Origin of the sequence: Halomonas sp. 113 (assembly GCF_904067645.1) — a bacterium.
Classification (GTDB): Bacteria; Pseudomonadota; Gammaproteobacteria; order Pseudomonadales; family Halomonadaceae; genus Vreelandella; species Vreelandella titanicae.
Genome location: NZ_LR881453.1, coordinates 2,623,211 through 3,533,482, shown reverse-complemented (window position 1 = coordinate 3,533,482; position 910,272 = coordinate 2,623,211). Strand labels below are relative to the sequence as shown.

Sequence of the window (910,272 nt, the reverse complement as noted above, 5' to 3'; positions counted from 1 at the left end):
TCGTTTATGCCGCCGGTGTGGACGCAGTGGATGAGCGCCTCCTCGGCACGTACTATTCGTCGCAGCGCAACGTGGCTACCCACGTATTACGTGGTTATTCTGCCTATGGTTGTTGTAGGCTTCATCGGCATTTTTTCGCTGCCTGAGCTGGCTCGGGCCGATACCGTGGTACTTGAGTACGCCATGCAGCACTTGCCGGTGGTATTAGTAGGATTGCTTGGCGCAGGAACCCTGGCAGCCTCAATGTCTTCCAGCGAGCCGTTTATTCATTCGGTATCGCTGTCACTCAGCAAGGATGTACTACAGCCGGTGCTAAAACTCTCGGATGGCGTTACCGGAAAACTTGCACGGCTGCTGATCCTGCCCATTATGTTCTTGGTGGTCGCGCCGCTCGCAATTGCCGAGCCCGGCAGTTTGGTAATGATTCTGTTAGTGGGGCTCGGGTTTGCCTCCCAGGTGCTGCCTGCCTTTATCGGCATGTTCTTCTGGCCGCGGGCTTCTCGCTTGGGCGTAATGGCGGGGATCGTGGTGGGCTTTCTGATTACCGTGGCGTTTACTACCTTTTGGCCACACCCAATGGGTATTCACGCGGGCTTCTGGGGGCTGATGCTCAATCTGCCGGTATTTGTCGCCGTCTCTTTGATGACGCCTGCTACCCACGCTGAGGTGGTGGAGCGCTTCTTTCGTATTGCCGCTCCACGAGGTTTTACCCAACGGGGACGTCGGGCTGCGGTGTGAGTGCTGACTTAATCTATTCATGGTTATCGACTACCTTTGTACTAAAGTGTTTTTTGCATCAACAAAGGTAATTCGATGAGTCATGCATTGACTGGACATAACCGCCCTCAGCAGGTGATTGAGGCTACCCACCAGGCGAATAACGCCTTACCAACGGCCACCCGCCAAGCTAAGTACGCCAAAATGGCTGCGTCGCCCTACCGCTTTTATCGCGGCAGTAATCATTTGTACTGGAATGATGTATGGCACGAGTGGCGGTTCGCCCTGTTTGGCGGCTGGCCGGAGACCCAAACCTGGTTGCAGGGCGACGCCCACGTCTATAACTTTGGCGCTTATGGTCACCACGATGACCAAGTGCGCTACGGCATGGATGACTTCGATGATGCGCTGATTGGCGACTACCAATATGATCTGTGGCGGCTGGTTATCAGCGTCGTATTAGATGCTCGTGAAAATGCGGAGCTGGATCCAAAAACGATTGATAAAGCGCTTAAAAAGTTAATAGAGGGCTATTACCAAACGCTGGTCGATCACGTTGATAGTCAGCCCGTGCACGCCGTGACCCTTGATAGTGCAAAGGGCCTGCTTAAGCCCTTTATGAGTAAAGTCGCCGATAAGCAGAGCCGTGCGCGGATGCTCGAAAAGTGGACGACCCTAGATGGGCAGAAAGGCCGCCAGTTCGCCGAACGGCCTGGCAAGCTCGCTAACCTGCCTGCGGATGTGGCTAGCCAACTACGCCGTTTAATTGAGCAGGAGTATCAGCAAACGCTGCAACACGCTATTAAAGAGAGTGATCCCCACCATTTTCGCGTCAAAGATACGGCACGGCGTTTGGATGCAGGCACCGGTTCGTTGGGTGTCGAACGCTATTACGTCTTGATTGAAGGCGGTGTCGAGCACGAGCACGATGACATCATCCTGGATGTTAAAGAGCAGGTACCTCCAGAAGCATTTCGATTAATGGATAAAAAACAGCAGCAGGCGTGGCGTAAGCTGTTTCCTAACGAAGCCATCCGTCATGCAGCTGCCTTCCACGCCATTGCTGAGCACCCAGATGCCTATCTCGGCTGGCTAACCATGAACGGAAAGGTGTTTTCGGTGCGTGAGCGCTCGCCGTTCAAGAAAGACTTTCCGACCCATAAGCTTTCTGGCGGTAAGTCATATCGAAAACTGGCAAAGCAGTGGGGGGAAATTCTCGCCCGTGAACACCTGCGCGGTGCCCAGGCGCTTAACCAGGGTGACTCAACACGCTTTGCCAAGGCCGTTTGCCAACGATTAAAAGGGCGTGAAGACCTGTTTATTGAGGTGGTTACAACACTGGCGGTGGCTTACGCCGACTGCACAGAGCAGGATTACGCTGTGTTTATTGATCACTTCCTGGCGTCGGGGGCTGCTTAATTAACCAATACCATGAGTGGTTATTGCGGCTGTTGCCTACCGAGCATAAATCCCTGCTCTTCAAGTGTCTCTTCCCATACTACACAGCGGTTACGGCCGCTGTGCTTGGCTTGATAAAGCGCTTCATCGGCAAGGCGCAGCAATTTCTTAGGGTCTTGAGTGTGATCAGGATATGTTGCGACACCGCAGGAAAGCGTGATTTTCCGCAGAGAAGAGCCTTGATGAATAAATGCCTGATGAGCAATGGATGTTAACAGCGCCTTTGCGCGCGTCTCGGCAGCGATTCGGGAGGTAGCAGGTAGCAAGGCAACAAATTCTTCGCCCCCAAAGCGACAGATCACATCCAAATCTCTTAAGTGGTGCCGCAATAACAGGGCGATTTCGACCAGCACGGCATCTCCTGCGTCATGACCAAAATCATCGTTAATCTGTTTGAAGTGATCCACATCCAGCATTAGCACGGAGAGTTGACTGTCATGCTGCTTAGCTCGCTGGCAATGGTGCTCGAATGCCGTGTCGAAATGGCGACGGTTGTGCAAGCCTGTTAATGGGTCTTTGCGTGAGAGCCCTTCCAGTTCTTGAACTAACCGGTCGAGGTCGGCGGTTCGCGCCGCCACCTGCTGCTCTAGAGTCTCATTGGCCATGGCAAGTTGTTGCTGTGTATGCCGATAGTGCCACAGAAAAATAGCCGCGTTCGCTAAAGAAAAAGCCAGTGTGCCGTAGCTCAAGGGCACACTGCGCCAGCCCACAATACCGTGGGCGACCGCCATATCGGCGAGTAGCAGCGGGGCAAAAAAAGTAAAACTCACTACCAGGAGACGTTGTTCCAGGGTGAGTTTTTGAAAGCGCATGAGCGCAAGCGCCAGCATTACCGGGAGCGTTAAGGCCAGCATGACATCAAAAATGGGAAAGGTTAAGGAAAGGCTCATCATTCCCAATTGAACCAAACCAATTGCAAACACTAGGTATATTAAATGGATAACCCACAAGTGCGTTATCCAGCGCTTTGCAGTGCCTTCCAACCAGTAGCTGAGCAACAGCCCCAGTGCCACCGGCAAAGTGTAGTAGCTACCCGCTCGGAGTGTGTCCCAGGCTAATGGATTATCGGCAATGAATTGGCGTGCTGGAGTCTCCGCAAGGAGCATTAGCCCTGATGCGTAGGCAAACAACGCAATAGACCCGAAACCGCGACGTTCAGGGCCAATTAACGCGAAAATGGTGGCCAGGATAGCGAGCACCAATACCAAAGCACTCACACCGAGATCCTGAGCAGATTCATGGATAATTTGCTTTAAAACCTCAATGCGTTCCATTACCTGGACTTGGCCCCATAAGCCAATACTGGTGTAGTAAGAGTAAAAGCGAAAGGTAAGCGTCTGACCGGCGGCATTTTCTGGTAGGTCTATCATGTGCCAGGGCCAGCCCGCAAAATCGCCTTTTCCCTGTTCGTCAAATTCACCATATTGATAGATCAGTTCATCGTCTAGATAAACTTGCCCAATCAAATTGATACTGGTGATAAAAAGTACTGGATCGTTCCAATCACCGGTGGGCACTGTCGTACGTAACCAGAGGTGTTCGTGCCCGTTGCGGCCAGGTGGGTTCGAAGGGGAGTCAATCGACTGCCACTCTGTCGAGTCGCTTTGCAGCCATTGAGGATGGCTATCGGCATCGTAAGGAGAGTCGCCCCAGCGATACTCCCAATTATGGAGCGGTTTGGGAGAGGTATCAGCTAGTAGGTAGCCTGAATATGCCAACAGTAACGCAAGCGTTAAGAGCAGTAGAGTGCTTCGGCGAATGGCGAACCCACTAGGCGGCATGGTGAACGTCCTAATCTCTTGGTCGCGATCTTGCTATTAATAAGTGCTACATAGGGGCCATCATTAACGACGCTACGTGCACAATAAAAGTGAGGCTGAGCATTAAGCGTAGAGTTTAACGAATATGAACCTTACGTAGGTGATGTTTTCTTCAACGGTTGCTAGCGGTTAGCTTCCTGCACTTAACCCAAAAGCCTGGCTACTCGGGCCAGGCTTTGCAAAGCATATAAATACTCAAGTACGCTTTTAGTTACCGCTAGCGGCTCCGCCTACCAGCCCACTGCGAAAATCACTGTGATTACGGCTTTTAAGGTGGTTTGCGACTGTATCTTCTGGTGAGCCGGCCATTTCGCGGAACATGCCCATTGAGCCAAGCAGAGCAGAGGACTCGTAGGGTACGAATACTCGCTCACCATTCTTCGCCATATTGGGTAGTACCTTGATATAGCTCTGGCCCAGCAGGTAGCCCACTACGGTGCGCTTATTCTCTTCACTATCGCCAATGGCACTAAGCACCAGTTTAATAGACTCCTGCTCACCCTGGGCACGTAGAATGGCCGACTCTTTGTCACCTTGAGCGTTGAGGATCGAGGATTCACGTTGCCCCTGGGCCATTGCAATCGCCGCTGATTTCTCCCCCTCGGCCTCGGTGACGGTGGCACGGCGCTTACGTTCGGCGGCCATTTGCAGGCGCATTGCAGTTTCCACCTCTTCCGGCATAGCGATGTCCTGCACCTCGACGCGGGAGATTTTGACCCCCCATTTAGACGCAGGCTCTTCCATCGCGGCCTGAATCTCATTATTCACTTCCGCACGGGATTCAAACAGTTTATCCAGTTCCATTTTACCGACCACTGAACGTAGCGTGGTTTTGGCCAGTACTTCGACGGCCTGGCTCATATTCTCTACCTCATAGACGGCCCGCTTGGGGTCGATGATTTGGTAGTAGAGCGCGCCGTTGATACGCACGGTGACGTTATCGGTGGTGACGACCGGTTGACCGGGGAAATCCATCACCGTTTCGCGGCGGTCAATGCGGGTTTCGTCGGTGGTGATAGCGGTATAGTCCTCACCCATTTTGCGATAGCGCAGCATGGTGATCGCGCGGGGTTGTTCGATAAATGGAATGATAATGTTAATGCCGCTTTCTAAAACGCGGTGAAAAGAACCTAGGCGCTCAACCACCATTACTTCCGATTGGCGAATAATAATTAGGCCTTTAGAGATGATCAGTACTGCGATCACGACAATAATGAGGCTTATTAATAAGCCGGGGCTTATAGGTAGATCCATGGTTAAGGCTCCTTGCGTTGGGAATTGTCATCTTGAAAGGCTGTGTCTTCAGGCTGATGTAATGCGACTAGCGCAGTGGTGCCTTCAAATCGTTTAAATATGACCAGCGTACCGCTGGGTAGCTCGGTTTCACCGCTTTCAAGTACGCGCAGGCGGTAGAAATCGCCGTTGACTTTAATGCCCGTGGCATCATCAAAATCCCGGCGTAGAGTAGTGTAGCGATTACCTTTTTCCACACCTGTGCCTGTTGTGCCATAAGCAACGCCGCGGGGGGAGAAGCGCGGGCGAATGACCATAATGCATATTGGCAGCAGTACCCCGGTAAAAATAGCCATGCCAAGCAGTTGCCAAGGAAGCGCTAATCCTAGCGCTGTAACGGCCGCTGTTAGCGCAGCGGCAATACCCAGCGCTAGCAGCACCATCGCGCCAGAAGTCAGCTCTGCCAAACTTAATAGTAAGGCGAGTACCAACCAGCTATAAGCCGGGCTCCAGTCCATAGCAGTGTTACTCCGTCGTGAATGCAAGTGTTAATGACAATTCGGTCAGCGTAACCTAATTATGTGAACTTATCTTGCTTAGGTCGCAAGCGTGTTTTTGGGTGCGAGCATATCCTCTGAAGGGTGCTATCCTGCCTGCCTTTAAAGATAGCGAGCATAAAAAAGGAGAAGGGCGTGTTGTCGGGCGTGGTCTATTGGCTGGATATGGCGGGTGTCATCGTGTTCGCGCTTTCGGGCGTGATTTTGGCGTGCCGGTCGCGCATGGATCCTATAGGTATGCTGGTGCTGGCAGCGGTGACTGGCATTGGTGGAGGCACGCTGCGTGATTTAGTGCTCGGTGTAAGGCCGGTGTTCTGGGTGACGGATCCAACCTACCTGTGGGTGATTTTAGCCACCGTAGGTGTGTCGTTGATGGGCTTCCACTATATCCACCGCCTGTCGCGGGGCTTTTTACCGATCGCTGATGCGTTTGGCTTGGCACTGTTTACTGTGATTGGGACTCATAAAGCACTGTTGCTGGGCACGTCTGGAACGGTAGCTGTCTTGATGGGCATGATGACCGGCGTAGCAGGCGGCATGATACGTGATGTATTGGCCCAGCGAGTGCCCATGGTGCTTCGCGAAGAAATTTATGCGACGGCAGCGATGGCTGGGGGAATCGTTTACGTGGCGCTGCATGCCCTGGAGGCGCCGCTAACCATGGCGATTGGCGCCTCACTAAGCGTCACCCTCGGGCTGCGTTTGGCGGCGATCCATTGGCACTTGGCGCTGCCGGTGTTTGCCTGGGTCACGGTGCCACCGAAAACCCATGATGAGGCGGCAGCACCGCTCTCTACACCGCAAAAGGCTAAAGAGCGGGTGAGGATGATTCGCCGTGAGCGCAAAAAACGCTAAGGGCTAATCATTAGAGGCTAATTATTAGGGCTTAGGGAACGGTTCATCTCACGCCAGCGGTCAAACCAGCGGCGGGGTTGAATAACGTGCAAGGTTGGTTCGCTGTCCTCAAGTTCAACTCCTAATCCAATCACGCCAAGGTGGGCATAGAGCGCGCCGTTTGCGCTTCGGTCTGCCAGAGCGACATCGGAAAGCAGCAGCAGCGGGCCACCAGCGAGCGTCAAGTCGCTAAGGCTGATCTGCTTGCCGCTGATCTCTAGCTGCACCGTGCCCTCGATGTCGTGCACATTGAGCAGTCGCCCTAACCAGTCGCTATCCCTTGCGCGTGCGAGAAATAGCCGGGCGAGTAAACCGGTATCGCGCATCTCAAGGCGGAGCTGGCTGACGAGACGAATAGGATCTTCCCACGCCAATTGCGCATCCAACATGGAAAGCGTTACCCACCAACCGGCATCGGCAGAGCCATTTTCACTTTGTCGGCTAACGTTCTCCAAGCGTAAGAATGAGTCATCTGCGTTAAAACGATGCGTTTCCAGGTCGCCGTCGGTTAGGTGTAAGTCGAGATGAACGTCGCCGCGAAGCTGCTGATCCAACAGTGCTAACTCTGCGCCAAAGGCGCGCAGGGTTAGTTCGCCCTGTGCGTTTAATCCTTCCAACAGCCATTCGCTTTCCAGGCTGGCTTGCCCATCCAGCAACCTAACCCCCGCGCCTTCGGGCAGGTAGCGGTTGTAACGGGTGAAGTCGGGCACCTCGGTAATCGGCAGCGCGATGCGCGTGGTGAAGTGCTCGGGCTGGGGAGATTCAAGCACATCGCTAAAACGCTCGGTTTGCGTGGTGAGAGCAAAGTGGCGTCCTTCCAGGTGCGGGCTATCATCGCCTTGGCGACTCAAGGCAAAGCGGGGGATGCCAAGCGAGAGCTGGGCCCGCTCGGTGCTATCCAACTGGGCGGTGAGCTCGCCCCGTCCGGTGGCGAGATAATCTAAAAACGTGACTTCTAACTGGTCGGCGTTGGCCCGCAGCCGAGTGGGTGCCAGCAAGCGGTTATCGCGAAAGGCGCCCTGAGAAAAGAGTTGTCCTTCACCCGCGATGGCTAAACCGTGGGCGTCAGGCAAAAACGCATTTAAAAAGCCTAGCCGTTGCACGCTTCCCTCGAGTGAAAACTGCCCGCTTGGTACGTCACCTCTGCGTTGAAAGCGACCATCATTTAGCACCAATATGCTCTCTAAGCGTTCGCTCGGTTGGTCGATATCGGCCACTTGCCAGCTCAACCGGGTGCCGCTGATGTTCAGCGTTGAGCCATCCATTGCTGCCTGCTGAATAGGCAGGAAAAGCTGCATATCACTGGTTAACGTGCCGACTTGTTCGCCATGTTGCCAGCGTGTGGTAAGCCCGTTTCCGGCTAAATGTACCTCTCCGCTGAGCTGTTTTGACGCCATGGTGAGCTGGCCGTGGCTTGCGGCTTTCCCGCTAAGCAACTGCAGTGGCGCGGGGTCAGGTAAAATGGCGCCTAAGTAGGTTTGTAAAACGCTGATATTAGGCAGTTGCGCGGATTGCCAGCTCAATGTCGCGGATGCTTCTTCACGGGCCTTTTCTGGATCAGCTGGGCTCGATGCCGAGACGTTGATAGCGGCATCGTCAAGCAGCAGACGCTCCTGGTGGTGCAGCGTGGCGTCGGCAAAGTTAAGCGTTGCTTCGATAATTTCTTGTGGCGTTAGCTGGGCATCTAGTGAGCCGCCACCTCGGGCAATGAAGCCACGCGTATCTGCCATCAACTCAGTTGCTTGAATACTTAGTTGGGCATCAAAAAGGCGCGATTGGCGAATGCTGGCAGAGGCCTCAATTTGCCCATGGCCGGAAAGACTGATGCCTTCCAGTTCAGAGTTCTCACGTTCAGAATCCTGTCCTTCAGAACTCTCTCCTTCAGAACCCCGTTCTCCTATACCGGGCGAAAGATATCGATCCAGCATATCCAGGCGGGTGATATCGCCTTGCAAGGCGAGTGTCGCTGAGGTGGGAAGGTCGAGTTGATCCAGTCGCTGATTAGGAATTTGGGTCGCAAGGCGTAGCTCGGTATGCTCTGCGTAAGGGTGCGTGTCGGCTAGCTCAACATCGGCCAGCTGCGTTGAAAAATGCAGTTGATCGTTCTCAACCGACAAACGCACTTGGCCTTCACCCGTAGCCGTGTGGCGAGGCGGAGGGGTATCCGCCAGTATCCAGCGCGGCGAGTCAGTCGGCGCATGTAAACGTTGCTCATCAATCGCTAAGCGTAGCAGGGGCGCGTTCAGTATAAGCTTGCTGCTGGGCTGTAATTCTCCTGCGGTGAGCTCCAGTGCTCCAGTTAGCGCCCCGCGCCCTTCAATGGTTAGCCAGGGCAGGGTGCCTAGGTAGGGCATAAAGACATTCCAGGCATCCGCCTGGGCATCCAACTGAAGCTGCGCTGAGAGCGCTGCTAGTAGGTTGGGGTTCAGCTCGCCGCTGGTAGCGTCGACAGGAGTTATCGAATTGAGCGTTGCATCAGCGTTAAGGTTAATATCACGCACTAAGGTCTCTTGATCACTCAAGCGAACTAAACGACCATTGGTAATGGCGAGGGAAACGTTAGGAATCGCTAGGGTGTCGCGACTTAGCGTGGTCTCCGTTACCTGCAGCTGGCCGTCAGCTTCAAGCGCGATGTCACCAACGGTCAGGCGGCGAATACCCTCGGCATCGAGTGTGTCGATATGCAGTTCGCCGCGTAATAGAGCCATTAGCGAGAGCGAAAGGGTGGCGCGTTCGGCTTCAATTGAGATGGGCAGTGCTTCATCTTCACGAGCGAGATAGAGTCCCTCTACTTCCCAGCGGCCTGGGTGGCGGCTAACGCCTTGCTCCCAGCGGATGTCGATGCCCTCGAATTGTGAAATGCGCTCGGGCAGCCACTGGCTGTTAAGCAGCCAATAGCTGCCCGCCACCCAGGTAAAGAGGATAAACAGTAGGCCAACCAACGCCCTTCGCAGCAGGCGAGGTAGGCGATTTTTACGAGTGTTCGCGTCTGACATAGTGGCTTCCCTAGCAGATAACTCCTGTTGGGACGTGTTTTATGGCATTATGCGCGGCGTTGGGCAGTGACGGGTTTTCGATTTCAACGCTAGGCAGGCAACAAACGCCATGTTCAAGGATTTTTACGCGCAGCGCGGAGAGTATGTAGTGATCTCCGCAGAGCAGGCCAGTCGCTTCGCCAAAGGCGTGGCGGGTGACTACAACCCTATTCATAACCCGGATGCACGCCGTTTTTGTGTGCCCGGTGATCTACTGTTTGTACTGATACTCACAAAGTTTGGGTTGTCGCGGCAAATGGAATTTCGCTTCACCAACATGGTGGGCGCTGATACGCCGCTTAAGTTTAGCGAAGCAGACAACGGTGCACTTCACGTCTGTGATGAGAGCGGCAAATGTTACTTACAGGTGGTGCGTAGTGGTGACATTACCCACGATCCTGCGGTGGTGGAAGCCTTTGCGCGTTGCTATGTCGCGTTTTCAGGCAAAAACTTTCCGCACTATCTCAAACCGCTGATGGAAGAGCACGGGGTCATGTTTAACCCCAAACGTCCACTGGTGATCTACGATAGCATGGGGTTTTCACTCGAGCGTTTGGATGGTTTTGCACCGGGCTTGACGCTGAATCACTCTTCGCTGGAGGTTCACGGTAAACGCGCCGATGCACTGCTGGAGTTCTCTATTGAGTCCGCCGGGGAGGCCGTAGGGGTGGGTTCCAAAAAGCTCGTAGTGAGCGGCCTTTGTGACTATGACGCCGATGAAATGGCCGCTATTGTAGAAGAGTTCTATCGTCTCAAGGCCGCTTACGAGACGGCCTCGACTTGAACACTGGTACTTAGCCTCTTGCGAGGCTAAGTATGGATAAGACGCTTATTGGTCAGGCTTGTCCTGCACCGTCAAGCCAACCGTGGTAATACGGCCACCGAGTGTCGCCAGTACCGCCAGCATGATGCCATCGAGCTGAAGTGAGTCGCCTATCTCCGGTTGGCTGGAGAGTGTATTGCGCAGCAGTGCATCGAGAGTCGTCTGGCCATCCTCTCCTTCGATCAACACGCCATACGAGTGGCGTAAATCGTCTATCCTTGTACTGCCCTTGAGCTTTAGCTCCTGATCGGGCAGCTCGTCACTGACCACGCCCACCGCATCTGAAAAGACACAGTCGATAAACGGCCTCGTCTCGGGACGCAGCACCACGAACAGGTGATCGCCAGCCATTAGCTCTGTCGAGCCTCGCGGGGGAATTACGTCCTTACCCCGGGTAATCATCGCTACGACCGTCGTATCGGGTAGTGCCATTTGTGAAAGCCGCCGACCCGCTGCGCGTGGATGGTCGCTCAGGGTGTACTCCACAATATCGGCATCTACCTCTTCCAGCGCGGTAATCTCAAGGCTGGCCGCCGGTACCGCTGGCGGTTTTTCAGTCAATCCCAGCTTGCGGGCCACCACTGGCAGAGTGGTGCCCTGGATGGTTGCCGAGATCAGCACCACGAAAAACACCACATTGAAGATTAATTCTGCACCCTCCAGCCCAAACATCAGCGGAAAAATAGCCAGGATAATAGGGACGGAGCCACGTAGGCCTACCCAGGCCACTAAACTGGCTTCACGGGCATTGAAGCCGAACAGTTTCATGACCGGCAACATGGCGATTGGCCGGGCAACCAAAATCAGTACCGCAGCAATCACCAGCCCTTCCAGCCATACATCCAGCAGAGACACCGGGTTTATCAGCAGCCCCAATACCACGAACATCACGATCTGGCTTAGCCAGGCGAGCCCATCATGAAACAGGAATGTGCTGCGCTGAAAGGCGATACGGTGGTTGCCAATGAACACCCCGGTCAGGAAAATGGCCAGGAATCCGCTCCCCCCTGCGTTGGCTGAGATACCAAAGGAAAGGAAGCCACACGCGGCCACCATTACCGGGTAAAGGCCCGAGGCCACCAGATGGATGCGGTTAATGATCTTGACCGATGCCCATCCTACGCCAAGCCCTACCAGGCCCCCTACGCCCATCTGCATGACGAAAAGCTCAAGCAGCCCCGTGCCTGGTTTCATGCCATTGACCAGCACTTCCAGCAACCCGACGGTAAGGAAAATAGCCATCGGGTCGTTTGAGGCGCTTTCGATCTCTAGCGTGGATTTCAGTTTTTTATTGATATGTATGCCGGCGTTTCTTAACAGCGAAAATACCGCTGCGGCATCTGTGGAGCCCACGATAGCCCCTAGTAGCAGGCCTTCCAGCAGCGGTAAGTCGAGAATGTAGGCGGCTGCCACGCCGGTGATTAGAGCCGTGATCAACACCCCGAAAGTGGCGAGCAGGGAGGCGGGTTTCCAGACTTTTCGAATCGATGAGGTAGGCGTTTGAAGCCCGCCGTCAAAGAGGATCATTGCCAGCGCCAGCGTGCCTAGGGCATGTGCCCCCGCTGGGTTGTCGAAGGCGATCCCTCCAATACCACTCTCACCGGCCAGCATGCCAATGACCAAGAACAGAACCAGGACAGGTAAGCCAAGGCGGGCAGATAATTTGCTCGATACAATGCCCACCAATATCAAAATGGCAGCAAGTAAAATGAGCTTGTCAACGGGAAACATAAACGGAGAACCCTTCTAAAAAGGTACTGATAGTTTGAATGGCAGCGTGTCTCTAAAGCGGTGCCACTAATGAATAACTGAACAACTACGTAGTTAGCTCTTTGCGAGGATAGGCGGTGCCCGACCGGGGGGAAGAAGGAGGGCACAGCCGCTGGTGTCGTTTGAAACGACACGGCCAAGAATTGCCTGGTGGGAGATAGCTGAATGCAGCGAGGCGAAAAAGCTAACGGGAGGGGGATCGTCGGCTGACCATTCGATGGCCTTCAAAAGCTCTTTATCTACCTGCCGCTTGGTGGCAGCGTTTCTTATTCGTAGCTTGGTGGGGAGTGGCGCGAAAGCGTAGTGACTCGAAAGACTTTTCAGGCTTTCATCGGTCTGTTGCAGCTCGGTGAAATGTGGCTTGTAAAACTGTTCGACGGCACCCGATAGCAAGACCAGAAAACAGCCCAGAAGCAGGATCTGGGATGCCCAGAGAGGCGCATGCCCGACGTTTTTTCCATCCCCATCCCCTTGCTGCATCGAGTCTTCCTTGAACAAGCCAACTATGTAGCTGTTATACCTTAGGTGGAGTTGGTTTGCATCAGCCCACCAGTGGCATGACATCCACTTCGACTTCCAGGCGGTGTTCGCCGCCCCCGTTCATGACGCCTTTTAGCGGGGCTACGTCGGCGTAATCTCGCCCCCAGGCCAGTACAGGGTGCTGTTCACTGGCCACGGTGCCATTGGTGGGGTCTAGGGCCAGCCACCCCCATTCGGGAATCCAGGTCGCCAACCATGCATGGGAAGCATCTGCGCCGATCAGGCGTGGCTGCCCGGGCGGGGGCTGGGTTTCCAAATAGCCACTGACATAGCGCGCAGCAAGACCTACCGAACGCAATGCACCAATCGCGAGATGAGCAAAATCCTGGCAGACACCCCGCCGGTTGGCGAGTACTTCGCTTAGCGGCGTTGCAAGTGTGGTAAAGCTGGGGTCGTACTCGAAGGTTTGATGAATCAGTTCATTGAGCGCGAGAGTCGCCTCGACTATTGGCCTGCCTGGGGTAAAGCAGCTGTGGGCAAAGGTGGCCAGCTCATCATTACGGCGAATAAACGGTGAGTCGAGGCGGTAAAGTTGAATGTCAAAACTGTTGTTCTGGCTAAGCTGCTGAGCGACTTGTTCCCACGTCGTTGAGGTGGTGGGTAGCGCTGCTAAGGGGTGTGTACTCAACTGCGTTACCACCGTGACATCCAAGGTTTGATGAACTTCCTCCATGGCGAAATAGAGCACTCGATTGCCGAATACATCGCGGCGCTCCATCTGTACCTGTGGCGTGGGGCTGATCTGCAGTTCCGAGGCACCACAGTGCTGATGCGGCGTTTTACGTGGTAGCACCCGAGCTTCACTATGGCACAGCGTCACGGGGGCGCTGTAGTGGTAGCGGGTGGTATGGCGCAGCGTGTAGTTCATGCATCAGGCTCCATGCTGACTAACTGGCGTGGCCGCTCCACGTGGCTGAAATGACTCTGACTGATGGCTTCAGAAAGCGCGCTTAAGGGGTCAATTAAAGCATCCAGCAGTTGCTCTAAGGCATCCTGTGCCTCCGGTGTATCGGCTAGATGACTTAAGCGATCAATGTCGGCCAGGTGCAGTGCCGCATTGGCCTGAATTAATAGCCGCCGTTCGGCGTTACGGTAGGGCGATGAGCTGCCCGGCAGGCGATCCATCTGTCGTTCAATGCGCTTGAGCATATAGCCCACCGAGCGAGGATTGGTTTCATCGAACAGCAGTAGATCGAGAATCGCCGCAGGGTGAAGCTCACTGCGGTAGCGGCGGCGATAGGCGGTAAAGTTATCGGTGGTGGCGAGCACGACTTCCCACAACGCCAGCCCCGGCGAGTGCGGCGCATTGAGGGTGAGCTTGAGCAGCGAGAGCAGTCCCAGCACGCGATCCAGGAAGCGGCCGATATCCATAAACCGCCAGCCGTAGTGATGAGGCATGGTTTCGTTACACAGCCCGAAGAAGGCGGCTAGCTGAGCAGACAGCCCCTCGCAAGCGCGCCGTGCCGCGCTGGCCCCCAAGCTTGGGTTGAAGGTGGCCATGCGCTGACGCAGCTGGTGCACCACCCGCCAGGAGTCGTCGCCTAAATGGTCGCGCACGCTGCGTGCGTTGCGCATTAGTTGGGCAAACAGTGGCTGTAAGGCCTGGGGATCCACGTCATCAAACTGCGCCAGTAACGCGGCGCGCTTTAGATCAAAACCAATCAAAGGTGCCTGTAGTCGCTGTTGGTCCTCTTCGTTTAGCGTGGTGATATCCAGTGCCAGCAGAAGTTCATCGAGCAGCTGATCGGCGATCTCATCCTGGTCGTACTCCATTAGCCTCATTAGCGCTTCACGCAGAAGTCGCGCGCGGGTGTCTAAGCGCTCGCCGTAGCGGCCTAACCAAAACAGGCTTTCGGCTACTCGGCTGGGTAGGTCGGTGCCGTCACGGGTGGCCACCACCGGGCCGCGGGCCTGGCGGAGCTGGCTGACATGGGGCTGAGGAGAGGCTGCCGTAACCCAGACATCTTTAACGATGGTGCTGCTTAGTGATGGCAAGCCAGGTTCGCCAACCCAAGCTAAACCACCGGGCATTACTTGGTACTCGCCAGCCGCACTATTTTTAGCAGCAGTGCTGCTTTTGGCAGTGGCATTGGGGGTGCGTGTTACAAAGCAGCGTAGGTTGAGCGTGGTGGGTTCCAGACGCTGTAGGTGGCTATCGAAAACCGGTGCGGTGGCTGGCTGCGTAGTGGCATCGACGTTAGGCAATAGCAGGGGCTCACCGAGCAGGTGCTCACACAGCATCGGTAAGTAGTCTGCTAACACCGGGGCTTCCAAAATGCCCACCCCCAAGGCGTTAGATAGCGCCACGCCGCCTGAGCGCATGGCCTGGAGTAGCCCGGGTACGCCCAGCTGCGAATCGCCGCGCAGTTCCAGCGGGTCGCAGTAAGCGTCGTCGCAGTGGCGCAGTATCACATCGACTGGCTGTAGACCGCCCAGGGTGCGCAGCCATACTTGGGTATCGCGTACGACTAAATCCTGGCCTTCTACCAGTGCAATATTGAGGTAATTGGCTAAATAGGCGTGCTCAAAATAGCGTGGGCTCCCCGGCCCCGGCGTTAATAAGATAAGCGTGGGGTTATCGCGATGCTGATAGGCCATGGCGATCAGCGTGCGGTGGTGTAGGTCAAGAAACCCCGCTAGCCGCTTTAAGGGCGCATTGCGATACATATCCGGCAGGGCGCGGGCCATCAGTATACGGTTTTCGAGCGCAAGCCCAGTACCGGATGGCGCCTGTAGGCGGTCTGCCATCACCCGCCACTGGCCCTGAGTATCCTGAATCACATCCACACCGTGGAAAATAATCGGCGCGCGGTCATTGGGCAGCGACTGGTGGCAGGGCAGTAATAAATGCGCTGAGGCAAGCAGCTCTTGGGTGGGGAGTAGCCCCGCCTCAAAGAGCGTTTTGGGCCCATAGATATCGTCGTAGAGGGCGCTCAGCAGACGACTGCGCTGGATTAGCCCCGCTTCTAATGCTTGCCACTGTGGTTCATCAATCACCCAGGGTAGCGGGTCGAGCCGCCACGAACGCCCCTGGGTTTCATCATGCATATTGAAAATTACGCCGTTTTCAGCCAGTAGGCGCTGAATTTCGTCATGCTGCTGGTGACGACCCGTCGGGCCCAGGCCCTCCAATGAGCCGAGTAAGCTCTGCCAGCCAGGGCGTAACTGCCCCTGGCCATCGAGCATGGCGTCGAACGTGCCGGGCTGTCCCTTGCCTAGCTGGTGTAAGTAATCCTCAACGAGCCCGTTAGTCACGGGCGCGAGAAGTGAGGGAGAGACAGGGGCCGTCATTATCCTTGTAATCCTAAGCAGTAGGAGGCGGATTATCCTGCACTAGTCGCTACGAGAAAAGCATTAGCTAGGCGTCCAGCGCAGGTCGAGGGTCTGCGGCAGTTCCAGGCTGGGGGTTTCCAGCTTGGGAACCTGATGGCCATGACGATGGCCGCTGTCACTAAAACGCCCCAGTCTTCGCGCTTCGGCTTCAAACGCATTGACCGGGAAGGTATCGAAATTACGCCCTGTGGGGTGCACTACGTAGTAAGTACAGCCCGCGACTGAGCGCTGGTTCCAGGTGTCGATCACATCAAACACCAGCGGCGCGTGAATGGGAATTTGCGGATGCAGCGCTGAGGGCGGCTGCCAGGCGCGGTAACGCACCCCAGCCACGGCTTCACCGTTTCTGCCGGTAGCTGAAAGGGGTACCCGGCGGCCGTTGCAGGTCACCACATAGCGGTCACCACTCATGCCGCTGACTTTGACTTCCAAACGCTCCACCGAAGAATCCACATAGCGGGCAGTGCCGCCAGCTGAGGCCTCTTCGCCCAATACATGCCAGGGTTCGATGGCTTGGCGCAGCTCAATATCCAGCATGGAGGTGTGCAAGCATCCGTGCAGCGGGAAGCGAAACTCCAGGAAGGGGGCAAACCACTCCAGGTCAAAATCGAAGCCGTGGTGGCGCAAGTCACCCAGCACGTCGTCAAGGTCGCTCCAGAGGTAGTGGGGAAGCATCCAGCGATCCTGCAAGGCGCTGCCCCAGCGCACCGGTTTGGCTCGGTAGGGCGTTTTCCAGCAGCGGGCTACCAGTGCGCGGATCAGCAGCATCTGCATCAGCCCCATGCGGGCATGGGGTGGCATCTCAAAGCCGCGTAGTTCCAGTAAGCCAAGGCGACCGCTGTCGCTATCCGGCGAATAGAGCTTGTCGATACAGAACTCGGCGCGGTGAGTATTGCCGGTTAAGTCGGTGAGCAGGTGGCGCAATAAGCGATCGACCAGCCAGGGCTGTACCACTTCCCCTTCGGGCATTTGTTGAAGGGCGATTTCCAGCTCATAGAGGGCTTCATGGCGAGCTTCATCCACCCGCGGGGCTTGGCTGGTGGGGCCAATAAACAGACCCGAAAACAGGTAAGAGAGACTCGGGTGGTGCTGCCAGTAGGTGACTAAACTGGCCAGCAGATCCGGACGACGCAAAAACGGTGAGTCGTCAGGCGTCAACCCGCCCAGGGTGACATGGTTACCACCGCCGGTGCCGGTATGGCGCCCATCCAGCATAAATTTCTCGGTGCCCAGGCGGGTTTTTCGCGCTTCTTCATATAGCCGTTCGGTTTGTGCTACCAGGGTTTGCCAACTGGCCGCGGGCATAATATTGACTTCGATCACGCCGGGGTCAGGGGTGATCATAAAGTTTTCCAGGCGCGGGTCTCTCGGCGGTGAGTAACCCTCTACCATGACCGGGCAAGCGAGTTCCTTGGCGCACTCCTCAACGGTACTCAGTAGGTCAAGGTAGTGCTCTAAGCTGGTCAGCGGCGGCAGGAAAATATGCAGGCGGCCATCCCGCGGTTCCACACATAGACTGGTGTGAATGACGCTACTTTCCCGGTCGATGTTTGCCCGTGGCTGCTGTTGAACGGCTTCGCCTTCCGGATGCGATGGGCTAGGGTGGCTTGAGCGACCCAGGCGTTCGGCATCGCTGATATGCAGCTGTTCGGCGTTGCGGCGGGCGACTTCGCCGTGAATATCGCCCAGTTCAGGCCGGGGGGCGAACAGCGATTCAGGCTGTGGCTGCTCCTCTGGGTCGGCCCAGGGCAGCGCTGAAAGCGGTAAGCGTAGGCCCATGGGCGAGTCACCGGGCACCAGGAATAAGTGGTCGCGCTTGAGCGGCCAGCGGCCGCTCTCCCAGCGGTGAGCTTGGCTGATCGAGTGGCGCAGCGGCAGGGCGTAGCCCACCACTTCGTCCAAGCCTTGCTCTAACAAACGAGCTAAACGGTGGCGTTCGGCGTCATCTTTGAGATTGGCTTCCCGCGGATCCACATTGACGGGCAGCGACTGCTCTTTCCAGAGGTAGTAGTAGGCATCCTCAAACGCCGGAATCCAGTAGCGCTCAGCCACGCCCAGGCGTTCGCTAAGTGCTTTGGTAAAGCGTTGGGCAGTGGTGTCATCCACGGCTACCTTGGGGGCGCCTTCCATACAAGCTAGCCATTTTGGATCTCGCCATAGCGGCACGCCATCTTTCCGCCAATAGCAGGCCAGCGCCCAGCGCGGTAACGGTTCACCGGGGTACCATTTGCCCTGCTGTTGCTGAATAGCGCTGCCGGGCGCATAGGCGGCTTGCAGCCGGGTTAGCAGTGCCTCGGCGCGCTCGCGCTTGTGCTCACCTAACGCTTCGGTATTCCACTGAGGGCTCTCCATATCATCGACGGATACAAACGTGGGTTCGCCCCCCATAGTAAGGCGAACGTCCTGCTGTAAGAGTTCAGCGTCCACTTGGTCGCCCAGCGTGCAGATACGCTGCCACTGTTCATCGCTATAGGGCTTGGTGACCCGTGGGTCTTCATGGATGCGCTCGACCTCCATGGTCACATCAAAGGTGACTTCACACTTATCCGAAAATCCGGTGATGGCCGCGGCGCTACCCGTCGTCGGAGTGGCGGCGAGGGGAATGTGTCCTTCGCCAGCGAATAGACCTGAGGTGGGGTCAAGGCCTACCCAGCCGGCGCCGGGCAGGAAGACTTCGGTCCAGGCGTGCAGGTCGGTGAAGTCCACCTCGCTGCCGCTCGGACCGTCCAGCGCTTTAACATCTGACTTGAGCTGAATGAGATAGCCGGACACAAAACGAGCGGCGAGGCCCAGATGGCGGAAAATTTGCACCAGCAGCCAGGCACTGTCGCGGCAGGAGCCGCTGGCGAGTGTCAGCGTCTCTTCGCAGCTCTGAACACCGGGCTCCAGGCGTACTAGGTAGCCGATTTCATCCTGGAGTCGCTGATTAAGCGCAACCAGAAAATCGACGGTGGTAGTCGGTTCGCGGGGAACGGCTTTGAGCCACTCCATCAGCCGCGGCCCTGACTCGGTTATTTCAAGATAAGGGCTTAGTTCTTGGCGCAGCGCTTCTGGGTAAGCAAAGGGAATCGTTTGCGCAATATCGTCCAAAAAGAAATCGAACGGGTTGATCACCGTCATCGGAGCGATTAGCTCGACGGCAATGGTTAACTCTTTGCGCGGTTCAGGGAACACCACACGGGCATTGAAGTTGCCAAACGGATCCTGTTGCCAGTTTAAAAAGTGGTCATCGCCGGAGAGTTTGAGCGAGTACGACTCAATGTGAGTGCGGCAATGGGGCGCCGGGCGCAGCCGAATAACATGGGGCGAAAGACGCACCGGGCGGTCAAAGTGGTAAGCCGTACGATGATACAAGGCAACGCGAATGGTCATGAGCCACCCTCAAAAGAACCGTTATTAACCGGCTGGTCGGTTGGGTTAAGGAATAACCGAACGTTTCGCAAGTATCGTTCCACTTTTACTTTTTTGCAGCCGCTATCTTAACTAAGACGTTTAACTAAAGTGGAAATCGCGTTATGCACCAACTTGATGCCACTTGCGCGCACCAAGATAGGGCGTAAAGGCGTTTTAATTTCCTCGTGCTCTCTGTCAAGCGGCGTTTAAGTAAGTGAACGTTGAAATATCGCAAAAGATGGTACGCATTTTGCTCTCATTTGTTTGATTGTTTTGCACGCGGCAGGCCTACACTGAGCATTGAGGAAGTTGCCGCTTCCACCCCCGCGCCAGGAGAGCGCCCATGAGCCAAGTGAATTGGAATAACTATGCGTGTCGTGATTACTACGATGAGCTGATGGCCGCTCCCGGTCAGCCACGCGAGTCAGCGGGTGAATTGTGCAACATGTTGGCAAGGTTTAGTGCCGAGGAGTTAGCGGAGCGAAAAACTGCGGCGGAGATCGCTATTCGTACCATGGGGATTACCTTCACCGTCTACTCTGAAGGCGCGATGATTGACCGTGCCTGGCCCTTTGATATTGTGCCGCGAATCATTCCCGCCAGTGAGTGGCGTAAAACCGAGGCAGGCCTTAAGCAGCGCGTGCAGGCGCTGAATCTATTTATCGATGACCTTTACCATGATCAAAAAGTCATTAAGGACAAAGTACTGCCCGCCGAGGTGCTGGCACAATCGGTTAATTTCCGCCCCCAGTGTGTTGGCATTAACCCTCCTCACGGTGTATGGGCTCATGTATGTGGCTCTGACCTGGTGCGCGATGGCGACGGGACGCTCTACGTGCTGGAGGATAACTTACGCATTCCTTCCGGTGTCTCCTACATGCTGGAAAACCGCAATGTCACCAAGCGGGTACTGCCGGAGCTGTTCGCCTCAGGCAAGATTTTGCCCGTTGATGACTATGTGGCTCAGCTTTACGACATGCTGGCGGCGATGTCGCCAAGGCCAGGTGATGACCCCCAGGTAGTGGTACTGACCCCCGGGATCTACAACTCTGCCTATTTTGAGCACGCCTATCTTGCCCAGCAAATGGGCGTCGAGCTGGTGCAGGGAAGTGATCTACTCGTTGATGACGATGATGTGGTGTACATGCGCACCGTGGAAGGGCTACGCCGGGTCGATGTTATTTACCGCCGTGTAGACGATGAGTTTCTCGACCCGGAAGCATTTAACCCGGAATCCATGCTGGGGGTGGCGGGCCTAATGCGCGCCTGGCGGGCGGGGAAAGTAGCACTTGCCAATGCTCCGGGGGCCGGCGTGGCGGACGATAAGGTCGTTTACGCCTTTGTTCCCGCGTTGATTCGCTACTACCTCGATCAAGAGCCGCTGATCCCCAACGTGCCCAGCTACCTGTGTATGTTCGAGGACGATCGCCGCTATGTACTCGACCACCTGGATGAATTGGTAGTGAAACCGGCCAATGAGTCGGGGGGCTACGGCATGCTCATTGGCCCACGCTCAACCAAAGAGACCCGCGAAGAGTTTGCCCGCTTGATTAAGGCGAACCCGCGCAACTATATGGCTCAACCGACCCTGGCACTGTCGACCACGCCTACGCTGGCGAATGGATTACCGCAGCCGCGCCATGTGGATTTGCGCCCCTTCATTCTTTCGGGGCCAGAAATCCATGTCACCACCGGTGGACTAACCCGCGTGGCATTGATAGAGGGTTCGTTGGTGGTGAACTCTTCTCAAGGTGGCGGCAGTAAAGACACCTGGATTGTAGAAACCGACGATAAGGCGGCAGCGGCCGCGGTGAAAGGAGCCTAACGCCATGCTGTCACGCGTTGCAGAGAACCTCTACTGGATGGCGCGCTATATTGAACGTGCGGAAGACACTGCCCGTTTGCTGAGTGTCAATAGCCACCTTATGCTCGATTTGCCGGGTCGCTTACCGCTCGGTTGGGCACCCCTTATCGAAATGACCGGCAGTCTGGAAGCCTTTACCGCACGCCATAAAGACTTTGATGAACGCAATGTGGTGCACTTTTTATGCGCTGATACTGACAATGATATTTCGATTATCTCTGCGCTTGCCAGTGCCCGTGAGAACCTCAGAACCACTCGGGATGTGGTGCCCCGGGAGATTTGGGAAGAGGTTAACCAGCTCTATCTGAGCGTGGCTGATCATGCCGAAAACGGTGTTAGTCCACGCCGTCGCGATAGCTTTCTCAAAAGCGTCATCCGTAGCTGCCAGGCGTTGACGGGCCTGATTGAAGGCACGTTAAGCCATGGCCCTGCGCGTACCTTTATTGAGCTGGGGCGTCAGTTAGAGCGGGCCGATATGACTACTCGCATCGTGGATGTGCGCTCTGCCAGCCTGCTGCCGCAAAACCCTGAAGAGCTACTGCCGTTTGAAAACCTGCAGTGGATGAGCGTACTCAAATCGCTCACCGCCTACCAAATGTACCGTCAGCAGGTACGCTTACGCGTTCGGGGCCCGGATGTGCTGCGCTTTTTGCTGCAAGATCCTAATCTGCCACGCTCCATTGCCTGCAGCTTGGAGACGCTGGGCCATGAGCTGACGCTACTGCCAAGACAGGATCGACCGGCAGCGACCGTTTCACTGGTGCGCGCCGATGTGGTGGATGCCGATATTCAAGCGCTGGCCCACTCACCCAGCAAGCTGCACCTGTTTATCGACGAACTGCAGATCGGCTTTGCCGCTATCCACGATACTCTTAGCGCAACCTACTTTGTGAATGACGACAGCGTGCCCCGCGTCACCCAAAACCAGAGTCAGAGCCAGAGTCAAAGCCACGCAGGGGATAACGATAACGACTAACCAGTGGGGGAGTCGCGCTCTAGCGGGCTGGCGGCCTGCACGATTCGATGCAGGTACGCCAGCTTCTCGCGCACCGCTGGGGCAAGCACTCCTGGGGCCAAATCGAGCAGGCCCATATCCCGGTTGAGCTCATTCACTGCCATCCCTACCTGATGAAAGGCAATCAGCATGCTCTCCAGACTGCCGTCGTACTCAACGGGGGTAATGCCCATGTGCAGTGCGGTATCCAGCACGGCGACTATATCCAAGTAGTAGGCAAATGTTTCAGCAAAATCTTCCCAGGGGTGCATGGTGGCGTAAGCAGAGATGAAGCGATTAGGCCAGTCGCTGGGCGCCCCCTGCTGGTAGTAGCGCTCTAACGCTTCGGCATAGGTTGGCCGGTGGTGATTGCCAAATACCGCACGGCAATTTTCTTCATCGCGATCCTTAACCAATACATCCCAATAGTAGTGGCCGATTTCATGGCGGAAATGACCAATTAATGTGCGATGGGATTCGTTCATGTCGACCCGCAAACGCTCGCGTTCAACGTCGTCGGCTTCTTTGATGTTGATGGTGATATGCCCTGCTGCATGGCCGGTATACACCTTCTCTGGCTTGGCGGTGGAACGCCATAAGCCCTGGTCGGGGAGGGCATCAGCCATAAATGAGAAGCTTAACGGCACAGCAATGTCGTCGTCTTTGGTACCGTGGGGAAGTTTAAGTAGATCCAGAGTATGAAAAAGGCGCCGTTTAGCAGCCTCTAGTGCCGCCCAACGCTCACGGTGGCCTGCAATATTGAGGTCGGGTATTACTTCGTTGTAACGACAGCAGTCGCAGAGCGTGTCCGCTTGGCCGTGTTCCATCACCACCAGCCGATTACATACGTTTTCAACAGCGTAGTTGTGGCACTTCATTAGCGCTGTATCGCAACCCGGGTGGGTACAGCGATAGCCGCCGTTATCCAAGGGCTCAATGGCCACGATATTGCTACAAGCAGGGCACCAGCCTACTTCTGACTGACAGGCAAGGCAGTGGGTGTTTTCGTAGAACAGCGGATTGCCACAGCGGCAGTGAAAGGTCTGCATAGATAATTCCCTGTGTTTAAACACGCGCTTTCGCCGTGGGCGATCCGCAAGCCTGCGGCACACTGATTAGCCGAAGCATAGCCAGCGTGGTGCCACAATGGAAAGGCTAATTGACGTCCTGGCGTAGATTTTGTTTACTCATGAGATACTTGGTTGACGTTAACGTCAACTTGCTGCTATACCCTGTGTACTTGCCTTACCGCGATGCGTTTTAAAAACAGCTTTTTTAATACTCGCACCCATAACAACCACAACCATAAATAGGAGCAACGCTATGTCCGTTCGCGAAATTCCCATGTATATCGATGGCCAGCCCGTGCAGTCACAGAGCCAGGAGTGGCGCGACGTGGTCAACCCCGCGACGCAAGAAGTAGTGGCTCGAGTGCCGTTCTGTACCGCTGACGAAGTAGAACGCGCTATCAGTAGTGCCAAAGAGGCGTTCAAGGAGTGGCGTAAAGTGCCGCTGGGGAAACGCATGCGCATCATGCTCAAGCTGCAGGCGCTGATTCGCGACAATACCGCTGAACTGGCGGCACTTATCACCGAGGAGCATGGTAAAACCCTGCCCGATGCGGAAGGCGAAGTGGGTCGTGGTCTGGAAGTGGTAGAGCACGCTTGTTCGATTACTTCGTTGCAGTTGGGTGAATTAGCCGAAAACGCTGCCAACGAGGTAGACGTTTACACCATGCACCAGCCGCTGGGGGTGGGGGCTGGGATTACCGCCTTTAACTTCCCGATTATGTTGCCCTGCTTTATGTTCCCGCTGGCGATTGCCACCGGAAATACCTTTGTGCTTAAGCCCTCCGAACAGGATCCCAGCTCCACCATGCGCTTAGTGGAGCTAGCCCATGAAGCGGGTATCCCAGCGGGCGTGCTCAACGTAGTGCACGGTGGCCCGGACGTGGCCAATCAAATTGCCGATCATCAGGATATCAAAGCGCTCTCGTTCATCGGCTCTACCCATGTGGGGTCGCTGCTGTATAACCGTGCAGCAGCGGCGGGCAAGCGCATGCAGGCGATGATGGGCGCCAAGAATCACTGTGTGGTTATGCCTGATGCTAACCGTAGTCAAGCGATCAACAACCTGCTGGGCTCAGCTTTTGGCGCTGCGGGCCAACGCTGCATGGCGAACTCGGTAGTGGTGCTTGTCGGCGAGGCACGCGAGTGGCTAAGCGATATAGTAGATGCGGCGCGAGCAATGAAAGTAGGCCCAGGCACTCAGCTTGATGCGGACTTGGGCCCGCTGGTGTCACCTGCTGCCCGTGATCGTGTACTACGTTTAATCGATGCAGGGGAGAAAGAGGGCGCCAAACTGATGGTTGATGGTCGCAAGGTTCAGGTAGAGGGTTACCCCAACGGTAACTTCGTGGGGCCGACCCTGTTTGCCGATGTAACCGCCGATATGACCATTTATCGCGAAGAGATTTTTGGCCCCGTGCTGTGTGTGGTCAGTGTTGAAACCCTGGATGAGGCGATTGCCTTTATCAATGCCAATCCCAACGGCAACGGTACCTCCATCTTTACTAACTCAGGCTGGGTAGCGCGCCGGTTTGAAACCGATATCGATGTTGGACAAATTGGTATTAACGTGCCAATCCCCGTACCGGTCGCTTACTTTAGTTTCACCGGGTCAAGGGCTTCAAAGCTGGGCGATTTAGGGCCCAATGGTAAGCAGGCGATTGCATTCTGGACACAAACAAAAACCGTAACGGCACGTTGGTTTGAACCCGAGAATGTTTCCAGCGGTATTAATAGCACGATTTCGCTGGGTTAAAAAAGTGGCGCTAACTGGCTCCGCTTAAGCGGGGCCAGTTGCTAACGAGGTCGGTTAACCGCTTGGCAGATCAAGCCAGGTGGCTGGCTTAAAAGTTGTCAAACAGCGGAAGGCTCTCTTCAAGCAGCTGTTCAATGGGGCCGAGCTGGCTTTCATGCAATACTAACAGCGACTCCTTACCCATAAAGTGTTCAGCAGGGGGGACGAGCAGAGCAAACTCACCCTCTTCAAGGTGAAACTCATGTATTTCGCGCATTCCCAGCGGAGTTACACACTGCGTGCAGCGGTAGGTGTCATCTTCGCCATAAATCAGCCGATGGTACATTTTAAACAGCGTATATAGTGCCAAACCACCCTCAAAGGCTGGCCAGCGCGCAGGGGTCTCGCGAATATCGTTGGTAAGGTCTTGCCCTTCGGCTTCGGCGTCTGCAATTGCATTGGCAAGCGGGGCGGCAAGAATGGCGCTGTTGTCGGCAGGTAACGGTGTGTTGTGCTTAGAAGCGTGTTCAAAATCTTGTACAGCGCGCTTAAAGTCAGGAACGCCATCAAGAGTATAGTCGACATGCTGGAGGTCTTCGGGCTCACAGCCGCCATTTTCCCAGCCATGAATGACGCGAAGTGTCATTTGACCCCGTGTCATTGGGCGGGCAAGCAGCATATGTAGCATTATACGAATGTGCAGCTGACGCTCATCGGTATCATTTTCAAATGCTCGGTAAGGGTCAGTAAACAGCTCGTTTAGACGACCGGGGGTATGTTCCTTGGCTTCGTTATGGCTCATGACAGTGTCCCTTTGAACGAACTGTTTATTAAGAGTAGCGCATGTTTTTTTGTCACAGAACGAATCTTCAGTATGGCGAGTAGGGCGGCTGAATAAAAGCCTCTTAATTCAGCTTTTTGTTACACAACCGCTAAGCCGTTTTTATGAGATGGCTAAACTTAACAAGAAAGAGGTGAGCATGTCTTCATCATTAAGTCGTTTTAACGTGCCTGAAACATTGGATGACCTGCCTGACGATATTCGCAATACCATTTTGACCGTTCAGGGTAAAGCGGGTTTTGTGCCCAATGTCTTTCTGATGTTGGCCCATCGCCCTGCTGAATTTCGTGCTTTTTTTGCCTATCACGATGCGTTGATGGAGCGCGAATCAGATACCCTCACCAAAGCCGAAAAAGAGATGATTGTAGTGGCTACCAGCGCACGTAATCGCTGCCTATATTGTGTGGTTGCTCACGGGGCACTGGTGCGCATTTACAGTAAAGACCCGCTACTCGCTGACCAAGTGGCGATCAACCATCGGGTGGCGCCGATTAGCGAGCGCCACCGGGTGATGCTCGATTTCGCCATGCACTGTGCCATCGATGTGGGTGAAATGACTGATGAATGGCTTGCCCGCCTGCTGGAAGTAGGCTTTAGTCAAGAGGATTGCTGGGATATAGGCGCGATCGCGGCGTTTTTTGGCTTGTCGAATCGGTTGGTTACCCTGGCAGGTACGCCACCCAATGAGGAGTTCTACCTGATGGGGCGAGTGCCTCGCTAAGAGGCGACCAGCGCACCTTAACTTTACTAAGCTATGATTTTGATTGAGAATAGTTCTTGAGACAGCGCTTCGAACAGTACCCAAAAACGTACTTAGAAAAAGCGCTTAGCAAAACACCTACATTCACTGTCGCCAGGGGAGCCCTGCATAAAAGGGCTGAGATGCGGCTACGCAGACCCTGGAACCTGATCCGGTTCGTACCGGCGGAGGAAGTGCGACATGCTTTACCTAACGTTAGCCGTGCTTGGTGCGGCGCTGTGCTGCTTTGCTTACTTAGGCCTCCGGGCTCGCTGGGTGAATGGCCCACTTGATGACTATGTCACCGCCCGTAACTCGCAAACGGCATCTACCCTGGGGCTCTCCTTCCTTGCCTCCGGCATGGGCGCATGGATTCTCTTTGCTCCTCCTGAAATCGGCGCCTTTGTTGGCCCGCTGGCCCTGGCAGGCTATGCATTAGGCTCTGCGCTGCCGTTTATCGTCTTGGGGCTGTATGGGCCGAAGATTCGCCGGGCGCTGCCCGAGGGGCGCAGCATCGCCGAGTTTGCCGAAGCGTGCTATGGCCCTGGTGTAAGGCGCTGGGTAACGCTGGTATCAATCGCCTATATGGCGTGCTTTTTAGCTGCCGAGCTAACCGCTATTGGCGCCATTACCGCGCTGCTTTCCGATGTGCCCCCCGCACTGGTGATTATTGGCGTGGCGCTTACCACGCTCATCTATACTGCGGCAGGTGGTCTACGGGCCAGCCTTGCCACTGACCGTTGGCAGGCGTGGTTGTTACTGGTACTGCTGTGTGTGGTCGGTGGCATGGCCCTATGGCGGCTTCCCACTATTCCCAACGAGGCTGCGCTTCCTGCCATTCCCATCACCAGTGCGCTCAGCGTAGCGTTAACGCTAGTGATCGCGGTTACCGCGGCCAATCTCTTCCATCAAGGCTATTGGCAGCGCGTGTGGGCCGCTCAAGACGATCAAAGCCTGGGGCGCGGGGCATGGTTAGGTGGCGCAATGACGGTAGTCGTCGTCATGGTGATTGGTGGTCTGGGTGTATTGGCCGCGATAAGTGGTGTGCCATTAGGCGAGCCGCCGATGCCATTTTTTGCCCTGTTAAGTGATGCTCCTGTTTGGCTGACGCTACCCGCCTTGGTATTAGCGGTGACCTTGGTGGCCTCCAGTGTTGATACGCTGCAAAATGGTATTGCCTCGTTGGTGGTCGCGCGCAGCGAGCAGCAGGGCGTATCACTGGTGGCTGCCCGCTGGGTGACAGTGGTAGTAATGGTACCGGTGGTATTAATTGCCTTGCAGGGGTTGTCAGTACTGCGTCTGTTTTTGATTGCCGACCTGCTGTGTGCTGCCATTGTGGTACCTGTGCTGTTGGGCCTGTGGCAACGAATGACGCCACTGGCCGCCATTGTAGGTGGCATCGCGGGGCTGCTGGGTGCCATTCTCCCAGGGTGGTTAAGCCAAGGAAGCTTGGTCGCCGGGATGGTGGCCGCCAGTTTTCCGGGCAGTGTCCCTACCTTGGGGCCATTCGTCGGGGCGTTAATCGCCTCAACGCTGGTGAGTGTGCTGTTAGCCTACTTAACGCTAGCTATTCGCAAGGACATCCATGATTCGAACTCTTCTGACTACCCCTGAAGGTGAGACCCACGAGGGGGATGAAAGCCTGTTGGCTGTCTGGCAGGCGACGCCTGGCAGCCATATCTGGATCGATATGCAGGGCGAGTCCCAACAAAGCGAGCGGGCGATTTTAGAGGCGTTTGAGTTTCACCCCATGGCGATTCAAGATGCCCACAAAGAGCGCCATCCGCCAAAAATTGAAGAGTTTGATAATCACACCTTGATTATTTATCGTGGCATCTCCTCCTTTGATGCCGAACTAAACTATCTGCCTCAACAGGTCTGTTTCTTTGTGGGGGAGCGATTTCTGGTCACCCTCCATCCCGGCCAAGCGCTCTCCATAGAACGGCTATTCAACGAGCACGGTAAAGCCTTGCTGGCCCATTCGCCGGAACATGTCGCGCTGCGGGTGATGTATATTTCTGCGGGCTTTTATATCGATAGCCTGCTTGAGTTCGAAACGGCGTTAAGCGATCTGGAAGACGAACTGCTGGAAAATGGTAATGATGTGCTAATGCGCAAGATCATCACTTACCGTTCCCGGCTGGTTAAAATGCGCCGCATCTTTAGCTACCACCAGGGGATTACCCAAGAACTCACCGCTTATGACTATGAGCATTTACCGCGGGAAGAGAGCGAAACCCTGCACGCCATCAACGATGTAGCGGATCGCTTCGAACGCCTCTACACATTGACCCAAATGTACTACGACATTTGCGGTGACCTAATCGATGGCTATATCTCTATTTCCTCCCACCAGCTAAATATCACCATGCGGGTGCTCACGGTGATTACCGCGATTTTTGTGCCGCTCACGTTTATTGCCGGGATTTACGGTATGAACTTCGAAAATATGCCCGAGCTGCGTTATCAGTATGGCTACTTTTTTGTCTGGGGAGCCATGTTGGGTATTGCGGGTGTCATGATTTGGCTATTTAAGCGCAAGCATTGGTTTTAAGGACAGGTTTTAAGGACAGGTTTTAAGGACGGGGTTTAGTCTCCCCATAGAACGACTCCAGGAAACAAAAAGTTGACCCATGCATAGGTGGTCGGTGGCTGAGTGTGGCATCCTCTCCAGCGACCAAGACTATAAGGCATAAAGCCGTCGACTAGCGTTTTCACTGGGAGTTGTTCCATGACGATTATGATTATCGGGCTGCTGATTTTTTTAGGCAGCCACTCTGTACGTATCTTTGCTGAAAACTGGCGTCAGCAGCAGATTGCGAAACATGGCGAAACCACTTGGAAAGTCGCCTATTCGGCGGTATCCATCGTTGGCCTGGCCATTGCTATATACGGTTTTGGCCAGATGCGCCTTGATCCCATCTATATCTGGTACCCGCCAATGGGAATGCGCCATGCGGTGGCGCTGCTGATGGTGCCGGCCTTTATTATGCTGGTGGCGGCATACATTCCGCATAACGCGATTAAGGCCAAACTTGGCCATCCGATGATGCTGGCGGTGAAAGTCTGGGCTTTTGCTCACCTGCTGGCCAACGGTCGCTTGGGTGATATTATCTTTTTTGCTGCCTTTCTTATCTGGGCTATCCTGGCGTTCAAAGCCGCCAAAAAACGTGGCCGTCTTGCACCGCCCGCGCCCGTCAGCACCCATAAAATGGCCACCATTGTTACCGTACTCGTCGGCTTGGTAGCGTATGTGGTGTTTGCCTTTTACTTGCACACAGTACTGATTGGCGTCCCTGTTTTTAGCTAATCTATTTTTAGCAGTTTGACGTTAGCCCAACCTAGGAGTCACTCCATGGCCGAGACAACACACACGGTGCCCACCACAATGGCTGCTATGCTTTTGATCGGACATGGCGGTATCGAAAAGCTGGAATACCATCAGGATGTCGCCACGCCGCAGCCCAAGGCGGGCGAAGTGCTGGTGCAGGTGACCGCCACGGCGAAGAACAACACTGATCGCAAAGCGCGTGAAGGGCTGTACCCTACCAAGGACAAAGGCGATGTCACGTCCTTTGCCATGGGAGGTACGCCAACCTTAACTTTCCCGCGTATTCAAGGCGCCGACGTCGCTGGCCGCATAGTGGCGGTGGGAGAGGGCGTTGACGCTGAGCGCATTGGTCAGCGAGGTTTGCTGGATTTTAATATTTACGCCGATGAACGCCGTGATATTAATCTAACCCCGGATTACTATGGCCATGGAGCCGACGGCGGCTTTGCTGAGTATATCGCTGTGCCTGCTGATCAGTTTTATCACGTGCCCAACCCCGAGCTTCACGACGCTGAATTGGCCTCAATGGGCATGTGCTCTTATCAAACGGCTTACCACATGATGACTGCCGCCAAGGTGAGTGCTGGCGAGCGTGTGCTGGTCAGTGGTGCTAGTGGCGGTGTGGGCACCGCGCTCATTCAGCTCTGCCGTATTGTGGGAGCGGTTCCGTATGCCGTTAGCCAGTTAGATAAAGCCGAGGCGCTCAAAGCACTAGGCGCAGAAGCGGTCATTGATCGTGGCGACCTACCGACGTTTGTTGACCGGGTGCTGGAAACCACTGGCGGCAAACCAATCGATGCGGTGATGGACTTAGTCGGCGGTGAGATGACCAACCTGTTTATTGACACCATGATTGTCGATATGCAGGGGCGTAAGAGCTACCCCCGTCTCTCCATTGCTGGTGCCAGCGGTGGCAACCTTAGCGAAATGATGTGGACCCGCGTGTACCTTTACCAAGTACAGATATTTGGCGTTTCCCATGGCACCCGCGAAGAGGCCGAACAGCTGGTGGCGTGGATTCGCAGTGGGGAATTAAAGCCGGTACTTCACGCCGCTTTTAAGCTTTCTGACCTGCATGCCGCCGAGCGCTATTTTGTTAACCGGGGCAGCAATTATCTGGGCAAAATTGTGCTTGTTCCTGATGCTCAGTGGGCATCTCACGGTGCGCCGTTCGCCCTTGAAAATCCTTCTTCTGCCGTTTAGGAGCGCCGCTAGTGCATAACCTTCATACCATCCAGCTAATGGACACTCATGCCGGTGGTGACGTTAGCCGTATCGTCACAGGGGGGATTGATATTCTGCCTGGCGCCACCGTTCGCGAGCAGATGGAGTACCTGCGTGATGACGCCGACGGTTTGCGCCGCCTGCTGCTCGAAGAGCCCTACGGCATTCCGGAAATGTCGGTCGACTTGTTGGTGCCGGCCACTCACCCTGAGGCGGTGGCGGGTTACATCATTATGGAAGTGATGGGGTACCCTATTTACTCTGGCTCCAACACGCTGTGTACCGCCACGGCCGTGCTGGAGAGCGGCATTGTGCCCAAGCAGGAAGGCATACAGCGCTTTAAGCTTGAAGCGCCGGCGGGGCTAGTGCAAATCGAAGCGAAGGTACATAACGGTGTGGTGGAGTCGGTTACTTGTGGCGGCCTTCCCAGCTATATCGATACCTATCGCGATACGATTCAAGTGCCGGGGATTGGCGAAGTCACCTATTCGATCGCCTATAGCGGTGGCTTTTACGCCTTGGTCGATGCAACCGAGCTGGGCTTTAAGTTGGTGCGTGATGAGGAGCGCGCACTTTCAGAGTGTGCCTACAAAATTGTTGAGGCAATAAAAGCGCAGCGGGGCTTTTCTCACTACACTCTGGGCGATGTGGGGCCTCTGCCATTTTTGCACTTTATGGGGCCTGAAGAGGAGATAGGGGAGGGGTATACACGTTCACGGTCAACGACCTACGTTCATCCAGGCGTTATTTGCCGCAGCACAACGGGCACCGGCACCTCGGCACGTCTAGCGCTAATGAACTACGAAGGGCGTTTGAATGTAGGTGATAAGCTAGAGACGGTGTCACTGCGTGAGACGGGGTTTATCGGCACCTTCATTGGCACCCATCAGGAAGGGGCTTACCAGGTAGTGGAAAATACCATTACTGGCCGCAGCTATGTATTGGCCCACTCGGATATTGTGATTAACTGTGATGACCCGATGGTCGCGTGTGGCGAGCTACACCATATCTTGCGCGACCGTCACTCGCCGGAAGCCCTGCCTTTAGAAACATAGCCGTTAGAAACATAGCCTTCGGCTATTAAGCGTTCCCATACCGGGGTCTTTTCGGCCTCGGTCATGCTGCCCCAAACCGCAATTTCATCCAGCGTGCGACCACACCCTTCGCACACCGATGTTGTTGGTTCAATCTGACAGATTTGTATGCAGGGCGAAAGGGGGCGCTGAGCAGGAGGTGCGGCGTCTTTAGTCATTAAGATGCCGAGACCTTACCGCGCAGCGATTTAATTTTGCCCTTACGGGTTTTGTGATCGACGCGGCGTCGCTGTGAACCTTTGGTGGGCTTAGTGGCACGGCGTGCTTTTTGCTGCTTGGTGGCACTCTGTATCAGTTCTTTTAAGCGTGCCAACGCATCCTCTTTATTCAGCTCAAGCTTACGATGGCTCTGGGCTTTAATAATCACCACGCCCTCTTTACTGATGCGCTGATCGGACAGCGCCATTAAGCGCTCTTTGTACAGCGGTGGCAGTGTTGAGCTAAGAATATCGAAGCGCAGATGTACCGCTGAAGCGACTTTATTGACGTTCTGGCCGCCCGCGCCTTGGGCGCGAATCTGGCTAATATCAATCTCCCAATCAGCCAGGGTAACATTGCTAGAAATGGTGAGCATTAATGGCCCCTGTGTTACTCGTGAACCCATAAGGCTAGCACAATTGACACACCTGAGACGAAGGAGGGCTTTCAGCACTTGTGGGAGAGAGTTTCAGCTCGCGAATGTGTGGGCTACCAGCCTGATGAGACTATGGGGCGCTTGCAGCCCTGATGTTTAGCCCACGTTTTAGCGCGCCCGGTTAGCCAGCTAGATTGTTGACTGGCTGACCATTAATGTAGGCCAGCAGGTTACTAAACGCATCGCCAAAGTAGAGCTCGTAGCTATCCTTTTCCACATAGCCAAGGTGTGGTGTGGCGACCAGATTGGACAGTCCCAGCAGTGAGTTTTCGAATACAGGTTCTGCATCGAATACGTCTACCGCAGCTTGACCGGGTCGCCCGGCTTTTAGTGCTCTTTCCAGCGCCCCAGGTGCCACTAGCTGAGAACGGCTGGTATTCACCAACAGAGATGTGGGCTTCATCTGGTCGAGGGTTTCAGCGTTGACGATACCGCGAGTATCGTCGTTTAACCGAAGGTGTAGGCTGAGTACATCCGCACGCTGGAACAAATCGGCCTGATTTTTGGCTACCTCTAGTCCAGCATCTGAAGCGCGCTGGCGGGTACCTTCTCTTCCCCACACCAAAACGTTCATTTCAAATGCCTGGCCATAGCGCGCGACTAAGCTGCCGATTTTGCCATAGCCAAAAATGCCTAGGGTGCGGCCTTTAAGGCCCGTGCCTAAGGTACGCTGCCAACGGCCCGCTTTCAGGTTCTCGACCTCTGCGGGTATATGGCGCATCGCGGCAAGCACCAAGCCCCAGGTTAGTTCTGCCGCAGCATAGGGCGAGCCAGTTCCCGTCATGACAGTGATGCCATGACGGCGGCAAGCCTCCATATCCACGTGCGCTGCACCGCCACCCGTTTGGCTAATGACTTTCAGGTTGGGCAAGCGTTCAAGCAGGGCGGCCGTGATAGGCGTGCGTTCACGGATGAGTACCAACGCCTCGGCATCCTGAAAGCGCGCGCTCAATGCATCCAGGTCAGTAAGCGTATCGTGATAAACCGTTACCTCTTGGCCTTCTAGCTGCTTGAAAGCGTCTAAACTGCGCACACAGTCCTGATAATCATCAGCAATGACAATTTTCATTGAATCGGTTCCTTGTTGGGCAGCATATGTTTGTAAAACGCGTCTATGCTGGCAATGCTGTTGTAAAGTGATAGCTGTTATAGGTTGATAATACGCCTAAACCCATTACTCAGGAGTCAAAAATGAGCGACTACCTATTGGATGATTCCCCACTAAGCCCAGGGGTTATTTATCGGTTGCTGTCGGGCACTGTTTGCCCCCGGCCTATTGCCTGGGTGTCTACCCAGAATAAGCAAGGAAATACCAATTTGGCGCCATTTTCCTTTTTTAACGTGGTCAGCGTGAATCCACCGGTGCTGGCGTTTTCTCCACTGCTGAATGGTAGCGGCGAACTTAAAGATACCGTGCGCAATTTAAAAGAAGTACCTGAATGTGTCGTACATGTGGGTAGTGAAGGGTTGATAGAAGCGCTCAATACCACTAGCGCCAGCTTGCCGCCAGGAGAGGATGAGTTTGCGCTGGCCGACCTTGAAAAAGCTGAGATGCCTGGGGTCAGCGTGCCACGCATTGCCAACGCTCCCGTGGCGTTTGGTTGCAAACTATTCGATATGATTAGCTTTGGTGACCAGCCGCTAGCAGGTACTTTGGTGCTGGCTCAGGTTGTCTCCATCCATATTGACGATTCGCTGTGGGATGGTCGCCATGTCGATATGGATCGACTCAAACCTGTTGGTCGGCTTGCAGGCAGTGATTACATCCGTATCAGTGACCGTTTCGCCATCGAAAGACCTGCTTAAAAGCATAATTTTGCGCTAATGGCGGGTGTGATATCAACTGTTACAATCTAAGTAATATTTGTTACTTAGCAACCGACGATAATTAATCTTTAGTCGTATATCCTCCCGCCGATAGAGATAAGAACTGGTTGGTGATTTCGAACGCGTGCGGTGTTAACCATTGCACGTATTCGATATTGCCATTTATGTAGTGGGGAAGTGATCTAGCCAGCAAGGAGCAGATCAATGCAACGATTGGGAATCGGGTTGTTAATAAAAGCCTTGTCACAAAAGGTCTTATTAAGAAAATACTTATTGAATATAGCATTAGCAGTGGGAATGTTTGTTCCACTTCTTGCGCAGGCAGAACTGAGTTTCGGTATTGTTGCTCCTTCCAGCGGTGGGGCCGCACCGCTAGGATTGGGTATGCAAAAAGGTATCGAGACCTACTTTGCCGAAGTCAACGAGGCAGGCGGGGTTAATGGTGAAACCCTGGCGTTAATTGCCCGGGATGATCAGTACAAACCGCTGCAGGCCGCCAGTAATACCCGACAGTTGATTCAAGAGGATGAAGTGCTCGCGGCGATCGGAAATGTCGGCACTCCGACGGCCACCGTTACTATTCCCATCTTTAACGAATATGAAACGCTGCTGTATGGCGCTTTTACTGGCGCGGGTGTGCTGCGCAAGACGCCGCCTGACCGCTACGTGATTAACTACCGGGCAAGCTATGTACAAGAAACCGCCGCCATGGTGGACGGGCTGTTGGAGGCAGGTGTTTTGCCCGAGGAGATCGCCTTCTTTACGCAGAACGATAGCTTTGGCGATGCAGGATACAATGGCGCCACCCAGGCATTAACTGCCCATGGCGTCGACAATATCGCGGCACTGGCTCATGGCCGCTTTACTCGCGGTACACGTAATATTCACCAGGGCTTAGCGACCATTCTGGAAGCGCCGGTAACACCACGCGCCGTTATCATCGTCGGTACTTACGGCCCTGCAGCGGACTTCATTCGCGAAGCGAAAAATGACCTACCTGATACGCTATTTCTGAACGTTTCTTTTGTGGGCAGCCAAGCACTTATGGATGAACTTGGCGATCTGGCGGAAGGTGTCATTATTACCCAAGTCGTCCCCCCGCTAAATGCCGACCTGCCCGCCGTTGAGGCCTACCGCAAAGCGTTGGAAACCCATGCCCGTGGTAGTGAACCTGACTTTATTTCCCTGGAAGGTTATTTGGCGGCAAAACTCTTTGTTGAGGGCGTAAGAGCGGCCGGTGCTAACCCTGACCGTGAGGCGATTGTGGATGGTCTGCTTGGGTTGGGCTCGGTTGATATTGGTTTGGAAGAGCCGTTGAGCTTGGGGCCAAATGACCATCAAGCCAGTGATGCGGTATGGCCAACCATTATTAAAAACGGCCGTTTCGAGTCGGTGGAATGGGCAAGCCTGTTGCCCTAAAGCTTACGTTACCTGTCTGTCCCCTGACACAAGTGAAAACAGATAATGAAAAAAACCTTAAGTATTCGAGCGATGTTGATCAGCCTGTTCTTAGCCGCAGTGCTAGGCGCTGTGGTGCTGGCGGCAACCGGTTGGACGACCAACCAACGGCTAATCGACTCACAGCGTTATATTACCAATGAAGTATTGCCGCTTCAGGATGCCAGCATGGGCATGGTGCTTACCATGGGGGCATTTGGTCAACGCCATGCGGATTTGCTTGCCGCAGAAAGCGTGACTGATCTAGATGAGACCACCTCTCAAGCGGCACTGGATGAGCGTTTTAATGATGCACGGCAAGGCCTCCATGGGGTTGATCAAGCGCAAGGGTTGAGTGAGCTGGATAGCCACTATCAAGCATTGCTGGAAGGAGATACGGCGCTGGAAGCCGTACGCCGCGAAGAGCTGAGCCTACAAACCCAGATGGCTGAGCGCATCAGTGCAATGCAAGCGCTTATTTCTCAAGTAATACTAAGTGCCGAAGATATTGCCGGGCGGACGGCGCTAGCACAGGTTCGCAGTGACCGTGAACAGCGCGAGTTAGTGGAAGCCTGGCGCGAAGATGGCATGACCACGTTACCGACCCAATTGCTCGACAATATGTTTACCGCGCAAGCGGACATCGGACGCCTGAGCGGCAATGCGCGCATGGCATTAGCGCAGCTGTCAGATCTTGGCCGCCAGATGATGCAAACGACTAGCGTCGATGCGCTGGTCAATTTGCGTCACAATGAAATTGCCCAGCAGGTGGGTCTAGCTCGCCAATCACTGGCGGCGATCGCCGACGCGCCTAGCACCGAAGTAGACCAGCGCGCGCAAATCAGTGATCTAGACGATGTCATCGTAGAGCTGGATGGGTTGATGGTATCCGATGACAACGCTGTCTATGAGCTGCGTTTACAGCAGTTAGAGTTAAACGCCCAGGTGCAAGCGGCGCTCACTAATGTTGCCCAAGCCATGGCGCAGATGCGCACGGCGCTGAGCGACGTGGAGGCATTTACCGTGGCTCAGGCGGACAGCGCCGCGACCCAGGCCGAAGCATTAGCCAACGCCGGGCGTTCACTGCTGATTATGGTTACTCTGGCGGTCATCGCGCTGCTTGCCATCTTTGGCTGGCGTACCATGGTGCGTGTATTGGGCCCGCTAGTGGCGATGCGCCAGCAAATGGAAAACATCAGCGGAGCCGCAGGGGAAAACGCTGACCTTTCTAAGCGACTAGAGCTTAAGCGCAATGATGAAGTGGGCCAAACTGCCCAAGCGTTTAACAACATGATGAATACTTTTGAAGGCATGGTGGCACAAATTCGTGAAAGTGCCGAAGCCATCGCGGCCAGCAGCCGCCAAATTGCCGCCGGTAATGAAAACCTCTCCCAGCGTACTGACCAGCAGGCAGCATCGTTGGCGGAAACGGCTTCAAGCCTCGAACAGATCACGGCCACGGTGAAACAGACCGCTGATTACGCTGACCAAGCCAAAGACGCTAGCGGTAATGTTGATCAGCGCGCCCGTGCCGCTGGTGAGGTATCAACGCGCACCACGGCGGCAATGGGTGATATCCGCGAGGCGAGCGAAAAGATTACCTCGATCATCAAAGCCATTGACGATATCGCTTTTCAAACCAACTTGCTGGCGCTCAACGCTTCTGTTGAAGCGGCGCGAGCGGGTGAGCAGGGCCGTGGGTTTGCCGTAGTGGCCCAAGAAGTGCGCAAATTAGCGGGACGTAGCGCCGATGAAGCGGCCCAAATTCGTCATTTGGTAGACGACAGTGTCGCCAAGGTAAGCGAGGGTGAGCAACTGGTAAACGCCTCAAGCAAACACCTGCAGGAAATCATTGATAGCCTGGGAGAGGTGACGCGCTATGTTACCGAGATTGCTGGGGCGACCCATGAGCAATCTGCTGGTATTGATCAGATCAACCAGGCAATTTCGCAGCTGGATCAGGTGACACACCAGAACGCCCGCTTGGTGCAAGAAGCGACGACTGCCAGCCATACGCTGGATGATCGTGCCGGTGATATGCATTCACTGGTAGGGCGCTTTCGGGTCGGCGACGCGGCAGGGCAACGGCATCTAGCGCTTCCGCAGCAGGAGAAAGTGACTCAGTAGTAAGCAATTACTACCTATTGTCGGAAAGCGCTTGCTAGTCTCATCTAACACGCCCTGCGTGTGCTCAAACACTCGATCAATAACCATAAGATAACCAAGAGGAGCACTGAGATGAGCAGCAAGCGCATTTTAATGATCACCGGCGATTTCACTGAAGATTATGAAACCATGGTGCCATTTCAGGCACTTATGGCAGTCGGCCATCGTGTCGATGCAGTTTGCCCCGGGAAAGCCTCGGGCGATACTGTGGCGACGGCGATTCATGACTTCGAAGGCGATCAAACCTATTCCGAAAAGCCCGGCCACCGTTTTGCCCTGAATGCCGATTTTGCCAGCATTAATCCCGCCGATTACGATGCCTTGGTAGTGCCTGGTGGACGTGCACCTGAATATCTTCGTTTGAACAAAGAGGTGCTAACCATGGTTCAGCACTTTTTTGAGACCAATAAACCCGTGGCGGCGATTTGCCACGGCGCTCAGCTATTAGCCGCTGCAAAAGTACTGGAAGGGAAGCAGTGCTCCGCTTACCCGGCCTGCCAGCCGGAAGTAGAGCTTGCGGGTGGCCACTTTGCCAACCTGGAAGTGACCGATGCGGTAACCGATGGCAACCTGGTCACCGCCCCCGCATGGCCTGCCCACCCAGCCTGGCTGGCGCAGTTTATGGCGCTACTGAATAAGTGAGCTTGGCCCACTAACCTAACGAAATTTGCGCCCAGCACCCGCTGGGCGCTCTTGTTTGCTGTGCCAATAATTGCCGCTATGCTCTAATCAGAGGATTCCTGATAATGCGTGTGGTTACGAACACCCCGAGAGACAGCCTATGTGTAAACTGTTTATTCAAGCCGACCCAGAGCTGTGGCGCAGTGCGACACACTCGCTGCGTATCGATGGCATGGTTACCAGCGTGCGAATGGAAAATTACTTCTGGCACATTCTCGAAGAGATTGCCCAGCGTGATGGAATGAACACGGCCCAAATGATTACTCGGCTTTATCATGAATCTATCGATGCCGGGCACGATTTGGGTAACTTTACCTCGTTTTTACGCGTTTGCGCTCTGCGTTATCAGGCGCTTCAATTGACGGGTGATATTCCTACCCAGCATCAAGTGCCTATCGCCACCCTGGATGCTGAGCAAATTTTAGCTCGCGAGGGCGGCAATAGACGTGATCCATTGCATTGACGGGAGTGAGTAAGGCGTTATTGAAGCGGTCACTCAAGTCGCGCTTCCAGCGCCGTTAAAAATTTTTCAATACGCGCTGCGTTGGTGCCCACGTCGCTGGCACCCAGACGTGATGCCGAGCGCATATCCACCTGTACTCCGTTCTCAAGCTCGGTTAGGCGAATGACCACATCATCCTCAAAGCCAAACCAGCGCGTGGTCGCGGTGGCTTCTATGTGGTTGTCGGTAATTCGTGCGATCCGCCAGCCAGCCTCTTCGGCCTCAGCTTGTGCGGCAGCGAGTACCATTTGTGGGGCCTCGTCCAAGACCAGCGGCTTGATATAAGGGTAGGCTGCTTGCTGCTGCTGAGCGGTGGCATCGCCCGGGTAGTCAACCGCGTTAGGCGCCGCTTCTCGTGCGTCAGCTAACGCTTCAAAGACAGGAGGGTTCTGCGTATCGGTGGTGATGTCGTGAATCGCGGGCACTTGTTGAGCGCGTTGCCAATGCTGCCAGGGTACGTAAAGCAGTACAGCAGCGGCGACGATAACCAGCGTGGCTATTAAGGCGGGCCTAGAGCGACGAGCCAGCAGACTAAACAGTAGCGTGACAATACTGACCGCGACTGCTCCTCCAGCGGCATAAACGCCGTTACGGAGTAAGTTGAACGCCTCGCCTAGGCTGATAAATTCGCCCCGATAAGCAGGCCCGGAACCCGCCATCATTAGGGCCGCCACCGCTAGCAGCAAAATGGCTAAGCCAGCCAGCACGTTTGGCCAACGGCCTCCACGAGGGCGTACCGTTGTTAGTCGCGTTACCATGTTCTCTCCTTATCACAGCGTATTTCGCTATTCTTAGCATGGATGCTTCTTAACACAGAGACTTCTTAGCACAAACACTGGGTCAATGGGCAATGTGAACGTGTTAAACCCTGACGATAGGATATATATGACCGATAACGTAGCCGCTCTTCGCCAGCTATTGCTCAGCGCACCACGTGACGCCCTGCCAATGACATATCAGCAGGTGGCTAGCGCGCTAGCGCTCACACCGCCGCGGACTATCGCTCAAGTCACTCAGGCGTTAGAGCAGTTAATGCGCGAAGATGCCGCACAGCAGAAGCCTTTCATCGCAGCACTGGTGGTCAGCCGGCGAGGCGGTGGTTTACCTGCGGCTGGCTTTTTTGAACTAGCCGTCACCTTAGGCCGCTTTCCTGCGGATACCGCACAGCACGAGGCCGCTTATCGCGCTGAGTTTCAGGGTGCCCTTGACGAGCGTGAGAACGCAGATAAAAACGCTCAGCCTTAAGTTTCGCCACGCTGGCTAGGCGTTTTTCGCAGTGGGTCAAGCAACGGGCCAAGCCCATTATGATCAATTTCGTGCATCAGATGCAGCAGTTGGCCAATTTCCCCGGAGGGAAACCCCTCCCGAGCGAACCAGTTTAAATAAGGGCCGGGAAGGTCAGCGATAAGCCGACCCTCATACTTGCCAAAGGGCATGGTACGCGTCACTAGCTTTTCCAGATCCTCTGGTTTCATGCATTTACTCCTTTGATATGTAACGAAACGTTTTAGGCGCCATTATCAGGCCGCTGGGCGATTTCGCCAATCAGTTGGGCCAGCGCCCGGGCGGGTTCGCTCAAATGGCCGCTACTGGGGTGAATTAGCCCGACATCACGGTGAAAGGTGCGTTCACCTAAATCAATCGCACGCACTTCCGCTGGCCAGCGTTGCTGCGCAATCGCTTGGGGCACCAGAGCAACGCCTACCCCTTTGGCGACCAGTTTAACGATGGCCTCCAGTTCATCCACTTCGCATACTTCACGTACATTGCAGTGATTGTCGCGTAGAAAGCGTTCGACCTGCCGTCCCCCAAAGGAAGCACGGTCGTAGCGGACAAACGGCTGGCGGGCGATCAGCTCCTGCCAGTGATCGCCCTCAATATGGCGCGGCACGATTAAACGAAATGGCTCGTGGGCAAGGGGCGTCCAGCGTAAATCGCTGTGCAGTGAAAAGGGCGGGCGAATAATCACCGCCATATCCAGTTCCCCAGCGTCGACTTGATTCACCAGCTCCATGGAGAGCCCAGGCACCACGCGGGTGCGGCATTCGCTATAGGCGTGATGAAAGCGCGCCAGCGCATCGGGCAGTAGCGAGCGCTGTATGGACGCGATGGCCCCAATGTTGACCCGTTGAGTGGTGGCTTGGCCTGCAGTCGTCGCACCCAGCGTGCTGTAGAGGGTGAGCAGTGCATGAGCTTGCTTTAACGTTTCCTGCCCACGCTGCGTCAAGATGGCGGCACGCCCTTTACGCTCAAACAGTGGGATACCCAACTCTTCCTCGAGGCGTTTCATTTGTGCGCTTACCGCCGCTTGAGTCAGGCCAATTTTATTGCCCGCTGCGGCAAAGGTGCCTTCCTGTGCTACCGCAATCAGCGTTTTTAGCTCACGGATCATTGATCAATCCTTTTTGTGAATCAGCTAAATAGTTATTGATTTTATTTTCCCATGAGCGGCCCTAGGATTAATACAGCGGGGCTGCATAAAGTGCCCGCTAACCCTCATAAAACCCAATAATGTGGAGAATGACCATGAGCCTTTCACCCTTCCATCTGGCGATTCCCGTTTACGATGTGGCGCTGGCGCGAGCGTTTTATAATGATGTGTTTGGCCTGGAAGAGGGGCGTTCCAGCGAGCAGTGGGTCGACTTTAATTTCTTTGGCCACCAACTGGTCATTCATGAGCAGCCCAAAACGCCGGGGCAAGAGAGCGCCCACACTAATCCGGTAGATGGGCACAACGTCCCGGTGCCGCACTTTGGCGTAATATTAGCGTGGGACGAGTGGGAAGCCCTGGCCGAGCGCTTGAAATCGCGCGATACGCAGTTTGTGATCGAGCCGTATATTCGCTTTAAAGGCGAAGTAGGTGAGCAGGCCACCATGTTTCTGCTCGACCCCTGCGGAAATGCCCTGGAGTTCAAGGCGTTTAAAGATATGAGTCAGGTGTTTGCTAAATAAGCCCTGCATTAAATCTCGTTTTAAGCGCGTAACGCTTGCTCCTGGCGGCGATGCTGAAGCGGGGGCTCGCCAAAGTAGCGCTTATAGTCACGGCTAAACTGAGGCACGCTGCGGTAACCCACCGCCGCAGCGGCCTGATTAACGTTGTGATTATCCTGCAGCAGCAACTGCTGCGCTTTGATTAGGCGCAACCGCTTTAAGTACTGAGCCGGTGATGAGCGGGTAATTTGCTTAAAGTGCTGGTGAAAAGTCGAGGGGCTCATATGGGCCTGTGCTGCCAACTGCTCCACGCTAAAGTCGTCGGCAAAATGGGTGTGGAGCTTAGACAGCACCTGCACAATACGTGAGTAATTACCGTGCCCTAATACCAACGCCCGTAAAGCAGGCCCCTGTTCTCCCTTCAGCGCTTCAAACACCACGTCACGAATGCGGGCGTTGCCCATGGCGCTGCACTCTACCGCTACGTTTAGCGTGCGCGCCAAGCGCAATACGGCGTCCTGCATGCCCTCTGTCATGGCCACCGAGGCCATTGGCAGCGGTGCCTGGGCGTGATGACCGGTATCGCCCATAGCTGTCACCATCTCGCTTAATAGTGCCGGATCCAGGCGCACCGATATACCCAGCAAAGGGGCTTCCGGCGAGCCGTAGGTTTCGCACTCAAAGGGCAGTGGCAACGTTTGGACTAAGTAGTGGCCGGGGTCGTAATAGATTTCGCGATCACCCAGATAACCCATTTTACGCCCCTGGGCAATGATGGTCAGGCTTGGCTCATAGATCAGCGGTGTGCGAATCTGGTGGCGGCTTAAACAGAGTAACGACACGCCGGGCAGTGATGTGCTATTGATTCCGTCGCTTTTAACCAGTGGTGCGATAACGGCAGCCAGCGTATTGCCAGCCTGAGCGGTGGAGGTCATGAGGATTTCTCTTAGGTTTCTAGTGGAATTTGCATAATCATAATGATTTATGCCAATTTTTTGTTATTTTATTACGTGTTATCGGAGTATTTGGCAAAAATGACGTAGCTTCGTTCATCGCTATCATCACTGATTAGGCGAATACTATCGGCATACCTCGCATGCGGGGAAATGTCTGCTGATTTATATGGCAGTCTTTTGCTGATAAGGAGTTTCACCGATGAGCCAAGCATTATCCTACGCCGCATTCGCTGCCGATAAGCCCTTAGCACCGTTTACTTTTGATCGTCGCCAGCCGCGCCCCGATGACGTCGCCATCGAAATTCTCTACTGTGGTGTCTGCCACAGCGATCTGCATTTTGCTCGCAATGACTGGGGCATGAGCCAGTATCCCGTCGTACCTGGCCATGAGATTGTCGGACGCGTGACCTCTGTGGGCGATAAAGTATCGCGTTTTAAAGCCGGTGACCTGGTGGGTGTCGGTTGCATGGTCGATTCATGCCGTACCTGTGCTGCCTGTAAGGACGGCGTAGAGCAGTACTGCCTGGAAGGCTTCACCATGACCTACGGCAGCGAAGACCGCCAGGATGGCACCCTAACCCAGGGTGGCTACTCCGATTCCATCGTGGTGAGCGAGCACTTCGTGCTACAGATGCCTGATGGTATTGATCTGGCCTCAGCGGCGCCGATTCTATGCGCCGGTGTAACGACTTACTCACCGCTCAAGCATCACGGCGTGGGCAAAGGCCATAAAGTCGGTGTGATCGGTATGGGTGGCTTAGGCCACATGGGCGTTAAATTGGCCAAAGCGTTGGGCGCTGAAGTCACGGTGTTCACCCGTTCCGACGCCAAGGTTGAAGAAGCGAAGCGTAACGGTGCAGACCACGTGGTGGTTTCCAGCGACCAGGCACAAATGGATGCCGTGGCTGAAACCTTTGATTTCATGCTCGACACTGTACCTGTCCAACACGATCTAAACCCCTACCTAACGTCGTTGAAGTATGACGGTACCCATATCATTGTCGGCTTGTTAGAGCCTATTGAGCCTGCTATTGAAGCGTTCAATTTGGTCTTTAAGCGTCGTGTGGTTGCCGGTTCACTAATTGGTGGCATTGCGGAGACTGAAGAGCTGCTCAAGCTGTGCGCCGATCAGGGCATTACCTGTGATATCGAGATGCTCGATATCAATAACATTAACGAAGGTTTTGAGCGCATGGAAAAAGGCGATGTGCGCTATCGTTTCGTGATTGATATGGCCACGCTAAAAAACAGTGCAGCCTAAATAACGGATTGTCTAGCTGCCTATCTATCCACTCAGGTAGGTAGCTAGCTGGAGCAAAACAAAACGGCCCGAGTCCTGCAGAGGACTCGGGCCGTTTTTCTAGCTAGCCACTTTAGCGCCTGAGGCGTTTCAACTTCGTGGTTGGCGTGTGACTCTTGCTGCCACCACGCCGGGCAAGAGCATCAAGCCTGCTAACAGCCAAGCTGGCCAGCTACCCAAGCGGGTGAAAGGCGTTAGACCCTCCATGGCGTAAAACTCACCGGTGAGCGTGGTTGTCTCAAACTGCGGCGCGCGTTCAACAATGCGCCCACTGGAATCGATAATAGCGGTAATGCCATTGCTGGTGGCGCGGATCACATAGCGTCCATTCTCTAGCGCGCGTAGGCGTGCCATCTGCAGATGCTGGTGGGGGCCAATTGAGGCGCCAAACCAGGTGTCGTTAGACACCGTCATGATGACACCGCTGTCTTGGGCTCGGCGGGCGACTAGCTGTGGGTAGATGATCTCATAGCAAATAGCGTTACCAATATGAATCCCGGTGGCCTGCATCGGTGTTTGCTCATGCTCACCTTTGGTAAAGGTCGACATGGGCAGGTCAAAAAAATCAATCGCCCCGCGGAGTACACTCTCCAGCGGCAGGTACTCACCAAAAGGCACCAGGTGTTCTTTCTGGTAGCTGCCCTCTACGTCGCCGACGCCAATCACGCTATTGAAGTAACGCTCCTGCTCGTCGCGCTGAACGATGCCGGTGAGCAGAGCGACGTCGGGCGGTAGGTTCGCTTGCACCCGCTCCAGCACCGGGCGAGCCTGGGTCTCCATCATTGGCAGCGCGGTTTCTGGCCAGATGATCAGGTCAACCTCATCGGCGACTTCGCGGGTGAGGTTGCTATAGGTATTCGCCGCCGTGCGCTGCCCTTCGGGCGTCCACTTCAGCAACTGCGGCAGGTTGCCCTGTAGCAGTGCCACGCGCGTGGGCTCGTCCACAGGCGTGGTCCACTGATGGGGGAGTGCCAAGGGAATTAGCCAAATAGACGCCAGTGGCGCAAGTGTCCACCACTGACGGCGCAGCAGTAGTTCAGCGCCAAGCGCACCGCTAAGTGCGACCAGCAGCGAGAGCAGGTAGACGCCGCCAACGGGTGCCCAGGCAGCCAGCGGCGAGTCGACGTAGCCAGAGCCCAGCAACAGCCAGGGAAAGCCGGTAAACAAGTAGGTGCGTAGCACCTCGCCCAGTACCCAGGCGCCAGCAAAGCTGATAAACGCAAGCCGGGCGGAGGTGAAGCGCCGGTAGAGCCAGAAAGTGCCGGCAAAAAACAGCGCCAGAATCGTCACAAACAGCGCTGTTAGGAAAACAGCTAGCGGTACACCGGTGTAGCCATAGTCGTGGATAGAGACATACACCCAAGAGGTGCCGCTGGCGAACAGTGCCACACCGTATAACCAGCCCTTCAGGGCCGCCTGGGCGGGGGTTAAAGTGTGCAGGCCCACATAGAGTAAGCCAATGGCCACCGGGCCAAGCCACCAAAGCTCAAAAGGGGAAGCCGTTAGGGTGGTGAAACCGCCCGCCACCAGGGCGGCAAGCAGCTGTAACAAAAACGCGGGGGGTAAACCCATAGCGATAACCTATCTACGGTAAAGTGCGAGGGAGTGGAGAGAAAACAGCGCGACAACAAGCGCCTAGGCTGGCTTGTTCTCCTGGTCATCATCCTCTTCGTCATCGCGGCGGGTGTCGCGATAGGCTTCGAGTAGACGGATGCGTCGGGTGTCGGCATTGAGAATCACAAACCGCCAGCCGCCCAGAATGGTGTGTTCACCGCGCCGCGGTAGATGGCCAAACTGCTGCATCACCAGGCCGCCAACGGTATCGAACTCATCGTCAGAGAACTCGGTGTCAAAGCGTTCGTTGAAATCTTCGATGGGGGTCAGCGCGCGAATGGCGTAGCGGCTATTCTCTATTTCGCGGATATCGTCCTCTTCATCGGTATCGTGCTCATCTTCGATGTCGCCAACGATCTGCTCAAGAATATCTTCGATGGTGATAATGCCCGCGGTGCCGCCGTATTCATCCACCACCACTGCCATGTGATTGTGGGTATCCCGAAACTCTTTGAGTAGGCTGTTTAGCCGTTTTGATTCAGGGATAAACATCGCGGGGCGCAAAATGTCATCTAACTTGAACGCATCACGCTGGGCCTGTGTCTGGGAGAGCAGGGGGAGTAAATCTTTTACCAGCAGAATGCCTTTTACATCGTCCAGATTTTCGCCAATCACCGGGTAGCGGGAGTGGCCGGTTTCCTGAATCAGTGGTAGGTAGCCGTCGCTGGTTTGATCCAGAGCGATGGCTGAGACCTGGGAGCGAGGTATTAGCACTTCACGAACCTGCTGATCGCTGATATCAAGCGCCCCTTCGATGATCATAATGGCGTCTTGATCCAGCTTTAATTTCCCTGCGGTATGGCGTAAAAACGTCATCAGCTCATCGCGTGAGCTGGGTTCGTCATTGTCTCCGGAAAGGGCGCCAAAGAGTTTCTCGAGCCAGGATTTTTGATTGGGGTTGCTCGATCGGTCTTCGCTCATGCGTCAATTCTCTCGTTTGCGGGCAGACAGTTGCTATCTCGTTGACGACATCGTTATATAAACCATGTCGTCAGGTAGCTGTTTTATCACTGAAACGGGGGATAGTACCAGATTAGTTGTTACGTGATTTAACGCACTCACCGCTAAATAATAAAGAGGTAAGGGGCTAAGCGTGTTCCCTATTGAGCGGGGGGGCTGTCAGCATACGGATCAGGAATGCTTAGCTCGGCTAACATCTCGCGCTCAAACTGCTCCATTTCCTCGGCCTCGTGATCATCAATATGATCGTAGCCCATTAAATGCAAGATGCCATGCACGACCATATGGGCGTAGTGGTGCTCGATCGACTTGTTTTGCTCGTTGGCTTCTTTGGCCACCACGGCATGGCAAATCACCAGGTCGCCGAGTAACGGTAAATCCACACCTGGCGGGCTCTCAAAAGGGAATGACAGCACGTTGGTGGTTTTGTCTTTGCCGCGGTAATCACGGTTGAGCGTTTGGCTTTCAAGCTCATCCACAAAGCGAATAGTCACTTCAAGACGCTGATCGTCAGGGTGGTGGGCAAACACACAGCCCACCCATTGGGTGAGCTGTGGCAGGCTGGGTAGCAGTGGTTCGTCAATCGCCGCCTGACGATCAACGATGACTTCAATGGCCTCGCTCATCGCGAACTATCCCATGCGTCTTCGCGTGCCTGCATACGTGCGTCACGCTCTTGCTGGCGTGCCTCGCGGCGAGCACGCTCTTCCACTTCCTGCTGGGATTCGAACATATCGTAGGCTTCGATAATGCGCTGTACCAGCGGGTGGCGTACCACATCCTTGGCGGCAAAGTGGGTGACGCCGATGCCTTGAGTGTCTTTCAACACGTCGAGCACCTGAATCAGCCCTGAACGCTGGCCTTTGGGGAGATCGACCTGGGTCACGTCGCCGGTAATCACGGCGGTGGAGCCAAAGCCAATCCGGGTCAGGAACATTTTCATCTGCTCCGGGGTGGTGTTCTGGCTCTCATCCAGAATGATGTAGGAGTTATTGAGTGTGCGGCCACGCATATAGGCCAGCGGGGCAATCTCAATCACCTGACGCTCAATCAGTTTTGCCACCTGCTCGAAGCCAATCATTTCATACAGGGCATCGTAAAGGGGCCGCAGGTAGGGATCGATTTTCTGGGCCAGGTCGCCGGGCAAGAAGCCAAGTTTTTCACCCGCTTCCACCGCCGGGCGCACGAGCAGGATGCGGCGTACTTCCTGTTGGTTGAGTGCCTCAACCGCGGCGGCAACAGCGAGGTAGGTTTTACCGGTACCCGCAGGGCCAATGCCGAAATTGATGTCGTGTTCACGGATACTTGATACGTAGCGCTGCTGGTTGAGCCCGCGCGGTTTGATCATGGTGCGTGGGGTGCGCATGATCACTTCATCGCTGCTGCCGACGCCGTCAGCTTCCTCTTCCAGCGCTTCAAGCCCGGACTCTTGCAGGAACAGGTGCACAGTGTCGGCCTCAAGTTCGCTCGCCGCTGTTTCGCGATAGAGGTGTTCCAACACGTTCGCCGCTGCTTTGATGCGGTTGGCTGGGCCCGCCAGTTGGAACACATTGCCCCGGTTGCGCAGCGTCACATCTAGGCGGCTTTCAATCAGCTTCAAATGCTCGTCCTGCTGGCCGCAAAGGCTAGCAAGGCGCTGCGGATCATTGGGTTCAAGGCTTAAGGTGATGATGCGATTGGCCTGAGGTGTTGGCTGGCTCAAGAGTGGGGAACCCCTCGTTAGTGTGTGTATCGTTCAGCTTACTGCCCCACCAGAAGCGGGGCAATGATCTATGCTAACTGAAAGGTACTTTATACAGTACGGTGCCGAGAGCAGGTTTCCGCGAGGGCGCTGTGAACCCTTCCTTGGGCGCTACTTTTGCCATCTGACCGCCATGGATGGCGGAAATGCCGGAATTGTTGGGAACCCTTTCCGGCCCTGGCAAAAGACCCTCGCTACAACCTGTTCTCGCACTCGTTATCGGGCATTTATAAATGCGTTAAACAATCAATAGCGCTCAGGTGAGGCAAGCTCACCGCGTAGCGAATTGGGAAATGCCTCGGTGATCTCTACATCGACAAAGTAGCCGATTAGTTCGGTGGGGTTGGCAGCGCGGAAGTTAACCACTCGGTTATTCTCGGTACGCCCTGAGAGCTGGCCGGGGTCGCGGGGCGAAAAGCCGTTAACCAGTACACGCTGTGTGCTGCCGACCATGCGGCGGCTAATTTGCGCGGTTTGCTGAATGATCCGCTCCTGCAGAATCGCCAGACGCTGCTTTTTGACACTCTCCGGTGTTTCATCCGGCAGGCCAGAAGCAGGTGTGCCGGGGCGTGCGGAGTAAACGAAGCTGAACGAATGATCGAAGCCGATTTGATGAATTAAATTCATCGTCGCTTCAAAATCTTCTTCTGTTTCGCCGGGGAAGCCGATGATGAAGTCAGAAGAGAAGCTGATGTCCGGGCGGTTGGCGCGGATGCGCTCCATCTTTTCAATGTATTCGGCCGCCGTATGCCCGCGCTTCATGGCAGTAAGAATACGGTCTGAACCCGACTGTACCGGCAGGTGAAGGTGGCTCACCAGCTCAGGGATATCGGCAAAGGCGTCAACTAGGCTGTCGGTAAACTCCACCGGGTGTGAGGTGGTAAAGCGGATGCGGTCAATGCCCTCAACCGCCGCAACGCAGGCAATCAGTTCGGCCAGGTCGATTTCATCGCCAAGCTGGTTTTCACCGCGGTAGGCATTGACGTTCTGGCCCAACAGGTTGATCTCGCGCACGCCCTGGTCGGAAAGGTGAATGACTTCATCCATTACCGCCTCAAAGGGGCGCGAGACTTCTTCACCGCGGGTGTAGGGCACCACGCAGAAGGTGCAGTACTTTGAGCAACCTTCCATGATCGACACAAACGCCGTTGCGCCATCAGAAGAGGGCTTGGGCAGGTGGTCGAATTTTTCGATCTCTGGAAAGGTGACATCTACCGCCGCAATCTGATTATTGCCACGGGCATCCAGCATTGAGGGTACGCGGTGCAGGGTTTGCGGCCCGAACACCATGTCCACGTGAGGCGCGCGCTTGCGAATGGCTTCGCCTTCCTGGCTTGCCACGCAGCCGCCCACGCCAATCACCAGGTTGGGATTGGCGTCTTTAAGTTTTTTCCAGCGTCCCAGCTGATGAAAAACTTTTTCCTGCGCTTTTTCGCGAATCGAGCAGGTGTTTAACAGAATGACATCGGCTTCACGCTCATTATCAGTGAGTTCGAGCTGGTGAGATTCGCCGAGTAGATCCGCCATGCGGGAGGAGTCGTACTCGTTCATTTGGCAGCCGTGCGTTTTGATGAAGAGCTTCTTCGCCATCGGTACCTGTCATCTATGAGTCGTCGGGGGACGAGGATGAATGGAGTGTCGTCGTGCGGTCGGCAATGATGGTGCCCGAACCGCTATCGTTAGTTGGCGCATTATACGGATACAAGAAACCAGCGGCTAGCGTTCATCCATAATCGATACTTGACCCTCACGATTCTATGGGTATACTACGCACCGTGTTTGAGCAGTTCCTCGATAGCTCAGTTGGTAGAGCAAATGACTGTTAATCATTGGGTCGCAGGTTCGAGTCCTGCTCGAGGAGCCAATCAATTGCTGGAAGTTATTAGCAATTTTGGTTTCGCTTTAAACACGATAGCGTTTGAAAAGACAGCGCTTATGAAAAAATAGCTTAAGATGTTCCTCGATAGCTCAGTTGGTAGAGCAAATGACTGTTAATCATTGGGTCGCAGGTTCGAGTCCTGCTCGAGGAGCCAAGTTATCACATCAGTACTTCACAGGTACTGCGCATTAGATAGCTGTTTAAGATATGCCGATACGGGGATATCTTCATATAACAGGTAGTGCACTGTTCCTCGATAGCTCAGTTGGTAGAGCAAATGACTGTTAATCATTGGGTCGCAGGTTCGAGTCCTGCTCGAGGAGCCATTTAATCCCCCCTGTTAGTCTAAGTCTCACTGTTTCTTTAATACCCGCTGCTTAATGGCATCTGGGTGTTTTTCTGTGCCTGAATGCCGCGCATTCGCGTGGTGCTTACTGCTAACGGTTCTTGTGGCGTAAACTACACATAGTCAATCAGTCTGGGAAGTTTATGGTGGGCAAAGTGAATACACCGCAAGCCTTGCAGGTGTTTAAATGTTTAAGCGATGAGACGCGTTTGATGCTGGTGCTGCTGGTGGCTCAAGAGCAGGAGCTTTGCGTGTGCGAAATGACTTATGCGCTGCAGGAGTCCCAGCCTAAAGTATCGCGTCATTTGGCTCAGCTGCGTCAGTGTGGATTGCTGAGTGATCAGCGTGAGGGGCAGTGGGTCTATTACCGGCTTGCCCCCCAGTTGCCTGCCTGGGCTCATGAGGTGATTCGCGCGGGTGGCCAGGGCAGTGCCGCCCAGTTAGCTGCGCTGACTCGGCGCTTAACCAAAATGGGTGACCGGCCAGCCCGCCTGGCGGCGCTCTGTTGAAACCAGGGTTAAAGCCAAAACGTTAAAACCAAAACGCCGCCCCTTGCGAAGGGGCGGCGTTTTTTTAACTAGCTTATTTTAACTCGGCGTACTTAGCGCTTTGCGGCTAACCGCTGAGTGTCTTGCAGGCGGGCGTAGTCGAGCAGGATTTCAGCCGATTCGAGCACATAGGCGCGATCAACAGCCAGTGCGTCATCTTCGTCGCTTTCCCCTTCACTGTCTTGGGTTGCCTCTGCGTCCTCAATTCCTTCTGTGACGCTTTCGGTGGCATCCGTACGAGCATCCATCCACTCATCCAGTTCTTCAAGGCCCAGTGCTCGGCGGCGTTGGTTTTCCAGCGAAAGCTGCTCGGCTTCCTGGGCTTCCATTTCACGCTTACGCTGCTCGCGATTTAGGCTCACGCTGGTATGCTGCTCGCGTAACTGGCGGGCCAGCGTGGACTGACGCTCTAAATAGCGGAAGTTGGCATTGTCCTGGGCGCGTGCGTCGTGCTGGGCTATCAGTTTATCCAGCATGATTTCAGGTTCGCCATAGCGGCGATACTGGACGTTCTGAACGGTGTCCCAGGCCAGGGCATTATCCAGGCTGCTCTCACCAATCCGCTCGGGGTCAATCAGGCTGGGGAAGTCGATGTCCGGCTCAACGCCGCGGTTCTGGGTGCTGTCGCCAGAAATGCGGTAGAACTTGGCGCGAGTCAGTTTGATCTGACCATGGCTCAGCTCGTTGAGCGTCTGCACGGTGCCTTTGCCAAACGTCGGCGTGCCCAATACTAAACCGCGACCATAATCCTGAATCGCACCGGCAAAAATCTCAGAGGCAGAGGCGGAGAGGCGATTCACCAGCACCCCTAGCGGGCCGTCATAAAGTGTCCCTGCTTCGCTGTCGCCATACAGTTGAATGCGCCCCTGGGCATCGCGCACTTGTACGGTGGGGCCGCGGTCGATAAACAGGCCAATAAGCGAGTTGGCTTCCTGGAGCGCACCGCCGCCGTTGTTGCGTAGGTCAAGCACGATACCTTCCACGCCCTCTTCTTTAAGGCGTTCGACTTCTTTGGCAACATCGCGAGTAGTGCTGCGATACTCCTCTTCACCCGCTTGCCAGGCGTCAAAATCGACGTAGAACGTCGGGATGTTAATCACCCCTAAGCGGTGAGGTTCTCCATCACGCTCGACTTCAATCACTTCGCCATGGGCGGCTTGGTCTTCAAGGCTAACGGTGTCACGGGTAATCTCAACGGTTTGCGAGCGGGTCATATCCACCGCTTGGGCAGGTACCACGTCCAAGCGAACAACGGAGCCTTTGGGGCCACGAATCAGATCCACCACGTTGTCCAGGCGCATGCCGACCACATTGACCATCTCACCCTCTTCCTGGCCTACGGCGATGATACGATCCGCTGGCTCAAGTACGCCGGCGCGCTCCGCTGGGCCGCCGGGCACAAGGCTGGAAACTTTGACATATTCACCATCGGACTGAAGTAGGGCGCCAATGCCCTCAAGGGAGAGGCTCATCTGAATATCGAAGGATTCGCCCTGGCGAGGGGAGAGGTAGCCAGTATGTGGGTCGATACTGCTAGTAACGGCTGCCATCAGTACGCCAAATACATCTTCAGGCTCGGTTTGCTCCAGCCGCGTTAGTTGGCCTTCATAGCGCTGGCGCAGGTTGTCTTCAATCTGTTCGCTATCCTGATCGGTCAGGGCGAGCGTTAAGGCGTCGTTTTTAAGCCGCTTGCGCCATAGCTCGTCAAGCTCGCTTTGCCGGGATGCCCAGGGCGCCTCTTCACGATCAATTTCTAAACGCTCGTTGCTTTCAAAATCGAAATCAAGGCCTTCGTCCAGCTTTGCCAACAAAGACTCAAGGCGCGACCGTTGCCGATCACTAAAGGTGTTATAGAGATCAAACGCATCATCCAACTCACCATTGAAAAGAGCGTCTGCCATGCCCGTCTCTAAGTGACGATAGGGCTCGATATCACTGCGCAGCAGGTAGGCGCGCTGGCCGTCCAGAATATCCAAATAGCGTTGGAAAGCATCCTGCGACCACGCTTCATCAAATGTAATATCAGCATAATGGCCGTAGCGGAGCGAGTCCGCAATTTCCACTGCCGCCTGGCGTTGTTCGTCGGTCGGCTCAAGTTGCGCCAAGGCGGCTGGGCTGGTAACAACCAGCATGACAGCCAGGGCGACCGAACGCGAAAGCGTTGCAAACAAGCTCATCAGTCAAGCTCTCCCGGATTTGTGTACACTCATTCTTCCCTAGACTCGCATATGACCCATGAGTTGCGTAGGTCGAAGGGGTATTGTAGCAGGTCGCCTGCGCGATGAGACTCAATCATTACTGTTATGAGGATTTCCATGTCCGAGACTTTCAACGCTGATCGTTTAACGCGGTTATGCGATTTTCTGCGCCAATCACCGACCCCGTGGCACGCTGCAGGCAATATGGCTGAGCGATTGGAGCAAGCTGGTTTTCAGCGGCTGGAAGAGAAGGCCAATTGGCAGCTAACCCCGGGCAAGCGCTACTACGTCACCCGTAATGACTCGGCGATTATTGCTTTTCAGTTGCCTGAGTCTGAAGTGACGGCGCTGCGTATGATCGGTGCCCACACCGATAGCCCGGGGTTGCATCTAAAGCCTAACGCCACGCAGTGCTCTGCAGGCTGGCTACAGTTGGGAGTGCAGGTGTATGGCGGTGTTTTGTTAGCGCCGTGGTTTGACCGTGACCTGGGGCTGGCAGGGCGTGTGCATGTGCGCCATGCCGATGGTCGCTTGGAAAGCATATTGCTTAATGTCGATCGGGCTATTGCCATGGTGCCGAGTCTGGCGATTCACCTGGATCGTGATGTCAACGCAGGTCGGCCGATTAACCCGCAGACGCAAATGGCGCCAGTGTTGATGCAGAGCGATACGGCTACGCTAGGCGAGCTAGTGGCGCAATGGTTAGAAGAGCAGCACGGCCTGCGTGCAGTGGAAGTGGTGGACTTTGAATTAGGCTTTTACGATGTTCAGCCACCGTCCCTGGTTGGTGTTAAGCAAGAACTGGTGGCCAGCGCCCGGTTGGATAACCTGCTCTCCTGCTTCATCGGTTTAGAGGCGCTCTTGGCTTGCGATGGCAGCCAAGGCGCTTTGTTGGTGGCCAACGATCACGAGGAAGTCGGCAGTGCCAGTGCCTGTGGTGCTCAAGGTCCGTTCTTGGCGGATGTGCTAAAGCGTATTAATGGCCAAGTGGGCAAGGGAAGCGACGAGTCGCTGATTCAACTGATTCAGTCGTCGCTGATGATTTCTTGCGATAACGCCCACGCACTGCATCCTAACTTTCGCGACAAGCACGATGAGCGCCATGGCCCAGCGATTAACGGTGGCCCGGTCATCAAGGTGAACTCCAGCCAGCGTTATGCCACCAATAGTGTCACCGGCGCGCTGTTTCGCGATGTATGTCGTGAGGCTGACGTACCCGTGCAGTCGTTTGTTACCCGGGCGGATATGGGTTGCGGAAGCACGATTGGCCCGATTACCGCCACCGAGTTGGGTGTGCCCACTATTGATGTGGGGGTGCCTCAATGGGCGATGCATTCGATTCGGGAAACCGCGGGTACTAAAGATGTCGAGTATCTAATCCGCGCTCTAACGCTATTTCTAAACCGCCCTGCGTTAAGCTAGTCCAAGCAAATAGCTGAATTTTACTTAGTAATAACGGCTTGGCAACACAAATTGGCAACACAAAAAGGCCCGCTAATAAAATTAGCGGGCCTTTAATATGCTTGGTGGCTACGCCCTGATTTGAACAGGGGACCCCATCATTATGAGTGATGTGCTCTAACCAGCTGAGCTACGTAGCCTTTCAACGGGGGCGAATGATACTGATAACCCCGCCTTCAGTCAATGTTTTATTGCTGGTCGTATGGGTGTTGCCGCTTACACATTAAAGCGGAAGTGCACCACATCGCCATCTTTGACAATGTACTCTTTGCCTTCCAGACGCCATTTTCCGGCGTCTTTGGCTGCCTGCTCACCGCCTAGCGATACGAAGTCCTCATAGGCAACCACTTCAGCACGGATAAAGCCTTTCTGAAAGTCGGTGTGAATCACGCCAGCGGCTTCGGGGGCTGTTGCGCCTTCTTTCACGGTCCAGGCGCGCACTTCTTTAACGCCGGCAGTGAAGTAGGTTTGCAGACCCAGCAGTGAGTAGCCCGCGCGAATGACACGATCAAGGCCTGGTTCATCCATGCCCATCTCGCTTAAGAACATCGAGCGCTCTTCATCATCCAGCTCGGCAATTTCGGCTTCCAGCTGATTGCAAACAGGCACCACAAGCGCGCCTTCTTCAGCGGCGATTTCGTTAACAATATCCAGGTAAGGATTGTTCTCAAAACCATCTTCATTGACGTTGGCGATGTACATGGTCGGTTTCAGGGTCAAAAAACCGAAGCTCTTCACTTGGCGCTGCTCTTCCTCGCTTAAGCCAAAGCTGCGTAGCGGCAAGCCTTCCGCAACGTGGGGCTGAATACGATCAAGAATCGCCTTGGTCGCAATGGCCTCTTTATCACCGCCTTTCACCGAACGAACCAGACGCTGGCTGGCTTTTTCGACAGTATCCAGGTCGGCCAGCGCCAGCTCTAAATTGATCGTTTCGATATCGGCGCGCGGGTCGACCTGGTTGGCTACGTGGATAACGTTGTCGTTATCGAAGCAGCGCACCACATGGGCAATCGCCTGGGTTTCACGAATGTTAGCCAGAAACTTGTTGCCTAAGCCCTCACCTTTGGAGGCCCCGGCGACCAAGCCAGCAATGTCGACGAACTCCATGGTGGTCGGCAGTACTTTTTGCGGCTTGACGATCTCGGCGAGCTTATCAAGGCGCGGATCCGGCATCGGCACGATACCCACGTTCGGCTCAATGGTACAGAAGGGGAAGTTTTCTGCATCGATGCCTGACTTGGTCAGTGCATTGAATAGTGTGGACTTGCCGACGTTAGGCAGGCCGACGATGCCGCAATTGAAACCCATAAAATGTTCCTGAGAATAAGGTGGTAGGGCGTAAAAGTAATCGCCATTCTACGAGATGCGCTAGCCATCAGCTACCGGCGTAACTTAACAGCTTTTGGCGGCGTCTATGCTGGCTTGAGGCTGTGCAGCTGGTTCATGGCTTTGGCCCAGTCTCCCGCGAGTGCTAGCGGTAGGGTGGTGACACACTCGTCCATGGCGCGAACAATGGCCTCGTGTTCGGCCTTGCCGGGACGCCCCAGTACATAATTAGTGACTTGGCGCGCCTCGCCGGGGTGACCAATGCCAATTCGTACCCGGTGAAACTGCTTCTGGCCGCCTAGTGCGCTAATAATATCGCGCAGGCCATTGTGGCCTCCATGCCCGCCACCGGTTTTGTAGCGTGCTTGGCCGGGGGGGAGGTCGAGCTCGTCGTGGGCGACCAGTAGGTTTTCAGGGGCAAGTTTGAAAAACTGGCACAAGGCTGCCACCGCGGCGCCACTGCGATTCATAAAGGTGGCAGGGTTGAGCAGGTGCAGTTCATGGTCGCCTAGGCGTACCTTGGCGTAGTGGCCGAAAAATTTCTTTTCCGGTCGTAGCTCTGCATGGGCGCTCTGCGCAATAGCCTCTACCAGCCAGAAACCGGCGTTATGGCGCGTGGCTTCATATTCCGCTCCGGGGTTGCCTAATCCAATAATGGCTGTTACCTGGCTCATCTTCCCACCTCGCACAAAATATTCAGAAGACCAAAACTATCCAGAAGACTAAAACAATCCAGAAAACATGGTTGACGCCGCGCCAGCGACGGCCCTAAAAAAAATCAAGCGCCGAGGCGCTTGATTCTAACATCGTGTCAGCATCACAAGGGCCATGCAGGCATGGCCCCCATAAGATGCTTAACGGGATACTTACTCGGCGCTGCTGTCTTCTTCGCCTTCGCTTTCACCATCTTCATCTTCTGCATCAGCACGCACTTTTACTTTCGTGATGCTGAGTACTGCATTGTCGTGCTCTTCACCGTGGGACAGGTCAACTGAGGTGACGCCGGCCGGTAGGGTAAGGTCAGACAGGTGCAGTGTCGTGCCAAGCTCAACGGCAGCGATGTCGACTTCGATAAAGTCAGGCAGGTCTTTCGGCAAGCAGCTGATCGCCACTTCGTTGGCCAGTACGTGCAGTTCGCCGCCTTGGTCTTTGATACCGACACACTTCTCTTCGCCCGTCACGTGCAGTGGCACGTTGATGGTGATTTCGTGAGTCGCATCAACGCGCAGGAAGTCGGCGTGGGTCAGCAGCGGCTTGAAAGGGTGACGCTGCAGGTCACGAACAACGACTTGCTCTTCTTTACCTTCGATCATCAGTTTGATGACGGAAGAGAAGAAAGACTCATCTTCAATCGCTTTGTAGAAAGCGGTTTTTTCAACAGCGATGGACTGCGCACCTTTTTCGCCACCGTATACAACGGCCGGCACTTGCTGGTTCGCACGACGCAGGCGGCGGCTCGCACCTTTCCCCAGGTCGTTACGAACGCTGGCTTTCAGGATAAAATCAGACATGGAATTGCCTCTTAGTTTAAGTAAGGAAGACGCCGCCGACCGCGACCAGACGACGACGTTTCCGTGGCCCCAAAAGGGGGCTGTATCGTCAGTGGATTAGTGGAACATCGCGCTGACAGATTCTTCGTTGCTGACCCGGCGAATCGCTTCTGCGATCAGTCCAGCAACGCTCAACTGGCGAATTTTTCCGCTACGACGGGCAACGTCAGATAGCGGGATGGTGTCGGTCACCACCACTTCATCCAGTACGGAGTTGGTAATATTATCGACCGCAGGGCCGGACAGGATCGGGTGTGTCGCATAGGCCACCACGCGCTTGGCGCCGTGATCTTTTAACGCTTCACCGGCTTTACACAGCGTGCCTGCGGTGTCGATCATGTCGTCGACTACGACACAGGTGCGGCCCTCAATCTCGCCGATGATATGCATCACCTGGGCCTGGTTGGCCTGAGGGCGACGCTTATCGATAATGGCGAGATCGGCATTCAGCTGTTTGGCGATGGCACGGGCGCGAACAACGCCGCCCACGTCAGGGGAAACAACGACGAGGTCGCTGTAATTCTGACGTTCGATATCATCCAGCAGGATGGGCGAGCCGTAGACGTTGTCGACAGGAACATCAAAGAAGCCTTGGATCTGGTCAGCGTGTAGATCCATGGTCATCACACGGTCAACGCCCGCTTTAACCATCATATCCGCCACTACTTTAGCGGAAATCGGCACCCGTGCGGAGCGCACGCGGCGATCCTGGCGAGCATAGCCAAAGTAGGGAAGTACCGCCGTGATGCGAGTTGCCGAGGCGCGACGCAGTGCGTCGACCATCAGGATCAACTCCATTAGATTGTCGTTTGTCGGTGCACAGGTGGATTGTAGAATGAAGACATCCTTACCGCGCACGTTCTCATTGATCTCGACTGCGATTTCGCCGTCGCTGAATTGACCCACCGTAGCGTTACCCATACGGCTGTCTAAGCTCTCGGCAATTTTTTGAGCGAGTGCGGGATTGGCGTTCCCGGCGAAAACCATCAATTTTGACACGCGCAGCCACCTTTGCAGTGTTGGGAATCAGGGGTAAAAACGCAGGCCATTGTTGGGTTGGCTGGGGTACCAGGATTCGAACCTGGGAATGCCGCTACCAAAAAGCGGTGCCTTACCACTTGGCGATACCCCAGCAATAACCTAACGCGCTGACCGGGCGCTTTTAACTGCCCAGAGCGGGACTGTAAATAGCCCAGAGCGGGATTATAAACAGCCCAGAGCATCATGTAGGGGAGAGGTGTTGAGTCCGCGTGCTACCCATGCCGGCCAATGTTGTCCCGCTAATTGCGCGATTGCTTGTGCCGATTGCTGTGTATCGAAAGCAGCAAACAGACAAGCCCCCGTGCCGGTCAACCGACTAGGTGCGTGCTGTGCAAGCCAGTTCAGGGCTTCCGCAATTGGCGGATAGCGTTCCTTTACCACGGCTTCACAGTCATTGCGCCACTCCGGCGCTCCCCCCTGCAGTGCGCGCGCCATAGTAATGGGGCGGCTGTCACGTGTCAATTGCGGGTCTTGGAAGACACCTGACGTAGACACACTAATACCCGGGTGAATAATCACAAACCAAGGGGTATCAAGCGTCACCGGGGTAAGCCGTTCGCCAACGCCTTCGCCCCAGGCGCTATGGCCATGGACGAATACCGGCACATCGGCCCCCAGCTGAAGCCCTAGGCGAGCTAGTTCGACTAACGGTAGATTGAGCTGCCAGAGGTGGTTGAGCCCCACTAAGGCGGTGGCTGCGTTGGAACTGCCACCCCCTAAACCGCCTCCCATCGGCAACTGCTTATCGATCGTAAGCGTAGCGCCTAGTGCAGTGCCGCTATGCTGTTGCAATAACCGTGCGGCGCGTACGATCAAATTGTCATCGTGGCTAACGCCGCTAACCTCACTGGTTAACTGAATTTTCCCGTCATCGCGAGGGGCCAGCGTAAGGTGGTCGCACAGGTCGATAAACTGAAATAGCGTTTGCAGTGCGTGGTAGCCGTCTTCACGACGGCCCACTATATGCAGCATGCGGTTAAGCTTGGCCGGCGCGGGAAGCGTTAATGGCGCGTTCATTGAAACGGTTACCTTTACTCTTCGCTAGCTTGCCACTGGTTGACGACCAGCGTAATACGCACATCATCGTAATGCATGACCATGCGCCGTGGCAGCCATAAACCGTCGACTTTCTCCCAGTCGCGGTAGTCGATTTCCCAGCCGTCTTGGGTAAGATGGCTAGGAAAGCCCAGTTCGTCGGTTTCTAGCTGATAACTGCCGGTATTGTCATTATCAGGATCACCGGGCAGGCCGCGCACCCAGTTGGGCATAGCGGTGACGGGGAGTGACCAGCCCAACTGCTCTTCCATAAGCGCTTCTGGGGTTTCTGCCTCAAAGCGGCCGTCGCTATTGGAGAGGGAGAAACGTCCCTCGCGCCCCTCAAGCACGTTGCGTCCGCCGCCAAAGGGCCCGCTGATCAGCATACGGAAATAGTAGGGGGTTTGATTCCAGTCCAGGTTGGCGCTGACGTTCTCTTCTGGGGTGCGCAATCCTGCCTTGCCGACCAGCGTCCAGGTATCGAATGCTTCTACATCGGCCTGCTGGCGTTCCCACTGACCTGCCTGGCGGCCACTTTCATCCATGGGAGCCTGGGAGGCACAGCCGGCGAGCAAGAGAAGCGCGAAGCCGGCAAGCCAGAGGCGCGAAGTGTGACGTGTCAATGGCCAGCGGGGCGAGGGGGACGTCAGTGTCAACATAAACAGGCTCCATGTCAGGTGGTTATAGCGCAAGGGTAACATGATGGGGGCGCTTAAAATGGGGTTCGCAGGGTTAGGGTGCCTCTGGCGGCGTTAGTTCAGGACTTATTTAAGGACTGAGCTCAGGGCTTAGCTCAGGATAACGCTCGAGTAGCCCGTCGATCAGTGGGTGTTGGTTCGTCCGCTGCATGATTTGCTGGATCAACTGGCGCGCTTCTTCATCACGCCCCAGTGCATTTAGCACTTCGGCCAGGTGCGCAGCGACCTCCTGGTCAGGTAGCTGCATATAGGCGCTTTCAAGCCAGGGCAGCGCTTCTTCAGGTTCGCCAAGGCGGAAGTAGACCCAGCCCATGCTATCGAGCACGGCAGGGTTGTCCGGATCAGCCTCGTAGGCACGCTCAATCAGCTCAAACGCCTCTTGCAAGCGCCCTGGCAAGTTAAGGTCGGCCAGTGTGTAGCCCAGCGCATTGAGCGCTTCGGCATTGTCTGGGTCGGTGCGCAGTATCTGACGCAAATCCTGCTCCATGCCCGCGATGTCGCCTGCTTCCCAACGCCGCATGGCACGCATATAAAGCAGCGATGCGTCATCAGGTGTACGGCTAATTTCGCGGTCTAATAGCGCATCAGCGTCCGCAGGTTGATTTATTTCGTCCAGCAACTGGACTTCGAGCATCACCAATTCAGTAAAGTAATTATCAAAGCGCATCCGTTCAATGCGTAGGAAGGCGCGAGCATCCAGCAGACGATCTTCCTCAATCAGCATTTGCGCGGCCGCCGCGCGAGCGGGCAAAAATTCACTGCCCTCGCTGACTTGGCGATAATAGAGCAGCGCATTATCGATATCGCCTTGCTCTTGGGTGATGGCGCCAAGTAGGTAATAGGCTAAATCTGGCACGTTAGGTTGGCCAATCAGCGGCTGCAGCAAGCGTTGCGCGGGTTCGGGGTGCCCCTCTTCCAGATAAAGCTGGGCTAGCGATAAGCGCAGATCTTCATTGCCTGCATGGCTCTCTAGCAGAGCGTTGGTTTGCACTTCAGCCGCGCTAATATTGTTAAGGCGGATTTCTGCTTGAGCCAGTAGCAGGATAAACCGTACATCGTCAGGGGCGAGTTCAAGGCCCTGTTGGGCAGCGCGCTGAGCGGCCGGGTAATCCTCAACCTCCAGTGCCAAGCGAGCTTTCACCAACCATAACGCAGCAGATTCGGGGTCGAGCAACTCGACTTGATCAAGCCGCCGCTGGGCAAGCGTTGTATCACCCAGGGCAGCCTCAATCAGTGCCGTGCCCAACAGTACATCGCTGTGATGGGGCAGTTGGTCAGCGTTTGGGCGGGCTAAATGCTCACGCAGCTGCTGGGCGATCAACGTTAATGGTGCCTCTTCAGCCACCGCGATCTCTGCAAAGGCGGTGATATCGCCATGGCCGCCAGCTTCAGCAATCGCAATGCGCTGTTCAAGGCTGTCGAGCCAATCACCACGCTGCAGTGAAAAGGCCGCCAGCAGACGATTGGGTGCTTCTGCCTGGGGGGCAAGCTCTCGCCAGCGAAGTGCCGAGGCTTCGACTAATGAAGCTTCATCGCCAAAGCGGGCCGCGAAGGTGGCGCGTTCAGCAAGCGCTGGCTCGCGATAGCGCTTAGCCGCTTCCAGGTAGCCCTGGCTCGCGTAGCGATAGTCGCCACGCTGTCCAGCAAGCTCAGCGCCCAGCAGCGTACTGAGCCCCGCGGCATCCAGCCCGCGGGTTATTGGCGGCGCATTGCGCATTGGGTCATCGGCCCAGGTGCCGAGGTGGCTATCCTGAGGGCTGGGCGTAGATTGGCAGGCGCTCAGCAGCAGAGCAGCAGAAGCGGCCAAAGGTAATCGCATCGAATGCCGGAACATAGCGCTCACTAGTGAGAAGCCCGAACAGGTAGAGCCCTTTAAACCAGGGCCCAATAAAGAAAAGCGAGGTCGCATGCGTCTCTCGATTAAGTGGCCAGATGCCCAGCATAGCGGCTTGCCTGCCTGCGGCAAAGTGGTGTGGGCCAGATGATAGCCTGCTGTGATAGAATGTTCCTCCTTGAAAAAGTGGTCAGCAAACTTTATGCCTACTTATTAAAGACCATTGTAGGCAGCTTACAGATATTTGTAGGTAGCGCCGAACCACGCTAAAGACTTGTTTTAGCAAGCCCTAATTGACGGTGCAGCCGCTTATCATCACGACGGCTGCCAAAAAGTCCGACACACTAGCGAAGACGCATAACGCATGACGCTTCTTGCCCTGGGAATAAATCATCGTACCGCCAGCGTGGCCGTGCGTGAGCAGGTGGCTTTTACGCCAACGCAGCTTGAAACCGCATTGGCTGAATTGCGTAACCTGCCACAAATCAGTGAAGCGGCGGTGCTCTCTACCTGCAACCGCACGGAGCTTTACTGTGTCACGGATGCGGCTGGCGAGCAGGCAGTACTCAATTGGCTCGGACGCTTTCATAACTTACGCGTCGATGAGCTGATGCGCTGTGCCTACCACTATCTAGACAACGATGCAGCGCGCCATTTAATGCGCGTAGCGGTTGGCCTGGATTCCATGGTGCTGGGCGAACCGCAGATTCTGGGGCAGTTGAAGGATGCCTATCAGCAGGCGCGCCAATCCAAGGGTTTGGGTGGCGAGCTTGAACGCCTGTTCCAGCATACCTTTGCGGTGGCCAAACAGGTGCGCACCGAAACCGGCATCGGTAAAAACCCCGTTTCAGTGGCTTACGCTGCCGTCAGTATGGCCAGCCGCATTTTCGATGACTTTAGCCGTTCTCGGGCGTTGCTAATAGGCGCCGGTGAAACTATTGAATTAGTTGCGCGCCATCTAAATGAGGCGGGGGTCCGAGAGCTTACGGTTGCTAACCGCACCCGGGAACGCGCTGAGTTGGTCGCCGACCCTCTGGGAGGAACGGCGATCACCCTGCAAGAGATTCCTGACGCTCTCGAGAACGCCGATATTGTGATCTCTTCCACCGCGTCCCCGCTGCCTATACTTGGTAAAGGCATGGTTGAGCGCGCGCTCAAAAAACGTCGCCATCGGCCGGTATTTATGGTCGATATCGCGGTGCCTCGGGATATTGAGCCCGAAGTGGGCGAATTAGCGGATGTGTTTCTTTACACCGTGGATGACCTGGAAGAGGTTATCCAGGAAAATCGCCGTCATCGCCAGGTTGCCGCTGACCAAGCCGAGTCGCTGATCGAACACGGGGTGGGTAGTTGGAAGCATGAGCGGCGTATTCGTAATGGTGGTGAACTGATCCGCGACTACCGCCAGCATGGTGAAGCGCTGCGCGATCTTTCCCGCGACCAAGCGTTGGAGCGGCTGGCACGAGGTGAAGATCCAGCTAAAGTCATTGAGCGCTTGGCGCATCAATTGACTAACCGTTTGCTCCACCAGCCCACCCAGGCCATACGCGATGCAGCGTCTGAAGAGCACCACGATTTACTCAACGCCGCTCCGCGCCTGCTGTTGCCCACTAAGCCTGCCTTTGAGACTACACCAGCGCCCCCGGTTAACCGCCAGAAGGATGATACGCCCGCATGAAAGAGACTCTGCGTCAACGCTTAGACAGCTTTACCGAACGCTTTGAAGAGCTGGCGATGCTGCTGTCGGATCCCGACGTGATCAATAACCAGCAACGCTTTCGCGATTATTCGCGTGAGTATGCTGAGTTAGAGGAGCTGGTGGCGGCCTGGCAGCGCTATCGTGATATTGAAACCAATATGCACGAAGCCGAGCAGCTTAGCCGCGATAGCGACGCGGACATGCGCGAGTTGGCGGAGATGGAGCTAAGCGAAGGGCGGGAGCGGTTAGCCGAGCTGGATATCGAGCTGAAGCGCCTGCTGGTGCCTAAAGACCCTGATGATGGCCGTGGGGTGTTTCTGGAAGTGCGTGCTGGTACCGGCGGCGACGAAGCGGCAATTTTTGCCGGTGACCTGTTTCGCATGTACTCCCGCTACGCTGAAAAACGTGGTTGGCGGGTCGAGGTAGTGAGCGCCAGTCATGGTGAGCAGGGCGGCTACAAAGAGATCATTTCCCGCGTCAAAGGCGATGGTGTTTACGCCCAGCTGAAATTTGAATCCGGCGCTCACCGGGTACAGCGCGTCCCTGCGACCGAGTCCCAGGGCCGCATTCACACCTCTGCTTGCACCGTCGCAGTGATGCCTGAAGTCGATGACGTGGGCGATATCGATATCAATCCTTCGGATCTGCGCGTGGATACCTACCGCTCCAGCGGCGCCGGTGGTCAGCACGTTAACACCACGGACTCTGCGATCCGCATTACTCACCTGCCTACCGGCGTGGTGGTGGAGTGTCAGGAAGAGCGCAGTCAGCATAAAAACCGTGCCAAAGCGATGTCGCTGCTGGCCGCGAAGTTGAAGCGTAACGCCGTCGATAGCCAGCGTCAGACGCAAGCGGATGCACGCCGTTCGCTAGTGGGTTCGGGGGATCGCAGTGAGCGTATCCGCACCTATAATTTCCCCCAGGGGCGGATTACCGACCATCGCATTAATTTGACGCTTTATAAACTCAATGAAGTGGTCAGCGGCGAGCAGTTGGATGACGTGATTAGCCCGCTGATTCACGAGTATCAAGCGGAACAGCTCTCAGCCCTTCAGGATGTCTAATGACCCTTGATGCGCTGTTGAAACAGGCTGCCCAACGTTTGCAGGCGGCGGGTTCCAGCTCGCCGCGTATCGACGCTGAAGTGCTGTTATGCCACGTGCTCGGGCGTGATCGCACTTGGCTCTACACCTGGGGCGATAAAATATGCTCCTTATGGGAGCAGGCCCGTTTCGATGCGCTCATCGCTGCACGTTCCCAGGGCACTCCGGTTGCCTACCTTACCGGGGAACGCGAATTTTGGGGGCTGCGCTTAGCCACCTCACCTGATACGTTGATACCCAGGCCTGATACTGAAACCCTGGTTGAGCTTGCCCTAAAGCGGGCGACGCTCCCCTCAGGCCGGCTGCTCGATCTTGGCACGGGAACGGGTGCCATTGCCCTGGCATTTGCCAGCGAACAACCTCACTGGCAGGTAGTGGGGGTGGATCTGCGCTTTGAGGCGGTCGCGTTGGCAAACCGTAACGCGCGCTCGTTAGGCATATCCAATGCTAGGTTTTTACAGAGTGATTGGTTTGCTGCTTTGGAAACGTGTGCGGATGCAGATAAGCAGTTCAATATTATCGTCAGTAATCCCCCGTATATTGCCGCCGATGATCCTCATCTAGCCGAAGGCGATGTGCGTTTTGAGCCACGCTCAGCGCTGGTTGCTAACGCCTGCGGCATGGCGGATTTGCTGCATTTGGTAAACTCCGCGCAGCGCTATCTAGCGGCTTCTGGTTGGTTGCTGCTAGAGCACGGCTATAAACAGGCCGAAATGGTGCGCGAGGCGCTTGAGCGCGCTGGCTATAAAAACGTTGAAAGTGCTCGTGACCTGGGGGGGCATGAACGGGTTACCCTGGGGCACCTTTAATAACTGCCTGATTCATCAGTATTGGATCCTGCCATGAAACCAAAAAATAGAACGCTGGACCGTATCGACCTTAAAATCCTGCGCTGCTTGCAGGAAAATGCGCGTATTTCTTACGTCGATTTAGCTTCGGAAGTGGGTTTATCCACAACCCCTTGCCTTGAACGCGTTAAGCGTTTGGAGAAAGCGGGTATTATTCGTGGTTACCAAGCCATTCTTGACCCGCGGGCTTTGAAGGCCAATTTATTAGTTTTTGTCGAGATCAGCTTAGAAACGCAATCGCCAGCGGTCTTTGATGAGTTTCGCCGTGCCGTCGAGAAGCTACCGCAGATTCAGGAGTGCCACCTTGTCTCGGGTCAGTTCGACTACATCTTGAAGTGCCGCATTCCCGAAATGGCCGCTTACCGCCAGCTATTGGGCGATGTGGTGTTAACGCTACCGGGCGTGAAAGAGTCGAAAAGCTACGTGGTGATGGAAGAGGTCAAAGAGAGCTTCAATTTACACATTCCTGCCTTTGAGGAATTTGAGGATAAGTAAGCCGATGATGGATGACCAGGCGCTGCTGCGCTATAGCCGTCAGATCATGCTGCCCGAGGTGGATTTCGAGGGCCAAGAGCGCCTGCAATCTGCCCATGCAGTGATTATTGGGGCCGGCGGTTTGGGCTCTCCGGCAGCGCTCTATTTAGCTGCTGCTGGGGTCGGGCGCATCACCATTGCCGATGCCGATCATGTCGAGCTTTCCAATCTTCAACGGCAAATTGCCCATCAGCAGTCCAGTATTGGTTTAAATAAAGCGCACTCTGCCCAGGCCAGCATGTGCGCACTCAATCCCCACTGCCAAGTGGTTGCGTTAGACCAACATGTTGAAGGCGAATCGCTTGAGCGGTTAGTCGCTTCGGCGGATGTGGTGCTCGACTGTACCGACCGTTTCTCAAGCCGCTATGCGGTGAATGCGGCGTCCCAAAAAGCAGGTGTGCCGCTGGTATCGGGTGCGGCAATTCGCTTTTCAGGTCAGTTGGCAGTCTTTGACCCACGCAATGCCGAGTGTCCCTGCTACGCCTGCCTCTATCCGCCCGACGAAAGTGGCGATGAAGCGCTAAGCTGCTCAGAAAGTGGCGTCATGGCGCCACTGGTGGGCTTGATCGGCTGCTTTCAGGCGGTTGAAGCCTTTAAGCTGCTTAGTGGCGCAGGTTCTGCCCACCAAGGCCTCTCTACCTTTGATGGTTTAAGCGGCCAATGGCGGCACTTCCTAGTGCCTCGCGATCCCGCTTGCCCAGTGTGCGCTCAGCGCCTCTGATGTGCTGAAAGCGACTTAATCGTTAGCTTTTGCTTCTGTTGTGTCATGCTCTGCGGCGTTCGCACTCGTGGTTGAATGCTTTTCAACGGTTGCTTTTGGCGAGGTTTTAGTCATGCTGCCGATAGCGTCGCTAAAGGCACTTTTCAGCACATCGTTGTCGGGGTTCATATCGATACTGCCGTGGAAAACGCTGCCATCTTCAAGTACCAGGCAGGGGGCAACAATAGTGCCTGAAACCTGGGCTCCCTTATGAATGGTTGCGCGGTGGTGTGCCACCAGGTTTCCGGTTACCTCGCCTGATATATGCAGTGTGTGAGCAAATACATCGCCGTTGATATAGCCATTGGCACCTAGCGTCACGGTGTGTTGTTTACAGGTGATAATGCCGCTTACGCGTCCCTCTACCGTCAAATCCTCATCGCTATTAATGTCTCCCTCCACTTGCGTATGACCCCCAATAACGGAGAGGCTTGGTCGTGCACTGCTGGTTGGCGTGCCTAGTGTTGCTGATGAGCGTGTATCAGGTGGCGTTAGCGCCGCAGCCTTATTCTCAGGTGGGGCATTCTTGGCTTTGTTAAACATAGGGTGGCTCCTAGTGAATGACGCCAGAGCGCCTTTGGGGTGCGTGGTATTGAGCATTGAATACCTTAATCGGCTTGTTACTGTCTCAAAGCCTGGAGTTAAGCCAAGTGAGTGGGCTTATTCACGCCGCCGCAATATAAAAGAGCGAGTATAACGTTAGCTGGGGCAACCACATCTAAAGCGGCAGGAAGCGGTATGGGCATTCAAGTATGGTTTATTGTGCTGGGCGTTGGCGTAATGACGCTGATCGTATGGGATGGCAAGCGCCGTAAGCTAAAACAGCGCGCTTTAAGCGCCGCAGGGAGACCACACAAAGCGCCTGCAGTGGATTCCGCTTCCATCTCAGAACACCCCTTTGAAGCAATGTCGCCACCTGAAGAAGCCTCCGCTGTGACGTCTCCCGCCATCCAGTGCATGCCAGGTGGCAGCCGAATTGGGTCAGCCACTCATATTTTAGGCAAAGTGATCGCCGATGAGCCTGTGCTCATTAAGGGCCGTTTGGAGGGGACTCTTATTGCGCCTAATCATCCTGTCTCTGTGACTGCCTCTGGCCACGTCGCATCGTATCTTGAAGGCAACAGTGTCGATATTGACGGAAAAATGGTCGGTACGCTTAAAGCCAACACTAAAGCCACACTGCTGTCTCGGGCGCGTATTCAGGGGATAGTCGAGGCGCCTAGCCTAGAGTGCATGGCGGGAGCTTGGCTCCAGGTGGATGTGGCTAAGAAGGTCAACCTACACAAAATTGCCATGGTGTCTTAACCGCTAGCTGCTACATCTGTCACGCTATTTATTATACCAACGTCTAGATTCGCTCTGCAGTGCTTCAGTTGGTTTTAACCTGGCCGATACCTAATTAAATGACTTATAAACGAAAAAGGGATCAACGGGATGAAGCACCTCTCTATTAAATGGAGCCTGACTGCTGCGTTAGCCTTGCTGGTGCTTATGATTGGGTTGATCAGTGGTCTTGGTTTTTTTGCTAATCACAATAGCTCTCAGGCGCTTGAAGAACTGACGGCTACCAACGTGCGGCTGACGAATTTAGCCAACCGCACGCAAGTCAATGCACTCAGAGCACAAACGTTTTTAGACCGCTCGGCAAGTTTTAGCACTCAGGGTAATCCAGAAAAGGGGCAGGAGAGCCTTGCCATGGCTGCAGAGGCGGTAGCTGAGGCAGAGGCACGTTTTAATGAGTTTCGTGCTGTGCCAATCAATCCTGAAGGCACACTTGCACCCCACCGTGATGCGATTATCAGCGCTTACAATGCCTTTGTGACAGAGGGCATTTCGCCACTGCTCGAGGCCGCCCCTTTCCAAATCCAGCGCAGGCAAGAGGAACTGGGAGTATTAAGCGCCGAGCTGGATCTGGCCATGAGCGGTTTTATTGCTTATACCGAAGAGCGTGGCGCTAGCGTTCTTCAGCAGGTCAATCGCTTGGCGACGACTATTGGCGTCATTGCGATTACCCTTTTAGTGATTTCACTGGTGGCCGTGGTGGTCATTCGGTGGGCAATGATGCGTAGCGTTGTAAGGCCCCTTCGGCGTGCCAGTGAGCATTTTGCACGGATTGCTGATGGTGATCTGACAGGTCAAATTGAAGATCGGGGCCGTAATGAAATTGGTCAGTTGTTCGGTGGCCTGGCGGCCATGCAGGAGAAGTTAAAACAGCTGGTGATAGCATTGAGAGGCAGTAGCGAACAGGTCTTCAGCGGGGCGGGTGATATCTCTGCGGGAAGCCAGGATCTCTCTTCACGAACCGAGCAGCAGGCCTCCGCGCTTCAGCAAACCGCTTCCAGCATGGAGGAGATGTCGACGACGGTAAGTAAAAATGCTGAAACGGCCGAAGAAGCGGATCAGCTCTCGGTGGCGGCGTCACAGTCGGCGGAGACAGGTGGTGAAGAGGTGGAGCGCACGGTGCAACTCATGCGTGAGATTGCAGCCAGTGCGAGCCAGGTAAACGATATTATCGGTGTGATTGACTCTATTGCCTTCCAAACCAATATTTTAGCGCTCAATGCATCGGTTGAAGCCGCACGTGCAGGCGAACAAGGTCGTGGCTTTGCCGTGGTGGCCAGTGAAGTTCGCTCACTAGCGACGCGAAGTGCTGACTCGGCCAAAGAGATTCGTAGCCTGATCGAGCAGACCACCACGAAGATTAACGGCGGCGCTGAACAAGCGGAGCGCAGTGGACAGACGATTTATCAAACAGTGGATGCGATTCGTCAAGTCACCACTCTGATGGGCGAAATTTCGACCGCGACGCGGGAGCAGAATAGTGGCATTGAGCAGATTAACGCTGCTCTTACTGAAATGGATTCGGTCACTCAGCAAAACGCAGCGCTGGTGCAACAAACCAGCTCGGCGGCTAGCGCTCTAGAGGGGCAGGCCCGCGAGCTGGCCGACTTGATGGCTACCTTCCGCATTGATGAGAGTGCTACCAGCGCTGTTGCGCTGACGCATAAGGACACTACTCAGCAGCAACAAGTTGACGGTCGTATTGAGCCAGCGCCACGCCAGCAGGCGACGCAAAGTAAAAAAGAGGCCGTCGATGAATGGGATGAGTTCTAGGTCTGAATTAACTACAAGCTGCCGGTGACAAGCGCACTTATCATCGGCAGCTTTTTTACATCTCAGCACACCTCAGAGGCAGCTATCGCTTACGCGCGGGCGGAAACGCGCAGACGCACATAATCTGCCGTCCAGTTTCCTTGCTCATCGCGTAGGCTGTGGCCCAGCAGCGTCAAGGTATTCTCAAGCACGGCATCGCGCACATCCTCGTCGAGCCCATGTAAGAACGGGCTAGCAAACGTCTCAAGCCATCCAATCATGCCGGTGGGCAGCGGAGTCGGGCGTGGAATCAGCTCAATGCTTTCTACTTTGAAACCGACGGTTTCCAGCAGATGGCCATATTCATGGGTGGTCGGGAAATACCACGGATGACGGCCGCGGGCGCTAATGCCCCGAAACTGGAGAGCGGCAATCAGCGCGGTGCAAATAGCGGCGACATTGCCATGACCACCGAACTCAGCCACAAACCGGCCTCCCGGCTTCAAGGCACGCTTAACGCCTGCGAGTACCGACTGAGGGTCAAGCATCCAGTGCAGCGCCGCATTGCTAAATACCGCATCAAACTCATGGTCGAAGGGCAATTGGTGGCCATCAACAACGCGAGCGGTAATGCCCCGTTGGCGGGCGGCATTTACCATCTCTTCTGAAGCGTCAACACCGAGAACGTCAGCGCCCAGTTGTACAAGGCGCTCTGTCAAAGAGCCGTCGCCGCAGCCAAGATCCAAAATACGTTCGCCGGGTTGAGGCGCTAACAGCTTGACCACTTCGCTGCCTAGCTTAGGTACAAAATTAGCATTCTGGGCGTAGTCGCTGGCATTCCACTCTTGCCCGGGTGCATTTTGAGGGGTATGGGTCATATCGGCTTCCTGGCGTCGTTATTATTCCGTCAAAATTCAGTTATCAACGTATAGCCATATCAGTATAGCTTGCTGGTGCCTAACTTATTAGATAGCCAATGAAAATCATAATAAATGACTCGCCAGCACTATCTATTTGATAACTTAGATATCGGCCTTGATAAGCAACTTTTAATAGTGGTCTAGTAAAAAAAGCTAGAATGACACCATTTAGCCGCTGGAAGAGGTTGTTAATGAGCCCATCTATGCCTTGCTATAGGGTTAATTCTCCCGTTGGAGTGATTGCCGATACCCACGGTTTGCTGCGTGATGAGGCACTTTGTCTGCTGCAGGGGTGCGAGCTCATTCTTCACTTGGGGGATGTAGGTAGCAAAGAGGCAGATAAAACGATTTTGCAGCGTTTGGAGACACTGGCGCCGGTGCATTGCGTTAAGGGCAATATCGATACGGCGGCGTGGGCGACGAGTTTACCGATACATCAGGACATCATTGTGAACGAGAAGCACCTGCGCCTTGTGCACCGCTTAGAGGATTACGACCCGAGGTTGGCTTGCGATGCACTTCTGCATGGCCACTCCCATAAGCCCCGCAATGAATACCAGGAGGGAATGCTGCTTTTCAACCCAGGTGCGGCGGGAAAGCGGCGATTCAAACTGCCGATTACCCTAGGCAAATTATGGATAGATCAATATGGCGTACGGGGCGCGATCATGCATTTGCTATAGCCATGTTTAACGCCATCCGCAATCCTGTCATGTTGTACAAATCTGTTACCCTGTTAGTTAGCTGTTTTAAATAAGCGTTATCAAGATAAGCGAGGTTCCATGAACGACGTTATTAAGCTGCTGAAATCCCACCGTTCGATCCGTAAATTTAGCGACCGGCCGATCCCGAAAGAATTGCTGCTGGAGCTTATCCAAGCCGGGCAGGGGGCAGCGACCTCCAGCCACGTTCAGGCGTATACGGTTATCCATGTAAAAGACCAGGCGAACCGTGAGCAGATAGCAGAACTGGCCGGTGGGCAAGGTTATATTGCCACCTGTGCAGACTTTCTAGTTTTCTGTGCCGATATGAAGCGTCCCACGGAGGCTTCAGAGCGCACCGGTGCAAACGTTGTGCGGGGCATGACCGAGCAACTGTTGGTAGCAACAGTGGATACGGCGTTGATGGCGCAAAATGTGGCAGTGGCGGCTGAGTCCGAAGGGTTGGGGATCTGTTATATTGGTGGTATCCGCAATAATCCCCAGGAGGTTAGCGACCTGCTACGCCTCCCCAAGCACGTGTACCCAGTGTTTGGTATGTGCCTCGGCTATCCGGATCAAGAGCCTGAAGTGAAGCCGCGCTTACCCGTGGAGGCGGTTCTGAAAGAAGACTACTACACTGAAGACGGCGAACAGGTAGAGTCCTTCGATACGACCATGCAGGCTTACTACCGGGCTCGCAGTAGCAGTAATAAAGACACCGACTGGTCTCGCAATCTCAAGCCTTTGTTCGATAACAAGCTGCGCCCCCATATGCGCGATTTTTTAATCAAGCAGGGTTTTGAAATGAAATAGTTTTGAAATGAAATAAAGTGCGCTGCACACTATTTTTAATAGGATTTTTGGAAAAGAGAACGCTCAGTCAATCGGTTGAGGTTCTATTTTCCTCGCTTTCAGGAGCTTTACCGTATGCGCGTATTTTCAAATCCCGTCGGTTCCGGCTCTCTATGGTTCGATAATCTCGCAACCGCAGATGGTACCCCCGTTGCCTACGACCCTCAGGCCCGGGCCTTTGTGCCAATGCCTCCTTTCTGTATTAACCGCGACATTATCGGTTGCAACTGGATTGCACCTGAAGAGGGAGCTTTTTGTCGTGCTTGTGCCATGACAGCGCTGGCTCCAGATCCTAGCCTTCCTAATGCGATTCCTAATTGGGCCAAGACTGAAGCAGCCAAACGCTGGGTGCTTGATAACCTCGGGCGTTGGCACTGGTTCCGCCCGGAAGATCCAGGCGCGCCGCCGGTTTTCCATTTGCTCGCCGAAGGCCGTACGCCTGTGCCGATGGGGCACATTGAAGGGGTGGTGACCATTAGTGTAGCCGAAGTAGACCCCGTACTAGTCACGACCCGTCGTGAAGCGCTTGAAGAACCCTACCGAACGATGATTGGCCATATGCGCCACGAAATATCGCATATGCTGTGGTGGCGGTTAAGCCTGCGGGAAGACTTTCTTGATGCTTTTCGTGAGATGTTTGGAGACGAACGTCAGGATTACACCGCAGCACTTCAGCGCCACTATACCGATGGCCCGCCGCCCGATTGGAAAGAGCGCTATTTAACCACTTATGCCTCTGCGCACCCTCATGAAGATTGGGCCGAGACTGCTGCTCACCTGCTGCATTTAACCGATATTGCCGATAGCTTTGCGGCATCAGATCTCTCTTCACCAGAGCTGCCTAGCCATCAATGGGAGCCGTATGCAGAGCCTGATGCAGAGCGCTTGATCTACGTGGCAGCTTCACTCACCGTGGGCGTTAATCATGTTAATCGCTCAATGGGCTTGCCGGATCTTTATCCCTTTGTCCTCTCAGAGACTGCCCGACATAAGCTCGCTTTCGTGCATGATTGGCTACGCCGAGGGGCGCAGGGGTTATGACCTGTATTGGCTACGTCGGCAATAGTGAAGAATTTTCGTCATAACCTATACTGCAGTTTAAGGATTTTTCCGTATACCAATAACAATAAAACCGATGGCGATTAGGTTATCGGCTAACCCGCATGGAGACTGCATATGACTCTTGATCGTGCTTACTACCTGCTAGCTGCTTTCTACAGTTTAATAGTGATTATTGGGGTAATTGCTATATTGGCTGGAGGAGGAACGCTGCTTGCCCCCATTCATTTGTTGTTAGGGGCATTGTCGGTGATTGGGCTTTGGGGGTATATCCTCAAGCGCGGGTTTATGAACCCGCGTATGTGGAGGCCTCTGGCCGGTGTGCTGGCGGTGGGTATCGTGATTCAAATGTTCATCATGCTGACAACGGCGCTTTCGAGCGTTTTATTAACCTGGATGCTGACCAGCAGTATTTTTTCGGTCATGCTGGTGATTATGCTCTACCGTTATGGTGACCGAGATCAACCTCTCTGGGCATCTGATGAAGAGCGCACTGCCGCTCGACAGCTAGACGTTTTATTAAGCGATAGCTCTCCATTAACGGCCATTAAGCGTGATGGAAGCCGCGAAAATAGCGTAAAAGTGACTAAATCTAATGGCGGCTATAGAGCAAGCGTGACTCGGCGTTCGCAAGAGGGCCAAGAGCGCTTCGAGGAGCGTTTCCAATATCCTGAAACGCTCGTGTTTTTCTTAGAGAAATTCACCAGCGTAACGGTTGATGATTTTAGATGTTCTGCTTCGTTGGATGATCGAGAAAGCGCCGCGGCCACGGTATAGATAAAATATTCAAGTTATTAGTGAGGTACTAACATCTTGAGCTAGCATTTCTTCTAGCTGGAGGGCCAGCGTTTGCTGTATGTGCAAGTAGAGGGGGAGCAATGATTTCTTTAATCCACTCTCTGCTTGTTGCTTATTGATGTAGTAAGCACTTCTTCTTCCATGGAAGTTGATTGTTTCGCCGACTTTGGTGAAGTGAAAGCCTGTCAGAGCAAGAAGTCGGGGCAAGCTAGGTTCCATCATTGCAAAAACTTGAATTTTACCTAGCTGCCTCCCTAAAGCATAGCCGGTGACAAATAGGCCTGTGGCTAGTAGTGGGAAGAGCTGCCTCTCTTCAGTAGAAAAAAAAGTAGCATTGTGATTGGTAGTCGAGCTTTCTAAAGAAGTAGAGCTATCTTTAAGTTTTATTCTGAAAAGGCGATTCACAGCCAGTCGTGAAATTTCATAGTAACTGCCTTGGGCAAGTTTGTCGGGATGCAGCTCTGCGTGTGTAAGGCTTTGGCTGCCATAAGATTGTAATGGGAGCTGGTTAAGTGGATGAGGTCTGGAGGCCTGAGGCATAACCACCCGCACGCAGCCTGCCACTAGTCCTGTTCTGCGGTGTTCTATCAAACAATGAATAGAGTTTTGGTCATGGATATCAAATTCGAGTTTTTTTATGGGGTCGCTGGCTTCTTCGTACTCAAGTTCTTCGCAGTAAACATCATGTCTTAAACGATAAGCCAGTTGTTTCTCATGCTCAGTTATGCAGAGTTTGAATTTGAACTCTTGTATGAATCTTGTAATAAATACCGCTGACGCATCCTTGTTCTTCACTTGCAGTGGTAAAGCGCTCATGTACTATCCCTATTTAAATCCAGAGTTAAGGAAGGTCTGAATAACTGCCGATATTCATCAACGCTTACTTGAGCCGACAAAAAATCGAAAATTCAGACACTCTTCTCCCTTTCTTTGTGTATTTTTGCCCCTTTCCCGCTCATTGAGCGGGATTTCTCTTCTTGTTCTGGTACTCGGCTTCGGAGAAGGTGATTTGATCCATGGCAGCACTGAATCCTATGCAGTTGACGATAGCCGTATTATCACTGATGGCAGTGACTTTTTCAGAGCTTCCTTAAGTATAAACGGTATCCATTATTGAGCACTAATTCCACTAAATGCTTCGATGATTTTTATAGGCCTGCCTAAATGAAATCCCTGACCATAAGTTATCCCATAGGCCTTTAGTATTGGCAATAGTGCTTCTTGGTCAACGAATTCAGCAATGGTTTGCTTGCCAAAACCTTTAGCGATGTCGGCAATAGCGCGAACAATGACGCGGCTGTCAGGGCTAATCAGCAGGCTGCGAATAAAGGAGCCATCTATTTTAATATAGTCAACGGGTAACTGCCCAAGGTAGTGAAAACTACTGAAGCCTACTCCAAAGTCGTCCAGTGCGGTACGGCAACCCAGGTCTCGTACTGCTTGTAGTACGCCACGGGCGGTAGAAAAATCGGTTACCGCGGCAGTTTCCGTTACTTCCAATATAAGGTGGTGAGGATCAGCGCCGCTAGCCGTCAGCTCGTCTGCCAAGTATTGCTTCAACCCTCCGTCGTGAAGAGACTGACCCGAAAGGTTAACTGCCAGAGTGATACCTCGGTCCTGCAATTGGCTAAGTGCTTTTAAACTGTGTCGCAATACCCAACGGTCGATTAAAATAATCTGCCCGCTTTGTTCGGCAATAGGAATAAAGTGCGCGGGAGAAATTAGGCTCCCATCTGCGTCGCGCATTCTTATCAACACCTCGTGGTGTTTTACGTCTTGATCTTCCAAACGCATGATGGGCTGCACCATCAGCTCGAAGCTATCCTCCTCAAGCGCATTGTGTATGCGTTCAACCCAGTAGACTCGTGCTTGCAGTTCGTCTTTGGCATTCTCCGACTTGGAAAGTAAATGCCAGTGCTGAAGGCCACTCTCCTTCGCTTTATACATTGCCACATCAGCGCTAGCCATTAGGTCAGCAGGCGTATTGCCATGGGTTGGAAACAGGGCAATACCAATACTGGCGGTTACTCGGTGCCGCCGCTCACCCACAACGAAGCCGATACCGTCTAATAGTTGGACGATATATTGCGCGACACTGACGGCTTGATCGGCGTTGGTATCTTCTAATAGGAGGGAGAACTCGTCGCCACCTAGGCGTGCAATAACGCCGCGGGGGCCAAGGTTGCGGAAGAGGGTATCAGCCACTTCACGAAGCAATTTGTCGCCTACATGGTGACCACTCAGCTCGTTAACCTCCTTGAACTGATTCAAATCAAGTAGCAGTACTGCCCCTTTTGTCTTCGATGGGCGTTCAAGGGCGGTTTGCAGTGCATGTTGGAAGAAGCGCCGATTGTAAAGTTCCGTTAGCGGGTCACGTTCGGCCAGCCACGTTAGCCGAGCTTCGGCCGCCTTACGTTCGGTAATATCCAGACCAACCGATATACGTGACACCTTGCCGTCATTACCCGTTTGTAACGGTGCATGGTACCAAGCGATAGTATGAGTCCTGTGATCGGGCGTACGGAGTGTTTTCTCCTCTTGCTGGGGATGGGAAAACGTATTCACCTTGGTAGGGGCACCTGCCTCGAATACATCAACAAAATGACGCCCGAGTAGCGAAGCTTCATTAAGTCCTAGCATCAACTGGGTATACTCATTGACCAAGCTAATTCGTCCAGTGCCATCCTGGGCAATGATAAACACCTGGGCCGTATCCAGCAGGCCATTAACGAAATCTCGCTCTTTGGCTAGCTCTCCAATGCGCTCGGCTAGTTGGTCACCGCGCTCTTGTACTTCACTCTCTAACAATTCAAGTTGGCGTGAAAGCTCAAGGGTAGTGCTCTCAAGTACATCGATCTCGTCGGGAATGCGGCGGCGGTGGTTGGGAATGGCGGTGTGTATATCACTAAACTTTCCGTCAGCTAGGGCAGGAAGCAATCCAGCGACTCTACGCAGTCGAGCCATTGGGCCCAGCAGTATGACCAGTAGCAGTAGTTCAGCGGCAATCCAGCCGAGTACGCCTACGAACAAGAGTGTGCGAGTATCCTGGTTAATTGCCTTAATTTGCTCGGTAATGTCTGATATCAGCAGCAAGTATCCGATATTGCTACGTTCGTTATCCTCTTCCATGCGTACTGCGCTGAGTTCTAAATGTCTGCCATCATGTTCAAGATTTAATGGTGTTTCTATTAAACGGCGAACAGGAGTTGTATCTGACGCTCGCTGCAAAGGTGCTAGGGTTTGCTCTTCGCTTGTGAGGGCCAGCAGTTGACCATTCCATGATTTTAACTCTCGAGTTGCCGTCATCTCGCTATCATCAGTGGGCCCGGTGACAAGTAGTGCGACTTCACTGCCAGATACCTCCTTGGCCTGCCGTGTGACATCGGCTAGCGAGCGGGTCAGTACGACCATACCAACGCTGTCTCCCGCCACTAGCACCGGCACGGCAGCGAACTGTTGGCAGCTAGCTGAACAGCGCAACGTTGTGAGTGGCTGTTCGGTGTGTATCACCCGCCTGATCCAACTCAGGATGGGAAGCTGTGCTTGTGTATTGCCGGTTCCCCAATTACCTAAGACTTGCCCTTGGGTGTTGATAATTAAAATTTCATCGATACCCGCCTCAAGCTGTAGAGCGGGCCACTGGGAGTCTAGTGCTTGCTCAACTGCGGCGGTATTACCTGCTTGCAAGGGCGAGCCTAAGCTTGCCGAGGCCGCGGTTAACCCTGCCAACTGACGTAAATTTTCCGATGAGCGAACTAGCGCTAAACGAATTTCTCGCTGTTGGTGTTCATGGTGCTGGCTTCGGCTTTCTTGAAACTGTCGAGTAAGATTGTCGTGGCCTAACCAAGTAAAGAGCGTTACCAGCGCCAACAGCAGCAGGCTACTTAACGCGATGACCCGCCATGTCAGGCTAAGACGTTGGGGCGTTCGGAAAAGGGTAAATGGTTTCATCGCGGTAACGTCCTGGCCAGGATCGAGGTAAACGTCAGAAGCGCAGCGATAATTGGAACAACCACAGGCTCCATCTTCTGCTGGTCGCTGATGAATCTGGATTATCCTGAATAGGCAGCCAACCCGTGCCATCGACATGGTGGTATTCACCTGCCAGCATGACTTGAGGGTGCGGCGTCCACTGCAGGCCAACGGTTAGGTCATCTGCGAATTGGGTATGGGCTGGGACGCTTCCCCCTGTACTCGCCTCGAAAGATTTGCCGTTGCGGTCTGCGCGGTTGCTTGTAAGGCTGTCGTAACGTACTAGCCACTGCCAGTCATTTGCAAAACGCCGAGCGTATTGGATATACCAACTTTCCCCTGTCGTGTCGAAGTTTACAGAAGACTGGTTGAAGTTTTTTAACCCTGAACGGCGCAGTGCGTATTCAGTCGTTACACTCCAGAGTTCTTGATTGTATTGGAGTGAAAATACCCAGGGTGTAAAATAAAAGTCTCCGTCGCTGACACCTGGTTGATGTGACTCTATTTGGGATCTCACGTTGGCATTGCTAATCGCTGCAACGACACGACCTCCATCATGTTCATAACGAACTTGGGCAATCGTAGACTGCTGAGGATTGAAGGTGCCTGATATACGCTGAAGTTGAAGCGTATCGCTTAAATCGTCACCAGCCTGAGGCTTGCCTAAGCCAAGCTGTCCCCGTAGTACTCCGTTGCTTAATCTCTGTTCCAAATAGAACGTTAGGCCGTCACCTGTGAGAGCCATTGAGCGTGTTCGGTCAAAATAGATAGACTGAGGCAGTAAGATGCTGGGACGGGTAAATGCCACATCGCGGGTTTGATTATAAAAGCCAAAAGGGTTTTTAATCCGACCAAGCTGAACACCAAACGTACGCTCTTGGTCAGAAATCATTTGGTAATCAATGAGACCGTAATCCAGTTTAGGTTCTGCGTCGCTGCTATTGCCCCCAGCTCGGCGACTTAGCACCTGAGCAGCAACGAGTACATCCTGATGGGGGCGTAAGGAGACGTTGAGGCCGATTTCGGTAAATTCTAAGCTGCCTTCATCCTGGCTGCTTTGACCAAAAAAGTTGTTATCGTCAGTCACGACCAGCGCCTGACTAAGAAAGCCATGTACCTGTAAAGTATCCAGAGCGTGTTCGTCGCTTTGGGCGGGAGCAGATAAACCCATTACAACGGTGCCTAGCAAAGCGGCAAGGGCTCTGCATTCATTCCATCGAAATGACTTGAACTCTATCATCCAGATACTCCCTTTCAAGATACCCAATGGCTCCCGGCGTCGAGGCGACGCGCTCGCGCATCTCTTCCTGGTCATTTACTCGGTCGGGGGCTTGACCTGTACCTGAAAAAACCATGCGATCCCAGGCTAATTGAAGTTGGTGCGGGTAAACCGCCAACTGCTCTTTGGTAAAGCGAGCATGTACTGGGTTGTTGTTACTTAAAACGAAAACCCTAACCGCTTGACCATCCGGCCAGGTGCGTTGGCGCATGGCGAAAATCGCGCGGGTAGTATCACGGTTCAGCCAGTGGGTAGTGACGTCAGGGTGAGCCACTAAAAAAAGCGGCGCTTCTCGAGCGATGGCATTCGTTGTTGCGAAAGCGAGCCCCACCAACACAATAAAAGTAGTCGCTGCCAGTAAGGCCAATCGCATTAGAGAGCCGCTTATAATGGGTAATGGCATTGGTAGTGGCTTACTGGTTGATTGATGAACGCCAGGTTCACCCGCGGTGCCGTTCTGCTCTGCGCTGAAAATGTGTATGTATTGATGACGTGTTCTCCCTCGCAGCACTAACGAGACTGTTTTTATATTCAGTCATGATGGTATGACTGAAAGATACACATCTAAAGCAACTGTGCCGTATCGATACGGCGTATACGCAAACACTACATCAATTCAAGAAAAATAACAGAAAGTTATGTCAACGAATAACGAGGATAAGCTGTGGCTATTCCATTACCGTATGCTTGTACATAATAGCTAATCGTCTGTGCGACACTGCGAATGCCATCCATCTTAAAAGGATCATCCACCATGTTCACCGGCCTAAGTGCATTCCCGCTAACCCCCATGAACGAGCAGGGCATTAATGAGTATGAGTTTGTCCGTTTAGTTGCTTATTTAGCTGAGGCAGCGGTGGATTCCATTGGCGTATTGGGCTCGACCGGTAGCTACGCCTATTTAAACTGTGATGAGCGCGCCCGTGTTATTCAGCTTAGCGTTGAAAATGCAGTTGGCACGTCTGTCATTGCAGGCATTGGTGCGCTACGTACTCGTGATGTACTGGCTAACGCAGAACGCGCTCAGCAGGCAGGCGCCAGCGGGGTGCTGTTAGCGCCGGTCTCCTACCAAAAGCTCACCGATGACGAGGTCTTCGATCTATACGCCACGGTTTGCCAATCGCTGAGTGTGCCGCTCTGCGTGTACGATAACCCTGGCACTACCCATTTTGAATTTAGCGATGAGCTGCATGGGCGAATCGCCCAACTGCCCCAGGTTCGCTCTATCAAAATTCCGCCGGTGAACAATGATATTGACTCTGCAAAGGAGCGAGTGACTGGGTTGCGCAAGCTGATCCCCGCTGATGTCACTATCGGCATCAGCGGCGACGCGGCAGCAGCCACCGGTCTAAATGCAGGATGTGATGCCTGGTACTCCGTTATCGGCGGGTTATACCCTAGAGCAGCGCTGGCGATAACCCGAGCTGCTCAGGCGGGGGATGTTCAACAGGCCAAGGCGCTTTCAGACGGCCTTGAGCCGCTGTGGGCACTCTACCGTGAATACGGCGGTAGCCTGCGAGTGGCGGCTACCATTGCAGAAATCACCGGGAAGGTGAGTCAGCCCTGCTTGCCCCAGCCGCTTAAAACGCTGCAAGCGGGCGATCGTAAAAGAGTAGAGCAGGTACTGGGGCAGCTTGGGCTTGAGTAAAACCTTATTATAAAAACGCCCGGCCAAGGCCGGGCGTAATATGCCATTAAACGATGGTTACTCAACGAGCTTAAGCAAGCGATCTGGATAATTTGTGAACAGGCCGTTTGCGCCCATTTCCATCAAACGCTCCATCTCATCGGTTTCATTGACGGTGTAAACGTGCACCGGCAGGCCGTTTTCATTCGCTTGGCGGATGAAGTCGGCATCAATGACTTCTTGGCCTTCGTAGATATAGTTAGTTCCGATTCCTGACGCGTATTCCGCTACCGCCTGGAAGTCTTCATCATTAATCTCTGCTGGGCCCGGTGTCACACCAGTCCACTCCACTAAACGCGATTCGTCCTCTTCACTGGGGTAGTACCAAACGAGCTGGATTAGCGGAATGTCATCGTTTAGTTCCTGCACTTTTAACAGGCTCTCCTGCTCGAAAGACTGCACTAATACTCGGCCACTCTCGACCATGTCGTACTCTTCCAGCGTTTTTACCAGGGCTTCTTCCAAGCCTGGGTTTAGCTGCGGTGACTTGGTCTCAATGTAGTAGCGAGCATCGTGACCGAAACGCTCGAAAAGCTCATCCAGCGTGAGGATCTGTGCCCCTGCAAAGTCCGCGTCTGCTTTATCAGCATTGGCTTCATTGAACCAAGAGCCGGTATCCAGCGCTTTCAGCTCTTCCATGGTGTAGTCGTTAATCTTGCCTTCACCATCGCTGGTGCGGTCAATGGCGTCATCATGAAATACCACGACTTCACCATCGGCGGTGATTTGGGCGTCCAGCTCTAAGTAGTCGACATTCCACTCATGGGCCAATTCATAGGCCGCCATGGTGCTTTCCGGCGCGTGGCCGCTGGCCCCGCGGTGGGCGATCACTTGGAATGACTCAAGCTCTTTGAGCTGCTCCTCCAACGGTGTGGACTCCGCCAGCGCGGTGGTTGTGGCAGCACCAGCAAAAAGCCCCAGTGACATTGCGGCGAATAGCGAATGACGTTGCATTAAAGCACCTTAATTGAATGTTCGTTCAATAAGCGTACATGGCCTGGAGCGTTAAAGCCAAGTGACGAGAACTGTTCGGTGATTCATCGAGAGCCGAAGAGAGCAGCCATCAAGCGAATACGCAGTGGGGCTATATAGTCACCTAAGGGCTAGGTACCCACGTTGAGACTCTTCACCAACGCTTGCGCTTCTTTTATAGAGGTCAAACGTACAAATTGAATAGGCGCATAGCGTGGATTCACCATATCGGCAAAGTAGCGTTTACGGTTTTGCCGCCACGTTTTTAGTGACCATAGCAGAACCGAATCACGGCTTAGAAATGTTTTGCGGAAGCTTTCGTGATTACCTGTACCGGGCCAAAGCTCCTCTTGGCTGATGATGCGTTTAACAGCACGGGTGAGGGCTTGGCTAAATACTCGCCAAAAGGGGTAGTCGATCCACACCACCATATCCACTTCGCGCCACTTTATATGCCGAGTACGGTCAAAATTACCGTCCAGTATCCACTCTTGAGGTGAGGCTGCTAAAGCCTCTTCCAGCTCGGCGAAGAACTCATCGTCCGGTGCTCCTTGCCAGTTAGCGCGCCAGAATAATTGATCAAGCTGAACGCATGGGGCGTTCAAGGCGTCTGCGAGCTGCTTTGCAAGGGTACTTTTGCCACTGCCACTCGTACCGACCACATTAATTTTCATGGGAGTTCTCTTTAGGTGGCGCGACATTTTAATAAGTGCTCAAAGGGGCAGCAAGGGCACCATACGGCGTCAAAGAGTACCCTGGTACCGTGCCGCCACTTTTAGAATGGACGCCCTCTATTGCCCCCTCGGGGATAGCGCTTTACAGCGGCGAGCTGTTCCCTCAGTGGCAAGGCGATATACTGATAGGAGCGCTGGTAAATAACGAAGTGCGCCGGGTACGTTTATCTAACAATGGCCGCGAAACCAGCGATGTAGAAGGCCTGTTTGGTGAGCTAGACGAGCGTATAAGAGATGTGCGGGTAGGCCCAGAAGGTGAAGTGCACCTACTTACCGACAGCTCCGAGGGCAGGCTACTTTGAGTAGTGCCAGCAAAATAGTTCATGACCTTAGATGCTATTGTTGACTTGGATGCGCCTCACAGAAAGGAAAGCCCATGATCCATTCAGAGCACCATCGATCTCACCGTTCCGGCTGGCTGCGTGCCGCTGTGATGGGCGCCAACGATGGCATCGTTTCTACTAGCAGTTTAATACTGGGGGTAGCTGCAGCCAATACCACTCAAAGCGGTATTATGCTGGCGGGTGTTGCGGGTCTTGTGGCTGGCGCAATGTCGATGGCAGCGGGGGAGTATGTTTCGGTAAGCTCTCAATCGGACACTGAAAATGCTGATCTCGATATCGAACGCAAAGCATTGGCAGAGCACTATGAATTAGAGCAGGAAGAGCTTGCCGCTATCTATGAAACGCGCGGCTTGACGCCCGAGCTGGCGCGGCAAGTCGCCGAACAGCTGATGAGCAACGATGCCCTGGGTGCCCATGCACGGGATGAAATTGGCATCACTGATACTGGTCAAGCGCGCCCGCTTCAAGCAGCCCTCTCATCAGCAGCGACCTTTACCACGGGCGCGCTGTTGCCGCTGTTGGTCGCCTGGTGGGCACCATCATCATTATTGACTCCTCTGGTAGCGCTGTTTTCACTGCTCTTCCTGGCTTTGTTGGGTGCTCTTGCGGCTCGAGTGGGCGGTGCACCTATCTTGAAAGCTGCAGCAAGAGTGATGTTCTGGGGCGCGCTTGCAATGGCGTTAACTTCTGCCATAGGGCGTGTGTTTGGGGTTGTGGCTTGAGTGCGTGAGCGCTGAATGTAGTGTTCTTGTCGAAAAGCTGGATTTCAGCGAGAAGCTTTTAGATGCACCACCAACATCCAGCTCGCGTATCTCTGGCAATTATCGACGTTGAAGTTCTTAGGTCAGACTGCAGCATTGCTGCGGCCAGAAGCCTCAATAATCTCATGGTGTATGCGTTGCTGCTGCTCAACTGAGAGGTTTTCGTACGAACAACCAAATAGTTGCTGAGCGTATCGCTCGAAAAGAGCAGCAAGGCTAGGTGGTGTTTTTTTCATTTGCTCTGCTCTCGCCAGCCCCTGCACACTTGTCAGTTTCCTATACTCATCCATGACTTGGTTGCGCATCGCATGACAGTACTCTGCTGCCTCAAGATAACTGATTCTGCCTGCTGAGATGTCTGCTTTAGCCGTCAAAGAAATACGCTGAATTTGCGATATATAACTTGCTCGGGTATGAGCATCGTTATTCGCATCAACACCGACACTGCGTTCTGCCTCGGTCATAGAGCCCCTCCTGGTAACGACTAGGCGCAAAGCGCTCACTGATTCATTATAGCTTTACCATCTCAAGTTTTACGTTTAAGCCATTCTGCCAGCGGCTCGCTGCGGGGCCATCGGCTTGCTCCGCCGGTTCAATCACCGAGTCACATATTCGCGACAATCTAACCGACGGTGCGAAAGGACAGATCCATAATTCCCGCAAGCATGTCTAGCGCTTTAAAAAACCGCTAGATAGACCACTCATGCTTGATGGCACGCTGATGTTAATTCACCCCAGCGCGGCCGTGAGTGAAACGTCAACAGGCCCTAGTGCGGGTTGAATTCTGCCCATATGCCTGCACGTATAGACTGTGTTCATAAAGCCGTATTTATGATGAGCAAGCAATTCACAAGGAGACGTTATGACAACGTTAGTGATTGGCGCGAATGGACAGATTGGCAAGCAGTTTTGCGAACTGGCCCAAAAAGCGGGTACGCCTATCAAGGCGATGATCCGCAGTGAAGAGCAGGCAGCCTGGTTCAAAGAGCGCGGCATTGACAGCGTGCTAGCCGATCTAGAAGGCGAGTTTGAGCACACCTTTGACGGTTGTGACCAAGTGGTCTTCACTGCGGGGTCAGGGCCCCACACCGGGCCGGATAAAACCTTGATGATTGACCTTTTTGGTGCCATTCGTACCGCCGATATCGCCAAGCAAAAAGGTCTCTCCCGCTACATCATGATCAGCGCTATGCGGGCAGAAAACCCTATGGAAGCGCCCGAAAAGCTGCGCCCCTATATGGCTGCTAAATTTGCCGCCGATGCCCACCTTCGCAACAGCGGTATGCCCTACGTTATTCTCAAACCAGGGCGTTTGACCGACGAAACCGCCAGCCAGCAGTTTGCCAGTTCACTGGATGAAGCAGGCGACAACCAAATCTCACGAGCCAACGTGGCCCATGCGTTACTTCACGCTGTGCAAAAGCCCGATTTGGTCAATCAGGAGTATCTGCTGCTGGATGGCAAACGCTCGATTGGTGAGATTATTCAGTAGTAGCGTCTTGCACGGAAGTTATCTGGCGGCTTAATTCACCCACCCCAACAATCGCCACCAAAGGTAGTCTAATGGAATCAATAGAAAGATCGTTATCAGCGCTAACGGGATGATAATCTTCAATAATTGGCTAAGGGGCTCTTTAGATAGCTGCATTGCCATAATCAGCGGCGCCACCTGATAAGGAAAGATTACCGTAGAAAAGCCGACGACCTGAGTCATCAATACGGCGGGTAGAGAGAGCCCTGAGGCGCCAGCGAGTTCTGCTGCCATGGGGGAAAGTACGGTAGGAACACTGGGGGTGGTGGCCACTACTCCCGTCAGGGTGGCCATCAGTGACAGCGATATAAAGTCCCCAAAACTGCCGCCATTGTCGGTTTCCATCAGTTGGGTAAAGCCTTGGCCCACAGCACTGCCAATGCCTGAAACGTTGACGAGTGTACCCAATCCCAGTGCCGCGGCCACAAATATCACAGTGCCAAAATCTACCACTGTGTTGAATGACTTCGGGTCTACGGCACCAGCCTTTGGCATCATTAGCACTACCGCCGCTACGAGTCCCACCCACGCCGGGTTTGCGCCGTGTAGTGTATCTGTTACCCAGAGGAGCAGGGTAATGCCCATGACTACAGCTACCTTTTTTTGCTGTGTAGCAGCACTGGTTGTTTTGATCGTCTCGATGGGCAGTTGGCATTGTGGTGCGATGCGAGCGGGAAATACCACGAGTACCAGTACCACGATTAAGATCGATTTCAGCATTCCCAGAATGGGAAAATGCAGTAGTAGATACTCCGCATAGCCAATATGAATGCCATACAGACTTTCACTCGACCCTGCCAAAATCATATTAGGGAGGTTGGATGGAAGCACCGCAAAACTTGGCATGTTACAAGCGGCAGCAAGAGCGGTGGCTACGCCCAGGCGTCCAGCACTACCCGGCTCAAAGCCCACTCGTTCGGCTAGCGCTAAGCCGATAGGGATCAATACCACTGCTCGCCCCCCGGAAGAAGGCATCACAAACCCCAATGCCATAGCGGTAAACACTAACCCGCCAATCAACTTCGGGTAGCTTGCGGTGAGAAGCGGCGACAGCACTGCTGCTAGCCGATCGCCAAGCTTGCTAGATGTAATGGCTGAGCCAATGACAAATCCTGAGATAACCATCCACACGGCTGTCGAGCCAAACCCAGCGAATAGTTGCTCCGGCGGGAGCAAGCCGAATACGCTAACCAGCGCGAAAAATAGCAAACCGGTTAGGAAGGGAGGCAGCACGCCGGTACTCCATAGAACCAGCGTAATTACTACCACACTAGCGGCGTAAGAAAATGCTGTGGGATGGGGCGCTATGGGAAAAAGTGTCAGTAGCAAAGCGGCCAGCAAGGCCGTTGCCACCATGGCATGAGAGAAACTAAGCGAGCGAAGCATGGCGAGACCCTAGCTGTGGTGAGCCAATTGCGCGGTGCGCGCAGCTGGGCCTACAATAGTTTCTGTATGCTGACGTGTTAAGGGTAAGATGTGACAATAAATAGCGATAATGCGACAATGTCGCTGCCCAGTGATATAGCGTTCATCCTTGACCCTGCTCGTCCTGTATTGACCCATGCTCGCAGTATGCAGGCGGAAACCGGTGTCTTGCCTCACGCCCACCCACGCGGGCAATTGCTGTGGGCCAAGCAGGGTGTGCTGCGCGTTACTAGTGAACAGGCGGTGTGGGTTGTACCCTCTACCCACGGTGTATGGATACCCGGTAACTGCAACCACCAAGTGAGCTGCGAAACGCTGGTGGAAACCCGCAATCTCTACATTGACCCTACTTACCCGGTACGCGATCAGGACACCCAGGTGGTGATGGTGGCGATGACCGCGTTGATGCGCGAGATTGTGCTCAGGCTAAACGATTCTCCGAAGTGTAGCGGCGATGCCAGTACCGCTCGCCTAGGCTTAGTCGCTATTGATGAGCTCAATAGCCTATCCGCCGCGGACTTGTCGCTACCTGCTGGTACTGACCCGCGGTTGCGGCGCATTATTAGCCACATGGTTAGCCACCCAGACACCCGGCATATATTGGGCGAGCTGGCCAGCTTAGCTGGGGCTAGCGTGCGCACCTTGGAGCGGTTATTCAAGTCCGAAACCGGGTTGACCTTTCGTCAGTGGCGCACCCGTTTCAAGCTGATGAACGCGCTCGAAGCCTTGGATAGAGGCGAAAGTTCAACCGCTGTGGCCTATACGGTAGGTTATAAAAGCACCAGCAGTTTTGTGGCTGCCTTCAAAGCAGAGTTTGGCTATACACCCCAAGTCCACGCTCGCCGACTGTGACCTGACCCACGTCAAGACGTCAACAGACCCTAGCAACATATTGCTAGGGCATGGCGGACAACAGGCCCTTAACTCATGAATTCACCCCCTTCATGCCCTCCGGTGTATAGCGCTCGCCGATGACAGGAAGGTGAGCAGTGGCCGCCTCAAGCTGTTGCTGCTCATTAGCGGTCATGGTGATGGATGCCGCTGCCGCATTCTCTTCAAGGTAGCGCAGCCGCTTGGTGCCGGGAATCGGTACGATGTTGTCGCCTTTGGAGAGCAGCCAGGCTAGCGAGAGCTGTGCAGGGGTGCAGCCTTTGAGTGTTGCCATCTCACCAATCACCTCCGCGATTCGGCGGTTAGTATCCATGGCCTGTTCAGAGAAGCGCGGCAGGTTAGAACGAAAATCACCTTCGCCGAAGTCAGCGTTCTCTTGAAACCTGCCCGTTAAAAAACCTCGACCGAGAGGAGAGTAGGGCACAAAGCCGATGCCGAGTTCCTTGCAGGTGGGCAGTACCGCTTGCTCCACGTCCCGCGTCCATAGCGAGTATTCGGTTTGAACCGCCGTCACCGGGTGCACGGCGTGTGCGCGGCGCAGGGTCTCGTCGCTAACCTCGCAGAGGCCAATGTGGGCAATTTTTCCCTCTTTAACCAGTTGTGCCAAGCCCTCCATGGTTTCTTCGATAGGGGTTTCCGGGTTAACGCGGTGAACGTAGTAGAGATCGATTTGTTCGATGCCCAGCCGCTTCAACGATGCCTCGCAAGCTTGGCGGGCGTAATAGGCACTGCTATCCAGGCGACGCTGATACTCACCAGGGTTCCGAACAATGCCAAACTTGGAGGCGATACGAACGTTTGGCTGATGGCTTGCAAGAAAGCGGCCAATCAGCGCCTCGTTATGGTGTGGCCCGTACATATCCGCCGTGTCAAAAAAGTCGATTCCCAGCTCCACCGCCCGTGCCAACACCCGAAGCGACTCGCTATCGTCTCGGGGGCCGTAGAACTCGCTCATTCCCATGCAGCCTAAGCCAATCGCAGAGATGCTCAAGTCGGTGCCAAGTGTACGTTTTTGCATGCGGTATCTCCTGTAATAACTGACGAAACCATGGCTCATCAAGAGAGCGTGAGCCGTTATCGAGCGCTTGTTGAAACACTCAATAACAGCGTGGCACTATCCAATAATGAAAAATATGAACGAGTTCGGTAAGCCTATTTCCAGTTTTGAAAATCAGATGCCCCGCGGGTGGGTCTGGGATGACACGCGCACTTTTCTAGCGGTGGCCCGCCATGGCACTTTGAGTGGCGCGGCAGCGGAACTCCATCTGGGTATCGCGACGCTCTCCCGGCGTATCGAACGGCTAGAAAAAGCCTTAAAGCTACCGCTGTTTGTTCGTCAGCAGTCGGGCTATCAGCTTACCGAGGAAGGGGCAGGACTAATCGAAAAAGCCGAAGCGCTGGAAGCCGCCGCAGCGGCCTTCTCCAGCAGCGGCGCCCTCGCTACGCAGCTGAGCGGCAGGGTGCGTTTGGCCACCGCTGAAAACCTGGCCACGTCGTTGATTCTGCCTGCATTGCCCCAATTTTATGCTCAGTACCCCGGCATCACACTTGAGCTGGTGACCGATATCACCACCGTCAATCTGCATCGTCGCGACGCTGACTTGGCGCTTAGAATGGTCAAGCCCGAGCGAGGCAATGTCACCCTTCGGCGCCTTGGCTCGCTCGGGTTTGGGCTTTATGCGAGCTCCGATTATGAGGCCCAGCGTGAGGCTCATCCAGACGCGGGCGATTACGACAGCGACGCCTTTATTACTTGGGGAGAAATGCAGGCGCACCTGCCTGCCACCCAGTGGGTTGAGCGGATTCTGCAAGGGCGCGAGCCGGCGCTAACCACCACCTCGCTGGCGACCCAGCTAGCGGCGGCCAAAGCGGGGCTGGGGGTAGCGGTATTACCACACTTTCTGGCCAGGGAGGCTGGACTGGTGTGTGTCGCTGCGGATATTGGCGTGGATCAGCCTATCTACCTCGTTATCCAAACGGATCTCACCCAATCAGGCCGTACCCGGGCCGTGGCGGATTTTCTGGCTGAGCTGGTGGCCAATAACCGCGAGCGCTTGAGTGGGTGATATAGTCACTAAGACTTCACTTTTTATCCGACAGGCTATCCATGACGCCCACTGATATTGGCAGCGCCTACGATCAGATCACCCACCTCTGGCAAAGCGAGAAGTTCAATCTCGCTAATGGCATGGAGGCGCATAAAAAAGCGCTGTCGTTTGTTAAAAAACGAGGCAAGGCGCTGGATATCGGTTGTGGCTGTACAGGCCGCTTTATAGATATGCTGCAACAAGAAGGCTTTACGCCTGAAGGCGTGGATATATCCGGTGAAATGTTACGTTTGGCGAAGCAGAAGCACCCTGACGTGACCTTTCACCACCAGGATATTTGCCAGTGGCAGCCGCCGGAAAAATACGACTTCATCACCGCCTGGGACAGCATCTGGCATATTCCGCTAGCGCTGCAGGAAAGTGTGATGACCAAACTTATCGGAAGCCTGAATAAGAGTGGGGTACTGATCTTCTCTTTCGGCGGTACCGACGAGCCCGGTGAGCATACCGATAGCTTCATGGGGCCCGAGGTCTACTACTCTACGCTTGGCACAAACGGCTTCGTATCCTTATTGATGAAGTTAGGCGCGGTGTGCAGACATCTGGAGTACGATCAGCACCCGGAGTTGCATACTTATTTGATAGTGCAGAAAAGGTAGCGTCGCGCTTTTCATCAATTAACTATTATCAGGACTGATCGTAATGTCCGCCGATGGCAAAAATATAAATAGCTTTGTCATCGAACCGGTAGATCAGCCGATCTCTTTGTGAAATGCGCCTTGACCACAAGCCAGAAAGATTGTGTCTGAGTGGCTCGGGTTTTCCGATACCAGCCGTTGGATCGTCAGAGCGGAGCATTTCTTTTAAGAGTTTGCAGAGCGCTTTATGCAGCTTCTTATCTGTTTCACGCATTTTTTCATAGGCTTCCCACGTACGGCCCTCAAATACCAGTGATCTCATTCATCTGCTCATTATCAGGTTGGTATCCTTGACCACGGCTATGGGTATCTAGAGAAGCCGCAATTTGTTGCATGAGGTCTCTGTTCTGAAGCACATGCAGCGTTTCTTGCTCTCTTTCCCAGTCCTCAGCGCTAATCACCACAAACGCCTCTCCGGCACGACGGGTTACTTTTAAGGGTTCGTGCTGGCTAATCACTTGTTCTACTACGCTTTTCAGGTTGTCTCTGAATTTGTTAACACTAATAATATCCATAACGTCACCATAATGTACGGAAATTCCGTACAACTATATCTCACTAGCTCCGACAAGGCCAAGCGCAGCGATAGCTTTATCGCTGCGCTTGGCCAAGATTTCCTGAATTCATAGCTGCACGTGTTGGTAACATTGTGCAGCTATGAATGCTTTGGCTTTATGCTGTTGCTGTCTAAAAATTGGCTAATGGTCGATGTGTATGGTTAGTCCCTCTTTCCCCATAGCAATATGGTCAGCGAGTATATTTTGCTGATACTCCCCACCATTTTGCCGCCGGAATGGTATAGGGGGGTCATTAAAAAGATTCTCAAGGCATAGACGCCAAGCGGCTAACTCCTTCGCTACGCTGACTTTCGAAAGTTTGCCGGTGCCATACACGGCATGGGTTGGTAGTACATTCATACCTGGGAAAAACAGGGCGCCGTGGGTGATGGGGAATAGCAATTCCTCCAAGGGGCCATTAATACCTCGGGGTGAATAGTCCTCCGCTGGGCCACCCACCATTACCGACAGTAACGCCCGTTTGCCTTTGAGAATACCGTCTCCATAGCGATAACGATTGCCTTCACCTTTGTATCCGTAAGCAAATCCATAGGCGTACACCCGGTCTATCCAGCCTTTGAGAATGGCGGGCATACCAAACCACCACAAGGGAAAGTGGAATATGACGGCGTCGGCGGCAAGCAGCTTGTCTTGCTCTGCGGCGACATCCTGCGTCTGCTGGTGAGTGGCATAGGCGTGCTGCGACTCTTGAATAAAGCCTAGCCGGTCATTATTTATACGGTTGGGGAAATCGTGCTCATCAAACGTCGCTTTCCAACCCATGCCATATAGGTCTGACTGCAGCACGGTTTGGCCTTGTCGCTCCAGTATTTGCACCGTTTCAGTTACGAACCGGCGGGTCAATGATGTGGGTTCTGGGTGCGCATACACAATCAATATGGTCTTGGACACTCTAATGCTCCTACAGGCGAATTTACTTGGTGGATACGCTAGAGATTGTGGGCAAGAATAAGCTATCAATGAAATTAATAGTTTTATGATCTACTATATAAAATATGGATAATAAAAGGCTGGATCTTAATTTGTTGGTGACCTTAGAGGCTTTGCTTGAAGAGCAAAATGTCACGAGAGCCGCCGCACGGCTGCATCTTAGTCAGCCTGCCGTCAGCGCTCAGCTGAGCCGCCTTAGGGATATGTTCAACGACCCGCTGCTCATTCCGGCTCACCGCGGGATGATGCCTACCACCAAAGCGTTGGAGTTACTTACCCCACTACGTATTGCACTGGATCAGGTGCGAGAGACGCTGATAACGCACCAGCACTTTGAACCTGCCCAAGCGTCGCTGACCATTACGATTGCATGCACCGATTACCTTCAAGCGGTCATTGGATTGGCGGTCATGAACGAATTAAGGCGTCAAGCACCTGGCATTAGAATCGCCATACGTAGTCTGGAGCCACCCAGGCTGGAAGCTCAAATGGCACGGGGTGAAGTGGATCTTGCACTCATGACACCCGAAGAGGCGCCCAAGGTTTTACGAATCAGGCCGCTGTATGATGAGAACTATGTGCTGGTTGGGTGCTGGAATCACTCACAGCTAAGTGAAGAAATGACGATTGAAGAGTATGTCCAGCTCGAGCATGTAATCGTTTCGCTCAGCGGAGGCGATTTTTCCACTCAGGTGGATCAGGTCTTACAAACATTGGGTTATAGGCGCAATGTTGTTCTGTCGACATCTTCATTCCTGTTCGTCCTAGAGATCGTTGCGCACTCACGTTTTGTGGCACTGGTGCCACGGCGTTTAGTTGCCCAGCGTTCCGACCTTAAAGTTGTTGAATCCCCCATTAAATCACTGGGATTCAAAGTCGGTATGGTGTGGCATGAGCGCAATCATGGTCACAGCGCACATCGTTGGGTGCGTGAGCAAATAGCACGCACCCTTTGCGCGAAATAAACGTTGATCAAACAGTCATATTAGCAGCGGTCAGCCTCCAACTCCCGCTTGAGCCACTCTGCCAGTGGCTCGCTGCGGCGGCCATCGGCTTGGCTGGGCAACCACAGGCAGAGACGGGCGGGGGTTTCGATACTTCCCCAGGGCGCAATCAGCCGCCCGCTCTTAAGGTCGTCTTCCACCAATAACCGCGGCGCGATGGCGATACCCAGGCCCGCCACTGCCGCTTCCATCAAGTAATAAAGGTGATCGAACCTCTGGCCTCTGCTTAGCGCCGCCTCAAGCTGTTCCAGCGCCAGCCCTTTGGCAGTGACCCACTGCGGCCATGCCTGGGGGCGGGAAGATGTATATAAAAGCTTATTGGCAAGCAGCGATTCGGGCTTTGTTGCATCGCACTGGGCCGCCAGCTGCGGGCTTGCCACCGCACATATCTGCTCTTCCATCAGCTCGAATACCTCAACACCTGTGTGCCAGGGTGGCTCGGCAAATGCCAGGGTGGCGCTAGCATCCGTTTGCGTACCCGGCTGCTCGCTTTCACTCACCACCACCTGCACTTTCAGCTGTGGCAGCTCGCGGTGCAGGCGATCCAGGCGGGGAATTAGCCAGCGCGCCAGCAGGCTGCCAGGGCAGGCCAGGGTGAAGGGCGCCTCTTCGACATCACGCTTGAGCGATGCGCAACTATTCTTCAAGCGTGAGAACGCTTCACCCACACCACTCTGCAGCCGCTCGCCGTGTGGTGTCAGCACAATGCCACGGCCCGCTTTGGTAAAAAGCGCCACGCCAAAATGGTCATCCAAGCTCTTTAGCTGGCGGCTAACAGCGCCGTGGGTAACGCTTAGCTCCTCGGCAGCGGCAGTCACGCTACCCAGCCGGGCAGTGGCTTCAAAGGCGCGCAGGGCGCTAAGCGGTGGCATGCTGTTTTGCATTAATACGTGACTCCAGCTCACATGTTGATGACATCTTATCGATTTTTATCCCGGCCTGCTTGCGCTACTTTCATTGCATTGTTTGATAACGCATTCAGAGGTCGTGATGAATCAACCTGTAGACGTATCCCAGAGCCTGCCCGATGCCAACGGTTTGTTTGGCAACTTTGGCGGCCGCTTTGTCGCCGAAACCCTGATGCCGCTGATTCTTGAGCTGCAAGACGAATACACCACCGCCAAGAACGACCCGGAATTTCAGCGTCAGTTAGCCTACTTTCAGGGCGATTACGTGGGGCGGCCAAGCCCGCTCTACTTCGCTGAACGGCTGACCGAGCACTTTGGCGGGGCGAGCATTTATCTCAAACGCGAAGAGCTGAATCACACCGGCGCGCACAAGATCAACAACTGCATCGGTCAGGTGTTGTTGGCCAAGCAGATGGGCAAAAAGCGCATCATCGCGGAAACCGGTGCAGGCATGCACGGCGTTGCCACCGCTACCGTTGCGGCGCGCTTTGGCTTGCCTTGTGTCATTTACATGGGCGCAACCGATATCGAACGTCAGCAGCCCAACGTATTCCGCATGAAGCTGCTGGGCGCGGAAGTCATCCCCGTTACCTCGGGCACAGGCACGCTAAAAGATGCCATGAACGAAGCGTTGCGCGACTGGGTAACGAATGTCGACGACACCTTCTACATCATTGGCACCGTAGCGGGGCCACACCCATACCCGGCCATGGTACGTGATTTTCAGGCCGTGATCGGTCATGAAACCCGTGCGCAAATGCTGGAAAAGAAAGGGCGCCTGCCGGATTCGCTAGTGGCCTGCATTGGCGGCGGTTCAAACGCCATGGGGATGTTTCACCCGTTCCTCGATGACCTTGATGTGAAGATGATTGGCGTAGAAGCGGGTGGCAAGGGCGTTAAAAGCGGCCTGCATGCAGCCAGCCTGAACGGCGGCACCCCCGGCGTGCTGCACGGCAACCGCACTTACTTGCTGCAAAACGAAGATGGCCAGATTATCGACGCTCACTCGATTTCCGCCGGGCTGGATTACCCCGGTATCGGGCCGGAGCACGCATGGTTGCACGAGCAGGGGCGGGTCGAGTACGTCTCTGCCACGGACGACGAAGCGTTGGAAGCCTTCCAGGTCTGCTGCCGCCAGGAGGGCATTATTCCAGCCCTGGAGACCGCCCATGCCCTGGCCGAAGTGGCCAAGCGCGCCCCCGGCCTGCCCCGCGAGCACTTAATGGTGGTCAACCTCAGCGGCCGTGGTGACAAGGACATGATGAGCGTGGCCCATCACCTTGGTGAAAAATTCGGGGTTAAACAGCTATGAGCGCAACACAGGAGAACGTCATGACCCATACCTCTCGTCTTGAACACTGCTTTGCCGCTCTCAAGCAGCAAAACCGCCCGGCGCTGGTCAGCTATCTCACCGCTGGCGATCCGGATGCCGAGACCTCCCGCCGCCTGTTGCACGGGTTGCCAAAAGCGGGGGTGGATATCATCGAACTCGGCATGCCGTTCAGTGACCCGATGGCCGATGGCCCCGCCATCCAGAAAGCCGCGCTGCGCGCCTTGAATAACGGCCAGACACAAGCCAAAACGCTGGAAATGGTGCGCCGCTTCCGTGAAGAAGACAGCACCACGCCCATTGTGCTGATGGGCTACTACAACCCCATTTACTGTTACGGCGTCGAGCGTTTCTTGACTGATGCCGCCAAGGCCGGGGTCGATGGCCTGATCGTGGTAGATCTGCCGCCCGAGCACGATGAGGAACTTTGCCAGCCAGCGGCGCAACACAACATCGATTTTATTCGCCTGGCCACGCCGACCACCGATGCCAAACGCCTGCCCAAGGTGCTGGCGAATGCCTCCGGGTTTATCTACTACGTTTCCGTTGCCGGTGTCACTGGTGGAAGTGCACCCACGCCAGAACGGTTGGAAGGCGCAGTAGCCGGGCTTCGTGAACATACGGAGCTGCCCATCGCCGTTGGTTTTGGCATCCGTACCGCCGAACAAGCCGCCACCATTGGCCGCTTCAGCGATGCAGTCGTCGTCGGCTCAGCACTGGTTGACTGTATCGAAAATGCCAACACGCCTGATGAAGCCGTTGAGCGTGTGCATGGTCTGGTAAGTGAACTGGCGGAAAGCGTCAGGGCGTGCCGGGAGGTGATTGAGCCGCAAGTTTGCTGATATGGGCACATGGGCTTCGTCCCTCACCGATTAACGCTGTTGTTGGGAAATGTATCGCCTCTGTTTGGTATCAAAGATTGAGCCAAGCCTTCGTGAGCAGCTAATCTAAGCACTTGGGCATATAGTCTAATGCTAATGAAGTACTTTGCTGCGAGCCTAGAGAGGCGATTTTCATGAATCTAACCACGCTGCTGTTGTTTATTCCTGCCTGCTTCGCCCTCAATATGGCGCCAGGGCCTAACAATCTGCTGTCACTGGCAAATGCCAAGCGCTATGGCGTTAGGGCAGCTTGTCTTGCAGGTATTGGGCGGCTGGCAGCCTTTGTTGGCATGATTACGCTTGCTGCAACCGGCTTGGCTACGCTGCTTTACACCTCTGAAAAGATTTTCCTGGTCATCAAGGTAGTTGGTGGTCTCTATCTGTTATGGCTGGCGTATCAATTATGGGGTGCCGACAGCACTGAAAGTGTTGACGGAGACACCCAGCCCAATAGCCTATTTGAGCTGGCGCGACAAGAGTTCCTGCTTGCCGCCGGTAACCCAAAAGCCATCCTGATTTTTACCGCATTCCTACCGCAGTTTGTGGAGCCCAGCGGCCATGTAGGGCAGCAGTTTATAGTGCTAGGTGCGCTGTTTTTGCTGCTGGAATGGGTAGCGATTGCCGGTTACGCCTATGCAGGCAGCTTTTTAAGCCACTGGTTTTCACGCCCCGCCATGCGTCGTTTATTCAACCGCGGCTGCGCAGGCTTATTGGCCAGCGCAGGAGTAGGGCTGCTATTGGCTAAGAAAGAATGAGCAAGCTCTAACATGGGAGACACGCATTGAACCAAGCGCTAGTCGTTAACCATGGGCACTGGCTCAACGCAGATGATTATCTAATGCTAAGGGAAAGGAATGACTACAAGGTTGATAATAAAGACGATGACGGTGGTTTTTGCGCTGATCGGGTTCATAAGCGTACTGCTCCTATGTATTGGCTTCATCATGGATTTTCGATCCTTCGATCAGACCCAGGGCGGTTACGAACCCCCTTACACTGACTTCACCGGCCAGCCGATACGCTGGCAAGAGCTTGATACCACGACAGTGGGCATGGTTCATCGCGGTTATGTGGTAGACGTTCTGATCAATTGCCGCTCGGGTATGATGACGTTTGATGTGTTTGGCATGGAGATCCCGTGGCGTAGCTTTTCTGAACGCGCCTTAGTGGTGCATAAACCTTGGGATGCCTGCGAAGATCGGGGGTTCTCACCGAGGTTTTAAGAGAAAACTCTCAGCAGATGACGAAACTGATTAACTAGGCTTTGTACGAAAAGTCGGCGAGCGAAGGTCAGGCAAGGCAAAAAAACGGCGAAAAAGCGGAGTTTACGGGGTGTAAATGAGCATTTTGATCGGACTCGCGCACGAGCCTTTTTTTAACGCCGCATGGCCGAGCGCAGTCAGTTTTCGTACAAAGCCTAAGTAGTGAGGTAGAAACAAGTGGCCTTTTCGGATCCAGAAAGAGAAGCTTTGTTGAGCGTGAAGGGCATTGGCCCTATCGTCATTAAGCGTTTTGAAGAGATCGGTATTGATTCATTTAGCGAACTTGCCACCCGCCAGGTCGATGAAATAGCCGATATGGTTGCATCTATGCTGCAAACGACTTGCTGGAAAAATAGCCCGCGATCGAAGTCAGCGATTGCTGCCGCCATTGCGAGAGCCCAGCAAGGGCTATAAAAACAGCAACAGTGAGAGAGCGCTTTAACTCGCGACCTTCCCAGACTGTCTATAGACGTTGGGATAGCGAAAAGATAATAGGTGATATACCTTCAACTTGATGCATTAATAAAGTAACGCTATGAACATTCAAGAGCTTGTTAGTGAAGCAGAGTCATTACCCGTTGAAGAGCGCGCAAGAGTAGTCGATGCGCTGCTGCGTAGCCTCAACTCTCCAGAATCAAGTATCGACAAGCAGTGGGTCGATGCTGCCCAAAGTCGTTTAGACGACATTCTGGCGCGTAAAGTAGCTACTGTTTCAAGTGAGCAAGTGTTTGCTAATTTGTGCGCTAGAATGCATTTACATTGTGAGCCAAATTACGGGAAGTAATCAGCTATAAGTTAGGTTTCCACTTCCGCAATGACGGATTAATAAAAATAGCCTTTTTGCCGCTAACTGAATATTTTATGGCTGAAGTGAACAAAATATTTAAAGGCGAGGCGTGTTGAAATGAAATTCAGAAGCACAAGCGGTACCACTATCGCACTCGTTCAGTTGCCTGTTGTAAAAGGCGCAGTGGCCGAAAATCTTGAAACGCACCTTACCTATATTCAGCAAGCTGCCGTGCGAGGGGCCGATCTAGTAGTGTTCCCTGAGCTTTCGCTGACCGGCTATGAGCTTGAGCTATTAGAGCAGCTAGCGTTGCTGAAAGATTCAGAGGTGTTCGACACACTTTCCACAGCCGCTGTTGCCCATAATATCGTCGTGATAGCAGGCTGTCCGCTCATTAGTGAAGGCAGAAAGCCGAAGATAGGGGCAGTTATCTGCTTCCCGAGCGGCGAGCGAGCATTCTACGCAAAGCAGTACCTGCACGAAGGGGAAGCGGTTTACTGTTCGACTGGTAACGAAAGTTATCTATGTACGGTTAACGGTACTCGAATAGCCTTGGCCATTTGTGCAGACTTCGCCAATCCCTCCCATGCAGAAGCGGCATCCGCCCAGCAAGCGGAGGTATATATTGCCAGCGCGCTGATATCTGAAGCAGGGTATGAGGTCGATGCGTAGCTACTCGCTGCCATGGCGAAACGCCACCAGTTCCCGGTGCTACTTGCTAACCACATTTCCAACACAGGTGGCTGGCAAACCTGCGGTAAAAGCGGCGGCTGGAATGCGGATGGTGAACTCGCGATCACTGCTGACGGCACTGAAGCTTGCATTGTGATTTGCGCTATAAACGGAGGCGCACTCGACGCCTCGCTAGTGACCAATTTACCTATCGAGAACAGCTGCCCAGTGGGCTAGCCCGCCCGCTTTATGATGGGTGTGCGTCAAGCGAATCCTTCGGTGCCTCGCGGCGGTCATTCATTCCGTAGTCCCGGATGACGGAAGCGACGCGGAGCCGGTAGTCGGCAAAGATATCCTGCCGGCCCGCTTTCTGGACGGAACGGTGAGGTTCGAACGTGCGCCACTGCTTCACGGCTTCTTCGTCCCGCCAGAAGGAGAGCGACAGGATCTTTCCAGGATGTGTGAGGCTCTCGAAGCGCTCAATCGAGATAAAACCGTCGACGCCTTCCAGGTGTTGGCTCAGCCCGCTGGCAGCGTCCAGGTAGTCCTGTTTCCGCTCCGAATGCGGTAGAACTTCAAATATCACGGCGATCATAAAACACTCCACGGATAGACAGATTCAACGCCCAGTGTGCCGTCCACCACCTCAACGAAGCTGCGCTCCTCCTTGAGAATAAACTTCTTCTCTTGAGCCATGGTGAAGTTCGCGTGCCCGCCTTCGTCAGACTTCAGCCGGGCGCGGTAGGCCTCATAGGTAGCCAGGCTATCGAATGCGATTAGCCCCCAGGCAACATTGTTAGTGCCCTCGTAGGGAAGAAAATAACCGATAAGGTGGCCACCGCACCGGGGTATGATTTGCCCCCAGTTTTCGGCATACGCCTTGAAGGCGTCGCGTTGGAAAGGGTCGATCTCGTAGCGGATAAAGCAGGTAATGCTCATAGGGGTATCTCCTTTGAACGGTAGCTAGGACGATACCGCGTTGTCGGCCCCAGGTGGTTCGACTAGAATCGAACCATGAGTGAAGGCCCTAACATTGTGCGCGTTGCAGCGCTTATCGGCGATAATGCTCGGGCGGAGGTTCTCTCCGCCCTGATGTCTGGTCGTGCGCTGACGGCGACCGAACTGGCGGACACGGCCGGTGTTACCAAGCAGACCATTAGTTTTCACCTTGGCAAGCTGCTAGACGCAGGGCTGATCACGGTGGAGCAGCAAGGCCGTCACCGCTATTTCCGGCTGATGGGTCCGGAGGTGGCCAGTCTCCTGGAGTCGCTGATGGGCCTCGCTTGCCGCAGTGAGGGGAACCGCCTTGTTACAGGGCCACGCGATCCCGCCCTGCGCAAGGCCCGTATCTGTTACGACCACCTTGCCGGGGAGTTGGGTGTTTCAGTGTATGAACAGATGCTGCGAACGGATATCCTTCATCAGCACCCAGGAGGGCTACAGCTCACTGAGCAGGGAAGGGTGTGGTTTAATCAATTTGGCATCGATACAGATACGCTTGCTTCTTCAAAACGCTCATTTTGTAGGGAGTGTCTTGATTGGAGCGAGCGCAGGCATCATCTAGCGGGCGCGCTCGGCAGTGCACTGCTTACCCGAATTCAGGCGCTTGGCTGGGCGAGGCGAGAAAAAAACTCTCGCGTTATCGTCTTCAGCGCCCAAGGGGAGAAGTTGCTGTGGGCAATGCTTGAACCGCAGAGTGCGCCACCTGTTTCAGCCCGACAAGCCGCTGTAACCCTCTAAGATTCTATAAAACTGAGAGAAATAATGGGAAAGCTCTTTTCACTGGTTGTATTGTTAGCGCTTGGCTATGCCGGTATCTATTTCTATTACGGCGTTGTCGTTGAACGGGAAATTCAGCAGCAGTTGGATGAGCGCGGCCTCTCTGCCGTCAGCGTGGATAACATTGAGTATGGGGTGCTGGCGCCCATTAACACGACTGCGAACATTGAAGTGAGCGTCACTTATCGCGGCTCTCAGGCGACGCTGGATTTGATAGTGCAGGGCCATCCGTTATTCTCTGACGAAGTAAGTGTCGAATTCGACGGCTTACAAGCCCTGCGACTGGGGATCAATTTCGGGCAGTAAGTGGTACCCACACATGCTCAACACCAATCGAAAGCGCCACGGCCACCAGCAAAGCTGCCATCAGCCAATTAAAGCCCTTAACGATAGCAGGGCTTTTAATACGGCTGCCTACGGCGCTGCCAATCACGATATAGCTACCGGGTGCGCCCGCGGCTAACATCGCCAGCCCGAATGCCCAAAACACTAAGCTAAGCCCATGAATGTCAGCGGCAGGAAACTGCAGTGTGGCAATGGGCAGGGTGGCCAAAATGGCTTTGGGATTAAGCAACTGCATGACCAGCCCATCACGATAACTGACTAGCCGTGGGGCGTTGTCTGGCTCGCTTATATCAACACTTGAACGGGCAATCTTGCTCGCGAGATAAACAATATAGCCGCAGCCCAAGGCACTCACCACGATGAGTGCTTCATCATCGATCCATGCAGCACCCGCCCAACCCAATACTAATAAGTACGCCAGCATCGCAGTACCCACGCCAAGGCAAAACCCAACCGACTGCCTGGCTTGCCCATTGATGCCAATATTCAAGCCAAGCAGATTCACAGGCCCAGGCGAATACATAGCGCCTAGGGCATAGGCGACAATTCCTAACATGGTTAAACCTCTATGCTGGTATTTAGGTGTAAGAGCCTGTACGAAAAGTCGGCGAGCGCAGGCAGTTTTCGTGCAGAGCCTAGCGTGCGATATCACGCTGGTACTGATGGGGCGTCATGCCATAAATTCGCTTAAAGCGGCGATTGAAATGGCTGAGATCGGCAAACCCATAGCGCAAAGCGACCTCTGTTAGAGAAGCGCCTAGGTCTAGCGCCGAACGGGCCGCATTGATTCGGCAATTAATCACATACTGATGCGGCGTAATGCCGTAATGCTGACGAAACAGGCGTAAGAAGTGGTACTTGGAGATATGCGCCGCTTGGCTGATGTCATCCAGGGAGATATCCGTATCCAAGTGGGCGTGAATATAATCTTTCGCCAGGCCCAGCAGCGCATCGGGGCGGGTGAGCACCTGGTTGGGCTGAGAAATCCCGCCGAGTTGCACAGTACGCTCGATTACCTGATAAAGCGCATTCTCCTGATCGATACAGCTACCAGAGTGAGAAGTGACTAAGCGCGCCAGTTCCAAAATGGCATTGCGTAGCCGAATGTCCTGAACAAGAGTGTTATTTGAGCGAAAGTCCGCCGTGCGCTCGTGGCCTAGAGCATCAGCAAACAGGGCATTAACCTGCTCGGGATGCGCATATACCATCAGGTAATCCAGTGAGCGATCTCCGCCCGGTTGGCCGTCGTGAACTTCCTCAGGGTTGAACAAAATTACGTTGCCCGGTGGGCTACGATGAAACTGCCCGCCGCTGAAGAAATCCTGACGTCCCGCCAGCGTAACGCCGAATGCATACTCCTCGTGGGCATGGCGGTCGTAGCTGAAATCCTCAATAGCAGCGTGAAGTACCGTCAGCGTTGGCACGTGCTGGCTCTTGATGAATTGAAACCGGCTTGCGTTACTCATGCCGCCCCCTCCTGATTAGTCACACCACCTAGCTTATGCCAACCCCGCACCCGGATGCTTGTACATAATTGCTAATCGGCTGCGGGGGAAGGAGGCGAGATAACCGACAACGATGCATTGGCATCTATTGCGCTATCGAAAGGTAGCCATGCGAAGGGATTTAGCAGTTGAACCTTCAGCCATCGGTCGAGCGCGTGAGTGTCTCCCATTCACTGATTTCGTCGGCAAGCGCCGACAATTTGCCGCGCACCAGCGCTAGTGCATCGCTTCCCAGCAGCAGATGCTCCGGCGGCGTGTCGCTGGCTATTGCGTCCAGCATTGCGCGAGCTGCCTTTGCCGGATCGCCAAGTTGCTGACCGCTTTTCTCGACGCGGGCATTACGAATCGGATCAAATAGCGCGTCGTAGTCGGAGATCGAGCGCGGCGAGCGGGACATCGAGCGACCAGCCCAGTCGGTACGAAACGAGCCGGGTGCCACGGCAGTGACATGAACATTGAACGATTTCACTTCCTTGCCAAGCACCTCCGAAATACCTTCCAGTGCAAATTTACTACCACAGTAATAAGCGATGCCTGGCATCGTGATGAAACCACCCATAGATGTGATGTTGAGGATATGTCCGCGCCGACGTGAGCGCATGTATGGCAACACAGCCTTTGTGACGGCAACAGCTCCGAATACGTTCACGTCAAACTGCCGACGCATTTCGGCCAATGAGGACTCCTCCAGGATACCTTCATGGCCGTAACCGGCGTTGTTGACGAGAACATCGATCTCTCCGACGTTTGCCTCTATCTCGGCCACGACCCCGTCGATGGCATCGAAGTCGGTCACATCGAGCACACGGCCCACTGCTTTCTCCGGATTGAGTGCCTCAAATGCCTGCCTGGCCCGTTCGCTGCGTACCGTGCCGACCACCTGATGGCCGGTAGCAAGTGCTTCCTGAGCCAGCGCCCGGCCAAAGCCGCTACTGACGCCCGTGATGAGTATAAGTTTGCTGGTAGACATGCAAATAGCTCCTGTGTATCAGTGGAGGATGCACATTACCCCTTTGTATTGCCTGCTTTCAGGCATAAAATTCTTATATTATTGCCTATTCTGATAATTCCAGTCGGTACCGCGTGAAAAAGACATTTTCCACTCTGCAGACGGCTGAACAGCGGCACATGGTGACGCTGCTTCAGGCGCTGGCGCCGGAAGAAGGATACAACCTCACGGCTCTGCCCGACGTACGCATTCTGCGTTCGGATCGTCCCTTGTCTCGTACCCCCGTGCTGTACGACCCCGGTATCGTGATTGTTTGCCAGGGGCGAAAGCGGGGGTATTTCGGCCATCAGGTTTATCTTTACGACGAGCAGCACTATCTGGCGGTCGCGGTGCCGGTACCCTTCACGATGGAAACCGAGGCGACGCCAGAACACCCACTGCTAGCCATATATATGCATCTGGACTTTCAGCTCGCCGCGGAGCTGATGATCCAGATCGACCGCCATCAGTCTCCTACCCAGAAAAACGTGGCCCAAAGCCTAATGTCCAGTCCCATGGATGCTGCGTTGCGGGTGTCCGTGACACGTTTTCTCGAAACGATGAGTCAGCCGCTTGAAGCGGAGATTCTTGGCCCCGCGCTGGTGAGAGAACTGTATTTTCGCGTGCTCACCGGTGCACAGGGCAATGCCATGCGTGCGGCGCTGGCAATGCAGGGGCAGTTCGGGAAAATCAGCAAGGCGTTACGCCACATCCACGCGACCTACGCTCAGCCTCTTAACCTGTCGCAACTGGCTAGCGAGGCCGGTATGAGCGTTCCGACGTTTCTTAATCACTTCAAAGCCATTACGCACACTTCACCCATGCAGTACGTTAAATCCACGCGACTGCATCAAGCACGGCTGCTGATGGTTCGTCAGAGCATGACGGCAGAGGCCGCTTGCCACGCCGTCGGCTACCTGAGTGCTTCGCAATTCAATCGGGAGTTCAAACGGCTTTTCGGATTGACGCCAGCTGCCGAAACGAAGCGAATGCGGGAGAACTTCGCGCTACCGCCTGCTTTCACCAAGTCGGATTACGTCTCGTCGCATTGAGGCTGACCTGAGTTTAGTCACAACGCCGCCATGCGCAGGCTAATGAGTTGCGCTCCCAACGCAAATAGCACCGTTAGTGCGTAAGCGTTCATTCTAAGACGTCCTGCCGCCCGGCTGACATTCGCCCTACAGTAACCTCACATTTGCCCACACGAGGTTACCCCCATGAGAAAGCACCGCACCCCGGAACAGTGGCAGGCCCTGGTTNTGGATGAGGATGGCAGGAAGCAGTACAAGGTCTCGCCGGAGTTATTGAGACCTCTCCGGGACGTGAAGTAGGTCAACTACGTCTTGGAATGAACGCTTACGTTAGTGCTGGCTCTTGATGAATTGAAACCGGCTTGCGTTATTCATGCCGCTCCCTCCTGATTAGTCACGCCACCTAGCTTATGCCATCGCTACCTCTCAATGCTTGTACATAATTGCTAATCGGCTGTGAGAATAAGCGCTCAGTGTCAGGTTAGTGACCAGGTAGATTATGATGGGGGAAGCTAACCTCGCGAGCCTTTGCGGTTGTGCAAAACCGGCGTGATAACCTTGGTGCTATATGTAAAAAGAAGGAGAAGACGTGCACCAGTTAGCCGCCCAATGGGTAGTGGGATTACTGAGAGACAGAAATATCCCTTTTCAAATCTGCGGAGGGCTCGCAGCAAAGGGGTATGGATCTAAACGAGCGTTGAACGATATTGACCTGTTCGTACCCGGCGAGCATTTTGCAGCTGTGGTGCAGGCTGGCCAAGCGAACATATCCAAGCCCGCCACGCACTACTGCGAAGAGGGCTGGGATTTAACCTATGTCCAGTTCAAGTATGAAGGCATTAAGGTGGAAGTTGGCAACGCCGACGGCGCGCAAATTTTTGATGCAGCCAGCCAGGCCTGGGTGCCGCTCAATATTGATTTTGCCCGCTATGAAACAGTGAATTTACTAGGCCTGGAGCTTCCTTTGATGTTCAAGGATGACTTGATCCGCTATAAGTCGGTGCTCTCAAGACCGGTCGATATCGACGATATTCGCGCCATAAGATAGGCAATCTCCATTTCACCATCGCCCTCAAGCGACGGGCACAGTGCCGCCATCGATCACGTACTCCGTTCCCGTAATAGTGGCCGCCAGCGGTGATGCCAGAAACCCAATCAAGTTGGCCACTTCTGCAGGCTTCGAAGGGCGGCCAATCGGGATGCCACCCAGCGAATTCATGATGATCTGCTTGCCGCCTGCGTAATCGGTGCCTGCCTCTTGGGCAATCCGCTCGGCTAGCGCAACGGCGGCTTCCGTCTCGATCCAGCCCGGCGACACCCGTACCACGCGCACCCCTTTGGGTGACACCTCTTTTGACAAGCTCTTACTATAAGTGGATAGCGCCGCCTTGGCAGCCGCATAAGCCGTGGTTGATTCGGGCAGGGGGAGTTCACGCTGAATGGAGGTCACGTGGATAATCACCCCATCGCCTTGGGCCAGCATGCCGGGCAGCAGGGCGCGATCCAGCCGCACGGCGGGAAACAGGTTGATGTCGAGCTCTTGCTGCCACTCCTCCTCCCCAAGGGCAGCGAACCCGCCGCCGGGGGCGGATGAACCACCCAGTACGTGAACGATAATATCGACGCCACCCAAGCGTTCGTTGACCGCATCGGCTACCGTGGCACAGCCTTCGGCCGTCGTCAGGTCAGCGGTTACAAACAGCTCATCGGGCAGGTCGGCGGGGCGAGTACGGGCGGTTGTTAGCACTTGCGCGCCTTCCTCGCGAAAGAGTGCCACCGCGGCCGCGCCAACCCCTTGGCTGCCCCCGGTGATCAATACGCGTCGCCCGTTCAAGTTCAGGTTCATTAGTGGATCTCCAATGACTGGATTTGCGACTCGGCAAGCTGGAAAGCGTGGTCAAGTTGAACCGGGCTGCCGGGGAAGTTGCCGGTCACGGTGGCGGTAACCACCATCGTGTTGCCTTGTTGGGAAACACTGACCGGCTCGACGCGATACTCAATCTTGTCGCGGGTGGCGCGCATCCAGGCTTGAATAGCGGGTCGCCCGCGGTGCGTCTCGCCTTCGTCGAACACACAGGCATCTTGAGTGAAGCAATCCGCAATGTGGGTGGCATCCGCACCGTTGCTGATGCTGAAGTAAGTAGTGATCGCGTCTGGCAGTGACAAACTCATGATGGTCATCTCTCGCAGGGGGTAATATGCGAGAATCTTCTGCCTAGACTGACGCGTTATCAAGAACGCACAAAAAGGTAAGTGGCTCACCCATGAGAAAGCTTTATACGCCCGCTACCGCCGCAAGCGATGTGGAAAATGTATTAAAAATGCTGGAAGGGCGCTGGAAGCTCATTATTCTCTTTCATCTCTTCGATGGAAAAGTGCAGCGCTACTCCGATTTAGGAAAACTCATCCCCGATATCTCCCAGAAAATGCTCGCCCAACAGCTGCGCCAGCTGGAAGCGGATGGCATCGTGGCGCGCAAAGTCTATCCCCAGGTGCCGCCGAAAGTGGAGTACCGCCTGACCGAATGGGGGCAAACGCTCTGCCCGGCGCTGGATGCCTTATTGAAATGGGCAGAGCAGAGGGATCACTTCAACAACCCTGACGAGCAGAACGAACAAAACGATGCCGCCACCCAATGAGAACCGCCTGATGCACTACCGCATCATGACCATCAACGACGATGACGCCGCCATTGCTCTGTAGAGCGAAAGTGAAGGCGTGCGGCTGCACGATGCCGAGTAACGCTCCAGTGAAGCTTGCGGGGGCGGGTCTCAATAGCACCTATTCTTAGCTGCCCATACGCCTTCCCTGGCTCTAAAGATGTCACTCGTTTTTCACTGACATATATGGCTGACGAAAGTGGAAACTGGCGGTTGCCGTGCAAGCGTCTCCGGGCAGATGACGCTCAGGTTCTTGGCCAGCCCGGCATCACTGACCGGGATAGCACACAAAGTGCCCGCTCGGATCTCCGCTTCGACGCAAGCCGCCAGCACCAGTGATACGCCCAGGCCTGCTTTGACAGCCTGTTTAACCGCTTCGGTACTGCCCAGTTGCATTGAAACCTTCGGGAACGGCCCTCTTTCGCCGAAGAAACTCGCCAGCAACCGGCCCGTACCTGTTCCGGGTTCACCGCCCAGCAGGCTCATTCCTGCGAGGGTTTTCCGGTCTATTTCATGCCATTCCGCACAGGGGTGATCGGGTGAAGTAATTAACACCACGGGCTCCTGTCGCCAATCCATTGCCTGGAAGCCAGATTTCGGGTGCCACCACTCCATCACCGCTATATCCAGCTCGCCGCTAGTCAGTTGTCTAGCAATGTTAGGATTGTTATCAATCACAAGATCCAGCTCAGGTACCGCCGGAATGTTCTTGAACGTGCTCACGTAGGGCTGGAGCATGTAAATACCGATGTTGGAACTTGCCCCTACGCGTAAACGCGTACCGCTAACGACTTCTCGAGCACGCTCGTCCAGTTGCAACATACTAAGCGCAAGCGGCATAAGCGCCAGGGCTGCTTTGGTGGGCTCGCAACCCGTTTTACTGCGGCGTATCAACAGGGCACCTAGCTGTTCTTCGAGCTTTTGAATGTGCTGTGAAAGCGTGGGTTGTGCGATACCGAGAGCTTGGGCGGCGGCCTGAAAACGTCGGTGCTGAACCAGTGTGGTAAAACTTTTCAGCCAGACCAAGTTCAGCATGGAGTTGTCTCAGTGATAGTGGGCGAATTAGCCGCATCCTGAGGGCATTCTCCTTGTAACGCTTGAAGAATGTTGTCGGCAGCACGCTGTTCAATCATCAGCCGCACATCCTGGACGGCAGAGCCAATGTGTGCCGTAAATAGCGTGTTGGGATGTGCTCGCAAGGTGGGGCAAATCTCTTGCGGGCGATCCTCTCGAGCCCAATCTTCCATTTCAAAAACATCCGCTGCGTAGCCGCCTAACTGCCCTGACTCCAATGCTTCCAAAACGGCAGCTTCCTGCACTACAGAACCCCGGCATGGGTTGATCAAAAAAGCGCCTGGTTGCATCAGGGCCAAGCGCGCAGTGTTCATGGTATGCAGGGTTTGTTTATTGAGCGGCAGGGCCAAAATGACAATGTCGGCTTGCCCGAGCAGCTCTTCAAGCGACTTGCGCGCCACGCCTAGCGCGGCCTCCTCAGCAGCGGGCAAGGCGTCTGGCTGAGAATACAGCAAGCTCGCGCCCCACCCCTGGAGCCGTGTTGCCACTGCCTGGCCGATGGGACCCATGCCGACGATACCCACGGTCGCGCCGGCAACCCCCAGCCCATAAAACGTGGGCTGCCATCCCTTGAACTGGCCGGAACGAACGTACTCATCGGCCGCTCGGACATGGCGGATTAGGCTAATGGTTAGCCCGATGGTTAGCTCAGCCGTTGGCACCGTCAGCAGATCCGGCACGAAGGTCAGCCAAACGCCATGACGCGTACAGGCCTCCACATCAAAATTATCGTATCCCTTCAGGGCGGCACCAATAACTTTCAGCTTGGGACAGCCCGCTAGAAATTCCTCGCTGACCTGGTCCGGCATAAACACCATCATGGCGTCTGCGGTTGCCGCGCGGGCCTTTACCTCGGCGGCGGTCAAGGTAGTGGCTGACTGGTTGGTGATCACTTCACAGTGTTGTTCCAGCCTTTCCAACACACTGTTGTGTACCCGGTGGGTAATGAAAACCCTTGGTTTCATTTGATTTCCTTACTTGAATTTCTTACGAAGATGGCCGCTAAGGCTATCCACCATCGTCACCATAACGAGTATGACAATCAGGATGGCGCTGACTTCCTGGTACTGCATGACGCGTAAAGAGCCCATTAGCTCGAAGCCGATCCCGCCAGCCCCCACCATGCCCATCACCGTAGAGGCGCGGAAATTGTATTCCCAGCGGTAGATAGAGACATCAGCAAACTGCGGAAGCACCTGCGGGAGCACCGCGTGCCAATGAACCTGTAATCGCGTCGCGCCAGCGGCATTGGCGGCCTCTACCGGGGCTGGGTCGACATGCTCGATCGCTTCGGCAAAGAATTTACCCACCATGCCGATAGAATGAAGGCCGAGCGCGAGCACGCCCGGTAAGGCGCCAAACCCCACGGCAGCAACGAAAATAATGCCCATAATCAGCTCGGGCACCGAGCGAAGAGCGTTCAGCAGCGTGCGGGTTACGTGGAATACCACGGGGTGGGGCGAGGTATTGCGAGCGGCCAGGAACGCCAGGGGTACGGAAGCAGTGACCGCTATCGCCGTGCCGGCAATGCTCATGGCAAGGGTATCGACCAGCGGCGCTATCCAATCCATGGCGTTGGTAAAGTCGGGCGGTAGGGATTCTCCCATTAGGGTAGCGATGGCAGGCACCCCGTTGGCCAGGGTGCGAAAATCCAGCAGATCTACATACCAACTCGCCAGAAGAACCACTGCCAGCACCAAGCCCGCTTGGAAGAGCTTGCTCCGCCAGCCGCGGGCGTGTTCGTCCAACACGGCGTCAGGAGAAAGCGATGAAAGGGGTGGCGGCACTGTTTTGGACGGATTCATCATGCCCCCTTACATCTTGCCGAAGTCGAGGTTGAGCAGACTACCCATTTCCCGAATCACATCGTAATCGGCGTCCGTGATAACGGCGAAACCTTCGGCTTTTAGGTTGTCCAGAATCTCTTCATCATCGATGCTGATGAAGGCATCCTGGATCTGCTGCTTGAGTTCAGGGTCCAGGTTGGAACGCATCGCCCAAGGGTACTGAGGGTACTCCCCGCTGTGACCCAACACCCTAACCTGGTTGCGGTCTATCAGGCCGCGGTCCATTACGTGCTCAAAGATCACTTCCGATAGCCCGCCTGCATCCGCATTACCATTGGCCACGTTCACCGCCACGGCATCATGGGAGCCAACGAAATGGGCTTCATAGTCCTCGCCTGCTTCCAGCCCCGCCGATTCAAGCAGCACGGTTTTGGGAATCAGGTGGCTTGACGTAGAGGCACGGTCGCCATAGGCCATTTTCATGCCTTCGATATCCGCATAGGACTCAACGCCGGAATCGACATTGGCAATAATGATGGAGCGATAGGTGGGCTTGCCATCCACAATCATGGCGGCAAAGGGTTCGATCTCACTTTTGCTTCTTGCCATCACATAGGAGAGCGGGCCGAAGTAGGCGAGGTCGATGCGACCAAAGCGCATGGCTTCGATCATGGAGGAGTAATCCGTGGTGACGATTAACTCAATTTCTTTCCCAAGGGTACTTTCAAGATACTCTTTCAATGGCTGGTTGCGTTTGATCAGTTCAGAAGCGTTTTCATCGGGGAGTAGCGCGACTTTTAATAGATCCGGATTTGGATCAGGGTCCGCCGCCAAGGCCGGCATGGCGATTCCAAACATAAGACAGATGGCAAAGAAAAAGCTGAATAGCGGTTTCATTGGGCAATCTCCAGTTTTATCGGGGAGGGAGTGGTGGTTTGAGGGTTGGGTTCGGTGGTCTCAGCGGCGTCGGTCACAGCTCCGCGCGTGCCGTGGTAGATCTCGTTCAGGTGGCGTTGCTGTAACTGTGAGGGGGCCGCATCGAAAACGATTTGGGCATTCGCTAACCCGATAATGCGGTCAGCAAACCGCTGGGCATACTCCAGCTGGTGCAGTGAAATAATGGCGGTAATACCATCCTCACGGCATATATCTCGCAGTAGCGTTAGCACTCGCTCAGAGGTTGCCGGGTCAAGGCTGGCCACTGGCTCGTCCGCCAATATCATGGCGGGCTGCTGCGCCAAGGCACGCGCAATGCCCACCCGCTGTTGCTGCCCGCCGGAGAGTTGATCGACCCGGGTAAGCGCTTTCTCGGCCATGCCTACGCGGTCCAGGCAGTGCAGAGCAAGCGCCTGTTCCTGCCTGGGTAGCGGAAACAAACTGCGCCAGGTGCTGTGGTAAGCAAGCCGACCGGTCAGCACATTCTGGAGCGCCGTATGGCGTTCAATGAGCTGATGGTGCTGGAAAACCATGGCGGTTTTGCACCGATGGCGGCGTACCGTAGACCGGGTTTCGAGCGCACCTAGCTCGGCCGAGATCACTTTGCCAGTGCTGGGCCGCACCAAGTGGTTGAGAGAACGCAGTAACGTCGATTTACCCGCACCGGAAAGGCCGAGTAGTACCGTAAACTCCCCTTTGTGGAAATCGACGGTGGTGGGGCGGAGTGCGAGGACATTCCCAGGATATGTCACCCCCATTTTCTCGATGCGGAGCATTAAGTCAGAGGATTGAATAGGCTCCATTGGATCACCTTCTGCAATGTATAAGCTCACTTTATTGTGACTTACAATGCAACGGTAGCCCGCCTAAGTGACAAAGCTGTGTCGTTCAGGTGATAAGTTAATGACTATCCAAGGAGCGCAGGTAGCCAGTCAAACGGCTCAGATAACGCTTCTCTAGACCAATATCGTCACAAAACGAGGCCCACCAAGGCTGGGCGTACCGATCCGATATTCTGCTCTATTCGTTTGTTAATGGAGATAACCACAACGTTTAACCAAGCTGAGCCTCAATCGCGGCTTTATCAATGACCGACCAGACCTCCCTAATCTTGCCATCGCTAAACAGGTAGAACGCGTTTTCGCAAAACGTCACGTTTTTGCCATCCACCGCAAGGCCAAGGAAGCTACCTTTGGGTGTGACATCGAATCGCAACCTGCACGCGACATGGGGTGAATCAACGGCCAAAAGCTCAATGTTAAAGTGAAGATCCGGTATCTGCTCGTAATCGGCTTCCAGCATGGCGCGATAACCATCAAGCCCTAGGCGCCTGCTGTTATGGTGGACATCGTCATGCACGAACTGGTCAAGGTTCGTCCAATCCTGATTATTGAGGCAGGTGATGTAATCACGGTAGGTTGCTTCCAGGTCACGTTTGTTCATCCTGGTTCTCCTTTCATGGGCTGGCGTGAAGGCATTCGCCAAGGGTACACAGGCTCAGTATCATAAGCAGCCTAAACCAAGCCACAAAAGTCATCATTCATGTCGTGCCCACCTTGCCCCAATTGCCAATCCGAATTCGTCTATCAGGATCAAAGCCTGTTCATCTGCCCCGAGTGCGCCCACGAATGGAACCCTTCTGAGACTGAGGTGGAAGACAACGTGACGGTAAAAGATGCCCATGGCACGCTGTTAGCGGAAGGCGATAAGGTAACGATGATCAAAGACCTCAAGGTCAAAGGCAGCTCACTGGTACTCAAGGTGGGCACCAAAGCCGTTATCAAGCGGCTCTTGGATAGCAAGGATCACCAACTGGACTGCAAGGTCGACGGCGTCGGCGACATGATGGTGACCGCCCATTTTGTGAAAAAAGCTTGAATAAGACCCCGGAATTCTTCGATTCACCACACGACGCAGTAAGCTGAGGCTCACCCACCATCACCACTTCACTCAGCGTTTAAGCGAAGCGTGTTTTCGGGTATCTGGTTCTAGGGCAACAAAATCAGCTCTAAGGCCTTTGACAGCGGGTTGGAAAGTATTCAAAAGCGCTATTTCCTTTCGATTTATTTAGCTAAAGTAAGACTAAAGCTTATCTGCCGGAAGGCCTTCAATGACTGATTTGATAATCCTGAGAGATTTCCTGGCCCTTTGTGAAACCAAGAGTTTTAGCCGCACGGCTGAGCATCGGCATGTTTCGGTTTCAGGCTTGAGTCGTCGTATTCAAGGCCTTGAAGAGTGGGCAGGCACCACGCTGTTTGAGCGGCGTAAAGGGGAGCTAGTGCTGACGGAGGCAGGGCAAAGCCTGCAAATGGTAGCTTCACAAGCGCTTAGCGCTTTTGATCAATTTCGCCGCTCCGTTGCTGATGATATTAACGATCAGAAAAGGCGGATACGATTTTGCTCACCACACATTATGGCTGCGATATTTTTTCCTCACTGGATGCCGCGCTTACAAGAGCAGTTCACACAGGCAAAATTTAGCATTGATGCTAATACATTGCCGGAGTGCCTAGCCACTCTAGATCAGGGAGAGGCCGACTATGTAACGGCACTATTCGATGGTGAACACCTTATTGCAAGGCGTTTGGGAGTAGAGAGTGATAGTTACACTTCAATTGAGCTAGATACCGAGTCTCTCATCCCTGTTAGCGCACCAAATGCCGCAGGTCAGCCACTGTTTAATTTACATGCTGCAGATGGCTCCCCACTCTCATTTTTGAATTATTCCCAAGAGTGCCATTTGGGTTGGTCGCTGAGTGCCATGCTGGTGAATCAAGGTTTGAATTTACAGCAACACCATGATGCTGGTCTTGCTGATAGTTTGCGTCATATGACGTTATCAAGATTGGGTGTTGCGTGGCTTCCCTATTCGCTAGTGCGGGAAGACCTTGGGGCTAAGCGGCTTGTTCGAGCGGGAGGTGCCGCTTTCGATGTGCCATTAAAAATCACCTTGCTGAGACGCACAGCGCCCCTCGCAGCAGAAGCCCAGCGGTTATGGGATGGGCTGCTGGAAATGAAAAATGTAAGAACCTTCTCTGAGGTTGTTTGAACGGCATTCCACGCTTCATTGCAATGTTGGCAATTTTTTCGCCTCTTTTATTCGGTAACGCAACCTAGCCAGAAAAGTAGCGGTGCTTGCTGATGTGGCAACAGGCGTTGCGATATCGTCGCGGCTTAGCGCCCAAAAAGGGTTAATTCTTAGGAAAGGCTCAATGCGCTGAGAACCCCTATGACGACAATGCTGCCTATGGCTTCTGCTCACAACTACCGCTGGTTCATTCTACTGATAGCCACCCTGGCTCAAGCAGCGGCATGCTTTTTCGTTCAAGGCATCGGGGCCATCAGCGTTTATATACAGGCAGATATGGCGCTCTCTGCATTTCAGATTGGGGCGCTGGTCTCTGCTGCTCAACTGGTGCCTTTAGTCGGGCTGTTAGTTGCCGGCGAGTTGCTGGACAGGTTCAGTGAACGCTTAGTGGTAGGGGTGGGAACCCTCGTAGTGGGCATCGCGCTAAGCGCTGCCGTGCTGGCTGAGAGTTACTGGGCAATGCTGCTGTTTTTGGTCATCGTAGGGGCGGGCTACAGTACCGCCCAGCCTGGCGGTAGCAAATCGGTAGCTGCTTGGTTCGATAAATCCCAGCGCGGTTTTGCCATGGGGATTCGTCAGGCAGGTTTGCCGCTCGGTGGGGCGCTGGCGGCGATCGTACTGCCAACCGTCGCTATCACCTGGGGGTGGCGCGCCTCTTTTCTGGTGGGTGGGCTGATTGCAATCTTCGGGGCGTTGGTCTTTATACTTTTTTACCGTACCCCTGGTGGCGTGGTGCCGGTAGCAAGAGCCTCTGAAGGTAGCGTAAAACAAGTCGTCTTATCGCGATTGGCAATGATTCGTGAACCGGCCATGAAACAGATCATGGCGTCCGGTATTAGTTTGATCTCGGTTCAGTACGGCATTTTGATTTTTACCGTGCTCTATCTGCATAGCCGCTTGCAAATGGAGGTACTGCAGGCGGCGGCGCTGCTATTCGTAGCCCAAGGGGCCGGGGTTGCCGGACGTATTTTGCTGGCGGCCTGGAGCGACCGCTGTCGCTCACGCTATTTTCCGGTAATGGGGTGCATGGTGGCGGTGATAGTAGGGCTGCTGGTATTGGTTTGGCTACCGCTTCACTCAACGCTCATGCTGAGCGGTTTGATGGCCTGGCTAGGCTTTTTTGGTTTTGGTTGGTACGGCCCTTGGGTAGCTTATGTGGCTGAGTCTGCACCTGCTGATAAAACCGGCTTTGTGCTGGGATTGGCTATGGCGATTAACCAACTGGCGATTGTATCGATACCACCACTCCTTGGGTGGCTGTTAGATATAAGTGGCAGTTTTATGCTCGGCTGGAGTCTGCTGATCGCCATGACGTTATTGGGGCTATTAATGACCATCCAGCGGCAAGGAGAAATTAATGAAAGCGATCGTGTTTGACGTATTTGGCACTCTTGTTGATTGGCGCTCCAGTTTGATTCATCAGTTCAATGAGCTAGAGAAAGATCTGGGGATTGAGCTGCCTAGTGAAGTGCTGGCTGATCAATGGCGTCAGCTTTATGCGCCTTCCATGGACAGGGTACGCAGAGGGGAAATCCCCTGGACGGTATTAGATGATCTGCATCGAGAAAGCTTAGTCAAACTACTCAATCAACATGGGATTGCGCTAGACGAAGCGACCATTGATCGCGTCAATTACTTTTGGCACCAATTAGAGCCCTGGTCCGATGTCCCGCATGGCCTACAGCGCTTGAAAGAGCACACCATCATCGCAACGCTGACCAACGGTAATGTCTCATTAATGGTCGATGTTGCCCGTCACGCCAAGTTACCGTGGGATATGATTTTTTGCGCCGAGTTATTCGAGCACTACAAGCCTGACACTGAGGTCTACTTAGGAGCTTGCCGTCTGCTACGCCTACCGCCTGAAGAGGTAATGCTGTGTGCGGCACATAATGCTGACCTGCGTGCTGCCCGTGCACTGGGAATGAAAACGGCGTTTATACCCCGGCGCACAGAGTATGGCCCTCAACAGAGCAAAGATTTAGAAGCAGAAGAAGCATGGGATTTTGTGGCTGAAGACCTCGTCGCGTTGAGCGAGCGTCTAATAGAGTGAGCCAACAATGCATGCCGTTAGGGCTGGATAGCATTTGTTGAGATAGTGGCAGCTATAGGTATTGAGTGTTTGAGCAGTGAGCTTATCCCCAGGCTTTATTTAATGGTAGAACGAGCAGACGCGCGAACACTGCGCGTCTAGTAACATCTTTTTATCGTAAGGAATGCAAAATGCAGTTAGCTCGATTTTTTGTCGCCATCATGTTGTTTTTTTCATATCGGTTCAAGCGGTAGCAACTGATTGGACTCCACCTGATAATCCTGATTTGCTTCAGATCTTACATGAGGCGCGACTGGATATGCAGGCCAAGCGGTACGAGTCTGAGCTGGAAAAGCATTTTTGGTTTCACGAGAATGCAGAGCAAATAGATGAAAGTATCTCTGCAGTCAGAACATCATTTGCACTTTATGACTGGGTGAGGCTCGGACAAGAATATCCACCGGCCATGGATGAACTTCTTCAGGTGAGAGGAGGCCTGATCACTAAGTTGATCAATGAAGAGTATGATCGAAATGCATTTCGCGATCTTGTATCAATAAATGCAGTTCTCAATGAGGATTCAAAGACAACGGAAATCTTTAAACTCCTCGACTCGGAGCAACCAGAGGCTGCCAATAGAGCTTTCAATTTCGCGCAACCGGCGTTGATCAAGGATAAAGAATATGAACTGTATGTGAAATACGTCAATCCACAGCATGACTTTCTACGTATGAAGCATAGCTTTGAAAGCGGCATGCTAAGCGCTAACAACTCAGATTCTAATACTTCTAGATCCGATTTCTATATTAATTCATTTCGCAATAAAGCAGCGACATTAGTTGCAGTTCTTGTGGTTAATGACCGCGAATTAGAAGCAGCCGAAATTTCTACATTAGCGAAGGAAGTGCTTGATGACCCACAATTTCATGAGGAGTTGGAGGATACGTTAGCTGGGACTGTACCTGTTCCTTGGCCTTAAGTTAATAAATATGGCAGCAGGCCGCAAACAACCCCGGGAGGTCTTTGATCAACTTCACTGATCAGCCAGCTACCCCATGCACGACGCAGTGAGCTGTAGTTCATCCAACAGCCTTAGGCAACTCCAGGTGTTTGTATGATCGAATGAGCTATAGGAGTTAATCCTCTGCTGTCAGCATGAAGGCTTCTACAGCAATTATTAGACGTGCTACTTACCTGATTTTTTTACCAAAACGATGATAAGAGTATTTGAAGACCAGGATTTTGAAGCCATAGAGGAAATTTACACCCTCGCCAAGCTAGANCTGTTCATCTACCCGAAAGAGAGATGAATGTTGTTCCCAAAGGTGTGGAGCGTAGGGCCCTTCGCTGAAGGTGAATGCCATGTTCTCCTTATTGAGCTCCGTAAGCGCTCCAATAACCCCATCTAGGCAGTCATTGCCTAGACCGGTAAGGTCTCTTTCCACTGCCAGGGCAGTAGCGTGTTGAGGTCATCGTCGTTGAGAGAGGGTAGCGTCTCAAAGACGTGCTGTAAGTAGTCGTAGGGCGAGAGGCCATTGGCTTTGGCGGTTTCGATCAGGCTGTAGATCGCCGCACTGGCCTGAGCGCCGCTCGGTGTGTGACTGAACAGCCAGTTTTTACGCCCCACCACGAACGGACGGATGGCGTTCTCGGCCAGATTGTTATCCAACGGTATCACGCCATCGTCCAGGAACCGAGTCAGGCGTGGCCACTGGTTGTTCAGGTAGTGCAGGGCTTTCCCCAGAGCACTTTTGGGCAGTACCTGGGCCAGTGACTTATCGAGCCAGGTGCGCAGTTGATCGATTAATAGTCGGCTCTTCTGCTCACGCAGTGCATGACGCGCTTCGGGCTCAAGGCCCTTCGCCTGTTTTTCCACGCCGTACAGCTTACGGATCTGGTTCAGCGCCCAGTCTGCCTTGCCGGTTTTACCTTTAGGCTGCACTTTTTGCGCCTCGACGAACTTACGCCGTGCATGCGCCCAACAGCCCACATGGGTGATCCCATTGCGGCGCACCACCTCGGCGTAGCCTTCATAGCCATCGGTGACCAAACAACCCGCATAGTCGCCCAGCAAGCGCACGGGCACTCGTCCGGCGCGGCTGGCATCATAATCGAACAAGACCACCTGTTGGCCCGGCGGCCCGCCGCGTTGTACCCACATGTACGAGGGGGCGCTGGCTTTACGGTCGGCTTCTTGATTGACCTGGAGCGTTGTTTCATCCATGTGAACCAAGGGGGCGCTGAGCAGGTGTCTGCGTAATGTATCGATCAGCGGAGCGACACGCTCGCCTGCTTGCACCATCCAGCGGGCCAAGGTGTTGCGGGGAATCGCCGCGCCATGGCGGGCAAAATCTGGCTCTGCCGATACAGTGGCAAGGCATCTTGGTACTTGGCGGTGGCGACATAGGCCAGCAGCGTGGCGCTAACCAGGGCCTGCCACTGTTCCGGGGTGCGGTGCTTTCTCATGGGGGTAACCTCGTGTGGGCAAATGTGAGGTTACTGTAGGGCGAATGTCAGCCGGGCGGCAGGACGTCTTAGAATGAACGCTTACAAGCTAGATGAGTTCCGGTTTGAGCGAGGCCCGTTTGAGCTGATACCGCTTCGGCAAGACGAGGAGCGCCTACGAGGGCTGATGGAATCAGTGATATTTGTTTATGCTGATAAGGGCATTCGTGGGTACGGGGCAGTTTACGAAAATGAGATTCGCACGCTGCTTGTTCACCCGCTTTTTCGCCGCCAAGGCGTCGGTAATCAACTGTTTGGTCATATGATTGCCTGGATCGGAAGACCCGTTACGCTCTGCGTCGCAAGAAGCAACGTGGCGGCAAAAGCGCTCTATCAGCAATATGGTTTTAAAGTGACCGAGGAGTTTGAGGCCTGCTACAACGGTAAGCCGGTGTTAGCCAATAAGATGGAGCAGTCCAGCACTATTTTTGGAAAATCTAGTGCTGACACAGCGTTTTCTAGAAGCCGTACAAGGTAGATATCTGGAGCCGATCCAGTCTTGTTTTTTATACGGCAAAGCCGTATATTTAAGCAATGCTATTCATCGAAACGTCTACGTTCACCAAGCTATTACCGAGTTATCTTACGGATGAGGAGTACCGTGGGCTGCAAACGTATTTGTTGCAGAAACCAGATGCGGGCGACCTTATTAAAGGGTCGGGTGGTGTTCGTAAAGTTCGTTGGTCATCAACAGGTTCGGGAAAGAGTGGCGGTATCCGAGCTATCTATTATTGGAAGAAATCTGACCACGAGATATGGATGCTCACGCTGTATAGTAAAACGGAGCGCGCCAGTATCCCTGGGCACATGCTCAAGCAGATAGCGGAGGCAATCAAAAATGGTTAAAAGAAATCTCGGAGCAGAGATACTCGACGGCATTAATGAGATAAAACATTTCAAGAAAGGTAGGGGAGCGCTGCGCACTAACGAGTTAGCAGAGCCCTCGCCACCCAAAATGATTCGGTTGAAACTGAACCTATCTCAATCGGCCTTCGCAGGGCTTTTGGGAGTAAGCATACGTACCCTTCAGGACTGGGAACAAGGCCGTAGAGAGCCACAGGGCCCGGCCATTGCTCTTTTGCGTATTGCTGAACAACGCCCGGAAGTCTTTGATCAACTTCATTGATCAGGCAGCCACCCACCTCACGACGCTGTAAGCTGAGGCTCATCCACCACCACCGCGTCACGCAACGTTTCAGCGAAGCTTGCCAGGGCGGGTGTCCAGGACTCTGGTTCGGGGGCGACAAAATAGGTATCGACATTGGCGATGGACGTGGGCAGTTCCAGCGTATGAATCCCGAACCGGTGCTGGTGGGCTTCAACCGTCCCACGGGGTAGCACCGTGTAACCCATCCCGGCAGCAACGCAGCCAAGCATCGCGTCCAGGGAGCCGAACTCAAAAATCCGGCCTGCATTGACGCCGTAGGAAGCCAGCAACAGCTCAATACGCTGGCGGTAGCTGCACCCCTGGCGAAACGCCAAGAAAGCAGACGTCAGCAGTTCTTGTGAAGAGGGCATTCTCGTCATAGGTGTTGAGCCGACTAAGACAAGCTGCTCGCTAAATGCTTTGAGCAAGTGGTAGCGGCCATGCTCGAGTCGCCCGGCCACGAAGACACAGTCCACCTGCCCGTTAAGCAACAACTCGACCAGCTCAGCCGTGGGCCCGGTCTTTATCTGGATATCAACGTCAGGCTGCGCTGCGTGGTACGCCGCCAGTATCGGCGGAAGGCGCAACGCCGTCGTGGTCTCCATGGCGCCTATACGCAGCCGCCCACACGCCTTCTCTTGGCCTTTGAACAGCGATACCGCTTCGTCGTGGGCTGTCAGCATGCGCTCGGCGTACTCCACCAGCGCCGATCCGGCACTGGTAGGGCGAACGCGTCCTGCACGGTGAATCAGCTGTACGCCTAACTCTTCCTCAAGTTTCTTGATGTGGGCCGTCACATTGGATTGCACCGTGTGCAGCTGCTTAGCCGCCGTCACGAAGCTGCCGGTTTCGGCTACGGCCATGAATAGTCGAAGTGATTTCAATTGCACACGCCGTCTCCCTGTCAGGCTATCTTTAAACAAGATAATAGCGATCAAAACTAATCGTTTCTAGAAATAGCTCCTCACGCGTAGTCTGGTTGTGTACTAACGCGCTGCCCACCTTGCCCGAAAGGCGGCACGAAAAGGACACCACATGATGACTCGAACACTCACTAGCCACGACCTGCCTGCCCTGATGACAGGGATAATGGCGACCCTGGCGGGGATTGGCATTGCGCGCTTCGCCTATACGCCGCTATTGCCTGCGATTATTCAAGAGGGTTGGTTTACCGCGAGCCAAGGCGCCTACCTGGGGGCCGCCAACCTGCTGGGGTATTTTATCGGTGCACTCGTAGCTCACTCGCTGAGTGAGCGCTTTTCTCCTCGCTTGGTGATGGCCGCAAGCTTTGCGGGTATCGCGCTAAGCTTTGTGCTCTGCGCCGGGGCAGGTGGTTTCCTCTGGTTCTTCTTCTGGCGGTTGGTGTCGGGCATTGCCGGGGCCATCTTAATGGTCGTTGGTCCCTCGCTGGCGTTGGCGGCCACACCACCTGAAAGGCGAACGCGTGTTGGTGCCATGGTGTTTACCGGTATTGGCTTTGGGGCACTGCTTTCGGCCTTCATCGTACCGTTACTTCTTGGGTTAAGCCTGACAGTCACCTGGGGCACGCTGGGGCTGCTCTGTATTGCCGCTGGCCTTTTGTGCGACTGGGGAGTGGCGCACTTAACCTCACCCATAACGGCTAGCTCGGTGGGTAATAGCTCCACAGGGTATGCGGGTGTAAAGGTCGTTGTGCTGCTTGTCATTGGTGCTTATGCCCTGGATGCGATTGGCTTTGTGCCCCATACCGTGTTCTGGGTGGACTATCTCGCCAGGGAAAACGCCCTGGGCAATCAAGCGGCTTCCCTGCAGTGGGGAATCTTCGGGTTGGGCGCCTTGTGTGGGCCGTTCATGGTAGGCGCACTGGCGCATCGAGTGGGTTGGCAGGGTGGCTTGATGATCGCCTTTGCGGCGAAGGCTGCCGCTGTTTTGCTGCCGGTGTTCTCGCTCGCACTGCTCAGCCAGTCGGTTTCCTCCTTCATGGTAGGGGCAATGATCCCCGGTATTGTGGCACTCACTTCTGGCCGCCTTGCTGAGTTGGTAGGGCCAACCGCCCACAAGAAGCTCTGGGGGCAAGCCACCGCCGCCTTTGCAGCCGCCCAGGCGGTGGCGGGCTATGCCATGTCGGCGCTTTATGGCGCTTGGGGCAGCTACACGCCACTGTTTGCCATCAGCGGCCTCATCCTCGTCGCTGGCTTTTTGCTGGTGCTGCTTAGCCATGGCGTACAGCAGCGTCACTCGCATCTTTCTGCCCAGCAACCTACACAGCAATCTTCAAATCCAGGGAGGCAATAATGGAACTCTACCTAAACGCAACCTCGCCCTATGCGCGCCTAGTGCGCATCGTATTACTGGAAAAAGGCCTGATGGACGCCGTGACGCTAAAGTGGTGCGACCCCTGGGCAGATGATGTAGATCTGTTAAAAGCCAACCCCGCCGGGCGTATTCCCGTGCTGGTAACGGAGGAGGGCACCACGCTTAGCGAATCAATGCTGATTGCCGTTTACCTGGATAGCGTTAGCCCCAACAAGCCGATGATTCCCAAGGCTGGTTTAGGTGAGGTGCTGCACCTGGCGGGGTTGGGTCAAAACCTGATGGATGCCGCGTTCAATACCGTGATTGCCAGAAAGCATTACGGCAATGGGATTGATGATAGCGAGCTGGGGCAGAGGCGTTCGCGGGCCATTCAGCGGCTATTAAAGCAGCTGGACGGTGAGCTTGGCGAAATACAACAGACCTCAACTATCAATCTGGGTCACATCGCCACCGCAGTGGCGCTGGATTATCTCGCCTTTAGGCTGCCAGAGGTGAACTGGAAAAAAGACTACCCGCAGCTTCTGGCATGGCACGCTAGCGTTACTGCGCGAGAGAGCTTTCAACAGACGGCTTTCTGTTAGGACTTTCTATTAGGAGAAGTGGGGATAAAGCGAGCTCAGTGCTGGATCTCAGCCCGCAACTTTTCCACTTCTTCAACCGGCAGTTCTTCAATATCCGCGATCATCTGATCATCCATTTCGGTGCGAGCAATCAGCTTACGGGCTGCGTTGCGTTTGCCTTCCAAGGCACGTTGCTCGGCTTCTTGACGCCCTTCCAGACGACCTTCCTGACGCTCTTTTTGCACCAGATTTTCTAAGTTTTCTGCCAACATGTCTTTATCCTCCACCAAACTGTTGAGCCGCTCTAGATTAACTTCTGCACCAAGCCGCTGCAGATGACGCTTAATCCAGCGCGTGATGACCTTATCAATGCGTTCTTTGTTCGGATCCGCTTTGATAATGGCCACAATACGATCAACGGCTAGTTGCAGGGCTTCCCAACTCTCACCGGCGTTTTCGACGCTGAACACACCGCTTAACGGTGTCTGAACTAAGCCTAGCTGTTCATCAGTATAGCGCCCTTCATCGACTAGGTAATAGCGTAGGTGGGGCTGGTAAATCTGAAGAAAGTCGGGCGGTTCTGGGGTGATCATCTCGAAGATGTCTAGCGGTGCCGTCCATCGCTCTGAGCCGTTATACAACACGACAGGGAGCACGGGCGGCAACCCTTGGCTGGGCGTGATGATCTTCTGTTTGAATAGTTCGCTATAGAAACAGGCGACGTAGTGCAGTAGTCGAATGGGCATAGTGCGATCCACCGAGGACTGAAACTCCAGCAGAATATACAGAAATACTCGTTGGGTGAGGCCTTTCCATTTCACTTCAACCGACCACACCACATCTTCAATCTTCTCTTCAAAAAGCGGCGTAATGTAGTTGCCGCTGTGGCTCTTTAGGGTGGAGAAATCCATCAGCTTAGCAATCTCAGCAGGCGTAAAGCCTTCGATCAACTGTTGCACGAATTCGGGGTAGCTAAACAGCTCCTTGTAGCCGGTATCATGATGTTTGTGAATGGTGCCCACCATGAGTGCTCCTTATTCAATGTGCCTAAGCGAGTGCATCGCAAAAAACAATATACCTAAGAATAAATAGCGGGGGCTTGGCAAGCAACTGTTGTCGGGTTGGCGTTAGACACTGCCTGCATTTGATATATCCAGCCCTTATCACCCATGCCAGACTGCATATTCAAAATAAGAATATTAAATTATTCTTTTATTCTTTTTAGGAAATTAAGGATGCACTAAAATGGTGCCCTTTCTGAGCCAGGCCGCTGGGCGCTTGCCGCCGTGTTAGGCCAAAGATAGGGATGTCACCATGAGTGAGCCAGCAAGTGATCAAGAGGGGGCGCACTTTAAGCGCAGTATGCAGACGCGCCATTTGGTGATGCTCTCACTGGGAGGCGTGATTGGCACCGGCCTGTTTTTGAGTTCCGGTTATACCGTGCAGCAGGCTGGGCCTATTGGGGCAGTGTTGGCCTATCTGGTAGGTGGCATTGTTGCTTGGCTGGTGATGATGTGCCTGGGCGAGCTGGCGGTGCATATGCCCAATTCAGGCGCCTTCAGCGCGCATGCCACCCGCTATATTGGCCCCGGCACCGGCTATATGGTGGCCTGGATGTACTGGCTCACCTGGACGGTGGCGCTAGGTTCCGAATTTACCGCAGCGGCGGTCTTTATGGGGCGCTGGTTTCCCGATATCCCCGGCTGGTACTGGAGTGGCTTGTTTGCGGCGATTGTCTTTGGCGTGAATGCGTTTACCTCGCGCTTCTTTGCCGAGTCTGAATTCTGGCTCTCATTGATCAAAGTGATCGCGGTGGTGGTGTTTGTGCTGGTGGGGGCGGTGGCGATTATTGGCTGGGTACCGCTGCATGATGCCGCTGGCGCTGAGGTCGCCTCACCGGGGCTATCGGCACTATGGGGAGAGAGCGCCATGCCGCCCAACCTGATGGCCATTGGTACCGCCTTACTGGCAGTGATGTTTGCTTTTTCCGGCACCGAGCTGATTGGCATTGCCGCCGGAGAAACGGTAGACCCGGCCCGCAATGTGCCCAAGGCGATCCGCGCGACCCTGTGGCGATTGATCCTGTTTTTCGTCGGCACCATTGTCGTGATTGCGGCGCTGCTACCCCAGGATCAAGCCGGGCTCAGTCAAAGCCCCTTTGTGGCTGTGTTCCAGCGTCTTGGCGTGCCGGGTGCAGCCGATATCATGAATTTTGTCATCATCACCGCGCTGCTGTCGGCGGCCAATTCCGGGCTTTATGCCTCGTCGCGCATGCTATGGACGCTCGCCGACCAAGGCACCTTGCCCAAGTCGCTTGGCCGACTTAACAAGCGTGGCATTCCGATGAATGCCCTGCTACTCAGCATGGTCGGCGGCCTGGGCGCGCTGTTCTCCAGCGTGTATGCCCCTGAAACCGTCTATTTGGTGCTCGTCTCGATTTCCGGTTTGGCCGTGGTGGTGGTCTGGATGGCGATTGCGCTTAGCCAGTTTAACTTCCGGCGCCACTACCTCCGTGAAGGCGGGCAACTGAAGGATCTGGTTTATCGCACCCCGTTCTACCCCTGGGTGCCGATTATTGCTTTTGCAGCCTGTCTGGCCGCGTGCATTGGCATTGCCTTCGACCCGCATCAACGCGTTGCGCTCTATTTCGGTGTGCCTTTCATTGGCCTGTGCTACCTGATGCACTTTGTGCGCCACCGTTCGGCCTCCCAACGTTCTGAACATTCGCCCAACGCCGTTGAGGAAAACGCCGTATGAATGAGTTGAATCCCATTAAAGCCCTGTTGGCCGACGTGCCCTTTATGGTCATCGACGGTGCCTTGGCCACTGAGCTGGAAGCGCTAGGCTGCGACCTCAATGACGCCCTCTGGTCGGCGCGCCTGCTGGCACAGACCCCGGAAAAGATTCGTCAGGTTCATCAGGCTTACTTTGAAGCCGGTGCCGATTGTGCGATTACCGCCAGCTATCAGGCCACCGTGCCAGGTTTTATGCAGGCGGGGATGACGGCAGAAGAGGCGCGGGCGTTGATTCAGCTGTCGGTTACGCTGGCGCAGCAAGCGAGAGATGCGGTATGGCAGCCCGGCCAAACCGACCGTCCCAAACCACTGGTGGCCGCATCCGTAGGCCCTTATGGCGCGTATCTGGCGGACGGCAGTGAATACCGGGGCGGCTATGATCTGGATCGCGCTGGATTGGTTGAATTTCACCGTGAGCGTTTTGACCTCTTGCTGGCGGCGGGGGCTGATTTACTGGCCGCTGAAACTTTGCCCTCACTGGAGGAAGCGCTGGCGATCACCGATTTGCTGGCCGAGCATCCGGGCGCGCAGGCATGGATCACTTTCTCGGCGAAGGATGGCCAACACATCAGCGATGGCACGCCGATCGCAGAATGTGCGAGGGCCCTGGCCAAGTGCCCAGGCGTAGCGGCGATTGGTGTGAACTGCACGGCGTTGGCCCATATCGAATCGCTGATTGAGGAAATCCGCCTTGAGTGCGATCTGCCAGTGTTGGTGTATCCCAACTCGGGGGAAGTGTACGACGCGGTAACCAAAACCTGGCACCCGTCCCAATGCGATCATACCGGTGCCGATCTTTCCGGATTGGTACAAGGAGTTGAGCACTGGCTTGAAGCAGGCGCGTCAGGCATTGGCGGATGCTGCCGGACGACACCGGAGGATATTCAAGCGCTGGCCCAGTGGCGGAGGTCGCGCTAATTTAGTTAGGCCTTAATGCTGAGTCTCTGCCCGTAACCTTTCCACCTCTTCGACGGGCAGTTCTTCAATATCCGTGATCATCTGATCATCTGATCATCTGATCATCTGCTTCGGTGCGAACTTATAGTGTCGGCTGATAAAGTTGAGCCTCGCTTAGTGAGCCGCTTTCCAAAGCGCGCTGCTCAGCTTCTCGACGCTCTTCTTGACGTCCCTCCTGACGCTCTTTTTGCACCAGATTTTCCAGGTTTTCTGACAACATATCTTTATCCTCCGCCAAACTATTGATCTGCTCCAGATCCACCTCATGTGCATGGTGCGATCCACCAAGGATTGAAACTCCAGGAGAATGTATAGAAATACTCGCTGGGTGACGCCTACCTGGGCACACCGCTCATTCGAAGCCGCCTTTCGTTCCCAAGCATTAAAGAACAAGTCACATGGACAAATCATTCTTCGGTGCTAGGCTGAATACTAAAATATTAATAACACCATAATGACACGGCTCATGCGCAGAGTGCCCACACGGCACGCACTCTGCTGAATTCCACCTCACCATACTCCCGCATGATCGTCGAGAGTGAGTGAGGAGCCATCTCCCTAGAGTTGACCAGATTCGAATGAATAGCGTACGGCTACGTTTCTTACCTTAGGAAACAGCGACAAAAATAGCAGATCAAGAATAACAAGGGGGAGTTGAAATCATGCCTACCCAACAACCGAGATATACCCCTGCTGTACTCAAAGAGCCTGCAAATTACGGCGTTCTTGAACAGCTGGCGGGAACCTGGGTCAACTACAACCCAGACAACAAAACGACCGGGTGGGGATTACATACCACTTGCCTGCCTTCCCCAGGAACCAACTCCGAAACCATTCCCGGCAAGTTTCATTTTCTCTGCCAAGACTATAAGGAGGAGCTTACCTTTACGTTAGTCCCCGGCGGAGTACGCAACCGCGGTGGCGCCAACGAGCAGTTCAGCGGAGCGGTAAAGTACGAACAGAGTATTCATGATCTCGATGGCAACCTGCTTCATGACGAAAACGGTATGTACCTCTGGTTGAGTACTCTTTACAACCATCCCGCCGACGACGAATCCATCATGACCGATATCGGTTATCCCGAATTATCGGCGGGCGCCGGCTCCGACGGCCCGGTGTATGTGCCTCCTTATACGGTCTCCCGCAGCGGCACGATTCCCCATGGCAGCACTGTGTTGCTGTTGGGTACAGACTCCGAAAAGAAGGGGAAACCGGAATTTCCCCATGGCACAGCCGCCTGGGATCCCAATCACCTGGCCATCTCACCAAGTATGGGGCTGGCAGGCACCACCGCTGACACCCCCATCAATCTCGATGAACCGGCGCCGCCCTGGGTTCACGACCCCAGTCTTGCGGAGAGAGATCCAAGCGGCAACAGAACCTACACACAGCGCATTTTGGCCGACGATCACTACCCCTATTCGGTGCGTCCCGATCTTCGCTTGCGCGATGCCATTCAGGATCAGGAGATCAAAAGCTTCGTACTGATTGAGATGCGCACCCGGGAGGCTGGCGGATCCGAGGGTGGACTATTGAACACCCCATTCGTAGAGCGATTTGCTCGCGTAACCGAGATGAACTTGCGGATGTGGATTGAGACTGTCTTTGAAAACGGCCAGGAAGTTCTGCAGTTGCAGTACGAGCAGATTCAGTATTTTGAATTTCAATTCGGCACTGATGGCGGCACGACCCGCTGGCCACACATTCAGATCAACACTTTACGCAAAAAAGCGTAAGAGTACGCCTGGCCGCACGGGGCCTCGACGCCGTTAATGACGGCAGGCGTCGGATTCCCACCACCTGCCGCGGAAACAGGCTAATCGGGGTAACGAAACATAAGGAGATGAAAACCATGGCGCCATCAGAAACAGCGAGAGAGAACGTTTCTCCAGGCCTGTTCGACAGGCTTACAAGCACCAGTGTACCCGTATTGCAGGATCTCCAGGAGGCAGCGCAGCTCGCTTTACAGGTGGAATTTACCACTATACCTGTCTACCTCTCGGCACTCTATTCCATTTCAGACGCCGGGAGCCATGTCTACCAGACCCTGCGCAGCGTTGCGATGGAGGAGATGTTCCATGTCAACCAGGCGGCCAACATCATCGTTGCCTTGGGCGCGCTGCCCAAATTTACTGGCGATGCGGTTCCTACTTTCCCCGGCTATATGCCACAGGCCAACCCGAAGACGACCCCTATGGTCGGCCTGTTTCGTGCATCCCCCGATGTATTCGCTAATGTCTTTGCCGCCATCGAAAGCCCGTCGCAGTACGGCGCGCCTCCTCAGGGCGACAACTACGACAGCATCGCGCAGCTGTACGGCGCCTTGGTTGCGGCGGTGGATGCCTATCCCGGAAACCCCTTCAGTACAACCGGTGTTCCTGGTCGGCAAAGAACCAATATCTATCTCGGCAAATTTGGCGGTAATGTCAACGAAGTGATGGACAAGGAGAGCTTCCACGCGGCGGTTAACGAAATCGTCGAGCAAGGAGAGGGAACCGTTCCCCCTGAAAAGCCTCTGGTTCCGGTTGAGAGCTTCGGTACTTACAACCACTATGGCAAGCGTACCGATGGCACCTACGGGCCCATCCTCGGCACCCCGTACGAGCTGAGTCATTTCCTCAAGTTCCGCGAAGTTTCACTCGACAGCGCCAATTTCCCGGCGACGCTCCCCATCATCTCCAATCCCGATAGCAGCGACTACACCAACCCGCAGGCCAAGCGGCTGTCTGACAGCTTCGATGATCACTACAGCCTGATGCTGCACGCCTTCGAAGCCACATTCAAGGCTGGCGACTCCGACCCTTATTTCAGTGTCGTCCTTTCAATCATGCACCGGGTGCTGCCGCATCTTGCCCGAGCGTTGATGTCTACCCCGGCCTTTGCCGACGGCGACAGCTCCGTTGGCCCCAATGCCGCACCGGCATGGCGCTACAGAAGCGATACCAATCGCACCTTTGGGGAACTGACGCAGGAGCTTGAAGACGAGCTCGATCAGCTGTCGACATCACCCAGGGAAAACGCATTGCGCACGCACCTTAAGACAGCCTTGGCAGGCGACAAAGAGATAGTGACGTCAGCCAAAGCGCTGGGCTTGTAATGGGCTAACGTTGAAAGGAAATCATCATGACTGACTATAAAATTTACCCGCCTATTGGCATTGCCCGTGTGGGGAACGCGCCGGAAAAATGCTATATCGGCCCCGAGACATATCGCGGTCTGCCCATTAACCTCGACGGAAGAGACTTCACCCAGGATGACTTCCGGGATGAACAGGGACGCATGTGCCGCCAGGCTGCGCGCTTTCATATTTTTCACGGCGACGAAGAGATCACCCTGGATACGCCCGGAGTAAAGACGATCACCTGGACTGTGCACATGGCGAACAAGAAAGCCAGTTGGTATGAGTTCGCCACCAACGAGGGAGAGCAGGGCTACGCCAGCAATCATCCCTTGCGCAACGCCGATGTGGAGGACCGACACAGCTTGATTATCGACCCAGGGCCACGCCAGATAAGCGGCGCCGATGCCGGTCCCGTCCCCATGGACCGCAATACAATTCCCGAGGGTTATAAGGGCGCAAACTTCCCTAAGGGCATTCTGTATCCCAATCGGGAGTGTATCGACACCCTAGGAGAGCTGCGTACCGACGCAGCCGGCCGCCTGCTGGTGTTGGGCGGTTTGGGTGTTTCCGGAACCGAAGATGAAAGCGCCGTGATCAAACAGTACGCTAATAATGATGGCTGGTGGGACGACACCGGTGACGGCCCAGTCAGCGCGGTAATCGAATGGGACAATGGCAGCAGCAATCCGGCTGATCCGGCCTGGGTGTCTGTGGCGCCACCTTCCTATGCGCCAGAGATCGCCAACCTGGTAACGCTCTGGGACACCATCTTCGACAGCGCTGTGCGTGCTGGACACAACCCACAGATAAATAATCAGGGCATGTGGCAAAGCGGATCCGATGGCTACAAGCCCAACTTCCAGAGCGAGATAAAACCACTACTGGAACGGGCCACCACCTACGCCTGGGTTGCGGCAATCCCTCCCAAGCCCCACAGCTTCGACATGGAGATGCTGGGAGCGGTACCGGATCATGAGGATCACTACCGTGGCCTGCGCAATTGGATTCTGGATGTTCTACGACCACCGGCAGCTGAGAACTCCATTATCTCCGGGCGGGGAGCCACCATGATGCCCTACCTAGCGGGGGACAACTGTCTTATCGGTGGGACGTTTACATCCACTTATCTACGTTTGACAGATACCCAGTTCTTCTTTGTTCAACAGTGGGCGGCGGGGCACTTTGTCAACGAGCCTGTTGCCGATAATGGCCCTCAATCACTGACACGCAATGTTCTGGAAAACTGTGTAGGAGGTGCGTTTTCTCCCGGTATCGAGCTCACCTGGATCACCCGCAATCGAGCCATCTACAATCGTGACGACCCTTTCCGTATCAATACCGCACCGCCCACCGAAGGGCCACTCAACCTGGGCTTTACGCCTACTGCGATGGAGCCCGGGGATCTCACTCGCTACATGGCCATACCCTGGCAGGCAGACTTCAATGAGTGCTCCTCACAACCCATCGGTGAACGAGTCTTGTGGTGGTGGCCCGCACAGCGGCCTGAATTCGTCTACCTGGAGCCGAAACCCCAGGGAGTACGCCAGGCGACTATGCCGATACCGGATGAGCAGACGGGAGGGCAGGTTGCCTGGATCGGCACCGATTTCGATCAGATGCGGGGAGATTTCATCTCCTTTGCCGACGACGTACAGATGGTGCAGTACTGGTCGCGGCTGGGGTTCGTGATGGAAAAAGAGGTTCAAGGAGAGCGCCGCTTTGTAGAGGTTGCACGCACCTTACCCCGACCTTTCACACCGAATGGCAACTGACTTCGATCTCGTTATCCTCGGCGCTGGCCCTGCCGGTTGCGCCACGGCTCTCGCCGCGATAGCGGCGGGGGTCGAGCGGGTGGCGATACTAGACAAGCCCGCCCGGCAGGCCTTCAAAGTGGGGGAATCCGCAGCGCCTGACGTAGTCGCTAAATTGAGGCTGCTGGGTATATCGAATGACCTTGGGGCGAGAGGGCATCGACCCTACTACACCAATCTCTCCCTATGGGCAGGAGAGCGCAGGTTCGACGATTTTCTCCATCGCTCGACAGGGGATGGCTGGCATCTAGATCGGGAGCGCTTTGACGAGGATCTGCGTCAAGCCAGTGGTGAAAAAGGCGCGCAGCTACTAACGCCTGCGGTGTTGGAATCTCTACGCTGGGATAGTAGCGAGTGGCAACTGCAAATAACGTATCAAGACAAACAGCACCTACTGAGTTGTCGTTACCTCGTCGATGCTTCCGGGCGCGGAGCTACCCTCTGCAGGCGACTGGGGGTAGAGCGAAAGCGTCTCGACGATTTGGTGGCGGTGGCGTGTAAATGGCCCAATGCCAGCAGGCTGGAGGGCATAACCCTGGTGGAATCGGTTGCTGACGGCTGGTGGTACGCTACCGGTTTGCCAGATGGTTCAGCACTGTTGGCGTTGATGTCGGATGCATCCGTTGTGCGCCAGAAGGGGCTGCGAAATAGCGAAGCATTCTATGCGCTCTGGGGCCAGACAGAAGAGCTACAACAGTGGCTGCAACCTTCTCGCCAGCACGCACTCTCGCTTACCTGCTTTTCTGCATACAGCGGTTTTGTGACCCAAGCAGCTGGGCCGGGCTGGATCGCAGTGGGCGATGCCCTGGCTACCTTTGATCCTTTGACCTCTTCGGGAATTTCCAACGCACTGGGCGACGGTTTGGCAGCGGCACCGGTAATCACCGATTGGCTGAACAGGCATGACCTGCAAGCGGCAGAACAGTATGCGCTTCGCGCAAACAGGGGAATTAACCGCTTTATCAAGGAGTGGCAAGGCCAATATAGCTTGGAGCGGCGTTGGTCAGATCATCCATTTTGGGCTCATCGTCGTGAACTTGGTTAGAGAGGTCGATGCACTGGCCAATCAGGCGCAAATAAGTCGTGACATCGGCCAGTGATGCGTTTCAAGGTGGTTGATACTGGTGAGTTATCGTAGGTCGAAGCGCACTGATCCCAAGCCAGCATAAGACGATCAGCAGCGGCTGCGACGGGTAGAGAGGCACCTATCACAAAGCCGAAATAGCGTGGACTATTGGATGCTGTTGTCGCTGGTGACCCAGTATCGTCTAGGAGCGCTAGCGTGTTCTCAGTGGGAAATCCCTGCATCGGCAGCGGCTCATCAAATGCTTCCAGTGCCGAGATGGCTGCTTTCGAAGGGAAGACTCGTTGAGTAGCATTCTTTGAGAGATAGCGTCGCCCGCGTGTATCCGCGTCAGCTTGCAAGCCTAGTTCATTCATCTTGGCCTCCTGGTTATTATCTCTGTTTCATGAAGCCTCATGCGGCATATAACGCCGGGTCGTGGCCCAGAACGCTAGCGCCAATAGGCTTAGCGAAGCGCCTAAAATGCACACACCCTGCCAACCTGCATGAGCATAGGCGGTTGTCGTGCTGATGGCGCCCAGGCCACTGCCGATCGAATAGAACAGCATATACAAGCCTAATAAGCGGCTATGTGCCTCAGGACGTGTTTGAAAAATCATGCTCTGATTAGTGACGTGAAGAGCCTGCCCACCCATATCAAGCAGCACAATCCCGATGATCAGCGCCCATAGCGACCACTCCATCAATGATAGTGGCCCCCACGCTAGCAGCAGCAACACCAGCGCAGCTGCACTGGTGCGCTGGCCGAGTCCTCGATCTGCCCATTTTCCGGCGCGAGCGGCGGCAAGGGCTCCCACTACGCCAGCCAAGCCAAATGCGCCAATGGCCGTATGAGAAAACTCATAGGGTGGCGCGCTAAGTGGCAATACCAGGGCGCTCCAGAAAACGTTGAAGGCAGCAAACATTAGCATCGCCAGCACGCCGCGAATTTGTAGCACCCGTTCTTCCCGCAATAACACCAACATAGAGACAATCAGGTGTGGATAGCTCATGGAACCTGATGCAGCTTTTAGCGTCGGCAGCCGACGCCACAGCGGTAGTGCCACTACCAGCATTATGACCGCAGAACACAAGTAGACGCCTCGCCAGCCGGCCAGATCGCTTACACCACCAGCGAATACGCGGGCAAGCAACAAGCCAATAAAAACACCTCCTTGCGCTACCCCGACGACACGACCCCGTTCATGAGGGGCGGCAGCGCTAGCCGCATAGGCGATTAACCCTTGCGTCATCGCTGTGCCGAGCAAGCCAACACCGAGCATTCCTGCCAGCAGCATCGAGGTGGATTGCGATACTGCTACCACCACTAAAGAGGCCACCAACGCCAACAATTGCAACGCCATTAGGCGACGACGATTCACCCGATCCCCTAGTGGAACGAGCAGTAGCAAGGCCAAGGCGCAGCCGACCTGAGTGGCCGTGATCACACCGCCAACGGCTGCATGACTGATACCGAAATCCAGGGCCAGAGCATCTAACAGTGGCTGTGCGTAATAGACGTTGGCGACACTTAAGCCGCTGGCCGCGGCGAAAAGTAGCACTAAGCCACGCGGCATATCCGTTTTGACGACCGGTTTGCTGTCATCACGAAGCGATACAGGCAGTACCGAAGACGCCTTCATAGCCACCTCTCATCCAGCTGGTTTCAAATAAAAACTAGTTGGATTGTAGGTAACCTGGTTTTAAAATGCAACTATATAAATTGCCATAAATACATGGAAGGCAAATATCATGCCCCGCCGCAAATCCACACATACTGAAACCTGCCCGGTGGCACGCTCTGTCGACGTTATCGGGGATCGATGGTCGCTGCTTATTGTACGAGATGCTTTTGACGGCATGAGGCGATTCGGTGACTTTCAGCGCAGCCTGGGCATGGCTCGCAATATTCTGGCCGAACGCCTGCGTCGGTTAGTTGAAGCGGATATCCTGGAAACTCGGCCTGCATCTGATGGCACGGCCTATCAGGAATACGTGCTGACAGCCAAGGGCGAGAGTCTATTTCCTGTGGTGGTGGCTCTGCGACAGTGGGGAGAGCGCAACTTGTTTTCACACAGCGAGCAGCACTCCCTGCTTATCGACAAGTCAACAGGGCAGCCGGTGCCCTATATGGCCCCTCAGACCGGTGATGGCGATGTACTGGCCCCGGATGACGCGATAGTAAGAAAACTCTAGTAGCATCATTAGTTAAGCCTCACGGCCATTGCCCAAAACGGTGGAGGAAATACGCCAGGTGAGCTAAGCACTGGCTGGTTGGCATCAACTGATACCGGTACTAGGGCAGGGTGGCATCGGCTTGAGTGGCGCTAATATGTTGCGACTTCATTGCCGACGAAAGCGTAAGGAAGTCCGCCAGTTGCTTAGTGGCACGTTTTTGTGACGCCTGAGCCATCACGAGTTCTAACAACAGCCGCTTGCCGTGCCTTCTGCCGCAACGATAATGGCGATGACACATCTGGTACTTGTCGTCACCATCGGCGGAATGAGTCTCTGGCTTGTGCTGATCCGCATCAGCGGCGCCTCGACGGCATCGAGTTATCACCTTCTTAATCCGTTCTTCGGCGTACTACTCGCTTATCTAATACTTGGGGAGCCGTTGCGCATGGCGGATTTCATTGGGGCTGGGCTGATTGTAATCGGCCTGTTTCTGAGCACTCAGGCAAGGGCGAGAGCACCGCAGTGGTAGGACAGTTGTAGTGCATTAGAGAGCAGTGGCAAAAACCTGATCCAGGTCATGGCCGTAGCCTAAAGTGTGATGAGGAGAGCATGGGATTCAACGAACTTTGCTGCTAGGCTCATTTTACTAGAGCTAAAAAAGCCGCAGGGAACAACCGAATGCCACAGGCACCTCGCATCGAGCTTCACTCCGTTAGCCAACGTGTGCAGGTGCATGTTGATGGCAAGCTGCTTGCCGACTCCAGCCAAGCCCTCGAACTCCGCGAGCGAGGGTACCCGCCGCGCCATTATTTCCCGCGTGAAGATGTGCGGATGGATTTGCTTACCACCTCAGAAACGACGACCCACTGCCCGTTTAAAGGCAGCACGGTGTATTTCTCGCTAGGCGAAAATAAAGATATTGCCTGGAGCTACGAACAGCCGATTGAAGGGATGGAAATAATAGCGGGTAGGGTGGTGTTTTATGAGCAAATTAGCAAATGACGCCTTTCGACCCAAAGCGGTCATTCTTGGAAATACAGCAATGGAGCGAATTTTTGGATATGCAGCCTAACTAAAACTATTAATAAATGGATTTGTTTTTTAGACTGCATTTATCGGATAAACATGCAGGCGCGTTTACCAGTTATAAGGTGGGCAGTCTAATACTTGTTATGAATATTCAATACAGTGAAGAATATATGAATAATTATTTGTATTTAATAGTAGAAAGTGATTTTGATGGGAGACTAGCTTCTGCGTTCCTGTCAGCGGCAGGAATCCCTACTGACCAAATAGAATTTATTGCTGCAAAAGGTGCTATTAGTGCAAAACAAAAAGCAAAAAAAATCATTGAAAGAGAATCTAAATCTAAGGTGGCAGTGTTAGTCGACTTAGATTCAAATGATAACTTTGAATCTGAACGAAAAGCAGCAGCTAAATATAATATTGATGATTCAGATATCACTGTTTTCACAGCGGTTCCTGAAATTGAATCCTGGTTGTTTGCTGATCTAAACGCAGTAAAAATGAAAGCTAGGAACCAAGAGCGAGCAAGCGAGTTGTTATCAAGAGTATCTCTACCTGACGATATTCCGTATCCCAGGTACCTAGCTACAAGACTTTTCAAACTGGATGAGAAGTTTGAGCTAGTTAGTCAAGATATTAATATAAGATTAGCTGCTTCTAGATCGCCTTCTCTTAGGAAGTTTATTGCTGGGGTTGGAGAAATTTTAGGTGTTGAGGTGACACTGAACTGGGAGCGTGAATACGTAAGAACAGCCGGAAGAGATATTTTTTCTAAGCTAGTAGATGAAGTTACACCTGCTGAAGTTGTTATATATAAAACACTTAGTGGTCAGTCTGTCACTGCTGGAGAAATGGCTAGAGAAATCCATAATGGTACAGAAGTCGGAATTTCTTACTCAGTTGAAGTTTTGAGAGTAGCTAGAGACCTACTTAGTAGAGAGGCTAATAAGAAATAGTATGATTTCATTCGTTACTAGTTATGATGAAGCGACACTTTGTAATTATGAGGTGTATGTCAATTGTGGTATCAATCCGACTATTTCATTGTTATCTAATGATGCCACAGCTGCAAACCTAGTCTCTGAGCTAACCCAAACATCGAGAAATGTTTTTGCAATGTCTCATGGGGATAGTAATAAGTTTTGCGACCAACAAGGTAATGATACTTTTACTGTTGATAATTTGGTGACATTATCTAATGGAGGGCCATTCAATGTTTTCGCTTATGCTTGTAACACTTCAAGAGTGTTGGGGAAAGTAGCAGCTCATAATAATATTAGGTGGTTTGGATTCGTTGATCTTATCAACCCTCCGGATACAGATACGTCTCTACAAAATATATATGTTGACATTTTTAATTTTATATTTGTTAACTTCCCTAATGTGTCTTGTAATACTTCTGCAATGCAGTTTCTTGACCAATTAAAGTCGTTATGCGATAGAAAGCTCGCAGATATAGACGCAATAGCTTCATCAAATCATGAGTTACCTGTTGTATCTGCATACTCAAGTGTAAAACAGATATGGGAGAAGCAAAAAATATGGCTATCAGGAAATAACTCGGTTGTTCACCCTGAAGCACCTGACCACATTTATTGGTAGCATATTTATAACAAAGCATTTAAGAGTGATTCCCAACGATAATGCGGTGTTAAAGCGCTATATTAGTGACTGCTAAAATCCCGCTCCTGGCCGGGTGCAGAGCTTCAAGCTACTCTGATAGTGGAGCTGCAGTTGACGACCCAAAGCGGTCATGCCGGGAAATGCAGCAGGAGCGCGAGTTTGGATATATAGCCTAATGGGAATTAATATCTTAAAGAGTCATAGGCTTGAGAGAATCTGGCAGGCTGCATTTGCGGGAAAAAAGTGCCAGCAGGCTCATTCAATCATAGAGCGCGCCGTCTAATACGCTTTTAGGCTTCAGTTTAAATACGTTCACAGGGGGGTATAAATTGATAAAATATCAATATCCACCACTAAAATCTTGGGATGACTTTGAAGAGCTGTGCTCTGATCTTTTCAAGAGAGAATGGAATGATGATTTAGTCCAGAGGTATGGTCGGCAGGGATCGACTCAGCATGGGGTTGATATCTATGGAAAATCTGAAAGCTCAGGAAAATACACAGGAATTCAGTGTAAAGGTAAACAGATATATCCTGAAAAAAATATAGATATAGAAGAAATAAAAAAGGAGATAGAGAAGGCAAAACACTTTCCTTCAGAACTGGAAATTCTAATATTTGTCACAACTGCATCTAGAGCTACAAAAGTGCAAGATCACATTAGATCCACTAGCATCTCTAACCGGGAGAATGGACTGTTTGATATTGGTGTTTTGTTTTGGGATGATATTGAGTCATTAATCAATAAACATAAAATTGTGGCAGAAAGGTTTTATGGAAGCATCGCGTCTTCTTGTATGGAGGATAGTGATCGATATTCCATTGAGAAGGTTAAGGTGGGATTAAACTATGAATCTTTTATTGTTCCCCTCAAGGAGGAACTATTCTCTCCTAACTTTGATAGTCGACTTATTGATCCCTTATGTGATTTTATAGAGCTGGAGAGAAACCCTCATGTTTGCTTTTCAAATGAAGAAATAAGTTACTTGTTTAAAAGGCTAACAATAGTCGCAAAGCGTATTGTAGATTTAGTAGACAGGCATTCCTTTCCTTGTATTACCCCTAAAGGGTCTTATAATGAGATACCGTATAAATATCATGCTAATGGATCCAAACAGCAGAAATTATTGCTAGATACAATTGATGAGTTAATTTTTGATTCAAGAGAGTTCTTTGATACGTACATATTATTCATAGAGCGCACTCGAGCTTTAGCCTAACACCTATGAGCCTTCTGCCTGTCAATAAGCCGCAGTATTTTTTATTGGCCGCGTAAGCGGTCAATATCAAGTCCCTGAGCCAGTGATCCTACTTCATCTGTCATCGTTGGCGGTTGGTGGCTTACAGCAAACACCTATTGAGGCTCTCTAACGTGGTGGTTCACCACTGCCAAACCGGGTTGCTCCTTGCAGGTGGGTCTGGGGCACTAGACATTCATCGGTTAACCAGCATCTGTCCTATTCAAAAAGCGGGTTACTTTATAGTCCCAGTTAGTTTCAGGTTCAGCGCCGGTGTAAGCCCACTCGCTCAGGGTGTTGGTGCACGCCAGCAGGATGGATAATCAAAGCGACGGGCTTCTAGTTGGGTGTAGAAGTCGGGTTTTAGATATAAAAATCAGTCAGCAGACACCCGGTTTCAGCACACTCCGTGATGATCCAGTTAGACATTGATCATCATCCTGCTGCGTGACTAACTCGTTAAAAAGCGTTGTTCATCAAACACCTTTTCGTTCTTTAACATGAAATAGACCGCACGCCCCAGCTTGTGGGCCAGAGCCGATAAAGCTTTGGCTTTACTCATGCGTTTCTGGAAGCGTTGCAGCAGCTTTTGTGCACCTGGATTGCCGCGCAGATAAAGCACCGCAGCCTCAGAAAAAGCCCACTTCAGATGGGCATTACCAATCTTGTTGCCCTGGGTGCCATAGGTCTTACCAGCTGATTCGGCTTTGCACTTGATTAGTCGGGAGTAGGAGGCAAACTTCTGGACAGATTCAAAACGCCGAATATCACCGACTTCATACAGAATAGTGAGCGCTAAAATACGGCCAACGCCGGGAATGGTGGTTAATAAGTGGTAGTAGGTCGGCTGATGCTTTTTAGCCTGCTTTTCCAATAGCCATTCCACCTGGCTTAGTTCCCGGTGGTAGCACTCTAAAACGGCCATATCTAAATCGATATTGCGCTGAACGAGCGGGTCATCAAAGGTTCTGCCCAGTTGCTCTCTGGCACTGACATTTTTCAAATTGACCTTGTTGGGTGGCAGATTGTACTGACTCGTGGTGTTGACCACATGAGCTTTGAGATCCGCACCGTGTCGAACGAGCCCAGTGCGACGACGAAGTAAATCCCGTGTTGCTCGCATGCTACGAGGGTAGGCATACGCGAGGGGAAAGTTGCCACCGCGGATAAGCGCCGCAATCTTGTAAGAATCCACGCGGTCATTCTTTGTTTTACCGCCATGAATGGCCTTCATATAAAGGGCATGACCGAGAATGAAAGCAATGCCCTGGTCTTCACAGAAATCGGCGATCCAGTACCAGCAGTGCATGCATTCGACGCCGATGATCAGCTCGTCCAGGTAGGGTTCGATCAGATGAAGCAAAGGTTCTGGTTTGGCTGGAATCTCTTTATGCAGAAGGGTGTCGCCCTGCTGATCCAAGATACAGACATACAGGCTACGGGCATGCAGATCAATTCCACAGTAGTGACGGTGAGTGCTATTGTAAAAGTTCATTGAGTCTTCTCCTGTTAGGTTTGGTCGCCTTTTCAGCTTAGCCAAACAGGCTGAGCTGGGGGAGAAGGCTCAATGAGTATCAAACACATGTTGTCGGACTGGTTTTCCGCTGCTCTTCAAACCAGCCGTAAATGTGGGTATTAAAGCTCTATATCAGTGTCTCCTAAAGGATCGCTCCTGGCCGAAAACCGACACCACTAGCGGTAATGTCGGCTTTGATTACAACCTCCCCATACCACTAACCCTCATAACCTCCCTAGCCACCGCATCATTCAAAATCCCCCGTTTGGCCTCAATTAAAGTGAGTCATTCGCGGGCGTGTGTGATACCGGTGTAGACCCGCTCGCGGGTGAGGATAGGGTTGGGCGTTAGCAGCAGGCGGTATGCAGGAACTCCGAGCCCTGGGATTTGTGTATCGTCATCGCGAATACGGCTGCTACCGCGTGCAGGTGGGAGGGCAGTACTCAGTTGATGGGGTTTTCCGGGTCGCTGGCTGGGAATACGACGCTGAGTAATGATTTACCCGGCGTGCGCATGTCCGGCACCGCAAGGGTAATGCTAATGTCGCCGTTCATCAGTTTCAGGCCGCAGTCATTCTGCGTCACCAGTACCTGGCGGCCTTCGTACCAGCTTATTCAATGCGGCGTGATCATTGATTACCTTGGCGTTAGCTCTAATCAGCTAATGCTGCCAACGTCTTGTGAGGGAAGGTGCTGTCATTCAGTGGTACGAATGAAAGCCTCCGCTGAAGGAGATAAATTACGGTAACCCAACACAAGATCGAATTGAGCTTCAGAACCCGATAACGCACGATAGCCGATTCGGTCTCCCTGAAAGCCACTCATGCTTTCGGGAACAATAGATACGCCGCCTCCGACTGCTACCAACGACAGCACGGCATGCATCCCGTGTGCCTCTTGCGTCACCCTGGGTACAAAGCCTGCATTGGCGCAAAGGCGGATAACCTGCAGGTGAAAGCCACGCCCCTCCACCATTGGCCATAGAATGAAAGGTTCGTCAGAGAGGTCAGCAAGCGTTAATGCTGGCCGCCTACAGAGAGGATGATCTTTCGGGATGGCCATGCACAAGCGGTCACTATCGAAGTGTATTTGCTCGATATCTTCAGCATTCGTAAGCGGTGGGATCAAAACACCCACGTCCAGTGTTCCGTCGCGCAACGCGCCAATCTGTGCAGCAGTCGTTGCCTCACGTAGCTCAAGACGAACCTCAGGATGGCTTGTCCGAAATTCACGAATGACATCAGGTAGTCGCCCATAAAGCGAACTTCCCACATAACCTAGGCGCACTAAACCTGCTCTGCCTGCCGCGACATCTCGTGTTGCGGTAATGGCTTGTTCTGCTCGTCGAAGCGTTTCGTATGCTTCATCAAGGAATCTCTTTCCCGCAGGGGTTAAGCCAAGAACACGGTTGCCACGCTCAATCAGGGTGACATTGATATCGCCCTCCAGCTTGCGGATCGCGCTGGTAAGAGGGGGCTGCGACATATTCAATCGCGCTGCAGCACGGTGAAAGTGTAATTCTTCCGCCACAGCCACAAATTGCTCCATTGCACGCAAGGTGATATGAGCTTTGGTGTCTGTCGTCATGCTGTAACTCCGAATATGCCATTAGTAATTCAATGCTCTTATGATATTAAAAATATATCAAATCACCATATTATTAGTATTTTATGTATTGTATTGCCCGTTTCATACTTTCACTAGTGTTCTCAGAAAGAACGGAGTGTGAAATGGTGAATTTTAAAGGGCAGGTGGTACTTATCACTGGATCAGGTCGCGGGCTTGGTTTTTCGTATGCTCAATGCGTTGCACGACTTGGTGCAACAGTTCTGATCCAGGATAACGGTGCCGGTTCTGATGGTAATGGAGCGGATCCACAGGTTGCGGAGCTTGCAGCAGAGCAACTTCGGTTGGAAGGTCTGGATGCAAGAGCAGTATCAGCAGATATTGGAACGCGTGAAGGCTGCCATGCACTAGTACGCAGTGCTCTGACAATCAACGGACGGTTGGATGCTCTGATTCATAATGCAGGGTGGGTAGCCTATGAAAACATTGACGCTATAGAGGAACGCGCCTTTGACCAAATGATGGCCATCGCCGCGAAGGCACCTCTTTGGCTCGCACAGGCAGCTTGGCCTGCGATGAAAGCAGCGGGCTATGGCCGCATCGTCATGACCACTTCTTGTCGAGCGCTCTACCCACAGTATGTTCAGAACGGGCTCGCTTCCTACGCGGCTGCCAAGATGGCGGTGGTGGGAATCATGAATGTGCTTGCTGCTGAAGGCAAAAAGGATGGGATTATCGTCAATGCGGTTTCGCCCGTTGCCAAGACACGCATGTGGGGAATAGAGGGTGAACCAGATGAACTGCGTCCTACCGATGTCGCGCCAGGCGTGGCGTATCTTGCATCTTCGCAATGCGCCGAAAGTGGTTGGATACTGCGTGCCGCGAACGGGCAGTTTCATGCCACCAGGGCGATGGAAGCGGAGGGTGTGGATTATCCGCGTGATCTGCGTGCAGTACGTGTCTCAGTGGCGGATGAAATGGCGGCGAACTGGTCGCTGATCGCTATTCCTAGCGTGGAGCCTCGCTCATGAACGAGGTAACCGTGGCATTTGCAAGCCAAGCAGTGCTGGGGGAGTCGCCTGTTTGGAGCCCATCCATCGCTCGGCTTTTGTGGGTAGATACCCTGGGGGCCTCGCTCAATATATTCGACCCAATAACGGGCCAAAATGTCGCGCATGCTATGCCCAGCCCGCTGGGCTTTGTCGCTGAGACACCGGCTGGCCGGTGGATCATTGGCACCGGTTGTCATGTTGAGCTAGTCGGTAGGTCAGGTGAGAGGCAGCGAATAGCGACCGCGCCGCATGCCCAAGAAGGGTACCGGCTCAATGATGCTAGCCTCGACCCTTCAGGCCGCCTGTGGGTAGGCTTGATGAATGAAGAGCTAAAAGCAGGCTCGGGCTATCTTTACCGACTTGATCCTGATGGCGCGTGGCACACTGTCGATTCGGGATTCACGCTCATTAATGGAATTGACTGGAGTCGTGATAGGAGCACGCTCTATGTGACAGACTCCCGGAAAGGTGTCATCTACGCCTATGATCACGACCCCTTATCCGGTGAGGTTAAAAACCGACGATCCCTCATCCTTATCAGCCCCAATAAAGGCAAGTCTGATGGGCTGACTGTAGATAGGGAGGGGTTCCTGCTCAGTGTTCTGTTTGATGGCGCTGCTATCGCCCGGATATCTCCAGAAGGATATATCGCTAGTACGATTGCGCTCCCTGTTCCACGCCCTACGAGCTGTGCCTTTGATGCTACGGGCCAACACCTCTTCGTTACCTCGGCACGACTTGGTTTGTCCAGAAGCGAGATAGAAAGAGCGCCTGCATCGGGGGCGCTGCTTCGAATTGACTATAAACAGGTGACGGCATGAAGTTACGACTAACCTTCATTAAATAATGTTGAGGTCGCAGGTACGTATTGCCCAAGAGAGCATTGCGCATCGTCTGCCTCTCATATATAGCGGTCATGAGCACTGTTCAAAAGCGTGTATTATCGTGGGGGGCACCATGACGAAACAAAAATTGATTCTGCTATTCGATGGGACGTGGAACGACCCTGAAGACCAAACCAATGTTTATCGTATTACCCGGCTGATCCATGATGACGATGATGGTATCAGGCAGCGGTTCTATTACGACCCCGGCGTAGGGACATCCAAATTTCAGCGCTTTACCGGCGGAGCCTTCGGTTACGGGCTGAGCAAAAACCTTCGGGAAGGCTATGATTGGCTGGCAAGGCGTTACAGCGAAGGCGATGAGATATGGATATTCGGGTTCAGCCGCGGTGCCTACACCGCCAGAAGCCTGGTGGGGCTGATTCGTAAATGCGGGCTAGTGCATGTCGTCACGCCAGGGCTGCTCGATAAGGCCGAAAGTATTTATCGAAACCGCGATTTGCACCCCGATTCTGACGTGTGCAAAGGGTTCAAGGAGAGCTTCAGCCGCCAGCCCAGGATTCATTTCATTGGTGTGTGGGATACCGTTGGCGCGCTGGGCGTGCCCGGAACCAACCTGTTCAAAAGCAAATACGATTGGCACGATACCGAGCTTTCCAGCATTGTCGATCGTGCCTATCAAGCAGTCGCGCTGGACGAACACAGAGCGACCTACAACGTATCGCTCTGGACAAGCAAGGATGGCAAGCAGAAAACGGGCAATCGCGACGTAGAGCAGTGCTGGTTTATCGGCGCCCACGCCAATGTAGGCGGCGGGTATGGCGCTGACGACACACTGGCCGATTTATCGCTGAGCTGGATGTTAGCCAAGGCGCAAAAGGCAGGCTTAAAAGTGGCACCCTACGAAGTTGCTGAGGATGCCTGGAAGACAGCACCCAAAGATTCGTTTTCTGATTTCCTGAAGGGGTTCTACGCCAGATACAAACGCCTTGGAAAGACAACTGACGGCCGATTTTACCGACAATATTCGGAAGTGATGCCAGAGCAGTGTGCGGTGAATATTTCAGTCGATGAGAGTGTTTGGAAGCGCTGGGCCGATACAACGTGTGAGTACCGGCCACGTACCTTAACCGATGCCCGCCTTTCCCCACCGGAGGAGTAGATCGGGCGGGCACTTTTGATTGGCATAGGCGGCCTTCACGCCAGCACCCAACCAGCTAAGCGATAATTATGATCACCACTTTAGCCGACCCCATCACCATTGCCCTTGCTCAACTGCCCGTTAGCAAAGCAGCGGTAGATGAAAACCTGCAAATGCATGTGGCCTATATAGAACGCGCCGCCGCGTTAGGAGCGCATGTCGTTGCCTTTCCAGAGCTCTCGCATGAGATCGCTCGAAAATTCCTTGAGGAACTGCGGAAGAAAGCGGCAGCTAGTGATGATGGTTCCGTTTACGGTGAGCGAGACAGAGCGCTTCAGGATATAGAATTCTTGCTTAGCAATCCGTCAACGGATGGCGTAAGGCGCCTGTTGTCGCCAACAGCTAACCTTCAAGAATTATCGTTGCAGAATGGCTGGGGTGACGAGTTCAACGAGCTGGCATCTAAACTAGAGTCAGTGCTGGGGATTTGCTAAGGTGTTGGGCTTCGATCACCGTATAAAGCTCAACAAATCAATCAAGTACGTTCCGGGCCTGACGGCCCTGCACCGGACAGCCTTGTCGCTGCTTCGCTCTGCCAAGGCTGCCGCTTATTTTCAGCGTTAGGACGTATGAAACAAGTTCTAAAAGTCTTACTGGCAATCCTGCTGGCGCCGATAGTTCTCTACCTTTCAATAGCCGGGTGGTCATATCTCAAGGGGCAAAGTCTGCTGCCTGAAACTGAAAACCTTGAGACAGTTTATCTATTTCGGTTTCAAGACGATCGCGAGGTGGTGATTCGTGACCCGTTCGGTCAGATACGGAGATCGTGGGGCGCGAGCGCAGACTCGATCGTGGAAAACGGTGGCGTTCGCACTGTAGTTTTCACTGCGCCAGCCATACTAAAATCGTCGGTTGATTCAATTGAGCCCCAAGAGACAACCGTTCGAGTCAAAGGGTACATGGGCGTCTCCACTGACGATCTAACCTTTACTGTTGACGAAAATGGTGTCATCAGCAGTGACAACTGGCATGGGGGATAGAATGCCTAACCATTTAGTCAACGGGACGCCACCTGTACTTCGCTCCGTTGAAGCCTATTGCCAGTAATGTTATGAATTTAAAGGACTTTAAATGAAAGCTAAATTTCTAGCATTAGTGAGCGTAATTATATTTATCGCTAGCTATGCATTTTTTCTCAAGATTGCTTGGCCCGTATATACGCCAGACCAAGATGTTAATTATCTAATTGAGATAGCTTACTCTCTTATCACGGTAGGTTTACTCTCTGCTTTTATATCCGCACTAATTTGGATTTTTAAAAGATCAAATTATTTACTATGTTTACTTGTTTCTGTGTGTATTACATGTGGTCTTGGTATAGCCCTCTTACAGTTCATGACATTTCTAATTGTGAAAACGTCAGAGTACTATTCATAACAAGATAAGCGAGCAGGACTTATTTTGCTGTCGCTTCGCTCCAAAAAACGCAAAATAAGCCTCTGGAGGCTGTAGCAAAACCCCACTGATACTAAGTTTTGGTAGGTTGGAGAAAACAAATGAGGAGTGACCAGTATGTCCTGCTTCAAGGCTTATCACTACGATCAGAACGCCATGGTGGCGATCAACTCAACTACCAAGATCAGCTCCAGCCAGGCACCCTTGAACACGCTGTGCTGGTGTGCCACGAACAGGACTTGTCATTGATGGCTGCAAGATGTCCTCCGGTGCCTAAAGAGTGGTCGGACACATTCAAAAAATTGGGCGAGAAGAGGGGATTACCAGGATGGCTCAGCCAGATGACTGGCTGAGCCAAAAAAAGGACGACAGGCGATAGACGTGACTCGAAATCGGTTTTTTATGTAGCCTCGTTAGGTGTAGGAGATGCTGAGATGTTTGAGTTACTCATAGCGGGAATTTCCATATTTGGTGGGGGGAGTTGGAACTGCACCCATGAATATGAGTACCCTCAGCAAAGCGTAAGAGAAACATTTGTAAGCAATATTCAATACGCTGAAGATTTTTCATATGTTGCTTCAAACAAAATAATTTATAGCCATCTAGATGATGAAGAGGTGTTTGCTCAGTTCTCCTACGAAGAAGAGGGTGTGGCCAAAGTACAGGGTAACCAGTTTTACCTCGACGGGCGTGCGTTCAATGTAGTAAAGGATTTCGACAAAATCGGACATTTCAAAGATGGATATACTAACAAGGTTACGGAATTTCTTAATGCGCCGCTGAGCTCTGAAGAGAAGACCCTGACTGTAATCTCAAGAAGTAGCACCAACATGGTAGTTGAACATGAACAGTCCGGGACAATTACGCAGTGCTGGGCTCTAAAAAGTGAGTCGTGAAGCAACTAACCATTCGCGTCACGCGGACACTATCTTGGCTGGGACGGCTTAAGCTTAGCTTTGAGACTGCTCCTGGCCGAATGCCGCTGCTAGCGAGCCTGAGCGGTCTTTCACTATGGCCGGGAAACGGTTGATGGCAGCAATTAAGAGCCGACCTGAAAAGATCCTTTGACGATATTCAAAACTTACTAATTGAGGGGGTATACCTCACGGCGCCGTACCTACTCGCACTGATGGAGACATAATACATATCGAAACCAATATGCCGCGTGCATGGAAATAACGATACTAGGCCTTAGCATCCCTAATATGAATCAACAGGCTGCTTCGGATCAGGCCGAGTGATCCTCATCATCAAAAATTTTCTCGATGGGCAAACCGAATGCGCGAGAAATTTGAAAAGCAAGTGTCAAACTTGGGTCGTACCTGCCATTTTCAATCGAATTAATCGTCTGACGAGAGACGCCCAAGATAGTAGCCAAACCTTGCTGCGACCAATCGTGCTGAGCTCGCAGCTCTTTAAGCTTGTTTTTCATTGATATCGTTTCTTAGCGATCATTAATCCAACAATCCACATCATCGCCATTACGGGCCAAACCCATAACCATGGTAGATGAGGCGCGCCGATGTTTTCCATGAACCCATAGCTAAACGTGAACAGAGCGGAGGCTGCGAAGGCGAACCCCAGAGCTTCGAACTGAATGCGTAGTTGCATCTCATCTAGCCGTCGCAACTGCCGAACTACCGCCCAACACATAAAGGCCGCAGGGATAACTGGGGAAAGGGTGATGGCCGCACGAACTACAAAATCGGCATCCTGAAATTGTGTCAGAGCGATCAATGATGCCACCAGCACAACCATGTAACACGCTAACGCAGCGCCCAACTCGTAAAGGTATTTCATCTATGTAGCCTCAAGTGTAAAGCAAGCTTTACGTTAGCTAATTTCAGACTGATAGTAAAGCTCGCTTTACATAATTTGACCGTCGTACGATGCGTTTTTGGAAGCACATCCCTGAAAATGGCTACGGTGGCTTGAATTATATTTTTGGGGCCAACGAGAAATAGAAGAGGATTATCCATGGATAATTGATACCACTCAGCGCGAGCGACACATGCTGTCACTGAAGGCACTATAAAAGGGGCTCGAAAGATCTTTTCGCGATGTGTTTCCTTCATTCGCCCCTCGTCTCAACACACCAACGCTCCCGCCTCGCAAATAACAGTATACTTAAGAATAAATAGCGGGCCTTCAGCAAGCAAGTTTGTCGGGTTGGCGTCAACCGACACCCATATCAGGGCGATGTAGCAGCGGCTAGGGGAGGGCTGGCGCCTGTGACTTCATTGCCGACGAAAGCGTAAGGAAGTCCGCCAGTTGCTGGGTGGCACGCTTCTGTGACGCCTGAACCATCACGAGTTCAACCATCGGCAGCTCCGGAAATCCCTCCCGCTTGCCTAGAATAATGTGGTCTTCAGCAAGCGCACTGGCGGGCAGCACACCGATGCCGAGACCAGCCGACACAGCGGCACGAATATTGTCATAAGAGGCACTGACATAAGCGCTGTAGCCGTGCTTTCCGGGCTGATCCAATGCGGCGAGTGCTGCGCTTCGGTAGCAACAGCCATCAGGAAAGATAACAAGTGGTATATCAGACATACGGTCAAAATCATGCCGTTGCGTGGCCACCCAATGGAGAGGCTCTCGCCGCAGCAGATGACACTGCCAGCGCGGGTCGCTTGGCGTGAAGTCTCCCACACACTTGAATATGGCGAGATCAAGGCCGTTACTGTCGAGCTGGTGGAGCAGTTGCGAGGAGAGCGCAGAGACAACTTCCAGACGCAGATTGCGGTTTAGCTCGGCGCAGCGGGAAATGGCTCCATGTAGATCCACCACCTTGAAATCATCGGGAACACCAATCAGCAGACGTCCGGCGATTTCGGGTTGCTGCATGGCACTCACCGCCTCAGACGTACGGGCAAGTATCTCATTGACGGCGGGAAGAAACCGCTCGCCGTCTGCCGTCAAGCCAAGGATGTGACCTTGGCGACGCTCCAGTAACTTGCAGCCGAGTATTTCCTCTAGCCGTTTTAGGCTTTGTGTGACCGCTGATTGGCTGCGGTACAACTGAAGACCTGCCTGCTGAAAACCATTGCCTTCGGCCAACAGTACGAAAGCGCGCAGGTGTTCCAGCGTGACTCGCCTATCGCCCAAGGGGGAAGGTTGGCAATCAAACACACTGCATCTCCGCATTGAACATTAATTTATCTAATTATGAATGGTTAATAATTAATTTCCACTGCATGTAACTCCCATGCACCATCAGTTTTATGGCGATGAAGCAAAAGCAAGCTGGCGCTTTTAGGGGGCTGCATGAACAATTTCGTATTAACTGGTTTGGTGATCATTTTCAGTATTGTTTGGAGTTCGGCATTTATAGCTGGTGCCATTGCACTGACTGATTTCGACCCCTTTACGCTGCTCACCATCCGGTTCTTATTGAGTGCGTTACTGATGCTGCTCATTTGCCTTAGTTGTGGCGGATTCAACTGGTCAACCCATGGGGATCGCATCGCTATCCGGCGCGGATTGCTGCTCGGCGTTCTTAACAACGCTCTATACCTGGGGCTGAGTTTTGTCGCCTTGCAAACGGTTCGCCCCCAGGTCGTTATTGTGATTGTCAGCTGCACGCGCCACTAGCCACAAGTTTGCTATCAGCATGGTGGGGCGTAGAACCCCTTTCCCCAATTAAGTTACTCGGTGCGGCGCTGGGTTTAGTGGGAGTGGTGGTCATCTCTGGCGTTGCTAGCGGGGTGCAGGTCGATATTTGGGGAGTTCTTATGGCGACTGGGGGCATGCTCGCCTTTGCCAGTGGCACCGTGTTCTTCCGCGGCCAAGGCGCAGGCCTTCCCGTCTTGCAGGCTAATTTCTGGCAATCCATAGCGGGCGCTGTCGCTCTTCTTCCCATGGCAATGGTGTTCGGGCAGCCGCTTGCCGTGCCTTCTACCGCTACGATGATAGCGATTGCACATCTGGTACTTGTCGTCACTATCGGTGGGATGAGTCTCTGGCTAGTGCTGATTCGCATCAGCGGCGCTTCGACGGCATCGAGCTACCACCTTCTTAATCCGTTCTTCGGCGTACTACTCGCTTATCTAATACTAGGGGAGCCGTTGCGCGTGGCGGATTTTATTGGGGCTGGGCTGATTGTAACCGGCTTAATTCTTACTACTCAGGCAAGGGCGAGAGCACGGCAGCGTTAGGGCAGTCGTAGTGAATTAGAGAGCAGTGGCAAAAACATGATACAGGTCATGGCCGTAGCCTAAAGTGTGATGAGTAGAGCATGGGATTCAACGAACTTTGCTGCTAGGCTCATTTTACTAGAGCTAAAAAAGCCGCAGGGAACAACTTAATGCCACAGGCACCTCGCATCGAGCTTCATCCCGTTAGCCAACGCGTGCATGTGCATGTTGATGGCAAGCTGCTTGCCGACTCGACCAACGCTCTCGAACTCCGCGAGCGCGGCTACCCGCCATGCCACTACTTCCCACGCGAAGACGTGCGGATGGATTTGCTTAACACCTCAGAAACGACGACCCACTGCCCGTTTAAAGGCAGCACGGTGTATTTCTCGCTAGGCGAAAATAAAGATATTGCCTGGAGCTACGAACAGCCGATTGAAGGGATGGAAGCAACGGGTAAGGTGGCGCTTTATGAGCAAATTAGCAAATGACACCTTTAGATCCAAAGAGGACGTTCACTGAAACCATAATTTGCGGGAGCTTTTAGCCAACACTGCGCGTTTTTATGGTGACGTTTGCATTATGAGTGCGCATATTTCTGGAAAAGTATGCTTTAAATTTCGGTAAAAAAATGGTTTATAAGAAGGCGCTGTATGCTTATGCGCCTTCTTGAAAAAATGATCATTGAGTTAACACGCATGCGCATAAATAAAACTGTTAAATTTCCAAAGAGGGAGCACTCTAGATTTATGGATATACAAGACTACTTGTCAAAACTAAATAGTGACTCTCAGCAAGTGTTTAGTGAAACTATTCGAGAAAAAGAAAAGCTAGGTACTCTACATCACTTATCTTCATGTATTTACGAGTTTTCAGATTGTTTGCTTGACCCTCAAGAAAAGCAAATGCTAGTTACAGTTAGTACGCAGCTTGAATCGGCAACTCTAAATTTGGTTCTAGGATTATACCGGCAGGCTTTTGCCTCATTAAGATTAGCACTAGAGATGGGATTGGCCACAATGTATTTCTCAGTCAATAAAATGGAATTGCATGAATGGCTCGATGGCCGTACTGATATTAAATGGTCAAAACTAGTAGATGAAGAAAATGGAGTATTATCCAAAAGGTTTTCAAATGCGTTCTTTACTGAATGCTCCTCATATACGGATGGGTATAGAGATAAAGCTATATCTACCTATAGAAAACTCTCAGAATATGTACATGGTAATAATGAGACTTGGGAGAAAAGTGGTCTTAAATTAGGCTATAAACCGGACTTATTAGAATTCTATTTTGACAGCTTTAAGTCTGTTTCAGAAGTTATTTTATTTGTTGCTGTATGTCGGTACACGAGATTAATCGATGAAGCTACTCGAGAATCTTTACAATTTATCCCAGAGGAATTTAGTCATATTTCTGAGATAAGAAAACTATTTGGTAGTGCATAGGAAAAGAAATGAGTGAATTTCACCTTAGAACAGAAAGTATTAAACAGTCGGATATTTTGAATCTGTCCGTTGTAAATTCTGCAGATAGAAATATATTGGAAGCTCTGAAGTCAAATGAGCCGTGCTTGTTGGAGGGGTCTAGAGGTACTGGTAAGTCATTTTTAATGAGAGTGGCAGAGTTAGAGTTAGAGGAGGAAAGCAGTGCAAATGTAACGGTTTTTGTACCGTTTAATATGAGTTCGCTTATAACAACTGAAGATAATCTTCAGTTTTACCACTGGATGCTGGCTAAAACTCTAAAATATTTGCTAAATAAGCTGAGGAGAAAAGGGGTTGTGGTTTCTGGTTTAACTGCAAACCTTCTTAGTAATGATGAAAGCGATACTGATGACGGAGTGCAGGTAAGCTTAAAACAAATCGTCAAGATGTTTGAGGATTCTTATAAGGGGGATTCAAAGTTAGATATTTCGTCTCTTCCAGACATAGAGGATGTGAAGGAAGCGATACTGCTGATTTGCGAAGAAAATTCGATAGACAAAGTCGTGTTTTTTTTCGATGAAGCCGCCCATGTTTTTAGACCGGAACAGCAGAGACAATTTTTCAATCTATTTAAAGATCTTAGATCGCCATTTATAAGTTGTAATGCAGCTATATACCCAGGAGTGACTCATTTTGGGGATTCGTTTGAACTTATTCACGATTGTGTCTATAAAAAAATAGAACGAAATATATCTGATTCCGATTACCTACAGTATTTTAAAGATATAGTATTTAAACAATCTGATGATAAGCTGAAGTTAGATATTGATAGACAAAGGGATCTATTTAATACCTTGGCACTTTCGTCAGGCGGCAACCCTAGAATGTTGTTAAGAACTCTTCAGGAATTGTCAAAGATCAACACTTCAAATGTTAATTCAGTGATTAAGTCATTTTATAGAAATCAAATATGGTTAGAGCACACTGAACTAGGTGAGAAATATAAAGGACATCAAGGAGTAATTGATTGGGGGAGAGATTTTTTAGAGAATACAGTAGTGCCGCGGGTTGAAGCTTATAATAACTCAAGAAAAGAGAAAGGGTTAGACGAGTCAACGATTTACTTTTGGTTGCACAAAGATTCACCGGAGGCCGTTAAAGAGTCTTTAAGGTTGTTGACCTATACAGGGATTATTCGAATGGTTGACAGCGCAGTCAGGGCTACTAGAGCAGAACTAGGAACAAGGTATGAAATTAAATATGGTTGTATAATTTCACTTGAAAGTAGTCCGCATGGAGAGTCTGCTGAATTTTATAAAAATCTTTCAATTAAAAAATTCCCTGAATTTGGTAAAAACCACCCTTCATATTCGGGCAGTGATGTATTGCTAAAGGCCGATGATGAACTTCAGTACAAAGAGTCCTTGAAGTCATTGCTTGAGAAATCAATTGATGTTTTAGCTGTGCTTACATCATGGCAAAAAGAGAAACTTAAGTCTGCAGGCATTCAAACAATCGAAAATTTGCACGCTAATACTGAAGAAAGTTTAATTGAAAAAATTTATGGTGTCGGTCCGGCAAGAGCCCGCATTATGAAAAACGCAGCAAACGCTGAACTTCTGGAGTACATATCAGGATGAATGTAACAAGCGCATATTGTCGGACTGGTTTTTCGCTACGTTTCAAACCAGTCGAAAATGCAAACGTTATAAGGCACCACGAGAGTATTTGATTCTGATTGATGGTTGAAGATTATTCAGTTAATAATGAAGAGGAAATAATTTTGAATAAAAAATCAAGTCAAGAGAGTTTTAAGTTTCCTCGTCAAGGAATACTTGAATTTCAAAAGCCATTGTATTATAGATATGAGAGGTTTGATGTAGGAGTGCTTTCCCAGTTAGCCTTAGAAGCCGGGAGCTGGAGCTTCTCTATTATTCATGAAAGAGACAGTATTTATAAAGTTACTCATGAAACAGGCGTGTCTTTCTTTGCTGAACTACAAGAAGGGGCTGGTAAAAATAAAGGCACATATCAAATTAAAGGGTGTGTTAAGAATGTAAATGAACATGTTGATTCATATTTTTATGATGTAAAAATAAACGGGGTTGGTATGTCTGGATGGACTCTACGTCCAGCTCAAATTGGGGCTATTTACTCTCTTTTGTCTCATTGGTCCCTTACTAAAGATGTCGCTACCGTTGTTCTTCCAACGGGCTCAGGTAAAACCGAGACAATGCTAGTTGCAACTCTAGCAGATCAAGCAAAAAGGACTCTAGTAATCGTCCCAACAATTGATTTAAAAAATCAAATTGCTGAAAAGTTTTCGACGTGGGGAATTCTCCGAAAGTTGGGTGTAATCCCAAGTGACGCTACTAACCCATCCGTTCTTATTTTAAACAAAACAGTACTTAATATAGACAGTATATCTAAACTAGAAAGTGCTGATGTTGTTGTATCTACTCCAGGCCTCTTGGCGCGTTCAAAGTCAGGAGTTAAAAAGAAAATGGAAGGACTTTTTTCACATGTTTACTTTGATGAGGCCCATCACGTTAAGGCAGCAGAGTGGGATTCTATTAAAAATTTATTCAAAGATGCGAAAATTGTTCAATTTACAGCAACTCCATATAGGAATGATAGGAAGCCTATCGAAGGAAAGGTTGTATACAACTATCCCCTATCAAAGGCGTTAAAGGACAAGTGTTTTTCAAAAATTTCTTTAGTTGCTGTAGATGAACGTCATCCGAGAAAGAAAGATAAAGCAATAGCTGAAGCGGCTATTGGTAGATTAATGGAAGATAGGAATAAAGGGTTAAATAGACATCGGTTGATGGTTCGTGCCGTAGATAAGAATCATGCTGAAGAGCTGTATTCAAAGTATAGCGGGTGGTTTCCTGATGAAAGGATAGTGTTGGTTCATTCCTCTACAAAGGGTAGAAGAAAGATTGTTGAAGATATAAAAAATGGAAAATACGATATCGTCATTTGTGTAGATATGCTGAAAGAAGGGTTTGATTATCCTGATTTCAAAATTGCTGCCGTCCATGGAGTTCATAAATCTTTAGCAGTATTGCTTCAGTTCATTGGTCGATTCACAAGGACACAAGAAGGACTTGGTGACGCATCATTCGTTGTGAATTATGCCGAAGAAAAGATCTCTATTGAGCTAGAGAATTTATTCCAAGAAGGGTCTGGTTGGGAAGAAGTTATTAGTGAGATTGCGGACGCGAAAAAGGAGGAAGCAGAGACTTTACTCTCGTTTCTTCAAGGTTGTAAGCCTTACTCGGGGTTTGATTCCCCTGAAATAGAGTTAAATCCAAAATTGGTTTATCCCGCTTTAAGTTGTGTTTGCTTCCATAGTGATAAAGTTGATTGGAGTTTTTTCAAGAGTGCGTTCAATTTAAGAAAGTATGCACTTTCACAGCCCTTTCTTAATGCAGAGGAAAATGTTTTTTACTTCACTACACAAAAACGAGAAAAGGTGAAGTGGGCTCGAACTGATGCAATGCGTGACCAAACGTGGGATTTGATTGTTATGCATCATGATTCGTCGTCAAAAATACTTTATGTCGGGTATTCAGAAAAACGTTTAGACGTAGCTACCCTTGTTGAAAAAATCACGGGGGAAAAGGCATCACAAATTAATGGAGATTGTGTTTTTCGTTCTTTTGATTCAATTAAAAGACTAAGTATTATTCATGCTGGTATATTTAAGCCTGCTAATCACCTTCATCGATACTCACGCTTGAGTGGGGCGGATGTTACAACAGAGCTAACAAAGTGGAAAGAAGGTAAAAGATGTCAAAAGTCAGACTTTGTAGGAGTTGGTTTCCGAGATGGCTTTCCTGTTAGTGTTGGGGCCTCAGTAAAAGGAAAAGTATGGAGTCCTGCACGTGTTGGAGACCTAAAAGAATGGAAGTCATGGTGTCTCGATATAGGTCGTATGATAACGGATAATAGCATTGACGCTAACCAGATACTCGAAGATTCTGCGGAAAAAATACAAATAGAGAATTATCCAGATGATCTAATAGTACTAGCGACGGATTGGTCTGAAGAGCTTTACGAGCGCATACACAAACTCACTATCGAAAGGCCTAATTCTCAATCACTAATGCTCTCGGAATGTGCGTTGAGCCATAATTCATGTGTGGGCAATAGAGCTGAGTTCACCTTGCGTTTATTTGATGAGGTCGTTACTTTTTCTATTGTTTTGGGTGGAGAAAAAGGTCATAGTATTCATGGCTTAGATGATTGTAATATAATTATTGAAGGACTTAAAAGCTCCGCCATACCGTTAAGGCAGTTTTTCGAAGAAAATCCACCTACAATGTTTTTGCTAAACGGATGTACCATATCGGGATGTATTCACACGGACTATGGTGAAGCCTTTATTCAGCAGATACCTTCAGAAAGAATTGAAGCTCTTGGTTGGGAAAAAGTTAATTATAAAATTGAATCTCTATATAAAGGAAATAGTAAGCGAGATAATTCTATTCAAGAATATATGATGAAACGCCTTGCTGAACAGGGAGCTAAGGTAGTTTTTAATGATGATAATTCCGGTGAATCTGCTGACATCGTTGCAATTTTCGTAGATAATGAGCTAGTTCGTTTTGAAATGATCCATTGCAAGTATTCAAAAGAAAAATCAGGCTCTCGAATTTCTGATCTATATGAAGTCTGTGGTCAAGCCATCGTATCTCTACGATATAAATGGAAGCCGGAAGAGCTATTGAAGCATATGGAAAGGAGAAATGGGGCAGGCATATTAAAAGATAAGCGGTTCTATCATGGAGGTGTTGTAGATATTGAAGAAATTAGAAAAGCTTTAAGATATACCAATGTTAAATTTGAATTTGCTATAGCTCAGCCGGGAGTTGAAGCGTCGGGCATTTCTCTAGATATGAGAAATTTCTTGGGTTCTGTATATTCAACAATTGTTGAGATGACTGAAACTCAACTTAAATGCTACTTCAATAAATAGTTTGTTGTGATTGTGGAGGATATTTTGGCAGGTTCAAGTGCCGTATAATAATCGCATGTTGGCGGACTATTTTTCCACTGTGCTCCAAACCAACCGAAAATGCGGGCGTTAATTAGAGAGATTTAAAAGCACGCTTCGGCTGAAAACCGACACCACCAACGGTAAGGTCGGCTTTGATTACAATCTCTTCAACCCACTAACCCTCATAACCTCCCTAGTCACCGCATCATTCAATATCCCGCGTTTGGCTTCGATTAGCGTGAGCCAGTCGCGGGCGCGGGTGATACCGGTGTAGACTAGCTCGCGGGTGAGGATGGGGTTGGGCGTTTGCGGTAGCAGCAGGGCAGTGTGCTGAAACTCGGAGCCTTGGGATTTGTGTACCGTCATTGCGAACACGGTTTCTACCGCGTGCAGGCGGGAAGGCAACACCCAGTGAATCGGGTTGTCCGGGTCGCTGGTCGGAAAGGCGACTCTTAAGAGTGATCTTCCTGGCGCTCCTGATGAAGAGCGGGGGTCAGGCACCGACATTGTGATGCCAATATCGCCGTTCATCAGTTTCAGGCCGTAGTCGTTTTGGGTTACCAGCACTGGGCGGCCTTCGAACCAGCCTTTCTCTAACGTGTGGTCGTTGCCAAACAGCAGCTTTTCGCGGCGCAATGTTTTGGCGATGCGCAGGTTTAAACCTTCTACTCCCCAGGGGCCTTTGCGTAGCGCGCACAGTAGCTGAAAGCGGCTGTAGGCGCTCAGCACTTGTTTCGCCCAGGCATCGTAAGCTTTACCGTTCTCTTCAAACGCTAATGCCGTATCAGGCCGTTCACTTGCCAGAGTATTCAGGTAGTGCTGGTAGCCGGTGGGTGGTGCAATCTGCTCGCCTTTGAAATTGGTGCGGCCTTTGCCTGCGTTGGGAAAACGTTCCGGACTGCCGGTGATCACCAGGCGCTCCAGGGCGCTGTCTTCGTTTTGTGCGTCTGGCTTTAACACCAGGTGGTGCAGGTCGGCGTAGCCGTTATTCAGTAAGCCATGCACAGCTTGGTGTTTATCCCGTTCCCGCAATGCCTTATTTAGCGGCTGGTTAATCGCCTGGGCGAGCTGGCCGATGCCGCTTGTTTCAGTAAAGCGGTGGCTTACCCGCAGCATGGTAATGGCTTGGTCCAGCGGCTGGCCGTCCGGGTCGATTAATGCTTCTGGCAGCGGGTGGTCGGTGAGTTCGGCTAGCCATTGCGCCGTGGCGGGGGTGTAGTGGGCGGTGTCGGCGCGGCGGCATAGGTCGCCCAGCACGGCACCTGCTTCCACGGATGCCAACTGGTCTTTATCCCCCAGCAGCACCAGCTTGGCGCTGGTGGGCAGGGCGCTGAGAAGCGCCGTCATCATTTCGATATCCACCATCGAGGCTTCATCCACCACCAGCACATCCAGCGCCAGCGGGTTGGCTGCGTTATGGCGGAAGTGGCGGGTGTCAGCTCTTGCGCCTAATAAGCGGTGGAGTGTGGTGACCTCGGTTGGAATGGCGGCTTGTAGCTGCTCTGGGGCCTTATCTTCGTCGATGTGTCGAACCAAAGCTGAAGCTCCCTCCCACAAGTTGACTAAGCCACTGAAGGGGAGCTTTGCAACTTGTCCGGCGATGGATTCATTCAGCCGTGCGGCGGCTTTGCCGGTGGGGGCGGCTAGTCGAATGCGCAGCGGGTGGGCGTTGGCCTGGCTCAGTTGCAGGGTTTGCAGCAAGGCCAATAGGCGCACCACGGTGGTGGTTTTGCCGGTGCCGGGGCCGCCGGTGATGATCGCGAAAGGGCTGCGAGCAGCGAGGGCACAGGCGTTTTTTTGCCAATCCAGGGTGTCAGTTGCCGGGAATAGTGTATCCAGAGCGCTTTTGAGTATTTGGGGGTGACTATCGTCACCCTTCGCGAGCTGAAGCTCCCTCCCACAAGTTTTATCAAGTTCTGTGGTAGCTAATCGGGCGGCGATTTCCTGGTGTAGGGTTTGCTCGAACTGCCAGTAGCGGCGCAGGTAGAGACGTGTAGTGTTCTGGCCATCGCTGCGTACCAGGGGCGTATTGCCGGGGCCGTCGCTGATCAGCGTGGGGTGGTTGAGCGCGGCCTGCCATTCGGGCAGCGTTAGCGTGGTCAGCACATGGCTGGGCAGCGGCGGCGGGTCGTTCAGGTCGTCGCCTTCTGGGGGCAGCGAAAGCGCAAAATCCGGCGCTTCCAGCGTAGCGGCTATATCCAGGCACACATGGCCACGGCCAAGCTGATGGCTGGCCAGCGCCGCGCCTAGCAACAGCAGCGGCGGGGCGTTTTGGGTTTCGCGATCGAGAAAGCGCACCAGGGCCAGATCCAGATCCCGCAGCCAGCCACTGGAAACCCAGCGTTCACACAGCAGGAATAGCGCGGCGGTATCGCTTAGCGCGGGGTGCGGCTGGGTAGCACTGGCGGCTGATTCTGTCGGTGGTGTTACCGATGCGGTTGAATCAGGTGCAGCGGGCGGCGCGTCATCGGCGAACAGATCAAGGTTCATAGGCCCGTTCTTGGAGGCTAAGTCACGCTTACTCAAACTATCGACTCCTGATGGGGTGCTGCAGTTTCTGCCGCTGTGCCTGTGAAGAGCGTATCCAGCGCTTCGATCAGCGCAACCGGGGCGGGCACGGCGTGTACGCCACGGGCGGTGGTGCGGCTGCCGCGCAGAAATACCGTCATCGAGCCGCCCAGGTGTTGGTGCGGGTCGTAGTCGGGCAGGCGTGCTTTTAGCAGCCGATGCAGCGCGAGCAGGTAAAGCGCCGCTTGCAGGTCGTAGCGTTTTTCGAGCATGGCGTTGCGCAGGGCGTCAGCGGTGTAGGCGCTGTCGTCGCTGCCCAGGTAGTTGGATTTCCAGTCGAGCACGTAGAAGCGGCCTTCATGTTCAAAGGCGAGGTCGATAAAGCCCTTGAGCATGCCGTTGAGGGTGTCGGCATCCAATACGGGGCGTGATACTCCTGGCAGTAAGTGGTCACTGACCAGCTCATCCAGCTTGCGCGTTTGTACCTGATGCGCGGCAAACCAGAACTCCAGTTCCACCTGATAGCTTTCAAGTTCGCATAGCGCCGCCTGGCTGCCCTCGCTGGGCTGTGACGAGGCCTGTGACATTGGCAGGGGAAGCGGCGTGGCGAGCAGTTCTTCAAGCCAGCCCGCCAGGGTGTCGTGCCATGCCTGCCAGCCGCGCAGCTGCACGCGCCGCCGCAGCATGTCTTCCCGGGCGGCGGGGTCTTTCAGCGCATTGTTAAAGCCTAGCTGGCCCGCCCACTCCAGCAATCCATGCAGGAAGGTGCCGGGGCCAGGCCCTCGCGGAAACCGGTGCAGGTGAAACGCTTCGGTGTTGATGGCGTTGTCGTGGGGTTCATCCAGCACTTCCAGGGTGGTGGCTTCCTGGGGGGTGGTGGGTTCCGGCGCGGGCGTTGGCTGCGCCGCGCCTGGCATCGTTTCTGAGACGGCGCCTGAGGTATGCAGCGCTGAGTAACTGGCGATCCACCACTGTTCACGGGCGGGGCGCAGCGGGGTGCGAGCGTTGCCCAGTGCTTGCTGTTCCGGTGCCGGGGTGAAACGCAGCGCGGTGGGTTCCGGGGCGGTACTTAGCGCGATATCGCTGCCTTTCACTAACTCGTCTAGCGCGTGGGTAAACGCGCTGGGGGCGATGGCTTTGCCGCCGTTGATCAGGTGGCCGATGGCGCTATTCTCACTGCCTTTTAGCGGTGCCAGCCCCAGCCAAGTGGCGTGGCGGGCGCGGGTGAGTGCTACGTAGAGCTTGCGCAGGTCTTCGCCCAGGCGTTCGCGGTCGGCGGTGGCCAGCGTGGCTTCATCTGCGCTCAGGCTGAGTTGCAGCGTGCCGTCGCTATCGTGCCAGCGCAGCGGCAGGTCGGTGTCGCTGACCGGGCGATGGTTGGCGATAAACGGCAGGAACACCAGCGGGTACTCAAGCCCCTTGGATTTGTGAATGGTCACTACCTTGACCAAGTCGGCGTCGCTCTCCAGGCGCAGCTTGTGGCTGTCGCCGTGGCTATCCGGGTCGGCAATGGCTTCCGCGAGAAAGCGAATCAGCGCGTGTTCGCCATCCAGTTCCTGGCTGGCGTGCTGCAGCATTTCACCCAGGTGGAGCAGGTCGGTTAGCAAACGCTCACCCTCGGCGAACTCGCCCAGCAGCCGTGCGGCGATATCAAAATCGACCATCAAACGGCGCACCAGCGGCAGCACGCCCTGGCGCTGCCACAGGCGGTGGTAGTCGCTGAACTGCTCGACCCGCGCTTCCCAGGCCAGTTCGCTCTGGTTGAGGTGGTCGAGTTCTTCAAGGCTTAGCCCGATCACCGACGTTGCCAGGGCGGCGCGCAGCTTGGCTTCCGCTTGGCGTGAGTTGGCCTGGGGCTCGGCGCAGGCGCGCAGCCAAATGGCCAGCTGTGGGGCAATGGGGGAACTGAACACCTTGTCGTGATCGGAAAGGTAGACGCTCTTGATGCCTCGGCTGGCCAGCGCCAGTCGAATCGCCCGTGCTTCCTGCAGGCCGTTGACCAGCACCGCCATGTCCGAGGGGGCCAGCGGAGTGAGTGATTGCTCTCCGCTTCTCACACTGCTATCGCCCGTCGCACTGTTATCAGCAGCTTTCGCAAACCCCGCCTGCTGTTGGCGGCCTGCTTCCAAAAGCATGGCCATGTGCGATGCGCAGCGCTCGGCCATCTCGGTTTGGTAGGCGGTTTTGGAGAGCGGTTCGTCGCTTTCAAGCGGCCATAGGGTCATCGCGGGTAGCGGTTGGCCGTTGAGTACTAGCGTCTCCTTGGTGCCTTTGGCGTTGACGGGGTTAAACGGCAGCGGGTTGTCGCCTCCATCGGCGCGGAACAGGAAGGCGCCGGCATCGTGCTGGTCGGCGTAGCTGAAGCAGTGGTTGACCGCTGCCACCATGGCTTGGCTGGAACGGAAGTTGGTGCCCAGCGTGACGTGGCGGCCCTCAGTATGCTGGCGGGCCTGCAGGTAAGTGAAGATATCCGCGCCGCGGAAGGCGTAGATCGCCTGCTTGGGGTCGCCAATCAGCAGGATGGCGCTGTCGCGCTGGGGCGTTGCGACGTCATACACGGCGTTGAAGATGCGGTACTGGATCGGGTCGGTATCCTGGAACTCGTCGATCAGGGCCACGGGGAACTGGCGCTGGATCTGCGCGGCCAGGGCCTCTTTGTTGGGGCCTTTCAGAGCGCGATCCAGATGGGTGAGCAGGTCGTTGGGGCCCATCTCGGCGCGGCGCTCCTGTTCGCGCTCCAGCCGGGCGCGGCACCATTGTACGGCATGAATCAACAGGTCGTTGCGCGGCTCGGGCAGGGCATCTAGCGCTTTCGGTAGCCGAGCCAGCGCTTCCCATGCTTGCGGGCAGGGCGGTGCGCCTTCTTTCCAGATATCCGCCATGCCGTCGGGCGTCATGCGTTTCCAGGCGGCGTCGGTGAGCGCGGGGCGGTCGGCATCCGTTTCGCACCACTCGCGTAGTGCGCCTAGCCAGTTGGCGCGGCTTTTGGCGTTGAAGCTCTGGCCCTTGAAGGCTTTGCGTGTGGCGGCCTCTTCCAGGGCGGGCACCAGCTCGTCCAGCCAGGCGGCCCAGGGGGCTTTGAGCTTGCTGAGCTGGGCGGCGCGTTCGGCCTGGGTGGCGGCCAGGGTCTCGCTGGGCTCGGGCTTTGCGTCGCCCAGCGCTTCGCTTTCGGGCAGTAGCCGTTGCAGCGGGGTGTGCAGGTCGTCCGGTGATTTCCAGTAGCGGGTGACAATGCCGAGGGCATCGCTGTCCAGCGGGTAGTAGAAGCTGCGCCAGTAGTCGCGCACCACTTCCTGTTCCAGTTCGCGCTGATCGTTTTCCAGGTTGAGGGAGAACAGGCTGCCGCTGTCGAAAGCGTGTTCGCGCAGCATGCGGTAGCACCAGCTGTGAATCGTGGAAACCGCGGCTTCGTCCATCCATTCGGCGGCCAGCGCCAGGCGCCGCGAGCAGGCGGGCCAGGTGGCGGGGTCGTATTGGTCGCGGAGTTGGAGGAGCAGTGGGTCTGCTCCTCCTTCTACGTTCTCAGCTCGAAATACTTCTGCTGCTTCTACCAGTCGATTGCGGATGCGTTCGCGTAGCTCTTGGGTGGCAGCGTTGGTGAAGGTGACGACCAGGATTTCCGGTGGCGTGAGCGGGCGGATAAACGCGGTGTCGTCGTCAACGCTGTGACCGCCGAGTACTAGCCGCACGTAGAGCAGGGCGATGGTGAAGGTTTTACCGGTGCCAGCGCTTGCCTCTATCAGTCGGCTGCCGTGAAGCGGGAGGCTCAGGGGGTCAAGAGATGTGATAGAAGGCATGGCGGTATCCCGAGCAGTATTCACTGGTCAGCACGGCAGGGCGCTGTAGGACGAGGCTTGTCCAACGCTTATTTGAACACGAGAAGGTAGCTGGGTAGAAGTCGGGCTGTTCTGGAAGTCGTGACTATGGCTGTTTCAGGCTGCCTGTATTCAATCAATAAATACACATCATTGTTTACAGTACTTGAATAGGTTCTGGTTCTTAATTTAAAAAGTGCATTTTAACCAGTGTGCTTGAGTAGGGATATAAAGCTGGCGTGGCTTAGCTATTGAGACCGCCGTCTTTTATATATTTTATTTGTCGTTATAAAGGCAGCGTAATGGGGCGTTTCCGTAAGCTGTTGATGATCGCCTCGGCTGCTTTAGTCAATATACGTCCCCTGCGAACACAGAGGATCGTCGTCGCAGAGGGGAGCTCGTTTTCTGCGATATCGACAATGGCCATGGTTTGGTGCTTCTCTTCATGGCTCACCGCGTAGTCGGGTAATATGGTGAGGTTACCGGTCTGCATAACGTGCACCTTGATCAACTCGATGTGGTCGAGTTCGAAGCCAATCTTGGCGGTGAGGCCCAGCCTTAACAGGGAGGTATCAAGCGCTCGCCGAGTATGGAACGTTGGGTCGAGCATTGTCAGCCCGTAGGGGGTTAAGTCTTTCAGGTTCAACGTACTATGCTTGGCCAATGGGTGTTGGTGAGGCATGGCCGCCTTGAATTGGGTCGTGAATTTTTCAACGATACTGATACCAGGATAGAAGTCATCTTGCATGGTAATTCCGAAATCCACCTGATCATTTTCAAGGGCTTGGTAGACGGCCTCTGCCCCTGAAATACGTCCTTTGAATTCGACGAGTGGATGGGCTTTTTGAAACTCTGCAATGGCAGGGAACAGCCAGGCCCTGGCAACGCCTTCGATAGTGGCATACCTCACCGTGCCTGCCGTCAATCCGTGTATATCGGCTATCTTGGCTCTTGCCAGCTCCATTTCACGCATGGTGCGCTGCATGTGGAGCGCCAGAACCCTGCCTTCTTCCGTAAGCAGCATCCCATCCGCGCAGCGATCGAAAAGCGTTGTCTGGAAGCTGTGCTCAAGGTTCTGGATTTGGCGACTAATGGCCGAAGCGCTGACATGAAGGGAGAGCGACGCCTGGCGTATCGACCCCGTTTCCGCGACGGTCAAAAAGTACTTGAACATTGAAATTTGCATTCTGGTTCCCTATTTTTTTAATTAAAACAATAATATAGGTAGGTGTTCACTTTTCGGCAACGAGTCGTGCTAACAATAGCGTTTTTCTCATACCCTGACGCTCCCTATGCTCTACCTTACTGCAATGCAGTACTTGGGTATCTCTTGATAGCGACAATCGTGAGCTCAGTAAGCTATGTGAAGGCTTGTATAAATATGTGTCTGTAAACAGGTCTGTAAATATAGCTTAAGGAAATTCGAGACGCTTGCTCAACACGGTTTGTTATAAAACTAACAAGTAAAGCTAAAAAGAGATGTTGGCTTTGGCTCTACGCTTAAAGGTGACTTAAATGTTGACAGGAATGAATCGGAAGTTGTTCTGGTTAGTGCTTATATTGGCACTTATCGGAAGCTGGCTTCCCTACTTTAATATTCTCAATGAACTGGTGTGGGTAGGCCCACTATCTCTTCCTCTGGCCTGGGTATTGACCTGTAATATAGTGCTGACACTTTGTGCCATTGCACTTTATCCACTCTACTTCAAGCCACTCTCTGCACGTATTGATGCATTTGAGCATCAGGAGGGCGGGCATGAATAGCACCGCTGTCACTATCATCATACTGATCGCGTTCATCGCTATCTTTGTCGTGATATCGCTGCGTGCCCGGCAGCATAATGCGTCGACCATTGACGATTACGTCGTGGGTGGGCGCTCCATGAATACCGCGCTGCTGCTGATGTCCATGGGGGCGACTTACTTTTCTACCTGGACGCTGCTGGGTTCATTCGGTGTCTATTATCGGGAGGGGATCTGGTTCGCGGGCTTTACCACCTGGGCGATCATTCAGGGCAGTGTGTTTATTTGGCTGTTTGGCACGCGCATTTGGTATATCGGTAAACGCTTTAACTTCATCACTCCTGGGCAAATGGTAGAGCACTACTACTCGAGCCCCACGCTTCGTTTGCTGTTTTCCATCGTCGGTATCATCGCCTTGGTGCCGGTGATGCTGATTCAGGTAACGGGCAGTGCCCGTGCACTGGAAAGCCTGACCGGCGGTGCTATCCCCTATGCCGTTGGGGTTATCGTGACCTCGGTGGTGGTCGGCTTTATCGTGCTTTGGGCGGGCTTCAGGGGCACCGCATGGGCGGATGCCTTTATGGGGACATTCTTTGCCACGGTGCTGGTGTTCACGGCGGTCTTCATCATCGGTAAAGCGGGCGGCTGGTCGTTCCTGCAGAACGTGGCCGAAGTCGAGCCACAGCTATTGACGAATAAAGGCAATCCGGTGGCCATGCTGGAGTTATGGGTTGGGCTGAGCTTTGGAGCCTGGGCATTACCTCATATGTGGCAGAAGTTCTACTCGGCGCATTCAGCGAAAGTGCTGGGCAAGGTGGCCATGTTCACCCCTTTCTGGAACTCCTGGATGATGGCCTGCATTCCGCTGGTGATAGGCCTTTCAGCCAATATTCCTGGGCTGGTGCCAGGGGCGGCGGACAATAGCGATGCGATTCTGCCCCTGATCTTTGCTGAATATGCCCCCATTCTCGGCTCCTTTGTGGTCGCCGGTATCCTTGCTGCTGCCATTTCTACCATCAACAGCCAGTTGCTCTCTTCGGCAAGCCTGGTGGCTGAGGATGTATGGCGTCGGTTCTTTGATAAAGAGATGAGTGAAAAGCGCTTGCGTTTGGTCAATAAGGTAGTCATTGGGCTGATCACCAGCATTGTACTGGTGCTTGCCCTTAGCCCTTCCGGGGCTGGCTACTTGGTGCCCGTTGCCTCCCTGGGCTTCAGCCTTGGCTTGCAACTGGTACCCACCGCACTGGGGATGCTCTATTTCCGCTGGATTACTCCCGCTGGTGCGTTAACCGGGATGGTGGCGGGTGTCATCACACTGTTCGTAAGCGCTGCTACCGATTTCACGCTGTTCTTTGGCCCGGGTATCAGCGCGATCATCGTCAATGGCCTGTTGGTGGCCCTTGTTAGCCGTTTTACCCAGGCTGCGCCAGTGAACGGCGACAATGACTACCATGCGCTGTTCGCTCAGCTCTATGGCAAGCAACCTACGCAAAAGGTAACTGCTCATGCAATCAGCTAAAAAAGTCGCCGTTGTTCAGGCGGGATCCCACCCCTTTGACCCTATGTTGACCGCTGAAAAGGGGGCAAGGTTAATCAGTGAAGCTGCCTCCAAAAAGGCAACGGTGGTGGTTTTTCCAGAAGCTTTTTTGGGGGGCTACCCTAAGGGGGCAAGCTTCGGTAGTCCGGTAGGCAAACGGACTGAGGAGGGACGTGATGAGTTTCTTCGTTACTACCGAAGCGCCATTGACCTTGGTGGGCCGGAGCTGACCCTGATTACTGATGCAGCTCAGGCACATAACATCTTCGTGGTCATGGGGGTGATTGAGCGTACGGCCTATACCCTCTACTGCACGGTACTGTATATAGATCCTGAGCAGGGCTTGGTGGGCAAACATCGCAAACTGATGCCTACCGGCGGCGAGCGTGTTATTTGGGGGTTCGGCGATGGCTCGACGCTGCCGGTTTTCAAGACCGGTGTAGGTACGGTGGGCGCGGTGATTTGCTGGGAAAACTATATGCCCATGATGCGCTCGGCCATGTATGGCAAGGGGGTCGATGTTTACTGTGCGCCCACCGCTGATGACCGTGATACATGGCTGGCCAGCATGCAGCATATCGCTCTTGAAGGACGTTGCTACGTGTTAAGCGCCTGCCAGTATCTGACACGGGGCGATTTTCCCGATGATTATGACTGCCTGCTGGCACCGGCGAGCGAGCCGGAAACGATACTGATGCGAGGCGCGAGCATAATCGTAAGCCCCATGGGGGAAGTTCTCGCCGGCCCTCTGTTTAACGAGGAGGGCATTCTCTATGCCGAGGTCTCCCAGGACGTCATCGTACGCAGCAAGCTTGATTTCGACCCGGTTGGCCACTATGCCCGCCCGGATGTATTCAGCCTGCATGTGGATACAGAAGTGAAGTCGCCGGTAAGAAGTGACTGATCACGTTTAAGCTTGCTGTGAAATCAACTCATCAGATGGCTGTTTCATGCTCCACTGGATCAGCCATCGTTGAGATGGAGTATTGCCATGACTTTTCATATCGACTACCCCCGAGTGGTACCCGAGCGGCGGCCTCCCGGTCACGAACCGGCGGCCCCGCGCTATACATTGCGCTGGACACGACCGGTCAATCGACTCTGCTGTGTCTATTTTGGTATTCAGGGGCGCGAGCTTACCTGGGATGACCAAGCGGCGTTTTTCAGCCGTATCAGGGACTCTTTTGTTATCGACTCCGCGCCGGAAGCTCACGAAACGCTGCGCTTTACCGATGAAGCGGGCTACACCAACGCGGTGCTGGTCGCTTACTGGACCGATCCTTCGGTCTATATGGAGTGGTTGCAGGATGCTGCGTTTATCCAGTGGCTCGCACAGCCACAGCGCACTGACGATACGCTCGGCTATTGGCGGGAGACCATCCATGTCCATTATGACCGTCATGAAACGATCTACTCAGAAGGTAACTATCGAATAGGGTTGGGGCGTTGTCCTGACACCAAGGTGGTTCCCATGACTACCAACGGCTATTTTGGCGCTGCCCGTGACCGCTTTCCGGTCTCTGCGGTGGATCCACTGTCGAGCACCTTTAAAGTTAAGATGCCTGCACCGGGTAGCAAAACGACACTCGGGCGACGTTTGTTTGCTCAAGTGCCTCATAACCTGACCTCGATTCGATCCGGTCAGTATTGGGGGGAGGCGAAGCAGGAGCAGTTTGACGACTACGAGGAGTCATTACGCCCCAAATTGATGGAAGGTATGCAGTACTTGCTCGACAATAAGGAGGAAACGGGCACGCTCTGCTTGAGGGTCATGTCAAACCTTGATGATAACGGTGACGAGCGCTACGAAACCTCGGTACATGCTTACTTTGCTTCTTTGGAGGAGATGGAAAGCTGGGCCAGTTCACATCCTACTCATAAAACCATTTATGACCATGCCATTGCTAAAAACAGGCAATATGGGAAAAAACGCGAAGTGGTGACCTGGCATGAAGTCTTCCTGCTAACCGAAGGCGTGCCATTTGAGTACATCAACTGCCACCCTGAAACTGGCATATTGCCATTTTGCACGCTTTATGAGCGTTGTTAATATATTGTTAGTCGCTAAGAGTATCCTGACTCATGCCGCTTCCCCACTTTAACCAATCGGGCGCGCTTCGGCTAAGACTCTCGCTTGGGTGGGGTTTGGCTCATCAGTCGATACATAGGTGACAATTTCCACCGGCAGTTTGAGGTATTCTTCGAGTATTTGTTTGAGTTCAGCACAAGGCTGTGGCGGTATCGCTGTCTGGGAGATCAACAGTAGATCAACGCCGCCGCCTCGCTTTGAATCATCTAGCCTTGAACCAAACACATGAGTTTCCACCGAATCACCAATAAACTCGCTCACGCCAGAAAGAATGATTGCGCGATGTGTTTGGGTAATACGCATGAAGTCAGCTCCTTAACTGTATGACAGCCCCGCCACCTGATAATCTTATCGCCGAGCCACTTTAGGTGCATTTTAGTTTACGCTACCGGCGGCTTCGGTTCACTCTAACGATGGGATCTCATGCTGACATCGCTGCTGGATAATGACTTCTATAAGATCACGATGCAGAACGCCGTGATCAAACGCTTTCCTTATGCCCATGCGCGCTACGCCTTTATCAATCGTGGCGAGCATGCTTTTCCTGACGGCTTCGGCGCCGAACTTCGCCACGAAGTCGATAAGATGGCATCGCTACGGTTGAGCGATGAGGAGAAGCGCTATCTCGAAATAACGTGCCCTTATCTCGACCCTACGTATCTCGATTTCCTCGCCGGGTTTCATTACAACCCTAGCGAGGTGATTGTAGAGCAGCAGGGGAGCGACCTTTCGGTGATCATTGAAGGGCCCTGGTATCGCACCATTCTCTGGGAAGTGCCGCTGATGGCGTTAATCAGCGAGCTGTGGTATCGGTTGCGTGGCGTGACGATCACGCCTGACGCTGATGCGATGATTGAGCAGCACGCCCAGGAGAAAATCGAACTTTACCGCCGTTTAGGGCTGAAAATTGCTGAGTTCGGTACCCGTCGGCGCTTCTCTTCTGACGTTCACGACCGGGTGGTCGGTGCGCTTAGCCATCACGGTGGTGAGGCCTTCAGCGGCACCAGCAATGTGCTGATGGCCATGCGCCACGGCGTTAAGCCGATAGGCACCCACGCCCACGAGTGGTTTATGTTCCACGGTGCCCGCTTCGGTTTCAAAATGGCCAATAGCCTGGCGCTGGAGCATTGGGTAGATGTGTATCGCGGTGATCTGGGGATCGCCTTAACGGATACCTTTACCTCTAAGGCGTTTTACGACAGCTTCGATAAGAAGTTCGCCAAGCTGTTCGATGGCGTTCGCCACGACAGCGGCGACCCTATCGAGTTTGCCTCCCAGACCATCGACCACTACGAGCGCTTGGGCATCAACCCGCTAAGTAAGACGATTATCTTCTCCGACGCGCTAACACCGGAGAAGGTCGAGCGGATACATGCCTTCTGCAAAGGTCGCATCGGCATGGCGTTTGGTATCGGCACCAACTTCACTAACGATGTTGGTGTTGAGCCGATGAATATGGTGATCAAGATGGTTGAGGCGCGCCCGGAAGGGCAGGGCTGGCTGCCGGTGATCAAACTTTCCGACGTGGCGGAAAAGAACACCGGCGACCCGGAGATGATCTCGCTGGCGAAGCGGATTTTGTCGCTGAATGGGAATAGTATTTAGCCTGAGGCTCGTTGCTCTCGCTGATCGTTTAGGCCCCAGCCCGGCAACGTTTCGTCATCCCTTGACCGAGCGGTGCAGCGGCGCATAGAGCGCTTCGGCCAGCGTGGCGAAGTTGTGACCCAGAGCATCCTCGTTGAATAGCTTTTCAAAGCTCGGCCATTGGTGGGAGAGGTAGGCGCTTTGGGCAACTTCGCCGGCTTGAAAGCGGCCGCCTTCGTAGGCGGTTTCGGCGGCGGCGTAGGCGTCGCTCTCCTTTGCGCTATCGGCTTCCAATTCCGGCGTGCCTTGTTTGGCCAGCCAGGCGAAAGCGGCTTGCGGAGCCAGCGGTAGCGGGGCCTGCATGCCATCACACCAGGCGCTTAGCAGGTTTTGTAGCTGGTAGCGGGCATTCTCGGCTTCTAACGGTTCCAGGCGCACATGGCCTGCTTTTGAGAGTAGCTGGGTGGTCATCGGGCGCTCAATATTGCCCGCCAAGTGGGCGACCCAGGGGCGCAGCAGGTGTTGCCAGCGATACTGAGCTCGACCACGCCCCTGGCTGACCAGGCTGCTGCTGAGCAGTAATAGGCGGCAGCGGTTGCCCGCCTCATCCTGGCGCAGTTCTCCCAGCCAGTCCTCCAGCGCTACCTTTCCTTCAGTTCTTTTAACGACATGCACTGCCTGGGGCGCCGCCACTACTTGAGGCCATTCTTGCAATGCTTCTTCGTAGGCGCCAAACAGGGCGTCCATTGGTTCTGCCAGCGCTTCGCGCATCCTCTCGCCAAAGGCACCCACGGCTAGCACGCCCTGGCCTTTAAAGCGTTCCAGTGCTGCGTGCAGTACTTCCACTCGCGGCAGGCCGTTATCCACCGCGTGGCGCTGGGCGGCGATTAGCTGATCCTGCAACTGCCAGTTCTGTAGCCCGTCTAGGGTGAAGGGTTCAACGTCCAGCTGGGTAAGCTCCTCCTGCTCGAAGTAGACCCCCAGGCGAGTGTTGAAAAACGCCTTGGCGGGTTCGCGTAGAAAGCTGCCTAGCTGGTTCAGGGTTAACGTGCCTTGTTGTTCGCTGTCTGGTTTAAGCGTCGCTGGTCTCTCGCCTGATTGGCTTTCGCTTCGCGGTGCGTGCAGGGCGTGCCACTCGTGAGCGTATGTGAACAGCCGTGCTTGAGCGGGGGAGTCGCTGGCCTGGGCAGAGAAGTAGCGGCGGCTGAACGGTTGCAGCGGGTGCTCGGTGGTTAACGCTTCCAGCAGCGGCTCGCCGTTTTGCGTGTGCCAGCCCGCCTCCAGGTGGTCGCGCAACTGACCGACCAGCACCGAGGGCGGCATGGGGTTGTTGTCGATCTGGCTGCGCCCCACCCAGCTAATATAAAGCTGCTGGCGGGCAGAGAGCAGCGCTTCCAGAAACAGGTAGCGGTCGTCTTCCCGCCGCGAGCGGTCGCCGGGGCGGTAGTCGCTGCCCATCAAGTCAAAGTCCAGCGGCGGCTGGGAACGGGGGTACTCGCCGTCGTTCATGCCCAATAAACACACCCGCTTAAACGGAATGGCGCGCATCGGCATGAGGGTGGCGAAGTTGACCGCGCCCGCCAGGAAGCGCTGGGAAAGACTATGTTCGTCTATTTGCCCCAGCCAGTGTTCACGCACCATGGAGAGCGGCAGCGGGTCAAAAAGCTCGGCTTCTTCGGTGCTGTCCAACAACTGCTGTAGCGCGGTCTCAAGCTTGGTGAGCATGACGCTCTCTTGAGCGTCGTCGGTCAAGAAGTAGGTTTCCAGCAGTTCACGCAGCCGGGCCACCCAGCTGGCGGCGTCGGTGGGCTGGCAGAAGGTTTCCCAGGTGCTTTCCAGTTTTTCCAGCAGATTTGCCAGCGGGCCTGCCAAAGAGGCTTCCAGCCCGCCAATATCATCGAATGGTTCGATGCCTTGCCACGCCTCTGCACTTCCCACCGTATACCCCAGTAGCAACCGGCGCAGGCCAAAGGCCCAGGTGTTCTGAGTTAGCCCTTCGGGTAGATCCAGCCGGGTGCGCTGCTCGGCATTGAGCCCCCAGCGGATGCCTGCACCCTCGATCCAGCGGCTGAGGGTCGGCAGGTCGTGCTCGTCGATGCCAAAGCGTGTGCGCAGCGCGGGGACTTCCAGTAGATCCAGCAGGTCGCTCACTGAAAGGCGAAGTTCTGGCAGGCGCAGTAGTTTTTCCAGCGCAATCATCAGCGGCAAGCGGTGGCGGCTGGCCTGATCCGAAAGGGTGTAAGGGATGTAGCGCGGGTCGTCGGGTCTCGCGTTCGCATTATAGCCACCGAAGGTGGAGCGGTACTGGCCGAACACCGCTTCTATGTGCGGCGCGTAGCGGTCGATATCCGGCACCATGACGATGATATCCCGCGGTCGCAAATCCGGGTCGGCGCTGAAGGCCGCCAGCAGCTGGTCGTGAAGGATCTCCACTTCCCGCTGGGGGCCGTGGGCGATATGGAACACGATGGAGTCGTCGCTGGCGGGGGCGAGCGCGGGCCAGTGGGTTTGGGTTTCCGCCACTGGGCGCAGCTCACGGATATCGTCTTGTAGCTGGCTGAGCAGGCAGTTGCGCTCTTCGCCGCTGAACGGCTCGAACATGTCGATGCGCAGCGCCTGCTGCTCGAATAGCGTTTGGTAGTTGCCCGCGTCGTCGTGTTCGTCGAGTAGGCGCAGGTAGTCGCGCCCCTGTTTACCCCAGGCGGCCAGCAGCGGTTGGGCGTGCAGGTGCAGGGCGTCGTCGGCATCGCCGGTGCCCAGCACATCCAGGGCGTCGGGCATGCCTGCCTTGCGTCGCTGGCGGTAGCGGCTGGCGCGGAGCAGGTCTTTGTGCTCGATGATATCCGCCCAGTAGTACTGGCAGGGGTTGTGGACGCAGAGCACGATTTGGCAGCAGCGCGACAGCGCCGCCAGGGCTTCTAACGTCTGTTGCGGCAGCGATGAGATGCCGAAAATAATCAATCGCCGGGGCAGGCCGGGTGGGCACGCTTGGCCTTCAAGCTGAACGGCGGCTTCCAGAAAGCGGCTGTGCACCTGGGCGCGGCTGCTGTTAAGGCCTGCCTCGCCTAGGTTGTTAGCCACATCGTCGCGCAGTGCGTGCCACAGCTCTGGCTGCCATAATTGGTGCGCTTCCAGCGGGCGGGCCTCGCCACGGGCAGTGATCAGCACATCGTTGCCCTTTGCCCAGGCGTCCAGCCAGTCGGCACGGTAGACCTGATACTGGTCGAACAGATCCGCCAGCCGCTCGGCCAGTTGGTAGTGCTTGCGCTGGTCGCGATCCACTTCTAAAAAGCGTGCCAGCGGCGCAAAAGCTTCCTGCTCGGCAAGGCTAGGCAGCAGGCGCAATAAGCGCCATATCAACCGCGATTTATCAAACGGCGAGGTTTCAGGCACCGCGTGGTCGTCATTGGTTAGCTGCGTCAGCACCGTTCGGTAGGCCTGCCATAGAAAGCGCGCGGGCAGGGTGACGTTCAAAGCCGCGGCTATGCCCGCACCGCCTTGGGTCGGGTCTTCTGCTAGCGCTAGCTTTAGCCACTGCCCAATGCCGTTGCTCTGCACCAGAATGGTCTCGTTCTCCAGCGGCGAGAGCGGGTGTCGGCGCATCCACTCCACCGCCAAACCGCGCAAATCTTCCAGGCGATTGGCATGTACCACCATAAAGCCCGGCGTTAACGGCGTTTGCGAGAGCAGAGAGTTTGCAGACATGCACGATGTTCCTTAGTTAATCATTCCTTTACGGCAGGGGCGGGATGACTAGGATATGTTGACGTTTGGGAATGAGGCACCGGCAAGATCAGCCGAACTCACTGGTCAGAGGTGTTGCTAAAAGCAAGGAATGGGCGATAAGCGCTCTAGCTGCCCGCTTCTGGCCGCGATAGCGGTTTAATAGATAGGCGCAACCCCAAGGAGTTGGCTACTTTGCTAATGGTCGCAAAAGCCGGGTTTCCTTCCCCTGATAGGGCTTTGTAAAGCCCTTCCCGGCTCATTCCAACGTCTTTGGCGAGTTGGCTCATGTTGCGAGCACGGGCGATATCACCAAGTGCGGCGGCAAGAAGAGCAGGATCATTTTCTTCCATTACTGCATCAAGATAGGCCGCAATATCCTCCTCAGTTTGAAGGTAATCAGCAGTATCGTAGTGACTGAAAGTGACATTAGGAACGGTCATGGTGTTACTCCTTCCATTGCGCGGCAATGGCTTTGGCTAGTTCGATATCGTGGGATTGGGTGGCTTTATCACCACCGCACAGCAGAACCACGATTACTGGCCCTTTGGTAATATAATAGACGCGGTAGCCTGGCCCATAAGGAATTCGCAGTTCAGAAACGCCTTTACCGACCGGCTTCACATCTCCAGGGTTGCCCAGACTCAAACGTCGGATGCGGGCTTCAACCTTGGCGCGGGCACGGATATCGCGAAGCTCGCGTAGCCATCTATCGAAGACATCGGTTTTAATCAACTCGATCATGGTGATAACTATAGTTGACAGCTCTGCGAGTGTCAACTTTGGTTGACGCCTAATTAAAAGCAAAGAAACGATGGGGGGAACGCTATGGTGTCAGGAGTTAATCATCTTGCGGGATGCGATATATATCGCCAAGCTATGCGGATACCGTGAACAACGCTAAGAGAGATTTCTAATGTCTGATTCATCGCAAAACTCCCGCCGCCACTCTTCCCAAGTAGTCGATGGCCCAGGCAAAGCCGCTAGCCGTGCCATGCTGCGCGCCGTGGGCTTTACGGATGCCGATTTCAAGAAGCCTCAGGTGGGTATTGCCTCTACCTGGAGCATGGTGACGCCCTGCAACAGTCATATTAACGAGCTGGCTGAGTTTGCCCGTGACGGTGCCGATGCAGGCGGTGGTAAAGGTGTTATTTTCAATACTATTACCATTTCCGATGGTATTGCCAACGGCACCGAAGGGATGAAGTATTCACTGGTGTCGCGGGAGGTGATCGCCGACTCCATCGAAACCGTCGCCGGTTGTGAAGGCTTTGATGGCCTCGTGGCCATTGGCGGCTGTGATAAGAATATGCCCGGTTGCCTGATGGGGCTGGCGCGTTTGAATCGCCCCAGCGTGTTCGTCTATGGCGGCACCATTATGCCTGGCAAGGGGCATACCGATATTGTTTCGGTCTTCGAGGCCATGGGCGCGCACTCCCGTGGTGATATCGACCTGATCGAGCTTAAGAACATCGAAGAAACGGCGATCCCTGGCCCTGGCTCCTGTGGCGGCATGTACACCGCCAACACCATGGCGTCGGCGATTGAAGCCTTGGGCATGAGCCTGCCGGGTAGCTCGGCGCAAAATGCCATCTCCCAAGAGAAGCGTGACGACTGCAAAGCGGCGGGCGAGGCGGTGCTGGCGCTGCTGGCGGACGATATCAAACCCTCCGATATTATGACCCGCGAGGCGTTCGAGAACGCGATAACTGTCGTCATTGCTTTGGGTGGCTCTACCAATGCGGTGCTGCACCTTATCGCCATGGCGCGCACCATCGGCGTTGAACTGTCACTGTCCGATTTCACTGAAATAGGTAAGCGCGTACCGGTGCTTGCCGACCTGCGCCCCAGCGGCCACTACATGATGAGTGAGCTGGTGGCGATTGGCGGTATTCAGCCGCTGATGAGAATGCTGTTGGATGCTGGCTTGCTCAACGGCAACTGCTTGACCGTCACCGGCAAAACGTTGGAAGAGAACCTTGCTGAGGTTGAGCCTTACCCTGCTGAACCGCCGATTATTGCATCGCTGGGAAATCCGATTAAAACGGAAAGCCATCTGCGCATGCTCTACGGCAACTTGGCACCGGAAGGCGCGGTAGCGAAGATTACCGGCAAGGAGGGCACTCGCTTCTCTGGTTCAGCGCGGGTATTTGGCTCGGAAGAAGAGGCCCAGGCGCGTATTAACGATGGCACCGTCGTTGCCGGCGATGTGGTGGTGATTCGCTATGAAGGGCCGAAAGGTGGCCCCGGCATGCGTGAAATGCTCACACCGACCTCGGCGATTATGGGCCGTGGTTTGGGTAACGACGTGGCGCTAATTACCGATGGGCGCTTCTCCGGTGGCAGCCACGGTTTTGTGGTCGGCCATGTGTCACCGGAAGCTTTTGACGGCGGCCCGTTGGCGCTGGTGAAAGATGGCGATACCATCACCATCGATGCTGAAGCGGATACCATCGACGTTGACCTCTCCGATGAAGAGCTGATGCGCCGCCGCGCCGCCTGGCAGCAGCCAGAACCCCGCTATACACGCGGTGTGCTGGCTAAGTATGCGCGTTTGGTTAGCTCGGCCAGCACCGGCGCGGTGACCGACCAGGAGTAATCCGTGTTGTCGTTATGAGCGTATCCTCATGAGCACGCTGTCATAAAGAATTAAAGCGTAAGGCTTAGTATAAAAGCCTTGCGCTTTTTTATTGGAATAACAGGTGGCCGAAATGGTGGAGCAAACGCAGGCACGTGGGCGCATAGGTGAGGTGTTTTGGGTATTTTTAGCACTCGGCTTAACGTCCTTTGGCGGCCCGGTAGCGCACCTGGGGTATTTTCGCACGGCCTTTGTGGAACGGCGCCAGTGGCTCTCTGAGCAGGCCTACGCTGATCTAGTGGCGCTGTGTCAGTTCTTACCGGGGCCCGCTAGCAGCCAGGTGGGCTTTGCTCTTGGCCTATTGCGCGCGGGGCCTTGGGGGGCTGCCATGGCGTGGCTGGCGTTTACACTGCCCTCGGCGATTATCCTGGTGCTGTTTGCGTTTGGCGCGGCGGTGCTGGATGGCCCTATTGGCAGTGGCATTATCCATGGCTTAAAAGTGGTGGCGGTGGCGATTGTTGCCCACGCGGTGTGGGGCATGGCGCGTAATCTCTGCCCGGATAAAACCCGCACGGGAATCGCGCTTGCGGCGGTATTGACGGTGGTGCTGGTCAGTGGCCCACTGGGTCAGGTGTCGGCGATTGTGTTGGGGGGCTTAGCCGGGCTAGCACTGTGTCGCGATAGCGCTGCCGCTACGGCAAGTGAGTCGCTGCATTTTCCGGTGACGCGTAAGGCAGGCATGGTGGCGCTGGGGGGATTCGCAGGGCTGTTGATTCTGCTGCCGTTATTGGCGGGGATGGCGGTTTGGCTGGATATCGCCGATGCGTTTTACCGTTCAGGCGCATTAGTGTTTGGTGGCGGGCACGTAGTGCTTCCGCTGTTGGAAGCGGAAGTGGTGCAGTCGGGTTGGCTTACGTCGGATGAATTTTTGGCTGGTTACGGTGCCGCCCAGGCGGTACCGGGGCCGCTGTTTACGTTTGCGGCTTACTTAGGCGCGCTGTTGCCCGGTATCAATGGTTTAGTCGGTGCTTTGCTGGCGCTGCTGGCAATCTTTATCCCCGGCTTTTTGCTGTTAGTGGGCGTGTTGCCGTTTTGGAATCAATTTCGTCAGTGGGGCAGTGCCCAGGCGCTAATGCGCGGTGCCAATGCGGCGGTGGTAGGCATTTTAGGCGCAGCGCTTTATCAGCCGGTGTGGACGAGTGCGATCATTGGTGCAGAGGAGTTTGCCCTGGCGTTAACCGGTTTCTTGCTATTAACCGTATGGAAGCTGCCCGCTTGGGTCGTGGTGGTGGTTGTAGCGTTTGGGGGTATTGCGATTGCGCCATGAGCCGTCATTACGAACGAAGTGAAGTAATCTCGGGATTGGGGTAGGCGTGAAAAAAAGCTTTCTTGGCAGACCGCCGGGAGGCGGCCTGCGTGGAGTGGAGAAGTGGGAACAGCAGAAAAAGTGTCTGCTATGGCGCCTCCAGCTCTAAGGTGCGACGCAGGGCGTGAAGTTCATCCACTCCCAGATGCTCAAGCCTTCCGGCGAGCAGGTCGCTGATTTTCTGAACGGGAAGCCCTGCCCGGCGGGCAATTTCTCGGCTTCCTAAGTCTGATACGGCGATCAGACGCGTGATAATACGCATTAATCGCGTACGTTTTTCAAGTTCCCTGACGTCGAGGTCAGGGCTGCTTCGCGGAGGATCAAGCTGTTCCGCAGTGGCAGTTGCGCGTGCCGTGCTCATGTGGCTCCATCAGTCTGAAATGACAAACACACAATGCCGCCAACCGGTGCGCATTTCAATGCCTATTTTGATGAAAATTTCACGACCTCGGCAACGCCCGCAAACGGGCTAGCTCTGGTAGACTATTCGCCTTCCTATTTTGATGTGTGCCTGACCCGGCGCACGCTGTTTTTTAATTTAGTTTCGCTTTTTATAGGCCGTTGGGCCGAGGAGTTTTGCATGTCGTCGAACAGCGCACCCAAGGTGGGCGTGATCATGGGATCCAAGTCCGACTGGCCAGTCATGGAGCACGCTGTTTCCATGCTGGAGCGTTTGGGCGTGGCTTATGAAACTCGCGTGGTGTCAGCACACCGTACACCTGACCTGCTGTTTGACTATGCCAAGAGCGCTGCTGAACGCGGTTTGCAGGTAATTGTGGCGGGTGCGGGTGGTGCTGCTCACTTGCCAGGTATGGTGGCCTCGCAAACGCCACTACCGGTACTGGGTGTGCCGGTGGAGTCGAAAGCGCTAAAAGGTTTGGATTCGCTGCTCTCCATTGCCCAGATGCCCGGCGGCATCGCAGTGGGCACCTTGGCGATTGGTAAAGCGGGCGCGACCAACGCAGGGTTGTTAGCAGCGCAGATCGTTGGCCTGCAAGATGCGACCGTACGCAGCGCGGTTGAAGCGTTTCGCGCCGAGCAGACTCAGAAAGTTCTCGACAACCCTGACCCGCGCCCCGAGCCGGAAGCGGAATAAGGAGTCTGGCTATGAACTCTGGTATTGCAAAAAACATTGGCGTACTGGGTGCAGGTCAATTAGGCCGCATGTTGGCGCTAGCGGGTTATCCGCTGGGTAATCGTTTCACTTTTTTAGATACTACGGGTAATCCCAGTGCTGGAATTGGCGATGTAATTGTCGATCCTAATAACCAGCACCTGGCTGAGTTTTTGGCCAAGGTTGATGTAGTGACCTACGAGTTCGAACACCTGCCCGTTCAACTGTTGCGCGAAATTGAGCAGCACAAGCCGGTTTATCCCAGCAGTCGTGCCATTGAAGTGTGCCAGAACCGGGTCGAAGAGAAGACACTGTTTGATCGTCTAGGCATTCCGACCCCTGCTTACCGGGTAGTGCAGAGCGCCGAGCAGCTTGAAGCCGCCGCCCGTGAGTTGGGTTGCCCGGTGGTGGCAAAATCGGTCACTGAAGGCTACGACGGTAAAGGCCAGGCAGTCTTGAAACAGCCCGAGCAGGCTGGCGAGGCGTGGAGCGCAATTGGCCATTCGCAGTTGGTCGTTGAGGCCTTCGTCGACTTCGTGCGGGAAGTCTCGATGATTGCCGTGCGCGGTCGTGATGGTGAGGTGGTGTTCTACCCCATGGCCGAAAACCAGCATGTGGATGGCATCCTGCGCTACTCCGTGGCGCCACTGCCGGATCTGGATGCAAGCGTTCAGCAAACCGCTGATGGCTATATTCGTGCGCTGCTCGATGAGCTGGATTATGTGGGCGTGCTGGCGCTAGAGCTGTTTCAAACCCGCGATGGCAGCCTGCTCGCCAACGAAATGGCGCCCCGGGTGCATAACTCCGGCCACTGGACGATGGATGGCGCGGTGACCAGCCAGTTCGAAAACCACCTGCGCGCGATACAGGGCTTGCCCTTAGGCGATACCCAGGCGATTGCCCCCACCTGCATGATTAACGTGATTGGTCGTGAAGGTGATAACGCAGAGATTCTAGCGCTTGCCAATACGCACCTGCATCGCTACGACAAAGCTGAGCGCGCTGGTCGCAAGCTTGCCCACATCAATATTCTGGCACCTAACCATGCCGAACTACTGGAAAAAGTTAACGTCTGTAGTGCGTTACTGCCGGAGGCGCCGCCGCCACAGCTAAGCTTTTCCATCAAACAGTAGTTTCTACAGCCGCCTGCTTAGCTCAGGCGGCTTTTTTCTACCAATGTTGTCCAATCATGCAACTTTTATCGCTAAAAGTGACTAAATGCGCTAAAAAGGAGCCACAACAAAAAATCAGCTAATTATGCTGATCTTAATAGCGACTTTTAGGCGGATAGTTAGTATGCCTCACTCTTCAACTACTGGGTCTGCCCCTGGGCTGCGCAGTGGTTTCCATCGCGACCACCATGTCACTGTAAAGCGCCTGCATAGCGAAAAAGTACGTCTGCTGTACGACAACCTTTGGCAACCGGTGCTAAGCAGCGTGTTGGCAGGCATGCTGCTAGTCGCAGCCATGTGGCCAGTGGTCGCAAGCTGGGTACTGCTCACCTGGCTCGCAGTATTGACCTTTGTTTCGTTCGCTCGCCTTGCCTTGGCCTACTATTTTCGCCGCTTACCGGCACAGCAACAGCAGCGCCGCCGCTGGCTATACCGGTTTAGCGCCGGGGCAGTTTTAGCTGGCTGTGTCTGGGGAGTCGGCGGGGTCGTTCTGTTTACTGGCGAAAATCACGGTCAGGTGGCTGCGCTTTCGATTGTATTGGCGGGCATTGCTGCCGGTGGTGTCACAACGCTTTCGGCCGTTTGGTGGGTGGCACTCGGTTTTGTGCTGCCGATTTTGCTTCCCCTGCTAGTGCAGTTTTTACTATTAGGTTCACCGCTGGCAGTTTTAATTGGTGCCATGCTTAGCCTGTTTCTTGGCCTGATTGTTACCACTAGTCGACGTTTAAGCAGAATTATTCACGATAACATTGCCCTGCGGGTGAATATGTCGGCCCGGGAGGCGCAGTTGCAAGAGAGCGAAAATCGCTACCGCTCTATCTTTCAACGCTCGCCGTTGGGAGTGCTGCATTTTGATAGCCAGGGTTTCATCACTGATTGTAATAGTAAGCTGTTGGAGATACTGGACGTTAACCGCGCTCAGTTGCTCGGCTATAAGATGCTATCCAGCTCGGCGAATCCAGAGGTTGCCAAGGCCGTGCGCAATGCCCTCGCTAAAGGAACTGGCTATTATGAGGGAACTTACTATTTGCCCAAAGCGAGCGCAGGCACCCCGCTACGGGCATTCTTCAACGGTGTGCATAGTGCCAGTAATGAGATGGTCGGCGGCGTAGCCATTATTGAAGATTTCACCGAGCGTAAGCGTGCTGAGGCGATCATTTACCGTCAGGCTTTTTATGACTCTCTCACCGATCTACCCAATCGGCGGCTGTTTATCGAGCGTTTGGCAACTCTTTGCGATGAGAAACAAACAGAGCCTCAGAGCGGGTTACTGATGTTTTTGGATATGGATCGCTTTAAGTTGATTAATGACACTTTGGGACATGCAGCGGGCGATAATCTACTAGTGCAAGTGGCTCGCCGCCTTGAAAGCTGCTTGAACGGGGAGGATATGGCTGCTCGTCTCAGCGGGGATGAGTTTGTGCTAATGGCCCTGCTTGGCAAGGGGGCAGATGAGACCCTGGAGGCGCGTGCTGAGACTTATATGCTTAAGGTTCAGCAGGCTCTCTCTCAGCCTTACCGACTGGCAAGTAACGATACCAACGTAACGCCCAGCATAGGCTATACCTGCTTCACAACCGTCGCTTGCGATTACGAAGAAGTACTTAAACAAGTGGATATTGCGATGTATCGTGCAAAAACAGAAGGCCGGGCGCAGCTTTGCCGCTACCAGCCCTGGATGCGCGATAAAATGCAGTGATCCGAACGCTTAAGCCAATTGACCGATTAGCAGCACCCATAAAGCGATTAACGCAAAGTGGCCGGGGTACCACGCTAACCATAAACGTCGCGGCATCACTAAGTAGACGGGGGGGATTCGTTGCGCTGCACCTGCAGCAAGTACCAGCACGATGAGGCACGTACCTACAGTAAACGATTTGGCCATGTCAGAGGCATTCATTTGCCCGGCAATCCAGAGTGCTGGAAATGCCGCTAGGCCTGCCCATAGGCGCGCTTGGAAATGGCTCTCAGTTTGGCTCAAGGCGTGCATCGCGAACATTAATAGCGGAATCAGCAGCAGCCCGTTGTGCCCGTACTCCACCCAAAAACCGAGCAGATACCACACGGTCACACCTACCGCTGCACCGGCTAACAACCAGGGCAAACCTAACGTTTGCTGCTGGTAGTGCTGCCAGCCTTGGCGCACTAGCGCACCTAAGGTTAAACCACTGGCCAGGGTAAAGCAGACGTTGAGGATAAATGCGTCTGATGCGCGTGGCATCATCATGTAGGGGAGTTGGGCAACCAAGCCGATAATTAGAATTCGGCGCGAGTAGCGCAGTGGGTTGCGGGTATTAAACAGGCCGTGCCAGGCCACCATGGCGGCAAACAGCGGGAAGGCGATACGGCCAATGGAAGACCCGGCCCAGCTTAGATCCCAATCGCCGGGCAGCACATAGCGAGTGAGGTGATCCACGGTCATGGTGATCAGGGCCAGCCACTGCCCCCAGCCGGTCCAGTGAGAAGAGAGGCGAGGTAGCGTGCCTGCATGTGGGCTAGTCGGGTGAGCCATAAAACCTCCGTGTTGAACATGCTCGATGATACACAGACAGAGGCAGCTTTACCTAGTTCACTGAATTTTCAGCGTTAGGTAGAAACGCATCACCCCGGCGGTTGCCGGGGTGATGGACACTAGGGCCTGTTGACGTTTCATCGCGAACCGCGTTGCCCCACAAAGCGCGTCAGACAAGGCGCAAAACGCTGGGAAGGGTGGTTCCCTTTTCAAGTTTTGCAACGCCGTATGGCGCGCTTTGCGGGGCAACCCGAAGGGCTGGGCCCGTTTTTATCCGCGGCGGCGTTAGTCGTCGTTCATTTGGAACCACCAAACTTCTCTCCTCCTGCCTTGCCGCGAATAAAAACGGGCTCCAGCGCGGCCGCGAGTGAAACGTCAACAGGCCCTAGGGCTTGCTGTGATGCTTACTCTTGCCCACCGAAATAACGGTTGTAGATCTCGTCGTAAGTGCCGTCTTCTTTCACTTCAGCCAGGGCTTCGTTGAACTGCTCAGCGAGTGCTTCGTCGCGTTGACGGAACGCGATACCAAAGCCATCACCAAAATACTCTTTAGGTTCGGTGAGCATCTCGCCGACAACAACGTAGTTGCCTTCTTCGCTATCCAGTAACGTGGACTTACCGACTGGGTAGTCGAGGAACAGGATGTCCAAACGCTCGGACTCCATGTCCAGCACCATGTCATCGGCGGTAGAATAGCGGTTGATGTCGGCGACATCGCCATACATGTCGGTGACGTAATTGTCCTGCAGAGTGCCGCGCTGAACGCCGATGGTCATGCCGGCGAGCGACTCTTCATTGGTTGCATCAAGGTCGGTGCCTTCAGGAGCAAACCAGGCGGACGGTGGGGTGATGTAGGGGTCAGAGAACAGCACTTGCTCGCGACGGTCATCATTGATCGTCATGGAGGACATAATAGCGTCGTATTTACGTGCCATGAGACCCGGGATAATGCCGTCCCAGCCCTGTACAACCCATTCACATTCAACGCCGATGCGCTCGCAGAGGGCGTTGCCCAGGTCGATATCAAAGCCGGTCAGCTCGCCATCCGGCGTGCGATATTCCATCGGCTCGTAAGGCACATCAACCCCGATACGTAGTTGGTCTTCTTGCGCCTGGGCGGCGCTTGCTGCAACGGCTAAGCCTAGCAGTGAGACAGACAGCAGTTTTTTCATTATGTATCTCCTTGGAAGCAGAGTTCATCTAAGCAACCACCGCCTAATGATGGCGTTGCCTATATGGCGTTGACCACGTTAGTCACAGGTTGCGTTGTGATGATCATTGATAACTTATCCTAACTCGGCGTTGACGAAAAGCGCTTGATGATTCGTAAACCAACGTTTGTTTCACACTAGGAGTTCTGTGGCTGTAGATGTGCGAGCAGCTTTTTCTCTAGATAACGAAAGAGATACAGGATGGTGAAGGTTAAACACAGGTATATCGCTGCCACAAACAAGAATGCGTCAAAAGGTGCATAAAAACGCGCATAGACAAAGCGCGCCGCGCCGGTCAGGTCCATAATCGTCACTACGCTGGCAATAGCGCTGGCATGTAGCATGAAAATGACTTCGTTGCCGTAGGCCGGCAGTGCGCGACGAAAAGCGCTGGGGATAATAATGCGCCGCATGGTCTGCTGAGGTGACATGCCATAGGCACGAGCCGCTTCAATTTCACCTTTCGATGTAGACTTAATCGCGCCGCGAAAAATCTCGGTCGTATAGGCGGCGGTGTTGAGGGTAAATGCAATGAGTGCGGGAACGAACGGTTCTTCAAGTATCACCCATAGCCAGCTTTCTTGGATTCCGTCCACAAACACCACGCCGTAATAAATCAGGTAGAGTTGGATGAGTAGCGGTGTGCCACGAAAAACATAGGTGTAAGCAAAAATAGGCCACTTAATCCAGGCGTGTTTTGAACCACGCCCAATGGCAAGGGGTACCGCAGCGATTAAGCCAATGACCAGCGATAAAAAGACCAGTTGCACCGTGGTGGTCAGCCCATCGCCATAGTAGGAAAGCGTTTGCAGCGTGAAAATACTGTTCTCGGCAAGCTGATTTTCGAGCCATGTCATGAAAGCGGTCATTAGTCTGCCTCCCCATAGCCAATGTTGTAGCGTTTTTGCAGACGAGCAAAGATCCATTCCGAAACGCTGGCGATGAGCAGATAGATAAGCGCGACAATAATCATGAAAGTGAAAGGTTCGCGCGTCGCTTTAGAGGCTTCTGAGGCGACACGCACCATATCAGAAAGCCCGATTACCGAGACCAGTGCTGTGGTTTTGAGCAGTACCATCCAGTTGTTGGAAAGGCCAGGCAGTGCATGGCGCATCATCTGCGGAAAACGGACGCGACGAAAAACCAGCCCATCGCTCATGCCATAGGCTTTACCTGCTTCGATTTGCCCATTATCGACCGCCATAAAAGCGCCGCGAAAGGTTTCCCCCATATAGGCCCCGAAGATTAGCCCAATGGTGACAACGCCCGCGACGAAGGCATTAATATTGATAAAAATATCGATATCGAAGGAGTAGTAAAGCCAGTCGGTGATCATGTTGACGCCAATTTGGCCACCGAAAAAAAACAGCATCATCAACACGAGGTCGGGCACACCGCGAATAAGTGTGGTGTAAAGCGTGGCAAGACGATGAGCTAACCAGTTGCGCGACATCTTCGCGCTGGCGGTCAGTAGCCCTAAAATAATCGCTAAAATCAGCGACAACACCGCTAATTGGATGGTGACGCCAGCCCCTTCGATCAGCCGGGGGCCATACCCTTGTAAATCAATCATGGTCAGCCTCGCGGATCAGTAATTAGGTGCCAGGAATTGCTGCAGGCGCGGTGATTGCGGGTTGCCTAACACTTGATCGGGCGGGCCAGCCTCTTCCACCAGGCCCTGGTGAAGGTAAATCACTTGGCTAGAGACATCACGGGCAAACCCCATCTCGTGAGTCACCACGACCATGGTGCGCCCCTCTTCAGCGAGGTCGTGCATGACTTTCAATACGTCACCGACCAATTCCGGGTCAAGGGCGGAGGTGGGTTCGTCAAACAGCATCACTTCTGGATCCATCGCCAGTGCGCGGGCAATAGCGCCGCGCTGCTGTTGCCCGCCGGACATCTGTGCTGGGTAGGCGTTGGCGCGGGCCGTTAAGCCAACCCGATCGAGCAGTGCATGGGCATGCTCCAAGGCTTCTTTTTTGGGTTTTTTCAGCACATGAATCGGCGCTTCGATGATGTTTTCGAGCAGCGTCATGTGGGCCCACAGGTTAAAGCTCTGGAACACCATGGAGAGCTTGGCGCGCATTTGTACCACCTGCTTCCAATCTTCAGGTTCGCGGCCGTGCTTCGTGGTCTTAAAGCGAATGGGTTCGCCATGGACAATGAGGTCGCCATCGTCGGGCTGTTCAAGCAAGTTCATGCAGCGCAAAAAAGTACTTTTACCCGATCCAGAGGCACCAATCAGGGTAATCACATCGCCCTTTTGGGCTTGTAATGAAAGACCTTTCAGAACTTCCGTATCGCCAAAGCGTTTTTTAATATTACGCACTTCAAGGGGAGTAGGCGTAGCGGCCATATCATTGGCTCCAGTACAGAGTTGCCGCAGCAACAAGTGGGTTTGTTTGATGCGGCTGGCGCGAAAAAGGGGCGATTCTATCAGGCTGGGCGCATTATGCGCGCTTTCCTTCTAACATTATGCACTCGACGATAGTCGTATCGACGTCGAGGGTCCTGTTGTCGCCTCACCATTGTTATTGTCTTGGCTAAAGTAGATCCTGCTTGGGGGGTTAAACGATAGGCGCCACCAACAGCGCGGCACGGGCGCCCACCTCTACTTGTGCGTTAGGAAACACCACATGAAGGGGCGTATCGCCTACCCGAAACTCACCCGACTTACCGTCTTGGGCCAGCAGAGTGCCGGGCTCAAAGCGGCTGAAGTTGGCTGTGTCCTCGGCAAAACAGAGTGTAAAGTCCTCCGAGTGACGCATTAATTCGTGTTGAACCTGGAAAAACTGCATTTGCGTGGCGGGCTGATTGGGTGGCGTATGTCCTTCACTAAGCGCGGTGAGTAGTGTACGCATCGGTTGTAATGATGCCATATCGTTGTGGCCAAAAGGCGCTACCCGCCCTAGCTCAAAGGTAAATGCCTGAGCGGCGTGATAGTGCTTGCTGTAGTGGGAGAATGTCCAGCTGTGCTGATGTTGGTGCAGCACCGCCTGCATACCCGCCGCCGCCAGCCAGCCCCACTGCTCAGCATCGGTGGAGGATTCGGCAAAAGGCTCCACTACAAAACGGGGGTAGCGGCTATCCCGAATTGCGGTATGTAGGTCGTAGTGCAGTTTGGGGCGCCCGGCATGGCGGGCATAAAAACTATCCACCGCGGCCATTAATTGCCTGGCGCGATCTGGCTCCTCGCCCTTGGCGGCTAGTTCGCGGCTAAACAGCCGGTTTAAATTGGTGGTAAGGAAACGCTGCTGCGCCTTAAGCGCGGGCAGGTTGCCTAAAATCACCAGCACAGGAGCGCCGAGCGATATGCTGCCCGCTTCTACGCCGCTTAACCATTCACCCACCAGTTCAACCGGTGCGGTTTCATTGCCATGGATCGCCGCTGAAAAAATGCACGTGTGGGCGCTTTGGCTTACCGTGTTAGGGGTGAGCTCCAAAATACCAGGCGCATGCAAATGATAAGTGCCGCTGGCGAAGACGCCTTGGCTGGCGGTGGGGAGTTGCCCATCAAGCGACCAGTCGAGCCATTGGCCTAGCATTGTCGCTCCTCAGTTAACTGTTTTGAGTATCGTGGTCAGTATAAAAGCGAGCTTAGGTTTACCACGCTGGGCGTATGCCACAAGCCCGCAGGTCGTTCGCGTGTAAAAGCCTAGCGTATTCGTGAAAAAGCGTCTTCATGAAACACGCGGAAGCTGAAAAGTGGCTTTATTTAATCGCTAACAGCAAAAAACGCCCATGGGGTGCATGAGCGTTTTTCAATTTGTTCATCACGTTACGCTGAACGCTGGCGCTGCATTTCTTCCTGGTACTCGCTAGCAAGCGATGTCTTTTGTTTATCTTGCAGGCCACGGCCCGCCAGCTGGAAAACCTCTTGCTCTTCTTCATCCAGGTGGTGAGTGACTAAATCCTGGAGCTGTTTGGCGTGGGTCAACCAGTGGGTTGCACTGTAGTCAGTTTCATCAAGCAGTTCTAAAAGCTCATCAATTTCATGATGTTCGGCAACGCTATGGCGGGCTTTTTCCTGAGTCAGGTCGATTGACATCATTGGGATATAGAGCGTCCGCTCTTCGGCAGCGGCGTGATAATGCAGCTCTGCTCGTACCTGCTGATACAGTTTATCTCGCTCATCGCTGTCTCCATGTGTTTCAACTAAGCGGGCGAGCAGGTCGCGCTGAATATCGTGATCCTTGCGCAGGGCTTCAAAAATCGTCATTCCAGACTCCTTGGATACGTTTGATGTAGGCAAGTCAAAAGCTAGTGGTGGTTGGCGTAAAGTGCAAGATGGCGTTCGTCGATGAAATCGACGCCCACGGACGAAAACATTCGCTTTTTTCTATGCTTGAGTGCGCTATGTTGTGTTTACTACTTATTAGGCGACGCCCACTTTAGGCGACGCTCACTGCACTACTCATAACTGCACTATTCATAAGTGAAGGAGATAGTAATGACAAAGGTACTGGTACTTTATTATTCCATGTATGGCCATATTGATACGCTGGCTCAGGCCGTGGCAGAAGGCGCAAAGGGTGTGAGCGGTGTTGAGGTGGCGGTGAAACGCGTTCCTGAAACCATGCCTGAAGAGGCGTTCAAGAATGCAGGCGGTAAGCAGGATTACGACACGCCGGAAGCGACGCCTCAAGAGCTTGCCGATTACGATGCGATCATTTTCGGTACGCCCACCCGCTTTGGGAATATGGCCGGTCAAATGCGTACCTTCCTGGATCAGACCGGTGGCCTGTGGGCGAACGGTGCTCTGCGTGGCAAAGTCGCTAGCGTGTTCACTTCTACCGGTACTGGCGGCGGTGATGAGATGACCATCACCTCTACTTGGACCACGCTGGCCCACCACGGCATGATCATCGTGCCGATTGGTTACGGTCTCGAAGAGCAGTTTGATATTTCCAAAGTCAGCGGCGGTACGCCTTACGGCGCCGCAACCATTGCTGGTGGTGATGGCTCACGCCAACCTGACGAGCGTGAGCTGAAAATCGCCCGTTTCCAGGGCGAGTTGGTCGCAAAAACGGCTGCTAAACTGGCCAGTTAATTAGTTTACTAGCTAAGACATATACGAGTCAGCCAAGTAAAAGCCTCGCCGGATATATCCGGCGAGGCTTTTTTTGGGGTTGGGATATTGTGGCTGGGATTATAGTTTTACTATGCTCCGCGTGCCGCCGTGTAAATTGTGTAGACGGATTGGCTGGCCGTCATAAATAGTCGATTGCGGCTCTTGCCCGCAAAACACACGTTCGAGCAGACTTCAGGTAGCAATACTCGGCCCAGCAAGGTGCCTTCCGGTGAGAAAACCACTACTCCGTCGATACCTTCACCACCATTGGCACTTGACCAGATATTGCCATTCACGTCACAGGCCATGCCGTCGAAAATAGTGTCTTCGCTGGTCACGATAACTTGCCGGTCGCTGACACTGCGACCATCTTCACCCAGCGACCAGCGAATAATTCGCGCGGGTTCGTCGAAATGGGTGGGGGCACTGTCACTGGCGTAGAACCCTTCGCCATCCGGCGTTAATACAATGCCGTTTGGCTTATAAATATCGTCGGTCAGCATGATGGGCTCATCCAGGCTGTCATCGACGTAATAGATGGCCGTTTCTAGCTCCAGGTCTCGTTTTTTGCCCTCGTAGTCGAAGTGAGCTCCATAGCCTGGATCGGTGAAGATCACTCCACCCGAGGGCAGTGCCACCACGTCATTAGGGGCATTGAGCGGTTTGCCCTGATAGCGCTCGGCGAGCACCGTTGTGCTGCCGTCCCACTCGTAGCGTAAAACGCGTGAGGGATAGTGCTCGCAAGCAATTAGCCGCCCCTGATGATCGAAGGTATTACCGTTAGAGTGGCCGACATTGTCTCTCAATACGCTGACTTGACCAGTGGATTCGTCCCAGCGCATCTGCTTGGCACGAGGTATGTCGCTGAAAACAACATAACGACCTACGGCGTTCCATGCTGGCCCCTCTGTCCACAGACCTCCACTCCAGTGGCGTTCTAGAGGACTGTTAAAAATCATGTAATCACTAAAGCGGGAATCTTCGACTTTCCAGGCATCGATTGGGTATCGTTCCGGGGTGGAACCTTGTGAGCTCTGCAAAGCAAAAAGCTGGGGCGATGTGCCAACAGCGGCCAGGGCGGCCGATGCCGAAAGGAACTGACGGCGTCCAAGTTTCATAGCATTGTCCTGATGGTTGTTTGTTGATGTTGTTATGAGCGAAGTGAAACTGATGTTTCTTCCACCCTCAGGACAAATGTAGAACATAAGCGATTAAAAAACATACATTGGCTGCCCGGTTGGATTCAACCAGACAGCCAATCTTTATGCCATATGTGTGTCAGTGCGAAATAGCGTTGGCAACCGCCTTGCCTAGGCTTGCAGTGGTGCCTTCTCCACCCACATCGCGGGTAAGTACTGTGGCATCCCCTTCGCTCAATACTTCCTCAATGGCCGTGACTATTGCGTCACCGGCTTCTTTGTAACCGAGGTGCTCCAGCATCATGGCGCCTGACCAAATTTGACCGATAGGGTTGGCAATACCCTTACCGGCGATATCCGGCGCGCTGCCGTGTACTGGCTCGAACAAGCTCGGAAAGTTGCCTTCTGGGTTGATGTTGGCTGAAGGGGCAATGCCTATCGTGCCGGTGCAGGCGGGGCCGAGATCAGAAAGAATATCGCCAAACAGATTGCTGCCCACGACGACATCAAACCAATCCGGGTGGAGAACGAAGTTGGCGGTAAGAATATCGATATGAAATTTATCCACCGCGATTTCAGGGTAGCCCTTCGCCATTTCGACCACACGTTCATCCCAATACGGCATAGTGATTGAGATGCCGTTGGACTTGGTCGCGGAGGTGAGCTTTTTACGCGGGCGAGTTTGGGCCAGTTCAAAGGCGTATTTCAATACGCGGTCTACGCCGGTGCGGGTCATGACCGTGTCTTGAATGACCACTTCACGGTCGGTGCCTTCAAACATTTTGCCACCAACGCTTGAGTACTCGCCTTCAGTGTTCTCACGCACCACGTAAAAGTCTATATCGCCGGGTTTACGGCCTGCTAGCGGGCTTTTAATGCCGGGCATGAGCTTGCAGGGGCGCAGGTTGATGTACTGATCAAAGCGGCGCCGGAATTGCAGCAGTGAGCCCCACAGGGAAATATGGTCGGGGACTTTTTCGGGCCAGCCCACCGCGCCATAAAACAGCGCATCGAAGCCTTTTAACTGCTCAAACCAATCATCCGGCAGCATTTTGCCGTGTTCCAGGTAGTAGTCGCAGCTGCCAAACTCAAAGGTGGTGAACTCAAGATCAAGATTAAAGCGCTTGGCGGTCGCTTCAAGAGCGCGGATGCCTTCAGGCATGACTTCGGTGCCGATGCCGTCACCGGCGATAATGGCAATACGGTGGGTCATAGTGGTTCCTTACCTTGTTAGTTACTTTTTATGCTTGTGAGTCGTGAGTCGTGAGTCGTGAGTCGTGAGTCGTGAGTCGTGAGTCGTAGTCGTTAATAGTAAATAGAGTGTAGCGGCTATTTTGGTGGAGATAATCAGGCTACTATTCAAGTTATTATTGCGTGAAAGTGCAGAATGACTGAGGAGCGATATGGCGCACCTGGATGATTTGGCGTTTTTTCAGCACTTGGTGCGGGCGGGAAGCCTGACGGGGACTGCTCGCGAGCTGGGGCTATCGCTCTCGGCGGTAAGCAAGCGGCTAAAACAATTGGAGGCGCGCCTGGGGGTAGAGCTAGCTGCTCGCACTACGCGGCGGTTGACGCTGACCGCAGAGGGTGAGCGCTACTTGGCCCGTGGCGCGCTGATTTTAGATGAGTTGGATGAGTTGGAAAATTCACTGGGTGAGGGGGTCGATCAGGCGCTTAGCGGACGTTTGCGGGTAAACGCTACTTTTGGCTTTGGGCGCCGCCATATTGCGCCACTGCTGTCACGCTTTTGTGCCGATCACCCCGGGGTGGAAGGGTGGTTGGAGTTAACCAATTTTCCGCTTAATTTGAGCGATCACGGCTTTGATATTGGTATTCGCGTGGGCGAGCCACCGGAGTCGCGCTTGGTCGCCCGGCGTATTCTGGCCAATCGGCGGGTGCTCTGCGCGTCGCCTGCTTACATTGCCCAGGCACCGTCTTTGCAAGTACCGGCAGATTTACAGCAGCACGCTTGTTTGGTGATTCGCGAGAATGACAGTGATTTCCCCCTCTGGCGCTTTGAACAAGTCGCTCAGTCTGCAAAAGGACTGCCTGGGCAGACACAGTCGATAAAGGTCAGCGGTCGATTAGCCAGCAACGATGGCGAGGTCATTACCCGCCTGGCCTTGGACGGCCACGGTGTCATGCTGCGCTCCTGGTGGGACGTTAACGAGCACCTTGCCAGTGGCGCATTGGTAGCGCTGTTGCCAGGCTGGCAGGGGGTGCGGGCAGATTTTTATGCGGTGTTTGAGCAACGCCGCCATGTGCCCGCCCGGCTGCGCGCTTTTATTGACTATGTTCAGCGAGAGATAGCGGGGCGGGTACCAATATTGCCTGATGGGAGCTAATCAGAAGCTGCTTATCGGCTAGGGCAAGCCTCGCCTTGGTTAACATCAATCAGCTCTTCAGTAGGGAACTCCAGCTCGGCTGCTCGCTGACGCAGGCGTCCTTCTGTCGCGCTATCCATTTCCGCTGTACGTGAAAGTATCCACAGGTAGTCGCGGTTAGGGCCTGCCACCAACGCCCATTGGTACTCCTCATCCAGCTCAAGGACGTTATAGCCGCCGTAAAAGGGGCCAAAGAAGCTTACCTTTAAGCGCCCAACGCTTTCATCGTCAATAAAGTAGGCGCGGCCTTCAGCCTCATCCCACTCTTGCTCTTCAAGGTTGTAACCACGGTTGATTACTCGAACACCGCCATCATCGCGCAGGCTGTAAGTAGCGGTCACGCAATCAAGACCGCGTTCAAAGGAGTGATCCAGGCGGGCAATTTCGAACCACTGGCCCAGGTAGCGGTCTAGCTCAAAGTCTGTTACTGGCTGCGTGCCATCCGGAATGCCAGTGCAGCCGGTGAGTAGGGTCATACTAACGATGCTGCTTCCTAGCAGGGTTTTCATTAACGCGCTCCTTGGCGATGATTCGAGGGTGATCGACTATGGTTAGTGCTATCTGTTGCTATTTTGCCATACAGCAGGAGAAGGCGGTGATGGAGTGTTTTCGTTTACATAACAAATAAAGGAGTGTGTATGTGGTGCCAACAAGAGATTCATTTGCCCGAAATGGCGCGCGGCTTTCATTTGATTACGGATGATGTGGCCCGCGCACTGCCTTGTTTAAGTGACTGCCAGGCTGGCATGCTGCATTTACAGCTGATGCACACTTCTGCCTCGTTAACGCTCAATGAGAACACTGATCCGGATGTGCGCCACGATTTAGATGCTTTTCTGCGTCGACTGGTGCCCGAAGATTTACCCTATTTCCGCCACACCCTGGAAGGGCCTGATGATATGCCAGCCCATGTAGCCGCCAGCCTGCTGGGTACACAGCTAACGCTGGCGGTGCGCGATGGACGCCTGGCTTTAGGTACCTGGCAGGGCATATGGCTGGGAGAACACCGCAATCAGGCTGGGCCACGTCGATTACTGGCCACCCTAAACGGGTGTGAAGCGCGCTAGCTTGGCGCGCCACCTCGACTCAGCGTTGCTGTATAGTGGTTAATAACCTCATATTATCTTTGAAAAAGCGCTTTTAAATGCCACGACGCTCCTTTCTTCGCCTTTCCCGACAGCGCAGGTTGCGGCTGTTCTTTTTTCTTAATCTTGCTCTGGTGACTGGGCTAATTGCTCACCAAATTTGGTTGTATGTAGCAGAACCCAAATTTGAGTCGGTGCATACCCTTGAAGTGGCGAATATTCGCGAGGTGTTGAAGGAGCGAACCGACTATCGCTTTGCGGTGGTGGGCAATATCAATAACTCGGTGAGCGTGTTTCAAAAGGAGATTGTGCCGCTCATCAATCAGAGCGGCATCGATTTCCTGATTTCCGCTGGGAATGCCGTCAATAGTGGGCAGCAGGAGAGCTACCAGGCGATTTATCAGAGTCTGGAGCAGCTCAATGTCCCTTACTTACTCACCTACGGTGAAAATGAAGATAGCGATTTCGGTAGCTATCTGTTTTACGAATATTTTGGGCCGCACTTTTACTCGTTTGTAGCGGGCAATAGCCACTTTATCTTTCTTGACGGTACCGGCAAGTCCTCTACCTCCTGGCAGCTTGATTGGTTGGAGCGTGAGCTTACGGCCTCAGAAACACAGCATCGGTTTCTATTTGTTGGTTTGCCGCTGCACAACGTAGTGCGCGACGCGCCTCTGTTTGAAGCGGACAATTATCTCAATGATTCTCGCTTAGCCGATGGCATTATGGCGCTGGCAGAGGAACATGACGTTGACACCGTATTTTCCGCCAACTTAACGCTCTTTTCCCAGCAGACGATTAATGGCGTGGATTACGTGACCACCGGAGGCGCGGGAGGCATCCTCATCGATGCCGATAGCAGCTTTCACCACTACGTCATCGTCAATGTAGAGGGTGAGAATGTCGCTATTGCGCCGGTGCGGTTAAATGTGGATAGCCCTGGCTGGTGGCGGATGGTGAGTAGTGTGGCTTCCACGGTGTATGCATTTTTCTACGTTAGCTATACGCGGTTTTTGCTGATTGTGGGTATGTTGACGCTGCTCGCACTGCGCTTATATCGGCTAATTTTCGAAGATCGCGACTACTATCCTGATTTTGATATCGACCCAACGCCTTTCCTGGGTAAATCTCTGCGCGTAGCGATGATCTCTAATAACTACTTTCCTTTTGTATCGGGGGTATCGGTCTCGGTGGATCGCCTGCGCAATGGCTTATGCGATCTAGGCCACACCATCCAACTGTTAGTGCCGCGCTACCGAGAAACGTGGCAGGACGACAGTTCAATAAAACGCATCCCCACGCTAATGGCATTTGGGCAGAAGGGTGAGTTCCGGTTAACCAATCCGTTCAGTGCGCGTTTCCGCCGCTGCCTGCGTGGGTTTAAGCCGGATGTTATTCACGTTCATCATCCCTTTTGGCTCGGCTCCATGGGCCTGTTTATGGGGCGTCGGCTCAAGGTGCCAGTGATCTACACCTATCACACCCGCCTGGAGCACTATGCCCACTTCGTGCCGCTGCCCGGTGCGCTGTTTCGTAATTTGATTTCCCATACCCTGATTAAGCGCTTTTCTAATCGCTGCCAAGGAGTGATTGTGCCGACTTACTCCGCCGAGGAGTATCTGCGCATGATTGGAGTGAAAACACCTTCGCTGGTGCAGCCCACAGGCATTGATGTGGCACGCTTTTCTCACGTTGAGGAGAGTGAGTTGGAAGCGCTGCGCGAGCAATTAACTATCGACCCTGCAAGTAAAATATTGATCAGCGTCTCGCGGATTAGTAAGGAGAAAAACATTGGCTTTATGCTGGAGGCCCTCGCCGAACTTCAGTCACAGGGGCATGATGATCTTCATCTGCTACTGATTGGTGATGGGCCAGACCGGGAGGCGATTCAAAACCAAATCGATACTTTGAAACTGACCTCGCAGGTCACCCTGGTCGGTGCGGTGCCGCCGGAGCGCATGGCGCTTTATTACCATCTAGGCGATATATTTGTATTTGCTTCGACCTCAGAAACCCAGGGCATGGTGATTCTTGAAGCAATGTCGGCGGGATTGCCCGTTGTGGCGGTGCGTTCAAGCGGTATCGATGATGTGGTGCGCCAAGGGGTCAATGGGTTCAAAACACCGCAAAATCGTCAGGCCTGGGGGCAAAGGGTGGTTGAGTTAAAAGATAACGCTGAGCGACGCCGGGAGTTGGGTAAGCAGGCCAGCCACTTTGCTGAGGAGTTTGATATTGCCAACTTTGCCTCAGCGGTGGCGGGCTTTTACGCCGAAGTGCTGGCCAAATATCACTCGCCTTCGCGGTGAGGCTGTTTTTTTGCCGCTTGGCGCCGGTTAGCATAGCGTTTAAGGCCTATTAACAGGCCCACGCCGGCCGCTAGTCCGACAGTTGCTAAGATAATTTCTTTGGTCGAGGCCGCGGTGAACAGTGCGCCTAGCTGGCTGCCCAATAAAATCACCGCTGCCAGCCCCGGTACGATGCCCAGGGTGGAGCCGATCATATAGTCGCGAAACTTAAGGTGAAAAGCGCCCGCCAGCATATTGGTGAGCGTGAACGGGGCGAGTGGCAGCAGGTTAATCACCGTCATGGTGCGAATGCCGCGTTTGGATAAGTAACCCGATAGGCCGCGCAGATGACGCCCGCCATAACGCATAAGCGCCTCACGGCCTAACCAGTGGCCTACCCAGTAAGACACAATCGAGGAGGTCAATGTGCCTAGCGTGGCGTACACCAGCCCCCATATCGGGCCAAACAGTAAGCCAGTCACCACCACCAGTAGGCTAAGTGGAAACATCACCAGCAAGGCGCTGGCATAAGTGGCCATTACCGCAGCAAACATCCAGGGCGCGGTACGCCACTGGCGAATGTAAGCGATAAACTCGCTAAGGCGCGCCTGGGTGAGTAGGTCGTAGCGCTGCAGTACCTGCCACATGACGCCCAGCAGCACGACGACTACCAGCAGGCCTACGCCCTTACCCAATGTCCGCGACATGCCCACTCCCATCGGCTAAAAAAGCGCTAGCATACGCTAGCCATCCAATGGGATGAAGGCGCTTTTCCATTAAGCGCAGTCGTTAATCAGCGGTTTCTTAGTTGTTGAGCTGGGCTTCAATGACCGGCCAAGCAGGATCGCCATCAGTGGTGGTGACGTCTGCCAACATTGCTTCAATGCGTTCTGGGTGGTCGTTGATCCACTGTTCGGCGACGTCGGTAAGATCCTGCTCTTCCTGGCCAAACGCCTGAATCATCCAGCTCTGCTCTTCAGCCGAAAAGGTAAACTGCTCAAAGAAGGTCACTACGTTAGGGGTGGCTTCAGCGTAGCCACTGCGCAGCAGCGTCAACACATCGCTTTCACCGTTGTTCTCACCGAACAGATCTTCAGGATCTTCCAGGTAGCGCATGGGCAGTTCAAGGTTCATCCAGTGGGGCGTCCAGCCTACCCAGACAATCGGTTCCTCACGGGAGATGGCATCACGTGCAGCGGAAAGCATGCCCACTTCACTGGTATCGACTACCTGCCAGTCACCTAACCCCCAGGTGTCATTGTCAATGGCATTGTGAAGAATCTCACTGGCAGCAGAGCCTGCGCCGAAGCCATAGATTTCACCCTCGAACTGCTCGCGATTTTCGTCTAAATCAGCAAAACTCTGAATGCCACTCTCATACAGATATTCCGGCACCGCCAGGGTCATTTGCGCACCATCGACGTTATTCGCCACGTCAATCAGTACACCCGACTCCTTGCGGGGATTGAACATCTCACGCTGGGCGGGCAGCCAAGCCCCTAGAAAGGCGTCGATATCGCCGCTTTCGATACCCTGGTAAATCACCTGTAGGCCGATTTCCTGGGTGCTGGTTTCGTAGCCGAGTGGGTTTAATAGCTGTTCGGCGATAGCCGTTTTTACTGTAATGCCGGGCCAGGCGGGCACACCGAAATCGAGGGTTTGGTCGTCGGTGTGAGCCGCCGAGGCAAATAGCGCGGTAGTGGCGAGGGCAATGCCTGAGGCGAGAGGCTTGAGGTGTGTCATAGGATCTCCTTGCTAGGTTTTTGTCTAATAGGTGTTGTTGTTAAACAGTGATATTGAATACCGCTAAACGTTACGGGCCAGCACGCGGAGGCGTGAAGCCAGCATATCGCGGTCTAAATAGGTGCCCTGTAAATGGCGTGCGCCGCTGTTAGGGTCGAACTCGCGCCGTCCGTGGAGTACGCGACGATTATCAAAAGCGACCATTTGACCAGGGCGAAGGGTGAACTCTAGCTGGTGCGCTTCGCTGTGGAACAGCTTCCACAATAGAGCGTAGGCGCTGTACCAGGCGTCCATCTGCTCTACTGGTAGGTGAAGGGCATCGCGAATCCAGTTATTCAGGCGCATCTCAACCAGATTGCCTGCGCTATCCAGAGTGATCACCGGTGCCCGCATTGAAATATCGTGGGTTTCATCCTGAAAGCGAAAATCAATCGGTGTTTCGCTAAGAATCGTCAGCGCTTCTGGAGACTCCTGGCGCAGAGCTTCTACGACCCGAGCGCCATCAGCAAATAACGATTCGCCGCCGCTGGCACCGTTTTGCAGGCAGTAGAGCAACTGAATGTCTGGCGGTTGGCGCCAGTTGGGTAAATCGATATGCAATGGCAACCCTACCGCGGTATAAGCCGCGTTGTTGGGATTGGGTTTGGAGCGCACATCAAAGCGGGCGCCAAAGTTGGTGGCGCGCAGGGGGCCAATACGTTCAGCTAAGCGGCTTACTTCCTCTTCTACCAATGGGCCGTCGGTAATCAGTGCCAGCCCGTCGCGTAGCATGGCGGTTAGCCAGGCTTTCTCGCCTAGAGGGGTTAAAAAATCACTATGGCTGATGTGCTCGGGAGTGAAGTTATCGACCCAAGGCTTAGCGTTGGGTACCGCAGAAGTCAGCTCGGCTTCCGGGCGGCGCTGGTAAAGCCAGCCGCTATGAAAGGCACTGACATGACCATCTTGCCATTGCAGGTGTAAGTGCCCATCTAGCAGAGCAACGCTGGGTGGCTCAGTGATGGGTTCAAGCGGCAGGTAGAGCCTTTCCCGGGTCTGCGGATGCCGGCAGGCCGGGCAGGCGCAGTGGTCGCGCAGCCAGAGCAGGGGCAGAGTGGTTTTTTGACCATCTAGCCACTCAAGGGCAATGCCATTGTGGGCAAGCGTCGCTTGAGTGAGTACCGGGCCCGCTTGATAAGGACTTAATTCGCCCATCTCAGGGGTGTTTGCATGGGGGGGCGTTAAGGTGGTCTCTGCTGTGCTGTTCATTAAAACTCCGATTCGCTCCCTCTGTGGCATTACGTAGGGGTGTGCGTTTGTGCCAACCAGGATGCGGAGTAGCCGCAGCAGTGACAAACGATTAATCTGACCCCTAAGACATCATTTAATTTATAGGTCTCTTTTTCATGAGCCAATTACCGCCATTGTTATGGCTACAAGCCTTTGAATCTGCGGCGCGTACCTTAAGCTTTACCGCTGCAGGCAATGAGCTTGGGGTTACCCAAGCGGCCATCAGCCAGCGCGTCAGGCTGCTGGAAGACCGGGTGGGGCAAAAGCTCTTTGTTCGTCATGCACGCAGCTTAACGCTTACCCCCGCTGGGCAGGCGTGGCTGCCCAGCATTCACGATGCGTTTGTGCGTATTAGTGAGGGCACCCTGGAGGTCTTTGGCAGCACCTCTGAGCAGCCAGTGACGCTGCGTGCCACGCCGGTTATTCAGCAGTCGTGGCTGGCGCCGCGTTTAATTGCCTTCCACCGGGCTCATCCCCAGGTGTCGATTCGTGTAGTAAGTGCTATCTGGCCCGATGACTTTGGCCCCGAAGGGGCGGATATCGAGATTCGCTATGGCAAAGGGGAGTGGACGGGCGTTGAAATGCAGCCGCTAGGCGAAGAGCAACTGCTGCCCGTTTGCTCGCAGGCGTTAGCGGACACGCTTACTGCGCCGAGCGATCTGGCTGGGCATACGCTGCTGCACGCTGTCGGTTTTGGCGTGGGGTGGCCGGGGTGGCTGCAGGAAGCGGGGGTTGCTCACCTGGAAGCGCAGTGCTGGTCGCTCACTTGCGATAACCAGGTGATGACACTGGCGCTTGCTAGCCAGGGCGGTGGCGTTGCGTTAACTCATCGACGCTTAATGGAGCAGCGTAGCGATTTGGTGGCGCCTTTTGAGCTCAGTGTGCCCAGCGATGAGCGCTTCTGGTTGGTTCGCCCTAGCCGGCGCCACGTTAGCGACGAATCCGAGCTGGTATGGCGGGGGCTTTGCGATTCAATGTGATAAGTGGTTATTGCTGTTTTAAAGTCTTTTCGCCAATTTCCTTGCCATTTTGGTGCAGCCGTGAAAAATGATGCGCTTTCATTGTTTAAAAAGGCGTGATCTTCATGGACTTTACTCTCCCTCCGTTGCTGACATCGCTGGTGGATCGCGGCAACGGCTTGCTCTGGGGCAGCGTGCTGATTTATCTGCTGATTGGCGCGGGTCTCTATTTTACTGTGATGACACGCGGTATTCAGCTGCGCTATTTCGGCCATATGTTTAAGCTGCTGGGCAGCTCCCGACAATCAAACGGCGGTATCTCTTCGTTTCAAGCGCTCTCAACCAGTCTGGCGGCCCGAGTCGGTACCGGTAACCTGGCGGGTGTCGCGGTGGCTATTTATTTTGGTGGCCCTGGGGCCATTTTCTGGATGTGGATGACCGCAATGGTTGGGATGGCGACCAGTTTTGTGGAGTCCACCCTGGCTCAGGCGTACAAAACAGACCACGGCGACAACACCTTCCGCGGCGGCCCTGCGCGTTATATTGAGCGTGGTTTGGGCTTGCGCTGGCTGGCTGTGCTGTTCTCTATCTGTTTGATCATTGCCTTTGGGTTAGCGTTCAACAGCGTTCAGGCCAACTCTATCGCCCAGGCCATGGAACAGGCGTTCGCCATTCCCACCTGGGCCATGGGGTTAGTTTTGATGGCTGTTGTGGCGCCGATCATCTTCGGCGGTTTGAAGTCGATTGCCAAGGTGGCTGAACTGGTGGTTCCGCTCATGGCGCTGCTCTACTTAATTCTGGCGCTGGTGGTAGTCGGGTTGAATATCAGTGACTTGCCCGCAGCGATCATGACCATTGTGCGCAGTGCATTTGGCTTTGAGCAGGCGGCCGGTGGGGCAGTAGGCTACGCGGTATCCCAGGCGATTATGAACGGCATTCAGCGCGGGCTGTTTTCCAATGAAGCGGGTATGGGCTCGGCGCCCAATGCTGCGGCTACGGCCTCTACGCGGCCAGATCATCCTGCTGCCCAGGGCTTTATTCAGATGCTCGGGGTGTTTCTGGATACCCTAGTGATCTGCACAGCCACGGCGGCGATCATCATTATGGCGGGGCCGGAGCTGATGGCGGGCGATGAGAACAACGGCATTCAGTTGACCCAAATGGCGCTTTCCAGCCATGTGGGCGATTGGGGCGGTATGTTTATCGCGGTGGCGATTCTGCTGTTTGCGTTTACCTCGGTGATTGCCAACTACTCCTACGGCGAGTCCAACATTGAGTATCTGGCCGGGCGCCGCGCCCCGGTTGCCGTGTTTATTTACCGCTTAGCGGTGCTGGCGATGATTATGATTGGCTCGGTGGCAAGCCTGGGGGCGATTTGGAACTTCGCCGACCTCTCTATGGGTATGATGGCTATTATTAACCTGGTCGCTATTCTGCTTCTCTCGCCAGTAGCTTTCGCACTCTTCCGCGACTACGAAGCGCAGTTGAAAGCGGGCAAAGAGCCTGTGTTTGATCCCAGCCTTTTTCCCAAGCTGGTTAATAAAGTCGATCCCAAGGCCTGGCCCAAGAAGTAATCAAGCTTAAGTAAACGAGCTATAGCCATTTAAACCACTAGCTGCGCCCCGCCTCGCATTTTGCGTCGCGGGGCTTTTTATTGGCCGTCACATGATTCGATTTAATCGAATACAAGTCGTAAAACGTTGCGCTTTTGCTTCTTGGAAAGCGCCGTAGAATAGCTTCCAATCCTTCCCTGTACATTTTGGAGCTTTCAATGACGACTCGTGCCCTGGTAATTACCTCTTCGATTCTGGCTGAAAACGGCCAATCCATTGTGTTGGCTAATCGCTTTATTGAGCAGGCGAGCACCCGCAACGATGTAAACGTTACTCAGCGCGACGTGGTGAAAACCTCGCTCCCTCACCTGGATATTAGCGAACTGGGGGCTTGGCAGGTGGCGGCCGCAGAGCGTACCGCTGAGCAGCAGGCGTTAGCCGCGCGCTCGGACGAACTGCTGGCTGAGCTACGCGCCAATGATGTGCTGGTCATTGCGGTACCGATGTATAACCTGGGTATTCCTTCACAGCTGAAGGCGTGGTTTGACCGTGTTTTGCGTGCCGGTGAAACGTTCCGCTATACCGAAAACGGCCCGCAAGGGTTGGTAGAAGGCAAGCGAGCGATTATTCTGGCCGCGCGGGGTGGTCAGTACGCGGGTACGGAATTTGACAGCCAAACACCCCACCTGAAAGCCATGCTGGGGCTGATGGGAATTAAAGAGGTTGACGTGGTCTATGCTGAAGGGCTGAATTTGGGTGAGCAGCAGCGCGAAGCTGCAATAAAAGAAGCTTTCCAAGCGATCGATCAACTGGTTGAGGGGCTTTAAGCACATTCAGAAGCGCCCTCAAGAAATAAAAGGATAGTCACATGGCTCGGCCGGAATTACTCGAACAGATTTACACTATTGTCGATCAAATTCCGCCGGGCCGGGTGACGACCTATGGCCGCATTGCCGCCATGACCGAAGGTGCTACCCCACGCATGGTAGGTTCGGCAATGCGCCACCTGCCGGATGGCCACCAGTTGCCTTGGCATCGCGTGATCGCATCGTCTTTGAAGCTTGCCGATCACGGCGGCGCCGAACGCCAGCATCGTAAGCTACGCGATGAAGGGGTGTTGTTCGATGCCAAAGGCCGAGTGCCCGCGCACCTCGTCTGGCCTGATTAAGCTGCTGTCATTGCGAGGAGCTTGCGACGAAGCAATCTAGGCAGATGTGGCCATAACCCCGAGATTGCTTCGCTTCGCTCGCAATGACATGTGAGGGTGCGTTCGCAATGACATGTGAGGGTGCGTTCGCAATGACATTAGCGGAATCTGACGCGAACACAACCACGCTGCCCAATTTGGGCGGCGTGGTTGTATTTATGAATTGCGTTGGTGAGCCTTCTCGCGATTCACCATTCACCATTCAATCCTCCAAATTAGCACCCGATTTCCACGACCAGTCGCGCCAGCGTAGATCAAACAGATCCTTGCGGCGGTCTTTAAGGTTGGTCACCGAACCCTCGGCACGTACTACCGTTAGGCGAGTGAGATCCAAGTCCGAGAAGAAGATCATCTCGGTATTGGGAGTAGTTTCCGCCAGTACCGCATCGTGGGGGAACGCGAAGTCAGACGGCGAGAACACCGCTGATTGGGCGTACTGGATATCCAAGTTTTCAATCGAAGGCAGGTTGCCGACGCTGCCGCAGAGCACCACGTAGCACTCATTTTCGATCGCCCGCGCTTGACTGCAATGGCGCACGCGCAGGTAACCGTTTTTGGTGTCGGTCCAGAAGGGCACAAACAGAATGTCCATGTCCTGGTCGGCCAGCAGTCGGCCAAGTTCCGGAAACTCCACGTCGTAGCAGATCAGTATGCCCACGCGGCCAGCGTCGGTATCGAACACCTGTAGCTCATCGCCGCCCTCGATCACCCAGTCGCGACGCTCTTGAGGCGTAATATGCAGCTTGGCCTGGCGCTCAACGGTGCCGTCACGGTGGAAGAGGTAGGCGATGTTGTAGAGCCGGTCATCGTCACCCACTTCAATCATCGAGCCGCCGACAATATTGATATTGTAAGAGACCGCCATACGCGACAGTTCAGACTTAAAGCGCTCGGTGAAACCGGCCAAAAAGCGAATCGCGCCCATTTGATCCTGCTGGGCGGCGCGGTCTTGGAGGCCCATCAACGGCGCGTTGAATAGCTCAGGGAAAACGGCAAAGTCACTTTGATAGTCGGAGAGCGCGTCTACGAAGTACTCGATCTGCTGAAGCGCGGCTTCCACCGATGAAAACTCACGCATCTGCCACTGCACCGCACCCACCCGTACTTGGGTCGGTTTGTTGTCGAGCACACTGGCAGCGGGCTCAAACAAAATGTTGTTCCACTCCAACAGGGTGGCGTAACCGCGAGACTGCTCATCTTCAGGCAGGTATTTGCGCAGTAGGCGCTTTACCTGAAAATCGTTGGCCTGCTGGAAAGAGAGAATCGGGTCGTAGATCTCTTTGCGCGAGACTTTATCGATGTATTGGGCAGGCGTGAGTTCATCGGCGTGCTGGTGATACTCAGGAATACGCCCACCGGCTAAAATCGCCCGTAGGTTCATTGAGCGACATAGCTCTTTACGCGCTTCGTAAAGGCGGCGGCCCAGGCGATAACCGCGGTAATCTGGGTGAATCAGCACATCCAGCCCGTACATGGCGTCGCCATCCTCGTCATTGAGGATGATCTCGCGATGGCCAATCAGGTCATCGTACTTATGCGGGTTGGAAAATTCGTCGTAATCCACCTGAACGGTGAGTGCTACGCCCACCAGAAGGCCATCGTCTTCAATGGCGATTTGGCCGTCGGGGAATTCCTGAATTAATTTGTCGATGGTGTGCTTCGGCCATGACCCGCCGATATCGTGATAGACGGCGTCCATCAATGCCTTGAGCTGATCGTAGTCATCGCTCATTAGGTTGCGCAGATTAAGATGCAGTTCTTCCAGGGACATATCAGGGCTTCCCAGCGTTAGAAATCGACGGCCATTCTAGCATTATCGGGCGCTGCTCGGCTTATCCGAGGTTAAACCACGTGCTAACGGGCGTGTCAGCGTTTGCGCCATGATGACACCCGCCAGAATCAGCAGCCCACCGGTAAAGTGGAACCCTGCCACTTGTTCACCCAAGAAGGCCATCGCAATCAGTGCGCTAAACAGTGGCATTAGGTTGATGAAAATACTTGATTGATTGGCACCGATCTGGCGAACTGCGCGCATCCACAAAAAGGTGGTGATGATCGAGGCAGGAATGCCCGCGTAGACAATCAGGCCGATATTCTGACTATCAATAGGTGTCATTGGCCCCATCAAATAAGGCGGTAACAAGAACAGCACCGCAAAACAGACTTGGGCGTAAAGCATCACCCAGGGCGGTAAATTCATCGACCAGCGTTTGAGCATCACCCCATATAGCGCGTAGCAAGTGGCTGCTACCACCATCAGCGCATCACCAAGGGCAACCTCTAGCTGTAGCAGCGAGAGCGGATTACCACGCCCTAGCAGAACGGTAACCCCCACGAAGGCCAGCACGCCGCCCACGATGCCACCCAGGGTCGGCGGCTCGCGAAGAATCAGCGCGCTCAGCAGTACCGTTAACAACGGCACCATGGCGGCGAGAATCCCCATGTTGGTAGCGGTCGTCGTTTCTGCCGCCACATAGGCCAGCCCTTGCCATAGGCCCATGCCGAGTAGTCCAAGCAGCGCTAGCTTGGGCCACTGGCGGCGAATTTCGTCGCGGTGGCGTAACGCTGCGGGGAGTACAAACGGGGTCATCACCGCAAGGGCAAGCAGCCAGCGTAAAAAAGCGATACTGCTTGGCGCGATGGCGCCTACGCTAAGCTGATTAATGGTCATATTGCCCGACCAGATAAGCACGGTGGCGAGTGGCGGCAAAAAATACATCAAGGGCATAGCAACGGTTCCTTATCGTTAGCCGGGTAATGTGACGCGAATTTGCACACTGGGCAAGGGGGAGAACGGCAAACCTGGCAATATTCAGATAGGTAAAGGTCTGTACGTTGCGGCGAGTATGTCATACGCTTGTTTGAATGCGTTTTAACACTGTTACTAATAATACCAAGGAGTACCGTGATGACCCGTGCGCCCGCCTATCCGCACCTTTTCCGCCCGCTGACCATTGGCTATTTAACGTTGCCCAATCGCGTTTTGATGGGCTCTATGCATACCAATTTGGAAGAGGCGCCCAATGGCTTTGAACGCTTAGCGGCATTTTATGCCGAGCGTGCGCGGGAGGGGGTTAGCCTGATCGTCACCGGCGGTATTGCCCCTAATGCGGAAGGCGCCGTATTCCAGGGCGCCCACGCGCTCGTTGATGAGGCGCAGTTGCCAGAACACCGCCAGGTGGCAGACGCGGTGCATGCTGAGGGCGGTCATCTGTGCATGCAGATTCTTCATGCCGGGCGCTACGCCTACTCGCCGGATTTGGTAGCACCTTCGGCTATCCAGGCGCCGATCAATCCCTTTATGCCTAGAGCACTTTCTAGCGATGAGGTTGAGCAACAAATTGCTGACTACGTTCGCTGCGCAAGCTTAGCCAAACAGGCGGGCTACGATGGCGTTGAGATCATGGGGTCAGAAGGTTATCTGATCAATCAGTTTATCTGCCAGCGTACCAACCAGCGTGACGATGAGTGGGGCGGGGCGTTTGAAAACCGGATGCGTTTTGCCGTTGAGATCGTGCGCCGTGTTCGCGAAGCGGTGGGTGAACGATTTGTGATTATCTTCCGCCTCTCGATGATTGATTTGGTCGAAGAGGGCAGCACCTGGGAAGAGGTCGTCACGCTGGGCCAGGCGATCGAAGCCGCCGGGGCGAACGTGATCAACACCGGTATCGGTTGGCACGAAGCGCGGGTGCCCACCATTGTAACCAGCGTGCCCCGCGCTGCCTTTACCGAGGTGACCCGGCGGATCAAATCAGCACTATCGATTCCGTTGATTACCACCAACCGTATCAATATGCCTGAGGTAGCCGAGCGCGTACTGGCGGCGGGCCACGCGGATATGGTCTCCATGGCGCGGCCTTTCCTGGCGGATCCTGCCTGGATACGCAAAGCCGAAGAGGGCTTGGCTGAAGAGATCAATACCTGTATCGCCTGTAACCAGGCCTGCCTGGATCACACCTTTGCCGGAAAGCTGACCTCCTGTTTGGTCAACCCCCGTGCCTGTCATGAAACCGAACTGGTGATAGAGCCCGCGCAAACCCCTAAACGCGTCGCCGTGGTGGGTGGCGGCCCGGCGGGGCTGGCAACGGCTGTGACAGCCGCTAGCCGCGGACATAGCGTGGTGCTGTTCGAACAGCGCAGTGAGCTGGGCGGGCAGTTTAACTACGCGCGTAAGATTCCTGGCAAAGAGGAGTTTAATGAAACCCTGCGCTACTACCGGGTGATGCTGGAGAAATATGCGGTAGAAGTACGTCTAAACACTACGGCAAGCGCAGAAACCCTCGCCGATTTCGATGAGGTGGTCATGGCCACCGGCGTTAAGCCCCGGGAACTCAATCTTCCAGGTCACGACCACGGCAAGGTGTTGAGCTACGCCGAAGCGATTGAATCTCCCGAGCGTGTTGGGCGTAAAGTAGCGGTGATTGGCGCGGGAGGTATTGGTTTTGATGTGTCCGAACTGCTGGCCCACCAAGGCCACCCAGCCTTGGACATTGCTGACTGGTGCGATGAGTGGGGCGTTGATTTGGCAGTCGGCAAGCGGGGCGGTTTAAAAGCGCCGACAGCGCCCATGGTTCCCCGCGAAATTGTCATGCTCCAGCGTAAAACTTCCAAGCCTGGCAAGTATCTGGGGAAAACCACCGGTTGGGTTCACCGCGCATCGCTTAAGCAGCGGGGAGTGAAAACTCTCACCGGCTGCGAATACCTTAAAATGGACGACGAGGGGCTGCATATTCGCCGCGATGGCGTTGACCAAGTACTTGCCGTGGATAGTGTGGTGGTGTGCGCCGGACAGGAGTCAGTGCGTGATCTGCTGGCGCCGTTGGAGCGCGCACGGGCGGTGGTACATATAATCGGCGGCGCGGATGAAGCCAGCGAGCTGGATGCCAAGCGGGCAATTGAGCAGGGCACTCGATTGGCCGCTAGCCTATAGGCTGGATAGAGTAAATTTCATAAATCCCCATTCACCATGTTCGAGGGCAGGTTGAAGCGAGGGTCTTTCGCCATGGCCGGAATAATGTTCCCGACAATGCCGGCATTTCCGCCATCCATGGCGGTCAGATGGCGAAAGTAGCGTCCATGGACGGATTCACAGCGCCCTCGCGGAAACCTGCCCTCGGCCACCGACGTGTCCCGAGATAGTTCTGTGTAGGTGAGTTGAGCGGGTGACGTTAGCCCATAAATGGCGATAGACTAAATGACTAATCTAGTTATTAAGAATAGCTAGATATTAAAGGCGCGAGTGGCACCCAGCTCGCGCCGTTCGATCGCCAGATAAAAGGACTGTCGTCATGACCTCGGAGTGTAGCCCGCGTTTTTTAGCCAGTGATAACACCTCCGGTATCTGCCCGGAGGCGATGGAATATCTACTAGAAGCCAATCGTTGCGATGACTTGGCCTACGGTAATGATCTCTGGACAGCCCGTGCCGCGGATCGCTTTCGCGAGATGTTTGACTACGACTGCGATGTCTTCTTCGTTTTCAACGGCACCGCCGCCAACTCCCTGGCACTCTCTGCAATGGGACGCAGCTACCACAGCGTTATTTGCCACGAGCTTGCGCATATCGAAACCGACGAGTGCGGCGGTCCGGAGTTCTTCTCTAACGGAGCGAAGCTGCTGACCTCTCCGGGGGCCAATGGCAAGCTGACGCCGGAAGGCATTGAGGCGCTGGTCACCAAGCGCAGCGATATTCACTACCCAAAACCCAAAGTGGTATCGCTCACGCAAGCCACCGAAGTGGGCACGCTCTACTCCCGGGAAGAGCTCATGGCGATTCGTGCCATTGCCGATAAACATGACTTGCGCCTGCACATGGACGGCGCCCGCTTTGCCAACGCTTGCGCCAGTCTAAATGCCACTCCCGCAGAAATTACCTGGCAGGTGGGAGTGGATGCGCTGTGTTTTTCGGGTACCAAAAACGGCTTAGCGTTTGGCGAAGCGATTCTGTTCTTTAACCGTGAATTAGCCGAAGATTTTTCCTACCGCTGCAAGCAGGCAGGGCAGTTGGCTTCCAAGATGCGCTTTGTCTCAGCGCCGTGGTTAGGGCTACTAGAAAGTGGTGCCTGGTTAACCAACGCACAGCACGCCAACGAGATGGCGCGCTACCTATCGGAAGGGCTGCAAGCGCTACCCGGCGTATCGCTCATGTTCCCTACCCAAGCCAATAGCGTGTTCGTTGAATTGCCGCCCCACGCTATTGAAGCGTTGAAAGCTAAAGGCTGGACCTTCTATACCTTTATTGGCGCAGGTGGCGCGCGTTTTGTATGTGCGTGGAACACCACCGTTGAATTGCTGGATGGTCTATTGGCCGATATTCGCGCGGTACTTGAGCGTTAAAGCCGTCAGTTACTCTCTTTTTTGCCGCTGTTGGGCGCTTTTGACCTAGTGATGTCGCTGCCTAAAGCAGCGACATCACTGCTTTAGCGCTTTGCGTTTATTTGAGATGCTTGGACTAACGCAACTATTCGTCTGAATAATTCTCTTATCTATATCGCTGCTGCGTTGAAGGTTTTAGTCATCACTTTTTGCTAATGCTGACTACGCTAAAAAAGCGACACCTCGTTTGGCACGCCGTTGCGTAACATTTGGCTTGACGGTGACTGCCTGGGGATGGGCCACAGGAGAGTTTCATGAGCATCTTTGATCACGTTCAAGACCGTTTTTCCCGCGTTCAGCAAGAGGACATGAGCCTGGAGGAGTACCTGGCGCTTTGTCGCCGTGATCCGAAGGTTTATGCCAGCGCCGCCGAGCGCATGCTGGAAGCCGTAGGCGAGCCTGAAGTGATCGACACGGCGAAAGACCCGCGTCTATCACGTATTTTTTCCAATAAAGTGATTCGTCGCTATCCAGCCTTTGCCGAGTTTCACGGTATGGAGGAGGCCATTGAGCAAATCGTCTCCTACTTCCGCCATGCGGCTCAAGGGCTTGAAGAGCGCAAACAGATTCTCTATCTGCTTGGCCCTGTGGGCGGCGGTAAGTCGTCGCTGGCAGAGCGTCTTAAGCTGCTGATGGAGCGGATTCCGTTCTATGCCATTAAAGGCTCGCCGGTCTACGAGTCGCCGCTTGGCTTGTTCTCACCCGAAGAGGACGGCGAACTGCTCGAGAAAGAGTACGGTATCCCACAGCGCTATTTGCGCAGCGTAATGTCGCCCTGGGCGGCAAAACGGCTGAATGAGTACGGCGGCGATATCTCCCAGTTCCGGGTAGTGCGTTTGTACCCATCACGGCTTAACCAGATCGCTATTTCCAAAACCGAGCCAGGGGATGAGAACAACCAGGATATCTCGTCGCTGGTGGGTAAAGTCGATATTCGCCAATTGGAGCTTTACTCCCAGGATGATCCGGATGCCTACAGCTTCTCCGGCGGTTTATGCCGTGCTAACCAGGGGCTGATGGAGTTTGTGGAGATGTTCAAAGCGCCGATCAAGGTGCTGCATCCACTGCTTACCGCGACGCAAGAGGGTAATTACAACCCCACCGAAGGCATGGGGGCGATTCCCTTTGATGGCGTGATCCTGGCCCACTCCAACGAGTCGGAATGGCAGGCGTTTCGCAATAACCGCAATAACGAAGCGTTCCTTGACCGGGTTTATATCGTCAAGGTGCCTTATTGTTTGCGGGTTACCGAAGAGATCAAGATCTATCAAAAACTGCTCGAAGACTCTTCGCTTAACGCCGCGCCCTGCGCACCGGACACGCTGCGCATGTTGGCCCAGTTCTCGGTACTGTCACGGCTAAAAGCGCCGGAAAACTCCAATATTTACTCGAAAATGCGCGTTTACGACGGTGAAAATCTGAAAGACACCGACCCTCGCGCCAAGTCGATTCAGGAGTACCGCGACGCCGCAGGCGTTGACGAGGGTATGCAGGGGCTTTCCACCCGCTTTGCGTTCAAGATTCTTTCTAAGGTATTTAACTTCGACAGCACCGAGGTGGCCGCTAACCCAGTCCATTTACTTTATGTGCTTGAGCAGGCGTTGGAGCGTGAGCAGCTGCCATCGGAAGTGTTTGAGCGCTACTTGGGCTTTATCAAAGAATATATGGCGCCTCGTTACGTGGACTTTATTGGTAAGGAGATCCAGACCGCTTACCTCGAATCCTACAGCGAGTATGGCCAGAATATCTTTGACCGCTATGTGACCTACGCAGATTTCTGGATTCAGGATCAAGAGTATCGTGATCATGAGACCGGTGAGTTGCTAGACCGCCAGGCGCTCAACGAAGAGCTGGAGAAAATCGAAAAACCCGCGGGTATCTCGAATCCCAAAGACTTCCGCCACGAGGTGGTCAATTTTGTGCTGCGGGCGCGGGCGCAAAACAACGGTATGAACCCGAGCTGGCAGTCCTATGAAAAGCTCAAGGGCGTTATCGAGCACAAAATGTTCGCCAATACCGAAGAGCTGTTGCCGGTGATTTCGTTCAATGCCAAGGCTTCTCGCTCGGATCAGAAAAAGCACGAAGACTTTGTGGCGCGGATGGTCGATCGCGGCTACACCGAAAAACAGGTGCGGTTGCTATCCGAGTGGTATCTGCGCGTGCGCAAGTCCCAGTAATGGATGGTGTGCTTAAGATGAGCGTTTAAGGAGGTCGTATGACCTACTTTATTGATCGAAGGCCGAACGCGAAACATAAAAGCGCGGTGAACCGGCAGCGCTTTTTGGAGCGCTACCGTAAGCATATCAAGCGCTCGGTTGAAGAGGCCGTTAACCGCCGCTCGATTACGGATATGGAGCGTGGTGAGAACGTTTCGATACCGGCAAAGGATATCTCCGAGCCGGTCTTCCAGCATGGCCCGGGTGGGGCGCGTAATATCGTTTCACCCGGTAATAAAGAGTTTGTCGCCGGTGATAAAATCCGCCGCCCCAGTGGGCAGGGGGGCGGTGGTGGCGCAGGCGAGGGCGGCCCCTCTAATCAGGGTGAAGGCGTCGATGAGTTCGCTTTTACGCTGAGCCGCGAAGAGTTTTTGGAGTTTGTTTTTGACGGTTTAGAACTGCCCCATTTGCAGCGCAAACCGTTGAAATCGCTTGAAGAGGTCAAAATGGTGCGGGCGGGGCTCTCCCGGGACGGTGTGCCGTCGCGGATTAGCATTACCCGCTCTATGCGCGAAGCCTATGCTCGGCGCATTGCTATGCGCGCACCGATTAAACGGGCGTTAAGAGAGGCGATTGATGCCCTGGAGGCCGAAGAACGCAAGGACACGGTGCTGCGTAATCCCACCCGCATTGCCGAGCTGAAAGCCGAAATTGAGCGCCTGGAGAAGCGCATCGCGGGCGTACCGTTTATTGACACCTACGACCTGCGCTACCACCAACTAAGCGCACAGCCTCAGCCTTCCAATCAAGCGGTGATGTTTTGCGTCATGGATGTCTCCGGCTCGATGACCCAAAACCACAAAGACATCGCCAAGCGGTTTTTCCTGCTGCTCTATCTGTTCTTGGAGAAGCACTACGAGAAGGTCGAGTTGGTTTTTGTGCGCCACCATACGGCTGCTCGGGAAGTCAGTGAAGAGGAGTTTTTCTACTCGCGGGAAACCGGCGGTACGATTGTTTCCAGTGCGCTGAACCTGGTGAATAAAATCATCGAAAAGCGCTATCCCGTTGGCCAATGGAATCTGTATGTGGCCCAGGCGTCCGATGGTGATAACTGGGATGATGACTCGAATATTTGCCGCGACTTACTGGTCAAACAGTTGATGCCGCAGCTGCAATACTACGCCTACGTTGAGATCACGCCCCATGACCATCAGTCACTGTGGCATGAGTACGAAAGTGTGGTGAAAGAGTTCCCCGAGCGCTTTGCCATGCGCCAAATTGTGGAGGCGGGCGATATTTATCCGGTCTTTCGTGAACTGTTTAAGCGCCGCTTAAGCCAGTCCTAGTGACCTTGTATACAGGTTAGTGACCGCGTGTAGAGGAGGGGGCTATGAGTGCGACCCGCAAGCGTAAGCCGATTGCCACCGGCTCCGATTGGAACTTCAGTGTACTGGAGCGTTTTGATGCGGAGCTGGCCAGGCTCGCTGATGAGTATCGGCTAGATACCTATCCTAATCAGATAGAAGTCATCACTACCGAGCAGATGATGGATGCCTATGCGAGTGTAGGCATGCCGGTGGGCTATCACCACTGGTCGTTCGGCAAGCAGTTTCTAGCCGTCGAGCAGGCGTACAAGCGTGGCCAGATGGGTTTAGCCTATGAACTGGTGATCAATTCCGACCCCTGCATCGCTTATTTAATGGAGGAGAATACGCTGATGATGCAGGTGTTGGTGATGGCTCACGCCTGCTACGGCCACAACTCCTTTTTTAAAGGTAACTACCTGTTTCGCACCTGGACCGATGCCTCTTCAATTGTTGATTACCTGGTGTTTGCGCGTAAATATATCGCCAAGTGTGAAGAACGCCACGGCGTGCAGGCCGTTGAGCAGTTACTGGATGCTTGCCATGCGCTACAAAACTATGGGGTCGACCGTTACAAGCGGCCCTCGCCGATCTCTGCCGAGGAAGAAGCGAAGCGCCAGGAGGAGCGTGAAAGCTACCTGCAAACCCAGGTGAATATGCTCTGGCGTACCATTCCGGAGGCACCTATCAGCGATTCACCGCTGTCAACGGGGTGCCTGCATGCTGACGATGACCCATTGGGCTTGCACAGCGGCGGCCACTATCCTCCAGAACCTCAAGAGAACCTGCTCTACTTTATTGAAAAAAATGCGCCGCTGCTGGTGCCCTGGCAGCGTGAGATCGTGCGGATTGTGCGCAAGTTGGCACAGTATTTTTATCCTCAGCGGCAGACCCAGGTAATGAATGAGGGCTGGGCGTGCTTTTGGCACTACACGCTGATGAACCGGCTCTACGATGATGGCAATGTCGATGAGGGATTAATGCTGGAGTTTCTACAGTCTCATGCGGCGGTCATTAACCAGCCAGCGTTTGATCATCCTCACTTCAGTGGGATTAACCCCTATGCCCTTGGCTTTGCAATCTTTATGGATATTAAGCGGATCTGCGAAGCACCCACCGATGAGGATCGCGAGTGGTTCCCTGATATTGCAGGCACTCCGTGGCGGGAAACGCTGGAGTTTGCGATGCGCAACTTCAAGGATGAGTCGTTTATTCAGCAGTTTTTATCGCCGAAGGTGATGCGTGACCATAAGCTGTTTTTGGTGGTGGATGACGATCAGGTGGAGACCCTTGAAGTCGCAGCAATTCATAACGAACAGGGCTACCGCCAGGTTCGGGAAGCGCTTGCCACTCAGTACGCGCTCTCTGTTCGCGAACCCAATATTCAAGTGGTTGAAGCGGCTATTCGTGGGGATCGCTCGCTAACACTCCATCACGTGCAGGATAGTCGCCGCCCATTAGGCCGCAGTGTTTATCCGGTGATTCGCCATCTACAGCAGCTATGGGGCTTCCCTGTTCATCTTGTCTCTTTGGAAGAAGGACGGGTAACGCGGCGTTTTCATTGGCCGGTAGAGGATGAAAGCCCGGCTTCTTAGCTGCTAGCGTGTCTTAAACAAAACTACCCCGCCCAAATGGCGGGGTAGAGGTGCTTATACGGCTATCAAGTTTTAAATGCTTAAGCTTGAGCAGTCCAGGATTGGCACCAGCCAGCGGGTGCTACGCTATTCTCTGGAAATAGCTGGCAACCCTCAGTGTCTGCATTAAAGAACATGCAGTTATCGCAGCGTTCGCCCTCTTCATAAGCGGGATGATCGCTGGCTTCACTGGCGTCTTCTACATAGTTAAGCGCTTGGGCGTTGCTTGCGGAAGGGTCAAGGCGCGGCAGCTCTTGGGCGAAAGCAGTTTTAGAAAGAATGCCAGCTCCCAGTGGAAGGGCTGCAAGACCCAACATGCTGTTGCGCATAAAGTCACGACGGCTCTTATTAGCCATGATTTCTCCTTATCGTCACGGTCTGACGTTTGGTCACGTTGTTGGGTGGTTATCCACCTCTTTGTGCTCCGCGTAGTCTTATAAGCCGGAGCTCTCTGCTACATCTTTCAATCAGTTGTATTTTCGACCTACTATTTTTTTTCAACCTACTACAATTTAGGCCAGCCGTTTTCAACCCTATTCTTAAACTACATGCTAGCGGATGTATAAGGGTTGTGCGAATAGTGCTGCTGGAATAGCGACAATTGGTCACGCTGTCGCCGGGTGCTGCGCTCGCTTCCTCGTCGCTGCTATACTCTGCCCAGCTTTGACACTACTTTTATGACCATTTTCTCTTAAGGGGCGCGCCATGCAAAACGCAGTCATTTTAATCAATACCGATAAAGGCCAGGTCAAGGCCGTGGCCGAGCGCTTGGCCGATGTAGAGGGCATTAGCGAGGTGTACTCCACCTGCGGCCGCTACGACTTAGTGGCCATTGCTCGCACCCGTGATTTTGAAAGCTTGGCTGAATTGGTGACTGAGCGTCTGAACGCCGTAGAAGGTATCAGCGATACAGAAACCCTGAATGCCATGCAGGTTCACTCCCGCCACGATCTTGAAACCATGTTCTCTTTGGGTTGGTAGCCCTTTATTATTTGGTTACACACAAAGCGTTCACGAACGCAGTGAAAATGAAAAAGCGCTAATGTAAGCATTTAACAAGGGGAAAGTCTGTTGGGAACATCGCTTTTGAGCTGGCGTCGACAGGGGCGACGCCTGGGCATTGCTGTGCTTTTTGTGGTAGTTGGCACAGGGCTGTGGGAGTTTCAGGAGCGCCAGCATAAAGATGCTTACACCTGGATGGGGGTGCCAACGTGGGAGGCGTTTCGCCCCACTACGATGCACCGAGTGCTGCGCAATGATGGCTACTTGGTAGGCTGGTCCGATGTGCGGGTCAATCCGCTATGGGTAAGTTATCAGGTTGAAGCAGTAGACGACTCGAGCATCGGCCCAAGGCCAAATTTTCAAGCCGATTGGCGCACGCTATGGCCGATAGGCACCGACAGCTACGCCGGTAGCGGTTACGACCGAGGCCATTTAGCACCAAACTACGCCATTGCAGCGGTGCATGGGCGCAGCGCTCAGGTCGATACCTTCCTAATGAGTAATATGTCCCCGCAACGGCCCAACCTGAATCGGCAGCTCTGGCAGCGGTTAGAAGAAGCGGTAATGGATCACTTTGCGCCACGCTTTGACCGGTTGCAGGTGATGACCGGCCCCATTTACCCAGAACACTTTATGGATAACGTGTTCAACCGGGTAGGGTTGGTCGAAGTGCCTTCGGCTTTTTACAAGATCATAGTAGCGCCGCACAACGAGGCACCATTAGCGTTGGCGTTCATCATGCCACAAGACGTTCGGGGCAATGAGCCGCTGGATGACTATTTGGTGACCATCGATGAGATTGAGGCACGCACAGGGCTTAACTTCTTCCCCGACCTGACACCACAGCTTGAGGCTGTACTGGAAGGTGAGCTGCGTATACAGGGGTGGGCGCTGGAAGAAGTAGCAAAGCGGCCGGGGCGGTATCAATAGTTGTCGAATGCCTTTTGTATCCAAGCCATATCGTTCCGCTCTCTATCCCTTACCCTAAATTAATGACATCTAATTTAGTCTTAATTAAAATTAACTTTTTATTGAATTTTGCTTTAATTTCATGATAATGGCTTAAAGGATGATTTCAAAAAAACCTCTTGGGTGTGCGATCAGGAAGGTCAAGTACATCTAATTGTAAGGCTATCCTTTATGAGTGGGAGACGGTTTGCAACATCGTTGAATGAACTAATTGAACAGTCTAATCTCACCAAAACCCAGTTGGCCGAACGGGCAGGTATTTCTCGCGCTAGCCTGTATAACTTGCTCAGTGGGGACGTGGCAGAGAGCAAGCTTTCAACGTTAATTCGTCTCTCTTCGGCACTCGGTGTTCACCCGCTCGACATTATTCATCCCTACTTTCATAAAAGCATGCGCGGTAGGCTGGCGACTACTCATCAAGCGGGCACCGCCTTTATCGAGGATGTTACTTACCCGGATTACTCATCTGTGATGCCGCATCAAACCTTTGTAAAAACATGGGCGGTCATGAATACAGGCAAAGCCCCTTGGGAAAACTTATTTTTAGTTTGTCAGGATGCACCTGTCGAGGTGGGGGGGATGGCCATGGGACTCCAGCCGGACCAACCTCGTATCGCCATTCCCAACACGCTACCAGGCGAGAAAGTTTTGTTGTCCGTTACGTTAACCGCCCCAGGGTTACCTTGTACCGTTAAATCCGAATGGAAAGCCGCTGATGCCAACGGCGAGCTGCTGTTTCCTGATAAAGTCCCGCTCTATTGCATTGTCAAGGTGTGCTCATTGTGATGTTGAATCTATCCTCCATACGCAAGCCTGGACAAGCGCTGTTAACCATAGGAGGCACGTTCGTTGTATCCGTCGTGTCCGTAAATGGCACTGCTCAACCTGTCGATCTAACGACCCAAATTGTTTATGCCCCAGTGTTAGTGAATCAAGAGGTTGGCCTCACTACTGCTCAGACTCCATTCCATCAAACGAAAAATACCCTAAGCGCTGATTTTCTAAATCGTTTTAATGCCCGTTCTGCAGCCAATCTGAGCGACTATGTACCGGGCGTTCAAATCAGCCGCAATGGTGCAGGAATGGGAGAAGACTACTCGATACGTGGCTTTCCATTAGGTGGGCGGCTGTTGTTGGATGGCGTACTAGATAACCAGAGCTATTATGTTCGCGACCCGGCCACCTACGAGCAAGTCGACTTTATAAAGGGCCATAACAGCGCATGGTATGGCGCTGGGGTGCCAGGGGGCTCGATCAACTTTATTGCCAAAAGGCCGCAATACCAGCCAAGCACTAGCGTTACTGCTGGCCTGGGTAGCGATGATTATCAAGCGCTGGTGGTGGATTCTACCGGCCCGCTAGCACCACACAGTGCTTGGGCTTACCGCACGGTGCTGGCGGCTCGTCATCTTAATAGCGATAAGCAAAACGTAGACTCAAGCCCGGTAACGTTGCTCAATAGCGTAGCGTGGCAGGGAGAGAGCACCGAGCTTACTGGTAGCTGGGAATATAGTCGCCAGAACTATCCCTACGATTTTGACAATGTCTATGCTCAGGGCTCGCCGGTTTATGATGTCTCCTATGTGCATCCCGCCTCATTCGCGAAAAGCGAATACCACCGCTTTGAGCTGCAAAGTGACACTCAACTTGCATCTAACCTTCGTTTAGAAGGTATTTACCGGCGCATTACCGGTCAACGTGAAGAGAAGCGGGTTGGCTTTTGGTTTATGGCCGACGAAGACAGTCCCTTGCCAGGCTACTACCGGGAAGTGGATGAACACTTTACCCAAAACACCGGTCAGCTTAGCTTGCATTACGACTACGCACTGGGCGGGCTGCGCCATGAAACCGCCGTGGGGCTGGCATACCATGAAACTCAGTCGACTTATGATGACGCCGTTTCATCATACGATTTTAGTCTGAATATTTATCAGCCGGATTTTGACGTCTCACTACCCAGTCAAGACCAACTAACCCCATTGAGTGGCAATATCGACTGGCAGGAATCTGCGCTATTAATGAGTCAGAAAAGTCAACTAAGCGATACGCTTGACCTCTCTTTAGGCGCACGTTATACGGATTATCGTTTAACCAATGTGAGCGGAAACTCCAGCACAAGCGAAGCGGATAACCGCACGTTGAGTTATTCCGCTGGCTTGGCCTGGGCGCTTGATGACCAGCTAACTTTACGCGCCAGCTATAGTCAGTCGTGGCTGGCTAATCGAGGGCAGGATAAAAACGCTAATTACTTTGACCCCAGCCGTGGTGTTCAGCACGAGCTGGGGCTTAACTGGCAGCCGACTCCCTCCGCCACGCTGGATATGGCGCTGTTTAACATTCGCCAGAACAACCTGCTGGTACGCGACCTGGAAATAGCTGAACGCTATGTGCTGGCGGGGGAGAAAACGGTGAAAGGCGCTGAAGCCAATCTAAGCATTGAATTGAATGATCAATGGCAAGCCACTGCCGCCACAACGTACATGGAAGCCAGACTGGAGAAAACCAACGACGCCAATGAAGGCAACCGCTTTCCCAGCGTTCCCACCCACCAGCACTCCTTGCTGCTGCATTACCAGCCGATCAGTCAGCTAACCCTCACGCCGGGTGTGGTTTACCAAGGCAGCCGCCCCGGCGACCGGGCTAACAGCTTTTATGTGGATAGCTACACCCGCTACGACCTAAGCGCCCACTGGCAGGCGATGCCCGACCTCTCAATACAAGCCAGCATTCAAAACCTCACCGATATTGACTACGTCATCAGCAGCGCCGCCGACGATTTCTTGCGCTTTGGTGATCCTCGCACGCTGCGCATTAGTGCCACCAAGCAGTTTTAGGCCTGCACTGCCGCTTGTTTTAACTTTTTAGCGGCAGTGTCCAACTGGTTAGACACTCTTCTTGGTAGTTTTTCTTAACCGTCAACGAATTCACATTGCTGGTGTGAATGCACAGGTTACACCAAGCGATAGAAAAGTGACGTAGGTGCTTTGGCAGTGGCGTTATGCCGCTAAACATAATGACAAGCCTTTCGTCACATCCAACAAGCCTGCCATTGAGCAGGCGATGATAAAACAGCAAGGGACACATGATGATGAAAAGAACCGCAAGCGTTATTGCAACCGTAGCGCTGGTCGCTACGACTCATGCTCACGCCTTTGAGCCTCGGGTATCTGTGGGGGCTGTGGCGGGTATGACTGGCTTAGGGGCCGATGTTTCCTGGCGCTTTAATGAAAATCTCGCGGTGACCGGGCGCTATACCGATGGTCTAAGCTATGACACCGATTTTAATCAGGATGGCGTCAATTACGATACCGACTTTGACCTAAAAGCCTCTAGCGTTAAATTGGATTACTTTCCCTTTGCTGGCAGGTTCTTTCTTTCGGCAGGGATTATGATGCCGGATATTGATGCCAGCGTAACAGGTAACCCGCAAGATGGCTCGGTGTATGAACTTAACAACCGAAGCTACAACGCTAGCGAGATTGGCTCGGTGATTGGTAATGCTACCCTTACTGACGGTGTTCAACCGTATGTGGGCGTTGGCTGGCGTAGCTCCCATAAAGCGGGTCTGGCGCTGTTTTCTGAGCTTGGGCTAGTGGCTACCGATACGGATGTATCGCTAAGGACGAGCAGTAATCAGGAATCCGTAGACCCAGTTCTTCAGCAAGATATCCGCGCAGAAGAACAAAAACTCAAAGACGACATTGATAAGTTGCCTGTGTTCCCTGTAGCTGTGTTTGGCATTACTTATACGTTTTAACGAAGAGTAAACACTGGGCTCATGGTGGGGGCGATGTTGGCACCCCCTGCCATGTAGCCGCTCAATCCCATATGCTCTCTACAGCTTACAGCCACTGCAGCCAGTCATTGTTATTACCTTGTATTCAGGATTGGGCGGTGTATTCATGATCTCCTGTTGGCTACTACCCCTTTTTTTGCATTTCTGCAGCAGTGTCCAACCGCTTAGACATCCTTCTTGGTAGTTTTCCTTAATTAAGTACCGCAATGCTCACTGTCTTGTAGCTGTCAACTAGCTACGCATCGGTCGAGTGGGCTGTGGATCTAATAAGTAGGGAACTATACAAGGGGAAGCCTTATGCCAACGCCATCAACTACACAAAGCACCACACAGACAAATACTCTAAAAGGCGCCGGTGATGGGTCTATTTGGAAGACTGGCAATGGGAGCCAGTTTGCGAACACACATGCATTTGCCGCACTCAAAGAAGACGGATCGGTTGTTACCTGGGGAGTGGATATTTGGGGCGGAGACTCAAGCGCGGTAGCCGGGAAGCTTAACAGTGGAGTCAAGGCGATATACTCTAATATTCAAGCTTTTGCTGCACTGAAAGAAGATGGTTCCATTGTGACTTGGGGAAATGATCTCGATGGCGGAGACTCAAGTCTGGCGGCTAATGAACTCACCGGCGGTGTCAGGAAGATATTCTCGACATCTATGGCTTTTGCCGCGCTGAAAGAGGATGGCTCCGTTGTGACCTGGGGTAATGGGTACCGCGGTGGAGACTCAAGCACTGTAGCCGACGAGCTTTCCGGTAAGGTAATTAATATATTCTCTAACATGGGGGCTTTTGCTGCGCTGAAAGAAGATGGCTCCGTGGTGACGTGGGGCGGTGCCTATGGGGGGTATTCAGGCGTGGTAGCTGATGAGCTGTCCGAAGATGTTAGCCATATTTTTTCAACTCAAGTTGCCTTTGCCGCATTGAAAGAGAATGGTTCTGTCGTGACTTGGGGCACTGATCAAGGTGGCGGTGATTCAAGTAATGTAGCTGATGCGTTGTCCGGCGGCGTCAGTAAGATATTCTCGACGGGATCCGCCTTTGCCGCGCTCAAAGAGGATGGCTCCGTCGTGACTTGGGGCCGTTATCTCGAAGGTGGCGATACAAGCGAGGTAGCAGATAAGTTATCCGGCGGTGTCAGAGAGATATCTTCGACGACTAAGGCCTTTGCTGCCCTGAAAGAAGATGGCTCCGTCGTGACTTGGGGCCATTATCACGCAGGTGGCGATACAAGCGAGATAGCGGATGCGTTGTCCGGTGGCGTCAGTAAGATTTTCTCGACGGATTCTGCTTTTGCCGCCCTAAAAGAGGATGGTTCCGTTGTGATCTGGGGGGGCGGCTCAAGCGCGGTGGCTGGTGAGCTCTCCAGCGGCATCGTCGAGATATTTTCGACTGCAGGTGCCTTTGCGGCGCTAAAAGATGATGGTTCTGTAATCACTTGGGGTGATCCACATTCCGGAGGAGATTCTAAGAATATTGAAGAAGAACTAAGTGGCGGTGTGAGTACTATTTATTCAACGCAAAATGCTTTTGCAGCCCTTAAAGAAGATGGATCAATTGTTACATGGGGAGACCCTGGCTATGGCGGCGATTCTAGCAGCGTAGCCGATCAGCTTTCTTCTGGTGTCGTCGGCTTCGCCTCACCCTTTGGTACGCCTTATGAAACAGGGTTGGGTGGGCTTGAAGGAACACCTGGAGAAGATGGAGAGCCGATAGAAGAACCAGAAGAACCAGAAGAACCAGAAGAACCAGAAGAACCAGAAGAGCCAGAAGAACCAGAAGAACCAGAAGAACCAGAAGAACCAGAAGAACCAGAAGCTACTCTTGATGTGGATAATCTCACGCTAGCTTCAGACCCAGCTTGGCAAGCACAGACAGATGGGAGCTTTACCAGTGCTGATGGAGCAGTGGTTAGAGTATTCCATCGGGATACCAATGCGCTGCTTTTCAGAGTTGAAAATGGCAGCGTTGAGGTCACCGATGGCAAACTATTGGTTGATGGTGACATATATGGCGCCGCAGCTCACGAAGCACCACTCTTGGATGGTACGTTTACTGTTGATGCACACTCATTAGACGTAACCGACTTTCACGACCGCAACAGCGATACCAGCCACCGCCTGGGAGGCATGATAGAAACGCAGATGTCAGATTTGCGGTTAACTGAAGATAAGTTAGTGCTGGAAGGCGATTTACTGTTTTCAGGCCAGTTTAGCTCTCTAAGTACTAATAATTCGCCGATTCTTTTTTGGGTAGATGAATCAGGTATTATGCTGTTGCCAAGTAATATTGGCTATCGTTGGAATACGAATACAAAGCTTGAACTGAGTGTGCCTGGAAGCAGCTTAGGTTTTATGCTTTCAGATGCTAGTGCAAATTATGATGTTTTCGAAAATGCTTTTTATATAGGGGGGAAGGGCGAGCTTTCATGGGGTGGTGCCGTGGGCAATCAGTTAAGCTTATTGGGCATTGAGCGCAGCCTGACCTTAGATTTAGCAGGTGATGCTCAGCCTTGGGGGCGAGGTGATAAATACATTCGCATCCAGCCAGAAAAAGATAGCTGGAAATGGGACATAGTAGGTGATTTAACCTACAAAGCTGAATCAATTGGCTCTAATACTGGGTTTGCACCGTGGGTCACTAATGCCACTTTATCATTAAATTCGATTAATGAAACTTTTGAAGGAGCGTTTGATGTTCAATTGCCTCCCATTTTGAATTCAGTAACAGTTAATGCCGAGGTTGGTGCAGAATGGGATCCGTTAGCACTTGATAGGTTACAAATGGAGGTGGGTGAATTAAACATTCCATTGGCTTCAACCGGCTTGATACTTACAGGTGGTGACATTAAATTGGAGGGTTTAAGTAGCAAGATTGGAGATGCGGGTGATTGGGCTTATGAACTAGGGAAGGTCTGAATAACTGCCGATATTCATCAACGCTTACTTGAGCCGACAAAAAATCGAAAATTCAGACACTCTTCTCCCTTTCTTTGTGTATTTTTGCCCCTTTCCCGCTCATTGAGCGGGAGAGTCTTTCTCTTCTTGTTCTGGTACTCGGCTTCGGAGAAGGTGATTTGATCCATGGCAGCACTGAATCCTATGCAGTTGACGATAGCCGTATTATCACTGATGGCAGTGACTTTTTCAGAGCTTCCCTAGGAGTAGATCTTGCATTAGCGACACCTCCGGGTATTAAATCGCCTGTGAAGGGCAAGTTAAACGGTGGTGTTGAGAAAGGTAATTTTGATGGTTATTTTGAAATTACTTCAACGATTGATGATATTTTGCCTTCTGGTATAGATAAAAGCTCTAGTAAGCTAGTTGGGACAGCTGTAAAATGGTTTGGAATAGATTCAAGTGCAGTGCTTAAATATAAGTTGATGAGTTTGAACGGTGACGTACAATTGGGGTTGGCCAACCGTTCTTTTAGTGCCAATTTAGAAGCTGCCTTGCTCAATGATATTATTAAGGGAGAGCTAGCTTTTTCTCAATACTGGGATGCTCAAGCTTTAGAGTATTTTTCACAGCCGACAATGGGTCCTATATCGGCTGGGCCAGAATACAAAGGCATATTGACGCTCGATGCTAGTGGGAAGTTAGGGCTTAATATTCCTAAAACCATTCCGTTGGTAGGTGGTGTAGATTTAAAGGGAAATGCAAGATTTCACTATACTCAGGATGGTGATTACTCTAATGACTATGTTGCGGCATGGGGTAAATTTGAGGTTGGTTGGAAGTGGGCCACTTATACTTATCAAAATGGCTTCCAGTTTAGTTTTGATGGTGAGTTTACCAAGCTGGGTGATAAAGAAATTGAGCTAATTGGAAGTTGGATGCTAGAGCCCGAAATGGGTGTCGTGATTCTATCGGCAAGTTGGGAGCCAGAGGTTGACGACGCACAGCTTGTGGTGATCACGCCCGAAGGTGATCGAATCAAAGAACAGGATTTCGATAAGTACGATAATATTGTACTGGTGGATGATCTAAACGGTACGGGATCTCGGCACGTTGCACTCCATGAGCCCAGAAGCGGTATATGGGATATTGAAGTGATATCAGCTAGTGATCTGGGTGAAGTTGACTACTATGCTAGCGACATGCTCACGCCGCCCGAATTGACTATCGGAGCAGTGACGTTTGATTTGGCAAGCGATACTGTCGACGTGGCGTTGGATGTCACCCTAAACGACGAAACAGCGGCTAATGTTAATTTCTTCGCGACACCGGATGGCGAAAGTGAGACGCGGTTACCGCTGGAAGCTATAGAGGCTATTAACGAAGGAAAATCATCTTATACGTTTTCGACGGCGCATTTGCCACCTGGTAGTTATACCCTAGGTGCGGAATTGGTCGGTGAGAGCACTGCCCCAGTGCTGGCGGTTGACAATACGCCTTTGCAAATCACAGGTGTGGCCGATATCTCCCTCAGTCATTCGGTGGGTGCGCCGGATGCAAACGGTATGCGAATGGTAGACATCACCATGCTTAATGAGGGGGATCGGGCATCTGGCGCAAACTTATTAGAGATTGATGTGCCCGCAGACTTTCCACAGGTCTCGGTAGGTTCAGGCGGGCTGCTACTGGAAGAGGGTGAGAATGCGCTGGCGCTGCCATCGCTTGCCCCTGGCCAGCAACACGTAGTGAAAATGCAAGTAGGCCAGGTGGCTGACGCCGGTTCCCTTCGGTTGACTGCTTCGCCTGTGGGGTATGAAGAGGTATGGGGAAATAACCAACTGGTGCTTTCGATGGAGCAGTCCGACGAAACTACTCCGCAGCCGCAGCCGCAGCCGCAACCTGAGCCCGTGCCTGTCCCTCAACCGGTCGAGCCTCAACCAGAGCCTACGCCCGAACTGGCCCCTGAGCCTCAGCCCGCACCACAGCCAACTCCCATACCAACTGCGCTGGCCAGCTTTGTAGATGTGCTGACTGAAAAAGGCTGGGAGTGGACCAGCGAGCTAACGGAAGCACTAAGTGAGGAGGATTCATTTAAGCGCTACTCTGAGCTTAATGAATCTCTCAATCCCATCATCCGGCTGTACACCGGCATCCTGGATCGTGCTGCTGACCGGGAAGGCCTGGAGTACTGGGTGTCGCAGCTCAATGCAGGCAGTAGCTTGAACGATATCGAGCGGGCGTTTATGTCGGCGGAAGAGGTCAGCGCTGCGGTGCAAGCTATGGGCAGCGATGATGCAGCCTTTGTTGATACCTTGTATCAATCCGTACTGGGGCGTGCCGCAGATGAAAGCGGGCGTGAATACTGGTTGGACAACCTACAAAGTGACAGCGTCAAGCGAGCTGATATTGCACTGTCGTTTGTCAATTCTGATGAGTATATCGACACCAGTGCACCTTTTGTAACGGCCACAAAGTTGCTGACCTGGGGGGTGAACCTTGAGCAGATGGATATGCTGTCGCTTGGTTTTGGGGATGAGTTGGGTTTTGCGGAGCCGTTAGTGCGACTTCACACTGGCCTTATGGGCGAAGTGCCTGATGAAGCAGTGTTTAGTGAATGGCTAGAGGACAATCAGTCTCCAGAAGCACTAGCGGAACGTCTGCTGGAAAGTGAAGGTTTGCTAACCGATGAGGAAGGGCTAATCGATACGCTTTATACCCGTGTACTCGACCGCGCGCCAGATGTTGAAGGTGAACAGTACTGGCAAGCGATAATCGAAAGCGGTGACGCAAGCCTGACCGATATGGTACTGGCGTTTACCGAATCCGACGAGCACCAGCAGCGCAGCCGCTCAGATGTGGACGATTACGTTGAGGATGCGATTAGGAGTAACTTGGTAGGCGTAGAAACCGACCTGGAAACCTATTTGTTTGCCTAAATGCGTGGATAGACTGAGCGCATTGCCCCTTGTTGGCGGTGCGCTCAGTTCGGTTATTGAGCGCGCGAGCAACATGCCAAGTTTAGGCCAATAAAAAAGGGCTCGGTAATGATTATTTACCGGGAGCTTCTAGTAACGGTTTTAAGGCAAAGTCTTTAAATTAAAGATCGAGAGAGGAATGAAAACGAGGTGACTAATCAACAATGATGCGGACTGGCCCATGTAAGTCATGGTGCCCAGGAGAGGACTTGAACCTCCACGTCCATACGGACACTAGCACCTGAAGCTAGCGCGTCTACCAATTCCGCCACCTGGGCGCATCATCTAACGCTTGAATTAACTACTTACTGTTTGTGTTCGTATGGTGCCCAGGAGAGGACTTGAACCTCCACGTCCATACAGACACTAGCACCTGAAGCTAGCGCGTCTACCAATTCCGCCACCTGGGCGAACACAAACCTTGCCTTGCCTAACACCGTACTGCTTATACCAATAGATAGCATAAAAGCAGTTTGGTGCCCAGAAGAGGACTTGAACCTCCACGTCCATACGGACACTAGCACCTGAAGCTAGCGCGTCTACCAATTCCGCCATCTGGGCAAGTGGCGCGTATAATACCGGGGTGATGGTTAAATGCAAGACCCCTAACGTGCTTTTTATAACGCAAATTGTATAAACAACGTCTAAGACGGTTGGGTGATTGAACGTGCAGCGCTATACTGCGCCTATGACTAAACAAAACCCTATTCATTTCAGCCTATCAAGCGTTGAAATATCCAGCCCGCAACGCAACGCGTTTGCGCCTTTTTTATGCCTCTCGCAAATGACGCCTTCAAGGATGTTGATCGCATGAAGTATTGGACGTTAAGTGATGATCCGCACGCCGAGCGCGAGGCGCATAAATATGGCAACCCAGCGCCAAGCCGGGAGTATTTGCTTGCAGCCTTAGAAAGCTATGGCAAGCCGATCACCCACGAAAATATGAGCCGCATGCTGGGGCTGGAAGACGAAGAACTTATAGAAGCCGTCAGGCGCCGCTTGGCGGCGATGGAACGCGACGGTCAGGTGCTGCGTGACCGTCGTGGCGCCTATGCGCTGATCGACAAGCTCGATCTAATCAAAGGTAAAGTCCTTGGTCATCGAGACGGATTTGGCTTTTTACTTCGCGATGATGGCAAAAAGCCAGACCTGGTATTGCCCCCGCGCCAAATGCGCCGCGTTTTTCACGGTGACCACGTGCTGGCGCGCATTAGCGGACGCGATCGCCGTGGTCGTGATGAGGCGACCATTGCCGATGTGATTGCACGCAACACGCAAACTATCGTCGGCGTTTACCGTAGTAATACTCCTGAGTTTGGCATTCTAATACCGGAAAATCCGCGTATTACTCAGGAAGTGATTATTCCTCATAGTGCCTGCGGTGGCGCTAAAGATGGTCAGGTGATCTCGGCCAAAATCGTTCAGCAGCCGGCCACCCGTGTACAGCCGGTGGGTGAAGTGATCGAAGTGCTGGGTGAGCGTATGGACCCCGGTATGGAAATTGATATTGCGATTCGCAGTTACGATATTCCTGCAGAATTCCCGCCTGAAGTGCTTGATCAGACCGCCGGTATTTCGGCAGAAGTGTTAGAAGGGGATAAGCAACACCGCGTTGATTTGCGTGATGTACCGCTGGTTACCATCGACGATGAGTCTGCCAAAGACTTTGATGACGCCGTGTGTGCTTGGAAAACCAAATCCGGCAGTTGGAAGCTGCTCGTCGCCATTGCGGATGTTTCCCACTATGTACGCCCCGGTACGGCTCTTGACGATGAGGCGCGGACTCGGGGCAACTCGGTTTATTTCCCCGGTCAAGTGGTGCCCATGCTGCCGGAGCTGCTCTCCAACGGGCTCTGTTCGCTTAACCCTCATGTGGATCGCTTGGTCATGGTTTGCGAGATGAATATCTCGCAAACCGGCGCGATTAGCCGCTACCGCTTCTACGAAGCTGTGATGAACTCCCATGCTCGCCTGACCTATAACAAGGTGGCCGCCATTCTTGATGAGGAGAGCGAAGAGGGTGAAGCGCTTCGGGCAGAACACAGCGAGCTTGTTAAGCCGCTGAAAAATCTGGAAGAGCTTTACTATTTGTTACGTGAAGCGCGTGTTGAGCGTGGCGCAATTGATTTTGATACTACTGAAACGGCGATCATCTTCAACGACGAGCGCAAAATCGAAAAAATCGTTCCACGTAGCCGTAACAATGCTCATAAGCTTATTGAAGAGTGCATGCTGGCCGCCAACGTGGCGACTGCTCGCTTTCTGGATAAACATGATTTGCCTGCGCTCTACCGAATTCATGAGCGGCCAACGCCAGAACGCCTAGACAAGCTGCGCCTCTTCTTAAACGAGCTGGGGCTTTCTGTTGGCGGTGGTGATATGCCGACGCCACAGGATTATCAGGCGCTGCGTGAGGCGATTGCTGATCGCCCTGACTTCGATATCATCCAAACAGTCATGCTGCGTTCGATGAATCAGGCGGTCTATTCGCCACAGAATGAAGGTCACTTTGGCCTAGCTTATCAAGCCTACGCTCATTTTACTTCGCCGATTCGCCGCTATCCCGATCTGCTGGTACACCGTGCTATTCGTTCGGTGATCCGCGGTCCGCGCCAGACCAACACGGTGTTGCGCGTGGAGGGTGCGCCGGTTGAGCCGCCCAGCAAGTGGTGTCCGTATACCTTCGAGCAGATGCTTGAACTGGGTGAACACTGCTCAATGACTGAACGCCGCGCCGATGAAGCCACTCGTGATGTAGAGAGTTGGCTGAAGTGTGAGTTTATGTCTGACAAGCTTGGCGAGATGTTCGAAGGTACCATCGCGTCGGTCACTCAGTTTGGTCTGTTTGTGCGTCTGGATGAGTTCTTCGTGGAAGGCTTGGTTCACGTGACGTCGCTGCCTTCGGATTATTACCACTACGAAGCTGAGAAGCACCGTCTTAAAGGTGAGCGCACCGGCACGACCTACCGTTTGGGCGATGGTCTTACCGTCCAAGTGGCGCGTGTCGATATGGACGATCGTAAGATTGACTTTGGGCTGGGTGATGAAAAGCCGCGCCCACGCCGCCAGCCGCGTAAGAGCCGCGGTGGGGAAGGGGGCGCTGGTGCTAAAGGTGGTGGTGCTAAGGCATCTGGTAACAAACCATCCAATAGCGAGAAGCCTGCTACGCGTCGCGGCCCACGCCGTACGCGAAATGGCCCACGCAAACCATCACCGAATAAGGGCTGAGTATGAAGTCGGCGTCTTCACGGCGGGGCCCCAAGACCCCTGATGGTTTGGATCAGGTATATGGCGTTCATGCATTGCAAAGCTTGTTAGACAGAGGCGAAGCGCCCCGAGAGCTTTGGGTGCAGCAGGGGGCAGGGAGCCGCTTAAAAGAGCTGATTACCCAGGCCCAGGCGCATGGTGCTCGAGTAAAAGAGCAGCCCCGGGATTTGCTTGATCAGCTAACCCAGGGGGCGGCTCATCAGGGAGTGGTGGCGTTTTGTCCGCCGTTAACTCCTGAAGGTGAAGAGTCGCTCTGGCTTAAGCTACGCGCCTGGCCCTCGAATACACCACCGCTGTTGCTGATTTTGGATGGCGTGACGGATGTGCATAACTTTGGTGCCTGCCTGCGTAGCGCGGATGCCGCCGGTGCCCACGGCGTGATTGTGGCGAAAGATAAAGCCGCACCGCTCAATGCAACGGTGCGTAAAGTCGCTTGTGGCGCCGCCGAAGTGGTGCCGGTTTATCAAGTGACTAACTTGGCTCGCACCCTGGCCAAGCTAAAAGATGCCGGTGTCTGGATAACCGGTACGGCTGGTGAAGCTGAGGCCAGCGTTTTTGACATTGATATGACCGGCCCCACCGCGCTGGTGATGGGGGCGGAAGGCAAGGGCATGCGGCGCTTGACTCGCGAAGCCTGCGATAATCTTGCCAAGCTTCCCATGGCGGGGGAGGTCTCTAGCCTTAATGTCTCGGTGGCTACTGGTATTTGCCTGTTCGAGGCTGTCCGTCAGCGCCAGCTTGCAAGTTAACCGCCGTGCTACTAAGATACACGCGCCCGTTTGTCTGCAAGCGGGTGTTAGCTGTCGTTGAAGTATTAGCTTTTGCTGAAATGAAAAGTTCTGTTTGATGCCCCTGTGGCCGCCTAGCGCGGTGGCGGAGCACTTCAGTTAACTCCTTGCTTCCCTGTCGTCGTTTATTGCGTTAAGCAATGGCACACAAAGGAAGCTGTCAAACCGCAAGGAGATCCCATGCGTCATTACGAAATCGTGTTTATGGTCCACCCGGATCAAAGCGAGCAGGTGCCGGCAATGGTCGAGCGCTACACCAGCATCGTTACCGAAAACAGCGGCACTGTGCATCGTCTAGAAGATTGGGGCCGTCGTCACTTGGCTTACCCAATCAACAAGATCCACAAAGCCCACTACGTGCTGATGAACGTTGAATGTAGCGGCGAGACTCTCGACGAGATCGAGAACATCTTCCGTTACAACGACGCCATTATCCGCAGCCTGGTTGTTCGCTGCAAAGAAGCTGTTACTGAAGCTTCCCCGATGATGAAACCGGCAGAAGAAAAACGTCCGCGTCGCGAAGAAAAACCGCGCGCTGAAGAAGAAGAAACTGCCTGATTTTATTCACTGCACGTTTTAAGGAGCTAGTCCATGGCACGTTTTTTCCGTCGCCGTAAGTTTTGCCGCTTCACCGCTGAAGGCATCAAGCAGATCGATTACAAAGATCTGGACACGCTGAAGGCTTACATCACCGAAACCGGCAAGATCGTTCCAAGCCGTATTACCGGCACCAAAGCACGCTATCAGCGTCAGTTGGCGACCGCTATCAAGCGTTCGCGTTATCTGGCACTGCTGCCCTACTCCGATAGCCACCAGTAAGCGTTTAACGTGATGCTGGCACTAGCCCGATGGCTAATGCGGGGCACGCCTTACGCTGCAGGCGGGGCGGCCTTGGCAACGCTAGTGCCTTGGCTGTTCTGGTTAGGAGCAGCCATCGCTGCGTTGATGACGCTGCGCAGAGGTTTTGCCCCTGCGCTACCGGTCATCATCGCCGCAGCACTACCAGCCGGTTGGTGGTGGGCTCAGGGTGATGTGATTCCGCTTGCCAGCTTACTGCTGGTTACGCTGATGGCCGTTATCCTGCGCGAGAGGATGCGTTGGGGGGAAACCTTGATTGTGGGGACGTTGGTCGCCGCCGTCATGGTTCAACTCGGCATCTTCAGTCCGCCAGGTGGCACTGAGCTAATGCTTGAGCAGTTGCGAGAAGGTTCAGAAGAAGTGGATCGCATGCTCACGGAATTTGCCAATCAAGGCTACGATACTCAAACCATTGCCGCACTGGTGGTGGGTGGAGTAACCGGGCTTGTGGTGCTGTTGGCAGCCATCGTGTGCTTGGCACTTGCGCGGAGTTGGCAAGCTGGGTTGTACAACCCAGGTGGCTTTCGCGAAGAGTTTCACGCACTGCGCTTGACCCCTAAAGAGCTGGCCGTGCTGGTTGTCATTGGGGTGATAGGTATGCTGCTAGGCGCTCATGCGCTGGCGATGCTTGGTTGGATTCCGCTGTTGGTAGCTGGCGTTGCGTTAGTGCACGGGTTTATTGGAATAAAGGGGATGAACGGGCTGTGGCTGGTAGCATTTTATGTGCTACTGATCACGACCTGGCCCACGATTCTCATTGTGCTGCTGTTGGGGCTGATTGATACATTCGCGAACGTTCGCGCACGCCTTGCCCGCAGCAACTGACAAGAGGTTTACGAGATGGAAGTCATTCTGCTCGACAACATTGGTAAGCTGGGCGGCCTGGGTGACAAGGTCACCGTGAAGCCTGGTTATGGTCGTAACTACTTGGTGCCTTACGGCTTAGCCGTACCGGCCACCAAAGACAACATCGAAGCGTTTGAAGCACAGCGTGCTGAGCTCGAAGCGCAAGCCGCTGAGCGTAAGGCAGAAGCCGAAGCGCGCGCTGAGCAGCTAAACGACATCGAACTGTCTTTGGTTTCCAAAGCAGGCGATGAAGGCAAGCTGTTTGGTTCTATTGGTCCGCGTGACCTGGCCGACGCGATTTCCTCTGCTGGCATCGATATTGCTAAAAGCGAAGTCCGCATGCCAAATGGCCCAATTCGTCAAACTGGCGAATACGATATCACTCTTCACTTGCACGCTGAAGTGGATGCCGTTGTACGCGTAGTGGTAGTTGCAGAGTAATTGAGCGAGTAGTTAAGTTAGTAACGACGTAAAGTCGTTACTAACGGCAGCTAATACAGCTGCCTCAAAAGGCGCGGGGTTTCTCCCGCGCCTTTTGTTTTTCCGGGTATCCGCTAGTTCTGGATATTCGCTATTTTTTGGGCGTTGCCAAAACTATCCAGCCCATCTCCCGCTGGGTATTTTAAGACAACGCCTTGATCATGTTGGTAGTCGCACCGCATGCGGCTAAGATAAGCATCTTCACCGGCTACGCAGTAGTGTTTAAAGGAGCTCGCTATGCAGGACCAGCCTTCTGCTGATACAGAAACGGCAGCGCTAAAACTGCCGCCGCATTCATTAGAGGCGGAGCAGTCGGTACTAGGCGGGCTCATGCTAGACAACCAGGCCTGGGATAACGTTTCAGAGCGGTTGGTCGCTGATGACTTCTACCGCTATGAGCACCGTTTGGTGTTCAACGTGATGATTCATCTGGCTGAAGCCGGTCAGCCGCTGGATGTGGTGACGCTTTCTGAAGCGCTGGAAGCGCGTGATCACTTGGATACCGTAGGCGGCCTGGCGTTTTTGGCAGAGCTTGCTCGTAACACGCCCTCTGCCAGTAATATTCGCGCCTATGCTGATATCGTGCGTGAGCGGGCAACGCTGCGCAAGCTGATCCGTGCGGCTAATCAAATTGCCGATAGTGCCTTTACTCCCCAGGGGCGCCCGGCTGATGAATTGCTTAACGAAGCCGAGCGGTTAGTGTTCCAGATTGCCGAGGAGCGCCCCAAAACGGGCGGCCCCATTGGCATGAGCGATCTATTGACCAAGGCGGTGGATCGTATTGATGAGCTGTTTAATCTGAAAGGTGAAATGACCGGGCTTTCCACTGGTTTTCGTGATCTGGATGAAATGACCACCGGGTTGCAGCCATCCGATATGGTGGTCATCGCCGGTCGACCCTCGATGGGTAAAACGACCTTCGCTATGAACCTGGTTGAACATGCGGTGATTTCCAGCGACAAGCCAGTCATGGTGTTCTCCATGGAGATGCCCGCAGAGTCGCTCATGCTGAGAATGCTGTCTTCCCTGGGCCGAATCGATCAAACCCGTGTGCGTACCGGGCAACTGGAGGACGAGGATTGGCCGCGTTTAACCTCAGCGGTTAATCTGCTCAAAGACAAACAGCTGTTTATCGACGACACCGCGGCCTTGTCGCCTAACGAAATGCGCTCAAGGTTGCGCCGTGTGGTGCGTGAACATGGCAATATCGCACTGGTCATGATCGATTATCTTCAGTTGATGCAGATCCCTGGCTTTAGCGAAAACCGCACCGGTGAGATTTCCGAGATTTCGCGCTCCTTGAAGGGGTTGGCGAAAGAGTTTAACTGCCCTGTGGTGGCTCTTTCTCAGTTGAACCGCTCCTTGGAGCAGCGCCCCAACAAACGCCCGGTTATGTCGGATCTGAGGGAATCTGGTGCGATCGAGCAGGATGCCGACGTCATTGCCTTCGTTTATCGCGATGAGGTCTATAATCCTGATAATCCCGACAATCAGGGGATTGCTGAGTTAATTATCGGTAAGCAGCGTAATGGCCCTATCGGCACGGTGCATATGGCCTTTATCGGCAAATATACCCGCTTTGAGGATTTGGCCCCGGATAGTTACGGCCAAGCGTTCGGCGACTAAGTTAATGATGACTGGTTTGTGATGACAGGCTAGTGATAAGTAGCTTGAGGATGGGGGGCGAGTTCGTATAATGCCTCACCCACGATATGTAAAAACGGGAGCAGCAAATGGCAGGTGGATTTCGGCGCGGTAACCGGCAGCGTCTTCCTAAGTTAGAAGGTCGCGGTGAGCTAGAGGCGATAGAGCGCGAAGGCCCTTTTAAAGAGTGGCTAGGTATGCCGGATCTTTATCGCTACCATTTAGTGGTCGCAGGCGAGAAGTATAGTTACCAGACTGAAGATGGTGAGCTGCCTGTGACGGTGGGAGATAAGGTCGTGTTCCGCTACAAAGAGACTAAAGGCGGCAACTGGATTGACCGCAATTCGCTTGGCAAAGCGATCGACCCCTCTGAATATCAATAATCAATTGATATCTTGACCTTCCGGTCAGGAACTCTCTTGCACTATTGACCTCCTAGCTATTAATGTCTAGTTATTGCTTGTTGTCATTACATTGCAATGACGGGGCAACAGAAGTGTCATGGGGTACAGTCATGCTGTGCCCTGATGACATGCCGTCTGACATAACGTATGAAATAGCCAAATAATAGGAGGGAACCATGGAACTTAAGGATCTTAAGCAGTTTGTCGCCAATCACGACAATTTTGAAATTCGCGTGATTACCCATTCGGGCAGCCGTTTTTATCAGGTTGAGCTGGAAGACGTTGAAGGCGAGCGTCATATGCTGACGCAGCGTACCAAGCCAATGCTGTTTCGCTCGCTAGATGATGCCTATATGGATCTCAAGCGCGCCGGGATTCATCGCGCTTACCTAGTACAGCATGTGCCCCACGATGAAGTGATAGGCCGCGACGCGCACTATAGTGAGCCGCTCACATCGCGTATGCCGCTTGTTTTTTAACGCTGCTCTCACCCATCAACGTTTAGCCTGACGCTTTTCCCACCACTGCCCAAGCCGAATTCGGCGACGGGCAAAAAATCGGTAACCGGCATTCATTATGCCGTGTACTCCCGGTAAGCACGAAAACCTCACCAGCCGCCGATAGCCCAACACTGCATAGAGGGCACGGCTGGCATCCATGCCGATGTACCATCTCCCTTGACTATCACGCAGGTGCAACTGGCCCATCATGGCGTTAAATTCTTGCCCATACGCCTGAGCGTTAAAATCACGGGCCTGAATATCTATCAGCGCGATGTGTTCCCGATGGCGATGCTTTTCCAGCCACGCGACTTCCTGTTGGCAAAAGGGGCAGTGACCATCGTGAAATAGCATAACTGGCGGTGCAGCATGTAGTGGCGTGTAGCGGCTCATGGTGACTCCTGGTTGGTATTGGCCGAATAACCTGCTGTGTGGTAGGGCTGCCCGTAGCCAGGCGATGTTTCCAATTGATCCAAAAAGTGCTCAGCCTGTTGGCGGATAGCCTCGCGCTTCTCATCGGCCATGCGGTTGAGGGAGCCGTAAATCAGCTTCATACGAGGGTTCTTACTCAGGCGCTCAGCGTTGGTTTCGAGAAAGTGCCAGTAAAGGCTGTTGAAAGGGCAGGCTTTTGGCCCCGTGACCTGCTTGGGTGAGTAACGGCAGTGCTGACAATGGTCGGACATTTTGTCGATATACTTGCCCGACGCACAGTAGGGCTTTGAGCCCATTAAGCCGCCGTCGGCATGGAGCACCATCCCCAGCGTATTAGGCAACTCTACCCACTCACTGGCATCGGCATAAACCGCCAAGTACCAGTCGCATAGCGCCTCAGGTTTAACTCCGCATAGTAAGGCGAAATTGCCTGTCACCATCAGTCGTTGAATATGGTGGGCGTAGCTATTGTCGATGGTCATCTGAATAGCGCGCTGCAAGCAGCGCATATCGGTATCCGTGTCCCAGTAAAACGCTGGCAGGTCGCGCTCAAAACCTAATTGATTAGCGCTTTTGTAGCTAGGCATCTGTGTCCAGTAGAGCCCTCGCACGTACTCGCGCCAGCCAAGTATCTGGCGGATAAACCCTTCGACGGCGTTGATCGGCACATCTCCGTCATAGTAGCGCTGCTCGGCGGCTTCGCAGACTTCATGGGGCGACAGCAGGCCGATGTTCATCGCAGCTGAGAGGCGCGAGTGATATAGATAGGGCGCTGAATCGCTAATCGCATCCTGATAGCGGCCAAAATCAGCCAGTCCATGGTCTATAAAATGCTTTAGATCCACTAATGCCTGCCACCGTGTCACCGGAAGGTTAAAGTTCGCCAATGTGCCCATATGATCGCTAAAGTGGCGCTCGGCATCAGCCAGAGCGGCTTTTGTCAGTGCATCCTGGCGATGTTGAGGTAGCTCAGGGAAATCCAGTGCGGCTTTGATAGGCTGGCGATTGTCGTGGTCAAAATTCCATTTGCCGCCAACGGGCTCGTCGCCCTCCATCAAGTACCCGGTACGTTTGCGCTGTTCTCGGTAAAAGTACTCAAGGCGCAGCTGTTTGCGTCCGCTTGCCCATTGGCTAAAGTCATCGGGTGTGGTGAAAAAGCGCTCATCCTCAAGTAGTCGCCACGGAATCGTTGCGTTTTCGCGCTGCTGCATCGTCTCCCATAGCCGCCATTCGCCAGGTCGGGCAACGCGTATCTCATTGCAGCCGTACTGTTGCGCGATGCGTTCGGCTTCCTCAATAAGGGAGTGGCAATTATCTGCATCATCCAGCGCGCTGTAGTGCACTTGAAAGCCTTTTTCGCGCAGTGCCTGGGCAAAGTGACGCATGGCAGCCAAAAAGAAGCCAATTTTATGGATATGATGGGGAACATAGCGCGCTTCCTCGCCAACTTCGCACAGGGCAACCACGGCATTGGCGGGCGCTTCTTGCAGCGTTGTGAGTGAAAACGAGAGCTGGTCGCCGAGCACCAAAAGCAAAGGCTTGGACATGAGTTAGCCTGTAATTATACAAATGATGCCGATAGTATAACTTTATACCGCCACTTTGCCGAAAAGTGATAGGATTTAATCAATTGATAGAGGTACTGAGCACCATCGTTATTTTTCAGGAGCATGAGTAATGACCGAGAATGTCGTCAAGGATCAGCCGGGCGAGGGCCGCTTGGCCCATGCACCCAGCGATCATCCACCAGTAGCGCGCGCCAAGGTGGGTGTTGTGCTGGCAAACCTGGGAACCCCGGATGCCACCGACTACTGGTCAATGCGTCGTTACCTTAATGAGTTTCTTTCTGATAAGCGTGTGGTCGACTATGCCGGTTGGAAATGGCAGCCGTTGCTACAGCTGATTATTTTGACCAAGCGTCCGTTCTCATCGGGCAAGGCCTACCGGGGAATCTGGAATAACGAGAAAAACGAAAGCCCGCTGCTAACAACGACGCGCGCCCAGACCGAGAAGATGACCGCACGGTTAAAGGCGCTTTATGGTGACGATGTCGAGGTCGATTTCTGCATGCGCTACGGTAATCCCTCGACGGAAAGCGTGCTGACGCGATTAAAAGAGAAGGGCTGCGAGCGAATCGTGTTTTTTCCGCTATACCCTCAGTACGGTTCGCCCACCACGGCGACGGCGAATGATCAGGCGTTTCGCACCCTGATGAAGATGAAGTGGCAGCCTTATATACGTACGGTGCCCGCTTATTTTGAACATCCTACCTACGTTCAGGCGTTGGCCAACTCGGTACAAGAAGCCTACGACGGTTTCTCGACCCGGCCGACCAAGCTGGTTGCCAGCTACCATGGCGTTCCCGAACGCTACCTGATGGAGGGTGATCCTTACCACTGTCAGTGCCAGAAAACGACGCGCCTGCTCCGTGAGAAGCTTGGTTTTAGCAAAGAGGAAGTGGATACCGCTTTCCAGTCGCAGTTTGGCCCTGAAAAATGGGTCGGCCCACAAACCGTTAAGCATGTGGCAGAACTCGCCGAGCAGGGGCATAAGCACATTGCGATTATGTCGCCTGCCTTCTCTTCCGACTGTGTTGAAACCTTGGAAGAAATCGAAGAGGAGATTCGCGATAGCTTTATGGAAGCGGGTGGCGAAACGTTCAGCTATATACCTTGCCTGAATGATCGCGATGACCATATTGAGGCACTGTTAGCAGTCATCAACAATGAATTAGCAGGATGGCTATCGGCCCCAACCCTAGAGTTTAGCTAGCTACTCGTCATAACTGAAAGCTAATAGCAGCCGCCCTGCGAAATTAATCGCTGTGCGGCTGTTTGCGTTTAAGCGTTTGACTGGTCAGTCAAAACTGCCTGTTATATGGTGTACAACTTTAGAATCACTATTATTCAACGCTGGCATATTATTGGCAAAGTAAGGTGTCTAACCGCTAGCGGCTGTCTTGGTGGTGAGCCTTTCGTTTTTCAGGAGGTTTCGCTTGATACAATTTGCCGTTTTAATGGGGTTCGTACTGGCGGCGCTATCGCCAATGTTAAACCACTGGTTCGGCCAGCGTGCCAGCCTAGTATTGGCTCTATTTCCTGCCGGATTGGCGGCGTGGTTGGCACTTCAAGCCCCTGAGGTCATTGAGAACGGTAGCCTGCTTTTAGAGTGGCAGTGGGTGCCTTCTCTGGGAATCAGCCTTACCTTCCTGTTGGACGGTCTATCGTTACTCTTTGGGTTATTGATTACCGTTATGGGGGCCTGCGTGCTGGTATATGCCGGCGGCTACCTTAAAGATCACCCTGATCTTGCCCGATTTCACATCGCCTTGGTCGCCTTCATGGTGTCGATGCTGGGGCTGGTATTAGCTGACGGCCTATTAACGCTATTCGTTTTTTGGGAATTGACCAGCATTACCTCCTATTTGCTGATTGGTTTTAACCACGCTGATATCAATGCACGTAAATCAGCGCGGCAGGGCTTATTCGTTACCGTGGCGGGTGGGTTAGCATTAATGGCTGGGTTGGTGCTGCTAGGGATTGCCAGCGGTAGCTGGTCGCTGGCGGAGATTCTCGATCAAGAGGCTGACCTGCGTGAACATGCACTCTACACGCCTATGCTGATCTGTTTGCTACTGGGTGCCTTCACCAAATCGGCTCAGTTTCCGTTTCACTTTTGGTTACCCAACGCCATGGCCGCGCCGACTCCGGTTTCGGCTTACCTGCACTCGGCCACCATGGTGAAAGCGGGTATTTATCTGCTGGCGCGCTTACACCCGGAGCTGGGTGGCACTGCGATGTGGGTTGGCGTTCTTTCCGTGGTCGGCGCAACCACTATGCTGGTGGGTGCGTTTTTAGCGATTCATCACACCAATATCAAAAAGCTGCTCGCTTACTCGACCATTATGGCGCTGGGCACGCTGACGATGCTATTGGGCATCGGCACCGAGTACGCGATGACCGCGTTTGTTACCTTCCTGCTCGCGCACTCGCTGTATAAAGGGGCGCTGTTTATGGTCGCCGGTATTCTCGATCATGAGACCGGCACGAAAGATGTCACCCAGATGGGCGGGTTACGCTCAGTGATGCCGCTGACTGCCACCATTGCGTTGGTGGCTGCGCTTTCGCTTGCCGGTGTGCCGCCGCTACTCGGTTTTATCGGTAAAGAACTGATGCTTGAATCAGTTCTCGGTGCCGATAGCTTCCGAACACTACTGGTGCTGTTCGCCTTTCTGGCATCTATTTTAACTATCGCCGTTGCTTTCATTGTGGCGCTACGTCCTTTTTACGGTAAGCGTCACCAAACCCCGCTTGAACCACATGAAGCCCCGCCTGGTATGCTGCTTGGGCCCGCGTTGCTCGCACTAGGGTCGCTCCTGTTAGGCTTGATGCCCGCTGTGCTGGGTGCTGATGCGTTGTTAACGGCAACCGCCACTGCTATATCTGGGCAAACAGTAGAAGTGGCGCTGTCGCTTTGGTATGGCATTAACGTCGCGTTGATAATGTCGATCGTTAGCCTTGGTTTAGGCTTTTTGCTGTTTAGGCGTTGGGACAGCGTGCGTGGCAAGCTCTCTGTATTGGCACCGGTGATGCGCCATGGCCCCGAGGCTGGGTATGAAAGCATGATGAATGGCATTGTGCACTTCTCAGAGTGGCAAACTCGGCTGCTCCAAAACGGCTATATGCGTAACTACATTTTAGTGATGTTAGCGACGCTTATTGCACTGATCGGTAATTCAATTCTATTACGCCATTCGCCTGTGTTTGCCGTTGACCTGGATGTGCGTTTTCACGAGGTAGTCGTGGCTGGCACTATGGTGATGGGGGCACTGTTTGCGACCATTTCTCGATCGCGGCTGGGGGCAGTGGTTTCCGTGGGCATCATGGGTTTTTCCATTGCATTGATTTTTGTTCTGTTCAGTGCGCCAGATTTAGCGATTACCCAACTGCTGGTAGAGACCTTAACGGTTATTTTGCTGGTACTGGTGCTGTTTCGCCTGCCACGCTTCTCGAATCTTTCCACCAGCTTGGAGCGCATACGCGACGGCGTGGTGGCCGCTATGGTGGGTATCTTGATCTGCCTACTGATTATGACCTCCTGGAGCATTCAACAGTTTGAGCCCATTTCGACCTACATGATTGAGAACAGCGCGCCTTTGGCGTATGGCCGCAACATCGTTAACGTCATTTTGGTCGACTACCGTGCCCTGGATACCTTAGGTGAGATGTTCGTGTTAGCGCTTGCCGCCATCGGCGTGATCGCCATGTTAAAGCTACGCAATAACACCAAAACCACCGACAGCAGTAAAGTAGCTGCCAAGGAGCCTTACGATGGTTAAGTCAGGCACGATTATTCTTAATACCGCCGCACGGTTTTTAATGCCGCTGCAACTGATGTTTTCTATTTTCCTATTGCTGCGAGGGCATGACGAGCCGGGCGGAGGATTTATTGCCGGCTTGGTAGCGGCAGGGGCGTTTACGCTGTATCTGTTTGCCTTTGGTGTAAGTGCCACCAAAGAAGTGCTGCGCATGGTCGACCCCCGAGACCTGATTGGGGTTGGGCTATTGCTGGGAATGATCTCGGTAGTGCCTGCCTGGTTTATGGGGCAGCCATTTCTGACAGCCCAGTGGTGGACTATCCCGGTTATCGACTTTAAAGCTTCCACGCCGCTGATTTTCGATGTAGGCGTCTATTTTGCTGTGCTGGGTTCGGTCACCGGCATGGTGATGACGCTTATGGAGGTCGACAAGGATGAACCTTGAGTTAACAGGAGGCACAGCATGGAACCATTAATGGCAGTGGCGATTGGCCTGCTGTATGCGACGGCTATTTTTATGATGTTGCGTCGTTCTATCGTCAAACTGGTGATTGGTCTGATGCTGCTCTCTAATGCCGCCAATTTACTGATTTTTACCACGGCAGGCATGACCCGTGGAGCACCTCCGCTTATCCCTGAGGGGATGATGCTGCCGCCCAGCGGGGTAGCCGACCCCTTACCCCAAGCGGTTGTGCTGACGGCCATTGTGATTGCCTTTGGGGTGCTTGCCTTTGCCGTGGTATTGATTCGACGCGCCTACGAAGTCGTTAAGGCTGATGATCTCGATAAGATGAAGGATACTGATACGTGAGGCCTGAAGTTGCTCTTCCCGTCCTCTTGCCCCTGCTAACCGGGGCAGTCTCCTTGTTGTTTTGGCGCGCGCGCCCCATGCAGCGCTTTTTGGCGGTGGCAGGTAATGTTGCGCTACTCATGGTTAGCCTGTGGCTGTTTGTATCTACGTTGTCAGATGGCTATGTCACCATGCAAATGGGTAGCTGGCCAGCTCCCTTCGGGATTACCTTAATAGCCGATCTGTTAAGTGCGGTGATGGTGTTAATGACCGCTCTTATCGGTTTGGCAATGGGGGTTTACTCGCTGGCCACCACTGGCCGCGGCCACGAAAAATTTGGCTACTATCCGTTAATGCACCTGCTGCTCGCCGGGGTGATGGGGGCCTTCTTAACCGGCGATATCTTTAACCTCTATGTATGGTTTGAGGTAATGCTGGTGGCCTCTTTTGCGCTGCTGATTCTGGGGGGAGAACGCGCGCAGATGGAAGGGGCGATTAAGTACGTCACCTTGAACCTGTTGGCATCGGTCATCTTCCTGACCGCGGTGGGGCTACTCTATGGCATGGTGGGTACACTCAACATGGCCGACATTGCGTTGCGCATGGATGAGGCAGAGCACACCGGTATGGTGGAAGTGCTTGCGGTCATGTTTATGGTGGCCTTCGGCATCAAAGCCGCCGCCTTTCCGCTATTTTTCTGGCTGCCAGCCTCGTATCACACCCCGCCTGTCGCTGTTTCGGCGCTGTTTGCCGGGTTGCTCACCAAGGTGGGGGTGTATGCGATGTTCCGTGTCTTCACCCTGATGTTCGATCAAACCATGGGCTATCTCCAGGAGATTATGCTCTGGGGTGCTGCCTTCACCATGGTAACAGGCGTGCTCGGTGCCGCCGCCCAGCATGAGTTTAGGCGAATCTTGTCGTTTCATATCGTCAGCCAGATTGGCTATATGATCTTAGGCTTAGCTCTTTACACACCTTTGGCGATCGCCGGTGGCGTGTTTGCCATCGTGCATAACATGGTGGTGAAGACCAATCTCTTCTTGATCAGTGGTATCACCCACCGTTTGCAGGGAACCTACCAGCTTAAAAAAATGGGCGGGCTGTACCGAGATCGCCCTTGGCTTGCCGTGGCGTTCTTTCTTTCTGCCTTCTCGCTGGCGGGGATACCGCCGCTGTCAGGCTTTTTTGCCAAATTTGTAATTGTGCGTGCAGGCCTGGAAATTGAAGCCTATGTGGTGACCGGCATTGCACTGGCGGTGGGATTGATGACGCTTTATTCCATGGTGAAAATTTGGAATGAAGTGTTTTGGAAGTCGTTACCCGAAGATAACGACGTGCCTGCGACTGCCACGCCAACTGGTGACGACGGTCGTCTGTTAAAGCCTAGCCTGTGGATGATGTATTCGCCCGTTATGGTGTTGGCGTTATTTTCTCTGCTCATTGGTGTGCTTGCAGAACCTATTATGTGGGTGATGATGGGTATTGGTGATCAACTGTTTGAACCTTCGGGGTACATCGAAGCCGTATTGGGTGCTTCAGCCAGTGCAGACGATGTTCTGCTGCAGCCAACGGGGGCGGCAGAAGATCAACCTGAGGCGGACGCCGGGGAGACAGCGCGATGACCGGAGCCATTTGGAACCTACTGCTAGGCCTTGCTTGGGTACTGTTAAGCGGTGATTTTAGCGGCTTAAACCTCCTTGTCGGGCTAATATTTGGCTACATTACGCTGATACTCATCGAACCTCAGCTTGATTCCCTAAAAGGCTATCCTGCGCGAGTACCGCGTTTTATCGGCTTTATTGGTTTTTTTCTAAAAGAACTTGTTCAAGCCAACTTGCGTGTCGCTTTTGATATTGTCACCCCCCCTTGGCATATGAAGCCTGGGGTCATTGCGATGCCGCTTTCCGCGCGTACCGAAATGGAAATTACTCTGGTAGCCAATCTGATTTCATTGACACCAGGAACGTTGAGCCTGGATGTATCAGATGACCGTAAAGTCTTGTATATCCACGCGATGTTTTTAGACAATGAAGAGGAGCTACGGCGCAACTTAAAAGAGATGGAGCACCGGGCTTTGGAGCTATTTCGCTAATGGATACCGTCATTTTAATAAGCCAAGTCATCATGAGCCTGGCGCTTATCTTTACTTTTGTGCGTGTAGTGCGCGGGCCGAGTTTGCCTGATCGGGTGGTGGCGTTAGAGCTTTTTTCTACCACCGTGGTGGGATTGGTCGGGGTTTATGCCATCAAGTCTGACGTGGCTAGCTTTCTGGATGCCGCCATTGTGATCGCATTAATGGGGTTCTTAGCGGCAATTGCGTTTGCGCGCTTTTTGGAAAGGGGAGGCCCAAGGGATGATTGATTTCATAAAGGGCGCGTTAATCATTGGTGGTGCACTATTTATACTGCTTGCCTCAGTCGGATTGCTGCGGTTGCCCGATTTGTTAACCCGCATGCATGCCACTACCAAGGCCGCGGCGTTAGGCGTTATCTTAATTATGTTGGCAGCGGCCATGCACTTTGCTGAAGTGGGGATCGTGGCCCGCTCATTTGCCATCATCGTGTTTATCCTGATGACCGCCCCCGTGGCGGCCCACGTGATTGGCCGTGCCGGGTACTTTGTTGGCTCGAAGCTGTGGAGCGGTACCGTAAAGGATGAGTTGCGCCCGAACTATGATCCCTTAACCCATGAGCTTAAAAGCGGCCTGGAAACCCAGGAGAACGCCAAGCGCCAACCTCGCGAGACTGACCCTGACTAGGCTTGACTAGAGCAAACCACAGCGTAGTAGCCATTGAATAACCGCTGCTAAGCCACCTTCGGGTGGTTTTTTTGCGTCTGGATATGGGGTGTATTAAGACGCGAGTAATTAGTTCGCCCTTAGCAAATAATGTACAATAAAATTCATGTACAATAATTGTACTGTATAAGATAATGTGTTCATGTTTTACCCCATGCCCCGTAGAAATGTGATTAAACGTGACCATGCGACGCAAACAACACCTACCGCAAAAAGACTGTGCTCAATGCCAGCGACCGTTTCCCTGGCGGAAAAAATGGGCGTGCTGCTGGAACGAGGTGCGCTACTGCAGCGAGCGGTGCCGTCGTAGTGCCAAGTAGCCAAGCAAGCCACGGTGATAGCACCAAGTTCTGGGCAGGAATGTACCCTTAGGAGGCACAAGCATGTACAGCACGATTGATATTGTCTGGCTGCAAGACGACCTGCGTATTGCTGATAATCCTCTTTTACACTTTGCCTCTCCTCCTAGTTATCTGATGTGTATCTACGTGTTAGATGAGCGATGGTTCTTGCCATTATTTGACGTCGAATCTACGCCGCGTATTGGGCCTGCGCGGTTGCGCTTTTTATGGCAAAGCTTAATGGAGTTGCGTGGTGAGCTCCTAAAGCGTGGCAGTGATCTGCTGGTGCGCATTGGCAAGCCCAGTGATGTGGTGATTGAGTTGGCGTCAAAGCTAAACGCACGAGAGGTGCGTGTTGCTGACCATGCAGGGGTTGAGGAATTCGCGCATATTCAGGCGGTTGAGCAAGGCCTGCCTAGTCAAACGGCCCTCAATTGCATAGAGAGTGGGCGACTCATTGATCGAAAGGCGCTGCCTTTTGAGATGGAAGCGCTGCCTGGGAGTTTTTCTGCCTTTAGGCGCAGTGTGGAGAGCGAATGTGCTGTGCCTGCCAGCCGCTGCGCTCCAATAACGTTGCCCCCTTGGCCCGAGGCGGCAAGGGGATTTCCGCCGCTAAAAGCCGTCTGTGAGCAGAGCGCTACCTGGCAGCCCGATCCTCGCCAAGGTTACGCTTATAGGGGAGGAGAGTCAGCGGCTCATGGGCGTCTGAAGGATTACTTGTGGCGTCAACAGGGCGGTGAAACCTACAAGAAAACCCGCAACGGGCTATTGGGGGCTAATTTTTCAACCCGCATTTCACCCTGGCTGGCGCGAGGTTGCCTGTCAGCTCGTCAAGTCTATGAGGCTGTGAAAGCGTGGGAAGCGGAAAACGGCAGTAATGAATCAAGCTACTGGATTGGCTTCGAACTGCTCTGGCGGGAGTATTTTATCCGTACCGCTCAGTTGGAAGGGGCGAAAATGTTTGGCTCACGCCAGACTGACCAGCCGTGTGCCGCTTTCGATGCCTGGCGTAACGGTACCACGGGGTTGCCGTTTGTGGATGCCGCTATGCGGGAACTACTCCACACTGGCTGGCTATCCAATCGTGCCCGGCAAAACGTGGCTAGCTTTTTAGTTAAAGACTTAAAGGTAGATTGGCGTTTGGGGGCGTTATGGTTCGAGCACTGCCTGATTGATTATGACGTGGCCAGCAACTGGGGCAATTGGCGCTATATTGCTGGTGTTGGTCGCGATCCTCGCCAAGATCGTTACTTTAATGTGCTCAAACAGGCGGGCCATTACGATCCCCAGGGGCTCTATGTTGCTCACTGGCTGGAGCAGCTCGAAACACTGCCCAATGGCCTTGAGCGCCATCAGCCGTGGCGTGCAGACCCCTTGAGGTTTGATGCTCCCTGCGTTGTGCCCGAGCAGTGGGAGCGATGGCTAATTCCTCGCTGTGAAGTAGGCACTTTAGCTGAGTCGTCCGCCGTGGAGAGCGTTATAAAGTAATTATCACCTTCGGCCAGACCCTAGTATCTACCTCTTTTCTAGGCCATCATTCCAGATATGCCAAGGACTGCCTAAGGATCGATATAATGTCTGGTAATTTCTCTATTGGGCGGCGCTGCAGCCCTCTTTTGTGTGTTTCCATAGTCGCAGCGCTAAGCGCTCCTTTCGCGTCAAGCGTAGCGGTCGCTAACCCTCAGCTAATGTCAGAAGTCGATACTCAGGCTGCTTCTGAGGTTAGCTACGCTAATTTTCAGCAGTGGCTTCGAGATTTTCGCCAGTACGCTGCAGGCCAAGGGATCAGCGAAGCCACATTAAGCAACGCCCTGGATGGCGTTCGTTATCGTGAGCGTGTGATTGAACTCGACGGCTACCAGCCCGAATTTGTTCGCCCTATTTGGGAGTATCTGGATACCGCGGTTTCATCCACGCGTATTACTAACGGTCAAGAAAAGCTGGCTGATCACCGTGACACTGCTCAGCAAATGGAGCAGCGCTATGGGGTGCCAGCAGAAATAATCGTCGCCATTTGGGGCATCGAAAGTAACTATGGCAGTAATTTTGGCGATTTTTCGACGTTGGAGTCTCTGGCCACGCTGGCTTACGATGGTCGACGCCGTGACTTTGCTCGAGGTGAGCTGCTCGCGGCGTTACGGATTATTGATCAAGGTGATATCGCTGCTGAAGACATGAAGGGCTCCTGGGCTGGGGCGATGGGACATACTCAGTTTATTCCCAGTAGCTTCGAAGCCTATGCCGTCGATGGCGACGGTGACGGTCGGCGCGATATTTGGGACAGCATCCCCGATGTCATGGCATCAACGGCCAACTATCTTGACCGAGCCGGATGGCAAACCGGTCAACCCTGGGGTATTGAGGTACGCCTGCCCGAAGGGTTTGATTACGCCCAGACCGAACGCCGCAGCAGTGCCGAGTGGCGCAACCAAGGCGTACAGGCGCAGCAGGGCGAATTGCCGAACTTCGATAGCGCCGCTATCGTGGTACCCGCTGGCGCTAATGGCCCTGCATTTTTGGTAGGTGCTAATTTCCGTGCGATTTTACGCTATAACAATGCCACCAGTTATGCACTGGCCGTTGCGACTTTAGGCGATGCGATCGCTGGACGCGAGGGCATTCAGCACAGCTGGCCCCGGGATCAAGCGCCACTTACTCGTGACGATGTTCAAGAACTTCAGCGCGCGTTGAACCGGGTAGGATACTCTGTAGGCGGCGCGGACGGCATTATGGGGCCCAACACCCGGCAAGGTTTGCGGAACTTTCAGCGTGATCAAGGGTTAATACCGGATGGGTTTGCGACCCAGGAGCTACTTGAACAGCTACGCCAGCGTTCGCAGTAAGCAGTGTTAAAAGGGTGCTTCTAATTTCCAAGGATGATGTTATGCAGTTGATAGATAAGATGTTTTTTAACAGAGTGATGTTAGGTGCCGTGTTGTTAGGTTCTGGTCTGTCTGCTTCCATGGCGATGGCAGATGATGACCAGGTATTCGGCTGGGTTGAAAAAGCCACCCTGCAACCCTGGGATATCGAGGTAAAAGCCAAGCTCGATAGCGGAGCATTAACCTCTTCATTAGACGCTCGCGATATAGAGATGTTCGAGCAGGGTGACGAGGAGTGGGTGCGCTTTCGTTTGAAGCTTGAAGATCAAGCAAGCGGAGACGTATTCAGCGACCAAATTGAGCGGCCGCTTTATCGAGAATTGGCTGTTCGCGGAGCAGGCGGCCGCGACGAGCGTCCCGTGGTGTTGTTGGAAGTTTGTATGGGCGACACCATTTACGAAGAGCAGTTTAGTCTACGTGACCGTGAAGAAATGAACTATCCGCTGCTGCTCGGTCGTCGTACCATTAGCCACCTTGGCTTGCTGGATGTGCGTGAAACCTTCTTGCAGGAGCCCGAGTGTGGGGAAAACTCTACCGTTGTGCCCCACGACCCAGAAGATGAACAGTCCTAACTTACCTATCGATAAATGCTTAAAACAGCCGTGATAGAAGCGCGGTCACGGCTGTTTCAACGCGTAAAATGCGCGGGCCTAGATGCATACCCTCGCAACCTGCTAGCATTAGTTGCTCTACCTCCCAAGCAATAAAACCGCCCTCAGGGCCTACCAATAGCAGGGTAGGTTCACTTATGTCTCTTGGGCAAGCGTTGGGCATGCCAGGATGGGCTACGAGTCCGCGGCGTTCGCTGAGTAAGCCAGGCAGTTGCTGCTCCAAAAAAGGACGAAAGCCTTTGCTCAGGGTGACCGATGGTAGCTGGGTGTCGCGGGCTTGCTCTAAGCCGAGTACCAAGTGCTGGTGGATTTTCTCCGGGCGTAACTCAGGGGATTGCCAGTAGCTCTTCTCAACCCGTTTAGTATGTAGCAGGGTGATCTCTTTGACGCCTAGTGCCGTCACATGCTCTAACGTACGCGCCAACATACGGGGACGGGGCAGAGCCAATGCCAAATGTACGGGTAACGGTGGCGGCGGTGGCTCATCAAGGTTTTCTAATTGGAAATACGCGCGCTCAGCGTTGAGCTCTTTTAGCATCGCTTTGCCCATGGCGCCGCCTTGCACACCCACGGTGAGCCGGTCGCCATGTGCGGATCGATGGACATCACGAAGGTGTTTTAGTCGGCGTGGATCGGTGATGCAGACGTGGCCGTCATTGGTGAGATCGTTGGGATTGAGCAGAATCAAATTCATAATGATGGTCTATTGGTCACAAAGCAGGCACGGTACGCCTTGCTAAACTATTAAGGTGGCTTGCATAGGCGCGTGGTGCAGGCACAATATCAGCAACGGAACCAGTAACGGGAATAAAAAAGTCCCTATCGCGTTTAAGGAGATGCGCCGTGCGCGTAATTCGCAAATATGCAAACCGCAGGTTGTACGATACTCAGCAGAGTCGTTATGTGACGCTGGAAGACCTGCGTCGGTTAATCATCGAAGAAGAGCCGTTCAGGGTGGAAGATGCCAAAAGCGGAGAAGACCTGACGCGGACTATTCTGCTCTCTATCATTATTGAGCAGGAGCAAGCGGATAGCGAAGCGGAAGTGTTTTCAAACGATCTTCTAGCGCAGCTTATCCGGGTTTACGATATGACCTCACCGTTGCCGCTGTCGCGTTACCTCGAACAGGGTACGCAACTGATGTTGGAGCAGCAGAAACGTTTGCAGAGCCAGTGGAAACAGGCAATGCGCAACACGCCGTTAGAATTTATGCGTGAGCTTGCCGAAGAGAACATGCGCTTTTGGCAAAATACCTTGAATCAGCCGGGTCAAGCCGATGAGTCGAGTGATGCTGAGCAGCCTGAGAGCGATAGCAACGATACCAGCAAAGATAACAAACCCTCCTCCTGACCCCACTTGGTGCTGCGCTGTGGCATAATGCCGCCGATATACGCTCTCCCGTTTGAGAAGGATGCACATGAAGGTTTTGATGATAGGCGGCGGTGGTCGCGAGCACGCCCTGGCTTGGAAATTGGCGCAATCTACCCAGGTTGAGCAGGTCTTTGTCGCCCCCGGCAATGCCGGCACCGCGGCGGAAGCGAAGCTGACCAACGTAGCGATTGCCGCAACGGATCTCGACAGCCTGGTCGCTTTTGCCCGTGATGAGCAGATTGGCTTGACCGTGGTGGGGCCGGAGGCTCCCTTGGTTGAAGGTGTTGTTGACCGGTTCCAAGCGGCCGGTCTGACTATCTTTGGCCCTACTCAGGCGGCTGCTCAGTTGGAAGGCTCAAAATCATTTACCAAGGACTTCCTGGCCCGTCATGATATTCCTTCGGCTGACTACCAAACGTTTACTGACGTAGACTCTGCGCTTGCCTATTTAAGCAAAATGGGCGCACCCATTGTGATTAAGGCGGATGGCCTAGCAGCGGGCAAAGGCGTCATCGTGGCGCTGAGTGAAGCCGAAGCTGAGGCTGCTATTCGCGATATGCTGGAGGCCAATGCCTTCGGCGGTGCAGGCGCTCGCGTGGTTATCGAAGAGTTTCTGGAGGGCGAAGAGGCGAGCTTTATTGTCATGGTGGACGGCGAGCATGTGGTACCCATGGCCACCAGCCAAGACCACAAACGCGCTTATGATGGTGATACCGGCCCTAATACCGGCGGTATGGGCGCCTATTCACCAGCGCCTGTGGTCACGCCCGAGGTTGATGCACGTATCATGGAGCAGGTCATTCTGCCCACCGTGAGGGGCATGGCTGCAGAAGGCAATGCTTATACAGGGTTCTTATATGCAGGCCTGATGATCGACGCGGCGGGTAACCCCAAGGTTATTGAGTACAACTGCCGCTTTGGTGATCCTGAAACTCAGCCAATCATGCTGCGCTTAACCTCTGACTTCGCTGAGCTTTGCTTAGCGGGTGCCCAGGGCAAGCTGGATGGGCAACGCTGCGAATGGGATTCCCGTGCAGCGGTGGGCGTGGTGCTGGCGGCCGGAGGCTACCCTGGCAGCTACCGCAAGGGTGACGTGATTCACGGTTTAGCTGCGGCTGAAGAAACGGGCTGCAAAGTGTTCCACGCCGGTACCGCGCAGGATTCCCAGGGCGAGATTATTACGGCAGGTGGCCGTGTGCTGTGTGTAACGGCATTGGGCAATAGCGTCTCAGCGGCGCAGCAGCAAGCGTACCAAGGCGTTAATGCTATTCACTGGGACGGCGTCGAGTGTCGCCGTGATATCGCCTTCAGGGCGATTGCCCGAGAGGAGTAAGCACGCCTTACGCTAAGCTAATACTGACGAGGAAACAGGGCATGGAGCGTGTCAAGCTGGACTTTCCCGCTGAGGCGGTCATACATCGTCACCCCTTGACCGTGAGGGTAACCGATATGAACTACGGCCGTCACTTGGGGCATGATGCGCTGGTATCACTGCTCCACGAGGCGCGCATTCAAGCCTTTGCTGCACTGGATCTGCCTGAGTGGGATATGCAGGGATACCCTTCGGTGGTCGCTGATCTCGCCGTTCAGTATCAAAGTGAAGCGCGCTGGCCCGATGGCCTAACGATTGCCACCGCTGTACCCGAGCCCCAAGGCAAAGCGTTGACGATCTATCAGCGCATCTACCAGGCAGATTCTCAGCAGGTAGTCGCTACCGCACGGATCAATCAGCTACTGATTGATCGTGCTACTGGGCGTCCTGTCGAAGTACCCGAGCAGGTTAAACAAGCGCTTTCCCACGCGAGGTATGGCTGATGTCTCGGGAGTATCCGATTATCGCGGTAACCGGTTCCTCAGGGGCGGGTACCACCACCGTGAAGCGCAGCTTTGAGCGCATGTTTCTGCGCGAAGATGTGCATGCAGCAATGGTCGATGGCGATGCCTTTCACCGCTATACCCGTGATGACCTGCACCGCATCTTCCGAGAAGAGCCAGAACGCAAAGACGAACTTTCGCATTTTGCCGTAGAGGCGAATTTGCTGGATCGTCTGGAAGGGTTGTTTAGTGAGTATGGCGAACACGGTTCGGGGACTTTTCGGCACTATATCCATGCTGAGGATAAGCAGAAAATTGAAGCAGGCTGCCGGGTAGGTACTTTCACCGAGTGGCAGTCGCTTCCCTGTGGTACCGACCTGCTGTTTTATGAAGGTTTACATGGTGGGCTGGTCACTGAGGAGTATGACATTGCCCGCCATGTGGATCTGTTGGTTGGTGTGGCGCCAACCATGAATCTTGAATGGATTCAAAAGATCGACCGTGACACTAAGCTGCGGGGCTACTCACAAGAAGCGGTCATTGACACTATCCTGGGTCGGATGGATGACTATGTGCGCTACATCCAACCGCAGTTTTCGCGTACTCATATCAATTTTCAACGTGTGCCCACCGTCGATACCTCTAACCCCTTTGAAGTTCAGGATATTCCCACCGACGCTGAGTCGTTCGTGGTCATCCGTTTTCGTGATCCCTCCACCGTTGATTTCCCTTGGCTGCTGGCGATGATTAAGGACTCGTTTATGACCCGTCCGCACACGTTGGTGGTGCCGGGGGCGCGGATGTCGCTGGCGATGGAGTTGATTCTTGCCCCCTTGGTTAGGCATCTTCTTTCCCAGAGACGATTTCGTTAAAAGGTCGTGGGCTTGAAGCTACCTCTCACCGGTGCAATTCATCGGTGCAATCATCAGACTGGCAGAGATAATTCGACACTTAAGTGGCAAGTAGTTAATAAAGGAGAGCTGTATGGATTGTCTGTTTTGTAAAATCATTAACCGTGAAATTCCCGCTGATATCGTTTATGAAGATGACCACGTGTTGGCATTCAATGATATTGGCCCCCAGGCGCCTACTCATCAGCTAATCATTCCTAAAAAGCATATCGCCACGCTCAATGATATCGATGAGGCTGATATTGCCACAGTAGGGCGGCTTCAGTTTACCGCCGCCAAGCTTGCCCGCGAGCAGGGGTTTGCTGAAGATGGCTACCGCGTGGTGATGAACTGCAACGAAATGGGCGGACAAACGGTCTACCATATTCATATGCATCTACTCGGTGGGCGTGCATTCACATGGCCTGCCGGTTGAGTTCGGCAGATCGCTATCGCAAGTCAACGGAGTGTTGCCATGGATCGTCAACAGAGTCGTTCAGATCGCCTGATACATCAGTTCGATACCGTTTTACGAACGCTTATGCCACACGCTGCTTCACCACAGCGCACCAGCCCCGCTGAAGGTGTGGCTGAGGGAACGTTCGACGATCAAGAACGCCGCCATGCAGCAGGTTTGATGCGTATCAACCATTCTGGTGAGGTGTGTGTTCAAGCGCTGTATCAGGGGCAGGGCGTGACCGCTAAACTTCCTCATGTGCGTCACCAGATGGAGCAGTCGGCGCTAGAGGAGATCGATCATCTTGCCTGGTGTGATGAGCGTCTAGAGCAGTTGCAGAGCCGAACAAGCTGCTTAAACCCGTTGTTTTATGCCGCTTCCTTTGGCATTGGCGCGGCCACTGGGGCGGTCAGTGATCGTATTAGTTTGGGATTGGTTGCCGCGACCGAAGAGCAGGTAGGTAAGCATCTTGATTCACACCAACAGTCGCTACCCCGTGGTGACAACCGCTCCCGCGCCATACTGCGCCAGATGGCAGTTGATGAAGCTCACCATGCTCAGCTTGCCTTAGAAGCGGGGGGCGTTCGCTTTCCGGCACCGGTGAAGTGGGGCATACGGCTGGCCTCTAAGGTAATGACTAAAAGCGCCTATCATCTCTGAGACATATTCACGTTGCATAATGGGTTAAGTGGCGGTGTAGGGAAGTCGTTACCAAGGAGAGGAGCAAGAAGATGCTAGGCAATGCAGTGCTGTTTTTAATTATTGCGATCATCGCTGGGGCGGTCGGTTTTTCTGGCATTGCCGGGGCGGCGTCCACCATTGCGCAAATTTTGTTTGTGCTGTTTCTTATTTTGTTTCTTGTGTCATTTTTTACCGGCCGCAGACGTTAGGGCTTTGCGCTAGCGTCAGTGCAAACACAAACTAAAAGGCCCCGCTCTGCGGGGCCTTTTGCTGTCAGTATTGACTGCCAGCGTGATGCTAATGATTAAGCATCAATACGCTTATACTTCATGCGCTTAGGCGTATCGTTTCCGACCCGCTTTCTATGATCCTCTTCGTACTCCGCGTAGTTGCCTTCAAATAAGACCACTTCAGAGTCACCTTCAAAGGCCATAATGTGCGTGGCGATACGGTCAAGGAACCAACGATCGTGAGAGATCACCATAGCGCAGCCCGGGAAGGCTAGAAGCGCGTCCTCCAGTGCCCGCAGGGTTTCAATATCCAGGTCGTTGGAGGGCTCATCGAGCAGCAGCACGTTAGCGCCTTGCTTGAGCGTTTGGGCAAGCTGTAAGCGACCGCGCTCACCACCGGAAAGCTCCGACAAACGCTTCTGCTGGTCGTTACCCTTAAAGTTGAAGCGACCCACATAGGCACGCGAGGAGACTTCGTAGCCGTTAATATTAAGGATATCCTGACCATCCGAAACGGCTTCCCACACGCTCTGCTTGTCATCTAAGCCGTCGCGTAGCTGTTCGACGTAAGCGATATCGACCGTTTCACCCACCAGGACTTCGCCTTCGTCCGGCTGCTCTTTACCGGTAATCAGTTTAAAGAGCGTCGATTTACCCGCACCGTTACCACCGACGATACCAACGATCGCACCCTGGGGAATGGTGAAGGAGAGGTTCTGGTAGAGCAGCTTGTCATCGAAGCGTTTAGCCACATCACGAAACTCAATGACGTTATCGCCCAGGCGCGGGCCAGGCGGAATATAAATTTCATTGGTCTCATTACGCTTTTGGAAGTCGCCAGACTGCATCTCTTCAAAGCGGTTGAGGCGTGCTTTGCTCTTTGCCTGGCGGCCTTTGGCGTTACTGCGCACCCACTCAAGCTCTTGCTTGATGGCTTTCTGACGCGAGGCTTCCTGCTTGGCTTCCTGGTTCAAACGCTGATCTTTCTGCTCCAGCCACTGGGAGTAGTTACCCTCGAAGGGTATGCCTTGGCCACGATCAAGCTCCAAAATCCAACCCGCCACGTTGTCCAGGAAGTAGCGGTCGTGGGTGATCGCCACTACTGTACCGTTATAGTCGTGAAGGAAGCGTTCAAGCCAAGCCACCGATTCTGCATCCAGGTGGTTGGTAGGCTCGTCAAGCAGCAGCATATCGGGGCTGGAGAGCAGTAAGCGGCAGAGTGCTACACGACGGCGCTCACCACCTGAGAGGTTACCCACTTTGGCATCCCAGGGGGGGAGTCGCAGTGCTTCGGCAGCAACGTCAAGTTTGCGTTCCAGGTTATGCGCATCAGCAGCTTCGATAATATTTTCAAGCCGGGCCTGCTCGCTGGCTAGCGCATCAAAGTCGGCGTCGGGCTCTGCGTAGGCCGCATACACCCCATCCAACTTCTCCTGGGCATCTTTGATCGCCCCCAGTGCTTCTTCGACGGTGTCGCGGACGTTTTTCTCGTCATCTAGCTGCGGCTCCTGTGGAAGGTAGCCAACATTGATGCCAGGCATCGGACGAGCTTCACCTTCAAACTCTTTATCGACACCGGCCATAATGCGCAGCAGTGTGGATTTGCCCGAACCGTTAAGCCCCAGAACGCCGATTTTGGCGCCAGGGAAAAACGAGAGCGAAATATCCTTGAGAATTTGCTTTTTGGGCGGCACTACTTTGCCAACCCGGTTCATGGTGAAAACGTATTGCGCCATGGAGATCCGTTAAGTTGTTGAAAAGAAGAAAGCGACAGCAGCAGACTGCTGGCTCTTATTGCTGGCTGAAGCGTGATGATAGTGGTCTGCACCAGGAAAGGCTAGGCTACTTGAGGTGTTGGCTAGCTAGGCCCGCTCATTTGCTGAGAAGGCCAAGCTGCTCAAGGATTACTCTTCTTCGTCCCAGTCATCTTCGATGGCGCGCTGAAGTCGTCGCTCTTCCAACCACGCCTCGACTTGGCGCCGCGCGCGTAAGCTGTCAGCTTTGCTCGGTTTGCTTCTGTTGTAGTGGTCGTCATTGACGGCGTCTAAGCTTTCGAACTCATCTGAGTCGAGTGTTTCGTTGCCTAAGGTTTCATGACTTAGGGTCTCACGACTTAGGGGATCACGGCTCATGTGATGTCCTCCAACCCAGCCGGCGTGCCGGCGTAACAACGGCTTCACGCGAGTACATGTGCAGTTTATTAAACACATGCCAACTGCAAAGTGAAGCGCCTAGCGCAATTCAAGCGCCTTGCCGCTATATAACGCCAGTTGGGATGAAGTTCAAGCTTTATAGTTTTTTTTAGTGAGAAAGTTAATGATTAGCTGTTTTCTCGCTGATTTTGTAACTCCGCTAGCGCAAGCTGTGTTTCTACACGCTCCGTTACATCTTTTTGCACGCCAATGTAATACATCAGCTTGTCTGCTTCGTCATAGACCGGCGTAATGGAAAGTTCATTCCAAAACATGGTGCCGTCTTTGCGATAATTACGCAGTACTTCTCGAGAAGGTCGGCCCTCGTTTAGCGCATCTCGAATGGCGACAAGCGCGTCCTGGTCGCGGTCTTCGTTCTGTAAAAAGCGGCAATCGCGATACAGAATTTCATCAGCACTATAGCCCGTCAAGCGTTCAAAGCCTTTGTTGACGTAGATGAGGATATTTTCATCCCCTTCCTGTTCGGCAACGACAATGCCGTCTTCCGATGCGTCAACAATACGTTCGAGCAATTCTGGACTGATCAATGGAGATCGTTTCATCAAGGGGTTCCTGTTGCAGCTCCAATCCTTTCCGTCGTTCACAGTCGCTTTCGCCCATGAGCTAACGGAATTTCCAATCACTTATTATAGGCAGCATAGCAAAGGCGCCACTACATCACTGCTATTCGGCCCTATCATGGCGAGCGTTGTCACGCATTGCAATCGCGAACGCTACGCTAATGTAGGTAGAGCTCTCGATAGCACGCTTGAATACATGTGGTTACCGGTGGCGCGTCACTCGACTTCAGGTAATTGATGGGCGCTAAGTATGGCCCCCACGGCGGTAGCCGCTAGCACGAGGAGTAATGTGCCGCTACCAAACCACTGGGCAAAGGCGCCAATAAGGCCACCTACAATCAACATTAAGACGCCGGTTAAGGTATTCGAGAGCGCCACGTAAAGCGCACGATTATCTTGGTTGGCCATATCGACGAGGTAGGTTTTACGCCCTAAGCGTACGCCGTGGTGAACAATCACGAGTAGTGCATAAACCGCTGCATAGGGCCATACACTGTGTGTCCACTCGCCGGGTAACCAAGCTAAACTAGCGCCCATTACGCAGCAAATGGCGGTACCGATCGCCGCATCGCGCATCACGCCACGGCTCGACTGATCCGCCCGTTTCCCCCATACCGGGCTAGCTACCATCGCGGCCAGCCCCGACACCACAATCAGTATGCCCAGGCCTCCCAGGTCGGTGCCGCTTTGGTTTTGCCCTAGCAGGGCGATGTAGGGTAGGGCGAGTGCACTTGAGAGCAGCAGCGCCCTGGCAAGGTTGAAGTGTAAAAAAGTACGGTCATCTTTTAACAGCGACAGTCCCTGTTTAATACTGTCCCAGCCGTTTTCGCCGCCTTCTACTGCCCCAGGGGCTTCTTTGATGCGTGCGGCGGCGATGGCATTGATTAGCCACCCGCAGGCAGCTATGGCCAGCAGTACCGCCACCACTAAATGGCCGGGTCGGCTCTCAAACAACATTAGCAGTGTCCCAGCGACCAGCGTTGCACCACCAGCAATGCTGCCGCTCCAGCCCATTAGCGTACCGCGGCGGCGCTTGGCAATGGTTTTGCCCAGCACATCTTTTGTGGCAATTGAGGATAAGCCACGTGCCAGTGAGAGCAGAACTAATGCTGTGAGCACTAACGCTCCGCCCAAGGTGCCGGTGGCGAACAGCGCCAGTACGGCAAGCGTTAAGGCAGCGAAGGCTTGGGTCAGCGCGCCGACCACCCACACCCATTTGCGCTTAGGTTTTAAGCGAATAAACCCCGCTACGAAGATTTGCGGCAGCAGGGCACCCGATTCTCGGATGGGGACCAGCAGACCTACCATCCAGATGGGAGCGCCAATAATGCCCATCAGCCAGGGTAAGACTAAACGCGCGCTCGACAGCTCGTCAGCCAGTTTATTGCCCAAAGAGGCCCATATATGTAGAAAAAAATTACGCGGTTGTTCGTCGCAGGCGCTTTCAGGTATGTCGTCGCACATGCGGCTGTCGTCATCGCCCGTTAGCCACTCATACAGGCGAGTTTGTGAAACGTTATGTTCGGCCATTGGGACTCCTTCTTAATCGACCTATCTCAAGCGACCTGTCTCAAGAGAGCTATTTCAAGAGAGCTATTTCAAGAGAGCTATTTCAAGAGAGCTATCTCAAGCCATCTCAAAATGACAGAATATCCTTTTAGAATGCCACATTAACTTGCCTGGGAGATCAGGGATGTCACGTATTCAAATCCGTTATTGCACGCAATGCCAATGGCTGCTGCGCAGTGGTTGGTATGCACAGGAGTTGCTCTCAACCTTTGGTGAAGATTTAAGCGAGGTCTCATTAGCCCCTTCCCATGGCGGTACGTTCGAGATCTGGTGTGATGATCTGCTGTTATGGGAGCGCAAGCGCGATGGCGGTTTCCCAGATATCAAGCTTCTTAAGCAGCGTGTACGCGACCAGTTGGAGCCGGGTCGAGATTTAGGGCATATCGACCGATGAATCAGGATAGGCAAGCAATCCTGTTTGGCTTAGGGGCCGTCGCATTATGGTCGACGGTGGCAACGGCCTTCAAAGTGGCACTCGCTTGGATGAGCCCTCTAGAGCTGATGTGGCTCGCAGCGCTTGTTTCTTGGGCACTGATGGGGGCGCTGGTCATCAAGCAGGGAAATATCGCCACAGCGTTGCGCACCGGTTGGAAGACAGCAGCGTGGGCAGGGCTTATGAACCCAGTGGCTTATTATTTGGTGCTCTTCGCCGCCTATGACCGTCTCCCAGGGCAAGAGGCGATGGCACTAAATTACACCTGGGCCTTAGCGATGGCATTTTTGGCCGTGCCTTTGCTCGGGCAGCGCTTAACGCGTATGGATATTGTTGCTGGGCTGGTCGCCTACGCAGGCGTATGGGTGATAGCAACACGAGGCGCGGTTTTAAATGTCTCTTTTGCCGACCCGCTAGGGGTCGTGCTGGCACTCGCTTCGACTCTTCTTTGGGCGCTGTATTGGCTGCTTAATGCGCGGGATAGCCGACCACCCCTTGTTGGCCAGTGGCAAAACTTTAGCGTTGGCCTACCTGTGTTGACCCTATTGCTATTACTGGGCCCCGGTTACCAGTGGCACGGTTGGCCTGCCTTTGGTGCTGGTGTGTATGTGGGGCTATTTGAAATGGGGGTGGCCTTCATTCTGTGGCAGTTGGCAGTGCATAAAGTGTCGCGCACGGCCAAAGTCTCCAACCTGATTTTTCTCTCACCTCCTGTATCACTGCTGTTACTTTTCCTGGTAGTGGGAGAGCCTATTTTGCCTTCAACGTTGATTGGGCTAGTGCTGATACTGCTGGGTCTCGGGCTGCAACAAGCACAGAAAAACGAATAATTCTGAATATTTTTTTGTGTTTTAATGGTGTTCTTATTGTAATTTTTTGTGACATTTGGTTTTATAGCCTCAGGATGAGTAGGAAATTAACTAAATTAGGCTAAGCTCAGCTAATTAAGTTTTATCTACCATGTGTTTACTTCAAAAATTGGGCGCTCGTAGAGGGACACAGGCTCACTTCGGGATGAGACTTCGCGGGCTTACGCTTGAAGCAATAGTGCAGCATGGCTCAATGGGTCACACGAATAATGAGCTGCGTGCAATGAGTGCCACATCATAGGGAACGCTGACGATGAAAAAAAATGCCGTATCGAGACTAAAAAAAACCTTCTGTCACCATGTTTTTAAGCCGCTGACAATGACCACGTTAGCGTGTGTCCCGCTTACGGCATTAGCGCAGTCGCTACCCGCTAGCCTCTACGCGCCAGGTGTCACTGATCTTCCCAGTACTATTCAACAAACGATCATTACTAATCCCGATGTAAACGCTGCATGGGCGAACTTTAGCGCTTCTGGGAGCGATGTCAGAGTCGCAAAGGGTAATTATTTGCCTTCTATTGATATCTCTGCGGGCGTGGGTCGGCAAGACCAGCAAAATGATGGGCGCGGAAGCTATAGCAGTGACTTTGCTGAGCTCACGCTCACCCAAATGGTGTTTGATGGGTTTGCCACCCGTAGCGAAGTAGAGCGTTTGGATCGCACTCGGCTGATTGCCTATTTTGAGCTGCTGGGTGCAAGTGAAGAGGTGACGCTTGAAGCTTTTCGCACCTACCTTGATGTGCTTCGCTACCGCGAGATGGTGCGTTTAGCTCAAGATAATTACCGCGAACACCAACGTGTGTTCTCGCAAATTGAAGAGCGTGCGCTTTCCGGGGCGGGCCGTGGCGTTGACCTAGAGCAAATTAGCGGCCGTTTGGCATTAGCCGAATCCAACTTGATGACCGAGGCGTCGAACCTGCACGATGTAACGGCTCGCTATCAGCGTATCGTAGGCGAACTTCCTCCTCAGAATATGTCGCCTGCACCTAGCTTGGCCGATGAACTACCCGCTGGTGTCAACCAAGCGATCGAAATGGCATTTGAGGGGAACCCTGAGTTCCATGCCGCGATTGAAAATATTGCTGTGCAACGTGCGGAACAAGAGGCTGCGAAGGCCGCCTTTATGCCCCGCCTGGATATACAGGGACGTACGGGCACCAATAATCAAGACGACTCGATAGCTGGGCGCAGTGATGAGCACAGTATTCAACTGGTCGCCAGCATGAACCTCTATCGCGGTGGTTCTGATAGTGCAGCTTTTGATGCGGCGGCCACGCGTATTGAACAAGCTGTCAACCAGCGCGAAACGGCTTGTACAAACGTACGTCAAACCACGCAAATTGCTTATAACGATACCCAGCGTTTGGGTGAGCAATTGAACTATTTGAATGATCATCGCCAATCGATTAACCGGGTTCGTGGGGCTTACCAGCAGCAGTTTGATATTGGCCAACGTACTTTGTTGGACGTGCTTGATAGTGAAAACGAGTACTTCGAAGCCAGCCGAGCCTACGCGAATGCAGAGTTTGACTTAACTTTGGCTCAAGCGCGTACGCTAGCAGCAATGGGGCAGCTTATGCACACCCTTGAAGTGGTGCGTGACGATATCCCCACTCTTGACGAATTGGGGTACGACGACGCCACACTTAGCGCTGAGATGGCCTGTGGAACGGAAGGGCCTCGTGGCTTTAATTTAGAAGACTTTACGCGCGGTATTTCTTCGCTACCCACTCAAGTAGATATGATAGCTTTGTCTTATTCCGCCAATGAGGAGCCAGTCATTACTTCTCAAAATCTACAATTGAGTCACGAGGATACGTTTGTCACTAACGGCTAACGTGTCTGGATGTTGCTGTATAAAAAACAGGGTTGTTCGTCGTCTGGCGGCGAAGGATTAGCGGCTTCCGCTAATCATAGGGGAAATAGATGTCTAAATAGGCATTAGGGGAATGAGGTTTCTGTGACACAAACCAAGCTGGAAAGGCCGATCGCTGCAAATGCTAGCGAGCAGCCAGTAGGCGATGAGTTACTCGAATGTTTGAAAGCGGTTGCCTCATTTCATCAGCATGAGGTGTCATCAGAGGCCCTTAGAGCTGGCTTGCCCTTGGAGCAGGGCAAGCTAACGCCTTCCGTATTTGGTAGGGCTGCCTCCCGTGCTGGACTGACGGCGCGAATTGTTAAAAGTAAGCTGTCGGCGCTTAACCCCGCTCTCTTTCCCGCTATTCTACTGCTGGAACCAGGTAGGGCGTGCGTACTGTTGGGGATAGATCTCAAACAGCAAAAAGCGAACGTCATTTTTCCTGAACTATCTGAATCAAACGTTGAACTGCCCCTGGAAGAGCTGTATGCAGGTTATAGCGGCGAAGCTATTTACGTTCGCCCTAAGTTTTTAGCGGATAACGCCTCGGAACCAGGCGTCAAGAAACGCCGCGATCAGCACTGGTTTTGGGGCGTCATTCGCGAAAGCAGACCTCTCTATCGCGATATCGTGTTGGGGTCAGTGGCGATCAATGTGTTTGCCATCGCCATGCCGCTGTTCGTGCTTAACGTCTATGACCGAGTAGTGCCCAATCAGGCAACGGAAACGCTATGGGTGCTGGCAATAGGCATCTTTATAGTGCTGTGCTTTGATTTGGTACTCAGGCTAATGCGCAGCAGCTTTGTCGACTTAGCCGCTAGCCGTGCGGATGTGAAGCTCTCTTCCTCAATCATGGCTAAAGCATTGGGCCTTCGTTTAGAAGAGCGCCCCGCATCAACCGGCTCGTTCACTTCGACGCTCCAGTCTTTTGAGTCAGTACGCGCGTTTATTGGTTCTGCGACCATTCTGGGGATTGTCGATCTTCCGTTCGTACTGATGTTTGCGGCGATTATCGCGCTGATTAATCCCTGGCTAGTGCTGCCGGTATTGGTGGGCATCGTATTTGTGCTGCTCTACGCGCTGGCTGCTCAGGGTAAGCTTCATGAACTTTCTCAAACTACCTGGGAAGTCGGCGCACAGCGCAACTCACTGTTGGTAGAGTCTATTTCCCAATTAGAAAATGTTAAGGCCCTGCGGGCTGAAAGCCGTATCCAGCGCCACTGGGAAAAATCATCTGCCTTCCTTTCCCGTACTGGCGCGCAGCTTAAGATGGTGAGCACCTCAGTCTCCAGCGTGGCCCAGTGGGCGCAGCACAGTGTGGCGGTGTGCGTCATTATCGTCGGTGTATATCAAATCATCGAAGGTAACCTCACCCAGGGTGGGTTGATTGCCGCTTATATGCTCTCTTCCCGGGCGATGGCACCTATAAGTCAGGCTGCAGCGCTGCTGGCGCAATATCATCAATCCTCCACGGCGCTTGAGTCACTCAATGCGGTAATGGATAAGAAGGTTGAGCGCCATGAAGGCAAGGCTTATGTAGAAAAGCCCAGCTTCGCCGGCAATATACGCCTTGAGAAAGTCACTCTTCGTTACCCCAATGAAGAGCGCGAGGCGCTGAAGGATGTATCGATAACTGTCAAAGCCGGTGAGAAAGTTGCGTTACTTGGCCGCATTGGTTGCGGCAAATCTTCATTAAACAAGCTAGTGCTAGGGTTTTATCAGCCAACCTCGGGGGCCGTGCTGGTTGATAACGTGGATATTCGCCAGTTAGACCCACTGCAGCTGCGCCGTCATATTGGCTATGTTCCTCAAGACGTTAGCCTGTTTTCAGGATCTCTGCGGGACAATATTGTGGCGGGTGGCGGTAGCGACCGCGTTGAGGATGAGGCATTGCTTAGAGCGATTGACTTGGCCGGCCTAGAGTCACTCGTCAACAACCACCCACATGGCGTGGATTTGCAAGTAGGTGAACGCGGCCAAGCACTTTCCGGCGGGCAAAAACAGTCTGTCGCCATTGCCCGTGCGCTAGTGCAGGATCCGCCTATCCTGCTGTTGGATGAACCGACAAGCTCTATGGATAATGCTAGCGAAGAAGCGTTTAAAGCCAACCTTAAAAACGTCGCTGCTGGCAAAACCATCCTAGTGGTCACGCACCGTACCTCGCTCCTCTCATTGGTCGACCGAATTATTGTCATGGATGCCGGCAAGGTCGTGGCGGATGGCCCGCGGGATACAGTGGTAGAGGCATTGCGTAAAGGCCAGATCGGGAGGGCATCGTAATGGCGCGTAAACCCTCTTCCACGACCGAGCAAAAAGGTTTTGACGCCATTGGCCGTTTTTCAGAAAAAGGCCAAAAACCATTTCGCCCTTTTATGGATCGGTTGTTTGCCAAGCGTGTGACCTCTGCCCACCTAAACCGCGATTGGGCAAGCGATACCGACTGGGCGCGTATGCAGCAAGAGCCCATTCGTGCACGGTTATTCCTCTATACCGTCCTGCTCACTGTGGTTGCGTTGTTAGTGTGGGCGTATTTTGCTTCTATCGATGAAGTAACCCGTGGGGCAGGGCGAGTGATCCCTGCAAGCCAACTACAGCGTATCCAGTCTTTTGATGGTGGCGTTGTTGAACAGATCTTTATTCGCGAAGGGCAGATCGTCGAGGCAGGTCAAGTGCTGATGCAGATCGACCCTACGCGCTTTGTTTCTGATTTTCGAGAAAACCGTGCCCAGCGTTATGCGCTTCAGGCGCGTGCTGAAAGGCTACGTGCGCTAGCAACGGGCACTGCGTTTGAGCCTTCCGAAGAGCTCCGTCAAGAAGTGCCTGATATTGTGATGCAAGAGCGCGAGGTTTATGAAAGCCGTCGTGAAGAGTTGCGCGAACAAGAAAATGTGCTTAATGACCGCATTCGTCAGCGTCAGGAAGAGCTGCGAGAGGCGCAAGCTCGCCGTGATACAGCCCAGCGTGAAGTCAATATGGCCAGTCAAGAGCTTAACTTGACTCGCCCGCTGTTGGCTTCGGGGGCTGTGTCTGAGGTAGAAGTGCTGCGCTTAGAGAGAGATGTATCTAGTGCCACAGGGGAGCGTAACCAAGCGGATGCCGCTGTTTCACGTTTAGAGGCCGGGGTGGAAGAAGCAGAAGGGCAATTGCTGGAGCTGGGTGCCGAACGCCGGAGTGAGTGGCGGAATGATCTGGCTCAAACGTTGGGCGACCTAAATGCATTGCAACAATCGGGAACTGGTTTGCAGGATAGGGTACGACTGACCGAAATTCGCTCGCCGGTTGATGGTATTGTTCAGCGCATACATATCAACACCATAGGTGGTGTTGCTCAGCCAGGGGGAGAGGTTGTTGAAATCGTGCCTACTGACGACCAACTGCTGGTTGAGGCGCGCATCGCCCCGCAAGATATCGCCTTTTTGCATCCTGGGCAGCCTGCGACTATCAAACTGACGGCCTATGACTATGCCATTTATGGTGGCTTACAGGCCGAGCTTGAGCGTATTAGCGCCGATACCATTACTGATGATGACGGTAATACCTTCTATCAAGTGCGGGTGCGCAGTTTAGAAAACGAAAATGTCGCCGATAAACTACAAGTAATTCCCGGCATGACGGCGCAAGTGGACATAGTAACGGGCAAGCGCACAGTGATGCAGTTTATGCTGAAACCTGTCTTAAGAGCGTGGCGTGATTCCATGGGGGAACGCTGATGAAGCATTGGTTCATTACGACGGATGGAAACTTAAAAGCGCGTTGGAAAAAAGCGTTTCCCGAGATGGTAGCCTCCAAACCAGATGTGTTTATTAATAAAACACAGCCTAATGATGTGGTTTGGCTGTCTACGACTGTTGAAGGGTGGTCAGAGCTTATCGGTACCGTAACTGCCAAGGGAGCTGTTGTTGTTGTACTAAGTTACTCGCCGGATGACCGTGAGGCGTTAAGGTCACTGGATCTGGGGGCGCGGGGATATGTTCATACGCTTGCTGCGCCCGAGGTACTTAAGCAAGTGGCGTTGGTGGTCACTAACCAAGGCGTGTGGGTTGGTCAAGAGTTGCTTGCTAAGGTGCTTGGAGGCTCTTTTAAAGCGTTGCAGCAAAGGGCTGAAGGTGGCAGTTCTTTCAATACAGAGCAGCTTGGAGATTTAACCGACCGTGAACGGGGCGTTGCACTTGCTGTGGTGCGCGGCGCTACAAATAAGGAAGTCGCGCGTCAGTTAGATATTACGGAGCGTACAGTAAAAGCGCATCTTAGCGCTATTTTCAAAAAGCTGGCTGTTCGAGACCGCTTACAGCTTATTTTGAAGCTAGCACCGGTAGTGGAACGCATTCCAGAGCGCTTTTAATGTTTATAACTTAGCGCGAGCAGCGCCTCTATATGTTGCAGCGCTTATTCAATACATTTCTGTCCCTCACATTAGCCTCTATTATTGAGCAACTTAATGCCGGGTATTAAAGATTCTTCACTGTATTGCTCGCTTCCATTAAGTAAGTCGAGTGCTGAACACTCCTCCCGAGCGGCGGAAATTTCTCATGTGTTGGATAGCATGGGTGACACCGTGATGCCTATGTGGTTGGACAGACACACAGAGTTTGCGGAATTTTCGCAGGTAATGTTGATTTCAGTAAGCGATGGCTATGAGCGTGCACAAGTCACGTCTGTGCAACTTGATTTGAGCAGCTTGCAGGCAGGCAACTGGGCGGCGTTATTACCCACTTTGAAGCAAGCAGTGACAAGACTGGAGCGAAAGTTCTCCCATCCTTTGGTGTGGTGTCGGTTGGAATGGCCTTTTGCCGTACGAGAGTGGCAGTGGCAGGCGCTAAAACAGGAGATGAAGCGCTATAAGCGCAGCTATTTTCGCAGCGGCCTAGCCTTTGTTGGTAAGAGGCTCCCGCGACTTTTGTTGACTGAGATGGAGCTAAACGCCAATGCCTGTTTGTACGCAGGAGGGCATGTTGAGCATGCTGAAGTCAACCAACATCACCTTGAGCGCTACATGAAAGCGCGTCACGGCTCAAGCCAGATGCCGGACTTTGCCGACAACATGACGATGTGGAGTTTTTCCACTACCGGCATATTTGTGGATGTTAGCGGTGAGACAACAAGTGTGCATGCACTGGAAACCCGACCAAGGCGCTGGAGTAGGCGGGAGATGCCACCGCTGACAGTGGCTTCCACAGGGGAACTGATAGCCCGCTCGACCCGCTTTTTAGGCAAACAGGTTGGCCAGGATGGTCGATACATATATGGCTATTTTCCTTGTTTTGATCGCCTCATTAATACTTACAATGTATTACGTCACGCCAGCAGTACTTATGCTTTGTTGGAGGGGTATGAGGCTTGCTCTGATCAACTGCTTTTAAGTGATGAGCAGCTTGGGCTGGTACGCCAACAGATATCTTGGGCGCTTTCGGGCTTATGTTCCGAGTTTGTCGTTCATCGTCAAGGGGCGGCCTATGTGGTGGATAGGGGCGATATCATCAAGTTGGGAGCCAATGCGGTCGCCATTCTTGCGTTGGTGAAGTATCACCAAGTCATGGGAGATGATCGTTATGCTGATTTGGTGGATGCACTGGCGCTAGGGATTTCAAGAATGCAGGAAGCCGACGGTAGCTTTGTGCACGTACTCAATGCTGCGGATTTATCGGTTAAGGAAAAGACCCGGATAATTTATTACGATGGTGAAGCCGCTTTTGCTCTGATGCGACTTTACGATCATACCCGCAATAGTCGTTGGCTGGACTGCGTTGTCAAAGCGTTTGACTACTTTATCGCTAACGGGCACGAAAAGGCACATGACCATTGGCTTGCTTATTGCGCAAATGAATTGGTGGCGCATTGTCCAGAGCGACAATATTTTGCGTTTGCGGTGCGCAACATAGAAGGTTATGTCGATTTTATTCGCGAGCGGGTGACCACTTTTCCAACACTGCTTGAGCTGTCAATGGCGTTTCACAAGACGCTGCTCAAGCTGGAGACACGCCCTGATTTAATCGATGTGCTGAACGGTTTTGATATCAATGCGTTTTATCGGGCACTGCACGCCAGAGCGAACTATCTTCTGAATGGTTTTTTCTGGCCGGAAGTAGCGATGTACTTTAAGTCACCCGCTACTATCCTGGATGGTTTTTTTATTCGCCATCACGGTTTTCGCGTAAGGATTGACGATGTAGAGCACTACCTTTCAGGGCTGGTGGCCTATCAGCAACTGCTGTGTAAGGGAAAATATGCCAATATCAAGCCACCGTTAGAAAATAAGCTTGATGCAGAGGCTATGGCCTCGGCAACGGGGGGAGAATGGATAACATCTCCTCCTGATAAATGGTTGGCAAGTGGAGTATGCTGCTGGCCGAAATCCTTTCAACCTGGGCAGGTGGTTGTCGCTCGGGGCAAGGAGATGAGCAAAGGTTTTTTGCCATTCGCGGCGGTGAAATCACTGGTCACTAAAGGTGCTTCCTCAGTGCTTTGTGATGATGGCGGGGCATATCGTGATATCGGTGTGCCCGTGTTACAGGTAGACGATATTCGCGCAGCAACACTGGCCATAGGGCAGTGGCAACGGCGCTGCTACGCAGGTCGTGTCGTTGGTATTACCGGAAGCGCAGGCAAAACAACGGCAGTGGCGATGCTAGCCCATGTGCTGAGCTACAACAGTTCAGTAGGGCAAACGCAAGGCAGTGCCAACCTGCCGATTGGTATTGCCTGGAACATCGCTTCAATGCCTCCAGAGGCGCCATACTGGGTTGTTGAAATGGCCATCGGCTCCATGGCCCACAATACGGATATTGCTCGCCCTGATATCGCCATTGTTACGAATATCGCTGCGTCGCACCTGGAATATCACCACTCGTTGGACGAAATTGCTCGTAAGAAAGCGCTTATTTTTCAGGGTATGCCAGCCAATGGGGTCGCAATTCTCTATCGTGATATGCCGCAGTATGCCTATCTTGCTGAGCAGGCAAGGAGCTACTACCTAAAAGTAGTCAGCTTTGGCGAGCATGCTGACGCTGACATACGCATGCTTGAGTTTTCAGGCAATAGCGGGCGCATTACGTTCGATGGCGCTTCGTATGAACTATGCATGAGCGCCGCTGGGCGTCATATGCTGCTTAACGCTATGGCAGTGCTGGCAGTGGCCAGGCACGACAACCTTCCTTTAGACACCGTTATGGCTCGCCTAGCCTCTTTTCAGGCTGTGGCAGGGAGGGGGGAGGTGCGGGCCATTGATTACCACGGAGTGGCGATCACTGTGTACGATGAAGCTTATAATGCCAATCCGTTATCGATGCGTATGGCACTGGAAGCTTTCTCCGCACTACCTGTCGATGCGGATCACAAGCTATTGATTATTGGCGATATGCTGGAGCTTGGCTCAGAATCAGAGGTGCTGCACCTGGAGCTTGTTCCCATACTTAACGCGTTATCGGCCAGGCAAATACTGCTGTGCGGTCAACATTGCCAAGCGTTAGCGCCACTACTGGGAGGGGAGGCCGCCGGAGTGTTTCATTTCTCGGATGTCAAAGCACTTGAAGCAGCATTGCCTAACCACATGATGTCGCAAGATAGCGTACTTGTTAAGGCATCCCATGGTATTGGGTTACACGCGCTTTTTTCACACCTGACCCGTGGATAAATACTTATCGTCAAGCCGGCGCTGGTGGGGCGCTCTGCTATTGCTTTGTGCGATAGGCAAGCTAGCGCCTGCTGTTGCTCAGTCGCAGCATGAAGCCGGTGAATGCTACTACCTGCAGGGTGATGGATCGCTCGAGGAGTTGGCAAATGAGCCGAATCCTGCGAAGGGTTTTGATGACATTCACTTCTTTGTCGAGAGCCCTGACCAGAGTGCGGCGCTAAACGCAACGCAACTTGAAGACTTGGAGCTTCAGTTGGCGGCTGCCGATGCGCTTTATCGCGACGTGCTGGGGCTCACACCACCTTTGCTCATGCCACGCTATCAGCGTGCGCACTTCATTATGGTGGTTTTACGTACTGATCAAACACGTAGCGGGCAGGCTTATGACGAAGTTGTACGCAGCGCTGCCTCGCCAGATTGTCATATTCGCATGGCTCTGGGTGGGCATGTGAATGCAGCACGGAGCTTAACGCCTGCACATGAACTGTTTCATCTATACCAAAACGCACACATGATGTTCAAGCAAGGTTGGGTGCATGAAGGGTTGGCTCGCTGGTCGGAATCGCTGTTGAGAGGGGATGTACAACAGGGGGATTCCCTGCCCGCTAATATCGAGGCGCTTGAGAGGGTGATGCAAGAGAGCTACGGCGCAGCGCCATTTTGGCAGCGGTTGTTTTACCTGCTTGACCCCCAAGGGGATATATCCATTCCTGATGCGCTTCGAGATATACGCTATCACGATGGCAGCCAAGTAGTGGCGGTGACCGAGCTTTATGGGAGCGCGTTTCTGCCGCTGCTATTCTCTTCACTAAACGAGGCCGGGAAGGCCCTTGCGACCCAAGAACAATGGCCAGTGTACAGCTGGGCAGAGGCACAGCAGCGCAGTCTGCGCCACAATGAGGCCATCCTATCTGCAGTGCATCATGCAGTTTCAACGTATATGTCGGTAGCAGATCAGCCGGAAGAGTTACGTGTATTCATGCAACTTATTAAGCCAATGACTGATTGATGAGCAATCTGGTGACTGAGACGAATGAGATCCATGGCGATCAGGTTCGTGACTTAATGATGGCGCTGGCTCGCGAGGTGCTGTGGCCATTTCGCTGGCGCGTGGCCACTATCCTGTTGATGCAGATCGCAACTCAAGTAATGCTGTTGGCAAGCCTGGTACTCCCCTGGCAACTGCTCCAAATGTTGATAACTGGCCGTAGCCGCATCGACGGATGGGTTTTCTGGACGGATGCCAACAGTGAAAAAATAGCGGTTCTGATCGCATTGGCAGTACTCTGTTTTTGCGCCTATGCCTTGCTTAAATGGCTAGTTAAAAAAGCCATTGCCAGCCTTTCAGCTTCAATACTGCAGCACTTGAATAAAACTCGGCTAGTTGCCAACCATCGATTACTTGGTAAACGTGTACTGGGTGTTGTGTTAGGCGCCTTATCATCAGCAGTGATTGCCATACTGTTCTGTCTGATGATCGCTCTTCTACATCCTCTTCTAGCACTATTGGCTGTTTTATGTGTGCTCGGGTTGGTGATGGTGGTGGGCTTTTACTACCGCTTTGAAAGGGTGCAAAAAATCCAGGATACGCTTCAAGGCAATGTTCTCACAGTGATCAATATCAGTTTTGTACTGGGTTTTCTGATCATTGTGCTGGATTATCTTAATGGCACTATGCGGCCACTGTTGACGCTATTCATACTGCTGCTGGGGGTACGCCAATTAATGGCGGCGAGTGTCAATGGGCTAGTAAGCTTTTTGAGCATCATCAAGCGTTTTCAGCAGATTAACATGTTGCTTTTGCCGCGCTCTCAACAGATATCTCTCTTTTCAACCACGGATTTTGTTCAACGTTTTGAACAAAGGGCTCTCAAACAGTGGCTGTTACCGTGGCTGGTTGAGCGTAAGCACTGCAACAGCGACATTGATGTTTTACAGTGCCGCCTGATTCATGGGCGAGCTATAGCACAGGTATTGATTCGTGATACTGATGCCAGCGGTGTCCCATGTTATAAATTGCTCAAGTGTTATGTCTCAGCGCGAGAAAATGAAGCTCTGCATGAAACCGCGCTGCTGAACGAAGTAAATGGCCATTACCATGGTGTCATTCCTGCTGTGCCTATCTTGCTGGAGAGTGGTAGGTTGCCGTGGTGCTCTTTTGTATTGTTGGAGATAGGTGGCCAACTTCCTCAGTGGAAAAACTCAGAAGAACGAAAACCCTGGATGAGTGAGCTGCGTCAATGTCTGCTTCATGTCCCTTTGCCTAACCGGCTTATTGCGCAATACACAGCAACTTTTGCCTCTTTACCCGAGCGCATGAAGAAAATAGACGCTTCGCATTTTGCGTATTTGACGCAAGAGGATAAAGAAAGCTTTCAAATTGATCATTTTATGCGGTTATGGCCACTTATGGTGGCTGAGGTGGAAAGGATTCCCAAGAGCCTGACGGTGCAAAATCCGAGTAGTGCACGCATGGCGAATATAAATGGTCATATGCTTCTGATGGACTGGTTTGGTTGGGTATACGACACGGTTGGGGCATTCTGGCCATTATCTGCAAAACTGCATGCCGAAGTGCTTGAAGTGATTGGCAACCAGTGGGAGGGTTCAAATACTCAGCCACGCTGGTTTGAATTTGATACCCCGGTCACTGCTGCGAACTACGTTGCATTGGCTGCACGCGCGCACGAATTTTGTCAGCGTTGTCATGCTAATAACGATTCTGGTGCACTCAATATGATGGCTGGTCTTATTAAAGCTTATGAGGCAGTCAATCATAGCCATTCTTTCTCTACCTTGCGGCGTGATATTGCCAGCTTGCACCATAGTGTAAATTAGGAGAAAGGGTAGCTACTGTTCATCAGCTCCTGTATCAGTTTCTTTGATCAGCTAGCGTTAGCGATTTCTGTTCTTTTGTTCGGTGAATTGGCTGTAAGTGCCCCCTGACACGACAGTCGCGAACCTCACCAACACACTCTTCCTATTATTTTGCCCGTATTGTCCACCGGTACAATATGCAACTGTCTTAATCAAGACTAGCCTTGTTCCAAAATGCCGCTAATAGCTATTTTTCACAGGGCTTGGCAAAGCGGCGACCTCTTTAATTAAACGGTGGGTGGAGAACAGCGCATGGCAACGGCGACGGTTACAGCGATTTCAGGTCAGGCATGGGCACGTGACGAAGACGGCAACTTGCGCGAACTGCGCATTGGCGACGTTCTTCAGGAGGGCGAAACGCTCATCACATCTGAGGATGGTCGTGTGGAGCTAGACTTTGCCGACGGAACAGGCGCTAACGTTGTCGAGGGTGGCCAAGAAGTTGCTGTTACGCCCGAGCTTGATGTTGACGCAATTGTAGCCACAGATGCCAGCGCCCAAGACGACGATCTTGAAGCGCTACTTGCCGCTCTTGACGACGAAGAAGGAGATCTTCTCGATCTTCTTGACGCGACTGCTGCCGGTGGTGGCGCCGGCGGCGGTGGTGGCGGTAGCGATTTCGTTCGCGTTGCACGTATTGCTGAAGAAACCGACCCATTAAGTTTCGAGGCTGCTGAAGGCGGTTTAGACTCCGCTGAGCTTGTTGAATTTGATGATGTTGCGTTGGCTGCCGACGCCGACGCCGACGCCGACGCAGATGCGGACGCAGATGCGGACGCAGATGCAGACGCGGATGCCGATGCAGACGCGGATGCGGATGCGGATGCTGACTCCGATGCTGATGCTGATGCTGACGCCGATGCGGATGCGGATGCAGACGCTGATGCAGACGCCGACGCTGATGCAGATGCTGACGCTGATGCGGATGCCGACGCAGATGCAGACGCGGATGCAGACGCCGATGCAGATGCAGACGCGGATGCCGATGCTGACGCTGATGCGGATGCAGACGCCGACGCTGATGCGGATGCGGACGCTGATGCGGATGCGGATGCGGATGCCGATGCAGACGCTGATGCGGATGCTGACTCCGACGCTGATGCTGACGCCGATGCGGATGCAGACGCCGACGCTGATGCCGATGCCGATGCCGATGCGGATGCTGACGCCGATGCGGACGCTGATGCGGATGCCGATGCCGATGCAGACGCAGACGCTGATGCTGACGCGGACGCTGATGCGGATGCAGACGCCGATGCAGACGCAGATGCCGATGCTGACGCTGATGCCGATGCTGACGCAGATGCAGACGCGGATGCTGACGCGGATGCCGACGCTGATGCAGATGCCGACGCTGATGCAGATGCAGATGCAGATGCAGATGCCGACGCTGATGCAGATGCCGACGCTGACGCGGATGCCGATGCGGACGCTGATGCGGATGCAGACGCCGATGCAGACGCTGATGCAGACGCTGACGCGGATGCCGACGCTGATGCAGATGCCGACGCTGACGCTGACGCTGACGCTGATGCGGATGCAGACGCCGACGCTGATGCCGATGCGGATGCGGACGCCGATGCGGACGCTGATGCGGATGCGGATGCGGATGCCGATGCAGACGCTGATGCGGATGCTGACTCCGACGCTGATGCTGATGCTGACGCCGATGCTGATGCTGATGCTGATGCTGATGCTGATGCGGATGCAGACGCCGACGCTGATGCGGATGCTGATGCTGATGCGGATGCCGATGCAGACGCTGATGCTGACGCGGACGCTGATGCGGATGCAGACGCCGATGCAGACGCAGACGCCGATGCAGACGCCGATGCAGACGCAGATGCCGATGCTGACGCAGATGCTGACGCAGACGCAGATGCAGACGCGGATGCTGACGCTGACGCGGATGCCGACGCTGATGCAGATGCAGATGCAGATGCAGATGCAGATGCCGACGCTGACGCTGACGCGGATGCCGATGCTGACGCAGATGCCGATGCGGACGCTGATGCGGATGCAGACGCCGATGCAGACGCTGATGCCGACGCGGATGCCGACGCTGACGCGGATGCCGATGCAGATGCGGACGCAGATGCGGACGCTGATGCGGATGCAGACGCCGATGCAGACGCTGATGCAGACGCTGATGCCGACGCCGACGCCGATGCCGACGCCGACGCTGATGCAGATGCTGACGCGGATGCTGACGCGGATGCAGATGCAGATGCTGACGCGGATGCGGATGCGGATGCAGACGCCGATGCAGATGCCGACGCGGATGCGGATGCGGATGCGGATTTAGAAGCCACTATCACCATCGACACCATCGCCGGTGACGACGTGATCAACGCTGCCGAGGCTGAGCAGAACTTCACAGCTGTCAGCGGCACGGTGAGCGGTGACGTGGTAGCGGGTGATCAAGTCACGTTGAGTGTAAATGGCAACAGCTACACCACTAACGTGGTCGACGACGGTGCGGGCAACCTGAGCTACAGCACTACCGTGGCAACCGCCGACCTGATCGCCGACAACAGTGTGGAAGCGAGCGTGACCGCCACCGACGCGGCGGGTAACAGCCAGACCGCGACCGAAACACGTGACATCACGGTTGACACCGAGATCGCCGCGGGCATCACCATCGACACCATTGCCGATGACGATGTGATCAACGCCGAAGAAGCCGCTGAAACCAACACCTCCATCACCGGGACGGTGAGCGGTGACGTGGCGGCGGGTGACCAGGTTACGTTGAGTGTTAATGGCAACAGCTACACCACTAACGTGGTCGATGACGGTGCAGGCAATCTGAGCTACAGCACTACCGTGGCAACCGCTGACCTGATCGCTGACAACAGCGTGGAAGCGAGCGTGACCGCTACCGACGCGGAGGGTAACAGCGAGACCGCCACCGCCACGCGTGACATCACGGCCGACACCGAGATCGCCGCGGGCATCACCATCGACACCATCGCCGGTGACGACGTGATCAACGCCGAAGAAGCCGCTGAAACCAACACCGCCATCACTGGCACGGTGAGCGGTGACGTAGTAGCGGGTGACCAAGTCACGCTGAGCGTGAACGGCAACAGCTACACCGGCGATGTGGTGGACGATGGCGCAGGCAACCTGGGCTACAGCATCGACGTGCTCACGGCCGACCTAATCGGTGACAACAGTGTGGAAGCGAGCGTGACCGCTACCGATGCGGCGGGTAACAGCGAGACCGCCACCGCCACGCGTGACATCACGGCCGACACCGAGATCGCCGCGGGCATCACCATCGACACCATCGCCGGTGACGACATGATCAACGCTGCCGAGGCTGAGCAAAACTTCACAGCTGTCAGCGGCACGGTGAGCGGTGACGTGGTAGCGGGTGATCAAGTCACGTTGAGTGTAAATGGCAACAGCTACACCACTAGCGTGGTCGACGACGGTGCGGGCAACCTGAGCTACAGCACTACCGTGGCAACCGCCGACCTGATCGCCGACAACAGTGTGGAAGCGAGCGTGACCGCCACCGACGCGGCGGGTAACAGCCAGACCGCGACCGAAACACGTGGCATCACGGTCAACACCGACGCCTCTGCCACCATCACCATCGACACCATCGCCGGTGACGACGTGATCAACGGCGAAGAAGCCACCCAGACCATCAGCGTCACCGGCAGCGTGGGCGGCGACGCCCAAGCCGGCGACACCGTCACCCTGAGCGTGGGCGACGAGAGCTACAGCGGCCAAGTGGACGCCGACGGCAACTACGCCATCGACGTGCCCGGCAGCGTGCTGGCCGAGAACGACAGCATCAGCGCTGAAGTGACCGGCGAAGACGCCGCGGGCAACGCCTACAGCGCCGAGGCCGACCGTGAGTATGCGATAGATGCAGCCCCAGAGACTGCGGATGGACAAGTAACAGGTGAGGAAGACACTGCTTTAATATTGAAATGGAGTGACTTTAATATCACTGACGATTCACCTGCTGATGAACAGGGAATTGTGATTACCAATTTGCCAGCCTCTGGAACATTGGAGTTCCAAGATACCGATGGGCAGTGGCAGATTGTGGCTGAAGATGCAAGTTTCTCCAGAGCAGAAATAGATGCTGGGCAACTGCGCTTTATGCCAGACACTAATGAGTCGGGCTTCGACAGTTATGGCGGTGAAGGGGTAGGGAACCAGGAAGCTGACTATGCTCAGTTGCAGTTCCTGCCCACTGATGCCCTCAATGAAGGGGCTGAAGCTACCCTCACAATTGACATCAGGCCGGTGGCCGATGCGCCCGCTATCTCAGTGTCGCTGGGTGACACACTAGAGTCTGTACGTGCCTCAGTCATTACGGTTGAGCATAACGGCTCTACTATCACTATTGAGGGCTCTGACATCAGTGCTGAAGGAATCAGTGGTGAGGTTATCAAACCACCGTTTAGTGACGGCAATCTAAATCCTGGTAGTGCCAATAATACTAGCGGTGTGGATGTCATTGCGCTTACCGGTGACTTCGATAAGCTGGTGAATGGCAGCCAGGCAGTCAATTCGATCAATGGTGATGACAAAGACTATGTCTACTTAAACAAGCCATTGACAAGCTATGCCGTTAATCTGGGCGAGCAGCATCAAAACTCAGGCTATGATGGTACTATCACCGATTTGGCAACGGGCGTGACTATTAGTGTTAATAACATTCGTGGGGTCATATATGGCGATGGCTCAACTATGTTGCCCTCTGATGCGACTACCACTATTACCCAAACCGGCTATGACGTTATCGAAGTCGAGCTCTCTACGCTATTAGCGGATGAGGACGGTAGCGAGGTACTTTCAGATATTGTTTTGACGAACATCCCAGCAGGCGTGGAGCTGACTGGTGAGGGCGTAGTTAGCCAGTCGGATGGCAGTTGGCTGGTGACTAATCCTACAGGGGATAGCATCGAACAGTTGATGTTGACGATGAAAGTGCCTGTGAGTGCCGGAGCGTTTGATATCACGGCTACGGTAACTTCTAGCGAGATATACGAAGATGCCGCTGGAGACCAGCAAGTCATAGATAGTGAAACAAGCACTGATACCACTGCAGTGGAGCAATATAATATCGTGGTGGGTTCACCCGGCGGAGACTCTATTGGAGGTAGCAGTGCGAATGACATCATTATTGGTGATGTTGCTGGTCTCCAGTTGGTGCCAGGTGAAAACTATAACCTGGCATTCATGATGGATACATCGGGCAGTATGTCGAATGCCGATATTGCCAATGCTAAGGCATCTCTGACCGAGGTGTTCAATACTCTTAAAGAGAGTGTAGGCGAGGATAATGCCGGCACTGTAAACATCTTCTTGGTAGAGTTTGATACTCAGGCAGGCAGCAATGTCAGTGTTGATCTGTCGGATCCACAAGCGCTGTCGAAACTGCAGACAGTGTTAGATGGATTCCAGCAAGGTGGCGGTACCAACTACGAAGACGTTTTTAAGACGACGGCCAACTGGTTCAATACAGATTCTGTCCAAGCCAATTCTGGTACTAACCTGACTTACTTTATTACCGACGGTTTGCCAACGTATTATCAGGGCAATGAACAGGAGAGTGTAGTTATAGGCTCCAAAGGAGGTAGCCGCTGGAATCTTACAGTCGACGATATTGACTATGTCCCAGGTCAAGCCTACTCGATGAATATTGATGGACATGTTCGTGAAGTTATTGACTCAAGCGGAAACGTAAACCAGTGGACTCATAGCTCTGGCTGTGGCGGAGGAAGTTGGAGTAGCAGTGTTATCGGTCAAATAAGGCCCGATGGAGATGGCGCATACGAGATTTCTGCGCTTGCTGGTGATGGTAGAAGCACCACGAATACGGTTGTCCAGAACTCGTCGGAAGCGTTTGAGCTATTAGACGGTATGTCGTCGGTTAATTCAATTGGCTTGGGCAGCAGCTTGAATGAAAGCAGCCTCCAGGCTTATGACTCCGATGGCATTGTCCAATCGAATATCGACCCTGAACAACTTGCTGATGCTATTCTTGGCGAAAATGTCCAATTGCTGTCCGGCGACGACACAGTATCCGGGGGTGAGGGCAATGATATCCTGTTTGGAGATCAGGTGACCTTTGCAGGTATTGAAGGTAATGGCTTACCATCCATAAAGTCTTACATTGCCGGGCAGTTGGGTATCGCAGATCCTAACCAAGTTTCTGCCGAGCAAATTCATCAGTACATCACTGACAATCATGAAGAGTTTAATAACTCTATGGAGACAAGCGGTAATGATATCCTCATCGGCGGTGATGGCGATGACATTCTATTTGGACAAGGTGGCAATGATACTCTGATTGGGGGGTCTGGTGACGATATGATGTATGGTGGTACCGGTGCCAATACATTTATGTGGGAGTCTGGGGATCAAAACCAGGATGCAGAGCAAGCTCCTGCTATAGACCAGATAACCGGGTTTAATATGGGTAAATTTGGAGCCGATTCAGAGTCTGATCGCTTGGACATCGCAGACCTTCTGCAGGGAGAAAATGCAGATAACCTAGATCAGTATATAATGGCTGAACAGCAGGGAGATGATGCGGTATTGCATGTTAAATCTGATGGAGGCTTAGCATCAGATGGCAGTAATGCTGATCAACGTATCGTCTTGAAGGGCGTGGAAATTCCGCAGGGTGGTAGCTCTTCCGACTTTATCCAAAGCATGCTGGATGATGGTCAACTTAAAATAGATCAGTAATTAGTACTGTTTGGCAATAAAAAATGCTCCGCACGCTATGTGTGGGGCTTTTTTCAATTGTGAGGGGGGAATATGTATTTTGATGAGATACAGCTTTTACGTTGGATGAAAGGTGATAAATTAGCCGTTGAATATATAGAAATTATTTGTGATGTTGCTCATAAATGGGATGACTTGATTGATAAGGATAAAGTGCTTAGCGACGACGATATTAATAAGCTTTTTTTTGATATATTGATTAAACTTCCAAGGAATACTTTTTATCGTAAGAATTTTGAACACATGAATTCAGTGTTGATGAATGCTATCTCTAACTGGCAAGTTGCAACCCAGTTGGAAAGGGAGGGGGGAGACTACGAAACGAGCATAGCATTTATACTGCGCTCCTCCTATGTAGATCTAATTACGCAAGCTGCTTTGATATGTGGTGGAAATAAATGGGCATGCCAAGTGGGAAAAGAAGTAAGAAAGATTACCCATAATGAAACCTATGAGGGCTATCTTACAAATCTAGCAACTGAAAAAAATGCTCGTTTAGCGAAAAAATAAAGAATCGAACCTATTCTCATTAGTAGCCAGTGAACCTGCATGGGAGTGATCTATGCTCTACACCAAACGTAATACATCCGGCGAGATCCTGATGCTCAGCAAAGAGCCAACGTCAGAGTGCAACGAAACGATTGATCCTGATTCACCTGAGGTACTGGCTTTCCTTGCTGATCAGCCAGGATCCTCAGCACACTTTATAGCGTCTGACTTAGCGTTTGTGAGGGTGGTAGAAGATATTCTTGAGGTGTTACTAAACAAGGGAGTCATCACTTTCACTGACCTTCCGGAAGCTGCACAGGCGAAAGTGATGGAGCGTAAGTCCTTGCGGGTTAAAAATGATGTAGGTTTGCTAAGCGACGACGACACTATCTAGTCGTCGTCGATTGCGTTTATGCGTTAAAGGCGTACGCCTGGTCCGGTGGCTCCATCGACACCCACGCGGAACAGGCAGGCTATTTCCTCATCATCTGCAACGCCTTCCCCTATCACCTGAATGCCCAATGAATGGCAGAGCGTAGCCATGCCGCGGACAATGGTTTGCTGCTCATTTGAAGCATGCAGTTGGTGAATAAGACTGCTATCCATTTTTAAGTAAGCAAGACCCACATCGTGTAAATCTGCAAGTTTGGTGAACTCTGCCCCCACATGCTCTATACCAAACGTGCAACCAAGGGGCCGTAAGGCGGTACAAAGCCCTCGTAAGCTACCAATCGCGTGCGTGCTAAGCGTGGCGGGCACTTCAAAGCAGAGCTGCTTGGCCAATAGTGGGTGTGCTGCCAACAGAGTCCGTAGCTCGTTAACGAACTGTGTATTAGTGATCGATGCCGCAGAGAGGTTAATGCCTACCGGCTTTATATCATCTTCTAGATTAGCGAGCGCTTTTTTGACCACGGCTAAATCAAGTGCAGGCTCCATCTCAAAGCGGGTGATCCAGGGAATAAAGACTCCGGCGGTTTGCCACTCACCACCTAGCAGTAAGCGAGCCGGGCATTCGTAATGGATGATGTCTCCGTGAGCGTCTACTACCGGGAAGTACGCTAACTCAGGGCCAACCAGGATTGCTGCTTCCAGTGCATTTCGCCATTCGGCATGGCTGCTGTAGAGTGAAATACGCTTGCGCTGACGCACGACTACCTGTTCAAAGGACGTTAGGCTTTCGGCTTGTGCCAAAGCGTCATCCAGGGTGGCTAACAGTGTGCCGCGATCATCATGTGGAGCATAAGGTACAATCGCCGTTGGTAGATAAACCTCCACGTCGGGCTGCGTGGCGGCTATCTCGGCTAACGCTGCCATCACCTGAATTCGAAGCTCCTCTACATCATCCATAAGCGGCAGCATAAAGATAAAATCGCTGCCGTTAAGGCGGCCTACCATTGGTTCTGCCGACGCACTGTCCAATTGCCCCAACTGGGTAACCAGCGTATTTAATAGTTGGTCGGTGGCAGCGTAGCCGAGCTGCTCATTGAGTGACTCTAATGCCTGTACGCGAACCATGATCAACATGCCCGTTGCGCGGGCATCTTCACTGCCCAATTGAGACGAAAGCTTACCCATAAACACGTCGCGATTCAGCGCACCGGTGACTCGGTCATGCTGTAAATGGCGGCGTAACTCGTCCAGCTTATGGCTTTCATGACTGAGCATCTGATGGACATTGGCAGAAAGCACGTTCATTGCTTGAGTGACTTGGCGTAACTCCAGCGTGCGTGGCTCCTTAATAGTGGTAAACCGCCGCGCACTGATATCTTGCGCCTGAGTGACGACGCGGGAAAGGGGGTGCTTAATACCACGAACGATCACGGTAGCAATCGCTAAACTAATTACTCCGGCAAGTAAAAACCAAGCAGCGAGTTCCAGCATGCTGCGCCATAAAGAGGCGTAGGCAAAACTGTGTTGGCTCTCAAGCTCCAACGTACCGTACTGTCGCCAGCCATCTTGAATCGTCGCGGTGCCGTTGGGCACATCAAACTCAATAAGCTGACGAAACCAGGCGGGCACATCGCCACTATACTCTTCGGCGGAGCGTTCAATGAGTACGCTATCGTCCGTATCGCGCAGGGTGATTCGGCGGTAGTAGCCGGTGTCAAATTGAGCTGCGATTAACAGTTCGAGGGTGACAAGGTCTTTATCGAGCTGGCTCATTGAAAGCGCCAGAGCGGTAGCATTGTCAGCGTTCTTAATGCGCACTTCCTGTTCGATATAATCGCGGCTAGTGGTAATACTAATGGCAAGACTACCAATGAACGACAGCAGCAGCAGGGCGATAATGGCAATCCAAAGTTGTTTGATAAGTGACATCGTGCCAATTCCTCTTAAATGAAACCCTGGGTTTGCATACGTTCAATGACGCTGCGCCAGCGTGATAGCCGAGCCAATGGGTCTGCGCGGGATTCAGAAGAACCACCTGCCCAAAGTCCATCGCTATTAAAACTAAACAGTGGGTCGAGATCAGTACGCTGAGAGGCAGGGGTGATAGACGGTACAATATTGTCTAGCACCAACGGTTCTGCATCTGGGGTCGAGTAATAGCCTAGCACCATGTGGGCTTGGGTAATTTGACTACGCCCAATGCGCGCACGGACATAAATCATGCGTAGGTACTGACTAGTAATGCCTAATTGTTTAAGGGTAATGTACTTGGCAATGGAGTAATCCTCGCAATCTCCCTGGCCTTTACCCATTGCTTCCAAAGGCGTAGCCCAATAATCCTCTTGCCCCCACACCTGGATATCGTCAATCCACCGGATGCGGCGATTAAAGAAGTCATTAACCCCACGCAGCTTGGCTTGAACGTCTTGGTTTTGTAGCTGTTGAAGCAGGTTAAACCACTCCTCTAATACGGACAAACCAGCCTGCCCATACTGTTGCTGCATGCTTTGGCGTAGGCGTTGTGGATCAAACGCTGCGGCAGGCGTTGGATGAATGCCAAGACCTGCGCCTAACCAAAGCGCGCCGACTGTTGCTAAGAACTGTCGACGCGAGAATGTAGGAGTGTGATGCGAGGATGCAGGCATGAGTCGCCGTTAGTAACCGCCAAATAGGGCTTAAGATTACAAGCTGACGAGTGGAAGTGCTACACCTCTCAGTCAAAAGGCTGAGGTTATTGAACCGCTGCCTGATGCGTTGTTTCTAATAGGGGTTCAATGAGCGGCTCAAGTTCGGGCCATACATTGTCGAGGATAATCGGCTGAGCATCGGCGGTAGGGTGAATGCCATCGCTCTGCATTAACGCCTCGTTCAGGGCGATATCCTCCAATAAAAAAGGCACTAGGGAAACGTCATACTCTTCCGCCAGCGAGTGGAAAACCCCGGTGAAGGCGTCTCGGTACGCTTGGCCATAGTTAGGCGGGATATCGATCCCCAGTAGCAGCACCTGAGCACCAGCGTCTTGGCTCTGCTCAATCATACTGGCTAGGTTTGCCTGCATTTGATTGGGTGATAAGCCGCGTAGACCATCGTTGCCGCCCAGCTCAATGAGAACAATATCCGGCTGCCGCTGTCCGAGAAGGTCAGTGAACCTTTGTAATCCTCCAGACGTCGTTTCACCACTAATGCTGGCGTTAATGACTTGGGCATCATCTCCCAAGCGTTCTTCCAGTAGGTTCACCCAGCCCTGATCACGCTCTATGCCGTAAGCGGCGCTTAAGCTATCACCCATCACCAGCAGGGTGGGGACTGGGTTTGTGTCTGCGTTGACAGGCTCTGCGTTGATAGACGATGAGGCAAAGGTGACTATCAGCAGCACCAGCCATCCGGTTACCATGCGGTTCAGTCCATGCCATGCCATAGGGATGCCACGCTTCATGTCTTATTCCTCAAGTTCAAACTCTTCAAGTTCAAGCTCCTTAGATAAAGCTGCCAATGCTGCTACGGATATATCCATGTCGAGCGAGGCATCCCAAGGTGAGCGCCAAGCTACTACCGACAACCAAGCGGTAGCCGATGTTCCCCGCGGCACTGTTAGGCAAGCCGTGCTGCACGCTGACAAACTTTCTAAAAAAGTCACCAGCGGTGAACGCTCGCTCACCATCTTACACGACCTGTCGCTGAGCGTAGCGGCGGGAGAGAGCGTAGCGATTCTGGGTAAGAGCGGTGCGGGTAAATCAACGCTTTTGGGGCTATTAGCGGGTCTTGATACGCCAAGCGACGGTGAACTAACGCTGTTTGGACACGCATTAAGCCGTTTGGATGAAGATGGTCGAGCAGCGCTGCGTGCCGGACGAGTAGGCTTTGTGTTCCAGAACTTTCAATTGCTGCCCACTTTGAGCGCGCTTGAAAACGTCATGTTGCCCCTTGAATTATCGCCCCGCGCCGGGGAAACGCAAACTGCAGCTCAGTGGTTGGAGCGTGTTGGGCTTGGTGAGCGAGTGAACCACTTACCCAAACAGCTTTCCGGCGGCGAGCAGCAGCGCGTTGCCGTGGCGCGTGCTTTCGTGACCGACCCCGAGCTGGTATTTGCTGATGAGCCCACCGGCAACCTGGATCCGGATACCGGTGGGCAAGTCATAGATCTGCTCTTCCAGCTCAACCATGAGGCGGGCACTACGCTTATTCTGGTTACTCATGACCACGCCTTGGCGCGGCGCTGCGATCGCTGCTTGCGGTTAGATCATGGCAAGTTAGAAGCCGTACTTGAAAACATCGTACCAACTGCCGCTTCGATTGATGAGGGCGCGCAATGAGTGATGTGAATTGGCGTTTGGCGATGCGCAGCCTCAAGCGGGATCTGCGCGCAGCTGATGTGCGTGCGCTATTTATTGCCCTGATATTGGCTGTCGCGGCCTCCACCATGATTGCGTTTTTTCTTGATCGGTTAGAGCGCGGTCTGGAGCGCCAGGCAGGGCAGATGCTGGGCGGTGACCTGGTGCTAGAGCAGCGTGATCCTTTTTCCGAGGAGCTGAGAGAGCGCTTGGAAAACGCTGGTTTTGTGCTTAGCGATCAAGTGGACTTGGTGTCGATGATTAGCCGCGAGGGGCGCTTTCAGCCTGCCAGCTTAAAAGCCGTGGATGAAGTCTACCCTCACTACGGTGTCTCCTACGTGGACTTTGGCAATGGCACCGAGCAAACTGCTTCTGGTCCGCCGCCAGGGGAGGCGTGGGCGGATCCACGCTTGATGGAACTGGTCGAAATCGAGCTGGGTGATCGAGTACAGGTGGGTCAAACTGAACTGGCCGTAACGGGGATCATTGAGCGCGAAGCGGATCAGTCCGGTGGTTTTGGTAGTTTTAACCCGCGCTTGATGCTCAATACGGCAGATGTCGAGGCAACGGGCCTGGTTCAAGAGGGCTCGCGGATTGAGTTTGAAATTCTAGCCGCAGGCCCGCCGGAGGCGCTCGATCAAGTACAAGGCTTACTTGCTGAGCTACGCCGCAATGGGGTAGAGGTGCGGGATGTTCGCGTTGACCGTCCCCAGCTTGGCAATGCGTTACAGCGGGCAGAAAGCTACCTGGGGCTAGCCGGGTTAGCGGCGGTATTGCTGGCGGGTGTGGCCGTGGCAATGTCTACCCGGCGTTATGTCGAGCGCCATTTGGATACCGCTGCGCTACTGCGCTGTTTTGGTGCCAGCCAGCGTCAGTTAGTGACGATTTTCACCCTTCAGTTACTCGGCTTGGCACTGGTCGCGGCAGTCATTGGAGCGCTGCTTGGCCTTCTTGGCCAAGCGGTGCTGATTTGGCTATTGGTGAGTTTTCTACCCATGACACTTCCGCCACCGGGGCTGATGCCACTAGGGTTGGGGGTCTTCACCGCGCTTGCCGTGCTGGTTGGGTTTGCCGGGCCAACGCTGTTGCGTATCAAGCAAGTCAGCGCACTAAAAGTACTGCGTCGTGAGCTAGATCCACTGCCGCCATCGGCTTGGCTGGTCGTTGGCGTAGCGAGCATCGTGTTTGGTGGGTTGCTTTGGCTCTACTCGGGTAGCCTGCCACTGGCGATTGGATTATTGATCGGTGGTGCGCTGCTGCTTGGTGTGCTTTGGATAATTAGTGCCTTATTACTTAGCGGCTTACTGCGTGTTGTGCAGCGGTTCTCAGGGCGCAGTGAGTGGTCACAGGCACTTCGCTTAGGCGGCCGTCAATTGGCACGGCGTCGCCAAGCGGGTCTAGGTCAGTTGCTGGCCTTCTCGGTGACCTTCTTTGCCATGGCGATGATTGTCTTGGTGCGTGGCGATTTGCTAAGCACCTGGCAGGATCAACTGCCTGAAAATACGCCTAACTACTTTGCCATCAATATTCAGCCTTCCGAGCGTGACCCTTTTGAAGCGGCGGTTTCACCACGGGTGGAAACCCAAAGCACCCTCTACCCGATGGTGCGTGGGCGAGTGATAGCGATCAATGATCAGCCACCCAGAGAGGCCGTGCCGCCGGATGCCCGTGGCGACAACTCACTGCGTCGTGAGCTCAACCTTACTTGGCAATCTGAAGTGCCAGAAGGCAACCAAGTGGTGGCTGGCGAGTGGTTCACGCCAGCGCAGCTGGGTAGCAACTCAGGCAGTGAGAGCAGCGATGAAAGCCAAGGCTGGATGAGTGCCGTGGAGGCAACACCACAGTCGGGGCCTGTGCCCATTTCAATGGAGGATGGGCTCGCCGAAAGGCTTGGGCTAAGCATTGGTGATGAGATGACCTTCTCGGTGGGTAGCGACGAGATCACTACCCAAATTACCAGCCTGCGCAGTCTGAATTGGGATAGCTTCCAGCCTAATTTCTTCGTTATTTTCCCGCCGGGCGTGCTGGAGCAGTTTGGCCATAGTTACATCACCGCTTTTCACCTGCCAGACGCGGAACAGGGACTGATTCGTGAGCTGATCACCGACTTCCCAGGCGTCTCGTTGCTTAATGTGGACGCGATTTTAGGTCAGGTGCGGGATGTGCTTGCCCAGGTCACCCGGGCAGTGGAGTTGGTGCTCGCCTTGGTGCTACTGGCAGGGATTAGCGTGCTGTATGCCGCGCTGACCGCAAGCCGCCCGGTGCGTGCCCATGAAAGCGGCCTACTGCGCGTATTTGGCGCAGGCAGCAGAATGATTTCACGGGTACAGGGGGCCGAGTACGCGCTGTTGGGTTTTGCCAGTGGTTTGATGGGCGCAATACTTGCGGAGCTAACCTCGGCCGTACTGTATATTTACCTGCTGGATCTCACCCCGCGTTTGCACCTGGGACTATGGGTTTTCCTTCCCGTTGGCGGGGCGCTATTGATCGGTGTCATTGGGCATGCGCTTTCGCGGGGGTTGCGTCGCCAAGCGCCGGCAGCCAGCCTCGGCCTACTGGGTGAAGCTTAATCCGGTGAGGATTTGACGACTCATGAATCAGCGGGCCAGCCAAAAACCGACGACGGTGGCGCTGATGACAGCTACAAAAAAGACCAGATTACGGGCGCGGGTATCACGACGTGGTTTCATAACGGCACCAATACAGTGTTAAGTACAATGTTAAGTACAATGTTGAAGTAAAATATGCCTAGCATGGTAACGTTTGTCGTCTGCGCCGTCATCTTACTGATCCAGTGACGCGACCGTTCGTTCAGGATCATTAGCTGTTTATTCAGGACTGTTACTCTATGCCCCAAATCACCCCGGTAGCGCTCTCTGTTGCGCCAAAGCCGCTTTCACTTGCCCAAGGACGCTTAGCGGCGCTGAGCTGGGGGCGTGCTGACGCCCCAACCTGGTTAGCCTTACACGGCTGGCTGGATAATGCGGCCAGCTTTACCCGGTTAGCCCCGCTGTTGGTCGAGGCGTTGGATATTCGTATTGTGGCGCTGGATTTTCGCGGCCATGGTCATTCGGCACACGCGCCACAGGGCGGTGACTATGCCTTATGCGACTATGCTCTTTGGGACTATTGCCATGATGTATTGGATGCCATGGAGTCCTTGGGGCTGGAGCAAACCAGCTTACTGGCCCATTCCATGGGGGCGGCAGTGGCCTGCTTGCTCGCCGCTTCGTTACCCGAACGCGTCGAGCGGCTAACGCTGATTGATGGACTTGGGGCGCTCAATACACCCATTGAAGAGACCGCCAGCCAGCTGCGTAAGGGGCTTACAGCCTACCGTCGGCCGCTGTCACGAGCGCCGCGTTACCCCGATATCGAGAGTGCCATTGCTGCGCGTGTTGCAGGCGGGGTCACGCCGCTGGATAGCATCACGGCAACGCCGCTAGTAGAGCGTAACACCCAGCCTACTGCTGATGGTCATGTGCAAATGCGCACCGACAGCCGGTTACTGAAGCCGTCCCTGGTGCGCTTTACCCCTCAGCAAGTGCTATCGCTACTGGCGGAAATTAACGCACCGCTGCTATTGATAGAAGGCGAGCAGGGAATTTTAGGCGAGCGCCAATGGGCTCAAGAGGCACGGCAAGCGGTCAAAGGATTAACCCGAAAAGTGCTCAAGGGGGGCCACCATTTACACTTGGAGCCTAGAGCAGTGGCGCAAGTTGCCACGGTTATCGGCACTCACTGGGGTAACACTGGTGCCGTTTAAGGGAGGGAACGCAGCATGAATGAATTGGCTCACGTGAGCAGTGGCAATAAAGTCGCTCTGGTATTGGGCAGCGGTGGTGCCCGTGGCTACGCGCATATCGGCGTGATCGAAGCACTGGAGGCGCGGGGATTCGAAATTATTGCCGTATCAGGGTGTTCAATGGGCGCAGTGATTGGCGGTATTTATGCCGCGGGTAAGCTGCCTGAATACCGTGACTGGGTGTGTCAACTCGACTACCTGGATGTGCTCAAACTGGTTGACGTAACCTGGAGCTCAATGGGGGCGATGCGTGCCAGCAAAGTCATGAGCAAACTGGAAGCTCTGGTCGGCGATATTCTGATTGAAGACCTAGCGATCCCCGTCACCACGGTAGCGACAGACCTGGTGCGGCAACGGGAAGTGTGGTTTCAAAGTGGCCCCTTGCTGCAGGCGATTCGTGCCTCAATGGCCGTGCCGGGTGTTATAACCCCTGTTCATCTGGGCGAGCAGGTGCTGGTGGATGGCGGGCTGCTCAACCCGCTGCCGATTATGCCTATGGTAGCCGCGCACCAAGCAGACTTTGTGGTAGCGGTTAATGTGACTGCCCATAGCCCGTTGCCGGTGACCTTGGAGGAGTTACTGCCTAAAGAGGAGGAAGAAGCCGATAGCCGCACCCAAAGCGAGATCGACCGCGATCAACGCATGAGCAGTTGGATAGGCGATGTACGCGCAGCTACCCAAAAACTGTGGGCAGGGCTGGGTGCCAATGGTGATGGCGCAAACGGGGAGAGCGACGACAAAGAGCTAGAAGAAACCACTGAAGCGCGCGGCAAGCGCGAGTGGAGCAAGCTCGATATGATTTTGGAGTCATTCGATATTACCCAGGCGGCGTTGGCCAAGTACAAAGTGGCAGGATATCCACCCGATGTGCTGATCGAAATCCCCAAAACGGTGTGTAGTACTTACGAATTTTACCGGGGCCGAGATTTGATTCGCCTTGGTCGCCACTTGGCAGATGAAGCGCTGGAACGCCGGATGCCCAGTATCGCTTCCGATGCTACCGAGTAACGGCTACTGACCCCGCTTGCGCAGTAGGATGTACACTGCCCCAGTGCCACCATCGAGATCGATGGCCGAGCAGAACGCCAACACCCCCGGCCACTCCCGTAGCCAGGTATTGGTATGGCTTTTGAGTACAGGAAAATCAGAGGTGGTGCCCCACGCTTTGCCATGCACCACCAGCACACAGCGCAGACCTTGCCCCGCTGAATCACGCAGAAAACTCTCCAACTCCGTGCGGGCCTCCTCCAGCGTATAGCCATGCAGATCAAGCCCCGCCTGCCATGCGGTTTGGCCGCGCTTTAGCTGGCTAAACGTGCGCCATGGCAAGTCGGGCACGCTGAACTCGAGGTACTCTGAGGGGCGCACGGCTTCCACCCGGCCATCCGAAGTGCGCCCGCTGGATTGAGGGGCGCTGCTCTCAACCGCCGCGTTGCGCCGTGCTTCATGGGCCTTAACGTCGCGCTTGGGTTTGCCAGGGTCGGCCTGATTGGTGGCGATAGGGCGTACCCCCGCCGCCTTCAAGGCGTCGCGGAAGGCACTGATATCGTCATCATTTGGCAGGTGGCGGTGTCGCGTCATGTCAGGCTCGGGTGGTAGAAAAATGGGGGTAGCACGGGTGAATCAGTTAAAGAAGCACAGTATAGCGGGCTGAGCGTTGCTGTGAACCGGGCGGCGTGAAAGGTACAATCTTTTATTCGTCATATGGCTCAGGTTCTATTGCCTGCAGTCATGATTATCGTTAACCAGGAGCCGCTGTGACCACGCATCTAAATGTTGAGCATTCTCACTCAACCCTTTCCCTGTCGGAGTCGTTGCTGGTGAGCCAGCTCTTTACGCTGCGCGACTACCTGCGCTGGGTCTCCAGCGAGTTTTATCTGGCGGGCCTGCACTATGGCCATGGTACCGATTCTGCCTGGGATGAGGCGGTGGCACTCTGCTTGGGCGCGCTGCACCTGCCGTGGAATATCGACCCCAGTGTGCTAGAGGCGCGGCTGCTGCCCGTGGAGCGTCAGCGGATTATTGCCCTGGCGCGGGAGCGTGTTACCACCCGCCGCCCGCTGCCTTATCTGCTCGGCGAGAGCTTCTTTGCCGGTCACCCGTTTAGCGTTGACGAGCGCGTGCTGATTCCGCGCTCGCCGATTGCCGAGTTGATTGAAGACGGCTTTGCCGCCTGGTTTCCCGAAGAGCCGCCTGCTAGCGTGCTGGATCTATGCACTGGCTCCGGTTGTATCGGCATTGCTACGGCACTCTATTTGCCTACTTGTGAAGTGGCACTTGCTGATATCAGCCAGGATGCCCTGGCCGTGGCACGGCAAAATATTACCCGCCATGATGTGGGAGACCGGGTGCGAGCGGTGGAATCGGATGTATTCAGCGGCTTGGAAGGTCGACGTTTTGATCTCATCGTCTCCAACCCGCCCTATGTTGATGCCCGCGACTTGGCCACCATGCCTGCTGAGTTCCGCCATGAACCCTCCTTGGCACTGGGGGCAGGCAGCGATGGCTTGGATATCTTGCGGCGCATACTCCGTGAAGCGCGGGAACACCTAACCGATGAGGGTTGGCTGATCGTAGAAGTCGGCAACTCTGATCGCCATGTGGAAGCGGCGTTTCCCGACGTGCCTTTCCTGTGGCTTGAATTCGAGCGTGGCGGCCAGGGCGTATTTGCCTTGAGCGCCGCTGAACTCGACGCCCATGCGGCGTCTTTCCTGTGAGGAACTAATCGCCATGTCTGGCAATACGTTTGGCAAACTATTTACCGTCACTACCTTCGGTGAGAGTCACGGCCCTGCGCTCGGCGCGATCGTTGATGGCTGCCCGCCTGGGTTACCGTTAAGCGAAGCAGATTTACAGCATGATCTGGATCGCCGTCGGCCGGGCAGTTCGCGGCATACTACCCAGCGCAAAGAACCTGATCAGGTGCGCATCCTGTCAGGGGTGTTTGAAGGCAAGACCACCGGCACCTCTATTGGCCTGTTAATCGAAAATACCGATCAGCGCTCTAACGACTACTCAAAAATCAAAGAGCAGTTTCGGCCAGCGCATGCGGATTACACCTACCACCATAAATATGGCCACCGTGACTACCGCGGCGGTGGGCGCTCCAGCGCCCGTGAAACCGCTATGCGAGTGGCGGCAGGGGCGATTGCCAAGAAATATTTGGCCGCCCAAGGTGTTCAGATTCGCGGTTATATGAGCCAGCTAGGCCCCATCAAGATTGATTTCAAACAGTGGGAAGCGGTGGGTCAAAATGCCTTTTTCTGCCCTGACCCGGAGCGCGTAGCAGAACTGGAAGCCTACATGGATCAGCTGCGCCGCGATCAGGATTCGGTAGGTGCTGAGATCACCGTGATTGCCGAAGGGGTGCCGGTAGGGCTGGGCGAACCGGTGTTTGACCGCCTGGATGCTGACCTGGCGCATGGTTTGATGAGTATTAATGCGGTAAAAGGTGTGGAGATAGGCGCAGGGTTTGGTTGTGTCGCTCAGCGGGGCAGTGAACACCGTGACGAGATGACGCCTGAAGGCTTTCTCTCCAATCATGCTGGTGGCGTGCTGGGCGGTATTTCCAGCGGCCAACCCATTGTGGCTCGTTTGGCGCTAAAACCGACGTCCAGCATTACCACGCCTGGCCGCTCTATCGATATCCATGGACAGGCCGTCGAAGTGATTACCAAAGGGCGTCACGACCCCTGTGTGGGTATTCGCGCAACGCCCATCGCTGAGGCGATGATGGCGATTACGTTGCTGGATCACTGGCTGCGTCATCGCGGCCAAAATAGTGAGGTGAGCGTTGATACGCCGCGTTTAACCCAGCGCTAGCGCAATACGGTGAGGTTTGCAGTTCACTGCTACACTCAAACAAAACAGTGCAGGAGCCGCCTATGAAGATTAACGTTGAATTTGATCTTACCCCGGACGAATTTCGCCAATCTCTGGGTCTGCCGGATGTCGAAGCTTTCCAGAAAAACCTGCTGGAAAATATCCAGCGGCAAATGGAGTCTGGGGTAGAGGGCTACGACCCCATGAGTCTTATGAGGCCCTTTCTCCAGCAGCCGATGATGCAGCAAGGGCTCTCGCAGGGACTGTCTCAAGGGCTATCTGAAGGACTGTCTCAAGGGCTAGCCAACTTCGGCACTTATCAGCAAATGATGCTGGATATGTTGCGCCAAGCGGGCAGCGCCAGCACTAATGCCACTAGTGCGTCCTCGTCTAACGGCAGTGCGGCTGAACAGGGTGGTAACACCAGCTCTAAAAGCAGTGCGGCGAGTTCCAGGGCGAGCAGTACTAATAATAGTAGTGCCAATAAAAGTACCAGTAGTGGTGGTAAGGCCAAGTCAACAGCGTCGTCGCGCTCCCGTTCCGGCTCAAGCACACGTTCAACATCCAAGCGCAGTGATTCATAAATCAGTAACGATAGACTGGCAAAAATAGATTGTGGGGAAGTGGATTGAAAGATCGCTAATGGCGATGTGAGAGAGGCAATGCGGAGACGTTTTGCAGCGTTACTGAATGCAGCTACTGAAAACAGTGTCGCTGTTGCAATGCAGCATGCCAGGGACTACTCTTTTTGCAGTGCAGCAAATCAAGGCAAGACAAGCTACATCACGATGAGTCACTCCAAGGCTCATGCCAAGGAACTAAACAGGAGCAGACACTATGCAAGACAATATGATGGACGCCTTCAACGCCCAAACTAAGCAAATGTTTGAGCCCATGCGTAAAATTAATTCGCTGATGCTCAACAACATGGAAAAAATGACCCAGTATCAGCTGGAAGCCATGAAGCGCTACAGCCAGATGGGTACAGAGCGCATTCGTAGCGCCACTGAAATTCAAGACGCAGAAAGCCTGCGTGATTTCGGCACCAAGCAAGCTGAAATGATGAACGAGCTTTCCCAGCAGATGCAGGAAGACGCGCGCGTCATGAGCGAAATGAGCCTGCAGTTTAAGTCTGAAATGGAAAAAATGTTCAGCGAAGCCGGTCAGCAAATGTCCGAGCAAGCCAAGGCGGCTACAAAAAGCGAGCAACCTGCCAAAGCCTCTAGTCAGTCATCGCGCAAAAGCTGATTAGTGACCTCATCGCGGCGCCCAAGGGCGCCGCGATGCATTTATAAGCTTTAATTTATATATGCTTACATAGCCAAAGTGGTCGGTGCGCCCGATGATAGGCGTAGGGAGAATGAGTATGCAGTCAGCGTGGCACAATCCGTTCCAGGCAATATCACAAGGGCTATCTGACAGCCTGTCTGAAGGGCTTTCTCAAGGACTGCCTGAAGGGTTATCCCCAGAGGAAATTGAAGCCTGGAATAACCAGCTTAAAGAGATTAGCGAACAGTACCAAGGATTGATGCAGGATCTGCTTTCCCGTATTGCGCCCAGTGAAGCCGCCGACTCAATTTACAGTGATATGCGTGAAAGCTTTGAAGCGGGTGCTCAGTCATTAATGCAAAACCCTACGCTGCTGTGGGAAACCCAGAACCGTTTGCTTCAAGACCAGTGGCTATTGTGGCAACAGGCCCTGCGTGGCATGGCTGGCGAGCAAATAACGCCGCTGATTACTCCGGCTAAAAGTGACCGTCGCTTCAAAGATGAAGCCTGGACTCAAAACCCCCACTATATGGCCATTATGCAGCAGTACTTACTGTTCTCGCAGATGGTGGAAGAGCTGGTTGAAAACTTAAGTGGGTTGGATGAAACCCAGAAGCGTAACTTGATGTTTTACGCGCGCCAGTTGGTCAACGCGATGGCGCCCACTAACTTTATAACTACCAATCCAGAGGTCATGCGCTGCACCATTGAAACCCGTGGTCAAAACCTAGTGGATGGTCTGGCCCGTCTACGTGAAGATTTAGGTAACTCTGGTGAAGGCATTAATGTCCGCATGACAGACCGCGCCGCCTTTGGCGTGGGCGAAAACATAGCGGTAACGCCCGGTTCAGTGGTGTATGAAAACGAACTGATTCAGTTGATCCAATACACGCCAACGACGGAAAAGACCTTTAAAACGCCATTGCTAATGGTGCCGCCGTGGATCAATAAGTACTACATTCTCGATCTGCGTGAAGATAATTCCATGGTGAAGTGGCTGGTGGATCAGGGCCATACGGTGTTCCTGATCTCCTGGCGTAATCCTGGCCCGGAGCAGCGCGATATTACCTGGGCCGACTATATGCAGATGGGGCCGATCAGCGCGATAGAAGCTATCGAGCAGGCCTGCGGCGAGAAGTCGGTTAATCTCCTCAGCTACTGTGTCGGCGGCACGTTAACGGCATCTACGGTAGCGTACCTCACCAGCACCCGCCGTGGGCGCAAAGTAAAGTCGGTGACCTATATGGCCACGCTGCAGGATTTTCGTGATCCTGGCGATATCGGCGTATTTCTCAATGAGCGGGTGGTTGAAGGGATCGAACAAACGCTAGAAGCGAAGGGCTACCTTGATGGCCGCTCGATGGCTTACACTTTCAATTTGTTGCGTGAGAATGATCTGTTTTGGTCGTTCTACATTAATAACTATTTGAAGGGCGAGACGCCTGCCGCCTTTGATCTACTCTACTGGAATACTGATGGTACCAATTTAACCGCAGGCACCCATGCCTGGTATTTACGCCATATGTATTTAGAGAACCGCTTGGTTGAGCCAGGTGGCATTGAGTTGGATGGCGTGAAAATTGATCTGCGCAAGGTGTCGGCGCCCAGCTATTTTATCTCCACCAAAGAAGACCACATCGCCAAATGGAACAGCACCTACTATGGGGCGTTGCTACCCAAGGGGCCGGTGACCTTTGTGCTCGGCGGCTCGGGGCATATCGCAGGTATTGTCAACCCACCCCATAAGAACAAGTATAGCTACTGGACTAACGACACACTGCCCGAAAGCCATGAGGAGTGGCTTGCAGGTGCTACGGCTCAGGAAGGCTCCTGGTGGCCTCACTGGCAGGCATGGATGACCGACAATGGCTATGCCAATAGCGAAAAAATGGTGCCCGTGCGCCAACCAGGGGACGGTGAACTCAACATTATTGAGCCTGCGCCGGGCCGCTACGTGAAGATGACAATCCCCGAAGTGTTGGGGGAAATCCCGTCTTCTTCGTAATTGGCATAGGCGAATAGCCTAAGGTTTCGCGAGCTGAAACTCCCTCCCACTAAAAAGCCCGCTGACATTTTTGTCAGCGGGCTTTTCTTCGCCACTGTCAGTTTCGAATGAGATAGTCGAAAGCACCCAGCGATGCCTTGGCGCCTTCGCCCATGGCGATGATGATCTGCTTGTAGGGCACGGTAGTTACATCGCCTGCGGCGAAGACGCCGGGCACGGATGTCATACCGTGAGCATCGACGATGATCTCACCGCGGGGCGTCATTTCAATCGGAGAGCCTTTCAACCACTCGGTGTTAGGCACCAGACCAATCTGAACAAAAATGCCTTCCAGCGCGATGGATTTGCTCTCGTCGGACGTGCGGTCTTTATAGTTCAAGCCATTCACACGGCTGCCATCGCCCGTTACTTCGGTGGTTTGTGCGTTGAGGATAATATCGACGTTAGGCAGACTCTTGAGCTTTTTCTGCAGCACTGCGTCGGCACGCATCTCACCCATAAACTCTACGAGCGTGACATGGCCGACAATACCCGCCAGATCGATCGCCGCTTCAACGCCAGAGTTACCGCCGCCAATCACCGCTACCCGCTTACCTTTGAACAGCGGGCCGTCACAGTGAGGGCAGTAAGCCACCCCTTTGTTGCGGTACTGCTGTTCGCCGGACACGTTCATTTCGCGCCAGCGGGCACCCGTCGCCAGTACCAGGGTTTTGCTCTTAAGCGTCGCACCCGACTCAAAGGTGACTCCGTGCAGCCCACCTTCCGCCTCGGCTGCTTTAAACGCCGTGGCAAGCTGCAGGTTCATGACATCGACTTCGTAATCTTTTACGTGCTCTTCAAGCGCGCTAACTAGCTTGGGGCCTTCGGTATGGGAAACGGAGATAAAGTTTTCAATTCCCATGGTGTCAGCCACCTGACCACCGAAACGCTCAGCGGCAATGCCGGTGTTAATGCCTTTGCGTGCTGAGTAAATGGCGGCCGCCGCGCCTGCCGGGCCACCACCAATGACGAGCGTATCGAAAGCGGCTTTCTCGTTGAGCTTTTTGGCATCGCGTTCGGCGGCACCAGTATCAACTTTGGCCAAAATCTGCTCAAGGGTCATACGGCCTTGATCGAACGGCTTACCGTTCAGATAGATGCTTGGCACTGACATGATTTCCCGCGACTCAACTTCGTCCTGAAACAGTGCCCCGTCAATAGCGACGTGACGAACGTTCGGGTTGAAGATAGCCATGAGGTTAAGCGCTTGAACCACGTCAGGGCAGTTCTGGCACGAGAGCGAGTAGTAAGTCTCGAAAAGCATCTCGCCGTCGAGGGCTTTGATTTGGTCGAGTAGCTCAGCAGACGTTTTAGGCGGATGACCGCCGACTTGCAGCAGTGCCAACACCAGCGACGTGAACTCGTGGCCCATGGGGATACCGGCAAACACCACGCCAGTTTCTTCACCCGGGCGGTTAATCGCAAATGATGGCGTGCGGTCGTCCTGGCCATCGCTGTGTAGGGTAATCTGATCGCTCAGGCTGCTGATGTCCTCAAGCAGGCCGAGTAGTTCTTGTGACTTGGCACCGTCATCGAGGGAGGCAACGATCTCGAACGGCTGAGTCACTTTTTCCAGATACGCTTTTAACTGGGATTTTAAATTGGCGTCCAGCATGACAGTAGCTTCCTCGCAAGTAACAGACGTATTAAATACACGCGTGTGACGGCGCTAATCATTAATAATTTAAAACTGTTTTAAAACAGAACGCCCGGGCGAAACCCGGGCGTTGAACCTGCACGCTCTTGCGCCACGCAAATAAGAGCAAGCGCGTGAAAGCCGTAGGCAGTTTAGATTTTGCCTACGAGATCCAGCGAGGGCGCGAGTGTTTCTTCACCTTCTTTCCATTTAGCCGGGCACACTTCGTTCGGGTTGGCACGAACGTATTGAGCGGCTTTCACTTTACGCAGCAGCTCTTCGGCGTTACGGCCAATGTTGCCAGCGTTGATTTCGACAATTTGGATTTTACCGTCGGGGTCGACAACGAAAGTGCCGCGCTCAGCAAGACCCGCTTCTTCAATCAACACTTCGAAGTTACGTGAAATCTGCAGCGTCGGATCGGCGATCATTGGGTACTGCAGCTTGCCGATGGTCTCAGAGCTGTCGTGCCATGCTTTGTGAGTGAAGTGGGTATCGGTCGAAACGCTGTAGATCTCAACGCCCAGCTTCTTGAACTCGGCATAGTGATCGGCCAAATCGCCCAGCTCAGTGGGGCAAACAAAGGTAAAATCGGCGGGGTAGAAGAAGAAAATAGACCACTGGCCTTGCAGATCAGCTTCACTTACGTCGACGAATTCGCCATTCAGGTAAGCAGTGGCTTTAAACGGTTTTACTTCAGTGTTGATCAAGGACATTCAGATAATCTCCAGTTGTCATGAGTGAAGGGTTTATAAAGTAGTGCTAATGCTAACGGCTAGCGACTAATGTCTAAAATTAAAAAAAGCCATCTAGCCAATAGTATTGCCCTATTGGCGTACCACAAGATCCTGTTTTACTGGCTACTTAATGGGGTCGGTAGGGCAAAATACAAGAATTTTTCACATTGGCTTGCGGTAGGCGTCACTGCACCGCAAAATTCGCACGGTCAGTAATATGGCCTACGCTATTGTTAGCCGCTGAGGGCTGTTGCCGGCAGCAGCAGGGCGCACTTGGTATGAAGACACTTGGCAAAACATTTGGCTGAATTGTTTAGTGAATGCTGAATTGTTTAATGACTAGTTGAGACAACAGGAGCAGTGATAATGGGGAACATCCACAAACTTTCCGCGGCCGTTGCGGCTATCTCATTCGCCGCAGCGGCTAGCGCTGCCCACGCTGAAGAGGTGCGGGTATTTAACTGGTCAGACTACATTGCCCCGGAAACGCTGGAAAAATTCACCGAGCGTACCGGCATTGAAGTGACTTATGACGTTTATGACAGCAATGAAATTTTGGATGCCGCACTGCTCGCCGGGCGTTCCGGCTACGATGTGGTGGTACCTTCTACCTACTATTTTACCCGCCAAGTGAAAGCCGGTGTTTTTCAGCCGCTCAACCATGAGTTACTAACCAATTTAGACAATCTCAACCCCGAGCTGATGGCCAACCTGGAAACTATCGACGCCGGTAGCGAATACTCGGTTCCCTATATGTGGGGCACCAATGGGATCGGCTATAACGTTGACCGGGTAAAAGAAATTCTGGGTGATGACGCGCCGGTAGATAGTTGGGCACTGCTGTTTGATCCTGAAATAACCGCTGCATTGAGCGAAGCGGGCTGCGGCTTGTCGATGCTGGACTCTGCCGATGAAATGCTCTCGCCCGCCATGGCGTACCTGGGGTTTGATCCCCTGAGTGAAAATCTGGACGATATTGAAGCGGCTGGCGAACTGATCGCCGACGTTCGCGACGACATGACTTATTTTCACTCTTCCCGCTATGTGTCCGATCTGGCGAATGGCGATATCTGCGTGGCCGCTGGTTACTCGGGTGATGTTTTCCAGGCCGCTGATCGTGCTGAAGAAGCAGGGCGAGATTTCACCATCGCCTATAGCATTCCTAAAGAAGGCGCCGCGCTCTGGTTCGACATGATGGCAGTACCCGCCGATGCGCCTAATACTGAAAACGCTCACGCCTTTATCAACTTTATTCTTGACCCGGAAATCGCTGCTGAAATTACCGAGTACGTGCGTTATGCCAATCCTAACGCGGCGGCCGATGAGTACCTCTCTGATGAAATCATCAATGACCCGGCTATTTACCCAGAAACCGAGGTCATGCAAAACCTATACGTGCAGGCTGAAAAGCCTCAAGATGTGCTGCGTGCCCGTACGCGCATTTGGAACCGCGTAAAGTCTGGTCGTTAAACCGACGTTTATCCGACGGCGAGCCTGGAGTTAATTCTCTATGGCTCGCTGCTCGTCTTTTTTAATGCCCGGATTGCCGGGCCTTTTGATGGGAGTGGCGAATGGTCACTACGCCCCTGTCGAACGAGCCTTCATCTGCTTCGCCAATCACTCCTTCTTCGTCGCGCCCCCAGGGTAAAACCCCGCGGTTTGCTGAAGATGTGGTGCTGGAAGTAAAACGCTTAAGCAAGCGGTTTGATGATGCGCTGGCGGTGGATGATGTCAATTTGCAGGTTAAGCGCGGAGAAATTTTCGCGCTATTGGGTGGTTCCGGGTCAGGTAAATCAACCCTGCTGAGGATGTTGGCGGGGTTTGAAACTCCTTCTGAGGGCCGTATTTTATTAGACGGTGAAAATATCACCGCTATGCCTCCGCACAAGCGGCCTATCAATATGATGTTCCAGTCCTATGCGCTATTTCCGCATATGACGGTGGCGCAGAATATTGCCTTTGGCTTAAAGCAGGACAAGCTCCCCAAAGCGGATATCGACGCTCGCGTCGCGCAAATGTTGAAGCTGGTGCATATGGAGCGCTTTGCCAAGCGCAAACCGCATCAACTTTCTGGCGGTCAGCGCCAGCGTGTAGCACTGGCGCGTTCGCTGGCCAAGCGGCCCAAACTGTTACTGTTAGACGAGCCCATGGGCGCACTGGATAAAAAACTGCGCACTGAAATGCAGCTTGAAGTGGTCGAGATCATCGAACAGGTGGGCGTTACCTGCATTATGGTCACTCACGACCAGGAAGAGGCTATGACCATGGCCGACCGCGTGGCGATCATGGCCGATGGCTGGATCGAGCAAATAGGCTCGCCGATCGATATTTATGAAAGCCCGGTGAGCCGCATGGTGGCGGAATTCGTCGGTACGGTGAATCTGTTTGAAGGCGAGATTAGCGAAGATGCTGCTGACCACTGCCGCATCGTCGCTCCCGCGCTCGAGCGGCCCATCTATATTGACCACGGTATTACCACCCAGGCGGTAGATCGGCGGGTTTGGGTCGCGCTGCGTCCTGAGAAGATTTGGCTTACCCGTGAAAAGCCTACTACGGAGTACAACTGGGCCGCTGGCAAGGTGGATGATATTGCCTATTTAGGCGGTTTCTCGCTCTACTACGTGCGCACTCAATCGGGCCAAATCATTAAAGTCAGTATGGCCAATACAGAGCGTCGCGGTGATCGACCCACCTGGGAAGACAGTGTGTATGTCTACTGGGAAGATCACAGTACGATTGTTTTGAACCGCTAGCGTCTTGAGCTGCTAACGTTTTGAATTGCGATAGTGGCGCATTCCTTACCGCGAGGAGACTGCCTTTAATGAAGTTATCTCGTTTTTCAGCACTGCTCAAACGCTTGCAGCTGGGGCGCCGAGCAGTGATTGCGTTTCCGCTCGTGTGGCTGACGCTGTTTTTTTTACTACCCTTTGCGCTGGTGCTCAAAATCAGCCTCTCCGAAGCGGCGATTGCGATTCCGCCCTATGGCCCGCTGCTTGAGTACGTCGATCAGACGCTGCATGTCTTTCTTAATCTGGGCAATTATCTCTTTCTGCTCTCAGATTCATTATACATAGCCGCCTATTGGGGCTCGGTGAAAACGGCGTTTATTGCCACGCTGGCCTGCTTGTTGCTCGGTTATCCGATGGCGTATGCCATGGCCCGAGCCCCGGCCCGCTGGCAATTGTTGTTACTGCTGCTGGTCATGCTGCCGTCATGGACGTCGTTTTTGATTCGTGTCTATGCCTGGATGGGAATTCTAAGCAACAGTGGGTTAATCAATAACCTGTTGATAGGGATTGGCCTGATTGATTCGCCGCTGCGCATGATGAATACCCAGTTTTCAGTAACTATTGGCATTGTTTATGCCTACTTGCCGTTCATGGTGCTGCCGCTATATGCCCACTTAACGCGCATGGATAACTCGTTGTTAGAGGCCGCTGCAGATCTTGGCTCGCGCAAGTTCAATACCTTTATCAAAGTCACCTTGCCGCTCTCTACGGGCGGCATTGTGGCCGGTTCGATGCTGGTGTTCATACCTGCGGTAGGGGAGTTTGTGATTCCTGAACTGCTGGGAGGCCCTGATACGCTAATGATCGGCAAAGTGCTGTGGGAGGAGTTCTTTCTCAACCGCGACTGGCCCGTGGCGTCGGCGCTGGCCATGGTGATGCTACTGCTATTACTGGTGCCGATAGTCTGGTTTCATCGTTACCAGTCCAAGGAGCTTGAATAATGAGCATGCGACGGCCGAGCTTCTCAACGGTCATGCTGGTGCTTGGTCTGCTGTTTCTTTACCTGCCGATGTTTGTGCTGGTGGTGTATTCGTTTAATGCATCGAAACTGGTCACGGTGTGGGCGGGGTTTTCCACTCAGTGGTACGGCGAGCTGTTTCGAGATCAGCAGATTTTGTCGGCGGTATGGACGAGCCTGCGCATCGCGTTTTTCGCGGCCAGCATGGCGGTTTGCCTGGGCACCGTGGCAGCCTTTGTAATGACACGCTATGGTCACTTCCGGGGCAAAACGGCGCTGTCGAGTATGGTCACAGCGCCGCTGGTGATGCCCGAAGTCATCACCGGTCTTTCGCTGCTGTTGCTATTTGTGCAGATGGCGCAGATTACCGGCTGGCCAGCCGACCGGGGTATGGCAACCATTTGGATTGCTCACACCACCTTTTGCAGTGCCTATGTGGCTGTCGTGGTGGCTGCGCGGCTGCGGGAAGTGGATCACTCCATTGAAGAGGCCGCCATGGATTTGGGTTCACCTCCAGTGAAAACCTTTTTTTCTATCACGCTGCCGATCATTACCCCCGCGCTGGCTGCAGGCTGGCTGCTGGCGTTTACCCTCTCCCTGGATGACCTGGTGATCGCCAGCTTTGTTTCCGGGCCAGGGGCCAATACGCTGCCGATGGTGGTGTTTTCGTCGGTGCGTATGGGGGTGTCGCCGAAGATCAATGCGCTTGCTACCTTGATCATCCTAACGGTCTCGCTGGCGACGCTGTTGGCGTGGTTTTTTATGCGGCGTAATGAGACCCGGCGGAAGGCTGCTCTACGAGACGTTTAGATCACGCTATAGCACGTCGTCATCGCGCCCGGCGACGACGCTTTCAAGTTCTCCGGTCACCGGTGAGACGATGATCTGTAGCTGGATGGGCGCGCAGCATTGATGGCAATCCTCCCAGGTATCATGGCTGCCCTGTGACGTATCAATCAGAAAGGTCAGCGGCGAATCGCAGTATGGGCAGTGGAAGTCATAATTGACCAGGGCGTCGTCTTGCATTGTTGGCTACCTTGTATAGCGGATGCGCTAAATCAGTTTCTTACCCAATGAGTAGTGTAGCAGTGTGGTCGTCGGGTAGGGCATCGTAGGATTGAATCAGGTAGGATATCCCAGGATTTAAGTTCCCAAAGCAACGCAGCGAGAGTAGCGATGATGTTACGTAACATGGCAGTAGCGGCCCTAGTGGCCTTTCCGATGGTCGCGTTGGCTGAAACCCCCAATGTCACCGCTGGTGAGTGGGAGTTTGTGAGCAAAACCAGCGTCACCGGCGAAATGGAAATTCCGGATCAAACGGAAACCGAGCGCCAGTGTATTAGTCAGGAAGAGCTTGAGGGAGCTGAATTTGGCTTCATCGAGGAAGAAGAAGGCTGCGAGCTGCTCGACCAGGAGCTGAATGCGGATGGTCTCAGCTACAGCATGGTGTGTCGCGCTGAGGGTGGCGAAGCCACCATCGATGGCGAAATGCGTTTTATGGGCGAGCGTATCGAAGGCAGCGTCGATATCCTTACCCAGTCCCCCATGGGTGAGCTGAGCATGAATACCGTGATTGAAGGCGAGTATCTTGGCGAGTGTGAGTAATCGCTAGCTCTCTTTTCAAAGGGTGCCAACAGGCACCCTTTTTCATTGAGGTCGTCATTGCGAGGAGCGCAGCGACGCGGCAATCTCAAGCGTGCGGTGGCCTCTAAAAACCAGATTGCTTCGCTGCGTTGGCAATGACATCAGTCAGATGTTGCGTTAGCTATTTCCGCCTCTAATCGCCTTTTCACTGCCCCGGGCGAACCGGTGTGGCGTGCCAGCAAGTCGTAAGCCACAGGCACCACAAACAGCGTAAACAGCGTTGCTGAGCCGACGCCCGCCATAATCACGGTGCCGATGACCAAGCGAGACTCAGACCCCGGCCCTGTCGAGACAATCAGCGGAATGGCGCCGGCCATGGTGGTCACGGCGGTCATTAAGATGGGTCTTAAGCGCGTTACAGAGGCTTCAATCAACGCCGAACGGAACGCTTTACCCTCATCGCGCAACTGGTTGGCAAACTCGACAATTAAGATGCCGTTTTTCGCCGCTAGTCCAATCAACAGCACCAAGCCTACTTGGCTATAGATATTAAGCGATTGACCGCTTAGTAGCAGGGCGAGTAGCGCACCGCTCATCGCGAGCGGCACCGTAAGCATTATCACAAAGGGGTGAATCAGGCTTTCGAACTGCGCTGCTAACACCAAAAAGACCACAAGCGCGCCCAGTATTAACAAGAACGCGGTGGCGCCACTGGCTTGCTGGAAGTCCCTTGAGGCGCCTGCCACATTGGTTTGCGCCTCTTCCGGCAGTAGCTCCGCGGCGCTCTGCTCTAAATAGGTCAAAGCTTCGCCAAGGGGGTAGCCATCCGCCAGGTTGGCTTCAATGGTAATCGCCCGTATACGGTCAAAGCGGTTCAAAGTGCTGGCGCCAGCAAAGTCGGAGAGGGTGACCAAACTGGCCAGGGGGATCAGCTCACCTGTGCGAGCGGATCGAACCTGAATGTTATCCAACGCCCTCGGGCTGTTTTGACTGCCGCGGTCACCTTCCAAAATGACGTCGTACTCTTCACCATCATCAACATAGCGAGTGACGTTACGGCCACCTAACAGTACTTCAAGCGTTCTGCCGATCTCGGTAACAGTAACGCCCAACGAAGCGGCACGCTCGTAGTCAATATCGACTCTTAGCTGTGGCTGGGTTTCGTTGTAGTTGCTCTCTAGTGCCATCAAGCGCGGGTTGTTTTCGCGCACATGATCGATCAGCGTATCGCGCCAGTGGGCAAGCTCTTCGTAAGTCCCGCCGCCCAGCACAAACTGCACCGGCTTCTGGGTACGCTGCCCAAACCCCTGGCGCATCACCGGGAAGGCTTGTACCCCCGGCAACGTACGCAGCTTTTCGCGTACTTCGCCCATGATCTCCCAGGCACTGCGTCGACTGCCCCAGTCGGCCATATTGACGATAATAAAGCCGCTATTGAAATTCTCTATGTTGCCGTAGCCACGGGGGGCGCGAACGACTACGCGCTCCAACTCACCGCTCTCCACCAGTGGCGTCATCCGCGCTTCGATCTCATCCATATAATCCATCATGTAGTCGAAGGTGGCGCCTTCAGGGCCATTCACTAATACGATAAAGTTACCGCGATCCTCTTGAGGCGTGTATTCGTTGGGCAGTACCGTGGCCAGCCAGGCGGTGGCGCCAATCAATAATACAAACGCCGCGACCACCAGCCAACGCATTTTGAGCATCCATTCTAACGTGGCCTGGTAGCGGCGTTGTGTGCCGCTGAGCAACCACTGCACGGCTTTGCCAATCCGGCTGTCGTGCATACCAGGCTTAAGAATTTTAGACGCCATCATCGGCGTAAGCGTCAGTGCCAGCAGCGTAGAGACTACGACCGCGGCGGCCATGGTCAGCGCGAACTCGGAAAATAGTCGGCCAATATCGCCTTGCAACATACTGAGTGGCAAGAAAACCGCCACCAACACCAGAGTGGTGGCAATGACTGCAAAGGCGATTTGCCGGGTCCCGCGAAAGGCGGCGACTAGCGGCGTCTCGCCGTAGTCGTGCATACGCCGGTTAATATTTTCAAGCACGACGATGGCATCATCGACAATCAGACCGATCGCCAGCACCAGCGCCAGCAGAGTTAGCAGGTTAATTGAGAAATTCATCGCGGCCAGAGCAGTAAAGGCGCCAATAACGGCAATCGGAACGGTCACCGCGGGTACCAGGGTGGTGCGCAAATTGCCCAAAAACATAAAGATCACCACCACCACCAAGCCCATGGCGATAAACAGCGTCATAACGACCTGCTCAATCGCTCCGGAGACGAACAGCGAGGCGTCGTAGTTCAGGCTCAGTGACATCCCTTCAGGCAGCGTACCTTGCAGGCGTTCAAGTTCGACCTGAACGGCTTCAGAGAGCTCTATCACATTGGCCGTCGACTGCATGATCATACCCAGGCCGACCATGGGGATGCCGTTAGAGCGGAAGACAGAACGATCCTCCACCGCGCCGACCTCTACTCTTGCTACGTCAGCAAGGCGCACCAGATAGCCGTTTTCCTCCTGGTTTTGAGGAGAGCTGAGGGCGAGGCGCTGAAAATCTTCGGCACTGGCAAAACTACGGGGGAGGCGGACAATAAACTGCCGATCCTTGGATTCAAGCGAGCCTGCCGGTAGCTCTACGTTCTCTGCCCGCAGTGCGTCTTCGATATCGCTAACGGTGAGTCCCCGTGCGGCCAAGGCATTGCGATCCAGCCACACGCGCATGGCGTAGTCACTGCCGCCGCCGACACGCACCCGTGCTACCCCTGGCTGAACGGAGAGGCTGTCGACCAAAAAGCGGTTAGCGTAGTCGGTTAGCTCAGTAATGGAATAGTCGTTTCCGGAAAGGCTTAACCAAACCACCACTTCTTCGCTGCTATCGGCTTTGGTGACCTCTGGGTTGTCAGCGTCGTCGGGTAGGTTGCGCAGCGCACCGGAGATGCGGTCGCGAATATCATTGGCGGCGGCATTGATATCCATATCAATGCCAAATTCGATCTCGATCTGAGAGCGTCCATCCTCGCTTTGCGAGGTAATCAGCTCAATGCCTTCAACGCCAGCAATGCGGTCTTCTAATACTTGGGTAATCCGTGTTTCGACGACGCTGGCCGAGGCTCCGGGGTAGCGGGTATCGATGGTGACCACTGGCGGGTCGATGGTGGGGTACTCTTGCAGCGGCAGACGATTGAGTGCCAGCAGGCCAAAGGCAATAATCAGCGCCGCGATTACCATCGCCAATACCGGCCGCTGAACAGAGATATCCGATAAACGCATTAGCGGTCGGCCTCCAACAGCGCTCGTATACCGGTCTCGTCATCGGCGATCCCGATTAACCTGGCTTCTTGCCCGTCACGGGCCAGCTGTAGGCCATGAAAGACAATTAAATCGTTGGCGGCGAGTCCCTCGAGAATTTCCACCTCGCCATTGCGGCGCTCGCCTATCACCACTTCACGCCGTGCCAAGCGTGTGCTGCCTCCACTCTGTTCAATTAACATCACGAAGTGACGGTCACCGCTAGGCTCAATGGCCGCCTCAGGGATAACAACCGTATCGCGTACGTGCTGTTGAACGATCACTTCCATCAGCATGCCAGGCCGCAAGCGGCCATCGGTATTCTCGAGATCAGCGCGGACGCTTACGCTGCGCGTGACTGGATCCACCCGTGTGCCGATGGTGGCAATTTCACCGCTAAAGAGGGCGTCAGGGTAGGCGGCAGTTGTGGCATTGAGCATCAAGCCTGGTGAGAGGCGGTCGAGAAATACTTCGGGGACGCTGAAATCTAGCTGCATAACATCCAATTTATCGAGCGTCACCAGATCCATGCCTGGAGTGACCAGGGCGCCAACACTGATATTGCGAAAGCCGACACGGCCACTAAAGGGGGCTTTTATCTGGTAATTGGCCAACTCCGCTTCAATCGCTTGAATATCGGCATCTGCCTGGCGCAGCCGTGATTGGCTATCTTCTACATCGGCCCGAGCCGCCAGGTTGCGCTCTTGCAACTGGGAAGCGCGATTTGACGCATTACGCCGCTCTTCGCGAAGTGCCTGGGACGCCCTCAGCTGCGCCTGCTCCTCGGCATCCTCCAGACGAATAAGCAACTGGCCTTCTTCGACCTGTTCGCCGTCACGGAAATTGATCTCGGCAACGATATCCGTGACGGTAGCCGATAGTGTGACGCTCTCATCGGCACGGAGGGTGCCCAAGGCTTCTATTGGATCCGACCAGGTAGTCATGATCGCCCGGGTGCCTATGACTGACGGCGCCGATTGGGCGAGCGCTACGCTGGAAAGCAGAAGAGTGAGAGGCACGAGTGCGAGTTGCAACAGCCGTCGTTGATGAAAGGGCAAAAGCATAGTGTTCTCAGCGTTAGATAATATTTATACAGTTATTGTATATGGTAATTGTATCCGCATAATAATTTTTAAGTGCGACCCTGTTAGAATGCCTGCCTTTTACGACGGGAGTCGCTCTCAATATGAGCTGTCCATTATGATCTATGACGTTGTCATCATCGGTGCTGGCGCCGCAGGCTTAATGTGCGCAGCGCAAGCGGGCTATGCCGGAAAGCGGGTCTTAGTGCTTGATCATGCTAACAAAGCGGGCAAGAAGATTCTCATGTCCGGGGGTGGCCGCTGCAACTTTACCAATCTTGGCACAACGCCACAGCACTTTTACTCTTCAAACCCTTACTTTTGTATTTCGGCGCTCAAACGTTACCGCCCTGAGCACTTTGTTGAGCTGGTCGAGCGCCATGGCGTTGAACATGTTGAGAAAACGCCGGGTCAGCTATTCTGTGCAACCTCGGCTAAAGATATTGTCCATACGTTACTAACCGAGTGTGAGTGGGCTGGGGCTGAAATCAGGCTCAGCACCCAGGTTACCCGCGTGGAGCAACAGGGCAGTGCCATGCGTCTAACGACTTCGATAGGTAAAATCGATGCCGGGGTGGTCGTCATCGCGAGCGGTGGGCTTTCCATTCCGAGCATGGGCGCGACGGGTTTTGGCTACGACATTGCCCGTCAATTTGGTCTAGAGGTATTCGCTACGCGACCCGGGCTGGTGCCCTTTACCTTAAGCGATAGCTGGAAAGCGCGCGCAACTGAGCTCTCTGGTTTGAGCGTGCCAGTGGCTGTTAGTGCTGGCAGTCGCCGCTTTGTGGAACCCATGCTGTTTACCCACCGCGGCTTGTCTGGGCCGGCGATGCTGCAGATATCCAGCGTTTGGCAGCCAGGGGAGAGCATTAGTATCGATCTACTGCCCAATGAAAACGTGGCGGAATCCCTACGTGAGGCACGCCAAGAAACGCCTAAGCGTCAGCTCTCGACTTGGCTTGGCGAACGCTTTCCGAAACGCTTTGCGCAAGCACTGCTGGAGTGGTACCCCGACCATGACTTGGCGCGGCCCCTGGCCCAGTATGCTAATGCCGCATTGGATGAGTGGGCGCAAAGACTCAACGCTTGGCAACTGAAACCAGCAGGAACAGAAGGTTGGCGTACCGCAGAGGTAACCATGGGCGGGGTCAATACCGACGCGATTTCGTCCAAAACCTTTGAGGTTAAAGGCTTACCACAGTTGCGCTTTATCGGAGAAGTATTAGATGTAACGGGAGAGCTAGGCGGGTATAACTTTCAGTGGGCGTGGGCGAGTGGCGTAGCCTGCGGGCAGGCTGTTTAATAAGCTGATCAAAGATTTGCAAGTGCCGTAAACCGATACACTGGCTGTATTAAGCCTCTTGTGTTTTGGCGATGGGTTCAAGTTTAGGGGCTGTTGACGTTTCGCTTATGGCAGCGCTGAAAAGTCAACAGAGCCTAGGGCAATGCTGCCAAGAGGTCGGCTGGTAGGTCGATCAGGCGCTTCCTTACAAGTGCCGAAACAGACTAGGATCTAATCCAGCTTTTTGAATTCGATAGGCTAGCTTAGCTCTCGTTACGCCTAGTTCTCTGGCGGCCTTCGACACGTTGCCATCTGTTTTATAAAGTGCATTTGACAAAATTTCTGCCTCACTTCTCCGGTGACATTTAGCGCTCTTCTGCGTATCGTCAAGCTTACCCCGGCCCAATAGATCAGGCCCACTTGTGCCAGCCTCCAGTTCCCCTGTGGGATCAATATTGAGACCTGACTGACCAGGGGGGTTGAGTTTTGTGGCAAAGCCAACGTCATCAAACATATGAAACACATTGAGCGGTTCAGAATCTAGCGCGTTAATCACGCCACGTTCTATTAAATTCTGCAGCTCGCGAATATTTCCAGGGTAACTATAGTCTAAAAGTGCTTCACTAGCCTTTCGGGTGAGTCCTGGAATATTTTTTTTATAAACGTTTGAGTAGCGGTATAAAAAATGTTCGATCAATAAGGGGATATCATCCTGGCGTTCTCTAAGAGGGGGAAGGCGAATAGGAAAAACATTTAAGCGGTAATAAAGATCCTCTCTGAATAGTCCATTCTGCACTTCCTTGAAAAGATCTTTATTTGAGGCGGCAACAACCCTGACGTTAACTTGGATAGGGTGTGCTCCACCGACTCTTTCTATTTCGCCATTCTGCAGGGTGCGCAGAAGCTTACCTTGTGCCTCATAACTTAATGATGGAATTTCATCAAGAAATAGTGTGCCCCCATTGGCTCGTTCGAACCGACCCGGTCGACTTTTTTCTGCACCTGTAAACGCACCTTTCTCTACGCCAAACAGCTCTGCCTCAACCAATGTGTCAGGGATTGCAGCACAGTTAAGGGCGATAAAGGGGCCGTTTGCCAAGTTGCTTTTGCGGTGAAGCTCGTTAGCAAACAAGTCTTTCCCAACACCGGATTCTCCATTGAACAGTACCGTGGCTGGCGTTGGCGCGACTCTTTCGATCTTCTGCAAAGCAATACTGACGGCTGCTGAAATACCCACGATCTTTTGGGTATCTATTTTCTCACGGATAGAGGCAGGAGATGACGCTGTCGTCACGCCAGGGGTTTGTCGAGACGACTTACGCGCTCTAGGCGCAAGGTATTCTCCTGGAGTGAGCCAGCTAAGGTCATGGGTACTGCCTATTTCTTGGTTTGTCATCTCACCTACGATTCGGCAGAAAGAGCCGCCGCAGCCAGCACACTCCAACTCACGATATATCACTCGCTTACCGTAGAAAGCACTGGCGTAGCCGCTGGCATAACCTAGCTGCATCCAGCAAACCGGTTCACGTGATAGGCCGTACGCATTTATATGTTCGGCGGCCTCGATTGAACCATGCCAAAGGAACTCGGCATTGAAAATACCGTTCGGGATGTCGTGGTCGCGTCGTACCGTTTCGACTTTAACCATCCCCATGACTGCATGTAACCGCTCCCCCGCGGTCAACGCACCAGCTTCATCGTTTAGTGGCCAATGTTTTCGTACAAAAGCTGCGTCGGCAGATCCAGCTGAAAAACCTACGCGCATCAGCAAGCTGCATGCTCTAGAAAAGCCTAGTGATTCAATGATTTCCCTGCGCAACACACCAAATGCATTAGCCCCAAGTAGCACCATGCGGCGATCATCGAACCAAATTTTTCCATCGTTAGGGGTAAGGCGCAGCCTCTCTGTCAAATCACGTAAAGTGGGTGGGTCTCCATCATCAAGGCCTATCTTACAAGAACTCGCTTGATTGGGTTGCGTTGTCATTTTCGAAAGCATCATTTTTTTTGTCATGTCTTTCTCATTTTTTTATTAAAAATATTAAATTAATTAAATACTGGCGAGTCTTGTTCAATCCTTCAGTTGTACTTTAGTCGTCTCTAGTCTCTTAACCTCCTTTGAATAATAAGAATTTTACTTGATTTTTTATACTAAGGTCTAGGTTTTGAGTAGTTGGCATAGCAATTGCTGAATAGTTCTCTGTAATACATCGTTTCCATAAATAAAGTGAGAACAATAATGGCTAATGCACCCGCTAGTAATGCTTATCGTATCGTAGAAGTTCCTGAACCAATGAAGGCAATGCAAGACCGATTTGGGCGTGAGGGAAGCTATGTAGGGCTCTCTGAGGTAGAAAGCCCATGGGTTCCTTTTGGTGATAATGCAGCTATACGGCATCTGGCCTTTGATGTAAGAAATAATGTTTATTGCAATATTTTATGGATTAAAAGCCCTGGTGTGATTGGTACCCATAAGCACCGAGGAATGGTATGGGCTGTAGGAATGGAGGGATCTTTCCGATATTTGGAATACGACTGGGTTTGCGGGCCTGGAGAGTTTATAACGGAAATGCCCGGACAGGCTCACACGTTAGTGACCGACGATGCTAATGGAATGAAAGCTCTATTTTGGATGCAGGGAGCTAACGAGTTCTTCGATGAGAAGGGGGAGTGGGCAGAAACGCTGGATGTTTTCTGGTTCATCAATCACTACGTCACTTACTGTGAAGAACACAATATCCCCATCAATGAGCAGTTATTTCTATGAGGTGGGGTATGCGTGTATTAGAGCAATTCAGCGTAGAAGGGCGTTCAGCCCTGATCACGGGGGGAGCCTCAGGTTTAGGACTTGCCTATGCCGAAGCGTTGGCAGAAAACGGCGCTAACGTGACACTAGCGGATATAAACATCGACGCAGCCGAATGTGAGGCACAAAGGCTCCGTGACGAAGGCTGCAAGGTTCATGCTGTCCAGCTAGATGTCGCTGATCGAATGCAGACCAGTCGAGCCTTCGAAGAACATGTCCGCCAGTTTGGCAACTTGGATATTGTTTTTGCTAATGCGGGGATCGATCCTGGGGCAGGGTTTTGGAACCCTTCAGGAGGGCGAAATAGAGATGGTCAGATTGACGTTTTAGATCCAGCCCGCTGGGATAGAACAATTTCTATTAATCTGACGGGGGTCTTTAATACTCTGCGAGTGGCAGCTAAATACATGAAGCCACGGCGTCGAGGATCAATTGTTGTCACGTCCTCCAATGCTGCCTTTATTACAGAGCCTGTGGTCGGGCTTGCTTACATGCCTGCAAAAGCGGGAGTGTCCCATTTAGTACGTCAAGTTGCCTTAGAGTTGGCAGAGTTCCGGATCCGGGTCAACACTATCGCGCCCGGCGGTTTCGTAACCAACATTGGTGGTGGCTGGTTGAAAGACGAAGCAGTTCGCCAGGCCTGGAACGCCAAGGTACCTCTAGGGGAAATCGCTGATCCTGAACAGATCAAGGCACTGGCGCTATACCTAGCCTCTGACGCCTCTTCCTATATGACCGGTGCTCAATTGGTTATTGACGGAGGCACTTCTCTTGGGAGGGTGGGCTGATGCGTGCTGCCGTCTTTCAGGGGTTACACCAGCCTTTAGATGTTTGCGAACTTCCAGACCCTACACCAGGAGACGATGAGGTTGTCATCCAGGTGAAACGATGTGGAATTTGTGGCTCCGATCTCCATATGACTGAGGATCCCATTTTCGGCATTTGTCCTGGCGATGTGCTGGGTCACGAATATGCAGGCGAGATAGTCGCTTTAGGTCGAAAAGTCAGTGATGTATCTATAGGAGATCTTGTATCCGTTATACCTTTCCGAAGTTGCGGTTATTGCGCTGCATGCCGTTCTGGGAATCCTGCTTGGTGTCTAGATATGGCGTTGGAGGGAGGGGGATATGGTGAATATGCCGTCACCGCTGCGCGCCAGTGCGTACCTCTTCCTCTCAATGCAAGCATGGACGACGGTGCAATTGTAGAGCCTTTAGCCGTTGCTCTCCATGGTCTCCAGCTATCCGGCATGAAACCTGGTGACCGTGTCCTCATCCTTGGTGCTGGGCCTATCGGGTTAGCTGTCGCTTTTTGGGCGCGCCGCTTTGGCGCTCAGACGGTTGTCATACAGGATATTACCCGATACCAAGAACAACGTGCCTATGACATGGGGGCGACCGGTTTTGTTTGTGATCCATATCAACCCATTAAAGCTGCAGAGCGGTCACTTGGAGGTTCAGCAGACATAGTATTCGAGTGTGCGGGCGTTCCTGGTCTCATTGCGCAAGCCATTGAGCAGGTTCGCACGCACGGTACGATTCTGCTTCTTGGTTTATGCACTAAGCCTGACAGCTTTATACCCTTTAGTGCTTTATCAAAGGAAATACGCCTTCAAACTGCCGTTTTCTTCTCACGACGTGAATACGAAAGTGCGTTGGATATTCTCGATTCTGGCGTTGTAGAGCCTCGCCATTTAATCACCGAGACCGTGCCACTTAACAATGTGCCAACCGCATTTGAAGCGTTAAAAAAGCGCACCCATCAATGCAAGGTGTTAATAAGCCATGACTAACAATAATACAGCTACCCTGCCTAACACGCCCAATAACACTCGTTATCAAATCCTTTTAGTTACTCTATTGAGCCTTAACTTTGGCATTGTATTTTTTGACAGGAATGCACTTAACTTCCTGATGCCATTTGTTCAGCCAGAGTTGGCCTTGACAAACCTACAGATAGGCCTAACAGCCTCTGCGTTATCAGTCACCTGGGCAATATCTGGTTTAATATTTGGTGCAATGTCTGATCGAAGTGGCCGAAGAAAGATATTTTTGATCATGGCGACGATTGTGTTCTCTCTCTGCTCTTTTTTATCAGGTCTTGCCACCTCATTCTTATTGCTTCTCGGTGCTAGATTGCTTATGGGTGTTGCAGAAGGCCCTATCCTGCCTATATCGCAATCAGTAACGGCAATAGAAGTTACTCCTGAAAGGCGGGGCATTGCTATGGGGGTCATGCAGAACTTCGGGTCAAATTTATTGGGTTCTTTTGCTGCGCCGGTTGTCCTTGTGGCTGTTGCTTCTGCTTTTGGCTGGCGAGAGGCGTTTTTCCTTGCAGGGCTTCCAGGTCTTCTAGCCGCTGGACTCCTCTGGTGGTTAATGCGTGAACCGACAGCATCTTCAGTACCTATCGCAACGGGTGTGAATCAGTCCTGTCAGCGCCCAAGTCTCAAAGAGGTCTTCGCTCATCGAAATATGCTGCTATGTTCGCTTATTGCGGTGTTATTGATTGGATACTTAGTAACTTGCTGGTCTTTCATGCCAATTTACCTAACCAGTGTACGTGGTTATTCTGCTGAAACCATGGGGTGGCTGATGGGAACTTTAGGCATCTCGGCAGCGGTCGGAAGCTTCGTCGTCAGCGGTATCTCTGACAAAATTGGTCGTAAGCCAGTAATGGTAATTACCCCATTTATGGGGCTCATCCTCACCTTAAGCGCCATGTATTTTGATGGCTCGGCTATTATTCTGGCAGTGTTGTTTTTCTTTGGTTGGGCATTGAACGGCATCTTTCCGCTTTTTATGGCCACCGTTCCCTCTGAAACCGTCGATTCGCGCCATATTGCAACAGCCCTGGGTTTTGTAATGGGTATTGGTGAGATATTGGGAGGTGGGGTTCTACCGGCGCTAGCAGGCGCTGCGGCAGATAGTGTTGGCCAATCCGCACCGTTGTGGTTAATGAGCGCTATTTGTGTGATTGCTGGAGTCCTGGCTTTGGGGCTCAAAGAGACCGCACCAGCAGTTCTGGTTAAGCGTGCTCAGGCGCCTGATGTTTCGGCATCTTTCAGCAGTTAGTCGCTAAATACCGATAATCACACAAGAAGCTCAGCTTTCGGGCCAAATGTGTCGGGTATAAAGCGAATAGCGAGCTATTTAACGAAAGTGATCAAATTAAGTTGGCCGACAGGCCAGAATTTTTCACTGAGTGGCCGCCTTAAACGATGTTTGGCTAATCTCCGCTCGCTGGCTTCTAAGGTACAGTCAGCGAGCCGCACAGCCGTCCAAATTAACTAGCCACTTTGGCTAATAATTTAAGTTTTTTGAGTAGCATATAGCCCGCAAGGACTTTTCTGCCTGCCGCCATTGCTCCACCTGGGTGGCGCATCAGCTTGAATGCAGCAAAGCCGCCAATGGCGTAAAGCGGCAGCTTGAAGCTTTGCCAGTTTCTATCCAGTGGTGAGGCGGCTTGCTGTAAAAATTCGCTATCGACCAAAATATCCACGCGCTGCTGCTCTAGCTCGGCTAACAAAAGCGCTTTGCGTTCAGCGCGGCTGAGCGGTTTGGTTGGTGGCTTAGCGGTGTCTGCGGATGGTTTCATCACTTGGCTCCTCAAGCAGTGCTCGATCAGCAGCAAGCTGTTTGAGTGTTTCTTTTAACAGAGAGTGTTGCTTGGACTGGCGAATCGCAATAACCGCGAGTAGCAAACTGGCGCCGATCAGCACACCTGCACTGATGGCAATGGCGGTTAAGCGATAGGTATCCCAGAATATAACCACTACCAGTGCCGTCAAAGTGGCAATACCCAACAAGAGCAGCAGTAAGCTAGCTCCTGCCAGAAGAAGTAGAACCAGTAAGCGAGCACGCTCCTCTTCTAACTCAAACACCGCCAAACGCAGGCGGGTTTCGCTATTCGCAATCAGCGATTTCAGCAAGCGTTTGGCGGCAGAGAAGACGCGTTGGGTGGGGCCCAAAGCCATTAGCGACGACCGAGCAGCATACCCACAACCATACCTACTGCGGCACCAATGCCAATACTTGTCCAGGGGTTTTCATGGACGTAGCGATCACACGCATCGGCCTGATGAGTCAGCGAGTCGCGGGTTTCGTCATAAATACGCTCGCCACGAGCTTCAAGACGTGCACGAGTGTCTTTCAAACGACGTTCGGCGCGAGTACGTAGATCGTTCATCTCTCCGCTGGCATCTTTAGCGGTCGCATTGACCAGCTCTTCAACGGTTTCACTCAAGTGGCGCAGATCATCTTTGAGTTGATCGGCTTGAGTAGAGTAGGTGGGTTGACGTTTAGCCATGGAGTCTTCCTTTGACGAGTGAATGATTGGGCTACTAACTATTAGTTACTGTATTTTTGCTGCTGACTACAAGCATAGCAGTCAGCTAGTAACAGACAAGCAAATGCGTCTATCGGTTCAGCCCTGTCGCACTAAATAAGGGATTTAAACTAAACCCAAGGCTCAAGCGGTGCACGCGATGATCATAATCGATCATGCTTTCACCATATCCGTAGTAGTACTGTACATGCGCTCGCAAGCTGTTGAAAGCGGGCCAGCTGTAATCAATCTGGGTGCCGATATTGCCAGCGCTGGGATTGCCGCGTAACTGACCGCTCACTTCATGGTTATTATTGAGACGCTTGGCGAGGCGAATATCGCCGTATCCCATGTAGCGTTCGATATCCGGGTTGTCGTCATCCTCTGAGGATTCCGGTACCCGCCAGTGGGGTGCCAGGGTGAACGCCCAGTCGCCGCGCTGGAAGGTGCTTTCAAGGTATACCCGGTTCCAACTGCGCGAGAGAGGATCTGAGCGACCATTAGACTGGTGATTGAGAGATACTCGGTTGCGGGTATTCACCCAGCCAAGCGCTTCCCAGGCATTGTCAAAGTCGATAAACACTTCCGGCTCGTAGTTGGTTTCCCTAAAGGGTGATGAGGCGTCGGTATTATAAGCCTGCCACCAACTGCGCTGGGTGTAGCCAAAGTAGACGTCGCCGTAGTTACCGAATACCTGTTCAGCCAGATTAACCTTGGCACTGAACTGGAATTTTAACTCCACGCGATCTGCGGGGGTGCCGTTAGCCACCGTGCGGAAACTTTCACGATTTTGGTTAGCATTGTAACTAACAGGGAACAGATAGTTGGTGCGGTGGGTGGTGATTGAAAACGGATTCCGGGTTGATTCCTGCTCAAGTTCACGGCGATCGCTTAAATCTTCCCTTGCAGCCTCTTCAGGCAACTGTTCAAACGGTATGTCTAGCGCGGCGTCTTCGGGGTTTTCTATCTGCTGCAACTGTTGATGCAGATCATACAGTTCAGCATTGAGGGCACGGATACGCGCCTCAATCTCTTGCTGAGACTCGGCAACGGCATTCACACTAAACGTAGCAAGGCTCAGCAGAACAATAAGTTTCGTCAACGGCAATTTTCGGGTGACCATCAAGGTGACTCGCAAAATGAAGGAATAAGTAAACGCCAAGCTTGTTTCTATCACGCCGCCTGTGGAAGTCAACACCTCTGATTGCGCTGACCACCAGAACGCCTGACAATAACCTCATTCTCCGTCTCTGCGGAGCATTTGATGTCAGCGAGGCCCTAAGTAACGTGTTGATACGTAACGTGGTGAGATGCGCCTGTAAGTGGAGTATAACCTGTTTGTTCCTGCTGCTTGTCATGAGCAGTGTCGCTATTAATCCAGCCTACGCTGCGCTTCAGACCAATATGCTGGAGCGGGTGCCCGAGCAGGCTGAATTGGCATCAAGGCTTGCTCAGTTAGAAGCCCTTGAAGAACCCTTGACCGCCCAGCAGGCCAACGATAAAGAGGCCCTGGAAGCGGCCCTCGAAGCTTATGAGCGGCTGGCTTCTGTTGACGAGCGTCTTGCCGCGCTAGATACCCGGGTAGAACAAGCCCCTGAAATGTTAGCACGCCTGCAGCGCGAGTTGAGCGAAGCGGAAGAAGCTTCGCAGCAGCTAACGGTTGCCGACTTGAGCGACCGCCCCCTCGACGAGCTGGAAACGTTGCAAACTAATGCCGTGGTCGAGCTGCAGCAGTTGCAAAGCCAATTGGCGGAAGTGAACTCGCAACTGTTAGCCGCTCAAACACTCCCTGAGCGGGCCCAGCAATCCATTGCGGAAACCCTTCAGCGCGCGGAAAGTTTACGCCGACAGCACGATGAGCGCGAGGCTTTGCTGGCGGATCGTCAACTTTCTGCCCTTAGCGATGCGCAACTGATCCAATTACGCCTTGAACGGGCGCTGGCCGAACGCGAAGTAAGCTTTTATCAGCGCGAGCTAAGCGCTAACAGCCGCCTGCGCGAATTAGCTCAGGAGCGGCGCGATGTGCTGATGCTGCAGGTCGATTATCAAGAGCAGCAGCTAACGATGTTACAAGGGGTGATTGATCGGCAGCGTCGGTTGGCCTCTGAACAAGCCATTGCCGACGCTGCCAGGGATAACCCGCTGATCGCCGCGGGACATCCGGTGGTGGTGCAAGCGCAGCAAACCAACCAGACCCTAAGCCTGGAGCTGCTACGGGCAACCGACCGTGCTAATACTGTTGTGCGTGACAATATTGAAGCCCAGCGGCAGTTGGAGAACGTGCGTCAGCTACAGCGTAGCCTTAATGAGCAAATCGAGGCTATTCGCGGCAGTCAACTGCTGTCGCGAATTCTGCGCGAACAGCGCAAGTCGCTGCCTCCGTTGTCTGCGCCCCGGGATTTGCAGGACGAAATTGCCGACCTGCGCTTAAAGCAGTTTGATTTAGTCCGCCAGCGCGATCAGCTACGCCAAAGCGAACAGTATGCTGCTACGCGGCTGTCCGAGGAGGGCATAGAGGCGACGCCGGGACTGATCGATTCCCTTTCGCAGCTTTATCAATCCCGCCGTGAGCTGGTCGAGCAGTTGGAACAGTCTTACGGCAGCTTATTAAGTGCGGCGATTGAGCTTCAGCTCAACCAGCAGCAGCTGGTCACAACGACCAGTGAGCTGCGTAAAACCATTGATGAGCAGCTGTTTTGGGTTGCTAATAGTCGCCCTTTGGATATCAATTGGCTGCGTCAATTGCCCCGCAACCTCCAGCTGGAGTGGCAGGAAGGGGAGTGGCGAGCCATTTTACCCACTCGCTGGAAAGGGCTCTCTTGGGAGGTGCTCAGAGGGGCGCCCCTGATGGTATTAAGCCTGGTATTAATCGGGTCACGACGCCAGATTAAAGCCCGATTGGATAAACTGCACTCGCAGATTGGTCGGTTAAAAAGCGATACCCAGCTGCATACCCCCAAAGCGGTGCTGCTGAATGCGCTGCTAGCGCTCTCCGGCCCGCTGGCCTTGGCGGGGGTTGGGGTTGGGCTCTTGGGGGCAACTGGGCCATTGGCTAATAGCGTTGCCCCTGCGCTGCTTCAGTTGGCGTTAAGTTGGGCGGTGGTCGCCTGGGGCCGCAGGCTATTGGTCGCCGATGGCGTGGCCGAGCGCCACTTTACCTGGTCTGCGCACTACAACGCTCGGTTACGCCAGCTGTTAGGTGGGCTCGGCATTTCCTTGGTGCCTGTCATAGCCATTGCGGCGATGTCTGGAGAGATGGAAACCCCGCTGGCACTGCGTCCCGTTGCGTTGGGGTTGCTGTCGCTTGGGTTGTTGGCGATGAGCTGGTGGCTGGCGCAGTTGATACTGGCGCATATCCCTATTTTTGGCGTGCGCCTGTTTCGCTTGCTGTTGGGGCTTGCGATGGCCTCGGTGCCGCTGATGCTGTTGGGATTGGTAGTTTGGGGCTACGAATACACCGCGTTGCACCTAGTGGGGCGATTCGCGATCACGCTTTACTTGCTGGGGTTATGGGTTGTGGTGGAGGCGACCTTGGTAAGAAGCCTTGCGGTGGCTGCAAGGCGGCTTGCCTATCGCCGTGCTCTGGCGCGCCGTCGTGCTCAGGTGCAGGAAGGGGCGGAAGGTGGTCTCGAAGTCGTGGAAGAGCCGCCGCTGGATATGGAGCAGATCAATAGCCAGTCGCTGCGGCTTTCCAAGTTGATTGTCTTGATCGGCTTCAGTGCGCTGCTTTATTTGGTCTGGTCAGACTTGCTCTCGGTGCTCGGCTATTTGGACAACGTGTCATTGTGGGAGGCGCAAGAAGGGGATCTGGTCGATAACGCTCTATCGATATCCGACGTCTTTGCTGCACTGCTGATTGTCGCTATTACCTTTATCATGGCAGGCAATCTACCCGGCCTGTTAGAAGTGATGGTGCTATCCCGGCTGTCATTGAAACAGGGCAGCGCCTATGCCATTAGCTCGCTGCTCTCCTACACCATTGTGGGTACGGGGGTTGTCATGGGGCTGTCGACCCTGGGCGTTTCCTGGGACAAGCTGCAGTGGCTGGTGGCCGCCTTGAGTGTGGGGTTGGGGTTTGGCTTGCAGGAAATTTTTGCCAACTTTATATCGGGCTTGATCATCCTGTTTGAGCGCCCGATTAGGATTGGCGATACGATTACCCTGGGAAATTTGCACGGCACCGTCAGCCGTATCCGTATCCGTGCGACCACTGTCACCGATTTCGACCGTAAAGAGATTATTATCCCCAATAAAACCTTTGTGACTGACCAACTGATCAACTGGTCATTGTCGGATAATATCACCCGTGTTGTGCTCACCTACGGTGTGGCCCACGGCTCCGATATGGCCAAGGTGCACCAGCTATTACGTAAGGTGGCGGACGAAAACCCCCGCGTGCTAACCGACCCAGAGCCTCAGGTTTTCTGTTTAAGCTATGGACAGCACAGCCTCAATTTTGAACTGCGTATTTTCGTCAATGATCTGCTCGACCGGCTGTTTGCTGCCGATGAAATCAACTGCCGTATAGATGCGCTGTTTCGCGAAGCGGGTATACGCGTGGCGTTTGAGCAGATGGATGTGTGGCTACACCCTGAGCAAGGCGAGGAGGTTAAAGTGCAGTCGGCGAATCAGTTGCCCCCTGCGTCTACGTAATGCACTTTAAGCTCTCTTTTTTAAGGCTCTTTTACTGCATGCAGGAGAAATTCTCGGTTGCCGTCGCCACCGGTGATCGGGCTCTCCTGCCAATGTTGAATGGTAAGTCCGCAGGCGTCGCAACTGCGACGAATGTTGGCCTCCACTTCTGCAAAGCGTTTAGCGTCGCGTACCACGCCACGTTTATCCAGGGCGCCAGGGCTTAGCTCAAACTGCGGTTTCACCAGCGAAATCAACTGACCGCCCGCTGGCAGAAGGGCAGCAATCTCGGGCAGAATCAGCGTTTGCGATATAAACGACACATCCATGATGGCGCTATCAATGGGGAAAGCAGCAAGCGCGCTATTGAGGGCTTCGCTACTACTCATTGAGCGCGCATTTATCCCCTCCAGGCAGGTGACGCGTGGGTCGCTGCGCAACTCAGGTGCAAGCTGTCCGTGGCCAACCTCTACACCAATCACATGGTGGGCGCCAAAGTGCAGCGCACAGTCGCTGAAGCCGCCGGTTGATTGACCAATGTCGAGCACAACAGCGTCATCAAAACGCAGCTCAAGCGCTGTGAGCACCGCCTCTAATTTCAACCCTGCTCGGGACACATAGCGCTCTTCGGGATCGTCCTCTACTTCAAACCGGGTATCGTCGGGCCATTTTTCGGATGCTTTGGTTAACGGCTTACCGTTCTCGGCAAGCCGTATCCGCCCGTGCCGAATAAGCCTTTGGGCGCGGGTACGCGAGTTGGCCAGCCCCTGGATGACCAACAATTGATCGAGTCGCATCATAGTGATTGAAAGTGTCGCTAAGCGTACTTGTTACCCTTCGTCGCGAGGCGTTTCGGGTAGCGGTGAATGGGGGAGGGTTGAGTTGGAGCCTTGATCCGCCTGTAGCTCGGTAGGTGGAAGGCGCGAGGCTCCCCAGCTCCGATGCAGGAAGTGTCTGACATTTTCCACCTCTTCGCTGGTGACGTCGGCGATGTCAACGCGCTCCAGGGGATCATAGTGGTAAATATACAGCCGCGATGCAAAGCGCTCAAAAGGCAGCGAGGCTTCGCCAAAACGTTCACCATTGCCCGATGTACTCACAATGACGCCATCGCCCCAATCCTGCCCGCTATCATTGTTGGGATTATAGAAGTAAATCCGCATAACATCAGAGGGGTCGAGAGAGGCCCGCAAAATAGTAATCGCGTGCCAGCCGATAAAACGCGCCGCGCTATCGGTGACCGCAATGCCCGCTGGCTGAGGGTGAATCAGCGGCTGGTTGCCATTGTAATAAGGGTGATAGTAAGCGAAGAAGTGGCGTATAAAGTCATCAACATCGCTTAGTTGACCTGTGGCAACGTCGACATTGATGCGAAAGCCGCGGCCAGACCACCAGCCGTGAAATTCAGGATTCACCCAGCGGTGAGGGTCACCTTCACGGCCAATGCAGCGCCGGCCCATTTCGGCATAAATTCGATCCAAGTGCGGCACGACAATCAGCGAAACCGGGTCGAGATCGATGGGTAACTGGGTCGCCACACCTGAGAGACTCGCCATTGATGAAATGGCTTGTCCTTCAAAATGCATAATGATTTCGTCATCCCGGGCCGCCCAGGCCACCATCTGCAGCAGGTAATCTGGGTCGTTATAGGCCCACATGGAGAGCGCCCGTGCCGACTGGCAGGTAGGGTTGTTGCCCTGACCAACGCCTAGCGGTAATCCCAGCATGCAGAGCACGCCCTCAATCAAGCGTGCCCGGGGAGAAACAGTGTCGCCATAGGCCATGGAGAGTCGCGACTGTGCCCACTCTGATAGCGGTAGATTAAGCTGACGCCACATTGCCGGTGCTACCGGCGGCTGATAGAGAATGCCGCGTTCAAGCATCAGCGCCAGGCCGTAAACCGCTTGAGCGGTAGCAGGGTAAACGCCGCCACGAATTAGCGCTTGAACAAGCTCGCGGTAGCAGAGCAGGCAGTCGCGGCCGGTAGATGAAAGGCCCAGTGCTTCGGAGAGTAAGTGATCCCCCTCTTCGAGTAGATGACGCAGTAATACGGCGTGATATGGCGATACCAGGCCGGTGTCGTGCATCGCCCGGGCGAAACCGGTGGATTCAGCCTGCAAAGCAGCCTGATCCATACGTTCTAACCGATCACGGTAAACGTCGACCCCAGGGTCTTCACGACAGGCTTGAGTTGGGCCATAAAGCGAACTCACCAGGCGGTCGGCGCCCTGGCCGCTGGCGCCAAGATCAATTTCCGGGTTGGCCTGACACAGCGCAATTTGGGTGATCATCTGTTTGATCGAATCAACCTGAATAGGGCGCTGTTTTAAAATGCGCCAAATCTCATCGATCAGGCGATCAACAATGTGCTCGTAGCCGATGCGCTCGGCTAAATGCTGGAAAAGCTGGCGGGGAATAGTGGCCAGGCGCCCCTGGGTTTCCCGCTCCGCTTCGCTGGGCGGTAAAAACAGTAGCCACAAATTGATCGCCATTACCTGAGTCAGGTAATGGTGAGCATGCTCTGCGGACACCAGTGGATGCTCAAAATTGCCTTTAGCCACAGCTAGGAGCCGAAGCTCGCTTAGCGCCTCAATGACGACAACATTGGCATCCGCGCTTTTCAGCGAGAAGGTTGTCAGAGTCGGCACCAAATATTGGGGTGTTTCCCAATCGGAGCCCAAAAACACACCGGAGTCCTCAAACGCTTGCGCGCGGGTCTCCAGTGCTGCACAACCGCCGTCCTGAAGCAGTACTCGACGCGCAGTGTCCATCACACGCGGCAGCTTGGCGGGTTTTGAGAAGGCGGGCGCCTGGGTAAGCAGGCGAACGGCGTCATCAAATTTGCTCAACAATCCATTGAGCTTGCTATCTTCTTGAGAAGACGTCACTTGATCTGTCTCCACGGTGACTCCTTATCCCAGCGTTAGCGGGGATTATACATAGAAGTCGAGGTCTTCTTGGCGTTTTAGCAGATCGCGAATCGTATGCGCATCCTCGCCTTTGAAGTAGACCAGACCCCAATGGGTACCAAACGCGGTGCGTTTAGTAACGGTTTCTTCTACTGGTGAGGTTAGCTCATGAGACTCGAAGTAGGGGTGATCTTCGGTCTCTTCGGGAATTTCCAAGCGGCTGACCACACGACGGCGGGGGTAAACGCCAAAGCAACCGGCAAAGCCATCGGCATCGACCACTTCTTTCGGAAAGAACGTGGCCACTTCTTCTTTCGTGGTTTTCGGGTCGAACACCAGCATGGAAGCCTGGTAAGCATTGAAGCCGTAAACACGCTCTAGCAGCTCGAATACCTTGAAGCCGGGCGGACGGTAAGCTACTTCGCCAAAGTACATCTCACCATCGCTGGTGACAAAGTATTCCGGATGGATCAAGCCAAACTCAATGTCGAACGCTTTAATTAACTTCTCGATCTGTTGGGTGATCTGTTCGCGGTAAATCTCAAGTTCAGGCGATGCGGGCACAAACACTGAGTAACCCAGCGTCACGTACTCTGAGATGTTCAAGAAAGCGATTTTGCCATCGTGAACCCATGCTTCAACGGCAAATTCCCAGCCATCCAGGTGCGATTCCATCAGTACCGGGAACTCTTCTTCCGGGATGGTATCGACTTCATCTGGGGTACGAATAACGCGATGACCAAGACATCCTGCTTTATCAAACGCTTTAAGGTGAATCGGGTCGTTGGGGTCGCCGTCCAGCTTAAGCAGTGTCTGGTTAACGCGCTTTAGGAAGCGCACGACATCTTCTTTATCGTGGGCTTCTTCAAAGATACCCACGCGGATGCCGCCAAGTTGGGCGCGACGCTTCATCAACGCTTTATCGCGTAGCAGCAACGACTGACCGTAAAGGCGCGGGTTATCCAGTAGCACAGAGTTGATGGCCCCGGCCCACTCAACGGTCTCTTCGTAGAGTGGAATGGCGACATCGACGCCTTTCTCTTTAAGCGTCTCGGCAATTTCCATCGAGCGGTCATTGAGTCGCTCGAAATTCCAAGGCACGTAGGGAATGTCGTGTTTTTGGCAATACTCTTCCGCCCAATCAGGTGCAACGACAATGTAGCGACGGTCAAAATTTTCGGCCGCTTCAATCGCATTGAGGCTCCAGCCTAACAGAGCGATATAGCCCTTATTTGGATCCTTCTGCATGTTGATGACTCCTACTTGGTGAAAAAATATTATTGCTAAACCACGCTAGCTACCATACATGAGAGGCGCATGCCCGGCTAATGAGCGCTTTGTCCGTCGTATTAACGCTAAGCTTGCTAAGGGTTAAGCCTAAAGGCGCGGCGATGGGAATATGGTAAGCTAGGCGGTTCAACTTTTAATGTACGAATGGCAAGAGGATTAGGCCAAGATGGCGGCCAAGCCGATCTACCGTGTGGTGGTCCACCAGCAGGGTGAAATTTGGGATTTATACGTCCGAGAAATCTTTCAAAGCGAACTCTGGGGCTTTATTGAAGTCGAGGAGTTTGTCTTTGACGATGCTTCACGGGTAGTGGTTGACCCTGCAACTGAAAAATTGCAACGAACCTTCGATGGCGTCAAGCGTAGCTACCTACCGTTAAATGCGATTGTGCGCATTGATGAAGTAGAGCGCGAAGGACCATTGAAAGCGGTCAAAACCGATACTCGGGTAGCGGAGTTCCCCCGTCCCTTTCCGTTGCCCCCGCGCGGAGAAGGGTAAGCGTATGAGACAAGCGCACCGCTAAGTTAGGCGATAAGCGCTGTTGGCTTCGTCCGCCTTGCAGCGTTTTTAATCAGGACATGATGTCATGCTAGTAAATAGAACTCGTTATCGAAATTACGCCGCTGCGGCTGGCATTTTACTCAGTGTTACCAGCCTCAATGCCACTGCCCAATCTGCTAACCAAGCCTGGGTGACCGATGAACTGAGCACCTATGTGCGCAGCGGCCCAACTGATGGTTACCGCATTATTGGCACGCTCAACGCAGGCGAGCAGGTAGAGGTGCTGGAAACCAGCGGTGACTACACCCGAGTGCGCAACAGTGATGGCAATGCGGTCTGGGTGTTGAGCAATGAGCTTCAAGAAACACCCAGTGCGGTTGAACAGCTACCTGCGTTAGAAGCCCAGGTAGAGGAACTCACCGCCGAGCTTGAGGGCATCAATGAAACCTGGGAACAGCGTACGGCCTCAATGACTGAGACTCTAGAGTTGCGTGAGAGTCGCATTGCCGAGCTTGAGGCCAGCAACCAAGAGCTGGATGCGCAAGCGGAGCAGTCCCGCCGGCAAGTTAGGGCGCTTCAAGCGCGGCTGGAAACCCAGGAGGAAGACCTGCTGATGCGTTACTTCATGTATGGCGGCGGTGTGGCTGGCGCAGGCTTGTTGGTGGGACTGATTGTGCCGCACCTACCGCGGCGGCGTAAAAAGCGTGACCGCTGGTTTTAACGGCGCGATAAGCCTCCTCTTCGCTAGTGCAATCGACTTCACGGTGGCCAAATAATGAGCGATCAATGGCGCAAGCGCTGGCAAGAAGGGCGTATAGGCTTTCACCTGCAGCAGGCACACCCGGCGTTGCTGCGTCATTGGGCGTCGCTCGGCGTTGCTAAAGGCACCAAGGTATTGGTGCCGCTGTGCGGTAAAAGCCTTGATATGCGCTGGTTGGCAGACGAGGGTTATCCCGTTCTGGGAATTGAGTTTGCCCCGGAAGCCATTGAGCAGTTTTTGGCTCAGCGCAGCACATCGGTATCCCGCTACAGTCAGGCAGATTTTACGATTTCCCGCCAAGGCAGCGTGGAGCTATGGTGCGGGGACTTTTTTCACCTGCATATCCAGCAAGCCGCCGAGATCGGGGCATTTTATGATCGCGCCTCGCTGATAGCGTTGCCACCTGCAACAAGGCAGCGCTATGCGTTTCACCTTGCTCAGTTGGTGCCGCCTGGTGCCAAGGGGTTGCTGATTAGTTTGTCGCATCCTGAGGGCAGTGCTGGGCCGCCTTATAGCGTGCCCAACAGCGAAATCGAAAGCCTGTTCACCCCCAACTTCACGCTGACGTTTCTGGAACAGGGCAGCCCCGATGAGCGTGGCCGAACGGAAAGCGTATGGGCACTTGAACGACGCGGGCCGCGGCTCTAGGAGTAAAGAGGCGCAGCCCGAGTCAGAGGTGTTTCTATAAAGGGTAATCTTAGCGTGCGAGTAAATTGGCCAGTTCTGGATCGCTAAAGGCGCGGTTCATGCCATCGCTAAGTAGGTCGCTAAGCATCCGTGCGTTGCTGTCGGCATCGGGCTTAAGGGCGTAGCCCTGGGTACGGCGCGAGGTGTAGGTGCCCGTATAGGTAGTGCCCTTGTTTTTAGCAATAGCGCGGAAAACGCCTTCAAGACGCGCTTCATCTACCAGTGGCTGGCCGCTGTCGCCACGGGCGTAGTTCAGGCTGGCAAGTTCCAGCGTCAAGCTCGGGCGGCCTTCGGCCTGCTCGGTGGTGGGGCTAAAGCCCATATCGCGTACCGCGCGCTCAGCTTCTTCTTGCAGGCGTGGAATTAACTCGTGGCTACTCACGGTAATGTGCGCCGTCGACATGCCGCCGCCTGCTCGATTGCCAATGATGTCGCTCTCGCGTCCATCCTGGGCAATCACAGTCACCTGCTGGCCTGAGCCAACTTGCGGCACCTGGGCACTGCGTTCCGGGCTGAGTTGTAAGTATTGGGGGCTTGCGCAACCAGCAAGCCATGCACTGGCAAGTAGTACACCCGAAATCCGTAAAAAGTGACGCCGAAGCATGGTCTTCCTCCGCTATGGCTAAAACGCCAGTATAACGCGGGTAGCGCGTTGGCGGTATGTTCTGGCGATGTGGCTTTGCTCAATCACTTCCGATGTCTCACTGTATATTGCCTTTGCACTCCGTTGTGAATGAGAAAGCAGTGAAACAAGCTAGGCTTTGTACGAAAACTGCCTGCGCTCGACAATACCGCGTTAAAAATCGCCTCGAAATGCTCATTTACACCCCGTAAACTCCGCTTTCTCGTTGATTTTTGCCTTGTCTAGTCTTTGCTCGCCGACTTTTCGTACAAACCCTAGCTCGTTAGGCTGTTTTTTTGAGAATCGGGACTCACGATTAGCCAAACGGAAAGTAAAACGATCAAAGAGCCAAGTAAGAATCCGCTGGAAATCGTTTCATCAAGAATTAAAAAGCCCCATAACACCGCGAAGGGTGGCACCAAGAATGTAACGGTGAGTGACCGTAACGGCCCAATGTCGGCAATCAATCTAAAATAAAGGATATAAGCGAGGGAGGTGCATAAAAAGCCGACTGCGAACAGGCTGATCCACACATCACCTTGAAGCCAGTCGATACTGGGGCCAGATGAAATATTCCAAAGCAAAAAAGGGCTGAGAAAAGCGGTAGCGCCTATTTGACTGCCAAACGCAACCAGCGTTGAATCCAGGCCACCCTGTTGGGTTATCCACTTGCGGGTAAGAAAGCCAGCAAAGCCGTAACCAATAGTGGCTATCATGCAGGCAGCCACGCCAATATAGATGTTGCCAACGATACTTGAGTCACCCACAGTGGTGATAACAGTGATGCCAACAATTCCTAGCGTTACGCCCAGCCATTTTTTTATAGTTAAACTCTCGCTAAAGATAAAAAAGCCAATCATGGCACCTGTTAAAGGCGTTGTCGCATTTAGAATCGCTGAATAGCCAGTAGGTAGTAGTGTTGCTGCTATGCTGTACATAAGAAATGGGATGCCTGAATTTATAGCACCCAAAATCAAAATTTTGCCTAGTTTGCCTCTGAACACCAGGCTTTTACGTATGATAACGATGATAAAAGCCAAACCAATGAGGCCAAAAAAGACTCTAAAAAATGCTGTGTTGATTGGGCCTATCGCCGGTGAGGCGATTCTCATAAAAAGGAAGCTTGCTCCCCAGATAGCGGCTAGTGACAGCAGTCGTATATAGTCTATTGCTCTCATTTTATGTCCCTTTTCAAGATTTTCTCTTAGCCTCAAGCCGCTAAATGATGGTTGGCTTTTTTAAGTTTTTTACCTGGAGTGGTCAGGGTGTGTCTTGGTTTTTTGCTCCATGGCAATGCAGTATTGGCTTTTGATAGCATCGAAAAAACCCGTTTCTTGCTCTTGTTACGTGTTTTTAAACCGGAATGTGAAGGCTTATGGTTTGAGGCGCGGGGTTGGCGTCGGGGTTGGCTTCGTGCCACGGGGCGGCTGGCGCCGCTTTCCGCGGCTTCGGGCATTAGAGGGGTGAAAATGGATCTGTTTGAAAACGAGGATATGAAGTTGATTAATCTGCTTCCAAGGGATGGTGAGGCTTACTACCACGGTAAAGTCTTGGATACAGTTACCGCCGATATGTATCTGGATAAGTGCCTAAGCGAATTAACCTGGGAGCATGATCGTGCGTTTATTTACGGCAAAGAGATCGTTACAAAGAGGAAAATAGCCTGGTATGCGGATAAGCCGGTTTCCTATACATACTCAGGATATACAAAGATGGCGTTAGTATGGCCTGATTTTTTACGAGAGATTAAGCAGGTGGTGGAGAGCCACTGCGGGGAGATGTTTAATTCGTGTCTGGGTAATTTTTATAGCTCAGGCGATGAAGGCATGAGCTGGCACAGTGACGCCGAAAAAGACCTTGTTGAGAGTGGATCAATCGGGGCGTTGAGCCTAGGCGGCGCAAGGAAATTCTCGTTTAAGCATAAGCCAACAGGGGATAGCGTGTCGCTTAATTTAGAGCACGGCAGTCTGTTAATTATGAAAGGTACTACACAACAAAACTGGCTACATAGCCTGCCTAAAACCAAGAAAGATGTTGAGCCGCGGGTGAGCCTGACCTTTAGGCAAATGCGTTTTTGAGCTAATGCGATGAAACGTCAACGCTAGCTGCTCCATTTAGGGCAGCTAGCGCTTCCGTAGCGTTATGCCACGCGGCTTTGCTCCGTTGCTTTCGACTCAGCGTTGGGAAAGCGTCGCCAGTGGCGGGGGTGGGCGAATAAGCGTTGCCCGCGGCGAAGCGCCAAGTGCTCAAAGTCAGTATGGCGCACGGTAGCCAGCCAAGGCTGGGCGAGCCAATCCGCCTCTAGCTCCACGCGCACTTCTGCGCCCACCGGCGAGATCGCCGTGATAGTGACCGGTAGGTGGCTCTCAGAGGTGGGTTGCTCGGTTAACCGCACTTCATGGGGGCGTAGCAGCAGCTCTTCATGGCCATCGGGTAGATCCACGTGCCAATAGGCGTCGCCACAGGTGAGTACGCCGTTGGTCACTTTGCCTTCCAGATGGTTTACATCGCCTAAAAACTCAAACACAAAGCGGTTTTTGGGCTCCCGGTAGAGCTCATCGGGAGTATCAATTTGCTCAATACGGCCGTTGCTCATGACTACGACGCGGTCGGAAAGCTCCAGCGCCTCTTCCTGGTCGTGGGTGACAAAGACGCTGGTGAAATTGAACTCGTCATGCAGGTGGCGCAGCCAGCGGCGTAACTCTTGGCGCACTTTGGCATCAAGTGCGCCAAAAGGCTCGTCCAACAGCAGTACTTCCGGTTCCACTGCCAAGGCGCGGGCTAGCGATACTCGCTGCTGCTGGCCGCCGGAAAGCTGAGCAGGGTAGCGGTTGGCGAGGTGCTCCAGCTTGACCATTTCAAGTAGCCTAAACACCCGGGTGCGAATCTCACCGCTGCTGGGGCGGCGTTGACGCGACAACACGGTCAGGCCAAAGGCCACGTTGTCGTAGACGCTCATATGGCGAAACAGCGCGTAGTGCTGGAAAACAAAGCCAATTCGCCGGTCGCGCACATGTACATTGGTCACGTCGCGGTCGCCAAACAAAATCTTGCTGGGTTGTGCGGTGCGGTCGGCATTTTCCAAGCCGGCAATAATCCGCAGCAGCGTCGTTTTGCCCGAGCCCGAAGGGCCAAGCAGGCCGACTAGCTCGCCTTCGTGAATATCCAGGTTGATCGGCTCTAACGCCTGGGTAGTGCCGAAGTGCTTAGCGATGTTATGTAAGTGAATGCTCATGCAAATGCCTCCCGGCGCGCTGCGCGCCATTCCAGCCCGGCCTTGGCGGCGAGCGTCAGTAGGGCAATAAAGGCGAGTAGCGCCGCGCAGGCAAACGCCCCTACGGCATTATAATCCTGATAAAGCTGCTCAAGGTGCAGTGGTAGCGTATTGGTCTTGCCGCGTATAGCGCCGGAAACCACTGAAACAGCCCCAAATTCCCCCACCGCACGGGCGTTGGTAAGGATAACGCCGTACAGCAGTGCCCAGCGGATGTTGGGCAGCGTGACGCGCCGGAAGGTCGTCCATCCGGAAGCACCAAGCGTCACGGCTGCTTCTTCTTCACGGGAGCCTTGGGCCTGCATCAACGGGATCAGTTCCCGGGCCACAAAGGGGCAGGTAACAAAAATAGTCACCATGAGGATGCCCGGCCAAGAAAACATCAGCTGAATATCATGGCCGTCCAGCCAAGTGCCGATCCAGCCGTTGCGGCCATACAGCAGCAGGTAAATCAGACCCGCGACAACGGGAGAGACCGCAAAGGGGATATCGATCAACGTTTGCAAAATGCGCCGCCCAGGAAAGCTGAAGCGCGTGACCAGCCACGCCAGGGCAACGCCAAATACCAGGCACACGGGAATGGTTAGTAGCGCAATCATCAGCGTCAGACCAATCGCGTGCAGGGTGAAGGTGTTACTGACGTTCGACCAGAAAACCATAACGCCCTGGGAGAATGCCTGGGCAAAAATGGCCACCAGCGGCAGCAGTAAAAACAGTGCTGACAGCACCAGAGCGGCACTTATCAGCAGGCGCCGGATAAGCGGCGCATCACCAATTCGACGCATTATCCCTTACCTCCATGCAGACGGCGCACAAAGCGGCCCTGCCAAATATTAATGGCCAGTAGCAGCGCCAGCGAGACAAACAGCACCACTGAAGCAATCGCCGAGGCCCCCGCATAGTCATACTCTTGCAGCTTGACGAAAATCATCAGCGCGGTGATTTCTGTTTCGTAAGGCATATTACCGGCGATAAAAATGATCGCTCCGAACTCGCCTAGCGAACGAACAAACGCCAGCCCAGTGCCGGTCACCAAGGCAGGCCAGATATGCGGCAAGATCACGCGGCGAAAGGCCACGCCGTCGGTAGCACCCAATGACATAGCGGCTTCATCGACTTCCACTGGCATATCTTCCAGCACCGGCTGCACTGTGCGCACTACAAACGGGATGCTGGTAAAGGCCATAGCCAGGGCGATGCCCACCCAGGTGTAAGCGACTTGAAACCCTAGCGGCTCCAGCAATCCACCCATCCAGCCGCTACTGGCATAAAGGGTTGCCAGCGTAATGCCTGCCACTGCGGTGGGTAGCGCGAAGGGGAGATCCATTAAGGCATCGAGTAAGCGCCTGCCAGGGAACTCGTAGCGAACTAACACCCACGCCAGCAATAAGCCAAATATGGCGTTGATAATCGCTGCAACGGCTGCCGCGCCAATGGTGACCATATAGCTGGCAACCACGCGTCCTTCGGTGATGATCGCCCAGTATTGGGCAAAACTAAGCTCCGCTAACTGACCGAACAGGCCCGTAATAGGGAGTAGTAGCACCAGCGAGATAAACAGCACGCTGATACCCATAGAAAGGCCAAAACCCGGCAGCACGCGGGTGCTGCCGGTTCGCCAGGAGGCAAGTTGACTCATAGTTCAGGCTGGCTCATGAGTGAATATTAGCGGCGCTGTAACTGGTCGAGAAGGCCACCACCCTCAAAGTGGGTCTCCATGGCTTCATCCCAGCTACCAAACACTTCATCTACTTCAAGCAGTTCGGTTTCCGGGAACTGGTCGGCGAACTCTTCGACCACGGCTTCGTTATGCACTCGGTAGTTGAAGCCTGCCAGTAGGCGTTGAGTTTCTTCTGTGTAGAGGTACTCAAGATAGTTCTGGGCCAAATCGCTGTTACCGTTGCGCTCTGCGTTTTCACCAACAACGGCAACGGGGAACTCTGCCAGAATGCTAACGGGTGGCACGATGACTTCGTAGTCGTCACTGCCATACTCTTTGCGAATGTTGTTGACTTCAGACTCGAAACTAATCAGTACATCGCCAATTTCACGCTCGATAAAGCTGGTGGTTGCGCCACGACCGCCGGTATCAAACACCGCTACGTTGGCTAAGAAGGTGCGCATGAACTCTTCGATTTGCTCTTCATCGCCATCGAACTCGTTCTCGGCAAAGCCCCAGGCGGCTAAGTAAGTATAACGACCGTTACCCGAGGTTTTCGGGTTGGGGAAGACCATCTGTACATCTTCTTTGACTAAGTCGTCCCAGCTCTCAATTCCTTTAGGGTTGCCTTTACGCACTAGGAAGGCGGTGGTGGAGTAGTAGGGGGAGGCATTGTTCTCAAACGCATCCTGCCAATCTTCGGCCACCAGTCCAGCATCGGCGAGTACCTGCACGTCGGTCACCTGGTTAAAGGTCACCACATCGGCACGTAGGCCCTGAAGGATGGCACGGGCTTGTGCGGAAGAGCCGCCGTGAGACTGGCTAATGGCAATCTCTTCACCGTGTTCTTCCTGCCACCAGGCTTGAAACTCAGGGTTGATCGCAGCAAACAGCTCGCGAGCGATATCGTAAGACGAGTTGAGTAGTTCACGCTCTTGGGCGGCGGCGGTTCCACTTACCGTAACGCCTAACGCAATGGCAATCAGGCTGCGGCGGAAAATTGTTGGCAGTGCCATAGAGAAACTCCTTAAAAACAGTAAGCGCTTAGTATCGCGATATTGGCAAGGTTAAATCTATCAATGTGGAATTACAATCATGCTTTATATTCTATTTAAGAATATGTGTGTGATGAGATGCGCGACGCGTATACGTGGTTCTGTTAAGCGGCTCTGATAAGATAGCAGCTTGGCTTTGCTCTCTTGCCTGCACACTCGCGGGTATATCGAGTGTCTACACTTCGTCTACTGATTGATAAGCAGGAATGGAATATGACCGCTGCGCAGGATTTCTTGATTGCCCCCTCTATTTTATCGGCTGACTTTGCCAGGCTGGGTGAGGAGGTGGATAACGTGCTGGCTGCAGGCGCGGATGTGGTGCACTTCGACGTCATGGATAATCACTATGTGCCCAACCTGACCATCGGGCCCATGGTGTGTAAGGCGCTGCGTAAGCATGGCGTCACGGCGCCCATCGACGTGCACCTAATGGTTAAACCGGTAGACCGCATGATCAGCGACTTTATTGAGGCGGGCGCCAGCTATATCACCTTTCACCCGGAAGCGTCTGAGCACGTTGATCGCTCGCTGCAGTTGATCCGTGATGGTGGCTGCAAAGCCGGCTTGGTATTTAATCCGGCCACGCCGCTCTCCTATCTCGACTATGTGATGGATAAAGTCGATATGGTGCTGCTGATGAGCGTCAACCCAGGTTTTGGTGGGCAATCCTTTATTCCCGGCACGCTGGACAAGCTGCGTGAAGCGCGGGCGCGTATTGATGCGTCAGGACGGCCTATTCGCTTGGAAATCGACGGTGGGGTGAAAGTGGATAACATCGCCGAGATCGCCGCAGCGGGCGCCGATACCTTTGTGGCAGGTTCCGCCATTTTCAGCGCCCACCAAGCCAGCGACCCGCACGGCTATGACACGGTGATCAAGCAGATGCGAGCGGCGCTGGCCAAGTAAAAAGTCAGTGTCGAGTGTCGTTTAGTGCAATTTCATGCGCGGTTTTAAGTAACGATTAAGCTTATCGACCAGCCAGGCCAGCCCCGTCTTCGGCGCCCCATGAATAGAGAGCTGGTGCATGCGGTAGAGCGATGCATAGGCTTGGCGAGCCAGCCAGCCCTCTAAAAACAGGCCGCGGGAGGCGGAGCTGCGCATCAAATTACCTACCGCATCGTAGCGGGCCAGCGATACCAGCGAGCCGTGATCGCGATAGCGGAAATCGGCTAGCGGTTTGCCTTCCAGTTTATTGACCAGGTTTTTGGCGAGCAGCTTAGCCTGCTGGTGAGCAGCCTGGGCGCGAGGAGGCACCGTGCCGCTTTCACCCATCGGGCAACTGGCGCAGTCGCCTAGAGCAAAAATTTCCTCATCATCGACGCTTTGTAGGGTGCTTTTTACTTCAATTTGGTTTTTCTTATTCGTTGTCAGGCCTAGCTCCGCCAAAAACGGCGGCGCTTTGATACCCGCTGCCCACACGTTGATATCGGTTTTGATCACTTCATCGTCACCGGTGATCAACTGATGCGCCTGAGCTTCTTTAACGGCGGTGTCGGTATGGACGGTTACGCCCATGCTCTCAAGCTCTGTTTTGACAGTTTGGCTGACCCGCTCGGAAAGCCCTGGAAGCAAGCGCGGCGCCGCTTCCAGTAGGTGTACGCTGATTTGCTGGTGGTCAACGGACGTCACCCCATAGGCATTGAGCATGCGCGAAGCGTCAAATAATTCGGCCGCAAGCTCTACCCCTGTTGCACCGCCGCCGACGATACCAATGGTTAACTGAGTATGTTGGCGTAGGTTGGGGTCGGTATAGCGCAGAAAGGTGTTGATCATATCGCGCTGGAACGCCTTGGCCTGCTCGGGCGAATCAATAAAGTGGCAGTGCTCCGCCACGCCGGGCGTGCCGAAATCGTTGGAAACGCTGCCTATGGCCATGACCAGATAGTCATAGGCAAGCTCGCGGGCGGGTAGTACCTCTTGCCCATCTTCATCATGAATCGGCGCTAATTGCAGCGTCTGTTGCTCGCGATTAATGCCGGTTAGCGAACCGCGCTGATAACGGTAGAAGTGAGCCGATGAATGCCCGCGAAGATCCACCTCGTCCATGCTGGAGTTCAGTACACCGGTGGCCAGTTCGTGGAGCAGCGGTTTCCATACGTGGGTGGTATTGCGGTCTAGCAGCACAATTTCTGCGCGTTTGCGCTTACCCAAGGTGCGGCCTAATCGTGTGGCAAGGGCTAAGCCGCCAGCACCGGCGCCGACAACCACGATTCTGGGAGTGGGCATATCACTACCTCCTTAACTAAATTAGCCCCAGCATAGAAGGTTCTGATGCGTCTGACTAATGCGAACGTTTGCTTTGAGCAGGTAAAATGGTTTTTAAATCAAAATGGGGCAGAGCGCATTGAAAATACATCCAAGTCACTACTCAGAACGACACCCAGTGCTACAGGGAAAACGGCTAATTGCCTTCGACTTGGACGGAACGCTGATCGATTCAGTGCCCGACCTTGCCGCCGCCGTGGCACGCACGTTAAGCGAGCTGGATTTACCTGAGCCGAATGAGACAAAGGTACGGGATTGGGTGGGCAATGGCGCGCCGGTATTAGTGGAACGAGCTCTGACCTGGGCGTTGCAAGCCCCGCCAGAACCTAGCCTGCAACAGCGCGCCTATGATGCGTTTATGGGGCACTACGGCGCTGCACCTAATGCCCTGACAACACTCTACCCTGGCGTAAAGCAAGCCCTAGAGGCGCTGTACCAGCAAGGTCTGACCCTGGTGCTGATTACCAATAAGCCCGAATGCTTCATTGAGCCGCTGTTAAATCACTTCGAGCTGCTGAACTATTTTACCCTATGTCTCGGCGGTGATTCTTTGGCCGAAAAGAAGCCCCACCCATTGCCGCTGCTTCACGCTGCGCACTATTGCCAAATACCGCCAACTGAATGTGTGATGGTCGGCGATTCACGTCACGATATGGCGGCTGGAAAGGCGGCAGGCTTTACTACTCTGGCGCTGCCCTATGGTTATAACCATGGGGAGCCGATAGAGAATAGCCATCCCGACCTAGTACTCAGTTCGTTAACTGAGTTGCTGTTGAACGCACCTCGACCGACAAAGGTCATTGACTAGGCTTGGTCGGTCGCTTACTCGGCCGTGGCGCCCCCTAGCGCGGTATGCATCACTTCAGCGTTATGGCGCAGCATGTCCGCGTAGTTGGCAGCGGGGCCATCTTCACCGCTCAGCGAGTCGACATACAGCGGACCTGCTAGGGGCAGTGAAGCCTCCCGGGACAGGGCGTCCATATGGATACTAGGTGTAGTGCTTTCAAAAAACAGCGCAGGGGGGCGTTTCTCGGCAAGCTGTTCGCTGATCTTGGCCATTGCCTGGGCGCTGCCTTGGGTCTCGTGGTTAACCCCCCACACCCCTTGAGCATCAAAGGCGTAGGCGCGGGCAAAATAACCAAAACCTGCCTCACTGGTTAGTAATGTGCGGTTAGTTTGTGGAATACCTTCAAGCCGCTCTTTTACCGCTTGGTTAAGATTGTTCAGCGCCTTGCGTGCCTCATCAGCGCGGGTATAAAACGCATCGGCTTGCTCGGGTAGATGCTCGGCCAGGGTCTCAGCAATGACATCGATGTAGGCTGCAGCGCCCTCTGGATCCATCCACATATGCGGGTCTGGCTCGCCTTTATACTGCCCGGTGGAAATCGTCAGCGGCGTATAGTCGGCCTTTTTAGCCACTTCCACTAGCGTTAGCCGGTCGTCAGACATCGCCTCAACATGGCGTATCCAAGGCTCTAGTCCAAGCCCGTTATAAAACACAATATGCGTCTCTTCTAACGCCAGTACGTTGGGTGGGGTTAGCTCCCAGCGGTGAACATCTTCTCCCCGTGGCACAATGACATTGACGCTGACAGTGTCACCCGCCACTCGTTTGACCAGCTCCTCCATGACTGAAAAGGAGGCAATTACGCGCAGCGTTGTGTTGGCATAAGCTGGCGCAGCGCTTATCAGCGCGACGAATAAGAGCGCCCACACCCAGGTAAACCACTTTGACATCCCACGCTCCTAACTGGCTAAAAAAACTATCGAAAAAGACGGCAGATAATAAAGACTGCGGTGGCCCGTTGCCAGTTCCACTGCAATGCGAGGCCGCAAGAAGTATTACCCAAGGGAGGATTCCCTCAAGTGAAAAGTGCCACTATGCTGAATAGTATTACACTCCTAAGCATAGCGTGCCTTATGACTGGCTGAACGGTTTCTTATTCGCGGCATCGGTGTGGCATCCCCAAAGCTGTGATTTATCGCCCATAGCGCTGGTGGTCTAAAGGGGAGGGGGCTGGTTGACACTTAACCCCTGCAAGGGAGTGCTCGGTTGCGGTATCATCACTCCATTAACGGTTTAATCTGTGGTCGAAATGACACAACGGAGTAAGTGGGGCAATGGCGCAAGCTCAGTCGGTGCATAAACAGCCATCACAGGAACAGTCAGCGCAAAAAGTGGTGATGCTGGACAATTATGACAGTTTCACGTTCAACATTGTCCAGTACCTGGGTGAGCTTGGTGCCGAAGTCATCACTCACCTCAATGACGAAATCACCATTGAGCAGATCGAAATGCTGGCGCCGACACACCTGGTGGTATCGCCTGGGCCCTGCACTCCCAACGAGGCGGGCATATCCATGACCGCCATCAAACACTTTGCAGGCAAGCTGCCTATTTTAGGCGTTTGCCTGGGCCATCAGGCGATTGGCCAAGTGTATGGTGGCAAGGTCGTGCACGCGCCACAGGTGATGCATGGTAAAACCTCCGCTGTGCTGCATGCTAACCAAGGCGTGTTTGAAGGGCTGGATAACCCGGTTGAGGTTACCCGCTATCACTCCCTGGTGGTCGATAAAGCGAGCCTGCCCGACTGTTTACAAATCACTGCCTGGACAGGTGATGACGACGTAACCCCCGGTTTAGTCATGGGGTTTCGTCACCGCGAGTTGGATATTGAAGGGGTGCAGTTTCACCCCGAGTCGATTCTTACCCGCCAAGGCCATGAGCTGTTGGCCAACTTTTTAAAACGCGGCTGATAGCCGGTTTCACACGCTTTTAGGGGCCCCTCTGCTCATGCAAATGCGAGATGCGATTAATGCGGTGATGCGCCGCGAAGACCTCTCTTTCGATGCCATGCACGCTTTGATGCGTCAGATCATGACCGGCGATGCAAGCGATGCACAAATTGGTGGCCTGTTAGTAGGCCTCGCCATGAAAGGTGAAAGTGCCGCGGAAATTAGCGCCGCTGCTCAAGTAATGCGCGAGTTGATGAAGCGCGTTGAACTGAGTGCTGAAAACGTTGTGGACATTGTCGGCACCGGTGGCGATGGTGCCAACCTGTTTAACGTTTCCACCGCCGCCAGTTTTGTCGCCGCTGCCGCTGGTGCCCATGTGGCCAAACATGGCAACCGAAGCGTTTCGTCTTCATCGGGTAGTGCGGATCTGTTCGATGTGGCGGGCATCTACCTGGATCTCAAGCCTGACCAGGTAGCGCGCTGTATCGAGCAGGTGGGTGTAGGCTTTATGTTTGCGCCTAATCATCATCCGGCCATGCGCTATGCCATTGGCCCCCGCCGTGAAATGGGCGTGCGCACGCTGTTTAATATTTTGGGCCCGTTGACCAATCCTGCTGGTGCTCCCAATCAGGTACTGGGTGTTTACGCGCCGGAGCTGGTGCCGCTGATGGCGGAAGTGTTGCAAACCTTGGGTAGCCGCCATGTGATGGTCGTTCACTCCGAGGACGGTCTGGATGAGATATCTCTGGCCAGCCCCACCTTGGTAGCCGAGCTTAAAGCGGGTGAGATTACCCAGTACACCATTACACCCGAAGAACTGGGTATTGAGCGCCAAAGCTTGGCAACACTGAAAGCCGCCAGCGCCGAAGACAGCCTGCGCTTGGTTAAGGCCGCGCTTTCCGGTGAAGGTGCCGCTGCCGATATGGTCGCGCTAAATGCAGGGGCCGCGCTCTACTGTTCGGGCGTTGCGGATACGTTAAAAGAGGGTGTGATGGTAGCCCAGGACGCGCAAGCTTCTAAACTGCCGCTTGAGAAGCTTAGAGAGCTTTCGCACTTCACCAGCGTTTTTAAACAGTAAGAGACCACCATGACTCAACAGGCAACGCCGACTATTTTAACGCGCATTCTTGCTCGCAAAGACCAGGAGGTGGCAGAGCGCCGTCAGGCCGTTTCAGAGGCGGATTTGCTCGCGTTAGGAGAGCAGCAGAGCACCCCGCGTGGCTTTATTGAGGCGCTGAATACGCGCATCGCAACGGGTGATCCGGCGATTATCGCCGAGGTGAAAAAAGCCTCACCGTCAAAAGGCGTTATTCGCGAAGAATTTCACCCCTCGGATATCGCCAAAAGCTATGCCCAGGGCGGCGCTGCCTGTCTCTCCGTGCTTACCGACGCCGACTTCTTCCAGGGCCATGAAGACTATCTAATTGCCGCTCGGGACGTCTGCACACTGCCGGTGATTCGCAAGGACTTTATCACCCATGGCTATCAGGTCTGTGAAGCGCGGGCGATTGGTTCTGACTGTATTCTGCTGATCGTTGCTGCCCTGGACGATGCACAGCTACGCGACCTGCATCAGCAGGCCAATCAGTTGGGTATGGATGTGCTGGTCGAGGTGCACGACGCCAACGAGCTTGAGCGTGCCCTGGCACTGGATCTAAAGCTGGTCGGCATCAACAACCGCAACCTGCATACCTTTGAAACCAGCCTGAATACCACCTTGGATCTGTTGCCGCGCATTCCTGAGGGCGTCACAGTGATTACCGAATCGGGTATTCATACCCGCGATGACGTTGAGCTAATGCGCGACCACAGCGTCAACGGTTTTCTGGTCGGCGAAGCCTTTATGCGCGAAAGTGACCCGGGGTTGGCACTTAAGCGTTTGTTCTTCTAAGTAGCCCGCTTTTAGCTCGCCGGTCGTTTGGTTTTCCAACTGAGCACGGCGACGGTAAGCGCTGGCAAGAAGGTGACGGTGACGATCGCCGTGCCGAGCAGCCCGAATAGCACAATGGCCCCAACGCCGCGGTAAAGCTCGGTGCCTTCCCCAGGCAGAAACACCAGCGGCGAAAGGCCGCAAAGGGTAGTGAGAGTCGTCATGGCGATAGGCCTTAAACGGCTCTCTACCGCCTGTTGAACGGCTTCACGAACCCCCATGCTCGCCGTGCGCAGATTCTCTCTCGCCTGATGAACAACCAATATCGGGTTGTTAACCACTGTCCCTATCAAAATCAAAAAGCCCAGCATGGTGATCATATCAAACGGCTGGCTGATGGCACTCAAGCCAATTTTTGGCAACTGAGCTCCCACGGTATTCATTAGCCATAGCCCCACAATTCCCCCAGCGGCGCCTAATGGAATAGTGGCGAGGATAAGCAGCGGATAACCCCAGTGGGCAAAAATTGCCACCAGCAGCAGATACACAATAGCTAATGCAATTAACGCATTGCCGGTAAGCGCCTGGCGGGTGGCGTCTAACTGATCCCCCGCGCCGGTCACGCTGACGTTAATGTTGGCAGGGATTGCGCTCTCATTGCGCAGTGGTTCAATCACCTCACGCTGCATACGGTCGATACCGGCTTCCAGCGTCACGCTGCGAGGTGGGATGACGTCCAGCGTAACACTGCGTCGACCATCCACCCGCCGAAGGGTGGCCGTTCCCACGGTTTCGCGAATTTCGGCAAGGGTATTGAGTGGAACGCTCACACCAGAAGGGGTATAGATGGGCAGGGTGGCAAGGGCGTCCAGGTCAATATCCCCCGCCTCGGAGCCATAGCCGTAAAGGTCGATTTTCTCGTCGTCGAGATAAAAGTCATCCAGGTAGGCGCCGTTGGTGAGCACCGCGACGGTGGTGCCCAGGGCGTTGGTATCCAGGCCGACTTCTGCGGCGCGCTCCCAATCGGGATACACCTCAATCAGCGGCTGGCCAAGATCCAGGGCGGAGGGCCGCGACTGAATGCGCGGGTTGTCGAACACTGTCTCGGCGCGCTGATAAATCGCATTGGCGGTGGTGTAGAGTTCGTTTAGATCGTTACCGGCAATATCCAGCGTGATGCTGCGCGTTCCGCCGTCGTTGCTGGAGATAATCGAGCCACGGGCGGCAAAGGCGCGCATGTCCGGGTACCTTTCAAAGCGCCGGGTGAGGGCGTCCATCAAGGCTTCAATATGGGTGGGGTCGATGGTTTCTGCAATGATCCGTAGGCTTTGAGCTTCGGCTTGTATGCCCATGGTGCGAATCGGCGGGATATCGGTGTCGCCGCGTTCGAAGCCCTCTGGAGCAGCGCCTACATGGGGCTCCAGTTCTTGCTGCAGCGTTTGCGCAATGGCATCCATGGTGGCCAGGTTGTAACTCGCCGGGGCGTTCATACTGGCAAAAGTTTTGGCCTCTTCGCCTTCGGGCAGGTACTCGGCCGGGGGTGTCAACAATACAAAAATGCCGATACCTCCCATGATGCCCAGCACGATAGCGAGAAAGCGCCGGGAAGCAGTGCGGATCATGCCATCAACCACCCACAGGCAGCCGCGTACCCAGCGCGGTGATGACGTTGAGGCACTCTCCTTACCACGAAAATCGATATGCGCGCCCAGGGTGGGAATAACGGTAATGGCAACCACCATTGAGACAATAATCGAGGTTGAGATGGCCACTGCAATATCGGAGTAGAGCTGCCCGGCTTCCTGCTGAATAAAGAAGATGGGCACAAAGACTAAAATAGTGGTCAACGTTGAAGCGAGCACTGCAGGCCATACTTGCTTAACGCCCTCGAGAGCCGCTTCAAAACGCGCCAAGCCTCGGCGGCGCTGGGTCTCAATGCTCTCCAGCACCACGATGGTGTTGTCTATCGTCATGCCAATGGCGAAAGCAACACCCGCCAGCGAAATAACGTTGAGCGTGCGGCCCGCTAGCAGCAGGCCTAGAAAGGCGGCGATGGTGCAGATAGGGATGCCGATAACCCCGGCCATGGTGGCGCGGGCAGAGCGCAGGAAGGCGTACATCACCAGGGTGGCAAACAGCGCGCCCAGGCCCAGGTTAACCCAAACATTGGCAATCGATGACTCCACGTAGCGCACGTCGTCGCTGGAGAGCGTCATGCGCATGCCCTGCTCGGCTAGTAGACCTTCATTAAGCGCCGCGACTTCGTCGAGCATGGCGCGCTTGATGTCGATCACATTGGCGCCCGGTTCTCGGCGCACCTGCACGCTCAGTACCGGCTGACCGTCCGAGCTGTAAGCGCGGGATGTGAGTTCGGCGTAGGATTGGCGCACCTCAGCCACATCGCTTAGCCGGGTAACCGCGTCGCCGTCGCGGATGAGAATCAGCGCTTCAAGGCTTTCAACATCCTCAAAACGGCCTACGGTACGCAGCAGGTAGCGGCGTTTGCCGCTCTCTAGGTTACCGCCGGAGACATCCTGATTGCGGGCCTGAAGGGCGGCCTGAATATAAGCGATACTCAGTTCACGGGCGGCTAGCGCTTCGGGGTCGATCAACAGCTGCATTTGCCGTTCGGCGCCACCGGAAACCGTGACTTCTGATACGCCAGCAACACTCTCCAGGCGCGGGCGGACGTTATCTTCCAGGTAGTCGCGCATGGCGGGCATATCGAGCTGGCGCGGATTGCCCTCCCGGGGTCCAACGTTAAAGTACATAAAAGCGTTGGCGGAAAACGAGTTGGCCACGATGCGCGGCTGGTCGACGTTGTTGGGGTAGGAGGGCACCTGGCTTAGCGCGTTGTTAACCCGAATCAAGGTTTCGGTGAGATCGACGCCGAAAGGGAACTCTAGCTCGATTTCGGCGCTACCGCTGCTTGCTGTCGACTCCATGCGCTGCAGGTTAGGCACATTGCGCAGGAACTCCTCCTGCTCGATCAGGATATCCTTTTCAATATCCTGTGGCGTAGCCCCCGGCCACTGGGTCTCGATACCCACCACGCGGGTTTCCAGGTCAGGGATCATCTGTACAGGGATGCGCCAGATGGCGGCGATACCCAGAATCAGCAGGATCAGCGTAATGACGCTAACCAAGATGCCGTGACGAATAATGGCGGCAAACATAGGTGGGGCGGGCTCCTTTAGTCGTCGCTCAGGGACACGTTTTGTCCTTCTTCAAGCCGCTCATTACCGACGACGATAACGCGGTCTCCCGCTGATAGGCCCTCATTGACGGCGACCTCTCCCTGGTAGCTGCTGCCGATCTCAACCCGCTGTTCGAACGCCTGCCAAGTATCATCGCTCTGGCGGGCTAGCCAAACGCTAACGCTGCCATCCGGGCGGCGAATGAGGGCATCCCGCGGCACGCTGGGCCCGCTTTCGCCGTTAAGTTGCAAACGGCCTTCCACCGCCATACCTGGCAGCATCTCCAGCGGTGTTTCCGGCGCCGCGCGAAGCAGAAACTGCCTTGAGCTGGCATCGAGAGGAATACGCGCGAGGGTGCGCGCCGGGTGCCATTGATCGCTGCCTTCTAAGCGCACCTCTAATTGAGAGCCCTCAAAGCGTTGGAAGGCAGAGAGTGGCACCGAGAAATCTAAACGAAGTGAAGCTAAATCGACCAAGGTGAGCAGGGTATCGCCAGGGTTGACCCACTCACCGATATTGCTCTCCCGGTGGGTGACCATGCCGTCGAAGGGGGCGCGTACCTGGTGACGCTCAAGCTGCAGTTGAGCCAGCTCGTAATCTGCTCGGCGCGCTTCAAGGGTGGCCTGGGCCGCCGCTAAAGCGCTTTCACGCTGGCGGCGGTCGCTGGCGGCAAAGTTTTGCGCCGAGAGCTGGTTGGCTTCGCTTACTAGGCGCTGTGCTTCGTCACGCTCGGCTTCGGCCTGGGCCAGATCCGCGCGGGCGCGCTGGCTTTCCAGGCTAATATCGCGGGTATCCAGGGAGAGCAGCGGCTGGCCTTGAGTGACTGTGTCGCCCATCTCAACCGTTAGCTCGCTGACCTGACCCGCTTCAGCACTTGATAGCAGCGAGGTACGTGGGGCACTGACGCTGCCGGTAAGTGGCAATATCTCTATCCGGGGAGAGTCAGCAACCACCTGCGTCTCAACACGGTTTTCCTGAGCGACCGCCATGGCCCCCAGGCTCAGGGTTAAAACAGCGCCTGCGCCTAGGCGAGTCAGGGAAGAAAATAGAGATAACAAGGCAGCTCCTGAAAAAATAACAGTCAATGAACAGCGTGACAGTTTTCTGCACCGCACGCCGTTAGCTCCCTCAACGTTATACAAGGTTTAGTGTTTGTACAAACTTTAGCTGCGCTTTAGGGCAATGAGTAACGCCTGTAAAGGATGTAGCAGCACTTGTTCAGAGTAGCGCTTTACCTGGCTGCGGCAGGAGTAACCGGTGGCCAGTAACTTGCCTACGTTTTCTTCGGCCTCCACCTGGGGCTGCCACGACTGGGCGTAGATCGTTTTGGACGTAGCGGCGTTGCGGGTTTCGTGGCCGTAGGTGCCAGACATACCACAGCAACCGGTGGCCACCAGCTCAAGCTCTAACCCAAACGCCGCAAATACCTGCTGCCATGCTTTAGGGCTACCCGGTGCATTGGTTTTCTCGGTGCAGTGGGAGAGCAGCTTAAAGCCGGGGTCGGTTAGCTTAAGTTGGTTGGGCGCTAGCGTATTGATGCGGGTCGTGAGCCACTCCTGCAGCATCAGCACCTCCGGCACCGCCTCATTACCTAGCGCTTTGACGTACTCCTGGCGATAGGTGAGCGTCATCGCCGGGTCGATACCCACCAGGGGGATATCAAAGCGGGCCAAGGTGCGTAGCCGCTCGGCCTGCTTGGCGGCGGTACGTTCGAAGGCGCCCAAGAAGCCCTGCACCTGGAGTGGTTTGCCGTTCGCCGAATAGGGCATCACAAACACGCGTAGATTGAGGCGTGACAGCAGTTCCACCACGTCCATCACCAGCTTGGCTTCAAAGTGGCTGGTGAAGGCATCCTGGACAATAATCACGCTATTGGCGCGCTGCTGTTCGGTTAACAGGGCCAGTGAGAGCGGTGTTGCCTCGGCAACGCCCCAGGCGTTTAGCTGCTTTTTAACACTGGCCCGTGAAAGCGCCGGGGAGTCGCTCATGCCCAGCGTACGGCGCATCAGTTGCTCTACCCAGCGCTGGCCAATCACGGCGTTATACAGCGGTGCGGCTTTGGCCAGGGTAGGCAGCATAAACTCGGTGCCGCCAATCACGTAGTCGCGCAGCGGGCGCAGGTAACGGCCGTGGTAGACCTCCAAGAACTGCGAGCGGAACTGGGGAACGTTGACCTTGATCGGGCACTGACTCGCGCAGGACTTACACGCCAGGCAACCCGCCATGGCGTCATAAACTTCATGGGAGTAGTCGTGGTGCTGCTTGCGGCTTAGAGTATTCGCCACCCGCAGCGGAAAGCGTTTAATAAAGCCCCAGCCGCCTTCGGCTTTTTTCTTGCGCGACTCCTCAACAACATCGATTCCCGCCTGGGTCTGCAGGCGCAGCCACTCGCGGATCAGGCTGGCGCGGCCTTTGGGCGAGTGACGACGATCCCGCGTCGCCTTCCAGGAGGGGCACATGGGGTCATCAAGGTCGTAGTTGTAGCAAGCGCCGTTACCGTTGCAATACACCGCGGCGTCATAGGCCTGCCAGGCGCGCTCATCGATGGTGCGGTCAAACTGACCGCGCATGGGCACGCCATCCACCGTCAACAGATCGGGGTCGCTATCTTTGGCGATTAGCTCGCTACTCTGAGGCTTGCCCGCAGCGTCGGGCGAGGTGGAAATGCCCGCGGCCCCTGGCGGGTTAGAGAGAGGTGAGGCGATCTTGCCAGGGTTTAGCTGGTTATAGGGGTCAAAGGCGGCTTTTACCCGCTGTAGGCTGGGGTAGAGCTCACCAAAGAATTTAGGTGAGTACTCCGAGCGCACGCCCTTACCGTGTTCGCCCCACAGCAGGCCGCCATATTTCTGGGTCAGCGCCGCCACTTCATCGGACACCGCGCGAATCAGTGTTTCCTGTTCGGGATCCTTCATATCGATGGCGGGGCGCACGTGCAGTACACCGGCGTCGACATGGCCAAACATCCCGTAGGCGAGGTCTCGGGCATCCAGCGCGGCGCGGAACTCGGTGATAAAGTCCGCCAAGTGCTCCGGCGGCACGGCGGTATCTTCCACAAACGGAATCGGCCGCTTCTCGCCCTGCACATTGCCGAGCAAACCCACCGAGCGCTTGCGCATGGCGTAGACTTTCTGGATCTGCCCGCGCCCCTCGGCCAAGGTGTAGCCTAGGCGCTCAACGGTGGTGTCTTGGCTTAGGTGGTCGGTGAAGGCGCGAACCCGCTTGGCGAGGGCGCTCTCATCGTCGTCATTAAATTCGATCAGGTTAATACCACGAATCGCCGTGTTAGCGGTTGCCGGGAAGAACTCCGCCACGCTGTCCCAGACGAAGTCCTCCATGGCCAACTGCAGCACGGTGTCGTCGATGGTCTCTATGGAAGTAGGGCGCAGCGCCTGCGGCTGGGGTTGTAGCGCCTGCGGCTGAGGTTGTGAAGAGGTGCTAGCGGCCATCAGCGCTTTGGCATCCCGCAGTGCATCCATAAAACTGGTGTAGCGCACATTGACCAGAGTGGAGTGCTTGGGAATCGGCAGCACATTCAACACCGCCTCGTTCAAAAAGCCCAGCGAGCCTTCCGAGCCGCACAGCAGGCTGTTGAGGTTGAGCTGCCCCTCGCTATCGCGCAGGTGGGCCAAATCGTAGCCGGTCAAGCAGCGGTTGAGCGGTGGGAACTTGGCTGCAATCAATTCGCGCTGTTGGTCGATAATATTGGCGGCGGTGGCATGTACGCGGCCCAGAATACCTTCCTGCTGGCACTCAGCCTGCTCTTCGTCCGATGTTAAAGCGCGGCTGTGCAGGTGCTTTCCACCGATCAAAATGGTATCGAGCTCCAGCACATGATCACGGGTTTTTCCGTATTCGCAGCTGCCCTGGCCGCTGGCATCGGTAGAGATCATGCCGCCAATGGTGGCGCGGTTGGAGGTCGAAAGCTCCGGGGCGAAAAACAGCCCATGGGGTTTGAGCGCTGCGTTTAATTGATCCTTCACCACACCTGCCTGAACGCGCACCCGCCGTGTTTCCACATCGATCTCTAGGATCTGATTCATATGGCGGGAGACATCCACCACGATGCCATCGGTGAGCGACTGACCGTTGGTGCCGGTGCCGCCGCCTCTGGGCGTTAATACAATGCTGCGGTGAGTGGTTTGCGCGGCCAACCGGGTAAGGCGCTCTAGGTCTTCGGCATGCTTGGGGTAGACCGCCGCCTGGGGCAGGCGCTGGTAAATCGAGTTATCCGTTGCCAGCACCGTACGGTTGGCATAGTCGGGAGCGATTTCGCCTTCGAAGCCGCGCGTTTTAAGCGCCTGCAGAAAACGTACATACTCATTGCCCAAGCGTTCGAACGGGGCGGTACGGGTGTCCAAGGATGCAATCATAGTTGATCAAGCCGTCAGTGCCGGGGGCGCATTAAAAGAAGACCGCTACTTTACCGCAGCGGCTGCCCCGCTGCATCTCACTGTCGCGCTTTGCACTGCACCTTACTCTGCTCCCAGGGCCTCTTTTACTAGCGCTAATGAGGCATCCGACATCGGTAGCTTCAAGGCTAGTGCATGGGCGCGGGGTGACATTTTGCGCCAGGTCATCTGCACAATGCGCACCATATGGTCGTGCTCGATCTTGCGCGAGAAATCGGCAAAGTAGTTCTCTAAAAATACCAGGCAGGCGCAATCTTCCAGCGCTTGTACATCGGGATCGCGACCCAGGCCTTTCTTGCCGATTATCGTTGCGGCTCGGATGGCATCTTCGTCTGCGTAGCCTGCGTCGCGCATTAGCTGGGCGGTGGTATCGCCTGCGCGCTTTCCCTGGTCGCGTCGCCAGGTTAAGTAGCCTACGCGCCCTTCGGGGTACTCCTCACGCGGTACTAACCAGCGCTGTAAGTGCTGGGCGCGTACGGCTAAGCGCAGCACCTCAACTGGAGCGTCATGCACGCGGTCTAGCCAGTCGCTCATGCGCTGGGCATAAGCCAGTTCCTGGGGCATGGATGTGCCATCGGCAAGCGTCGTGGAGCGCGGATCCTCGGCATGCAGGGCATCGATGGCGATGAGCGTTTGATCAAAAGCGGTAGGCATAGCTGCGTTGCTCGGCTAAAAATGATGCTAATAGGTTGCCGAGAAACCGTGCGAATCACAACTGCTGTAGGGAAGGTTATGAAAATAGGGGAGCGCAGGCGCCCGCTGCTAATCACAGCGGGCGCCTACGGCCCTCTCTTTATTCACCCGGTCTTGTAGGTATCCGACTTTCCAGGCGTTTTTTCTGTGTGGTACAACCATGACGCTGTGCTGGTAGGAATAAAGTAGCTGCCAGAGGCTTTCTCATAGTGGTAGTGATGTCGCTGCCCAGGCAAGAACATAAGAATTACTTTGTCGCTGTCATGGGGCTGGAAGTCGTGGCGCGTCGCTTTCCTTCGAACAAGCGGTCACGCGACCCGGTCAAGTGCTGACGCATGAGATCACGCGCGAGTTCTGGGTGACGCTGTTCGATCGCCTCAGCGATAGCGCGGTGCTCTTCAAACACATGTTGCAGGCCATCGGGCGTTGCCTTGAGGGAGAGCCCATGAAACTGCATGCCAACGGCGATGTGATCTTCCAGTGCTTCCATTGCTGTCGCGTAATAGCGGTTTCCCGACGCCTGCGATATTGCCAAATGAAACTGAAAATCTGCGTCCTCATGATGTCGGCGACGGTTGGTTGCATCGCGCAATAATTTCAAGGCGGATTTAATGAGTTGAAGGTCTTCCTCGTTGTGCCTTTCCGCAGCCCTGGCTGCTGCTCCCGGCTCGACACTAAGGCGAAAATCATAGCAATCTTCTAAATCGGCAATGTTTTCTATCTGTCCGAAACCCAACGGTTGCCGCAGGCCGAAGCTTCGTACGAAGCTGCCAGCACCGCGCCGGGAATAGATCAGCCCTTGCTCGCGTAGTTTCTGCAGTGCGTCGCGCACGATAGGGCGAGATACCTGAAATTCTGCAGCAAGCTCATGTTCAGTCGGTAAGCGCTCGTCAGCTTGGTAAGACCCTGACTTAATCGCACGTTGCATCTGGTCGTAGACCATCTCGCCTAAACTGCGGCGTCCCGATGTGGGTTCTCGTTGATCACTCATGCGGCTTTTCCGTTAAGTTTTGCAAATCATTTCGGCGACCCTTACCAGTGTATCATCCGCGCCAAAGCCACCCGACTTAGTAATAAATACCGTATTTTCGGTTCGGCAGACGGGAAGGCCGGGAAGAATTTCACCGAGTATTTGCATTTCCAGTATATCGTTACTTAGCAGCACAGCCTCAGCCGTCGCTCCGCCCGTGAGAAACCAGGTAACGTCATTCTCTGGGGTTAGCTTTTTGAGCGACGCAGCGAGATTCGTTGCCACCGTTGCAGCCGGTATTGATGTGGCGCCGGAAGTGGCCTGCAACACGGTTATACGGGCGTTTTGCTGCGGCTCTGCGTCTAAGCATCCGTTGGGCGCCGGTATATGTACGACATCAAGTTTAGCTGAGAGCAGCGCTTTAATCTGAGCCAATGTAATCGGATCCCTTGACCCTGCGGTTATACATAGCGCTGGCGGGAACGACAACGGCAGGTCTTGCGGAGTCGCATGCTCGGCCATGTGCATTGCCAAGCGTTCTGCGAGCGCGCGTGCACCCAAAAATAGGGTGTCGGTGGTATGAGCGCCAATCCACTGATCCATCTCTTCGTCATGGAGCGTATCAGGTATACAGGCGCTGCTGGCATGGTGGCCTAGCGCATCGCCGACCGAGATTGGTGCGTCCACCCCAAAGCCGCTGACGCAGCTGTTGACAACGATCCGCTCGAATTGCGGGATTGCCGGCATGGCGACGATCCTATGGTAAGGGATTTCGTCTAGCTCAGCGGCAATCGGTCCTTTGAGCCGGGAGTCAACCTTCTTAAAAATGAGTGTGCCGCTAGGCAGTGCCCGCATCACTTGAGCGACTCGCTCTTTAGCATCCTCTGGGGAGGCGTCACGCGTTTGTGTCGAGACGGCCAAAACCTCTGGGCGTCGTTCGGCCAGCGCGCGCGCGATGGCCTCTGGTGAGGTCACGGCATAGGTGCGAAACCCATACCGTGCAAATGCTGCGCTAGAGTCGAGTGCACCGGTGAGGTCGTCAGCAATAATGATGAGTCTCAAAGCTTCTATCTTGGGCGCCATTGGGGATCTCTTTTTTATTTCGCTGAACCGTTATTTCCAATCACCTGCAGGCCTAGAGATAGCTTTGGCTATTCAAAGCGATGGGGCTGAGGCCTGGTGGTTTTTAAGTGCCGTGAATTAGAGCGCAGCTCGGTATATCGCAAGCACATCGTCAACGGTCATATCGCGTGGATTATTGTCCATCAAGCGGCGAATACCATGTGCTTCTTCGGCCCAGGTAGACAGGTCTTCTTCTTGAGCGCCATGTTTGGCAAGCTGCATCTCGACGCCGAGATCTCGACAAAAGGCATACGCCGAATCAAACAACGATCCAGCGGAGCCATCGAAGTGAAGTCCCAGCGCACCTGCGATTTCGCGCGTCTTTTCTGAGTGCACAGACTCATTAAAGGCAAGCACGTGTGGAAAAATGATCGCATTAGATAGGCCATGTGGAAGACTGAGGCGTGTTCCCAGGGGATAGGCGAGGGCATGGCCCGCGGCGGTATTTACTGGTCCTAGACAGATTCCGCCGTAATACGAGGCGAGCATCATGCCGGCGCGTGCTTCGGTGTCCTGACCATCGGCGACCGCGCGTGGCAGGTATTTGCCGATCAAGGACATTCCCATTCGCGCATAGCCGTCGATCAGGTCGTGCGCGTTGATGTTGGTGAATGCTTCGACACAGTGCGCCATGGCGTCGATTCCGTTCGCCGCGGTGACAGCAGGCGGTACCGAGTAAGTAAGCACGGGGTCGAGTACGGCGAAATCGGCCAGCAAATATGGGCTTTCAACTGCGATTTTCGACTTCGAATCCGGATCAGTGACCAGGGCGCGAATACCCGCCTCGGACCCGGTGCCGGCGGTTGTTGCCACTTGGGCGAGGAGAGTGCGGCGCCCCTGCACGCGGTTCGGGCCCGCAACGTCCTTAAGCGCTTGTTCACCGTCCCAAAGTGCGGCGACCAATTTGGCGATATCCATCACCGAACCGCCGCCGAGACCCACGACCAGATCAGGCCGGCATTCGCGGGCGAAAGCAATTGCCCGTTCAAGTACACTGGTGTCGGGTTCGGGTGTAACGTCAGCGAATATGGTGACGTTACCCGGCAGCTCTAGTGCGTCGGCATAGCTGGCCGTGTGCTGGTCAGCGATGACGAGCGATCGCTCGACCCCAGCCGCCCATGAGCCTAAACGAGCAGAGGCTCCGGCCCCCACTTCCAGCCGCTTAGGCTGGTGAATAGTGATCGGTTTATCGATTGCGCTCATGCTTTGTCCTCATGCTCAAGTTGTTCCATTCGCGTCAAGACCGACGCACGCTCCTCATCAGAAAGCTCAATGAACGGCGGGCGAACGCGTGTCCAACTATCTAGGCCACGGCGACGGGCTAGCATCGTCTTGACGGTGGGTAGCTGAACGTAGGCATTGGTGAGTTCGCGCCATGCATTGATGCGCGCCTGTGCCGACTCAACCTCAGCCTGGTGCGTGGGATCATTCCATTTATCGAAGACGATGCGTAAATCCGCCGCGACCAAATTCGAGCTGGCCGTAATGCAACCAGCGCCTCCTGATTGCAAAAGCGGCAGCATCAGCGGGTCGGCCCCGGCCATCACAGCGCAATCTGGACACTCGGCGATGGTGCGGCGCATGTTGTCAAGATCACCTGAGCTGTCTTTGATCCCGATCACAATGCCAGGGTAGGCGGCTTGCAAGCGAGTAATGAGCGCCTGCGAAATCGCGACCCCGGAGATCTGAGGAATGTGATAAAGGATCACGCGCAGCCGGTCATCGGTGACCTGGTCGATAATGTCGGCATAGGCACGGAAGAGCCCTTCGTCACTGACGCACTTGTAATAAAAGGGGGGCAGCAGCACGACCGCCTTTACGCCAGCCTCGACCGCGTGTCGCGTCAGCGCTACGGTGTCCGCCACACTGGTTTGTGCGGTTCCTGGCATCAGCCGCGATGGCGCGATACCGGCTTCAATCACCCGCTCAAGGAGCTCCTGTCGTTCTTTCAGACCCAACGAGTTTGCTTCACCGGTTGTGCCAAGGAGGGCGATACCGTCGCAGCCTTCTTCGATAAGCGCATGACAATGCTGTGCAAAGGCGGCGTGATCAGGGCTTCTGTCCTGGGTAAAGGGGGTGGCGGCGGCACAGTACACGCCGCCGAAATCGTTGGTTGTCATGATGTGTACCTGCCTGCTACCAGTTTGCGCGCATAGGCAATGGCAGCTTTCATGTTGGTGTGGTTGGCCTTACCAGTGCCGGCGATATCGAAAGCCGTGCCGTGATCGACTGACGTGCGATCGATCGGCAGTCCCACCGAGACATTCACCGTCGAGTCGAAGGCGATTAGCTTGATCGGAATATGGCCCTGATCGTGGTATTGGGCGATCACTAAGTCGAATTCACCCTGGTAGGCGCGATAATAGACAGTGTCAGCTGAAATGGGCCCTTCAACGTTCATGCCTTCGTCATGCGCCATGGCGACAGCTGGCTTGATCTTTTCAATATCTTCATTGCCGAATAAGCCGTTTTCGCCACAGTGAGGATTAAGTCCTGCGACGGCAATACGGGGAGACTCGACACCCATACGGCGCATATGCTCGTAGCCGGCGCGAATCGTCACGAGTACTTGCTCGGGAGTCACGCGCTCAATGGCATCTTTTAGTGAGACATGAGTCGATACGTGGATCACTTCCAGCCGCTCAGATGCCAGCAGCATGTAGGCCGCATCCGATCCCGTTAAAGTGCGTAGCATGCCTGTATGGCCATCATAATGATGACCAGCCGCGTTCAGCGACTCCTTGTTAATCGGCGCTGTGACAATGCAGCCAATTGAGCCGTCTTGAGCCGCCCGAACCGCCGTCTCAATAAAGCGAAAAGCGGCATCCCCAGCCGCGTGGCTAAGTTGGCCCCAGGGCAATGGAGCACCCGGAATGTCTACATCCTCGACTAAGCCTGAAAGGTCAATGGATGTGCCGACTGCCTTTTGGGCTGCCTCTAAGGTCGCCAGGTTGCCAAAAACGCGCGTTTTCGTTCGCTCTTCGGGCGTCATCTCGGCCAGCGCCTTGATGGTTATTTCGGGGCCGACTCCAGCGGGGTCGCCCATAGTAATACCGAGAATATCGCTCATACGGCTGCTCCGTTTATCCAATCAAGGCTGAGCCGAACATGCTTGATAGCTCGGCGGTATAAGGTGTAGGCGATTTCCACCTGCCCATTGTCTCGCTGCAGAATGACGGGGTAAGACAACTCTTTGTTGTGGCCGTCCACCGAGTTGTTGGAGAGGCATGTGCCTGTGGCCTCCTCGATAACGACTTGATAAGAGAAGGTGCGTCCATCGTCTTCGGAAAGGCATAGCGCCAAGGGGGCGCGTGGAACACCCCAGATCGGCTGGCAGCCGCCCGAAGCATTTGGCCGATCATCCTCCTCGCCTAGCTCGTCATACAGAGACTCGCGGCGATCCTGAGACATTGCTGCTGATACTGGATTGCAGACCATAGCGATTCGCCCATCGGCGAGCCGTGTCACGCCAATTGAGGAGTTGTTGTTAGGTACGTTGGTGGGCGTGGGGGATGTCCAGGTTTGACCGCCATCGAGGCTTTCTGAACGGTGTACGAAATCTGCTTGGCGGCGACGATAGAAGGCTACCAGCTTATCGTTTTCGAGCGTCACCGTTGACATGTGAACAGCCCCTGGCGAATCAGGCACGTCTGCAATTGCCCATGTTTCGCCTCGGTCTTTCGAGACCGCTACTGCAGCCGTATCGTAGCTGCCATTCCAGCGTTGGCCTGGGCGAGGGTTACAGCGAAATAGTGGCAGCAACCACTCGCCGTTCTGCCTAACACTCAGTGGGGCGCGGATAAAGGTTCCATCCGGCAAACCCAGGTCACGGCTGGGGCCACTGGTTACATGCGCGCCCTTTACCTCAAGTCGGCGCATGATCACCCTGGCTTCATCCTGATTGCCCGAAGGTTGAGCCGTATTGAACAGAATTATTTCGCCCTCGGGCGATATAAAGATGATTGGATTTTGTTCAGACCGGGTCGCGTCGCCGGTAAGGCGTTGCGCGGGTCCCCAGGTATCTGCGTTAGGCGACAGCACTGATGCGTGAATGGAGATATCCGACTTGCCTTCGAGTGTTCCCCCGAACCACGTGCAGAGCAGTGCGCCATCGGGAAGGGCGGATAGGAAAGCGGCATGATTTTGTACGGCTGCTGACGGCAGAATAGCTTCGGTCCCGCCAGGGCGCGAGACGGAGGCCCCGTTCATTTTTGCTGCGATTTCGTCAGGTGTCATTTTTTGTACTCACTCCTTAGCGGCATGGGTGTGTTATCGCTGCCTTTATGACGATGAGCATCATCATTGGAAAAGATGTTGTCAAGTTATAGAGTAAAAATAAGCGTATAGACTAAAGGGTTATTTGTTTTAAAAATTCTTTATTAACAATGACTTATTTTTATATATTTTCTTAATATGAATTTTATGTATTTCCGTAATTGACAACATTGTTGGCTGAAGCCATTGTGGTAGGACGCTGAGCGTTGAGAGAGATCATAGATGTCAATAGGCGTGAAGAGGAGCAACAGCATTGATAAATTGCAGGTCACTGATTCAGTGCCTTCGATTTTTATTGCTGTTGTATGCGACTGCCTCACTTCGGTTGAATCTTTGCGCAGTCGATATCGTATGCGGCGCCTTTACGAAGTCGCCCTGAGGCCCAACGTTACAGACCGCTAATACAATCACACAAGAGCGGGTTAAACGCTTAGTTTGTGTTAAAGGAGAACAAACAATGATTTTAGAAAAGACTATGTTGCACAAAACAACAGTTCTATTGTTGTCAGGAGCTTTGTTTACCGTCATTAGTGGTTGCTCGAATGAAGATTCTGAGCAAGCTTCCGCAAGCGAAGAAACAGTGAAGTTGGTAGCTGCGACGATTACACCTAAGAACTCACTGCTAGCGAGAGCGCTTACAGCATTTGGCGAAGAAATTGAAAGTCAGAGTAACGGAGAGATCGAAGTCACCGTTCACACTGATGGAACCCTAGGCAACGCCTCAAGCTTATATCAGTCAGTCATCTCTGGTGATATTGATATGATCTACTCAGACTCAGGCTGGTTCGCTGAACAAAATCCCGTGTTTGAAGTGCTGGGTGCTTATTATCTGTTTAAAGATAGAGAACATTTCGAATCTATCGTGAATACAGAAGGTGAACTTTCATATTTCGAGGATTTGCTTCTAGAAAATCCTGGTTTGAAGACAGTTATGTATGAGGGCGGCCTGGAAAGAAATATCATTAGTACCTTCCCCATTAATTCTGTTGAAGACCTAGAAGGGCAAACAATGCGCAGTGGCACAGGGTCTACTGAGCTTGAGTGGTGGCGTAACTTAGGGGCTGACCCCACGAGCATTGCCTTTAACGAAGTATACTCTGCGCTACAAACAGGCGTCGCAGATGGGTCGCAAAATAGTTTAGATGCAATGATTCAACAGCGGTTTGGCGAAGTAGCCAAATACATAGCTAGAACACAGCACCGTTTAGATCTTGGTTTTGTGGTCATGAATAACGAACGATATGAAGCATTGTCTGGTGAACATAAAGACGCAATCGAAAGAGCACGGGATGTCGTTCAGCCTGAATATATCAGTAAAGCTTTTGAAAAAACTGAAGAAGATATCGCAACGTTAGAAAATGATTTTGGTGTGAGTTTTACAGATCCTGATCGAGAGAGTTTTATTGAAAGATCGCGGGTTCAGTTAAATGAATTGGCTGAAAAATATGATGTGGAAGATGTCGTTAACGAAACCTTTAACTGATAGTGAGTTTGTACTGCCCTAAGGTTTGAGGGTAGTACCTCTTTGGAGGTTGTGACATGTGGAATGAAAAAATTAATTCTTTACTGTTAAGATCGGTATCATTGATAGGTATGTTCATGCTGGTGCTAATTTCAGTAACGTTGTTTACTGGGGTGATCACAAGGTATGTGTTCTCTTATTCCATACCGGAGCTAGAGGTGTTAAGGAAGTTTTCTCTACTGTGGCTTGTTTTTTTGGGGTCTGCTATAGCAGTAAAGGAAAAGGCACATTTGGAAATTGACATACTCTCGGATTATTTGAGCGAAAGAGGAACTAAAATAAGAGATGCCATCGTCTATTTTCTTACTCTTGTGGGTATTGTGATACTGGTTTTTATTGGCGTTGCTGCTTTCAAGTCAGGGTTGGTTAGGTCGGAATTAGTATCGATTCGATTTCTTTCTTCGCAGCCTTCCCTAATTTATTATTATTCAGCATTCTTGGTGGGCTCGATACTCATGGTTTATTTTCATTTGCTCAATGCTAGGGGCTTGTTTTTTAAGAAACATAAAAAAGAGGTTCAAAGTAAATGATTTTGCTGACAATCATTTCTGTTTTCCTTGTTTGCTTGTTGATTGGCGTTCCTGTTGCGTTCAGTATAGTTATCGCTGCAGCGATTCCTATCATCTTCGAGCCGCTCGTAAGCTTGACTCAAGCTAGTTCTGTTATGATCGAGTCCTTTTCAAGCTTTACACTGTTAGCGATCCCGCTATTTATTTTTTGTGGTGCGTTGCTCAACCTAACAAAAGTAACAGATGACTTAATTTATATATCTAAATCCTTAGTGGGTAACTTGAAAGGCAGCCTGGCACATATAAATATTGTAACGAGTGTGTTTTTTGGGGCTATATCGGGCTCTTCAGTAGCAGATGTTGCATCGCTAGGCCGAATTTTAATACCTGCCATGGTAAAAGCAGGTTACAGCAAAGAGTTTGCAGCAACGATAACCGCTGCATCTTCTACCATAGGGTCGATAATACCTCCTAGTATTTTATTAATAGTGTATGGTGCTTTATCACAGACCTCTGTCGCTTCGTTGTTTATAGCAGGGATTATTCCAGGGGTTCTGATTGGTGCAACCCAAATGTTTTACGCCTACTATTATGCTCATAAAAATAATGTTGGGCCTGTGAGTAATGAACTTCTTGGTTTAAGTGAGGATGATAAGCTTTCCAAGCGGTTGGCGATCAAGAAAAGCATTTTTCCCGTTAGTTTGTTTTTAATTGTCATTGTGGGGATAATGGCAGGTGTATTCACCGCAACGGAAGCCGCCGCGATTGCCGTGGTGTATGTATTTGTTGTGGCCTTCTTTATTAAAAAGGAAAGAAGCTTTAAAAATTATAAAGAAGTTATGCACAGGGCTGTGACGGATTCAGCCTCTATCTATATATTGATTGCCGCTGCTTCGTTTTTATCTTGGGTCTTATCTTATTATCAAGCGCTAGATCCAGTCATTAGTTTTATTATTGAAAATGATTTTAACGCCTTTACTTTTTTATTAGTGCTGGTGTTGCTGTATTTTATCCTTGGTACCTTTATGGAGCCAAATTCAGCCATGCTAATCTTTGTGCCTATGTCCGTTCCTGTTATACGCGAATTAGGCGTTGATCCGGTTGTTGCAGGTATTGTAACGGTGATGGCTATTCGGCTGGGGACGGTAACGCCGCCTTATGGGTTGTCTACTTTATTGTCAGCAAAAATAGCCGGTACAAACGTACTGAAAATGATGAAACATATTGTCATTTTTGTCATTATTTACCTTGTGTCTATACTTAGTATTATTGTATTCCCGAAAATTGTGACATTCCTACCGGACTTGTTGATGTAATAAGCCATCAATTAGTAATTGAATTCATTTTTGAGGTTAATGGCGATGATGTTAGCTGATAAGGTAGCGATCGTAACGGGTGCTAGTAGAGGTATAGGCAGGAGTATTGCTAATACGCTGGCTGAGAATGGAGCCTCTTTAACTATTGTTGGTACAAACTTAAAGCTGTTAAATGAAGTTTACAGCGATGTGGAAAAAATGGGAAGGGAGTGTCTGGTTTTTGCTGGGGATGTTACTAATCCTGAAACTGCAGAAGAGGTTTCTAAGAAAACAATAGGACTTTTTGGGAAGATTGATATATTGGTAAATAATGCTGGCATTAATATGCGCAGCGCTACTTTAGATGTTGAGTTAGAAGATTGGCATCATGTAGTCGATGTTAACCTGAATGGAAATTTTTATTTCAGCAAGGCAGTTTTATCTCATATGGTCGAGAGGGGTTGCGGTAAAATTGTTAATGTTAGTTCTAGTACTGCTAAGTCGGGGCATAAGAATGCTGCCCCTTCATATGGAGCATCTAAAGCTGGTGTTGATTACTTAACAAGGCATCTTGCTCTTGAGATGGCAAGGTATAATATAAATGTTAATGGTGTTAGTCCTGGTCCTATTGAAACCGATATGATTAAACAATGGTCAGATGATTACTTTGAAAAAGTCACATCTAATGTGCCTTTGAAAAGATTAGGAACACCTAAAAATGTAGCAGATGTTGTGCTTTTTCTTGCGTCCAGTATGTCTGATTTTCTCACTGGAGAAACTATTAATGTTAACGGTGGGACTTATATGAATTGATGTTTTCGTGATTGTTTTGATGCTTGGAATTTTTCTTTATTCCTGGGTTTGGAGCTTGAAACTGTCCATCGTCAACTGAGTCTCCAAATGAACAAGGGCATTGGCCCTGCTTCGTAGATGTTCTTTATCACGTCAATTTGAACGGTATCCAAAGTCTTTAGCACTCCGAAAGAAGCTGTACGAACAACGCGAGACAACGTGATGGCATGTATCGGCATTGATGCCAGCAAACTGAAGTTTGAGCCCGTGGCAAACCAACGTTATTGGTGTTGGAAGCGGCTATGCGGAATTGGCGCATATTGCGTTTGGCGTGTTGAAGTCCCAAAGTAAATATTAACTGCAAGGAGGGTAAATCCCCCTTGCAGTTGCTATCGAGAGACGGTATCAAAGCATCCCTGCCTACACCTAGCATTTGCCGGGTGTTTTTCTGTGACGGGATGCTTGCTGATCGCATAATGAGTTGCGCTTCTTTACACGCTATAAATGCCTGAGTTCATACTAGCGGCGGTTGTAGATCTCTTCATTGAGCTCCCCTTCGCTTTTACCTACCAGGGTTGTCACCATCAAATCACCGGCAACGTTGACGCTGGTGCGTGCCATATCAAGGATCCTATCAATCCCCGCGACCACGGCGATAGCTTCCAGCGGCAGACCAACCTGGGCCATCACAATCGAGAGCATAATCAGGCCAGCGCCTGGTACGCCTGCGGTACCAATGGAGGCCAGTGTGCCGGTGGCGACAATCATGCCGTAATCCATCATGCTCAAATCAGTGCCAGTCATTTGGGCGATGAATAGCACGACCACGCCCTGGTAAAGCGCGGTGCCATCCATATTGATGGTGGCGCCTACCGGTAACACAAACCCTGAAACCCCTTCGGAAACGCCCAGGTTCTTCTGCGCGCAACGTATAGAGACCGGCAGGGTGCCCGCAGAAGAAGCGGACGAGAACGCCACAACAATAGCGTCCAGACTGCCCTGCAAATAGCGCATGGGGTTTAGCCGCCCCAGTAGCGAGATCAAACCCGAGTAGATCACCAGCACGTGAAGAATGCTGGCCAGGTACGCCACGCCAATCAACTTGGCCAGCGGCAGCAATATCTCTAAACCGTACTGTCCGGAGACGTGGGCGATTAAGCCAAATACGCCGAAGGGCGCAAACGCCATCACAATGCCGGTGAGCTTGTACATTGCCTCGGCAAAGCTATCGAAGACCTTCATGACCGGCTCGCCTTTATCGCCGATCAACGTCAGCGAAATACCTAAACCAATGGCAAACACAATGATCTGCATAATGTTGCCGTTGGCCAGGGCGTCCAACGGGTTACGCGGCACTAAGTTAACCAGAATAGAGACCAGCGATGGCGCTTCGTTAGCGGCCACTTCAGAGTCAAAACTTAAATCAACGCCCACGCCCGGCTGCAGCAGGGTGGAAAGTACCAGACCAATGGAGATAGCAAAGGCGGTGGTGACCAAATAGAGCGTAATGGTACGCGCGCCAATACGACCCATTTTCTGGGGGTCGCGCATTGAGGTAATACCCACCACCAGAGTGGAAAACACTAGTGGCACAATCAGCATCATAATGGCGTTAATAAAAATATCGCCCAGCGGTTTAAACACGCTGGCGGTCTCACCTAATAGCGCGCCTGCCAAAATACCCAACGCCAAGCCGGCGAGAATCTTCTTCCATAGGGCAATTCGTCGCCACCAGGCAAACTTTCCTTGCTGTGCTGTCTCCTGCACTGCGCTTCTCCTGTCAAAAGTGTTAAAACCTATTATTTATCGATTCGTTAGACGAATCGGCGGGCACTCTATCACTTTTGGCTAACGGGCTGGGATGGATATGCCGAGTGGTCATAGCACATACAGTCGATTCGATAACTGAACCTTGCTTAGCGATAGTGCAAACTTATTACGTGCCGCTACCTTCTAGCAGCGCTATGCGCTGCATTCGCGGGTGCGCCGTAGGCTTACCACGCGCTACTGGAGTGTGGCGTTAGCTAGTGCTGACTTCTCTGGTGCTGGAGCCTTTTAGCGTAGCTAAACGTGCGTCTGGTGATACCGGCCATAGCTCCTCGCCGCGCTTTTGCCTACAATAGACCCCTTTATGCACGCGCATTGGCGCGGTGCTTTTATTGTTTTCAGGCCAAGGGACAGGATTCATGCTCGATCCGAAACTGCTGCGCGGTGATCTTGACACGGTTGCTCAACAACTGGCCCGGCGGGGCTTTGTGCTTGATAAAGCGGGATTGCAGGCGCTGGAGTCGCGTCGCCGCGAGCTGCAAACGCAAACCGAGCAGCTGCAAAATGAGCGCAATATGCGCTCCAAAGCGATTGGTAAAGCCAAAGCCAACGGTGAAGATATTCAGCCGCTGCTGGATGAAGTCAGCGATTTAGGCGATCGCCTGGATAAAGCCAAGCGCGAGCTAGCCGACGTCCAGGAAGAGTGGGACGACGCTATCAGCGGTATTCCCAACCTGCCCCATGAAAGCGTGCCGGAAGGCAAAAGCGAAGACGAGAATGTCGAGCTGCACCGCTGGGGCACGCCGCGGGAGTTTGATTTCGAGGTGTTGGATCACGTTGATCTGGGTAAGCAGTCGGGTTATCTCGATTTTGAGCTGGCGGCTAAAATCACTGGCGCTCGCTTTGCGGTCATGCGCGGGCCGATAGCGCGCCTGCACCGGGCGTTGGCGCAGTTTATGCTGGATACCCAAACCGAACAGCACGGCTACGAAGAGTGCTACGTGCCGTATATGGTCAACCGCGATTCGCTGATGGGCACCGGCCAACTGCCGAAGTTTGGCGAAGATTTGTTCAAGTTGGACGATGAGCGCGAGTACCACCTGATTCCCACTTCAGAAGTACCGCTGACCAACTTTGTACGCGATGAAATTGTCGAGCAGGCAGCGCTGCCGATGAAGCTTACCGCACATACGCCCTGTTTCCGCTCCGAGGCGGGCTCGCACGGGCGCGATACCCGCGGAATGATCCGCCAGCATCAGTTCGATAAAGTCGAGATGGTGCAGATTGTGGAGCCGGAGAAGAGCTACGAAGCGTTGGAAGAGATGCGTGGTCATGCAGAGGCGATCCTGCAGGCACTGGCGTTGCCGTATCGCGTAGTGACGCTATGCACTGGGGATATGGGCTTTGGGGCCACGAAGACCTACGACTTGGAAGTGTGGCTGCCCAGCCAGGAGACTTACCGGGAGATCTCGTCTGTCTCTAACTGCGAGGATTTCCAGGCCCGGCGTATGCAAGCGCGGTATCGCCATCCGGATTCCAAAAAGCCGCAGTTGCTACATACGCTGAACGGTTCAGGGCTGGCGGTTGGTCGTTGCCTGCTGGCGGTGCTTGAAAACCACCAGCAGGCAGATGGCTCGGTGATTATTCCTGAGCCGCTACGTCGCTATCTGGGCGGCGTGGAGCGTCTGGCCCTTTAAGCGCCCACTCAACGCTAACCCCGGCATCAATGCGGATGGTGCCGGGGCTGTAATCGCTGGCGGCACTGGATTGACTGGCGCCAGCGGCATCGCTTTCTGCACGCATCGCCATCATGCGCGGCTGGAAGATAGGTGATTGCGTCTCTTCAATGCGCTGCACATGACCAAGCTCAGCATCTAAGCTGTCGGCCATCAGGTTTGCTTTGTGTTGCGCTTTCTCCAGCGCTTTGACCAGCGCTTCGTCAGTGGCAGCGTCGCGGTCTTGTAGGTCAAACTGCACGCCATCCAATGAGTTAACACCAGCGGCTATTAGCGCGTCTAACACCTCGCTTAACTGACCAAGGTCGGTGAGTTCGACGGTGATCGGGCGCTCAAGACGTGTGCGCTGCAGGGTCTCATGCTCGCCATCTTCATTGCGTGGCCCTTGAATATGCTCAGGATAGACATTTAGCGAGCCTGCATTGATGGCATTGCGTTCAAGGCCGGTGGCTTCCATTTGTTCGATTAATTCGCTGGCGCGGGTCTCTAAGCGCTCGCGGGCATCGCTAAGTGCGCTACTATCGCTCTCTTCCAAGGTGGAAAGGGCGGGTGTGTTTTCCCACAATCGTGCATTCAGGGTGGCCTTGTCGGGTTCTACCTCAACCCAAGACTGCGCTTGAACATGCAAGCTTGGCTGGGGCGGTGTTGACGGTGAAGCGTGTGCAAAAGGAGCGCTAAGGAGTGCCAATAGAGCGCCGCCTAGTAGGCCATTGCGTAAACGTTTAGAGCCTGGTTTTTGAAGGTTAGCTGGTATGGCTTGCATAAATGTTTTCCTTAGTGAGCGGGCAGTGGCGCCGCCAAGTTAAAACCGGGTATAAATCATTCAAGTAGACGTAGCTTTGAAGCGAAGTAGAAAAGAAAGTTCAGCACGGAAGAGTGGTCGCAAAACAGTTGCTTATTATTTGCACGGTTTGTGCAATATGCCGAATGCAGCCATTATATATGGACAACAAGCTAGGGATAGATTATGTCGAACTTGTCGGACGAGGATTACCGCAGTATTCCCCTCAATGCCACCTTGGCGCTCGCTGCGCTGGTAGTGATTATTGCAGGAATGAAAGCAGGTGCTGATTTATTAGTGCCGCTGCTGCTCGCAATATTTATCGCAGTAGTATGTACCTCTCCAGTGCAGTGGCTGCATCGCTGTGGGCTGAGCATGCGGCTGTCAGCCTTGTTAACCCTGATGGTGTTGCTGGCGTTTATATCGCTGATTGGCCTGCTAGTGGTCAATAGCTTTAGTACCTTCGTGACGGCGTTGCCGGAAATAGAGTCGCGGCTTTATGAACAGTATTGGAACTTGCTCAATGCACTCTCCTCTCGAGGGTTAGCGATTAATCCTGACCAGATCAACTCGCTCTTTGAGGGGGAAGATGAAGGCTCCTGGATGCCGGCGCTATTGAGTCAGCTTGGCAACCTCTTTATGCAGAGCATCATTGTTGGACTGCTGGTCATCTTCATGCTGTTCGAGACGTTGAATGTGCGCGATAAAATTTCCCGCGCACTGGAAAATCCGGCACCTAGCTTGAAGCGTTTTAGTGAGTTCAGCTTAACGCTGAAGCGCTATCTAGCCGTAAAAACCATGATTAGCCTGGCCACCGGGGCGCTGGTATGGCTCTCTTGCATGATTGTAGGCGTGGATTTTCCGCTGTTGTGGGGCGTGTTGGCCTTTGCGCTCAACTTTATTCCCAATATTGGCTCCGCGCTGGCGGCGATACCCCCCGTGTTGCTGCTGCTGGTCTCCCAAGACGGCGGCGCTTTTCAAGCGTTACTGCTAGCCTCTGCTTATTTGGTCATCAACTTTGTGCTCGGCAATCTGATTGAACCGCGGGTAATGGGGCAGGCGTTGGGGCTTTCTACATTTGTGGCGTTTTTATCGCTGGTGGTATGGGGGTGGATCTTTGGTGCGGCGGGGATGCTACTTTCGGTGGTACTAACGATGACGTTGAAGATCGCACTTGATAGTCACCCACAAACACGTTGGATCGCTAGGCTGTTAGGGCCTGGAAAGCGCCGTGTAAAAGATATTCGGGTAAGCGATGCGAGTCTGCCGCCGTGGAAGCGCAAAAATTAGGTAGGAAATTTAGCGAAGGCGTGTTACCGCCGACAGAGTCGGCGGCTATTACAAGTGCTACACATTCATCAGGCGTTTTGTTCGATGAATTGCGTCAGTTGTGACTTAGATTGCGCGCCAACCAGTGAAGCGACTTTGGTGCCGGATTTAAACAGCATGACGGTAGGTACACCGCGGACGCCTTGCTCGGCAGCAATTTCTGGTGCGTCGTCTACATTGACACTAACAACTTTCAGGCTTTCCTGACGTTCTGCAGCTACTTCATCAACGACCGGGGCCATGACCTTGCATGGGCCACACCAGGGCGCCCAGAACTTCATTAGCACAGGCTGTTCAGCGTTGAGGACTTCTTGCTCAAAATTGGCGTTGGTGACATCAACATTATTAGCCATTTGCTTCTCCCGTTTGCGTTGCTCTTACTGTTTCGTTGCCTCAAATGGAGCAACGGTCATTACGCGATCCATTGGTGCTCTTTCAGTGCGCCTCGTGTCTATCGCGACAAGTGTGGGCAGATGTTAGCGGGCGCGAAGGTTGCTGGCAAATTTCCTGCACAGTGAGTTAACTAAATAGCAGAAATTAAAGGGTGCTGGTAGGGCGTTTTTTTTATAATATAAAAGTATTATTTTGGTGTTTTTTATTCTATATGGTGCTGTAGAGTGCCGAGTGTGACGACACGATCCGTCAGACGTGATGTGGCATCAGCGCCTGTGTGTGCTTAACGATTCGGCCTACATCAAGATACGGTCTACATAGATCTGTATAGAGAATAAATAAGGTGAGGATATGAAGCTACAACAGCTCCGCTATATCTGGGAAGTCAATCGACATAACCTGAACGTCTCGGCCACAGCGCAAAGTCTATTTACCTCACAGCCGGGGATCTCTAAACAGATACGTTTGTTAGAAGATGAGCTTGGCGTCGAGATTTTTGCGCGCAGTGGCAAGCACTTGACACGTGTGACGCCTGCTGGGCAGTCAATTATTGACCTGGCCGGGCAGGTACTGCGTCTCACCGAAAACATCAAGCAGGTGGCTCAAGAGCATAGCGATGAGCGCCGCGGTAGCCTGGCCATTGCTACGACCCATACCCAGGCCCGTTATGCGCTACCGCCCATTATCAGCGAATTCACCCTTAAATATCCTGATGTGGCGCTGCATATGCAGCAGGGTACGCCCAAGCAGATCGCACAGATGGTCAGTGAAGGCCAGGCCGATTTCGCCATCGCGACCGAGTCGCTGGAGCTATTTACCGATTTAGTGCTGCTGCCCTGCTATCGTTGGAACCGCTGCGTACTGGTGCCTAAAGGGCACCCGCTAGCCACTCATCAGGGCCCGTTGACCCTGGAGGCGCTCGGTGAGCATCCATTGGTTACCTACGTGTTTGGGTTTACCGGTCGCTCGCAGTTAGACGATGCCTTCAAAGCGAAAGGGTTAACGCCCAATGTGGTGCTAACCGCCGCCGATGCAGACGTGATCAAGACCTACGTACGGCTGGGCATGGGGGTTGGCATTGTGGCGCATATGGCTGTGGACGAGGCGCTTGATGATGACTTGGTGGCACTGGATGCAAGCCACCTGTTTGCCAGCTCTACGACAAAAATTGGTATCCGTCGTGGCACCTTTATGCGCGGTTACATGTATGATTTTTTGGAGCGCTTTGCGCCTCATTTAACCCGCGACCGGGTTGATGAAGCATTAACGGCAGGCCCGCGCCATGAGCAGTCGTTGTTTGACGACCTGGACCTGCCGGAGTATTAACCCGCAGTGTGGAGTTAGTGCTGCAAATGTAGCCCGCACTCGCGCTTCTCTTCCACCTTGGTAGGGTCGAAGTAATCGAAGTTATTGGGCAGATTATGCGCCTGTAGATACTGGTACATATCTTTGGCGCTCCACTGCAGCAACGGGGCAACTTTCAATAGGCCATCGCTGTTGCGACTAACCGGCTGCATTTTTGCGCGCTCGGGGGTGTCCTCAGCGCGCAGTGCGGTGAACCATACGTCGGGCTGCATTTCACGCAGCGCACGCTCGAAGGGCTCGATTTTAACTTCCTGAGTAAAGGCTGCGTGGCGCGGGTCGTCGATACCCGGCATGGGGCCTTCCAGCGCCTCGCGGTGGGCGCGCGTGCGCCGGGGTACAAAGCTCACGATGTTCAGGTTGAGTTGTTGAATCACTTCGTCAGCGAATTGATAAGTTGCTTCGGTGTTGTAGCCGCTGTCCATCCACACAATGGGTATATCCGGGCGCACCTGGGTCACCATATGCAGAATCACCGCCTCAAAAGGGCGAAAGTTGGTGGTGCAAATAGGTCGTGCACCCTGGGTCAGCGCCCACTCAACTAACCCTTGAGGATTATTTGCGAAATCTCTGTTAATCGCTTCAAGCTCTGAGGACATACTGCCTCCTAATCGGAAATTAAATAATACTGACTAGGCTACCAAACAGGAGGCAGCGAACCCCAATACCGTTTAGTTTGGCTTTTATATTCCTTTTTGATATAGAGCTCGCACTGCTTATTCCAAAGCGCCAATAAGGTGGCGAATTTTATCCAGAGTCTCGGTGTACTCTTCGTCCGCTTGAGAGTCTGCTACTAAGCCCCCTCCGCCCCATACATGCAGTCTTCCCGCCTCGGCAACCATAGTGCGAATAGCGATGGAGGTATCCATGCTGCCACGTACATCGACATAGCCAAGGCTGCCGCAATAAACACTGCGTTGGCAGGGTTCTAGTTCATCAATGATCTGCATTGCACGAATTTTAGGTGCACCGGTAATTGAGCCGCCAGGAAAGGCCGCCTTAAGCAGTGCCAGCGGGGTGTAGTTGCCGGCCAGCGTTCCCTGCACCACGCTAACTAGGTGGTGCACGTTAGGGTAGCTCTCTAAGCGACATAGCTGCGGAACGCGAATGGAGCCTGGCTGGCAGACGCGACCCAGGTCATTGCGCAGCAGGTCAACGATCATCACATTTTCAGCGCGATCTTTAGTGCTGCTCAATAGCTGTGCCGCCAGCGCCTGATCCTCTTCATGTGTGGCCCCTCGCGGGCGGGTACCTTTAATCGGCCGTGTTTCGACCTCGCCGTTGCTGCACTGAATAAACCGCTCGGGTGAAAGTGACAGTACGGCCTTATCGCCCCAGGCCATAAAACCTGAATAGGGTGTGGGGGTCGCTTTGCGTAACTGCAGGTACGCCTGCCACTCATCCCCTTGGTAGTCGGCATAAAAGCGTTGAGCCAGGTTGATCTGATAGCAGTCACCCGCGCGAATATAGCGCTGCACGGCGTTAAAGCGTGCGACATATTGGGTGTGGCTAAGTTCTGCTTTAAAGCTATTCGTTAATGTAAACGCGCTAGTTGGCTCTGGCGTCTTGGTAAGCCAGCTTTCCACCTGCTCACGACGCTGCGGGGTGGCGATTAACCACGCCTGCTGGGCCATGTGATCCAGGGTGATACACCAGTCGTAAAGCCCCAAGCGGGCTTGCGGTAAGGTGACCGGGCTTGCCTGAGCACTCTGAACCGATAAGGTTTTACGCCCTAAATCGTAGCCCCAGTAGCCTATTAGCCCGCCTAGAAAAGGGAGTTCACTGGTTTTATTAGGGATATCCAGTTGATCCAGTAGCCACTGCTGAAGGGCAAACGCATCGTTAGCTATGTGCGCCGGCGGGCTAAGCTGATCTGACGCAATACTCGCTTCGCCATGATGAGCAACTTCCAGCGTAGCAAGCGGGTCGCTGCTGATAATATCAAAGCGACCAGTGGCGATAGGGCGGCCACTATCGAGCAGCACCGCGCCGGGCCTGGCACGTAGGCAGGCGAATATTCCCAATGGGTCGGGTGAATAGGGCAGGGCAGTTATCGTCAACGCCTGGTTCATTAAGCAAACGCCTGGCCGGTAAAAGGGCTGCATATGTTAGAGGTCGTTGAAGATCGGCACCAGTCGCACGATTGACGCATTTCTCACGCTCGGAAGAGGATTGTTGACACTGTTTTTGCAGCTAGACTTTTTGCCTACAACGAAAGATGTATAAAGTCGCTTTATAAGCAGGTTGACGGCGGTGGTTCGCGGGGCTAAAGTTTCGCTATGTTTCTAATTGTCGACAATTCGCCATGAGCTTACCTGTTTCTTCTTCTTATTCCGATTCCTCGCCGCATGAAATGGCAACCCCTGAAGTACGCACGCTCGCCGAGCGGGTATTTCATCAGTTGCAGGATGCCATCGTACGCGGCGAGCTTGCTCCCGGCAGTAAGATCACCGAGCCGGGATTGTCTAAAACCTACGGTATTTCACGTGGGCCGCTGCGCGAGGCGATGCGCCGCCTGGAAGCACACCGCCTCATCGAGCGGGTTCCCCATGTGGGCGCAAGGGTGGTTAAGCTCTCAATGAAAGAGCTTTTAGAGCTGTTTGACCTGCGTGAAGCCCTGGAAAGTATGGCGGCGCGCTTGGCGGCTGAGCATATGTCACCGGCAGAGGTTCAGGGTTTGCGGGATGTGCTGGCGCTGCACGAAGGTCAGGCGGATTTAAAGCGTGGCGAAGCTTACTACCAGCGCGAAGGCGATCTCGATTTTCACTACTGCATCGTTCAGGGCAGCCACAACAAAATGCTAATGAACCTGCTCTGTGATGACCTTTACTACCTTGTGCGCCTTTATCGCACTCAGTTCAGTGCTAGCGGCACGCGACCGCAGCGCGCCTTTGTGGAACACCATCGCATTGTTGATGCCATTGAAGCTGGCGATGCGGAGCTGGCCGAGCTGCTCATGCGCCGCCATGTCAGCGCCTCCCGCGCCAATGTGGCGGATCGCTATGCAGCGACCCTCGAACAGTCAGCATCTAAATCGCAAAGCTCTTAATCACGCAGCTAAAACATAACTAGAAATTAGCAATAGGAGAAACACCCCATGTCCCAGATGACTCCCGGCGCCCGGTTTCGAGCCGCGCTTGAGGCTAACCGTCCGCTGCCGATCTTAGGCACCATTAATGCCTATACAGCGCTAATGGCCGACAAGGTTGGCCATCAAGCCATTTACCTCTCTGGTGGCGGCGTAGCTAACGCCTCGTTCGGCTTGCCGGATCTGGGCATGACGACCATGAATGATGTGGTGGAAGATGCCCACCGTATCTGCGGCGCTACCGAGCTGCCCCTGCTGGTGGATATCGATACCGGTTGGGGCGGTGCCTTCAATATTGCACGCACGGTAAAAGAAATGCAGCGCGCTGGCGTGGCCGCGGTACATATGGAAGACCAGGTGGCTCAAAAGCGCTGTGGACACCGCCCCAATAAAGCAATTGTCTCTCAGCAGGAGATGGTCGACCGCATTAAAGCTGCCGCCGATGCCAAGATCGACCCCGACTTCTATTTGATTGCTCGCACCGATGCGTTTCAAAAAGAGGGGCTTGATGCTGCCATTGAGCGTGCCAACGCCTGCGTTGAAGCCGGTGCAGATGCCATCTTCGCTGAAGCGGTTCATACCCTGGATGATTACAAAGCCTTCTGTGAACGGGTCAATGCACCCATTTTGGCTAACATCACCGAGTTCGGTGCTACTCCGCTGTTTACTCAAACGGAGCTTGGCGAGGTTGGCTGCCGCATGGTGCTTTACCCGCTCTCGGCCTTCCGCGCCATGAACGCTGCGGCACTGCAGGTCTATCAAAGCATCCTCGACAACGGCCACCAAAAAGACGTGGTGCCGCTGATGCAAACCCGCGACGAACTCTACGATTTTCTCAATTACCACGACTTTGAGCAGAAGCTGGACGCGCTGTTTGCCGAGAAAGGCGATGACCAATAAACCGCCAGTTAAGATGAAGCGCAGTTGGAAATGATTTCTTCTGCAAACTGGTGAGAGGACAGGTTGAAGCGAGGGTCTTTTGTCATGGATGACAAAAGTAGCGCCCAGGGAGGGGTTCACAGCGCCCTCGCGGAAACCTGTCCTCTCACCAAGATAGCTTTGCCGAAAGTTTAATGAACGACCTTATTCATAAATCGATAGTAAAAATAAAAGCAGTAATAGGAGACACACCATGGCTGATAAACCCGCAACAGGAGCAGGACTGCGTGGCCAGAGCGCTGGTTCCACCGAGCTGTGTACGGTAGGTAAAACAGGCTCAGGCCTGACCTACCGCGGATTTGATATTAAAGAGCTGGCTGAAAAAGCCAAATTCGAAGAGGTCGCTTACCTGCTGTTAAAAGGCAAGTTGCCTAATCAGGGTGAGCTAGACCACTACATCAGCAAGCTCAAAAGCCTGCGCGGCTTGCCCGATGCATTAAAAACGGTACTTGAGCAGATCCCCAAAGACGCTCACCCGATGGACGTAATGCGCACCGGCACTTCAATGCTGGGCAATCTAGAAACCGAGGAGAATTTTGATCAGCAGCAAGATGTTGCTGATCGGCTGCTGGCGGTGCTGCCCTCGATTATTTGTTACTGGTACCGCTTCTCCCACGACGGTGTGCGCATCGATACCGAAACGGATGATGACTCAGTAGGCGGGCATTTCCTTAATATGCTGCGCGGTGAGCCCGCCTCTGAACTGCATGCGCGGGTCATGAACGTATCGCTGATTCTTTACGCCGAGCACGAGTTTAACGCCTCTACCTTTACCGCAAGGGTATGCGCCTCGACGCTTTCCGATATGCACTCCTGCGTGACCGGTGCGATTGGGTCGCTGCGCGGCCCACTGCATGGCGGCGCCAACGAAGCGGCCATGGCGATGATCGAGGATTGGCAGTCGCCGGAAGAAGCAGAAAGCAAGATCATGGGCATGCTGGAGCGTAAGGATAAAATTATGGGCTTCGGGCATGCGATTTATCGCGAGTCCGACCCGCGCAACGCGATTATCAAGCACTGGTCCAAGAAGCTCTCTGACGATGTGGGTGATAAGGTGCTTTACCCGGTTTCTGAGCGGGTCGAAGAGGTCATGTGGCGTGAGAAGAAGCTGTTCTGTAACGCAGACTTCTTCCACGCCAGCGCATACCACTTCATGGATATACCCACCAAGCTGTTTACGCCGATTTTCGTCTGCTCTCGGCTGACCGGCTGGGCGGCGCACGTATTTGAGCAGCGCGCCAATAACCGCATTATTCGCCCTAGCGCCGATTACACTGGCCCCGAGAAGAGCGAGTGGGTGCCGATAGAAGCGCGAGACTGAACCGCTTGCTGCCCGGTGACTTGGACACCGGGCTTTTTTCAGCCCCCTTCTTGTGAGTCTGCCTGCTATGAATACCCAATACCGTAAACCGCTGCCTGGCACAGAGCTTGAGTTTTTTGATGCTCGCGAGGCGGTGGAAGATATCCAGCCCGGTGCCTATGCACAGCTGCCCTATACCTCTCGTGTGCTGGCGGAGCAGCTGGTGCGTCGCTGTGATCCTGAATTGCTCACCGATGCGCTAAAACAGTTGATTGAGCGCAAGAGTGACCTGGATTTTCCTTGGTACCCCGCGCGTGTCGTCTGCCACGATATCCTAGGCCAGACTGCTCTGGTCGATTTGGCCGGGCTGCGTGACGCTATTGCCGAGAAGGGTGGTGACCCCGCCAAGGTTAATCCTGTAGTGCCCACCCAGCTAATCGTCGATCATTCACTGGCAGTGGAGCACGCAGGGTCGGAAGAGGGCGCCTTCGAGAAAAACCGCGCCATTGAAGATCGCCGCAACGATGATCGCTTCCACTTTATCAACTGGACTAAGACGGCATTTGAGAACGTCGATGTGATTCCCCCCGGCAACGGCATCATGCACCAGATTAATCTGGAGAAGATGTCGCCGGTGGTGCAGAACCGCGACGGCATTGCCTATCCGGATACCTGTGTGGGTACCGATAGCCATACGCCCATGGTCGATGCCCTTGGCGTTATCTCCGTAGGTGTGGGTGGTCTGGAGGCCGAAAGCGTCATGCTGGGCCGTGCCTCCATGATGCGCCTGCCGGATATCGTCGGCGTGGAGCTGACCGGCAAGCTGCAGCCCGGCATTACCGGCACCGATATGGTACTGGCGATTACCGAGTTCCTGCGTAAAGAGCGGGTGGTTGGTGCTTACCTGGAGTTCTACGGTGAAGGTGCCGACGCGCTAACGGTCGGCGATCGCGCCACTATCTCCAATATGACCCCCGAATACGGCGCGACCGCGGCGATGTTCTACATCGATGGCCAAACTATCGACTACCTGAAAATTACCGGCCGTGAAGATGAACAGGTGGCGCTGGTCGAAACCTACGCCAAGCACACCGGCCTGTGGGCGGATAGCTTGACCGAGGTTGAGTACGAGCGGGTACTGACCTTTAACCTCTCGTCGGTAACCCGCACCCTGGCGGGGCCCTCCAACCCCCACGCCCATTTGCCAACTTCAGAGCTTGCCCAACGTGGTATTGCTGTTGGGCTTGAGGCGGCACAGGCGGAAGAGAAAGCGGGCAAAATGCCCGACGGCGCGGTTATCATCGCCGCCATTACCAGCTGCACCAATACCTCTAACCCACGAAATATGGTCGCCGCCGGGCTTATCGCCCGTAACGCCAACCGGTTGGGTTTGCTGCGTAAGCCGTGGGTGAAGTCGTCGCTGGCGCCGGGCTCGAAAACCGTCAAGATGTACCTGGAAGAAGCTGGGTTGATGAGCGAGCTGGAAAACCTCGGCTTTGGGGTTGTGGCCTACGCCTGTACCACCTGTAACGGTATGTCCGGGGCGCTGGATCCAAAAATCCAGCAGGAGATTATTGAGCGTGATCTCTATGCGACCGCCGTGCTTTCCGGCAACCGTAACTTCGACGGCCGTATCCACCCCCATGCCCAACAGGCCTTTTTGGCGTCTCCGCCCCTGGTGGTCGCCTACGCCATTGCGGGTACGATTCGCTTTGATATCGAAAAAGACGTCCTGGGCGTGGATCAGGCGGGAAATCCCGTCACTTTGAAGGATATCTGGCCAGCGGATGAAGAGATCGATGCGATTGTTAAATCGTCGGTGAAGCCGGAGCAGTTCCGCCAGACCTATATTCCCATGTTCGATCTGGACAAGAGTGCCCGCGCTCAGGTCAGCCCGCTATATGACTGGCGGCCCCAGAGCACCTATATTCGTCGCCCGCCTTACTGGGAGGGCAATATGGCTAAAGTGCGCACTCTGAAAGGTATGCGGCCGTTGGCGATACTGCCGGACAATATCACCACCGATCATCTTTCACCCTCCAACGCGATTCAGTTGAACAGCGCGGCAGGGGAGTACTTGGCCAAAATGGGCCTGCCGGAGGAAGACTTCAACTCCTACGCCACCCACCGCGGTGACCACCTGACTGCCCAGCGCGCTACCTTCGCCAACCCGAAGTTGTTCAACGAGATGGTGCGCGATGCCGACGGCAACGTTAAACAGGGCTCGCTGGCGCGGGTAGAGCCGGAGGGCCAAGTCACCCGCATGTGGGAGGCGATTGAAACCTACATGGCCCGCAAGCAGCCGCTGATCATTATTGCCGGGGCGGATTACGGTCAGGGCTCCTCACGGGACTGGGCGGCTAAAGGCGTGGCGCTGGCGGGCGTGGAAGCGATCGCCGCCGAAGGCTTTGAGCGTATTCACCGCACCAACCTGATCGGGATGGGGGTGATGCCGCTGGAGTTTGAGCCCGGGACTACGCGTATGACACTGGGCCTGGACGGCACTGAAACCTTTGATGTCGAAGGCGCCGTTTCGCCAGGGGCGATGCTCACCCTGGTGATCCACCGCCAAAACGGTGAAAGCGAGCGGGTTACGGTGAAGTGCCGTTTGGACACCGCCGAGGAGGTGTCTATTTACACTGCTGGTGGTGTACTGCAGCGTTTTGCTCAGGACTTTCTTGAGTCCACGGCGGCTTAATTGAAACGGCCTAGCTGGCGAAGAGAACCCGGTGCCTTTAGCTTTTCGAACCTAGCTTTTCGAATCAGGCTTAGAGCACCGGGTTATTTTTAGGAGTGGTAATGATGAGCGAGTCAGTTCAAAACAACCGTGTGCCGCAGATAAAAATTCCAGCCACCTATATGCGCGGCGGCACCAGTAAGGGCGTGTTTTTTAAACTAAGCGACCTACCCGAAGCGGCCCAGCAGCCAGGCGTGGCGCGGGATCAGTTGCTACTGCGTGTCATCGGTAGCCCTGACCCTTACGAAAAGCAGATTGATGGTATGGGGGGCGCCACTTCAAGTACCAGCAAGACGGTGATTCTGTCTGAAAGTGAATCGGCAGAACACGATGTGGATTACCTGTTCGGTCAGGTCTCCATCGACAAGCCCTATGTGGATTGGAGCGGTAACTGCGGCAACCTCTCCGCGGCGGTCGGCCCTTTTGCGATTAGCAATGGTCTTGTTGACCCTGCACGTATTCCTGAAAACGGGGTGGCCGAGGTACGCATTTGGCAGGTGAATATACAGAAAACCATCGTCTCACGGGTGCCTATCGTCAATGGCGAAGTGCAGGAAACTGGCGATTTTGAGCTGGATGGCGTGACCTTTCCTGCTGCCGAGATTCCGGTGGCCTTTATGGATCCGGCCGATGGTGAGGGAGCCATTTTTCCCACCGGTAATCTCATTGATCAGCTTGATGTGCCAGGCGTGGGGATATTGAAAGCAACCCTGATTAATGCCGGTATTCCCACCGTGTTTATTAACGCCGCCGACATTGGCTATACCGGCGCCGAGCTGCAGGATGCCATCAATGGTGACAGCCGGGCGCTTGAGATGTTTGAAACTATCCGTGCCCATGGTGCTGTGCGCATGGGGCTAATCAGTGATGTCAGCGAAGCGGGTAAACGACAGCACACGCCCAAAGTGGCTTTCGTAGCGCCGCCGGCGGATTACGTATCATCGAGCGGTAAAAACGTACTGGCGACGAATATCGACCTGCTGGTGCGAGCGCTCTCCATGGGCAAGCTGCACCACGCCATGATGGGCACCGCCGCCGTTGCCATTGCTGCGGCGGCGGCCATTGAAGGCACATTAGTGAACCTGGCCGCCGGTGGCGGTAAACGAAACGAGGTCACCTTCGGGCATCCTTCCGGCAGCCTGCGGGTGGGAGCTGAGGCAAGCCTGGTGGAAGGGCGTTGGCATATCGAACAGGCACTGATGAGCCGCAGCGCGCGGGTGTTGATGGAAGGATTTGTGAGAATTCCTGGTGACAGCTTTTAGGACGCATTCCTTGGGCCATACTGAGTAGGTGATTCAACAGTAGGAGATAGATCCATGTCTGCCACATCCGAAGCCAATGAGCGGCCCGATTACGACCCCGAGCTACAGGCTATTGCCGATTACGTACTCAATTATCAGGTGGCGTCCGATGAGGCATTGGAAACCGCCCGCTACTGCTTAATGGATACGCTTGGCTGCGGGCTGTTGGCGCTGCGTTTTCCAGAGTGCACAAAGCACTTAGGCCCGATAGTGGAGGGCACGGTAGTACCGTTTGGGTCGCGGATACCGGGCACCCCGCTTCGCCTTGACCCGGTTAAGGCGGCGTGGGATATCGGCTGTATCATTCGCTGGTTGGATTATAACGACACTTGGCTTGCCGCCGAGTGGGGGCACCCTTCCGATAATCTTGGTGGAATACTCGCCGTGGCTGACCATCTGTCTCAGCAACGAGTCGCTAAAGGCGAAGCACCCCTAGTGATGCGCGATGTGCTCAACGCCATGATCATGGCTCATGAGATTCAGGGGGGGCTGGCGCTGGAGAATAGCTTCAATCGGGTTGGCCTCGATCACGTGGTGCTGGTGAAGGTCGCCTCTACGGCGGTGGCCGCCAAGCTGTTGGGCGCCAATCGTGAACAGTTGCTCTCGGCGCTTTCACACGCCTGGGTGGATGGTCAGAGCCTGCGCACCTATCGTCATGCGCCAAATGCTGGTTCACGTAAAAGCTGGGCCGCAGGGGACGCCACCTCACGGGGCGTGCGCTTAGCGGATATCGCCCTGCGCGGTGAAATGGGTATTCCCAGCGCGCTCTCGGCGCCCCAATGGGGCTTCTACGATGTGCTGTTCAGTCATGCCAACAAAGATTTGAGCCTCAAACCGGAAGCTGACCGCCGCCTACGCTTTCAGCGGGAGTTTGGCAGCTACGTGATGGAGAACATTCTGTTTAAGATCTCCTTCCCCGCTGAGTTTCACGCTCAAACCGCCTGTGAAGCCGCCGTGACGCTCCATCCGCAGGTGAAAGACCGCTTGGCCGATATCGAGAAAATCGTGCTCACCACCCACGATTCGGCTATTCGGATTATTTCCAAAACCGGCGCACTCGCCAATCCGGCGGATCGTGACCACTGCCTGCAATACATGACAGCGGTGCCGCTTATCTTTGGTGCGCTTACCGCCGAGCACTATGAAGACAGCTTTCATGCAGCTCATCCGCTAATAGATGAGCTGCGTAATAAAATGGTGGTAGAAGAAAACGCCGAGTATTCGGCGGATTACCACGACCCTGAGAAGCGCTCTATCGCTAATGCAGTGCAGGTGTTTTTTAGCGATGGGAGTGCGACCGATAAAGTGACAGTGGAGTATCCGGTCGGCCACCGACGTCGTCGGGAAGAGGGGATGCCGCTATTGGTTGAAAAGTTTGAGCGCAATCTGGCAACTCGCTTTCCGACAAGTCGTTGCCAAAAAATCGCCGAGCTGTGCAGCCATCAAACAACACTTGAAACGATGCCGGTACACAAATTTATGGATATGTGGATGATTTAACGTGCGCTATTCACAGTGCCCGGTGCTTATACACACCGGGCACTGTGGTGTTAACGAGCGACATGCTCTCCAATGAGGCTATTCAAATGTCACTTGATCGCGCATGCGGTCAACGGTGGCAGGCCCAATGCCGCTGACGCGCTCAAGATCTGCAGCGCTTTCAAAGACGCCGTTGGTTTCGCGCTCTTCAATGATCGCGTCGGCTCGGCTGGGGCCGATCCCTGGTAGTTCGGCCAGCAGTTCAGCATCGGCAGTATTGACGTTAATCGGGGCTACATCTTGTGCCAGCACGCCACTGGAAAGCCCTAAGCTAATGCTAAACAGTAGTGCGGCCAGCATTCCTTTAAGTGTCATTTTCATATGCAATGATCCTTTTAATAGCGTTGGTTTTTTGTGTTTACACATGCGACGTCGTGTAGAGGTTTCTACCTGTGCCCGCGTTATCAGTGGGCAAGATAAACGCCGCTGCACTTGTTAACTTAGCCTTATTTAAAGCGTGTTTATGTCAGCGATATATGACAGCAGTTGTAAGATTTTAGCTATGGATATATGGCAAATGGCTTACATGATGAGGGCGCGAGGAGTAGGGAGAGGCTGATATAATGGTCAAAAACGTACTTGGAGTAACGTTGTGGTCACCGATTCCCCGATTATTATTGCCCTTGATTACCCGTCGCTAGACGCCGCGCTATGCATGGCTGATCAGTTGGATCCCACCCGATGCCGTGTGAAAGTGGGTAAAGAACTGTTCACCCGTAGCGGCCCGGCAGTGCTTGAGGCGCTGCATGGGCGCGGGTTTGAGGTGTTTTTGGATCTTAAATTCCACGATATTCCCAATACCGTTGCCAGCGCTGTGCAGGCGGCGGCGGAGCAGGGCGTGTGGATGGTCAACGTACATGCCAGCGGTGGGCGGCGGATGATGGAGGCGGCCGTGCAACGTCTGGATCAGAATGCCTTAACGACCCATCTAATCGCCGTTACCGTATTGACCAGTATGCAGACCGATGATTTGGCAGAGCTGGGTATTAAGGCACCACTCGCCGATCACGTGGAGCGCTTAGCGCTGCTGGCGAAGCAGAGTGGCTTACAAGGAGTGGTCTGCTCGGCCCAGGAGTCTGCGCGAATCAAAACGCTATGCGGTGAGTCGTTCTTGAAAGTGACCCCTGGTATTCGGCCAAGTTTTGCAGTCGCTAATGACCAACAGCGGACGATGGGCCCCAGTGAGGCTATGGCTGCGGGAAGCAGCCACCTGGTCATTGGTCGCCCCGTCACTCAGGCTGACGACCCCATGGTAGCGCTTGAGGCGATTGAGGCGGAGCTAGAGGGGCACTAAATATTTCTGCATACCTTAGCTTTGCGAACACTATTCGCCCTCCACGCCAATGACCGGCTTAATCGTGCCCCAGAAGCGGCAACTGGGGCACTGCCACTGTAACGCGTCGCTAGCAAAGCCGCAGCGCTGGCAGCGATGACGCGTGCGGTTAAGCAGCAGCGCATCGGTATGATGTTTTAGTAACAGTAGGCGCGTATCCGGGGAAGGTTTTCCACTAAGGCGCTGGCTTTCAATATACAGATCGATCAAATAATCCAGCCCGCCTAAACTCGGCACGGCGCGCAATCGCTCACCAATCAACTCAATCGCTTTGTCGACGCCGTCACGCTGATGAACGAGCTGACCTAGGGCAATAATGGTACTGGTGTAAGGCGCTAGCTCAAGCAGGCGATAGAGGTGCGCTTCGTAGCCGGTGTCATCATTATTGCGCATATAGGCGTGCTTAAGGGCAGGCAGCATGGTGGGGATATGCGCTATCTCCTGGCCGGGGATGTTGTCTAATCGCTCAATAGCGCGGGCATAGTGCCCGTTGTCCATCTCTAGTTCGGCCAGCATCAGGGTGGCGCGAACGCATTTCTCATCCAGCTGCAGGGCTTTTTTGAGATGCTTTTTCGCCAGAGGTCGACTGGCTTCACTAATTTCTTCCAGTGCCAGCTCGCATAGCCAGTGCGCCGCGGGGCGACGCATCTTAGGATACTGTTTAAGCAGCGGCTGAATAACGTCAAGGGCTTGCTGCCACGCTTTTTCACGCTCTAATAAGTCGACGAGCAGCTGTTTGGCAGCATAGCGGTGATCATCATCACCGCTATGCTCCAGCAGGGTATTGAGTAGCCGCTGGGCGCGGTCATGAACACCAAGCGCCATAAAATCCCGAGCAAGTTCAAGCTGGATCTGTTCGTTGGTGTGCTGCGAAAGGGCTGGGCGAGCCAATAGGTTTTGGTGAATGCTAACGGCTTTGTCGGCCTCGCCGCGGGCACGAAACAGCTTGCCGAGGGCGATATGGGTGTGAACCGTGTCACTGTTGACCGCTAGCACGTTGATAAAAGTATTGATCGCTTCGTCGGGCTGCTCATTAAGCAGGTAATTAAGCCCGACGAAGTAGTCCCGGGAGAGGCCTTGAGACGAGGCCGCAGGCGGATGGGTGCGATGTCGGCGGCGTAAGGCTTGGCGATAACCTAACCCGTAACCAATGGCAATGGCGACCAACAGTACGCTTAGCAGCGCGACATCCAGCATTTATGCCAGTTCCTTAAACTCCTGGGTGCGTAGGCTATCGAGCTCTTTACGCTGCTGCTTATTCTGGCGCTGGCTGCGGGCCAGGGTGGCTTTTAACCGCACGTAGACACCTAGCATGGCGAGCATGCCGAGTATGACGCCAAACACCAGGGTCGCGAGTAGCCAAACCGAGAGTGATACCGCTGGCAGCTCCAGCCAGATAAGGTTTAAGGCAATGGTTTGCTGATTATTAACGGCAAACAGAATGCCTACCAGCACTACTATCAGCAAAATAACGGCTAAAATCAGCCCTTTGATCCAACGCATGTGAGTTTCCTAGTCTGTGACGTTCACGGTAGCGCTATTGTGTACGACTCAAGCAGCGACGTCATCCCACAGAAATTAATAGTCGCGTTTTAGTAGCCTAGTGCTCTACTTGCGTCTACCTGCTCGCGTAGCTCCTTGCCAGGCTTGAAGTGCGGCACATACTTACCTTCCAAATCGACTGCATCGCCTGTTTTTGGGTTGCGCCCTACCCGCGGCTCCCGATAGTGCAGTGAAAAACTGCCGAAACCACGGATTTCAACGCGACCGCCGCTAGCTAGAGAATCCGTCATGTCGTCCAGGATAATACGCACCGCCGTTTCAACATCTTTGGCGGATAACTCCGGCTGACGCATCGCAATTTGTTCGATTAATTCAGATTTAGTCATCGGTTGGCTCCCTGCGAACATTGAAGGCCGTGACGCGCTCTCGACCTCGCTAACATCAAATTCAGCATACTGCGCAATTCAATATAAAACAATTCAGATAAAACAAGGTTCTACACTCTTTAATAGCATAGGCGATGGAGGGCGCTGGCGCGACCCCACAGCTTAGGTATACTGGCCTTTCATTTATATAACTGGAGCGGCTGACGTTGAACGACGATAATTCCCCAGCAGCCATTTTGCGCAAACGGCTTTACTGGCACTCCCGGCGCGGTATGTGGGAGCTTGACCTGCTGCTTATTCCATTTCTTGAACAGCGTTTTGACCATCTTGGCGAAGCGGATCAACTGGCCTACCAGCAGCTCATTGAAGGCGAGGATCAGGATCTTTTTGTCTGGCTGATGCACCGAGAGTGGCCCGAGGAGCCTAGCCAGCGGCGTATCGTACAAATGATCGTTGAACATGCTGAAACCACCGATAATTCTGCCTATCGTACCCTCTAAGTATTGGCTACTAGCCCAATGTGGGCTGTTGATCGGGATAGTAGCGCTGAGCTATTGGATAGGGGGCACGCCAGCGGCGGTGGCGATAACGGTGTTAGGCGTTGTCCTTGGATGGCGCGGCTATCTTCGTCAACCCAAAGGCGTGCTCTCGCTTACGTCGACGGCGCCACAAGTTCAAGGTCGTTGGCTGCGCGAGTCGCAGTCTGAAGAGGGGGCTCTCACGCGAAATGAGGCTCTGGGCGATACGGATCGAGTACGCTGTGACTATCTAGGGCCCTGGTTAATAGGGCTTTATGTGGGTAAGCAGCGGGTTTGGCTCTGGCCTGATAGCGCGCCTCAACAAAGCTTGCGTGAGGTGCGCAAGCTCTTTCATCGTCCGGGCCGCTAGCGGTTTGTTGCTAACGCGTCTGTTAAGTCGTTCATCGCAAGCGAAGAAGCAACGGCTTCAGGCTGCCGGCTAGGCCAGTCGGTGGAGTAATGCAGTCCGCGTGACTCATGCCGCTGCTGAGCGGCGAGAACAGTCAATAGTGCTAGCTGTAGGGTCTGGTGCAGGCGTTTGCCTTCCGGGGCTGTTAGGGCTCCCTGAATCTCTTCCACGCTGTTTAGCAGTGACTTCAAGTGCGTCAGGGCAGTACTTAGCCCGGTGGCGCTGCGCACAATGGAGACATGCTGGCTCATGGTGGTGCGCATTTGTTGGCGTATATCGCTGAGCACTGCCTTGGGTAAGACAGTCGCCGCAGCCTGCGCCGGGGGCTGAAATCCGCTACCGCTGGTCGTTTGGCCGTGCTGTTCCACGTCGGCTAACAGCGCTTGTGCACAGCTGCGGGCAAATACCAAGCACTCTAACAGCGAGTTGCTGGCCATACGGTTGGCGCCATGAAGCCCCGTGCAGGCGGTTTCACCGATGGCATAGAGGTTGGCAACGCTCGTGGCGCCTTGCAAGTTGGTGGCGACACCGCCGCAGCTATAATGGGCGGCAGGCACCACGGGGATAGCCTGCTGGGTGATATCAATCCCCCGGCAGGCACAGTGCGCCAGAATAGTGGGGAAGTGGTGGCGAATTGCCTTTTCACCTAAATGGCGAATATCCAACCACACGTGGCCCAGAGCGCTGCACTGTATTTCGGCATCAATGGCGCGGGCGACGACATCCCGCGGGGCTAGCTCCGCACGCTTATCCAGCGCCAACATGAAACGCTCTCCCGCCTCATTGAGCAGATGCCCGCCTTCACCACGAACCGCCTCACTTATCAAAAACGCCGGGCCTTCGGGGTCAAACAGGCAGGTTGGATGAAACTGTTGAAACTCTAGATTCATTAACCGAGCACCCAGCTCTGCAGCCATCATCATGCCTTCGCCGCTACTGGGAGCGGGCGTAGTGGTGTGGCGGTAAAGGCCGCTTGCGCCGCCGGTTGCCAATACGGTTTTGCGCGCAGTGAGCGAGTGCCACTGGTGGTTGGCATCGCTGCCATAGGCGCCGCGGCAGGCACCTTGGGAATCTTGTAGCAGACCAACCACCGTTAGGTCGTTGCGCTGGGTGATATTGGGGTGCTGTGCTACTTTGGCTACAAGCGTATCCACCACGGCGCGGCCGGTGGCATCATCCGCGTGGATAATCCGACGTGCGTTGTGGCCGCCTTCTCGGGTTAAATGATATGGGTAACGTGCTGCAGGGTCGTTCTCGGGGGTAAAGGGAACGCCCTGATCAATCAACCACTGAATAGCAGCGGGCCCATGGGTAACGGTAAAGCGAACGGCCTCGATATCGCATAGACCATCGCCAGCCACCAAGGTGTCATTGATATGCGCGTCGAGGTCGTCATCAGGCGAGAGCACGGCGGCAATGCCGCCTTGAGCCCAGCGGCTGGCGCCTTGATCATCTTGTGCAGGGCGAACCAGCGTCACGGACCTGTGGTCAGCCACTTCCAAGGCAAGGGTGAGCCCAGCGACGCCGCCGCCAATGATAAGTACATCGGATGTTGGCGTGCTCATGGTGCCCGCTCCCTCTTGATACTGATCGAAATATTGCAAACCCTAAACGTCACTAGCTTCGTCGCGCGCGAAAAGTTAGAAGGCAGGCATCATAGCGCGGCGATTAGCGTTTAGCGATGCTTTGGCTTAAGAAATGAGTGATATTCGGGGAGACAATTGCGCGATGTTCAAGTACGCGAATAGGCGCAGTAAAAGGCTTCGTAAAGAAAGCCGATACAGGAAATAAATGACTGAAGAAGAAAAGCTGGAGGGGAAGTAAAACAACAGAAGTGGTGCCCGGAGCCGGACTTGAACCGGCACGGGGTTGCCCCCGAGAGATTTTAAGTCTCTTGCGTCTACCGATTTCGCCATCCGGGCTATACATCACAAAAAATCACATCGCAATGCTGTTTCGTTCTGCTTAAAACACCACTGCTACACAAAGATGGAGGCTGGAGTCGGAATCGAACCGGCGTACACGGAGTTGCAGTCCGCTGCATAACCACTCTGCCATCCAGCCTCAAAAGTCGTTGGAGCGGGAAAGGAGATTCGAACTCCCGACCCTCGCCTTGGCAAGGCGATGCTCTACCACTGAGCTATTCCCGCTCGACTCGAGGGCGAATTATACGGATCGCCACCGTGTTGTCAATCAATGAATTAGCGTGTGTTCCTTATTTACTTATCAGCAGCTTACATGGAGCGGCTAAGATGCGGCCAGGCGGCTTTTAGGTACTGAATCATCGACCACAGCGTTAGGATAGCGGCGGTATATAGTACTACAACGCCTAACAGCGTAAATTCGTGCGTCGGTGGAAGCGCCAGCAAGATCAGCAGTGACACCATTTGCAGAGTGGTTTTAAGCTTGCCTATCCAAGAAACCGCCACCATGCCGCGTTTGCCCATTTCAGCCATCCACTCACGCAGCGCCGAAATGACAATTTCCCGCCCGATAATCACCAGCGCAGGGAGCGTCAGCACCAGGGTGTCGTAACGCTCGATCAATAGCGCTAGGGCGACGACCACCATGAGTTTGTCAGCCACTGGGTCTAAAAAAGCGCCAAAAGGCGTTGACTGATTCCAGCGTCGCGCTAAATAGCCATCCAGCCAGTCGGTAATGGAGGCCAGACCAAATAGACCGGCCGCCACGGGCATGCTCCAACTGAAGGGTAGATAAAACAGCACCACTAGCAGCGGAATAAAGGCGATTCTCGCCAGTGTCAGTATGTTGGGTATATTCATCGCAGAGAGCGATCCTTGCCGGAAAATCAGAGGATTCGAAGTGTCTGGCCTCATTCTATCCCCCTTGGCCGATGGCATCCATGCCAAACGGGCGTTTATCCGTTGAGTGCTCGGTAAATACTCTCGGCTAACGACGCATTAATGCCCGGTACGCGAGCGAGTTCATCGCGGCTGGCCTTTTGCACGCCCTGCAGGCCGCCGAAAAAGCGCAGTAATTCCCGTCGACGTTTGGGGCCAATGCCGGGGATATCTTGTAGGGTTGAAGTGCGTCGCGCTTTATCGCGCTGAGCGCGGTGGCCAGCAATGGCAAAACGGTGTGATTCATCACGAATATGCTGGATCAAGTGTAGGGCGGGGGAGGCAGGGTCCAAATCTAGCGGATTGTCCGCTGTTTCCACAAACAGGCTTTCAAGCCCCGCCTTACGCGTGGTGCCTTTGGCGACACCCAATAGAATGATGTTGACGATGTCGAGTTCTTTAAACACCTCGCGGGCCATATTGAGCTGGCCCTTGCCACCGTCGACGATCAGGATGTCAGGGGCGACTGCTTCACCGCTTTTCACGCGCTTAAGGCGTCGGGTTAGGGCCTGCTGCATGGCAGCGTAGTCATCACCGGCGGCTACCCCTTCAATGCGGAAATGGCGGTAATCGCTTTTGCGTGGGCCTTGATGATCAAACACCACGCAGGAGGCAACGGTCGCCTCGCCGTGGCTATGGCTGATGTCGAAACACTCCAGGCGTTGCGGTGTGTCCGCTAAGCCCAGCGCTTTCTGCAGGGCGGTAAAGCGTTGAGTGAGCTGGGTTTGGTTGGCCAGTTGAGAGGCTAGCTGCTGCTCAGCGTTGGTAATGGCGAGCTGTTGCCACTGGGCGCGGTGGCCGCGCACTTGGCTGGTAACGCGAATGCGCTTGCCCGCCTGTTGGGTCAGCGCTTCGGCAATCAGCTCGCTGTCGTCTAACGGGTGGCTGGTAATCACTTCGCTGGGCACGTTGTGCGGTTGACCGAAATAGTATTGGCTGACTACTTCGGTGAGCAGCGTTTCAAGCGGTAGATCCAGATCGTTTTTCGGCGTGTGATGACGCGCCCCCAGCAGGCGACCATCGCGCACGCTCAACACCGAAACGCCCAGTGCACCGGGGCGCTGGGCGAGGGCGAAAATATCCGCATCACCGCCGCCGGTGTCGACAAACTGGCGTTGCTGAAGCTGGCGCAGTTGCTGAACCTGGTCGCGAAGACGGGCGGCCTCCTCGAAGTTGAGTGCCTGGCTGGCCTTTTCCATCGCCTCCATCAGTTCTTGAGTAACACTCTCACTTTTGCCTTCCAGGCACATCACTGCGTGTTCGAGGTCGCGGCGGTAGTCTTCGGCGGAGATATAGTCGACGCAGGGAGCGCTACAGCGATGAATCTGATACTGCAAGCAGGGGCGTGAGCGATGGGCAAAGACGCTGTCCTCGCAGTTGCGAATATGAAATATCTTTTGCATCAGCGCCAAGCTTTCACGCACGGCTCCGCTGCTAGGGTAGGGGCCTAGGTAGCGACCATCGTCGCTGCGCTGACGGGCGCGCTTATACTCAAGTGCCGGGTAAGGATGGCGGTCGGTGACAAAGACAAACGGGTAGGACTTATCGTCGCGCAGTAAAATGTTATAAGGCGGACGCAATTGTTTGATCAGCGTCTGTTCGAGCAGAAGGGCTTCAGTTTCCGTGCGGGTGACGGTGACCTGAACGTCGGCGATACGCCCCACCATGGCCTGGGTTTTGGTATTCAGTTGACCACGGAAATAGCTGGCTAGGCGTGCCTTTAAGCGCTTGGCTTTGCCCACATAGAGCGTATTGCTTTGCTCATCAAGCATGCGGTAAACCCCTGGCGAGGAGCTTACCGAGCTCAAGAACTGTTTTGAATCAAAGGTCATATTAGCGTGTCGGTACCCGATAACAGCAGGGAAGATAGGGGTTATATTTGGGTGGCGTCAAACCCCTCGACCAGCCCGTGACGGAGCGCTAAGTGAGTAAGCTCGACGTCGGTGGCAACCTGTAGTTTATCAAAGAGTCGGTAACGATAGGTGTTTACCGTTTTAGGGCTTAAGTGCAGGCGATCGGAGATATCTTGCACTCGCTGGCAGTTAACGATCATCAGGGCAATCTGTAGCTCACGGTGGGAGAGGTGGCTAAACGGATTATCTTCCTCGGTGAAGTGCGAAAGCGCCAGGCGTTGGGCAATTTCCTGACTGACATAGCGGCGGCCATGAAACACTTGGCGAATGGCATCGGTCATTTCTATCGCATCTGCACCTTTGCTTAAAAAGCCTGAAGCACCTGCTTCAAGCATGCGGCGCAGCACGCTGTCTTCCATATGCGCGGTCAAGATCAAGACCTTCACGTCTTCCATGTTGCGGTGAATGCGTCGAGTGGCTTCGAGCCCGCCTATGCCCGGCATGCGAATATCCATCAACACGATGTCGGGTTTTAAATGGCGACACTGTGTTACTGCACTTTCGCCATCGTCGACCTCGCCCACAATTTTAATGTCACACTCTTCATTTAGCAGGTGAGCAATGCTAGTTCTTACTAGGTGATGATCATCGGCGATAAGTACACTGATCAATGGACAGGCTCCTGCTTGGAAACATCATGGACTCAGGCGTTGGCCTTGGACACTACTCTATCTTGTTAACTATATGTGCATATAGAGTGCCACAGCTAACGACAAAGGAGAATTAGTTGTCCGCTGCTGATGTAAAAACTTGACCGCGGTAAATGTTCACCGTAGTATCCGCCTCGCTGTTGGAAAGACAGCACGTGGGGCCTTAGCTCAGCTGGGAGAGCGCAACACTGGCAGTGTTGAGGTCAGCGGTTCGATCCCGCTAGGCTCCACCAACAAAAATTTCACCCAATATTAGAAAAAAGCCTCGTTGTTTAAACGAGGCTTTTTTTGTTTGCAGTAAATCGTTTATTCAGTGACCTTACCCAGAAGCAAAAATTCGATCAACGCTTTTTGTGCATGCAGGCGGTTGCCTGCTTCCTGCCAAACCACGGCACGTGGGTCGTCGAGCAGCGTGTGGCTGATCTCTTCTCCGCGATGGGCAGGCAGGCAGTGCAGGAAGAGGACGTCTTGGTCTGCCTGATCGAGCATGGCTTCAGTAACTTGGAAACCTGCGAAGTCGGCTTCACGTTTCGCCTGCTCCTCCTCTTGGCCCATGGAGGCCCAAACGTCGGTAGTGATCAGGTCGACGTGCTTTACCGCTTCCTGAGGGTCGTGCATCAGCGTTACTTGATCGCCAGCGGCCGCCATAATATCGGCTCGGGGCTCGTAGCCTTTCGGGCAGCAAATGCGCAGATGGAAACCGAATTGGCGAGCGGCATTGATCCAGGAGTGGCACATGTTGTTACCATCACCAATCCACACTGCTGTGCGTCCCTTTACGCTGCCGCGTAGCTCAGTCCAGGTCATCACGTCGGCAAGTAGCTGGCAGGGGTGGTAGTCATCGCTTAAGGCGTTAATCACCGGTACGCTGCTGGCGCTGGCGTAGGTTTTCAGCCCAGCGTGGGAGAAGGTGCGAATCATCACCGCATCGACCATTTCAGACAGTACGCGAGCGGTGTCTTCAATTGGTTCGCCACGACCCAGCTGAGTATCGCGGGGGGAGAGAAAGAGTGCATGGCCGCCAAACTGTGCCATTCCCGTTTCAAACGAAACCCGTGTACGCGTCGATGATTTTTCAAAGATCATCGCCAGGGTACGGTTGGGGAAGGGTGTGTAAACAGGACCTTGGGCTTTTAGATTAGTTTTGATCGTAATAGCACGCTGGATCAAATAGTCCAGCTCATCTGGGGTCAAATCTAGCAAGGTCAGGAAATGGCGTGTCGCCATAAGGGCTTCTCTCCGCGCAAAAACACTATCCTAGCTATGCTGCAGGGGATGCGCAACGCGAACGGCATGCGTAGAATGCCATATACACGTTAAAGCCGAGCGCTCTACTCAGGTACTATTCTAAGTACGATTTCTTAAGTACTAGTCTCAAGTACCCATTACAAGGGCTAGGTTTTAGAATCAGGTTCAAGGATCTGGTTCAAAGGCTAAGCCTAGTAGATGAGTGAGAGGGCATCGGTCATCAATAAGCGAGGAAATAGTATGAGCACAACTGCCGAAAACATTCAGCGTCAAATTAGCGAAAATCCGATCCTGATTTACATGAAAGGTTCGCCCCAACTGCCTCAGTGTGGGTTTTCTGCCCAGACCGTCCAAGCGCTTATGAGCTGTGGCGAGCGTTTTGCGTTCGTTAACGTTCTGGATAATCCGGATATTCGCGCCGAGCTGCCCAAAATTGCTAACTGGCCGACCTTCCCACAACTGTGGGTAGAAGGCGAGCTGGTGGGTGGTTGCGACATCGTGGTTGAGATGCATCAAAGTGGCGAGCTGGAAAAGCTAGTAAAAGCCGCTGCTGAGCGTGCTGGTGCGGCGGAAGGTGGTGATAACGCCTAGGCGTTGTCTAAAATAGCCCGCTTTATTCAGGCGGTTGGCGGGCTGCGGTGCAACCGTTAGAATGGCGTTTGTTCTCGCATCGTCTTTGTTATGCATCGTGGCCTTTGCCCCGCGCTGGCTACAGCGTGGGGCAAGTCAGCCCGCCGAAGGAAGTACAGCTTCATGAGTTATCAGGTTCTGGCCCGTAAGTGGCGGCCTCGCACATTCCACGAACTCGTGGGCCAGGCCCATGTTCAACGCGCCTTGGTCAATGCCCTGGATCAGGGTCGTTTGCATCATGCCTACCTGTTTACGGGGACTCGCGGTGTGGGCAAAACCACCTTGGCGCGTATTCTTGCCAAGTGTTTGAACTGCACGGCTAACGGGCGTGGTGATGAGGGCATTACCTCTACACCGTGTGGGCAGTGCGATAGCTGTCAGGCAATTGATGAAGGGCGCTTTGTTGATCTTATTGAGGTCGATGCGGCGTCAAGAACCAAAGTAGAAGATACCCGGGAACTGCTGGACAATGTCCAGTATGCGCCTACCCAAGGGCGTTATAAGGTGTACCTGATCGATGAGGTGCACATGCTTTCCACCAGCAGTTTCAATGCGCTGCTGAAAACGCTGGAAGAGCCTCCCCCTCACGTTAAATTTCTGTTGGCGACCACCGATCCGCAAAAACTGCCGCCGACGGTACTTTCACGCTGTCTTCAATTTACCCTCAAACATATGCCACCAGAGCGCGTGGTGGAGCATCTCACCTATGTGTTGGGTGAAGAGGGCGTCGCTTTTGATGAAAGCGCCTTGTGGCTATTGGGTAAGGCGGCGGAAGGCTCAATGCGCGATGCCATGAGCCTCACCGACCAGGCTATTGCGTTTGGCCAGGGGGCCGTTCGTCATGCGGATGTGGCCGCCATGCTGGGTACCCTGGATCATCGCCATATTCTTGGGCTGGCAGAATCTCTGGCCGATGTGGATGTACAGCGCCTGCTCTCCGAAGTGGCCGAATTAGCCGAGCAAGGCCCGGACTTTGCCGCGGTGTTGGATGAGCTATCGAGCATACTGCACCGCTTGGCAGTAGCGCAGATGGTGCCGGATGCCGTGGATAACAGCCACGGTGATCGTGATGCTATCCTGCAGCTAGCAAGCCGCTTCACTGCTGAAGACATTCAGCTCTATTACCAAATTGGTATTCAGGGGCGTGGGGACATGGTGCACGCTCCTGATCTGCGCAGCGCGTTAGAGATGACGTTGCTGCGTATGTTGGCATTTCGCCCTCAGGGTGTACCGAAACCGCCGCGTACCCCGCTACCGCTTCGCCGCGAGCCTTCTCAATCGGCAGCGACCGAAACGAGTGCCCAAGTAGCAGAGACGCCATCACCGGCGCCGCAGCCCTCGCCAGCAGCTGATGCAAAGCCAGAAGTCCATTCCACACCAGGCGCTCAGCCTGAAACGCCATTAGAGCCAAGCCCTGAGCAGACAGCGCCTGCCGCTGAAGAGGAGCCGCTGCTGCAAGAGCCACCGCCTTGGGCAGTCGAAGCGGATACGCAAGCGTCTGAGGTGGAAGCTCCCCAGCAAGCCCCTGAGCCAGAGGCTATGTCTGAATCAGAACTCGTTACTGAGCCCAAGCCTGTTACTGAGCCAGTGCCAGCCTCAGCGCCTTCACCCGATGCCGCGCCCCAAACGGTGGAGCCCTCAACGGCTGCAGCGCAAGAAGCTGAACCAGAGGTCGTTCCAGGAGCCCTGTTAGAAACCCTGCCAGAAGCCTTGCCAGAAAGCCGGCCGGACATTCAGTCCGGCAAGCTGGATAATGCGCAGTGGTTGCAGTGTTTTGATTCTCTTGGCTTGGGTGGCTTAACCCGTAATTTGGCGGGCAACTGCCTGGTCGAGAGTGACGACGGTACGCTGCTTACGCTGCGCCTCGACCCCAGCCAAGAGGCCATGCAGGCGGAAGTACATCAAACCCGCATTGAGCGGGCGCTAAAAGAGCAGGGCATGCCAAGGCGAATAGCGTTTTACGTTGCCGAGTTGTCTAATAGCCTTGAGACGCCACGGCAGCGCGAAGAGCGTCTTAATAAAGAGCGTCATGCCCAGGCGGTTGATCTACTCAATCACGACCCCCATGTACAAAAGTTACAGCAGGCGTTTGGGGCAAAGCTGATAGAATCCAGCGTAAAGCCTGCCAACGCTATGCGCTAAGCTCATTTTCTAGACGCGTGATAGAAACACTCGTTTTAGCTATACCTTTTAACTACGTATGTTGGAGATCAGACCATGCTTAAAGGTGGAATGGGCAACTTAATGAAGCAAGCCCAAGAGATGCAGGAAAAAATGCAGCAAGCCCAGGAAGAGGTCGCCAAAGCCGAAGTCCAGGGTGAGGCGGGTGCCGGTATGGTCAAGGTCACCATGAACGGTCGCCATGACGTTTCAAACGTGACCATTGACCCCAGCGTCATGGAAGAGGACAAAGAGTTGCTGGAAGATTTGCTAGCCGCGGCGGTCAATGACGCAGTGCGCAAATTGGAAGTCAGTTCTAAACAGAAAATGGAAGAAGCGACGGCAGGTTTGAACCTTCCGCCCGGCTTTAAGATGCCGTTCTAAGCAATGCGTTTTTCTCCTCTCGTTGAGCAGTTAATGGATGCGTTTCGCGTATTGCCAGGCGTTGGGCCCAAAACGGCTCAGCGCATGGCGATGCATTTGCTTGAGCGTGAGCGTCCTGGAGGGCAGCGTCTGGCGGCGGTTATTCAACAAGCGATCGATGAAGTTGGATACTGCCAGCGCTGCCGCACGCTCACTGAAGCAGAGATCTGCATGCTGTGTGAAAGCCCGCGGCGCGATGATGCACTACTTTGCGTGGTGGAGTCGCCTGCCGATCAATTGGCGATTGAAGAAGCCGGTGGTTTTAAGGGGCGCTATTTTGTGCTCCACGGGCACCTTTCGCCGCTAGATGGCGTGGGGCCTGAGTCGATCGGTTTAGACTTACTGGAAGCGCGTGTTGCAGAAGGGCTCATCGAAGAGGTGGTGTTGGCGACTAACCCCACCATCGAAGGTGAAGCGACCGCCCATTATATTGCTTCGCTACTAGCAGAACACGGTGTCAAACTCTCGCGGCTTGCCTATGGCGTTCCCATGGGTGGAGAGCTGGAGTACGTAGATGGCGGCACTTTGAGCCGTGCATTTAATGGTCGCTTGCCGTTTGCCAGTGAATAAGCCTACCTAAAACGCAAATGCTTTAGTATTTGCGCCAACCTGGAAGAATGCTTTTGTCCTCTCTGACCCCCTCTTATCAATGGCTTGATACTCCAGAGGCGCTCGATGCAGCGTGTGAGCAAGTAGCCGATGCTTCTGTAATTGCTCTGGATACCGAGTTTTTCCGAGAGAACACGTTCTTTCCAGTGCCGGCTTTGGTTCAATTCACCGCGGGGGAAGAGGCTTATCTGATTGATCCGGTAGCCGTCCCGTGTACTGATAAATTCCGAGCCCTGCTGCAAAATAGTGCTATCAAGTTACTGCACGCCTGCAGCGAAGATCTAGAAGTCTTCCAGCACTGGGCAGGTGTATTGCCGGAACCGTTAATCGATACTCAGGTAGTACAAGGATTTTTAGGCGAAAATCCTGGAATGGGGTATCAAAAGCTGGTCGAATTTTGGGTCGGCGAAACCCTGCCTAAGGAAGAGACCCGCTCAAACTGGCTATTACGCCCGCTGTCGCCTGCGCAGTGCCAGTACGCCGCTCTGGATGTGATCTATTTGTTAAAAGTCTGGACGCTCCAGGCTGAAAAACTCGCCATGTTGGGGCGGCGTGAATGGGTAGACGCTGAGTGTGCTAGCTTAATTGAACAGGCGGGCCGCAGCGTCGATAACGACCAGCAGTGGTATACCCGTCAACGCCAATTGTGGCGCTTAACGCCCCGGCAAATGGAAGCGTATCGGCTAATGACCACCTGGCGTGAAGGCGAGACACGCCGTCGTGACTTGCCGCGCAACTGGTTGATTAGCGACAAGCTGCTATTTGCGATCGCCGAAAAGATGCCCAGTAATCGCTTCGAGCTCGCTGAGGTGGAAGGCGTTAAACCGATGCTGATCAAAAAAGAGGGCGACGCACTGCTGGCAATGGTCAAACAGGCCCAGCACTGTGATGAAGAGGCGCTGCCCAAGCGTTGGCCAGACCCCATGCACCCGACGTTCAAATCACGCTTTAAAGCACTCAAGAAGGCGGTAACCGCTAAAGCTAATGACTTGGGTGTGGCACCGGAAATGCTCATGCGCCGCCGTGATATTGAAACACTGGTGATGCAGGACTTGGCAGGGGAACCTCTCACCTGGCCGACCGGTTGGCGTGGCGAATGTCTGAATGGCGCGTTGGCCCAGGCCCTTGAGGAGCGAGCATAATGAGCGACAAGCTGATTTGCGAGGTTTTTAAAAGCTCGCGTAAAGATGAAATGTATTTATATGTCGATAAGCGTCAAGGATTTGCAGACGTCCCTGCGCAATTACTTGAAACCTTCGGCAAGCCTGTACCGGTGTTTACCATGCTGTTGACCGCAGACAAAAAATTGTCACGGGTTAATGCGGCAGACGTGGTGGAAGGGATTAAAGACAAAGGGTTCTACCTGCAAATGCCGCCGCCCAAAGAGGCTTATTTGCTCGACGTGCATCGTGCCCATGTGGCTTCGCGCTCTGATGCCCGTTATGACGAACAGTAGCGCCATCCGGCTATGAATTTTCTTGCCCATGCGTGGTTGGTGAGCGCTGGTAGCGATGATTTCCTCTACGGCAATTTAATTGCCGATGGCGTTAAGGGGCGCAATTTGGCCGATTGGCCTGCTGCTACTGCACTGGGCATTCGCCATCACCGTCGGGTGGATGCCTGGGTAGATAACCACCCTAGCGTTGTTAATGCACGGCGGCGTGCGCCAACAGGGCAGCGGCGCTATGCGGGGATAGCCCTGGATATGGTGTGGGATCATTTCCTGGCCCGTGATACGGCAGGGCAGGCGGATCAAGAAGCAATTGTTGAGCGCTGTTATCGACTGCTCTCCGCTCGTACCGCGCCGAACCGACTGGCCGGTATGATGCCGATTCTCGTCGAGCAGGACTGGCTAAGAGGCTATGCTGATTTTGCGTTTACCTGCCGGGCCGTTGCCGGGATTGGGCGGCGTTTGTCTGGCCCCAATCAGTTGGCTGCTTTAGTGCCTTGGCTGTACGACGATTATCAAGCGTTAGAGGCCGATTTCCAGACCCTATGGCCTGAACTATTGGCTGAATTAAGCCACCAAGATACACCCCCATCATAATGAGTTTTTCGTAATAATGAGCCAGGAGACGATGGAGACCGCAATGCGCGAACGTTTTTGGGAGCGCTTTACCCTCGAAGAGTTGACGCCCCAGGAGTGGGAAGCGTTATGCGATGGCTGTGGACAGTGCTGCCTGCTAAAGTTGCACGACGAGGATACTCAGGAGTTAGCAGTACTGAACGTGGCTTGTCGCTTGCTGGATATTCACAGCTGCCAGTGCAGCGATTATGCGAACCGCTTTGAAACCGTTCCCGACTGCACCCAACTGACGCCTGCCTTGGTTAAAGAGTTTACCTGGCTGCCGCAGAGCTGTGGTTACCGGCGGGTGGCTGAAGGGCGCAAGTTGGCGGGTTGGCATCCGCTGTTAAGCAATGATGCCGAGCGGGTTCACCGCAAAGGCGTCAGTGTACGCAGCTTTGCGGTGTCCCAAGATGAGGTGCCCGAGCAGCAATTGGAGTCGCATATTATTGCCGTGCTGCCGATGTAGTTCCCTTCTAGCACTTTACTCAGCAGTTGAAGGTGCTGGCGAGTGCAGTCCCAGCGCCCAGAGGATAAACGCGTCTTGGCGGGCGGTATCGCGCCACGCTTTGAACCGACCGGATGCGCCGCCGTGGCCACTGCTCATATCGGTACGCATCAGAATTGGCGCTGATCCCTGTTGCTGCTGGGACACCTGGGCATAGAACTTGGCGGGCTCCCAGTAGCTGACCCGGGTATCGAACCAACTGCCCTCAATCCACAGGGCGGGGTATGACTGCGCTTTAATATTATCGATAGGCGAGTAAGCGGCTATTCGCTCGGCGACCTCTGGTTCTTCAGGGTTGCCCCACTCGCTGTACTCCGCGGTCGTCAGAGGCAGCTCCGGGTTCTGCATCGTGCGCAGCACGTCTAAGAAGGGCACGTCTAGCAGAGCGGCGCAAAACTTTTCCGGGGCACGATTAATGCAGGTGCCGACCAGCAGCCCTCCAGCGCTGGCGCCATAGGCCGCTATGCGCTGTGAATCACTGACACCCTGCTCCACAAGCGCTTCCCGGGCGGCCAGGAAATCGTTAAAGCTGTTCTCCTTGTGGGCCATCTTGCCGTTTAAATACCAGGGTTCGCCGCGCTCGCCGCCACCACGCACATGAGCAACGGCAAAGGCCGCACCGCGCTCGAGCAGTTCCAGCCGGGCGATCGAGAACCAGGGGTCGAGAGCCTCACCGTAAGCGCCGTAGCCATACAGCAGCGTGGGTAAGGGCTGATCCGCCAGGTCGGCGCGCATCACCACCGATACGGGCACTTGCTCGCCATCGCTGCTGGTTGCCCAAAGGCGGCGGCTGACTAGCTGTTCAGGCTGTAAGTTGCCGTAAACAGGTACCCGCTTCAGTAGCGTCCGTTCGCCACTGGTTAGATCGAGTGAAAACCAGCTGGGCGGCTGGGTAAACGACTCTTCGCGAAGGCGCACTACCTGGGTATCGAAGTGCGGGGCATCTTCAAGCATCTGCGAACAGGGTTGTTCAGGCAGTGCCAGGGTCTCATCCAGGGTGCAGCTATGCTGGGCATCGAAAAGTAAACGCCGCAAACGCACTTGCGCCTGGGCATGGTCGCGCTCAGCCAGCATCAGCCCCCAAGAGAACGCATCAACGCCTTCCAGGGTGGCTTCTTCACGGTGGGCGATTAACGTTTGCCAATTCAATTGGGGCTGACCAAGCTGACTTTCGGGCAGAAAGTCGAGCTGGAAGTGAGCACCTGCCTGGTTATGCAGGCGGTAAAAGCTGCCTGGTCGGTGATCAATGCTGTACTCAACCCCCGCCTGGCGCTGCTGAATACACAGCGGGGCTGAATCAGGAGAGTGAGCGGCCAATAGGTGAATTTCACTGGTGTCTTTTGAGCCGCTTTCTAGCAGCAGCCACGACCGCGAGCGCGTTTTGCCAATACCGAGCCAAAACTCAGGATCCTCTTCCCGTAGCACCAATACTGGCTCATTTGCAGCATCAGGCTCCATCAGTGAAAGCGCAAGCCGCCAAACGCTGTCTGGGCGCTGAGTGTCGTCAAACCGCGTGAACAGCAGCGTCGCTGTAGTGGCAGTTTGATCTTCTGCCCAGCAAAGCCCCGCACCAATATCGCTTAATAGTTGCACGGGCGTTCCATTAGGCAGCGCTTTCAGCCACAGAGTAAAACGCTCGTCGCCTTGAGTATCTTCTGTCCAGGCCAACCACTGCTCATCGGGTGACAGCGCCATATCGCCCATGTCGTAAAAGTCGTGCTCGGCGGCACGGGCTCTAACGTCAAAAAAACATTCCTGTTGTTCAGGCTGGCGATTGGGGTGGCGCCACCAGCAGGGGTAATCATCCTCGGCACTGGTTTCGTTCCAGAACGTGAAGTGGTCAAGCGTTGTCTTAAGGCTGGTCACGGCTAATTCGCGGCGCGCCAGGTGGCTCTGGTATAACGCTTCCTCCAGCGGGGCAAGCGGGGCGAACCAATCGGCTTGTTGCTGGTTGGCGGCCTCTAAAAAGGCACTGACCTGTGGGTCGTCGCGCTCTTCTAACCAGTGCCATTGCGGGTCATTAGCGCGATAATAGTGTGCAGCGGGTAAGCCTGAAGGTATGCCTTGCTGTGCTTTCATAAATTGATAGGTACCATAACGGGAAATCAACGTCGGGTGAGTTCACCCATATGAGGGGTATTATGCTGTTTGCAAATTCAACGCCACTACTGTGGTTGAGTTATTACGGGCTGTCGCTGTTAGTGATTGTCGCGGTCTATTTTGCGTTCACTTTTCTGCCTCGCTTGCCACGTCTTGTGCTGACCTGGATGGTGGCAGGGGCAATATGGGCACCCGCCACTTTCCGGCTGCCGTTAATAGAAGAGGGTGAATTCTATACCGGTTGGGCACCTTCGGCGATGGTGGCGGCGGTTGGGTTTTTAGAAAACAACGGCGCAGCACTTCGTGGCGGGCTAATGTGGCTGGTGTTGGGGATGGCATTAGGCGCGCTGATTGGCGTTGCTCTGTGGTGGTGGCGCCGTCCTGGGGACGATGAGTATGTCGCCCAGGAAGAAGAGAGTGCCGATGAAAGCGAATCACCACGCCGTCGCGAACCGGTGATTGGTTAATGGCTGTGTTTAGGTTCCATGCTTTTGCAGAGAGCGCCGGGTGTCTATGTATTGGTAAAGCGTATGTGTGAACTGCTGGGTATGAGCGCCAATGTGCCCACCGATATCTGTTTTAGCTTTTCGGGCTTTTTGCATCGCGGTGGGGGCACCGGCCCTCATCGCGATGGTTGGGGAATTGCCTTCTACGAAGAGGGCGGTTACCGCGATTTTCGCGACCCCCATCCCTCCGTCGATTCCCCTATCGCCCGGCTAATTTGCGATTACCCGATTAAGTCCAATGTGGTGATCAGTCACATTCGCCAGGCCAACGTGGGGGGCGTAAAGCTTGCCAATACCCACCCTTTCACGCGCGAAATGTGGGGGCGACCCTGGTGTTATGCTCACAATGGGCAATTAAGTGGCTGGGAGCGTTTAGCGTTAGGAAACTACACCCCGGTTGGCAGCACCGATAGCGAGTACGCCTACTGCTGGTTAATGGGGGAGATTCGCCGTGAATTTCCTTGCCCGCCAGCAGATCCCACAACGCTGTGGGAGCGCTTGCACCAGCTATGTGAGCAGCTAAGAGCGCTGGGCGTGTTCAATATGCTGCTCTCCGATGGCGGCTATTTATATACATTTTGCGCCACGAAGCTTGCACATATTACCCGCTGCGCGCCCTTCGGCGAGGCGGAACTCTCCGACGCCGAGATGACGGTGAATTTTGCCGAACATACCACGCCTGACGACATCGTTTCAGTGATTGCCACTGAACCGCTCACGCACAATGAAGCCTGGCAGCGCATGGTGCCGGGTGAGCTATTGGTCTGGCGCGATGGAGAAATTCAGGCGCGTTACTGTCCATAAAGAAACGATCTACTAAATTGGAATGAGGGACGCAGCAGAAAATCAAGTGAGCCCGACTATGGGCTAAAGTTGAAACGTTAGTTTCAATCGATCGTTTTACAGCCTGTTAGAGGTCGTATATCGTTGGGCTTCTTAACCTATTTTTTCAGATAGAGCCTAGCGACAACAACAAGGTCGGTGACTTACGCCGACGCCAATAGCGGAGATTGCCCATGAGCGAACACGCCAACGCCGCCGTTTTACGTGGCCCAGCGCTTGAAGGGTTGGATCAGTACGATTCAGTCACGGATGTTTTTCATAACGCAGTAACACGCTTTAAGGACAAGCCAGCTTTTTCCTGTATGGGAAAAACGCTCTCTTTCGCTGATCTTGACCGCCTCTCTGCAGACTTTGCTGCATGGCTACAGCATGAAACCGACCTCGTTCCCGGTGATCGTATCGCCATCCAGTTGCCCAACGTACTGCAGTTTCCTGTGGCGGTATTCGGTGCACTGCGCGCAGGCTTGGTAGTGGTCAACACCAACCCGCTATATACCGAGCGGGAAATGGCCAACCAGTTCAAGGACTCCAACGCTAAAGCCATTGTGATTTTGGCTAATATGGCGGACAAGCTGGAGAAAGTGCTCGATAAAACAGATATCAAGCATGTGCTCGTCACCCAGCTAGCTGACTTGCACGATGTGCCCAAGCGCTGGTTAATCAATGCAGTGGTCAAGCACGTTAAGAAAATGGTGCCTGCTTATTCACTGCCCAGTGCGGTTGGCTTCCGTGATGCGCTAAAAAAAGGTGCCTCGCTAAGTCATACCGAGGTCAAGAGGAGCCCCGACGATTTAGCCGCGCTTCAATATACCGGTGGCACCACGGGTATGCCAAAAGGCGCAATGCTGACCCATCGCAATCTCATCGCCAATATGCTGCAAGCGCGGGAAGCGATTGGTACTCATCTGACCGATGGCGAAGAGCTGGTTATCGCACCGCTACCGGTTTATCACATCTATACCTTTACGGTTAACTGCCTGTTCCTAATGGAAACCGGTAACCACTCTTTGCTGATCACTAACCCTCGCGACCTGGATGGTTTTATCAAAGAGCTCAAGGGGCTGCCCTTTAGCGCTTTTATCGGCCTCAATACGCTGTTTAATGCGCTATGTAATCGCGACGATTTCAAGCAGCTCGATTTTTCCAAATTGAAGCTGACGATCTCCGGCGGCATGGCGCTGACCAAAGCAGCGGCGCAGCGTTGGGAAAAAACCACCGGTTGCCCAATTGCCGAGGGGTATGGTCTGACCGAGACTTCTCCCATTGTTAGCTTCAACCCGACCGATTCGATCCAACTGGGCACTATCGGTAAGCCCGTGGCGGGCACCGCGGTAAAAGTCGTCGACGCCGATGGCAACGACGTGGCATTGGGCGAGCCGGGAGAACTGTGCGTGCAAGGGCCACAGGTGATGAAAGGCTACTGGCAGCGTGAAGATGAAACCCGTGACGCCATCGATGAGGATGGCTGGTTTCGCACCGGCGACATCGCTGTGCTGCAGGATGATGGCTATATCCGCATCGTTGATCGCAAAAAAGATATGATCCTGGTCTCTGGCTTTAATGTTTATCCCAACGAAGTTGAAGATGTGGTGGCAGCCCACCCGGATGTGCTTGAGTCTGCCGCGGTCGGTGTGCCAGATGAAAATGCTGGCGAAGCCATCAAGCTGTTTGTGGTAAGTAAAAATGACCAGCTAGATGAAAAAACACTACGCGACTGGTGCAAAAAAGAGCTCACTGGCTACAAAGTGCCGAAATTCATAGAGTTTCGCGATGAGCTGCCCAAAACCAACGTGGGCAAAGTGCTCCGCCGCCAGCTGCGCGACGAAGAGCCCTCAAAAACGTAACTGTAGATGATGACTCGGCACTGTGGTTAGGCGTCGCGGAGCTGAAAGCGTTACACTATACGACCCGCTCAATTGAGCGGGTTGATTTTTTATATCTGTTATTAATATCTCTTGTTAAATGCCCAAGCGAATGGAAGCCGACTCAATCGTGACCACCGACACATCCCCAGCCCCCACCGATAGTCAACGTCTTGCGTCGCTGAAACAGGCCGCGGGCGATGTGATGCTGCGCGATGCAGAGCGGCTGGAGCGCCGGCTGGCTGGTTTAAACCGTCGCCTACGTGATAGCAAACCGATTAGCCGTGGCTTGGACGAGGTGCAGCGCGAGCTTGGTCGTGCCCAGCAGCAGCTCAGTCAGCGCGAAAGCCAAAAGGTCGCCTTCAATTACCCGCCAGAATTGCCGGTGGTCGAACGCCGGGAGGATATTGTCAACGCCATCCGCGATCATCAGGTCGTGGTGGTGGCGGGGGAGACAGGCTCAGGCAAAACCACCCAGCTGCCTAAAATGTGTTTGGAACTGGGCCGAGGCCGCCGTGGCTTAATTGGCCACACCCAACCGCGTCGCTTGGCTGCCCGCAGTGTCGCCAGTCGCCTGGCGGAAGAGCTGGAAGTCTCTCTGGGCGAGCAGGTGGGCTATCAGGTGCGCTTCACCGACCAGAGCAGCCCGACGACCCTGGTCAAACTGATGACCGACGGGATTTTGCTGGCCGAGACCCAGCATGATCCGCTGCTGCTGCGTTACGACACCATCATTATTGATGAAGCCCACGAGCGCAGCCTGAATATCGACTTTCTACTCGGCTACCTCAAACGTTTGCTCCCCAAGCGGCCCGATCTAAAAGTCATCATTACCTCGGCGACTATCGACGTGGAGCGCTTTGCCAAACACTTCGGCACCGCCAAGACGCCTGCACCGGTGGTGGAAGTAACCGGGCGCACCTACCCCGTTGAAGTACACTACCGGCCGCTGGTGCGCGATGAGGACGATGAAGAAGACCGCACGCTGCAAGAGGGCATTCTGCACGCGGTGGAAGAGATTGAAGCCGTTGAGCGTGAAAAAGGCTGGTTGCATGGCCCTCGCGATGTGCTGGTGTTTTTACCTGGTGAGCGCGAAATTCGTGAAACCGCCGATACCCTGCGCCGCGCCGAGCTGAAAGGCACTGAAATTCTGCCGCTCTACGCGAGGCTCTCCAACGAAGAGCAGAACCGCGTGTTTGCGCCGCACCGTGGCAGGCGCATTGTACTCGCCACCAACGTCGCGGAAACGTCGCTGACCGTGCCTGGGATTCGCTACGTGATCGACCCTGGCCTCGTACGTATAAGCCGCTATAGCTACCGTTCCAAGATCCAGCGACTGCCGGTAGAAGCGGTTAGCCAGGCCAGCGCCAACCAGCGTAAAGGGCGCTGTGGGCGGATTGCCGAAGGCGTGTGCATTCGCCTCTACAGCGAAGAGGATTTCCTATCCCGGCCCGGCTTTACCGACCCGGAAATCCAGCGCACCAACCTTGCCTCGGTGATTCTCTCGATGCTGGGGCTCAAGCTCGGCGATATCGAGGCCTTTCCGTTTGTTGATCCACCGGATAGCCGCTTTGTTAAAGACGGCTTTCGACTGCTGTTCGAGCTGGGGGCGGTGGACGACAAGCAGCGCCTTTCTCCGCTTGGGCGTAAGCTGGCGCGGCTGCCGATTGACCCGCGCTTGGCGCGAATGGTGTTGGCGGGTGCCGAATTCGGCAGCCTTCGCGATGTGCTGATCGTCGTCTCGGCGCTAGCCATCCAAGACCCCCGCGACCGACCGACAGATAAGCGCCAGGCGGCCGACCAAGCTCACCAGCGCTGGCATGATCCGGATTCCGATTTTGTCGCCTTGCTGAACCTTTGGCACGGCATTGAGAATGCCCGTGAGGCGCTTTCAGGTAATCAGCTGCGCCGCTGGTGCCGCGAGCACTACATCAACTACCTGCGCATGCGCGAATGGCACGACACCTTCCGCCAACTGCGCCAACTGCTGCGCGATATGGATATCGACGTGCCCGCGCCGCCGCCCCGTAATGAAGACGAGAGCGAAGAACAGGCGCGTCAAACGCGGCGTAAAACGTCGGGCAAGGTGCATCAGGCGCTACTCTCGGGGCTGCTCTCTAATCTGGGGACGTTGGTGGAGAACCGCGAGTATCTCGGCGCCCGCAATCGCAAGTTTATGATTCATCCAGGCTCAGGGTTGGCCAAGAAGTCGCCCAAGTGGATCATGGCGTTCGAGATGGTGGAAACCTCCAAGCTGTTTGCCCGCACCGTGGCCAAAATCGATCCCCAGTGGATTGAACCCCAGGCGCAGCACCTGGTTAAACGCAGCTACAGCGAACCGCATTGGGAAATGAAGCGCGCCCAGGTAGTGGCCTTTGAACAGGTCACGCTGTTTGGTCTGCCGATTGTGGCGCGGCGCAAGGTACATTACGGGCCAATCGCGCCCCAGGAGTCCCGGGAGCTGTTTATTCGCCGTGCGCTGGTGGAAGGGGAATTTCACACCAAAGGTGCCTTCTTTGCTCATAACCGCGCGTTGATCGACGAAGTCGAAGCGCTGGAAGATCGCGCTCGGCGGCGAGATATTCTGGTCGATGAAGACACGCTCTATGACTTTTACGACCAGCGGATCCCGGCGGAGATAGTCAACGGCAAGGGCTTTGAGCACTGGCGCAAGCAGGCCGAGCAGCAAGAGCCACAATTACTGCATTTCGATATTGATTCACTTAAAGCGCGCGACGCGGAGGACGTTACCCAGGCGCAGTATCCTGATCATTTGATTCTGGCGGGCGTCGCGTATCCGGTAAGCTACCACTTTGACCCCGAAGCCGAGGATGACGGTGTTACCCTGACCGTTCCCGCTGCAATGTTGCCCCAGGTGCCGGTGCATGCTCTGGAGTGGTTGGTACCTGGGCTGCTGCGTGAAAAGTGTATTGCGCTTCTGAAGTCACTGCCGAAAAGCATCCGCCGCCAGGTGGTGCCGATTCCTGATTGGGTGGATGCGGCGCTGGAAACCCTGGTGCCCGATCAGCGCCCGTTAACCGAGGCCTTGGGGGAGTTCATTCGCCGCCGTACATCGACGCGGGTGCATCCCGACGACTGGCGCCTCGACGTGCTCGAACCGCATCTGATCATGAATATTCGCGTGGTCGATCACGCGGGCGAAACCTTAGGGCAGGGGCGCGATCTGCGTGCTTTAGAGCAGCGCTTTGAAGCGGCAGCCAGCGCAGGCGCCCAGGCACTGGCTGAACAGGTTAGCCAAGAGCCCGCTGTGGCCGGGCTACCCAAGACGCCGCTGCCCGCTTCGCGCGTTACCACCCAGGCAGGTATTCGCGTAGAGGCGTATCCTGCCCTGGTCGCTGAAAGCAGGATTGCGAAAACCAGCGGTCTTGACGCCAGCGAGTTCAAGGTGGCGTTGTTTGATCACCCTGCAAAAGCTGACGCTGCCCACCAGGAGGGCATCGCTCGGCTGGCAATTGCCAAGCTACCTGAACAGGTTAAAGCGATTAAACAACTGCCGGGTGTTGAGAAGTGCGCGCTACTGTTCGCCAAAGTGGGTAGTAAACAAGCTTTGATCGACGATCTGCTGCTTGCGGTGTTTACCCAGGTGATTGCTCAGCACCCCCTGCCGCGCTCGGAAGGCGAGTTTAGCCAGCGACTAAACGCTACTCAGGGTCAGCTTGTAGACGAAGCGAAAGCACTGCTGGTACGCGTAGAGGCCGCGCTAAAAGGGCATCTGGCGGTCAGTAAGGTGCTCAAAGGGAAGCTTAATTTTGCTCTGGCGCTGGTGTATAGCGATGTTAGCGCGCAGATGCAACGTCTGGTCTATCCAGGCTTTATTCGCGATGCGGGCGCTTGGCTGGACGAATACCCGCGCTACACCGAGGCGGCGCTCATTCGGCTTGAAAAAGCCGCCCGTGAGCGCGGTCGCGATCAAATGATGATGCAAGATGTCCAGGCATTAGAGGCCCGTTTTGATGCCCGCCGCGAAAGCGAGCGACGCGGGCGGGTGGAAGACCCTGAATTGGTCGCTTTTGGCTGGTGGTTACAAGAGCTTAGAGTGTCGCTATTCGCGCAGCAGTTGGGGACGAGTATGGTGGTGTCGGTAAAACGACTGGAAAAACGCTGGCAAGAGATCACTAGCGTTTAGCCGTGGTTGGAAAAAGTTGTTGAAAAAAGTTGCTGGAAAAACCGCTATTTTACGCACACAGTAACGTGATGGGTTCGCCGTAAGTCGCACGCTATATAGATGGCCGGTCACGTCGGCAAGCCGCTTAGAGGAGATTGGCATGACACATGTGGTGATTACCGGTACAGGTCTCTATACACCGGAACACGCCATTGATAATGCGGCCCTGGTGGCGGCATTTAATGCTTGGGTAGACAGCGAGAATGAACAGCATGCCGGAGCCATTGCGCGCGGCGAGCGCGAACCGCTGGCACATTCAAGCAGCGAATTTATCGAAAAAGCCTCCGGTATTAAGAGCCGCTATGTGCTCGATGCAGCTGGGATCCTTGACCCACAGCGTATGCGGCCTAAACTTCCGCAGCGGGGCAATGACGAACCCTCTATTCAGTGCGAGATGGCGACCGCTGCCGCGCGGCAGGCGCTGGCCGCTGCCAAGGTAGAAGCTGCTGACATCGAGCTGGTGATCGTGGCCTGCTCAAACCTGGAGCGTGCCTACCCCGCTATGGCGGTCGAGGTGCAGCAGGCCTTGGGCACAAGTGGCTACGGGTTCGATATGAATGTGGCCTGTAGTTCAGCGACGTTTGCTTTGGAAACGGCTGCCAACGCCATAGCCTCCGGCAGTGTGAAGCGTGCCCTGGTGGTCAATCCGGAAATTTGCTCGGCGCACCTCAACTTTCGAGACCGTGACAGCCACTTCATTTTCGGCGATGCTTGTACCGCTGTGGTACTAGAAAATAGCGCTATTGCGGTGGCCGATGAGCAGTTTGAAATTCTTGGCACGCGTCTGGTTACCCAGTTTTCCAACGCGATCCGTAATAATGCAGGGTTCCTTAACCGCGTAACGGACAGTGACCCACTCGCCTTGGATAAGCTGTTTGTGCAGGAAGGGCGTCGGGTGTTTAGAGAAGTTTGCCCGATGGTGGCTAAATTGATCACCGATCATTTGGCCTCCTTAGAGTTGGCCGGTGGCGATCTGAAGCGCATGTGGCTACACCAGGCTAACCGGCATATGAACGATTTGATTGCCCGCAAAGTATTGGGCTATGACCCGAGTGAAACACAGGCGCCGATTATTTTGGATCGTTACGCCAACACCAGTTCAGCGGGTTCTATCATCGCCTTTCACCTCCATCGCGAGGCGCTTGTGGAGGGCGATATTGGCGTGATTTGCTCCTTTGGAGCAGGTTATAGCGCGGGCAGTGTGGTTATTCGTCGTTTGTAGATGTCTGTATAAGGTGCAAGGGAATTGAAAAAGGAAAATGTCATGTGGCAGTGGTTTAATAACGCGCAGCCTGCGCTTTCGCTGCGTAGCAAAGGGTTGCCACTACTACTGGTGACGTTACTCGTAACCGGAGGCTGTGCCAGTACGCAAATGGCGGAAAATACTGCTCCCGAAGACCCTTGGGAAGGCTTTAACCGCAAAGTGTTTGCGTTTAACGATGTGTTGGATCGCTACGCGCTCAAGCCGGTGGCAACAGGCTATCGTGCTATTACCCCCGACCCGGTAGAAACGGGCGTAGGTAATTTTTTCTCCAACTTAGGTGAAGTGCGTACTGCGCTTAACAGCGTGCTGCAGGGCAAACCGTCAAACGCGGGCCTCGCCACGTCACGTTTTTTAATTAACTCCACGGTAGGCATTGGCGGACTGTTAGATTATGCCACCCTAATGGAAATTACTGCGGATGAAGAAGATTTTGGCCAAACGTTAGCGGTGTGGGGGTGGGAAGATTCGCGTTATCTGGTGCTGCCTTTCTTTGGCCCCAGCACGCTGCGGGATACCACCGGTATGCCCGCGAACATGGCAACGAACCCCGTTAATTATGCAGAAGACGATATTGTTCGAGTAGGCCTTACCGCACTCAAAGCGATCGATATTCGAGCGGGTTTGCTTGACCAGGAAGAATTAATTCGTGGTGATCGCTACCGTTTTATTCGTGACGCTTACTTGCAGAACCGCCAATTTGAGGTGAGCGATGGAGAATTGGGTGATGACCCCTTTGCCAGCGAAACCTTCGACTTTGATGACAGCGATTTTGATGACAGCGGTCAGGATGATAGTGACTTTGGTGACAACGAAGTCACCGATTGAGGCTTATGATGGATCATTCTAAGCAGTTGATCGCGGTGATCGACGAACCTGGTCGTGAACGTGATGCGCTGGCTGAAGCGATTACCTGCGATGGCATGTGGGTGTTTGCCGCTGAGGATATCGCGCATTTGCCTGCTGACACGGCGCTCATTGTTGCCCATGCTCGGGCAGTTCCGCGGCAGCAATGGACACACCTAACGCGACGCCTACCGACACTGGTAGTCAGTGACTCGCGTCAGGACGCCGACTTGATCAAAGCGATTGATGTGGGGCTGGTGGACTATATTGTCCATCCGCTGCGACACGCCGAGCTGTTGCGACGAATGATCCGTAAGGCCATTAAGCTCAACGATTTGGCGCTGGAGCGCGAGCGTGACCATGCGCGGCTGGCGGAGTTAAACGAGAGCCTAGAGACCCATCTCGCGCTGCTGCGGATGGATCAGCAGAGTGGAGGGCATATCCAGCGGCGTTTGTTACCGCTGCGGCCCAAGGTGATTAACGGGGTGTATTACGACTACGTATTTGCTCCTTCGCTCTATTTGTCTGGTGATTTTCTCGATTACCAACGCTATAACGAGCGCTACAGTGCCTTCTATTTCGCCGATGTATCGGGGCATGGTGCCTCGTCGGCATTTGTTACCGTGCTGCTCAAATATTTATGCAACCGCTGGCTGAGTGAGTGGGATGGCCAGCATCCGGAAAATCTGCCGCCTGATTGGTTAAAGGCGATGAACCGCGAGCTGCAGGGCACCGATATTGGTAAACATGCCACCTTATTTGTCGGTGTTATTGACCACGAGGCGCATACTCTTCACTATTCGCTCGGCGCGCAGCTTCCCATGCCCCTGTTGGCAGCAGAAGGAGAGCTACGCCGTTTAGAAGGCGAGGGAATGCCGGTAGGCCTTTTCCCCGATGTGGAGTATCCTTCGCTGAGTTGTGCATTGCCGAATAAATTTCGTCTATGGCTCTGCTCAGATGGAGTATTGGAATGCTTGCCGGGTAAAACGCTCGACACGCGGCTCAAGGAGCTTGAGCAATTAGTAAGCGAGAGTGTAACGCTTGAGCAGTTGCGCGACCGGCTAGCAGAAACGAATGCACTCCTTGCCGAAGGGGATGCAGAGTTTGATGCCAACCAAGAGCGCGATGCTTTACCCGATGATCTAACAATCATGATGGTGAGCGGATTTGGTCATGCTGATTGAAGAGGGCCGCATTAAAGCGGCGTTCGATTCTGGTGTTTTTATTCTAAAACTGTGTGGTGATGTGCGTTTGACGCTCTGCGCCACGCTGGATACTCAAGCCCAGCGTCTTGCCGAGACGCCGGGGTTGCGTGCCGTATTGATTGACCTGCGTGAAGCCACCAATGTCGATTCGACGGCGCTTGGTTTTTTGGCCAAGGTCGCGATGGCGGTGAAAGGGCGCCTGGAGCAGCCGCCGACGATTATTGTCGATAATCCTGATGTACGGCAGATGTTGGACGTGATGGGCTTTGCGCGTTTCTTCACGCTGATGGAAGCGCCGCTACAACAGACGAGTACGCTCAACAATGAGCTTGAAGAGCTGCCCCAAGAGCCGGCAGACGAAGAGGGACTGCGCGATCGCATCCTGGAAGCCCACCGTATTTTAATGCATATGAATGAGCATAACCGTGAGCAGTTTCAGCCACTGGTTGACATGCTTGAGTCGCAAGACGCCACTACACATCACTAAGCTCCCCTCTCCTTGATAAGCCCCTGGCCTCTTCCAAGGGCTATCTACCGATAGTCTCCAATCCCGACAAAGGCCTTAAAATCAGCTATGATTAGCGGCCTATCTATTTCAGTGCGTACATTATCGCCTTAAGGAGACCCATGGATCTTAATCCTCGCCGGGTAGCACTGTTGGTTGCTGCCAATACGGCGCTGGCGCCCTTTGCTATCGACGCTTATTTGCCTGCCATGGGTATCATTGCTGAAAGCATCGGCGCCAGTATTCACCGTACTGAACTCTCCATCAGCGTATTCCTGTTCGGCTTTGCATTGGGCCAGCTATGCTTTGGGCCGCTTTCGGATCGGATGGGTAGAAAGCCTGTGCTGCTGGGCGGACTGGTGGTGTTTATGCTGGCAAGTCTTGCTATTACGATGGCGGACAGTTTGCCCACGCTGCTGGCTTGGCGGTTTATTCAAGCGTTGGGAGGCGGGGCCTGCGTGGTCAATTCGGCGGCGATTGTGCGCGACTGCTTTAGCGGGCGCGAGGCCGCCAAAGTGATGTCCACCATGGCGATGATTATGATGCTGGCGCCGCTGGTGGCACCTGCAGTGGGCAGCTTGCTACTGCACGTGGCTGGCTGGTGGCTGATTTTTGTGTTCTTAGCCGTTTACGCAGGCTTTTTGCTCTGGCTGCTAGGAACGCGGTTACCTGAAACCCGCGATATGTCGCTGCCTGCAGCTTCACCACGGCAAGTAATACGCAACTACGCCAGCGTGCTTAAGCATCGTGAAGGCATGGGCTATATCTGTGCGGTAGCGGCTTCCTTTGCGGGCCTGTTTGCCTTCGTGACCGCTTCGCCGTTTCTCTATCTCGACTATTTTGGCCTCTCGCCCGGCACTTATCCGCTAGTGTTTGGGGTCAACGTTGTCGTTATTGCGCTCTCTAATCGGGTCAATATTCATCTGCTCCGCAAGCGAACTCCTCAGCAGAATTTGCGTTTAGGGTTGCTTATACAGCTGGTGGCCGCGCTTGGGTTGGTAGCGGTGACCGCCCTGGACATCGCGTCGCTAGTGATCGTGGTGCCGTTGATTATGCTGTTTACCGGAATGATCGGGCTGATCACGCCCAACGCGATCTCGTCGTTACTGGATCATTTTGGCCATATCAGCGCCACGGCAACGGCGCTGCTGGGCGGGATCCAGTTTACCTGCGGCGCCCTCGCGGGAGTGATGGTAGGGCTGTTCGAGGTAGAGCATCTTTGGCCCATGGTACTCACCATGCTGGGCGCTGCGTTGCTAGGCAATATCGGTGTGCGCAAACTGACTAAAGCACCTGCTGCGGATGAATAGTTTTCAAATAGATAGGGCGTGTGGACAGGGCGTATGGATAGAGCATATGGATAGTTTGAATGGGTAAGTTGAATGGATAGCATGCTGGCTTGGGTCAATATGCCGATGAGCACTTGGTTAGCTTGCTCCGCCGTACTGTTAATGGGTGCTTTTGTGCAGCGCGCTACCGGCTTTGGTTTGGCCATTATTGGCGCACCGCTACTGTTGATGCTAGAGCCTCGTCTGGTGCCGGTCACTCTGGTACTGTTCGGATTTACCGTCTCCCTGATGATGGTGCGTCATTACTGGCACGAGGTGCGCCTGGATTCCATTGGCATGGCGCTAGTGGGGCGCCTTCCCGGCAATGCGCTGGGTATTTGGCTGCTACTCGCCGCCCCCATGTTTGTGTTAGAAAAGCTGATTGCGGTCATCGTCCTGTTTGCGGTACTCGTCACCTTGTGCCGCTTTCAGTTGCCGGTAAACCGAATAACGCTGTTTGGCGCTGGGGTGCTCTCTGGCATTTTTGGCACCGTTGCGGCTATTGGTGGCCCACCCATCGTGCTGCTGATGCACGGCTTACCCACTGATCGTGTGCGCGGCAATCTAGCCGCCTTTTTCATTTTGACCTCTCTATTGACCTTAATCACCCTTGCCTTGGCTGACCAGATTCAGCTTTGGCATTTCCAGGTCGCGCTTACCTTCCTACCTGCAGTATTAATAGGTAACGCCTTGGCAGATACCGTAGCCCACCGTTTAGACCGACGCATGCTGCAAGGTGCCTCGCTGGCGTTATGCACCCTCGCGGCGCTAGGACTTTTGTGGTGATGTAAGGTCGGGTTGCCTCTATGTAACGAAAAATTTTCTACGTTTTGCTCGCTGTCATGAAGTTGTCATGGAACCAGTGCAAGGTATGCCTTGCGAAGGCCAGATCCCTACATGAACAGGAGTATTTCGCATGAACCGTATTCTCAAAACCACCGTTATCGCGGCTGCTGTAATGAGCGTTGCCGGTGTTGCTCAAGCCCGTGATCAAATCCGAATCGTTGGTTCCAGTACCGTTTACCCGTTTGCCAGCTACGTAACGGAAGAGTTCGGTGCGACTACTGGTAACCCGACGCCTGTTATTGAATCGACTGGTTCGGGCGGCGGTTTGCGTCTGTTCTGTAATGGTGTTGGTGAAGGCACACCCGACATTACTAACGCTTCTCGTCGCATGAAAGTGTCTGAGTTTGAGCGTTGTGAAGAGAACGGCGTTACCGATATCACCGAGGCTAAAATCGGTTCTGACGGCATCGTATTGGGTCAATCAAGCGAAAACGATGACATTGCTTTAACCCGCGAACAGATCTTCATGGCGGTAGCTGCCATGGTGCCGGTTGATGGCGAGTTAGTTGAAAACCCCTACACCAACTGGAGCGAGATCGATTCTTCGCTGCCAGACCGTGAAATCTCCATTTATGGGCCGCCGACAACTTCGGGTACCCGCGATGCTTTTGAAGAGCTGGTAATGGAATCTGCGTCTGAGGGTATGGATGTTTACGGCGATGAAGGCTACACCGATATTCGTTCTGACGGTGTTTACATCGATGCCGGTGAAAACGACAACCTGATCGTTCAGCGCCTTTCAGAAGACACCGGTGCCTTTGGTATCTTCGGCTACTCTTTCCTTGAAGAGAATACTGACACGATCAGCGCCGCCAGCATTGATGGCGTCGATCCTGAGGCTGAGGCGATCAGCTCCGGTGACTATCCTATCGCGCGTTCACTGTGGTTCTACGTGAAGAACCAGCACGCTGAAGACGTCCCGCCGATGTACGATTACGTCGATATGTTTATGAGCGAAATGATGATTGGCGATGATGGCTACTTGCGTGATATCGGCTTGATCGTTCTGCCAGAAGGAGAGCGCGAAGAGTGGCGCCAGGCTGTTGCAGATCGCACTTCAATGACAGCAGACGTTCTTAAGTAAGTTGGTAGGTCAGATTAAAAGTGGTCGGCAGCGCAAGCTGCCGACCCGTTATTGTTGATAGGTTTCTTAACCGGTGACCACGTGAGAGAGATGCGATGCAGACCAACCAGCTTCTTCTGATTTTTTGCAGTGCATTATTGCTGCTGGGGCTGCTGGCTTTTTTTGCTGGCCGTTCAAAAGCCACTCGGTTACGTAGCGCGGGTACGGCGATGTTCGCCCAGCCTGACCAATACGCTTGGTTTACAGTACTCTCCACCGCCGGGCCAGCCGTGGTAGTGAGTGCCTTGGGCGCTTTCGTTTTGCTTCTAATGGGCGCCGACATTCCTACGCTTTATCTGCTGGCGGCGAGCTTAGTGATAGCAGCCATCGGGCTACTGGTGAGTCTTAATCAAGTAAAACCCGATTTTCATGCCCGTCAAGCCATTGAGCGGGTCATTCGCATGACCCTGGCTGGGGCAGCGTTAATCTCCATTTTGACGACCTTTGGTATTTTAATTTCGATTATTTCCGAGGCGCTGCGCTTTTTCCAAATGCACAGCTTCTGGGAGTTCATCACCGGCACCACTTGGAATCCAGGCGCGAGCTTTTTAGCATCCGCGGGTCGCGGTGATGGTAGCGGCGCTGAGTTTGGCTCGGTACCGCTGTTTGCTGGCACCTTTATGATTACCGCCATCGCTATGCTGGTGGCGGTGCCTATCGGTTTGCTTTCAGCGATTTATATGTCTGAATTTGCACCGCGCAAAGTGCGTACCGTCGCCAAGCCGGTGTTAGAAGTATTGGCAGGTATTCCTACCGTCGTTTATGGCTTTTTTGCCGCCATCACCGTGGCGCCGATCATTGTCAATATTGCCGGTTTTCTGGGGCTCGATGCGTCTTATAACAATGCGCTGGCACCCGGCATTGTGATGGGCATTATGATCATTCCGTTTATCTCATCGCTATCTGATGATGTGATCAATTCGGTGCCCGATAGCATGCGCCAGGGGTCGCTGGCACTCGGTATGACCAAAGGGGAAACGATTCGTGATGTGGTAGTGCCCGCTGCCATGCCGGGGATTATCTCAGCGTCGCTCTTGGGTATGTCTCGTGCCATGGGTGAAACCATGATCGTGGTTATGGCGGCGGGTATGCGGCCTAATTTAACCGCTAATCCGCTGGAAGATATGACCACGGTGACTGTGCGTATCGTGGCGGCGCTCACCGGCGACCAAGAGTTTGAAAGTGCCGAAACATTATCAGCTTTTGCCCTTGGACTCGTGCTCTTCGTGATCACACTCGCACTCAACTTGGTGTCAGTATTGATGATCCGTCGTTTCCGTGAAAAATACCGCGTGAATAACCTGTAACGCCGAGGAACTGTTTCGATGAGCCACTCTTTTGACGAAATCAGCCAGCAGCTTAAGCGGCGTCACCGAAAGTCTACCCGCCTTAAATGGATAACCATGGGATCGTTAGGTCTCGCGGGCCTTTTTCTGGTGCTGTTTTTTGCCGATATGCTGAGTAAAGGTCTACCCGCTTTCCAGCAGGCCTATATACAAACCGAGATTAGCTACACACAAGAAGCCGAAACCGATGGGCGGCGGGCGTTTGATGAAGAGCTGTTGCCGTTAATTAGCCGTACGGCGGTGCGTACAATTCCATTAGAGTTGCGCAACAATCCTGACATGATCGGCACCAGTAAAGCGGAGTGGGTATTAGCAAATAGTGATGTCGATCAATACTTGAAGGGACACCGGCATCGCTTGAGTGACGAGGAGCAGGAAGCCCTTGATGCCCGAGTCGAATCTGGACAGGTGGATCTACGCTTTAATACCACTTTCTTTGGTTCGGGTGATTCAAAAATTGCCGAGAACGCGGGCATTTTATCGGCAGTGGTCGGCACCATTATGACCATGATCGTCACCCTGGCGATATCTTTCCCGATCGGCGTGATGACAGCTATTTATCTTGAAGAGTTTGCGCCGGATAACCGCTTAACCCAGATTATTGAAATTAACATCAATAACCTAGCGGCGATCCCGTCGATTCTATTTGGTCTGCTGGGTCTTGCGATCTTTATTAACTTTTTCGGGGTGCCGCGGTCGTCTCCATTAGTGGGCGGTATGACGCTGGCATTGATGACGCTGCCAGTGATCATTATTTCGACACGTACCGCACTGCGTAGCGTGCCTGAATCCATCCGTCACGCAGGCTTTGGGGTGGGCTGTTCACGCTGGCAGGTAGTGCGGGATCACGTTCTACCCTTAGCAATGCCGGGTATTATGACAGGTTCTATTATCGGCCTGGCGCAAGCGATGGGTGAAACGGCGCCGCTGATTATTGTAGGGATGGTGGCCTTTATCCCCGATGTGGGCGTTTCCTTTACCAACGCGGCAACAGTGATGCCTGCGCAAATATTCACCTGGGCTGGTGAACCTGAGCAGGCGTTTGTGGAAAAAACTGCTGGCGGTATTTTGGTGCTACTCACCATACTCATCTCACTCAACGCTTTTGCCGTTGTGATGCGTAAGAAATTTGAGCGTCGCTGGTAGGCCAGTGCGTTATAGAGGACATTTCTATGAATAGCCATGCAACTGTAATGAACGGCCAGCAGACACCTGCGGTTGGGCAACCCTATACACGAAATGAAGCTGCGTGCCACGACCTGAGTTTCCGGGTTCGCGATTTGAATCTGTGGTATGGCAAAAACCAAGCGCTGAAGAATCTAAATATTGATCTTTTTCAGAAAAATGTGACGGCGCTGATTGGCCCTTCGGGGTGTGGTAAGTCGACGTTCTTACGCTGTTTGAATCGTATGAACGACCTGATTCCTAGCGTACGCACCGAAGGCCTGGTCGAGATGGACGGGTTGGACGTTAACGCACCTAAAATGGATGAAGTGGCGCTCCGTCGCCGGGTGGGCATGGTTTTCCAAAAGCCTAATCCGTTTCCTAAGTCGATCTTTGAAAATATCGCTTACGCACCACGCATGCACGACTTGGTCAGCCGTAAAGCCGAGCAGGAAGAATTGGTTGAAAAAGCGCTGCGTGACGCTGGGTTGTGGAACGAGGTGAAAGACAAGCTGCATGAGCCAGGCACCTCTCTGTCCGGTGGTCAGCAACAGCGGTTGTGTATTGCCCGCGCTATTGCGGTTCAGCCTGATGTGATTTTGATGGATGAGCCAACCTCAGCGCTTGATCCTATTTCCACCGCCACCATCGAAGACCTGATGGACAAGCTGAAAGAGAAATTCACCATCATTACCGTGACGCATAATATGCAGCAGGCGGCGCGGGTGGCGGACTACACGGCGTTCTTCCACCTGGGGGAAATCATTGAGTACAACGACACCAAAGTGATGTTCTCAACCCCGGCACAGAAGAAGACCGAGGACTATATCTCTGGTCGTTATGGTTAATTAATGCTTGCTAATTAATACTTACTACGCAGGCCTACTACACGGTGGTGGGCCTGTTTGTTAGTAGGCGTTTTTTTAAGTGGTTATATATGTTTTAACGTATATAGCCGTTATGCTTTCTCTTAATAGATTGTGTAACCGTTAGCTTAGGAGGCACTCATGGCACTACGTATTGGCATTAACGGCTTTGGGCGGATTGGGCGTTTGGCATTGCGCAGTTTGTGGGGGCAGGTAGACGCTGGCGCGGTAGCAATAACACGCATTAACGACCCGGGCGGCGATGCGGCAACCTTTGCCCACCTGCTGGAGTTTGATTCAGTTCACGGGCGCTGGACACCAGGGAAGGGTATCTTGGCAACCGATGACGCTATCGTTCTCGATGGAAAAACTGTCGTCTTTAGCGCTAATAAAGCAATTGCCGATAGCGATTGGTCGAACTGCGATATCGTGATCGAGTGCTCGGGCGTAATGAAAACCACTGATAAACTGCAGGCGTACATTGATCAAGGCGTCGGTCGTGTGGTGGTGAGTGCGCCTATGAAAGAGGCGAACGTGCTTAATGTGGTGGTGGGGGTGAACGACCACCTTTACGATCCTGCTCAACATAAGATCGTTACCGCTGCCAGTTGCACCACCAACTGCCTGGCACCGGTGGTCAAAGTCATTCAGGAAACCTTTGGTATCCGCCATGGCTCGATGACCACGGTGCACGACATCACCAACACTCAAACCATTTTAGATGCCCCGCATAAAGACCTGCGCCGCGCCCGGGCTTGCGGCATGAGCTTAATCCCCACCACCACCGGCTCGGCCAAAGCCATCACTGCTATTTTCCCCGAACTGGAAGGCAAGCTAAACGGTCACGCGATTCGTGTGCCGCTGGCTAACGCTTCGCTTACCGATATGGTGTTCGAGCTTGAGCGCGAAGTGACCGTCGAAGAGATCAATCAGGCGCTAAAAGCCGCGGCTGATGGCGAGCTTGCCGGTATTTTGGGCTATGAAGAGCGCCCGCTAGTGTCGATTGATTACCGCACCGACCCGCGCAGCTCGATCATTGATGCGCTCTCCACCATGGTGATCAATGGCACCCAGCTAAAACTCTATGCCTGGTACGACAACGAGTGGGGCTACGCCAACCGCACGGCCGAGTTGGCCCTGATGGTAGGTAGTGGGCAGGTAGGCGGTGAGCAGGTGGGCCGTGGCTGATTTATCGTTGTTAAAGCGGGTAAAGGCGCTACCTTTCGAGGTGCGCCAATATATGCTGATTACCGGCAACTACTGGGCGTTCACGGTAACCGACGGCGCGCTGCGTATGCTGGTGGTCATGCACTTCCATCAACTGGGTTACTCGCCGTTAGAAATCGCCATGCTGTTTCTGTTTTACGAAGCTTTTGGTGTGGTGACTAACCTGGTAGGTGGCTGGTTGGGCGCGCGGTTGGGTCTCAACCGCACCATGAATGTGGGGCTTGGGCTGCAAATTATTGCGCTTGCTATGCTGATGGTGCCCGCTAGCCTGCTGACAGTTGCTTGGGTGATGGCTGCTCAGGCGCTGTCGGGGATCGCTAAAGACCTCAACAAAATGAGCGCTAAAAGCGCCGTTAAAGTGCTGGTGCCAAAAGAGAGTGCTAACGCCAATAGTTCACTCTACCGGTGGGTGGCGATGCTGACCGGCTCTAAAAACGCGTTAAAGGGGCTAGGCTTTTTTGTTGGCGGGTTGCTGCTAACGTTGATTGGCTTCCAGGCCGCAGTGTTGGTGATGGCGGTAATGCTTGGCGGCGTGTTACTGCTTTCACTGTTGAGGCTTAAGGCGGATTTAGGCCGCCAAAAAGTAAAGCCCAAGTTCTCCGAAATCTTCTCAAAATCACGTGCGATTAACGTGCTCTCCGCGGCGCGCTTTTGCCTATTTTCGGCACGGGATGTGTGGTTTGTGGTAGCACTGCCGGTGTTTTTATACGATCAACACGGTTGGACACACTGGACAGTGGGTGGGCTGTTAGCGGTATGGGTGATCGGTTATGGCGGGGTGCAAACCCAGGCACCCAAATTAACCCGGTTGATCAAAGGCGATGCGCGGGCACTTACCGCCGGCTGGGCGGCGGCACTGGCGGTGTTGGCAATTTTGCTGGCGATGCTGCCCTTGGCACAAGTAGGTTGGTTAGTGGTCGGGCTACTCGCCTTTGGGGTGCTGTTTGCAATTAACTCCAGCTGGCACAGCTATTTGATTGTGCACTATGCTCGCGCTGACGGCGTCTCCATGGATGTCGGTTTCTATTATATGGCCAATGCCATGGGGCGTTTAGTGGGCACACTACTGTCGGGCTGGCTGTATATGGCTTCCGGGCTGAGTGCCTGCTTGTGGGTGTCAGCGGCCTTAGTGGCTGCCAGTGCATTGATGGCGTTAGCACTGCCTAAACAAGTCGCATGATTCGCTTTTCGCCTAGGCGGTTTAACGCTCACTTTAGGCAGTGCACAAACTCTTGCCTGGGCCTCCAGCTATTACTTGACCGCTATCCTTGTGGTGCCCATGGCCCGCGAGCGGGATTTGAGCTTCTGTGTATTCGTGTGCTTCGACTGTAAGGGCGAGGCGTCTATATAAAGGCGACGCTGTATGAATTGGATTGGTTTATGGTATATGTGATATATCTTGCATTGAGCTTACTTAAGCGAGAATTTATATGACAGACCATCCTTTTTCGTCTCAATCACTCCTTGCTCAGGGCGGTAGTCACCTTGAGCACGAATATGGAGTAATCATCCCGCCAGTATATACATCAACGACTTACCTTCGAGACAGCGATAATCAATATCGCAGCGGTCGAGTGTATTCCAGAGCTGACAACCCAACGTACCGACCTGCAGAAATACTCTTGGCAGAGCTGGAAAATGCGGTTGATGCCCGTTTATTCGCCTCGGGTATGGCAGCGGCAACAACTGTTTTTCAGGCGTTAAAGCCCGGCGATTCAGTCATCGCTCCTAAAGTGATGTACTGGGCGTTGCGTAAATGGCTGCAGACCTTTGGTGTCGATAGCGGGCTGAATGTTCGTTTTGTGGACACTACAAATCTGGACGAATTACGCCTTGCCATTGATGAAAAAGCACCCACACTTATTTGGCTTGAAACGCCTGGCAATCCGCTCTGGACCGTTACCGATATTGCTGCAGTAGCTGATTTAGCAAAAGACTGCGGAGCCCTGCTTGCTGTTGACTCTACTGTTGCTACACCATTGCTAACAAAACCGTTGAACCTTGGTGCTGATATCGTGATGCATTCAGCCACCAAATACCTCAACGGCCACTCTGATGTTATTTCCGGAGTATTGGCTGCACGGGAAGATAACGCCTTCTGGCAGCGTCTGGTTGCCATTCGCGCCCAATCTGGTGCAGTTCCTGGCCCAACTGATGCAGCTCAATTACTACGTGGAATGCGAACCTTGTTTTTACGGGTGCGGGAAAGCTGTCAAAGTGCGTTATATATTGCTGGACAGCTGGAGCAGCATCCGCATGTAATTGAGGTGTTATACCCCGGTTTAAAAAGTTTTTCCGGCCACGACGTGGCTCAAAAGCAAATGAGCAGTGGTTTCGGCGGTATGTTGTCTATTCGTTTAGCCGGTGGAGAAAAAGCCGCTATTGCAGTTGCCGCTAAAACGCAGCTCTGGTGTCGGGCTACTTCGTTAGGCGGTGTAGAAAGTTTGATTGAGCACCGTGCCAGTATTGAAGGTTCTGACTCGCCAGTTCCGCTGGATTTGCTGCGCTTGTCGGTCGGGATTGAAAAGGCCGACGATCTGCTGGCCGATTTGCAGCAATCCATTGATAGCGCTCACGCGTAAATGCTCATGTACGTAAAGCCGCGCGTACCATTAACCCTTGTTACCGTCTTCTTAGCTAAGGCTGTAACAAGGGTGAACCCTCCATATACAGGTGGCGAAGCTTCCACCATCCCTCAACGTTTAAGCTTAACCCTTGCCCTATAAGCGCCGGGTCAATGAACAGCGTTATATTTTGGTAGCGATGGCATTGGTAAAGCGAAGAGTCTGCGGGTGGGTTTGCCTCGGCAATGGCGACCTTGGCAAGCCCACCGCAGCAGCCATGTCTTGGGGAAAGGCGTACGGTAAGGATGCCGCCTCGCTGCTTGATAAAGTCTAGTGCTTTGCTATCTATATCAATCACATTACCCATGGCCTATCCAATCGTTATTGAGCCCAATGCTTGGGATGGCTACAGGCATGATGACCTGGTGACCTAGCTCAAAATTTAATGATTAACAGTAGCCGGAAAATGATGGCGGGTCTTGTTTGCAATTCTTACCAGCGCGAGCATCAGCGGTACTTCGACCAATACGCCGACAACAGTGGCTAGCGCAGCGCCCGACTGTAAGCCAAACAGTGCGATAGCCGCTGCCACCGCCAGTTCAAAGAAGTTGCTGGCGCCGATCATCGCCCCCGGTGCGGCAATGTTATGTGGCAATCGCCAGGTTTTAGCCCAGCCATAGGCGATAAAGAAGATCAGGAACGTTTGAATAATCAGCGGTATCGCGATCAATACGATATGCAGCGGATTATTGAGAATGACCTCACCCTGGAAGGCGAATAGCAGCACTAGGGTAATGATCAAGCCAATCGGGGTGATAGGGCCAACCCGCTTCATAAACACGTTGTCGTACCACTCGGCGCCACGCTTTTTAATCAAACTTTGCCGTGTGATATAGCCCGCCGCCAGGGGAATCACAATGTACAGTACGATTGACAGGGCGACCGTGTCCCAGGGCACCTGAATATTGGAGATGCCCAGTAGGAAGACCACGATAGGGGCAAACGCGAACAGCATAATTAGATCATTAAGCGCCACTTGTACCAGAGTGTAGGCGGCATCGCCGCGGGTTAGGTAGCTCCACACAAACACCATGGCGGTACACGGCGCAGCCCCAAGCAGAATTGCACCGGCTAAATACTGGCTGGCTAGCTCGGCGGGAATAAACGGTCGAAAGATCACCATCAGAAATAGCCAGGAGATGGCGAACATAGTGAAAGGTTTGATCAACCAGTTCACTGATGTAGTGATGATCAAACCTTTTGGCTGACGACGCACACCCAGTAGCGAGGTGAAGTCAATTTGCGCCATCATGGGGAATATCATCGCCCAAATGAGTACCGCCACCGGAATCGATACCTGCGCCACTTCAAAACGTGACAGCGTTTCCGGTACTGCTGGGATCAATTGCCCAACTAAGATGCCTACCACAATGGCGAGTGCTACCCATAGCGTGAGGTAGCGCTCAAAAATTCCCATGCCTTCGGCGGTAGAGGGTGAGGCGTTGTCTTGCAGTGCTGGCATGTGAAGCTCCTGATTAGATGGCGCGTTGATTAACCCGCTTTGAGACTTCTTCGGCGCTCTCTTTGCGCTCCGAATAACGATCCGTCAGCACGTCACTGCGATCACGCACTAGTAGAGTGAATTTCACCAGCTCTTCCATGACATCCACGATACGGTCATAAAACGGTGAAGGCTTCATCCGGTCTTTATCATCAAACTCCATAAAGGCTTTGGGTATCGAGGACTGATTGGGAATCGTCAGCATACGCATCCAACGCCCCAAGATGCGTAGCTGATTGACCGTATTGAAGGACTGCGAACCGCCGCAGACCTGCATTACTGCCAAGGTTTTGCCCTGAGTAGGGCGGACGCCACCCAGGGCAAGGGGGATCCAATCTATTTGCGCCTTCATAATGCCGGTCATTGCGCCGTGACGTTCGGGGGAGCACCACACCATCCCTTCTGCCCATTGGGCCAATTGGCGTAGCTCATCGACTTTGGGGTGGCTGGCATCTTCTGCATCCGGTAACGGCAGCCCCCTGGGGTCAAAGATTCTTGTTTCTGCGCCCATGGCATTGAGTAAATGTGCGGCTTCCTCAACCGCTAACCGGCTGAAAGAGCGCTCACGCAGAGAGCCGTATAGCAGCAATATTTTAGGTACGTGTTCAGTGCTATGTGGAATCCTCAGCCGTTCGCTGCTGGGCGGTTCAAAGAGTTCAGCGTCTATATTAGGCAGATCATTCAGGTCGGAAAAATCAGTCAGTGAGGTCATCGCGGTTTACTCGGATTGGGTCTTAATAGCTTGATGATTCCATCATATATGTTTTTTCGTATATTTCTAGGGCAACTGTGTGCCTGCAATATTGCCGTCATGAACCCGGCGTAGAGTGACAGCCACTAACTACATAAGAGGCTGTTTATTTATGACGAAGCGCCGCGTGTTGTTCCTCTGCAATGCTAACTCTGCACGGTCTCTGATGGGGGAGGCGTTGCTTCGCCATTTGGCAGATGATCGTTTTGAAGCGTTTAGTGCCGGTTCTGAACCGGATGAGCCCCATGCATTGACACTTGAAGCGTTGCGTAAACACGGGCTCCCCACCGAGGGCCTGCGCAGTAAGTCGTTGGATGAGTTTGAAAGCAAGACCTTCGATTTTGTCATTGTGCTGTGCGACAAATCCCAGCAAGCCTGCCGCGATTGGCAAGGGGAGGCGGGCGAAGTTCTATCCTGGGATATTCGTGACCCTCGCTTGATCGGCAAGTCAGATGCTTATGAGCAGGCATTATTAGAGATTCGTCGGCGCCTACAGCTCTGGCTGCCTCTCCACACATCTGATTAACCTTACTGAAAGGGGCGGGTCGAGATGAAATGGATTAATAACTTAAGCGTCAAGGCAAGTTGGACGCTTGTATTAGTGGCCTTTAGCGGCCTGGTCGTCGTCATTGGCGCACTGGGTTTGTTCGCCAACCATTTTGGCCGTGAGGCATTTACGTCGCTTCATGAACGGGACATGGCACAAATTAGTCAGCTCAATAGCGCCTATACCCAGCTGTTGCGTGCGCGTATTCAGATGAACCGTGCAGCGGAGTTAATTCGTACCCCTTCGTTTGATCGACCTGACCCTCTGATAGAAGAAGCCCAGCGGTTGCTTGATGAGGCGTCCGAGAACTTCACTCAATTTACAGCGAGTGATTTTGATCAGGATCAGCAGTCGTTTGTCGAACAGTTAGCTTCGAACTTTCAATCATTTGTTAACAATAATCTCAATCTTCAGATGATGATGCTTGAAGAGCGCGACATATCAGGCTTTTTCTCGGGTGAGTCGCGAGTGGATGATAGTAGCGAGCACTTTGTGGCAAGCGCTGAGGCTTTTATTGGCGCTTCCACTCAGCGGGGTAACACCTTGCTTATGCGCTTTGAGCAGGTTTCATCGCTACTTTTTTGGGGAGTGATTACAGCGCTTGGCGCTGCGCTGTTGGTAGTGACGGTAGTGGTATGGGGCGTGCGTAAAAATGTGCTTCGCCCATTGAAGAAAATCACTGGGCACTTCCAGCGCATTGCTAACGGTGACCTGTCGGCGCCAGTAACGGCGCACTCAAGTAACGAAATTGGTCAGCTATTTAGTGAGCTGGATAAGATGCAGCACTCGCTGACGGCCACGGTTAATCGTCTTAATACGAGCAGCCAGCAGGTATATAGCAATAGTCAGGAGATGACTGAGCAGAACCAGCTTTTGGCGAGCCAAACCGACACTCAAGTGTCAGCTTTGCAGCAAATGGCAGCGAGCTTGGAACAGCTAACCGCCACGGTGAATCAGAATGCTGAAAGTGCGGCGCATGTTAACCAGTCAACGGCAGATGTGTCTCAAAAAGCGCAGCAGGGTGATGAGGTGATTACCCAGTTTATCGCCACCATGGAGGCGATAAATAGTCACTCCGAAGAGATTCAAAGCATTATTCGCATGATTGAAAGTATTGCTTTCCAAACCAATATTTTAGCGCTCAATGCCTCGGTTGAAGCCGCGCGTGCCGGTGAGCACGGGCGTGGGTTTGCGGTGGTCGCCAATGAGGTGCGTGCACTGGCAACGCGCAGTGCCAGTGCCGCCAGTGATATTCGCTCACGCATTGAAGCGTCGAGTGCGAGCGTCCAGCAAGGCAGCATATTGTCTCAGCAGGCTGGTGAACATACACGGGCGATCATGCAAGCAGCGAGGAATGTGGACACGCTGATGACGCAAATCACCCATGCCTCTGAAGAGCAGCGGCGAGGCATTGAGGAGGTCAACCACGCGGTTGCTCAGATCGATACCACTACCCAAGACACCATGCGCTTAGTCAATCAGGCGGCCCAGAGCGCGGAGGTGCTGTCCCAAGAAGCTTTGCAGATGCGTGAATATGCCGGTCAATTTAGTGTGGTGGAGAGTGCCATTGAACCAGGCTTGTCTGGTATTGATAAAAATCAAACTGACTATCCCGAATGGGAGCAGCTCAGTCATCAAGAGGGCGCCTTACCGGATGACCATGAGCAAGCCCGTCGTCAGGCGGGATTATTGGCTTCGGCTTAGCATTCTGGATGAAGGAATTTAGCTTTACTCCTGAGCTTACAACGCTATCATGCGATTTTCTCTGAGCGTCATGTAGCGTGTTAGCAACAAAGTGGTTAGTGACACCCTTTAGCTTGTTTTTTCAGCGTTTTCTGAACGACCCTATGCTGCTCTCAATGAGTATCCTATGGGTCGTTTTGTGTTGGCTGGAGCCTCAATCACTGAGTGAAATGGCTGACCGGGTTCACTGGACAACCCTTGTAGTATTAACCGGCCTAATGCTGCTCAGTCGCGCGTTAGAACTGAGTGGTTATTTAACGCTCTGGGGTCGTCAGTTATTAGCTCTACTGCGTGGTGAGCGCCGACTTGCGGTCGGTTTGATTCTGTTTTCGGGGCTTCTCTCGGCGATAGTCACTAACGATGTGGCGCTGTTTATTGTGGTACCACTGACGCTTAGTCTGGCGGGAATGGCAACACTGCCGATTGAACGCTTGATTGTGTTTGAGGCGCTGGCTGTGAATGCAGGCTCATCGCTGAGCCCGATTGGTAATCCGCAAAATCTCTATTTATGGCAGCTTTCAGGCATTCGCTTCGGCGACTTTTTATGGGTAATGTTGCCGCTTGGGGTGGGCTTGATGCTGTCGCTCTTACTTTTTGTTCCCTTGGCATTTCCGAAAGCGTCAATACACTTGGAAGCAGTTTCTGCGATGACGGCTGAGCGCCGAAAGGCGCCGTTATGGGCGGCGCTTATTGGCTATCCACTTTTTCTGGTCGCGGTAGACATGGGGTGGGTGCTATCGGCGCTGGCTGGCGTTTTGCTTTCGATGCTATGGGTGGCTCGACGGGCGGTATTCAGTATTGATTGGCTACTGCTGATAGTGTTTGTATTGATGTTCGTAAATCTAAGTGTCATCGGTGAGCTGAGCATTGTTCAGCAGTTTATACATTCAATGCGCCAGTGGCCGGGTGGCGATGTTAGTGCTGGCGTACTCCTTTCACAGGTCGTATCCAACGTGCCAGCGACCCTACTGCTTGCCCAGCAGAGTGAGTGGCAGCCGCTGGCTTGGGGCGTTAGCGTGGGTGGCTTTGGTTTGGCGATAGGTTCAATGGCGAATTTAATCGCGCTACGTTTGGCGCGCCAGCCTGGGATTTGGAAGGAGTTTCATTGTTGGTCGCTCCCCATGTTGGGGCTGGGTTGGCTGTTTGCCGCCGTATGGCTCAGCGCCCTAACGTGGTAAAAGTGTCAGGGCGCTTCACAAGAGGCTATATATTGTAATAGCGCAGCTTAATCAATTAGCTCAACGGCGACGGCCGTTGCTTCGCCACCGCCAATGCATAAGCTGGCAATGCCTCGTTTGCCGCCCTTAGTGCGCAGGGCATGAATGAGCGTAGCGATGATGCGTGAGCCGGTAGAGCCAATCGGGTGGCCCTGAGCGCAGGCTCCGCCAAACACATTGACTTTGTCGTGGGGCAGGCCCAAGTCATCCATGGCCATCAGTGTCACCACCGCAAAGGCTTCGTTAATCTCGAATAGGTCTACGTCATTCACGCCCCAATCGAGCTTTTTCATCAGCTTTTCAATCGCACCCACAGGCGCGATGGTGAATTCGCTAGGGTGGCGAGAGTGAGTCGTGTGGCCTAGCATACGCGCTAGTGGCTTAATGCCTTGCTGATCTGCAGCTTCCTGACTCGCCAAGATAAGTGCCGAAGCGCCGTCGGAAATTGAGCTGGCGTTAGCGGCAGTAATCGTACCGTCTTTGGCAAAGGCGGGGCGCAGCTGGCGGATTTTGTCGAGCTTAGCTTGGAAGGGCTGCTCATCGTGTTCGACAAGGGTTTCGCCCTGGCGAGAGGTGACCATCACCGGTGCGATCTCTGCGCTTAGGTGGCCCGCGTTGGTGGCAGCCATAGCGCGCTCAAGGGACGCAATAGCAAAATCATCCAGACGCTCCCGTGTGTAGCCACGCTCAGTAGCCACATCCTGGGCAAACACGCCCATTAGTTTGCCCGTTTCGGCGTCTTCCAGCCCATCCAAAAACATATGGTCTTTAAGCTCGCCGTGCCCCAGCCGGTAGCCGGCGCGTGCTTTGGTGAGCACGTGTGGCGCGTTAGACATCGACTCCATGCCGCCAGCCAGCAAAATATTGCCACTGCCCGCCTTGATTAAATCGTGGGCAAGCATCGTGGCCTTCATGCCCGAGCCGCACAGCTTGTTAATGGTGGTGGCGCCATTGGCATCTGGAATGCCGGCTTGGCGCATTGCTTGCCGCGCTGGGCCCTGCTTCACACCGGCGGGCAGTACACAGCCCATAATGCCCTCGGTGATCAGGGCCGGGTCAATTCCCGCCTCTTCAATGGCCGCTTTGATGGCGGCTGCGCCAAGCTGTGGGGCTGTCATGCTTGCCAGGCTGCCCATCATGCCGCCCATTGGCGTGCGTTTGGCAGCGAGAAATACCACATCGGTGGGGTTGCTCATGGCCAATCTCCTTCAGGATTATTGTGATTATCATGCCAAGTGGTAGTTGATACGTTGACCCGTAGGCGGTGCTGTGGTTCTCTCCAAAGTAACCAAGCAAGCGCTAGTGTAAATGACATGAATGTAATGAATGCATCCCCTCGCCGCAAGGAACTGACGCGCCTCGCTGCTCAGCTATTCGTCCAAGAGGGCTTTGATCGCACGACGGTGCGAATGCTGGCGCAGGAAATGGGTATTAAGTCCGGTAGCTTGTTTCATCATTTTAAAGATAAGCAGGAAATCCTTGCTGCGGTCATTGAAGAGGGCACTCAAAATGCCTTGATGATTGCGCGTAAAGCGCTCGACGAATGCGACGCAGAGCCTGAAGTACGCCTGCGTGCCATGGCGCGTGCTCATCTCGAAACCCTCTTTACCGACCGCAATGCCCATGTGGTGGCACTCTTTGAGTGGCGCCGACTCGACCCGGCGGCCAGTGCTCATTTGAGCCACTTACGCGATGCTTACGAGGCGCTGTGGGTCACTGTTATTGACGATGCGTTGGAAGCAGGCTTGATCCATGGTGACCGCTTTCTTGTCTCGCGTTTTGTTTTGGGGGCGCTGAACTGGACAGTGCGCTGGTACGACCCAAACGGGCCACGCTCGCCTGATGACCTCGCTGACGAGCTGGTCGCCATGATTATGCCCACCTCTGCTTAATACTCTCTGATGACAACAGCCTCGACCAACGTCTAACGCTGAAGCTTATATCAGTGCTTGCTCTCTGCGCCATTTACTTTTAGCGTTGCTATTATCTTTTAGCTTACGTTAACGTCAACGGATAAATATAACAACATTGCTTGCGCTTATTCTCACTACGAGCTCATTTCCAATAACACAAGAGAGCGATCATGACAGCGACATCACAATCACTGCCCGACTATCACCACTATCTCGATAACTTTTCCGTGGATAGCGTTATCGCTCGCCTGGATGACCACCAAGACGGCCTGCTAAATGCCTTTGAGGCCTGCTGTGGGCGTCATGTGCGCGCTGGCCGCGGCGAGGTGCTGGCGCTGGTTCAAGAGGACTCTCAAGGTGATATGCATACCCTGAGCTACGCCGAGCTAGATGAACAGAGTGCAAAGTTGGCAGGGTGGTTTCAATCCCAGGGGTTGGGTATAGGCGACCGCATTGCCTGCATGCTGCCCCGGTCACCACAGCTATTGATTGCAGTGCTCGCCACTTGGCGTATTGGTGCGGTCTATCAGCCGCTGTTTACCGCCTTTGGCCCCGATGCGGTGGACTATCGGCTAGGGCGTGCAGGCACCAAGTTGGTGATTACTGATCACGCTAACCGCTATAAATTCGATGGCCTTAGCCAATGCCCGCCGGTACTGGCGGTGGGCGGGGCGACCAGTGAGCATGCCGATGATCACGACTGGCAGGCGGCGTTGACGCATACGTCAATGAGCGACAAACCACCGAGGCTCGCGCCTGAAGCACCATTTCTGCAAATGTTTACCTCTGGCACCGTGGGCAAGCCGAAAGGCGTTGCCGTTCCACTGGCAGGGATGACTGCTTTTGCGATCTATATGGAGCTGGCCATTGACCTGCGTAATGATGACCGCTTCTGGAATATGGCCGATCCCGGTTGGGCTTATGGTCTCTACTATGCGATTGCCGGGCCTTTACTGCTTGGCGTGACGACGCATTTTTGTGAGGCAGGATTTAGCGCCGAGGGGGCACTGGCGTTTATGAAGCGCCACCACATTACCAATTTTGCCGCAGCGCCGACCGCTTACCGGCTGATGAAGGCGTCAGGACTATTTGATAACGCCCATGAAACGCTTGAGCTGCGTGCGGCTAGCTCGGCGGGCGAACCTCTAAATACTGAAGTAGTGACCTGGGTTGAGAAGTCGTTGGGATGCCCGGTTATGGATCACTACGGCCAGACCGAAACCGGCATGACGTGCAATAACCACCATGCCCTTGACCATCTCAAGCATGTGGGCGCAATGGGCGTGCCGATGCCGGGTTATCGACTGGCAATTTTGGACGCGGAGTATAAAGAGCTGCCTGCCGGGGAGCCTGGTGTCCTCGCCGTCGATATCAAGAACTCCCCGGCACACTTCTTCCAGGGCTACACCTGGCAAGAGAAGAATCCCTTTGTGGAAGGCTATTACCTGACGGGCGATGTGGTTATCCGCAATGAAGACGGTACCTTTCAATTTGCCGGGCGTGACGACGATATTATTACCACCGCGGGTTATCGGGTGGGGCCAACGGACGTTGAAAATAGTGTGATGACGCATCCTGCAGTCGCCGAATCGGCGGCAGTGGGGCAGCCTGATGAGATCCGCGGCGAGGTGATCAAGTCGTATATCGTGCTCCGCGAAGGCTATGAAGCCAGTGACGAGCTGGCTGATGAAATCAAACAGCGAGTGCGTGAGCGGCTTTCGACCCACGCTTTTCCGCGCATTATTGAGTTTGTCGATGAGTTGCCTAAAACCCCCAGCGGCAAGATTCAGCGCTTTAAATTACGTGCCCAGGCAGTAGAAGAAGCCAAAGCAAGTCAATAGCCCATCAAGTGAGTAGCCAAATCAAATGAATAAAAAAGCGAGTGAATAAACCCACCACGATATATAGCAACCATACATAACGACCAAAGGGATACGGAAATGCAGGTTAAGGAGAGTACCTTTTTAATTACCGGGGCTGCCTCTGGTCTTGGGGCGGCTACCGCTGAGCGCTTAGTCGCTGCAGGCGCTCGCGTCGTGTTATGCGACTTAAACGACAGTGTCAATGCCCATGCCCAGCAGCTGGGGGCAAGCGCACGCGCCATTCTGGCGGATATTACGTCAGGCGAACAGATGCAGCAGGCCGTAGATGCGGCGGTAGCGCTGGGTGGCGAGCACGGGCTTTCAGGCGTAGTTCACTGCGCGGGTGTGGTTAGCGTGGCCAAGCTGGTTGATCGTGAAGGCAACCCGGCTGATTTAGAAAGCTATATGAAAACGATCAATATCAATCTGGTCGGCACTTTTAACGTCATGCGCCTTGCGGCTGCCGCCATGGCTAAAAACGCGCCGAATGAGAGTGGTGAGCGCGGGGTGATTATTAATACTGCGTCCATTGCTGCTTTTGATGGGCAGGTAGGCCAGTGTGCTTATAGTGCCTCTAAAGCGGGTGTTGTGGGTATGAGCTTGCCAGCGGCGCGGGAATTGTCGCGCCATGCTATTCGGGTGATGGCCATCGCCCCTGGCGTATTTGAAACGCCGATGATGAGTGAAATTCCTGACGAGGCGGCCCAGGCACTAGCGGCGGCGGTACCTTTTCCTAAGCGTTTAGGTAAGCCAGATGAGTTTGCTCAATTAGCCGAGCAGATTATTACCAACCCCATGCTCAATGGCGAACTGATCCGCTTAGACGGTGGCATTCGCATGCAGTAACTAGATGGTCAGTAGGTAAAAGAAAAATAAAACGACTCGTCGGCTTTTGGTTGGCGAGTTTTTTTATTATTTGCACCAGGGGTTTACTGGTTGGGCGACCAAAGTTCTAGAGTGTTTTTGGGCTAAATTCAAACGCTCGCTTGACTCTGAGGGGCGCCCGCGCTAATTTTCAAACATGTGTTTGAAAGCTCTCTGCCATTAAGAGTTGCTTGGCTTTCAACCCCCCCTTTCTTAGGAGAAGTGTGATGCCCAGCTATCAGGCCCCTATTCGTGATATGCGTTTCGTTATGGACGAGATGCTTGACTACCCTGCTCACTACGCGCGCCTGCCAAGCGGTGACGATGCATCGCCAGATGTTGTCAGCGCTATTTTGGAAGAGGGGGCACGCTTCGCCCGCGATGTACTGCTGCCGATCAATCAGAGTGGCGATGAAGAAGGGTGCCTACTGGAAGGGGGCGAGGTCAAAGCGCCTAACGGTTTCAAAGAGGCCTACCAGCAGTACGTAGAGGGGGGGTGGCCGAGTCTGGCCGCCGATCCTGCTCATGGTGGTCAAGGGCTGCCGCCTTCATTGGCGATGCTGTTGTCGGAAATGATCTGCGCCACTAACTTGGCGTGGGGCATGTACCCAGGGCTCTCTCATGGTGCGGCAGACGCACTTCGCCATCATGGCACCGATGAGCAGAAGGCGACGTATCTCACCAAGCTGGTAGAAGGGGTATGGACGGGCACTATGTGCCTAACCGAGCCGCACTGCGGCACTGACCTAGGATTGATCAAGACGCGAGCAGTGCCCGCTGATGGCGATGCCTATGCGATTACTGGCACCAAAATCTTTATCTCGGCCGGTGAGCATAATCTGGCTGAAAACATTGTCCACCTGGTATTGGCAAAACTGCCTGGCGCACCGGAAGGTTCTAAAGGTATTTCGCTATTTGTAGTGCCTAAGTTCTTGCCCGATGCCCAAGGTAATGTGGGTGAGCGTAATGGCGTCACCTGCGGTTCGCTCGAGCACAAAATGGGCATTCATGGTAATGCCACCTGTGTGATGAACTTCGACGACGCAACCGGCTACTTGGTAGGGCCGCCCAATAAAGGGCTGGCGTGCATGTTCACCATGATGAACGCTGCGCGTCTTGGGGTGGGGATTCAAGGGCTGGGATTGGTTGAAGCCAGTTTCCAGAATTCATTGAGCTATGCCCGTGACCGGTTACAGATGCGCGGCTTATCGGGCAAACAGGCTCCTGAAAAGCCCGCTGATCCGATTATCGTCCACCCTGATGTGCGCCGCATGCTGCTGACCCAGAAAGCCTTCGCCGAAGGCGGGCGTATGTTGGTGCTTTATACCGCGCAAATGCTCGATTTGGTGGAGCATGGTGAGCCGGGTGAAGAGCGAGATCACGCTGAAACCCTGCTTGGCTTGCTAACGCCTATTGTTAAAGCCTTCCTGACCGAAGTTGGTTTTGAAAGCACTAACGAGGGCGTACAGATCTACGGTGGTCATGGCTTCATTAAAGAGTGGGGCATGGAGCAATTGGTGCGCGATGCTCGCATTACTCGACTCTATGAAGGTACTACCGGTATCCAGGCGCTTGATCTGCTAGGCCGTAAAGTACTAATGAGTCAGGGTGAATCGCTGAAGGTATTCACCAAAGAGATCCATAAGTTCTGTAAAGCTGAAGCCGACAACCCTGCACTCAAAGAGTTTGTTGGGCCGCTCGCCAAGCTGAATGCAGAGTGGGGCGAACTGACTATGGGCGTGGGGATGAAGGCAATGCAAGACCGTGAGGAAGTAGGTGCGGCGAGTGTTGATTACCTAATGTATTCAGGCTATGTCACCCTGGCGTACCTATTTGCACGCGCGGCCAAACAGGCGTCTATTTCTTTAGAAGGTGACGATAAGGCCTTCTACGCTGCAAAATTGAATACTGCTCGCTTCTATTATCAGCGTCTATTGCCGCGTACCAAGGCCCATGCGCAGATGATACAAGCAGGTGCTGCAAGCCTGATGGCCATCTCCAGCGAAGATTTTGGTCTGGGATTTGAAATTTAATTAACGGCTAAAATGTGAAAAGAGCACTCTCTGATCAGGCGTTCTGATCGGTGGTTTGCGGCAGAAGGGTAGCCTTCTGCCGCTTTTTTATACGCAATAACTTCTTTTACTTGCTATCTTATTAGTCAGGCCTTAAAGTACGCATCCGCTGCCGGGGACGCCAAGCGTTACCAGCGGTGAATGAAGTGTAAAAACTTCGGTTTGTCAAAGAGTTAGCGGTTTTGGATGTGGTCAGGTTTGCATCGAAAACAACGCCCTTGACAACCACCAGGAAATGCGTAGAATACGCCTTCCTCGCTGAGGCAAGCCAGTTCAACGGCAAGTGTGGGGTCTCCCCATGCGAGAGTAGGTCATCGTCAGGCACTTATTATGAAAAATCCCCCAGGGCTGATGCCTTGGGGGATTTTTTTTGCATGGTCGTGAGGGGTAAATAGTGAGGAGTGAGGGGAATAGTGAGTAGAAAACGTTGGTGTAGGGGTATCTAACGAATATCCTGTTCCGCCTCACGCCTCACGCCTCACGCCTCACGCCTCACGCCTCACGCCTCACGCCTCACGCCTCAGCTAGATAAATGCTATGATGCGCCCCAATTAATTAGCCAGCCATCACCGTTTGTGATGGGCGGAATCGAGGTGAAGTGGTGAGTGAAACGGTACCTACGTCATGGTTAGTTTACTGCCGTCCTGGGTTTGAGAGTGATGCGTTGGCAGAGCTACAGCATCACGCAGCATTACAGGGCATCGCCTGTGAGTCATCTCATGGTGAGGGGTGGGTAAGCTTAACGCGTGTTGATGGTGAAGCGGTAAATGATTTACACCGCCAGGCAGCGTTTAAAAAGCTGATTTTTGCGCGCCAGAGCTTAGCGGCTTTACCTGCGCTCACTCTTTCACGTGACGATCGTCTTACCGCTATCTTGGAACAGGTCAAAGCCAGCCGTTGGAGCTTTGAAGAGATTTGGCATGAAACGCCGGATACCAACGATGGCAAAGCACTGGCCGGGCTGATTAAGGCGCTTACCAAGCCGCTGGAAAGTATGTTGAAAAAACGTGGTGCGTTAAGGCGCAGCGCGGGCGCACGACGTTTACATATTTTCTGGACTGACGGTGATCAAGTGCAGCTGGCGATGAGCTTCCCAGGCAATCGTAGTGATTTGATTAATGGTATTCGGCGGCTGCGCTTCCCCTCCCGTGCGCCTAGCCGCTCAACGCTGAAGTTGGAAGAGGCGTGGCACGAGTTTATTCCTAGGGATGAGTGGGATGTGCGGCTAGCACCGCATATGCAAGCAGCTGACTTAGGGGCCGCCCCAGGAGGTTGGACGTGGCAGTTGATTCAGCGCGGCATGTACGTGTATGCCATCGATAATGGCCCGATGGAATCACAGTTGATGAAGACTGGGCAGATTGATCATCTCAAAGAGGATGGCTTTACCTGGGAGCCACCACAGCGCTTAGACTGGCTGGTCTGCGACATTGTTGATAAACCAGTGAGAGTGCTAGCCATGGTGGAGCGGTGGCTGATTCGTAAATGGTGCAAAGAGGCGATCTTCAACCTCAAGTTGCCCATGAAAAAGCGCTGGGATGAGGTGACACGTTGTCTAACGGCGCTGGAAGAGTCGCTGGAAAAAGCGGGTGTGCATGCCAACGTATCATGCCGTCACCTCTATCACGATAGGGAAGAGGTAACGGTGCATGTAAGGCTTAGGGATTAATGCTAGGAAACCTCTGATTAACTATTGCGCTTGGCCATACGGCGTTAAAAATCGCCTCAAAATGCTCATTTACAACCCGTAAACTCCGCTTTTTCGTTGATTTTTGCCTTGTCTGGCCTGCGCTCACCACGTTAATCAGAGGCTCCCTAGTGAAACCCCATGTTTAATAGCTTGGCTCGTAAATCCGGATAGTTTCATCTTCGGTTAACAGCGGTAAAATACGCTGCATGGCCATTGCCCGCGCTTCGCTTGAGTGCCACTCCTTCCAAGCGCGGAGGTCACGCCATTTGGTAATCATCAGTCGGCGATCGGTATGACCCAGTTCTACCAATGTTTCACCACTGATAAAGCCCCTTACGCCTAGAGAAACGCGCATTGCCTCTCGCGCTGCTTGCTCAAATTCTTCTTCAAGACCGGGCATAATTCGCCGTTCGATGATAACTTTAATCATACTTTCTGTTTCCTACATCGAGGATATTGATGGCTGATAATACGGGTACGTTACCCAACGTTGATGCGGTATTGGACACCACAGGACTCTACTGCCCAGAGCCGATTATGCTGATGCATAACAAAGTGCGCGACATGACCCCAGGCCAAGTGCTCAAAGTGATTGCCACAGATCCAGCCACCACGCGAGATGTGCCCAAGTTTTGTCAGTTTTTAGGGCACGAGCTGCTAGAGCAGCACACCGTCTCTGAGAGCAACTACCTCTACTTTATTCGTTTAGCATAACCTTTTGAGATAGACCTTTGAGATAGTCCGTCGAAATAGCCCGAAAAGCCATGCGAGGCTCAAATCAAAATCGTTGATGTTGGCCTCGCTCACAAAGCGACATTAAGGCACTCGATTAATCACTGGCCACAACCATCATGGCTAGCGCATCAAGCGTCGCTGGATCTTCTTCCAGGATACGGTTGGCGATATGGCGCTGGAAAAAGTAAACGGTCTGATGGCGGGCGTGAGCGCTGTACAGGCATTCATCCCCTAACAAAATCGGTGTCATCGCCGCTTTGTTCTCGTCGGCAAGGAGCGCGTCAAGGCTACCGTCGCTGTAGAGACGCCAACCGTAAACGGGCTTCATATGCCAGGGGGAATCGGGGTGATTCATGCACAGCGCGTGGGTGCCCAGAGTGTCGGGGATTTGCTGAATAAGGGTGACTTCGCCAGAAGCCTCATAATCAAAGTATTCAGCCGCCGCAACTAGCTCGTGGTATTTGTGATCCGGTGGCGTATCAAAAATTTCTTCCGTTTCAGGATCGCGATAACCTACGAAGTAGCCATTTTCCTGGCTGTTCAGATCATGGCAGGCTGCCAAGCTTTCCATCCACGGCACCAAACCGATGACGCTACCGTCCTCTCTTAACCCCCAGGCCAAAATAGGTAAGCCATAGTAGGCGTCGGGACTCGCAGCGAGCTGGTACACCATCTCTAAGCCATCTAGCTCAGGGGCTAAACGGACAAGGCACTTTTGCGCCTGCTGACGCTGGCGCACAGTTTCCAGGTCGATGACCTGGGCAGAGCGGGGTGACAAGGATGCGCCCATTGTGTCCCTCCTTATGCTGCGTGGTCATCAGATTGGCAAAGCTGATTCATTTGCCTCTCATATCCACAAATAGCACAACTTGCTCATAAGGTTAAGGGTTCTGCGCTTTTTAATTATCTGAACAAGTTGGAAAGCGAGCTCGCAGCGCTTGATGCTCAGAGAGCGCTTGCTGAAACTGGCCCCAGGGCGCTTGGGCATTATCCAGCGAAAGCCAGCGTTCCTGGTAGCGTTGAATCGCTATTGGCTTGCCTACCTGCTGTGCGTCAATTAAGCGATTGATCGCTGTTAGCCACTGCTGGGCAGCGTTCTCCAAGCGCTCAAGCGACGGCGATTCCCAACGGCTTAAGCAACGTGTGGTATCACTCTGCCGAGCTAACAATGCATTCGCTTCTGTTAAGCGTTGAGTGGCGAGTAGCAGGGCGCGCAACACCTCAGCGGTCAATGGCCGCTCTTGCAGGGTTTTCAAATGGTTTTCAAGGGTTGAAGAGTCCTGCTGCCAGTCGAGGTCAAACTGGTGATCCGTCATTTGCTGCAAGTAATCGATCGCTTCAAGCTGGCCAGCAATAGTAGTTTCATCGATGTTAGATAAAGGCTGGCTTGCTCGTGAGAAGCTTTTAACCCACTCGCTGGAATCAAAAATAGCGTTCCAGCTTACCGCGGGTAACTGTGTCGTTTTAGTCGTGGTTAATCGGTTTAGGCGCGTTCTATCTTCATCGCTTAACTGCTCGGGAACTTCGCTATTTAAGCAGGTGCTTAGCCGCTGCCATAGAGTGCGCTCATATAACCACTGTTGGCTAGGCGGTGCTACACGCCCCAGTTGATTGTTACGTGCAGCGACTAGCGACGTGATTTGGCATTCGCGTAGCGCGTATACATTCAACAGGCTGTCCCGGGTTTCGGGGATATCTATAATTCGATCGGGGCGCTCAGGGAAGTCGCCAATATTACCCGGGTCAGCTCTTTGAATGTTTGATAGTGCAAGGTCATTGGCGAGTTGCTGATGATAACGCTGCCACTGCTGCTCAGCGGGGTTGTCCCCACAGCCAGACAGGAGGGCGCTTAGGATGATAGCTAGAGAAAAGTTTCTCCATCGAGCCATGTTTACTCCCGAATGCTAATACGCTGTAAACGCCAGCCAAGTAGCAGTGCTGCGGTGCTCAAGCCCGCAATCAACCCAATCCAGTAGCCATGAACACCTAGCGGGGCGACCTCGCCCACTCCATAGGAGCCCAGCCAGTGGCCGCCACCCAAGCCTACAATCCAGTAGGAGAGCACCGTAATCACCATCACAATGCGGGTATCTTTATAGCCGCGTAAAGCACCCGCTAAATTGACCTGTAACGAGTCTGAGAGCTGAAAAATAACGGCTAAAGCAATGATCGAGAGCGCTAGCGCCTGTATCTCACTATTGGAGGTGTAAAGTGCGATTACCGGCTCGGCGCTAACCCACAGTACGAGGCTGTTAATAGCGGCAATGATGACGCTGATGACAATTCCATTCCAAGCGACTTTACGGGCTAGTGCTAAGCGCTGCTGACCCAGCGTATTACCCACTCGTACGGTCAGTGCCATACTCAGCGACAGGGGCAGCATAAACAGAATGGAGGTGAAACTTAGCGCTATTTGGTGAGCTCCCACCGTGACTTCACCAAAGCTGGCAATGAAGAGCGCAATGAGTGTGAACAGAGTCACTTCAACAAAAATGGCTACGCCAATGGGAACGCCCACCACCACTAATTCACGTATACCTAGCCACTGGGGCGGTGTCAGTTTTTGCCAAATCGCAACGCTTTTATAAGTACTTCCCCTGCGCGTGTAGTAGGCCATCGCGAGTGCCATCGTCCACATGGAGAGCGCCGTCGCAATGCCACAGCCAAAAGCGCCCAAGGCAGGTAACTGTTGCAAACTAGTGGGAACCCAGGCGCCAAATAGATCAACTAAACCATCGCCGCCGTAGATCAAGAGGTAGTTGGCAGGAATGTTCACGCTTAAACCGACCAAGCTGATCCATAGCGCCGGGCGGGTATGATTCATACCATCTGAAAACGCTCTAAGCGCCTGAAATAGGGCGATCCCCGGCATGCCAAAGGCGACGGCTGACAGATAGGCGGCAGACTGGCTGGCGACCGCTGGGGGTACACTCATTAATTCAAATATCGGCATGATAGCCGACCAAAGCAGCACAGCCGCGATAGCGCCTAGTAGCAGCGCGACCCAAAGCGCCTGATGAACGGCTGGACGAATAGCCTCATTGCGCTTCCCACCCAGCAAATGCGCCACAATTGGGGTAAGCCCCATTAAAGTGCCCGTCATAAATAGCATGAGTGGCATCCACAGGCTCGAGCCCACCGATACAGCGGCAAGTGAGGTGGCGTCATGCCGACCGGTCATCATAACGTCGACGACACTCATCCCTGCCTGAGCCAACTGAGCACCGCAAATAGGCAGTGCCAAGTGCATTAACATTCGTGTTTCTGGCCAGTAAACCGATTTAATTTGCTGAGTAAAGCCGCCCACTTGTTGGCTCCTGAAGGGGAAAAGTTGCTGTGAAAGGCCGCTATATTAGCAGGAGCGACTCACTTTTGGGGTTAGCCGTTAGCTTGTATTAATCGTGTGGGTATAATGCCCCAAAACCAGTATCAAACGAGGTCAATGTGAGTGACAGGCAGGAGCGATGGACGCTCGAGGATATTACCGCGCTTTTTGACGGGATTTTTGCTGAGCGGTATCAAACCCGGTTGATTCGGGGCGGGGATGAGCCTCTCTATCGGCCCGCTAACAGTGAAACCCCTTATCATCAGGTTATCTTTGCGCGGGGTTACTATGCCAGTGCGCTGCACGAAATCAGCCATTGGTGTATTGCGGGAGCACAGCGGCGCCAACAAGAGGATTACGGCTACTGGTACTGCCCTGATGGGCGCGATGCTGAACAGCAAAAAGCGTTTGAGCAGGCTGAGATTGCGCCACAGGCGTTGGAGTCTATCTTCACCCGTGCCTGTGGTCGCGTGTTTCATGTCAGCGTGGACAATCTAGGCGGCGATATAGAGGTAGATATAGAGGCATTTGCAGCGCGAGTGGAGGCCCGTGCCCAGCGCTACTTGAAGGAGGGCTTTCCAGCCCGCGCAAACGCCTTCCAGGTGGCGCTTAAACGCTTCTACTCTGACCAGGCGACGCTAGCGGAAGCCGTGGCACAGGCGCATGCCACGTTGGATAAAATGGATAAAGCGCTGCCGGCTTAATCCTCTTCGGTCAGGCGCTGATGCATCGATAGCATCACTTCCAGCTCATGCTCTGGGCGCATCGGCTCTAAACCCAGCTCGCTGAACGTTTCGCGCCGTTGGCGGTGCCATTCGCCTGGGGTAAGTGAAGGGTAGAGCACCGACGCTGGGGCTAGCTCAACAAAAGGATCAAGCCCGTAGGTGTCAAAAAGGCGCGCTAGTGCCGCTTCGTCGTCGCCATTGTCGCTGGTATACAGCGTGGCGGAGAAGTGGTCGTTCTCAAGCTCGCGAATTACCTCAAGCGGACTAACCCCTAAGCTCTCCAGCTCTTCCATGCTGTAAGCGCCCATGGCATTGGTATCCTCTTTGATCCAGCTATCGTCCGGCTGAATCAATGTTTGCTTCACCCGGCCATCGGGGAGCGACCAGGCAATGGCTAGCGGGAGCCCATCGTCTTCGCCTGTTTCAATGGCTATAAACCCTGGATAATCGGCCACGCTAATACTCCTTTTAAGATTCCGTGGGAAGACGGAAAAAACGCTGGGCGGTCTGTGTGGTTGCCGCACCTAGCTCTGTTTCGCTAATACCATGCCACTGGGCGATCTCGCGGACAATCCACGGTAGCAACGCCGGTTCGTGTCGGCGACCCTTTAATTTCGCCGGTAGGTTACGGGGTAACAGATAAGGGCAGTCGGTTTCTACCATCAAGCGCTCTAAGGGTATATCGCTTACCAATGGGCGCAGGTGATGACCGCGCCGCTCGTCGCAAATCCAACCCGTCAACCCTATATGTAAGTCTAGGTCGAGATAACCAAACAGCGTATCGCGGTCAGCGGTAAAACAGTGCACCACCGCGTGGCTGATGTCGTCTCGCCACGCATGCAGGATTTCGCGCATACGCTGGCCAGCATCTCGTTCATGTAAAAACAGCGGCAAACCGCTTTCTACTGCGAGAGCCAGCTGCGCTTCAAGGGCACGCTCCTGCTCCTTGGGCGTCGAAAAGTTGCGATTAAAATCCAAACCACACTCGCCTACGGCGACCACTTCCGGCATGGCATGCAGGGCCGCCATGGCATGTTCAAGGTTCTTATCCCAGCGACTGGCATCATGGGGGTGCACTCCCGCCGTGGCGTAGAGGCCAGGATACTGCTTGGCCAGGGCAACCGCTTGCTTGGCGTGGGCAAGGTCGGTGCCAGTAACGATCATGGTCGTTACCTGCGCCGCCTGGGCGCGCTGGATAACCGCCTCAAGATCACGCTCGAAGCTTTCATGGGTCAAGTTAGCGCCGATATCCACCAAAGGAGCGCTAGGCCGAAACTGTAGTGCTTCGGGTAAAAAGTCATCGGCATCAGCAGTGGCCAAAGGTCTCTCCCGTTCAATTATACAAAGGCACCATTCATTGTAACGGCATGCGCGAGCATCGACTAATGGTGTATTGAAGAAGGTGAGCGCAAGGAAATGGCACGAATTGCAAAAAATCTGGCTCGATAGGTAAACAGCTAGGGCTTATTACCGCCTAAGATGAACGCAAGCTATTACGTGCTACGTCACTACGATTGATTCAATAACACCCTTTAATAACAACAAAAGAGAGTCACATAATTATGCAACAATCTTATCGTTCATCTCATCGTGCATCTTACCGCTTTGCTACTTCCACTCTCGCCGCTGCCATTCTGGTGGCCTGCTATGTGCCAACTACCGTCGCTGCTGAGGGTATCTCTGATAACGAAATCCGTATTGGCTATTTAGCCGATATGTCCGGCGTTTATCGCGACCCCATTGGCCCGTTGGGCGAAGACGCTATCCATATGGCGATTGAAGATATGGGCGGCAGTGTCAATGGGGCCAATATTGTGGTGTTTAGCGCCGATGACCGTAATAGCCCGGATGTAGGCTCAAGCGTCGTGCGTGAGTGGATCGATGAGCGCAACGTCGATATGGTCACCGGGCTGGTGGCATCTTCTGTCACTCTGGCGGCGGTGAGCCTGCTGGAAGAGGCGGATAAACTTGGGCTGGTCAATGGCGCTGTCTCTTCAAGCATTACCAACGAGCACTGTTCGCCCAATCATATTCACTGGGTTTATGACACCTGGGCGATGTCCAACGGTACGGCAAAGGCGATTACTGATGAGGGCCACAAAAGTTGGTATTTGTTAAGCGCTGACTACTCCTTTGGCCATGCACTGGAAGCCGACGTCACACGCGTAGTGACAGAAAATGGAGGCACCATCGTGGGCAGCGCTCGCCACCCTTTCCCCAGCAGTGATTTCTCCTCGTTTATGCTCCAGGCCCAGGCGTCTGGCGCTGATGTTATTGCACTGAATAACGCTGGTGGCGATACGATTAATGCGGTGCAGACAGCAGGGGAATTCGGCATTACCCAGGCAGGGCAGATTCTGGCGGGCATGGTGTTGTTTAGTACCGATATACGCAGCATTGGCTTAGAGAACGCTCAGGGGCTGCAGTTCACCAAAGCATGGTACTACGATTTAAACGATGAAACCCGCGCATGGGCGGAGCGCTTCCGTGAGCGTACCGGCAGCATGCCCACCATGGTACATGCGGGTCTCTACTCCAGTACTCGCCACTACCTTGAAGCGATTGAAGCCACCGGTACTGATGACACTCAAACCGTTCGTCAGCAAATGGCCGATACCCCCATCAACGACATCTTCGCCACCGGTGGCTACATCCGTGAGGATGGCCGCATGGTTCACGATATGTATTTAGTAGAAGTGAAAACACCTGAAGAGTCGCAAGATGAGGATGATCTCTTTCATGTTATTCGCACCATCCCTGCAGAAGAGGCCTTCCGTCCGCTTTCAGAGAGTGTCTGCCCGCTGGTAAACAGTTAAGAAACCTCTGATTAACTATTGCGCTCGGCCATACGGCGTTAAAAATCGTCTCGTGCGCGAGTCCGATCAAAATGCTCATTTACAACCCGTAAACTCCGCTTTTTCGTTGATTTTTGCCTTGTCTGGCCTTCGCTCATTACGTTAATCAGAGGCTCCTTAAGTCTCTGCTAATAACAACTCAGAGGATTTGGCATGCCGGAAACGTCGGTTATTCAGCAAAACAGTATCGGGGCTGCTTTAAACCGCAGCGCTCGAAAATACTCACACCAGCTGGCGCTGGTATTTGGCGAGCGCCAATGGCGCTATCAAGCGCTCAATCAGGCAGCCAACCGCGTAGCCAATGGCTTGCTGGCAGCTGGGCTTTCGCCAGGTGACCGGCTGGCGGTATATGGCAAAAACTCCGATACCTATGTCATCGCCTGGCTAGCCGCTGCTAAAGCGGGTTTGGTACATGTGCCGATCAATTTTGCTTTAAGCAGCGATGAACTGCGCTATATCCTTGACCAGTCTGGGACAACGGGTTTGCTCAGCGATATCAGCCTCGCCGACAAAGTGAGTGTCGCGACCGAAGGCTTGGATCTAGCCCTGATGGGAACCCTGCACGCGGATCAGAGGCAGGATGCAGCAAGCTTTGATGTACTCGCTCATGCTACGTCAGGATCCAATAGTGAAGAGCCCAATGTGACGGTCGACGGTGCCAGCCTTGCTCAGTTGCTCTATACCTCGGGCACCACCGCCGCGCCGAAGGCCGCGATGATGACCCATCAGGCACTGATGGCCGAATATATGGCCTGCATGGTTGAACTGGATATCAAAGGCAGCGACGCCATGCTCGCCGCGCTGCCGCTCTACCACTCAGCACAAATGCACGTCTTTCTTATGCCAGCGCTGTTGCTCGGTGCGCCTGTCTATTTGCTAGAGGCGCCGCTTCCCGAGCTGTGCTTAAGCGCCATAGCTAATCACCAGATCGCGTCATTTTTTGCCCCGCCCACGGTCTGGATCAGCCTACTGCGCCACGCTGAATTTGATCGCTTTGACCTTGGCGCCCTCCACAAAGCCTATTACGGTGCCTCGATTATGCCGGTGCCGGTACTGGAGGAGCTCCAGCAGAGTATACCGGGCGTAAGGCTCTATAACTGTTATGGACAGAGCGAAATTGCTCCCTTGGCGACCGTGCTGCGCCCTGAAGAGCACGCCGAGCGCCCAGCGTCCGCTGGGCGGCCGATTCTGACGGTGGAAACCCGTATCGTCGATCTCGATATGAATGACGTCCCACCCGGCGAGCATGGCGAAATCGTCCACCGCTCACCCCAGCTTATGAACGGGTACTGGGATAAACCGGCGATGACTGAAGAAGCCTTCCAGGGTGGTTGGTTCCACTCCGGGGACGTGGGCTACTTCGATGAAGCGGGCTATTTATACGTTGTTGACCGTATCAAGGATGTGATCAATACCGGCGGCGTGCTGGTGGCTAGCCGTGAAGTAGAGGAGGGGCTATTCAAGCACCCGGCGGTATCCGAAGTGGCGGTGATCGGCCAGCCGGATGAGAAGTGGATCGAAGCCATTACGGCAGTGGTGGTACTGAAAGAGGGCCAAGAGGCAAGCGAGGAAGAACTGATCCATCACGCAAAAACGCTGATGGCGCCTTATAAAGTGCCTAAGCGCATAATGTTTACCGATGCGCTACCCAAGAGCACCGCAGGCAAAATTCTCAAGCGCCATCTGCGTCAAGACCTCAAGGAGTGAGCATGGACGAGCAAACGACCGACCTGTTTCACACCATGATCAAGCGCTGCCTAAGCCAGGAGGTTGCCCCGTACTACGATGAGTGGGAGGCAGCGGGTGAAATACCCCGTTCACTATGGCATTCATTGGGCGCTGCGGGGCTGCTCGGCATTGACCTTGACGAACAGCACGGTGGTTCAGGGGCCGATATCGCCATCACCCAGCTGGCGCTGGAAGAGCTCTCCCGCCAGGGTTTTGGTGGCCTTGCCAGTGCCTATAATATCCACGCCAATATCGTTATGCCCTACCTGCAGAATCTGGGGACAGCGGCTCAATGTGAGCGTTGGCTACCTGCCATGGCCCGTGGCGATGCGCTTGGGGCCATTGCCATGACCGAACCCCATGCGGGTAGTGATCTTGCGTCAATGAGAACTAGGGCGAAGCGCACTAACGATGGCTGGGAGTTAAGCGGTAGCAAAATCTTTATCACCAATGGCCAGTTTGCCGACCTGGTGATCGTGTGTGCCAAAACCGACCCTTCCGCCGGGTCAAAGGGCGTGTCACTTTTTTTGGTCGACACCCGCTTACCCGGCTTTTCGCGGGGGAAACCGATTAAAAAGATCGGCCAGCACGCCAGCGATACCGCCGAGCTTGCCTTTGATCAAATGCAGTTGCCCCATGATGCGCTGTTGGGAGAGGAGGGCGCCGGGTTCCGCTACCTAATGCAGGAGCTGCCCCGTGAACGCCTGGGCGTTGGTGCACAGGCGCTGGGCGCCGTGGAGGGGGCGCTGGCGTTGACGTTGGAGTACGTACAGCAGCGCCAAGCGTTTGGACAGCGGGTGGCGGATTTTCAAAATACCCGCTTTACCTTGGCGGAGATAAAAGCCCAGCAGGACGTGGCCCGTGCCTACTTTGAGCACTGCGTCGAAAAGTATCGCCAGGGCACCATGAGCAGCACGGATGCGGCTATTTTAAAACTGCAGCTCAGCGAGCTGCAGTGTCAAGCGGTGGATCGCTGCCTGCAGCTATTTGGCGGTTACGGCTACACCCACGAATATCCCATTTCACGCTTTTATCTGGATGCCCGAGTACAAACGATCTATGCCGGCAGCTCAGAGATCATGAAAGAAGTTGTCGCCCGCTCGCTGCTGGGCAAAGTGGCGTAGCAAGACGATGCGTTTGAACACAGGAGAGAGCCATGCGGTTGGATGATGTAGTGATTTTAGGCGGTGCACGAACCGCGATCGGGAGTTTTGGCGGGTCGCTCTCAACCAAGGCGCCGTTTGAGTTGGGGGCGATAACCGCCAAAGAGGCGTTGCGCCGTGCTGGCGTTGAGGGCGGAGATATCGATCACTCGGTATACGGCCACATTATTACCACCGGCCCCCAGGATGCCTATCTGGCGCGTCATATTGCACTGGAAGCAGGCGTGCCGAAAGAAGCGAGCGCCTTCAACGTCAATCGGCTGTGTGGTTCAGGTGTACAGGCGGTGGTCTCAGCCGCCCAGCAGATTGCTATGGGCGACAGCCGCTTAGCGCTGGCAGGTGGCGCTGAGTCGATGTCGCGCGGGGCTTATCTGCTGCCTCCTCAAGCGCGCAACGGCGTGCGTATGGGGGATGTGAACGTTGAGGATTTAACCCTAGGCATTTTGAGCGACCCCTTTGGCAGCGGCCATATGGGCTGCACTGCCGAGAACATCGCTAAACAGTATGGCCTAAGCCGTGAGCAGTTGGATCAGTTTGCCCTTGAGAGCCATCAAAAAGCGGCGCGTGCCATCGCGGAAGGCCGCTTTGACGAGCAAATCGTAGCGGTGGAAGTCAGTCGTGGTAAGCAAACGGTTCATTTTTCCCGCGATGAACACGTGCGCGATGGTGTCCAACTTAGCGATTTGGCGCGGCTCAAGCCTGCCTTCCAAAAAGACGGCATGGTGACCGCAGGCAATGCCTCGGGTATCAACGATGGCGCCGCCACGTTGGTGCTGGCCCATGCCGATGAAGCCTCACAGCGGGGCTTAGCGCCCAGGGCGCATCTTCGTGTTGCCACAACAGCAGGCGTTGAGCCAACGCTGATGGGCCTTGGCCCGATTCCTGCTGTGAAACGCTGCCTGCAGCAGGCAGGGCTAAGCATTAATGATATTGATGTGATTGAGTCCAATGAAGCCTTTGCTGCCCAAGCCATGGCGGTGGCCGACACGCTAGGTTTTCCGTTAGAGAAACTAAACCCTAACGGCGGCGCGGTTGCCTTGGGGCATCCGGTGGGGGCCACAGGAGCTGTTCTGATTCTCAAAGCGCTACACGAATTGGAACGTATTAACGGTCGCTACGGCTTGATAACGCTGTGTATTGGTGGAGGGCAGGGCATCGCCCTGCTTATCGAGCGCGGCTGATCCGACTTGATTGCCACAAGAACAAGCTTATAGGAGTGTTTATGCCTTCAGTTACCCCGAAAATTTTACCCGCCGCGGCCTCTGCGACAAATCCTGCCTTGATGATTGGCGACCTGCTGGAGGCAGGCGTGCGAATGGCGGGCGACAATCAGATTGTCTACCGGGATCAGAGCCGCCATAGCTACGAGCGTTTTCGTGAGCGGGTGCATCAACTGGCCCATACGCTGACATCACAGGGCGTGCAAGCCGGTGATGTTGTGGCGGTGCTGGATTGGGATAGCCATCGCTACCTGGAGTGCTTCTTCGCCATTCCGATGATCGGCGCGGTACTCCACACGGTGAATGTGCGCCTGGCTCCGGAGCAAATCCTCTATACCATGGATCACGCCGAAGACGTTTTCGTCATCGTGCACGAAGAGTTTGTGCCACTGCTTGAGCCGCTGGCCGATAAGCTACCCCAAGTACGTGGCTACCTGCTGTGTCAGGAGACCCCGCAAACAGTCGATACCACTCTGCCGCTGGTGGGCGAGTTTGAATCGTTATTAAGCCAACAGCCTACTCACTACGATTTTCCCACCTTTGATGAAAACGCCGTCGCCACACTGTTCTACACCACCGGTACCACGGGTAATCCCAAAGGGGTTTTCTTTACCCACCGCCAGTTGGTGCTGCATACCTTGAACGAGTCTAGCGCTTTCCAGGCGCCCGGTTTTGAGCTGCTCAACCGCGACAAGGTCTACATGCCGATTACCCCCATGTTTCACGTTCACGCCTGGGGTGTGCCATATACTGCCACGCTGATGGGGGCTACCCAGGTCTACCCTGGCCGCTACGAGCCGGAAATGCTGGTCAAGCTGCTGGTCAGCGAGAAGGTCGACTTCTCCCACTGCGTCCCCACCCTGCTCAACATGGTGGTCAGCGCCGAGGCGATTACCTCAAAACAGGTCGACCTCGCCGGTTGGAAAGTATTGGTCGGCGGCAGTGCGTTAACCGAGTCGCTAGCAAGCAAAGCATGGGCGTTGGGGATTGATACCCGTAGTGCTTATGGCATGTCGGAAACCTGTCCGCTACTCACCGCCGATATTCTGCCGCAGGATATCGGCGACGCTGATTTTGAGACCCAGCTACCCTGGCGCTGTAAAGCGGGCCTGCCGATACCATTGGTTAAACTTCAAGTGGTCGATGCGGACGGCGAGCCGCTACCCAATGATGGTAAAAGCGTTGGTGAAGTGCGCGTTCAAGCACCCTGGCTGACCCAGGCCTACTATAAAGAGGAGAAACGCAGTGAGGAGCTATGGCGCAACGGCTGGCTGCATACCGGGGATGTGGGCTCGCTTGATGAGCGGGGCTTTCTGACCATTAGCGACCGCATAAAAGACGTGATTAAAACCGGCGGCGAGTGGCTCTCGTCGTTAGAACTGGAGAGCTATATCAGCCAGTGTCCAGGCATTGCCGAAGTGGCGGTGATCGGGGTGACGGACGATAAATGGGGAGAGCGGCCAGCGGCGTTAGCTGTCCCCGCCGATCTGAACAACCCGCCCACCACTGAAGCCGTGCAGGCGTTTTTAGAGCAGTTTGTCGCTCAGGGAAAACTCAATCGCTGGGGGATTCCCAGCATGATTCGTTTCGTCGATGAGATACCCAAAACCAGCGTGGGCAAGCTGGATAAGAAACGTATCCGCACCGAAATATAGCCTATCGGGCTGGCTAGCGAACGTTGCCCGCCGTGCGCGCTTTGCGATACGCGGCGGGCGAATTGCCTGTCCAGGTTTTAAAGGCACGACTAAAGCAGGCAAGATCCTCAAAGCTCAACGCCTCCGCGATGCTAACCAGGGGCTTCTCACTACAGGTGAGTGCCTGAATAGCGACATCGCGGCGGTACTCATCCTTGACCGCTTGAAAGTGGGTGCCCTCCCTTTTGAGATGCCGCGCCAGCGTGCGAGCAGACATATGCAGCGCATCGGCTACGCTATGCACGGTGCCAGACGTAGTCAGATGACGTGAGAGGTGTTCGCGCACCCGGTGGGTGAGCAGGCGATCTGCAAACGACACATAGAACCAGTCTGCGGGGGCGCGCTTTAAAAAAGCGCCCAGGTGTCTCTTGGTCTGGCGGATAGGATGATCAAGAAAACCGCGATCTATATAGATCGCGGTTTGCGGCTGCCCAAAGCGTACTGTACCAGGATAAAAGTAGAGATAATCAGCGCTGTGCGGCGGCTGGGGGTAAGCGCACTCCATTAAAATGGGTGGTATTTTACGCGCTATCATCCACGACGCGATGCCGTGAAACAGCTTGAGCATCAGCTCATGAATCAGAGTGCGGCTGCCCGTCAAGGGGGCATGTTCCACCAGGGCCATACGGGCAAGATCCCCTTCGAGCGTAAATGCATAGCCAAAGTCGTCGAGAAGAATACGGAAAAACTGCGTATAGCGGTGCAGTGCTACCTGCAAATTGGGCGCATCCAGCATGCTTAAACACAGCAGCTTCAGGGTGCCACCCCGCAGCGGGCGGGAAAAAAAGCCGGGCGTTTCGTCGTCCAGTTCGTTCACCAACCCACGATACAGTTCGGCAAACTGCTCAACCGTGACGCGGCCATGGGGGGCCGAAAGTAAAAAGGGCGAAATGCCCGCCCGTTCCAGGTAGCGTGTGGGCGATGTTGAGCTGTTGGGTAAGCCTTTAAACAGCTCATTTACAAAATGCATCGAGACGGTCACCGTCACTGTCAGCCCGCCTTTAAAAGTCGTTTTTTGGTTGAGATATTGTAGTTGCTAGCAAAACGGTATCACGCTGGTGGTTTCCGCTCTACGATTCCCCTCTATATGGTTCCCCCTCCTGGGCCGCTCATGCGTTACACTGTGCGCCTCACGATTTAGGAGGACACCGCGTGACCCTGTTACGACTCGAACAGCTGCAACTCGCCTACGGCACCCATGTACTACTCAATCGCGCCGACCTGACGGTTGAAAAAGGCGAGCGGCTGGCGCTGGTCGGGCGCAACGGCACCGGCAAATCCACTCTGCTGAAGCTGGTAGCGGGGGATATCCTGCCCGATGATGGCTCAATTTGGCGGGCACCTGGCCTCAAGATCGGTGTGCTGGCTCAGGAGTTACCCGAGTCATCCGGCCTGACCATTTTTGACATGGTCGCCCAAGGGCTGCCGGAAGCCGGGGAGCTACTCTCCGAGTACGATCATCTGATCAATGATCCCGACCCCGATATGGATCGCATGGCGACCCTGCAAACGCGCCTGGAAGCCATTGATGGCTGGTCGTTCCACCAGCGTATCGACACCGTGCTGACCCGCTTAGGCCTGCCCCCCGCGGCTGAGATGAGCTCGCTCTCCGGTGGCTGGCGCCGCCGGGTGGCGCTGGCGCGTGCCTTGGTCGCCGAGCCTGATCTACTGTTGCTTGATGAGCCTACCAACCACTTGGACTTAGACACCATTGCCTGGTTGGAAGAGCAACTGCTGGCGTTTAACGGCGCGGTACTGCTGATTACTCACGATAGGGCGTTTCTTTCCAAGCTGGCCACCAATATTCTGGAGCTAGACCGTGGCCAGCTAGGGCGCTACCCCGGCAAGTACGAAGAGTATCAGGCTCGTAAGCAGCACGAGCTTGAAGTAGAGGCGCGGGAGAACGCCGAATTTGATAAAAAACTTGCCCAGGAAGAAGCCTGGATTCGTCAGGGCGTTAAAGCACGGCGTACCCGCAACGAAGGCCGGGTTCGAGCGCTCGAGGCAATGCGTAACGAGCGTAGCCAGCGCCGCGAGCGTCAAGGCAATGCCAACCTGACGGTGGATCGCGGTGAGCGTACCGGCAAGCGCGTTGTGGAGCTGCAAGGTGTCACCCAACGGTTTGGCGATGAGGTGGTACTGCGCGATATCAATCTTGAGGTACTGCGCGGTGACCGTATTGGCTTCCTGGGGCGCAACGGTGCGGGCAAGACAACCCTGCTGAAAATCCTGCTGGGCGAGTTGGAACCCACTGAAGGCAAGGTGCAGATGGGCACCAATCTGAAAGTGGCTTATTTCGACCAACTGCGCGCCGGGCTTGAACTGGAAAAAACCGTTTACGACAACGTTGCCCAAGGCAGTGATCGTGTCAGTGTGGGCGGTAAAGATCGCCATGTGATGAGCTATCTACAGGACTTTCTTTTCACCCCCGAGCGGGTGCGCCAGCCGGTGAAAGCGCTCTCCGGTGGCGAGTCCAACCGCCTGCTGCTGGCCAAGTTGTTCACTCAGCCAGCTAACGTGTTAGTGCTCGATGAGCCGACCAACGACCTCGACATGGAAACCCTGGAGCTGCTCGAAGAGCTGCTGCTCGATTTCGATGGCACGCTGCTACTGGTCTCCCACGACCGAACCTTTATGGACAACGTGGTGACCAGCATGCTCGCCTTTGAGGGCGATGGCGTTGTACGTGAATACGTGGGGGGCTATACCGACTGGATTCGCCAGGGGGGCAAGCTGCCGCCAGCACCTTGGGAAGGGGCGGCGCGTCAGCGTACCGAACCCACCTCAGAAGCGCCCAAGAAAGTGGCTGAAGCACCTGCCGCAACGGTCAAGAAAAGCGTCAAACTCTCGTATAATTTGCAACGCGAGTTAGATGCACTGCCCGCCGAAATCGAACGTCTTGAGGGGCAAGTAGAGACGCTGGAGAGTGAAATCGGTGACCCAGCGTTTTATCAGCAGGATGCCGACGCCGTTACGGCTAAGCTGCAAACGCTTGAAAAAGTGCAGAAAGCGTTAGAAGTTGCCATGGAGCGCTGGATGGAACTGGAAGCGATGGCTGCCGGTGAGTAGCTTGAAAACGTTAAAAGGCGCCGTATGGGCGCCTTTTTTATAAACGTTATCGTGCCTTAGGTTACTCGTCGCTTTCTTCGCCTTTTTTACCGACGCGAACGGCTAGCACATCGCATTGGGCACCGTGCAATACGCCGGTAGAGGTTGAGCCGAGCAGTAGAGCAAAACCGTGGCGGCCATGGGAGCCCACTACGATTAGATCTACATCGTGCTCTTCAGCAAAACGGTGAATTTCGGTGTCGGGCATACCCACCACAACGTGTTGGTCAGCCTCGGCAATATGCGGGGCGGCGATTTCGGCTAAGCGTTTTTTGGCGTGTTCATCCAATTGATCCTGGATGCTGGTCAAGTCCATGGGGATATCGCCACCGTAGGCAAACCCAAGCGGTTCCAGGGTATGCATAATGGAGATTTTGGCTTGGTCGTTGCGTTCTGCGATCGCAACGGCACGTTCCAGAATCTTGTGGGAGTCTTTGGTTAAGTCAACGGCAACTAAAATGTGGTGATAGCTCATGGCGTATCTCCTTGGCAGTAGGTAACAAAGAGGCTCTTTGTTCAATAACCGTTACTTTAGATGGCGTGTCCTGTTTTAACAATAGCAAGCGTTTTAACAATGACTTGGGTCAAAACAGCGACCTGAGTCATGGTTTTTAGATTAGTTTATACAGTGTGGCTTATGTGGGAGGAAATGTAGAGATGGAATGGTTGATTATCGTGTTTATTATGCTGTTTGTAATTGCGCCGGTGATGTGGCTAAAGCCTAGCCCGCGTCAAAAACGCCAGCAGGCGCTGCGCACTCAAATCGCCAAACAGGGCGTCAGTATCAAGCTGGAAAAGCCGCCACTACACCATTTTAGAGGTACCATGCCGGCTTATCGCTGGCACTATCCCCAGGAAGGACCGGGCCCTGATTTTCTATTGGTAAGAGACAGCAATGCCAGTGAAGCCTTAACGCCATTTCATGCTGGCTGGCGCTGGCGGATTGCCCCCTTGCGGCCTTTACCCGATTCCGCTACAGCAGCGTTAAAAACACTACTTGAACGCTTGCCGCAAGACGCCTTGGTGGTGCAGTCAACGCCCTATGCATTGACGCTTTGGTGGTGGGAGTCGCAAACCGCGGAGCGATTCGCGACCTATCTACCCGAATTTCAGCAACTGCAGGAGGCGTTGCGTGGCCGTGCCGACCAGCCTTTCAGCCAGCCGTTAAAGGGCACTGAGCAGGCGTCATCCACAGTCAGCGATCAAGATGCCGGATTATCCTGATCCCGTGCTTGTATCGCCAAGCCGTTTGCCTCGATCACTGCCAACCATTCGTTGAGTTGTTCGAGGTTCTCCTCGCTTAAGCCAGCGAACATCTCTTTGCGCGCTTGTTGCGCAACGCTGTCGATCTGCTCCAGCAGCGGCATAGCGGCAGGGGTAAGATAAATCCGCTTGCTGCGACGGTCGTTGTCGCAGGCTCGGCGTTCAACTAGGCCTTGTTCTTCGAGCTGGCCCAGGGTGCGCACAAGAGAGGGCGCCTCAACACCAATCACACGGGCGAGATCGCACTGCGGATGGCCTTCGCCAAGACGCCACAGGTGATATAGCGTCACCCAGCGTGTTTGGGTTAATCCCAGCGGCGCCAAGCGGCGATCCAAGATGGAGCGCCATAAGTGGGGCAAGCGTGCGATGCGAAATCCAATCGTTGAAGCCATAGGTAACTAGCTGCCAATAAATGTGAGTAGTCGAATTGTCATAAGCTACGCCGCTGAATGCAAGGCGCTTAACCCTTCAATCTTCCGGTCGCGCCTCTTCATCGTTAGGGCTACCCGGCACAAACCGCCGTAAGTTTAATCCACTTAGACCACTGGCGCGTATCTCTCCATCTGCCAGCGTGGCTTGCTGAGCATCGTCTGAGACCTCAAAACGTATTAATCCCAAGCGCTGGCCCGTACCTGTCATGATATCAATGCGCCAATCGCCAGTAGGGTCTTCGGGAAAGTTTTGCTTGTGGCTCCATGCGCGGTAACCCTGCTCGCGTCCACCATCGATATTAAGCTCCACAACATCCATTGGCACACCATTGTGATGCCAGGCATGGGTAATAGTTTCACTTAATCCCCGCGGTGCCCGAATAGCGGTGTAAACATAAAGGCCATTTTCGCTGATGGCTTGTGGCGTTAACGCCATCGAGCCTTGAGGCAGGCGCTGCTCAACATTAAAACCAGGAGAGAGCGCGCTACTGGTCATCCAGAGACTGGCAGGCGGTACCCATATACGTCCCAGCCAAGCTCCATAGGCGAGTAGCAGCGTCAACACAAAAAAAGCGCACCAGCGTTTGAGCGAGCGCTGCTTAAGCAAGTGCCAAAAACTCGGCAAAGCCACCAGAATGGTGATCGCCAGGGCCAGTAGCAGGCTCTGGCCGGTGGTGAGGTGCACCATGATAGGTAGCGTGACCAGCAATACCAGGAAGACGCACTGGGCATGAAAGACGAAATAGAGACTGCGCCAGCGCTCCGCGACTTTGAAGTAGAGCGGATCGATAATCGACAGTATTGCCATGCCGCCCACCAGCAGCGCAAACAGCGTTTGCCCGCTATTCCACACCGTGGTGACTAAGATAAACGGCAGGGTGAAGAAAAGTGTCTCCTGGTGAATCATCTGGGCAATAAAAGTGGTTACGCCCCGGGGGGGCGTGGGGTGACCCCGGCGCGACAACCAGCGGCTGATCAAGCCTTCCGAAAGCAGTAGCGTCCAGGCAAACAGTAATCCCAGCGCCAGCGCTGCGCCTAACCACTGCTGGCGATCAACTAAAAAGAAGCTGCTTAGCCCGGCAGCAAAGGCCATTGGTGGCCAAAGCCAGCTCCAGGGCTTGAGGCGTTCGACAATGCGTTCAATTCGCTGCTGAATGGCTTCAATACGTGAAGGCGTGAGCAGTGCGCTCATAACAAGATAACCTGCAAAGTAAAAGGAAGCGCGATTCTAACAGGCTGTCAGGCTTAACGCTGATCTACTGCAAATCCATGCTTCTGGCGGGATCGGTTACATTCACTCAGACGGCGCTCTATGAACGGATGCCGGAGAGCGCTGGTCTCACTAAATGAGTAAATTAGCCAAAAGTCTGGGCTTGACGTTATCAGGCAACTCAACCAAGCTAAGGCAATCAAACGACCGTATGAAAGTCGTGTGGAAGCCGTATGAGAAATGTGGCGGGTTCTCTTTTCAGAGCCAGCCCGAAAATGTGGAGAGAGCGCGGATGATCTATCAAGGCAACGCCATCACGGTGACACGTCGTGACACCCCGAGTGGCAATGATATCGCAATGCTCACTTTCGATCTGAAAGATGAGTCCGTCAACAAGCTTTCCAGCGCGGTGGTCGCAGAGCTGAGCGAAGCAGTAAAAGCCATTCAAGCTGAAAATAGCTTAAAAGGTTTACTTATTGCGAGCGGGAAAGATGTGTTTATCGTGGGCGCCGATATCACCGAGTTTCACAGTCTATTTGATAAAGGCGAAGCCTACCTTGAGGAGATGAATCTCAAGGTTCACGATATTTTTAACGCTATTGAAGATCTGCCGTTCCCTACCGTAACAGCGATCAATGGTCTGGCGCTGGGTGGCGGCTGCGAAGTATTGCTGACCACCGATTTTCGTGTGATGGGCGAGAAAGCCAAGATCGGCCTGCCAGAAACCAAGCTCGGCATTCTGCCCGGTTGGGGCGGCTGCGTACGCTTGCCGCGCATTATTGGCGCCGATAACGCCATCGAGTGGATTGCCGGTGGCACCGAAAACCGTGCCGATGCCGCGCTAAAAGTGGGCGCCGTCGACGCGGTGGTGGCGGCAGAACAGTTGGAAGAAGCCGCGCTGGATATTCTTGATCGTGCCAATGCCGGTGAGCTGGATTACCAGGCCCGTCGTGCTGAAAAGACCAGCCCGCTGAAGCTCAACCCGATTGAGCAGATGATGGCGTTTGAAACGGCGAAAGGCTATGTCGCCGGTAAAGCGGGGCCTCATTATCCGGCGCCGGTAGAAGCGATCAAAGTGATTCAGAAAGGCGCTGGCGAAGAGCGTGGCCGTGCCCAGGCGATTGAAGCCAAAGCCTTCGCCAAGCTGGCACTCAGCAGCGTGGCGTTCAACTTGGTGGGTCTGTTCTTAAACGACCAAGTGGTCAAGAAAAAAGCCAGCAAGTATGAGAAGCAGGCGCAGCCGGTGAAGCAAACGGCCGTGCTGGGTGCGGGTATCATGGGTGGTGGTATCGCTTATCAGAGTGCCTCTAAAGGCACGCCGATTCTGATGAAAGATATCAAGGATGACGCCATTGAACTGGGCCTGAAAGAAGCCCGTAAGCTATTTGCCAAACAGGTGGAGCGCAAAAAGCTGACCACCGAGCAGATGGCGGAGAAGCTGACTAATATTCGCCCGACGCTCTCCTACGGAGATTTTGGCAACGTCGATCTCGTCGTCGAAGCGGTGGTTGAAAACCCCAAAGTCAAAGACGCCGTGCTTACCGAAGTGGAAGGTATGGTGAGCGAAAATACCATTCTCACCTCGAACACATCGACGATTTCCATCAACCGCTTGGCGCAAAACCTAAAGCGGCCTGAAAACTTCTGCGGCATGCACTTCTTCAACCCCGTGCACCGCATGCCGCTGGTAGAAGTCATCCGTGGTGAGAAGACCTCGGATGCCGCCGTTGCTGCCACCGTGGCCTACGCCCGGGCAATGGGTAAAACGCCGATTGTGGTTAACGACTGCCCAGGCTTCTTGGTCAACCGGGTGCTTTTCCCCTACTTTGGCGGCTTTAGCTTCCTGGTTGAGCAGGGTGCTGACTTCCAGCACGTTGATAAGGTGATGGAGAGGTTCGGCTGGCCCATGGGTCCGGCCTACCTGCTGGACGTGGTCGGCCTGGATACCGCCGTTCACGCCAATGAAGTAATGGCGGAAGGCTTCCCTGATCGTATGGCTCGCGACGGTAAAACCGCCATTCAGGTCATGTACGACAACGACCGTTTAGGCCAGAAGAACGACAAGGGTTTTTACGCCTACGAAGAGGACAAGAAGGGTAAGCCGAAGAAAGTCACCGACGAAGCGGCTTACGCTTTAGTTAAAGAGGTGGTGAAAGAGCATAAAGAGTTTTCCGACGAGGATATTATCGCTCGCATGATGGTACCACTCTGCTTGGAAACCGTGCGCTGCCTAGAAGATGGCATTGTGGCCACGCCAGCCGAAGCCGATATGGCGTTGATCTATGGCATCGGCTTCCCGCCTTTCCGTGGTGGTGCGCTGCGCTACATCGACGCCATGGGCGTTGCAGAGTTTGTCAAGCTGGCGGAAGGGCTAGCTGAGGAGTTGGGCCCGCTATACGCGCCCACCGACAAGCTGCGTCAGATGGCTCAGAACAATGAGCAATTCTATTCCAGTGACAACTCTGCCACCCAGGCCTAACCACCACGCACAGGAGATATAAGATGAGTTTGAATCCGAGAGACATTGTGGTGGTAGACGGTGTTCGTACCGCCATGGCGAAAGCCAAAAATGGTGCTTTTCGTAATGTTCGCGCAGAGAATCTCTCTGCTGCGGCTATGCAGGCGCTGTTTACCCGCAATCCTAATCTAGATCCTTCTGAAGTGGATGATGTGATCTGGGGCTGTGTGAACCAGACACTCGAGCAGTCGATGAACATTGCTCGTAATGCGGCGATTATGACCGGTATTCCGCGCTCGGTGCCCGCGCAAACCGTTAACCGTTTGTGTGGCTCTTCAATGACGGCGCTGCATATCGCCGCCGCCAATATCAAAGCGGGTATGGGCGACTTCTTTATCATCGGCGGCGTTGAGCACATGGAGCACGTACCCATGGCTCACGGCGTTGACGTTAACCCGGCGGCCAGCAAATACGCTGCTAAAGCAGCAATGATGATGGGCCTAACCGCGGAGCTGCTGGGTAAAATGCACGGCGTTTCTCGGGAAGATCAGGATAAATTCGGCGTACGCTCTCACCAGCGCGCCCAGGCGGCCATGGAGAAGGGCTACTTCGATAACGAAATTATCGGCGTCGAAGGCCACGATCAACGCGGCTTTAGAGTCATGGTTCAGCGTGATGAAGTGATTCGCGGTGACGCTAGCCTGGAGTCTATGGCGAATCTGAAGCCGGTGTTTGACCCGCGCAACGGTACGGTCACGGCGGGTACCTCCTCGGCGCTTTCCGTGGGTGCCTCGGCAATGGCAGTGATGAGCTACGAGCGTGCTCAAGCGCTTGGCTTAGAGCCTATTGCGAAGGTGCTCTCTACAGGCGTCGCGGGTTGTGATGCGTCGATCATGGGCTATGGCCCGGTTCCCGCGTCTAAGAAAGCGCTGAAAATCGCCGGTCTTTCCGCGGCGGATATCCAAACCGTTGAACTCAACGAAGCCTTCGCGGCGCAGGGTATTCCGGTGCTGAAAGATCTCGGTTTCCTGGATGCGATGGACGACAAGGTTAACCTCAATGGCGGTGCAATCGCTCTGGGGCACCCGCTAGGCTGCTCGGGTTCACGTATCTGCACAACGCTGTTGAACGTTATGCAGCAGCGCGATACCACCCTGGGTTTAGCCACCATGTGTATTGGTATGGGGCAAGGTGTAGCGACGGTGTTTGAACGCTTGAAATAATCACCTAGCTTTTTATTGCTTTAAATCGGCAATCGGCATTGCAAAACGGCACCGCGATGAACTGACCCCATAAACTTGGACAGTGAAAAACTAAGCAGCCAAGGCCTGATTTCGGTACTGCACCGGACTCAGGCCTTTTAATTTGGTCTTAATCCGCTCGTGATTGTAGTAATGGATATAGTGNTAGTGGGTGAACTTTTTCTGCAAGCCACTTAGACCATGCTGTTCAAAGTGTTTAACCCAACGCCTGACGGTTGTAGGGCCAAGACCGTACTGTCTGGCCAGACTCTTGTAACCCTGCTGTCCTTCTGCGTAGCGTTGCACTACTAGTAACTTGAACGCTTCATTATGTTTCGTCATGAAAAACACCCCAATCGTTGGATGAGCGTCCAACTTTTGGGGTGCAGTTCACGAGGTGCCGTTTTTATGAGCAGCGAAATTATTCGGATTGAAAAGCCGTGCGGTGGAAATCCGCCGCGGCTTGGACTTCCGCAACGCCGCAGGTATCGGGTTCAGGTACGGCATTTCCAGCCAGTACTGCTAGCACCGCTCGGGTGCCGTTCGCCAGTGACTCCAGGTTGTAGCCGCCCTCTAATACGAACACCAAGCGGCCATCGCAGTGTTGTTCGGCCAGTTGTTGCAAGAAACCGGTCAGTGCGCCAAAACCTTCATAGGAAACGTTTAAGGCTAAATCGTGCCAATGGGGGTCAAATCCTGCCGAGACTAAAATGATGTCGGGCTTAAACCACGCTGCGGCCGGGGCAAGAATGTCACGGAATGCCTTGAGATACGCTTCGTCGCCAGCGCCAGCCGGTAACGGAACATTGATCGTGGTGCCTTCAGCTAAACCGGCGCCCACCTCTTCCAGGTGGCCTGAGCCGGGATAGAAGGGCGCCGCGCGGTGAATATCGAAAAACATCACATCCGGCTCTGCCCAAAAAATATCCTGGGTGCCGTTGCCGTGATGGGCGTCCCAATCAACAATCAGCACTCTTTCGCAACCCAGCGCGCTGCGCGCATGGGCTGCGGCGACCGCTACATTGTTGAATAGACAAAAGCCACGGGCGCGAACGGGCTCTGCGTGGTGCCCTGGCGGGCGCACAAGTGCAAAGGCACTTTTAGCGCGCTTCTCCATGACCGCTTCTACTGCGGCAATGGCCGTTCCCGCGGCGACTTCGGCGGCATCGACGCTACCCGGTGAGACCGCTGTGGTATCCACATCCAACCAGGCATTTTTCCCGCGTAGGCTAAAAATATCGCTTAGATAGGACGTGGTATGCACCCTGGCGAGTTGTTCATGGGTGGCTACTTTGCCACCTTCAATGTGCAGGCCCGCAATGGGCGCTTTCTCAAGCAGGTGCTGAATGGCTTTCAAACGGCCGGGGTGCTCGGGGTATTTCCATGGCACAGGGAGCCCTGCAAGCAGATGTCGAATGCGCTTATCGATCCGTTGGGGTAGAAAGTCGGCGTCAATATTGGGCTCGTGAGCGAGCACCCGATCATCATAGAAAGCAATGACTTTATGCATAATGGCTACCTAATGTACGTGCGTTAAGTAACAGCAGTAAATTCAAGCAAGTACTGCCGCCCTTTAATCGCACAATGGGCACGAAATGCTTATCTACAGTAAGGCAGGCTAGGCGAGGTTATACAATATCACTCTCAAACCATGTCACTTTCAAACAATGCCACTCTCAACACTAAACGCTAGGGTCATGCTGAGCTCTTCTACCTGATCTGCAAATGAGGGCTGCCACTCGCCGCACAAAATGAGCGGTGGCTGTACCCATCGCCAGCGTAAGCCAGTGACGATGCTTTCTACTGCGCGTTGGGTGCCCGTGCCATCGTGCCCCGCGCGAATATAGAGCGCGCAGGGTAATCCCTGTTTCTTTTCAATGACAGAATAGTAGCTGCGATCAAAAAAATCCTTGAGGGCGCCGCTCATATAACCCAGGTTTTCTGTGGTGCCGAGCAGAATCGCATCGCAAGCAAGCACGTCGTCTGGTCCAGCTTCCAAGGGCGCTTTCACCACACAGTGCACCTGCTCAAGGTCGGGATGACTCGCGCCCTGGAAAGCCGCATCACGCAATAAGCGGGTATTCGCCGAAGGGGCATGGGCAACAATTAATAGCTGTTTTTTGAACTCAGATGTCATAGCCGTAGCCTAAATAAGCAGTGAATATGTAAAGGTTTGCGACTAGTACTGAAAATGCCACACTGCTTTAGTGTCGTTAACTAGAGAGGCTATATGCCCAATAAGACTTCTATCAATGTCTTTTACGATGCGAAGTGCCCGCTGTGCCGTAAAGAGCGCCGCCGCTATGAGCGCTGGTCGGGGCGGCATGCCGCTGATATCGCTTGGCTTGATGTGAGTGAACATCACCAGGCGCTACAGCAAAAGGGCGTCGATCCCGACATGGCACTGCGTTCTCTGCATATCGAAACAGCATCTGGGCAATTGCTGGAGGGGATCGATGCTTACCGTTTATTAATGAAGCGTATTCCCTTGTTGGCGCCGGCTGCCTGGATCATTGGTCTACCGGGCATTAAATTGGGCTTGCGGGCGCTTTACGATGCCTGGGTTAAGCGCCGCCTGAAGAAACAAGGCCGGTGGAGTTGTGAGACTAGGAGCGAAAGGCACATTAGATAAACCAAGGAGATAAAACATGACATTTGCACTTTCATCAATGCAGGTTACCAGCTTGGCATTTGCTGACCATCAGGCGATCCCTGCCAAGCACACCGGGGAAGGTGAGGATGTTTCGCCAGCACTTGCTTGGCAATACGCTCCCGAGGGAACCCAAGGGTTTGCGGTGATCTGTCACGACCCGGACGCGCCGTTGGTCAAAGACGGTAGCTATGGCTTTGTCCACTGGGTGCTCTATAACCTATCCGGCGATATTCAGGAATTAACTGAAAAGACGGCGGCAGGCACCGTCGGTGCAAATGATAAAGGTGGTACTGGCTATTGTGGCCCGATGCCGCCAGAAGGGCACGGCAAGCATCTTTATTATTTCTGGGTGCTGGCGCTGGATCATCAAACCTCGCTCCCTGAAGGGCTCACGCTGGCTGAACTGCTCAAAGAAGTAGAGCCTCACCTGCTGGGGATGAACCGTTTGGTGGGTACTTACCAGCGCGATTGATCTAGCCTTTGGCTGGACATTTTGCGTAACCCGTGTAGGCTCCATCGCTTTCTAACTGTGGTGATGGAGCCGTCTGATGAGTGACCTGCCTAACTGTCCTGCCTGTGCCTCTGAGTTTAGCTACGATGATGGTCTTCAATATGTCTGCCCAGAGTGCGGCCATGAGTGGTCAAAAGTGGCAGAAGAAGAGGGCGCTGATGACGCTTCAGGCGTGCGCGATGCCAACGGCAATATGCTCGCCGACGGTGATAGCGTAACGGTGATCAAGGACTTGAAGGTTAAGGGCAGTTCACTGGTGGTTAAAGTGGGCACTAAAGTGAAAAGCATTCGCTTAGTTGAAGGCGACCACGATATCGACTGTAAAATTGACGGTATCGGCCCGATGAAGCTTAAATCCGAATTTGTTAAGAAAGCCTAGCGTTAAAACCGATCGTTAAAAAAATAGCCCCCTGGCGTTGGCCAGGGGGCTATTGATTTATCTAGCCTAACGTTTATTACGCAGTCGTATTAATCTGCGTACCTACGCTGCCGCTGGTAGCCAGCTGTGGATCTAAAGCAACGCTATCCATCAGGGCGGTGATTTGCGCTGCCTGGCCGTCTAATGCCTCTCTAAAAACACCGAACTGAGCCTGTTGGATCGCTTGCGCCTGCCTCATATCCAGCGTTGCATTTACCATGTTATTAACTGCTACATCCATAGTCTGCCTCCTACAAATATTGGGATGCCTCATACAGTAGGGGCATCTAATACGTTCTGACGCTATCAGAATCGGCTACTCAATGCAAAGCAGCAGATACAGAAGTAATAGCTTTTCTAAATGATAATGATTGTTGTTTTTGATGCTATCAGCGCCGAACGTGCCGATATTTTGCGTAAATTGCTATCCATTTTGCTCAGGGGCTTCACATCAAATTTATACAGGACTAAAATGGTACTCAATTGACGTGGCGACCATTTGATTTGCTGCGTACTGATGACATAAAGGGAGTCGACATGCTTAAGCTTTCTCGGCTGACAGACTATGCCGCGGTGGTCATGGCGCAAATTGCCCGCCATTCCCAGGCGTCGCATGCAGCGGCAGAGTTAGCAGAGGCCGTGCAGTTGCCCCATCCGACGGTGAGTAAAACGCTCAAAATGCTAGTGCGGGCAGGGCTGCTGGTTTCTCAGCGTGGCGCCCAAGGCGGTTACCGCCTGGCCCGGCCCGCATCGCAGATTACTGCCGCCGATATTATTGCGGCGATTGAAGGCCCCGTCGCCATGACCGAGTGCAGCCAAGCAGAAGGCGATTGTGAGCTTGTGGCTACCTGCGGTGTGGCAGACAACTGGCAGCGGGTCTCCTTGGCCATGCGTACTCTGCTAGAGAGCGTGACCCTGGCGCATCTGGCTGATACAGCGCCGATTAAGCTGCCAGTACAACTGCCTATTCAAACGATCAGCCTGTCGGCGGCGTCGGCCTAACGGCGGCGCGAGTACAGCAGGCCTAATTTATTATTAAAGGCGATGACCTCGCCACCCAACTGCCCGGAGGGTATCACCATGGCAAGCGAAGAAATGGAACAGTTGGTTCGTCGCGAATACAAAGATGGCTTTGTAACCGATATTGAGAGCGACACCCTGCCACCTGGCCTGGATGAAAACACCATCGCCTTTATCTCCAAAAAGAAGGGCGAGCCGGAGTGGATGCTGGAGTGGCGTCTGGATGCCTACCGCCAGTGGCTGAAGATGGAAGCCCCTTCCTGGGCGCATCTAGACTATCCGCCGATTGATTACCAATCGATCTCCTATTTCAGTGCGCCGAAACGCCCGGAAGACCGCCCGCAAAGCCTGGATGAAGTGGATCCCAAACTGCTGGAAACCTATGAGAAACTGGGTATTCCGTTGCACGAACGCGCCGCGCTGGCAGGTGTTGCCGTCGATGCGGTGTTTGACTCCGTTTCGGTCGCCACCACCTTCAAAAAGCAGCTTGGCGAAGCAGGGGTTATTTTCTGCTCTATCTCTGAAGCTATCCGTGACTACCCAGAGCTGATCAAGCAGTATTTGGGCACCGTGGTTCCCGTGGCGGACAACTACTTTGCGGCGCTGAACTCAGCGGTGTTTACCGATGGCTCCTTTGTGTTTGTGCCAGAAGGCGTGACTTGCCCGATGGAGCTGTCTACGTACTTCCGCATTAACGCGGCCAACACTGGCCAGTTTGAGCGCACGCTGATTATTTGCGAAAGCCGTGCCCAGGTCTCTTACCTGGAAGGCTGTACGGCTCCAATGCGCGATGAGAACCAGCTTCACGCCGCGGTGGTCGAGCTTGTCGCTCTGGACGACGCCTATATCAAATACTCCACCGTGCAGAACTGGTACCCCGGTGATGAAAATGGCGTAGGCGGTATCTATAACTTCGTCACCAAGCGCGGCGATTGCCGTGGTGACCGTTCACGGATTAGCTGGACGCAGGTAGAAACCGGCTCGGCTATTACCTGGAAGTACCCCTCCTGCGTACTGCGCGGCAAAGACAGTATCGGCGAGTTCTACTCCGTCGCCGTTACCAATGGTCGCCAGCAGGCCGATACCGGCACCAAGATGATTCATATTGGCGAAGGCACGCGTTCGTATATCGTCGCCAAAGGTATCTCAGCGGGCAGGAGTGACCAATCCTATCGCGGCCTGGTGAAAATTGGCCCGCGGGCCAAAGGGGCGCGTAACTTCACCCAGTGTGACTCGCTGTTGATAGGTGATAAGTGCGGTGCGCATACTTTCCCTTATCAGGAAATTGGCAATAGCACGGCGACCATTGAGCACGAAGCGACCACCTCGAAAATCGGTGAAGACCAGCTGTTCTACTGCCAGAGCCGCGGTATCTCTGAAGAGGATGCGGTCAGCATGATTGTTAACGGCTTCTGTAAGGATGTCTTCCAAGAGTTGCCCATGGAGTTCGCCGTCGAAGCGGAAGCGCTGCTCAATGTGACCCTGGAAGGCGCGGTCGGCTAACCGCTGCCCATTTATTCCAATTAATTATATTAGTGTCGCCGTGGCGACTCGCCAGAATCAGAAGGTAATCAATATGTTGCAAGTGAATGATTTACACGTCTCCGTCGAAGGTAATGAAATCCTCAAAGGCTTGACCCTGACCATCAAGGCGGGTGAAGTGCACGCCATTATGGGGCCGAACGGCGCGGGTAAATCGACGCTATCCGCGGTGATTGCCGGTAAAGATGGCTACGAAGTTACCCAGGGCACGATTACCTTTGAAGGCAAAGACGTGCTCGAAATGGAAATTGAAGAGCGCGCCCAGGCTGGCTTGCTGTTGGGTTTCCAGTACCCGGTCGAGATTCCTGGGGTTAAAAACATTTACCTGCTGAAGTCTGCGCTTAATGCCCAGCGCGTAGCCCGCGGCGAAGGCGAAATGCCAGCGCCGGAGTTTATGAAGCTGGTGAAAGAGAAGCTTGGTTACATGAAAATGGACGCTAGCTTCCTACAGCGCGCCGTTAACGAAGGTTTCTCAGGCGGCGAGAAAAAGCGCAACGAGATCCTGCAAATGCTGGTGCTTCAGCCGAAGCTTGCGATGCTCGATGAGATCGATTCCGGCCTGGATATCGACGCCATGAAAGTGGTCGCCGATGGTGTCAACAGCCTGCGCGCTGAAGACCGCGCCATTCTACTGGTCACCCACTACCAGCGTCTGCTGGATTACATCGTGCCAGACCAAGTTCATGTACTGGTCGATGGCCGTATTGTCAAAACCGGTGATGCCGAGCTGGCCAAACAGCTGGAAGCCAATGGGTACGAAGGTATCGAGGAGTCTGTGGCATGAGCGATACGCAAACCTTTTTAGACACGCTGAAGGCGCGCAGCTCGAACTACACAGCGGAACCGACCTGGATTGCTGCTCGTCGCCAGGCGGGTGCTGCACGTTTTGAGGCGCTGGGTTTTCCTACGCGTCGCGATGAAGAGTGGAAGTACACCGACGTACGTTCGATTGCCCAGGGCAACTTTGCAATAGCCGACAACGCTGAGTTCTCTCCGGCCACCGCTGCGGCGCTAACGCTGCCGATTGATGCCTACCGGCTGACCTTCGTGGATGGTGTTTTCTCATCGGCGCTCTCTGATTTGGATTCACTGCCGTCAAGCGTTCAGGTGATACCGCTTTCCAAGGCGCTCGCCGAGAACCACGAAGCCGTGGGTGGCCCGCTTGGGCGCTTAACCGGGGTCGATTTTTCGCCCTTCGCCGCGCTAAACACGGCGTTTATGGAAGAGGGGGCAGTGGTTCGCATTGCACCGGGAACAGTGGTTGAGAAGCCCATTCTGCTGCAGTTTCTGTCCCGCGCAGGCCTGCCGGTGATGTGTCACCCGCGGGTGCTGGTGGAGGCAGGAGGCCGCAGCGAGGCGACGCTGATCGAGCACTACACAGGCGAAAGCGAAGCGACGAACTTCACCAACGTGGTTGGCGAGCTGATGCTAGACCGGGGCGCGATACTGGCCCACTACAAGCTGCAAGAAGCGCCGTTGGGTGATTTGCACGTGGCGAGCATTCACGTAGAGCAGGGACGCGATACGCGCTATACCTCCTACAACCTGAGCCTGGGCGGCGCGCTGGTGCGCAATGACCTGATTAGTGACTTGAACGGCCAGGGCGCTGAAACCAACTTCCTGGGTCTGTTCTTTGGTCAGGGTCGCCAACACGTCGACAACCATACCAAGGTCAACCACAATGCGCCGCTGACGTTCTCCAATGAGAACTACAAGGGCATTCTGGATGATCGCGCCCACGGGGTGTTTAACGGCAAGGTCTATGTCAAGCGCGATAGCCAGAAGATCGAAGGTTTTCAGAGTAATCAAAACCTACTGCTATCGGATCGCGCCCACATTGATGCCAAGCCTGAGCTTGAGATTTACGCCGATGACGTTAAGTGCTCACACGGCACGACTACGGGCCAGCTAGACGAAGAGGCGATTTATGCGCTGCGTACCCGCGGTATCGATGAAGCCACCGCTCGCGGTCTGCTAACGCTCGCTTTCGCTGGCGAGGTGTTGGACAAAGTCACCCTGGATGCGATTGCCGAGCGCGTTGAGTTAGCGGTCGCCGGTAAGCTGCCAGAGCGCTTCAACCTTGCCGGGCTTGTCGAAGCGGCGGTTTCACTTAACGACTAGCGCCACTACCCAATCAGGAGCGTCTGATGCCACATTCCGTTATTGAGCCAACGTCTAGCCCTTCTCAAACAGGCACTGTGCAAACAAGCCCTGCGCAAGCGACCTTTGATGTTATGCGCCTGCGCCAGGACTTTCCGGTGCTGGCCCGTGAGGTGCACGGCAAGCCGCTGATCTATTTAGATAATGCGGCCACTAGCCAAACGCCTCAGCAGGTGATTGACGTGTTTAGCGATTACTACTCGCGCTATAATGCCAATATTCACCGCGGGCTGCATACTCTCGCCGATGAGGCGACGGCGGCGTTTGAAGGCACGCGCCACCGGGTTAAGGCGTTCCTTAATGCGGAAGATGCGCGTCAGATCATCTTTACCCGCGGCACCACGGAAGCGATTAATCTGGTCGTGCATAGCTGGGGGCGTGCAAATCTTGCGCCTGGCGATGAGGTGTTGATTTCGATGTTGGAGCACCACTCCAATATTGTTCCCTGGCAGCTGTTGGCCGCCGAGATTGGTTTTACCATTAAGGTGATTCCCGTTGAGGCCAACGGCGCGCTGGATATGGCTACCTATCGCTCGCTGCTGAGTGAGCGCACTAAGCTGGTGGCGGTGAACCATGTCTCTAATGCCCTGGGAACCATTAACCCGGTGCAAGAGATGGCAACCCTTGCCCATCAGCAGGGTGCGCTGATTCTGATTGATGGTGCTCAGGCAGCACCTCACCAAGTGGTCGATGTGCAGGCAATCGATGCTGACTTCTATGCCTTCTCTGGCCACAAAGTGTATGGGCCGACAGGCGTTGGCGTGCTCTACGGCAAGCAGGCGCTGCTTGAAGCGATGCCGCCCTGGCAGGGGGGCGGGGAGATGATCAGCACGGTCTCCTTTGATGCGGGTACCACTTTTGCCGCTATTCCGCATAAGTTTGAAGCGGGCACGCCCGCTGTTGCGGAGGTCATTGCCCTGGGGCGAGCGCTTGAGTGGATGGAGAGCATTGGCATAGATGCCATCGGCGCCTGGGAAGGCCAACTGCTCGATCACGCTACCCAGGCGGTCGGTCAAATCGATGGTCTACGTATTTTAGGCACTGCGCCGGATAAAGCGGCCGTTCTTTCCTTTATTGTGGAAGGGGCGCATTCGCAAGATATCGGCCTGCTGATCGATCAGCTCGGCGTCGCTATTCGTACCGGCCACCATTGCGCACAGCCCTTGTTGCATCATTTTGGGGTCGACGCGACGTGCCGTGCTTCATTTGCGGCGTATAATACCCTCGATGAAGTGGATCGCTTTGTAGAAGCACTCCAACGTGTCATTGGTATGGTGCGTTAAGGTCGATTCTTTAGGAATCGTCATTTAAGGACAGTTATGGATCTTGAGCAAGTTGCCAGCCTCGAACGTGGCCAACAGTTACCGCTCCAGCGTGATGTGGAAGCCATTGCCATTCCGTTTGGCAGTACGGAAACACTGGCTGAAGATAGCGTTGTTAGCGTTATGCAGGCGAAAGGCAGTACGGTAAGCGTCGGTTTTGAGGGGCGCCTCTATTTGATTGAGGGGCAAAACCTGGATGCCCTGGGGCTTGAGTCGCTCCCGCGTCCTACGCTGCCCGAAACGGCTACCGAGGAAGAGATTGAGCAGTTCGTGTGGGATCAACTGCGCACCTGCTTTGACCCGGAGATACCGGTCAATATCGTTGACTTAGGGCTTGTCTACGGCTGCCGTATCGAGCGCCTTATCAGTGGTGAGCGTATGGTAACTATCCGCATGACGCTGACCGCCCCTGGGTGTGGGATGGGCGATGTAATCGCGGCGGATGCGCGCAATAAGATCCTCGGTGCGCCGCAGATCAGCAAGGTTCACACCGAAATAGTCTTCAGCCCGCCCTGGAGCCGTGACATGATGAGTGACGAGGCCAAGCTTGAACTCGGCATGTTCTAACCCCGGCTGGGGAGCTGGATGCATAACCTTTTGTTGAAATGGCTAAAGCATTTATTAATGTCGCTAGGAGCACTGTCGCTGCTGGCGACATTGCTGTTTATAGGCGGCAATTTTTGGGTGCTCGCGACGACCGCCGCTTACATTGAGCGTCAGCCGCAGCAGTGTCGTCCAGCAGAGGTGGGGATTGTCTTCGGTACGTCTCACTGGACGCGTAGTGGGGTGAGAAACCCGCACTTCCATGCGCGCATGCGAACCGCTGCTACTTTAATTGAGCAGGCTCAGGTCGAGCATCTTTTGCTCTCTGGGGATAATCGTACCCAGGCGTATAACGAGCCGCGCGCAATGTGGCGTGAGCTGTATCGACGCGGTGTCGCGTCTGAACAGCTGACCATGGATTTTGCTGGTTTTAGCACCTACGACACGCTAGCGCGTGCCCGAGACGTTTTTCAGCTGGATAAAGCCCTGCTGATCACCCAGAGCTGGCATCTTCCCCGCGCGGTATTTATTGGTCGTGCGCTAGGTATCGATGTCACTGGCTGTGTGGCGGATGATCCTACCGTAGCAGTGGGGTGGCGTTTAAAGCTGCGCGAGTGGGCAGCACGCGTAGCCACCCTGGGTGATCTCTATGTATGGGGGAGGGAGCCCTATTTTCTCGGTACGCCTGAGCCCATCGAATTACCCAGGCGGACGCCCATAGACCTTATTCTGCCATCACTAAACGAGCGCTTTAGCCCTCCATAGCTCTTTTATTAGCCCTTGCCATAGATAGTTTCAAGCCCCTAGCAGCGTGTCTATAGGGCGTTAGCGGTGGGTTTTGCGCTTTTGCAGCGCATACAGCTCGCGGATAAGCTTACGGCACCCCTGCATGCACTCTTCTACCACCGGTTCAATCGGATCGGGTAACGGGTGGGTATACAGAGAGGAGAGCGCCTGCATTAATACACGCTCTTGCTCCAATAGCTCATTGATGAGTACTTGGCTATCGTTGCCGACAAAGCTTTTTAGACGGCTCCACAGCCATAAAAAATCATCGCGCTCAACGTCTGCATCCCGGGGCAGCATTTTTAAATGCGCACGGGCTAGATCCTGCAGCTGGCGCATCTGCTTGAGCCGTGCAGCATAATGCGGCTTTAAAGCGTCACGCAGCGACGGGCGCAGGCGTTCAATATTGTCTTGGAAATAATCAATGCTATCGGCCAGCGCTTCCAATACGCTGTCCATCGCCACTTGGCGATTATCGAGAAACATGAGCGTCTACCTCCTTCGGTGACGCAGATTGTGGGGGTGACAGCGACTATTTGCCACCCCCGAAACGGATTATTTTAATATTTTGCCTTAGCCTTTAGGCTTGGGCGGTGCTTTACGGGCTGGTGAAGCGTTTCTTTCAATGTGCTCAATGATCATTCCCGCAATATCTTTGCCGGTGGCGTTCTCAATGCCCTGCAAACCAGGCGAAGAGTTAACCTCCATAATCACCGGGCCGTGATTGGAGCGTAGCAAATCGACACCGGCAACGCGCAGGCCCATGGCTTTGGCTGCACGGATCGCCGTTGAACGCTCTTCAGGGGTGATGCGGATCACGGTGGCGGTGCCGCCGCGGTGTAGATTCGAGCGAAACTCACCGTCCGCCGCCTGGCGCTTCATTGAAGCGACCACTTTATCGCCAATCACGAAGCAGCGAATATCGGCGCCACGCGCCTCTTTGATGTACTCCTGCACCATGATATTGGCTTTCATGCCCATGAACGCTTGAATGACGGATTCAGCGGCCTGATTGGTTTCCGCCAATACCACACCAATCCCCTGGGTGCCTTCGAGCAGCTTAATGACCAGCGGCGCACCTTTGACCATGGTGATCAGGTCGGGAATGTCATCGGGGGAGTGGGCAAAGCCGGTAATTGGCAGCCCCAACCCCTTACGCGACAGCAGTTGCAGTGAGCGTAATTTATCCCGCGAACGGGTAATCGAGACGTTATCGTTGATAACGTAGGTGCCCATCATTTCAAACTGGCGCAGCACCGCACAGCCGTAAAAGGTGACCGATGAACCAATGCGCGGGATCACCGCATCGAAAGGCTCAATCTCTTGGCCTTTATAGTGGATCGAAGGGTGGTGCGAGGTAATGCTCATATAGCAACGCAGCGTGTCCACCACGCGGGCGGTATGCCCACGCTGCTCTGCGGCTTCAACCAGGCGGCGGGTAGAGTACAAATTGCGATTGCGTGACAGCAGAGCGATATGCATGTAGGAGACTCCGAGCTGAGATTGAAGCGACTAATAAGGGGTTAAGGCTCACCGTGCAAGAATGCGGCACCGGGGGCCACCAGGAGGCGGCGCATGGCACTACGGCCTAGTAGCATCGGGTGGCGCATATTGCTGCGGTCAGTAAGGGTCAGTTCAATGGGGAAATTCAAATCGCCCATCTGCATCGGGGTACGTATAACATAGCGCCACTCGCTATGACCGTTGGAACTGGTGACCCGGCGTCGATCATGCAGGTGCAAACGGAAGCGATGCGCTGGCGTGTCTGGCCCTCCGCTATGGGTGATAAAGCTAACCCACAGTTGACCATGGTCATCTTCATCGGTCTCTATCTCTTCTGCATGCAGTGCAGATGTTCGCGCGCCAGTGTCAGCTTTACAGCATAGGTGAAGCCCTAGTTCAGGTAGCGTCACCATCTCGCGGCGGCCAATGACCGCTTTGGCCTGATAGGGTAATTCCTTCACGGCTCACTCCTTGCAATTAAAAGTGACATCGGATCAAGCGTTCCTCTGTGACATCATCAGTGTCAAACGGCGTTGGGTTGCGGAGCCAGCAGGCGCATCCCGCAGTGCCATCATGACCGGTAAGCGTAGTCGTGGTATTAACGCAATATCACGCACTACGGCGGCAAAATCGCTACGCTCATCTTCTGCTAAGCGTTGCAGAAAAAGTGGCAGGCGCTGCGCGTCTTCAAGATAGCCCCAGCCGCGCCCGGCTATTGCCGCGAGCACATCCGGCCCACAGGCCGCTGAGTTGTTAAGTAAGGCCGTGTACCAATTACCCACCTCTGATGCATCCGTATTGCCCACTGCGCGCAGACAGGCACACAGCGTTTCGATGTCGCCCGCTTGTGCAGCGGCTTCGCCACGACGCTGCAGTGCCGCGACTAACGCCTGCGGCAATGGCTGGTGCTCTAAACAGTAGCACAAGGAGTGGATAACGGCGGTAGGCAGTTCAGGCAACCGCTGCGCGAGCGATTCAGCGTCAAGTGTTTCCATTCTCACGACGTAATCGGCAATCCCTTGTAACCCCAATGCCTGCCAATCGATCGCTTGCTGGCCGCTCAAGTAGGCATCAACCGGCTCAAAATGCTGGCTGGCGGGTAGCCCACGCGCATGGGTGGCGCGTGCATTGAGCATGGCTTGGAAGGTGACGTTAGGCGTGAAGGCGAGGGGATTATCCTTCATTAAGTGATCCACGTCCGCTGTTTCTTCACGACCCACGTTAGAAACCGCGCGCCCCAGTGTTTCCAGCAGCCGGTTTAAAAACGCATCGCGCTGGGCGGGGGCAATCATTCCCTGCTCGTCCAGTGGCAAGGCTAAGAACCAAATAGCCGGTTCGGGCATATCGCCAAGGCGAAACACAATGGCTAAGCGCGCTTGGCCTTGCCAGGGTTCTGGCCAGGCCATTTCGCCACCTTCAAAGGCGGCAAGTGACTCCCGCGGGCAGGAGACGACGTGTCGCCCCATATGGTAAAGGGAAACCTCGCCACCGCTGCGGGTAAAAAACTCATCAAGGGTTTGAATTGGTTGCATGACATCCTTCCGCGTTGCAAGCCTGCACTCTACCTTGCTGATGTGGCACTGTCAGCCGCAGTGACTGATAAACATGGTGTTAATGACAGTGCCTTAAGGCATTAGCATTAATGACAATGCGGTTAAAAATTAATCAACTTTGCCAAAGCCCCATGAGAGCAGGCGCTGCGATACCTTTCCATAGTTTATCCACAGGCTCATGCAGGTTTTCTGTGAGTCTATGGATAACTTCCCGCAAGCGTTGATAGGTGGCAAGGCGCCCGCTGAGTGGGGATAATGGGCAGACGATACACTTACTTCATTTTCCAAGGTAGTGACAAGCGACTTTATGAGTACTTATCAACCGCTGCAGACAGCGCTTCTAGAGCTTGAGGCGTCGATGAAAGCCGCCGATCTATGGCGCATGCCAACACCCGATGCAGAGGCGTTTGCCAGCCAGCAGCCATTTTGCATCGACACGATGTCGCTGCCTCAATGGGTACGCTTTGTGTTTATTGCCCGCTTGAACGCTTTGATGGATGCCCGTGCAGCCATGCCCGCAAAGTGCGAGGTGGCTCCCGCCGTGGCGGCCTATTTACAGCAGGAGAAAACACCCGCCCACCACCAGCTGCTCATCGTGCGGGCGGTAGAGAAGGTCGACCAGATCGTCACTGAAAGCGCTTAAAGCGGCATGCTACTAAACGCACAAAGCCCACCGTGAGGCAGGCTTTGTGGATAACATCCGCTAGCGGTTTTGCAAGTGGCTTAGAAGCGGTAACTGAGGCCTGCCATGACCACGAGAGGATCGATCTCAACGGTACCTGCCGCCGCACCGTTAACGCTCGCATCGGTATCGATATCGATGTACCAAGCAGCGGCGTTCAGCGCCCAATGGTCATCAACTAATAGATCAACACCTACCTGGCCTGCCGCTCCCCAGGAGTCATCCAGGTCTAAATCACCAATCGTCAGCTCCTCATCGGAGAAAAAGGTGTAGTTAATACCGGCGCCGACATAGGGCTGTACGCGTGACTGAGTGCCGCCCAGCGGGTAGTACTGCAGTGTTAGGGTCGGCGGCAGGTGCTTGGTTGAGGCAATGTTATCGCCGTTTAAATGGATGTCGTGTTCAAACGGCAGCGCCGCCAGTAGTTCCACGCCGACTTTATCGTGGAAGCGATAGCCCAAGGTGAACGCGAAATCGGTTTTATCCTGTACATCCACTGATAGCGCACCGTTGGCCAGTGAGCCGTTGTCGCTGGTGGGGGCGACTTTGGCCACACCCACGCGGGTGAAGAAATCGCCAGCGCCGTAGGCGAATGCCTGGCTGCTGGTCATCATTGCCGCAGCGGCAACAGTGGTGACGAATAATGTAGGCAGGGCGGCTTTACGCATGGGATCACTCCAGGTGTTAACGCAGATAGTAAGATTAGACGGCTTTCCGATAGCCGCTTAACGATGAAACCAGTGTAACGAGACCCAGGGAGTGGATTATTGATCCAGGGCAAGAGTTATTAGACATGGGGGGGGTAGGGGGAGGGGCGGCTGGAGAGACCTAATTCAGAAGCGGGCTGCTAGCCATTTGGCTTGCCCATTTGTATGGATGCATGCGCAGTGATATGAAGTATTTTTAGTCTGTAATGCGTGTTTTTCTGATACGCTCAGCAAGAGGTATGATCAAATATTGCCAGAATATTGTTTATAAAAATAAATTAAAACAGCGAGTTGTAAAACATCTGCTCGTGTTTATAGGCAATGCGAAAAGATGGTCAGGAATGAGCATGCGCATTTTTCTAGCGAGCATTTGAATGGGAGTTGGTAATTTGCCCATTACTATTAACACATTGGAGTTTTTTTATGGTGTTACGCTTTCTAGGAAAATACGTATGCGCAGAAATAAACTGCTATGCAATACGAGGCAAGAAATGAAGAAAGGAGTGTTGACATTTTGCTGCGGGAAAATGGGGGCAGGGAAAACTACAAAGTCTCTTGAAGTTTCCCAAGAACGAAACGCCGTACTGCTTTCAGAAGACGAGTGGCTTGCGTCGGTTTATCCCGATAGCATTAAGACACTGGAAGATTACGTAAAATATGCTGGACGGCTCAAGCCTCAAATGAAGAAGCTGGCTCAGTCGATCTTGGCGTCAGGCACTAATGTGGTAATGGACTTTCCTGCAAATACGATTCCGCAACGAAAATGGCTTAGAAGTGTCTTTTCAGAGATTCAGGCTCCCCATGAGCTAATTTACATTGACCAGCCAAATGATACCTGCTTAGAGCAGATAGCCAAAAGGCGTGCAGAACAACCGCAGAGAGCGGCAACGGATACTGAAGAGATGTTTGAGCAGATTACAAAGTACTTTGTTGCGCCCACACCTGATGAAGGGTTTAACATAACTGTAATTTCGGCAAATGGATAATAGCCGCAGGTACAGCGACTGCTTGTACGTTGCGGCTGCGCCTTTATTACAAAGCCGCGCACGTTGCAGCGTTATGTCATTTTGGTGAATTATGAAACTTGATTTGTTCGTACTACGGTGCAGCGATTTGCGGGCCAGCAAGCAGTTCTATGAGCAGCTCGGTTTCAGCTTCGTGGAAGAGCAGCATGGCTGTGGGCCAGTGCATTACTCGTCAGAAAATGCGGGGTTTGTATTCGAGTTGTATCCATTGGTTAGCAGCGAATCAGTAGACAACACGCGACTAGGATTTTCAGTGGAAGGTCTGGGCAATATCATCCCTGACTTAGAATTAGTGGACCAGTATAAGTTTGGCGGAAAGCATGTTTATGTCGTCCAAGATCCTGATGGCAGAAAGGTTGAGCTTAGTGAGCAGAAACCATAACAAGCGGCATCACGGTGAGCGCTTTTCCGCTGCTCCAAAGCGCAGCTTGTACCGGGAGTTATAACGTCATTGCTACCGTTTGAGATCGTGGTAGAAATTTTCGTGTGAGCCCAAGACCATCAGTTCAAGGACAAGAGCACCATCATCAAAACTGTAGCCGAGCAGAGTCAGTTGCTCGTTCATTTTGAACTGATGGACTCTAGCGCAAACGCTAAGAAGCTTGTTGCCGCCTGAAACAGCCCATTTAGGCCGTGCACCGGATGCCAACCCCTTCGCTGCGTTTGCCCACGCTGATGACTGTCTTGAGCTGCTTTCAAGAGGAATAATTGCAATGAGCAACAGTATTGAAAACTCAGACCAGTTGGCTGAGGCCAACCAAAAAATTGTTTCAGAAGGTCAGGTTCTTCCTTCTGTTCGACTTAAAGATGGTAGCAAGGTACAGACGGGCACTGTCGCAACCATGCTCCACAACATTAATCTATACAATTCAGGCGAGCGCGGGCAAGTAGAGAAAGAGCTTGAGCTGGCGGTGCCGACACTGATCAAGGTAGGACTGTTTGAACTATTTGCGCCTGATGATTGGATAAACGGCTCTAATCCTGGGCGTCGTTTCGTAGGCGAGCTTGCAAAAGGCTACTTGTCAGAAGCAAGGGGCTAAAGCAATGTACGCAACAAGCTTGGGATTACGGCGTTACGTGGAGAGAAGGCGTTGAACCATAGCGAACACTCGTCTTTTAGAGAAAAGCTCGTTGAGCATCTTTTCATTGGCGAACTGCTAAAGCTTTCCTGGAAGGAATTTGGCTGCACGCTAGAGGTGGCGAGTCCAGAAGTTGATAACGCTGGCTATGATCTAATAGCGGAAGATAATGGGGTCGTGAGGCATATACAGCTTAAAGCTTCATACGTTGGCGGCAAAACAGCCAGCCAGAAAGTTCATACGAGGCTTTCTGAAAAGCCCTCTGGGTGTGTTATTTGGATTTATTTCAACGAAGATACCTTGGAGCTGGGGCCATTCCTCTTCTTTGGCTCTCTTCCAGGCGAGAAATTGCCTAGCCTTGACGGGCTTAAGGTTGCAAAACATACCAAGGGCGACCAGGGCGGATTTAAAGCCGAACGCCCTAATATAAGGGTTTTGCCAAAAGGTTGGTTTAAAAATTTCAGTTCTATCGATGAGGTCTATGAGGCCTTATTTGGGGCAACATGTTACAAGGCCGCTACCACGAAACCGGGAGAAAAGGCTCAATGAGTATCAGGGCCATACACGCGAAAGACGTATTCTGACGATGTTATGCGCAACGTTCGTCTTGACGTACGTACCCAAAGGCGTACATTGTTAGAAAATTGAATGAGCAAGAGGGCGTCATGACCGGAATCACAGCAACTGAGGCGCGCAGCAATCTTTATCGGTTGATCGACGAAACTGCCGAGTCTCACCAGCCCATCGTCATCATGGGCAAGCGGAACAAAGCTGTCTTGGTATCCGAGGAAGACTGGTCGGCGATTCAGGAAACACTTTACCTGCTCTCCGTGCCAGGTATGCGGGAGTCTATTCGTGAGGGGATGAATACCCCCCTAGATGAATGCGGTGAGGAGCTGGACTGGTGACATGGAAGTTGGTTTACACCAAACAAGCCCAAAAAGATGCGAAGAAACTGGCCTCCAGCGGCCTCAAGCCAAAAGCCCAGGATTTACTGGTACTGATTGCAGAAGACCCCTACCGTAAGCCGCCTCCGTTTGAGAAGCTCATTGGTGATCTTGCTGGCGCCTACTCACGCCGGATCAATATCCAGCATCGCCTAGTCTACCAAGTGCTTGAGGACGAGCGAGTGGTAAAAGTTCTTCGGCTCTGGAGCCACTACGAATAATGCATCACCAGCCGCTATTGCCAAAAAAACCGTTCGTTAGATAAAAAAAGCCACTAACGAGTAGTGGCTAACTATTGATTACTGAGACAGTCTGGGAGGAGGGCGAGCGAGCTCAATGAGTCGCTCGCCTCCTAAGCACCGATCCCTAAGCGCCTACCATTTAGCGCCGACCTATTCAGCCGTTGCCAGCAGGCTGGCGTTGCCACCCGCCGCGGTTGTGTCTATGCACAGATGGCGTTCCACCACGTAGCGATCCGGCGAGATGGTCTGGGTCTCGAGCGATACGATGGCACCGTCGCGCTTGGCCAGCGCCATCCGCAGTTCACGAGTCCAGTCGCTGGCGCCAGCGGCGGCGACCGTTGCAATGCCTTTGACTTCGCTCAGTGTCTCGGCTGAAACGCTTCCATCAAGCCCTGCCACCGGTGCGCCGGCATCGGTCAGTGGCTTCACGGCTTGCTCGGCACCTGATGCGACTACGACAGCGGCACAGCCCGCGCCTAGGGCCTGTGCTGCTTGAGCAATGGCGATATCCAGCGTCGGCCCTAGGCACAGAACCACTCCCTTGGGGTACATTGCCAGGCGGTTGCTTTCCCCTGTCGGCCCTGGGAGGGTCTGCGGTGTCATATCTAACGCTGCCGTTTCGGCAAGTGCCTTGCGGATCACGCCGCCTTTGCCGGAGAGCGCCTTGCGCAGTACCTCGATGCGATTGGGTCGTACCGCCCAGTTACGCGCATCCAGCCCGTCTATGGCCGATTGGAGGTCGCCGAGCGATACGGCTTTTCCCTCCGGCGTCTCGTGGCACTCGGCTTCAGCGGTGCGGCGGAAGCGATTGACGTAGAGCGGGCCGCCAGCCTTAGGCCCGGTACCTGAGAGGCCCTCGCCGCCGAACGGCTGAGAGCCAACGATGGCACCGATCTGGTTACGGTTGACGTAGACGTTGCCGACATGGATGCGCTCGACGATCTGCTGCACGCGGTCGTCGATGCGGGTATGCAGGCCGAAGGTCAGCCCGTAGCCCTTGCCATTGATGTCGTCGACGACCTTGTCGATATCCCGCGCCTTGAAGGTGGCCACGTGCAGCACCGGGCCGAAGATTTCACGTTCGAGATCTTCAATGCCTCCAACCTCGATCACCGCCGGGGTCACAAAGGTACCGGTGTACGGCGCAGACAGCTTCTTCAGCACTTTGCCAGCTTTCTCATTCGACGCCACGTAGTCGCTGATTTCCTGTTGGGCGTCAACATCAATCACCGGCGAAACGTCGGTGTCCGTGTTCCAGGGGTCGCCAATGGTGAGTGCGTCCATGGCGCCATAAAGCATGTTGAGCAACCGGTCGCGGGCCTCTTCCTGAACATACAGCATGCGCAGCGCTGAACAGCGCTGGCCAGCCGACTGGAAGGAGGAGATCAGGATATCGCGCACCGCTTGCTCGGTCAGCGCCGTGGAGTCCACGATCATGGAGTTCAGACCACCGGTCTCGGCGATCAGTACGGCGTCGGGGCCTGCGTTGTCCGCCAGAGCCTTGTGGATGATCTGTGCCACCGGGGTCGAGCCGGTGAAGCAGACGCCAGCGATACGTGGATCGCTGGTTAGCGGGCCGCCCACCGTTGGGCCGTCGCCAGGAAGCAACTGTAGTGCCGCTTCCGGTAGGCCAGCCTCACGCATCAGCTCGACGGCGCGGGCGGCGATCAGGGGCGTCTGCTCGGCGGGCTTGGCGAGCACCGCGTTGCCAGCAACCAAGGCGGCAGCGATCTGGCCGGTGGTGATGGCCAGGGGAAAGTTCCACGGGCTGATGCAGACGAAGATGCCGCGGGCGCTGCCGGGCTCTTCCGCTTCCAGCCGCTCGCCCTCGTTGGCGTAATAACGCAGGAAATCCACCGCTTCGCGCACTTCGGCAATACCATCGAACATCATCTTGCCCGCTTCGCGGGTGGCGATCACGGTCAGCTCGGCAATGTGTTCCTCGTAGAGGTCGGCGGTGCGTCGGAGTACCGCGGCGCGTTCGGCTGCCGGGCGCGCCGACCACTCTTTGAAGCCTTGCTCGGCGGCGTCGAGGGCAGTGGCGACCTCTTCCGGGGTGGCTTCATGCACCTTGCCGATCACCCGAGAGCCGTCGGCGGGGGAGACGGCATCGCGCGCCGGGCCCTGGGGAGCGGGGCTGCCCACCAGCATGGGGCCTGCGGTCCAGGTGGCGTCGGCAAATGCTTCGCGGGCATTGAGCAGCGGCAAAATCGAAGCGGGTTCGTTGATGCGGTAGCCCTTGGAATTCTTGCGGTCGGGCTCGAATAGCTGGCCGGGCTGACGGATCAACGGGCTTGAGACGTCGTTGCCGAGTTGCTTGAACCCTTCAATGGGATCTTTTGAGACCTCGCTCGCCGGAATCGAGCTATCCACCACCTGGTTGACGAACGAGGAGTTGGCGCCATTCTCCAGCAGACGGCGTACCAGGTAGGCCAGCAGGTCGCGGTGCGCACCGACAGGGGCGTAGATGCGACAGTGCGTACCTTCTGACTCCTTGACGATGTGGTGTAGCGATTCGCCCATTCCATGCAGGCGCTGGAACTCGTAGCTGTCTTTGTCGTCGCCCGCCATTTCTACAACGGCGGCGCAGGTGTGGGCGTTATGGGTCGCGAACTGCGGGTAGATGCGGTCACGTCGGTCGAGCAGCATTTGCGCGCAGGCCATGTAGCTGACATCGGTGTTGACCTTGCGGGTGAAGACCGGGAAGGTCTTCACCCCCATCTCCTGGGAGAGCTTGATCTCGGTATCCCAGTAGGCGCCCTTAACCAGCCGCACCATAATCTTGCGGTTAAACCGCTCGGCCAGCTCGTAGAGTGTCTCTATCATCGGCGCGGCGCGGCGCCCGTAGGCTTGCACGACCACCCCGAAGCCGTCCCATCCATCAAGACTGGGGTCGGCCATTAGAGCCTCAATCACGTCGAGGGAGAGATCCAACCGATCCTGTTCTTCGGCATCGATATTGAAACCGATATTGGCCTTGGCTGCCTGCTGCACTAGTTCCTTGGCGCGCGGTACCAGTTCTGCCATCACCGTGTCGCGGTGGGTGTATTCATAGCGCGGGTGCAGCGCCGAGAGCTTTACTGAGATGCCGGGGCTTCCGCGCACGTCGCCCTTGGCCTGCTCGGCAATCGCGGTGATCGCCTCTGAATAAGCTTGGTGATAGCGGACGGCATCTTCGTCGGTGCGTGCCGCTTCACCCAGCATATCGTAGGAGTAGGTATAGCCCTGTTTCTCCAGTTCGCGGGCATTCTTCATGCCTTCTTCGATGGTCTGGCCAAGCACGAACTGGCGGCCGAGAATCTTCATCGACTGGCCAACCGCCTTGCGTACCACCGGCTCGCCCATCCGGCGCACCAGGCCGCGCAGCGCTCGGGTCGGGCCCTTGGGGTCTTCTTCCAGCACCTTACCGGTCAGCAGCAGTGCCCAGGTAGAGGCATTGACCATTGATGACGAGGACTTACCCAGGTGGGCGCCCCAGTCGGAGGGCTCGATCTTGTCGTGGATCAGGTCGTCGATGGTTTCTGCATCGGGCACGCGCAGTAGCGCTTCTGCCAGACACATCAGGCCAACGCCCTCAGTGGTCGAGAGCCCGTACTCGGCCAGGAACGCCTCCATCATCGAGGGCGACCTTTCCTTACGCACACGCTCCACGTAGTTGGCGCCAACAGCGGCGACCTTCTTGCGGCCGTCTTCTGAAAGCTTGATGCGCTCGATAAGCCCGTGCAGCACATCTGCCTCATTGGCGTCGTAGTTGTTGCGAATGCGTGAGCGTAGTTCACTCACGTCGCTATGCAGATGGGGTTTGGCTTCGTTCATACAGGGTCTCTCCTTGCTACACGAAAGGGCTCCCGCGGGAGCCCTCCTCGATACTTTGAATGCGTCCTACGTGCTCGTTTAGCGCTCAATATGTTGATATTCACCAGAGTCGTTAGTCATGTTGCTCACCACCAGGATGGCAATGAAGGACGCGATGAAGCCAGGAATGATTTCGTACACACCAGGGCCACCCATGAACTCACCGTTCCAGCCCAGCGAGATCCAGATCATAACCGTGAGAGCACCCACTACCATGCCCGCGATGGCACCATTGCCGTTCGTGCGAGGCCACATCAGCGATAGAATGATCAGCGGCCCAAATGCTGCACCGAAGCCTGCCCAAGCATTACTGACCAGACCCAGTACCTGAGAATTTTCGTCAGAGGCAATAACGGCGGCCACAATACCCACCAGTACCACGCAGACACGGCCGACGGCGACACACTGCGTCTCAGTGGCGTTCTTGTGCAGGAATAGACGATAGAAGTCCTCAGTCAGTGATGAGGATGCCACTAGAAGCTGACTGGAAACGGTACTCATGACCGCAGCCAGTAGCGCCGCGTAGAGGAAGCCGGTAATCAGCGGGTGGAAGAGCAGATTCGCCAGGATAATAAAGATTGTTTCCGGATCCTGGACATCCAGGCCATTGCGGATTGCATAGGCCCGACCAAATATACCCAGAGAAACGGCACCAATCAGGGAGATCAGCATCCAGCTCATGCCAATGTTGCGGGCAATCGGCACATCCTTGAGCGTCCGGATTGCCATGAAGCGCACGATGATGTGCGGCTGTCCGAAATAACCCAGCCCCCAGGTCACCGCAGAAAGCCAGCCGATAAAGGTCAGCCCCGATGTCCAGGATAGCAGGGTGGGGTCGACTTCGTTCAGCGTCTGTGACGCTTGGGAGAAGCCGCCGCCACCTTCACCAAAGAGAACCACCGCCGGCATGATCACCAGTGCCAGCATCATGATGCAGCCTTGCACGAAGTCCGTCATGCTCACTGCCAGGAAGCCGCCGACAACCGTATAAATAAGCACCACGCCCAGGGTGATCATGACCCCCATGGCGTAGTTGCTCATATCGCCGAAGTTGTAAATGCCAGTAAACGCGCTTTCAAACAGCTTGCCGCCTGCCACTAGGCCTGACGCGGTATAGACTGCGAAAAAGATCACGATGACGACAGCGGAGACTGTCCGCAGTGACATTGACCGCGTTGGGAAGCGGTTTGCCAGGAAAGCTGGAATGGTGATCGCGTTGCCGTAGTGAACCGTCTGTTCACGTAGACGAGGGGCGACTAGAATCCAGTTGAATAACGCCCCCACGAGCAAACCAATGCCGATCCACGCCGAGCCTAAACCCGAGACGAACATTGCACCGGGTAAGCCCAGCAGCAACCAGCCGCTCATATCTGAAGCACCCGCCGACAGGGCCGCTACTTTTGGGCTGAGGGTGCGACCACCCAGCATGTAATCTTCAGAGGAAGAGGTGGATTTGCGCATCGCATAAATACCGATGGCAACCATTAGCGCAAAGTACGCAATGAGACTGATCCAAACACCTATAGCCATGTAACTTCTCCAATTATTCAGGACGGAGCTAGCTCCGACAGGTTAGTGCGCATACCGAGAAGAGTACGGTAGTGGCGCAGTCTTGTTGTTGTTAGCCCCTTTTCATATCCATGTTATTGGCCCTGGTGAGCCCGCTATAGATGAAGACAGAAAGGTCTGTGGTGCCTTTGTATGTAACGATCCCTATATTATTTTCGACCATGAGATAGTTTCCTGTTCAGGAGTTCAGGTTAGTGATGTTGATGAGTAGTTCACTCATCGCCTAGCGCCAACAGCGACGCATTCCCGCCTAAGGCGGCGGTGTTATTAGTAATCGTTTTCTCGGTGACAAAGCGCTGCAGATAGTGAGGGCCGCCGGCTTTTGGGCCAGTGCCTGAAAGGCCTTGACCACCAAACGGCTGCACGCCCACCACTGCACCGATGATATTACGGTTGATGTACACGTTACCCACGCGCATTTTCTGGGCGACTTCAGCGGCAAACGATTCGTTGCGGCTGTGCACGCCAAACGTCAGGCCGTAGTTGCGACCGTTGATGTCGTTGATGACCTTATCAAGCTGGCTAGATTTGTAGCGCACGATATGCAGGATTGGCCCGAACTGCTCGCGGGTCAGCGCATCGATGCTGTCGATAATGAAAGCGACGGGGGCCACGAAAGTACCCTCCTGGGTATGCTCAGCGGCCATTGGCGTTTCAGCGACAAGGCGATTTTCAGCCTTGAGTTTTTCGATATGCTCCAGCAGGCCTTTGCGGGCGTCTTCGTCGATGACAGGACCAACATCGGTTCCCAGTTCGCGGGGGTCGCCAATGTGTAGCTCGTTCATGGCGCCTTTGAGAATTTCGATCACTCGGTCGGCAACATCGTCTTGCAGATACAATACGCGCAGTGCCGAACAGCGCTGCCCGGCGCTCTGGAAGGCTGACTGAACCACATCCACCACGACCTGCTCGGGCAGGGCAGTGGAGTCGACAATCATGGCGTTCATGCCGCCGGTTTCGGCGATTAACGTGGGCAGCGGGGCGTTCTCCCTTGCCGCCAGGGCGCGGTTGATAATTTGTGCGGTGTCAGTGCCACCCGTAAAGACCACGCCGGTAATCCGCGAGTCGGAGGTCAACACGCTGCCTACCGTCGGGCCATCGCCGGGCAGTAGCTGAACCACATCCCGGGGCATACCGGCTTCGTAGAGCAGCTCTATGACCCGGTGGGCAATAATGGAGGTCTGCTCCGCCGGTTTGGCCAGTACGGTGTTACCCGCCACTGCCGCGGCCACTACCTGGCCACAGAAAATTGCCACTGGAAAGTTCCAGGGGCTAATCGCCGCGAATACGCCTTTGCCGCCCATCATCAAGCGGTTGGATTCGCCGGTGGGGCCGGGCAGCACAATCGCTTCGCCAAAGTCCTCTTCTGCGCGCATGGCATAGAAGCGGCAGAAGTCGACGGCTTCTCTGATCTCATCGACGCCATCGGTAAGTAGCTTGCCACCTTCCCGGGAGCAGAGTGCCATTAGTTCCGCCATATGCTCTTCCATCAAATCGCCCAGGCGACGCACGATAGCGGCACGTTCAGCCACGGGCGTAGCATCCCAGCGGGGGAAGGCGGCCCAGGCAGCATCCAGGGCCTGGGTTGCCTGCTCTTTGCTGGTCCACTGCACGCTGCCCACAGTTTTGCGGCGGTCATAAGGGCTGGTGACGCTATGGGTATTAGCTGTGTCGTCTGCGACTTCAAAGGCCAGCAGCGGCTTGGCCGGGTACTGCTTGCCCATAAACGCGGCCATCTTCTCCATCAGCGGGTAGTAGTGGCTGCGAATGTTCAGGTTGACCCCGCGAGAGTTGCGTCGTTTAGGGCCGTAAATATCCTTGGGCAGTGGAATGTTCGCATTGGCCAGGTTTTTCTGCTGGCGCAGGGTCTCAATCGGGTGCTGACACAGTGACTTGACCGGTACATCCGGGTCGACCAACTGGTGAACAAACGATGAGTTGGCACCGTTCTCAAGCAGGCGACGAACCAGGTAGGGCAGCAGGTCTTTATGTGCTCCCACCGGGGCATAAATGCGGCAGTAGGTGCCTTTCGGTGCGCGCTCAAGCGCGGCGTCATAAAGGGCTTCACCCATGCCGTGTAGGCGTTGAAATTCGAATGGACGGCTGTCGCGGTTGGCGAACTCCAGGATCGTCGTCACCGTGTGAGCGTTGTGGGTCGCGAACTGAGGGAAAATACGCCCACGGGTATCGTTAGAAAGCAGGAACTGTGCACAGGCGAGGTATGCAACATCGGTGCCCGCTTTGCGGGTAAACACCGGGTAGCCGTCAACCCCGAGCTGCTGGGACTCTTTGATTTCAGTATCCCAATAGGCGCCTTTGACCAAGCGTAGCGGAATCTCATCCCCCTGCTGGTCGGCCAAACGATTGATGTAGTGCAGCACCGGCAGGGCGCGCTTGGAGTAAGCTTGGACAACCAAGCCAAAGTGTCCCCAGCCTTTGGCGGCTGCGCTTTCGTAAACCGCGCGGAAGACTTCCAGGGAAATCTCCAGGCGATCAACTTCTTCAGCGTCAATCGTAACGGCCACATCCAGCTCGCGCGCCTTGCTCACTAGCTTGATAACGGTGTCGACCAGCTCAGCTAGCACCTGCTCGCGGCGGCCAAACTCATAACGGGGGTGGAGCGCAGAGAGCTTGATGGAGACCGACGGCGCCGGGGTCTTATCGCTTAAGGTTTTGCAGGTTTTTCCCACTTGCTCGATCGCGCGTGCGTAGTCGTCAAAATAGCGCTGTGCGTCGTCCCGGGTGCGCGCAGCTTCACCCAGCATATCGTAAGAGTAGGTGTAGCCTTTATTGAACAGTGGTTTGGAGCGCTTGAGGGCTTCATTGATATCGCGGCCCAGCACAAACTGTTTGCCCATGATCTTCATCGCTTCGTACATGGCACGGCGAATAACCGGCTCGCCCATGCGATTGACCATGCGATTAATAAAGCTGGCGGGCTGACCCTCCTTAGGGTGATCCATTTTCAGCACGCGGCCAGTCATCAATAAGCCCCACGTAGAGGCATTGACCATCCAGGATTCGCTCTTACCTAGGTGAGACTGCCAATCGGCGGGGCCGAGTTTGTCCTCGATCAAGGCGTCGGCGGTGGCTTTATCGGGGATGCGCAGCATAGCTTCCGCAAGGCACATCAGCATCAGGCCTTCATGGGTATCCAGGCTGTACTGCTGTAACAGTTCGTCGATGGTATCGACAGCCGTGTCCATCTTACGGACGTCCTCAACCAGCGCAGCGGTATTGGCTTCAATGCGGGCGAAATCTTCGCGGTTGGCATTCAGCACCTCGATCAGTTCACTGACGTAACTATTTTCGTCCACTAGGTAGTGGTCGCTAACGCGCGCCATGAGGGTGTCGAGATCGGTTTGCCAGATGGCAGGGTCACGCATGTGGTTGGCATTGAGCATTGAAGCCCCCGAAAGTCTGAACAGAACAAATGGGTAACAGGGCATTTCGCCCAAGCAAATAAGCGAATGTAGAGTGCAGCTACCTTTGGTGTATGTTGATTTCAGGGCAAAACGTGTCAATTTCGCGGCAAGAGTAGCCTTTATACGACTTTAGTAGAGTTTTTACTGGCCTGCTACTGACCCTAAAGCAGCGTTTGATGGGTTAATCGAGATCGGTGGTACATCTGCCTGACGTAATTTCCGCGGCGATAATCCGTAACTGCGGCGAAATGCATGAGAGAGCGCGCTTTGGTTGGCAAAGCCGGTTTGAATCGCAATATCGGTGAGGGGCAAGCGGCTTTGCAGGATCAGTTGACGGGCCGCATGTAGACGTTGGCGCTTGACGTACTGCCAGGGCGAAAGCCCCGTTTGAGCGCGGAAGCAGTCGGAAAAATGCGCTTCGCTTAGACAGGCTAGCCGCGCTAAATCGGCGACGCGCAGGTCTTCGGCGAGATGTTGACGAATAAAGCGGTTAATACGCGTCAAATCCAGGCGCTGCTGCGTACTGTTGGCGGTAGTACCTAGGCGCGCTTTTAGTGAACCCAAAAGCGTGGCGGCTAAACGGTCTTGCTGAAAGGAGTTTGTCGATGTATCCAACCCTTGAGCAAGTTCGCTCTGCATAAACGCTAGGTAGTGGCGTAGTGCGTTATCTAGGCCAAAAAAGCGTGGGGCATCGAATAGTGCTACCAGTTCGCGGTTCTCACCGGTTAGCGCAGGGGCGTCTTCGGGAAGATCGAAAATTAACTGCCGGTTATGGCCGTAACCTGAGTAGTAGTGCTCGTGGTTAGCGGGCACGATACAGCCCGAGAATGCATTTACTCGCCCACCCAAGCCTTCAATTTCAAATTCTGAAGAGCCGCATAGCGTAATCACAATCTGATGAAAATCATGTGTGTGGTGATGTGTAGCGCTAGCTAGCGGTATTTGTCGAATGGTACTGGGCATGCAGTTCTCCTGAATTGCATTAGGTCTCCTGAACCGCAATACGCCTTCAAAACACAACAGCTACTGCTGGCGAAGGGCAGTGTGGGCGGATAAATGGTCGCGAAGGGCCTGAAGCTCTGCCTGTCCCTCTTGATTGAGCAACGGCTTGCCCTGGGCAACCATCCAACGGCGGCCGTGCTGTTCCATCAGGTGTGCGGCACGGCGCCTGATGCCGTCCAAGTACTCGTTGTGCCGAATAGGGTAACCGATTATCGCGTTCCACTCGGTTTCGCTCACTTGGCTGCTGAGCGCTTTATCAAACAGCGCCAGTAAATCTTTAGGCTCAGTACGGTAACGTGGGGTGCTTGACGTCATCAGCACCAGCATTACCGCACCAATCACGAGTAAGCAGACTCCAAACACTAATAAATACAGCGCCATTCGCTCTGCTCCTGGGCGTCATCCGTTAATAAATAGCTACGTTATTATACGCTTGGCGCCGCTCGGGTCGGAAATTTTACTTTTTTGCGAACTTTTACTTCATAGCGTGTCTGAGTATGTACAGGCAACATCGCGATAGCAGTCGCTAAAGTTGTTGTCCTGGCTCTTTGTTTTGATCCCTTGCTTCCGCTACTTCTTGAGTAGCGGCTTTTTTTTGTCTAAAGCTCAACTGTTCTTCGACACCTGATTTGAAACCGTTAAGCACTCTGCTAGTGGCGACGTATAGCCAGCAGCGCTACCAGGATATCACGTCGTGTCACAATTCCTATTAGACGCTGCTGTTCCACTACTGGGTAGACTTTGGGTTTAGGGCCTAGCATCTCCTGGGCTAGGTCGGTAATGCTTTTATTGGGAGAGACGCTGAGCACTTCGTGGCGCATCATCTCTTTCACCAGGGGCGCTTCATCGTCATGATAAATGCTGTCCAGCACACGTCCCATGACATCCTGCTCCGAAATAAAGCCGATTAAACGATCACTCTCATCCACAACCGGTGCGCCAGGCAGGCGATGCAGTGCCAGCCCCTTGGCCAAGGTTGTTATCGAGGCGTTGGGTGAAACGCGGTAGCAATCACGGGACATGATATCGCGGACGATGCTAGGGGTTGCTCTATTCATGGTGGGCGCTCCTCGCTCATCGTATTCAGCGCTATGGCAAATCGGGTATCGCAAATTATGCGAACTGATAAGTCGTCGCTAAGTGCTAAAGTAGCTTCAACACTTTCACTGTAGGCGATTTAAGCCGCTGTGTTCTAACTGCAAGCCGTGTTTTTTCAACGCTATAAGTACTGAATTTTCTAAGCTGTTAATTTTCTAACTGCTCAAATGACCTGCAAGTTAACGAAATAAGGAGCTACTCATGGATGCACGTGAGTACTTAAACCGCAAAAGGGTAGGGCTCGACCGCGACCCTGACCGGCCAAATACCTTAGAAGAGAAGGCCTGGGAGCGTGCGCGGGGTTCCGGTCACCAGCGGCCAAAATCGGGGACGCCTCACGACTGGGAGGATTGGGAGCGTTATCACGATGACCTGGCAGAAGGGGCTGAAACCCTAGAGCAAAAAATTGATAAAGAAGCCCACCGACTTGCCCAGGAGCGGGCAGCTAAGGCCGCGGCTGAACCAGCCTCCAGCTCAGTGGAGCACTTCACTCCGACGCCTAACGTTGATCCAGCGCCTGCCGAAGCCGCGTCTGCCAAAGCCACGCCGCCTAAAGCGACGCCCTTAGAGCAAGCGGAACAAACTGTCCCGGAGCCTGGAGCGTTAAAATTCGCCTACTATGCTCTTGCGTTACTATTGCCGCCGCTGGCGGTAGGGCTAACTGATGGTGGTCGTAAGCGAGTAGGGGTAGCTGTGTTGCTAACCCTAGCGGGCTGGCTGCCCGGTGTCGTGTATGCTTTTTGGTGGTTGCAGCAGCGTTAACTAAAGACCCTTGCAGACGTTAACTACTTGGCAGCCTGATCCAGGTGCGTATAATCCCGGTAAACTAATTTACAAGTCGGGGTTTACGATGGGTTATTTGATAGGCGTCACGGCGCTTTGGGCGTTCTCATTTTCGCTGATAGGCGTCTACTTGGCGGGCCAGGTCGACAGCTACTTTGCAGTACTGTTGCGGGTAACGCTTGCTACCCTGGTCTTCCTGCCTTTTTTAAGACCCAGCCTTCTGCGGGGTAAGCACCGGCTGGCGCTTATGGGCTTAGGTGCTATACAGCTGGGAGTAATGTACACCTTCTTCTATCAATCCTTTCTGCTGCTGTCGGTACCTGAAGTGCTGCTGTTTACTATCTTCACGCCTATTTATATCGCGCTACTGGATGATCTGCTGTTTGGGCGTTTTACGCCGATTTATATCGTGACTGCACTGCTCGCCGTCGTTGGGGCGGGGGTGATTCGCTATGACGGCGTTGATAGCGGTTTCTGGGCAGGCTTTTTAGTTGTGCAGGGGGCCAACCTCTGTTTCGCGCTTGGTCAGGTAGGCTATCGCCGTTTAGCCGCTGATTTGCCACCTACCCTGGCGTGGCACAACGTGTTTGGTTGGTTCTTTATTGGCGCGATGGTCGTGGCCCTGCCTGCTTATTTACTCTTTGGTAACAGCGCAGCACTGCCTACCACGTCACTACAGTGGGGCGTGCTCGCATGGTTGGGGCTAGTGGCTTCTGGCGTGGGCTATTTTGCCTGGAACCAGGGCGCCACCAAAGTAGATGCAGGCACTTTAGCGATTATGAATAATGCGCTGGTGCCGGCGGGGCTAATCGTCAATCTAGTGATTTGGAACCGCGACGCGGATATTCCGCGTTTGCTGTTGGGGGCACTTATCATGGCCGCCTCCCTATGGCTCAATCACTGGTGGTGCCAGCGTCGTCAGGTAGCCGTTAGCTAAGCCTATTTGCCCGATAGCTGAGGTGTCCCCATAATGGCGACTTATGTTAGCGAGAGTCGGCCCATGAGCAACACCTTATCAGCAGACGCTAAGTCAGCGCCCTCCAGCGATCAATCAAGCAGAACCTTTAAAACTATTGGGCTGATTGGTCGGCTGGGGAGTGACAAAGTGGTCGACTCCCTTCAGCGGTTGGTAACCTACCTGGTCGCCCATGACTACTCGGTATTAGTGGAAGATCGCACCGCTACTGTCATACCGCACCATGGTCAGCCGGAAGCCAGCCGCCGCATGCTGGGCGAGCTGTGTGACTTGGTGATTGTGGTAGGGGGCGATGGCAGTCTATTGGGCGCGGCGCGTGCGCTATGCCGCAGCGGTACGCTGATTTTAGGCGTTAATCGGGGCCGCTTGGGGTTTCTTACCGATATCTCCCCAGATGAGTTGGAAACCCGCGTCAGTGAAGTGCTGGCGGGGGAGTTTGAGGTTGAACAGCGTTTTTTGCTCGATACTGTGCTCTACCGTAATGGCGTTGCCGTAGGTAATGGCGATGCCTTGAACGAAGTCGTGCTGCACCCCGGTAAAGCGGTGCGCATGATAGAGTTTGAACTGTTTATCGATGGTCAGTTTGTGTATAGCCAGCGCAGCGATGGCTTGATCGTTGCCACTCCCACCGGTTCTACGGCCTACGCGCTCTCTGGCGGCGGGCCGATCATGCACCCCAAACTGGATGTTGTGACGCTGGTGCCGATGTTCCCGCATACGCTGTCGAGTCGCCCCATTGTGATCGATGCCGCTAGTGAAATACGTATTCACATTGGCGAAACCAACCAGTCCTACCCGCATATCAGCTGCGATGGACAAACTCGAGCGGTAGCCAAGCCCAACGATGTGCTGGTGATTACCCGCAAGCCTGAGCGTATCCAGCTGGTGCACCCCATCGGGCATAATTTTTACGAAGTGCTGCGCAGCAAATTAGGCTGGAGCCACCGGTTGGGGGATTGAGCATGGAGGGATACGACCTCATTGGCGATGTCCACGGCTGCGGTGCTACGCTCGCCTCTCTGCTGGAAAAGCTGGGTTACCACCAGCGCAACGGCGTCTATCGCCACCCGCGTCGCAAAGTGATTTTCCTAGGTGATTTGATTGACCGAGGCCCTAGAATTCGCCTGGCAGTGACTATTGCCCGGCGAATGGTCGAGCAGGGCGAAGCGTATATCGTCATGGGGAATCACGAGTATAACGCCCTGGCGTATACCCATCCTGGGCCTGCAGGTAGCCACAAACGCTGGTTGCGCGAACATACGCCGCGGCATAATCGTATTATTCAGGACACCCTAGAGCAGTATCGCGACTACACCAACGAGTGGGAAGACACCCTGGCGTGGTTTAAAACCATCCCTTTGTGCTTGGAAATCGATGGTATCCGCGTGGTGCATGCCTGCTGGGATGAGGCGCTGATTGAAGAGCTGAAACAGCGCCGCCCTGATTACTGCATGGACACACAGTTTCTGATTGAGTCCACCAACTCCAAAACCCAGGCGTTTCGAATTTTAGACCGCCTCACCCGGGGCCCTCATGTCTCACTACCCAAAGGTATTGCGATACACTCTGGCGATGGCTTTACAAGACAAAGCTTTCGCGCCCACTTTTGGGCCCAGGCACCTCAGCAGTGGGGTGATGTCGTCTTTCAACCGGATAACTTGCCCGGCGACCTTGAAACGCGCGCATTGACCCACGAAGAGCGCCAGAAACTTAGCTACTACGGGCCAGAGCAGCCGCCGTTGTTTATCGGCCACTACTGGTGTGAAGGCATACCGGCACTGCCGACACATAATATTGCCTGCCTAGATTACAGTGCCGTGAAATATGGGCGTTTAGTGGCTTATCGCTGGAGTGGTGAGAGAGTATTAAATGCCGACCATTTTGTGTGGATTAAGGTACCAAAAGAGGAAAGGGCGCTGCCCAAACCCTGGGAAATCGACTTTGATTAACAGTTGTTTCATTTTATTACATAAAATTACATATTTTTTTCAAAACGGCTGAACTAACCCTGCCGCTGGCCATCTGAGTAAGTGTTCCCTTGAATGATCCCTTGCTTTTATTCTCCGGCGGTTCCCACCGCCGGTTTTTTTTGCCTGTTTGTTGGCAACCGTGTGGTTCATTCAGTAGTTGTCTTCAATAGCTACCCGCTGCGGTCAGCATGCCGCAAGCGCTTTGATTAGAGGGATGTCATGCATCCAGTGATGCTTCTGCCCGATCACGCGGATACCAGTGAACTTCGCCAAGCACTCTGGCGCCACCGCATTGGTCACCGCATTACCGATGAAGCGGACGGCCAACTGCTATGGATAGCCGACCCACGCCAGCTTGGCGAACTTAAAGCACTGCTAGAGCGCTGGCAGCGGGGCGAACCCCTGGTGCTTCATCAGGCTGCTCAGCGCCCGCGCACCATGACCAACTTCTTGGCATCGTTAAAGCAAGTGCCGGTAACGGCGCTGATGATTGTCATTAGTCTGGTGGTATTTGCCCTGATTGGTGTTTTTGGTGACCAGTTGATTGTCACTCTAACCATCGTGCCGATAGGTATTTCAGAGGGTGAGCTGGTCTTCGGTAATCTGTCTCAAACGCTTACGTCAGGACAAGTATGGCGCTTTTTATCGCCTGCTTTTCTGCACTTTGGCTGGATGCATTTAATATTTAACCTGATGTGGGTGTGGTACTTCGGACGTCAGATTGAAGCACTCCAAGGCAGCCGTACCATGTTACTGCTGTTGATTGTGGCGGGCGTTGGCGCGAATGTGGCGCAGTACGCGACCGGAACCGTGCTATTCGGTGGCATGTCCGGGGTGGTATATGCCTTACTGGCTCACGTTTGGTTGATGTCACGCAGGGTGCCCCAAAGCGGCTTCTTTGTACCGCAAATGCTGGTGGTCTTTATGCTCGGCTGGATGGTGTTCACCATGACTGATATGGCGGGCAGCGTTGGTTTTGGCAATGTCGCTAATGAAGCACATTTGGGCGGTCTACTCGTGGGGCTTGTCACAGGCTGGTATTATTCATCCCGCCGTTTGAAAAACCGTTAAGAGGCCTGCAATGAGCGAAATGACGTTCGAAAAAATGATCAACCAGATGACCCCAGCGATTTATGAAAGCCTTAAACAGGCGGTATCGCTGCGCAAATGGCCCGACGGTCGCCGCTTAACGCCGGAACAGACCGAACTCTGCTTGGAAGCCGTCATGCGCTTTGAGGTGGAGAACAACGTGCCGGAAGAGAGTCGCGTAGGGTATTTAGAGCAGCGTACCTGCGGTGCAGCGGCTAGCGGTGCTGGCGTAACGCCTGAAATGGCGGGTTTGGCACGGGATGCCACGCGTGATTGAAGCGGCAGTACCGGGCTTTTCAGTACAGGGCTGTTTAAGCAAAATGGCGGCAGCGCTACCTGGCCGCCAAGATCAGCCGGTGGTTTACCACTTACGCGCGGGTGAGCACCGTGTTGCGCTTAACGAGCGTATCGGTGAGCCGCTTAGTTTGCGGTGGACGGGAGCAATTGCCTGTACCCACTGCGGGCGAGCAACCAAGAAGAGCTTTGCCCAAGGCCACTGTTACCCCTGCTTCAAGCGGCTAGCCCAGTGCGATACCTGCATTATGAAGCCGGAAACCTGCCACTTTTTCCAAGGCACTTGCCGTGAGCCGGAGTGGGGCGAGCGGCACTGCTTCCAGCCCCATATCGTCTATTTGGCTAACTCGTCGGGGCTTAAAGTCGGCATCACTCGCAAAACCCAAATGCCTACCCGCTGGCTGGATCAAGGCGCGATCCAGGCGCTGCCGATTCTTGAAGTGGATACTCGTCAGCAGTCCGGTTTTGTCGAAATGCTGTTTAAAGAGCAGGTGGCCGACCGCACCAATTGGCGTGCGATGCTCAAGGGCGACGTCGAAACCATGGATTTAAGTGCCGAGCGTGACCGTTTGCTAACCCTGCTAGCCGATGGGTTGCACCAACTGCGCGAAACCCATGGTGCGGACGCCATTCGCTTTTTGGAACAGCCAGCGCAACATTTTCACTACCCCGTCAGCGTTTTTCCCAAAAAAGTGGTGTCGCATAACTTTGATAAACAGCCGCTGGTCGAAGGCGTGCTGCAAGGCGTCAAAGGGCAGTATTTGATCCTTGATAGTGGGGTCATTAATCTCCGCAAATTCACTGGTTATGAGATCCAGGTAAGTTGAACGGCTAGCCATAAAGGGGGGCTTTGACTAAGGTTAGGGGTGATCTGCCCCCGCCTTACGCAACGCAAGGAAGCCCCGATGCCTTGGCTTAAACTGCTTCACATTGCCGCGCTAGTGATCTGGTGCGGCTCACTGCTTTATCTGCCCGCCTTGCTTAGCCAAGCACTGCAGCTTCGCAAAGACGCGGGCTTCGCTCAGGGCACACCGCCCATGCCGCGGTTTTTTTATAACTCAGTCGCTACCCCGGCCGCTTTAGTGGCTATTGCCTCGGGCACGCTGCTATTTCTCATCCATGGTGTGTTGGGCGGCTGGCTGATCTTAAAGCTGGGTGCCGTAGTGGCCATGGTCGCCGCTCATGGCAGCTTTGGCTGGTTAATCTTGCGCCTTGAGATGGGCCACTACCGCTGGGTAAAACCCGCCAACTGGACGGCGCTATGTGTTGCGTTAGCGGGCATTATAGGTGTGTTGGGGCTTGTGTTAGCTAAGCCACTGGATTGGAGCTAAAGCCGTGTCTTTTAACAGCTTAGTTTTAATCCTCAACGTCGACCCCCACGGCGTGCTCATACACCAACTGCCCACCCAGCCAGCCTGCCAAAGCGATCAACGCGGCGGTGAGCAGCGATACGGCCAGCCCCCAAGGCAAAATCGCACTCGGGTCGTTGAAGCGCAGCAGCCAGTTCAGCGACGCCAACGAGAGCATCACCACCGCGACGATAGCATGGCTCCAGCCGGTAATCAGGCGGCGAATGCGCGGCACAGTGACCAGGTCAATAATGCCTGCCGTGCTGGCAATCCAACCGCCAAATGCGCCGACACCGGCCAGCCACAAGCTGGCGCGCAACCAGAATGGGTCGCCGCTAAGCAGGAAACCGATATCGCTTGCCACCAGCGCCATCAGGGCCGCGACGGGAAAGTGAATCATCACGGGATGAAGCGGATGGCCGGCGAGAGATGCGTGGCTTTTAATCGAGCGCTGGCGAGGCTTTGCCATGATCACTTCCTGTGGGCAGAAAAAGGAATTCAAGGGATGAGGCTGATTATTCAACGCTTAACCAAGCAGCGGGTCAACTCACTTGGCACACCGCTAGCGCTGTTAGTCGGCCTGCTATTAGCCGGTTGCGCGGGGGATAAGTCTATTCTAGACCCGGCAGGCCAAGCCGCGCGAGACGTGGCGATGATTTGGTGGGTAATGCTGAGTTTTGGCACTGTGGTATTGGTGCTGGTGACTGCTTTTTGGCTGTATACCTTCAAGCGCAAGGAGGTTGTACGTACGCCTGCCGAGGAGCGAAAAATAGCGCGTCGCTGGATTATTGGCGGTGGCATTGTGCTGCCGGTGGTCAGCATTACCGCACTACTGGCCTTTGGTGTGCCCACCGGCCAGCGGCTTTTACCGTTGCCCCTGGCAGAACCGCCGGAGGTAATTGAAGTGATTGGCCACCAGTGGTGGTGGGAAGTGCGCTACCCCGGCGCAGAAGGGGGAGAGGTGGTGACTTCAAATCAGCTCATCATGCCCGCTGGTGAGCCAGTTGATTTTCACGTTACTGGTGCGGACGTTATTCACGCTTTCTGGGTGCCTCGCCTGGGCGGCAAGATCGATATGATCCCAGGGCGAGTGAACAAAATACGCTTGGAAGCGGACGAACCGGCGGTATTTGGTGCTCAGTGCGCAGAGTTTTGCGGCGCCCAGCATGCCCAAATGCAACTCTATGTGGAAGCCGTCGGGCGTGACGAGTACGACGCTTGGCTGGCCGCCCGTCAAACGGAAGCATTATCGTCGCTAGCTGCAAACGATCAGCAGCATGAGCCTGCCAGAGAGGCATTTATGACCCATTGCGCGAGCTGCCACCGGGTAGCGGGACTATCCTCTGGGGAGGAGGGGCCGGATCTTTCTGATCTTGGCAGCCGGACGAGCCTCGGCGCGGGGGTAATGGCCCTGGAAGAGGGGGCGGTAACCCGCTGGCTACAGCACCATCAAGATTTAAAGCCGGGCAACAAAATGCCGCCCCACGATGATATTGAGACGGCCACCTTGGAGAGCCTGGGTGCTTGGCTGGAGACGCTCACCCCATGACCACCATTAACCGAGAAGCTACCCCAGAAGGCGATAACATCGCAGGCCCCGATCAGTTGCACAGTGACTTGCACGACATATGGGGCAATCCGCGGGGCTTAAAAGCCCTCACCATTGTTAACCACACCACGCTCGGCCTACGTTTTATGGTTACCGGGATGGTGTTCTTCTTGATCGGTGGCCTGTTGGCCATGCTGGTGCGCACCCAGTTGGCGCTCCCCGATCAAGACTTTATGTCGCCGGATATCTATAACCAGGTCACCACCATGCATGGCACGGTGATGATGTTTCTGTTCGCCATCCCCATGCTGGAAGGGTTGGCGATTTATATGATTCCCAAGATGATCGGTGCCCGGGATTTGGTCTGCCCTCGGCTTACGTCGCTGGGCTACTGGTGCTACCTGTTTGGCGGCATTATTTTGTCGTTTAGTTTGGTGCTGGAGATGGCGCCGAATAGCGGCTGGTTTATGTATACCCCGCTCAGTGGCAGCGAGTATTCACCGGGTTTGGGCTCAGATTTCTGGCTGTTAGGGATCACCTTCGTTGAGATCTCCGCGCTGTCTGCCGGGGTCGAATTGGTGGTCTCGATACTGCGTACCCGCACCCAGGGCATGGCGCTGCACAAAATGCCGCTGTTTGCCTGGTATATCCTCGCCATGGCGCTGATGATCGTGGTCGGTTTCCCGCCGCTGATTCTGGGCAGTATTCTATTGGAGCTTGAGCGCGCAGTCGGGATGCCCTTTTTCGAAGTGGCGGGTGGCGGTGACCCGATTCTTTGGCAGCACCTCTTTTGGCTGTTCGGCCATCCTGAAGTTTACATCATTTTCCTGCCTGCGGCGGGCATTGTCTCCACGCTGATACCAGTGTTTGCTGGCCGTCCGATCGTTGGTTACGGCTGGGTGGTCTTCGCGATTACCGTGACAGGCTTTATCAGTTTCGGACTATGGGTTCACCACATGTTTACCGTGGGGATTCCGCAACTGGCTCAAGCATTCTTCTCCGCGGCCAGTATGCTGGTGGCGGTACCTACCGCGATTCAGGTGTTTGTCTGGCTGGCTACGCTATGGCTGGGTAAGCCCAAAATGAAGCTTCCAATGCTATGGATCATGGGCTTCCTGATTATCTTCGTGTGTGGAGGTTTGACTGGAGTAATGCTGGCGCTGGTGCCCTTTAACTGGCAGGTGCACGATACCCACTTTGTCGTAGCGCATATGCACTATGTGTTGGTGGGGGGCATGTTCTTCCCACTGATTGCCGGACTCTACTACTGGCTGCCGCTGTTTTCAGGGCGAATGCCTTCTGAAACCCTGGGCAAATGGGGCTTTTGGCTCACCTTTTTGGGCTTTAATGGCACTTTCTTGATCATGCACTGGACTGGCCTTTTGGGGATGCCGCGGCGGGTCTACTCTTATGAAACGGGCATGGGCTGGGATATTTTCAACCTGCTGTCATCCATGAGTAGCTTTATTATGTCGGCGGGGATTGCCATGGTGCTGCTGGATTTTGCGCTGCACTTCCGTTTTGGCAAACCTGCTAAGCATAATCCCTGGAACGCGGATACCCTGGAGTGGGCCAACAGTATGCCACCCAGCGCCTATAACTTTGTCAGCCTGCCAAAGATCGATACGCGCCACCCACTATGGGATGACCCGGATCTACCGCGCACCATGGCAGAAGGGCAACATAGCTTGGCGGTGGCTACCCATGGCCGGCGGGAGATGTGGGGCACCGACCCATTAACGGGCAAAGTGCGGGAAATCATTCATCTGCCGGGTAACTCCTGGTGGCCGCTGTTCGCCGCAATGGCATTGGCCGTGGTGTGTTTAAGCCTGCTGACGCGGCTATATCCGCTGGCGGGTATCGCCGTTGTCGTGGCCGGACTATTTCTACTGCGCTGGTCTTGGGAGAATGGTGCGCATCCAAAAGCGGCGCCAGATGCAGAGGTAGCCCCCGGTGATCCACCGCTGCACTCGCGCACCATGGATGGTCCAGGCTTATGGGCCATGTCGATCACGCTGCTGGCCAATGGTTCGTTCTTTCTCTCTTACCTGTTTGGCTGGTTCTATCTATGGACGGTGTCCCCTGAGTGGCGGATGCCTGAGACCTCACCGCTCTCCTTGGTGGGGCTGATCCTTGCCGGGGTGGCGCTAACTGCTGGCGTGGGAATTCTCGAAAAACTGGTGCGCGGTTTGCGCCAGGGTAAGGATGCGGGGCTGGCTGTGGGCATGTATTGCATCAGTGCCCTAGGCTTTGTTCAGGTTGCGATAACGCTTTGGGTGCTGTTGAGTGCAGACTTGGCGGTGACCGAAACCTCCCATGATGCGATCATTATGGTCGGGCTGGCCTATGCGCTGCTACACGGCGGTTTAGGCGCGGTGCTGACCCTGTTTCAGGGCCTGCGGGTAGGTTATGGCTATGTGGGTGCCCATGCGCCTTTCGAGCCTGCCGTGGTTGCCCAGTGGTGGCGCTATAACCTGGTGACGTTCTGGATACTCGTGGGCGCGCTTGCCGTGTTGCCGCGTGTGATAGGGAGCTAAGTTAATGTCCATCACGATGCAGCGGTTACATCTTACCCATCCCTTACATTTCGTCATTGGCTTAACGCTATGGTGTATCTGGTTCGTAGCCGTTTACGGCGGGCACGCAATAGCCTGCTCAGTTGCGCCGCCTGTTCCCGAGCAGGGCGTATTCACCCTGGTAAACGCTATGCTGCTGGTGGTTAGTATCGCGGCGATTGCGTTACTGGCGGTGCTAACAGTGGGTTGTTGCCGCATGGCTAGGCGCCATGAAGGGCGGCTGCGCTTTAATGCCACTGTTTCCGCCGGGCTGTATCTTTTCTCTACCTTAAGCGTTGTGTTTGCTGCAATGCCGATTATTGGTATTCCGCCTTGCCTGTAAGCGATGCGCTTAACAAAGAGGAAGAGCAGCTCTATACCCTCCACGGTATGTGGTGCACCAGCTGTGCCCTGGCCGTGGAGGGCTCTCTAAAGCGGCTTGAAGGCGTGCGTGAGGTTAGCGTCCACTACCCAAGCGCAACCCTCTGCATCAGCGGTACACCCGCCGCTGTCCAGCTCCCAACGCTCGCCCCAAAGGTTAAACGTTTGGGCTATCGGCTTACGGAACTTGAGCCGGTGGCAGATGCCCATGGACGTTTAGAAGAGGAGAGCCGCTACCTGACGCTGAGGTTAATGGTCGGTTCGCTGTTCGGCATGTGGACGATGCTCGCTTCACTATTGATATATGCGGGTGCATTGCCTTCGGAGCGGATTGAACTGGTGGTGGCGTGGGTATCGGGGGCATTCTCCTTACCTGTCGTGCTGTTCTCAGGCGTGCCGTTTTACCGGGCCGGGTGGCGAACGCTGCTCGCCAAGCGCCCCGGCATGGATGTTTTAGTTAGCCTGGGTGTTATCGGCGCGGTGGTGGTCTCGGTTTGGCTACTAGGGCGCGGTTCTGCAGAGGTCTATTTCGACACGGCGGTGATGCTGATTGTGCTTTTACTGGTTGGTCGGCTGGTAGAAACGCTGTGCCGTCACCGTGGGCTAAAAGCGCTCGATGCTCTGGCGCTTCCAAATGATGACATAACGGTTTGGCAGAACGAGCACTGGGGATCGGTTCCTGTGGATGAAGTGACGAAGGGAACGCGCGTCGAGCTAGAGCCCGGTGAGTTGATAGCCCTTGATGGGATTCTGGAAGCCCCAGGTTGGATCGATACTGCCTCGCTTACTGGCGAAAGCCTGCCTCGCTACTTTAATGCAGGACAGAAGGTCTACGCGGGCTGCCGCTACCTGGGGACAACGCCGATGGTAATGCAGGTGAGTGCTGGGGTAGGCAAGCGGCGACTGGATCGGCTGTGTGACGAAATGCGCCGCTATCAGGCCAAAAAAGGCGAATTGCAGAAACTCGCTGACCGTTTTGCCGCATGGCTAAGCCCACTAGCGCTAGTGCTAGCGATGCTAACGCTGCCCACTGCGCTGCTACTTGGGTTGGGCTGGGAGGATGCCTTTGTGCGCGCACTGTCGGTGTTAGTGGTTGCTTGCCCCTGTGCCGTGGGGCTTGCAGTGCCGCTGGCAAGTCTTGCCGGTAGTGGCCAGGCCATGCAGCAGGGTGTTGCGCTACGCGACCCGGCAGCGCTCGAAACCTTGGCTCACATTCGCTCGGTAGCGCTGGATAAAACCGGCACCTTAACCACTGGCAGCCACTCGGTGCTGCACTGGCAGGCCCGGGAGGGCATTGATAAGCACACTTTGCAGCGCAAGCTCAGAGCCGCTGTTGCTGGCAGCGAACACCCCTTGGCACAAGCGTTAGCGTGCTGGTCGGGCAGCCAACATGATCGACATCACGAGCAATGCGTGGACGTAAACGAAGCGCCTGGGGAAGGGCGCCATGTGCGCTTGAGCAACGGTGAATGGCTGATGGTAGGCAGCGCCGATTGGCTTTCTCGCCATCAGATAGCGCTGCCAGACCACGAGGAGGACACAGCGCTGGCCTTTGCTACTCAAGTGATGGTAGCTGATGGTGCAGGCTGGCTAGCCACGCTCTATCTTACTGATCAGCCAGTGGAAGATGCTGAAAAAAGCGTGAAACACCTGCTAGATGCAGGGTATGTGGTGGCAATGATCAGCGGTGATCGGGAGGGGGTGGTTAGTTGGTTAGGTGAACGGGTGGGGCTTGGAAGAGAAGCTTGCTATGCCCAGCGCTCGCCTGAAGCCAAAGCGCGGCTTTTGCAGGGGTTGCCATCGCCAACGCTCTACGTGGGTGATGGCTTAAACGATACCTTGAGCCTGGCCGCGGCAGATGTTGGCATCGCTCCATTAAATGCCAGCGAAGCCGCCCGCGAAGGGGCTTCCGCACAGCTAATGACGCCGGGGATGGGTGGGGTAGTCAAACTGCTCAGTATTGCTAAACGTACGCGACGCATCATGGTTCAGAATCTGTTCTTTTCAGCGCTCTACAATACCTTGGCACTCGGGCTGGTGGTGCTGATGGCGATCCCCCCGCTAGTAGCGGTACTCGCCATGGCGGCAAGTTCGCTGACGGTTACCCTCAACGCTGCACGACTGGCCTGGGCAGAACCGGATGAAAATGACACTAACTAGCATAGCCAAGCGCCTGTTTTAGCCGCTCAGCGTGTGTGGCCACCCAACGTGGATCTATCGCCCCCCAATCACGTATCTGGTAGCGGCCGATGTTGTGACGCTCGCCCTCATCTTTCGTAAATACGCACTCGATATCCAGCTCGGCAAGAGATGCAATCGTATCCTGTGCGGTGCGCCGGGGCATACCGGTGGCCTCGATCAACGTCGGCACACTGGCGACACCTTGTTCGATCAAATGGGCGACGTATAAGCGGCGGTAAAAACTCGATTTGGTTTTGCTTAGAGCAGGCATTCGGCTTCCTTTGCAGCTGATTTATGCGCGTGCTGCTTAGCTTAAATGAATAAATCCTGCTGCGCTCGTGGTGGGCGAAAATCCCGGGTGTTCAAGCCCTGCTCGGTGCGATCCTGCATGTTCCACTGACGGCTGGCGCGGGCAAAGCGTTGTGCAATTAAATCGGCAAATACCCCTTCACCGCGAAAGCGCTTACCAAACTTGGCATCGTACGCTTTACCGCCACGGCACTGACGCATTAGGCTCATCACTTTTGCGGCGCGCTCAGGGTAGTGCGCTTCTAACCACGCTTCAAACAGCGGTGCCACTTCATAGGGTAAACGTAGCAGCATCCAGGCGGCGGTTCTCGCCCCTGCACGGCTGGCGGCTTCCAAGAGCTTTTCGATTTCATGATCGGTTAGCCCCGGAATAACCGGCGAAATGAGCGCACCAACTGGAACACCTGCGGTATTCAGTTCACGAATGGCCCGCAAGCGCGCCTGAGGTGATGCCGCCCGTGGTTCTAATGTGCGTTTCAAGTTGGCATCCAGGCTGGTCAAACTGACAAACACGCGCACCAGCCGGTGTTCGGCCATCTCCGCCAGGAGTTCCAAATCGCGCAGCACTAAGGTGCTTTTAGTCACCAGCGTTACCGGATGGCGACACTCCAGTAGCAGCTCCAGCAGGCGGCGAGTGGTTTTGTAGGTAGCTTCTAACGGTTGATAACAGTCGGTGTTGCCGGAAAGGTTGATCGGGCGGCACACGTAATTAGGGTGGCACAGTTCTTCGGATAACCGCTCTACCAAGCCGCTGCGGGCAATCAGCTTGGTTTCAAAATCCAGCCCTGGGGATAAGTCCCAGTAGGCGTGAGAAGGGCGGGCATAGCAGTAAACGCAGCCGTGCTCACAGCCGCGATACGGGTTCAGCGAGCGATCAAAAGGTAAATCTGGAGAGCGATTCCACGACAAAGCACTTTTGCTCACCTCCTCACGCACTTCGGTAGCGATAGTCGTAGAGGCCTCTTCCCGCCACCAGCCGTCATCTTCCTCCTCGCTGCGGGTAGGCGCAAAACGATTGTGCGGATCGTACGTTGCCCCGCGACCCTTATAGGAGCTTGGTGTTCCAAGAGATGTCATGGTTCACCTCTTTTGATATGGTTTTATATACAGTAGTTGTAAGGTGACAAGAAATCAATAGCCAGCCAATTAATTAACTTGCAGTAGCGAAAAGGGCGCTACCCAATGAACTATCGTGGGTTTAATGTGCAAGGTGGGTTTGTGACTAAAGAGCCAGCGAGGAAACGTTATGTCGAAAGTGGTCATCGTGACAGGGGGAAGCCGAGGTATCGGAGCGGCCACCGCAAAATTGCTAGGCGCAAAAGGCTATGCAGTGTGCGTGAACTATCTTGCTAATAGGGAGCTGGCAGATGATGCGGCTGATTGCATTATTCGAGCGGGTGGTCGAGCGTTTGCCTGTCAAGCGGATGTTAGCAGTGAAGCTGACGTTATCGGCCTGTTTGATGCAGCAGAAGAGCGCTTTGGCAAGGTGACACATTTGGTTAACAATGCAGGCATTCTGTTTACTCAATCCAAGCTGGTCGATATCGACCTTGAGCGCTTCAACCAAGTGCTTAATAGCAATGTGGTCAGCTGTTTTCTGTGCTCCAGAGAAGCCGTCAGGCGCTTCCCAGCAGGTAGTGCAATCGTCAATGTCTCATCGCTTGCCTCGCAAACAGGCTCGCCCTCTGAATATGTTGACTACGCTGCATCGAAAGGTGCCATGGATACCCTAACCAAGGGGTTGTCTCGCGAAGTTGCTGGCTCGGGGATTCGTGTTAACGCCGTTCGCCCCGGTTTTATCTATACTGATATGCATGCCGATGGTGGAGAACCAGGGCGGGTTGATCGTTTAGCTCCCCAGATTCCTATGCAGCGTGGCGGTAGCGCTGAAGAAGTGGCTAATACCATCGCTTGGTTGCTCTCGGACGAAGCCTCTTATGTAACGGGGTCATTCATTGATGTAGCAGGCGGGCGGTGATGCTGTTCTTCCCCCATATTTCAAACGTTCTAAATAGATGCTGCTTTTGGGTCTTAACTCATGACACTTCAACAACACTTCGAACAGTTAGCCACTTATAACCAGTGGATGAACACTAACCTCTATGATGCCGCCGGTAAGCTGAGCGCCTCTGAACTAGCTGAAGAGCGTGGCGCGTTCTTCGGCTCGATTTTTGGCACACTGAACCACATCGCGGTAGCCGACACGATTTGGCTCAAACGGTTTGCAACACACGCCTCTTCTTCCGCAAGGACGCTTGAAGTAATGGTGGCACTACCTACGCCTGAGCGTCTTGATCAGATTCTCTTTGATGACTTGAAGGGATTGAAAGCGCATCGCCAATGGCTCGATACCGTGATTATTAACTGGGTATCGGCGCTGACAGACGACGATTTGAGTACCACGCTGAGTTATCACAACATAAAAGGAGTGGCCTCAAAACGGCGCTACTCAAGCCTGATCGTTCACTTCTTCAATCACCAAACCCACCACCGCGGGCAGGCATCTACTTTGTTCTCCCAAGCCGGTGTAGATATTGGTGTCACCGATTTGTTGAATCTAATTCCGGATGAGTCTTAAGGAGAAAGCTTAGACAACGGGAACCGAGTTACTGGAATTAGTCATTTATTACAAACCGAAGGTTCCAGGGTTGCGAAACGCCGTGGCTTGAGAAAGCCACGGCGTTGTTTTCTATCGATTTACCCTATCCGTTCAACGCTTCTTCCGTGATGGCTTCTTATCGGCACTGGCCGGGACGCTTTCCTTTTCGCCGTTGCCGCCATTGGGGAAGTGAGCGCGAACCAGTTCCAGCAGACCTTGAGTCGAGGTGTCGAAGTCAGCTGCGTTGGTGTCGATGCGCTCGCTGATTTCACCGGCGATGCGCTTGCCAAGCTGCACGCCCCACTGGTCAAAGGAGTTGATGTTCCAGATCACCCCTTGCACAAACACCTTGTGCTCGTAGAGCGCGATTAGCGCGCCCAGGTTTTTTGGCGTTAGCTCATCCAGCAGTAGGGTGCTGGAAGGGCGGTTGCCGGGGCAACTGTAGGGGTCGTGTTGACTGAGCTCTTTGCTGTCCCCTTGGCTGCCTTCCATAAAGGCGTTGGCCTGGGCGAGCATATTGGTCAGTAGGGCGAAGTGGTGGTCTTCCACGCCGGGCTCGGGCTTGAGCGAGGCAATAAAATCAATCGGCACGTAGCGGGTGCCCTGGTGCAGTAGCTGGAAGAAGGCGTGCTGGCCGTTGGAACCGGTTTGGCCCCATACAATCGGGCCGGTTTTATAGTTCACCGGGTGGCCGAAAATATCCACCGATTTACCGTTAGACTCCATATCCAGCTGCTGCAGGAAAGAGGGTAGTTGGTTCAGCGCCTGGTCGTAGGGCACGATGGCTTGAGTTTCGGCGCCAATAAAGTTGATGTACCAAATACCAATCAGTGCCATCAGCACGGGCATGTTTTGCGAGAAGGGCGCGTTGATGAAATGGTTATCCATCTCATGAGCGCCTTCCAGCAGCTCGATAAAGCCCTCAAAACCGATCGAAAGCGCAATCGGCAGGCCGATGGACGACCACATGGAGTAGCGTCCACCCACCCAGGCCCAGAACTCGAACACGTTCTCTTCGCGAATGCCGAACTCCATGGCTGCTTTGCGGTTGGTGGAGGCGGCAATAAAGTGCGCGCCCACGTCGGCATCTTCACCAGCGTTCTCCAGGAACCAGCGCCGCGCGGTTTTGGCGTTAAGCAGGGTCTCCTGGGTAGAGAAGGTCTTGGTGGAGACGATAAACAGCGTGGTGGCGGGGTCGAGGCGCGAAAGTACCTTCTGAATATGGGTGCCGTCCACATTGGAAACGAAGTGGAAGTGCAGCTCCGGGTGGCGGTATTTGAGCAGTGCGCGAACCGCCATATTGGGCCCAAGATCCGAGCCACCAATGCCGATATTGACCACATCTTTAATGCGTTTGCCGTTGTAGCCTTTCCATTCACCGCTGCGTACCGCTTCCGAGAACAGCTTGATCTGCTCGCGGGTGCGGGTTATCTCCGGCATAACGTCTTCGCCGTCCACATATACCGGCTCATCGCCTAAGTGACGCAGAGCCGTATGCAGTACCGGGCGGTTTTCCGTAACGTTGATAATATCCCCGGAGAACATCTGTGCCCGGCGCTGTACCAGTGCGGAGTGGTCGGCTAGCTCAATCAGCTTGGTAAGCACTTCATCGGAGACATGGTGCTTGGAGTAGTCGAGAAACAGACCGCCCACCCGTAAACTCATTTTCTCAAAGCGCTGCGGGTCATTGGTGAAGTAGTCACGAATGCGGTCGTTTGCGGTTTTGTCGCGCAAGCGTTCAAGTGCCTGCCAGGTAACACTGCGAGTGAGCTGAAACATAGGATGATCCGTTTGTTATAGGTGAATTGGTGATCAAAAAGTAGGTTATGTAAAAATACTACATAAAAAATGACAAAGAGTAGAGGTTATAAGTGGCGTGAAAAGGTATTAAATGCGTAAAGCGACGTATTTAAAAGGGCAGGCATGTTCGCCTGCCCTCATTTTTTGGTAACAGCGGTTAGGTGGCGAGTGCTACCTGGGCCGCATCACGTTTGATAAACGCATAGCTTAAACCCGTCACCAACGAGCCAGCCACAATAGCGCCAAGGTAGAGCAGTACCGGGGTAATGGCGTTGGGAATCAGCAGTACGAAGATACCACCGTGAGGAGCCATGAGTTGCGCGCCTACCAGCATCGAGAGTGCGCCTGTGAGTGCGCCGCCCACCATGCAAGCGGGGATAACGCGTAGGGGATCTTTCGCCGCAAAGGGAATCGCGCCTTCGCTGATAAAACAGAGGCCCAGTACAAAAGAGGCTTTGCCCGCTTCCCGCTCCGGTGCCGAGAACTTGTTGCGCGCTACAAAGCTGGCAATACCCATACCAATGGCAGGTACCATTCCCGCCGCCATGATCGCCGCCATGGGGCCGTAAGTTTCAGAGGCTAGCAGGCCTACGCCAAAGGTGTAAGCCGCTTTGTTGACCGGGCCACCCAGATCGAAACACATCATCGCGCCGAGCAGGATACCTAGTAGCACAGCGTTGGTGGAGCCCATGGACTCCAGGAAACTGGTCAGAGCATTAAGCAGCGCCGCGACCGGTTCGCCAATCACATAGATCATGGTGAGGCCGGTGACCAAACTGGCGACTAGCGGAATGATCAGAATTGGCTTCAGGGATTCAACGCTAGAGGGCAGTTTGACGTAGCGAGTAACCGCCAGCGCCACGTAGCCCGCCAGGAAACCCGCCAAAATACCGCCGATAAAGCCGGAGCCGATATTGGCCGCTAGCATGCCACCAATCATACCCGGTGCGATGCCGGGGCGGTCGGCGATGGAGTAGGCAATATAACCTGCCAGCACTGGAATCATCAGTGCAAAGGCGGTGCCACCGCCGATCTGCATCAGCGCGGCGGCCAGAGTGCCTTCCTGCTCAAAGGCCTCAATACCGAACACAAAGGAGAGTGCAATCAGTAGGCCGCCCGCCACCACCATTGGCAGCATAAAGGAAACGCCGGTGAGCAGGTGCTTATAAACGCCTTTCTCTTTGACGCTCTTATTTGCTGTGCCCGCATTGCTGCTGCCGTTCTCTATGGCGGCCTCGCTGAGCGCAGCTTCAAGCGTGGGGCGTGGTTTTTTTAGCGCGTTGCCAGTAGAAGTGCGGTAGATGCGCTTACCAGCGAACCGCGACGGATCAACGTCGATATCGCAGGCCAATACGACTATGTCGGCGTCGGCGATCTCTTCTGCGGTCAATTTATCTTGTGCGCCCACCGAGCCTTGGGTTTCCACGCGAATGGCGTGGCCCATGGCTTTGCCCGCCTCGGCGAGTGCTTCGGCGGCCATAAAGGTATGCGCCACGCCGGTGGGGCAGGCAGTGACAGCAACGATTTTCTTGCCACCCGCGCTGTTTGCAGCGGTAGATGCGCTAGTAGTAGAGGCGGCAGGTGCGCTATAAATCGGCGCTTCACGCTTAGCCTGGGCTAGAAAAGCGCTGGGGTCGGGGAGTGCGCTGGCAATCGGCGCTTGGAATAGCCGCTTGCCTTCAAAGCGCTCTGGGGCAGGCACGTGATCGGCGGCGACCACGATCAAATCGGCATTGGCGATCTGCTCGGCAGTAGCGGCCTGGAGAGGCGCGACTTCGCCGTGCATTTCCACATGCGCCGACCAGCCTTGGCGCTGGGCGGCTTGTTCCAGGCGCTTAGCCGCGAGGAAGGTGGTCGCCATGCCGCTGGGGCAGGCGGTAATCAGAATAATATTCATAGCGTGGCTCCCTCGGTGATGGTGTCATCAAGACGCCGTATCCGGGTGTGTTGTTGGAGTGAATCGAAATCGGCAGCGTGGGGGTTGCCCACGCCAACATGGCGCACGGCCTCGGCCGAGAGCGCGGTGGCAAAGCGCAGCGTCTGTTCAGCGTCTTGCTGGCCGTTCTGATGAGTCAGCAGGCCGTGGAGCATGCCCGCGACAAAGGTATCGCCAGCGCAAACGGTATTCGTCGCGGTAACCTTAGGAGGTGTGGCGTGCCAGGCACCTTGAGCGTTAACCCACAACACCCCTTCGGCACCCGCTGAAATCAGCGCATGGGCGATGCCGCTTTTATGCAGCCGTTTAGCCGCATTCAAGCGCATATCGGAAGAGGTCATATCTTCGCCCGCCCACTCTGCCAGTTCATTTTCATTAGGCTTTACACCGGCGGGGTGAGTCGCTATGGCCGCATTGAGTGCCGGGCCACTGGTATCTACCCAGAGCGGTACGCCGCTGGCGTTTAAGTGGTTTAACAGCGCGCTGAAATCAATCAGTGACAGCCCGGGGGGCAGGCTGCCCGCCACGACGACCGCCTGGGGGGGCGTCGCGCTAGAAAGCTCAGTATTTAGCGTGTCGATCAGCGCCTGCAAATGCGTGGCGTCAATGGGCATGCCGGGGCCATTAATATCGGTAACGCGGCCGCTTTGTTCCGCAATTTTGGCATTAATACGGGTTTCTCCCGGCACGCGCACAAAGGCGTCGGTCAGGGAGTACTGGGTAAATGCCAATTGAAAGGGAGCGTCGTTATCGGCACCTAAAAAGCCGCTGACGGTGACGTCGTGACCAAGACCCGCCAATACGCGAGCAACGTTAACGCCTTTGCCCGCTGCTTCTAATTGGGCGCTAGTGGGGCGGTTGACGCTGCCCAGCACCAAGGCGTCAAGGTTAAACGCCAAATCCAGTGCCGGGTTCAGGGTAATGCATAGCACGCGGGCCATTAGCGCGCCTCCAGTGCATCGCGCACTTCATCGCTGGTCGCCTGATTCAGCGCTAACTGGGCACTGGCTTGGGCATCAGCGAAGTCAAACTCGCGCAAGCGGGCTTTGACCAACGGGATCTGCCGTGCGCTGACGGAGAGTTCGTCCACGCCAAGGCCTACCAATACGGGAATGGCCACGGCGTCTGAGGCTAATTCGCCGCACACGCCGACCCATTTGCCTTGTGTATGGGCAGCCGCCACGGTCATTTGAATCAAACGCAGCACAGCAGGGTGCAAACCATCGGCTTGGGCAGAGAGTTCCGGGTGGCCGCGGTCGATAGCCAGGGTGTACTGAGTCAAGTCGTTGGTGCCTACTGAGAAGAAATCGACTTCGGCGGCGAGGCTGGGCGCCAGCAGCGCGCTAGAGGGTATTTCAATCATCACCCCCAACTGCACATCGGTGGCGCGCTGGGAAGTAGGGATCTCTTTGAGTAGGCGATCGTAGATGGCTTTTACAGCGCGGAACTCAGCGATATCTTTGACCATCGGCAGCATAATCCGCAGGGGACTATCCTTGCCTGCCATCAATAACGCGCGCAATTGGGTCTCGAGCACATCGGGCTGTGTCAGCGCTAAGCGAATACCGCGCAGACCCAGGAAGGGGTTGTCTTCTTGGGGTACCGGCCAGTAGGGCAGTGGCTTATCACCGCCGACATCTAATGTGCGCGCTACCAGCGGGCGGCCATCCAGGGCATCAATTGCCTGACGGTACTCGCTAATCTGAGTGGCTAAGTCTGGTGCGCTGGCGTGGGCCATGAACAGGAATTCAGTACGCAGCAGGCCAACGGCCTCAGCACCGCGCTCCACTGCATCAGCGGCGTGGGCAGTGTTGCCCAGGTTGGCGGCGACTTCGACACGGTGCCCATCGCGAGTTTGGGCGACCTCGAAGCGGCTTTCCCAGGCATCGGCTTCGCGCTGCTGGAGGTCTAGTAACTGCTGCTCGGCACGCTGTAGGCGCTCTTCGGAAGGTTGCGACGTCACTCGGCCACGCTCGCCATCCAGAATCATCATGCTGGCGTTGTTAAGCGCCATCACCGCTTGACCCGCGCCCACCACGGCGGGAATGCCCAGTGCACGGGCCAGAATAGCGCTGTGTGCCGTGGCGCCACCGCGAACGGTAAGCAGGCCGCGGACACGGGAAGTATCCAGCCGGGCCACATCGGAAGGGCCGATATCGTCCATCACCAGAATATAAGGGTGATCCGGCGGTTCGGGGAGCGTCACATCGCAGAGTACGCCCAACACCCGGCGACCTACGTCGCGCAGGTCGGCAGCGCGTTCGGCCAGCAGGCGGTCAGCGAGCATCTCCTGGGCGTGGGCCGCGGTTTCAATCGCTTCCCACCAGCCCGCTTCCGCCGAGCGCCCTTCACGAATGGCATCCGTCGCCGCGTGATGGAGCTCCGGGTCGTCGAGCATCTCTTCGTGCATTGAAAGAATATCGGCGACTTCGCCACCGGGGGCGTTATGCACCAATGTCTGCAGCTGGGCGGCACCCTCTTTCAGCGCGCTATTTAAACGGCTGATTTCGTGTTCAGCGTCGCTGGCGTGTTCGGCGTACTCGAACTGCATCGGGCGAATGACAAATACTGGCGCAATGGCCAAGCCCGGCGAGGCGGCGACGCCGGCGTGGGGCGTATCGGCAGCGAGAGGCTCAACGGCCGGTGTAGCGGTGCTCGCTTCCTGCGTGCTATCAAAGCCGCCGTCAAAGGGCGTTACTTTTTCTCCCAGGCCCGATTCAACAGCCTCGGCGACGGCCTCTAGCGCCGCGCTTGCCTGCTCACCCTCGGCTGACAGCACCAGCCACTGGCCGCGGCGTGCGCCCAGGCCAATCACTTTGGTTAGACTGGCGGCGGAAACCGGGGTGGCGCTGCCTTCTTCCAAACGTGCCTGAATCGGCATGGCCTGAGCGCGCGCTATCTGTACCAACTGTTTGGCAGGGCGAGCGTGCAGCCCATGGGGGTTGAGCACCCGTACCCGACGGGTTTGGGTATTTGCGGTTTCGCCCGCCAGGGTGGCTAACAGCTGATCGCTGGTTTTGCCCACCAGGCTTTGGCTTTCGCTGTTTTCCAACACCGCCATCAGTTGCTCTAGCAGGGGGCGGTGGGCATCGCCATGGGCGGCCAGGCAGAACAACGCATGCACCGGATGACCAGCACTTTCCAGGGTTTGTTCAGCAGGTGTGGCCACCCCAAGCGCGGGCTGATTAACGCCCTGGGCGCTGCTAGCCAGCCACAGTCCTTTACCTAACCAGGTCGGCTGTGCCGCGGCGACGGCGGAAATAAAGCTGTTATCGACACAGCCGCTTTGGCGTAAGCGGGCGGCTGCAGCCAGAGCGAGTTCTTGTGGGTCGCGTGCCGGAAAGTTGACGCATAGGGTGTCGGCATCCAGGCGCGGTTCTAATGCTGGTTTCGAAAGCAGCCGCGCTACATCTGCCGCGGAGGTGGCGTTTGCCAGTTGCTCGGAAACGCCTTCGCGATCCAGCACATGGGTGAGCTGGCGCAGAATATCCAGGTGCTCATCATTCTGGGCGGCAATCGTTACCAGTACGTGCACCTGCTGGCCGTCGTGCCACTCGATCCCTTGTGGAAACTGCAACACGCGCACGCCTGTCTGCTTCACATACTGACGGCTTTCCGGTGTACCGTGGGGTATTGCGATGGCGTTGCCTAGAAACGTTGATGATTGTGCCTCGCGGGCGTGTAGGCCGTCGCGGTACTCGGCCTCAACCAATCCGGCCTCAACCAGCGCCTCAGCGGCACTGTCCAGCGCGGTTTGCCAGCTGTCGGCGTGGCGGCCTAGCAAGATGTCATCGGGGCCGAGTGTCAACATAGTATTCTCCTGTAAACGCGCACTGTCGGCATTTTAATGGGGCAGCGTCGACGCAGCGTCGTGTACATAAAGTGATCGTCGTTAAATGATCATGGTAATGGCGTTGATGCCAATGAGATGAACCGTGCCGTTTCAGTCGGTTTATCCTTGCCATTAAATCTGGGTATGGTGCTATTAAATCTGCACATAGTGCTATGCTGAATCGATTCACTGAATGACACAAGGTTTGAGCTTTTAGACTTTGGTCTGGTAGGCGCTAACTTGCTGATAAACTGCCCGGTCACACCAGGGGGAAACCGCATGACACTTGCCGATATTGCCCGGCTAGCCGGCGTCTCGCGCACAACTGCTAGCTACGTCATTAATGGTCAGGCCGAGCAGCGCCGCATTAGCTCAGCGACAATTGAAAAAGTGATGGCGGTGGTGCGGCAACACCGCTATCACATTGACCCTCAGGCGGCTGCGCTGCGCCGGGGCGCAAGCCGCTTGCTGGGGCTTATCGTGCCGGATTTGGAGAATATTAGTTATGCTCGCCTAGCCAAACGCCTGGAGCGGGGTGCACGGGAGCAGGGTTATCAGCTGTTGATCGTAAGCTCAGATGACTGTGCAGAGAGTGAACGGACACTCGCGTTGGCGCTGCGTGCGCAACGCTGTGAGGTGTTGATAACCGCCAGTTGCTTGCCCAGCGACGATACTTTTTATGCCGACCTGGTAGACGAGGGATGGTGCGTGGTGGGGATGGACCGTGGCCTCAACCCGACGCGCTTTGCCAGTGTCGTGAGTAACGATCAGGAGGCGGCTAAGACGTTGACCCGTTCGGTGATCGGCGCGGCGACCAAGCGTATTGCCTGGTTGGAAGCGATGCCGGATCTGTCGGTTAGCTGCGAGCGGCGGGCGGGTTTTCAGACGGCCCTTGAAGGCAGCATGATAGAGCCACTTTATCTTACCGGATCGCACTATGAGCGTAGCGAAGGGGTGCGTTTAGCGATTCAACTGCTGGATGAACAGGGCGGTGCCGACGCACTGGTGACAGCGTCCTATACACTGATGGAAGGGGTGTTTGATGTGTTCTTGGAGCGTGGCGGCCTGCCGGAAAATATTCGCCTGGCCACCTTTGGTGATCACCGGCTGCTGGATTTCCTTCCTCAGCCAGTGAACTCGGCGCTACAGGATTATGACCGTATTGCCGAGTTAACATTGCGCTGTGCCCTAGCTGCTATGAACGGCCACTATGAGAGCGGGCTGCAGGTGGTGGCGCGTCATCTGCGCCGGCGTTAAACCGTGCGCGCCTGGGCCCAAGCTGCTGCATCTGGTATCGACATATCGTAACTCTCGCTCAAGTAGGGCGAGGAGAGCAGGAAGTCGGCGCTCGCCGCATTGCAGGCAACGGGGACATTCCACAGCGCCGCTAAACGCAGCAACGCTTTGACATCCGGGTCGTGGGGCTGGGGCGAGAAGGGATCCCAGAAGAAGATCAGCACATCCAGCCGCTGCTCCGCAATCCGAGCGCCAATCTGCTGGTCACCGCCCAGGGGGCCGCTCATTAGACCCTCGACTTCTAACCCTAACGCGGTTTTAAGCCGCTTAGACGTTGTTCCCGTGCCAATCAATTCGTGCTGGCTCAGCGTATCCTTCCAGCGAGTTGCCCACTCAAGCATTTCGCTCTTCTTGCCATCGTGGGCAATTAGCGCAATACGCTTGCGCGCTTGCAGCGTACGGATGGCTTGGCGGGGCGGTTGCGCGTCACTCATTTCGTCACTTCCCTCATGGTTCTATTGCCTTTCGGTCTTATGGCCGAATGGCTTTTCTTTTTAAAGGTCGCAAAAGCTAAAAGCTCGCTACAGAGGTTAGACCGTTACTCACTATCAAAGGCAAGGATTTTCATCGTATTAGTGCCCCCATGGGCATTCATATGGTCGCCGCGAGTGAGAATGACATGCTCGCCAGGGTGGATAAATCCCTGTGCCTGCAAGCATTTCAATGCTTCTTGGTTAAGGTTGGCCGGATCCATCTCGGTGGTGTCGAAAGGAATTGAAACCACGCCACGATAGAGCGCCATACGCCGCTGGGCGATAGGGCTGTGAGCCAACCCTACGATAGGCAGGCCGGAACGAATGCGCGATGCAATCAGCGGTGTATAGCCTGTGGAGGTCATGCAAGCGATGGCGCTGACCCCGGATAAGTGATTCGCAGCATACATCGCCGATAGCGCGATGGTTTCATCGATGCGCTCAAAGCCCTCATGAATACGGTGGCCTGACTCCTGAGCGAGACGCTCACGCTCGGCACCCAGACACACACGGTTCATCGCTTCGATGGTTTCCACCGGGTAGTCACCTGCGGCGGTTTCCGCAGAGAGCATCACTGCATCGGTGGCGTCGAGCACCGCATTGGCCACGTCGAAGACCTCGGCGCGGGTGGGCAGCGGCGACTCGATCATCGATTCCATCATTTGGGTGGCGGTAATGACGGCGCGGTTGAGTGTGCGTGCGTGCTTGATAATGCGCTTCTGAGTACCAATCAGCGCGGCGTCGCCAATCTCAACGCCCAGGTCGCCCCTGGCCACCATGACCGCCTCAGAGGCTTCAATGATGCCATCCAGCGTAGCATCGTCGGCAACCGCTTCGGCGCGTTCAAGCTTAGCCACCAGGCCGATCTCTTTCCCGGCTTCGCCAAGCAGCTCGCGGGCTTCTTGCATATCTGCGGCGCTGCGCGGGAAGGAGACGGCTAAGTAGTCAACGCCAATCTCAATAGCGGTTTTTAGATCGGCCTTATCTTTCTCAGTAAGGGCGGGCGCTGAGAGTCCGCCTCCCTGTTTGTTAATGCCCTTATTGTTGGAGAGCTTGCCGCCTACGTGAACGCAGGTATGCACTTCTTGTCCAATTACACGAGTGACATCGAGTACCAAACGGCCATCGTCGAGCAGGAGGCGGTCGCCCTCAACGACATCATCGGCCAGTGTTTGATAGTCGCAGCCGACGCGTTCTGCAGTGCCGCTATTGGCGTCCAACGCCATGTCCAAGACAAATGCCTGGCCGACATCGAGGTTGACGGCGCCTTCGACAAAACGCGCAATACGAATTTTCGGCCCTTGCAGGTCGCCCAGCGCAGCAACGCTGCGGCCAAGGCGTTCGGCGATCTCGCGGACTTCGTTTAAGCGACGGCGGTGGTCGTCTGCCGAGCCGTGGGAGAAGTTAAGCCGCACCACATCCACACCGGCTTTTAGCATCGCTTCCAGCACGCCGGGGCGATCACTGGCGGGGCCGAGTGTGGCAACAATTTTGGTGCGCCTTAAAGGCGTATGGGAATGAGGGTTGGTAGACGCCGGTGCTGCTGTATTCGAGGTTGCATTCGTCATGGGCGCTCTCCTTGAGTAAGGGGATTGTGGGCAATTTAGTATTGGACTAAGATAGCGTTTATATAGTAATTTTACTACATATTGGATATTTACTAGCCTTTTGGGGCGGTTGAAACGCTGTTTATCGGCCTCATGACGCTTAAATACGTATTTTTAGTAATTTTTTTACTAAAGGTGCAGATTGTTACTATTGGTCAATTGAGGAGCTATCATGACAATAAGAGTTGCGATTAACGGATTTGGCCGTATTGGCCGCAATGTACTGCGCGCCCTTTACGAAAACAGCTACCGTGACCGCGTACAGGTCGTCGCCATTAACGATCTCGGCGACCCCTCGCTAAATTCCCACCTGCTGCGTCACGATACCGTGCATGGCCACTTCCCCTTTAAGGTAGAACACGACGCCGAGAGCATCACGGTGGATGGTGATCGTATCGCCATCTCCTCAGAGCGCGATCCAGCGGAGTTGCCGTGGGCATCGATGAATATCGATTTGGTGATGGAGTGCACCGGGTTGTTTACCAAGCGCGAGGCGGCGGCCAAGCATATCGAAGCGGGTGCCAAGCGCGTGCTGATTTCCGCACCCAGCCCCGACGCTGATGCGACGATTGTGTATGGCGTTAATGACCAAGTGTTGACCGCTGAGCACACGGTTGTCTCTAATGCTTCCTGCACCACCAACTGCCTAGCGCCGGTCGCGAAAGCGTTGAACGATGCAGTCGGTATCGAAAACGGTTTGATGACCACGGTGCACGCTTACACCAATGATCAGAACCTCTCGGATGTTTACCACTCTGACCCCTACCGGGCGCGCAGTGCAACGCACTCCATGATCCCGACCAAAACCGGTGCTGCCGCAGCGGTGGGCTTGGTGCTACCAGAGCTGGCGGGTAAATTTGATGGCCTAGCCGTTCGCGTACCGGTGATCAACGTCTCGCTGGTGGATCTGACCTTTACTGCCAGTCGCGATACCACTAAAGAAGAGATTAATGCCATCGTTGAGAAGGCCGCGGCTAACTCTCCGGTATTGGCTGTTAACGCTGAACCGCTGGTCTCTATTGATTTCAATCATGATGCCAACTCATCGACCTTCGATGCTAATCACACCCGCGTGAATGGCCGTCTGGTTAAAATCATGGCGTGGTACGACAACGAGTGGGGCTTCTCCAACCGTATGCTGGATACTGCGCTTGCCATGCAGGCGACTGCTAAGTAATACCCTCCTAAGGGCTAAGGGCAGGTGTCGCCCAGCAGCAGCTCAGTTTGCAGCAACTGCTGGGCGAGGGGGATGCGGCCAAGAATCATCTGCGCTGCGACTCGCCCTTTGCCCACGCTATCCTGGCGCACCGTGGTTAAACGCGGTGCGCGGTACTGTCCTTCAGCAATGCCATCGAACCCGGTAATGCGTAACTCTTCAGGCACCCGTATACCGCGCTGCTCGGCTAGCGTTAACGCCGTGAGTGCAATACGGTCAGACATGCACAGCAGCAGGTCTGGCCGTTGTTCTAGTGGCTGGTCGAGAATCTCGGCAATCACCGGCGAGCACACCTCAAAGGTATTCTCCTCGATATTCCAGAGCGGCACTTGCTCCACATTTATGCCTTGCTCACTCAGCGCGCTATGAAAGCCCTCAAGGCGGGCGCGGCTGATGGTGCTGGTGTTGGGCAGTAGGGTGTGCTCGGCCGTCACACGACCGTTGCAGACCTCTTTGGTCAAGCGCAGGTTGATGATCGCCGGGCGTTTGGGCAACTCGTTAAGCGCATGCTGGGCGATTTTATAGCTAGCAGCTGTATCATCGATATGCACCGTCGGGCAGCCTTCAATATCAAAATCGACGGCCACCAGGGTGCGTTGGGCGGGCAGTTCATCGAGCAGCTTATTGTTGGGCATTAATCCATAAACGATAAAGCCATCGGCGATATTGGCGGAGCCCGGCGGCTGTGAGGCATGGCCGCGACCCGGCAATAACAGCAGCGTGTGGCCGTGGGCATCAAGAACTTCGGCAACCCCTGATAAAAACTCGCTGGCCACGGCATCGTTCAAACTGTAGGTCAGGCTTTCCGCAAGAATCACCGCAATAATCCGCGAGCGGCCGGTGCGCAGGCTGCGCGCTTTGGCGTCAGGGCCGCTGTACCCCAGCCTTTTCGCCTCTTTGAGTATGCGTTCGCGCAGGGCTGGAGAAAGCTGATCCGGCCGGTTAAAGGCATTGGAAATCGTGGCAGTGGAGACGTTGAGTTCCTGCGCAAGATCCTTGAGTGTCATACGACGCTGATCAGTCACGGTACTTCCTTATACAGGCTTTTTTAATAATTGAAGATTAGCTATTCAAAGGATGTGCATAATAAAATCGACCCGCTGTGTGCTGCCACTCCCCATGATAAGCGAAGGGAAGGTTAGGCACACACAGAGGGTCGTTAAAGCGGGTATCTTGGTTGACTCTTGTGCTTAAGCCGCTGCTTGTTGAGTGGATAACATCAGTGCTGCACCGCTCTCATCAAACAGGTGTACTTTTTCCCAATCCGCTGCCAGTGATACCTGCTGGCCCTCCTGCCACTGGCTAGGTGCTTCGCTGCGATGGATCAACAGCGTGTCGCCCTGTTTGGGCTCAAGGTAGACGTAAACTTCGTTACCTAAATACTCGACATTGACGATATCGAAGCAGTTGCCATCAGTGGGTGCCGCTAAGCATAGGTGCTCTGGGCGAATGCCGAGGGTCAATGCTTCGCCGCTTTGCCGCTGCTGGGCATTTTGGGGCAGGGCGAGCTCGCCAACTCCTACGGCTCGCACACGACAGCCGTTGGCGTCACCAGCGAGTAACTCTGCGGGCATGAAGTTCATGGTGGGCGAGCCGATAAACCCGGCAACGAATTTCGTCGCCGGGCGCTGGTACAACTCGTGGGGGCTGCCTACCTGCTCAACGTGTCCGCCATTGAGCACCACAATTTTGTCGGCCAGGGTCATGGCCTCCACCTGGTCGTGGGTCACGTAAATCATGGTGGAACCAAGGCGGTTATGCAGCCGTGCGATCTCGTTACGCATTTGTACCCGCAGCGAGGCATCCAGGTTGGAGAGCGGCTCGTCAAAAAGCAGAATACGCGGTTCACGCGCCATGGCTCGGCCCATGGCCACCCGCTGGCGTTGGCCCCCGGAAAGGGCTTTTGGCTTACGGTGCAGCAGCTCTTCAAGCTGCAAAATCTTTGCCGTGCTCATGACCCGTTCGTGCACGGTCTCTTTGGCGGTCTTGGCCAGTTTCAGGCCAAACGCCATATTGTCGTAAACGGTCATATGCGGGTAGAGCGCATAGGATTGAAACACCATGCCCACACCGCGTTCCCGCGGTGGCAAGTCATTGACCACGGTGTCATCCATGCTCAGGTCGCCATCGCTAATCGATTCCAAACCGGCGATCAGGCGCAAAAGGGTCGACTTGCCGCAGCCGGAGGGGCCAACGAAAACCACAAATTCGCCGTCGCCAATATGTAGGTCCACATCGTTAATAATGTGATCGCTGCCAAACACTTTGTTGATCTTGCTAAGCGTAACACTTGCCATAGGTAACTCCTTGCCGACCTCAATGCTTATGTCTTCTGGGTCGGCCTGTTGTTGTTTAGAGCTTATGAGGCGACGCGCATAAAGGCCGCTTGATACCCCGGTAGCGTCAGGCTGTCACCGTCGCGCTGGGGGGTAAAGCCGTGGCCCTGCAAATCGCTGTCTATCGCTAGCGGCAGGTTAACCGTCTGCGTGTCAGCGGTGAGGTTGAAAACGCACAACAGCCTTTCATTCGCTTTTTGGCGGGTAAAACCGAGCAGCGTTTCACCCACATCGACCAGCGTTAAGTCGCCATCGAACAGCGCCGGGTGCTGGCGACGGAAGGCCAGCATGTTGCGCAGCGCATTCAAGGTGGAGTTGGCATCATCCTGTTGGCGGCTGACCGCCATATCCCGATGGCTGACCTCTATGGGGAGCCAGGGTTCAACGCTGGAAAAACCGCCATGTTCGCTACCGTTCCAGGGCATTGGCGTGCGGCAACCGTCGCGACCTTTGAATTCCGGCCAGAGCACTTTGCCGTAGGGGTCTTGGATGCGCTCAAAGGGCACGTCGGCTTCTGGCAGGCCGAGCTCTTCGCCTTGGTACAGGCAGACGCTACCGCGCAGCGAGCAGAGCATGGCCAGCGCCACTTTAGGGTAGGCGGTGGGGTCTTCGCCAGCACCCCAGCGGGTGGCACTGCGTACGACGTCATGATTGGAGGTTGCCCAGCAGGGCCAGGCGTCGCCTGCCAGGCGTTGAAAGCGCTCCAGCACTTCATGAATATAGCGCGCCGAGTGGGGTGTGTTGAGTAGGTCGAAGGTGTAGGCCATATGCAGCTTGTCGCCGCCTGCGGTGTACTCGGCCATGCGCTCCAGGGGGTTATCATCACCAATTTCACCCACTGTCGTGGCGCCCGGATATTCATCCATTAACGCCCGCAGGTCTTTCAAGAAGTCGAGATTCTCCGGGCGGCTAAGGTCATAAACATGACGCTGCCAGGTGTAAGGGTTGGTTTCTGGAGCGCCCAGGGTTTTGGCTTCGCCTTTGGGAACCGGCGGATTGTCGCGCAGCTCGGCGTCGTGGAAGTAGAAGTTAACCGTATCGAGGCGGAAACCATCAACGCCCAGATCCAGCCAGAAGCGCATATTATCCAACTGCGCCTGTCGCGCTTCCGGGTTATGGAAGTTTACGTCCGGCTGGCTGGTTAGAAAGTTATGCATATAGTACTGCTGGCGGCGTGAATCAAACGTCCACGCCGGGCCGCCGAAAATCGACAGCCAGTTGTTGGGTGGCGTGCCGTCCGGTTTGGGGTCAGCCCATACAAACCAGTCGGCCTTGGGGTTGGTGCGGTTTTGGCGACTCTCCTGGAACCAAGCGTGTTGATCCGAGGTGTGGCTAATCACCTGGTCGATCATCACCTTAAGGCCAAGCGAGTGGGCTTTTTCCAGCAGCGCTTTAAAGTCCGCCAGGGTGCCGAACATGGGGTCGACGTCGCAATAATCGCTAATATCGTAGCCAAAATCGAGCATCGGCGAGGTGAAAAATGGCGATAACCAAATGCCGTCCACATTGAGGGAGGCAACGTAATCGAGTTTTTCGGTAATACCGTTAAGATCGCCAATACCGTCACCGCGGCTATCCATAAAGCTACGCGGGTAGATCTGGTAGATAACGCCGCCGCGCCACCAGAGTGTGTTGTCTTGCATCTTAGTATCCATCGTTGACATAAACATTCCTTAGCCTTTAACGGCGCCTGCGGTAAGGCCTGACACAATGCGGCGCTGGAAGATAATCACTAATACGACCAGGGGCACCGTGACCACCACAGAAGCGGCCATAATCGGCCCCCAGGGCAGTTCGTAGGCACTGCCGCCTGACAGCAGCGCAATAGCGACGGGCACCGTGCGCTGGGCGTCGGTCAGCGTGAAGGTGAGGGCAAACAGAAACTCGTTCCACGCGGCGATAAATGCCAACAGGCCGGTGGTCGCCATGGCGGGCCACATCAGCGGCAGAAATACTTTCGTGATGGTTACCCAGGGCGTGGCGCCGTCCATGATGGCGGCCTCTTCCAGCTCCATGGGCAACTGCTTCATAAAGGTGGTCAATACCCATACGGTGAAGGGCAGGGTGAAGATGGTGTAGCTTAAAATCAGCCCGGCGGGGTTGTTGTAAAGGTTGAGCGCACGAATCACCTCAAACAGTCCCGAAAGAACCGCCACCTGAGGAAACATCGACACCCCAAGAATCACCAGCAGCACCGTGGAGCGGCCCCGAAAGCGCACGCGGCCCAGGGCGTAAGAGGCAGTAATGCCGAGTAGCAGGGCAATAAACACCACGCTAAACGCCACCACAATGGAGTTGAAAATAGCGCGCAGAAAGCTGGTTTGGCTAAAAATGCTGATGTAGTTATCGAAGTTCCAGTTCGAAGGCCAAAGCTCGACACGGAAAAGGTCGCTTGATGGTTTTAACGAGGTGACTACCGCGTAGTAGAACGGGAAAACGGCGTACACCATGATCAGCACAATGAGCGCCCAAAAACCGATGCGCTTGGCTATTTTGGCCAACTGACGAGTATTCATTAGTCACCTCCCAATTGGATTTGTTTACGCCCAACGTAGAGGTAAGCCACGGTAGCCAGGGCAATGATCAAGAACAGCAGGGTAGAAGCGGCACTGCCGTAACCGACATCCTGAAACTCGACCAGTTGTTGGCGGGCATAGACCGACATCGACATGGTGCTGGTGGAGTTGGAAGTGAGTACGTAAATAACATCGAAGACACGCAGCGCATCCAGCAGGCGGAAGATCACTGCGACCATTAACGCCGGGGTAATCAGCGGTAGGGTAACTTTGAAGAACACCCGCAGCGGGTGAATGCCGTCTACCTCAGCGGCCTCGTAGCAATCCTTGGGCAGCATCTGCAGAGCAGCAAGCACCAGCAGCGCCACGAAGGGAATGGTTTTCCACACATCGACCATAATCACCGCCCACATGGAGTAGGCGGCGTTCGCCGTCCAGGCGATGGGGGCATCGATAATGCCCACGTTCATCAGCAGGTGATTGATGATGCCGAATTGGTCGTTGAGCATCCATGCCCACATTTGCGCGGAAACAATGGTTGGAATTGCCCAGGGAATCAGCACCGCAGCGCGCACAATTACGCGCCCCTTAAACTCGGCGTTCAAAATCAGCGCTACAATCACCCCGAAAACCACTTCCAGTGATACCGACACCACCGAGAAGTAGACGGTGTTCCATACTGACTGCCACCACACTGAGTCGGCCAGTACCCCATACCAGCGGCCATCGTCATAGACGAGGTAGTTCTCGAAGCCAATCAGATTGGCAGCGCCTAAATCTGACAGTGATGCATCGGTGAAGCTGAGAAAAAAGGTGCGCACCAGTGGCCAGCCAGCGACCAGGGTTAACGCAATCAGCATGGGGGCTAAAAAGAGCCAGGCGGCTTTAACCCGCTGACGGCGAACCTTAGTGCCCCGGCGCGGCTTGGTAGTGAAAGAACGCGCCCCGGCGGGCGCGTCATCATGCTTGATGGAGGTCGACATGGAAAGGCTCCAGGGTTACCAGTTGCGACGCTTCAGGCGAGCCAATTCGTCTTCAAGATCAGCGACCGCTTGAGTGCCATCTTTAGTGCCGGAAAGCACGTCATGGGAGGTGCTGAAGAAGGCGTTACTCACCCGGCCATAAGCATCACCGGTGGGGGCAGAGGGGCGAGCGACCGCATTGACGAAGGTGTCGTAAAGGGTGCCAAAGAAGGGCACGGCTTCAAGCACTTCGTCATCCTGGTAGAGGGCGTCGATAGTGGGGTTGTAAGAGGCCTGTATGGCGCGACGCTTCTGTTCCTCTTCACCGGTCAGGAAGGCGACCAGGTCGGCGGCCAGCTCGGGGTGTTCGCTGTAGCGCGATACCGCCAGGTTCCAGCCGCCCAGGCCAGCGGCACTTTGGCCGTTTTCGCCACCTGCGGGCAGTTGGGTAACACCTACTTTGCCGCGAACGTCACTGTCTTCGCTTTGGGCCAGTGCCCAGGCGTAGGGCCAATTGCGCATAAACACGGCACCGCCGCTTTGGAAGACGCCGCGCGCTTCCTCTTCGGTGTAATTGAGCACACCGTTAGGCGAAATATCACCAATCCACGATGCGGCTAGGTCGAGTGCTTCTGCGGCGTGTTCGTTGTTAATGCTAATTTCGCCATCGGCTTCCACCACTGTGCCGCCGCCAAAGCTGGCTACCCACTCAAGGGCGTTAACGGTCAAACCTTCATAGGAGCGCCCCTGGAAGACATAGCCCTGCATACCGTCTTGGCCCTCAGCGCGCTCGGCGTCTTTGATCTCGCGGGCAATTTCGGTGAGTTCTTGCCAGGTTTTTGGCACGTCATGACCATACTTTTCCAGCAAGTCTTCGCGGTAGTAGAGCACGCCCGCATCGGTGAACCACGGCATGGCGACTAAACGGTCATCGATGGTGTTGTTGGTGACAATGGTGTCAAAGTGCCCGGCAGCGGCGTCATCGCCAAGCACTTCTTTGAGGTCGAGTAGGTGATTGGCGAGTAGGCCGGGCCACACCACGTCAATCTGCATCACATCGATATCGCTGGAGTTAGCCGAAAGGATCTGCTGGTAGAGCGAAAGGCGCTCGGTGGAGGAGTTGGGCGTTGAAACCACATCGACGCTATGGCCGGTTTTCTCTTCCCAGGCGCGTACGCCTTCCTGGCACAGCGTCAGCTCTGCGCCGACTGCGCCACAGGAAATGGTGAGTTCTTCAGCCTGAGCTTGGCTTGTTGCACTCAGCGTGCTGGCTACTGCGATGGCGGTAGTGATTAAAGTCTTTTTCATAACGGCGTACCTCGACGTTTATTGTTGTGGATGGTGTGGCTTCTAAATTAGCGTTAATTCACAAACTCAACGTTTGTTCAATGGCTCTCTTAATCTTTATCTTAATCGATTAAGATTGTGCTGCTCAGTTAGCCGCTTTGATCGAGGAAGTTCAATAGCGACTTTTGTCTAACGACATTATTCAGTTTTCACTAAATAAAATCGTTCCTTAGACATTAGTCGCTAATTAGCAACTAGCCGTTGGTAAAAAGAGACTTAATCGATTAAGTTTTGGCTACCTTTCCTTAAGCGCCGTGGCGTTTAGCAGCAAAGCCACTACCCCCTGGGTGAACCGTGTAAGGGAAGTGTTATCGATTCGATCTTAATCGATTTAGGCAAAAGCGCTTACAGGCAGACGCTTAAAAACAGGCGCTAATAAACAACCGCTTGCCAATAACAATAGGGTACTCAAAACAATGCATAAAATGACATTTAAAACGCCGTTAGCCATTGCGATTGCCACCGCCAGCTTGGGAATGAGCGGTGTTGCTTCGGCACAAATGACCATGGAACAACGCTTTGCCGAGCTTGAAGCCCGCATTGAAGCCGCGGAACAGCGCGCTGATGCCGCCGAGCGCCGTGCCGAGATTGCCGAGCAATCACAGTCGACCGCAGTGGCGACAGAGAGCGACGCGGAGATCGAAGAGCGTCTAGCTCGGGTGGAGCGTTACGCCGATGGCGAAGAGGGTTTCTCGTTCAACGTTTATGCGCGTTCAGGCTTGTTGATTGGCGAAGATGGTAAAAGCGAGAATGCTGGCCCTTACCTGACACCCGCGGGTGGAGAGGGCGGCGCCGTTGGCCGTTTAGGTAATGAGCCGGACACCTACGCTGAAGCGATTTTCAACTACCGTATGCAGTTCGATAACGGCGCCAAAGCGCTTTATCGCACCATGATTGCAGACGGCACGACCTCCAGCAATGACTGGACTGGCGGCGAGTCCGATCTCAACGTGCGCCAAGTGTTTGCTGAATTCAGCGACCTTCCCAGCTTTACCGGCGCATTTGAAAACGCCTCTATCTGGGCCGGTAAGCGCTTTGACCGCGATAACTTCGATATCCACTGGCTCGACAGTGATGTGATTTTCCTGGCCGGTACCGGTGGCGGTATCTACGACATGCAGTTGGCAGACAACTGGAAGTCTAACCTCTCGATTTATGGTCGTAGCTTTTCTGATTATCCGATCATTGACCGCGAGAACCCCGGCCTTGAAGGCGACACCGACAACCTGATCCTGACCTCCAACAACTACTTCGGCAACTGGCAGTGGATGATCAACGGTATGTCCGCTGCAGACAACGACGAGCGCGACATTGATGTCGGCCAAACCGCTGCCGATACCGGTTTCCACACCATGATTGCTTATCATGGCGACAGCTTCTTCGGTATGGGTGAGGGTAGTTTCAAAGCGGCCGTGTTGCATGGCCAGGGGTTAGGCGCCGAGACCAAAAGTCTTGGTTCACGGGGTGATCTCACCGACGACGCTACCGCTACACGTCTAGCGCTCTATGGCACCACTTATATTGCTCCGCAGTGGCGCGTTGCTCCCTCCATTTTGGCTGAAACCAGCGAAGATCGTTATGCCCAGGGCGATAAGTACAACTGGGCAGGACTCAACGTGCGTCTGGCCAACGAGTTAACCCAGAACTTCGAAATGCAGTACGAAGCTGGCTATCAGTGGATGGATCTGGATCCTCAGGGTTACAGTGGTCGTAACGCCGTTGATGGTGGTTTCAGTAAATTCACGATTGCCCCCACCTTCAAGCCTGAAGTCGGCGGCTTCTGGCAGCGTCCTGAGATTCGTCTGTTCACTACCTTCAGTGATTGGGATGATGACCTTAACAACTACGGCGCCAGCTCACTGGGCAACGAAGGCTTTACCGGTGGTCAGTGGACTTTCGGCGTTCAGACCGAGGTATGGTTCTAAATCGATGTAAGTTGGTTAGCGTTTAACTGTTTCTTCTCCAATGCTCTTTGCCCGCGACATGTCGCGGGCTTTTTTATAGCTTTAAAAGAATTTGTGAATAGTATTTATGGAGGGATAGCAGGGTTGCTCAGGAGCGTTTATGTCACTACTGCAAGAGAAATTAAAAGCGCCGCCACTACCGCTTGGTGTAGTGGCCCGGCCGCGCCTTAATGACCGTTTCGGGTTAGATGAACGTGTCCGCTTACTGATGGTGCAGGCGCCTCCAGGATATGGCAAAACCACGCTGCTGGCTGAGCGGCTGACCGCGCTGGAGCAAGAGGCCACTTGGCTAGGCTTGGATCAGCGCGACAACCAACCCGCGCGGTTTTTAGCCTACTGGCAGGCAGCGCTCGATGGACTGTTAATCGAGCACATACGGCTTTCACCCGTGGCAGACGATGGAGACTGCGTGGAGCAGTTAGAGCGCTGGCTTGGCGAATTGCCTGAGCAGCGCTCGCCGTGCCGTTTGGTAGTGGATAATTTTGAGCGCCTTAGCCACCCGGATATCTTAGCTGGGATCGCCCACTGGCTGCGTCATCAGCCGCCTTGGCTAACGTTAACGCTGGCCAGCCGCTCAAGGCCAGCATTGGGTTTGGCAAGCCTGCGGCTAAGAGGTGAACTCGAAGAGATCGACCTTCACGCGTTGGCCTTTGACAGTGAAGAGGCGCAAACCCTGTGTGCCGAACAGTTGAGCTTTCCCCCCACGCGAGTCAGCCTGGAACGTGCACTGCGCAGAAGCGGTGGCTGGGTAATGGCGTTGAGCTGGCTGGTAGAGCGCACCACCACGCGGGCAGGGTTTGACGCCCTGGTTGACCGGTTAAGTGGTGCCCACCCAGACTTTGCCGCTTGGTTTGACGAACTGCTCTCCGCTGCACTGCCATTGGAAGAGCGAGAGCTAATGCTGCAACTGGGGGTGCTGGAGCGCTTTTCCCCCGAGCTTATGGCCCGACTACTGGAAGGGGAGCGCTTGACCCAGCGCCTGGAGGCCTTTGAACAAGCGGGGCTATTTATTGAACGCCCAGACCCGCATGCTCAGTGGTACCGCTTTCAACGACTGTTTGGCGAGTACCTCCGTCATCGCCGTCATGAGCTTAGTTTGGCCACCCAGCGAGTGCTGCACCAGCGCGCAAGCAAGGCGTGGTTAGCCTTGAACGATCCGGTGATGGCTCTGCGCCAGGCGATACTCGCCGAGGCCCCCGATGATGTGGCAAGCCTACTGACCGCCCATGGACCCGCCTTGCTGGCAAGCGGCGCCTATTCACTGTTGGCCAAGGGCTTCGCCCTGCTCGGTGAGCCGCGGCTCTCTACCTGTCCGGAACACACGCTGCTCTATGGCTGGGTCTCCCATGCTCAGTTTCAGTTTGATATTACCGCACGCGTAATTGGCTGGATTGAAGCACAGTTGCACGCGTCAGAGTGGCAGTTGCTCAGCGCTGAATTCGCTACGCTGCGCGCCCAGTTAGCGATTAACCAGGGCGATGCCGAGCGAGCCGCACCGCTGGCCGAGCAAGCGCTAGCCGTGCCCGCCCGCTATTTAGCTTCCACGCCGCTGACTGCCACTGCCATCTTAAGCGAGGCGCGCTTTGTGCTGGGCTATTTGGAAGAGTCGCTGCAGCGGGTGCGCGAGGTAGAGCGTCAGGCCCGCCAGCGTGGCGATCATCAACTGCTGCTCTGGTCGTTTTGCCATCAGTCGGAGACGCTGGTGGCTCAGGGGCGCCTACAGGCCGCCTACGATATTCAGGAGCGCGCCTTTGCCCACCTGGAGCGCGCGGAGCTTGAGCACCTGCCCGTGGCGGAGTTTCTCTACCGCATTCGCAGTCAGGTACTCTGGGAGTGGCACCGGCTGGATGAAGCCGAGCAGGCCGCGCTGAAAGGCATCGCCGTGCTGGATAACCAGGGGGAGCGCTGGACACTTCAGTGTCATATCCAACTGGCCAAAATCGCCCAAAGCCGTGGCGACCAAGCCCAGTGCGCTGACCATATTCGGCGGCTGCGCAAAATTCTCGCAGAAGGGGATTACCATATTGACTGGGTGGCGAATGCTCACGCTACCCTGTTGGCCTGGTGGCACTCCACCCAGGATCTTGATGCGGTAGAGCGCTGGCGCCAGGAAGCGCCGTCCCCCATTACTGAAGGGGCCACCAACCACTTTTCCCAGTGCAATGTGCGCAACCACGCTCGGGCGCTCACGCTGCTGGGGCGCTTTGATGAAGCCTGCATGCTATTAGAGGCCCTTGAAGTGCACACTCAGCGCTTGGGGCTGGTCACGGATGCCAACCGCAACCAGATCTGTCTCGCGGCAGCGGCGTGGTATGCAGGAAGAGAAGAGCATGCCTGCCAGCATATGCATCAAGCGCTGAGCTTGGCTTCCCGCACCGCCCTGGTGGGCAGCTTTCTGCGACTGGGCAAACCCCTTGGGGAGTTGCTCAATCGGTTGCTCGACAGCGGCACCTTGGATGCCTTAGAGCAGGCTAGGGCAGAGCGGTTGCTGGCGCTGGCGGGGCGCCAGAAGGATTTTGGCAGCGCCCGACGCTTAATGCTGGATGAAACGGTGATCGCCGATATTGTCGCCCGGCCAGATGTCCCCGAGCTGATCCGCACTTCGCCGCTCACTCGCCGGGAGTGGCAAATCCTGGGGCTGATTCATGCCGGGCTTTCCAATGAGCAGATCGCCGAGCAGCTGTCGGTGGCGCCTACCACCATCAAAACCCATATCCGCAGCCTCTATCAAAAGCAGAATATTCGACGGCGCGACGAAGCGATTGCCCTGGCGGGGCAGTTGCTGACGCATATTCAGGGGGAATAAGTCGACAGACGGGCTACTCCTAACGCCTACGCCCAGAGTCACCCTGGGGGGAGGATTTTATCTTGTGAGCAACCCTGCATCATGCCAACTAATTAGCAAGAACTTTGGCAAGATCTATGTCAAGAACTATGTCAAGAACTATGGCAAGGACAAAACAATGATGCAGACAACCTCTACTTCCAACTACGTTGGTAGCCAAGGGGCCGACTGGTGGCGCGGCGCCGTGATTTATCAAATCTACCCACGCAGCTTTATGGACAGCAACGGCGACGGCATTGGCGACTTAAAAGGCGTGATCGACAAACTTGATTACATCGCCTCGCTTAACGTCGATGCGATTTGGTTGTCGCCGTTCTTTACCTCACCGATGAAAGACTTCGGCTACGACATCAGCAACTATCGCGATGTTGATCCGATGTTTGGCACCCTGGAGGATTTCGACCGTTTAGTCGAGGGTGCCCATGCCAGGGGGCTAAAAGTCACCATCGATCAAGTCATGTCGCACACTGCCGATCAGCATGCCTGGTTCGAAGAGAGTCGCCAAAGTCGTGATAATCCCAAAGCCGACTGGTACGTTTGGGCTGACCCTAAGCCCGATGGCGCGCCGCCCACTAACTGGCAATCCGTGTTTGGCGGCAGCGCCTGGCAGTGGGACACCCGCCGCTGCCAGTACTATCTGCATAACTTCCTGGCTAGTCAGCCGGATTTAAATTTCCGCACACCTGTGGTGGTCGATGCCATGCTGGAGGAAGTGCGCTTCTGGCTAGAGCGGGGCGTGGATGGCTTCCGGCTGGATGCGGTGAACTTCTGCACCCACGGCGAGCTAAAAGATAACCCGCCGCGCCAGGAGATTACCGAAAGTTTTCTAGGCGTTCGCCCCGACAATCCCTACGGCTACCAGCTTCACCAGTACGATAAAACCCAGCCCGAAAACCTGGTGTTTCTGGAGCGGCTGCGCGCTCTGTTGGATGAGTACCCCGGTACCACCAGCGTGGGCGAGGTAGGCGATGACGACGCCTTGGGCGTGATGGCGGAGTACTCCCAGGGCGGCAAGCGGCTACACATGTGTTATTCGTTCAACCTGCTCACCGATAAATCTGACCCCGGCTACTTGCACGAAACGCTAACCGAAATGGAAGCACGCATTGGCGATGGCTGGCCCTGCTGGGCGCTGGGCAACCACGACGTGACGCGGCTGGCAACTCGCTGGCAGGCAGAAGGGCAGCTGGATAAGCTGCGCCTTTATATGGTGTTTCTACTCACTCAGCGCGGTAGCGTATGCCTTTATCAAGGTGAAGAGCTGGGTCTGCCCGAAGCTCAGCTAACGTTTGAACAGTTGGTTGACCCTGCGGGAATTACCTTCTGGCCCGCTTATAAAGGCCGCGATGGCTGCCGAACACCGCACCCCTGGCAGGCCGATGCCCATCATGCGGGCTTTAGCAGCGCCACACCCTGGCTGCCGGTGCCTAATACTCATGCTAATCTCGCTGTTGATCAGCAAGATAACGACACTGATTCATTGTTCAATGCCTACCGCGATTTTTTAGCCTTCCGTCGTACTCAGCCTGCGTTGGTGAAGGGCGATGTGCGCTATCACGCTGTGCGTGACGATGTGCTCTGTCTTGAGCGCACCTACCAGCAAACACGGTTACTAATTGCTCTGAATTTTAGCGGTCGAACGGTCACCCGTTCGGCGCCTGAAGGCGCTGAAGCCATTGCCGGTGCCCCCGCGTGGCTAACCGGTGAGTGGCAGGGCAGCCAACTGTCGCTTCCGCCCTATGGCGTGGCGATTGCCCGTTGCCCGCAATCCCAGGAGGACGCGCCATGGGACGTTTAACCCTAAGCGGCATCGGTAAATCCTTTGACGGAGTGGAAATCTCCCGGGATATCGATCTCAACATCGAAGACGGCGAGTTCGTGGTGTTCGTTGGCCCCTCCGGCTGCGGAAAGTCCACGCTGCTGCGTATGATTGCCGGGCTTGAAGACATCAGCGAAGGGGATATGCAGCTAGATGGCCAGCGGATCAACGAGATTCCGCCCCAGGAGCGGGACATCGGCATGGTGTTCCAATCCTACGCCCTCTACCCGCACATGAGCGTGGCCGAGAACATGGCCTTCGGCCTGAAGCTGGCCCGCACCGACAAAGCGGAAATTCACCGCCGCGTTCAACACGCCGCCGAGATGTTGCACCTCACCGAGCTATTGGAGCGTAAGCCTAAAGACCTCTCCGGCGGTCAGCGCCAGCGGGTAGCCATTGGCCGCACGCTGGTCAAAGAGCCTGCCGTGTTTCTGTTCGATGAGCCGCTCTCTAACCTGGACGCCGCGCTGCGGGTGGATATGCGGGTGCAGATCGCTGCGCTGCATAAGCGCTTGAACGCCACCATGATCTACGTGACTCACGACCAAGTGGAGGCGATGACGCTGGCTGACCGCATTGTGCTGCTTTCCCGGGGAAGAATCGCCCAGGTAGGCGCGCCGCTCTCGCTTTATCACTTTCCCAAAACCTTAGAGGTAGCGGAGTTTATCGGCTCGCCGCGCATCAATACCTTCCCGGTCACGGTAGTCGACTCAGGTGAGCGCCAAACGGTGGTGCGTCTGCCTAACGGGGAGACACTGACGGTGGCGGTCAATGGCAAGCACCTCCATTCCGGTGATGGCGCCACTTTGGGATTGCGGGCAGAAGATTTTGTATCGCCCGAACAGGCGGAGGCTCGGCTGACAGCGAGATTAATGGTGGCGGAAAAGCTGGGTTACGAAACCCTGGCGCATCTGCAGGTAGACGGTATAGACGCTACCTTAACCCAGCGTTTGGATGGCTTAACGCAACTAACCGAAGGCCAAACGATCGACTTGGGTTTAGCGGGCCAGCATTGCCATCTTTTTGATCTACAGGGGAGTGCCTGCCCGCGGCAGGTGGTGGTAGATGGGGTAAGCCAATAATCGCCCATCTTATTTTTTTCAATAAAAGTGCATCCAATACGTCTCCTCGCGGGTAATCCCTATACAGGCGCTATTTAAGGCGGCTGATAAAAAACCTTTTAGGAGACTGAAAATGACCATCCAACCTCTTACGCGTGCAGCACTTGCCGCTACCTTGATTGCATCCTTCAGTCACGTCGCGCTGGCAGACATGACGCCCGCGGAAGTTCAGGTGCCGGACGGTAATGCTGTCGCCCTCGAAACCGTTGGCGTTGGCGCTATTACCTACATGTGCGAAGCCAAAGACGACGGCAACATGGGCTGGGTATTCAAAGGCCCCCACGCGGCGCTTAACGACAGCGAAGGCACACAAGTAGGAAGCTACTACGGCCCGCCAGCCACCTGGGAAGCGTTGGATGGCTCAAAAATTACCGGCACTCAGCTAGCCACGGCTGCCAATGGTGATGGCAACATCCCGCTTCAACTGGTGGAAGCCAATCCGGCTGAAGGTGAAGGCGCTATGAGCGGTGTTAGTTATATTCAGCGCCTGAACACCCAGGGTGGCGTTGCCCCGGACGTCACCTGCGATATGGATCACGACGGAGCCACCGCGGTAGTGACCTACCAGGCGGACTATATCTTCTGGGCTGCGGAATAAGTCGGCTGGAATGTTAATTCCGCTGGGGGCTCGTCTGTCGAGTCCCCAGCGGCTATGCTGTCTGCGAGAACGACGACTGGCGTCGGTGCCGTCACCAGGGAGCTAGGGTTTGACTGACGTGTCTTCAGAATTTGATCATGCTGCGGCATTAGCCAACTGTGCCCGTGGCGAGCATGACGCCTTGCACCAACTCTATGTTCATGAAGGTGCCCGACTATTAGGCGTCGTCATAAGAATCGTCAAGGATCGTGGTATGGCCGAGGATATTGTCCACGATGCCTGTCTTAATATTTGGCAGCATGCCGATAGTTTTGATCCCGCCAAAGGATCCGCGCGGACGTGGATATTTAGCGTGGCGCGTCACCTGGCACTGAACGCTATCCGTTATCGCGACCGTGAAGTCACTTTTGATAATCACGATCCCACCGAATTAGATCTCGATGAACATTTTCAGCACGCCTCCGTTGCCGATGAAGCTTTCGATTGGCAAACCGGCCAGCGGATGGATAGCTGTTTGGAAGCGCTTGAGCCGGAGCGGCGTAACTGCGTACTCCATGCCTATGTTGACGGCCTTAGTCATGCGGAAATTGCGGCGCATACCGGCGCGCCGCTGGGAACCGTAAAAGCCTGGATCAAACGCAGTTTGCTGCGCCTACGGGAGTGTATGGCATGAGCCGCCCCAGTCAGCACGAACACCAAGACGACCATACTTTAGCGGGTGAATACGTGCTGGGTACGCTTTCGTTAGAGCAGCGTAAGGCGCTAGAGGCCCGGCTACCTAACGAGCCTGAATTGCAACAAGCCGTGATGGCTTGGGAAGAGCGTTTCTTGCCCTATACCGCTATCACCGACCCGGTAACGCCTTCTGACAATTTATGGCCGCGTATTGAGCGCAGCTTAGCGTCACGGGAAGCGCTTGCTAAGCGTGCTCGACCTGCCTCTGTCGTGCCGCCAAGACCTCGCCGCATGCTGCACAGCCTGCCGCTTTGGCGCGGCGCTGCCGGGTTTGGCTTAGCGGCGGCGTTAGTATTGGGCGTGATGCTGGCCAATGAAGTAACTGAACCGACGACCCCCGAGTACATGGTGGTTCTGCTTGCTCCGCAAACGCAGTCAGCGGGTTGGGTAGTGCAGGCCTCATCACGCCAGGAAATCGAGCTGATCCCATTGGGTACTTTCGCAGTACCTGAAGGTAAAGCGCTTGAGTTTTGGACCAAAGCAGATGAGTGGCAGGCCCCGGTATCGCTGGGTTTAGTGGAGCCAGGGCAGCCGATCCGTTTGCGCTTGGATGAACTGCCGCCTCTTGAGGATAACCAGCTATTTGAGCTAACGCTGGAAGACGAAACCGGCTCACCAACCGGCCTGCCCACCGGGCCGATTGAGTTTATTGGCCGCGCGGTCGAGATTTAGCCACTCAAAAGCGCCAGTTAAAAGAACGTCAAGCCGACCTGGAACAGGCGCTCCACGTCGCGAATGCGGCGCTTGTCGATCACGAATAGAATCACGTGGTCACCGCTCTCAACCATCACATCGCCGTGGGCGATGATGACTTCCTTGCCGCGCACAATCGCACCGATGGTGGTGCCGTCGGGCAGTGCGATATCGCGGATGGTACGGCCTACCACTTTTGATGACTGCTTGTCGCCGTGGGCGATGGCTTCAATGGCCTCGGCGGCGCCTCGGCGCAGCGAGTGAACGTTGACGATATCACCCCGACGCACGTGGGTGAGCAGGCTGCCAATGGTGGCCTGCTGGGGAGAAATAGCGATATCGATCTCGCCCCCCTGCACCAAGTCCACATAGGCGGCGTTGTTGATCAGCGTCAGCACCTTCTTCGCCCCCAAACGCTTGGCGAGTAGCGACGACATGATATTGACCTCGTCGTCGTTGGTCAGCGCGCAGAAGATATCGCACTCTTCGATATTCTCCTCTTCCAGCAAGCGCTTGCTGGTGGCACTGCCGTGGAGCACCACGGTGCGATCCAGTCGCTCGGAGAGGGTAGTGCAGCGCTCCAGGCTGTGCTCGATGATCTTGACCTGGTGGCTATGCTCCAGGTGTTCGGCCAGCCGCTCGCCGATATTGCCACCCCCGGCGATCACTACCCGGCGGAAGTCCCGCTCGACCCGGCGCAGCTCGCTCATTACCGCGCGAATATCCCGACGGGCGGCAAGGAAGAACACCTCGTCGTCAGCCTCGATGACCGTATCGCCACGGGGGATAATTGGTCGGTTACGACGGTAAATGGCGGCTACGCGGGTATCCACGTTGGGCATATGGCGGCGCAAAAAGGCCAAGTCCTGACCCACCAGCGGGCCACCGTAGAACGCTTTCACCGCCACCAGCTGTACCAGGCCACCGGCAAACTCCAGCACCTGCAGGGCACCGGGGTGCTCGATCAGGCGGCGTACGTGGTCGGTGACCACCTGCTCGGGGCTGATCAGTACATCAATGGGGATCGCTTCGTGGGCAAAAAGGCCTTTACGGGTCAAATACGCGGTGGCGCGCACCCGGGCAATTTTAGTCGGCGTGCGAAACAGCGTATGGGCGACCTGGCAGGCGATCATATTGATCTCGTCGCTGTTGGTGACAGCGATCAACATATCGGCGTCTTCACAGCCTGCCTGGCGCAACACAATCGGGTAGGAACCTGCCCCGGTGACCGTGCGGATATCGATTTTGGTGTGCAGCTCGCGCAGTTTTTTGGCGTCAGTGTCAACGACGGTGATGTCGTTTTCCTCGCGGGCGAGGTGTTCTGCCAGTGTGCCGCCGACCTGGCCGGCGCCGAGAATAATAATTTTCATACGGTCTTGTCCTCACGGTCAGGCTCAAGGGAGAGTCGGTAACCAATGCCGGGTTCAGTTTGCAGTAGGGTGGGGGACTGGGGGTCATCACCTAGCTTTTGACGCAACTTGCTCACCACTATGCGCAAGTAATGCGTATCTTCCTGGTGAGTTGGGCCCCATACCTGTCGTAATAGCTGGGTCTGCGTGACCACTCGCCCAGCTGAAGCAATAAGCTGGGCCAGCACGGCGAACTCTTTAGGTGTTAGATGAACGGCCTCGCCGTGCAAGCTTACTTGGTGAGCGGCCAGGTCAACTATCAAACCGCCATGCTGGAAACGCTGAGCGCTTGGGCTGGCGCGCCGCCTTAATAAGGCTCGAATACGTGCCAACAGCTCTTGAATGCCGAAGGGTTTGGTAACGTAGTCGCTCGCCCCGTTATCCAGGGCGCGCACTTTTTCAGCCTCATGGCCGCGCACCGAAACAATGATCACGGGCACCTCGCTATGCTTGCGGATAGAATCGAGCACTTGCTGTCCATCCATGTCTGGCAGACCAAGATCCAGTAAAACGATGTCTGCATTAGCGGTGAGGGCATCAGCATTGAGTTTTTCCAACCCCTCGCGACCACTGGAGGCCTCAATCACCTGAAACCCTTGAGAAGTGAGGCTGATACGCAAAAAGTGACGAATGTGCGGCTCGTCATCAATGACTAATACGCGCGCTTGATCAGTGCTCATTCTCGGCGTCCTTGCTGGGTGCCGATAGGGGCAGCGTCATGGTAATCCTGGTGCCAACATTGTCAGGCCCAGGGCTTGCGTGGATTTGACCCGCGTGGGCGCCAAGCATTCCCCGACAAATCGCCAGCCCCAGGCCGCTACCGTGCAGGCTGCGATCGCCGTCGTTACCGGTGACAAACATATCGAACACGCGCTCGCGTAGTGCTTCGGGTATGCCAGGGCCTTGGTCGGTAACCGAAAACAATAAGATGGACGGGTCTCCAGCCCTTTTATCATCACGACATTGGGCTTCGATAGTGATATGGCCATTAGGTGGTGAGAAGCGCGCCGCATTTTCAAGCACGTTGACCAGCGCTTGCTCAATCAGGGCGGGGTGAACGTAAAGTAGTGGTAGCTCTTTTGACCAGTGCTGCTCGACTTGGAAACCTTCAAGGGCACTGCCCAGTCGCTTCCGCGCTGAAGCGACTAAATCATCAAACGCCACCCAATCGCGCTCGATTTTCATATCGCCATGCCCTAGTCGGGTCATGTCCAACAAATTCTGTATATAGCGGTTAAGGCGTTCACTTTCGCTTAATACGCCATCTAGTAACGCAAAGCGATCCTGTTGACTGAGCTGTGCATCAAGAGTGCGAAGCGAGCTGGCCGCGCCAATAATCGACGCTAGCGGAGTGCGCAGGTCGTGGGAAACCGACGATAGCAGCGCTGAACGCAACCTCTCCTGCTCTTCAGCCAAGCGAGCGGCGCTAAGCTCCAGCAGGCGCTGGCGGCTGTCTCCGGCGAGCTTGCCGACTACCAGTGCGACTAATAGAAAGAACAGCAGCGTTAGCAGTTGCTCTTGCTCTTCCACCGCTAACGAAAAGTGCGGAATGGTGAAGCAAAAATTAAACGTCAGAAACCCCAGTACGGCACATAGCAGAGCTGCGTAGCTTCCTGCTAACACCGCACTGGCGAGAACCGCGGTAAGAAAAATCAGCGAAAGATTAGCCAAGGCTAGCCAGGTATATAGCCCCCAGGCGATTAGCAGAGCAATTAGCGTGCTCGCCAGTGCAATCAGGATTTCTGACGGCATTGGCAAGCGCAACTGGTTCGCAATCTGCCCAAAGGGTTTGAACATCGGTTTTCTAAACGTCATGACACGATTGTCCTTCACGAACGTCCTTCAAGATATCCGGCTAGCGTCGCCAGAACATTGGAGTCAGCAACACCACAACGGTGAGTATTTCTAATCGCCCCATCAGCATGCCAATACATAGCAGCCATTTCGCTGCGTCGGGGAGGGGGGCAAAATTACCTGCGGGACCGATGATATCGCCTAGCCCAGGGCCCACATTGGTGACTGCGGTGGCGGCACCGGAAAGAGCGGTGACTAAATCCAACCCCAGGGCAGAGAGGCTCAACGCCAGTGCCGCTATGGTGATAAAAAAGAAGAACGAGAAGGCCACTACGCTGCGCGAGATATCACTGGTGACCGGCTGATGGTTATAGCGAGTGGTAAACACACCATTGGCATGGATGAGGTAACGCAACTGGTTAAGCAGCATTAAAGAAGCAATCTGAAACCGGAAGATTTTCATTCCGCCGCTAGTAGAGCCGCTGCAGCCGCCCACAAAGGTCAGGTAGAAAAAAGCGACCACCGGCAGCGCCCCCCACTGGCTGTAATCATCCGATGCATAGCCGGTGGTGGTTACCACTGAAATAATGTTAAAGGTAACGTGGGTGAGCGATTCAAACCAGTTATCGCCCTGGGTGATGCGCCAGACACTGAGTAGCAAAATCGCGGCCATCAAGAGCTTTAACAGCCCAAGTACCTGCTGATCATTCCATAGGGCACTGCGCGACCCGCGTATAAAACGGATATACAGTACAAAGGGAAGCGCACCGCTCAGCATGAAAAAACTGGCCATCCACAGCAGCCATGGCTGTTCGCTATAGGCGCCGAAGGAAGCGTCGGAATTGGCAAAGCCGCCGGTAGAAAGCGATGTCATACCATGTACGGTGGCGTCTAAGAGCGTCATCCCGCCGAACCAATAACTACCAATCGCGACCAGGGTTAGGCTGACATAGATCGTTAGCGTCGCTTTGGCAATACCGCCAGTGCGTGGCATCACTTTATCCGACCAGTCGGACGACTCGGTGTGAAACAACCGCATACCACCTACTTTAAGAAACGGCAAAATCGCAATACCCATGACGATAATGCCGATGCCGCCCATCCATTGCATGAGCCCTCGCCATAGCTTCAATCCATCGGAAAAGTGCTCAATACCGACCAGAACCGTGGATCCCGTCGTAGTTATCGCTGATACCGACTCAAACACCGCATTGGTGAAGGTTAACTGTGGGGCGCCCAGCACCAGCGGCAGGCTGGCAAAACCGCTAATGGTGACCCAACTGGCGGCGGTAAGAATAAACATCTGCCATGGCTTCAACTCTAAGGCTGTGCGGTAGGTGAGCAACCAAGTAAGTGCTGCGGCGCCAAGTACAATCAGAATGGAAACACCGAAGGCGGGTGCATCAGGGTCTCTCTCAATTAGCAGTACGACGAAAGGCACCATCATGAACAGCGCTAGCACAACCCAGAGAATCGAGATGATTTTAAAAACAGGTGCCCAGTGCCGATACGCATTCCTGCTACGGTAAAACCATGGTGTGAATGGAGTCATATGCCCAGCTCGCCGTTTAGTATTCTTAATATTTGCTATGACACCATGACCTTCCATAAAAAGTCTGTAAAAAAACAAAAAAACCCAGCACTCTGCTGGGTTTGGGCAAGCTAGTTAAACACCTTCGTGAGTTTTAATATTTTTAACCTTTAACACCCCCAGCTGTTAATCCACCAATAATCCAACGCTGGCAGATCAGAAAGGCCACGGTGATTGGCAGCCCCGAGAGCACGGCAGCGGCGGCGAAGTCGCCCCAGCGCTGATTATGGTCGGCCAGGTACTGCTGGGCGCCCACCGCCAGGGTGAGCTTATGCTCATCCACCAGCAGCACCGAGGCCATGGGGTACTCCATGATGCTCATCACAAACGCCAGGATGAACACCACCATCAGAATCGGCACCGACAGCGGCAGCAGGATGTAGCGAAACGCCTGCCAAGTGCTTGCCCCGTCCACCATGGCGGCTTCTTCGAGCGACCCGTCGATGGATTCGAAGTAGCCCTTGATCGTCCATATATGCAGCGCCACTGCGCCCAGGGAAGCGACAATCAGCGCGCCGTGGGTGTTTATCCCTAGCCAGCCGACGAACTGACCCAGCCGGTCGAACAGCGCGTAGAGTGCCACCAGCGACAATACTGCTGGGAACATTTGGAAAATCAGCATGCCTTTCAATAGCGGCTCCTTGCCCTTAAAGCGCATGCGAGCAAAGGCGTAGGCACTGGTGGTGGCAAGCATCAAAATCAGCAACGAGGACACCACGGCGACTTTGATCGAGTTCCATAGCCACAGCAGCACGGGGAAGGGCGGCTGGATCACGCTGCCGTCGGCGCGCTCCCAGGGAATACCCAAGGCCAGCGACCAGTGTTCAAGAGAGAAACGCTCGGGGATCAAGCTCCCCGAGGCAAAGTTGCCCTCACGAAACGAAATTGAAATCACCAAAAGCAGCGGAAACACGATCAGTGAAACAAAGCCGATCAGCGCCAAATGGGCGCCCCATCGCCGTGAGCGAATGGAGCGGGGTTGAACCATCGCCATCGTAAACCTCCTAAACCTTAACCTTGGAAAGCCGCAGATTGATGACCGACATGCCCACCACCAGCAGAAAGATCAGCGTGGCAATCGCCGCCGCCAGGCCGAAGTTTTGGCCAGCATCCTGGAAGGCGATTCGGTAGGTGTAGCTCACCAGCAGGTCGGTGGTGCCCGCGGGCGTGCTGGCACCCAGAATGTCCGGGCTGCCCCCGGTGAGCAGCGCAATCAACACGAAATTATTGAAGTTAAAAGCAAAGGCGGCGATTAACAGCGGTGTGAGCGGTTTGATGATCAGCGGCAGGGTGATCTTCATCAGGTTGGTGATCGGCCCGCCGCCGTCTACCGCCGAGGCCTCGTAAAGATCGCCGGGGATCGACTGAATCAGCCCCATGCACAGCAGCAGCATGTAGGGGTAACCCAGCCAGGTATTGACGATCAGCAGCATGGTTCGGGCTAGCCAGGGGTCGGTAAACCACTCCGGCGAAATGCCGAACAGTGCCTCCAGAATCATGTTCACCTCACCAAAATGCTGATTGAACATGCCTTTGAAAATCAGAATCGAAATAAACGCTGGAACCGCGTAGGGCAGTATCAGCAGCGTCCGATAGACCGCCTTGCCCTTGAGCTGATCCCACTGCAGCAGCGAGGCGAGGACAAACCCCACGGCCAGGGTGAACAGTACGGTGAGCCCGGCAAACACGAAGGTCCAGACAAAAATCTGCATAAACGGCCCGCGTATATCCGGGTCGGTGAAAATCTTGGTGTAGTTGGTGAAGCCCACGTTCACCGGCCACCCGGGGGTGATGCGTTCTCCGTTTTCGGTGACGAAAAAGCCGATATCGTTGTCCGGCGTCAGCACCTGATCCTCTTGCCGATCATAGAGGCTGCCGTTGTCACGCATCTCATAGCGGTCGATCATTGGCGCGAACTGGCGCAGACCCGCCATACGCAGCTCGGTGCCCCCGGGCGTTTGCAGGCGTAGCGCCTGGAGGGCGTCGCGGGCCTGGATGGCTGCGCGCATGGGAAGCGGCTCACCTTCGGGCGGGGTGTCTACGGCTTGGGTTGGAACGCGACGAACTTCGCTGTTAGTTAGGTTGAGCGCGGCGGATAGTAGCCGGTCGTTGTCGCCCGCAGGGGTGTCGCTTTCCAGGTAAAGGCGCACCAGCTCGCCTTCCTGGTAAAGCGAATAGGAAAAGGCAGCGCCTTCAGCCTGGTAGGTTTGATTGGTCAGTTGTGCGCGTACACGTTCCTGGCTAAGCAGATTGTCCGAGCTGTAGTTGCTGAAGCTGATGCCAACGGTATACACCAGCGGAAAAATGACAAACACGCCAAGACCGGCCACGGCAGGGAAAATATACCGGTGGCTCATCAGCGAACGTCGGCTGAACACCACGCCCAGCGACGTGCCAAGCACCAAAAAAAGCAGCGCAAATACCCACTGGCCGTGCATGTAAAAGGCCATCACCAGCCAAAGCAGGGCCAGCACCATCAGCCCAATCAAGCTGCGCATTGCCCAGCGGGAATAGCGTTCGGCCAGATGGCGAGAGCGGTGGCGGGGCAAGCCCCGCGAAGCATTCGTGGTAAACATGAAAGATGTCCTGCGAAACTGCCCAGCCTTGCCAACGGAGTGCCATGGCCGGGCAGTGAAGGAAAGGCGAGTGGCTACTGACGCATACGCCGCGCGGCGGCATCCAGCGCTTCCTGGGGTGATTGACGCCCGCTGCCGATGTTTTGCAGCGCGGGCTCCATGGCTGCCCAAAAGGCGCCCATTTCGGGAATGTTCGGCATCGGCATGCCAACTTCGGCGTTTTCAAGCGTGGCGGCAATATTGGGGTTGTCGGCCAGTTCCGCTTGATAGTCGATGTGGGCCACGGCCCCCAGCGACCCATCGCTGTTGAAGGTGCGCATACCCTCCTCGCTAAGCAGGTAGTTTTCCAGGAACTCGACGGCCAGAAAATCATTGGGCGACGCGGAGTTGATCATTGCCGTCATAACGCCAAACATGGGCTTGGCACGTTCGTCGCCCACCTTGGGCAGCAAGGCGACGCCGTAATCAATGCCACTGCGTTCAAGGTTTGGCCAGGCCCAGGGGCCGCTGATCATGGTCGCTACTTCGCCCTTGTTAAAGCGGTTATCCATGATGCTGTAGTCGGTTCCCCGCGGTATCACGTCGCTTTCGATCAGCTCGACTAGCAGTTCTGCACCTTGCACGGCGCCTTCGTTGTTAACGCCAATATCGGTAACGTCGTAGCCTGCGTCGGTTCGTTTAAACGGGTAGCCACCGTTAGCGGCTAGCAGTGTCCAACCGTAGTAGGGTTCGCTGTAGTCGAACAGGATGGCTTTTTTACCCTCTTGGGAAAGCGTCTTGTCCAGCTGCATTAGCTCGGCAAAGCTCTCCGGTGGGGTGTCCACCAGGGCCTTATTATAAATAAGACCGAGTGATTCCACTGAAATGGGGTAGCCGTAGGTTTCGCCATTCCATAAGGCGGCTTCCCAAGTGAAGTCGTAAAAAGACTCGCGGAAGCTGTCACTAGGCGCTACCTGTTTTAGTAAGCCACTTTGTGCCCACTCGCCCATCCGGTCGTGGGCCCAGATCACGATGTCCGGCCCTTGGCCACTGCCCGCCGCCTGTTGAAAACGGTCGGTCAGGTTATCCGGAAAGACCACCTCAACTTCTATGCCCGTCTCTTCAAGAAACTGCTCAGCCAGCAACTGAATGCCTTGCTGGCCTTTGTTGTCGCCCATCCAGATCGTTAGCCGGTCATCTTCGAACGCGAAGGCTGGCAGGGTAGCGCTGGCAGCCAAAGTGGCTGTGAGTAGCGGTCTGATAAAATAGCGTAGCGTTGCCATCGAGTAATAACCTCATTGTTGTTGTGGTCATTTATTTATCAACTTCCGCAGAGTGGCCAATTATGCGCAAGGTCACCTCCTCCTTAGGGGGCGTAGCAGTGGCGTATATCAAGGGCGTAGAGTAAAAGTGGAAGGAGAAGGATTGATATGAAGTGCTGAGTGCGTTGATAGAGCAGAAACCGTGGTTATTTTGTAGTAAAATTACACGAATTATTGCGTATAATGCCCCCTTTACGGTAGATTTTAGGTAATCTAACTACATTAGATGCCTAATTATAAACAGGAGTGACGATGAGCCAGTCCACTGCTTCCCAAGGTGCACCGCTGGGCGATCCGAATCACGCTATTGATTTAGCGCTGTTTGGAGCGCTGGGTGATCTTGCCATGCGCAAGCTATTTCCTGCCTTATACCATCTTGATCGCGAAGGCTTGATGCCTGAAAGCACGCGCATTATGGGGCTGGCTCGCCATGAGCACGACGCTGCATCGTTCCGAAAAATGGTTAACGACGCGTTGCAGAAACGGCTGAAAAGCAGCGAGCAGGATAAGCAGAGCCTCGAGCGTTTTCTCGCCCGCCTAGATTATTTAAAACTCGATTTTTCCAGCGTTGAAGGTTACGACGCCATTCGCCAGTGGCGAAAGGGCTCACCGCGCCCAATGGTGGTCTATCTTTCCGTTGGAGCACCTATTTATGGCGATATCTGCCGTCACCTGCAGGCCAGTAAAAGCCTGGATGATGAGTCCCGCGTGGTGGTTGAGAAACCCATCGGTTACGACCTGCACTCCTCGGTCGAAATTAACGACGCAATTGGTGAAGTGTTCCCCGAGTCGCGGATTTACCGCATCGACCACTATTTGGGTAAAGAGACCGTACAGAACCTGATCGCACTGCGTTTTGCCAACCCGCTGTTTGGCACCCAGTGGAACCAGAACAATATCTCTCATGTGGAAATTACCGTTGCCGAAAAGGTAGGTATCGAAGGGCGCTGGGGCTATTTCGATGAGGCGGGTCAGCTACGCGATATGGTGCAAAACCACCTGCTGCAGCTGCTGTGCTTAATCGCCATGGATCCGCCCTCTAACCTGGATGCCGATGCCATTCGCGATGAAAAGGTCAAGGTGCTTAAAGCACTTAAACCGTTTGTGGGCGAGGCGCTTGGTCGCGATGTAGTACGAGGTCAATATATCGCGGGCACTAGCGATGGCCAGTCGGTGCCGGGTTACCTGGAAGAAGAGGGCGCCAACACCCAGAGCCAGACCGAAACCTTTGTGGCCATGAAAACTGAAGTGGCTAACTGGCGCTGGGCAGGTGTGCCGTTCTACTTGCGCACCGGTAAACGGATGCCGGAGAAGCTCTCGCAGATCGTTATTCACTTCCGTCAGCAGCCCCACTATATCTTCGACCCGGATCAGCGCGGCATCGCCTCTAATAAGTTGATTATTCGCCTGCAGCCGGAGGAGGGTATTGCCCTGCAAGTATTGACCAAAGATAGCGGTTTGGATAAAGGCATGCGCCTGCGCCCGGGTCCGCTGCATTTGGACTTCAACAGCGCATTTCCCAAATCGCGGATACCCGATGCTTACGAACGCCTGCTGCTCGAAGTCATGAAAGGCCAGCAGTACCTGTTCGTGCGTCGCGATGAAATTGAACACGCCTGGCGTTGGTGCGACCAGCTCATCGATGGCTGGAAAAAACGCGACATGCCGCCGCGTCGTTATCCCGCAGGCTCTTGGGGGCCAGTCGCTTCCATCGCCATGATTACCCAGGATGGCCGCAGCTGGTACGAGGATTATTAATATGAGTCAAGCACGCCAACAGTTGGCCGAGCAGCTTGCCGAAGCCGTGTTTCAGGGTCTGCAAGACGATTTAAACCACCAGGAGCGTGTCCTGCTGGTGGTTTCTGGTGGCTCTACGCCAGTGCCTTTTTTTAAGGCGCTGGCGGCCAAATCGCTGCCCTGGGAGCGGGTAGATGTAACGCTGGCCGATGAGCGTTGGGTAGACCAGCAGAGCAGCGATAGCAACGCCAAGCTGGTGCGTGAGCATCTGCTCCAGGGCGAGGCATCGGCGGCCACTTTTATACCGTTAACTTGCAGCGCGGCTACACCTGAAGAGGGCGTCGATGAAGTTGCCAAGCAAGCAGAAACGCTAGCGTGGCCTGCCAGCGTGGTGATTCTAGGCATGGGCGGTGATGGTCATACGGCGTCACTGTTTCCCGACAGCCCTGAATTGACCCTGGCACTTGCCACGGAGGAGCTGTTAGTGGCGGTCAGAACGCCTAGTCAGCCGCAACCCCGGATTACTTTTTCGGCCGATCGCCTGCATCAGGCACGGCGGCATATTCTGCATATCACCGGCGATGATAAACGCGCCGTATTGGCCAAGGCACTAAGTGGCGACGATGTTCGTCAACTGCCTATTCGTGCCTTTTTAACCTGCCCACTGGCCATTTATTGGGCGCCTTGAGCGCTAACTGCCTTAGCCAATAATAAGTTGCTTGGAGACTCACTAATGACTATCGACAAACAGTTACCTTCTACACGCACTGCAGAGCTGGATAGCATCTGCTTGAAAGCCGAGGTGATTCCGGTCATCACTATCGAGCGTTTGGAAGATGCGGTACCGCTAGGCCGCGCCCTGGTAGAGGGTGGCTTAACCGTATTGGAAATTACCCTGCGCACTGACTGCGCGCTTGAAGCAGTGAAGCGTATGCGTGAAGCGTTGCCCGGTGCCAGCATTGGCGTGGGCACGGTGCTGACGCCCGCCCAGTACCGCCAGGCCGAGCAGGTTGGCGCTGACTTTGTAGTAACGCCAGGCGCCACGGAAGCCCTCTATCGTTACGGCGTTGAAAGCCCGGTGCCCATGCTGCCGGGGGTCTCGACAGTTTCTGAACTAATGACCGGCTGGCAGTACGGTTACCGTCGGTTCAAGTTCTTCCCGGCGGAATCCAGCGGTGGAGCCAAAGCCATCAAAGCGTTTGGCGCGCCGATTCCTGAAGCCCGCTTCTGTCCCACTGGCGGTATCACCGTCGACAACGCCGATGATTATCTATCGCTGCCCAATGTGATGTGCGTAGGTGGCTCCTGGCTAACACCCAAAGCAATGGTGGAAGCGGAAGATTGGGATGGCATCCGTGAGCTGGCCCGCCAGTCCGCGGAGCGCTTTCATCACTAAATAGGCATCCACTAGCAACCCGTCGCGGGCCGCATAAATGCATACCCTAGTTATGGTTTTAACCATTACTAGGGTTTTTTTATAGTGAAGTTTTGTCATTCGCGTATCGTAACCGCCTGCGTACGACCAAAGACGTATAACGGGCTATATTCAGCTCAATTAAAATGACGGCAAGATTTGTCTGACATTTCGCTATTCGCGCATACATAAAGGTGCGTGCCACTTACAATGATGATGAGGTGAGTCAAAATGCACGCGTTGACCTTGGCGTCCTTCCTGTTTTTTACAGGGCTTGTCGCCTTTATCACTTGGCGGATCACCCGCCGAGATGACCACTCAAGCACCAGCGGCTACTTTCTTGCCGGACGTACGCTAACCTTCCCGCTGATTGCCGGCTCTCTATTGATGACCAACCTCTCCACCGAGCAAATGGTGGGGCTCAATGGGGCGGCCTTTTCTGATGGTTTAAGCGTAATGGCCTGGGAAGTGGTCGCGGTTATCGCCCTAGTGGCGTTGGCGCTATTCTTCCTTCCGCGGTTTTTGAAAAGTGGTATTGCTACGCTGCCGCAGCTTCTCGAAATTCGTTTCGATAAAACGACTCAGCTAATCACCAATATCATCTTCTTGATTGCGTACGCGGTGATTCTGCTACCGATCATTCTCTATTCAGGTGCCATCGGCCTGCAGGGCATGCTCGATCTACAGGGATTAACCGGCATTGAGTCTTCGACGACGCTGCTTTGGCTAACGGTGTGGATCGTCGGTATTATCGGTTCCGTGTATGCCCTGTTTGGTGGCCTGCGCACGGTTGCAGTATCCGACACGCTCAACGGTGTTGGCCTCCTGATCGGCGGTTTTGTGATCGTCTATTTCGGCCTGCAGGCCGTGAGTGACGGCAGCGGCATCATGGAGGGTTGGAACATCCTCAAAGAGAGCGACCCGGATAAGCTGAATTCGATTGGTGGTGCTGATCAGCAGGTGCCGTTCTTTACCCTGTTTACCGGCGTTTTCCTGATTAACCTGTTCTACTGGAGCACCAACCAGCAGATTATTCAGCGTACCTTTGCAGCCAAAAACCTTGCCGAAGGTCAGAAGGGCGTGCTGCTGACCGGTCTCTTCAAGCTGCTGGGACCGCTCTACCTAGTACTGCCCGGCATCATTGCTTATCACCTTTATGCCGATCAGGGCGTGCGTGCCGATGAAGCCTACGGTCATTTGGTTTTTAACGTACTGCCGCCGTACCTCACCGGGTTTTTCGCTGCGGTGATGGTCGGTGCGATCCTGTCGTCGTTTAACTCAGCGCTTAACAGCACCACCACGATTTTCAGCCTGGGCATCTATAAAGGTGTGCTGAATAAAGAGGCCACGGAAGAGCAGGTGGTTAAATCGGGTAAAGTGTTTGGCTGGATTATGGCCATTCTCACCATGATCATTGCGCCACTGCTGGCAGGTCAGGAGAGCCTGTTTGGCTACCTGCAGAAGATGAACGCGATTTACTTTATTCCGATTCTTGCCGTGGTGCTGGTCGGGCTGCTAACCAAACGTGTTCCGCCAATGGCGGCCAAAATCGCCCTGATCGGCGGCTGCTTATTGATCGCCGCCGGTTACTTTGTGCCACCGTTTACATTGCTGCCGCAGATAATGCACGAGTTCCACTTCGTGGCGCTGGTCTTTGTATTACTGGTGGCGGTGATGCTGATTATCGGCAAGGTGCGCCCAAGGGAAACCGACTGGATTCAGGAGCACAGCGGCGATGTGGATCTAACACCCTGGAAAGGGGCGGTACCCGCCGGTATCGTTTTGGTCGTGTTAGTGATCGTTATGTATATTAGCTTTGCTGGCTGATTGCCCGCCTTGTAGGTAATAGGTGAAGCCGTAACAGAAAGGCCCCGCTAGTATCCGCTAGTGGGGCCTTTTGCTGGGAGGTTCGTGGGAGAGTTATGCCAGACGTAGCGGCGGTTCGGCTAATCCTTTAATGCCGGTTTCGACCACATAGAGCGAGCCTGCGGTGGGCTCTTGGGCCAGCTGCTCAGCACTGAATCCCTCTTGCGCCGTGGTGATATACAGCGTTTTCAGATCAGGGCCGGCAAATGCCGGGCAGGAGGGTTGGCTGACCGGCAGCTCGACGCGGCCTATTATTTCACCGTTAGGATCCAGGCGAACGACCTGCCCAGCCCCCCATAGCGCTAGCCATAGGCAGCCTTCGCTATCCATTACCGCGCCATCGGGATTACCTTGGCTGGAGAAAAAGTCCGCCCAAGGCTGCGGCTCGCCTTGCGGCCAGCCGTCGCTATCCAGCGCCCAGCGCATCACTACACCCGTCACGGTGTCGGTAAACCAAGCGAATTCGCCATCTGCGGAGAAGCAGATGGCATTGGGAATCGTTAGGCCTGAACGCAGCCGCGAGAGCTCACCGCGATGCAGGCGGTAAAGGCTTCCAGCGCCTCTTTCAGCGCTTTTACCCATGCTGGAAAGCCACAGGCTGCCGTGGCGATCAATGCGGGCGTCATTACTGCGGGTGATGGGGTTATCGGCCTCGAAATCACTCAGCTTTTCGATACTGCCGCTGCTTGGGTCGAAGCGGCTTAAACGGTCTTCACCGACTAACAACAGGCCACCTTCAGCAAGGGGCGCTGCCAGAGACACCCGATGATCGAGCTGATAGTGGCCGCTTTCCCCGGTGGCGGGGGATAGCCAGTGCAGCTGTTTTTCCAGAATGTCGCACCAATAAAGGCGCTGATTTTTGGCGTCCCACTGCGGGCCTTCACCCAGTGAGCAGCGGCAATCGACAGCTAACTCGGCCTGCCACGTTGAAACACTCATATCGGTATTCATTATTGTTGGTTCTCCTTATTGTTCTCCCGCTAACCAGGCATCGACGAGGGCTTGAGCCTGTTTCCCCACCTGAGAGGCGCTTTGGCCAGGTTTGTATAATGCGCTACCCAGACCTGCACCATCGACACCCGCTGCGCGCCATTCGGCGAAATTATCGACTCCAGCGCCGCCGACGGCATACAAAAGCGTGCCTGCCGGAAGCACGGCGCGTACTGCTTTCATTCCTTCTAATCCTACCTGCACTGCGGGGAAGAGTTTAAGCCCGGTGGCGCCTGCATCCAGCGCATCGAAGGCCTCAGAAGGCGTCACAATACCCGGCCAGCTGGCCATGCCGAGCTTATGGGTTTCTTCAATCACCGCTGGCCGACAGTTGGGAGAAACGATTAAGCGTCCACCAGCAGCGTGAACTTCACGCACCTGAGCTGGAGTGAGCACCGTACCCGCACCAATGACCGCACGCTCACCAAATGCGTCGACCAAGCGGCGAATGCTCTCCAGCGGGTTGGGTGAGTTAAGCGGTACCTCAATCTGGGTGATACCCGCGGCCAGCACCGCTTCCGCGACATCCACGGCCTCATCAGGCGTTACACCGCGTAAAATTCCAATCAGTGGCAGCGACATAGCCAATTTCTCCATGCTTAATTTATTTTAACGCGCGATGGGCGAGGCGCAGGCCTGCTAAGACGGCGGTGTCGCCATCCACATGTTGTGTCTGATAGCCGATCGCATTGAGTGCCAACGTGTAGCGCTGACTAAGCGCTTGGTTGCCAATCAGCATGATTGGCTTATCGCTGGGGCACTCACGGCAGGCGCCAGCAAGCTCAAGGCCAATGGCGAGCCCAGAGAGCCTGGCCGCAAGAACGGCCCCACGCGTGTCGCCAGCAGGTAGCCGGCCATCGAGTAAATCTTGCGCGCGCAGCCCGAACAGGCGGCTACTAAAGGTTTCGGGGGCTTGATGAATCTCGCTGACGGCCGAAATAAAAGCTTCACGGCAAGCTGCATCGTTAAGATCATCCCTTGCCGCTGAAGGTGATAAAACGGAATGCTTCAGCACCGACTGGTTGGCGAGCAGTTGGTAAAGCTCGCCGGTCAGGTAGGTCGAAAACCCGCTCACCGCGCCCGCTTCCAGGGTTGCCCATTTGGCGTGAGTGCCGGGCAGGCAGGCGAGGCCAGTAAAATCTGGCGAATCAGCGACGAGCCCTGCCAACTGGGTCTCTTCACCGCGCATCACATCAAAGTGAGTCGCGGTACCACGGGTTTGGCTTAAACCAGGCAGCAGGTAAACAGCTAGCTGGTTACCCGTAAGCGTTGGTGTGACTGCGCCTTGGCTAAGCTGGTCAAGCCGCGTGGGTACCGGTAAATAGGCGGCTTCCAACCAGCCCTGACGGGCGCCTGCCATACCGCACACCATCACCTTAGTCGTGCCGGTGGCGGGTAGCCAATCGCCCACCAGTCGCAGCAGCTCGGCCTCGTACTCGTCGGCCTTCAGCGCCAGCATGCCTTTGTCGCTACTGGCTTGGGCAATCACTTGGTCGTGCTGATCCAGCCCCCAGGCACGCAGATTGCTGGAGCCCCAGTCCACGGCAATCCAGGTCAGCTGATGTGCTATTTCAGGCGTTTCACTCATCACGGTTGATCCCATGGTTTACCACTCCGCAATCGAGCCATCTTCATGAGTCCAGACCGGGTTCCTCCAGCGGTGGCCCACCTTGGCGCGCTCCTCAACGAACTCTTCGTTGATCTCGACACCCAGGCCTGGGCCTTGGGGAATGGCGCAGAATCCATCTTCAATGGCGAGGGCGGATTTATCGACCAGGTAATCGAGTACGTCGTTGCCCTGGTTGTAGTGAATGCCCATGCTCTGCTCTTGGATAAAGGCGTTGTGGCTGACCGCATCCAGCTGTAAAGACGCAGCCAAGGTTAATGGGCCCAGCGGGCAGTGGGGCGCTAAGGCGACGTCATAAGCGGAGGCAAGGGCGGCGATTTTGAGACCTTCGCTAATGCCGCCGCAGTGGGAAATATCCGGCTGAATAATGTCGATCATGCCGTCGGCCAGCAAATCGCGGAACTGGAAGCGGGTATGCAGCCGCTCGCCCGTGGCCAATGGATAGCCCAAACCACCGGCTATATCTTTCAAGCAGGGCAGGTGTTCGGGGGCAACCGGCTCTTCCACAAACATCGGGTGAAAGGGTTCCAGCTCCCGCAGCAGCGCTTTGGCCATTGGGCGGTGCACGCGGCCGTGGAAGTCGATGCCGATGCCTACATCTGGCCCAACGGCGTTGCGGGCTTCTGCTACCCGGGCGACGGCTTCATCGACCTTGCGGTGTGAATCGACGATCTGCATTTCAGGAGTGCCGTTCATTTTGAAGGCTGTGAAGCCTTTGTCGACCAGCGCTTTAGCGCCAGCGCCCACGTCGCTGGGGCGGTCACCACCCGTCCAGGCATACATGCGCATTTTGTCGCGCACGGCACCGCCTAATAACTGATGAACGGGCACACCCAGGTCACGGCCTTTAAGATCCCACAGCGCCTGGTCAATACCGGCAATCGCGCTCATCAGAATAGGGCCCCCACGATAAAAACCGGCGCGATACATGATGTTCCAAAGATGCTCGATGCGGTGAGGGTCTTGGCCGATCAAGTAGTCAGAGAGCTCGTGCACGGCGGCTTCAACGGTTGCCGCGCGGCCTTCAATCACCGGTTCACCCCAGCCGTAGCAGCCTTCGTCAGTCTCAATTTTAAGGAACAGCCAGCGCGGAGGAACTTGCCAGGTCTTGAGTTTGGTAATTTTCATGTTCGGTCATCCTTCTGAATAGAAAGTATTCATTGCGTAATGGTCAGCTGACGATGCCAAGGTCGATGGCCGTGCGGCGCAGTACTTCTCTTGCGGCGGATTCTGCGGCGCTGGCATCGCGGTTGCGGATAGCGTCAAGCACCTGGCGGTGGCGGGCTAGGCTGTCGTCTAAGGTGTCAGTGCGGTGTTGCGAGCGGTGTATTAGCGCCATGATCGAAGGGCGCAATAAATGGCCCATTTGCCGCCAAACTAAATTGTGGCTGGCCCGGTAGGTGGCGTCGTGAAAGGCGACGTCGTACTCGGCATGTTCAGCACGCGAATCAACACTGCCTGCGCTGCTCTCCATGCCTGCAAAGGCGCTCTCCAAACGTTCTATGTCTTCAGCCTGGGCTGCCTGGGCAGCGAGTCCTGCGACCACCGGTTCAGCAGAAAAACGAAAGGCGTAGATGGCTCTGACCAACTGCGGGTCAAGGTTGACCAGTCCGGTCATCCATTCGCTCATTAGTGGGTCGAGTAGATGCCAATCACCCATCTCGCGAACCAGCGTGCCACGGCCCGCGGTACGCTCTAATAAACCCGCAGCGGTGAGACTGGTGAGTGCGTTACGCACTTGGTTACGGCTAACGGCAAAGTGTTTGCCGATATCCAGCTCACGGGGGAAAACATCGCCTGGCTGCCAATGGCCTGCCAGCAGGGCCTGGGCGAGTAAACGGGCTAACTGTTCAGCGCCCCCCTGGTGTGGCGGTAGAGCGTCCAGCGTCATCGGTCATCTCTTGTTCTTTATTGGATGAACCCTAGTCTAGTAAATGTCTGACATTTCCACAAGCGAGCAGCTTTAGACATAAGTCCGAATTAGATTGGCGACGAGTCGACCCCTAAGAAGCATAAAAAAAGCGCGCCTGCGTGGGGCGCGCCATTTGTTAATGGGTTATAGCTCTACTTAGTTAGCCAATAATATCCGCTCGCGTTGGCAGCGCTGCGTAAGCGCCTGGCCGGGTGACCGCATGGGCGCCACAGCGGCAGGCGGTATTCACTGCGCTGAGTAGAAAATCCGTATCGCTCTGCCAGTGTTCATTGATGCCATGGGCCGAGAGCTCCGCCAACAGCCCGCCAATAAAGGCGTCGCCTCCGGCGGTGGTGTCGACCGCTTCCACTTTGGGTGGCGCAATGCGCTGGTCGATGCCGACGCCTTTGATTACGACATCATTGGGGCCGTCGGTAATCAAAATAACTTTTACCCCTGCCGCAAGCCGCTCTGAAAGCCACGATTCTGCAGGATGATCAGCGCGCAAGTAGTCGAGCTCTTCCTGGGAGAGCTTGAGCAGCTCAGCGCCGTCTAGCAGTTGCGTGACTAAACTGGCATCCGCTTCGCCGCCGGGCCACAGGTTGTGGCGTAGGTTGGCATCTACACTGACCAGGCAGCCTGCGCGCTTGGCCATGGTGGCCATCGCCAGGGTAACGTCGGCGATCTCTGGGTCGGTTAGGCTGTTACTGCACAAGTGCAGAATGGCAGGGTTCTCGAATACGCCATGGGGTAAATGCTCAAGGCGATAAAGCAGGTCAGCAGCGGGCGGGCGATAGAAATCAAAAGTGCGTTCGCCCACGTCATCCCGGGAAACGAACGCCAGCGCCGTGCGGGCTTCTTGGGTAAATACCACGCCGCTGGTGTCGACACCGTGGCTTTTGAGTTCACGCACCAAAAAATACCCGAACGTATCGTCGCCCGTCATGCCTAAAAATTGGCTAGGAACGCCCAAGCGGGCGCAGGCGACCGCCACGTTAGCGGGAGCACCACCGGCGTAGGGTGTAAAGGTTTCCTGGGCATCTGTAGCCGCCCCTAAACGGCTGGAGAGCATATCAACCAGGGCTTCGCCAAACGCGATAACTGGCGTCATAAGTGGCTCCTTAGTGTCATTAACGTAATAGTTGTTTTGTACCGCGTCGTTTTTATACAAATAGCCTTATGCCACGCAGTGGCCACGGGCAGCTTCAAGCAATTCATACCACACTTCCCGGGGCAGCGTGGCAGGGCCTTTGAGCATGTCGCTGATTCGCTCTGGCTTAACGCTGCCAATCACCGGTACTGGCGAGTTAGGAAAACTACGCAGCCATGCCAGCGCTAAAGCGCTGGGGGAGCTATCAAGCTTTGTCGCCCACTTAGCCAAACATTCGCCAACGGCGCCTTGCATCAGTTGCCCGCCTGCCAGCGGTGACCACGCCATGGGGGCGTGGCCATCGGCGCATAGATCATCAAAGCTGCCGTCAAACAGCGGCGTTGTGTGGGTAATCGAGAGCTCGATTTGGTTGGCTGATAAGCGGTGATGCATGGCGCCCTGCAAGCGCCGCCACTGGCTGGGCAGGTGGTTGGAAACCCCTGCAGCGCCAATTTTGCCTGCTTCAATGGCGTCGTCCAGCGCGCGGCCGGTCGCTTCTGCGTTCATCAGCAGATCGGGACGATGAATCAGGAAATGGTCGAGGCGTTCGACATTCAAACGCACAAGTGAGGCATCAATGGCACTATTAAGATAAGCAGGGTTAGCGTTGTAGTGCTTTATCTTACCCGAACCGGGGGCGGGGTTGTCGTTAGCGATGCTCGCTTTAGTGACGACATTAACCCGCTGAGCCAGGGCAGGGCGCGCCCGTAGCGCGGCGCCAAAAAGCGTCTCCCCTTGGCCGCTGCCGTAAATGTCCGCATGGTCAAACCAGTTAAGGCACTGCTCCAGGCGCGCTTCGATCCATTCTGCTAATCGCTCGGGTTCGTGCATGGCGGGTGTTTCGTGCAGACGCATCATGCCAAGTAAAAACGGCACATCAAAGGTGGCGGCGGGCATAGCAGGTTCCGTATTGATGTTGTTAGAAGTTGTGATCAGAAAACCTCTTCGTTATGCAGTGCTTCGGCGGCACCTAACAGCCCTGTCCAGGGCGCAGTTACCACCCACACGGGGATGTCAGCGTTATAGGCGCCCATACGGCCTTTATTGACAAAGGCGGCGCGCAGCTCGCTTTTTGGCAGCCACTCAAGCAAGCGCGGGAGAATACCACCGCATAGATAAACTCCGCCCCTTGCGCCCATGGTAAGGGTGGCGTCGCCGCACACATCGCCAAGAATTTTTAGAAAGCGCAGCAGGGCAGTCGTGGCGAGGCTGTCACCTTCATTGGCCGCTGTGGTCACCTCTGCTGGGCTAGTTAAGTGCGGCTCAACTCCCTCAAGGGTGCAGTAGGCTTGATAAAGCTCCAATAAACCCTGACCGCATAAGATGCGTTCTACGCTCACCCGTTTGTGGCGCTGCAGAAATACATCCAGCAGTGCCTGCTCGGTACTGTCCGTGGGGGCAAAGGTGACGTGTCCGCCTTCGGTGGGCAGCGGAATCCAGGCGTGTTGTCCAGGAAATACCCCGGCAACGCCCAGCCCAGTGCCTGGGCCGATAATTAAGCGTGTGGAGTGTGCCTGGGTTTGCCCCGGCTGAACTTCGACCAAATCACTGGATGCCACATGGGGAACGCCCAGCGCCTGGGCGGTAAAATCGTTTATGACCTTGAATAGCGCTAGATTCAACTGTTGCTGAACGTCACTTTTCAAAAAATCCCAATGGTTATTGGTCATTTTGACCCGTTCAGCGTGAACGGGGCAGGCGAAGGCTAAACACGCCTCTTGGGGCGCGTTGTCACCGGTGGCGCCCACGCGCCCCAGATAATCCTGCACCGCTTCCACGACGCCAGGGTAGTCGGCGCAGGGTAGGTTCAATATATCGTGCGGGGTTATTTCACCGGGAGAGACCAACGCCAAGCGTGCGTTGGTTCCCCCGATATCGCCGATGAGTGCCGGTCGCATCAGGCATCCTCTTCTGAGATTTGCCCCTGCTGACGGGCGAGATCATCGGCTTCAAAGCCACCGAATACACCAGCGCCTTCTTCACCGCGCATGGCCAGGTGGCGGAAGCCCCCAAACAGCTCGCGACCCAAGCCCACGTGGTAGTGATCCAGGTTGCCAATGGCCAGTTCCCGTTTAGCCCAGGTGGCGGGGTCGACTTTGGCTTCGAGCGTACCGGCGTTGGCATCCAGACGTACAATATCGCCATCACGCAGTTTGGCCAGCGGGCCGCCGTCCAGGGCTTCGGGGCTCATGTGAATGGAGGCGGGTACTTTGCCTGATGCACCCGACATGCGGCCATCGGTGACCAGTGCCACTTTAAAGCCACGATCCTGCAGTACGCCCAGGAAGGGGGTTAGCTTATGCAGCTCGGGCATGCCGTTGGCTTTGGGTCCCTGGAAGCGAACCACCACAATCACGTCGCGATCCAAGTCGCCGGATTCGAAGGAGGCTTTCATTTCGTTTTGATCTTCGAAGATCTTCACCGGCGCTTCTACCACGCGATGCTCTTCCGTCACTGCGGAGACTTTGATCACACCGCGACCCAGATTGCCTTTCATGACCGTCAAGCCACCCGTCGGCGCGAACGGTGTCGCTACCGGGCTGAGCACGTCTTCATCAAGGCTTTTTTCGGGGCCTTCGTGCCAAACGATTTTGCCATCTTCAAGGAACGGCTCTTGAGTGTAGGCGGTTAGGTCGGTGCCGAATACGGTGGGAATATCGCCGTGAATCAAGCCCGCGCCCAGCAGTTCGCGGAACAGATAGCTCATGCCACCTGCCGCTTGGAAGTGATTGATATCGGCTTGGCCGTTGGGATACACCCTCATCAGGCTGGGGGTGACCGCTGAAAGATCGGTGAAATCGTCCCAGTTCAGGGTAATGCCCGCAGCGGCGGCCATGGCGATCAGGTGCATCGTGTGGTTGGTTGAACCACCGGAAGCCAGCAAGCCCACCACGGCGTTAACAATCGCGCGCTCATCAATCTGCTTATAGAACGGGCGGTAGTCGCCACCGGGTTCGGTGTTGCGGATCGCCTGCTCGGTGGCATAGCGTGTCAACGCTTCGCGCATTTCGGTGCCAGGGTTTACAAAAGAAGTGCCGGGCAGGTGTAGGCCCATCATCTCCATCATTAGCTGGTTGGAGTTGGCGGTGCCGTAGAACGTACAGGTGCCGGGGCTGTGGTAAGAGTCAGACTCGGCTTCGAGCAGCTCAGCACGGCCAACCTTGCCCTCGGCATAGAGCTGGCGAATGCGCGCCTTCTCTTTATTGGGTAAGCCGCTGGGCATGGGGCCCGCGGGTACAAACATGGCGGGCAGATGGCCAAAACGCGCCGCGCCAATAAACAGACCCGGCACGATCTTGTCGCACACGCCCAGATAAAGCGCGGCATCAAACATATTGTGCGAGAGGCCTACAGCGGTGGCCATGGCAATCACATCCCGGGAAAACAGCGATAGCTCCATGCCCGGCTGGCCCTGGGTGACACCGTCACACATGGCCGGAACGCCACCGGCAAACTGGGCGGTAGAACCCATGGCACTGGCGGCTGCTTTAATCGTTTCAGGAAACGTCTCAAACGGCTGGTGCGCCGAGAGCATATCGTTGTAGGACGAGATAATGCCCAGGTTGGCGCTATTCATTAGCTTGAGTTCGTTTTTATCACGCGGGTTACAGGCCGCGAAACCGTGAGCCAGGTTGCCGCAGCTTAGCTCAGCACGGTGCACGCCACGTTTGTGCTGGTCAGCCATGCGCCGCTCGTAGAGGGCGCGACGCTCAGCAGAACGCTCACGAATGCGCTGGGTAACCTCAGCAACGGTGGGGTTTAACGTAGCAGGTGTTGAGCTCGGCATAGGGACCTCTGCATGATAGAGACGGTGAGTGAAGCTTGTAGTTATTTTACATTTTTTGGCGTCGAAATAAGAGACTTTACGGCAATAAAAACCACATTTGTAGTTTTATTACTCGAATGTGAGGTGGCAAATACACCACGCGAAAAATCTAAATAAAGCCTTAACATCCTGACAGGGTGGAAGACCCGCTAATGAAATAGCAAGTATAGCACTCAGGCTTTTGCTACCATTTTGCGCTTTGCCTTTGAATGTTTGATGACCCCTAGTGGGCTGGAGCCTGCATGCACGCCATTGTTGACCACATTCAGTCAGTTGATCTCAATGCCGGTGAAGAAACGCATCGTTACTTGGATACGCTGACCAAGCCGCCAGGTAGTTTGGGTGCCTTGGAAGAGCTGGCTATTCAACTGAGCGCCATCACCGGTGAACTCAAGCCCAGCGTGACGCCGCCTGCGGTGGTTGTGTTTGCCGCCGATCACGGGGTTGCTGATGAGGGGGTGTCAGCTTTTCCCCAAGCAGTGACCGCTCAGATGGTGGCCAACTTTGCCAACGGAGGGGCGGCGATTAATGTCTTCGCCCGTCAGATAGGCGCGCTGGTCGAGATTGTGGATGTGGGCGTCGCTTCGCCTTTAACACTGCCTGGGGTGACCTCCGCCAAGGTGCTCCATGGCACCGCCAATATGGTGTTAGAAGACGCGATGCAATGTGATCAAGCCATAGCCGCGATTGATGTGGGTATTGCGGCCGTTAATCGAGCAAAAAGGGCAGGTGCAAAGTGCATTATGGTGGGTGAAATGGGCATCGCCAATACCACTGCCAGCAGCGCAATGTTGGCGGTGCTGACGGGTGAGTCAGTAGCAAACGTGGTGGGCGCCGGAACCGGGATTAACCCTCAGCAGCAGGCGCACAAAGTGGCGGTGATTGAACGCGCTATCGCTGCGCGTAATGCTGACTCCCAAGCTCCTCTAGAGGTGCTGGCCAAGTTGGGTGGTCTGGAAATAGCCGCTATGACCGGTGCTTATCTGGCAGCAGCAGCCCAGCGTTTACCGGCCATTGTGGATGGCTTTATTGCCACCGTCGCAGCGCTAACCGCTTGCCGTCTATGCCCCGCCGTTCGTGGCTATCTGATTTTTGGCCATCGCTCCCAGGAGCCAGGCCATGATGTGGCATTAAAAGCGTTGGAGGCCAAGCCGCTTCTCGATATGGGCATGCGACTAGGCGAAGGCAGTGGTGCTGCGCTGGCGTATCCATTGCTGCAAGCGGCGACAGCGATGGTGGCGGAAATGGCTACCTTTACCGATGCCGGTGTTAGCGATAAGGCATCACCATGATCCCAGGCGCCACTTTTGGCGGTATTGTTCTGATCATCTTCGCGATCGCCATTGATTTAGTGGTTGGCGATCCGCGCTCATTGCCACACCCGGTGGTGCTGATCGGGCGCTTTATCAGCGCTTTTGAGCGGCTATGGAATCGTGGCACGGCGCAGCAGCGCAAAGTTAGTGGCTTTCTGCTAACCATTATTGTCGTCGGCGGCGTATGGGGTATTAGCTGGCTAACGCTGACGCTGCTGGAACGCTTGCACCCAGGGCTAGCGCTGATCGCCGAGCTTTGGCTGCTCTCTACTACGCTGGCGATCAAAGGCTTGGGCGATGCGGCCCGCGCCGTGATCCAACCGCTTTCTCAAGGCGATTTGCCTGCCGCCCGCAAGGCGCTGGGGATGATTGTTGGCCGCGATACGCAAAATCTAGACGAAGCGGAGATTACCCGGGGCACGGTGGAAACAGTGGCGGAAAATACCGTTGACGGCATTACTGCGCCGCTATTTTTCGCGCTGATCGGCGGGGCGCCGCTAGCGCTGGCGTACAAGGCAGTCAATACTCTTGATTCGATGGTAGGCTACAAAAACCAGCGCTATGCCAATTTTGGCTTTGCCTCTGCCAAGCTGGACGATCTAGCTAATTGGGTACCGGCACGCTTAACCGCGCTGTGTCTATGGCTCGCAGGCTTGCTATTAAGCCTTTCAGGTGTTGTACGATTGCGCTGGCAAGGCGCACTGTGGGGCACCTTCCGCGATGCACCGCGCCACCCCAGCCCCAACGCCGGTTGGCCAGAAGCCATAGTGGCCCGTTTGCTCGGCGTGCAGCTGGGCGGCACCAATTTCTATGGAGGCGAGGTCTCACACCGTGCGACCTTGGGTGAGCCGCTTGAGCAACTGCGTGTTGCCCATATCAGCACCACACTTCGTTTAATGCACGGCGCCTGGATACTGTTTATGTTGCTGCTTGCTGGGGTAATAGCTGGATTGATGTTTATGCTGCGAGGATCGCTATGAGTACTCCTCTATTGCCCAACGCTCCATGGCCCAGGCATGGCGGCCAGGCCGAGACGCTGCTGGCCCATTTCGGCTTGCCCGCCGATCACCGCCTGGACGACTTTAGTGCCAATCTTAACCCCTTGGGGCCTCCGGCGTGGGTTAGCGATTGGCTGGCTAAGCAACTGGCAGGTCTTGAGCGCTACCCCGCGCCGAATTACGCCGCTGCACGCCAGGCCATCGCCACCCATCACCAGCTTCAGCCCGAACAGGTATTGCTCACCAACGGTGGCGCTGAGGCTATTTTCCTCGCCGCCGCGCTGCATGCGGGTAAGCGAGCGGCGATTATTACCCCAAGCTTTGGCGAGTATGCCCGCGCTTGCCGCGCCCATCGGCTTTCAATCAGCGAGATCGCGCTGCCCGCGCCGCACTTCACGCTGGACATAGACGCGCTAACGGCTGGGCTTAACGACATCGATGTGCTGTTTCTATGCCGCCCCAATAATCCGACCGCTACGCTTATCGATATTTCAGCAATGGAAGACCTGTTGAATTACACCGCTGTGATGGATTGTCGCGTTGTGGTCGACGAAGCCTTTATCGATATGGTGGGTGAGACGCTGGGCGAGACGTCACAAGAGGCGTCGCTGGCACCGCTACTGGCGCGCTACCCGCATCTGCTGCTGCTCCACTCAATGACCAAGTTTTATACCCTGCCGGGGCTCCGGCTGGGCTACCTGCTGGCGGATGCGACCACGGTTCAAGCGGCACAGGATCATCAGCCACCCTGGAGTGTCAACCACCTCGCGGCTGAACTGGTGGCGCCACTATTGGCAGATGATGCCTTTGCCCGGCGCACCCAGCGGTGGTTGGCTAGCGAGCGCTCGCGCATGGCTGAGGCGCTTGCTCAACTAGGGCTGGAAGTCGTGCCCAGCCAGGCGTGTTTTTTTCTTATCCGGCCCAGTGCCGCGCAGGCAATCACCAGCGATGCGTTATTTGAGCAGCTGCTACGCCGGGGTATTTTAGTGCGTCATACCCATAATTTTGCCGGGCTCAATGGTGATTGGCTGCGGGTAGCGCTGCGCGATGCCCCTGCTAATCGACGGCTGATAAGCGTGTTGAAGCATGTTTTGGAAAATATTTTGGAAAAAGGAACTGCATGATTGTCTTCGTTAGCGGCGGGGCGCGTTCCGGCAAAAGTGATATCGCCGAGCAGCTAGCAGTTAGTGCAGCAGGCAGTTCGCCCTGTTACTACTTAGCCACCGCAGACATATACGACGACGAGATGGCTGAGCGGGTGGCGCGTCATCGTCAATCCAGGCAAGGGCAGTGGCACACCGTTCAATGGAAAACGCTAGAGGCACCGCTGCATATTGATCAATCGATTGCCCAGGTGCCTGATGGTGGCGCCGTGCTGCTGGACTGCTTAACGCTATGGGCCAGCCAAGTCCTGTACGCCAGTAAACTAAGCGAAGAAGAAGGCTTCGCGTTGCTAGTAAACGCACTGGCTGATGCCCGCGCACGCAGCCTTTATCTAGTGATTGTCTCCAATGATATCAACGAAGCGCTGCCGCCTACGGATGCTGAAACCTGGCGCTATCTGGCATTTCTACAGCGGGCTCACTGCTGGATAGTGGCAGAGGCCGATTCTGTACTCGAAGTCGTCGCAGGCTGTGCCATTAAGTGGAAGCATCGGCAGTGGAAGCATGAGAAGGAGGTAAACGTTTGAAAAATGCCTTGTTCGGTGTGTTGCTGGCGCTGCAGTTTCTGACCCGGATTCCGATTCCAATATCCGTTCCCTGGACGCCTGACACCCGTCGCTGGGCAGTGCGGGCCTATCCATTAGTGGGGTTGATGATAGGGGGCTTGCTAGCGCTAGTAGCGCTGGGGATGCAGAACGTTCCTGCGCCGGTCAGCGCTTTGGCAGTACTAAGCGTGTGGGTGACGCTCTCGGGTGGGCTGCATTTGGACGGCATAATGGACATCGCCGATGCCCTGGGCAGTAATCAGCCCATGGCGCGCCGCTGGGAGATCATGAAAGATCCGCAAATCGGCAGCTTTGGAATGCTGGCGCTAGTGTTTTTGCTCGCCTGGAAGGGCGTTCTGCTATGGGCGTTGCTGGCCTATCAGGCTCCCTTGTGGTGGCTGTTGATGTTACCTGCACTAGGTCGCTGGGCTGGCGTTGCATTACTGGTGCTAACACCCTGCGCCCAGCAGAAGGGCTTGGCGTGGAGCTGGCAGCAATCGCTTAGCGGCCAGGATGTGGCACTAGCGCTGGTGCCGATTGTGTTGATAGCCCTGTTAGCGCCCGCGATAGTGTTGATGATGCTAACGGTTACTGTTTTCGTGTTACTAATCCGCTGGCTAATGTTGCGACTGTTTAACGGCATTAACGGCGATATGGTAGGCGCTACCATCGAAGGAGGAGAGCTTTGGCTACTGATCTTACTGTGGAGCTGGTGGCAGTTCGCCACGGTATCACCGCTTGGAATTTAGAGCGCCGTTATCAAGGCCAGCAGGATATTCCGCTGCTGTTTCCCGAGGCTGAAGATGGGTTGCTGGCACTGCGTGACGCACTGGCGCATGAGCGGTTCGATGCTATCTATTCAAGCGATCTTAGCCGCTGCCAGCAAACCCTGGAGTGGGCTGACGTCACCAAGGATGGCGTGCCGCTTGTACTTGAGCAACGCCTGCGTGAGCTTGATTTTGGAGAGTACGAAGGCAAAGTTTACGATGAGCTGAAAGACTTGCCCCATTACCGTGCCTGGATTGATAGCGTGGGCGAGCTGCAAATTCCCGGCGGAGAATCGGCGGCCCAACTGCGTGAGCGTTTAGGCGCTTGGTTGCATGATCTGGCTCTGGCTACGAATGGCCGCGTCGACGGCCATAAAAAGATTCTGGCCGTCACCCATGGTGGCGTGATTCGTGAGCTGCGCCGCCGCTTTGAAACGATTCATTTCTGGGACGGTACCGTGCTCCAAGCCCAAGGCAGGCGCTGGCAGCTTATTTATCAGCAAGACGACCATGGAAAAGGGGAATGGCAATGCAGCTCTTCATCGGCGGTGCCTGCGCTGGCAAACGTGACGCTGTAACCGCACGCTTTCCCACCGCAAACGGGTGGCGGCTTGATGCTGCTAAGCCCTTCAGCGATAGCCAGCAAGCGCTCGTAGCCGACATGCCGCTTGTTATCACAGGTGTGCTTGAATGGCTTAGCGTTGCACTTGAGCGTGACGATAACGATGCCCTGCGCCAGCAGTGGCAGAGCGATATGGCAGCACTCTGCCAGCGCGCCGAAGAGCTAAACGCACCGTTAATCATCATTGCCAACGAAGTTGGCCGTGGGATTGTGCCCATGCAGCCCGAGCAGCGCCGCCTGCGCGATCTTAATGGCTGGTTTGTTCAGGATGCTACTGCCCAGGCTGAACAGGTGTGGTATGTCCGGCATGGGTTGGCGATGGCGGTTAAGTAGTTAGCTAAGCTTGGCTCCGCCAGCGCTGCAAGCCAATCATTAGCAAATGCACTGGCAGGTAGACTATTACGGGCCAGAGCAGCGAGAGTAGAAACAGATAGAGCAACGGGTTGAGGCTGTCCTGGGGTTGGCCGAAGGGCCCATGCACCCAATTGATATTGCGCTCGGCTTCGGTAAGCAGATAGGTCAATGGCACCACAATCCAGGTTAGTAGGGTCTGCCACAGCAGGGCGCGGCGTGCATAGCCAAGCCTGGCTATGCCGATGCCAGCCACCAGCGGCAGTACCACGTGGTAGAGCGACATGGCTCGCGCCATGAGGGGATGCTCCGGGTCAAACATATACTCGGTGCCGCCGATAGGATGCACGCCAGTGAGCGCAGCCGTGGCGACGTCCAGGCTCCATAAACTGCCGACCAGTGCCACCGCTAGCCATTGCATCGACATCAGAGTGCGCTGCTCGCTCCACAGTGCCACCAATAGCAGAAAACTTGCCACATTACACAGCCAAAAGAAGTTCTGCGCTCCCAGCAGCACTACGTAGCTTGGTGCCCAGACCAGGATCCACAGTGTAAAAGCCAGCTTTAACCAGCGTGGCACACCGGCTGCCGAGAAATCGATCATGGCCTTCTCCTGTTCCGTGCACTGCCTTTACTCTAGCAGCTCATCATGAATTGACCTCTCTTGGGCAAGTTGCTAGCTTACGCCCACTCTCAGGTGCTGGCGGTGGATTAAAGCCGCTAGTGAAACGGGAAGTTGGTGAACGCTTTGCGTGATTCCAACGCTGCCCCCGCAACGGTGATCGAGATAAGAACGGCTAAGACGCCACTGTGCTAACGCACGGGAAGGTGGTCGTTCGGAAAGAATGAAGACATCTTTCGCTCGTCAGCCCGGAGACCGGCCCGAGAGTAATGGTTCAACCTGAACCGATATATGCCGAGGCGCGGTGGGTGCTCTCAGGGCGATTAACGGTGGCGCGATGCGATCATACAGCGCGACCGAGACTCCCTTGTTTGATCCTCCGTTCGGTCAAAAAAATGCGCTGTGCGGGTGAGCACACGAGCAAGGGGTCTCACATGAACCACCGTTTCCACACCACCGCCAAACGGGCGGCGTTTAGTATGGCTGCTTTACCGCTAGCCTTTCACATCCAAGCCGAAGCCCAATACGCCGAAACAGCGACCGATTTGGCCACGCTTGATCCTGTCGTCGTTACCGCTGCGTTAGCGCCCCGCACTGCTAATGAAAGCCTCTCTTCCGTTAGCGTGCTGGATGAAGCCACTTTCCGCCGCCAAGACCCCACCAGCCTGACGGATCTTCTGCGCGGCCAGCCGGGCGTTGATGTCACGAGTAACGGCAGCTTTGGCAAAAGTAGCAGCGTTTATCTACGCGGTGCGCCCAGCGATGCCTCCGTGCTAATGATTGACGGTATCCGGCTACGATCCGCCACGGCGGGCGGTGCTGCATTTCAGTACTTGGATCCGCGTATGTTTGATCGTGCGGAAATCGTGCGCGGTCCCCGCGGTAGTCTTTACGGAGCGGATGCCGTCGGCGGCGTGATACAGCTTTTTACCCCTGAGGGTGACGAAGAGGGGCCGCAACCGAGAATGTCAGTCGGCGGTGGTTCATTCAATACCCCGCGGTTAAGCGCAGGCGTTTCAGGGCGCGAGGGGGGCACGCGTTACAGCTTTGCCGCTAGCCATTTCAATACCGATGGCCAGCCCATTCGTCGGGGTGGTGAGGACAAAGGCTACGACAATACCTCAGCGCTAGCCCGCGTTGCGCATACCTTTGAGAGTGGCGCTGAAGTCGGCGTGTTGGCACTGCGCGTTCGTGGTAACAACGAATATGACGGTGGAGAGAATGACTTCGTCCAGCAGGTAGCAGGCGTCTACGCTGAGTTGCCGGTAACCGATATGTGGCAGAGCCGACTGACCCTTAGCGAAGCCCGGGATGAGCTGGACACGCGAGACAATTTTGGCGACTCAATCATCGATACCCGCACGCAAACCGCCCGTTGGCAGAACAACATTCAGTTTGGTGCCCATGAGTTGATCGCTGGCGCTGAAATCAGCGAAGACCGCGTTTCAAGCACCAACGATTTTGACGTTACCAGCCGTGATAACAAAGCAGTGTTTACCCAAGGGTTACTCGACTTTTCGCCGTTCGCCATTCAAGCAAGCCTGCGTTATGACGATAACGAAGCCTATGGTGATGAAGTCACCGGCAGCTTGGCGCTGGGCTACGATCTGGATAACTACCACACGCTGCGTGCCAGTGTAGGTACTGCGTTTAAAGCACCGAGCTTCAATGACCTTTATTGGCCGGATTCGGGTAACCCTGATCTCAATCCGGAAACCTCTGAAACCGTCGAGGTGGGCGTTCGCGGCCAATACAGCCAGTGGTTCTGGGACTTGGCCGCCTTTCAAAACGACTACGACGACATGATTGCCTGGGCGCCAACGTCGAGTGGCTTATGGGCGCCGCAAAACGTTAACAGCGCGCGTATACGCGGGGCTGAGCTGTCAAGCGGCGTAGAGGTCAACGACTGGACACTCCAAGCTGCCTTCACCTACCTGGATCCGGAAGACCGGGCAACCGGCAATCGATTAGCCCGCCGGGCCACTCAAAGTGTGCGATTGGATGCAGATCGGGAACTTGGCGATTGGTCGTTGGGGGGCTCCCTAGTAGCGCAGAGTTACCGTTACGATAACACCACCAATACCCAGCGTTTAGGAGGCTATGGGCTGGTTAACCTGCGCGCTGGCTGGCAGTTTGCGCCACTCTGGAGCGCTCGTGTTACGCTAGAAAATGCCTTTGATAAAGAGTATTCAACCACCCGTGATTACATCAACGCTGGCCGAGCAGGGTTCTTGAGTGTTCACTTTGGCCAATAGAAAAAGTGGTTTTGCGCGCGGGGCCCTGGGCCTCGCACTACTGCTGATGGCGTCCGCTGCCCCGGCACACGAGCACTCGCGCTGCGCAGTGGATGATCGTGACCGTGAGGTCTGTCTGTATAATGCTGCTCAGCGAATAGCCACGCTCTCCCCTGGCGCAACCGAGCTGACCTACGCGGCTGGCGCAGGGGATCAAGTGGTCGCCGTCGTCTCGTATAGCGACTATCCCCCGGAAGCCAAACAAGTGGCGTCAGTGGGCAGCCATACCCGAATTGATTTAGAAAAGCTGGTGGGGCTGGCACCCGATATAGTGATTGGTTGGGTGACGGGTAACCCCGCCGAACAGCTTGAAACCCTTGAAGCCCTGGGCATGCCAGTGTTCTATATCGAGCCCCGCGATGTAGAAGGCGTGGCCAGCACCATTGAGCGCTTGGCAAGGTTGGCAGGCACAGAAACAGTGGGGCAAGCAGTGGCCGACAATTTCCGCAATACCATGAACGCCCTTGAAGAGCGCTATCGAGACCGGGAGCCGGTACCCACGTTTTACCAAGTGTGGGATGAGCCGCTAATGAGCGTTAACGACCAGCACCTGATCGGCCAAGTGGTTGAGATTTGTGGCGGTGAGAATGTGTTTGGCGAACAGGCACGCCTGGTACCGCGTATCGATGACGAAGCCGTGCTGGCAGCGAATCCTGAAGCGATTGTTGCCGGTGGCATGGGGGAAGAGAATCGCCACTGGCTGACGCACTGGGAGCAGTATCCCAACTTGACGGCGGTTGCGGAAGATAACCTCTTTTTTGTGCCGCCTTCACTGATTCAACGGCCCACACCGCGACTGATGGAGGGCACCCAGATCCTCTGTGAGAAGCTCGACATCGCCCGCCAAAAACGTGAGCGCAGTTAATGCTCGCACGCCTGGGCCTCCCGCTTAGTCTGCTATTACTAGCGGCCTTGGCTTCGCTGGTCATCGCCATGGGTGTCGGCAGTGCGCAAATCTCTCCTGCGCAAATTTGGCAGGTGTTGATGGGTGACAGTGTGCAAGGCCAGGGCGATGCCTTGGCGCGTACCATGGTGATCGAGCTGCGCTTGCCCAGAGCGCTCTCGGCTTTTGCCGTGGGCGGTTTGTTGGCGGTAGCGGGGGCGTTGATGCAGGTGTTGCTGCGTAACCCCCTGGCAGACCCTTACGTGCTTGGTCTTTCCGGTGGCGCCTCGATTGGCGCACTGGCGGCCATGCTAGGAGGACTTGGCGGACTGGCGATTTCAGGCTCGGCATTTGGCGGCGCACTGCTCTCGACGTTTTTAGTCTTTGGTTTGGCCCATGGCAGCGGCGGCTGGACGCCTTCGCGGCTGCTGCTCACCGGCGTGGTGGTCGCAGCGGGGTGGGGCGCAGTAATTACACTAATGCTGGCGTTGAGCCCCGCCGAACACCTGCCGGGTATGCTTTACTGGCTCATGGGTGATCTCTCCTATGCGCGTACGCCTTGGCCGCCGCTACTGCTGTTACTGGCTACCTGCGTGGTGCTGATTCCGCTCGGGCGGAGCCTGAATGTGCTGGCCCGTGGCCCGCAGCAAGCCGCCGCGCTGGGCGTTGCGGTCAGACCGCTTGAGTGGTGTATCTATATTGCCGCCAGTCTGCTGACTGCTGCTGCCGTTACTACCGCAGGCAGCATTGGTTTTGTCGGTCTAGTGGTACCTCATATGCTGCGTTTACTGCTAGGCAATGATCAACGGCTGATACTGCCCGCCTGCGCACTGGCGGGTGGCACGCTGTTGGTGCTGGCCGATACCCTGGCGCGCACCATGATCGCCCCGGAACAGTTGCCCGTAGGAGTAATCACCGCGCTATTAGGTGTGCCTACCTTCCTGTTTCTGCTCTACCGGAGCCGCTGATGAGCGTACTGGCTACCCGTAATCTCATCATCGATGTGCCTGGCCGCGAAGGCGGTACGCAGCTTAATATAACCATCGAACCAGGGCAGGTGTGGGGTGTGTTAGGGCCTAACGGTGCGGGAAAAACGACGCTATTACACACCTTAGCTGGCCTGCAAGCGCCACGTTCAGGCAGTGTTCAGCTCAACGATTCAGCGCTTGGCCAACTGCGCCGCCGCCATGTTGCTCAGTGCTTGGGGTTAGTGTTTCAAGATCGCCAGGATGGGTTTCCAGCAACCGTGTTGGAAACCGCGCTGATTGGCCGTCACCCTTATCTATCGCCTTGGCAGATGGAGGGGGCTGAAGACTACGCCCGCGCGGAAGCCGCCCTTGAGCGCCTGGATGTTGCGCACCTGCGTGACCGTCTGGTAAGCACTCTTTCCGGTGGCGAGCGCCAGCGGGTGGCGATTGCCACGGTGCTGACGCAAGCGCCCAATGTGTGGCTAGCGGATGAACCCACCAACCATCTGGATCTTCATCACCAGAGTGCCGTGATGGCGCTAATGGCAGAACAGGCCATTCAGGGGCAGGCGGTCATCATGTGTTTACACGACCTAAACCTTGCTGCCCGCTGGTGCGACCATGTGCTGTTGCTTTATCCCAATGGTGAGGCGTGCTGGGGCCCGCGGGATAGCATGCTGGAGCCCAGTGCGCTGGAAGACCTCTACCGCCAAAAGCTAGCGGTAGTAGAGGTGGATGGTGCACCGGTGTTTGTGCCGATAAAGGGGTGATACTTACTGCTCCAGCTCTTCCCGCCAGGAGTGGCGTGGTTCAAAGCCGACCAGACGACGGGCCTTTTCGATGCAGTAGAAGGTTTCGAATTCGCCCATTTCGCGCTTGATGGGTACGCCGGAGTAGAAGCGCTCTATCACTTGTGCATTGGTCAGGCCCACTGACAGTTCGTTATTGGCGACGTTAAATGCCTGGTAGCCAAGGCCATCCGTTTTCAGGCAGCAATCGACCATCTGGCCCAGGTCGCGAGCGTCGATGTAGGCGAATATATTGCGGCGGCGCAGGGCGGGATCATCCATGTAAGCTGGGAAATCCTGACGGTACTCGTGGGGCTCGATAACGTTGTTGATGCGCAGGCCGTAAATGTCGATGCCCGAGCGCGCCTGGAAGGAGCGTGCCGTTACTTCGTTAACTACCTTACTCATGGCGTAGCTATCTTGAGGCACGGTGGGGTGCTCTTCATCGACGGGCAAGTAGTCGGGTTTTTGCTCGCCATCAGCGAAGCAGACACCGTAGGTGGTCTCGCTAGAGGCGAAGATAACCTTGGGAATGCCCAGCTTGGTGGCGGCATCAAGAATGTTGTAGGTACTTAGGGTATTGATGCGGTAGGTCTCGTTGTCCGGCCGATGCAGAATGGCTGGTATGGCCGCGAAGTGGACTATCGCATCATAACGCGGCACGCCGGTGCCGGGTTCCAGCTCATCGAACCCAGCGTAGGCTTGGCAAGCATTAAACACTTGCCCAGCATCGGTCAGATCGGTTTTCAGAGTAGTAATACCGGGCACATCAGATGCCACCCAGTCCAAATTGGTGACGCGGTGGCCTTGATCGCGAAGATAAGCGGTCGCATGGCGACCAGCTTTGCCACTGCCGCCGGTGAACAGAATACGCATATGAACTCCACCAATGAATAGAATGAGCTACCCCACCTTAGCAAAGAAAAATCCTCACCTCCGAAAATGATTTTGTGTTCTACACTAAAAATGATTCGGAACCTTGTTGATCCGATCGATCATCGTCTGATCCTAACAATAGCGTGTCCACAAAAACGGGAGGTCGTTATGGTCAATCATGTTTGGGGGCTTCTCCATCATCCTGAACGGGAGTGGTATAAGATCAGTGAGGAGCATGAGTCTGTCAGTCATCTCTATGCTCACCATGTCCTGTTACTCGCTGCCGTTCCTGTTGTCTGTGCCCTGATAGGCACCACCCAGGTAGGCTGGACTTATGGTGGTTCGGAAACCTATAAAGTCTCCCTTGCCAACGGTATTGCCTTAGGCGTGGCTTTTTATGCGCTGATGCTAATGGCTGTGGGGGTGGTGGGGAGTGTGATCCATTGGATGGCCCACCGTATTGAGAATCGACCTAGCCGCCGCGACTGTATTATCTTCGCAGGTTATATTGCGACCCCGATGTTCCTCAGCGGCGTTTTTGCGCTATATCCGGTTTTCTGGTTGTGTGTGCTAGGGATGGTGATCGGCCTGCTCTATAGCACCTATCTGCTCTACAAGGGAACGCCCAGCTTTCTGGGAATCAGTCATAAGCAGGGGTTTATTCTGTCGACCACGACGCTGGGTATCGGTGTTTTGGTGCTGGAGGCGCTGCTTGTCGTCGTTGTACTTCTGTGGAGTATGGGCACGGACCACAGCGTGGTTTGGCATTTTTTCCGGTGAATGGGCACTGTAGCGCCGGGGGGGGGGCACGAAAGTTTGCGCTGTCGGTAACCGGGCATTTTTCCTAGCAGACTAGGAGCTAGCTAAATCGCACTGTGAAAACGCATGACTTGCTTGCCATCGACAGGATCATCGATCACATGGGCATATACCCCAAAGGTCTGTTGTAGCCTATTAGGCGTGAGTATGTCTTGGGGGAGGCCGCTATCGATTAGGCGGCCGCCATCCATGACGCCGATGCGGTCACACTCCATGGCTTGGTTAAGATCATGCAGTGAGATAACCACCGTGATCGGTAGTTGCCTGACCAATTCAAGAATCGAAAGCTGGTGGCGAATATCCAGATGATTGGTGGGTTCATCCAACAGCAGAATTTTAGGCTGTTGTGCCAGCGCTCGGGCAATATGCACTCTCTGGCGCTCACCGCCAGAGAGGGTATGCCAAAGGCGATCGGCCATGTGCGCCATATCCACATCTGCCAGCGCCTGTGCCACGATGGCATCATCTTCCGTTGACCAGGGACGCAACGCGGAAAGGAACGGTGTACGACCCAGTGATACCACTTGGTGCACGGTAATGCGGTCGGTAGTGTCCGCCTGCTGTTCCACCAAGGCAACGGATTGTGCGATCGCCCGTTGCTTGAGCGTGTGCAGGGGCTGGCTATCCATCAACACCCGTCCTGCCTTGGGTTTGTTCAATCCCGCCAACAGACGCAGCAGGGAGGTTTTCCCCGAGCCGTTCGGCCCCACCAGTCCAAAGGTCTGGCCGGGCTCGACGGTAAGATTGACGTCAGCAAGCAGTGGCGTGCCGTGTACTGACCACGCAAGCTGTTCAGCCGTTAATCGCATTAAGACCTCTTGCCGCGAACCAGAATCAGCGCAAAAGCGGGCGCGCCGATCAGTGAGGTAATCACCCCGATGGGGAGTACTTGGCCGGAGATCAGCACCCGGGAAAGAATATCCGAACCGATCAAGAACACGGCGCCTGCCAGGGCGGTTGCTGGTACAAGTCGGGTATGGCGGCTCCCCACGATAAAACGCATCGCGTGAGGGATCACCAGGCCAACAAAACCAATCGCCCCCACGATAGACACCATCACGGCCGTGACCAGAGCCATGGCGATAATCAGCATGCCGCGCACTGGGCGCACCGCGATGCCCATGGAGGCGGCGCTGTCGGCACCGAAGGTAAATGCATCCAGGGAGTGCCGGTGCCACAGGCAAACCAGCAGCCCGAACAGCGCAGCAGGCACCGCCAAGGATACATCGGCCCAGCGTACCCCGGATAGATTGCCCATCAGCCAAAACATGATGCCCCGGGCCTGCTCGGCGCTCGCTGACTTGGTAATGATAAAAGCGGTCAGCGCATTGAACAGCTGCGATCCTGCGATGCCCGCCAAAATAATTGCCCCGGCGGCCTGAACGCCGCGCCCGCCACCCACACCGCTGTTGGCTGCATGGGCGAGCATCACCACGATACCAAAGGAGAGCAGGGCGCCAATAAAGGCGCCTAGGGAGAGCGAAAGCGCTCCAGCGCCCACTCCGGCGACTGCCACCGCGACTGCTCCGGTAGAAGCCCCAGCGGAAATACCCATCAAGTAGGGGTCGGCCAGGGGGTTGCGCAGCAGCGCCTGCAGTACGACCCCGGCCAGGGCCAAGCTGGTGCCGCAACAGGCGGCAACCACGGCGCGACTGAGACGATAGTTCCAAATAATGCCCGCGTCGATTCGGTCAACCGGGTAATCCGTTCCTATCAGCTGGTTGGCGAGCACTTTGACAATGGTATCCACGGGAATCGGCGTCTCGCCGATGGCGGTGCCCGCGACCAGTGCCGTCACAAGCACGAGCGGCGTTATCCATAGCCAGCGCAACCCGAAGTGTGCGGAGGAAACCCTCGTTAGCGCTATGCTCATTCGTTAAACGACATATTGGATAGTGCCTCGGCAAGTGATTCAAGGCCGTAAATAGTGCGCATAGTGGCGCTCATGGCGTGGGCGTCCATCTCGACGATACGATTATTTTTAACCGCGTTCATCTCGCGGGTGACCGGGTCACTATGTAAAAACTCACGTTTTGCTTCAATGTCATCGGCAGGGAAGCGGCGGCGATCCATACTGGCGATAACAAGCACATCGGGGTCGGCTCTGGCGATGCTTTCCCAGCCCACCGTGGGCCACTCTTCGTCAGACTCGATGACATTACGAATGCCGAGTTTTTCCATCATATACCCTGGTGCCCCCAGTTGCCCCGCCACGAAAGGGCTAACCCCCAGATCTGTCGATGAAAACCAGAATGCCGCCGACAAGTCTTCCGGTAAATCAAGGCTGCTCGCCAAGTCGATAGCGCGCTGTTCGCGGGCGGTAAGGTCGGCTATCAGCGCCTCGCCAGCGTCCTGAACATCGTAGATCTCGGCTAACTCGGTGATCCCTTTATAGATGGAGTCAGTCGAGAAGGCGGCGGTGCGGGTGCCATCGCCGCCGGTAGAGTTATCCTTGGTGTCGCAATCGGCGGGCATAATATAGGTATTAATACCCAGCTCATGAAACTGCTCACGGGTGGCGACACTGCCGGTGGGGCCCACGTGCCACTCATACTGCACCGCCACCAGATCAGGCCGTTTATTGACCACGGCCTCGAAGCTCGGGTCGTCGTTGGCGATCCGCTCGATCGCTTCATTGGCATCAGCAAACTGGGGAAGAACCGGATTAAACCAAACCGAAGTGCCATTCACTCGATCAGCGAGCCCCAGCGAATAGAGAATCTCCGTAGCTGACTGGCCAACCGTCACCGTTCGCTCCGGGGGGGACGTCACACTGAAGTCAACGCCGCAATTGGTTAGCGTAAGGGGGTAGTCGGTGGAGGCGTAAGCCGCCTGTGCAAGGCCAACAGCGCTCGCGGCGATGGCCATGGTCAATCTCAACATCATGTACACTCCCGTGCATGATGAGCTCCGCATTCGGGCAGAAAATACTGACCGAGCCACTTCGCTCGATGTAAGTAATATATCGGCAGTTCTCCTGACTGACGGGTCATGGCTAGCTCGCCTTCCCAGACTCTGTGTCCAGTGGCATTAAAGAGCATCGCTCGCCGCCTACAGTTGCGGGGGCAGTTCCGGTTCGCGGCAAGCCGCGGCGGATTCTCTATTAAGTTCCGTTGGGAACACCGACACTGGCCATTCTAGGTTGCAGATGGATAGCGAACAACAGAAAGCCTAAGGATCTTATGAGTTCTTGTTTAAAATGATATGTTATAACATTGTATTATGTAGGAGCGTAAAAATCCAACTGTATCCTTAGCGTAAGTGATATATGCCCTCGCAAAGTTAATAGCTTGCAACAAATTGGCCTCGCCGCCGCCCCTTCCTCTATACTGAACACCTTTTCTGTTCCCACTTCTTTATGAATGATTTTATTAACATTTGGCTAGATGCCATGAATCATATTCAAGTTCCATGCTCCCCAGATCAGTTGGCTAGTAGTGATCGGTTAGCGGGCTTGGCCAGCACGGGAGGTGCCGGTGAGTGAGTTCCCCTTTGCTGCGGTGGTCGGCCAGGAGTCGCTGAAGACCGCGCTGCTCCTTAACGCCATTAACCCGCGCATCGGCGGGGTATTGATTAGTGGGCCAAGGGGCAGCGCTAAATCCACCTTAGCTCGGGCGCTGGCCGCCATTCTGCCCAGCGATAGCGAAGGAAAACATGCCCCTTTTGTCACTCTGCCGCTGGGTGCCAGCGAAGACCGGCTGGTTGGCAGTCTGGATCTGCAAAAGGTACTGGCCAATGGCGAAGCTACCTTTCATGCCGGGCTGCTGGCTAAAGCCGACGGCGGGGTGCTCTATGTGGATGAAGTCAATCTGCTACCGGATACCCTGGTTGATTTGCTGCTAGACGTGGCCGCCAGCGGTACCAATATTGTTGAGCGCGATGGCATTAGCCACTCCCACCCGGCGCGCTTTAGCCTGATCGGCACCATGAACCCGGACGAAGGCGAGCTGCGCCCTCAGTTGCTTGACCGCTTTGGCCTCTGCCTTGAACAGGCTGGAACCATAAGCATCGACGAGCGCATTGCCATTGTGCAGCAACGGGAAGCCTTTGACCGCGACCCCACTGGCACGCTCGAACGCGTTGAGGATGCCCAGGCCGCTCTGGCCGGGCGCATTGCTAAAGCGCAGTGCTTGCTCAAAGAGATCACCACCGACACCTGGGTGTATCGAACGATTGCCAACTGCTGTGAAGCCGCGGGCGTTGAAGGCCTGCGGGCAGACGTTACCTGGCACCGCGCCGCCCAGGCCCATGCTGCCTGGCGTGGTGTGGCTAGCGTGGAGCAGCAGGATATCGACACCGTTGAACCCTGGGTGTTGGCTCATCGGCGTACCCAACCGCCTGAGCAGAGCCCGCCATCATCTCCACCTAATGGAACACCTTCGAAAGATGAGAGCGGTTCGTCGTCGGGCAATAACGCATCGACCGCTGGTTCATCCCCACAGAGCGCTGAACAGGGCCAGTGGGGCGCAATGCCTCCCATAGCCCAGGAAGCGATTATCCAGCCAGCGGTGAAATTGCCCGATAGCGAAGATCTTTTTAAGCTGGCCAACCGCACCGATACCACCGCTAGCGCGGGAAAAGGGGGGGCGTTGGGCTGGGGGCGTTCTCAAGTGGCAACTTCACGGCTGGACGGGTTCGCAACGCTGATCGCCAATCGCGGCCAGTGGCCCTGGCAGCAGCTAAAGATGCGCAAGACCCGCGCTGGGCAGGCGACGGCACACCTGGTACTTCTGGATACGTCGGGTTCCACCCTGGGTCAGCGCCTGCTGGGCCAGGCAAAGGGGCTGGTCGAGTCGCTAGTCAGCCAAGCCTACGCCGCGCGGGAGCAGGTCGCGGTGCTGGGGTTTGGCAACGGCGGCGTGGTGCCGATACTCTCTCGCCGCCGAGCGCCCAAAAACGCACGGGGCACTCTGGATAGTGCCAAAGGCGGTGGCGGCACCCCGCTGCGGGAGGCGATTATTGAAGCCAAGCGGCTGATCCGCCAGTGGCAGCGCCGCGAGCCCGGCCTGAAGGTGCGCACCTATCTGATCACCGATGGCCGCACCCGGGAAACCGTTGACGATCTCGCCCCGCTAGCGGACTGCCTGGTGATCGACACCGAACAATCCAAAGTCAAACGCGGGCAGGGCGCACGCATCGCCCAGCAGTTGGGCGCGCGTTACTGGCCGGCCTCGTTTGGCAGACCCTTTATGGCGCATACTGTTTTTGCACATCAACCTGGGAACTTCTCATGAGCGACGCAAGCCATTTAGATCGCATGCAGCGCAAAAAAGACGTGGTCGACGAGCGCATCAGCAAGGCGACGGAAGAGCGGGGCGTGCTGATTCTGCTGAAAGGCAACGGCAAGGGCAAAAGCAGCTCCGCCTTCGGCACCATGGCGCGCTCACTGGGGCACGGCCAGCAGTGCGCGGTGATCCAGTTCATCAAAGGCCGCCGCGAAACCGGCGAGTACCTGTTTTTTCGCGACCATCCCAAGCTCGACTGGCACATCATGGGCCACGGTTTTACCTGGGAAACCCAGAACCGCGAGCGGGATATCGAGGCTGCCCAGGCCGCCTGGGCCGTCGCCCAAGGGCTGCTGGAGAACCCCGCCTATCATATGATCGTGCTGGACGAGATGAGCTATATGTTCAAGTACGGCTATCTCGACCCCGAGCCGGTAGTGGAAGCGCTTAAGCGCCGCCCGGCGCACCAGAACGTCATCATTACCGGGCGCACCATGGCCACGCCGCTTCAGGAAATCGCCGATACCATCAGCATCGTTCAGGATGAGCGCCACGCCTTTCGCGGCGGCGTCAAAGCCCAGGCAGGGATCGAATACTGATGACGACGCCAACCGCTCGCTGCCCCGCGCTGTTTATCGCTGCCCCGGCCTCAGGCCAGGGCAAAACCACCGTCACGGCGGGCCTGGCGCGCCTGCTGCGCAACCAGGGCAAGGTGGTGCGGGTGTTCAAGACCGGCCCGGACTACCTGGATCCGCAGATACTCGCCCAGGCCTCCGGTCAGCCGGTGGATCAACTGGATCTATGGATGGCAGGCGAAGCCTACTGCCGCCAGCGCTTTTATGACGCCGCCTGTGAAGCGGACTTGATCCTGGTGGAAGGCGCCATGGGGCTGTTCGACGGCGAGCCCTCCAGCGCTGATCTGGCGGCCCTGTTTGATATTCCCATGGTGATCGTCATGGATGTAAAAGGCATGGCCCAGACCGCCGCCGCGCTGGTCTCTGGATTGGTCGGCTTTCGCGACGACATCCATATCGCCGGGCTTATCGCCAATGCCTGCGGCTCGGCCCGCCACCGCGAGCTGATCGAAGGGGCGCTGCCAGCGACAATCCCTCTGCTGGCCGCTATGCCCCGCGACCCCGCGCTGTCACTCCCCGAACGCCACCTGGGCCTCGTGCAGGCGGCGGAGATTCGCGAGGATCTGGAAGCCCGTTTTGAAGCCGGTGCTAAAGCGCTGGAAGCGGCTGGGCTGCTTGAATCACTTGCAGCGCTTTCGCCGGTAACTTTTACCGCACCACAAGAACAGCTTGCGGCCGTTAAGCCGTTGCTCAAAGGCCATACCATTGGCGTGGCCCGGGACGCCGCTTTCAGCTTTGTCTATCAGGCCAACCTTGACCTGCTGGAGCAGATGGGCGCGACGCTGCGCTTCTTTTCGCCGCTGACGGATAGCCGCCTGCCCGAATGCGACGCCCTCTGGCTGCCGGGGGGCTACCCGGAGCTTCACGCTCAAACGCTGGCGGATAACGGCGCCATGCGTTCGGCTATTGAGGCTTTCTACCGCGCCGACAAGCCCATTCTGGCCGAGTGTGGCGGGCTGCTGTACTGCCTGGAAACCCTGACCGACTACGACGATATTACTCATACCATGCTGGGCCTGCTGCCCGGGCAGGGGGCCATGCGCGGGCGCCGCGGCTGCCAGGGGATGCAAACCGCCGAGCTGCCGGAAGGCCCGGTTCGCGGCCATGCGCACCACCGCTCCATGGCGGAAGGCACCCTCGAGCCGATTGGCCACGGCCGCCGCCAGCGGCACCCCGCGCCGGGGGAGGCGATTTACCGTCAAAAGCGCCTGACGGCGACCTATTTGCATCTGTTTTTCCCCAATAATCCTGACGCTGTGGCAAGGCTCTTTTCTGCCAGCCCGGCGTACTGCGAACCGCAACACAGCGAGGCATTTACCCATGCAATTGAATAAGATTCCTGCCACGGTCGTGACCGGTTTCCTGGGCAGCGGTAAAACCACGCTGCTGGCCAATATTCTGCGTCAGGTGACCGGCAAGCGGATCGCCGTGATCGTCAATGAGTTCGGCGAACAGGATATCGACTCCAGCCTGCTGCGCAGCTGTGCGCTGGGGTGTGAAGAGGGTAGCGAAGGCGGGCAGCTAGACGGTGAAGACGGCAGCATCTATGAACTGGCCAACGGCTGTATCTGCTGCACCGTGGAAGAAGAATTTCTGCCGGTCATGAAAAAGCTGGTCGCCCGCCGCGACGATATCGACCACATCCTGATCGAAACCAGCGGCCTGGCGCTGCCCAAGCCGCTGGTGCAAGCGTTCAACTGGCCCGACGTCCGCCAGCACTGCACCGTGGATGCGATTATTACCGTGATCGATGGCCCCGCCGTGGCCGCCGGCCGCTATGCCAGCGACGTGGAGAAGGTGGCCGCCCAGCGCCTCGCCGACGAGAGCCTGGATCACGACCCCAGCCTGCGCGAGCTGCTCGATGACCAGCTCAGCGCGGCGGATCTGGTGCTGGTCAGCAAGGCCGACCTGCTCAGCCCGGAAGAGCGCACAAAGGTGGAAGCAGTGATTCAGGCGCGGGTGAGTGCCTCGGTGAAAACGCTATTTATCGATCAGACCCAGACCGCCGACACCACCCAGCTGGAAGCGCTGATGGGCATTGGTGCGGCCAGCGAAAAAAACATCGATAGCATCACCAATCACCACGATAAGCACCACGCCGAAGGCGCTCACCACGACCACGCCCACGATAACTTTGATTCCTGCGTGATCACCCTGGGCGAAGTCGATGGCGACATCCTGGTCGACAAGCTCCAGCAGCTGCTGAAAAGCCACGAGATCTACCGCGCCAAAGGCTTTGCGGCGATCCCCGGTAAACCGATGCGCCGAGTGATCCAAGCGGTGGGCGAGCGCCTGGAAGGCTACTTCGACCGGCTGTGGAGCCAGGACGAGACGCGCCAGACCCAGTTGGTGATCATCGGCAAATCGCTGGACAGCCAACTGCTGCAGGACGAACTTGCCGCGGCTGAAATGAACCCAGAACAGGCGCATACGGCTAGCTAATGCACTTATTTGCCGCCAAGCCCGGAGGCTTTGTCGATGATGAAGGCATCATTGACTTGCAACAGAGCCCCGCCGAGGTCGTGATACTCTCCGCCGCCGATAGCAACCTGTCGGCGCTGGCCCAGGCGGTGGATCGTCTGGGCGAGGCTTACCCCTCGGTGCGACTGGCCAACTGGATGAACCTGGTAAAACCGGCCGCCTATGATCTCTACGAAGATCGGGTGCTGGAAAAGGCTCAACTGGTCATCGTCTCGCTGCTCGGCGGCAAGGCTTACTGGCAGTACGGCCACGAACGCCTGCTGGCCTGGGCGGCGGCGAAACCCGAGCGCCAGCTGATAATGGTGCCGGGCTGCGATGCCCCGGATGATGCCCTGCTGGAAGACTCCACCATCGCCTTCGATGACGCGTACCGCGTGTGGCGCTACCTGCGAGAGGGCGGTACCGATAACGCCGAGCAGCTGCTGCGCTTTGTCGCCAGCGAGTGTATGGACAGCCAGTTTATAGATAGCCAACTGGGCGACTGGCAGGAGCCCAAAGTCATTCCGCCAGCGGTGATTTATGCGTCCCAGGAGCAGCAGGCGTCCAGCCTCAGCGAGTGGCGCGATCGCCAGGTGCCCGGGCGGCCGGTGTGTCTGCTGCTGTTTTATCGCAGCCATTTGCAGGGGGCGAACACCGCCGTACCCGACGGCTTGCTGGCAGCACTTAAAGACCAGGGGCTTGAGCCGTTGGCGGTGGCCGTGGCGTCCTTGAAAGAAGGGCCGTGCATCGACTTTATCAATCACCTGATTGAGCAGACCGGCGCCATGCTGGTGATCAATACCACCAGCTTTGCGGTCAACCGCAACGCCGACGGGCTGGATGCCCTGGGTGAGGAATTACCCGACAACCTCTTTGTGGGGCGTCCGGTCGTGCTCCAGGCGATTCTTGCCAGCAGCACCTCTGAAGACTGGCAGGGCATGGCCGCCGGGCTGCATAGTCGCGATGTGGCCATGCAGGTAGTGCTTCCCGAGATGGATGGCCGCGTCATCACGCGGGCGGTGGGCTTTAAAGCCGAGGCCCACTACAACCCGCGCTGCCAGCTGGCGGTGACCCACCACGTGATCCACCCGGAGCGGGCCGCTTTTGTGGCCGAGCTGGCGCGGCGCATTTGTTCGCTGCGGCTGACCCCCAACGGCCAGAAGCGTGTTGCGCTGATCATGGCCAACTATCCCAATCGCGATGGCCGGATCGGTAACGGGGTCGGGCTGGATACCCCCGCGTCGACGCTGCAGATTTTAAGCGCATTGAAAGAGGCGGGTTACCCCCTCAGCGAGCTGCCGGAAAATGGCGATGAATTGATCCGCCAGCTTCAGGGGGCGGTGACCAACGATCACGGCAGCCTCGACCAGCGAGCCTGCTGGCAGAGCATCAGTGTTGACGACTACCTGGCCTGGTTTCAAACCCTGCCCACCGAGCTGCAGGAAACCGTATGGACGCGCTGGGGCGCGCCTCACGAAGACCCCAAATGCCGCCAGGGGCGGCTGATGATCGCGGGTATTCGTTTGGGTGAGACCTTTGTGGGTATCCAGCCGGAACGCGACTTTATCGACGATCTCACCCAGTCCTACCACGATATGGAGCTGGCGCCGCCCCACAGCTACCTGGCGTTTTACTACTGGCTGCGCGCGCACTACCAGGTCGATGCGGTCATCCATGTGGGCAAGCACGGCAACCTGGAGTGGCTGCCGGGCAAAAGCATCGCCTTGAGCGCCGACTGCTGGCCGGATATTGCCCTGGGGCCGCTGCCGCACTTTTATCCGTTTATCGTCAACGACCCCGGCGAGGGCGCCCAGGCCAAGCGCCGCAGTCAGGCGGTGATTATCGACCACCTGATGCCGCCCCTGGCGCGGGCCGAACTGTACGGCCCCATGGCCGAGCTTGAAGCGCTCACCGACGAATATTATCAAGCGCTGGATATGGATCCCCGCCGGGAAGCGCTAATACGCAGCCAGATTCTCGCCCACCTGCGTGATACCGGCATTGATCAGGAACTGTCCCACGTGGCAAGCGGTGAATGTGAGGCCGAGATTCTCAACGCGCTGGATACCTTTCTGTGCGACATCAAGGAATCACAGATCCGTCACGGCTTGCACATATTCGGCACGCTGCCGCCGGAAGAGAAGCGGGCGGGCACTTTGGTGGCGCTGTTGCGACTACCCCGGGGCGAAGCGGTGGCAAGCCGCGGCCTGCTGCACAACCTGGCCAGCGATTTAGGCTTGGATTTTGATCCGTTAGCCGCGGGCAACGAGCCCTGGCAGGGGCCTGAGCCGACCATTTTAAGCCAACAGCTCGATACCCCCTGGCGCATCGGGGCGGATGCACGCGAACGCCTGGAGCTGCTGGCCGAACGCTGGGTGGCCGACTACGTATTGGCAGACGGCTGCCTGGATGACCTCGCCCAGGATTACCCCGCTACGGCAGCGCAGCTGCGCTACGCCCGCGACCAGCTATGGGTCACCATGCAGCGCGGCGTCAAGATGGAGATTCAGTCGCTGCTCGACGGCCTGGAAGGCATCTTCGTGCCCGCCGGGCCCAGCGGTGCGCCCAGCCGGGGGCGGCTGGATACGCTACCCACCGGGCGCAACTTTTTCAGCGTGGATAACCGCTCGATTCCATCGCCGGCCGCCTGGACGCTAGGCGAAAAATCCGCTCAGGCGTTTGTCGAACGCTATCTACAGGATCACGGCGACTACCCGCGGCGGCTGGGGCTATCCATCTGGGGCACCGCCACCATGCGCACCGGCGGCGATGACATCGCCCAAGCCTTCGCGTTGATGGGCGTGCGGCCCATCTGGTCGCTGGGTTCCCAGCGGGTGAGCGACTTTGAAGTGATCCCCTCGATGCTGCTCAATCGCCCACGGGTCGACGTTACGCTGCGGGTGTCCGGGTTCTTCCGCGACGCCTTCCCCAACGTGATTCGGCTGTTTGACGCCGCGGTGCAGGCGGTGGCGCGCTATGAAGAGCCGGGCAACAGCAACACCATCCGCGAGGCGGTGCTTTCCCGCCAGCAAGCACTGGAAGAGCAGGGGCTAAGCCCCGAGATGGCCGCCCAGGAGGCGAGCTACCGTATCTTTGGCAGCAAGCCCGGCGAATACGGCGCGGGCCTCAACCGGTTGATTGAAAACCGCTCTTGGGACAGCGCCGACGATTTAGCCGAGGCCTACATGGAGACAGGCGCCTACGCCTACGGTCAGTTTAAGGCCTCCGGCACCGCCGCGCGGGCGGCGTTCGAGCAGCAGCTACAGGGGCTGGATGCGGTGATGCAAAACCAGGATAACCGTGAGCATGATATCCTCGATTCCAACAGCTACTACGCCTTCCAGGGCGGTATGGCCAACGCCACCCGCTCGCTAAGCGGGAAGGCGCCGGAGATTTACCACGCCGACCACGCCAATCCCGCGATGCCCAAGATCCGCACCCTGAAAGAAGAACTGGCGAAGGTGATTCGCTCACGCGTGTTGAACCCCAAATGGATCAACGCCATGCGTGAGCACGGCTACAAAGGCGCCTTTGAGATGGCCGCCACGGTGGACTATCTGTTTGCCTACGACGCCACCACCGACCTGATTGCCGACTACCAGTACGCCCAGGTGAGCGACGCCCTGGTGCTCGATAAAGCCAATCAGCAGTTCCTGCGCGAGCACAACCCGGCCGCCCTGGAAGAGATGGCCGAGCGATTACTCGAAGCCGCCCAGCGGGGCATGTGGCAAGCCCCCGGCGAGCACGGCCAGGCGCTTCAGGATCTGCTGCTGGAAATGGACGAAGCCAAAGAGACCAACGGTCATGTCGCCCAGCCCGCGCATTAAAGGCTGGTGCCCCGGCGCGTGGCGCCCCATGGCCACCGGTGACGGTCTGCTGGTACGCGTGCGCCCACCGCTGGGCCAGCTTTCGCGGGAACAGGTATTGGCACTGTGCGAAGCCGCCGAAACCTACGGCAGCGGTTTGATCGAGCTGACCAGCCGGGCCAATCTGCAACTGCGTGGGGTGACCGACGAAAGCTGGCCGCCGCTGATGGCGTTTCTGGTCGAGCATCAGTTGGTGAGCGACGACCCGGAAGCAGAACGTCAGCCGCAGCTGATGCTGGCGCCCGCCTGGCAAAAGGGCGATGACACCCCTACCATTGCCCGCTTGTTGCAGGCGCGGGGTAGCGAATTAGCCGCCATGCCCGGCAAGGTCGGCATCGCCATCGATGCGGGAAATGCGCCGGTGCTTGGCGACAGCGCCGCTGATTTTCGAATTGAGCGCTCCACGGAAGGCGGCCTGATGGTGCGCCCCGATGGCTACGCGCAAGGCACGGCGGTGAACAATACCGAGGCCGCCGTCGAGCAACTGATACGCCTTACCCACTGGTTCGTAGATACCGGCGGCTGGGAGTCAGGCCGCATGCGGCGGCATACAGCACCGCTGCCCGATTGGGCGCCGGCTGATACCGCCCCTGCACCCCCCGGTGAGAAGCTGGCGCTGGGCGAACATCGCGAGGGCATGGTGGTTGGCCTGCCTTTTGGCCGGGTAGCGGCTGATACACTGCGCGAGGCGGTCTCCCCGGTAAGTGGCTCTCTAACAAGTGCCTCGTTAGTAAATATCAGTGCTGTGCAGGTTACCCCCTGGCGGCGCCTGTTGTTGCAGGATTGCGATACACTACCCGCGATTGATGGCTTGATCCGTCATAATAGTGACCCGCGGCTAGCGATGAACGCCTGCCCCGGCGCGCCCTATTGCGAACAGGCGAGTGTCGCCACCCAGCCGCTTGCCGAGAAGCTAAACGGCTGGGTGGAAGGAACCGTGCATATATCCGGCTGCGCTAAAGGCTGCGCCCGCCAACGACCGGCAGCGCTGTGTCTTACCGGCCGCGATGGTCGCTTTGACGTGATAATCAATGGCCGCGCCGATAGCGCACCGGTTAAGTCAGGCCTCACTGAGAATGAGGCGTTGGATGTTATTAAAAAGCTCAGCGAAAGCCGTTAGGTTTAGCGATATTAAAAAAAATAGTGGCTTATATGCTGGATAGCTGAGTGCCAGGGCAGGTTGTAGCGAGGGTCTTTCGACAGGCCGGAAAATGTTCCCGACATCTCCGGCATTTCCGCCATCCATGGCGGTCAGATGTCGAAAGTAGCGCCCACGGATGAGTTCACAGCGCCCTCGCGGAAACCTGCCCTGGCACGGATGCCTTGCAGACCAGTAACTGCGAATTAGTTTATTTGGAGAGTTTGGGTGCCCTATAAGTATGAAACCAGTGGCCCGGCGATTTACCGGGAGTCGTTTGCGATTATTCGCAGTGAAGCCGAGCTTGGCCGCTTTTCAGTGGAAGAAGAGACCGTGGCGGTGCGCATGATTCACGCCGCCGGGCTGGTGGAATTGGCCGCGCATATTCATTTTCAAAACGACGTGGTCAATAAGGCCCGTGCCGCGTTAGAGCAGGGCGCACCGATCCTCTGTGATGCTCGAATGGTCTCGGAAGGCATCACCCGCAAACGGCTGCCCGCTGACAACGAGATCATCTGCACCCTCAACGATGAGCGCACGCCCGGCCTTGCCCAGGAAATGGCCAACACCCGCTCGGCGGCGGCGCTGGAACTCTGGCGGCCCCACCTGGAAGGCGCCGTGGTCGCCATTGGCAACGCGCCCACCGCGCTGTTTCACCTGCTCAATATGCTCGAAGACCCGGCGTGCCCGCGCCCGGCGGCGATTATCGGCTGCCCGGTCGGCTTTGTCGGCGCGGCGGAATCCAAGGAAGCGCTGTTGGCTAACCCGGCACTGCCCAGCTGTATCGTCCGCGGGCGTCTGGGCGGCAGCGCCGTCACGGTGGCGGCCATCAACGCCATGGCGGATCGCATCGAATGACCCAGGGAACTGTATACGGCGTTGGCCTGGGGCCAGGCAGCCAAGACTTGATGAGCGTGCGCGCTGACCGCCTGATACGCGGGGCGACCCACGTGGCGTATTTCCGTAAAAAGGGCCGCTGCGGCCATGCGCGCACCATCGTGGAGGGCATGATCCCGCCCGGCGCCATCGAGCTGCCCATGGAATACCCGGTCACCACGGAAATTCCCTTTGACGACCCGCGCTACAATGAGCTGCTGGCGGCTTTTTACGAACGCAGCGTGGCCCAGCTGATCGAGATGGCCGAGGCCGGGTGCGATGTGGTGGTGCTGTGTGAAGGCGACCCGTTTTTCTATGGCTCCTTCATGCACCTCTACACGCGACTGCTGAATCGCGTGCCCGTCTCGGTGGTGCCGGGGATTACCGGGATGTCAGCGGCTTGGACTGCTACCGACCAGCCGATTACCTGGGGCGATGACATCCTGACCGTGCTGATGGCCACCCTCCCCGAAGACGCGTTGGCCGAGCGCATCGCCCAAACCGATGCGCTGGTGGTGATGAAGATTGGCCGCAACCTGGCCAAGCTGCGCCGGGCTCTGGTTCACGCTGGCCGCGAAGGCGAAGCCTGGCTGATCGAGTACGCCGCCATGTCGCAACAAAGAGTGCTGCCATTAAGTGAGGTTGGCGAGAGCGTGCCGTACTTCTCGATTGTGCTGATCCATGGCCACGGGAGGCGGCCATGAGCGGCTGGCTGAAAATCGTCGGCCTGGGGCCGGGCTCAGAGGCCATGATTACCCCCGAGGTCACGGCCGCGCTGCTGGAAACCACCGACGTGGTGGGCTATGTGCCCTACGTTAACCGGGTGGCGCCGCGCTCTGGATTAGTCCGCCACGGCTCGGATAACCGCGAAGAGATCCGCCGGGCGGAGCAAGCGCTAGAGTTAGCGCTTGAGGGCCATAAGGTTGTGGTGGTCTCTTCCGGCGACCCCGGCGTCTTTGCCATGGCAGCGGCGGTGTTTGAGGCTTTAGAAGCGGGCGATGCCCAGTGGCGCACGCTGGATATTCAGGTACTGCCGGGCATTTCCGCCATGCTGGCCGCCAGCGCAAGCGTCGGCGCGCCGCTGGGGCACGACTTCTGCTGCATTAATCTATCCGACAACCTCAAGCCCTGGGCGCTAATTGAAAAACGCCTGCGCCTGGCCGCCGAGGCCGACTTCGCCATGGCGTTTTACAACCCACGCTCCAAGGCGCGCCCGGCGGGCTTCGAGCGCACGCTGGACGTACTGCGGGAAGCCTGTGGTCTGGATCGATTGATCATCTTCGCCCGGGCGGTGTCCACGCCGGAAGAGTCGATTCGCGTCACCACCCTAGGCGAGGCGACGCCGGACATGGCCGATATGCGGACCCTGGTCATCGTCGGCTCACAGCAGACGCGCTTGATCGAGCGAGCAGGAGCACCGCTGGTTTATACGCCGCGCTCGACTGATTAAGCGTATTGAAGATTAAGAGGGTCTATCAAGCCAGCTAATCACGTCATCGATGCGATGAACTTCGTGGCGGGGTGGCAGTGCTGGCCTTTCGATCATCACAATAGGCAGGCCGAGGGTTCTTGCCGCGGTGAGTTTGGACGCGGCCCCTTCGCCGCCGGAATTTTTACACACGATGCGCTGGATGCGCTGCGTTTCCAGCAGGGCGAGATCGCCCTCCAGCGTAAACGGGCCTCGATCAATCACGGTGCTGACATCTGGCAGTGGCGGCGGGCTGGTAGGCCGGTCAACCAAACGCAGCACGTAATGGTGCTGGGGCTGGGCGGCAAAGGCCGCAAGGTGTATGCGGCCAATGGCGAGCAGCACTCGCTGGGGCGGGCCCGCCAGGGTGCTGACGGCTTCATCGATACTTGCCACGCTTTGCCACTGGTCGCCCTCAACGGGTTGCCAGGCGGGCCGGGTAAGAGCGACGGCCTTTACGCCGCACTGTGCCGCAGCGGCTAACACGTTGCTGCTCATCTGCGCGGCAAAGGGGTGCGTAGCATCGACTATATGGGTGATGCGCTCCTGGGCCACAAAGGCGGCAAGGCCGCTAACGCCGCCGAAACCGCCAATGCGGCTCGGCAGCGGCTGGGGTTTCGGCGTGGCAACACGACCCGCATAGCTGAAAATGGCGGGAAGCTCGCGCTTGGCAACTGCACTGGCCAGAGCGCTGGCCTCCGAGGTTCCCCCGAGAATTAGGATCTTGATCATGGTTGAAATTTCTCACGCTCCAGTGTGTCAGGCTCCCTGGCTGACCCTGTTAGGCTGGGGGGAGGGTGGCACACAGGGACTAACCGCGGCAAGTCGCGCCGCATTGGAAAGTGCCGAGGTGGTGTTCGGCGCGCGCCGCCATCTGCGCCTTTTGCCGCCCCTAAACGCCGAGGTGATTGAGTGGCCAGTGCCCTTTGCCGATGGCATTTCTGAACTGCTCAATCAGCGCGGCCGCCGGGTGGTGATGCTGGTCTCGAACGACCCATTTTGGTTTGGGGCGGGCACCAGCCTGGCGCAGCATCTCAGCGCAGACGAGTGGCTGGCACTACCAGCACCTTCCACCTTCAGCCTGGTGGCTGCACGCTTGGGCTGGCCGCTGGAGCGCTGCACCTGCCTGGGCCTGCACGCCAAACCGCTGACGCGCATTCGACCTTACCTGCATGCCGAAAGGCGTTTGCTGGTGCTGGTAAGAGACGGCGAAGCGGTGGCCGAATTCGCCTCGTTGGTCAGCCGGTTCGGCTTTGGGGATTCCCAGCTAACGGTGCTGGAAGCCCTGGGCGGCGATAACGAGCGCATTCGCCATTGCCGTGTTGACGCCAGCTTGCCCCAGGATATCGCCCATCCAGTGGCGTTAGCGCTGGAAGTAGCAGGCAGCGGCCCCGCCTTGCCGCTGACGCCCGGCCTGCCGGATCATTTTTTTGACCACGACGGCCAGATCACCAAACAGACCATTCGCGCCATCACCCTGGCGGCGCTGGCCCCCATGCCTGGCGAGCGCCTATGGGATATCGGCACCGGTTCAGGTTCTATTGCCATTGAGTGGCTGCTCGCTCACCCGGATAATCAAGCGGTAGGCTTTGAGCAACACGCTGAACGAGCAGCGCGGGCGCGCAGCAATGCAGCGAACCTGGGCGTTGATTGGCTGGAAGTAAAAGAGGGCAGCGCGCCGGAAGTGCTAAACGATACGCCGCACCCCGATGCGGTATTTATCGGCGGCGGGCTATCCCAAGCGCTGTTAGACGACTTATGGCAGCGATTGCCCGAGGGCGTGCGCATCGTCGCCAATGCGGTGACACTAGAATCTGAAGCGCTGCTGGCGCACTGGCATCAGCAGGCAGGCGGCGAACTGCTACGACTGGAGCTTGCCAATGCCGCCCCCATTGGCACTCGGCGGGGCTGGAAGGCCAGCTACCCGATCGTTCAGTGGCGGGGCGTTCGGTGAAGCAATTGGCGTTGAGAATAGCGGGATTTGGCTTTCGTCGCGAGGCCACTCTTGAATCCCTCGCCCAGGCGTTGGATCGGCTTATCGAGCACTACGGGGCAATCGATAAGCTGGCGGCGGCTCATTCAATGCTGCCGTTAGTCGAAGAGCTGGGGCGGCTGCGAGGCATCGAGGTTATCGCCGTAGCGGACGCCGAGCTGCCCACGGTGACAACGCTGACTCATTCAGCACAAAGCTTGCAGGCGCGAGGCACGGGTAGCGTGGCCGAGGCCGTGGCGCTATTAGCTGCGGGCCCGGGGGCAACGCTTCTAGGGCCACGGATAATTTCAGCGGATAGGCAGACCACCGCCGCCCTGGCGTTGTCAGAAGTACCAGAAGGAATCACAGAATGACCGTACACTTCATTGGCGCCGGCCCCGGCGCGCCGGATCTGCTCACACTACGCGGGCGCGACCTGATCGCCGCCTGCCCGGTGTGCCTGTACGCGGGCTCATTAGTGCCGGAGGAAATCCTCGAGCACTGCCCGGCTGGGGCGCGGGTGATCAACACCGCGCCGTTCTCGCTGGATGACATCATGCAGGAGATCAGCCGCGCCCACGCCTCAGGCCAGGATATCGCCCGGCTGCATTCGGGGGATCTATCGGTGTGGTCGGCCATGGGCGAGCAGCTGCGCCGCCTGCGCGAGCTGGATATCCCCTACAGCATTACCCCCGGCGTACCAGCCTTCGCGGCTGCTTCGGCAACCTTGGGCCAGGAGCTGACGCTGCCCGGTGTCGCCCAGTCGGTAGTGCTCACCCGCACGCCGGGCCGGGCCAGCGCCATGCCCAGCGACGAGACGCTGGCCAATTTCGCCCGCACCGGCGCCACGCTTGCCATTCATCTCTCCATCCATAATCTTTCCCAGGTGGTAGAGAGCCTGACGCCTTACTACGGCGAGCAGTGCCCGGTAGCGATTGTGTGGCGGGCAAGCTGGCCCGACGAGCGGGTAGTGCGAGGGCGGCTAGCCACTATAGAAGCGCTGATCGATGACACCATGCAGCGCACCGCGCTAATTCTGGTGGGGCCGGTGCTCGAAAGTGACGATTTCCAGGAGAGCAGCCTCTACGCCGTAGGCTACGACCGCCGCTTTCGCCCTCAATCGGCGGATTCGCCTTTTGCCACGGCAAGCCAAGACCAAGAGCGCGAATCATGATCACGCTCTCGCTAGTAGGCATCGGCACCGGCAACCTAGATCACGTCACCCTGGCCGCCGTGCGCGCCCTCAACAGCGCCGACCTGATCCTGCTGCCCCGCAAGGGCGAGGCCAAGTCGGATCTTATCGACCTGCGCCGGTTGCTTTGCGAACGGCTGCTGGAAGCGCCGGTGACCACCAAGATCGTCGAGTTCGATCTGCCTAGTCGTGATGGCCGCAATGACTACCTGGGCGCGGTGGACGACTGGCACGCTGCCATCGCCAGCGTCTGGGCGGAGCTAATCGACGAACATCTCCCTAAAGGTGGGCGGGTAGGTATGCTGGTGTGGGGCGACCCCTCGCTTTACGACAGCAGCCTGCGTATTACTCAGCGGCTAAACGCTGCGGGTAAGCAGGTTGATGTAGAGGTGGTGCCAGGCATCACCAGCCTGCAAGTGCTCACCGCCGAACATAAAATCCCGCTAAATGCCCTCGCCGAGCCAGTAAACATCACCACCGGCCGCCGCCTACGCGAGCGCGGCTGGCCAAGCGATGCCGCTACGGTAGCCGTAATGCTGGATAGCGGCGGGGCATTTACCTCGCTGCCGCAAGACGATACCTACATCTGGTGGGGCGCCTACCTGGGCATGGATAAACAGTGCTTGATCAAAGGCTGGCTAAGCGAGGTCAGCGACCAGATCATCCAGCGCCGGGCAGAGCTACGCGACACCCACGGCTGGATAATGGATATTTATCTGCTAGCCAGAAAGCCTCTGCTATAGTGCTGGTATTAATATGGAATGATTTTCCATAAAATGGCGCTACTGACCAACTAATATTTGAGGAATAGCCATGAGCTTTTACGTTTACCTATCCGGCGAGATCCACACAGATTGGCGCGAAGAAATCCAACGCGGCGCCGAGGCCGCGGGCCTGGATATCGTGTTTACCGCACCGGTCACCGACCACGCCGCCTCTGACGCCGCCGGCGACCACCTGGGCAAGCCGGAAAATGGCTTCTGGCGCGATCACCAGTCATCCAAGGTCAACGCCATCCGCACCCGCACGATGATTGAGCAGGCGGATCTGGTCGTTGTACGCTTCGGCGACCAGTACAAACAGTGGAACGCCGCCTTCGATGCAGGTTACTGCGCCGCCCTCGCCAAGCCTTACATCACTCTGCACAGTGAAGATATTATTCACCCGCTGAAAGAAGTCGATGCCGGTGCGAACGCCTGGTGCACCACGACGGATCAGGTGGTCGAGACACTGCGCTACGTTCTGAAAGCCTAAGACGCCCACCCAGCGAAGTGCACGGTGCCCTGTAAGGGGCATCGTGTCACAAAGTCTGCAATAGGGGGCTGTAGGAGCCCAATTCATTGTGCGATCAGCGTGTAATCAGCCGCCAAAAACGATCGCCCGACGGAGTCGGGCTCTTACAGAAGCCCTCTGCAATGGGGCTAAGGGTTGGCAGTTCGTCGCGCGATCAGCAGTTATCCCGCCACCGCAAGCCATGCTCGACGAAGTTGGGCGCTTACAAGGCCCTGTGCAGAGGGTGTTGTAAGAGCCCAATTTATTGGGCGATCAAGCGTCTATCCCGTCACCAAAAAGCTATCGTCTGACAAAGTTAGGCTGTTACCTAAGCCCGTCCCTTAAGACCATGCAAAATTTCTTGCGATAGGCGCGTCAGCTACGCTACTTTTCATATGTAGCGAATAAGCATTCTATAAAATAGCGGGTATGTGATTTTCAAACCTGCTGGTGGCTGATAATAAGTTATAAGGGAGGTTACTCGTTGTGAATAGGATTGCATTAACAGCGATACTTTTGCTGTCACTCTTTTCATCGTTGGCATGGGCAGATACCAAGCCTAGGCCAATGATTATGGAGCTGTTTCGTTCGCAGATAGATGCCATTGCCTCAGAGAGCTATGAGCAATTTATGGATCATGCGGATGCAAACTTTCGCCAATCGATCAGCCAAGATCAGTTTGGTGCTCTTTCAGAGTCTTTATCCCCAAGGCTTGTGGATGGCTATCAGTCAGAGTATTTGGGCGCTTTAAATCAGGACGGCTTCAACGTTCATTTGTGGAAGATGACCCTTGCCAGCTCGGATTCCGACAATCTCTTAAAAATGGCCATGCGGGAAAACGAAATAGCAGGGTTCTGGATCCAATAAACAGTTAACCAGGGGCGCTAGCCGACTGGCAAACCTGCTGTTGAAACCCTGAATTCAAACATTAAACGCAGTACCTGTGGTTTTCAGCGCCCCTGAATACTCTCCGAGGAACACTTGTGCCGATGTCCGATACCCCAAACGTTTTCTGGGGCGATTGTGTAGCTTGGCAACGGCTCTCTTCAGTGCTGAGTCGCTCACCTTTCGGAAGTCCGTTCCTTTCGGGAAATGTTGGCGAATCAGTCCGTTGGTGTTTTCATTGGTGCCATGCTGGCATGAGCGGTGCGGGCCGCAAAAAAAGGTCTTGGCCGATGGTTCGCACTGCTCCACGGCGTGGTGCTAATAACTGGGTGATCGGCTTGGCCGTTCTAGTGGTCGTGATCTTAGGAAGGCGCGCTGCGAAGAGGTAACCGCTAGGGTCTCCTTTATACCGTATCGCCCTCCCAATCGACGATATGGTGCCTCTTTCCCACTTCGGCGGGGCGCTGTGGGATATTGCCCAATCCCGTATAGTTGTCCAACTAGCGCTGATAGCGCCGCTGGCGTTCGCTTCCATAGTTCACCGCCCTGTTTCTTATTATCCCAGAAGATCCACAGATGGCTTACACTAACTCCGCTGGCATTTGGCTTGTGGCGCAGCAGCGCTGGAGTAGGGTGGGGCGGACTCCATCCCGTTGGTAAAGTCGAGAGGGTACTGGCGTTGGCCCTCCTTCCTCTACTGTGTGAACCAAAGTGCTGAGGTTATTCTATGAATCCAGGATGTCAGGTGATTAGGGCTGTTTTATGTGCATGATAAGAATGTTGAATAGCACAGCGCGTTCATTCCATACCAGAGCGTGAAGTCTAATTACTGTTAACTTACAGCACGCAGGTGAGACGAGAAGAAAAGTAACATGAAGAGCTACCATTACAGTAGCTCTTATCAGTAATATATTCTATTTTTTTGAGGATTTACTAGGTTTTAAGTCCGGAGTATTTCCCGGTGTTTTTTTATTGTCACGTCGACGTTGATCGGGTTTCCCTGTTGATTCTGCAATTGGCTTTGGACCTGGTTTAAGAGCCATAATAGTTTTCCTCAAGTGTTTGAGAGTAATCCTCTCATTCATCAATTTACTTGTATTGATGTGCATGTTCAATAGGCATTAGAGGGGGCGGTCTCAAGTTTGAAGTCTGGAGCGCCGAAATTTAACAAGACGCAGCAGTTTGCGGCCGCCGGACGCTCATAAACTCGCGCCGCTGTGTTTGGTGTTGAGGTTGTAGAAAAACCCCTTTGACGTCTAGGTTTTGGTAGGCTCGAGAAAAAAGACGAGGAGTGGTCAGCATGCCGCACTTCAAGCCCTGTAACCAAGATCAGGACGCCATGGTGGTGGTCAACTACTAAGATTAGCTCCAACCCGATACGCTTGAGCGCAAGTGAGACTTATCCGTTTTCCATACCGAGTGCCGCAAGGAGCGACCAGTCGGCTGGCCTATGATGCAGCTATTTTTATAAATTCAGTATTCTATAAATTCAAGTTATTTAAGGCGATCCATCAATATTATGACGAGAAAAACACTAGGCTTGAAGGTGAAAAGGCAGATAGATGCCAAGCCCGCCGATGAGGTTGAAGATCAATTCCCTAATGATCCCGAAAAACGTTTTTTAAATGGCGTCGCTATTCATCCTTCCCCACGCATCTATTTAGAGCCTGGTTCTAATCAGCGTACTGTGCGAGCGATGGATTTGATTACGCCCATTGGGATGGGGCAACGTGGGCTGATTGTGGCGCCGCCAGGCTCTGGCAAAACGACGATGTTAAAACATATCTGTCAGGCCGTGGCCGAGGCTCATCCTGACATAAAGCTGTATGCCTTGCTGATTGATGAGCGCCCTGAAGAAGTGACCGATTTTAAGCGCAGTGTGACGGCAGAGGTACATGCCTCGTCGTCAGACGAAAGCTATACACACCATGTGCGTATGGCCGATAAGCTGCTTGAGACGGCGCGTAAGCAAGCAGGCGACGGTCATAATGTGATGATTGTGATCGATTCTCTGACGAGACTCTCGCGAGTGCATAATGCCGAGCAGCGGGGCAATGGTCGCACTATGTCGGGTGGGCTGGATTCCCGAGCGATGGAAATACCGCGAAAACTGTTTGGCGCCGCGAGAAAGATCGAACACGGCGGATCGCTCACCATTCTGGCCACCGTGCTGGTGGATACGGGAAGCCGTATGGATCAGGTGATTTTCGAGGAGTTCAAGGGCACCGGCAATATGGAACTCATGTTATCCCGGGAAGTGACCAATCAACGGATTTTCCCGGCGATAGATATTGCCAAAAGCAGTACCCGGCGAGAAGAGCTGTTGATTGATGCAAAGGATATTGAAAAAGTAAGGACATTGCGGAGAGCCTTGACAACGCTTAAGCCAGTAGAAAGCGCCCAGAAGTTGCTTGAGTTATTGGATAAATATCCAACGAATGCCGAGCTGTTAGATCAGTTTTTACCAGCCTCGTGAAATGTCTATAATAAAGAAGCTCACCTTTGGTTTTTTTAAGAATACAGGGAGGTGAGCTTCTTGGGTAAGTATTAACGATTACTTTGTTTATTATAGTTTAAGTTTGACTCGGGTACTGCTTTGCGAACCGGAAAGCCTGCAACCTCTTTGCGCTCAATAATGCTTTTTAACCGTCTTTCAATGGCACAAAGATTTTTAAAGTCACTCATGTCGACTAAAGAGATGGCTTCCCCTGAGGCTCCAGCACGGCCGGTACGGCCAATGCGGTGGATGTACTCTTCTGGCTTAAAGGGTAAATCATAATTCACCACACGGCTCAGTTCGCCAATATCCAAACCTCGCGCGGCAACCCCCGTGGCGACCAAGTACTTTAATTCGCCGGTTTTGAACTGAGCCAGAATCTTTTCGCGCATCGCTTGGCTTCTATCGCCATGAATGGAATCCGCTGTGATGCCGCGTTTTTCCAGTTGAGCAACAAGCTTGGCTGCATTGTGTTTTTTCTCGGTAAAAATAAGCGCCTGATCCCACTTTTGTTCGTTGATCAAGTGGCTCAACAAGGCGGATTTCGTGTCTTTATCGACGGTGATTAGCCATTGTTGGACATTAGCGGCGGCGCGGATGTTGGGAGAAATGGATATTTCAGCCGCTAGATCGGTCATCTTGCTATCTGAAAAATCGTAGGCGAGGGCGCGTACGTCGTCTGTCATTGTGGCCGAGAACAGTAGGTTCTGACGGTTTTCAGGTAGGCGCTCTATGATCTTATGGATATCGTCGGCAAACCCCATGTCGACCATTCTGTCTGCTTCGTCCAGTACCATGACTTTAAGTTCGTCAAAATGCAGCGCACGCTGATGCGCCAAATCAAGCAATCTGCCCGGCGTGGCGACTAGAATATCCACTCCTTTGATTAGGCGCTCTTTTTGCGCTTCGGTATCCACACCGCCATACATCGCCATAGAGGTTAGGTGCGTGTGTTTAGCGTATTGAGCCACATTGGCTTCGACCTGAACCGCTAGCTCACGGGTCGGCACGAGAATCAGCGCACGTATGCGTTTGCCGCGTAACGTTCCCGTGTTGCTAAATCGTTCTAGCAGAGGCAGAACAAAAGCAGCGGTTTTGCCCGTGCCTGTTTGTGCGGTGGCGATTAAGTCGTTACCCGAGAGAATGGCAGGAATCGCTTGTTCCTGAATGGGCGTTGGCGTGTTGTAACCTAGTTCGGTAATCGCTTGAACAAGAGGACTGGATAATCCTAGTTTTGAAAATGGCATTAGGAGCTCTGACCGATGGTCGTAAGGTGTGTCGAAAATGAAAAATGATGCAGTATAGCGTAAAAGCAGCCGCTCGTTGCTCGAACAGGGCAATTAGCTTCATAGTGCTGAACGGTGACTTTTGTGATGAAATTAAAGGCATTCATTAAATGAATGGTAAGTGATGCTTTATAGTACGCTAATAATGGTTAGAATTAGCCTTGACGTTGGAGAGATAACATGGGCGATATAGGATTCATTTTTGGAATTATGGGAATGTCGATGGGCATCTTGGGGTTTGTTTTTGGCATCATTTCATTTTCTAAAATTGTTAAGCTCGAGAAAAAATTGGCGAAAGCGGAGTCTCAGGGTAATTGAAGTTAGATCGTGAGTGAGCGAAATAAAAATGCAATTAAATTCACTTATTTAGGTCGCTGCACCCTTGTTCCTCGCACCGTTTATGGCAAACGTTAATCAATATGCAAATGAACCCCGTCATTCAAGAAGAAATATCCGGCTGTGGCATCGCATCATGCGCTGCTCTTGCGGGCATTACCTATGCACAGGCCAAAGAGACAGCTAACGCCTTGGGTATTTATGCCGAAGACACAGCGCTTTGGTCAGACACCGAGTACGTCCGTAAGCTCTTGCGTGCTTTGGGAATCACCGCTGCACCCACGGAGACGCCATTCGATACCTGGGAACGCCTTCCTGACAAGGCGCTGTTGGCGATCAAATGGCGCATGGAGCAGGGCAGACCTTTCTGGCATTGGGTGGTGTTTGTTAGAAGTGAGCAGGAAACCGTGGTGCTGGATTCCAAAAAAGCCTTGAAAACAAACATCCGTCGCGACTTTGGGCGCATCAAGCCCAAGTGGTTCATTCATGTAGATTAAGGTTTGATAGCTATTATTGAGGTCTACTCTTAAGGGCTACTCTTAAGGTCTATGAGCTAGCGCTTGGTTCTTGCTGGGCTCTCGCTTTCTGTTCTGCCTGATCCAACAGGACTGGGCCGCTACCTGATTCCGCCAGCTTGTCGTCCGGGTTATAGAGCGGGCAACTGGTCATGCTCAGACAGCCGCAGCCTATACAGCCTGCCAGGTTACTACGTAGCTTTTGCAGATAAGCAATCCTGCCATCGAGCATCTGCTGCCAGTTTTTTGAAAGCTGTTGCCAGTCTTCAACCGTCGGTGTGCGGTTATTGGGCAGTGATTCAAAAGCTCGCTTGATCTCATCCAGGCTGACGCCGACTTTCTGCGCGGCTTTAATCACCGAAATCCGCCTTAGGACTTCTGGTTTATAGCGGCGCTGATTGCCTGCATTACGCCAGCTATGGATCAGGCCTTGCTGCTCGTAAAAGTGCAAGGTGCTGACTTTAATGCCGCAGCGCTTTGCCACCTTACCAACACTCCAAATTGCCTCTGCCATCACGCACTCCTGAATCTTTTTTGCCATTTTTTTCCAAAAACAGCTTTACCTCAAGTGAAGTTGAGGTTTTATCCTGCCATTTCACTTAACGCAAGGAGACTCTTATGTACTTGGAACACGTGAATCTGGTCGTTGATGATATGGATGCCATGCTGGATTTTTACTGCGCCGTATTCCCGCATTGGCGGGTACGCGATGAAGGCCATGGCGAGTGGTATGGCAAACCGCGTAAATGGGTGCACTTTGGTGACGACGAACATTACCTGGCGTTAAGCGATCACGGCGAAGGGGCAAACCGCGATCTGAAAGGTCACAGCGTTGGCTTGGCCCATTTTGCCTATGTGACCGATAACCTGGATGCCGTTGTGGCCAGGTTGAATAACGCGGGTTATGCCATTGCCAAACCAGGAGCTGTAGAGCCGTTTCGCAAGAATGTCTATTTTGTCGATCCGGCCGGTTTTGAGGTGGAGTTTGTCGAATACCTGAGCGATATCCCGGCCGAGCGGAATTTAAACCGCGATGCTCAGCAAACAGCAACGTAGGAGAGATAGACAATTAGCGGTGTTTGGTAGTCAAGCATGCTCTTGATAAGCAGGGGTTTGTAAGCAATAACGAGCCAGAAAGCCTCTTTTTTAAAACTAGAAATTTTGGATTGATAATGAAAATAGATGTCGGCTTTACGCACATTGCGTTATCAGCAAGTAACTTAGATCAAAGTATTGATTTTTATCAGCGCTATGCCCACATGTCTGTCATTCATGAGCGAACAGATAAGGAAATTGACAAGCGAGTCGTTTGGTTGTCAGATAAATCACGCCCATTTGTATTAGTGTTAGTACAAAGCAGTAATCCGGTTCCTATATTAGGGCCTTTTGCCCACCTGGGTGTTGGTTGTAAAAGCAAGAGTGAAGTAGATGATTTATGTGACCAAGCTAGGCGCGAAGAAATATTGTCCCGGGAGGCGACTGATAGCGGCTATCCGGTAGGCTATTGGGCATTCATAAATGATCCTGATGGACATGTTTTAGAAATTTCGTATGGACAGGAAATCGGCTTAACGGTTGAAAGATCGGAAACTTAGGGGCACAGCAATACCGCCTCTGTTGCCGAGTGCTCTGTTGAGCTTCTTTCAAAACTGTCGTGTGAGCTGTTTAAAGCCAATCAGTGAGCAGTCCGCCCAGCAAAGTGAACGCATGGTGGAGATCAGTACGCCGCTCTTATCGTGTTGCAAGTGACGCCGGAACCCCATCCCATTTCTTGAGGTAACACTTCCCACGGGATGCCTGACTTAAGAAAAAACAGGATGTCGGTCAAGGCGGCACGGTTGGAAACACGTGGCCCACCACCATCATGCTTGGGTGAATCCAGTGGCAAGAGCGGCTCAACAATTCCCCAAAGTTCATCAGGGCATTTTTCTTAGCCATAATAGCTAAGCTAGGCACGTAGGTGAGCTATTTCAAGGGTTTTGCAAGGAGCTCTTATCAATTCAGGCTGTATAACTGCCTTCCTGTGTTTAGAGATTAGCTATAAGTTTACACCGACTGATTTTGGGAATCGTAGGGGATAATGGTTGGGTTGTGTTTAATAAACGCTTAAGCGGGGAAGGCCAGTTACCTTGTAAAAGGTAGCAGCGCAATTTGAATAGATGAGACCCAAATTAAATTTCACCTTTTGCAGTGAATAAGTGGCTGTCTTGTTCTATCTTGGTGAGCAGCAGTGTACCGCTGATCCTGCTTTACTATTTCTTCAGTTACAGTTCAGAGATTCATGAGCCTATGCGGCGCCAGAACCCCTTCGCTTCATGGTGTCGTCCCATACAAAAAGGGAGTGACAGATGTCTGAGATCGCTTACGCCAAAATTCACCCGGCCATTGGTATCGCCAGGGTGGGCAATTCCAAGCAAACTGACGGTTTTTACATCGGCCCCCAGGTCACCGAGCCCCTGCCCAGGGAACCGGGGACCTATCGGGACGCCACTGGTGCCTTGAAACGCGAGGTGGCCGAGTTCCGCATCTACGCTTACGACGGCAACGGTAGGGTAGTGCGGGAACTGACCATGGATCCTACCACCGAGATTACCTGGACAGTGGAGGTAGCTAACCATAAAGCGGCTTGGTACAACTTCGAGCTCGCGTTGGATATCCCCGAAGCTGAGACGGCAGCGCCTTCCACGCGTCGTAACGCCGAGGTGGCTCTGCGGGATAGGCACAATCTGTCCATTACCCCAGGAGCGCGTAGCATCAATACCTGTTCCGGCGTGGCTCAGTTTCAGGGCGGCACGTTCATGGGAATAGAGGTGCCACTGGGGGAGTTACGCACCGACACTGTTGGTCGCCTGCAGGTATTCGGTGGCCATGGGCGCTCCGCTTCCTATCTGGAAAAGCCACCCACTACCTTCGCCAATAATGACGGCTGGTATGACGACACCAGTGACGGCCCCGTGACGGCCACAGTATTGGTGGATGGCCGTCCGATTACCGTGACGCCAGCCTGGGTGGTGGTGGCTCCGCCCAATTACGGCCCACAGCAGAAAGCGGTGCGTACCATGTACGCGCTGATGACGGATGTGGCTATCCAGGCTGGCCTGTTACCGGCACCCACCAGACCTTCCTTTACCGACGACATACTGCCCATCCTCAAAGCCATGTGCGATCTACAATGGATGAATGCGGGCTTTGCCGCTGGCTTCGGCTATGGTATGCCCCAGCATTTCCTTGAGCCCCGCTACCTGTCGCAGTTGGACGAACCGGGTGAAACCTACGCCGAACTTAGGCGCACTGTGGTCAATAGCTTCCGCAATCCCCAGGACGGCGATATCTCCATGAAGCCTTGGCCCTGGATCTATGGCGATGCCATGAATGTTCCCATGCCAAACGTGCCCGACGCTATGAACACCCTGACCACCACCCAACTGGCACTGCTGGACAAGTGGGCAGAAGGGGATTTTGAAGCGGACTACGATCCACATCGGCAATCACCTGAGAGTATCGACAAGGTTCCGTTGGAGCAGCAGCCCGCTATGCTGGACAGAGCAGCGATGGAGTTCTGCATCGCCGACGCTTTCCATCCGGGGTGTGAGATGACCTGGCCGGTACGCCATAGCACCATGTATATGGAACCCTACCGCTGGCGCCACCGCAGCCCCGAAGATCCGGAGCCGGACTATGGCACAACGCTGACGCCAGCCATGGCGAAGTCCTATAACGGCCCCCTATACGGCCAATACCCTGGCTCTATTACCCGTTGGATGGCTATTCCCTGGCAAACTGACACTGCGAGTTGCCGCTCCGGCTACGACACCGAATACGATCCCTATCTACCCACCTTCTGGCCTGCTCGGGTACCTAATCAGGTACTGAGCAAGGAGAACTATGACACGGTTATGAACGACTCGCTGCCGAGAGAAGAGCGCTTGGCTGCCTACCATCAGCGTGCCGATTGGGATCGCACCCTGGGCGCTGGCCACAATAAACAGTTGGCGAGAATGGTGACTGATTTTGATCAGATGGGAATCGTAGAGGTGCAGCCAGGGCTCAACGGAGATCCCGACTTCCCGCCGCAGATGCAGGTCGAAGATAGAGGCGGCCGTGACTTGACGCCTGAGGAGCGGCACGACACAGACAAAGGCATGCGGAAGCTGTTGATCGAACAACGACGTGGCCGCTAATGGCTAACTATCGCCCCTTCGACGTAGTGATTGTCGGTGCCGGACCTGCTGGGCTGGCGCTCGGCACTCTGCTGCGGCCGGAGCAGCGGGTGCTGGTGCTGGAACGCCGGGCTTCCCTGGCTAGGACGCCCCCCATTGGTGAGTCCCTGCCGGGAGCAGCAGCTGTGCTGCTGCAGCGCCTTAACTTGATGGCAGCTTTTCGGGACGCGGGACACCGGGAGCGGGGCGCTGCAGTATCGGTGTGGGACGATGACAAGCCGGTCTGGCGGGATGCCATCCAGGATCCGGCCGGACCTGGGTGGTATCTAGATCGGCGGGAATTTGAGCAGATGCTGCGTCTTCGAGCCCAGGATGTCGGGGTGACGCTGGGGGAGGGCTGCAAGCAAGTGGATATTCGCCACCGTCAGGGCCAGTGGTACTTGGACACGACACTGGGATCGTTTAGGGCGCCTGTGATGATTGATGCCACGGGCCGTAGTGGGTATCTGGGGCGTCAATTGGGATTACGGCGCGATGCTGATGATCCTTTGCTGTGCCTCTACAGTTTCCTGGACCAAGCGGCCGAGAGCCAGGACGCTACTATGCGCATTCAGGCGGATGCCCGTGGCTGGTGGTATACGGTGCCCCTGCCTCAAGGGCAACGGGTGTTGGCCTACCATATGGACGTCGATGATCCGCTATGCCGTCAGTTGTTGCGTCACCCCGATGCCTTTCTGGCCCGAGCCAGGGAGCATGCCCTATTGGCAGAGGTGCTGGAGAGGGTGGCCCCCGCCCGTGTACGCGGCCGACCGGCGGGTACTTCCCTGTTGGAAGTAGGGCAGTTGCCGAAGGCGGGGCCGGGATTTCTGGCTATCGGCGATGCCCTGCTGGCCTTCGACCCATTGGCTTCACAAGGGCTCTTTCATTCCCTGGCTTCGGCAACCAGTGCAGCCAAGGCCATCGAATCTGGCTTGCACCAATCACTCGGTGCCTACCAGCAGGAGATGCAAGCAGTCAGCCAGCGTTATCTCTTTCATCTCAAGGCCAGCTACCAGGGGCCAAGGCGGTTCAGTCAGGAGGCCTTCTGGCAGCGGAGGCAGTGAATTGAAGGCCATGGCGAGTGGTATGGTAAATCGCGTAAATGGGTGCACTTTTGGTGACGACGAACATTACTTGGCGCTAAGCGATATCCCGGCCGAGCGGAATTTAAATCAAGATGCCACTTAATAAGCAAGCAGTTCAGCACCTTCCAGGGTGCTGAACCGTAATAGATTTAGCTTTGATGCACCATGAAATATCTTTAGAATAACCTGTTAAAATTCCTGGATCTTTCAGTGGGACTTGGAAGCAAAACGGCTTTCAGGAAGTGATGAGAACTAATTACTCCTATGGAAGAAACGGATTGACCCTAAGGAAGACAAAGCGTACCGGCCTAAATTTATGAAGCTGTCTAGCGCTGGTTCAGGTGCAACCTTATCCAGGGCTAGGCAGCTTTTCAGTACCGCCTTTGGCGCCATTGACCATCGTTAGGAACATTTAGATGATTCGTAAATACCGTGAGGCGGATATTGAACAAATTTTGGATATCTGGCTTTCAGCTTCGATTAAAGCCCACTCCTTTGTTGGTTCTGAATTTTGGCAGTCAAAAGTTAGCGATATGCGGGATATATACATCCCTGCATCAGACACCTTTGTATTTGAGGCTGATGAGCAGGTTACAGGGTTTTATTGCCTCTATGGAAATACGTTAGCAGCAGTTTTTGTGCTACCAAGCCTGCAGGGAAATGGTATAGGGTCAGCGTTGATTGAAGATGCTAAGAGCAGAAGGGCGTGTTTACAGCTAAGTGTCTATAGGCAGAACGCTTCCAGCATCAGTTTTTATCAAAAACATGGCTTCATTGCATTAAGTGAGCAGATTGACGAACAAACTGGCTATCCTGAATTCATCATGGAACACTACTGTTAACAACGTGTAGCGATTAGCAGCGGTTTGTGATCGAGGGTGTAAAGCATTAAGGAATATTCAATGAAAGGTGAATGTTTGTGTGGGGAGATTAAGTTCGAAATCGAAGGGGAACTGCCGAACTTCTATCAATGTCACTGCTCTCTGTGTCGCAAAGCGACAGGGTCTGCGTCAAATACGGCCACTTTTGTAAAAGCGGATAGCTTCCGTTGGCATTCCGGCCAATCCAAAATCAGTACTTTTCAGAAGCCAACCGGTTACCGGAATGATTTTTGTTCGGTCTGCGGCAGTCTGGTACCCAACCAACTGAGAGACACGGGGTTGGTATGGATTCCCGCTGGTTTGCTAAATGATGTGACTGCGTCGCAAATATCTATCCATCTTCACCTTTCTTCGTCGGCTTCTTGGGCTTCAGAATCAGATGGCTGTGTTCGTTTGGATGGTGGCCCCGATAGTTTGGAATCGCTTAACCAGGCATTGCAGAAGCCAAGTCGTTGAATGCAGGTCGAATCTTTGCCATTGGTAGCTGAAATGTCCTCCAATGCCTCTAAGGAGTGGTCTGATGGCGCGAGCAGCTAGGACGACCACTCAAATACCAACACCCCAGCACAAAAACCGTAAAATGATCGACCGTAGAGCCATCCCCAAAGGGTATAATGTCACTGTTAACGGTGGGTTGGCTTCGTTACATGCGTTAATTTTCAGCAGGTTTGTTTACTTGTTACTATTTTTAAATAGAGAAAAGGTAGTCGTTCATGATTAACACCAAAATATACAAGGCGGTTTACGAACTCGCTGAAAAGCTCATGAAGGCTGCCGATAAAGAGGATAGAGAGGCTTTTGATGCGCTCTATGCGGAGCTGGAAGCTATTTGCACCGAGCATGAGAGCACCGATAAAGATCATCCAGAGCAGTGGGAAACATTGGCTGACTTCACCGAAGAGCTGGATGAGGCGCTGGCAGTCTACGAAAAAGCCTTTGAAAAGGCCGTCGCCATTAACTCGAAGGATCACATGTCATCTATCGCGTTCTCCATGGCGAAGTTGCAAGTCGAACTGGGCCAAACCGACGCGGCTATCAGTAATCTTAAAAATGCCCAAGCCACCGCCAATAAAATTGAAGATGGCGAGCTTAAAGACGAAATTGACGAGCTGCTTGGGAAACTGACCACAGGTTAGTTTCTTTGAGCTGCTGGTTTTAATCATGTAGATGCACATAAAGCCTGATTGTGCTGGGTTTGCCTAAGACTAGGGACACTATTTTGACCAATAACGATATTTTTCGCCGCATACGTTACACCTTTGATTTAAAAGACAGCACCATCGTGGATATCTTCGCCTTGGCAGAGGTCAGCGTGGCTCAAGAGCAGGTAACGGCTTGGCTGAAAAAGGATGACGACGACGCCTTTGTCACCATGAAGAATAAGGAACTGGCGGCGTTTTTGAATGGGTTTATCAGCTTCAAGCGTGGTAAGCGCGAAGGGCCACAGCCCGTGCCAGAGTCGCAGTTGAACAACAATATGGTGTTTCAGAAGCTGCGCATTGCGCTGAATTTAAAGGCTGATGATATTTTGGCTGCTTTTGAACTGGCTGGCTTCAATCTAAGTAACCATGAATTAAGCGCGTTTTTCCGCAAGCCCAGCCATAAGAATTATCGAGAGTGTAAAGATCAGGTGCTGCGAAATTTCTTACTCGGCATCCAGCTTCAGTTGCGGCCAAACCAGGACGCTTCAAGCTCTGAGTCCTGAGCTTAATCGCCTGAATTCATATAATAGCTGCAGCACTTTGTATCATACGGTATAGGCCAGCTGCGGCTTCGATGTGACGTTTTAACAGCTGTCGAATCGAGCGGTCATTGGCGGTCTAACAGGAGAGTGTAATGTCTATAGATCCAATGGCGGTATGGGCGAATATGACATTGAAAATCTGGCCTGAACGCTACTGGATGCTCGATCTTAGCGACACATCCGCTCAAGATGTGGCTAACGTGTTCGTGGCAAGCGATGCTCGGTACAGCTGTTTAATTCGCGATCAGGCAGGTGTATCCGCGATAGTCGACGAGGCGGCTCTTGAACGCTTAAAAACTGAGGTCTCGATAAGAGATAGCTTCGGCCCGTTTCGAGTTGTATCAACGGATGGCGAGCTTCCTTTCGATGTGATTGGTTTTCTCGGCCCTGTTCTGCGAGTGCTAAATGAACACGGCATTAAAGCTGGCCCGCAGTGTGGTGCCGTATTCGATCACCTGTTTATTTATGAACGAGATGTTGAGCGGGCGATGGCCCTTCTAGAGGACTTCATTAGCCAGGCTAGGGCGTGTCAATAAGTTGCTTAGATGTGTCGCTCAACGGGGCGTTTGATGGCTAGTAGCTTGGCCGAAGGCATGAAACAGTGACTAGACCCCCAGATTTCGCTACACACTATTATTTGCGAGAGACAGGCCCGTTTCGGAGTCTCTCAGAGCTTCCTGCTGGCTCGGAAGATCCTGTATTCCAAGATATCCTAACTCGTCATCAGCGTGATCCCGGCTACCGACGGCGCTATGGTAGGAACTACATAGGAGTCCGACGTGAGGTTGAGGCTCGGCTGCGTGAACTCTTCGTTGCGCGTGGAGGTAAACCGCGCCGCGATCATCCCTTCTATCTAGTGCTTGGAGAATCCCCTTGGTTTCGTGACCTGAACGCAAACCAAGGTGAGCTTAGAATCCCTCTCTCTGAGCTCGATCCCGAAGTAACGTCTTTGACTTACCCGGATAGCTTTATTGCGCTAACCCGAGACGACAAGCCTTACTACAATCAAGTGTTTCTGCTTAATGAGGTGAGTAGGCTCGTTACACGCTTCGGAATCCCTGCCAATGATCACGAGATTCCTTACGAGCGCTATTGGGAAACAGATTTTGAGCTCTATATCGAGGTGCAGCTTTGGGCCACTCCACCCAACTTCAAAGCCTAGAAAACAATTAATTCAATTTTTTGGGAATGAAGGCAGCAAAATTGCGCTATATAAGCAGCGGTGAAGGTAGGCTTTAGCGTTAATGCCTTTCTCGAAATGGGAAGCAGTGGTGCCTTCGTGTCGCATTTTATCCTGAAGATGAAGGACAGATTCTAATTCTCTTTGTCATGAATTAGGAGAGTCAGCCTCGTGCATACATGCATGAGAGCAGCTAACCTGGCATTTCACTCGGTCATCAATAACCGCTAACGAGCATTTGCTTGCAATATGTTTGACTGCGCAATCATTTGAATATATATTTGTGGGATCAACCATCGCGCAAGAGTAATGGCTATGTCGGAAAATATAGAGGCAGGATTGGTGTTAAGTGTCATCAACCTGCAAAGTAAAATCCAAAAACGGATTGGCAGTGCGCTTTCCGCGCATGGTATTGGCCTGTCCGATTATCTGGTTCTCAATCAGCTATACACCGCACCCAATCAAAAAGTACGCCGTAGCGATCTTGCTGAACAGGTTGGGTTGAGCCCATCAGGGGTTACTCGCCTTTTAAATCCTATGGAGAAAATAGGGCTGGTTAAGAAGCAGGAAAACCCTCGTGATGCCAGAGTCAGCCTGGTGGCACTTACCACAGCTGGGACAAAAATTTATGAAGATGCGCAAGTTTCGTTTAAACACGCTTCTGCCGCATTGCTCGAACCACTTGATAAAAAAGAGTTGGATGAGTTTTATAAGCTGTTAAAGGAAGTGTTGTAGTTTTGCTTGCCCACTGGGCATTGACTCTTGATAAACCAGCCAGCAGATTTCAAGGGTTTGCACCGAACGAAAGCGGCGGAGGCACTTACCATGGCCAGAAATATTGAGATCAAAGCACGTATCGACAACATCGAAGCGCTCGAGTCCAGGGTGGCTAAGATCGCGGACAATGGGCCTACTGAGATAGTGCAAGACGATACCTTCTTCCATTGTGAGGCTGGTCGGCTGAAGCTTCGGGTGTTTTCAGAAAAGCACGGCGAACTCATTTTTTACCGGCGCGCCAATCAGGCAGGCCCGAAAGAATCGTTTTACGTTTGCTCGCAAACTGATGAGCCTGAGGCGTTGCGAGAGACGCTTTCGCTGGCTTATGGTGAAGTTGGTCGTGTTCGGAAACATCGCACGCTGTATCTTGTTGACAGGACTCGTGTACATCTCGATAGAGTGGAGGGCCTTGGGCACTTTCTTGAACTTGAAGTGGTACTTTCCTCCAGTGAATCATCACAGCCCGGTGTGGAAGTCGCGCACCGCCTATTGGATCAGCTCGGTATCGAGTCATCCCAGCTCATTGAAGGCGCTTATGTCGACTTGCTCGAGGAACAGGGGGGCTAACCATTGATTCTATAGGGTCTAACCAAGGAGCCGCGAAGGTTGTCGAGTTCATACGTTAGGGTAATCAGCTATGGAAATCGAAGCGGATCTGATAGAAAAGGAAAGAGCCTTGCTTAGCTTCGAGGTGCGCAGGTCACCGGCGAAGCTGCGGTCTTTACTGTCCTCGGATTTCCTGGAGATCGGCGCATCAGGCGATTTTTTCGGGTTAGATAGTGTCCTTGATTATTTGCCGCAGGAGTCCGCATGGTCGGCCATATCTCAGGACTTTGAGCACCGGAGATTGAGCTCTGATCTTATTCAGCTCTTTTATAGGGTTGCTATCAGTCGTCAAAATGGCTTAGGTACAAGCTATTCTCGGCGAACGTCAATATGGCGGAAAGAGGGAAGTGACTGGAAAATGGTTTACAACCAAGGTACGGCTATTTCTCCTTTTGAGGTTCAGTCTTAGATCGTTGATTCTGCGGGCGTTACACACTTTAATTTTGAAAAGTGAGGGGATATGGGAACGGAAATTTGGCTTCTGTATGTTAGCACCGTATTCATTTTGATGAGTACACCGGGCCCTAGCCAGCTTTTGATGCTTTCCAATAGCGTTAGCAATGGCTTCCAACGGTCGCTATTTACCGCTGCTGGCGATTTGTCAGCCAATTTTTTACAAATGATTGTCGCCTCGATAGGTTTGGTGAGCATTGTTCAGCAATCCAGTGATTTTTTTATCGTTGTGAAGTGGGCGGGGGTGGCATATTTATCGTACTTAGGCCTAAGGTTGATCTTCTCAAAGAGTGGGGGCCATGTAGGTGTGGCGAATCAGGGGCGGTCGAAAAAAAGCTTGTTTTGGCAAGGTTTTATCACTTCAGCCGCAAACCCTAAAGCCGTTATTTTTTTCGCTGCTCTTTTTCCACAGTTCATTAACCCATCTGAGCCCCTTCTGCATCAGTTTGCGATACTGAGTGCCACGTATCTCATCATGGATGCGGTTTTCTTGTTTTCCTACGGTAAATCAGCTGAATGGGTTAGTACGAAACTAAAGTCATCAGCGCGCCAGTACTTAGGTAAGGTATCTGGATCGTTTTTGATTGGCGCAGCGGTGCTTCTAGGTCTGAAGGAAGTTGATGCTAACTTATAAAACGCCTCGCCAGCGATAGATACGAGGGAGAAGGCTGTGGTCAAGCAAGTGGGCGGAGTTAACATTCAACCTAGGCACAGGGCTACATGCCACTGCGGCATGGTGGAGCTCGAACTCGATCTGCCTGAGGGGCTTGTTGACCCGAAACGGTGTAACTGCTCTATTTGCAGGCGCAAAGGCGCTGTTATGGCCTATGTACCATTGAACGGTCTTCGCATTCTCCGCGGCGCCGAGCATCTAAAGCTTTATCAGTTCAATTCAGGTGTCGCAAAGCACTACTTCTGTTCAAACTGCGGCATCTACACCCACCACCAAACGCGCTCGAACCCCACTGTGTATGGGTTCAATGTCGGGTGCCTGGAAGGCGTTAACCCCTGTGATTTGGATGGTGTACCGGTTAGCGACGGTATCAATCATGAGGTTGATCTGTAGCAGCAGGGATAGGGGAGCTATAACGTGTCCAGCGTTGGATGGTTCAGCACCACCCAGCAAGTCAAAATAGGCGCATTGGTAGTAAGGTATTGAGATGGAGCATGAAGCGCTGGTCAAAAAATGGCTGATGAGTGATCAGGCACGTATGGAGGCGCTGACAATAGCGGCTGCGCGGAAGCTGCCGGGGTGGTGTCTCGCTGCTGGATTCGTTAGAAACTTGGTGTGGGACAAGCTGCATAATTTTTCGAAGAATACGGCCCTTAACGACATCGATTTAATTTACTTCGATCCTGACGACATAAGCGATTCCCGCGATCATGAGATCGAGCAAGGATTAAGGGAAGTCTCAACGTTTCCCTGGTCGGTAAAGAACCAGGCAAGAATGCACGAGAGAAATAATGACTGTCCGTATACGTCCACTGAAGATGCCATGAGTTTCTGGGTAGAAGTAGAAACTGCTGTAGGCGCTGCTTTGGATGATGATGGAGACGTTATTCTTGTAGCTCCCTTTGGTGTTAAGCCTCTGTTTGACTATACCATTACCTTAAATCCCAAACGACCAAAGCGAACAGATTTTGATGCCCGAATATGCGCTAAGCGATGGCTACAAACCTGGCCAAGGTTGGTGGTAAAGGTCTTATAGATGATTGTTGTATCGGCAGGGCTTAGCACTGCACCGAGATCAACTATTTTCTTTACCGTGAAAATTGGTTGAAAATTAATAGGAAATGAAGCTATGGAACTTGCTAGAGTAAATGATGAAAATATCAACGATCTTTATGACTTGAATGTCAAGCTTGCTGAGTCTGAAAATCAAAAGCACCTGTTTACTGCTGATAGAACAAGTTACGCCGACGCTTTTTTGGCCTCTACGCCTGCTTGTTTTGGATTATTGGCTTATCAAGACAACCAGCCCATTGGCTTCTATATATATAATTTTAAGTTTGCGAGTTACGTTGGATCCCGCGTTCTTTATATTGAGGATCTGTACTTGATCGATGGTTTTGATGGCGATGAAAATAAAAGTATTTTACTACAGAATGCTGTAAATGAGTCACAGTCTGAGAATTGTTGTAGAGCTGAGATGCGTGTTCTTAAAGAGTTCAATATTGGGTATGATCTTATAAGTAGTTTTGGTTTCAGTGAGATCAAGAAGTGGAATGTTTATCGTCTAGATCTTTAATAAACCAGCACCAGTGCGCGTTGTTATTAAAACCTTAACAGCATATACGTGGAGCCTGTAATGAAATCAACCGTGGAAGAGCGTATTCGTTCGTTGGGATTGGAACTACCCGTCGTTACCACGCCAAGGGGCAGCTTTCGTTCCTATGCCATTTCGGACAACATGCTCTATCTGTCAGGTAAGGGTGCTCCGTTGCGAGAAGAGGGAGTTGTTGTCCCAAAAGTTGGGCAGGAAGTCACTGTTGAGCAGGCTCGGATGTACGCTCAAGAGGTTGGCCTGTATCTCCTTGCGCTCATTAAAGAAGCGCTGGGTGACTTTGATCGGGTTCAGCGTGTCGTGAAGGTGTTTGGTATGGTCAATGCTGATCCTAACTTTACTTCTCACACTGAAGTCATCAACGGTTGTTCCGACCTGTTTGTTACTGTTCTTGGTGAGCGCGGTGAGCATGCACGCTCTGCCATTGGGGTTGGCTCATTGCCGAAGGGGTTTGCTGTGGAAATTGAAGCCATCGTTGAGTTTTCAGGCTCTTCTCCACACCATCGCGACGCTTAACCTCTTCCTTGAGCTGTCCCCACTTTTGGTAGCTTTTGCCAAACGCCGAGGGCTTAGGCTCAGTAAAGGCACACTCCTGCCGGAAATCAATCGGGTTCGGAGCTAGCGCTTTCCGAGAGCATCATCAACAAGGAGGAAAGGGTGCAAATTTGTGAAACGGAGAGGCTGGTTATAAGAACGTTGTCCTTAGACGATGTTCCCGAGTTGGCCAATATCCTTAGCGACCCTGAGGTGATGAAATATTCGATTCGAGGCGTTTGCGATGAAACGGCGACTCGGCGGTTTATCGAGTGGTGTTTGGAGAGCTATGCAGCTCACAGCATCGGGCCGTGGGCCTTAGTAGAGAAGGATTCTGGAAATCTTGTTGGCTTTTGCGGTATCAGCCCCGAAGAGGTCAATGGTGTTGAGGAGATGAGTCTAGGCTATCGGCTAGCCAAACGGTACTGGGGGCAGGGGCTGGCGTCTGAGTCAGTGCAAGCGGTACTCCATAATGCACTTAATCAAAAGCAGCTATCGTCGGTGGTGGCTATTATTGAGCCTGAAAATGGTGCATCACTTAAGGTCGCAGAGAAAGCTGGGTTTTCTGAGTTCGACATCCTTGAGTTTCATGGCCGTCCAGTGAGGCAGTATCGGTTAACTCAGCAGTAGAGGGGCGGTTCCTTAACCGAGCTCTGGCTCGCTCAAGGACTTCACTGACATCTAAAGATTTGATTTTGCCAGATTCAATCTCATTGATTCTGCGACATATCTCCGCGTCCCAAGCTTCCGATACACTGATTTCAGCCACACCATCTAGGCTTGCTACCAAATCATGAGCGAGTTTAGCCCGCTCTTTCTCCGATAGGGTCATTGCTTCGTTCGTGATGGTTTCAAGTTGTGCTGTATTCATCTATTTACCCAGCCTCATAGAAACGGCAATGTCAAAATCATGCAGTAAATTACACTTGCTAACAAGGCCATCATGCCTGCCTATGGACTGTTGCGGAACCATATCATTAGCGCAGTTGGCAGATTCTGCGCCGAGGAAATCAATGCCAAAGGTCATACTGAAAGGATTTATCATCGTCCCCGAGCCGGATCTGAACGCTGTTAAAGCAGAGCTCATCAACCATAAGCGGTTAACCCTGTCTGAGCCCGGCTGCCTCGTTTTTGAGGTTGTTCAAGGCACTATTAACCCCTATCGATTTGATGTGTATGAAGAGTTCATTGACCGAGACTCTTTTGAGCGACATCAAGCTAGAGTGAAATCCTCCGCCTGGGGTAAGGTTTCAGCCAATATTGAAAGGCATTACAGTCAGCAATCCGCTGGGTAGCTAACCCAGCGGCTATAACCGACGTTTCTTACTTTCGTATGTGTGCTCTATTAGCCGCGCTTCTTACCAGTATCTCTCATACTCATCACGTAAATAATGAACATGATCAGTGAGCCCATTACAAAACACCATACGCCTACGGTTGCGTAGCTCGCAAAAGCGGGAAGAAACAAAAGACTGCCAAAGAAGAAAAATAAGCTTGATAAGAGACCGAGTAGGTTGGGTAGCTGTTGATGCTGCGCTATCTCACTGTTCATTTTATTTCCTTATCTGAACTATTACTTTCAAGAGCCTCACAGTGCTTAAATACTGATGTCCGGTGCAAACTGAAAGCCCACCGATACCCGATTCCAACTGTTGATTTGGACAATAATGGCGGTGAGGTCAATTAGCCCCTGCTCACCAAACGCAGCTAGGGCGTTTTGATAGTCGTTGTCACTCACCGCTTGCTGGCTGACCAGTGTTAGTGCTTCGGCCCAGGCGAGTGCGGCGCGCTCTTGTGTGCTGAAGCAGGGGGCTTCACGCCAAGCAGGCAATACGTCTAAGCGAACCTGGTGTTCGCCATCGTCTCTGGCCTCTTGCGAATGCATGTGCTGACAAAAGCAGCAGTGATTAATTTGCGAAACACGTAGGTTGACCAAGTGGATTATCGAGCGATCAACCGTTGAGTCTGGGGCAACGTCGCCTAGTGCCGTCAGGTGCTTAGCTAGGCGGGGGCAAAGGCGATATACAGACTGTTGAGAGATACGAGTAGACATGTGGGTGACCTCGGTGAGTAAGTTGAGAGCTCAGCTTAACGTCGAGGTTTTTTTACGCCTTGTAAATTTGCGACAGTTTGCGCTTGCGATAGGCGGCGGGCGTTTCATAGGCGAGTGATTGGAAGGCATGGGTGAAGTGAGCTTGGTCATAGTAGCCGCATTGCAGGGCTATTTCCGTTAGGGGCAGCGTGGTTGCAAGCAGTCCATGGCGGGCTCGGTTCAGCCGGGCATAGGCCACTAATTGGCCTGGGGTAACGCCCACCTCGCGTTTTAATTTGCGCTCCAGGGTACGTCGAGTAAACCCTAGCGTGGCGCCTAACTGTTGGGGCGGAAGCTGAAGTGCTCCAATGGCTTGAACAATCTTAGTGATACGGCTATTGGCGGGTGGCTGGCTTTCTAGTCGATGTAACAACCATGTTTCCAGCAGGCGTAAACCCTGTTGCGAGTCCGACTGGTAGAGGCGCTCTACCACAGGTATTAATCCTTGCAATCCTAATGGTTCAAGCTCGTTATCCAAGCGATAGTGTGTATCTGTGAATGCTTCGGGTAGCAAACCCAGCAAGCAGTGGGTGCCGGCTGCCTTAAAACGAATGCCCAGACAGGGTGCGGTGGTGTCGAGTGTCTCTATCAACGTGGTTTTGTTGAAACAGAGCGTGATAATGGGGTGGGGGCTGGTGAGCTTGATGCTGAGGCTAGCACCGGCATCAGGGTAGAACTTTTCGGTTCTTGATTCAGTGAGATGCCCTGGGCGCCCCATTGACCAAAGGCACTGAACCCACGGGGCTAAGCGTTTATCAGGCAGGCGATGCCGAAAATTTAGATCGTTAGCGTTGCTTGGCAAGATGAACTCGGTCATGGCGTTAACCAATGGTATGTTTTTTTAATGATGGCTCACATTAACTCAATCACGCAGCATCTGGGAGCTGGCCCGGCGCCATACACTAGGCGGCGCTTTTTCCTGGCGAGCCCAGTTGCGCCTTAGCTGCCGCTCATCCCCGAATCCGGATGCTTCGGCGATACGCGCTAGCGTCCATGTCGTTTCGGTCATTAACGCTTTGGCTCGCTGCAGGCGCAACCCCATAATGTAGTCGCCCACCAGCATGCCGGTGAGGCTTTTGAATTGGCGCCGAAAATGACGCTCACTCATGGCTGCCTGAGCCGCCAATGTCTCGATACGCCAGGTTTGCGAAGGGGCGGCACATATTGCATCTTGAACGCGATGCAGCCGTTCATCCACATGATTGCGGCCCTCAAGCCATGCACCCAACTGAGGCTCCTGACCACTGCGACGAAGATACAGCACCATCTCTCGCGCTACCGCCAAGGCCAGTGAATGGCCACAAGCACGGGTAAGCCAGTACAGCATGGTATCAATGCCGGTCGAAATCCCCGCGCTGGTTAAATAGCGCCCGTCCTCGGTAAAGATACAATCACTTTGTACCTTTGCTTGTGGGGCTTTGGCTTGTAACTGCTCGATTAGCGCGTGGTGGGTGGTACAGCGTCTTCCCTTTAACAGGCCCGCGTCTGCCAGTAATAGCGTGCCCGAGCAAACGGTCATCAGCGTATCTGCATAGTGGGCATTCGCTTTGAGCCAAGCAACACACTCTTGCTGCGCTAATGGCTCAAGGCTATTGCGGTACTGACCAGGAATAAGCAGTAAATCTTGAGTAGGAAGCTGTTCAGGCAAGGGATCGATGCCGCTAAGGGTCAGCGGCCCTAGCCACTGCATGGCCGCTTTGGGGCCGAGATAGCGCACCTGAATGTCTATCGAAAGCCGGTCAGCACACTGTAAGACCTGAAGTGGGCCAACCAAATCAAGTGGCACTTGGCCGGGCATCATCAGTACCGCCACCCGCAAGGTGGTGGCTCTTGTGGATGGCGGTTGGCTATTGTGTTGCTCTTCACTCACGGGGGTTTTGCCATTCGTTGATCATGTCTTGTGTGCTGATAATACGCGCAAAGCGGTCTTCAAGTACCAGTTCGGTGCGCGCCTTAATATCATCTGCTGACCAGGTGATGCCGTGGCGTGTCATGGGGAACGTTAGGGTAGCATCGCTGATAAAGTCGACGCTAAACCCTAAATCCGACGCCACCCGTGCGGTGGTTTCGCAGCATTGCTCGGTACGAATACCGCTAATCGCCAGCCGTTCAATGCCTCGCTCCCGTAACCAGCTTTCTAGTGAGGTATCGCTGAACGCGTTATGCGCACGTTTATGAAAGGTTACCGCCACTTCATCGTTAAAGTCATCAAGCGGACGAATAAGGCCACCGTCAGGGTCGAAAGCCCCTTGGCTGCCAGGTGCCTCATGCAGAATGCGCACAACCGGTATATCGTTGGTCTGGGCTGCGTTCAGCACCGCACGCTGCTTGGGACGCCACGCCTGAGCCAGTGATTCTACCCAGTAATCGCGGGCAGGGAACGAGGCTTGAACATCAATTAATAGTAATGCGGTTTTAGGCTGGTTCATGGCTAATCTCATCGTGTTGAAGTGAGGTTACAGATTAGCTGTTACGCATTCTGCCAACGATGCGTTAAGCGGTCACAAAGGGGGCAATTTCGGCCATGTGTGGCCGAAGGGTAATATCTGACAATGGCGATTATGAATGAACATCTAGGCGCCAGGCTCTCACCTCTGAAGGGATATGCTTTCGAGAGGGCGAGCATTGTCTGCTAAGTTAAACTTGCTACCTTCAACACCATGGTTGTTGACCCAGAAAAGCCGATTAACCATTTCAAGTAGGGAAAATGCTCTTCGTTTACGGCGATAAATCCCTTGGACTCGTACAGCCTCCTTGCTCTCGGGTTGCTATCGATAACGTCTAAGCGGATCGTCTCGAAACCATTATCCACGGCATGTGCAATAATGCTATCCAAGAGTCTGGAACCTATGCCTCGCCCTCGGAATCGGCTATCGACAGCAATCCCATCCATCACCAATTCTTGAGATTTTGGCTTGCGCTCGAATAAGCTGAACACCAGACATGCCCAGAGCCCTTTCAATGTTCCAAGCTTGCCTATCAGCTGTTTCATCCCGATTCCGCTCGTTAGCGAACCATTGGGCTGCTGAAACCCTGCTAGCCCAATGACCTCATCTTCAAAGATGGCAGTAAAGGAAAATTCAGGGACAAAACAGTCGGAGAGTAATTGAATGCGCTTAGCCTTGTCAGGTATTGCGCTCGCGAATTTAGCGCCGAAAGCTTCTTCATATAGCTTAGCGACAGGCCCAGCCTTCTCAAGGTTAAAGCCTTTCTGAATCAGAACGTTCATATACTGGCTCCTAGATTCAAAGAGAAATGACTATTGGTCACAGACGCAGTGAATTAATTTTTATTTGCAGGGATGAGGCAACTTCAGTAGTGGATGAGGAATTGCCGCGGGTCTTTGGTTCAATATCATAAAGGGGGGATGTATCGTTAGTACCTTCACTGATAATGGCATGATGGGTACCTGTACCGTAAATATGTGTGCTAATTTGAGTTGGTCTGGTCGACCGTATGCAATCATTGAAAATGTGATTGTTTCCAAGGATCACCGCAAGCAACGTATCGGTAAGGCCAATCTTAGGTGTGCTATAGACTTTGCCCAGCAAGCTGGCTGTTATAAAGCGGCGCTTATGACGAGGTCTAAAGACCCCGCGACACAGGTTCTACGAGTCTTCAGGATTCAGCCCAAGCAAGCAGAGGTATCAGGTAGGGTTCAATGCATAACGCCCCATCCGATGCGCACGCACGGTTTTGCCATTAATACGGGTAAGCGTAAGTTTTGGGATAGGAGAGAGACATGATACCAATCGAAACATGGATGGCTTTCACTGCCGCATGCGTTTTAATAATTCTAGTGCCGGGGCCTGATAATATACTCGCCGTTAGTCGTGGACTTAGCCAGGGGCGTCTAGCGGCTTGTGTCTCCAGCGTAGGAGCTGGAATGGGGCTGATGGTGCATGTGGTTGTCGCTTTTCTTGGTTTGGCGGCTCTTATCCAGACCTCTGCCGTTGCCTTTAGCGCCGTTAAATTGATTGGGGCCGGGTATTTGATTTGGTTAGGTATTAAAGCATTACGTTCCAGAGACTTGATTGCATTTTCATCGCATCGTCGTTTGTCTTACTGCGAGGTTTTAACCACTGGGTTTCTAACCAACGTGCTTAATCCGAAGCCCGCGCTATTTATCTTGGCATTTATTCCTCAATTTGTATCGCCGGCGCAGGGATCGATTGCGTTGCAAACGCTATTGCTAGGTGCTTGGTTTGCTTTTATGGCATTCGCTATATTCGCCGTGCTGGGTCTCTTTTCATCTATGTTTGCGCGCTGGTTGGAGAGTCGTCCGCGCGTAATTCAAGGCCTGAATATGGGCGCTGGAGCAATGTTCATTGCAGCGGGGTTATCAGTGATATTTCTTGAGAAAGTGGAGAACCGCTAGTCGAAGACGACTAAACCTTCACACAGACAAAAATAGCGTTTCCAGAGGCGTTATCCCAGGGGATGATTTTTTCATAGTTGTGCTCAAACACATGAACCTCAAAGTGAGGCGCTAAGAGTGCGCTTAACTCCGCAAAGCTGACGGCTACCATGGGGTGTTCGTCGTTCCATAGCTGTGTTCCTTCAGCGTTGGCTTTTTCAATGCTGAGCCTAAGCGACTGCTTTTCACCTTGGCCACTGTAGTGCCATCCCGAGCGGAACGTGAATAAATCGCTTTCTTGTTGGGCGCTGTGTTTAACAGATAAAGCGTTATCGATTTTGTCTTTATCGACTGCGTTAAAACAGAAAATACCACCAGACTTGAGGGCACAATGAGCACTGGATATACACGCTTTTAGCTTTTCAATCCCATCGTTGTAGTGGATTGAGTATAAAAAGCAGGTGATTAAGTCTTGAGGCTCGTTGGCCTTGAAGTCACTCATGTCTTGCAACGTGAAGTGTGCTTCTGAGCAACGCGTGGTGGCAATATCCAGCATGGGTTGATTAATATCAAGCCCGCTACTGGCGTATCCAAAATCAATAAAATGGCGCACGTGTGGGCCGGTGCCACAGGCTAAATCTAGGTGTGTCGTTCCGCCGTTACCGAAAATCTGATGCAGCCTGCGAATGGCGTGGCTTTGCGCTTGATAGTCGATATCCACGCACATCAAATCGTAGTAGCCAGAAAGGTCGGTATAGAGGGCATTGACGGACATAGTGACCTAATAGTGGCTACTGAAATAGGGTGGGTGGCGCATAGTAAACGAGCGAGTAGGGTTTGAGAAGCAGGCACAGCTTGGAGTTTAACGATTACGCAAATACATCTTGCAGCCCTAAAGAAACTCTGACGATGACCGATATATACCTAAGACCATCGAGATTTCTCTGGTCGTTGCTAAATGCCGAGAGTGCCCGTTATGCCGAAAATGCTGATCTTTATCATCACCTTGCTTCTCATTCTGTCTAACCAAGCGCAGGCAAACTCGAGTGCGGCAGAGGCGGCGGCGTTGGCGTGGCTAGAAGCCATCGATAGTGGTCAGTATGAGCAGGCATGGGAATCGTCATCTTCACTACTAAAAAAGCCGCTTTCACCGCACATGTTAGAACGGACGATTGGTGCAGCGCGTCGTGACTTTGGTGCGGTTCAGTCGCGTCGGCGAGTAAGCGTTGTCCGCGAAACCTCTATGCCTGGGGCTCCAAGAGATGACTACGCGGTTTTGACGTTCCAAACACGTTTTGAAAACAGATCATCGCAGATTACGGAAACCATCACTCCTCACTTGGAAGAGGGCACGTGGAAAGTTAGTGGTTATTACTTGAACTAACCGACTCCTCAAAAATATTGCAACCACCTCTGGTTTGCAGCATCGCCTTGGTTCAGGCTCCTTTTCCCCTCGAATCCTGCCATCACGTTGTTCATGACGAAGCTCAATTTGGCTGCTACGTTGAGTAGATAGCCTTGTGTATGTTGCTATGGATAGGCTGCAGATTCAGACGGGAATGTTCAAGGCGTTGAATGCGAGGAGTGGGTATGCAAACCCTTTCTCTCAAACCGCACTGGCTCTGGTTGATGGTTGCCGGTTTGCTAATGGCTACTATGTCGTTTACATGGCAGGCCATGGCACAAAGCGCTTCACCAAGCGTTCTGGTGCTTAATATTGAAGGCGCCATCGGCCCGGCTACCAAGGACTACTTTGAGCGTGGGCTGGATAAAGCCCGCGAGCAGGGCAGTGAGGTGGTGATCGTCGAGCTCGATACCCCCGGCGGGTTGGTCGACACCACCCGCGACATGATTCGCGAGATGCTCAACGCTGACATTCCCGTGGTGATGTACGTTTTCCCCAGTGGTGCGCGAGCGGCAAGCGCGGGCACCTATCTACTTTACGGTAGCCACGTGGCTGCCATGGCCCCCTCGACGCATCTCGGCTCGGCCACGCCGGTACAGATGGGCGGTGGGCTGCTCGGCAGCGATGAAGACGAAGAAGATAATTCGGCTGAGGAGTCCGAGGGCAGCGCCATGGAACGCAAGGTGATGGAAGATGCGGTGAGCTTTATCCGCAGCCTAGCGGAACGCCATGATCGCAATGCCGATTGGGCTGAAGAGGCCGTGCGCAATGCGGTCAATCTCACTGCCAGCGAGGCGCTGGAGCAGAACGTCATCAATGTGGTGGCGCGCGATCTTGACGATCTCCTTGAGCAGATTGACGGCATGAGCGTGGTCATGGAAAGCGGTGATGCCACGCTTGAGACCGCAGGCCTCACCATTGAGCGCTTCGACCCTGATTGGCGCACCCAGGTGCTATCGCTGATCACTAATCCCAACATAGCCTTCTTCTTGATGGTCATCGGCTTTTACGGGCTGGTTTTCGAGCTGGCCAATCCCGGCAGTCTGTTCCCCGGCACCATTGGCTTGATTTGCTTGCTGCTCGCCCTGTTTGCGTTTCAGGTGCTGCCGATTAACTACGCCGGGCTTGCGCTGATGGTGGTCGGGCTGGCGTTGATGGTGGGTGAGGCATTTATGCCTAGCTTCGGCGTGCTGGGGGTTGGCGGCATCATTGCCTTTGTGCTTGGCTCGGTAATGCTGATGGACGCGGAGCATCTTGCCATTTCGCTACCTCTAATCGGTGGTGTGGCATTGATGTCCGGGGGGCTAATGCTATGGACGTTAACACGCTTTGCAACGCTGCGCCGTCGTCCGGCACACACTGGCGCGGAGCAGTTAATCGGCGCAGATGCGGTTGCACTGGATGATTTTGAGACCAGCGGCCATGTAAGGCTGCATGGCGAGCGCTGGAACGCAGTAAGCGATGTGCCAGTCAAACGAGGTGAGAAGCTTGTGGTGGTGCGCCTTGATGGCTTGACGGTATATGTGACGCCCCGCTAGTGCCCACTTTCTGACATAACCGACCCACAGCTAAACGAGGTGTCCAATGATTATTTCGTATTTAGTTCCTGTCGTGCTGGTGGTGATGTTGATCGCTGCCTCTATTCGCATACTGCCAGAATATAAACGCGGCGTAGTGTTCTTTCTGGGGCGTTATCAGATAGTGAAAGGGCCTGGGCTAGTCATTGTGATCCCCGCCATTCAGAAGATGGAGGTGGTGGATCTGCGCGTCATTACCATGGATGTGCCGGAACAGGACGTAATCTCTCAGGATAACGTCACCGTTAAAGTTAATGCGGTGCTTTATTTCCGCGTCGTCGATCCAGAAAAGGCGATCATTCAAGTCGAGAATTTTACCCAGGCGACCAGTCAACTAGCACAGACCACTTTGCGTTCCGTGCTGGGTAAGCATGATCTGGATGAGATGCTTTCCGAGCGCGATAAGCTCAACGACGATATCCAGGAAATCATCGATACCCAAACCGAAGCGTGGGGTATCAAGGTCGCCAATGTTGAAATTAAGCATGTAGATTTGGATGAGAGCATGATTCGCGCCATTGCGCGCCAGGCAGAGGCGGAGCGTGAGCGTCGCGCTAAGGTGATTCACGCTGAAGGGGAACTGCAAGCATCCAAGAAACTGGTCGAGGCGGCCAATGTCATGCAGGAAAACTCTGCTGCGCTGCAACTGCGCTACCTGCAAACCATGAGCGACATGAGCAACAAGAATGCCTCGACAATCGTTTTCCCGCTGCCCATGGACATCATGGAAGCGTTCAAGGATATGAAAGCCAAGCATACGGCAGCGACGCCTGGTAAGGCGCAGGATGACGCCTAGGCTCACAGCTCTTCCCACTGCCTGTGGTACGGTTTGGCAGCAACTGGCAGTGGGCTCCCTGAATACATTTTTTGTTTCATGGGATATGCTTCGAAGCCTCTGATCCAAGGATCCCGGTGATGCCATGTCCCTGATTGCCACTACCCCTGAACCGCCTTACTACGCCGTTATTTTCACTTCACTACGCACCGAGGTCGATAACGGCTATGACGCAATGGCCGCAAGAATGGTTGAGCTTGCAGCACAGCAGCCGGGGTTTTTAGGGGTGGAGTCTGCCCGTAATGAGGTGGGTGTAACAGTTTCTTACTGGGCCGATTTGGCATCTATTAAAGCGTGGAAAGCCCATGCTGAGCATCAAGAAGCTCAGCGGCTAGGCCATCAGCAGTGGTACCAGCACTTCAAAACCCGTATCGCCAAAGTCGAGCGAGATTACGGTATTTAGCTGGTTGCCACCGATTCACGGCTTACACCACCAGCAACAGCAACAAGGGTATCAATACCAGTTCAATAGGAATGGGCAGAAGAATAGTCTCCAGAAAGGAGAGGGTGGCGAGTAGACACAGCATATTCTTCGAGCGGTTAATGCGCTCAAACCACTACTTAGTGCATTTGGATGTTATGGCCATGCAGGTCTCTACACTTCGGGATTAATGCGGCGATAGACAGCCGCTAATAGGCTGTAAAGGCCAAACGCAAAAAGTCCCAGCGCGACAAAACCAAGCAACCACTGACCGAAGGGCTGGCTTCGCAGGGTGCTAAACACCTCGCTCATACCGCCTGCTTGATTGGGATTGATTTGATAAGCGGCGATGATAAAAAAGCTACCCACGATCACAAACACAGCACCACGAATCACTAAGCCGAAACGGCAAATAGGGTAGGCCCATTGTTGCGTTTGTGGTGGCATAGCGAAGTGTTTGTCGAATTTGGCCTTGTAGCCTTTAAGCGCGTGGGCCATACCTACCCCTATCATGATTAGGCCAACCCCAGCGACCAGCCAGCGCCCGAAAGGCTGCTGCATCAGCCAGCCCGCGACACCTTGTGAACCACCACCTGAATCACCCGAAGAGCCCGCCAATTGAAAGATGAGCGTGGCGGCAAAAAAAGCCAACAACGTGTGGGTAAAGGCGCTTGCCAATAAGCCCGCACGAATTGCCAGCCCCTTGGCGCCGTTGCCGTGATGGTCGGTGTCTTTAACTGCTTGGATAGTCCGCCACATCGCGTAGCCCACCAAGCCGATGGCCATAAGGGCTAACAAGACTTTTCCGAAAGGAGCGGTGAGCACGCGTTCTAAGGCGCCCCGACTGCCTTCTGTTTGGCCGCCTTGCCCAAAAGCTGCCAGCGCTGCAAGGCCGCCGACTAATACATACACAATGCCCCGAGAGGCGTATCCCATACGGGCGAAAAGGGTAATTGCATCACGGTGGTCGGGGTTATTCATACTATTGGCCATGGTGTCCTCCTGACAAATTATGGCGTTGCGCATCCCTATGCAATCTAGCGTATATAGCAGCCCATACTGTGCTTCTGCTGTGCTATTGTCCAGCCTAGGCCAAGCCGAAGCGTCAAAGGCTATTTTTGAATAACACGAGCAGAATATGAGTACCATTTCGTCACCTATCTTCTGGCGCGATGCGCGTATGCCCTATGTGGAGCTGCGCAAGATTAGCGACGCGCGACAAGTTTGCTATGCGCCGCACAGCCATACGCATTGGTCGCTGGGGGCCATTACCGCAGGTAAAAGCACTTTTTGCTATCGCGATGCGACGCATCAGATTAGTGCGGGTGACATCGTTATGATGAACCCCTACTGGGTGCATGCCTGCAACCCCATCGAGAACCAGCCCTGGGCGTACATGATGCTCTACGTCGATACCGAGTGGCTGAGTGAATTGCGTTACCAATTGGGCCTGTTGAATACGCCGTATTGGCAAGATATCGCCACCGCCGTCATTACCCAGCCAGCGCTTTATGCCGGGTACTGCGATATGGCTGCTTGTTTGCTGGATGAACATCGCGAGATTAGCGATAAGCAAACGGCGCTAGTCGAATACTTGTCCATCATGATGCAAGTGCTTGCTCAGGAATCCCCCGCGGTATTGCCCCAAGCGCCCAGTGCGCTAGAACAGGTCGCGGCCTATTTGCGTGCCAATTGTAGCGCTGATATATCGCTAGAACGCCTATGTGAGCAGTCCGGCTATAGTGCTGGGCACCTGATTCGCGCCTTTAAACAGCACTTCGGACTAACACCCCATGCTTACCTGATTAATCAGCGCATTCAGCTGGGGCAGCAAGCGTTAAAACAAGGGCAACCTATCGTTGAGGCGGCTTTGAACGCTGGCTTTAATGACCAGCCCCACTTTCAAAGGACGTTCAAGCGGCTGGTAGCAGCGACACCCAACCAGTACCGCTACCCGCTACTCAACCAGTAAGACAATAGCGCTAGCCGCCAGGCAGATAGCGAGTGCGCGGTTAATCGTCAGTAAGATGATAGGACGATGAACATAGCGTTTCAGAAAAGCGCCTGCATATACCCAACTGGCTAGCGATAGCCAGCAAATAGGCAGATAAAGGCCGGCGAACAGCCATAGCAGATGGGGCTCATTAGCAGTGGTGTAGGCGCCAATGCCAGCGGCAGACGCCAGCCACGCCTTGGGGTTGAGCCACTGCATCATGGCACCTGTCATAAACCCTGGCGCTTTGACGCCGCCTCTCTCCTGCAAGCGCCCATCGTGCTGTAAAAGTTGATAGCTGAGATAGAGTAAAAACAGAATGCCTGCCCAGCGTAAAAACTCTTCCAGCAGCGGCAGCACATTCAGCAGTGAGTAAAGCCCCGCGCCGATGGCTAAAAATAGCGCGATAAACCCCAGCGTGGCGCCGGTTACAAAAACAAGCCCTTTAGCAATAGGGTAGTGCGTACCGCTACTCAAACAAACGATGTTGACCGGCCCCGGCGAGATAGACGCTGCGAGGGCAAAGGCGGACATGGGTAGCAGCAAAGATAGCAGGGGTGAAGCGCTCATTGTCATTCTCCTCAGATAATGCAAGGAGAATGCAGTAGCGCTTGTGGGCGGTATTGAACAAAATTGAGATCGTTGCTTAAAGCGTTGCCCTGCTAATGCCCAAAAACCGACCAGCCGGTGCGCTGCACAAACATTTCGAGCGCCTGGGTGCCCAGAAAACTGTTGCCGTAGGCATCCAGCCCCGGCGACCAAACTGCGATGGAGCCATGGCCGGGTGCAATCGCCAGAATGCCACCGCCCACGCCACTTTTGCCAGGCAGGCCGACGCGAAATGCGAACTCTCCCGAGGCGTCGTAGTGCCCGCACATCATCATTAGTGAATTGATACGCCGTGCGCGCTGGGGGGCTACCACGCGAATGCCACTGGGTTTGTTGATACCATCCGAGGCCAAAAATAGCCCGGCATGGGCCAACTGCTCACAGCTCATGGCGATAGCGCACTGGTGAAAATAGGTGCCTAGCACCTTATCGACATCATGGCGTAGGCGGCCAAAGGCTTTCATAAAGTGCGCCAGTGAGGCGTTGCGGTCGCGGTGGGCCATTTCTGAAGCGGCCACCGCGTGGTCGAAGTAAATGCTGTCGTCATCGGCGATATAGCGCACAAAGCTAAGAATCTCGCCAAGTGTCTCTTTGGGCTCGTGGCCCATCATGATCGCATCGACTACCGCAATGGCCCCGGCATTGATAAACGGGTTACGCGGTTTGCCGCTTTCATGCTCTAGTTGCACGATGGAGTTGAAGGGATCCCCTGAGGGCTCGCGGCCAACTTTTGACCACAGCGAATCACCCACTTGCCCAAGTGCAATGGTCAGCGTAAATACTTTAGAGATACTTTGAATTGAGAAGGGCGTGGTAGCACAACCTGCCGAGTACACTTTGCCATCCACCGTGGCGAGCGAAATGGCAAACTGCTGTGGGTCAACATGGCCAAGCTCGGGAATATAGTCTGCGACCTTACCGCGTTCTTCGGCGTTTGCCATGGCTGCTGCAATGTCATTGATCAAGTCTTGCATGGGCGTATCGTGTACCGTCAATGGAGGCGGGGCATTACCCTAGCGAAAACTGGTGGAAATGTCTGTTAAACATAACGCCTCTTTTAAACATAAACTGTCTGATCACCTGCCAGTGCGCAAGATTCGGGTCGGCAACTTGCCCGTGAAGGCTTAGGCTGAAAGGAACTAGGCTTTGTACGAAAAGTCGGCGAGCGAAGACTAGACAAGGCAAAAATCAACGAGAAAGCGGAGTTTACGGGGTGTAAATGAGCGTTTCGAGGCGATTTTTAACGCAGTATTGTCGAGCGCAGTCAGTTTTCGTACAAAGCCTAAGCAGCTCCGACGGTCAGAGAGATAACCCAATGAATGACTATGAGCGTATCGAAAAAGCCATGGCCTATATGGTGGCTCATGCGGCGGAACAGCCCAACCTGGAAACGGTAGCTGCTCATGTTCATTTGAGTGCCTTCCACTTCCAGCGACTGTTTTGTCGTTATGCGGGGATTAGTCCCAAACGCTTTTTGCAGGCACTCACCTTAGAGCGCGGTAAGCAGTTGATGCATTCGTCCACTTCTTTGCTGGATATCGCCCATACCCTTGGGCTGAGCGGTGGCTCGCGGCTTTACGACCACTTTGTTCAGTTAGAGGCGGTCACGCCCGGCGAGTATAAGCGCCAGGGTGAAGGAGTGGAGATCGCTTATGGCGTTCACGAAACACCTTTAGGTCGCCTATTCGTCGCGGTTACGCCCCGGGGTATCTGCCGAATGGGGTTTGTCGATACGACTAATTCAGAGGAGTTACTGGCAAGGTTGGCCAAGGAGTGGCCGCGCAGCACCCTTCAACATAACACTGAGTCCACTCGCTATGCGGTGGAAAGGCTGTTTACTGAGCCTGAAGAGGGGGCTACCGCTGTCTCGCTACACGTCACTGGCACCAACTTCCAAATAGCGGTTTGGCGAGCGCTGTTAACGATCCCCGAGGGGCAATTTGCCAGCTATTCCCATATTGCTCAGGCGCTGGGATCACCTAAATCGTCCCGAGCAGTGGGCAATGCAGTGGGCGCTAACCCCATCGCGTTATGGATCCCCTGCCACCGGGTGATTCAACAAAGCGGTGCACTCGGTGGTTACCGCTGGGGATTAGAGAAAAAGCAGATGGTACAAGCCTGGGAGCTGGCGCTGGCTCACACAGATAACACAGCGCTCGCCCCCAGTTTAACGACCTAATCAATCAGCCCGTTCGCATCAAAAAACGGGAAGGGGCCAGGATAGCGCTGGATAAACCCTTGGTGAGTCACCATGCCGTTAGTTGCCGACCACTGGTGTAGCAGGTAACCGGGGGGCTCTAGCTGAAAGCTGGAGGGGCCGTCTGGGGTGAGATCCAAACTCACCTGGTGGGAAACCCCAGGGCAGCTAATCGCCAAAGTGTTAGCAAAGCGCGCCTGGATCGAACGGTGCAGATGCCCACAGAGCACGCGCTCGACCTGGACATGTTTGCCAATGACGTCGGCTAGCGCGTCTGTTCGCTTCAGCGGCTGGAGATCCATATGGTCGATGCCACTAACAAAAGGGTGGTGATGCACCATGACGAGAGTCGGTTTTTCGGGATGCTCTGCCAGCGTAGTGTCTAGCCACTGCAGGCTTTCATCGCTTAGCTCACCATGGGGTTTGCCGGGCACCGATGAGTCGAGCCCTACAATGCGCACCGGGTAGTCATCCACGACCCAGTGTAAATAGTCGCGGTGCTGAAACAGGTAACGGTGCTCGGGAAAGGCGGCGCGCAGATGCTCGCGGTCATCATGATTGCCAGGGATCAAGTACACGGGCAGCATTAACTCAGCCAGAATCTGCTTAAAGGTGGCGTACTCGCTAGGGTGGCCAAAATCAACCAAGTCACCGCTAATTAGCACCAGGTCGGGCCGCGGCGCTAGCTGATTGAGCGTGCTGATTGCTTGGCGCAGCGCACTGGCGGTATCTACCTGGCGGTAAGAGAGTTTCCCGCCCGCCTTGATATGCGGATCGCTAATCTGGGCGATAAGGCATTGCTGGGCATGAGGAACTTTCTGAGCGTTTAAACCTTGATCAGCCATTGGCCATCTCCTTGGCATTAACAGGGGCAGTGGGCTTATCTGGATGAAAAAGCACGTTAGAAGCGAGGGACAAACCAATCGCGGTACCGTTTGGCCAGCGCTGGCGAGAGGGTGCCTCAATCTGGAGCGGCGAAGCGCCGCCCGTGTCCACCATCAGGCGCTGGGTCTGGCCCAGGAAGATGCTCTGTACCACCTTGCCTGTTACATCGGCTTGGTCAACGGAAACCACCTGAATGTCTTCTGGACGGCAGTAGACAGTGGATACTCCCTGCAAATGGGCAGCGATGAGTTCACCGCCATGGACGACCAATCTTCCATCGGCGCGTGTGCTGATCACCTCCAGGCAGTTAACCGCACCAATAAAATCGGCTACAAAGGCATTGGCCGGCTGATGATAAATCTCTTGGGGGGTGCCCAACTGCGCGATGCGTCCGGCTTGCATTACCGCGATGCGGTCACCCAAGGCCATCGCCTCATCTTGATCGTGGGTGACGTAGACCGCCGTGGTGCCTAGCTCCCGTAGAAGCTGGCCAATCTCGATGCGTAAGCGGTCGCGCAGTTTCGCGTCTAGAGCTGCCAACGGCTCATCAAACAGCAGCACCTTGGGGCGAACAGCAATCGCACGGGCAAGAGCCACACGCTGTTTTTGGCCACCGGAGAGGGCGTCGATGCGCCGGTCACCAAAGCCTTGTAGGTCGACCATATGCATGACTTCGTCAAGCCGATGGGCGATCTCGGCACGGGGCAAACGCTGTATTTTGAGCCCGTAGGCAATATTGTCGGCAACGCTCATATTGGGAAATAGCGCGTAGTTTTGAAACACCATTCCCACGTCGCGCTGTTCAATCGGCAGAGCGGTGACATCACGCTCGCCAAACATTACTTGCCCGCCTTTGTCGGGGCTTTCCAGGCCGCTAATAATGCGCAGGGTGGTGGTTTTACCGCAGCCGGAAGGGCCCAGCAGTACCAGGGTTTCGCCCGCATCGACCTGTAAATCAAGCGGCTGGAGCGCTGTGTTGCCGCCAGCGAAGGTGCGGCTGCATTGGTGTAGCGTAATGCTGACAGATGAACTCATAACGGATTCTCAAATAATAAAACTTAGCGGCGCTGCTCGGTGAGTCGGCCTGCCCACTGAATCGCCACTAGCAAGGGCACCACCATCACCAGAAATATCAGCGTGTAGGCTGAGCCGATTTCAAGGCGCATCGAGGCATAGCTGTCGGCTAAGCCGACCGGTAGCGTTTTGGTTAATGGGGTATGCAGCATCCAGGTAATGTTGAATTCACCGATCGATAGGGTGACCACCATCAGCGCCCCCGCCAAAATACCGCTCATACAGTTGGGGATGACCACCCCGAAAAAGCGTTGCCGAAAACTGGCGCCTAAGCTGGCGGCGGCTTCTTCCAGTTGGGGAAGCTTGGCGGTTTGCATCACGGAGAGCACCGCGCGCACCATAAAGGGCAAGGTAAACAGCACATGGCCAACAAGAATAAATAGCCAGCTGCCACGAAATTCACGGTAGCTGCCATAGGCAAGCAGTAGGGCAAGCGCGGTGGCCAGCCCAGGCACGGCAACTGGTAGCAGTAGGAGTTCTTCAAGCGCATTGGCCCAGCGGCGACGGCTGCGCAGCAGGCCATAGGCGGCGGGTACGCCAATCAGGATAGTGATCAATAAGCAGGCCAGCGCCAGTTTAATTGAGAGCCAGATGGTATCGGCGTAGAGCTGCCACACCTCATCCACCCAGCGCAGGGTCAGGCCACTCTCAAGGCCGACAAAGTAGTTTTCGGTCAGCCCCGCCATGACCGACATGGCGACGGGCACGATCATGAACAGGCACACCAGCAGGGTGAAGCCCAATTGCAGCGTGAAGCGTAGGCGAGATTTCATACCGAGGCTCCCAAGTTGCCGCCAGCCAGCCTGCGGGCAAGACTCAATGCCATCCAGGTGATCACGCCCAATACCACTGAAAGCGCGGCTGCCATGGCGAAGTTAGCGTAGTTGGTGAATTCGCCGTAGATATTGAGCGGTAGAATGCTCAACTGCGTGCCCAGGGTAAACGCCGTACCAAAGGCGCCCATACTGGTGGCAAAGCAGATGGCACCGGTTGAGAGCAGCGCGGGAGCAATGCCGGGTACGATGACGTCTTTGGTGACCTGCCAGGTGTTAGCACCTAACGAGCGAGCTGCCTCTTCAAGGCTTCTATCCAGGTTGTCGCAGGCAGCCATCACAGTGGTGATAACGCGAGGAATGGAGAAGTAAAGGTAACCAATAAATAGCCCGGCCAGTGAGTAGGCGAACATCCAGCGCTCGCCAAACAGCCACAGGCTGGTCTGCGCCAAGGCACCTTGACGCCCTCCCAGCATGATGACCAAAAAGCCCACCACCACGCCTGGGAAAGCCAGCGGAAAGGTGAGGATAGCCACTAGTATGGACTTGCCAAAAAAACGCTGGCGGGCGAGAAAAAATCCGGCAACGCCCGCAATGGCAACCGCTACCAGTGACACTATCAGCGAAAGACCAACGGTGGTCGCCAGGCTGATTAAGTACTGACGATGGGTAAGAATAGTCAGGTAAGCGCTAATACCGCTGCTTGGATCAGCCTCGGCGCCCATCATGATCAGACGCGAAAAAGGCAGTAGCCAAAAGGCGCAGAAAATCACCAGGGCAGGCAGTAAGGCGAACAACGCGATAAAGCGTTTACGCCGGGCTGGGCCTACCATCGTCGATGGTCGACTTAGGTAAGAAGCAGCCCCGGAGGGCTGCTTGGATGCCGCTGTCATGATTAACGAACCTCCGACAGATACCGCTCAGAGAAGCTACGTTGAGCAGCCGCCATGGCGGGGTAGTCAAGTGCCTCGGCGCGGGCATACTCGCTATCGGGCAGAAAGACTTCGCGTGCTTCGGGGGAAATGGCGCTGGCGCGCACGGGACGTAGGTAAGCATCTGCCCATACCGCTTGGCCTTGGTCAGAGAGCACGAAATCAAGCACTTGCTGACCGTTTTCGGGGTTAGGGCCATCTTTTACCAGGCTCATAACATAGGGCACTACCACGCTGCCCTCCTCGGGAATCACAAACTCTACGTTGGCACCATCGCTATGGCGTGCGCGGTAAGCGTTGAAGTCGTAATCGAGAAGAATCGGGATCTCACCAGAAAGTACTCGAGCGTAGCTGGTTTGCTTGGGCACAATCGGGTCGTTTTTGGCTAGCTGATTGAAGTAGTCGATCGCCGGAGTGAAGTCATTAAGATCGCCACCCATGGCTAGGTTGACCGCCACGGCACCGACGTAGCCAACAAAGGCGCTGGCCGGGTCAAGGTAACCCACCATGCCGCGATACTCGGGCTTGAGCAGATCTTCCCAGGAAGTGGGCACCGGCGCGCCATCCAAGGCGTCAACGTTGACCATAAAACCGAGGGTACCAGAGTGAATGGCAAACCAGTTACCTTCGGGGTCTTTTAGACCTTCAGGAATCTCATCCCAGTGTTCGGGCTGGTAGGGCGCCACTACGTCCTCTTCCATGGCTTGAATGCCGAAGGTCACCCCGTAGTAAACGACATCGGCCACCGGGCTACTGGCTTCGGCAACCAATTGGGCTAAGGATTGGCCGGAGTTCTTGTTGTCTTGCGGCACGCGAATGCCGGTCTCCTGTTCGATCAAACGCAACTGAGTGCCCCAGTCCGCCCACTCAGGCGGGCAGTTGTAGCAGATAGCGTTGTCGCTTGACTGGGCAGTGGCGACCCCTGACGCACTGATAACCGCCGTGGCCAGTAACGCTTGATAAAGATGCTTAAGGTTCATGCGTTTAAGACTCATACCAAGTTCCTCTATAAAGTGCTTAACGTGGACTTGCGGGATGCCGGGATTCCGACACTTTCGCCCTTACGCAATGCGTGGGGCAGGGGAGCGGGCGTGCATTTTTCTCCCCGAATCATGGCTAACAAGGTGTGAACCGCGGTGCGCCCAATGTCGGCGCGAGGCTGCTCAATGGTGCATAGCGATGGGTAGAGGTGCTTGCCTAAGGCAATGCCATCAAAGCCCATCACAGAAAGGTCGCCAGGCACGTTAAAACCTGCGCGTTGTAATTCGCCCATCAGGCTGATGGCGAGCAGATCATTGGTACAGATCACCGCGCTGAGAGCCTCTGGCCCTTGCAGTGCAGGTGTTAGGCTTTTCAGGTCAGCTTGGGTATGGCGGGTCATCTCAACCAACGGGCGTGCGATCAGGCCTGCCTCGCGGATAGCGTGGCAGTAACCGTCAAAGCGCTGCCGGGCGCGGTCTGATTGCAGCAGCGGGCCAGCGACCATGCCAATGCGCTCATGACCCAGGGTGATTAAATGGCGGGTGGCATCAGCGCTGGCAGCGCGGTTATCGACGCCAATAGAGGGAAAACCACTTTTCCCTGGCGGGTTGTAAACTAGTAAGCACGGGGTGGTTTCCAAGCGCAGCGTGTTCAGCACGGCACTGTTATCCGCTTCAGCCACGGTCAGCACCAAGCCGTCCACGCGCTGGCGCAGCATCTCCTCAACAATGTCACCCTCGCGGCTGGGCGAGTATTCGCTGGTGGTAACGATCAGTGAGTAGCCAGACGCGCGGGCGGCCACTTCCATGGCTTGTAGCTGCTCGGCGAATACGGGGTTATCGAGACTGGGCACCATCACGCCAATCATCTGTGTCGCTTGAGAGCGCAGCTGTTGGGCGATTTTATTTGGCCTAAACGCTAACTGCTGGGCAGCGTTAAACACTTTTTCACGGGTAGCGGGGCGTACCAAGTCGGGGCTTGAAAAAGCCCGCGCCGCGGTTGCCCGAGAGACTCCTGCGAGTTTGGCCACACTAAGTAAATCTGCCATGGAAATACCTGTTATGAATGCAATGAGATCGATCTCATTTATTAGGTGTCAGCCTAGAGATGGCGTATGACGAATTGATGGCAATAAAAAGTATTTTTGATTATTAAGGGCAGCAGCGTGCTTAAGCGGAGATTGAACACATTGCACCGCTTAGCCCCTCCCGCTAAAGTCTCGCTCTTGTTCACCTGGACGAGACTTCTTTATGGCTACACTGATGATTCAAGGCACCACCTCGGATGCGGGTAAAAGCACTGTGGTGGCTGCCCTTTGCCGCGCGCTGGCAAGGCGTGGAGTATCGGTGGCGCCATTTAAACCCCAGAATATGGCATTGAATAGCGCCGTGACTGAGGACGGCGGCGAGATTGGCCGTTCCACGGCGTTACAGGCGCAAGCCTGCTATTTAGCGTCCCACAGTGATATGAACCCGGTACTGTTAAAGCCGGAAACCGATCGTGGCGCCCAGGTGATTTTACGCGGCAAAGTGCATGGCCATATGGATGCGCTGGATTACCACGCCTATAAACGCACCGCGAAAGAGAGCGTGATGGCGGCATGGCAGGCGTTGGAAAACCGCTTTGATGTCATTATTGCCGAAGGGGCGGGCAGCCCTGCTGAGATCAACCTACGCGAGGGGGATATCGCCAATATGGGCTTTGCCGAAGCGGCTGACTGTCCAGTGATACTGGTGGGCGATATTGACCGCGGTGGGGTATTCGCCCAATTGGTAGGTACGTTGGCGCTGTTGAGCGAGAGCGAACAGGCGCGTACCAAAGGCTTTATTATCAACCGCTTTCGAGGTGATATAGCGCTGCTTAAGCCGGGGCTTGAATGGTTGGAGGAGCGTACGGGAAAACCCGTATTCGGAACACTGCCTTATCTGCAGGGGCTAGTACTCGATGCTGAAGATAGCATTGGTTTAACCCACGCCGAAAAGGCTAGCCAGACACTTAACGTGATCGTTCCGGCGCTACCGCGCATCAGTAACCATACTGACTTCGATCCGCTGCGGTTGCACCCACAGGTATCGCTGACCTTTGTGGGGCCCGGCCAGCCGATACCCGCCGCCGATGTGGTCATTCTGCCCGGTAGTAAAAGTACCGCGAGCGATTTGGCGTGGTTAAAGCAACAGGGCTGGGATAACGCCATTCAGCGCCACCTGCGCTACGGCGGCAAGGTGTTAGGTATTTGCGGTGGCTTTCAAATGCTGGGCGAATGGGTGGATGACCCTGATGGTCTGGAGGGTAAGCCAGTAAAAGTGGCGGGCTTGGGCTTGTTGCCGCTGACCACCCGAATGGTGGCAGGCAAACAGCTACGCAATGTTCGCGGCGTGACCGTTGCTGAAGGGGTAACCGTCACCGGATATGAAATTCATAATGGCGTAAGTGAAGGGCAGGCGCTTAACGCGCCATTATTTGACATAGAAGGCCGACCAGAAGGCGCCGTCAGTGAGGATGGCCAAATAATCGGTACTTACCTGCACGGGTTATTTGACCACCCGGAGGCCTGCCAAGCCCTACTGAAGCAGTTGGGACTCGTTAATGGAGAGCAGAGCGATTATCAAGCTCACCGAGAACGTGAGCTTGACCGTTTAGCCGATATGCTGGAAGCCCATATCGATATTGAGGCGGTTATTGCGCTGATTGATGCGGGCGCTTCGCCATCACAGTGATTTCAATACTGCTTCCGCCGTAGAGGTTAGGGGATTCGGTGCAGGTGCGGGCAGGGTAGCGGCCAGGTTCAAAGTACTCCGCGTAAACAGTGTCCATGTCTTGGATAGCGTGTAGATCCGTGAGGTGGATATCCACCCGCACTATATCCGCTAAGCTGCCGCCTTCCATTTCAAGCATGCGCGATAGTGCGCGCATCACAAGGCGAGTCTCTTCTTTAACGTCGCCTTTGACTGCGTGGCCGTTAGAGAGATCGCCAACGGTCAGTCCTGAAATAAACACATAGTGATCATCGACTACCATGTGGCTACCGGGGAAGCTTGGTGTGGGCATGGTAGGGTCATTCATAAAGGTGGGCATGCTAGCTCCTTCTAAGTGATGTTCACGCTTACAGTTATCTTCGACAGATTGTTAACAGTAGTGTTCAGTATCAGTAAAAATGAATAGAGGACGCGTGAGGCATGTCGCGCTGTCAAAACGGCGATAATTACTCTAGGCTTGCGGCTTTTTAGTCGCTGAGGATGATTCATATGAAGGTCGTACACGTTAACGCAGAGGCCCAGCGCAACGCCTGTCTGGCGCGACTATGCGCTGAGGTATACGGGCAACAGGCTGGTCTAACGCCGCTGGTCGTGTTCACCGGCACCTGCAGTGTGTTATTTCCTCAGGAAGCCGCGCGACTGTTTGCTGCCGTTGACGGCCAGGGTAAACCCCAAGCGCTAGCGCTGCTAGTGCTGGACGAAGAAGGCGAGGGTATGACCGTGACCCACGCCTGCGCACTTGACCAGACAGATGCCCAGCAGCGTTTGATCAGCGAGCTTACTCTGAAAGCGCCGCTACGGGTCGAAGTGGATAACGCCGAACGAGAAGCGTTCTATCAAAAAAGTGGCATTAAGCGCTGGTTCGGCGGGGTGGATGGAAAGCGTATTGGCTTGGGCGCTCGCCACCCTGCCAAGAGTATTCGCGAATTAGCGCCTACCCTAGTGTTGGATGAAGCGCTTATCCTGCGCCGCTTTAAACATGACCCTAAGGCGTTTGAAACGGCCAAACAGGCATTTTTGAAGGGCTTAAACGATTTCCCGCAGTCGCTTTAATAGCCCTTAGGAAACGCTGCGTTCCAGTTTGTGCAACCAAGTTGCACGTTGTTGCCATGTTATTTACGTGTTGCCCCGATAAAATAAGCATCACGACTAGCTTATTAAAAGAAGGGAGAAGCTGCATGGCATTACCGATAATGGATAACAGTCAACGTTACGGTGCGATTAGCCGCTTGTTGCATTGGGGGATGGCGCTACTGTTTGCTTGGCAGTTTACGAGTGCCACGGCGCACTGGCTTTTTCCGGACACACCCTTTGAAGAGTTCTTCTGGGGAACCCATTACCCAGTGGGTGTATTGCTACTGACCTTAGTCGTACTGAGAGCGATATGGGCGTTGGCCAATGCATCGCGCCGTCCGCCATCGGTGAGCGTTATGGCAAAGTTGGGCCATCTTGTTCTCTACGGCTTGATGATGGTGATTCCGACGATTGCGCTTATTCGCCAGTACGGTTCGGGCCGCTCGCTTGAGGTGTTTGGCTTTACGCTGATGTCAGGTTTTGAAGGCGAGGAAATCACCTGGATGACAGATCTGGGCGGTTTGCTCCACGGTGAGCTAGGCTGGACATTGTTAGCGTTGATCGTAGGGCACATCGTGATGGCCATTTTGCATCGCAAGCTGACTCACCACGACGTGCTGACGCGCATGGCCAGATAATCAGACTACTTCTTTGCTAGCTCGCGCATGGCGGTTTCCAAACCCTCCATGGTCATGGGGTACATGCGGTCATCAATGATCTCGCGGATTAGTTGAGTAGAGTAGGTGTACTCCCATGCCCGGGGTGGCATCGGGTTAAGCCACGCCAGGCGGGGAAACGTTTCGCATAAACGCTTCAGCCACACGCCGCCCGCTTCGTCGTTAAAGTGCTCTACGCTACCGCCGGGGTGGGTGACCTCATAGGGCGACATGGCCGCGTCACCGACAATCACGACCTGGTAATCCGCACCGTAGGTGTGCAAAACATCCATGGTCGGGATCCGCTCGTTACCCCGACGCATATTGTTTCGCCAAACCCCTTCGTAAAGGCAGTTATGAAAGTAGTAGTGCTCAAGATGCTTGAACTCTGAACGGGCGGCAGAGAACAGTTCTTCGCAGACGCGAATATGATCATCCATCGAGCCGCCCACATCCAAAAATAGCAGCACTTTAACGGCGTTATGGCGCTCCGGGCGCATCTGAACGTTGAGTAGCCCGGCGTCCTTGGCAGTTTCGCGAATAGTGCTATCCACGTCAAACTCATCTAGCGCCCCTTGGCGGGCAAACTTGCGCAGGCGACGCAGCGCCATTTTGATATTGCGCGTGCCTAATTCCAGAGAATCATCGTAATCGCGGAAGCGTCGCTCGTCCCAGACCTTGGTGGCGCGGCGGTGGCGGGAGCCATCCTGACCAATGCGAATGCCTTCCGGGTTGTAGCCGTAGGCGCCAAAGGGGCTGGTGCCGCCGGTGCCGATCCATTTATTGCCGCCTGCGTGGCGCTCTTTTTGCTCCTCCAGGCGTTTTTTGAACGTCTCAATGAGTTCTTCGAGGCCGCCCAGGGATTCGATCTTGGCTTTCTCTTCATCCGTTAGCTGCTTCTCAAATTCCCGGCGTAGCCAGTCATCGGGGATCAGCGCTTCAATGGCGGCGTCCATGTCCTCCAGGCCTTTAAACCAGGCGGCAAAGGCACGATCAAAGCGGTCAAAGTGGCGTTCGTCTTTGACCATCACCGTGCGGGCCACCTGATAGAAGGCTTCCATATCGGCGAACACCACACCGCGTTCCACCACGGCGTGAAGATCCAGCAGCTCACGTAGCGATACCGGAACGCCCGCATGCTTTAGTGTTTCGAATAGGCCAATAAACATGGCTTAGCGGCCTGTGCCTTTTTGGCGACGGATCATAAACGCCAGGCGTTCCAGCAGTTGGGTGTCCTGCTCGTTTTTGACCAAGGCGCCGGCCATGGGTGGAAGTGCTTTGGACGGATCGCGGTTGTAGAGCGCCTCTTGAGCAATATTGTCAGCCATCAGTAGCTTGAGCCAGTCGACTAGTTCAGATGTGGAAGGCTTTTTCTTGAGGCCTGGCGCTTTACGTAGCTCAAAAAATACCTCTAGGGCTTCGCTGACCAGCCGGGGGGCGATATCCGGGAAGTGCACATCGACAATCGCCTGCATGGTCTCGCGGTCAGGGAACTCGATGTAGTGGAAAAAGCAGCGGCGTAGGAATGCATCCGGCAGCTCTTTTTCATTATTCGAGGTAATAACAATAATTGGGCGCTGTTCGGCGCGGATGGTTTCGCCGGTTTCGTAAACGTGAAACTCCATGCGATCGAGTTCCTGGAGCAGGTCGTTGGGGAACTCGATATCGGCCTTGTCGATCTCGTCGATCAGTAGCACCACCCGTTGATTGGCGGTGAACGCTTCCCACAGCTTGCCGGGTTTGATGTAGTTGGCGACGTTTTCCACGCCTTCAACGCCTAGCTGGGAATCCCGCAGGCGGCTGACTGCATCGTACTCGTATAAGCCCTGGGCCGCCTTGGTGCTGGATTTGATATGCCAGGTAATCAACTGAGTATCGAGAGATTCAGCCAGCTCTTCAGCCAGCAGGGTTTTGCCGGTACCCGGCTCGCCTTTGATCAACAGCGGCCGCTCGAGCACCACGGCAGCATTCACCGCCTGCTTAAGCGCATCGGTTGCGATATAGGAAGAAGTGGAGTCAAACGCCATGGGAGGGCCTCGGCTTGTCGAAAGCGGGTTTATAAAAGGATAAACGGATTCAAACAAGTGTACGTGAGGGTCACCCTCAAGGCCAAGAGGTAGTGATGACTTGCGAAAGACCCTCGCTTCAACCGGCCCTCGCACCGTGTTCTCAAGATATGTTGCAGTTATTTCCAAATCAAAAGCTTTGAAGTAGCTTTTTATCACCCCTGCCAATTCGGCGGCACGATGCCCTGGCGCTGCATTTGCCGGTAGACCGTGGGCCGCGAAACCCCCAGCGCGCGAGCAACGGCGCTAATGTTCCAGTGCTGCTCCTTGAGCATTTCCAGCAGTGTGTGATCGCTGTCGCTACCAGCGTCTGCAGGCAGGGGAGTTGCCTGTCGCGTGATGCGCTGGCTTAGGCACTGCTCAGGTAAGTCATGAACGGTGATTTCTTCGTTTTCTGAGGTGGCCAGTGCAAAGGCCAGCGCATTCTTTAGCTGACGGATATTACCGGGCCAGGCGTAAGCTAGTAGGGCGCTAATGGCATCGGCCCGCAGGCGCGGTGATTGGCTGGAGGCTCGCTCCTGAATGATGTCATCAAATACGCGGCGGATAACGTAGAGCTTATCGGCGCGGTCGCGTAGCGCGGGCAGGCGCAGTTGAGCCCCGTTAAGGCGGTAATAGAGGTCTTCGCGGAACTCACCCTGCTGGATCATCGAATCGATATTGCGATGAGTGGCGGTAATCACCCGAATATCAACCTTTTCAGGCTTATTGGCCCCAAGAGGCATCACTTCTCGCTCGGCCAGTACGCGCAGTAGGCGGGTTTGCAGGGCCAGCGGCATATCGCCGATTTCATCTAAAAACAGTGTGCCGCCGTGGGCTTGGGGAATCAGCCCGCGCATGCCTTTGGCGCGCCCGCCGGTAAAGGCGCCGGGCTCGTAACCAAACAGCTCGCTTTCGATCAGCGCTTCGGGAATGGCGGCACAGTTTACTGCGATAAAGGGGCCTTTAGATCGGTTGCCGCTGTCATGCAGAGCACGGGCAACGACCTCTTTGCCGGTGCCGGTTTCTCCGCTAATCAGCACATTGACGCTGGCTTCGTTGCGCAACCGTTCAGCCAGTTTCTGCACTTTGCGCATGGCGGGGTCGTCGGCGCCGAGGCGTACCAGTGGTTCCGGCAGGCTGGAGGCGAGGGGTTGTGCTTGCTGAGCAGGTCGAGGGCGGCGTGGCTCCAGCAGGCTAATAAAGTAGATCGTGTTATCGACCCTGGCGCGAAAAGCACGCAGTTGATCGTCGGTGGCGCTATTAATGCTGAGTACATCGGCGATCTCGCACTCGAATAGCTCCCCCAGCATTGGGGTGTGATGGGCTGACCAGGGTGGCCAACGGCGCTGGTGTTCACTTATCAGATCACGACCCACTGCGTTGGCAGCAATCACTTGCCCGTTCTCTTCAATGGCGATGAGTCCGCGCCCGTTTACATGCACGAACTCTCGCGAGGTATCCAGCCGCACCATCAGGCAGTCACGGTAGCGCTGGAGAAAATAGGCGTCCTCAATCATGCGCGCGTAGAGCGTTACCAGCGAGAGACTAAAATTTTGACTCTCATGCTGGGTAGGCGATTGCAGCGCGGAGATATCCAGCACGGCCATGACGTTGCCCTGCGGGTCAGCGATAGGCGCTGCGGTGCAGGTAAGCGAAATATGCGAGGCGTCGAAGTGCTCCTGGCGGTGGCAAATAATCGCTTGGCGGTCATGCAGGCAGGTGCCTACGGCACAGGTACCCGCAAAGCGTTCGTCCCAGTCGGCTCCGAGGTACAGGCCTGCTTTGCGCAGTTGCTGGTCTTGGTTGGGATCGCCACGAAACTCAACGGTTATCCCACGGTGGTCGGTGAGCAGTAGCACGTAGCCTAGTTGAGCAATTTGCTGATAAAGCTGGTCAACCCCGGCTCTTGCCACGTGCAGTAGTTCATCCACGGATTCCCGGTGCTCGATCAGGATTTGTTGAGGCACCACCCGGGCTGGGCGTGGCTGGGTGGGATCGAGTTGGTACTCGTTTAGGCAGCGCAGCCAGGAGCGTCGAATGGTTTGCTGGGCCGGTAGCTGCGGAACTTCCAGGCCTTCGCCGAGCTGGAAAATATGCTCGATATGCTGGCGCTGCACTGATTGCAGCCGTGCAGGCAGGGACGATTGAGTGGGCATGGCGTGGTTCACCGTGGGGCTTGTTATTGTCCTTCCAGCCTATGCGCTCTGGCGTGGGTGTCAACGCAGCGCTATTACGCCGTTAGTCGTGCGTTACACCTGTAACACCTGGCTGTAAACAGTGTGACAGGTGTACGTCCTCTCACTAAGTCTTATCGCCGCTTCGCTTTATTAAATAATATTATTTTTCAGTTAGTTATTTAAATTGAATGCGTTTTGGCACGGCGGGTGCTTAGAGTTGGGTGTCTCACCAGCAATTCAACAATAACAAACCATGGAGTACTCGCTATGTCAGAGATATCGGCACAAACCCAGCAAACCGCCACGGCTACTGTCCAAGGGTGGCTGAGTGATTTTGATAAAGCGCTGCAAGCCCAGGATATTCAGCGTGTCTTGTCGCTATTTAATGAGGAGTGCTACTGGCGCGACTTTGTAACCTTTACCTGGAATTTAAAAACCTGTGAGGGCAAAGATGCTATTCAGGCCATGCTCAATGCCACCCTGGAGAACGTGCGTCCTTCGAACTGGCAGCTAGAAGGCGAAGCTACCCAGAACAGCGATATCAGCGAGGCGTGGTTTACCTTTGAGACCGCGGTCGCCAGCGGCAAAGGTTACCTGCGTCTAAAAGACGGCAAATGCTGGACGCTACTAACCACTATGCAGTCGCTTCATGACTACCCCGAACCGCGTAACCACAACCGCCCAAAAGGAGCTGAGCACGGGGCCAATAAACAGCGTGAAACCTGGTTAGAGTCACGGGAGCGCGAAGAGGCAGAGCTTGGCTATACCCAACAGCCTTACTGCGTAATCATCGGCGGAGGCCAAGGTGGGATTGGCCTTGGGGCGCGGCTGAAGCAGATGGACGTGCCGACCATCATCATAGAGCGCAACGAGCGAGCCGGTGACTCCTGGCGCAAGCGCTATAAATCCCTCTGCCTGCATGATCCAGTCTGGTACGACCACCTTCCCTATATTCCTTTCCCTGAAAACTGGCCGGTGTTTGCCCCCAAAGACAAGGTGGGCGATTGGCTGGAGATGTACACAAAAGTGATGGAGCTCAATTATTGGAGTTCCACTGAGTGTCAGAATGCACGTTATGACGAAGCCGCAGGCGAGTGGGTGGTTAACGTTAAGCGCAACGGCGAAGAGATCACGCTACGCCCGAAACAGCTGGTAATGGCCACCGGGATGTCGGGTATGCCCAATGTGCCGACATTTCCGGGCGCAGAGAGCTTCGCAGGCGAACAGCAGCACTCTAGCCAGCACCCAGGGCCGGATGCCTACCAAGGTAAAAAGTGCGTCATTGTGGGGTCGAATAATTCCGCTCACGATATTGCCGCGGCACTCTGGGAGCACGACGCCGATGTGACCATGCTGCAGCGTTCATCCACCCATATTGTGAAGTCGGACTCTTTGATGGAGGAAGTGCTGGGGCCGCTCTACTCCGAAGAGGCGGTGGCCAATGGCTTAACCCACGACAAGGCTGATCTGATTTTTGCCTCGATCCCCTACAAGGTGCTTCCGAATTTTCAGCGCCCGGCGTTTGAGGCAATCAAACAGCGCGACGCCGAGTTTTATCAGAAGCTGGAAGACGCGGGCTTTCTGCTCGATTTCGGTGACGATGACTCCGGGCTGTTCTTGAAGTACCTGCGCCGGGGCTCAGGTTATTACATCGACGTAGGCGCCTGCGACTTGGTGGCTAACGGCGATATCAAGTTGCGAAGCGGTGTGGGCATTGAGCGCATTAACCCCCACTCCATCACACTTACCGATGGCAGTGAGCTAGAGGCAGATTTGATCGTCTACGCCACCGGTTATGGCTCCATGAATGGCTGGGCGGCGCGGCTTATCTCTCAGGAAGTGGCGGATAAAGTCGGCAAGTGCTGGGGCCTGGGCTCTGACACCACCAAAGACCCCGGCCCTTGGGAGGGCGAGCTGCGTAATATGTGGAAACCCACCCAGCAAGAGGCGCTGTGGTTCCACGGCGGCAACCTGCACCAGTCGCGGCACTACTCACACTATTTAGCGCTGCAGTTAAAGGCACGCATGGAGGGACTGGAAACGCCTGTCTATGGGCTGCAGCCGGTTCATCATACGTCTTAACAGGAAGGGTAACCCATGAGTCAGTCAAGCATGCAGGCAGCGGTTTGGTACGCAGCAAAAGATTTACGCGTTGAGCAAGTTTCGGTTCCCACTATCAGCGGCCCCCATGAAGTGAAAGTGAAAGTGGCTGCCTGTGGTATTTGCGGCAGTGACTTACACGAGTATGCTGCCGGGCCGATTTTTATTCCGGTGGGCAAGCCGCACCCCATTAGCGGCGAACAGGCGCCGATCATTATGGGCCATGAGTTCGCTGGGGAAGTGGTAGAGGTCGGCGAGAAAGTCACGCGGGTGAAGGTAGGCGACCGCGTGGCGATTGAGCCGATCCTTTCCCCCAACAAGGATGGCGCTTATCAGATGGAGCGCTACAACCTCACGCCCTTGCTGGGCTTTCACGGCCTTTCGGGCGGTGGCGGCGGCTTTTCCGAGTTCACCGTGATGGGGGAACACATGGTGCACAAGCTGCCGGATGACCTCAGCTTCGAGCAGGGTGCACTGGTAGAGCCCGCGGCGGTAGCGCTGCATGCGGTGCGCCAAAGCTGCCTGAAAGCCGGGGATAGCGCGGTAGTTTTTGGCGCGGGGCCAATTGGCTTGATGACCATTGAAGCGCTAAAAGCCGCAGGCGCTGCTCAAATATATGCCGTTGAGGTCGCGCCTTCACGGAAAGCCAAAGCCGAAGCGTTAGGGGCCATTGTGGTTGACCCACAGCAGGAGGATGCGGTTACGAAGCTACAAGCCTTGAGTGGTGGCGGGGTAGACGTGGCGTTTGAAGTCACCGGCATTCCTGACGTGCTGAATCAGGCGTTGCACAGCACCCACGAAGGGGGCGAAGTGGTGGTGGTGAGTATCTGGGAAGGAGAGGCCAGCTTCCAGCCTAACGACCTAGTCATCAAAGAGCGCACCATGAAGGGCATTATTGCCTATCGCCATGTTTACCCAGCGGTAATGGCACTGATGCAGCGGGGCTACTTCCGCGCCGAGGACATGGTGACCCAGCGCATTCCACTGGCGGATATCGTGGAGGAGGGCTTTGAGGCGCTTCTAAACGACAAAGCTCAAGTGAAAATCATCGTGACACCCAACCACTAATCTGAGGATTCCGAAGCGTAAACAAACGCATATGATGCTTTGTGATGCAAAAAGACCTCAAAGTGCGCAATGCTGGTGCATTTTGTTTGCTGCAGTGCGTCGGAGGTTGATGTTAGTGAAGTGATTTTTTATTAACTATATGATTTTTAATGATATTTAAAAAAATGGCACGCAGGTCGCAATGTATATGGCAAAGGATGAGTGAATAGAGAGGCGTAATTAACTATCTGGCTTCTTTTCCTTCTTCATCCACGTTGCTACCGGCTGGTAGCAACAAACCGAGTGAGCTGGCGTGCTCCACCTGGTCCCCTTCGGGGGACTTTTTTTTTGTGCCCGGATTTTATGCCTGAGTTTTATGCCAGAACTTTACGCATAGGAAAAACTATCAGGGTGCAGTTTCTTATAACAATATTTTACAAGCAATTTGGAAACAGTGTTCGTATACTATACCCTGTACAGGTAAGTTGGATAGCAAGTACCGCAATCCCCAAGCGCAAGGAACTGCGCGCTGCATAGAGGATGACCCTTATGAGTAATATGAAACTGATTTCTGCTGCTGTAATCACTGCCGGTTTCGCACTGGCAAGCCAGGCGGCTCTCGCTTATAACGCTGGCGATGTATTCGTTCGTGGTGGTGTTGCCCAAACGGATACGGGGTCAGGTAATGGCAATCTGAATGGTGATTCACTGAACGTGCAGAGCGCTCGCGGCTTCACCTTTGGTGCTGGTTATCTGTTTACTGATAAGGTTGGCGTTGAACTCAACAGCTCTGAGAAGTTCGAGCACGATCTGAACACCTCTGCCTTAGGCGATGTGGGTAGTGTTGATCGTCTACCTGTTAATCTACTCGTGAATTACTACCCGATGGGTGGCCTGGATTCACGTGTACAGCCTTACGTTGGTGCTGGCCTTAACTACACACGCTTCTCTGGTGAGCCGAGTGGTGTGAATGTTGATGAAAGCTACGGCGCGATCGGCCAAGTAGGGGTTGATCTGGCCGTGACTGATAATATTATGCTCAACGGTTACGCAAGCTACGCTGACGTGAACGCAGATATCAACGTCGGTGGTGAAGTTGACATCGAACCCGTCACCATTGGCGGTGGTGTTACTTACCGCTTCTAAGTTTTACTAGACATTAGCTTTACTGGATTTTAGCTTTGCCTGGGTTTTAGTTTTGCTAAGTCTTCTGAAATATCACTACGCCCGGCCTTGAGCCGGGCGTAGTGCGTTGTAGAGTGCCGATTAGCAAGACGTTACAGAGGGCTTATGGTGTTAAGTTATCAAAGCCGCTCTCTGTCACTGCTACGTTATCTTCGATACGAATACCGCCACAGGATGAGAGTTGGTCGACCAACGGCCAGTTAATGGGCAGTGAGGTGTTGCGCAGCGGGTCGAGCAGCATGGTGATAAAATAGAGCCCAGGTTCAATGGTAACGACCATGCCAGGGCGCAGCGTGCGCGTCAGCCGTAGCGCTGGGTGCTGCTCTGGCGCAGGGGCGGGAGTGCCATCCGGGTGGCGTAACCCGGCCACATCATGCACTTGAAGGCCCAGCGAGTGGCCCAGTCCATGAGGGCAGAATACCCGCGTAACGCCCTCGGCAACCGCTTGTTCTGCGGTGCCTTTAAACAGATCATTAGCCACCAATATTTCACCCAGGTGGTGATGCATCTGCTCGTGCAGTGCTAAAAAGTTAATGCCTGGGGCTACGCCTTTGACTAACTCATCTTTCAGCCCATGCATGGCGGTGACCAGTTCGCCAAACGCGACGGGGGCATCGGGGCCAGCGTATGTGCGGGTAATATCGGCGCAGTAACCCCGAAAGCGGCGACCCGCATCCACTAGCAAGCTATAGCGCTGTTTAGGTGCATTAAGGTCGTAGTGTTGATAATGCAGTACGCCAGCATGCTCATTTAAACCAATAATATTTTGGTAGGGAACGTTTGACTCGCGCTGGCGACTCGCTGCTAAGTACGCCAGCTGAATATCCAGCTCACCGGCGGCGCCGATAAAGGCGGCCTGGGATGCCTGATGGCCCGCTATCGCTAAACGGTTGGCTTCACGGATACAGGCGATCTCATAGGGCGTCTTAAACAGCCGTAATTCATCAAGGGCATGCACTATGCGTTCAGGGTGATGTTCAGCTTTTAGCGCCTGCTGGGTGCTGATGGGAAGGCGCTCGATATCGCCAATAACGGCGGCATTTCCCAAAAGCGGTGGGGAGATTTTCTCGCTGCATAAGTGGATATCAAACGCCTCTACCCAGGGCTCATCGGGTAGCTGAGTGGGCAAGTGCCAAAAGTCGGCGGGTGCATACAAGTAGAGCTGGGGGCGCTCTCCCGGCTGAATAATCAGCCAGCTATGCTGCACATCGGCTAAACCCACCCAGTGCATGAAATGCCCGTAAGCCTGAAAAGGAGGAGCGTGGTCATCTGCAAAATGGTTGCTGGCATGGCCACTGTAAATTGCCAGGCTATCGAGCCCGTGGTCGGTCAAAATATCCGAATAAGCACGCTGTAGGTGCGCTATATGCTCACGTTGCAGGTTAAATAGGGTGGTTGACATACAAAGCTGTGCCCTCTCTTAAGTAAGGTTTCTCAAATGGGGGTCATACACGGGGTGGCGCAAGTTCGCTCCATAGGCTATCCAGCTCAGCGTGGCGATGATTTTGATGACGGTATAGCCGTAGCTCCATGGGCACATCCCAGCGACTATCGCCCGCTCTTACCAGCGTGCCTTGAGCAAGCTCTGCCGCGACGTTGCGTTCAGGCAGCCAACTCATGCCGTAGCCAAGTAGCACCAGCTCTTTAATACCGGCCGCGTAGAGATTTTCACTCTGTGCAGTTAAATAGGTGGTTTGGGGGAGCCTGGCTAGGTGTGCTTTAACCGCAGACCCCAACAACCCACGCTTGGGGTAGGCAAGCCAAGGCAGCGGTTGATGGCGCGAGCCAGGCAGCAGTGCGTGAGGTTCTCCCTCTGGGTTTAACCCAGTCACTGGAATCAGCCGTTCATGCCCAATCACACGATAATTGCAGGCGCTGGTGTCGATCTCCAGGTCGCAGCGCCCAATTGGCCAGTAACAGATAGCCAGGTCGCACTCGGCACGCGCTAAGGCTTGAAAGTAGTCATTGGCCACCCAGCCGGTCGCCCGCAAATACGGCTGTACGCGATCTTGCCACCCCGTAGACGCCAACCATTCCGGTAAAAAATGCGGCAATAGGCTCTGCGGTGCTGCGACCATAATGCGCCGCTGCTGGCCAGCGTTAATTTCGCGCACCCGGTCACGGGTCAGCCGCACCCGGTCGGTCACCTGTTCGCACAGGGTCAAAAACTCCTCCCCGGCCGGGGTGAGTGAGAGCGGCAGCGTTTGACGATTAATCAGCGTTACGCCCATCTCCTCCTCAAGCAGTTTAATCCGCCGGGAGAAGGTGGGTTGCGTAACGTTTTGATCATCTGCTGCGCGTGAGAAGTGCCGCGTTCTGGCCAGGGCGATAAAATCTTCTAGCCAGCGAATTTCCATGCTCTACCTCTCAGCGCCTGGGGTCGCTGTGTCGAATACGACGCCCGCTTCATAGGCGTCCCTCCTCAACAGCGTGGCACGCCACTCGGGTTCCGTCATCCTGTGTTTGCAGCAAGGGGATCTCTTGCTTACAGCGCGCATTGGCATGGGGGCAGCGGCCATGAAACACGCAGCCGCTAGGCAGGTTAACCGGGGTCGGCACTTCGCCGGTGAGACGAATATGCTGGGGCCGGTCATCCTTCAAGCGTGGAATGGCCGAGAGCAGCGCCTGGGTATAGGGGTGGCGCGGCTTATCGAACAGCGTCGCGGTGGTGGCAACTTCACACACCGTGCCTAAGTACATCACCGCCACGCGGGTGCCAAAGTGCTCCACGACGGCGAGGTCGTGGGTAATGAACAGGTAGGTCAGATTGCGCTCTTGCTGGGCTTCCATCAGCAGGTTGAGCACCTGGGCTTGAATCGAGACGTCCAGTGCGGAGATAGGCTCGTCGGCAACGATGAACTCAGGGTCAACGGCCAGGGCGCGGGCAATGGCAATACGCTGCCGCTGGCCGCCGGAGAACTCGTGGCCAAAGCGTTTGCCCCAGTCCGGGTCGATGCCCACTGAGCGCATCACTTCCTCTACCTTGTCGAGAATTTGCGGCCGCTTCCAATCAGGGTGGTGCAGGCGTAGCGGTTCTTCCAGGGTTTGCTGAATAGTCATGCGCGGGTTGAGCGACGCATAAGGGTTCTGGAAGATCATCTGCATCCGCTTGCGATACGGCAGCAGTTGGCGCGAGCTTAAGTTATCGATGCGGTTGCCGTCGTAGCGAATCTCACCCTCTGTTGGGGTCAGCAGCCCCATGACAGTTCGCGCCACGGTGGACTTACCGCAGCCCGACTCACCGACCACGCACAGCGCTTCACCGCGTTTGATATCCAGATTCACACCATTAATGGCGTGAACGTGCTCTTGGTGGCGAACCAGCTTACCGCCCTTAAAGCGCAGCTGATCGAGAAAATCCCCAGAGAGCGAGAAGCGCTTTTTTAGATCGCGAATCTGCAGTAGCGAATCAGCGCTCTGTTCGTTCTGACGTGGAGTAGGATTATGGCTGTCCGTTATAGCCTCAGCGTGCGCACTCATGAGGTTTCCTCTTTCAAACGGCGATCTTCGAGCATTTCAGCGACCATATGACACGCCACACGGCAATTGCCGGATTCGACAAATTCAGGCACCTGCTGGGTGCAGGCGGGGCGGGGCTGGCCATCGGCACGATTGATAAAATCGCAGCGCGGATGAAACGCGCAGCCGCTGGGCAGGTTAGAGAGTGACGGCATGCTGCCGCGAATCTGATTGAGCTTTTCACCCGGCGTTGCCATCTGAGGCAGGGCGTTGATTAACCCCTGGGTGTAAGGGTGCTGCGGGTCGTTGATAATCTCCCGTGTTGGCCCTTGCTCAATGACTCGGCCAGCGTACATGACCAGCATGCGCTGGGTGACCTGGCTGACCACGCCCAGGTCGTGGGTGATCAGAATAAGCCCCACATTGTGCTGCTCGCAGAGGTCAAGCAGCAGCGCCATGATCTCGGCCTGAATGGTCACATCAAGCGCCGTAGTAGGCTCGTCGGCAATGATAATGTCCGGGTCGAGGAGCAGCGCAATGGCAATAATAATCCGCTGACGCATACCACCTGAAAGCTCGTGAGGGTACTGATCCAGGCGCGTTTCCGGCGAAGGGATTTGCACCTGTTGGAGTTTGTCCAGGGCGATCGCACGGGCTTCTTTGGAAGAGATGCGCCGGTGGGCTTTTAAGCACTCGACCATCTGCTCGCCAATGGAGAGCACCGGATTAAGCGTCATCATTGGGTCTTGGAAGATCATCGAAACGCGGTTGCCGCGTACTTTACGCAGGCCACGCTCAGACATGCGGTTAAGCACCTGACCGTCAAACGTCACCGTACCGCCGGCGATAAAGCCCGGTTTGGCGATCAAGTTGAGCAGCGAAAACGCGGCAACCGATTTGCCTGCGCCGGACTCACCGACAATACCCAGGCGCTCACCGCGCTCAAGGCTGAAACAGATATCGCGCAGGGCGTGCACTTCACCCTGGCGCAGCGCAAAGCGTACATCGAGGTTGTTGACTTCAAGTAGTGCCATGGTGTCCTCAGCCTTTGTAGAGTCGTGGGTTCATGACATCACGCAGCCAATCGCCGAGTAGATTGATCGACAGCACCAGTACCACCAGAACTGCACCCGGGATCAAGGTGATCCACCAGGAGCCGGACTGGATGTAGTCAAAGCCCGATTTGATCAGTGAGCCAAGCGATGGGTGGGTCTCTGGCATCCCCAGTCCCAGAAACGACAGCGCCGCTTCAGAGATAATCGCGTTGGCGATCTGCACGGTAGAGATAACGAATATCGGTGACATGGTGTTGGGCAGCACGTGGCGGAACATAATCCGTTTGCTGCGTAGGCCCATCACGCGGGCGGCATCAACGTACTCTTTGTTTTTCTCTGCCAACACTGAGGCGCGCACGGTACGGGCATACTGGGGCCATTCGGCCAGGCCGATAATCAGGATCAGCATCATCACCGCGTACTGGCTATAGAAGGCGCTACCCATGGTCGCTTTGACCAAAGCGCCCACCACGATAGCGACCATAAGTGTCGAGAATGACAGCTGAATGTCTGCCAGGCGCATCAAAATCGTATCGACACGGCCGCCCAGGTAGCCCGCCATTAGACCGAAGGTGACCCCTAGCAGCGCCTGCAAAATAACCGCACCGAAACCAATCAGCAGCGATACGCGGGTGCCATATAGCACAATCGACCATAAGTCGCGCCCCTGGGCATCGGTACCTAGCGCGTAACGCTCATCTGCACCGTCAATCCAGAAGGGCGGCAGTTCAGATGACATAATGTCTATCTGGGATAGGTCGTAAGGGTTCGTGGGCGCCAGCAGCGGTGAGGCAAAGGCGGCGATAACCATGCAGATAAACACAGCCAGGCAGAGCTGGGCGGTGCGGTCACGCTTGAAGCTGTACCATATATAGGAGTCGCGCAGGCGTTCCCAGCGGCTGGGTGAGGCGCTCGCTGGGGAGGAATTGTTGTTGGTGCTCATGCGGGCTTCCCAGTCAGTTTAACGGTGGGGTTCACCATGCCGTAGATGAGATCCACGATGGTGTTAGTGACGACAAAGATCACGCCGACGATCATCAGGTAGGTCACAATCAGCGGTATATCGGCGCGGTTGATCGCATCCAAAAACATCAAACCCATGCCGGGCCATTGGAAAACGGTCTCGGTCAAAATGGTGTAGGCCACCATGGTGCCGATCTGTACGCCGCCCACGGTAATCACTGGTAGCATGGTGTTTTTAAGGGCGTGAACGAAATACACCCGGCGCATAGAGATGCCTTTAGCGCGGGCATACTTGACGTACTCCGACTGCAGGACTTCCATCATTTCGGCGCGAATCAGACGGATAAACAGCGGTAGCATAATGGAGGCCAGTGAAACCGCCGGTAGCACTAGATGCTGTAAACCGTTCCAAGTTGCCAGGTTGGTGTCCCAGTTGCCCACCACGTTAACGAGATCATAACCACGGCCGAAGGAGGGCATATTGCCTTCGGTGGAGAAGAAGTCATTCAGCCATGCGCCCCAGCCGGTACTTTCGGGGAACAGTGTGACAGTGACGCCGATGGCGAAGATTTGAATCAGTACGATCGCGGTCAAGAACACTGGAATCGAGATACCGATAATCGATATACCCATAAACAGGCGTGAAATCGGTGAGCGCGGTTTGATGGCGCTATATACCCCAATGGGTACCGAAAGCAGCACAATAATCAGCGTCGCGGCAAATACCAGCTCCAGGGTGGCGGGTAAGTGGCGAGCAATTACTTCTAACGCCGGTTCGCGATAAAAGTACGAGTAGCCAAAATCGCCTTGAACGGCGTTTTTAGCAAAACGAGCGTACTGCACCAGGAAGGGGTCATTGAGGCCAAAGCGCTCGCGAATCTCTTCACGCTCGCTCTCCGGCACTGACTGGCCAACCATCTGCTGTATGGGGTCACCCAGGTTATCCTGAATGGCGAAGGCCAGCACGCTGATGACAAACATCACCAAAATCGCGTGCATCAGCCGCTTGATTAAAAAGGCAATCATGGCGTACGCCACCTATATGAGGGGTTCATCAAAGGGAGTAGGGGCATGTTATGCAGAGTTCTCACAGACGCGAACTGCCAGCTAAAAGGCTTCGCCCCCTAAACGCTTAGGGAGCGAAGCATCCTTGCGGTTTACTTGTTGGCTGTTAACGCTGTAGTGACTCTTTTCTAGGCATTTAATCAATCAGCGCTGTGAGCGCTTAATCGTCGCTGCGATTAATGACCAAGTCACCCAGGTAGGGGAAGTCAAGGGCGTTGACTACAGGCTCAATCTCAACCCCTTCAGCGGCCGCGTAAGCAAGGTTCTGCCAGTGCAGTGTGATATAGCCGACGTCTTCATAGAGCATGGCTTCGGCTTCGCGCAGCATTTCGTTGCGTTTTTCCAAATCGGTTTCACTATCGGCTTCGGTGACGAGTGCGTCGATCTCTTCGTTGCAGTAGCCACCGTAGTTGTATTGGCCAGCACCGGTCTCTTCATCGAAGCAGAAGGTTAGATACTGGAAGAAGTTAGCGGTATCTTCGGTATCCGCGTGCCAGCCGATCATCGCCATATCCGATTGGCGGGTATCGTACTCAGGCCAGTACTGCGCCAGGGGCATGGTACGCAGGTCAACGTCAATATTGATTTGTGCCAGCATATTGGCGACCGCTTGGGCGATCTGGGCATCGTTTACGTAGCGATTGTTGGGGGCAATCATTTCAACGCTGAAGCCGTCTGCGTAGCCCGCTTCGGCCATTAGCTCTTTGGCGCGTTCAATATCGTAGCGTGGCGTTAAGTCTGGGTTGTGACCGGAGTAACCTTTGGGTGATATCTGTCCGGCGGGCGTCGCGAAGCCGCGCATTAAGCGGTCGGCAATGCCTTCCTGGTTAATAGCCAGATCAACCGCTTGGCGAACGCGGGCATCCTGGAAGGCTTCAACGCGGTCTTCGTTCATTTGGAAGCCAATGATACGCGTACCGTCAACCTCAACCAGATTAACGCCGTCGGCCTCGCGTACGCGATCCAAATCGTTGGGAGGCACGGCATCAATAAAGTCGACACCGCCAGAGAGCAGGGCGGCAACCCGTGAGGCGTTCTCAGCGATGGGTGTCAGCACGATATTAGAGACATTGCCTTCGCTTTCGGTATCCCAGTAGTCTTCGAAGCGCTCAAAATCTACCCGTACACCCTGACGGCGGTCAGTCACCATGAACGGACCAGTACCGGAAACATTGCGCGAAGCAAAGGAGTTGCCAGCTTTAACGATCTCACCTTTGTCGTTGCCGCCCTCGGTTTCACCGCTATAGAACTCGCTATCCATCGGGAAGATGTAGGTAGCCAGGTTGAGTAGCAGCGGGTAAGGTTCGGTGGTGACAATTTCAACGGTGTAGTCATCAACGGCTTCGGCGCTGGCAACCGGCTCAAAAATAGCGCGATAGTCAGGGCTCTCTTTCAGACGCTCAATGGTCCATACCACGTCTTTGGCGGTGAATTCGTTACCTGAGTGGAAGGTAACGCCTTCACGCAAGGTCATGCGCATGGTGGTTTCGTCGACCTGCTCCCACTCGGTGGCTAAGCGCGGCTCAAACTCAAAATCTTTTGTCCAGCGCACCAGCGGATCAAATGCCATATGAGAAAAGCGCAAGACGCCGCCAGAAAGCTGCTCGTGGATATCGAGGGTTTCAGGGTCGGCGGAGTAGCCAATACGCAGCGTTTCAGCACTTGCGGTCATCGGTAGTAACGTCGTACCCGCAACCACTGCACCAATAACGGAAGCCAGTAAGGTTTTCTTGAGCGTCATCATCGTTCCCTTAAATCATTGTTTATTTTTCGTTTTACCGCCGTTTTCTTGGCTAGAAGCACCCTTCCCGCCAGGAAAGCGTCGGCAAAACAGACACGGTCAGTTGTTAAGCCTATTTACAACACAAGCGCACAACCTAGGCTTACAACATAGAGAGTGCCTATCGCGTCATACAATCGAAATAATGACAGGCATCATTCGTCTACTGAATGATGGGGCTAATAGCGGCATGCTGAAGGCTTGTTTTAAGACGAAAGTAGTAAGCGAAAAGCGACACATAATAGGGCGGAAAATCTTATGTGGAAAAAAATTGGGATAGCGTTGATGGGGGTTTGGCTACCTATCACTGGTTTTGCCACTGAGCCTGTGGGGCAAAGTCCTCCTCAAGGTGGCTCTGAGCGCGCGGCGCCTGAAATAGCAGGGTCGTTGGATGATGAGTTGCGGGAGTGGTTTATTTTACGCCATGGTAATGACTCAAATGCCTCATTCGTAGAGCTAGGCGACGATATCAATATTGATATCGCTGGCTCTGTTGACGATGAGAAGTGGGACGGCGAGGAGGCGCTCTCTATTAGCCTGACCGTGAACGAAGGGCAGTTGATCAATGCAGTGGTTATTTATTCCATTGGGGCTTCTATTGCCCCGCCGCTGTTCACCTCTGAAGGGGGGGAAGTAGTAGTAACACTGACTCACTATGACCGTACCAGCCAAACGGTTCGCGTAGCTGGGAAAATTGAGGGGGCGCTGGGACTGCAAGTCGAGCTAGGTGAACCGCCAAGCCAGGAAGAGGGCATTGAGATCGACGTGGCGTTCGATGTAGAGGCGCAAAAAGTAGAGTTCTAATGCCCAGGTCGACGTTTGCCGACCTGGTGACAAGACCTCAGTGGCTATCCATGTCCATCAAAAGCGCTTAACCGAACTGCTGGTGCAGCCAGGCATTAATAGTGTCAGATTCGTACATCCACTCTTCACGCCCATCGTCGTGGGTGATTCTCAAGCAGGGCACTTTGACTTTGCCACCCCCTTCCAAGAGCGCCTGCTTATGGGCAGGATCAAGTTGAGCATCACGTACCTCAATGTTTAAACCCAGCCGCGCTATCTCTTTGCGCACCTTGATGCAGAAAGGGCAGGTGCGAAATTGGTACAGCGCAAGGTTCTGGCACGCTTGATCCACCTTGGCTTGTTCTTCAGGCGTACGCTCTACTGACTTAGGCGTGGAAAGCTTCTCGGAAATCAGCATGACCGGGGCGAGCACCAAGCGAAGACCACGAAAGAAATAGCGAATTAAAATGCGCATCAAAAAGGCTCCTGTGCTGAGATGTTGGCTTACATCAGCGTGACAAATGGGAAGAAAGGGATCGTCATCATTAGTAAACAGTGGCCGCATCCTGCAACAACTAAAGGGATTTGTCACTTGAGTGGTGCTTTGTCAGCGTTTATGGCGATGAATAGATGAGCAAATAGCCTCAACATGCTAGGCTACTTGGCTATTTTTACGCCATTTTTTGGCTTTTAGTGAATTGGTTTACGGGCGATTAACGGGGCGAGAGCCATGCATCTGCATATTATGGGTATCTGCGGCACCTTTATGGGTAGCCTGGCACTGCTGGCGCGTGAAATGGGGCACCAGGTGAGTGGCTCCGATCAGAATGTTTACCCACCCATGAGCACCCAGTTGGTTGATGCGGGCATCACCTTAATGGAGGGCTACCACGCCGAGCATCTGTCGCCAGTGCCGGATCTTGTCGTGGTGGGCAATGCCTTGTCACGGGGCAATGAAGAGGTTGAAGCGTTACTCAATAGCGGCCTGCCGTATACCTCGGGTGCGCAGTGGTTGGCGGAGCACGTGCTGCCCGGCCGACGCGTCATTGCCGTGGCAGGTACCCACGGTAAAACCACCACCGCAAGCGTATTAGCCTGGCTTTTAGAGAGTGCCGGCTTAGCGCCGGGGTTTTTAATCGGTGGCGTGCCGCGTAATTTTGGCGTGTCGGCGCGTTTGGGTGATCCGCAGGCGCCGTTTGTGGTGGAAGCTGATGAGTACGACACGGCTTTCTTCGATAAGCGTTCCAAGTTTGTTCACTACCGTCCGCATATCGCCATCCTCAACAATCTTGAGTTTGACCACGCTGATATCTTCCCCGACTTGGCAGCCATCGAACGCCAGTTCCATCACCTGGTGCGCACCGTGCCTAGTCGTGGCCACTTATTAGTTGCTGATGAGCAGCCCGCCCTTGAACGTGTGCTGAGCCAGGGCGCTTGGACGCCGGTAGCGCATTTTGGCGACCAGGCCGCGAGCGAATGGCAGCTTAAGCTAGAGCGCGCCGACGCCAGTCGCTTCCAGGTGATTTATAGCGGTGGCGAGCCCGGCCTGGATGAAGACGGGGTCGTCGAGTGGGCGCTAACCGGCGAGCATAACGCCCGCAATGCGTTGGCAGCGCTGGCGGCGGCGCATTTGTGTGGGGTTGATTTAGCCCGTGGCTGTGCGGCGCTGGCGCGTTTTGAAACACCCAAAAGGCGCCAGGAGGTGCGCGGCGAAATCAATGGCATTCAGGTGATCGATGATTTCGCCCACCACCCCACGGCGATTGCCGCGACGCTCAAAGGTCTACGTGCGGCCACCACGAAAGGACGCCTGCTGGCGGTCATCGAGCCGCGCTCCAATACCATGCGTTTAGGTGCTCTGCGCGAGCGGTTACTCGAGAGCGTGGCTGACGCTGATGGCGTTTTTTGGTTTCAGCCCGCCGGGCTCGACTGGTCGATGGACGAGCTGGTTGCCACGCAAGGTGCGCATGCCCAGCTGTTTAGCGATATTGATACGCTGGTGGCAGCAGTGGTCACTCAAGCGTCACCGTTGGATCGCATTGTGGTGATGTCCAACGGTGGCTTTGAGGGCGTGCATGAACGCTTGCTCGCCGCATTAGCCGCCGCTAAGGAGGGGGACACGTGATAGATAGAACCGACGCCTCGTTCAAAAAGCCGATTACCGTGGCCCTTACCGGCGCATCCGGGGCTCAATACGGTTTGCGCCTGATCGATGTATTAGTCGCCGCAGGTCATGAAGTGTGGGTCATGATTTCGAAAGCTGCGCACATGGTCATCGCCACAGAAACAGATATTGAACTACCCGCCCAGCCCCAGCGTTTAGCCGAGGCGCTGAGTGAGCGCAGTGGGGCACAGCCTGGTCAGATCCGCTGCTTTGGCCGCGAAGACTGGATGGCGCCGGTGGCATCAGGCTCTGGCGCGCCCTCCGCCATGGTGGTGTGCCCGTGCTCTACCGGCACGCTTTCTGCCGTCGCAACGGGGGCTAGCAATAACCTGATTGAGCGGGCGGCGGACGTGGCGATTAAAGAGCGCCGAACGCTGGTGCTGGTGCCGCGGGAAAGCCCATTTTCACCGATTCACTTGGAGCACATGTTGGCATTGAGTCGCTTGGGAGTGGTCATTTTGCCGGCGGCTCCTGGGTTTTATCACTGCCCGCAAAGCATTGATGATCTGATTGATTTTATTGTCGCGCGTATTCTCAACCAGTTGGGAATCGAGCATTCGCTGGTGCCTCGCTGGGGAGAGGTCGGAGATAAGGATGAGTGATCTATGATGTCGTGGGCCACGCTGTCGGTTTTTGTGCCAACGTTTCTGTTTGTCTCGCTAACCCCAGGTATGTGCATGACCCTCGCCATGGTGCTGGGCATGACCCAAGGCGTCAAACGCACGCTGTGGATGATGATTGGCGAGTTGCTCGGCGTGGGCTTGGTGGCGGCGGCCGCTGGCGCAGGCGTGGCGGCGTTAATGCTGCGTCAGCCAGAGCTGTTTGTGCTGTTTAAGTGGGTGGGCGGCGCTTACCTGGGTTATTTGGGTATTATGATGTGGCGTTCCCGTGGGCGCATGGCGATTCCCAGCGAGCTTGATGCGGGCCCACCCGCTAGCCCCCTGCAGTTAGCCATGCAAGGGTTTGTTACCGCGGTGGCAAACCCGAAAGGGTGGGCATTTTTTATGGTGCTGCTGCCGCCTTTTTTGGATAGTAGTCGCCCACTGCCGGGGCAGCTCAGCCTGCTGATAGCGGTCATTTTGACCATTGAGTTTGTCAGCATGCTGGTCTATGCCACCGGCGGCAAAACGCTACGCAATGTGCTCGGTAAAAGCGGCAATGTCCGGCTCCTGAATCGCATCGCCGGAACACTGATGATTGGGGTAGGCCTGTGGCTTGCCTTGGGGTAAAGCGGTGTCGATTTAAAGCTAAACCGGTGGGAATAAGCCGACGCGAGCGCTGATAAGCACTAGCGATGCCAGGCTGAGCAGAAGCCACGGGCAGGGTCGCATCGACGGGCGCGACTGCTGCTGCCAATGAAGTAGCGTGAGTGCGCAAACGACCAAGCCGAGTAGCGCGCCTCCCACCAGATCACTGAACCAGTGCACGCCCACCACCAGTCTTGATAGCGCCATGGGCAGCGCAAGCGCTAGTGCTATCCAGTACACCCAAAAGCGTTTTTGACGGGGTATCTCGGCCGCAACGAACGCCGCTGTAAGGCCAACGAGCACCACGGCGGTGGAAGTGTGGGCGCTGGGGTAGGAGAACGAGCCCATTAAGTAGTCCGGTGTCTCTGGGCGAGCACGACCAAACAGCCCTTTGCCTACTGTGTTTAGCAAGGCGACGCTGGCAAAGGCGCCACTCCAGTGCAGTAAAGCCTCCCATCTCTTGCTCACCAGCATCCATGCTGCCCAAGGCAGTGTTAAAGCGATAATGCCTAGGGTGTCGCCAATGCGTGCAAAAACATTCCCCGCTCGGTACAAAACATCGCTTTGCAGCCAGGAGAACAGTTGCTGAATGAACAGATCAATCTCAAGCGGTTCATGGTGGGCGATGACCAGCAGTGTCCAGCCAGACAGACTGCCTAGCGCTATGACCAGTAACAGTAGTGAAGCCAAGGGGACATCGCCGGTTTGACTCATGGCCAGCCATGGCCTACGTAGTAGCGGCATACGGCGAACGCTGACAGCAATAGCCCGGTAAAGTCGCCCATGCCGTGTCGCCTGATGCCGACCCCAGGAGAAAATCACCGCGAGCACGACAATGATCGCTGCGAGGATAAGCAGCGCAGCCTCTATGCCTGGCGGTAGATTCAAATGGTGCTGCCAGGTACGCCCCAACAAATAGCCGGGCAGTATATAGGCAGGCGCCCACAGTGCTGCAGAAGTGACGTTAGCCCAAATAAAGGTGCGTGGTGGCATACGCATCATGCCTGCTACCAAGGGAATAATCGGTCGCACCGGACCGACAAAGCGGCCGATAAACACTGACCAAATGCCATAGCGCTCAAAGAACCGTGCCCCGCGGCCCAACCATTCGGGATGCAGGGAAAGGGGCCATCTCTGAGTGACCTGCTCGTGATGTTTAAAGCCCAGCGAAAAACTGACGCCGTCGCCTAAAATAGCGCCTATGAAGGCAGCACCGATTAACCATGCCAAGCCAAGATCCTGATGTCCCGCCAGGGAGGCTGCGGTAGTGATTAACACCACGCCCGGCACCAGCAGCCCGATCAAGGCAAGTGACTCTACTAATGAAATCGCCAGCACCAGACAGACGATCAACGCAGGCGATGGCGTTAATGAGTGGAGCAGATCGGCTAGCGGCAAGGAGAGTACTCCAGCGTCAGATAAGAGACATTGAAAAGGCAGACTAGAGGTTGGCGAGGGCGGCGCCGCGGGTTTCCAGGCGCTTTACATAGTGTGCAAAGTGCTCGGTGCGACTGGGTAAGCAGGCGGCAATGCGCGCTTCCAGTTGACCGGTTTCTACCAGTACACGCTGTGACAGAGCTCTTTGTAAACGCTCGCGTACCAACAGAGCGCCGCTTTCACTAGTGTCAGGTAGAACCAGCCAAAAAGTGGCGCTGTCCGCGCGCCCCAGCACATCATGATCGCGACAACGGCTATTCACTTCACCGCATAGCGCTCCCAGCAGCGCCGTTTGCGCACGATGGCCAAACTGCTCTGCTGCCATATCCAACTGCGGTAAATGCAGTACCAGCACTGCCAGTTGCTGATTGAGCATGGCAGCGCGCTGGAACTCGCTGTTTAAACGCTCTTTTAGCGTGTCCATGTGGAAAGCTTCACAGTCGCTGTCGTTGGGGTCGGTAGCTCTTAAGAGTGCACGGCGACGAGCATGCTCCCAGCGGGGGAGGGCAAGTAACAGTGTTAAAGCAGCATAGCCCACGATAATCGCCGGTGGCGCAGAGGCGACCGAAGGAAGCAGCCACCACAATGGCCCAATGGCAATATTAATCAGCATTGCGGCCCATAGCGGTAGCAGTAAAAACGCGGCGGTAATCGGCAGGCCTAACCATAGAGGTGATACCTGCGGCTGAAAATAGAAAGCGCCGAGCACTACCGAGTAGGTACTGCAGAGTAAAATAATGCGCGGCAGGTAGCTTTTCACGCCCTGCCCTATATGCATTAGCAGGGCGGCCATTAGCAGCAGGGTCATAAAGGTGGGAATCAGCAGGTCGCGGTAGTCACCCATGGCATACAGCCATAGCGCGTAGCCCACCATCAACGCGATACTGGAAGTATAAGCCAGGGTCATTAATCGTTTGGGGAGGTGCTCGATCATACCGTCTCCCGCACCCGCTCAGCCGGAAGTTTGCTGATCTCAAACACCGAAAGCGTTGCCGGTTCGATATCGATTAATTCAAGGTGTTCACTGGTAATATTGTCGGGTAAGTCGGCGAGTAGTAGGCTGCGTCGTTGAGCGGCTTCTCTAGGTGAGCGGGCAAGAATGAGTGTCACCAGCGTTGTGCTGCTTAAGCGGTAAACGTTTTCAAAATCATAGGTTAATTCGCACAGCTTTTGCGCCATTGGCCACAGTTGGTGGCGTTTTACGTGCAGAATAAACAGTTCCGCATGAACGCCTTCACGCTCGCAGCGCGTTTGTTCACGGGCGATATCGCGCAGCAACTGCTCACCGGCCCAAAGGTTAAGGCCGGGAATCAGTCGCAGGCGTTGGCGAATGGAGCCGTTCATATCAATAAGCTGCTGTGCTCTGGATAAGGCCAGCAGACCAAGCACCAGCAGTGAACAAATCAGCAGCACAAGCGCTGACGCCTCCAATTGAGGTGCTACCATTACAGCGCTAATCAGTGCAGCGCTGAGGTTAAAAGCGGCGACCCCATTGTTTTGGGGCAGCATCAGCATTGCGGCCCAGGCCCAGATTAAAATGCCGTGTCGTTCTGGAGCAGTGGCAATTAAACCCAATAGCAGTGCACCCGGTACAATTTGCCATGGCAATCCTCGCGAACGACGGTGGCTAAAATCAAGCATCAGTGCGGTGATGAGTAACCAGCCGACTGATAGCCACAGCACTAGGGCAGCAGCAGGGGGTGTAGCGGGTGTCCATAGTGCCAAAGCGACGGCAGCAGCTAAAAGATTGGCACGTAGCAGGCGGATTTTGTACTTGCTTTGCATGGTGACTTACTATTCGTCCTGAATGACCAGATGTATCTCATCAAGTAAAGTAATTGTAGGATAATAAATGTACGCGAGACATATTAGTGCCTTAATCGTCCCCAGTATAACGATGAAATGACGTAACATAAGCAAAACATGTAAAACGCGATACATGGTTAATTAAAAAATTAAAGTATCCTTCCGTACGGAGACACTATGAGCGCTTCAACACCGTTCCAAGACGAGGCCCATCAGCACTTAATTGCCGGGAATGTGCCCGCCTACATGCAGGCCTTGGGGCAAGCGGCGCGCCGTGCCGCCAGTGAACTGCGGCGGGCGGATACCGGGTTGAAAAACCGTGCGCTAATGGCTATGGCGCAGCGCTTGACCGAGGCGCGAGCCAAAATACTGGATGCCAACACCGAGGATTTACAGCGTGGCCGCGAGAACGGTTTGGAAAGCGCGCTGCTGGATCGCTTAGCTCTGAACGACGCGCGTATCGACGCCATGATTGAAGGGCTACAGCAGGTAGCGGGCTTGCCTGACCCGGTGGGCGAAATTGGCGATATGCGTTATCGGCCTAGCGGCATCCAAGTGGGCAAAATGCGCGTCCCGCTGGGCGTCATCGGAATTATTTACGAGTCGCGCCCAAATGTAACCCTGGAAGCCGCCAGCCTATGTTTGAAGTCGGGCAACGCCTGTATTTTGCGCGGCGGGTCGGAAGCCAGCCAGTCAAATGCCGCCATTAGCGCCTGTATCCAAACGGGGTTAGCTGATGTAGGCCTGCCAGCGGGTAGTGTGCAGGTAGTCGCCACCACTGATCGCGCGGCGGTGGGTGAAATGATTAGCATGCCGGAATATGTCGACGTGATTATCCCCCGCGGTGGAAAGTCGTTGATTGAGCGTATCAGCCGTGATGCCCGCGTACCGGTTATCAAACATCTCGACGGTGTTTGTCATGTGTATATCGATACCACCGCTGATCCCGCCAAAGCGCTAGCCATCGCCGTCAATGCGAAAACTCATCGCTACGGCACCTGTAACACCATGGAAACGTTGCTGGTTGATGCGCCGATTGCTGACCTGCTGCTGCCGGAACTGGCCCGCGCTTATGCCGAACATGAAGTTGAACTGCGTGGCTGCCAGCGTACGCAGGCATTGTTGCCACAGGCGGCAGCTGCTGAAGAAGCCGATTGGTATGCCGAGTATTTGGCCCCCGTGCTGGCAATCAAAGTGGTCGATGGTATCGATGAAGCGATTGCCCATATTGAACAGTACGGCTCTCACCACACTGATGCGATTGTCACCCAGGATTATTCACTCGCACGCCGCTTTATGGCGGAAGTCGACTCCAGTTCGGTGATTGTGAATGCCTCTACCCGGTTTGCCGATGGTTTTGAGTACGGGCTTGGCGCTGAGATCGGAATTTCAACCGATAAGCTTCACGCCCGTGGGCCTGTCGGTTTGGAAGGGCTAACCACTCAGAAATACGTCGTATTTGGCGATGGCCAGGTGCGTGAATAGGGTGGTGGCATGAGTCAAACGGAGCAGCGTATCGGCATGTTGGGCGGCACCTTTGACCCTGTTCATCTGGGGCATTTGCGCAGCGCGGTAGAGTTGCATGAGGCGCTGTCGCTTGATCGGCTACATATGATACCGGCTCAACAGCCACCGCTACGTGGGCGACCCCAAGTCTCGGCGAAACAGAGATTGGCGTTATTAGAAGCGGGTATCGGTGCGACGCCTGGGCTGATCGCCGATGACCGCGAGCTGCGCCGTGACGGCCCCTCTTATAGCGTCGATACACTGGCTGAGCTGCGTGGGGAAGTTGGCGAACAGGCCCGTCTGGTGATGGCGATTGGTTTTGATGCCTTTTTGCGGCTCGCCCAGTGGCACCAGCCGGAGCGCTTGTTTGAGTTTGCTCATCTAGTGGTGATTGCCAGACCGGGCTATGACGATCCGTTACCGGCATCATTAATGGAACTGGTAGCGCATCGCAGAGTCGATAGCGTAGACGCATTGATGCAGCGGCCTTGCGGCGGCTATCTGCCATTGGAACTGCCATCACTGATGGCGATCTCGGCGACGTATATCCGCGAGCGTTTGGAGGCCGGGAAAAGCGTGCGCTATTTACTGCCAGAAGCCGTTGAATTGGCCATTACGCAGGACGGACTTTATCGACAACGCGAATAGCGCTGGCAGTCATCAAAGAAGCCGTTACAATGGCCGGCTTTATTGACCGATTAACCAATAAGGTTGTCTTTAGGAGTCATGCACATCGATACATTGAAAAATCTAGCGGTTGACGCGCTAGAAGAACTGAAAGCACGTGACATTACACAGTTGGATGTTGCCAAATTAACCGAGGTTACCGACCTCATGCTGATTGCCAGTGGCACTTCGACCCGCCATGTGGCTGCCCTGGCGCAAAACGTCGTGGAAAAAGCCAAGGCTGCAGGGCTTGGCCCGCTGGGCGTTGAAGGTGGCGATAACGCCGATTGGGTACTGGTCGACCTGGGGGATGTCGTTGTCCACGTGATGATGCCCGAGGCACGCACCCTGTATGACTTAGAGCGGCTGTGGGCCGATCTGCCCAGCGACTCGGGTGCCATTGGCGACTCTCTTGAGCGCTTCCAAGAGCGAGCCGGCATGTCATGAAGATCCGGCTGTTAGCGGTAGGAAGCAAAATGCCTGGCTGGGTAGAAGAGGGCGTCAATACTTACCGCAAGCGGCTACCGAGAGATTTTAATCTCGAGATAGAAGAAATTGCCCTCGGTCAGCGTGGCAAAAATGCAGATATCGCGAAGGCGCGTGCCCAAGAGGCGCAGCGAATTCGCGACAAGTTGCGTGGCGACGAGTATCTAGTCGCGCTGGAAGTCAAAGGTAAGCCTTGGACCACCGAACAGTTAGCGCAAGAAGCCGATGCCTGGCGCATGGCCGGGCGAGATATTGTCCTGCTTGTGGGGGGGCCAGACGGTCTCGAGCCCTCGCTCTCTGCGACGGCTGACAAAACCTGGTCGATCTCCCCGCTGACGCTGCCTCACCCGCTGGTGCGGATTATGCTGGCCGAGCAGCTCTACCGTGCCTGGACACTACTGGTAGGTCACCCTTATCACCGCTGACGGCTAACTGAGATGGTGAGCGATCACTGTTATGGACTGCTGCGCCTTTTGTTTGATTTGATTGTTTGATTTGAGAGTCATCGTTACCATGCTCAAGCGCCCCAACACGCTAAAAAACTCCGAGCAAGAACTGCGTATTTTTCGTGTTAGAGCGCTACTCGCGGTGTTAGTAGTTTTTACGCTTGCAGGCTTGCTAACGAGTCGCTTGGTTTATTTGCAGATCGTCCAGCATGATATGTACAGCACGCGCTCCGAAAACAACCGGGTTCGCGTCGAGCCGCTGCCGCCGAACCGCGGTTTGATCTATGACCGTAACGGGGTGCTGCTGGCTGAAAACCGTCCCACCTACAACCTCACGCTGGTTCGCGAGCGTGTCGATAACCTAGATGAAACCCTAGCACTATTGGTCGACCTGCTTGAACTGCCTGAAGAGGAGATCGAGGCGTTCAATGTGCGTTCACGCCAACGCCAGCGTCCTTTCCAGCCAGCCCTCCTTACCAGTGACTTAAGCGAAGCACAAATTGCCCGTTTGGCGGTTAATCGTCATCGTCTGCCTGGAGTCGAAATAGAGGCTCAGCCGCTGCGCTACTATCCCGATGCCGAAATCATGGCACACACACTGGGCTACGTTGGGCGGATTAACGCCGAAGAGATGGAAACCCTGGACGCGGGTCGCTACGCAGGGACTCATTTTATCGGTAAGACGGGGGTTGAGCGTTTTTACGAAGAGGAGCTGCACGGTCAGGCAGGCTTGCGCAAAGTTGAGACAAACGCTCGCGGGCGAGTCTTGCGGGAGCTTGGGCGAACCGATCCGGTGCCTGGTAAGAACCTAACCCTAACCCTGGATAAGTCGCTGCAAACACTGGCTTACGAATTGCTGGATGGTCGTCGTGGCTCCATTGTGGCTATCGTGCCGGGCACTGGTGAGATCCTCGCCATGGTATCGACACCGGGTTTTGACAGTAACCAGTTTGTCACCGGTATTGATGTTGCGTCTTATCGCGCTTTGCAGCAAGACCTTGATCTCCCTCTGTTTAACCGCGCGACTCGCGGTCACTATCCTCCCGGCTCTACGATTAAGCCCTTTCTAGCGCTCGCGGGTTTGGTGGAAGGGGTAATCACTCCAGACAGCACCATAAACGACCCTGGTTACTACCAATTGCCTAATGATTCCCGACGCTATCGCAACTGGCTGCGTTGGGGGCACGGGCGGGTCGATTTAGAACGAGCTTTAGCGGTATCTAATAACACCTATTTTTATACCCTTGCGCACGATTTAGGCATTGATGACTTACATGATCAAATGAGTAATTTTGGCTTTGGCCGGCGTGTAGCCCATGACGTTCAGGGAGAGAGTGGTGCTTTGATGCCTTCGCGAGATTGGAAGCGTGGCCGCTTTAACCAGCCCTGGTATCCCGGGGAAACCCTCTCGGTGGGGATTGGACAAGGCTATTGGCAGGTAACACCTCTCCAGCTAGCCAGTGCTACGGCAACGCTGGCCAATCGGGGCCATTGGGTGAAACCAAGGCTGGCCCGACAGATTGGTGATACCCCTGTGCCGCGTGATCTGCCGGATACGTTAGATGATATTGTGCTCGCCAATGATAGCTGGTGGGATCGTGTATTCAGCGGCATGGAAAAGGTGGTTAGTGGCACGGAAGGCACTGCCCGGCGAACCGGTGTGGGCCTTGAGTACCGCATGGGCGGCAAATCAGGCACCGCACAAGTATTTTCGCTGGGGCAGGATCAGCGCTACAACGCCGATGAGCTGGCCGAACGACTGCGCGACCACGCTCTGTTTGTGGCCTTTGCGCCGTTGGATGACCCCCAGATTGCCGTCTCGGTTATTGTTGAGAATGCCGGTGGTGGCAGTACCCACGCAGCGCATCTGGCCCGTGCAATGACCGATGCCTGGTTACTTGAGGATGAGGCCCCCGACGTAGAGGAAGTGCGTGAAGTGTTGGAAGAAGATGATGCCAATGTGGAGGGAAACTAAGCCATGCCTTGGCATTATATAGCCCGTTCGATGCGTGGCCATCCTGTTCGCCCGCCTGAGAGTGGTATCGCCCGGCGGAAAAGTATCTGGGAGCGAATCCATCTCGACCCTTGGCTGCTAGGTTTGCTATTGCTGCTGATGGGGAGCGGTTTAATCGTTCTTTACAGCGCTTCCGGACAATCTATTGATGCAGTGATTGGCCAAGGCGTGCGTTTTCTTATCGCGCTGGTAGGCATGGTAATTATTGCCCAGTTCTCGCCCTCAACCTTTTTGCGCTTTGCTCCATTGGCCTATTGTGTTGGCGTAGCCATGCTGATTGCCGTTGATGTAGTGGGTGATGTGGGCATGGGGGCGAAGCGCTGGCTAGTGATTCCTGGTGTGATACGTTTTCAGCCATCGGAAATGATGAAGTTAGCTGCCCCGTTAATGGTTGCTGCCTATCTAAATCGCTGTGAACTACCGCCCCGCCTGCGCGATATTGTCGTGTGTGGGGTCATTATTGGCGTGCCTGTGGTACTAACCGCGATCCAACCCGATTTGGGTACTTCGCTGCTGGTATCTAGCGCGGCCCTGATTGTCGTGCTACTGGCGGGCTTGTCGTGGCGTTTGATTGGATTTATTACCGCGCTGGGGGCTGCCGCAGTGCCGCTGCTCTGGATGAATATGCATAACTACCAGCGTCAGCGGGTATTGACGTTTCTCAACCCTGAAAGCGATCCGTTGGGGGCAGGCTGGAATATTATTCAGTCGACCACGGCCATAGGTAGTGGAGGGCTATGGGGCAAGGGGTGGCTGCAGGGTACCCAGTCCCAACTAGAGTTTTTACCTGAGCGACACACCGATTTCATCATTGCCGTCCTGGGCGAGGAGTTTGGTTTGGTGGGTATGCTTGTGCTGCTGTTCCTATATCTATTGATTGTCAGCCGAGGTTTGTGGATGGCTAGCTCCGCGCAGGATACCTTTGGGCGTTTGGTGGCAGGCAGCATCATTTTAACTTTTTTTATCTACGTGTTCGTCAATATGGGCATGGTGAGTGGCATTTTGCCCGTGGTGGGGGTGCCGCTGCCATTGGTTAGTTATGGCGGCACCTCTAGCGTGACCTTGTTAGCGGGTTTCGGTATTCTCATGTCGATACATGCGCATCGTCGGTTACTGTCGCGCTAGCGATGCTGTCTGCTTCAGACGCTAATGTTGCTCGGTAATGGATAATTCAGGATTGAATAGCTCAGGAGTGGAGAGCCAATGAACAAGGTTCAAGGGAAGACGAGCAGCTATGTGTTGGCCGCGCTGATGTGCTGGGTGACCCCCATGGCGTTTGCTGATCAGCCTTCACCGCAGGCTCAGTTTGAGACTCCTCACCACTTTGCTCCCCAGCAAAATGCTGACAGCCAAGCGCTGGTGGAAGAGCTGGTCGAGCAAGGGTTGCCGCAAGACTGGTTGGCAGAAGCGCTGGGTCAGGCGAGCTATACCCAAAGCGTATTAGATGCCATGGAAGGAGCTGCTGAGCGGCGTCTGAAGTGGTACGAATATCGTGCTATTTTTCTGACCCAGCAGCGCATTGAAGAGGGCGTGGAGTTCATCGATGCTCATGCCGACGCCTTGGCGCGCGCGGAAAGCACCTATGGTGTGCCCGCTGAAATCATTACCGCTATTATTGGCGTTGAAACTTACTATGGTCGCCATAAAGGCCAGCATCGCGTGCTGGATTCGCTAGCCACACTGGCGTTTCATCATCCTGCAAGGGGGGCTTTTTTTCGCGGTGAGCTAGCGGCCTTTTTACGTATTGCCTACGAACAGCAGGTCGACCCTACCGAGTTGCGCGGTTCCTATGCCGGTGCGATGGGTTACCCGCAGTTTATTCCCACCAGTTATCAAGCCTATGCCGTGGATTTTGATGGCGATGGACGACGTGATCTTTGGGAGAACCCGGTTGATGCGATTGGCAGCGTCGCGAATTACTTTGCCGAGCATAACTGGAAGCCGGGAGCTGATATCTACCACCAGGCCACTGGGCCAGACGTAATGCCCGTAGAGTTACTCCAGGAACTCTCATTTAACCAAACCTCACCTCCTGCGGTGAGCATTGCTCAGTTGGCCACTCATGGGATTGAGCCCAGCGAGCCACTTGATGATAATTTGCCAGTGGTGCCGTTGGCGCTTGAGTTCGCCAATGGAGAGACCCGTTACCGGTTTGGCGAGTATAATTTTTACGTGATTACCCGCTACAACCATAGTCACCTCTATGCCATGGCCGTAGCCGAGTTGGCAGAAGCGATTGCTGAGCTGCACGAGGATGAGGGATGAAGAGCAAATTGAGGATTAGCCAGCGGGCGGTTGGCGCGATTGCCTTACTGGCGCTGGTCAGCGGCTGTGCCAGCAATGACACTCAGCGGGTAGATGCCTCCGGTTCCGCGAATCAAACGGCGGCTCCGGCTTCAACGGCGGCCAACACTAGTGGTGGCCGCTATGCCATGAGTGGTGATGCCTATCCGCTCGAGCCGCCGGATGTTACCAAGGTGCCTGATGCAGAGCCCCGCATCGAGCAGCCTTCCAGAGCGGGCAACCGCTCTAGCTATGAAGTGTGGGGGAAAACCTATCAAGTGCTGCCTGATGCAACGGGTTATGAGAAACGTGGTACGGCCTCCTGGTATGGCGAAAAATTCCATGGCTACGCGACCTCAAACGGTGAAATCTACGACATGTATAAGATGTCGGCGGCACACCGTTCGCTGCCTCTACCCACCTTTGCGCGAGTCACAAACCTGGATAATGGGCGATCGGTCATTGTGCGAGTGAACGACCGTGGCCCCTTCCACAGTGACCGTGAGATCGATCTCTCCTACGCGGCAGCCGCCCGGCTAGGCTTCCTCGACAATGGTACCGGTTCCGTGAAAGTGGAAGCGATCAACCCTGAGCAGTGGCTAGCCGAGCACGGCAAGGGCGGTGGCGGCGCTTCCCCCCAGCCTCGCGTAGCCGAGGCACAGCGGGTTGCTGCAAATGCTTCTTCTATGCCCGTTCCGCCGGCGGCGTCTGCTGCATCTGCGGCTGATCCTTCACCACAGACACAAACAGCGCAGCCGCCAAACGAAGGGGAAGCTGGCGACGCAGTGTATCTGCAGATCGCGGCACTGGGTAATCCGGAAGGCGCTCAGCAGTTGCAGCAGCGTTTACAAGGTGAGCAGCCCCATGCGGTGCGTATTATGAACGACGCTGACGTTTATCGTGTTCAAGTGGGGCCCATCGCTCCGAGCCAAGAACCTCAAGCGCGAGAAACACTGCGCCAAGCAGGGTTCCCCCAGGTCTTTGTTGTGCGATAATTCACCCCCTGTTTATTTCCGGTGGCGCGCCTTACGCGCCGCCGTTTTTTAAAATAAGCTTTTCAAGTAAGCTTTCAAGTAAGTGAGACTGACGTTATGAACGTGTTTACATCCATTGGTCGCTCTGCACGCCTGTGCCTCTTCGCTGCCATGGCGACGGTTGCTGTGCCTGCCAGTGCCCAGCCAACGCCTCAGCCGGTAATTCCGCAGCCGCAAACCATTATCCCTTCAGCCCCTCAGTTAGCGGCAAGTTCGTGGATTCTGATGGATGCTAACAGTGGCCGTATCTTGGCCGAGCATAATTCCGATGAACGTTTGCCACCAGCAAGTTTAACCAAGCTGATGACCGCCTATTTGGTAGAGCGTGAGCTCAATCGTGGCACCATTAAGCTCACTGATATGGTTAATATTAGCGAGAATGCCTGGCGCACCGGCGGCTCGAAAATGTTTATTGAGGTGGGTGATCAGGTTTCGGTGGATGATTTACTCCACGGTATCATAATTGTGTCGGGCAACGATGCCAGTGTCGCCATGGCAGAGCATTTGGCGGGTGGTGAGGTGCCCTTTGCCGATCTGATGAATCAGCATGCCACGCGGTTGGGCATGAATAACACCAACTTCCAGAACGCCACTGGCTTGCCCGCCGACAATCACTACTCAACGGCCCATGACTTGGCGCGTTTATCCCAGCACATTATTAATGATTACCCTGATCACTACGAAATCTACTCCCATCGTACGTTTTCCTATGGCGGTATTGATCAGCCCAACCGCAACCGTTTGCTGTGGCGTGACCCTTCGGTGGATGGCCTGAAAACCGGCTGGACAACGGAGGCGGGGTTCTGTCTGGTGTCTTCAGCTAAGCGTGACGATATGCGCTTGATTTCCGTAGTGATGGGCACCAACTCTGATGAAGCACGCGCTCAAGAAACCCAAAAGCTGCTCAGCTACGGTTTCCGCTTTTTCGAAACCATGAAGCTCTATGAGCGCGGTGCCGTATTGGCAACGCCGCGGGTTTGGGGCGGCGATATCAATGAGCTGCGTGTTGGTGTCGATGAAGAAGTCTTTATGACCCTGCCACGCAACCGCAACGAAGAGCTGCGTGCGCGCCTAAACCTCAATCCAGACCTACAGGCACCGATTGCCATTGGCGACGAGGTTGGTACGCTGGAAGTGCATTTAGGTGATGAAGTGGTCGGTGAGCGCCGCTTAGTGGCGCTGGAAAACATCGAAGAGGGTGGTCTCTTTAAGCGCTTGTTCGATCAGGTGCAGCGCTTCTTTAGTAATCTGATTAGTAATTTTACGGATTGATTATAGACTTACAGCCGGTAGGTTGATGGGTTCTAGCGTATATCTGTGATGAACCCAGTCTTTGTGAAAATCAGTCTTTACGAAATAGGTTTGTTATGAAAAAAGGTGCTCCGGGACTTCGTGATTTGCGCCAACCGGCGGCTCAGGAGCCGCCTAAAATCACTTTCCCATGTGATTACTCGTTAAAAGTTGTCGGCGATGCGGCCGAAGATTTTCCTGCCTGTGTGTGCCAGGTGATTGTGCGCCATGACCCTGACTTCGATGCAACGGCAATGCAGGTGGTCGATAGCCGCAATGGCCGTTTTCAATCGGTACGTGTGGTGATTAGAGCGACCGGAGAGCAGCATATTAAAGAGTTGTTCGACGACCTCAAGGCTACTGGCCGTGTGCATATGGTGGTGTAACCGTGGAAAACACCGTGCCGATTGAGTTGCACGATTTGGGTCACCAAGCCTACCTGCCAGTGTGGGAAGCTATGCGCACGCTAACCGATACACGGGATGCGCAAACCCCTGATCAGTTCTGGTTGGTCGAGCATGACCCGGTGTTTACCCAAGGCCAGGCTGGCAAGCCCGAACACCTGCTGCTGCCCGGCGATATTCCGGTGGTGCACGTTGATCGGGGGGGGCAAGTCACTTATCACGGGCCAGGGCAGGTGGTGCTGTACCCGCTGCTGGATGTACGGCGGGGAAAAATTGGCGTGCGCGATTTAGTCACTGCATTGGAGAATGCCGTGATTGACGTCTTGAGCCACTATGGCGTGAGCGCCCGAGCTTGGCCCGATGCTCCAGGGGTTTATGTGATGACAGAAGCGGGTGAGGCGAAGATTGCCTCACTGGGTCTGCGTATTCGGCGGGGGGCGAGCTTTCACGGCGTGGCGCTGAATGTAAACGGTGACCTGACGCCTTTTTTGCGCATTAACCCCTGCGGCTATGCAGGTATGCCCATGGCGAAGTTGGCTGACCTCGTCTCGTTGCCAGGGGATCATCGGGTGGGTGAGCAGCTGGCCGAGGCGCTAGCTAAACGGCTAAACCGCGAATTGGTCAGTGTCGAGAACACGCCACTGTAAAAATTGGGTCACCTTTATTAAAAAAACGGTTCAAAAAAACGAGGCTTATAAAGCGGGTCTTAAAACCCGCTCCATACATATTAGCAAGCCCCGTAGAACGCTTAATTTAAGCCTATCCTACGTTGAGCGCTGGAATAATATTGGGGTTTGCTTCTTGCTCCTGACCGGGAATCGCGGCAGGTGAGGCGAGCCCCAGATTGTTTTTCTCAAACACGCGATCAGCGCGGTAGCTTGAACGTACCAGCGGGCCAGAGGGCACTTCCATAAAGCCTTTTTCCAGGCCAATCACGCGGTAGCGATCAAACTCTTCAGGCGTTACCCAGCGCTCAACCGACAGGTGATTTTTGGTCGGGCGAAGGTACTGGCCAAGCGTGACAATATCGACGCCGATCTCACGTAAATCATCAAACGTTTGCAAAATCTCTTCGTCGGTTTCACCCAAGCCCAGCATCAGGCTGGTTTTGGTGATGATATCTGGGCGGTAGCGCTTGGCATGAGCAAGGACATCGAGGGTTTTGCGGTAACCTGCCCGCCGGTCACGCACTCGGCCTGTCAGGCGTTCCACGGTCTCCACATTTTGGGCAAATACCTGTAGGCCTGAATCGACGACGCGTTCGATAGCGGCAAGGTCACCATCAAAGTCGGGCGTCAAGGCTTCGACTACCACCTCGGGTGTGCGCGCTTTGATCGCGCGAATGCAGTTGGCGTAGTGGGTTGCGCCGCCATCGTCGAGGTCGTCACGGTCAACTGAAGTCAGTACGATATAACGCAGCCCCATGAGCTCTACAGATTTGGCCGTGTTTTCAGGCTCTTCGTGGTCAAGCCAGCCCTGGGGGTTGCCGGTGTCTACTGCGCAGAACCGACAGGCGCGGGTACATACCGAGCCCATCAGCATGATAGTGGCCGTGCCGTTGCTCCAGCACTCGCCCATATTGGGGCAGTGGGATTCAGCGCAAACAGTGCTTAATCGGTGGGTCGCGACGTTTTTCTTGACCGCTTCAAAACGCTCGCCACCTGGAATCTGTGCTCGCAGCCACTTGGGTTTGCGCTCAAGCTCAACAGAAGGGGCCTCTGGCTGCGCTTTGCGCTGCTTCATGCCATCCTTGATCACCGACATGCCATGTTCATTACGGTATTTTTCACCGCTGGACACGCGCTGCGAGGGGTTATTGCTCATAGTGACAGAGCCTCTCTTCTGTGCGGTAGGCCGAAGGCGTAAAAAAGGTTTAACCCTGTTCCAAGCCTGCCTATTGATACCTGGTTAATACGAAGTTTGCTCAATATTTTATCGCGCTAATGATGGCTAATGTAACATATCTCGCTGCCAACAAGACACCGTAAGCCATCACTCGCCTTCAGGAGGGAAGTATCGGCAAACAGGCTACCCCATGGCTGGGTAAGGGGCTGGCGGGCGCCTGAAAGTGACGGCGATAGTCGGGTAAGTGTTCACGGATGAAACTCAAAAATAGCTCGGCGACCGGAGTGGGTAAGCGCTCCCGCGTATAGACCGTGCACCAAGAGCGGTGGATGGGAAAGTCGGGCAACCCCAGCTCAAACAGTAACCCCTGCTCAAGCTCCAGCTGCACCGCCAAACGCGGCAGCACGGCAACACCTAAGTGAGCCATGACGCCCCCTTTAATCGCTTCATTGGTACCTAACTCAATACAGTGGGGAAGGGCGACCTGCTGACTGGCCGCCATCTGCTCAAAAGCGTTGCGTACGCCGGAACCGGGTTCGCGCATTAGCACGTAATGGCGCGCAAAGTCTGCTAAGGAGGGTTGCGGCATCGAAAGTAGCGGATGCTCGGGCCAGACGACGGCGATCAGTTCGTTATCAATAATCGGCATCACTACCAAGCGATCGTCTTCAGGCACCATGGCCATGATAACCAAGTCGTCCTGCTGCTCAGCCAATCGATCGAGTGCCTGGCAGCGATTGCATACCTTTAAGCGGACATGTACTTCGGGATAGTGAGCACGGAAGCGGGCAAGTAAGTAAGGCACCACATATTGGGCTGAGGAAACCGCTGCGATGTTGAGTTCGCCGCTTATTTTGCCGTTAATATCCGATAGGTTCATTTCCAGCCGTGACAGTTGGCCAAAAATTTCGCGCGCTGAGTGGGCGAGGGTATCGGCGGCGGGAAGCGTGTGAAGCGTTTTACCCGCATAATTAAACAGAGGCTGACCCAGTGCCAACTCAAGCTGCCGTATTTGCGCGCTGACTGCTGGCTGGGTCAGTCCCAGTTGCTCAGCTGCACGAGAGTAGGAGCGCTGCCGATGCACCGCCTGGAAGACCTGGAGTTGCCGAAATGTTAGGCGATTGAGCAGATTGGGGGATGACATAAAAACCTCGTAGTGAGCACCCTTTAACTAATATCAAAATCAGGCTTCATCGCCAGGGCAAAGCATGCTAACACTGAATCTTTTAGACTGCCTAAACAGGACTTCATTAGTCACATAAGGCGTAATTGCCAGGGTTAAAGATCGACGCCGTGCGCATAGTGGCCTAGACTATATTGCATTGCAGCATCATTGCTTTCGGGTCTGATGCCTGTGCATCAACCCAACGGGAGACCCTATGAACTTTCTTGCTAACCCACTCGCCAAGACTATGTTTCCTGCTAACGCTTTCACTAGCGCATGGTTGAAGCAACAAAATGATTCCACAGCCATACCTGGAAGTGAGGCGATCGCTTCATTATTCGATCCTTTCGGGTTTGGGCGTGCAGCCTTTGGTTACTGGCGCGATAGCATGGAGCGCAGCGTTCTCTATCTGGACGTTATGCGCGAACGCGGTAATCAGTACCTCGAGCATATGGAGCAAACCAAGCCCAATGTGTTGGGGTTCGATACCGAAGTGCTGATGGATGGTCGGACGCTGCCGCGGCCAACCAACTACGAACTGTTGCGTGTGTTGCCCCACGAAGGGACAGAAATTGATCTGCAAAAGCGCCCGTTTGTAGTGGTTGACCCACGTGCGGGGCATGGGCCAGGGATTGGAGGGTTTAAGCCGGACAGTGAGTTGGGCGTGGCGCTTAAAGCGGGGCACCCCTGCTACTTTATTGGTTTTTTGCCGTTTCCTGAGCCAGGCCAAACCGTTGAGGATGTGGTCGAGTCGGAGATCGCTTTTTTGCGCCATGTGATTGAGCTGCATCCCGAAACGACTGAAAAACCGATGGTGGTGGGCAATTGCCAGGCGGGCTGGCAGATCATGATGGCGGCTGCCTTGGAGCCTGACGTTTTTGGCCCTATCCTGATTGCTGGCGCGCCACTCTCCTACTGGGCGGGTGAACACGGCAAAGCCCCCATGCGCTATACCGGCGGGATGGCGGGAGGTAGCTGGATTACGGCACTCACCAGTGATATTGGCGACGGCCTGTTTGACGGGGCGTGGCTGGTGCAGAACTTCGAGCGCCTCAACCCGGCTAATACCTACTGGAAAAAGCAGTATCACCTTTACGACAATATCGATACCGAAGCGGGCCGATACCTCGATTTTGAGCGTTGGTGGGGTGGTCACGTCGTATTAGGCGGTGAAGAGATTCAGTATATCGTCGATAATCTGTTTGTCGGTAATCGGCTCTCTACCGCGCAGCTGGTCACCCATGATGGCCGCCGAATCGACCTGCGTAATGTGCGTTCGCCGGTGGTTGTGTTCTGTTCGCGTGGGGATGACATTACTCCGCCGCCTCAAGCATTGGGGTGGATTCGTGATTTATATGCAAACACCGATGACATCATTGCCAATGAGCAAACCATCGTCTATTGCCAGCATGATACGACCGGCCATCTAGGTATATTTGTTTCGGGCAGCGTATCGCGCAAAGAGCATACCGAATTCACCGCCAATATGGATTACATCGACGTACTGCCGCCTGGGCTGTACGAAACCTCCATATCTCCGGCAGAGAAGGGTGAAGACGCTGAGCTGTTCGAGCGGGATTATCTGCTCGAATTTATGCCGCGTAACTTTGAAGAGTTAGATCAGGCAGTAATGCACAAGCCAGAGGATGATCGTCGTTTTGCCACCGTGGCACGGATCTCAGAAATCAATTTGGGGATGTATCGGCTCTTTCTGCAGCCGTGGCTAAAAGCCATCATGACACCGGAAGCTGCCCGCTTGATTCGTCGTATGCACCCTATCCGTTTGGGCTACAAGCTGCTTTCTGATCGTAATCCACTTTCGGTGCCGCTACCGGTAATGGCGGAAGCAGTGCGCAAAAATCGTCACCCAGTATCAAAAGATAATCTGTTCAAAACGCTTGAAACTATGGGGTCTGATCAACTGGTCGCCAGCCTCAATGCGATGCGCGATTTGCGGGATAGCAGCACCGAAAAAATGTTTATGGATATCTACGGCCAGCCGCTATTGCAGGCTGCTGTCGGTCTGTATGGCGATGCCCATGTACACCGCCGCCGTCCAGGGGCAGAGCCCGAGCACCGTCGCTTTATTGAGCAGCGTCAGGAAGAGCTGCGAGAGAAAATTGCTAAGGGCAGTGCCCATGAAGCGGTTATGCGCTCGCTTATCTATGTGCTCGGTGGCGCCCCAGCTACAGATGAGCGTAACTTTAAGCGGCTACGCGCCTCCCGTGCGGAGCTTGAGCCTGGTATCGAACTGAGTGATTTTAAAAACTTGGTGCGCGAGCAGTTCTTTATCTTGAAGCTGGATCGTGAGCAGGCGTTGAATTCGCTGCCTACTTTGCTAGCAGGTAGCAGCAACGATGATGTCGATGGCTATATTAGCCACCTTGAGCATGTGTTTGCCGCCAGCGGCGATCTTTCAGAGCATGCTGCTGAGCGCTTTGCTCAAATTAAAGTGTTGTTTGATAAGGCAAGACCCCGCAAATCGGTAGCGAATAAGCCGGCTGCGAGCAAGCCGACGGCCAGCAAAGCGGCTGCGACAACTAAGCCTGCCGCTAAGCCCAAAGCTGCTACTGCTAAGCTGGCCGAAACGCAAACGACTTCGTCTGCGCCAGTGGCCAAGGAGCAGCCCGTGGTGAATGAGGAGTCTGTGGTTAAGGAGTCATCGTCTAAATCTGCTGCGACTAGCGAGTCGGCCAGTGAGCCGGCGGCTAAACCCACCAGCACTACCAGACGTAAAAAGACGCCGCCTAAACGCTAAATCAGTACATTAGCTCATTGCGCCCCCGCCTATTTGGTGGGGGCGCTTTGTTTGCCTGATTACCTTTTGGGTTGCTGTAATGTCGGTGGCAGTCTAGTGTCTAGCTACTATTTGTCTGAAATATAACCCTGGTTGTCTAAAGTCTATGGATTCTCCCTACGGCTTGGTTGCCACTGGCGCTTAGCTAAGGGCTGGGGTAGGGTAGGCGCATTTTTTCATCCGTATCTTTTTTAACGGGCAGTTTCAGCCCGTCGATACGGCACCGAATTCAGAGCACGCGCTAGACAGTCCGTGCATTAGGAAAGTGGAGCACTATGGGCAAGTCACTGGTCATCGTCGAGTCGCCAGCGAAAGCGAAGACGATTAACAAATATCTCGGCAACGATTTCATCGTGAAGTCGAGCGTGGGCCACATTCGTGACCTGCCGACCAGCGGCTCAGGTAAGGCAGCCTCCGACCCCAAGGAGCGCGCGCGCCAGGCCGCAGCGACACGCAAGATGTCGGCGGAAGAGAAAGAAGAATATAAAAAACGTAAAAGCCAAGATCAGCTGATTCGGCGGATGGGGATTGACCCCAACAACGGCTGGGAAGCCCGCTATGAGGTGCTGCCTGGAAAAGAGAAAGTCGTTGCCGAGCTAAAGAAGCTGGCTGAGAAGGCTGACGCTGTCTACCTCGCAACGGATTTGGATCGCGAAGGGGAAGCCATTGCTTGGCACCTGCGCGAGACCATCGGTGGCGATGACAGCCGTTACAAACGCGTGGTGTTCAACGAAATCACCAAAAACGCGATTCAAGACGCTTTCAAGGCGCCTGGCGCGCTCAATATCCCCCGGGTAGAGGCGCAGCAGGCAAGGCGTTTCCTGGATCGCGTTGTGGGCTTTATGCTTTCGCCTCTACTGTGGGCGAAAGTAGCGCGCGGGCTGTCGGCTGGCCGCGTACAGTCAGTCGCGGTACGTCTAATTGTTGAGCGCGAGCGCGAAATCCGTGCCTTTATTCCTGAAGAGTTTTGGGATGTGCACGCGGATTTGGCCTCTCCTGAGGGTGAACTGGTGCGTTTTGCCCTGGTTCGTCAGGATGGCAAGGCCTTTAAGCCTACCTCCGAAAAAGACACCCTTGCGCGTATTGAGCAGCTTAGAAAAGCCAAGCTGGCGATTACCTCACGGGAAGACAAACCCACCAGTTCAAAGCCCACGGCACCCTTTATTACCTCTACGCTGCAGCAAGCGGCGAGTGGCCGGTTAGGTTTTTCTGTGAAGAAAACCATGACCATGGCTCAGCGCCTCTATGAGGCGGGTTACATCACCTATATGCGTACCGACTCCACCAACTTATCGAAAGATGCGGTTGAGGGTGTGCGTAGCTATATCGGTGAAGAGTTCGGCGAACGCTACCTGCCCGAAGCACCTAATCGTTATAGCAGCAAAGAGAGTGCTCAAGAGGCCCATGAGGCGATTCGCCCTTCCAGTGTCGAGCGTAAGGCTTCCGATCTGGCCGGAATGGAGCGGGATGCCGAGCGTCTCTACGAGCTGATCTGGCGTCAATTTGTGGCCTGCCAAATGACCCCTGCAGAGTACCTTTCAAGCACGCTGAGTGTTGAAGTCGATGGCTACGAGCTACGTGCCAAAGGACGTGTACTGAAGTTTGATGGTTATACCCGGGTGATGAAGCCTAGTGGTAAAAATGAAGATCAGAGCTTACCGGACTTGCCAAAAGGTACGCCTATGGCACTGGAAGCGCTCGATCCTCAGCAGCACTTTACCAAGCCAGCACCACGCTACACCGAAGCAAGCCTGGTCAAAGAGCTTGAAAAGCAGGGCATTGGCCGACCGTCAACCTACGCTTCAATCATCTCAACGATCCAGGATCGCGGCTATGTGAAGCTGGAAAACCGTCGTTTCTATGCCGAAAAGCTGGGCGATATCGTCACCGAGCGGTTGAAAGAGTCCTTCCCTGATTTGATGGACTTCTCGTTCACTGCCCGCATGGAAGATAGTCTGGATGAGGTCGCCGAAGGCGAACGCAACTGGCAGGCGCTGCTGGATGCCTTCTACGAAGAATTCCGTGAAGAGCTGGCCAAGGCTGAGAGCGAAGATGGCATGCGCCCCAATCAGCCGGTGCCAACGGATATCGACTGCCCAAGCTGTGGTCGTCATATGCAAATTCGTACCGCTTCCACCGGGGTTTTCCTGGGTTGTAGTGGCTACAATTTGCCGCCCAAAGAGCGTTGTAAAACCACCATTGACCTGATTCCTGGTGAAGAGGCGGTGGCCGAAGACGCGGGAGAAGAGGCCGAAACCAATGCGCTGCGTGCCAAGCGTCGCTGCCCCAAGTGTGGCACGGCGATGGACAACTACCTAATCGATGAAACGCGTAAGCTGCACATCTGTGGTAACAGCCCCGATTGTGACGGCTACGAAGTTGAAAGCGGCAAATTCAAGATCAAAGGCTACGACGGCCCGATCATCGAGTGCGATAAGTGCGGCTCTGAGATGCAGTTGAAGTCAGGCCGCTTTGGCAAGTATTTTGGCTGTACCAATAGCGAATGTAAAAACACCCGTAAGCTATTGAAAAGCGGCGAAGTGGCGCCGCCAAAAATGGACCCGATCCCGATGCCGGAACTGGCTTGCCAAAAAGTTGACGACCATTACGTGCTGCGTGATGGCGCAAGCGGGCTGTTTTTGGCTGCCAGCAAGTTCCCTAAAAATCGTGAAACACGGCCGCCGCTGGTGAAAGAGCTGAAAGCGCACGCCGATGAGCTGCCCGAAAAGTATCACTTCATTCTTAAAGCGCCGAGTGAAGATCCGGATGGTCGCCCGGCGCAAATCCGCTACTCGCGGAAGAGCAAAGAGCAGTACGTGATGACCGACGAGGAGGGCAAGGCCACAGGCTGGAAAGCCATGTTTGATGCCGGTAAATGGCACGTGGAGGACAAACGCAAGTGAATGCACGGTCACGAACCAACCAGCTGCTCTATCAGGCGGAGCTATTAGTCACCTTGCCCGCGGGAAGTGATGAGCATGCTTCTGCGCGGCAGATGGCGTTGGAAGAGAGTGCGCTGGCGCTTTTTGAGCTGGCGCTTGAGTCGTTACTGCGCGAAGTTACTGAACACGCTCGGCTGTCGGAGCATCGCTGGACTGTATTGCTGGCCCAGGATGGCCCTGCCTTGGCCGAGCTGCAACGTCTGCGCGACTTGAAAGCCCAGCCGGAAAGCTGGCTGAACTGGTTGGAGGGGCAACTTGAGCGCCTACATAGTGACGAAGGTGCTGCGCGGCGCGAAACTCACAACCCCGCTATGATTGCCGTGGGTAATCAGGCCGGTTTGCGCCAGCAGTTACTGGATAATCTTCAGGCGGCCAAGCGTGAAATAGGCGCGCTGCGCGAAACTAGCCTGGAGTGGTAGTGTTTATTGTTATGCATCGCTCAAGTCGTTAAGAAAGGAGATCATGATGCGCTATAACCAGGTGAAAGATTTAATCGAATGGGCGGCGGGTTTTCATGCCCGGATGGCGCGACAGTATAGCGAAGCCGCTGAGGATGCTGAGAATCAGCGCTTAGAGATGGCGTTTAATTACTTGGCCAGCCGTGAGCTAAAAATGAAAACGGGGCTTGAAGATCTCTTCCACGATGGCTCTGACCATTCAGAAGTGCTGGAGTTATGGTTCGATGATTCCAGCGATTTCCCCCAGCCGCCTGAGTTGGATCGCTTGTCGGAACAAACCATCACCGGCTCGATAGAGGATGCGATGAGAACTGCCACATCGTCGCATCAGCGCCTTCAAGCGCTCTACGAGCATCGCGCGGCACGAGCGAAAATTGAGCCTGAAGAGGAGTTTTTCAATGCCCTGGCTCAAGGACATAATTCCGAGATACGCAATATAATGGCGAGTATGGAAGAGTTTCAGGGCGTTTGATGGGGTCTCTACTAGTGGATTATCGGTTACTGCTCTTCGGGGCGTCAGTCGTGTACATGACGAAATTGCTAACGGCGAATGTGGGAATAGGGTATAACAGCCACCAGACGCGCAGAGTCGGTCAATCGCGGGCTAACTTGTTTCGAGAGCTGTCATGTTTTTAGTTAATCGCCGTCGATTTTTAGCCATGGTGTTGAGCTTGCCAGCCGTGGCCAGTGCTGCTGTTACTGCGCCCAGTCAGGATACCGCCACTGATCTCGTAGAAACGATACTGAGTCGCGCTCATGTGCCGCGTCATAGCAACGAACTGTGGGTGCTGGTGGACGATAAAGAGGCCACCCTTAGCGTGTTTCGGGGTAACGCGCTGCTGGAGCGGTTTGCGCCTATATCACTTGGCCGTGCTGGGGCTAAAACCCAACGGGTTCGCGGCGATAATGTGACTCCCATGGGGGAGTTTCATGTCAACCGTTTTAATTACGAAAGCCAGTGGCGTACCTTCATAGGCATTGATTACCCAACCCCAGCGCACGCTAGAATGGCGCTGGAAAAAGGGATTTATACCCAAGCTGATTATGATGACTACTTCGACTACTATCGACGTTATGGTCACCCCCCGCAAAATACCGCACTGGGTGGGGCGATTGGAATTCATGGCCTGGGTAGCGCAGACCCCGATATTCATGGGCGCTATCACTGGACCCAGGGGTGTGTTGCCGTTACCAACGATCAAATCGATCGCCTGGCAGCGCTAGTGGGTGTTGGCACTCGGGTAGTGATCCGTTAAGCTAACGCCGTTGATGGAAGTTCGAGGTTTTAAACAAGTGGCTATAGACAACCGCTGTGGTCTATTATAAAACAGCGTTTGACTTGCGTGCTTTGCAGCACAAGTCACTGAAAAGAACCTGCACCGCAGGTAGACAAATTTAAGCTAAGAACTTATTCTAATTTAAGTGACTAGCCTTACCTTTGTCATACCCTTAACGTAGTACCCAAGGACGACTCAAGGAGAACATTATGACTCTGAAAACTACTCTGAAGATGACTGCTGCTGCCGCTTCTCTGGCAATTCTTGCTGGTTGTGCTTCTACCAGCGCGCTGGAAGAAGTTCGCATGACTGCAGAATCTGCACAGGCTGACGCTGCAGAAGCACGCAGCATGGCTTCACAAGCTATGAACACTGCAAACCAAGCCCAGCGCGACGCGCAGGCTGCTCTGCAGATGTCTGAGCAGAACCGTGAAGAAATGAACCGTATGTTCCAGCGTTCCATGCAGAAGTAATTCTGCTTGGGCTGCTGAGGGAGTCGTCTGACTCTCTCAGCAGCTGCTGGAAGAAAGCTGTAGTTAGTTAATATGCCGTAGTAAGGCGCTGTACGTTAAAGCGTCAGACCAGTAGGTTTTGATACTAGCTACGCAAAAACCCCGCCTTGGCGGGGTTTTTTGTTGCTAGGTGTTCGGTTAAGCGTCTTTATCGTCGTCAGTGGCGGCGCTGAGCTTAAGCTCGTCAATCAGCTCAACAGGCTCTGGTTCTGGCTCGGGAGCCTGAGGGCCATATAGCGCGATAAATTGGCCGTCAGGAGCTTCTACGGCGCGCTGAATCTGATCCGCGTCTATTTCAACGTCACTGCCAGTTAGCTCAGTGACGCGTTCAAGGGCATTAAGCAGTGGCTCAAAGCCTTCCGCGTTCTCTTCCAGCTGTGGGAAAGATTGCACAAACAGCGTGCCATCGGCTGCAAAGCCCGCTTTGAACGGTGCATCCATCAGGTTGACCTGAGTACCGCTAGGCAAACGCTCGTAGAGCGATTTGATATCTTCCGGGTACATGCGGATACAGCCACGGCTAACGCGCATACCGACGCCATCAGGGCGGTTGGTACCGTGAATGAGATAGCTCGGCATGGCCAGCAGAATTGCGTGCTCGCCCAAGGGGTTGTTAGGGCCGGGCGGTACCACGGAAGGCGCTGGTTCGCCGCGTTCGGCTGCTTCGCGACGCATAGATGCCGGTGGAGCCCAGGCGGGGTCTTTAACCTTAACCGTGGTGCGGGTGATGCCTACGGGGGTAGCGAACTCTTCACGCCCCACGCTAACCGGGTAGGTTTCGACGATGCCGGGTTTGTCGGCAGGGTAGTAGTAGAGACGTAGCTCAGAAAGGTTAATGACAACGCCTTCCCGCGGCGCAGGCGGAAGAATGTATTGGGCGGGGATCACCACTTCGGTACCTACGCCAGGTACCCAGAGGCTGACACCCGGGTTGGCCATGCGAATCTCTTCATAGCCAATGTTGTGGCGTCGGGCGATATCGATCAGCGTCTGCTTGGGGTCTTCGACAACGACGGTGTAGCGCTCGCCAATGACATCGCCTTCTTCGGGTAGGCGGAAGTGACCACGGGGTAGCTCATCCTGATCAGCAACCTGAGCGGCGCTATCGACGGCGTCTATGCTGATTTCCTGTGCTTGCGCCTTTGGCGATTCTTCTGAGCTTTCTTGAGTCTGCTGCTCTTGCGCCTGTGTTGGGCTGTCGGCTTGCTCGTTAGCTGGTTGCGCAAAAGCGGGGCTCACCAGGCTAGCGGCGAGTAGCACGGCCAAGCTGGTAGGGCCCCAAAGGGTAAAGGTATTGCGAATGTTCATGATCGTTCCTAATGTGTTAATTCACTGCTGATGCGCGTTGCTGGGCCACTGGGATCAATAAACGGCTGTTGATCAACTGGGCCATGGCTACTGGCAAGTTTGCCCCAAGCTTCACGCCGCCGCTACTTTTTGGTTAAGGGTGCTAAGTAGGTTTTCAAGTTGCTGGAAGCGCTTGTCGACACTTTCCATTGGTAATTCAAACCGTAAGGTGTCAGAGCCATCTAAACGATAGTGCTTTGGTGACGTCTGAATGAGGGTCACCAGGGTTAAGGGATCCACCTGGGTGCTGCTATCAAACAATACTCTACCGCGGCTCTCGCCAGCCTCGATTTTGCTGATTCCCAGTTGCTCGGCACGGTGGCGCAGCTTGGTCTGGCGAATCAGGTTTTTCACCGGGTTGGGCAGCAAGCCAAAGCGGTCGATCAGCTCAACCTGTAACTCTTTAAGTTCGCTATCGCTCTGGGTGTTGGCAATCCGCTTGTACATCACCAGGCGCTGCTGAACATCGTGAATATAATCACTTGGAATCAGCGCAGGCAGGTTGAGGTTGATTTCCACGCCGGTATTGAAGGGGGCATCGATATTGGGCGTTTTACCCGCGCGAATGGCCTTCACCGCTCGATCCAGCATCTCCATATAGAGGGTGTAGCCGATGGTTTCCATCTGGCCGCTCTGTTCATCCCCCAGCAGTTCACCCGCGCCACGGATTTCCATATCGTGGCTGGCCAGGGTAAAGCCAGCGCCTAGATCATCCGAAGCGCTAATTGCTTCCAGACGCTTGATAGCATCACGGGTCATCGCTTTGGGCGGTGGCGTTAATAGGTAGGCGTACGCCTGATGGTGACTACGGCCGACCCGGCCCCGCAGCTGGTGCAGCTGGGCCAAGCCAAATTTATCAGCACGTTCGATAATAATGGTGTTGGCGCTGGGTACATCAATGCCGGTTTCAATGATGGTCGAACACACCAGCACGTTAAAGCGTCGGTGGTAGAAGTCCGACATAATGCGTTCCAGGCTGCGCTCGGGAAGCTGGCCGTGGGCAACCGCTACCCGCGCTTCGGGGATTAGTTCACGAATCTGTTCGGCACTGTTTTCAATGGTTTTGACTTCGTTATGCAGTACATAGACCTGCCCACCACGCAGTATTTCACGTAGCAGGGCTTCCTTGATGATACTGGTGTCGTGCTGCTGAACAAAGGTTTTAACCGACAGACGACGGGCGGGCGGCGTAGCGATAATCGACAGATCACGGATGCCGCTCATGGCCATATTGAGCGTGCGCGGAATAGGGGTCGCGGTCAGCGTCAAAATATCGACTTCGGCACGCAGCGTTTTGAGCTTCTCTTTTTGCGCCACCCCGAAGCGGTGCTCCTCATCGATGATCAGCAGGCCCATTTTGGGCAGCTCAACGCTTTTGGCGAGCAGTTTATGGGTGCCGATGACGATATCCGTTTGGCCGCTTTTAATGCTCTCTAGTGTCTGGGTGACCTCTTTGCCGCTGGTAAAGCGCGAGATCAGGCCAATATTGACGGCGGTGTCAGCAAAGCGGTCACGGAAGTTCTCGAAGTGCTGGCGCGCCAACAACGTAGTGGGCACCAATACCACCACTTGGCGGCCAGACTGTACGGCCAAAAATGCCGCGCGCATGGCCACTTCGGTTTTGCCGAAGCCGACATCGCCGCACACCACGCGATCCATGGGCTGCGGGGAGGTCATATCGCTGATGACCGCTTCAATCGCCGCGTGCTGGTCAGCGGTCTCTTCAAATGGGAAGTTACCCGCAAAACGCAGATACTCCTCGCCTGGCGCCTCATAGACCACCCCTTGCTGGGCTTCCCGGCGGGCGTAGACATCCAGCAGCTCTGCGGCGGTATCGCGAATTTTTTCGGCGGCTTTGCGGCGGGCTTTTTCCCACTGGTCCGAACCGAGCTTATGCAGCGGGGCCAGTTCGTCACCGGCCCCGCTGTAACGGGAGATCATATGCAGGCTGTCGACAGGCACATAAAGCTTGGCACCATCGGCGTAGGAGAGCGCCAGGAACTCATTTGCCTGGCCACCGGCCTCTAAGGTTTCCAGCCCTAAATAGCGGCCCACGCCGTGGGCCTGGTGAACCACTGGCGCACCTTCGCGCAGCTCCGACAAGTGGCGTACTGCAAGCTCATTGTCATCCGTGGCTTTTTCGCGCCGACGGCTCTGACGTACCACGTCACCAAACAGCTCGGTTTCACTAATTACCGCAATACTTGGATTATTTAGCCATAAGCCGCTGTCGACCAAACCTTCCGTAATTGCATAGGTATGATCGCTAGCGAGAAAGTCGTGGAAGCTATCGGTATGCGGAAGCGAGAGCTGAAGTGGCGACAGGATCTCTTCCAGGGCTTCCCGGCGACCCCGCGACTCCGCCACAAACAGCACCCGGGTTTGGGCATGGGAGTGCAAAAATGCTGACAGCTCCGCCAATGGCTGCTTGGCGCGGGCATTAATAGAGAGTGTGGGAAGCGGTGCGGCTTCAGGCTGTTGCGCATGGCGCTGCTCGCTATCCTCGGTTAACTCTATTCGCGGGCAGGCTTTGATTGCCGAGAATACATCGTTGACCGGGAAAAACGCTCGGTGCGGTGGCAGCAGCGGGCGGGTTGGGTCAACGCCCAAGTTTACGTAGCGAGCGTCGATCGACTGCCAGTGCTGCTCGGCGGCAGCAAAAACTCCCGGCAGCAGTGCGACTCGTGTATCGTCGGTCAGGTGGTCAAACAGCGATGCGGTGTGTTCAAAAAACAGTGGTAAATAGTGCTCAAGCCCCGGTGAAGGAATGCCTTTCAACGCATCGTTATAAAGAGGGCATTGCCGCGGATCAACGTCGAACAGGGTTTCAAACTGCTCACGAAAACAGGCAATCGCGCTGCGGCTTAGCGAGTACTCGTGGGCGGGTAGCAATTCTAGCGATTCAAGCTTATCAGTCGAGCGCTGGCTGCCAGGGTCGAAGTGGCGCAGCGAATCGATCTCGTCATCGAACAGATCAATACGGATCGGCTCATCCATACCCATCGCAAACAGGTCAATCAGCGCGCCGCGCATGGCGTATTCGCCGGGCTCATAGACCGTTTCGACAGCGCGATAGCCCGCTCGGGAGAGCGATTCCCGAAACGCTTCGCGATTCAAGCGCTCGCCAGTTTTGAGTGTCATGACCCGCCCGGCAATGTACTCAACCGGGGGCAAGCGCTGCATCAACGTGTTGATCGGCACCAGCACAATGCCGCGCACGCCATCTTGCAGTTGGCGCAGGGTACGCAGTCTCGCCGAGACAATATCCTGATGGGGTGAAAAGCTGTCGTAGGGCAGCGTTTCCCAGTCGGGGAAGGGCAGTACCGGTACGTCGCTATAAAAATAGAGATCTTGTTCAAGACGCTGCGCGCTGGCCGTATTGGGAGTGATCACCAATAGCGGAGCTTTCGCAGCAACGCGGGAGAGTGCCAGCGCAGTCGCGCTACCCGGCGGCGATGTCCAGTAGAGCGTATCGCGAGTCCCTTGGGGCTGGGGCGGTTCGAGCAGAGAGAATGTCGGCATAAGCAAGATATCGTTTTGCGCTGAAACGGAAGGGAGATCATACACGATCACCCGTTTCAGTTAGAGTGCCGCGGCTTAAGGTAGCGGGTTAATCTGTACTGAAAGAGGTTTTGTAGTGAGATTGGCATTTCTGTAATACCCCTACATGTTGTGCGACTATCCAGTCATTGCGACCGCTGCGCTTGCCCCGGATAATACACTCTCCGTTCCCACTACCTGATGAGGCCGCACGTGAGTCAGCAAGCGCTCGAAAACGTTTTTCAAGAATGGCAAGGCAACGAAGCCTTGGCGGAGCAGATGATCCCGTTAGTAGGGCAGCTCTATCGTCAGAATAACGTCGTTGCCACCATGTTCGGGCGTTCACTTATTAAACGGTCGGTCATCCGCATTCTTAAAGACCACCGCTTCGTGCGTAAAATAGAAGGGACTGAGCTCTCCGTTGAGGATACCTACTCTATCGTGAAGGGGATGGTCGCTTTGAACCTTGGCCCCGCCCATGTGGATGTAGGTAAGCTGGCGGTGATGTTCAAGAACCGAGGCGGTGGCGATGTCGAAGCCTTCCTGCGTAAAGAGCTGCAAGAGGTTATTGATGGCTACCAGCCGGGGGCTAGCACCGGTGAGCCGCAAGACGTGGTGCTCTACGGTTTTGGTCGTATTGGTCGTTTACTGGCACGAGTGATGATAGAGAAGGCCGGGGGCGGTAATCTGCTGCGTTTGCGCGCTATTGTGGTGCGTGGCCGTGGCGATGTGGCTAAAGACCTTGAGAAGCGCGCCAGCCTGCTGCGTCGTGACTCAGTACATGGGCCTTTTGACGGCACCATCATGGTCGATGCAGAGGCCCGCACGCTGACGGTCAACGGCAATGTTATTCAGGTTATTTACGCCGATTCGCCCAGTGAGATTGACTACACCGAGTATGATATCGATAACGCGGTGATTGTTGATAATACCGGTATCTGGCGCGATGAAGAGGGCTTGGGCCAGCATCTGCAGTGTAAAGGTGCTGCCAAAGCGCTGCTAACGGCACCGGGTAAAGGCGATATTAAAAACATCGTTTACGGTATTAACCACGAATCCATTGGCGACAGCGATCTCATCGTCTCTGCTGCCTCTTGCACTACCAATGCGATCGTTCCGGTATTGAAGGTACTCAACGACGAGTACGGTGTGGTGAATGGGCATGTGGAAACCGTGCATGCCTATACCAACGACCAGAACTTGATCGACAACTACCATAAAGGTGACCGTCGTGGCCGTAGTGCGGCGCTGAATATGGTATTGACCGAGACAGGAGCAGCCAAGGCCGTATCGAAAGCGCTACCTGAGCTAGAGGGAAAGCTGACCGGCAACGCCATTCGTGTGCCAATCCCTAATGTCTCTATGGCCATTCTCAATCTGACCCTGGATAAAGCGACAGATGCTGTAGCGCTAAATGACTACTTGCGCCGTATGTCGATCGAGTCTGCCTACCAGAAGCAAATTGACTTTGTCGATTCAGCAGAAGTGGTGTCGTCAGACTTTGTGGGCAATCGTCATGCCGGTATCGTGGATGCTAAAGCTACCATCGCCAACGGCCATCATGCGGTCATTTATGTGTGGTATGACAATGAGTTCGGTTATAGCTGCCAGGTTGTACGTATTTTGCAGCAAATGTCTAACGTACGGTTTTTAAAACTTCCTCGCTAGTTAAACTTAGCAAAGCCCGCATGCCGGGTGTTAGAGCTAAGAGAATGCGTTGACGCCACCTTCGGGTGGCGTTTTTTTGGTCTCAATCTCATCTTTTGCCAATGTATATAGCACTTTTGGTGGTCATCAGGGATGTGGTCATTGGACGCGCTTATCTTTATAATACGATGGATTTTTCGGGGTGGTTCAAGTGCTGCTTGGGCCGGACTGGTAACAATCTGAGCAGAAAATAACAATTCGCTGAGCAGAAAATAAGCATTCGAACCCCATACCTTCGTATATCCGATCCAACAACTGGGCGAGACTATGATCGAAGTCAAAAAAGGCCTGGATCTCCCCATCACGGGAGCGCCCGAGCAGCGTATTGAAGATGCGCGGCCTGTGCGCCACGTGGCAATCCTGGGTACCGACTACGTTGGCATGAAGCCGACGATGGAAGTCCAGGAAGGGGATAAGGTCAAACTGGGCCAATTGCTCTTCACCGATAAGAAAATTGATGGTGTGCGCTATACAGCGCCCGCTGCCGGTGAAGTGCTTGCAATAAACCGTGGCGAAAAACGTCGTTTACTGTCTGTCGTAATTAAAGTAGACGAAACTGAGGAAGCGGTCGAATTCGCTGCTCATGATCGTAATGCCTTAGCGCAGCTTGAACGTCAGGTCGTTGTCGACCAACTGGTAGAATCGGGACTCTGGACAGCATTGCGCACTCGTCCTTTCTCGCGCACCCCGGCCATTGATAGCACCCCGGCCGATATTTTTGTAACCGCCGTGGATACCCATCCACTTAGCCCTGACCCTGCGTTGATCATTAACGAGCAGTCGCAGGCATTCGAGGATGGCCTCAAGGTGTTAGCGCGCCTGACCGAGGGCAACGTCTTCTTATGTACGGGCGAAAATGCCTCAGTCCCGGGTGGCGATGTTGACGGCGTAAAAACCGAAAGCTTTGCCGGCCCTCATCCTGCGGGACTTGTCGGCACGCATATTCACTACCTTTCTCCAGTCGCACTGCACAAAAAAGTGTGGCATATCGGCTACCAGGACGTTATTGCGTTCGGTAAGTTGTTTGTAGAAGGGAAGCTGGATATGAACCGTGTGGTTGCCATTGGTGGCCCGCGTGCTGAAAATCCGCGTCTGATTCGTACCCGTGTCGGCGCTAGTACAGATGAACTCCTGACCAACGAAGTCATCAAACCCGAGGACACTCGCGTAATTTCTGGTTCGGTATTCTCTGGCTTTGCCGCTGAAGGTAAGTTGACCTACCTTGGCCGCTTCAGCAATCAAGTGAGTTTGCTGGAAGAGGGCAACAAGCGCACGTTTATGGGTTGGTTGTCTCCTGGTGCTAATCGTCACTCGGTCTTGGGTATTTATATCTCCAAGATTAAGGGGCTCAGCAACTATGCTCCGACGACCTCTACCAATGGTTCCGAGCGTGCTATGGTGCCGGTAGGTGCCTATGAGCAGGTGATGCCGCTAGATATCATGCCGACTCAGCTATTGCGTTCGTTGATCGTGGGCGACATTGAGGTTGCCATGCAGCTTGGGTGTTTGGAGCTGGACGAAGAGGATCTGGCGCTGTGCACGTATGTTTGCCCTGGCAAATACGAATATGGCCCCATCCTGCGTGATAATCTCACCATGATCGAGAAAGAGGCCTGATAATGGGTATTCAACAGACACTCCAAAATATCGAGCCGCATTTCCACAAAGGCGGAAAGTACGAAAAGTTCTATCCGCTGTTTGAAGCGGTAGATACTATTTTTTACACGCCACCGAGCGTGGCTAAAACCACCGCGCATGTGCGTGACGGTATCGATCTTAAACGCATCATGATTACCGTGTGGATGTGTACTTTTCCGGCGATGTTTTTCGGCATGTGGAGCGCTGGTTGGCAGGCCAACACGGCAATTGATGCGGGCTATGCCTCTATGGGAGGCTGGCGCGAAGCGATTATGATGACGCTGTCGTCCGGTCATGATGCGAATAGCCTGTGGGCTAACTTTGTCCTTGGCGCTACCTACTTCCTACCTATCTACCTGGTCACCTTTGTGGTCGGTGGTTTCTGGGAGGTGCTGTTCGCTATCAAGCGCGGTCACGAAGTCAACGAAGGCTTCTTCGTCACTTCCGTACTCTTCGCGCTGGTACTGCCCGCCACCATTCCCCTTTGGCAGGTTGCCTTGGGTATCACCTTTGGTGTGGTGATCGGTAAAGAGATCTTCGGCGGCACGGGTAAAAACTTCTTGAACCCCGCGCTGACCGGTCGTGCATTCCTTTACTTTGCCTATCCCGCGCAAATCTCTGGTGACTCTGTATGGGTTGCCGCTGATGGCTATACTGGTGCGACTGCACTCTCGCTAGCGTTCCAGGACGGTATGTCTGCGTTGACCGACACCTTTAGCTGGTGGGATGCCTTCATCGGTTTTATCCCTGGCTCGATCGGGGAGGTCTCGACACTAGCCATCTTTATCGGCGGCGCTGTGTTGCTGTGGACGGGAATTGCCTCTTGGCGAATCATGCTGGGGGTACTCCTGGGCATGGTGGTGACCAGTACGCTGTTTAATCTAATCGGCTCTGATACCAACCCAATGTTTGCCATGCCGTGGTACTGGCATCTGGTGATCGGCGGTTTCGCTTTCGGTATGGTCTTCATGGCAACCGATCCGGTGTCGGCGTCGATGACCAATCAAGGCCGTCTGCTGTTTGGTGCGCTGATTGGTGTGATGACTGTTTTGATTCGCGTTGTGAACCCGGCTTTCCCGGAAGGCATCATGCTGGCGATTCTGTTCGCTAACCTGTTTGCACCGCTGATTGACCATTTCTTCGTCCAGGCCAACATCAAGCGTCGCGTGAAGCGAACCGCCGTACCGGCCGAGGAGACTGCCTAATGGCACAAGGTAACAACTCCATCAAGAAAGTCCTGATTGTGGCGTTTGCACTGTGTATCGTGTGCTCCGTCATTGTCTCGACCGCGGCGGTCGCCTTGCGACCCATGCAGCAGCTTAACCAGGAACTCGACCGTAAAACCAACATCTTGAACGTTGCCAAGCTTTATGAGCCGGGTATGGACGTTGAAGAGGTGTTTAGCGATGAGATCATCGCACGGGTCGTTGACCTGGATACGGGTGAGTACTCCGATGAGTTCGATCCCGATACCTACGATAGTTTTGAGGCTGCCCGTGACCCGGCCTCGGGTCGCACGCTTTCTGGCGATCAAGACATCGCGGGCCTTTCACGGGTTGAAAACTACGCGACTGTTTATCTGGTCGGCAGTGAAGACGATCCGGAACAGATCGTGTTGCCGATTCGTGGTCAGGGGCTTTGGGGCTTGATGCGTGGCTTCCTGGCCGTAGAGGGTGATGGCAATACTATTGTCAGTATCACCTACTACGAGCACAGTGAAACGCCAGGTTTGGGCGCAGAAGTTAACAACCCGCGCTGGCAAGCCCAGTGGGAAGGCAAGAAAATTTACGATGAAGAGGGCGACCTCTCACCGGAGATTCACCTGACCAAAGGCGGCGCCAGTGACGAATACGAAGTCGATGCGCTATCTGGCGCTACGCTGACCAGTAACGGCGTGACTAATATGCTGCAGTTCTGGTTGAGCGAAGAAGCTTTCGGTCCCTATTTGGCTAAATTCCGCAGTGGCACTGAGCCGGAAGACGCCGAAGAGACCGATACCAACTTCGAAGACGTTGAGGGGGCCTGATCATGGCGGACGTAAATGCAAAAGGCGTTTTAACAGCGCCGATTTTCCAGAACAACCCTATTGCGCTGCAAATTCTGGGGATCTGTTCGGCACTTGCGGTAACCACCAGTATGAGCGTATCGCTCGTTATGGCGCTGGCGGTTATTTTCGTAACGGCATTCTCAAATTTGTTCGTATCGTTGATCAGGAATCATATTCCCTCTTCGATCCGTATCATCGTGCAGATGACCATTATTGCCTCGCTGGTTATCGTGGTTGATCAGATTCTCAAGGCGTATGCCTATGAGATGTCTAAGCAGCTCTCAGTATTTGTGGGTTTGATCATTACTAACTGTATCGTCATGGGCCGCGCTGAAGGCTTTGCGATGTCCAATACGCCGGGCATGTCGTTTTTAGACGGTATTGGTAACGGCCTAGGCTATGGCTTTGTACTCATGGTGGTGGGTTTCTTCCGTGAGCTGCTGGGTTCGGGCAGCGTATTTGGCATTACCATCCTCCAGACCGTGCAAAATGGTGGCTGGTACGTGCCTAACGGCTTGCTATTACTACCGCCTTCAGCGTTCTTTATTATCGGTCTACTGATCTGGGTAATGCGTTCCGTTAACCCTGAGCAAGTAGAAGATAATGAGTTCAAAATGAAGGAAAACACCAAGCCCAAGGAGGCCGTGTAACATGGAACATTATCTGAGTCTTTTTGTTGCCTCGGTGTTTGTTGAAAACATGGCACTGGCCTTCTTCCTGGGGATGTGTACTTTCTTGGCGGTGTCCAAAAAGGTCTCCTCAGCGATTGGCTTGGGCATTGCGGTGATTGTGGTATTGACCGTCACCGTGCCGGTTAACAACCTTGTCTATACCTTCTTGCTACAGGAAGGTGCGCTGACCTGGACCGGTATTAGCGGTGCTGAAAACATCGACCTCTCCTTCCTTGGGTTGCTCTCCTACATCGGTGTCATTGCGGCGCTGGTACAGATCATGGAAATGTTCCTTGATAAGTACGTACCGTCGCTCTACAACGCGCTAGGGGTCTTCCTGCCGCTGATTACCGTTAACTGCGCCATCCTGGGTGGCGTACTGTTCATGGTGGAGCGTAGCTATAACTTTGGCGAAGCCGTGGTCTATGGCTTTGGCGCGGGCACCGGTTGGGCATTGGCCATTGCCGCCCTGGCGGGTATTCGTGAAAAGCTGAAGTACAGCGATGTGCCGGGTGGCCTTCAAGGGCTGGGCATTACTTTCATCACCGTGGGGCTGATGTCGTTGGGCTTTATGTCCTTCTCGGGCATTCAGCTTTAATCGGAGCCGGTTTTTCCCGGCGGTGGCAAACATCGCCGGGTAATAGAAAACCTCCAGCAATAGGAAACCGACATGGTTGATACAACAGTCATCTTGCTCGGTGTTGTCATGTTCACGGTCATCGTTATTAGCTTGACGGCGATCATTCTGGCAGCGCGCAGCAAGCTTGTGAGTAGCGGGGACGTGACCATTGAGGTCAACGGCGACCCTGAGCACACTTTGAAGACCCAGGCCGGTGGTAAGCTGCTAAACACGCTTGCCGCTAACGGCATTTTCCTCTCGTCCGCCTGCGGTGGCGGTGGTTCTTGTGCCCAGTGTAAGTGTCGGGTTGAAGAGGGCGGCGGCTCTATTCTGCCGACTGAAGAGTCGCACTTCACGATGCGTGAGAAGAAAGAGGGCTGGCGCCTCTCTTGTCAGGTACCTGTGAAGCAGGACATGAAAGTCGAAGTGCCTGAAGAAGTCTTTGGGGTGAAGAAGTGGGAATGTGAGGTTATTGCCAACCCCAACGTTGCCACCTTTATCAAAGAGTTAAACCTGAAACTGCCAGAGGGCGAAGAAGTCGCCTTCCGCGCCGGTGGCTATGTACAGCTCGTTGCACCGCCTTACGATATCAAGTTCTCTGATTTTGATATCGACGAGGAGTATCGGGGTGATTGGGAAAAATTTGATATGTTCAAAATTTCCCACAAGAACAACGAGGAAGTGATTCGCGCATACTCCATGGCGAACTACCCAGACGAGAAGGGTATCCTCAAGTTTAACATCCGTATTGCCACGCCGCCTCCCGGCACTGACCATCCGCCTGGCTTGATGTCGACTTATGTCTTCAGCCTTAAAGAGGGCGATAAGGTCACCGTAATGGGACCGTTCGGTGAGTTCTTTGCCCGTGATACTGACGCCGAGATGATCTTTATCGGTGGTGGTGCGGGTATGGCACCGATGCGTAGTCACATCTTCGATCAGTTGAAGCGCTTGAAGTCTGATCGCAAGATTACCTTCTGGTACGGTGCTCGCTCCTGGCGTGAAACCTTCTACAACGAAGAGTACGACCAGTTAGCCGAAGAGTTCCCTAACTTTGAGTGGCACCTGGCGCTATCTGATCCTCAGCCGGAAGATAATTGGGAAGGGCCGACAGGCTTTATCCATAATGTGCTGTACGAAAACTATCTGAAGGATCACCCAGCACCTGAAGATTGCGAGTACTACATGTGTGGGCCGCCGATGATGAACGCCTCGGTTATCAAGTTGTTGCTTGATATGGGCGTTGAGCCGGAAAATATCCTGTTGGATGATTTCGGTGGCTAAACGGTCGGCGTAAGTCGATAGTAGCGTTAAGCGGGGCTGGCCTTTTGGGCTGGCCCCGTTTGTTTATATAACCTTGTGCAGGGAATGACTTATCACCGCGCTGATAAGAGGGGCTTGGCTAAGGTATAATCACTTTAATGATGAATGACCGTGCGGCACTTATCACGACGACTGTTGTCGTCAGGTAAGGCCAATAATTTAAAGCGAAGCAATGTGAAGCGGGGAGGTTGATATGACTATTTGGCTACTGGTATTCGGTTTCATGGCACTGATTATGGGTGCGATGGCCGTGGGCGTCATCATGGGCCGAAAACCAATTGCCGGTTCTTGCGGAGGTTTGAATCAAATCGGCATGAAAGATGGCTGTGATATTTGCGGTGGCAAAGATGAGGTTTGTGAAGAAGAGAACCGCAAGCGCGGAGGTGTGCGCCGCCGTAGCGATGAAAGCCGTGGTGCCGATTTGGGCTATGATGCTACACGTCGCTAACAAGACTGCGTTGTATGCAACGGGATGATTGACCAAAAATAGCAAGGGGACGCAGAGAGCATGGCGGTTCACAATTACGATGTTGTGGTGATCGGTACGGGGCCTGCAGGAGAAAGCGCTGCTATCAACGCTGCAAAGCATGGCAAGCGTGTAGCGATTATTGAGAAGCAGGTTCAGGTAGGTGGCAATTGTACTCACTGGGGTACCATTCCTTCCAAAGCGCTGCGCCATCAGGTGAAACAGATCATGGCGTTCAACACCAACCGTATGTTCCGCGATATTGGTGAGCCGCGCTGGTTCTCCTTCCCCAAAGTGATGGAACGCTCAAGGGGTACCATCGATAAACAGGTAGAGATGCGTACCACCTTCTATGCGCGCAACCGCATTGATCTGTTTCATGGCGTCGCCCGATTTAAAGATGAGCACACCTTGTTGGTGCGTGACCGCCAGGAAGGCATGGAAGAACTGGTGGCGAAGAAAATCGTGATTGCCACTGGTTCTCGCCCTTACCGCCCGGCGGATATTAACTTCCGCCATCCGCGTATTTACTGCTCTGACACCATATTAAGCCTCTCGCATACCCCGCGCACGCTGGTAATTTTTGGCGCCGGGGTGATTGGCTGTGAATATGCATCGATCTTTTCGGGCTTGGGCGTCAAAGTTGATCTCATTAATAACCGTGACAGCCTGCTGTCGTTCCTGGACGATGAGATTAGCGATGCACTCTCCTACCATTTGCGTAAGCACGGTGTGCTGGTTCGCCATAATGAAGAATACGAGAGCGTTGAGGGCGATGAGTCAGGCGTCGTCGTGCGTCTCAAGTCAGGCAAGAAAATTCGCGCTGATGCATTTTTGTGGGCCAATGGGCGAACCGGTAATACCGACAGCTTAGGCCTTGAGAACATTGGCTTAACCGCCAATGGGCGTGGTCAGCTAAGCGTTGATGAGCACTACCGCACTGCGGTTTCCCATATCTACGCAGCGGGCGATGTAATTGGCTGGCCGAGTTTGGCGAGCGCGGCTTACGACCAAGGCTTGAACTCGTGCAATGAGTTGCTCGATAAAGAGTATCGCTTTGTGAGTGATGTACCTACCGGAATCTACACCATCCCTGAGATTAGCTCGTTCGGCCCCAATGAGCGTGAACTTACCGAAGCCAAAGTGCCCTATGAAGTAGGCAAAGCTTTCTTCAAAGATACCGCCAGGGCACAAATTACCGGTGATACTGTGGGTATGCTTAAAATTCTGTTCCACCAAGACACCCTGGAAATACTCGGTATTCATTGTTTTGGCGACCAGGCGTCTGAGATTTTGCATATCGGCCAAGCGATCATGCAGCAAGAGGGCGATGCCAACACGCTCAAGTACTTTGTAAATACCACGTTTAATTACCCGACCATGGCAGAAGCGTACCGGGTGGCTGCGCAGAATGGTTTAAACCGGGTTTTCTAGCCACAGCTTTAGCGAGGGCTTTGTCAGGCGTCTAATCCGAGAAGTTGCCTTTGTCGTAGACGTTTAAGAGTCACTGGATTCGCGAATAAGCGTATGGCCGTAAGCTTGTGGTTTGTTATCAGGTGACGGCTCAGTGGGGGGCAACAGTTTTTCAACGCGGTTGCGCCCCAGTGCTTTAGCTTGATAGAGCGCTTTATCGGCAAACGAATAAAGCTGCTCAAACGTCAGCGAGCCGACTTGGCACGTCGTCACGCCGATGCTAATAGTCGGGTTGGCTTGCTGCTCTATACCGCTCAGCGTATTAACTTCGACCTCTCGGCGCAGCCGATCTGCTACCTGAAGCGCATCATGGGTAGCGGTGTTGGGCATCAATAAACAAAACTCCTCTCCACCAATCCTCGCTAATGTATCCGATGGACGGCTAAGCTCGCGAAGCTGCTTACTGATCTGGCGAAGTACCTCATCGCCGGTTGGGTGCCCGTAGGTATCATTAATTTGCTTGAAGTGATCAAGATCTAACAGCAGCAGGCTAAGCGGTGCTCGATCGCGCTGGGCTTGGGTAAGCGCAGCGGATGCTATATTGACCAAATGGCGCCGGTTATATAGCCCGGTCAGTTCATCGGTTAGCATTAGCTGATGCATGACGTTGCGCTGACGGTGGAGATGAATAACCGCTAGGCAGAGTGTAATTGCAGCGCTGACCATTAACACCAATAGCGCACTCACCGCAATCGAGAGTCGCTGCATCACCAAACGTTGCTGAACAGAGGTGTCGCGCACTTCTTCTAGCAGCTGGTTGTATAGCCAAGCCTGAGCGCCGCCTACCTCCATGGCAACCCGTTGTAACGGATCAATCAGCTCTGGGCGCTGTTGGGCTTGCTGTGACTGCTGGGTTAAGTCTGAAAGGCGATTGTTAAGCTCACTGAAGTGATTATGCAGGTATTCAACGTCCGAGATGAGATATCGGTGGCGTTCAATACTGCTCTGTATGTTATTTAAATGCTGTTTGGAAAGTGAAATAAAATAATCGATGTATTTAATGTGTTCGCTGCTAGGCTGGCGGCTGCCTTCCTCTAATGCGGCCCGTAACTGAGGCGTGGCCTGTTGGGCTAGAACAATATCACTTACTAGCGTGGTGTAATCGGCGCTAGCTTTTTGGCACGCACTGTAAACATAGCTGCCCATTACTGCGGACATAGCGCAAAGAAGGACGGCAAAAATGGATGCTAAGCGCCCACCGGGCTGACGAAGAAAGTGGCGCATCATCATGAGATAATCAGCAAGCAGGCAGTGATGCCGCCCCTCTCTGTATACTGCCGAGCAGGCGAGAGTACGTTTGGTAAAAACACGTAATCATCAAAAGAGTGCTTCCGTTGCAAAGGGCAGTTCTGCATGGCACCTCTCCGTTAATGGGTAGGTAATCCAATGAACAGCTTAAAGACTTCATCCTTATGCAACTTAAGCACTCACCCGCCGAGTCTGCCATCCCACAACTTTACTAATTGCAGGATCATACTTGTGCTCGTTATTATTAATAACGCTGTTAGTGATTGATATTTAATCGTTATTTAGAGAGTCCAAGGCTAAACGCGCTTTTTCCTGCCAGCTCCCTTCAAGCGCAGCCGCTTGCGTTAATGCTTCGCGAGCCGCGTCAGGCGCATCGTTTTGCAATAGTAAAAGGCCCAGATTTAGCCATGCGGCCCCCATCTTTTCATCTAGCTCGGTTGCCCGTTCAAACGCCTTGCGTGCGTTGTCGGGTTGTTGATCTGCGTAAAGCGCATTGCCTAACGCAAACTGCCCCATAGCGTTAGTGGGATGGCGTTTTGCAAACGCTTGCCAGCTTGAAAGCGTGGCGCGTGGCCCATGGGCCTCTTCGTAGGCGCTAAGCGCTTCTAAGGCGTTGCGGGCAGTAATACCTGTAGGCAAAGTACCTGGTACGGCCACCACAAATCCCCAGCGCTCAGTGCGTGCCCAAGTGGCATCGAAACGGCTGAACGACATGGTATGGCGCTCAATCTCGCCGCTGCGCAGAATAAGCGTTTCACTGGGCAAATCGTAACCAATGGCCACAGCGTAGTGCCACATTGGATAAATCGGCAGCGACAAATTCTGCATAACGACCACCGGGTCGCCCGCTGCCAAATGGTTTAATAGGGCGTCCATGGTGCCGCGAATAGGAAACGCGAGCTGCTCATGCCGTCTCACCGTTGCCAGCATTTCTGGCTGCACACTGCCATCGCGTCCGGGCAGAAATACTTGAGGAATCAGCTCCTCAACGTCGGTGTCGACACCCTGGTGATTGAGTACCATTGCCAGCGTGGCAGGGCCGCACTGAAATTCTGTTTGGGCGTAAAACGGTACGCTGGTGATTTCTGTATGGGGCGGTAGGGCTTGATAGGTGCTTTGCAGTAATACCGGATTACGCGCACAGCCGCTGAGCAGTAGCAGCATAATAAAAACGCCCGCAAAGCGGGCGTTGGAAAACAGGTAGGTCATGAGCGGCCTTGTATTAGCGAGTAAACGGGTAAACGTCGGTTAGGCCGAGAATGTCGGTTACCAGCAAAATAATGAAAACGGCAAATAAAGCGCCTACAACGCCGGCACCGGCTGGCAGTTGCTCAAGCTGATCAGCCATTTGCTGTGCTTCAGCATCACTGAGTGATGCAACGCGAGCCTCGACTTCGTCCAGATCAACACCCTGTTTTACCAGCTGATCTTGCACATCGGCGCGGGCCAGGATCTCGTTAATCCGTTCGCGATCAGCGCCAGCACGGTCAGCTGCCAAAACAGATTGGGTGGAGACTAAATCCATTGATTGGGGCGCAGTGGGTGCAGCGGCAACGGGTAAGCTGGTAATAACCAGCGCTGCAATCAGTAGGGTAGAGAGGTAAGCACGCAATGTTTTCATCGTCTTCTTCCTTATAGACTAGTCGGGGTGGTAAGGAATGAGTATAGAAACAAATGGTTTGATTTTTAAGCGTAATATGCAAAGTGCTAATTATTTGCACTAATGCGATAGGTCCAGGCGGATTCTGAGAGCAGTCCACGGCCCCCGGCCATGGTCATGGCCAGATCGTGTAGGCCGGGCCATAGCGGTACAGTTGCCGCGCCCTTGACGGCTAAATCGAGCCGCTGGGCCATTAATAGCAATTTATGTAGTCGTTTCATGGGCAGGCGGCCAATGGCTTTCTGGTAAGCGGGGCGGCGCTTATCAAAAATCATCGGCTTTTGGGTTTTGCAGGCGTGCTCAAAACTCTGCCCTTGATCCAGGTGCTGATGCAGCGAGAGTAGCGTGCGTAGCTCTCGGCTAAGTGCCCACAGCACGATAGGCGCCTCAACGCCTTCACTGCGTAAGCCATTCACAATGCGCGAAGCGCGGCTGGGTTCGCCTTTCAGGCAGGCATCGGCCAAATTGAAGACATCAAAGCGGGTGCTGTCTTCTACTCCCTGGGCAATACTTTCCACGTTCAAGCGGGTGCCTTGGGGGTGAATCAGTGCCAGCTTTTGCAACTCTTGGTCAGCGGCCAAAAGATTGCCTTCGGTGCGCTCTCCCAGCAGGCGAGCGGCTTCCAGATCAATTTGTAGACCGTGCAATGAAGCACGATCCCGTAGCCAGTAGCCCAAGCGGGAAGCGTCCACGGGCCACACGGGAACAAACAAGCCGTGCTTATCCAGCGCTTTGAACCAAGCGCTTTTTTGCTGCTTGGCATCAAGCTTGCCCATACCAATGAGCAGAACGTCATCGCTGTTATCCAGAGTTTCGGCGTACTGCGCTAACGCTTTGCTGCCTTCTTGCCCTAATTTGTGATTGCCTAAGCGCAACTCCAGTAGCTTGCTGGTCGCAAACAGCGAGAGGTTGCTCGACATCTCCATCAAGCGACCCCAGGCGAAATTGGGCTCCACGTCGAGCACTTCACGCTCTTCAACGCCTGCTTGACGCGCGGCGGCTCTCACCGCATCGCAGGCGTCGCGATGCTGCAAGGGCTCGTCCCCCGCTACGATCACTACGCGGGGAAGCTTTTTTGCCAACGCAGCGGGCAGCTGATCAGCAAATACCTTCACTGCATACCCTCAACGTAAGCCAAGCGTTCGATAATGCGATCAGCGAGCTGACGTGAAAGCGTTTGCTCAGCTTCCATCATCAGCGTTTCACGGTTGAGCAGGTCGTCATCGCTGACCCGAATACGCGTATCTGTCGACAGGGTCTGGTTATTGATGTGATAGGCATTGGAGGCTCGCTCCTGTACCGAGAGGCGAATGCTGAGCACTAACTCGTGCTCGCGGCTTGCCCGACCATCACCCCCCAAGCGGCGTTCGCTTAAGGCAGGCGTGCCCAGCGTAACCCGCCAGGGCGCATCAGCGGCTACCTGAGTGCCTAACTGTTGAAGCCGCGAAGCGATCTGCTGGGCGACGGCACTATTGTTGTCGCCTTCTAAGGCAAGAGTGGGCAGCGTAGGCAGCGACTCAGTGCCGCGTAGCCGAAACCCACAGCCGCTGAGCAGCATCGCCGCCGAGGCGGCGATGCTAGCGGTTAAAAATGTGCGTCGGTTCATCCACTCACCACGATGTTAACCAGTTTTCCGGGCACCACGATCACTTTACGTACGGTGTTGCCCTCGAGGAAGCGCTGCACGTTTTCGTGTTCCATGGCGAGTTTTTCGATTGATGCTTTATCCGCGCTTGAAGGGGCTTCAATGCGGGCGCGCAGCTTACCGTTAACCTGCACTACCAGCTCGATGCTATCGCGGGTAAGGGCGCTCTCATCAAGAGCTGGCCAAGGTGCTTCAATGGCTGGGCCAGCGTGGCCAAGCGCTTCCCACAGGCTATGGCACAGGTGTGGGGTAATCGGCGAGAGCAACAATACGCAGGCTTCCAGCGCCTCGCGACTCACCGCCAGACCAAGTTCAGAGCTATCTTCGAACTTGGCGATGGCGTTAGACAACTCCATCACCGCGGCAATGGCTGTATTGAAAGTGGTGCGGCGGCCAATGTCGTCGCTGGCTTTCTTGATAGTCTCGTGGGTTTTCCGGCGCAGCGCCTTTTGATCGTCGTTGAGTGCATTGACGTCCCGCGTGCCGGGCGTGCCCGATGCCAAGTGCTCATTGACTTGACGCCATAGGCGCTTCAAGAAGCGGTGCGCGCCCTCTACACCTGAATCCGACCACTCCAGGGACTGCTCGGGGGGTGCGGCAAACATCATAAACAGGCGTACGGTATCGGCACCAAACTTGTCGATCATCGACTGCGGATCAACGCCGTTGTTTTTCGACTTGGACATCTTCTCGATGCCACCCATTTCCACCGGCTCGCCGTCGCTCATAAGGATAGCGCTCAGCGGGCGGCCTTTCTCATCGCGCTTCACTTCCACGTCAGCGGGGTTAAACCACTGCTTGCCTCCGTTATCAGTGGAGCGGTAGAAGGTTTCCGCAATGACCATGCCCTGGGTCAGAAGCTGCTGGAACGGCTCGTCGGAATCCACCAAGCCAAAGTCACGCATCAGTTTGTGGAAGAAACGCGCATACAGCAGGTGCAGAATGGCGTGCTCGATACCGCCAATGTAGAGATCCACCGGCAGCCAGTAGTTGGCACGCTCGTCCAGCATGGCTTCGGTGTTATCGGCACAGCAGAAGCGCGCGTAGTACCAGGAGGACTCCATAAAGGTGTCGAAGGTGTCGGTTTCGCGCGTCCAGCCATCGCCCAGATCAGAGAACGCCGGCATCTTTTTCAGCGGCGAGCCCGAGGCGTCTACGGTGACTTCCATGGGGAGAGAAACCGGCAGCTCGTCATCGGTGAGGGGAACGGTTTGACCTTCCGGGCCGTATTTAACCGGTATCGGCGCGCCCCAGTAGCGCTGGCGGGCAACGCCCCAATCGCGCAGGCGGTAGTTGGTTTTGACTTCGCCACGACCAAGCTCCGCCAGTTTGGCGGCAATGGCATCGAACGCTTGTTCAAAATCAAGACCATCAAACTCACCTGAGTTGACCAGCTTGCCGTATTCGGCGTAGGCCGCCTCAGAAACGTCGGCAGGCTGGCCGCTTTCATCGGCGATGACCGGTTTGATGGCAATGCCGTACTTGGTGGCAAACTCCCAGTCGCGCTGGTCGTGGCCGGGTACCGCCATGACGGCACCGGTACCAAACTCCATCAGCACGAAATTAGCCACGTAGACGGGCACTTCATCGCCCGTTAGCGGGTGAACCGCCATATGGCCGGTGAGCATGCCTTTCTTCTCTTTGGTGGCCATCTCGGCTTCGGAAGTGCCGCCCCTGGCGCACTCATCACAGAAAGCTGCAAGCTCACTGTTCTGCTCGGCCGCCTGCTTGGCTAGCGGGTGGCCAGCGGCAACGGCCACATAAGTAACGCCCAGCAGAGTATCCGGACGAGTGGTATAGACCGCTAGCGCCTCATTGGGTTGGCCATCAGCGCCTTTAACATCGAAGGTCAGCTCGACACCGCGGGATTTACCAATCCAGTTGCGCTGCATGGTTTTGACCTGCTCGGGCCATTCGACTTTATCCAGGTCGGCCAGCAGCTCATCGGCGTAGTCGGTAATCTTCAAGAACCACAGCGGTATCTCTTTACGCTCAACCAGCGCACCGGAGCGCCAGCCGCGGCCTTCGATAACTTGCTCATTGGCGAGGACGGTTTGATCAACCGGATCCCAGTTCACCGTCGACATTTTCTTATATACCAAGCCTTTTTCCACCAGCTTGGTGAAGAACCACTGCTCCCAGCGGTAGTAGCTGGTATCGCAGGTGGCGAACTCGCGGCTCCAGTCGTAGGCAAAACCCAGCGCCTTCAACTGATTGCGCATGTAGTCGATATTTTGGTACGTCCACTTGGCGGGCGGCACCTGATTCTGGATGGCGGCGTTTTCCGCGGGCATGCCGAAAGCGTCCCAGCCCATGGGCTGCATGACATTTTTACCCTGCATGCGCTGGAAACGTGAGACAACGTCGCCGATAGTGTAGTTACGCACGTGGCCCATGTGCAGCTTGCCGCTGGGGTAGGGGAACATGGAGAGGCAGTAGAACTTCTCGCGGTTGGCGTCCTCTACGGCTTTGAAGCACTGATGTTTGTCCCAGTACTGCTGGGCGTCGCGTTCGATATCACGAGGGCTGTAGTGTGCGTCCATCGGTTTATTAATGCCTTGGCGTATTCGCCCAAAAGGGGCGCAAAGTGAATGTTAGATGACATCTGTCAGATAAGTGAGGTCGATTGTATCCTATGCGGGTGTATCCTTGAACGGTAAGCCGATGATAGGTAACTGCACGCGTCGACAAAAGGAGAGGCACCATGAGTGAACAGCAGAATGACAATCGCCTGCGCGAAGGCTATGAGCGCTTGCTAGAGCGGATGCAGGGGGGCGCCAATGAGCTAACCTGGGAAAACTTGCAGAAGGATTTGGACGACGCGGTCGAGTTTGAAGCGGAGCTAGAGGAGTACACCAAAGATGAGCTAGCCCTGCTGCGCGCCTGGGTCGAGCGTGACCTGAAAGATATGCGCTACTACATGGCAGATACCGGCAAGCAGGTAGCCAGTTGGTTGGGCATCGACATTGACGGCCTTTCGCGCCGCGTGGCGGAGTCGCTGCTTTCAATTGCTGACCGCAGCGTGGTCGAACGCGAGCGCTTCGAAGAAGATTTAGAAGCTGCCCGCGCTGACTACTGCGAAGGTGAGATGGCGGCGCCTGGCCTAATGGCCTGCACCCACTGTGATGCCCAGGTGATGCTGCCTACCGTTGCGCGCCTGGAGCCTTGCCATCAGTGTGGCCATCGCTACTTCTACCGTTTTCCCAATAAAATCATTGAGACCTGATCGATTAGGTAACTAGTAAGCTGACGCCTGCGATCGCCCCTAGCGAGAGCAGGCTCATGACTGCTGCGTAGAGCAGGTTATTTTTCATCATGCGGTAGCCGCTCACCCCGTAGCGCCCCTGCAGTGACAGGTTGATCCCTGAAAGCGGGCCCACGCTGGTGCCCACTGCCCACGACGTTAATGCCACAAATGCAAATACGGTTTGCTCACCGTTCTGTAAGTTCAGTATCGAGGCCAGCACCGACACCCCAATAATGGGATGAAGCCCTGCCAGTGCGCTCAGGGTAATCGCTGCAAAACTAAGCATCGCCTGAGGTGTGCCAAAGCGGGTGAACAGCGTCCAGTCGCTGCCAGCTGCCGCTGTTACCAGGGTTGAAAGACCAATCGTTAAAAGTCCCGCGGCTAAAAACAGCGAAATTTCCCCGCGCATGGCGGGTAGCCGCGTGGTGGTGTGCTGGCGAAGGCGTCGCAGGGTAAAACGGGGCCCATGGGGTAGGTTGCTCAATACCGCCACGCTGGGCAGCAGAAAGGTAATAATGCTGACAATGGTAAGGGCAGGGGTGAGCACAAAGTGAAAAAGCATCACCAACGCTGCCATACCCACTGGCATAAACAGGCTACGTGGCGCCAGGGAATAGCCATCCACCTCGCTGAGATCAAACCGGCGCCGAAGTTCCAGCGTGGTTAATAGCCCTGACAGCATCGCCATGGGAAAGCCCACCACGGCAATTTGCGCGTACTCAACGTCGGGCACCAGCGCAATCACCACGCCCATGGAGGCAAAAAACGGCGACCACAGCGCCGCGCTGCTCAGCCCACGGTTAAGCGCCAACAGCTGCGGCGTAGTGAGGGGGCCACGCCGGGCCAGCTTATCGCCCACCATAAACACGGTAGAGAGATTTAAAATCGTCCCCAGAAAGTGCACCCCCAGCCAGGTACGTAAAATACCCCCCGCCCCAGTCACTCGGCTGCCTGTCGCGCCCTTGTTGCCTTGCTTCCCAATCAGCGAAATAAAACTAACGCCCACCAACATGGCCGCCACAAACGAATTGCCCTGTAACATAGCGGGCCAATCCACCTCGGCGCCATACACAAACCGCGCCACCAGCAGCATGCCCGCACCAAGTGCAATCAATACGCCCGCTTGAATCCGCGAACGACGGGGAATATCCCGCCACAGCAACACAACCGCCGCCCACAGCAAATAGCTCACCGCATGCGCAGTGCTCAACCAGCCGGTAAAACCGATAATCTGTGCGATAAGCCCAAGCAGAATCAGCACGCCCGCCAAGCGCTGCCGAGAAGTCGTCTCTTGCATGCCAAACCCTTAATAGTGAATTAGCAGGCTAATCGGATTTGCAAAGGAAGGCCAGTGGCAACGAGTTATGAAGCAAGAGCATTTTGTACACTGGCACCATTGCGTGCGTAGCCACATTTTGTAGCGCGTGGTAACGAATCTGCGAGGAACGAGCAAATGAGGCACCCGCGGGAGCATCGCGCAGCGATGCCAGAGCCATGCAACTAACGAGCCGTTGCCCTAAGAGAGGAAACACTTTTTTTTATCGATACGTGACCTAATCCAAATTTATGAATAAGGTATGGTTAATTAGTCAGACTCGGTCTCAACTGGAGCGTTTTAACGTAACCCAGGTGTGCCTTGGCGGTAGCGTGGTTTCGTTTTAGCTCATTAGCCTAATAGGGCAGCGCACACCTGCAAATTCCTTCCCTATTACATGCGTATAAATTTGCGTTGTCTCGATACTTTTGTGGCCTAGCAATTCTTGTACTGTGCGAATGTCCGTGCTTGGGCTCAGTCATTGGGTGGCGAAACTGTGCCGTAAGGTATGGCAAGAGCCTGGACGTGGCAATGATGCAGATTTCATCGCCTGCTTCACGGCCTTTTGCACAGCCGATGAATGAATATGGTGAAGAACGACGTTCCCGGCATCATCACAGCATGGGCGGCTGGCAGGAAACAGCCATTGCCAACCTAGGGAAATACCCGCGCTTGGGTACTTACGATCCAGAGCACCTTTCCCTGCCCTGACGGTGATGATATGGCGTTCGGTATCAATATCTCTTACGCGCAAACGACACGTTTCGATGAGCTCAGTCCTGAGCCATACATCAGGGTTGCCATCAAATTCATAGGCCCAGACAATTGATTTAATACGCGCATAACCTCTTCGTGAGAAAGCACGACAGGTAATCGACGCGGGCGTTTAGCTCGTGAAAAGGTACCAATATCACCTAATGGCATATCAAGGATATGGCGATACAGAAATACTAAAGCATTAAGCGCTTGGTTTTGTGTAGCTGCAGCCACATATCGCTCTACGGCAAGGTGCTCCAGAAAAGCCTGCACTTCAGAAGGGCCCATACTGGCAGGGTGACGCACCCCATGATAACGAATGAAGTAACGTATCCAGTAACAGTATGTTTTTTCAGTACGTGGGCTATAGCGCTTTACCCGCATAACAGCTTTCACACGATCCATTAATTTGGGAGGCCTGCTTTGCATATCCATTTGTTTTCTATCTCCTGGTGGTGGATATGCATACAGTATTGTTGAGCTTGGCAAAACGTGCAAGCGTGTGAATTCAGCAAATGCAGCCTAATTAATGTTAATTTAATTTAAAATCATGTGGTTATGCACGAAAAGGTAGGCTACATTTGCTAAGTAAACATGCTGGCACGTTCATCCAATCATAGGACGTGCCGTCTAATACCTGTTCTGTAGCTTGAAAGGAGATCCATGAATTTACTCGATATAGCAATTTCTACTATCGGTTCATCGGCACTACTTGGTGCTGTGGCATGGTTATTCAGAAATTGGATAAAGGCACGCTTGGAGAACGCTATAAAGCATGAGTACAACGTAAAATTGGAGAGTCACAAAAATCAACTCAAAGAAAAAACCGACAAGCTTCTTCTTGATCTAAAGAATCAGGCGGATATTGAGTTTGAAAAATACAAGGTAAGGATCGGCCCATACTCAGAAAAGCAGTTTGAGCGTTACAACGAGTTATGGGTAAAAATGGTTGAGCTGAAATATGGCATGAATGAACTATGGGATCATGCCGGGCAAGATGCGCTAGAAAAATTTTCCGGCGACCTCAGAGAGTTGGTTAATACGCTAGAGAAAAGCGCGCTATTAGTCGAACCGGAGCACTACAAAGAGCTCATGGATTCGATGAATGCGTTTGCCCAGTATCAGTTTGGAAAGCAAACGTTAATAGAATTGAGAAGGGTGTCAGGCAACAGGTATGTTGAAGGTGTTACCGAGCAAATATCCCAGCTGATAAAGGGAAATGAACAAAGTAGAAAGAGGCTGCTTAAAGCCCTGGACAACCTCATGGATCCAATGCGTAAGCAGATAAATGGAGCTATGAAATGATACAGAACAAGGCAATGCACGCGACAAGCGCGTGATTGCAGCGTTAGGCGGAATAATCTCAATAGGAAAATGAATGATAAAGGATTTCGGTAAGACAGCAGAAAAGCTTTCTGGCAACCCTTTAGGGATAATCGCTCTTTTTATTGTTCTGCTTTACGGCATTGCAGGCCTTGTTCTAAGCACGTCTGCAAACTTCCTCGTAACTGAGGAAAGAATGCCACTGATATGGTTTCTCGTGATCTTTCCGTTCTTAGTATTGCTTGTTTTCGCATGGCTGGTTAGCCACCATCATACTAAGCTTTACGCGCCTAAAGATTTTGTCAGTGATGAGGCATTTTTAAGAGCTCTCACTCCTACAGAAAAACGATTTAAGCAGCAAGCCGAAATCGAAATGTTTGAAAATGAAAATAGCTTCGAAGCAGCGCCTGATATCACAGTCACTTTGCCACGAAATCCAAGAAAATACCTTGGTGTAATGTACGATTACGGTCTGGCAGAGGACTTGGCAATCAAACACCTTCAGGCATCAAGTGGAATTGAAATAATAAAGGATCAAGAGCTTCGCCGGGGCGACCAAAGAGTGCAGGTCGATGGTTTAGCTGTTACTGAAAATATGTTAACCGCATATGAGGTCCAGTTGATTAAAGGTGAACACCTAAACAGAAACCTTAGGAATCGGATGGCGGACGTTGCATATAAAGCGATGCAGCTAGGCGCGTTTGGAAAGAATTCAAGGTCCAAGTTGGTATACGTGGCGGTTGTGGATGGGCTAAGTGATGAAATTGAAGAGAAATTGAAAAGTCGTTTCCACGAATTCTCCTCCGCATCTTTGGTCCCGATTGAGCTGACCATATTGGACTTTGGAAAGCTCAAGAAGCTTTATAGCAATGAGGACGTCGCCTAACAAATAGCGTCAGTCGGACCGGTTTGTTCCGCTGCGCTACACAAACCGGCCGCTGCGCATGGGCGTTATATGTGCAACTAACCGTTGTAATTAGCGGATTTTTATAAAAAGGCGGGCCGTGCTTTGGATCCAAGAGTTTTGTGGAATCTTCCACCTGAAAAGTTTAATGAGTGGCGAATAAAGCATGATTATCCTGCGCTATTCACTATTTTTAAAAAAAAGTTATCCCATTATGATGAGTGGTTGGAAAGCGAATCGCTATCCCCAGAGATTTTATTTAGGCATGGATTTTCGCGATTTATTAGTGCAGAAGAAGAGCTTGTGCTCTGTGAGTACAAGCAAAATAATAAATACATGCTTTTTGAGAAGAGCTTTAAAAAGCTAGATTCTATAAGAAATTCAGGCTGGATAAAAAAAGAAGATCAATATAAGCCGTATTTTTTCTGGTTAGAAAGAAATTACGGTGTCGAAATTCACGAAAGCACCAAAAGGGAGTTTAGAATATCTAGCTGGATAGGAGGTCGCCCACAGTTTCTAAAAGAGCACTTCCTTTTGAATCTTGGAGGTGTTGAGCTAAAATCGCCGATTCTCTCTGGTCGTTTGCTTGACTTTTCGTGTTTAGATAATCTGAAAATCACAGGTGCTGTGAGCAATACGCATCTTTATCTATGGCATTGCTCAGCAATTGGGCTAGAAATATCAGGTGGGTTGGCATTTCTTGATTTTTACGACACAAAGCTATGGAGCCACGGCTACTTTAAAGAAAAGCAAGAGCTAACCTTAAAAGATGGAGTCTTTCAAGATTTTCATTTTAAAGGGTGCGACCTTCGTTTTCATGCTTCTAGAAGTACGCTAATGCGGTGTTCTATTACAGGTAAAAACTTTGATGCCACTCTTGAACACACTAAAATTGATGATTTCATTTTTCGTGCAGAGAAGTCAAAGAGCAATCCTTTTCATTCTAGATCAAAGTTCTATGCTAAAGCTAAAAATTTTTTTTCGTCAGTTGGAAATAAATCACAGGCTGGAGATAATTTCTTTAAAGAAAAGAAAAGAAAAGAAAAGAAAAGAAAAGAAAAGAAAAGAAAAGAAAAACTATATGCTATCGCTGTTGTTTCCAAAGAAATCCAATTGGGATGAGTGGCATCTTAAGAGCACCGTCGGGAAAATGTGGTTGGGAGTTAAGTCCTACGTAAAATTCTTGCTTTGCTTCTTTGATTATCTTGTTTGGGGTTTTGGAGAACGCCCAATTAGGAGCTTATTTTTTTCTTTCGGATTGATTCTTTTGTCATCTTCTGTTTATTTCTATTCTGAGGGATCCGTAACATATGGAGAGCTCGTTAATTCGATTTATTTTAGCATAGTGACTTTTGTTACATTGGGCTATGGCGATATATATCAAAAGCAACCTTGGTTGCAAATTTATTCCTCGCTTCAGGCATTTTCAGGAATGGTGTTAATGGGGTTTTTCTTGGCTGGTTATGCTTCAAAATCAAAACAGTACTAGTCGGCAATATCATATAACAAATGCAGGCAAGGGACGCTCCTGACGTCGCGCCCCTGCTGCAAACGTTGAGCCTGTAGAAAAACCCCGCTGACGGCAAAGTTTTGGTAGGATCGAGAAAACAGACGAGGAGTGGTCAGCATGCCGCGCTTCAAGCCTTATAACCACGATCAAAATGCCATGGTGGTTATCAACTACCAAGATCAACTCCAACCCGGTACCTTTGAGCACGCAGTGCATTACCTGATCGAGCATAAACTCGACTTGTCCGTTTTCCACCCCAAGTACCGCAACGATGCGACCGGCCGGCTGGCCTATGATCCGGCCATCCTGCTTAAGATTATCCTGTTTGCTTACTCCAAAGGCATCACCTCCAGCCGTGAGATGCAGTGGTGCTGCGAGACCAATATTATTTTCAAAGCCCTTTCCTGCGATACCGTTCCCCACTTCACCACACTGGCCAGCTTCGTCAGTCGCCATGCTGATGAGATTGAAGCGCTATTCGAACAAGTGCTGCTGGTGTGTCATGAACAAGGCTTGCTGGGTAACGAACTCTTTGCCATTGACGGCTGCAAGATGTCCTCCGATGCCTCTAAGGAGTGGTCGGGTACGTTCAAAGAATTGGGCGAGAAGCGGGAGAAACTAAGAGGACTAGCTGGGCGCTCAAGTGGCTGAATGCCGATATTAATATTATCCCGCCAGAGGACTGGCTGGGTAAATGAATTAGGACGACTGGCGGTGGAGAGGGCTCGAAACCGGGTTTTTCTACAGCCTCGTTATATGAGGAAAGCAGTTGAGTCACGTGATAAAAGTTGATGGTTTTCGAACGATGGATATTGGCGAAGTGATTGAATCTATCGACTTGGCGCCCAAGAAGAGTCTTGAACAGCTCCGGCTGTTTGATTTGCTCTTAACTGATGGTTCAAATCAGGCCCTACGCCACGGCGTATATATATTCTTCAACCAAGAAGGCGAGTGCGTATACGTGGGCATGTGCAGCTCTAGTCATTTTGCCCACAGAATCGGGGGGCATTTTGGCATGTCTCCGAAATACGGTATGAATACATTTCTCCGACGAGTGGTAAACGGTTTGAACTTAAAGCCCAGCGCGGATAATGGATATGATCACTACGTGACCGCTCTATCTCAGATTGGCCAATATTCTATCCTGCTCATCGACGCGAATGGTAAAGGTAGAAAGTTTGTTCGTGCGTTGGAGCGCCTTCTCCACGCAATGCTCAAACCCAATTTAAACTTCCCAAAAGGTATGCCAAAAACCTATAAGTCATTCACTGCCGAGGTTGGTTTTGATGACGCGATAGCCCAGTGCGGAGGCTCATAACAAGACGCGCCAATCTGCACCTTCGGTGCCGGACACTCGCAAGCTCGTGCCATTGTGCTTTACGTTATATCTGTTCTGGCTGAACGTTCGTTTCTGGACGTAAGTCGACCTAAGACCAATCTGTGAGGGTTACCGTATGGATGCACCGTGAATTTCGAGACGATTCTGATCATCACCTGTGCCTATCTTGTGGCTGCCTTCGTCAAAGGGGCGACCGGTCTGGGGTTCTCAACATCCGCGCTACCCATCCTCGCGCTTGGGCTGGGCCTCAAATCCGCCATACCGCTGGTCATCATTCCCTCGCTGGTGAGTAACGCCATCGTGATGATGCAGGCAGGGCACTTTGGGGAGACGGTGCAGCGCTTCTGGCCGATGTTTCTCGCCACCATTCCCGGCCTGCTGATTGGCCTCGCCGTGCTGGATCTGATCGATAGCCTGGTCGCCGGCGCGATACTGGGCCTGGTGCTTATCGGCTACGGCGCTTTCACGCTGCTTCGCCCTGGCCAACCGATGTCGGAGAGCCTGGGCCGCAAACTTGCGCCGGTTTCCGGTTTTCTCACCGGTCTGGTGAATGGCATGACCGGATCGCAAGTCATGCCGGTCTTGCCGTTCCTGCTGGCGCTTCAACTCGATCCCAAGCGGTTTATCCAGGCGATCAATATCTCCTTTACCCTTTCGAGCCTGATCATGGCCGTGGGCCTGGCGAAGCTGGGACTCATGACGGTCGAATCGATTTGGATCTCGCTGTTGGGGTTAATACCCGTCTACGTCGGCACCAAGATCGGCGGTATCGTGCGCCAGCGGATGGATGCCGACACCTTCCGCAAAGTGGTGTTGCTGATGCTGATCGCCTTCGGTGTCGTGCTGGTCAGCAAAACCGCCCTTGCATAGGGCGGGTAGCGCCTTTCGTGGCGGCGGTGGGATCTGAAAGCGGCCGTAGCATAGCTGCCTATTCCTGAGCTAGAGCCCACAATGTCACGGTAGACTTCGCATAATCATGCGCCATCTCGGGAACGGCTCACATGAATGTCCAGGCCAATATCCTCGTGATCTTATTTCCCTGCTTCATCTCTATTTCCCGTACATCAACCGCACCGAGCTTACGAATCAGCTTCTTGGCAGGCTTAACATTGTCAGCTTTTGAAACCAAGCTGCTAAACCAGCGGCATTGAGTTGCATACTCCTGGCTTTCTCTTATTAGCTTTTTAAGAAACAGCTGTTCGCCCCCCTTACACCAGAGCTCTGCGCCCATCCCGCCAAAGTTCAGCGTAGGCGATTGGGTTGTGGCTTTTAGTTCGCCGCGACTACGAGCAAGGTTATTGAATTTACGCTGGCTACCTTTAAGTGCTTCATCGAGCGAGGCGTGAAAGGGTGGGTTGCATACACTGACGTCAAAAAACTCCCCATCTTGAATGATCCCTTCAAAAATATGGTTTTTATCGTGCTGTGTGCGTAGCGTGAAGCGATCCTTGAGCTTGGGGTTGTTGGTAATAATTGTGGCGACGTTCTCAAGCGATTGAGGGTTAATGTCACTACCAACACACTGCCAGCCGTAAATTTGGCAGGCCAGTAGTGGGTAGATGCCATTGGCTCCTGTCCCTATATCGAGCAGCTTGATGCTGGGCTGTTCATGTCCAAGCCCAAACTCCAATAAATCCGCCATGTGATGAATATAGTCGGCTCTGCCTGGGATCGGGGGGCAAAGCGCGCCCTCTGGAATATCCCAATCGACAATATTGTAGTATCGGTTTAATAACGCGGCGTTGAGCGTTTTTACTGCCAGTGGGTCTGCGAAATCGATGGAAAGTTCGCCATAAGCGTTCGGCTTCACATAGGGGGCTAGTGCTGGGTGGCTTTTTACGAGAGCTGGGAAGTCATAGCCTTGGTTGTGTAGATTCTTCGGGTGCAGGCCTTTGCGAACAGGCTTGGTTCGGCTATTTTCACTTCGATGGACGGTGTTCACAGTAATAGGCCTGAGGCTTGGCGTTCAATAGTCGAATGGGCTTGTCTTAGTCCGTGATTATAATCTTAATAGCTGTGTTGAGCATACTCGGCAGTTCGAGGGTGGCGTGAGAGCTCAAAGAGGTTCGGATTTTGATTCATGATTGCTCTTCTTGCTCACTCGCTGAGGTATGGTTTGAAGAAGGTGATTCCGATGTTTACCTCAACCTGAATGAGGTGGTGACAGAGGAGAGGAAGACCCTGAGGCGATCCATTATCTAGAGTACGAGGGACAGATAATCGAGTCTGTAAGAATCAGCGTGGCTTTCTGCCCATTTTGCGGCCAAAAACTCGCAAGCTCGCACTGGTGCGCGCGGCGTTAAATTTTCAATCGAGTTAAGTGATGAATATTGAGATTGTTGAAAAAGCAGATCACCTTAAGCTGATAGAAATTTGGGAAGCATCGGTCAGAGCAACCCACGATTTTTTGGCTGAAGATGATCTACAGGAGCTAAAGCCTTTAATTCTGGAACAGTACTTTGACGCTGTTGATTTAAGGTGTGCTAAAAACGGCAATGGTGAAATACTGGGTTTCTGCGGTGTACATGACGGTAATATTGAAATGTTGTTCATCTCTCCTGATGCGCGCGGAAAAGGCATTGGTGCCATGTTAGCGACCCTCGCTATCAAAGAGCAGGGAGCGACAAAAGTCGACGTTAATGAACAGAATGAGCAGGCGCTAGGTTTTTACCAGCATATTGGCTTTAAAGTGACGGGGCGCTCTCCGGTTGATGGGCAGGGTAAAGCCTATCCGCTGCTGCATATGGTGCTATAAAGATTTATCAAGGCTAGGCACGGCGAATCAATATCGAAGTAACCTTAGTAGGAAATCGAAACATGCAGCAATATCTAGAGTCAACGGAATACATAGATTGGAGAACACCGGAGGTGTTGACCAAGGCGCACTCGCTGGCTGACGGAACGGAGAGCCTTGAACTAATCGCAGAGAAGTGTTTTGTATTCGTTCGAGATCAGATTAAGCATAGCTGGGATTACGAGTGTGATCCTGTGACGTGTAAGGCTTCCGATGTTCTGAGATACGGTACGGGCTACTGCTATGCGAAGAGCCACTTACTTGCGGCATTGCTGCGTGCGAACGGCATTCCCGCGGGCTTGTGCTATCAGCGGTTGACTATTAGCAATGATAAACCGCCGTTTTGTCTGCATGGCCTAAATGCCGTATACCTTGAAAGGCATGGCTGGTATCGAGTTGATGCCAGGGGGAACAAGACCGGTGTTGCAGCTGAGTTTTGTCCCCCGACTGAGCATTTGGCATTTCCGTTGGTCTCAGATGGGGAAGCCGACCTTCCGGAGATATGGGCAAAGCCCATATGGCCTGTTCTTGAAGTGCTTCAAACAAAAAAGACGTATAAAGAGGTGGCAGATAATCTGCCGGATATTCAGCTGGCGTTGGCTAACAAAGCAATGCACGCAACAAGTGCGTGATTGTGGTGTTATATGCAAAAAATTATTCGGGTTCAAGGAGGAGTGTTTTGTTCGATGAAAAAGTAAAAATAGAAAAATGTGACCTTAAAAATCTTGATGAGTTAGTTGAAATTGGAAAGGTGACATATCTTGATACGTTTCAGGGATCTTGTTCAGATGATGTGATGAAAAAATATTTAGAGGAGGCATTTGAACGAAATAAAATACGTGAAGAAATCATGAATAAAGATAGCGAGTTCTTTTTCATATATGTAGATAATAAAGTCTCTGGTTACCTTAAGCTAAACATCAATAGTGCTCAGTCTGATTTAAAGAGTGAAAATGGTCTAGAGATAGAAAGGATAAATATAAAACGATAGGGTTGGGTAAGCTTCTGATAAGGTATGGGCTCAAAAGGGCAGAACAATTAAGGAAAGGCTTTGTATGGTTAGGTGTCTGGGAGAAAAATTCGGCCGCGATAGGCTTTTACATGAAAAATGGTTTTTCCGAAATTGGAGTTCATGACTTTATAATGGGCGATGAAGTACAAAATGACTTAATCATGAGAAAGGATGTTATTTACTGAATAAGTATACGGAAGTGGAGGTTTTATATCACAAAGCATGAAAGAGTGCCTCCAAACGAGTGCCATTTTCGCTTTTCTCAAGAAGGTAGAGGTATACATCAATGCAATCAGACGTAGTTAGTTTGGCCGAAAAGTTCAGTAAGTTTTCGGAACACTGGTCGCCACCCGTCGTCGCGGAGATGAGCGACTATCAGCTCAAACTGGCAAAACTTCAGGGCGATTTTGTTTGGCATGATCATTAAAGATACTGACGAGGTTTTCCTGATTGTTAAAGGAACACAGAGAATCACACTCGGGGGTGGTACTGTTCATCTACCCGAAAGAGAGATGAATGTTGTTCCCAAAGGTGTGGAGCGTAGGGCCCTTCGCTGAAGGTGAATGCCATGTTCTCCTTATTGAGCTCCGTAAGCGCTCCAATAACCCCATCTAGGCAGTCATTGCCTAGACCGGTAAGGTCTCTTTCCACTGCCAGGGCAGTAGCGTGTTGAGGTCATCGTCGTTGAGAGAGGGTAGCGTCTCAAAGACGTGCTGACCATCCAGCGGGCCAAGGTGTTGCGGGGAATCGCCGCGCCATGGCGGGCAAAATCTGGCTCTGCCGATACAGTGGCAAGGCATCTTGGTACTTGGCGGTGGCGACATAGGCCAGCAGCGTGGCGCTGGCATTGCTCTTGGGCAACAGCTTGGCCAGCGCTGGGGCGACCTTGACGCCCTCTTCGCACAGTGGGCAGGCATATTTACGTCGCACATGACGGATCACCTCGAGCCGGGCGGGTACCACGTGAAGTTCTTCGCTGACCTCTTCGCCAATGACCGTTAGCGCGGCGCCATCGTCCTGACAGTGACGGATCTCTTCAGGTAGTTCATGCACCACTTCAACCCGTGGGAGTTCAGGGGGCAATGCCACCCGGCCACCCCGTTTACAACGTTTCGTCGGCGCAGCGGATTCAGCTTCATCATTGCCTGCTGTGCCTGTATCGCCGTCTTCTTCGTCAACCGCCACTTCGGCTTCATTGATCAGTAGGTCGCACTGATCGACGCGGTACTTCTCGGTGGAGGGGCCGAACGTGCGCTCCAGGGCTAGCCGGAACTGCTCATACAGTGATTGTTTGGTGGCTGCCCACTGGGCTTCCTTTTTCTCCATCAGGCGGTGAAGCTGCGCGATCTCTTCCTGCTGTGCCTGTACTTGGCGTTGCAGTTGAGAGACGGCATTTGAGGAAGCAGCAGCGTTTTTCATGCCGCCTATTTTACCAAAAACGCCGACAGAATAGGAGTAAGAAAGTTAACCAACCTGCTGAAAGTCCAACGCTTTGTGGGGCTGCATGGCCTTTAAGTTAACGCCATCCAGCAGCCAGTTAAGTTCCTGGCCAGTTAACGTGACGGTGTCGCCTTCCAGGTGGGTTGGCCACTTAAATCGCTCGCGCTCCAGACGCTTGTACCACACCACAAAGCCGTTACGTTCCCAGAACAGTAACTTCACCTTGTCGCGTTGACGGTTACCGAACACAAACAGCGCCTTATCGAACGGATTTAGCGCCATGGCTTCTTGAACCAGCAAGGCCAATCCATCGATTTGCTTACGCATATCCACGGGTTCGCGGCATAAGTACACCTTCAGGTCAGCACTCGGGCGGATCATGTCGCCACCTCCACTGTCACAAACCGCGCGGGACGACAACGCGGTGGTACCGGCACCCCTTGTACACTTAGCCGCCTCTCTCATGCCAGCAGGTCAGCGAGGCTTAACGCCTGGGAAGCGGCGTAGTCACTTAACGGCATGTTCTGCGCTGAGGCACAGTAAAGATGACCCAGCCAAAAGGCGCGGGTAGGGTTGAGTTCACAGGTCATGGTGATCTCCAAAACCAACAAGAGATCATTAGTGTGAAGAGGCGTAATTAGCTTGAGTAGATGGGTTTGGTGGCTCGCTTACTGAGCTCCGAGGCGTGGTCAATACCGGAGACTTCGGCAGCGAGCTTCAGACCGAAAATGATGTCTCGGTATAGCGTTAGGCCATCTTTCGCTAAGCAAGGCCAGGCACGGCGACGTCTTTTCCGTTGCGGCTTCGCCTTTACTACAATGCCACGCGTGTTGGCTGCTTTAGGGCGTCAGAACACTCACTCCGTCCCATCAAACTTCCCGTAGTTACCTCTTGACTCATTAGGTCATCTGTCCTAGTTTTAAAAAATAGGACGATTGTCCTATAGCTCTGAATAGTTGCCGGGAGGCGCTTCGGTGGTCAATAAACTAACAAAAAATCGAATTGTCGATCAGGCAGATCACCTGTTCTATGAGCAGGGGTTTGAGCACACATCTTTCGCGCAAATTGCGGAAGCTCTAGGCATTTCACGAGGAAATTTCTACTACCACTTCAAGACCAAGGACGAAATCCTGGATGCCGTAATCAATCATCGTCTTATTCGCACGAACTCAATGCTCGATAATTGGGAGCTAGAAGGCGACACGCCAACGGATCGTATCCGCTGTTTCATCAATATTCTGGTAATGAATCGCGCCAAAATTAAGCGTTATGGCTGTCCGGTAGGGACGCTCTGCACGGAACTTGCCAAGCTGGATCACCCCGCAAGAAGCCACGCAAACGAGTTGTTTACGTTATTTAGAACTTGGTTGCGCCGACAATTCGAACAACTTGGCCGTTCTGATGACGCCGATGAGTTGGCAATGCACCTACTCGCTTTCAGTCAAGGAATAGCGACACTTTCTAGTGCATTCCAGGATGAGAAATTCATTCACATGGAGGTAAGCCGCCTGGATGACTGGTTGGCCTCCATTATAACTGCAACCAACACTCAATCGGAGGTGCTTTAATGTTTGTCGTTCTTTTGCGGTTCTCAGAAAACAAGGATCAGGCCAGTGATTTTATGGAAGGTCATAATCAATGGATCAGGCGGGGGTTTGAGGATAAGATTTTCTTAGTGGTTGGCAGTCTTCAACCCGGTCTTGGAGGTTCTGTTCTTGCTCATGGTGAGTCAAGGGAAGCTCTTGAGAGCCGAGTTAATCAAGACCCATTTGTGGCCGAGAATGTCGTTACGGCAGAAATACTTGAAATTGAGCCAAAAAAAGCAGATGAGCGACTGGGCTTTCTTCTGGCCAAGTGAGGGGGGGAGCGATGAACTCTACTGTTCAAGGCCATGATGGAGAATTGCGTTGCAGCTGGTGTTCGGCTGCTCCTGAGTTCTTTGAATACCACGATAATGAGTGGGGCTATCCAGTTGATGACGATATCAGGTTGTTTGAAAAGCTGTGCCTCGAAAGCTTTCAATCCGGCCTGAGTTGGCGAACAATTCTAGCCAAACGAGAGAATTTCCGTGCTGCTTTTTCCAATTTCGATTTCAATATAGTGGCAAAATACAATAATTCTGATATCGAGCGGCTATTGAAGGATGAAAGGATTGTCAGGCATCGAGGAAAGATCGAAGCTGTGATCAACAATGCAAGAAGGGCCAGAGAGCTCGTGGAGCAGGAAGGTTCACTGGCTGCTTACTTCTGGCAATTCGAGCCAGACGAAAATAGTTTGCTTGAGCCACAGACAGCATCAACTTCGGAGGAATCTGTTGTGCTATCGAAGGCTTTGAAAAAGCAAGGCTGGCAGTTCGTTGGCCCCACGACCATCTATGCTTTTATGCAGGCAATGGGACTTGTAAATGACCACTCTGATGGATGCGTATTCAGAGCAAAAGTGGAACAAGCACGCAAGCGCTTTAGGCGTCCTGGGCGAGTATAATGCCCTAAAAAAGCCAAGCACAGCGACAACCTTGCCGTTGCAGCTTCGCCTCCAGTCGCGAGATGAGGTGGTGCTGCGATACCGTGCCCCACTTCATCATGCTGGGAAGCTTCGTCAACTGCCATGCTGACGAGATTGAGGAGGCATTAGGCAAGTTCTGACGCCGCAGAGTTTTGATGTGCAGTAAATGTGCGCATATAATTAGTGCATGATCCTGCGTGAGAAATGAACCATGCAAGCTGCTGAAGCTACCAAATCCATACGAAAGCCCACGAACCTATCGATTGATAGTGCTCTTCTCAAAGAGGCAAAAACTCTGGGCATCAATATTTCACGATCAGCAGAAGCGGGGATCGCGGAGGCTGTGAAGCTTCACAAGCAGAAGAAGTGGCTGGAAGATAATGCCAGTGCCCTCGCAAGCTCGAATGAATACGTTGAAGCTAATGGTTTGCCTCTTGCACGGCACCGTCAGTTCTGATGGCCCGTTTCGATATTTTTGAAAATCAGGATGGGGCGGGCTATCTGCTGGATGTGCAATCAGACCTGCTCAGTGGTTTGAATACCCGAGTTGTCGTGCCACTGTTGCCCAAACCCTCGGCGCCGTCCCCTGCCCAGAGGCTGAATCCTATATTTAACATTGAGGGTCAAGAGGTGGTAATGGCTACTCAGTACATGGCTGCGGTGCCTGAAAGCGAATTGCGTTTTGGTGCCGGTAGCCTTGTTGAGCAGCAAGACGAAATTTCCACAGCGTTGGACATGCTGTTTTTGGGCTTCTGAAGCAAAGAGGGATACTTTTCCGTAGCTGCGGATGCTGGCTGGCGTTAGATTGCACAAGAACCCTTCCAGCCTGATCTTGTGGAGCCTCAAATGACGGCCTCAGTAATTACCTCCCTAGCGCATGCCTTCGACTCCCGACTCGCCACTCTTGAACATCTTCTGAATGCTGGCACTGGTCGCTAATCAGGCAATCGACCACGAGAACGTGCCCGAGCACAAGCACCTGGAATTGGGCGGCGGAATATACGCAGACCTAACAGGCGAGGAGTATGTCGCGGATTTCTTGCTGCCCAACTTCTACTTTCACCTGGTCACGACTTACTCGATATTGCGCAGTGTCGGAGTGCCGATTGGTAAAAAAGATTATATGCTTCACCTGATGCCAAAAGTGAAACAAAGTGCAATCTAACCAGCGCTTCGAACTGATTACTGCGCGCTTCTGCGCAGCTCAAGCTCCGTTATGTGCTTATGGAGAAGTAATTTGAACATTACAGATTTACCTTTCGGGGTCACGGATTGGTCTGAAGTTGAGAGGACTGAGCACTCCGGAGAATACGGTGTTGCTTATTGGAAGACTCGAAATTTCGGGGATATCCGGGTTCGTATGGTTGAGTACAGTCCTGGCTATCTGGCGGATCATTGGTGTGCTAAAGGGCACATATTGCTCTGCCTCGAAGGTGAGCTTCATACTGAGCTAGATGATGGTCGTTGTTTTGTTCTCACGCCTGGTTCGAGCTATCAAGTTGCCGACAATGCTGAACTTCATCGTTCTTCAACGGAGCAGGGGGCTACGTTGTTCGTCGTCGATTAGCATCGCATAATCACTGTTATGGATAGGGAGTAAACGTATGGTCTTCGACTTACCTGCACCAGAACAGCAAGGCTCCAAGTCATTGGTTGGCAGTATTGCGGCTCGGCGCAGCGTGAGGGAGTACACGAATGCACCGCTCCCTATCGGTGTTTTGTCTCAATTGCTTTGGTCGGCCCAGGGCGTAACAGGGCCGGATAAAAAAAGAGCAACGCCATCGGCAGGTGGATTATACCCGCTGCACCTAAAAATTTTGGTGCAGCGGGTATCGGAACTTGAGCCCGGTATCTATGAGTATCAGGCTGACAACCATTCGTTAAAGTTAACTGGGAACCGTGTTCCGGAAGGGGCAGTGCAAGCGCTAGGGATTGGCGATCAACCATGGTTGAAAGAAGCGGCTCTCGTCATTGGAGTTGCCGCGAAACTTGGAGAGGCAGTTCGGCACTTTGAAGCTCAGCCACCCCAGGGAGAGCGCGGCGCTCGCTATGTCTATATGGAAACTGGTGCTCTAGCACAAAATGTCCATCTTCAGAGCACTGCTCTCGGAGTTGGTTGTGTTCTAGTGGCAGGTTTCGATGATCCAAGAGTGAAAGAAGTATTGAGATTGCCTGCGGACTTAGACCCTACTGCGCTGCTTTGCATTGGGCTGCGGCGTGATGCCTAACAGAGCATAACAATACGCGGCACGAGGGTTGCCTTGTCTTCCTTTTGCTCTATAAAGACCTCTGGTGCGCTTCGCCCTAGCCATTAAAAGGAGGAATTGAGATGTGCGAGACTCTAGAGAAAAGCGTTTCGTTTCGCGTGGCCACCCGCCAAGATCTGCAAGCTATCGTTCAGATGCTCGCCGATGATAGCCTTGGTCTAAAGCGTGAAGATCCTTCAACTCCTCTGTCTCGTTCCTATCATATGGCCTTCGAAGCTATCGATGCTGATCCTAACAATGAGTTGGTAGTTGCAGTTACAGGTCATCATATTGTGGGCGTGCTTCAAATTACCTTCATTCCATATCTAACCTACCAGGGGGGATGGCGAGCTCTGATAGAGGGCGTTCGCGTATCCAAGGAAATCCGGTCATCTGGAATTGGTCGCGCTATGTTTGAGTGGGCCATAAATCGCGCTAAAGAAAGAGGGTGTGTTCTGGTTCAGCTCACAACTGACAAGTTGAGGCCGGATGCATTACGCTTTTATGAGGGCTTTGGCTTTGTAGCGTCTCACGAAGGAATGAAACTCAAGCTGTAATCCTGCAAGCAGACGAGGATTCTTTAAGGCCTCCCAATGTTTGGCCTCTTTGGCTAATAAAAACGTCAATGCGACCTGGCTGCTTTAAATCCAGCTGTTTACGCTCATCGTTAAGCTTCTCCCTTGACCACCTACAGAAGATATTTGAGTACACATATGGCCTTTATTGAACCCGTCACCCTCTCTGCGCGCGGCGTAAAAATCGTGCCGCTTACACTCAACCACGAAGCCGGTCTGCGCGCTGCCGCAGCGGACGGGGAGCTATGGAACCTGCGCATTACATCGGTACCAGCGCCTGACGAGACGCACCGCTATATTGATACTGCTTTGAAAGCCCGAGAGGAAGGCCACCGCTTTGCCTTTACCGTCATTGAAGAGGCCAGTGGTACGGTGCTTGGCTCTACGAGTTACCATGATATTTTGCCTGACGTAAAAAGAGTGGAAATTGGCTACACGTGGTACGCCAAGCGAGTGCAGCACACGCATGTCAACACCACTTGCAAGCTGCTGCTATTGACACACGCTTTCGAGACGTTGGGCTGTAATGTGGTCGGCTGGCGTACTGACAACTTCAATTTTGCCAGCCAGCGTGCAATTGAGCGCCTAGGCGCGAAAAAGGACGGCGTGATCCGTGGCAACGTGTTGCGCCGAGACGGTACTATTCGCGATACGGTGATGTATAGCCTGCACAAGGGCGAATGGTCAGAGGTGCGTGCGCATCTCGACTATCTGTTGAGCCGACCCCGTGCGTAGTGAGGAAAGCGTCGTGGCTTAGTCGATCAAGGCTTTGTAGTGTCGCTATATGCATGCTTAAACGCCATACAAGCATGACTGGATCCGTTTATTCAGGTGTTATGGTACGTGTTGAGGAGGTGGTATGTCGTTCGAAGAGTTACGGTCTGAAGTGCATAAAACTTACATGGAATACTATGTTGCTGGGTTTAAGAGCAACGACGTAACGCTGATCGATAAAATGGTCAAATATCCAATCGCATATATTAAAAATGGCTCGGTGACAATGTGTGATTCCTATCCGATAGATCCCAAAAGCCTTAAAAAAGAAAAGGGTTGGGATCATTCTGTCGACTGGAAGTTTGAGGTGACAGCTGTCAATGATAGTGAGGCTCATGCAGTTGCCTCTGCTGTCAGATGCAGAAAAGATGGTTCAAAAATTGAGAGTGTTCATGGGTTCTATGCTTTCACCAAGACGGCCGATGGATGGAAAATGTATGCCGTTGCGGATACTACCTTTTGATCATAACAATGCGCAGCAGTGCGCGGCTTGCATCCAATGTGCGTCTTTGACAGAGCATCGCTTTGCTTCAAATTAAGTTTCTAGAGTCACAGTTTTCAGGTAATAAGGATCGTTAATGAAGAAAATGTTTCTAACTTCATCGTTTGCGGATGTGGCGGATCTATTTTTAAAATTTACCGGGGGGAAATGCGCTGGCAAAACGGCTACCTTCATTCCTACTGCGAGCCTCGTGGAAGAGGTGAGGTTTTATGTGTCCGCTGGCAAGGAAGCCCTCGAAAAGCTGGGTGTTATCGTTGATGAGCTTGAAATTTCAACGGCGTCTAAAGATGAAATAGAGAGCAAGCTTCAAAAAAATGATTATATCTATATCACTGGTGGAAATACTTTCTTTTTACTTCAAGAGCTAAAAAGAACAGGTGCAGATAAAGCCATAATAGAACAAATAAATTCAGGGAAGATGTATGTAGGTGAATCAGCCGGTTCTATTGTTGTGTCGCGCGATATTGAGTATGTGAAGGACATGGATGATTTTACGGCAGCACCTAACGTAGGCTCTTTTTCCTCGCTAGGTCTCGTTGATTTTTATCCAGTCCCACACCATACCAACTTTCCATTCAAAGAATCCGTTGAGAGCATCATCTCCAGTTATAAAGAGAAAATAGGCCTTTGTCCAATTAGTAATGCACAAGCAATTATCGTAAATGATAATAAGTTTGAAGTATGGCCTGACGAGGCTTAACAAATCTTAATAAAGCGAAACAGCACGTGGCTTACAGCCTCCGAACGCTTCTAAACTGCGCGCCGCAGTGCTTGGCATTATAAGTATCCATATGGGTAAAAGGAGTCGTAAGTGTTTGAGGTAAAAGCAACCCAACATGTGCTGGTGGTTAACGATCTTGAGAAGACCGAGAGTTACTTTCTCGACAAACGTTTGACGCAGCGGGCCTATACCCCCTCCACCAAGCCCTGGCTCAACGTTTAAACCATTGATCCAACAAACTAGCTGTGCGCCCATGCCTTAAATGGAGAGTCTAATTTTGAGCTATCTTGGTGGGTGTTGCTAAGAAACCTCGTAGCTATTTTGGCTTTTGACGGTTAAACACGATCAGAACTGAAGGAGAGACACATGGTAACCAACACAGAGCTTCATGGGGCTTGTCTTTGCGGGATTGTCAGCGTCACCGTTACCACCAAAAGCAACCATGTCGGCGTTTGTCACTGCTCGATGTGCAGGAAGTGGGGTGGGGGGCCGCTGTTTGCGGTGGAGTTTGCCGGTGATGTGGATTTTAACGGCTCGGAGCATATAACTACCTTCAGTTCCTCAGAGTGGGCTGAGCGTGGTTTCTGCCAACAGTGTGGCACCCACCTCTTCTATCGCTTAAAGCAGGGTGGGCATTACGCGCTTCCCGTTGGCCTTCTTGATGGCGCGGATGATTGGAAAATAACCGAACAGATATTTATCGACCAAAAGCCCACGTACTATTCACTCGCAGAAAAAACCAAGCAGCTGACCGGGGAAGAAGTGTTTGCTCAGTTTGGGGAGCAGTAGAGGCTCAGTTCATGGTGCACCAATTCCGCTCTCTTACTAATGCTGGCTTGAACCGGAGCTTGGGTTTGCCAAAATGAGGGTTATAACCGGCAGCACTTGGCAAGGAGAGAGAGCCTTCATCAGCGGGCGCTACGTAATGCGTGGTAATCGACGGGGGAGCTTATGAGCGACAAGAGCAGAATCAGCTTGCAGTGCGTGGTGGGCGATATCGCTCGACAATCCGATGTAGATGCCGTGGTTAATGCCGCCAATGCACAATTGAGAACCGGTGGGGGCGTTGCCGGGGCGCTTCATCGCGCTGCTGGGCCCGGCCTGGCCGAAGAGGGGCAGTCAATGGCGCCCATCAAGCCGGGCCAAGCGGTACTCACCGGCGGTCATAATCTGCCCAACCGCTGGGTGATTCACTGCCTGGGCCCGGTATACGGCGTCGACAAGCCGGAGGATCAACTGCTGGCGGACTGTTACCGCAATGCGCTGAAACTGGTCGATGAGCACGGTATTGAGCGGCTTGCTTTCCCGGCACTGTCTACCGGCGCTTTCGGCTACCCGGTGGAAGAAGCCGCTCAGGTGTGTGCGGCTACCCTCGAAGCCATACTGCCCAGCTTGCATAAAGTGCGCCTGATCCGCTTTGTGCTGTTCGACGAAGCAGCCCGGCATACCCTCCACCAAGCTCTGGCTCAACGCTTAACCATTGATCCAGTAGACTAGCTGTAGCGCCAATTGTTTAGCTGACGCATGCATGAGAGCTGAGTGGAGGCTGCTGCTTCTGCTTAGTAGGGGGCAGCTTTAGCACCGCTGCGCTGCCGCGGGTGCACTTGAGCTTATTTTATAGCACTATCACGCCGCGTATTCTCCAGCTCCTCAATCATTCGGCGCGCTGCATTAGAAAGCGTTCGATTGGTATGCACCAAATAGCCCAGCGGTCGGTAAATAGGCGGGGTGTCTACCTTTAGCTCTACGAGCTCGCTGTCGATCATCTTTTCCGGCAGCAGGCTCCAGCCTAATCCTACGCTGCACATCATTTTTAGCGTTTCTAAATAGTTGGTCGCCATGCTTACAGGCAATTGAAGTCCAGCTTCGTTAAAACGTTTCGCAATAAGTGACCCTGTAAAGGTCTTCGCCCCCGGCATTACACAGTTGAATTCACACAGGTCGGCCAATGACCGGAGGCTTTGAGGTGCCGGGTCTTGGTTGGCAAGTGGGTGGTCAATCGCACAGGTAAAACAGAGCCGATCACGCCAAAGCTCTACGACCTGCAGTTGTTCATGAGGGTGGGGGGCGAGAGTCACCACCGCCATTTCCAGAGTGCCATCCAGCACCCCCTGGTAAGCCTGCTCAGAATCCAGAAAGTGCAGGTCGAGTTCGACTTCCGGATGGCGCTGAGTGTACTGCTTTAATAGTGGTGGTAAGCGGTGCAGGCCAATATGGTGGCTGGTGGCCAGGGTAAGCTTGCCGCCCACTTGGCCAGACAGGTTGGCTAGTGCCCGGCGGCTGTCCTCAACGGTAAACAGGATGCGCCTCGCTTGGGGCAGTAAGACATTACCGGCTTCGGTTAGCGCAGTACGCCGACCAATGCGGTCAAACAGCCGTGCACCTACCTGAGACTCCAAGGTAGCGATGCGTTTGCTAACGGCGGGCTGGGTAAGATAAAGCTGCTCCGCTGCGCGAGAGAAACTTTGCGTATCGGCGACAGCCAGAAAGGCTTGTAGGCTTTGGGTATCCACTTACGAATCCTTGATTAAGCATTCCTGTTTGGAATCTAATCTATGAATAACATGAATTGCTTTTATGCGCGAGTCGCGTAACACTCGTGCTATCGCCATATAAGCAGCACGAAGAGGCTGCCATACCGAACTAGCAGGGCACTGCCCAGGAGAGCCATATGTCAGGTCAAACCCTTTACGACAAACTCTGGAACCAGCACTTGGTCAAGCAGCGCGACGACGGTACTGCCTTGATCTATATCGACCGCCAGCTGCTTCACGAGGTGACTTCGCCTCAAGCGTTTGAAGGCCTGCGTTTAGCTAATCGTAAGCCGTGGCGTTTGGATGCCAACTTGGCCACGCCCGACCATAACGTGCCGACGACCATTAAAGAGCGCGCCGAGGGCAACAGCGGTATTAAAGACCCGGTGTCGCTGATTCAGGTGCAAACCCTGGACGACAACTGCCTTGAGTACGGCATCGAAGAGTTCAAAATCAACGACCCGCGCCAGGGCATCGTGCACGTAGTGGGTCCCGAACAGGGCGCAACGCTGCCAGGAATGACCGTGGTGTGTGGCGACTCCCACACCGCGACCCACGGTGCCTTTGGCGCTTTGGCCCACGGTATTGGTACCTCGGAAGTCGAGCACGTCATGGCGACCCAGTGCTTGCTGGCGCAGAAAATGAAGAATATGCAGGTCCGCGTAGAAGGCGAGCTGGGCCTGGGCGTAACAGCAAAAGATGTGGTGCTGGCGATTATCGGCAAGATCGGTACCGCTGGCGGCACTGGTTATGCCATTGAATTTGCCGGTAGCGCGATCGCTTCGCTTTCTATGGAAGGGCGCATGACCGTGTGCAACATGGCTATTGAAGCGGGCGCACGGGTTGGTTTGATCGCCGTTGACGACACCACGATTGATTACCTTGCCAAGCGTCCTTTCGCGCCCACGGCAGAGCAGTGGGAAGCCGCCGTGGCGGACTGGCGCAATCTGGTGTCTGACGACGATGCGCAGTTCGATAAAGTGGTTACTTTGCAGGCTGAAGAGATCGAGCCACAGGTGAGCTGGGGCACCAGCCCGGAAATGGTCACCGGTATTTCCGGCCAAGTGCCCGATCCCAGCGCTGCGCTGGATGAAACCGTGCAGCGCAGCCACACTCGTGCCTTAGAGTACATGGGCCTTCACGCCAATCAGAAAATCACTGATATCAAGCTGGATAAAATCTTTATCGGCTCCTGCACCAACTCGCGTATTGAAGATTTACGTGAAGCCGCCAAAGTCGCCAAGGGCAAAAAGGTAGCTGATTCCATCAAGCTGGCCATGGTGGTGCCGGGTTCTGGCTTGGTGAAGCGCCAAGCTGAAGCGGAAGGTTTGGATAAGATCTTTATTGAAGCAGGCTTTGAGTGGCGCGAGCCGGGCTGCTCCATGTGTCTGGCCATGAACGCGGATAAATTGGGTGCCGGTGAACACTGCGCCTCTACTTCTAACCGCAACTTTGAAGGGCGCCAGGGCTACGGTGGTCGCACGCACTTGGTCAGCCCGGCTATGGCAGCGGCAGCGGCGATTGCCGGTCACTTTGTTGATGTTCGCAGCTTGCCCGCCAACGACGCCACTCACGCACAGGAGTCCTAAGTCATGAAAAAATTTGAACGTTTTGAAGGCGTGGTAGCACCCCTTGATCGCGCTAACGTCGACACCGATTTGATTATCCCAAAGCAGTTTTTGAAATCGATCAAACGCACCGGTTTCGGCGTTAACCTGTTTGATGAATTACGTTACTTGGATGAAGGCCAGCCGGGGCAGGACTGCTCGCAGCGTCCGCTGAACCCTGATTTTGTCTTGAACCAGCCGCGCTTCAAAGGCGCTGAAGTGCTGCTTGCGCGGCGCAACTTTGGCTGTGGCAGCTCTCGTGAGCACGCGCCTTGGGCGCTGGAAGATTTCGGTTTCAAGGTAGTGATTGCGCCTAGCTTTGCCGATATCTTCTACAACAACTCGTTCAAGAACGGCATTTTGCTGATTACCTTCTCAGAAGATGTAATAGATCGCCTGTTTGCAGAGGTGGATGCCAATGAAGGCTACCAGTTGGATGTGGACTTGGAGAACCAGCGGGTCATTACCCCGAGCGGTGAGATTTTAGAGTTTGAAGTGGATGAGTTCCGCAAACACTGCCTGCTGGAAGGACTGGACGATATTGGCCTGACGTTAAAAGACGAAGACGCCATTCGTGCCTTTGAGCAGAAACATAAAGCCGCGCGCCCCTGGTTGTTCCGGCAGTCTGCGTAAACGCTTTTCAGTTTTCACAGTCAGTTTGATAGCGCGTTGCAACCCCATTGCAACGCGCAAAGCGGCCAAAGTCGCTCGATAACATGTTAAGGAATCAGCATGACTCATAAGGTATTATTGCTGCCGGGTGACGGTATTGGCCCCGAGATTGCCGCCCAGGCGGCACGTTTGTTGAAGGCATGCCAGGAAGCGGGCTTGGATATTGAAGTAGAAGAGGGCTTGGTGGGCGGCTCTGCCTATGATGTCCACGGCGAGCCTCTGCCCGCAGAAACCCTGGAAAAAGCTAAAGCAGCCAGTGCGATTTTGTTGGGCGCAGTAGGTGGCCCCAAGTGGGACAAAATTGAAGATCTCTCCAAGCGTCCTGAAAAAGGCCTGTTGGGGCTGCGTAAAAACCTTGGATTGTTCGGCAATCTGCGCCCGGCAATGCTATACCCGCAGTTGGCCAGCGCCTCCAGCCTGAAGCCGGAACTGGTGGCGGGGCTGGATATTATGATCGTTCGCGAACTCACCGGCGGCATTTACTTCGGCCAGCCTCGTGGCATTGAAGTACGCAACGGCGAGCGGGTCGGTTTTAACACCTATATCTATTCTGAAAGCGAAATTGAGCGTATTGGCCGCGTCGCCTTTGAAATGGCCCAGAAGCGTGGCAAAAAGCTCTGCTCGGTAGATAAAGCCAACGTGTTGGAAGTGACCATCTTGTGGCGTGAAGTGATGGAGCGTTTAGCGCCGGAATACCCGGACGTTGAGCTTTCCCATATGTACGTCGATAACGCCGCCATGCAGCTGGTGCGCGCACCCAAGCAGTTTGACGTGGTGGTGACTGGCAATATGTTTGGCGACATTCTTTCCGACGCTGCCGCTATGCTGACCGGCTCCATCGGTATGCTGCCTTCTGCTTCGCTAAACGAAAGCGGGCAGGGCATGTACGAGCCATGCCACGGTAGCGCGCCGGATATTGCCGGCCAGAACGTGGCTAACCCGCTGGCCATGATGCTTTCGGTGGCCATGATGTTGCGCTACTCATTAAACGAGCAGGCCATGGCAGAGCGCATTGAAGCCGCCGTCGGCAGCGTGCTGGATGACGGCCTGCGCACTGCGGATATTGCCTCTGAAGGTATGCAGACCATTGGCACCGACGCTATGGGCGATGCGGTATTGGCGGCGTTTGCTAAGCAGTAAAGTATTGGTAATGCGTCTGTGTTAAGGGCGCCTGGGGCAGGCCGTAGAGGGGGTCATTTGCCATGGATGGCAAATGTAGCGCCCAGGGATGGGTTCACAGCGCCCCCTCATAGGCCTGTCGCAGGGGTAGCCCTTAACCTATCTCCTGGTTTCAAAATCACCGTAAAGAAGTGTGTATAATGTGAGTACTCATTCTTTGCAGGAGGACTTCATATGTTGAAAGTCGGTTTCGTGGGATGGCGTGGCATGGTGGGCTCAGTGCTGATGCAGCGCATGCAGGAAGATGGTGATTTCAACGGCATCGAGCCGGTGTTCTTCACCACCTCCCAGGTAGGCCAGCCCGGCCCCGACATCGGTGTCGACGTACCTCCGCTGAAAGATGCCTTTGATATTGAAGCGCTCAAAGCGTTGGATGTTGTTGTCACCTGCCAGGGCGGTGACTACACCAAGCCAGTTTATAAAGATCTTCGCAGCGCAGGTTGGAAGGGCTACTGGATTGACGCCGCCAGTACCCTGCGCATGGAAGATGAAGCGACGATCGTGCTGGATCCAGTCAACCGCAAGGTTATCGACGACCAGCTAGCCAAGGGCGCTAAAACCTTTGTGGGCGGCAACTGTACCGTGAGCCTAATGCTGATGGGCTTGGGCGGTCTGTTTGAAGCCGATATGGTCGAGTGGATGACCTCCATGACCTACCAGGCGGCTTCTGGTTCGGGCGCTAAGCACATGCGCGAGCTGCTCAACCAAATGGGCCAACTGCGCGACAGCGTCGGCGAAGAGCTAAAAGATCCGTCAAGCGCGATTCTGGATATCGACCGCAAAGTAACGGCTGCCATGCGCAGCGGTGACTTCCCGACCGATAACTTTGCCGCACCGCTGGCAGGTAGCTTGCTGCCGTGGATCGATACCAAGCTAGATAACGGCCAGAGCCGCGAAGAGTGGAAGGGCAGCGTTGAGACCAATAAGATTCTCGGGCTCGACAACAACCCGATCCCCATCGATGGCCTGTGTGTGCGTATCGGCGCGATGCGCTCGCACAGCCAGGCGTTCACTATCAAGCTGAAGCATGATGTGCCGTTGGATGAGATCGAAGATCGCATCGCCAAGCACAACGAGTGGGTCAAGCTGATTCCTAACGATAAAGACGCCACCATTGCTGGTCTAACGCCTGCGGCTGCCACTGGCACGCTGCAAGTGCCGGTTGGGCGCCTGCGTAAACTGCAAATGGGCGGTGAATACCTCTCGGCATTTAGCGTGGGTGACCAGTTGCTGTGGGGCGCCGCAGAGCCGCTGAAGCGTATGTTGAAGATTCTTCGCGAACAGTAATTGTTTATTGTTGTACGCCAGTCGAAAACGGGAAGCTGTTCGCAGCTTCCCGTTTTTTTTTTCGGCTAGTCATCTTGATAGTGGGAATAACGCCGTTATTTCGTTAAGTTATGACAAGAAAACTTAGTAAAATTATCTGGCATCAGTCGTTAAAAGTAAGTAGGTGATCAGGGAACATTCATGAAAAAATCACTGGCATGGATTACATGGCTCTCGTTGAGTGCAGTAAGTCCGGTTGCGCTGGCCGTTGGTTTTGGGCAGGCGAGTGTCAGCTCATATCTGGATGCGCCTTTAGATGCTTCGATCCCTCTGCTCGAAAGCAGTGATTACGCCCTCGACGAGATTCATATCAGCGTTGCCGAGCCACCAGCCTTTGCCTCAGCAGGCCTTGAGTGGACGCCATTAGCGGCCAGCGTGCGCGTCCAGATTCAAGAGCAGCAGGGGCGCCGGCAGGTACGCTTAAGCTCTGATAAAACGATCCAGGAGCCCTGGCTTGATTTGCTGTTAACGGTGGAGTTGCCAGACGGGCAGCAGTTTCGTGACATAACACTACTGTTTGATCCCCAAGGCTATGCTCAGAATCAAGCGCTTGCTCAAAATGCTGCCCCCAGCTCGTCAGCAGTAAGCAGTGTCGTCACGCCTCCGCTTGCTCAGCCCAGTTCGACGTCGCCATCGAGTGCCTATGTGGGTAGCGGCGATACCCTATGGAGCGTTGCCGAGCGTATTAAACCTGACGAGGTGAGCGTACAGCAGATGATGCTGGCGCTGCTGGAGGCCAACTCTGAGGTCTTTCCATCGGGCAATATAAATGACATGCGTGCAGAGCAAACACTTCGGGTGCCTAATTCTGAACGCATTCTGGCGCGCTCTCACGGTGATGCCGATGCTGCTATCAAAGCGATGAATGAAGCCTGGCAGCAACGCCGCAATGGCTCATTGCAAACAGTAATGCTACCGAAGGTTGAAGTCGCCACGCCTGTTTCTGCTGCCTCCATAGCCGCCGACCAAGCTGGGGTTGAAGAAGAAGTCGACGAGCCTGAAGCAATAACGCGTTCGGAGCTGACCGAGCAACTGCACCTAAGCCAAGCGACATTACAGCAGGTTCGTGAAGAGCGTGAGTTGATGCGCGCTGAGCTTGATGAGCTGCGTGGTGAGGTTGCCTCCCTAACGCAGGCGCTAAGCGATACGTTGGCTGCTCAAGAGCCACCTTCAGCGCCACTCATTGCTAGCATGGATGAGACGAAGAGCCCGGGTGTGGCTGGCTTAATTGAGCGCTACCAGTGGACGTTGGCTTTGGCCGCCATCACACTGCTGCTAGTGCTGTTGGCATGGTTACGTAAGCGCCGAGAGGAGACCTGGGAAGACATTCCGCTGGCTGAACCCGTGGTTAAGCCAGCGGCTTCGCCTCGCGTAGACCCCAAGGCTGAGAACGATGCTCTTGCCACTAACGCCGCGTCGACATTAGATACTGATCAGTGGCTGGTCGACGATCAAGGGCAGACGCCATCGCAAGACGACCCCCTTCGCTATGAAAAAAGCCAGGCATCGGGACTCGCTGAGCAGGGGCGTCAGCGGAGGCTGAAGCTATACGCTGTTTCCGCTGACCATTCTCAAAATGTCTCTTTAGCACCGCCGCCGAGTTCTACGCCCATGAGCCAACTGCTAGCTTCTATCCGTGCCGGTATGCCTGCCTCTGAGCCTGCGGCTGCTAATGCTCATGTGCAGCAAACCGACAAGCCTTCTGAAACAGCTGAGGACCCAGACCATCGCTTTATCGATTACCACCCGCCGATCTTAAACAGCGCTTCGCCCACCCATGATGGTCAGCGCACCGAGACCCCAATGCAGCCCACGGTGGAGTTCTTCAGTGAGTCGCATGCCGCACCGGTGCCTCCCGCGAAACAGCCATGTAGGCCAGTTGAAGAGGAGTGGGAAATTGAAGAGGTAGCATTCAAGCCGCGAGGCCTGGATAATAGCGATCCTTCAAAATCTTCAAAATGATGTGGCTTGATGACGCTGTTCTATCACTTCGATGAGAAAATTCCGCTTACCGGCCGCTTGGCAATGGGGATCGAGTACGACGGTACCCGCTACTGCGGTTTTCAGCGCTTAAACCACGCCGCATCGGTTCAGGCATCGTTAGAGGATGCGCTGTCCAAGGTGGCCAATGAGCCTATCCGGGTGAATGCCAGTGGGCGCACCGATTCGGGGGTGCATGCGACCCGTCAGATCGTCCACTTTGACCCGCCGGTAGGGCGCTCCGAAAAAGCCTGGATCTTTGGCGCTAATACCCATTTGCCCCGCGATGTTGCTGTACGCTGGGTGAAACCAGTGGGCGATGACTTTCATTCACGCCTATGCGCCCTGGGGCGCCGCTACCGCTACGTGCTGTTGAACCAGATCAGCCGCCCTGTATTGGAGCGGGCCAATGTGACCTGGTGCCGTGACCCGTTAGACGCCGATGCCATGCACCGGGCCGCCCAGGCGCTGGTAGGCGAGCACGATTTTTCCAGCTTCCGTGCCGCTGGGTGTCAGTCCAAAACCCCCTGGCGACATATGCACTTTGTGGACGTAAAGCGCTACGGCCAACTGGTGATGATCGATATTCAAGGCAACGCGTTCTTACACCACATGATTCGCAACATTGCCGGGGCCCTGGTGAGCGTCGGGCGTGGTGCCCAGGATGAAGCTTATATTGGTGAACTTTTAGCGCTTAAAAACCGTCGCAAAGGGGATGTGACGGCACCCGCCTGCGGGCTGCATTTTGTCGATTCGGTCTACGATGAGCGCTTTGATCTGCCTAAAGAGCCGTTGGGGCCGCATCTGCTCTCATTTACTGGAGAGTGGACGGGAGAGCGCGAGCTTCCTGATACGCCACGGGTGGCCTATCGACGCAATCGCTCGTTGTGTAACCCGGCAGCTACCCCTAAACAGGAGGCGTCGTCATGAGTGCTGCTCCGCAAACCCGCACCCGAATCAAGTTCTGTGGTTTTACGCGTGGTGAGGATATTGATCTCGCCGTGGCGCTGGGCGTGGATGCCTTGGGTTTCGTTATGTGGCCAAAAAGTGCGCGCAGCGTGAATATCGAACAACTGGCGGCGCTCTCTGCCCGTGTGCCTCCCTTTGTGACCCGTGTGGGGCTGTTTGTCGACCAGCCTGCTGAGCTCATTGAGCAGTGCTTGCCTTATCTCGATATGCTTCAGTTTCATGGCAATGAAACGCCCGATGATTGCCAGCGCTTTTTGCTACCCTGGATGAAAGCGCTGCGCATGCGCGATGAGATAGATCTTACCCATGAGGCAGAGCGCTATCATCATGCTCAGGCGCTGCTGCTAGACGCGTATCGACCGGGGACGCCGGGGGGAACGGGGGAGACCTTTGATTGGTCTAGAATTCCCGCAAATCTTGCAAAACCTGTTATCCTCGCCGGTGGGCTGAGTGCTGATAACATTGCTGACGCTGTGCGTCAGGTAGCGCCTTATGCAGTGGATGTGTCCGGTGGTATTGAAGCCTCTCACGGCTGTAAAGATGCTGACAAAATGGCGTCTTTCGTGCGTCATGTGGCGTTAGCCGACACCCACTAGCGTTCCCCGCATAAGTTTATGTAAGCCTAGTTTTTGTGTAATTTATGCGTATTGCTTATGGGTATTTTATCGAGCTACGTGTTTACGTCGATTCATTTATTGTTTGCCTGCTCTGGCGATCTTGTGAGGTATCCCTGTGACTGTTTCTGCGACGCCTACACCAAAAACCAAGTTCAGCGATCTGACCCGAATGCCGGATGCCCGTGGTCATTTTGGCCCTTACGGCGGTCGGTTTGTGTCAGAAACCCTGAGCTTTGCGTTGGAAGAGTTGGAGAAGACGTACTTAAGCCTGCGTGATGACCCCGACTTTCAGGCCGAGTTTGACTACGATCTTGCCCACTATGTGGGACGTCCATCGCCGCTCTACCACGCCAAACGCTGGTCGGCGAGTCTTGGGGGCGCACAGATTTGGTTGAAACGGGAAGATCTGAATCATACCGGCGCTCACAAGGTAAACAACACCATTGGTCAGGCACTGCTGGCCAAAAAAACCGGCAAACCACGCATTATCGCTGAAACCGGGGCGGGCCAGCATGGCGTTGCCTCGGCGACCGTTGCTGCTCGCCTAGGGCTTGAGTGCGACGTGTATATGGGGGCTGAAGACGTACAGCGCCAAAAGCTTAACGTTTACCGTATGCGCCTACTGGGCGCTCGGGTCATTCCGGTAGAGTCCGGTACCCGCACCCTCAAAGACGCCATGAACGAAGCGCTGCGTGACTGGGTCACCAACGTTGACAACACCTTCTATATCATCGGTACCGTGGCGGGCCCGCACCCTTATCCGCTGCTGGTGCGCGATTTCAACGCGGTGGTGGGGCGTGAAGCGCGCCGCCAGTCGCTGGAGCAGATCGGCCGTCTTCCCGATGCGCTGATTGCCTGCGTGGGCGGTGGCTCTAATGCTTTGGGTCTGTTCTACCCCTTTGTGGAAGATGACGACGTGGCCATGTATGGCGTGGAGGCCGGTGGCGATGGCGTCGAAACCGGCCGCCACGCGGCGCCGCTGTCATCCAATGCGCCGCGCGGCGTGCTCCACGGTAATCGCACCTACTTAATGTCAGATGAAGCCGGGCAGGTGTCGGATACGCACTCTATTTCAGCTGGCCTGGATTATCCTGGCGTAGGCCCCGAACACGCGCTTTGGAAAGACGTGGGTCGGGTCTCCTATGTGGCCGCTAACGATAAAGAAGTGCTCGAAGCGTTTCGCGAGCTGACCCACATGGAAGGCATTATGCCGGCCCTTGAGTCGGCCCATGCGCTGGCCCATGCCAAGGTATTGGCGCCTACCATGCGTCCTGACCAGCATATTGTGGTCAACCTCTCCGGGCGTGGCGACAAAGACATCATGACCGTTGCTAAGATTGATGGCATCGAATTTTAAGGTCAGCTTTTTTTAAGGGCGAGCATGAACCGTATTGATCAGCGTTTCAGTGAACTTAAGCAGCAGGGCCGCAAGGCCCTGATTCCTTACATCACCGCAGGTGATCCAGCACCTCAGTACACCGTTGGTTTTATGCATGCTTTGGTGGAAGCAGGCGCCGATGTGATTGAGCTAGGCGTGCCTTTTTCCGACCCCATGGCGGATGGCCCGGTGATTCAAAAAGCCTGTGAGCGTGCGTTAAAGCAGGGCACACGGCTGGTCGACCTTATGCAGATGGTCAAAGAGTTCCGCCAAACCGATACCACCACACCGGTTGTGTTGATGGGCTACTTGAATCCGATTGAGCGAATTGGCTACGAAAACTTTGCCGATCAAGCTGCCAGCGTGGGCGTTGATGGTGTGCTGATAGTGGATATGCCGCCTGAAGAGGCCGAAGAGATTGGGCCACTGCTGAAATCGCGAGATTTAGCGGCGATTTTTTTGGTTGCGCCTACCACTTCTAACCAGCGTGCCGCTACAATATGCGCCCATGGCGAGGGCTACCTCTACTACGTTTCGCTGAAAGGCGTGACCGGTGCCGCCACCCTGAACGCAGACGATGTGGCCGAGCACTTGGCGCCGCTGCGGGGGATGACCGATTTACCGCTATGTGTTGGTTTCGGTATCCGCGATGGCGTGACGGCCGCTGAAGTAGCTAAAGTCGCCGATGGTGTGATTGTAGGTAGCGCTTTGGTTAACCGCATCGCTGAAAGTGTCGATGCGCCGGAAACCATTGCGGGCCAGTTGAAAAGTGTATTAGCAGAGATGCGTACGGCGATGGATCCCTAAAGCGAATTGCTTTATCGCCTATACTGAATAGATTCACGACACTCATCGAGCCTGGTTCTGCCAGGCGTTGACGTATAACGGAAGCCTTTTTGATATGAGCTGGTTAGACAAGATCGTACCCTCCATGGGTCGCATCCAGCGTAAAGACCGTCGCGCTAGCGTGCCCGACGGCCTCTGGCGTAAATGTCCCAAGTGCGAAGCGGTTCTCTACCTCCCTGAGCTAGAGAAACATAACAGCGTCTGTCCCAAGTGCGATCACCATCTGCGCTTGACGGCACGCAAACGCTTGGACTGGTTCTTGGATAAAGCAGAACGCGAAGAGATCGCGGCGGAAATCGAACCCAATGATCGGTTGAAGTTTCGCGACTCTAAAAAATACAAAGACCGCCTGACTGCGGCGCAAAAAGATACTGGCGAGAAAGATGCGCTGGTCGCTATGCGCGGTGAGTTGGATGGTCTTCCGGTCGTTGCCGTTGCCTTTGAGTTCACCTTTATGGGCGGCTCAATGGGGGCAGTGGTCGGCGAGAAATTTGTTCGCGCCGCTACCGTGGCGCTGGAAGAGAACATCCCGCTAGTGTGCTTTGCCGCCTCCGGTGGGGCACGTATGCAGGAAGCGCTCTTCTCGTTGATGCAGATGGCTAAAACATCCGCCGCGCTTGAAAAGCTCAAACAAGCGGGTGTGCCGTATATTTCTGTGCTTACGGATCCGGTCTTTGGCGGTGTTTCAGCCTCACTAGCCATGTTGGGTGACTTGAATATTGCCGAACCCAATGCCTTGATTGGTTTTGCAGGCCCCAGGGTCATCGAGCAAACGGTGCGTGAAACCTTGCCAGAAGGGTTCCAGCGCAGCGAGTTTCTGCTTGAGCACGGTACCGTCGACATGATCGTTCATCGTCATGAAATGCGTGCCCGCGTGGGTAGTGTGCTGCGTAAGTTAACCCACCACGACGCAACGCCGGTGAGTTCGACCAATCCTGATGATGCTGAGGTCGTTGAGCCTATCGTTGAGGAAGATAGCTTGGCGGAAACCGCTGACGTAACGTTCGAGAAAGTTGAGGCGCCTAAGAAGGACACCGCTTTCGTTAAGAGTGATGACCATTCGCGCAATGCCTGACTCTCTGCAGACACCTTCTTTGCCGCTCTACTCTTTGCAACAGTGGCTCCAGCATTTGGAAACGCTGCATCCGGTAGGGATTGATATGGGCCTGGAGCGGGTCTCGCAGGTGGCTAAACGGATGGGGCTGCTTTCAAGCCCCATCGCCCCCCGCGTTATTACGGTAGCAGGCACCAACGGCAAGGGCTCAACCCTTGCCATGATTGATAGCGTTGCCCGTGCCCATGGTTGGCGAGTGGGTACCTACACTTCTCCCCATTTATTGCGCTACAACGAGCGCGTTAAAATCGATGATCAGGAAGCCGACGACCAACTGCTGGTGCAAGGCTTTGAGCGGGTTGAGCAGGCACGATTGCAGGGCAGTGAAATCAGCCTGACCTATTTTGAAGCGGGGACACTGTGCGGACTGTGGTGCTTGGCCAATGCAAAGCTTGATCTTGCGGTGCTAGAAGTGGGGCTGGGTGGTCGCCTTGATGCAGTCAATATTATTGATGCGGATGTGGCCATTGTTACCACTATTGCTCAGGATCACGCTAACTTTTTAGGCACCGATTTAGCCCAGATTGGGCGTGAAAAAGCCGGTATTTTTCGTGCCAATCGTCCCGCCGTGCTAGGTAGCCAAACGTTACCTTCCAGTGTCGCTGAATGTGCTCAGGTGCTGGCGGCGCCTATGTTTTGTTTGGGCCAGCAATTTGCCCATCAGACGATGGCTTCTGAGCCTTCGCAATGGCGCTGGCAGGGGCAGCATCCGGATGGTCAACGCATTGTTATTGACGAGCTTCCCGAGCCGGGGCTGCCTATCGATAACGCCGCCACTGCTTTGCAGGCGCTTGTGCTTGCAGGGCTTGGGTTGGAAGCGGCGCGCGTGCAAGCTGCGTTGAGTTCTGTGCAGTTGCCGGGGCGGCTGCAATGGATTGGGCCTTGGTGCCTGGATGTAGGTCATAATCCTCATGCTGCCGAGTATGTCGTTCGCCATTTGCCGCAACCTCCGGAAGGTGGTCGGCAGTGGGGCCTTATTGGCATGTTGAATGATAAGGATATTGACGGTGTCATACAGACGTTAGCGTCTCGCATTAGTGATTGGGTGTGCGTGTCGTTGAGCGGAGAGCGAGGTTGCCAGGCAAGCGAGTTGTCGCAACGTATTATAGCTCAGGGAGGGCGGGTGCATTTTAGTGCTGATTCGCCGCAAGCAGGCGTCGATTGGCTCGCTAACATGTTAACGCCCAATGATCGTGTCTTGGCCACCGGGTCGTTCTTTACAGTAGCGGCACTGTTAGCTCGGCCACTGCCAACAGGCGCTGCGTCGCTTGATGGAGACGGAAATGAAATACGGTAAAACGGAACGCATTAGCGGTATTGTGATTCTGCTCGCGCTACTGGCGATCTTTGTGCCGTGGCTAATGAGTGACCCCGCACCAAGGGAAGAACGTCCCCAGCCGAACTTTGTGATCGAGCAGCCCGTTGAAGTGGAGCGCCGTGACGTTCCTGCACCGGAAAGGCCTTCAACCATCGGCGAGCCGTCTCTATCGTCAGCGCCCCGTAATGAAGAGGGCGATGTGCCTATTGACGTCGATCCGAGGTTGCCGGAAACCGATCAAATTACTGCTGCTAATCAGTCGCCCTCGAGTCCCGAGGCGGCGGGATCCAGTGAACCGGATGAAGAGCCGGCGACCTCCGATAGCGACCCTATTGCTGACCTGATTGCCAGCAATAGTGGCAGCGGTCAAAACAGCAGTGAAGGCTCTTCACAGGGCTCTTCACAACGTTCATCGCAAAGCTCCTCATCTAGCTCATCCACCCCCTCAGCAAGTGCTCAGGGAGAGTGGGCGGTGCAAGTCGGCAGCTTTGGAGAGCCCGGTAATGCGCAGCGCCTTAGCGAGCAGCTTTCGGGTGAAGGGTTTACTGTTTATCAGCGTGAGCGCGATAACAATATGACCACTGTCTTTGTGGGCCCTTATGCCACTTCTGAGGAGGGGGAGTCTGCCATGTCCTCGATTAAAGAGCGGGCCAATGTGCAGGGCCTGCTTGTTCGGGTAAGAGACTAAACGATGGCATTAACCTGGATTGATGCGGTGTTCTTGGCCGTGCTGGCGCTATCAATGCTAGCCGGATTCGTCCGGGGATTTGTTCGCGAGGCATTGGGGTTGGCCGCCTGGGTCGTTGCCTTAATGGTTGCCCGAGTCCTCGCCGAACCGGTGGCCGAACTGATGAGCGGGTTTATCGATAGCTTTGATGCCCGCCTAGTGCTCGCTTTTATACTGGTGATCTTTGCCGTTATTTTGCTTTGCGGCATAGTCATTCGCTTGGTGCATGCGGCGATTGAGTGGGTAGGCATGGGGCTTTTGAACCGTGTGGCGGGGGCCGCTTTTGGTGTTGCTCGTGGGGCGGTTATTTTGCTTATTGCTACCGTGCTGATTACCCTCACACCGCTGGCTGAACTGCAGGCGTGGCAACAAGCCGAGCTGCGACCGACCTTTATTCAACTGCGCGATTGGGCGGTGAGCCAGTTAGAACAGTGGGATCGTGAGCTGCCTGAGGCGCCATCGTCGCTGCGCGACATCTCTCTACCTGAACTGCGTCTGCCTAGTGCGACGGAGCGTGAGGTTATCCCGGCAGGTGATTGACCTGCTACTGAAGTCGATTCTACGAACGTTCGGGCTTTCTTAGGTATGTGACTTAGGTAAGCCATGGCATTAAGCGAGGTAACGTGAATGTGCGGTATAGTGGGCCTTCTGGGCAAGCAGGCGGTAAATCAGGGAATCTACGATGCCCTGACCGTACTTCAGCATCGTGGCCAGGACGCTGCCGGCATGATGACATGGAGCGAGGGACGCTTCCTACTGCGCAAGAGTAACGGCTTGGTACGTGATGTATTTCACACCCGTCATATGGCCCGCCTAAAAGGTAACCTAGGCATTGGTCACGTGCGTTACCCGACGGCAGGCTCTTCAAGTGAAGCTGAGTCACAGCCGTTCTATGTTAACTCTCCTTACGGCATTGCGCTGGCGCATAACGGTAACCTGACCAACTCTGAGCAGTTGAAGCAGGAGCTGTTCTCTACCGATCTGCGTCACATCAACACCAGCTCCGATTCTGAAGTGCTGCTTAACGTCTTCGCTCACGAGCTGGGCAAGCAGGGTTTGCACCTGGAAGCGGAAGATATCTTCGACGCCGTGCGTCGTGTTCACCGTCGCTGCAAGGGTGGTTATGCCGCTGTCGCGATTATTAATGGCTTTGGCATGGTGGCATTTCGTGACCCCTTCGGTATTCGCCCCGTGGTGTTTGGTACCCGCGAAGAGGAGAACGGGCAGGCGGTGATGATCGCCTCCGAATCCGTCGCCTTGGATGTGGGCGGTTTTGAACTGGAGCGTGACCTATCGCCTGGTGAAGCCATCTTTGTCGACATCGAAGGCAATATTCACACCCAGGTATGTGCTGACCGCCCCGAGCTACGTTCGTGTATCTTTGAGCACGTTTATCTAGCGCGTCCCGATTCACTGTTGGACGGCGCCTATGTTTACGGCACCCGTATGCAGATGGGTCGCAAGCTGGGGGATCGCATTCTCAACGAGTGGCCGGATCACGATATCGACGTGGTCATCCCGATCCCTGATACGTCGCGTACCTCCGCCCTTGAAATGGCGCAGCACCTCGGGGTGACCTACCGCGAAGGGTTCATGAAGAACCGCTATATTGGCCGTACCTTTATTATGCCGGGGCAAACTCAGCGTAAAAAATCGGTACGCCAAAAGCTCAATGCGATAGACGTTGAGTTTAAAGGCAAAAACGTTTTGTTGGTGGACGACTCCATTGTGCGCGGCACGACCTGTAAGCAGATCATTCAAATGGCCCGCGATGCCGGGGCACGCAAGGTCTATTTTGCCTCGGCGGCGCCCCCGGTACGTTTCCCCAACGTGTATGGCATCGATATGCCTGCAGCGTCTGAGCTGATTGCTCATGGCCGCAGCGAAGAGGAAGTAGGGGATTTGATTGGCGCTGACCGTATCTTCTATCAAAACCTAGAGGATCTAAAAGCGGCCTGCCGCGAAGTGAACCCGGAAATGGAAGAGTTTGATTGCTCGGTGTTTGACGGCAATTACGTGACTGGTGATATCGACGACGCCTACCTGGCCGCCTTGGAAGCTAGCCGTAATGATTCCGCCAAGGATCAAAGTGCCGGTGATCATGCCCTGGTCGATATGCACAATCAGGACGATGACCTGGACGATTAGGAGAGAAGTCTTATGCATGATGATAATCATCAGGAAGACGGTCACCAGGATGAGTGGTCATTAGAGACGCTGGCTATCCGTGCGGGCCATCAGCGTACCTTCGAGCAGGAACACTCGGAGCCTATTTTTCCGACCTCAAGCTTTGTCTACGAAAGCGCTGCAGAAGCGGCGCGTAAATTTGGTGGGCAGGAGCCGGGCAACGTCTACTCGCGCTTTACCAACCCGACAGTGCATACCTTTGAGCGCCGCCTGGCGGCCCTTGAAGGTGGCGAGCGTTGTGTGGCCACCAGCTCGGGTATGTCCGCTATTCTCTCCACTGCGCTGGCACTGCTTTCCGCAGGGGACGAGATTGTGGCCTCCCGGTCGCTATTTGGCTCGACGGTTAGTCTGTTCGATAAGTATCTAGGTAAGCTGGGTATTACCACGCGCTATGTGGAACTTTCCAGCGTTGCTGCCTGGGAAGCGGCGATTACTCCCAAAACGCGGCTACTGTTTGCCGAAACGCCCTCAAATCCACTGTCAGAAATTGCCGATATTTCGGCCCTGTCTGCGTTGGCAAAACGTCACGATGCGCTACTGGCGATAGATAACTGCTTCCTTACCCCGGCACTTCAGCAGCCCTTGGCGTTAGGTGCTGACTTGGTTATTCACTCAGCGACCAAGTATTTGGACGGCCAAGGCCGTGCAGTTGGTGGTGCCGTGGTAGGTAGTCATGCGCTGCTTGAGGAAGTGTTCGGCGTGGTGCGCACCTGCGGGCCTTGCTTGAGCCCCTTCAATGCGTGGATTTTTACCAAGGGCCTGGAAACCTTGTCGCTGCGTATGAAAGCTCACTGTGAAAACGCCTTGACCCTGGCGCGTTGGCTGGATGCCCACCCGGCGGTTAAGCATGTGTTTTATAGCGGCCTGGAGAATCATCCTCAGCACGCTTTGGCTAAACAGCAGCAGAAAGGGTTTGGCGCGGTGCTGGGTTTTGAAGTGAAAGGAGGACAAGAGGGTGCGTGGCAGGTGATCGATGCAACCCGAATGCTTTCGATAACAGGGAATTTGGGTGACGTTAAATCCACTATTACTCATCCGGCCACTACTACCCATGGGCGTTTGTCTGATGCTCAGAAAGAAGCGGCGGGTATTGCGCCAGGGCTGATCCGCGTGGCGGTAGGGCTTGAGAGTCAGCAGGATATCCAGCGCGATCTTGCTCGTGGACTGGATGTTCTGGCTGGCTAGTTGATGTTAAGCAATCCTACACAGTCACGAAAACCCACCTTTGAAGGTGGGTTTTTCGTACTTTTGAAACCTAATGGGTCATATGCTGTGCAAACAAAGCCCCCTTATTTGTTTCAAGAAGCGTTGCGGTGAGGCAGGTCTGACAGCGCAACCTGATCTTCATTGCTGGAAGAGTGATTGATGTGAGAGCTCGGAGCAACAACGGTGTTGTTCTTTGCATCGCCGTTGACCAAAGGCAAATCAGCTGGTGTCAGGTGCACGCTGTCAGTGCTGTAATTCGCTGAAGAGCTAGGCTGAATAATCTGGTTAAGCTCGCCAGATCCCTGTTCAGCTAGAACGGCAGTAGAAGTCAATGTCATGGCAATAGCGGTGATAAGGGTCATTTTTTTCATGATTGGCGCTCTCTAATAGAAAGTTTATGTACCGTTTTTCGGTCATTGCTGGATGTCCTTTAGGACATGCATTAATAGTAAGCGTGCAAACAAAATTATAAAATTGGTTATATTTGCTTTTTTTGTTCGATTTTATAGAATGGATTGGCTTTGTCTTTTTAGAAAGACGAACTGCGTAAAAATTGTTACCTGGTTATTCAATGGTTTTTACGAATGAAATATCCTGCTTTTTTCAGCGGTTTTTATTAGCTTCTAGCGGTAAGGTTCTGGGCGTGGACGAATAGCGTAATCCAAGATCTGATAAGCGCGTTGGCTAAGTTGAAGCAGCCATAGATAAAATGAGGAATAGCACAATGTGGCGTAACAGTCGCAACGGTTGGGGATTGATTAGTATTCTGTTTCATTGGCTAAGCGCGCTGGCCATTATTGGTCTGTTTGCACTGGGCTGGTGGATGACTGACCTGGGCTATTATGACCCTTGGTATAATCAAGGGCCGTGGGTACACCGCTCGATTGGCATCTTGCTATTGTTTGCTACCTTTGCGCGTTTGGTATGGCGCTTCGTACAGCCGACGCCCTACGCCGAGGGGAGTCGATTAGAAACTATTGCTGCCCATCTCGGTCATATTGCGCTCTATGTGCTTCTAATAGTCGTTATGGTGAGCGGTTATTTAATTTCTACTGCTGATGGACGTGGTATTAGTGTGTTTGGTTGGTTTGAGGTGCCGGCGTTGCTATATGACTTGCCCAATCAGGCAAGCCAGGCGGGCACCGTACACTGGTACAGCGCCCTGGCGTTGATGATCCTGGCAGCGGGCCACGCCCTTGCTGCTGTTAAGCACCATTGGTTAGGTCGGCATAAAACCTTGGTACGCATGTTAAACCCAGCGCATAGCCAAGCTGGCAATTAAAACGCACCAAGTTAATGACGTTGTCTGTATACACGTTTTTCTAAACACTGCGGGTAAGATAATTGACTGCCCGCGGTGCCTATTAAGTAAAGCAAGGAGCAATTCAATATGTTCAAGAAGACAGCATTTGCATCCGCGATCGCCGCTGTAGCGCTGGTACCTTTGAGCCAAGCGCAGGCAGCTGATTATCAGATTGATACCGAAGGTCAGCACGCTTTTGTCCAGTTTAAAATTTCACATCTGGGCTTCTCCTACATTCTCGGCAGCTTTGAAGAGTTCGATGGTCAGTTTGCCTATGATCCTGAAGATCTCGACGCGTCTTCTGCTGAAATCGAAGTGCAGGTTGATAGCCTGACCAGCAATCACGCCGAGCGTGATCGCCATATCTTGAGCGAAGATTTCCTTAATGCCGGTGAGTTCCCTACCGCCACATTTAGCTCCACAGGCTTTGAATCAACGGGTGAAAATGAAGGCGTCTTGACTGGTGATCTGACCCTGCATGGCGAAACCCAAGAGATTGAAATGCCGGTTACACTGATGGGTGAGGGTGATGACCCTTGGGGTAACTACCGTGCTGGTTTCGAAGGCAGCACTACGCTGACGTTGAGTGATTACGGAATCGACATGAGCGATTTTCCAGAATCCATGCATGAGCTTGAGCTGTACGTCACGTTTGAAGGTATTCGTCAGTAAAGAGTACTTTTAGTTAAGCGCCATCACTCCGCGAGGGGTGGTGGCGTTTTTGCGTTTAAGGCGAATAAAAGGAGAGTTGGCTTGGCAATTGTGATGCAGCAACGCGAGTTGGCGATAACCCTATGGCGGCAAACCTGGCCAATGGCCATCGGGGTGTTGGCGCTATTGGGTTTTCAACTTGTTGATAGCGCCTTTATTGCCCGTTTGGGTACCGCACAGCTAGCGGCGCAGTCGTTCACCTTTCCGCTGTCATTTCTGATTATCGGCATTCAAGTGGGTATGGGTATCGCCATTGCGGCACTTATTTCCCGGGCGCTCGGCGCAGGGGAAGGGGAGCGAGCGAGGCGCTTGAGCAGCCTGGTATTAATGGCAGGTGGCGGAGTGATTGGTCTGTTGGCGTTTGCCTTGTGGGTGTTCCATGTGCCCGTTTTTCAGCTCCTTGGCGCCGATGAAACGACGCTTTCCTATATCCATATTTACTGGGGGCCGCAACTGTTGTCCGCCTGGCTGGGAGCACTGCTCTATTTCAGCTACAGCATTTTCCGTGCCCATGGCGATACCCGTTTACCAGGTAAAATGATGGTTCTCAGTAGTGTTGTGAACCTGGTGCTCGATCCACTACTGATTTTTGGTGTCGGCGATTGGGAGGGTTGGGGATTGCCCGGTGCTGCCTGGGCAACTGCAATTGCCTTCTCAGTGGGTCTGTTGGTCACTACACGTAAACTGCTCAAACGCCAGTGGGCATCGCAGCAAGGCCTATGGCTAGAGGCGAGGCAGTCGTGGCGACCGTTTACTGGCATTGCCGCCCCTGCGATGGTCAGCCAACTGATGCCGCCCTTGGCTGCGATGCTGGCAATCTCAGTGGTGGCGGGTCTGGGTGAAAGTGAAGTAGCGGCCTGGGGGTTGGCGAGCCGTTTGGAAACGCTTTCCCTGATGGTTATTCTGGCTATGACCATGTCGCTACCGCCGTGGTTAGGACGCTGCTATGGTGCCGGAGATTGGGGGCAAATTCAGCAGCTTATGCGTTTGGCGGTAAAGGTCGCGCTGGTTTGGCAGCTTAGTCTGGGCGTGCTACTGGCCCTGGGGGCTCCCTGGCTAGCCATGGCCTTAGCAGGCAATCCAGAGGTACAAAACGAGCTGACCCTGCTGATTCGCTTTCTGCTGCCAAGCTACGCAGCGCTGGGCGTTTGTATGTTAGTGGTTTCGGCGGGCAATGCTCTAGGTTGGCCGCTGCGAGCGATGCTGCTATCCAGCGCACGGCTGTTTATCTGCTATTTGCCCTGCCTGTGGTTAGGTTCACAGTTCTTCGGTTGGTGGGGGCTGGCGGCGGGCGCCGCCGTAGGCAACCTGCTGGCAGGCTTGATGGCGTGGCAAGTCATGCGGCGCATTCTTTCCCGCCCGCATCGGCAGGCGGGATTCGTTAATTAACGCAGGCGCCCAGCTTCCTGAAAGGAGAAGTAGATAAACAGCAGCGCCATCCCTAAGTAGCCCATCACGAACTCTGGGGCAGCATTGAATGACAGTTCGGGGGCGTGCATCAGCCCAACGAAGGAAAAGCCCGCGGCAATGGCAGCGAAGGCGGCCGCGCGTCGGAACTGGTGATCAATCACCGATACCGTCATAGCGCCCAACAGAATGGCCATAAACATAGCCCCTTGGCCCATCACCACAATGGCACTGGATATATCGGTGACGACCTCACCAGCCCCGCGGTTAAAGCGCGTCATCACGTAGTTGGCGAAGTAGGGTAGCATGGCCAACGCCACGGCAGGATAGTAGCGTGTGTCGTTGGACTGAAACGCGGTGGCAATCATCGACATACCGACAAAGACCAAAATCGGTGCGACCACTGAAACGGGAATGATTGCGGCTAGGGCAGCGATTAAGCCGAACATGGTAGCCAGCGCATATACCGCGCCGTTGAGAAGGCTGTAGCCCCGGCCTGCGCCCATCCACTTGGCCCCTACGGTGGCAATATAGACCGTGGTAGGAAAGACGCCGCCAAACAGCGCGCCAATCATGGTGCCTGCGCCATCAACCGCCTGACACTCCCGCACATCGTACTTATCGCCTGCGGCCTCCATCGCCTCGACGTTGTTCATCGTCTCAATGGCGTTATAGAGCGTAATCGGCAGCACCACGGTGAGTACCGCCAGCATACTGGTCAGCAGTAATCCCAGCCCTTCAAACCAGGATAGGTTGGGAAGTAATGGATAAAAGCCCAAGTGCGTGAACGCATCGCTAAAGCGCTCGGTGCCGGCGTCGCCAATCAAATAGGCCATGGTGGTGCCGACGATAATGGCGAATAGTGAGGTGGGGAGTTTAAACGGCATACTCACTCGTGCGACCAGCCCAACAATAATGATCGCTAGCACCAGTAAACCAATAATCGGCATTTCCAGCGTTTTGAACAGCATTTCACCGGCGATAAACGTCAGTGCGACACCCGCAACGGCGCCCAGCATGGCAGCGCGCGGTAGGTGGTACTGCACCCAGCGGCCAATTATGCTGATTGCGGCTTCGATGGCGCCGCTGATAAAGCAGGCGGCGACGGCTACTTTCCAGGCCATTTCTGCATCACCGGTGAGCTGTTTGGCGGGTAGCAGTACGCCGAATAGAAATACAAACATAACCGGCGTTGAGATACCGTAAGAGAGCGCCGTTACATCGGCACGGTTCTCTTTGCGGGCCAGTCTTGCCGCGCTCCAGGCATAGTAGAAATTACCGACCATTACCGCTACTGCCGCGCCTGGCAGCACCTGCCCATAGACAATGGAAGAGGGGAATCCCATGCCCAGCATGGTGATGGCAATAATGACAAAGTTGGCAATATTGTTTTGGAACAGGGCGAAGAACGCGTCGGTGTCTTCTTTTTTGTACCAGGGGTAGTGGGTGCTGGCAGCCGCCATGTTAGGCCTCTTGATTATGGTGTGTTGTATACAAGGCAACGCTGAGTGTGCCGAAGTGTTGACTAATCGGTCAAGTATTCAGCACACAAAAACGCCCAGGTAGGCCTGGGCGTTTGTAGTGCGGCAATGCTTGCTAGCTAGTCGTTGACAGCGGCAATCGCTTTGGCCAGGTAGGGCAGGTTCTCATGGGAGAAGCCCGCTACGTTAGCGCGACCCGAGCGTACCATGTAGATGCCAAACTCATCGCGCAACCGATCTACCTGTTCCGGCGTTAAGCCTGTGTAGGAGAACATACCGCGCTGTTCAGCTACGCAGGCGTACTTCTCGTCCAGGCCATAGGGTTTCAGTGCTTCAACGAAATCGCGACGCAGAGTATTGATACGGTCACGCATTTCGGTGAGCTCTTCACGCCATAGCGCAGTCAGCTCAGGGTCGTGGAGAATCTCGCTGACGATAGCGCCGCCGTGTGCAGGCGGGTTTGAGTAGTTTTCCCGTGCCACGATCGCGACCTGTGAGCGAATGTTGTCCATCTGCTCGCTGTCTTTTGCCACCATGATCAAGCAGCCGGTACGCTCACAATAAATACCGAAGTTCTTGGAGCAGGAGCTGGTGATGATCGCTTCGTCGAGGTTTTCCGCCAGTAAGCGAACGCCGTAAGCATCCTCGTCCAGCCCTTCGCCAAAGCCCTGATAGGCAAAGTCGATCAGCGGCAGCAGCTTGCGCTCACGGACGATCTCTAATACTTCCTGCCACTGGTCGTGGGAAAGGTCAAACCCGGTCGGGTTATGGCAGCAGGCGTGGAGTACGACTACATCGCCTTCTGGAATGCTTTTTAGCGCTGTACGCATACCGTCGAAGTCGAGACGGTTGTCGGGGTCAACGTAGGGGTACTTGTGCAGCTCAATACCCGCGGCGGTAAAAATACCGTGGTGGTTGGGCCATGTTGGGTCGCTTACCCAGATACCTTTGCCCGGCAACTGAGTGGAAATGAAGTCGGCTGCTAGGCGCAGGGCGCCGGTGCCGCCAGGCGACTGGGTAGCGCTGGCACGGTTGGCTTTGAGTACCGGTGACTCAGCACCGAAAACCATGGGAAGTACTACTTCACCATAGCTGGGCGCGCCGTGAGAACCGATATAGGTTTTCGTCGTTTCATTCTTGAGCAGGCGAGCTTCTGCTTCCTTAACGGCGCGCATTACCGGCGTATTGCCTTGGGTATCGCGGTAAACACCAACACCTAAATCCACCTTTTGCGGATTGGTATCTTTCTTGAAAGCTTCGATCAGCCCGAGAATGGCATCTCCTGGGACTCGCTCAATATGCTCAAACATTTATTCGGCTACCTCGTCGGTTCTGGCGGCAAGAATGAAGTCATTAAGATGCAGGCCTTTAATAGCGTGAGACCACCACGTGACGGTGGCTTTGCCCCACTCGGTCACGATAACGGGGTGATGGCCAGCCTGCTCTGCAATATCGCCAACGCCTTGGGTAAATGCCAATGCGCTGGCAAAGTCACGGAATTTAAAACTTCGCGACAGCTTCATGATGCCATCGTGCTCGACAATCTGCCACTGGCTGAGGCTTTTTAGCCGCTCTTGGGCTTCATCTTTACTTAAAGGTTGAGCATCTTTGCTGCACGGTTCACAAATGGCGTCGGCTAGCCTTGTCATTGTTTGGCTCCTGCAATTGAGTATGCTTTATCAGCGTAGATGGCAAACGCAGTCACGACCAACGTCTTTGGCGCTATACAGCGCCTGGTCGGCCCGCTCGATCAGACTCGTGAGGGGTTCGCCACAGCGATATTCGGCAACCCCAATACTCAGCGTCACTTGGCCTGGCCCCATACCGAAGTCGCGTACACTGATAGCCTGGCGTAAGCGGTCGGCAAGTGCATGGCATTGCTGCAGCGGAGTAAGCGGCAGCACGACCATAAACTCTTCTCCTCCCAACCGAGCCACCATGTCTTCGCAACGCAGCAGCGACTGGGCGTAGGTTGCCAACTGTTTAAGCACATCATCCCCGTGCAGATGTCCCCAGCGATCATTAAGCCGCTTAAAGTGATCAATATCGATCATCATGATGGAGAGCGGTGTGCCGTGGCGGGCGCTAAGCGATGCAACATGGGTTAAGTGCATCATGAGCTTGCGCCGATTGGGGAGTTGAGTCAGGGGGTCTGTATCGCATAGTTTGCGCAGCCGCTGCTCTTCGCTGACTTGATCGCTAATATCCATCATTATGCCGTTCCACTGCACGCCATCGACGACGGGCTTTGGTTTGGCGCTAACCGCAATCCAGTGTGGTTTGTCTTGTGGAAACGGTAGCCTAAAGCGTGTGGTGAGAGGCAACATCCAGCGGGCTGAGCGTTCGATAGCGGACATTATCTTGGGGTGGTCGTTGCCGGTCAGTTGCTCAACTAGCTGCCCTGCATTTTCGGCGAGCAGTTCCCGGTCAATATGTTTGAGAGCCACGCCGCCGCCCTCCAAGTAGGGGAACCGCATATGGCCATTGCGCGCGCGATGAAACTGAAAGATAACGCCTGGTATGTGGGGTACGAGGTGGTCTGCACTGACTCGCTCTGGTGCGTCTATATCATTCACGGGCATGCGTGAATCTCCAAACATATGCCAATTTAAATTCGATCGTGAAGATTAGCCCTAAATACGTAATCAGGATGTAAGCCATTGCAGACAAAATGGCTATTATCTATATTTTTTTAGAATATATATGTTCTATTTATATATATTCGATTGCATTATAAGCAATAGACAAGGTGTTATTGGCATTTAGTGGTAAAATTAATTACTTTTTTGCATATTAAAAAACTTTTTTATTCCTGGGGTGGATTCTTGGAAGCAGGACGAGAGCAAACGGCTCAGCCATACGGCTTGGTAAGTCTAGTGGGCGCGGGCCCTGGCGACCCGGAGTTATTGACGCTAAAAGCGTATAAGCGACTGCAGTCCGCTGAAGTGGTGCTGTACGACCGCTTGGTTAGCGGTGAAATAGTCGCCTTTATACCGCCACAGGCGCAGCGATTTTATGTGGGTAAAGCACGCTCTCTGCACAGCGTCCCTCAAGAGGGGATTAATCAAGCGCTTGTAAAGTGGGCTCAGCAGGGTAAGCGTGTCGTGCGCCTTAAAGGTGGTGATCCGTTTATTTTTGGCCGGGGCGGAGAGGAGCTTGAGGCGCTGGTGGCAGCACAAGTGAGCGTGGAAGTCATCCCAGGGGTGACGGCGGCATCAGGCTGCGCGGCGTATGCGGGCATTCCTTTGACCCATCGCGACCATGCCCAGTCGGTGCGTTTCATCACCGGGCATTTACAGCAGGGGGAGTGTGAGCTTGATTGGGATGCGTTAGCGCGGCCTGGGCAAACCTTGGTGTTTTATATGGGGCTGGGCACCGTAAAGGTGATCAGCCAGGCGCTGGTTAAGCATGGTTTAGCGCCAGACACACCGCTGGCGCTGATTGAACAGGGCACGACCCGCCGACAGCGTACCCACGTGGGGACGTTATCTGGATTACCAGATACTTTCTTGGCGGGCCACATTAAACCGCCTACGCTGCTAATAGTGGGCAGCGTAGTGTCACTGCATACCACACTGGATTGGTTTGATGCGCTGAGCGGAGAGGCCTCTGGTTTTCATGAGGGAAAGCATCCTCCTTCTGGCTAAAATAATAATCGTTCCTGCTTGTCTTGTAACGCAGTAGCAACATTTGTACACGATTTTGCAAACAGACTGGCTAGATACAGTGAGCTGTGTATGCTGAAGGGGGAGAGCATTCACGGTTAGCGCATTACCTATGTACTTGATCATCGCGCAACTGATTGTTGTTAGCTTGGACAAACGTTAGCTAAGACCATAGAGGAACGCATAATGTCGGAAGCAAACCACTCGGATCACCAGTCGCCTGCCAACAAGCCAGAACCGGCTAAAAAGTCGGACATGAAAACCCTCTTTCAAGATAACCGGGTAAAAGCGATTGCTGGTATCGCCGCCATTGCCGTTATCTGGGCCATTATGGCGCAGTCTAATGCAGGTTCTCGCCAGGATCGTGTCAATAGCTTAGAAGAGCAGCTCGCCAGCGCTGAGCAGGAAAATAGCCAAATGAGCCAGCGCATTAGCGAAATTGAGGAAGCTGAAACCAATTTAGCCGCGCTGCAAGAGGAGATGGCGTCCCTTGAGGCTCAACAGCAAGAGGCCAGCTCGTCGCTTGAGAGTGCCCAAGGCAATGTCAGCGATGTGCAGTCGCGTTTAGAAGAGCTTGAGTCCGAGCGCGATGCGCTGGAAGAAGAAATTGCCTCTCTTAATGAGCAGGTAGAGAGCGCTGAAAGCGAGATGACTGCGTTGCGCGAAGAGCGTGATCAAATCACCAGCACTCGGGATGAGGCGGAAAGTGCCCTCCAGCAAGTAGAAGAAGCGCGTTCTAGTGCTGAAGAAGCCCGCCAGGAGGCTGAGGCTGCCCGTCAGGAAGCGGAGCAGCAGCGTCAGCAAGCGATCGAAGAGCTGGGCAATACCGAAGATGAGTTGTCCTCGCTGGAAGATCAGATTAGCCAGTCAAATGAACAGCTAAGTGGCTTAGAAGAGGAAATTTCGAGTGTCCAGAGCGAGCTTGGTGAGCTAAAAAATGAGCGTGACTCACTCACCAGCGAACGCGATGAGCTGCAAAGTGATGTTGATTCGCTAACGGCGCTGCGCGAAGAAGAAGAGCAGAGCTTGAGTCAGGTGCGCAGTGAGCTGGATGACGTCATGGTTGCCCTGGATATTGGGCGTGAAGAAGTGGCCAGCGTTGAGAGTGATATCGAAAAGCGTGAAAGCCAGCTAGAGCGTTTAGAGAGCCAGTTAAGTGAATGGCGCGATGAGCTGTCGACGTTAGACAGCCGTTTGGCCGATGCAGAAGAGTCAGCGGGTGAGGCTGCATCATCTTCCCCGAGCAGCTCTTCTGATAGCTCGTCGAATGGGGGCTCGTCAGATGGGAACTCTTCAAGTGAGAGTGCCAATGACAGTGATGGTGGCAGTGAAGAGTCGCAGCAAAACGCTGGCTAATAAGTGGCGGGATAGTAATGCTGTAACGCACCTTTCGCGTTAGAAAAGTAAGGGCGGATGTCGGGGAACCGGCATCCGCCCACTTGTTGTTGGTTTATGATTTTGGCTGTGAGGCGTATCATTCACTCAACGTTAATTCAGTTATTAAGAGCTTAAAACGAGGAGTGCCATTGAATGGATGGGGTTAAACATATTATTGCAGTGGCATCGGGCAAGGGAGGCGTGGGAAAATCCACCGTCACCGTGAATTTGGCATTAGCGCTGGCAGCACAGGGCTATCGCGTGGGTGTCCTGGATGCGGATATCTATGGACCCAGCCAGGCACAAATGCTCGGTGTTAAAGAGGGTACGCGCCCCCAGGCGGCAAGTAATGACAAATTCCTTCCGCTCCAGGCCCATGGCATTCAGGCCATGTCGATGGCATTTATGGTCAATACCCGTGAGCCAATGGTGTGGCGCGGGCCGATGGTAGTGGGCGCGTTTCAGCAGATGCTGACGCAAACCCAATGGGATAATCTCGATTTTCTATTGATCGACATGCCCCCAGGTACTGGCGATATCCAACTGACCCTGGCCCAGAAAGTGCCGGTGGCAGGGGCGGTGATTGTGACCACCCCACAGGATATTGCGCTGTTAGATGCCCGTAAAGGGATCGAAATGTTCCGCAAGGTCAACGTGCCGGTGCTTGGCGTGGTGGAAAATATGAGCCTCTACCACTGCGAAAAGTGCGGACATGAAGCGGCTATTTTCGGCACAGGTGGTGGCGATAATATCGCCCAGGAGTACGATACCCAAGTACTTGGACGCCTGCCGCTGACGCTCTCCATCCGAGAGCTGACAGATTCGGGACGCCCGAGTGTGGTATCCGAACCTGACGGGGCGGTGAGTCAAACCTTTGCGACTATTGCCCAAAAAGTCGCTGAAGCGGTTAGCGCGAATCAAGGCGACGGCCCAACTATTTCCTTTAGTGAGTGATAACGACATAAATGAGTATCAAATCTGATAATTGGATTCGTCGCATGGCCAAAAGCGACGCGATGATTGAGCCGTTTGAAGCCGAGCAAGTGCGCTACGTGAACGAACAGCGCGTGATTTCCTACGGCACCTCAAGCTACGGTTACGATGTGCGCTGCTCAGACGAATTCAAAGTCTTCACCAATATTCACTCAGCGATTGTTGATCCCAAAGCGTTTGACGCGAACAGCTTCGTCGATATTAAAGGCGATGTCTGTATTATTCCGCCGAACTCTTTTGCGCTGGCGCGCACGGTGGAGTATTTCCGTATTCCCCGTAACGTGCTGACTATTTGCCTGGGGAAATCCACCTACGCGCGCTGCGGCATTATTGTCAACGTGACGCCGCTGGAGCCCGAGTGGGAGGGCCACGTTACGCTGGAATTCTCTAACACCACCAACCTGCCGGCAAAAATCTACGCTCATGAGGGCGTCGCCCAGATGTTGTTCTTAGAGTCCGACGAAGTATGCGAAACCTCGTATAAAGACCGGGGCGGAAAGTATATGGGGCAGCGTGGGGTAACCTTGCCGCGTACCTAGTTATACGAAGTACATTGCTACAAAAAAGCGCCTTACGGCAAAAACGTAAGGCGCTTTTCAATGCTTATGATGACGTTTTCATGCTAATCCTGCGACTCTTCGTCGAGCTCCTCATCAAGCTCTTCTGCAGCATCAGCGTGGGAAAGCCGCATACCGTGTTCCGGTAGCAGATGACCGTCCATTTTGGCGCCTTCGGCACTGAACTGCAGCCTGCCTTCCAAAAACCACTGCACTGCAATCGGGTAGATTAGGTGTTCCCGGGAGCGAACCTTCTCTTGCAGTGTTTCAGCCGTGTCGTCCGCGTTGACCAGCAGCTCCGCTTGCAGTACCACTGGGCCACCGTCTAGCTCTTCGGTGACGAAGTGAACGCTACAGCCGTGGCTGGCAACACCGTCTGCCAGGGCGCGGGCGTGAGTGTTGAGCCCTTGGTAGTCTGGCAGCAATGAAGGATGGATATTCAGCATACGGCCCAGGAAGCGCTGCACAAAGCGAGGCGTCAAAATGCGCATAAAGCCCGCCAGTACAATCAGATCCGGCTCGTGACGCTCAATGACTTTGATCAAGGCGCCGTCGTAGGCTTCGCGACTATCATACTCCCTGTGGGGGAGGGCAACCGCTTCAATGCCCGCTTCGTGTGCGCGTTTCAAACCATAGGCGTCAGCAATATTGGAAATCACTGCGACAATCTCACCGCCGCCTAAGCGGTCGTGGGACTGAGCATCAATCAGCGCCTGAAGATTGCTACCGCTGCCAGAGATAAGCACGACAATGCGGCGTGCACCGAGAGGCTCTGGTGTTACGTCTTTAATGGTATCGCTCTGGTAGTCCGTATTGGTCATGCCGAGAGGTTCTCCAAAATAACGGCGTCCCCTTGGCGTTCAACGATCTGCCCTAGACGATAAACGGATTCGCCTTCGGCTTCCAGGTGAGCCATTGCCTGTTTTGCTTGATGCTGCGGCACCACAACGACCATCCCAATACCGCAATTGAGCACGCGGTGCATTTCAGTTTCATTCACGTTTCCATTGGCCTGTAGCCAATCAAACACGGCTGGTCGCTGCCAACTGGCAATATCAATATGCGCAGCGAGGTTGTCCGGCAGTACGCGAGGAATGTTTTCAAGCAAACCGCCACCGGTGATGTGTGATAACGCATGCACGGCAATCTCGCTACCGCGCATCAAGGAGAGCAGTGATTTGACATAGATACGGGTGGGGGCCATCAGCGCATCGCCAAGGGTTTTACCGTCGATGTCGGTCTCTAGCGAAGCGTCACTGACCTCAAGGATTTTACGAATCAATGAGTAGCCGTTGGAGTGTGGCCCGGATGAGGCAAGTCCCAATATGACATCGCCTTCGGCCACTTTGCTGCCATCTAAAATATTTGCTTTTTCAACCACGCCCACGCAAAAGCCCGCTAAATCGTAGTCGCTGCCTTCGTACATGCCCGGCATTTCGGCGGTTTCGCCGCCTACCAGGGCGCAGCCAGCCAATTCGCAACCAGCGCCAATGCCGGTGACAACGTCAGCAGCAATATCCACATCGAGCTTACCCGTGGCATAGTAGTCAAGAAATAGCAGCGGTTCGGCGCCAGCCACGATAAGGTCGTTGACACACATGGCGACCAAATCAATACCAATGGTGTCGTGCTTGCCAAGATCCATTGCCAGGCGCAGCTTGGTGCCGACGCCATCGGTACCTGAGACGAGCACGGGCTGCCGATAGCCCGCGGGGATCTCGCATAGCGCGCCAAAGCCGCCAAGCCCGCCCATGACTTCGGGGCGAGTCGTGCGTTTGGCAACGTGTTTAATGCGGTCAACAAGGGCGTTACCGGCATCGATATCGACGCCTGCATCCTTATAGCTGAGGGAAGGAGTAGCCGAAGAAGAAGAGGTCTCGGTCATGACAGATCCTGTGAAGCAAATAGCGGTGCTGGTAGTGCTGGCGAATTGGCCAGTGCTGGGCTTAACTTTGGCGGATTGTAACACTCAGCGACGCTGGCCGCACCGCCGTCGCGCAGGATGAAAAGCAGACGCGCGACTTTCGTTCATTTGCGGCATAGTAGTGGCGGATGAAAGTTAGTAGTGATAAGTAAAGTGTGTCGTGATCAGTGCCATAGTAACGATAAGTGATATTTAGCGGATTAAATCCACGTTTGAGAGGGAACTATGCGGAATTCTTGGTGGGGCGTCCTATTTTTGGTGGTAATAGGCGGTTTAATTTATTTGTTAGACGCGGCGCTGATGCCTTTTATTGCTGGGATGATTCTCGCTTACTTAGCTGACCCGCTGGCTAACCGTTTCCAGCGCTGGGGCATGAATCGGCCGTTCGCGGTGAGCAGTGTGTTTTTAGTACTGTTGGTCGTCCTCGTGGCGAGCCTGTTGATATTGATCCCGCTGCTTGTTCAGCAGCTTAAACAGCTGGGCGAAGCTATTCCGGGTATCTTCAATTGGGTAGAAAATACGCTTGCTCCTCAGGTACAAGAGTGGACAGGTTATGACTTGACCGCGGAGTTAACCAACGCGCGCGAGACGCTGGTCGAAAACTGGCGCGATGCTGGTGGCTACCTAGCCCAGGCGCTAGGCCAAATTGGCCGCTCCGGTATGGCGTTTGCCTCTTGGATCACCTATGTGGCACTTATTCCTGTGGTGACCTTCTATTTGCTTTTGGACTGGAACCGCCTGCTGACCAATATTGCCAATCTCGTGCCACGCCAGTGGGCGGATGATACCTTCCGGTTGGCGCGTCGCTGTGATGAAGTGTTGTCATCGTTTCTACGCGGCCAGCTGCTGGTAATGCTCTGTTTAGGGATTATTTATGCGGTGGGCTTAACGTTGATGGGGCTCAACTTTGGCCTATTGATCGGCTTTGTGTCCGGACTGGTGAGCATTGTCCCGTTCCTGGGTTTTATTGTCGGCTTGGTGATTGCCCTTGTTGTGGCGCTGTTCCAGTACGCCACCTGGTGGGCGGTGTTAGGCGTTATCCTGGTGTTTAGTATTGGCCAAATGGCCGAGAGTGTGATTCTCCAGCCTAAATTGTTGGGCGATAAGATTGGCCTGCATCCGGTCGCGGTTATCTTCGCCGTGCTGGCGGGGGGGAATCTGTTTGGCCTAACAGGGGTGTTGTTGGCTCTGCCTGTTGCCGCGGTGATTCTAGTGCTGCTAAAAGAAGTAAAAGTTCGCTATCAGCATAGCGAGTTATACGACGAACAAAATACTGATAAACATACGCCAATCATTGAGGCCAGCTCTTCACATAACGATGAGCTGGGCCATCATGATGGACGGGAGTCACCATGAGCCGAGCACCGGCACAGCTTCCCTTGGGAATTGGTCTGCGTGATGACGCGACCTTTGATAATTATTATGTGGCGCGTGCAAATACGCCGCTGGTAGAACACCTTACCCAGCAGCTTACCCCGGAGGGGGAGCAGTTCCTCTATCTGTGGGGCGCGCCAGGGGTAGGGCGTAGCCATCTTTTACAGGCGGCGTGTCATGCGGCGTCCGATGCAGATAAACGAGCACTGTATCTCCCCCTGGATGACTTGGGTCACTTTCCGCCATTAATGCTGGAAGACATCGAGCGCCTGGATCTGGTCGCCATTGATGACCTGGAGTGTGTGATTGGTCGCAAGCGCTGGGAGGAAGCGCTGTTCCATGCTTTTAACCGGCTAAGAGATGCTGGCAAGAAATTAGTGATTGCCGCCAGTGCTTCACCGCGTCAATTAAACGTGGTGCTACCGGACTTGGCTTCGCGCCTGACCTGGGGGGTAACGTTTCATGTTCACCCTTTGGAGGATGACGAAGAGCGTTTGGCAGCGCTAAAGCTGCGCGCCAGTGTGAGAGGGATGCAGCTCCCCGATGATGTTGGGCGCTATATCTTGCATCGTGGCCCCCGCGAGTTAGGTGAGCTGTGTCGCGCGGTGGAGACTCTGGATAAAGCATCGCTCTCAGCCAAGCGCAAGCTTACTATTCCCTTTGTGAAATCCGCCCTCGGTTGGTGAAACGGCTGGTACAGAAATGCTAAAGGCAACGACTAAAACGCCCCTGTCAGCGAGAGCCGACAGGGGCGTTTTATAAAACATGCTTGCTAGCTTACTGTTTCAATAAGCGATTAAGCGGTTTTGTTCAACTTGCTAGCAGCGGTTTGCGCCTGCTTAACGTTGTCTTCGGTAATTTTCTGGCTTTTCTGGATAAAGTCCTGCTGCAGAGATACGACTTTATCGGTATCGCCTTTAACACGCTCAGCCAACTCTTTAGCTACCTTTTGCTGGCCTTCCATGTAGCTACGCAGGCCCTCTGCGTCTTTTACTTCCATCATTTGGCGCATTTGCGCAATGCCGGTGTCGGCATAAGCTTTGCTGGCGTCCATCTGAGCGTTAATCATTTTTTCGCTGTAATCGATGCTCAGCGCCATGTAAGCGCGTACTGGCGCCATGAACATGTTGTCAAACTGCTGAGTCATTTCGTTAGTATTTAATGTACGCATCGTCATACCCTCCTGGGGTTAGTCTTACCAAAAGCAGCTATCCAGAGGTTGGCGCTGCTTATTTAATTGGGTAGCTTTATTTATAAGCTATCTTGCAGTGCAGCATAGCAACTGTTTTTGTGCAGTGCAACATTTGGTTTTTGGCATTTTAAAGTGCACGGGGCAAGAGCCTGTTTACCCCTATGGTCTAACCAGCTAGCTTGAAGGCAGTGGATGTGGCTTTAGCGAGTGAACGATAGGTTGGCTATGCGCTCAGATAAGCATCACCATTAATCTTACTGATGGGAGAAAGAGCAATGGCAACACGGATGGAACGCGATAGCATGGGCGAGTTGGAAGTGCCTTCTGAGGCTCTTTATGGGGCACAAACCCAGCGGGCAATCAATAACTTCCCTGTCTCTCATTCGCCCATGCCCCCGCCCTTTATTCACGCTGTCACGCGTATCAAGCTAGCGGCAGCCCGGGCTAATCAATCGCTAGGAGGGCTTGATAGTGCACGGGGGGAAGCGATTCAAAAAGCGGCGCGGGAAGTGTTAACGGGCAAGCATGACCAGCACTTTCCTATCGATGTGTTTCAAACTGGCTCAGGTACCTCCACCAATATGAATGTCAACGAGGTGTTGGCTACATTGGCAAGCCGTGAAGGCGTTGAGGTAACCCCGAACGATCACGTCAATATGGGGCAGTCCAGCAATGATGTGATTCCCACGGCCATTCACCTGTCGGCTGCCATCGCGGTGCACGAATCGTTGCGCCCAGCCCTTGTCCACCTGCGTGACACTATCGACAAGCGGGCCAGTGAGCTGAGCCATGTGGTAAAAACCGGTCGTACTCATCTCATGGACGCCATGCCGCTGCGTATGGATCAAGAGCTGGGTGCTTGGTCTAGCCAACTAGGTCAGGCCATTGAGCGCTTTGATAGTGCCATGAAACGGCTGTGCCGATTAGCTCAAGGTGGCACGGCCGTGGGGACCGGCATTAACGCTCCTATCGGTTTTGCTGATCAGGTCGCCCAAGAGCTGAGCGAACAGACCGGGTTGATGTTTACCCCTAATGACAGCTTCTTTGCCAGCCTCTCGTCTCAGGATGCGGCGGTAGAGCTCTCGGGGCAGTTGAAAGGCTTAGCCTGCGTGATTATGAAAATAGCCAACGACCTGCGCTGGATGAATTCGGGGCCGCTGGCGGGGCTGGGCGAGATTGAGCTCGAGGCGTTACAGCCCGGTAGCTCAATTATGCCTGGGAAGGTTAATCCTGTTATTCCTGAGTCAGCCGCCCAGGCCGCTGCACAGGTTATTGGTCTGGATACCGCGATTACCGTGGCCGGGCAGAGTGGTAACTTTCAACTGAACGTGATGTTGCCGTTGGTGGCTTCCAACTTATTAACGTCTATAAGCTTGATGAGTAATACCGCTCGATTGCTGGCTGATCGTGCGATTGCCACCTTTAAGGTTCGTGAAGATAACCTGGAAGGCCCGCTGGCCAGAAATCCCATTTTGGTAACGGCGCTAAATGGCGTGATTGGCTATAACGCCGCCGCCGCTGTCGCCAAAGAGGCTTACCAGGCGGGGAGGCCAATTATTGATGTGGCTGAGGAGAAAACTGACCTTGACCGGGAGACGCTAGAGCGGCTGCTGGATCCGGTCGCGTTAACGCACGGAGGCATTCCTGAGTAACACGTTTAAGGTCAGCTATCTTTAGGCCAACCGCGTTCAGGTTTCCTGCTTTTCGGTTTTACCTTCCTGAATCGTTTCGCTGGCCTCACTGCGCTCCTCAGCATCGGCTTCGGGCGTTTCATGCTCATCTTGACGCGAAGGGCGGTAGCAAAAGGTGGCCAGTATCGGAAAGTGGTCGGAGCCGAAGTAACTCAGGCGCTGCATGCCGACTAAGGTGAAGTGTTCGGTCACAAAAATGTGGTCAAGGGGCCAGCGCAACACGGGATATTTGGCGTGGAAGGTGCTGAATAAACCACGTCCCCGGCGTGGGTCGAGCATGCCGCCAACGCGGCAGAAAAGTCGCGTAGTGCGCGACCACGCTACATCGTTCAGATCCCCGGCGACCAACGTTGCTTGGGGATCTTCATGAATTTTCTTGCCGACCAATAGCAGTTCAGCATCCCGCCAAAGGGATTTTTCACTCTCACTGGGGGCCGGTGGACGGGGATGTAACGCGTAAAAGCGAATGCTATCGCCGTTAGCAAGCGTCACTCGGGTGTGAATAGACGGGATGTCGTCCTGAATTAGCCACTCCACCGAGGTGTTAGAGAGCTCCAGGTGCGAGTAAAGGTGCATGCCGTAAAGGTTGTCGAGCGGGATTTTAACGCTGTGCGGCCACTGCTCTGCGAGAGCCGGATCTAACTGATCTTGCCACCACTGGTCTGACTCCAGGGTCAGTACTATGTCGGGCTGATGCTGTTTAATCATATCGATCAGCGCTTGGGCCTGCCGGTTAGGGGTCAGTACGTTAGCGATCAGCAGCGTGATCGTTTTATCTGAATCGTTACTCTTCGCCGCCTTGACCTGCACCGGCCACAGCGGTGTCCAGGGCAGAATATAGTAGACTTGAAACAGTAAAGTGATGCCTGAGGCGAGCAGGGCTACCCATAGCCAAGGGCCAGGCTCAACGAAGATAGCGGCTAATAGCCAAGTGATTAAAGCTAGGCAAGCGATCTGCAGGCGTGGAAATTCAAAACTGCGGATCCACCACCAGTGTAAATGTATCCTTGCAATCAGCGTCGCCAATAACAGTACGATCGCTATGTTTCCTAGCAAAATACCCAGCATGGTTTATCTCCCTATAGAACACCCAGCACCTTGAAGCGCTAAGCCTAGCGCTAGAAGGTCACAGGTGTCGAATTGAGCCTCTATTCGTAATGGGTTTAAGGCTGGCGGGAGAGGGCGTGCAATGGAAAAGAACTTGCAATTCAGTGATAAGAGCGTAAGATATGCATCCGTTGCAAGGCGCGCGGCTATCCAATAGCCTATCTCAGAAAGTGCAATAGAACAGATAGCGCAATAGAACCATAGCTCAGTTGGTTAGAGCGCCACGTTGACATCGTGGAGGTCGGCGGTTCAAATCCGCCTGGTTCTACCAGCCTTATGCCACACCTCTTTTCAGGACCATAGCTCAGTTGGTTAGAGCGCCACGTTGACATCGTGGAGGTCGGCGGTTCAAATCCGCCTGGTCCTACCAGCTTTTATCAGAAACGCCCCAGGCAGTGATGCTTGGGGCGTTTTTGTGTGGGTGTTATATGGCGTTTTTTATTTTGTAGACTATAGCTTTTAACTAGCTCTTTGAATTAGGTCGGGCAGGTCAGTTTGGCGCATAAACGTTGCTACCAGGGCCTCAATGCCTGCTTGGTCTTGTTGTGTGAAGCGCGCCTCCAGCGGGCTATCCAAATCCAGTACGCCCCATAGGTTGCCATCGACTACGATGGGAATCACCAGTTCAGAGCGAGAGTTGGCGTCGCAGGCAATATGGTCGGCAACCGCGTGTACGTCGTCCACTCGCTGGGTAGTTTGTTGGCGAGCAGCCGCGCCGCATACGCCTTTGCTAAAGGGAATCGGGTGGCAGGCGGGCTGCCCCTGAAAAGGGCCTAGACCTAACACATCAGGCTGGCGTTGAAGGTAAAAGCCTACCCAGTTTAAGTCGCTAAGCTGTTGGTGAATAAACGCACAGGTTTGCGCGCTGTTGGTGAGCCAATCACGTGTATCGAGCAGCGCTTCAAGCTGTCGATTGAGAAGAGGGTAGTCAACACTGTTTTGCATGAGGGATCCTTTGCTACAAACGCAACAGGCCGACACTTTTGCATTTGGGGTTACCTATGCGTGTCGGCCTGACGTCATCTATTGATGGCTTGCGGTATTACTCGATCCAGCCAGGAACTGCTGCGCCTTTGAATAGTTCTTCGGCTTTCTCGATCACTTCATCACGCTGATAGGCGTCGACCAGTTGACGAATCTCTTCACGCTCTTCGTCACCGCCGCGAACCGCGATCAGGTTGACGTAAGGAGACTCGGGGCCCTCTTTGATCAAGGCGTCATCCAGGCTTAGGCCAGCAGGCTGAGCGAAGGTGTTGTTGATGAACGCCATGTCGACATCGGGCAGCACGCGGGGGAGCTGGGCGGCTTCAATTTCGCGGAAACGGAAGTCGCGGGGGTTTTCAGCGATATCGATCGGTGTTGATTCGAGAAATTCTGGATCGTTAAGGGTGATCAGGCCTTCGTTGTGCATCAGGATCAGCGCGCGACCTTCATTTGAAGGGTCATTGGGCAGTGCGATTTGTGCGCCGTCAGGCAGGTCGTCGATACTGTCGTATTTTTCTGAGTAAGCACCAATCGGGTATACGAAGGTGTAACCAGCGATTGCCAGGTCATAGCCACGATCGTCGACCATCGACTGCAAATAGGGTTCATGCTGGTAGGCATTGGCATCTAGGCTGCCGTCTGCAAGGGCTGCGTTCGGGGTAACGTAGTCAGTGAACTCGATGATTTCTACATTAAGGTCGTACTCTTCTTTGGCAATGCGCGCCGCAACTTCCATCACTTCTGTTTCAGGGCCCGCAACGGTGCCCATTTTGATGCTGCGCGTTTCAGCATTGGCGACGTTGACGGCAAGCGCCAGGGCGGTAAGGCTGCCAATAATCAGTTTTTGCATGAATCTCTCCAGTGGCATTTTGATAGATGGTGCAATGATGCGGCAATAAAAAACCTTTGTCTAATGCATTTTGGTTATAATGGATGACAAATAAACGAGTGGCTATTTGCGATCGCTTTTGCGTACCAAGTAGTCGCCCAGACTCTGAAAACCCTGCACCATGACGACCAAAATCACCACGGTAATCAGCATGATGGTTGGGTTGAAGCGGTTATAGCCGTAGCGGATACCTAAGTCGCCGAGACCGCCGCCGCCCACTGCGCCGGCCATGGCTGAGTAACTTACCAGTGTGACAACAGTAATGGTTAAGCCCGTCATGATCCCGCCGCGAGCTTCCGGAATCAGTACCTTGCGAATAATTTGCCAAGGCGTTGCGCCCATAGCTTGGGCGGCTTCAATTAATCCTGGCGAGATTTCATTAAGTGCAGCCTCGACAAGCCGAGCGACAAACGGAATAGCGGCAATCGTGAGCGGTACCGACGCGGCATTAATGCCAATCGAGGTGCCCACCAACATGCGCGTAAAAGGAATGATCGCTACCATCAAAATAATAAACGGGATGGAGCGACCAACGTTGGTAATAATGCTCAGTACTTGATTAAGTACGGGCTTCGCCAATATTTGCCGTGGGCGTGTAACGTACAGCATTACCCCAAGGGGCAAGCCGACGAGGGTAGAAATAAGCCCTGAAACGGCCACCATATAAAGGGTATCCAGCGTGGCCTGTAAAATGAGATCAATCATTGCGCTGGACATGGCCGAGTACCTCCACTTGCAGTTGATGAGATTCGAGATAGTGCATGGCTTGCTGGGTTTGCGTCGGAGAGCCGAGTAGTTCCGCAATCATCAGGCCCAGGGTGCGCTCCTGAATCGACTCTACTTTTGCTTGTAAAATGCTGACATCGACCCCGCACTCTCGAGCAAGGCGGGAAATCAGCGGCGTCGAGACTGCATCGCCAGAGAAGGTTAGGCGTACCACGGGGTGGGTGTTTTCGCCTGGGGCATCAAGGAGTCTCTCAATCAGCTCTTTGGGCGGTGTTAGCTGGAGGAAGTCGTTAAGAAACTCACGACCAAGCTGGGTACGCGGAGCGGTAAAGAAGTCGCCGACTTCAGCGTCTTCCACCAGTTCGCCGTCCGAGATCAAACTCACCCGGTGGCAAATCGATTTGACCACTTCCATCTCGTGGGTGATCAGCAGGATGGTAATGCCCAGTTGGTGGTTAATATCGCGCAGCAGTTCCAGTATTGAACTGGTGGTTTGTGGGTCTAGCGCAGAGGTTGCCTCATCACAGAGCAACACCTGCGGCTTGCTGGCTAGCGCCCGGGCGATCGCCACACGCTGTTTTTGACCGCCGGAAAGCTGAGCAGGGTACTGGTTGGCCTTATCTGCCAGGCCTACCATCTCCAGGAGCGGAATAACGCGATCGCGTACGGTGTGGCGTTTTTGCCCCATTAGTTCTAGAGGCAGGGCAACGTTGTCGAACACCGTGCGTGTGGTCAATAGATTAAAGTGTTGAAAAATCATGCCAATACGGTGACGCGCACGATTAAGCGCGGCGTTACTCAGCTGGGTCATTTCCTGACCATCGACCGTGACGCTGCCGCTCGTGGGGCGCTCTAAGAGATTAACGCAGCGAATTAGCGTTGATTTACCTGCGCCGGAGAGGCCGATGACGCCGTGAATAGTGCCTTTGGGCACACTGAGAGTGGCATTTTTGAGTGCATGAACGGCATTTGCGCCGCTGCCCTTGTTGTTACTGAAATAGGTTTTACTGACGTTGCTAAGTTCAATCATAGCGTCTGCCTTAACGGTAGGCCGAAGACGGAGTGCGGGATGCGAGCTGGGGGAGGGCCAGTATCGAATAGAAAATAAAAAAGGCCACCCCAATGGGTGGCCATCAACGCTGGACACACCCGTTTAGCTGCACTTCACTCAATCAGTAGGCTAAATACTAAGCCATAGACTAGGTGGACGCCCGCAATCTGGGTACAAATCGGCGTCATTACATTTGCGGCAAAATTTTAAAGATAGGTCGCTGCCTTGTCAATTTTATCCATCTGATTTTATGTTGTAAGTCGCCAAGTCAGCATTATTTTCTGATTTTTATAAATATTTAAGTTTTTAGTTCTGTGCGTGCGTTTTTAAAGATGTGCAGCTGGATGAAGTTACCTTGAGTTGAAAGCAGCCATAGAAAAGTCAATGGCGTAGAATGGCGGGATCAAGAAACCCTCAAGGCAGAATGCACGCCGGTGAGGGAGCAGTAGGAAGCTTGCGCCATTCATTGAGCGCTTTTGCTACTTGCTCTTTACGACTTATTTGAATTACACGGCTTTTTTATTAGATGAGGAGAAAGCGCCTTATGTTTACTGGCATTGTGCAAGGGGTAGCCAGGGTTGTGGCGGTACGCGAGCTGGATGATTTTCGCGTGCATGTGTTGGAAATGCCCCCCGCGATGCGCGAAGGGCTTGAGGTCGGAGCGTCTGTTGCTCATAACGGCGTTTGCTTGACGGTAACGGCCATAGAGGGGGATAGCGTTAGTTTTGATTTGATGCGTGAAACGCTGCGATTGACTAATCTTGGTGCAATCACCCCTGGGCAATGCGTCAATATAGAGCGCGCGGCGCGCTTTGGTGATGAGATAGGCGGACACTCCATGTCAGGCCACATCATTTCCATGGCAGAAGTGGTGGCCATCGAAGAGGCGCCCAACAACCGTCGGCTATGGTTTTCGCTGCCGGAACGACTAGGCCGATTCGTGTTTGAAAAGGGCTATATCGGGGTGGACGGTATTAGTTTGACCATTGGGGATGTACGCCCCACTGAAAGTGGGGATGTGGAGTTCAGCGTCAATTTAATTCCTGAGACACTGTCGCGTACCACGCTTCAGGATCGAGCCCCCGGGGATCAGGTCAATATTGAAATTGACCCGCAAACCCAGGTGATCGTTGAAACCGTTGAGCGAGTGCTTTCTCAAAAAAGCGGCGTTTAGTAAGTGACGCGGCAATGGCAATAATCAGCTTTTTTGGTTAATGGGTTGACCGATCGGTTAGTTCATGGCCTAAAGATTGCTAGACATTAGGCGGCGGGCGATTTCCGCCAACATTGGTCGCTACGCTGAGGCGCTCGCATCACAGCGAGCGTTTCGGTAGTATGTGCGGCTTTTCTCAGCACCAGAACGCATACTCATGCGGTGTTAGCGCTAAGGATAAAAAGATTCATGAAACTTCTGGATAACTATTTCAAGCTCTCCGAGCACAAAACCAACGTGAAGACAGAAGTTATCGCCGGGATCACCACCTTCCTGACGATGGCCTATATCATCTTTGTCAACCCGAGCATTTTGTCTGAAGCGGGGATGGACTACGGCGCAGTGTTCGTCGCCACTTGCCTAGCGGCAGCGATTGGCTGTTTCGTCATGGGGATGTGGGCTAACTACCCGATAGCTCAGGCGCCAGGCATGGGTTTGAATGCCTTTTTCACCTACGGCGTGGTGCTGGGGATGGGCTATACCTGGGAAGCTGCGCTGGGGGCGGTGTTCTTCTCAGGTCTAACGTTCTTCTTGTTGAGTATTTTTAAAATTCGCGAGTGGATCATTAACTCCATTCCTATGACGTTACGGTTGGGGATCGCCGCTGGTATTGGCCTTTTCCTGGCAATGATAGCGCTTAAGAACGCCGGTATCGTGGTTGCCAACCCCGCGACCTTTGTTTCCTTAGGTGATCTTTCCCAACCCGCGGCTATTTATGCGCTGCTGGGCTTCTTTGTGATTACCGCGCTCTCTTACTTGCGAGTGACTGGTGCCGTCATGATCGGGATTTTGGGGATTACTATTGTTGCAATGGTGCTCGGCCATAATGAGTATGGGGGCCTGATGTCGATGCCACCCTCTATTGCACCTACCTTTATGGCGATGGATTTGATGGGCGCGCTGGATGTGGCGATGCTTAGCGTGATCTTTGCCTTCCTGTTTGTGGATCTATTTGATACCTCCGGCACCCTGGTAGGCGTTGCTCACCGCGGCAAGCTGTTGGACAAGGATGGCAAGTTACCGCGCATTGGTCGCGCCATGATGGCCGACAGCACCGCGTCAATGGCGGGTGCCGCCTTGGGTACTTCCACCACCACAAGCTACATTGAATCGACGGCGGGTATCGCTTCGGGTGGCCGTACTGGGTTAACGGCGGTAGTGGTTGGTGTTCTGTTCCTGATCAGCCTGTTCTTCGCTCCGCTGGCGGGTTCTATTCCGGCCTACGCTACCGCAGGTGCGCTTCTGTATGTGGCGGTATTGATGGCAGGAAGTTTGGCTCACGCGAACTGGGAAGACCCCACCGACGCCGCGCCGGTACTGATTGCCGCCCTGGCGATGCCGCTGACGTTCTCGATTGCCGAAGGTATTGCGCTTGGCTTTATTAGCTATGTAGCGATCAAGGCGTTGTCGGGCCGTTTTGCCGACCTGAATCCGGCGGTGATTATTTTGGCGTTGCTGTTTGCGACAAGATACCTTTTCTTGGTTTGATTGATCATTACCACTTTTTATTACTCAATGAGAGACGCGATGAGCATCTACGGCGACTACATTAAGTCCGTCATTCGCACGGTTCCCGATTGGCCTGAACAGGGCGTGAACTTTCGCGACATCACCCCGTTGCTGCAAAATAGCGCGGCCTTTCGCAAGCTGATCGATAGCTTCGTTCACCGCTATCAGGAAATGAACCTGGATGCCATCGCGGCCATTGATGCGCGTGGCTTTATTATTGGTGCGCCGCTCGCTTATGAGTTGGGTTGCAGCTTTGTACCGGTGCGTAAGAAGGGCAAGCTGCCTTTCAAGACCATCAGCGAGACTTATAAGCTGGAGTACGGACATTCAGAAGTGGAGCTGCACTCCGATGCGTTCCAGAAAGATGACCGTATCCTGCTGATGGATGACCTCATCGCCACCGGCGGCACCATGCTGGCCGCGGCCAACCTCATTCAGCGCAGCGGTGGTCAGGTGGTTGAGACCGCCACCATTATTGATCTGCCTGAGTTGGGCGGATCGCAGAAAATTCGCGATGCTGGTTTCAGTGTATTCGCAGTTTGTTCTTTCAACGAAGACGAGTAATGCCCCATGAGCAGCGATCGCTACCACCAACACTTCACTGTCTCCTGGGATCAGTTGCACCGTGATGTGCGCACCCTATGCCATCAAATGATCGAGCGTGATTTTAAAGGCATCGTAGCGATTACCCGCGGCGGTTTAATTCCCGCCGCGCTGATTGCTCGGGAGCTTAATATCCGGCTGATCGATACCGTGTGTATTAAAAGCTATGACCATATGGATCAGGGCGGTCTGGATATCATGAAGGGCGTCGATCATGACGGTGAAGGTTGGTTGCTGGTCGATGACTTGGTGGATACTGGCAAAACAGCGCGGGCAGTACGTAAAATGCTGCCTAAAGCTCACTTTGTGACTATCTATGCCAAGCCGGATGGTCGTCCCTTGGTGGATCAATACCTGACCGAAGTTGCCCAGCAGTGCTGGATTCAGTTCCCCTGGGATATGGGTGTTGCATACGTTGAGCCGCTTGTTGATCAAATGAAGAGGTAATAATGGCCAATCCACTTCCCGACGATTGGAGTCAGTGGCTGGGTAATGAGTTTCAGGCTGACTATATGCTGGCGCTAAAAGATTTTTTGGCGCAGCAAAAAGCTGCGAAGAAGATCATATATCCCCACTCAACGCAGTGGTTTCGTGCCTTTGAACTGACCCCGTTGAACGAAGTGAAGGTGGTTATTTTAGGCCAGGATCCCTATCACGGGCCCAATCAGGCTCACGGTTTATGCTTTTCCGTGCAGCCCGGCGTACCCGTGCCACCGTCGCTGGTCAATATCTACAAGGAGTTGGCCACTGATGTTGGTTTTACCCCCGTGCGCCACGGCCATCTGGAAGCATGGGCCAAGCAGGGCGTGTTGTTGTTAAACACTTCGCTGACTGTGGAGCAGGGCAATGCGGCATCTCATCGCGGTAAGGGATGGGAGCCCTTCACTGACCGCGCGATTGAAACCGTCAGCCAGCACGCGCCGCCGTGTGTGTTTCTGCTGTGGGGTAGTCATGCGCGCCAGAAGAAGGCGTTAATCGACCAAAGGCGCCATTTAATACTGGAAGCCCCGCACCCATCACCGCTCTCTGCGCATCGGGGCTTTTTTGGTACCCGGCATTTTTCCCAAGCCAATCAATTTCTTCAGGCGCAAGGGCGAGCACCTATCGAATGGCAATTGCCTGAAACCCCTTAACCTCGTAAGTGGTTGCGGGTAGAATACGCGCAATTTTGTGCCTAGCTGATGCAACCTTGGTTGCCATTCTGAATCCCCTGCAGTGAGGAAGTCCCATGAGTGTTTACGCCATTAACCATCCGCTTGTACAACATAAGCTGGGTCTGATGCGCGAAGTTGACCTGAGCACTAAGAGCTTTCGTGAACTGGCAGGTGAAGTCGCCAAGCTGCTGACCTATGAAGCAACTAAAGGTCTTGAGCTGGAAGATCATGAAATCCAGGGATGGAACGGTGAGCCGATTGCAACGCGCCGATTAAAAGGTAAAAAAGTCACTGTCGTACCGATTCTGCGTGCCGGGCTCGGCATGCTGGAAGGCGTAACGGATCTAATCCCGAGTGCGCGGGTAAGCGTTGTAGGTCTTTATCGCGATGAAGAGACGCTACAGCCGGTGCCTTACTTTGCCAAGTTTGCCAACGATATCGAAGAGCGCATGGCGATCGTGATAGATCCCATGCTGGCCACCGGTGGTTCGATGGTCGCAACACTGGATATGCTGCGTGAGCGTGGCTGTGAGCATATGAAGGTGATCGTGCTCGTCGCGGCCCCTGAAGGTATCAAGCGGGTGCAGGACGCTTACCCCGATATTGAAATTTACACCGCCTCAATCGATGACCGCCTCGACGAAAATGGCTACATTGTCCCCGGATTAGGTGACGCTGGCGATAAGATTTTCGGAACGCGCTAAGCATCGTTATTGACATTGCCCCTTACGCTTAGGGCCTGTTGACGTTTCATCGCGAACCGCGTTGCCCCACAAAGCGCACCAGACAAGGCGCAAAACGCAGGGAAGGGTGGTTCCCTTTTCAAGTTTTGCAACGCCGTATGGCGCGCTTTGTGGGGCAACCCGAAGGGCTGGGCCCGTTTTTATCCGCGGCGGCGTTAGTCGTCGTTCATTTGGAACCACCAAACCTCTCTCCTCCTGCCTTGCCGCGAATAAAAACGGGCTCCAGCGCGGCCGCGAGTGAAACGTCAACAGGCCCTGGCGTCAGGGGCATTTTTTTGCACACCTACAATCGAATAATCACTAGGAATTCACTTATGCGTGAAGCTGCCAGTCAGGCTGAGTCGTGGCCAAAAGTCATTTTAACCGGCGCACAAATGCTATTTGTGGCGTTTGGCGCCTTGGTGTTAGTACCGCTTTTGACAGGACTCGACCCAAGCGTTGCGCTGTTCACGGCTGGGGTGGGAACCTTGGTATTTCATGGGGTCACCAAGCAGAGTGTGCCGGTGTTTTTAGCCTCATCGTTTGCCTTTATAGCGCCTATTCAAGGCTCTGTGGCGAGCTTTGGCGTTTCGGCAACCATGGGCGGGCTAATGGCAGCGGGGCTGGTCTATGTGGCGATCTCTCAGGTTGTGCGCTTAAAAGGCACCGCTTGGCTGCATCGCTTGCTGCCCGCTGTGGTGGTGGGCCCGGTGATTATGGTGATTGGCCTGGCGCTGGCGCCGGTGGCAGTAAGCATGGCGACCGGTGAAACCAGCGACAATATCGGCTATGGCGCGGCGATTTTCTTATCAATGACCAGCTTGCTAGTCACGCTTGTGTTGGCCGTTTTTGGTCGCGGGCTACTTCGCCTAGTGCCGATTATGGGGGGCATTATCACCGGCTATTTTTTAGCGTTGCTGATGGGGGTAGTCGACTTTACGCCAGTGCATGAGGCGGCGTGGTTATCGATTCCCAGCTTTACCGCACCCAGTTTTCACTGGGCTGCCATTCTGTTTATGATTCCGGTCGCGATTGCCCCAGCGGTAGAACACATTGGTGATATGGTGGCCATTGGTTCGGTGACCCGCAAAAACTACCTGGAAAAGCCTGGCCTGCATCGAACTCTGTTAGGCGATGGGCTGGCGACCAGCGTAGCAGCGCTGTTCGGCGGGCCGCCGAATACTACTTACTCGGAAGTCACCGGAGCGGTAACGCTTACTCGGGCATTTAATCCCAAGTACATGATTGTTGCCGCGATTATTGCCATTGTGCTGGCGTTTGTGTCCAAGCTTGGCGCGTTGCTGCAGACCATTCCTGGCCCGGTAATGGGCGGTATAATGACGCTGTTGTTTGGCTCCATTGCGGTGGTCGGTATGAACACACTGGTACGTGCAGGACAGTCGCTGACGGCGCCGCGCAACTTGGTCGTGGTTTCGCTGATACTGGTGTTCGGGATTGGCGGCATGCAGTTTGGTGGAGGCCAGTTTACGCTGCAGGGCGTTAGCCTGGCCGCTTTGGTGGGTATTGCGTTGAACTGGCTATTACCCCGTGAGCAAGAGGGCGAGTAGAGTCATCCTCTATAACGCTGTGTGAATCGTTAGAATGGTAGCGTGAGTGATCATCAGGAGTTTAGGCAGCATGGAAAACGAACTAACCGCACCTTTTCCCATACTGGGGATTGCTGCCTGGAGCGGTACCGGAAAAACGACGCTGCTAGAAAAGCTGCTGCCACGATTAAGGGAGTATGGCTTGAGCGTCGCTGTCATCAAGCATGCTCACCACTCGTTTGATGTCGACCAGCCCGGCAAGGATAGCTATAAGCTGCGTAGCGCAGGTGCCGCCCCGATACTGGTGGCTTCCCGTCAGCGCTTTGCGCTGATGCAGGAAACCCCTGACCAGGAAGAGCCTGATTTAGCCCAGCTAATTGCCATGATGGTGCCGCACAAACCTGACCTGGTGATTGTCGAAGGCTTCAAGGCTTGGCCGATTCCCAAGCTGGTGCTATACCGCGAAGGGATTGGCGATGTGGATATTTTAACCGGCCGATGGGTTGAGGCAGTCGCTCTCAGTGCGCCACCGCCTATCGACCTGGCGGCTTCGGTGGCTCAGTTAGATCTAGACGATAGCGAAGCGGTTGCACAATGGGTAGTGACCTGGTTAAGCGCTAAAAACGATACGATGTCTTCAAAAAATACGTCTTCAAAACATATGTCTTCAAAACAGCAATGGTGACAACATGCATCTGACCCACCTTAATACCCGTGGCGAAGCCAATATGGTGGACGTCGGCGATAAGCTGGAAACCCGCCGCGAAGCAGTCGCCTCCGGGCGCATTATAATGCAGCCTGAAACGCTGAAATTACTTAGCGAGGGTGAACTGCCCAAGGGCGATGTGTTGGCCACCGCGCGTATCGCTGGTATCCAGGCGGCCAAACGTACTCATGAGCTGATTCCTCTCTGTCACTCACTGGCGCTCTCCAAGGTTTCTGTTGAGTTCGATATTGATGTGGCCGAATCCTGCGTTCATGTGACCTCGCTGTGTCGCTTGAATGGACGCACCGGGGTCGAAATGGAAGCCCTTACCGCTGTCTCGGTAGCCTGTTTGACGCTTTACGATATGTGCAAAGCGGTCGATAAAGGTATGCGTATCGAGGCTATACAACTCGAGAGCAAGCAAGGTGGTCAGCGTGGCGACTACCAACGTATGAGCACCCAGGCGCCGATTGTTACCGGTGACGGCGTAGCCGGAGAAGTCAGCTTGGGGGAGCGCTGCCCTTCACCCTGTGTGCGGGTTAAGTTTTTAGCCGAACTGCGCGAGCGGGTAGGCGAAAGTGAGACCGTCGTGAGCCTCGATCAACTGGCTAGCCGCGACATTAGTGGATTAAAAGCCGCGCTGGCCGAGCAGGATAGTCGCTTTAAACAACTCACCGACCGGCGTACGCTGTGTGCGATTAATCAGGTCATGGCCAATGACGAGGCGTTAGTGACCGATGATGACGAAGTGGCGTTTTTCCCGCCAGTAACAGGGGGGTGAGGGTGGATAATAAGCTGGATATTAAAGTAACGATTCAAGCAGCCCCGTTTCCAATGGACTACGGCTATGACGATGCCTTGGCGGGGCGTAGTGATATTGGCGCGGTGGTGTGTTTTACCGGCTTAGTGCGTGATTTTAATGAAACGCCGGACGTCACAGGGTTAACGCTGGAACACTATCCGGGAATGACCGAGCGTACGCTGACGGAGATCGGTGAACAGGCTTGGCAGCGCTGGTCGCTCCAAGCGGTGCGGATTATTCATCGTGTCGGTTACCTGGGACCAGGCGATCCGATTGTGCGCGTACTCGTAGCCAGCGCACACCGGCGTGAGGCGTTCGAAGCCTGCGATTTTATTATGGATTGCCTGAAAACCCAGGCGCCTTTCTGGAAGAAAGAGCACTCTGCCCAGGGCGAGTATTGGGTCAAAGAGCGTCACTCTGATCAACAGGACGCAGCGCGGTGGGAGTGAAGTGCCGCGTCACTGTGCTCGTTGCACTGACACGAAACTGTCATTGCGAACGCAGTGAAGCAATCTCGGGGGTAGGCGCCACCGCTGGTTGAGATTGCCGCGTCGCTGCGCTCCTCGCAATGACATAATAAGAAGGCTCCTCGCAGTGACACGAAACTGTTATTGCGAACGCAGTGAAGCAATCTGGGTTTTATAGCCGTCGTTGAATGATGCCGCTCTAACGGTTAGCGGCACTTTCATACGCAGCAGGTTCTGGCATTTCGGCGGCCATAATCTGTAGATGCACGTCGGGAAGGTGCTGCATATGCTCCGCCAGCCACTGAACCATGCGAGGCTGTAATGCTTGGCGCAAGTCGGCAAGCGTCTCTGCTGCAATCTCCTCAAGCTGATCATCCAGCCAATCATTAAAGCTATCTTCATCCAGCGGGCTGGCCCCCGAGGCATCCAGCATCAAACGGCCAATACGCGCCCATCCAGTGTCAGTCGCCGTCACTGGCAGCGCTAAGTATAAGCTACCGCGACGGGCCTTGTTGGCGTCGTGCACGTCAAGACCAGGATGGGGCACCACGCTGTTTTGACTGACTATGCAGGGCGGCTGCGGATAGCGCGACTCACAGCGCAGCCCGTGACTGTCAAAGCAAATTAGATCGCCGTTCACCGGCGCCAATGGAGCGCTAATGCCTAGCTGTTTGGCAATAGTCTGATGAGCCTGCTGATGGCGTGCTTCGCCATGCACCGGTATGAGATGTTTTGGCCTGACCCACTGATACAGCTTGATCAGTTCATCCTGGGCGGGGTGCCCGGTAGCGTGCAGCTCAGGGTGGTTGAACTCGTCGTAGAGGTTGACACCTAAATGCGCCAAACGCTTTTTAAGCTGCTCAATGGGGCGTTCATTGCCAGGAATGGCTTTAGCCGAAAAAATAACGTTATCGCCCGGCTGAAGATCCACAAAAGGGTGGCGACCCTGGGCGAGACGCTGTAGCGCAGCACGGGGCTCGCCCTGGCTGCCGGTGGCGATAATCACCACTTCATCCGGGGGGAGATAGCCTAGGTCATGATTGGGCACCAGCGGCGGTAAATCATCCATATAGCCGAGCCCCCGGGCAACGCTGACCATGCGCTCCATTGAACGGCCCATCAAGCTAATGCGTCGGCCACACTTCTGAGCGGCGCGCCCTATCGCTAACACCCGGGCAAGGTTACTGGCAAAGCAGGAGACCACCACCCGGCCCTGGCAGTTGCCGAGGGTTTTTGTCAGGGCGCGGGCGACGTCCCCCTCGCTGCCGGAGTGCCCGGGCATGGGGGCGTTAGTGGAATCGCCCACTACCAAGTCAACCGGGGCAAGCGCCTTGAAGAGGGCTGCACTGATCGGCGTGCCGATAATCGGTTCAGGGTCGAGTTTCCAGTCGCCGGTATGTAAAACGCGATAGCCACCGGCCATCATTATTAGCGCACAGCTTTCGGGAATCGAGTGGGTTAAAAGTAAATAGCGCAGCGTGAATGGCCCGCTCTCTAGGGCCTCGCCAGGTTCAATGACATGGATAGCCGTACTGCTAAGCTGATGCTCGGCAAATTTTAGCCGCAACAGGTCCGCCGCCAGCGGTGTGGCGTAAATGGGGCAGTTCCACATCGGCCATAGCCAGGCTGCGGCACCAATGTGGTCTTCGTGACCATGGGTGATAAATAGCGCTTTGGGCACGATCCCTAGTGCTTTCGGCGTATCAAGATTGGGTACCTGCAGCGGCGAGTTGGGAAGATCCTGGCGGATCATCATGCCGCAGTCCACGGCTATCCAGTGATCGTCATAGCCGTATAGCGTTAGATTCATTCCAATCTCACCGCATCCCCCCAGCGGCAACATGCGCAGCGGTGGACGACGACGGGGACGAATTTGAACGCGTGGTGAATGCATCTGTTATGAAAAACCTAAAAAGTAGTGACTTAACTATACGGGAAGGCAGGGGCAGCTAACAATCATCCATGGCCTTCCGATACACTATGCGACCTAAGCCGCTGGTTTGTCATAATTAACTTAGCAATAGGTCAAGAGTAGCTCACATGTCTCATTATTATCGTTTAGTGGTTTCCTGTCCTGACCGGGTGGGTATTGTTGCACGGGTATCGAGCTTTATTGCCCAGCAGGGCGGCTCCATTACCGAAGCCAGCCAGCACTCCGATTTAGAAACCGGCTGCTTTTTTATGCGCTACGAAATTCTGGCGGATTCGGTAGGTATGTCGGCGGAAGCGCTGCGTGCGGCATTTGAACCGATAGCCAGCGAATTCAATATGCAGTGGTCGCTGGTGGATACCCAGCAGCGTAGGCGCGTAGTGCTGATGGTGTCGCGGGAGTCACATTGCTTGGTAGATCTACTTTACCGCTGGCAGGCGGGGGAACTGGATTGCGACATTGTCGGGGTTATCTCCAACCATGATGATATGCGTTCGCTGACGGAGTGGTACGGTATTCCTTATCACCATGTACCGGTCGACCCCGACAATAAGCAAGCATCGTTTGCCAAGGTTCAGGCCGAAATCGACAGTGCCCGCGCCGACTGCGTGGTGCTGGCGCGCTATATGCAAATACTGCCCCCTGAGCTGTGCGCGCGCTATGCGGGGCGAGTGATCAATATTCACCACAGCTTTTTGCCCTCTTTTGCCGGGGCTAAGCCCTACCACCAGGCCTACCAGCGGGGGGTTAAGCTGATTGGCGCTACCTGCCACTATGTGACCGAGGAACTCGACGCAGGCCCCATCATCGAACAGGATATCCATCGCGTTAGCCACTGTCATACGCCTACTGATCTAGTCCGCTTTGGTCGTGATGTGGAGAAAGCCGTGCTCGCTCGCGGTTTGCGTTGGCACTTAGAGGATCGTGTGTTGGTGCATGGCAACAAGACAGTGGTATTTAGCTAAGTACTCTATAATGCCCGCCCATCAACCTGAGAGGCCGCCATGTCATTTGCGCAAAGTGTATTATCGCCCTGGGCGCTGCTGCTCACCTGGCTACTCTCGTTAGCAGTGATCGCATGGGCGCTTTGGGGGCGTCCCTGGCAGGTGTTGATAGCGGATTCAGCGCTTCAGCACCGCTGGCTGGGTGCTACGCTGGCGGTGATGCTGATGTGGCAGCTTCGTGCCCAGGCTGTTGATTGGCTAACGCTACACCTTGTTTTTACAGTATTGATGACACTCGTTTTTAAAGCGCCATTAGCGCTGATTAGCAACGTGCTGATCAACATTGCCATGGTGGTGATTGGCCGCAATGAGTGGATGTTGCTGGGGGCAAATGTGCTGGTTACCGGGATCGTCCCGGCGGCCGTTATTGGCACGGTATGGCGGCTGGTAGATCGCCGCCTGCCGGATAACTTGATGGTATTTCTGTTTGCCTGCGGCTTTTTTGGCGCGGCGCTGGCAACGCTGGGAGGAGGCTTGGCGGCGGTAGTGCTGATTATCGTCGCGGGTACAGACCCTGAGGCGATCTATCTCGCCCAGGAGTATGCGCGTTTTTTACCACTGCTAATGCCTTCAGAGGCATTTATTACTGGCATGCTGCTGAGCATCCTGCTGGTCTATCACCCAAACTGGGTGGCCACCTTCAATGACCACCGCTATATCGACCTGCAGTAGCGGATTTGTTAGCCGAGTGCCTGGCCGTTGCCACCACGAATTACGCCGACTCCAACGCCTTCAATATCGAGCGCTTGAGAGCGCAGGTCGATTTCAATGGGCGCAAAATCAGGGTTCTCTGCAAACAGCGTCACTTGATGCCCCTGGCGTTTGAAGCGTTTAACCGTTACTTCATCGTCCAGGCGGGCAACCACGATCTGGCCATCGCGAACCCGGTCAGTGCGATGAACCGCCAGTAAATCACCTTCCAAAATGCCAATATCCTTCATGGAAAGGCCGCGTACGCGCAGCAGATAGTCAGCTTTGGGAGTGAAGTACTCGGCCGGTAGCGGGCAGTAGCGATCAATATGTTCGGCGGCCAAAATGGGGCTGCCGGCAGCTACTTCCCCGATCACAGGCAGGCCAGTGGGTGGGGCTTCCACGTTGGTTGTGGGTAAGGCGGTGACTGCGCTATCCAGGACTTCTTGAGGTTCCTGGTTGGGCAGGCGGATGCCGCGAGAGGTGTTGCGGATAATGCGAATAACACCTTTGCGTTCCAGCGCGCGCAGGTGCTCTTCAGCCGCATTGGGTGAGCGGAAGCCAAGTGCTTTGGCAATCTCGGCGCGGGTAGGAGGGTAGCCAAATTCGCCCATGGTCTTAACGATAAAATCAAACACGTGCTGTTGGCGAGCGGTTAGCGGACGCGACATACCAGACTCCATAAATAGTGAATAGACAGTAACAAGTTAAATGTCGACTTAATCAATAAGTGTTTAAGTATACAGTATGTTCCTCTGTCCAGTATATGGCTTGTCAGTGCCTATTGCCGATGTCTATGCAATTTTTCTAATCGTTTGAAACTAAGTTTCTGCTTATTTAATACGTCACATTTTGTCAATAAATCAAGCGTTGAGCCCGCCTACGTTATGGCATAGTATTTTGCTATGTTTTAAACACCTGTTTCCCTGGAGAGCGACATGGCTCAATCTGATACGGTGACCCGTATACTCGACACCGCCGAGGTGCTGTTTGCAGAGCGGGGTTTTGCTGAAACTTCGCTGCGCAACATCACTAGCAAAGCGCGGGTTAACTTAGCCGCTGTTAATTACCATTTTGGTTCCAAAAAAGCCTTGATTCAGGCCGTTTTTGCCCGCTACCTGGATCCGTTTAGTCAGCGCTTTCATACTGCTCTAGATGAGCTCGAGGGCCAACACGCCGGGCGCGTTATCCCGCTGGAAACACTGCTCGAGACCATGGCAACTACCGTTCTCGCGGTGCCCGCCGAGCGCAATAGTTTGAAAGTGTTTATGCGCCTGCTGGGTCTTGCCTACAGTCAAGCACAGGGACATCTAAGACGTTATATCCAGGAAGAGTATGGCGATGTGTTTACACGCTTCACCGAGCTTGTGCGCAAAGCAACGCCGGATCTGCCTGACGCCGAGCGTTTTTGGCGGCTACACTTTGTGCTCGGCACGGTAATCTTTACCCTGTCTGGCCTCGATGCGCTACGCGATATCGCGGAGAAGGATTACCACGAGCAGGTCTCTGTGCGTGATTTGGTCAGGCGATTGCTCCCGGTAGTGGTGGCTGCTATGAATGCGCCGTTACCCATAGCCCTTGACGGTGCCAAGCCAGAAGAAGGAAAACATGCGAACTCCTACGCTAGCTGAGCTACCTCCAACGGAACATATCTGGCTGGAGATCGATACTACCGAACAGTTGCTGCGCTGTTGGCGAGGGCCAAAAGTGCTCCATGAGTGTTCTATTTCATCCGGTGCTGCCGGAAGCGGGGAGCGCAACGGCAGTGGTAAAACCCCCCGCGGGTGGCACTATGTGCGCGCGGCCATTGGCGGTGATATGCCCGAAAATGCGGTGTTTCGAGGTCGCCGCTGGACGGGCGAGACATTTTCGCCCGAACTCGCCGAAGAGCATCCAGAGCGTGACTGGATTCTGACCCGCATACTGTGGCTGTGTGGCTTGGAAAAGGGCGTGAACCGCGGTGGTCAGGTGGACTCGCAACGGCGCTATATTTACCTGCACGGGACGCCGCCTGACGAGCCCATGGGCGTTGCTGCGTCCCACGGCTGTATTCGTTTACGCAATAGTGATTTGCTCTATATCTTTTCGTTAGCGTTGCCGGGCACCCCTGTTTGGTTGCACGGTGGACGCCAGTCCTTTGACTGATCAGATTTTGACACCGCTAGACGATCGTCTAGAATCATCGCCCCTTTTCATGGACCTATCACGATGACTCAACCGTTAGGCCCGGTCATGCTTGACCTTGAAGGCCCAAAATTGACGGCTGCAGAAAAACGCTTGCTGCTAGAACCGACGGTAGGGGGCGTAATTTTGTTTGCCCGCAACGTTGAAAATGGCTATCAGGTTCGCAAGCTCTGCAGCGATATTCGCCGTGTGCGTGCTGATTTACTGCTTGCCGTGGATCAAGAAGGCGGTCGCGTTCAGCGCATAAAAGAGGGGTTAACACGCCTGCCTGCCATGGCGCGTATCGGCGAGTGTTACCGCGCTGCCCAGGGAGAGGGGCTGGCGTTAGCTAAAGATGCCGGCTGGTTGTTAGGGATGGAGATGGCTGCCTGCGGTCTGGATCTGAGCTTCGCCCCGGTACTTGATGTGGAGAGCGGTCTATCCAGCGTTATTGGTGATCGTAGTTTCAGCAGTGACCCACAGCACGTAGCCCAGCTGGGCAATGCATTTATTCAGGGGCTTCACGATGCCGGTATGGCCGCTGTGGGTAAGCACTTTCCCGGCCACGGTGGTGTCGCGGCGGACTCACACGTTGCATTGCCGATAGACGATCGCCCGCTAGAAGTGATGAAACAGCACGATCTTGTGCCCTTTACCCAGTTAGCTTCACAGTTAGATGGGATTATGCCCGCACACGTTATTTATAGTGCTTTTGATACGCGCCCAGCAGGCTTTTCACCCAACTGGTTGGGCATGCTGCGGGAATCGCTAGGCTTCAAAGGCTGCATTTTTTCAGATGACCTGAGTATGGCCGGCGCCCACGAGGCGGGAGACCCCAAAGCGCGTGCCCAGGCAGCGCTGGCAGCAGGCTGCGATATGCTGCTGGTATGTAATGACCGAGCCTCCGCGCTTGAAGTGATGGAGGCATGCCACGGAATCAATTCTAAGCGCCCCGCTAAGTTGCGCTATAGCCGTGCGCGCCCAGACCTAGATGCGCTGAGTGCATTGGGCCGTTGGCGTCGTACTCACGCTAAGCTGGAAGCGCTAGCGGATAAGCCCCAGTTCAGCGCGGAAGCCGAGTAAGCCCAGTGCGGAAGCAGAGTAAGCCCAGCGCTGAATAAATCTCTTACTTAAATAAATGAAGTTTTAACCCGCCGTGGAGTTGGTAGATGTCAAAGTTGGATAAAGAAGCATTAGAGTCGCTGGACTCGATGCGTGAGCTGATGGATAACGCCGACTGCCTAATTTCTCAGCAAGAGGTAGAGCGGGCGCTGGATCGTATGGCGGAAGAGATTACTCGGGATTTAGGCGATAAACTGCCGGTTTTTTACTGCGTAATGAATGGTGGCTTGATTACCACCGGTCATCTGCTTACCCGCTTGGGCTTTCCGTTGGAAGTAGATTATTTGCATGCCACTCGTTACCGCAACGAGCTGCGCGGCGGTGAGCTTTTTTGGCGCGTTTCCCCTGAAGTGCCCATGGCGGGCCGTCACGTAGTGATTGTTGACGATATCCTGGATGAGGGGGCGACCCTGGCGGCCATTTTGGCTTACTGCGAAGAGGCCCAGGCCGCCAGCGTTACCACCGCGGTGTTGGTCGATAAACAGCACAACCGCAAAGCAGTGCCTGGGTTGAAAGCCGACTACTGCAGCCTGGAAGTTGCCGACCGTTATGTGTTTGGCTTTGGTATGGATTACAAAGGCTACTGGCGCAACGCGCCGGGAATTTTTGCCCCCAAAGGCATGTAATCCACTGGGGGCTTGCGTAGTTTTTGTAGTAGTTTTTACATTAGCGGGGCGAGAAACGCCTCGCTAAGCCGGTTTCAGCAATCATCCGCGTTGAAATCTCCTCCACCGAGAAGCGTGTCGCATCGATGAAGGGAATGTGCATGGTGCGGTAGAGCGACTCGGCCTGTTCCACTTCTTGTAGGCACTGATCCATCGAGCTATAGCGGCTATTGGGGCGTCTCTCGTTGCGAATTGCCGACAAGCGTCGCGCATCGATGGTTAACCCAAACAGCTTTTGCCGATGGGGCACGAGCGCCTTGGGTAGCTTCAGCATGCCATCTTCGTCTAAATCGTCTTCCGTCAGCGGGTAGTTAGCCGCCCGAATGCCAAACTGCAGCGCCAGATAAAGCGAGGTAGGTGTTTTGCCGCAGCGCGAGACGCCAACCAGGATGATATCCGCTTTATCGTATTGGTGGGTGCGTGCACCGTCATCATTATCCAGCGCGAAGTGGACGGAGTGGATACGATCCATGTAGACATCATCGCTGCCTATCGAGTGAGTGCGCCCAACGCTGTAGGAGGAGTGGGTCTCTAGTTCTTGCTCTAAGGGCTCCAGAAAGGTGGAAAAAATATCGACCTTAAAGCCGGACGCCTTACGAATAACGTCGCGTATTTGTTGATCCACAATGGTGTCAATGATAATGGGGCGATGACCATCCCGGTTGGCTGTCGACTCAATAATCGCTGCTAACGCCTGCGCTTTTTCCAACGTATCGATATAGGGCTTGGTCTGCATATCGATCTCAACATCGCTGAACTGGGCCAGCAAGCTACGTCCTAAACTTTCCGCCGTGATGCCGGTACCATCTGAAATAAAAAAAGCCGTACGTTTCATAACTAAGTCCACGGGTGAGTGATACGGCTATTGTGAGCCGAGCTGTTTGTCAGCACAACGTGTCATCATTGGGCGTTTTGGCGGGCTCAAATGTATCTGACTACATAAATAGCCCAAAAAGCCCTGCTGTTGTAAAAATCCTCCACTCTCTTCGCTATTAGACCAATGGCGAATATATTGGCGTGGTGCTAGGGTGTCCCAATCAATTATCCATGATCGTCAAGGTCATGCAGATATCTATGAGCGAGGGGGTTACGTGGAAGAGTACATTCTGTGGTTCGATCAGCTGGGCATGGCGGACGTCGAACGCGTAGGTGGTAAAAACGCCTCGCTGGGTGAAATGATTTCTAACCTGTCCGGTGCTGGCGTGACGGTTCCTGGCGGTTTTGCCACCACCGCCCACGCTTATCGTGAATTTCTCTCCCACGAAGGATTAAACGAGCGCATTAATGCCACCCTGGCCCGTCTGGACGTCGATGACGTTAAAGCGCTGGCTGAGGCGGGCCGCAATATACGCCAATGGATCATCGATACGCCGCTACCTCCTACCTTTGAATCGGCCCTGCGCGATGCCTACGGCCAGCTGCAGCAACAGCACCCGCAACTGAAAGTAGCCGTGCGCAGCTCAGCCACCGCGGAAGATCTACCCGACGCTTCCTTTGCAGGCCAACAGGAAACCTTCCTGAATATCGAAGGCTTCGACAATATCAAGCGTGCAGTGCACGAGGTTTTTGCCTCGCTGTTTAACGATCGTGCGATCTCCTACCGAGTGCACCGTGGCTACGCCCACGAAAATGTTGCCTTGTCGGCGGGCGTTCAGAAAATGGTGCGTTCAGAGACCGGTGCGGCAGGCGTTATGTTTACCCTGGACACCGAATCCGGCTTTAAAGACGCCGTTTTTGTCACTGGCTCCTGGGGCTTGGGCGAAACCGTGGTGCAGGGTGCAGTCAATCCCGACGAGTTCTACGTGCACAAGCCGACCCTGGCGGCGGGCCGCCCGGCGGTGCTGCGCCGTAATTTAGGTTCCAAGCTGATCAAGATGGTTTATGGGCAGGATGCCAGCGCCGGTAAATCGGTTGAGACCGTCGATGTGCCCCATGCCGACCGCGGCCGCTTCTGTATCAACGATCAGCAAGTGATGGATCTGGCCCGACAGGCGATGACTATCGAGCAGCACTACCAGCGGCCCATGGATATTGAGTGGGCGTTGGATGGCGATGATGGTCGGCTTTACATCGTCCAGGCGCGTCCTGAAACGGTGGTCTCTCAGCAGGAGGGCGGTAAACTCGAGCGCTTCCAGCTGCGTGAAAAGGGTCGTACGTTAATAACCGGCCGAGCGATTGGTCAACGTATTGGCCGGGGTACCGTCAAAGTCGTGCTCAGCCCTGATGACATGGATAAGATCCATGATGGCGATATCCTGGTCACCGATATGACCGACCCGGATTGGGAGCCGATCATGAAACGTGCTTCCGCGATCGTCACCAATCGCGGTGGGCGTACCTGTCATGCAGCGATTATCGCCCGTGAGTTGGGTATTCCCGCTGTCGTTGGCTGTGGTGATGCGACTACCCAGTTAAAAGAGGGTATCGATGTCACGGTTTCTTGTGCGGAAGGCGATACCGGCAATGTGTATGAAGGGTTGTTGGAGTTTGATTGCAAAGTCTCCAGCGTCGATGCGATGCCGGAAATCCCCTTTAAAATTATGATGAATGTGGGCAACCCTGACCGCGCCTTTGGGTTTGCCAGTCTGCCTCACGCAGGCGTGGGTTTAGCGCGTTTGGAATTTATCATTAACCGCATGATCGGCGTCCACCCTAAAGCGCTGTTGGAGTACGACACGCTGCCGGTTGATTTACAGCAGGTGATCGATTTACGTACTGCGGGTTACACCGACCCGGTCAGCTTCTATGTCGATAAACTGGTTGAAGGTATCTCCACGCTAGCGGCAGCGTTTCATCCCCAGCGCGTCATCGTGCGGCTGTCCGACTTTAAGTCCAACGAATACGAAAACCTGATTGGCGGCAAACTCTATGAGCCGGGGGAAGAGAACCCCATGCTCGGTTTCCGGGGGGCATCGCGCTACATTTCAGAGGCGTTCAGGCCCTGCTTTGAACTCGAGTGCCGAGCGCTCAAGCGGGTGCGTGAAGAGATGGGCTTCGAGAATATCGAAATCATGGTGCCCTTTGTGCGTACCACCGACGAAGCACGTGAGGTGGTAGAGCTGTTGGCGGCTAATGGCCTCGAACGTGGCGGCCCCACAGGGCTTAAAGTGATTATGATGTGCGAGCTGCCCGCCAATGCACTGCTGGCCGATGAGTTTCTGGAGTATTTTGATGGTTTCTCCATTGGCTCAAACGACCTGACCCAGCTAACGTTAGGGTTGGATCGTGATTCCGGCATCGTGGCGCATCTGTTTGACGAGCGTAATGGGGCGGTTAAAAAGCTCCTGGCCATGGCCATCCAAGCCTGTAAGGCGAAGGGCAAATATGTTGGTATCTGCGGACAGGGGCCGTCAGACCATCCTGACTTGGCTAAATGGTTGATGGAGCAGGGTATCGATTCTGTATCACTCAACCCCGATGCGGTGCTGGAAACCTGGTTTATGCTGGCAGGGCAAAAAATCGAGTAGTTATATTTATTTTAACTAATTTACGCCCGGCCATTGTGCCGGGCGTCGCTGTTTTTATAGGCTACTCTTTTGGAGTGGTTTTTTAACTTGTCATGGAGAGCGCTGAGATGTCACCAAAATCGGTTAAGTTTGCGCTACCTGTTCTGCTGGTAGCGCCATTGTATAGTTGGGGGTTTAGCTATGAGACGCCCTCCATTTCCCCTGAAAGCGAATCGGGCTATGAAGAGAAGCCCGGCTGGGAAGCCGAGTCATTTGCGGTGGCAGCAGCTAACCCGCTCGCCACCGATGCCGGTTACCAAGTACTTAAAGCCGGTGGTAACGCCATTGATGCGGCCATTGCGGTGCAGATGGTGTTGAACCTGGTCGAGCCTCAGTCCAGTGGTATTGGTGGTGGTGCTTTTTTGATGTACTTCGATGGCGATGAAGTGCGTGCCTACGATGGTCGTGAAACCGCGCCCCAAGGCGTTAACGGTGAGCTGTTTATGCAGGATGGCGAGCCGCTGGCGTTTAATGAAGCAGTGGTTAGCGGCCTCTCAGTGGGAGTGCCAGGCACGCTGCGTATGCTTGAGAAAGCCCACGCTGAGCACGGTGAGCTGGCCTGGGAAGAGCTGTTTATCCCGGCAATCACCCTGGCCGAGGAGGGCTTTGAGGTTAGCAATCGGTTGCATACCAGCTTGGCTGGTGATGAGTTTCTGCGCCAAGACCCAGTAGCGAGCCAGTTTTATTATGATTCAGACGGTGAGCCTATCGCCGTTGGTGAAACGCTCAAAAACCCAGCGTTGGCAGCCGTTCTTCGCCGCGTCGCTGAGCAAGGCAGCGTCGCCTTGTACGAAGGAGCCGTGGCACAAGACATCGTTGAGCGCGTTCAGAACCACCCTGAGCGTCCAGGCAGTTTGACGCTTGAGGATATGAGTGGCTACCAGGCGCTTAACCGAGAACCGCTGTGTACGCCTTGGCAACAGTGGGAAGTATGTGGTTTCCCGCCACCCTCATCGGGTCATCTGACCGTGATGCAGATTTTAGGCATGCTTGATCAGCAGCCACTGCTTGAAGCCCCGTTAGACAGTGGTGCTGCAAGCAGTGGGTGGCTGCATCAATTCTTGGAAGCCTCACGCCTGGCCTTTGCGGATCGTGGCCGTTACATCGCCGATCCTGACTTTGTCGAGGCGCCGGGAGGCGATTGGTCATTGATGCTAGCCCCGGAATACTTGGAGCAGCGTAGTGCACTTATCGAAGAGATGAGCATGGGCGACAGCGCTGAACCGGGTAACCCTGGGGAGCTTGACGTGAGCTGGGCTAGCCAGCCCGAACAGCCCGAGTACGGTACTAGCCATATCAGTATTGTCGATGAGGAGGGCACCGCGGTGGCTATGACCACCACCATCGAGCAGGCGTTTGGCTCGCGAATTATGTCCGACGGTGGCACGGGGCTAGCGGGTGGTTTCCTGCTCAATAACGAGCTCACCGATTTTTCATTTACCCCTGAAGTGGATGGCGAGCCCGTAGCGAACCGGGTAGAGCCCGGCAAGCGTCCCCGCTCCAGCATGAGCCCGACCCTGGTATTTGATCAAGAAACCGGCGAGCTGGTAGCCAGCTTGGGCTCCCCAGGTGGCGCCGCCATTATTCATTACACCGCCCGTACATTAGTCGCACTGCGCGACTGGGGGTTAAGCGCTCAAGAGGCGCTCAACCTTCCCCATGCTATTACTTTGGGTGGGGATGTCTATGTGGAAGAGGGGCGTTTTCCTGAGGCAACCATAGAATCACTGCGTGAGCGTGGTCATACGGTCAGCGAGCGGGAGCTAACCAGCGGCCTTCAGGCCATTATGCGCCTTGAAGATGGCACTCTGTTTGGTGGTGCTGATCCTCGGCGCGAAGGGGTGGTAATGGGCGATTAGTCCAACCTCTATTGGCGAAGCCAGTTGCGCAGCTTCACTAGCATTAGTGCACCGTCGCTTAATTCGCGGCGGACTTGAATAAGTTCGTTTAAACGATCTGGGTAGTCGGTGATAATCGCATCGACCCCCAGATCAATCAGCGTTGACATACGAGCTCGGTCATTGACGGTCCAGGCGTGTATTTCGTAACCGTATAGTCGCGCTAAGCGAACTTCCCCTTCCGTGATGCGGTTATGGCGTAGCCCAAGGGCATCAAAGTCACGCCGGTTTAGCGTGCCGGGCAGTATAAGCTGGGCCAGTAAGGTAACGCGCAATTCAGGTGCTTGGGCTTTGATATGTTTAAGTAATGATGGGGACATGGTAGCCATGCGCATATCCATTAGCGCATTGGGAAAACCGCACGCTGTATAGCCGTCAAAAGCGCTTTGTTGGGTTGCCCAGCAGCGATAGCGTACGTCACTCTCTGCATTCAAAGTCTCGATAACGGCATCGGCTAGCGCCTGTTCTTGCCCCGGCAGAGGCTTGATGTCGATCATTAGTCCGGCTTTTCCGCGCACTCTTTGCAGCGCTTCATCCAAGCCTGGAATGTTCTCACCTTGATAAGCATCACCAAACCAGCTTCCTACATCGAATTGGCTGAGTTCTTCTCTGGTTAGCTCGCCAAACTCACGAGGATCGCCGGTTAGCCGCGCCATGCTGCGATCGTGGTAAAGCATAACCTGTTGGTCACGGCTCAAGCGTACGTCTATTTCGATATAGTCGGCGCCATCAAGTAGTGACTGCTCCAGCGCGGCAAGGGTATTTTCGGGGGCCTCCATGGAGCTTCCACGGTGGGCAATCACCGCGACGTTGTCATGTATCTCAAAGCTATTGAGTATCCACCATGCTTGAAGGCCGGCAAAAATGAGTACGCTAAGCTCTACCGCCCAGGCCAGTTTGCCTGCATTAAAATCCTCCGGTGGCGGTGCGGGTCGAGCTTCTCTGTGGGCCAGCTGCATATAGAGGCAGGCGGAAAGCAGCGCATTGGTGGCAATACCGATGAAGGTAATGGCCAGGGTGATCAGCACATAGCCGAGTAAGTAGGCCAGCATGGCTGGGATGAGCACGGCATTATGCTCAGGCAGCCACCACAGAAGTGGCGTGAATAGGCGGTCAAAGAGCAGTGTCACCAGTAGCGGCAGGCTAACGATCACGACCAATAGCAGAAGTACCGCAGCGCCAATGGAGCGGCGCCAGCCGCAGGTTAAGCTAACGCTTCGTTTAAGTGCCTGCCAGGGGTTACAGCTTTCCAACGCAACGAGGGGGAGCGCCAATAGCCAGCGCAGGTAGAGCCATGACGCTACCCATACCCAGGCAATAATCAGTGGCAGCGCGCACGCCATGAAATACCACAGTGCAGGGGGACGCACGCGCTGAAGATAGTAGGGGTCTATACCACTCAGCCAGAAATCGTAAAGCCACGCGAGCCCAGCCATAAAGGGCACGAGCAGTAGTAAGTGGGTGCCTACCTGGAGTATGACAAGACCCGCGAGGGCAGGTAGCCGACGGGTGCTCAGCCATAGTGCCTCAAGGGCCAAGCGATAGTGGTTGTTGCGGGGCCTGACGGCGACTTGCAGCATGCCGGCCTGCTGCCAGTAAATAATCAAAAAAGCGAATCCAAGCCCTACCAGCATGCCTACCAAACCCAGCGGGCTAAACAGTAGTGAGATCAATTCATCGTTGGTGACCACGGTACGGTTGAGTTGGGCAAGCAGCCAGCGTGTCATCCAGGTGATCGCTGGCAGCAGCAAGGCTGAGGCGAGTAGGGTAAAAAACAGGTGGTAGGCGATCAGTGGGCGAAGATGATCGCGCAGCGTGCGTAGTAAGGCAGAGCCAAGGTAGGTCAAAGGCTGCATCGTCATTAAACGGTAAGAATGAGCCACCAGGGTGGCAGTAACCGCCACACCTGGCAAGAGGCTCTTTTAAGACAAATTTAATGACTACGGAGGTCTTTGTTAGGAAAGTGGCAGCTCTTGCTCGGCAACAATAATGCCGTTGTTATCTGCATACAGCCACTGTCCAGGCTGAAGAGTAACACCAGCAAAGGTGACGTCAATATCGCGTTGTCCTTCGCCGCGTTTTTCGCTTTTGCGCGGATGGCTGCCTAGCGCCTGAACGCCAATCGGCAGGGCGGCGAGTATATCCACATCGCGCACGCAGCCGTACATAACGATCCCTGCCCAGCCGTTGGCGACGGCCTGCTCGGCGAGCATATCCCCCAGCATGGCGCAGCGGTGCGAACCACCCGCATCCACCACCAGCACCGCGCCGTTACCCGGCTCGGCAACGGCCTGTTTCACCATGGAGTTATCTTCAAAGCATTTGATTGTACGAATAGGGCCATAGAAAGCTTCAAGCCCGCCAAAATTGGCAAATAACGGGTCAAGCACCGCAACCTCTGGATGCGCATCGCAGAGATCGGGCGTCACTATATCAATCGACTTCGTCATCACAAGCTCCTAAGGGTAAACACTGTTGGATTACCGGACAGTTTAGAAAGGTAGAGCATAAAAAACGCCCCGCCCTGTAAAACAGTGGCGGGGCGTTCGGTCATCGACTCAGAAAATGCAACGTGTCACATCTTCTGCGATGGTGCGAGCATCGGCGATGGGGCGGTCTATCTCAAGTGCTTAACAAGCGTTAGGCTTCTTGAGCGACCGGAATCACGTTTGAGGCTATCTTTTGATACTCCTCAATCTCGTGAAAGTTCATATAACGATAAATCTCGCCCGCCATAGCGTCAAACTCACCCATATAGCGTTGATACTCTTCAACGCTGGGTAGGCGTCCTTCTACTGCGGCAACGGCCGCCAGTTCCGCAGAGGCGAGGTACACATTGGCACCGTCACCCAAACGGTTCGGGAAGTTACGTGTAGACGTAGACACCACGGTGCTCTTAGCGGCAACGCGGGCCTGGTTACCCATACACAATGAACAACCCGGCATCTCCATACGGGCACCGGCACGGCCATAAATACCGTAGTAGCCCTCTTCGGTCAGCTGATGCTGATCCATTTTCGTCGGTGGTGCCAGCCACAGCCGGGTTTTTAAGCTACCGGCAGGCTGCTTCTCAAGCAGTTTGCCAGCAGCCCGGAAGTGGCCGATGTTGGTCATGCATGAACCGATAAAGACTTCGTCGATTTTCTGGCCAGCGACTTCAGACAGCAGGCGCGCATCGTCCGGGTCATTCGGTGCACAAAGAACCGGCTCTTTAATTTCAGCCAGATCAATTTCGATAACTTCGGTGTACTCGGCATCCTGGTCGGCACGCATCAAGCTGGGGTTGGCCAGCCACGCTTCCATGCCTTCAATACGACGGCTAATGGTGCGTTCATCGCCATAACCGTTGCCCATCATCCACTTCAACAGGGTGATGTTGGACTTCAAGTACTCGGCAACGCTCTCTTCAGACAGCGTAATGGTACAGCCAGCGGCGGAGCGCTCGGCGGACGCATCAGAAAGCTCGAAGGCTTGCTCAACGGTTAAATCTTCAAGTCCTTCGATTTCCAACACACGCCCGGAGAAGGCATTTTTCTTGTTGGATTTATCAACGGTCAGCAAGCCTTGCTTGATGGCGTAGAGCGGAATAGCGTGAACCAAATCGCGTAGCGTAACACCAGGCTGGCGCTTGCCCTTGAAGCGAACCAGTACCGACTCCGGCATATCCAGCGGCATAACGCCGGTGGCCGCGGCAAACGCTACCAGGCCTGAACCCGCCGGGAATGAGATGCCGAGCGGGAAACGGGTGTGCGAGTCACCGCCGGTGCCCACTGTATCAGGCAGCAGCATGCGGTTGAGCCAGCTGTGGATGATACCGTCACCGGGGCGCAGCGAAACGCCGCCACGGTTCATGATGAAGTCGGGCAGGGTGTGGTGAGTATCCACATCTACGGGCTTCGGATAAGCCGCGGTGTGGCAGAACGACTGCATGACTAGGTCGGCTTGGAAGCCCAGGCAGGCAAGGTCTTTCAGCTCATCACGGGTCATCGGGCCGGTGGTGTCTTGCGAGCCAACGGTAGTCATCTTGGGCTCGCAGTACATGCCGGGACGAACGCCCTCTAAACCGCACGCTTTACCGACCATTTTCTGCGCTAAGGTGAAGCCTTTGCTGGTATCTTTAGGCTGGTCAGGTAGGCGGAAAACGTCAGAGGTGGGCAGGCCCAGTGACTCACGCGCCTTGCCAGTCAAACCACGGCCAATGATCAGGGGAATACGGCCGCCAGCGCGTACTTCATCCAGAATCAGCTGCGTTTTAAGCTCGAAGGTGGTGATTACCTCGTCGCTATCGTGCTTGCACACTTTACCTGCGTAGGGGTAAACATCGATGACATCGCCCATATTCAGGTTGGTGACGTCCATCTCAATCGGCAAGGCGCCCGAATCTTCCATGGTGTTAAAGAAAATAGGCGCAATTTTACTACCAAAGCAGAAACCGCCAGCGCGCTTGTTAGGAGCGTAGGGGATATCGTCGCCGAAGAACCACAGTACCGAGTTAGTGGCTGACTTACGCGATGAGCCGGTGCCGACCACGTCGCCTACATAAACGACGGGAAAGCCTTTGGCTTTAACGTCTTCGATCTGCTTGAGCGGGCCAGTGGTACCTGGAACCACTGGCTCAATGCCGTCGCGCTCATTTTTGAGCATGGCGTTGGCATGGAGCGGAATATCCGGACGTGACCAGGCATCCGGCGCGGGAGACAGGTCATCGGTATTGGTTTCGCCCGGGACTTTAAACACGCTCAAAGTGATTTTTTCAGCCAGTGCCGGCTTAGACAGGAACCACTCGGCGTCTGCCCAGGACTGAATAACCTCTTTAGCGACGCTGTTGCCGTTCTTGGCGCGGCTTTCCACATCATGGAAGGCGTCGAACATCAGCAGTGTGTGCTTGAGCTGCTCGCCTGCTTCTCGGGCAAGCTCCTCGTTATCGAGTAGCTCTACCATTGAAACGATGTTGTAGCCACCCTGCATGGTACCCAGTAGCTTGACGGCGTGAATCTTGTCGATCAGCGGAGAGCTCGCTTCACCTTTCGCAATGGCGGTGAGAAAGCCTGCTTTTACATAAGCTGCCTCGTCAACGCCCGGCGGAACGCGGTTGGTGATTAAGTCGAGGATAAACTCCTCTTCACCGGCCGGTGGCGTCTTCAGCAGCTCAACCAGTAAGGCTACTTGTTCGGCGTTTAGGGGTTTGGGCGGGACGCCCTCAGCTGCACGTTCCTCGACATGTTGGCGGTAAGCTTCAAGCACGTTGGGGCCCTCTCATTCACGTTTCATTTACTTTATGGTGATGGCCTGCACGGTGCACGGTGGTGGCCGCGCAGTGGGTGTAGAGTGGGGCCGATCACATATGACATACGCTTGACAAACAGCGTGTGGTTGGATGGCTGCGATTCTACGGCAAACTGTCGACAATGTTAAGCTGGCAAGCAAAGACGACTCTTGTACTTTATGTTGATACCTTGATTTAAACGGATCAAAAAAACGCTTTTTATTAGTCTATTGGCGTAAAAACAGGAAAGTTTTTTCCCCATTTACGGGCTAACCACAGGTTGTGCAGGTGTGATTGTCTTTACAGCGCGTTACCATAGTCCTCACTTTATGACCTTAGTGCTATCTAACTGCTGTGGTACTTACGTAAGCGAGCTGATTAAAAGTGTGTGGAGCATTTTTAAGCGCGCAACTACATTAGTAATAAGCGATTCAGGGTATGAAGAACGCAATTCAACAGGGAACTGTAAGCGCCTTGCGCGCTTATATGTTGTACAATAGTGAGATATAAGCTCGGTAATGGTGTTATGTTGATACAACCCGGTACACTTCCGCCCTCTAAACAAAAGAATGCCTTACAAACGGCTGATCATGCGGTGAAAGCGGATGATCTGCTGCCGGAAAGTTTGCACCAGTTTTTGGCCTGTGCAACACCTGAGGCGTGGCTGCAATGGGCGTTAGAGAATCCTGAAACGCTGCTGGTCGACCACGCTCAGTGTGAAAAAAAAGCCGCTTCCACCGCCATGAGTTTGCTCTATCGCTACGTCGATCAGCCACTTCTGCTAAGCAAAATGTCGCAATTGGCGCGCGAAGAGTTGCTCCATTTCGAGCAAGTGGTTGCGCTCATGGAGGCGCGTGGGGTGACCTACCAACACTTGACCGCTTCACGCTACGCGGAAGGCCTTAGGCGACACCTGCGCAGCAATGATCCCGAACGGTTAATCGATGTGCTCATCATTGGCGCCCTTATCGAAGCGCGTAGTTGCGAACGATTCGCTTGCTTGATTCCGTATTTAGATGAAGAGCTCGCCAAGTTTTATCGCACCCTGGTGAAGTCAGAAGGCCGTCACTTTGAGGACTACCTATTACTGGCTCGCCAGCAGACATCGGGCTCTATTGATGAGCGGATCGCTTTTTTTGTAGCGCGTGAAGCGGAGCTGATTACTACGCCCGATACGGCTTTTCGTTTCCATAGCGGTGTGCCAGCTTAACCCGCTTAGCCCGGCAGGATGTTTATCATGCGCGATGCTCGTGAGACAGACCAGTTAACTCTCTTTGGTCACTTTTCGCTTACCCAGGGCGAAGACGTATTAACCCACTTTAGCTATGACAAAGTGAAGGCGCTGCTCGTTTATCTGCTGCTGCATCGTCAGCCGGTTAACCGCGCCGCGCTGGCGGAACTGCTGTGGCCTGACCAAGGGTTATCCTCAGGCAGAACTAACCTGCGTCACGCGCTGCACTGTTTACGCCAGTCGTTGGGGGAGAGCGCCGACCAAGTATTAAGCGTCTCACGGCAAACGATTGCCTTCCAGCTTCCGGCCAATTGGAAAGTCGACCTGCATACACTGCAACAACTGCTTGAAGGGCCGCGCGACTTGGATACCCTGGAAGCACTGATGACCTGTTACCAAGGTGACCTGATTGAAGAACTTCAATTGGCCACCTGTAGTGAGTTTCAGCGCTGGTTAGTCCAGGTGCGGAATGAGTGGCGCCAGCGCGTCATTCGTTTTGCTGAACAAGTACTCGAAGCACATACCGATGTGCCTGACCTGATCCTGGAAACACTGGTCAGTCGCTTTTCCGGCTATGGCCCGTTTCATGAGCGCTTGGTTCGCCAACTGGCTGAACAGAATCAAATGGCCGCCGCGCACGAGCAGTATAATAGCTACTTGCAGCTACTGGCGTTGTCAGGCCAGCAGCCTGAACCTAGCTTCTTACAGTTGGCAAGCTACTGGTCTGACGGCCACCATGACCCCCGGATGATGAGTCCCCAGGGCGCGTTTTCCCGCGCGCTGGCGGCAGACAGTAAACCGCTGCGTGAAGATGAGATTGAGCTGCGCCAACTTTCCGTGATGGCTATCCGGCTGCGCCTGAAAGGGGAGTGGCAAGACCGAGCCGCGACCCGACATTGCCTCACTCTGCAGTTAGAGCTGTTGCGATGGCTAGAGCAGCAGTGCCATCACTTGGGCGGCTTCTGGCTGCCTGGCGCCACTGGTGGCTTGGGGCTGGCGTGTTTCGGTACCCATGGGCCTGCTCACCAACTGGCTGAGTTAGTGGCGCTCTATGAGCACTGCCGTCAGGCGCTTCCCCAGGAGAGTGCTCGCCACTGGTCTGGCGAAGGCGAAGTGCCGCAATTTGAGTTAGCTGCTGGTTTGCACAGTGGGCAAGTCGTCTACTTGCCCGAGCGGCAATTGGCGGACCCGCTGGGGCAAGTCACCCAAACCTCGCTGGAGCTAATGAGCGCAGCTGAAGGCAGTGAGCTAGTGATCTCACAAGAAGCCAGTCAGCACATGCCGCCCGCGCTTGATCTACAGCCACGCTTGGTATCGCGTTTGGTGGCTAGCGATGGTCGCGTTCGACTGCGCGCTTTAGTGCTGGGCCTAAACGAAGGCGGTCGCGATGCACTGCCGCCTAGCCTGGTCGGGCGTGAAACCTCGCTGCGTACGCTGCGCGACGCGTTGGCGCGGGCAGGTATAGGTTTGCGTCAAAGCGTGTTAGTTCGCGGGGCATCTGGCATGGGCAAATCGGCGCTGATGGTCGGTTTCCGCCAGTTAGAACTTAGTCGCGATGCGGCAATTTGCTGGCAGCCCACCACGAGGCTGTCGGTGCTAGATCCCTACGGCGTTGCCCGGACTCTGGTGGGCTGGTATCTCAAGCAACCGCTGACTATCGAGGCGATTCACGAGCTACAGGCAACGCTTGAGTTTGACCAGCTTACGCCCGAGCGTCAGCACCTGTTGGAAGAGGCGCTTGGGGTGCACGAAGTTCAGGAGATCACCCAGCTTGCCCAAAGCGGTGAAGCCGTTGAATTGGTGGTGATGTTGCTGCACCGCTTAATCGAGCGCCAGGCGACCACTCATACCCTGGTGCTGATGGTCGATGATTTACAGTGGCTTGATGAGCCGTCGTTTAAAGTGCTCGCGGGGCTTCAGGCACGTTTACCTATCAATACCGCCTTCATGTTGGTGGCTAGCCACCACGGCCGAGAACTGCTGCCGGTGAAGCTGCATTGGGATCAACAGATTAGTTTGGGGAATCTGGATCCGCAGCAGTCTTCACGGCTATTGTCACAGCTGTCACGGCGCTACCGCATTCATTTGAGCCCACGGTTACGTAACCAGATTATTGAGCGCTGCGATGGCGTGCCGCTCTATATGCAGGAAATTTGTCGGCGTCTGGATATGGATCGTCGCGAAGGGCGTAGTGTCCAGTTCGATGAACTGCCCAAAGGATTGTTAGGGCTGCTGGCAAGCCGTATTGATCAGCTTGAGGGTGACCGAGAAATTGCCCACGTAGCGGCAGTGCTGGGTAAGCGTTTCCGGTTGGATTTCCTACTGGAGTGTAGCGGCTGGGAAAAAGGGCGACTTAACCAGGCGCTCGAACATATGCGGGCGCTGGAGATTGTCGAGCCGGTCGATAAAGAGAGCGGCGAGCACGAATATCAGTTTAGCCACCAGTTGCTGCAAGAAGCTGCCTACCTTTCTTGCCCGCGGGATGTGCGGGTCAAGCTGCACCAACAGGTAGTGACCCTAATAGAGGAGCGCTTCCCTGTCTGGATTAGTCGCCACCCCGGCGATTTTGCCACTCACCTGCGCCGGAGCGGTCATTATGCCCGTGGTGCACGCTATTTCGAATTGGCCGCCCGTGAAGCGCTCAAGGTGAGTGCCAACCGAACCGCGCTACGCATGGCCGATTTCGGTTTGGCGAGCTTGCGCCACGTCGAGCATGAGATTGAGCGTGAAGTAAGTCTGCTCACCGTGCGCGGTCAGGCGGCGTTCTCGCTTGAGGGCCACGGCTCGCCTACCGCTCACGAAAGCTTTGTGCGTGCGAGGGAACTGCTGCGCGAATCGGGTACCGATAGATTGGAGGATCCAGAAGATCTTGAGCAGATATTCCTAGTCAAATGGGGGCTTTGGGTGGGGCGTAGTCAGCGCTATGCTCATGCCGATGCCTTTGCACTGGCGTCGACGCTCGCTGATCTCGCTTCACGCCTTGAAGACCCTCGCTATCGTCGTTTGGCCGACTATGCCCGCGCTAACTGCGAGTACTGGGCGGGTCGCATTCAGCAGGCTCACGACCATTTAGATGAAATCGATCCGCTCAATGCGCAAATGATGATCGAGTGGCTACCGTTCTCCGATCATCCGCAAGTTTCGGCCGCCTGCTTTCAGGGCTGGGCGCTCTGCCTGCGTGGTGATTATCAGCGTGCCGAGCGGCAAGTGTCGGCGGCTATTCGGCTGGCGGAGAAGATTGCCCACCCCGGTACCTTGGCGCTGGCGCTGCTATTTGCCGCTGCGCTCTATCGTCAGCTGGGCCACGTCCATTTGGCCGCGCGGCATGCGGAGCGGGCGGCGGCAATGACCGGAACGCCCGATTTACAGCTGTGGCAAATCTCCAGCCAGTGTATTCTTGGTTGGCAACGAGCTCTGGCAGGTGATACTACCGGGTTGACTCAGTTACGCGATAGCCTGGATCAGATGGTGGAGCTGAACGGCCGTGACCGCTACCAGCGGCCGGTGCTGTGGTACTCGGATGCCTGCATTGAACTAGGCGAGTTAAATGCCGCAGAGGAGTACCTCGATCAGTGCTTGGTGATTGCCCGTGAGCGTACCACGCTATTTTTGCCCGAATTAGCCACCCAACTGGCTAAAGTGCGTGATCTGCTTGGACACCCCGCCAATGAAGTCAAGGCATTGGCTGAGATGGCGATAAACCAGTCCCGCGAGCACGGCAATCGCCACCAGGAGCTAGCGGCCCTTGAACTATGGCTGACGCGTATTGAGCCCAACGACCAGCAGGCGAAAGAGAGTTTTAGGCAGCTATTGAGCGAAGTTAGCCACAGCGATGCGCCGGTGCTAACCCGTTGGATCAGCTTGTTGGATCGCCGTTTGCCTCGGCCGGTAGGCGCTGAAGGTTGATAAGCTAAAGCAGGGTGCTCTTTAACGGGTGTCCTGCTCCAGCCACGTCAACGTGGCGAGCGCCTCTTCCCGGTTCTCGCCGCACACACTAGCGTCAAAGTTAAACCGCTCGCAGACCCTGGGGCGGCTCGGATCCCCGAACAAACGGCACAGGTTATCCTCGTCTAACTGCACGCAGCGAACGCCCGCCGGCTTGCCCTCAGGCATGCCGGGAATAGCTGAGCTAATTGAAGGCGCGATGCAGCAGGCGCCACACCCCGCACGACACCCTTCACTCATAGCCTAGCACTTGGACTAGGTGAACATACGGCAATCGCGCCCTTGTTGATGCCCTCAAAGGCCTGGATACGCGTGGTTACGCCGCTTTGCGTGGCAACCTCTTTTGCCAGCCAGGCGGCGATATTTTCTACCGTGGTGGGGCCGGGGAGGACTGCGCATAGCGACTGTGGCAGCGTAATGGAGAAATCACCTTGGGCGGCGCGATAGCCGCAGGTAAGGAAATCGTTATCCCGTGAGGTGATATCCGCCTCTTCAAGCAGGTAGCGATTTTCCAGCCATGCGGCCCACTGTTGTTCGAGCGTAGGTTGACGCAGCTCTTGCTGAAAGATGTGTAGCCGTGAACGGTGGCCGTGAGCGATACGCTGGCAGTTGCCTAAATGGCGCTTCAGGCCGTGCGAGTAGCCATAGGCAGCGCCATCGATGGCCTCGTCGCTAAGCGTAAGGGTAACCTGATGGACATTCTCAGGCCGTTCTTCAGTCAGCTGCTGACTTAAGTGCTCCGCGACCGTGTCAAGCTCAATGGTTTGCCACGGCAGCAGGCTAAACGCCTCCTTGGGGCCGCGCACTTCCATCGGATAGGGCGTGGTGGTTCGCACGCACACACCTTCGGGGCACTCCGTCACCGTGACCCCAGGCGCCTGAGTAGGTACCAGCAGAGTATGATCGAGGCCGCTGTCTAGCGTGCGTTTGATCCACGGTTTGACTTCCCCAAAATCGAACAGCATGCCATCTTCACCCAGCTCGCCATCCAGCACTGCGTCCACCTGCCAGCTACAGCCCACTAAGCCGCGCTCGGAACACCAAAGGGAAACGTCAATATGGGTCAGTTGGTTTACGAATAGGGACATTAATCAAAGCCTGCTAATTTGTGCATTTGTAGCGATAGGCGCCACTGGGGGTTAGCCATGCAGTAGGCGGTCGCTTCAGCAACGGTGGTCTTATCCTGATTGAGAGGGGCAAGATCCATCGGCTGTAGAAAGAAGTGGCGAAACCCTAGGCCTGAAAACTGCTCCGGGGGAGCGTCCACCTGAGGGTAGACAAGCTTTAACTCGTCGCCTTGGGTAATGGCTAGCGGATTGCTACCCTTAGGGCTGACACATAGCCAGTCAATACCTGGTGGCGGAGCCAGCGTACCGTTGGTCTCGACGGCCACCTCAAACCCATGGCTATGCAGTGTGGCAATCAGCGCTGTGTCAAGCTGCAGCAGTGGCTCGCCGCCGGTAAACACCACATAGGGCGTCGCGTGCGACTTGGCGTCACCGAGTTGGCTGGGCCAGAGTCCGGCAATGTGTTCAGCGAGGGCGGTGGCAGTGGCAAACTTGCCGCCATTGGTGCCGTTAGTGCCAATAAAGTCAGTATCGCAAAAGGTGCATTTAGCCGTCGCCCGATCAATTTCACGGCCCGACCACAGATTGCAGCCGCTGAAACGACAGAAAACGCTCGCTCTGCCCGCTTGGGCACCTTCCCCCTGGAGGGTGTAAAAGGCTTCTTTGACCTGATACATCAGCGCTGACCTACTGCGCTGTCTACGCTGTAAGCCAATGGATCGGTAACACCGTTGGCGGCAAAGGCGTCCAGCCGCTCGCGGCAGCTGCCGCATACGCCGCAGGCAAGTTCACGGCCTTCGTAGCAGGTCCAGGTATGGCGGTAATCCAATCCCATTGCCAGGCCTTCACGCAGTATGTCGGCCTTGCTTACTTTGAGATAAGGGGCGTGTAGCTTCACTGGCTCGAAGTTGGCGATGCCCGCGACATGGTTCATTGCCTCGACGAATTCGGGGCGGCAGTCGGGGTAGAGAATGTGGTCGCCGCCATGGGCGCCGTAGTCGACTCGTTCTGCGCCAATGTTCACAGCCTTGGCAATCGCCAGGGAGAGCAAGATCATATTGCGATTGGGTACGACGGTAGCGCGCAGGTTGTCCGCATCATAGTCGCCCTGGGGCATTGCTTGGTCTGGATTGGTGAGCGCCGAATTATCAATCAGGCCGTGTATGGCGCGAATATCGACTACTTGATGGGGTAGCCCCAGCGAGGCGCACACTTGGCGTGCAGTGTCGAGTTCGCGAGCATGCCGCTGACCATAGTCAAACGAAAGCGCGTGTACGCTAAGCCCTTCTCGCAGCGCGCGATGAAGCACGGTAAAAGAGTCCATTCCACCGGAATAGATAACGACGGTTGTGGTGGCTGTATCAGCCGCCACTGGGGGTATTGATGACATGAGAAAACACTCTTTGTCGGAGAATTTATTAATCGCGAGCAGCGTTTAGCTGACGCGGCGTTCCGGGGTCCGGTCCGGAAGGGCGGCAGTTTACGCAATAGACGTTAGTCTGACCAGTTCTAGTGCTGACCATGTACCTGATTGAAGTAAAAAAAGTGCGTAGGCGGGGCAGCATGAATATCAACATGCTACGCTATCCATCCATGTCGTTAGAGGCGAACCAATGGCAACTATTGAACATAGTGAAATCATTAACGCTCCGCCCGAACGAGTGTTTGAACTATTGCGTCGTGTCGAGGATTTTGCCGATTACTCGGATCTGATTCGCTCAATAGAAACGCTGGGCGAAAACCGTTACCGCTGGCACGTACGTGCCGTGGGCATGGACTGGGCGTTTGATGTCATGGTTACCGAGGTTCAGCCGCCTTATGTGCTTGCCTGGGAGTCCTTGGATGGTGTGAAGAACCAGGGACGTTATCGCCTTCGCGAGGTGCCAGAAGGTACCGAAGTGGCATTAACGTTGAGCTATGAAATTCGCAACCGCTTAATGGAGAAAGCCGTCAACAAAGCGGCCAAGCCACTAGTCGGCAAAGTCAGCCGACAAATTCTTGAGCGCGTTGAGGCACGTTTAAATCAGTAGCGCCGCTTAGCAGCGCATTGGTGATCAGGCCACCGACTTATTGTGGTTTATGCATTGAGGCGTCAAGGTGGTCAACGACCTCTGCCCAGTCGGCATCTTCATCTACGGCTTCTTTCAGAAATTCTGCCTGGCCCTCGTTCCAGCAGGGAGCTTCAGACAATGGCATCGTTTCCGGAAGTGGGGCGTTGCGCTGGATAAAGCGCTCGATTGAAGCTGCATCAGATGCCAATCCCAACTGCTCGAATAGTTCGCTGAAATGGTGTACCGGCTTTTCCATAATCTATTGCTCCTTCAAACGGTTAGAATGCTCCCTATAACATAGCTTGATTCTCAGTCTGCGCCAGCACACAAAAGCCTTTGTTTGATCAACGTTCGCCAACCAGTGGTGTTAAAAAGCGCTGTCGTTGATCTTCTAACGCGAGTGGCTGGGCCAGTAAATGGGCTAGCTTGGTGAACGCCGCCTCCGGCGTCATATCATCGCCTGCCACAACGCCTGCATCGCTCAGGCCGTGACCTGCCGCATAAGCACCCAGGTGGACACTGCCCTGCGGGCACTGGCTAATGGCGGCAAGCAGTTTGCCTTCGCCGGTGGCTCTGGCAAGTACGTTAAGCAAGTGGGGATTGTCGGGGAGGTTGCCCGCGCCCCAGAGCTGAAGTAACGCCCCTTTTACCCGTGAATCACTCAACCAAGCATCCAACTGCCAGGCTGCTACGCCCGGCCAAAGAGCGATGCGCACGATCTCTCCCTGATTGACCAGGCGGTAGTCGGGGAGCTCGAAACGTGGCGCGCCACGCTGCTGCAGGCCAAGCCCACGGCTGGGGTAATAAACGAAATCGTCGCCTACCCGCTCGCCGAGCAGTGGGTAGTTAGGGCTTGCGAAGGCGTTGGCTGCTTCGCTGTGCTGCTTAATGGCGCGGGCACCCCGCAGCAATTGCCCTGCAAAGTAAATCGCCACTTCTTGGAGCTCAGGCTTGTCAGCGAACTGCAGCGCGCCGTGCAAATTGTGCAAGGCATCGCTGTCGGGCGATTCTAGTGGCAACATCGAGCCCGTGACGACTACTGGCCGATCTAGCCCCTGGAGTTGATAGGCAAGGCTGGCAGCGGTCCAACTGAGTGTGTCAGTGCCATGAATAATCACGAAACCGGCGAAGGCCGTTAGCTGGTCGTTAATGTCGTGGGCGAGCTGTTGCCAAGTGAGAGGAGTGGCCGCACTTGAGTCAATCAACGTGGTGTAGCTGACGACCTTATAAGGTGGAAGGGATTGCTGTTGGGCAAGCGGTAGCTGGCTCAGGGCCTTTGCCATGCGAGTGGCAAAGTCACCGCTAGGCGCAAGCCCTTCAGCATGCTGTTGCATACCGATGGTGCCGCCGGTGTAAATGACTAATATTCGCTCTTGGGCGGGAACGCTGCTGGCAAGAGGGGAGTGAGGGATCATCGCCATCTCCTGGGGCTTTGTGCGAAACCTGCTAAGTGGGTCTTACGCGCTGTTTCAAAAGTTCGCCGCTTTGGTCATCTAGACGCTGATTACGGCCCGCCAGTAGCGCAAAGCCACAACAAACCGTGATCAGAATAATCAATAACCAAGCGATTTGTGATGTGTTGGCGCCTGTTTGCAGCATAACTCCCACACCAAAAGGCCCAAGTGCTGCCAGTGTATAACCACCGCCCTGAACCAGCCCAGAAAGCTGACCGGCAAGGCGGGAGTTGGCCGTGCGTAAGACGAGTAGGCTCAGTGCCAGGCTAAAGCTGCCACCTTGACCGATACCCAGTAAAGCGGCGCCTGGCCATTGCCACACTAATGGCGCAATAAGTAGCATCCATAGGCCAATGGCGGTGCTAAGCAGCACAGCCAATAGCGCGGGACGCTGGTCACGCCCCATTCGTGCAAGCCAGGGCGCGCCAAGCGCGGAGGCTAGCTGGCACATAATCGACACCGCCATTGTCCAGCCCGCATCGGCCTCGTTATAACCGCGATCAACCAGCAGAGTAGGCAGCCAGCCAAATACGATGTACGCCATGGACGATTGAATGCCCATGAACAGCATGACGTGCCAGGTAAGCGGTTGCTTAAGAAGCCGTAAAATACCGCTTTTGGGCGCTGTCGGCGTGTTGGTCATTGTGGTTCGGGGCATTTGGAAGTGCCAAAGCACCAGTGCGAACAGCGCCAGCAGTGACCAGCTCATCAAACTCGCCTGCCAACTGCCGAGCAGTTGCGTTAATGGGACGCTAAACCCAGCCCCTAAGGCGCCACCTAAGCAGAGCGCCATGGTGTATAAACCGGTAAGCAGGTCGGCACTATCGGGAAGTTCACGCTTAACCAGGGCCGGTAGCAGGGTGCCGCCAATGCCGATCGCACAGCCTGCCATCGCCGAGCCAATAAAGAGCCCACCGGGGAAAGGTAAACCACGTAAAACCAACCCCGCAGCCAGTAGTGCCAATGCCGAACTTAGCGCCCGTTCACTGCCTATACGTCTAGCCAGGGCAGGGGCAAGCGGGGCGGAGAGGCCTAAAAACAGCACGGGTAGCGTGGTGAGTAACCCCGCAGCGGTAGCGGAAAGCCCCGCGCTTTCTTGCAGGCGAGTAAGCAGTGGGGCAACCGAAGACATGGCGGGGCGTAAATTAAGCCCCACCACGACCATCAGCAAAATAAACGTAATCGAGCGACGCGTTGCCATACGAGTACTTACTTAAGGTGGGGACGCAAGTCTCCGCGAACGGCATCGAGTAGCGTAATAAAGTGGTAATCCTGGGGAGTGTCCAGACAGTCGACCCTGACGTTTGTGCGCATGCCTTTATCCATATTCAACTGGTCAAATATTTCTAATGTAAGCTTGCGAGCAGGTTTATCGCCCGGCGCCATGATGCCATCTTCAAGGGTAAAAGTTTCAAGCAGGGTGACACGTACGCGGGTGCTATTGCCTTCGCTCAGTACTCGGCGTACAAAAAGCCAGCCTTCGCAGGGGAGGGCGTGGTTGTCATCCCGTTGACGCAAGAAAATCGTGCGGTAGCAGGCCCCTTCGGTCGAGGCCTTTTCAGCCATACTGCGGTAGGCTTGAAGCACCTGATTAGCTGACGCACGGGCGTCCTCTAAACGCTGCACGATCCCTTGATGTTCGCGGCTGAGTTGCTCTTGACGTTGGAACGTCAGCCATTGGCGATACTCGGCCATCAGTTGAGAAGACGCCATAATCACTCCGTGAAAAGTATTGGCTAAAATAGCTGCTGGAAACAGCGGCTTGGAATATGCAAAGGCGACACCTTCGCATATTCCTGCGCTCTGAGCTAGCGCCGCGCGCGGCGTTTACGCTCGCCGCCGGTATTGGCACTCTGGCCTTCGGGCTTGCGTTTGGCGCGAGGCTGACGTTGGTTGCGTCGACCATTCTCGATGGGCTCAGGTTTGATACTGGGGTCGGGCTCAAAGCCAGGTTCAATGTGCTTTGTTAGCTTCTGCTTGATTAGCCGCTCAATATTGCCCAGCAGGGCATCTTCATCGACACACACCAACGAAACGGCTTCGCCATTGCTGCCCGCACGGCCTGTGCGGCCAATGCGGTGGACATAATCTTCCGCCACGTTGGGTAGGTCAAAATTGACGACGTGGGGCAACTCATTGATATCCAGGCCGCGAGCAGCGATATCGGTGGCCACGAGTACCTGCAGGTCGCCGCTCTTAAATGCCGTTAGCGCGCGAGTGCGAGCTCCCTGGCTTTTATTGCCATGGATCGCCATGGAAGGGATGTCCTGCTTGGAGAGCTGCTCTGCAAGGCGGTTAGCGCCATGTTTGGTGCGCGTAAATACCAGAACCTGGAACCAGCCGTTCTGTTGAATTAAGTGAGCCAGCAGTTCGCGCTTCTTCTCGCGGTCGACACGGTAAATGGCCTGCTCAATTTTGTCGGCTGTGGCATTCCGTGGCGCTACCTCAATCATCGCCGGGTTATCCAGCAACTGTTGTGCCAGGGTTTGGATCTCGTTAGAGAATGTCGCCGAGAACAGCAGGTTTTGGCGCTTTTTAGGCACCAGGCGCAGCAGGCGCTTAATGTCGTGAATGAAGCCCATATCCAGCATACGGTCAGCTTCATCAAGCACTAAAATCTCAACGCAGGAGAGATCCACATGCCCCTGCTGGTGAAGATCCAGCAGGCGGCCAGGGGTAGCTACAAGTACATCCAAACCGGCTTTTAGGGCATCGATTTGAGGCTGCTGGCCAACGCCACCAAAAATAATGTGGGAGCGCAGTGCCAGATGTTGACCGTAGGTCGACACGCTTTCGCCTACTTGAGCGGCAAGCTCACGGGTAGGGGTTAGCACCAGTGCACGTACCTGACGCTTTGTAGGTCGTTTGCCGGTATTTAGACGTTGCAGCATTGGCAGCGTAAAACCAGCGGTTTTACCCGTGCCGGTTTGGGCGCTGGCCAGCATGTCACGACCTCCTAGTACGACGGGGATAGCCTGTCGTTGTATCGGGGTAGGCTCGGTGTAACCTTGCGCTGTAACAGCGCGTAATAAATCGGCGTGCAGGCCAAGTTCAGAAAAGCTCATGCGTTCTCCGCAGTCACCTAGTGAGTTAATACCGGTAAGTGGCTGTTATCACTAGATGTAATGTTCAAAAAGCGAGGTTGATTCACCTTCGCGGCAGCGAAGTGTGCCAGATAATTCAGTGTGCCGCGATGGTCGTTGGGTAGCCGTGGATGACCGTGACAGGAGACGTGAAGGTTATAGCGCCAAGCAGCACTATCATCCTGGTGTGCACGGACACACCAGAAAACTACGTGTCAGTAATAAGCCGAGTAGTGTAACACGGTTATAGGGCCTCAGCTTGTTTCGCTGAATCGTTCCAGCGATGGGGCCTGGGCATGCAGTGGGATTAACCGCGCTAAAGTAGCCGCAGGCAAATCAAGCTGGGCCACTTCCTTGGGGGCTAATGTAAAAAAGTGCTCAGGGGTGAAAACACCAAGTTGAAACAGTTGGCGGGCCGTGGCTGGTCCTATGCCGTCGAGCCCCAGTAGTTGTCGCGCAAAGAGGGTGAGAAAACGACTGTTTTGCTGTTCATCAAAATCGACGCTAGCCATTTGATAATAGTGCCCAGCTTGAATAGTAATAAACTGCTCAATGCGCTGAAGCGCGGCTAGCGTTGTGGCATCGTGAGCCTGGGCTGCTAACTGATCGCGCAGAGCATCGTGGCTATTTAAAGCCGTTTCGAGGACTCCTTGAGTCGGTTCGCCCTCAAGCAGTGCCGTTACGGTATGCATTAGGGCGTTAATGGCATCGCGTAGTTGTTCAGCGGGCAGACCCGTGGTCTGGCTTGGTTCAGCTGGCATATTGACATCCCTGAGAGGGTTAGCATTAAGCGTAGTGCAGCAAACTCAGTTTAGAAAAGCACTGATTAATCAAAATAATCGCCCTGACGTATTTTAGTGGCGATAAGTTCGGCAGCTTGATCCCAGCTATCACTTAATGCACGCACCAGGGCGGGATAGCCATCTTCTGCAAGAGGCGTTTCGGCATAGAAAGTTTCCATCTCTAACAGCTCGCCGGCATCGTTTAGCAATTGCCATTGGCCGCTAGCCACGGCGATACCATCAAAGCGGCCCTGGAATTGATCTACGTTCAGGCGCAGGGTGAGGGCGTTGGATTGATCACCTTCACCACGCATAACCCTAAGTGTTGGCAACGCTTTGGATAGATTGGCGCGCACTCTCCGCTCTAATTGCCTGCCTAAGCCTTCTGCCCACTGGTGTTCCCGAGCGGCATTCAGTGTAATGTCGTCTAGCTGCATCACAATGCCGTCGACATCCAGGTAGTGGGCTAGCCGTGGTGCGCTCACTATAAGCGTACCCTCGGGCTGGCGGGGTGTGCTAGCCAATGGGTTGCTTGGCAGCATATAGCGAGCGGGGGGCGTGACACTGCTGGCGCAGGCGGATAGCAACAAGCAGATCAGCAGCAGTGAATATCTCATCCATGTAAACATCGTTCGCTCCTTAATCACGTGGCGCACGCGGTATGGGGTCTTGAGCATCCAGATTATCAAACAACAGTGCTCTGGGATTGTCGTTTAGCGTGCGAGTCAAAGGCTGCAGGTCACGCATCAAGCGATCCAGTCGCTCAATGGCGGTTGTCAGCTCTTGATAGGCCGGCGATGACGGCGATAGCCCCTGTAGCGTGCTGCGCAATTCCTCCAGGGTTGCGTTGAGGTTGCCGCCCACAGCCTGGGTTTCAGGATCATTGAGCAATTGATTAAGAGAGGCGCTCACGTCGCGAACCTCATTCAGCATGCTCTCAGAAGCTTGAAGGTTACTATCCAAACCGGTTAACAGCGGTTCAACCTCAAGGGCGTTTAGTTTCTCAAGTAGATCGGTTACCTGGGCCTGTATCTGAGCAAAGCCGCCTGCTACGGTGGGGAAGACATCTCGGTCTGAGAAGCGCTCGGCGACATACTCATCGGCAAGGTCGCGGTGGAAGTTCAAGTCTACAAACAGAGCGCCCGTTAACAGGCTGCCACTTTTTAGCGAGGCGCGTAGTCCGAGGCCGAACATGCGTTGGAATCTCGCCTTCCACTCTTCCAGGTTAATATCGCTATTTTCGATCCCTAGGCGCTGAGGTTCGACTCTGATCAGTACGGGGATGGCAAAGCGTGCCCGTGAGTCGGGCTGCGGAGCGGTAAAGTTCCAGGGTACGGCGGCAACGGTGCCCATGCGTACCCCGCGAAACTCTACCGGTGCGCCTTTGGAGAGACCGCGTACCGTTTCATCGACCAGCAGTACATACTCCAAATAACGATTAAAGGTTCCTTCCCGAGCGGCATCCTCATCAGCGTAGAGAGTGAACCGTGTGTTGGCTTCAACCGGCTGACCCATGGGCAGATCTTCGGGCACGCCGAAAGTAACGCCGCCACCCAGCAGCGCTTCCAATGACTCAACGTTAACCCGAACGCCGTCGGCGTCTAAGCGGAAATCGACACCGCTAGAGGTCCAGAAGCGAGTGCTGTCGGTGACTAAGTCTGTATATGGCTCCTCAATAAATAGCTGGTGCTGCATGGTGCGTGACTCTGGCTCGAAACTATTTTCTTCGATGCGCCCCACGGTGTAGCCCTGATAGGAGACCGGGTCACCGACGCGTAGTGAGTTACCTAACTGGCTCGTCAAGCTAAGACGCAGTCCCGCCTGGCCAGCGGGTGCAACAGGGGGGATATCGCTAACGGGGAATTCTCGCCGTGGTGCTTCCTCTGTGCCTGGCTCAAGCTGTATATAAGCGCCAGAGAGCACGGTACCCAACCCACTAATGCCTTCACGGCCAATGCGCGGTTTAACCACCCAAAAGCGGGTATCTTCGCGCAGAAGATCCTCCACTTCCGGCTGAATACGAGCGGTCAGCACTGCATGGGAAAGGTCGTCAGACAGGCGCACGCTTTGTACGCGGCCTACTTCAACATTACGGCTGCGAATCAGCGTATTGCCCGCCTCAATACCTTCAGCACTCTCCATGGTCAGCGTTACCTGGGTTCCACGACTAGCGTAATTGTCGTAAACCAACCATAACCCAATAGCAATCGCGACGATCGGTACCACCCAAATGGGCGATAACCTGGTCTGGCGCGATGTTTTGGCCTTATTTAGCTCCTGATCGTTAATTGGGTCAGTGTTTGACGATTCTGTTTCGTTAGCCATCAACAGGTTCCTTGGTGGCCGCTTTACGGCGAAGAAGAGGGTGACGATGTGGAAGAGGGGTATCCCAAATTAAGCGCGGGTCAAAGGTCATTGCTGCAAGCATGGTTAACACAACCACGGCGCCGAAGGCGAGCGACGCAGGGCCTGGCGTAATTGACATCAGGGAGCCAGCGCGAATCAGTGCCACTAAGATAGCCACCACGAAGACATCGACCATTGACCAGCGACCAATAAATTCTGTTAGACGATACAGCCGCGTGCGACTTTGAGCATTGAGCGCACTGCTACGCTTAACCACCAAACAAAGCCAAGTTAGCGCAACGAGTTTACCTACAGGTACGATAACACTGGCGATAAAGATAACCGCTGCGATCGGCCAGGAGCCCATCTGGATCAGTTGAACAACGCCACCAATAATCGTCGAAGGCGAGGAGTTGCCTAGGCTAGTAGTAGTCATAATGGGGTAGATATTGGCTGGAATATACATAATGGCAGAGGCGCCCAGCAGTGCCCAGGTGCGTTGCAAGCTGTTAGGAAGACGCTGATGAAGCTTTTCATGGCAGCGAATGCAATGCCCACGGCCCTGGGGCGATAGGCGGTTAATCAGTCCGCAGGTTGGGCAGCCGGTCAGCCCTTGTTCACCAGCGGGTAGGCCTGTCCGGGTACCTTCGGGAGCCAGTGGTTCTCCCTCAAGCGAGAACCACATCCAATCGGCATCCAGGGACTGGCTTGTCATCAGCAACAGCAGCGCAAATGCACAAAACGCCCAGAAGGAGATGCCTATTTCCACATCGGCCAGGCCCGCTATTTTTATCAGGCTCACCAAGGCGCCAATAATAAAGACATCGGCCATCATCCACGGCGTTAAATGCGCCAGTGAGCGTGCAATATCGCGACTAAACGGCAGGGGGCGATCGCGAAGTAGTCCAAATTGAAGCCAAAGAACGCCAAGCAAATACACGGCTGGCAGCACCACTATGGTCATAATAACGGCGATAGCCACCACGGGTTGGTGAAAGCCAATCAGTGTGGTGGCGGTCTGGGTCAGCTCGATGCGGTTGCTTACTCCGCTGACCGTAAAGCTAATAAACGGAAACGACACTGCCAGCATTAGTGCGACAAGCGAGGCGATGGCCAGGGCCATACTGCGCTGAGCGGGGTAGCGATGGCGCTTAACCAACACGTGTGAGCAGCGTGGGCAGCTTGCTTTCTCGCCAGAATTTAACGGCGGTAGCGCGGATACCCAGTCGCATTCGTGGCAGGCACGCAAACGCCGTCGCTGAGTTCTAACCTCAGGCGGCAAGCTGTCAACAAGGGGGGCGTTGACGGGCAGTGGACGGCGCTTAATCAATTTTTGTGGGCGCAAAAACCAAAACTCTCAGTGCGAACCCCTAGCAAAACTACTAGGATGTGGCGGATTAAGCATGTCAAACACGCATTTTAGCAAGTCTATGTCACTGAAATAATGTTTAAAAACATAGTCTGGCCGCTTGACCAATGGGTTAGTTTAGACAACGATGCTGCGGCGCAATGGCGAACAGTTAGATTCGACCTGATTGGCCGCGTACTTCCGCGTCAGGTTTACGTGCTAGTGTCGCCATATAGTGGCAGGCATTGCTAGTAATAGCATCTTACTGCCGTTGCAATGAAGTGTTGCTCAGAAGCACAACCTATAAAACAGTACCGATCATTATGTCATGAAGGAAATGAAATGTTGCTTCCCACATTAGCAGTTGTAGTTGGATTGATCTTACTGGTTTGGAGCGCCGAGAAATTTATCGACGGTGCGGCGGCAACCTCTCGTTGGCTTGGTTTGTCACCCCTATTGATCGGTATGCTGGTGATTGGATTTGGTACTTCGGCGCCGGAAATGATGGTGTCCGTGCTGGCGGCGATGGACGGAAATCCAGGTTTGGCTGTGGGGAATGCCTACGGCTCGAATATTGCCAATATCGGTTTAATTCTCGGCTTGGTAGCCCTTGTTGCACCACTGTCGGTGCACTCTAGCGTTATCCGTAAAGAGATGCCGATATTGATGCTGGTCATGTTAGCAACGGGCCTAATGCTGCTGGATGGATTCGTCGCGCGTTGGGAGGCCGTTGGCCTGTTGCTGGCATTGGTTGTCTTTATCGTTGTGAGCATTCTGCGTTCTCGCAATCAATCCGACGATGCGCTGGTGTCTGAGGTCGCTGAAACCCTGGATAGCAAGCCGATGTCCCGCGGTAAAGCCATCATGTGGACGCTGGTGGGGTTGGTGCTGCTTATCGCTAGTTCGCGGCTTCTGGTGTGGGGAGCCGTTGAAATTGCACTGCGCTTTGGTGTGAGCGATTTGATTATTGGTTTGACCGTAGTCGCCATCGGGACGTCGCTCCCTGAGCTTGCTTCCTCGATTACTGCCCTGCGTCGAAAAGAGCACGATATGGTGCTGGGCAACGTGGTTGGGTCTAACCTGTTTAATAGCTTGGCGGTGGTCGGCCTCGCCGGTGTCATTGCGCCGATTGAGGCGGGGCGAGAGGTGCTCGTGCGCGACTGGAGCGTGATGACCGGTATGACGCTGCTGATGATCCTGTTTGCGTTTTCTTGGCGTGGTCGCCCGCGGCGCATTAATCGCTTGGAAGGGGGGATTCTGCTGGCGCTGTTTGTCGCGTACACCAGCTATATGGTCAGCGTCGTTATCATGTCGCGATAGCGCCTACTTTGCCATACCGCACCGCAAGGGTAATTGATGCGTCAATGCGACTCATATTGGACACCCGGCGACTATAATACAATGGCTGTCCAAGAGGGCGCTAGTGACGGGAAGCTAAGCTGTGTGAAGCAAAGTAACGCAGGAAAAGTAACGCAAGCAAAGTAGTGTGAAAAACTAGCGTAAAGAAATAAGCTTAGTGCTTATAACTAAAAGTGTCGTGCCATGAAGGCTCAACTAAGCTTGTGTTAACCCATCCATGGGATACCGATTCAGGTCTTAGGAGAGTGAAATGGAACTTGATCCGCTGGTGTTATCGCGACTGCAATTTGCATTCGTCGTGTCGTTTCACGCTATCTTCCCAGTATTTACGATTGGTCTAGCGTCCTATATTGCGCTGCTCCATGGTCTGTTCTTCACAACGAAGAACCCTGCATGGGATCGCCTCTCGCTATTCTGGACAAAGGTGTTTGCCGTTGTCTTTGGGATGGGGGTGGTGTCGGGCATCGTTATGTCGTTCCAGTTTGGCACTAACTGGAGCAACTTTTCCCAGGCCTCTTCGAATTTCCTCGGCCCCATGCTCAGCTATGAAGTTGTCACCGCGTTCTTCTTAGAGGCAGCCTTCCTGGGCGTCCTGCTATTCGGCCGCGGTAAGGTGCCTCAAGGGGTTCATTTATTTGCTGCCATTATGGTGGCGGTGGGCACCTTTATTTCTTCTTTCTGGATTCTATCCGCTAACAGCTGGTTGCATACCCCTGCGGGCGTAGAGTTAGTTAACTTCCGCTTCCACGTGACCTCCTGGAGCGAGGCGATCTTTAATCCGTCGTTTCCTTACCGCTTTATGCATATGGCCGTTGCCTCATTCTTGACCGGTGGCTTCGTTGTCGCTGGGGTGAGTGCTTGGTTTCTGTTGCGCGATCGAGACCCGGAAGCGAATCGCCGAGCTCTCTCTATGTGCCTCTGGCTGCTGCTTTTTTTGGCACCGACTCAGGCCGTCATCGGCGATTTTCATGGCATAAACACCCTGGAGCACCAGCCGACTAAAGTGGCTGCCATGGAAGGGCACTGGGAAACCTCTGGCAATGTGCCGCTGCTGCTGTTTGCCATTCCTGACCAGGAAGCACAAACCAATCACTTTGAGCTGGCTATTCCGAACTTGGCCAGCATTATCTTGACTCACTCTGTTGATGGGGAGGTGCCGGGGATTAATGAAGCGGCGCCTGAAGAGCAGCCGCCAGTGCTGATCGTCTTCTGGGGCTTCCGAGTTATGGTAGGGATTGGTCTGCTAATGATTGCGGTGGCGCTGACGGGGCTGGTGTTGCGCCGCAAAGGGCGTATCTATGACAAACGTCTATTCTTAAAAGGCCTGACGGCAATGATTCCCATGCCGTTTGTGGCTGTTTTGGCGGGCTGGATCGTCACAGAGTCAGGCCGTTCTCCTTGGTTGGTGTACGGCATGATGACCCATGCCGAGGGCTTAACCCCGTCGCTCACCGGCCCTATGGCGCTGTTTACGCTGATTGGCTATGCCTTGGTCTACGGCGTGGTGTTTTACGCGGGCATTTATTACCTCACCCGTGTGGTGCGTAACGGCATGCTGCCGGAAGAGGAGCGCGAAACCACCGACGAGAACTTCAAGCGCCCCATGCGGCCTATGTCGGCGGCGCATACACCTTTTGATGATGACGTTGACCCGGTGAGGAGCTAGACATGGAAATGTTTGATCTAACGTTAGTTTGGGCCTTCATCATCGGTTTCGGCATCATGATGTATGTACTTATGGATGGGTTTGATTTGGGGTTGGGTATTCTCTACCCCTTTGCTCCCGATGAAGATGCTCGGGATGTGATGATGAATTCGGTGGCGCCAATTTGGGACGGCAATGAAACATGGCTAGTGCTCGGCGGGGCTGGGCTATTAGGCGCTTTCCCACTGGTCTACTCGGTGTTCTTGCCTGCGCTTTACATCGGCGTTTTCTTAATGTTAGCAGGCTTGATCTTCCGTGGCGTGGCCTTTGAATTTCGCTTTAAATCTCGCCGTAACCGCCGCTGGTGGAACCGCGCTTTTTGCTGGGGGTCGGCGGTTGCCGCCTTTGCGCAAGGTGCCGTGGTAGGAGCCTATATCCAGGGCTTTCCGGTTGAAGATTTTGCCTATGTGGGCGGTGCCTTTGACTGGCTAACGCCTTTCTCGGTACTAACGGGGCTTGGCTTGATGGCAGGCTACGCGCTGTTAGGAGCAACTTGGCTAATACTGAAATCAGAGGGGCATGTGCAGGATTGGGCCTATAAAATCACTCCACTGCTGCTGGCACTGGTGCTGTTTGTTTTTGCGGTGATTAGCCTCTGGACGCCGTTTGTGAATCCTTTGGTCTGGGAGCGCTGGTTCGGCAATATTCAACTGATTTGGGTTTTCCCATTTGCTGCCTTGGCTTGCGCTTTTGTGGTTTTCCGTTCGGTGCAAAAACGGCGTGAAGGGGTGCCTTTCCTGGCCACTATCGGCATTTATGTCTTCACCTATTTAGGCCTGATCGTCAGTAAATGGCCGGTGATCGTGCCGCCGGATTATACGCTGTGGGATGCGGCTTCTTCGCCGGAGTCACAGCTGTTCCTGCTGGTAGGTATGGTATTCGTTATCCCGATTATATTGACCTATACCGCCTGGACCTATTGGGTGTTCCGCGGCAAGGTACGTGTAGGCGAGGGATACCACTGATTCATGGTAACTGAAGACACGCTTTCTCTTACGCCGCGCAGTTGGCTGCAAGCGTTGGCTAAGGGAGAGCGTAAACGCCTGCTTGGTTCAGCGCTTTGTGGCGTGTTGGCAGGTAGTCAAACGATAGTCGTGGTGGTTGGGCTTGCGTGGCTTATTGATCAGCTAGTGGTGCATCATCGGTCACCCATTTCTCTATTACCGATATTTTCCCTTCTGGTGGGCAGTGTGCTGTTACGCGCTGCCTTTCAGTGGGGGCATGAAACATTAAGCCTGGAGGCAAGCCTGCGAATTCGACAGCGTGCCAGAGCTCAGCTGTTGGATAAACTGTCTGCCTTGGGCCCGGTGTGGCTTACCAATCAGCATAGCGGCTCGCTGGCAAATCAGGCGGTTGAGCATATAGATGCGCTGGAAGGTTATTTCGCGCGTTTTTACCCTCAACTGCGCATTACGTTCTGTTTGCCGCTATTGATTCTGGCGGTGGCGGGTTGGCTGGATTATCTGGTGGCGCTGTTCCTGCTGCTTTCTGCACCGCTTATTCCACTTTTTATGGCATTGGTTGGCATGGGAGCTGAGCGCCTTAATCGCGACCAGTTCGTTGCGGTATCGCGATTGTCAGCGCATTTTATTGACCGTGTGCGCGGTATGACCACACTGCAGCTTTTTGGCCGTACGTCAGCCGCACAGCAGGATGTTTGGTATGCCACGGATGGTTATCGACGTCTTAGCATGCGTACCCTTCGGTTGGCTTTTCTCTCATCGGCAGTGCTGGAGTTTTTTTCCTCGGTCGCGATTGCGGTTGTGGCTATGTATGTCGGTTTCGGCCTGCTGGGCTACATCGAGTACGGGCCGGCAGCATCGTTGACGCTTTTTTCGGGCTTAGCGGTGTTACTGCTCGCGCCTGAATTTTTCCAACCGCTGCGCACGCTTTCTCAGCATTACCATGATCGCGCGGCGGCACTCGGTGCCGCCGAGAGCGTGGTGAATATCCTCAATCAGCCAAGTTTGGTGAGTGGGCATCACTATATGGCTCCGCGGTCAGATAGGTCGGCCATTGAGTTAAAGGCTGCTTGCGTTGCTTATCCTAGCCGTGGGCAAGTGATAGGCCCTATCGATCTCACCATTCAGCAGGGTGAGGTAGTGGTGCTTAGCGGTGTCTCCGGTAGCGGCAAGTCAACGCTGTTAGCGCTGCTCGCGGGCTTTATCGCCCCAAGCGCTGGCAAGTACCTTCGACAAGAAAGTAGCCGCTATGCCTGGCTGGATCAGCAGCCCTGTCTCTTGCACGGCAGTTTGATCGATAACCTACGGTTGGCGGCGCCCGAAGCTTCCCGTGGAGAAATGCTTGCCGCACTCCATCGCGCTGGTTTTGGGCCTCTGTTAATTCAGCTACCCGAGGGTCTGGATACGTTAATCGGCGAGCGTGGGGTAGGGTTATCGGGTGGCCAAGCTCAACGCCTTGCCCTCGCGCGAGTGTATCTTAGCAATGCGCCGTTGGTGCTCTTAGATGAGCCGACGGCGAGTTTAGATCAAGAGACAGAGCAGTTCGTGATGGCTGCTTTGCTTGAGCTTGCCCAAGAGGGGCGCACCCTGGTCATAGCGACCCACCATCCGGCCGTGATCGCCGCCGCTCAACGCCATCTGGCTTTTGAACAGGGTGAACTGGTAGAGGTGGCCTCATGATGGCTATTTACCGTGACTTCCGCCCTTGGCTGCTGCTCTTAGTGCGCCGCCGCAGGCGCTTTTTGGTGGGCGCCTTGCTGGTTTGGGTCACCCTGATGGCCGGGCTTGCGCTGCTGGGGTTGTCGGGTTGGTTTATTACCGCTAGTGCTTTGACCGGTATCGCTTTAGCGCTGGGTATTCCTGCGCGGCTCGATGTTTATGTTCCCGGTGGTGGCATTCGTTTCTTCGCCTTGGCGCGCACTATCGCGCGCTATGTTGAGCGTCTGTATAACCATAATACGGTGTTAACGCTGCTTGCCGACTTGCGTTATCGGGTATTCGGCCATTTAACACGCTTCGACGACGCTCGCTTGCAGGGTGAGCGTGCCAGCGACTGGCTGAGCCGTTTAACGGCTGATATCGACACCCTGGATAATTTTTATCTGCGACTCTTGGTGCCACCATTGGTGGCGCTGCTTGGTGTATTGGCTGTGTCGCTTTTTGTGGCTATTTGGTTACCCAGCATTGCCGTGCTGATGGTGGTGACGCTGGGCTTGCTCTGGCTGGTAGCGACCTTGTTAGCGGCTGCCTGGGGATTTTCGCAAAGCTATCAGCAGGTGGTTGACCAGCAGTCGCTGCGCCGCCTAGTGGTCGACCAAGTACAGGCCTCGGCTGAGTTGATGAGCTATCAAACGACCCAGTGGCACCGGACGATGATCGCGACTCAAGAGCAGCAAGCGTTCGGCAATCAGCGCCGCTTGGGGCGTAAAGCGGCGCTAATAAACTGCCTGGTGAGTGTCATAAGCGGATTAATGGTAGTGGCAGTTATGTGGTTCGCTAGCCTGGTATTTAGCCAGCAACTGGTCACGGGCCCTGTTTTGGTGATGGTTGCATTGATAGTGCTGGGGGTGAATGAGGCGTTTATCGCACTACCTGCTAGCTTTATCAAGCTGGGCGCTAGCTATGCAGCGGTGCGTCGGTTAAATGCGCTAACCAGCGATTCATCGTCGGCTGCCCCTGTTGTTACGCTACCTGAAGATGTTGATTTCAGCGTTCAGGTTAATCAGCTCTCTCTGCGCTATGCGCAAACATTAGAGCCCGCGCTAAGGTGTATTAATTTTCAACTACCCGCTGGAAAGCGAGCGGTGATTACCGGCAATTCTGGTGCCGGAAAATCGTCTTTAGCCAGTGTATTGATGGGACGCTTACAAGCAACTCAGGGTGAGGCGATGGTGGGTGGCGTGCCAGTGTGGCAGCTCTCGGTCGAAAGCCGTGCTAATCACTTTGCTATGCTCACTCAGCACGTGGATCTGTTTGATGCCTCTATTGCTGAGAACCTGCGTATTGCCAACCCCACCGCAAGCGATGAAAGCCTCTGGGAGGTATTGAAGGCCGTTGCCTTGGATGGTTGGGTTGAGCAACTGCCGAAAGGCTTAGCCACGTCGGTGGGCGAAAAAGGCCAGCAGCTATCGGGTGGTCAAGGTCGGCGTTTGGCATTAGCACGGCTAATGCTTTGTAGCCCTCAAGTGGTGATTCTTGACGAGCCATTTGCAGGCGTTGATGCGGTGACGGCAAACCACCTTGCGGCTTCCCTGGATCAATGGCTGCTTAATCGAACGGTTATATTCTTTGTCCATCAAGTTGGTTCACTGAACCCATTGCCTGGGGTCGAGTACCACTGGCATTTAGATGCCGGTAGACTTAGCCAGTTCGCACTTAAAGAATCGGTAATGAGCGATATTGATTAATTGATAAGAGATAGCCAGGAGCCCTCCATGCACGAATTTTTACGCAATCTTCCTAAAGTAGAGCTCCATTTGCATATCGAAGGCTCGCTGGAACCAGAGCTAATGTTTGCACTAGCACAGCGTAATGGGATTGAGCTGCCCTATACGACAGTTCAAGAAGCCAAAGATGCTTACCACTTCAATGATCTGCAGGGGTTCCTGAATCTCTATTTTCAGGGCATGAGCGTGCTGCGTAACGAGGAAGATTTTTACGACCTGGCGATGGATTATTTCAAGCGCGCGCGGGAGGAGGGTGTTGTGCATATCGACATGCACTTTGACCCCCAGGCGCACCTACAGCGTGGTGTGCCGCTTGAAGTGGTAATGGCTGGGCTATTAAAAGCTAAGCAGGAGGCAGAGGATAACCTCGACCTCTCTATCGGCATGATTATGGCTTTTCTCCGCGACCGTCCCGCAGAGGAGGCGTTGCATGTACTTGAGCAAGCCGCTCCCTATTGGAAAATGCTAGATGCCATCGGTCTGGATAGCGCTGAACAAAACAACCCACCGGTAAAATTTGTTGAGGTGTTTAAGCGCGCTAAGCAGCTTGGGCTTGTGCGCGTGGCCCATGCCGGGGAGGAAGGCCCCGCAGACTATATTAAAGAAGCCCTGGATATCCTTGATGTTCAGCGCATTGATCACGGGGTGCGCTGTTTAGAAAGTGATGTGCTAGTTGAGCGTTTGCGCAGTGAACAGATTGTTCTAACGGTTTGCCCACTTTCAAACGTCAGCTTAAAGGTAGTAGAGGATTTGCGTGATCATCCGCTGCCCAAGCTTTTGGCTGAAGGGCTCAAAGTAACCATTAGTTCGGATGACCCCGCCTATTTTGGTGGCGGTATGTTGACCAATCACATTGCTTGCGCCGATGCGTTTGACTGGGATGAGGCGGTTTTTCGTCAGATAACCCGCAACGCCATTGAGGAAGCCTTTACTAGCCCAGGTCGACGCGAAGAACTTCTCGCTCGTTTAGCTGGGGTATAGCATTACAGCGCCTAGTCACACAGACTAGGCGCTGTTTTAATCAGATGCAGTGCTAGGTTTTTACTCATAAATATTCAAATCGCTGTTGACCCTGGCGGTGAATCGGGTAGTATACGCACACGTCAACGGGGCACGGCCTCATCGACTAGCTCTTTAACAATTTGATCAGGTAATTCATGTGGGCGCTTGCTGATGTTGGTGACAAATCATCAAATATCAAGGCAAGCGACTCAAGCAATAGGGTTTTAAAGGATTCGTCCTTTGGGATCTATTTACCACGGTGTGGTTCATGACTGGGGTGAAGTCGTAACAAGGTAGCCGTAGGGGAACCTGCGGCTGGATCACCTCCTTAAACGATGCGTCACAGTCAGTAAGCGTCCACAATGAATTACCTGATCAGATATAGAGCAAACGGTAAAAGCACGATCCCCTCTTGGGTCTGTAGCTCAGTTGGTTAGAGCGCACCCCTGATAAGGGTGAGGTCGGCAGTTCAAGTCTGCCCAGACCCACCAAATTTTATCTATCGCTGCGTTATTTTATAACTCGCATAGTAGGCTATGCGTCGTCATAAAATGCCTTGCGCTAAATAAAATTGGCCAGAGGTGAGTGTGACTAAGAGTGACTAGATGGGGCCATAGCTCAGCTGGGAGAGCGCCTGCCTTGCACGCAGGAGGTCAGCGGTTCGATCCCGCTTGGCTCCACCATTACGTTACTACCCTGTTTAACCTTCAATACCGTTTGTGAATGTTTCGTGACCATTGATAAGTCGCTGTTGTTTTAGTTATCGCACAACGCCTTATCACTGTTCATTGAACAGCTGCTCTTTAACAATGTATATCATGCTGACAAGAACACTTCGTAAGAAGTGGTCTTAAATTGTGATACGTCTCAAGCGTATCCGGCAAAATGAAACGTGATCATTGCGAGTCCAGACTCCTTCGGGTTATAGGGTCAAGCAATGAAGCGCACACGGTGGATGCCTAGGCAGCCAGAGGCNATGAGACGCACACAATTAGCAAGCAACGCTAGAAAGCCTGCTCGTCAGCATGATGTACATTAACAGTTACGCCTGACGACCATAGCACGCGTGAACCACCTGATCCCTTGCCGAACTCAGAAGTGAAACCGCTTAGCGCCGATGGTAGTGTGGGGTCTCCCCATGCGAGAGTAGGTCATCGTCAGGCACTTATTATGAAAAATCCCCCAGGGCTGATGCCTTGGGGGTTTTTTTTTGCGTGGCAGGGTGAAGGGTAAGTCGTGAATCGTGAGTAGAAAAACCTCACAATCACCCTATCACCAGCAGTTTTATAAATCCCTGCGGTGTTGGCAGATGCCACCGGCCCAGGTCTCATAAATAGCGCGATCATCCGCCAGCATCATGAGTGCAAACAGCCGCTCACCAAGCGTGGTGCAATGATTGATTCGTCGAGAGAGTAGCGATGTTGCCTGGGTGTCAATCACCACAAAGTCAGCCTCAAGGGTAGGCGCCAACTGACCGATGTGGCTATCCAGCGAGAGAGCTTTTGCATTACCCATGGTTAAGCCATAAAAGCCCTGCCATGCGGTAAGGGGCTGTCCGCCTAGTTGACCCACTTGATAGGCCGCTTTAAGCGTTCCAAATCCCGATAAATCAGTGCCTGCGCCGATATCGCTGGCAAACGTATATGCCATGCCCGTCTGTTTGGCTGCTTCCCGGTCGAATAACCCGCTACCCAGAAAAAGATTGGAGCTGGGGCAAAAGGCAATATTGGCGCCTCGATCCGCCAAGCGTTTGCGCATGCCGTTATCGAGATGAATTCCATGAGCGAAGGTGCTACGGGGCCCGACTAAGCCTGCCTCCTCATACACGGCCAGGTAGTCGCGGCTGCCTGGAAACAGTTCGGCTACCCAGTCTAACTCGCCACTGTTTTCAGCCAAGTGGGTCTGTAACCAAAGGCTAGGATCATTACGTAAGAGGGCGCCGGCAGCGTCCATTTGCGTCTTAGTTGAAGTCGGCGCAAAGCGCGGTGTGACGCTATAGCCCAGTCGGCCGTTGCCGTGCCAATCCTCAATAAGTCGCTCGCTGTCAGCAATGCCAGATGCACCGTCCATCAGCGCCTCTGGCGCATTACGATCCATCAATACCTTGCCCACCAGCATGCGCAGCTGACGTTTTTGGCAGGCGGTGAAAAATGCATCTACGGAGCCGGGGTGGCTAGAACCGAATACCTGGGCAGTGGTAGTGCCCGCGCGTAGCATCTCATCCAAAAAAGCATTAGACAGCGCTTCAGCGTGGGCATGATTAGCAAAGCGACACTCTTCAGGAAAGGTGTAGTCGTTTAGCCAGTCAAGCAGTTGGCGGCCATAAGAAGCCATGATATCCAGCTGCACATAGTGCACATGGGTATCGATAAACCCCGGCATAATCAGCTTGTCACGATAATCAAGAACGTCAGCCCCTTTGGGTAGCAAAGGTGAGAGTTCGGCGAAATGGCCGACGGCATGAATATGCTGGCCTTTCAACCAGAGCAGTCCGTCGCCGTAATGCTCTAAGCTGCCCGGTTCAGGTGTATTGCCATCGCCAGGGTCACGGGCAAAACTAATCAATTCGGCACGAATGAACGTATCGGTAGAAGAAGTCATATCAACTCGGGGTCGTCGGAGAATCGGTCATTAGCGTTCGCACTGCCTGGGGGGCAAGGCCACGGTTTTCTTGCGAAGAGGGCGTGTCCGTTAGCCAAAGCAGTTCAGCCACCACCGTTAAAGCAATCGCATAGGGCGTTTTATTACTCAGCTTAGTGGCGTGAATGTGGCCGATGGGGCATCGCACCTGCGCAATTTGATCGGCGGAGTAACCATCGCGCTTAAGGCGTCCTTCAAAGCTTGCCCATTTACTGTCAGAACCAATCAGCCCAATCGAGGCGATGTCATCGCGCGCGATCAGCGCTTTGATCAGCGCATAGTCTTCGTCATGGTTGTGCGTCAATACCAGTGCGTGGCTATCAGCAGGTAAGGCGGCAACACTTTGCTGTGCATCTTGGAGTGAATAACAGCTAAGTCGCGGCTGCTGCTGATGCTGGTGGTACTGCTCGGCAAACGCATCGCTTCGGCTATCGTACCAGTGTAATTGCCAGGGAAGCGGCGCACTTAGCTTTACCAGTTGCTGCCCTACGTGCCCTGCACCAAAGATCGCTATGTGCGTTGTAGTGCCTGGAAAGGCTTCCAATAGGATATTAACGAACCCACCACAGCACTGGCCGCTTCGTCCGCCCAAAGAGAAGGCTTCCAAACTGAGGCCATAGCGTTTTTCTGTCAAACAGGCACGTGCAGCGGTAATGGTTTGCCACTCAAAGGTACCCCCGCCTAGCGTATCGAAGATCGCATCGTCGGTGATCACCATGCGTGCGCCAGGCTCCCGGGGAGTGGAGCCTGCGCTGGTTACCTGAGTGGCTAATACATGCGGTATGCCGTCGCGCTGTAAGCGGTGTAGCGCCGCATGCCAGCTTTCTGGGTTTTGACTAGAACTCACAGCACTTTCTTCCTGATAGCGTTGGCTGCCAGCACGACCCGCTCTGGTGTGGCCGGTGTATCTAAGTGAGGAGAGATGGCGTAACCAGTAAGGCTCGATAGCGCATCGCGTAGCGCTGACCACACACTGATACCGAGCATTAAAGGGGGCTCACCGACTGCTTTTGAACGGTAGAGACTGGCCATGGAGTTGGGATGGCCTTCCATTAGCGCGACATTGAAGACGGGCGGTAGGTCGCCAAAGGTAGGGATTTTATAGGTCGCCGGGCCATCGCTGACAAGCACGCCTTTGTCGTTCCACTTAAGCTCTTCACTGGTCAACCAGCCCATTCCTTGAATAAAACCGCCCTCCACCTGACCAATATCAATGGCTGGGTTTAGTGAGTCTCCCACGTCGTGCAAGATATCGACACGATCGACCTGATACTCCCCACTCAAGGTATCCACGCTTACTTCTGCCACTGCCGCGCCAAATGCGTAGTAGTAGAAGGGCCGACCTTGACCAACTGAACGATCATAGTGAATAAGCGGTGTGGCGTAGAAGCCTTTTTCAGATAGTGATATGCGATTGAGGTAGGCTGTTTGCACCAACTCACCCCAAGGTATGCGGCGCTCGCTTTCGCCGAACCCGGCCACTAGCATGCCATCTTCCAGGCGCATCCCTTCGCGATCCAAGCCCTCTGAATAGTGCTCGGCGGCAAAATCAAACAGGCGTTCTCGCAGTTTACTGGCGGCATCCCGCGCGGCCATACCGTTTAAGTCAGCACCGCTAGAGGCAGCGGTAGGGGAGGTATTGGGGACTTTATCGGTTCGCGTAGCGGTAATGCGTACCTTCTCCAGATCCAGGCCCAGCTCCCGAGCCACTACCTGACAAATTTTAGTATGTAGCCCTTGGCCCATCTCGGTACCGCCGTGATTGATCATCACGCTGCCGTCAGTGTAAACATGCAGAAGAGCACCCGCCTGATTAAGGTGCTGGGCGGTAAACGAAATGCCAAATTTAACCGGGGTAAGTGCCAGTCCTTTTTTAATGATAGGGCTGGTGGCGTTGAAGTCACTGACCGCTTTGCGCCGTGTCCAGTAATCGCTGTCGCTTTCGAGGGTTTCAACGAGCGTATGTAGGAGTTGTCGCTGGTCGACCTGCTGGCCGTAATGGGTCACCTCGCGGCCATCGCGGTAGAAGTTGCGCTTACGTACGGTCAGTGGATCTTCGCCAATCTGGCGGGCAATATCATCCATGGCCGCTTCGATAATCATCATCCCTTGGGGGCCACCGAAGCCCCGGAATGCGGTATTAGAGGCGGTATGGGTTTTTGCTCGATGACCGACTACCTGGGCGTCCCCCAGCGAGTAGGCGTTGTCGGCGTGGAACATAGCGCGATCAACGATAGCGTCGGAAAGATCCGGCGAGTAGCCGCAGTCACCGATCACCGTAATCTCACCACCCTGAATAACGCCCTCAGCATCAATGGCGAGTCGATAGCGGTTATGGAAAGGGTGGCGTTTACCCGTGGCGCGCATATCTTCACTGCGCGGTAAGCGGAGTCGCACCGTCTTGCCTGTGCGGTGGGCAATAATCGCGGCTATACACGCCCAGGGGGAGGCCTGAGTCTCTTTGCCACCAAAGCCACCACCCATACGGCGCACTTCTACGGTCACGGCATGAAAAGGAATATCGAGCACCTCCGCCACCAGCTTCTGGGTTTCGCTGGGGTGCTGGTTGGAGGTATGGACGACAACGCCCTCATCCTCGGTGGGGTGAACCACGCAGGCCTGGCCTTCCAGATAGAAGTGCTCTTGGCCACCGACGAATAGCTCACCCTCAATCAGCTGTTCCGCTTGATCAAGCGCCTGCTGCCAATCACCACGGGTCTGCACATGAGTCGGGCGTACAAACTCCTCACGCTCCGTTGCGGCCACCGGATCTAAACTGGCAGGTTGCTCGTCTATGCTAATGGCGGCTAGCTTGACGGCACGACGTGCGGCCTGCAGCGACGTTGCGGCAACGGCGAAGAGGCATTGGCCTGCGTAGCTGATCGCTTGATCGACAAAAATGGGATCGCCCGGAAAGACCGGCCCGATATCGGTATGCCCTGGCACTTCATGAAAGGTAATCACATCGACTACCCCTGGCGCCTCTTTCACCTTGCTGAGATCAAGCTGCGTTAAGGTGCCGTGGGCGACGGGCGATAGGCCAAGCGCCACATGCAGGGCATCTGCGGGGAGTACCAAGTCGTCAATATAAGCGGCCTTGCCGGTGACGTGCTTTTCAGCACTTTCGTGAAAACTTGCGCTTCCCGCCTGTCGCTGGTCATTACTGTCCCCCGTATGACGTGCCAAGGGCCCTGAGCCTTGGATGTGGTCGTGTAGTTCACGGCGAGCACGGCTGCTATCGCCGTCCAGTTTAGTGAGCGTACGCATGGAGCATCACCTCGTGGTCGGGCGCTAAGAGAGAAAGATAGAGACGTTCAAGCAGGTTCTTGGCAGCTTGCCGGCGATAATGCTGACTGCCCCGCACATCACTCATGGGCTGGAAGTCGTCATCAAGTGCCTGCTGAGCGGCGCGAAAAGCTTCCACGCTGATGGTGCACCCTTCCAGCGCAGCTTCGGCAGCTTGTGCGCGCTTGGGAATAGCGGCCATTCCCCCAAAAGCGATGCGTACATCGTGCAAGGTGCCTTGTTCAATGCGGTAGCTAAAGGCACCGAGTAGCGCAGAGATATCATCTTCGCGACGCTTGGATAACTTCCAAACGCGTAATTGACTGTCCTCAACCGGCTGCGGAATGAAAATCCGCGAAACGACTTCATCAGCCGCTAAAGCGGTCTTTTTGTAATCGAGGAAGAAATCCTCCAGCGCTAAGCAACGCTTGCCGTTTGTGCTGGCAAGTTCCACCTGAGCTCCCAAGGCAAGTAGCACGGGTGGCGTATCACCAATAGGTGAGGCATTGGCGATATTGCCACCCAGCGTTCCCCGATTACGAATTTGCTGGGAGCCAAGCCGGTGCAGCAGGTGAGCAAACGCAGGAAAGTGCTTTTCAAATAGCGGTTCGAGCTGGGTATAGGTAACCCCGGCGCCTATCCACCAGCCGGTTTGATGTCCATGGGTAGCCTCTTCAACCGTCAATAGCTCGGCAACCCGGGAAACGTCAATCAACTGATCAAGCGGCGCCAAGCGCTGAGTGATCTCCAACCAAAGATCAGTACCGCCTGCCACCAAGCGCGCCTGGGGAGTTGCGCGACGCAATTGCGTTAGCTCTTCCAAAGACGCTGGCTGAGCAAAAAATGGCGCAGTTCCTGCCGAATCGGCGGTCTGAGTGTCGCTTTCTGACGCTGGCAACGTCGCGTCGAACCACTGAGGGCGCTCATAGGGCGTATCATTCATACGCAGCGCCGCATCGCGGATAGGACGATAGCCGGTGCAGCGGCACAAATTACCGCCCAGAGCGGCTTCTAGGTGTTCAGGTGATAGTTCTTGTAAAAGGGGAGTAGGGCGTTGAGTAAGATCGCTATGCAAGGTGAAAAGTGACATGACGATACCTGGCGTACAAAAACCACACTGACTGCCATGGCATTCGATCATCGCTTCCTGGGCTGGGTGTAGGCGACCTTTTTCCGATAACCCTTCAACGGTGACCAAGTGCCTGCCCTGTAGCTGGTGAGCGGGCGTAATACAGGCGTTAGCGCTGGTAAACTTTTGGCTACCAGCCGTTGACTCGCCAATCGCCACGGTGCAGGCGCCACAGTCACCGGAAGCGCAGCCCTCTTTGGTGCCCGTTAGGGCCAAATGCTCGCGCAGTAGCGTTAAAATACTGGCGTCGGGTGAAACGTTACACCGCTGAGGGGTACCATTGAGCAGGAACGTCATCGTTGCCATGCCGAACTCCACTGTTATTGTATAGACCGGAATGTTTTTGACCGATCGGTCAATATAGGTTGAGCTTGGGACAAAACGCCCTACCATGCAAGTATTTGCTCACTGCACAGGAGTGGGGCAAGCTGGTGTGAAATGCTAACTTTTGGGGCAGCCCAGTCTATCTTTTCACCCAGCTAAGCATTCATGTGTAATTAAACATTCAAGCTAACAATCACTCACGCTATTGGGGAATACTGTTAATGACCGCCGTCTCTGCCACTCATGAAAGCCCTAGCCGGGAAAGAATAGAAACAAGTATTCTGGTGGCCGCTGAGGAGGTGTTCTCTCAGCACGGCTACCGCGGGGCGAGCTTGCAAATGATCGCTGATCGAGTCGGTCTCCCCAAAGCCAATATTTTGTACTACATGGGCAGTAAGCAAGCGCTTTATGTGCGACTGCTTAACCGCATGATGCGCCGCTGGAACGAAGTGCTTGAAGACATTACTCCTGATAGTGATCCCGCGACGGTACTCAGTGACTTTATTCGCACTAAAATGGTGCTGGGGCAGCGCTATCCCGAAGGCTCAAAACTTTTTGCGGCGGAAATTTTAGCCGGTGCTCCCTTCTTAAGTGATTATCTGGGCGGCGAGTTACGCGATTGGGTCTCCTCTCGTGCCGCGATCATTCGCCAGTGGTCAGCCCAGGGAAAAATGGATGCTGTCGATCCGCGCTGGCTTATTTTCCTGATTTGGTCTGCCACCCAGCACTACACTGAATATAGTGCCCAGGTCAGCGGTATTCTAGGCCGCGATGCGTTAACCGAGGATGACCTTGAATCCATCTCCAGCTTTCTTGAGCACGTTATTCTAAAAGGCTGCGGCGTTACTTCACCCGCGCCCAATAATTCTGCACCTAAAAGCAGTGCAGACGCTCACAGTGTGGAAAAGTGACCTTCACATGAGCGCTTTGCCTATTGATCAGTATCTTGATCCGCTTAAAACCATCTTGACTACCCATAATCGGCTGATGCTGATTGCCCAGCCGGGGGCGGGTAAAACCACCCGCGTGCCGCTCTGTTTACTTGAAGAAGAGTGGGTCAAAGGGCAAAAACTACTGTTACTTGAGCCTCGTCGTGTAGCTGCGCGTTTGGCAGCCAGCTTTATGGCCCGGCAATTGGGTGAAGACGTTGGCCAAACGGTGGGGTATCGCATGCGCGGTGATAGCTGTGTGAGCGCGCAAACCCGCTTGGAAGTAGTGACCCAGGGCGTACTCACTCGCATGCTGCAAGATGACCCGCTGTTAGAAGGCGTTGCCGGGATCATTTTTGATGAGTTCCATGAACGCAGTTTAGAAGCTGATGTGGGATTGGCGCTAACGCTGGATGTGCAGACCAGTATTCGCGATGATTTGCGCCTACTGGTGATGTCTGCAACCTTGGATGTCGAAGCGCTCAAGCGGGTGTTGGGCGAGCAAGTACCTGTTATTGAGTGCCATGGGCGTCAGTATCCTGTGGCGACGGCTTATCGTCCTTCCCTGAGTGGTGAGGAGAGCATTAGCCACGCACTTCGGGTGGTTGAGGAAGCGCTATCACTGCCTGGTACTCAAGGCATACTGGTAATCTTGCCCGGAGTCGCCGAAATTAATCGCTTGGTTCAGGCGCTGGAAAAAAAGCTGCCCCATCTGGCGATTCGGCCGCTGCACGGCAGAATGAGTATTGCTGAACAGCAGGCAGCCTTGGCGGCGAATACATCGAAACAGCGCATTATCGTCTCCACCGCCATCACCGAATCGAGCATTACCGTGGATGGTGTGAATGTGGTGATTGACGGTGGCCTGGAGCGGGTGCCACTTTTTCAGCCGCGTACCGGGCTAACCCGTTTAACGACCCGGCGGATCAATCGCGCCAGTGCCGATCAGCGTCGGGGGCGTGCAGGGCGTCAGCGGGAAGGCCGTTGTTTTCGGCTCTGGGCCCAGGAGCAGCCGTTGGCGCCTTATGGTGAGCCTGAAATTCAGCAAGCGGATCTCTCATCACTAGTGCTCGAACTGGCGTGCTGGGGCGTCGCATCACCCCAAGCGCTAAGCTGGGTAACATCGCCGCCGGAGGGTGCCTGGCGCAGTGGCCAATCGCTGCTCGAGCAATTAGGCGTGTTAGATCACGAGCACAGGCTTACCCCTCTAGGTAGCCGCTGTGCCAAGTGGCCAGTTGAACCGAGAATTGCCGTGATGCTAGAGCGGGCTTCAGACTTCAATGCTATGTCTCTAGCCTGTGGGGTAGCGGTGCTCCTTGAAGAGCGCGACAGCAACGAGCGATCCCTGCACGATGCATTAGCACTGCGTCTGCGTCAGCCTAAACGCTTCCCCAGTTGGCAGCGTGAAGCACTTAGGCTGGCTAAACGAGCAGGAGTGGCGCTTAATGACGCCGTGCTAGTGCCGCTTGGGCCACTCTTAGCGCTGGCGTACCCTGAGCGCCTTGGCCAGTCAATTGAGCCGGGTAAGTTTCGGCTTGCCAATGGCAAAACCGCTACGCTGCCGTTAAACGATACGTTGGCGCATCAAGCCTACGTTGTTGCTGTCGCATTAAATAGTGCGGCTGGTGATCAGGCGCGGATCATCTCAGGCGAACCGCTATCACTTGAGTCGCTGCTTTCGCTATATCCTGATATTCGCCAATGGCAGCCACGAGTGGCGTGGTCGCAAGAACAGGGCCGTTTAATCGGTGAAGAGGTACAAGCACACGGCAGCCTCGTCATTGCCAAACGACCTTTAGCACACTTACCCGAGGAGGCGGTGAAAGGGGCGCTATTGAATGCACTACGCCAGCGGCCCGAGCAGTTATTTGGCGATAATTTACAGCAGTTGCGCGGGCGAATGGCGCTACTTCGCAAGTACCAGGGGGACGAGTGGCCCGACTGGTCCGAGCCAACGCTATTAGCCTCATTAGAGAGCTGGCTAGCCCCTTACCTAATCGGTATTAAACGGTTGAGCCAAATTGAGAAATTGCCGCTAGAGCGCTATTTGCTCAATTCACTGAGCTGGGAAGCACAACGTGAATTTGCGCAGTTAGTCCCATTAGCGCTTGAGGTTCCTAGCGGCAAGCAGGTTGGCTTAGACTACCTGCCGTGTCTCTCCCAGCGGCCGCCTGTGTTAGCGTTGAAACTGCAAGAGGCCTTTGGCTGGCGGGTAACGCCCACCGTTGTCGATGGTGCCGTTGCCGTAATGATTCACCTGCTTTCTCCCGCGCGTCGGCCGTTGCAAGTCACCCAGGACTTGGTTAGCTTTTGGCAGAAGGGTTATCCTGAAGTACGCAAAGAGATGCGCGGTCGCTATCCAAAGCATCCCTGGCCTGAAGACCCACTGACAGCACCCGCCACTGCGCATACCAAGCGAAAGGCGTGACCGGTTTCGCTGCTTCGACTCCGATAATTACTCGCTGCGCTTTTCCGGGATTTCATCGGGAATGCGATAGCGCACGCCATCTACGCGTTCTTCCTCATAGCGTTGATTCTCTTCTTCAGGCACTACGCCGATGACGGTTTCCTTAGACCCATCCGGCCAAGTGTAAGTCGTGCAGCCTGCCAGCAGCAGTGGAATGATCAAAAACAGTGTGATGGGTAAGGCGAGGTGGCGCTTGAGCATAAGGCACTCCATTGGGTGGCGCTGATCCTGAGAATTGGCTGAGTATCTCACATTGAGAAACTATAAGTGGTCATTTACGTGGCTGTAAATGCTTATGTAGGTCTATGATAATAGTGGCTAACCCTTCAGCCTTAGACTGATACGAGAGCCAAAGAAAACCGGAGGTGGTATGTGGTCTGTAGTCAAGTCAGTGTTAGCAGCCCTACTAGGCGTTCAAAGTAATCAAAAGCGGGAAGAGGACTTTAGCAGTGGCAGGCCCGCAGCCTACCTCGTTACGGGGGTGGTGATCACGCTACTGTTCGTTTTGATGCTTGTTTTTTTGGCCATGTTTGCGGCCCGCTGAAAAGCGTTGATAGCGTTAAATAAGCAAAGCGTGACGAATCGCACATATTTTCTATACTGCTAATATCTAATTTCATCCTACCCTAATCTAACGATAAGAAATAACAACAATAAAACTGGAGGTCTCTATGCGTTCACGGTGGTGGCTAATGGCCGTATCCCTTGCTGCAAGTGGATCGCAGGCTCAAACGAACGGTTGGAACATGCCTGTCGGCGTTACCGATGTGAGTAGCGATATTTACGGCCTGCACATGACCATATTCTGGATATGTGTCGTGATTGGATTGGTGGTATTTGGGGCAATGTTCTACTCCCTGTTTCGCTATCGCCATTCCAAAGGTGCAAAGGCCGCCCACTTTCATGAGCACACTAGTGTGGAAGTGTTATGGACAGCTATCCCTATCTTGATCCTGGTAGGTATGGCGGTGCCCGCCACCGCAACTTTAAAAAACATGTATGACTCATCAGACGCCGAGTTGGATGTAATGATTACCGGCCAGCAGTGGCGTTGGCGCTATGAATACCTGGGGGAAGATGTGGCATTCACCTCCAATATGAGTACGCCGAGAACGCAAATCAGCGGAGAAGAAACTCGCGGAGAGCACTACCTATTAGAGGTTGATGAGCCGCTGGTGCTGCCGATAAATCGTAAAGTGCGCTTTCTAATGACCTCAGATGACGTTATTCACTCTTGGTGGGTGCCGGATTTAGCGGTTAAGCAGGATACGATTCCCGGCTTTATCAATGAGAATTGGGTGAAGATCAACGAGCCGGGTATTTACCGCGGGCAGTGCGCTGAGCTGTGCGGTATCGACCACGGCTTTATGCCTGTGGTGGTGCACGCTGTGGAGGAGGAGGAGTTTGATGGCTGGCTAGCTGAGCGCAAAGAGGCTGCTGAGCAGGAAGCCATGGGGGTTGACCGTGAATGGGCAATGGATGAGCTAGTTGAGCGCGGCGAATCAGTGTATCAATCGATCTGCTCCTCTTGTCATCAGGCCGAAGGCCAAGGTTCTCCACCCGCCTTTCCCGCGTTGGCAAATAACGAACAGCTCATCAATGATGTGGATTGGCATCTAGATAGGGTCGTCAACGGTGTATCGGGTGCTGCTATGCCTGCTTTCCGTAGCACCTTAAACCCTGTTGAGATAGCGGCTGTGGTCACCTATACGCGTAACGCCTGGGGTAATGATACGGGTGATGTCGTGCAGCCCTCTGCAGTAGCTGAGTTAATTGCCCAGTGATGTTGGTTTGCCACTCAATTAGACAACAATATTTCGGAGAGACACATGGCGCCCAAACTACCTCCTCAGCCACCGCTGCAACATAGCACCACGGCCGTCGCCGATGGGCAGTCCCATGGTCATGCTGCGCCGCCGAAAGGCATTTTTCGCTGGCTACTGACCACCAATCATAAAGAGATTGGCTCCCTTTATTTGATTTTTTCGCTGACGATGTTTTTCATCGGGGGGATATTCGCCCTCGTGGTTAGGGCGGAACTTTTCCAGCCCGGCCTGCAGCTGGTCGAGCCTGAATTTTTCAACCAGATGACCACCATGCATGGCTTGATCATGGTGTTTGGTGCGGTAATGCCTGCTTTTACCGGTTTAGCCAACTGGATGATACCGCTACAGATTGGCGCGCCAGATATGGCGTTACCTCGGTTGAATAACTTCAGTTTTTGGCTTCTTCCTGTTTCATTCACACTGCTACTTTCAACGCTACTAATGCCCGGCGGCGGCCCTAATTTTGGTTGGACGTTTTATGCACCGCTGTCGACGAATTTTGCTCCACCTTCGACAACTTTCTTTATTCTTGCGCTACATATTGCCGGTATTAGTTCTATTCTCGGTGCCATCAACATCATCGCGACCATTTTAAATATGCGTGCGCCGGGTATGCGTTTAATGGATATGCCGCTATTCGTATGGACATGGCTGATTACCGCTTTCCTATTAATTGCGGTAATGCCGGTGCTAGCGGGTGTCATCACGATGATGTTGATGGATATCAACTTTGGCACCAGCTTCTTTGATGCGGCAGGTGGTGGGGATCCGGTGTTGTTCCAGCATCTATTCTGGTTCTTTGGGCATCCCGAAGTATACATTATGATTCTGCCAGCTTTTGGTATTGTCTCAGCGATTATCCCCACCTTCGCGCGTAAGCCTTTGTTTGGTTACGCATCAATGGTGTACGCCACTGCGGCCATTGCACTGCTGTCATTTTTAGTCTGGGCTCACCATATGTTTATAGTGGGTCTACCTTTGGTGGCAGAGTTGTTCTTTATGTATTCCACCATGCTGATCGCCGTGCCAACCGGCGTGAAGGTATTTAACTGGGTAACCACACTGTTTCGCGGCTCGATTAGTTTTGAATCGCCGATGCTGTTTGCTCTGGCTTTCGTGGTGCTGTTTACCATTGGTGGTTTTTCAGGGCTTATGCTGGCGATTGCACCGGCGGATTTTCAGTATCACGATACCTACTTCGTCGTTGCCCACTTTCACTATGTGCTAGTCCCGGGGGCAATCTTTGCGATTATGGCGGGGGTCTATTACTGGCTGCCTAAATGGACCGGGCATTACCCCAATGAGAAGCTGGCCCAGTGGCACTTCTGGTTCTCGATTATTGGTGTCAATCTAACCTTCTTCCCCATGCACTTCGCAGGCTTGGCGGGAATGCCGCGGCGGATCCCTGACTACGCCCTTCAGTTTGCGGACTTTAATTTACTCTCAAGCATCGGTGCCTTCTTCTTTGGCGCATCTCAACTGCTCTTTGTATTGGGCGTCATACTGTGCGTGCGCGGTGGCAAAAAAGCGCCAGCAAAAGCCTGGGAGGGGGCCGAGGATTTAGAATGGACGGTGCCTAGTCCAGCACCACTGCATACGTTTGAAACGCCGCCAGTGTTTCATCGTACGTCCCACTAGCAATGACATAAAGCACATGGGTCACTGGCCTAAGAGGTGTTATGGATAGCCAAGAGCAGGCAAAGGTAGGTGTGCGCCGCACGGTTATTAGAACAATCGCCGTATTGATAGGCATGTTTGGCTTTGCCTTTGCACTAGTGCCGCTTTATGACGTTTTTTGTAGCATTACTGGTATTAACGGCAAGGTGGACGCCACTGCGAAGAGCGTCGTGCACGAAGAAGTCGATGAGTCGCGCTATATAAATGTGCAATTTATCACGCGTGGTAGCCCGGGCCTGCCGTGGCAAATGAGCGTTGAAATGCGCCAGATGAGTGTGCACCCCGGGCAAATGGCGGAAGTCGATTTTACCTTCACCAATAATAGCAGTAGCGAAAGCTGGGGGAGAGCAGTGCCCAGTGTGTCTCCCTCTACTGCCACGACGCATCTACGTAAAATCAGCTGTTTCTGCTTTCAGGAGCAGCAGTTGCAGGGTAATGAGCGGTTAACCATACCGCTGGTATTCCAGCTAGCGCGTGATCTGCCCGACGATATTAATACTATTACACTGGTGTATACCCTCTACCCGATAGAGCATGTGATTCAAAATGCTGCATTGGATAATACGCTTAAGAGCAGCGCTAACAACGAGCTTGTAAACGACCCTATAAACAATCTCAGTAACACGCCTAAAAACAATAAAGCGGCGGGAGAAGCGATATGAGCAGTGGTAGCTATTATGTTCCGGCGAGTAGCCGATGGCCTGTTCTCGGCTCGGTTGCCCTAGGCGCCATGATGGTCGGCACGGGCATTAAACTCGTTTATGACACCGGGTTACCGCTGGTGTTAATCGGTGTGGTAGGCATTCTTGCGGTGATGGGGCTCTGGTTCCGTGACGTCATTAGTGAGTCTCGGGGAGGGCTTTATGATGAGCAGATGGATCGCTCATTTCGTTGGGGGATGGGCTGGTTCATTTTTTCGGAAGTAATGTTTTTTGCCGCCTTTTTTGGCGCGCTGTTTTACGTACGCATGTTTGCTATTCCATGGTTAGGGGGAGAGGGGGCAAAAGGTGTTTCCGCATTACTATGGCCTGACTTTGTCGCCACTTGGCCGTTGTTGAATCCACCGGACTCATCCATTGCCGGCCCTGAACAAGTCTTTAGCCCGTGGCAACTGCCTCTCGTCAACACGCTGATTTTGATAACTTCCAGCATCACGCTCACCGTTGCTCATGAAGCTTTAAAAGTGGGTGACCGGAAGACTTGCCGCAACTGGCTAACGGGAACGGTGCTATTGGGTTGCTGCTTTATCATGATCCAGGGTGTCGAATACTACGAGGCCTACGCCCATTATGGCATTACCTTGGAAGCCGGAATTTTCGGGGCAACATTCTTTATTTTGACCGGCTTTCATGGTGTGCACGTGATTATCGGCACGCTGATTTTAGCCACCATGCTGGTACGCATTATCAAGGGCCACTTTGGCGACGAAAACCATTTTGGTTTTGAAGCCTCTTGCTGGTACTGGCACTTTGTTGATGTGGTGTGGGTTGGGCTGTTTATTTTTGTCTACGTCTTATAACCGCATTAGCCTAACTGGCCCGACCAATAGCCGAAAATAATGAGGGCCATGAGCAGACAGGCTAATCCAATTCTCCATTTGAGAGAGAGTAGCAGGCGGCGGGAAGAGACGTTATCTCTAATCAGGAAAATGGCGCCTACGGCCAAGCTGATAACCATCGCAATAAACACGGCGGCAATGAGTAGTTGTAACCACATGATGAATCCCTCTCGGCAATGGCGTTTTTATAGTTGGTATCTGTTTTGGAGTTTGCTGGTGGCGTTAGGTATTAGTTTAGGACTATGGCAGTGGGAACGGGCAGATGACAAGCGGTTGGCCATCGCCGTTCGCGATGCAGCCCCTACCTTAGTGCAGCCTACCGAGCAGCCAGCGCAAGGCGCCCAGGTAACGTTGCGTGGGCAGTATTTGGCGGAGCAAACGCTCTATTTGGATAATCGCGTTGTAGACGGAAGAGTGGGGGTGGCCGTACTAACCCCGCTGCGTGATAGTTTCGGGCAGCTTTGGCTGGTACAGCGTGGCTTTTTAGCCACCGGGCCGCGTCGCGAAACGCCGCAGACAACCACACCCAGCGGTACGGTCGAAGTGATTGGCGAGTGGCAGGAGGTACAGTCTGGCGGGCCGCTATATGGGGAAAATAGAGAAGGGGCAAGGCTGCAGCAGCTTAGCCTTGAACCCTGGCACGCTTCGCTAGGCGCGTTTAGTTACCCAGGCTGGTTGCACGCCAGCGAAGGCGATGGGGTCTTAATCCCATGGTGGGAAGCCAATGTGATGCCGCCCAGTCGGCATATGGGCTATGCCTTTCAATGGTGGGGGCTGGCACTGGCGGCCTTGATGGTGATGTTTATTGGCGGATATAAACTGCGTCGCGATGGCGCTGATAAAAAAGCTTTAGTTAATAAAAATAAACAGAGGTGAAAAGTATGCAGGACGCCAGACATATTCGCCGTCAGCGGCTCAAGTTAATCCTTATTTTTGTCGTTTTTGCGGCGCCCATGGTCGCTGCTTGGGGAATGGTCGAGTTACGCATCGGTATTCCCGATCGCCATACTGCTCACGGCAATGTGGAGCTGGAATTGCCCATGCTTGACGAGTGGCCTTTAACAATAGCTGCGGTCAATAGCCAAGAGGAGTGGGTCTTGGCCTTTGACTGCTCTCAGCAGTGTGAGCAGCGTAAGGATGAGTTTTGGCGTTTACACCGTGCTTTAGGGCGCGAAGCGCCGAGGTTAACTCGCTTACGGATTGGTGGGGATCCCGAATCGCTGCCAGGAGAAATGACCAGCGAATGGCAGCACTTACCTCCGTGGCGTCAAGCCAACTCGGCTTGGCTGCTTGATCCAATGGGGCGACCAGCACTGGCCTTTGAGGCCAACGTAGCCACTGAGGATGTGCTCGAGGATATCCAGCATCTACTTAAAGTGAATCCTCAATAAAGTGCGCTAGCCTCTGCTGTTAAGGAAACGCCATGCACGATTCATTTGAGCGCCGCTTGCGCTGGTTAGTGCGATTAACGCTGGTAGGTACTCTATTTACTGCCGTAGTGATGCTGGTAGGCGCCTGGACGCGTTTAGTCGATGCTGGTTTAGGCTGCCCTGACTGGCCGGGTTGCTACGGCAAGCTATTAGTTCCTGATAATGATCTTGCCACGCTTCATCATCCCGATGTCCCGTTGGAGCCCTTTAAAGCGTGGGTAGAAATGGTACATCGCTATATCGCGACGCTGCTGGGATTGGTGATCGTTAGCGTTGTAGCCTTGGGCTGGCCGTTGCGTCATCGTCGCGATTACCCATGGCACCTAAGCTTGATGCTGCTGGTGGTTATTTTGCTCCAGGGCGCCTTTGGTGCCTTCACCGTTACGCTCAAGTTATGGCCTCAAGTCGTTACCCTTCACCTTCTGGGCGGGTTGAGTGTGCTGCTGCTGCTCTTTTGGCTGCATCTTCGCTTACGCCTCGCTGTGGCGCCAAAGCCAACAAGTGAGCCTCGGCGAGTGAATGCGTGGTGGGGTATTGCGGCATGTTTGCTGGTAGTGCAATTGGCTCTAGGTGGGTGGGTGTCCAGCAATTATGCCGGTATTGCCTGCCAAGGTTTTCCTACTTGTAATGGCCAGTGGATGCCCGCGATGGATATCAGCGAGGGCTTCCATCTTACCCAGACCGTGGGGCCCAATTACCTACATGGGCATTTACATGCCGATGCACGTACCGCGATTCAAGTGGTACATCGCCTGGGGGCATTGTTGCTTGGTGTCGGGCTAATAGTGCTCTGGTGGCGTTATCGACAGTGGCAGAATGTGGTAAGGCCGCTAGCGATTGTCGTCGGTTTGTATGTGCTGCAGGCTGCATTGGGGGTGGCCAATGTGGTGCTTTGGTTGCCGCTTTGGCTGGCGCTACTGCACACAGCGGGCGCCATTGCGTTGGCCGTTGGGCTCGTTTGGGCCTGGTGGCGTTGGCGCTATCATGAGGCTGGCGTTTACTCAACGACGACTCATTCACCTTATAACAACGTTATCGTTCAATAAAAGGGAAGCATGCCATGCGAAATATAACAATGACGCTACCCACGGCAGTGCCTTCTATGGTGTGGGGCTGGAAAGAGCTCCTTGGTCTGTGCAAGATGAAAGTTGTTGCCGTTATGTTGGTGTGTGCTGCCGTAGGAATGGCGTTAGCAACCCCGGGCCTACCACCATTGACGAACGTAGTCCTTGGGCTAGCCGGTATCGGCTTGGCCTCTTGCGGTGCGGCGGCTTTTAACCATGTCATCGACCGCCACTTGGACGCGGTAATGACACGAACGTCTCGTCGTCCTTTGGCAAGTAAACGTCTACCCGTGGCAATCGCTCTAGGTTGGGCGTGCTTGCTTTCAGTCGCGGGTGTTGCGCTATTGGTGTGGCAGGTTAACCATTTAACGGCTGCGCTAACCTTTGCCTCCCTAATTGGTTATGCGCTGATTTATACCGCTTTTTTAAAGCGGGCGACACCACAAAATATCGTCATTGGAGGCGTTGCTGGCGCTGCGCCGCCACTGCTGGGGTGGGTCGCTATTACTGGGCAAATTACCCCCGAGCCTTTGCTTTTAATGCTGATTATTTTTGCCTGGACGCCGCCCCATTTTTGGGCGCTGGCCATTCACAAGCGCGATGATTATGCCCGGGCTGGTATCCCCATGCTGCCCGTTACCCACGGCATTCCTTTTACGCGGCTGCAAATTTGGCTGTATGGGTGGTTAACGGTGTTAGCCACCTTACTGCCGGTGATGATAGGCATGAGCGGCGCGCTCTACCTAGTGGTCGTGCTGTGCCTGAATGCGCGCTTCATGGTGTGGAATTGGCGAGTGTGGCGTGGTCAGGATCCTGCTGCTCCTATCGGCGCATTCTGGTTCTCAATTCGCTATTTATTAGGTGTTTTTGGGGCGCTATTACTTGATCACTACGCTGCGGCGCTTGCTTGGTGATCCAAACAAAGAGTTGGACAGCTATGCAGTCAGAAGAGAAGCAAGCCTAGATGCTATTGGCAGAATAGTGGTATAAGGGTGTACAATTTTCGTCAAGCAATTTATCCGCTGAATGAGGAGTGTCATGAGCTCAACGGTAGCGCTGGTATTACTCGCCGTGGCGATTGCAGTCATTGTAGGGTTGTGTTTCTACGCATGGTCGTTACGCAAAGAGGTGAGTCGTCGAGAAGCTTATCGTCGCGATGAAGACGCTCGCGCCCAACAAAATAGCTTAGAAAACCTCGATTATGTAGCAAGCGCACTGGTTCAGGAGCAGGTCGATATTACCGAAGGCGCCTGGCGGTGCAAGGTGTTACTGGAAATCATTGATCCTAGTTTAACGGAACGAACTGAATTTAAGGCATTTGCCGAGCACTACAGCCGCACTCAACACCTGAATACCCATACCGCTCGTCAACAGTTGTCCCCCCGAGAGCGTATGCAGGAAGACAAAGAGCGGCTGATGGTAGAAAATGATATGCGCGATGCCGTATTGGAGGCAGCTCGGGCAGTGCTGAAATGGCGTGCCCAAGGCAGAAAAGCGCTGCATTAATGACAGGTTTTGAGCGGTTTAAACCGCCCAAAAGCATAGCAAGCTAATTTTTAGTGCCCATTGCGGCAATTTTGCTATGCTGAAGGATGTCGGTATTGGCAAGAAGTTGATATCTTGGCATTGTTGCCTTCCTGCGCTTAAGCGTGAATGATAGGCACATCGCTCTATATCGACTGGGTGTTGAGTAATTAGTACGTGATTATTGGTACTGGGAGCTTGATACTATCAACAGCGATATGGAGCAGGCGAAAAATGGATGCTCTCGCAATAAGAAGCATTGGATAGATTTGGTCACTTATGGCCATTTCAGCATTGGATCAAGAAGGAGTCTTGCATGAAAAAATCAACGACTGGCTTGCTCATCGGTTCCGCACTGGTAGTAGGTCTATCTGGCTGTGCCAGCTCGGCCTCACAGTCTTCCGGCCAAGCAAGCGCTAGCAGCGACCGCAGCTGGTACCAGCACCCTGCGGTATGTGGTCTGGCAGGCGGCGTTATCGGTGGCAGCATTGGCTACGCCACCAGCAGTAGTTCTGATGAAGAGAGCGGTGCTGCTACTGGTGCCGCAGCTGGTGCTGCTATCGGCGGTCTGCTATGTGCTGATCGTACGCCTGAGCCGGTTGCACCTCAGTGCCCGAGCTATGGCGAAGTGCCTGCTGGTGTTGCAGTTGACGCCGAGGGATGCCCGTTAGATTCTGACGGTGATGGCGTGCCGGACTACCGCGATCAGTGCCCAGGCACTCCCGCTGGCGTTGAAGTTAATGCCAACGGTTGCCCGCTTGACTCCGATAACGACGGTGTGCCCGATTACCGTGATCAGTGCCCGAACACTCCTGCTGGTGTAGAAGTGAACGCCCTGGGTTGCCCGGATAGCGTAGTTCTGGAAGATGTTAACTTCGAGTTTGATTCTGCTCAGTTAACCTCTAACGCTCAGAGCGTGCTTAACGGTGTTGCAGAGCGCTTGGTCAGCAACCCTGATGTTCGCGTAAGCATCGAAGGCCACACTGATTCACGCGGTTCTGACGAGTACAACAAAAACTTGTCACAAGAGCGTGCTCAATCTGTTGCTAACTACTTGGCGAGCCGTGGCGTAGAAGCTAACCGCATGCGTGCGGTAGGTTACGGTGAAGAGCGTCCGGTCGCCTCTAACGAGACTGAAGAAGGTCGCTTCCAGAACCGTCGCGTTGAACTGGATGAGTGGAACTAAGTTCACTTATCATCTGAGGTTTGCGGTTTGGTTATAAAGTGCTAGCGGCAATCCACAGGTAAAGAAACGGGAGGCTTATGCCTCCCGTTTTTATTTTAAGCGGTCGGCAAGTCTGCTAGTCTTGCTGCTGTTTTATGTTGGTACATTTACACCTCTCCCAAGACCATTGATAGCGATATGTGATCCTTGGTATGGATCACCACTGCGCTCAAGGAATCTGAATGCCTATTGTTACTCTGCCTGACGGCAGTCAAAAGACGTTTGAAGCACCGCTAACCATTATGCAGCTCGCAGAATCCATTGGCCCTGGTTTGGCTAAGGCCTGTATCGCTGGAAAGATCGATGGTGTGCTGGTAGATGCCGCTGACCTGATCGAGCAAGACGCAACGGTGGCGATAATTACTGCCCGTGACGCTGAAGGGCTGGAAATTATTCGCCACTCCTGCGCTCACCTCATTGGTCATGCGGTTAAGCAGATGTACCCCGAGGCCAAAATGGCCATCGGGCCAGTTATTGAAGATGGTTTCTACTACGATATTGAGTTTGGTCAATCTGTCACACCGGAAGACCTGGAAGCCATCGAAGCGCGTATGCAGTCACTGATAGAGCGTGAGTACGATGTGGTACGCGAGTATGTTGATCGTGACCAGGCAATGCTGACTTTTTTACACCGCGATGAACCTTATAAGCAGGAAATTGTTCGCGATATTCCCGATGACGCGACCATCCGGCTTTATCATCACGAAGAATACACCGATATGTGCCGCGGGCCTCATGTGCCAAATACCCGCCACTTAAAAGCCTTTAAGTTGACCAAGTTGGCCGGTGCTTATTGGCGCGGTGACGCTGCAAATACTATGTTGACGCGTATCTACGGCACCGCGTGGGGTGATAAAAAACAGCTGAAGGCTTACGTCAAACGTCTCGAAGAGGCGGAGAAACGCGATCACCGTAAGTTGGCGCGTCGGCTGGATCTCTTCCACATGCAGGAAGAGGCGCCGGGGATGATATTCTGGCATCCAAACGGCTGGGCGCTATGGCAGCAGATCGAACAATATATGCGGGGCGTCTATAAAGAGGGTGGTTATCAAGAAATACGCTGTCCTCAGATTATGGACGTATCGCTTTGGAAAAAATCAGGGCACTGGGATAACTACGCGGACGGCATGTTCTTTACTGAATCCGAAAAGCGTGAGTATGCTCTTAAGCCGATGAACTGCCCTGGACATGTTCAGGTGTTTAATTCTGGTTTGCGTAGCTATCGCGAATTGCCCGTTCGTTTTGGTGAGTTTGGTGGATGCCACCGTAACGAGCCTTCAGGTGCTTTACACGGCATTATGCGTGTGCGGGCATTTACGCAAGATGATGGCCATGTTTTCTGTACTGAAGCTCAAGTTGAGCCTGAAGTGACTGATTTTCATCGCCAAGCGCTAAAGGTGTATAGTGATTTCGGCTTTGAAGATATAGCTATTAAAATTGCTCTTCGCCCGGAAAAGCGCATTGGAAGTGATGAGGTTTGGGATCGGGCAGAAGATGCGCTGCGTAGCGCATTGAAAACTTGTGGCGTCGAGTGGCAGGAACTTCCTGGCGAAGGCGCGTTCTACGGCCCCAAGATTGAATATCATATGAAAGACTGTCTGGGGCGTGAATGGCAGGTCGGCACTATGCAGGTCGATTTTATGATGCCAGAGCGGCTTGGGGCTCAGTATGTGACTGAAGAAGGTCAGCGTAAGTCGCCGGTAATGCTGCATCGTGCTATTGTAGGCTCCATGGAGCGCTTCATTGGCATCTTGATTGAACATTATGCGGGCGCTATGCCATTATGGCTTGCGCCTCAGCAGGCGGTTGTCATGACTATCACCGATTCGCAGCGTGAATATGCGCTCGAATTGGAGAAACGTCTGCAAAAAAGTGGCTTGCGTGTTAAAGCGGACTTGAGGAACGAGAAGATCGGCTTTAAAATCCGTGAGCATACATTACAGAAAGTTCCCTATCTCCTTGTGGTGGGAGATAAGGAAGTCGAAGCTGACTCAGTGGCCGTGCGAACACGCAGCGGCGAAAACCTCGGTACAATGACGGTCGATGAATTTATTGAACGCCATACTGCCGAGAGAGCAGCCCTGGCGACATCGTCAATGGCCTAAGGAGACGGAACGATCAAGAGAAGCAACCAGCGCGGGCGTCCAGCAGACAAACGCCCACCAATGAACGAGCGAATTGTCGAAGAAGAAGTACGCCTTATTGGTAGCGACGGTGAGCAGTTGGGCGTTGTGCCCACCACCGAAGCGCTAGAGCGTGCTGAATCTGAAAGCTTAGATCTCGTGCAAATTTCGAATGCCGATCCCATCGTCTGTAAGATTATGGATTACGGCAAATTCGTTTTTGAGACCAAGAAGCAGAAAGCGGCTCAAAAGAAGAAGCAGAAGCAAATCCAGGTTAAGGAAGTCAAATTCCGTCCTGGCACCGATGAAGGCGATTATCAGGTCAAGCTTAAAAACCTGACGCGCTTTTTGGAAGGTGGTGACAAGGGCAAAGTCACACTGCGCTTCCGTGGTCGTGAAATGGCGCACCAGGATATCGGCCGTAAGCTGATGGAAAGGATCGCGGCAGACCTGGAAGAGATCGGAGTGGTAGAGGCCTTTCCTAAAATGGAAGGCCGCCAGATGATCATGATTATTGCCCCGAAAAAGAAGTGATCCAACGGCGATGTCAACGGGCCACCGTTAAACCGGTGGTCGGCCCTGGGTTTTCTAAAAAATATCGAGCGGAGTTTTCCTCATGCCGAAAATCAAAAGCAACAGCGGCGCTGCCAAGCGCTTCAAGAAGACTGCTAATGGCTTTAAGCACAAGCAGTCTCACCGTAGCCACATCTTGACCAAGAAATCGACCAAGCGTAAGCGTCAATTGCGTGGAATGAAGCAGATCCACGCGTCTGATAAAGCGCTCATCCAGCGTATGCTGCCGAATCTATAAGTCGGGTTTTCGTTTTTCTGAGTGCACAATTTTTTTGCCTCAGCCTTAAAGTCAGGAGTGTGTTATGACTCGAGTTAAACGTGGCGTAGTAGCGCGTCGTCGCCATAAAAAAGTATTGAAGCTTGCCAAAGGTTACTACGGTGCCCGTTCACGCGTTTTCCGTGTTGCCAAGCAAGCTGTAATCAAAGCTGGTCAGTACGCTTACCGTGACCGTCGCAATCGTAAGCGCCAGTTCCGCGCGCTATGGATCCAGCGTATTAACGCTGGTGCGCGTGTTAACGGTATGTCTTACAGCCGCTTTGTTGGCGGTCTTAAGAAAGCCGGTATCGAAATCGACCGTAAAGTATTGGCCGATTTGGCAGTACACGAGAAGGCTGCATTTGCTGCCATCGTGGAAAAAGCCAAGGCTGCCCAATAAGGTAATATGCATAGGGCTTGTGCCCGTGTTACGTGCCTGAGGTCATTTCAGAGTGACCCATCCAGGGGAAGAGCAGCCGCTCTTCCCCTGTTTTTTTGTCACCTTCAACGTGCCACGCCATCTTCACGGATGGACACCGCTTAATTCGGAGTGAAACGGATGGATCACCTTCCTACTCTGGTATCTGAGGCTCGCGACGCCATTCAGGCTGCGCAGAGTGTCGCCGCACTAGACGAGTTACGAGTACGCTACTTAGGTAAGAAAGGTGAGGTAACTGCCTTGCTGAAGGGCCTGGGGAAGCTGTCAGCCGAAGAACGCCCGGCAGCAGGCGAGCGTATTAATCAAGCCAAGCAAACGCTGGCCGACGAAATTGATGCTAAGCGCGAACAGCTTGAAAGTGAGGCGCTGAATGCCCGTTTGGCCGCTGAAAGTATCGATGTCACATTGCCAGGGCGTGGTCAGGCCAGCGGTGGGTTGCATCCCGTCACGCGTACGCTTGAGCGCATAGAGGGGCTGTTCACACGTATTGGTTATGACGTGGCGGTAGGGCCTGAAATTGAAGACGATTATCACAACTTCGAAGCCCTCAACATTCCCGCGCACCATCCCGCTCGCGGTATGGCTGATACCTTCTATTTTGACGCCACCCGCCTGCTGCGTACTCACACCTCGCCGGTGCAAGTGCGTACTATGAAAAGTAGTGAGCCACCTATCCGTATCGTTTGCCCGGGGCGGGTCTATCGCAGCGATTCAGATTTGACTCACACCCCCATGTTCCACCAAGTGGAGGGCTTGCTGGTCGATGAGGGGGTTAGCTTTGCCGACCTTAAAGGAACTATCGAAGACTTTCTGCAGGCATTTTTTGAGCGCGACGACCTTTCGGTGCGTTTCCGTCCATCCTACTTTCCATTCACTGAGCCCTCCGCCGAAGTGGATATTCAGTGTGTGATGTGTAGTGGATCAGGTTGTCGTGTCTGTTCCCACAGCGGCTGGCTGGAAGTGATGGGATGCGGCATGGTGCATCCTGAAGTCTTTCGTCACTCGGGTATTGATACCGAGCGCTATACCGGTTTTGCCTTCGGAATGGGGGCTGAGCGTTTGGCAATGCTGCGCTACGGCGTGAATGATTTACGCCTGTTCTTTGAAAACGATCTGCGTTTTTTACGTCAATTCGCTTAAGACCGCCGCCGAATACAGGATCAACGATGAAATTTTCAGAACAGTGGCTGCGTGAGTGGGTTTCGCCGCAGCTTGAAACGCAGGCAATGGCCGACCAAATCACCATGGCGGGCTTGGAAGTCGACGCTATTGAGCCGGTAGCCGCCGCATTCAGCGGTGTAGTGGTGGCTGAGGTGCTGAGTAAAGAGAAGCACCCTGACGCGGATAAGCTCAATGTGTGCACCGTTGATGACGGTAGTGGCGAGCCTGTGCAGGTTGTCTGCGGTGCACCCAATGTTGATGTTGGTCAGAAAATCCCCTTTGCCCAGGTGGGTGGCGTGCTGCCAGGTGATTTTAAAATCAAAAAAGCCAAGCTACGCGGCGTTGAATCGCGCGGGATGATTTGTTCTGCATCGGAGCTGGGGCTTGAAGAAGAGACCTCGCCCGGCATCCTGGTGCTGTCGTCATCTGCGCCGGTGGGGGGCGATTTCAGAGAGTTCATGCATCTTAATGACATGACGATTGAGGTCGATCTGACGCCCAACCGGGGAGACTGCCTGAGTATTAAGGGGATGGCGCGAGAGGTCGGCGTGCTTAACCGTTTGCCGGTTAACGGGCCCGTAATCGCACCGGTGGCCGCGGAGGTTGAGGATAGCTTCGCGGTGAGCGTAGAGGCACCAGAGCAGTGCCCGCGCTATATTGGTCGCGTAATCAAGGGCGTTAATGTTAAGGCTGAAACACCGCTGTGGATGGTAGAACGTCTTCGCCGCAGTGGCGTGCGCTCGATTGACCCAGTGGTGGATATTACCAACTACGTCATGCTGGAATTGGGCCAGCCGATGCACGCCTTTGACCGCCACAACCTGCAAGAGGGCATAGTGGTTCGCATGGCCAAGCCGGGCGAACGGCTAACACTGCTTGATGGTAGTGATATGGCGCTGCGCCCCGAAACGTTGATCATTGCCGACAGCTCAGGCCCGCTAGCCATGGCAGGTGTGATGGGTGGGGAAAGCTCCGGCGTTAATGAAAATACCCAGACTATTTTCCTTGAATCAGCGTTCTTCACTCCGCTTGCCATTGCGGGGCAGGCGCGCTCCTACGGGCTACACACAGATGCATCGCACCGTTTTGAGCGCGGCGTCGATCCGCAATTGACACCAGTTGCCGTTGAGCGCGCCACACAGCTTTTGATTGATATCTGCGGCGGCCAAGCAGGGCCTCTTGTAGAAGCGCAAAGTGCTGAGCGTATGCCTGCTGAGCGCGCTATTTTCTTGCGCAGTGAACGGTTAGAAAAAGCGCTTTCCAAGGCTCTCGATAGTGATGATGTAACTGATATCTTGCAACGCCTAGGGCTTGAAGTCAGCGTGCAGGATGCCGGCTGGGCAGTCACTGCGCCGAGTTGGCGTTTTGATCTGGCCATCGAAGAGGATCTCATCGAAGAAGTAGCGCGTATCCATGGCTACAATAATTTGCCGGTGCGCCGGCCGGCGGCACGCTTGGCGCTCCGTTCAGCAGACGAGGCAACGCTTACCCAGGCACGGCTGCGCCGCCAGATGGTTGCCCGCGGCTTCCAAGAGGCGATTACCTACAGCTTTGTGGCTCCTGAGCTGCAAGCGACCATGCTGCCCGATGCTGTAAGCCCCGCGCTAGCTAACCCTATCTCGGCTGATTTGTCGGTGATGCGTGCTAGTTTGTTTCCCGGCTTGGTGCGCGCCATGGAGTATAACCTTAACCGTCAGCAAACCCGCGTGCGGCTGTTTGAAACCGGGCTGGTTTTCAACGGCGAACTGGATGAGTTGTCACAAGTCCCGATGCTTGGTGCTCTGGTCTGTGGTGCGCGGGAAGCAGAGGGCTGGAGTGATGCGAAAGGGCGGGTGGATTTCTACGATCTAAAGGGCGATTTGGAGAGTGTCCTGGCCTTGGGCGGTGACGCTGACGCATGGCGCTTTGAGCCTGCAGAGCACCCGGCCCTTCATCCGGGGCAGTGTGCGCAGCTGCTGCATCGTGGAGAGCCTGCGGGTTGGATCGGTACCCTGCACCCTCAGGTGCGCGCAACGCTTGGCTTGAAGATGGATGCGGTGCTCTTCGAAGTGCGTCTGGATGCGCTTAGCCAAGGCCGTATTCCTGCCTTTGAACCGTTATCACGCTTTCCTGAGGTGCGCCGTGATTTGGCGTTTATACTCAAAGAGGCGACTCCTGTGCAGGCGCTGTTGGATTGCGCCAAGCAGCAAGCAGGTGAGTATCTGCAAGATATCAAGCTATTTGACGTCTATTCAGGTAAAGGTGTGGCCGAAGAGCACAAGAGTATTGCTTTGGGCTTGACCTGGCAGCATCCATCGCGCACGCTAAACGACGAGGAAATCAATCAGTTGGTTGATTCAATTGTGACACAAGTGCGTGTCAAGTTAGATGCTGAGCTGCGCGGCTAATTAAGTAGCTATGTGAGTGCCTGGGCTACGCCACGATGCTTATCACGTTCTTGGCAATGCGTTTGCTACTGTACGTTTGGTACAGAGCGTTTGTTGCTGTGTTTGCTTCAAGGATAAGGAGAAGCCTTATGGGTGCGTTGACCAAAGCAGAGCTAGCCGAACATTTGCATGCAGAGCTAGCCCTGTCCAAACGAGAAGCGAAGGCTATGGTCGAAGCTTTTTTTGAAGAGATTAGAGCCTGCCTTCGTGAGAACGAACAGGTAAAACTATCGGGTTTTGGTAACTTTGATCTGCGAGATAAGCGCGAGCGACCAGGGCGTAACCCCAAAACCGGTGAAGAAATTCCCATTTCTGCTCGAAGAGTCGTGACGTTTCGCCCAGGGCAAAAGCTTAAGCAGCAGGTTGAACACTATGAAGGCGGTGAATAGTCTTTTGGTTTGAGAAATGCTGGTACTCTCAGTTCAGTAGCTGCTCTCGTGTCATGCAAGACTCCCCTTCATAAAAAAGGAGTGCCTTCGGGCGCTCCTTTTCTCTTTTATGATGGGCGTTGTTGTGATGAGTATAGTGATAAGCGCGCCTGTGGAGTGATGGCTTTTGCTACCCCTGCATGCCGCCACCTTCGATTAGCCAGGTAATCACCACCTTAATGACGTAACCCAGCATGCCTGCGCCGAGCACCACAAACAGCATGATGGTACCAAATTTGCCTGCGTTCGATTTTTTGGCCAAATCCCAGATAATAAAACACATAAATATGATCAGGCCGCTAATCATTAGCGGGGTGATCCAAGCCTCGAAGGTTTGCTGCATAGCCACTCCTGTGCGCTGCGTGTGGGTCACCCGATTGGGCGATGTGTCTCATTCTAACCAGCCATGTTAATATTTGAGCAAATTCATCAGGTATTTGTCGACTTGACGGTTGGCACTGTGACACTTTGACAGGGGAGTGACGATGCCGAAGCTAAATATTTTGGTGGGTACCATGTATGGCGGTGCCCTTGATGTGGCAGAGCAGGTGAAGCCCCTATTTGAACAGGCCGGTTACGCTGTGGAGATTATTGAACAGCCATCTGTTGATGATATTGTCAGCGGTGACGCCGATTTGGCGCTTTTTTGTGTATCGACCACTGGTAGTGGTGATTTTCCCGGCAGCTTTGTGCCCTTTGTCCGGCAGTTGCGTGACCAAAGTCCTGCGCTTACCACACTTCGCTACGGACTCATTGCACTCGGTGATAGCTCGTATGGTGATACATTTTGTGGCGCTGGCCGCGCGCTTGATGAGCTGCTGGCGGATCATGGCGCGACGCGTTTAGGGGAGCGCCTAGAGATCGATGCCATGGAGACCTTTATGGCCGACGATGCTGCTGTGCCCTGGGTGGAAGAGTGGATCGTTGCCCAGCAATTAGAGGTGGCTTGAGCGATGCAGCGAGCCCCCACCTCGCCTGAGCGCATCAGCGTTGCGCTGGGCTTATGTGTCGTTATGCTGGCAACTTTGCCGCGCTACATGGCGGGAGGGCATGAAACCCGCCAGACGCTGATTATCTTCGCCTTAGCGCTGGTGGCTTTTGCGGCTATTGTTCAGTGGCGCTTACTGGCCGTGGAGGCGCGTCGTCGTCTGCCACAACTATGTAAACGGTTAGTCGTTATGCTGCTGCTGGGAATGGTGGTGATGGGTGGCTGGCATGCGCTGTTTACGGACTGGATCAGTTGGCAGGTATTCATTTCTCATGGTGCTACGCTTGGGGTGCTTCTTCATGCGCTGAGCTTATGGTGGTCGGGTGAGCGTCATGCAGGTTAGCTTTTTTTGCGGTAGTGATTGAAAAAGTCGCTGCAAGACGCACAAAGCAGTAGAATGGTAAAAATTACGCAACGTGGGGCGAATAATGAAGCTAAACACGCCTTAAAGTGGTTAATTGCTCGCTTATTGCCTTGTTTTTAAAATCACTGCCCCCATGTTGCGAGCATGGCGCTTGCCACTATGCGTTGGGGTTCTTAAAATTGCCCCCTTGAACTTATTATATGCAATCAACACAACGCCCAGCCGTTAGAGGACAATTCATGCAAGTTTCTGTCGAGACGACCTCCCAGATCGAACGCCGCATTACCATTCAAGTGCCGGCGGACGAAATTGACGGGGCCGTTAGCGCTCGCTTGAAAGACACTGCGAAGAACGTTCGCTTGAATGGTTTTCGCCAGGGCCGGGTGCCAATGGCAGTAGTCCAGCAGCGCTACGGCCAAGACGTACGTAACGAGGTTGTCAGCGAAGTAATGCGTGAGCGTTATGTGCGCGCTATTACCGAAGAAGGGTTGAACCCTGCTGGCTTCCCGCAAATTGAGCCATCGGTCAATGAGTCTGGTAAAGACCTAGAGTTCGTTGCGGTTATGGAGATCTACCCGCAGGTTGAGCTTAACTCTATCGAAGGTACAGAGATTGAGCGCCCGGTGGTTTCGGTGAGTGATGCGGATGTCGATGAGATGATCGATACGCTGCGTAAGCAAAATGCAGCCTGGGAAGAAGTGGACGCTGCTGCAGCTGACGGCGATCAGGTCACTATTGACTTCCAGGGTTATATTGGTGATGAGCCGTTTGAAGGCGGTAGCGCCGAAGGCCACACGCTGGTCATTGGTTCCAATAGCTTTATTCCTGGTTTTGAAGAGCAGTTAATTGGCGCCAAAGCGGGCGAAGAGAAGACCCTTAACGTCACCTTCCCTGAGGATTACCAGGCCGAGCATTTAGCCGGTAAAGAAGCCACTTTCAAGGTAACCGTACATAAGGTCAGCAGCCAGAAGTTGCCCGAAGTAGACGCTGAGTTTATCGAGCGTTTTGGCGTTGAAGGCGGCGATCAGGAAAAATTCCGCGCTGAAATCAAGAAGAACATGACCCGTGAAGCGTCGCAAGCCGTTGATAACCGGGTTAAGCAGCAAGTGCTCGATGCGCTGAAAAAGGTTAACGAAATTCCTGTGCCTAGCGCGCTCGTTCAGCAAGAGACTGACGGCATGAAGCGCCAAGCGGCGCAGCAGTTTGGTCTAGGCGAAGATTTTGATGTCAGCCAGTTGCCCAACGAACTCTTTGAAGAGCAGGCCAAAGGCCGCGTTCAGGTCGGCTTGTTGCTGGCTGAAGTAATCAAAGCTAACGAACTCGATGCTGACGATGATGCTATCAAAGCAAAAGTGACCGAGCTTGCTGAGCAGTACCAAGATCCTGATGAGGTGGTTAGCTACTACATGGGTAACGAGCAGATGAAAACCCAAGTAAAATCTGCCATTCTCGAAGAGAAAGCGGTAGCTAAGCTGCTCGAACAAACGAACATTAAAGACGTTGAAATGTCTTATCAGCAAGCCCTTGCCGCTGCGCAACAGCAGGCAGAGCAAGATGAGGGTGCTGAAGAGGGCGAGCAAGCGAGCGCCTAACACCCTGGAACGCGGCGCACCTAATATGTCGGTGCGCCTTTCCCTTCCCGGACGCAAGGAATCACCTGAATGAGTGAGTTTGATATTCAAAACGCCGGCGGTTTAGTGCCCATGGTGGTTGAGCAGAGCGCCAAAGGGGAAAGAGCCTACGACATTTACTCACGCCTGTTAAAAGAGCGTGTGATCTTTTTGGTAGGCCCTGTAGAAGACTACATGGCTAATTTGGTTGTTGCCCAACTGCTGTTCCTGGAATCGGAAAACCCCGATAAAGATATTCACCTGTATATTAACTCGCCAGGTGGATCGGTCACTGCGGGTATGTCGATTTATGACACTATGCAGTTTGTGAAACCAGATGTCTCTACGGTGTGTATTGGTCAGGCGGCCAGCATGGGTGCGCTGTTATTGACAGCGGGTGCTGCTGGCAAGCGTTATTGCCTTCCCAACTCACGCGTCATGATTCACCAGCCGCTGGGTGGTTACCAAGGCCAAGCGTCTGACATTGAAATTCATACCCGTGAGATTCTGGGTATTCGCGAGAAACTGAACCAAATTCTTGCCCACCACACGGGTCAGGAAATTGAAGCTGTCTCACGTGATACTGATCGGGATAATTTCATGAGCGCCAATCAAGCCAAAGAGTATGGCCTGATTGATGCAGTGCTGGATAAGCGGCCTACATCCTGATAGCGTGATAGGATTCTGCTTTTCTAACGAGCTTTTCCGGCGGCGAAAGCCGCCGCAGTGATAGAGGTATGCGAATGGCCGACGGCAAAGGCAAAGACGAAGGTGGCAAACTGCTCTACTGCTCGTTTTGCGGCAAAAACCAAAACGAAGTACGTAAGCTGATTGCGGGCCCATCCGTCTATATCTGCGATGAGTGTGTCGACTTGTGTAATGACATCATTCGCGAGGAAGTTCTCGAAGCCGATGCCGAGAGCGATGAGGAGCGTTTACCTACGCCACGCGAAATACGTCATACGCTTGATGACTACGTTATCGGACAGGATCGCGCCAAGATGGTGCTTTCCGTAGCGGTATATAACCACTACAAGCGTTTGAAAACAGATGTACGCGACGGCGATGTAGAGCTAGGTAAATCAAACATTCTGCTGATTGGTCCCACCGGTAGCGGTAAAACGCTGCTTGCGGAAACCATGGCACGGTTACTGAATGTACCTTTTACCATTGCGGATGCAACCACGCTGACGGAAGCCGGCTATGTCGGTGAAGATGTCGAAAACATCATCCAGAAGCTGTTGCAGAAGTGCGACTACGACGTCGAGAAAGCCGAGCGTGGCATTGTTTACATCGATGAAATCGACAAGATTTCACGCAAGTCGGATAACCCTTCTATTACCCGTGATGTCTCGGGTGAAGGCGTTCAGCAAGCACTGCTGAAGCTTATTGAAGGTACGACGGCTTCCGTGCCGCCTCAAGGCGGACGCAAACACCCCCAGCAGGAGTTTGTCCAAGTCAATACGGGCAACATTCTGTTTATCGTAGGCGGTGCTTTTGCAGGGCTGGATAAAGTTATCCGTGACCGTGCTGAGAAAGGCGGCATCGGCTTCAATGCGGCGGTGAAAAGCAAAGAGTCTTCCCGTGGGGTGGGTGAACTGCTGGCCGACGTAGAGCCTGATGATCTGGTTAAATTTGGCTTGATTCCAGAGTTTGTGGGTCGTTTGCCCATCATCGCAACACTGATGGAGCTCACTGAAGACGCCCTGGTGCAGATTCTTACAGAACCGAAGAATTCGCTAGTTAAGCAGTACGCCAAGCTGTTTGAAATGGAAGATGTAACGCTAGAGTTCAGAGATGAAGCGTTACGTGCAGTGGCTGAAAAAGCCATGGAGCGTAAGACAGGTGCTCGCGGACTGCGCTCTATTCTAGAGTCGGTACTGTTGGATACCATGTACGAAATTCCTTCGCTTGAAGGTGTTAGCAAGGTCGTCATCGACGGATCTGTGATAGCCGGAGAAAGCGAACCTCTGTTGATCTACTCTCAGCAGGAAGATGCACGTGTCGACGGCACTGATGGTTAGTGGCTAGTCGAGTATCGCGGCCCAGCTTCAACCGCTTGCGCTAAATCAAGGGGTCGCCAAGGCGACCCCTTGTTGTTGTAGATGTTCTAGGGCTCTGCTGTAGAGAGCCCTTATAAAGCGTGTTGTGAAGCCTGGTTATCTAGCGAGAGAGTTATAAAGCCTAATTCGTGAAGTGTTACTGCCTAGCCTATTCAATGCTAACGTCTAAACGCCAGCATTTTGAAAAGTGTGCAGTACTTTTCTAAGTACTCTTTTAAGTACTCATCCGATTTGTCGAGGAACGTCTGCGATGCAGCAGAACGCCGAACAGACACAATGTCTACCCCTTTTGCCATTGCGCGATGTGGTTGTTTATCCGCAAATGGTCATCCCCCTTTTTGTAGGTCGTGAAAAGTCTATCCAGGCGCTCGAAGCGGCGATGGAGGCTGATAAACGTGTGCTACTGGTGGCTCAGCGTGAAGCGTCTCAAGATGAGCCTGACAATGCGGATCTTTACGCTATGGGCACCGTGGCCGATATCATGCAACTGCTTAAGTTGCCTGATGGCACGGTCAAGGTACTCATTGAGGGGAATTTCCGAGCGGATGTTCTCAATGTCGAAGAGAATGCCGCAGGTTACACCCAGGCGCATTTAACGCCCCGAGAGAGTGAACCGCTGACCAGCCGTGAGCAGGAAGCGCTGGTACGCGTGTTGCTCAATCAGTTCGAGCAGTACGTCAAACTCTCCAAAAAAGTCCCCAACGAAGTGCTTAATTCGCTGTCGGGGATTGAAGATCCAAGCCGCTTGGTGGACACCATTTGTGCCCACCTGTCGCTTAAAATTGGCGACAAGCAAGAGCTGCTTGAGATGGATCGGGTGCGTGATCGTATTGAGCACCTGATGGCGCTGATTGAATCTGAAATCGACCTACTGCAAGTAGAAAAGCGCATCCGCTCGCGGGTCAAAGAGCAGATGGAGAAGACCCAGCGCGAGTACTACCTCAATGAGCAGATGAAAGCTATCCAGAAAGAGATGGGTGAGCTGGATAATGTGCCCAATGAGGCTGAGAAGTACGAGCTGGCGATTAAAGAGTCCGGTATGCCGAAAGAGGCATCCGAGAAAGCCACTCAAGAGCTCAATAAGCTCAAAATGATGGCCTCAAACTCCGCTGAAGCGACCGTAGTGCGCTCCTACCTGGATTGGTTAGTCGCTGTTCCATGGAAAAAGCGTACCCGGGTAAAGCATGATCTCGTCAAAGCGCAGCAGGTGCTCGATGAAGATCATTACGGCCTGGAGGAGGTCAAGGCGCGCATCCTGGAATATCTTGCCGTACAGAAGCGCGTGCGCAAGATGAAAGGCCCAGTGCTATGTCTCGTTGGGCCGCCCGGGGTGGGCAAGACTTCGCTTGGCCAGTCCATTGCCCGTGCCACCAATCGCAAATATGTGCGTTTGGCCCTGGGTGGGGTACGCGATGAGTCGGAAATTCGCGGCCATCGGCGCACCTATATTGGTTCATTGCCAGGCAAGTTGATGCAGCGGATGAGCAGAGCAGGGGTTAAAAACCCGTTATTTCTTTTGGATGAGGTCGACAAGCTAGGCATGGATCATCGCGGTGACCCTGCCTCTGCGCTGCTCGAAGTGCTCGATCCTGAGCAGAACAACAGCTTTAGCGATCACTATCTGGAGCTTGACTACGATCTCTCCGAGACGCTGTTCATCTGTACCGCTAACTCGATGAATATCCCCAGCGCCTTGCTTGACCGTATGGAGATTATTCGTCTGCCGGGTTACACCGAAGATGAGAAGCTGGCGATCGCTAAGCGCTACTTATTGCCTAAGCAACTAGCCGCGAACGGTTTAAAAGGCGATGAGTTAACGCTCGAAGACAGCGCGCTTTTAGAGCTTATTCGCTACTATACCCGCGAAGCGGGTGTGCGTGAGCTGGAGCGGCAGATTGCCAAAGTGTCGCGCAAGGTACTGCGTGAGCGGCTTGAGAAAGAGCGTGACCCGCAAGCCGCCCAAACAGGGCAGAGCTTAACGGCTGAGCAAATTGAGCACTACGCGGGCGTACGTCGCTATAGTTACGGTTTGGCAGAGCAAGACGACCAGATCGGCCGAGTGACAGGCCTTGCCTGGACATCGGTGGGCGGCGAGTTACTCAACATCGAGTCTGTCGTGACGCCGGGTAAAGGGCGAATTAACAAGACCGGTTCACTTGGCGATGTAATGAAAGAGTCGGTGAGTGCCGCTCATACGGTAGTGCGCGCCAGGGCAGAAGCGTATGGCATTGACCCCGAACGGTTCGAAAAAGAGGACCTGCATATCCATGTTCCTGAAGGGGCAACACCTAAAGATGGGCCCAGTGCAGGTATTGCCATGGTGACGGCGATTGTTTCCGCATACACCCAGCGTGCGGTACGCTGCGACGTGGCAATGACCGGTGAAGTCAATCTGCGCGGTGAGGTATTACCGATAGGCGGATTGAAGGAGAAATTGCTGGCAGCCCGCCGCGGTGGTATAAAGACAGTGCTAATTCCTGAGGAAAACCGCCGTGATCTCAAGGAAGTACCTGACAATATCAAAGGTGCATTGGATATTCGTCCGGTACGTTGGATAGATGATGTCTTAGCCGTAGCGCTAGCTGATAAGGTAGAAGACGGTGCGCCATTGAAAAGTACCGAAGCATCGTTTAGTAATACCGTTGTTGCTAGTACCCATTAAGCTGTTAAAGTCCTCACTGGTCTTTAATTTTACTTAATATGTGCCCGCTGCTTTGGGTAGCGGGTATCTCGCGGCATGGTTGCTTGACAGATGTTTCAAGGCATTGCTATAAAACGCAGCTATGCTTTGATCGTCGTATCCATCGGTGACCATGCCGTTCAGAGCCATTTTTTGAAACAGTCAAGGGGTGAAGAGTGAATAAGTCCGAGCTGATTGAAGCCATTGCCGCGTCTGCAGATATTCCGAAAGCAGCGGCAACCCGCGCATTGGATGCCATGGTGGAGTCTGTCACCGATAGCCTTAAGAAAGGCGAAAGCGTATCTCTGGTAGGTTTTGGTACCTTCGCGATCAAAGAGCGTGCTGCTCGTACTGGCCGTAACCCACAAACGGGTCAGCCAATCCAGATCAGTGCCGCCAAAGTACCCAGCTTCAAAGCAGGTAAAGCGCTGAAAGACGCCGTCAACTAATTTGACCGCGTTTGCTGTAACCTAATGGGCGCATCGCATTGGCGATGCGCCCATGTTATTTTCTGGCCCACTTTTTATTTGGGTTGAGCGGGCCGATCTGTTTGGCTGTGACTATCTGAGGCTAGCATGCTGCAAAGTATTCGAGATGGCTCCAGGAGCTGGGGTGCCAAAATTATTATCGGTGTCATGGTCGCGGCCATGGCACTTTTCGGGATTGAGTCACTGTTTGGGCTTTTTGGCAGCGATCCGGACGAAGTGGCGAGCGTCAACGGACAGCCGATTATGCGTCAGCAAGTTGAGCTAGAGGTTCAGCGCGCGCTGCGTTCAGGACAAGTGCCGCCAGAGCAAGAGCGTGCCTTGCGCAACGATATACTTGACCAGCTTATCACGCAGCAACTGCTGTCCCAGTATGCAGAAGAGGGTGGTTTTGCCGTTTCTGAACAGCAGTTGGATCAGTTAATTGTCAGCCTGCCGGAATTTCATGATCAGGATGGCCGTTTCTCTGCAGAGGTGTTCCGAAATCGTCTCGCCGGTGCTGGCTATACGCCGATCTCCTTTCGTGAAGAGTTGCGCGTCGATATCCAGCGCCAGCATTTACAGCAAGGCTTAGCCTTCAGTGATTTTAGCCTGCCGAACGAGCAAGAGCGCCTGGCCGAATTACAGCGCCAGCAGCGTAGTTTCCGCTATATAGTTTTGGATGGCGACGATGTGGACGCTGATATCAGCGTTAGCGATGACGATCTCCAAGCATATTACGATGCCCACCAGGAGCGCTACGAACGCCCGGAACAGGTGCGTCTTGAGTATGTGCTGATTGACCGTCAGGCCATGGCAGAGGGTCGTGACGTGGATGAAGAGGCCCTGCGTGACGCCTGGCGCGAGAAAAATCGCAATGCTGACCGCCGTGTGTCGCATATCATGATCACCTTTGGTAATGAGCGCACCCGCGATGAAGCGCAGCAATTAGCCGAGACCGCTCGGGAAGCACTGGACAGCGGTGATTCGTTTACAGATACCGCCTTGCGCTATTCTGACGACACGGCCAGCGCAGAAGAGGGCGGTGATCTTGGTGTGATCAGCCGTGGCTTCTTTGGTGAGGCCTTTGATGAAGCGGCCTTTGGTCTCGAAGAGGGTGATGTATCCCAGCCTGTTGAGTTGGATAACGCTTTCCACATTATCCAGGTGACGGATATTCAGGGCCCTACTTTTGAAGAGCAGCGCGATGAGCTAGCGCGGGAAGTGGCACTACGTGACATTGATGATGAGTTTAACCAGCGGGTTCAACAACTGATCGACGAGAGCTTCGCTGCCGACGACTTACAGAGCGTTGCCGATGAGCTCGGTCTAACGCTGCAGGAGAGCGATTGGCTTGCTCGTGATGATGAGGCTGACGGAGTGCTATCTGAGCCTGGGGTAATGTCGGCGGCCTTTAGCAACGACGTATTTGAAGAGGGCTACAACAGCGAAGTGATTGAGCTGGATCAGGATCGTCGCCTGGTACTGCGGGTTGCTGAGCAGCGTGATGCGACTCTGCTGCCGCTTGATGAAGTGCGCGAGGACGTTGAAATGTCAGTGGCCGCAGAACAGCAGCAAGAGGCGCTGCGTGAAGAGGCACAGGCACTGGTTGCCAGTTTGCAAGACGGTCAGTCAGCAGATGTTGCTTGGCTCGAAGCCAACAGCGTAAGCCGCCAAGCCGATAGCACTGTACCTCAGCTGATTGTTCAGGAAGCCTTCCGCATGGCGCGCCCTGAAGAGGGTGAGAGCGTCTATCGCACGGTTGAACTGCCGCAAGGAGTGGCTGTGGTAGCGCTTGATAGCGTCAGTGTAGGTGAGGTCGATGAGCAGATGGAGACATTTGTTGCACAAATGGCCGAGCAGTTGCGTGCCCAATCGGTATTGCAGGGATTGATTGATGACCTGCGCAGCGATGCCGATATAGAGCGCTAGAGTCGCTTAAGCCCAAGTTAAAAACAGCAAGAGCAAAAAAGCCGATCACATGATCGGCTTTTTTATACTCGTAAATTGCGGTCAGGAATCAGGTAATTCCGTTAAAGAGAACTGACGTAGTCGGGGCGCAGTATGGTCGGCGCGCTCAATGATAATATCCCAGCCGTGCTGGGCATCCCAGTCGCCTAGTACATAGCGCTTGGCAGGCACGTCTTCAACCGTCAAGTCATGTACTCTGGGGCGGTGGGTGTGACCGTGGATCATGGTAGTCAAGCCATGGTGCTCCATCAGCGCAATGACTTCTTGTGGCGTCACATCCATAATCGCTTCAGCTTTATTAGCATTGGCTTCGCCAGATTGAGTACGCAAGCTTTGCGCAAGTGCTACACGTTGTTCCAAAGGTAGCGCAAGCATCTGCGCCTGCCACTCTGGATTGCGCGACTGCTTGCGGAAAGCCATATACGCTTCATCCTGAGTACACAAACTATCGCCATGTAGCAGTAAAACGGGAATGCCTTGGATTTCCACTTCCTCAATATCCGGTAGCAGAAATGCCTGGCACGCATTTATAAAGCGTTCGCCCAGCAGAAAGTCTCGGTTGCCGTGCATTAGGTACACCGCAGTACCGTCGCTGCTAAGTCTGCGCAAATGGCGAATTACTTCATGTGCAACAACGCTAAGCGGATGTGTATTGGCGTCCAGTAGATCATCGCCAATCCAGGCATCGAAAAGATCCCCAAGAATATAAAGCGCGTCGGCTCCTGGAGCAGTGTGCTCTAAGTAGCGGTAAAATCCCTGATTGATCTCGGGGGTATCGCTACTTAGATGAAGGTCGGCAACAAGCAGTGTGCGCATAAGGCTCCCGGCGTTATTCCGCGTCTTTGACGTACGCGCGCTCGATAATGACATCTTCGGAGGGGACGTCGGCGTGCATGCCGCGGCGAGACGTAGCTACGTTTTTAATCTCATTGACCACATCCATCCCGTCAACGACTTCGCCAAATACCGCATAGCCCCAGCCTTGAAGGCTTTTACCGCTGTGATCGAGGAAACTATTATCGCCCACATTGATAAAAAACTGCGCAGTGGCAGAGTGGGGATCCTGGGTGCGTGCCATGGCCAGGGTGCCAACGGTATTTTTCAAGCCGTTGTCGGCTTCGTTGTCGATAGGGTCGCGGGTCGGCTTTTGGTTGAACTCCTTATCGAAACCACCCCCTTGCACCATGAAGCCGTCAATGACGCGATGGAACAGGGTGCCATCATAAAACCCGTCGCGCACATACTGTTCAAAATTCGCCGCACTAATTGGCGCTTTTTCGTGGTTAAGAGCGATGGTGATGTCACCGTGGTTCGTTTGTAATACGATCATAGATAAATTCCTGTTCAATAAAGGCGTTCGCCTTGGCGCTGTGCATCGGCGTCACGTTATAATAGCGGTTTTGCCCTGCACCGCGAAGGGCTATAGGAGTATCCTATGTCCTCACGGCTCAGCACGCCATCCACCACGAGGTTATCAACACCATCATGACCAACGAGACCACCCCAGCGCCGAACTTCATTCGCAACCAAGTACGCGACGAAATCGAGGGCGGCCAGGTCACTAAAATCGTGACGCGCTTCCCCCCGGAGCCCAATGGCTTCCTGCATATCGGCCATGCGAAGTCGATCTGTCTAAATTTCGGGTTGGCGGAGCAACTGGGTGGCGAGTGTCATCTACGTTTTGACGACACCAACCCTGCCAAAGAAGAGCAGGCTTACATCGATGCGATCAAAGAGGACGTCAGCTGGCTAGGCTTTGAATGGGCAGGCCCGGTGCGTTTTGCGTCTGACTACTTCGACCAGCTCTATGCCTGGGCGCAGCACTTAATGCGTGAAGGCAAAGCCTACGTTGACGACCTGTCGCCGGATGAAATCCGCGAGTATCGCGGCACCCTGACGGCGCCGGGTAAACCCAGCCCTTATCGCGAACGCAGCGCCGAGGAGAACCTGGATTTGCTCGCGCGTATGCGTGAAGGTGAGTTTGGCGAAAGTGAAAAGGTCGTGCGCGCCAAGATTGACATGGCCTCACCCAATATCAATCTACGCGACCCGATTATTTACCGTATTCGTCATGCCAGCCATCACCAGACTGGCGACAAGTGGAAAATCTATCCCTCTTACGACTTCACCCATGGTCAGTCGGATGCTATTGAAGGTATTACCCACTCGATCTGCACCCTGGAATTCGAAGATCACCGACCACTGTACGAGTGGTTTTTAAATAATCTGCCGGTTCCCGCGAAACCGCGCCAGATCGAGTTTGCACGGCTGAATCTCGACTACACCCTGACCTCCAAGCGCAAACTGAAACTGCTGGTTGACGAAAAAATTGTCGATGGCTGGGACGATCCACGTATGCCGACGATCTCCGGCATGCGTCGCCGTGGCTATACGCCCGCGTCAATTCGTAAATTCTGCGAGATGATTGGCGTTACTCGTGCCGACGGTGGCTTGGTGGATATCGCCATGTTGACCCACGCCATTCGCTCGGATCTTGAAGACAATGCCCCGCGCGCCATGTGTGTGTTAAAGCCGCTGAAAGTCGTGCTCACCAACGTGCCGGAAGATCACCAGGAGGTGTACGAAGTCCCTGGTCACCCCGCCCGTGAAGATATGACGGTGCGTCAGGTGCCGTTCAGCCGCGAGCTGTATATCGACCAAGACGACTTTATGGAAGACGCGCCTAAAAAGTTCTTCCGCTTGGCACCAGGTAAAGAAGTACGCCTGCGCAATAGCTACGTGATTCGTTGTGACGAAGTGATCAAAGACGCCGCCGGTGAGATCAGCGAACTGCACTGTTCGGTGGATTTCGATACGCTGGGTAAAAATCCCGAAGGACGTAAGGTCAAAGGTGTTATTCACTGGGTTAGCGCTGCACACGGCGTGCCGATGGAAGTGCGTCTTTACGACAATCTGTTCACCGTTGAACAGCCGGATCGCGATAAAGATGTCGATTTTCTAGAGCATCTTAATCCGGAGTCGCTGGTCGTTTGCCAAGCCATCGGAGAGCCAAGCTTAGCCTTCGCAACGCCCGAGTCACGCTTCCAGTTCGAGCGCGTCGGCTACTTCTGCGCTGACCGTCACGACTCTACACCAGAGCATTTGGTGTTTAACCGTACCGTGGGGTTGAAAGATAGTTGGGCTAAAATCAAGCAGAAGGGCTAAAACAAACATGGATAGCCATATGCATATTTACAATACGCTGACGCGCCGCAAAGAACCTTTCACCCCACTAGAAGCGGGTAAAGTGAGCATGTATGTCTGCGGCATGACGGTGTATGACTACTGCCACCTAGGGCACGCTCGCGTAATGGTCGCCTTTGATGTCATCACCCGCTATCTTCGAGAACGCGGCTATGACGTTAACTACGTGCGCAACATTACCGATATCGACGACAAGATACTCAAGCGCGCCGACGAAAATGGCGAAAGTATCACTGCGCTGACAGAGCGCATGATTGATGCCATGCACGAAGATGAGGCGCGCCTATTTGTATTGCCGCCCAGCCATGAACCGCGCGCCACCGGCCATATCGACGATATCGTGGCAATGATTGAAACGCTGATTGAAAAAGGCTTTGCCTACGCGGCCGATAACGGTGATGTCTACTATCGGGTGCGCAAATTCGCTGATTACGGCAAGCTCAATAACCGCCAGTTAGACGATATGCGTGCAGGCAGCCGGGTTGATGTGGATGTTCATAAAGAAGACCCGCTCGATTTCGTGCTCTGGAAGGCAGCCAAACCGGGGGAGGCGCACTGGGCGTCGCCCTGGGGTAACGGCCGGCCTGGCTGGCACATCGAGTGCTCGGCGATGTCGACCTGCTGCCTGGGTGACACTTTCGACATTCATGGCGGCGGGCCGGATTTAACCTTTCCGCACCATGAAAATGAGATCGCTCAATCCGAGGCGGCCACTGGCAAAACCTACGTCAATACCTGGATGCACGCAGGCGCTGTGCGGGTGAATCAGGAAAAGATGTCCAAATCCCTGGGCAACTTCTTCACCATTCGCGACGTGCTGGCCGAGCACGACCCAGAAGTGGTGCGTTTTCTGCTGGTGGCGAGTCACTACCGTAGCCCGATCAACTACTCGGTTGATTCACTGACCGAGGCGCGTAAATCGCTAACGCGCTTGTACACCGCGCTGGAAGGTCTTGAGCTAGGCGCGGCAAATAGTGATGACGCTTCAGCTTACCGTGAGCGCTTTACTCAGGTAATGGACGATGACTTCAATACCCCCGAAGCTTTGGCGGTGATGTTTGAGCTGGCTCGCGAGGTCAATCGCGCCAAGCAAGAACAGCCTAATGAAGCTGCCAAGCTGGCGGGCGAGTTAAAGCAGCTTGGGTCAGTTTTGGGGCTTCTTCAGCAAGAGCCACAAACGTTCTTAAAAGGCACGCAGCAGCAGGGTATGCCGCTCAGCGAGAGCGAGATCGAAGCGAAAATTGCTCAGCGCATTGAGGCTAAGGCGAATAAAGACTTCGCCCAAGCGGATGCGATCCGCGATGAGCTTGCCGCTTTAGGGATTATTCTCAAGGACTCCCGAGAAGGCACGTCTTGGGTATTAGAAGCACCTTAACCCAAAAACCTTCATCTCTCGTTGGTGGCTTATGCGCTAACTTAAACGCTGATGGCTCTTATAATGACTATAAGAGCCTCGGTCGTTTAAAGCCCACTTCAAAAGGAATTCAAAGATGCGCTTTTCAGCCAATTCTTTCATTGCTAAGCCCTTAATCGCTGCTTGTGCCGTATCCCTCGCGGCATTCTCCCAAGTCAGCGCTAACGAGCCTGTGGTGGTGTCATCCAAAATCGATACAGAAGGCTCTGTTCTGGGCGAGCTGATTATTCAGACCCTGGAGCGCAATGACATTGCGACCGAAAACCGCTTACAGCTGGGCGGCACTAGCGTTGTCCGCACTGCGCTTGAAGCGGGCGAGATTGACCTTTATCCAGAATACACGGGTAATGGCGCGTTCTTTTTCGATATGACCGACAGTTCAGTATGGAATAATGCAGATCAGGCTTATGAAACAGTGCGCGAGCGTGATGCGCAGCAAGGCTTGATATGGCTGCAGCCTGCCAGCGCTAATAACACTTGGGCAATGAGCGTCCGCGAGGATGTTGCCGAGGAAAATGAGCTGGTGAGTCTAGAAGATCTAGCCGCCTATTTGGCCGACGGTGGCGAGTTCAAATTTGCTGCAAGCGCTGAGTTTGTCGAGTCTTCACAAGCACTGCCTGCATTTCAGGAAGCCTACGGTTTTGAGTTAAGTGACGATCAACTGTTGGTGCTCTCTGGTGGTAATACCGCCGCTACCATGCGTGCGGCCGCCCAACAGACCAGCGGTGTTAATGGCGCGATGACCTATGGCACGGACGGTGGCTTAAGTGCGCTGGGGCTGGTCGTGCTGGAAGATACCAAGGGCGTGCAACCGGTGTATCAGCCTGCCCCCGTGGTTCGTGAAAGCGTACTTGAAACCTATCCAGAAATAGAAGCGCTGCTCAATGAGGTTTTCACTAGCCTTGATCTGGTCACTCTGCAAACGCTCAATGCCGATGTCGCCGTTAACGGGCTGTCTCCATCCCAAGTGGCCAGCGACTACCTCGATTCGCTTAATAATTAATGCCTGGTAATCTTATAATTTAATGCTAACGCTCGGGATAACTAATTAATGTCGTTGATGGATGCACTGCCCACCCCGCGGCTTCGTTGGGAAGGGTGGCACCCTAACGTTGTGCTCGTTAGCCTGAGCCTTATTATGCTGGCTGCATTCTGGTTACTTGATGTGGTCAGCATGGCCCCCAACCGGATTGTGTTAGGGACGGGGCATGGCGCACTGGAGGCTTTTGGCTGGCCAGGTGCGCTATTGGCAACGCTATTGCTCTCCTTTATCGGTATTCTCGCGTGCCAGCCAACCCATCGTCACTACCGAGCGCTGTTAGCGGCGGTGATAGTGATCATGGCGCTAATGCCAGTGGGGTTGATGGCGAGCAGCTATTTACTGATTGACCCTGAGATGCCTCAAGCGCGTTTAGGCATGGGAGCGGCGTATTGGGTTGTTCTGTTTGTACTGCTGCTGTGTTTAGTAGAACTACGCTTGCGCTTAAACCTCACGCGGGTATGGCCCACGCTATTGCTATGTGGTGTCGCGCTGATGTGGTGGCTCTGTGCAGCTTTTGGGCTGGAGACGCTTGCCCTCGTTCAAGAATTTAAAGCCCGTGATCAACAGTTTCTAAGCGCCGTCGCGCAGCACATTAAGCTGGTCAGTATCGCCGTCAGTGTCAGCATTGTGCTTGGGCTGGCACTTGCCATGCTGATGCGCCGCTATGCCCGGCTGCAGAAGGGCGCGTTTGCTGTGCTCAATTTTCTTCAAACCATTCCCAGTTTGGCGCTATTCGGTCTACTGCTGGCGCCGCTAGCCTGGCTTGCCACCAACGTGCCTTTTTTAGCCCAGCTTGGCGTTAGCGGTATTGGCACTACGCCCGCCTTAATTGCACTGATTGGCTACAGCCTGCTGCCCATTGTGCGCAACACCTATACCGCGCTTGAACAAGTCAGTCCCGATACATTAGAAGCCGCCAAAGGCATGGGCATGCGTGCCGGGCAGCGTTTTTGGCAGGTGCGGTTACCGCTGGCGCTGCCGGTGCTGTTGGAAGGGGTGAGAATTACCACTGTTCAGGCCATTGGGCTTACCGCCGTTGCCGCTCTGATTGGTGCGGGCGGGTTAGGTACTTTTATTTTTCAAGGCTTAGGTCAGGCCGCCATGGATATGGTGCTGCTTGGCGCACTGCCTATTTTAATGCTGGCTCTGGTGGTGGATGCGGGCTTAGGTGCCTTGGCAGAAGCGCTGCGCCCCGGAGGAACAAGATGATCGAACTATCCCACGTATCCAAGCGGTTTGGGGATGAAACCGCGGTGGACGATATTTCTCTACGGGTGGCGAAGGGTAAATTCTGTGCGTTAGTGGGTACCTCGGGCTGTGGTAAATCGACCACCTTGCGCATGATCAATCGCTTAATTGAGCACAGCGAAGGCGACATCATCCTCGATGGGCAGGCGATAGACGCGTATGACCCTGTAAAACTACGTCGCCGGATTGGCTATGTGATACAGCACACCGGGCTGTTTCCCCACTGGAACGTTGCGCGCAACATCGGTCTGGTGCCACGGTTATTGAAGTGGTCAGCAACGGACGTCCAGTCACGGGTGGCCGAGCTAATGCATTTGCTCGGTTTGCCAGTGGATGAGTTTGGGCATAAATACCCGCATCAGCTTTCAGGGGGACAGGCGCAGCGAGTGGGTGTTGCGCGTGCCCTGGCGGCAGACCCGGATATTTTGTTGATGGATGAACCCTTCGGCGCGCTTGATCCTATTACCCGTGAAAAGCTACAGGATGAGCTGGCCAAGCTACAAGCACGGCTGCATAAAACCGTAGTGTTTGTGACCCATGATATGGATGAAGCGCTTAAGCTGGCGGATCACTTAGTGGTGATGCGCGAAGGTCGAATCGTGCAACAAGGTTCACCGCTGGCGCTATTACAAAGCCCTGCCGACCCTTTTGTCGAGTCGCTTTTAGGTGGGCTGGAAAGAGGCCTTAAACAAGCCGCGTTAACCCGTGTGAAAGATCATATGACCTCTATGGGGCCTACCTTGCCCGCGCAGTCGCGCATCCCTGGGACTTTCTCGCTACGTCAGGCGCTTTCCATGATGCTGCGCGATCATAGCGACCGGTTGACCGTTGTTGACCAACATGATGTGCCGGTCGGTGAGCTATCGTTGCGGAGAATTATCAAGGAGGCTCAACTGGACAATGGAAACCCGCGTGAGTAACTCGCTAAGCGTCGCCCAGCCCCACAAAAAAGCCCCACAATGGCTATGGCCACTGTTTTGGGGGGCGCTGCTAATGATGAGCGTCTTTGCCATGTCGGCTGCCGAGCCCCTATTTCGCTGGATTGAGCCCGATGCCCGGCAAGTCATCTACGATCGCGCCGGTTTTGTCACTTTGCTAGGCCGCCACCTCTTTGTCGTCGGCATTGCAGCGGTGGTGACCATTATCGTGGGAGTCGCGGCGGGTATCGCCGTTACCCGCAGGTGGGGGAGTGATTTTCTACCACTGGTGGCCCAGTTGGCATCACTAGGGCAAACGTTTCCTCCAGTGGCGGTTCTGGCGCTGGCGGTACCCGTTCTGGGGTTTGGCACCTTGCCCATTATTGTCGCTTTAATGCTCTACGGGCTATTGCCTATCGTGCGCAATACTCTTGCTGGTTTGCAGGGCGTCGAAGGCGATATTAAAACGGCTGCTCACGCTATGGGCATGAAGCCAACGCAAATCCTGTGTCAAGTTGAGCTCCCTCTGGCAGCACCGGTCATTCTGGCGGGCATCCGAACCTCGGTGACCATCAATATTGCCACTGCCGCGTTAGGGGCTACCGTGGGAGCAAGTAACCTTGGTGACCCGATTATCTCCGGCATCGTGAACGGCAATATGGCCTATGTGGTTCAAGGGGCGCTGACCATTGCATTGTTGGCCCTGACGATTGATAGCTTGTTCGAAGTGTTGCAGCGTCAACTACGTGCGCGTATCTCTGATGACTGATTTTTCTGCGTTTTAACCTCTCTGCATCTTAAGTAGCATCCCTAAAGTCCTTGCGCTGCGTTATTGTCCTAAATGTTGTGGTAGATAGATGTTGCGTTGACCTATGACAGATAAATCCACTGGCATAAACGGTCAATACCAACAACACTGCCCTCAAAAGGGGCAAAACAAGGACAATAATGATGACACAGTACGTACACCAGCCGGACTTCATGACCGGCGACGAATTTTCAATTCCTACTTTCAGCCTGCTTAACCCAGAAGGTGAGCTGCATAGCGACGCTGATGAGCCCGCGCTTGAGCGTGATCACGCCCGGCGTATCTATCAGGCGATGCTGGCCACGCGTATTCTCGATGAACGTATGATGGCTGCTCAGCGCCAGGGGCGGTTGAGCTTTTATATGCAGTGTACCGGGGAAGAGGCCGCTGTAGTGGGCGCCACTGCTGCGCTAAATGACGCCGATATGATTATGGCGCAGTACCGCGAGCAGGGCGCTTTAATGTATCGCGGCTTCTCGATCGACGAATTCATGAATCAGCTGTTCGGCAACGAGCTGGACTACGGCAAAGGCCGCCAAATGCCGATTCACTATGGGTCGCGCAAGCTGCACTACATGACCATCTCGTCCCCCTTAGCGACTCAGATTCCTCAGGCCACGGGCTACGCCTACGGCCAAAAATTGGCTGGTAACGGTCACTGCACGTTAACGTTTTTTGGTGAAGGCGCTGCCTCCGAGGGTGATTTCCACGCCGCGCTGAATATGGCCTCAGTGCATCAGGTGCCGGTGATTTTCTTCTGCCGTAATAATGGCTATGCCATTTCCACGCCTGCCGTCGAGCAGTTTGCCGCCGACGGTATCGCCCCCCGAGCCTTTGGCTACCACATGCACGTGATCCGGGTAGATGGTAACGATGTGCTGGCGGTCTACGAAGCGACGCGGCAGGCACGCAAGATCGCCGTTGAGAAAAATCAGCCGGTATTGATCGAGGCCATGAGCTATCGCCTTGCCGCGCACTCCTCTTCCGACGACCCCTCTGGCTATCGCTCGAAAGATGAGGAGGAGGTGTGGCGCGCCAAAGACCCACTGCTGCGGCTGCAAAAATGGCTCTTGAAGAAACAGTGGTGGAGCGAAGAGGAGGAGGCTACCCAGCAGGAAACCCTGCGCCGTGAAGTACTGGAAACCATGAAGCGGGCTGAGAAGCGCTCATCGCCGCCGCTAGAGAGCCTGATCAGCGATGTGTATGCCGATATAACCCCATCGCTGCAGCGCCAATTCGATCAGTTAAAACGCCATATCCGTCGCTACCCAGAGGCTTATCCCCGCGGGGCGCAGTCGTTGGATTTAGACGTGGGCACCGAGACTGATACTCAGGGAGAGGCGTAACATGGCTACCATGAACATGCTCCAGGCAATTAATAATGCACTGGATATCGCCATGGCAGAGGATGAAAAAGTCATCTGCTTTGGTGAAGATGTGGGTATTTTTGGCGGCGTATTTCGGGCCACCAGTCACCTGCAGGAGAAGTACGGCAAAGCGCGCTGTTTCAATACGCCACTTGTCGAACAGGGCATTATCGGCTTTGCCAATGGCTTGGCGGCCCAGGGCTCGGTGCCTGTGGCAGAAATACAGTTTGCCGACTATATCTTTCCGGCGTTTGACCAGATCGTTAACGAAACCGCCAAGTTCCGGTACCGCTCAGGCGATCTGTTTAACGTTGGTGGTTTGACGATTCGCACTCCTTACGGTGGCGGTATCGCTGGTGGCCTTTATCACTCTCAATCACCGGAAGCTTATTTCACCCATACACCTGGATTAAAGGTGGTGGTGCCGCGCAACCCATACCAGGCTAAAGGGCTACTGCTTGCCGCTATTCGCGACCCGGATCCGGTGCTTTTTCTGGAGCCTAAGCGTCTTTATCGTGCTTCAGTCGGTGAAGTGCCCGAAGAGGATTACCAGCTTCCCATTGGCGAAGCCGAAATCACCAAGGAGGGCACGGATATTACCGTGGTAGGCTGGGGCGCGCAGATGGAGGTGATCGGCAAAGCGGTCGAGCTAGCCGAAGAGCAGGGCATCGCCTGTGAAGTGATCGACCTGCGCTCACTGCTGCCCTGGGATGCGGATACGGTGGCTGAATCGGTGTTAAAAACCGGCCGACTGGTGGTGAGCCATGAAGCCCCGTTAACCGGTGGCTTTGCCGGTGAAATCGCTGCCACTATTCAAGAGCGTTGTTTTCTCTACCTGGAATCGCCCATTGCCCGGGTGACGGGTCTGGATACGCCTTTTCCACTGGTGCTGGAAAAAGAGTATCTGCCTGATCACCTGAAGATTTTTGAAGCGATTCGCGAAAGCGTCAACTTTTAGTGGCTATTAATGCCTAAGTACGCATGGGGAGAAAAACAATGAGCGATTTTTTATTGCCTGATATTGGCGAAGGCATCGTCGAGTGTGAAGTCGTCGAATGGCGCGTCGCTGAAGGCGATCAAATTGAAGAAGATCAGCCTATCGTTGAAGTCATGACCGACAAGGCGCTGGTGGAGATTACCGCCCCCGAAGCCGGTGTGGTGACCAAACTGTATGTGGCCCAGGGCCAAATTGCCAAAGTGCATGCGCCGCTGTATGCCTATCAAGTGGATGGGGCTAGTAACAATAATAGTGAGGCCGAACCAGACGGTGCGCAATCGGCCGCCAGTGAAAAGCCAATGGCACAGACGACAGAATCGTCCAACCCTACAGGTATTCCGGCTGCTGGCCGCTTATATGACAAGGTGCCAGCCAGCCCCGCCGTTAGACGCCTAGTGCGTGAACACTCTCTACAGCTCACGGAGATCGCTGGCAGCGGCAAAGACGGTCGGGTGCTAAAAGAGGACGTGTTGGCGCATCTGGATCAAGCACTCCAAGCTTCAGCTTCATCTAGCCAAACCGTTGTTAACAACCAAGCTGAAACTCAGGCACCCAGAGTGGAGCCCCTCCGCGGTGTGCGGGCGGTCATGGCCAAGCGCATGGTCGAGGCAGCCAGCACCATTCCCCATTTTCACTACGGTGAAGAGATCGACGTTACTGCACTGTTGGCGCTGCGGGAGCGCTTAAAGCCGCTAGCCGAGGCTCAGGGCGAACGGCTGACGCTAATGCCGTTTTTTATGAAAGCCATGGCGCTAGCCGTCGCCGAAGAGCCTATCGTTAATGCCCAGTTAAATGCGGCTGGGGATGAGCTGCACTACTACCCCCATTGTAATATCGGTATGGCGGTGGATAGCAAAGCGGGTTTGATGGTGCCCAATGTCAAAAACGTTGAGCGCTTAACCCTGTTGGAAATTGCCCGGGAAGTCGGCCGGCTAACCACCTCGGCGCGGGAGGGGCGGGTTGATCAGGCGGATCTAAAAGGCGGCACCATTAGTATTTCCAATATTGGGGCGTTGGGAGGTACCTACGCCGCGCCTATCATTAACGCCCCCGAGGCCGCTATTGTGGCGATTGGTAAAACCCAGTGGCTACCACGCTTTGATGAGCAGGGTGCGGTACAGCGCCGGGCGATCATGACCATCACCTGGGCGGGCGATCACCGTTTTATCGACGGCGGTACCATTGCGCGTTTCTGTAATGCCTGGAAGGGCTTTCTCGAAGCCCCAGAGACCATGCTGCTTCACTTAGGCTAGCAAGCAAGGTGACTTATGTCCCAGGCACCGCTTCAGCAGTTTTATATACCTGAAGAGCAGTCGGTCTATCTGCTGAGCCATCACGATGCCCGTAAGCTTAAAGACTGGGTAGCGCTATGCCAGGCGCAGCTCTCCCAGTTGGGCTATCAGGGCATCGAGCTCATTGGCAAGGGTGCCTACGGTTTTGTATTTGCCGGCAGCACCGTCCACCAAGGCGCTAAAGCGCATTATGTCTTTAAATTCTCCCGCATTACCCTACCTGTGCACTTGCAGGAGCGCCTCGAAGAAGAGGCGTTTATGCTGGAACAGGTGTCCCATCCACGCATTCCAGGTCTTATTGCTTACCAGCGCTCCCGGGGGCAGTCCATTCTGGTAATGGAGCGTGCCCCCGGCTGGAATTTAGAGCAGGTATCGCTTAAGCAGGGGCGCCTCTCTCCACGCTTGATTGTGCGCATTGCGGCGCAGTTGGCCGACATCCTGCTTGCCCTGCGGCGGGAGTCAGGGTCCCAGGCACGTCCGGTGGTGCATGGCGATATTAAGCCTTCTAACTTGGTGTATGACGCCGAGCAGGAGTCTATTGCGTTAATCGACTGGGGCTCATCGGTATTTGCCCAACTAGACGCGCAACTGCAGTTTGTGGGCGCCAACGTGATGGAGCTGATGTCGGACAATTTGCAGCAAACCAATGCCCGCCTGGGCGATGTTTACTTTATCGGCGAAGAGCAGTTGAACGGCGCACTGTCATCGCCGCGATTCGACGAGCAGGGCGCGGCGGGTACCCTGTATGCGCTGGCGTCGGCGCAGTCGTGTCGATTTGGCCATCGGGCGATTCCCGCCAGTTCGCTGGGGTTGCCGATGGAGTTTGCCCGCACCCTGGATGGCATGCTCGACCCCGACCCTCAGGTACGGCGCAAAGCGGGCGACTACTTTTTAAAAAACATGCCGCGAATGGCCAGGGTAGTAATGATCGATCTGCCCACATCGCTCAGTGTCCCGCTGGTACCGGTATGGGCGCGTCCTGCGCATCAGGAGATCGATACCGTGGTATATAGCTCGCGCAAAGCCTTTCTACGCGAAGCGAATGCACAGGAAACCCTGAATGATGTCAATGATGTGCAGTTAGACCGCTACTACAAGCAGTTTATGCAGGGTATGGGGGAAACCGAAAAAGCCTTTTTGGCGTCGGTGAGCCGCCTGGGCAAATATCCGGTGGTAGGGGGATTGGCGGTTCGCTGGGAGCGTGAGGGTGTGTATATCGATTCGTCGTTAAATTTACACGACCCTACGCTGAAGCCCGCCTTTATTGAAGCGGTCAATAATATGGTGCACTTGGCGCGGGCGATTCATCGTCAGGGCGTGTTTAAAAGCTGCTTGTTTAATGCCCGCCAAACACTGCACTTAGAACGTACTTCCGTGGATGAAGCCTTCGTTAGCGAACCCAGCATGGTGATAGGCTATGAGTTGAGCGCAGTACCGGAGCTTGAAGATCGCACCCGTCAGCACAGCTACTTCGAAGATGGCCCCGACCCAGAAGAGCTATTGGTGCTGCCCGAGGCGATTATGCATGTGCTGCAGCAGCTCAATGACATTCACCATACCGGCATGATCATTTTTGAAGCGCTGCCACAACACCTCAAAATACATAGCTACTATCGTCTGCTGGATCCGGCTCGAGAGGACGAGTTCCGCACGCTGCTGGCGCGCATTCTCGCCTCGGTAGACCAAATCGAGGGCCTAGGCGTCTCGGGCTACATGAAAATGCCCTACAAGGACACTCGCTACTTTGCGCATCTGGAAAGCCAGCCAGAGCGCTACTACCCCCGCGACCCGCGGGAGTATGTCCGAAGGGCAACAACGTCCTAATTACACGGCTTAGTTAGGTCTGGTTTAGTCCGTTCTAGCTTAGTCAATGGTGGCTTCCTGCTGATTGGCCAGCCAGTTGACCAGCTGCTCAGTAAGTTCGTCGCTAGCAGCACCAAATGCATCAACCACATCAGGAATATCGGTGCTTATAGATTGCGCGCTGGTGGTAAAGCTCTGAGTAGCGATTGAAGCGCGGTTTTGAGTGCTGACGAGCTGAACATCGAGCTGAACCTTCACCGTGGGCGGACGGGTAGCGTAGTCGCTCTGAAAGTGACGTAGTTCACTCAGTAGCAATAGCTCGGAAGGCAGGCTATCGCTACCCACGCTGGCAAATAGGCGGCTCTGCTGTAACCCAGTGATCAAGCGCGATTGGAGTAAAGCAGGGGCATTCTCTTGCCAGCGGGCAGCTTCGTACACATTAACCACATTACCCTCTGGGTAAACCACAATGCGGTTGCTACTCAGTAAATGCCCCGCCTGTGGGGCCGCCACTGCCAGGCGTTGGCGGGTGGTCATAGAATCTGATGTGACGGGCTGTATATCGCTACTGGGCAGACGATACAGGGTCGCTGGCTCACTTTCGGGCAATATTGAGCAGCCACTGCTGAGTAGCAGCGCAGCGCTAACTAAAGCGATGGCGGTGGGGCGTAATGTCATGGGCGGAACTCCTCTACCTGATCACGGCCCAGGAAAAAGTCTGTTGGGCTCTCCTCTAGCTGGCGGGTGATACGATCCAGTGTATCGAGTGTTGAGCGTAGCGAAGAGAGCGCCGGGGCAATATCTTGCGCGCCCTGCAGGCTGCCTTCGATGGCACCAGCGTTAGTCTCCACTAATTGCTCAATGCGTTGAGCCGCCCGGGCCACATCGTGGCTCGCATCAGCGGCACTCTCCATTACCAGCCGGCCATCTTGACGCAGTAGCTGTGTCGCTTCCTGGCTAAGTTCGTCGATGCTGCTAAGCGTGTTAGTTGCCTGGCGAGTGGCTTCGCCGAAAAGCGCCATATTCTGGTCTAGGGCGTTCTGCTGGGCGGCAATCATTTCGGTGATCTGAGCAATGTTGGTTAAAATACTGCCTGCCTGGTCACGGTTATTATCGTCAAACAGTTCGTTGACGTTTTGCAGGATTGAATTGATGTTTTCGATCATATCTTCGCCCTCATCAAACAGCGTAGCGATGGGCGAAGGGTCTGCGTTTATAAACGGTGCTTCGATATCGGTTTGGTCAATTAGCAGTGGGGCTTTAGGGGTGCCGCCGTGAAGTTGCACGGACATGCTGCCGGTGATGCTGGCAAAGGCAAGTTTTGCCCGGGTGTCTGTCTTAATCGGTGCGTCATCGTAGACGCGGATATGGGCAATCACTTGCCGAGGGTCATCAGGATTAAGGTTAAGCTCGGTGACGTCCCCCACCTCAATACCGTTATATTGCACTCGGCTGCCGACTGATAAGCCGCTCACGCTGCGCTCAAATAGAATGCGGTAAGGCTGGTAGCTACGTTCGCCTGCTGCATAGCTCATCCATAGTGCAAACAGCAGCGCGCCAGCGGCAGTGGCCAGCGTGAAGAGACCGATTAAAACGTGATGCGCCCGTGTTTCCATGTGCAGTCACTCCTGGACGTTAGCGTTATTTGAAGAGCCGGTATGAGCACGCTGAGCGGCTCGACCTCGCGGGCCGTGAAAGTAGTCTTGAACCCATTCATCGTCGGTATCCGCCACTTTATCGATGGTATCCACCACCAGCACACGTTTCTGTGAAAGTACCGCGACCTGATCGCAGGCAGCGTAGAGCGTATCCAGGTCATGGGTGACCAGGAAAACGCTGAAACCCAGCGCATCGCGAAGGGTGACCAGCAACTGATCGAAGGCCGCCGCGCCAATAGGGTCAAGCCCCGCCGTGGGCTCATCAAGAAACAGAATGTCAGGATCAAGCGCTAAGGCACGGGCAAGGGCGGCGCGCTTGACCATGCCGCCAGACAGCGACTCAGGAAACTGCAGCGCGGCCTGTGGCGGCAGCCCGACCAACGCTAGCTTTACCCTGGCAAGATGCTCGGCGTCTTCACGGGGTAGCCTGGCGTGTTCAATTAGCGGTAGGGCAATATTTTCTTGCAGGTTCAACGAGCTGAACAGCGCACCGCGTTGAAACAGTACACCAAAGCGCCGCTCTATTTGACTGCGCTGTGCCTCGTTAAGCTCGTTAAGGGTTGTGCCTAGGACTTCAACCGTGCCGTCATTGGGGCGCTTCAAACCAACGATGCTGCGTAACAGCACTGATTTACCGGTACCAGAACCGCCTACAACGCCGAGGATTTCTCCACGTTCAAGGGTTAGGTCTAAGTTTTCGTGAACCACATGAGCGCCAAAGTGGTTCACCAAGCCTCGAACCTTAATGACCGGTAGGTCGTTTTGCTCTGTCGGTTTATCTGAATTGATCACCAGCCCATCTCCATAAAGAATAGCGCGGCGACGGCATCAATCAGAATCACCATAAAAATCGACTGAACGACGCTTGACGTAGTGTGTTCTCCCACCGACTGCGCACTGCCGCTGACCTTAAAGCCTTCAAGGCAGCCGATAACGGCGATCACAAAGGCAAACACCGGTGCTTTGCTAAGCCCTACCAAAAAGTGTGTCACCGATACGTCTTTTTGCAGCGTGGCCATGAACTGGGTAAGTGAAATATCCAGTGACAAAGAGGTGACCATGGCACCACCCGCTAAGCCGCTGAGCATGCCCACAAACGCTAGCATGGGCAGGCTAATTAACATCGCCATTACCCGTGGCAGCACCAAAAGTTCGATAGGATCTAGCCCTTGGGCCTGCAGGGCATCAATCTCTTCATTGGATTTCATGGCGCCGATCTGGGCAGTAAAGGCGCTGGCGGTTCGTCCCGCTAATAAAATTGCAGCAAGCAGAACGCCGAACTCTCGCAAGAATGAGAACGCAACAAGATCGATGGTATAAATCGTGGCGCCAAAATCCTGCAAAACGGTAGCGCCAAGGAAAGCCACAACGGCACCCACCATAAAGGTGAGTAGCGCGACGATGGGTACGGCATTAAGACCGCTCTGCTGAATATGGGCAACGGTGGCCGTTAGGCGCCAGTGGCGTGGCCGCAATGCCAGATGGAATAGGGTAGCCACGACGAGACCAATAAAGGCCAGCAGCTGGCGCTGCTGAGACCAAAGCCCCGCCATGTGTTGGCCCACGCTGGCAAGCGCTTGGCTAATACGCGAATAGGAGGGGGGATCAACGTCAAGCGGCGCTTCCATGGCTTCGGCAATACGCACCAGCAGCGCCTGCTGCTCTTTCGGCAGTTCTGCTGCCCAATCCGCTACCGCCTGTGCTTTCTCAACGCCAATCAGCTCTACAATGAGTATGGCACCGGCGGTATCAAGGCGAGTTATTGCGTCTAACGAAACCGTCGCACCCGTTGGCTTGCCAAGTTCGGTTCGAGTTTCACTGTGATTAAGCGCCGCTTTGATATAGCGGTAATTGGCAAGTGTCCACTCGCCTTTAAGGGTGACTGTTTGATCATGACGCGCTATCCACTCGCTTGGCATCCCCACTCCTCGGCGCTCTTGGTATCGCTGCGCTTGTTTAGAAGTCTATGATGCATTCAAACGGGCGTTAGTTAAAGTCTCCCTAGCTTGAATTTACCTTGCCGAGCGGTTTCTTGGCGCTAGTTCCTGCTTAATCTGATTAGCGACTTCTTTGAGACGTGGGCCTAAGTTATTAACCAAGCGGTCGTGATCCAAGCGCAGGCTGGAGCCGCCGCAGTTAATCGCCATGACCTCGGCGCCATCTTCTAAAATTAGCGGCATCGCCACCGCGCTAATATCGCGCTGCCAATCCTGCTCAGAGAGACAAAAACCGTACTGTGCATAGTCTTTGAAACTCTGTTGTATACCCGCTTCATAACGCGGCCAGTCGCTACCATACTCGCTGGCCAACTCTTGGAGCACCTGCTGGCGCCGTTCGTCAGACAAACCGCATAGCCAGGCACGACCAATGGCGGAAGTGGCAATGGGCAGGCGGGAGCCCGTGTCCAGGCGAATGATTAGCGGGCCATGGCCGTGGCAGGTTTCCAAATAAACCATGTCACTGCGGTCGGCCCCGCCCAGGCTAACGTTACAGTCGGTGGCATCAGCAAATTTCTGCAGATGCGGGCGAGCAATTTCGCGAATGCCCATATTGGCGAGAAAGCGATATCCCAAGGCTAAGACACCTGGCCCAAGGCGGTACTTTTCCAGGTGGGTATTGTGTTGGAGATAGCCCAACTGCGTCAGGGTATAGGTTAAACGTGACACCGTCGGGCGAGGGATACTTGTACGGTTGGAGAGCTCAGCATTGCCTAAATACTCTTCACCTGCGCCAAAGGCGCGCAGCAACTCTAGACCGCGCGCAAGCGCTGTCACAAAGTTACGATCTTTTCCTGGCAACTGCGAGTCGTCAGCATCAGTGTCGGTGGGGTGCATTCAATATCCCAACAATAGGTGGCTTATGGCGCCCAGTATCGCATATCTACTTAGACGCAGCGTTCATGCCTATCAACGAAATAGCGGCTGTTTGACGCTAAATCAGCCGTCCAGACGCTCGATAATTGTGGCAATACCCTGACCGACGCCGATGCACATGGTGACCAACGCGTAGCGCCCACCGGTCGCCTCAAGCTGTCGGAGAGCCGTAAGCGCCAAGCGTGCTCCTGAAGCCCCCAGAGGATGACCAATGGCGATGGCGCCGCCGTTGGCGTTCAAGCGTGGATCATCAACGGAGAGCCCTAACTGCTGCACGCAGCCAAGCACCTGAACGGCAAACGCCTCGTTGATTTCAATTACATCCATCTGCTCAAGGGTAAGCCCTGCACGCGCCAACGCCTTTTGCGAAGCGGGTACTGGCCCCAACCCCATAACCTGCGGTGCAACACCGGCAACGGCGCTGGCGACAATGCGCGCGCGTGGTGCTAGGCCCATACGTTCACCGGCGGCCATGGTGCCGACAATCATGGCAGCGGCGCCGTCATTCAGACCCGAGGCATTGCCGGCGGTGACAATGCCACCCTCAAACAGCGCGCCCAGTTGGGCCAGTTTGTCTTCGGTGCTTTGTGGGCGGGGGTGTTCGTCTTTATCTACCATCAGTGGCGGCTGTTTACGTCCTTGGGGCACCTCTACGCCAAACATCTCGCCGTCGTAAAAGCCTGAGGCCAGCGCTTGGGCGTAGCGGGCCTGAGAGCGGGCGGCAAAGGTGTCGCTTTCATCGCGGCTAATATTCAGGTCGTGGGCAATGTTATCAGCAGTTTCCGGCATGCTGTGGCTGCCGTACTCCTTAGCAATCCAGGGGTTGGGAAAGCGTGAGCCAATCACCGTATCGTACAACGGCTGGTTGCGGGCATAGGGAGAGTCCGCTTTACCCAACACATAAGGTGCACGGGACATGGACTCAACGCCGCCTGCTAAAAACAGCTCGCCTTCACCTAGCCGTGCCGCCCGGGCCGCATCCATCATCGCTGCCAAGCCACTGCCGCAAAGCCGGTTAACGGTTTGCCCTGCCACTTCGATGGGCAGACCTGCCAACAGTGCGCCGTGACGGGCTACGTTGCGGGAGTCTTCCCCCGCTTGGTTGGTGCAGCCTGCCAGCACCTCTTCATAGCTTGCTGGCGCGAATGGGTTGCGGGCTACCAGTGTTTTAAGCGTCAGCCCCAACAGCTCATCTGGGCGAATAGCCGCTAAGCTGCCACCGTGGCGACCAAAAGGGGTACGTAAACCGTCGTAAATATAGGCGTCTTGCATGGTGATGCTCCTTGTTATTGGTAGGGTTAAGCGGCGGTTAACGACATTTGCAGCGCGGCGCGGCGGCGCAGCCAGGGGCTAGGCCGATAGCGTGGGTCGCCGGTGGCCTCAAGCAGGTTGGTCAATATCGTCATGATGCGCGTGGCGCCGTAATGGTCGCCCATGCGTAGCGGGCCGAAGGGGTAGCCCAAACCCAGCTCAACCGCTCGGTCGATAGTCGTGGGTTCTGCCACGCCTTGCTGGGCAATGTCGGCACCGACGTTGACGATGCAGGCAATAATGCGCTGAAGAACGAAGCCGTTGCTGTCCTGCAGAGTACTTACCGGCGTACCGTCATGATTGAGCAGGCTTTGCGCTGCTTGAATGAAAGCGGAGTGGGTGATTGGCGTGGCCATGAGGCTGCGGCGTTTATCGAGCCCTGCGAGCATATCCACCGCTACACACTGCTCAGCGTCTAGCCTCTGGCGCAGGGCGCAGCTAGTGGCATCTTCTCCAAAGGGAGTCAGCAGGCATAGCGCTTGGGCAGTGGGTAGTGGGTCAGTTTCTAATGGCCAGCCCGCCGCATGCACCAGCGCGGTGAGTGCCTTGGCACTCTCGGGGTCTTCCTGGCTAATCCATACCGGGCAAGGTGAGGCAGGCTTGATGACCGGCTCATCCGGCATCTGCTGTTTGCCTTCCACATAGCGGTAAAAGCCTTCGTCGGTTTTACGCCCCAGCAAGCCCGCGGCCAAGCGCTGTCGGGTTAACGGTGAAGGGCGAAAACGCGCTTCTTCATAATACTGGTGATACACCGACTCCATCACGGCGTGGGAAACGTCCAGCCCGGTAAGATCAAGCAGGGTAAAGGGCCCCATCCGGAATCCGCCCTGATCAACCATAATACGGTCAATAGTGGCCGGGTCAGCGACGCTTTCGCCTAACAGTCGCAGCGCTTCAGTGCCGAAGGCACGACCGGCATGGTTAACCAGAAACCCAGGTGTATCGGTGGTTTGGGCCGTAAAGTGGCCCATGGCTTGTCCTAGAGCATTGACCCGCTGAGTCACCTCATCGGTGGTACGCAAGCCAGGGATGACCTCGGCAATCTTCATCAGCGGCACGGGATTAAAGAAGTGAAAGCCAATAACCCGCTCAGGGTGCTGGCAGGCGGCGGCAATGGCCGTGACGGAGAGTGAAGAGGTATTGGTCGCCAACACAGCCTGCTGGCTGAGGATTGCTTCTAAATCGCTAAACAGCCCCTGCTTGGCCTCCAGCTTCTCGACAATGGCTTCCACCACAATATCGCAGGGCGCGAGCGCGGCAAGCTCGCTGGCTTCAATCAACCGTTCACTATAGTGCTGAGCCTGTTCTGCGTTAATGCGCTGCTTTTCGACACTTCTCTGCCATAAGCCATTAATAAAGGCTTTAGCTTCTTGTACGGCACCCTCTTTAACGTCAAAAAGCATGACGTCTAGACCGGCCTGGGCAGCCAACTGTGCGATGCCACGCCCCATGGCACCGGTGCCGACGATGCCAAGCGTGGTAAAGGGGGAAGGTGTTGATTCGCTAGCCATACGCTAAGTCCTCTCTGCAAATGGGTGTATATTTAGTATTGTGATTCTGCATTGCAAAATTGTGTTTCAATTATTGACTGCCATCCTAGGCTATGCAAAAGTGCCTGACAAGAATAGTGGACAATAGTTTTGCTATGCAAAATGCACGCACTGTCCACGCCCAGCGCTACTTCGAATGATAACTCTAACTATAAAACCCGTTACCACCAGGAGCCGTCATGATTCGCGATCCCGAATTGATTAACCAGCTTGTCGATACCATCGCCCGCTTTGTCCGTGAGCGCTTAATTCCTAATGAGGCACGCCTAGCCGAAGAGGATGCGGTGCCCCCGGAAATTCTTGCGGAAATGAAAGAGATGGGACTTTTCGGGCTATCGATTCCAGAAGAGTACGGCGGTCTAGGCCTGACGATGGAGGAGGAGGCGCTGGTGGCGATGGAGATTGGTAAAACCTCGCCTGCCTTTCGCTCGGTGTTTGGCACTAATAATGGCATTGGCGCCCAGGGTATTTTGATTGATGGTACTGATGAGCAGAAAGCCAAGTATGTGCCACGCTTGGCCACGGGCGAGATTCTTAGCTCGTTCTGTCTCACCGAGCCCGATTCCGGCTCCGACGCCGCCAGCCTGCGCACGACGGCGGTGCGGGATGGCGATGACTATATCTTGAACGGCACCAAGCGCTATATCACCAACGGCCCAGAAGCCGATCTGTTTACCGTAATGGCGCGTACCAACCCAGAGAATAAAGGCGCAGGCGGTATTTCAGCCTTTATCGTCGAAGGTAACACGCCAGGGTTAGTACGCGGGCCTGCGGATAACAAGATGGGCCAGAAGGGCGCCCACACCTGCGATATTATTTTCGACAACTGCCGGGTACCCGCTGAAAATATTATTGGCGGAAAAGAGGGGCAAGGCTTTAAAACGGCGATGAAGGTGCTAGACCGCGGGCGACTGCATATCTCGGCGGTCTGCGTAGGCGTAGCCGAGCGCTTAGTGGAAGAGTCGTTGCGCTACACCATGGAGCGTAAGCAGTTTGGTGCGGCGCTTGCCGAGCATCAGCTGATCCAAGCCATGCTGGCGGATAGCAAAACCGAAGCCTATGCAGGCAAAACCATGGTGATGGACGCTGCACGGCGTAAAGACGATGGCGAAAATGTTTCGACACTGGCCTCCTGCTGCAAACTGTTCTGCGCCGAAATGGTTGGCCGGGTAGCAGACCGCGCGGTGCAGGTTCACGGTGGGGCGGGCTACATGTCGGAATACGCGGTTGAGCGTTTCTACCGCGATGTGCGGCTATTTCGTATCTACGAAGGGACTACCCAGATTCAACAAATCGTCATTGCTCGCAACATGGTGCGGGAGGCGTCCTAATGGCTTTATCGGTTTCCTACCAAGCGCCGGACGAGGCTATTTTTGGGCGCCTTGCCAGCGAGCTGGTGGCCGAGCTTCCCGAGCGCCTCAGTACCCGCGTGCTTGAAAATGCCAAACTGCTTGGCGAGCACCCCGCTATCGTGGATGGCAATGTGCGCTGGAGTTATGCGGAGCTTGGCCAAGAGATACACGCTGCCTGTGACTGGTTAAGCGATCTAGGTATTCGTCCCGGCGACCGTATTATGACGGTGAGTGAAAACTGCCGCGCTCTGGTCGTGCTGCTGTTGGCTGCCAGTGAATTGGATGTCTGGGTAGCGATTGTGAACTCGCGCCTGTCAGCACAGGAAGTTGACCTGATTCAGGGCAACTGCCTGCCCCGGCGAGTCTTCTATACCTGTGAAGCATCCCCAGAGGCGTGTCAGCACGCCGAGCGCCACGCGGCTGACTGCTACCAGCACCCTCAGTTGGGTGGGCTGGCCATTTCGAAGCTGTATGACAGCGAGCCCGAGCCGGTCTGCGCGAGCGGCGCCGAACAGGTGGCGGCGATGATCTACACCTCAGGCACCACTGGCACACCTAAAGGCGTCATGCTGACCCATCGTGGCATTCTGTATATTGCCTCAATCTCTGGGGGCATGCGTCATTTAAGCGAAGGGCAGCGGGTCTACGGCGTGCTGCCCATGTCTCATGTGTTTGGCCTCTCTTCGGTATGTATGGGGTCGCTCTATAACGGCGCCTGCCTGTATACCGTGCCGCGCTTCGATGCCGCCCATATGTTGGCGACGCTAAAGCAGGAGCACATTACCGTTCTCCAGGGAGTGCCGGCGATGTATGCCCGGGCGTTAGAGTTTTTAAAACGTGAACAGCGCCCGTTAGAAGCGCCTGATCTAATTTATATGTCAGCAGGAGGTTCACCGTTAGATAGCGACACCAAAGTGCGGGTAGAGGCAGCCTTTGGGCTGACGCTGCATAACGGCTACGGTTTAACCGAGGCCAGCCCTACCATCAGCCAGACCCGCATCGATGACCACCATGCAACTAGCACCGTTGGCCGGGTATTGCCTTTACTTGAGTACCGCCTGGAACCGCTTAGCGACAGCGGAACTGCCGAGCAGCCTGGAGATGAAGTGGGTGAACTATGGGTGCGCGGGCCTAATATTATGAAGGGTTACTTCCGCCAGCCGGAAGCTACCCGCGCCACCCTAACCGAAGATGGTTGGCTCAATACCGGTGATATCGCCAAACTCGATCACCATGACCAACTCTATATTGTAGGGCGTAGCAAAGAGCTGATTATCCGCTCTGGCTTCAATATCTACCCGCCGGATGTGGAAGCGGTGATTAACGAGCACCCTGCGGTAACGCTTACCGCCGTAGTGGGGCGTCAAATCGCCGGTAATGAAGAAGTCGTGGCGTTTGTGCAGTGTGAGCCAGGCGTTGACGTTGATGTGGCGGAGCTAAAGGCGTTTATCGCCGAACGGTTGGCGCCTTACAAACGACCTACTCAAATTGTATTGATGGATACGCTACCTTCCACTGCCAGCGGCAAAATTCTTAAAGGGCGGCTGCGGGATTTAGCCCAGCAGGAGAGCGCCTCATGAGTTCTTCGCAAATACACAGGCCAGATACGCCTCAACAAGCACTTATGGGCTATCACGAGTTGCTAGGTATGCAGGTGGTTGAGTGGCAGCAAGATCGTGCCGTGGTGGAGCTCACTATCGAGCCCAAACATCTAAACCGCAGCGGTAATGTTCACGGCGGCGTATTGGCTTCAATGCTGGATAGCGCTTTAAGCCTTGCCGGTCTGCACTGCGATGTACCGGGCAATATTCGCCGAGGAATGACACTCTCATTAACCACGACCTTTGTGGGCCCTGCCCGGCAAGGTGTGTTGAAGGCAATCGGCACGGTTCGCGGCGGCGGACAGAAAACCTATATGAGCAGCGGTGAGATAGTCGATGAGCAGGGCAGCTTAGTGGCCATGGGAGAAGGCTCCTTTCGGCGTCGCAGTGGCAGTGAATCCACAGAGGGATTTCCAGAAAACAAACCCCGGGAGCCAACTGAGTGAGCCCAGCCCGCCTGCGGGTTTCTCTGTTACTGCTGGTCACCTTGGCAACGCTGTTTCATCTGGTGGTTGGCAGCCTGTTTTGGCAAGCCGTCGGCATTGCCGCGCTGGCGCTCTATCTATTAACGCTTGTTGGCAAGCTAACGCGGATGGCCAAAGGGTTACTGCTAGCCGCCGGGATAGTGTCGCTGCTAGCGCTCTGGCACTCGTCGAACCCAGGCCAACTGCTGTTTGAAGCCAGTGGGCGTTTTGCGTTTTTTGCTACCTTTGTGGTGGCGTTGAGCATGCTACGTTTGCCTGCCTACCGTTCACGCCTGGTGCGCCGCTGTGGGCAAAGCATGCTGCTTCAACCGCCTAGCCGCCGCTACCCAATTTTATCGCTCGGTTCAGCACTGTTTGGCATTATTCTCAATATCGGCGTGCTTAACTTGTTTGCTGCCATGATTGAGAAGAGTAACACCCTAGGCGCGGCCCAGGGGCGTGCCTGGGTGCGAGAGGCTCGTCAGCGGCGCATGATGTTGGCGCTGCTGCGCGGGTTTTCACTGGCGCCGCTTATTTCGCCCATGGGTATCGGCGTTGCCGTCGTACTGTCGAGCCTTCCCCAGGTCACTTGGCTTGAGCTTGCGCCGTATATTTTGGGTGCCGCTGTGCTAATTTTTCTGGCCGGATGGGCGGTAGATTTTCTCACCGGCCCGCATCCACCTGCCAATAAAGCCCCGGTAGCTGCTCCTTCGTTACGCCCGCTGGCTCAGTTCAGCGTGTTGCTGCTGGGAATTGTGGCGCTGGTGTTTAGCCTTGCCTGGCTATTAACACTGCGCTTACCCATTGCCGCGCTGTTAGGTGCGCCCACGGGGGCGCTGATTTGGCTTGCCTGGCAGCGGCGCAGGCTTGGCTTCGGCGGGCTGCCTGCAGCGGTTAGCGCGGTGCATCGTCAGTTGCCGTGGCTGCTTTCGCCCAGTGCCAATGAGATCGTGGTGCTAGGGGCGGCGGGCTATTTGGGGCATTTATGCGTTGGGCTGGTGGACACTCAGCAGTTGGCGCCGCTACTAACGGTGTTGAACCCGTGGGGCGCCTTCAATGCCGTGCTGGCGATGCTGATGGTAGTGGGGCTAGCCCAGGTAGGCGTTAATCCTATCGTGACGGTAACGCTGCTGGTGGGGCTGCTACCACAGCTAGCCATTGAGGGGCTAACGCCTGCGCTGATAGGTGCATCGCTGATGGTAGGCTGGGCGCTGGCGCTAATGTCGTCGCCGATGACCGCATCAATGCTGATTTTGTCCCGATTTACCGGTGTACCCGCCACGCGTATCGGCTACCGCTGGAACGGCAGATTTCTGGTCGCCTCGATTCCGCTATTGGCAGCGTGGTTTGTATGGGCACCCTTTTAAAGGGGGGTAAGAATGAGGAAGCGCTTGACCTTTGTGCAGTGTTTTTTTATTGTTCTTTTTATAAAGTGAAACATAATTCTGCTATGCGAAATAATCTAGGTTGAATATTTTTAATCGCCAGGAGCACGCCTTATGAAAGTACTCGTCGCGGTGAAACGCGTCATCGACTATAACGTCAAAATCCGCGTTAAGGCGGATCATTCGGACGTCGATCTTACCAACGTCAAAATGGCCATGAACCCTTTCTGCGAAATTGCCTATGAAAGTACTCGTCGCGGTGAAACGCGTCATCGACTATAACGTCAAAATCCGCGTTAAGGCGGATCATTCGGACGTCGATCTTACCAACGTCAAAATGGCCATGAACCCTTTCTGCGAAATTGCCGTGGAAGAGGCGGTACGCCTGAAAGAGAAGGGCGTGGCGACAGAAGTCGTCGCCGTCACGGTAGGGCCCAAAGCCGCCCAAGAGCAGCTGCGTACGGCGCTGGCGCTGGGCGCCGACCGCGCCATTCATATCGAAACCGACGAGCGCGCCGAATCCCTGGCCGTGGCCAAGCTGCTGGCCAAAGTGGTCGAAGAGGAGCAGCCGGGGTTGGTGGTGCTGGGCAAGCAGGCCATCGACACCGACAACAACCAGACCGGCCAAATGCTCGCCGCGCTGACCGGTCTGCCCCAAGGCACTTTTGCCTCGGAAGTTGCAGTGGACGGTGACAAGGTGCATGTGACCCGTGAAATCGACGGCGGCCTGCAAACCATCGCACTGACGCTACCGGCGATCGTCACCACCGACCTGCGCCTCAACGAGCCTCGCTACGCCAAGCTGCCTGACATCATGAAGGCCAAGAAAAAACCGCTGGATGTGAAAACCCCCGCCGACTACGGCGTCGAGGTCGCCTCCAAGGTCAGTCTGCTCAAAGTCGAGTCGCCCGCCGAGCGCAAAGGCGGCGTCAAAGTCGCCTCGGTAGACGAGCTGATCGACAAACTGAAAAACGAAGCCAAAGTTCTTTGAGATAAGCTCTTTAAGATAAGTGCTTTGAAAACCGTACTTTAAGAAAAGAGCTTTGAAAGGAGTTGATGCCATGAGCATTCTGGTACTTGCGGATCTACACGAAGGCCAACTGGCCGGCGCCACCGCCCACAAGCTCTTTAAGATAAGTGCTTTGAAAACCGTACTTTAAGAAAAGAGCTTTGAAAGGAGTTGATGCCATGAGCATTCTGGTACTTGCGGATCTACACGAAGGCCAACTGGCCGGCGCCACCGCCCACATCGTGGCGGCCGCCCAAGCCATCGGTGGCGATATTGACGTTCTGGTGGCCGGTGAAGGCGTTCAAGCCGCCGCCGAGGCCGCCGCCAAGCTCGACGGCGTAAGCAAAGTCCGCGTCGCGGATAACGCCGTTTACGCCCACCAGCTCGCCGAGCCCATGGGCGCGCTGCTGGTCGAACTGGCCGATGGCTACACCCACGTGCTGGCCAGCGCCTCCACTACCGGCAAAAACGTGCTGCCACGTTTAGCCGCGCTAAAAGATGTTAGCCAGCTGTCGGACGTTATCGCCGTGGACAGCGCCGATACCTTTAAGCGTCCGATCTACGCCGGTAACGCCATTGCGACGGTGAAAAGTGACGATGCCCTCAAGGTCATCACCGTGCGCGTCACCGGCTTTGATGCGGTTGGCACCAGCGGCAGCGCGACGGTGGAAGCCGTCGACGTAGTGGTGGACAACAGCCAGTCCAGCTTTGTCAAAGAGGAGCTGGCGCAGTCAGATCGTCCCGAATTGGGCGGAGCCAAGGTGGTGATCTCCGGCGGCCGTGGTATGGGCAACGGCGAAAACTTCAAGCTGCTCGACGGCATTGCCGACAAGCTGGGGGCTGCCATTGGTGCTTCCCGGGCCGCCGTCGACGCAGGCTTTGTGCCCAACGATATGCAGGTTGGCCAGACCGGCAAGATCGTTGCCCCGGATCTGTATATCGCCGTGGGCATTTCCGGTGCCATCCAGCACCTGGCGGGCATGAAAGACTCCAAAGTGATCGTCGCGATCAACAAAGACGACGAAGCACCGATTTTCCAGGTGGCGGATTACGGCCTGGTGGGGGATCTGTTTGAGATCCTGCCCGAGCTTGAGAGCAAGTTGTAAGCGCATCTAAAAGCAGTTCACGGAAGGCCCCAATCGGGGCCTTTCGCAGATTACCTCACAATAACAACCAGCGAGTTTCCCATGCTAACGCGTCTAACCGCTTCATTAAACCTGCCGGTGATCGGTTCACCCATGTTTATCGTCTCCGGGCCAGAACTGGTGATTGCCCAGTGCCAAGCGGGCATTCTGGGTGCTTTCCCCGCGCTCAACGCCCGACCTGCTGACGTATTACGTGAGTGGTTACAGCAGATCACTCAAACCCTGGCCGACTATGACGCGCAGCACCCCGAACAACCCTCAGCGCCCTTTGCGGTGAACCAAATTGTGCACCCCACCAATGATCGTCTAGAGCACGATGTCGCGTTATGCGCCGAGTTCAAGGTGCCGCTGGTCATCACTAGTCTGCACGCGCCTAATCAAGTGGTGGAAAAGGTGCATGCCTATGGCGGGCTGGTGTTTCACGATGTGACCACGTTGCGGCACGCCAAGAAAGCGATCGATGCGGGAGTTGATGGGCTGATACTGGTCTGCCACGGCGCGGGCGGCCATGCCGGGCGGTTAAACCCCTTTGCGTTTGTGGCGGAGGTGCGCCGCTTTTACGATGGCCCGTTAGTGCTGGCGGGGGCGATTAGCAAAGGTGAACAGATCGTTGCCTCCCAGGCGCTAGGCGTGGACTTGGTGTATATGGGCACGCGCTTTATCGCCACCCAAGAGGCAAACGCTCAAGCGGCCTATAAACTGATGGTGCTGGACGCAGCGGCAGGCGACATTGTCTATACCAACCTGTTTACCGGCGTGCACGGTAACTATCTGCGGCAAAGTATCGAGCAGGCGGGATTGGATCCTGATGCGCTGCCTGAAGGTGATAAAACCGCTATGCGTTATGGCTCAGGGGGGAGCAGTAAGGCAAAAGCGTGGCGGGATATCTGGGGCGCGGGGCAGGGCGTAGGCGCTATTGCCTCTATGCACAGCGTGGCCGAAGAAGTGGCCACGCTGCGCCAGGATTACCAGAAAGCGTTAGATCATTTACGGCGGCTTTGACGAAACGCCGCCACCCGGGTGTGAAAATCTTCCGACGCCTTGCACTGATCTTGAAGCTCGCCCTCTAATTGCATCGTGTCATTTAGCGGGCGCTGGGCAGCTTCCCGTAAGGCGCGTTTGGTAGCGCTTAACGCCTGGGGCGATTGACTCACCAGTGCTTGCGCCAACGACCGAGCTTCGTCTAGTACTTGGTTATCTTCGACAACCCGATTGGCCAAGCCCAGCATCACGCATCGCTCTGCCGAAATGGGGGTCGCTAAGGCGGCCATCTCGAATGCCTGGGCATGGCCAAGCTTGCGCGCCAGATGCCAGCAGGCACCGCCGTCGGGAATGAGCCCAATATTGATAAAAGCAAGCTTCAGGTAAGCGGAGCGGCCCATCACCACCATATCGCTGGCGAGAACATAGGAAACACCGATGCCCGCAGCCGCACCGCTAACCGCTGCAATCACCGGTTTATTCATTGCCATTAAACTGCGCAGAGCGGGCAGAAAGAGCGTTTCCAGCCGTTCGCTCGCAGGCTGAGACGTTGCCTTCTCAAACTCTGCCAGGTCAGCGCCGGCGCAAAACGCACTACCTTCACCGCGCAGAATCACACAGCGAACTTGCTCATTGTTTGCCACCGCCGCCAGCGCCTCATTGAGGGCCAGGGCGGTGGCTTCATTCAGAGCGTTGCGTACTTCTGGACGTGCAATGGCGACTTCGACGATACCGTTTTCAATAGCGCTGACAGTCACTAACTTGCCGACGTAATCTGGCATGTATCGCTCCCTAATTAACTTTTCTGGCAACGTTCTCAGGCAACCTTTAACAGCTCGCTGACCGTTTCGAGATGGTAGTCGCTGTCGCCCAGGTAGTGATCGAACATCACCAGATGCTTGGCGTAGTTAGCGACATAGCACTCTTCGGTCATACCCATCGCCCCATGCAGCTGGATCGCCTGTTCGGCAATAAAGCGAGCTGATTCACCACAGTAGGCTTTGGCCGCGGCAATTTTGTAATCCCGTTCGCTTGCAGGGAGCGCGAGGCTAGTGGCGGCTAAAATCGCCATGGAGCGGGACTGCTCCAGGTGCAAGTGCATATCCACCATGCGGTGCTGCAGGGCCTGAAAGGTCGAAAGCGGTACGCCAAACTGCTTGCGCTCTTTTAAATAAGCGAGCGTTTGGTCGCAGGCCTCCTCCATTGCGCCGATGGCTTGGGCGCAGAGCGCTGCGCGACCAACAGCCAGTACCTCCGCTAGCACATCGCTAACATCTTCACTCAGGCAGTTGGTTAACGGCAGCGTGACGCTGTCCAGGGTCAGATCGCCGGCGGGCTGGTCGTCGATAGTGCGATATAGGTGCGTAGATGTGCCCGGTGCATCCGCTGGCACAATAAATAACCCTAGCTTGCCGCTGGCTAATTGAGCGCTGACCAGCGTAGCCGCAGCGGCTTCAAGGTTAAGTACCACGTGTTTTTTACCATTTAACTGCCATTGGTCGCCTTGCTGGGTAGCTTGGGTAGCTACCGTAAAGGCGTCGTAGCGGGCGCCAATCTCCTGCCAAGCAAGCGCCAACTGATGCTCACCTTCAAGCAGTGGGGCTAGCCACCGGGTTTGTTGTTCGCTGTTGGCGGTAAGCGCCAGTAATTGTCCGGGCAGCACTAGGCCAGCCAGATAGGGTTCGGGCACTAAGCCTCGTCCCAGTGCCTGCATAATAATCATCAGGTCGGTGCCATCGCCCCCTAGCCCGCCAACGTCTTCGCTGAAGGGCATATGCAGCAGTCCCAGCTCGGCAAAGGTGCGCCATAGTGCAGAAGAGCCGTTTGGGGCAGCGGCCAGCATAGTGCGGCGCTGCTCGGGAGAAATCTGGTCGGCCACCAAGCGGGTGAGCGTCTCTTCGAGCATGCGCTGCTCGTCGGTTAAAGCAAAATCCATGGTGACCTCACATGTTTAAAATGGTTTTGGCGACGATACTTTTTTGTATTTCATTGGCGCCGCCATAAATCGACAGCTTGCGACGATTGAAGTACTGGGCGCTGGCGGCCGCGCTTTGGGCGCGCTCGTCATCCAGGCTGCCTTCGCCATGCAAGAAGTCGGGGAAGAATGGCAGCGCAGCAGGGCCCAGGGCGCGCCGGGTAAGCTCACTTAGCTCCTGGCGAAGCTCGGAGCCGCGCACTTTTAGCAGCGAGCTCTCTGCGCCGGGCACACCGCCATCTCGGGCAGCGGCAATCACGCGCAGGTTGGTGACTTCCAGCGCCATTAGTTCGAGTTCCGCTTTCACCACCCGCTGACGGAAGCTGGGTAGCTCCAGCAGCGGTTTGTCGCGATGCTGAATCCGGCTCGCCAGGGACTTCAAGTGGCGCAGCGCCTGCTTGGCGTGACCAAGGCCTGCAATCCCGGTACGTTCGTGGGTGAGCAGGAACTTAGCGCAGGTCCAGCCTTGGCCCTCTTCACCGACGCGGTTGTCGACGGGTACGCGCACGTTATCTAAAAAGATTTCGTTAACTTCGTGGGCACCATCAAGGGTAATAATTGGCCGCACGGTGATACCCGGTGTCTGCATATCAATCAACAGAAAGCTGATGCCCGCCTGCTTCTTGGCGTCTGGGTCGGTGCGTACCAGGCAGAACAGCATGTTGGCGTGCTGGCCCAGGGTGGTCCAGGTTTTCTGACCATTGACGATATAGTGGTCGCCATCACGCACGGCGCGGGTATTTAGGCCCGCTAAATCAGAGCCAGCGCCGGGCTCTGAGTAGCCTTGGCACCACCAATCCTGGTTGCTCAAAATGCGCGGCAGATAGTGCTGTTGCTGCTCGACACTGCCGAATTTCATGATGACGGGAGCCACCATGTTAACGCCGAAGGGTACGACTGTAGGTGCATGGACAGCAGCACACTCTTCGTCGAAAATATGCCGCTGTACCGGCCCCCAGCCTGGGCCGCCGAACTCTTTTGGCCAGTTAGACGCCAACCAACCCTGTTCGCTAAGAATATTCTGCCAGCGCAGGTAGTCATCAGCGCGCAGGTGGCGGCCCAAGCGCACGCGCTGGCTGATATCGCTGGGCAGTGCATCGGCTAGAAAGCGGCGTACCTGTTCGCGAAATGCCTGCTCTTCGGGGCTAAAGGTGAGGTTCATGGGCTATACATCCTTAGCAACAGTTGAGAGCGTGGCCTGGCGGTGTGGCCCTCCTAGGTGACGCGGGTAGCCAAACGCTTCCACCGCGAGTAAATCGATGTCACTTTCCCGGTAGCAGAAGCTCTGTTCCGCTATATTGATACTTGCCTGTTCAAGCGCTGACTGCTTTTCACTGGCTGAAGCTTGCTGAATCGCAGCATGCATCGAGCGAAGTATGCTTTTTTGCTGGCTGACCACGATGTTTAGCCGCAACGCTTTAAGCGTGAGTGCGACTCGCTGCTGAGTAAGTGGCTCTGCGCTTACATTGACTAGCTCACCTATTTGGCCATTTTCAGCAATGATCAGGCTTAGTGCCGTATCGCTGTCGATGCCAATTTCTTCCAGTGCGACAACAGGGTAATTCGCGAGGGAATCCTGAGTAGCATTTGGCGCCAGTAGGCAAAGTTCGGTGGCCTCGTGGGACGCGCTGGTTAAGCTTATGCCTGCCTTTTGCGCCGCCTTCTGCAGACGTTCAAAGAGCGGATGCTCACCGACCAGCGCCACGTGTTTAAAAGCACTGGTTTTCTCAATATCGGGCACCAGATGGGGGCTGCGTGCGGCAAAAAACAGATGAATAAGCCCGGCGCGCTGGGGGGAGTCCATACAGGCTAGAAACAGTTCTCTCTCGCGGCGTAATCCAGCCTCAAGTGATTCGGCTTCCACGCAGGCCTGAATCGCTTCGACAATGCGAAACGGCGAGAACAGTTCGGAAGACTGTTGGTTAAGATGTTCCAACGTCTTAGTGATGGCTTGGGGGTTCGCCGTCGGGGCAGGAAGTTGGCCGGTGATGCGGGGCGTTTGGGCGCCTGCCAGCACTTCCTGGGCGGCGGCTAAACCCGCTTCAAGAGGCGTTTGGGCATTGCTGATAGCATCGATAATCCCCGCCTCAAGCGCTTCTTCAGCCTCCACAAAGCGACCGCTGGTAATCATCTCTAACGCGCGCTCAACGCCCACTAAGCGTGGTAAACGCTGGGTGCCACCGGCGCCAGGCAGTAGGCCAAGCTTTACCTCTGGTAGCCCTACGCGGGTTCCTGCCAGCGCGATTCGGTAGTGGCAACCGAGTGCTACTTCCAAACCGCCGCCCAGGGCCGTGCCGTGCAGGGCGGCGATCAGCGGTTTGGGGCAGGCTTCCAGGTGGGTAATCACATCGGGCAGGAGGGGAGCTTGGGGCGGCTTGCCAAACTCACGAATATCCGCCCCGGCAATAAACGTGCGGCCATCGGCCAGCACGACCAGCGCTTTAGCATCGGCGTCGGCAATACCCTCTTTGAGCGCGTTGACTAAGCCGCTGCGCACGGCCTGACCCAGGGCATTAACCGGCGGGTTAGCAATTTGGATAACGCCTATATCACCGTGGCGCTGGTAGTGAACGGACATAATTAGGTTCTCGTATTTCGCATGATAGTGAATTGAAAATAACCTTGGCGTTACACCTATTAAGCAGCAGAGGCGCTTTGCGTACGCCGATGGTGGCGCTGGCTTAAGCGCGCCATCAACACGCCGGGCACTAGTGCAGCAAGCGCAAGGCCGATCAGTTCCCACTGGCTAAGGGGGATCATTCCACCGCCAGGCAGTGCCAGTAATAGTCCCGCAACCAGTACCAGGGCGCGAATAATGATCTCCTGCAGCGCGCCATAGCCCAGTCGCCCAACGCCCATCAAGTAGCCTTGCATGGCGGAGGCAAACAGAATGATGCCGAGCACGGCCTGGATAAACACGGCCACGATCACCAGCGGTGCGCCCTGCATAATCAACGCCGGATTAAGCACAAAGAGGAAGGGGATAAAGTAGATCACGCTACCCAGGCGCATGGCCTGCAGGCCCGTTTCCATGGGCCGGGCACCGGCCACGGTGGCGGCGGCAAAGGCACCGAGTGCGACCGGCGGAGTAATAAAACTCAGCATGCCCCAGTAAAGGATGAACATATGCACCGCCATGGGATCCAGCCCTCCGCCTTGAATCAGCGCGGGGGCTAGCGCAACGGCAAGGAAAATATAGGCGGCAGTCACGGTCATGCCAATGCCGAGTACGAAACTGGTCACGGCGCCCATAATCAGTAGCAGCGGCACGCTGCCACCGGCAATATTGATAAAGTCGTTAGCGATGGTGCCGGAAAGGCCGGTCATCGAAAGCGCACCGACCAGCATGCCCACGCCGGCCAAAATAGCGATGAGTTCGGCAAACAGCTTGGCGGCAGATGACAGCGTGTCGGCCACATCCTTCCAACCCCAGCGGTTATGCTTGGAAAGCTGGTTCAGCACTAACAGCAGCGCGGTAGCGTAAAAAGGCGCTACGGCTTCGCGCTGCATAATCAGCAGCATCCAGACTAATAACGCGAAGACAAAAATAAAATACCAACCCTCTTTGAGGGTTTGCCAAAGTGAAGGCAGCTCAACGGCGGGCAAGCCTTTAATGTCGTGGCGGGCCGCGTAGGCATCAATCTGAATAAACAGACCCAGGAAATACAGAATCGAAGGAATCACGGCGGCCAGCGCCACAGCGGAGTAGGGAATGTCCAAAAACATCGCCATGACAAAAGCGGTGGCACCCATAACAGGGGGCATCAATACACCGCCGGTTGAGGCGCAGGCTTCTACACCGCCCGCAAAGGAGCGGCTCATACCGATACGACGCATGGCGGGAATCGATAGCACGCCGGTGGTCAATACATTACTGATCACGCTGCCGCTCATGGAGCCCATCAGGCCACTGGAGAAAATCGACACCTTAGCAGGGCCGCCGCGTACATGACCCAGGAGCGCAAAGGCCAGATTAATAAAAAACTTACCGCCGCCGCTTTTCTGCAGCACGACACCAAAGACCAAAAAGCCGATCACCAGGCCCGCGAACGCCTGCAGCGGCACCCCCATGATGCTTTCGGTGCTCATGGTGTGGTACATGGCGGTTTGTTCAAGGGTGGAAGGAAACGCCTGGATCGGGCCAGGGACGATATCGGCCACCAGCGGATAGAGCGAGAATACCCCGGCAATAATCGCAATGGGTAAACCACCCGCCCGGCGTGCTGCTTCGACAATCAGCAGCCAGTAGGCGTAGCTGGCATAAATGGCGATTTCGGGCGCTGAAAAGGCCCAGCCGCGCTCCAAAATAGGTACTGCGTTGTAAACAAAATAGCCGCCAACGATAAGCGTGATGGCGCTCAATGTGTAGTCGTACCAGGGAATAGGCTGCTCTTGTTGGCGACTGCGCATGGGCCAAAGCAAAAACACCAGCGGTAGCAGCAGCGCCACAACGGCATAGTAGAACTGCGTTTCCAAGCCGGTTACGAACGTCAGTAAGCCAACGTTGAAAAGATAATCCAGCGTCATCGCCATCAAAATGACGGTGACCGTGGCGGGAATCCAGCGCAGTGCAGGAGGAAGCTGACGAATTTGGCTGATCTTTTCTTTAACCTGCTGATTATTGGCAGGCGAGGTATCTGTGGTCATGGGGGGACATCCGTCAATCAGCAGGGGGCGGCAAGTGCCGCCCCGTGGTGTATCACTCGAAGATCGGTTCGAAACCGGCATCGCTCAGCGCGGTGGCACGGGCTTCCATCCAGCCGGTAGTAAATGCCTCATCTTCACTGGGTGCGTCCTGCATAAAGCTTTCCCAGGCGGTTAAAAGCACGTTCTGGCGTTCAACGAGCTTGTCCTGATGAGCCTGCATTTCATCAGTCCATACATCGATTTCTTTGTAGTACTCCACGACCGCATCGTGGAACGGCACTACCCATTGAAGATCTTGTTGCTCTAGTGCATAGCCAAGTGCGCCTGGAGCGTTGTCTTTATAGTCATCAAAGTTTTCCTGCATGGCCTTGATCAGGCCATAAGCCACGTTGTCGTCCAGGTCTTGGTTGGCGACAACAATAGGGTAAGGGTAGCTAGCGCTAGGCACCGGGTTTTCGGCGCTGATGCCGCCTGCCCCGGAAGTGACTTCGTGAGGACGGAAGTAGGGCGCCACCGCAGCCATACGCTCCCAGCCTTCGTCGTCGTTGGGGTCTAGCACCGGCCAGCTAATGCCGCGAGGGCTACTGGCCAACTGCTGGGCGGGCGGGGTGACCGTTGTGGTAAAGGAGGCATCCACATCGCCAGCGATAATGCCGTCGAACGAGCGGCCGTAGCCGGGGTAATCAACCCGCTCTACGTCATCCCAGGTTAAACCGCCAAAGGCGAGGTACGCCTCTGTGCCTTTATTGAGCGCATCGTCGCCACGGATATAGGCGATGCGTTTGCCCGCCAAGTCAGCGGGCGTTTCAACGTCCAGGTCGCCCGCAACCGCAAGGGAAAGACCAAAAGAGGCAGTGGAAGTGGTAATGACGCGTAGTGGCTGAGGACCCCAGTCACGGTCGGCAAACATCATTACCCCTTCAGCGCCGTAGTAGCTGGCGATCCCGCAGGCGCAAAGGTCAACGCGGCCCTGCTTAAGCGGCGTCATCCGTGAAACATCGTTGTCCCCCGGCAGGATACGCACTGATGAATCGTATTTGTTCTGCAGCATATTGCCGATGGCGACGGCTTGGGCATAGCCGCTTGAGTTAGTGCCGTAGGCCGTCCAGGCCATGGTGCCGGGGAGTTCAATGTCACTGGCGTGGCTGACTGCTGCGCCGAGTAGCGATAAAGGTAAGGCGGCGATGAGTAGGCGGTGAGCAAATGGATGCATTGGGATGCTCCTTTATTGTGGTTGTGCTTAAGGTTTTAGTTACGTTTTGCTACATAGTGTTTTGCTATGCGGTACTTGGTTTTGCTAAGTGGTCGGCTGATAGTAGAGAAGCCGCTGGGTGGCTGTCAATGCTGTTGTCAGCAGCGGTGCCCGTTGGTATACAACAGGCATAAAAAAACCAGGCAAAAGCCTGGTTTTTCAGAGCAGTAGCGAGAGCAATGCAGTTAAGAAAATTCACGCCAAGCGGCGTAGGTGCTTAAAAACACCCGCCCGGTAAGCGCATCCAGAAAGTCACTCTTCTTAAGCTGATCCATTACCGGGCCTTTTACCTCGGATAAATGCAGTTTTACATCGGAGTCTTTTAAACGCGCATTGATAGCATCAAGGCTCTCTAGCGCAGAGGCATCGATCAGGTTGACCGCCGAACAGATCAGCACAACGTGCTCAAGCTCGGGTTGGCTCGCCACCAGGTTATAAACGGTGTCTTCCAAATAGCGCGCATTGGCAAAGTAGAGGCTCTCATCGATGCGCAAGAGGGCAACGGTATTGACCGTTTCGACATCGTGGCGGGTAGTGTTTCTAAAATGTTCGGTACCGGGCACACGACCTACCAAGGCGCTATGCGGACGGCTGGTACGGTACAAAAATAGCGCAATAGAAAGTGTCACACCGCTGATGATGCCGGCTTCAACGCCCTCGCACAGCGTGAGTAGAATCGTCACCGCCATGGCGGCAAAATCGCTGCGAGAGTAGCGCCAGGTTTGGCGCAGCATGGGAATGTCTACCAGCGTCAAAATCGAAACGGTGATTGTTGCGGCCAGGGTCGCGATGGGCAGATAGTAGAGCCAGCCGGTAAATGACAGGGTGACCAGCGCAATACCTAGTGCTGCAAAGGCACCGGCGGCAGGTGTTTGCGCCCCTGCATCGTAGTTAATAACGGTGCGGGACAACCCACCGGTTACCGGCATGCCGCTGGAAAACCCGGCGGCTAAATTGCTGGCGCCCAGGCCTATTAACTCCTGATTGGGGGAGATGCGCTGGCGCCGTTTGGCGGCCAACATCTGGCCCATGGAGACCGACTCCACAAAGCCGACCAGGCTAATCAGCAGCGCTGGGATTAGCAGTGCCCGCCATAGCGAGTAGTCTGCCCAAGGAAAGCTTAACGAGGGTAAACCACCGGGAATTTGCCCTACCACGGAGACGCCTTTATCGGCCAACTGCCAATGCCAGGTCACCAGGGTGGTAATCACGACCGCAAAGACTGGCCCCGCTTTGGCGATCAAGTCCGCCAGAGTGCGTGGCAGGCCCAGCGTGAGCAGGGCGGCTTTACCGTGGCGCCGCATGGCAATCAAAAACAGCAGGGTTCCACTGCCAATCAGTAGGGTGGGTAAGTTAAAGGTGGTTAAGTTTGGTACCAGGGTGATAAGACGTTCCACCAGGGTAAAGCCACTGCTCTCAACCCCCAGTAAGCTGCCAAGCTGGCTGGCCGCAATCAAAATACCCGACGCCGTTAAGAAGCCGGAGATAACCGGGTGGCTTAAAAAGTTGCTGAAAAAGCCCATTTTCAGCAGCCCCATCACGACCAGCATGCCACCGGAAAGCAGTGACAGGATCAGCGCTGCCTGTAAGTAGGTCTCCGTACCCGCGGCTGCTACTGAGGAGAGCGCGGCACCGGTCATCAGCGCGATGATTGCCACCGGCCCGACGGCGAGGGTTTTGCTGGTGCCAAACAGGGTATAGATCAGTTGAGGCAGGATGCTGGCGTAGAGACCCACCACCGCAGGTAACCCGGCTAGCAACGCATAGGCCAGCGATTGGGGAATGACCATCACGGTGACGATCAAGCCCGCCAAAAGGTCTGCCCCCAATAGGCGTTTATGGTAGTGGGGGAGCCATGTCAGGATCGGCAAGTAGCGCTTTAGCATGGGGTCCTGGTGTTGTAGAAGTGGCAGAACCAAGAGAGTAAGGGATATTCCATTTCATTGCAGTGCTTATATTCATTTTTACTGCGGTAACCCAATGATGACCAAGCGCTTATAGGATTTGTGTCTTCTCCAAAAGTGCTACTTCCTTCCCCCAAAGTGCTACTTCCTTCCCCCAAAGTGCTACTTCCTTCCCCCAAAGTGCTACTTCTTTCATAAGCGTTACACGCTAAGCTTAGTCGCAAAGGGGGTTGAACCCCTCAGAAGTAGTATTTTCGATACTCAATAACATCAATAAAAGAGTACAGCTCATGCGCTTACTGCGATTGTGTGTTCCGGTGCTGTTTGTAGTGCTGTCGATAGGGCTTGCCATACAAGGAGGGCTCTGGCGTTATCTGGCACTTCTATTCGCCGCGCTAGGCGGTGGCGCTATGCTACTCAGCGTACTGGAAGGCGTCTACCGAGCCGACCAACGTCGCCTGGAACAGCATCGGCTTGGCTTTAAGCCACTGCGTGATTACCGTTCGCTTCGCGCCATGGCCTACAGGTTAATGAACCGCGCTAGCAGCACAGCGATTGCCTCGGCAGAAGTGTCGCACTATGCCGATCTGATGGATCAGCGCCTCTCAAAGCAAGAAACCATGGCTCGTGAAGCTTCATCGAGCATGACGGCCATTAATGCAGCCATTATGCAGGTGAGTGCCAGCGCCAGCCAAGTGGCAGCGCTGGCAGAGAGCGCCCGGGAGGCCAGTCATCACAACCATGCTGAACTGGACGATATTATTCAGGACATGAGCGATGTTGCCGACCGCTCAAACCAAGCGCTGGAAATGCTGACCGCGCTGAACGATAAAATTGAGCGTGTACGTAACGTTACTTCCATGATTGAGGATATCGCCGAACAAACCCATCTGCTGTCGCTCAATGCGTCAATTGAAGCGGCCCGAGCGGGTGAACACGGGCGAGGGTTTGCAGTCGTCGCCGGCGAAGTGCGCAACCTGGCACTCAAGACCTCTACCGCAACGCAAAGTGTCGATGAGCTGGTTAAGGATATGAATCAGAGCGGCCAGTCGGTCGTCGCCACTATGGGCCAGTTAATGACCCGTATCAGCAAGCGCTCCAAGGGGCTACAAGTGGTCGGCAACAGTCTGGGTACGATGACTCAAGAATTCGACCAAGTGCAGAGGGAAATTACCCGTGTTGCCGATGCCATGGAAAACACTCGCCAACATAGTCAAACCGTGGCGGACAGCCTGAGCCAGTTGGAAGATGATGTCGATGAAGGCAATCGTAATATGCATGATTTGGCCGAGCAGGCCCGGGCATTGATGGAGGCTGCCGAAGGGGTCGATGGTGAACTGGCTCAACAGCATTTGGAGGGTCGCCACCAGCAGGTATTCCACACTGCACGATTAACCGCCGATAAGTTGGGTAAGCTGCTGGAAAAAGCGATTGCCCGCGGGGAGCTTTCAGACACCCACCTATTCCAGCCCCATTATGAACAGATTCCGGGTACGCAGCCGCCGCAATATAAAACTGGCTTTGATAGTTTCACTGATAGGTACCTGCCCGATTTGCAAGAGCCTTTGCTCACGCAGCTAAGCTTAAGCTATGCCATTGCCTGTGACCGTAAAGGCTATGTGCCGACCCATAACAAAGCGGTCAGTCTTGCACCAACCGGTGACTACGCGCACGATTTAAAGTTCTGCCGCAACAAACGCATTTTCGATGACCCGACGGGCAGCCGATGTGGGGCTCATGAAAAGCCGCTGCTACTGCAAACTTACAAGCGCGATACCGGCGAAATCATGCACGACCTCTCTGTGCCGGTGTATGTGCAGGGTAAGCACTGGGGCGGATTCCGGGTTGGCTACCAGCCTGAGCGTGATATAGCGACTCCCCCTGCGTTGCAGTCAGAGGCCGCCCCAGTACCACCGCTTGCACTAACCAGCCGTAGCGTAGCGCGGGCGTGATTGCCATGCCGACCAGGAGTAGAGCGCGAGCCCGATCCAAATAAGCACAAACGTTGCCAACTGAATAAGGCCCAGGGGCTCGCCGAACACGGTTAAGGCAATCAGAAACTGAATGCTGGGGTTGATGTACATCAAAAAGCCCAGGGTTGCCAAACGCAACCGGCGTGCCGCGCCGGCAAAGGCCATTAACGGCAGCGCGGTCAAAGCCCCACTGGCGATCAGCAGGCCAGTCGATGACGTATCTTGTAGAAAATGCGAGCTGCCGTTCCAGCTTAACCAGGTCAAGGCGATCAGGGCGAGGGGGAATAGCAACAGGGTTTCCACAAACAGTCCCGATAATCCGTCCAGCGGCACCTGCTTACGAAACAGGCCGTAACTGCCGAAGCTTAACGCCAGTAGTAGACTAAGCCAGGGCAGTTCACCCAGCATCACAAACTGCGTGGCAATGGCCACGCTGGCCAAGCCCAAGGCGACCAGCTGCAGCTTGGCCATCACTTCCCGAAGTACCAGCATGCCTAGCGCGACGTTCACTAATGGCGTTAAGAAGTAGCCCAGGCTCGCCTGCAATACCTGCTTCGACTCCACTGCATAAATATAGATACCCCAGTTAAACGCAATCAATAGCGCACAGGCCAACACCCGACCAAGCCGCTTGGGTTCCCCCAATGCGGTGACAACGGGCGGCCAGCGGCGCAGAAGGGTAATCAAGCCGACCAGAAATAGACACGCCCAAATGATACGGTGAATCAATATTTCAAAGGCGGGAATGCCGTCAAACAGGGCAAAAAATAGCGGAAAGCAGCCCCACATGGTGTAGGCGGTTAGCCCATACATAACGCCTTTGACGGCATCTGGATCGCGTGTTGGAGTAGGAAGCATAGCAGCCTCATTATTTAAAGATGCTAATCTAGCATAAACGTTGTCTTGAGACTGACGAATTGGAGGTGTTAAGTGAGTCAACTTAGGAACACGCTAGTGCAGTGTGATCTGCGCTGGGAAGATCCCCAGGCCAACCACGCTCATCTTGAGAAGTTGCTGGGCGAGCTGGATAGCCGCGACACGGATCTTATTGTATTGCCTGAGATGTTTGCCACTGGCTTTACCATGAACTCCCGCGAAATGGCCCAGCCGATGGCGGAAAGTCAAAGCGTTGCCTGGCTACAGGCCCAGGCGAAGGCGCGCAACTGCGTGATGACCGGCAGCGTGGCGATCGAAGAGGACGGTGAGTTTTATAACCGCTTGATTTGGGCAACGCCGGAGGGGGTGTTAACCCACTACGATAAGCGTCACCTATTCCGTATGGCCGGTGAGCATGAGCGCTACGGTATGGGCAGTGAGCGTAAAGTGGTAGAGCTCAATGGCTTTAAGCTGCTGCTGAGCGTTTGCTACGACCTGCGTTTTCCGGTGTGGATGCGTCAGCAACCAGCAGAAGGGGAGCATTTCGAGTATGATGCGCTGCTGTGTATCGCCAACTGGCCAGCACCGCGTCGTCATCCATGGCGTACGCTGCTACAAGCCCGTGCGGTAGAGAACTTAAGCTATGTGATTGGCGTTAATCGCGTTGGAGAAGATGCCAAAGGGCTTGCCTACAGCGGCGACTCCCTGTTGGTCGACTTCAAAGGTGAAGCGTTAATTGATAAACCTGCCCATACCCCGTTTATAGAGACGGGCACGCTGGATAAAACTGCCCTTGATGCTTTTCGTGAAAAATTTCCTGCTTGGCAAGATGCCGACCACTTTAAGCTGCTGCCAGGAGTGGGTTAATGATGCGCCTTGATCGCTTTTTGAGTGAAACCTCACCGTTAACCCGCAGCCTCGCCAAGCGGGCACTCAAAAATGGTGAGGTAACCCTCAACGGCGAGCCGATCAAGCAGTCGGCGACCCAGATCGATACCGATAACGATGTGGTGGTGCTCAACGGCGAGCGGTTGGCGCTGGTTGGCTTGCGCTACATTATGCTGCACAAGCCCGTCGACGTTGAATGCAATGCCCGCCGCGGACTCTATCAGCGCGCGATAGATCTGATAGATCTGCCCAAAGCCGATCGGTTACAGCCGGTAGGGCGGTTGGATGTGGATACCACGGGACTGCTGCTATTAACCGATGATGGCCAGTGGTCGCACCGTGTCACGTCACCGCGCCATCGCTGCGCCAAGGTGTATATCGCCGAGCTAGCGGAACCGATGGAAGGTGCGACGGCGGAGTGGGCGATTGGTCAAGTCGCCGATGGCCTGATGCTGGATGGAGAGGAGACCCCGACACAACCCGCAACACTCAGGCTGCTTTCGCCCACCCAGGCAGAACTCACCATTACCGAAGGGCGCTATCACCAAGTGAAGCGTATGTTTGCCGCCTTGGGTAATCACGTGAACTCACTGCACCGCAGCTCTATCGGTGACTTGGCTTTGGATGCCAACCTGGCGCCCGGCGAGTGGCGAGAATTAACCGCCGACGAAATCGCGCTTTTCTGAGTCCTTGCTTAAGGTCTCTATTAGCCGCTTACCCAAAAGGGTAAGCGGCTTTATTTTATCTGAATATTTATACCGTTATCTTTGTTCTGACACCAACAATAGCAAGTACCGTGGCTGGTTAAAGTTAGTTAGTCAGATGCGCAGCGGCAATCAACGCTTGAGTATAAGCGTGCTGTGGCGCTGAAAGCACCTCTAGGCAGGGGCCTTGTTCGACAACTTCTCCATCCTTGAGCACCATAATACGGTGTGCCATGGCACGCACAACGGCTAAGTCATGGCTTATGAATAAATAACTTAGCTGACGGCGTGCCTGCAAATCGCGCAACAGGGCGACTAGCTGCTTCTGCACGGTACGGTCTAACGCCGAGGTTGGCTCATCCAGCACCAATAGTTCCGGTTCTAAGATAATCGCTCTTGCCACGGCAATGCGCTGGCGCTGACCGCCGGAGAACTCGTGGGGGTAGCGCGCGGCACAGCTCTCGGGCAAACCTACCTCGTGCAGCGTTTGATTGACCCGCTGGGTGACTTCTTCAGTGGTGAGATGGGGGTAGTGAAAGCGCAGCCCCTCGCTGACGATATCAAACACTGGCATGCGCGGTGAAAGCGCGCCATAGGGGTCTTGAAACACCATTTGCAGGCGATGGCGGTGGCGGCGTAACGCATCGCCGGTTAGGGCGCTTAGTTTATCCTTGCCAAGGGTAACATCGCCTTGGCTAGTGACCAGCCGCATGACCGCTGACGCCAGCGTGGTTTTACCTGAGCCGGATTCACCGACAATGCCCAGGGTTTCCCCTGGCGCGATTTGGAAATCTATTGGATGCACCGCCACAAAAGCAGGGGGCTGGCGCTTAAATAAGCCGGTCTTAGGGCGCTTAAAGCTCACTCTTAATTGACGAGCGGTCAGTAGCGGCGCTGTATGCTCTATAGCTTGGGGCCTACCTTCCGGCTCAGCGGCCAGTAGCGCTTTAGTGTAATCGCTTTGAGGGTGCTGAAAGACCTGCTCCACCGGGCCGATTTCTTGAATACGTCCCTGGTACATCACGCAAATGCGATCGGCATGGCGGCGCACCAGGTTTAAGTCGTGGCTGATAAACAGCATGCCCATGCCATGATGATCGCGTAGTTCACGCAGCAGGGCGAGAATCTCCTGCTGTACCGTGACGTCCAGCGCGGTGGTGGGCTCATCGGCAATCAGCAGTGAGGGATTGTTGGCAATCGCCATGGCAATCATCACCCGCTGGCGCTGCCCACCCGAGAGCTGGTGGGGCCAGGCATCCAACAATTCGTCCGGGCGCGGTAGTTTCACTTGTTCCAGCAGTTCTTTGCAGCGTTCCCGGGCCGCCTGGCCCCGCAGTCCTTGATGCAGCCGCAAGGCCTCACCAATCTGCTTGCCCACCCGATGCAGGGGGTTGAGCGAGGTCATCGGCTCCTGGAAGATAAAACCGACGCGATTGCCACGCACCGTGTTCCACTCAGTTTCCGTTAAAGTGGCCAGATTGGTATCACCTAGCCAGCGTTCGCCTTGAACGCTGGCATTACTGGGCAGCAAATTCACCATGCCCAGCGCCGATACCGATTTACCCGAGCCGGACTCACCGACAATGGCCAGGGTTTCACCTGCATGGAGGGTGAGTGAGAGTGAGTGAACCACCGGGGTGCTATCAAAAGTGACATCAAGGTGTTCAATGCGCAGCAGGGGATTAGGCATGCTGAGTCTCCTGAGCTGGGCATGCTTGGCGCTGTTGTACGTGGCGGGGATCAAAGGCGTCGCGCAAGCCCTCGCCGATAAATACCAGCAGTGACAGCATGATGGCCAGTGTCATAAACGCCGTGATGCCCAGCCAAGGGGCGTGTAGATTATTTTTTCCTTGGGCAGCAAGCTCACCCAGCGAGGGAGCACCCGGCGGCAGGCCGAAGCCGAGAAAATCCAGAGCGGTCAAGGTGCCAATGGCGCCGGTAAACAGAAACGGAATAAACGTCAGCGTGGCGACCATAGCATTGGGTAGCACGTGACGCCACATGATCAAACGTGACGGCAAGCCCATGGCTTTGGCCGCGCGCACATACTCCAAATTGCGTGCACGCAGGAACTCGGCACGCACGATATCGACCAGGCCCAGCCACGAAAAGAGCAGCATAATCCCCAGCAGCCACCAAAATCCCGGCTGAACAAAGCTGGCTAAAATAATCAGCAGGAAGAGCACCGGTAAGCCGGACCAAATTTCAGTGAATCGCTGACCGATCAAATCAATTTTGCCGCCAAAGTAGCCCTGCACACCGCCCACTACCACACCGACGACTAGTGATCCTGCGGTGAGTGCCAGTGCAAAGGCTACCGAGAGTCGAAAGCCATAAATCACCCGTGCGGTCACATCCCGCCCTTGGTCATCGGTGCCCAGCCAGTGGCGGCTATCCGGCGGTGCCGGAGAAGGGCGGGTCATATTCATATCCAGGGTCTGGTATGAAAATGGAATGATGGGCCACAGCGCCCAGCCATGATCATCAATTTGTTGCTGAACAAAGGGATCCAGATAGTCCGTTCGGGTCGGTAGAAAGCCGTCAAACTCGGTTTCTGGGTAGTCCACCAGCATGGGAAAGTACCACTGGCCGTCGTACTGCATGATGATCGGTTTGTCGTTGGCAATTAGCTCGGCAAACAGGCTAAGAATAAACAGCGTGGCAAATAACCAAAGTGACACCCGGGCACGGCGATTGGCTTTAAAAGCGGACAGTCGACGGCGAGTGATAGGCGATAAACGTGATGATAAAGAGGCCATTATCACGACTCCCGAGTCGAAAAATCGATACGCGGGTCTACCCACACGTAGGTTAAATCGGAAATCAGCTTGAGGATTAAGCCGATCACGGTATACAGGAATAGGGTGCCGAAAATCACCGGGTAATCCCGCTGCATGACCGCTTCGAAACCGAGCAGGCCCAGCCCATCCAGGGAGAAGATCACTTCGATAAGCAGCGCGCCGGTGAAGAAAATACCGATCATGGCGGCGGGTAGGCCCGCGATAATAATCAGCATGGCATTGCGAAACACATGGCCGTAAAGCACGCGCCGCTCGTCGGCCCCCTTGGCGCGGGCGGTAATTACATACTGCTTGTGAATCTCATCGAGAAAGCTGTTTTTGGTTAGCATCGTCAGCGTGGCAAAGCTGCCAATCGAGGCGGCGATAACCGGCAGTGTGATATGCCAGAAGTAGTCTTTGACCTTGCCCCAGGCTGAAAGCTGGTCGAAGTCGGGTGAGGTCAAACCGCGTAAAGGGAATAAGTCCCAGTAGGTGCCCCCGGCAAACAGGACAATGAGCAGGATGGCAAACAGGAAGCCCGGAATGGCATAGCCGACAATCACTAACCCCGACGACCAGACGTCAAACCGGGAGCCGTGGCGTAGCGCCTTTTTAATGCCTAACGGGATAGAGATTAAATAGACCAGCAGTGTCGTCCAGAGCCCCAGTGATATGGAAACCGGCAGCCGCTCAATCATCAGCTCTGTGACCGGGCGGTCGCGGAAGAAACTGGTGCCAAAATCGAGGGTGAGGTAATCCGCAATCATGCCGATAAAGCGTTCGTGGGCGGGTTTGTCAAAACCAAACTGCTGCTCCAGCTGCTCGATAAAGCGTGGGTCAATACCTCGGGCTCCCCGGGAGTCATCGCTGACCTGGACATCGGCGCCCCCCATATCCAAGCGAGTGCTGGCCATGGCGTCGGCGCCTTCAAAACGCGCCAGCATCTGATCAATTGGCCCACCCGGCGCCGCCTGAACAATAATAAAATTGAGTAGCATGATCCCGAAAAGGGTCGGAATCATTAGCAGCAGTCGGCGTAGGGTATAACGGGCCACAGAGCACTCCGAGGTTTATGACGATGAAACCGTTGAGGACAAGCCGTTGCACTTAAGAAGTTGTAATCGGGCCAAAGTTAACGGCCGCGCTGGCGGCGTTGCAGTTCTGCTTCACGGTCAGTGTCTACCCACCACGCATCCAGATCCATGGCGTATTTGGGGAAGGGTTCGGGGTAACCAAACTTATCCCAAATGGCGATGCGGGTCTCCCCAGAGTGGTAGTGGGGAATCACATAGAACCCCCAGCGCAGCACCCGATCCAACGCGCGCGTGGCGGTATCCAACTCTTCACGGCCCTCAGCACTAATGATCTCCTCCACCAGTGCATCGACCGCCGGATGTGCCAGCGCCATCCGGTTACGGCTTTGCGGTGCTTCGGCGGCGGCGCTGGTCCAGAAGTCGCGCTGTTCATTGCCCGGGTTGTTCGACTGAGGGAAATGACTGATCACTATGTCATAGTCATAATTACGCTGTCGGTTTAAATACTGATTAATATCAACGATACGCAGCGACGTCTGTACCCCTAAACGGGCCATGTTGCGGAGCATTGGCTGCACCACCCGTTCAAGCCCTGAGTCGTAGAGCAGCACTTCCAGGCTTAAAGGCCGCCCGGTTTGTTGGTTAACCAGTATGCCGTCTTCAACGCTATAACCTGCCTCGCGGAGGAGATCGAGCGCTTTACGAAGCCGCTCACGCAGCTCGATGGGCTGATCGATAGGCAGGGGCTGAGTGAACAAACGGTCAGAACCATGAGAGGCAATCAACTCCTCCCGAAAGGGCTCCAACAGCGCCAGTTCCTCCTCAGAGGGTAAGCCGGTGGCTTCCATCTCTGAATTTTGGAAAAAGCTCTCGGTGCGCTGATAGGTACCGTAAAAAATATTGGTGTTGAGCCACGGGAAGTCGAAGGTCAGGCTCAACGCTTCCCGCACCCTGGGGTCTTGGAACTTCTCTTTACGCAGGTTGAAAACAAACGCCTGCATCATCGAAGGGTTAACGTCCGGTACCGTTAGCCGCTTTACCAAGCCCTCTTCATAAGCTGGGAAGTCGTAGCCAATTGCCCAGGTGGCGGCGCGGGCATCGGTACGAAAGTCGGTGAGACCCGCTTTAAACGCTTCCCAGGCAATATCCCGATCACGGTAGTAGTCGTAAATGATGCGATCAATATTGTATCGGCCAACGTTGACCGGCAAATCTTTACCCCAATAATCTTCATCGCGCTGATAAACAATTCGCCTACCTGGGTCTACTTCGCTAATGCGATAGGGCCCGGAGCCTGGGTGTGCCGCAAGGGTGGGGGAGGTGAATTCGCGGGGCTCCCAGTAGTGGCGGGGGAGTATGGGTAACTGGGCGACGATTAACGGCAGCTCTCGGGATTGAGTGTCGTTGAAGGTGAACCGTACCTGATGCTCATTGAGGGCGATGGCTTCTTCCACTCCCGCGTAGTAACTGGCGTAAAACGGATTTCCCTCTTCGCGGAGCAGATTAAGCGAGAACACCACATCGTAGGCCGTGACAGGTTCCCCATCTTGAAAACGCGCTTCAGGGCGCAGGTCGAACTCAATCCACTCCCTGTCAGGGTCAAGGCGCACGCCTTCGGCCAGCAAGCCGTAGAGGCTAAAGGGCTCATTGGGGTTGCTGACCATAAGGGTGTCATAAATTTGTGAAATGCCGGTAACTGGCGTGCCGCGAATAATAAACGGATTGGTCGAGTCAAAGCTGCTCCCCACGGCGGTATGGGTAATGGTGCCGCCTTTGGGGGCCTGTGGGTTTACGTGAGGGAAGTAGGGGAAGTCGGCTGGCAGCTCGGGGCTATCGTAAAGCGATAACCCATGAACTGTTTCAATAGGAACCACGTTGTTTGCGCCGGTGTTCAAATCACCCACCACATTAGTGTTGGTGGCGGTGATAGACGTCGACTCTGACGCTATTGTTTCGGCGTCTGAAGCCAGTATTGAAACGTTGGACAGCAGGCCACTGATGAGTAGAAGCGTTTTCGCAAAAAACAAACCACGCGGCATTTGAGACATCCCATGTGAACAAAGCCAACTAGTTAACCCGGTTTAACGCCCTGAAAGTGTCAGCAGTTGGCCTGGTTGCAGAGTGCTGGGGCGGTCAATCGCATTCCAGCGTATAAGGTCTTGCTGGTCAATATTATACCGGGCCGCAATCGCAGAGAGACTGTCGCCTCTTTCAACGCGGTGGGTATTGCCACGGCTGTTTTGCGCAAGCGCTTGGTTGCTGTCTTGTGTTTGACTGCCGCCTTGAGAAAGCTGCGCTAGCATCTGGGTATCCACTTCTTCAGGTACCAGCAGTGTCTGAGCACTACGGGGGTCAATGCTGCCATTGAGCAAGCCAGGGTTTAATTCGGCTAACGCGGTTTGGCTGACACCCAGCAGTTGAGAGGCTTCTGAGAGCGTCACTGCTTGGGCCAACTTAACTTTAGCGAAGGCCGGATCAACATGTATTTCCGGCAAGCTGACACCGTACTGCTCAGGGTCGTTAATGATGGTCGCGATGGCTTTCAGTTTGGGCACATACTGCATGGTTTCATAGGGCAGCGAGAGATCCCAGTAATCACCGTTTAGGCCTTGGCTTTGGGCCTGGCGTCGAGCGCGGTTAACGGTGCCTGCGCCGGCGTTATAAGCCGCTAATGAAAGCATCAGATCGCCTTCATACCACTGATCGGCCTGCATTTCCAAGTAGTCCAGCGCCGCTTCGGTGGAGGTTAAAACGTCTAACCGGCCATCGTAGTTTCCGTTGCGTACCAAACCCAATGCATCACCAGTGCCGGGCATAAATTGCCATAGCCCAGCAGCGCCGCGATGACTTCGCGCGCCTGGGTCAAAGGAGCTCTCGACGAAGGGTATTAACGCGACTTCACCAGGCAGGCCACGCTCGCTAACTTGCTGGGTAATCCAGGCAAGCCAGGGAGAGGCGCGTTCGGTGATAGTAGCAATGTTTTCGGGGCTGGAACGGTAGTGCTCAATCCATTCGTCTACCCGTGCTTGGGCCTCGTCTGGCAGTGACTTCTCTTGCCACTGAAAGCTTTTACGCAGCGTTGTCCAAGCGTCCTGAGGTTCCAGCTCCAGCGCCTCCCAAAAATGGATTCGGAACGGCGTGGGGCGTGGTTTTGTAGCGTCTACTGATTTACTGGTTGATGCCGTAGATCCTTCATAGGCTGTCGCAGAGGCTTGTGAGCTTGCCGCAGCGGCTAACATTAGGCCCATTATTACGGTACTGCCAGCGCTCAGCATCAAGCGCTGGCGAATCGTTCGATAGGTCATAGTTGCATTCGTTTGGTTTCGATAGCGTTCTTAAAAACGGTTCTTCCACTCGCGTAGAGTGGTGAACGTAGCGAGATCATCATTATTAACACCCTGGGTGCCTGCCGCTTGGCGCACGCTATCAGTGCCCACACGGAGGTAGGGATTAATTTTCAGCTCGCGTCCTATCGTGCTGGGTAAGGTGGGGCGATCCAATGCCCGCGCCTTTTCACACTCCTGCAAGGCGTGTTTGACGTCTTCGTTTTCAGGATCCGCAGCACGGGCAAACGTTAGGTTTGCCTGAGTGTACTCATGGGCTGCAAAGACCAGTGTATCTTCAGGGAGTTCCGCAAATTTTTTCAGCGCGGTGTACATTTGCTCTGGGGTACCCTCGAATAAACGACCGCAACCCGCGCAAAAAAGGGTATCACCGCAGAACAGTAGTGCAGGGATACCCGCTGTGAAGTAGCTGATATGATCCAGCGTATGGCCGGGGGTCGCCATGACGTCAAACAAGCGACCCATAATGCGGACTTCGTCGCCATCACCCACGGTTTCATCGATGCCTTCAATCTTGGGATTGTCGGGGCCGATAACGTGCGGAGAGTAGCGTTTAATTAATTCTGCTAAACCACCGGTATGATCATGATGATGGTGAGTAATCAGAATGCAGCTTAGGGTGAGCGACTCACGCTCAAGAAACTCGATCACCGGGGCAGCTTCACCGGGATCCACCACACAAACGCTTTGACTGGTATCTTGTCTTAATAGCCAAATATAGTTGTCGCTAAGGGCGGGGATCGGTGTCACGCTCATCATCGGCGAGATCCTTTAAGTTACGAAAAAACACATCAAACATTGCGCTTATTAGCGCTAAATCGGTGCGTAAAAGGCGTTAAAAAGCCGTTACTGTGGAGGGAAGCGCTGTTCATGTCAAATTCGACGATGGCCACGACACTGGCTAAGCGCTTACAAAGTAGCCAGCCTTATTGGCAAACAGAGGCGGGGCGTTCGCTGTGGGAAACACAGCGTGCCTGCTTAGGGCCCGTTGTGGAATCGCGTGTGGGCGGCCACAGCTTGGAAATGAGCATGGGGCCGGCACTGATGACCATGTCGGCCATTGCGCACCCCATACGCTGGTTGCCTACGCGTCAGTTAGCCGAAAACGATAGCACCTTGGTATGCCCACCGGATCAGCTTGCGCTGCCGGATCGCTGTTTAGATGTGATGGTCATCCACCACTGGCTTGAGCACTTAACCGATGCCCACTTTACGCTTCAGGAGGCTGCGCGTGTCACTGCTGACAACGGCATTATGGTGCTGTTTGGTTTTAACCCTGTCGGTGTGAGTGGTCTTACCCGGCAGTTGCGAAAGCGCCAACAGACGTTTCCCTTGAGCGGTACCTGGCGCTCGGCTAGCCGCCTGCGGGACTGGTTGGCGTTTGTCGACTTTGAGGTGGAGCGGGTAGACTATTGCTGTTTCAGGGGGCGGATGAACGCCAAGTGCGGTGAGTATTGGGAGTCGTTAGGGCGGCGGCATAACCTGCCGCTGGGCGAAAGTTATATGATTCAAGCACGCCGACAGCAGCGCCAAGCGCCAGTGCAGCGTTTGAAATTTGGTTTGAAGGCGCCAGTGTCCCCGGCGTCGTTGGGTGTTACCCGCTCAGGCTCATCCGCCCACTATCAAACGCCTCCCGCTAGAACATCGCAAGCCAAAACACGGCAAACGGATAGGCACACAGCTGATTCAAATAAAGCTGATCCACAGAAGCCTGTTTTACATAAATCTGTTCTACATAGACCGGGGGATCAGGAGATTGACTAAAGAGGCGGCGGGAGATCTACCTCGGGTAACGGTGTATACCGATGGGGCTTGTAGGGGCAACCCAGGGCCCGGCGGATGGGGCGTCGTGCTGGCGAGTGGCGAGCATGAGAAAACCTTGAAAGGCTATGAAGCAGATACTACTAATAATCGCATGGAGTTAATGGCTGCGATTACGGCGCTACGCACCCTCAATACCCCTTGTGAAGTGGCGCTTTGGACTGACTCCCAATATGTACGCCAGGGGATTACCCAGTGGATTCATAACTGGATCAAGCGCGGCTGGAAAACCGCTGCCAAGCAGCCGGTCAAAAATGCCGAACTGTGGAAGACCCTGCACGAAGAGACCCAGCGCCACCAAGTCGAGTGGCACTGGGTAAAAGGGCATAGCGGCCACCCTGGCAACGAGCGCGCCGATGCGCTGGCCAATGAAGCGATTGATGAGCACCAAAAGAGGAGAGCATGATGCGTCAGGTGATCTTGGATACTGAAACCACGGGTATTGACCCCAAAGATGGCCATCGCCTAGTCGAAATTGGTGCTATTGAGATGGTCAATCGACGCTTCACTGGTCGCACTTATCACCAATACATCAATCCTGAGCGGCATATCGATGCTGAAGTAGTCGCCGTTCACGGGATTGATGACGCCAAAGTCGCTAACGAGCCGGTCTTCGCGGCAATTGCCGATGAGTTTTGGGCATTTATTGAAGGCGCAGAGCTGGTGATTCATAACGCCCCCTTCGATGTGGGCTTTATTGACCACGAGCTGGGCATGTTGAATCGGCAGCGTAAATCCCCTGTGTTGGGGCCGGTAAGCGATCATTGTGGCGTATTAGATACGCTGACCATGGCGCGGAAGATGCACCCCGGTCAGCGCAACAGTCTTGATGCATTGTGCAAACGCTACGATATCGACAATGGCCACCGGGTACTGCACGGCGCACTGTTAGATTCTGAAATCCTCGCCGAAGTCTACCTGGCGATGACCGGTGGACAGACCGCGCTGACCTTGGACGCGGCCTCCGCAGCGGAACAGGAGCAGGCGGATACCTCCAATGAGGGGATGTCGATTCAGCGGCTTTCTTTAACGCCGGGCCAGTTGCGCGTGGTGCGGCCAACAGACGAAGAGCGAGCGGCCCATCAGGCCAAGTGCGAGGCGCATCAATTGAACTGGTTTGAGGAGGGTGCGGCCAGCGATGCTTAGGCGAGAAATCCCCCATCACGAACAAGCTGGTCGGGTTATTCGGCTGTCGCGTAGCCTATTGGCGCCCGCACCGTTAAACGGTAGTGAAGAGTTGACCCCGCTGCAGCCCTATCAACCCTGGACAGAGCAGATGCAGCCGCTGTGTTACTGGGATGATGAACCGGTGGCGCTGCTTGTGGAATCCCAAGCTGGAAACGATTGGATTGATGGTCGTCAATGGATGAGCGAGCTTTCAACCGTTTGGTTTAGCCTGCTTTCCACGGCGCTGCAGGTAGGTGCTTGGTTAGAGAATCACCGTTTCTGCGGCCGCTGTGGTGCACCGGCCACCAAGCTAACTGCGGAATTTGCTATGCACTGCCACGCCTGTGGGCACCGCAACTATCCGCGTATCTCCCCGTGTATTATCACGCTGGTGACCAGCGGGGAGGCGATGCTGCTTGCCCGCAGTCCGCGCTTTCCACCCGGGCGCTACTCCACCTTGGCGGGTTTTATCGAGCCTGGGGAGTCAGCGGAAGAGGCGGTGCATCGTGAAGTGTTTGAGGAAGTGGGCGTGCATATCGATCAACTGCGTTATCACCAAAGTCAGGCGTGGCCATTCCCGCACTCGTTGATGTTTGGTTACTTCGCCGAAGCCACCACCCGGCGCATTCGCATCGATGGGGTGGAAATTAGCGATGCGGCGTGGTTTTCACCTCGTCAGTTGCCCTCTCTGCCGCCGCCTTACTCGATATCCCGCGAACTAATCGAAACCCATTTGGCACGCTGGCGCGAGGAGTAAGCGGCGCCGCGTGCCGATATGACGATTACTCGCTAGGGAATAAGCTAGTCAGCTTAGTGGCCAGCATGACATTACCAGTCGCTTTTAGCTTACCGGTCATAAAGGCCGTCATACCATTGATCTCACCGCTCATAATGCCTTTTAGCGTGTCAGTGGTTAGGCTTAAGCTGACAGAAGGATCGTCGTGCTCACCCTCTTGTACGTCCAGCGTGCCATCTTGGATATTTAAGTAGTAGCTGCCCGCATCGGTAAAGTGAAACTGGAAAACTTCATCCATGCCCTTTGCCGCTTCCGGATTAAAACGCGCTTTTAACTTCTCAAGGGTGTTGTTTGACATAACATATCTCTCGGTTAAGTAGATCAGGCTAAGGCTAGCGACCAGAGCCAAAAGAAACAATCGTAAAGGCAAGCGAGGTTATTTCATACGGGCGTTCCAATCAAGCGCGCTAGTCACTATCAGCATACGCATATACAACGTACGAGCTATAAAGGAATTAATCCTCTAATGGAGAACGTCAATGAGTGAATGGGTAGCAGAGATAGGCACCTTTGTTGTGCAAACCACCATCGTGATGGCGCTGATAGGCTTTGGCCTGCTGCTGATTGCACGAACCAAGCAGGACAAAGAGAGCGAGCTGAAACTCACGATCGAGCCACTTAACGATCAACGACGCCGCCGTGTCCGGCGTTTGCGGCTGGCTGCCACGCTCCCTGGTGCGCGCAAAAAGCTGCTGAAACTATTTCGCAGTGAAGATAAAAAGCGTCACAAGGAGCACAAAACGGAGCAAGACGGCGCCTCAGCGCCAAGGGTTTGGGTGCTCGACTTCCATGGCGATCTGAAAGCCTCGCAAACCGAGCATTTTGCTCAAGAGGTATCGGCCATCATCGGTGTCGCCGCTAAGGAAGACGAGGTAGTGGTGCGTCTTGAGTCCGCGGGTGGCCTGGTGCATGCCTATGGGTTGGCAGCGGCGCAGTTAGACCGGCTGCGTACGGCGGGGTTAAACACAACCGTCTGTATCGACAAGGTGGCGGCAAGCGGTGGTTACCTGATGGCCTGTACTGCACAGCACATCAAGGCCGCGCCTTTCGCAGTGATTGGTTCCATCGGCGTGGTGGCACAAGTTCCCAATATTCATCGCCTGCTTAAGCGCCATGATGTTGACGTCGAACTGCTTACCGCCGGTAAATACAAACGTACCTTAACCGTGCTGGGTGAAAATACCGAAGAGGGTAAAGCGAAGTTCTTGGAGGATTTAGAGAATACGCACCGCTTGTTTAAAGGCTATGTGGCAGAACGGCGTCCCAGCATGGATATTGACACCCTCGCCACAGGCGAGATTTGGTACGGTAGCGAGGCGCTATCTTTACAGCTTGTCGACAGCGTAGGGACTAGCGAAGCCTATCTGGTAGAACGTATGACCGAGGCGCAAGTATTCACAGTGAAGCTAGAAGCCCCTAAAACCGTCAGTCGTAAACTGGGGTTGGCCATTTCAGAAGGTGTTGAAAAAGCAGCGCTGAAAGCGCTTGGTCTAATCGACGCCGCTGGGTGGCAGCGGCGCTGAGATTAAACCCTGAAGCGTTATGCAGCGTAATGGTGTGCCAAGGTGTCAATCACGGCCTTGGCGCTTTCGCTGCTTAACGAATAATAGATGGTTTGTGACTCCCGTCGGGTATCGACGAGCTCATCACGCCGCAAAATAGCCAGATGTTGCGAAAGTGCCGACTGACTTAACGCAAGCTGTTGATTAATTTGCGTCACTGACAGCTCTTTCTCGGCAAGAAGGCAGAGGATTTGCAGCCGTTTTTCATTGGCCAACGCTTTTAGCAGGTTGGTTCCCGCCTCAATAGCGCGACAGTTATGTTCAAGCAGGCGTGTAGCGGCGCTTGTAGAAGCAGACATAATGATCTCCTTGCCTACACTGTTACATCAGCGTTTTATAAGCATTGTTTTAAAGGCGTCGTTTTAAAGGCATTGCTGTACGTTGTCGAGGCATCGTCGCGTCGCGAGGACCATGTTGTTTAATGATCAGTAATTTAGCGAGTTTTGTCCAAACTTCTGTTTAACGGTTAATCAATGGTAGTCATTCGACATCTTGTCGACAATGTTGGTACCTGTCTACCGCTTTGGTCGCTATTTAGCCCATAGTATGAGGGCGAAATATCGGTTTCCTTTATAAAGTGTCAACAATTCTCCTTGATCGTTACTACAAAAAAGATAGGGATACCATGAACCGCTACCAACACACCTTCCAACGCTCCATCGAACACCCTGAATCGTTCTGGGCCGAGCAGGCCAAACGTATTCCCTGGTATACGCCGCCCAAAACCATTCTCAGCTACGATGAGCAGAGCCCTGGGAAAGAGCATGCTCGTTGGTTCAGCGACGGTGAAATGAATCTTAGCTACGCTGCACTGGATTATCATGTCGAAAATGGGCGCGGTGATCAGGCGGCGATTTTCTGGGATTCGCCTGCCGCACAAGCCAAGCTCACCCTTAGCTACCGCGAAATGCGCGATAAAGTGGCGTATTTCGCGGGGGCGCTAACGCAACTAGGCATCACTAAGGGGGATCGCGTGGTGATTTATATGCCGATGATCCCCGAAGCGCTGGTGGCCATGTACGCCTGCGCGCGGCTTGGCGCTATTCACTCGGTGGTATTTGGTGGTTTCGCCCCCCATGAGCTGGCGGCGCGGATTGAAGACGCCGAGCCTAAAGTGGTGGTTGCCGCTTCCTGCGGTATCGAGCTGGGCAAGGTGTTGCCCTATAAGCCAATGGTAGACCAAGCCGTTGAATTAAGCGCCCATAAGCCGGATGCCTGCGTCGTTTATCAGCGTGAAGCGCACCGGGCTGAACTGGAGGAGGGCGATTACGACTGGGAAGAGTTGGTTGCGAAGGCGCCGTTTGCTGAATGCGTGCCGGTGAAGGGAACCGACCCGCTGTATATCCTCTATACCTCAGGCACCACCGGAAAACCCAAAGGTGTTATGCGCGATACGGGTGGCTACGCGGTAGCGCTGGCCTATTCGATGCAGGCGATCTACGCCATGGAGCCCGGTGAAGTGTTCTTTACCGCCTCGGATGTGGGCTGGGTCGTTGGGCATTCCTACATTGTTTACGCCCCCTTGCTACTTGGTTGCACCACGGTGGTATACGAAGGGAAGCCGGTAAAAACCCCCGATGCGGGCAGCTTCTGGCGCTTGATCGAGGAGTACCGGGTGAAGAGTTTCTTCACTGCGCCCACGGCCTTCCGTGCGATTAAGAAAGAGGATCCTGATGCTAAACTGTTACTGAACTACGATATCAGCAGCCTAAAGCACCTCTATGTGGCCGGAGAACGCCTCGATCCACCCACGTTTCACTGGCTGGATGACCTTTTGGACGTGCCGGTGATTGATCACTGGTGGCAAACTGAAACCGGCTGGCCCATCGCCGCCAACTTGCCCGGCATAGAGGCCGTGCCCACCAAAGCGGGATCCGCAACGTTCCCCGTTCCTGGCTTCAATGTGCAGGTGCTCAACCGTGATGGTGAACAGGCCAAACCCATGGAGCAGGGCAGTGTAGTGATCAAACAGCCCATGCCGCCAGGTTGTTTGACCGGCGTTTGGCGCGACGAGAAGCGTTTTCATAGCGCTTATATGGCGGCGTTCCCCGGTTATTATTTGACCGGCGATGGCGGTTATTTTGATGAGCAGGGTTATCTGTTCATTATGGGCCGTACCGATGACGTTATTAACGTGGCAGGGCACAGACTCTCGACCGGTGAAATGGAAGAGGTGGTTGGCGCCCATCCCGCGGTGGCCGAGTGCGCGGTGATTGGGATTCATGACGATCTTAAAGGGCAATTGCCGATTGGCCTGGTGATTCCTAAAGATGGTTTTAATGGCGATGAAGCGACACTGGAGGCCGAGCTCATTGCGCGGGTTCGCGAGCATATTGGCCCAATTGCCTGTTTCAAGCAGGTGTTAGTGGTCGACCGCTTACCCAAAACCCGTTCGGGTAAAATTCTGCGCAAGCTACTGCGCACGATTGCCGATGGCAAAGAGTTTGGTATTCCCTCCACCATTGATGACCCCACCAGCCTGACCGATGTTCACGCCGTCATGCGTGAACGCTCGGTAGGTGCCGCTGATAGAGCCACACCGCTGGATTGATGCGGCTACTTTTTATTAGCCAAGTGCGAGGGCATGCAGATAGCCAAGGGGTGGCGGCTTCCATCCCTTGGCTTTTAATATCATGTATAAGCCGTATAATGCGCTCCCCAGAACAGCGCCAGTTTTATCAACGTTGATTTGGCGATGCGCTTACTACCCCGAGGGTTCCCT

Annotated in this window: 849 protein-coding genes, 16 tRNA genes, 1 rRNA gene, 9 pseudogenes and 3 riboswitches (1 of these 878 running past the window's edge); of the genes and pseudogenes, 529 read left to right on the top strand and 346 right to left on the bottom strand. The window is 54.3% G+C overall.

The features are described 5' to 3' along the window. Window positions 1-738 carry the end of a sodium:solute symporter family protein gene (locus YERSI8AC_RS16715; protein ID WP_159177115.1) on the top strand. 756 nt of this gene lie to the left of the window's left edge, so the window shows 738 of its 1,494 coding nt (coding positions 757-1,494); its start codon lies off the left edge, out of view; it ends in the stop codon at window positions 736-738. A gap of 75 nt (window positions 739-813) precedes the next feature. Next, on the top strand, window positions 814-2,136 hold the full coding sequence (locus tag YERSI8AC_RS16710; RefSeq protein ID WP_159177114.1) for a DUF2252 domain-containing protein: 1,323 nt from the start codon (window positions 814-816) through the stop codon (window positions 2,134-2,136). A gap of 20 nt (window positions 2,137-2,156) precedes the next feature. Here the strand turns inward: YERSI8AC_RS16710 and YERSI8AC_RS16705 are convergent, their stop codons facing one another. The 3 genes from YERSI8AC_RS16705 to YERSI8AC_RS16695 all read right to left on the bottom strand — a co-directional run bounded on the left by YERSI8AC_RS16705 (window position 2,157) and on the right by YERSI8AC_RS16695 (window position 5,746). Beyond that, a complete protein-coding gene (locus YERSI8AC_RS16705) occupies window positions 2,157-3,956 on the bottom strand; it encodes a GGDEF domain-containing protein (RefSeq protein ID WP_159177113.1) in 1,800 nt (599 codons plus the stop codon). 246 nt (window positions 3,957-4,202) lie between these two features. Continuing rightward, entirely contained in the window at window positions 4,203-5,249 is a 1,047-nt protein-coding gene (locus tag YERSI8AC_RS16700; protein WP_009288202.1) for an SPFH domain-containing protein, read from the bottom strand. 2 nt (window positions 5,250-5,251) lie between these two features. After that, a complete protein-coding gene (locus tag YERSI8AC_RS16695) occupies window positions 5,252-5,746 on the bottom strand; it encodes a nodulation efficiency, NfeD-like protein (protein WP_159177112.1) in 495 nt (164 codons plus the stop codon). A gap of 177 nt (window positions 5,747-5,923) precedes the next feature. On the opposite strand from YERSI8AC_RS16695, the gene YERSI8AC_RS16690 reads away from it, so the two are divergent. Further along, window positions 5,924-6,640, top strand: coding sequence for a trimeric intracellular cation channel family protein (locus tag YERSI8AC_RS16690; RefSeq protein WP_082116921.1), 717 nt, complete (start codon window positions 5,924-5,926; stop codon window positions 6,638-6,640). 17 nt (window positions 6,641-6,657) lie between these two features. Here the strand turns inward: YERSI8AC_RS16690 and YERSI8AC_RS16685 are convergent, their stop codons facing one another. Beyond that, window positions 6,658-9,675: a hypothetical protein gene (locus tag YERSI8AC_RS16685; protein WP_159177111.1), complete on the bottom strand. Its 3,018-nt coding sequence runs from the start codon at window positions 9,673-9,675 to the stop codon at window positions 6,658-6,660. Window positions 9,676-9,784: 109 nt separating this feature from the next. On the opposite strand from YERSI8AC_RS16685, the gene YERSI8AC_RS16680 reads away from it, so the two are divergent. Continuing rightward, window positions 9,785-10,498 (top strand): DUF3581 family protein, encoded by a 714-nt coding sequence (locus YERSI8AC_RS16680; RefSeq protein ID WP_009288206.1) that lies wholly within the window; start codon window positions 9,785-9,787, stop codon window positions 10,496-10,498. A gap of 45 nt (window positions 10,499-10,543) precedes the next feature. Here YERSI8AC_RS16680 and YERSI8AC_RS16675 read toward each other — a convergent pair whose 3' ends face one another. From YERSI8AC_RS16675 to YERSI8AC_RS16655, 5 genes are all read right to left on the bottom strand, one after another. Further along, a complete protein-coding gene (locus YERSI8AC_RS16675; RefSeq protein WP_159177110.1) occupies window positions 10,544-12,268 on the bottom strand; it encodes a potassium/proton antiporter in 1,725 nt (574 codons plus the stop codon). 93 nt (window positions 12,269-12,361) lie between these two features. Beyond that, the gene (locus tag YERSI8AC_RS16670; RefSeq protein WP_159177109.1) at window positions 12,362-12,787 is read right to left on the bottom strand and encodes a hypothetical protein; all 426 of its coding nucleotides are present in this window, start codon (window positions 12,785-12,787) and stop codon (window positions 12,362-12,364) included. 61 nt (window positions 12,788-12,848) lie between these two features. Continuing rightward, window positions 12,849-13,715, bottom strand: a complete 867-nt coding sequence (locus YERSI8AC_RS16665; protein WP_022522531.1) for a transglutaminase family protein — start codon at window positions 13,713-13,715, stop codon at window positions 12,849-12,851. After that, window positions 13,712-16,138 carry a circularly permuted type 2 ATP-grasp protein gene (locus YERSI8AC_RS16660; protein WP_159177108.1) on the bottom strand — a complete coding sequence of 809 codons (2,427 nt, stop codon included), beginning with the start codon at window positions 16,136-16,138 and terminating at the stop codon, window positions 13,712-13,714. Before YERSI8AC_RS16660 ends, YERSI8AC_RS16665 begins: the two co-directional genes overlap by 4 nt. Window positions 16,139-16,201: 63 nt before the next feature. Next, the gene (locus YERSI8AC_RS16655; protein WP_159177107.1) at window positions 16,202-19,552 is read right to left on the bottom strand and encodes a transglutaminase family protein; all 3,351 of its coding nucleotides are present in this window, start codon (window positions 19,550-19,552) and stop codon (window positions 16,202-16,204) included. Window positions 19,553-19,916: 364 nt separating this feature from the next. Between YERSI8AC_RS16655 and YERSI8AC_RS16650 the strand changes: the two genes are divergently transcribed. After that, the gene (locus YERSI8AC_RS16650; RefSeq protein WP_009288211.1) at window positions 19,917-21,398 is read left to right on the top strand and encodes a circularly permuted type 2 ATP-grasp protein; all 1,482 of its coding nucleotides are present in this window, start codon (window positions 19,917-19,919) and stop codon (window positions 21,396-21,398) included. A 4-nt stretch (window positions 21,399-21,402) separates the two neighbouring features. Further along, window positions 21,403-22,413, top strand: coding sequence for an alpha-E domain-containing protein (locus tag YERSI8AC_RS16645; RefSeq protein ID WP_009288212.1), 1,011 nt, complete (start codon window positions 21,403-21,405; stop codon window positions 22,411-22,413). Here the strand turns inward: YERSI8AC_RS16645 and YERSI8AC_RS16640 are convergent. Next, complete coding sequence (locus tag YERSI8AC_RS16640; RefSeq protein WP_159177106.1) at window positions 22,410-23,480, bottom strand: zinc-binding metallopeptidase family protein; 1,071 nt, start codon at window positions 23,478-23,480, stop codon at window positions 22,410-22,412. The genes YERSI8AC_RS16645 and YERSI8AC_RS16640 overlap by 4 nt on opposite strands. Window positions 23,481-23,754: 274 nt before the next feature. On the opposite strand from YERSI8AC_RS16640, the gene YERSI8AC_RS16635 reads away from it, so the two are divergent. Continuing rightward, on the top strand, window positions 23,755-25,254 hold the full coding sequence (locus YERSI8AC_RS16635; protein WP_009288214.1) for a CoA-acylating methylmalonate-semialdehyde dehydrogenase: 1,500 nt from the start codon (window positions 23,755-23,757) through the stop codon (window positions 25,252-25,254). 88 nt (window positions 25,255-25,342) lie between these two features. On the opposite strand, the gene YERSI8AC_RS16630 is transcribed toward YERSI8AC_RS16635, so the two are convergent. Beyond that, entirely contained in the window at window positions 25,343-26,035 is a 693-nt protein-coding gene (locus tag YERSI8AC_RS16630) for a hypothetical protein (RefSeq protein WP_009288215.1), read from the bottom strand. Between the two features lie 178 nt (window positions 26,036-26,213). On the opposite strand from YERSI8AC_RS16630, the gene YERSI8AC_RS16625 reads away from it, so the two are divergent. The 6 genes from YERSI8AC_RS16625 to YERSI8AC_RS16600 all read left to right on the top strand — a co-directional run bounded on the left by YERSI8AC_RS16625 (window position 26,214) and on the right by YERSI8AC_RS16600 (window position 32,423). Further along, window positions 26,214-26,795 (top strand): peroxidase-related enzyme, encoded by a 582-nt coding sequence (locus tag YERSI8AC_RS16625; protein ID WP_027960035.1) that lies wholly within the window; start codon window positions 26,214-26,216, stop codon window positions 26,793-26,795. Window positions 26,796-26,919: 124 nt separating this feature from the next. Beyond that, window positions 26,920-27,025, top strand: a riboswitch (TPP riboswitch). Beyond that, entirely contained in the window at window positions 27,015-28,427 is a 1,413-nt protein-coding gene (locus YERSI8AC_RS16620; RefSeq protein ID WP_159177105.1) for a sodium:solute symporter family transporter, read from the top strand. (Overlaps the previous riboswitch by 11 nt.) After that, window positions 28,399-29,367: a magnesium/cobalt transporter CorA gene (gene corA, locus YERSI8AC_RS16615; protein ID WP_022522538.1), complete on the top strand. Its 969-nt coding sequence runs from the start codon at window positions 28,399-28,401 to the stop codon at window positions 29,365-29,367. Before YERSI8AC_RS16620 ends, corA begins: the two co-directional genes overlap by 29 nt. Before the next feature lie 177 nt (window positions 29,368-29,544). After that, entirely contained in the window at window positions 29,545-30,123 is a 579-nt protein-coding gene (locus YERSI8AC_RS16610; protein ID WP_009288219.1) for an NnrU family protein, read from the top strand. Between the two features lie 45 nt (window positions 30,124-30,168). Continuing rightward, entirely contained in the window at window positions 30,169-31,347 is a 1,179-nt protein-coding gene (locus YERSI8AC_RS16605) for a zinc-binding dehydrogenase (protein ID WP_159177104.1), read from the top strand. Between the two features lie 11 nt (window positions 31,348-31,358). Then, window positions 31,359-32,423 (top strand): proline racemase family protein, encoded by a 1,065-nt coding sequence (locus YERSI8AC_RS16600; protein WP_201304233.1) that lies wholly within the window; start codon window positions 31,359-31,361, stop codon window positions 32,421-32,423. Here YERSI8AC_RS16600 and YERSI8AC_RS16595 read toward each other — a convergent pair. The 3 genes from YERSI8AC_RS16595 to YERSI8AC_RS16585 all read right to left on the bottom strand — a co-directional run bounded on the left by YERSI8AC_RS16595 (window position 32,390) and on the right by YERSI8AC_RS16585 (window position 34,165). Next, on the bottom strand, window positions 32,390-32,620 hold the full coding sequence (locus tag YERSI8AC_RS16595; protein ID WP_159177103.1) for a DUF1289 domain-containing protein: 231 nt from the start codon (window positions 32,618-32,620) through the stop codon (window positions 32,390-32,392). The two genes, YERSI8AC_RS16600 and YERSI8AC_RS16595, sit on opposite strands and share 34 nt — an antisense overlap. Continuing rightward, window positions 32,620-33,036 carry an alternative ribosome rescue aminoacyl-tRNA hydrolase ArfB gene (gene arfB, locus YERSI8AC_RS16590; protein ID WP_027960041.1) on the bottom strand — a complete coding sequence of 139 codons (417 nt, stop codon included), beginning with the start codon at window positions 33,034-33,036 and terminating at the stop codon, window positions 32,620-32,622. The genes YERSI8AC_RS16595 and arfB overlap by 1 nt, the downstream gene beginning before the upstream one ends. A gap of 181 nt (window positions 33,037-33,217) precedes the next feature. Next, window positions 33,218-34,165, bottom strand: coding sequence for a D-2-hydroxyacid dehydrogenase family protein (locus YERSI8AC_RS16585; RefSeq protein WP_159177102.1), 948 nt, complete (start codon window positions 34,163-34,165; stop codon window positions 33,218-33,220). 122 nt (window positions 34,166-34,287) lie between these two features. Between YERSI8AC_RS16585 and YERSI8AC_RS16580 the strand changes: the two genes are divergently transcribed. From YERSI8AC_RS16580 to YERSI8AC_RS16560, 5 genes are all read left to right on the top strand, one after another. After that, window positions 34,288-34,902: a flavin reductase family protein gene (locus tag YERSI8AC_RS16580; protein ID WP_022522543.1), complete on the top strand. Its 615-nt coding sequence runs from the start codon at window positions 34,288-34,290 to the stop codon at window positions 34,900-34,902. A 318-nt stretch (window positions 34,903-35,220) separates the two neighbouring features. After that, window positions 35,221-36,342, top strand: a complete 1,122-nt coding sequence (locus tag YERSI8AC_RS16575; protein WP_236557326.1) for an ABC transporter substrate-binding protein — start codon at window positions 35,221-35,223, stop codon at window positions 36,340-36,342. Window positions 36,343-36,387: 45 nt separating this feature from the next. Beyond that, window positions 36,388-38,487: a methyl-accepting chemotaxis protein gene (locus YERSI8AC_RS16570; protein WP_009288225.1), complete on the top strand. Its 2,100-nt coding sequence runs from the start codon at window positions 36,388-36,390 to the stop codon at window positions 38,485-38,487. Window positions 38,488-38,598: 111 nt separating this feature from the next. Beyond that, window positions 38,599-39,168, top strand: a complete 570-nt coding sequence (locus YERSI8AC_RS16565) for a DJ-1/PfpI family protein (protein WP_022522546.1) — start codon at window positions 38,599-38,601, stop codon at window positions 39,166-39,168. A 139-nt stretch (window positions 39,169-39,307) separates the two neighbouring features. Next, window positions 39,308-39,670, top strand: coding sequence for a ribbon-helix-helix domain-containing protein (locus YERSI8AC_RS16560; RefSeq protein ID WP_027960044.1), 363 nt, complete (start codon window positions 39,308-39,310; stop codon window positions 39,668-39,670). 29 nt (window positions 39,671-39,699) lie between these two features. Here the strand turns inward: YERSI8AC_RS16560 and YERSI8AC_RS16555 are convergent, their stop codons facing one another. Beyond that, window positions 39,700-40,467, bottom strand: coding sequence for a DUF1499 domain-containing protein (locus YERSI8AC_RS16555; protein ID WP_159177100.1), 768 nt, complete (start codon window positions 40,465-40,467; stop codon window positions 39,700-39,702). 127 nt (window positions 40,468-40,594) lie between these two features. Between YERSI8AC_RS16555 and YERSI8AC_RS16550 the strand changes: the two genes are divergently transcribed. Beyond that, window positions 40,595-40,954: a hypothetical protein gene (locus tag YERSI8AC_RS16550; protein ID WP_035538246.1), complete on the top strand. Its 360-nt coding sequence runs from the start codon at window positions 40,595-40,597 to the stop codon at window positions 40,952-40,954. On the opposite strand, the gene YERSI8AC_RS16545 is transcribed toward YERSI8AC_RS16550, so the two are convergent. Both YERSI8AC_RS16545 and YERSI8AC_RS16540 read right to left on the bottom strand, forming a co-directional pair. After that, window positions 40,951-41,184 carry a DUF3820 family protein gene (locus YERSI8AC_RS16545; RefSeq protein ID WP_022522550.1) on the bottom strand — a complete coding sequence of 78 codons (234 nt, stop codon included), beginning with the start codon at window positions 41,182-41,184 and terminating at the stop codon, window positions 40,951-40,953. The two genes, YERSI8AC_RS16550 and YERSI8AC_RS16545, sit on opposite strands and share 4 nt — an antisense overlap. A 32-nt stretch (window positions 41,185-41,216) precedes the next feature. Next, window positions 41,217-42,101: a LysR family transcriptional regulator gene (locus YERSI8AC_RS16540; protein WP_027960047.1), complete on the bottom strand. Its 885-nt coding sequence runs from the start codon at window positions 42,099-42,101 to the stop codon at window positions 41,217-41,219. Between the two features lie 134 nt (window positions 42,102-42,235). Between YERSI8AC_RS16540 and YERSI8AC_RS16535 the strand changes: the two genes are divergently transcribed. Beyond that, window positions 42,236-42,661, top strand: coding sequence for a VOC family protein (locus tag YERSI8AC_RS16535; protein WP_022522552.1), 426 nt, complete (start codon window positions 42,236-42,238; stop codon window positions 42,659-42,661). A 20-nt stretch (window positions 42,662-42,681) separates the two neighbouring features. Here YERSI8AC_RS16535 and YERSI8AC_RS16530 read toward each other — a convergent pair whose 3' ends face one another. Next, on the bottom strand, window positions 42,682-43,575 hold the full coding sequence (locus YERSI8AC_RS16530; protein WP_159177099.1) for an AraC family transcriptional regulator: 894 nt from the start codon (window positions 43,573-43,575) through the stop codon (window positions 42,682-42,684). 220 nt (window positions 43,576-43,795) lie between these two features. Here YERSI8AC_RS16530 and YERSI8AC_RS16525 point away from each other — a divergent pair, with 220 nt between their 5' ends. After that, a complete protein-coding gene (locus tag YERSI8AC_RS16525; RefSeq protein WP_009288229.1) occupies window positions 43,796-44,857 on the top strand; it encodes an NAD(P)-dependent alcohol dehydrogenase in 1,062 nt (353 codons plus the stop codon). A 129-nt stretch (window positions 44,858-44,986) separates the two neighbouring features. Here YERSI8AC_RS16525 and lnt read toward each other — a convergent pair whose 3' ends face one another. The 5 genes from lnt to miaB form a co-directional block, all read right to left on the bottom strand. Further along, complete coding sequence (lnt, locus tag YERSI8AC_RS16520; protein ID WP_159177098.1) at window positions 44,987-46,468, bottom strand: apolipoprotein N-acyltransferase; 1,482 nt, start codon at window positions 46,466-46,468, stop codon at window positions 44,987-44,989. 63 nt (window positions 46,469-46,531) lie between these two features. Then, the gene (locus YERSI8AC_RS16515) at window positions 46,532-47,431 is read right to left on the bottom strand and encodes an HlyC/CorC family transporter (RefSeq protein WP_159177097.1); all 900 of its coding nucleotides are present in this window, start codon (window positions 47,429-47,431) and stop codon (window positions 46,532-46,534) included. 179 nt (window positions 47,432-47,610) lie between these two features. After that, the gene (gene ybeY, locus YERSI8AC_RS16510; RefSeq protein ID WP_159177096.1) at window positions 47,611-48,096 is read right to left on the bottom strand and encodes an rRNA maturation RNase YbeY; all 486 of its coding nucleotides are present in this window, start codon (window positions 48,094-48,096) and stop codon (window positions 47,611-47,613) included. Continuing rightward, window positions 48,093-49,172 carry a PhoH family protein gene (locus tag YERSI8AC_RS16505; RefSeq protein WP_009288233.1) on the bottom strand — a complete coding sequence of 360 codons (1,080 nt, stop codon included), beginning with the start codon at window positions 49,170-49,172 and terminating at the stop codon, window positions 48,093-48,095. Before YERSI8AC_RS16505 ends, ybeY begins: the two co-directional genes overlap by 4 nt. 285 nt (window positions 49,173-49,457) lie before the next feature. Next, window positions 49,458-50,801 carry a tRNA (N6-isopentenyl adenosine(37)-C2)-methylthiotransferase MiaB gene (gene miaB / locus YERSI8AC_RS16500; RefSeq protein ID WP_009288234.1) on the bottom strand — a complete coding sequence of 448 codons (1,344 nt, stop codon included), beginning with the start codon at window positions 50,799-50,801 and terminating at the stop codon, window positions 49,458-49,460. Between the two features lie 198 nt (window positions 50,802-50,999). On the opposite strand from miaB, the gene YERSI8AC_RS16495 reads away from it, so the two are divergent. The 4 genes from YERSI8AC_RS16495 to YERSI8AC_RS16480 all read left to right on the top strand — a co-directional run bounded on the left by YERSI8AC_RS16495 (window position 51,000) and on the right by YERSI8AC_RS16480 (window position 51,945). Beyond that, a tRNA-Asn gene (locus YERSI8AC_RS16495) sits at window positions 51,000-51,075 on the top strand. A gap of 93 nt (window positions 51,076-51,168) precedes the next feature. Then, window positions 51,169-51,244: transfer RNA gene (locus YERSI8AC_RS16490), tRNA-Asn, on the top strand. A gap of 96 nt (window positions 51,245-51,340) precedes the next feature. Further along, window positions 51,341-51,416, top strand: a tRNA-Asn gene (locus YERSI8AC_RS16485). Window positions 51,417-51,579: 163 nt separating this feature from the next. Next, window positions 51,580-51,945, top strand: coding sequence for a metalloregulator ArsR/SmtB family transcription factor (locus YERSI8AC_RS16480; RefSeq protein WP_022522558.1), 366 nt, complete (start codon window positions 51,580-51,582; stop codon window positions 51,943-51,945). Window positions 51,946-52,037: 92 nt separating this feature from the next. Here YERSI8AC_RS16480 and YERSI8AC_RS16475 read toward each other — a convergent pair whose 3' ends face one another. Beyond that, complete coding sequence (locus YERSI8AC_RS16475; protein ID WP_159177095.1) at window positions 52,038-54,161, bottom strand: carboxy terminal-processing peptidase; 2,124 nt, start codon at window positions 54,159-54,161, stop codon at window positions 52,038-52,040. A gap of 138 nt (window positions 54,162-54,299) precedes the next feature. Between YERSI8AC_RS16475 and YERSI8AC_RS16470 the strand changes: the two genes are divergently transcribed. Beyond that, entirely contained in the window at window positions 54,300-55,604 is a 1,305-nt protein-coding gene (locus YERSI8AC_RS16470) for a M18 family aminopeptidase (protein ID WP_159177094.1), read from the top strand. A gap of 102 nt (window positions 55,605-55,706) precedes the next feature. Here the strand turns inward: YERSI8AC_RS16470 and YERSI8AC_RS16465 are convergent. From YERSI8AC_RS16465 to YERSI8AC_RS16425, 9 genes are all read right to left on the bottom strand, one after another. Further along, window positions 55,707-55,783: transfer RNA gene (locus tag YERSI8AC_RS16465), tRNA-Met, on the bottom strand. Window positions 55,784-55,859: 76 nt separating this feature from the next. Continuing rightward, window positions 55,860-56,951, bottom strand: coding sequence for a redox-regulated ATPase YchF (gene ychF / locus YERSI8AC_RS16460; protein ID WP_041158247.1), 1,092 nt, complete (start codon window positions 56,949-56,951; stop codon window positions 55,860-55,862). Window positions 56,952-57,055: 104 nt separating this feature from the next. Further along, window positions 57,056-57,643, bottom strand: coding sequence for an aminoacyl-tRNA hydrolase (gene pth, locus YERSI8AC_RS16455; protein ID WP_022522562.1), 588 nt, complete (start codon window positions 57,641-57,643; stop codon window positions 57,056-57,058). Window positions 57,644-57,835: 192 nt separating this feature from the next. Beyond that, window positions 57,836-58,480 carry a 50S ribosomal protein L25/general stress protein Ctc gene (locus YERSI8AC_RS16450; protein WP_009287568.1) on the bottom strand — a complete coding sequence of 215 codons (645 nt, stop codon included), beginning with the start codon at window positions 58,478-58,480 and terminating at the stop codon, window positions 57,836-57,838. Between the two features lie 96 nt (window positions 58,481-58,576). Further along, on the bottom strand, window positions 58,577-59,518 hold the full coding sequence (locus tag YERSI8AC_RS16445; protein ID WP_009287569.1) for a ribose-phosphate pyrophosphokinase: 942 nt from the start codon (window positions 59,516-59,518) through the stop codon (window positions 58,577-58,579). A 58-nt stretch (window positions 59,519-59,576) separates the two neighbouring features. Continuing rightward, a tRNA-Gln gene (locus YERSI8AC_RS16440) sits at window positions 59,577-59,651 on the bottom strand. Between the two features lie 71 nt (window positions 59,652-59,722). Further along, window positions 59,723-60,577 (bottom strand): 4-(cytidine 5'-diphospho)-2-C-methyl-D-erythritol kinase, encoded by an 855-nt coding sequence (gene ispE, locus YERSI8AC_RS16435; protein ID WP_159177093.1) that lies wholly within the window; start codon window positions 60,575-60,577, stop codon window positions 59,723-59,725. A 14-nt stretch (window positions 60,578-60,591) separates the two neighbouring features. Then, complete coding sequence (gene lolB / locus YERSI8AC_RS16430; protein ID WP_159177092.1) at window positions 60,592-61,254, bottom strand: lipoprotein insertase outer membrane protein LolB; 663 nt, start codon at window positions 61,252-61,254, stop codon at window positions 60,592-60,594. Window positions 61,255-61,363: 109 nt separating this feature from the next. Next, window positions 61,364-63,202, bottom strand: a complete 1,839-nt coding sequence (locus YERSI8AC_RS16425) for a tetratricopeptide repeat protein (protein ID WP_159177091.1) — start codon at window positions 63,200-63,202, stop codon at window positions 61,364-61,366. Between the two features lie 289 nt (window positions 63,203-63,491). On the opposite strand from YERSI8AC_RS16425, the gene hemA reads away from it, so the two are divergent. From hemA to YERSI8AC_RS16400, 5 genes are read left to right on the top strand one after another with little or no spacing between them, the layout of a single operon-like run. Further along, window positions 63,492-64,805 (top strand): glutamyl-tRNA reductase, encoded by a 1,314-nt coding sequence (hemA, locus tag YERSI8AC_RS16420; RefSeq protein ID WP_159177090.1) that lies wholly within the window; start codon window positions 63,492-63,494, stop codon window positions 64,803-64,805. Beyond that, the gene (gene prfA, locus YERSI8AC_RS16415) at window positions 64,802-65,890 is read left to right on the top strand and encodes a peptide chain release factor 1 (protein WP_009287574.1); all 1,089 of its coding nucleotides are present in this window, start codon (window positions 64,802-64,804) and stop codon (window positions 65,888-65,890) included. The genes hemA and prfA overlap by 4 nt, the downstream gene beginning before the upstream one ends. Continuing rightward, window positions 65,890-66,738, top strand: a complete 849-nt coding sequence (prmC, locus tag YERSI8AC_RS16410) for a peptide chain release factor N(5)-glutamine methyltransferase (protein WP_138801121.1) — start codon at window positions 65,890-65,892, stop codon at window positions 66,736-66,738. Before prfA ends, prmC begins: the two co-directional genes overlap by 1 nt. A 33-nt stretch (window positions 66,739-66,771) precedes the next feature. Then, window positions 66,772-67,272, top strand: coding sequence for an Lrp/AsnC ligand binding domain-containing protein (locus YERSI8AC_RS16405; RefSeq protein WP_007113443.1), 501 nt, complete (start codon window positions 66,772-66,774; stop codon window positions 67,270-67,272). 4 nt (window positions 67,273-67,276) lie between these two features. Then, a complete protein-coding gene (locus YERSI8AC_RS16400; RefSeq protein ID WP_039859611.1) occupies window positions 67,277-68,032 on the top strand; it encodes a HesA/MoeB/ThiF family protein in 756 nt (251 codons plus the stop codon). Between the two features lie 15 nt (window positions 68,033-68,047). Here the strand turns inward: YERSI8AC_RS16400 and YERSI8AC_RS16395 are convergent, their stop codons facing one another. Further along, window positions 68,048-68,614: a bactofilin family protein gene (locus YERSI8AC_RS16395; RefSeq protein WP_035538778.1), complete on the bottom strand. Its 567-nt coding sequence runs from the start codon at window positions 68,612-68,614 to the stop codon at window positions 68,048-68,050. Window positions 68,615-68,809: 195 nt separating this feature from the next. Between YERSI8AC_RS16395 and YERSI8AC_RS16390 the strand changes: the two genes are divergently transcribed. Both YERSI8AC_RS16390 and YERSI8AC_RS16385 read left to right on the top strand, forming a co-directional pair. Next, the gene (locus YERSI8AC_RS16390) at window positions 68,810-69,376 is read left to right on the top strand and encodes a bactofilin family protein (protein ID WP_152419273.1); all 567 of its coding nucleotides are present in this window, start codon (window positions 68,810-68,812) and stop codon (window positions 69,374-69,376) included. A 129-nt stretch (window positions 69,377-69,505) separates the two neighbouring features. Further along, a complete protein-coding gene (locus YERSI8AC_RS16385) occupies window positions 69,506-71,185 on the top strand; it encodes a methyl-accepting chemotaxis protein (RefSeq protein WP_009287580.1) in 1,680 nt (559 codons plus the stop codon). Window positions 71,186-71,274: 89 nt separating this feature from the next. On the opposite strand, the gene YERSI8AC_RS16380 is transcribed toward YERSI8AC_RS16385, so the two are convergent. Next, the gene (locus YERSI8AC_RS16380) at window positions 71,275-72,042 is read right to left on the bottom strand and encodes a class I SAM-dependent methyltransferase (RefSeq protein WP_009287581.1); all 768 of its coding nucleotides are present in this window, start codon (window positions 72,040-72,042) and stop codon (window positions 71,275-71,277) included. 245 nt (window positions 72,043-72,287) lie between these two features. On the opposite strand from YERSI8AC_RS16380, the gene YERSI8AC_RS16375 reads away from it, so the two are divergent. The 4 genes from YERSI8AC_RS16375 (at window position 72,288) to YERSI8AC_RS16360 (ending at window position 75,473) form a co-directional block, all read left to right on the top strand. Then, on the top strand, window positions 72,288-72,767 hold the full coding sequence (locus YERSI8AC_RS16375) for a metallophosphoesterase family protein (protein WP_174788179.1): 480 nt from the start codon (window positions 72,288-72,290) through the stop codon (window positions 72,765-72,767). 99 nt (window positions 72,768-72,866) lie between these two features. Continuing rightward, the gene (nfsA, locus tag YERSI8AC_RS16370; protein WP_159177089.1) at window positions 72,867-73,598 is read left to right on the top strand and encodes an oxygen-insensitive NADPH nitroreductase; all 732 of its coding nucleotides are present in this window, start codon (window positions 72,867-72,869) and stop codon (window positions 73,596-73,598) included. Window positions 73,599-73,712: 114 nt separating this feature from the next. Beyond that, window positions 73,713-74,678: a zinc-binding metallopeptidase family protein gene (locus tag YERSI8AC_RS16365; protein ID WP_022522575.1), complete on the top strand. Its 966-nt coding sequence runs from the start codon at window positions 73,713-73,715 to the stop codon at window positions 74,676-74,678. A 135-nt stretch (window positions 74,679-74,813) separates the two neighbouring features. Beyond that, the gene (locus tag YERSI8AC_RS16360) at window positions 74,814-75,473 is read left to right on the top strand and encodes a hypothetical protein (RefSeq protein WP_022522576.1); all 660 of its coding nucleotides are present in this window, start codon (window positions 74,814-74,816) and stop codon (window positions 75,471-75,473) included. Window positions 75,474-75,482: 9 nt separating this feature from the next. On the opposite strand, the gene YERSI8AC_RS16355 is transcribed toward YERSI8AC_RS16360, so the two are convergent. From YERSI8AC_RS16355 to YERSI8AC_RS16340, 4 genes are all read right to left on the bottom strand, one after another. After that, window positions 75,483-76,310, bottom strand: a complete 828-nt coding sequence (locus YERSI8AC_RS16355) for a PEP-CTERM/exosortase system-associated acyltransferase (protein WP_159177088.1) — start codon at window positions 76,308-76,310, stop codon at window positions 75,483-75,485. Window positions 76,311-76,604: 294 nt separating this feature from the next. Beyond that, window positions 76,605-79,445 (bottom strand): bifunctional diguanylate cyclase/phosphodiesterase, encoded by a 2,841-nt coding sequence (locus tag YERSI8AC_RS16350; RefSeq protein WP_159177087.1) that lies wholly within the window; start codon window positions 79,443-79,445, stop codon window positions 76,605-76,607. Between the two features lie 34 nt (window positions 79,446-79,479). Continuing rightward, window positions 79,480-80,706: a hypothetical protein gene (locus tag YERSI8AC_RS16345; RefSeq protein WP_201304232.1), complete on the bottom strand. Its 1,227-nt coding sequence runs from the start codon at window positions 80,704-80,706 to the stop codon at window positions 79,480-79,482. Beyond that, window positions 80,675-81,118, bottom strand: coding sequence for a hypothetical protein (locus YERSI8AC_RS16340; RefSeq protein WP_022522580.1), 444 nt, complete (start codon window positions 81,116-81,118; stop codon window positions 80,675-80,677). Before YERSI8AC_RS16340 ends, YERSI8AC_RS16345 begins: the two co-directional genes overlap by 32 nt. Before the next feature lie 381 nt (window positions 81,119-81,499). Between YERSI8AC_RS16340 and YERSI8AC_RS16335 the strand changes: the two genes are divergently transcribed. Further along, the gene (locus tag YERSI8AC_RS16335) at window positions 81,500-82,393 is read left to right on the top strand and encodes a dihydrodipicolinate synthase family protein (RefSeq protein WP_159177086.1); all 894 of its coding nucleotides are present in this window, start codon (window positions 81,500-81,502) and stop codon (window positions 82,391-82,393) included. A 57-nt stretch (window positions 82,394-82,450) separates the two neighbouring features. Here YERSI8AC_RS16335 and YERSI8AC_RS16330 read toward each other — a convergent pair whose 3' ends face one another. Next, the gene (locus tag YERSI8AC_RS16330; RefSeq protein ID WP_009287588.1) at window positions 82,451-83,386 is read right to left on the bottom strand and encodes a glycerophosphodiester phosphodiesterase family protein; all 936 of its coding nucleotides are present in this window, start codon (window positions 83,384-83,386) and stop codon (window positions 82,451-82,453) included. Window positions 83,387-83,535: 149 nt separating this feature from the next. After that, a complete protein-coding gene (locus tag YERSI8AC_RS16325) occupies window positions 83,536-84,078 on the bottom strand; it encodes an adenylate kinase (RefSeq protein ID WP_041158240.1) in 543 nt (180 codons plus the stop codon). A gap of 35 nt (window positions 84,079-84,113) precedes the next feature. Between YERSI8AC_RS16325 and YERSI8AC_RS16320 the strand changes: the two genes are divergently transcribed. Then, window positions 84,114-84,440, top strand: a complete 327-nt coding sequence (locus tag YERSI8AC_RS16320) for a PQQ-dependent sugar dehydrogenase (protein WP_159177085.1) — start codon at window positions 84,114-84,116, stop codon at window positions 84,438-84,440. A gap of 74 nt (window positions 84,441-84,514) precedes the next feature. Further along, on the top strand, window positions 84,515-85,204 hold the full coding sequence (locus YERSI8AC_RS16315; protein ID WP_159177084.1) for a VIT1/CCC1 transporter family protein: 690 nt from the start codon (window positions 84,515-84,517) through the stop codon (window positions 85,202-85,204). 122 nt (window positions 85,205-85,326) lie between these two features. Here the strand turns inward: YERSI8AC_RS16315 and YERSI8AC_RS16310 are convergent, their stop codons facing one another. Further along, complete coding sequence (locus YERSI8AC_RS16310) at window positions 85,327-85,707, bottom strand: hypothetical protein (protein WP_159177083.1); 381 nt, start codon at window positions 85,705-85,707, stop codon at window positions 85,327-85,329. A 398-nt stretch (window positions 85,708-86,105) separates the two neighbouring features. On the opposite strand from YERSI8AC_RS16310, the gene YERSI8AC_RS16305 reads away from it, so the two are divergent. Then, window positions 86,106-86,735, top strand: a complete 630-nt coding sequence (locus YERSI8AC_RS16305; RefSeq protein WP_159177082.1) for an SDR family oxidoreductase — start codon at window positions 86,106-86,108, stop codon at window positions 86,733-86,735. Window positions 86,736-86,765: 30 nt separating this feature from the next. Here the strand turns inward: YERSI8AC_RS16305 and YERSI8AC_RS16300 are convergent, their stop codons facing one another. Beyond that, on the bottom strand, window positions 86,766-88,160 hold the full coding sequence (locus tag YERSI8AC_RS16300) for an SLC13 family permease (protein WP_159177081.1): 1,395 nt from the start codon (window positions 88,158-88,160) through the stop codon (window positions 86,766-86,768). A 90-nt stretch (window positions 88,161-88,250) separates the two neighbouring features. Between YERSI8AC_RS16300 and YERSI8AC_RS16295 the strand changes: the two genes are divergently transcribed. Continuing rightward, a complete protein-coding gene (locus tag YERSI8AC_RS16295) occupies window positions 88,251-89,051 on the top strand; it encodes an AraC family transcriptional regulator (RefSeq protein WP_009287591.1) in 801 nt (266 codons plus the stop codon). A 73-nt stretch (window positions 89,052-89,124) separates the two neighbouring features. Here YERSI8AC_RS16295 and YERSI8AC_RS16290 read toward each other — a convergent pair whose 3' ends face one another. Continuing rightward, a complete protein-coding gene (locus tag YERSI8AC_RS16290) occupies window positions 89,125-90,108 on the bottom strand; it encodes an aldo/keto reductase (RefSeq protein WP_159177080.1) in 984 nt (327 codons plus the stop codon). 106 nt (window positions 90,109-90,214) lie between these two features. Here YERSI8AC_RS16290 and YERSI8AC_RS16285 point away from each other — a divergent pair, with 106 nt between their 5' ends. Next, the gene (locus YERSI8AC_RS16285) at window positions 90,215-91,156 is read left to right on the top strand and encodes a LysR family transcriptional regulator (protein ID WP_159177079.1); all 942 of its coding nucleotides are present in this window, start codon (window positions 90,215-90,217) and stop codon (window positions 91,154-91,156) included. A 41-nt stretch (window positions 91,157-91,197) separates the two neighbouring features. After that, window positions 91,198-91,797: a class I SAM-dependent methyltransferase gene (locus YERSI8AC_RS16280; RefSeq protein ID WP_159177078.1), complete on the top strand. Its 600-nt coding sequence runs from the start codon at window positions 91,198-91,200 to the stop codon at window positions 91,795-91,797. Window positions 91,798-91,825: 28 nt separating this feature from the next. Here the strand turns inward: YERSI8AC_RS16280 and YERSI8AC_RS16275 are convergent, their stop codons facing one another. The 3 genes from YERSI8AC_RS16275 to YERSI8AC_RS16265 all read right to left on the bottom strand — a co-directional run bounded on the left by YERSI8AC_RS16275 (window position 91,826) and on the right by YERSI8AC_RS16265 (window position 93,305). Further along, window positions 91,826-92,098, bottom strand: coding sequence for a Txe/YoeB family addiction module toxin (locus tag YERSI8AC_RS16275; RefSeq protein ID WP_022522593.1), 273 nt, complete (start codon window positions 92,096-92,098; stop codon window positions 91,826-91,828). After that, a complete protein-coding gene (locus YERSI8AC_RS16270; protein WP_035584465.1) occupies window positions 92,079-92,351 on the bottom strand; it encodes a type II toxin-antitoxin system Phd/YefM family antitoxin in 273 nt (90 codons plus the stop codon). Before YERSI8AC_RS16270 ends, YERSI8AC_RS16275 begins: the two co-directional genes overlap by 20 nt. 183 nt (window positions 92,352-92,534) lie before the next feature. Beyond that, the gene (locus tag YERSI8AC_RS16265) at window positions 92,535-93,305 is read right to left on the bottom strand and encodes an NAD(P)H-dependent oxidoreductase (protein WP_159177077.1); all 771 of its coding nucleotides are present in this window, start codon (window positions 93,303-93,305) and stop codon (window positions 92,535-92,537) included. Window positions 93,306-93,442: 137 nt separating this feature from the next. Between YERSI8AC_RS16265 and YERSI8AC_RS16260 the strand changes: the two genes are divergently transcribed. Further along, entirely contained in the window at window positions 93,443-94,309 is an 867-nt protein-coding gene (locus YERSI8AC_RS16260) for a LysR family transcriptional regulator (protein WP_236557466.1), read from the top strand. 20 nt (window positions 94,310-94,329) lie between these two features. Here YERSI8AC_RS16260 and YERSI8AC_RS16255 read toward each other — a convergent pair whose 3' ends face one another. After that, the gene (locus YERSI8AC_RS16255; RefSeq protein WP_159177075.1) at window positions 94,330-95,232 is read right to left on the bottom strand and encodes a LysR family transcriptional regulator; all 903 of its coding nucleotides are present in this window, start codon (window positions 95,230-95,232) and stop codon (window positions 94,330-94,332) included. Window positions 95,233-95,338: 106 nt separating this feature from the next. Between YERSI8AC_RS16255 and trpB (YERSI8AC_RS16250) the strand changes: the two genes are divergently transcribed. From trpB (YERSI8AC_RS16250) to YERSI8AC_RS16215, 8 genes are all read left to right on the top strand, one after another. Then, on the top strand, window positions 95,339-96,568 hold the full coding sequence (gene trpB, locus YERSI8AC_RS16250) for a tryptophan synthase subunit beta (protein WP_159177074.1): 1,230 nt from the start codon (window positions 95,339-95,341) through the stop codon (window positions 96,566-96,568). A gap of 20 nt (window positions 96,569-96,588) precedes the next feature. Continuing rightward, entirely contained in the window at window positions 96,589-97,428 is an 840-nt protein-coding gene (gene trpA / locus YERSI8AC_RS16245; protein ID WP_022522603.1) for a tryptophan synthase subunit alpha, read from the top strand. Between the two features lie 173 nt (window positions 97,429-97,601). After that, complete coding sequence (locus tag YERSI8AC_RS16240; RefSeq protein ID WP_022522604.1) at window positions 97,602-98,222, top strand: LysE family translocator; 621 nt, start codon at window positions 97,602-97,604, stop codon at window positions 98,220-98,222. 126 nt (window positions 98,223-98,348) lie between these two features. Continuing rightward, window positions 98,349-98,690, top strand: a complete 342-nt coding sequence (locus tag YERSI8AC_RS16235; RefSeq protein WP_053857010.1) for a hypothetical protein — start codon at window positions 98,349-98,351, stop codon at window positions 98,688-98,690. A gap of 255 nt (window positions 98,691-98,945) precedes the next feature. Beyond that, on the top strand, window positions 98,946-99,143 hold the full coding sequence (locus YERSI8AC_RS16230; RefSeq protein WP_236557463.1) for a helix-hairpin-helix domain-containing protein: 198 nt from the start codon (window positions 98,946-98,948) through the stop codon (window positions 99,141-99,143). 121 nt (window positions 99,144-99,264) lie between these two features. Beyond that, entirely contained in the window at window positions 99,265-99,513 is a 249-nt protein-coding gene (locus YERSI8AC_RS16225; RefSeq protein ID WP_159177073.1) for an addiction module protein, read from the top strand. A gap of 120 nt (window positions 99,514-99,633) precedes the next feature. Further along, window positions 99,634-100,188 carry a carbon-nitrogen hydrolase family protein gene (locus YERSI8AC_RS16220; RefSeq protein WP_022522608.1) on the top strand — a complete coding sequence of 185 codons (555 nt, stop codon included), beginning with the start codon at window positions 99,634-99,636 and terminating at the stop codon, window positions 100,186-100,188. Between the two features lie 12 nt (window positions 100,189-100,200). Further along, window positions 100,201-100,425: a hypothetical protein gene (locus YERSI8AC_RS16215; protein WP_022522609.1), complete on the top strand. Its 225-nt coding sequence runs from the start codon at window positions 100,201-100,203 to the stop codon at window positions 100,423-100,425. Window positions 100,426-100,435: 10 nt separating this feature from the next. Here YERSI8AC_RS16215 and YERSI8AC_RS16210 read toward each other — a convergent pair whose 3' ends face one another. After that, complete coding sequence (locus YERSI8AC_RS16210) at window positions 100,436-100,783, bottom strand: antibiotic biosynthesis monooxygenase family protein (protein WP_022522610.1); 348 nt, start codon at window positions 100,781-100,783, stop codon at window positions 100,436-100,438. Continuing rightward, window positions 100,780-101,127, bottom strand: coding sequence for an NIPSNAP family protein (locus tag YERSI8AC_RS16205; RefSeq protein ID WP_022522611.1), 348 nt, complete (start codon window positions 101,125-101,127; stop codon window positions 100,780-100,782). The genes YERSI8AC_RS16210 and YERSI8AC_RS16205 overlap by 4 nt, the downstream gene beginning before the upstream one ends. A gap of 75 nt (window positions 101,128-101,202) precedes the next feature. Between YERSI8AC_RS16205 and YERSI8AC_RS16200 the strand changes: the two genes are divergently transcribed. Both YERSI8AC_RS16200 and YERSI8AC_RS16195 read left to right on the top strand, forming a co-directional pair. Beyond that, the gene (locus YERSI8AC_RS16200) at window positions 101,203-101,928 is read left to right on the top strand and encodes an ArsR/SmtB family transcription factor (RefSeq protein ID WP_022522612.1); all 726 of its coding nucleotides are present in this window, start codon (window positions 101,203-101,205) and stop codon (window positions 101,926-101,928) included. Window positions 101,929-101,952: 24 nt separating this feature from the next. Then, window positions 101,953-102,273, top strand: coding sequence for a hypothetical protein (locus YERSI8AC_RS16195; protein WP_022522613.1), 321 nt, complete (start codon window positions 101,953-101,955; stop codon window positions 102,271-102,273). On the opposite strand, the gene YERSI8AC_RS16190 is transcribed toward YERSI8AC_RS16195, so the two are convergent. The 3 genes from YERSI8AC_RS16190 to YERSI8AC_RS16180 all read right to left on the bottom strand — a co-directional run bounded on the left by YERSI8AC_RS16190 (window position 102,257) and on the right by YERSI8AC_RS16180 (window position 104,787). Next, complete coding sequence (locus YERSI8AC_RS16190; protein WP_022522614.1) at window positions 102,257-102,868, bottom strand: LysE family translocator; 612 nt, start codon at window positions 102,866-102,868, stop codon at window positions 102,257-102,259. The genes YERSI8AC_RS16195 and YERSI8AC_RS16190 overlap by 17 nt on opposite strands. Before the next feature lie 79 nt (window positions 102,869-102,947). After that, a complete protein-coding gene (locus tag YERSI8AC_RS16185; RefSeq protein ID WP_022522615.1) occupies window positions 102,948-103,778 on the bottom strand; it encodes a helix-turn-helix transcriptional regulator in 831 nt (276 codons plus the stop codon). A 175-nt stretch (window positions 103,779-103,953) separates the two neighbouring features. After that, on the bottom strand, window positions 103,954-104,787 hold the full coding sequence (locus YERSI8AC_RS16180; protein ID WP_022522616.1) for an oxidoreductase: 834 nt from the start codon (window positions 104,785-104,787) through the stop codon (window positions 103,954-103,956). A 113-nt stretch (window positions 104,788-104,900) separates the two neighbouring features. Here YERSI8AC_RS16180 and YERSI8AC_RS16175 point away from each other — a divergent pair, with 113 nt between their 5' ends. Next, window positions 104,901-105,857: an AraC family transcriptional regulator gene (locus YERSI8AC_RS16175; RefSeq protein WP_236557319.1), complete on the top strand. Its 957-nt coding sequence runs from the start codon at window positions 104,901-104,903 to the stop codon at window positions 105,855-105,857. Window positions 105,858-106,425: 568 nt separating this feature from the next. Further along, a complete protein-coding gene (locus tag YERSI8AC_RS16170) occupies window positions 106,426-106,884 on the top strand; it encodes a hypothetical protein (RefSeq protein WP_022522618.1) in 459 nt (152 codons plus the stop codon). A 24-nt stretch (window positions 106,885-106,908) separates the two neighbouring features. Here the strand turns inward: YERSI8AC_RS16170 and YERSI8AC_RS16165 are convergent, their stop codons facing one another. Together YERSI8AC_RS16165 and YERSI8AC_RS16160 are read right to left on the bottom strand one after the other, a co-directional pair. Continuing rightward, a complete protein-coding gene (locus YERSI8AC_RS16165) occupies window positions 106,909-107,682 on the bottom strand; it encodes an SDR family oxidoreductase (RefSeq protein ID WP_022522619.1) in 774 nt (257 codons plus the stop codon). Further along, window positions 107,682-108,008, bottom strand: a complete 327-nt coding sequence (locus YERSI8AC_RS16160) for a nuclear transport factor 2 family protein (protein WP_022522620.1) — start codon at window positions 108,006-108,008, stop codon at window positions 107,682-107,684. Before YERSI8AC_RS16160 ends, YERSI8AC_RS16165 begins: the two co-directional genes overlap by 1 nt. Window positions 108,009-108,100: 92 nt before the next feature. Between YERSI8AC_RS16160 and YERSI8AC_RS16155 the strand changes: the two genes are divergently transcribed. Further along, on the top strand, window positions 108,101-108,475 hold the full coding sequence (locus tag YERSI8AC_RS16155) for a winged helix-turn-helix transcriptional regulator (protein WP_022522621.1): 375 nt from the start codon (window positions 108,101-108,103) through the stop codon (window positions 108,473-108,475). Between the two features lie 195 nt (window positions 108,476-108,670). On the opposite strand, the gene YERSI8AC_RS16150 is transcribed toward YERSI8AC_RS16155, so the two are convergent. The 6 genes from YERSI8AC_RS16150 to YERSI8AC_RS16125 all read right to left on the bottom strand — a co-directional run bounded on the left by YERSI8AC_RS16150 (window position 108,671) and on the right by YERSI8AC_RS16125 (window position 113,736). Beyond that, entirely contained in the window at window positions 108,671-109,531 is an 861-nt protein-coding gene (locus YERSI8AC_RS16150; protein WP_009287603.1) for a LysR family transcriptional regulator, read from the bottom strand. Beyond that, on the bottom strand, window positions 109,525-110,535 hold the full coding sequence (locus YERSI8AC_RS16145; protein ID WP_022522623.1) for a phosphonate dehydrogenase: 1,011 nt from the start codon (window positions 110,533-110,535) through the stop codon (window positions 109,525-109,527). Before YERSI8AC_RS16145 ends, YERSI8AC_RS16150 begins: the two co-directional genes overlap by 7 nt. Window positions 110,536-110,544: 9 nt before the next feature. Further along, window positions 110,545-111,375 (bottom strand): phosphonate ABC transporter, permease protein PhnE, encoded by an 831-nt coding sequence (phnE, locus tag YERSI8AC_RS16140; RefSeq protein WP_027960098.1) that lies wholly within the window; start codon window positions 111,373-111,375, stop codon window positions 110,545-110,547. A gap of 9 nt (window positions 111,376-111,384) precedes the next feature. After that, window positions 111,385-112,254: a phosphate/phosphite/phosphonate ABC transporter substrate-binding protein gene (gene phnD / locus YERSI8AC_RS16135; RefSeq protein ID WP_022522625.1), complete on the bottom strand. Its 870-nt coding sequence runs from the start codon at window positions 112,252-112,254 to the stop codon at window positions 111,385-111,387. Then, on the bottom strand, window positions 112,251-113,096 hold the full coding sequence (gene phnC / locus YERSI8AC_RS16130) for a phosphonate ABC transporter ATP-binding protein (protein WP_022522626.1): 846 nt from the start codon (window positions 113,094-113,096) through the stop codon (window positions 112,251-112,253). The genes phnD and phnC overlap by 4 nt, the downstream gene beginning before the upstream one ends. Window positions 113,097-113,346: 250 nt before the next feature. After that, window positions 113,347-113,736 carry an ester cyclase gene (locus YERSI8AC_RS16125; RefSeq protein WP_159177072.1) on the bottom strand — a complete coding sequence of 130 codons (390 nt, stop codon included), beginning with the start codon at window positions 113,734-113,736 and terminating at the stop codon, window positions 113,347-113,349. A gap of 99 nt (window positions 113,737-113,835) precedes the next feature. On the opposite strand from YERSI8AC_RS16125, the gene YERSI8AC_RS16120 reads away from it, so the two are divergent. From YERSI8AC_RS16120 to YERSI8AC_RS16100, 5 genes are all read left to right on the top strand, one after another. Further along, on the top strand, window positions 113,836-114,171 hold the full coding sequence (locus tag YERSI8AC_RS16120) for a zinc ribbon domain-containing protein YjdM (protein WP_138801401.1): 336 nt from the start codon (window positions 113,836-113,838) through the stop codon (window positions 114,169-114,171). Window positions 114,172-114,403: 232 nt separating this feature from the next. Further along, a complete protein-coding gene (locus tag YERSI8AC_RS16115; protein ID WP_022522629.1) occupies window positions 114,404-115,342 on the top strand; it encodes a LysR family transcriptional regulator in 939 nt (312 codons plus the stop codon). Window positions 115,343-115,522: 180 nt separating this feature from the next. Continuing rightward, a complete protein-coding gene (locus YERSI8AC_RS16110; protein WP_022522630.1) occupies window positions 115,523-116,758 on the top strand; it encodes an MFS transporter in 1,236 nt (411 codons plus the stop codon). Next, window positions 116,739-117,434 (top strand): haloacid dehalogenase type II, encoded by a 696-nt coding sequence (locus YERSI8AC_RS16105; protein ID WP_022522631.1) that lies wholly within the window; start codon window positions 116,739-116,741, stop codon window positions 117,432-117,434. The genes YERSI8AC_RS16110 and YERSI8AC_RS16105 overlap by 20 nt, the downstream gene beginning before the upstream one ends. A gap of 163 nt (window positions 117,435-117,597) precedes the next feature. Then, on the top strand, window positions 117,598-118,392 hold the full coding sequence (locus YERSI8AC_RS16100) for a hypothetical protein (protein WP_141224479.1): 795 nt from the start codon (window positions 117,598-117,600) through the stop codon (window positions 118,390-118,392). A 441-nt stretch (window positions 118,393-118,833) separates the two neighbouring features. On the opposite strand, the pseudogene tnpC reads toward YERSI8AC_RS16100, so the two are convergent. After that, window positions 118,834-119,861, bottom strand: a pseudogene (gene tnpC, locus YERSI8AC_RS16095) (IS66 family transposase); the annotation flags it as partial. Between the two features lie 91 nt (window positions 119,862-119,952). On the opposite strand from tnpC, the gene YERSI8AC_RS16090 reads away from it, so the two are divergent. Both YERSI8AC_RS16090 and YERSI8AC_RS16085 read left to right on the top strand, forming a co-directional pair. Then, window positions 119,953-120,396 carry a GNAT family N-acetyltransferase gene (locus tag YERSI8AC_RS16090; protein ID WP_159177071.1) on the top strand — a complete coding sequence of 148 codons (444 nt, stop codon included), beginning with the start codon at window positions 119,953-119,955 and terminating at the stop codon, window positions 120,394-120,396. A gap of 360 nt (window positions 120,397-120,756) precedes the next feature. Beyond that, window positions 120,757-121,044 carry a helix-turn-helix domain-containing protein gene (locus YERSI8AC_RS16085; RefSeq protein ID WP_022522635.1) on the top strand — a complete coding sequence of 96 codons (288 nt, stop codon included), beginning with the start codon at window positions 120,757-120,759 and terminating at the stop codon, window positions 121,042-121,044. Window positions 121,045-121,061: 17 nt separating this feature from the next. Here YERSI8AC_RS16085 and YERSI8AC_RS16080 read toward each other — a convergent pair whose 3' ends face one another. Next, window positions 121,062-121,955, bottom strand: a complete 894-nt coding sequence (locus tag YERSI8AC_RS16080) for a LysR family transcriptional regulator (RefSeq protein ID WP_022522636.1) — start codon at window positions 121,953-121,955, stop codon at window positions 121,062-121,064. A 145-nt stretch (window positions 121,956-122,100) separates the two neighbouring features. On the opposite strand from YERSI8AC_RS16080, the gene YERSI8AC_RS16075 reads away from it, so the two are divergent. Together YERSI8AC_RS16075 and YERSI8AC_RS16070 are read left to right on the top strand one after the other, a co-directional pair. Then, entirely contained in the window at window positions 122,101-123,339 is a 1,239-nt protein-coding gene (locus YERSI8AC_RS16075; RefSeq protein ID WP_022522637.1) for a YbfB/YjiJ family MFS transporter, read from the top strand. After that, complete coding sequence (locus tag YERSI8AC_RS16070; RefSeq protein ID WP_022522638.1) at window positions 123,339-123,941, top strand: glutathione S-transferase N-terminal domain-containing protein; 603 nt, start codon at window positions 123,339-123,341, stop codon at window positions 123,939-123,941. Before YERSI8AC_RS16075 ends, YERSI8AC_RS16070 begins: the two co-directional genes overlap by 1 nt. A gap of 35 nt (window positions 123,942-123,976) precedes the next feature. Here the strand turns inward: YERSI8AC_RS16070 and YERSI8AC_RS16065 are convergent, their stop codons facing one another. Beyond that, a complete protein-coding gene (locus YERSI8AC_RS16065) occupies window positions 123,977-124,945 on the bottom strand; it encodes an Rpn family recombination-promoting nuclease/putative transposase (RefSeq protein ID WP_022522639.1) in 969 nt (322 codons plus the stop codon). A gap of 289 nt (window positions 124,946-125,234) precedes the next feature. Between YERSI8AC_RS16065 and YERSI8AC_RS16060 the strand changes: the two genes are divergently transcribed. Then, on the top strand, window positions 125,235-126,677 hold the full coding sequence (locus tag YERSI8AC_RS16060; RefSeq protein WP_022522640.1) for an amino acid permease: 1,443 nt from the start codon (window positions 125,235-125,237) through the stop codon (window positions 126,675-126,677). Continuing rightward, window positions 126,674-127,633: a homocysteine S-methyltransferase gene (mmuM, locus tag YERSI8AC_RS16055; protein ID WP_022522641.1), complete on the top strand. Its 960-nt coding sequence runs from the start codon at window positions 126,674-126,676 to the stop codon at window positions 127,631-127,633. The genes YERSI8AC_RS16060 and mmuM overlap by 4 nt, the downstream gene beginning before the upstream one ends. A gap of 121 nt (window positions 127,634-127,754) precedes the next feature. Here the strand turns inward: mmuM and YERSI8AC_RS16050 are convergent, their stop codons facing one another. Beyond that, window positions 127,755-127,892 (bottom strand): hypothetical protein, encoded by a 138-nt coding sequence (locus YERSI8AC_RS16050; RefSeq protein ID WP_162484071.1) that lies wholly within the window; start codon window positions 127,890-127,892, stop codon window positions 127,755-127,757. A gap of 442 nt (window positions 127,893-128,334) precedes the next feature. Between YERSI8AC_RS16050 and YERSI8AC_RS16045 the strand changes: the two genes are divergently transcribed. From YERSI8AC_RS16045 to YERSI8AC_RS16030, 4 genes are all read left to right on the top strand, one after another. Continuing rightward, complete coding sequence (locus YERSI8AC_RS16045; RefSeq protein WP_022522644.1) at window positions 128,335-129,408, top strand: peroxidase, FMP-type; 1,074 nt, start codon at window positions 128,335-128,337, stop codon at window positions 129,406-129,408. Between the two features lie 116 nt (window positions 129,409-129,524). Beyond that, complete coding sequence (locus YERSI8AC_RS16040) at window positions 129,525-130,769, top strand: ferritin-like domain-containing protein (protein ID WP_022522645.1); 1,245 nt, start codon at window positions 129,525-129,527, stop codon at window positions 130,767-130,769. 26 nt (window positions 130,770-130,795) lie between these two features. Beyond that, entirely contained in the window at window positions 130,796-132,565 is a 1,770-nt protein-coding gene (locus YERSI8AC_RS16035) for a LodA/GoxA family CTQ-dependent oxidase (protein ID WP_022522646.1), read from the top strand. Next, window positions 132,555-133,649, top strand: coding sequence for a tryptophan 7-halogenase (locus YERSI8AC_RS16030; protein WP_159177070.1), 1,095 nt, complete (start codon window positions 132,555-132,557; stop codon window positions 133,647-133,649). The genes YERSI8AC_RS16035 and YERSI8AC_RS16030 overlap by 11 nt, the downstream gene beginning before the upstream one ends. Here YERSI8AC_RS16030 and YERSI8AC_RS16025 read toward each other — a convergent pair. Both YERSI8AC_RS16025 and YERSI8AC_RS16020 read right to left on the bottom strand, forming a co-directional pair. Continuing rightward, window positions 133,646-134,044 carry a hypothetical protein gene (locus YERSI8AC_RS16025; RefSeq protein WP_201304231.1) on the bottom strand — a complete coding sequence of 133 codons (399 nt, stop codon included), beginning with the start codon at window positions 134,042-134,044 and terminating at the stop codon, window positions 133,646-133,648. The genes YERSI8AC_RS16030 and YERSI8AC_RS16025 overlap by 4 nt on opposite strands. 27 nt (window positions 134,045-134,071) lie before the next feature. Beyond that, window positions 134,072-135,310: an MFS transporter gene (locus YERSI8AC_RS16020; protein ID WP_159177069.1), complete on the bottom strand. Its 1,239-nt coding sequence runs from the start codon at window positions 135,308-135,310 to the stop codon at window positions 134,072-134,074. 109 nt (window positions 135,311-135,419) lie between these two features. Here YERSI8AC_RS16020 and YERSI8AC_RS16015 point away from each other — a divergent pair, with 109 nt between their 5' ends. From YERSI8AC_RS16015 to YERSI8AC_RS15990, 6 genes are all read left to right on the top strand, one after another. Then, window positions 135,420-135,863 (top strand): winged helix-turn-helix transcriptional regulator, encoded by a 444-nt coding sequence (locus tag YERSI8AC_RS16015; RefSeq protein ID WP_159177068.1) that lies wholly within the window; start codon window positions 135,420-135,422, stop codon window positions 135,861-135,863. Window positions 135,864-136,134: 271 nt separating this feature from the next. Continuing rightward, the gene (locus tag YERSI8AC_RS16010; protein WP_236557317.1) at window positions 136,135-136,374 is read left to right on the top strand and encodes a DMT family transporter; all 240 of its coding nucleotides are present in this window, start codon (window positions 136,135-136,137) and stop codon (window positions 136,372-136,374) included. A gap of 149 nt (window positions 136,375-136,523) precedes the next feature. Next, a complete protein-coding gene (locus YERSI8AC_RS16005; RefSeq protein ID WP_159177067.1) occupies window positions 136,524-136,847 on the top strand; it encodes a DUF427 domain-containing protein in 324 nt (107 codons plus the stop codon). A 197-nt stretch (window positions 136,848-137,044) separates the two neighbouring features. After that, window positions 137,045-137,827 (top strand): DUF4276 family protein, encoded by a 783-nt coding sequence (locus tag YERSI8AC_RS16000; protein WP_159177066.1) that lies wholly within the window; start codon window positions 137,045-137,047, stop codon window positions 137,825-137,827. A gap of 1 nt (window position 137,828) precedes the next feature. After that, window positions 137,829-138,473, top strand: a complete 645-nt coding sequence (locus tag YERSI8AC_RS15995; RefSeq protein WP_159177065.1) for a hypothetical protein — start codon at window positions 137,829-137,831, stop codon at window positions 138,471-138,473. Between the two features lie 350 nt (window positions 138,474-138,823). Beyond that, window positions 138,824-139,714, top strand: coding sequence for a restriction endonuclease (locus tag YERSI8AC_RS15990; RefSeq protein ID WP_159177064.1), 891 nt, complete (start codon window positions 138,824-138,826; stop codon window positions 139,712-139,714). A gap of 469 nt (window positions 139,715-140,183) precedes the next feature. Here the strand turns inward: YERSI8AC_RS15990 and YERSI8AC_RS15985 are convergent, their stop codons facing one another. The 3 genes and pseudogenes from YERSI8AC_RS15985 to YERSI8AC_RS15975 form a co-directional block, all read right to left on the bottom strand. Then, a complete protein-coding gene (locus YERSI8AC_RS15985; RefSeq protein ID WP_159177063.1) occupies window positions 140,184-141,227 on the bottom strand; it encodes an IS110 family transposase in 1,044 nt (347 codons plus the stop codon). 219 nt (window positions 141,228-141,446) lie between these two features. Next, window positions 141,447-141,856 (bottom strand): annotated as a pseudogene (locus YERSI8AC_RS15980) (ATP-binding domain-containing protein); the annotation flags it as partial. 87 nt (window positions 141,857-141,943) lie between these two features. Next, window positions 141,944-142,834, bottom strand: a complete 891-nt coding sequence (locus YERSI8AC_RS15975; RefSeq protein WP_201304230.1) for a LysR family transcriptional regulator — start codon at window positions 142,832-142,834, stop codon at window positions 141,944-141,946. Window positions 142,835-142,977: 143 nt separating this feature from the next. Between YERSI8AC_RS15975 and YERSI8AC_RS15970 the strand changes: the two genes are divergently transcribed. The 6 genes from YERSI8AC_RS15970 to YERSI8AC_RS15945 all read left to right on the top strand — a co-directional run bounded on the left by YERSI8AC_RS15970 (window position 142,978) and on the right by YERSI8AC_RS15945 (window position 148,202). Then, window positions 142,978-143,844: an SDR family NAD(P)-dependent oxidoreductase gene (locus YERSI8AC_RS15970; RefSeq protein WP_159177062.1), complete on the top strand. Its 867-nt coding sequence runs from the start codon at window positions 142,978-142,980 to the stop codon at window positions 143,842-143,844. After that, window positions 143,841-144,686, top strand: a complete 846-nt coding sequence (locus YERSI8AC_RS15965) for an SMP-30/gluconolactonase/LRE family protein (RefSeq protein ID WP_159177061.1) — start codon at window positions 143,841-143,843, stop codon at window positions 144,684-144,686. Before YERSI8AC_RS15970 ends, YERSI8AC_RS15965 begins: the two co-directional genes overlap by 4 nt. Before the next feature lie 136 nt (window positions 144,687-144,822). Continuing rightward, entirely contained in the window at window positions 144,823-145,872 is a 1,050-nt protein-coding gene (locus YERSI8AC_RS15960) for a DUF2235 domain-containing protein (protein ID WP_159177060.1), read from the top strand. 68 nt (window positions 145,873-145,940) lie between these two features. Next, window positions 145,941-146,345 carry a nitrilase-related carbon-nitrogen hydrolase gene (locus YERSI8AC_RS15955; protein WP_236557315.1) on the top strand — a complete coding sequence of 135 codons (405 nt, stop codon included), beginning with the start codon at window positions 145,941-145,943 and terminating at the stop codon, window positions 146,343-146,345. 135 nt (window positions 146,346-146,480) lie between these two features. Then, on the top strand, window positions 146,481-146,891 hold the full coding sequence (locus YERSI8AC_RS15950; protein WP_159177059.1) for a hypothetical protein: 411 nt from the start codon (window positions 146,481-146,483) through the stop codon (window positions 146,889-146,891). 849 nt (window positions 146,892-147,740) lie between these two features. Next, a complete protein-coding gene (locus YERSI8AC_RS15945) occupies window positions 147,741-148,202 on the top strand; it encodes a hypothetical protein (protein WP_159177058.1) in 462 nt (153 codons plus the stop codon). A gap of 332 nt (window positions 148,203-148,534) precedes the next feature. Here the strand turns inward: YERSI8AC_RS15945 and YERSI8AC_RS15940 are convergent, their stop codons facing one another. The 3 genes from YERSI8AC_RS15940 to YERSI8AC_RS15930 form a co-directional block, all read right to left on the bottom strand. Further along, on the bottom strand, window positions 148,535-148,738 hold the full coding sequence (locus tag YERSI8AC_RS15940) for a helix-turn-helix transcriptional regulator (protein WP_159177057.1): 204 nt from the start codon (window positions 148,736-148,738) through the stop codon (window positions 148,535-148,537). After that, window positions 148,735-149,106, bottom strand: a complete 372-nt coding sequence (locus tag YERSI8AC_RS15935) for a hypothetical protein (RefSeq protein WP_159177056.1) — start codon at window positions 149,104-149,106, stop codon at window positions 148,735-148,737. The genes YERSI8AC_RS15940 and YERSI8AC_RS15935 overlap by 4 nt, the downstream gene beginning before the upstream one ends. A 411-nt stretch (window positions 149,107-149,517) precedes the next feature. Continuing rightward, window positions 149,518-150,438 carry a LysR substrate-binding domain-containing protein gene (locus YERSI8AC_RS15930; protein ID WP_159177055.1) on the bottom strand — a complete coding sequence of 307 codons (921 nt, stop codon included), beginning with the start codon at window positions 150,436-150,438 and terminating at the stop codon, window positions 149,518-149,520. 135 nt (window positions 150,439-150,573) lie between these two features. Here YERSI8AC_RS15930 and YERSI8AC_RS15925 point away from each other — a divergent pair, with 135 nt between their 5' ends. The 6 genes from YERSI8AC_RS15925 (at window position 150,574) to YERSI8AC_RS15900 (ending at window position 157,853) form a co-directional block, all read left to right on the top strand. Further along, window positions 150,574-150,900: an EamA family transporter gene (locus YERSI8AC_RS15925; RefSeq protein ID WP_201304229.1), complete on the top strand. Its 327-nt coding sequence runs from the start codon at window positions 150,574-150,576 to the stop codon at window positions 150,898-150,900. A gap of 140 nt (window positions 150,901-151,040) precedes the next feature. After that, window positions 151,041-151,463: a DMT family transporter gene (locus YERSI8AC_RS15920; protein WP_201304228.1), complete on the top strand. Its 423-nt coding sequence runs from the start codon at window positions 151,041-151,043 to the stop codon at window positions 151,461-151,463. A 149-nt stretch (window positions 151,464-151,612) separates the two neighbouring features. Further along, on the top strand, window positions 151,613-151,933 hold the full coding sequence (locus tag YERSI8AC_RS15915; RefSeq protein WP_159177054.1) for a DUF427 domain-containing protein: 321 nt from the start codon (window positions 151,613-151,615) through the stop codon (window positions 151,931-151,933). Between the two features lie 168 nt (window positions 151,934-152,101). After that, on the top strand, window positions 152,102-152,890 hold the full coding sequence (locus YERSI8AC_RS15910; RefSeq protein ID WP_201304227.1) for a hypothetical protein: 789 nt from the start codon (window positions 152,102-152,104) through the stop codon (window positions 152,888-152,890). An 8-nt stretch (window positions 152,891-152,898) separates the two neighbouring features. Continuing rightward, the gene (locus YERSI8AC_RS15905; RefSeq protein WP_201304226.1) at window positions 152,899-154,509 is read left to right on the top strand and encodes a hypothetical protein; all 1,611 of its coding nucleotides are present in this window, start codon (window positions 152,899-152,901) and stop codon (window positions 154,507-154,509) included. Between the two features lie 101 nt (window positions 154,510-154,610). Next, window positions 154,611-157,853 carry a DEAD/DEAH box helicase gene (locus YERSI8AC_RS15900; RefSeq protein ID WP_159177053.1) on the top strand — a complete coding sequence of 1,081 codons (3,243 nt, stop codon included), beginning with the start codon at window positions 154,611-154,613 and terminating at the stop codon, window positions 157,851-157,853. Window positions 157,854-158,030: 177 nt separating this feature from the next. Here the strand turns inward: YERSI8AC_RS15900 and recD are convergent, their stop codons facing one another. From recD to YERSI8AC_RS15885, 3 genes are all read right to left on the bottom strand, one after another. Then, complete coding sequence (gene recD, locus YERSI8AC_RS15895) at window positions 158,031-160,364, bottom strand: exodeoxyribonuclease V subunit alpha (protein ID WP_159177943.1); 2,334 nt, start codon at window positions 160,362-160,364, stop codon at window positions 158,031-158,033. A gap of 32 nt (window positions 160,365-160,396) precedes the next feature. Then, a complete protein-coding gene (gene recB / locus YERSI8AC_RS15890) occupies window positions 160,397-164,179 on the bottom strand; it encodes an exodeoxyribonuclease V subunit beta (RefSeq protein WP_159177052.1) in 3,783 nt (1,260 codons plus the stop codon). Window positions 164,180-164,483: 304 nt separating this feature from the next. Further along, window positions 164,484-165,383 (bottom strand): LysR family transcriptional regulator, encoded by a 900-nt coding sequence (locus tag YERSI8AC_RS15885; protein WP_159177051.1) that lies wholly within the window; start codon window positions 165,381-165,383, stop codon window positions 164,484-164,486. A 329-nt stretch (window positions 165,384-165,712) separates the two neighbouring features. On the opposite strand from YERSI8AC_RS15885, the gene YERSI8AC_RS15880 reads away from it, so the two are divergent. The 4 genes from YERSI8AC_RS15880 to YERSI8AC_RS15865 all read left to right on the top strand — a co-directional run bounded on the left by YERSI8AC_RS15880 (window position 165,713) and on the right by YERSI8AC_RS15865 (window position 169,527). Continuing rightward, a complete protein-coding gene (locus YERSI8AC_RS15880) occupies window positions 165,713-165,961 on the top strand; it encodes a hypothetical protein (RefSeq protein ID WP_201304287.1) in 249 nt (82 codons plus the stop codon). After that, a complete protein-coding gene (locus YERSI8AC_RS15875) occupies window positions 165,954-167,459 on the top strand; it encodes a sodium:solute symporter family protein (RefSeq protein ID WP_236557313.1) in 1,506 nt (501 codons plus the stop codon). Before YERSI8AC_RS15880 ends, YERSI8AC_RS15875 begins: the two co-directional genes overlap by 8 nt. Then, a complete protein-coding gene (locus YERSI8AC_RS15870) occupies window positions 167,446-168,381 on the top strand; it encodes a carbon-nitrogen hydrolase family protein (protein WP_159177049.1) in 936 nt (311 codons plus the stop codon). The genes YERSI8AC_RS15875 and YERSI8AC_RS15870 overlap by 14 nt, the downstream gene beginning before the upstream one ends. Window positions 168,382-168,468: 87 nt before the next feature. After that, on the top strand, window positions 168,469-169,527 hold the full coding sequence (locus YERSI8AC_RS15865; RefSeq protein ID WP_236557312.1) for a phenylacetaldoxime dehydratase family protein: 1,059 nt from the start codon (window positions 168,469-168,471) through the stop codon (window positions 169,525-169,527). A 48-nt stretch (window positions 169,528-169,575) separates the two neighbouring features. Here the strand turns inward: YERSI8AC_RS15865 and YERSI8AC_RS15860 are convergent, their stop codons facing one another. Continuing rightward, window positions 169,576-169,869: a nucleotidyltransferase domain-containing protein gene (locus tag YERSI8AC_RS15860; RefSeq protein ID WP_159177047.1), complete on the bottom strand. Its 294-nt coding sequence runs from the start codon at window positions 169,867-169,869 to the stop codon at window positions 169,576-169,578. A gap of 120 nt (window positions 169,870-169,989) precedes the next feature. Here YERSI8AC_RS15860 and pncB point away from each other — a divergent pair, with 120 nt between their 5' ends. After that, window positions 169,990-171,171 carry a nicotinate phosphoribosyltransferase gene (gene pncB, locus YERSI8AC_RS15855; RefSeq protein WP_159177046.1) on the top strand — a complete coding sequence of 394 codons (1,182 nt, stop codon included), beginning with the start codon at window positions 169,990-169,992 and terminating at the stop codon, window positions 171,169-171,171. 54 nt (window positions 171,172-171,225) lie between these two features. On the opposite strand, the gene recC is transcribed toward pncB, so the two are convergent. The 3 genes from recC to YERSI8AC_RS15840 all read right to left on the bottom strand — a co-directional run bounded on the left by recC (window position 171,226) and on the right by YERSI8AC_RS15840 (window position 175,617). Then, entirely contained in the window at window positions 171,226-174,855 is a 3,630-nt protein-coding gene (recC, locus tag YERSI8AC_RS15850; protein WP_159177045.1) for an exodeoxyribonuclease V subunit gamma, read from the bottom strand. 146 nt (window positions 174,856-175,001) lie between these two features. Further along, window positions 175,002-175,316 carry an addiction module antidote protein gene (locus YERSI8AC_RS15845; RefSeq protein ID WP_022522689.1) on the bottom strand — a complete coding sequence of 105 codons (315 nt, stop codon included), beginning with the start codon at window positions 175,314-175,316 and terminating at the stop codon, window positions 175,002-175,004. A 4-nt stretch (window positions 175,317-175,320) separates the two neighbouring features. Beyond that, the gene (locus YERSI8AC_RS15840; protein WP_022522690.1) at window positions 175,321-175,617 is read right to left on the bottom strand and encodes a type II toxin-antitoxin system RelE/ParE family toxin; all 297 of its coding nucleotides are present in this window, start codon (window positions 175,615-175,617) and stop codon (window positions 175,321-175,323) included. Between the two features lie 172 nt (window positions 175,618-175,789). Here YERSI8AC_RS15840 and ilvD point away from each other — a divergent pair, with 172 nt between their 5' ends. Then, complete coding sequence (gene ilvD, locus YERSI8AC_RS15835) at window positions 175,790-177,472, top strand: dihydroxy-acid dehydratase (protein WP_009287633.1); 1,683 nt, start codon at window positions 175,790-175,792, stop codon at window positions 177,470-177,472. A gap of 112 nt (window positions 177,473-177,584) precedes the next feature. Next, complete coding sequence (gene chrA / locus YERSI8AC_RS15830; protein WP_201304225.1) at window positions 177,585-178,778, top strand: chromate efflux transporter; 1,194 nt, start codon at window positions 177,585-177,587, stop codon at window positions 178,776-178,778. A 127-nt stretch (window positions 178,779-178,905) separates the two neighbouring features. Here chrA and YERSI8AC_RS15825 read toward each other — a convergent pair whose 3' ends face one another. Then, window positions 178,906-179,178, bottom strand: a complete 273-nt coding sequence (locus YERSI8AC_RS15825) for an XRE family transcriptional regulator (RefSeq protein ID WP_008958942.1) — start codon at window positions 179,176-179,178, stop codon at window positions 178,906-178,908. 219 nt (window positions 179,179-179,397) lie between these two features. On the opposite strand from YERSI8AC_RS15825, the gene purE reads away from it, so the two are divergent. The 3 genes from purE (at window position 179,398) to YERSI8AC_RS15810 (ending at window position 182,802) form a co-directional block, all read left to right on the top strand. Then, window positions 179,398-179,913: a 5-(carboxyamino)imidazole ribonucleotide mutase gene (purE, locus tag YERSI8AC_RS15820; protein WP_022522693.1), complete on the top strand. Its 516-nt coding sequence runs from the start codon at window positions 179,398-179,400 to the stop codon at window positions 179,911-179,913. An 11-nt stretch (window positions 179,914-179,924) separates the two neighbouring features. Continuing rightward, window positions 179,925-181,064, top strand: coding sequence for a 5-(carboxyamino)imidazole ribonucleotide synthase (locus YERSI8AC_RS15815; RefSeq protein ID WP_159177043.1), 1,140 nt, complete (start codon window positions 179,925-179,927; stop codon window positions 181,062-181,064). Window positions 181,065-181,227: 163 nt separating this feature from the next. After that, window positions 181,228-182,802 carry a diguanylate cyclase domain-containing protein gene (locus tag YERSI8AC_RS15810; RefSeq protein ID WP_201304224.1) on the top strand — a complete coding sequence of 525 codons (1,575 nt, stop codon included), beginning with the start codon at window positions 181,228-181,230 and terminating at the stop codon, window positions 182,800-182,802. Between the two features lie 9 nt (window positions 182,803-182,811). Here YERSI8AC_RS15810 and YERSI8AC_RS15805 read toward each other — a convergent pair whose 3' ends face one another. The 7 genes from YERSI8AC_RS15805 to YERSI8AC_RS15775 all read right to left on the bottom strand — a co-directional run bounded on the left by YERSI8AC_RS15805 (window position 182,812) and on the right by YERSI8AC_RS15775 (window position 189,048). After that, window positions 182,812-183,615, bottom strand: a complete 804-nt coding sequence (locus YERSI8AC_RS15805; protein WP_009287638.1) for a TraX family protein — start codon at window positions 183,613-183,615, stop codon at window positions 182,812-182,814. 404 nt (window positions 183,616-184,019) lie between these two features. Continuing rightward, window positions 184,020-184,787 carry a transporter substrate-binding domain-containing protein gene (locus tag YERSI8AC_RS15800; protein ID WP_009287639.1) on the bottom strand — a complete coding sequence of 256 codons (768 nt, stop codon included), beginning with the start codon at window positions 184,785-184,787 and terminating at the stop codon, window positions 184,020-184,022. A 176-nt stretch (window positions 184,788-184,963) separates the two neighbouring features. Beyond that, the gene (locus tag YERSI8AC_RS15795; protein WP_022522697.1) at window positions 184,964-185,695 is read right to left on the bottom strand and encodes an ABC transporter permease; all 732 of its coding nucleotides are present in this window, start codon (window positions 185,693-185,695) and stop codon (window positions 184,964-184,966) included. Further along, window positions 185,695-186,399, bottom strand: a complete 705-nt coding sequence (locus YERSI8AC_RS15790; protein ID WP_008958949.1) for an ABC transporter permease — start codon at window positions 186,397-186,399, stop codon at window positions 185,695-185,697. Before YERSI8AC_RS15790 ends, YERSI8AC_RS15795 begins: the two co-directional genes overlap by 1 nt. Before the next feature lie 15 nt (window positions 186,400-186,414). Next, window positions 186,415-187,185 (bottom strand): ABC transporter ATP-binding protein, encoded by a 771-nt coding sequence (locus tag YERSI8AC_RS15785; RefSeq protein ID WP_022522698.1) that lies wholly within the window; start codon window positions 187,183-187,185, stop codon window positions 186,415-186,417. Between the two features lie 211 nt (window positions 187,186-187,396). Continuing rightward, the gene (locus tag YERSI8AC_RS15780; RefSeq protein WP_022522699.1) at window positions 187,397-188,374 is read right to left on the bottom strand and encodes a succinylglutamate desuccinylase; all 978 of its coding nucleotides are present in this window, start codon (window positions 188,372-188,374) and stop codon (window positions 187,397-187,399) included. A gap of 233 nt (window positions 188,375-188,607) precedes the next feature. After that, entirely contained in the window at window positions 188,608-189,048 is a 441-nt protein-coding gene (locus tag YERSI8AC_RS15775; protein ID WP_138800476.1) for a hemerythrin domain-containing protein, read from the bottom strand. Between the two features lie 231 nt (window positions 189,049-189,279). Between YERSI8AC_RS15775 and wrbA the strand changes: the two genes are divergently transcribed. Beyond that, complete coding sequence (gene wrbA / locus YERSI8AC_RS15770; protein WP_041158170.1) at window positions 189,280-189,879, top strand: NAD(P)H:quinone oxidoreductase; 600 nt, start codon at window positions 189,280-189,282, stop codon at window positions 189,877-189,879. Window positions 189,880-189,989: 110 nt separating this feature from the next. On the opposite strand, the gene YERSI8AC_RS15765 is transcribed toward wrbA, so the two are convergent. Beyond that, on the bottom strand, window positions 189,990-191,018 hold the full coding sequence (locus tag YERSI8AC_RS15765; protein ID WP_138800477.1) for an SMP-30/gluconolactonase/LRE family protein: 1,029 nt from the start codon (window positions 191,016-191,018) through the stop codon (window positions 189,990-189,992). Window positions 191,019-191,178: 160 nt separating this feature from the next. After that, complete coding sequence (locus YERSI8AC_RS15760; RefSeq protein WP_159177041.1) at window positions 191,179-192,252, bottom strand: tartrate dehydrogenase; 1,074 nt, start codon at window positions 192,250-192,252, stop codon at window positions 191,179-191,181. A gap of 190 nt (window positions 192,253-192,442) precedes the next feature. Here YERSI8AC_RS15760 and YERSI8AC_RS15755 point away from each other — a divergent pair, with 190 nt between their 5' ends. Continuing rightward, window positions 192,443-193,384, top strand: a complete 942-nt coding sequence (locus YERSI8AC_RS15755) for a LysR family transcriptional regulator (RefSeq protein WP_159177040.1) — start codon at window positions 192,443-192,445, stop codon at window positions 193,382-193,384. A gap of 11 nt (window positions 193,385-193,395) precedes the next feature. On the opposite strand, the gene YERSI8AC_RS15750 is transcribed toward YERSI8AC_RS15755, so the two are convergent. Next, window positions 193,396-193,932, bottom strand: coding sequence for a lipocalin family protein (locus tag YERSI8AC_RS15750; RefSeq protein ID WP_159177039.1), 537 nt, complete (start codon window positions 193,930-193,932; stop codon window positions 193,396-193,398). A gap of 129 nt (window positions 193,933-194,061) precedes the next feature. Here YERSI8AC_RS15750 and YERSI8AC_RS15745 point away from each other — a divergent pair, with 129 nt between their 5' ends. Both YERSI8AC_RS15745 and YERSI8AC_RS15740 read left to right on the top strand, forming a co-directional pair. Beyond that, complete coding sequence (locus YERSI8AC_RS15745) at window positions 194,062-194,490, top strand: secondary thiamine-phosphate synthase enzyme YjbQ (RefSeq protein WP_022522705.1); 429 nt, start codon at window positions 194,062-194,064, stop codon at window positions 194,488-194,490. Window positions 194,491-194,567: 77 nt separating this feature from the next. Further along, window positions 194,568-196,814, top strand: coding sequence for a glycosyltransferase (locus YERSI8AC_RS15740; RefSeq protein ID WP_041158167.1), 2,247 nt, complete (start codon window positions 194,568-194,570; stop codon window positions 196,812-196,814). On the opposite strand, the gene YERSI8AC_RS15735 is transcribed toward YERSI8AC_RS15740, so the two are convergent. From YERSI8AC_RS15735 to YERSI8AC_RS15725, 3 genes are all read right to left on the bottom strand, one after another. Then, window positions 196,796-197,500, bottom strand: coding sequence for a TVP38/TMEM64 family protein (locus tag YERSI8AC_RS15735; RefSeq protein WP_201304223.1), 705 nt, complete (start codon window positions 197,498-197,500; stop codon window positions 196,796-196,798). The genes YERSI8AC_RS15740 and YERSI8AC_RS15735 overlap by 19 nt on opposite strands. Window positions 197,501-197,597: 97 nt before the next feature. Further along, entirely contained in the window at window positions 197,598-198,536 is a 939-nt protein-coding gene (locus tag YERSI8AC_RS15730; protein WP_138800483.1) for an ABC transporter substrate-binding protein, read from the bottom strand. A gap of 63 nt (window positions 198,537-198,599) precedes the next feature. Further along, entirely contained in the window at window positions 198,600-199,781 is a 1,182-nt protein-coding gene (locus tag YERSI8AC_RS15725) for a TauD/TfdA family dioxygenase (protein ID WP_022522708.1), read from the bottom strand. 137 nt (window positions 199,782-199,918) lie between these two features. On the opposite strand from YERSI8AC_RS15725, the gene YERSI8AC_RS15720 reads away from it, so the two are divergent. The 4 genes from YERSI8AC_RS15720 to YERSI8AC_RS15705 all read left to right on the top strand — a co-directional run bounded on the left by YERSI8AC_RS15720 (window position 199,919) and on the right by YERSI8AC_RS15705 (window position 203,482). Further along, on the top strand, window positions 199,919-200,782 hold the full coding sequence (locus tag YERSI8AC_RS15720) for a LysR substrate-binding domain-containing protein (RefSeq protein ID WP_022522709.1): 864 nt from the start codon (window positions 199,919-199,921) through the stop codon (window positions 200,780-200,782). A 104-nt stretch (window positions 200,783-200,886) separates the two neighbouring features. Then, window positions 200,887-202,335, top strand: coding sequence for an alanine/glycine:cation symporter family protein (locus tag YERSI8AC_RS15715; protein ID WP_022522710.1), 1,449 nt, complete (start codon window positions 200,887-200,889; stop codon window positions 202,333-202,335). Between the two features lie 197 nt (window positions 202,336-202,532). Further along, window positions 202,533-203,141, top strand: coding sequence for an FMN-dependent NADH-azoreductase (locus YERSI8AC_RS15710; RefSeq protein ID WP_159177037.1), 609 nt, complete (start codon window positions 202,533-202,535; stop codon window positions 203,139-203,141). Window positions 203,142-203,182: 41 nt separating this feature from the next. Beyond that, entirely contained in the window at window positions 203,183-203,482 is a 300-nt protein-coding gene (locus tag YERSI8AC_RS15705) for an MGMT family protein (RefSeq protein WP_022522712.1), read from the top strand. 241 nt (window positions 203,483-203,723) lie between these two features. Here YERSI8AC_RS15705 and YERSI8AC_RS15700 read toward each other — a convergent pair whose 3' ends face one another. Then, window positions 203,724-205,292, bottom strand: a complete 1,569-nt coding sequence (locus YERSI8AC_RS15700; protein WP_022522713.1) for a bifunctional GNAT family N-acetyltransferase/carbon-nitrogen hydrolase family protein — start codon at window positions 205,290-205,292, stop codon at window positions 203,724-203,726. A 42-nt stretch (window positions 205,293-205,334) separates the two neighbouring features. Beyond that, entirely contained in the window at window positions 205,335-206,249 is a 915-nt protein-coding gene (locus YERSI8AC_RS15695) for a DMT family transporter (protein WP_009287651.1), read from the bottom strand. Window positions 206,250-206,429: 180 nt separating this feature from the next. Here YERSI8AC_RS15695 and YERSI8AC_RS15690 point away from each other — a divergent pair, with 180 nt between their 5' ends. From YERSI8AC_RS15690 to YERSI8AC_RS15670, 5 genes are all read left to right on the top strand, one after another. Then, complete coding sequence (locus YERSI8AC_RS15690; RefSeq protein ID WP_022522714.1) at window positions 206,430-208,451, top strand: NADPH-dependent 2,4-dienoyl-CoA reductase; 2,022 nt, start codon at window positions 206,430-206,432, stop codon at window positions 208,449-208,451. Window positions 208,452-208,809: 358 nt separating this feature from the next. Beyond that, window positions 208,810-209,856, top strand: coding sequence for a threonine aldolase family protein (locus YERSI8AC_RS15685; protein ID WP_009287653.1), 1,047 nt, complete (start codon window positions 208,810-208,812; stop codon window positions 209,854-209,856). 293 nt (window positions 209,857-210,149) lie between these two features. Further along, the gene (locus YERSI8AC_RS15680) at window positions 210,150-212,072 is read left to right on the top strand and encodes a PrkA family serine protein kinase (RefSeq protein WP_009287654.1); all 1,923 of its coding nucleotides are present in this window, start codon (window positions 210,150-210,152) and stop codon (window positions 212,070-212,072) included. A gap of 38 nt (window positions 212,073-212,110) precedes the next feature. Then, window positions 212,111-213,397, top strand: a complete 1,287-nt coding sequence (locus tag YERSI8AC_RS15675; RefSeq protein WP_009287655.1) for a YeaH/YhbH family protein — start codon at window positions 212,111-212,113, stop codon at window positions 213,395-213,397. A 44-nt stretch (window positions 213,398-213,441) separates the two neighbouring features. After that, complete coding sequence (locus tag YERSI8AC_RS15670) at window positions 213,442-215,010, top strand: SpoVR family protein (RefSeq protein WP_159177036.1); 1,569 nt, start codon at window positions 213,442-213,444, stop codon at window positions 215,008-215,010. Window positions 215,011-215,090: 80 nt separating this feature from the next. Here YERSI8AC_RS15670 and YERSI8AC_RS15665 read toward each other — a convergent pair whose 3' ends face one another. Further along, on the bottom strand, window positions 215,091-215,405 hold the full coding sequence (locus YERSI8AC_RS15665) for a high-potential iron-sulfur protein (RefSeq protein WP_022522716.1): 315 nt from the start codon (window positions 215,403-215,405) through the stop codon (window positions 215,091-215,093). Between the two features lie 349 nt (window positions 215,406-215,754). Between YERSI8AC_RS15665 and YERSI8AC_RS15660 the strand changes: the two genes are divergently transcribed. The 7 genes from YERSI8AC_RS15660 (at window position 215,755) to YERSI8AC_RS15630 (ending at window position 226,647) form a co-directional block, all read left to right on the top strand. Continuing rightward, complete coding sequence (locus YERSI8AC_RS15660; protein WP_008958975.1) at window positions 215,755-216,030, top strand: Lrp/AsnC family transcriptional regulator; 276 nt, start codon at window positions 215,755-215,757, stop codon at window positions 216,028-216,030. A 105-nt stretch (window positions 216,031-216,135) separates the two neighbouring features. Next, a complete protein-coding gene (locus tag YERSI8AC_RS15655; RefSeq protein WP_159177035.1) occupies window positions 216,136-216,981 on the top strand; it encodes a DNA/RNA non-specific endonuclease in 846 nt (281 codons plus the stop codon). 210 nt (window positions 216,982-217,191) lie between these two features. Continuing rightward, the gene (locus YERSI8AC_RS15650) at window positions 217,192-217,806 is read left to right on the top strand and encodes an NBR1-Ig-like domain-containing protein (RefSeq protein ID WP_159177034.1); all 615 of its coding nucleotides are present in this window, start codon (window positions 217,192-217,194) and stop codon (window positions 217,804-217,806) included. Beyond that, window positions 217,806-219,854: a TonB-dependent siderophore receptor gene (locus tag YERSI8AC_RS15645; RefSeq protein WP_159177033.1), complete on the top strand. Its 2,049-nt coding sequence runs from the start codon at window positions 217,806-217,808 to the stop codon at window positions 219,852-219,854. Before YERSI8AC_RS15650 ends, YERSI8AC_RS15645 begins: the two co-directional genes overlap by 1 nt. Window positions 219,855-220,108: 254 nt before the next feature. Then, window positions 220,109-220,777 carry a hypothetical protein gene (locus tag YERSI8AC_RS15640; protein WP_236557311.1) on the top strand — a complete coding sequence of 223 codons (669 nt, stop codon included), beginning with the start codon at window positions 220,109-220,111 and terminating at the stop codon, window positions 220,775-220,777. A gap of 336 nt (window positions 220,778-221,113) precedes the next feature. Continuing rightward, window positions 221,114-223,732: a hypothetical protein gene (locus YERSI8AC_RS15635; protein WP_159177032.1), complete on the top strand. Its 2,619-nt coding sequence runs from the start codon at window positions 221,114-221,116 to the stop codon at window positions 223,730-223,732. A gap of 158 nt (window positions 223,733-223,890) precedes the next feature. After that, window positions 223,891-226,647: a DUF4214 domain-containing protein gene (locus YERSI8AC_RS15630; protein WP_159177031.1), complete on the top strand. Its 2,757-nt coding sequence runs from the start codon at window positions 223,891-223,893 to the stop codon at window positions 226,645-226,647. Window positions 226,648-226,877: 230 nt separating this feature from the next. Here the strand turns inward: YERSI8AC_RS15630 and YERSI8AC_RS15625 are convergent. From YERSI8AC_RS15625 to YERSI8AC_RS15615, 3 genes are all read right to left on the bottom strand, one after another. Beyond that, a tRNA-Leu gene (locus YERSI8AC_RS15625) sits at window positions 226,878-226,964 on the bottom strand. 45 nt (window positions 226,965-227,009) lie between these two features. After that, window positions 227,010-227,096, bottom strand: a tRNA-Leu gene (locus YERSI8AC_RS15620). A 64-nt stretch (window positions 227,097-227,160) separates the two neighbouring features. Then, a tRNA-Leu gene (locus tag YERSI8AC_RS15615) sits at window positions 227,161-227,247 on the bottom strand. 249 nt (window positions 227,248-227,496) lie between these two features. Here YERSI8AC_RS15615 and rnr point away from each other — a divergent pair. From rnr to YERSI8AC_RS15570, 9 genes are all read left to right on the top strand, one after another. Continuing rightward, complete coding sequence (rnr, locus tag YERSI8AC_RS15610; protein ID WP_159177030.1) at window positions 227,497-229,914, top strand: ribonuclease R; 2,418 nt, start codon at window positions 227,497-227,499, stop codon at window positions 229,912-229,914. A 2-nt stretch (window positions 229,915-229,916) separates the two neighbouring features. Then, window positions 229,917-230,702, top strand: a complete 786-nt coding sequence (gene rlmB / locus YERSI8AC_RS15605) for a 23S rRNA (guanosine(2251)-2'-O)-methyltransferase RlmB (RefSeq protein WP_009287665.1) — start codon at window positions 229,917-229,919, stop codon at window positions 230,700-230,702. Between the two features lie 219 nt (window positions 230,703-230,921). After that, a complete protein-coding gene (rpsF, locus tag YERSI8AC_RS15600) occupies window positions 230,922-231,299 on the top strand; it encodes a 30S ribosomal protein S6 (protein WP_007113338.1) in 378 nt (125 codons plus the stop codon). Between the two features lie 33 nt (window positions 231,300-231,332). Next, the gene (gene rpsR / locus YERSI8AC_RS15595; protein ID WP_008958980.1) at window positions 231,333-231,560 is read left to right on the top strand and encodes a 30S ribosomal protein S18; all 228 of its coding nucleotides are present in this window, start codon (window positions 231,333-231,335) and stop codon (window positions 231,558-231,560) included. Window positions 231,561-231,572: 12 nt separating this feature from the next. Then, entirely contained in the window at window positions 231,573-232,424 is an 852-nt protein-coding gene (locus tag YERSI8AC_RS15590; protein WP_133730237.1) for a hypothetical protein, read from the top strand. Window positions 232,425-232,439: 15 nt separating this feature from the next. Continuing rightward, window positions 232,440-232,886 (top strand): 50S ribosomal protein L9, encoded by a 447-nt coding sequence (gene rplI / locus YERSI8AC_RS15585; RefSeq protein ID WP_022522724.1) that lies wholly within the window; start codon window positions 232,440-232,442, stop codon window positions 232,884-232,886. A gap of 276 nt (window positions 232,887-233,162) precedes the next feature. Further along, window positions 233,163-234,551, top strand: coding sequence for a replicative DNA helicase (dnaB, locus tag YERSI8AC_RS15580; RefSeq protein WP_009287667.1), 1,389 nt, complete (start codon window positions 233,163-233,165; stop codon window positions 234,549-234,551). A gap of 107 nt (window positions 234,552-234,658) precedes the next feature. Next, on the top strand, window positions 234,659-234,952 hold the full coding sequence (locus YERSI8AC_RS15575) for a hypothetical protein (RefSeq protein WP_022522725.1): 294 nt from the start codon (window positions 234,659-234,661) through the stop codon (window positions 234,950-234,952). A gap of 197 nt (window positions 234,953-235,149) precedes the next feature. Then, window positions 235,150-235,452, top strand: coding sequence for a DUF6482 family protein (locus YERSI8AC_RS15570; RefSeq protein ID WP_027960145.1), 303 nt, complete (start codon window positions 235,150-235,152; stop codon window positions 235,450-235,452). 15 nt (window positions 235,453-235,467) lie between these two features. Here the strand turns inward: YERSI8AC_RS15570 and YERSI8AC_RS15565 are convergent, their stop codons facing one another. Together YERSI8AC_RS15565 and YERSI8AC_RS15560 are read right to left on the bottom strand one after the other, a co-directional pair. Then, window positions 235,468-235,866, bottom strand: coding sequence for a thiol-disulfide oxidoreductase DCC family protein (locus YERSI8AC_RS15565; RefSeq protein WP_159177029.1), 399 nt, complete (start codon window positions 235,864-235,866; stop codon window positions 235,468-235,470). Next, window positions 235,863-237,452, bottom strand: a complete 1,590-nt coding sequence (locus YERSI8AC_RS15560; RefSeq protein ID WP_159177028.1) for a cryptochrome/photolyase family protein — start codon at window positions 237,450-237,452, stop codon at window positions 235,863-235,865. Before YERSI8AC_RS15560 ends, YERSI8AC_RS15565 begins: the two co-directional genes overlap by 4 nt. A gap of 130 nt (window positions 237,453-237,582) precedes the next feature. Here YERSI8AC_RS15560 and hemH point away from each other — a divergent pair, with 130 nt between their 5' ends. The 12 genes from hemH to rloA3 all read left to right on the top strand — a co-directional run bounded on the left by hemH (window position 237,583) and on the right by rloA3 (window position 248,604). After that, window positions 237,583-238,677 carry a ferrochelatase gene (gene hemH, locus YERSI8AC_RS15555; RefSeq protein ID WP_159177027.1) on the top strand — a complete coding sequence of 365 codons (1,095 nt, stop codon included), beginning with the start codon at window positions 237,583-237,585 and terminating at the stop codon, window positions 238,675-238,677. A gap of 226 nt (window positions 238,678-238,903) precedes the next feature. Then, the gene (locus YERSI8AC_RS15550) at window positions 238,904-241,243 is read left to right on the top strand and encodes a putative monovalent cation/H+ antiporter subunit A (protein ID WP_027960148.1); all 2,340 of its coding nucleotides are present in this window, start codon (window positions 238,904-238,906) and stop codon (window positions 241,241-241,243) included. Further along, window positions 241,236-241,667: a Na+/H+ antiporter subunit B gene (locus YERSI8AC_RS15545; protein ID WP_022522731.1), complete on the top strand. Its 432-nt coding sequence runs from the start codon at window positions 241,236-241,238 to the stop codon at window positions 241,665-241,667. Before YERSI8AC_RS15550 ends, YERSI8AC_RS15545 begins: the two co-directional genes overlap by 8 nt. Before the next feature lie 18 nt (window positions 241,668-241,685). Next, window positions 241,686-242,033: a Na+/H+ antiporter subunit C gene (locus tag YERSI8AC_RS15540; protein ID WP_022522732.1), complete on the top strand. Its 348-nt coding sequence runs from the start codon at window positions 241,686-241,688 to the stop codon at window positions 242,031-242,033. After that, window positions 242,030-243,634, top strand: a complete 1,605-nt coding sequence (locus YERSI8AC_RS15535; RefSeq protein WP_022522733.1) for a Na+/H+ antiporter subunit D — start codon at window positions 242,030-242,032, stop codon at window positions 243,632-243,634. The genes YERSI8AC_RS15540 and YERSI8AC_RS15535 overlap by 4 nt, the downstream gene beginning before the upstream one ends. Continuing rightward, window positions 243,631-244,104, top strand: a complete 474-nt coding sequence (locus tag YERSI8AC_RS15530; protein WP_022522734.1) for a Na+/H+ antiporter subunit E — start codon at window positions 243,631-243,633, stop codon at window positions 244,102-244,104. Before YERSI8AC_RS15535 ends, YERSI8AC_RS15530 begins: the two co-directional genes overlap by 4 nt. After that, the gene (locus YERSI8AC_RS15525) at window positions 244,104-244,373 is read left to right on the top strand and encodes a monovalent cation/H+ antiporter complex subunit F (RefSeq protein ID WP_022522735.1); all 270 of its coding nucleotides are present in this window, start codon (window positions 244,104-244,106) and stop codon (window positions 244,371-244,373) included. The genes YERSI8AC_RS15530 and YERSI8AC_RS15525 overlap by 1 nt, the downstream gene beginning before the upstream one ends. Continuing rightward, entirely contained in the window at window positions 244,366-244,770 is a 405-nt protein-coding gene (mnhG, locus tag YERSI8AC_RS15520) for a monovalent cation/H(+) antiporter subunit G (protein WP_007113321.1), read from the top strand. The genes YERSI8AC_RS15525 and mnhG overlap by 8 nt, the downstream gene beginning before the upstream one ends. A 224-nt stretch (window positions 244,771-244,994) precedes the next feature. Then, complete coding sequence (locus tag YERSI8AC_RS15515; RefSeq protein ID WP_081742653.1) at window positions 244,995-245,129, top strand: DUF2256 domain-containing protein; 135 nt, start codon at window positions 244,995-244,997, stop codon at window positions 245,127-245,129. A 63-nt stretch (window positions 245,130-245,192) separates the two neighbouring features. Next, window positions 245,193-246,638, top strand: coding sequence for a DASH family cryptochrome (locus tag YERSI8AC_RS15510; protein ID WP_022522736.1), 1,446 nt, complete (start codon window positions 245,193-245,195; stop codon window positions 246,636-246,638). Window positions 246,639-246,724: 86 nt separating this feature from the next. Then, a complete protein-coding gene (locus tag YERSI8AC_RS15505) occupies window positions 246,725-247,993 on the top strand; it encodes a lytic murein transglycosylase (protein ID WP_022522737.1) in 1,269 nt (422 codons plus the stop codon). Window positions 247,994-248,034: 41 nt separating this feature from the next. Further along, window positions 248,035-248,604 (top strand): retropepsin-like aspartic peptidase RloA3, encoded by a 570-nt coding sequence (gene rloA3 / locus YERSI8AC_RS15500; protein WP_022522738.1) that lies wholly within the window; start codon window positions 248,035-248,037, stop codon window positions 248,602-248,604. 19 nt (window positions 248,605-248,623) lie between these two features. On the opposite strand, the gene YERSI8AC_RS15495 is transcribed toward rloA3, so the two are convergent. Next, the gene (locus tag YERSI8AC_RS15495; protein ID WP_022522739.1) at window positions 248,624-249,337 is read right to left on the bottom strand and encodes a 16S rRNA (uracil(1498)-N(3))-methyltransferase; all 714 of its coding nucleotides are present in this window, start codon (window positions 249,335-249,337) and stop codon (window positions 248,624-248,626) included. Between the two features lie 149 nt (window positions 249,338-249,486). Here YERSI8AC_RS15495 and phaR point away from each other — a divergent pair, with 149 nt between their 5' ends. From phaR to YERSI8AC_RS15460, 7 genes are all read left to right on the top strand, one after another. Then, window positions 249,487-249,993, top strand: a complete 507-nt coding sequence (gene phaR, locus YERSI8AC_RS15490; protein ID WP_009287676.1) for a polyhydroxyalkanoate synthesis repressor PhaR — start codon at window positions 249,487-249,489, stop codon at window positions 249,991-249,993. 67 nt (window positions 249,994-250,060) lie between these two features. Further along, window positions 250,061-251,347 (top strand): phosphoribosylamine--glycine ligase, encoded by a 1,287-nt coding sequence (gene purD / locus YERSI8AC_RS15485; protein WP_022522741.1) that lies wholly within the window; start codon window positions 250,061-250,063, stop codon window positions 251,345-251,347. Between the two features lie 41 nt (window positions 251,348-251,388). After that, the gene (locus YERSI8AC_RS15480; protein ID WP_022522742.1) at window positions 251,389-251,829 is read left to right on the top strand and encodes an acyl-CoA thioesterase; all 441 of its coding nucleotides are present in this window, start codon (window positions 251,389-251,391) and stop codon (window positions 251,827-251,829) included. Further along, the gene (locus YERSI8AC_RS15475; protein WP_009287678.1) at window positions 251,829-252,701 is read left to right on the top strand and encodes a phosphoribulokinase; all 873 of its coding nucleotides are present in this window, start codon (window positions 251,829-251,831) and stop codon (window positions 252,699-252,701) included. The genes YERSI8AC_RS15480 and YERSI8AC_RS15475 overlap by 1 nt, the downstream gene beginning before the upstream one ends. 112 nt (window positions 252,702-252,813) lie before the next feature. Next, window positions 252,814-253,155: a histidine triad nucleotide-binding protein gene (locus tag YERSI8AC_RS15470; RefSeq protein WP_022522743.1), complete on the top strand. Its 342-nt coding sequence runs from the start codon at window positions 252,814-252,816 to the stop codon at window positions 253,153-253,155. 39 nt (window positions 253,156-253,194) lie between these two features. Continuing rightward, window positions 253,195-253,836, top strand: a complete 642-nt coding sequence (gene coq7 / locus YERSI8AC_RS15465; protein ID WP_009287679.1) for a 2-polyprenyl-3-methyl-6-methoxy-1,4-benzoquinone monooxygenase — start codon at window positions 253,195-253,197, stop codon at window positions 253,834-253,836. 71 nt (window positions 253,837-253,907) lie between these two features. Next, a complete protein-coding gene (locus tag YERSI8AC_RS15460; RefSeq protein ID WP_022522744.1) occupies window positions 253,908-254,066 on the top strand; it encodes a DUF1328 domain-containing protein in 159 nt (52 codons plus the stop codon). 95 nt (window positions 254,067-254,161) lie between these two features. Here the strand turns inward: YERSI8AC_RS15460 and ettA are convergent, their stop codons facing one another. The 4 genes from ettA to YERSI8AC_RS15440 form a co-directional block, all read right to left on the bottom strand. Further along, on the bottom strand, window positions 254,162-255,823 hold the full coding sequence (ettA, locus tag YERSI8AC_RS15455) for an energy-dependent translational throttle protein EttA (RefSeq protein ID WP_009287680.1): 1,662 nt from the start codon (window positions 255,821-255,823) through the stop codon (window positions 254,162-254,164). 168 nt (window positions 255,824-255,991) lie between these two features. Next, entirely contained in the window at window positions 255,992-256,219 is a 228-nt protein-coding gene (locus YERSI8AC_RS15450) for a PA3496 family putative envelope integrity protein (RefSeq protein WP_022522745.1), read from the bottom strand. Between the two features lie 188 nt (window positions 256,220-256,407). After that, window positions 256,408-256,842, bottom strand: a complete 435-nt coding sequence (locus YERSI8AC_RS15445; RefSeq protein ID WP_138800500.1) for a PAS domain S-box protein — start codon at window positions 256,840-256,842, stop codon at window positions 256,408-256,410. 234 nt (window positions 256,843-257,076) lie between these two features. Further along, window positions 257,077-258,390 carry an MFS transporter gene (locus tag YERSI8AC_RS15440; RefSeq protein WP_159177026.1) on the bottom strand — a complete coding sequence of 438 codons (1,314 nt, stop codon included), beginning with the start codon at window positions 258,388-258,390 and terminating at the stop codon, window positions 257,077-257,079. A 163-nt stretch (window positions 258,391-258,553) separates the two neighbouring features. Here YERSI8AC_RS15440 and YERSI8AC_RS15435 point away from each other — a divergent pair, with 163 nt between their 5' ends. From YERSI8AC_RS15435 to YERSI8AC_RS15380, 12 genes are all read left to right on the top strand, one after another. Next, a complete protein-coding gene (locus YERSI8AC_RS15435; RefSeq protein ID WP_022522748.1) occupies window positions 258,554-258,823 on the top strand; it encodes a SelT/SelW/SelH family protein in 270 nt (89 codons plus the stop codon). Further along, window positions 258,820-259,692: a DMT family transporter gene (locus YERSI8AC_RS15430; protein WP_009287682.1), complete on the top strand. Its 873-nt coding sequence runs from the start codon at window positions 258,820-258,822 to the stop codon at window positions 259,690-259,692. Before YERSI8AC_RS15435 ends, YERSI8AC_RS15430 begins: the two co-directional genes overlap by 4 nt. Before the next feature lie 292 nt (window positions 259,693-259,984). After that, the gene (locus YERSI8AC_RS15425; RefSeq protein WP_159177025.1) at window positions 259,985-261,568 is read left to right on the top strand and encodes a TolC family outer membrane protein; all 1,584 of its coding nucleotides are present in this window, start codon (window positions 259,985-259,987) and stop codon (window positions 261,566-261,568) included. A 123-nt stretch (window positions 261,569-261,691) separates the two neighbouring features. Next, complete coding sequence (locus YERSI8AC_RS15420; protein ID WP_138800503.1) at window positions 261,692-263,869, top strand: type I secretion system permease/ATPase; 2,178 nt, start codon at window positions 261,692-261,694, stop codon at window positions 263,867-263,869. Next, window positions 263,869-265,299, top strand: coding sequence for an HlyD family type I secretion periplasmic adaptor subunit (locus YERSI8AC_RS15415; RefSeq protein ID WP_159177024.1), 1,431 nt, complete (start codon window positions 263,869-263,871; stop codon window positions 265,297-265,299). The genes YERSI8AC_RS15420 and YERSI8AC_RS15415 overlap by 1 nt, the downstream gene beginning before the upstream one ends. Next, window positions 265,299-265,931, top strand: a complete 633-nt coding sequence (locus YERSI8AC_RS15410) for a response regulator transcription factor (RefSeq protein ID WP_022522751.1) — start codon at window positions 265,299-265,301, stop codon at window positions 265,929-265,931. Before YERSI8AC_RS15415 ends, YERSI8AC_RS15410 begins: the two co-directional genes overlap by 1 nt. A 267-nt stretch (window positions 265,932-266,198) precedes the next feature. Continuing rightward, the gene (locus YERSI8AC_RS15405) at window positions 266,199-269,219 is read left to right on the top strand and encodes a UDP-N-acetylmuramoyl-tripeptide--D-alanyl-D-alanine ligase (protein ID WP_236557308.1); all 3,021 of its coding nucleotides are present in this window, start codon (window positions 266,199-266,201) and stop codon (window positions 269,217-269,219) included. A 40-nt stretch (window positions 269,220-269,259) separates the two neighbouring features. Next, entirely contained in the window at window positions 269,260-270,228 is a 969-nt protein-coding gene (locus YERSI8AC_RS15400) for a hypothetical protein (protein WP_236557307.1), read from the top strand. Continuing rightward, window positions 270,228-272,057: an ABC transporter ATP-binding protein gene (locus YERSI8AC_RS15395; protein ID WP_159177022.1), complete on the top strand. Its 1,830-nt coding sequence runs from the start codon at window positions 270,228-270,230 to the stop codon at window positions 272,055-272,057. Before YERSI8AC_RS15400 ends, YERSI8AC_RS15395 begins: the two co-directional genes overlap by 1 nt. A 291-nt stretch (window positions 272,058-272,348) precedes the next feature. Beyond that, a complete protein-coding gene (locus tag YERSI8AC_RS15390; RefSeq protein WP_159180190.1) occupies window positions 272,349-278,819 on the top strand; it encodes an Ig-like domain-containing protein in 6,471 nt (2,156 codons plus the stop codon). 72 nt (window positions 278,820-278,891) lie between these two features. Further along, window positions 278,892-279,368 (top strand): hypothetical protein, encoded by a 477-nt coding sequence (locus YERSI8AC_RS15385; RefSeq protein ID WP_022522756.1) that lies wholly within the window; start codon window positions 278,892-278,894, stop codon window positions 279,366-279,368. 52 nt (window positions 279,369-279,420) lie between these two features. Next, a complete protein-coding gene (locus YERSI8AC_RS15380; RefSeq protein WP_022522757.1) occupies window positions 279,421-279,741 on the top strand; it encodes a hypothetical protein in 321 nt (106 codons plus the stop codon). 23 nt (window positions 279,742-279,764) lie between these two features. On the opposite strand, the gene YERSI8AC_RS15375 is transcribed toward YERSI8AC_RS15380, so the two are convergent. The 3 genes from YERSI8AC_RS15375 to YERSI8AC_RS15365 all read right to left on the bottom strand — a co-directional run bounded on the left by YERSI8AC_RS15375 (window position 279,765) and on the right by YERSI8AC_RS15365 (window position 283,173). Further along, a complete protein-coding gene (locus tag YERSI8AC_RS15375) occupies window positions 279,765-281,666 on the bottom strand; it encodes a bifunctional diguanylate cyclase/phosphodiesterase (protein WP_159177020.1) in 1,902 nt (633 codons plus the stop codon). A 14-nt stretch (window positions 281,667-281,680) separates the two neighbouring features. Then, complete coding sequence (locus tag YERSI8AC_RS15370) at window positions 281,681-282,382, bottom strand: transglutaminase-like cysteine peptidase (RefSeq protein WP_009287953.1); 702 nt, start codon at window positions 282,380-282,382, stop codon at window positions 281,681-281,683. An 86-nt stretch (window positions 282,383-282,468) separates the two neighbouring features. After that, a complete protein-coding gene (locus YERSI8AC_RS15365; protein ID WP_159177019.1) occupies window positions 282,469-283,173 on the bottom strand; it encodes an arylesterase in 705 nt (234 codons plus the stop codon). 76 nt (window positions 283,174-283,249) lie between these two features. Between YERSI8AC_RS15365 and YERSI8AC_RS15360 the strand changes: the two genes are divergently transcribed. From YERSI8AC_RS15360 to YERSI8AC_RS15345, 4 genes are all read left to right on the top strand, one after another. Beyond that, window positions 283,250-284,050 carry an ABC transporter ATP-binding protein gene (locus tag YERSI8AC_RS15360; RefSeq protein ID WP_022522761.1) on the top strand — a complete coding sequence of 267 codons (801 nt, stop codon included), beginning with the start codon at window positions 283,250-283,252 and terminating at the stop codon, window positions 284,048-284,050. Continuing rightward, on the top strand, window positions 284,047-286,638 hold the full coding sequence (locus YERSI8AC_RS15355; RefSeq protein WP_159177018.1) for an ABC transporter permease: 2,592 nt from the start codon (window positions 284,047-284,049) through the stop codon (window positions 286,636-286,638). The genes YERSI8AC_RS15360 and YERSI8AC_RS15355 overlap by 4 nt, the downstream gene beginning before the upstream one ends. A gap of 278 nt (window positions 286,639-286,916) precedes the next feature. Continuing rightward, complete coding sequence (locus YERSI8AC_RS15350; protein WP_022522764.1) at window positions 286,917-287,834, top strand: alpha/beta fold hydrolase; 918 nt, start codon at window positions 286,917-286,919, stop codon at window positions 287,832-287,834. 15 nt (window positions 287,835-287,849) lie between these two features. Further along, a complete protein-coding gene (locus tag YERSI8AC_RS15345; protein WP_022522765.1) occupies window positions 287,850-288,881 on the top strand; it encodes a patatin-like phospholipase family protein in 1,032 nt (343 codons plus the stop codon). Window positions 288,882-288,884: 3 nt separating this feature from the next. On the opposite strand, the gene YERSI8AC_RS15340 is transcribed toward YERSI8AC_RS15345, so the two are convergent. After that, window positions 288,885-289,454: a Smr/MutS family protein gene (locus tag YERSI8AC_RS15340; protein WP_022522766.1), complete on the bottom strand. Its 570-nt coding sequence runs from the start codon at window positions 289,452-289,454 to the stop codon at window positions 288,885-288,887. 176 nt (window positions 289,455-289,630) lie between these two features. On the opposite strand from YERSI8AC_RS15340, the gene prmB reads away from it, so the two are divergent. The 5 genes from prmB (at window position 289,631) to phaC (ending at window position 294,969) form a co-directional block, all read left to right on the top strand. Beyond that, on the top strand, window positions 289,631-290,590 hold the full coding sequence (gene prmB, locus YERSI8AC_RS15335; RefSeq protein WP_159177017.1) for a 50S ribosomal protein L3 N(5)-glutamine methyltransferase: 960 nt from the start codon (window positions 289,631-289,633) through the stop codon (window positions 290,588-290,590). A 13-nt stretch (window positions 290,591-290,603) separates the two neighbouring features. Beyond that, a complete protein-coding gene (gene aroC / locus YERSI8AC_RS15330) occupies window positions 290,604-291,695 on the top strand; it encodes a chorismate synthase (RefSeq protein ID WP_053857021.1) in 1,092 nt (363 codons plus the stop codon). A gap of 62 nt (window positions 291,696-291,757) precedes the next feature. Beyond that, on the top strand, window positions 291,758-292,279 hold the full coding sequence (locus YERSI8AC_RS15325; protein WP_022522768.1) for a hypothetical protein: 522 nt from the start codon (window positions 291,758-291,760) through the stop codon (window positions 292,277-292,279). 253 nt (window positions 292,280-292,532) lie between these two features. Further along, a complete protein-coding gene (locus YERSI8AC_RS15320) occupies window positions 292,533-292,943 on the top strand; it encodes a phasin family protein (protein ID WP_007113285.1) in 411 nt (136 codons plus the stop codon). A gap of 118 nt (window positions 292,944-293,061) precedes the next feature. Continuing rightward, entirely contained in the window at window positions 293,062-294,969 is a 1,908-nt protein-coding gene (gene phaC / locus YERSI8AC_RS15315; RefSeq protein ID WP_022522770.1) for a class I poly(R)-hydroxyalkanoic acid synthase, read from the top strand. A 97-nt stretch (window positions 294,970-295,066) separates the two neighbouring features. On the opposite strand, the gene ahpF is transcribed toward phaC, so the two are convergent. Both ahpF and ahpC read right to left on the bottom strand, forming a co-directional pair. Then, window positions 295,067-296,623, bottom strand: a complete 1,557-nt coding sequence (ahpF, locus tag YERSI8AC_RS15310; RefSeq protein ID WP_159177016.1) for an alkyl hydroperoxide reductase subunit F — start codon at window positions 296,621-296,623, stop codon at window positions 295,067-295,069. Between the two features lie 173 nt (window positions 296,624-296,796). Beyond that, entirely contained in the window at window positions 296,797-297,360 is a 564-nt protein-coding gene (gene ahpC, locus YERSI8AC_RS15305; protein ID WP_022522772.1) for an alkyl hydroperoxide reductase subunit C, read from the bottom strand. A gap of 387 nt (window positions 297,361-297,747) precedes the next feature. On the opposite strand from ahpC, the gene YERSI8AC_RS15300 reads away from it, so the two are divergent. The 4 genes from YERSI8AC_RS15300 (at window position 297,748) to YERSI8AC_RS15285 (ending at window position 301,938) form a co-directional block, all read left to right on the top strand. Beyond that, a complete protein-coding gene (locus tag YERSI8AC_RS15300) occupies window positions 297,748-298,851 on the top strand; it encodes a polyamine ABC transporter substrate-binding protein (RefSeq protein WP_022522773.1) in 1,104 nt (367 codons plus the stop codon). Between the two features lie 101 nt (window positions 298,852-298,952). After that, entirely contained in the window at window positions 298,953-300,134 is a 1,182-nt protein-coding gene (locus tag YERSI8AC_RS15295) for an ABC transporter ATP-binding protein (RefSeq protein ID WP_022522774.1), read from the top strand. A gap of 68 nt (window positions 300,135-300,202) precedes the next feature. Beyond that, a complete protein-coding gene (locus tag YERSI8AC_RS15290; RefSeq protein WP_022522775.1) occupies window positions 300,203-301,111 on the top strand; it encodes an ABC transporter permease subunit in 909 nt (302 codons plus the stop codon). Continuing rightward, window positions 301,111-301,938 (top strand): ABC transporter permease subunit, encoded by an 828-nt coding sequence (locus tag YERSI8AC_RS15285; protein WP_022522776.1) that lies wholly within the window; start codon window positions 301,111-301,113, stop codon window positions 301,936-301,938. Before YERSI8AC_RS15290 ends, YERSI8AC_RS15285 begins: the two co-directional genes overlap by 1 nt. A 6-nt stretch (window positions 301,939-301,944) precedes the next feature. Here the strand turns inward: YERSI8AC_RS15285 and YERSI8AC_RS15280 are convergent, their stop codons facing one another. After that, the gene (locus YERSI8AC_RS15280; RefSeq protein ID WP_022522777.1) at window positions 301,945-302,154 is read right to left on the bottom strand and encodes a CPXCG motif-containing cysteine-rich protein; all 210 of its coding nucleotides are present in this window, start codon (window positions 302,152-302,154) and stop codon (window positions 301,945-301,947) included. Between the two features lie 150 nt (window positions 302,155-302,304). On the opposite strand from YERSI8AC_RS15280, the gene YERSI8AC_RS15275 reads away from it, so the two are divergent. Then, window positions 302,305-302,733, top strand: coding sequence for a DUF3617 domain-containing protein (locus YERSI8AC_RS15275; protein WP_022522778.1), 429 nt, complete (start codon window positions 302,305-302,307; stop codon window positions 302,731-302,733). Window positions 302,734-302,873: 140 nt separating this feature from the next. Here the strand turns inward: YERSI8AC_RS15275 and YERSI8AC_RS15270 are convergent, their stop codons facing one another. Then, a complete protein-coding gene (locus YERSI8AC_RS15270; protein ID WP_159177015.1) occupies window positions 302,874-305,996 on the bottom strand; it encodes an efflux RND transporter permease subunit in 3,123 nt (1,040 codons plus the stop codon). Continuing rightward, on the bottom strand, window positions 305,996-307,078 hold the full coding sequence (locus tag YERSI8AC_RS15265; RefSeq protein ID WP_138800513.1) for an efflux RND transporter periplasmic adaptor subunit: 1,083 nt from the start codon (window positions 307,076-307,078) through the stop codon (window positions 305,996-305,998). Before YERSI8AC_RS15265 ends, YERSI8AC_RS15270 begins: the two co-directional genes overlap by 1 nt. Window positions 307,079-307,214: 136 nt before the next feature. On the opposite strand from YERSI8AC_RS15265, the gene YERSI8AC_RS15260 reads away from it, so the two are divergent. After that, the gene (locus tag YERSI8AC_RS15260; protein WP_022522781.1) at window positions 307,215-308,399 is read left to right on the top strand and encodes an NAD(P)/FAD-dependent oxidoreductase; all 1,185 of its coding nucleotides are present in this window, start codon (window positions 307,215-307,217) and stop codon (window positions 308,397-308,399) included. A gap of 184 nt (window positions 308,400-308,583) precedes the next feature. On the opposite strand, the gene YERSI8AC_RS15255 is transcribed toward YERSI8AC_RS15260, so the two are convergent. Then, a complete protein-coding gene (locus YERSI8AC_RS15255; protein ID WP_159177014.1) occupies window positions 308,584-310,392 on the bottom strand; it encodes a sigma-54-dependent Fis family transcriptional regulator in 1,809 nt (602 codons plus the stop codon). Between the two features lie 225 nt (window positions 310,393-310,617). On the opposite strand from YERSI8AC_RS15255, the gene YERSI8AC_RS15250 reads away from it, so the two are divergent. From YERSI8AC_RS15250 to YERSI8AC_RS15235, 4 genes are read left to right on the top strand one after another with little or no spacing between them, the layout of a single operon-like run. Beyond that, complete coding sequence (locus YERSI8AC_RS15250; protein WP_022522783.1) at window positions 310,618-311,145, top strand: 2,4'-dihydroxyacetophenone dioxygenase family protein; 528 nt, start codon at window positions 310,618-310,620, stop codon at window positions 311,143-311,145. Window positions 311,146-311,153: 8 nt separating this feature from the next. Then, window positions 311,154-311,972 (top strand): SDR family NAD(P)-dependent oxidoreductase, encoded by an 819-nt coding sequence (locus tag YERSI8AC_RS15245; RefSeq protein ID WP_027958417.1) that lies wholly within the window; start codon window positions 311,154-311,156, stop codon window positions 311,970-311,972. Next, entirely contained in the window at window positions 311,972-312,976 is a 1,005-nt protein-coding gene (locus YERSI8AC_RS15240; protein ID WP_022522785.1) for an alcohol dehydrogenase catalytic domain-containing protein, read from the top strand. The genes YERSI8AC_RS15245 and YERSI8AC_RS15240 overlap by 1 nt, the downstream gene beginning before the upstream one ends. Next, on the top strand, window positions 312,969-314,258 hold the full coding sequence (locus YERSI8AC_RS15235; RefSeq protein WP_022522786.1) for an MFS transporter: 1,290 nt from the start codon (window positions 312,969-312,971) through the stop codon (window positions 314,256-314,258). The genes YERSI8AC_RS15240 and YERSI8AC_RS15235 overlap by 8 nt, the downstream gene beginning before the upstream one ends. A gap of 211 nt (window positions 314,259-314,469) precedes the next feature. Here the strand turns inward: YERSI8AC_RS15235 and YERSI8AC_RS15230 are convergent, their stop codons facing one another. From YERSI8AC_RS15230 to YERSI8AC_RS15215, 4 genes are all read right to left on the bottom strand, one after another. Next, on the bottom strand, window positions 314,470-314,781 hold the full coding sequence (locus YERSI8AC_RS15230) for a YqjK family protein (RefSeq protein WP_022522787.1): 312 nt from the start codon (window positions 314,779-314,781) through the stop codon (window positions 314,470-314,472). Next, the gene (locus YERSI8AC_RS15225) at window positions 314,756-315,160 is read right to left on the bottom strand and encodes a phage holin family protein (protein ID WP_022522788.1); all 405 of its coding nucleotides are present in this window, start codon (window positions 315,158-315,160) and stop codon (window positions 314,756-314,758) included. Before YERSI8AC_RS15225 ends, YERSI8AC_RS15230 begins: the two co-directional genes overlap by 26 nt. Continuing rightward, window positions 315,160-315,492, bottom strand: coding sequence for a DUF883 family protein (locus tag YERSI8AC_RS15220; RefSeq protein WP_022522789.1), 333 nt, complete (start codon window positions 315,490-315,492; stop codon window positions 315,160-315,162). Before YERSI8AC_RS15220 ends, YERSI8AC_RS15225 begins: the two co-directional genes overlap by 1 nt. Window positions 315,493-315,601: 109 nt before the next feature. Further along, window positions 315,602-316,633: a phospholipase A gene (locus YERSI8AC_RS15215; protein ID WP_022522790.1), complete on the bottom strand. Its 1,032-nt coding sequence runs from the start codon at window positions 316,631-316,633 to the stop codon at window positions 315,602-315,604. A gap of 215 nt (window positions 316,634-316,848) precedes the next feature. On the opposite strand from YERSI8AC_RS15215, the gene mscK reads away from it, so the two are divergent. Next, a complete protein-coding gene (mscK, locus tag YERSI8AC_RS15210) occupies window positions 316,849-320,163 on the top strand; it encodes a mechanosensitive channel MscK (protein WP_022522791.1) in 3,315 nt (1,104 codons plus the stop codon). A 20-nt stretch (window positions 320,164-320,183) separates the two neighbouring features. On the opposite strand, the gene YERSI8AC_RS15205 is transcribed toward mscK, so the two are convergent. Genes YERSI8AC_RS15205 through YERSI8AC_RS15195 form a run of 3 tightly spaced genes read right to left on the bottom strand, consistent with a single transcriptional unit; the run spans window position 320,184 to window position 324,299 of the window. Next, a complete protein-coding gene (locus YERSI8AC_RS15205; RefSeq protein ID WP_022522792.1) occupies window positions 320,184-320,942 on the bottom strand; it encodes a TlyA family RNA methyltransferase in 759 nt (252 codons plus the stop codon). A gap of 30 nt (window positions 320,943-320,972) precedes the next feature. Next, window positions 320,973-323,045: a hypothetical protein gene (locus YERSI8AC_RS15200; RefSeq protein WP_022522793.1), complete on the bottom strand. Its 2,073-nt coding sequence runs from the start codon at window positions 323,043-323,045 to the stop codon at window positions 320,973-320,975. A gap of 30 nt (window positions 323,046-323,075) precedes the next feature. Next, window positions 323,076-324,299, bottom strand: a complete 1,224-nt coding sequence (locus YERSI8AC_RS15195) for an ATP-grasp domain-containing protein (protein ID WP_009287975.1) — start codon at window positions 324,297-324,299, stop codon at window positions 323,076-323,078. A gap of 208 nt (window positions 324,300-324,507) precedes the next feature. Here YERSI8AC_RS15195 and YERSI8AC_RS15190 point away from each other — a divergent pair, with 208 nt between their 5' ends. The 3 genes from YERSI8AC_RS15190 to YERSI8AC_RS15180 all read left to right on the top strand — a co-directional run bounded on the left by YERSI8AC_RS15190 (window position 324,508) and on the right by YERSI8AC_RS15180 (window position 326,248). Continuing rightward, on the top strand, window positions 324,508-324,837 hold the full coding sequence (locus YERSI8AC_RS15190; protein WP_022522794.1) for a DUF1820 family protein: 330 nt from the start codon (window positions 324,508-324,510) through the stop codon (window positions 324,835-324,837). Window positions 324,838-324,925: 88 nt separating this feature from the next. Continuing rightward, on the top strand, window positions 324,926-325,561 hold the full coding sequence (locus tag YERSI8AC_RS15185) for a TIGR04211 family SH3 domain-containing protein (protein WP_009287976.1): 636 nt from the start codon (window positions 324,926-324,928) through the stop codon (window positions 325,559-325,561). Between the two features lie 54 nt (window positions 325,562-325,615). Continuing rightward, window positions 325,616-326,248, top strand: a complete 633-nt coding sequence (locus YERSI8AC_RS15180; protein WP_159177013.1) for a thiopurine S-methyltransferase — start codon at window positions 325,616-325,618, stop codon at window positions 326,246-326,248. Between the two features lie 49 nt (window positions 326,249-326,297). Here YERSI8AC_RS15180 and YERSI8AC_RS15175 read toward each other — a convergent pair whose 3' ends face one another. Beyond that, window positions 326,298-326,891, bottom strand: a complete 594-nt coding sequence (locus tag YERSI8AC_RS15175) for a YajG family lipoprotein (protein WP_159177012.1) — start codon at window positions 326,889-326,891, stop codon at window positions 326,298-326,300. A 293-nt stretch (window positions 326,892-327,184) separates the two neighbouring features. Further along, window positions 327,185-328,087 carry a DMT family transporter gene (locus tag YERSI8AC_RS15170; protein WP_159177011.1) on the bottom strand — a complete coding sequence of 301 codons (903 nt, stop codon included), beginning with the start codon at window positions 328,085-328,087 and terminating at the stop codon, window positions 327,185-327,187. 87 nt (window positions 328,088-328,174) lie between these two features. On the opposite strand from YERSI8AC_RS15170, the gene YERSI8AC_RS15165 reads away from it, so the two are divergent. Further along, a complete protein-coding gene (locus YERSI8AC_RS15165) occupies window positions 328,175-328,987 on the top strand; it encodes an alpha-ketoglutarate-dependent dioxygenase AlkB family protein (RefSeq protein ID WP_236557306.1) in 813 nt (270 codons plus the stop codon). 62 nt (window positions 328,988-329,049) lie between these two features. Here YERSI8AC_RS15165 and YERSI8AC_RS15160 read toward each other — a convergent pair whose 3' ends face one another. From YERSI8AC_RS15160 to cysP, 4 genes are read right to left on the bottom strand one after another with little or no spacing between them, the layout of a single operon-like run. Beyond that, on the bottom strand, window positions 329,050-330,144 hold the full coding sequence (locus YERSI8AC_RS15160) for a sulfate/molybdate ABC transporter ATP-binding protein (RefSeq protein WP_159177010.1): 1,095 nt from the start codon (window positions 330,142-330,144) through the stop codon (window positions 329,050-329,052). Further along, entirely contained in the window at window positions 330,141-330,968 is an 828-nt protein-coding gene (cysW, locus tag YERSI8AC_RS15155) for a sulfate ABC transporter permease subunit CysW (RefSeq protein ID WP_022522802.1), read from the bottom strand. Before cysW ends, YERSI8AC_RS15160 begins: the two co-directional genes overlap by 4 nt. After that, window positions 330,968-331,822, bottom strand: coding sequence for a sulfate ABC transporter permease subunit CysT (gene cysT, locus YERSI8AC_RS15150; protein WP_022522803.1), 855 nt, complete (start codon window positions 331,820-331,822; stop codon window positions 330,968-330,970). The genes cysW and cysT overlap by 1 nt, the downstream gene beginning before the upstream one ends. 26 nt (window positions 331,823-331,848) lie before the next feature. Further along, a complete protein-coding gene (gene cysP / locus YERSI8AC_RS15145) occupies window positions 331,849-332,859 on the bottom strand; it encodes a thiosulfate ABC transporter substrate-binding protein CysP (RefSeq protein WP_022522804.1) in 1,011 nt (336 codons plus the stop codon). 252 nt (window positions 332,860-333,111) lie between these two features. On the opposite strand from cysP, the gene rpe reads away from it, so the two are divergent. Then, window positions 333,112-333,804 carry a ribulose-phosphate 3-epimerase gene (gene rpe / locus YERSI8AC_RS15140; protein WP_022522805.1) on the top strand — a complete coding sequence of 231 codons (693 nt, stop codon included), beginning with the start codon at window positions 333,112-333,114 and terminating at the stop codon, window positions 333,802-333,804. Between the two features lie 21 nt (window positions 333,805-333,825). Here the strand turns inward: rpe and YERSI8AC_RS15135 are convergent, their stop codons facing one another. Next, a complete protein-coding gene (locus YERSI8AC_RS15135) occupies window positions 333,826-335,124 on the bottom strand; it encodes an NAD(P)/FAD-dependent oxidoreductase (RefSeq protein ID WP_022522806.1) in 1,299 nt (432 codons plus the stop codon). 103 nt (window positions 335,125-335,227) lie between these two features. Between YERSI8AC_RS15135 and YERSI8AC_RS15130 the strand changes: the two genes are divergently transcribed. Then, entirely contained in the window at window positions 335,228-335,971 is a 744-nt protein-coding gene (locus YERSI8AC_RS15130) for a phosphoglycolate phosphatase (protein ID WP_159177009.1), read from the top strand. A 14-nt stretch (window positions 335,972-335,985) separates the two neighbouring features. Here the strand turns inward: YERSI8AC_RS15130 and YERSI8AC_RS15125 are convergent, their stop codons facing one another. Then, window positions 335,986-336,900, bottom strand: coding sequence for a metal ABC transporter substrate-binding protein (locus tag YERSI8AC_RS15125; protein ID WP_022522808.1), 915 nt, complete (start codon window positions 336,898-336,900; stop codon window positions 335,986-335,988). A 384-nt stretch (window positions 336,901-337,284) separates the two neighbouring features. Here YERSI8AC_RS15125 and YERSI8AC_RS15120 point away from each other — a divergent pair, with 384 nt between their 5' ends. The 3 genes from YERSI8AC_RS15120 to trpC are packed head-to-tail and all read left to right on the top strand — an operon-like array spanning window position 337,285 to window position 339,790. Further along, window positions 337,285-337,920 carry an anthranilate synthase component II gene (locus YERSI8AC_RS15120; RefSeq protein WP_009287988.1) on the top strand — a complete coding sequence of 212 codons (636 nt, stop codon included), beginning with the start codon at window positions 337,285-337,287 and terminating at the stop codon, window positions 337,918-337,920. Between the two features lie 37 nt (window positions 337,921-337,957). Beyond that, window positions 337,958-338,977: an anthranilate phosphoribosyltransferase gene (gene trpD, locus YERSI8AC_RS15115; protein ID WP_027958429.1), complete on the top strand. Its 1,020-nt coding sequence runs from the start codon at window positions 337,958-337,960 to the stop codon at window positions 338,975-338,977. 9 nt (window positions 338,978-338,986) lie between these two features. Next, complete coding sequence (gene trpC, locus YERSI8AC_RS15110) at window positions 338,987-339,790, top strand: indole-3-glycerol phosphate synthase TrpC (RefSeq protein ID WP_022522875.1); 804 nt, start codon at window positions 338,987-338,989, stop codon at window positions 339,788-339,790. An 11-nt stretch (window positions 339,791-339,801) separates the two neighbouring features. On the opposite strand, the gene YERSI8AC_RS15105 is transcribed toward trpC, so the two are convergent. The 10 genes from YERSI8AC_RS15105 to YERSI8AC_RS15060 form a co-directional block, all read right to left on the bottom strand. Continuing rightward, complete coding sequence (locus YERSI8AC_RS15105) at window positions 339,802-342,945, bottom strand: efflux RND transporter permease subunit (protein WP_159177008.1); 3,144 nt, start codon at window positions 342,943-342,945, stop codon at window positions 339,802-339,804. 17 nt (window positions 342,946-342,962) lie between these two features. Beyond that, window positions 342,963-344,024, bottom strand: coding sequence for an efflux RND transporter periplasmic adaptor subunit (locus YERSI8AC_RS15100; RefSeq protein ID WP_022522877.1), 1,062 nt, complete (start codon window positions 344,022-344,024; stop codon window positions 342,963-342,965). Window positions 344,025-344,129: 105 nt separating this feature from the next. Then, window positions 344,130-347,336, bottom strand: coding sequence for an FAD-binding and (Fe-S)-binding domain-containing protein (locus tag YERSI8AC_RS15095; RefSeq protein WP_022522878.1), 3,207 nt, complete (start codon window positions 347,334-347,336; stop codon window positions 344,130-344,132). Between the two features lie 102 nt (window positions 347,337-347,438). Beyond that, window positions 347,439-348,029: a DUF4202 domain-containing protein gene (locus YERSI8AC_RS15090; RefSeq protein ID WP_022522879.1), complete on the bottom strand. Its 591-nt coding sequence runs from the start codon at window positions 348,027-348,029 to the stop codon at window positions 347,439-347,441. Window positions 348,030-348,315: 286 nt separating this feature from the next. Next, window positions 348,316-349,059, bottom strand: coding sequence for a FadR/GntR family transcriptional regulator (locus tag YERSI8AC_RS15085; protein WP_022522880.1), 744 nt, complete (start codon window positions 349,057-349,059; stop codon window positions 348,316-348,318). Between the two features lie 12 nt (window positions 349,060-349,071). Then, window positions 349,072-350,121: a four-carbon acid sugar kinase family protein gene (locus tag YERSI8AC_RS15080; RefSeq protein ID WP_022522881.1), complete on the bottom strand. Its 1,050-nt coding sequence runs from the start codon at window positions 350,119-350,121 to the stop codon at window positions 349,072-349,074. Between the two features lie 117 nt (window positions 350,122-350,238). Further along, complete coding sequence (locus YERSI8AC_RS15075) at window positions 350,239-351,363, bottom strand: iron-containing alcohol dehydrogenase (protein WP_022522882.1); 1,125 nt, start codon at window positions 351,361-351,363, stop codon at window positions 350,239-350,241. Further along, the gene (locus YERSI8AC_RS15070; RefSeq protein WP_201304221.1) at window positions 351,360-352,256 is read right to left on the bottom strand and encodes a dihydrodipicolinate synthase family protein; all 897 of its coding nucleotides are present in this window, start codon (window positions 352,254-352,256) and stop codon (window positions 351,360-351,362) included. Before YERSI8AC_RS15070 ends, YERSI8AC_RS15075 begins: the two co-directional genes overlap by 4 nt. 20 nt (window positions 352,257-352,276) lie before the next feature. Further along, on the bottom strand, window positions 352,277-353,230 hold the full coding sequence (gene pdxA / locus YERSI8AC_RS15065; protein WP_022522884.1) for a 4-hydroxythreonine-4-phosphate dehydrogenase PdxA: 954 nt from the start codon (window positions 353,228-353,230) through the stop codon (window positions 352,277-352,279). Next, window positions 353,227-354,396, bottom strand: coding sequence for a sialidase family protein (locus YERSI8AC_RS15060; RefSeq protein ID WP_159177007.1), 1,170 nt, complete (start codon window positions 354,394-354,396; stop codon window positions 353,227-353,229). Before YERSI8AC_RS15060 ends, pdxA begins: the two co-directional genes overlap by 4 nt. Before the next feature lie 496 nt (window positions 354,397-354,892). On the opposite strand from YERSI8AC_RS15060, the gene YERSI8AC_RS15055 reads away from it, so the two are divergent. From YERSI8AC_RS15055 to YERSI8AC_RS15040, 4 genes are read left to right on the top strand one after another with little or no spacing between them, the layout of a single operon-like run. Continuing rightward, window positions 354,893-355,918: a TRAP transporter substrate-binding protein gene (locus YERSI8AC_RS15055; protein WP_159177006.1), complete on the top strand. Its 1,026-nt coding sequence runs from the start codon at window positions 354,893-354,895 to the stop codon at window positions 355,916-355,918. A gap of 56 nt (window positions 355,919-355,974) precedes the next feature. Beyond that, complete coding sequence (locus tag YERSI8AC_RS15050; RefSeq protein WP_159177005.1) at window positions 355,975-356,487, top strand: TRAP transporter small permease; 513 nt, start codon at window positions 355,975-355,977, stop codon at window positions 356,485-356,487. Beyond that, window positions 356,484-357,782: a TRAP transporter large permease gene (locus tag YERSI8AC_RS15045; protein WP_159177004.1), complete on the top strand. Its 1,299-nt coding sequence runs from the start codon at window positions 356,484-356,486 to the stop codon at window positions 357,780-357,782. The genes YERSI8AC_RS15050 and YERSI8AC_RS15045 overlap by 4 nt, the downstream gene beginning before the upstream one ends. Window positions 357,783-357,827: 45 nt before the next feature. Beyond that, on the top strand, window positions 357,828-358,574 hold the full coding sequence (locus tag YERSI8AC_RS15040; RefSeq protein ID WP_159177003.1) for an SDR family NAD(P)-dependent oxidoreductase: 747 nt from the start codon (window positions 357,828-357,830) through the stop codon (window positions 358,572-358,574). Between the two features lie 498 nt (window positions 358,575-359,072). On the opposite strand, the gene YERSI8AC_RS15035 is transcribed toward YERSI8AC_RS15040, so the two are convergent. After that, the gene (locus tag YERSI8AC_RS15035; RefSeq protein WP_009287993.1) at window positions 359,073-360,320 is read right to left on the bottom strand and encodes a dicarboxylate/amino acid:cation symporter; all 1,248 of its coding nucleotides are present in this window, start codon (window positions 360,318-360,320) and stop codon (window positions 359,073-359,075) included. Window positions 360,321-360,739: 419 nt separating this feature from the next. Between YERSI8AC_RS15035 and serS the strand changes: the two genes are divergently transcribed. Next, the gene (gene serS / locus YERSI8AC_RS15030) at window positions 360,740-362,017 is read left to right on the top strand and encodes a serine--tRNA ligase (protein WP_138800526.1); all 1,278 of its coding nucleotides are present in this window, start codon (window positions 360,740-360,742) and stop codon (window positions 362,015-362,017) included. Here the strand turns inward: serS and YERSI8AC_RS15025 are convergent. Then, complete coding sequence (locus tag YERSI8AC_RS15025) at window positions 361,962-362,819, bottom strand: SIMPL domain-containing protein (RefSeq protein ID WP_022522891.1); 858 nt, start codon at window positions 362,817-362,819, stop codon at window positions 361,962-361,964. The genes serS and YERSI8AC_RS15025 overlap by 56 nt on opposite strands. A gap of 204 nt (window positions 362,820-363,023) precedes the next feature. Between YERSI8AC_RS15025 and YERSI8AC_RS15020 the strand changes: the two genes are divergently transcribed. Further along, window positions 363,024-364,127, top strand: a complete 1,104-nt coding sequence (locus YERSI8AC_RS15020) for an AI-2E family transporter (protein WP_138800528.1) — start codon at window positions 363,024-363,026, stop codon at window positions 364,125-364,127. A 68-nt stretch (window positions 364,128-364,195) separates the two neighbouring features. Here the strand turns inward: YERSI8AC_RS15020 and trxA are convergent, their stop codons facing one another. Next, on the bottom strand, window positions 364,196-364,519 hold the full coding sequence (gene trxA, locus YERSI8AC_RS15015; protein ID WP_007113240.1) for a thioredoxin: 324 nt from the start codon (window positions 364,517-364,519) through the stop codon (window positions 364,196-364,198). Between the two features lie 391 nt (window positions 364,520-364,910). Between trxA and cysB the strand changes: the two genes are divergently transcribed. Beyond that, window positions 364,911-365,885, top strand: coding sequence for an HTH-type transcriptional regulator CysB (gene cysB / locus YERSI8AC_RS15010; RefSeq protein WP_009287995.1), 975 nt, complete (start codon window positions 364,911-364,913; stop codon window positions 365,883-365,885). Between the two features lie 14 nt (window positions 365,886-365,899). Here cysB and YERSI8AC_RS15005 read toward each other — a convergent pair whose 3' ends face one another. Both YERSI8AC_RS15005 and pabB read right to left on the bottom strand, forming a co-directional pair. After that, window positions 365,900-366,520, bottom strand: a complete 621-nt coding sequence (locus tag YERSI8AC_RS15005; RefSeq protein WP_022522893.1) for a phosphoadenosine phosphosulfate reductase domain-containing protein — start codon at window positions 366,518-366,520, stop codon at window positions 365,900-365,902. Window positions 366,521-366,637: 117 nt separating this feature from the next. Beyond that, entirely contained in the window at window positions 366,638-367,993 is a 1,356-nt protein-coding gene (gene pabB / locus YERSI8AC_RS15000) for an aminodeoxychorismate synthase component I (RefSeq protein ID WP_138800529.1), read from the bottom strand. A gap of 233 nt (window positions 367,994-368,226) precedes the next feature. Here pabB and YERSI8AC_RS14995 point away from each other — a divergent pair, with 233 nt between their 5' ends. From YERSI8AC_RS14995 to prpD, 6 genes are all read left to right on the top strand, one after another. Further along, window positions 368,227-368,970: a GntR family transcriptional regulator gene (locus YERSI8AC_RS14995; protein WP_022522895.1), complete on the top strand. Its 744-nt coding sequence runs from the start codon at window positions 368,227-368,229 to the stop codon at window positions 368,968-368,970. A 48-nt stretch (window positions 368,971-369,018) separates the two neighbouring features. Beyond that, on the top strand, window positions 369,019-369,909 hold the full coding sequence (gene prpB, locus YERSI8AC_RS14990) for a methylisocitrate lyase (protein ID WP_022522896.1): 891 nt from the start codon (window positions 369,019-369,021) through the stop codon (window positions 369,907-369,909). Between the two features lie 232 nt (window positions 369,910-370,141). After that, complete coding sequence (gene prpC, locus YERSI8AC_RS14985; protein ID WP_159177002.1) at window positions 370,142-371,269, top strand: bifunctional 2-methylcitrate synthase/citrate synthase; 1,128 nt, start codon at window positions 370,142-370,144, stop codon at window positions 371,267-371,269. A 67-nt stretch (window positions 371,270-371,336) separates the two neighbouring features. Next, on the top strand, window positions 371,337-373,946 hold the full coding sequence (acnD, locus tag YERSI8AC_RS14980; RefSeq protein WP_138800532.1) for a Fe/S-dependent 2-methylisocitrate dehydratase AcnD: 2,610 nt from the start codon (window positions 371,337-371,339) through the stop codon (window positions 373,944-373,946). A 101-nt stretch (window positions 373,947-374,047) separates the two neighbouring features. Then, window positions 374,048-375,247: a 2-methylaconitate cis-trans isomerase PrpF gene (gene prpF, locus YERSI8AC_RS14975; RefSeq protein ID WP_138800533.1), complete on the top strand. Its 1,200-nt coding sequence runs from the start codon at window positions 374,048-374,050 to the stop codon at window positions 375,245-375,247. 54 nt (window positions 375,248-375,301) lie between these two features. Beyond that, window positions 375,302-376,786, top strand: coding sequence for a 2-methylcitrate dehydratase (gene prpD / locus YERSI8AC_RS14970; protein ID WP_159177001.1), 1,485 nt, complete (start codon window positions 375,302-375,304; stop codon window positions 376,784-376,786). 78 nt (window positions 376,787-376,864) lie between these two features. On the opposite strand, the gene YERSI8AC_RS14965 is transcribed toward prpD, so the two are convergent. Then, the gene (locus tag YERSI8AC_RS14965) at window positions 376,865-377,146 is read right to left on the bottom strand and encodes a ComEA family DNA-binding protein (protein WP_022522901.1); all 282 of its coding nucleotides are present in this window, start codon (window positions 377,144-377,146) and stop codon (window positions 376,865-376,867) included. Window positions 377,147-377,417: 271 nt separating this feature from the next. Between YERSI8AC_RS14965 and pyrF the strand changes: the two genes are divergently transcribed. Beyond that, window positions 377,418-378,119, top strand: coding sequence for an orotidine-5'-phosphate decarboxylase (gene pyrF / locus YERSI8AC_RS14960; protein WP_027958440.1), 702 nt, complete (start codon window positions 377,418-377,420; stop codon window positions 378,117-378,119). 30 nt (window positions 378,120-378,149) lie between these two features. On the opposite strand, the gene lapB is transcribed toward pyrF, so the two are convergent. The 3 genes from lapB to YERSI8AC_RS14945 form a co-directional block, all read right to left on the bottom strand. Next, on the bottom strand, window positions 378,150-379,355 hold the full coding sequence (lapB, locus tag YERSI8AC_RS14955) for a lipopolysaccharide assembly protein LapB (RefSeq protein ID WP_009288003.1): 1,206 nt from the start codon (window positions 379,353-379,355) through the stop codon (window positions 378,150-378,152). Next, entirely contained in the window at window positions 379,356-379,661 is a 306-nt protein-coding gene (locus tag YERSI8AC_RS14950; protein ID WP_027958442.1) for a LapA family protein, read from the bottom strand. 89 nt (window positions 379,662-379,750) lie between these two features. Continuing rightward, window positions 379,751-380,047 (bottom strand): integration host factor subunit beta, encoded by a 297-nt coding sequence (locus YERSI8AC_RS14945; protein WP_008959540.1) that lies wholly within the window; start codon window positions 380,045-380,047, stop codon window positions 379,751-379,753. Window positions 380,048-380,253: 206 nt separating this feature from the next. Here YERSI8AC_RS14945 and YERSI8AC_RS14940 point away from each other — a divergent pair, with 206 nt between their 5' ends. Continuing rightward, window positions 380,254-380,547 carry an FAD assembly factor SdhE gene (locus YERSI8AC_RS14940; RefSeq protein ID WP_022522904.1) on the top strand — a complete coding sequence of 98 codons (294 nt, stop codon included), beginning with the start codon at window positions 380,254-380,256 and terminating at the stop codon, window positions 380,545-380,547. Then, complete coding sequence (locus YERSI8AC_RS14935; protein WP_236557305.1) at window positions 380,507-380,935, top strand: hypothetical protein; 429 nt, start codon at window positions 380,507-380,509, stop codon at window positions 380,933-380,935. Before YERSI8AC_RS14940 ends, YERSI8AC_RS14935 begins: the two co-directional genes overlap by 41 nt. On the opposite strand, the gene nadB is transcribed toward YERSI8AC_RS14935, so the two are convergent. The 7 genes from nadB to uvrY all read right to left on the bottom strand — a co-directional run bounded on the left by nadB (window position 380,932) and on the right by uvrY (window position 386,359). Further along, the gene (gene nadB / locus YERSI8AC_RS14930; protein ID WP_159177000.1) at window positions 380,932-382,539 is read right to left on the bottom strand and encodes an L-aspartate oxidase; all 1,608 of its coding nucleotides are present in this window, start codon (window positions 382,537-382,539) and stop codon (window positions 380,932-380,934) included. The two genes, YERSI8AC_RS14935 and nadB, sit on opposite strands and share 4 nt — an antisense overlap. Window positions 382,540-382,809: 270 nt before the next feature. After that, window positions 382,810-382,896 (bottom strand) — tRNA-Leu (locus YERSI8AC_RS14925). 68 nt (window positions 382,897-382,964) lie between these two features. Then, window positions 382,965-383,038 (bottom strand) — tRNA-Cys (locus YERSI8AC_RS14920). A gap of 11 nt (window positions 383,039-383,049) precedes the next feature. Then, window positions 383,050-383,124, bottom strand: a tRNA-Gly gene (locus YERSI8AC_RS14915). A gap of 84 nt (window positions 383,125-383,208) precedes the next feature. Further along, window positions 383,209-383,757, bottom strand: coding sequence for a CDP-diacylglycerol--glycerol-3-phosphate 3-phosphatidyltransferase (gene pgsA, locus YERSI8AC_RS14910; RefSeq protein WP_022522907.1), 549 nt, complete (start codon window positions 383,755-383,757; stop codon window positions 383,209-383,211). 95 nt (window positions 383,758-383,852) lie between these two features. Continuing rightward, window positions 383,853-385,667: an excinuclease ABC subunit UvrC gene (gene uvrC, locus YERSI8AC_RS14905; protein ID WP_009288006.1), complete on the bottom strand. Its 1,815-nt coding sequence runs from the start codon at window positions 385,665-385,667 to the stop codon at window positions 383,853-383,855. Between the two features lie 41 nt (window positions 385,668-385,708). Continuing rightward, complete coding sequence (uvrY, locus tag YERSI8AC_RS14900) at window positions 385,709-386,359, bottom strand: UvrY/SirA/GacA family response regulator transcription factor (protein WP_009288007.1); 651 nt, start codon at window positions 386,357-386,359, stop codon at window positions 385,709-385,711. A gap of 196 nt (window positions 386,360-386,555) precedes the next feature. Between uvrY and YERSI8AC_RS14895 the strand changes: the two genes are divergently transcribed. Then, window positions 386,556-386,631, top strand: a tRNA-Ala gene (locus tag YERSI8AC_RS14895). A 73-nt stretch (window positions 386,632-386,704) separates the two neighbouring features. Here the strand turns inward: YERSI8AC_RS14895 and argF are convergent. Beyond that, window positions 386,705-387,625, bottom strand: a complete 921-nt coding sequence (gene argF / locus YERSI8AC_RS14890; protein WP_159176999.1) for an ornithine carbamoyltransferase — start codon at window positions 387,623-387,625, stop codon at window positions 386,705-386,707. Between the two features lie 261 nt (window positions 387,626-387,886). Between argF and grxD the strand changes: the two genes are divergently transcribed. The 8 genes from grxD to YERSI8AC_RS14850 all read left to right on the top strand — a co-directional run bounded on the left by grxD (window position 387,887) and on the right by YERSI8AC_RS14850 (window position 394,002). After that, a complete protein-coding gene (gene grxD / locus YERSI8AC_RS14885; protein ID WP_022522910.1) occupies window positions 387,887-388,237 on the top strand; it encodes a Grx4 family monothiol glutaredoxin in 351 nt (116 codons plus the stop codon). Between the two features lie 162 nt (window positions 388,238-388,399). Continuing rightward, the gene (dnaX, locus tag YERSI8AC_RS14880; RefSeq protein WP_159176998.1) at window positions 388,400-390,418 is read left to right on the top strand and encodes a DNA polymerase III subunit gamma/tau; all 2,019 of its coding nucleotides are present in this window, start codon (window positions 388,400-388,402) and stop codon (window positions 390,416-390,418) included. 75 nt (window positions 390,419-390,493) lie between these two features. Beyond that, window positions 390,494-390,820, top strand: coding sequence for a YbaB/EbfC family nucleoid-associated protein (locus YERSI8AC_RS14875; protein ID WP_022522912.1), 327 nt, complete (start codon window positions 390,494-390,496; stop codon window positions 390,818-390,820). A 3-nt stretch (window positions 390,821-390,823) separates the two neighbouring features. Continuing rightward, window positions 390,824-391,429 carry a recombination mediator RecR gene (recR, locus tag YERSI8AC_RS14870; protein WP_009288010.1) on the top strand — a complete coding sequence of 202 codons (606 nt, stop codon included), beginning with the start codon at window positions 390,824-390,826 and terminating at the stop codon, window positions 391,427-391,429. A 47-nt stretch (window positions 391,430-391,476) separates the two neighbouring features. Further along, complete coding sequence (gene rnd, locus YERSI8AC_RS14865) at window positions 391,477-392,610, top strand: ribonuclease D (protein ID WP_035537978.1); 1,134 nt, start codon at window positions 391,477-391,479, stop codon at window positions 392,608-392,610. After that, complete coding sequence (locus YERSI8AC_RS14860) at window positions 392,610-392,924, top strand: YcgL domain-containing protein (RefSeq protein ID WP_159176997.1); 315 nt, start codon at window positions 392,610-392,612, stop codon at window positions 392,922-392,924. The genes rnd and YERSI8AC_RS14860 overlap by 1 nt, the downstream gene beginning before the upstream one ends. Window positions 392,925-392,936: 12 nt before the next feature. Further along, a complete protein-coding gene (locus YERSI8AC_RS14855) occupies window positions 392,937-393,515 on the top strand; it encodes an acyl carrier protein phosphodiesterase (protein ID WP_009288012.1) in 579 nt (192 codons plus the stop codon). Between the two features lie 31 nt (window positions 393,516-393,546). Then, on the top strand, window positions 393,547-394,002 hold the full coding sequence (locus tag YERSI8AC_RS14850) for a YcgN family cysteine cluster protein (RefSeq protein WP_041159210.1): 456 nt from the start codon (window positions 393,547-393,549) through the stop codon (window positions 394,000-394,002). Window positions 394,003-394,017: 15 nt separating this feature from the next. Here YERSI8AC_RS14850 and YERSI8AC_RS14845 read toward each other — a convergent pair whose 3' ends face one another. Further along, the gene (locus YERSI8AC_RS14845) at window positions 394,018-396,120 is read right to left on the bottom strand and encodes a S9 family peptidase (protein WP_159176996.1); all 2,103 of its coding nucleotides are present in this window, start codon (window positions 396,118-396,120) and stop codon (window positions 394,018-394,020) included. 62 nt (window positions 396,121-396,182) lie between these two features. Between YERSI8AC_RS14845 and YERSI8AC_RS14840 the strand changes: the two genes are divergently transcribed. From YERSI8AC_RS14840 to YERSI8AC_RS14760, 17 genes are all read left to right on the top strand, one after another. Continuing rightward, window positions 396,183-396,608: a hypothetical protein gene (locus tag YERSI8AC_RS14840; protein WP_022522917.1), complete on the top strand. Its 426-nt coding sequence runs from the start codon at window positions 396,183-396,185 to the stop codon at window positions 396,606-396,608. Between the two features lie 63 nt (window positions 396,609-396,671). Next, complete coding sequence (locus YERSI8AC_RS14835; protein WP_027958452.1) at window positions 396,672-397,451, top strand: class II glutamine amidotransferase; 780 nt, start codon at window positions 396,672-396,674, stop codon at window positions 397,449-397,451. A gap of 212 nt (window positions 397,452-397,663) precedes the next feature. Continuing rightward, on the top strand, window positions 397,664-399,334 hold the full coding sequence (locus YERSI8AC_RS14830; protein ID WP_159176995.1) for an AMP-binding protein: 1,671 nt from the start codon (window positions 397,664-397,666) through the stop codon (window positions 399,332-399,334). Window positions 399,335-399,464: 130 nt separating this feature from the next. Then, window positions 399,465-403,499, top strand: a complete 4,035-nt coding sequence (gene hrpA, locus YERSI8AC_RS14825; protein ID WP_159176994.1) for an ATP-dependent RNA helicase HrpA — start codon at window positions 399,465-399,467, stop codon at window positions 403,497-403,499. A gap of 139 nt (window positions 403,500-403,638) precedes the next feature. Further along, entirely contained in the window at window positions 403,639-404,760 is a 1,122-nt protein-coding gene (locus YERSI8AC_RS14820) for a beta-ketoacyl-ACP synthase III (protein ID WP_027958455.1), read from the top strand. Window positions 404,761-404,802: 42 nt separating this feature from the next. Continuing rightward, window positions 404,803-405,627: an MlaA family lipoprotein gene (locus YERSI8AC_RS14815; RefSeq protein ID WP_159176993.1), complete on the top strand. Its 825-nt coding sequence runs from the start codon at window positions 404,803-404,805 to the stop codon at window positions 405,625-405,627. An 8-nt stretch (window positions 405,628-405,635) separates the two neighbouring features. Further along, window positions 405,636-406,829, top strand: a complete 1,194-nt coding sequence (locus YERSI8AC_RS14810; RefSeq protein WP_027958456.1) for a PP2C family protein-serine/threonine phosphatase — start codon at window positions 405,636-405,638, stop codon at window positions 406,827-406,829. Beyond that, complete coding sequence (locus tag YERSI8AC_RS14805) at window positions 406,819-407,337, top strand: STAS domain-containing protein (protein ID WP_022522924.1); 519 nt, start codon at window positions 406,819-406,821, stop codon at window positions 407,335-407,337. The genes YERSI8AC_RS14810 and YERSI8AC_RS14805 overlap by 11 nt, the downstream gene beginning before the upstream one ends. Before the next feature lie 140 nt (window positions 407,338-407,477). Then, window positions 407,478-408,665, top strand: coding sequence for a multidrug effflux MFS transporter (locus YERSI8AC_RS14800; protein WP_138800546.1), 1,188 nt, complete (start codon window positions 407,478-407,480; stop codon window positions 408,663-408,665). Window positions 408,666-408,737: 72 nt separating this feature from the next. Next, the gene (locus YERSI8AC_RS14795; RefSeq protein WP_051052139.1) at window positions 408,738-409,469 is read left to right on the top strand and encodes a sulfite exporter TauE/SafE family protein; all 732 of its coding nucleotides are present in this window, start codon (window positions 408,738-408,740) and stop codon (window positions 409,467-409,469) included. A gap of 130 nt (window positions 409,470-409,599) precedes the next feature. After that, a complete protein-coding gene (locus YERSI8AC_RS14790; protein WP_138800548.1) occupies window positions 409,600-410,613 on the top strand; it encodes a PstS family phosphate ABC transporter substrate-binding protein in 1,014 nt (337 codons plus the stop codon). Between the two features lie 95 nt (window positions 410,614-410,708). Then, window positions 410,709-411,959, top strand: a complete 1,251-nt coding sequence (gene pstC / locus YERSI8AC_RS14785) for a phosphate ABC transporter permease subunit PstC (protein WP_009288021.1) — start codon at window positions 410,709-410,711, stop codon at window positions 411,957-411,959. 18 nt (window positions 411,960-411,977) lie between these two features. Next, window positions 411,978-413,144, top strand: a complete 1,167-nt coding sequence (gene pstA, locus YERSI8AC_RS14780; RefSeq protein WP_009288022.1) for a phosphate ABC transporter permease PstA — start codon at window positions 411,978-411,980, stop codon at window positions 413,142-413,144. 26 nt (window positions 413,145-413,170) lie between these two features. Next, window positions 413,171-414,010 carry a phosphate ABC transporter ATP-binding protein PstB gene (gene pstB, locus YERSI8AC_RS14775; RefSeq protein ID WP_009288023.1) on the top strand — a complete coding sequence of 280 codons (840 nt, stop codon included), beginning with the start codon at window positions 413,171-413,173 and terminating at the stop codon, window positions 414,008-414,010. Between the two features lie 159 nt (window positions 414,011-414,169). Continuing rightward, on the top strand, window positions 414,170-415,216 hold the full coding sequence (locus tag YERSI8AC_RS14770; protein WP_159176992.1) for an ArsJ-associated glyceraldehyde-3-phosphate dehydrogenase: 1,047 nt from the start codon (window positions 414,170-414,172) through the stop codon (window positions 415,214-415,216). 52 nt (window positions 415,217-415,268) lie between these two features. Next, entirely contained in the window at window positions 415,269-416,435 is a 1,167-nt protein-coding gene (gene arsJ, locus YERSI8AC_RS14765; RefSeq protein ID WP_022522927.1) for an organoarsenical effux MFS transporter ArsJ, read from the top strand. A gap of 250 nt (window positions 416,436-416,685) precedes the next feature. Continuing rightward, the gene (locus tag YERSI8AC_RS14760) at window positions 416,686-417,837 is read left to right on the top strand and encodes a trans-sulfuration enzyme family protein (RefSeq protein ID WP_022522928.1); all 1,152 of its coding nucleotides are present in this window, start codon (window positions 416,686-416,688) and stop codon (window positions 417,835-417,837) included. Between the two features lie 55 nt (window positions 417,838-417,892). Here the strand turns inward: YERSI8AC_RS14760 and YERSI8AC_RS14755 are convergent, their stop codons facing one another. The 3 genes from YERSI8AC_RS14755 to arsH all read right to left on the bottom strand — a co-directional run bounded on the left by YERSI8AC_RS14755 (window position 417,893) and on the right by arsH (window position 420,092). Then, window positions 417,893-418,186 carry a CC/Se motif family (seleno)protein gene (locus YERSI8AC_RS14755; RefSeq protein WP_022522929.1) on the bottom strand — a complete coding sequence of 98 codons (294 nt, stop codon included), beginning with the start codon at window positions 418,184-418,186 and terminating at the stop codon, window positions 417,893-417,895. Between the two features lie 75 nt (window positions 418,187-418,261). Beyond that, on the bottom strand, window positions 418,262-419,341 hold the full coding sequence (arsB, locus tag YERSI8AC_RS14750) for an ACR3 family arsenite efflux transporter (protein WP_159176991.1): 1,080 nt from the start codon (window positions 419,339-419,341) through the stop codon (window positions 418,262-418,264). A 13-nt stretch (window positions 419,342-419,354) separates the two neighbouring features. Next, window positions 419,355-420,092 (bottom strand): arsenical resistance protein ArsH, encoded by a 738-nt coding sequence (gene arsH, locus YERSI8AC_RS14745; protein ID WP_159176990.1) that lies wholly within the window; start codon window positions 420,090-420,092, stop codon window positions 419,355-419,357. Between the two features lie 151 nt (window positions 420,093-420,243). Between arsH and YERSI8AC_RS14740 the strand changes: the two genes are divergently transcribed. The 3 genes from YERSI8AC_RS14740 (at window position 420,244) to YERSI8AC_RS14730 (ending at window position 423,599) form a co-directional block, all read left to right on the top strand. Continuing rightward, entirely contained in the window at window positions 420,244-420,657 is a 414-nt protein-coding gene (locus YERSI8AC_RS14740; RefSeq protein WP_159176989.1) for an arsenate reductase ArsC, read from the top strand. 24 nt (window positions 420,658-420,681) lie between these two features. Beyond that, the gene (locus YERSI8AC_RS14735) at window positions 420,682-422,382 is read left to right on the top strand and encodes a methyl-accepting chemotaxis protein (protein ID WP_138800553.1); all 1,701 of its coding nucleotides are present in this window, start codon (window positions 420,682-420,684) and stop codon (window positions 422,380-422,382) included. Window positions 422,383-422,537: 155 nt separating this feature from the next. Next, a complete protein-coding gene (locus YERSI8AC_RS14730; RefSeq protein ID WP_236557304.1) occupies window positions 422,538-423,599 on the top strand; it encodes an SLC13 family permease in 1,062 nt (353 codons plus the stop codon). Between the two features lie 47 nt (window positions 423,600-423,646). Here the strand turns inward: YERSI8AC_RS14730 and YERSI8AC_RS14725 are convergent, their stop codons facing one another. Next, window positions 423,647-424,834: an acetyl-CoA C-acyltransferase gene (locus YERSI8AC_RS14725; protein WP_159176987.1), complete on the bottom strand. Its 1,188-nt coding sequence runs from the start codon at window positions 424,832-424,834 to the stop codon at window positions 423,647-423,649. A 126-nt stretch (window positions 424,835-424,960) separates the two neighbouring features. Here YERSI8AC_RS14725 and YERSI8AC_RS14720 point away from each other — a divergent pair, with 126 nt between their 5' ends. From YERSI8AC_RS14720 to rlmM, 5 genes are all read left to right on the top strand, one after another. Further along, entirely contained in the window at window positions 424,961-425,530 is a 570-nt protein-coding gene (locus tag YERSI8AC_RS14720) for a TetR/AcrR family transcriptional regulator (protein WP_138800556.1), read from the top strand. Window positions 425,531-425,721: 191 nt separating this feature from the next. Then, window positions 425,722-427,392 carry an AMP-binding protein gene (locus YERSI8AC_RS14715; protein WP_159176986.1) on the top strand — a complete coding sequence of 557 codons (1,671 nt, stop codon included), beginning with the start codon at window positions 425,722-425,724 and terminating at the stop codon, window positions 427,390-427,392. Window positions 427,393-427,491: 99 nt separating this feature from the next. Further along, on the top strand, window positions 427,492-428,259 hold the full coding sequence (locus YERSI8AC_RS14710; RefSeq protein ID WP_022522939.1) for an SDR family NAD(P)-dependent oxidoreductase: 768 nt from the start codon (window positions 427,492-427,494) through the stop codon (window positions 428,257-428,259). Between the two features lie 245 nt (window positions 428,260-428,504). Then, complete coding sequence (locus YERSI8AC_RS14705; protein WP_138800559.1) at window positions 428,505-430,310, top strand: acyl-CoA dehydrogenase C-terminal domain-containing protein; 1,806 nt, start codon at window positions 428,505-428,507, stop codon at window positions 430,308-430,310. A gap of 637 nt (window positions 430,311-430,947) precedes the next feature. Then, window positions 430,948-432,018, top strand: a complete 1,071-nt coding sequence (gene rlmM, locus YERSI8AC_RS14700; protein WP_041159552.1) for a 23S rRNA (cytidine(2498)-2'-O)-methyltransferase RlmM — start codon at window positions 430,948-430,950, stop codon at window positions 432,016-432,018. Between the two features lie 163 nt (window positions 432,019-432,181). Here the strand turns inward: rlmM and YERSI8AC_RS14695 are convergent, their stop codons facing one another. Beyond that, window positions 432,182-432,469 carry an antibiotic biosynthesis monooxygenase family protein gene (locus tag YERSI8AC_RS14695; protein ID WP_022522948.1) on the bottom strand — a complete coding sequence of 96 codons (288 nt, stop codon included), beginning with the start codon at window positions 432,467-432,469 and terminating at the stop codon, window positions 432,182-432,184. A 29-nt stretch (window positions 432,470-432,498) separates the two neighbouring features. Here YERSI8AC_RS14695 and tusA point away from each other — a divergent pair, with 29 nt between their 5' ends. Next, window positions 432,499-432,753 carry a sulfurtransferase TusA gene (gene tusA / locus YERSI8AC_RS14690; RefSeq protein ID WP_022522949.1) on the top strand — a complete coding sequence of 85 codons (255 nt, stop codon included), beginning with the start codon at window positions 432,499-432,501 and terminating at the stop codon, window positions 432,751-432,753. A 115-nt stretch (window positions 432,754-432,868) separates the two neighbouring features. Here the strand turns inward: tusA and YERSI8AC_RS14685 are convergent, their stop codons facing one another. The 3 genes from YERSI8AC_RS14685 to YERSI8AC_RS14675 form a co-directional block, all read right to left on the bottom strand. Beyond that, window positions 432,869-433,564, bottom strand: coding sequence for a hypothetical protein (locus tag YERSI8AC_RS14685; RefSeq protein ID WP_009288633.1), 696 nt, complete (start codon window positions 433,562-433,564; stop codon window positions 432,869-432,871). A gap of 109 nt (window positions 433,565-433,673) precedes the next feature. Then, window positions 433,674-434,663, bottom strand: a complete 990-nt coding sequence (locus tag YERSI8AC_RS14680) for a DUF3080 family protein (protein WP_138801658.1) — start codon at window positions 434,661-434,663, stop codon at window positions 433,674-433,676. Between the two features lie 2 nt (window positions 434,664-434,665). Further along, a complete protein-coding gene (locus YERSI8AC_RS14675; RefSeq protein WP_041159550.1) occupies window positions 434,666-436,081 on the bottom strand; it encodes an MATE family efflux transporter in 1,416 nt (471 codons plus the stop codon). 137 nt (window positions 436,082-436,218) lie between these two features. On the opposite strand from YERSI8AC_RS14675, the gene YERSI8AC_RS14670 reads away from it, so the two are divergent. After that, window positions 436,219-436,803, top strand: coding sequence for an elongation factor P hydroxylase (locus tag YERSI8AC_RS14670; RefSeq protein ID WP_027958879.1), 585 nt, complete (start codon window positions 436,219-436,221; stop codon window positions 436,801-436,803). Here the strand turns inward: YERSI8AC_RS14670 and YERSI8AC_RS14665 are convergent. Then, window positions 436,800-437,279, bottom strand: a complete 480-nt coding sequence (locus YERSI8AC_RS14665; RefSeq protein ID WP_022522953.1) for a hypothetical protein — start codon at window positions 437,277-437,279, stop codon at window positions 436,800-436,802. The genes YERSI8AC_RS14670 and YERSI8AC_RS14665 overlap by 4 nt on opposite strands. 13 nt (window positions 437,280-437,292) lie before the next feature. After that, window positions 437,293-438,144: a TatD family hydrolase gene (locus YERSI8AC_RS14660; protein WP_022522954.1), complete on the bottom strand. Its 852-nt coding sequence runs from the start codon at window positions 438,142-438,144 to the stop codon at window positions 437,293-437,295. Window positions 438,145-438,386: 242 nt separating this feature from the next. On the opposite strand from YERSI8AC_RS14660, the gene YERSI8AC_RS14655 reads away from it, so the two are divergent. The 5 genes from YERSI8AC_RS14655 (at window position 438,387) to YERSI8AC_RS14635 (ending at window position 445,445) form a co-directional block, all read left to right on the top strand. Further along, window positions 438,387-439,640: an ABC transporter substrate-binding protein gene (locus YERSI8AC_RS14655; RefSeq protein ID WP_159176985.1), complete on the top strand. Its 1,254-nt coding sequence runs from the start codon at window positions 438,387-438,389 to the stop codon at window positions 439,638-439,640. A gap of 192 nt (window positions 439,641-439,832) precedes the next feature. After that, window positions 439,833-441,386 carry a fatty acyl-CoA synthetase gene (locus YERSI8AC_RS14650; protein ID WP_159176984.1) on the top strand — a complete coding sequence of 518 codons (1,554 nt, stop codon included), beginning with the start codon at window positions 439,833-439,835 and terminating at the stop codon, window positions 441,384-441,386. A gap of 2 nt (window positions 441,387-441,388) precedes the next feature. Continuing rightward, entirely contained in the window at window positions 441,389-442,531 is a 1,143-nt protein-coding gene (locus tag YERSI8AC_RS14645) for an acyl-CoA dehydrogenase family protein (protein WP_159176983.1), read from the top strand. Window positions 442,532-442,563: 32 nt separating this feature from the next. Beyond that, the gene (gene bktB, locus YERSI8AC_RS14640; RefSeq protein ID WP_159176982.1) at window positions 442,564-443,751 is read left to right on the top strand and encodes a beta-ketothiolase BktB; all 1,188 of its coding nucleotides are present in this window, start codon (window positions 442,564-442,566) and stop codon (window positions 443,749-443,751) included. A gap of 41 nt (window positions 443,752-443,792) precedes the next feature. Next, complete coding sequence (locus YERSI8AC_RS14635; protein ID WP_022522959.1) at window positions 443,793-445,445, top strand: fatty acid--CoA ligase; 1,653 nt, start codon at window positions 443,793-443,795, stop codon at window positions 445,443-445,445. Window positions 445,446-445,458: 13 nt separating this feature from the next. On the opposite strand, the gene YERSI8AC_RS14630 is transcribed toward YERSI8AC_RS14635, so the two are convergent. Next, a complete protein-coding gene (locus YERSI8AC_RS14630) occupies window positions 445,459-446,454 on the bottom strand; it encodes an AraC family transcriptional regulator (protein ID WP_217920687.1) in 996 nt (331 codons plus the stop codon). A 182-nt stretch (window positions 446,455-446,636) separates the two neighbouring features. Between YERSI8AC_RS14630 and YERSI8AC_RS14625 the strand changes: the two genes are divergently transcribed. After that, entirely contained in the window at window positions 446,637-448,553 is a 1,917-nt protein-coding gene (locus YERSI8AC_RS14625) for an ATP-binding cassette domain-containing protein (protein ID WP_159176981.1), read from the top strand. A 61-nt stretch (window positions 448,554-448,614) separates the two neighbouring features. Here the strand turns inward: YERSI8AC_RS14625 and YERSI8AC_RS14620 are convergent, their stop codons facing one another. Then, a complete protein-coding gene (locus YERSI8AC_RS14620) occupies window positions 448,615-449,067 on the bottom strand; it encodes a universal stress protein (RefSeq protein WP_022522962.1) in 453 nt (150 codons plus the stop codon). Between the two features lie 182 nt (window positions 449,068-449,249). Between YERSI8AC_RS14620 and YERSI8AC_RS14615 the strand changes: the two genes are divergently transcribed. Continuing rightward, complete coding sequence (locus tag YERSI8AC_RS14615) at window positions 449,250-449,816, top strand: preprotein translocase subunit YajC (RefSeq protein WP_138801665.1); 567 nt, start codon at window positions 449,250-449,252, stop codon at window positions 449,814-449,816. Here the strand turns inward: YERSI8AC_RS14615 and slyA are convergent. Next, entirely contained in the window at window positions 449,795-450,247 is a 453-nt protein-coding gene (gene slyA / locus YERSI8AC_RS14610) for a transcriptional regulator SlyA (RefSeq protein WP_027958888.1), read from the bottom strand. The genes YERSI8AC_RS14615 and slyA overlap by 22 nt on opposite strands. 76 nt (window positions 450,248-450,323) lie before the next feature. Beyond that, window positions 450,324-451,478, bottom strand: coding sequence for a DUF5924 family protein (locus YERSI8AC_RS14605; protein ID WP_159176980.1), 1,155 nt, complete (start codon window positions 451,476-451,478; stop codon window positions 450,324-450,326). A gap of 310 nt (window positions 451,479-451,788) precedes the next feature. On the opposite strand from YERSI8AC_RS14605, the gene fadB reads away from it, so the two are divergent. Beyond that, complete coding sequence (gene fadB / locus YERSI8AC_RS14600) at window positions 451,789-453,975, top strand: fatty acid oxidation complex subunit alpha FadB (protein ID WP_138801667.1); 2,187 nt, start codon at window positions 451,789-451,791, stop codon at window positions 453,973-453,975. Between the two features lie 23 nt (window positions 453,976-453,998). Next, the gene (fadA, locus tag YERSI8AC_RS14595) at window positions 453,999-455,177 is read left to right on the top strand and encodes an acetyl-CoA C-acyltransferase FadA (RefSeq protein WP_009288645.1); all 1,179 of its coding nucleotides are present in this window, start codon (window positions 453,999-454,001) and stop codon (window positions 455,175-455,177) included. 90 nt (window positions 455,178-455,267) lie between these two features. On the opposite strand, the pseudogene YERSI8AC_RS14590 reads toward fadA, so the two are convergent. The 4 genes and pseudogenes from YERSI8AC_RS14590 to YERSI8AC_RS14575 form a co-directional block, all read right to left on the bottom strand. Continuing rightward, a pseudogene (locus YERSI8AC_RS14590) lies at window positions 455,268-455,360 on the bottom strand (IS3 family transposase); the annotation flags it as partial. A gap of 24 nt (window positions 455,361-455,384) precedes the next feature. Beyond that, window positions 455,385-455,537: pseudogene (locus YERSI8AC_RS14585) on the bottom strand (transposase); the annotation flags it as partial. A gap of 79 nt (window positions 455,538-455,616) precedes the next feature. Further along, window positions 455,617-456,705, bottom strand: coding sequence for a histone deacetylase family protein (locus YERSI8AC_RS14580; protein WP_159176979.1), 1,089 nt, complete (start codon window positions 456,703-456,705; stop codon window positions 455,617-455,619). 150 nt (window positions 456,706-456,855) lie between these two features. Then, the gene (locus tag YERSI8AC_RS14575; RefSeq protein ID WP_041158651.1) at window positions 456,856-457,332 is read right to left on the bottom strand and encodes a flavodoxin family protein; all 477 of its coding nucleotides are present in this window, start codon (window positions 457,330-457,332) and stop codon (window positions 456,856-456,858) included. Between the two features lie 93 nt (window positions 457,333-457,425). On the opposite strand from YERSI8AC_RS14575, the gene YERSI8AC_RS14570 reads away from it, so the two are divergent. From YERSI8AC_RS14570 to YERSI8AC_RS14560, 3 genes are all read left to right on the top strand, one after another. Next, window positions 457,426-457,827 (top strand): thiol-disulfide oxidoreductase DCC family protein, encoded by a 402-nt coding sequence (locus YERSI8AC_RS14570; RefSeq protein WP_022522970.1) that lies wholly within the window; start codon window positions 457,426-457,428, stop codon window positions 457,825-457,827. Between the two features lie 16 nt (window positions 457,828-457,843). Beyond that, window positions 457,844-458,320 (top strand): YbhB/YbcL family Raf kinase inhibitor-like protein, encoded by a 477-nt coding sequence (locus YERSI8AC_RS14565; protein ID WP_022522971.1) that lies wholly within the window; start codon window positions 457,844-457,846, stop codon window positions 458,318-458,320. A gap of 76 nt (window positions 458,321-458,396) precedes the next feature. Further along, window positions 458,397-458,738 carry a zinc ribbon domain-containing protein YjdM gene (locus tag YERSI8AC_RS14560; protein WP_022522972.1) on the top strand — a complete coding sequence of 114 codons (342 nt, stop codon included), beginning with the start codon at window positions 458,397-458,399 and terminating at the stop codon, window positions 458,736-458,738. Between the two features lie 76 nt (window positions 458,739-458,814). On the opposite strand, the gene YERSI8AC_RS14555 is transcribed toward YERSI8AC_RS14560, so the two are convergent. Then, on the bottom strand, window positions 458,815-459,018 hold the full coding sequence (locus YERSI8AC_RS14555; protein ID WP_159176978.1) for a putative motility protein: 204 nt from the start codon (window positions 459,016-459,018) through the stop codon (window positions 458,815-458,817). A 296-nt stretch (window positions 459,019-459,314) separates the two neighbouring features. Between YERSI8AC_RS14555 and YERSI8AC_RS14550 the strand changes: the two genes are divergently transcribed. The 7 genes from YERSI8AC_RS14550 to YERSI8AC_RS14520 all read left to right on the top strand — a co-directional run bounded on the left by YERSI8AC_RS14550 (window position 459,315) and on the right by YERSI8AC_RS14520 (window position 466,129). Then, window positions 459,315-459,779, top strand: a complete 465-nt coding sequence (locus YERSI8AC_RS14550) for an SUF system Fe-S cluster assembly regulator (protein WP_022522974.1) — start codon at window positions 459,315-459,317, stop codon at window positions 459,777-459,779. Window positions 459,780-459,857: 78 nt separating this feature from the next. Continuing rightward, a complete protein-coding gene (sufB, locus tag YERSI8AC_RS14545; RefSeq protein WP_022522975.1) occupies window positions 459,858-461,300 on the top strand; it encodes a Fe-S cluster assembly protein SufB in 1,443 nt (480 codons plus the stop codon). 73 nt (window positions 461,301-461,373) lie between these two features. Next, window positions 461,374-462,123 carry a Fe-S cluster assembly ATPase SufC gene (gene sufC, locus YERSI8AC_RS14540; protein ID WP_022522976.1) on the top strand — a complete coding sequence of 250 codons (750 nt, stop codon included), beginning with the start codon at window positions 461,374-461,376 and terminating at the stop codon, window positions 462,121-462,123. Further along, entirely contained in the window at window positions 462,120-463,460 is a 1,341-nt protein-coding gene (sufD, locus tag YERSI8AC_RS14535; protein WP_159176977.1) for a Fe-S cluster assembly protein SufD, read from the top strand. Before sufC ends, sufD begins: the two co-directional genes overlap by 4 nt. 26 nt (window positions 463,461-463,486) lie before the next feature. Beyond that, window positions 463,487-464,782, top strand: coding sequence for a cysteine desulfurase (locus YERSI8AC_RS14530; protein WP_022522978.1), 1,296 nt, complete (start codon window positions 463,487-463,489; stop codon window positions 464,780-464,782). A 36-nt stretch (window positions 464,783-464,818) separates the two neighbouring features. Beyond that, on the top strand, window positions 464,819-465,388 hold the full coding sequence (gene sufT / locus YERSI8AC_RS14525) for a putative Fe-S cluster assembly protein SufT (RefSeq protein ID WP_009287114.1): 570 nt from the start codon (window positions 464,819-464,821) through the stop codon (window positions 465,386-465,388). A gap of 18 nt (window positions 465,389-465,406) precedes the next feature. After that, window positions 465,407-466,129 (top strand): SanA/YdcF family protein, encoded by a 723-nt coding sequence (locus tag YERSI8AC_RS14520; RefSeq protein WP_022522979.1) that lies wholly within the window; start codon window positions 465,407-465,409, stop codon window positions 466,127-466,129. Window positions 466,130-466,189: 60 nt separating this feature from the next. Here the strand turns inward: YERSI8AC_RS14520 and YERSI8AC_RS14515 are convergent, their stop codons facing one another. The 4 genes from YERSI8AC_RS14515 to YERSI8AC_RS14500 all read right to left on the bottom strand — a co-directional run bounded on the left by YERSI8AC_RS14515 (window position 466,190) and on the right by YERSI8AC_RS14500 (window position 469,185). Beyond that, window positions 466,190-466,636 carry a hypothetical protein gene (locus YERSI8AC_RS14515; RefSeq protein ID WP_009287112.1) on the bottom strand — a complete coding sequence of 149 codons (447 nt, stop codon included), beginning with the start codon at window positions 466,634-466,636 and terminating at the stop codon, window positions 466,190-466,192. A gap of 87 nt (window positions 466,637-466,723) precedes the next feature. After that, window positions 466,724-467,632 (bottom strand): 30S ribosomal protein S6--L-glutamate ligase, encoded by a 909-nt coding sequence (rimK, locus tag YERSI8AC_RS14510; RefSeq protein ID WP_009287111.1) that lies wholly within the window; start codon window positions 467,630-467,632, stop codon window positions 466,724-466,726. Window positions 467,633-467,673: 41 nt separating this feature from the next. Further along, window positions 467,674-468,114 (bottom strand): ATP-dependent zinc protease family protein, encoded by a 441-nt coding sequence (locus YERSI8AC_RS14505; protein ID WP_009287110.1) that lies wholly within the window; start codon window positions 468,112-468,114, stop codon window positions 467,674-467,676. Window positions 468,115-468,147: 33 nt separating this feature from the next. Then, window positions 468,148-469,185, bottom strand: coding sequence for a DUF3549 family protein (locus YERSI8AC_RS14500; RefSeq protein ID WP_009287109.1), 1,038 nt, complete (start codon window positions 469,183-469,185; stop codon window positions 468,148-468,150). Between the two features lie 328 nt (window positions 469,186-469,513). Here YERSI8AC_RS14500 and YERSI8AC_RS14495 point away from each other — a divergent pair, with 328 nt between their 5' ends. Further along, window positions 469,514-469,849, top strand: a complete 336-nt coding sequence (locus YERSI8AC_RS14495) for a YqcC family protein (RefSeq protein WP_027958669.1) — start codon at window positions 469,514-469,516, stop codon at window positions 469,847-469,849. Window positions 469,850-469,929: 80 nt separating this feature from the next. Here YERSI8AC_RS14495 and YERSI8AC_RS14490 read toward each other — a convergent pair whose 3' ends face one another. Then, window positions 469,930-470,556: an OmpW/AlkL family protein gene (locus YERSI8AC_RS14490; protein WP_009287107.1), complete on the bottom strand. Its 627-nt coding sequence runs from the start codon at window positions 470,554-470,556 to the stop codon at window positions 469,930-469,932. A gap of 530 nt (window positions 470,557-471,086) precedes the next feature. Between YERSI8AC_RS14490 and YERSI8AC_RS14485 the strand changes: the two genes are divergently transcribed. Continuing rightward, on the top strand, window positions 471,087-471,581 hold the full coding sequence (locus YERSI8AC_RS14485; protein ID WP_159176976.1) for an AAA family ATPase: 495 nt from the start codon (window positions 471,087-471,089) through the stop codon (window positions 471,579-471,581). A gap of 91 nt (window positions 471,582-471,672) precedes the next feature. After that, window positions 471,673-472,002, top strand: coding sequence for a VOC family protein (locus YERSI8AC_RS14480; protein WP_035538312.1), 330 nt, complete (start codon window positions 471,673-471,675; stop codon window positions 472,000-472,002). 72 nt (window positions 472,003-472,074) lie between these two features. Here YERSI8AC_RS14480 and YERSI8AC_RS14475 read toward each other — a convergent pair. Continuing rightward, window positions 472,075-472,203, bottom strand: a pseudogene (locus YERSI8AC_RS14475) (type II toxin-antitoxin system RelE/ParE family toxin); the annotation flags it as partial. Window positions 472,204-472,333: 130 nt separating this feature from the next. On the opposite strand from YERSI8AC_RS14475, the gene YERSI8AC_RS14470 reads away from it, so the two are divergent. From YERSI8AC_RS14470 to YERSI8AC_RS14455, 4 genes are all read left to right on the top strand, one after another. Then, window positions 472,334-472,660 carry a DUF7709 family protein gene (locus YERSI8AC_RS14470; protein WP_027958672.1) on the top strand — a complete coding sequence of 109 codons (327 nt, stop codon included), beginning with the start codon at window positions 472,334-472,336 and terminating at the stop codon, window positions 472,658-472,660. A 51-nt stretch (window positions 472,661-472,711) separates the two neighbouring features. Then, complete coding sequence (locus YERSI8AC_RS14465) at window positions 472,712-473,248, top strand: hypothetical protein (RefSeq protein WP_041158648.1); 537 nt, start codon at window positions 472,712-472,714, stop codon at window positions 473,246-473,248. 116 nt (window positions 473,249-473,364) lie between these two features. Continuing rightward, window positions 473,365-473,607 (top strand): type II toxin-antitoxin system Phd/YefM family antitoxin, encoded by a 243-nt coding sequence (locus YERSI8AC_RS14460; protein ID WP_138800842.1) that lies wholly within the window; start codon window positions 473,365-473,367, stop codon window positions 473,605-473,607. After that, window positions 473,604-473,867, top strand: a complete 264-nt coding sequence (locus YERSI8AC_RS14455; RefSeq protein WP_039859212.1) for a Txe/YoeB family addiction module toxin — start codon at window positions 473,604-473,606, stop codon at window positions 473,865-473,867. Before YERSI8AC_RS14460 ends, YERSI8AC_RS14455 begins: the two co-directional genes overlap by 4 nt. Window positions 473,868-474,038: 171 nt before the next feature. On the opposite strand, the gene putA (YERSI8AC_RS14450) is transcribed toward YERSI8AC_RS14455, so the two are convergent. The 6 genes from putA (YERSI8AC_RS14450) to YERSI8AC_RS14425 all read right to left on the bottom strand — a co-directional run bounded on the left by putA (YERSI8AC_RS14450) (window position 474,039) and on the right by YERSI8AC_RS14425 (window position 484,797). Then, window positions 474,039-477,704, bottom strand: a complete 3,666-nt coding sequence (putA, locus tag YERSI8AC_RS14450) for a bifunctional proline dehydrogenase/L-glutamate gamma-semialdehyde dehydrogenase PutA (RefSeq protein ID WP_138800841.1) — start codon at window positions 477,702-477,704, stop codon at window positions 474,039-474,041. A 78-nt stretch (window positions 477,705-477,782) separates the two neighbouring features. After that, a complete protein-coding gene (putP, locus tag YERSI8AC_RS14445; RefSeq protein ID WP_159176975.1) occupies window positions 477,783-479,273 on the bottom strand; it encodes a sodium/proline symporter PutP in 1,491 nt (496 codons plus the stop codon). 251 nt (window positions 479,274-479,524) lie between these two features. Next, window positions 479,525-482,716, bottom strand: coding sequence for a bifunctional proline dehydrogenase/L-glutamate gamma-semialdehyde dehydrogenase PutA (gene putA, locus YERSI8AC_RS14440; RefSeq protein WP_159176974.1), 3,192 nt, complete (start codon window positions 482,714-482,716; stop codon window positions 479,525-479,527). Between the two features lie 162 nt (window positions 482,717-482,878). After that, window positions 482,879-483,700 (bottom strand): AraC family transcriptional regulator, encoded by an 822-nt coding sequence (locus tag YERSI8AC_RS14435; protein WP_022522991.1) that lies wholly within the window; start codon window positions 483,698-483,700, stop codon window positions 482,879-482,881. A 60-nt stretch (window positions 483,701-483,760) separates the two neighbouring features. Further along, on the bottom strand, window positions 483,761-484,120 hold the full coding sequence (locus tag YERSI8AC_RS14430; RefSeq protein WP_022522992.1) for a hypothetical protein: 360 nt from the start codon (window positions 484,118-484,120) through the stop codon (window positions 483,761-483,763). Window positions 484,121-484,389: 269 nt separating this feature from the next. After that, window positions 484,390-484,797, bottom strand: coding sequence for a CBS domain-containing protein (locus YERSI8AC_RS14425; protein WP_022522993.1), 408 nt, complete (start codon window positions 484,795-484,797; stop codon window positions 484,390-484,392). Between the two features lie 241 nt (window positions 484,798-485,038). On the opposite strand from YERSI8AC_RS14425, the gene YERSI8AC_RS14420 reads away from it, so the two are divergent. The 8 genes from YERSI8AC_RS14420 (at window position 485,039) to YERSI8AC_RS14385 (ending at window position 491,280) form a co-directional block, all read left to right on the top strand. Further along, entirely contained in the window at window positions 485,039-485,599 is a 561-nt protein-coding gene (locus tag YERSI8AC_RS14420; protein ID WP_159176973.1) for a YqaE/Pmp3 family membrane protein, read from the top strand. 88 nt (window positions 485,600-485,687) lie between these two features. Next, a complete protein-coding gene (locus YERSI8AC_RS14415) occupies window positions 485,688-486,557 on the top strand; it encodes a carboxylate/amino acid/amine transporter (RefSeq protein WP_022522995.1) in 870 nt (289 codons plus the stop codon). A gap of 63 nt (window positions 486,558-486,620) precedes the next feature. Then, window positions 486,621-487,556, top strand: coding sequence for an NAD(+) kinase (locus YERSI8AC_RS14410; protein ID WP_039859209.1), 936 nt, complete (start codon window positions 486,621-486,623; stop codon window positions 487,554-487,556). A gap of 2 nt (window positions 487,557-487,558) precedes the next feature. Continuing rightward, window positions 487,559-488,545, top strand: a complete 987-nt coding sequence (locus tag YERSI8AC_RS14405) for a metallophosphoesterase (protein ID WP_027958679.1) — start codon at window positions 487,559-487,561, stop codon at window positions 488,543-488,545. Between the two features lie 240 nt (window positions 488,546-488,785). Then, on the top strand, window positions 488,786-489,637 hold the full coding sequence (locus YERSI8AC_RS14400; protein ID WP_159176972.1) for a rhomboid family intramembrane serine protease: 852 nt from the start codon (window positions 488,786-488,788) through the stop codon (window positions 489,635-489,637). A gap of 10 nt (window positions 489,638-489,647) precedes the next feature. Continuing rightward, window positions 489,648-489,932, top strand: coding sequence for a YeaC family protein (locus YERSI8AC_RS14395; protein ID WP_022522996.1), 285 nt, complete (start codon window positions 489,648-489,650; stop codon window positions 489,930-489,932). After that, the gene (locus YERSI8AC_RS14390; RefSeq protein ID WP_159176971.1) at window positions 489,916-490,776 is read left to right on the top strand and encodes a DUF2797 domain-containing protein; all 861 of its coding nucleotides are present in this window, start codon (window positions 489,916-489,918) and stop codon (window positions 490,774-490,776) included. The genes YERSI8AC_RS14395 and YERSI8AC_RS14390 overlap by 17 nt, the downstream gene beginning before the upstream one ends. 78 nt (window positions 490,777-490,854) lie before the next feature. Next, complete coding sequence (locus YERSI8AC_RS14385) at window positions 490,855-491,280, top strand: CopD family protein (RefSeq protein WP_022522998.1); 426 nt, start codon at window positions 490,855-490,857, stop codon at window positions 491,278-491,280. 25 nt (window positions 491,281-491,305) lie between these two features. Here YERSI8AC_RS14385 and YERSI8AC_RS14380 read toward each other — a convergent pair whose 3' ends face one another. Continuing rightward, complete coding sequence (locus tag YERSI8AC_RS14380; RefSeq protein ID WP_022522999.1) at window positions 491,306-491,767, bottom strand: DUF2231 domain-containing protein; 462 nt, start codon at window positions 491,765-491,767, stop codon at window positions 491,306-491,308. 36 nt (window positions 491,768-491,803) lie between these two features. On the opposite strand from YERSI8AC_RS14380, the gene coxB (YERSI8AC_RS14375) reads away from it, so the two are divergent. From coxB (YERSI8AC_RS14375) to YERSI8AC_RS14360, 4 genes are read left to right on the top strand one after another with little or no spacing between them, the layout of a single operon-like run. Beyond that, window positions 491,804-492,847, top strand: a complete 1,044-nt coding sequence (gene coxB / locus YERSI8AC_RS14375; RefSeq protein ID WP_159176970.1) for a cytochrome c oxidase subunit II — start codon at window positions 491,804-491,806, stop codon at window positions 492,845-492,847. Beyond that, window positions 492,844-495,384 (top strand): cytochrome c oxidase subunit I, encoded by a 2,541-nt coding sequence (gene ctaD, locus YERSI8AC_RS14370; protein WP_159176969.1) that lies wholly within the window; start codon window positions 492,844-492,846, stop codon window positions 495,382-495,384. The genes coxB (YERSI8AC_RS14375) and ctaD (YERSI8AC_RS14370) overlap by 4 nt, the downstream gene beginning before the upstream one ends. Before the next feature lie 4 nt (window positions 495,385-495,388). Beyond that, complete coding sequence (locus YERSI8AC_RS14365; protein ID WP_159176968.1) at window positions 495,389-495,745, top strand: hypothetical protein; 357 nt, start codon at window positions 495,389-495,391, stop codon at window positions 495,743-495,745. Window positions 495,746-495,792: 47 nt separating this feature from the next. Next, window positions 495,793-497,943, top strand: a complete 2,151-nt coding sequence (locus YERSI8AC_RS14360; protein ID WP_159177938.1) for a heavy metal translocating P-type ATPase — start codon at window positions 495,793-495,795, stop codon at window positions 497,941-497,943. Here YERSI8AC_RS14360 and YERSI8AC_RS14355 read toward each other — a convergent pair. Together YERSI8AC_RS14355 and YERSI8AC_RS14350 are read right to left on the bottom strand one after the other, a co-directional pair. Further along, the gene (locus YERSI8AC_RS14355; protein WP_159176967.1) at window positions 497,936-498,235 is read right to left on the bottom strand and encodes a winged helix-turn-helix domain-containing protein; all 300 of its coding nucleotides are present in this window, start codon (window positions 498,233-498,235) and stop codon (window positions 497,936-497,938) included. The genes YERSI8AC_RS14360 and YERSI8AC_RS14355 overlap by 8 nt on opposite strands. Before the next feature lie 41 nt (window positions 498,236-498,276). After that, window positions 498,277-499,350, bottom strand: coding sequence for a PA0069 family radical SAM protein (locus YERSI8AC_RS14350; protein ID WP_009287094.1), 1,074 nt, complete (start codon window positions 499,348-499,350; stop codon window positions 498,277-498,279). A gap of 169 nt (window positions 499,351-499,519) precedes the next feature. Between YERSI8AC_RS14350 and YERSI8AC_RS14345 the strand changes: the two genes are divergently transcribed. Both YERSI8AC_RS14345 and YERSI8AC_RS14340 read left to right on the top strand, forming a co-directional pair. Continuing rightward, window positions 499,520-500,251, top strand: coding sequence for an SDR family oxidoreductase (locus tag YERSI8AC_RS14345; RefSeq protein ID WP_159176966.1), 732 nt, complete (start codon window positions 499,520-499,522; stop codon window positions 500,249-500,251). A 60-nt stretch (window positions 500,252-500,311) separates the two neighbouring features. Beyond that, a complete protein-coding gene (locus YERSI8AC_RS14340; protein ID WP_009287093.1) occupies window positions 500,312-500,851 on the top strand; it encodes a DinB family protein in 540 nt (179 codons plus the stop codon). Between the two features lie 132 nt (window positions 500,852-500,983). Here the strand turns inward: YERSI8AC_RS14340 and pgi are convergent, their stop codons facing one another. The 4 genes from pgi to ptsP all read right to left on the bottom strand — a co-directional run bounded on the left by pgi (window position 500,984) and on the right by ptsP (window position 508,419). Continuing rightward, complete coding sequence (pgi, locus tag YERSI8AC_RS14335; protein ID WP_159176965.1) at window positions 500,984-502,651, bottom strand: glucose-6-phosphate isomerase; 1,668 nt, start codon at window positions 502,649-502,651, stop codon at window positions 500,984-500,986. A 178-nt stretch (window positions 502,652-502,829) separates the two neighbouring features. Then, on the bottom strand, window positions 502,830-504,569 hold the full coding sequence (locus YERSI8AC_RS14330) for a PTS fructose-like transporter subunit IIB (protein ID WP_159176964.1): 1,740 nt from the start codon (window positions 504,567-504,569) through the stop codon (window positions 502,830-502,832). After that, window positions 504,566-505,549 carry a 1-phosphofructokinase gene (gene pfkB, locus YERSI8AC_RS14325; RefSeq protein WP_022523009.1) on the bottom strand — a complete coding sequence of 328 codons (984 nt, stop codon included), beginning with the start codon at window positions 505,547-505,549 and terminating at the stop codon, window positions 504,566-504,568. The genes YERSI8AC_RS14330 and pfkB overlap by 4 nt, the downstream gene beginning before the upstream one ends. Next, window positions 505,549-508,419, bottom strand: a complete 2,871-nt coding sequence (gene ptsP, locus YERSI8AC_RS14320; RefSeq protein ID WP_159176963.1) for a phosphoenolpyruvate--protein phosphotransferase — start codon at window positions 508,417-508,419, stop codon at window positions 505,549-505,551. Before ptsP ends, pfkB begins: the two co-directional genes overlap by 1 nt. A gap of 300 nt (window positions 508,420-508,719) precedes the next feature. Between ptsP and cra the strand changes: the two genes are divergently transcribed. After that, window positions 508,720-509,697, top strand: coding sequence for a catabolite repressor/activator (gene cra / locus YERSI8AC_RS14315; RefSeq protein WP_159176962.1), 978 nt, complete (start codon window positions 508,720-508,722; stop codon window positions 509,695-509,697). Here cra and YERSI8AC_RS14310 read toward each other — a convergent pair. Next, window positions 509,694-510,170, bottom strand: a complete 477-nt coding sequence (locus YERSI8AC_RS14310) for a methylglyoxal synthase (RefSeq protein WP_159176961.1) — start codon at window positions 510,168-510,170, stop codon at window positions 509,694-509,696. The genes cra and YERSI8AC_RS14310 overlap by 4 nt on opposite strands. A 104-nt stretch (window positions 510,171-510,274) precedes the next feature. Continuing rightward, window positions 510,275-511,777 (bottom strand): pyruvate kinase, encoded by a 1,503-nt coding sequence (gene pyk, locus YERSI8AC_RS14305; protein WP_159176960.1) that lies wholly within the window; start codon window positions 511,775-511,777, stop codon window positions 510,275-510,277. Between the two features lie 211 nt (window positions 511,778-511,988). On the opposite strand from pyk, the gene gap reads away from it, so the two are divergent. Then, on the top strand, window positions 511,989-512,993 hold the full coding sequence (gene gap / locus YERSI8AC_RS14300) for a type I glyceraldehyde-3-phosphate dehydrogenase (RefSeq protein ID WP_009287089.1): 1,005 nt from the start codon (window positions 511,989-511,991) through the stop codon (window positions 512,991-512,993). Between the two features lie 14 nt (window positions 512,994-513,007). Here gap and YERSI8AC_RS14295 read toward each other — a convergent pair whose 3' ends face one another. The 6 genes from YERSI8AC_RS14295 to YERSI8AC_RS14270 form a co-directional block, all read right to left on the bottom strand. Continuing rightward, window positions 513,008-514,057, bottom strand: coding sequence for a LacI family DNA-binding transcriptional regulator (locus YERSI8AC_RS14295; RefSeq protein WP_236557303.1), 1,050 nt, complete (start codon window positions 514,055-514,057; stop codon window positions 513,008-513,010). Window positions 514,058-514,222: 165 nt separating this feature from the next. Next, a complete protein-coding gene (locus tag YERSI8AC_RS14290; RefSeq protein WP_159176959.1) occupies window positions 514,223-515,329 on the bottom strand; it encodes an ABC transporter ATP-binding protein in 1,107 nt (368 codons plus the stop codon). A 62-nt stretch (window positions 515,330-515,391) separates the two neighbouring features. Continuing rightward, complete coding sequence (locus YERSI8AC_RS14285; RefSeq protein ID WP_159177936.1) at window positions 515,392-517,011, bottom strand: alpha-glucosidase family protein; 1,620 nt, start codon at window positions 517,009-517,011, stop codon at window positions 515,392-515,394. Window positions 517,012-517,041: 30 nt separating this feature from the next. Next, window positions 517,042-517,884 (bottom strand): carbohydrate ABC transporter permease, encoded by an 843-nt coding sequence (locus YERSI8AC_RS14280; RefSeq protein WP_022523017.1) that lies wholly within the window; start codon window positions 517,882-517,884, stop codon window positions 517,042-517,044. Next, window positions 517,884-518,867, bottom strand: a complete 984-nt coding sequence (locus tag YERSI8AC_RS14275; protein WP_159176958.1) for a carbohydrate ABC transporter permease — start codon at window positions 518,865-518,867, stop codon at window positions 517,884-517,886. Before YERSI8AC_RS14275 ends, YERSI8AC_RS14280 begins: the two co-directional genes overlap by 1 nt. Before the next feature lie 15 nt (window positions 518,868-518,882). Beyond that, the gene (locus YERSI8AC_RS14270) at window positions 518,883-520,154 is read right to left on the bottom strand and encodes an ABC transporter substrate-binding protein (RefSeq protein ID WP_022523019.1); all 1,272 of its coding nucleotides are present in this window, start codon (window positions 520,152-520,154) and stop codon (window positions 518,883-518,885) included. Window positions 520,155-520,609: 455 nt separating this feature from the next. Between YERSI8AC_RS14270 and YERSI8AC_RS14265 the strand changes: the two genes are divergently transcribed. The 7 genes from YERSI8AC_RS14265 to YERSI8AC_RS14235 all read left to right on the top strand — a co-directional run bounded on the left by YERSI8AC_RS14265 (window position 520,610) and on the right by YERSI8AC_RS14235 (window position 529,947). Continuing rightward, window positions 520,610-522,118: a carbohydrate porin gene (locus tag YERSI8AC_RS14265; RefSeq protein ID WP_022523020.1), complete on the top strand. Its 1,509-nt coding sequence runs from the start codon at window positions 520,610-520,612 to the stop codon at window positions 522,116-522,118. A 139-nt stretch (window positions 522,119-522,257) separates the two neighbouring features. Next, window positions 522,258-524,963 (top strand): HTH-type transcriptional regulator MalT, encoded by a 2,706-nt coding sequence (gene malT, locus YERSI8AC_RS14260; protein WP_159176957.1) that lies wholly within the window; start codon window positions 522,258-522,260, stop codon window positions 524,961-524,963. Between the two features lie 157 nt (window positions 524,964-525,120). Continuing rightward, window positions 525,121-526,800, top strand: coding sequence for an alpha-amylase family glycosyl hydrolase (locus YERSI8AC_RS14255; RefSeq protein ID WP_159176956.1), 1,680 nt, complete (start codon window positions 525,121-525,123; stop codon window positions 526,798-526,800). After that, window positions 526,788-527,903, top strand: coding sequence for a sn-glycerol-3-phosphate ABC transporter ATP-binding protein UgpC (gene ugpC / locus YERSI8AC_RS14250; protein WP_053857037.1), 1,116 nt, complete (start codon window positions 526,788-526,790; stop codon window positions 527,901-527,903). The genes YERSI8AC_RS14255 and ugpC overlap by 13 nt, the downstream gene beginning before the upstream one ends. A 112-nt stretch (window positions 527,904-528,015) precedes the next feature. Continuing rightward, window positions 528,016-528,540 carry a DUF3455 domain-containing protein gene (locus tag YERSI8AC_RS14245; RefSeq protein ID WP_159176955.1) on the top strand — a complete coding sequence of 175 codons (525 nt, stop codon included), beginning with the start codon at window positions 528,016-528,018 and terminating at the stop codon, window positions 528,538-528,540. A 118-nt stretch (window positions 528,541-528,658) separates the two neighbouring features. Further along, complete coding sequence (locus YERSI8AC_RS14240) at window positions 528,659-529,213, top strand: sigma-70 family RNA polymerase sigma factor (RefSeq protein ID WP_236557458.1); 555 nt, start codon at window positions 528,659-528,661, stop codon at window positions 529,211-529,213. After that, window positions 529,210-529,947, top strand: a complete 738-nt coding sequence (locus tag YERSI8AC_RS14235; RefSeq protein ID WP_159176954.1) for an anti-sigma factor — start codon at window positions 529,210-529,212, stop codon at window positions 529,945-529,947. Before YERSI8AC_RS14240 ends, YERSI8AC_RS14235 begins: the two co-directional genes overlap by 4 nt. Before the next feature lie 17 nt (window positions 529,948-529,964). Here YERSI8AC_RS14235 and trkA read toward each other — a convergent pair whose 3' ends face one another. The 7 genes from trkA to malE form a co-directional block, all read right to left on the bottom strand. Further along, window positions 529,965-531,338: a Trk system potassium transporter TrkA gene (gene trkA / locus YERSI8AC_RS14230; RefSeq protein ID WP_022523027.1), complete on the bottom strand. Its 1,374-nt coding sequence runs from the start codon at window positions 531,336-531,338 to the stop codon at window positions 529,965-529,967. Next, a complete protein-coding gene (locus YERSI8AC_RS14225) occupies window positions 531,335-532,057 on the bottom strand; it encodes a response regulator (RefSeq protein ID WP_009287080.1) in 723 nt (240 codons plus the stop codon). The genes trkA and YERSI8AC_RS14225 overlap by 4 nt, the downstream gene beginning before the upstream one ends. After that, entirely contained in the window at window positions 532,047-533,192 is a 1,146-nt protein-coding gene (locus tag YERSI8AC_RS14220) for a sensor histidine kinase (RefSeq protein ID WP_171051170.1), read from the bottom strand. The genes YERSI8AC_RS14225 and YERSI8AC_RS14220 overlap by 11 nt, the downstream gene beginning before the upstream one ends. Before the next feature lie 40 nt (window positions 533,193-533,232). Further along, window positions 533,233-534,723, bottom strand: a complete 1,491-nt coding sequence (locus YERSI8AC_RS14215) for a TrkH family potassium uptake protein (RefSeq protein WP_159176953.1) — start codon at window positions 534,721-534,723, stop codon at window positions 533,233-533,235. Between the two features lie 142 nt (window positions 534,724-534,865). Beyond that, on the bottom strand, window positions 534,866-535,756 hold the full coding sequence (gene malG, locus YERSI8AC_RS14210) for a maltose ABC transporter permease MalG (protein ID WP_159176952.1): 891 nt from the start codon (window positions 535,754-535,756) through the stop codon (window positions 534,866-534,868). 10 nt (window positions 535,757-535,766) lie between these two features. Beyond that, window positions 535,767-537,338 carry a maltose ABC transporter permease MalF gene (gene malF, locus YERSI8AC_RS14205; protein WP_159176951.1) on the bottom strand — a complete coding sequence of 524 codons (1,572 nt, stop codon included), beginning with the start codon at window positions 537,336-537,338 and terminating at the stop codon, window positions 535,767-535,769. Window positions 537,339-537,412: 74 nt separating this feature from the next. Continuing rightward, on the bottom strand, window positions 537,413-538,600 hold the full coding sequence (gene malE, locus YERSI8AC_RS14200; protein ID WP_138800813.1) for a maltose/maltodextrin ABC transporter substrate-binding protein MalE: 1,188 nt from the start codon (window positions 538,598-538,600) through the stop codon (window positions 537,413-537,415). A gap of 291 nt (window positions 538,601-538,891) precedes the next feature. Between malE and zwf the strand changes: the two genes are divergently transcribed. The 4 genes from zwf to YERSI8AC_RS14180 all read left to right on the top strand — a co-directional run bounded on the left by zwf (window position 538,892) and on the right by YERSI8AC_RS14180 (window position 543,617). Continuing rightward, window positions 538,892-540,397: a glucose-6-phosphate dehydrogenase gene (gene zwf, locus YERSI8AC_RS14195; protein ID WP_022523034.1), complete on the top strand. Its 1,506-nt coding sequence runs from the start codon at window positions 538,892-538,894 to the stop codon at window positions 540,395-540,397. A gap of 1 nt (window position 540,398) precedes the next feature. Beyond that, entirely contained in the window at window positions 540,399-541,064 is a 666-nt protein-coding gene (gene pgl, locus YERSI8AC_RS14190; protein WP_159176950.1) for a 6-phosphogluconolactonase, read from the top strand. Between the two features lie 45 nt (window positions 541,065-541,109). Further along, window positions 541,110-541,772 carry a bifunctional 4-hydroxy-2-oxoglutarate aldolase/2-dehydro-3-deoxy-phosphogluconate aldolase gene (locus YERSI8AC_RS14185; protein ID WP_022523036.1) on the top strand — a complete coding sequence of 221 codons (663 nt, stop codon included), beginning with the start codon at window positions 541,110-541,112 and terminating at the stop codon, window positions 541,770-541,772. Window positions 541,773-542,021: 249 nt separating this feature from the next. Beyond that, window positions 542,022-543,617: a solute:sodium symporter family transporter gene (locus tag YERSI8AC_RS14180; protein ID WP_009287074.1), complete on the top strand. Its 1,596-nt coding sequence runs from the start codon at window positions 542,022-542,024 to the stop codon at window positions 543,615-543,617. Between the two features lie 93 nt (window positions 543,618-543,710). On the opposite strand, the gene YERSI8AC_RS14175 is transcribed toward YERSI8AC_RS14180, so the two are convergent. The 9 genes from YERSI8AC_RS14175 to edd form a co-directional block, all read right to left on the bottom strand. Further along, a complete protein-coding gene (locus YERSI8AC_RS14175; RefSeq protein ID WP_159176949.1) occupies window positions 543,711-544,607 on the bottom strand; it encodes an SMP-30/gluconolactonase/LRE family protein in 897 nt (298 codons plus the stop codon). Window positions 544,608-544,622: 15 nt separating this feature from the next. Further along, window positions 544,623-545,243 carry a 2-dehydro-3-deoxy-6-phosphogalactonate aldolase gene (locus YERSI8AC_RS14170; protein WP_258955969.1) on the bottom strand — a complete coding sequence of 207 codons (621 nt, stop codon included), beginning with the start codon at window positions 545,241-545,243 and terminating at the stop codon, window positions 544,623-544,625. 7 nt (window positions 545,244-545,250) lie between these two features. Continuing rightward, window positions 545,251-546,249: a 2-dehydro-3-deoxygalactonokinase gene (locus YERSI8AC_RS14165; protein WP_159176948.1), complete on the bottom strand. Its 999-nt coding sequence runs from the start codon at window positions 546,247-546,249 to the stop codon at window positions 545,251-545,253. Window positions 546,250-546,252: 3 nt separating this feature from the next. Continuing rightward, window positions 546,253-547,401 (bottom strand): galactonate dehydratase, encoded by a 1,149-nt coding sequence (gene dgoD / locus YERSI8AC_RS14160; protein ID WP_159176947.1) that lies wholly within the window; start codon window positions 547,399-547,401, stop codon window positions 546,253-546,255. A 43-nt stretch (window positions 547,402-547,444) separates the two neighbouring features. Beyond that, a complete protein-coding gene (locus YERSI8AC_RS14155; RefSeq protein ID WP_159176946.1) occupies window positions 547,445-548,164 on the bottom strand; it encodes a FadR/GntR family transcriptional regulator in 720 nt (239 codons plus the stop codon). 181 nt (window positions 548,165-548,345) lie between these two features. Next, window positions 548,346-549,296 (bottom strand): carbohydrate kinase family protein, encoded by a 951-nt coding sequence (locus tag YERSI8AC_RS14150; protein WP_159176945.1) that lies wholly within the window; start codon window positions 549,294-549,296, stop codon window positions 548,346-548,348. A 66-nt stretch (window positions 549,297-549,362) separates the two neighbouring features. Further along, window positions 549,363-550,232 carry an aldo/keto reductase gene (locus YERSI8AC_RS14145; RefSeq protein ID WP_159176944.1) on the bottom strand — a complete coding sequence of 290 codons (870 nt, stop codon included), beginning with the start codon at window positions 550,230-550,232 and terminating at the stop codon, window positions 549,363-549,365. A gap of 35 nt (window positions 550,233-550,267) precedes the next feature. Further along, on the bottom strand, window positions 550,268-551,233 hold the full coding sequence (glk, locus tag YERSI8AC_RS14140; RefSeq protein WP_041158613.1) for a glucokinase: 966 nt from the start codon (window positions 551,231-551,233) through the stop codon (window positions 550,268-550,270). Beyond that, a complete protein-coding gene (edd, locus tag YERSI8AC_RS14135; RefSeq protein WP_022523045.1) occupies window positions 551,233-553,122 on the bottom strand; it encodes a phosphogluconate dehydratase in 1,890 nt (629 codons plus the stop codon). Before edd ends, glk begins: the two co-directional genes overlap by 1 nt. Window positions 553,123-553,403: 281 nt before the next feature. Here edd and cobT point away from each other — a divergent pair, with 281 nt between their 5' ends. From cobT to YERSI8AC_RS14100, 7 genes are read left to right on the top strand one after another with little or no spacing between them, the layout of a single operon-like run. After that, complete coding sequence (cobT, locus tag YERSI8AC_RS14130; protein WP_138800807.1) at window positions 553,404-554,453, top strand: nicotinate-nucleotide--dimethylbenzimidazole phosphoribosyltransferase; 1,050 nt, start codon at window positions 553,404-553,406, stop codon at window positions 554,451-554,453. Further along, window positions 554,450-555,454, top strand: coding sequence for an adenosylcobinamide-phosphate synthase CbiB (cbiB, locus tag YERSI8AC_RS14125; RefSeq protein ID WP_138800806.1), 1,005 nt, complete (start codon window positions 554,450-554,452; stop codon window positions 555,452-555,454). Before cobT ends, cbiB begins: the two co-directional genes overlap by 4 nt. Then, window positions 555,451-556,596 carry a threonine-phosphate decarboxylase CobD gene (gene cobD / locus YERSI8AC_RS14120; RefSeq protein ID WP_138800805.1) on the top strand — a complete coding sequence of 382 codons (1,146 nt, stop codon included), beginning with the start codon at window positions 555,451-555,453 and terminating at the stop codon, window positions 556,594-556,596. The genes cbiB and cobD overlap by 4 nt, the downstream gene beginning before the upstream one ends. Next, window positions 556,593-557,162, top strand: coding sequence for a bifunctional adenosylcobinamide kinase/adenosylcobinamide-phosphate guanylyltransferase (locus tag YERSI8AC_RS14115; RefSeq protein ID WP_022523050.1), 570 nt, complete (start codon window positions 556,593-556,595; stop codon window positions 557,160-557,162). Before cobD ends, YERSI8AC_RS14115 begins: the two co-directional genes overlap by 4 nt. After that, window positions 557,159-557,929 (top strand): adenosylcobinamide-GDP ribazoletransferase, encoded by a 771-nt coding sequence (gene cobS / locus YERSI8AC_RS14110; RefSeq protein WP_159176943.1) that lies wholly within the window; start codon window positions 557,159-557,161, stop codon window positions 557,927-557,929. Before YERSI8AC_RS14115 ends, cobS begins: the two co-directional genes overlap by 4 nt. After that, the gene (locus YERSI8AC_RS14105; RefSeq protein ID WP_159176942.1) at window positions 557,866-558,525 is read left to right on the top strand and encodes a histidine phosphatase family protein; all 660 of its coding nucleotides are present in this window, start codon (window positions 557,866-557,868) and stop codon (window positions 558,523-558,525) included. The genes cobS and YERSI8AC_RS14105 overlap by 64 nt, the downstream gene beginning before the upstream one ends. Beyond that, on the top strand, window positions 558,477-558,902 hold the full coding sequence (locus YERSI8AC_RS14100; protein ID WP_159176941.1) for a bifunctional adenosylcobinamide kinase/adenosylcobinamide-phosphate guanylyltransferase: 426 nt from the start codon (window positions 558,477-558,479) through the stop codon (window positions 558,900-558,902). The genes YERSI8AC_RS14105 and YERSI8AC_RS14100 overlap by 49 nt, the downstream gene beginning before the upstream one ends. 4 nt (window positions 558,903-558,906) lie before the next feature. Here YERSI8AC_RS14100 and YERSI8AC_RS14095 read toward each other — a convergent pair whose 3' ends face one another. Then, entirely contained in the window at window positions 558,907-559,524 is a 618-nt protein-coding gene (locus YERSI8AC_RS14095) for a hypothetical protein (protein ID WP_159176940.1), read from the bottom strand. A gap of 74 nt (window positions 559,525-559,598) precedes the next feature. After that, window positions 559,599-559,820: riboswitch (cobalamin riboswitch) on the top strand. Between the two features lie 156 nt (window positions 559,821-559,976). On the opposite strand from YERSI8AC_RS14095, the gene YERSI8AC_RS14090 reads away from it, so the two are divergent. From YERSI8AC_RS14090 to YERSI8AC_RS14075, 4 genes are read left to right on the top strand one after another with little or no spacing between them, the layout of a single operon-like run. After that, entirely contained in the window at window positions 559,977-561,797 is a 1,821-nt protein-coding gene (locus YERSI8AC_RS14090) for a TonB-dependent receptor domain-containing protein (RefSeq protein WP_159176939.1), read from the top strand. Window positions 561,798-561,843: 46 nt separating this feature from the next. Beyond that, complete coding sequence (locus YERSI8AC_RS14085) at window positions 561,844-562,701, top strand: cobalamin-binding protein (RefSeq protein WP_236557456.1); 858 nt, start codon at window positions 561,844-561,846, stop codon at window positions 562,699-562,701. Beyond that, complete coding sequence (locus YERSI8AC_RS14080; RefSeq protein ID WP_159176937.1) at window positions 562,701-563,687, top strand: FecCD family ABC transporter permease; 987 nt, start codon at window positions 562,701-562,703, stop codon at window positions 563,685-563,687. Before YERSI8AC_RS14085 ends, YERSI8AC_RS14080 begins: the two co-directional genes overlap by 1 nt. Then, window positions 563,687-564,457 carry an ABC transporter ATP-binding protein gene (locus tag YERSI8AC_RS14075; protein ID WP_159176936.1) on the top strand — a complete coding sequence of 257 codons (771 nt, stop codon included), beginning with the start codon at window positions 563,687-563,689 and terminating at the stop codon, window positions 564,455-564,457. The genes YERSI8AC_RS14080 and YERSI8AC_RS14075 overlap by 1 nt, the downstream gene beginning before the upstream one ends. A 3-nt stretch (window positions 564,458-564,460) precedes the next feature. Here the strand turns inward: YERSI8AC_RS14075 and YERSI8AC_RS14070 are convergent, their stop codons facing one another. Further along, on the bottom strand, window positions 564,461-565,351 hold the full coding sequence (locus tag YERSI8AC_RS14070; RefSeq protein ID WP_159176935.1) for an NAD-dependent epimerase/dehydratase family protein: 891 nt from the start codon (window positions 565,349-565,351) through the stop codon (window positions 564,461-564,463). 168 nt (window positions 565,352-565,519) lie between these two features. Between YERSI8AC_RS14070 and YERSI8AC_RS14065 the strand changes: the two genes are divergently transcribed. Continuing rightward, a complete protein-coding gene (locus tag YERSI8AC_RS14065; RefSeq protein ID WP_159176934.1) occupies window positions 565,520-566,131 on the top strand; it encodes a Yip1 family protein in 612 nt (203 codons plus the stop codon). A gap of 83 nt (window positions 566,132-566,214) precedes the next feature. Here YERSI8AC_RS14065 and YERSI8AC_RS14060 read toward each other — a convergent pair whose 3' ends face one another. From YERSI8AC_RS14060 to YERSI8AC_RS14050, 3 genes are read right to left on the bottom strand one after another with little or no spacing between them, the layout of a single operon-like run. Then, on the bottom strand, window positions 566,215-566,979 hold the full coding sequence (locus YERSI8AC_RS14060; protein ID WP_159176933.1) for an ABC transporter ATP-binding protein: 765 nt from the start codon (window positions 566,977-566,979) through the stop codon (window positions 566,215-566,217). Continuing rightward, window positions 566,979-568,043: a FecCD family ABC transporter permease gene (locus YERSI8AC_RS14055; RefSeq protein WP_159176932.1), complete on the bottom strand. Its 1,065-nt coding sequence runs from the start codon at window positions 568,041-568,043 to the stop codon at window positions 566,979-566,981. Before YERSI8AC_RS14055 ends, YERSI8AC_RS14060 begins: the two co-directional genes overlap by 1 nt. Then, window positions 568,040-569,056 (bottom strand): ABC transporter substrate-binding protein, encoded by a 1,017-nt coding sequence (locus YERSI8AC_RS14050; protein ID WP_159176931.1) that lies wholly within the window; start codon window positions 569,054-569,056, stop codon window positions 568,040-568,042. The genes YERSI8AC_RS14055 and YERSI8AC_RS14050 overlap by 4 nt, the downstream gene beginning before the upstream one ends. A 64-nt stretch (window positions 569,057-569,120) precedes the next feature. Then, window positions 569,121-569,312: riboswitch (cobalamin riboswitch) on the bottom strand. Window positions 569,313-569,646: 334 nt separating this feature from the next. On the opposite strand from YERSI8AC_RS14050, the gene YERSI8AC_RS14045 reads away from it, so the two are divergent. From YERSI8AC_RS14045 to cobJ, 9 genes are all read left to right on the top strand, one after another. Further along, on the top strand, window positions 569,647-571,404 hold the full coding sequence (locus YERSI8AC_RS14045) for an AAA family ATPase (protein WP_159176930.1): 1,758 nt from the start codon (window positions 569,647-569,649) through the stop codon (window positions 571,402-571,404). After that, window positions 571,401-571,994: a cob(I)yrinic acid a,c-diamide adenosyltransferase gene (gene cobO / locus YERSI8AC_RS14040; RefSeq protein WP_159176929.1), complete on the top strand. Its 594-nt coding sequence runs from the start codon at window positions 571,401-571,403 to the stop codon at window positions 571,992-571,994. The genes YERSI8AC_RS14045 and cobO overlap by 4 nt, the downstream gene beginning before the upstream one ends. Continuing rightward, window positions 571,994-573,364 (top strand): cobyrinate a,c-diamide synthase, encoded by a 1,371-nt coding sequence (locus tag YERSI8AC_RS14035; RefSeq protein ID WP_039859159.1) that lies wholly within the window; start codon window positions 571,994-571,996, stop codon window positions 573,362-573,364. The genes cobO and YERSI8AC_RS14035 overlap by 1 nt, the downstream gene beginning before the upstream one ends. Then, window positions 573,351-574,472 (top strand): cobalamin biosynthesis protein CobW, encoded by a 1,122-nt coding sequence (gene cobW / locus YERSI8AC_RS14030; RefSeq protein ID WP_159176928.1) that lies wholly within the window; start codon window positions 573,351-573,353, stop codon window positions 574,470-574,472. Before YERSI8AC_RS14035 ends, cobW begins: the two co-directional genes overlap by 14 nt. Continuing rightward, entirely contained in the window at window positions 574,472-578,317 is a 3,846-nt protein-coding gene (cobN, locus tag YERSI8AC_RS14025; protein ID WP_159176927.1) for a cobaltochelatase subunit CobN, read from the top strand. The genes cobW and cobN overlap by 1 nt, the downstream gene beginning before the upstream one ends. Then, a complete protein-coding gene (locus tag YERSI8AC_RS14020; protein WP_159176926.1) occupies window positions 578,295-579,476 on the top strand; it encodes a cobalamin biosynthesis protein CobG in 1,182 nt (393 codons plus the stop codon). The genes cobN and YERSI8AC_RS14020 overlap by 23 nt, the downstream gene beginning before the upstream one ends. A 246-nt stretch (window positions 579,477-579,722) precedes the next feature. Then, window positions 579,723-580,352, top strand: coding sequence for a precorrin-8X methylmutase (locus tag YERSI8AC_RS14015; RefSeq protein WP_159176925.1), 630 nt, complete (start codon window positions 579,723-579,725; stop codon window positions 580,350-580,352). Next, window positions 580,349-581,074 (top strand): precorrin-2 C(20)-methyltransferase, encoded by a 726-nt coding sequence (gene cobI / locus YERSI8AC_RS14010; RefSeq protein WP_159176924.1) that lies wholly within the window; start codon window positions 580,349-580,351, stop codon window positions 581,072-581,074. Before YERSI8AC_RS14015 ends, cobI begins: the two co-directional genes overlap by 4 nt. Continuing rightward, window positions 581,071-581,820: a precorrin-3B C(17)-methyltransferase gene (gene cobJ / locus YERSI8AC_RS14005; RefSeq protein WP_159176923.1), complete on the top strand. Its 750-nt coding sequence runs from the start codon at window positions 581,071-581,073 to the stop codon at window positions 581,818-581,820. The genes cobI and cobJ overlap by 4 nt, the downstream gene beginning before the upstream one ends. A 12-nt stretch (window positions 581,821-581,832) precedes the next feature. Here cobJ and YERSI8AC_RS14000 read toward each other — a convergent pair whose 3' ends face one another. Further along, window positions 581,833-582,570: a cobalt-precorrin-6A reductase gene (locus YERSI8AC_RS14000; RefSeq protein WP_159176922.1), complete on the bottom strand. Its 738-nt coding sequence runs from the start codon at window positions 582,568-582,570 to the stop codon at window positions 581,833-581,835. Between YERSI8AC_RS14000 and cbiE the strand changes: the two genes are divergently transcribed. From cbiE to YERSI8AC_RS13970, 6 genes are all read left to right on the top strand, one after another. Further along, window positions 582,569-583,792, top strand: coding sequence for a precorrin-6y C5,15-methyltransferase (decarboxylating) subunit CbiE (gene cbiE / locus YERSI8AC_RS13995; RefSeq protein WP_159176921.1), 1,224 nt, complete (start codon window positions 582,569-582,571; stop codon window positions 583,790-583,792). The genes YERSI8AC_RS14000 and cbiE overlap by 2 nt on opposite strands. Beyond that, entirely contained in the window at window positions 583,789-584,184 is a 396-nt protein-coding gene (locus tag YERSI8AC_RS13990) for a cobalamin biosynthesis protein (protein ID WP_159176920.1), read from the top strand. The genes cbiE and YERSI8AC_RS13990 overlap by 4 nt, the downstream gene beginning before the upstream one ends. Beyond that, the gene (gene cobM / locus YERSI8AC_RS13985; RefSeq protein WP_159176919.1) at window positions 584,181-584,984 is read left to right on the top strand and encodes a precorrin-4 C(11)-methyltransferase; all 804 of its coding nucleotides are present in this window, start codon (window positions 584,181-584,183) and stop codon (window positions 584,982-584,984) included. The genes YERSI8AC_RS13990 and cobM overlap by 4 nt, the downstream gene beginning before the upstream one ends. Next, on the top strand, window positions 584,981-585,745 hold the full coding sequence (gene cobF, locus YERSI8AC_RS13980) for a precorrin-6A synthase (deacetylating) (protein WP_159176918.1): 765 nt from the start codon (window positions 584,981-584,983) through the stop codon (window positions 585,743-585,745). Before cobM ends, cobF begins: the two co-directional genes overlap by 4 nt. A 70-nt stretch (window positions 585,746-585,815) precedes the next feature. Beyond that, window positions 585,816-586,256 (top strand): YtoQ family protein, encoded by a 441-nt coding sequence (locus YERSI8AC_RS13975; RefSeq protein ID WP_159176917.1) that lies wholly within the window; start codon window positions 585,816-585,818, stop codon window positions 586,254-586,256. 504 nt (window positions 586,257-586,760) lie between these two features. Continuing rightward, window positions 586,761-587,141 (top strand): hypothetical protein, encoded by a 381-nt coding sequence (locus YERSI8AC_RS13970; RefSeq protein ID WP_159176916.1) that lies wholly within the window; start codon window positions 586,761-586,763, stop codon window positions 587,139-587,141. Between the two features lie 54 nt (window positions 587,142-587,195). On the opposite strand, the pseudogene YERSI8AC_RS13965 reads toward YERSI8AC_RS13970, so the two are convergent. Then, a pseudogene (locus YERSI8AC_RS13965) lies at window positions 587,196-587,756 on the bottom strand (transposase); the annotation flags it as partial. 922 nt (window positions 587,757-588,678) lie between these two features. Here YERSI8AC_RS13965 and rho point away from each other — a divergent pair. Continuing rightward, window positions 588,679-589,635, top strand: coding sequence for a transcription termination factor Rho (gene rho, locus YERSI8AC_RS13960; protein WP_159176915.1), 957 nt, complete (start codon window positions 588,679-588,681; stop codon window positions 589,633-589,635). Between the two features lie 71 nt (window positions 589,636-589,706). Here rho and YERSI8AC_RS13955 read toward each other — a convergent pair whose 3' ends face one another. After that, window positions 589,707-590,903: a DEAD/DEAH box helicase gene (locus YERSI8AC_RS13955; protein WP_159176914.1), complete on the bottom strand. Its 1,197-nt coding sequence runs from the start codon at window positions 590,901-590,903 to the stop codon at window positions 589,707-589,709. A 219-nt stretch (window positions 590,904-591,122) separates the two neighbouring features. On the opposite strand from YERSI8AC_RS13955, the gene YERSI8AC_RS13950 reads away from it, so the two are divergent. Together YERSI8AC_RS13950 and YERSI8AC_RS13945 are read left to right on the top strand one after the other, a co-directional pair. Next, entirely contained in the window at window positions 591,123-591,260 is a 138-nt protein-coding gene (locus tag YERSI8AC_RS13950; RefSeq protein WP_201304218.1) for a hypothetical protein, read from the top strand. 107 nt (window positions 591,261-591,367) lie between these two features. Then, window positions 591,368-591,775 (top strand): hypothetical protein, encoded by a 408-nt coding sequence (locus YERSI8AC_RS13945; RefSeq protein WP_159177935.1) that lies wholly within the window; start codon window positions 591,368-591,370, stop codon window positions 591,773-591,775. 49 nt (window positions 591,776-591,824) lie between these two features. On the opposite strand, the gene soxR is transcribed toward YERSI8AC_RS13945, so the two are convergent. After that, the gene (gene soxR, locus YERSI8AC_RS13940; protein WP_138800770.1) at window positions 591,825-592,307 is read right to left on the bottom strand and encodes a redox-sensitive transcriptional activator SoxR; all 483 of its coding nucleotides are present in this window, start codon (window positions 592,305-592,307) and stop codon (window positions 591,825-591,827) included. A 104-nt stretch (window positions 592,308-592,411) separates the two neighbouring features. On the opposite strand from soxR, the gene YERSI8AC_RS13935 reads away from it, so the two are divergent. Beyond that, the gene (locus YERSI8AC_RS13935; RefSeq protein ID WP_022523091.1) at window positions 592,412-592,849 is read left to right on the top strand and encodes a VOC family protein; all 438 of its coding nucleotides are present in this window, start codon (window positions 592,412-592,414) and stop codon (window positions 592,847-592,849) included. Window positions 592,850-592,965: 116 nt separating this feature from the next. After that, window positions 592,966-593,388 (top strand): VOC family protein, encoded by a 423-nt coding sequence (locus tag YERSI8AC_RS13930; RefSeq protein WP_022523092.1) that lies wholly within the window; start codon window positions 592,966-592,968, stop codon window positions 593,386-593,388. Window positions 593,389-593,534: 146 nt separating this feature from the next. On the opposite strand, the pseudogene YERSI8AC_RS13925 reads toward YERSI8AC_RS13930, so the two are convergent. Then, a pseudogene (locus YERSI8AC_RS13925) lies at window positions 593,535-593,711 on the bottom strand (transposase); the annotation flags it as partial. Window positions 593,712-594,141: 430 nt separating this feature from the next. Between YERSI8AC_RS13925 and YERSI8AC_RS13920 the strand changes: the two are divergent. The 17 genes from YERSI8AC_RS13920 (at window position 594,142) to YERSI8AC_RS13840 (ending at window position 606,167) form a co-directional block, all read left to right on the top strand. Beyond that, a complete protein-coding gene (locus tag YERSI8AC_RS13920) occupies window positions 594,142-595,974 on the top strand; it encodes a LodA/GoxA family CTQ-dependent oxidase (RefSeq protein WP_159176913.1) in 1,833 nt (610 codons plus the stop codon). Beyond that, a complete protein-coding gene (locus tag YERSI8AC_RS13915) occupies window positions 595,974-597,056 on the top strand; it encodes an NAD(P)/FAD-dependent oxidoreductase (RefSeq protein ID WP_022523095.1) in 1,083 nt (360 codons plus the stop codon). Before YERSI8AC_RS13920 ends, YERSI8AC_RS13915 begins: the two co-directional genes overlap by 1 nt. Window positions 597,057-597,493: 437 nt before the next feature. Then, window positions 597,494-597,919 carry a GNAT family N-acetyltransferase gene (locus YERSI8AC_RS13910; protein WP_022523096.1) on the top strand — a complete coding sequence of 142 codons (426 nt, stop codon included), beginning with the start codon at window positions 597,494-597,496 and terminating at the stop codon, window positions 597,917-597,919. A 60-nt stretch (window positions 597,920-597,979) separates the two neighbouring features. After that, window positions 597,980-598,414: a GFA family protein gene (locus YERSI8AC_RS13905; protein WP_159176912.1), complete on the top strand. Its 435-nt coding sequence runs from the start codon at window positions 597,980-597,982 to the stop codon at window positions 598,412-598,414. A 257-nt stretch (window positions 598,415-598,671) separates the two neighbouring features. Next, window positions 598,672-599,094: a tetratricopeptide repeat protein gene (locus YERSI8AC_RS13900; RefSeq protein ID WP_159176911.1), complete on the top strand. Its 423-nt coding sequence runs from the start codon at window positions 598,672-598,674 to the stop codon at window positions 599,092-599,094. An 83-nt stretch (window positions 599,095-599,177) separates the two neighbouring features. Beyond that, the gene (locus tag YERSI8AC_RS13895) at window positions 599,178-599,663 is read left to right on the top strand and encodes a DUF1456 family protein (protein WP_159176910.1); all 486 of its coding nucleotides are present in this window, start codon (window positions 599,178-599,180) and stop codon (window positions 599,661-599,663) included. 131 nt (window positions 599,664-599,794) lie between these two features. Continuing rightward, the gene (locus YERSI8AC_RS13890) at window positions 599,795-600,238 is read left to right on the top strand and encodes a hypothetical protein (protein WP_159176909.1); all 444 of its coding nucleotides are present in this window, start codon (window positions 599,795-599,797) and stop codon (window positions 600,236-600,238) included. 65 nt (window positions 600,239-600,303) lie between these two features. Next, window positions 600,304-600,864 (top strand): hypothetical protein, encoded by a 561-nt coding sequence (locus tag YERSI8AC_RS13885; RefSeq protein ID WP_159176908.1) that lies wholly within the window; start codon window positions 600,304-600,306, stop codon window positions 600,862-600,864. A 333-nt stretch (window positions 600,865-601,197) separates the two neighbouring features. Next, window positions 601,198-601,617, top strand: coding sequence for a MarR family winged helix-turn-helix transcriptional regulator (locus tag YERSI8AC_RS13880; protein ID WP_223827934.1), 420 nt, complete (start codon window positions 601,198-601,200; stop codon window positions 601,615-601,617). 90 nt (window positions 601,618-601,707) lie between these two features. Continuing rightward, entirely contained in the window at window positions 601,708-602,226 is a 519-nt protein-coding gene (locus YERSI8AC_RS13875; RefSeq protein WP_159176906.1) for a class IV adenylate cyclase, read from the top strand. A gap of 70 nt (window positions 602,227-602,296) precedes the next feature. Further along, a complete protein-coding gene (locus tag YERSI8AC_RS13870; protein WP_159176905.1) occupies window positions 602,297-602,674 on the top strand; it encodes a nuclear transport factor 2 family protein in 378 nt (125 codons plus the stop codon). Window positions 602,675-602,725: 51 nt separating this feature from the next. After that, window positions 602,726-603,352 carry a LysE family translocator gene (locus tag YERSI8AC_RS13865; protein WP_159176904.1) on the top strand — a complete coding sequence of 209 codons (627 nt, stop codon included), beginning with the start codon at window positions 602,726-602,728 and terminating at the stop codon, window positions 603,350-603,352. 36 nt (window positions 603,353-603,388) lie between these two features. Beyond that, window positions 603,389-603,784, top strand: a complete 396-nt coding sequence (locus YERSI8AC_RS13860; protein WP_159176903.1) for a GFA family protein — start codon at window positions 603,389-603,391, stop codon at window positions 603,782-603,784. Window positions 603,785-603,878: 94 nt separating this feature from the next. Next, the gene (locus tag YERSI8AC_RS13855; protein ID WP_027957583.1) at window positions 603,879-604,427 is read left to right on the top strand and encodes a nucleotidyltransferase family protein; all 549 of its coding nucleotides are present in this window, start codon (window positions 603,879-603,881) and stop codon (window positions 604,425-604,427) included. Between the two features lie 93 nt (window positions 604,428-604,520). Then, complete coding sequence (locus YERSI8AC_RS13850) at window positions 604,521-604,967, top strand: hypothetical protein (RefSeq protein WP_159176902.1); 447 nt, start codon at window positions 604,521-604,523, stop codon at window positions 604,965-604,967. Window positions 604,968-605,027: 60 nt separating this feature from the next. Continuing rightward, complete coding sequence (locus YERSI8AC_RS13845) at window positions 605,028-605,519, top strand: RidA family protein (RefSeq protein WP_041158568.1); 492 nt, start codon at window positions 605,028-605,030, stop codon at window positions 605,517-605,519. 141 nt (window positions 605,520-605,660) lie between these two features. After that, window positions 605,661-606,167, top strand: a complete 507-nt coding sequence (locus tag YERSI8AC_RS13840; RefSeq protein WP_159176901.1) for a GNAT family N-acetyltransferase — start codon at window positions 605,661-605,663, stop codon at window positions 606,165-606,167. Here the strand turns inward: YERSI8AC_RS13840 and YERSI8AC_RS13835 are convergent. Next, complete coding sequence (locus YERSI8AC_RS13835) at window positions 606,076-606,369, bottom strand: addiction module protein (protein WP_236557453.1); 294 nt, start codon at window positions 606,367-606,369, stop codon at window positions 606,076-606,078. The two genes, YERSI8AC_RS13840 and YERSI8AC_RS13835, sit on opposite strands and share 92 nt — an antisense overlap. Window positions 606,370-606,550: 181 nt before the next feature. On the opposite strand from YERSI8AC_RS13835, the gene YERSI8AC_RS13830 reads away from it, so the two are divergent. Beyond that, window positions 606,551-606,832 (top strand): putative quinol monooxygenase, encoded by a 282-nt coding sequence (locus YERSI8AC_RS13830; RefSeq protein ID WP_027957577.1) that lies wholly within the window; start codon window positions 606,551-606,553, stop codon window positions 606,830-606,832. A gap of 50 nt (window positions 606,833-606,882) precedes the next feature. On the opposite strand, the gene YERSI8AC_RS13825 is transcribed toward YERSI8AC_RS13830, so the two are convergent. The 6 genes from YERSI8AC_RS13825 to YERSI8AC_RS13800 form a co-directional block, all read right to left on the bottom strand. Beyond that, window positions 606,883-607,089 carry a YrhK family protein gene (locus YERSI8AC_RS13825; protein ID WP_022523108.1) on the bottom strand — a complete coding sequence of 69 codons (207 nt, stop codon included), beginning with the start codon at window positions 607,087-607,089 and terminating at the stop codon, window positions 606,883-606,885. A 45-nt stretch (window positions 607,090-607,134) separates the two neighbouring features. Next, entirely contained in the window at window positions 607,135-607,590 is a 456-nt protein-coding gene (locus tag YERSI8AC_RS13820; protein ID WP_009287032.1) for a carboxymuconolactone decarboxylase family protein, read from the bottom strand. A gap of 52 nt (window positions 607,591-607,642) precedes the next feature. Then, the gene (locus YERSI8AC_RS13815) at window positions 607,643-608,446 is read right to left on the bottom strand and encodes a helix-turn-helix transcriptional regulator (protein ID WP_022523109.1); all 804 of its coding nucleotides are present in this window, start codon (window positions 608,444-608,446) and stop codon (window positions 607,643-607,645) included. Window positions 608,447-608,491: 45 nt separating this feature from the next. Next, window positions 608,492-609,499, bottom strand: coding sequence for a GlxA family transcriptional regulator (locus YERSI8AC_RS13810; protein ID WP_027957575.1), 1,008 nt, complete (start codon window positions 609,497-609,499; stop codon window positions 608,492-608,494). Then, a complete protein-coding gene (locus YERSI8AC_RS13805; RefSeq protein WP_159176899.1) occupies window positions 609,492-610,058 on the bottom strand; it encodes an isochorismatase family protein in 567 nt (188 codons plus the stop codon). The genes YERSI8AC_RS13810 and YERSI8AC_RS13805 overlap by 8 nt, the downstream gene beginning before the upstream one ends. A gap of 203 nt (window positions 610,059-610,261) precedes the next feature. Beyond that, window positions 610,262-610,858 (bottom strand): GNAT family N-acetyltransferase, encoded by a 597-nt coding sequence (locus YERSI8AC_RS13800; protein WP_022523113.1) that lies wholly within the window; start codon window positions 610,856-610,858, stop codon window positions 610,262-610,264. Between the two features lie 100 nt (window positions 610,859-610,958). Between YERSI8AC_RS13800 and YERSI8AC_RS13795 the strand changes: the two genes are divergently transcribed. Together YERSI8AC_RS13795 and YERSI8AC_RS13790 are read left to right on the top strand one after the other, a co-directional pair. Beyond that, window positions 610,959-611,375 carry a GNAT family N-acetyltransferase gene (locus YERSI8AC_RS13795; RefSeq protein WP_082116880.1) on the top strand — a complete coding sequence of 139 codons (417 nt, stop codon included), beginning with the start codon at window positions 610,959-610,961 and terminating at the stop codon, window positions 611,373-611,375. Then, entirely contained in the window at window positions 611,372-612,007 is a 636-nt protein-coding gene (locus YERSI8AC_RS13790) for a LysE family translocator (RefSeq protein ID WP_159176898.1), read from the top strand. Before YERSI8AC_RS13795 ends, YERSI8AC_RS13790 begins: the two co-directional genes overlap by 4 nt. Before the next feature lie 10 nt (window positions 612,008-612,017). Here YERSI8AC_RS13790 and YERSI8AC_RS13785 read toward each other — a convergent pair whose 3' ends face one another. Next, window positions 612,018-612,761, bottom strand: a complete 744-nt coding sequence (locus tag YERSI8AC_RS13785) for a class I SAM-dependent DNA methyltransferase (RefSeq protein WP_022523116.1) — start codon at window positions 612,759-612,761, stop codon at window positions 612,018-612,020. Between the two features lie 201 nt (window positions 612,762-612,962). On the opposite strand from YERSI8AC_RS13785, the gene YERSI8AC_RS13780 reads away from it, so the two are divergent. The 4 genes from YERSI8AC_RS13780 (at window position 612,963) to YERSI8AC_RS13765 (ending at window position 616,206) form a co-directional block, all read left to right on the top strand. Continuing rightward, window positions 612,963-613,370 (top strand): DUF4019 domain-containing protein, encoded by a 408-nt coding sequence (locus YERSI8AC_RS13780; protein WP_022523117.1) that lies wholly within the window; start codon window positions 612,963-612,965, stop codon window positions 613,368-613,370. A 206-nt stretch (window positions 613,371-613,576) separates the two neighbouring features. Beyond that, window positions 613,577-614,929 carry an NfeD family protein gene (locus YERSI8AC_RS13775; RefSeq protein WP_022523119.1) on the top strand — a complete coding sequence of 451 codons (1,353 nt, stop codon included), beginning with the start codon at window positions 613,577-613,579 and terminating at the stop codon, window positions 614,927-614,929. Window positions 614,930-614,975: 46 nt separating this feature from the next. Beyond that, entirely contained in the window at window positions 614,976-615,764 is a 789-nt protein-coding gene (locus YERSI8AC_RS13770) for a slipin family protein (protein WP_009287026.1), read from the top strand. A gap of 124 nt (window positions 615,765-615,888) precedes the next feature. After that, a complete protein-coding gene (locus tag YERSI8AC_RS13765) occupies window positions 615,889-616,206 on the top strand; it encodes an antibiotic biosynthesis monooxygenase family protein (protein ID WP_022523120.1) in 318 nt (105 codons plus the stop codon). A 192-nt stretch (window positions 616,207-616,398) separates the two neighbouring features. On the opposite strand, the gene YERSI8AC_RS13760 is transcribed toward YERSI8AC_RS13765, so the two are convergent. Then, a complete protein-coding gene (locus tag YERSI8AC_RS13760) occupies window positions 616,399-617,217 on the bottom strand; it encodes a DUF1206 domain-containing protein (protein WP_159176897.1) in 819 nt (272 codons plus the stop codon). A gap of 145 nt (window positions 617,218-617,362) precedes the next feature. Between YERSI8AC_RS13760 and YERSI8AC_RS13755 the strand changes: the two genes are divergently transcribed. After that, window positions 617,363-618,196 (top strand): AraC family transcriptional regulator, encoded by an 834-nt coding sequence (locus YERSI8AC_RS13755; RefSeq protein WP_009287024.1) that lies wholly within the window; start codon window positions 617,363-617,365, stop codon window positions 618,194-618,196. On the opposite strand, the gene YERSI8AC_RS13750 is transcribed toward YERSI8AC_RS13755, so the two are convergent. Continuing rightward, window positions 618,182-618,787, bottom strand: a complete 606-nt coding sequence (locus YERSI8AC_RS13750) for a LysE family translocator (protein WP_041158561.1) — start codon at window positions 618,785-618,787, stop codon at window positions 618,182-618,184. The two genes, YERSI8AC_RS13755 and YERSI8AC_RS13750, sit on opposite strands and share 15 nt — an antisense overlap. A 92-nt stretch (window positions 618,788-618,879) precedes the next feature. Continuing rightward, window positions 618,880-619,800 carry a glutaminase gene (locus YERSI8AC_RS13745; protein WP_039859115.1) on the bottom strand — a complete coding sequence of 307 codons (921 nt, stop codon included), beginning with the start codon at window positions 619,798-619,800 and terminating at the stop codon, window positions 618,880-618,882. Between the two features lie 341 nt (window positions 619,801-620,141). Here YERSI8AC_RS13745 and YERSI8AC_RS13740 point away from each other — a divergent pair, with 341 nt between their 5' ends. Continuing rightward, the gene (locus YERSI8AC_RS13740) at window positions 620,142-621,005 is read left to right on the top strand and encodes a bifunctional transcriptional activator/DNA repair enzyme AdaA (RefSeq protein ID WP_022523125.1); all 864 of its coding nucleotides are present in this window, start codon (window positions 620,142-620,144) and stop codon (window positions 621,003-621,005) included. Here YERSI8AC_RS13740 and YERSI8AC_RS13735 read toward each other — a convergent pair. From YERSI8AC_RS13735 to YERSI8AC_RS13710, 6 genes are read right to left on the bottom strand one after another with little or no spacing between them, the layout of a single operon-like run. Next, window positions 621,002-621,868, bottom strand: a complete 867-nt coding sequence (locus YERSI8AC_RS13735; protein WP_159176896.1) for a phosphodiesterase — start codon at window positions 621,866-621,868, stop codon at window positions 621,002-621,004. The genes YERSI8AC_RS13740 and YERSI8AC_RS13735 overlap by 4 nt on opposite strands. Beyond that, window positions 621,861-622,943 (bottom strand): ABC transporter ATP-binding protein, encoded by a 1,083-nt coding sequence (locus YERSI8AC_RS13730; RefSeq protein WP_159176895.1) that lies wholly within the window; start codon window positions 622,941-622,943, stop codon window positions 621,861-621,863. Before YERSI8AC_RS13730 ends, YERSI8AC_RS13735 begins: the two co-directional genes overlap by 8 nt. A 23-nt stretch (window positions 622,944-622,966) precedes the next feature. Next, window positions 622,967-623,755 (bottom strand): ABC transporter permease, encoded by a 789-nt coding sequence (locus tag YERSI8AC_RS13725; protein WP_022523128.1) that lies wholly within the window; start codon window positions 623,753-623,755, stop codon window positions 622,967-622,969. After that, entirely contained in the window at window positions 623,752-624,648 is an 897-nt protein-coding gene (locus tag YERSI8AC_RS13720; RefSeq protein ID WP_022523129.1) for an ABC transporter permease, read from the bottom strand. The genes YERSI8AC_RS13725 and YERSI8AC_RS13720 overlap by 4 nt, the downstream gene beginning before the upstream one ends. A gap of 2 nt (window positions 624,649-624,650) precedes the next feature. Further along, the gene (locus tag YERSI8AC_RS13715) at window positions 624,651-625,682 is read right to left on the bottom strand and encodes an ABC transporter substrate-binding protein (protein ID WP_022523130.1); all 1,032 of its coding nucleotides are present in this window, start codon (window positions 625,680-625,682) and stop codon (window positions 624,651-624,653) included. Window positions 625,683-625,693: 11 nt separating this feature from the next. Continuing rightward, window positions 625,694-626,716, bottom strand: coding sequence for a substrate-binding domain-containing protein (locus YERSI8AC_RS13710; RefSeq protein ID WP_159176894.1), 1,023 nt, complete (start codon window positions 626,714-626,716; stop codon window positions 625,694-625,696). Between the two features lie 202 nt (window positions 626,717-626,918). Here YERSI8AC_RS13710 and YERSI8AC_RS13705 point away from each other — a divergent pair, with 202 nt between their 5' ends. After that, window positions 626,919-628,385, top strand: coding sequence for a cobyric acid synthase (locus YERSI8AC_RS13705; protein ID WP_022523132.1), 1,467 nt, complete (start codon window positions 626,919-626,921; stop codon window positions 628,383-628,385). Here YERSI8AC_RS13705 and YERSI8AC_RS13700 read toward each other — a convergent pair. Then, on the bottom strand, window positions 628,345-628,743 hold the full coding sequence (locus YERSI8AC_RS13700) for a RidA family protein (RefSeq protein ID WP_022523133.1): 399 nt from the start codon (window positions 628,741-628,743) through the stop codon (window positions 628,345-628,347). The genes YERSI8AC_RS13705 and YERSI8AC_RS13700 overlap by 41 nt on opposite strands. 170 nt (window positions 628,744-628,913) lie before the next feature. Here YERSI8AC_RS13700 and YERSI8AC_RS13695 point away from each other — a divergent pair, with 170 nt between their 5' ends. Next, a complete protein-coding gene (locus tag YERSI8AC_RS13695; protein WP_022523134.1) occupies window positions 628,914-629,477 on the top strand; it encodes a hypothetical protein in 564 nt (187 codons plus the stop codon). A gap of 125 nt (window positions 629,478-629,602) precedes the next feature. After that, window positions 629,603-630,136: a cytochrome b gene (locus tag YERSI8AC_RS13690; RefSeq protein ID WP_022523135.1), complete on the top strand. Its 534-nt coding sequence runs from the start codon at window positions 629,603-629,605 to the stop codon at window positions 630,134-630,136. A gap of 5 nt (window positions 630,137-630,141) precedes the next feature. Here the strand turns inward: YERSI8AC_RS13690 and YERSI8AC_RS13685 are convergent, their stop codons facing one another. The 3 genes from YERSI8AC_RS13685 to YERSI8AC_RS13675 form a co-directional block, all read right to left on the bottom strand. Further along, on the bottom strand, window positions 630,142-631,323 hold the full coding sequence (locus YERSI8AC_RS13685) for a vWA domain-containing protein (protein WP_159176893.1): 1,182 nt from the start codon (window positions 631,321-631,323) through the stop codon (window positions 630,142-630,144). A gap of 3 nt (window positions 631,324-631,326) precedes the next feature. Then, window positions 631,327-632,181 (bottom strand): AAA family ATPase, encoded by an 855-nt coding sequence (locus YERSI8AC_RS13680; protein ID WP_159176892.1) that lies wholly within the window; start codon window positions 632,179-632,181, stop codon window positions 631,327-631,329. 194 nt (window positions 632,182-632,375) lie between these two features. Continuing rightward, complete coding sequence (locus YERSI8AC_RS13675; RefSeq protein WP_159176891.1) at window positions 632,376-634,358, bottom strand: sigma-54-dependent Fis family transcriptional regulator; 1,983 nt, start codon at window positions 634,356-634,358, stop codon at window positions 632,376-632,378. Between the two features lie 288 nt (window positions 634,359-634,646). Between YERSI8AC_RS13675 and YERSI8AC_RS13670 the strand changes: the two genes are divergently transcribed. From YERSI8AC_RS13670 to YERSI8AC_RS13660, 3 genes are all read left to right on the top strand, one after another. Next, complete coding sequence (locus YERSI8AC_RS13670; protein WP_159176890.1) at window positions 634,647-636,461, top strand: NAD(P)/FAD-dependent oxidoreductase; 1,815 nt, start codon at window positions 634,647-634,649, stop codon at window positions 636,459-636,461. A gap of 15 nt (window positions 636,462-636,476) precedes the next feature. After that, window positions 636,477-637,547, top strand: a complete 1,071-nt coding sequence (locus YERSI8AC_RS13665; protein ID WP_278371250.1) for a 2,3-butanediol dehydrogenase — start codon at window positions 636,477-636,479, stop codon at window positions 637,545-637,547. A 528-nt stretch (window positions 637,548-638,075) separates the two neighbouring features. Next, a complete protein-coding gene (locus tag YERSI8AC_RS13660; RefSeq protein WP_027957556.1) occupies window positions 638,076-638,672 on the top strand; it encodes an OmpW/AlkL family protein in 597 nt (198 codons plus the stop codon). Window positions 638,673-638,814: 142 nt separating this feature from the next. On the opposite strand, the gene pepQ is transcribed toward YERSI8AC_RS13660, so the two are convergent. From pepQ to YERSI8AC_RS13625, 7 genes are all read right to left on the bottom strand, one after another. Continuing rightward, window positions 638,815-640,113, bottom strand: coding sequence for a Xaa-Pro dipeptidase (pepQ, locus tag YERSI8AC_RS13655; RefSeq protein ID WP_027957555.1), 1,299 nt, complete (start codon window positions 640,111-640,113; stop codon window positions 638,815-638,817). Between the two features lie 43 nt (window positions 640,114-640,156). Further along, complete coding sequence (locus YERSI8AC_RS13650) at window positions 640,157-641,068, bottom strand: LysR family transcriptional regulator (RefSeq protein ID WP_009287010.1); 912 nt, start codon at window positions 641,066-641,068, stop codon at window positions 640,157-640,159. Between the two features lie 49 nt (window positions 641,069-641,117). Further along, window positions 641,118-642,191, bottom strand: coding sequence for an ABC transporter ATP-binding protein (locus YERSI8AC_RS13645; protein WP_027957554.1), 1,074 nt, complete (start codon window positions 642,189-642,191; stop codon window positions 641,118-641,120). Further along, window positions 642,188-643,204, bottom strand: coding sequence for an ABC transporter ATP-binding protein (locus YERSI8AC_RS13640; protein ID WP_009287009.1), 1,017 nt, complete (start codon window positions 643,202-643,204; stop codon window positions 642,188-642,190). The genes YERSI8AC_RS13645 and YERSI8AC_RS13640 overlap by 4 nt, the downstream gene beginning before the upstream one ends. A 7-nt stretch (window positions 643,205-643,211) precedes the next feature. Continuing rightward, on the bottom strand, window positions 643,212-644,168 hold the full coding sequence (locus tag YERSI8AC_RS13635) for an ABC transporter permease (protein WP_159176889.1): 957 nt from the start codon (window positions 644,166-644,168) through the stop codon (window positions 643,212-643,214). Then, a complete protein-coding gene (locus tag YERSI8AC_RS13630; RefSeq protein WP_039859109.1) occupies window positions 644,165-645,214 on the bottom strand; it encodes an ABC transporter permease in 1,050 nt (349 codons plus the stop codon). The genes YERSI8AC_RS13635 and YERSI8AC_RS13630 overlap by 4 nt, the downstream gene beginning before the upstream one ends. A gap of 199 nt (window positions 645,215-645,413) precedes the next feature. Next, a complete protein-coding gene (locus YERSI8AC_RS13625) occupies window positions 645,414-646,994 on the bottom strand; it encodes an ABC transporter substrate-binding protein (RefSeq protein ID WP_039859107.1) in 1,581 nt (526 codons plus the stop codon). Window positions 646,995-647,291: 297 nt separating this feature from the next. Between YERSI8AC_RS13625 and YERSI8AC_RS13620 the strand changes: the two genes are divergently transcribed. Next, entirely contained in the window at window positions 647,292-647,837 is a 546-nt protein-coding gene (locus tag YERSI8AC_RS13620) for a hypothetical protein (protein WP_159176888.1), read from the top strand. Window positions 647,838-647,904: 67 nt separating this feature from the next. Here the strand turns inward: YERSI8AC_RS13620 and YERSI8AC_RS13615 are convergent, their stop codons facing one another. Continuing rightward, window positions 647,905-648,291, bottom strand: a complete 387-nt coding sequence (locus tag YERSI8AC_RS13615) for a glutaredoxin family protein (RefSeq protein ID WP_022523151.1) — start codon at window positions 648,289-648,291, stop codon at window positions 647,905-647,907. 255 nt (window positions 648,292-648,546) lie between these two features. Here YERSI8AC_RS13615 and mpl point away from each other — a divergent pair, with 255 nt between their 5' ends. From mpl to YERSI8AC_RS13600, 3 genes are read left to right on the top strand one after another with little or no spacing between them, the layout of a single operon-like run. Beyond that, window positions 648,547-649,941, top strand: coding sequence for a UDP-N-acetylmuramate:L-alanyl-gamma-D-glutamyl-meso-diaminopimelate ligase (gene mpl, locus YERSI8AC_RS13610; RefSeq protein WP_159176887.1), 1,395 nt, complete (start codon window positions 648,547-648,549; stop codon window positions 649,939-649,941). After that, the gene (locus YERSI8AC_RS13605) at window positions 649,938-650,582 is read left to right on the top strand and encodes a flavin prenyltransferase UbiX (protein ID WP_159176886.1); all 645 of its coding nucleotides are present in this window, start codon (window positions 649,938-649,940) and stop codon (window positions 650,580-650,582) included. The genes mpl and YERSI8AC_RS13605 overlap by 4 nt, the downstream gene beginning before the upstream one ends. A gap of 3 nt (window positions 650,583-650,585) precedes the next feature. After that, the gene (locus YERSI8AC_RS13600; protein WP_027957547.1) at window positions 650,586-651,209 is read left to right on the top strand and encodes a LysE family translocator; all 624 of its coding nucleotides are present in this window, start codon (window positions 650,586-650,588) and stop codon (window positions 651,207-651,209) included. Window positions 651,210-651,227: 18 nt separating this feature from the next. Here the strand turns inward: YERSI8AC_RS13600 and YERSI8AC_RS13595 are convergent, their stop codons facing one another. Genes YERSI8AC_RS13595 through YERSI8AC_RS13585 form a run of 3 tightly spaced genes read right to left on the bottom strand, consistent with a single transcriptional unit; the run spans window position 651,228 to window position 654,449 of the window. Continuing rightward, on the bottom strand, window positions 651,228-652,625 hold the full coding sequence (locus YERSI8AC_RS13595) for a bifunctional DedA family/phosphatase PAP2 family protein (RefSeq protein WP_022523153.1): 1,398 nt from the start codon (window positions 652,623-652,625) through the stop codon (window positions 651,228-651,230). A gap of 43 nt (window positions 652,626-652,668) precedes the next feature. Continuing rightward, window positions 652,669-653,598 carry a diguanylate cyclase domain-containing protein gene (locus YERSI8AC_RS13590; protein WP_159176885.1) on the bottom strand — a complete coding sequence of 310 codons (930 nt, stop codon included), beginning with the start codon at window positions 653,596-653,598 and terminating at the stop codon, window positions 652,669-652,671. Further along, on the bottom strand, window positions 653,595-654,449 hold the full coding sequence (locus YERSI8AC_RS13585; protein ID WP_009287000.1) for a hypothetical protein: 855 nt from the start codon (window positions 654,447-654,449) through the stop codon (window positions 653,595-653,597). Before YERSI8AC_RS13585 ends, YERSI8AC_RS13590 begins: the two co-directional genes overlap by 4 nt. A gap of 198 nt (window positions 654,450-654,647) precedes the next feature. Between YERSI8AC_RS13585 and YERSI8AC_RS13580 the strand changes: the two genes are divergently transcribed. The 11 genes from YERSI8AC_RS13580 to lipB all read left to right on the top strand — a co-directional run bounded on the left by YERSI8AC_RS13580 (window position 654,648) and on the right by lipB (window position 665,246). Further along, window positions 654,648-655,955: a glutamate-5-semialdehyde dehydrogenase gene (locus YERSI8AC_RS13580; RefSeq protein ID WP_022523154.1), complete on the top strand. Its 1,308-nt coding sequence runs from the start codon at window positions 654,648-654,650 to the stop codon at window positions 655,953-655,955. Window positions 655,956-655,964: 9 nt separating this feature from the next. Then, entirely contained in the window at window positions 655,965-656,624 is a 660-nt protein-coding gene (nadD, locus tag YERSI8AC_RS13575) for a nicotinate-nucleotide adenylyltransferase (protein ID WP_022523155.1), read from the top strand. Between the two features lie 78 nt (window positions 656,625-656,702). Next, on the top strand, window positions 656,703-657,089 hold the full coding sequence (gene rsfS, locus YERSI8AC_RS13570; protein WP_022523156.1) for a ribosome silencing factor: 387 nt from the start codon (window positions 656,703-656,705) through the stop codon (window positions 657,087-657,089). Further along, window positions 657,086-657,553, top strand: coding sequence for a 23S rRNA (pseudouridine(1915)-N(3))-methyltransferase RlmH (rlmH, locus tag YERSI8AC_RS13565; RefSeq protein ID WP_009286999.1), 468 nt, complete (start codon window positions 657,086-657,088; stop codon window positions 657,551-657,553). The genes rsfS and rlmH overlap by 4 nt, the downstream gene beginning before the upstream one ends. 88 nt (window positions 657,554-657,641) lie before the next feature. Further along, the gene (gene mrdA / locus YERSI8AC_RS13560; RefSeq protein ID WP_022523157.1) at window positions 657,642-659,549 is read left to right on the top strand and encodes a penicillin-binding protein 2; all 1,908 of its coding nucleotides are present in this window, start codon (window positions 657,642-657,644) and stop codon (window positions 659,547-659,549) included. A 3-nt stretch (window positions 659,550-659,552) separates the two neighbouring features. Next, a complete protein-coding gene (rodA, locus tag YERSI8AC_RS13555) occupies window positions 659,553-660,713 on the top strand; it encodes a rod shape-determining protein RodA (protein WP_041158541.1) in 1,161 nt (386 codons plus the stop codon). Between the two features lie 78 nt (window positions 660,714-660,791). Further along, window positions 660,792-661,853 (top strand): lytic murein transglycosylase B, encoded by a 1,062-nt coding sequence (mltB, locus tag YERSI8AC_RS13550; RefSeq protein ID WP_009286996.1) that lies wholly within the window; start codon window positions 660,792-660,794, stop codon window positions 661,851-661,853. Next, window positions 661,850-662,866: a septal ring lytic transglycosylase RlpA family protein gene (locus YERSI8AC_RS13545; protein WP_022523159.1), complete on the top strand. Its 1,017-nt coding sequence runs from the start codon at window positions 661,850-661,852 to the stop codon at window positions 662,864-662,866. Before mltB ends, YERSI8AC_RS13545 begins: the two co-directional genes overlap by 4 nt. A gap of 96 nt (window positions 662,867-662,962) precedes the next feature. Beyond that, the gene (locus tag YERSI8AC_RS13540; RefSeq protein WP_022523160.1) at window positions 662,963-664,177 is read left to right on the top strand and encodes a D-alanyl-D-alanine carboxypeptidase family protein; all 1,215 of its coding nucleotides are present in this window, start codon (window positions 662,963-662,965) and stop codon (window positions 664,175-664,177) included. A gap of 95 nt (window positions 664,178-664,272) precedes the next feature. Beyond that, window positions 664,273-664,581: an HP0495 family protein gene (locus tag YERSI8AC_RS13535; RefSeq protein WP_022523161.1), complete on the top strand. Its 309-nt coding sequence runs from the start codon at window positions 664,273-664,275 to the stop codon at window positions 664,579-664,581. A 2-nt stretch (window positions 664,582-664,583) separates the two neighbouring features. Next, window positions 664,584-665,246, top strand: coding sequence for a lipoyl(octanoyl) transferase LipB (gene lipB / locus YERSI8AC_RS13530; protein WP_022523162.1), 663 nt, complete (start codon window positions 664,584-664,586; stop codon window positions 665,244-665,246). Between the two features lie 112 nt (window positions 665,247-665,358). Here lipB and lipA read toward each other — a convergent pair whose 3' ends face one another. Both lipA and YERSI8AC_RS13520 read right to left on the bottom strand, forming a co-directional pair. Further along, window positions 665,359-666,423 (bottom strand): lipoyl synthase, encoded by a 1,065-nt coding sequence (lipA, locus tag YERSI8AC_RS13525; protein WP_022523163.1) that lies wholly within the window; start codon window positions 666,421-666,423, stop codon window positions 665,359-665,361. Between the two features lie 178 nt (window positions 666,424-666,601). Next, window positions 666,602-667,588, bottom strand: coding sequence for a LysR family transcriptional regulator (locus YERSI8AC_RS13520; protein ID WP_027957536.1), 987 nt, complete (start codon window positions 667,586-667,588; stop codon window positions 666,602-666,604). Between the two features lie 235 nt (window positions 667,589-667,823). Here YERSI8AC_RS13520 and YERSI8AC_RS13515 point away from each other — a divergent pair, with 235 nt between their 5' ends. The 6 genes from YERSI8AC_RS13515 (at window position 667,824) to YERSI8AC_RS13490 (ending at window position 675,556) form a co-directional block, all read left to right on the top strand. After that, window positions 667,824-670,367, top strand: a complete 2,544-nt coding sequence (locus YERSI8AC_RS13515; RefSeq protein WP_022523165.1) for a DUF3141 domain-containing protein — start codon at window positions 667,824-667,826, stop codon at window positions 670,365-670,367. 314 nt (window positions 670,368-670,681) lie between these two features. After that, on the top strand, window positions 670,682-673,309 hold the full coding sequence (topA, locus tag YERSI8AC_RS13510; RefSeq protein ID WP_022523166.1) for a type I DNA topoisomerase: 2,628 nt from the start codon (window positions 670,682-670,684) through the stop codon (window positions 673,307-673,309). Beyond that, complete coding sequence (locus YERSI8AC_RS13505; RefSeq protein ID WP_022523167.1) at window positions 673,306-673,767, top strand: DUF6586 family protein; 462 nt, start codon at window positions 673,306-673,308, stop codon at window positions 673,765-673,767. Before topA ends, YERSI8AC_RS13505 begins: the two co-directional genes overlap by 4 nt. Window positions 673,768-673,813: 46 nt before the next feature. Next, window positions 673,814-674,278, top strand: coding sequence for a hypothetical protein (locus YERSI8AC_RS13500; RefSeq protein WP_022523168.1), 465 nt, complete (start codon window positions 673,814-673,816; stop codon window positions 674,276-674,278). Between the two features lie 154 nt (window positions 674,279-674,432). Beyond that, on the top strand, window positions 674,433-675,062 hold the full coding sequence (locus tag YERSI8AC_RS13495) for a L,D-transpeptidase family protein (RefSeq protein ID WP_022523169.1): 630 nt from the start codon (window positions 674,433-674,435) through the stop codon (window positions 675,060-675,062). Between the two features lie 230 nt (window positions 675,063-675,292). After that, the gene (locus YERSI8AC_RS13490; RefSeq protein ID WP_022523170.1) at window positions 675,293-675,556 is read left to right on the top strand and encodes an Lpp/OprI family alanine-zipper lipoprotein; all 264 of its coding nucleotides are present in this window, start codon (window positions 675,293-675,295) and stop codon (window positions 675,554-675,556) included. A gap of 177 nt (window positions 675,557-675,733) precedes the next feature. On the opposite strand, the gene YERSI8AC_RS13485 is transcribed toward YERSI8AC_RS13490, so the two are convergent. After that, window positions 675,734-676,903 (bottom strand): L,D-transpeptidase family protein, encoded by a 1,170-nt coding sequence (locus tag YERSI8AC_RS13485; protein ID WP_022523171.1) that lies wholly within the window; start codon window positions 676,901-676,903, stop codon window positions 675,734-675,736. 111 nt (window positions 676,904-677,014) lie between these two features. Beyond that, a complete protein-coding gene (gene mfd, locus YERSI8AC_RS13480; RefSeq protein WP_022523172.1) occupies window positions 677,015-680,464 on the bottom strand; it encodes a transcription-repair coupling factor in 3,450 nt (1,149 codons plus the stop codon). Window positions 680,465-680,695: 231 nt separating this feature from the next. Here mfd and YERSI8AC_RS13475 point away from each other — a divergent pair, with 231 nt between their 5' ends. From YERSI8AC_RS13475 to sthA, 9 genes are all read left to right on the top strand, one after another. Next, on the top strand, window positions 680,696-682,150 hold the full coding sequence (locus YERSI8AC_RS13475) for a glyceraldehyde-3-phosphate dehydrogenase (RefSeq protein WP_022523173.1): 1,455 nt from the start codon (window positions 680,696-680,698) through the stop codon (window positions 682,148-682,150). Between the two features lie 306 nt (window positions 682,151-682,456). Beyond that, a complete protein-coding gene (locus YERSI8AC_RS13470) occupies window positions 682,457-683,806 on the top strand; it encodes a Na(+)-translocating NADH-quinone reductase subunit A (RefSeq protein ID WP_022523174.1) in 1,350 nt (449 codons plus the stop codon). Between the two features lie 2 nt (window positions 683,807-683,808). Then, window positions 683,809-685,032 (top strand): NADH:ubiquinone reductase (Na(+)-transporting) subunit B, encoded by a 1,224-nt coding sequence (locus tag YERSI8AC_RS13465; RefSeq protein WP_022523175.1) that lies wholly within the window; start codon window positions 683,809-683,811, stop codon window positions 685,030-685,032. Continuing rightward, a complete protein-coding gene (locus YERSI8AC_RS13460) occupies window positions 685,032-685,853 on the top strand; it encodes a Na(+)-translocating NADH-quinone reductase subunit C (RefSeq protein WP_009286986.1) in 822 nt (273 codons plus the stop codon). The genes YERSI8AC_RS13465 and YERSI8AC_RS13460 overlap by 1 nt, the downstream gene beginning before the upstream one ends. Before the next feature lie 2 nt (window positions 685,854-685,855). Beyond that, the gene (locus YERSI8AC_RS13455; protein WP_009286985.1) at window positions 685,856-686,524 is read left to right on the top strand and encodes an NADH:ubiquinone reductase (Na(+)-transporting) subunit D; all 669 of its coding nucleotides are present in this window, start codon (window positions 685,856-685,858) and stop codon (window positions 686,522-686,524) included. 1 nt (window position 686,525) lies between these two features. Then, window positions 686,526-687,143 carry an NADH:ubiquinone reductase (Na(+)-transporting) subunit E gene (gene nqrE, locus YERSI8AC_RS13450; RefSeq protein ID WP_009286984.1) on the top strand — a complete coding sequence of 206 codons (618 nt, stop codon included), beginning with the start codon at window positions 686,526-686,528 and terminating at the stop codon, window positions 687,141-687,143. Window positions 687,144-687,215: 72 nt separating this feature from the next. After that, on the top strand, window positions 687,216-688,448 hold the full coding sequence (nqrF, locus tag YERSI8AC_RS13445; protein ID WP_009286983.1) for an NADH:ubiquinone reductase (Na(+)-transporting) subunit F: 1,233 nt from the start codon (window positions 687,216-687,218) through the stop codon (window positions 688,446-688,448). A gap of 232 nt (window positions 688,449-688,680) precedes the next feature. Further along, window positions 688,681-688,935, top strand: a complete 255-nt coding sequence (gene nqrM, locus YERSI8AC_RS13440; protein WP_022523176.1) for a (Na+)-NQR maturation NqrM — start codon at window positions 688,681-688,683, stop codon at window positions 688,933-688,935. A 60-nt stretch (window positions 688,936-688,995) separates the two neighbouring features. After that, entirely contained in the window at window positions 688,996-690,387 is a 1,392-nt protein-coding gene (gene sthA, locus YERSI8AC_RS13435) for a Si-specific NAD(P)(+) transhydrogenase (RefSeq protein WP_009286982.1), read from the top strand. Window positions 690,388-690,450: 63 nt separating this feature from the next. On the opposite strand, the gene YERSI8AC_RS13430 is transcribed toward sthA, so the two are convergent. From YERSI8AC_RS13430 to leuS, 6 genes are all read right to left on the bottom strand, one after another. After that, window positions 690,451-691,656 carry a GGDEF domain-containing protein gene (locus YERSI8AC_RS13430; RefSeq protein WP_022523177.1) on the bottom strand — a complete coding sequence of 402 codons (1,206 nt, stop codon included), beginning with the start codon at window positions 691,654-691,656 and terminating at the stop codon, window positions 690,451-690,453. A 288-nt stretch (window positions 691,657-691,944) separates the two neighbouring features. Further along, window positions 691,945-692,883, bottom strand: a complete 939-nt coding sequence (locus YERSI8AC_RS13425; protein ID WP_159176884.1) for a PA2778 family cysteine peptidase — start codon at window positions 692,881-692,883, stop codon at window positions 691,945-691,947. Between the two features lie 13 nt (window positions 692,884-692,896). Further along, window positions 692,897-693,295: a PA2779 family protein gene (locus YERSI8AC_RS13420; RefSeq protein WP_009286979.1), complete on the bottom strand. Its 399-nt coding sequence runs from the start codon at window positions 693,293-693,295 to the stop codon at window positions 692,897-692,899. Window positions 693,296-693,381: 86 nt separating this feature from the next. Continuing rightward, window positions 693,382-694,449: a DNA polymerase III subunit delta gene (gene holA, locus YERSI8AC_RS13415; RefSeq protein ID WP_088699942.1), complete on the bottom strand. Its 1,068-nt coding sequence runs from the start codon at window positions 694,447-694,449 to the stop codon at window positions 693,382-693,384. Then, window positions 694,446-694,940, bottom strand: coding sequence for an LPS-assembly lipoprotein LptE (locus YERSI8AC_RS13410; protein WP_159176883.1), 495 nt, complete (start codon window positions 694,938-694,940; stop codon window positions 694,446-694,448). Before YERSI8AC_RS13410 ends, holA begins: the two co-directional genes overlap by 4 nt. Next, window positions 694,937-697,522, bottom strand: coding sequence for a leucine--tRNA ligase (gene leuS / locus YERSI8AC_RS13405; protein ID WP_159176882.1), 2,586 nt, complete (start codon window positions 697,520-697,522; stop codon window positions 694,937-694,939). The genes YERSI8AC_RS13410 and leuS overlap by 4 nt, the downstream gene beginning before the upstream one ends. A 161-nt stretch (window positions 697,523-697,683) precedes the next feature. Here leuS and YERSI8AC_RS13400 point away from each other — a divergent pair, with 161 nt between their 5' ends. Next, window positions 697,684-698,205, top strand: a complete 522-nt coding sequence (locus tag YERSI8AC_RS13400; protein WP_009286975.1) for a zinc ribbon-containing protein — start codon at window positions 697,684-697,686, stop codon at window positions 698,203-698,205. A 4-nt stretch (window positions 698,206-698,209) separates the two neighbouring features. Here the strand turns inward: YERSI8AC_RS13400 and YERSI8AC_RS13395 are convergent, their stop codons facing one another. The 3 genes and pseudogenes from YERSI8AC_RS13395 to YERSI8AC_RS13385 all read right to left on the bottom strand — a co-directional run bounded on the left by YERSI8AC_RS13395 (window position 698,210) and on the right by YERSI8AC_RS13385 (window position 700,732). Continuing rightward, complete coding sequence (locus YERSI8AC_RS13395) at window positions 698,210-699,523, bottom strand: hypothetical protein (protein ID WP_159176881.1); 1,314 nt, start codon at window positions 699,521-699,523, stop codon at window positions 698,210-698,212. Window positions 699,524-699,884: 361 nt separating this feature from the next. Further along, window positions 699,885-700,295: pseudogene (locus YERSI8AC_RS13390) on the bottom strand (tyrosine-type recombinase/integrase). After that, a complete protein-coding gene (locus YERSI8AC_RS13385) occupies window positions 700,286-700,732 on the bottom strand; it encodes a phage integrase N-terminal SAM-like domain-containing protein (protein ID WP_422822523.1) in 447 nt (148 codons plus the stop codon). The pseudogene YERSI8AC_RS13390 and the gene YERSI8AC_RS13385 overlap by 10 nt, the downstream one beginning before the upstream one ends. A 228-nt stretch (window positions 700,733-700,960) precedes the next feature. Between YERSI8AC_RS13385 and YERSI8AC_RS13380 the strand changes: the two genes are divergently transcribed. The 7 genes and pseudogenes from YERSI8AC_RS13380 (at window position 700,961) to YERSI8AC_RS13350 (ending at window position 706,243) form a co-directional block, all read left to right on the top strand. After that, on the top strand, window positions 700,961-701,602 hold the full coding sequence (locus YERSI8AC_RS13380) for a hypothetical protein (RefSeq protein WP_159176880.1): 642 nt from the start codon (window positions 700,961-700,963) through the stop codon (window positions 701,600-701,602). A 73-nt stretch (window positions 701,603-701,675) separates the two neighbouring features. Next, a complete protein-coding gene (locus YERSI8AC_RS13375) occupies window positions 701,676-702,506 on the top strand; it encodes a hypothetical protein (protein WP_159176879.1) in 831 nt (276 codons plus the stop codon). 123 nt (window positions 702,507-702,629) lie between these two features. Further along, complete coding sequence (locus YERSI8AC_RS13370) at window positions 702,630-703,646, top strand: two pore domain potassium channel family protein (protein ID WP_159176878.1); 1,017 nt, start codon at window positions 702,630-702,632, stop codon at window positions 703,644-703,646. Continuing rightward, a complete protein-coding gene (locus YERSI8AC_RS13365) occupies window positions 703,606-704,013 on the top strand; it encodes a potassium channel family protein (protein ID WP_159176877.1) in 408 nt (135 codons plus the stop codon). Before YERSI8AC_RS13370 ends, YERSI8AC_RS13365 begins: the two co-directional genes overlap by 41 nt. Before the next feature lie 138 nt (window positions 704,014-704,151). Next, window positions 704,152-704,664: pseudogene (locus YERSI8AC_RS13360) on the top strand (transposase); the annotation flags it as partial. 148 nt (window positions 704,665-704,812) lie between these two features. After that, on the top strand, window positions 704,813-705,352 hold the full coding sequence (locus YERSI8AC_RS13355) for a hypothetical protein (protein WP_159176875.1): 540 nt from the start codon (window positions 704,813-704,815) through the stop codon (window positions 705,350-705,352). Between the two features lie 147 nt (window positions 705,353-705,499). Further along, window positions 705,500-706,243 carry a sulfite exporter TauE/SafE family protein gene (locus tag YERSI8AC_RS13350; protein ID WP_159176874.1) on the top strand — a complete coding sequence of 248 codons (744 nt, stop codon included), beginning with the start codon at window positions 705,500-705,502 and terminating at the stop codon, window positions 706,241-706,243. Window positions 706,244-706,370: 127 nt separating this feature from the next. Here the strand turns inward: YERSI8AC_RS13350 and rlmF are convergent, their stop codons facing one another. Further along, the gene (gene rlmF / locus YERSI8AC_RS13345) at window positions 706,371-707,315 is read right to left on the bottom strand and encodes a 23S rRNA (adenine(1618)-N(6))-methyltransferase RlmF (protein ID WP_159176873.1); all 945 of its coding nucleotides are present in this window, start codon (window positions 707,313-707,315) and stop codon (window positions 706,371-706,373) included. A gap of 381 nt (window positions 707,316-707,696) precedes the next feature. Between rlmF and YERSI8AC_RS13340 the strand changes: the two genes are divergently transcribed. The 4 genes from YERSI8AC_RS13340 (at window position 707,697) to YERSI8AC_RS13325 (ending at window position 709,364) form a co-directional block, all read left to right on the top strand. Beyond that, window positions 707,697-708,128 (top strand): acetyltransferase, encoded by a 432-nt coding sequence (locus YERSI8AC_RS13340; protein WP_159176872.1) that lies wholly within the window; start codon window positions 707,697-707,699, stop codon window positions 708,126-708,128. Window positions 708,129-708,190: 62 nt separating this feature from the next. Then, window positions 708,191-708,799 (top strand): transglutaminase-like domain-containing protein, encoded by a 609-nt coding sequence (locus tag YERSI8AC_RS13335; protein WP_141440993.1) that lies wholly within the window; start codon window positions 708,191-708,193, stop codon window positions 708,797-708,799. Between the two features lie 47 nt (window positions 708,800-708,846). After that, window positions 708,847-709,158, top strand: coding sequence for a hypothetical protein (locus YERSI8AC_RS13330; protein ID WP_201304215.1), 312 nt, complete (start codon window positions 708,847-708,849; stop codon window positions 709,156-709,158). A 2-nt stretch (window positions 709,159-709,160) separates the two neighbouring features. After that, on the top strand, window positions 709,161-709,364 hold the full coding sequence (locus tag YERSI8AC_RS13325) for a GNAT family N-acetyltransferase (RefSeq protein WP_201304214.1): 204 nt from the start codon (window positions 709,161-709,163) through the stop codon (window positions 709,362-709,364). 517 nt (window positions 709,365-709,881) lie between these two features. On the opposite strand, the gene YERSI8AC_RS13320 is transcribed toward YERSI8AC_RS13325, so the two are convergent. The 3 genes from YERSI8AC_RS13320 to YERSI8AC_RS13310 form a co-directional block, all read right to left on the bottom strand. Beyond that, window positions 709,882-710,598, bottom strand: a complete 717-nt coding sequence (locus YERSI8AC_RS13320) for an IS66 family transposase zinc-finger binding domain-containing protein (protein ID WP_236557301.1) — start codon at window positions 710,596-710,598, stop codon at window positions 709,882-709,884. A 45-nt stretch (window positions 710,599-710,643) separates the two neighbouring features. After that, the gene (tnpB, locus tag YERSI8AC_RS13315; protein ID WP_138799459.1) at window positions 710,644-711,000 is read right to left on the bottom strand and encodes an IS66 family insertion sequence element accessory protein TnpB; all 357 of its coding nucleotides are present in this window, start codon (window positions 710,998-711,000) and stop codon (window positions 710,644-710,646) included. A gap of 80 nt (window positions 711,001-711,080) precedes the next feature. Further along, complete coding sequence (locus YERSI8AC_RS13310) at window positions 711,081-711,209, bottom strand: hypothetical protein (RefSeq protein WP_268892490.1); 129 nt, start codon at window positions 711,207-711,209, stop codon at window positions 711,081-711,083. A 384-nt stretch (window positions 711,210-711,593) separates the two neighbouring features. Between YERSI8AC_RS13310 and YERSI8AC_RS13305 the strand changes: the two genes are divergently transcribed. From YERSI8AC_RS13305 to YERSI8AC_RS13235, 15 genes are all read left to right on the top strand, one after another. Beyond that, complete coding sequence (locus tag YERSI8AC_RS13305; protein WP_159176871.1) at window positions 711,594-712,187, top strand: TetR/AcrR family transcriptional regulator; 594 nt, start codon at window positions 711,594-711,596, stop codon at window positions 712,185-712,187. Next, entirely contained in the window at window positions 712,187-712,477 is a 291-nt protein-coding gene (locus YERSI8AC_RS13300) for a YciI family protein (RefSeq protein ID WP_159176870.1), read from the top strand. The genes YERSI8AC_RS13305 and YERSI8AC_RS13300 overlap by 1 nt, the downstream gene beginning before the upstream one ends. Before the next feature lie 11 nt (window positions 712,478-712,488). Continuing rightward, entirely contained in the window at window positions 712,489-713,103 is a 615-nt protein-coding gene (locus YERSI8AC_RS13295; RefSeq protein ID WP_159176869.1) for a DNA-3-methyladenine glycosylase I, read from the top strand. 232 nt (window positions 713,104-713,335) lie between these two features. Next, window positions 713,336-713,581: a type II toxin-antitoxin system CcdA family antitoxin gene (locus YERSI8AC_RS13290; RefSeq protein WP_159176868.1), complete on the top strand. Its 246-nt coding sequence runs from the start codon at window positions 713,336-713,338 to the stop codon at window positions 713,579-713,581. Then, the gene (locus YERSI8AC_RS13285; RefSeq protein ID WP_141440998.1) at window positions 713,581-713,880 is read left to right on the top strand and encodes a CcdB family protein; all 300 of its coding nucleotides are present in this window, start codon (window positions 713,581-713,583) and stop codon (window positions 713,878-713,880) included. The genes YERSI8AC_RS13290 and YERSI8AC_RS13285 overlap by 1 nt, the downstream gene beginning before the upstream one ends. A gap of 163 nt (window positions 713,881-714,043) precedes the next feature. After that, window positions 714,044-714,289: a DUF1993 family protein gene (locus YERSI8AC_RS13280; RefSeq protein ID WP_159176867.1), complete on the top strand. Its 246-nt coding sequence runs from the start codon at window positions 714,044-714,046 to the stop codon at window positions 714,287-714,289. 72 nt (window positions 714,290-714,361) lie between these two features. After that, entirely contained in the window at window positions 714,362-714,691 is a 330-nt protein-coding gene (locus YERSI8AC_RS13275) for a DHCW motif cupin fold protein (RefSeq protein ID WP_159176866.1), read from the top strand. A gap of 37 nt (window positions 714,692-714,728) precedes the next feature. Beyond that, entirely contained in the window at window positions 714,729-715,352 is a 624-nt protein-coding gene (locus YERSI8AC_RS13270) for a SagB/ThcOx family dehydrogenase (RefSeq protein WP_159176865.1), read from the top strand. A 101-nt stretch (window positions 715,353-715,453) separates the two neighbouring features. Further along, window positions 715,454-715,927, top strand: coding sequence for a GNAT family N-acetyltransferase (locus YERSI8AC_RS13265; protein WP_041158520.1), 474 nt, complete (start codon window positions 715,454-715,456; stop codon window positions 715,925-715,927). Window positions 715,928-716,083: 156 nt separating this feature from the next. Then, the gene (locus YERSI8AC_RS13260) at window positions 716,084-716,680 is read left to right on the top strand and encodes a GNAT family N-acetyltransferase (protein ID WP_022523207.1); all 597 of its coding nucleotides are present in this window, start codon (window positions 716,084-716,086) and stop codon (window positions 716,678-716,680) included. A 124-nt stretch (window positions 716,681-716,804) separates the two neighbouring features. Then, window positions 716,805-717,182 carry a hypothetical protein gene (locus YERSI8AC_RS13255; RefSeq protein ID WP_027957489.1) on the top strand — a complete coding sequence of 126 codons (378 nt, stop codon included), beginning with the start codon at window positions 716,805-716,807 and terminating at the stop codon, window positions 717,180-717,182. Between the two features lie 115 nt (window positions 717,183-717,297). Then, on the top strand, window positions 717,298-717,921 hold the full coding sequence (locus YERSI8AC_RS13250; protein WP_027957488.1) for a peptidase E: 624 nt from the start codon (window positions 717,298-717,300) through the stop codon (window positions 717,919-717,921). Between the two features lie 111 nt (window positions 717,922-718,032). Then, the gene (locus YERSI8AC_RS13245; protein WP_258955965.1) at window positions 718,033-718,164 is read left to right on the top strand and encodes a hypothetical protein; all 132 of its coding nucleotides are present in this window, start codon (window positions 718,033-718,035) and stop codon (window positions 718,162-718,164) included. 144 nt (window positions 718,165-718,308) lie between these two features. Continuing rightward, window positions 718,309-718,731 carry a GFA family protein gene (locus YERSI8AC_RS13240; protein ID WP_159176864.1) on the top strand — a complete coding sequence of 141 codons (423 nt, stop codon included), beginning with the start codon at window positions 718,309-718,311 and terminating at the stop codon, window positions 718,729-718,731. A 162-nt stretch (window positions 718,732-718,893) separates the two neighbouring features. Then, the gene (locus tag YERSI8AC_RS13235; RefSeq protein WP_159176863.1) at window positions 718,894-719,439 is read left to right on the top strand and encodes a macro domain-containing protein; all 546 of its coding nucleotides are present in this window, start codon (window positions 718,894-718,896) and stop codon (window positions 719,437-719,439) included. Window positions 719,440-719,552: 113 nt separating this feature from the next. On the opposite strand, the gene YERSI8AC_RS13230 is transcribed toward YERSI8AC_RS13235, so the two are convergent. Beyond that, the gene (locus YERSI8AC_RS13230; RefSeq protein ID WP_159176862.1) at window positions 719,553-720,455 is read right to left on the bottom strand and encodes a LysR family transcriptional regulator; all 903 of its coding nucleotides are present in this window, start codon (window positions 720,453-720,455) and stop codon (window positions 719,553-719,555) included. 158 nt (window positions 720,456-720,613) lie between these two features. Here YERSI8AC_RS13230 and leuC point away from each other — a divergent pair, with 158 nt between their 5' ends. From leuC to YERSI8AC_RS13155, 15 genes are all read left to right on the top strand, one after another. Continuing rightward, entirely contained in the window at window positions 720,614-722,065 is a 1,452-nt protein-coding gene (gene leuC / locus YERSI8AC_RS13225; protein WP_159176861.1) for a 3-isopropylmalate dehydratase large subunit, read from the top strand. Window positions 722,066-722,068: 3 nt separating this feature from the next. After that, a complete protein-coding gene (leuD, locus tag YERSI8AC_RS13220; RefSeq protein ID WP_159176860.1) occupies window positions 722,069-722,716 on the top strand; it encodes a 3-isopropylmalate dehydratase small subunit in 648 nt (215 codons plus the stop codon). A 99-nt stretch (window positions 722,717-722,815) separates the two neighbouring features. Then, window positions 722,816-723,895 carry a 3-isopropylmalate dehydrogenase gene (gene leuB / locus YERSI8AC_RS13215; RefSeq protein ID WP_138801672.1) on the top strand — a complete coding sequence of 360 codons (1,080 nt, stop codon included), beginning with the start codon at window positions 722,816-722,818 and terminating at the stop codon, window positions 723,893-723,895. A gap of 213 nt (window positions 723,896-724,108) precedes the next feature. Further along, entirely contained in the window at window positions 724,109-725,221 is a 1,113-nt protein-coding gene (gene asd, locus YERSI8AC_RS13210; RefSeq protein ID WP_022523215.1) for an aspartate-semialdehyde dehydrogenase, read from the top strand. Between the two features lie 180 nt (window positions 725,222-725,401). Beyond that, a complete protein-coding gene (locus tag YERSI8AC_RS13205; protein WP_022523216.1) occupies window positions 725,402-727,222 on the top strand; it encodes a type IV pilus assembly protein FimV in 1,821 nt (606 codons plus the stop codon). A gap of 9 nt (window positions 727,223-727,231) precedes the next feature. Beyond that, window positions 727,232-728,170 carry a tRNA pseudouridine(38-40) synthase TruA gene (truA, locus tag YERSI8AC_RS13200; RefSeq protein ID WP_022523217.1) on the top strand — a complete coding sequence of 313 codons (939 nt, stop codon included), beginning with the start codon at window positions 727,232-727,234 and terminating at the stop codon, window positions 728,168-728,170. Continuing rightward, window positions 728,167-728,805 carry a phosphoribosylanthranilate isomerase gene (locus YERSI8AC_RS13195; RefSeq protein WP_159176859.1) on the top strand — a complete coding sequence of 213 codons (639 nt, stop codon included), beginning with the start codon at window positions 728,167-728,169 and terminating at the stop codon, window positions 728,803-728,805. Before truA ends, YERSI8AC_RS13195 begins: the two co-directional genes overlap by 4 nt. A gap of 190 nt (window positions 728,806-728,995) precedes the next feature. Beyond that, window positions 728,996-730,183 carry a tryptophan synthase subunit beta gene (gene trpB, locus YERSI8AC_RS13190; RefSeq protein ID WP_170834129.1) on the top strand — a complete coding sequence of 396 codons (1,188 nt, stop codon included), beginning with the start codon at window positions 728,996-728,998 and terminating at the stop codon, window positions 730,181-730,183. Between the two features lie 24 nt (window positions 730,184-730,207). After that, window positions 730,208-731,011 carry a tryptophan synthase subunit alpha gene (trpA, locus tag YERSI8AC_RS13185; protein ID WP_022523220.1) on the top strand — a complete coding sequence of 268 codons (804 nt, stop codon included), beginning with the start codon at window positions 730,208-730,210 and terminating at the stop codon, window positions 731,009-731,011. Window positions 731,012-731,105: 94 nt separating this feature from the next. Then, on the top strand, window positions 731,106-732,125 hold the full coding sequence (gene accD / locus YERSI8AC_RS13180) for an acetyl-CoA carboxylase, carboxyltransferase subunit beta (RefSeq protein WP_022523221.1): 1,020 nt from the start codon (window positions 731,106-731,108) through the stop codon (window positions 732,123-732,125). Then, window positions 732,103-733,461 (top strand): bifunctional tetrahydrofolate synthase/dihydrofolate synthase, encoded by a 1,359-nt coding sequence (gene folC, locus YERSI8AC_RS13175; protein ID WP_022523222.1) that lies wholly within the window; start codon window positions 732,103-732,105, stop codon window positions 733,459-733,461. Before accD ends, folC begins: the two co-directional genes overlap by 23 nt. After that, on the top strand, window positions 733,448-734,170 hold the full coding sequence (locus tag YERSI8AC_RS13170) for an SPOR domain-containing protein (RefSeq protein WP_027957478.1): 723 nt from the start codon (window positions 733,448-733,450) through the stop codon (window positions 734,168-734,170). The genes folC and YERSI8AC_RS13170 overlap by 14 nt, the downstream gene beginning before the upstream one ends. A gap of 3 nt (window positions 734,171-734,173) precedes the next feature. After that, window positions 734,174-734,749, top strand: a complete 576-nt coding sequence (locus tag YERSI8AC_RS13165; protein WP_159176858.1) for a CvpA family protein — start codon at window positions 734,174-734,176, stop codon at window positions 734,747-734,749. 87 nt (window positions 734,750-734,836) lie between these two features. Further along, window positions 734,837-736,357, top strand: a complete 1,521-nt coding sequence (gene purF, locus YERSI8AC_RS13160; RefSeq protein ID WP_009286952.1) for an amidophosphoribosyltransferase — start codon at window positions 734,837-734,839, stop codon at window positions 736,355-736,357. Window positions 736,358-736,369: 12 nt separating this feature from the next. After that, window positions 736,370-737,581, top strand: a complete 1,212-nt coding sequence (locus YERSI8AC_RS13155) for an O-succinylhomoserine sulfhydrylase (RefSeq protein WP_022523224.1) — start codon at window positions 736,370-736,372, stop codon at window positions 737,579-737,581. 113 nt (window positions 737,582-737,694) lie between these two features. On the opposite strand, the gene YERSI8AC_RS13150 is transcribed toward YERSI8AC_RS13155, so the two are convergent. After that, the gene (locus YERSI8AC_RS13150; protein WP_022523225.1) at window positions 737,695-737,973 is read right to left on the bottom strand and encodes a hypothetical protein; all 279 of its coding nucleotides are present in this window, start codon (window positions 737,971-737,973) and stop codon (window positions 737,695-737,697) included. 353 nt (window positions 737,974-738,326) lie between these two features. On the opposite strand from YERSI8AC_RS13150, the gene YERSI8AC_RS13145 reads away from it, so the two are divergent. From YERSI8AC_RS13145 to YERSI8AC_RS13135, 3 genes are all read left to right on the top strand, one after another. Further along, a complete protein-coding gene (locus tag YERSI8AC_RS13145; RefSeq protein ID WP_022523226.1) occupies window positions 738,327-738,884 on the top strand; it encodes a cytochrome b in 558 nt (185 codons plus the stop codon). A 108-nt stretch (window positions 738,885-738,992) separates the two neighbouring features. Continuing rightward, complete coding sequence (locus tag YERSI8AC_RS13140; protein ID WP_022523227.1) at window positions 738,993-739,577, top strand: YceI family protein; 585 nt, start codon at window positions 738,993-738,995, stop codon at window positions 739,575-739,577. A gap of 93 nt (window positions 739,578-739,670) precedes the next feature. After that, window positions 739,671-741,005 (top strand): MATE family efflux transporter, encoded by a 1,335-nt coding sequence (locus tag YERSI8AC_RS13135; RefSeq protein ID WP_039859217.1) that lies wholly within the window; start codon window positions 739,671-739,673, stop codon window positions 741,003-741,005. Here the strand turns inward: YERSI8AC_RS13135 and YERSI8AC_RS13130 are convergent. The 4 genes from YERSI8AC_RS13130 to YERSI8AC_RS13115 form a co-directional block, all read right to left on the bottom strand. After that, window positions 741,002-742,486, bottom strand: a complete 1,485-nt coding sequence (locus tag YERSI8AC_RS13130; protein WP_022523229.1) for a hypothetical protein — start codon at window positions 742,484-742,486, stop codon at window positions 741,002-741,004. The genes YERSI8AC_RS13135 and YERSI8AC_RS13130 overlap by 4 nt on opposite strands. 137 nt (window positions 742,487-742,623) lie before the next feature. Then, window positions 742,624-743,814, bottom strand: coding sequence for an amino acid aminotransferase (locus tag YERSI8AC_RS13125; RefSeq protein WP_009286948.1), 1,191 nt, complete (start codon window positions 743,812-743,814; stop codon window positions 742,624-742,626). Next, window positions 743,815-744,153, bottom strand: a complete 339-nt coding sequence (locus tag YERSI8AC_RS13120) for a 4a-hydroxytetrahydrobiopterin dehydratase (RefSeq protein ID WP_022523230.1) — start codon at window positions 744,151-744,153, stop codon at window positions 743,815-743,817. A gap of 30 nt (window positions 744,154-744,183) precedes the next feature. Beyond that, complete coding sequence (locus YERSI8AC_RS13115) at window positions 744,184-745,086, bottom strand: GGDEF domain-containing protein (RefSeq protein WP_022523231.1); 903 nt, start codon at window positions 745,084-745,086, stop codon at window positions 744,184-744,186. Between the two features lie 243 nt (window positions 745,087-745,329). Between YERSI8AC_RS13115 and cobA the strand changes: the two genes are divergently transcribed. The 4 genes from cobA to dcd all read left to right on the top strand — a co-directional run bounded on the left by cobA (window position 745,330) and on the right by dcd (window position 749,078). Continuing rightward, window positions 745,330-746,151 (top strand): uroporphyrinogen-III C-methyltransferase, encoded by an 822-nt coding sequence (cobA, locus tag YERSI8AC_RS13110; protein WP_051430467.1) that lies wholly within the window; start codon window positions 745,330-745,332, stop codon window positions 746,149-746,151. Window positions 746,152-746,355: 204 nt separating this feature from the next. Then, window positions 746,356-747,525, top strand: a complete 1,170-nt coding sequence (locus tag YERSI8AC_RS13105) for a hypothetical protein (RefSeq protein WP_027957472.1) — start codon at window positions 746,356-746,358, stop codon at window positions 747,523-747,525. A gap of 174 nt (window positions 747,526-747,699) precedes the next feature. After that, the gene (gene apbC / locus YERSI8AC_RS13100) at window positions 747,700-748,500 is read left to right on the top strand and encodes an iron-sulfur cluster carrier protein ApbC (RefSeq protein ID WP_009286945.1); all 801 of its coding nucleotides are present in this window, start codon (window positions 747,700-747,702) and stop codon (window positions 748,498-748,500) included. An 11-nt stretch (window positions 748,501-748,511) separates the two neighbouring features. After that, a complete protein-coding gene (gene dcd / locus YERSI8AC_RS13095) occupies window positions 748,512-749,078 on the top strand; it encodes a dCTP deaminase (protein ID WP_009286944.1) in 567 nt (188 codons plus the stop codon). A gap of 83 nt (window positions 749,079-749,161) precedes the next feature. Here the strand turns inward: dcd and purN are convergent, their stop codons facing one another. Both purN and purM read right to left on the bottom strand, forming a co-directional pair. Further along, a complete protein-coding gene (gene purN, locus YERSI8AC_RS13090; RefSeq protein ID WP_009286943.1) occupies window positions 749,162-749,917 on the bottom strand; it encodes a phosphoribosylglycinamide formyltransferase in 756 nt (251 codons plus the stop codon). Continuing rightward, entirely contained in the window at window positions 749,914-750,981 is a 1,068-nt protein-coding gene (gene purM, locus YERSI8AC_RS13085; RefSeq protein ID WP_022523235.1) for a phosphoribosylformylglycinamidine cyclo-ligase, read from the bottom strand. Before purM ends, purN begins: the two co-directional genes overlap by 4 nt. On the opposite strand from purM, the gene YERSI8AC_RS13080 reads away from it, so the two are divergent. The 3 genes from YERSI8AC_RS13080 (at window position 750,980) to hda (ending at window position 753,080) form a co-directional block, all read left to right on the top strand. Further along, window positions 750,980-751,102 (top strand): hypothetical protein, encoded by a 123-nt coding sequence (locus YERSI8AC_RS13080; protein ID WP_255200381.1) that lies wholly within the window; start codon window positions 750,980-750,982, stop codon window positions 751,100-751,102. The two genes, purM and YERSI8AC_RS13080, sit on opposite strands and share 2 nt — an antisense overlap. A 143-nt stretch (window positions 751,103-751,245) precedes the next feature. Further along, window positions 751,246-752,376, top strand: coding sequence for an AI-2E family transporter (locus YERSI8AC_RS13075; protein ID WP_159176857.1), 1,131 nt, complete (start codon window positions 751,246-751,248; stop codon window positions 752,374-752,376). Next, the gene (gene hda / locus YERSI8AC_RS13070) at window positions 752,373-753,080 is read left to right on the top strand and encodes a DnaA regulatory inactivator Hda (protein ID WP_009286940.1); all 708 of its coding nucleotides are present in this window, start codon (window positions 752,373-752,375) and stop codon (window positions 753,078-753,080) included. Before YERSI8AC_RS13075 ends, hda begins: the two co-directional genes overlap by 4 nt. A 110-nt stretch (window positions 753,081-753,190) precedes the next feature. Here hda and YERSI8AC_RS13065 read toward each other — a convergent pair whose 3' ends face one another. Further along, complete coding sequence (locus tag YERSI8AC_RS13065; protein WP_039859040.1) at window positions 753,191-753,565, bottom strand: phasin family protein; 375 nt, start codon at window positions 753,563-753,565, stop codon at window positions 753,191-753,193. 296 nt (window positions 753,566-753,861) lie between these two features. Between YERSI8AC_RS13065 and YERSI8AC_RS13060 the strand changes: the two genes are divergently transcribed. Next, window positions 753,862-755,238: a class II fumarate hydratase gene (locus tag YERSI8AC_RS13060; protein ID WP_159176856.1), complete on the top strand. Its 1,377-nt coding sequence runs from the start codon at window positions 753,862-753,864 to the stop codon at window positions 755,236-755,238. A 36-nt stretch (window positions 755,239-755,274) separates the two neighbouring features. Here YERSI8AC_RS13060 and YERSI8AC_RS13055 read toward each other — a convergent pair whose 3' ends face one another. Next, window positions 755,275-756,345, bottom strand: a complete 1,071-nt coding sequence (locus tag YERSI8AC_RS13055; RefSeq protein WP_159176855.1) for an endonuclease/exonuclease/phosphatase family protein — start codon at window positions 756,343-756,345, stop codon at window positions 755,275-755,277. Window positions 756,346-756,578: 233 nt separating this feature from the next. Between YERSI8AC_RS13055 and YERSI8AC_RS13050 the strand changes: the two genes are divergently transcribed. Together YERSI8AC_RS13050 and YERSI8AC_RS13045 are read left to right on the top strand one after the other, a co-directional pair. Continuing rightward, window positions 756,579-756,655: transfer RNA gene (locus YERSI8AC_RS13050), tRNA-Val, on the top strand. Window positions 756,656-756,677: 22 nt separating this feature from the next. Further along, window positions 756,678-756,754 (top strand) — tRNA-Val (locus YERSI8AC_RS13045). 89 nt (window positions 756,755-756,843) lie between these two features. On the opposite strand, the gene YERSI8AC_RS13040 is transcribed toward YERSI8AC_RS13045, so the two are convergent. The 4 genes from YERSI8AC_RS13040 to YERSI8AC_RS13025 all read right to left on the bottom strand — a co-directional run bounded on the left by YERSI8AC_RS13040 (window position 756,844) and on the right by YERSI8AC_RS13025 (window position 760,013). Further along, window positions 756,844-757,329 carry a GAF domain-containing protein gene (locus YERSI8AC_RS13040; protein ID WP_138801492.1) on the bottom strand — a complete coding sequence of 162 codons (486 nt, stop codon included), beginning with the start codon at window positions 757,327-757,329 and terminating at the stop codon, window positions 756,844-756,846. A 97-nt stretch (window positions 757,330-757,426) separates the two neighbouring features. Beyond that, entirely contained in the window at window positions 757,427-758,218 is a 792-nt protein-coding gene (locus YERSI8AC_RS13035; protein ID WP_138801491.1) for a MetQ/NlpA family ABC transporter substrate-binding protein, read from the bottom strand. A gap of 102 nt (window positions 758,219-758,320) precedes the next feature. Continuing rightward, a complete protein-coding gene (locus tag YERSI8AC_RS13030; protein ID WP_022523240.1) occupies window positions 758,321-758,974 on the bottom strand; it encodes a methionine ABC transporter permease in 654 nt (217 codons plus the stop codon). Continuing rightward, entirely contained in the window at window positions 758,955-760,013 is a 1,059-nt protein-coding gene (locus tag YERSI8AC_RS13025; protein WP_022523241.1) for a methionine ABC transporter ATP-binding protein, read from the bottom strand. Before YERSI8AC_RS13025 ends, YERSI8AC_RS13030 begins: the two co-directional genes overlap by 20 nt. Before the next feature lie 565 nt (window positions 760,014-760,578). Between YERSI8AC_RS13025 and YERSI8AC_RS13020 the strand changes: the two genes are divergently transcribed. From YERSI8AC_RS13020 to moaE, 10 genes are all read left to right on the top strand, one after another. After that, the gene (locus tag YERSI8AC_RS13020) at window positions 760,579-761,208 is read left to right on the top strand and encodes a riboflavin synthase (protein ID WP_022523243.1); all 630 of its coding nucleotides are present in this window, start codon (window positions 760,579-760,581) and stop codon (window positions 761,206-761,208) included. 228 nt (window positions 761,209-761,436) lie between these two features. Beyond that, window positions 761,437-762,735, top strand: a complete 1,299-nt coding sequence (locus tag YERSI8AC_RS13015) for an NCS2 family permease (RefSeq protein WP_009286934.1) — start codon at window positions 761,437-761,439, stop codon at window positions 762,733-762,735. A gap of 39 nt (window positions 762,736-762,774) precedes the next feature. Next, a complete protein-coding gene (locus YERSI8AC_RS13010) occupies window positions 762,775-763,320 on the top strand; it encodes an adenine phosphoribosyltransferase (protein WP_022523244.1) in 546 nt (181 codons plus the stop codon). A 6-nt stretch (window positions 763,321-763,326) separates the two neighbouring features. Then, entirely contained in the window at window positions 763,327-763,806 is a 480-nt protein-coding gene (gene gpt / locus YERSI8AC_RS13005) for a xanthine phosphoribosyltransferase (protein WP_009286932.1), read from the top strand. Window positions 763,807-763,808: 2 nt separating this feature from the next. Further along, complete coding sequence (gene ung, locus YERSI8AC_RS13000) at window positions 763,809-764,492, top strand: uracil-DNA glycosylase (protein WP_009286931.1); 684 nt, start codon at window positions 763,809-763,811, stop codon at window positions 764,490-764,492. A 95-nt stretch (window positions 764,493-764,587) separates the two neighbouring features. Further along, window positions 764,588-765,217, top strand: coding sequence for a uracil phosphoribosyltransferase (gene upp, locus YERSI8AC_RS12995; RefSeq protein WP_009286930.1), 630 nt, complete (start codon window positions 764,588-764,590; stop codon window positions 765,215-765,217). A gap of 353 nt (window positions 765,218-765,570) precedes the next feature. Beyond that, a complete protein-coding gene (locus tag YERSI8AC_RS12990; RefSeq protein WP_138801490.1) occupies window positions 765,571-766,803 on the top strand; it encodes a uracil-xanthine permease family protein in 1,233 nt (410 codons plus the stop codon). Window positions 766,804-766,873: 70 nt separating this feature from the next. Then, a complete protein-coding gene (mobB, locus tag YERSI8AC_RS12985) occupies window positions 766,874-767,467 on the top strand; it encodes a molybdopterin-guanine dinucleotide biosynthesis protein B (protein ID WP_138801489.1) in 594 nt (197 codons plus the stop codon). A 4-nt stretch (window positions 767,468-767,471) separates the two neighbouring features. After that, window positions 767,472-768,269, top strand: a complete 798-nt coding sequence (moaC, locus tag YERSI8AC_RS12980) for a cyclic pyranopterin monophosphate synthase MoaC (protein ID WP_159176854.1) — start codon at window positions 767,472-767,474, stop codon at window positions 768,267-768,269. 2 nt (window positions 768,270-768,271) lie between these two features. Beyond that, entirely contained in the window at window positions 768,272-768,739 is a 468-nt protein-coding gene (moaE, locus tag YERSI8AC_RS12975; RefSeq protein WP_268892482.1) for a molybdopterin synthase catalytic subunit MoaE, read from the top strand. 217 nt (window positions 768,740-768,956) lie between these two features. Here moaE and YERSI8AC_RS12970 read toward each other — a convergent pair whose 3' ends face one another. Continuing rightward, on the bottom strand, window positions 768,957-770,567 hold the full coding sequence (locus YERSI8AC_RS12970; RefSeq protein WP_159176853.1) for a ribonuclease J: 1,611 nt from the start codon (window positions 770,565-770,567) through the stop codon (window positions 768,957-768,959). 230 nt (window positions 770,568-770,797) lie between these two features. Here YERSI8AC_RS12970 and purU point away from each other — a divergent pair, with 230 nt between their 5' ends. Next, window positions 770,798-771,652 carry a formyltetrahydrofolate deformylase gene (gene purU, locus YERSI8AC_RS12965; protein ID WP_159176852.1) on the top strand — a complete coding sequence of 285 codons (855 nt, stop codon included), beginning with the start codon at window positions 770,798-770,800 and terminating at the stop codon, window positions 771,650-771,652. Window positions 771,653-771,691: 39 nt separating this feature from the next. Beyond that, window positions 771,692-772,363, top strand: coding sequence for an energy-coupling factor ABC transporter permease (locus tag YERSI8AC_RS12960; RefSeq protein WP_159176851.1), 672 nt, complete (start codon window positions 771,692-771,694; stop codon window positions 772,361-772,363). Window positions 772,364-772,371: 8 nt separating this feature from the next. Here the strand turns inward: YERSI8AC_RS12960 and lexA are convergent, their stop codons facing one another. Beyond that, complete coding sequence (gene lexA / locus YERSI8AC_RS12955) at window positions 772,372-773,052, bottom strand: transcriptional repressor LexA (protein WP_022523251.1); 681 nt, start codon at window positions 773,050-773,052, stop codon at window positions 772,372-772,374. 267 nt (window positions 773,053-773,319) lie between these two features. On the opposite strand from lexA, the gene YERSI8AC_RS12950 reads away from it, so the two are divergent. From YERSI8AC_RS12950 to YERSI8AC_RS12935, 4 genes are all read left to right on the top strand, one after another. Then, window positions 773,320-774,012: a TetR/AcrR family transcriptional regulator gene (locus YERSI8AC_RS12950; protein WP_022523252.1), complete on the top strand. Its 693-nt coding sequence runs from the start codon at window positions 773,320-773,322 to the stop codon at window positions 774,010-774,012. After that, the gene (locus tag YERSI8AC_RS12945) at window positions 773,990-774,526 is read left to right on the top strand and encodes a L,D-transpeptidase (RefSeq protein ID WP_022523253.1); all 537 of its coding nucleotides are present in this window, start codon (window positions 773,990-773,992) and stop codon (window positions 774,524-774,526) included. The genes YERSI8AC_RS12950 and YERSI8AC_RS12945 overlap by 23 nt, the downstream gene beginning before the upstream one ends. A gap of 63 nt (window positions 774,527-774,589) precedes the next feature. Next, window positions 774,590-775,627 carry a beta-N-acetylhexosaminidase gene (gene nagZ, locus YERSI8AC_RS12940; protein ID WP_022523254.1) on the top strand — a complete coding sequence of 346 codons (1,038 nt, stop codon included), beginning with the start codon at window positions 774,590-774,592 and terminating at the stop codon, window positions 775,625-775,627. 86 nt (window positions 775,628-775,713) lie between these two features. Continuing rightward, window positions 775,714-776,292 (top strand): hypoxanthine-guanine phosphoribosyltransferase, encoded by a 579-nt coding sequence (locus YERSI8AC_RS12935; RefSeq protein ID WP_009286922.1) that lies wholly within the window; start codon window positions 775,714-775,716, stop codon window positions 776,290-776,292. A 40-nt stretch (window positions 776,293-776,332) separates the two neighbouring features. Here the strand turns inward: YERSI8AC_RS12935 and ppsR are convergent, their stop codons facing one another. After that, the gene (ppsR, locus tag YERSI8AC_RS12930) at window positions 776,333-777,166 is read right to left on the bottom strand and encodes a posphoenolpyruvate synthetase regulatory kinase/phosphorylase PpsR (RefSeq protein WP_022523255.1); all 834 of its coding nucleotides are present in this window, start codon (window positions 777,164-777,166) and stop codon (window positions 776,333-776,335) included. Window positions 777,167-777,422: 256 nt separating this feature from the next. Between ppsR and ppsA the strand changes: the two genes are divergently transcribed. Both ppsA and ggt read left to right on the top strand, forming a co-directional pair. Next, the gene (ppsA, locus tag YERSI8AC_RS12925) at window positions 777,423-779,798 is read left to right on the top strand and encodes a phosphoenolpyruvate synthase (RefSeq protein ID WP_159177933.1); all 2,376 of its coding nucleotides are present in this window, start codon (window positions 777,423-777,425) and stop codon (window positions 779,796-779,798) included. 107 nt (window positions 779,799-779,905) lie between these two features. Then, window positions 779,906-781,696, top strand: a complete 1,791-nt coding sequence (gene ggt, locus YERSI8AC_RS12920; protein ID WP_159176850.1) for a gamma-glutamyltransferase — start codon at window positions 779,906-779,908, stop codon at window positions 781,694-781,696. An 8-nt stretch (window positions 781,697-781,704) separates the two neighbouring features. Here ggt and YERSI8AC_RS12915 read toward each other — a convergent pair whose 3' ends face one another. From YERSI8AC_RS12915 to acnB, 3 genes are all read right to left on the bottom strand, one after another. Further along, a complete protein-coding gene (locus YERSI8AC_RS12915) occupies window positions 781,705-783,648 on the bottom strand; it encodes a glycerophosphodiester phosphodiesterase family protein (RefSeq protein WP_159176849.1) in 1,944 nt (647 codons plus the stop codon). A gap of 42 nt (window positions 783,649-783,690) precedes the next feature. Further along, window positions 783,691-784,185: a ribonuclease E activity regulator RraA gene (gene rraA, locus YERSI8AC_RS12910; protein ID WP_022523259.1), complete on the bottom strand. Its 495-nt coding sequence runs from the start codon at window positions 784,183-784,185 to the stop codon at window positions 783,691-783,693. 190 nt (window positions 784,186-784,375) lie between these two features. Beyond that, window positions 784,376-786,979, bottom strand: a complete 2,604-nt coding sequence (gene acnB / locus YERSI8AC_RS12905; protein ID WP_009286917.1) for a bifunctional aconitate hydratase 2/2-methylisocitrate dehydratase — start codon at window positions 786,977-786,979, stop codon at window positions 784,376-784,378. A gap of 548 nt (window positions 786,980-787,527) precedes the next feature. Here acnB and YERSI8AC_RS12900 point away from each other — a divergent pair. Both YERSI8AC_RS12900 and YERSI8AC_RS12895 read left to right on the top strand, forming a co-directional pair. Further along, window positions 787,528-788,211 carry a tRNA-(ms[2]io[6]A)-hydroxylase gene (locus tag YERSI8AC_RS12900; protein ID WP_022523261.1) on the top strand — a complete coding sequence of 228 codons (684 nt, stop codon included), beginning with the start codon at window positions 787,528-787,530 and terminating at the stop codon, window positions 788,209-788,211. Window positions 788,212-788,238: 27 nt separating this feature from the next. Further along, window positions 788,239-792,138, top strand: a complete 3,900-nt coding sequence (locus YERSI8AC_RS12895) for an AAA family ATPase (RefSeq protein WP_159176848.1) — start codon at window positions 788,239-788,241, stop codon at window positions 792,136-792,138. A 21-nt stretch (window positions 792,139-792,159) separates the two neighbouring features. Here the strand turns inward: YERSI8AC_RS12895 and YERSI8AC_RS12890 are convergent, their stop codons facing one another. Genes YERSI8AC_RS12890 through queC form a run of 4 tightly spaced genes read right to left on the bottom strand, consistent with a single transcriptional unit; the run spans window position 792,160 to window position 794,634 of the window. Next, on the bottom strand, window positions 792,160-792,417 hold the full coding sequence (locus YERSI8AC_RS12890; protein ID WP_022523263.1) for a YkgJ family cysteine cluster protein: 258 nt from the start codon (window positions 792,415-792,417) through the stop codon (window positions 792,160-792,162). After that, window positions 792,414-793,265, bottom strand: coding sequence for a 6-carboxytetrahydropterin synthase (locus tag YERSI8AC_RS12885; RefSeq protein WP_159176847.1), 852 nt, complete (start codon window positions 793,263-793,265; stop codon window positions 792,414-792,416). The genes YERSI8AC_RS12890 and YERSI8AC_RS12885 overlap by 4 nt, the downstream gene beginning before the upstream one ends. Then, complete coding sequence (queE, locus tag YERSI8AC_RS12880) at window positions 793,265-793,921, bottom strand: 7-carboxy-7-deazaguanine synthase (RefSeq protein WP_159176846.1); 657 nt, start codon at window positions 793,919-793,921, stop codon at window positions 793,265-793,267. The genes YERSI8AC_RS12885 and queE overlap by 1 nt, the downstream gene beginning before the upstream one ends. Then, window positions 793,921-794,634 carry a 7-cyano-7-deazaguanine synthase QueC gene (gene queC, locus YERSI8AC_RS12875; protein WP_027957447.1) on the bottom strand — a complete coding sequence of 238 codons (714 nt, stop codon included), beginning with the start codon at window positions 794,632-794,634 and terminating at the stop codon, window positions 793,921-793,923. Before queC ends, queE begins: the two co-directional genes overlap by 1 nt. Window positions 794,635-794,857: 223 nt before the next feature. On the opposite strand from queC, the gene YERSI8AC_RS12870 reads away from it, so the two are divergent. Further along, a complete protein-coding gene (locus YERSI8AC_RS12870; protein WP_022523267.1) occupies window positions 794,858-795,274 on the top strand; it encodes an SRPBCC family protein in 417 nt (138 codons plus the stop codon). 37 nt (window positions 795,275-795,311) lie between these two features. Here YERSI8AC_RS12870 and YERSI8AC_RS12865 read toward each other — a convergent pair whose 3' ends face one another. The 9 genes from YERSI8AC_RS12865 to YERSI8AC_RS12825 form a co-directional block, all read right to left on the bottom strand. Next, window positions 795,312-795,551 (bottom strand): DUF2789 domain-containing protein, encoded by a 240-nt coding sequence (locus tag YERSI8AC_RS12865; RefSeq protein ID WP_022523268.1) that lies wholly within the window; start codon window positions 795,549-795,551, stop codon window positions 795,312-795,314. Between the two features lie 88 nt (window positions 795,552-795,639). After that, on the bottom strand, window positions 795,640-796,716 hold the full coding sequence (locus tag YERSI8AC_RS12860) for an asparaginase (protein WP_159176845.1): 1,077 nt from the start codon (window positions 796,714-796,716) through the stop codon (window positions 795,640-795,642). A 25-nt stretch (window positions 796,717-796,741) separates the two neighbouring features. After that, window positions 796,742-797,950 (bottom strand): CynX/NimT family MFS transporter, encoded by a 1,209-nt coding sequence (locus tag YERSI8AC_RS12855; RefSeq protein WP_159176844.1) that lies wholly within the window; start codon window positions 797,948-797,950, stop codon window positions 796,742-796,744. Window positions 797,951-797,958: 8 nt separating this feature from the next. Further along, on the bottom strand, window positions 797,959-798,462 hold the full coding sequence (locus YERSI8AC_RS12850) for a hypothetical protein (protein WP_138801483.1): 504 nt from the start codon (window positions 798,460-798,462) through the stop codon (window positions 797,959-797,961). Window positions 798,463-798,557: 95 nt separating this feature from the next. After that, window positions 798,558-799,814, bottom strand: a complete 1,257-nt coding sequence (locus YERSI8AC_RS12845) for a DEAD/DEAH box helicase (RefSeq protein WP_159176843.1) — start codon at window positions 799,812-799,814, stop codon at window positions 798,558-798,560. 272 nt (window positions 799,815-800,086) lie between these two features. Next, the gene (locus YERSI8AC_RS12840; RefSeq protein ID WP_022523272.1) at window positions 800,087-800,593 is read right to left on the bottom strand and encodes a helix-hairpin-helix domain-containing protein; all 507 of its coding nucleotides are present in this window, start codon (window positions 800,591-800,593) and stop codon (window positions 800,087-800,089) included. Between the two features lie 65 nt (window positions 800,594-800,658). Next, entirely contained in the window at window positions 800,659-801,243 is a 585-nt protein-coding gene (locus YERSI8AC_RS12835; RefSeq protein ID WP_159176842.1) for a PqiC family protein, read from the bottom strand. A 10-nt stretch (window positions 801,244-801,253) separates the two neighbouring features. After that, a complete protein-coding gene (gene pqiB / locus YERSI8AC_RS12830; protein ID WP_027957442.1) occupies window positions 801,254-802,939 on the bottom strand; it encodes an intermembrane transport protein PqiB in 1,686 nt (561 codons plus the stop codon). Further along, window positions 802,932-804,305 (bottom strand): paraquat-inducible protein A, encoded by a 1,374-nt coding sequence (locus tag YERSI8AC_RS12825; protein WP_027957441.1) that lies wholly within the window; start codon window positions 804,303-804,305, stop codon window positions 802,932-802,934. The genes pqiB and YERSI8AC_RS12825 overlap by 8 nt, the downstream gene beginning before the upstream one ends. Before the next feature lie 345 nt (window positions 804,306-804,650). On the opposite strand from YERSI8AC_RS12825, the gene YERSI8AC_RS12820 reads away from it, so the two are divergent. The 9 genes from YERSI8AC_RS12820 to rrf all read left to right on the top strand — a co-directional run bounded on the left by YERSI8AC_RS12820 (window position 804,651) and on the right by rrf (window position 813,945). After that, complete coding sequence (locus YERSI8AC_RS12820) at window positions 804,651-805,628, top strand: calcium/sodium antiporter (protein ID WP_138801482.1); 978 nt, start codon at window positions 804,651-804,653, stop codon at window positions 805,626-805,628. A 289-nt stretch (window positions 805,629-805,917) separates the two neighbouring features. Further along, window positions 805,918-807,333, top strand: a complete 1,416-nt coding sequence (locus YERSI8AC_RS12815) for a cytochrome ubiquinol oxidase subunit I (protein WP_159176841.1) — start codon at window positions 805,918-805,920, stop codon at window positions 807,331-807,333. 2 nt (window positions 807,334-807,335) lie between these two features. Continuing rightward, a complete protein-coding gene (cydB, locus tag YERSI8AC_RS12810; RefSeq protein ID WP_009286907.1) occupies window positions 807,336-808,337 on the top strand; it encodes a cytochrome d ubiquinol oxidase subunit II in 1,002 nt (333 codons plus the stop codon). Window positions 808,338-808,340: 3 nt separating this feature from the next. Next, window positions 808,341-810,014 (top strand): thiol reductant ABC exporter subunit CydD, encoded by a 1,674-nt coding sequence (gene cydD / locus YERSI8AC_RS12805; RefSeq protein ID WP_159176840.1) that lies wholly within the window; start codon window positions 808,341-808,343, stop codon window positions 810,012-810,014. Next, window positions 810,011-811,741 carry a thiol reductant ABC exporter subunit CydC gene (gene cydC / locus YERSI8AC_RS12800; protein WP_022523279.1) on the top strand — a complete coding sequence of 577 codons (1,731 nt, stop codon included), beginning with the start codon at window positions 810,011-810,013 and terminating at the stop codon, window positions 811,739-811,741. Before cydD ends, cydC begins: the two co-directional genes overlap by 4 nt. 27 nt (window positions 811,742-811,768) lie before the next feature. Beyond that, complete coding sequence (locus tag YERSI8AC_RS12795; protein ID WP_027957439.1) at window positions 811,769-812,761, top strand: adenosine deaminase; 993 nt, start codon at window positions 811,769-811,771, stop codon at window positions 812,759-812,761. Window positions 812,762-813,196: 435 nt separating this feature from the next. Continuing rightward, window positions 813,197-813,273: transfer RNA gene (locus YERSI8AC_RS12790), tRNA-Ile, on the top strand. 116 nt (window positions 813,274-813,389) lie between these two features. After that, window positions 813,390-813,465 (top strand) — tRNA-Ala (locus YERSI8AC_RS12785). A 364-nt stretch (window positions 813,466-813,829) separates the two neighbouring features. Beyond that, window positions 813,830-813,945: ribosomal RNA gene (gene rrf / locus YERSI8AC_RS12780) — 5S ribosomal RNA — on the top strand. A 121-nt stretch (window positions 813,946-814,066) separates the two neighbouring features. On the opposite strand, the gene guaD is transcribed toward rrf, so the two are convergent. Genes guaD through xdhA form a run of 4 tightly spaced genes read right to left on the bottom strand, consistent with a single transcriptional unit; the run spans window position 814,067 to window position 820,142 of the window. Continuing rightward, window positions 814,067-815,383, bottom strand: coding sequence for a guanine deaminase (gene guaD, locus YERSI8AC_RS12775; RefSeq protein WP_022523281.1), 1,317 nt, complete (start codon window positions 815,381-815,383; stop codon window positions 814,067-814,069). 1 nt (window position 815,384) lies between these two features. Next, window positions 815,385-816,269, bottom strand: a complete 885-nt coding sequence (xdhC, locus tag YERSI8AC_RS12770; RefSeq protein WP_022523282.1) for a xanthine dehydrogenase accessory protein XdhC — start codon at window positions 816,267-816,269, stop codon at window positions 815,385-815,387. Beyond that, window positions 816,266-818,689 (bottom strand): xanthine dehydrogenase molybdopterin binding subunit, encoded by a 2,424-nt coding sequence (gene xdhB / locus YERSI8AC_RS12765; RefSeq protein ID WP_022523283.1) that lies wholly within the window; start codon window positions 818,687-818,689, stop codon window positions 816,266-816,268. The genes xdhC and xdhB overlap by 4 nt, the downstream gene beginning before the upstream one ends. After that, the gene (gene xdhA, locus YERSI8AC_RS12760; RefSeq protein WP_159176839.1) at window positions 818,673-820,142 is read right to left on the bottom strand and encodes a xanthine dehydrogenase small subunit; all 1,470 of its coding nucleotides are present in this window, start codon (window positions 820,140-820,142) and stop codon (window positions 818,673-818,675) included. Before xdhA ends, xdhB begins: the two co-directional genes overlap by 17 nt. 239 nt (window positions 820,143-820,381) lie before the next feature. Here xdhA and YERSI8AC_RS12755 point away from each other — a divergent pair, with 239 nt between their 5' ends. Both YERSI8AC_RS12755 and hrpB read left to right on the top strand, forming a co-directional pair. Next, on the top strand, window positions 820,382-821,071 hold the full coding sequence (locus YERSI8AC_RS12755) for a TetR family transcriptional regulator C-terminal domain-containing protein (protein ID WP_022523285.1): 690 nt from the start codon (window positions 820,382-820,384) through the stop codon (window positions 821,069-821,071). A 7-nt stretch (window positions 821,072-821,078) separates the two neighbouring features. Beyond that, a complete protein-coding gene (gene hrpB / locus YERSI8AC_RS12750; protein ID WP_159176838.1) occupies window positions 821,079-823,517 on the top strand; it encodes an ATP-dependent helicase HrpB in 2,439 nt (812 codons plus the stop codon). 27 nt (window positions 823,518-823,544) lie between these two features. Here hrpB and YERSI8AC_RS12745 read toward each other — a convergent pair whose 3' ends face one another. Continuing rightward, on the bottom strand, window positions 823,545-823,757 hold the full coding sequence (locus YERSI8AC_RS12745) for a hypothetical protein (protein WP_022523287.1): 213 nt from the start codon (window positions 823,755-823,757) through the stop codon (window positions 823,545-823,547). A 169-nt stretch (window positions 823,758-823,926) separates the two neighbouring features. Here YERSI8AC_RS12745 and YERSI8AC_RS12740 point away from each other — a divergent pair, with 169 nt between their 5' ends. The 5 genes from YERSI8AC_RS12740 to YERSI8AC_RS12720 all read left to right on the top strand — a co-directional run bounded on the left by YERSI8AC_RS12740 (window position 823,927) and on the right by YERSI8AC_RS12720 (window position 828,578). Continuing rightward, a complete protein-coding gene (locus tag YERSI8AC_RS12740; RefSeq protein ID WP_081742603.1) occupies window positions 823,927-824,100 on the top strand; it encodes a DUF2970 domain-containing protein in 174 nt (57 codons plus the stop codon). Window positions 824,101-824,227: 127 nt separating this feature from the next. After that, entirely contained in the window at window positions 824,228-825,340 is a 1,113-nt protein-coding gene (coxB, locus tag YERSI8AC_RS12735; protein ID WP_009287787.1) for a cytochrome c oxidase subunit II, read from the top strand. A gap of 45 nt (window positions 825,341-825,385) precedes the next feature. Further along, the gene (ctaD, locus tag YERSI8AC_RS12730; RefSeq protein ID WP_009287788.1) at window positions 825,386-827,020 is read left to right on the top strand and encodes a cytochrome c oxidase subunit I; all 1,635 of its coding nucleotides are present in this window, start codon (window positions 825,386-825,388) and stop codon (window positions 827,018-827,020) included. A gap of 41 nt (window positions 827,021-827,061) precedes the next feature. Beyond that, a complete protein-coding gene (locus tag YERSI8AC_RS12725) occupies window positions 827,062-827,721 on the top strand; it encodes a cytochrome c oxidase assembly protein (RefSeq protein ID WP_022523290.1) in 660 nt (219 codons plus the stop codon). Continuing rightward, a complete protein-coding gene (locus tag YERSI8AC_RS12720) occupies window positions 827,718-828,578 on the top strand; it encodes a cytochrome c oxidase subunit 3 (RefSeq protein ID WP_022523291.1) in 861 nt (286 codons plus the stop codon). Before YERSI8AC_RS12725 ends, YERSI8AC_RS12720 begins: the two co-directional genes overlap by 4 nt. A 5-nt stretch (window positions 828,579-828,583) precedes the next feature. Here YERSI8AC_RS12720 and YERSI8AC_RS12715 read toward each other — a convergent pair whose 3' ends face one another. After that, window positions 828,584-828,775 (bottom strand): DUF2909 family protein, encoded by a 192-nt coding sequence (locus YERSI8AC_RS12715; protein ID WP_022523292.1) that lies wholly within the window; start codon window positions 828,773-828,775, stop codon window positions 828,584-828,586. Between YERSI8AC_RS12715 and YERSI8AC_RS12710 the strand changes: the two genes are divergently transcribed. The 13 genes from YERSI8AC_RS12710 to YERSI8AC_RS12650 all read left to right on the top strand — a co-directional run bounded on the left by YERSI8AC_RS12710 (window position 828,774) and on the right by YERSI8AC_RS12650 (window position 841,227). Beyond that, window positions 828,774-829,493: an SURF1 family protein gene (locus YERSI8AC_RS12710; protein ID WP_041159466.1), complete on the top strand. Its 720-nt coding sequence runs from the start codon at window positions 828,774-828,776 to the stop codon at window positions 829,491-829,493. The two genes, YERSI8AC_RS12715 and YERSI8AC_RS12710, sit on opposite strands and share 2 nt — an antisense overlap. A 5-nt stretch (window positions 829,494-829,498) precedes the next feature. After that, window positions 829,499-830,008, top strand: a complete 510-nt coding sequence (locus YERSI8AC_RS12705; RefSeq protein WP_027959588.1) for a hypothetical protein — start codon at window positions 829,499-829,501, stop codon at window positions 830,006-830,008. A 32-nt stretch (window positions 830,009-830,040) separates the two neighbouring features. Continuing rightward, window positions 830,041-831,093: a COX15/CtaA family protein gene (locus tag YERSI8AC_RS12700; RefSeq protein WP_009287793.1), complete on the top strand. Its 1,053-nt coding sequence runs from the start codon at window positions 830,041-830,043 to the stop codon at window positions 831,091-831,093. Window positions 831,094-831,107: 14 nt separating this feature from the next. Beyond that, window positions 831,108-832,025, top strand: coding sequence for a heme o synthase (gene cyoE, locus YERSI8AC_RS12695; protein WP_022523295.1), 918 nt, complete (start codon window positions 831,108-831,110; stop codon window positions 832,023-832,025). A 124-nt stretch (window positions 832,026-832,149) separates the two neighbouring features. Continuing rightward, window positions 832,150-832,617: a DUF2489 domain-containing protein gene (locus YERSI8AC_RS12690; protein ID WP_022523296.1), complete on the top strand. Its 468-nt coding sequence runs from the start codon at window positions 832,150-832,152 to the stop codon at window positions 832,615-832,617. 334 nt (window positions 832,618-832,951) lie between these two features. Beyond that, window positions 832,952-833,821, top strand: coding sequence for an OmpA family protein (locus YERSI8AC_RS12685; RefSeq protein WP_022523297.1), 870 nt, complete (start codon window positions 832,952-832,954; stop codon window positions 833,819-833,821). 221 nt (window positions 833,822-834,042) lie between these two features. Then, window positions 834,043-835,965, top strand: coding sequence for a threonine--tRNA ligase (gene thrS, locus YERSI8AC_RS12680; RefSeq protein ID WP_009287796.1), 1,923 nt, complete (start codon window positions 834,043-834,045; stop codon window positions 835,963-835,965). A 60-nt stretch (window positions 835,966-836,025) separates the two neighbouring features. Continuing rightward, the gene (infC, locus tag YERSI8AC_RS12675) at window positions 836,026-836,517 is read left to right on the top strand and encodes a translation initiation factor IF-3 (protein WP_009287797.1); all 492 of its coding nucleotides are present in this window, start codon (window positions 836,026-836,028) and stop codon (window positions 836,515-836,517) included. Window positions 836,518-836,599: 82 nt separating this feature from the next. After that, window positions 836,600-836,794: a 50S ribosomal protein L35 gene (gene rpmI / locus YERSI8AC_RS12670; protein ID WP_027959586.1), complete on the top strand. Its 195-nt coding sequence runs from the start codon at window positions 836,600-836,602 to the stop codon at window positions 836,792-836,794. Window positions 836,795-836,858: 64 nt separating this feature from the next. Continuing rightward, window positions 836,859-837,212, top strand: a complete 354-nt coding sequence (rplT, locus tag YERSI8AC_RS12665; protein ID WP_007114344.1) for a 50S ribosomal protein L20 — start codon at window positions 836,859-836,861, stop codon at window positions 837,210-837,212. 159 nt (window positions 837,213-837,371) lie between these two features. Continuing rightward, window positions 837,372-838,391 (top strand): phenylalanine--tRNA ligase subunit alpha, encoded by a 1,020-nt coding sequence (gene pheS / locus YERSI8AC_RS12660; RefSeq protein ID WP_022523299.1) that lies wholly within the window; start codon window positions 837,372-837,374, stop codon window positions 838,389-838,391. A gap of 26 nt (window positions 838,392-838,417) precedes the next feature. Beyond that, window positions 838,418-840,799, top strand: coding sequence for a phenylalanine--tRNA ligase subunit beta (pheT, locus tag YERSI8AC_RS12655; RefSeq protein ID WP_022523300.1), 2,382 nt, complete (start codon window positions 838,418-838,420; stop codon window positions 840,797-840,799). 128 nt (window positions 840,800-840,927) lie between these two features. Next, window positions 840,928-841,227, top strand: coding sequence for an integration host factor subunit alpha (locus YERSI8AC_RS12650; RefSeq protein ID WP_022523301.1), 300 nt, complete (start codon window positions 840,928-840,930; stop codon window positions 841,225-841,227). Window positions 841,228-841,396: 169 nt separating this feature from the next. On the opposite strand, the gene YERSI8AC_RS12645 is transcribed toward YERSI8AC_RS12650, so the two are convergent. Then, the gene (locus YERSI8AC_RS12645) at window positions 841,397-841,609 is read right to left on the bottom strand and encodes a DUF2788 domain-containing protein (protein WP_022523302.1); all 213 of its coding nucleotides are present in this window, start codon (window positions 841,607-841,609) and stop codon (window positions 841,397-841,399) included. 142 nt (window positions 841,610-841,751) lie between these two features. On the opposite strand from YERSI8AC_RS12645, the gene YERSI8AC_RS12640 reads away from it, so the two are divergent. From YERSI8AC_RS12640 to YERSI8AC_RS12605, 8 genes are all read left to right on the top strand, one after another. Further along, a complete protein-coding gene (locus tag YERSI8AC_RS12640) occupies window positions 841,752-842,216 on the top strand; it encodes a flavodoxin (protein WP_022523303.1) in 465 nt (154 codons plus the stop codon). Between the two features lie 3 nt (window positions 842,217-842,219). After that, a complete protein-coding gene (locus YERSI8AC_RS12635; RefSeq protein WP_022523304.1) occupies window positions 842,220-842,597 on the top strand; it encodes a hypothetical protein in 378 nt (125 codons plus the stop codon). 260 nt (window positions 842,598-842,857) lie between these two features. Then, complete coding sequence (tig, locus tag YERSI8AC_RS12630; protein ID WP_159176837.1) at window positions 842,858-844,210, top strand: trigger factor; 1,353 nt, start codon at window positions 842,858-842,860, stop codon at window positions 844,208-844,210. A 69-nt stretch (window positions 844,211-844,279) separates the two neighbouring features. Beyond that, on the top strand, window positions 844,280-844,897 hold the full coding sequence (gene clpP / locus YERSI8AC_RS12625; protein WP_009287800.1) for an ATP-dependent Clp endopeptidase proteolytic subunit ClpP: 618 nt from the start codon (window positions 844,280-844,282) through the stop codon (window positions 844,895-844,897). Between the two features lie 74 nt (window positions 844,898-844,971). Further along, window positions 844,972-846,252: an ATP-dependent Clp protease ATP-binding subunit ClpX gene (gene clpX / locus YERSI8AC_RS12620; RefSeq protein WP_022523306.1), complete on the top strand. Its 1,281-nt coding sequence runs from the start codon at window positions 844,972-844,974 to the stop codon at window positions 846,250-846,252. Window positions 846,253-846,541: 289 nt separating this feature from the next. Continuing rightward, a complete protein-coding gene (gene lon / locus YERSI8AC_RS12615; protein ID WP_022523307.1) occupies window positions 846,542-848,953 on the top strand; it encodes an endopeptidase La in 2,412 nt (803 codons plus the stop codon). 194 nt (window positions 848,954-849,147) lie between these two features. Continuing rightward, on the top strand, window positions 849,148-849,420 hold the full coding sequence (locus YERSI8AC_RS12610) for an HU family DNA-binding protein (protein WP_007114333.1): 273 nt from the start codon (window positions 849,148-849,150) through the stop codon (window positions 849,418-849,420). Between the two features lie 126 nt (window positions 849,421-849,546). Beyond that, the gene (locus tag YERSI8AC_RS12605; protein ID WP_022523308.1) at window positions 849,547-851,367 is read left to right on the top strand and encodes a SurA N-terminal domain-containing protein; all 1,821 of its coding nucleotides are present in this window, start codon (window positions 849,547-849,549) and stop codon (window positions 851,365-851,367) included. Between the two features lie 81 nt (window positions 851,368-851,448). Here YERSI8AC_RS12605 and YERSI8AC_RS12600 read toward each other — a convergent pair whose 3' ends face one another. Both YERSI8AC_RS12600 and YERSI8AC_RS12595 read right to left on the bottom strand, forming a co-directional pair. Next, the gene (locus tag YERSI8AC_RS12600) at window positions 851,449-852,222 is read right to left on the bottom strand and encodes a UDP-2,3-diacylglucosamine diphosphatase (RefSeq protein WP_022523309.1); all 774 of its coding nucleotides are present in this window, start codon (window positions 852,220-852,222) and stop codon (window positions 851,449-851,451) included. Between the two features lie 13 nt (window positions 852,223-852,235). After that, complete coding sequence (locus YERSI8AC_RS12595) at window positions 852,236-852,736, bottom strand: peptidylprolyl isomerase (protein ID WP_022523310.1); 501 nt, start codon at window positions 852,734-852,736, stop codon at window positions 852,236-852,238. Window positions 852,737-852,891: 155 nt separating this feature from the next. Here YERSI8AC_RS12595 and YERSI8AC_RS12590 point away from each other — a divergent pair, with 155 nt between their 5' ends. From YERSI8AC_RS12590 to YERSI8AC_RS12545, 10 genes are all read left to right on the top strand, one after another. Next, window positions 852,892-854,571, top strand: a complete 1,680-nt coding sequence (locus YERSI8AC_RS12590; protein WP_022523311.1) for a glutamine--tRNA ligase/YqeY domain fusion protein — start codon at window positions 852,892-852,894, stop codon at window positions 854,569-854,571. A 19-nt stretch (window positions 854,572-854,590) separates the two neighbouring features. Then, entirely contained in the window at window positions 854,591-855,985 is a 1,395-nt protein-coding gene (gene cysS, locus YERSI8AC_RS12585) for a cysteine--tRNA ligase (protein ID WP_022523312.1), read from the top strand. A 115-nt stretch (window positions 855,986-856,100) separates the two neighbouring features. Then, window positions 856,101-857,027, top strand: coding sequence for a glycine betaine ABC transporter substrate-binding protein OsmF (gene osmF / locus YERSI8AC_RS12580; protein ID WP_022523313.1), 927 nt, complete (start codon window positions 856,101-856,103; stop codon window positions 857,025-857,027). 48 nt (window positions 857,028-857,075) lie between these two features. Continuing rightward, entirely contained in the window at window positions 857,076-858,275 is a 1,200-nt protein-coding gene (locus YERSI8AC_RS12575) for an ABC transporter permease (RefSeq protein ID WP_039859820.1), read from the top strand. Then, window positions 858,272-859,234: an ABC transporter ATP-binding protein gene (locus tag YERSI8AC_RS12570; protein WP_022523315.1), complete on the top strand. Its 963-nt coding sequence runs from the start codon at window positions 858,272-858,274 to the stop codon at window positions 859,232-859,234. The genes YERSI8AC_RS12575 and YERSI8AC_RS12570 overlap by 4 nt, the downstream gene beginning before the upstream one ends. Continuing rightward, window positions 859,215-860,000 carry an ABC transporter permease gene (locus YERSI8AC_RS12565; protein ID WP_022523316.1) on the top strand — a complete coding sequence of 262 codons (786 nt, stop codon included), beginning with the start codon at window positions 859,215-859,217 and terminating at the stop codon, window positions 859,998-860,000. The genes YERSI8AC_RS12570 and YERSI8AC_RS12565 overlap by 20 nt, the downstream gene beginning before the upstream one ends. 182 nt (window positions 860,001-860,182) lie before the next feature. Further along, window positions 860,183-861,385: a thiamine pyrophosphate-dependent dehydrogenase E1 component subunit alpha gene (locus tag YERSI8AC_RS12560; protein ID WP_027959577.1), complete on the top strand. Its 1,203-nt coding sequence runs from the start codon at window positions 860,183-860,185 to the stop codon at window positions 861,383-861,385. A 1-nt stretch (window position 861,386) separates the two neighbouring features. Then, complete coding sequence (locus YERSI8AC_RS12555; RefSeq protein ID WP_009287805.1) at window positions 861,387-862,364, top strand: alpha-ketoacid dehydrogenase subunit beta; 978 nt, start codon at window positions 861,387-861,389, stop codon at window positions 862,362-862,364. Window positions 862,365-862,402: 38 nt separating this feature from the next. Beyond that, a complete protein-coding gene (locus tag YERSI8AC_RS12550) occupies window positions 862,403-863,656 on the top strand; it encodes a 2-oxo acid dehydrogenase subunit E2 (RefSeq protein WP_022523318.1) in 1,254 nt (417 codons plus the stop codon). A gap of 15 nt (window positions 863,657-863,671) precedes the next feature. Next, window positions 863,672-865,519 (top strand): protein kinase domain-containing protein, encoded by a 1,848-nt coding sequence (locus tag YERSI8AC_RS12545; protein ID WP_159176836.1) that lies wholly within the window; start codon window positions 863,672-863,674, stop codon window positions 865,517-865,519. A 39-nt stretch (window positions 865,520-865,558) separates the two neighbouring features. Here YERSI8AC_RS12545 and YERSI8AC_RS12540 read toward each other — a convergent pair whose 3' ends face one another. The 7 genes from YERSI8AC_RS12540 to YERSI8AC_RS12510 form a co-directional block, all read right to left on the bottom strand. Beyond that, window positions 865,559-866,176: an ABC-type transport auxiliary lipoprotein family protein gene (locus YERSI8AC_RS12540; RefSeq protein ID WP_022523320.1), complete on the bottom strand. Its 618-nt coding sequence runs from the start codon at window positions 866,174-866,176 to the stop codon at window positions 865,559-865,561. Then, window positions 866,173-867,114, bottom strand: a complete 942-nt coding sequence (locus YERSI8AC_RS12535; protein ID WP_022523321.1) for an MlaD family protein — start codon at window positions 867,112-867,114, stop codon at window positions 866,173-866,175. Before YERSI8AC_RS12535 ends, YERSI8AC_RS12540 begins: the two co-directional genes overlap by 4 nt. Before the next feature lie 6 nt (window positions 867,115-867,120). Continuing rightward, window positions 867,121-867,945 (bottom strand): ABC transporter ATP-binding protein, encoded by an 825-nt coding sequence (locus YERSI8AC_RS12530; RefSeq protein WP_159177932.1) that lies wholly within the window; start codon window positions 867,943-867,945, stop codon window positions 867,121-867,123. Then, complete coding sequence (locus tag YERSI8AC_RS12525; RefSeq protein ID WP_022523323.1) at window positions 867,945-869,075, bottom strand: MlaE family ABC transporter permease; 1,131 nt, start codon at window positions 869,073-869,075, stop codon at window positions 867,945-867,947. The genes YERSI8AC_RS12530 and YERSI8AC_RS12525 overlap by 1 nt, the downstream gene beginning before the upstream one ends. 93 nt (window positions 869,076-869,168) lie before the next feature. Continuing rightward, on the bottom strand, window positions 869,169-869,990 hold the full coding sequence (locus YERSI8AC_RS12520; protein WP_022523324.1) for an IclR family transcriptional regulator: 822 nt from the start codon (window positions 869,988-869,990) through the stop codon (window positions 869,169-869,171). 102 nt (window positions 869,991-870,092) lie between these two features. Next, window positions 870,093-871,301 carry a 3-oxoadipyl-CoA thiolase gene (locus tag YERSI8AC_RS12515; protein ID WP_159176835.1) on the bottom strand — a complete coding sequence of 403 codons (1,209 nt, stop codon included), beginning with the start codon at window positions 871,299-871,301 and terminating at the stop codon, window positions 870,093-870,095. A gap of 26 nt (window positions 871,302-871,327) precedes the next feature. Next, entirely contained in the window at window positions 871,328-872,851 is a 1,524-nt protein-coding gene (locus YERSI8AC_RS12510; protein WP_159176834.1) for a 3-hydroxyacyl-CoA dehydrogenase, read from the bottom strand. 218 nt (window positions 872,852-873,069) lie between these two features. Here YERSI8AC_RS12510 and YERSI8AC_RS12505 point away from each other — a divergent pair, with 218 nt between their 5' ends. From YERSI8AC_RS12505 to YERSI8AC_RS12470, 8 genes are all read left to right on the top strand, one after another. After that, window positions 873,070-874,221, top strand: coding sequence for an acyl-CoA dehydrogenase family protein (locus YERSI8AC_RS12505; protein ID WP_138801425.1), 1,152 nt, complete (start codon window positions 873,070-873,072; stop codon window positions 874,219-874,221). Further along, entirely contained in the window at window positions 874,221-875,822 is a 1,602-nt protein-coding gene (locus YERSI8AC_RS12500; RefSeq protein WP_138801424.1) for a class I adenylate-forming enzyme family protein, read from the top strand. Before YERSI8AC_RS12505 ends, YERSI8AC_RS12500 begins: the two co-directional genes overlap by 1 nt. Next, window positions 875,819-876,289, top strand: a complete 471-nt coding sequence (locus tag YERSI8AC_RS12495; RefSeq protein ID WP_138801423.1) for a PaaI family thioesterase — start codon at window positions 875,819-875,821, stop codon at window positions 876,287-876,289. The genes YERSI8AC_RS12500 and YERSI8AC_RS12495 overlap by 4 nt, the downstream gene beginning before the upstream one ends. Beyond that, window positions 876,286-877,674: a hypothetical protein gene (locus YERSI8AC_RS12490; RefSeq protein ID WP_159176833.1), complete on the top strand. Its 1,389-nt coding sequence runs from the start codon at window positions 876,286-876,288 to the stop codon at window positions 877,672-877,674. The genes YERSI8AC_RS12495 and YERSI8AC_RS12490 overlap by 4 nt, the downstream gene beginning before the upstream one ends. A gap of 132 nt (window positions 877,675-877,806) precedes the next feature. After that, the gene (locus YERSI8AC_RS12485; RefSeq protein ID WP_159176832.1) at window positions 877,807-877,974 is read left to right on the top strand and encodes a hypothetical protein; all 168 of its coding nucleotides are present in this window, start codon (window positions 877,807-877,809) and stop codon (window positions 877,972-877,974) included. Then, window positions 877,934-878,683: an electron transfer flavoprotein subunit beta/FixA family protein gene (locus tag YERSI8AC_RS12480; protein WP_039858181.1), complete on the top strand. Its 750-nt coding sequence runs from the start codon at window positions 877,934-877,936 to the stop codon at window positions 878,681-878,683. Before YERSI8AC_RS12485 ends, YERSI8AC_RS12480 begins: the two co-directional genes overlap by 41 nt. 197 nt (window positions 878,684-878,880) lie before the next feature. Continuing rightward, the gene (locus YERSI8AC_RS12475; RefSeq protein WP_138801545.1) at window positions 878,881-879,807 is read left to right on the top strand and encodes an electron transfer flavoprotein subunit alpha/FixB family protein; all 927 of its coding nucleotides are present in this window, start codon (window positions 878,881-878,883) and stop codon (window positions 879,805-879,807) included. 81 nt (window positions 879,808-879,888) lie between these two features. Then, entirely contained in the window at window positions 879,889-880,848 is a 960-nt protein-coding gene (locus tag YERSI8AC_RS12470) for an NAD(P)H-dependent flavin oxidoreductase (protein ID WP_159176831.1), read from the top strand. On the opposite strand, the gene YERSI8AC_RS12465 is transcribed toward YERSI8AC_RS12470, so the two are convergent. The 7 genes from YERSI8AC_RS12465 to YERSI8AC_RS12435 form a co-directional block, all read right to left on the bottom strand. Next, entirely contained in the window at window positions 880,830-881,609 is a 780-nt protein-coding gene (locus YERSI8AC_RS12465) for an enoyl-CoA hydratase/isomerase family protein (RefSeq protein ID WP_159176830.1), read from the bottom strand. The two genes, YERSI8AC_RS12470 and YERSI8AC_RS12465, sit on opposite strands and share 19 nt — an antisense overlap. Window positions 881,610-881,644: 35 nt before the next feature. Continuing rightward, window positions 881,645-882,763 (bottom strand): acyl-CoA dehydrogenase family protein, encoded by a 1,119-nt coding sequence (locus tag YERSI8AC_RS12460; RefSeq protein ID WP_159176829.1) that lies wholly within the window; start codon window positions 882,761-882,763, stop codon window positions 881,645-881,647. Between the two features lie 7 nt (window positions 882,764-882,770). Continuing rightward, window positions 882,771-883,964: an acyl-CoA dehydrogenase family protein gene (locus YERSI8AC_RS12455; protein ID WP_159176828.1), complete on the bottom strand. Its 1,194-nt coding sequence runs from the start codon at window positions 883,962-883,964 to the stop codon at window positions 882,771-882,773. A 3-nt stretch (window positions 883,965-883,967) separates the two neighbouring features. Continuing rightward, on the bottom strand, window positions 883,968-885,380 hold the full coding sequence (locus YERSI8AC_RS12450; RefSeq protein ID WP_138801549.1) for an enoyl-CoA hydratase/isomerase family protein: 1,413 nt from the start codon (window positions 885,378-885,380) through the stop codon (window positions 883,968-883,970). Window positions 885,381-885,439: 59 nt separating this feature from the next. Further along, entirely contained in the window at window positions 885,440-887,449 is a 2,010-nt protein-coding gene (locus YERSI8AC_RS12445; protein ID WP_159176827.1) for a TRAP transporter permease, read from the bottom strand. 52 nt (window positions 887,450-887,501) lie between these two features. Further along, on the bottom strand, window positions 887,502-888,662 hold the full coding sequence (locus tag YERSI8AC_RS12440; protein ID WP_138801551.1) for a TAXI family TRAP transporter solute-binding subunit: 1,161 nt from the start codon (window positions 888,660-888,662) through the stop codon (window positions 887,502-887,504). A 224-nt stretch (window positions 888,663-888,886) separates the two neighbouring features. After that, window positions 888,887-890,587, bottom strand: coding sequence for a SulP family inorganic anion transporter (locus YERSI8AC_RS12435; RefSeq protein ID WP_138801552.1), 1,701 nt, complete (start codon window positions 890,585-890,587; stop codon window positions 888,887-888,889). Window positions 890,588-890,895: 308 nt separating this feature from the next. Between YERSI8AC_RS12435 and YERSI8AC_RS12430 the strand changes: the two genes are divergently transcribed. Beyond that, window positions 890,896-892,557, top strand: a complete 1,662-nt coding sequence (locus YERSI8AC_RS12430) for a methyl-accepting chemotaxis protein (RefSeq protein ID WP_159176826.1) — start codon at window positions 890,896-890,898, stop codon at window positions 892,555-892,557. Here the strand turns inward: YERSI8AC_RS12430 and rarD are convergent. Further along, window positions 892,528-893,436 carry an EamA family transporter RarD gene (gene rarD, locus YERSI8AC_RS12425; protein WP_022523340.1) on the bottom strand — a complete coding sequence of 303 codons (909 nt, stop codon included), beginning with the start codon at window positions 893,434-893,436 and terminating at the stop codon, window positions 892,528-892,530. The two genes, YERSI8AC_RS12430 and rarD, sit on opposite strands and share 30 nt — an antisense overlap. 72 nt (window positions 893,437-893,508) lie before the next feature. Here rarD and YERSI8AC_RS12420 point away from each other — a divergent pair, with 72 nt between their 5' ends. Together YERSI8AC_RS12420 and YERSI8AC_RS12415 are read left to right on the top strand one after the other, a co-directional pair. Beyond that, entirely contained in the window at window positions 893,509-894,321 is an 813-nt protein-coding gene (locus YERSI8AC_RS12420; protein ID WP_138801553.1) for an amidohydrolase, read from the top strand. Window positions 894,322-894,323: 2 nt separating this feature from the next. Next, entirely contained in the window at window positions 894,324-895,028 is a 705-nt protein-coding gene (locus YERSI8AC_RS12415) for a pseudouridine synthase (RefSeq protein WP_159177931.1), read from the top strand. A gap of 124 nt (window positions 895,029-895,152) precedes the next feature. Here the strand turns inward: YERSI8AC_RS12415 and YERSI8AC_RS12410 are convergent, their stop codons facing one another. From YERSI8AC_RS12410 to gloB, 6 genes are all read right to left on the bottom strand, one after another. After that, window positions 895,153-896,736 (bottom strand): ABC transporter ATP-binding protein, encoded by a 1,584-nt coding sequence (locus tag YERSI8AC_RS12410; protein ID WP_159176825.1) that lies wholly within the window; start codon window positions 896,734-896,736, stop codon window positions 895,153-895,155. Further along, window positions 896,729-897,805: an ABC transporter permease gene (locus YERSI8AC_RS12405; protein WP_159176824.1), complete on the bottom strand. Its 1,077-nt coding sequence runs from the start codon at window positions 897,803-897,805 to the stop codon at window positions 896,729-896,731. The genes YERSI8AC_RS12410 and YERSI8AC_RS12405 overlap by 8 nt, the downstream gene beginning before the upstream one ends. A gap of 2 nt (window positions 897,806-897,807) precedes the next feature. Continuing rightward, on the bottom strand, window positions 897,808-898,881 hold the full coding sequence (locus YERSI8AC_RS12400) for a microcin C ABC transporter permease YejB (protein WP_159176823.1): 1,074 nt from the start codon (window positions 898,879-898,881) through the stop codon (window positions 897,808-897,810). Between the two features lie 77 nt (window positions 898,882-898,958). Continuing rightward, window positions 898,959-900,899: an extracellular solute-binding protein gene (locus YERSI8AC_RS12395; protein ID WP_159176822.1), complete on the bottom strand. Its 1,941-nt coding sequence runs from the start codon at window positions 900,897-900,899 to the stop codon at window positions 898,959-898,961. Between the two features lie 42 nt (window positions 900,900-900,941). Then, a complete protein-coding gene (locus YERSI8AC_RS12390; RefSeq protein ID WP_027959550.1) occupies window positions 900,942-902,165 on the bottom strand; it encodes a transglycosylase SLT domain-containing protein in 1,224 nt (407 codons plus the stop codon). A gap of 30 nt (window positions 902,166-902,195) precedes the next feature. After that, window positions 902,196-902,963, bottom strand: coding sequence for a hydroxyacylglutathione hydrolase (gloB, locus tag YERSI8AC_RS12385; RefSeq protein WP_009287828.1), 768 nt, complete (start codon window positions 902,961-902,963; stop codon window positions 902,196-902,198). Window positions 902,964-903,074: 111 nt separating this feature from the next. On the opposite strand from gloB, the gene YERSI8AC_RS12380 reads away from it, so the two are divergent. From YERSI8AC_RS12380 to nudC, 4 genes are read left to right on the top strand one after another with little or no spacing between them, the layout of a single operon-like run. Then, window positions 903,075-903,968, top strand: coding sequence for a class I SAM-dependent methyltransferase (locus YERSI8AC_RS12380; RefSeq protein WP_159176821.1), 894 nt, complete (start codon window positions 903,075-903,077; stop codon window positions 903,966-903,968). Further along, window positions 903,961-904,431, top strand: a complete 471-nt coding sequence (rnhA, locus tag YERSI8AC_RS12375; RefSeq protein ID WP_159176820.1) for a ribonuclease HI — start codon at window positions 903,961-903,963, stop codon at window positions 904,429-904,431. The genes YERSI8AC_RS12380 and rnhA overlap by 8 nt, the downstream gene beginning before the upstream one ends. After that, window positions 904,431-905,171, top strand: a complete 741-nt coding sequence (gene dnaQ, locus YERSI8AC_RS12370; protein WP_035537449.1) for a DNA polymerase III subunit epsilon — start codon at window positions 904,431-904,433, stop codon at window positions 905,169-905,171. Before rnhA ends, dnaQ begins: the two co-directional genes overlap by 1 nt. Continuing rightward, window positions 905,164-905,949, top strand: coding sequence for an NAD(+) diphosphatase (gene nudC, locus YERSI8AC_RS12365; protein ID WP_022523351.1), 786 nt, complete (start codon window positions 905,164-905,166; stop codon window positions 905,947-905,949). Before dnaQ ends, nudC begins: the two co-directional genes overlap by 8 nt. Window positions 905,950-905,974: 25 nt before the next feature. On the opposite strand, the gene YERSI8AC_RS12360 is transcribed toward nudC, so the two are convergent. Beyond that, window positions 905,975-906,286, bottom strand: a complete 312-nt coding sequence (locus YERSI8AC_RS12360; RefSeq protein WP_022523352.1) for an SCP2 sterol-binding domain-containing protein — start codon at window positions 906,284-906,286, stop codon at window positions 905,975-905,977. 181 nt (window positions 906,287-906,467) lie between these two features. Here YERSI8AC_RS12360 and sohB point away from each other — a divergent pair, with 181 nt between their 5' ends. Further along, a complete protein-coding gene (sohB, locus tag YERSI8AC_RS12355) occupies window positions 906,468-907,511 on the top strand; it encodes a protease SohB (protein ID WP_022523353.1) in 1,044 nt (347 codons plus the stop codon). Window positions 907,512-907,528: 17 nt separating this feature from the next. Here sohB and YERSI8AC_RS12350 read toward each other — a convergent pair whose 3' ends face one another. After that, entirely contained in the window at window positions 907,529-907,849 is a 321-nt protein-coding gene (locus YERSI8AC_RS12350) for an ArsR/SmtB family transcription factor (protein WP_022523354.1), read from the bottom strand. A gap of 278 nt (window positions 907,850-908,127) precedes the next feature. On the opposite strand from YERSI8AC_RS12350, the gene YERSI8AC_RS12345 reads away from it, so the two are divergent. After that, the gene (locus YERSI8AC_RS12345; protein ID WP_263364928.1) at window positions 908,128-910,101 is read left to right on the top strand and encodes a propionyl-CoA synthetase; all 1,974 of its coding nucleotides are present in this window, start codon (window positions 908,128-908,130) and stop codon (window positions 910,099-910,101) included. Window positions 910,102-910,272 lie beyond the last annotated feature (171 nt).

Excerpts from the sequence above, each read along its gene's own strand:
- YERSI8AC_RS16710 (WP_159177114.1), top strand. The coding sequence starts at position 814 with ATGAGTCATGCATTGACTGGACATAACCGCCCTCAGCAGGTGATTGAG.
- YERSI8AC_RS16705 (WP_159177113.1), bottom strand. The coding sequence starts at position 3,956 with ATGCCGCCTAGTGGGTTCGCCATTCGCCGAAGCACTCTACTGCTCTTA.
- YERSI8AC_RS16700 (WP_009288202.1), bottom strand. The coding sequence starts at position 5,249 with ATGGATCTACCTATAAGCCCCGGCTTATTAATAAGCCTCATTATTGTC.
- YERSI8AC_RS16695 (WP_159177112.1), bottom strand. The coding sequence starts at position 5,746 with ATGGACTGGAGCCCGGCTTATAGCTGGTTGGTACTCGCCTTACTATTA.
- YERSI8AC_RS16685 (WP_159177111.1), bottom strand. The coding sequence starts at position 9,675 with ATGTCAGACGCGAACACTCGTAAAAATCGCCTACCTCGCCTGCTGCGA.
- YERSI8AC_RS16680 (WP_009288206.1), top strand. The coding sequence starts at position 9,785 with ATGTTCAAGGATTTTTACGCGCAGCGCGGAGAGTATGTAGTGATCTCC.
- YERSI8AC_RS16675 (WP_159177110.1), bottom strand. The coding sequence starts at position 12,268 with ATGTTTCCCGTTGACAAGCTCATTTTACTTGCTGCCATTTTGATATTG.
- YERSI8AC_RS16670 (WP_159177109.1), bottom strand. The coding sequence starts at position 12,787 with ATGCAGCAAGGGGATGGGGATGGAAAAAACGTCGGGCATGCGCCTCTC.
- YERSI8AC_RS16665 (WP_022522531.1), bottom strand. The coding sequence starts at position 13,715 with ATGAACTACACGCTGCGCCATACCACCCGCTACCACTACAGCGCCCCC.
- YERSI8AC_RS16660 (WP_159177108.1), bottom strand. The coding sequence starts at position 16,138 with ATGACGGCCCCTGTCTCTCCCTCACTTCTCGCGCCCGTGACTAACGGG.
- YERSI8AC_RS16655 (WP_159177107.1), bottom strand. The coding sequence starts at position 19,552 with ATGACCATTCGCGTTGCCTTGTATCATCGTACGGCTTACCACTTTGAC.
- YERSI8AC_RS16650 (WP_009288211.1), top strand. The coding sequence starts at position 19,917 with ATGAGCCAAGTGAATTGGAATAACTATGCGTGTCGTGATTACTACGAT.
- YERSI8AC_RS16645 (WP_009288212.1), top strand. The coding sequence starts at position 21,403 with ATGCTGTCACGCGTTGCAGAGAACCTCTACTGGATGGCGCGCTATATT.
- YERSI8AC_RS16640 (WP_159177106.1), bottom strand. The coding sequence starts at position 23,480 with ATGCAGACCTTTCACTGCCGCTGTGGCAATCCGCTGTTCTACGAAAAC.
- YERSI8AC_RS16635 (WP_009288214.1), top strand. The coding sequence starts at position 23,755 with ATGTCCGTTCGCGAAATTCCCATGTATATCGATGGCCAGCCCGTGCAG.
- YERSI8AC_RS16630 (WP_009288215.1), bottom strand. The coding sequence starts at position 26,035 with ATGAGCCATAACGAAGCCAAGGAACATACCCCCGGTCGTCTAAACGAG.
- YERSI8AC_RS16625 (WP_027960035.1), top strand. The coding sequence starts at position 26,214 with ATGTCTTCATCATTAAGTCGTTTTAACGTGCCTGAAACATTGGATGAC.
- YERSI8AC_RS16620 (WP_159177105.1), top strand. The coding sequence starts at position 27,015 with ATGCTTTACCTAACGTTAGCCGTGCTTGGTGCGGCGCTGTGCTGCTTT.
- corA (WP_022522538.1), top strand. The coding sequence starts at position 28,399 with ATGATTCGAACTCTTCTGACTACCCCTGAAGGTGAGACCCACGAGGGG.
- YERSI8AC_RS16610 (WP_009288219.1), top strand. The coding sequence starts at position 29,545 with ATGACGATTATGATTATCGGGCTGCTGATTTTTTTAGGCAGCCACTCT.
- YERSI8AC_RS16605 (WP_159177104.1), top strand. The coding sequence starts at position 30,169 with ATGGCCGAGACAACACACACGGTGCCCACCACAATGGCTGCTATGCTT.
- YERSI8AC_RS16595 (WP_159177103.1), bottom strand. The coding sequence starts at position 32,620 with ATGACTAAAGACGCCGCACCTCCTGCTCAGCGCCCCCTTTCGCCCTGC.
- arfB (WP_027960041.1), bottom strand. The coding sequence starts at position 33,036 with ATGCTCACCATTTCTAGCAATGTTACCCTGGCTGATTGGGAGATTGAT.
- YERSI8AC_RS16585 (WP_159177102.1), bottom strand. The coding sequence starts at position 34,165 with ATGAAAATTGTCATTGCTGATGATTATCAGGACTGTGTGCGCAGTTTA.
- YERSI8AC_RS16580 (WP_022522543.1), top strand. The coding sequence starts at position 34,288 with ATGAGCGACTACCTATTGGATGATTCCCCACTAAGCCCAGGGGTTATT.
- YERSI8AC_RS16575 (WP_236557326.1), top strand. The coding sequence starts at position 35,221 with ATGTTTGTTCCACTTCTTGCGCAGGCAGAACTGAGTTTCGGTATTGTT.
- YERSI8AC_RS16570 (WP_009288225.1), top strand. The coding sequence starts at position 36,388 with ATGAAAAAAACCTTAAGTATTCGAGCGATGTTGATCAGCCTGTTCTTA.
- YERSI8AC_RS16565 (WP_022522546.1), top strand. The coding sequence starts at position 38,599 with ATGAGCAGCAAGCGCATTTTAATGATCACCGGCGATTTCACTGAAGAT.
- YERSI8AC_RS16560 (WP_027960044.1), top strand. The coding sequence starts at position 39,308 with ATGTGTAAACTGTTTATTCAAGCCGACCCAGAGCTGTGGCGCAGTGCG.
- YERSI8AC_RS16555 (WP_159177100.1), bottom strand. The coding sequence starts at position 40,467 with ATGGTAACGCGACTAACAACGGTACGCCCTCGTGGAGGCCGTTGGCCA.
- YERSI8AC_RS16550 (WP_035538246.1), top strand. The coding sequence starts at position 40,595 with ATGACCGATAACGTAGCCGCTCTTCGCCAGCTATTGCTCAGCGCACCA.
- YERSI8AC_RS16545 (WP_022522550.1), bottom strand. The coding sequence starts at position 41,184 with ATGAAACCAGAGGATCTGGAAAAGCTAGTGACGCGTACCATGCCCTTT.
- YERSI8AC_RS16540 (WP_027960047.1), bottom strand. The coding sequence starts at position 42,101 with ATGATCCGTGAGCTAAAAACGCTGATTGCGGTAGCACAGGAAGGCACC.
- YERSI8AC_RS16535 (WP_022522552.1), top strand. The coding sequence starts at position 42,236 with ATGAGCCTTTCACCCTTCCATCTGGCGATTCCCGTTTACGATGTGGCG.
- YERSI8AC_RS16530 (WP_159177099.1), bottom strand. The coding sequence starts at position 43,575 with ATGACCTCCACCGCTCAGGCTGGCAATACGCTGGCTGCCGTTATCGCA.
- YERSI8AC_RS16525 (WP_009288229.1), top strand. The coding sequence starts at position 43,796 with ATGAGCCAAGCATTATCCTACGCCGCATTCGCTGCCGATAAGCCCTTA.
- lnt (WP_159177098.1), bottom strand. The coding sequence starts at position 46,468 with ATGGGTTTACCCCCCGCGTTTTTGTTACAGCTGCTTGCCGCCCTGGTG.
- YERSI8AC_RS16515 (WP_159177097.1), bottom strand. The coding sequence starts at position 47,431 with ATGAGCGAAGACCGATCGAGCAACCCCAATCAAAAATCCTGGCTCGAG.
- ybeY (WP_159177096.1), bottom strand. The coding sequence starts at position 48,096 with ATGAGCGAGGCCATTGAAGTCATCGTTGATCGTCAGGCGGCGATTGAC.
- miaB (WP_009288234.1), bottom strand. The coding sequence starts at position 50,801 with ATGGCGAAGAAGCTCTTCATCAAAACGCACGGCTGCCAAATGAACGAG.
- YERSI8AC_RS16480 (WP_022522558.1), top strand. The coding sequence starts at position 51,580 with ATGGTGGGCAAAGTGAATACACCGCAAGCCTTGCAGGTGTTTAAATGT.
- YERSI8AC_RS16475 (WP_159177095.1), bottom strand. The coding sequence starts at position 54,161 with ATGAGCTTGTTTGCAACGCTTTCGCGTTCGGTCGCCCTGGCTGTCATG.
- YERSI8AC_RS16470 (WP_159177094.1), top strand. The coding sequence starts at position 54,300 with ATGTCCGAGACTTTCAACGCTGATCGTTTAACGCGGTTATGCGATTTT.
- ychF (WP_041158247.1), bottom strand. The coding sequence starts at position 56,951 with ATGGGTTTCAATTGCGGCATCGTCGGCCTGCCTAACGTCGGCAAGTCC.
- pth (WP_022522562.1), bottom strand. The coding sequence starts at position 57,643 with ATGAGCCAGGTAACAGCCATTATTGGATTAGGCAACCCCGGAGCGGAA.
- YERSI8AC_RS16450 (WP_009287568.1), bottom strand. The coding sequence starts at position 58,480 with ATGTCTGATTTTATCCTGAAAGCCAGCGTTCGTAACGACCTGGGGAAA.
- ispE (WP_159177093.1), bottom strand. The coding sequence starts at position 60,577 with ATGAACGCGCCATTAACGCTTCCCGCGCCGGCCAAGCTTAACCGCATG.
- lolB (WP_159177092.1), bottom strand. The coding sequence starts at position 61,254 with ATGTTGACACTGACGTCCCCCTCGCCCCGCTGGCCATTGACACGTCAC.
- YERSI8AC_RS16425 (WP_159177091.1), bottom strand. The coding sequence starts at position 63,202 with ATGCGACCTCGCTTTTCTTTATTGGGCCCTGGTTTAAAGGGCTCTACC.
- hemA (WP_159177090.1), top strand. The coding sequence starts at position 63,492 with ATGACGCTTCTTGCCCTGGGAATAAATCATCGTACCGCCAGCGTGGCC.
- prfA (WP_009287574.1), top strand. The coding sequence starts at position 64,802 with ATGAAAGAGACTCTGCGTCAACGCTTAGACAGCTTTACCGAACGCTTT.
- prmC (WP_138801121.1), top strand. The coding sequence starts at position 65,890 with ATGACCCTTGATGCGCTGTTGAAACAGGCTGCCCAACGTTTGCAGGCG.
- YERSI8AC_RS16405 (WP_007113443.1), top strand. The coding sequence starts at position 66,772 with ATGAAACCAAAAAATAGAACGCTGGACCGTATCGACCTTAAAATCCTG.
- YERSI8AC_RS16400 (WP_039859611.1), top strand. The coding sequence starts at position 67,277 with ATGATGGATGACCAGGCGCTGCTGCGCTATAGCCGTCAGATCATGCTG.
- YERSI8AC_RS16395 (WP_035538778.1), bottom strand. The coding sequence starts at position 68,614 with ATGTTTAACAAAGCCAAGAATGCCCCACCTGAGAATAAGGCTGCGGCG.
- YERSI8AC_RS16390 (WP_152419273.1), top strand. The coding sequence starts at position 68,810 with ATGGGCATTCAAGTATGGTTTATTGTGCTGGGCGTTGGCGTAATGACG.
- YERSI8AC_RS16385 (WP_009287580.1), top strand. The coding sequence starts at position 69,506 with ATGAAGCACCTCTCTATTAAATGGAGCCTGACTGCTGCGTTAGCCTTG.
- YERSI8AC_RS16380 (WP_009287581.1), bottom strand. The coding sequence starts at position 72,042 with ATGACCCATACCCCTCAAAATGCACCCGGGCAAGAGTGGAATGCCAGC.
- YERSI8AC_RS16375 (WP_174788179.1), top strand. The coding sequence starts at position 72,288 with ATGCCTTGCTATAGGGTTAATTCTCCCGTTGGAGTGATTGCCGATACC.
- nfsA (WP_159177089.1), top strand. The coding sequence starts at position 72,867 with ATGAACGACGTTATTAAGCTGCTGAAATCCCACCGTTCGATCCGTAAA.
- YERSI8AC_RS16365 (WP_022522575.1), top strand. The coding sequence starts at position 73,713 with ATGCGCGTATTTTCAAATCCCGTCGGTTCCGGCTCTCTATGGTTCGAT.
- YERSI8AC_RS16360 (WP_022522576.1), top strand. The coding sequence starts at position 74,814 with ATGACTCTTGATCGTGCTTACTACCTGCTAGCTGCTTTCTACAGTTTA.
- YERSI8AC_RS16355 (WP_159177088.1), bottom strand. The coding sequence starts at position 76,310 with ATGAGCGCTTTACCACTGCAAGTGAAGAACAAGGATGCGTCAGCGGTA.
- YERSI8AC_RS16350 (WP_159177087.1), bottom strand. The coding sequence starts at position 79,445 with ATGAAACCATTTACCCTTTTCCGAACGCCCCAACGTCTTAGCCTGACA.
- YERSI8AC_RS16345 (WP_201304232.1), bottom strand. The coding sequence starts at position 80,706 with ATGATAGAGTTCAAGTCATTTCGATGGAATGAATGCAGAGCCCTTGCC.
- YERSI8AC_RS16340 (WP_022522580.1), bottom strand. The coding sequence starts at position 81,118 with ATGCGATTGGCCTTACTGGCAGCGACTACTTTTATTGTGTTGGTGGGG.
- YERSI8AC_RS16335 (WP_159177086.1), top strand. The coding sequence starts at position 81,500 with ATGTTCACCGGCCTAAGTGCATTCCCGCTAACCCCCATGAACGAGCAG.
- YERSI8AC_RS16330 (WP_009287588.1), bottom strand. The coding sequence starts at position 83,386 with ATGCAACGTCATTCGCTATTCGCCGCAATGTCACTGGGGCTTTTTGCT.
- YERSI8AC_RS16325 (WP_041158240.1), bottom strand. The coding sequence starts at position 84,078 with ATGAAAATTAATGTGGTCGGTACGAGTGGCAGTGGCAAAAGTACCCTT.
- YERSI8AC_RS16315 (WP_159177084.1), top strand. The coding sequence starts at position 84,515 with ATGATCCATTCAGAGCACCATCGATCTCACCGTTCCGGCTGGCTGCGT.
- YERSI8AC_RS16310 (WP_159177083.1), bottom strand. The coding sequence starts at position 85,707 with ATGACCGAGGCAGAACGCAGTGTCGGTGTTGATGCGAATAACGATGCT.
- YERSI8AC_RS16305 (WP_159177082.1), top strand. The coding sequence starts at position 86,106 with ATGACAACGTTAGTGATTGGCGCGAATGGACAGATTGGCAAGCAGTTT.
- YERSI8AC_RS16300 (WP_159177081.1), bottom strand. The coding sequence starts at position 88,160 with ATGCTTCGCTCGCTTAGTTTCTCTCATGCCATGGTGGCAACGGCCTTG.
- YERSI8AC_RS16290 (WP_159177080.1), bottom strand. The coding sequence starts at position 90,108 with ATGCAAAAACGTACACTTGGCACCGACTTGAGCATCTCTGCGATTGGC.
- YERSI8AC_RS16285 (WP_159177079.1), top strand. The coding sequence starts at position 90,215 with ATGAAAAATATGAACGAGTTCGGTAAGCCTATTTCCAGTTTTGAAAAT.
- YERSI8AC_RS16280 (WP_159177078.1), top strand. The coding sequence starts at position 91,198 with ATGACGCCCACTGATATTGGCAGCGCCTACGATCAGATCACCCACCTC.
- YERSI8AC_RS16275 (WP_022522593.1), bottom strand. The coding sequence starts at position 92,098 with ATGAGATCACTGGTATTTGAGGGCCGTACGTGGGAAGCCTATGAAAAA.
- YERSI8AC_RS16270 (WP_035584465.1), bottom strand. The coding sequence starts at position 92,351 with ATGGATATTATTAGTGTTAACAAATTCAGAGACAACCTGAAAAGCGTA.
- YERSI8AC_RS16255 (WP_159177075.1), bottom strand. The coding sequence starts at position 95,232 with ATGCAAAACAGCATGCCACCGCTTAGCGCCCTGCGCGCCTTTGAAGCC.
- trpB (WP_159177074.1), top strand. The coding sequence starts at position 95,339 with ATGAATCAACCTGTAGACGTATCCCAGAGCCTGCCCGATGCCAACGGT.
- trpA (WP_022522603.1), top strand. The coding sequence starts at position 96,589 with ATGACCCATACCTCTCGTCTTGAACACTGCTTTGCCGCTCTCAAGCAG.
- YERSI8AC_RS16240 (WP_022522604.1), top strand. The coding sequence starts at position 97,602 with ATGAATCTAACCACGCTGCTGTTGTTTATTCCTGCCTGCTTCGCCCTC.
- YERSI8AC_RS16235 (WP_053857010.1), top strand. The coding sequence starts at position 98,349 with ATGACGGTGGTTTTTGCGCTGATCGGGTTCATAAGCGTACTGCTCCTA.
- YERSI8AC_RS16225 (WP_159177073.1), top strand. The coding sequence starts at position 99,265 with ATGAACATTCAAGAGCTTGTTAGTGAAGCAGAGTCATTACCCGTTGAA.
- YERSI8AC_RS16220 (WP_022522608.1), top strand. The coding sequence starts at position 99,634 with ATGAAATTCAGAAGCACAAGCGGTACCACTATCGCACTCGTTCAGTTG.
- YERSI8AC_RS16215 (WP_022522609.1), top strand. The coding sequence starts at position 100,201 with ATGGCGAAACGCCACCAGTTCCCGGTGCTACTTGCTAACCACATTTCC.
- YERSI8AC_RS16210 (WP_022522610.1), bottom strand. The coding sequence starts at position 100,783 with ATGATCGCCGTGATATTTGAAGTTCTACCGCATTCGGAGCGGAAACAG.
- YERSI8AC_RS16205 (WP_022522611.1), bottom strand. The coding sequence starts at position 101,127 with ATGAGCATTACCTGCTTTATCCGCTACGAGATCGACCCTTTCCAACGC.
- YERSI8AC_RS16200 (WP_022522612.1), top strand. The coding sequence starts at position 101,203 with ATGAGTGAAGGCCCTAACATTGTGCGCGTTGCAGCGCTTATCGGCGAT.
- YERSI8AC_RS16195 (WP_022522613.1), top strand. The coding sequence starts at position 101,953 with ATGGGAAAGCTCTTTTCACTGGTTGTATTGTTAGCGCTTGGCTATGCC.
- YERSI8AC_RS16190 (WP_022522614.1), bottom strand. The coding sequence starts at position 102,868 with ATGTTAGGAATTGTCGCCTATGCCCTAGGCGCTATGTATTCGCCTGGG.
- YERSI8AC_RS16185 (WP_022522615.1), bottom strand. The coding sequence starts at position 103,778 with ATGAGTAACGCAAGCCGGTTTCAATTCATCAAGAGCCAGCACGTGCCA.
- YERSI8AC_RS16180 (WP_022522616.1), bottom strand. The coding sequence starts at position 104,787 with ATGTCTACCAGCAAACTTATACTCATCACGGGCGTCAGTAGCGGCTTT.
- YERSI8AC_RS16165 (WP_022522619.1), bottom strand. The coding sequence starts at position 107,682 with ATGAACCTGAACTTGAACGGGCGACGCGTATTGATCACCGGGGGCAGC.
- YERSI8AC_RS16160 (WP_022522620.1), bottom strand. The coding sequence starts at position 108,008 with ATGAGTTTGTCACTGCCAGACGCGATCACTACTTACTTCAGCATCAGC.
- YERSI8AC_RS16155 (WP_022522621.1), top strand. The coding sequence starts at position 108,101 with ATGAGAAAGCTTTATACGCCCGCTACCGCCGCAAGCGATGTGGAAAAT.
- YERSI8AC_RS16150 (WP_009287603.1), bottom strand. The coding sequence starts at position 109,531 with ATGCTGAACTTGGTCTGGCTGAAAAGTTTTACCACACTGGTTCAGCAC.
- YERSI8AC_RS16145 (WP_022522623.1), bottom strand. The coding sequence starts at position 110,535 with ATGAAACCAAGGGTTTTCATTACCCACCGGGTACACAACAGTGTGTTG.
- phnE (WP_027960098.1), bottom strand. The coding sequence starts at position 111,375 with ATGAATCCGTCCAAAACAGTGCCGCCACCCCTTTCATCGCTTTCTCCT.
- phnD (WP_022522625.1), bottom strand. The coding sequence starts at position 112,254 with ATGAAACCGCTATTCAGCTTTTTCTTTGCCATCTGTCTTATGTTTGGA.
- phnC (WP_022522626.1), bottom strand. The coding sequence starts at position 113,096 with ATGGAGCCTATTCAATCCTCTGACTTAATGCTCCGCATCGAGAAAATG.
- YERSI8AC_RS16125 (WP_159177072.1), bottom strand. The coding sequence starts at position 113,736 with ATGAACAAACGTGACCTGGAAGCAACCTACCGTGATTACATCACCTGC.
- YERSI8AC_RS16120 (WP_138801401.1), top strand. The coding sequence starts at position 113,836 with ATGTCGTGCCCACCTTGCCCCAATTGCCAATCCGAATTCGTCTATCAG.
- YERSI8AC_RS16115 (WP_022522629.1), top strand. The coding sequence starts at position 114,404 with ATGACTGATTTGATAATCCTGAGAGATTTCCTGGCCCTTTGTGAAACC.
- YERSI8AC_RS16110 (WP_022522630.1), top strand. The coding sequence starts at position 115,523 with ATGACGACAATGCTGCCTATGGCTTCTGCTCACAACTACCGCTGGTTC.
- YERSI8AC_RS16105 (WP_022522631.1), top strand. The coding sequence starts at position 116,739 with ATGAAAGCGATCGTGTTTGACGTATTTGGCACTCTTGTTGATTGGCGC.
- YERSI8AC_RS16100 (WP_141224479.1), top strand. The coding sequence starts at position 117,598 with ATGCAAAATGCAGTTAGCTCGATTTTTTGTCGCCATCATGTTGTTTTT.
- YERSI8AC_RS16090 (WP_159177071.1), top strand. The coding sequence starts at position 119,953 with ATGAACGCTTACAAGCTAGATGAGTTCCGGTTTGAGCGAGGCCCGTTT.
- YERSI8AC_RS16085 (WP_022522635.1), top strand. The coding sequence starts at position 120,757 with ATGGTTAAAAGAAATCTCGGAGCAGAGATACTCGACGGCATTAATGAG.
- YERSI8AC_RS16075 (WP_022522637.1), top strand. The coding sequence starts at position 122,101 with ATGATGACTCGAACACTCACTAGCCACGACCTGCCTGCCCTGATGACA.
- YERSI8AC_RS16070 (WP_022522638.1), top strand. The coding sequence starts at position 123,339 with ATGGAACTCTACCTAAACGCAACCTCGCCCTATGCGCGCCTAGTGCGC.
- YERSI8AC_RS16065 (WP_022522639.1), bottom strand. The coding sequence starts at position 124,945 with ATGGTGGGCACCATTCACAAACATCATGATACCGGCTACAAGGAGCTG.
- YERSI8AC_RS16060 (WP_022522640.1), top strand. The coding sequence starts at position 125,235 with ATGAGTGAGCCAGCAAGTGATCAAGAGGGGGCGCACTTTAAGCGCAGT.
- mmuM (WP_022522641.1), top strand. The coding sequence starts at position 126,674 with ATGAATGAGTTGAATCCCATTAAAGCCCTGTTGGCCGACGTGCCCTTT.
- YERSI8AC_RS16050 (WP_162484071.1), bottom strand. The coding sequence starts at position 127,892 with ATGTTGTCAGAAAACCTGGAAAATCTGGTGCAAAAAGAGCGTCAGGAG.
- YERSI8AC_RS16045 (WP_022522644.1), top strand. The coding sequence starts at position 128,335 with ATGCCTACCCAACAACCGAGATATACCCCTGCTGTACTCAAAGAGCCT.
- YERSI8AC_RS16040 (WP_022522645.1), top strand. The coding sequence starts at position 129,525 with ATGGCGCCATCAGAAACAGCGAGAGAGAACGTTTCTCCAGGCCTGTTC.
- YERSI8AC_RS16035 (WP_022522646.1), top strand. The coding sequence starts at position 130,796 with ATGACTGACTATAAAATTTACCCGCCTATTGGCATTGCCCGTGTGGGG.
- YERSI8AC_RS16030 (WP_159177070.1), top strand. The coding sequence starts at position 132,555 with ATGGCAACTGACTTCGATCTCGTTATCCTCGGCGCTGGCCCTGCCGGT.
- YERSI8AC_RS16025 (WP_201304231.1), bottom strand. The coding sequence starts at position 134,044 with ATGAATGAACTAGGCTTGCAAGCTGACGCGGATACACGCGGGCGACGC.
- YERSI8AC_RS16020 (WP_159177069.1), bottom strand. The coding sequence starts at position 135,310 with ATGAAGGCGTCTTCGGTACTGCCTGTATCGCTTCGTGATGACAGCAAA.
- YERSI8AC_RS16015 (WP_159177068.1), top strand. The coding sequence starts at position 135,420 with ATGCCCCGCCGCAAATCCACACATACTGAAACCTGCCCGGTGGCACGC.
- YERSI8AC_RS16010 (WP_236557317.1), top strand. The coding sequence starts at position 136,135 with ATGACACATCTGGTACTTGTCGTCACCATCGGCGGAATGAGTCTCTGG.
- YERSI8AC_RS16005 (WP_159177067.1), top strand. The coding sequence starts at position 136,524 with ATGCCACAGGCACCTCGCATCGAGCTTCACTCCGTTAGCCAACGTGTG.
- YERSI8AC_RS16000 (WP_159177066.1), top strand. The coding sequence starts at position 137,045 with ATGAATAATTATTTGTATTTAATAGTAGAAAGTGATTTTGATGGGAGA.
- YERSI8AC_RS15995 (WP_159177065.1), top strand. The coding sequence starts at position 137,829 with ATGATTTCATTCGTTACTAGTTATGATGAAGCGACACTTTGTAATTAT.
- YERSI8AC_RS15985 (WP_159177063.1), bottom strand. The coding sequence starts at position 141,227 with ATGAACTTTTACAATAGCACTCACCGTCACTACTGTGGAATTGATCTG.
- YERSI8AC_RS15975 (WP_201304230.1), bottom strand. The coding sequence starts at position 142,834 with ATGACGACAGACACCAAAGCTCATATCACCTTGCGTGCAATGGAGCAA.
- YERSI8AC_RS15970 (WP_159177062.1), top strand. The coding sequence starts at position 142,978 with ATGGTGAATTTTAAAGGGCAGGTGGTACTTATCACTGGATCAGGTCGC.
- YERSI8AC_RS15965 (WP_159177061.1), top strand. The coding sequence starts at position 143,841 with ATGAACGAGGTAACCGTGGCATTTGCAAGCCAAGCAGTGCTGGGGGAG.
- YERSI8AC_RS15960 (WP_159177060.1), top strand. The coding sequence starts at position 144,823 with ATGACGAAACAAAAATTGATTCTGCTATTCGATGGGACGTGGAACGAC.
- YERSI8AC_RS15955 (WP_236557315.1), top strand. The coding sequence starts at position 145,941 with ATGATCACCACTTTAGCCGACCCCATCACCATTGCCCTTGCTCAACTG.
- YERSI8AC_RS15950 (WP_159177059.1), top strand. The coding sequence starts at position 146,481 with ATGAAACAAGTTCTAAAAGTCTTACTGGCAATCCTGCTGGCGCCGATA.
- YERSI8AC_RS15945 (WP_159177058.1), top strand. The coding sequence starts at position 147,741 with ATGTTTGAGTTACTCATAGCGGGAATTTCCATATTTGGTGGGGGGAGT.
- YERSI8AC_RS15940 (WP_159177057.1), bottom strand. The coding sequence starts at position 148,738 with ATGAAAAACAAGCTTAAAGAGCTGCGAGCTCAGCACGATTGGTCGCAG.
- YERSI8AC_RS15935 (WP_159177056.1), bottom strand. The coding sequence starts at position 149,106 with ATGAAATACCTTTACGAGTTGGGCGCTGCGTTAGCGTGTTACATGGTT.
- YERSI8AC_RS15925 (WP_201304229.1), top strand. The coding sequence starts at position 150,574 with ATGAACAATTTCGTATTAACTGGTTTGGTGATCATTTTCAGTATTGTT.
- YERSI8AC_RS15920 (WP_201304228.1), top strand. The coding sequence starts at position 151,041 with ATGGCGACTGGGGGCATGCTCGCCTTTGCCAGTGGCACCGTGTTCTTC.
- YERSI8AC_RS15915 (WP_159177054.1), top strand. The coding sequence starts at position 151,613 with ATGCCACAGGCACCTCGCATCGAGCTTCATCCCGTTAGCCAACGCGTG.
- YERSI8AC_RS15910 (WP_201304227.1), top strand. The coding sequence starts at position 152,102 with ATGCGCCTTCTTGAAAAAATGATCATTGAGTTAACACGCATGCGCATA.
- YERSI8AC_RS15905 (WP_201304226.1), top strand. The coding sequence starts at position 152,899 with ATGAGTGAATTTCACCTTAGAACAGAAAGTATTAAACAGTCGGATATT.
- YERSI8AC_RS15900 (WP_159177053.1), top strand. The coding sequence starts at position 154,611 with ATGGTTGAAGATTATTCAGTTAATAATGAAGAGGAAATAATTTTGAAT.
- recD (WP_159177943.1), bottom strand. The coding sequence starts at position 160,364 with ATGAACCTTGATCTGTTCGCCGATGACGCGCCGCCCGCTGCACCTGAT.
- recB (WP_159177052.1), bottom strand. The coding sequence starts at position 164,179 with ATGCCTTCTATCACATCTCTTGACCCCCTGAGCCTCCCGCTTCACGGC.
- YERSI8AC_RS15885 (WP_159177051.1), bottom strand. The coding sequence starts at position 165,383 with ATGCAAATTTCAATGTTCAAGTACTTTTTGACCGTCGCGGAAACGGGG.
- YERSI8AC_RS15880 (WP_201304287.1), top strand. The coding sequence starts at position 165,713 with ATGTTGACAGGAATGAATCGGAAGTTGTTCTGGTTAGTGCTTATATTG.
- YERSI8AC_RS15875 (WP_236557313.1), top strand. The coding sequence starts at position 165,954 with ATGAATAGCACCGCTGTCACTATCATCATACTGATCGCGTTCATCGCT.
- YERSI8AC_RS15870 (WP_159177049.1), top strand. The coding sequence starts at position 167,446 with ATGCAATCAGCTAAAAAAGTCGCCGTTGTTCAGGCGGGATCCCACCCC.
- YERSI8AC_RS15865 (WP_236557312.1), top strand. The coding sequence starts at position 168,469 with ATGACTTTTCATATCGACTACCCCCGAGTGGTACCCGAGCGGCGGCCT.
- YERSI8AC_RS15860 (WP_159177047.1), bottom strand. The coding sequence starts at position 169,869 with ATGCGTATTACCCAAACACATCGCGCAATCATTCTTTCTGGCGTGAGC.
- pncB (WP_159177046.1), top strand. The coding sequence starts at position 169,990 with ATGCTGACATCGCTGCTGGATAATGACTTCTATAAGATCACGATGCAG.
- recC (WP_159177045.1), bottom strand. The coding sequence starts at position 174,855 with ATGTCTGCAAACTCTCTGCTCTCGCAAACGCCGTTAACGCCGGGCTTT.
- YERSI8AC_RS15845 (WP_022522689.1), bottom strand. The coding sequence starts at position 175,316 with ATGACCGTTCCTAATGTCACTTTCAGTCACTACGATACTGCTGATTAC.
- YERSI8AC_RS15840 (WP_022522690.1), bottom strand. The coding sequence starts at position 175,617 with ATGATCGAGTTGATTAAAACCGATGTCTTCGATAGATGGCTACGCGAG.
- ilvD (WP_009287633.1), top strand. The coding sequence starts at position 175,790 with ATGTCTGATTCATCGCAAAACTCCCGCCGCCACTCTTCCCAAGTAGTC.
- chrA (WP_201304225.1), top strand. The coding sequence starts at position 177,585 with ATGGTGGAGCAAACGCAGGCACGTGGGCGCATAGGTGAGGTGTTTTGG.
- YERSI8AC_RS15825 (WP_008958942.1), bottom strand. The coding sequence starts at position 179,178 with ATGAGCACGGCACGCGCAACTGCCACTGCGGAACAGCTTGATCCTCCG.
- purE (WP_022522693.1), top strand. The coding sequence starts at position 179,398 with ATGTCGTCGAACAGCGCACCCAAGGTGGGCGTGATCATGGGATCCAAG.
- YERSI8AC_RS15815 (WP_159177043.1), top strand. The coding sequence starts at position 179,925 with ATGAACTCTGGTATTGCAAAAAACATTGGCGTACTGGGTGCAGGTCAA.
- YERSI8AC_RS15810 (WP_201304224.1), top strand. The coding sequence starts at position 181,228 with ATGCCTCACTCTTCAACTACTGGGTCTGCCCCTGGGCTGCGCAGTGGT.
- YERSI8AC_RS15805 (WP_009287638.1), bottom strand. The coding sequence starts at position 183,615 with ATGGCTCACCCGACTAGCCCACATGCAGGCACGCTACCTCGCCTCTCT.
- YERSI8AC_RS15800 (WP_009287639.1), bottom strand. The coding sequence starts at position 184,787 with ATGAAAAAACTGCTGTCTGTCTCACTGCTAGGCTTAGCCGTTGCAGCA.
- YERSI8AC_RS15795 (WP_022522697.1), bottom strand. The coding sequence starts at position 185,695 with ATGACCGCTTTCATGACATGGCTCGAAAATCAGCTTGCCGAGAACAGT.
- YERSI8AC_RS15790 (WP_008958949.1), bottom strand. The coding sequence starts at position 186,399 with ATGATTGATTTACAAGGGTATGGCCCCCGGCTGATCGAAGGGGCTGGC.
- YERSI8AC_RS15785 (WP_022522698.1), bottom strand. The coding sequence starts at position 187,185 with ATGGCCGCTACGCCTACTCCCCTTGAAGTGCGTAATATTAAAAAACGC.
- YERSI8AC_RS15780 (WP_022522699.1), bottom strand. The coding sequence starts at position 188,374 with ATGCTAGGCCAATGGCTCGACTGGTCGCTTGATGGGCAACTCCCCACC.
- YERSI8AC_RS15775 (WP_138800476.1), bottom strand. The coding sequence starts at position 189,048 with ATGACGATTTTTGAAGCCCTGCGCAAGGATCACGATATTCAGCGCGAC.
- wrbA (WP_041158170.1), top strand. The coding sequence starts at position 189,280 with ATGACAAAGGTACTGGTACTTTATTATTCCATGTATGGCCATATTGAT.
- YERSI8AC_RS15765 (WP_138800477.1), bottom strand. The coding sequence starts at position 191,018 with ATGAAACTTGGACGCCGTCAGTTCCTTTCGGCATCGGCCGCCCTGGCC.
- YERSI8AC_RS15760 (WP_159177041.1), bottom strand. The coding sequence starts at position 192,252 with ATGACCCACCGTATTGCCATTATCGCCGGTGACGGCATCGGCACCGAA.
- YERSI8AC_RS15755 (WP_159177040.1), top strand. The coding sequence starts at position 192,443 with ATGGCGCACCTGGATGATTTGGCGTTTTTTCAGCACTTGGTGCGGGCG.
- YERSI8AC_RS15750 (WP_159177039.1), bottom strand. The coding sequence starts at position 193,932 with ATGAAAACCCTGCTAGGAAGCAGCATCGTTAGTATGACCCTACTCACC.
- YERSI8AC_RS15745 (WP_022522705.1), top strand. The coding sequence starts at position 194,062 with ATGTGGTGCCAACAAGAGATTCATTTGCCCGAAATGGCGCGCGGCTTT.
- YERSI8AC_RS15740 (WP_041158167.1), top strand. The coding sequence starts at position 194,568 with ATGCCACGACGCTCCTTTCTTCGCCTTTCCCGACAGCGCAGGTTGCGG.
- YERSI8AC_RS15735 (WP_201304223.1), bottom strand. The coding sequence starts at position 197,500 with ATGTCGCGGACATTGGGTAAGGGCGTAGGCCTGCTGGTAGTCGTCGTG.
- YERSI8AC_RS15730 (WP_138800483.1), bottom strand. The coding sequence starts at position 198,536 with ATGACACACCTCAAGCCTCTCGCCTCAGGCATTGCCCTCGCCACTACC.
- YERSI8AC_RS15725 (WP_022522708.1), bottom strand. The coding sequence starts at position 199,781 with ATGAACAGCACAGCAGAGACCACCTTAACGCCCCCCCATGCAAACACC.
- YERSI8AC_RS15720 (WP_022522709.1), top strand. The coding sequence starts at position 199,919 with ATGAGCCAATTACCGCCATTGTTATGGCTACAAGCCTTTGAATCTGCG.
- YERSI8AC_RS15715 (WP_022522710.1), top strand. The coding sequence starts at position 200,887 with ATGGACTTTACTCTCCCTCCGTTGCTGACATCGCTGGTGGATCGCGGC.
- YERSI8AC_RS15710 (WP_159177037.1), top strand. The coding sequence starts at position 202,533 with ATGACGACTCGTGCCCTGGTAATTACCTCTTCGATTCTGGCTGAAAAC.
- YERSI8AC_RS15705 (WP_022522712.1), top strand. The coding sequence starts at position 203,183 with ATGGCTCGGCCGGAATTACTCGAACAGATTTACACTATTGTCGATCAA.
- YERSI8AC_RS15700 (WP_022522713.1), bottom strand. The coding sequence starts at position 205,292 with ATGTCCCTGGAAGAACTGCATCTTAATCTGCGCAACCTAATGAGCGAT.
- YERSI8AC_RS15695 (WP_009287651.1), bottom strand. The coding sequence starts at position 206,249 with ATGCCCTTGATGTATTTTTTGCCGCCACTCGCCACCGTGCTTATCTGG.
- YERSI8AC_RS15690 (WP_022522714.1), top strand. The coding sequence starts at position 206,430 with ATGACCCGTGCGCCCGCCTATCCGCACCTTTTCCGCCCGCTGACCATT.
- YERSI8AC_RS15685 (WP_009287653.1), top strand. The coding sequence starts at position 208,810 with ATGACCTCGGAGTGTAGCCCGCGTTTTTTAGCCAGTGATAACACCTCC.
- YERSI8AC_RS15680 (WP_009287654.1), top strand. The coding sequence starts at position 210,150 with ATGAGCATCTTTGATCACGTTCAAGACCGTTTTTCCCGCGTTCAGCAA.
- YERSI8AC_RS15675 (WP_009287655.1), top strand. The coding sequence starts at position 212,111 with ATGACCTACTTTATTGATCGAAGGCCGAACGCGAAACATAAAAGCGCG.
- YERSI8AC_RS15670 (WP_159177036.1), top strand. The coding sequence starts at position 213,442 with ATGAGTGCGACCCGCAAGCGTAAGCCGATTGCCACCGGCTCCGATTGG.
- YERSI8AC_RS15665 (WP_022522716.1), bottom strand. The coding sequence starts at position 215,405 with ATGGCTAATAAGAGCCGTCGTGACTTTATGCGCAACAGCATGTTGGGT.
- YERSI8AC_RS15660 (WP_008958975.1), top strand. The coding sequence starts at position 215,755 with ATGCAAAACGCAGTCATTTTAATCAATACCGATAAAGGCCAGGTCAAG.
- YERSI8AC_RS15650 (WP_159177034.1), top strand. The coding sequence starts at position 217,192 with ATGAGTGGGAGACGGTTTGCAACATCGTTGAATGAACTAATTGAACAG.
- YERSI8AC_RS15645 (WP_159177033.1), top strand. The coding sequence starts at position 217,806 with ATGTTGAATCTATCCTCCATACGCAAGCCTGGACAAGCGCTGTTAACC.
- YERSI8AC_RS15640 (WP_236557311.1), top strand. The coding sequence starts at position 220,109 with ATGAAAAGAACCGCAAGCGTTATTGCAACCGTAGCGCTGGTCGCTACG.
- YERSI8AC_RS15635 (WP_159177032.1), top strand. The coding sequence starts at position 221,114 with ATGCCAACGCCATCAACTACACAAAGCACCACACAGACAAATACTCTA.
- rnr (WP_159177030.1), top strand. The coding sequence starts at position 227,497 with ATGAAGTATTGGACGTTAAGTGATGATCCGCACGCCGAGCGCGAGGCG.
- rlmB (WP_009287665.1), top strand. The coding sequence starts at position 229,917 with ATGAAGTCGGCGTCTTCACGGCGGGGCCCCAAGACCCCTGATGGTTTG.
- rpsF (WP_007113338.1), top strand. The coding sequence starts at position 230,922 with ATGCGTCATTACGAAATCGTGTTTATGGTCCACCCGGATCAAAGCGAG.
- rpsR (WP_008958980.1), top strand. The coding sequence starts at position 231,333 with ATGGCACGTTTTTTCCGTCGCCGTAAGTTTTGCCGCTTCACCGCTGAA.
- YERSI8AC_RS15590 (WP_133730237.1), top strand. The coding sequence starts at position 231,573 with ATGCTGGCACTAGCCCGATGGCTAATGCGGGGCACGCCTTACGCTGCA.
- rplI (WP_022522724.1), top strand. The coding sequence starts at position 232,440 with ATGGAAGTCATTCTGCTCGACAACATTGGTAAGCTGGGCGGCCTGGGT.
- dnaB (WP_009287667.1), top strand. The coding sequence starts at position 233,163 with ATGCAGGACCAGCCTTCTGCTGATACAGAAACGGCAGCGCTAAAACTG.
- YERSI8AC_RS15575 (WP_022522725.1), top strand. The coding sequence starts at position 234,659 with ATGGCAGGTGGATTTCGGCGCGGTAACCGGCAGCGTCTTCCTAAGTTA.
- YERSI8AC_RS15570 (WP_027960145.1), top strand. The coding sequence starts at position 235,150 with ATGGAACTTAAGGATCTTAAGCAGTTTGTCGCCAATCACGACAATTTT.
- YERSI8AC_RS15565 (WP_159177029.1), bottom strand. The coding sequence starts at position 235,866 with ATGAGCCGCTACACGCCACTACATGCTGCACCGCCAGTTATGCTATTT.
- YERSI8AC_RS15560 (WP_159177028.1), bottom strand. The coding sequence starts at position 237,452 with ATGTCCAAGCCTTTGCTTTTGGTGCTCGGCGACCAGCTCTCGTTTTCA.
- hemH (WP_159177027.1), top strand. The coding sequence starts at position 237,583 with ATGACCGAGAATGTCGTCAAGGATCAGCCGGGCGAGGGCCGCTTGGCC.
- YERSI8AC_RS15545 (WP_022522731.1), top strand. The coding sequence starts at position 241,236 with ATGGTTAAGTCAGGCACGATTATTCTTAATACCGCCGCACGGTTTTTA.
- YERSI8AC_RS15540 (WP_022522732.1), top strand. The coding sequence starts at position 241,686 with ATGGAACCATTAATGGCAGTGGCGATTGGCCTGCTGTATGCGACGGCT.
- YERSI8AC_RS15530 (WP_022522734.1), top strand. The coding sequence starts at position 243,631 with ATGACCGGAGCCATTTGGAACCTACTGCTAGGCCTTGCTTGGGTACTG.
- YERSI8AC_RS15525 (WP_022522735.1), top strand. The coding sequence starts at position 244,104 with ATGGATACCGTCATTTTAATAAGCCAAGTCATCATGAGCCTGGCGCTT.
- mnhG (WP_007113321.1), top strand. The coding sequence starts at position 244,366 with ATGATTGATTTCATAAAGGGCGCGTTAATCATTGGTGGTGCACTATTT.
- YERSI8AC_RS15515 (WP_081742653.1), top strand. The coding sequence starts at position 244,995 with ATGCGACGCAAACAACACCTACCGCAAAAAGACTGTGCTCAATGCCAG.
- YERSI8AC_RS15510 (WP_022522736.1), top strand. The coding sequence starts at position 245,193 with ATGTACAGCACGATTGATATTGTCTGGCTGCAAGACGACCTGCGTATT.
- YERSI8AC_RS15505 (WP_022522737.1), top strand. The coding sequence starts at position 246,725 with ATGTCTGGTAATTTCTCTATTGGGCGGCGCTGCAGCCCTCTTTTGTGT.
- rloA3 (WP_022522738.1), top strand. The coding sequence starts at position 248,035 with ATGCAGTTGATAGATAAGATGTTTTTTAACAGAGTGATGTTAGGTGCC.
- YERSI8AC_RS15495 (WP_022522739.1), bottom strand. The coding sequence starts at position 249,337 with ATGAATTTGATTCTGCTCAATCCCAACGATCTCACCAATGACGGCCAC.
- purD (WP_022522741.1), top strand. The coding sequence starts at position 250,061 with ATGAAGGTTTTGATGATAGGCGGCGGTGGTCGCGAGCACGCCCTGGCT.
- YERSI8AC_RS15480 (WP_022522742.1), top strand. The coding sequence starts at position 251,389 with ATGGAGCGTGTCAAGCTGGACTTTCCCGCTGAGGCGGTCATACATCGT.
- YERSI8AC_RS15475 (WP_009287678.1), top strand. The coding sequence starts at position 251,829 with ATGTCTCGGGAGTATCCGATTATCGCGGTAACCGGTTCCTCAGGGGCG.
- YERSI8AC_RS15470 (WP_022522743.1), top strand. The coding sequence starts at position 252,814 with ATGGATTGTCTGTTTTGTAAAATCATTAACCGTGAAATTCCCGCTGAT.
- coq7 (WP_009287679.1), top strand. The coding sequence starts at position 253,195 with ATGGATCGTCAACAGAGTCGTTCAGATCGCCTGATACATCAGTTCGAT.
- YERSI8AC_RS15460 (WP_022522744.1), top strand. The coding sequence starts at position 253,908 with ATGCTAGGCAATGCAGTGCTGTTTTTAATTATTGCGATCATCGCTGGG.
- ettA (WP_009287680.1), bottom strand. The coding sequence starts at position 255,823 with ATGGCGCAATACGTTTTCACCATGAACCGGGTTGGCAAAGTAGTGCCG.
- YERSI8AC_RS15450 (WP_022522745.1), bottom strand. The coding sequence starts at position 256,219 with ATGAGCCGTGATCCCCTAAGTCGTGAGACCCTAAGTCATGAAACCTTA.
- YERSI8AC_RS15445 (WP_138800500.1), bottom strand. The coding sequence starts at position 256,842 with ATGAAACGATCTCCATTGATCAGTCCAGAATTGCTCGAACGTATTGTT.
- YERSI8AC_RS15440 (WP_159177026.1), bottom strand. The coding sequence starts at position 258,390 with ATGGCCGAACATAACGTTTCACAAACTCGCCTGTATGAGTGGCTAACG.
- YERSI8AC_RS15435 (WP_022522748.1), top strand. The coding sequence starts at position 258,554 with ATGTCACGTATTCAAATCCGTTATTGCACGCAATGCCAATGGCTGCTG.
- YERSI8AC_RS15430 (WP_009287682.1), top strand. The coding sequence starts at position 258,820 with ATGAATCAGGATAGGCAAGCAATCCTGTTTGGCTTAGGGGCCGTCGCA.
- YERSI8AC_RS15425 (WP_159177025.1), top strand. The coding sequence starts at position 259,985 with ATGAAAAAAAATGCCGTATCGAGACTAAAAAAAACCTTCTGTCACCAT.
- YERSI8AC_RS15415 (WP_159177024.1), top strand. The coding sequence starts at position 263,869 with ATGGCGCGTAAACCCTCTTCCACGACCGAGCAAAAAGGTTTTGACGCC.
- YERSI8AC_RS15410 (WP_022522751.1), top strand. The coding sequence starts at position 265,299 with ATGAAGCATTGGTTCATTACGACGGATGGAAACTTAAAAGCGCGTTGG.
- YERSI8AC_RS15405 (WP_236557308.1), top strand. The coding sequence starts at position 266,199 with ATGTTGATTTCAGTAAGCGATGGCTATGAGCGTGCACAAGTCACGTCT.
- YERSI8AC_RS15395 (WP_159177022.1), top strand. The coding sequence starts at position 270,228 with ATGAGCAATCTGGTGACTGAGACGAATGAGATCCATGGCGATCAGGTT.
- YERSI8AC_RS15390 (WP_159180190.1), top strand. The coding sequence starts at position 272,349 with ATGGCAACGGCGACGGTTACAGCGATTTCAGGTCAGGCATGGGCACGT.
- YERSI8AC_RS15385 (WP_022522756.1), top strand. The coding sequence starts at position 278,892 with ATGTATTTTGATGAGATACAGCTTTTACGTTGGATGAAAGGTGATAAA.
- YERSI8AC_RS15380 (WP_022522757.1), top strand. The coding sequence starts at position 279,421 with ATGCTCTACACCAAACGTAATACATCCGGCGAGATCCTGATGCTCAGC.
- YERSI8AC_RS15375 (WP_159177020.1), bottom strand. The coding sequence starts at position 281,666 with ATGTCACTTATCAAACAACTTTGGATTGCCATTATCGCCCTGCTGCTG.
- YERSI8AC_RS15370 (WP_009287953.1), bottom strand. The coding sequence starts at position 282,382 with ATGCCTGCATCCTCGCATCACACTCCTACATTCTCGCGTCGACAGTTC.
- YERSI8AC_RS15365 (WP_159177019.1), bottom strand. The coding sequence starts at position 283,173 with ATGAAGCGTGGCATCCCTATGGCATGGCATGGACTGAACCGCATGGTA.
- YERSI8AC_RS15360 (WP_022522761.1), top strand. The coding sequence starts at position 283,250 with ATGTCGAGCGAGGCATCCCAAGGTGAGCGCCAAGCTACTACCGACAAC.
- YERSI8AC_RS15355 (WP_159177018.1), top strand. The coding sequence starts at position 284,047 with ATGAGTGATGTGAATTGGCGTTTGGCGATGCGCAGCCTCAAGCGGGAT.
- YERSI8AC_RS15350 (WP_022522764.1), top strand. The coding sequence starts at position 286,917 with ATGCCCCAAATCACCCCGGTAGCGCTCTCTGTTGCGCCAAAGCCGCTT.
- YERSI8AC_RS15345 (WP_022522765.1), top strand. The coding sequence starts at position 287,850 with ATGAATGAATTGGCTCACGTGAGCAGTGGCAATAAAGTCGCTCTGGTA.
- YERSI8AC_RS15340 (WP_022522766.1), bottom strand. The coding sequence starts at position 289,454 with ATGACGCGACACCGCCACCTGCCAAATGATGACGATATCAGTGCCTTC.
- aroC (WP_053857021.1), top strand. The coding sequence starts at position 290,604 with ATGTCTGGCAATACGTTTGGCAAACTATTTACCGTCACTACCTTCGGT.
- YERSI8AC_RS15325 (WP_022522768.1), top strand. The coding sequence starts at position 291,758 with ATGAAGATTAACGTTGAATTTGATCTTACCCCGGACGAATTTCGCCAA.
- YERSI8AC_RS15320 (WP_007113285.1), top strand. The coding sequence starts at position 292,533 with ATGCAAGACAATATGATGGACGCCTTCAACGCCCAAACTAAGCAAATG.
- phaC (WP_022522770.1), top strand. The coding sequence starts at position 293,062 with ATGCAGTCAGCGTGGCACAATCCGTTCCAGGCAATATCACAAGGGCTA.
- ahpF (WP_159177016.1), bottom strand. The coding sequence starts at position 296,623 with ATGCTGGACGCCAATTTAAAATCCCAGTTAAAAGCGTATCTGGAAAAA.
- ahpC (WP_022522772.1), bottom strand. The coding sequence starts at position 297,360 with ATGTCCTTGATCAACACTGAAGTAAAACCGTTTAAAGCCACTGCTTAC.
- YERSI8AC_RS15300 (WP_022522773.1), top strand. The coding sequence starts at position 297,748 with ATGGGGAACATCCACAAACTTTCCGCGGCCGTTGCGGCTATCTCATTC.
- YERSI8AC_RS15295 (WP_022522774.1), top strand. The coding sequence starts at position 298,953 with ATGGTCACTACGCCCCTGTCGAACGAGCCTTCATCTGCTTCGCCAATC.
- YERSI8AC_RS15290 (WP_022522775.1), top strand. The coding sequence starts at position 300,203 with ATGAAGTTATCTCGTTTTTCAGCACTGCTCAAACGCTTGCAGCTGGGG.
- YERSI8AC_RS15285 (WP_022522776.1), top strand. The coding sequence starts at position 301,111 with ATGAGCATGCGACGGCCGAGCTTCTCAACGGTCATGCTGGTGCTTGGT.
- YERSI8AC_RS15280 (WP_022522777.1), bottom strand. The coding sequence starts at position 302,154 with ATGCAAGACGACGCCCTGGTCAATTATGACTTCCACTGCCCATACTGC.
- YERSI8AC_RS15275 (WP_022522778.1), top strand. The coding sequence starts at position 302,305 with ATGATGTTACGTAACATGGCAGTAGCGGCCCTAGTGGCCTTTCCGATG.
- YERSI8AC_RS15270 (WP_159177015.1), bottom strand. The coding sequence starts at position 305,996 with ATGCGTTTATCGGATATCTCTGTTCAGCGGCCGGTATTGGCGATGGTA.
- YERSI8AC_RS15265 (WP_138800513.1), bottom strand. The coding sequence starts at position 307,078 with ATGCTTTTGCCCTTTCATCAACGACGGCTGTTGCAACTCGCACTCGTG.
- YERSI8AC_RS15260 (WP_022522781.1), top strand. The coding sequence starts at position 307,215 with ATGATCTATGACGTTGTCATCATCGGTGCTGGCGCCGCAGGCTTAATG.
- YERSI8AC_RS15255 (WP_159177014.1), bottom strand. The coding sequence starts at position 310,392 with ATGACAAAAAAAATGATGCTTTCGAAAATGACAACGCAACCCAATCAA.
- YERSI8AC_RS15250 (WP_022522783.1), top strand. The coding sequence starts at position 310,618 with ATGGCTAATGCACCCGCTAGTAATGCTTATCGTATCGTAGAAGTTCCT.
- YERSI8AC_RS15245 (WP_027958417.1), top strand. The coding sequence starts at position 311,154 with ATGCGTGTATTAGAGCAATTCAGCGTAGAAGGGCGTTCAGCCCTGATC.
- YERSI8AC_RS15240 (WP_022522785.1), top strand. The coding sequence starts at position 311,972 with ATGCGTGCTGCCGTCTTTCAGGGGTTACACCAGCCTTTAGATGTTTGC.
- YERSI8AC_RS15235 (WP_022522786.1), top strand. The coding sequence starts at position 312,969 with ATGACTAACAATAATACAGCTACCCTGCCTAACACGCCCAATAACACT.
- YERSI8AC_RS15230 (WP_022522787.1), bottom strand. The coding sequence starts at position 314,781 with ATGAAACCATCCGCAGACACCGCTAAGCCACCAACCAAACCGCTCAGC.
- YERSI8AC_RS15225 (WP_022522788.1), bottom strand. The coding sequence starts at position 315,160 with ATGGCTTTGGGCCCCACCCAACGCGTCTTCTCTGCCGCCAAACGCTTG.
- YERSI8AC_RS15220 (WP_022522789.1), bottom strand. The coding sequence starts at position 315,492 with ATGGCTAAACGTCAACCCACCTACTCTACTCAAGCCGATCAACTCAAA.
- YERSI8AC_RS15215 (WP_022522790.1), bottom strand. The coding sequence starts at position 316,633 with ATGGTCACCCGAAAATTGCCGTTGACGAAACTTATTGTTCTGCTGAGC.
- YERSI8AC_RS15205 (WP_022522792.1), bottom strand. The coding sequence starts at position 320,942 with ATGATGCGACTCGATCAATTGTTGGTCATCCAGGGGCTGGCCAACTCG.
- YERSI8AC_RS15195 (WP_009287975.1), bottom strand. The coding sequence starts at position 324,299 with ATGCAGAAGGATCCAAATAAGGGCTATATCGCTCTGTTAGGCTGGAGC.
- YERSI8AC_RS15190 (WP_022522794.1), top strand. The coding sequence starts at position 324,508 with ATGGCGGCCAAGCCGATCTACCGTGTGGTGGTCCACCAGCAGGGTGAA.
- YERSI8AC_RS15185 (WP_009287976.1), top strand. The coding sequence starts at position 324,926 with ATGCTAGTAAATAGAACTCGTTATCGAAATTACGCCGCTGCGGCTGGC.
- YERSI8AC_RS15180 (WP_159177013.1), top strand. The coding sequence starts at position 325,616 with ATGAGCGATCAATGGCGCAAGCGCTGGCAAGAAGGGCGTATAGGCTTT.
- YERSI8AC_RS15175 (WP_159177012.1), bottom strand. The coding sequence starts at position 326,891 with ATGCTTCGGCGTCACTTTTTACGGATTTCGGGTGTACTACTTGCCAGT.
- YERSI8AC_RS15170 (WP_159177011.1), bottom strand. The coding sequence starts at position 328,087 with ATGAGAGCAATAGACTATATACGACTGCTGTCACTAGCCGCTATCTGG.
- YERSI8AC_RS15160 (WP_159177010.1), bottom strand. The coding sequence starts at position 330,144 with ATGAGCATTCACTTACATAACATCGCTAAGCACTTCGGCACTACCCAG.
- cysW (WP_022522802.1), bottom strand. The coding sequence starts at position 330,968 with ATGCGTCGAATTGGTGATGCGCCGCTTATCCGGCGCCTGCTGATAAGT.
- cysT (WP_022522803.1), bottom strand. The coding sequence starts at position 331,822 with ATGAGTCAACTTGCCTCCTGGCGAACCGGCAGCACCCGCGTGCTGCCG.
- cysP (WP_022522804.1), bottom strand. The coding sequence starts at position 332,859 with ATGGCACTGCCAACAATTTTCCGCCGCAGCCTGATTGCCATTGCGTTA.
- rpe (WP_022522805.1), top strand. The coding sequence starts at position 333,112 with ATGACCGCTGCGCAGGATTTCTTGATTGCCCCCTCTATTTTATCGGCT.
- YERSI8AC_RS15135 (WP_022522806.1), bottom strand. The coding sequence starts at position 335,124 with ATGCCCACTCCCAGAATCGTGGTTGTCGGCGCCGGTGCTGGCGGCTTA.
- YERSI8AC_RS15130 (WP_159177009.1), top strand. The coding sequence starts at position 335,228 with ATGGGGCAGAGCGCATTGAAAATACATCCAAGTCACTACTCAGAACGA.
- YERSI8AC_RS15125 (WP_022522808.1), bottom strand. The coding sequence starts at position 336,900 with ATGTCAAAGTGGTTTACCTGGGTGTGGGCGCTCTTATTCGTCGCGCTG.
- YERSI8AC_RS15120 (WP_009287988.1), top strand. The coding sequence starts at position 337,285 with ATGGCGCAAGCTCAGTCGGTGCATAAACAGCCATCACAGGAACAGTCA.
- trpD (WP_027958429.1), top strand. The coding sequence starts at position 337,958 with ATGCAAATGCGAGATGCGATTAATGCGGTGATGCGCCGCGAAGACCTC.
- trpC (WP_022522875.1), top strand. The coding sequence starts at position 338,987 with ATGACTCAACAGGCAACGCCGACTATTTTAACGCGCATTCTTGCTCGC.
- YERSI8AC_RS15105 (WP_159177008.1), bottom strand. The coding sequence starts at position 342,945 with ATGTTTGCCGCCATTATTCGTCACGGCATCTTGGTTAGCGTCATTACG.
- YERSI8AC_RS15095 (WP_022522878.1), bottom strand. The coding sequence starts at position 347,336 with ATGATTGCATCCTTGGACACCCGTACCGCCCCGTTCGAACGCTTGGGC.
- YERSI8AC_RS15090 (WP_022522879.1), bottom strand. The coding sequence starts at position 348,029 with ATGCCTACCGCTTTTGATCAAACGCTCATCGCCATCGATGCCCTGCAT.
- YERSI8AC_RS15085 (WP_022522880.1), bottom strand. The coding sequence starts at position 349,059 with ATGAGTGATCAACGAGAACCCACATCGGGACGCCGCAGTTTAGGCGAG.
- YERSI8AC_RS15080 (WP_022522881.1), bottom strand. The coding sequence starts at position 350,121 with ATGGCGCCCAAGATAGAAGCTTTGAGACTCATCATTATTGCTGACGAC.
- YERSI8AC_RS15075 (WP_022522882.1), bottom strand. The coding sequence starts at position 351,363 with ATGAGCGCAATCGATAAACCGATCACTATTCACCAGCCTAAGCGGCTG.
- pdxA (WP_022522884.1), bottom strand. The coding sequence starts at position 353,230 with ATGAGCGATATTCTCGGTATTACTATGGGCGACCCCGCTGGAGTCGGC.
- YERSI8AC_RS15060 (WP_159177007.1), bottom strand. The coding sequence starts at position 354,396 with ATGACACCTGACGAAATCGCAGCAAAAATGAACGGGGCCTCCGTCTCG.
- YERSI8AC_RS15055 (WP_159177006.1), top strand. The coding sequence starts at position 354,893 with ATGATTTTAGAAAAGACTATGTTGCACAAAACAACAGTTCTATTGTTG.
- YERSI8AC_RS15050 (WP_159177005.1), top strand. The coding sequence starts at position 355,975 with ATGTGGAATGAAAAAATTAATTCTTTACTGTTAAGATCGGTATCATTG.
- YERSI8AC_RS15045 (WP_159177004.1), top strand. The coding sequence starts at position 356,484 with ATGATTTTGCTGACAATCATTTCTGTTTTCCTTGTTTGCTTGTTGATT.
- YERSI8AC_RS15040 (WP_159177003.1), top strand. The coding sequence starts at position 357,828 with ATGATGTTAGCTGATAAGGTAGCGATCGTAACGGGTGCTAGTAGAGGT.
- serS (WP_138800526.1), top strand. The coding sequence starts at position 360,740 with ATGCTCGATCCGAAACTGCTGCGCGGTGATCTTGACACGGTTGCTCAA.
- YERSI8AC_RS15025 (WP_022522891.1), bottom strand. The coding sequence starts at position 362,819 with ATGCAAGCCATACCAGCTAACCTTCAAAAACCAGGCTCTAAACGTTTA.
- YERSI8AC_RS15020 (WP_138800528.1), top strand. The coding sequence starts at position 363,024 with ATGTCGAACTTGTCGGACGAGGATTACCGCAGTATTCCCCTCAATGCC.
- trxA (WP_007113240.1), bottom strand. The coding sequence starts at position 364,519 with ATGGCTAATAATGTTGATGTCACCAACGCCAATTTTGAGCAAGAAGTC.
- cysB (WP_009287995.1), top strand. The coding sequence starts at position 364,911 with ATGAAGCTACAACAGCTCCGCTATATCTGGGAAGTCAATCGACATAAC.
- YERSI8AC_RS15005 (WP_022522893.1), bottom strand. The coding sequence starts at position 366,520 with ATGTCCTCAGAGCTTGAAGCGATTAACAGAGATTTCGCAAATAATCCT.
- pabB (WP_138800529.1), bottom strand. The coding sequence starts at position 367,993 with ATGAACCAGGCGTTGACGATAACTGCCCTGCCCTATTCACCCGACCCA.
- YERSI8AC_RS14995 (WP_022522895.1), top strand. The coding sequence starts at position 368,227 with ATGAGCTTACCTGTTTCTTCTTCTTATTCCGATTCCTCGCCGCATGAA.
- prpB (WP_022522896.1), top strand. The coding sequence starts at position 369,019 with ATGTCCCAGATGACTCCCGGCGCCCGGTTTCGAGCCGCGCTTGAGGCT.
- prpC (WP_159177002.1), top strand. The coding sequence starts at position 370,142 with ATGGCTGATAAACCCGCAACAGGAGCAGGACTGCGTGGCCAGAGCGCT.
- acnD (WP_138800532.1), top strand. The coding sequence starts at position 371,337 with ATGAATACCCAATACCGTAAACCGCTGCCTGGCACAGAGCTTGAGTTT.
- prpF (WP_138800533.1), top strand. The coding sequence starts at position 374,048 with ATGATGAGCGAGTCAGTTCAAAACAACCGTGTGCCGCAGATAAAAATT.
- prpD (WP_159177001.1), top strand. The coding sequence starts at position 375,302 with ATGTCTGCCACATCCGAAGCCAATGAGCGGCCCGATTACGACCCCGAG.
- YERSI8AC_RS14965 (WP_022522901.1), bottom strand. The coding sequence starts at position 377,146 with ATGAAAATGACACTTAAAGGAATGCTGGCCGCACTACTGTTTAGCATT.
- lapB (WP_009288003.1), bottom strand. The coding sequence starts at position 379,355 with ATGCTGGATGTCGCGCTGCTAAGCGTACTGTTGGTCGCCATTGCCATT.
- YERSI8AC_RS14950 (WP_027958442.1), bottom strand. The coding sequence starts at position 379,661 with ATGCGTTGGATCAAAGGGCTGATTTTAGCCGTTATTTTGCTGATAGTA.
- YERSI8AC_RS14945 (WP_008959540.1), bottom strand. The coding sequence starts at position 380,047 with ATGACTAAATCTGAATTAATCGAACAAATTGCGATGCGTCAGCCGGAG.
- YERSI8AC_RS14935 (WP_236557305.1), top strand. The coding sequence starts at position 380,507 with ATGCTGAAACCACCGATAATTCTGCCTATCGTACCCTCTAAGTATTGG.
- nadB (WP_159177000.1), bottom strand. The coding sequence starts at position 382,539 with ATGAGCACGCCAACATCCGATGTACTTATCATTGGCGGCGGCGTCGCT.
- pgsA (WP_022522907.1), bottom strand. The coding sequence starts at position 383,757 with ATGAATATACCCAACATACTGACACTGGCGAGAATCGCCTTTATTCCG.
- uvrC (WP_009288006.1), bottom strand. The coding sequence starts at position 385,667 with ATGACCTTTGATTCAAAACAGTTCTTGAGCTCGGTAAGCTCCTCGCCA.
- argF (WP_159176999.1), bottom strand. The coding sequence starts at position 387,625 with ATGGCGACACGCCATTTCCTGACCTTGCTAGATTTGACCCCAGATGAG.
- grxD (WP_022522910.1), top strand. The coding sequence starts at position 387,887 with ATGAGCACAACTGCCGAAAACATTCAGCGTCAAATTAGCGAAAATCCG.
- dnaX (WP_159176998.1), top strand. The coding sequence starts at position 388,400 with ATGAGTTATCAGGTTCTGGCCCGTAAGTGGCGGCCTCGCACATTCCAC.
- YERSI8AC_RS14875 (WP_022522912.1), top strand. The coding sequence starts at position 390,494 with ATGCTTAAAGGTGGAATGGGCAACTTAATGAAGCAAGCCCAAGAGATG.
- recR (WP_009288010.1), top strand. The coding sequence starts at position 390,824 with ATGCGTTTTTCTCCTCTCGTTGAGCAGTTAATGGATGCGTTTCGCGTA.
- rnd (WP_035537978.1), top strand. The coding sequence starts at position 391,477 with ATGCTTTTGTCCTCTCTGACCCCCTCTTATCAATGGCTTGATACTCCA.
- YERSI8AC_RS14860 (WP_159176997.1), top strand. The coding sequence starts at position 392,610 with ATGAGCGACAAGCTGATTTGCGAGGTTTTTAAAAGCTCGCGTAAAGAT.
- YERSI8AC_RS14855 (WP_009288012.1), top strand. The coding sequence starts at position 392,937 with ATGAATTTTCTTGCCCATGCGTGGTTGGTGAGCGCTGGTAGCGATGAT.
- YERSI8AC_RS14850 (WP_041159210.1), top strand. The coding sequence starts at position 393,547 with ATGGAGACCGCAATGCGCGAACGTTTTTGGGAGCGCTTTACCCTCGAA.
- YERSI8AC_RS14845 (WP_159176996.1), bottom strand. The coding sequence starts at position 396,120 with ATGAAAGCACAGCAAGGCATACCTTCAGGCTTACCCGCTGCACACTAT.
- YERSI8AC_RS14840 (WP_022522917.1), top strand. The coding sequence starts at position 396,183 with ATGCTGTTTGCAAATTCAACGCCACTACTGTGGTTGAGTTATTACGGG.
- YERSI8AC_RS14835 (WP_027958452.1), top strand. The coding sequence starts at position 396,672 with ATGTGTGAACTGCTGGGTATGAGCGCCAATGTGCCCACCGATATCTGT.
- YERSI8AC_RS14830 (WP_159176995.1), top strand. The coding sequence starts at position 397,664 with ATGAGCGAACACGCCAACGCCGCCGTTTTACGTGGCCCAGCGCTTGAA.
- hrpA (WP_159176994.1), top strand. The coding sequence starts at position 399,465 with ATGGAAGCCGACTCAATCGTGACCACCGACACATCCCCAGCCCCCACC.
- YERSI8AC_RS14820 (WP_027958455.1), top strand. The coding sequence starts at position 403,639 with ATGACACATGTGGTGATTACCGGTACAGGTCTCTATACACCGGAACAC.
- YERSI8AC_RS14815 (WP_159176993.1), top strand. The coding sequence starts at position 404,803 with ATGTGGCAGTGGTTTAATAACGCGCAGCCTGCGCTTTCGCTGCGTAGC.
- YERSI8AC_RS14810 (WP_027958456.1), top strand. The coding sequence starts at position 405,636 with ATGGATCATTCTAAGCAGTTGATCGCGGTGATCGACGAACCTGGTCGT.
- YERSI8AC_RS14805 (WP_022522924.1), top strand. The coding sequence starts at position 406,819 with ATGCTGATTGAAGAGGGCCGCATTAAAGCGGCGTTCGATTCTGGTGTT.
- YERSI8AC_RS14800 (WP_138800546.1), top strand. The coding sequence starts at position 407,478 with ATGGATCTTAATCCTCGCCGGGTAGCACTGTTGGTTGCTGCCAATACG.
- YERSI8AC_RS14795 (WP_051052139.1), top strand. The coding sequence starts at position 408,738 with ATGGATAGCATGCTGGCTTGGGTCAATATGCCGATGAGCACTTGGTTA.
- YERSI8AC_RS14790 (WP_138800548.1), top strand. The coding sequence starts at position 409,600 with ATGAACCGTATTCTCAAAACCACCGTTATCGCGGCTGCTGTAATGAGC.
- pstC (WP_009288021.1), top strand. The coding sequence starts at position 410,709 with ATGCAGACCAACCAGCTTCTTCTGATTTTTTGCAGTGCATTATTGCTG.
- pstA (WP_009288022.1), top strand. The coding sequence starts at position 411,978 with ATGAGCCACTCTTTTGACGAAATCAGCCAGCAGCTTAAGCGGCGTCAC.
- pstB (WP_009288023.1), top strand. The coding sequence starts at position 413,171 with ATGAATAGCCATGCAACTGTAATGAACGGCCAGCAGACACCTGCGGTT.
- YERSI8AC_RS14770 (WP_159176992.1), top strand. The coding sequence starts at position 414,170 with ATGGCACTACGTATTGGCATTAACGGCTTTGGGCGGATTGGGCGTTTG.
- arsJ (WP_022522927.1), top strand. The coding sequence starts at position 415,269 with ATGCTGATTACCGGCAACTACTGGGCGTTCACGGTAACCGACGGCGCG.
- YERSI8AC_RS14760 (WP_022522928.1), top strand. The coding sequence starts at position 416,686 with ATGACAGACCATCCTTTTTCGTCTCAATCACTCCTTGCTCAGGGCGGT.
- YERSI8AC_RS14755 (WP_022522929.1), bottom strand. The coding sequence starts at position 418,186 with ATGGGTAATGTGATTGATATAGATAGCAAAGCACTAGACTTTATCAAG.
- arsB (WP_159176991.1), bottom strand. The coding sequence starts at position 419,341 with ATGCCAGCACTGCAAGACAACGCCTCACCCTCTACCGCCGAAGGCATG.
- arsH (WP_159176990.1), bottom strand. The coding sequence starts at position 420,092 with ATGACCTCACTGACTGATTTTTCCGACCTGAATGATCTGCCTAATATA.
- YERSI8AC_RS14740 (WP_159176989.1), top strand. The coding sequence starts at position 420,244 with ATGACGAAGCGCCGCGTGTTGTTCCTCTGCAATGCTAACTCTGCACGG.
- YERSI8AC_RS14735 (WP_138800553.1), top strand. The coding sequence starts at position 420,682 with ATGAAATGGATTAATAACTTAAGCGTCAAGGCAAGTTGGACGCTTGTA.
- YERSI8AC_RS14730 (WP_236557304.1), top strand. The coding sequence starts at position 422,538 with ATGAGTATCCTATGGGTCGTTTTGTGTTGGCTGGAGCCTCAATCACTG.
- YERSI8AC_RS14725 (WP_159176987.1), bottom strand. The coding sequence starts at position 424,834 with ATGAGCAACCCCACCGATGTGGTATTTCTCGCTGCCAAACGCACGCCA.
- YERSI8AC_RS14720 (WP_138800556.1), top strand. The coding sequence starts at position 424,961 with ATGAATGCATCCCCTCGCCGCAAGGAACTGACGCGCCTCGCTGCTCAG.
- YERSI8AC_RS14715 (WP_159176986.1), top strand. The coding sequence starts at position 425,722 with ATGACAGCGACATCACAATCACTGCCCGACTATCACCACTATCTCGAT.
- YERSI8AC_RS14710 (WP_022522939.1), top strand. The coding sequence starts at position 427,492 with ATGCAGGTTAAGGAGAGTACCTTTTTAATTACCGGGGCTGCCTCTGGT.
- YERSI8AC_RS14705 (WP_138800559.1), top strand. The coding sequence starts at position 428,505 with ATGCCCAGCTATCAGGCCCCTATTCGTGATATGCGTTTCGTTATGGAC.
- YERSI8AC_RS14695 (WP_022522948.1), bottom strand. The coding sequence starts at position 432,469 with ATGATTAAAGTTATCATCGAACGGCGAATTATGCCCGGTCTTGAAGAA.
- tusA (WP_022522949.1), top strand. The coding sequence starts at position 432,499 with ATGGCTGATAATACGGGTACGTTACCCAACGTTGATGCGGTATTGGAC.
- YERSI8AC_RS14685 (WP_009288633.1), bottom strand. The coding sequence starts at position 433,564 with ATGGGCGCATCCTTGTCACCCCGCTCTGCCCAGGTCATCGACCTGGAA.
- YERSI8AC_RS14680 (WP_138801658.1), bottom strand. The coding sequence starts at position 434,663 with ATGGCTCGATGGAGAAACTTTTCTCTAGCTATCATCCTAAGCGCCCTC.
- YERSI8AC_RS14655 (WP_159176985.1), top strand. The coding sequence starts at position 438,387 with ATGCAACAATCTTATCGTTCATCTCATCGTGCATCTTACCGCTTTGCT.
- YERSI8AC_RS14650 (WP_159176984.1), top strand. The coding sequence starts at position 439,833 with ATGCCGGAAACGTCGGTTATTCAGCAAAACAGTATCGGGGCTGCTTTA.
- YERSI8AC_RS14645 (WP_159176983.1), top strand. The coding sequence starts at position 441,389 with ATGGACGAGCAAACGACCGACCTGTTTCACACCATGATCAAGCGCTGC.
- bktB (WP_159176982.1), top strand. The coding sequence starts at position 442,564 with ATGCGGTTGGATGATGTAGTGATTTTAGGCGGTGCACGAACCGCGATC.
- YERSI8AC_RS14635 (WP_022522959.1), top strand. The coding sequence starts at position 443,793 with ATGCCTTCAGTTACCCCGAAAATTTTACCCGCCGCGGCCTCTGCGACA.
- YERSI8AC_RS14630 (WP_217920687.1), bottom strand. The coding sequence starts at position 446,454 with ATGCATTTTGTAAATGAGCTGTTTAAAGGCTTACCCAACAGCTCAACA.
- YERSI8AC_RS14620 (WP_022522962.1), bottom strand. The coding sequence starts at position 449,067 with ATGAGCTATCACCACATTTTAGTTGCCGTTGACTTAACCAAAGACTCC.
- YERSI8AC_RS14615 (WP_138801665.1), top strand. The coding sequence starts at position 449,250 with ATGGAATGGTTGATTATCGTGTTTATTATGCTGTTTGTAATTGCGCCG.
- slyA (WP_027958888.1), bottom strand. The coding sequence starts at position 450,247 with ATGGCTTCAACGATTGGATTTCGCATCGCACGCTTGCCCCACTTATGG.
- YERSI8AC_RS14605 (WP_159176980.1), bottom strand. The coding sequence starts at position 451,478 with ATGAGCGCACTGCTCACGCCTTCACGTATTGAAGCCATTCAGCAGCGA.
- fadB (WP_138801667.1), top strand. The coding sequence starts at position 451,789 with ATGATCTATCAAGGCAACGCCATCACGGTGACACGTCGTGACACCCCG.
- fadA (WP_009288645.1), top strand. The coding sequence starts at position 453,999 with ATGAGTTTGAATCCGAGAGACATTGTGGTGGTAGACGGTGTTCGTACC.
- YERSI8AC_RS14580 (WP_159176979.1), bottom strand. The coding sequence starts at position 456,705 with ATGCATAAAGTCATTGCTTTCTATGATGATCGGGTGCTCGCTCACGAG.
- YERSI8AC_RS14575 (WP_041158651.1), bottom strand. The coding sequence starts at position 457,332 with ATGACATCTGAGTTCAAAAAACAGCTATTAATTGTTGCCCATGCCCCT.
- YERSI8AC_RS14570 (WP_022522970.1), top strand. The coding sequence starts at position 457,426 with ATGCCCAATAAGACTTCTATCAATGTCTTTTACGATGCGAAGTGCCCG.
- YERSI8AC_RS14565 (WP_022522971.1), top strand. The coding sequence starts at position 457,844 with ATGACATTTGCACTTTCATCAATGCAGGTTACCAGCTTGGCATTTGCT.
- YERSI8AC_RS14560 (WP_022522972.1), top strand. The coding sequence starts at position 458,397 with ATGAGTGACCTGCCTAACTGTCCTGCCTGTGCCTCTGAGTTTAGCTAC.
- YERSI8AC_RS14555 (WP_159176978.1), bottom strand. The coding sequence starts at position 459,018 with ATGGATGTAGCAGTTAATAACATGGTAAATGCAACGCTGGATATGAGG.
- YERSI8AC_RS14550 (WP_022522974.1), top strand. The coding sequence starts at position 459,315 with ATGCTTAAGCTTTCTCGGCTGACAGACTATGCCGCGGTGGTCATGGCG.
- sufB (WP_022522975.1), top strand. The coding sequence starts at position 459,858 with ATGGCAAGCGAAGAAATGGAACAGTTGGTTCGTCGCGAATACAAAGAT.
- sufC (WP_022522976.1), top strand. The coding sequence starts at position 461,374 with ATGTTGCAAGTGAATGATTTACACGTCTCCGTCGAAGGTAATGAAATC.
- sufD (WP_159176977.1), top strand. The coding sequence starts at position 462,120 with ATGAGCGATACGCAAACCTTTTTAGACACGCTGAAGGCGCGCAGCTCG.
- YERSI8AC_RS14530 (WP_022522978.1), top strand. The coding sequence starts at position 463,487 with ATGCCACATTCCGTTATTGAGCCAACGTCTAGCCCTTCTCAAACAGGC.
- sufT (WP_009287114.1), top strand. The coding sequence starts at position 464,819 with ATGGATCTTGAGCAAGTTGCCAGCCTCGAACGTGGCCAACAGTTACCG.
- YERSI8AC_RS14520 (WP_022522979.1), top strand. The coding sequence starts at position 465,407 with ATGCATAACCTTTTGTTGAAATGGCTAAAGCATTTATTAATGTCGCTA.
- YERSI8AC_RS14515 (WP_009287112.1), bottom strand. The coding sequence starts at position 466,636 with ATGTTTCTCGATAATCGCCAAGTGGCGATGGACAGCGTATTGGAAGCG.
- rimK (WP_009287111.1), bottom strand. The coding sequence starts at position 467,632 with ATGCATATCGCTCTGCTGTCACGCAATCGCAATTTGTACTCTACCCGC.
- YERSI8AC_RS14500 (WP_009287109.1), bottom strand. The coding sequence starts at position 469,185 with ATGCAACCAATTCAAACCCTTGATGAGTTTTTTACCCGCAGCGGTGGC.
- YERSI8AC_RS14495 (WP_027958669.1), top strand. The coding sequence starts at position 469,514 with ATGAGTACTTATCAACCGCTGCAGACAGCGCTTCTAGAGCTTGAGGCG.
- YERSI8AC_RS14490 (WP_009287107.1), bottom strand. The coding sequence starts at position 470,556 with ATGCGTAAAGCCGCCCTGCCTACATTATTCGTCACCACTGTTGCCGCT.
- YERSI8AC_RS14485 (WP_159176976.1), top strand. The coding sequence starts at position 471,087 with ATGAAGAAAGGAGTGTTGACATTTTGCTGCGGGAAAATGGGGGCAGGG.
- YERSI8AC_RS14480 (WP_035538312.1), top strand. The coding sequence starts at position 471,673 with ATGAAACTTGATTTGTTCGTACTACGGTGCAGCGATTTGCGGGCCAGC.
- YERSI8AC_RS14470 (WP_027958672.1), top strand. The coding sequence starts at position 472,334 with ATGAGCAACAGTATTGAAAACTCAGACCAGTTGGCTGAGGCCAACCAA.
- YERSI8AC_RS14460 (WP_138800842.1), top strand. The coding sequence starts at position 473,365 with ATGACCGGAATCACAGCAACTGAGGCGCGCAGCAATCTTTATCGGTTG.
- putA (WP_138800841.1), bottom strand. The coding sequence starts at position 477,704 with ATGAACGAAGCCAAACCCCATCTGCATAGCGACGTGAGTGAACTACGC.
- putP (WP_159176975.1), bottom strand. The coding sequence starts at position 479,273 with ATGGCTATAGGTGTTTGGATCAGTCTCATTGCGTACTTTGCGCTAATG.
- putA (WP_159176974.1), bottom strand. The coding sequence starts at position 482,716 with ATGCTCAATGCCAACCACATGCGTGACCCTGCCATCTGGCAAACCGAT.
- YERSI8AC_RS14435 (WP_022522991.1), bottom strand. The coding sequence starts at position 483,700 with ATGCCCAGTACCATTCGACAAATACCGCTAGCTAGCGCTACACATCAC.
- YERSI8AC_RS14430 (WP_022522992.1), bottom strand. The coding sequence starts at position 484,120 with ATGGCGCTGTATTTATTAGTGTTTGGAGTCTGCTTACTCGTGATTGGT.
- YERSI8AC_RS14425 (WP_022522993.1), bottom strand. The coding sequence starts at position 484,797 with ATGAATAGAGCAACCCCTAGCATCGTCCGCGATATCATGTCCCGTGAT.
- YERSI8AC_RS14420 (WP_159176973.1), top strand. The coding sequence starts at position 485,039 with ATGGATGCACGTGAGTACTTAAACCGCAAAAGGGTAGGGCTCGACCGC.
- YERSI8AC_RS14415 (WP_022522995.1), top strand. The coding sequence starts at position 485,688 with ATGGGTTATTTGATAGGCGTCACGGCGCTTTGGGCGTTCTCATTTTCG.
- YERSI8AC_RS14410 (WP_039859209.1), top strand. The coding sequence starts at position 486,621 with ATGAGCAACACCTTATCAGCAGACGCTAAGTCAGCGCCCTCCAGCGAT.
- YERSI8AC_RS14405 (WP_027958679.1), top strand. The coding sequence starts at position 487,559 with ATGGAGGGATACGACCTCATTGGCGATGTCCACGGCTGCGGTGCTACG.
- YERSI8AC_RS14400 (WP_159176972.1), top strand. The coding sequence starts at position 488,786 with ATGCATCCAGTGATGCTTCTGCCCGATCACGCGGATACCAGTGAACTT.
- YERSI8AC_RS14395 (WP_022522996.1), top strand. The coding sequence starts at position 489,648 with ATGAGCGAAATGACGTTCGAAAAAATGATCAACCAGATGACCCCAGCG.
- YERSI8AC_RS14390 (WP_159176971.1), top strand. The coding sequence starts at position 489,916 with ATGCCACGCGTGATTGAAGCGGCAGTACCGGGCTTTTCAGTACAGGGC.
- YERSI8AC_RS14385 (WP_022522998.1), top strand. The coding sequence starts at position 490,855 with ATGCCTTGGCTTAAACTGCTTCACATTGCCGCGCTAGTGATCTGGTGC.
- YERSI8AC_RS14380 (WP_022522999.1), bottom strand. The coding sequence starts at position 491,767 with ATGGCAAAGCCTCGCCAGCGCTCGATTAAAAGCCACGCATCTCTCGCC.
- coxB (WP_159176970.1), top strand. The coding sequence starts at position 491,804 with ATGAGGCTGATTATTCAACGCTTAACCAAGCAGCGGGTCAACTCACTT.
- ctaD (WP_159176969.1), top strand. The coding sequence starts at position 492,844 with ATGACCACCATTAACCGAGAAGCTACCCCAGAAGGCGATAACATCGCA.
- YERSI8AC_RS14365 (WP_159176968.1), top strand. The coding sequence starts at position 495,389 with ATGTCCATCACGATGCAGCGGTTACATCTTACCCATCCCTTACATTTC.
- YERSI8AC_RS14360 (WP_159177938.1), top strand. The coding sequence starts at position 495,793 with ATGTGGTGCACCAGCTGTGCCCTGGCCGTGGAGGGCTCTCTAAAGCGG.
- YERSI8AC_RS14355 (WP_159176967.1), bottom strand. The coding sequence starts at position 498,235 with ATGCCTGCTCTAAGCAAAACCAAATCGAGTTTTTACCGCCGCTTATAC.
- YERSI8AC_RS14350 (WP_009287094.1), bottom strand. The coding sequence starts at position 499,350 with ATGACATCTCTTGGAACACCAAGCTCCTATAAGGGTCGCGGGGCAACG.
- YERSI8AC_RS14345 (WP_159176966.1), top strand. The coding sequence starts at position 499,520 with ATGTCGAAAGTGGTCATCGTGACAGGGGGAAGCCGAGGTATCGGAGCG.
- YERSI8AC_RS14340 (WP_009287093.1), top strand. The coding sequence starts at position 500,312 with ATGACACTTCAACAACACTTCGAACAGTTAGCCACTTATAACCAGTGG.
- pgi (WP_159176965.1), bottom strand. The coding sequence starts at position 502,651 with ATGTTTCAGCTCACTCGCAGTGTTACCTGGCAGGCACTTGAACGCTTG.
- YERSI8AC_RS14330 (WP_159176964.1), bottom strand. The coding sequence starts at position 504,569 with ATGAATATTATTCTGATTACCGCCTGCCCCAGCGGCATGGCGACCACC.
- pfkB (WP_022523009.1), bottom strand. The coding sequence starts at position 505,549 with ATGGCCCGCGTGCTATGCATTACCCTGAACCCGGCACTGGATTTGGCG.
- ptsP (WP_159176963.1), bottom strand. The coding sequence starts at position 508,419 with ATGTTGACACTCGGCCCCGATGACATCTTGCTAGGCCGCCACGCCGAC.
- cra (WP_159176962.1), top strand. The coding sequence starts at position 508,720 with ATGACACTTGCCGATATTGCCCGGCTAGCCGGCGTCTCGCGCACAACT.
- YERSI8AC_RS14310 (WP_159176961.1), bottom strand. The coding sequence starts at position 510,170 with ATGAGTGACGCGCAACCGCCCCGCCAAGCCATCCGTACGCTGCAAGCG.
- pyk (WP_159176960.1), bottom strand. The coding sequence starts at position 511,777 with ATGACGAATGCAACCTCGAATACAGCAGCACCGGCGTCTACCAACCCT.
- gap (WP_009287089.1), top strand. The coding sequence starts at position 511,989 with ATGACAATAAGAGTTGCGATTAACGGATTTGGCCGTATTGGCCGCAAT.
- YERSI8AC_RS14290 (WP_159176959.1), bottom strand. The coding sequence starts at position 515,329 with ATGGCAAGTGTTACGCTTAGCAAGATCAACAAAGTGTTTGGCAGCGAT.
- YERSI8AC_RS14285 (WP_159177936.1), bottom strand. The coding sequence starts at position 517,011 with ATGCAAGACAACACACTCTGGTGGCGCGGCGGCGTTATCTACCAGATC.
- YERSI8AC_RS14280 (WP_022523017.1), bottom strand. The coding sequence starts at position 517,884 with ATGAATACTCGTCAGTTGGCCAAAATAGCCAAGCGCATCGGTTTTTGG.
- YERSI8AC_RS14275 (WP_159176958.1), bottom strand. The coding sequence starts at position 518,867 with ATGTCGACCTCCATCAAGCATGATGACGCGCCCGCCGGGGCGCGTTCT.
- YERSI8AC_RS14270 (WP_022523019.1), bottom strand. The coding sequence starts at position 520,154 with ATGAAAAAGACTTTAATCACTACCGCCATCGCAGTAGCCAGCACGCTG.
- YERSI8AC_RS14265 (WP_022523020.1), top strand. The coding sequence starts at position 520,610 with ATGCATAAAATGACATTTAAAACGCCGTTAGCCATTGCGATTGCCACC.
- malT (WP_159176957.1), top strand. The coding sequence starts at position 522,258 with ATGTCACTACTGCAAGAGAAATTAAAAGCGCCGCCACTACCGCTTGGT.
- YERSI8AC_RS14255 (WP_159176956.1), top strand. The coding sequence starts at position 525,121 with ATGATGCAGACAACCTCTACTTCCAACTACGTTGGTAGCCAAGGGGCC.
- ugpC (WP_053857037.1), top strand. The coding sequence starts at position 526,788 with ATGGGACGTTTAACCCTAAGCGGCATCGGTAAATCCTTTGACGGAGTG.
- YERSI8AC_RS14245 (WP_159176955.1), top strand. The coding sequence starts at position 528,016 with ATGACCATCCAACCTCTTACGCGTGCAGCACTTGCCGCTACCTTGATT.
- YERSI8AC_RS14235 (WP_159176954.1), top strand. The coding sequence starts at position 529,210 with ATGAGCCGCCCCAGTCAGCACGAACACCAAGACGACCATACTTTAGCG.
- trkA (WP_022523027.1), bottom strand. The coding sequence starts at position 531,338 with ATGAAAATTATTATTCTCGGCGCCGGCCAGGTCGGCGGCACACTGGCA.
- YERSI8AC_RS14225 (WP_009287080.1), bottom strand. The coding sequence starts at position 532,057 with ATGAGCACTGATCAAGCGCGCGTATTAGTCATTGATGACGAGCCGCAC.
- YERSI8AC_RS14220 (WP_171051170.1), bottom strand. The coding sequence starts at position 533,192 with ATGACGTTTAGAAAACCGATGTTCAAACCCTTTGGGCAGATTGCGAAC.
- YERSI8AC_RS14215 (WP_159176953.1), bottom strand. The coding sequence starts at position 534,723 with ATGACTCCATTCACACCATGGTTTTACCGTAGCAGGAATGCGTATCGG.
- malG (WP_159176952.1), bottom strand. The coding sequence starts at position 535,756 with ATGGCGATGGTTCAACCCCGCTCCATTCGCTCACGGCGATGGGGCGCC.
- malF (WP_159176951.1), bottom strand. The coding sequence starts at position 537,338 with ATGTTTACCACGAATGCTTCGCGGGGCTTGCCCCGCCACCGCTCTCGC.
- malE (WP_138800813.1), bottom strand. The coding sequence starts at position 538,600 with ATGGCAACGCTACGCTATTTTATCAGACCGCTACTCACAGCCACTTTG.
- zwf (WP_022523034.1), top strand. The coding sequence starts at position 538,892 with ATGAGCCAGTCCACTGCTTCCCAAGGTGCACCGCTGGGCGATCCGAAT.
- pgl (WP_159176950.1), top strand. The coding sequence starts at position 540,399 with ATGAGTCAAGCACGCCAACAGTTGGCCGAGCAGCTTGCCGAAGCCGTG.
- YERSI8AC_RS14185 (WP_022523036.1), top strand. The coding sequence starts at position 541,110 with ATGACTATCGACAAACAGTTACCTTCTACACGCACTGCAGAGCTGGAT.
- YERSI8AC_RS14180 (WP_009287074.1), top strand. The coding sequence starts at position 542,022 with ATGCACGCGTTGACCTTGGCGTCCTTCCTGTTTTTTACAGGGCTTGTC.
- YERSI8AC_RS14175 (WP_159176949.1), bottom strand. The coding sequence starts at position 544,607 with ATGAATACCGATATGAGTGTTTCAACGTGGCAGGCCGAGTTAGCTGTC.
- YERSI8AC_RS14170 (WP_258955969.1), bottom strand. The coding sequence starts at position 545,243 with ATGGAGAAATTGGCTATGTCGCTGCCACTGATTGGAATTTTACGCGGT.
- YERSI8AC_RS14165 (WP_159176948.1), bottom strand. The coding sequence starts at position 546,249 with ATGGGATCAACCGTGATGAGTGAAACGCCTGAAATAGCACATCAGCTG.
- dgoD (WP_159176947.1), bottom strand. The coding sequence starts at position 547,401 with ATGAAAATTACCAAACTCAAGACCTGGCAAGTTCCTCCGCGCTGGCTG.
- YERSI8AC_RS14155 (WP_159176946.1), bottom strand. The coding sequence starts at position 548,164 with ATGACGCTGGACGCTCTACCGCCACACCAGGGGGGCGCTGAACAGTTA.
- YERSI8AC_RS14150 (WP_159176945.1), bottom strand. The coding sequence starts at position 549,296 with ATGACGCCAGTTATCGCGTTTGGCGAAGCCCTGGTTGATATGCTCTCC.
- YERSI8AC_RS14145 (WP_159176944.1), bottom strand. The coding sequence starts at position 550,232 with ATGCCCGCCGCCACCTTTGATGTGCCGTTTTTACTTGGCATGATGCGT.
- glk (WP_041158613.1), bottom strand. The coding sequence starts at position 551,233 with ATGCGACCGGCACTCATCGGCGATATCGGGGGAACCAACGCACGCTTG.
- edd (WP_022523045.1), bottom strand. The coding sequence starts at position 553,122 with ATGCCGAGCTCAACACCTGCTACGTTAAACCCCACCGTTGCTGAGGTT.
- cobT (WP_138800807.1), top strand. The coding sequence starts at position 553,404 with ATGCACGCCATTGTTGACCACATTCAGTCAGTTGATCTCAATGCCGGT.
- cbiB (WP_138800806.1), top strand. The coding sequence starts at position 554,450 with ATGATCCCAGGCGCCACTTTTGGCGGTATTGTTCTGATCATCTTCGCG.
- cobD (WP_138800805.1), top strand. The coding sequence starts at position 555,451 with ATGAGTACTCCTCTATTGCCCAACGCTCCATGGCCCAGGCATGGCGGC.
- YERSI8AC_RS14115 (WP_022523050.1), top strand. The coding sequence starts at position 556,593 with ATGATTGTCTTCGTTAGCGGCGGGGCGCGTTCCGGCAAAAGTGATATC.
- YERSI8AC_RS14100 (WP_159176941.1), top strand. The coding sequence starts at position 558,477 with ATGCAGCTCTTCATCGGCGGTGCCTGCGCTGGCAAACGTGACGCTGTA.
- YERSI8AC_RS14095 (WP_159176940.1), bottom strand. The coding sequence starts at position 559,524 with ATGATCGATTTCTCGGCAGCCGGTGTGCCACGCTGGTTAAAGCTGGCT.
- YERSI8AC_RS14090 (WP_159176939.1), top strand. The coding sequence starts at position 559,977 with ATGAACCACCGTTTCCACACCACCGCCAAACGGGCGGCGTTTAGTATG.
- YERSI8AC_RS14085 (WP_236557456.1), top strand. The coding sequence starts at position 561,844 with ATGGCGTCCGCTGCCCCGGCACACGAGCACTCGCGCTGCGCAGTGGAT.
- YERSI8AC_RS14080 (WP_159176937.1), top strand. The coding sequence starts at position 562,701 with ATGCTCGCACGCCTGGGCCTCCCGCTTAGTCTGCTATTACTAGCGGCC.
- YERSI8AC_RS14075 (WP_159176936.1), top strand. The coding sequence starts at position 563,687 with ATGAGCGTACTGGCTACCCGTAATCTCATCATCGATGTGCCTGGCCGC.
- YERSI8AC_RS14070 (WP_159176935.1), bottom strand. The coding sequence starts at position 565,351 with ATGCGTATTCTGTTCACCGGCGGCAGTGGCAAAGCTGGTCGCCATGCG.
- YERSI8AC_RS14065 (WP_159176934.1), top strand. The coding sequence starts at position 565,520 with ATGGTCAATCATGTTTGGGGGCTTCTCCATCATCCTGAACGGGAGTGG.
- YERSI8AC_RS14060 (WP_159176933.1), bottom strand. The coding sequence starts at position 566,979 with ATGCGATTAACGGCTGAACAGCTTGCGTGGTCAGTACACGGCACGCCA.
- YERSI8AC_RS14055 (WP_159176932.1), bottom strand. The coding sequence starts at position 568,043 with ATGAGCATAGCGCTAACGAGGGTTTCCTCCGCACACTTCGGGTTGCGC.
- YERSI8AC_RS14050 (WP_159176931.1), bottom strand. The coding sequence starts at position 569,056 with ATGATGTTGAGATTGACCATGGCCATCGCCGCGAGCGCTGTTGGCCTT.
- cobO (WP_159176929.1), top strand. The coding sequence starts at position 571,401 with ATGAGCGACGCAAGCCATTTAGATCGCATGCAGCGCAAAAAAGACGTG.
- YERSI8AC_RS14035 (WP_039859159.1), top strand. The coding sequence starts at position 571,994 with ATGACGACGCCAACCGCTCGCTGCCCCGCGCTGTTTATCGCTGCCCCG.
- cobW (WP_159176928.1), top strand. The coding sequence starts at position 573,351 with ATGCAATTGAATAAGATTCCTGCCACGGTCGTGACCGGTTTCCTGGGC.
- cobN (WP_159176927.1), top strand. The coding sequence starts at position 574,472 with ATGCACTTATTTGCCGCCAAGCCCGGAGGCTTTGTCGATGATGAAGGC.
- YERSI8AC_RS14020 (WP_159176926.1), top strand. The coding sequence starts at position 578,295 with ATGTCGCCCAGCCCGCGCATTAAAGGCTGGTGCCCCGGCGCGTGGCGC.
- cobI (WP_159176924.1), top strand. The coding sequence starts at position 580,349 with ATGACCCAGGGAACTGTATACGGCGTTGGCCTGGGGCCAGGCAGCCAA.
- cobJ (WP_159176923.1), top strand. The coding sequence starts at position 581,071 with ATGAGCGGCTGGCTGAAAATCGTCGGCCTGGGGCCGGGCTCAGAGGCC.
- cbiE (WP_159176921.1), top strand. The coding sequence starts at position 582,569 with ATGGTTGAAATTTCTCACGCTCCAGTGTGTCAGGCTCCCTGGCTGACC.
- YERSI8AC_RS14000 (WP_159176922.1), bottom strand. The coding sequence starts at position 582,570 with ATGATCAAGATCCTAATTCTCGGGGGAACCTCGGAGGCCAGCGCTCTG.
- cobM (WP_159176919.1), top strand. The coding sequence starts at position 584,181 with ATGACCGTACACTTCATTGGCGCCGGCCCCGGCGCGCCGGATCTGCTC.
- cobF (WP_159176918.1), top strand. The coding sequence starts at position 584,981 with ATGATCACGCTCTCGCTAGTAGGCATCGGCACCGGCAACCTAGATCAC.
- YERSI8AC_RS13975 (WP_159176917.1), top strand. The coding sequence starts at position 585,816 with ATGAGCTTTTACGTTTACCTATCCGGCGAGATCCACACAGATTGGCGC.
- rho (WP_159176915.1), top strand. The coding sequence starts at position 588,679 with ATGACGAGAAAAACACTAGGCTTGAAGGTGAAAAGGCAGATAGATGCC.
- YERSI8AC_RS13955 (WP_159176914.1), bottom strand. The coding sequence starts at position 590,903 with ATGCCATTTTCAAAACTAGGATTATCCAGTCCTCTTGTTCAAGCGATT.
- YERSI8AC_RS13950 (WP_201304218.1), top strand. The coding sequence starts at position 591,123 with ATGGGCGATATAGGATTCATTTTTGGAATTATGGGAATGTCGATGGGC.
- YERSI8AC_RS13945 (WP_159177935.1), top strand. The coding sequence starts at position 591,368 with ATGAACCCCGTCATTCAAGAAGAAATATCCGGCTGTGGCATCGCATCA.
- soxR (WP_138800770.1), bottom strand. The coding sequence starts at position 592,307 with ATGGCAGAGGCAATTTGGAGTGTTGGTAAGGTGGCAAAGCGCTGCGGC.
- YERSI8AC_RS13935 (WP_022523091.1), top strand. The coding sequence starts at position 592,412 with ATGTACTTGGAACACGTGAATCTGGTCGTTGATGATATGGATGCCATG.
- YERSI8AC_RS13930 (WP_022523092.1), top strand. The coding sequence starts at position 592,966 with ATGAAAATAGATGTCGGCTTTACGCACATTGCGTTATCAGCAAGTAAC.
- YERSI8AC_RS13920 (WP_159176913.1), top strand. The coding sequence starts at position 594,142 with ATGTCTGAGATCGCTTACGCCAAAATTCACCCGGCCATTGGTATCGCC.
- YERSI8AC_RS13915 (WP_022523095.1), top strand. The coding sequence starts at position 595,974 with ATGGCTAACTATCGCCCCTTCGACGTAGTGATTGTCGGTGCCGGACCT.
- YERSI8AC_RS13910 (WP_022523096.1), top strand. The coding sequence starts at position 597,494 with ATGATTCGTAAATACCGTGAGGCGGATATTGAACAAATTTTGGATATC.
- YERSI8AC_RS13905 (WP_159176912.1), top strand. The coding sequence starts at position 597,980 with ATGAAAGGTGAATGTTTGTGTGGGGAGATTAAGTTCGAAATCGAAGGG.
- YERSI8AC_RS13900 (WP_159176911.1), top strand. The coding sequence starts at position 598,672 with ATGATTAACACCAAAATATACAAGGCGGTTTACGAACTCGCTGAAAAG.
- YERSI8AC_RS13890 (WP_159176909.1), top strand. The coding sequence starts at position 599,795 with ATGTCTATAGATCCAATGGCGGTATGGGCGAATATGACATTGAAAATC.
- YERSI8AC_RS13880 (WP_223827934.1), top strand. The coding sequence starts at position 601,198 with ATGTCGGAAAATATAGAGGCAGGATTGGTGTTAAGTGTCATCAACCTG.
- YERSI8AC_RS13875 (WP_159176906.1), top strand. The coding sequence starts at position 601,708 with ATGGCCAGAAATATTGAGATCAAAGCACGTATCGACAACATCGAAGCG.
- YERSI8AC_RS13870 (WP_159176905.1), top strand. The coding sequence starts at position 602,297 with ATGGAAATCGAAGCGGATCTGATAGAAAAGGAAAGAGCCTTGCTTAGC.
- YERSI8AC_RS13865 (WP_159176904.1), top strand. The coding sequence starts at position 602,726 with ATGGGAACGGAAATTTGGCTTCTGTATGTTAGCACCGTATTCATTTTG.
- YERSI8AC_RS13855 (WP_027957583.1), top strand. The coding sequence starts at position 603,879 with ATGGAGCATGAAGCGCTGGTCAAAAAATGGCTGATGAGTGATCAGGCA.
- YERSI8AC_RS13850 (WP_159176902.1), top strand. The coding sequence starts at position 604,521 with ATGGAACTTGCTAGAGTAAATGATGAAAATATCAACGATCTTTATGAC.
- YERSI8AC_RS13845 (WP_041158568.1), top strand. The coding sequence starts at position 605,028 with ATGAAATCAACCGTGGAAGAGCGTATTCGTTCGTTGGGATTGGAACTA.
- YERSI8AC_RS13835 (WP_236557453.1), bottom strand. The coding sequence starts at position 606,369 with ATGACCCTATCGGAGAAAGAGCGGGCTAAACTCGCTCATGATTTGGTA.
- YERSI8AC_RS13830 (WP_027957577.1), top strand. The coding sequence starts at position 606,551 with ATGCCAAAGGTCATACTGAAAGGATTTATCATCGTCCCCGAGCCGGAT.
- YERSI8AC_RS13825 (WP_022523108.1), bottom strand. The coding sequence starts at position 607,089 with ATGAACAGTGAGATAGCGCAGCATCAACAGCTACCCAACCTACTCGGT.
- YERSI8AC_RS13820 (WP_009287032.1), bottom strand. The coding sequence starts at position 607,590 with ATGTCTACTCGTATCTCTCAACAGTCTGTATATCGCCTTTGCCCCCGC.
- YERSI8AC_RS13815 (WP_022523109.1), bottom strand. The coding sequence starts at position 608,446 with ATGACCGAGTTCATCTTGCCAAGCAACGCTAACGATCTAAATTTTCGG.
- YERSI8AC_RS13805 (WP_159176899.1), bottom strand. The coding sequence starts at position 610,058 with ATGAACCAGCCTAAAACCGCATTACTATTAATTGATGTTCAAGCCTCG.
- YERSI8AC_RS13800 (WP_022523113.1), bottom strand. The coding sequence starts at position 610,858 with ATGAACGTTCTGATTCAGAAAGGCTTTAACCTTGAGAAGGCTGGGCCT.
- YERSI8AC_RS13790 (WP_159176898.1), top strand. The coding sequence starts at position 611,372 with ATGATACCAATCGAAACATGGATGGCTTTCACTGCCGCATGCGTTTTA.
- YERSI8AC_RS13785 (WP_022523116.1), bottom strand. The coding sequence starts at position 612,761 with ATGTCCGTCAATGCCCTCTATACCGACCTTTCTGGCTACTACGATTTG.
- YERSI8AC_RS13780 (WP_022523117.1), top strand. The coding sequence starts at position 612,963 with ATGCCGAAAATGCTGATCTTTATCATCACCTTGCTTCTCATTCTGTCT.
- YERSI8AC_RS13775 (WP_022523119.1), top strand. The coding sequence starts at position 613,577 with ATGCAAACCCTTTCTCTCAAACCGCACTGGCTCTGGTTGATGGTTGCC.
- YERSI8AC_RS13770 (WP_009287026.1), top strand. The coding sequence starts at position 614,976 with ATGATTATTTCGTATTTAGTTCCTGTCGTGCTGGTGGTGATGTTGATC.
- YERSI8AC_RS13765 (WP_022523120.1), top strand. The coding sequence starts at position 615,889 with ATGTCCCTGATTGCCACTACCCCTGAACCGCCTTACTACGCCGTTATT.
- YERSI8AC_RS13760 (WP_159176897.1), bottom strand. The coding sequence starts at position 617,217 with ATGGCCAATAGTATGAATAACCCCGACCACCGTGATGCAATTACCCTT.
- YERSI8AC_RS13755 (WP_009287024.1), top strand. The coding sequence starts at position 617,363 with ATGAGTACCATTTCGTCACCTATCTTCTGGCGCGATGCGCGTATGCCC.
- YERSI8AC_RS13750 (WP_041158561.1), bottom strand. The coding sequence starts at position 618,787 with ATGAGCGCTTCACCCCTGCTATCTTTGCTGCTACCCATGTCCGCCTTT.
- YERSI8AC_RS13745 (WP_039859115.1), bottom strand. The coding sequence starts at position 619,800 with ATGCAAGACTTGATCAATGACATTGCAGCAGCCATGGCAAACGCCGAA.
- YERSI8AC_RS13740 (WP_022523125.1), top strand. The coding sequence starts at position 620,142 with ATGAATGACTATGAGCGTATCGAAAAAGCCATGGCCTATATGGTGGCT.
- YERSI8AC_RS13735 (WP_159176896.1), bottom strand. The coding sequence starts at position 621,868 with ATGGCTGATCAAGGTTTAAACGCTCAGAAAGTTCCTCATGCCCAGCAA.
- YERSI8AC_RS13730 (WP_159176895.1), bottom strand. The coding sequence starts at position 622,943 with ATGAGTTCATCTGTCAGCATTACGCTACACCAATGCAGCCGCACCTTC.
- YERSI8AC_RS13725 (WP_022523128.1), bottom strand. The coding sequence starts at position 623,755 with ATGAAATCTCGCCTACGCTTCACGCTGCAATTGGGCTTCACCCTGCTG.
- YERSI8AC_RS13720 (WP_022523129.1), bottom strand. The coding sequence starts at position 624,648 with ATGACAGCGGCATCCAAGCAGCCCTCCGGGGCTGCTTCTTACCTAAGT.
- YERSI8AC_RS13715 (WP_022523130.1), bottom strand. The coding sequence starts at position 625,682 with ATGAGTCTTAAACGCATGAACCTTAAGCATCTTTATCAAGCGTTACTG.
- YERSI8AC_RS13710 (WP_159176894.1), bottom strand. The coding sequence starts at position 626,716 with ATGGCAGATTTACTTAGTGTGGCCAAACTCGCAGGAGTCTCTCGGGCA.
- YERSI8AC_RS13705 (WP_022523132.1), top strand. The coding sequence starts at position 626,919 with ATGGCTACACTGATGATTCAAGGCACCACCTCGGATGCGGGTAAAAGC.
- YERSI8AC_RS13700 (WP_022523133.1), bottom strand. The coding sequence starts at position 628,743 with ATGCCCACCTTTATGAATGACCCTACCATGCCCACACCAAGCTTCCCC.
- YERSI8AC_RS13695 (WP_022523134.1), top strand. The coding sequence starts at position 628,914 with ATGAAGGTCGTACACGTTAACGCAGAGGCCCAGCGCAACGCCTGTCTG.
- YERSI8AC_RS13690 (WP_022523135.1), top strand. The coding sequence starts at position 629,603 with ATGGCATTACCGATAATGGATAACAGTCAACGTTACGGTGCGATTAGC.
- YERSI8AC_RS13685 (WP_159176893.1), bottom strand. The coding sequence starts at position 631,323 with ATGTTTATTGGCCTATTCGAAACACTAAAGCATGCGGGCGTTCCGGTA.
- YERSI8AC_RS13680 (WP_159176892.1), bottom strand. The coding sequence starts at position 632,181 with ATGGCGTTTGACTCCACTTCTTCCTATATCGCAACCGATGCGCTTAAG.
- YERSI8AC_RS13675 (WP_159176891.1), bottom strand. The coding sequence starts at position 634,358 with ATGCCCACTCAATCGTCCCTGCCTGCACGGCTGCAATCAGTGCAGCGC.
- YERSI8AC_RS13670 (WP_159176890.1), top strand. The coding sequence starts at position 634,647 with ATGTCAGAGATATCGGCACAAACCCAGCAAACCGCCACGGCTACTGTC.
- YERSI8AC_RS13665 (WP_278371250.1), top strand. The coding sequence starts at position 636,477 with ATGAGTCAGTCAAGCATGCAGGCAGCGGTTTGGTACGCAGCAAAAGAT.
- YERSI8AC_RS13660 (WP_027957556.1), top strand. The coding sequence starts at position 638,076 with ATGAGTAATATGAAACTGATTTCTGCTGCTGTAATCACTGCCGGTTTC.
- pepQ (WP_027957555.1), bottom strand. The coding sequence starts at position 640,113 with ATGTCAACCACCCTATTTAACCTGCAACGTGAGCATATAGCGCACCTA.
- YERSI8AC_RS13650 (WP_009287010.1), bottom strand. The coding sequence starts at position 641,068 with ATGGAAATTCGCTGGCTAGAAGATTTTATCGCCCTGGCCAGAACGCGG.
- YERSI8AC_RS13645 (WP_027957554.1), bottom strand. The coding sequence starts at position 642,191 with ATGAGTGCGCACGCTGAGGCTATAACGGACAGCCATAATCCTACTCCA.
- YERSI8AC_RS13640 (WP_009287009.1), bottom strand. The coding sequence starts at position 643,204 with ATGGCACTACTTGAAGTCAACAACCTCGATGTACGCTTTGCGCTGCGC.
- YERSI8AC_RS13635 (WP_159176889.1), bottom strand. The coding sequence starts at position 644,168 with ATGAGCACCAACAACAATTCCTCCCCAGCGAGCGCCTCACCCAGCCGC.
- YERSI8AC_RS13630 (WP_039859109.1), bottom strand. The coding sequence starts at position 645,214 with ATGATTGCCTTTTTAATCAAGCGGCTGATGCACGCGATTTTGGTGATG.
- YERSI8AC_RS13625 (WP_039859107.1), bottom strand. The coding sequence starts at position 646,994 with ATGACGCTCAAGAAAACCTTACTGGCTTCCGTTATTGGTGCAGTGGTT.
- YERSI8AC_RS13620 (WP_159176888.1), top strand. The coding sequence starts at position 647,292 with ATGTGGAAAAAAATTGGGATAGCGTTGATGGGGGTTTGGCTACCTATC.
- YERSI8AC_RS13615 (WP_022523151.1), bottom strand. The coding sequence starts at position 648,291 with ATGCGCATTTTAATTCGCTATTTCTTTCGTGGTCTTCGCTTGGTGCTC.
- mpl (WP_159176887.1), top strand. The coding sequence starts at position 648,547 with ATGCATCTGCATATTATGGGTATCTGCGGCACCTTTATGGGTAGCCTG.
- YERSI8AC_RS13600 (WP_027957547.1), top strand. The coding sequence starts at position 650,586 with ATGATGTCGTGGGCCACGCTGTCGGTTTTTGTGCCAACGTTTCTGTTT.
- YERSI8AC_RS13590 (WP_159176885.1), bottom strand. The coding sequence starts at position 653,598 with ATGATCGAGCACCTCCCCAAACGATTAATGACCCTGGCTTATACTTCC.
- YERSI8AC_RS13585 (WP_009287000.1), bottom strand. The coding sequence starts at position 654,449 with ATGCAAAGCAAGTACAAAATCCGCCTGCTACGTGCCAATCTTTTAGCT.
- YERSI8AC_RS13580 (WP_022523154.1), top strand. The coding sequence starts at position 654,648 with ATGAGCGCTTCAACACCGTTCCAAGACGAGGCCCATCAGCACTTAATT.
- nadD (WP_022523155.1), top strand. The coding sequence starts at position 655,965 with ATGAGTCAAACGGAGCAGCGTATCGGCATGTTGGGCGGCACCTTTGAC.
- rsfS (WP_022523156.1), top strand. The coding sequence starts at position 656,703 with ATGCACATCGATACATTGAAAAATCTAGCGGTTGACGCGCTAGAAGAA.
- rlmH (WP_009286999.1), top strand. The coding sequence starts at position 657,086 with ATGAAGATCCGGCTGTTAGCGGTAGGAAGCAAAATGCCTGGCTGGGTA.
- mrdA (WP_022523157.1), top strand. The coding sequence starts at position 657,642 with ATGCTCAAGCGCCCCAACACGCTAAAAAACTCCGAGCAAGAACTGCGT.
- rodA (WP_041158541.1), top strand. The coding sequence starts at position 659,553 with ATGCCTTGGCATTATATAGCCCGTTCGATGCGTGGCCATCCTGTTCGC.
- mltB (WP_009286996.1), top strand. The coding sequence starts at position 660,792 with ATGAACAAGGTTCAAGGGAAGACGAGCAGCTATGTGTTGGCCGCGCTG.
- YERSI8AC_RS13545 (WP_022523159.1), top strand. The coding sequence starts at position 661,850 with ATGAAGAGCAAATTGAGGATTAGCCAGCGGGCGGTTGGCGCGATTGCC.
- YERSI8AC_RS13540 (WP_022523160.1), top strand. The coding sequence starts at position 662,963 with ATGAACGTGTTTACATCCATTGGTCGCTCTGCACGCCTGTGCCTCTTC.
- YERSI8AC_RS13535 (WP_022523161.1), top strand. The coding sequence starts at position 664,273 with ATGAAAAAAGGTGCTCCGGGACTTCGTGATTTGCGCCAACCGGCGGCT.
- lipA (WP_022523163.1), bottom strand. The coding sequence starts at position 666,423 with ATGAGCAATAACCCCTCGCAGCGCGTGTCCAGCGGTGAAAAATACCGT.
- YERSI8AC_RS13520 (WP_027957536.1), bottom strand. The coding sequence starts at position 667,588 with ATGTCATCCCCCAATCTGCTCAATCGCCTAACATTTCGGCAACTCCAG.
- YERSI8AC_RS13515 (WP_022523165.1), top strand. The coding sequence starts at position 667,824 with ATGAACTTTCTTGCTAACCCACTCGCCAAGACTATGTTTCCTGCTAAC.
- topA (WP_022523166.1), top strand. The coding sequence starts at position 670,682 with ATGGGCAAGTCACTGGTCATCGTCGAGTCGCCAGCGAAAGCGAAGACG.
- YERSI8AC_RS13500 (WP_022523168.1), top strand. The coding sequence starts at position 673,814 with ATGCGCTATAACCAGGTGAAAGATTTAATCGAATGGGCGGCGGGTTTT.
- YERSI8AC_RS13495 (WP_022523169.1), top strand. The coding sequence starts at position 674,433 with ATGTTTTTAGTTAATCGCCGTCGATTTTTAGCCATGGTGTTGAGCTTG.
- YERSI8AC_RS13490 (WP_022523170.1), top strand. The coding sequence starts at position 675,293 with ATGACTCTGAAAACTACTCTGAAGATGACTGCTGCTGCCGCTTCTCTG.
- YERSI8AC_RS13485 (WP_022523171.1), bottom strand. The coding sequence starts at position 676,903 with ATGAACATTCGCAATACCTTTACCCTTTGGGGCCCTACCAGCTTGGCC.
- mfd (WP_022523172.1), bottom strand. The coding sequence starts at position 680,464 with ATGCCGACATTCTCTCTGCTCGAACCGCCCCAGCCCCAAGGGACTCGC.
- YERSI8AC_RS13470 (WP_022523174.1), top strand. The coding sequence starts at position 682,457 with ATGATCGAAGTCAAAAAAGGCCTGGATCTCCCCATCACGGGAGCGCCC.
- YERSI8AC_RS13465 (WP_022523175.1), top strand. The coding sequence starts at position 683,809 with ATGGGTATTCAACAGACACTCCAAAATATCGAGCCGCATTTCCACAAA.
- YERSI8AC_RS13460 (WP_009286986.1), top strand. The coding sequence starts at position 685,032 with ATGGCACAAGGTAACAACTCCATCAAGAAAGTCCTGATTGTGGCGTTT.
- YERSI8AC_RS13455 (WP_009286985.1), top strand. The coding sequence starts at position 685,856 with ATGGCGGACGTAAATGCAAAAGGCGTTTTAACAGCGCCGATTTTCCAG.
- nqrE (WP_009286984.1), top strand. The coding sequence starts at position 686,526 with ATGGAACATTATCTGAGTCTTTTTGTTGCCTCGGTGTTTGTTGAAAAC.
- nqrF (WP_009286983.1), top strand. The coding sequence starts at position 687,216 with ATGGTTGATACAACAGTCATCTTGCTCGGTGTTGTCATGTTCACGGTC.
- nqrM (WP_022523176.1), top strand. The coding sequence starts at position 688,681 with ATGACTATTTGGCTACTGGTATTCGGTTTCATGGCACTGATTATGGGT.
- sthA (WP_009286982.1), top strand. The coding sequence starts at position 688,996 with ATGGCGGTTCACAATTACGATGTTGTGGTGATCGGTACGGGGCCTGCA.
- YERSI8AC_RS13430 (WP_022523177.1), bottom strand. The coding sequence starts at position 691,656 with ATGATGATGCGCCACTTTCTTCGTCAGCCCGGTGGGCGCTTAGCATCC.
- YERSI8AC_RS13425 (WP_159176884.1), bottom strand. The coding sequence starts at position 692,883 with ATGACCTACCTGTTTTCCAACGCCCGCTTTGCGGGCGTTTTTATTATG.
- YERSI8AC_RS13420 (WP_009286979.1), bottom strand. The coding sequence starts at position 693,295 with ATGAAAACATTGCGTGCTTACCTCTCTACCCTACTGATTGCAGCGCTG.
- YERSI8AC_RS13410 (WP_159176883.1), bottom strand. The coding sequence starts at position 694,940 with ATGAACCGACGCACATTTTTAACCGCTAGCATCGCCGCCTCGGCGGCG.
- leuS (WP_159176882.1), bottom strand. The coding sequence starts at position 697,522 with ATGGACGCACACTACAGCCCTCGTGATATCGAACGCGACGCCCAGCAG.
- YERSI8AC_RS13400 (WP_009286975.1), top strand. The coding sequence starts at position 697,684 with ATGAGTGAACAGCAGAATGACAATCGCCTGCGCGAAGGCTATGAGCGC.
- YERSI8AC_RS13395 (WP_159176881.1), bottom strand. The coding sequence starts at position 699,523 with ATGCAAGAGACGACTTCTCGGCAGCGCTTGGCGGGCGTGCTGATTCTG.
- YERSI8AC_RS13385 (WP_422822523.1), bottom strand. The coding sequence starts at position 700,732 with ATGGATATGCAAAGCAGGCCTCCCAAATTAATGGATCGTGTGAAAGCT.
- YERSI8AC_RS13380 (WP_159176880.1), top strand. The coding sequence starts at position 700,961 with ATGAATTTACTCGATATAGCAATTTCTACTATCGGTTCATCGGCACTA.
- YERSI8AC_RS13375 (WP_159176879.1), top strand. The coding sequence starts at position 701,676 with ATGATAAAGGATTTCGGTAAGACAGCAGAAAAGCTTTCTGGCAACCCT.
- YERSI8AC_RS13365 (WP_159176877.1), top strand. The coding sequence starts at position 703,606 with ATGCTATCGCTGTTGTTTCCAAAGAAATCCAATTGGGATGAGTGGCAT.
- YERSI8AC_RS13340 (WP_159176872.1), top strand. The coding sequence starts at position 707,697 with ATGAATATTGAGATTGTTGAAAAAGCAGATCACCTTAAGCTGATAGAA.
- YERSI8AC_RS13335 (WP_141440993.1), top strand. The coding sequence starts at position 708,191 with ATGCAGCAATATCTAGAGTCAACGGAATACATAGATTGGAGAACACCG.
- YERSI8AC_RS13320 (WP_236557301.1), bottom strand. The coding sequence starts at position 710,598 with ATGAAAAACGCTGCTGCTTCCTCAAATGCCGTCTCTCAACTGCAACGC.
- tnpB (WP_138799459.1), bottom strand. The coding sequence starts at position 711,000 with ATGATCCGCCCGAGTGCTGACCTGAAGGTGTACTTATGCCGCGAACCC.
- YERSI8AC_RS13310 (WP_268892490.1), bottom strand. The coding sequence starts at position 711,209 with ATGACCTGTGAACTCAACCCTACCCGCGCCTTTTGGCTGGGTCATCTT.
- YERSI8AC_RS13300 (WP_159176870.1), top strand. The coding sequence starts at position 712,187 with ATGTTTGTCGTTCTTTTGCGGTTCTCAGAAAACAAGGATCAGGCCAGT.
- YERSI8AC_RS13295 (WP_159176869.1), top strand. The coding sequence starts at position 712,489 with ATGAACTCTACTGTTCAAGGCCATGATGGAGAATTGCGTTGCAGCTGG.
- YERSI8AC_RS13290 (WP_159176868.1), top strand. The coding sequence starts at position 713,336 with ATGCAAGCTGCTGAAGCTACCAAATCCATACGAAAGCCCACGAACCTA.
- YERSI8AC_RS13285 (WP_141440998.1), top strand. The coding sequence starts at position 713,581 with ATGGCCCGTTTCGATATTTTTGAAAATCAGGATGGGGCGGGCTATCTG.
- YERSI8AC_RS13280 (WP_159176867.1), top strand. The coding sequence starts at position 714,044 with ATGCTGGCACTGGTCGCTAATCAGGCAATCGACCACGAGAACGTGCCC.
- YERSI8AC_RS13270 (WP_159176865.1), top strand. The coding sequence starts at position 714,729 with ATGGTCTTCGACTTACCTGCACCAGAACAGCAAGGCTCCAAGTCATTG.
- YERSI8AC_RS13265 (WP_041158520.1), top strand. The coding sequence starts at position 715,454 with ATGTGCGAGACTCTAGAGAAAAGCGTTTCGTTTCGCGTGGCCACCCGC.
- YERSI8AC_RS13260 (WP_022523207.1), top strand. The coding sequence starts at position 716,084 with ATGGCCTTTATTGAACCCGTCACCCTCTCTGCGCGCGGCGTAAAAATC.
- YERSI8AC_RS13255 (WP_027957489.1), top strand. The coding sequence starts at position 716,805 with ATGTCGTTCGAAGAGTTACGGTCTGAAGTGCATAAAACTTACATGGAA.
- YERSI8AC_RS13250 (WP_027957488.1), top strand. The coding sequence starts at position 717,298 with ATGAAGAAAATGTTTCTAACTTCATCGTTTGCGGATGTGGCGGATCTA.
- YERSI8AC_RS13240 (WP_159176864.1), top strand. The coding sequence starts at position 718,309 with ATGGTAACCAACACAGAGCTTCATGGGGCTTGTCTTTGCGGGATTGTC.
- YERSI8AC_RS13235 (WP_159176863.1), top strand. The coding sequence starts at position 718,894 with ATGAGCGACAAGAGCAGAATCAGCTTGCAGTGCGTGGTGGGCGATATC.
- leuC (WP_159176861.1), top strand. The coding sequence starts at position 720,614 with ATGTCAGGTCAAACCCTTTACGACAAACTCTGGAACCAGCACTTGGTC.
- leuD (WP_159176860.1), top strand. The coding sequence starts at position 722,069 with ATGAAAAAATTTGAACGTTTTGAAGGCGTGGTAGCACCCCTTGATCGC.
- leuB (WP_138801672.1), top strand. The coding sequence starts at position 722,816 with ATGACTCATAAGGTATTATTGCTGCCGGGTGACGGTATTGGCCCCGAG.
- asd (WP_022523215.1), top strand. The coding sequence starts at position 724,109 with ATGTTGAAAGTCGGTTTCGTGGGATGGCGTGGCATGGTGGGCTCAGTG.
- YERSI8AC_RS13205 (WP_022523216.1), top strand. The coding sequence starts at position 725,402 with ATGAAAAAATCACTGGCATGGATTACATGGCTCTCGTTGAGTGCAGTA.
- truA (WP_022523217.1), top strand. The coding sequence starts at position 727,232 with ATGACGCTGTTCTATCACTTCGATGAGAAAATTCCGCTTACCGGCCGC.
- YERSI8AC_RS13195 (WP_159176859.1), top strand. The coding sequence starts at position 728,167 with ATGAGTGCTGCTCCGCAAACCCGCACCCGAATCAAGTTCTGTGGTTTT.
- trpB (WP_170834129.1), top strand. The coding sequence starts at position 728,996 with ATGCCGGATGCCCGTGGTCATTTTGGCCCTTACGGCGGTCGGTTTGTG.
- trpA (WP_022523220.1), top strand. The coding sequence starts at position 730,208 with ATGAACCGTATTGATCAGCGTTTCAGTGAACTTAAGCAGCAGGGCCGC.
- accD (WP_022523221.1), top strand. The coding sequence starts at position 731,106 with ATGAGCTGGTTAGACAAGATCGTACCCTCCATGGGTCGCATCCAGCGT.
- folC (WP_022523222.1), top strand. The coding sequence starts at position 732,103 with ATGACCATTCGCGCAATGCCTGACTCTCTGCAGACACCTTCTTTGCCG.
- YERSI8AC_RS13170 (WP_027957478.1), top strand. The coding sequence starts at position 733,448 with ATGAAATACGGTAAAACGGAACGCATTAGCGGTATTGTGATTCTGCTC.
- YERSI8AC_RS13165 (WP_159176858.1), top strand. The coding sequence starts at position 734,174 with ATGGCATTAACCTGGATTGATGCGGTGTTCTTGGCCGTGCTGGCGCTA.
- purF (WP_009286952.1), top strand. The coding sequence starts at position 734,837 with ATGTGCGGTATAGTGGGCCTTCTGGGCAAGCAGGCGGTAAATCAGGGA.
- YERSI8AC_RS13155 (WP_022523224.1), top strand. The coding sequence starts at position 736,370 with ATGCATGATGATAATCATCAGGAAGACGGTCACCAGGATGAGTGGTCA.
- YERSI8AC_RS13150 (WP_022523225.1), bottom strand. The coding sequence starts at position 737,973 with ATGAAAAAAATGACCCTTATCACCGCTATTGCCATGACATTGACTTCT.
- YERSI8AC_RS13145 (WP_022523226.1), top strand. The coding sequence starts at position 738,327 with ATGTGGCGTAACAGTCGCAACGGTTGGGGATTGATTAGTATTCTGTTT.
- YERSI8AC_RS13140 (WP_022523227.1), top strand. The coding sequence starts at position 738,993 with ATGTTCAAGAAGACAGCATTTGCATCCGCGATCGCCGCTGTAGCGCTG.
- YERSI8AC_RS13135 (WP_039859217.1), top strand. The coding sequence starts at position 739,671 with ATGCAGCAACGCGAGTTGGCGATAACCCTATGGCGGCAAACCTGGCCA.
- YERSI8AC_RS13130 (WP_022523229.1), bottom strand. The coding sequence starts at position 742,486 with ATGGCGGCTGCCAGCACCCACTACCCCTGGTACAAAAAAGAAGACACC.
- YERSI8AC_RS13125 (WP_009286948.1), bottom strand. The coding sequence starts at position 743,814 with ATGTTTGAGCATATTGAGCGAGTCCCAGGAGATGCCATTCTCGGGCTG.
- YERSI8AC_RS13120 (WP_022523230.1), bottom strand. The coding sequence starts at position 744,153 with ATGACAAGGCTAGCCGACGCCATTTGTGAACCGTGCAGCAAAGATGCT.
- YERSI8AC_RS13115 (WP_022523231.1), bottom strand. The coding sequence starts at position 745,086 with ATGCCCGTGAATGATATAGACGCACCAGAGCGAGTCAGTGCAGACCAC.
- YERSI8AC_RS13105 (WP_027957472.1), top strand. The coding sequence starts at position 746,356 with ATGTCGGAAGCAAACCACTCGGATCACCAGTCGCCTGCCAACAAGCCA.
- apbC (WP_009286945.1), top strand. The coding sequence starts at position 747,700 with ATGGATGGGGTTAAACATATTATTGCAGTGGCATCGGGCAAGGGAGGC.
- dcd (WP_009286944.1), top strand. The coding sequence starts at position 748,512 with ATGAGTATCAAATCTGATAATTGGATTCGTCGCATGGCCAAAAGCGAC.
- purN (WP_009286943.1), bottom strand. The coding sequence starts at position 749,917 with ATGACCAATACGGACTACCAGAGCGATACCATTAAAGACGTAACACCA.
- YERSI8AC_RS13080 (WP_255200381.1), top strand. The coding sequence starts at position 750,980 with ATGACAGATCCTGTGAAGCAAATAGCGGTGCTGGTAGTGCTGGCGAAT.
- purM (WP_022523235.1), bottom strand. The coding sequence starts at position 750,981 with ATGACCGAGACCTCTTCTTCTTCGGCTACTCCTTCCCTCAGCTATAAG.
- YERSI8AC_RS13075 (WP_159176857.1), top strand. The coding sequence starts at position 751,246 with ATGCGGAATTCTTGGTGGGGCGTCCTATTTTTGGTGGTAATAGGCGGT.
- hda (WP_009286940.1), top strand. The coding sequence starts at position 752,373 with ATGAGCCGAGCACCGGCACAGCTTCCCTTGGGAATTGGTCTGCGTGAT.
- YERSI8AC_RS13065 (WP_039859040.1), bottom strand. The coding sequence starts at position 753,565 with ATGCGTACATTAAATACTAACGAAATGACTCAGCAGTTTGACAACATG.
- YERSI8AC_RS13060 (WP_159176856.1), top strand. The coding sequence starts at position 753,862 with ATGGCAACACGGATGGAACGCGATAGCATGGGCGAGTTGGAAGTGCCT.
- YERSI8AC_RS13055 (WP_159176855.1), bottom strand. The coding sequence starts at position 756,345 with ATGCTGGGTATTTTGCTAGGAAACATAGCGATCGTACTGTTATTGGCG.
- YERSI8AC_RS13040 (WP_138801492.1), bottom strand. The coding sequence starts at position 757,329 with ATGCAAAACAGTGTTGACTACCCTCTTCTCAATCGACAGCTTGAAGCG.
- YERSI8AC_RS13035 (WP_138801491.1), bottom strand. The coding sequence starts at position 758,218 with ATGCAAAAACTGATTATTGGCAGCCTTACCGCCCTGGCGCTTGCCGTC.
- YERSI8AC_RS13030 (WP_022523240.1), bottom strand. The coding sequence starts at position 758,974 with ATGTCCAGCGCAATGATTGATCTCATTTTACAGGCCACGCTGGATACC.
- YERSI8AC_RS13025 (WP_022523241.1), bottom strand. The coding sequence starts at position 760,013 with ATGATTGAACTTAGCAACGTCAGTAAAACCTATTTCAGTAACAACAAG.
- YERSI8AC_RS13020 (WP_022523243.1), top strand. The coding sequence starts at position 760,579 with ATGTTTACTGGCATTGTGCAAGGGGTAGCCAGGGTTGTGGCGGTACGC.
- YERSI8AC_RS13015 (WP_009286934.1), top strand. The coding sequence starts at position 761,437 with ATGAAACTTCTGGATAACTATTTCAAGCTCTCCGAGCACAAAACCAAC.
- YERSI8AC_RS13010 (WP_022523244.1), top strand. The coding sequence starts at position 762,775 with ATGAGCATCTACGGCGACTACATTAAGTCCGTCATTCGCACGGTTCCC.
- gpt (WP_009286932.1), top strand. The coding sequence starts at position 763,327 with ATGAGCAGCGATCGCTACCACCAACACTTCACTGTCTCCTGGGATCAG.
- ung (WP_009286931.1), top strand. The coding sequence starts at position 763,809 with ATGGCCAATCCACTTCCCGACGATTGGAGTCAGTGGCTGGGTAATGAG.
- upp (WP_009286930.1), top strand. The coding sequence starts at position 764,588 with ATGAGTGTTTACGCCATTAACCATCCGCTTGTACAACATAAGCTGGGT.
- YERSI8AC_RS12990 (WP_138801490.1), top strand. The coding sequence starts at position 765,571 with ATGCGTGAAGCTGCCAGTCAGGCTGAGTCGTGGCCAAAAGTCATTTTA.
- mobB (WP_138801489.1), top strand. The coding sequence starts at position 766,874 with ATGGAAAACGAACTAACCGCACCTTTTCCCATACTGGGGATTGCTGCC.
- moaC (WP_159176854.1), top strand. The coding sequence starts at position 767,472 with ATGCATCTGACCCACCTTAATACCCGTGGCGAAGCCAATATGGTGGAC.
- YERSI8AC_RS12970 (WP_159176853.1), bottom strand. The coding sequence starts at position 770,567 with ATGAATCTAACGCTATACGGCTATGACGATCACTGGATAGCCGTGGAC.
- purU (WP_159176852.1), top strand. The coding sequence starts at position 770,798 with ATGTCTCATTATTATCGTTTAGTGGTTTCCTGTCCTGACCGGGTGGGT.
- YERSI8AC_RS12960 (WP_159176851.1), top strand. The coding sequence starts at position 771,692 with ATGTCATTTGCGCAAAGTGTATTATCGCCCTGGGCGCTGCTGCTCACC.
- lexA (WP_022523251.1), bottom strand. The coding sequence starts at position 773,052 with ATGTCGCGTCCGCTAACCGCTCGCCAACAGCACGTGTTTGATTTTATC.
- YERSI8AC_RS12950 (WP_022523252.1), top strand. The coding sequence starts at position 773,320 with ATGGCTCAATCTGATACGGTGACCCGTATACTCGACACCGCCGAGGTG.
- YERSI8AC_RS12945 (WP_022523253.1), top strand. The coding sequence starts at position 773,990 with ATGCGAACTCCTACGCTAGCTGAGCTACCTCCAACGGAACATATCTGG.
- nagZ (WP_022523254.1), top strand. The coding sequence starts at position 774,590 with ATGACTCAACCGTTAGGCCCGGTCATGCTTGACCTTGAAGGCCCAAAA.
- YERSI8AC_RS12935 (WP_009286922.1), top strand. The coding sequence starts at position 775,714 with ATGTCAAAGTTGGATAAAGAAGCATTAGAGTCGCTGGACTCGATGCGT.
- ppsR (WP_022523255.1), bottom strand. The coding sequence starts at position 777,166 with ATGAAACGTACGGCTTTTTTTATTTCAGATGGTACCGGCATCACGGCG.
- ggt (WP_159176850.1), top strand. The coding sequence starts at position 779,906 with ATGTCACCAAAATCGGTTAAGTTTGCGCTACCTGTTCTGCTGGTAGCG.
- rraA (WP_022523259.1), bottom strand. The coding sequence starts at position 784,185 with ATGACGAAGTCGATTGATATAGTGACGCCCGATCTCTGCGATGCGCAT.
- YERSI8AC_RS12900 (WP_022523261.1), top strand. The coding sequence starts at position 787,528 with ATGTTGATACAACCCGGTACACTTCCGCCCTCTAAACAAAAGAATGCC.
- YERSI8AC_RS12895 (WP_159176848.1), top strand. The coding sequence starts at position 788,239 with ATGCGCGATGCTCGTGAGACAGACCAGTTAACTCTCTTTGGTCACTTT.
- YERSI8AC_RS12890 (WP_022523263.1), bottom strand. The coding sequence starts at position 792,417 with ATGAGTGAAGGGTGTCGTGCGGGGTGTGGCGCCTGCTGCATCGCGCCT.
- YERSI8AC_RS12885 (WP_159176847.1), bottom strand. The coding sequence starts at position 793,265 with ATGTCCCTATTCGTAAACCAACTGACCCATATTGACGTTTCCCTTTGG.
- queE (WP_159176846.1), bottom strand. The coding sequence starts at position 793,921 with ATGTATCAGGTCAAAGAAGCCTTTTACACCCTCCAGGGGGAAGGTGCC.
- queC (WP_027957447.1), bottom strand. The coding sequence starts at position 794,634 with ATGTCATCAATACCCCCAGTGGCGGCTGATACAGCCACCACAACCGTC.
- YERSI8AC_RS12870 (WP_022523267.1), top strand. The coding sequence starts at position 794,858 with ATGGCAACTATTGAACATAGTGAAATCATTAACGCTCCGCCCGAACGA.
- YERSI8AC_RS12865 (WP_022523268.1), bottom strand. The coding sequence starts at position 795,551 with ATGGAAAAGCCGGTACACCATTTCAGCGAACTATTCGAGCAGTTGGGA.
- YERSI8AC_RS12860 (WP_159176845.1), bottom strand. The coding sequence starts at position 796,716 with ATGGCGATGATCCCTCACTCCCCTCTTGCCAGCAGCGTTCCCGCCCAA.
- YERSI8AC_RS12855 (WP_159176844.1), bottom strand. The coding sequence starts at position 797,950 with ATGGCAACGCGTCGCTCGATTACGTTTATTTTGCTGATGGTCGTGGTG.
- YERSI8AC_RS12850 (WP_138801483.1), bottom strand. The coding sequence starts at position 798,462 with ATGGCGTCTTCTCAACTGATGGCCGAGTATCGCCAATGGCTGACGTTC.
- YERSI8AC_RS12845 (WP_159176843.1), bottom strand. The coding sequence starts at position 799,814 with ATGAGCTTTTCTGAACTTGGCCTGCACGCCGATTTATTACGCGCTGTT.
- YERSI8AC_RS12840 (WP_022523272.1), bottom strand. The coding sequence starts at position 800,593 with ATGCCAGCTGAACCAAGCCAGACCACGGGTCTGCCCGCTGAACAACTA.
- YERSI8AC_RS12835 (WP_159176842.1), bottom strand. The coding sequence starts at position 801,243 with ATGTTTACATGGATGAGATATTCACTGCTGCTGATCTGCTTGTTGCTA.
- pqiB (WP_027957442.1), bottom strand. The coding sequence starts at position 802,939 with ATGGCTAACGAAACAGAATCGTCAAACACTGACCCAATTAACGATCAG.
- YERSI8AC_RS12820 (WP_138801482.1), top strand. The coding sequence starts at position 804,651 with ATGTTGCTTCCCACATTAGCAGTTGTAGTTGGATTGATCTTACTGGTT.
- YERSI8AC_RS12815 (WP_159176841.1), top strand. The coding sequence starts at position 805,918 with ATGGAACTTGATCCGCTGGTGTTATCGCGACTGCAATTTGCATTCGTC.
- cydB (WP_009286907.1), top strand. The coding sequence starts at position 807,336 with ATGGAAATGTTTGATCTAACGTTAGTTTGGGCCTTCATCATCGGTTTC.
- cydD (WP_159176840.1), top strand. The coding sequence starts at position 808,341 with ATGGTAACTGAAGACACGCTTTCTCTTACGCCGCGCAGTTGGCTGCAA.
- cydC (WP_022523279.1), top strand. The coding sequence starts at position 810,011 with ATGATGGCTATTTACCGTGACTTCCGCCCTTGGCTGCTGCTCTTAGTG.
- YERSI8AC_RS12795 (WP_027957439.1), top strand. The coding sequence starts at position 811,769 with ATGCACGAATTTTTACGCAATCTTCCTAAAGTAGAGCTCCATTTGCAT.
- guaD (WP_022523281.1), bottom strand. The coding sequence starts at position 815,383 with ATGACTTCTTCTACCGATACGTTCATTCGTGCCGAATTGATTAGTTTT.
- xdhB (WP_022523283.1), bottom strand. The coding sequence starts at position 818,689 with ATGCGTACGCTCACTAAACTGGACGGCGATAGCAGCCGTGCTCGCCGT.
- xdhA (WP_159176839.1), bottom strand. The coding sequence starts at position 820,142 with ATGGCAACGATGACGTTCCTGCTCAATGGTACCCCTCAGCGGTGTAAC.
- YERSI8AC_RS12755 (WP_022523285.1), top strand. The coding sequence starts at position 820,382 with ATGACCGCCGTCTCTGCCACTCATGAAAGCCCTAGCCGGGAAAGAATA.
- hrpB (WP_159176838.1), top strand. The coding sequence starts at position 821,079 with ATGAGCGCTTTGCCTATTGATCAGTATCTTGATCCGCTTAAAACCATC.
- YERSI8AC_RS12745 (WP_022523287.1), bottom strand. The coding sequence starts at position 823,757 with ATGCTCAAGCGCCACCTCGCCTTACCCATCACACTGTTTTTGATCATT.
- YERSI8AC_RS12740 (WP_081742603.1), top strand. The coding sequence starts at position 823,927 with ATGTGGTCTGTAGTCAAGTCAGTGTTAGCAGCCCTACTAGGCGTTCAA.
- coxB (WP_009287787.1), top strand. The coding sequence starts at position 824,228 with ATGCGTTCACGGTGGTGGCTAATGGCCGTATCCCTTGCTGCAAGTGGA.
- ctaD (WP_009287788.1), top strand. The coding sequence starts at position 825,386 with ATGGCGCCCAAACTACCTCCTCAGCCACCGCTGCAACATAGCACCACG.
- YERSI8AC_RS12725 (WP_022523290.1), top strand. The coding sequence starts at position 827,062 with ATGGATAGCCAAGAGCAGGCAAAGGTAGGTGTGCGCCGCACGGTTATT.
- YERSI8AC_RS12720 (WP_022523291.1), top strand. The coding sequence starts at position 827,718 with ATGAGCAGTGGTAGCTATTATGTTCCGGCGAGTAGCCGATGGCCTGTT.
- YERSI8AC_RS12710 (WP_041159466.1), top strand. The coding sequence starts at position 828,774 with ATGATGAATCCCTCTCGGCAATGGCGTTTTTATAGTTGGTATCTGTTT.
- YERSI8AC_RS12715 (WP_022523292.1), bottom strand. The coding sequence starts at position 828,775 with ATGTGGTTACAACTACTCATTGCCGCCGTGTTTATTGCGATGGTTATC.
- YERSI8AC_RS12705 (WP_027959588.1), top strand. The coding sequence starts at position 829,499 with ATGCAGGACGCCAGACATATTCGCCGTCAGCGGCTCAAGTTAATCCTT.
- YERSI8AC_RS12700 (WP_009287793.1), top strand. The coding sequence starts at position 830,041 with ATGCACGATTCATTTGAGCGCCGCTTGCGCTGGTTAGTGCGATTAACG.
- cyoE (WP_022523295.1), top strand. The coding sequence starts at position 831,108 with ATGCGAAATATAACAATGACGCTACCCACGGCAGTGCCTTCTATGGTG.
- YERSI8AC_RS12690 (WP_022523296.1), top strand. The coding sequence starts at position 832,150 with ATGAGCTCAACGGTAGCGCTGGTATTACTCGCCGTGGCGATTGCAGTC.
- YERSI8AC_RS12685 (WP_022523297.1), top strand. The coding sequence starts at position 832,952 with ATGAAAAAATCAACGACTGGCTTGCTCATCGGTTCCGCACTGGTAGTA.
- thrS (WP_009287796.1), top strand. The coding sequence starts at position 834,043 with ATGCCTATTGTTACTCTGCCTGACGGCAGTCAAAAGACGTTTGAAGCA.
- infC (WP_009287797.1), top strand. The coding sequence starts at position 836,026 with ATGAACGAGCGAATTGTCGAAGAAGAAGTACGCCTTATTGGTAGCGAC.
- rpmI (WP_027959586.1), top strand. The coding sequence starts at position 836,600 with ATGCCGAAAATCAAAAGCAACAGCGGCGCTGCCAAGCGCTTCAAGAAG.
- rplT (WP_007114344.1), top strand. The coding sequence starts at position 836,859 with ATGACTCGAGTTAAACGTGGCGTAGTAGCGCGTCGTCGCCATAAAAAA.
- pheS (WP_022523299.1), top strand. The coding sequence starts at position 837,372 with ATGGATCACCTTCCTACTCTGGTATCTGAGGCTCGCGACGCCATTCAG.
- pheT (WP_022523300.1), top strand. The coding sequence starts at position 838,418 with ATGAAATTTTCAGAACAGTGGCTGCGTGAGTGGGTTTCGCCGCAGCTT.
- YERSI8AC_RS12650 (WP_022523301.1), top strand. The coding sequence starts at position 840,928 with ATGGGTGCGTTGACCAAAGCAGAGCTAGCCGAACATTTGCATGCAGAG.
- YERSI8AC_RS12645 (WP_022523302.1), bottom strand. The coding sequence starts at position 841,609 with ATGCAGCAAACCTTCGAGGCTTGGATCACCCCGCTAATGATTAGCGGC.
- YERSI8AC_RS12640 (WP_022523303.1), top strand. The coding sequence starts at position 841,752 with ATGCCGAAGCTAAATATTTTGGTGGGTACCATGTATGGCGGTGCCCTT.
- YERSI8AC_RS12635 (WP_022523304.1), top strand. The coding sequence starts at position 842,220 with ATGCAGCGAGCCCCCACCTCGCCTGAGCGCATCAGCGTTGCGCTGGGC.
- tig (WP_159176837.1), top strand. The coding sequence starts at position 842,858 with ATGCAAGTTTCTGTCGAGACGACCTCCCAGATCGAACGCCGCATTACC.
- clpP (WP_009287800.1), top strand. The coding sequence starts at position 844,280 with ATGAGTGAGTTTGATATTCAAAACGCCGGCGGTTTAGTGCCCATGGTG.
- clpX (WP_022523306.1), top strand. The coding sequence starts at position 844,972 with ATGGCCGACGGCAAAGGCAAAGACGAAGGTGGCAAACTGCTCTACTGC.
- lon (WP_022523307.1), top strand. The coding sequence starts at position 846,542 with ATGCAGCAGAACGCCGAACAGACACAATGTCTACCCCTTTTGCCATTG.
- YERSI8AC_RS12605 (WP_022523308.1), top strand. The coding sequence starts at position 849,547 with ATGCTGCAAAGTATTCGAGATGGCTCCAGGAGCTGGGGTGCCAAAATT.
- YERSI8AC_RS12600 (WP_022523309.1), bottom strand. The coding sequence starts at position 852,222 with ATGCGCACACTGCTTGTTGCCGACCTTCATCTAAGTAGCGATACCCCC.
- YERSI8AC_RS12595 (WP_022523310.1), bottom strand. The coding sequence starts at position 852,736 with ATGATCGTATTACAAACGAACCACGGTGACATCACCATCGCTCTTAAC.
- YERSI8AC_RS12590 (WP_022523311.1), top strand. The coding sequence starts at position 852,892 with ATGACCAACGAGACCACCCCAGCGCCGAACTTCATTCGCAACCAAGTA.
- cysS (WP_022523312.1), top strand. The coding sequence starts at position 854,591 with ATGCATATTTACAATACGCTGACGCGCCGCAAAGAACCTTTCACCCCA.
- osmF (WP_022523313.1), top strand. The coding sequence starts at position 856,101 with ATGCGCTTTTCAGCCAATTCTTTCATTGCTAAGCCCTTAATCGCTGCT.
- YERSI8AC_RS12575 (WP_039859820.1), top strand. The coding sequence starts at position 857,076 with ATGTCGTTGATGGATGCACTGCCCACCCCGCGGCTTCGTTGGGAAGGG.
- YERSI8AC_RS12570 (WP_022523315.1), top strand. The coding sequence starts at position 858,272 with ATGATCGAACTATCCCACGTATCCAAGCGGTTTGGGGATGAAACCGCG.
- YERSI8AC_RS12565 (WP_022523316.1), top strand. The coding sequence starts at position 859,215 with ATGGAAACCCGCGTGAGTAACTCGCTAAGCGTCGCCCAGCCCCACAAA.
- YERSI8AC_RS12560 (WP_027959577.1), top strand. The coding sequence starts at position 860,183 with ATGACACAGTACGTACACCAGCCGGACTTCATGACCGGCGACGAATTT.
- YERSI8AC_RS12555 (WP_009287805.1), top strand. The coding sequence starts at position 861,387 with ATGGCTACCATGAACATGCTCCAGGCAATTAATAATGCACTGGATATC.
- YERSI8AC_RS12550 (WP_022523318.1), top strand. The coding sequence starts at position 862,403 with ATGAGCGATTTTTTATTGCCTGATATTGGCGAAGGCATCGTCGAGTGT.
- YERSI8AC_RS12545 (WP_159176836.1), top strand. The coding sequence starts at position 863,672 with ATGTCCCAGGCACCGCTTCAGCAGTTTTATATACCTGAAGAGCAGTCG.
- YERSI8AC_RS12540 (WP_022523320.1), bottom strand. The coding sequence starts at position 866,176 with ATGACATTACGCCCCACCGCCATCGCTTTAGTTAGCGCTGCGCTGCTA.
- YERSI8AC_RS12535 (WP_022523321.1), bottom strand. The coding sequence starts at position 867,114 with ATGGAAACACGGGCGCATCACGTTTTAATCGGTCTCTTCACGCTGGCC.
- YERSI8AC_RS12525 (WP_022523323.1), bottom strand. The coding sequence starts at position 869,075 with ATGCCAAGCGAGTGGATAGCGCGTCATGATCAAACAGTCACCCTTAAA.
- YERSI8AC_RS12520 (WP_022523324.1), bottom strand. The coding sequence starts at position 869,990 with ATGCACCCCACCGACACTGATGCTGACGACTCGCAGTTGCCAGGAAAA.
- YERSI8AC_RS12515 (WP_159176835.1), bottom strand. The coding sequence starts at position 871,301 with ATGCAAGACGCCTATATTTACGACGGTTTACGTACCCCTTTTGGTCGC.
- YERSI8AC_RS12510 (WP_159176834.1), bottom strand. The coding sequence starts at position 872,851 with ATGGCTAGCGAATCAACACCTTCCCCCTTTACCACGCTTGGCATCGTC.
- YERSI8AC_RS12505 (WP_138801425.1), top strand. The coding sequence starts at position 873,070 with ATGATTCGCGATCCCGAATTGATTAACCAGCTTGTCGATACCATCGCC.
- YERSI8AC_RS12500 (WP_138801424.1), top strand. The coding sequence starts at position 874,221 with ATGGCTTTATCGGTTTCCTACCAAGCGCCGGACGAGGCTATTTTTGGG.
- YERSI8AC_RS12495 (WP_138801423.1), top strand. The coding sequence starts at position 875,819 with ATGAGTTCTTCGCAAATACACAGGCCAGATACGCCTCAACAAGCACTT.
- YERSI8AC_RS12485 (WP_159176832.1), top strand. The coding sequence starts at position 877,807 with ATGAAAGTACTCGTCGCGGTGAAACGCGTCATCGACTATAACGTCAAA.
- YERSI8AC_RS12480 (WP_039858181.1), top strand. The coding sequence starts at position 877,934 with ATGAAAGTACTCGTCGCGGTGAAACGCGTCATCGACTATAACGTCAAA.
- YERSI8AC_RS12475 (WP_138801545.1), top strand. The coding sequence starts at position 878,881 with ATGAGCATTCTGGTACTTGCGGATCTACACGAAGGCCAACTGGCCGGC.
- YERSI8AC_RS12470 (WP_159176831.1), top strand. The coding sequence starts at position 879,889 with ATGCTAACGCGTCTAACCGCTTCATTAAACCTGCCGGTGATCGGTTCA.
- YERSI8AC_RS12465 (WP_159176830.1), bottom strand. The coding sequence starts at position 881,609 with ATGCCAGATTACGTCGGCAAGTTAGTGACTGTCAGCGCTATTGAAAAC.
- YERSI8AC_RS12460 (WP_159176829.1), bottom strand. The coding sequence starts at position 882,763 with ATGGATTTTGCTTTAACCGACGAGCAGCGCATGCTCGAAGAGACGCTC.
- YERSI8AC_RS12455 (WP_159176828.1), bottom strand. The coding sequence starts at position 883,964 with ATGAACCTCACCTTTAGCCCCGAAGAGCAGGCATTTCGCGAACAGGTA.
- YERSI8AC_RS12450 (WP_138801549.1), bottom strand. The coding sequence starts at position 885,380 with ATGTCCGTTCACTACCAGCGCCACGGTGATATAGGCGTTATCCAAATT.
- YERSI8AC_RS12445 (WP_159176827.1), bottom strand. The coding sequence starts at position 887,449 with ATGACCACAGATACCTCGCCTGCCAATAATCAGCAGGTTAAAGAAAAG.
- YERSI8AC_RS12440 (WP_138801551.1), bottom strand. The coding sequence starts at position 888,662 with ATGCATCCATTTGCTCACCGCCTACTCATCGCCGCCTTACCTTTATCG.
- YERSI8AC_RS12435 (WP_138801552.1), bottom strand. The coding sequence starts at position 890,587 with ATGCTAAAGCGCTACTTGCCGATCCTGACATGGCTCCCCCACTACCAT.
- YERSI8AC_RS12430 (WP_159176826.1), top strand. The coding sequence starts at position 890,896 with ATGCGCTTACTGCGATTGTGTGTTCCGGTGCTGTTTGTAGTGCTGTCG.
- rarD (WP_022523340.1), bottom strand. The coding sequence starts at position 893,436 with ATGCTTCCTACTCCAACACGCGATCCAGATGCCGTCAAAGGCGTTATG.
- YERSI8AC_RS12415 (WP_159177931.1), top strand. The coding sequence starts at position 894,324 with ATGCGCCTTGATCGCTTTTTGAGTGAAACCTCACCGTTAACCCGCAGC.
- YERSI8AC_RS12410 (WP_159176825.1), bottom strand. The coding sequence starts at position 896,736 with ATGCCTAATCCCCTGCTGCGCATTGAACACCTTGATGTCACTTTTGAT.
- YERSI8AC_RS12405 (WP_159176824.1), bottom strand. The coding sequence starts at position 897,805 with ATGGCCTCTTTATCATCACGTTTATCGCCTATCACTCGCCGTCGACTG.
- YERSI8AC_RS12395 (WP_159176822.1), bottom strand. The coding sequence starts at position 900,899 with ATGCCGCGTGGTTTGTTTTTTGCGAAAACGCTTCTACTCATCAGTGGC.
- YERSI8AC_RS12390 (WP_027959550.1), bottom strand. The coding sequence starts at position 902,165 with ATGACCTATCGAACGATTCGCCAGCGCTTGATGCTGAGCGCTGGCAGT.
- gloB (WP_009287828.1), bottom strand. The coding sequence starts at position 902,963 with ATGATGAGCGTGACACCGATCCCCGCCCTTAGCGACAACTATATTTGG.
- YERSI8AC_RS12380 (WP_159176821.1), top strand. The coding sequence starts at position 903,075 with ATGTCAAATTCGACGATGGCCACGACACTGGCTAAGCGCTTACAAAGT.
- dnaQ (WP_035537449.1), top strand. The coding sequence starts at position 904,431 with ATGCGTCAGGTGATCTTGGATACTGAAACCACGGGTATTGACCCCAAA.
- nudC (WP_022523351.1), top strand. The coding sequence starts at position 905,164 with ATGCTTAGGCGAGAAATCCCCCATCACGAACAAGCTGGTCGGGTTATT.
- YERSI8AC_RS12360 (WP_022523352.1), bottom strand. The coding sequence starts at position 906,286 with ATGTCAAACAACACCCTTGAGAAGTTAAAAGCGCGTTTTAATCCGGAA.
- sohB (WP_022523353.1), top strand. The coding sequence starts at position 906,468 with ATGAGTGAATGGGTAGCAGAGATAGGCACCTTTGTTGTGCAAACCACC.
- YERSI8AC_RS12350 (WP_022523354.1), bottom strand. The coding sequence starts at position 907,849 with ATGTCTGCTTCTACAAGCGCCGCTACACGCCTGCTTGAACATAACTGT.